The sequence below is a fragment of the Enterobacter sp. CPE_E890 genome (assembly GCF_046521475.1).
In the GTDB taxonomy this organism is placed as follows: domain Bacteria; phylum Pseudomonadota; class Gammaproteobacteria; order Enterobacterales; family Enterobacteriaceae; genus Enterobacter; species Enterobacter adelaidei.
Genome location: NZ_JBKFZW010000001.1, coordinates 1,780,351 through 2,703,096 on the forward strand (window position 1 = coordinate 1,780,351; position 922,746 = coordinate 2,703,096).

A 922,746-nucleotide genomic window follows, 5' to 3' on the forward strand; every position below is an offset into this window, starting at 1 on the left:
ACTTCGTGCAGGGCCGGGATGAAGCTTATCACCAGCCCTATGCCAACGGATGGAAGCAGCGCAGCGATGGCTTTCGGGTTAAAGCCGTTGCGATACCAGTATTTGCCTTTTGGCGTGTCGTCAAACAGATCGTCCACAGAGACTTTCCCGCGCTTAATCAGGTAGAAGTCTGCAATCAGAATACCGAACAGCGGGCCGATAAACGCCCCGAGTACGTCCAGGGTGTAGTGGATAAGCTCCGGAGAGTTGAACAGGTTCCACGGGGTGAGCAGGATCGAGCCAACGGCGGCAATCATCCCTCCGGTGCGGAAGCTGATTTTCTGCGGCGAGCAGTTAGAGAAATCAAACGCCGGGGAGACAAAGTTCGCCACGATGTTGATCCCGATGGTGGCGGTGATCATCGTCAGCAGACCAATTGCCACGGCCAGATCGTTGCCCACGCGGCTGACGGTTTCAATTGGGTCGGTGATCATGCGGCCAAACAGCGACTGGGTGCCGGAGACAATCACCACGGTAACGATGGAGAACAGCAGGAAGTTAAACGGCAGTCCCCAGCGGTTTCCACGGCGAATTTCACCCATGCTTTTGCCGTAACGCGAGAAATCACCAAAGTTGAGCAGCGGGCCGGAGAAGTAAGAGACCACCAGCGCGGTCGCCGTGATCATCTGCCATGTCTGCTCGCCCGCGCTCAGGGATTTGCTGGCAAGGGTAAAGGAGATCCCGTCGAACCCGGTCTTGTATACAATCCAGCCCGCCAACGCCAGCATCACCACGTACACCGCCGGACCGGCGATATCAATAAAGCGCTTGATGGCGCTCATGCCGTGCCAGAAGACCATCGCCTGCAATACCCACATAATGGCAAAGCAGATCCAACCCAGGTGCGACAACCCGAGGAACGCGTCGGCGGTGAGCGAAGAGAGCGATGGCCAGAACTTCAGCGCCACCAACATCAGGGCGTTGGCGGCCAGATAGGTCTGAATGCCGTACCACGCGAAGGCGATAAGCCCGCGGATCACCGCCGGAATGTTCGCCCCGAAGACGCCAAATGCCTGACGGCTGATCACCGCATAGGGCACGCCCGCCATCTGGCTCGGTTTGGCCACCAGGTTGGCGCACAGCTGTACAATGCAAATCCCCACCAGCAGGCAGAGCAACACCTGCCAGCTTGCCAGGCCGAGCGTAAAGAAGCTCGCGGCGACTACATAGCCCCCCATGCTGTGAACGTCCGACATCCAGAAAGAAAAGATGTTGTACCAGCTCCAGTTCTGGTCACGCGTCGGTGCCAGATCCTCATTGCAAAGCCGTGGGCTGTAAACCGCACCGGAATCAGCGGCCGTACCTTGCTGCGTATTTTGTCTGTTTGGCATGAAACCTGCTCCTGTGAATGAAAACCCGTTAAGTGGGAGTGCAACGGGTATTGCAGGATCCAGGCCAAAATAATAAATCTTGTATGCAATATTTTATTTTTATGTATACGATTCGATATCGGAAAGTAAAAAGTGGAGTGGGTAATGAACAACGTAAACAGTCTGCACGCCGCGCCAGACCTGCAAGACAAAGACGAATCCATGTTTCAGGCGTTGATGACTGCGATTGTCGAACATCAGCTGCTGCCGGGGAGTAAGTTGCCGGAAGAAGCGCTGGCCGAGGTCTTCGGCGTGAGCCGCACGGGTATCCGCAAGGTGCTGCAACGACTCGCGGCTGTGCAAATGGTCACGTTAACGCCCAAACGTGGTGCACATGTCGCCAGCCCGACGGTGGAGGAGGCGCAACATATCTTTCGCACACGTGCTCTGCTGGAGGTCGCCAACCTGCCGGACGTGCTGGCCCACTGCCAGCCGCCACATCTGGCGGCACTGGAAGCCATTATTCGTCAGGAGCAGCAGGCGCACGAGGCGTACGACGGCCCGGCGGCAATCCGCCATTCCGCCAATTTTCACATTCAGCTGCAGGCCATCTCCGGCAACCAGGTGCTGACGGAGATGGTGACCAGCCTGAGCCAGCGCTCGTCGCTGGTGATTGCCACCTGGGGCGCGCCGTGGCGTCAGGGTTGCCGCTGTAACGATCACGAACAGCTTGTGGAGCTGCTGCGTCAGAACGCGCTCCAGCCGCTAAGCGATGCCCTGATGCACCATTTTGAACATATCGTCGCCAGCCTCTGCTTCGAGCGGGCGGGCGAGTGCCTGCCTGATTTTGCCCGGCTGTTTGCCGGCCACAAGGAGTCGTAATGTCTGTCTGTATACAAGTGATCAACCCCAACACCAGCCTCGCGATGACGGAAACCATCGGCGCGGCGGCCCGGGCGGTGGCGTCGCCGGGTACGGAGATCCTCGCGGTCTGTCCGACTGCAGGCGTGCCGTCGATAGAAGGCCATTTTGATGAGGCCATTGCCGCCGTTGGTGTCCTTGAGCAGATCAAAAAAGGCAGAGAGCAGGGCGTATCGGGTCACGTGATTGCCTGCTTTGGCGATCCGGGCCTGCTGGCGGCGCGCGAGCTGGCGCAGGGGCCGGTTGTCGGTATTGCTGAAGCCGCCATGCATATGGCCACGCTGGTGGCGACACGCTTTTCTATTGTCACCACGCTGCCGCGCACGCTGATCATCGCCCGTCACCTGCTGCACCAGTATGGCTTTCAGGATCACTGCGCGGCGCTGCACGCCATCGATCTCCCGGTGCTGGCGCTGGAAGACGGCAGCGGTCTGGCGCAGGAAAAAGTGCGCGCGCGTTGTATACAGGCACTGAAAGAAGATGGCTGCGGGGCCATTGTGCTGGGCTGCGGAGGTATGGCGACGCTGGCGCAGGAGCTGACGCGCGAGCTGCGTGTGCCGGTCATCGACGGCGTCAGCGCGGCGGTAAAAATGGTGGAGTCGCTGGTAGCGCTGGGGTTATCGACCAGCAAGTATGGGGACCTGGCGTTCCCCGAGAACAAAACGTTAAGCGGACAATTTCAGGCATTAAATCCATTTTAATTTTGGGGGGTGGCAATGGGGCTTTTTGAACAGGATTACCCGCGGGATCTGCGTGGCTACGCAGGTACTCCGCCGCACGCGCAGTGGCCGAATCAGGCGCGCATCGCCGTGCAGTTTGTGCTCAATTATGAAGAAGGGGCGGAAAACCACGTTCTGCACGGCGATGCCGGTTCAGAGCAATTCCTGTCGGATATCATCGGTGCAGCCAGCTACCCCGATAAACATATGTCCATGGACTCCCTCTACGAATACGGCAGCCGCGCCGGGTTCTGGCGGATCCACAATGAATTTCAAAAGCGCGGTCTGCCGCTGACGGTCTTTGGCGTGGCGATGGCGCTGGCGCGTCACCCGGAGATCGTTGAGGCGATCAAAGCGGCGGATTACGACGTGGTCAGTCACGGCTGGCGCTGGATCCATTATCAGAATATGGACATCAGCCAGGAGCGTGAACATCTGCAGAAAGCGGTGCATGTGCTGACCGATCTGTTTGGCAAGCCGCCGACCGGCTGGTACACCGGACGCGACAGCCCTAACACGCGTCAGCTGGTGGTGGAGCACGGTGGTTTTGACTACGACAGCGACTACTATGGCGATGATTTACCTTTCTGGACGGAAGTGGCGTGCGGCGACGGTACCCGTAAACCACACCTGATTGTGCCATACACGCTGGATGCGAACGACATGCGCTTTGCGACCGCGCAGGGGTTTAACACCGCCGAGCAGTTTTATACGTATCTGAAGGACAGCTTTGATGTGCTGTATGAAGAGGGGGAAAGCGCGCCGAAGATGATGTCCATCGGCATGCACTGCCGCCTGCTGGGGCGTCCGGGGCGTTTTCGCGCGTTGCAGCGCTTTCTTGATTATGTGCAGCAGCATGAGCGGGTGTGGGTCTGTACCCGTCAGCAGATTGCCGACCACTGGCGGGAAGTGCATCCGTTTCAGAAGTAATGTGTCGTGTTTAGCCGGGTGGCGGTTACGCCTTACCCGGCCAGCTATCTTACGACATCACACTCACCTGTGCCGCCACGATCCGCCACCCACACGCAAACCGCACCCACGTCTGCTGCTGGCGTCCAATGCGTTCTGTGCCTTCGCGGGTAAACTCGGTGCTGCACACGGCGTAATCTTCACCGAAGGTGGTGATCAAGGTGCGACGCAACGTCCGCTGCAACCCGGCGGACGGACGTGCCGCGCGAAAGGCGCGGATTTCCTCAATGCCGTACAGGTTTTCTCCGGCGCCCAGCCGCACGGTGTTTTTATCGTGCCAGAACAGCTCGTCCAGCACCGCAATGTTGTTGCTCACCAGCGCGTCTTCATAGCGGTAAAACGCGGCTGTCACCTCTGTAACCACCCACGGGAGGTTAATGTCATCGTGATTCATCATGCTGCACTCTCCGCCGGACGGGCATCGGTTATTCCTCTCTCTTCCAGAACCCGCGCCACGCGCAGGCAGGCCTGCTCGTTAAACGGCGCGGCAATCAACTGCAGTCCAATCGGCGCACCTACGGCGGTGCGTAGCGGAACGGTGGTGACGGGCAAACCCAGAAACGAAATCGGCTGCGTCAGCATCCCCATGCTGGCGCGAACGGGTAGCTGCTGACCGTTGATTTCCATGAATTGCTCGCCAATCAGCGTGGCGCTGCGTGGCGTTGCCGGGGCGATAAGGATATCAGCCTGGGCGAATAAGGTTTTGAACGCCTGCCGGGCGTGCGCGCGAAAACGCTGGGCCTGGATGTACCAGGCGGAGGGGATCATCGCCCCGGCCAGCAGCCGCTCACGCGAGTGTGGTTCGAATCGTTCAGGCTCGCCGCGAAGCGCGGGCAGGTACTGATTTCCTCCTTCGGAGGCGCTGATGATAAACGCTGCGGAACGTGCCAGTTCGGCATCCGGGAAATGCAGTTCATCCTGCACGTCGAGCGCTTTTGCCACCCGCGCTACGGCGTCGCGGGCGTCCGCGTCGCACCAGGTGGTGAAATAGCCGCCAAGCACGGCGCAGCGCAGACCATCAAGCCCGCGATCGAGCAAGGGACGCGTCTGTTCGCGCGAGCTTTCTGCCTGAAAACCGTCGCTGGTATCCCGCCCTTGCAGCGCGTCGTATACCGACGCCAGATCGCTCACGCGGCGGGCAAACGGGCCGATATGGTCCAGACTTGCCACAAAAGGATGGCTACCGGAGCGCGATAAGCGGCCAAAAGTGGGCTTCAGGCCATATATCCCGCACAGGGAAGCCGGAACGCGAATGGAGCCATTGGTGTCGGTTCCGAGCGAAAAGTGCACCAGCCCGGCGGCAACGGCGGCGGCAGATCCGCCTGACGATCCCCCCGCAATGCGCGCCAGATCGTGCGGGTTATGCGTCGCGCCGTAGTGGCTATTTTCAGTGGTAAAGCCGTAGGCGTAGGCATCCATATTAACCATCCCGGTCAGCAACCCGCCGGCACTGCGCAACTGACGCACCGCAAAGCTGTCTGCGGCAGCGGCAGGGCGCTGGCTGAACAGTTCCGCCCCTGCAAGCGTGGTGTGTCCGGCAACGTCAAACAGGTTTTTCACCGCGTAGGGCACGCCTGCCAGCGGCGGTAGCGGGCGTTTTTCCCGGCGCAGGGTGTCAATATTTTCGGCCTCGGCCAGCATGCGTTCTTCCGTTACGGCGGTCCAGGCGTTGATCTGCGGGTTAACGCGGGTAATCGCCTCCAGCGTCTGGCGGGCTATCTCTCTCGCGCTCAGCTCGCCCGCGCTCAGGGCCTGCTGGATCGCGCTGATACTCATCTCGTGTAGCGTCATGCTTTATACACTCCTGCAATCTCCAGACGGTCGTCGAGCGGCAGCGCCATCAGCGGCGCGGCCATGGCGGCAATGCGGCTGAACTGCAATTGCAGTTCGGCGCGACGGGGGGCGTCCAGCGTCACGCCGAGCACGGTTTCCATTTGCGCCAGATACGCGTGCCAGTCGGGTTGTTGTGTTGTCATTGTTTTCTCCTCAGAATCCGGCAGCCGCGCCGTTGCTGCGCGGGTCAAATGCCCCTTCGAACAGGCCGTTCGGGTGGCGGACAATCGCGCCCGCGTGGCCCATGGCTTCACTGAAGTCAGGGAATATTTCCACCTCATGACCCAGCGTCCGGAGCTGAGAAACCGTCTCAGCGGTAAAGCGGCCTTCCAGTTTTAACGTGTCCGAGGTTTGTCCCCAGGTGCGTCCCAACAGCCAGCGCGGGCGGGAGATGCTCTCCTGCAGCGGAACGCCCTGAACGACGTAGCGGGTAAAGAGCGTGGCCTGGGTTTGTGGTTGTCCGTCTCCGCCCATCGAACCGTAGACCATCACGCGCCCGTCGTTCAGCCGTGCCGCCGCCGGGTTGAGGGTATGGAAGGGCTGTTTGCCAGGGGCAAGCGCCAGAAGATGTTCGGGGTCGAGGCTGAAAGAGGCGCCCCGGTTCTGCCAGACGATGCCGGTATCGGGTAGCACCACGCCGCTGCCGAACTCGTGATAAATACTCTGGATAAACGACACGGCAAGCCCGCTGTTATCCATTACCCCCATCCACACCGTATCGCCGGGGCCTTTTCCGGTGCCCCACGGTGCGGCGCGGCTGTCGTCAATGTGTCCGGCAAGCGTCTGAAGGGCAGCGGGTTCCAGCAGGCTCTGGATATCGGTTTTCAGCTCACGCGGGTCGGTGATGTGGGCATCGCGCAGGCCAAAGGCCAGCTTGGTGGCTTCAACGATGCGGTGAATGGTTTCGGCGTCGTCGGCCTTCGCCATATTCAGGCGATCGGTGATGCCGAGTATCGCCAGTGAAACCAACCCCTGCGTCGGCGGGGCGAGGTTAAAGACTTCTCCCTGCTGATGCTGCAAGCGCAGCGGCGTGGTGCGCCGGGCGACGTGCGCGTTCAGGTCTGCAAGGGTCACGGGCAGGCCGAGTTTCGCCATTCCCCGCGCCAGGCACTCTGCCAGCGGGCCGCGGTAAAAGCTGTCCAGACCGTCCTCTACCAGGCGCGTCAGGGTCGTGGCCATGGCGGGCTGGTAAAAACGGCTCCCGACCTGCGGCGGTTTGCCGTCCACCAGCCAGGTTTCCGCGAATCCTGGGATCTCTTTCAGTTCCTCGAATTTGCTGGCCGTGGCGCTGGCCTGAGAGGCAGTGACCGGCGTGCCATTCTGCGCGTAATCAATGGCGTCGGCAAGCAGGCGGGACAGCGGTAGCGCCTTGCCGGTCATCTCGCGCGAGACCTTAAGCGCCTCGTCCCAGCCGCTGACCGTTCCGGCGACGGTCAGCGCCGCCTGAGGTCCGCGATGGGGAATATGTGCCAGCCCGTCGTAGGCGGCGAGCGTTGCCAGCGAACCCGCCGCACCGCTGGCGTCAATGGCGATCGGATCGCCTTCCGGCGGCACGATAAGCCAGAAGCCATCGCCACCCAGCCCGTTCATGTGCGGGTAAACCACGGCAACGGTGGCTGCCGCTGCGACCATCGCTTCTATCGCGCTGCCGCCTTCGCGCAGTACTGCCAGCGCGCTCTGGCTGGCAAGATGGTGGGGCGCAACGGCCATGCCGTGCGTGGAGACATTACTTTGCATGAAGCGTCCTCGTAACTCTGAAAGTCACAAGGTGCTGCAAAAGCTGTTCCAGTTCTGAAAGAAAAGTTTCAGTAAACTGGCACGTATAATGAAAGGTAGAATCAAAGGCAAAATGTGATGAAACAAAAGTTACAGAGGCGCTATGGAACAACTGGATGAACGTCTGAAAGCACAATACCCGTCACTGTCGCCGCAGGAGCAGCGGGTGGCGGATTTTATTTTCGATCACTTTGACGACCTGATTAGCTACAACAGCGCCGAGCTGGCGCAGCTCAGCGGGGTGTCGAAAGCCACCGTGAGCCGCCTGTTTAAGCGTCTGGGCTATGAGAAATATAAGGACATGCGCGACGAACTGCGCACGCTGCGCCAGAGCGGGATGCCGCTTACCGATAACCGTGACGCGGTGCAGGGTAATACGCTGCTGGCACGTCACTATAAACAGGAGATGGCGAACCTGACCCAGTGGGTCAATGCCCTCGACGCGCAGCAGTTTGCCGAGGCGATGGCCTGCATGGTGAAAGCGCGGCGCATTATCATTATTGGTATGCGTAACGCCTATCCGGCAGCCTTGCATCTCCGCCAGCAGCTGCTGCAGGCGCGCGGACAGGTGCTGGTGCTGCCGCAGCCCGGGCAGAGCCTGAGCGAGGAGCTGGTAGATTTAACCGCTGACGACCTGGTTATCATGATGGCTTTTCGCCGTCGCCCGCGTATTATCCGCCCGCTGATGCAGCAGCTTCAGCAAAGCGGAATTCCGGTGCTGCTGATGTGCGAGCCGCAGGCGCACAGCCTGTTTCCGCTGGCGAGCTGGCAGCTTTGCGCCCCGCTGGACAGCGTTTCGGCCTATGACAGCTATTCCTCGGTCAACAGCCTGATCAACCTGCTGGCGAATGCCTTCCTGCATGAGATTCTCGATAAAGGCCGTCCGCGCATTCACGAGATTGCCTCCCTCTACCAGCAACTGGACGAACTCGAACAACGATAATGGGGCATCAGGCTGGTGCTTTGCATCTAAATGGTGCATCAGGCGGGTCGGGAAAACACGCGTTTTTTCGACCCGCCTGCGTTTTATCAGGCTTTACAAGAATATTTCCCGCTTCGCCTTATCTGGCACATTAGTTGCAAAATCACATTCAAAGAATCTTTTGTTTCATGTTAACGTTACGGGGAAGCACCATGAAAAAACTGTTGATTGCACTGACCGGGGCCGTATGTCTCTTCACACAACTGCCCGCAAAGGCGGACCAGCTTCAGGATATTGAGAAACGCGGCACCATTCGCATCGCCGTTCCGCAGGATTTCCCGCCGTTTGGCTCGGTGGGGACCGATCTGCAGCCGCAGGGGTATGACATCGACATGGCGCGTTATCTGGCTAAACAGATGAAGCTCAAGCTACAGCTGGTACCCGTGACCAGCGCCAACCGCGTGCCGTACCTGCAAACCAATAAGGTGGATCTGGTCATTTCAAGCCTCGGTAAAAACCCGGAGCGCGAGAAGGTGATCGATTTTAGCCGCGCCTACGCACCGTTCTTCCTCGGCGTGTTTGGCCCGAAAGGGGCAGAGCTGAAAGATGCCGCCGCGCTGAGCGGAAAAACCATCGGCGTGACGCGCGGGGCGGTGGAGGACATGGTGCTTACCAGCCTGGCACCGAAAGACGCTGACGTGAAACGCTATGAAGACAACAACACCACGCTGTCTGCCTACCTTTCCGGGCAGGTGCAGTATGTGGCCACCGGCAACCTGGTGGTGGCGGCCATTTCCCGCCAGAACGCGGCTAAAGCCCCGGTACCGAGCTTTATGCTGAAGGACTCACCGTGCTTTATTGGGCTGAAAAAGAATGAACCGGCGCTGAAAGCAAAAGTGGATGCGTTGATTGAGCAAGGCATCAAAGACGGCACGCTGAACGGCCTGTCTGAGCAATGGCTGAAAGCTCCACTGCCGGCAAACCTTGGCGTCTGAGCCGATGACAGAGCAACTTCATTTCTCCGAACTCTGGCCACACTGGCCGGAGTTGCTGGCGGGGTTGTGGGTCACCATTCAACTGACCGTTATGGCAACTTTTGGCGGCCTGGCAATCGGTATTTTTGGGGCGGCCATTCGCAGCGGGCGGGCGACGTGGTTCAGCCGGATCTGGGGCGGTTACGTGGAGATTATTCGTAACACGCCGTTTGTGGTACAGCTGTTTTTTATCGTTTTCGGCCTGCCTAATCTGGGGCTGAAAATGACAGCCGGGGAAGCGGCACTGCTGGCGATGGTGGTGAATCTGGGGGCGTACAGCACCGAGATTATCCGGGCGGGTATTCAGGTCACGCCGAAAGGGCAGTGGGAGGCCGGACGCGTGCTGGGGCTCACCCGCCTGCAGACCTTTATTCGCGTGGTGTTGCCGCCTTCGCTGCAGCGCATTTACCCGGCGCTGGTGAGCCAGTGCATTATCGTAATGCTCGGCTCGTCGGTGGTGTCGCAGGTCTCGTATGAAGAGCTGACCTTCGCCGCCAACCTCATCCAGTCCCGAACGTTTTTGAGCTTTGAGGTTTACCTGGTGACAACCGGCATTTACTTAGCGCTGTCGATTACCCTGCGCCAGCTGATGATGGCGGCAGGACGGAAATGGCTGGGGGTGCAGGCATGATGACCACCTTTACCGACTGGGACATTATTCGCAACCTGCTGCTGGCCGGGCGCTGGACGGTGCTGCTGTCGCTGGTGGCGTTTGTCGGCGGGGCGGTGGTGACGCTGCCGCTCCTGCTGCTGCGCCTCACGGGTGGACGCACGGTCAGGCGCATCATCCGCGGCTATATCGAGCTGTTTCAGGGCACGCCGCTGCTAATGCAGCTATTCCTGGCCTTCTTTGGCGTGGCGCTGTTCGGCATCGACGTTTCGCCGTGGACCGCCGCCTCGCTGGCGCTGACGTTCTACACCAGCGCGTTTTTGCTCGATATCTGGTTTGGCAGTATTCGTGCCCTGCCAAAAGGACAGTGGGAAGCGTCGCGCTGTCTCGGGCTGACGTTTGGCCAGACGCTGTTTCGCGTGGTCGCCCCGCAGGCGCTACGTATCGGCATCGCCCCAACGGTCGGTTTTGCCGTGCAGGTGATCAAAGGTACTGCGCTGGCGTCGATTATCGGCTTTATCGAGCTGACCAAGGCCGGGACGATGCTGACTAACGTCACGTACCAGCCGTTTAAGGTCTTTGCGCTGGTGGCGCTGGGCTACTTTATTCTGTGTTATCCGCTGTCCCGCTACAGCCGCTATCTGGAGACGAAATTCAATGCCTCTCATCACCATTAATCAGGTGCAGAAGTACTACGGCGAAAACCACGTGCTCAAGGGGGTCGATCTGGATATCGACATGGGCCAGGTCATTTCGATTATCGGACGCAGCGGGTCGGGGAAAAGCACGTTGCTGCGCTGCATCAACGGTCTGGAAGGGTATCAGGACGGCAGCATCAAACTCGGCGGCATGACCATTACCGACCGGGATTCCCAGGCGCGTGAAATCAGCCGCTCGGTCGGTATGGTGTTCCAGAGCTTCAACCTGTTCCCGCACATGACGGCGCTGGAAAACGTGATGCTCGCTCCGCGTCGGGTGCTGAAGAAAAGCGCCGCCGAGTGTCGGGAGCTGGCGCAGCGCATGCTGGAGAAAGTCGGGTTGGGTGACCGTCTGGATTACTACCCGTCGAGCCTCTCCGGGGGCCAGCAGCAGCGCGTGGCGATTGCCCGCGCCCTGGCGATGTCGCCTAAAGTTTTACTCTGTGACGAGATCACCTCCGCGCTCGACCCGGAGCTGGTGGGCGAAGTGCTCAAGGTGCTGGAGCAACTGGCGGCCGAAGGGATGACGCTGATACTTGTTACCCATGAAATGAATTTTGCCCGCGAAGTGGGCGACCGCGTGGTGTTTATGCACCAGGGGAAAGTCTGGGAGCAGGGCGACAGCAAAACGCTGTTTGCTAACCCGCAGACCACAGAACTGAAACAGTTCATCTCTTCCGTGCGCGGCCTCAATTAACCTAAGGACACAAAGATGGACATCGCTCAATTTCCGCAAATCAACCCGCCGCAGCGCCTGCTGATGGGGCCGGGCCCGATCAACGCCGACCCGCGCGTGCTGCGCGCCATGTCGAGCCAGCTGATCGGCCAGTACGATCCGGCCATGACCCACTACATGAACGAGGTGATGGCGCTCTATCGCGGTGTATTCCGCACCGAAAACCGCTGGACGATGCTGGTGGACGGCACATCCCGCGCGGGGATAGAAGCGATTCTGGTGTCAGCCATTCGTCCAGGGGACAAAGTGCTGGTACCGGTCTTTGGCCGCTTCGGTCATCTGCTGTGCGAAATTGCCCGCCGCTGCCGCGCGGAGGTGCACACCATCGAAGTCCCCTGGGGCGAGGTGTTCACCCCAGACCAGGTTGAAGATGCCATCAAACGCATTCGCCCGCGCCTGCTGCTGACCGTGCAGGGCGATACATCCACCACCATGCTGCAGCCGCTCGCGGAGCTGGGTGCCATCTGCCGCCGTTACGACGTGCTGTTTTATACCGATGCCACCGCATCGCTCGGCGGTAACGCGCTGGAGACTGACGCCTGGGGGCTGGACGCGGTCTCGGCAGGGATGCAGAAGTGCCTCGGCGGTCCGTCGGGCACATCGCCGATCACCCTTAGCGCGCGAATGGAGGAGGCGATCCGCCGCCGCAAGTGCGTTGAGGAGGGCATTCGTACCGACGCCCACCGCGACGGCGACGAGGAGATGATCTACTCCAACTACTTCGATCTCGGTATGGTGATGGACTACTGGGGGCCAGAGCGTCTCAACCACCACACCGAAGCGACCACCGCGCTGTTCGGCGCCCGCGAATGTGCGCGTCTGATCCTGCAGGAAGGGCTGGATAACGGCATCGCTCGCCACAAGCTGCACGGCGATGCGCTGCTGAAAGGCATTCAGGCGATGGGGCTGGAAACCTTCGGCGACCTGCAGCACAAGATGAACAACGTGCTGGGGGTGGTGATCCCTCAGGGCGTGAATGGCGATCGGGTGCGCAAGCTGATGCTGGAGGATTTCGGGATTGAAATCGGTACGTCATTTGGCCCGCTGCACGGCAAAGTGTGGCGCATTGGCACTATGGGCTACAACGCGCGTAAAGACTGCGTGATGACCACCCTGAGTGCGCTGGAGTCGGTACTCAATTACCTGAAATTTACCACTACGCAGGGCGCGGCGATGCAGGCCGCGTGGGACCACTATCGCAGTGAGACCCCAGAATGAGCCCGGCGGCAGAACGGGTGATGGCGCGCGCCGACGCGCTGGCCGCCATCAGCGAAAGCCCGGATGCGCTGACACGGGTGTATCTCTCCGCGCAGCATTTACAGGCCAACCAGCTGGTTGGGCTGTGGATGAGCCAGGCGGGGATGACCGTCTGGCAGGACAGCGTGGGTAATATTTGCGGACGTTACGAAGGCGAGCGAGAGGGCGCCCGGGCGGTGTTGCTGGGTTCGCACCTGGACACCGTGCGCAATGCCGGGCGCTACGACGGCATGCTTGGGGTGCTCACCGCCATCGAAGTGGTGGACAGTCTGCATCAGCAGGGGATTCGCCTGGCGCAGGCTATCGAGATTGTTGGCTTTGGCGACGAAGAAGGCACCCGCTTTGGCATCACGCTATTAGGTAGCCGTGGTCTGACGGGAACCTGGCCGCAGGGCTGGCTGGAGACGTGCGATGCCGGTGGCATCAGCGTGGCGCAGGCGATGGTGCAGGCAGGACTCGATCCTTCACGCGTGGCAATGGCGGCGCGACATCAGGACGATTTCAGCGCATGTCTCGAGTTGCATATCGAACAGGGGCCGTGTCTGGAGCAGGAAGGTCTGGCGCTGGGGGTGGTGGAAGCCATTAACGGCGCACGCCGCCTCAATTGTCGCTTCATCGGTGAAGCCGGCCATGCCGGGACCGTACCCATGAATCATCGCAAAGACGCACTGGCGGCGGCCGCTGAATGGATGATGCAGGTTGAAAACGCCACTCTGCAACACGGCGGTAATCTGGTCGCGACGGTCGGTGAGCTGCGCTGTTTTCCCGGTGCGGTGAACGTGATCCCCGGCGAGGTTGCGCTTTCGCTGGATATTCGTGGCCCGCAGGATGCGCCGCTTGATGCGCTGCTCGGTGAACTGCTGTTGCAGGCGCAGTCGATAGCGGCCCGACGCGGGATGCATTTTGCTGCCGAAGAGTTTTACCGCATCGCCGCCACGCCGTGCGATACGCGTTTGCAGCGTCTGCTGGGGGAGGCCGTTGAGTCGGTACAAGGGCGCTCGTTATCCCTGCCCAGCGGTGCCGGGCATGACACTATCGCCCTGGCGGAGCGCTGGCCGGTCGGGATGCTGTTCGTGCGTTGCAAGGGGGGCATCAGCCACCATCCGGCGGAGTCGGTGATGGCTGAAGATGTCGCGCTGGCGATTGAGGCGTTTGGGCTCGCGGTCACATCGCTGGCGTCTATTTAGTGTTTTTCCGGGTTCGTAATGCGGGCAGCATCCTTTCCAGGGTGTTGTCATGCATGACGTAATGGTGAAACAGCGCAGCGGCAGCGTGCAGACCAATCAGGTAATAACCGGCATTGGCGATGATCTCATGGACCTCTTTCAGCCCGTGTTGCAGGTTCACGTCTGGTGTGGCCGCGACGGGCAGTGCGATCCCGAAAAACGACCACTCAATCTGACCGAAGTAAAGAGAGGCCATGCCCAGCAGAGGAAGTGAAATGAACATCAGGTAGATCAATCCGTGAAGGGATTTTGAGGCAATCTCCTGCCAGCGTGGCGGGGCAGGAACAATATCCGGATCGCTGTTTCGCAGCTTCAGCACCACTCTGAGGATCATCAGCAGCAGAACGCTTAGCCCTGCCGTGTAGTGGATCAGCCCCATAGTGGTTCGCGCGGGTGTTCCCTTCGGTGCGAACCCTTTCAGGTTCATGGTGGCATAGGCGACGATAATCACCAGTAGGACCAGCCAGTGAATTATTATCTGGCTTCGTGCGTAGCTGTTTTTCATTTTTAACTCACCTTACAGGGTTATAAGGTGAGTTATAGAAGAAATAACTTAAGCAGACATTAACGGTCTTAGCCTGGACGACAAGGCGCGTTAAATTACTCCAGCCCCAGCGTATATTGCGCGATCTTGAAATAGATAATCAGCCCGGTACCGTCGATCAGCGTGGCGATAAACGGCGCGGAGACGACGGCCGGATCAATGCCACAGCGCTTAAGCACCATCGGAATGACGGACGAGACAATCGCACTCCACAGCGTAATGCAGACCAGGGTCAAACTGACGATGAGCGTGATTTCCATCCCAATACCCATCATCCAGGCACGAATACACCCGGCCAGGCCGAGCGTGGCGGCTATCATCAGCGAGGTGCTCATCTCTTTACGCAGCACGCGGCCAACATCACGCAGATGCACTTCCCCCAGCGCCATGGCGCGCACCAGCGTGGAGGTGATCTGCGTTCCGCTGTTACCACCGGTACCAATCAGCAGCGGGATAAAGAACGCCAGTGCGATGGCGGATTCCAGCGCCTCTTCAAAATGCTGGATCACCGAGCTGGTGTAAGCTTCTGCGACAAACAACAGCAGCAACCAGACGGAGCGTTTCTTCCACAGACTGAAGGCGCTGGTTTCCAGATAGGGTTTCTCCAGCGGCAGCGTTGCCCCCTGAAGCTGAGCATCTTCGGTGACGTCATCTTCCAGCAGATGCGCAATTTCGCGCTCGGTGAGGCAGCCAACCAGCTTTCCATGGGTGACCACGGGCACGACATCCGCACCACCGTGTGCCAGCAGGCCTGCGACATCGGCGCGTTCATCCTCCGGTTTGACCTGCAGAAACTGCGAGATCATCAGCGCTCTCACCGGTTGTACCGTATCGGTGGTCTGCAATAATTTGCGCACCGCAATCATGCCCGCCAGGCGACCATTATCTTCAATAAAAATATGTGACGGAATATCATCATCTTTTAATTTCTCAAAGAATTGCTCGCGTGCCAGCGCCACGCATAATGAAATATCGAGGACAATAAAATCGGTATTCATATATTGCGCGATGGCGCTGTCATTGAATGCCAGGTTTTGGTTGTGAATAGCGTAAGACATAGTGAATTCCCTTTGAATAATAAAATCTCTCAGGGGCGAGCAAGACAGGGCATGTCGAAGAGGAGATCCCCACGTCCTGGTTTCAGCACTGTACACCGTATCCCGCGAGGGAAGTTATACTGACAAAGCCTTGATTCGACAGTGCCTGTTTTACCCTGTGCCGGTTCTCTCGAACCCACCAGAGCGATAACGTGTATTTGTACAGGAGCCTCGCCATAACGAGATCGTTGTAAAACGAAAGAAATAATACGCTTATTTTATTTTACCGCTCAGGATTTTAAATAATGTTTAAGAATGGTTTAGGAGAATCTTATTAATGGAATGTTGAAGGTTTATTTAAGGTTGTTCATTTTAAATGGAGAGTGAAAAGAAAAATGGAGGAGGGGAAAATGACATGGCTCGACAATCTGCTGAATCATTTTGCGCTTTATCCGGCACACCTTTTTGCGGTGTTGTTTATCATGGCACTGAGTAAATCGACGGTGCTGATCTCTTCCGTGCTGCCGCCTGCCTCGGTGATGCTATTGGCGGGCATTACCGTCAGCCAGGCTAGCATGCATCCTGCGCTGGCATGGCTGGCCGTGGTGATGGGCGCAACGGTGGGTTCGGTGCTGAATTACCATATCGGTCAGTTGATGGGGAACACGCGGTGGGTGGCACGCTTCACCGCAAAACATGCCGGCAAATTTTTAGAGGTGCAACATCAGCTACAGAAAAACGGCGTGCTGGTGCTGTTCACTGCGCGTTTTCTGGCGGTGTTGCGCTATATCGTGCCGCTGGCAGCGGGTATGCTCAGGCTTAACGTGGCGAAGGTTTACGTTGTCAGTCTGTTCTCTGCGGCCGTATGGGCGGCGCTGTACGTCGGCATTGTTACCGGCATCAGCGCCTTTTGAACTACAGGTTTCCTGTTCCGCCGTCGACCAGCAGTTCCGTACCTACCGTATAGCTCGATTCGTCAGAGGCCAGATAGAGTGCGGCTTTCGCCAGCTCTTTCGGCGTCCCCATTCTTCCCAGCGGGACCAGGTTTGCAATATCCCCCTGTAAGGCTTTCTGCGCTTCGTCGCTTAACCCCAGCTTGTTGAGCGCCGGGGTTTCTACCGGACCCGGGCTTAAACCGTTGACGCGAATGCCGCGCGACAGCAGCTCTGCTGATAGCGTTCGGGCCAGCGACAGTAAGCCCGCCTTGCTTGCCGCATAAACGCTGCTGGTGGGCAGACCGATACGTGCGCTCACGGACCCACAGAGGATCACCGAGGAAGGATTATTGAGCAGCGGTAGCAGGGCCTGAATCAAAAAAAACGGCCCTTTCAGGTTGATGCGCATCAGACGATCCCAGGCATCTTCCTGCCACTCTTCCAGCAGACCGTGCGTCACGTCTCCGGCGTTGATAAAGACGGCATCCAGCCGCGGCCAGCGGGAGGCGAGCGTCTCCGTCAGCGCTTTTTGTGCGGTGATATCTCCCGCGTCAGAGGGGAGCACCCAGGCTTTGTCGCCCAGAATGCGTTGCGCTTCGGCAAGGGTTTCCGGATGACGTCCGGTGACGGCCACGTGCGCCCCTTCGGCGATAAACTCCTGCGCGGTGGCAAGGCCTATGCCGCTGGTTCCGCCGGTAATCAGCGTATATTTACCTGCTAAACGACCCATGTTCTTCTCCTGAAATGACTCTGGAGAAAGCACTATAGAAACGTTAGTATCGAAAGGAAACCAGGTACCGTTTGGATACTAATGAGGCAAGAGGTGTGCGATGGCGGAATTACTCGATGTTCCCGGCGAAAAAAAATCTGACGTTTATCTGTGTCCGATGACCCAGTTTGTGAACCTGATTTCGGGTAAATGGGCGATCCCGATCCTCTATCGCCTGATTGTGTTGAATACACCGGTTCGCTTTGGCGATCTGCTGCGCGCCGCCGCTCCCATTACGCAAAAAGAGCTAACGAAACAATTGCGTTTGTTCGAGCAGCGCGGGCTGGTGTCGCGCACGATTTACCCGGAGATCCCGCCGCGTGTGGAGTATCAGATAACTGAACTGGGGTTAACCCTACAGGGCGCGCTCTCGCCGCTGGCCGCCTGGATGCGTGAATACGGCGACCAGCTCAAACGATAGACTACTGTTTGACATAGCGCGGTGCAGGAATACCGGTGCGCGCGCTGTTAAACAGCTCAAGACGTGCGACTTCGTAGCGTTCCCACAGGCTGACGTCATGCATCGGTGGAATGGTGATCAGCTCACCCTGAGCCAGACCCGCCAGCGATGCGTCGACCATATCGTCGGTCGTCATCACCGAGCCTTCCGGCAGATCGTTAACCGTCACGCCAGAATGACTCCAGATCTCTGTAGCCGTGGCGGCAGGTAAAACAGCCTGAATACGCACATTGCTGTCGGCAAACTCTTCCTGTAGTCCGCGGGTAAAGCTAAGCCCCCACGCCTTGGTGGCACTGTACAGCGCGCTACCCGCCCGCACATGCAGGGACAATACCGAGGCGATATTGATCAGCGTACCGCGATTGTTTTGCGCCAGACGCGGCAGGATCGCATACGTCAAACGCATCAATGCCGTGGTGTTAAGGGTATTAATCGCCTGATGCTGCGCCACATCGCCCGAGAGGAAGGGCGCCATCTGCGCCGTGCCTGCGTTGTTAATCAGCGTGTCGATAGCGGTATTGCTGCGCAATTCCTCTTCCACGGCGCGGATCCCGGTTTCCTCGGTAAGATCGGCGACCAGAATATCGACAGATACGCCATAGCGCTTGCGAAGATCCGCGGCCAGCGTTTGCAGACGTGCTTCACGTCGGGCGACCAGCACCAGATTGGTACCACGTGCAGCAAGACGATCGGCATAAACAGCGCCAATTCCGGAAGAGGCGCCAGTAATCAGGGCGGTAGTGAGTTGCGTAGTCATCGTGTGTTACCTCTGAGCAAAGTGGGTTATTTGGTTTCAATATGAAACTTAATTTACTCTCTGCTATTTGGTTTTATAATGCAACCATTTTGCTGGCGATTTTTTGTTTTTGCCTGGCGAGGCGGGTCAGGAAGGAAGTTTTGGCACGATCTCTTCAGGTGTCAGTTCGCGGCCATCGTCGGCGATAAGTGCCAGTTTACGCAGAGGTTTACGCTGTTCGGTATCGACCAGCACGGTGCCGAATTCGTTTTCAGCAAACAAAAATTCATTGCCCCACTGCGACAGAGCAACCAGTACCGTCTGCAGGGCGCGCCCTTTATCGGTCAGGACATACTCCTGCCAGGCGCTGCCGTCAGATGCCGGCTGGAGCGTGAGGATACCTTCGTCGACCAGCAGTTTCAGACGCGTGGTCAGCATGTTTTTCGCAATACCGAGGCTTTTCTGGAACTCACCGAAGCGCGTGATACCCCGCAACGCGTCGCGAACAATCAGCAATGACCACCAGTCGCCGATGATATCCAGCGAACGGGCTACAGGGCAGGTGCTCTCTTCAAGACGGGTACGTTTCACAGTCAATTCTCCGGCGGGGTATGGTTTTATTATAAAACTAATCTGTCTACCGGGTAAGTCTGTTATTCATCAGTTTGAGAAATGCTTCCCGGAAAAGTGTCACGAATCTGTCACACTAAACGCGACATTTAAAACGAGTGAGGAATTAGGGATGAGAAAAGCACTACTCGCGCTGGCAATCGCCGGTTCCATTTCAGCGACATTTGGCGTGCAGGCGCAAGAGACGCCGGAAGGGTATCAGCTGGAGCAAGTTTTAATTATGAGTCGTCATAACCTACGCGCGCCGCTCGCCAATAACGGCAGCGTACTGGAACAATCGACGCCGAAGCAGTGGCCGGAATGGGAGGTACCAGGCGGTCAGCTCACCACCAAAGGTGGCGTGCTTGAAGTCTACATGGGCCATTACATGCGGGAATGGCTGGCTGAGCAGGGGATGGTGAAGACGGGAGAATGTCCGCCAGCGGATAGCGTCTACGCCTATGCCAACAGCCTGCAACGTACCGTTGCCACCGCGCAGTTCTTCATCACGGGGGCCTTCCCTGGATGCGATATCCCTGTGTATCACCAGGAAAAAATGGGCACCATGGATCCGACCTTTAATCCGGTGATTACCGATAACTCGCCTGAGTTCCGCGAAAAAGCGCTGAAGGCGATGGAAGCGGAACGGCAGAAAATGCAGCTCGGAGAAAGCTATAAGCTGCTGGAGCAGATGACCAATTATGCTGATTCGCCGTCCTGCAAAGAGAAGAAAATATGCTCGCTGGCGGACGCGAAAGATACCTTCAGCGCAGACTATGAAAAAGAGCCCGGCGTATCCGGACCGTTGAAAGTGGGGAACTCGCTGGTCGATGCGTTTACGCTGCAGTATTACGAAGGTTTCCCGGCCGATAAGGTGGCCTGGGGAGAAATCAAAACCGACCAGCAGTGGCGCGTGTTGTCGAAGCTGAAGAACGGCTATCAGGATTCGCTGTTTACCTCCACCGAAGTGGCGCAAAACGTGGCGAAACCGCTGGTGAAATATATCGACAAAGCCCTGGTGACCGATCAGGCCAAAGCGCCAAAAATCACCGTGCTGGTGGGGCATGATTCGAACATTGCTTCGCTGCTCACCGCGCTGGATTTCAAACCGTATCAACTGCACGACCAGCAGGAACGTACCCCGATTGGCGGCAAGATTGTCTTCCAGCGCTGGCATGACAAAAATGCCAATCAGGAGCTGATGAAAATTGAGTATGTCTATCAGAGCTCGGAGCAGCTGCGAAACGCCAGCGTGCTGTCGCTGCAGTCTCCGGCGCAGCGCGTGACGCTGGAACTGAAGGGATGTCCGGTTGATGCCAACGGTTTCTGTCCGGTCGATAAATTCAATGCGGTAATCAACAACGCGGCGAAATAGAAGATACCCCCCGCCCTGGCGGGGGGATTGTTTCAGACGTTTTTACGTTCGATGGTTTGCTCACCCCAGAAGAGCGCATCTTTGTCCGTCTTTTCAAAGGCGCGCATTAGCACTTCATCGCTGCCTTCTTCCCAAATCTGCTCTGCCAGCTTCTCGTCATATTTTGCGACTTCAAAAATGGCTTCGGCAATCTCCGGAGAGGTATTGCGTAAACTTGCCCATTCACCCACGCGGTGGGCTTTTGATTCTTGAGTAGGCATACTTGTCCTCCTGTTGGGTTAGCCGTTCAGTTTTTTGGCGAGACCTGCGACATATTCACCCTGATAGCGGGCGATAGTGAGCTCTTCATTGCTCGGCTGTCGGGAGCCATCGCCACCGGCAATGGTGGTTGCACCGTAAGGTGTCCCGCCACGTACCTGAGAAACATCAAATAACTCCTGTGCGCCGTAGCCAATCGGCACGATCACCATTCCGTGATGAGCAAGGGTCGTCCAGGTTGAGGTGATGGTTTGTTCCTGGCCGCCACCGGTTCCGGTGGAGCTGAAGACGCTGGCAAGCTTGCCGTACAATGCGCCTGAGGCCCATAACCCGCCGGTTTGATCGAGGAAGGTGCGCATCTGGCCGGACATATTGCCAAAGCGGGTGGGTGTCCCGAAGATAATGGCATCGTAATCTGCCAGCTCCTGAGGCGTGGCGACCGGGGCATTTTGCGTTTTCCCCCCGGCCTTCGCGAAGGCTTCTGCCTGCATGGTTTCCGGTACGCGCTTCACCACAACCTCAACGCCATCCACCCTGTTTGCACCTTCTGCTACCGCGTGAGCCATGGTTTCGATGTGTCCATACATGGAATAATAGAGCACCAGAACTTTTGCCATTTTGCATCACTCCTCGTTTGTTTTTTCTGGCAGCGGATCGCTGCGTTCATTTAAAGATATGCCATCACAGCCATACTGCAAAAATGAACGGCATTTCTTTGATTTATAACAAAATGGATGAGAAAACGCTTTGTAGCAAAATGAAACAACTTTTTGGCGGTCGATTTTTGAAACGATAAGAAAGGCTTATTAATGGCCGTTACGCAATCTCATACGAAAGGCTGAGATCATGTTGCAGGATATTACCTGTGACTTGCCTGATCGCCTCACTCCACTAAGCTTAGTCTCACGTGACACAGATAAAGGTACTCACCTGGTGTCGCGAGGTGAAAGAATCCTCTTTTACTGAATGCAATATGATGTCTAATGTTTCACATCCTGGAGGTTAGAGATGGCAAACCATCGTGGTGGTTCAGGTAATTTCGCTGAAGACCGTGAAAGAGCATCAGAAGCAGGTCGTAAAGGTGGCCAGTCCAGCGGGGGTAACTTCAAAAATGACCCTCAGCGCGCATCAGAGGCTGGCAAAAAAGGGGGTAAAAACAGCCATGGCAGTAACAAGTAATACGCCGGGCTTGACCCCTGCCGCCGGGTTTCCCGGCGGTTTTTTTATTTCTGCAACATTGAACTGTAACCAAAGGCAACGCACACTACAGAATTGAGTTTAATTTCTGGTGCCGCATGTCTGTCTCACGCTTCAAATTCTCCGTTAAACCGCAGGAAGCCATCCTCATTCTTATCACCATGTTTTGGGGCGGGACCTTTCTGGCCGTCCAGTACGCGGTGACCCTCAGCGATCCGTTCTTTTTTGTTGGTCTGCGCTTTGCGACGGCAGCGATTGCCGTGGGGCTGATATCGCTTAAAACGCTGCGTGGACTGACGCTTAAAGAGCTTAAGGCGGGCATCGCAATCGGGGTGGCAATTGCGATGGGCTACAGCCTGCAAACGTGGGGGTTACAGACGATATCCAGCAGTAAATCGGCGTTTATCACCGCCATGTATGTACCGCTGGTGCCGTTACTGCAGTGGCTGTGTCTTGGGCGACTACCGGGATTGATGTCCTGTATTGGTATCGTACTGGCGTTTATTGGTCTGATTTTACTTGCCGGGCCGGAAAACAACCTGCTGGCACTGGGGCCGGGGGAGATCATCACCCTGGTGGGAGCCATTGCCATTGCGGCGGAAATTATTCTGATCAGCGCCTGGGCGGGCAAGGTTGACGTTAAGCGCGTGACGGTGGTGCAGCTCGCTACGGCATCGCTAGTGGCGTTTGCGGCGATGGTTCCGGCAGGGGAGTCTGTGCCGCCGATGTCCACCGGGTTGATTGTGGTCGCGCTGGGGTTGGGCATCTTTAGCGCCATTATTCAGGTCACTATGAACTGGGCGCAGCGCAGCGTATCCCCGACGCGGGCGACGGTGATCTACACAGGAGAACCCGTCTGGGCCGGGATTTTCGGGCGTCTCGCTGGAGAACGTTTACCGCTGCTGGCGCTGGTTGGTGCGGCGTTTATCGTCGTTGGGGTGTTGGTGAGTGAGCTAAAGCTCCGCAAGCGCCAAAAAGAGGTGAGTGATTTGACGGTTGAAAAAGGTTTTGATTGAAAAAATGCACAGATTTCTCCAGGATATGTACGGACAAATACCGTACATAGAAAAGTAAATCATGCCAGCACTTAAAAAACAGCGTATCGATCTTCGCTTAACCGACGAAGACAAAACAATGATTGAAGAAGCGGCGGCGATGACGAATCAAACGATCACCCAGTTTATGGTGAACAGTGCTTCGGAACGTGCTGCAGAAGTCATCGATCAGCATCGACGTCTCGTATTAAACGAAGCATCGTGGAATGCCGTAATGGATGCCATCGACAATCCACCCGAGCCGAATGAACGCCTGAAGCGAGCCGCAAAGCGTCTAAAAAACATGGAGTGAAGCGTCGTGGAAAATCTCACGATCGAAATGTTTTCAGAGGGAACCGAATACGCTTTCGAGGATTTCGATTGTGGTGAGCCCTCGCTAAATGCCTTCCTGAGAGAGCATCTGGTGCGCCAGCACAATGGGCGCATTCTGCGCGGCTATCTGCTAAAAGATCGTGACCATCCACACGTGCTGGGCTACTACACGTTGTCTGGAAGTTGCTTTGAAAAAGCGATGCTCCCTTCTAAGACGCAGCAGCGCAGGATCCCCTATACCAACGTACCCAGTGTGACTCTGGGACGTTTAGCTGTTCATAAAACACTACAGGGAAATGAGTGGGGGACAACACTCGTTACGCATGCTATGCGGGTTGTTTACCTGGCTTCACAGGCTGTGGGTGTGCATGGCCTTTTTGTTGATGCGCTTAATGAGCAGGCAAAAAGGTTCTATCTGAAGCAAGGTTTTATCCCCCTGCAAGGGGATAACAGTAATTCTCTGTTCTTCCCTACAAAATCTATTGAACGATTGTTTGAGCAAGAGTGATTACGCTACATCCTGTTGTTCTTACTGAACATGCAGGTCGGGTAAGGCGTAGCCATTACCCGACATACAGGTTTCACGACTCCTGATGCACGACCTCGCCCTGCGGTGCGGCTGCTTTCCGGCGGCTCAGCAGGGCGTTAAGCATAATCGCCCCGAAGGTCGCCGTACCTATTCCGCCAATCGTAAACCCGCCCAGCGTCAGGGCAAAATCGCCCGCGCCCAGTACCAGCGTGACCGCCACCATAATCAAGTTGCTGTTCTGGCTGAGATCGACGCGATGCTGTACCCAGATACGCGCGCCGGCCACAGCGATAAGCCCAAACACCACAATGGATGCCCCGCCAATCACCGGCGACGGAATGGTGTGGATCAAAGCCCCGAATTTCGGCGAGAAACCGAGCAGCATGGCCATCACCGCTGCCGCCACAAAGACCAGTGTCGAATAGACTTTAGTCACCGCCATCACGCCGATATTCTCGGCATAGGTGGTCACGCCACTGCCGCCCACCGAGCCGGAGAGCATAGTCGCCAGCCCGTCACCGACAAATGCGCGGCCCATATACGGGTCCATACTGCGCCCGGTCATCCCCGCCACTGCTTTCAGGTGGCCTAAGTTCTCTGCCACCAGGATCACCGCCACGGGCGCGATGAGCATCATCGCCTGGGTGTTAAAGGTGGGAGAGGTGATCTGCGGCATGCCGAACCAGGCAGCCTGATGAAGCAGGGTAAAATCGACCGGTTTGCCAAGGCTAAAAACGTTCGCCAGCAGGGCATAGACCAGGCAGGCGACAATCAGCCCGACCAGAATCAGCAGCCGCTGGATCATCCCCCGGGTGAACACCGCCACCAGACCGATACAGAGCACGGTGATCACCGCCATCCAGCTTTCAAACGGCGAGCCGGAAACACTTCTGACCGCAATTGGCGCGAGGTTCAGACCAATCGCCATCACCACCGCCCCGGTCACGACGGGCGGCATCATGCGTTCGATCCAGCGTGTTCCGATCTTCATCACCACCAGACCGATCAGGGTGTAGACCAGACCGCAGGCGATGATGCCGCCGAGGGCCACGCTCAGGTTAGGGTTGATCCCCTGGCCGTTAAACCCGGTGGTGGCGATGACCACCCCCACAAAAGCGGCGCTGGAGCCCAGATAGCTGGGGACGCGCCCGCCGGTGACAAAAAAGAACAACAGCGTACCGATACCTGACATCAAAATGGAGAGATTGGGGTCAAGCCCCATTAGCATCGGCATCAGCACCGTGGCGCCAAACATCGCGACCGCGTGCTGGATGCCCATCACCAGGGTTTGCCCGAGAGGGAGCCTTTCATCCGGCGCGACCACGCCAGGTTCTGTGGAGGTCGATTTCAACTGCCAGTGGGGAAATCCGAACATTGCCATGAGCTGTCTCCTTAAGGAGGGTTAACAGGCGGGTCGCATAAGCGCGTGGTAGCCGCGGTCGAACCACACCAGCCCTTGCGGCGCGGGGTGGCGAATAATCGAAACAATGTCGCAAAACAGGATGTCGTGGGTACCCACGCTGACCACCTGGCTGATACGGCAGTCAAACGAGGCCAGCGCCGCTTCCAGACGCGGACAACCCGTGTCGCCCGTCTGCCAGCGGGCGGCGGCAAAACGTTCGTCCATGGGGGTTTTACCACCAAACAGGTTGGATAGCGGCTCTTGCCCGGCGCTCAGGGTATTCACGCAAAGCGTGCGGTTTGCGCTAAAGGTCGGCCAGACCGATGCGCCACGGTTCAGGCACACCAGCAAAGTGGGCGGTGAATCCGTGACGCTGCACACGGCGCTGGCGGTGAAGCCTGCCATCCCTGCCGGGCCGTCGGTGGTGATGATATTGACTGCTGCCCCGACGCAGGCCATGGCGTCGCGAAAGGTTTGTTTATCCGGTACTGTCATCATCGCTCCTTACGCCAGCCCGCAGGCATCGTCGAAGTCCAGACGCGGCAGGCGTCCGTAAAGTTTGTTCGTATCACCATAGCCAATGTTGATCAGCAGATTGCTTTTAAGCGTTGTGCCGGTGAAAAAGGCCTCATCGACTTTTTGTCGGTCAAAGCCGGACATTGGGCCGGTATCCATCCCCAGGGCACGACAGGCAAAAATAAGGTATGCGGCCTGCATTGAGCTGTTGCGAAAGGCGGTCTCTTCGGCAAGTGCCGGGCTTGAGGTAAACCAGCTTCTGGCATCGCCATGCGGGAACAGTTCGGGCAGGCGCTCGTAGAATTCCCCGTCCCAGGCCACAATGGCTGTAACCGGGGCGGTGAGGGTTTTCTCCAGGTTGCCGCTGGAGAGGGCCGGGCGCAGCTTCTCTTTTCCCTCTGCACTTCTTACAAACACAATCCGCGCCGGGGAGCAATTGGCGGACGTGGGTCCCCATTTCATCAGGTTGTAGATCTCGCGCAGCGTCTCGTCGCTGACCGGAATGTCCTGCCAGCCGTTGTGAGTGCGCGCGCCAGTAAATAACGTCTCCAGCGCGGTGGGGTTAATGGCTTCGCTCATCAAAACTCCTTATAAAGCGGGTTCAGGGCTGTGCAGCAGGCTGGCAAGCCCGTTCAGCAGCAGGGTGTTAAAGATGTCAGGTTCGGTGACATTGCAGGCATGGCCGCCCTGGCGCATCACCGCCTTGTGGCTGTGTGGGATCGCTACCTGCAGTTCCGTGGAACACACCGAGGGCACCAGCATGTCGTCAACGGAACAGATGATGTGTACCGGGCAGCGAATGCGTGCGGCGTGGCGGCTGAAGTCGGCCTTTTTCAGTGCGTCCAGCCTGCGCAACAGGTTGGCTTTGCCCTGAAAGTGGGCCAGCGCCAGGGCGTCTTCTGCCTCAAGACGCGGCGCGCGGGCGGCCATCCAGTCAGCCGGGTAGAGGAACAGCGGCTGTGCCTCTACCCACGCTTGCGCACCACCCGCATGCAGCAGACGCTCGCGGATCTGAAAGCAGCGGCGGGTATGGGCGTTTAGGGTCAGCCAGCCGTTGACGCACACCAGCGCAGTCAACGATTCTGGTTTATCGAGCGCCAGCTGCAGACCCACCAGCGCTCCCAGCGCATGGCCTACCACGCAGTAGCGCGCGATCCCGGCATCATTCAGCGCCTGCGCCAGCTCGTCGGCCATCTCAGCAAGGCTATAACCTTCCGGCAGGGTGGCGGGATTATTGCCCGTACCGCGCTGGTCATAGCACACCACCTGATACTCCTTCTCAAGTGTGGCCAACTGGGGCAGCCAGTAGCTGCCGCTGCCGCCGAGTCCGGCAATCAGCACCACCACGGGCGCCCCCTCATACGGGGGCTGTGAGACAGAGAGTTTCATGGCGGCCTCACTTCGCGATGTGTGCAACGGACGCAATCTCAACGAGCGCCTCCGGCTTCACCAGCCCGCACTGAATGCAGAACCGGGCCGGTTTATCACCGGGGAAGAACTCCGCGTAGATTTCGTTAATCGCGGCGTAGTTTTTCCAGTCGGTGATAAAGATGCTGTTGAAGGTCACATCCTCCATGGTGCCACCCGCTGTTTCGATCACATTTTTGATCGTCTCCAGCACGTGGCGCGTTTGCGCCTTTGGGTCGTTGATAAACACCACGTTATTGTCTTTATCAAATGGCAGCGTGCCGGAGACATACACCACGCCATCGGCAAGGGTGCCGGGAACAAACGGAGCAATCGGCGTGCTGGTGCCAGCGGGGATGATTACGGATTTCGGCATCATGTGTCTCCTCAGGCAATACGGGCGAGTGGGGGATTCAGGGCGTCGCAGAAATCAGCCACATTACTCACCCAGCCAAAAAAGGTTTCGATATTGAACAGAGCCGCTTTCTGGGCGAATTCTGGCCCGGCCTGATGCGTCGCGTCTTCCAGCACGACACCGAAATACTCAAGGAAAAAGCCGTCACGCAGCGTGGATTCCACACAGACGTTGGTGGCAATACCGGTGAAGACCAGGTGACGAATACCCCGGCTGCGCAGCAGGCTGTCGAGTGGGGTGTTGAAAAAGCCGCTGTAGCGCGGTTTGGGCAGCACGATATCGCCTGGCTCAGGAACCAGTTCATCCACCAGCTGGTAATCCCATCCGCCTTTTGCCAGCAGCTTGCCCTGTAACTCGGGTTGTTTGCGCATGGTTTTCAGGGCGTTCGATTTGTGGAAGTTGGGCGAGCCAGGGCCTCCAGCCTCCACGTATTGATCGTCCCAGCCGTTCTGAAACCAGATGATGAGCATCCCGGCGGCGCGGGCGGCGGCTACGGCAGTTTTAATGTTCTCAATCACCGGTTTAGTAGCGGAAACGTCGAACCCCGCCAAATCCAGATAGCCGCCCTGACTGGCGTAGGCGTTTTGCATATCCACCACAATCAGGGCGCTCTGCTGTGCATCAAACGTGATGGTTTCCGGACGTGCAGCAAGTGTTGTCATTACGCGACCTCCTTTGTGATAGCGGGAATATGGGCGCGGCACTGCATCAGCGGCTGGATGCGCTCGCCGAAGGTTTCCACGCCGGTGAGGAAATCATCGAAGGTCAGCAGGACGCCTTCAGCGCCAGGCACTGCGGCCACTTCATCCAGCATTCTGGCGACGCTGGCGTACGAGCCAACCAGCGTGCCCATATTGATATTGACGGCGGAGGTCGGGTCGGCCATCTGGCGCACGTTGGTATCTGAGCCGGAACGGGTATCTTTCTGGCTCTGTTCGGTGAGCCAGCTTAGCGCCTCCTCGTCTGCGCCATCTTTGTAACGCTCCCATCTGGCGCGAGCGGCGTCGTCGGTCTCGTCGGCAATCACCATAAACAGCACGTAGGAACCTACGTCGCGCCCGGTTTTGTCGGCGGCCTCTTTCATCCGTGCGGCGGTCGGGGCGAAGGCGGCAGGCGTGTTTACGCCTTTCCCGAAGCAGAAGTTGAAGTCAGCGTATTTAGCAGAGAATTCCATCCCCGCGTCGCTCTGTCCGGCGCAAATGACTTTCATAGGGACAGAAGGCTGCGGGCTGACGCGACAGTCATTCATGGTGAAGAAGTCACCTTTGAAATCGCTTTTGCCGGTGCCCCACAGATCGCGCAGAACCTGCACATACTCGGTGAGGTAGTCGTAGCGACGAGAGAAGTAATCGTCACCCGGCCAGAGTCCCATCTGTTCATACTCCGGTTTTTGCCAGCCGGTCACCAGATTGACGCCAAAGCGCCCGCCGGAGATGGAGTCGATGGTGGAGGCCATACGCGCCACAATTGCAGGTGGCAGAGTGAGGGTGGCGGCGGTGGCGTAGATCTGAATACGCGAGGTTACCGCGGCCAGCCCGGCCATCAGAGTGAAGGACTCCAGGTTGTGATCCCAGAATTCGGTTTTGCCGCCAAAGCCGCGCAGCTTGATCATCGAAAGCGCAAAATCGAAATGGTAGTGCTCCGCTTTCTGCACGATGGCTTTATTCAGCTCAAAGGTCGGCATGTATTGCGGTGCGGTGGTCGAGATAAGCCAGCCGTTGTTGCCGATAGGGACGAATACGCCAATTTTCATCACGAACCTCTCTTCATCTCAGTGTGGGGTGAAAGTCAGACGTGGCGCTGCATCCTGCATATCCTGTTCAGCCTCGTGAAAAGGGTTTTGCAAAGGGGATGCCAGTTTTTAAAATAGCTTTGTTATTATGGTGTTAACGCAAGGTTGGTGAATTGAGTGCAAATAAAGTGGACTAAATGGTCAAAAGAAATGCACACAAAGCAGGCAACGGTGCGCGATGGCGGTGCAGGGGCGAGGAGGGGAATGGAGCACGATCCCGGTGCGGGCCGGGATCGCAGGTTAGCGCTTATTGTGGTTTCAACTGCCCGTTCATGCGTTTAGGCTCCGGCAGATCGCCCGTATCATTCAGCGCCCCCGGGAACGTCGACAGCCACGCTTTCACCTTCTGTTTATTGGTATGCACCGCGCTTAACCCTTCTAAACAGCCCCACAGCTCGCGGGTATTCTGCGGGGTGATCACAATGCAATCCGGCATCACGCGGATTTTTACCGCACGGCCATACGCAAACCCGGCGCGGGACAACCAGTCACCGGACAGCGGCAGAAAGTTATGCTCCATGCGCGTATAGAGCTCACCGCATGATGCACCCACCTCATCCCGCGCATGAACACGCCCGGAATGGGTCGGCTCGCCATGCAAGTCCCGCGGGTTCTTTTTGCGTACCTGCTCGCGAATTTCTTCACCATTTTCAAATACTGCATTTTCCGTTTGGGCAACAGCCCGCTCTGGCATAAAATTCTTCGCAGCCATATTCAACTCCTTATAAGTTGCTTTGTGGTTAGCGGTATTAAGGTGGTGGTACACCTTTTTACCGCGATCTTGTTTATCTATTTTTCTGTGTATTACTCACTGTATGTGTTGGGTGGTTTCAGTACGCCAATTATACCCCTATGGATAAAAACACAGGGGTAAAATGGTGGGGAAAATAGTGAAAATGCGAGGCGGCTCGAGGAAAGGGTGGGGGGGGGATTGTTGAGAGCTGGTTTGAGGCTTAGGTTCGAAGTGAGCGATAAGCGGACATTCAGGTCGGCAGTAATTCCTTTGTTGTCATCTCAAAAATCAATTGTTTTTTTATTATAATCAATTAATATTTTTATACTTTGTATATTAAGAGGATTTGAAATGACTACCCCTAACAAAAATACCGAGTCTGATTGGTATGGTTTTCAAGAGGAGATTTGTGAGCATTTTAAAAATCTAGGTGCCAATGCTAAGACAAACGTTACGGTTGAAGGAGTAAGAGGTAGTTCAAATATAGATGTTGTGGTAGAGTCAAAATACCTTGGGACTGATTTTAAATGGTTTGTAGAAGCTAAGTATTGGAATAGTAATGTAACGAAGGAAATTGTCCATGCCTTTTTTACAGTGCTTCAAAATACTGGGGCTGACAGAGGCTTTATTATTTCAAAAACAGGTTTTCAATCAGGGGCGATTGAAGCAACGAAGCATACAAATATAAGTTTATATACATTTGAGGAGTTTAAGGCGAAAACAAGTCATCTTGTGCAGTCCAATATATTGAAATCATTTTTGAATCGAGCTATTTTAACTAGTGCAAGATACTGGGGGCACACGAAACAAATAAGAATAAAATATGAGCTTAGGTATGAAATGTTTGATTATAGAGAGGTTCTCTCATGTGCTGTAATTCTTATTATTGTTACCGACTTGATTATTGATGAAGAGATTATTTATCCACTAGATGTTTCTCGATATATAGGAAGAGAAAAAGAATCTATCAATAGCTTTCATGAGTTAATGCACTGGTTGAATTCAAGTTTGAATGAGTTAGATCGTAGGATATTAGATGCTGAAATAATGATGAGGTTAAATGGCGAGTTCAATCCTGTATACGAATATTTTACACCTGACATTATGAGAATTTGCACTAAAGAAAGAATTGATAAGTTTTTAGACTATAGTTTTCTTCCTGAAAAAGAAAGGGAAATGGTGATTGAGCAACAAAGATTGGCAGAGGAATACAGAAAAAGTCGGAAGGGTAATTGACGGGGCGATATATTCAAAGAATAGCGAAAGATATTCTGAAAGCCAAGTCGACTACGGACTGTGTGTTGCATCCATCGGTTGAACTTACAGCACAAAGTGGCCCATTTACCCTTAGTGATCTTTTAAGAGTCTGTTCAATTTCCTCTGTGTCAATGCTCAACTATAGCTTGTTCATTCGGCATCAGAGGCACTCCAAATATAGGGCTGATTTGTCTATAGGCTCTGACCTGCCCCCACGATTAGATACAACACTCAGTTAGTAACGTCGGAATCTTCATTCTCAGAATGACCCTTTCTCCAGCCCGCTGCAAATTCAGACGGTGTCTGATAATTCAGCGTGGAGTGCGGGCGGCATTCGTTATAATCCTGCCGCCAGTCATTAATAATTTTCCTGGCATGAACGATATCGCTGAACCAGTGCTCATTCAAACATTCATCGCGAAATCGTCCGTTAAAGCTCTCAATAAATCCGTTCTGCGTTGGCTTGCCCGGCTGGATTAAGCGCAACTCAACACCATGCTCAAAGGCCCATTGATCCAGTGCACGGCAAGTGAACTCCGGCCCCTGGTCAGTTCTTATCGTCGCCGGATAGCCTCGAAACAGTGCAATGCTGTCCAGAATACGCGTGACCTGAACGCCTGAAATCCCAAAGGCAACAGTGACCGTCAGGCATTCCTTTGTGAAATCATCGACGCAGGTAAGACACTTGATCCTGCGACCGGTGGAAAGTGCGTCCATGACGAAATCCATCGACCAGGTCAGATTGGGCGCCGCCGGACGGAGCAGCGGCAGACGTTCTGTTGCCAGCCCTTTACGACGTCTTCTGCGTTTTACGCCCAGGCCACTGAGGTGATAAAGCCGGTACACGCGCTTATGATTAACATGAAGCCCTTCACGGCGCAGCAACTGCCAAATACGACGGTAGCCAAAACGCCTGCGCTCCAGTGCCAGCTCAGTGATGCGCCCTGATAAATGCGCATCAGCAGCCGGACGGTGAGCCTCATAGCGGCAGGTCGACAGGGATAAACCTGTAAGCCTGCAGGCACGACGTTGCGACAGACCGGTCGCATCACACATCAACATCACGGCTTCCCGCTTCTGGTCTGTCGTCAGTACTTTCGCCCAAGAGCCACCTGAAGCGCCTCTTTATCCAGCATGGCTTCGGCAAGCAGCTTCTTGAGTCTGGCGTTCTCTTCCTCAAGCGACTTCAGGCGCTTAACTTCAGGCACCTCCATACCGCCATACTTCTTACGCCAGGTGTAAAACGTGGCATCGGAAATGGCATGCTTGCGGCAGAGTTCACGGGCGGGTACCCCAGCTTCGGCTTCGCGGAGAATACTGATGATCTGTTCGTCGGAAAAACGCTTCTTCATGGGGATGTCCTCATGTGGCTTATGAAGACATTACTAACATCGGGGTGTACTAATCAACGGGGAGCAGGTCAGCTCGGGCTCACTCCATTAATGGCGCAAAAAAAGCGCAGGCATATGGTTACACATCACGTGCTTTACCAGTTCAGTTGTGGGATTAAGTGAGACAATTAGAGTTCAATATGGGGCGAATAAATTCCGTTTTACATATTTCCTGACTTCCCTGATAGTCACTCTTTTCGATTGGTGGCTATCAGGGGGCATATTCAACTGGTGCGGCTACGGACTACAGGTTAATGATTTCTTCCTCACTAAACCAGCCTGACGCGATAACTTTAGCCTTCACTGATACTGGCATCTTCGTGTACGCGACAACGGCAAGGCTTTTTTGTGCCCTGCTACAGATAACGTATAAAAGGCGACGTGATTTTTTAGGCAAGGAATCTTCGCTCGTACCTTCCTTTTTTATTTCATCCTTCGTAAGTTCCTTAACGCCAAGCAGTCTGTCATAACTGAATGTGGAACCTCGGGCTTCTTCATCATCCAGAATAGCCATGACGCGAGGAAACTCCAATCCTTTCACCCCTTGATGGGTACCGTACGACGAGGTGGAAGATATGTAGCTGATAAAATTTTCCAGTTCCTGGAAAGATGCGTTCAGGGATTGTTTCCATGCATCAAACTCCTTATTGAACTGATTTTCCTCTGTTGATACATCATCGAGCGGCGGCGACTCCAGTTGTAGCAGGAATGTTTCAGGGAGGATAAGCAAGTCCCCTTCATGTACCAGTCGACACACCTCAAGAATAGAAGGCGTTAGCTTCCCATCTAGGCGGGCTTTTATCTGGTCTATCATAAGTTGTGCTTCACGAAAAAGCTCCAGCGGGTCGGCAGCATATTCAAGCCGCGAGGCGGAAAATACAGGTGAGTGATTACGCATAATGGTGGCAATTCTGAAATCATCATCACAGCGTATCGCGTTGATTAATGGCCACAGTTGCGAGGATAGGAAAGTAATCTCCAGCCGCTCTCCCTTGATTGCCGCATCTCCCAGTCTGTCTACTTCAAGAAGGGGGTGAAGAAAATTAGCGAACTCACCGCGAGTGGCAGCCATACGGTGTTCAAGCGTGAGCACTTTGACTAACTTTATATTGTTCCATTCCGGGTCATTCGCGAACTCAGCCATATGTTCGGCAATATGACGTTCAACCTCAGCCTTGTTCTTGGGGGTATTTGTATCGACGACAAACAGTCGCGCGGTGCCGGGCTGGGCATCGTTAGCCGGATACTGAATGTGTTTGTCATTGTACTTCCGGATATTGTTTATCAGAGTGACTATTCTTTCAGGCGATCGGTGATTAATCGTTATCTCCGGAGACTGCCATCCCGGTGGTAACTGAGTGGTCAAGTCGTATTTTCCCCCCATGAAAATTTGCTGCATCATGTCGCCAAACAGCCCGAGACAGAACTGATTAGGATTTTTTTGCTGTGTCATGATGAGCGACTCAATCAAAGATTTGTCAGTGTCCTGGCTTTCATCAATTAAGAGCACCGGATATCTGCTGTAGAGGATCTCTCTGAGCAAAGCTTCAGTCTGAAGAAGATGTGCGGTTACTTTTATAACATCATGATGATTTAACGCACCTCTTTCAGGACGGCTCGTGGACGGGCAGTAGCTGAATTTTTGGATTGAATTGAGGTGTTCAAGCCGTTTCTTTTTACTCTCTAAACTTCGCCTGTTTTTTTCTGCCGTTGGGCCCGCAGGTTTTGTGCTCTTCGCGATTGCAAGAGTGAGTTGTTCAATACTTTTTGGGAGATCGCCTTCCATCCACAATTTGATGTCCGCGGTAAATGGGTTGATTAAATCCCAGCAAAAACTGTGTATGGTCGAAACCATGAAGTTGGCATCAAAGAATAACCGTCGTTGAATTTCTTCACAGGCTGCATTTGTATACGTGATAATACCTATTCTTTTTCCTGATTTAGACAGTTCAGCAGAATACTCATGTTTCATTCTCTCCAATACGCTGACCAACGTGCGGGTTTTGCCCGACCCCGCACCGGCAAAAAGCAGAAAGCTTCTGGGATTGTTCAGGTCCATATAACTGAAAAGCTCATTAACGATGGTGTCAACTGAGGAAGACATCTCCATATCTATTTGACCTCCTGCTGGTCAGTGGTATCAATCACTACCGGAGTGAGGTCTTTACTTGCATCATCCAGCGCTTGCTTAAGCCAGTCGAGACCCTCTTGTATGTAGGCTGGTGCGATGAGCTTTCCAGGGTCTGCACAGAACAGTAAATCGAGTGCCATTTCAGCTTTATCATAAGTGAGGGCCTCAAAAAGCGCCTCACAGCACTCCTCAAGCGAACTAAGCTTAAGTGCTTTTTGCATTTGCCTCATCATCCCGGTCGGTTTTTCTACATTTCGGAATAAATCGGGATTTGTAAGTGCAATCGCATCTTCAAAGGTGTATGGATATGCCAAGGCTTCATCACCGTCTGGCTTAAATTTAATGGGGATGCCGTACTGAAAGGCGACTCTCACTTTACCGCAAACTTTTTTATGCTCAGGCATACTGAGGACTTTATCCAAATCGTCCTCACCCCCTAACCAGGTTTTGATGGAATGGCTGCCAGTTATGTATCCTTTTCCTAGCTTTGGTCGGATGGCTTTTGGCTTGGCTCTAGAACTACCCGAGTCTTCCGGAGTTTCCACGGGGGGGCATTGAGCATCGGTATCTGTAATAACAAGGGTAGGGATCCCAAGAATATCAATTAGTGATTTCAGCCGGTGAGCATGAGATCCGCCAACTTCCAGAATTGATATGTAGCTGTTGTCTAGGCTGGTATCGGTGTTGGGATCATTACGTATGAAGTGTGGCATCAAAATTCGTTCAGCCGCACCTTCGACAAGAATTATTCCGTTCGCAAAGAAAAGGTCGCAGTGAGTTGTCTTCAGGTAACGCGCGACGAACTGAGCCGTTTCTGAAATATCCCCCTCAACGCTTTTACCGCGGCCAAAGGTACAAGACAAATCAACCACATCTGCCGTAGGCACGTCATGTGAGCCTGTCGCGGGTTTGCGTTTAAAGTATCTGAGTTTTTCGAACCCCACCTCATGCGCAAGGTAACTTGAATGCGTGCTCACCACCAGTTGGCTTGAGAATTTTTTAGACTCACCTAAATCCGTATGATTCCGTAGCACACCATAGGCTTTTTTAATGAATACCTGCTGAACCTGAGCGTGCAGGTGGGCTTCCGGCTCTTCAATTAAAATAAGATGCAGAGGTTCAACCGTGGCATCCTCTTCCTGCTTTCTCAGCCCTGCTTTCCCAACCCGCATCCAGTGATCCCTGAAGCTCATCATGGTAAATACCATTGAGATAAGATTCTTGTAACCAAGACCGTTGTATTTCTCGGACAGACTCATCAGGGAGGTTCCCGTCTCCTGACTGGTCTTCTGGATTTCAAAGAGAATGGCGGCTTCATGATCTAAATTGTCGATAGGGTTGACCCTGCTCGATAATCTTATGTGTGGGTCAGTGAAGCCCGGATATCCCAGCCCCTCGATTTCCTTTAGCTGATCAGTAAACACATCATTCAATCTTTCATCAAAAGAGTGTTGCGCATACGCAATGGATTTAAGGGCGTCCAGATCTTCATTACCAGGAAGATCTGTGGGGTTCAAATGCCGGTTATAGTACTGGTTCATCTGACTGGCCAGATTAGACCCGCCATGCAGGGAACCAGTTGATACATAGGGATCTGAAAAGCCCCGTGTCGCATCTATGATGTCGACCTTAAACAGTCCGTTGAAAGGATAAAAATCTAAGGGGGGTTGCTCCTCAGCCAGTGTCTGAGGGTGAAACTCCCCATTTGGCTCAGGATTAACTTTTGCGGGATCCAGTATGTAGGACTTAATCTCAAAGACCTTGGATACTTCTCGTTCGAGGTATTCCCGCATCGAACCCGGCCAGACCGAAAAGGTGAAGCTACTGGCTTCTGCTCCCGTGCCGTCCGAGTCTTTTTTGCTATTTGTTTCAGCCGTTGCTTTAAGCTGCTCAGCTGCTTTAAAACAGTCAATAAAGTCAGCTTTTAAGACATCGAGGTTTTTAGGTTGATAAATCATCCTGATACCCAAGAGTCCGCCGTCCCATTTTAATGTCGGAATCAGGTGTCGCACCCGGTGGATCTCACTTTTCTCGACTTTTAACCAGACATCCAGTGTCGGACATAAAGGCTGCCAATCGATAATCTTTTCACCAGCTTCTTGGGCGTTTACCCATGCCAGACCAAATAGATTTAGCATATGCCAGTTCGACAGGGTGAAATCGGCCGCACCCAGCTTGCGCGATGTGGTCGGTTTACCTGATGCCGCGCTCGCAGTCGTTTTTCCTCGTTGGTCGAGGAAGAAAATCAGGGCATCCATAGCGGACGTTTTACCGCTATTGTTTGCCCCAACGAGCAGGGTTTCTTTATCGGCTAAGTGAATTCTGCAGGTTTTCAGTTTTCGGTAATTTTGGATATCAATATATTCAATTTTCATGTGGCCTCCTTTCCTCAGTCATGACGAAAAAATCCTCAGTGTAAGGATGAGATTTATCAGTAAAGTGAAATTGGTGGTCTACTCAGGCTGAAGCCAGCATTTCAACCATGGTTATATTAATGTTGTATTAATTTTGAACGCTACTGTCTAGTGGAATATTTGGCACTGAAAAACAGTGTTAATCCCAGACCAGCTTAATGATCACTTGGCCATGCTTATACCGAGACCTGTTAGTTTACGTGAAAACGGGTAAACCCTGTGTTCAACGGACCCCGATGACGGCCAACCGGCCTTCACCACTGAACCCAACCAAATAATGTTTAAAAATCCTCTGGCTGCTTGAGTATTAATAGCATTGGGCGAAGCCAAGGCGTGATCATGCCTATTACAGAGGTGTTTGGCGTATAAATAAATGACCAATGGCTCCTTTGACCTGCTCCCCTAAAACTAATGTAAAGCGGACTTAGCATTGTCGGCTCATGGCACGAAGCGCCCATCTAAAGGACCCCAGAGTCTACTAAACACAATGGTTGCCAACATTCGCTCTCGGCCATCCCTCACAACTCTTTCCCTTCTTTGAATCAGCACACCCCATCCCCCCAAAATGTCGAGACACCTCACCGCATTTGCTATGCTATGGCAAACCAACAAGGAGAGCGCTGATGACACAAGGTGCAGTGAAAACACCCGGTAAACGTTCGCAGGCGGTGAGTGCGAAAAAGCAGGCCATTCTGAGCGCGGCGCTGGAGACGTTTTCACAGTTTGGCATCCACGGCACGCGGCTGGAGCAGGTGGCAGAGCGGGCAGGGGTGTCAAAAACCAATCTGCTGTACTACTACCCGTCAAAAGAGGTGCTCTACGTTGCGGTGCTGCAACAGATCCTCGATATCTGGCTGGCGCCGCTCAAGGCGTTTCGCGAAGAATTCACCCCGCTGGTGGCGATTAAAGAGTACATCCGCCTCAAGCTTGAGGTCTCCCGCGACTACCCGCAGGCATCACGGTTGTTCTGCCTTGAGATGTTACAAGGCGCGCCGTTGCTGAAAACCGAGCTGACCGGGGATTTAAAACAGCTGGTGGACGATAAATCGGAGATCATTGCCGGGTGGGTCGCCAGCGGCAAACTGGCACCGGTAGAGCCGCATCATCTGATCTTTATGATTTGGGCCTCCACTCAGCACTATGCTGACTTTTCGGCCCAGGTCGAAGCGGTAACCGGCAAAACACTTCAGGATGAAACCTTCTTCCAGAACACGCTGGAAAACGTGCAGCGGATGATTATCGAAGGGATCCGCGTACGCTAGTTCCCCTCACCCTAACCCTCTCCCACAGGGAGAGGGGACTGTTCTGTGCTGTCTTTTCTCCCTCGCCCCTATGGGGAGAGGGGGCAGCTTAAATCGCCTTCTTCACACTGCATCATCGACGCCAGATACGCTTCGCGCTCGACGGTTTTCTCCGTCATACACTGGTTGATGATCATGGGCTGCACGCTGCCGCCCTCTGTACCCGAACCGACAAAAGCACAATCCGCATCACGCAGGGCTATCCACGCCAGTTGTGCCTTCTTTAACAGATCGCGCTGTGGAACAGCTGCACGTTTCATGGCGGCCTGGTAAGTCTGGTTGAGCTTTTTGTCTGCCGCCTGGTATTGCGTGGCCGTACAGGTGTTCAGCTCAAGCTGCGTGCTGGCGTTGCCGCACTCATCCGCCAGTGCGCTGGTGCTCAGCAGTAACGCGCCTGCGGCAATCAGTAATCGTTTCATCATTTTCTCCCTGTAAAAAAGCCGGATGCGCTGCGCTTATCCGGCCCGTGGTGACAGATGTCCGCCCCGGTAAGCTTAGCGCCACCGGGGGATTTTACACGATTAACCGATGGTCATCAGGCTGGCGTTACCGCCTGCGGCCGCGGTGTTGACGCTGAGTGAACGCTCAACGTACAGGCGCTCCAGCAGCAGGTTGGTTTCGCCGCGGGCAAAGCCCTGCACCGACACAATCGGCCCACGACGCTCCGCCACCTGCTCGCACAGTTCACGGAGCTGGTCAGAATCACCGTGGTAGATAACGGCGTCAAACGGCTGCGTCAGCAATGCATCCGCTTTCGCGAAGTGAATGCGGGACGAGACTGCTTTCGGCAGCTGTTTAGCCAGGTCACGATGCAGCGCATCTTCCGGCCACAGCACTTCACAACCGGTCGCCGCGGCAGCAGCCAGCTGCACCAGCGCATCCTGCTCGTTATCCGCCACGCACAGCACGCGCTCACGCGGCATCAGCGTCCAGGTGTTGCGCTCGCCGGTTGGACCCGGCAGCAGACGCTGCGTACCTGCCTGCGCCAGCTCGCCATACTGCTGCGCGAGAGCACGCAGTTCAGGACGTTTTTCCGCCCACGTGATAAGCGCTTCCAGCGGCTGCGTCAGCACGGTTTTCAGCTGCGCATCCACCGGATAGTCCGCGTCCTGACGTGCCAGGGTGACGCCCAGGGCATTCTCCGGACGGTTCGCCAGCAGACGGTACAGATAGAGCGGACCACCCGCTTTCGGACCCGTACCGGACAAGCCTTCGCCGCCGAACGGCTGCACGCCCACGACCGCGCCAACCATGTTGCGGTTAACGTACAGGTTGCCCACTTTGGCGCTGCCGGTCACCTGCGCGATGGTCTCGTCGATGCGGGTATGCACGCCGAGCGTCAGGCCATAGCCGGAGGCGTTGATCTGCTCAACCAGCTCGTTGAGGTTGTTACGGTTGTAGCGCACCACGTGCAGCACCGGGCCGAAGACCTCTTTTTTCAGCTCGTCGAAGCTTGCCAGCTCAATCAGCGTTGGCGGCACAAAGGTGCCGGTCCGCCATTCGCGGGTATCTTCGCTGTTCTCGCGCACCGCCTGGAACACCGGACGGCCTTTCGCGCGCATGGTCTGAATGTGGTTTTCGATGTTGGCTTTGGCTTCCGCGTCGATCACCGGGCCGATATCGGTGGTGAGACGGCCCGGATTGCCCATACGGCATTCGGACATTGCACCGCGCAGCATCTTCAGCGTGTGGTCGGCCACGTCATCCTGCAGGCACAGCACGCGCAGGGCGGAGCAGCGCTGACCGGCGCTGTCGAAGGCGGAAGCCAGAACGTCAACCACCACCTGCTCGGTGAGCGCGGAGGAGTCAACGATCATGGCGTTCATGCCGCCGGTTTCCGCGATGAGCGGCGTCGGACGACCTTGCGCGTCAAGACGGGTGGCAATGTTGCGCTGCAGCAGGGAGGCCACTTCGGTCGAGCCGGTGAACATCACGCCGCGCACGCGGTTATCGGCGGTGAGCTTCGCACCGACGGTTTCCCCCCGGCCCGGCAGCAGCTGTACCACGCCCGCCGGAACGCCGGCTTCCAGAAGAATATTGATGCCCTGGGCGGCAATCAGCGGGGTCTGCTCTGCCGGTTTCGCCAGCACGCTGTTGCCCGCCGCAAGCGCAGCGGCAATCTGGCCGGTGAAGATCGCCAGCGGGAAGTTCCACGGGCTGATACAGACGACCGGGCCAAGCGGACGGTGGGTTTCGTTATCGAAATCATCACGCACCTGGCCGGCATAGTAGTGCAGGAAGTCGACGGCCTCGCGCACTTCGGCAATGGCGTTGCTGAAGGTTTTACCCGCTTCGCGCACCAGAATGCCGATGAGCTGTTGCATCTGATCTTCCATCAGCACCGCAGCGCGTTCGAGAATGGCGGCACGTTCCTCAGGAGGGGTGGCGAACCAGATAGGGGCGTTATTTACTGCGCTGTCCAGCGCCTGATCCACTTCCGCGTCAGTCGCTTCACGCACGTAGCCGACGATATCTTTTGGCTCCGCCGGGTTAATCACTGGCTGCATTTCTCCATCAGCGACAGGTTGCTCCAGCATTGGTTTAGCCTGCCATTTCTGCAGCGCGCTGTTGAGCAGGGCAGAGGAGAGGGATGCCAGACGATGTTCGTTGGCGAGATCCAGACCTGCCGAGTTCACGCGGCCTTTGCCGTACAACTCGCGCGGCAGGGCAATCTTCGGATGCGGCAGGCCAATCTGGCCTTCCTGCGCCGCCATCTTCTCAACCGCCTGCACCGGATCGGCCACCAGTTCATCAAGCGGCAGCGTGGTGTCGGCAATACGGTTAACGAAGGAGGTATTCGCGCCGTTTTCCAGCAGACGACGCACCAGGTACGCCAGCAGGGTTTCGTGGGTGCCCACCGGGGCATAGATACGGCACGGACGGTTCAGCTTGCCGTCCGCCACTTTACCGGTGACCTGCTCGTACAGCGGTTCACCCATGCCGTGCAGGCACTGGAATTCATACTGGCCCGGGTAGTAGTTCTGTCCGGCCAGGCTGTAGATCGCCGCCAGGGTGTGGGCATTGTGGGTAGCGAACTGCGGATAGATCAGGTTCGGCACGCCGAGCAGCTTTTTCGCGCAGGCGAGGTAAGAGACGTCGGTGTACACCTTGCGGGTATAGACCGGATAGCCTTCCAGACCGTCCATCTGGGCGCGTTTGATTTCGCTGTCCCAGTAGGCGCCTTTCACCAGACGGATCATCAGGCGGCGACGGCTGCGGCTTGCCAGGTCAATCAGATAATCAATGACGAACGGACAGCGCTTCTGGTAGGCCTGAATAACGAAACCAATCCCGTTCCAGCCCGCCAGCTCTGGCTCGAAGCACAGTTTTTCCAGCAGATCGAGAGAGATCTCCAGACGGTCGGCCTCTTCGGCATCGATGTTAATACCAATATCATACTGGCGCGCCAGCAGGGTCAGCGATTTCAGTCGTGGGTAGAGTTCTTCCATCACCCGGTCGTACTGCGCGCGGCTGTAGCGCGGGTGCAGCGCGGACAGCTTAATGGAGATGCCCGGGCCTTCATAAATCCCGCGACCGTTTGACGCTTTACCAATGGCGTGGATCGCCTGCTGGTAAGAAACCATATAGGCCTGCGCGTCGGCGGCGGTCAGCGCTGCTTCACCCAGCATGTCGTACGAGTAGCGGAAACCTTTATCTTCCAGCTTGCGGGCGTTTGCCAGCGCTTCGGCAATGGTTTCACCCGTGACAAACTGCTCGCCCATCAGGCGCATCGCCATATCCACGCCCTTGCGGATCAGCGGCTCGCCGCTCTTGCCGATGATGCGGTTCAGGGAACGGGAGAGGTTGGCTTCGTTATGGGTCGAGACCAGCTTGCCGGTAAACAGCAGACCCCAGGTGGCGGCGTTAACGAACAGCGACGGGCTGCGGCCAATGTGTGACTGCCAGTTACCGTTGCTGATCTTGTCGCGGATCAGCGCGTCACGGGTGGCTTTATCCGGAATACGCAGCAGCGCTTCCGCGAGGCACATCAGCGCCACGCCTTCCTGTGACGAGAGGGAAAACTCCTGCAGCAGACCCTGAACCATTCCGGCGCGGCCGGTGGCGGTTTTCTGGTTACGCAGCTTGTCCGCTAATTGATACGCCAGGCTGTGTGCCTGCGCGGCAATCGCTTCTGGCAGGCGGGCCTGCTCCAGCAGCATCGGAACGGCGTCGGTTTCGGCACGGCGCCAGGCGCCGGTGATGGCGGCACGGCTGACGGATTGCGGCAGGATCTGCTCGGCAAATTCAAGGAACGGCTGATGACTGTCTTCGCCCGCGATCGGGGCTTCCTCGCTTTCATTCGCCGCGCCAGCCAGCAGGGCAGGCAGCTCTGGCAGACCGTCTTCACTCTCCAGTCTTTCCAGATAGTTAAAAATTGCCTGCTTGATTAGCCAGTGTGGTGTGCGGTCAATGCGGGTGGCTGCGGACTTAATCCGTTCGCGCGTTGCGTCATCCAGCTTAACCCCCATGGTGGTCATACCCATGCCAAAACTCCTGTTGTTCTTTAATAGTGTTCTGTCGTTAGCGTGAAATATCCACCATGTTGCAACTTTGTGCAACCGTGTTAAATGTGACCTGGTTTGCAACCCAGAAAATGAATGGATTGTTAATGAATGGTTAGCTGGAAAAAAGAGCTGGCTTCTGCATCTCAGGCCTGTTTTTATGCGGCGCTTAACATTTTTAAAAGGTGCAACCCGTATAAGTTTGAGCGAGTGCAACCTATAGGAAAGTTGTATCAAGCCAGGGATGAATTTGATGTAAATGCAGTGTTAAATCGTTTGTCAGCGGGGTGCGCATACGGCAGGATAGCGCGCCCAACGGAAACACAAGATACATTCACCACGTTCCGGTGATCATATAACAAGGCAACCCGGACGGTTGTCGCTCGACTTTTTGGAGAATTTGAATGGCTATTAGCACACCGATGCTGGTGACATTTCTCGTTTATATTTTTGGCATGATCCTTATAGGGTTTTTGGCATGGCGTTCAACAAAGAACTTTGACGACTACATTCTGGGCGGACGTAGTTTAGGCCCGATGGTGACCGCGTTGTCTGCGGGGGCATCAGACATGAGCGGCTGGCTGCTGATGGGGTTACCAGGCGCGATTTTCATCTCCGGTATTTCAGAAAGCTGGATTGCCATCGGCCTGACTGTCGGGGCATGGATCAACTGGAAACTGGTGGCAGGCCGTCTGCGTGTGCATACCGAGGCCAATAACAACGCCCTGACGCTGCCGGATTACTTCACCGGACGCTTTGAAGATAACAGCCGCATCCTGCGCATTATCTCTGCGGTGGTTATTTTGCTGTTCTTCACCATCTACTGTGCCTCCGGCATTGTGGCGGGCGCGCGTCTGTTCGAAAGCACCTTCGGCATGAGCTACGAAACCGCCCTCTGGGCCGGTGCTGCGGCGACCATCCTGTATACCTTCGTGGGCGGTTTCCTGGCCGTAAGCTGGACAGACACCGTGCAGGCGAGCCTGATGATCTTCGCCCTGATCCTGACCCCGGTGATTGTTATTTTCACCGTTGGCGGCTTTGCCGATTCGCTGGAAGTGATCAAACAGAAGAGCATTGAAAACGTCGACATGCTGAAAGGGTTGAACTTCGTTGCCATCGTGTCGCTGATGGGCTGGGGTCTGGGTTACTTCGGTCAGCCGCATATTCTGGCGCGCTTTATGGCCGCGGACTCTCACCACACCATCGTGCATGCGCGTCGTATCAGTATGACGTGGATGATCCTGTGTCTGGCGGGGGCGTGTGCGGTAGGCTTCTTCGGTATTGCGTACTTCAACAATAACCCGGCACAGGCGGGCGCGGTGAACCAGAACGCCGAACGTGTGTTCATTGAGCTGGCGCAGATTCTGTTTAACCCGTGGATTGCCGGTATTCTGCTCTCCGCGATCCTGGCGGCGGTGATGTCTACCCTGAGCTGCCAGCTGCTGGTTTGCTCCAGTGCCATCACCGAAGACCTGTACAAAGCTTTCCTGCGTAAAGGTGCAAGCCAGAAAGAGCTGGTGTGGGTAGGGCGCTTTATGGTTCTGCTGGTGGCGCTGGTGGCCATCGCACTGGCGGCCAACCCGGAAAACCGCGTGCTGGGCCTCGTGAGCTACGCATGGGCGGGCTTTGGTGCGGCATTTGGTCCGGTCGTGCTGTTCTCCGTCATGTGGTCACGTATGACCCGTAACGGCGCGCTGGCGGGAATGATTATCGGTGCGCTGACCGTTATCGTCTGGAAACAGTTCGCATGGCTGGGCCTGTACGAAATCATACCGGGCTTCATTTTCGGCAGCGTTGGTATTGTGGTCTTCAGCCTGCTGGGTAAAGCGCCGTCCGCCTCCATGCAGAAACGCTTTGCTGAAGCAGATGCGCATTACCGCTCTGCACCGCCGACTAAGCTGCAGCCGGAATAATTTTTCCCTCGGAACACTGAAGGCCGGGCAAGCGCTAGCGCTGCCCGGCTTTTTTCTTGCCAAAATCCGTAATTTCCTGTGATATCCATGTGCTTATAACAATGAGGATAGCGAAGCATGACAATCAAAACAGGGGTAATGGCAGCGGCATTACTGATGCTGGCTGGCTGCACTGCGCCATCGCAACACGCGGCGGTAGGGACCTGCAAAGCGGATAACCAGATGCAGCAAACCACGCTCTATTTCGGACTGAACCGTCCGGCTGGGGCGCAGATCACCAGTAACGAGTGGCAGCAGTTTGTTGATCAGGACGTTACACCGCGGTTTCGTGATGGTCTGACGGTATTTGATGCGCGTGGGCAGTGGTTGGGGAACGACGGGAAAGTGGCGCGTGAACCGAGTAAAGCATTGATGCTGATCCACGGTAAAGATGCGCAGAGTGAAAAGAACATCGAAGCGTTACGCGGGATTTATAAGTCCCGCTTCGCGCAGGAATCGGTGATGCGTGTCGACCAGCCGGTTTGTGTGCAGTTTTAATCACAACGGCGGGATATCCCGCCGTTCTCATTTACAACACTAAACCCGCAAAACTCGCTGACAGCAGACTCACCAGCGTCGCGCCATACACCAGACGCAAACCAAACCGCGACACCACGTTCCCCTGCTGCTCGTTCAGGCCTTTAATCGCCCCGGCCACAATGCCGATGGATGCAAAGTTCGCGAACGACACCAGGAAGATGGACAAAATGCCCAGCCCGCGCGGTGACATCTCATGGGCGATTTTTTGCAGCTCAATCATCGCCACAAATTCATTCGCCACCAGTTTGGTTGCCATAATACTGCCCGCATTTAAGGCATCGCTCAGAGGAATGCCCACCAGCCACGCCAGGGGATAAAATACATAACCCAGGATTTGCTGGAAGCTCATGCCAAACAGGCTGGAGAAGAGGGCGTTAACGGCGCTAATAAGGGCAATAAAGCCAATCAGCATCGCCAGAATAATCATCGCCACTTTAAAACCAGCCAGAATATACTCGCCGAGCATTTCGAAGAAGCTCTGGGATTCATGCAGTTTTTCAAGTTTGATATCCGGCTCCGCTTCCGGGCGCGCCGGGTTGATAACGGAGAGAATAATAAAGGTGCTGAACATGTTCAGAATCAGCGCCGCCACCACAAATTTGGCATCGAGCATGGTCATATAGGCGCCAACAATCGACAAAGAGACCGTCGACATGGCTGTAGCCGCCATCGTGAAGAGGCGACGTGAGGAGAGATCGCCCAGCACGCCTTTGTAGGCAATGAAGTTTTCAGACTGGCCGAGGATCAATGAACTCACCGCATTAAAGGATTCCAGTTTGCCCATACCGTTCAGTTTTGACAGCAGCGTGCCGATCACCCGAATAAATATCGGCAGAATTCGCCAGTGTTGGAGAATACCGATCAGCGCGGAAATAAAAATAATCGGGCAAAGTACGCCGAGGAAAATGAACGCCAGCCCTTTTTCACCCATTCCGCCAAAGACAAAATTGGTGCCTTCGGCAGCAAATTTCAGCAGTGATTCAAAGAACCCTGAGACGTATTTAATCAGGAATAACCCGCTTTCGGCGTGCAGGAAAAAGAACGCCAGAGCAATCTCAATGACAATCAGCTGTAAAACAAAACGAATGCGAACTTTTCGGCGGTCGAAACTCACCAGCCAGGCCAGCGCAAGAATAATCACCAGCGCCAGCAGGAAATGGACAATCTTAAACATAATTAATTTTCACCAGGTGTTTGAGGCAGGTATTTAGCCACAGCCCTGATTAACCGTAAATGGGCATTTTCGTTATAACTTATAAACTTAACGATAACGACGGCAACTATTACCAGACTTTGCGTTTACAACTCGTCATCAAAACAACACACATTTCGCTTGTTTTTCTCTTCGCCGTAATGATAATCACTATCACAAGAATTTACCTTTCTTTGCATCAGTTGACTGCGATAAACATTTAAGGTGTCGGCATGTTTGTTCCATTTCTCATTATGTTGCGTGAAGGGCTCGAAGCTGCCCTCATCGTCAGTCTCATCGCCAGTTATCTGAAGCGAACCCAGCGCGGACGCTGGATTGGCGTCATGTGGGTGGGGGTGTTCCTTGCCGCGGCGCTCTGTCTGGGCCTGGGCATCCTGATCAATGAAACCACCGGTGAATTCCCGCAGAAAGAGCAGGAGCTGTTTGAAGGTATCGTTGCGGTGATCGCGGTGGTGATCCTCACCTGGATGGTGTTCTGGATGCGTAAAGTCTCCCGTAACGTAAAGGTACAGCTGGAGCAGGCGGTGGATAACGCCCTGCAAAAGAGCAATAACCACGGCTGGGCGCTGATCATGATGGTCTTTTTCGCCGTCGCGCGTGAAGGCCTGGAGTCCGTTTTCTTCCTGCTGGCGGCGTTTCAGCAGGATGTCGGCATTTGGCCGCCGTTAGGTGCGATGCTGGGCCTTGCTACGGCTGTGGTGCTGGGTTTCCTGCTCTACTGGGGCGGCATTCGCCTTAACCTGGGGGCCTTCTTCAAGTGGACGAGTCTGTTTATTCTGCTGGTGGCGGCAGGGCTGGCGGCAGGGGCGATTCGCGCCTTCCATGAAGCGGGCCTGTGGAACCATTTCCAGGACGTGGCGTTTGATCTCAGCAACGTTCTTTCCACCCATTCACTGACCGGCACCCTGCTCGAAGGCATCTTCGGCTATCAGGAAACCCCGAGCATCAGCGAAGTGGCGATGTACTTTATCTATCTCATTCCGGCGCTGGTGCTGTTCGCAATGCCGCCGCGTACCGGCACGCAGGCGTCGCGCGTTACACCATAATATTTGCTTTAGTTACAACATACTTTTAAAGGGAAGAGCCATGGCAATTCAGTTCCGTCGTAGTGCATTATGCGCAGGCATCGCCGCGCTGTTCGCTTCTGCATTCTCCGCCTGGGGTGCGGATGTTCCTCAGGTTAAAGTCACCGTCAATGACAAGCAGTGTGAGCCGATGACCCTCACGGTTAACAGCGGCAAGACCCAGTTTATTATCCAGAACCACAGCCAGAAGGCGCTGGAGTGGGAAATTCTGAAGGGTGTACTGGTGGTGGAAGAGCGCGAAAATATCGCTCCTGGCTTCAGCCAGAAGATGACCGCCAACCTGCAGCCGGGCGAGTATGAGATGACCTGCGGTCTGCTGACTAACCCTAAAGGTAAGCTGATCGTCAAAGGTGAAGCAACGGCCGATGCGACGAAAGGTGCGGCGGTGCTGAGCCTGGGTGAGGCGATTACCGCCTATAAAGCGTATGTCTCCAAAGAGACGGCCGACCTGGTTGCGGGTACCAAAGCCTTTACCGATGCGGTGAAAGCAGGTGATATCGAAAAAGCGAAATCCCTCTATGCCCCAACCCGTCAGCACTACGAGCGTATCGAGCCGATTGCCGAGTTGTTCTCTGACCTTGATGGCAGCATTGATGCCCGCGAAGACGATTTCGAGCAGAAAGCGGCCGATCCGAAATTCACCGGTTTCCACCGTCTGGAGAAAGCCCTGTTTGGCGACAACTCCACCAAAGGGATGGAGAAATACGCTGAGCAACTGAACGGTGATGTGCTGGAGCTACAAAAGCGCATCAGCGAGCTGGCCTTCCCGCCGTCAAAAGTGGTGGGCGGCGCCGCAGGGCTGATTGAAGAAGTGGCCGCGAGCAAAATCAGCGGTGAAGAAGATCGCTACAGCCATACCGATCTGTGGGATTTCCAGGCCAACGTCGACGGTTCACAAAAAATTGTCGATCTGCTGCGTCCTCAACTGCAGAAAGAGAACGGCGAACTGCTGGCTAAAGTGGATGCTAACTTCAAAAAAGTCGACGCCATTCTGGCGAAGTACCGTACCAAAGACGGCTTTGAAACCTACGATAAGCTGACCGATGCCGACCGCAACGCGCTTAAAGGCCCGATTACCGCCCTGGCGGAAGATCTCTCCCTGCTGCGTGGCGTACTGGGTCTGGACTAAGCACGATGAATAAGCATAACGAAAGCGAGGTGATTGAGCCTTCACGTCGTCGGTTGCTAAAAGGGGTAGGGGCGCTGGGGGGCGCTCTTGCGCTGGCTGGTGGGTGTCCGGTGGCGCATGCGGCGAAGCCGCAAAGCGCGCCCGGCACGCTGTCCCCTAATGCTCGCATGGAGACGCAGCCGTTTTACGGTGAACATCAGTCGGGCATTCTGACACCGCAGCAGGCGTCGATGATGCTGGTGGCATTTGACTCACTGGCGAGTGATAAAGCGGATCTGGAGCGTCTGTTCCGTCTGCTGACGACACGTATCGCGTTTCTCACCGCAGGCGGGCCGGCACCGGAAACGCCAAATCCGCGTCTTCCGCCCATGGACTCCGGTATCCTGGGGCCGTTTATCGCCCCGGATAACCTGACGATGACCGTTTCGCTCGGTGAATCGCTGTTTGATGCGCGCTATGGACTGGCAAAACAGAAGCCAAAAGCGCTGCAGAAAATGACGCGTTTCCCGAATGACTCGCTGGACGCGGCTCTCTGTCACGGTGACCTGCTTCTGCAGATTTGCGCCAATACCCAGGACACGGTGATCCACGCCCTTCGGGATATTATCAAGCACACGCCGGATCTGTTGAGCGTGCGCTGGAAACGGGAAGGGTTTATCTCAGACCATGCTGCCCGCAGTAAAGGGAAAGAGACGCCGGTTAACCTGCTGGGCTTTAAGGACGGTACGGCCAACCCGGACAGCCACGATGGTGCGCTCATGAAGGAGGTGGTGTGGGTCACTGCCGATCAGGGCGAACCGACATGGGCCGTTGGGGGTAGCTACCAGGCAGTGCGGATTATTCAGTTCCACGTGGAGTTCTGGGACCGCACACCGCTCAAAGAGCAGCAGACGATTTTTGGTCGTGATAAGCAGAGTGGGGCACCGCTGGGCATGAAGAATGAGCATGATGTGCCCGACTACGCCGGCGATCCGAATGGCGATGTGATTGCGCTGGACAGCCATATTCGTCTGGCTAATCCGCGCACCAAAGAGACGCAGTCCAGCCTGATGATGCGCCGTGGCTACAGCTACTCTCTGGGCGTAACCAACTCCGGTCAGCTTGATATGGGGCTGCTGTTCGTCTGCTATCAGCACGATCTGGAAAAAGGCTTCCTGACCGTGCAGAAGCGGCTAAATGGAGAAGCGCTGGAAGAGTACATTAAACCTATCGGCGGCGGCTATTTCTTTGCCCTGCCAGGCGTACGCGATCAACACGCGTATCTCGCTCAAGGGCTGATTGAGGCCTGATCGCTGTCCCTGCGCCACGTTCGCAGGGACATTATTTTTTCATATGACGATTCTGTTGTTATATTTCTGTAATATTTCTGTATGAGACTGATTTCAACTGTAGGGACAGTCTTAAAGGTTGCAATCAGGTAAAATAAATGTTGCGTTTATGATAACACCTGATGTAATTAAGATAAGACAGCGGTAGTTCCCGGCAGTGATGCTGAATCACTATGGAGATCGCGAATGGTTGCGTCCTGTACTGGACATGGTAAACACAACAACCGCAGCACCCGGCGCGGAGGCTCAGACTCCGGCAGCGATTTCCTCACCACTAAATTCTCCCCCCTTCCTCAAGAATCTCATTCGACCGACGTGCAGAACGGTGCGCGTAGCTGTTCCGTATCGTCATCCGATAAAGCAAGCAATGGCTTACAAGGAAGCCAACCCTCTGATGTTCGTGCGCATAATCGTGCTGAAACTGGCGCGTGTGATGAATACCAACAACTCAAGGTGCTATCCATGGGAAGACAAAAAGCAGTGATCAAAGCTCGTCGCGAAGCAAAACGTGTGCTGAGACGGGATTCACGTAGCCATAAACAGCGTGAAGAAGAATCGGTCACCTCGCTTGTGCAGATGAGTGGCGTAGAAGCAATTGGCATGGCGCGGGACAGCCGTGACAATTCTCCAATTGTGGCGCGCAATGAGGCTCAGGCGCACTACCTGAATGCTATCGAGAGTAAACAGCTCATCTTTGCAACCGGTGAAGCCGGATGCGGGAAAACCTGGATCAGTGCAGCCAAAGCGGCGGAAGCGCTGATCCATAAGGACGTGGAGAGGATTATTGTCACCCGTCCGGTACTGCAAGCTGATGAAGATCTCGGCTTCTTGCCCGGAGACATTTCGGAGAAGTTTGCCCCATACTTCAGGCCCGTCTACGACGTGCTGGTGAAACGACTGGGGGCTTCCTTTATGCAGTACTGCCTGCGGCCAGAGATTGGCAAGGTGGAAATCGCGCCGTTCGCCTATATGCGCGGACGTACATTTGAAAATGCGGTCGTCATTCTTGACGAGGCTCAGAACGTGACCGCTGCGCAAATGAAGATGTTTTTGACGCGCCTCGGGGAGAACGTGACGGTTATCGTTAACGGCGATATTACCCAGTGTGACCTGCCATCCGGCGTGAAATCCGGACTGAGCGACGCTATGTCACGTTTTGAGGAAGATGAGATGATTGGGGTGGTCCGCTTCACCAAAGATGACTGCGTGCGATCGGCGCTGTGTCAGCGCACGCTGCAAGCGTATTATTGAGTTTGTTGTTCTGTTCAAAGCCCGGGAAACCGGGCTTTGTTTTTTTCCCTTGTATGTTTAAAGTCACTTTAGCTAACGTCGTTAAATAAAACTGTCGTCATCATCGCTGTAGTCGTCATCTGCATCGTCGTTCTGCCAGGTGTCGTTATTATTGCCGAACGGATCGTCCTGGTTGAGGAAGCGGGTGTCAGAGACATTATTAACGTCGCCGTATTGATTACCGATAAACGACTCATTACCGGCGGGCGTTGTCGGTTCTTCGATGATGTTCACGATCTCTTCCGGCCGCGACTGATGGAACATACTGGTCAGCATCTCGGCCAGCACGACGCCACCGGCCACGCCAGCGGCTGTTTGCAGCGCGCCTGCCATAAAACTGCCGCCGCGAGGAGCCGAAGCCGGCGCTGCCGCCCGTGAATAATCCTGCGCCGGTGGCTGTTGCTGCTGGGCATTCCAGCTGTTGTCCGGCTGCGGGTTGCTTTTCCCGCCACCAAACAGGCCGCCGAGGAAACTGCCGCCCGTCGAGGGTTTGCTTTTTTGCACGGCTAATTCGCTTTCAAGCTCCTGAACCCGGGTCTGTAGGCGTTTCAGCGCCGCTTCCTGAATCAAAATCGATTGCGCCATATAGTAGGGGGCCGCAGGCTGCTGTCTAACGAATTCCGCGATCTGACGCTCTGCATCGGCATCCCGTTGGCTGTTTTGTTGTCCGGTCTGTTTCAGACGTTCGAAAAGGCCGTTGATTAGCTGCTGTTCTTCATATTGCATGACAATAACCTTCCGCTCTCCAGGGGGGATACCGCCTAGTTTATCAGCGGTGATAAACTGTGTCTGGCGAGTGAAATGTTTGTTTAAGATTGGTTGCAAGTTAGCTGAAACTCGCTCTGCTTTTGGGGCGAAAAAAAAGCCCGCATTTTCATGCGAGCTCTTCTTTTAATATGGCGGTGAGGGGGGGATTGACTCGCTTTGCTCGCCCTGCGGGCAGCCTGTTCGCTGCGCTCTCAGTCTGTCCAACTGGCTGTCGCCAGTTGTCGAACCCCGGTCGGGGATTCTCATCCCCCCTGCATGAGTGCAACATGCGAAAAAAAAGCCCGCATTTTCATGCGAGCTCTTCTTTAAAGATGGCGGTGAGGGGGACCGCTAAATATGAATACAGAGATGTTCAATCTAATCCTGTAACCTAATAAAATTAAGCGTTTTTTCTTGATGCCTGTCCGATTGAAACCAATATAACCCTGACGAAACACACCACAGATGGCATACTGAATGGCATACCGGAAATGTGCAAGAATTTTTCATGGCATACTGGATGGCATACTGAAAACAGCAGGATTTTCCCTTTTATGGCACTACTTACTGACACTAAAGCCAGGCACATTAAACCTGATGACAGGCCGTTGCCTCATGGCGGAATTACGGGACTTACGCTTCATCCTTCATCAGTAAAGGGGAGGGGAAAGTGGGTTTTACGCTATGTAAGTCCTGTTACTCAAAAAAGGCGAAATGCCGGACTGGGGACTTATCCCGAAATCGGTATCGCGGAAGCAGCACGTATGGCGCAGGCCATGCGCGAACAACTGGCGACTGGTGATGATCCGCTTGAGTTGAAAAAAGCCGAAGCTGAGAAGGTTATTATTCCGACATTTGAAGCAGCAGCGCGTCAGGTTCACGCTGAACTATCGCCGGGATGGAAAAACCAGAAGCACATAAAGCAGTGGCTATCAACACTGGAGCAGTATGCGTTTCCGTCATTAGGAACTAAACCACTCGACCGTATCACGCCTGCTGATGTGGCAGAAACATTGCGCCCTGTGTGGCTCACGCTGGCAGAAACAGCCAGTCGCGTAAAACAGCGAATCCATGCGGTGATGCAATGGGGATGGGCTCACGGGCATTGTGTTGCCAATCCTGTTGATGTGGTTGACCATTTACTGCCGGTACAGGCGGGTATTAATGTAAGAACTGAGCACCAACCAGCGATGCCCTGGCGAAATGTTCCACTTTACGTGGCGACGAAAGTCTACAGTGACGAGCGCTATAACGTGACCCGTGCGTTGTTGCTGATTGTGATCCTTACCGGGGCGAGGTCAGGAGAAGCCCGTGGTATGCGCTGGCAGGAAGTTGATTTGGACAAGCGAATATGGATTGTTCCACCGGAAAGAATGAAGGCGGGGATTCAGCATCGTGTTCCATTATCATTGCAGGCTGTCGCTGTGCTTGAAAAAATGCAGGGTTTGCACGATGAGCTGGTCTTCCCCTCACCGCGAAAACAGATCGTATTGTCTGATATGGTGATGACCACTTTCCTGCGTAAAACAGGGGCTGTCAGCGATACGCCCGGACGACTCGCAACCGCTCATGGATTTCGTTCCAGTTTCAGGGACTGGTGCAGTGAGCAGGGGATATCGCGGGATGTAGCCGAACGAGCACTGGCGCATACGCTGAAAAACAAAGTAGAGGCTGCGTACCATCGTACTGATTTACTGGAGCAGCGTATTCCGGTGATGCAGGCATGGGCTGATTACGTGTTTTCAGCGGTGAAATAAACTTGCTCTGCGCCTTTCGGGGCGCTTTTCTTTTTTTGACTTTACTGATCATCCGTATTTGACTGGTACAGAAATAAGGGTATTACCGGTTCACCATCACCACCATGAAAATCCTACTAAGGTTATATTAACAGGTAGGTTCATGAATGCGTTGTAGTTATTCTCCCTCTTCAAATTTCAGAGCCATGTTGTAATAGCTGTTGTCATTTAGATGCCAGGGGATCATGAATGGCTGATTCATTAAAAGACCACAATAATATCTAACTTTAGAGTAACTATCTTTTCTTATCACTTTATGCCGTAAATATAAACTTCTTGCTGATATACTAAAGCCAGATCCCTTAAACTTTGAGCTTATTTTATCTGAGATTGTATTTTTATTATTCATCTCGTAATAAATCGCTATCCCTGGTTCTTCCCAACGGCTGACCTCGATATCAAATGCCCCCAGTGTACCCAGCCAGCTTCCCTGTGTGCCACCAAACATTCGTTGATGAAAATAAAATCGGCTCATGTTTTTAAGGAGCTGTTCAGCATCTGTTGTTGAAACCCGGTCTTTACACTTAAAAGATGCAGAAGAATTCGGCTGTGCCTCCAGCAACCAGATATCAACAATCCTCTTGTAGTAATCGGCAATATTCTTGCGATCTGTACGAGGCATTCTGGAGTCAAGAGCAGGAAAAACAATAGAGCCGTTCTCCTGAAGCGAAATCATTACTGACAGCGATCTTTGCAGCATTTTAAACTCAAACAGCAATCCGACACGGACGAACAGCAACGATAGTTCCGAGTTAGATTCCTTATCGGTCTTGTCTACAGTAGGTGAGTATTTTGCAGTTGGAATAACATCAGATCTCGCCAGTTCGCGATAAAAACCTAGAGGCGCATCAAGGTATTCCAGTGCAAAGCAACATTCAGTTAGTCGGTATCTGATTAGATACGGCATGGTTGATAATGCCAGCGCCTTATCATTCATCAACTCTTCCGTTGCCCCAACAAGGAAATCACTGTCCACACCATTTTCGCGAGCAAGCTTGCTCAGCATGGCAATACTAAAATTTCGTGCGTGTTCAGCAAATTGTTCATGCATAGCTCTGTTATAAGGCGTACCGCCAGCATCAGTTTTTTTATGGTGTTCATCCATATTAGAAAAATAGTTGCTGTCAACAGACAGGTAAATTTCAAGAGCAGCCAGCAGATAGTGCCGGGTTATCTCAGCCTGTTTTCCGGTTATCCCTGTTTTCTGAAGCAGACCGTTGATTCTGCCAAGTATACGCGGATACCACTCTGCAGCGGGTTCTCCGTAGATGAAACTCATTACAACCTGACTGAAGTGAAGGCTGTCGATGGCATCAAACGCTGCTTTCTGCAAGGGGGTTGTTGCTGGCATAAGTTAGTGTCAAAAAAAGTAAGTGATAACTGCCAATTTTAGACACTATTAGACCTCATTACAATCCATCGCATACCAGCCAGTTGGCTTAGGTGGAGAATAACGGCGAATCGTTATTCAACAGGCAACTTAATTTCGAACAGTTTAATGAGGTAGAAAGATGATCGTCCATACCCCGACCGTGAAGATTCTTCGCATGCGTGCAGTTACAGCCAAACTCGGCATCGCCCGTTCGACTATTTACGACTGGCTCGATCCGAAGTCACCACGCTACGATGCTACTTTTCCAAAGCAGCGGCGACTGGGGCAACAGTCTGTAGGCTGGGTGGAAGCCGAACTGGATCAATGGCTGGGCTTTGTTGAATAAATCGAACTTTTGCTGAGTTGAAGGATCAGATCACGCATCCTCCCGACAACACAGACCATTCCGTGGCAAAGCAAAAGTTCAGAATCACCAACTGGTCCACCTACAACAAAGCTCTCATCAACCGTGGCTCCCTCACTTTCTGGCTGGATGATGAGGCGATTCAGGCCTGGTATGAGTCGGCAACGCCTTCATCACGAGGAAGGCCCCAGCGCTATTCTGATCTCGCCATCACCACCGTTCTGGTGATTAAACGCGTATTCCGGCTGACCCTGCGGGCTGCGCAGGGTTTTATTGATTCCATTTTTGCCCTGATGAACGTTCCGTTGCGCTGCCCGGATTACACCAGTGTCAGTAAGCGGGCAAAGTCGGTTAATGTCAGTTTCAAAACGTCCACCCGGGGTGAAATCGCACACCTGGTGATTGATTCCACCGGGCTGAAGGTCTTTGGTGAAGGCGAATGGAAAGTCAGAAAGCACGGCAAAGAGCGCCGTCGTATCTGGCGAAAGTTGCATCTTGCTGTTGACAGCAACACACATGAAGTTGTCTGTGCAGACCTGTCGCTGAATAACGTCACGGACTCAGAAGCCTTCCCGGGCCTTATCCGGCAGACTCACAGAAAAATCAGGGCAGCCGCGGCAGACGGGGCTTACGATACACGGCTTTGTCACGATGAACTGCGCCGCAAAAAAATCAGCGCGCTTATTCCTCCCCGAAAAGGAGCAGGTTACTGGCCCGGTGAGTACGCAGACCGCAACCGTGCCGTTGCTAATCAGCGGCTGAGCGGAAGCAATGCACGGTGGAAATGGACAACGGAATATAACCGTCGCTCGATAGCGGAAACGGCAATGTATAGAATGAAGCAGTTGTTGGGAGATTCACTGACGCTGCGTGACTACGATGGTCAGGTAGCGGAAGCTATGGCCATGGTGCGTGCGTTGAACAGGATGACAAAGGCTGGGATGCCAGAAAGCGTGCGTATTGCCTGAAAATCCAGCCAGCTACAGGGTCGTTCGCACGAAATCTTATTTATTCAACAAAGCCAGCTGAACATGGAAGATAAGTCATAGTGGGGTGATAAATGTTCGAGTAACGACATTCGTGTATTCATTAGCCGCTTGAATTTATGGTCAGCATACATAAGTGTTTTTTTTATTTGCTCATCGTAAAGTGGGCCGATAACGCAGTTGGTAATACTCATACTATCCGGAGACCTCCAGTCAGCAGGGGAATCACATTGACGGTCATCATTACTATCAAAGGGCATCAACGTTGCCGATTATGGATCATGTCAGCCCCACACACCAGAACGGGCGATATATGGATCATCATTACCCCAACGGCAGTTTTACACCATGGCTAATATGGATGCTATCTTACTAAGATAATTGGTTTTTAGCGAGTGACGAGCCAGGTTGTGTCAGTCTGTCTCATGTCGATATTACGGGGATGATGCAAACCTGAATGCTGCGATATTGGCGTGTCAGGGGAGGCATCTTACGGTATCATTTACCGCAATTTTTAAGATGCAAAGCCCTGCATCGCTAGCTTTTTCTTTAGACCAGGATGATTCATGAACGACAAAATCAGTCAGGACACGATCAACAAAGCCCTGTGGGCCGCGTGTGATACGTTCCGTGGCACCATCAGTGCTGATACCTATAAAGACTTTATCCTTACCATGCTATTCCTTAAGTACATTTCGGATGTCTGGCAAGATCACTACGACGAATATAAAGTGCAATATGGCGATGCGCCGGAACTGATTGAAGCGATGATGGCGAACGAGCGCTTCGTGTTGCCGAAAAGCGCCAGTTTCTATGCGTTGTACGAGCGACGTCATGAGCCGGGCAACGGTGAGCGTATCGATCAGGCGCTGCATGCGATTGAAGAAGCCAACGGCACCAAACTGAAAGATGCCGGGAAAAGTGTCTTCCAGGATATTTCGTTTAACACTGACCGTCTGGGCGAAGAAAAACAGAAGAACACCATCCTGCGTCAGTTGCTGGAAGACTTTGCCGGTGAAGATCTTAACCTGAAGCCAAGCCGTGTCGGTACGCTGGACGTTATCGGTAATGCTTACGAATATCTGATCAAAAACTTTGCCGCCAGCGGTGGGCAGAAAGCCGGGGAATTCTATACCCCACCGGAAGTATCAGACCTGATTGCTGAACTGCTCGACCCACAACCCGGTGATACCATCTGCGATCCGGCCTGTGGTTCCGGTTCGTTGTTGATGAAGTGCGGACGTAAAATTGTCTCCGGGCATGACAGCCGTAACTATGCCTTGTTCGGTCAGGAAGCGATTGGATCTACATGGTCGCTGGCGAAAATGAATATGTTTCTTCACGGCGAAGATAACCACAAAATCGAGTGGGGCGATACCATTCGTAACCCGAAACTGCTCGATAAAAATGGCGACCTGATGCTGTTTGATATCGTGACAGCTAACCCTCCCTTCAGCCTGGATAAGTGGGGCCATGACGAGGCTGAGAACGATAAATTTGGTCGTTTCCGTCGCGGTGTACCGCCGAATACTAAAGGCGATTACGCCTTTATCTCACATATGATCGAAACCCTGAAACCGGGAACTGGCCGTATGGGCGTAGTTGTGCCACACGGTGTGCTTTTCCGTGGCTCCAGCGAAGGTAAAATTCGCCAGAAACTGATCGACGAAAATCTGCTGGATGCCGTCATTGGCTTGCCGGAAAAACTGTTCTACGGTACAGGTATTCCTGCTGCGATTCTGATTTTCAAAAAACAGAAAGTGGATGACAAGGTACTGTTTATCGATGCCAGCCGTGAATATAAGGCGGGCAAAAACCAGAACCAGCTCAGCGCAGAAAATATCCAGAAGATCGTTAACACCTATCGTGAAGGCGATAACGTCGAGAAATACGCCTATCTCGCCAGCCTGAAAGAGATTCAGGACAACGACTATAACCTTAATATTCCACGCTATGTCGATACCTTTGAGGAAGAAGACGAAATTGATTTGCTGGCGGTACGTGCTGAGCGTGAGCAACTGAAGGTGGAACTGGCGAAGCTGGAAGTTGAGATGGCAGGTTATCTGAAGGAGTTGGGTTATGGTGCCTAAGGGATGGACGCTTGGAACCTTAAAAGATTTGGCAGATACGATTATGGGGTATGCCTTCAGAAGTGAAGATTTTGTTCCAACAGGTATTCCTTTACTTAGGATGGGCAATCTATACCAGAATACATTAGATTTAAACCGTAACCCTGTGTATTTACCTGATTCCTTTAAAGTTGACTATAAAAGATTCTTGGTGTCGCCAGGTGATTTGGTCATGTCTATGACGGGTACCATGGGGAAACGTGATTATGGTTTTACAGTTGAAATTCCTTCAAACACTCAATGCTCATTGCTAAATCAGCGGGTACTAAAGATAGTTCCTAAAAATAATGCGAGCTCTGGTTATATTTTGAACCTACTCCGGAGTGAGTTGATTCTATCTGTATTGTATTCATTTCCAGGTGGAACGAAGCAAGCTAACTTATCGGCTAAGCAGCTACAAGAGTTACCAGTACTTATTCCCCCCGAGTTAGAACAAAAGAAAATCGCCCAAATCCTGTCAACCTGGGATAAGGCGATTTCGGTGACGGAAAAGCTTCTCACCAACAGTCAGCAGCAGAAAAAAGCCCTGATGCAGCAATTGCTTACCGGAAAAAAACGCCTGCTGGATGAGAATGGGGTGAGGTTTAGTGGGGAGTGGCAGAGTTTACAAATTAGTGACATTGGAACGGTTGTCACGGGCTCTACACCCCCGAAGAACGACAGTGATAACTATGGTGGGGATATATCATGGGCTACTGCAGAAGATTTTGTTGGGAAATATGTTTCAAACACAAAAATTAAGCTGTCCGAACAGGGAGCTAAAAAAGCCAGAATTGTTCCGAAGGGTAGTATATTAGTTACATGTATAGCCTCAATCGGGAAGAATGCTATTGCTGATGAAAATATGGGCACAAACCAGCAAATAAACTCAGTTATTGTTCGTGGTTCCAATTCAAATGAATTTTTCTATTATCAAATCGAATTTAATGTAAAAACCCTCCTCACGTTAGCGGGAACCACTGCTGTTCCTATAATAAATAAAAGCAGTTTTGAAAAGGTTTCGCTAAAGTTTCCTCATTTTGAAGAACAACAAAAAATCGCTGACGTCCTGTCCGCAGCCGACGCCGAAATCACCACGCTGCAGAAAAAGCTCGCCTGTCTGAAGGAAGAGAAAAAAGCCCTGATGCAGCAGTTACTGACCGGGAAACGTCGTGTCAAAGTAGAAGCTGAAGAAGCCGTGAGCGCTTAACGCGAAGAATAAGGACAGCTAATGAACCAGCCGTACACGCCAAAGTTTCAGGAAGAATACAGCGCCAAAATCCCGGCACTGACGTTACTGACCAGCCTCGGCTGGACGTTTTTACCCCCGAAACAGATTATGGGTTATCGGGGCTATAAACAGGATGAGGTGGTGCTGCGTCCGGTTCTGCGTGAGGCGTTGTCGAAGCGTTCCTTTATGGCGAGCGGTAAAACTTGCCAGTTATCGGAAAAGGCACTGGATAACCTGATATCGCAGGTTTGTTCTCCGGCGCTGAATGAAGGGCTGCTGAAAGCCAATGAGCGGATGTATAACCATCTGCTTTATGGTATCGCCGTCACGGAGTTTGTCGATGGTAAGAAGGTCAACCCCACGATTGCACTCATTGACTGGGAACATCCGGAAAATAACCAGTTCCATTTTACCGAAGAATTTACGGTATTGCGGTCAGGCGGTGTCGAAACCCGCAGACCGGATATTGTGTGTTTTGTGAATGGTATCCCGCTGGCCGTCATTGAAGCGAAAAGCCCGGCGGGTCACGGCAAGAAAGGGCCAACCATTGACGAAGGGATATCCCAGAGTATCCGCAATCAGCTCAACGACGAAATCCCGCAGCTGTTTGCCTATAGCCAGCTATTACTGTCGATTAACGGGTATGACGGGCGCTACGGCACCTGTCATACACCAATGAAATTCTGGGCGGCATGGCGCGAAGAAGATATTACTTACGCGCAGATGTATGCGCTGCGCAACCATAAGTTATCGACTGAACAAATTCATGCGTTGTTTGATCATCGTCCTTCAGCCGATCTCGACTGGTACCAACAGTTAATCGCCGCCGGTGAACTGGCCGTCAGCGGGCAGGATAAGCTGCTCATCAGCCTGCTTTCACCGGAACGTCTGCTGGAGATGACCCGCTTTTTCACCCTGTTTGATAAAAAGACCGGGAAAATTGTCGCCCGCTATCAGCAGGTGTTCGGGATTAAAAAGCTGCTGGAACGCATAAGCACCCGCAGACCGGACGGGGGCAGAGAAGGTGGTGTGATCTGGCATACCACGGGGTCCGGTAAATCGTACACCATGGTGTTCCTCAGTAAGGCGCTGATTCTTCATGACAGCCTGAAGCAGTGTCGCATTGTGGTGGTGACGGACCGTGTCGATCTTGAAGGGCAGCTCAGCAGTACCTTTGCATCCGGCGGCGAGTTGGCCGGGAAAAAAGACAAAGCCAATGCAATGGCGACATCCGGGCAGATGCTGGCGAAACAGATTGGCTCCGGTAAAGAACGCATCATTTTCACCCTAATCCAGAAATTTAATTCAGCGACAAAACTTCCTGAATGCGTCAATACCAGCCCCGACATCATCGTACTGATTGATGAAGGACACCGTAGCCAGGGTGGTGAGAACCATGTGCGAATGAAACTGGCACTGCCGAACGCCGCCTTTGTGGCATTTACTGGTACGCCATTGCTAAAAGAAGATAAGACCACCAATAAATTCGGACCGATTGTCCACGCTTATACCATGCAGCGAGCGGTAGAAGATAAAGCCGTTACACCTTTGCTGTATGAAGAACGTATTCCCGACCTTGAGGTTAACGATCGGGCAATAGATGCCTGGTTTGATCGTATTACCGATGGGTTAAGCGAAGCGCAAAAAGCCGACCTTAAGCGTAAATATGCCCGTAAAGGTGAGGTTTATAGTGCAGATGATCGCATCCGTCTGATCGCACTCGATATCGCCACGCACTTCTCGAAGAATATTGATGAGGGACTGAAAGGCCAGCTTGCCTGCGACAGCAAGATTTCCGCCATCAAATATAAAAAGTATCTTGATGAAGCCGGGTTGTTTGAGTCAGCTGTAGTTATCAGCCCGCCGGATACCCGGGAAGGGAATACTGAGGTGGATGAAAGCAAACTGCCGGAAGTGACGAAATGGTGGAAAGATAACGTCGGCACGCAGGATGAGTCTGTGTATACCCGCAATATCATCAGTCGTTTCGATACCGATGAGAAGCTCAAATTGCTGATAGTCGTTGATAAACTGCTCACCGGGTTTGATGAGCCGAAGAATACCGTGCTGTATATCGACAAGCCGCTTAAGTCCCACAACCTTATCCAGGCGATTGCGCGGGTGAACCGACTGCATCCACTAAAAAAGTTCGGTCTGCTGATTGATTATCGCGGCATTCTGGCTGAGCTGGACACGACTATCGGCAAATATCAGGACCTCGCCTCCCGAACTCAGGGCGGATACGATATCAAAGATATTGACGGGCTGTACAGCGCCATGAGCTCTGAATATAAGCGTCTGCCGCATCTGTATAACCAGCTGTGGGCCATATTTGCCGGTGTTAAAAACAAAAATGATACTGAGCAGTTACGTGCGGTACTGGTGCCTAAAATGGAAGAACGTGACGGAGAGATGGTCGATATCCATCAGAAAACCCGTGATGATTTCTTCGAGGCGTTAACGGCCTTTGCCGGATGCCTGAAAGTGGCACTGCAGTCCGCTACCTTCTTCACCGACAAGAGCTTTACGGAACAAGACCGAAATCTCTATAAAGAAACCGTAAAACAGATGTCCAGCCTGCGCCAGTGGGCGATGCAGGTAAGTGGAGAGCAGGTCAATTATGACGACTACGCTGAGCAGGTGAAAAAACTGCTGGATAAGCATGTCACCGGCGTTGAGGTTCGTGAACCGGATGGCGTGTATGAAGTCGGTAAAATGGGCAAGAGCGAAAAGCCCGAAGAGTGGGACAACAATAAAACCCGCAATGAAACCGACATCATTAAAACCCGTGTGACAAAGATGATTGAGCAGGAGCTGCGTGATGACCCGTATGCTCAGGAGGCATTTTCAAAACTCCTGCGTATGGCTATCGAAGAGGCTGAAAAACTGTTTGACCATCCGCTGAAACAGTACCTTTTGTTCCGTGAATTTGAAGAACAGGTTGAAGCCCGTAAGCTCAGCGATATCCCGGATGCACTGGCGGTAAACAAGCATGCTCAGGCGTATTACGGTGTATTTAAAAAAGAGCTACCTGAGGTTTTTGCGGTAAACGACGTTCAGGTGCAGGATAAGTGGACGAAGCTGGCTTTTGAAGTGGACAACATTATCGTCAAAGCGGTGGCAGAAAACTCCCTGAACCCCCAGGACATTGAGAAAGTCGTTAAGACAAGTCTGCTACCACTGCTGTTTACGGCCTGCCGGGAAATTGGTGCCGGAATGAATCAGGTTAACCGTATTGTGGAAACCATCATCCAGATACTGCGCGTTGGTTTGATGAAATCATGAGTGAAAAAGAATCGCCATCAATGAAAGCGTTACGCATTGTCTATGGTGATGAGGTCATCGTCGTACAGTGTGTTCCGCGTCAGGTCGTAAAGGGTAGGGTGCTCATCAAGGTGCATCCGGACTGCCGGGTTATTGTCTCTGTACCTCCAGAAACACCGGAGCACGAGCTGTTGTCTGCGCTGAAAAAAAGAAGTCGCTGGATATACCAGCAACTGCGTGATTTCAGGGAGCAACAGACACACATTGTTCCGCGTCAGTATGTCAGCGGAGAAAGCCATTATTATCTCGGTAAGCAATATCAGTTGAAAGTGACAGAAGACGCTACTGTGCCGCAACGAGTGAAAATGTTGCGTGGGCGTCTGGAAGTGACTGTCAGACACAAATCGGCAGAAAAGATTAAAGCCTTGCTGGCTGAATGGTATCGGGAACGTGCCAGAGATGTATTTCAACGCAGGCTTGATTTACTGATTCCGCAGACCCTTTGGGTCAGTGAGCGTCCTCCGATACGTCTGCGGGCGATGCAAACGCAATGGGGCAACTGTTCAGCAAAAGGCTGTCTGACCTTGAATCCATGGCTGGTTAAGGCATCCTCAGAATGCATCGATTATGTCTTGCTACATGAGTTATGTCATGTTGCTGAGCACAACCATAGTGAGGAGTTTTACCGTCTGATGGGGCAGGTTATGCCGGGGTGGGAAAAGGTCAAGAAGCGACTGGATGGTATGGCTGGGATGTTGTTGGCAGATATGTAGTTTCTAACTTATTCCAATGGGCTCATTTGTCGGTGATGCTGCCAACTTACTGATTTAGTGTATGATGGTGTTTTTGAGGTGCTCCAGTGGCTTCTGTTTCTATCAGCTGTCCCTCCTGTTCAGCTACTGACGGGGTGGTGCGTAACGGCAAAAGCACTGCCGGACATCAGCGCTATCTCTGCTCTCACTGCCGTAAAACATGGCAACTGCAGTTCACTTACACCGCTTCTCAACCCGGTACGCAACAGAAAATCATTGATATGGCCATGAATGGCGTTGGATGCCGGGCAACCGCCCGCATTATGGGCGTTGGCCTCAACACGATTTTCCGCCATTTAAAAAACTCAGGCCGCAGTCGGTATGAAGTGGTTTACTGAATTTGGCCACCTGAACAGAGGTGATATGCTCACCTCAGAACAACACAGGTGTCATAATGAAAAAAAGAAATTTCAGCGCAGAGTTTAAACGCGAATCCGCTCAACTGGTCGTTGACCAGAACTACACCGTGGCAGATGCAGCCAGCGCTATGGATGTCGGCCTTTCCACAATGACGCGATGGGTGAAATAATTACGTGATGAACGGCAGGGCAAAACACCAAAAGCCTCCCCCATTACCCCGAACAAATTGAAATCCGTGAGCTCAGGAAAAAGCTACAACGTATTGAAATGGAAAATGAAATATTAAAAAAGGCTACCGCGCTCTTGATGTCAGACTCCCTGAACAGTTCTCGATAATCGGGAAACTCAGGGCGCGTTATCCTGTGGCCACTCTCTGCCATGTGTTCGGGGTTCATCGCAGCAGCTACAAATACTGGAAAAACCGTCCTGAAAAGCCAGACGGCAGACGGGCTGTATTACGCAGTCAGGTACTTGAACTGCATGGCATCAGCCACGGCTCTGCCGGAGCAAGAAGCATCGCCACAATGGCAACCCAGAGAGGCTACCAGATGGGGCGCTGGCTTGCTGGCAGACTCATGAAAGAGCTGGGGCTGGTCAGTTGCCAGCAGCCGACTCACCGGTATAAGCGTGGCGGTCATGAGCACGTTGCTATCCCGAATCATCTTGAGCGACAGTTCGCCGTAACGGAACCAAATCAGGTGTGGTGCGGTGATGTGACCTATAGTGTGCCCGGAGTTCAGGGCGGGCATGGATGCTTAAATGAACCGCGAGTCTGTCTGGAATATTGAACCGGTAACTCACGATGAGAAACCCAACAATCCCACCGGGTGTGACGGTGGAGAACCTGAGCGGCAGTGACCTGCGGCATGCCCGCAGGGTGATGTAACCCGCTGACAACGGGGATTGAGGCGAGATCACTAAGCCGAGATGATCCTCAAGGTTAAGTACTGAAAGGCTGAAGAACATGAACCCGTTAATCCGCCTCTGTGGGTTGAAAACGTCACCACGGCCTACGTGATCTGACAGGCCGTGCAGGAGGAACTGGCAGTGATACGTAAGCACTGCCGGTCGAAGGTGTTTTGACATGTATGCGAAACACCGGGGCAGCAGCGTCTATCACGCTTGCGTTGCTGACTTCTGCCAACTTGCGGCAAGCAAGGATAAAGAGTGCGACGGGCAGCCTCCTCAGTATGCCTGAGTCCAGGCAGGTAAACCGGGGAAGGTCAGCGACGGATGTTAAGGGGGCATGGCTCCGATGACGCGCTGGCTGGCGGAGCTTCCGTAGTAGTCCGCGATGGGGAAAGCCCATTACATGGCGAAGGGAAGCAGTTTGAATGTGTTTGCGACGTGAATTAACTGACCTAACGAGGTGAAGACCTTTGATAATCAGCGAAATGCAACGCAAGCTTGCCACATGGGCAGCCACCGATCCGTCCCTACGGATTCAACGGCTGCTGCGTCTGATAACACAACCAGAATGGCTGGCTGAAGCGGCGCGGATCACGCTTTCATCAAAGGGGGCGCATACCCCGGCGTTGATGGCGTGAACAAAACAATGCTACAGGCCAGACTGGCTGTTGAGCTGCAAATCCTCAGGGATGAATTACTCTCAGGCCACTACCAGCCCTTGCCCGCCAGACGGGTTTACATCCCTAAAAGCAACGGCAAACTGCGACCACTGGGTATCCCCGCGTTGCGGGATCGTATTGTTCAGCGGGCCATGCTGATGGCGATGGAGCCGATATGGGAGAGTGATTTTCATACGCTCTCATATGGCTTCCGGCCTGAGCGCAGTGTCCACCACGCGATCCGCACGGTGAAATTACAGCTCACAGACTGCGGTGAAACCCGGGGACGCTGGGTGATTGAAGGCGACCTGTCCAGTTACTTCGACACCGTACATCATCGACTGCTGATGAAGGCTGTACGCCGCAGGATCAGTGACGCACGTTTCATGACTCTGCTGTGGAAAACCATCAAGGCGGGACATATCGATGTCGGTCTCTTTCGGGCGGCCAGTGAAGGTGTGCCACAGGGCGGTGTTATATCGCCGCTATTATCGAACATCATGCTGAATGAGTTCGATCAATACCTGCATGAGCGCTACCTGAGCGGGAAAGCCAGAAAAGATCGGTGGTACTGGAATAACAGTATCCAACGGGGCCGAAGTACGGCGGTCAGAGAAAACTGGCAGTGGAAACCCGCGGTGGCGTACTGCCGCTATGCCGATGATTTTGTCCTCATCGTCAAAGGCACCAAAGCACAGGCGGAAGCCATCAGGGAGGAGTGTCGGGGTGTGCTCGAAGGCAGTCTGAAACTCAGGCTGAACATGGATAAGACTAAAATCACCCATGTTAATGACGGCTTTATCTTTCTGGGGCACAGGATCATTCGCAAACGCAGTCGTTATGGCGAGATGCGAGTGGTCTCAACGATCCCGCAGGAGAAAGCCAGAAACTTCGCCGCATCGCTGACAGCACTGTTATCAGGCAACTACAGTGAAAGCAAAGTCGATATGGCTGAACAACTCAACCGAAAACTGAAAGGCTGGGCCATGTTCTATCAGTTCGTTGATTTTAAGGCCAAAGTCTTCAGTTATATCGACCGTGTCGTGTTCTGGAAGCTGGCTCACTGGCTGGCCCGCAAATACCGTACAGGTATCGCTTCCCTGATGAGGTGGTGGTGTAAATCACCGAAACCGGGTCAGAGCAAAACGTGGGTTTTATTTGGTAAAACCAATCACGGCAAGCTCAGCGGCGAAATACTGTACCGGTTGGTGGGGCAAGGCAAGAAGCTGTTCCGCTGGCGGCTACCCGAAGGTAATCCCTATCTGAGGACGGAGACCAGAAACACGTATACATCGCGCTTTACAGAAGTGGCAATGGCGTTCGCCAGCATTTAAATGGAGAGCCGGATGCGCTGAAAGGTGCACGTCCGGTTCGGGGAGGAGAGGCAGGGAAATAGTCCGACTACGCCCTGCCTCTTACTCTACTCTGGACGGGTAAGCGCTGGGCGTACCTCGCCGTTGTTCTCGACCTGTTCGCAAGAAAACCAGTGGGCTGGGCCATGTCGTTCTCGCCGGACAGCAGGCTCACCATGAAAGCACTGGAAATGGCATGGGAAACCCGTGGTAAGCCCGTCGGGGTGATGTTCCACAGCGATCAAGGCAGCCATTATACGAGCAGGCAGTTCCGGCAGTTACTGTGGCGATACCGGATCAGGCAGAGTATGAGTCGGCGTGGAAACTGCTGGGATAACAGCCCAATGGAGCGCTTCTTCAGGAGTCTGAAGAACGAATGGGTGCCGGCGACGGGCTATGTAAGCTTCAGCGATGCAGCTCACGCAATAACGGACTATATCGTTGGATATTACAGCGCACTAAGACCGCACGAATATAATGGTGGGTTACCGCCAAACGAATCAGAAAACCGATACTGGAAAAACTCTAACGCGGTGGCCAGTTTTTGTTGACCACTTCATACCGCAGGAGGCATGATGGAGAGCATTAATAATCAAGTGCAGTCGGTACGCCAGTTGCTGGCCATTCCCCAACTGGCCATCCCAAGCTATCAGCGACCTTACCGCTGGGGCTCCAAGAATATCTCGGATCTCTTTACCGATTTGGCAACCCATCAGGACAAGAGCGCCTACCGGCTGGGCTCGGTGGTGTTTCATCAGCACACCGATAGTGAGCAGGGCGAGATGCTTGATATCGTCGATGGTCAGCAACGCACCCTGACCCTGATGTTGACCGTCAAGGCGCTGATCGAGGTGCTGGATAACGAAAATCGCAGTGGCAAAGAGAAGAGTATCCGGTTTCAACGTCAGGATCTGCGTGAGCAATTGCAGGTCTTGCGTGGACCTATCGATGCGTTTATGCAGCGCCAGCGCTTCCCCAGCCGGGATTCGGAGTTCAACCTCAGACGCAACTATCTGGAGTTGCGTCGGCTGGTGGCCCGCCCTGAGTTTGACGAGCAGCAAATTGACTTTCTGCTCAACCGCTGTCAGGTGGTCTGCTTTGTACTGCAGGATATCTCGGAGGCGTTCCAGTTCTTCGATTCGCAAAATGCCCGGGGGCGCGATCTGGCTCCTCACGATCTGCTCAAGGCATTTCACCTGCGCGAGTTTGCCGGTCATGAGGCCAATCTCAAGGCCGAGGCGGTCGCCCATTGGGAGCGCCTGCCAAGCGACGAGCTGGCCAATCTGTTCGCCCTCTATCTCTATCGGGTACGCCAGTGGGCCGAGGACAAGTCGGCCCGCTACTTTGGCAAGGGGGAGGTGGATCTCTTCAAGGGGGTCAACCTAGATCGGGTAGGGCATTATCCTTACGTGGAGTCGCTGCGCATCGCCCACCACTTTGTCGATGAGTACAACAGCCAGTACCAGCGCAAGATTGACGGCCAGTACATGACGTTTCCCTTTCATCTCGACCAGATGATCATCAATGGTCGGCGCTTTTTCGAGATGGCCGAGTACTACCAGACGCGGGTGGCCGCCATCGTGGCCGAGGAGTCTGATTCCGGCAAGGCGCAATCTGCCACCCTGCTCGGCGAAACGCTGACACCGATGGCCAGCAAGGTGCTATCGACCCTGGGCAGCTACGAGCGTCGCCACCGCACCGGGGATCGTTATGTGCGGGCCATGTTCGACTGCGCCCTGATCTTCTATATCGACAAGTTCGGCAGCCAAGGGCTGTCACTGGCCATCGAGAAGTGCTTTATCTGGGCCTATCGCTGCCGCATCCGCCAGCAGGTAGTGCAGTTGGCAACCATGGATAACTATGTGCTGGAGCACAATCTGATCAGTGCCATTCGTGATGCTCGTCTGCCGGGAGATCTGCACGGCTTCCCTTTGCCTAGCATGAGCAGTCGAGAGAACAAGAACAATCGCAATGGTGCCGAAGATGAGCTGGTCGGGCTGTTTCGGGAGATGAAATATTATGAATGATGCAGGCGTTCGCCCCTTTTCCATTCGTGCACTGCTTGAAGATCGCGCCCGCTATCTGGTGCCCATGTACCAGCGCAACTATGCCTGGGGTGAGGGAGAGATCACCCAGCTGCTGCAGGATGTGCTGGATTATCAGCAAAAATTGGTCAGTGGTAAGGGGCCGCAAACCTACTATATCGGCACCCTGGTGGTGTTTGCCCGGGACGATGGCAGTTTCGAGGTAATCGATGGCCAGCAGCGCTTTACTACCCTCTCTCTGCTGGCCAATTGGCTCAAACATCACGCGATAGATTCGGTGGATATGAGCTGGTATCAGACCATCAACCTCGCTTTTGAGAGTCGCCCGATATCGAGCCATACCTTCGAGCGCTTATGGCAGGGTGTTGCCCCCTACGATTTGCGGGGGAGTACCTTCAATGAAGGTTTGGTGAACGGTTTTGAGCTGATTGGCAAGGCAATGGCGGATCTTGGTTTGGTAGGGGCTAAACTGACGGCCTTTTGCGACTACCTCTTCAAGCATGTGCAGATCTCTCGTATCGAAGTACCCAAGGATACCGATCTCAATCACTTCTTCGAGGCGATGAACAATCGCGGCGAGCAGTTGGAAAAGCATGAAGTGATCAAGGCGCGGCTGATGGAGACGCTGAACCAGATACCCGAGGAAGAGCATCGTCGCCAAAGTATTCATATCCTGACCCGGGTATGGGATGCCTGCGCCAATATGGAGCGCTATATCCAGTACGGCTTTACCCCGCAAGAGCGCCACCGTCTGTTTGGTGAGAGCGACTGGGGTCAGTTTGTGCCCCGTGATTTTGCCCATCTGCTTGATCTGCTAGGATCCCCAAACACGGCCGACGCTGCCGATAAAAGCCGTGCAGCTGCCGGTAGCCAAGGGCGCACCTTGTTGGCCATTTTGCAGGATGACAAGCTTGATGGTGAGGAGACGGTGGAGGAGGAGAGCGCAGGCTCCGAGCGCTTTAACAGCGTCATCAACTTCTCCAACTTCTTGCTCCATGTGCTGCGACTCGTGAGCCGCGACCCGGGTGATACGGAGGGGGTGCCGCTTGATGATAAACAACTGGTCGATCAGTTTGAGCTGCGAGTGATAAGGCAACCGGATCCAGTAGCGGCAGTTCAGCGTTTTATCTATGGCCTGTTAAAGAGCAAGTATCTGTTTGATCAGTTCATCATCAAGCGCGAGTTTGCCGATGGCAAGGATAGTTGGAGTCTGAAGCGGCTGCACTGGTATTCGGAAAAGAGCGTCAGTTACATCAATACCTTTGACAAGGATGAAAATGAGAATGGTTTCTCTGGTGTTAACCGGCGGGTCCTGATGTTGCTGTCGGCGTTTCATGTGTCGACCCCGACCCTGGTTTACAAACATTGGCTGAATGGTGCACTGAGATATCTGTTCGACAATTGTCACCCTGATCAACCGGTGGATGCCGGGGCTTATCTGTCCTATCTGGAGAGTCAGGCTCGCCGCTTTGTCTTCCAGCGCTTTTTGGCGCCTGGTGAAGGGGCTTCCTATTACCAGATGCTCTACCTTGATAACGCCCTGTTGCCCGCCATCAATGTGGATGAGAGTTGGCACAAGGTGATTACATCCAAACTTCGCTTCGGTCATATCGAGAACAACTTTGTCTTCAACTTCCTCGACTATCTGCTGTGGGTACGAGATCGGAATAGCGACAAAGTTGCTGGCTCCTTTGAGTTCACTTTCCGCAGCTCGGTGGAGCACTTCTCACCCCAGCATCCGATGGATGGCTATAAACCGGTTGAGCAGAGTGCACTCCATTCGTTTGGCAACCTTTGCCTTATCAGCCACAGCAAGAACTCGCGCTTGAGTAACTTCCAGCCGCAACAGAAGCAGGAGCACTTTGAAGCAAGCCTTGCCAATAACCAGACTGATAGTCTTAAATTGCTTGCTATGATTCGGCTGATGAAAGATAAAGGTCGTTGGCTGGAAGATGAGATAGCTGTGCATCAACAAGATATGTTGCAGGTCTTACTATCCAATCAAATTCAGCAATAACTGATTGAATCTGTTTATGAAATTTGGCTGCTATCAACTAATGGGCGTTAAGTTGATTGTATGATCTGATTGATAAAGAAGGGGAGACTAAAAATCTCCTCTTCTTTGCAGCAGTTTACTGCGGTCTTTTTGTGATGCATCAGCATAAAACGTTTTACTTGTGGACCCTAAGAAATGGAGAACATAATGTCGACTGTAGATACCTCTACAGCAGAGGAACTCAATCAAGGAGGCTCAGATTTTATTCTGACTTCCCTCGAGGCTATGCGTAAGAAGTTATTGGACCTTACGTCTCGAAATCGACTTTTGAATTTCCCTATCACTCAAAAAGGGTCTTCACTACGTATTGTTGATGAATTACCAGAACAGCTTTATGAAACCCTTTGCTCGGAAATCCCGATGGAATTTGCTCCTGTGCCCGATCCAACTAGAGCGCAGCTGTTAGAGCATGGCTATCTCAAAGTTGGGCCAGATGGTAAAGATATACAGTTAAGAGCTCATCCTAGCGCTAAGGATTGGGCGCACGTCTTAGGAATCCGTACAGATTTTGATTTACCAGATAGCCATAAAACGGTTGTTTCTGATTCAGATAGAGAGTTGCTGGAAAAAGCCCATCAGTTTATCTTGCAATATGCCCAAGGCCAGAATGGAAAATTAACAGGGATTCGTTCTGAATACGTTAATCAAGGTATAGCTTTGTCAGCGTTGAAGGAGGCGTGCTGCTTAGCAGGCTATGAAGGGCTTGAGGATTTTGAACGACAGGCAAAGGCTGGGAATGAGATTAGTATATCTTCTTCCAATCCCTCTCATGACGATAATCGGATACAGGCTCTGCTTTATCCAAATGAACTGGAAGCTTGTTTGCGCGCCATCTATGGTAAGGCTCAAACTGCTTTGGAGGAGAGTGGCGCCAACATCTTGTATTTGGCGTTAGGGTTCCTTGAGTGGTATGAAAGCGATTCCTCTGAAAAGGCACGTTATGCACCGTTATTTACAATTCCGGTGAGATGTGAACGAGGAAAATTAGATCCGAAGGATGGTCTTTACAAGTTTCAACTTTATTACACGGGTGAAGATATTTTGCCCAATCTCTCTTTGAAGGAAAAACTTCAGGCTGACTTTGGCCTCGCTCTTCCTTTGTTCAATGAAGAGGAAACTCCAGAGTCTTATTTTGCTTCGGTGAAGAAGGTTGTAGAGCAGCACAAACCTAAATGGTCTGTGAAACGTTATGGTGCACTTAGCTTGCTCAATTTTGGCAAGATGATGATGTATCTTGACCTCGATCCTGCCCGCTGGCCTTGTGACAAGCGCAATATATTGTCTCATGAAGTAATTCGTCGCTTTTTCACCAGTCAGAGCTGTGGTCAAGAGAATTCCGGCTTACCTGGTGGCTTCGGTCAGCATGAGTACTGCATCGATAGTTACCCTGATATTCATGACAAGGTTCCACTAATCGATGATGCGGATAGCTCGCAGCACAGTGCGTTGATCGATGCTATCCGTGGTCAAAACTTAGTCATTGAGGGCCCTCCTGGTAGTGGCAAATCACAAACGATCACCAACTTGATTGCAGCAGCTCTGCTCAACGGTAAGAAAGTCCTGTTTGTGGCAGAGAAGATGGCTGCACTGGAGGTCGTCAAACGTCGCTTGGATCGTGCGGGGCTAGGTCAATTTTGCTTAGAGTTGCACAGTCATAAAACTCATAAGCGCAAGGTGCTGGATGATATTAATGCTCGCTTGGTGAGTCAGGCGACCATGCCTACTATGGAAGAGATTGATGCTCAGATTTTGCGTTATGAAGATCTTAAGCAGCAGCTCAATGAATATGCCGCATTGATCAATAACCAATGGGCGCAAACAGGCAAAACGATCCATCAGATTTTGAGTGGTGCAACCCGTTATCGTCACAAATTAGATATTGATGCAACAGCACTTCATATCGAAAACCTTTCCGGGAAGCAGTTGGATAAAGTGACCCAATTACGGCTGCGTGACCAAATAGTAGAGTTTAGCCGCATCTACAAAGAGGTTCGTGAGCAGGTGGGGGCTAATGCAGAAATATATGAGCACCCTTGGAGCGGTGTGAATAACACACAAATTCAATTGTTTGACAGCGCTCGTATAGTCGATTTGCTACAAACTTGGCAGACATCAATTATCGACTTTCAACATAGCTATCAAGAATATGTAGATAAGTGGGCGTTAGAAGGCGAAAGCCTTAATACGCTTCAATATATTGAGCAATTGGTAGAAGATCAGTCGAATCTTCCAGTGTTGTGTGGTTCAGAGCATTTCCCAGCACTTAGTGAGCTAGATTCACCCGATGCCATTGCACGGGTGCGTCACTATTTAGATAGGTTCGAGTTGCTACAAGGTCATTATGTGGCCTTGAGCCAGGTTATCGAGCCTCAAAAGCTACGACTTTTAGAACAAGGACAATCGTGTGACTTTCCTCGTGAAGAGCTGGAAAAATATGGTGCAGCAGAGGATTTCACTTTACGTGATTTGGTCAGGTGGCTTGAATCCATCCAATCAATTCATGATGAGTTATCATCTATTTATGCGCAATTAAACGATTTCAAAAATGCTTTGCCAGATGGTATTGCTTCGTATATCGATGATTCGCAAGCTGGATTGCTATTCTGCTCTGAGTTGTTGTCGATTCTGGGTGCTTTACCGACTGAGCTTATTAGAGTTCGAGATCCTCTTTTCGATGATGATGATATCGATGCAGTATTGCGCGACTTAATGTGTCAAATCGAAACATTGCGTCCTTTAAGAGATGGTCTATCTACTTTGTATCAATTGGACCAGTTGCCTTCCCAAGAGATGCTCGCGCATGCCGTTGCTGTTATCCAGCAAGGGGGATTATTTGCATGGTTTAAGAGTGATTGGCGTAGTGCCAAGGCACTGCTCATGGCGCAATCTCGTAAGCCTGACACTAAGTTTGCTGAGTTAAAACGCTGCTCAGCTGATTTGCTCAAGTATTCGGAGCTGTTACAACGGTTTGAACAAAGTGACTTTGGTAATCAACTTGGTAATGCATTCCGAGGGTTGGACACCGACTGTGAACAACTCATGTTATTGCGTGATTGGTACAAGAAGGTCCGAGCTTGTTACGGGATAGGTTTTGGAAAGCGAGTTGCGATAGGCTCTGGATTATTTAACCTAGATGGTGAGATTATCAAAGGTGTGCATTTAATCGAGAAATCGCAGATTAGCTCAAGATTAATGACTTTGGTTAAACGGGTCGAGCACGAGGCTAAGTTATTACCGCGTATTTCTAGCTTGTTGGAAGAACATGCATCTTGGTTAGGTGAGCAAGGTGTATTGATGCAATCTTACCGACAGGTGCGGAATACTCTCATTGCCTTGCAGGGATGGTTTATCAATCCAGATATATCATTAGAGCAGATGACTCATTCCTCTGAGATTTTGCAAAACATAAACGATCTTCAGATATCCCTTGAAAATGACTCGTTACAGTTAGGGGCGTTTTTACAATTAACCCCATTGGCTTGCGGTGCGTATAAAAATAATCAACTGACGTTAGACACTATTAACGACACGCTGAATTTTGCCGAGCAACTGGTTGATAAGATAAATTGCGTATCCTTGGCTACCCAGATCAGACATTTGGCTAGTGGTAGTGATTACGATTTACTATGTCGTGATGGTGGGGAAATAGTTTCGAAATGGAATGAACAGATTAAAAATGCTGAGTTATATGCGCTAGAAACAAAGTTAGAGCGGAGTCAGTGGCTCAAGTCGACTGATGGTTCTCTTAATACATTAATCGAGCGCAACGAAAGAGCAATACAGCAACCCCGTTGGTTGAACGGGTGGGTTAACTTTATTCGTTGTTACGAGCAGATGCATGAAAATGGATTGCAGCGAATCTGGAGTGCTGTACTTGCGGGCTCGCTCCCGATTGAAAAAGTTGAATTGGGTTTAGCATTAGCAATTCATGACCAGCTGGCGCGGGAGGTTATTCACATCCACCCTGAATTGATGAGAGTTTCCGGCTCACAGCGCAATGCTTTGCAGAAGTCATTTAAAGATTACGACAAAAAACTGATTGAATTACAACGTCAGCGGATTGCAGCAAAAATTGCTTGCCGAAATATACCAGAAGGGAATTCTGGTGGTAAGAAAAGTGAATATACAGAACTAGCTTTGATCAAAAATGAGTTGGGTAAAAAAACCAGACATATTCCAATTAGGCAATTGGTTAACCGTGCATGTAATGCGCTGGTTGCAATTAAACCTTGTTTCATGATGGGGCCAATGTCAGCAGCTCATTACCTAGAACCTGGACGAATGGAATTTGATCTGGTGGTGATGGACGAAGCGTCTCAGGTGAAGCCAGAGGATGCATTGGGTGTCATCGCGAGGGGCAAGCAACTAGTGGTCGTTGGTGACCCGAAACAGCTACCACCAACCAGTTTCTTTGATCGAAGTGCCGACGGAGAAGATGACGATGATGCCGCGGCTTTAAGTGATACTGACAGCATTTTGGATGCTGCTTTGCCACTGTTTCCTATGAGACGTTTGCGTTGGCACTATCGTTCACGACATGAAAAGTTGATTGCATACTCTAACCGCCATTTTTATAACAGTGATTTGGTGATATTCCCTTCCCCAAATGCTGAGTCTCCAGAGTATGGGATTAAATTTACCTATGTGTCAAAAGGTCGGTTCTCCAATCAACACAATATTGAAGAAGCCCAAGCAGTTGCTGAGGCCGTACTTCATCATGCGCAACACCGGCCGGGTGAGTCACTCGGGGTAGTGGCCATGAGTTCCAAGCAACGCGATCAAATTGAGCGCGCTATCGATGAATTGCGCCGAAATCGCCCTGAATTTAACGATGCAATCGATGGCTTATATGCCATGGAAGAGCCACTTTTTGTGAAAAACCTTGAGAACGTTCAAGGGGATGAGCGTGATGTAATCTTTATTTCCTTTACCTATGGACCTTCTGAGCATGGTGGAAAGGTTTATCAACGCTTTGGACCTATCAATTCCGATGTTGGCTGGCGTCGCTTGAATGTGCTTTTCACTCGATCAAAAAAACGGATGCATGTGTTTAGTTCAATGCGTTCTGAAGATGTATTGACGAGTGAAACCAGTAAACTTGGTGTTATTTCGTTGAAAGGTTTTTTACAGTTTGCCGAAAGTGGCAAACTAGATTCCCTCACAACGCATACCGGCAGGGCTCCAGATAGTGACTTTGAGGTTGCTGTAATGGAAGCACTCAATCACGCTGGGTTTGAGTGTGAACCTCAGGTAGGGGTTGCAGGATTCTTTATTGATCTAGCTGTGAAAGATCCAGGTTGTCCTGGCCGTTACTTAATGGGCATAGAGTGTGATGGTGCGGCTTATCACTCAGCTAAATCTGCTCGTGATCGTGACCGTTTGCGTCAAGAGGTTCTGGAGCGTTTGGGTTGGAGAATTAGCCGCATTTGGTCCACTGATTGGTTCAGTAATCCTGATGAGGTTCTATCTCCGATTATCCGTAAACTCCATGAGCTTAAAACATTGGCTCCAGACGTTGTTGTACCTTCCTATGAATATGTAGAAACGATTGAGTCAAGCGCTGAAGTGGCGTCTGACTCAATTGATTCTCTTATGCCCAATTTGGGGCTTAAGGAGCAACTTAAGTATTTTGCCACACATGTCATTGAGGTTGAGCTTCCTAATGTTGATGCTGATCGTCGTTTGTTGCGGCCCGCAATGCTTGAGGCTTTGCTGGAACATCAGCCTTTATCACGTTCCGAGTTTGTTGAACGAATACCTCATTATCTGCGGCAAGCAACAGATGTATACGAAGCGCAACGCTTTCTTGACCGAGTCTTGGCATTAATTGATGGCGCAGAGGCTGAAGCGAATGATGCAGCGTTTGAGTCTGAATTGGCATAATTAGTTAAAGGTAATAAGAACAGTGACAACTGTCGGACAACGTGAACGCGCAACTCAACAGCGCGTAGTCAGGTTTTTTATTGAGGAATTGGGCTATCGTTATCTAGGCGATTGGCACACGCGTCCTAACAACCGTAATGTTGAGCCTGATTTGCTCAGTCATTGGTTGATTGACCGTGGTGTTGTGAATCGCCACGGGTTTAACAGACACCTCAGAGTCATTTAAGATGGCTTAAAGAGAGGTGCCCATGAGCGGTAAGCGTTATCCCGAAGAGTTTAAAACTGAAGCGGTCAAACAGGTTGTTGATCGCGGTTATTCTGTTGCCAGCGTTGCAACACGTTTCGATATCACCACCCACAGCCTTTATGCCTGGATAAAGAAGTACGGTCCGGATTCTTCCACTAATAAAGAACAGTCAGATGCTCAGGCCGAGATCCGCCGTCTCCAGAAAGAGCTGAAACGGGTTACCGACGAACGGGACATATTAAAAAAAGCCGCTGTAGATTCAATTGGTCAACGCAACAGTTATGTGAAAACATGGGGTTGCGGAGGTTTTTTGAATGAGACGAACATTTACAGCAGAGGAAAAAGCCTCTGTTTTTGAACTATGGAAGAACGGAACAGGCTTCAGTGAAATAGCGAATATCCTGGGTTCAAAACCCGGAACGATCTTCACTATGTTAAGGGATACTGGCGGCATAAAACCCCATGAGCGTAAGCGGGCTGTAGCTCACCTGACACTGTCTGAGCGCGAGGAGATACGAGCTGGTTTGTCAGCCAAAATGAGCATTCGTGCGATAGCTACTGCGCTGAATCGCAGTCCTTCGACGATCTCACGTGAAGTTCAGCGTAATCGGGGCAGACGCTATTACAAAGCTGTTGATGCTAATAACCGAGCCAACAGAATGGCGAAAAGGCCAAAACCGTGCTTACTGGATCAAAATTTACCATTGCGAAAGCTTGTTCTGGAAAAGCTGGAGATGAAATGGTCTCCAGAGCAAATATCAGGATGGTTAAGGCGAACAAAACCACGTCAAAAAACGCTGCGAATATCACCTGAGACAATTTATAAAACGCTGTACTTTCGTAGCCGTGAAGCGCTACACCACCTGAATATACAGCATCTGCGACGGTCGCATAGCCTTCGCCATGGCAGGCGTCATACCCGCAAAGGCGAAAGAGGTACGATTAACATAGTGAACGGAACACCAATTCACGAACGTTCCCGAAATATCGATAACAGACGCTCTCTGGGGCATTGGGAGGGCGATTTAGTCTCAGGTACAAAAAACTCTCATATAGCCACACTTGTAGACCGAAAATCACGTTATACGATCATCCTTAGACTCAGGGGCAAAGATTCTGTCTCAGTAAATCAGGCTCTTACCGACAAATTCCTGAGTTTACCGTCAGAACTCAGAAAATCACTGACATGGGACAGAGGAATGGAACTGGCCAGACATCTAGAATTTACTGTCAGCACCGGCGTTAAAGTTTACTTCTGCGATCCTCAGAGTCCTTGGCAGCGGGGAACAAATGAGAACACAAATGGGCTAATTCGGCAGTACTTTCCTAAAAAGACATGTCTTGCCCAATATACTCAACATGAACTAGATCTGGTTGCTGCTCAGCTAAACAACAGACCGAGAAAGACACTGAAGTTCAAAACACCGAAAGAGATAATTGAAAGGGGTGTTGCATTGACAGATTGAATCTACAGCGGCGTACTTCGCAAAGCTGTCCGACTGAGGTACGCCTTTATCCGTGACAACTCCTGTTGCTGGCCTGTTCGCCTGCTCTGTCGGGTGCTGGATGTTCATCCCAGTGGTTTTTACGCCTGGCTTCAGCAGCCGCATTCACAACGCCATCAGGCAGACCTGAGACTGACAGGACAGATTAAACAGTTCTGGCTGGAATCGGGATGCGTCTATGGTTATCGCAAAATCCATCTGGATCTGCGTGACAGCGGGCAACAGTGCGGAGTAAACAGAGTCTGGAGACTGATGAAACATGTCGGAATAAAGGCTCAGGTCGGATACCGAAGCCCGCGGGCACGTAAAGGCGAGGCCAGTATCGTGTCACCCAACAGGCTCCAGCGACAGTTCAATCCGGATGCTCCTGATGAGCGTTGGGTAACGGACATAACCTACAGTGTGCCCGGAGTTCAGGGCGGGCATGGATGCTTAAATGAACCGCGAGTCTGTCTGGAATATTGAACCGGTAACTCACGATGAGAAACCCAACAATCCCACCGGGTGTGACGGTGGAGAACCTGAGCGGCAGTGACCTGCGGCATGCCCGCAGGGTGATGTAACCCGCTGACAACGGGGATTGAGGCGAGATCACTAAGCCGAGATGATCCTCAAGGTTAAGTACTGAAAGGCTGAAGAACATGAACCCGTTAATCCGCCTCTGTGGGTTGAAAACGTCACCACGGCCTACGTGATCTGACAGGCCGTGCAGGAGGAACTGGCAGTGATACGTAAGCACTGCCGGTCGAAGGTGTTTTGACATGTATGCGAAACACCGGGGCAGCAGCGTCTATCACGCTTGCGTTGCTGACTTCTGCCAACTTGCGGCAAGCAAGGATAAAGAGTGCGACGGGCAGCCTCCTCAGTATGCCTGAGTCCAGGCAGGTAAACCGGGGAAGGTCAGCGACGGATGTTAAGGGGGCATGGCTCCGATGACGCGCTGGCTGGCGGAGCTTCCGTAGTAGTCCGCGATGGGGAAAGCCCATTACATGGCGAAGGGAAGCAGTTTGAATGTGTTTGCGACGTGAATTAACTGACCTAACGAGGTGAAGACCTTTGATAATCAGCGAAATGCAACGCAAGCTTGCCACATGGGCAGCCACCGATCCGTCCCTACGGATTCAACGGCTGCTGCGTCTGATAACACAACCAGAATGGCTGGCTGAAGCGGCGCGGATCACGCTTTCATCAAAGGGGGCGCATACCCCCGGCGTTGATGGCGTGAACAAAACAATGCTACAGGCCAGACTGGCTGTTGAGCTGCAAATCCTCAGGGATGAATTACTCTCAGGCCACTACCAGCCCTTGCCCGCCAGACGGGTTTACATCCCTAAAAGCAACGGCAAACTGCGACCACTGGGTATCCCCGCGTTGCGGGATCGTATTGTTCAGCGGGCCATGCTGATGGCGATGGAGCCGATATGGGAGAGTGATTTTCATACGCTCTCATATGGCTTCCGGCCTGAGCGCAGTGTCCACCACGCGATCCGCACGGTGAAATTACAGCTCACAGACTGCGGTGAAACCCGGGGACGCTGGGTGATTGAAGGCGACCTGTCCAGTTACTTCGACACCGTACATCATCGACTGCTGATGAAGGCTGTACGCCGCAGGATCAGTGACGCACGTTTCATGACTCTGCTGTGGAAAACCATCAAGGCGGGACATATCGATGTCGGTCTCTTTCGGGCGGCCAGTGAAGGTGTGCCACAGGGCGGTGTTATATCGCCGCTATTATCGAACATCATGCTGAATGAGTTCGATCAATACCTGCATGAGCGCTACCTGAGCGGGAAAGCCAGAAAAGATCGGTGGTACTGGAATAACAGTATCCAACGGGGCCGAAGTACGGCGGTCAGAGAAAACTGGCAGTGGAAACCCGCGGTGGCGTACTGCCGCTATGCCGATGATTTTGTCCTCATCGTCAAAGGCACCAAAGCACAGGCGGAAGCCATCAGGGAGGAGTGTCGGGGTGTGCTCGAAGGCAGTCTGAAACTCAGGCTGAACATGGATAAGACTAAAATCACCCATGTTAATGACGGCTTTATCTTTCTGGGGCACAGGATCATTCGCAAACGCAGTCGTTATGGCGAGATGCGAGTGGTCTCAACGATCCCGCAGGAGAAAGCCAGAAACTTCGCCGCATCGCTGACAGCACTGTTATCAGGCAACTACAGTGAAAGCAAAGTCGATATGGCTGAACAACTCAACCGAAAACTGAAAGGCTGGGCCATGTTCTATCAGTTCGTTGATTTTAAGGCCAAAGTCTTCAGTTATATCGACCGTGTCGTGTTCTGGAAGCTGGCTCACTGGCTGGCCCGCAAATACCGTACAGGTATCGCTTCCCTGATGAGGTGGTGGTGTAAATCACCGAAACCGGGTCAGAGCAAAACGTGGGTTTTATTTGGTAAAACCAATCACGGCAAGCTCAGCGGCGAAATACTGTACCGGTTGGTGGGGCAAGGCAAGAAGCTGTTCCGCTGGCGGCTACCCGAAGGTAATCCCTATCTGAGGACGGAGACCAGAAACACGTATACATCGCGCTTTACAGAAGTGGCAATGGCGTTCGCCAGCATTTAAATGGAGAGCCGGATGCGCTGAAAGGTGCACGTCCGGTTCGGGGAGGAGAGGCAGGGAAATAGTCCGACTACGCCCTGCCTCTTACTCTACTCAGGACCCACGAAGGCTGGCTGTATCTTGCCGATGTTGTTGATCTGTTCTCACGCAAAATTATCGGCTGGTCCATGCAATCCCGGATGACAAAGGACATTGTCCTGAACGCACTGCTGATGGCTGTATGGCGTCGTAATCCCGAAAAACAGGTGCTGGTTCATTCGGATCAGGGCAGTCAGTACACAAGCCATGAGTGGCAGTCGTTCCTGAAATCACACGGCCTGGAGGGTAGCATGAGCCGTCGCGGTAACTGCCATGATAATGCGGTTGCAGAAAGTTTTTTCCAGTTGTTGAAACGTGAACGGATAAAGAAAAAGATCTACGGAACGCGGGAAGAAGCCCGCAGTGATATTTTTGATTACATCGAAATGTTTTATAACAGTAAGCGTCGGCATGGTTCTAGCGAACAGATGTCACCGACAGAATATGAAAACCAGTATTATCAACGGCTCGGAAGTGTCTAGATTATCCGTGGCGATTCACTTTGGATATGTCTTTCGTTCTACCATACACTGCTATCAGAGAAACAACTGCGCAGACTTACCCGGCAAAGTGATTTAAGTCCACCTTAGCCGACACTTTACCTGCGACTCATTCCAATGGATCTATAGCCATCGTCATAGTTCTTGGTGTGGTCTTTCGCCAGATACTCCATGCGCTTCAGTAATTTGGTAACTTCTTGCATATGATTAGGGGATTTTCTGTTTAAATAAAAACAACCGTTTTCAGTCATATTGGCTAAAGCTGCATATTGATCCGAATCGAGACCTAATGCACTGCACCATGCCTGCTGGATTAATGCGTATAAACTGTCATCGGCGTTATAGTTCCCGGCACCATGGTAGAAGTCTTTATTCAGCATCAGTAATACATGGTAATGTTTACGGCGGTTAAGTTCACCGACTTCACGTACCCATACATATCGTAACCTATTTGACCGATTACGTTTCCATCGTCGGTTCTTACGTTGGCAATCGACCAGTAACTTAGCTTTCAGTGATTCAATAAAACGCGTAACCTCTTTATTCGAATCTCCATACTGATAGTTGCGGGGAAAACGTAAATCAACACGTAGTGCTAAGGAAGGTGCGAACAAGTTCCTGATATGAGATCATCATATTCATCCGGAGCGCATCCCAGAGGGACATCATGAGCCATCAACTCACCTTCGCCGATAGTGAATTCAGCACTAAGCGCCGTCAGACCCGAAAAGAGATTTTCCTCTCCCGCATGGAGCAGATTCTGCCATGGCAGAATATGACCGCTGTCATCGAGCCGTTTTATCCCAAGGCGGGCAATGGCCGACGGCCCTATCCGCTGGAGACCATGCTGCGTATTCACTGCATGCAGCATTGGTACAACCTGAGCGACGGTGCCATGGAAGATGCCCTGTACGAAATCGCCTCCATGCGCCTGTTTGCCCGATTATCCCTGGATAGCGCCCTGCCGGATCGCACCACCATCATGAATTTCCGCCACCTGCTCGAGCAGCATCAACTGGCCCGTCAATTGTTCAAGACCATCAATCGCTGGCTGGCCGAAGCAGGCGTCATGATGACCCAAGGCACTTTGGTGGATGCCACCATCATTGAGGCACCCAACTCTACCAAGAACAAAGAGCAGCAACGCGATCCGGAGATGCATCAGACCAAGAAAGGCAATCAGTGGCACTTTGGCATGAAGGCCCACATTGGTGTCGATGCCAAGAGTGGCCTGACCCACAGCCTGGTCACCACCGCGGCCAACGAGCATGACCTCAATCAGCTGGGTAATCTGCTTCATGGAGAGGAGCAATTTGTCTCAGCCGATGCCGGCTACCAGGGAGCGCCACAGCGCGAGGAGCTGGCCGAGGTGGATGTGGACTGGCTGATCGCCGAGCGTCCCGGCAAGGTAAAAACCTTGAAGCAGCATCCGCGCAAGAACAAAACGGCCATCAACATCGAATACATGAAAGCCAGCATCCGTGCCAGGGTGGAGCACCCGTTTCGCATCATCAAGCGGCAGTTCGGCTTCGTGAAAGCCAGATACAAGGGGCTGCTGAAAAACGATAACCAACTGGCGATGTTATTCACCCTGGCCAACCTGTTTCGGGTGGACCAAATGATACGTCAGTGGGAGAGATCTCAGTAAAAACCGGAAATAACGCCAGAAATGGTGGAAAAAATAGCCTAAATAGGCTGATTCGATGTGTTTGCGGGAAAAAAATCGGCCCAGATCCGCGAAATTTTAATCAGCGAGTCAGCTTGGGAAGAAATGACCTGCTTATTCGCACCTTCCCTAACGTACGCGGAAACTCGTCTACTGCATTACGAATAACATCGTAAAATGCCTGCTGGTAATCAGCATTCAATGAATTATGTGGCATATATAAACCTGAATAAGTAATTTACTCAATAATTAGCATTGAGGTAAGTGCGAATAAGTAACCATACGATTAATTATCGTGGTAATGTTACATGCAGATATGTACAGGAAAATTATCGATTTGGTAATAATTAACCGTATGGTGTTACATGCTGAATATAATCAACTGTACGGGTATAATGTATTAGCATATTAATAATAATTAATCTGAATAGAGAGTGGATGTATTACTAACAAGTATAATATTACCAGTAAACATATATTACTATACCGACAGTATTTTTATCAGTGAAAATATAACAATAAGCCCTCCGCCTGAGTAAATCTCATGAAAAATGGTAAGCCAGATAATAATTTTACTCTGATATTAGTTTTCAACAATTTTGCGCATTTCCACAGACTAACCTCGCGATTAGTTGCGATCAGTCGCAACTATCGCGGCCAGTAGTGCTTATACGCGGCATTTTTTGTAAATGGATTGTTACGAAAATGACGGCCTGCATAAACCATTCGTGCCTTGCGTCTTGAGCGGACGATGTCTATCGCGCCTTCCTTTTCAAGTCTCTCAATGACTCTTTCCAGTAACTTACCTTTACGTAATACATTAGGCCCGGCATTTCGTATTGTATTAAATCTGACATGATTCATATCTGTTTCATTGAACTCACGACGCAGCCATGATAATAGCAGCGCCTCGTGGTAGCCCTCCTGAGCCCCAAAAACCTTTATCGCCTGTTGCATGTACCATTCACACAGCAACCAGGCATTTTCAACATATTCTTTTTTTATCGCGCATTCACCTTCGGTATAGTAACTCAGAAGCGCGGCCAGACGTGCAACATTATTCGGAAGTTTGGATGCAAAATCATTCATGTTTGCATATTCCCTGTCGGGGCCAATACCACTTTCTATTTCATCATGAATTTCTTTCCATGCCTCCAGGGCGGAGGGCTCGAATGATAAATATGTCTGATGCCCGGTCCCGTGTTGAGAAGCACTTTTTTCTACCAGTTCATTCATACGCTGGTAGAAGTGATTAAGATTCTCCAGCTCACCTGACTGAGGGGAAGATTGACGACTAATAAAACGCTGGCCCTGTGTCGATAATTTCGTATCAATATACAAGATAAAACAGCGTGCAAACAAACCACTCCCGCGTGCATTTTCTCCATGGCGTTTTAAATAATCATCGAATATTGCTTTCTGTACCATGACTAACAACGTAATACGTCCATTCTTAATCGTAAAACTCGGCCCTGTTTTCCGATTGACATGAAAACTTTCATCATCCCATATGGAGTTCATAAATCCCAAATCACTCATGGTCCGTCTGCTAAGTATATTAGCCCCCTCATCAGTTATTAGTCCTGTTTGTGGCGAGTGGGTATACATTTCAAACTGCAGGGCTTCAGGGGTGACATTATTATAAATATACCTTCTGGCTTTCGGTTGTACTGGCTTTTCAGCAGATAACTTTTCTAACTGCCGTGAAAGTTTATCTGTACATAGTCCTTTCATAGTGCCTTTATCAATGCATTTCAGAAGTGCATTTTCTTTCTTGCTCCATATTTTAGACTGGACCTCATGTTCTTTCTTCTGCTTTTCATACTGGAGTAATACACGCAGATCATGCTCATGAAAAGGTTTTAATAGCAGTCTTTCCACCGCTGTTTTTCTCTCGCCAGAATCTGCTATCACGAATGAATACAATGACACCGGAGACTTCATGGTGTCTGTTATTTTTACATTAATCAGGCTCTGACACGCCAGTGATAATCCACTCAGCAATGTTAATGCAATCATTTCCCCCGGGGCTTGTGTGCATTCCTCAATATCAAAAATAGTTTCACGTAATGACGTGGGGAAAGCGTTAAATGGAAACTCCTGCATGACAATACCTCCAGAAAATGTTGTTTTGATAATTGAAAACTAATCTGGAATGCGATCGCAAGTCAATATGAAAAACTGATATTTAGTCCAATCCGACAGCGTTGGACTAAATTAGTTAAGTGGCAACCTCTGGTGTTTTCATTCGCCTGTGCTTTCTTTATAAAAACACAGGCGAATAATGTCAGTACGGAGATATACTGCCAGGTAATATGATTTAAATAATTCTCAGATATATATCACCTCAGTGAATCCCCACCCGTTTTAATCCAACAGGTCATCCCCACCGGATGGCCTTTTTTCATTTAGAGGCCGATATGAAACATCCCTCGGGTTATACCCTTATCCGTCGCCATCTGCGGCGTTATCCACACGCGCTACGCCAGCATTTGCTGCTGGAGCTCAACCTACTCGTTACGTATGAACCGGTGATTGGCATCATGGGGAAAACCGGCGTCGGCAAATCCTCGCTGTGTAACGCACTGTTCCGGAGCGAAGTCTGTACTGTCAATGCCGTGGAAGCCTGCACCCGTCAGCCACAGCGTGTCCGGCTACGTTTCGGTAATCACTTCCTGACGCTGGTTGATTTACCCGGTGTGGGCGAGAGTGTTACCCGTGATGGTGAATACCGTGAACTGTATCGTGACCTCATGCCACAACTCGATATGGTGCTGTGGGTACTCAAGGCCGATGACCGCGCCTATGCGGTGGAAGAGCAGTTTCATCAGGACGTATTCGCGCAGTACAGCGGACCGCAGCCGCCGGTGTTATGGGTGCTCAACCAGGTGGACAAAACCGACCCCGCCGAGCAGTGGAACTGGCCGTCCGCCCAGCCCTCGGCGTTACAGGCCGAGCGTATTGCGCAGAAACAGCAGGCGGTGGCCCGGCAGTTAGGTATCGCTGAGCAGGATATTCTGCCGGTTTCGGTCAGGGGGCGCTATCGTCTGTCGCGTCTGGTGGAGGCCATGATTACCCTGCTCCCAAAGCAGGCCCGCAGTCCACTTGTGCCGCACCTGCAGAACGGGTATCGCACTACCAGTATCATCAGCACCGCCAGCAGCAGCTTTGGCGATGCCGTGGTGGACGTTATCGATAAGGTTATTGACCTGGCCCCGCTACCACAGGTGGCACGCATTGCACTGCAGGCTGCAACACACACTGTCGCCCGCGCAGCACGCTCCCTGTGGGGATTTTTCTTCAGCTAGTCACTTCGCTTTCGATGAGCGGCCTTGCCGTTTTCGATAAGTTTCTTTGTTTCATTACGATCGATTTTGTCGATCGATCCGATCGATACTCATCGTTGTACATGATTAATCCGGTAGCCACATAATCCACAGGGCATTATGTGATTTGTTAATTTTAACCATCAAAATCAATGCGATGTATTGCAGGGATTGTCACGCATTAAGGAAAGTATATGCCGTTAATTCTGTTATGGGGCGGTCTGGCCTTGTTGCTGGGTTTCGTGGCGTCCGCTAACGGACGCTCGTTCTGGGGCTGGTTCATTCTCGGTCTGATAATCGACCCGATACTGGCGGGGCTGCTGTACTGGCTTATTGCAAAGGACCGCACATGAAAACATTTCTTCGTCTGTTCGGTAAGTTCACCCGCTGGTACATCACCCTCATTATCTTTATGGCCTGCCTGCTGTTCATTATCACCACCCTGGGCAATATGGCTGGCTTCTGACAGGACACTCCAATGAAAAATAAACTGATTATTTCATTTTTACTGGCTTCAGTGCTGACGCCTTCTGTCTCGCATGCGTTTGGCAACCGTGATAGCTGGGTAAGTGGCTATGCGCAGGGAACGTCTGAATACACCATCCTCGGTAAAGGGCAATCACAACTTTATCTGGCCTGCGATAGTTCCGGCTCACAGCCAGCGACCATTATCTTCACTGATGTGAACGGCCATCAGGTCAGGATGGACAGCGGTCAGAAGCTGAAGATGAAAATTGATAGCGAAGAAGAAGCGAATATCAGCGAAAGCGAATCCCATGTGGGTTCAGACAATCTGATGTGGGCATGGAACAAATTACGTAGCGGCAGGAACGTCATTGTCTCGGGTACCGGTGCGAAACCAGCAGCGTTTACGCTCAAAGGTGCTGGCGCTGTTATTCCTGAATTTGGCAATAACGGCTGCGTACCGAAGTTTGCCCTTCCGTAAGTCTTATCCACAACCTTTAAAATATCAGTAACACATCCTCAGCGCCCTGCTCATCCGAGCGGGGCGTTTTCTTTTGTCTTTCAGAAAGGAAATAACCATGAAATTAGCCAGCCGCTTTGGTGCGGTGAACCTTGTTCGCCGCGACCGTCCGTTAACCCGTAATGAGCTGGCGCACTATGTGCCCAGTGTGTTCAGTGAAGAAAAGCATGAATCACGCTCAGAGCGATACACGTATATCCCGACCATCACCCTGCTCGACAACCTGCAGCGCGAAGGCTTCCAGCCATTCTTCGCCTGCCAGACACGCGTGCGTGACCTGAACAAACGCGAACACACGAAGCACATGCTGCGCCTGCGACGTGAAGGCCAGATAACAGGTAAACAGGTGCCCGAAATCATCCTGCTCAACAGCCATGATGGCTCCAGCTCATACCAGATGTTACCGGGTCTGTTCCGTTTTGTTTGTCAGAACGGTCTTGTCTGTGGTGAAAGTTTTGGCGAGGTGCGTGTGCCCCATAAAGGCAATGTGGTGGAGAAAGTCATTGAAGGGGCCTGGGAAGTACTGAGGATATTTGACCGGGTGGAGGAGAAGCGCGATGCGATGGAATCGCTTTTGTTACCACCACCGGCACAGCAGGCGATGGCAAAAGCGGCACTGACGTATCGCTTTGGTGAAGAGCATCACCCTGTTACCGAATCCCAGGTCCTCAGCCACCGCCGCTGGCAGGATAAAAGCAACGACCTGTGGACCACTTACCAGCGTATTCAGGAGAACCTGATTAAAGGCGGGTTGTCAGGGCGAACCGCGAAAGGGAAGCGTTCGCACACCCGGGCGGTAAAGGGTATCGATGGCGACGTGAAGCTCAACCGCGCCCTGTGGGTTATGGCGGAAAGCCTGCTGGAGAGTCTGGGTTAATGCCGCATATTCCGGATGGCGTGATACCGGTCACGCCATATCCGCTCCCCCTGACCGGTGAGCCCGGTTGCCGCTCCATCTCTGACGACGACCTTTGCGCCCGGTGCTCACACCTTCTGTATCGCCCCGGCGAACTCAGCCTGTGCAGAGTATTTCTGACAGAAGGGCTCTGGCCCTCATGCTGTGATGAGGATGGTTATGCACAGTCCTGCCCGTCACTCCATCTGAATAACGCGTTCTCCGGCCAATAAAAGGACATCACATGAACAACATACTCAATACCCCCCGCCCCCTGGCTGAATCAACAACGTCACCATGCCCTGAGACGGACGGCATCACGTGCACGCCTGTCCCTGATGAGCAACGTATTGCCTTCTGGCCACTGCACTTCGGGGGCATTCCACACTGGATAACCCTGGAGCCCCGTATCTTCGCGTGGATGGACCGTTTCTGCACGGATTACCAGGGTGGTATCTGGCAGTTTTACACCCTCAGCAACGGCGGGGCCTTTATGGTGCCTGAGCCGGATGACGGCGACGATGACCCGTGGACATTATTCAACAGTATGAACGGTAACGATGCGGTCATGAGTGCAGAAGCCGCTGGCATTGCCGTCTGCCTGCTGACATACAGTCATCATGCCTGCCGCACGATGTGCAGCGCCATGACCGGGCATTACGACCGGCTGCGGGATTACGCCCTGCAGCACGCCGAAGCCCGCGCCATTCTCACCATTATTGACTGAGAAAAAATGGAACACGCTGCACTGTCCCGGCTTGATGCCCTGTGGGACGCGCTGACACAGGTCCCCGTCGAAGAGGATGAGGATGACGTGGTTATCAGCGAACCCTTTTTACACTTTCCGGCAGGTACCGGCATCACGACAGTCTGGGCATGGTTCGAAACCATGAACCCGGCCTTCACCGTGGCCCATAAGCTGTATGGCAGGTCCCCCTCCCGGCCGCAGTAGCCCCTGCCTCTATTTACTGTCCACCACTGACCCGCGAGAGCATCATGCCCGTATCATATTCCCCGACATGCAACGCCTTACCGTTAACAACTCAACGGACGGTTAAACGGGCGTTATCGTTACTTGAGCACCACCTGCGCGAGCCGGGTGCACCTTTCACGTCCACCAGCGCCACCCGTGACTGGCTGCGCCTGCACCTCGCAGCACTGGAACGTGAAGTGTTTATGGTGCTGTATCTCGACAATCAGCATCGCCTTATTGCTCATGAAATCCTGTTCACCGGTACCATCAGCAGTACAGAAGTCCATCCCCGCGAGGCGGTCAAACGCGCCCTGTACTTCAATGCGGCGGCGGTGATTGTCGCCCACAACCATCCTTCCGGTGACCCCACACCCAGCCAGGCAGACCGGTCTGTCACGCAACGCCTTATACAGGCCCTTGCCCTGGTGGACATTCGCCTGCTGGACCATCTGGTTGTCGGCGGGATGGATATTGTCTCGTTTGCCGAACGCGGCTGGCTGTAAGGAGATAACAGTGATGAAAATCATCAGCAAGCGTCAGGCGATGACAATCTACCGCCAGCACCCGCAGTCCCGCTTATTCCGGTTTTGCACAGGGAAATATAAATGGTCCGGCAGCGTCTGCCACTACGCGGGTCGCGAGGTGCAGGATATCAGCGGCGTACTGGCCGTCTTCGCTGAACGCCGTCAGGACCGCAACGGCCCGTATGTGACCCTGCGTTGTGTCACTTTGAATTAACCCACGTTTAAGGAGCGCTACATTGTCGAATAAAACACCGACAGCCAGCCACCACACCGAAGCGCCGTGGTGGGGGCTGAAACGCGATATCACCCCGTGCTTTGGCGCACGCCTGGTCCAGGAGGGCAACCGCCTGCATTACCTGGCCGACCGGGCCAGCATCACCGGGACATTCAGCGACGCGGATTTACGCCATCTGGACCAGGCCTTTCCGGTACTGATGAAACAGATGGAGCTGATGCTGACCAGCAGTGAACTCACACCCCACATTCAGCGCTGCATTATGCTCCACGCAAAAGGGCTGATATGTGAGGCCGATACGCTCGGCTCCTGTGGCTATTTGTTCATCGTAATTTATCCGACATCTGCAACAACTGCATAAATCCCGGACGCTTTTCCTGAGTTTAACCAACCAATAAAGAGCGCAAACCATGCAAAAACAATCCCTGTCCCCTCATAGGGCGGCCTCGTCACGTCTGTCGTCAGTCGAAATCTGGCGAAAATTACTGAAGTATCTGCTGAAACAACACTACGGTCTGATGCTGAACGACACACCGTTTAGCAACGAAGGTGTGATCCAGAAGCACATTGATGCGGGTATTTCAGTGTGTGACGCGGTGAATTTTATCGTGGAAAAGTACGACCTGGTACGTACTGACCGCCCCGGTTTCAGCGTGAAAGAGCAGCCTCCGTTTATCAGCAGCATTGATATTCTTCGCGCCCGTAAGGCTACCGGGCTTTATACCCGCAGCGGGTATAAAGCCGTTACCGACTTCACCACCGGTAAATACAGCGGGGAGGTCCAGTGAAGCTGTCCGTTAACGTGGAAGCCGATAGCATCAACGTTCTGGCCCTCAATATAGGCCGGATCGTTGTAGATATTGATGGTATTGAACTGGCTGACCTGATCAATGTGGTCTGTGACAACGGGTATTCGCTTCGCGTTGCTGACGAGCCTGGTAAACTGATCGTGGAAGATCCGCTGCCGCCCCTCGCCCGCGTTAACTGCATTCAGTGCAGCACCGCGCATATCACGGCGGAAGACAATGCTCTGCTGTTTACCCTTTCACACCAGCATGAAGACTTTGGCGAGTCGGAATGGATTAGCTATACCGGCTCGGGTTATCTGCTCTACCTGGGCGCATGGTCATTTCCGGTTTTACGCCTCAAACGCCTCGGTCTGTCGAAAGCCTGCCGCCGGTTAGTGGTGACGCTTATCCGTCACTACGCCGCTGGCATCATTCATCTGGATGCCTTTGGTGAACTGCTACCCGACTTTGCCACTTTTGACTGGTAGCCCTGCCTCAATCACCACAAGGCGTACTAATGCCAGAATTAACCACTGAAGCTGCTCTCAAAATTCTGATTGGCTGGCTGAAGGACAATATTGATTGTGGCAGTGAGATTATCTTCGATAACGACGAAGATAACACTGACTCTGCAGCCCTGTTGCCTTGTATTGAACAGGCATTACAGAACGTTCGCGATGTCCACCATCTGCAGCTTCTGCAACAGGCCAGAAGAGATTAGCCCTCCGAACCGTACTCACCACACCTGCATAAGCGCCAGCCCTTATCGGCTGGCGCTTTGCTTTTATACAGAGGACAGAAATGATGTCAGACCTTACCCTCACAGAACCCGAGGTTTTAGTCGGCCACACCGACGTGCTTTGTTCCACCAGCATTGAGCGCATCGTCACCGGACGTAATACCTCGATTACACAGATTGAAACGCTGATACAACAACTTGACGATATCTCGACACTAACTGGCAGCATCGGCGGCGGAAAAGCCAATGAATGGGGGGGACGGCAATACCGTTACGATTGCTGGCTGATGGAGAAAACAGACGTGGCGATGAAAGCTATTACCCGCAATCTCGATCGCGGTATATGGCGGGATTTGATGCAAAAGTCAGGGATGCTTTCGCTCATGGACGCCCTGGCACGCGACCAGTGGTATAACAGTCTTGAGAAAGAAGATATTCCGTCAGTCAGCGAAGCGAATATCCTGAGCACATTCAAACAATTGCATCTGAATAAAGGTGAGGTGTTTGAGCGGGGAGTCATCAACGTATTTAAAGGGCTTAGCTGGGATTTTAAGACCAATTGCCCCTGTAAGTTTGGCGCGAAAATCATCGTGACGGGACTGGTCAAATATGACCGATGGGGATTTGGGATTAATTGGGGCTGGCAACGTGACCGCCTGGCAGACCTTGAACGTATGCTGATGCTTCTGGATGGCAAGCCGGTTCCCGATAACCGCGCTGACGTTACCCGTCGTCTCGGCGATCATATCCATGAGAACAGGCACAGTACCCGCTATGAAGATGAGATGTTTGCGATCAAATACTTTCAGAAAGGCACAGCCCATATAACCTTTAAGCGACCAGAGTTGGTCGATAAACTGAATGGCATCATCGCTAGGCACTATCCGGGAGCACTGGCAGCGAGATGAAAGGGGAGTGCCCTGTCCGATGCCTTCGCAAGTGAGCCAGCGCAAGCCAGACGACAATGGCATACTGGATGGCATACCGGAAAGACGTAAAAAAGAAAAAGCGCATGTTAATTAATAACATGCTATCAGAATATGGCGGTGAGGGGGGGATTCGAACCCCCGATACGTTGCCGTATACACACTTTCCAGGCGTGCTCCTTCAGCCACTCGGACACCTCACCATATTGTTTTGCTGCCTGACCGCTTGGGGGGCAACGGGGCGCTACTATAGGGAGTTGCGCTAAAACGGTCAAGCAGATTTTCTGCTTTAGTGCCTGTTCGGTTAAGCCTTAATCAGCTCATGTCGCTTAGAGCCGGATTAACGCTGTGAATCGAGCACTTCGCTGTTTTTTACCACTTCCTGTGCTTTGCCGTAGCTTTCGATCAACAGCTGATAAGCCGGGAAGATGTGGGTATACACCTCGGCCCACTTGGCCGCGTCTTCACGGTTCCAGGTTCGCTGGATTTCTGAGGCGACTGCCGCTGTATCCATTGGCACTACGCCAGCCTGGACGACACGAGCCAGGGTGATCTCTTGTGCCATTTTGCTGTAGGTACCAGACGCATCGATCACCGCAAAGACTTTATAACCATCAGCAGCCGCACTAATTGACGGAAAAGCCATGCAAACGCTGGTGATGGTACCCGCGATAATCAGCGTGCTGCGCCCGGTGGCTTTCACTGCCGCCACAAATTCCGGGTTATCCCAGGCGTTAATCTCTCCTTTACGTGGTACGTACTGCGCATGCGGCGCGTTGGTGTGGATTTCCGGGATAAGCGGGCCGTTCGGCCCCTGGGGAACGGACGCTGTCGTGATTACCGGGATCTTCGCCAGGGTAGCGATCTTTGCCAGCGCTGCCGCACGGGCACGCAGTTCCGGCATTGGCATATCCCCAACGGTCTGGAAAAGACCGCTCTGGTGATCGATAAGCAACATCACCGCATCGTTCACATCAATAACCGGACGCGCTCCGTTGAAATTTGCAGGTGTGGACATTTTCTTCTCCTTTATTACGTTCAGATCTGGCCGAAGCGGCCGGAGTTGAAATCACGAATGGCTTCGTTGATTTCGCTTTTACTGTTCATGACAAACGGGCCGTAGCCCACAATGGGTTCGTTCAGTGGCTCACCGGCCATCAGCAGCACTTTTGCATCGCTACTGGCTTCCAGATGCACTTTGTCACCTTGCTGGCTTAAGACGACCAGTTGCGCTTCACTCGCTTCAGCCGTGCCGTTTACCGTGACGTTACCTTCCAGTACCACCAGCGCGGTGCTCCAGCCTTCTGGCTGATTGAGCGTCAAATGGCTTCCCTGATTCAGCGCAATATCCCAGACATTCAGCGGTGAAAAGGTGTGAGCCGGGCCGGTCACATCCTGGTAGCAACCGGCAATAACTCTCAGCGTGCCGCTGTTATCCAAAAGCGTCACGACTGGAATGTCGCTTTTGGTGATGCTCTGGTAGCCCGGTGCCGCCATCTTGTCTTTCGCCGGAAGGTTGACCCAAAGCTGCATCATTTTGAGTTCTCCGCCTTTCTGCGAGAACGCGCTGGAGTGGAACTCCTCGTGCAAAATGCCTGCGCCTGCCGTCATCCACTGCACGTCGCCGGGGCCAATTACACCGCCTTTGCCCGTGGAGTCACGATGCTCGACTTCACCGGAATAGACGATAGTGACCGTTTCGAAACCCCGGTGAGGATGTTGGCCTACGCCGCGTTTCGCACCATCTGCCGGAAAGGTGTATGGGCCCGCGTAGTCCAGCAGCAGGAACGGGCTGAGAGGCTCCCCGTGCGTCTGATAAGAGAACATTGAACGGACCGGGAAACCGTCGCCCACCCAGTGCTGTCGGGGAGCGGTATAAACACCTGTTACGTTTTTCATGATGAACTCCTGATGTTCAGTTGATGCAATTAGCTTATATTCAGGTTTAATATCCCGGTAGATAGTGAAAATGGCATTCACTGTTCTAATAATGGAACGATGAGGATTTATGCAGGATCTCAATGACTTCGTCTGGTTTGTGAAGGTGGTGGATTACGGTGGCTTTGCGGCGGCGGGAAGGGCGCTTGACCTGCCAAAGTCCAGGCTAAGCCGCCGGATCGCGCAGTTGGAAGAGCGCCTTGGCGTGCGGCTCATCCACCGAACAACCCGGCAATTTACGGTGACTGAGGTCGGGCAGACCTTCTATCAGCACTGTAAAGCGATGATGGTGGAGGCGGAGGCGGCAGAAGAGGCCGTGGCGGCACTGCAGGCAGAACCGCGCGGCATTGTCAGGATCACCTGCCCGATAACCCTGTTGCATGTCCATGTTGGTCCGATGCTGGCAAGATTTATGGCGCGTTATCCCGGCATCAATCTTCAGCTTGAGGCTACCAATCGACGGGTAGACCTGGTGGGAGAGGGCGTGGATATCGCGATCCGCGTCCGCCCTCGCCCGTTTGATGACAGCGATCTGGTGTTAAGGGTGCTGGCTGACAGGGGGCATTGTCTGGTCGCGAGTCCGGCGTTGATTCAACGCATGGGAGAACCGATAGCCCCGTCTGAACTCAGTGCCTGGCCCGGGCTAAGCATGAACGAGGGGAAACATATTCATAAATGGGCACTGTCCGGGCCTGGAGGTGCTAAAGCGGAGATCCATTATCACCCTCGATTGATCACCACCGATATGCTTGCGCTACGTGAAGCTGCCATGGCTGGCATCGGCGTGGTGCAGCTGCCGATTTTGATGGTGAAGGATCAGCTGGCGTCAGGCGAACTGATTCGGGTACTTGAGGCCTGGGAACCCAGACGGGAAGTGATTCACGCTGTTTATCCATCAAGACGCGGGTTGTTACCTTCTGTCAGGACGCTGGTGGATTTTCTGACCGAAGAATATGCGAAGATGGTTGAAGAATAGTTTTTTGTAGGTCGGGTAAGTGCAGCGCCACCCGACATAAAGAGCGCAGGGAGTCTCTGGATTCTCATCCCCCCGCAGCGTGCAATATGCGAAAAAAAAGCACGTACTTTCGTACGAGCTCTTCTTTAAATATGGCGGTGAGGGGGGATTGACTCGCTTTGCTCGCCCTGCGGGCAGCCTGTTCGCTGCGCTCTCAGTCTGTCCAACTGGCTGTCGCCAGTTGTCGAACCCCGGTCGGGGATTCTCATCCCCCCGCAGCGTGCAATATGCGAAAAAAAAGCCCGTACTTTCGTACGAGCTCTTTTTTAAATATGGCGGTGAGGGGGGGATTGACTCGCTTTGCTCGCCCTGCGGGCAGCCTGTTCGCTGCGCTCTCAGTCTGTCCAACTGGCTGTCGCCAGTTGTCGAACCCCGGTCGGGGATTCTCATCCCCCCTGCATGAGTGCGACATGCGAAAAAAAAGCCCGCATTTTCATGCGAGCTCTTCTTTAAAGATGGCGGTGAGGGGGGGATTCGAACCCCCGATACGTTGCCGTATACACACTTTCCAGGCGTGCTCCTTCAGCCACTCGGACACCTCACCATATTGTCATCCCGTTGTTGTCGGGACGGGCGCTAATGTAAGGAAAAGCCGAACTGCCGTCAACTCACTTTTTCAGTAATTTAGCGTGTTTAGACAAACTTCAGGCAACATGATTCTTAAATGTGCTGAAAGCGTCTTTTTTATCAGCAGCACAGTCGCGCAATAAATTTGTTATGCTGGCAATCCAGTTGAAAATCAAAATAATTCAGCGCAATAAAAGGCAGGAATGACTATGGATATACTCTTCTATCACCCCACGTTTGATGCGGCATACTGGATCAAGGCGCTTACCGCGGCGTTACCCGGCGCACGCGTTCGCGAGTGGAAGCGGGGTGACAACGAACATGCTGACTACGCGCTGGTCTGGCATCCGCCGGTAGAAATGCTGCAGGGGCGTAAACTGAAAGCTGTCTTTGCCCTGGGCGCCGGTGTGGACTCCATTCTGAGCAAGCTGAAGGCTCACCCGGAAATGCTGCCGGAAGATATTCCTCTTTTCCGCCTCGAAGACACCGGTATGGGCCAGCAAATGCAGGAGTATGCCGTGAGCCAGGTTCTGCACTGGTTCCGTCGCTTTGATGACTATCAGGTATTAAAACAGCAATCCCACTGGGAACCGCTGGCTGATTATCAGCGCGAAGATTTTACCATTGGTATCCTCGGTGCTGGTGTGCTGGGGTCAAAAGTGGCTGAAGCGCTCGCACCGTGGGGCTTTCCGTTGCGCTGCTGGAGCCGCACCCGCAAAGATTATCCGGGCGTAGAGAGCTTTGCCGGAACAGATGAACTGCCGGCCTTTCTGAAAGGCACGCGCGTGCTGATTAACCTGCTGCCTAATACGGCGGAAACGGTAGGGATTATCAATGAAGCCTTGCTCAATCAGCTCGTCGCTCAAAGCTACCTGATGAACCTGGCGCGTGGTGTGCATCTGGTCGAGCCCGATCTGTTGAAGGCCCTGGACAGCGGAAGGCTAAAAGGTGCCATGCTGGATGTCTACAGCCGCGAGCCGCTGCCTGCGGAAAGCCCTCTGTGGGCGCATCCGCGTGTGGCTATGACCCCGCACGTGGCTGCCGTGACGCGTCCGGCAGAAGCGGTGGCGTATATATCCCATACCATCAGCGAAATGGAAAAGGGTAATGCAGTCACTGGACAGGTCGACAGGCAGCGCGGCTACTGAGAGAAACCCGGCGTTCGCCGGGTTTTTGCTAATATTCGCCGCTGATAACTGCTATCCTTTGGAAAAACCGCAGAGGAGAGAGAGATGTATCCCGTTGACCTGCATATGCACACCGTCGCCAGCACCCACGCGTATAGCAACCTCCATGATTATATCGCGCAAGCAAAGCTTAAAGGCATCAAGCTGTTCGCGATAACCGATCATGGCCCGGACATGGCGGATGCGCCGCACTACTGGCATTTTGTGAATATGCGGATTTGGCCACGTCTGGTTGACGGCATTGGGATACTGCGTGGTATTGAGGCGAATATTAAAAATACCGACGGTGAGATCGACTGCACCGGCCCGATGCTGACGTCTCTTGACCTTATCCTCGCCGGTTTCCATGAGCCGGTTTTCCCTCCCCAGGATAAAGAGACCAACACCGCGGCGATGATTGCCACTATTGCCAGCGGCAATGTGCATATTATAAGCCACCCGGGTAATCCAAAATATCCGATTGATATTCAGGCTGTCGCCCAGGCGGCAGCGAAACACCGCGTGGCGCTGGAGATTAACAACTCCTCCTTTGTTCACTCGCGTAAGGGCAGTGAAGCAAACTGCCGTGAAGTGGCCGCTGCCGTGCGGGATGCCGGAGGTATGGTGGCGCTGGGCTCTGACTCCCATACCGCGTTTACGCTGGGTGATTTTAGTGAGTGCCTGAAGGTGCTTAATGACGTTAACTTCCCGGAAGCGCAAATCCTGAACGTGACCCCACGCCGGCTGCTCGATTTCCTCGAGTCGCGCGGCATGGAACCGATTGACGAATTTGCCGATCTTTAATTGTGTAATGGAATAATAAAAATGAACGAGTTCTCCATCCTTTGTCGCGTGCTGGGTACGCTCTATTATCGCCAGCCGCAAGACCCGCTGTTGGTTCCACTCTTTACGTTAATTCGTGAAGGTAAACTGGCGCAGAACTGGCCGCTGGAACAGGATGAGTTACTGGAGCGTCTGCAAAAAAGCTGCGATATGCAGCAGGTAGCGACCGACTACAATGCGCTGTTCGTGGGTGATGAATGCCGCGTTTCGCCATACCGTTCTGCCTGGCAGGAAGGGGCGACAGAAGCGGAAGTCCGTGCTTTTCTCTCCACTCGCGGTATGCCGCTGAGCGATACACCAGCCGACCATATTGGTACGCTGCTGTTGGCTGCATCCTGGATCGAAGACAACGCAGGTGATGATGAGAATGAAGCTATCGAAACCTTGTTCGAAACGTATCTGTTGCCATGGGTCGGAACGTTTCTTGGCAAAGTCGAAGCACATGCGACTTCGCCATTCTGGAGAACGCTGGCTCCGCTGACTCGAGACGCCATCGCGGCAATGTGGGATGAGCTGGAAGAAGAACACGAAGAGTGATTTAGATCACATTAACTCTGCAACTATACATTTCAACTTGCACGTAATGTGCTAGCGATCTCATTTCTATGGTGCGCTTCTGCTAAGATGCGCACCATGAACATATTACTTTGTATCGCATTAACCACTGGTATTCTCTCCGGGCTTTGGGGATGGGTAGCTGTGTCTCTCGGGCTGCTCAGCTGGGCTGGGTTTCTTGGCTGCACGGCCTATTTCGCCTGCCCGCAGGGGGGTGTTAAAGGTCTCTTTATTTCAGGCTGCACCCTGATGAGCGGTGTTATCTGGGCGCTGGTGATTATGAAAGGCAGCGCGCTGGCCCCGCATCTGGAGATGCTGGGGTATGTCATGACGGGCGTGGTTGCTTTTTTGATGTGCATCCAGGCAAAACATCTGTTGCTTTCGTTCGTGCCGGGAACTTTTATGGGGGCGTGTGCGACCTTTGCAGGGCAGGGTGACTGGAAACTGGTTGTCCCCTCGCTGGCGCTGGGGTTGCTGTTTGGCTACGCCATGAAGAACAGCGGTCTTTGGCTGGCGGCGCGGCGGGAAAAAGCGCAAAGCATCACTGCGGTGAGTGAATAAAAAAAGGCGAGATAATCATCTCGCCTTTTTTATGCGCTTCCTGTCAGGATTCCGGAGGAACTGACATATCGCGGTATTTCACCAGTATCGGGTTCTGCACGTCTGCTTTGTTTTGCAAATCCCACAACCCGCGATCGATACCATCGTTAATTAAGAAGATAACGCCGGTTTCAATGGCAGACATCAGGCACATCATGACCGGTTCGTTAGAGGTGTAACCAATTTCACCCTCCAGCAAACGCTGGTAGTCGATGAAGCGGAATACCCCAGCCTGCACTTCATAAGACAGAATGGTTTTGCTGGTGTTCACCGAAGAGAGCACTTCGCCCGTACTCACGTTAACCACACGCAGGTTAACGGCGATTTGGTCGAGCTGATACTGGGTATCAGCGCCGATACCGAAGTAACGTGCTCCTACACCACCTGATTTAACGTTACTTTCGTAACCGATAATCGAACCTTCAATCATGACATTCGCGGCTGCCAGAGATTGCAGAGGCGTCCGGTTATTGTCCGCGACGGTGCCATTTTCCTGTGCTGCACGAATAATTTTTCGTTCATTCAACAGGTTCTGTAGCCCCTGGCGTTCCAGAGGAATAAACCAGTGTGAATCCTTGAGTGCGGTAACCAGCATGGCAGTGGCGCTTTGCGGGACCGCCGTGGAGAAGTTACTTGCCGGGTAAGGTTTAAATTGCCCGGTTTCATCCTGAATGTTGTAAACAGAGACAAATATCTTACCGGTTGGTGACGGTAAATGTGTTAAATCACGATAACTTTGGGCCCGAGGCATTAAAGTAGGTTTTGCAGCTTCTTTAGGTGGAGCAGTTAAACAACCGCTCAATAAGCACACTGCAACAAATATCAGGAAGCGCTGCATGATCATTGTCCTTATTTTGCTGTTGTTTAAAAGTCAGTTGAATTACTTTGTAGACCGGAAACCTGGATCGTTGAGGTTTTTCCTGATTTACGATCGGTAACATTCAACTGGAGCTGTCCGTCCGTGTTGGCGATGTCGACAATAAAGTCGTTGGTGACCATTCGACCGGGTTTACCGGTATTAATGTTGGTCAGTAACCCACCTAAAATCTGCGACTGAATAGCCTGTGTGAAATTGTCCAGAGCAGACGGGGTATCAACGCTAAAATCCTTATAACTCGGGTCCTTATAAGAGTTTTGCGCCTGAGCTTCATTCAGCAGGAACGCACCGTTGTTAGGGTTACCGCCAAAGTTAGGGTTACGGAACTGGAACGTCATGTTCCCGGCCCAACTTATGGGGGTGATCAGCATTATCGAAACAACTGCATATGCAATACGCATGACAGCCTCCGCATATCGGTTCGCTAGAACTCGTCTTTTGCTAAATCGCTGGTGCTTAATAGGGCTTTATCTATTTGCAGGCGATTAATAGCGTCTTCTGATTGTGCCAGTGCTAAGGATACGTTTTTGTCGAAATCCATTTTTGTGGGGAATAAAAACGTTTGATAAATAACGTACTGATTAGCCGTTATTGTTATCCAACTTCCCCATCGTGCACTGGGCCGCTCGTTGATTGTTATATTTCCAGTGTATGTGCTGTCCCATTTATCACTGAAGGCACGGTAAAAACTGTGCCCGATCGATGAGACGGTGTGGTCTGTTAACAATCCAGGAACTTCGACCTCGACGGCCTTCAGATTCCCGGCAGCGAGCAGGAAACTCGCTGCGGCGATCCAACTCAACGTGCGCTTCATGTGATTAACGCCTGAGGTTATCATTTGCCCACGAAACCGCCTGAGTTCGGTTTTTCACAGCTATCTTCTTGAAAAGATTATAAAGGTGCGTCTTTACCGTATTTTCGCTGATAAATAACGAACGGGCGATTTCAATATTTGAAGCACCAATGCGTAACTTGTTCAGGATCTCTTTCTCACGGTGCGTTAGCAGTGCTGACTCTGAACTGTTATAGCGATAATTTCCGGAGTGTGTGATGAGGTAGCTGGCAAGTTTTTGCGAAAAATAACACTCTCCGCGCAATATACCTTGCAGCCCCTCTACCACCCGGTCCTCTTCTTCCGTGACGTAGAACACGCCATTGATATGCGGCCAGCTTTCAATATCTCTGAAAGGATACTCATCAGGCGTATTCAACAATAGCACGCGGATATTATTGTTTTTCCTGCTTAAAATATCCTGCCAGTAATGGATAAGCTTTTTATCAGCTTCCATCATATCGAGAAGAATAATGCTGCCAGGTGCAATATCATCGAAAGAACGTTGAATATTATGCAATTTCCCGCTCAGTGATAAAGATTGCTTTAAATGTTGTAATAAAGCTGTCGCTTGCAAAGAAGGTTTTGTGATCAACAGTAATGTATGACCATGTAAACTATGGACTTCATTATACATGATGAAACCCCACTTTTTTTTGGCACCTGGCAGCTGTCCTCCTGTAAAAAGAGGACACCAGAAGTACTGACAGATGTTGCACTGCTGTGTGTAGAATCAGACCATAACCTCCACAGGGAGGTAAATATAAAACCAATTTCGTACATCTAATTTCAATCTAGCTTTTACGAAGTTTAAAGCAAGTGTTAATCATGTAACTAAATGTAAAAATCAATATTAATTTGTGATATTTGTCGGTATTGAATGCCGCATTTTGATAATAAAGTTGTACATGCAAATATGTGTGCACAGATTTTAAAAATCATACAAATATTTATAATTAATTGATTTTATTGTTTATTTGTTATTTTTTAATGATTGTTGAGAGGTATGAGATGCCGATTTTTTCTAAGTCATGGAATGACGATGTTTCTGTCTTAAGAAAACACGCCTCGTGTCACGCGATGAGGAAAATGGCATCCTGCCGTTCCGTTTAAACAAGGCGGGATGAAGCGTGGACAGCCCTCGCGATGTTGTACAAGCTGGCGAGAAGAAATGTTTAATAAAAAATAAGCTGTCCTGTTTAAAGCAATTTTTTCCTTAAATTACGACTTTGTGGTGACCCGAAAAATAAAAATAAGCCGCGTGGGTGAGATATTTAAAATGTTTCAGCGGACATACTCTTCACCGTAACGACGCGTTAACACATCACGAGTCGTTTTAACAATATCATTGTTACACGGTTATGGAGTACTTAAATAGCCAGGTCCAGGGTGACAACATGAAAAACATATCGTTATTTATGATGTTTACATTGCTGGGTGCGCCTGGATTTGTAACCGCGGCTAATTCAGATATGGCGAATACTGAATATAATTTCGCGGTTAACGAATTAAGTCTTTCATCTTTAAATCAGGCAGCCATTATTGGTCAACGGGGCATTCTAAATGACGCTCAGGTTCACCAGGACGGTTCAAAACTATTATCCATAGTTTCCCAGGATGGGGCAGGTAACAGAGCGAAAGTTGATCAATCAGGGAGTTACAATATGGCCTGGATCGATCAAAGCGGCAACGGGAACGATGCAGGTATTACGCAAGATGGATATGGTAATAGTGCGAAAATTATCCAGAAAGGGTCGGGTAATAGAGCAAACATTACGCAGTACGGTACACAGAAAACCGCAGTTGTAGTGCAGAAACAGTCGCAAATGGCAATTCGCGTTATCCAGCGCTAACTATTTCGCGACGACTTTAATCAATCCGATGGGGGTTTACCATGAAATTTATCAAAGTGGCAGCACTCGCAGCAATCGTAGTTTCTGGTAGTGCAATGGCTGGTCTGATTGATCAGGGCGGATGGGGTCATGGACATGGCCATGGCGGATACGGTGGCCCAAATTCTACCCTGAATATTTACCAGAACGGTGGCGGTAACTCTGCTGTAGCTTTGCAGACAGATGCCAGAAATTCAGTTCTGAATATTAGCCAGACCGGTGGCGGTAACGGTGCTGATGTTGGTCAGGGGTCTGATGACAGTAAAATTAACCTGACCCAGAACGGTTTCGGCAACAGTGCAACACTTGATCAGTGGAACAGCAAAAATTCTACTATGAATGTTAGCCAGTACGGTGGCCTTAACGGTGCATTGGTCGACCAGACTGCTTCTAACTCAACTGTCAACGTTACCCAGATTGGTTTTGGTAACCACGCGACAGCTCATCAGTACTGATACTGAAATCTGTGCTACAAAAAAACAGGGCATCCGCCCTGTTTTTTTTCGGGAGTTCATCATGAATACCTTAATTCTCCTCGCCGCACTTTCCAGCCAAATCACGTTTAAAACGTCACAGCAGGAAAATATGACCACTATTATTCCACAGGTCACTCTGACGGAGCCGTGCAATTGCCAGGTTCAGATTGTCTCTGAGCGAGAAGGGCAGGGCGGGCAAAGCTCTTCGCGACAGCAAAATACACTTTTTATACCCGCTAATCAGACGATTGATTTAATGCGGTTGAGTTTAAATATTGACGCGGGGGATACGGTAAAAATCGTTGTCACCATTACTGATGGAAAGTCGCTTCATTTATCACAACAATGGTCGCCGGCGGAAAAGAGTTTATAATCATTCATTAAATCAATATGTTATGAATGTGGCGGGCCTGCGGCGTTGAGCTATGCTGATATCAGGAACTGAGTAGTGATGTTCCGTAACGCGAGCCTTCGTTTGCCTTAATGAAGCGCGTTTACCCCTCAAGGACGATTCTCATTGAGGAGTGCATATAATGACCAAATATTTAGCTCAGCTTGCTACAGGCTTGGGTTTGATCGCTTCTGCTTTCATTCTCCCCGCTTATTCAGCCACCCTTGCAAATGGTGGGGTAATTCATTTTCGTGGTGCCATTGTTGCAGACCCCTGTGAAGTCACGCCGCAACAGCGACAGTTTGCCATGTCATGCCCGGATAATAACCGTATGCAAACGCGAATGGTCAGTTATGAAGAGGCGCTTAATGGCACGGTGACCGATTCCAGCCTCGCCACTCTCAGCATGAAATACCTTAATCCTGAAAAAACGCTCGCGATTGTCCAGATCCAGTATCGCTAATTCACTCTTCCGCTCCGCGGCGGAAGAGGATGTTGTCTGATAGTTTTTTCTCCCTGGCTCCTCTGCGATACACTTAAGAAAAAGGCGGGTTGCAGAGGGGCTTTATGAAACCGCAAATTGAAATCATTCATGGCGATATTACGACCATGCACGTCGACGTTATCGTCAATGCGGCCAATCCATCTTTGATGGGGGGCGGTGGTGTGGACGGTGCTATCCACCGGGCTGCGGGACCACAGTTGCTGGAGGCCTGCAAAGTCGTGCGTCAACAGCAGGGAGAATGCCCTCCTGGTCATGCGGTGATTACGCTTGCAGGCAATCTTTCTGCCAAAGCGGTTATTCATGCTGTAGGTCCCGTCTGGCACGGTGGCGACCAGCATGAAGCGAGTCTTCTGGAGGAGGCATACCGAAACTGTTTGCGCCTGGCTGCCGATAATGGCTATAAAACGATGGCATTCCCGGCCATCAGTACCGGCGTATATGGCTATCCGAAAGCGGCAGCAGCGACTATAGCCGTAGAAACGGTTTACCGTTATCTGTCGCTCAAACCGATGCCTGAAAAGGTTATCTTTGTCTGTTTTGACGAAGAAACCACCCATCTTTATCAACGGCTTCTGACCCAGCGTGGGCAGGAATCAGAAGCCTGAAACAACGGCGGCGCACTGAGTGCGCCGCCGTTGTTTATGACGCTTTCGCGGGTGGTTTTCCTGAAAAGAGAAAACGCAGAAGTGGGATCCGCAAATGGATCTCATAGAGTACGATGGCAACACCGACGACAAACACCAGCCCGGTAAAGAAACCCAGCGTGTTGGATGTAATATGCGGCGTGATGTAAGCCCCGAAAAACAGCGTCAGGGGATGATGCACAAGATAAATAAACAGCGATGCATTAACGAAGTAAGTCACGCGAGTGGACTTAAAGTTCAGCAGGCGGTGGCCGAGCGCGAATACCACATTGACCATCCACAAGCCCAGCAGCATGGTGATCACACTTTCCGTTTCATACATCCAGGCGTCGCCGCTACCGTAGCGCTGATTCAGCAGATAAGCCGCAAACGCGAGTGTAGCCCCCAGCGCGCACCATGGCGATGGAGTGGTAAACAGTGATTTAAGCTTCGGATGAATAAATGCCAGCGCGCCGATCAAAAAGAACGGAATGTAGAACAGCGACTGCATCACCACGAAATTAAATAACCCATCGCTTAAAATCGGCGGATAGACGATAAACAGGGTACGTCTCAGGGCGGCATAGGCGACCCCTAACAGCAAAAAGAGCACCGTCAGTTTGCCCATCGTAATATTGGCGAAAAAAGTATCGGCTTTATAACTCAAATGGTGGCGCAGGCGGCTAAAAATCAACACACTGACTGTCGTAAGTACCACCAGCACCAGCAGGAACCACAGATGGGACACCAGCTCCCAGACCAGCGTGTTGTACTTTTCATACAATGAAAGATTCGGCCAGCTCTCCGCCTTGCCTTTGACGTATTGCAACATAATGAACTGCGGCAGCGTCAACAGCGGAATGGCGGTCAACATTGGGATACCTACGCGTTCCACGCGCACTTTCCACCAGCGTTTGAGCGGGTAACGCAGAAACAGCATGTAAGAGAAATAGCCGGATATGACAAAAAACACCTGCATACGGAAGGCGTGAATAAAGTCATTAAACAACGTCAGCCACCAGGAGGGCATCTGGCTATTAACATGCCAGGTGTGGCTGGAGTAAATCAGTGAAATGTGAAAGGGGATCCCCAATAGCATCAGCCATGCCCGGATCGAGTCGAGGAAATATTCACGTTCTGTTGGTGTTGAGCTCATATAACTTTGTGCATTCTCAGACTTTTCGTCTTATCCCTAAGACTCATAATGGTTACATTCGAAGCCAACCCTACACCAAGACCGACACCCTGTCTCCAGGATAAGCACGTAAAGTGAATCGCGGGTTCTTTCATTTGCTTAATCCATGAGCCAGCAGCTGAACAAAGCAGTGATAATGTTGTCGGATTGCCTGAGTTTCCATTAAAATGGATCGGATCGATATAAGCACACAAAGGGGGAAGTGCTTACTTATTATGAAACATAAACCACAGATGATGAAAATGCGTTGGTTAGGTGCTGCAGTCGTGTTATCACTGTATACCTCATCGGCACTGGCCTTTAACATCGATGATGTCGCAAAACAGGCAAAATCGATGGCAGGCAAGAGCTACGAAGCGCCGAAAAGTAACTTGCCCTCCGTTTTCCGCGACATGAAGTATGCGGACTATCAGCAGATCCAGTTCAATCACGACAAAGCGTACTGGAACACTATTAAGACCCCGTTCAAGCTTGAGTTTTATCATCAGGGTATGTACTTCGACACGCCTGTTGCCATCAATGAAGTGACGGCAACGGCTGTACGTAAGATCAAGTACAGCCCGGATTATTTTAATTTCGGCGATGTGCAACACGACAAAGATACGGTGAAAGACCTGGGCTTCGCAGGCTTCAAGGTGCTTTACCCGATCAACAGCAAAGATAAAAACGATGAAATCGTCAGCATGCTTGGTGCCAGCTATTTCCGCGTGATCGGCGCGGGGCAGGTGTACGGGCTTTCTGCGCGCGGTCTGGCTATTGATACCGCGCTGCCATCAGGTGAAGAGTTTCCACGTTTTCGCGAGTTCTGGATTGAACGTCCAAAACCAACGGACAAACGTCTGACCATTTACGCGCTGCTGGATTCCCCACGTGCAACCGGTGCTTATCGCTTTGTGATTATGCCAGGTCGTGACACGGTGGTTGACGTGCAGTCTAAAGTTTACCTGCGTGACAAAGTGGGCAAACTGGGTGTTGCACCGCTGACCAGTATGTTCCTGTTTGGGCCAAACCAGCCGTCACCGGCAACGAACTTCCGCCCGGAACTGCACGATTCCAATGGCCTGTCTATTCATGCCGGTAACGGTGAGTGGATCTGGCGTCCGCTGAATAACCCGAAACATCTGGCCGTAAGTAGTTTTGCGATGGAAAACCCGCAAGGTTTTGGCCTCCTGCAACGTGGTCGTCAGTTCTCTCGTTTTGAAGATCTCGACGATCGCTATGATCTGCGTCCAAGTGCCTGGGTCACGCCGAAAGGTGACTGGGGTAAAGGGAAGGTTGAGCTGGTTGAAATTCCAACCAACGATGAAACTAACGATAACATCGTGGCTTACTGGACACCGGATCAGCTGCCGGAAGCCGGTAAAGAGATGAACTTCAAGTACACCATTACCTTCAGCCGCGACGAAGATAAGCTGCATGCGCCGGATAGCGCGTATGTTGTGCAGACTCGCCGCTCAACGGGGGATGTGAAACAGTCTAATCTTATCCGTCAGCCTGACGGCACTGTGGCCTTTGTTGTGGACTTCACAGGCCAGGATATGAAGAAACTGTCACCGGATACCGCCGTTGCTGCTCAGGCCAGCATTGGGGATAACGGTGAAATCGTTGAGAATACCGTGCGTTACAACCCGATAACGAAGGGCTGGCGTCTGACTCTGCGTGTGAAAGTGAAAGATCCGAAGCAGACCACTGAAATGCGTGCTGCGCTGGTCAGTGACGATCAGCCGCTGAGTGAAACCTGGAGCTACCAGCTACCTGCCAATGAATAATACATCTGAATATATTGATGCCATGCCGCTGACGGATATCGAAAAAGCGGCACTGCCTAAGAGCGACATCCGCGCGGTTCATACCGCGCTGGATGGTGAACATCATCAGTTTTCCCGGGATGATGATACGCCGCTGGGGTCAGTTAAGGCTCGTCTGGAGCAGGCATGGCCGGACTCGCTGGCAGAAGGGCAGTTGATTAAAGACGACGAAGGACGCGATCAGCTTCAGGCAATGCCGAAGGCTACGCGTTCCTCGATGTTCCCCGATCCGTGGCGTACCAACCCGGTTGGCCGCTTCTGGGATCGTCTGCGCGGACGTGATGTAACGCCGCGCTATCTGTCTCGCCTGACGAAAGAAGAGCAGGCCTCTGAACAGAAATGGCGTACCGTGGGGACAATCCGTCGTTACATCCTGCTGCTTCTGACGCTGGCACAGACGGTTGTCGCGACCTGGTATATGAAAACCATTCTGCCTTACCAGGGCTGGGCGTTCATCAACCCGACTGACATGATGGGCCAGGATCTCTGGGTCTCCTTTATGCAGTTGCTGCCGTATATCCTTCAGAGCGGCATCCTCCTGCTGTTCGCTGTCCTGTTCTGCTGGGTATCGGCCGGTTTCTGGACCGCACTGATGGGCTTCCTGCAGTTGCTGATGGGGCGTGACAAATACAGTATTTCCGCGTCAACGGTCGGGGATGAACCCCTTAATCCTGAGCACCGTACTGCGCTGATTATGCCTATCTGTAACGAAGACGTTGACCGCGTATTTGCGGGGCTGCGTGCGACCTGGGAGTCCGTTAAGGCGACCGGAAACGCGGAGCATTTCGACGTTTACATCCTGAGCGACAGCTACAACCCGGATATCTGCGTTGCAGAGCAAAAAGCCTGGATGGAACTGATTGCGGAAGTGCAGGGCGAAGGCCAGATCTTCTACCGCCGCCGTCGTCGTCGTGTGAAGCGTAAAAGCGGCAACATTGATGACTTCTGCCGTCGCTGGGGTAACCAGTACAGCTATATGGTGGTGCTGGATGCTGACTCCGTCATGAGCGGTGACTGCCTGAGCGGTCTGGTGCGTCTGATGGAAGCCAACCCGAACGCCGGTATTATTCAGTCATCGCCGAAAGCATCCGGTATGGACACGCTCTATGCGCGCTGTCAGCAGTTTGCCACCCGTGTTTACGGGCCGCTGTTTACCGCGGGACTGCATTTCTGGCAGTTGGGTGAATCGCACTACTGGGGTCACAACGCCATTATCCGCGTGAAGCCGTTCATTGAACACTGCGCGCTGGCACCGTTGCCGGGTGAAGGTTCGTTTGCCGGCTCTATTCTGTCGCATGACTTCGTAGAAGCGGCGCTGATGCGTCGTGCTGGCTGGGGCGTCTGGATTGCCTACGACCTGCCGGGATCATACGAAGAGCTGCCGCCGAACCTGCTGGATGAGCTTAAACGTGACCGCCGCTGGTGTCATGGTAACCTGATGAACTTCCGCCTGTTCCTGGTAAAAGGGATGCACCCGGTTCACCGTGCGGTGTTCCTGACGGGCGTGATGTCTTATCTCTCCGCACCGCTGTGGTTTATGTTCCTTGCGCTCTCCACTGCGCTGCAGGTGGTGCATGCCCTGACTGAGCCGCAATACTTCCTGCAACCGCGCCAGCTGTTCCCGGTGTGGCCGCAGTGGCGTCCTGAGCTGGCGATTGCGCTGTTTGCTTCCACCATGGTGCTGCTGTTCCTGCCTAAGCTGCTCAGCATCATCCTGATCTGGTGCAAAGGCTCGAAAGAGTACGGCGGTTTCTGCCGCGTGACCCTTTCTCTCCTGCTGGAAGTACTGTTCTCCGTACTGCTGGCGCCGGTGCGTATGCTGTTCCATACCGTGTTTGTGGTCAGTGCGTTCCTGGGCTGGGAAGTCGTCTGGAATTCACCGCAGCGTGATGACGACTCCACGCCGTGGAGTGAAGCCTTTATGCGCCACGGTTCTCAGCTGCTGCTGGGCCTGGTGTGGGCGGCGGGGATGGCGTGGCTGGATCTGCGCTTCCTGTTCTGGCTGGCGCCGATTGTATTCTCCTTGATTCTGTCCCCGTTTGTATCGGTCATCTCCAGCCGTTCAACGGTTGGCCTGCGTACCAAACGCTGGAAGCTGTTCCTGATCCCGGAAGAGTATTCCCCGCCGCAGGTACTGGTCGATACCGACAAATATCTGGAGCAGAACCGCAATCGCACGCTGGATGATGGTTTTATGCACGCCGTGTTTAACCCGTCGTTCAACGCGCTGGCAACGGCGATGGCGACAGCACGCCACCGTGCCAGCCAGGTGCTGGAGATTGCCCGCGATCGCCACGTTGAGCAGGCGCTGAACGAGACCCCGGAAAAACTCAATCGCGACCGCCGTCTGGTCCTGTTGAGCGACCCGGTCACGATGGCGCGTCTTCACTACCGCGTGTGGTCCGCTCCGGAGAGATACTCTTCGTGGGTAAATTACTATAAAGAACTGAAACTGAACCCGCTGGCGTTGAAGGCGAAGTAAGTTGTTAAGTAGAGCGGGTAAGCGAAGCGCCACCCGCCAAATAAAATACCGGCTTAATCGCCGGTATTTTTTTAGAGGTTTGAGATGAAAATTATCATCGTCGTCATGATGGCATGCCTGCTTAGCGGCTGCGGCAGCATCATCAGTCGCACCATTCCAGGGCAGGGCCACGGTAATCAGTACTACCCGGGTGTGAAATGGGATGTTCGTGATTCCGCGTGGCGCTATCTTACCGTGCTTGATTTACCGTTTTCGCTGATTTTCGACACGCTGCTGCTGCCGATCGATGCCAGCCACGGCCCTTACGAATAGCGTAAATTAACGCTCGTCCCACTCATCAGCTGCGGTTTGACCCTCTTCCGTATCCAGCGGTGGCTCGAGCTGAAACTCGCCCTCATCCCACTCGTGCAGGGTGTTCTCCTCCAGCCATTCCTGCCGCAGTTCGATTTCATCATAGTCGCCGTCAAAAACGGCCTGCGCACCTTCACCACTTAATATCGGCAAACATTCTCCTTCTTCCCCTTCATCGGCAAAGAATTCGGCCTGCCACATAATATCCCCATCCTGCAGAACGTATTTTTGGATATTAAGTTGTTGCACGTCAGCATCTTCTTCTTCAACGCCGGGGTTATCGGCGAGGAACTCTTCACGAGCGGCATCAATAGCTTCTTCCAGCGTGGCGTACATGGTCATTGGTGTCTCCCTGTTTTCCAGAAGGTTTCAGGGAAATAATAGCTGAATATAAGATCCTGCAAGTATGAATGCGAAAATAAGCTGTCAGGCGTTCGTGTTATTCAGCCACCGGTCGTAACGCGCGGGATAAACTGAACCACGAGTAAATTGCATTGAACAGCACCACGCCCGCCGTCACGATAAAGACGGCGCGAAAACCGAAGCTTGCAGAAATGCCTGCCCCGATAAGCGGCCCGGTCACGTTACCGATGTCACGAAATGACTGGTTATAGCTAAAGATACGCCCGGCTATCTGATTCGTGGAGTTGTAGACCAGCAGGGTCTGAACGGCGGGGAGTAACGCCCCGTCGGCAGCGCCCAGCAAAAAGCGCAGAACGCCCAGCTGCCACGGGGATTGCACCATCGACATAGGGATAAGCAGCAGAACGGAAATCACCAGCGCGCAGATCAGGATCTTTTCCGGACCCACCCGGTCCCCCAGTTTGCCTAGTCTCGGGGCGCTAAGGAGCGCCGCCACGCCGGGAACGGAAGCAATTAGCCCGCTGATGAACGCAATATTGTTGACGTTACCGGCCAGGTCGCGAACGTACAGCGTCAGAATGGGGGCAATCGAACCGGTAGCTACCTGAATAATCAGGGTCGTCACGAACAGGCTCAGCACCAGTCTGGGGTTTTTCAGTGAGGTAAGAACATCCCTTGCGTGAAGCATCTCTTTTTTGGCGACAGGCGTGAAGTTTTCCCGAATACAGATCAACGTGACGACAAAGCACAGGAAAAGCACGCTGGCGGTGATGAAAAAGACGGGCCGCAAGCCGTAATTATCCGCCAGCAATCCGCCGGCCAGTGGCCCCAGCAAGGCACCACTCACGCCACCCGTTGAAAGCGTTCCCAGTGCCCAGCCGCTCTTGTGACGCGGAATTTGGGTGGCTATCAGGGCATTCGCATTGGGAATAAATCCACCGAGCAAGCCCAGTAATGCGCGTAAAATCAGGAACTGCCAGACGTTTTGCGCAATACCCATCAATGCCATGATGATGGCCATCCCCAGCGCCGAACGTAGCAGCATAATTTTACGCCCCTTACGGTCGGCAAGGCCGCCCCAGAAGGGTGAGGCAATCGCGGAAAAGAGAAACGTGACGCTGAACACCAGGCCAGACCACATATTGAGCGCGCTATGGCCCGTTACGCCCAGTTGCTCGACGTAGAGAGGCAGGAAAGGCATGACCAGGCTAAACGCCGCACCGGTAAGAAAACAACCAAACCATGCAACTGTGAGGTTACGTTTCCAGTTTATGGGGGCATCTGAGGGTGACATAACAATCCGCATAATGAGGTGCAGAACACCTGAGGTATGAAGTAATAAGCCTGCTAATTATGCGCCTGGGTTATGATTACTGCAATGAGGAGGAGCTTTAAATGCTAAAACAGCATGCGGCCAGGAAGACCGCATGCGAGTTAATAGCGGGAAGGCGTGCCCTGTGGCCGCGTTTTAAAGCGGCGGTGCAACCACATATACTGTTCCGGCGCGAGCATGATGCACTTCTCCACAACGCCGTTCATCCAGCGAGCGGTGGTCTCTGCATCATCCAGCGGCGGCGTGAGTTCAGGTTCCAGCATAATCAGCTCGTAACCAGAACCATCCGGTTTACGACGGGGAACAAAGGGCACGATCGCGGCTTTGGACATCCGCGCCAGCATCCAGGTGCCGGTTGTTGTGGCGGCTTCTTCAACAGCAAAGAAGGGGACAAATACGCTGGATTGCGGACCATAGTCGTGGTCAGGGGCGTACCAGACCACTTCACCTGATTTAAGCGCGCGTATCATGCCCTTCAGATCTTTACGGTCGATCATGCTTTTGTTGGAACGCATACGGCCGTTGGTCTGGATTAAATCGATGACCGGGTTATCGTTGGGGCGATATACGCCAATACCCGGTGCCTGCATGCCAAACATTCGCGCCCCGATTTCCAGCGTCAGAAAATGCACGCCAATCAGCAGGACACCTGTCTGATTCGCCTGCAGCGTATGCACTGGCTCCATGCCGGTTCCTGTCACTTCGCTCCAGCGCGCCATACGTTTGTCCGGCCAAAACCACGCCATACCGGTTTCCATAAGCCCCATACCGACAGATTCGAAATTTTTCGAGACCATGTCATGTCGTTCTGACTCGCTCATCTGCGGAAAGCACAATTCAAGGTTGCGGTACGCAATTGTGGCACGACGCTTCATAAACTTTTGCGCGAGATGGCCCAGAGATTTACCCAACCAGAAAATAACAGGGTAGGGAAGTTGCACCAGAAGCCATAAAAAGCCAATGCCAAGCCAGGTTAACCAATAGCGGGGATGCAAAAGGGCGACGGTAAATTTGGGTAACTGGGTCATGTCTTTCCTGTGTTCTAACGTCCTGTTTCGCTATTGTCTCATTTTTTGAGACATAGCCAAAATATCTGCGTTCGAAACGTGCACGAATACAGCAATTGTTAAGCCTGATTAACCAGGGCGAGTGAAATGTAGCGTAAATTGTGTGGATGTAAATTAACTTTGTTTGCTATATCATGCCGACCGATTTTTCATTCTCTCTAACGATCCCAGGACTTGTACACCATGCCAGTGTTACACAACCGCGTTTCGAATGAGATGTTAAAAGCGCGTATGTTGGCTGAAACCGAACCGCGCACAACCATCTCATTCTACAAATATTTCACGATCAACGATCCGCAAGCGACTCGCGATGAACTTTACCAGGCATTCACCACGCTGAATGTCTTTGGACGCGTCTACCTTGCTCACGAAGGGATCAACGCGCAGATTAGCGTACCGGAAAGTAAAGTGAATGCTTTCCGCGATTTTCTTTACCGCTTCGATCCGGCACTTGATGGCTTACGCCTGAATATTGCTCTGGATGATGACGGAAAATCGTTTTGGGTGCTGCGTATGAAAGTGCGTGAACGCATCGTGGCGGATGGCATTGACGATCCTGAATTTAACCCGGCGGATGTCGGTGATTACCTGAAGGCCGCAGAAGTGAATGCGATGCTGGACGATCCGGATGCCGTGTTCATTGATATGCGTAACCACTATGAGTATGAAGTGGGGCATTTCGAAAATGCGATGGAAATCCCGGCGGATACTTTCCGCGAGCAACTGCCCAAAGCGGTTGAGATGATGCAGGAACATAAAGATAAAAAGATCGTTATGTACTGCACCGGCGGTATCCGCTGCGAGAAGGCCAGCGCGTGGATGAAACACAACGGGTTTAATAAGGTCTGGCATATTGAAGGGGGGATTATCGAGTACGCCCGCCGTGCCCGTGAGCAGGGTTTGCCGGTGCGCTTTATCGGTAAAAACTTTGTCTTTGACGAGCGAATGGGTGAGCGTATTTCTGAGGACGTGATTGCTCAGTGCCACCAGTGCGGAGCACCGTGCGATACCCATACCAACTGCAAAAATGACGGCTGTCATCTGCTGTTCATTCAGTGTCCGACCTGTGCTGAGAAGTTTAACGGTTGCTGTAGCGAACTGTGCAGTGAAGAGAGCATTCTGCCAGAAGAAGAGCAGCGTCGCCGTCGGGCTGGACGGGAAAATGGCAATAAGATTTTCAATAAATCTCGCGGCCGCCTGAATACCAAACTGGGTATCCCCGACCCGGAATAATGGTAACGCCCGGCAAGGTGAAAACCTGCCGGGCGAATTTATTATTTCTGTTGAACCCCTTCCACAGAAATAACCAGCTCGACATCCTGAGACGCCGGGCCTAAATCTGTTGTGATATTGAAATCTTTCAGATGAATTTTACCTGTTGCTTCAAAACCTGCACGTTTGCCGCCCCAGGGATCATCTCCCTGACCAATTAATTTCGCATCCAGGGTGACGGGTTTTGTCACGCCGTTAAGCGTCAGGTTTCCGGTAATATCCAGCTTATCACCCGCTTTTTTCACGTCCGTAGAGGTGAAGGTGGCTTGTGGGTATTTAGTGACATTCAGGAACTCTGCACTGCGCAAGTGTTTATCTCGTTCAGCATGGTTCGTGTCGACGCTGTTGGTATTAATGGTCACATTGACTTTATCGGTCGCAGGATTTTTCTCGTCGAAGCTGAATGTGCCGTCAAAATCCTTAAAGGTACCGTACAGCCAGCTATATCCAAGGTGCTGAATACGGAAATTGACGAAAGCATGTTGGCCCTCTTTATCAATTTTATAATCAGCCGCCACGGCGGAACCGGTGGTGAATAACAGAGAACCCAGTGCGATACCCAGCAGGTGTTTTTTCATTTTATACTCCAGAGTCAACTGACGAGCGGCCAAGCATGCGCTTTAGCGTATCGTCTTTATCAATAAAGTGGTGTTTGAGGGCGGCAAGCCCGTGCAGTACAGACAGGATCACGACGCTCCATGCCAGCCAGAGGTGAACGACCCCAGCAGTGTCAGCCTGAGAACCCGCATCGCTAAGCGTTGCCGGGACGTCAAAAATACCAAAGACGCTAATAGGTTTGCCATCTGCCGTCGAGATGAGATAGCCGCTAATGAGGATGGCAAAGAGCAGTATATAGAGCGCAATGTGCGCGGCAACGGCACTAATGCGAGTCAATTTACTGTGGGTCTTCGGCGCGCTGGGCGGTGGAGAAATATGTCGCCAAATCACGCGAATAACCAGTCCCAGCATCAACAGGACGCCAATGCTTTTATGTAACTCCGGTGCCTGATGATACCAACCATCATAATAGCTGAGTGTTACCATCCAGAGACCCAGTCCGAACATAGCATAGACGGCAATAGCAAATATCCAGTGCAAACATATGGATATTATTCCATAGCGCCGGGAAGAGTTACGTAATTGCATCAGAATGTCCATTTTCAAATTAACCGAAGGGTAAAAATGAACGGGAAGGTGTGATATTGCAACTGAAATAAATGTATATTGATTTTTATTTTATTTATTTCAGCGATTTTGAAAAGGATCGATAAAGGTAATTCAATCTCTTCGTGCAAGATGAAATTTAGAGTTTCAATAAAACTAAATTAATGTCAATTATTGTCAGTCTGGCTTTTCAATAAAATACAATGTAAACAAAATCAATAATGGCCAACAGTGCCCACAATAAGATATAGAGCATAAAATGCTCGCGAATATTATTCATAAGAAAGTTAACGATCCTGCGCATAACGCTCCGCAATGCAGTATGAATGAAACGGGCTCCGGGACGTCCGGAGCCTGTTGGGGATTATCCGTTAAAACGCGAGAGTGAGAAGGGCCTCAGATCAAACTGCGGTGTTATTCCCTGAGCAAACTGCGCGGCGATTTCGCCCAGCACGGAAGCAAACTTAAAGCCGTGGCCGCTCAGTCCTGTGATGAGCAGAGTGTTGTCATGCCCCGGCAGCGTATCAATGATAAAGTCTTCATCTGGCGTGTTGTCGTAGGTACAGGCCGCGCCATACAGCAAGCCGCCGATGCCTGGAAGAATATTGCGCAGGAACGAGAAGGCCTCTGACCCATCCTGTGGGTAAGCGCCGAAGGGTTTACGCTCCTCAGGGGAGGAGATAGCCTGGCCCCCGTTGTGTTTACCGATTTTCAGTGCGTCTTTTTCTGACGGGAAGCCGTAGAACTGGTCGCCGTTGGGTAATTCGCCGGTGAAGGCCGGGAATTTATTCTGGGCGCTGTAACGACCATCCGACTGGAACCAGGAGAAGACCTTGCGCACCGGCTGGATCGGCAGAGCGGGCAGCAGGCGGGTAACCCAGGTTCCCGCGCTGACCACCAGGCGATCCGCGGAATATTCACCGTCAAGGGTCGCTACCGTGACGCCATTATCGTCATGGGTGATGGCGTCTACCGGACAGTTGAACAGCTGCGCGCAGCCTGCCTTCGCGGCAAGCTCGATCCAGGTCTTGATCGCCGTTTCGCAATGCAGCACCCCGGAGTGGGCTTCAAAGAGGCCGATATAATCTTCCGGGACGGTAATTTCGGGCCAGCGCGCGGTAATACCCGTCGCGTCCAGCTTCTCAACGTCCAGATTAAAAGCTTTCGCGCTGCGTTCGACGTTGGCGAGAAAATCAGAACTAGCCGGGCCGAGGTTGATCACCCCTGTGCGCTCGAAAATGCGATCTTCAGTCTGTTTCGCCAGGTCATCCCACAGCGCCTGTGCGCGAAGCACCAGAGGAACATAGCGCTCACCTTCACCATACGCATGGCGTATGAGTCGGGTGTCGCCATGATGGCTACCCTCTGTATGAGGAGGGCGGTGGGCATCAATCATCAGGACGTTCAGCCCTGCCTGTGTCGCATAATATCCGGCGGCGGAACCTACGGAGCCGCTACCAATAATGATTAAGTCGTATCTCATATGCATCTCGTAAACTCACGTTATGTGAGCAGAGTAATTAACAACGCGGGGTTAGACAAGGGTGAAATAAATAAGGCACCGCAAGGGTGCCTGTTGAGTGAAAGGTTGGCATTCGTTTAGTGCCGCTTATACTCATTTTCCTGATAGTCGCCAGATTCTATTTTTGCAATACCTGCCTCTAAAATAGAAATAAACTGACGAGCGACGTCTGTTGTTAGCCACAGCGTCTGTCCAACTTCCGCTTCTTCACGGTTGAGTTGATTCGGGGTTTGGTAGTGCAAACGCAGCATCAGTGCATCGTAGCTATCTACGGTACTGATATCCCAGCCTACAAGCGGATGGGTCTGGATGACTTCACTATTCTTTTCCATTATAACCCCCTTAATGCGTGTTAGAAGACAACGGCTCTGAGGTTCAATGCATGTTTTTCTGAAGCTTTTTCAGTATACCAAGTAATAAGGGTTTCGACGGGAAAAATAAACAGGTAGCAACACATTTTTCTGCTTTTTAGGATTGTTCGAACAATAAAACACCATCTCGTTCACGATTTTTAAAGAAGATATCGGAATAATTTGAACTTTCAGAATTTTCAGGCGAAAAAAAAGCCGGGGCGACCCGGCAAAAAAAACGCAATGAGGGAGCAGTATTAATCTGTGATGAACCAGTCGTCAGCGCTTTCCCATGTTTCTTGCAGAATTTCGCTGATGCGATCTTTATCTTCTTTCGCAGCACCAATGACGGAGAGGTTGTTTGCTGTCGCATAACGAACCGTTACGGCACCGGTATTGTCGGGAAAGGTGTTGTTAATTCGACGGGATAATTCCCCTGCCAGCGCATCCAGCGCGCCAACAGGCAGGACGGTGGTTTTGGCTATGGTGACTTCAATACGCATAAATGCCCCCTGTGTAATATACTGTTTATTTATACAGGTATATTATCGGTTTGACAACAAGGGGCACTGAATATTTAGCGTTTTACTGTCCAGTGAACGGTTTCGCCTGCCAGGAATGGGACAAGGGTGTCATCCGTCAGGGCAATGGATTCCTCAACCTGGCTTGCTTTACGCTCCAGTTCGATGAAGGTGTCATTGACCGACAGACCATAGAAGCGCGGGCCGTTGAGGGAGCAGAACGCTTCAAAATGCTGCAGTGCGTTCATCTCTTCAAACACGGTCGCGTAGCTTGCGAGGGCGGTTGGGGCGTTGAAGCAGCCCGCGCAGCCGCAGCTTGCCTCTTTACGATGGCGGGCATGAGGCGCGGAATCGGTACCGAGGAACGCGCGGGAGAACCCGCTGGCTACCAGCTCGCGCAGGGCCTGCTGGTGAATGTTGCGCTTAAGGATCGGCAGGCAGTACAGGTGCGGACGTACGCCGCCTACCAGCATGTGGTTACGGTTAAACATCAGATGCTGAGGGGTGATGGTGGCGGCAATAAGATCGTTGCCGTCACGCACATACTCTGCCGCGTCTTTGGTGGTGATGTGTTCGAACACGACTTTAAGCGCAGGCAGTCGCTGGCGCAGCGGTTCCATCACGGTCTCAATAAAGCGGGCTTCACGGTCAAAGATGTCAATCTCAGCGTGGGTGACTTCACCATGTACCAGCAGCGGCATGCCCAGTTTCTGCATACGTTCCAGCACCGGCATGATGGCATCAATACTGGTGACACCGTGGCTGGAGTTAGTGGTGGCATTCGCCGGGTAGAGTTTTGCCGCGGTGAATACACCTTCGTTAAAACCGCGCTCCACTTCGTTCGGATCCAGTGAATCGGTCAGGTAGCAGGTCATCAACGGGGTGAAATCATGCCCTTCGGGAACGGCATCAAGGATGCGCTGGCGATATGCGATTGCGGCATCGACGGTGGTGACTGGTGGAACCAGGTTAGGCATGACAATCGCGCGGCCATAAATTTCGCTGGTATAGGGCACGACGGTTTTCAGCATATCGCCATCACGCAGATGGATATGCCAGTCGTCTGGGCGGCGGATTTTAAGAACCTGGGGTTGTGCAGTCATGGAAGCTCCGGCTTGTCAGGAATCAGTCATTAGGATGGCTGTTTTTGCCGGACACAAATCATAAGCGGAAACGTTTTCGTTTGCACACTTTTCCGTAAAAAAAAGGGCGCCTCAGCGCCCTTCAGGTTAATCGGTGAAAGGAATGACAATTTCTCCCGGTTTCACCTCTATCCCTTTTGCATATTTTTTCGCGAGGGCTTCACCCTTACTCTTGTCTTCACTTAAGACATACGCAGGCTGCTGATTAAAATAATTACGCAGCGACTGGTTCAGATAGGGCATCAGCGTTTGCAGAACCGGAGCCATCTTATCCGGGGAAACCTGGGCATCGACCACTTCCATCTCCTGCAGGAAAATCGCGCCTTTCTCTTTATTGAAAACGGGAAGAGCCTTCAGTTTGAGCTTAATGTTAGCTTTCTGGTTGCCAAAGAGGGAAGACATATCAAGATCTGCATCTCCTGCCAGAGTGACTTTGTTTGGCTCTTCACGCCCAATCTGGCTGGTGAGATTGGAAAGGACGATATGTGCGTCGGCAAGCCCTGGCACGCCAATGTCTTTAGAGAAATTGTTATGTTTTTCCAGCGCCTGATTAATTTCCTGTTCACTGACGGTATATTGCGTTAGCTGGTTACAGCCAACCAGCAGACCGCTGACAATCAATGCTGCGGCGAAAACAATTTTCTTCATAGTGTTCCTCAACGAAAAATCGGCGCTTCTGTCCTGTGACGTCAGTATGTCAGTGTGAAATTGCAGAAACCAGCAGAAAAAACTGAGAAATGGGAGCGGGAGTGTGCTCCCGCTCAAGGGAAGTGCTACGCGCCAGGCTCGAGCATGCCGCTCGCGCTGCGTTTCTGGCTGAACTGCCACCACAGGGCCAGCAGTGTGATTAAACCCACCACGCCGAGCATCATCCAGGGCAGTTCGGGTTGATTCAGGGCTTTACCGGCATCAAATAACCAACCGCCGCCGGTGTAACCTAATGCGCCGCCAAGCGCCAGCCCCAGCCGGCTGAACCCCATATAGCTGCCACGCGCCCGCGCATCCGCAAGCGAAGCGCTCAGTGTTTCACGGGCGGGCTCGGCGATGATAGAACCAATATAGAACGTGCAAATCAGCGTAAACAGTTGCTGAAGGGAGTTCACCAGGCCGATCGGCATCATGCTCAGCGTCATCAGGAACAGCCCGGCCATCAGGCGATGCTCCAGACGAAAACGCCGTTCGCTCCAGCGGGCAATCGGATACAGCAGCGTCAACGACAGGCAGGCTTCGATGGCATACATCCATTTGACGGCAGCTGGGGTTCCCGCAATGTCGTTAACCATGATCGGCAGCATCAGCATCACCTGTACGGCGAGCATGTAGTAACCCGTCAGGGTTAACACGTACGTGACGAAACGCTTGTCGCGCAGCACACGACCGAGGCCTTCCCGGACGGGGGCTTTGACCGTCGACAGTTTCCAGGCAGGCAGGAACAGGCCATTAAACAGCGCGCACAGAATAAAGAGCACCGCACCAGCGGCGCACACCAGACGGAAGTCATACTGCAGCAGCCAGCTTCCCAGCAGTGCACCAATAACCGCACCCGCACTGTCCTGCATCATCAGAATCGAGAAGAAACGCCCTCTGTGCTGCGGGCGAATGAGCTTCACCACCAGCGCAGTGCGAGGCGGATCAAACAGCGTGCCCCCGATACCGGAAAGGAAGCAGGAGAACCACAGCAGCCAGGGCTCCTGAGCGACCGCCATCGTGGCAAAACCTGCCGCGCGCAGCAGCATACCGGTAACGATCATTGGTTTCGCGCCAAAACGGTCAGCGATGGCGCCACCAAAGACACCGAGACCCTGCTGGACAAACTGGCGTAACCCCAGGGCAATGCCAACCATCAATGCCGCCCAGCCCATTTGATCGACAAAACGAATCGAGATAAGGGGGAATACGACAAAAAAGCCGAGCACGACCAGCATGTTATCGACGAGCAGGAAATATTTACCCAGGCTCCTGGCCTGTGATACGCGGGACATTTTCCCTCCGGGGAAAATAAGAAGGTGAGCACGCTAACATTCTGCGGTGTCATTCCGCTTTTTCCCACCCCTGTACGTGACAATATTTTTTTATCAAAAGGGTGCTTTGATAGAGAGTTCTCATCGAAAATGGTGAAAAGAGGGCAAAATGGTATGTCACTGTTTTCACAGACGGCGCAGGCGCAGGTATAGTAAAGCTAATGGGTAAGCAGAAGTGACGGGAAGGAGTGGGATCGATGTTTGGCTATCGCAGTAATGTGCCAAAAGTGCGTCTGACAACGGACAGGCTGGTCGTTCGTCTGGTGCATGAGCGTGATGCCTGGCGTCTGGCGGACTATTACGCCGAGAATCGCCAGTTTTTAAAACCCTGGGAACCCGTTCGGGATGAGAGCCATTGTTACCCTTCTGGCTGGCAGGCTCGTCTCAGCATGATTGCGGAATTTCACAAGCAGGGAAGTGCTTTCTATTTTGCGCTACTGGATCCCGAGGAGAAAGAGATCATTGGGATTGCCAATTTTTCCAACGTGGTGCGGGGATCGTTTCACGCCTGTTACCTTGGCTACTCCATCGGCCAGAAATGGCAGGGACAGGGGCTAATGTACGAGGCGCTAACGGTGGCTATTCGCTATATGCAGCGCACGCAACATATCCATCGCATTATGGCGAACTACATGCCGCATAATCAGCGTAGCGGTAATTTGCTGGCACGATTAGGGTTCGAGAAAGAGGGCTACGCCAAAGATTATCTGTTGATAGACGGAGAATGGCGTGACCACGTTCTGACAGCATTAACCACCCGGGACTGGACTGCAGGTCGTTAAGGAGAAAAGATGAAATATCAGCTAAGCGGTACCGAAGCGCGCGTGATTGGGTGCTTACTCGAAAAACAGGTCACCACGCCAGAGCAGTACCCGCTCTCTGTCAATGCCGTGACGATGGCCTGCAATCAGAAAACCAACCGTGAGCCAGTCATGAACCTGAGTGAACACGAAGTTCAGGATGTGCTGGATGAGTTGGTCAAACGGCACTACCTGCGGACCGTCAGCGGCTTCGGTAACCGTGTGACGAAATATGAGCAACGTTTCTGTAATTCCGAATTTGGCAATTTGAAGTTGAGCGCCGCAGACGTCGCGGTGATTACCACGCTGTTGCTGCGCGGGGCGCAAACGCCGGGTGAGCTGCGTACTCGCGCTTCCCGCATGCATGAGTTTGCGGATATGCAGGAAGTTGAGCAGGTTCTGGAAGGGCTGGCCTCGCGTGAAGAGGGGCCTTATGTGGTGCGTCTGGCGCGCGAGCCAGGTAAACGTGAAAGCCGCTATATGCATCTGTTCAGCGGCGAAGTTGATATTTCAGTAAAGTCTCTGGTAACCGATGTAAGTGTTGAACAAGATGATTTGGTTACGCGCGTGGCAGCGCTGGAAGACGAGGTCGCAGGACTGAAACAGCGTCTGGATGCGTTGCTGGCACACCTGGGAGACTAAGGATGAAAAAATTACGCGTAGGCGTGGTAGGTCTGGGCGGCATCGCGCAAAAAGCCTGGCTACCGGTATTGGGTGCGGCGACGGACTGGACGCTTCAGGGGGCGTGGTCACCTAATCGCGAGAAGGCCGAGCGGATCTGTGAAACGTGGCGCATCCCTTATGCCAATTCTCTTCAGGATTTAGCCCACGAGTGCGATGCGGTCTTTGTTCATACCTCAACGGCAACCCACTATCAGGTGGTGAGTGAGCTACTCCATGCAGGGGTTCATGTATGTGTGGATAAGCCGCTGGCTGAAAATGTCCAGGACGCGGAACGGCTGGTTGAGCTGGCGGCGCGTAAAAAGCTGACGCTGATGGTGGGTTTCAACCGCCGCTTCGCGCCACTTTACCAACAGCTGAAAGCGCAGTCCGGCAGTCTGGCCTCGCTCCGTATGGATAAACACCGTACCGACAGTATCGGACCCAACGATTTACGCTTCACGCTGCTGGATGACTATCTGCACGTCGTGGACACGGCGCTGTGGCTCAGTAACGGTAATGCGCAGCTGCAAAGCGGGACGCTCCTGACGAATGAGCAGGGTGAGATGGTCTATGCCGAACATCACTTCGCGATTGACCATCTGCAGGTAACGACCAGCATGCATCGTCGTGCGGGCAGTCAGCGTGAGTCCGTTCAGGCGGTGACTGACGGTGCGCTTTACGAAATCACCGATATGCGTGAGTGGCGGGAAGAGAAGGGCAACGGCGTGGTGACGCTTCCGGCGCCTGGCTGGCAGAGCACCCTGGAGCAGCGCGGGTTCGCAGGATGTGCCCGCCACTTTATCACCTGTGTGCAAAATCAGACGGTTCCTGAAACGTCCGGCGAGCAGGCCATTATGGCGCAACGCATTGTGGAACGGCTCTGGCGAGAGGCGATGAGTGAATAATTCGCTGTAACATCTGCGGATAGTAATTCGTTGAAATCCGGGTAGACTAAGCGCCGGTTGTTGGTTTCGCCGGGTGGCGCTTACGCTTACCCGGCTTACAAATCCGTAGGGTTGTGGAAATTCACGTTAATGAACTTATTAAAATCGCTGGCAGCCGTCAGCTCGATGACCATGTTTTCCCGCGTACTCGGTTTTGCGCGCGATGCAATTGTGGCAAGGGTCTTTGGTGCAGGGATGGCTACGGACGCCTTTTTCGTCGCGTTCAAATTGCCAAACCTGCTGCGTCGTATTTTTGCGGAAGGGGCATTTTCTCAGGCTTTTGTTCCGATCCTGGCGGAATATAAAAGCAAGCAGGGTGAGGACGCGACGCGCGTATTTGTCTCTTATGTGTCCGGGTTGTTGACGCTGGCCCTGGCTGTGGTGACTGTCGTCGGGATGCTGGCAGCGCCCTGGGTGATTATGGTGACTGCGCCTGGTTTTGCCGATACGGCAGATAAATTTGCCCTGACCTCACAGCTTCTGCGCATTACCTTCCCTTATATTCTGTTGATCTCGCTGGCCTCGCTGGTGGGGGCGATACTGAACACCTGGAACCGCTTTTCCGTTCCGGCATTTGCGCCGACGTTTCTTAACGTCAGCATGATCGGCTTTGCCCTGTTTGCCGCACCGCATTTCAATCCGCCGGTACTGGCGCTGGCATGGGCGGTGACCGTGGGTGGCGTGCTGCAGCTGGCTTATCAGCTGCCGCATCTGAAAAAAATAGGCATGCTGGTGCTGCCGCGTATCAATCTCAAAGATGCCGGTGCAATGCGTGTTATTAAGCAGATGGGACCTGCGATCCTTGGCGTCTCCGTCAGCCAGATCTCGCTTATTATCAATACCATTTTTGCTTCTTTCCTGGTGTCCGGCTCGGTCTCCTGGATGTACTACGCTGACCGTCTGATGGAGTTTCCGTCCGGGGTGCTGGGGGTAGCGCTGGGGACAATCCTGCTGCCGTCGCTGTCGAAGAGTTTTGCCAGTGGCAATCACGATGAGTACTGTCGGTTGATGGACTGGGGGTTACGTCTTTGCTTCCTGCTGGCGCTGCCAAGCGCGGTGGCGCTGGGTATTCTGGCCAAACCGCTGACGGTCTCGCTCTTCCAGTACGGGAAATTCACCGCGTTTGATGCCGCCATGACGCAGCGCGCCCTGATTGCCTACTCGGTTGGTTTGATGGGGCTGATCGTTGTCAAGGTGCTGGCCCCGGGCTTCTACTCGCGGCAGGACATCAAAACACCGGTGAAAATTGCGATTGTGACGCTGATTATGACCCAGCTGATGAACCTGGCGTTTATTGGTCCGCTGAAGCATGCGGGCTTGTCATTGTCTATCGGTCTGGCCGCTTGTCTGAATGCCGGGCTGTTGTACTGGCAACTCCGCAAGCAGGATATCTTCACGCCGCAGCCGGGTTGGTCACGTTTCCTTGTGCGACTGATCGTCGCGGTGCTGGTGATGTCTGCAGCGCTGCTCGGCATGATGTACGTGATGCCGGAGTGGTCCCAGGGAACCATGCCATACCGTCTGATGCGGCTGATGGCCGTGGTGGTGGTTGGCGTGGTGGCTTACTTTGCCACGCTCGCCGTGTTGGGGTTCAAGGTGAAAGAATTCACCCGTCGTACGGCATAAACGCCAAAAGGGGAGTTCACCTTATGGTGCTCCCCACTGCATGATTTGTCGCTGCTGCTTCAAATCGAAATCTTTTTTACACCCGCAATACGTGCAGTAGCAGTCTGACCATCTGCACCGTACAGTCCGGTTTCTTTATGCGGTTTCAACACCTCAAGCGCTTGCTGATTACGCTCTATCTGCCCTTCAAGCAGCCAGCCGTTATGCTGGTTAAGATCGCGCAGGTGTCGCGTTTTTTGAGTAATGGTCTGCCAACGCTCAACAATATCGTCATTTGCACTGCGCTTAGGATCTTGCTCAGCGCGGCGTTGTTGCTCCAGATAATCCAGCGTTGCCAGAAGCGAACTCTTGTCTTCAGTAATCCGCTGCAACGCGCTGCCGTTAATGTGACCGGAAGAGAGATGCTGTTGCTCTGCGTCCATTACCGTTTTCAGGTCGTTCAGGACAACCGTCATTTGATCCAGTATTTCTGACAGTCGACTCATACGGTTAGTTACTCTGTAAGAAACTCTGTGCTTCCTGAATCAGGGCATCAGCGATTTTGCTGGTGTCCATTTTCAGTTCACCGTTACGAATTGCCGCTTTCAGCGTTTCAACACGTTCCATATTGATATCGTTGCTGCCTGGCTGCATCAGTTTTGCCTGAGCATCACTCAGGGTTACGCTGGTGCTGTTAGACGTTGACGGTTTTTCCAGACGCGCTTTCTGCGCTGGCGTGTCATTCGTTTCGCGAGGTTGTACAGCGCTTACCGGCTTCAGGGCTGATGTACGATCAATGCTCATAGTGTTGTCCTCATCGAGGGTTCGCGGCGTTTGCGCCTGACATCATCATTAGTTGAATATTTATCGGCAAGCGGCGCGAAATCTTTAAAAAGATTATAGGTTAATCAGAATATTCCCATCAGAATCGACGGTTCCGCTAACCACCTGGCCTGAGGTCATTCTGACGCGGACGTTTTGTGCCACCGCAGCATTGTTTAACGCTTTCCCTTCGCTGTTGATACTAAAGCCATCTCCGTTGGCCACCACCATCACCTGCTGACCTGCTTTTATCCGCCATGCCTGGCGCAACATTGAGAGCTGTATCGGCTGGCCTGGGGCGACGTCGCGCAGACTGACAGCGTCCTGCGCCTGGTTAATTTCCAGCATCGTGCGTGGCGGCAACTGATCCAGACGGCCGCGTTTTAACGTCACGCTGTTTGTCTGCAGCACGCTGCCGCGCGCAATGGGCACGGCGGCGACAACATAATTGCCCGTCGCCTGAACTGCAACCTGTAAATAGCGTTTTTCGTTGGCGCAGCGTGCCAGCACGTTCACATTCCCCCAGAGCTTTGTGAACCCCACCACGCTGAATGAAGGCTGATCACACGTAGGGTAGAGATTCGGTGGCGTGCGTACGGTAACGGTGACGTCATCGCTAAAGCCCGCCAGCTTTTCAGCGAAAAAAGCCGTCAGTTGATCCTGTAAGCCTTCAGCCTGCACCAGAGGGCTAAACAGCAAGAAAGTTGCCACCAGACCACGTTTTAACGTTTGCATCGCAAGTTCCACCGTTTCCAGAATTGAGTGAATTCTACCTGCAGTGGTTTTGCATCAACGGAATAAATAGCGACGCATTATGCGCTTATTCCGTCGATAGGGGAGACCGGGTGAGATTTAAGCTGTGAACTGAAATTTTGCCATCAGCGGAGGAGACATGCTCGATAAACTCGACGCCGCGTTACGTTTTCAGCAGGAAGCGCTCAATTTACGCGCCCAGCGGCAGGAGATTTTAGCCGCCAACATCGCTAACGCCGATACCCCAGGGTATCAGGCGCGCGATATTGATTTTTCCAGTGAACTCAAAAAGGTGATGGAGCGTGGACGTGCCGAAGGAACGGGTGTTGCACTCGCCATGACATCCTCGCGCCATATTCCTGCTCAGGCGATGACCGCGCCAACGACCGATTTACTCTATCGCATTCCCGATCAGCCTTCACTCGACGGCAACACCGTGGATATGGACCGGGAGCGTACGCAGTTTGCCGATAACAGCCTGAAATACCAGACGGGACTGACCCTACTCGGCGGACAAATCAAAGGCATGATGAACGTCCTGCAGGGGGGCAACTGATAGATGGCCTTGCTGAATATTTTTGATATCGCCGGTTCGGCGTTAACCGCGCAGTCCAAACGTCTGAACGTGGCTGCCAGTAACCTGGCGAACGCCGACAGCGTGACTGGACCAGACGGCCAGCCTTATCGTGCCAAACAGGTTGTCTTCCAGGTTGATGCGGCACCTGGTGCGGCAACGGGCGGCGTGAAAGTGTCTGATGTGGTAGAGAGCCAGGCACCGGATAAGCTGGTGTATGAGCCCGGCAACCCACTCGCGGATGCTAACGGATACGTGAAAATGCCTAACGTGGATGTGGTGGGTGAGATGGTGAACTCCATGTCGGCTTCCCGTAGTTACCAGGCCAACGTCGAAGTGCTTAATACCGTGAAGAGCATGATGCTCAAAACACTCACTCTCGGCCAGTAAAGGAGACATGCATGTCCATCGCCGTAAATGTGAATGATCCTACGAACTCGGGTGTTAACAACACAAAGAGTACGACGGGTTCTAACTCCCTCACCGGGAGTAACGCCGCCGATCTTCAGGGCAGCTTTCTGACGCTGCTGGTGGCGCAGCTTAAGAACCAGGATCCCACTAACCCGATGCAGAACAACGAACTGACCACGCAGCTTGCGCAGATCAGCACCGTTAGCGGCATTGAGAAACTGAACACCACCCTCGGTTCCGTCTCTGGTCAGATTGGTAGCAGCCAGTCTCTGCAGGCCGCGAGCCTGATTGGTCATGGGGTAATGATCCCGGGCACCACCATTCTGGCGGGCTCCAGCACCACCGAAGGCAACACCACAACGACCACCACACCGTTTGGTGTTGAGCTCCAGCAGGCGGCTGAGAAGGTCACCGCCACGATCACGGATTCCACTGGCGCGGTTGTCCGTACCATTGATATCGGCGAGCTGAAGGCGGGCGTTCACACCTTTACCTGGGACGGCACCCTGACCGACGGTACTAAAGCACCAAACGGTTCCTACAAAGTGGCAATCAGCGCCAGCAACGGGACAACCCAGCTGGTGGCGCAGCCGCTGCAGTTCGCGCTGGTCCAGGGCGTAATTAAAGGAAGCGACGGCAACAAACTGGATTTGGGTACCTCAGGTACCACCACACTCGACGAAGTTCGGCAGATTATCTAAGCCTTAACACTTATCAGGAGTAAGTCATGGCCTTTTCTCAAGCGGTCAGCGGCCTGAATGCTGCGGCCACCAACCTGGACGTCATTGGCAACAACATCGCCAACTCCGCGACCTATGGTTTTAAATCCGGTTCTGCTTCCTTTGCAGACATGTTTGCCGGTTCTAAAGTCGGCCTGGGCGTGAAAGTTGCGGGCATCACTCAGGACTTTACCGACGGCACCACCACCAACACTGGTCGTGGTCTGGACGTCGCCATCAGCCAGAACGGTTTCTTCCGTATGGTTGATTCCAACGGCTCTGTGTTCTACAGCCGTAACGGCCAGTTCAAGCTGGACGAAAACCGCACGCTGGTTAACATGCAGGGCATGCAGCTGACGGGCTACCCGGTAGCGGGTACGCCGCCAACCGTTCAGACCGGTGCGAACCCACAGGCGATTACTATCCCGAATACCCTGATGGCGGCGAAATCGACCACCACCGCGACGCAGCAGATCAACCTAAACTCAACCGATCCTGTTCAAACTGCCCCGTTCGATGCGACTAACCCGGATACCTACAACAAAAAAGGGACCGTGACCGTCTTCGACAGCCAGGGTAACGCCCATAACATGTATGTCTACTACGTTAAGACAGCCAACAATAAATGGGATCTTTACACTCAGGACGGCAGCGTTGCGGGTTCTACAGCAGCGAAAGCGGCGCAGATGAACTTTGATGCGAACGGTAACCTGGCGGGTGTCTATAACTACGACGCTGCGGGTGTGCTGAGCGCAACGCCAAACGCAACCCCTGCAATCAACATCACCACCGGTTCTGTCAGCGGTGCGACGGCGGCGACTTTCTCCCTGAGCTTCCAGAACTCCATGCAGCAGAACACCGGTGCGAACAGCGTGGTGGCAACCAATCAGAACGGCTACAAGCCTGGCGACCTGGTGAGCTACCAGATCAACGACGATGGCACCGTGGTGGGAAGCTACTCTAACGAACAGTCTCAGGTTCTGGGTCAGATCGTACTGGCAAACTTTGCCAACAACGAAGGTCTGAAATCGGAAGGCGATAACGTCTGGTCTGCCAGCCAGTCCTCCGGCGTGGCGCTGCTGGGTACCGCAGGTACCGGTAACTTCGGTAAGCTGACCAACGGCGCGCTGGAAGCCTCCAACGTGGATATGAGTAAAGAACTGGTGAACATGATCGTCGCGCAGCGTAACTATCAGTCGAACGCGCAGACCATCAAAACCCAGGACCAGATCCTCAACACGCTGGTTAACCTGCGTTAAGCGGCTAACAGGAAAGCGCAATGGATCACGCAATATATACCGCGATGGGCGCGGCAAGCCAGACGCTCAATCAGCAAGCCGTTACGGCCAGCAACCTGGCAAACGCCTCGACACCGGGTTTTCGTGCCCAGCTTAATGCGCTGCGCGCGGTGCCGGTTGAAGGGCTTTCCCTGCCAACCCGTACGCTGGTTACGGCATCTACCCCTGGCGCAGATATGACGCCAGGGCAGATGGATTACACGTCACGCCCACTGGATGTTGCCCTGCAGCAGGACGGCTGGCTGGCGGTGCAAACCGCAGACGGCAGCGAAGGCTATACCCGTAACGGCAATATCCAGGTGAGCGCGACGGGCCAGCTGACGATTCAGGGTCATCCGGTGATGGGGGAAGCGGGTCCGCTGACCGTGCCGGAAGGCTCGGAGCTGACTATCGCCGCGGACGGCACCATTTCGGCGCTGAACCCGGGCGATCCGGCCAATACCGTTGCGCCCGTTGGTCGTCTGAAGCTGGTTAAGGCGGAAGGCAAAGAGGTGCAGCGCGGCGATGACGGCATGTTCCGTCTGACCCAGGCGGCTCAGGCGACGCGTGGTGCCACGTTACAGGCCGATCCGAGCATCCGCGTGATGTCCGGCGTTCTGGAAGGCAGCAACGTTAAGCCGGTAGCCGCCATGAGCGACATGATTGCCAGCGCCCGTCGTTTTGAAATGCAGATGAAGATCATCAGCAGCGTGGATGAAAACGCGGGCAAGGCTAACCAACTTCTGGCTATGAGTTAACAGGACTCCTTATGATCAGTTCTTTATGGATCGCGAAAACTGGCCTGGACGCCCAGCAAACCAATATGGACGTGATTGCCAACAACCTGGCAAACGTGAGCACCAATGGTTTCAAGCGTCAGCGCGCCGTTTTCGAAGATTTGCTTTATCAAACCATCCGCCAGCCGGGTGCACAGTCTTCTGAACAGACGACGTTGCCGTCGGGTTTACAGATCGGTACCGGCGTTCGTCCGGTAGCCACCGAGCGTCTGCACAGCCAGGGCAACCTGTCTCAGACCAACAACAGTAAAGACGTGGCGATCAAAGGCCAGGGCTTCTTCCAGGTGCAGCTGCCTGACGGTACCTCTGCCTATACCCGCGACGGTTCGTTCCAGGTCGATCAGAACGGCCAGCTGGTGACGGCGGGCGGTTTCCAGGTTCAGCCTGCGATTACCATCCCGGCGAACGCCCTGAGCATCACCATCGGACGTGACGGTGTGGTCAGCGTGACCCAGCAGGGACAGGCCGCGCCGGTTCAGGTCGGGCAGCTCAACCTGACCACCTTCATGAATGATACTGGTCTGGAAAGCATTGGTGAGAACCTCTACACCGAGACGCAATCCTCCGGTACGCCAAATGAGAGCACCCCGGGCCTGAACGGCGCGGGCCTGCTGTATCAGGGCTATGTTGAAACCTCCAACGTGAACGTGGCGGAAGAGCTGGTGAATATGATCCAGGTCCAGCGCGCGTATGAAATTAACAGTAAAGCAGTGTCGACGACCGACCAGATGCTGCAGAAACTGACGCAACTCTAAGGTGTAGCCCGGTGCGGTAAACGCCGCGCCGGCTCCCTGTTTTCGAAGATGAAGGCAATGCAAAAAAACGCGGCGTTTCGTTATCCGATACTGACTGTTCTGGCTGTCACCCTCAGCGGGTGTGCCTGGATCCCGTCTAAACCTTTGGTCCAGGGTGCGACGACTGCCCAACCCGTTCCTGGCCCCGCGCCAGTGGTAAACGGCTCCATTTTCCAGACCGCGCAGCCGATTAATTACGGCTATCAGCCGCTGTTTGAAGATCGCCGCCCGCGTAACGTCGGCGATACATTGACCATTGTGCTGCAGGAAAACGTCAGCGCGAGCAAGAGCTCGTCGGCGAACGCCAGCCGCGATGGCAAAACCAATTTTGGCTTCGATACCGTGCCACGCTATCTCGAAGGGTTGTTCGGCAACGCGCGTGCTGATGTGAACGCGTCCGGCGGCAATACCTTTAACGGTAAAGGCGGCGCGAACGCCAGCAACACCTTCAGCGGCACGTTGACGGTCACGGTTGACCAGGTTCTGGTTAACGGCAACTTGCACGTTGTGGGTGAAAAACAGATCGCCATCAACCAGGGCACTGAATTCATTCGTTTCTCGGGCGTGGTTAACCCTCGCACGATCAGCGGCACCAACACCGTTCCGTCCACCCAGGTGGCGGATGCGCGCATCGAGTACGTCGGTAACGGCTACATCAACGAAGCGCAAAATATGGGTTGGCTGCAGCGCTTCTTCCTTAATTTATCGCCGATGTAAGCGAGGTGACCCATGTTTAAATCGATCTTCGCCGTGGCGCTGGCGCTGGTGGCAACGTTTGCCCAGGCTGACCGTATTCGCGATCTCACCAGCGTTCAGGGCGTACGCGAAAACTCCCTGATTGGCTATGGCCTGGTGGTCGGTCTGGATGGCACGGGTGACCAGACCACCCAGACGCCTTTCACCACTCAGAGTTTAAACAACATGCTTTCCCAGCTCGGTATTACGGTCCCGGCGGGAACCAACATGCAGCTGAAAAACGTGGCCGCCGTTATGGTTACCGCGTCCTACCCGGCGTTTGCGCGTCAGGGACAGACCATTGACGTGGTGGTCTCCTCAATGGGTAACGCCAAAAGCCTGCGCGGCGGTACGCTGCTGATGACTCCGCTGAAAGGCGTTGACAGCCAGGTCTATGCGCTGGCGCAGGGGAACATTCTGGTTGGCGGTGCGGGTGCATCCGCAGGCGGAAGCAGCGTGCAGGTGAACCAGTTGAACGGTGGACGTATCACTAACGGCGCCATCATTGAGCGTGAGTTGCCGACCCAGTTTGGCGCAGGCAACACCATCAATCTGCAGCTCAATAATGAAGACTTCACCATGGCACAGCAAATTGCCGATACCATCAACCGCAGCCGCGGTTACGGTAATGCAACGGCACTGGATGCGCGCACCGTGCAGATCCGTACCTCAACGGGTAGCAGCAACCAGGTGCGCATGCTGGCAGATATCCAGAATATGGAAGTGAATGTTCCAGTGCAGGATGCGAAGGTGATCATTAACTCCCGTACGGGCTCGGTGGTGATGAACCGGGAAGTTTCTCTGGACAGTTGTGCCGTGGCGCAGGGTAACCTCTCCGTGACGGTGAACCGCTCCGCGAACGTGAGTCAGCCAAATACGCCATTTGGTGGTGGCCAGACGGTGGTGACACCGCAAACGCAGATTGATCTGCGCCAGAGCGGCGGGTCGTTGCAGAGCGTTCGCTCCAGCGCCAACCTGAACAGCGTGGTGCGTGCTCTGAACGCCCTGGGTGCAACGCCGATGGATCTGATGTCCATCCTGCAATCCATGCAAAGCGCGGGCTGTCTGCGTGCCAAACTGGAAATCATCTAATGCTGACCGATAGCAAACTGTTGACCAGTGCCGCCTGGGACGCCCAGTCGCTCAACGAACTGAAAACCAAAGCAGGTAAAGACCCGGCGGCGAATATCCGCCCGGTTGCCCGCCAGGTGGAAGGGATGTTTGTACAGATGATGTTGAAAAGCATGCGTGAAACCCTGCCGAAAGATGGGATGTTCAGCAGCGATTCAACGCGTCTGTACACCAGCATGTATGACCAGCAGATTGCGCAGCAGATGACTGCCGGTAAAGGTCTCGGTCTGGCTGACATGATTGTGAAACAGACCGAGGCCGCGCAAGGTATTCAGCCGCAAGAGCAGACGCAGCAAGTGCCGATGAAGTTCGACCTGGAAACGGTGACCAGTTATCAGAACCAGGCGCTGACGCAGATGGTGCGTAAGGCGATCCCGAAAACAACGGGGGGCGGTGATGAACCCCTCTCCGGCGACAGCAAAGACTTCCTGGCGCAGCTTTCTCTGCCTGCGCGACTTGCCAGTGAACAGAGCGGTGTTCCACACCACCTGATTCTGGCACAGGCCGCGCTGGAATCGGGCTGGGGTCAGCGACAGATCCGCAAGGAAAACGGCGAGCCGAGCTTTAACATCTTCGGCGTGAAGGCGACTTCCGGCTGGAAGGGACCAACCACGGAGATCACGACCACCGAATACGAGAACGGTGCGGCGGTGAAGGTCAAAGCAAAATTCCGCGTTTACAGCTCTTATCTGGAAGCGTTGTCCGATTATGTCGGCCTGCTGAGCCGAAATCCGCGTTATACCGCCGTTACCCAGGCGGCGACGGCGGAGCAGGGGGCTCAGGCTCTGCAAAATGCAGGTTATGCGACCGATCCGAACTATGCGCGTAAGCTCACCAGCATGATCCAGCAGCTGAAATCCATGGGCGAGAAGGTCAGCAAAGCCTATAGCACAGATATTGAAAATCTGTTCTGAAAGTTCTCAAGTCCCGGTGGAGGTTGCCGATAACCTTCATCAGGACTCGTGTCTGAACGTATAAAAGGAACCCCCATGTCCAGTTTGATTAACAGCGCCATGAGTGGCCTCAGTGCTGCGCAGTCGGCACTCAATACCGTCAGTAATAATATTTCAAGCTATAACGTGGCAGGTTACACCCGCCAGACCACGGTGCTGGGCGCGTCTAACAGCACGCTGACCGGCGGTGGCTGGGTGGGTAACGGGGTTTATGTCTCCGGTGTCCAGCGTGAGTATGACGCTTTCATCACCAACCAGTTGCGTGCCGCGCAAACGCAGAGCAGCGGCCTGACGACGCGCTATCAGCAGATGTCAAAAATCGACGATGTGCTGTCCGATACGACCAACTCGCTCTCTACGACGTTGCAGGACTTCTTCAAGAGTCTGCAAACGCTGGTAAGCAACGCGGAAGATCCCGCTGCACGCCAGACGGTGCTGGGAAAAGCGGGCGGTCTGGTCAATCAGTTTAAAACCAACGATCAGTATCTCCGCGATCAGGATACGCAGGTAAATACCGCGATTTCGACCAGCGTTTCTCAGATCAACAACTACGCCAAACAGATTGCGAATCTGAACGATCAGATTTCCCGTCTGACCGGTGTCGGTGCGGGTGCATCGCCAAACGATCTGCTCGACCAGCGCGATCAGCTCGTCAATGAGCTGAACAAAATCGTAGGTGTGGAAGTTTCTGTTCAGGATAGCGGTACGTTTAACATCTCTTTCGGCAACGGTTACAGCCTGGTGCAGGGCAGCAAAGCCAACCAGCTGGCGGCAGTTAAGTCCAGCGCTGATCCGGCTCGTACGACCGTAGCCTACGTCGACGACGTTGCGGGTAATATTGAGATCCCGGAAAAAATGATTACGACCGGCTCTTTAGGCGGTTTGCTGACATTCCGTAATGAAGATCTGGATAAAGCCCGTAACACCCTGAACCAAATGGCACTGGCCTTTGCCGATGCAATGAACACGCAGCATGAAGCCGGTTTTGATGCAAACGGTGATGCGGGCGGTAAGCTGTTCGACTTCGGTACTCCGGCGGTTCTGTCCAATAGCAAGAATGGCGGTTCGGCCGTTGTTACAGCTTCTGTAACGGACAGCAAACAAGTCCAGGCGACAGACTATAAACTGCAATTTAATGGCACCGACTGGACGGTCACCCGTACCTCCGATAAAACCAGCTTTACGATGAGCCCGGATGCAAGCGGCAATCTGTCGTTTGACGGTCTTAACGTCAATGTGAGCGGCACAGCAAACACCAAAGACAGTTTCATTGTGAAGCCTGTTTCCAACGTCATCATGAACATGGATCTGGCAATCAGTGACGAGTCCAAACTGGCGATGGCATCTGTGCAGAACGGCGGTGAGAGTGACAACCGTAACGGTCAAAAACTGCTTGATCTGCAAAACGCCAAAGTGGTGGGTGGAAACAAAACATTCAACGATGCATACGCTTCTCTCGTCAGTACCGTCGGGAGCTCAACGGCGTCACTGAAAGTGAGCAGCCAGACGAAAGCGAATGTGGAAACACAGTTAACTAAGCAGCAGCAGTCCATCTCAGGGGTAAACCTCGACGAAGAGTATGGCAATTTGCAGCGTTATCAGCAGTATTACCTGGCCAATGCACAGGTTCTACAAACTGCCAGTACGCTCTTCGATGCAATTATCAATATTCGCTAAGGTTGAGGTGAAAAATGCGTATTAGCACCCAGATGATGTACGATCAGAACATGCGGGGGATCACCGACTCTCAAAGCAAGTGGCTGAACTACGGCGAGCAAATGTCCACCGGAAAGCGCGTCAATCGTCCGTCGGACGATCCTATCGCGGCGTCGCAGGCAATTGTTCTGTCTCAGGCTCAGGCCCAGAATAGCCAATTCGATCTTGCGCGTACCTTTGCAACGCAGAAAGTATCACTTGAGGAGAGTGTCCTTTCTCAGGTTACAACGGCCATTCAGAGCGCTCAGGAAAAAGTTGTTTATGCGAGGAACGGGACATTAAGTGACAGCGATCGGGCATCGCTGGCGACGGATCTGCAAGGGATTCGCGATCAGCTTATGAACCTGGCCAACAGCACTGACGGTAATGGACGATATATCTTCGCAGGTTATAAGACGGATAATGTCGCGTTTGACCAAACCAGCGGCGATTATATCGGTGGTACTACCCCGATTAACCAGCAGGTGGATTCTGCGCGAAACATGCAGATCAGCCACACTGGCACAGAGGTTTTCGCCACGTTTACCAGCAATGCAACACCGGAGCCGGGTGGTGGAACGCCGGAAAAGAATTTGTTCAAGATACTGGATAATGCTATCACCTCGTTGAACACACCCGTCGGTGACGATCAAACTAAGGTGGATCAGGAGAATGCAGCTATTGATGCTGCAAACCGGGGGTTGCGTAACTCACTTGATAATGTATTAACCGTGCGGGCCGATTTGGGTACCAAGCTTAACGAACTGGATAAACTGAACACGTTGAGTAATGACCGTTCGCTCTCTCAAACTTCGCAAATGAGCGATCTTGTGGACGTTGACTGGAATGCGGCAATTTCCTCTTACACCATGCAGCAGGCGGCCTTGCAGGCGTCTTATAAAGCGTTTAGCGATATGCAGGGCATGTCTCTGTTCCAGCTGAACAAATAACATCTTGACCTCTTAGAACATGTCTTGAAACTGGGCATGTTTTACTGCCCAATCCGTCTGGATTGGGCATTTTTTTATGCAACTTCTGCTGGTGTGGAGGCGACTCGGGCGCTTTCAACCAGACGGATCCCCAGCGCAATGACGCCACAGACGGTTGCCAGAGCGGCCACGCCCGTCCAGCCTGCCAGCGAGTAAATATTACTGCCTAAGGCGGAACCCAGTGCCATGCCGATAAAGATAACGGTAAAGAGCAGAGCATTAAGGCGTCCCCGGGCCTGTGGTTCAAGGCTGTAGACCAGATTCTGATGGGCCACCAGACTGGACTGCAGACCCAGATCGAACCCAACGGCGGAGACAGCAATCAGAATCAACTGCCCGTGAATTCCCAAAGCAGGCATCAGGAACATCAGGGCAAACGAGACGGTCACAAGTAATGCGCCAAGCTGTGTGACTTTTCCGGCTCCCAGTTTATCTGCCAGCCCACCCGCCAGCGGGGCGGCTAATGCACCTGCTGCACCCGCAATACCAAAACCACCGGCTACGGCACTACCCAGGTGATAACGCTCCAGAAGCATAACCGCCAGCGTGGACCAGAAGGCGCTAAAGGCAATCGAGAGAAAACCCTGTGCCAGCGCTGCACGGCGCAATGCCGGATAACGACGCCACAGATGTTCCATAGAACGCATCAGCGCGGGGTAGCTCAGCGTGGAGTGAATGGCGAAACGGGGAAGTACAATCCACATCATCACCCCGATAAACGCAATGCTCACCGCAGCCAGTTGGTACATGACGCGCCAGCCAAAGGCTTCTCCCACCACGCCGCTAACAGTTCTCGACAACAAGATGCCCATCAGCAGCCCCGTCATCACCGTACCCACGGTTTTACCCAGCTTCCCTTCCGGCGCGAGAATAGCCGCCGCCGGAACGATATCTTGTGCCATGGTGGCGGCCATGCCGATAAGTAAACTTGCCAGCAACAGGGAATGGAGTTGCCCGGTCAGGCTACAGCCCAGCAGGAACAGCGCCAGCGCCGCACTTTTAATCAGGATTAACGTCCTGCGGTCATGACGATCGCCCAGTGGCAGAAGGAACAGAATGCCGAGCGCATAACCTGCCTGAGTTAAGGTTGGTACTAACCCCATGCCTTCAATGCTCAGATGAAGATCGGCCCCCATTAGCGGAAGAAGGGGCTGTGCGTAATAGATGGATGCCACGCTAAAGCCAGCGCCCAGCGCCAGCATGAAAATTACCCAGCGGCTGGCTGCGTGGGGGGAAGTCGTTGTGTTCATAAGATGTTCCTCATTCGTCGTGTGGGGCTATTTTTTATCAGTCTGCCTTGCGAGGGTAGCCAGCCCGGTGGTAAAACGCTTATACGTTAAACGTATGTCAGGGAGGTGTATGAAACGAGTTGAGCGTTTAGACAGAGTGGAATTGATGCGAACGTTTGTTCGTATCGTTGAAACCGGGTCGTTATCAGCAGCGGCAAGGCAGCTTTCAACCACTCAGGCCACGGTTAGCCGACGTTTGCAGTCTCTGGAAACCCTGCTGGGGGCTCGCTTGCTGCTGCGTACAACCCATGCGACCCGACTTACTGACGATGGTGAGCGCTGCTATCAACACGCCCGGCGCGTGATTGACAGCTGGCTGGCACTTGAGGATGAAGTCGGACAGGCTGAGGATGAACCGGTGGGGGTATTACGTGTGCGTGCACCGCACGCTTTCGGGCAGGATCAGTTTCTGAAGCCATTAACCGAATTTTTGCATCGTTATCCGCAGTTGTCCGTTGAGTGGATGTTGCATGACAGGTCGGTAGATTTCCTGAGTGACAACATTGATTGCGCGATCCGCGTGGGGGCTGAGGTCGATCCGGCGACGGTATCAGTGCAACTGGCAGAGGTGCCGCGATCCGTCGTGGCATCCCCGGCACTGCTGGCGCGTTTTCCGGAGGTCAAAACGCCAGAGGATTTGCAGGCACTCCCCTGGATCGCCATCAGTACCTTTTATCAGCGGCATATAGAGTTATTTGACGGCTCGGCACAACCAATGCGTATCGCCATTACGCCGCGTCTCACTACTGACAGTTTGTACGTGGCGCGCAATACGGTATTAACCGGGCTGGGTGTCGCAATGGTCTCCAGCTGGACGGTGAAAGAGGATATTGAGGAAGGGCGCCTGATTCATCTTCTTCCTGAGTGGCAACCTGCGGCTCTGCCAGTCCATCTGGTTTATCCCTGGTCGCGATACTATCCGGCGCGTTTACGTCGTTTTCTTGAGATGATGAAGCAGGTGATGCCGGACATTGCCGGAATGAGAAAGCCTGTAAACAAGCAATAAAAAAGCCGACCCGGAGGTCGGCTTTTTACTTGATGCCGTTACTCGACAGAGCGCGGGCGAGTCGCCGGTGCAGTCGCCTGATGCGTTGCACTGTGACCACCTGCTGAGCCTTTGCCTTCGAAATTGAAAGCAGGGCGTACCCAGTCACTGTGACGCGGGGTTTCAGGCACGTACTCAGGTGCCGGAGCGCGCGTCATAGGAGCTGTCGCCACGTGGGCAAAAGCTGGCGCAGACACAACCGGCTCCGGTTTCACCTCAGGTGCTTTCACTTCTTCGGCTGCACGAACAGGTTCAGCGACAATCTCAACATCCTGAACCACATTTTCAGTGACGGTTTCGGCCACGATTTCAGCGGTATCTTCAACAGCAGCAGCAGGCTGTACTTCTTCCGCGACCTCTTCTGCCACTACGGTATCTTCTTCAGCAATCAGCTGCGGTGCAGCATCAACCGGGGTGGCAATCACTTCCGGATGCGTGGTTTCTACCGTCACGGCATGCGGGGTTTCTACCTCAATAGCTTGCGGTTCAACCACGATGGCTGCTTCAGCTACGGCTTCTTCCACTGCTGCGACTGGCGCAATCAACTCTTCTGTCACCACCTGTTGTTCCACAACCTGCTCCGGACGAGCGACCGGGTAGCGGATCCAGACTTTACCGGATGCCATTTCAGGTGATGCGCATGCCACGGCTAATGGCATTGGTGACTGAGCAGGGTAGCGCTCATCACGATAACGACGGCGACGCTGCCCGCTGACGCGCAGATGGCGTGGAGAACGACGTGAACGGCGAGGCATACCGGCATTATCGCGGTTTTCACCGTTTTCATCCTGCTCAACCGTGTTTTCTACCACAGCAGGCAGATCAACTTTTGCCAGTTGGGTACCGGTTGCGCTCTCGCTTGTTTCAGCGGCGACAATGGCTGACTCTTCGGTAGCTTCGGTGGCAAAGCGAACTTTCTGAGTAAGCTGGCGCTGCTTGCGACGCGGCATAACCTGAGTCCGTTCTTCCTGCTCACCGTCCTGCTGTTCAACAGGCTCTTCGCGGTTCAGGTTTTTGACTTCCTGCTGCGCCTGACGTTTCTCGTCGTTACGACGACGGTTACGCTCGCGACGTGGCTGCTGGTCGTCACGCTGTTTGCTCTTCTCAGACTCATCGCCCGCCTGCTGGCGAATTTCACGATCTTCAACATTTTGCTGTTGTTTCTCGCGACGGTTGCGACGGTTGTCTTCGCGTTGTTCACGGCCTTCACCGTTGTCTGAACGGTTGTCACGACGCTCGCTGCGGTCATTACGGTCGTTGCGGTCATTACGATCGCGGCGATTGTTCTGACGCTTACGACGGTCCTGCTGACGCTCAGGCTTGGTCGCTTTAGGCTCTTCTTTCGGTTGCTCTGGTTGAGCTTCCTCGCCGGCAAACATTTTCTTCAACGCGCCAAAGAAGCGGCTCAGAAGACCTGGTTGGTCCGGTTGGGTTTTTTCCACTGTGGCTGCTGATTTCTGTGCTGCAGGTTTTGCAGCAGGTTTTTCCAGCGCCGTTTCAGGTGGTGCTTCAGGCATGATAAAGGTGGCTAACGCAGGTTGCTCAGGCAATTTGCGCTCGGCAGGCTCTTCATCGGAAGGCAGAGCCATCTCTTCTTCATGCAGCTTCGGCAGCAGGTAGCTGAGCGTGGTTGTCTCTTCGCCTTTACGGACACGCAGCACATGATAGTGCGGGGTTTCCATCTGATCGTTTGGCACGATAATGCAGCGAACACCACCCTGACGTGCTTCGATGGCACTAACCGCTGCACGTTTTTCGTTCAGCAGGTAGGACGCAATTGGCACAGGCACAATGGCGTGAACCTCTTTGGTGTTCTCTTTCAGTGCTTCTTCTTCGATCAGACGCAGGATAGAGAGGGACAGAGATTCGTTATCACGGACGGTACCGGTGCCGGAGCAGCGCGGGCAGACATGATGGCTGGATTCACCCAGTGACGGGCTCAGACGCTGACGGGACATCTCCAGCAAACCGAAACGCGAGATATGACTAATCTGGATGCGCGCACGGTCCTGACGCACCGCTTCACGCAGACGGTTTTCAACCGCGCGCTGGTGACGAACCGGGGTCATGTCGATGAAGTCGATAACAATCAGACCACCCAGGTCGCGCAGGCGGAGCTGGCGGGCGATTTCATCAGCGGCTTCAAGGTTGGTATTGAAGGCAGTCTCTTCGATATCGCCGCCGCGTGTTGCACGCGCGGAGTTGATATCGATAGCGGTCAGCGCTTCAGTGGTATCAATAACGATAGAACCACCGGATGGCAGACGCACTTCACGCTGGAAGGCAGACTCAATCTGGGATTCAATCTGATAATGGCTGAACAGCGGGATTTCACCGGTGTACAGTTTAATTTTGCTGGTGAAATCCGGACGACCCAGTGCAGCGATGTGCTGGCGAGCCAGCTCAAGCACTTTCGGGTTATCAATCAGAATTTCGCCGATGTCCTGACGCAGATAGTCACGGAAAGCACGCACGATGACGTTACTTTCCTGGTGGATCAGGAATGGAGCAGGGCGGCTTTCCGCTGCTTTCTGGATGGCTTCCCAGTGCTTCAGACGGAAACTCAGGTCCCACTGCAATGCTTCGGCTGATTTACCTACGCCTGCAGTACGCACGATAAGCCCCATGCCATCAGGCAATTCGAGGCTAGCCAGCGCTTCTTTCAGCTCGGTACGGTCATCACCTTCGATACGGCGAGAGATACCACCCGCGCGCGGGTTGTTTGGCATCAGAACCAGATAGCTCCCTGCCAGGCTGATAAAGGTAGTCAGTGCGGCGCCTTTATTGCCACGCTCTTCTTTATCAATCTGAACGATAACTTCCTGACCTTCACGCAGAACATCTTTGATGTTTGGACGGCCATGGGAGTTATAGTTTGCAGGGAAATATTCGCGGGCGATTTCTTTCAGAGGGAGAAAACCGTGACGCTCAGCACCGTAATCGACAAATGCAGCTTCAAGGCTTGGTTCAATGCGGGTGATTTTACCTTTGTAAATGTTCGCTTTTTTCTGTTCGTGTCCAGGACTTTCGATATCCAGATCGTACAGGCGCTGCCCATCCACAAGGGCGACACGCAACTCTTCTTGCTGAGTTGCGTTGATTAACATTCTTTTCATCGTAACTTACTCGTTATTCTTACATTGACGACAAAGCTGCGGGCAAGGTGACGCTTTCCGGGGTATGAACCGATGGCCTCGTGTCTATTCACGTCGCCAACCTCACGGTTGTCGCTCGCTTAAGAGGCGCAGAGTGTCGGTTGCCTGTATTTCATACGGAAACACAGCGCAATTATCAGGGGAATTGCCTGGGTAGAACTCTCCAGAGAACAATCCTTATACCGGGAAGTACTGCAACCCGCAGCCCGCTAACTGCCTGAAAGATCAATACGTCTTACGCCATTGCTGCGTGGATGATCGGTCAGACAAAATTGGTCATTCCGTCAACATCCTTACAAAACCTGGATTAAACACGGAAAACGGATTCATTATTCCACTGCTCGCCGGGTTATAGCAAGATGACTTTTACCAATTATCACCCGGTTACTCACAGTTTCTTCACTTCTGAATGGTGATTGGTTTAATAACCACCAAATCGGTTGCGCGAAACGGGGGGACAGGCCGGATAAAAGTAAATATAAGCATAGAAAAATGAGTGGCGCTAATGGCTGACGATATTTAGAATCGCCAACCATGAAAACAGAGACTCCAGCCGTAAAAATGGTTGCCATCGCCGAAGATGAAGCGGGGCAACGTATCGACAACTTTTTGCGCACTCAACTGAAAGGTGTGCCAAAGAGTATGATCTACCGTATCTTGCGTAAGGGTGAGGTGCGGGTTAATAAAAAGCGCGTGAAACCTGAGTATAAGCTCGAAGCTGGCGATGAAGTGCGTATTCCGCCAGTGCGCGTTGCAGAACGTGAAGAAGAGGTCGTTTCACCTAAGCTACAAAAAGTCGCGGCCCTGAGCGATGTGATCCTTTATGAGGATGACTACATTCTGGTGCTAAATAAACCGTCAGGGACTGCTGTTCATGGTGGTAGCGGTCTGAGCTTCGGCGTGATTGAAGGGCTGCGAGCCCTTCGTCCGGAGGCGCGTTTCCTCGAACTGGTGCACCGCCTTGACCGTGACACGTCCGGCGTACTGCTGGTGGCGAAAAAACGCTCTGCACTGCGTTCTTTACATGAGCAATTGCGTGAAAAAGGGATGCAGAAAGATTATCTGGCGCTGGTTCGCGGTCAGTGGCAGTCCCATGTGAAAGTGGTGCAGGCGCCATTGCTGAAAAACATTCTGCAAAGCGGCGAGCGTATTGTCCGCGTGAGCCAGGAAGGGAAACCGTCAGAGACGCGTTTCAAAGTTGAAGAGCGCTATGAGTTTGCCACACTGGTGCGCTGCAGTCCGGTGACCGGTCGTACCCACCAGATCCGCGTGCATACCCAGTTTGCAGGCCATCCTATCGCGTTTGATGATCGCTATGGCGATCGGGAGTTCGATAAGCAGCTGGCGGGCACGGGGCTGTCTCGTCTGTTCCTGCATGCGGCAGCGCTGAAGTTTACTCATCCAAATACGGGCGAAACCATCCGTATTGAAGCACCGCTGGATGACCAGTTAAAGCGCTGTCTGAAGGTTCTGCGCGGCTGATTTTGCCTGGTGCCCTCTCTCTGTGGGGGGCACCAGGACGCAATGGTTTTATCACGACGTCAGCGGATTACACGCTTCTCGCCTTAACATCTGACACAAGGCAATCAGCGGTAACCCAACCAGCGTGTTCGGGTCTCGACCTTCGAGTTTGTCGAACAGCGCAATCCCCAATCCTTCACTTTTAAAGCTCCCCGCACAGTTCAACGGTCGCTCACGACGCACATAATCCACAATCTCTTGCTCGCTGAGATGGCGGAAGTGCACATCGAAAGGCTCGCACTCCGTTTGCAGATGGCCAGAGGCCGAGTTGTACAGCGCCAGGCCCGTATAAAAGGTGACGAAATTACCGCGTGCGCTCATCAGCTGCTGAATGGCATTCTCTTCGGTGTGAGGTTTCCCGGTGATAACGCCGTCAAGCACGCAAACCTGATCGGAGCCTATAATCAAATGCGAAGGATAATGTGCGGCGAGCGATTGTGCTTTCTCCTTAGCAAGACGCGTCACCAAATGACGCGGTGATTCGCCAGGCTGTGGCGTCTCATCAACGTCTGGTGCAGCACATTCAAACGGGATCCCGAGCTTTTCCAGCAGCATTCGGCGGTAGGGAGAAGTGGAAGCAAGTACGAGATTTGGCATATTTTTATCACCAGATATAGCGTATCGATGCCAGCCATTTTAAACTACAGGCCGCAATGTGTGCGAATAATTGGCAAAAGGCAGCCCAGGTTGCCTTTTTCTTTGACTATATGACGTTACAAAGTTAATATGCGCGCCCTATGCAAAAGGTAAAATTACCCCTGACTCTTGATCCGGTTCGTACGGCTCAAAAACGCCTCGATTACGAAGGTATCTATACTTCCGATCAGGCCGAGCGTATTGCCGAATCCGTAGTCAGTGTGGACAGTGATGTAGAATGCTCCATGTCGTTCGCTATCGATAACCAGCGTCTCGCCGTTTTAACCGGTGATGCAAAGGTAACGGTAACGCTCGAGTGTCAGCGTTGCGGGAAACCGTTTGTACAGCATGTTCACACAACGTATTGTTTCAGTCCGGTTCGTTCTGACGAACAGGCTGAAGCACTCCCGGAAGCGTATGAGCCGATTGAGGTTAACGAATTCGGTGAAATCGATCTTCTGGCTCTGGTTGAAGATGAAATCATCCTCACCTTGCCAGTGGTTCCGGTGCATGATTCTGAACACTGTGAAGTGTCCGAGGCGGACATGGTCTTTGGGGAACTGCCTGATGAAGCGCAAAAACCAAACCCATTTGCCGTATTAGCCAGCTTAAAGCGTAAGTAATTGAGGAGTAAGGTCCATGGCCGTACAACAGAATAAACCAACCCGTTCCAAACGTGGCATGCGTCGTTCCCATGACGCGCTGACTGCAGTTACCAGCCTGTCTGTAGACAAGACTTCTGGTGAGAAACACCTGCGTCACCACATCACCGCTGACGGTTTCTACCGCGGCCGCAAGGTTATCACTAAGTAATCACGCGCAAGCGTGATGAAGCTTAGTGAGGATTTCCCCGTGCAAACGGGGAATTTACCGAACCAGGCTGCGACGATACCTTGACACGTCTAACCCTGGCGTTAGATGTCATGGGGGGAGATTTTGGCCCTTCTGTGACAGTGCCTGCAGCATTGCAGGCACTGAATTCTAATTCGCAACTCACACTTCTTTTAGTCGGCAATCCCGACACAATCACGCCATTACTTGCAAAAGCTGACTTTGAACAACGTTCGCGTCTGCAGATTATTCCTGCGCAGTCAGTTATTGCCAGTGATGCCCGGCCCTCGCAGGCGATTCGCAATAGCCGTGGTAGCTCAATGCGGATGGCGCTTGAGCTGGTGAAAGAAGGGCGAGCGCAGGCTTGCGTCAGTGCGGGAAATACCGGTGCGCTGATGGGGCTGTCGAAATTGTTGCTCAAGCCTATTGAGGGTATTGAGCGCCCGGCGCTGGTGACGGTATTACCGCATCAACAGAAGGGCAAGACAGTGGTGCTCGATTTGGGCGCTAATGTCGACTGTGATAGTACAATGCTGGCTCAGTTTGCCGTGATGGGTTCGGTGCTGGCAGAAGAAGTGGTCGGGATCAACAATCCCCGTGTTGCGTTACTGAACATTGGTGAAGAAGAGACCAAAGGCCTGGACAGCATTCGCGAAGCTGCAGAATTGCTCAAACAGGTTCCTTCCATCAACTATATTGGTTATCTCGAAGCCAATGAGTTGCTGACGGGTAAAACGGATGTTCTGGTGTGCGATGGCTTCACCGGAAACGTAACGTTAAAGACCATGGAAGGGGTCGTGCGCATGTTTCTTTCTCTGCTGAAATCTCAAGGAGAAGGCAAAAAAAGCGCCTGGTGGTTGATTTTATTGAAGCGTTGGTTACAAAAAAGCCTGACGCGGCGATTCAGTCACCTCAACCCCGACCAGTATAATGGCGCCTGTCTGTTAGGATTGCGCGGCATCGTGATTAAGAGTCATGGCGCCGCCAATCAGCGAGCATTTTCTGTCGCCATTGAACAGGCAGTGCAGGCGGTGCAGCGACAAGTCCCTCAGCGGATTGCCGCTCGCCTGGAATCTGTATTAGCTAAAAGTGACTGAGCGTACATGTATACGAAGATTTTAGGTACCGGCAGCTACCTGCCAAAACAAGTGCGTACCAACGCCGATCTGGAAAAAATGGTAGATACGTCTGACGAGTGGATTGTCACGCGCACAGGTATCCGTGAACGTCGTATCGCCGCGCCAGACGAAACCGTGTCCACCATGGGTTACGAAGCCGCACAGCGTGCTATCGAAATGGCGGGCATCGATAAAGAAGAGATTGGCCTGATCGTGGTCGCCACGACGTCAGCCACGCATGCTTTCCCAAGCGCGGCGTGCCAGGTGCAAAACATGCTCGGCATTAAGGGCTGTCCGGCGTTTGACGTCGCTGCTGCGTGTGCAGGTTTCACCTATGCGCTGAGCGTTGCCGATCAGTATGTTAAATCCGGTGCAGTGAACTATGCGCTGGTCATTGGTGCTGACGTGCTGGCGCGTACCTGCGATCCAACCGATCGCGGTACGATCATTATTTTTGGTGATGGTGCGGGTGCGGTACTGCTGGGTCAGTCCGAAGAGCCGGGCATCATCTCCACGCATCTGCATGCCGATGGAAGCTACGGTGAATTGCTGACGCTGCCTAACGCCGATCGCGTTAACCCGGATAACTCCATTTACCTGACAATGGCGGGTAATGAAGTCTTCAAGGTAGCGGTGACTGAGCTTGCGCACATTGTTGACGAGACGCTGGAAGCCAATAACCTTGAACGCACCGCACTCGACTGGCTGGTGCCGCATCAGGCGAACCTGCGAATCATCAGCGCGACCGCTAAAAAGCTGGGCATGTCGATGGATAACGTTGTGGTGACGCTGGATCGTCACGGCAACACCTCTGCGGCATCGGTACCGTGCGCATTTGATGAAGCGGTACGTGATGGACGAATTAAACGGGGCCAACTGGTCTTGCTTGAAGCCTTCGGTGGTGGGTTCACCTGGGGTTCCGCGCTGGTTCGTTTCTAGGATAAGGAATAAAAAATGACGCAATTTGCTTTTGTGTTCCCGGGCCAGGGATCTCAAACCGTTGGGATGTTGTCTGAAATGGCAGCAAACTATCCGGTAATTGAAGAGACTTTCCGTGAAGCTTCAGATGCACTGGGTTATGATCTGTGGGCACTGACTCAACAGGGGCCGGCTGAAGAACTGAACAAAACCTGGCAGACTCAGCCAGCGCTGCTGACTGCATCCGTTGCGCTGTGGCGTGTCTGGCAGCAGCAGGGCGGTAAAGCGCCAGCGCTGCTCGCGGGTCACAGCCTGGGTGAATACTCTGCGCTGGTGTGTGCCGGTGTGATCGCGTTTGCTGATGCGGTACGTCTGGTGGAACTGCGCGGTAAATTCATGCAGGAAGCTGTACCAGAAGGCACGGGTGGCATGTCTGCCATCATCGGCCTTGATGATGCCGCCATTGCGAAAGCCTGTGAAGAATCAGCCGAAGGTCAGGTCGTTTCTCCGGTTAACTTCAACTCGCCGGGCCAGGTGGTTATCGCCGGTCATAAAGAAGCGGTTGAACGTGCGGGTGCTGCCTGTAAAGCCGCGGGCGCGAAGCGTGCTCTGCCACTGCCAGTGAGCGTGCCGTCACACTGTGCGCTGATGAAGCCTGCTGCCGACAAACTGGCGGTTGAGCTGAAAAAAATTACGTTTAACGCACCGACAATTTCCGTTGTGAATAACGTCGATGTGAAATGCGAAACAGCGCCGGACGCCATCCGTGACGCGTTGATTCGCCAGCTCTACAGCCCGGTACAGTGGACCAAAACCGTTGAGTTTATGGCGTCACAGGGCGTTGAGCATCTGTATGAAGTCGGTCCAGGTAAAGTCCTCACCGGTCTGACAAAACGTATTGTTGACACCCTGACAGCTTCGGCGATTAACGAGCCAGAAGCGATGTCAGCGGCACTCTCGCAATAAAAGAGGAATACCATGAGTTTTGAAGGAAAAATCGCCCTGGTGACGGGTGCAAGCCGCGGTATCGGGCGTGCAATTGCTGAAACACTGGTTGCGCGCGGCGCGAAAGTGATTGGTACAGCAACCAGCGAGAATGGCGCTCAGGCCATCAGCGAATATCTGGGTGCAAACGGTAAAGGTCTGGTACTGAATGTGACTGAACCTGCATCCATCGAATCTGTTCTGGAAAATATTCGCGCAGAGTTCGGCGAAGTGGATATTCTGGTAAACAATGCCGGGATCACTCGTGATAACCTGTTAATGCGAATGAAAGACGACGAGTGGAACGATATTATCGAAACCAACCTGTCATCTGTATTCCGTCTGTCAAAAGCGGTAATGCGCGCTATGATGAAAAAGCGTCATGGTCGTATTATCACTGTCGGTTCTGTGGTTGGTACCATGGGAAATGCTGGTCAGGCTAACTACGCTGCGGCGAAAGCAGGTCTGATTGGTTTCAGTAAGTCGCTGGCGCGTGAAGTCGCGTCTCGCGGTATTACTGTGAACGTTGTTGCTCCGGGCTTTATTGAAACGGACATGACGCGTGCGCTGACTGAAGAACAGCGTGCGGGTACACTGGCAGCAGTTCCTGCAGGTCGCTTAGGTGACCCTAAAGAAATTGCCAGTGCGGTTGCATTTTTAGCCTCTGACGAAGCGGGTTACATCACTGGTGAGACCCTCCACGTCAACGGCGGGATGTACATGGTTTAATCACGATGAAAAATATTTGCGTTATTGTAGGGATTGGCCTCAAAATAACGTAAAATCGTGGTAAGAACTGCCGGGATTTAGTTGCAAATTTTTCAACATTTTATACACTACGAAAACCATCGCGAAAGCGAGTTTTGATAGGAAATTTAAGAGTATGAGCACTATCGAAGAACGCGTTAAGAAAATTATCGGCGAACAGCTGGGCGTTAAGCAGGAAGAAGTTGTGAACTCCGCTTCCTTCGTTGAAGACCTGGGCGCAGATTCTCTTGACACCGTTGAGCTGGTAATGGCTCTGGAAGAAGAGTTTGATACTGAGATTCCGGACGAAGAAGCTGAGAAAATCACCACCGTTCAGGCTGCCATTGATTACATCAACGGTCACCAGGCGTAAGTGAACATCTCCAGGCGGTCATTCGACCGCCTGAGTTTTATCTTTTTTGTCCCACGAATCCCTTTTTTATCCCTCCCTGGAGGACAAACGTGTCTAAGCGTCGTGTAGTTGTGACCGGACTTGGCATGTTGTCTCCTGTCGGCAATACCGTAGAGTCCACCTGGAAAGCTCTCCTTGCCGGTCAGAGCGGCATCAGCCTAATCGACCATTTCGATACTAGCGCCTATGCAACGAAATTTGCTGGCTTAGTAAAGGATTTTAACTGTGAAGAGATCATCTCGCGTAAAGAACAGCGCAAGATGGATGCCTTCATTCAATATGGAATTGTCGCTGGCGTTCAGGCCATGCAGGATTCTGGTCTTGAAATTACGGAAGAGAACGCAACCCGTATCGGTGCCGCTATTGGCTCCGGAATTGGCGGTCTTGGCCTGATTGAGGAAAACCATACATCTCTGATGAATGGTGGCCCGCGTAAGATCAGCCCGTTCTTTGTTCCGTCCACGATTGTTAACATGGTGGCGGGTCATCTGACCATCATGTTTGGCCTGCGTGGGCCAAGCATTTCTATCGCGACCGCATGTACGTCCGGCGTGCATAACATCGGCCAGGCCGCGCGTATCATTGCGTACGGCGATGCAGATGCTATGGTTGCGGGTGGTGCTGAAAAAGCCAGTACTCCGCTGGGTGTTGGTGGTTTCGGTGCCGCGCGTGCGCTGTCTACCCGCAACGATAATCCTCAGGCGGCAAGCCGTCCGTGGGATAAAGACCGTGATGGTTTCGTGCTGGGTGATGGTGCGGGTATGCTCGTGCTGGAAGAGTACGAACATGCTAAAAAACGCGGTGCGAAAATTTATGCTGAAGTCGTTGGCTTTGGTATGAGTAGCGATGCTTACCACATGACGTCGCCTCCAGAGAACGGCGCAGGTGCTGCGCTGGCTATGGAGAACGCGATTCGTGACGCGGGTATTACCCCGGCACAAATTGGCTACGTAAACGCGCACGGTACTTCTACGCCAGCAGGCGATAAAGCGGAAGCTCAGGCTGTTAAGTCTATCTTCGGCGAGTCTGCCAGCCGCGTACTGGTGAGCTCCACGAAATCCATGACCGGCCACCTGTTGGGCGCGGCGGGTGCAGTAGAGTCTATCTACTCCATTCTTGCCCTGCGCGATCAGGCTGTTCCGCCAACCATCAACCTGGATAACCCGGATGAAGGTTGCGATCTGGACTTCGTTCCTCACGAAGCGCGCCAGGTCAGTGGCATGGAGTACACCCTGTGTAACTCCTTCGGCTTTGGTGGTACGAATGGTTCCCTGATTTTTAAAAAGGTCTGAGCCTGACTGCCTGATGGCGATAAAAAGGTCCGCTTGTCGGACCTTTTTTATTCGGTTTTATCCCCTTGTCCGATGTTATTCACCTTGCCAGACTGTACGACCACGCATAAGGAGCCAGTATGTTTCTAATCAATGGCCTTGAGCAGGACACGCTGCCTGCAAGCGACAGGGCGACTCAGTTTGGTGACGGCTGCTTCACCACGGCGCGCATTCATCATGGCGATGTCTGTTTCCTTGCAGAGCATATCCGACGATTGCGGGGGGCCTGTGAAAAACTGCTGATCCCTTTCACGGACTGGGACACCCTTGCCGGCGAGATGGCTCAACGGGCAAAAGGGCATTCCAGCGGCGTGCTGAAAGTGATCATCAGCCGTGGTAGTGGTGGCCGGGGCTACAGTGGCGCGAGCTGCCAGCATCCGGTGCGGATCCTCTCCGTTTCTGCATACCCTTCACATTATGAACATTGGCGTCATGACGGTATCACGCTTGAATTAAGCCCGGTACGTCTTGGGCGAAATCCTGCGCTTGCCGGAATAAAACATCTTAACCGTCTTGAGCAGGTCTTGATTCGTGCTCATCTTGACCAGTCAGACGCAGACGAGGCCCTGGTCCTTGACAGCGAAGGGTTCATTACTGAATGCTGTGCGGCTAATTTATTCTGGCGGCAGGGCAGCGATGTCTTTACGCCGAAGCTTGATCAGGCTGGCGTAAATGGCATTATGCGCCAGTTTTGTCTACAGCAACTGGCACACTCTGGTTTTCGCGTTGTCGAAATTAACGCAGCTGAGAATGCGCTGATAACAGCAGAAGAGGTCGTTGTCTGTAATGCGTTAATGCCAGTTGTACCTGTTCGCGCCTGCGGCCAACATCGCTGGTCATCGCGCGAGCTGTATCATTTTTAGCCCCGTTATGTGAGCAAACCAGAACGTCATGAAGAAAATGTTGCGCTTTATCCTGCTCCTGGTTGTTGTGCTGGCTATTGCTGGCGGAGTCGGAGTGTGGAAGGTTCGTCAGCTGGCGGACAGCAAGCTTCTGATCAAAGAAGAGACAATATTTACCCTTAAAGCAGGAACCGGACGTCTGGCGCTGGGTGAACAGCTTTACAGCGATAAAATCATTAACCGTCCGCGTGTCTTCCAGTGGTTATTGCGTATCGAACCCGAGCTGTCGCATTTCAAAGCCGGTACCTATCGTTTTACACCTGGCATGACCGTCAGAGACATGCTGCAACTGCTGGAAAGCGGTAAAGAGGCTCAATTCCCGCTGCGTTTTGTGGAAGGGATGCGACTGAGCGATTATCTCAAACAGCTGCGTGACGCGCCGTATATCAAACATACGTTAAAAGACGATAGCTATCAGACGGTGGCTGACGCGCTGAAGTTTGAACACCCGGAATGGGTGGAAGGCTGGTTCTGGCCAGACACCTGGATGTACACGGCAGGCACGACCGATGTGGCGATTTTGAAGCGGGCACATAAAAAAATGGTCGCCGCAGTGGATTCCGCCTGGGAAGGGCGAATGGAAGGGCTGCCATATAAAGATCAAAACCAGTTTGTCACGATGGCCTCAATCATAGAGAAAGAGACGGCCGTCGCGGCCGAGCGCGATCGGGTTGCATCGGTGTTTATCAACCGTCTGCGCATCGGTATGCGTCTGCAAACCGACCCTACTGTCATCTACGGCATGGGAGAGAGTTATGCGGGTAAGATCTCGAGAAAAGATCTTGAGACGGCAACGGCGTATAATACCTACGTGATAAGCGGGTTACCGCCAGGCCCGATTGCCACACCAAGTGAAGCTTCTCTGCGTGCGGCCGCACATCCGGCTAAAACACCGTATCTCTATTTTGTGGCTGATGGAAAAGGGGGGCATACCTTTAACACCAACCTTGCCAGCCATAATCGCTCTGTTCAGGACTATCTGAAGGCACTTAAGGAAAAAAATGCGCAGTAAATACATTGTCATTGAGGGACTCGAAGGGGCGGGTAAAACCACCGCTCGCAACGTGGTGGTTGATACACTCAACGTGCTCGGCGTTGCGGACATGGTCTTTACCCGCGAGCCGGGCGGTACGCAACTGGCTGAGAAGTTGCGTAGCCTGGTGCTGGATATTAAATCCGTTGGCGATGAAGTTATCACGGACAAAGCTGAAGTTTTGATGTTTTACGCTGCGCGCGTACAGTTGGTTGAGACGGTAATCAAACCCGCGCTGGCCGCTGGCAAGTGGGTAATCGGCGACCGTCACGATCTGTCTACTCAGGCGTATCAGGGGGGTGGGCGTGGTATTGACCAGACGATGCTGGCCACGCTGCGTAATGCCGTGCTCGGTGATTTTCGTCCCGATTTGACGCTCTATCTGGATGTGACCCCGGAAGTGGGGCTGAAACGTGCCCGTGCGCGCGGTGAACTGGACCGTATTGAGCAGGAATCTCTCGACTTCTTTAACCGCACTCGTGCGCGTTATCTGGAGCTGGCAGCGCAGGATAGTTCTATTCGCACTATTGATGCGACCCAATCTCTGGAAGAGGTTACCCGCTCTATTCAGCAAACCGTGACGCAGTGGCTTCGGGAGCAGCAGGCATGAAATGGTATCCATGGTTGCGCCCACACTTTGAACAGCTGATCGGCAGCTATCAGGCGGGTCGGGGGCATCATGCGTTACTGATTCAGGCGTTGCCAGGGATGGGGGATGATGCGTTGATTTATGCCATCACCCGTTTTCTGATGTGCCAGCAACCGGAAGGGCACAAGAGCTGTGGTAAATGCCGTGGCTGTCAGCTGATGCAGGCGGGCACGCATCCTGACTACTACACGCTTGAGCCTGAGAAGGGCAAAAACACGCTGGGTATTGATGCCGTGCGTGAAGTCAGTGAAAAATTGTACGAACACGCGCGACTGGGCGGCGCAAAAGTGGTCTGGCTTAAAGACGCCACACTGCTTACTGAGGCGGCAGCGAACGCACTCTTGAAAACCCTGGAAGAGCCGCCGGAAAAAACGTGGTTCTTCCTCTCTTGCCGTGACCCGGGACGATTACTGGCGACGCTGCGCAGTCGTTGTCGGCTTCATCACCTTGCAGTGCCTCAGGAATCGTGGGCGTTAAGCTGGCTGGAGCGAGAGGTGACAATGTCACAAAATGGTGCGCTGGCCGCATTGCGTCTGAGCAGCGGTGCGCCTGCTGCAGCTCTGGCACTGCTGCAACCTGATGTCTGGTCGCAGCGAGAGACGCTCTGTAAGGCAGTCGACTCTTCACTCAACAGCCATGACTGGCTAAGTTTGCTGCCTGCACTGAATAGCGATCAGGCCGTTGAACGTCTGCACTGGCTGGCCTCCTTACTTCTGGATGCACTCAAGATCCAGCAAGGTGCAATGCTGCTGACCAACCTGGATGTGTGGCCGCTGGTGAACACACTGGCAAACCGCCTCTCAGGTACGGTTCTGCACGCTATCCTTCATGAGGTTTGCCAGAGCCGTGAACAGCTTTTGACAGTCACTGGTCTTAATCGCGAGCTGTTACTGACCGACCAGTTACTGCGTATTGAACATTACCTGCAACCAGGCATCACACCGCCTGTTTCCCATCTCTGAGAGAGACATTATGTTTTTAGTCGACTCACACTGCCATCTTGATGGCCTGGATTATCAATCTCTGCATAAAAACGTGGATGACGTGCTGGCGAAAGCCGCTGCCCGCGATGTGAAATTCTGTCTTGCGGTAGCAACCACGCTGCCGGGCTACCGCTCCATGCGTGAGCTGGTGGGCGTTCGCGATAACGTGGTGTTCTCCTGCGGCGTGCATCCGTTGAATCAGGACGAGGCGTACAACGTTGAGGACTTACGTCGTCTGGCGGCGGAAGAGGGTGTTGTCGCGATGGGTGAGACAGGGCTGGACTATTTCTACACACCTGAAACTAAATCTCGCCAGCAGGAGTCCTTCCGCCATCATATCCGCATTGGCCGCGAACTTAACAAGCCGGTCATTGTTCATACCCGCGATGCGCGTGCCGATACGCTTGCGATCCTCCGGGAAGAAAACGTGACGGATTGTGGTGGCGTACTACACTGTTTCACAGAAGACAGAGAAACGGCGGGCAAACTGCTTGATTTGGGGTTTTATATTTCGTTTTCTGGGATCGTGACGTTCCGTAATGCAGAGCAGCTCCGTGATGCTGCGCGTTATGTTCCACTCGATCGCATTCTGGTGGAAACAGACTCTCCTTATCTGGCACCGGTACCGCATCGCGGTAAAGAGAACCAGCCAGCCATGACGAGAGATGTAGCTGAGTACATGGCCGTGCTTAAAGGTGTCAGTATTGAAGAGCTGGCCCGCGTCACGACCGAAAACTTCTCTACGCTGTTCCATATCGACCCCGCCCGCCTGCAATCTGTTTGATACACCTGTTTTTTTTAGGCTCGTAATTAATAAATAAAACGAGTAAAGTTCACCGCCTCATTTGGGGCGGTGAGGGTGTTTTTAGACACATCCGGACATGCTTTTTGTAAATAACTGAAAGTTTTTCGACCGCCTTAAGCTGAAACGTGATAGCCGTCAAACAAACCCAGAGGGAATTATTTTACTCTGTGTAATAAATAAAGGGCGCTTAGATGTCCCGTCCACGGCACGGTACTCCCCCCGGGCCAATGCGTGAAAGCGTAAAAAAAGCACAAATACTCAGGAGCACTCTCAATTATGTTTAAGAATGCATTTGCTAACCTGCAAAAGGTCGGTAAATCGCTGATGCTGCCAGTATCCGTACTGCCTATCGCAGGTATCCTGCTGGGTGTCGGTTCTGCAAACTTCAGCTGGCTGCCAGCCGTAGTATCCCATGTGATGGCCGAAGCAGGCGGTTCTGTCTTTGCTAACATGCCTCTGATCTTCGCGATCGGTGTGGCTCTGGGCTTCACTAATAACGACGGCGTTTCTGCGCTGGCAGCAGTTGTGGCCTACGGCATCATGGTGAAAACCATGGCTGTGGTTGCACCACTGGTTCTGCACTTACCTGCAGAAGAGATCGCTGCGAAACACCTGGCTGATACCGGTGTTCTGGGCGGTATCATCTCCGGTGCGATTGCGGCCTATATGTTTAACCGCTTCTATCGCATCAAGCTGCCTGAGTATCTGGGCTTCTTCGCGGGCAAGCGTTTCGTTCCGATCATCTCTGGTCTGGCAGCGATTTTCACTGGCGTGATCTTGTCCTTCATCTGGCCACCAATTGGTTCCGCGATTCAGGCATTCTCTCAGTGGGCGGCCTATCAGAACCCAGTTGTTGCGTTCGGTATCTACGGCTTCGTTGAACGCTGCCTGGTACCATTCGGTCTGCACCACATCTGGAACGTACCTTTCCAGATGCAGATTGGTGAATACACCAACGCGGCAGGCCAGGTATTCCACGGTGATATCCCACGCTACATGGCGGGTGACCCAACTGCAGGTAAACTGTCAGGTGGCTTCCTGTTCAAAATGTACGGTCTGCCGGCTGCTGCGATTGCTATCTGGCACTCTGCTAAGCCAGAAAACCGTGCAAAAGTGGGCGGTATCATGATCTCCGCAGCGTTGACCTCGTTCCTGACCGGTATCACCGAGCCGATCGAGTTCTCCTTCATGTTCGTTGCGCCGATCCTGTACGTTATCCACGCGATTCTGGCGGGTCTGGCGTTCCCAATCTGTATCCTGCTGGGTATGCGTGACGGTACGTCCTTCTCTCACGGCCTGATCGACTTCATCGTTCTGTCCGGTAACAGCAGCAAACTGTGGCTGTTCCCAATCGTTGGTGCGTGCTATGCCGTTGTTTACTACACCATCTTCCGTGTGCTGATCAAAGCACTGGACCTGAAAACTCCAGGTCGTGAAGATGCAACAGAAGACAGCAAAGCAGGTGCAACCAGCGAAATGGCTCCGGCACTGGTTGCCGCGTTCGGCGGTAAAGAGAACATCACTAACCTGGACGCGTGCATCACCCGTCTGCGTGTGAGCGTTGCCGACGTCGCGAAAGTAGACCAGCCTGGCCTGAAAAAACTGGGTGCAGCAGGTGTTGTTGTGGCTGGTTCTGGTGTTCAGGCAATCTTCGGTACTAAATCCGATAACCTGAAAACCGAAATGGATGAGTACATCCGCGGCCACTAAGTTGTGACCAGGGGAGACTAAGGCAGCCGAATGGCTGCCTTTTTTATTGGTGCGGAATATGTCTTAAAAAACGTCTCTAAGGCGCGCAAGCGGTCACTCTTCATACAGCAGATGAACATTCGGGAAAGAAATCGGGGGAGAAGGTTGAAAGGACAGGAGAAACTCGCTCATACTCTTGCGTTATGTCACACGATCGTTGAGAGAGTGTGTTAACAGCGGATGCACCACGTCAGACTAAACACAAAAGGAAAAGGTCATGGCTGAAGAAACGATTTTCAGTAAAATTATCCGTCGCGAAATTCCTTCGGATATCGTCTATCAGGATGAACTGGTGACGGCTTTCCGGGACATTTCCCCTCAGGCACCGACTCACATCCTCATCATTCCTAATATTCTGATTCCAACCGTAAACGACGTAAAAGCCGAGCACGAACTGGCGTTAGGTCGTATGCTGACGGTGGCCGCGAAAATTGCTGAACAGGAAGGGATTGCTGAAGACGGCTACCGCCTGATCATGAACTGTAATCGTCATGGCGGCCAGGAAGTTTATCATATTCACATGCATCTGCTGGGTGGACGTCCTCTGGGACCGATGCTGGCACATAAAGGTCTTTGACATGCTTAAAGGGCGTATTGCAGCGCTGATACTGATGGTGATGATTGCGGGGTGCAGCTCGCGTCCGGCGATCCCCGTGAGTGATGAACAGACGCTGGTGATGGAATCTTCTGTGCTTGCTGCGGGCATCACGGCGCAACAACCTGCGTTGACCATCAGTGAAATCAACTCTTCTGCTTCCTCTACGCTCTTTAATGAAAGACATGAGCCTGTGACGGTTCATTACCGTTTTTTCTGGTATGACGTAAGAGGTCTTGAAATGCACCCGCTGGAGGCGCCGCGCAGCGTCACTATTCCGGCAAGGTCGTCGGTAACGCTCTATGGCAGCGCCAACTATCTGGGTGCACATAAGGTGAGACTTTATCTTTATCTGTAAGGGGTGAACCTTGATTAAAAATATGAGCCGTTATGCGCTCGTGACAGCTTTTGCTTTATTCCTCGCAGGGTGTGTGACCCGTACTGAGCAGCCTGCGCCTGTGGAAGAAGCTAAACCCGGGACTGAGCAGCCGACACAACCCACGCAGCCGGAGCCAACCGTGCCGTCTGTACCGTCAATCCCGTCGCAGCCGGGCCCGATTGAACATCCGGATCAGACGTCACAACCAGCGCCACGCGTGCGTCATTATGACTGGAACGGTGCGATGCAGCCGATGGTGGGAAAAATGCTGCAGGCTCAAGGCGTGACGGCAGGCAGTGTGTTGCTGGTGGATAGCGTGAACAACCGTACCAATGGTTCACTGAACGCGGGTGAAGCGACAGAGACGCTGCGCAATGCTCTGGCAAACAACGGTAAGTTTACGCTGGTCTCGGCTCAGCAGCTCGCGGTGGCTAAACAGCAACTGGGCCTGTCACCACAGGATAGTCTCGGTACCCGTAGCAAGGCGATCGGTATTGCCCGTAACGTAGGTGCACAGTACGTGTTGTACTCTAACGCCACCGGGAATGTGAATACGCCAGCTCTGCAGATGCAATTGATGCTGGTTCAGACAGGCGAAATTATCTGGTCAGGTAAAGGTGCCGTTACGCAACAGTGAATTTACGCGTGAAGAGATCCTGACGCGTTATTTTCCCCAGTATCGCCTTATCGCGCCGCAGGCCCATTCCGGGCTTGGCGGCGCGAGTTGCATTATAGAGCGAGACGAACAACGGTTGGTATTGCGGCAGAACCATGATCCTTTCGCACCAGCTTCCCATTTTCGTCGTCAGTTTCGCGCCCTGAAGCGTCTTCCGTCGGATCTTGTGCCTGAACCCTGTTTTTTCCGGCAGGGCTGGATGGCTGTTGCGTATCTGGCGGGTGAGGTCAAAAGCGAGCTCCCGGACACCCCTGTGCTTGCGGCTATGTTGTATCATTTGCACCAGCAGCCGCGTCTGGGGTGGCGAATCGCACTGCTTCCATTGCTTGAGCACTACTGGCAGCAAGCCCTGCCAGACAGACGTACCCCAATGTGGCTTGCACATCTTAAGCGGCTGCGTAAAGCGGGTGAGCCACAGCCGATGCGGCTCTCTCCGTTGCATATGGATGTTCATATCGGGAACATTGTTCATACGTCAGCAGGAACCAGGCTTATCGACTGGGAATATGCCGGAGACGGCGATGTGGCGCTTGAGCTGGCGGCAGTCTGGACAGAGAGTGAAGCCGCGCGGCAAAACCTCGTCCGAGACTACGCCAGGATGGCACATTTTGATGTTGAAGCGCTTGCGCGTCAGGTCAGGCGGTGGCGACCGTGGGTCGTGATGCTGATGGCTGGCTGGTTTGAAATGCGTTTGCAGCAGTCCAGAGACAAACAATTTATTGCGCTGGCAGACGATGCCTGGCGTCAGTTACAAACTAAAGGATAAGAGAGGTTGGTGTGGGTCCAGTCATGTTGGATGTAGAAGGGTTTGAACTGGATGCGGAAGAGCGTGAGATTCTGGCGCATCCGCAGGTGGGTGGTCTGATCCTGTTTACCCGCAACTATCACGATCCGGCACAGCTGCGTGAACTGGTGCGTCAGATCCGCGACGCATCACGCAATCATCTGGTGGTGGCCGTCGATCAGGAAGGTGGACGCGTGCAGCGTTTTCGCGAAGGTTTTACCCGTCTGCCAGCAGCCCAGTCTTTTGCTGCGCTGCTGGGTACAGATGAGGGGGGAAAACTGGCGCAGGAAGCTGGCTGGCTGATGGCCAGTGAAATGATTGCCATGGATATCGACATTAGTTTTGCCCCGGTTCTGGACGTGGGACATATCAGCGCTGCCATTGGTGAACGCTCATATCATGAAGATCCACGTATTGCGCTGGCGATGGCGACCCGGTTTATCGACGGCATGCACGATGCGGGAATGAAAACCACCGGGAAACACTTCCCGGGCCACGGTGCAGTGACCGCGGACTCGCACAAAGAAACTCCGCGCGATCCGCGCCCGGAAGCGGAAATTCGAGCCAAAGATATGTCGGTGTTCCGCTCGCTTATCACCGATAACAAGCTGGACGCCATTATGCCAGCGCACGTGATTTACAGCGACGTCGACCCGCGTCCTGCCAGCGGCTCTTCGCACTGGCTGAAAACCGTTCTGCGTCAGGAGTTGGGGTTCAATGGCGTGATTTTCTCAGACGACTTGTCGATGGAAGGGGCCGCGATTATGGGCAGCTATGCGGAACGCAGTCAGGCGTCGCTGGATGCAGGTTGCGATATGATCCTGGTCTGCAATAATCGTAAAGGTGCCGTTAGCGTGCTGGATAACCTGTCGCCGATCAATGCACAGCGTGTTACACAATTGTATCATAAAGGTTCATTTAGCCGTCAGGAGTTGATGGATTCGGCCCGCTGGAAGGCGGTCAACGCCCGGCTTGAAGACCTGAATGAGCGCTGGCAGGCACATAAAGCCAGCCTGTAAACCCTCCCGGAAGGCGTAGCGTGGTGAGAAGACAATGATCATCTATTTACACGGTTTTGACTCAAACAGCCCAGGTAATCATGAGAAGGTGTTGCAACTGCAGTTTATTGATCCGGATGTTCGGCTGATCAGTTACAGCACGCGCCATCCGAAGCATGATATGCAACATCTTCTCAAAGAAGTGGACAAGATGTTGCAGCTCAACGTCGATGACCGTCCGTTGATTTGCGGTGTAGGACTGGGCGGCTACTGGGCGGAACGCATTGGCTTCCTGTGCGACATCCGCCAGGTGGTGTTCAATCCTAACCTTTTCCCGAACGAGAATATGGAAGGCAAAATTGACCGTCCGGAAGAGTACGTCGATATTGCGACCAAGTGCGTCAGCAATTTTCGTGAGAAAAACCGCGACCGCTGTCTGGTGATCCTTTCACGTAAAGATGAGGCGCTCAACAGCCATCGGGCTGCTGAACTGCTGCATCATTACTATGAAATTGTCTGGGACGAAGAACAGACGCACAAATTCAAAAACATCTCACCGCACCTGCAGCGTATCAAAGCGTTTAAAACGCTGGGTTAACCTCTTATCCGCAGGCACCAAAGCCCGGCCGCGAAAGCGTACCGGGCTTTCTTTTTGACCAGAATTGTCTACTTTTAAGCCATCAAAACTTGATGCATATCAATTTTGGTATGACCAATGCGCCTGACGTGGTATTCTCAATGCACCTGAATGGTTTCAGTGCTGTAACCTGTTGTTAATTAAGGGTTATTTTTATAACTTTTAATTAACAATTGGTTAATAATTTGAGGGGGTCACGTTGACTACGCCATTGAAAAAGATAGTGATTGTAGGCGGTGGTGCTGGCGGGCTGGAGCTGGCTACACAGCTGGGCAAGAAGCTGGGTCGCGGTAAAAAAGCCAAAATTACGCTGGTAGATCGTAACCACAGCCACCTGTGGAAACCGTTGCTGCACGAAGTGGCAACCGGTTCTCTGGATGAGGGTGTGGATGCGCTCAGCTATCTGGCGCACGCGCGCAACCATCATTTCCAGTTCCAGCTGGGCTCGGTGGTGGATATCAACCGTGAAAGCAAAACCATCACCCTGGCAGAGCTGCGCGATGAAAAAGGGGAGCTGCTGGTTCCTGAGCGTAAACTGGCGTATGACACGCTGGTCATGGCGCTGGGCAGTACCTCCAACGACTTCAACACGCCAGGCGTGAAAGAGCACTGTATCTTCCTCGATAACCCGCACCAGGCGCGTCGTTTCCATCAGGAAATGCTGAACCTGTTCCTGAAGTACACCAGCAATTTGGGTGCGAACGGTAAAGTTAATATCGCCATTGTCGGCGGTGGTGCGACGGGCGTAGAGCTGTCTGCGGAACTGCACAATGCGGTGAAACAGCTGCACAGCTACGGTTACAAAGGGTTAACCAACGAAGCGCTGAACGTCACGCTGGTTGAAGCCGGTGAGCGCATTCTGCCTGCGCTGCCGCCACGTATTTCCGGTGCGGCGCACAATGAGCTCACCAAACTGGGCGTGCGGGTGCTGACGCAGACGATGGTGACCAGCGCAGACGAAGGTGGCTTGCACACCAAGGACGGCGAATACATCAAAGCGGATCTGATGGTCTGGGCAGCGGGTATCAAAGCACCTGACTTTATGAAAGATATCGGCGGCCTGGAAACGAACCGCATTAACCAGCTGGTGACGGAGCCGACGCTGCAAACTACACGTGATCCTGAAATTTTTGCTATCGGTGACTGTGCTTCCTGCGCGCGTCCTGAAGGTGGATTCGTGCCGCCGCGCGCCCAGGCTGCTCACCAGATGGCAAGCCTGGTGCTGCACAACATTCTGGCGCAGTACAAAGGCAAGCCATTGAAAGGCTATGTCTATAAAGACCACGGTTCTCTGGTATCGCTGTCAAACTTCTCTACCGTCGGCAGCCTGATGGGCAACCTGATGCGTGGCTCAATGATGGTAGAAGGGCGCATTGCCCGCTTCGTGTATATCTCCCTGTACCGTATGCACCAGATTGCGCTGCACGGCTACTTCAAAACCGGGCTGATGATGCTGGTGGGCAGAATCAACCGTGTGATCCGTCCGCGTCTTAAGCTGCACTAATCTTTCACTCCCTCCGGGTCCTCCGGAGGGCGTTTTTAGCATATCATGCTGCTCATCATAGATTGAGTGCTTAAGAGTTCTCCTAAATACAATATATCTCCTCTCAACGCCCCTTTTTTGATCCTTTATCTTATTGGCGAAGCCTTGTCTCCATTGCAAAATTGTTACCAATAGCAACAAAGGAGGAAGTCCCGTGAATAAATCAATGTTGGCGGGTATAGGGATTGGCGTCGCGGCTGCGTTAGGTGTGGCTGCCGTTGCCAGTCTCAACGTATTAGATCGCGGCCCGCAGTATGCACAGGTGGTTTCTGCTACACCGATTAAAGAAACCGTGAAAACCCCTCGTCAGGAGTGCCGCAACGTCTCCGTTACGCACCGTCGTCCGGTACAGGATGAAAACCGCATTGCCGGTTCTGTTCTGGGTGCGGTAGCGGGGGGCGTAATTGGTCACCAGTTTGGTGGTGGTCGGGGTAAAGATGTGGCGACCGTGGTCGGCGCGCTGGGCGGCGGCTATGCCGGTAACCAGGTGCAGGGCGCGATGCAGGATAATGATACCTACACTACGACTCAGCAACGCTGCAAAACCGTCTATGACAAGTCGGAAAAAATGCTGGGTTATGACGTGACGTACAAAATTGGCGATCAGCAGGGCAAAATCCGCATGGATAAAGATCCTGGCACACAAATTCCACTGGATGGAAATGGTCAGCTGGTTCTGAATAACAAAGTGTAAAAAAGATGTTCTCTGAATTTAGCTCCTCATGCGCTCAGGCTGAGGAGCTTTTTTTTTGCTTCAGATTTTGAGTAGTTCAGGCCACAGTCGTAGGGTGGTGTCGGTAATACTCTGCAGTTTTTCCAGCGTTGCGCCTTCACGTGCGCTTATCGACATCCCCTGCAAAATACAGCTCAGGTATTGCGCCAGTATCTGTGGATTGCAATGCGCGGGAATTTCACCACGCTGCTGACGCTGTGCCAGAAACGCACTTAGCGTCTCCTCCTGCATGGCATGACGCGACTTCACCGTTTTAGCGATCTCTTTAGAGGACGCCGCAAGGGTGGCAGAGGTGTTAATCATAAAGCAGCCCGCAGGCGTATCTTTACTGGTGAAGCAAGTGGCGACGGTAGTGAAAAAGTCCCGTAGCGCCTGTTCAACGCTTTTCTCTTCACAAAAAAGTTGGGCTTCGTGCTTCGCTGCAAAGCGCGAAATGTATCTGTCCAGCACTGCCCTGAACAGCCCCTCTTTATTGGTAAATTCGGCATACAGCGTCGGCGCTTTGGCTCCGGTAGCTTCTACCAGATCGGAAAGCGAAGTTGCTTCATACCCATGTTGCCAGAAGAGAGTCATGGCCTTATCAAGCGCTGCATCCCTGTCAAACACTTTTGGTCGGCCACGGCTTTTCTTCGCACAACTCGTGACATCGGTTGTCATTTGCCGTTGGTCCTCTGTTGGTTTGGTGAATGACCATTATAAAAATAAACGCAACCCACCACCAGTGCAGAATGCTTAAAAATAAATTAATCATATCCGTATGAAAAATAACGACTTTAAAAATAAGTTAATGCTTGTTATAAAATTATGTTGACGCGTGACCTGGATCACATTTATTATTTACCTATCGATCGTTAACTAAATGATTAACGACCTCCAAATTCATCTGCTAAAGGTAAACATCATGAAAAACGTAAAAACCCTCATCGCTGCTGCAGTCCTGAGTTCACTTTCATTCGCAAGCTTTGCAGCTGTACAGGTGCAATCCACCCCTGTAGATCAGCATAAAGTTGGCACTATCTCTGCGTCTGCCGGTACTAACCTGGGCTCCCTGGAAGATCAGCTGGCGCAAAAAGCACAAGAGATGGGTGCAAAATCTTACCGCATCACCTCTGTTACCGGTCCTAACACGCTGCACGGCACTGCTGTTATCTACAAATAAGCCCGGCTGAACCCTCATTTATGCCACTGCAATAAAAAAACGCCCTGCATGAGCAGGGCGTTTTTCTTATCTGTGCGTTTACATCGCCTGTGAAGCGACGTTGTGATGTCGGGTGACATCGGTTGGCATTCCCGACCGGGCCTCCATTGCGCGCTCCATGACTACGCCATCGGTGCTGGTATTCGTTTTAAAACTTACCATTGCGGCATTCAGGTTAATGGGCAATGTCTGCGGGTCATCGCCGATGTTTTTCGATAATGGCTGGTGAACTTCTACCAGTCGCACGCCACCCGGCTCTTCCGTGACTTTAATCGGCGTATTGATAATATTCACCTTGGTTCCCGGTGTGATGACGTTGAAAAGCGTCTTGATATCGTCATCACGCAGACGAATACAGCCGGAGCTGACGCGCATGCCGATGCCAAAGTCTGCATTCGTTCCATGCAACAGATAGACACCACCGTAAGCCGCCAGGCGAATCGCGTGGTGACCCATTGGGTTGTCAGGTCCTGCCGGGACAACAACCGGAAGGTCGATGCCCTGTGCTTTATAACGGGCACGAATATTAGCCGTGGGTGTCCAGGTTGGGTTAGCGCGCTTATCTGATACTGTGGTAACCATCGTTGGCGTCAGGGTATCACCGCCCAACTGACCAATACCGATAGGGTAGACAGTAACTTCATTCTTACCCGGTGGGTAATAGTAGAGACGTAACTCTGCCAGATTTATGACGATCCCCTCGCGCGGGGCGTCCGGCAGGATTGTTTGCAACGGGATGGTGAGTACGCTGCCCGCACGCGGTACATAAGGGTCCACGCCAGGGTTCGCCTGAAGAAGCGCCAGAAAACCGACGTTATATTTTTTAGCAATCGCTTCCAGTGAGCCACCATTGTTTTCAACCACATGAAAGCGGTTTTCCCCCACGACCTTGCTGCCCGGTGGTGGAAGTGGCCAGGTGTTTGCACGGGCAGGAAGCGCAACCGCGACGGTGGCTGCCAGCGCAAACAATGTTATCCAGCGAGTAAAACGCGAAGAGGTCATCATTACCATAGTCCATATAAATATTAAGGTTATTGTTTTATAAGGCGTTAATGATAATTATGGCGAATGGGTGTGTCGGGAAGATCGGGTGAAGTGCAAAGTGTTTGTAAATTCTCCCCCCGCTAGAGGGGGAGAATGGGTTAAGCGATCGCGTTCTCTTCCAGTTGACGCATAAAGTGACGCACCCAATCCATGCGGGTTTTGCGTTCCGTTAGCTCCTGGGTAAATTTCAGGCGCGTTGGACCATCCAGACGGAAATGTTGCGGCTGCTTTTGCAGCAGACCGATCAGCCACATCGGGTTGACGTGGTTCTTCTCGGCAAATTCAATCACGCCACCTTTTTCATTCCCTTCGAGCTTCCGAATACCGAGCTTCTGCGCCTGCTGACGCAGGCGTGCGATGTCCAGCAGATTTCTCGCAGGGTCTGGCAGCAGGCCGAAGCGGTCGATCAGCTCAACCTTAATCTCTTCCAGTTCGTTCTCACTCTTCGCACTGGCGATGCGTTTATAGAACGACAGCCGGGTATTTACATCCGGAATGAAATCATCCGGCAGCAGGGAAGGCATACGCAATTCAACCTCGGTCTGCTGGCTGGTGAGATCTTCCAGCGACGGCTCGCGTCCGGCCTTCAGGGCATCGACCGCGTTTTCCAGCAATTCCATATACAGGGAGAAGCCGATGGTCTCCATGGAGCCGCTCTGGTCTTCACCCAGCAGTTCGCCGGCACCACGGATCTCCAGGTCGTGTGTTGCCAGCGCAAAGCCTGCGCCAAGATCTTCCAGGGAGGCGATCGCTTCCAGACGCTTTTGGGCATCGGTGGTCATCGCTTTCGGATGCGGCGTTAACAACCAGGCGTAGGCCTGATGGTGTGAACGCCCGACGCGGCCGCGCAGCTGGTGGAGTTGCGCCAGACCAAAGTGATCGGCTCGTTCGATGATGATGGTATTCGCCGTCGGAATATCGATCCCGGTTTCAATGATGGTGGTACACACCAGGACGTTAAAGCGCTGGTGGTGGAAGTCGTTCATCACCCTTTCCAGCTCGCGCTCACGCATCTGCCCGTGACCGATAGCAATGCGCGCTTCCGGTACCAGCTCCGCCAGCCTGTCCGCGGCTTTCTGGATATTTTCCACATCATTGTATAAGTAATAGACCTGACCTCCGCGCAGTACTTCACGCAGAATCGCCTCACGTACCACCAGATTATCGTACTCGCGGACAAAGGTTTTCACCGCCAGACGACGCGCCGGTGGGGTGGCAATAATCGACAGGTCGCGCATGCCGCTCATCGCCATGTTCAGGGTTCGCGGGATTGGCGTTGCGGTCAGGGTGAGGATATCGACATCGGCACGCATCGCTTTGATGCGCTCTTTATGACGCACCCCGAAGCGGTGCTCTTCATCGACGATCAGCAGCCCAAGATCTTTCCACTTCACGTCGCTTTGCAGCAGCTTGTGGGTGCCGATCAGAATATCGATTTTGCCTTCACTTGCCTGTTCGAGGATCTGCGTCTGTTCTTTGGTGCTGCGAAAACGCGAGAGCATCTCAATACGTACCGGCCAGTTGGCGAAACGGTCGCGGAAGTTGTCGAAGTGCTGCTGAGCGAGCAGGGTGGTTGGCACCAGCACCGCTACCTGCTTGTTGTTTTCAACCGCAAGGAAGGCGGCGCGCATCGCCACTTCGGTTTTGCCGAAGCCTACGTCGCCACAGACTAAGCGGTCCATTGCCAGTGGCTGACACATGTCGCTCAGCACGGCGTTAATGGCCTGGGCCTGATCTGGCGTGGTTTCAAACGGGAAGCTGTCGCAGAACAGTTGATACTGTTCTTTATCATGTTTAAAGGCGAAGCCCTCTTTGGCCGCGCGTTGTGCATAGATATCCAGCAGCTCAGCCGCCACGTCACGCACTTTTTCCGCTGCTTTCTGGCGCGCGCGCGCCCAGGCATCGCCACCCAGCTTATGCAATGGCGCATTCTCTTCTGCGCCACCCGCGTAGCGGCTGATCAGATGCAGGGAAGAGACCGGAACATACAGTTTGGCGTCGTTCGCGTAGGTCAGCATCAGGTATTCACCTTTGATACCGCCTGCTTCTAGCGTGGTCATCCCCTGGTAACGCCCGACGCCGTGCTCCAGGTGAACAATCGGCTGGCCCGGGTGTAGCTCGGCCAGGTTGCGGATCAGCGTGTCCGGGTTGATGGTACGACGGCTGTCCTGACGGCGACGTGCGACGCGCTCACCCAGCAGGTCGCTTTCACAAATCAGCGCCAGGTTATTGAGCGTATCAATAAACCCATGTTCGGCGGCACCAATCATCAGATAACGACCGTTTCCGGTGGCTTCGCTCAGACGCAGGATGCGCTTCGGCGCCACTTTAATGCGCCCCAGCAGCTCCCCGAGTGCTTCGCGACGGCCTTCACTTTCAACTGAGAACACCACCGGGCCGGTAAAGGATTCCAGAAACTTCCGCAGATTATCCAGCGGAGATTTCTGCTGCGCCTGAACGGCCAGATCTGGCAACGTCTGAAACGCGAGGTTGGTATTGGCGGCTTTAGCGGCAAGCGAATCGGTTTTAAGCTGCATACGCGGCCAACGCTTCAGCTCGGCGTTGAGTTCATCGGTTCGCAGCCAGAGCGCCTCCGGGGGCAACAGCGGGCGCATCGGGTCAACGCCGCGGCTTTCAAAACGGGCGCGGGTTTCGTTTTCAAAGCGGCTGGCGCTAGCGTCGATATCTCCGGTGTTAACAATCAGCGTATTTGCCGGGAAGTAGCTAAACAGCGGAGGCAGGGGTTCATTGAAGAACAGCGGTTGCCAGTACTCAATACCTGCGGGCAGCGTACCTTTGCTGACCTGCTGATAAATATGTTCGGCATCGCGTTTGACGTCGAATTTATCGCGCCACTGGCTGCGGAACAGTTCGATAGCGGTTTTGTCCGTCGGGAACTCGTGGGCGGGCAGTAAATTGATAGATTCCACTTCTTCCAGCGTACGCTGCGTGTCAGCGTCAAACACGCGCAGGCTGTCGATTTCATCATCGAAAAAGTCCAGGCGATACGGTTGGTCACTCCCCATTGGATAGAGATCGAGTAACGCACCGCGCGTGGCGTATTCTCCGTGTTCCATCACCTGATCAACATGGCGATATCCGGCGCTGTCCAGCTGCACGCGCAGGGTGTCGCGGAACAGGCGCTGACCTTTTTTCATCACCAGCGCGTGACCGTGCAGATAGCTGTGCGGACAGACGCGCTGCATCAGGGTATTCACCGGTACAATCAGCACGCCACGCTGCATGGTCGGGAGTTGATACAGCGTCGACAAACGCGAGGAGATGATCTCCTGATGTGGGGAGAAGCTGTCATAGGGCAGCGTTTCCCAGTCGGCCAGGCTGAACACCAGGCTATCGGTGAACTGGCGAATTTCGTCGTGCAGACGCAGGGCGTTTTGCATGTCCGGGGCAACCAGAATTACCGGGCCAGGATGACGCTCAGCGATTTCCGCTACCAGCGTGGCGCACGCCGCGCCCGTGAGTTCACCCAGCTGGCGCTGGTCACCCGCTTTGACAGGCAAGGAATAACGATAGTGTTCAGGCATGGCTATGTCAGAGTCTCTTATGGATATACCAACAGTATTGGGGCATATCACTGATACGCAATGTCTTTATTATCCTCGATCGTTTTGTATAAGCAAACCAGAACCGCACAGGGGGAAAATTCGCCCCAGCAGGGGCGAAGAGTGCCATCAACGGGAGGATGGCGACAGGCTCAGCGTTGACGGAGGGGAGAAGAAAACGTCCCCGAACAGCGCGGTGGAGAGTTTACGCACCCCGAGCCCGGCAAGTGTACAGATAAGCAGGCTGGCAAACGGGTAGATCAGAAGCAGACCCAACTCCGCCCAGACCGGCCACAAGGCACTATTCATCTCGCCAATCAGGAACAGGCTAAAGGCCTCGATTAAGATGCGGTGGGTGGTATAAATCGCGATCGTGTTTGAGCCAATCACGTTCAGCAAGTTGTCAGGATGCACGGCATAACGCTGCTCAAGGTTATAAAAAAGCTTCATGATCAACACAATCGACAACACAGAGAGCAGTAGCGGGACGTTAGCAAACCACAGCACCACGGAGACGGCGGCGAAAGCGCCAGTTGCCAGCCAGAGTCGGCGAAGGTTGACGCTTTTCATCCACGCCATCAGCTCTGCGCCATACCACGCCCCGAGGCTGTAGTAGATCATGTTGCGTACCACGCTGTTCATCCCCCACCACGGTAGCGGCAGGAAGTTGATCGCGATACTTGCCAGCGCCAGCAGCCCCAGTACCGGCAGCTTCCATCGGCTCAGCAGTTTACACAGCGTGAAGTACACCACCAGAGCATACAGATACCAGAGGCTGGTGCTGGCGGTGAGCATCCCCAGCACAAATCCTGAGAGCGAGTCGGCGTAGGCCGCATTCGATGATGTGGCGAGTTCACGCTCGGGTGCCAACCAGGCATTCATATGGGTCAGCGCCTGCCATTGCAGGATGCCCCACAGCGCCAGGACCCAGACAATGCTCCAGATCCGTTTGTCGAGACTGGTTCGCCAGTCCACCTCAGCAATATAACGACGGATCAGATAGCCGGAGATAAAGAAGAAGACCGGCATTCGGAACGGAGCGAGATAGAGGTTAAAATAGACCCAGCATTTGGCGAGAAGGCCGGAGAGCGGGTGTTGCAGCCCGATCAGATGCGGATAAAACGTGATAACCGAATGATAAATAACCACCAGGCAGATACACAGCCCTTTTATCTGGTTAATCCATAATGCTTTTTGCTTCATTGTTCGCCACTACCTTATTGCCATAAACGAACGAGCAATTGTTGTTAAACGACGCCTGGATGTAACGGGTAACAGTCTGTATCAGGAGCTTTTTCGGAAAAGGTGGAGGATGCAAGGCGAGTATTCAGACAATAGCACTCTGATTTATCTGAATTTTTCGGAAAAATGATTACCAAAGCTTACTGTTTCAGTCATTTACGCTTAACGGATTCGCTTATATACTCGTGGGTCTGCTATCAGCAAACAGACGGATTTCATGTACCAACCTGTCGCACTCTTCATAGGCTTACGTTACATGCGTGGGCGCGCCGCGGACCGCTTCGGTCGCTTTGTCTCCTGGCTTTCGACTATTGGCATTACGCTTGGCGTGATGGCTCTGGTGACGGTACTGTCCGTCATGAATGGCTTTGAACGCGAGCTGCAAAACAACATCCTGGGGCTGATGCCGCAGGCCGTTCTCTCATCAACCAACGGTTCGGTTAACCCGCAACAGCTGCCGGAAAGCGCAGCGAAGTTACAGGGTGTCACGCGCGTTGCGCCGTTAACCACAGGCGATGTGGTGCTGCAAAGCGCCCGCAGCGTGGCGGTCGGCGTGATGCTCGGGATTGACCCGGCGCAAAACGATCCGCTGACGCCGTATCTGGTTAACGTAAAACAGACCGATCTGGAAGCGGGTAAATACAACGTGATTCTGGGCGAACAGCTTGCCGGGCAGCTTGGCGTCAACCGCGGCGATCAGCTGCGTGTGATGGTGCCGTCTGCCAGCCAGTTCACGCCAATGGGGCGCTTGCCAAGCCAGCGCCTGTTCAACGTAATTGGTACCTTTGCCGCCAACAGCGAAGTCGATGGTTACCAGATGCTGGTTAATATCCAGGACGCTTCGCGCCTGATGCGCTACCCGGCAGGGAATATTACCGGCTGGCGCCTGTGGCTCGACGCACCGTTGAAAGTTGATACCCTCAGCCAGCAAAAACTGCCGGAAGGGACCAAATGGCAGGACTGGCGTGAGCGCAAAGGCGAACTGTTCCAGGCCGTACGCATGGAAAAAAACATGATGGGGCTGCTGCTGAGCCTGATCGTGGCCGTTGCCGCGTTTAACATCATTACCTCACTGGGACTAATGGTGATGGAGAAACAGGGCGAAGTCGCTATTCTGCAAACCCAGGGACTCACGCCGCGCCAGATCATGGCGGTCTTTATGGTACAGGGTGCTAGCGCCGGGATTATCGGCGCGCTGCTTGGGGCAGTGCTGGGTGCACTGCTTGCCAGCCAGCTTAACAACTTAATGCCGATCATCGGTGCGTTGCTCGATGGTGCGGCGCTGCCAGTGGCGATTGAGCCACTACAGGTGATCGGAATTGCGCTGGCCGCGATGGCGATTGCGCTGCTTTCTACGCTTTATCCTTCCTGGCGCGCTGCCGCCACTCAACCCGCTGAGGCTTTACGTTATGAATAAGATCCTGTTGCAATGCGACAACCTGTCCAAACGCTATCAGGAAGGCACTGTGCAGACTGACGTGCTGCACAATGTGAGCTTCAGCGTGGGAGAAGGCGAGATGATGGCGATTGTCGGTAGTTCTGGTTCCGGCAAAAGTACCTTATTACACCTGCTGGGCGGGCTGGATACCCCAACCAGCGGAGACGTGATTTTCTCCGGCAAGCCGATGAGCAAAATGTCCTCAGCGGCGAAGGCCGAGTTACGTAACCGTGAGCTCGGTTTTATCTACCAGTTCCATCACCTGCTGCCGGACTTCACGGCGCTGGAAAACGTGGCGATGCCGCTGCTGATTGGCAAAAAGAAACCGGCAGAAATTAACGCCCGCGCCAGCGACATGCTGAAAGCGGTAGGGCTGGGCCATCGCGGTAACCATCGTCCCTCTGAGCTTTCCGGCGGCGAGCGCCAGCGCGTGGCGATTGCCCGTGCGCTGGTCAACAACCCGCGTCTGGTGCTGGCGGATGAGCCTACCGGTAACCTGGACGCGCGCAATGCGGACAGTATTTTCCAGCTTCTGGGCGAGCTGAACGCCTCGCAGGGCACCGCATTTCTGGTGGTGACCCACGACCTGCAGCTGGCAAAACGCATGGGACGCCAGCTTGAGATGCGTGACGGTCATCTGAACGCCGAGCTGACCCTGATGGGAGCGGAGTAATGGCTTCACCGTTATCGTTACTCATTGGGCTACGTTTTAGCCGCGGTCGCCGTCGCGGTGGCATGGTATCGCTTATTTCGGTGATTTCCACCGTGGGCATTGCGCTGGGTGTCGCCGTGCTGATTGTGGGGCTGAGCGCCATGAACGGCTTTGAGCGCGAGCTCAACAACCGCATTCTGGCGGTGGTACCGCACGGGGAGATCGAGCCGGTTAACCAGCCTTGGAACAACTGGAGCGATGCCCTGACCAAAGTGGAAAAAGTGCCGGGCATTGCCGCCGCCGCCCCCTACATTAACTTTACCGGGCTGGTGGAGAGCGGGGTAAACCTGCGCGCCATTCAGGTGAAAGGGGTGAACCCGGCGCAGGAGGAGCGTCTGAGCGCACTGCCGAAGTATGTACAGAACGGCGCATGGGCGAACTTTAAGGCCGGTGAGCAGCAGATAATCATGGGTAAAGGCGTTGCCGATGCTCTGAAAGTGAAGCAGGGCGACTGGGTGTCAATCATGATCCCGAACGCCAGTGCCGACCACAAACTGCAGCAGCCTAAACGCGTGCGTCTTCATGTCACCGGTATTCTTCAACTGAGCGGCCAGCTTGACCACAGCTTTGCGATGGTGCCGATGGAAGATGCGCGTCAGTATCTCGATATGGGCGACAGCGTGACGGGCATTGCCATTAAGGTTAACGACGTCTTTAACGCCAACAAACTGGTACGTGACGCAGGTGGTGTGACCAATAACTATGTCTACATCAAAAGCTGGATCGGCACTTACGGGTATATGTACCGTGATATCCAGATGATCCGCGCCATTATGTACCTGGCGATGGTGCTGGTGATTGGTGTCGCGTGCTTTAACATTGTCTCGACGCTGGTGATGGCGGTCAAAGACAAGAGTGGCGATATTGCTGTGCTGCGCACCTTAGGCGCAAAAGACGGTCTTATCCGCGCCATCTTTGTCTGGTACGGTTTGCTGGCGGGGCTATTCGGTAGCCTGTGCGGCGTGGTGATTGGTGTGGTGGTTTCTCTGCAACTTACGCCGATTATCAACGGCATTGAAAAACTTATTGGTCACCAGTTCCTGTCGGGTGATATCTATTTTATTGACTTCCTGCCGTCTGAACTGCACTGGCTGGACGTTTTTTATGTGCTGGTGACAGCACTTTTACTGAGTCTGCTGGCAAGCTGGTATCCGGCGCGTCGCGCAAGCCGAATTGATCCGGCGAGGGTACTAAGTGGCCAGTAATTACGTCATGATGTAGCGGTTTTGAGGCCGCTATGTCAGAAAGAGGAATGCATTATGTATTATGGATTTGATATTGGCGGCACCAAGATTGCGCTCGGCGTGTTTGATAAAGATCTCAAACTGCAGTGGGAAACCCGCGTTCCCACGCCGCGCGAAAGCTACGACGAATTTTTAACCGCCATTGCCGCGCTGGTGGCGCAGGCGGATGAACGTTTCGGCGTGAAAGGCAGCGTCGGCATTGGTATTCCGGGCATGCCCGAAACCGACGACGGTACGCTTTACGCGGCCAACGTGCCTGCCGCCAGCGGTAAACCGCTGCGCGCCGATCTTTCTGCTCTCCTTGAACGCGACGTGCGTTTAGACAACGATGCCAACTGCTTTGCGCTCTCGGAAGCCTGGGACGAAGAATTTACACAGTATCCCCTGGTGATGGGGCTGATCCTCGGCACCGGCGTTGGTGGTGGGATCATTTTCAACGGTAAGCCCATCACCGGGCGCAGCTACATCACAGGCGAGTTCGGCCATATCCGTCTGCCGGTGGATGCGCTTGATGTGGTGGGGCGTGATTTCCCGCTGACCCGCTGCGGCTGCGGTCAGCACGGCTGTATTGAGAACTACCTGTCAGGCCGCGGGTTTGCATGGCTTTACGAACACTTCTATCATCAGAAACTTGAAGCTCCTCAAATCATTACCCTGTGGGAGCAAGGGGATGCGCAGGCGCGTGAGCACGTTGAGCGCTATCTGGATCTGCTGGCGGTGTGTCTGGGAAACATTCTCACCATCGTCGACCCGGACCTGCTTGTGATAGGGGGAGGGCTTTCAAACTTTACCGCGATTACGGAACGGTTGTCCGGGCGTTTGCCCCGACATTTATTGCCGGTTGCCCGCGTGCCGCGTATTGAACGCGCGCGACACGGGGACGCAGGAGGCATGCGCGGAGCCGCATTCCTTCATCTCACCGATTAGTTTACGAGGTTTCTATGCTGTCGCGTCGCCAGGGTCGACTCAGCCGTTTTCGCAAAAACAAACGCCGCTTACGTGAGCGCTTGCGCCAGCGGATCTTTTTCAGAGACAGAATGATGCCAGAAGCGATGGATAAACCCAGAGTGGTGGTGCTGACTGGCGCGGGGATCTCCGCCGAGTCAGGAATTCGAACCTTCCGCGCGGCGGACGGGCTGTGGGAAGAGCACCGCGTGGAGGATGTGGCCACGCCGGAAGGCTTTGCCCGCGACCCGGATCTCGTGCAGGCGTTTTACAACGCCCGCCGTCGCCAGCTTCAGCAGCCAGAGATTGCGCCGAACGCGGCGCATCTGGCGCTGGCGAAGCTGGAAGAGGCGCTGGGCGATCGCTTTCTGCTGATTACGCAGAATATCGACAACCTGCATGAGCGGGCCGGTAACCACAACATCATCCATATGCACGGTGAGCTGCTGAAAGTTCGCTGTGCCTGGAGCGGTCAGGTGCTGGACTGGAAAGAGGACGTGCTGCCAGAGGATAAATGCCACTGCTGTCAGTTCCCCGCGCGGCTGCGTCCGCATGTGGTCTGGTTTGGTGAGATGCCGCTGGGGATGGATGAGATCTACAGTGCGTTGGCGATGGCAGATGTGTTTATCGCTATTGGCACGTCAGGCCATGTCTACCCGGCAGCGGGGTTTGTTCACGAGGCGCGGCTGCATGGCGCGCATACGGTCGAACTGAACCTGGAGCCAAGCCAGGTGGGAAGCGAGTTTGAAGAGAAGCACTATGGCCTGGCAAGTACGGTCGTACCGGAATTTGTCGATAAGCTGCTGAAAGGGCTGTAATCCAAAAAGGCACCCGTTTCCGGGTGCCTTTTTGTTATGAATTAAAGAACGCCAGCGTTTTCTCCAGCGACTTAGCCTGTTCGTCCAGCGAGAGGGCAGCCGCAGAGATTTGCTGAACCAGAGAAGCATTCTGCTGGGTCGTACTGTCCATTTGATTGACGGCAGTGCTCACCTGGCTAATTCCCCGATTCTGCTCGTCCAGGGCCTGAACCATATCGTTGATCACCAGATGGACATGCGATACGGCCTCAATGACCTGTTTCATCATGACCCCCGTCTCATTGACCAGCTCAACGCCTTTGCTGACGCGACCTGACGACTCGGCGATCAGCTGAGAGATCTCTTTAGCCGCGTTAGCGCTGCGCTGGGCAAGATTGCGGACTTCCCCTGCCACTACAGCAAAACCGCGTCCCTGTTCGCCAGCCCGGGCCGCTTCAACGGCAGCATTCAGCGCCAGGATATTGGTCTGGAAAGCAATGCCATCGACGATGCTGTTAATCTCGCCGATCTTACGTGCGCTCTCATCAATCTCTCCAATCACAACGACCATGTCGTTCACCAGTGTTTCCCCGTGCCCGGCGAGCGTGGCGGCGCGGTCGGTCAACGTTGTCGCCTTATGCGCATTATCGGCATTGTTCTTCACCGTGACCGAAATCTCTTCCATGCTGGCGGCTGTTTCAACAATCGCTGCCGCCTGTTCTTCGGTACGTGAAGCGAGATCAAGATTACCCGCCGAAATTTCGCTGGTGCCGCCGTGTACGGAATGGCTGGCTTCGCTGATATTGTCGACGATGCGCTTGAGCTGCATCTGCATAGTGTGGAGCGCGTAAAAAATACTGCTGGTATCCCCGGGACGAACCGGGATGGTATTGTTCAGATCCCCTCGGGCAACAGCCAGGGCGATCCCCGCGGCATCTGCCGGTTCGCCTCCAACCGGACGGTCAACTTTACGGGTAAATATCTGTGCCATCACCAGACTGACGGCAACGATGCTTAACACCATCAGGATGATAGCTTTCAGTAAAAATGCCCTTGCTTCGGCCATCACTTCGCTGACCGGTGTGACAATAGCCAGTTTCCACGGTGTCTGACTGTTGCCGATAACAATGTCCTGCCAGGTGATAAACACTTCTTCTTTCAGTAGCGGATCGTCCGCCCGGATGACGTCATTACCGGCAATCTTGCCCGCGTAAGGCTTGCCTGTGGCACGTTTGTCCGGACTGGAAACCACGTTATTACCCGCGGAGAGGAGCAGGGCATAACCAGTGCCGTTCCACGGTTTAATCGCCCCGATCATCGACTGCAGCGTGGCAAGCGAGAAGTCAGAGGTGACTGATCCCAGGAACTGACCATCACGCATGATGGGCGCGGCAATCGAGGTAAGCATCACGTCCACGCCGTTGTAGGGATAAATATAGGGTTCGATGATCACATCTTTATGCCGTTGCTTCGGCAGCAAATAATAATCGCCGCTGCCCGGCGATTCGAAATCCGTCAGCAAGTGCAATGCGGGTTTGCCGGTGGCGTCGCGGTCGACGTAGCGGGCGTAACGCCCGGCAGGGTCTTCACCGCTCTGCCCGGCAAAAGTGGCGTCTTTGTCGTCGAAAGCGTTGGGTTCAAAGGCCATCGACATGGAGAGAAACTGTGGGTGAGCCGAGAGATAATGGGTGAGCAACTGATTGAGGCTCTGACGATCGGTTACGCCCGCCTCGTGCAGCGCCAGAGCGCTGTTGCCCATATCCCGGGCGGCTGACAGGGCGGAATCCAGCTGTTTGCTGACCTGCAAAGACTGCACTTCGGCAATTTGTCGGATATGTTTTTTGGCGAGAATGTCTTGCTGTGCCATCCACTGCCACATCATAAACCCGATCGTTGCGGTAAAGCCCACCGTCACGGTGAGGAAAATGGACAATAGCATCAACGTCTTGACTCTCATTTTTTGTTTTCGGACCATGGCGTCTTTCATTCTCATCTCCCGTAATGTTGTGCATGTCGGGCAGGCACACATTACTTATCGGATATATCGCCTCCTTTCTGTAGAGTACCAGGTATATTTAATTTAAATTTCAGGATTTCAAATCCTGTTAGTTAGTGTGGATGCTTTTATTTTGTGCATTCAATCAAAATAGTACTCGATAATGCTCGTTATCGTCGTGTAGAAAGAGGATGCTAATAAATATAAAGTTGTAGAGGAGGATGGGATATGTACGGATTTATCGCGCGACAACCCATTTTTAATCCTGATATGAATACGGTAGCTTATGAGCTGCTTTTCAGAGATGGGATGACAAACCGTTTTCCGGATGTGTCGGCGGAATATGCCACCTCCAGAATGATATCCGACCAGTTTTTATGTGTGCCCTCTCAGCGCATCGCCGGGGCGCATGTGTCGTTTATTAATTTTCCTTCCAGGATGGTCATTGACCGCAGTGGAGAGGCGCTTGATAAAGAGAAAGTGGTCATCGAGATCCTGGAAGATGCTGTTCCAGGGGAAGAGTTATTGCTGGCCGTCAGGGAAATGCATGCGCACGGATACCACTTCGCACTTGATGATTTCACCCTTGCTCCGGAGTGGGATGCTTTTTTACCCTATATATCAATACTGAAATTCGATGTCAGAAATTATTCCTTAGCGCAAATTAAACAGTATCTGAATGAACGTAAACACCTGACCGGACATATTAAATATCTCGCTGAAAAAATTGAGACTAAAGAGGAATTCAAACTATACCGGGATGAAGGTTTTTCTCTTTTTCAGGGATATTTTTTCTGCCGTCCGGAGGTGATTAAATATAAAAGATTATCGCAAAATCAGCTGGCTATTTTCCGTCTGCAAATGGAAGTGGGACGCAATAAACCTGATTTTCGGATCATCGAGTCGTTGATAAAAACCGATCTCACCTTGTCGTATAAAATCATGCGCTATATGAAGCACACCGCATTTAAACATGTCGGCGCCTGTAATTTCAGTAAGTTAACCCTGAGTGAAGTGCTCAGATATCTCGGGGAAAACCAGCTCAGGCGGTTTGTTGCCGTCGTGGTCCTGGCGAGTGCGGGGAATGATACCGTCAGCGAGCTTTACCCGTTGAGCATGATGCGCGGAAAGTTCTGTGAACTGATTGCAGAGAAGATGAACGAACCGACGCTGGCTGAAAATGCCTTCATGTGCGGTCTGTTTTCACTGCTTGATACCCTCCTTGAACTGCCGATGGCTGAGTTGATGAAGCAAATCGCGGTGCCACAGAGTGTGAGCAATGCGCTGTGCCATCATGAAGGGCAGTTATCGGATATGGTTACGCTTTGCCGTTATTATGAGCAGCAGCGGTGGGACGATGCGACAAGGGTTCGTCAGGCGCTTGGGCTGTCAGATGAGGATGTGGTCGAGGCAATGCGAAGGGCAACACTCTGGGCGGGGGAGAATGCCGTGAGTTAAACGCTTCCTCACGCCGTGCAGACGGCGTGAGGAAGAACGCGGTGTGTTTATCTGCCCGCTTTCAATCTCTGGTAGTACTCCTCGTAAAGGCGGCTGGCGTCACCGACATCGTTTTGCCATTCACCTTTGCTGATGGTTTCGGCATCCGGGTAGAGCGACTTATCATTAGCCACTTCAGGCTTCAGCAGCTTGCGTGCGGCCAGGTTGGGTGTCGGATAGCCAATCGTCTCAGCAACCTGTTTAGCCACGTCCGGGCGCAGCAGGAAGTTAATCAGCTTCAGAGCACCATCCACGTTTTTCGCATTGGCAGGAATTGCGAGACTATCCATCCAGAAGATACCGCCTTCTTTCGGCCAGACCACCTCAAGCGGCGTACCGGCCTGGCGGGCGACATACGCTGAGCCGTTCCAGACCATGCCCAGGTTCACTTCACCTTCCATATGCGGGTTTGCCGGGTTATCAGAGTTGAAGGCCGCCACGTTAGGCATCAGCTTTTTCAGCTCGGTATACGCCGCTTCAATCTCTTTTGGATCCGTCGTGTTGCCAGAGTAGCCCAGCTTGCGGAGCGCAACCTGGAATACTTCGCGTGCGTCGTCGGTTAACAACAGGCTACCTTTATACTCCGGTTTCCACAGATCGGCCCAGCTAGTCACCGATTTCGGATCGACGGCCTCGCTGTTAACGCCAATCGCAGTTGCTCCCCAGATATATGGAATGGAGTAGTCGTTATTTGGGTCGAACGGCTTGTTGAGCATCTCAGGATCGAGGTTTGAAAAATTGGTTAGCTTCGTTTTATCGATCTTCTGGATCATGCCCTCTTTGCGCATTTTATCGACAAAGTAGGTGGAAGGAACCACCAGATCGTACGCGCCGTCTTTGTAGGTTTTGAGCTTGGCGTACATGGTTTCATTCGATTCGTAGGTCGAGTAGATAACCTTGATGCCCGTCTCTTTGGTGAACTGTTCCAGCAGGCCCGGCGGCACATATTCGGTCCAGTTATAGAAGTAGAGCGTTTTGCTGTCATCAGCGTGTGCCGCACCCATGCCAAGCACCAGCGCCGCAGCGGCGAGCATTTTTTTCATTTCATTGTCCCCTGAGATTTTGTTTTATCACGAGCAATAACCTGGCTGGCGATCACCAGAACCAGCGAAAACACCAGCAGAATGGTCGCCAGCGCGTTCACCTCAGGTGAAACGCCGACTTTTACCATCGAATAGATTTTCAACGGCAGAATTTCATAGCTCGGCCCGGTCACAAAGGAGGAGACGACAACATCATCCATCGACAGGGTAAAACTGAGCAGCCATCCAGCCGCCACGGCGGGCATCGCCAGCGGCAGGATGATTTTGCGCAGGATGGTCATCTCGCTGGCGCCAAGATCTTTCGCCGCCTCCAGCATGCGCACGTCAAAACCTTTCAGGCGCGCAAAGACGGTCACCACCACAAACGGCAGGCAGAAGGTGATATGGGAAAACAGCAGTGACCAGAAGCCAAGCTGAACGCCCAGCAGCATAAACAGCACCAGTAGCGAAATCGCCATGACGATATCGGGTGACATCATCACCACAAATAGCATGCCGCTGACGAACGGTTTGCCGCGAAAGCGATAGCGGTAGAGCGCCACGGCGGTAAGGGAGCCAATCAGTGTCGCGAAGGTGGCGGAGAAAATCGCCATCGTCAGCGAGTGCTGAGCGGCCTGCAGCAGGCTGTCGTTGTTCATCAGCAGGCTGTACCAGTTGGTGGTAAATCCCTGCCAGTTAATCCCGAAGCGCGAGCTGTTAAACGAGTTCACGATCAAAATGATAATCGGGATATAAAGGTAAGCGTAAATGGCGGTCATAAAACCGCCGCGAAGCAGTCGACCGATCATTCGAGTTCTACCTTCTTGTTCAGCAGCCTTGAAGCGCGCCAGTAAATCAGCAGCATCAGGCCCATTACCACCGTCAGGGTAATGCTGGTGGCCGAGCCGAACGGCCAGTCACGGATGTTGAGGAACTGGCTTTTAATGACGTTACCAATCAGTAGGTTTTTCGCTCCGCCCATCAGGTCAGAAACGTAAAATAGCCCCATCGCCGGCAACATCACCAGCAGACTGCCCGCGATAATGCCGGGCATGGTCAGCGGGATGATAATGCGGGTAAAGGTCTGCAGTTTATTGGCACCCAAATCTTTAGCCGCTTCAAGCAGGGGTTTATCCAGCTTTTCAATGCTGGAGTAGAGCGGCATGACCATAAACGGCAGCAGGATATAGACCAGTCCAACGATCACTGCGCCCGGCGTAAACATGATGCGCATTGGCGTATCAATCACCCCCAGCCACAACAGAAACTCGTTGAGATAGCCTTTAGTACTCAGGAAGATTTTCAGCCCGTAGATGCGAATGAGCGAGTTGGTCCAGAAAGGCACTATCAGTAAAAACAGCAGCACCGGGCGGACCTTTTGCGGCAGATGCGCCAGAAACCACGCAAATGGATAACCGAGCACCAGGCAGGCAACGGTGGCGAACAGCGCCATATTGAGTGAATGAAGAAGCACGTCAAAATAGAGCGGATCGAGCAGGCGCGCGTAGTTTTCCAGCGTAAAGACCAGCGAAACGAAGTTTGTATCGTCACGGGTCAGGAAGCTGGTGGCAATGATCATCAGGTTGGGTAAAAAGACAAATAACACAAGCCAACCGACGATAGTGGCAATCACCACATTCTGGAATTTACTTGTGTTCTTCATCAGCCAGTACAACCTCCCAGCTTTCTACCCAGTTGATAACCATTTTCTGGTCGAGAGAGTGGTCGAAGTCAGGGTCATCCTCGTTAAAGAACTCGCTGACCATCACCATTTTGCCGTTCTCCAGTTCGACGACGGATTCCAGCGTCATCCCTTTATAGTTCCGCTCGCGGATATAGCCGATAAGTCCCTCAGCCTCCGTATTACCGTGAATTTCATCGACACGCAGATCTTCCGGCCGCAGCAGAACGTTGAGTTTTTGTCCCTTTTCGACGGGGAAATTCACCGTGATATTGCACTCGCGACCTTCAACACTGGCGCGCACGCGCTGGTCGTCCAGACGTTCAATCACCGTGGCATTGAAGATATTGATCTCACCAATGAAGCTGGCGACAAACAGATTTTTCGGCTCTTCGTAGATTTCGCGTGGGGTACCGTCCTGTTCGATTTTGCCGTCGCGCATGACCACGATACGGTCCGACATGGTCAGCGCCTCTTCCTGGTCGTGGGTCACGAACACAAAGGTGATGCCAAGCTTGCGCTGCAGGGCTTTAAGCTCGTTCTGCATCTGCTTGCGTAATTTGTAATCCAGTGCTGAAAGAGACTCATCCAGCAGGAGCAGACGCGGTTTATTCACCACGGCGCGGGCGATGGCCACACGCTGCTGCTGACCGCCGGAAAGTTGATGGGGCTTACGCTGTGCGAACTCTTCCAGTTGCACCATACGCAGCGCGTCAGTGACACGCGGAGGGATTTCGCCGGCCGGCGTTTTTTGCATGCGCAAACCAAATGCCACGTTCTCGAACACGGTCATATGCGGGAAAAGCGCATAGCTCTGAAAGACAGTGTTAACGTGACGATCTTCAGCGGGGACCTGGGTAATATCCTGGTTTTCAAGATGGATTGTGCCGCTATCGACATTTTCCAGCCCGGCAATAAGGCGTAGTACGGTTGTCTTGCCGCAGCCAGAGGGGCCAAGCAGCGTGAGGAACTCACCGTCATTGATGGTAAGGTTGAGCTCTGAAATAACCTCTTTACCATCAAAACTCTTACGAATTCGTTCCAGTTGCACCAGCGGTGAACGTGAACGGGATTGTGTATTCAATTTTTGCGCTGTCCCATATAGACGCCTCAGGCAGCAGACTGAAGCGGGGTTTGTGTGTAACCACCTTGGTGACTCGTAATGAGGGCGGACATTCTACGGTAAACCACTGGAATCGCCAATCCTTGTCACTGATTCATAAGCTACATTTACTAGCGTATAACGATATAAACGGAAAATATTCTCGTTTGCGGGATAAAAGTGACCTGACGCAATATTTGCGTTTTGATGCTTATTGATAATGTTGTCACAAAAAGTGAGGGTGACTGCATGGATAAATTACTTGAGCGTTTTTTACAGTACGTTTCGCTGGATACCCAATCTAAACCGGGTGTCCGCCAGGTGCCGAGCACCGAAGGCCAGTGGAAGTTATTAAACCTGCTTAAAGAGCAGCTTGACGCCATGGGGCTGGTTAACGTCACGTTAAGCGATAAAGGCACTGTGATGGGAACGCTGCCTGCAAACGTCCCGGGCGATATTCCGGCGGTTGGCTTTATCTCCCATGTCGACACCTCTCCGGACTTTAGCGGCAAACACGTGAACCCGCAGATTGTTGAAAACTACCGCGGCGGTGATATTGCGCTGGGCATTGGTGATGAAGTGCTCTCTCCTGTGATGTTTCCGGTGCTGCACCAGTTACTCGGTCAGACGTTGATCACCACCGACGGGAAAACGCTGCTGGGGGCAGATGACAAGGCGGGGATCGCGGAGATCATGACGGCGCTGGCGGTGCTGAAGGGCAAAAATATCCCGCACGGGGATATCCGCGTGGCCTTTACGCCGGATGAAGAGGTCGGCAAGGGCGCGAAGCATTTCGACGTGGAAGCCTTTAACGCGCAGTGGGCCTATACCGTCGACGGCGGTGGCGTCGGTGAACTGGAGTATGAAAACTTCAATGCCGCGTCCGTCACGATTAAAATTGTCGGCAACAACGTTCATCCCGGCTCGGCGAAAGGCGTCATGGTAAACGCGCTGTCGCTGGCGTCCAGAATTCATGCAGAAGTTCCGGCGGAAGAGAGCCCTGAACAGACCGAAGGGTATGAAGGTTTCTATCACCTGACCAGCATCAAAGGCACCGTAGATAGCGCGCAGATGCACTACATCATCCGCGATTTTGACCGCAAAGCGTTTGAAGCGCGCAAGCGTAAGATGATGGAGATCGCGAAGAAGGTCGGGAAGGGCTTGCACCCTGACTGCTATATTGAGCTGATCATCGAAGACAGCTATTACAATATGCGTGAGAAGGTGATGGCGCATCCGCATATTATTGATATCGCCCAGCAGGCGATGCGCGATTGCGACATTGAACCGATCTTAAAACCGATTCGTGGCGGCACTGATGGATCCCAGCTGTCATTTATGGGTTTGCCTTGCCCGAACCTGTTTACCGGTGGCTACAACTACCATGGCAAACACGAATTTGTGACGCTGGAAGGGATGGAAAAAGCAGTGAAGGTGATTGTGCGGATAGCGGAGTTAACCGCGAAGCAGTAAGACATTGCCCGGTGTCGCTGCGCCTTACCGGGCCTACGATCAGAATGTAGGCCGGGTAAGGCGCAGCCGCCACCCGGCGTTAAGGCAAGGAATGCCCATGTCAAACTATCGTCGCCTCTACATCCCCGGTGGAACCTGGTTTTTCACCGTCAACCTGCAAAACCGCCAGAGTGATTTGCTTACCCGCCATATCAATAGCCTGCGTTCCGCCACTTCAACGGTTAAACGAGCTAAACCCTGCACCATCAACGCTTGGGTTATCCTTCCTGAACATATGCACTGTATCTGGACCTTACCGGAAGGAGACTGTGATTTTTCGGCTCGCTGGCGGGATATCAAAAAAACGTTCAGTCGTAACATTGAAATGCGTCACATCTGGCAGTCGCGCTTCTGGGAACACACCATCCGTAACGAAGAAGACTATCGGCGGCATATGGATTATATCTACATCAACCCGATGAAGCATGGTTATGTTAGCAAAGTTATCGACTGGCCGTATTCAACGTTTCATCGTGAAGTACGGGAAGGGTTGTATCCGGTGGATTGGGCTGGAGAGATTGAGGATTTTGCAGCGGGTGAGCGGAAATAATAATGCCCGGTGGCGCTGCGCTTACCGGGCCTACGGGATCGAGCTTTTGTAGGCCGGGTAAGGCGCAGCCGCCACCCGGCAAATGTTTACAACTCAGTCCTCAAAGAACCAGTACCCGCTGTTTACAAGCGCAGAGAGCATCGCGAGGAAAGAGGGATCTTCCAGTGCATCGCCGAAGGTATCAGCAGTCAGCACCAGATGGCTGGCGATGGCGTCGAGGGCAGGACGGTGTGGTGAATCCAGCTTCTCGCCATTGACGAACACCTCTTCGCCAATCCGCAGAACGCGCAACCCGCCCAGACGAACCAGCTTGTCGCCCTGTTGCAACGCATCATAAATTTCATCGGCCTGATACGGAGGTTCTGGCGGCGCAACGTCCAGCTCATGACGCGACTGGCTGATAAACTCACCAAACCACTGACGGAAATGTTCGGGCTCGTTGATCAAATCCAGCATCATGCCGCGCAGTTTATCCAGCTCTTCTGGCAGAATATCAGCCGGGTGCTCGCGCGCAGGGACATCGGGATCGCTGTAACGATAACTGCCCAGTTCGCGTTGCAGAACATAGTCGGCAAAACCGCTGATCATCTCGCGACCGCTTGGCGCACGGAACCCGACAGAGTAGTTCAGCGAATTTTCCAGTGAATAACCTTCGTGCGGGAATCCCGGCGGAATGTAGAGAATATCCCCCGGCTCCAGCTCTTCGTCGATGATCCCTTCAAAAGGGTCTACCTGCAGCAGGTCCGGATGTGGGCAGTGCTGTTTCATCGGCACTTTTTCGCCCACGCGCCAGCGGCGGCGGCCAGTTCCCTGAATGATAAATACGTCGTACTGATCCAGATGCGGACCCACACCGCCGCCAGGTACGGAGAAGGAGATCATCAGATCGTCCATTCGCCAGTCAGGCAGGGCACGGAACGGACGCATTAATGCGGCAGTCGGCTCGTGCCAGTGGTTGACCGCCTGCACCAGCAGTGACCAGTTGTTTTCACCGAGATGATCATAGCTTTCAAAAGGACCGTGGCTGACCTGCCATTTCCCGTCCTGGTGGCTGACCAGGCGGCTGTCGACTTCGTTTTCCATGGCCAGACCGGCCAGTTCGTCTGGCGAGATGGGGTCGATAAAATTACTGAACCCGCGTTTCAGAACCACCGGGCGTTTTTGCCAGTAACGTTCAATAAACTCAGGCCAGTTAAGTGTTAAGTGATAGTCCATATTTTTTTATTCCGCAGGCTCTTACTGACTCGGATTATAACGGAAGCTCAGGAGCCTGGGTGCGAGATCCTCGCATTTTTCACATAACGGGTTAACTATCGTTCAATATGGGCTGCTGACGACCAAAAATCACTTCCATTCTGGCGCCGCCCAGTAAGCTATCACCGGTTTCGATGTTGCCATCGTACTGGTCGACAATCTCACGTGCGACAGATAATCCCACGCCCTGGCCGGGACGCAGTGTGTCGGCACGCTGGCCGCGATCGAACACCATTTCACGTTTATTAAGTGGAATGCCCGGGCCATCATCTTCAACAATAATGTGCAGTTCGTTCTCTGTCTGACGCGCCGACACTTCTACAAACTCCAGGCAGTACTTGCAGGCATTGTCGAGCAGGTTCCCCATCACTTCCATAAAATCATTTTTCTCGCCGACGAAACTGATCTCCGGCGAGATATCGAGGCTGATATTTACCCCTTTTCGCTGGTAAACCTTGTTCAGCGCAGACGTGAGGTTGTCCAGCAGTGGCGCTACAGGATGTAATTCGCGGCTTAATAACGCGCTACCCGAGCGCATACTGGCGCGATGCAGATAGTAGCCAATTTGCTGAGAGATACGGCTGATTTGTTCAAGCATCACCGGTTCAGCATCATCGACGCTGAGTTTTGAACTGCGCATTGAACGCAATGTGCTTTGCATTACCGCAAGCGGTGTCTTGAGGCTGTGCGTCAGGTCGGTAAGTGTGGTGCGGTATTTGTCATAGCGTTCGCGCTCGCTTTTCAGCAGGCGGTTGAGGTTCCGCACAAGGCTTGTCAGTTCACGCGTGGTTGCAGGGTTGAGCTTTTCACGGTGGTGTTCTTCCAGTTCGCGAACCTCTTTCGCCAGTGATTCGATGGGGCGTAAGCTCCACCACGCCGCCACCCACAGCAGTGGGATCACCAGCAGCAGATTCGCGGCCAGAACATAGATGAACCAGCTCCAGACCATATAAGAACGTTTCAGTTCCACTGGAATGGTGTCGATCACTACGATGGTCAACTGCGGCATGTTCAACGTCGCCGGATAAAGATTGATTGCAACGGAGTGAGTCATTTCCGTTTCGGCATCATCGGCGCGGATCTCATTCAGTTTCTGTTGCAGAGAGCGATCTTCACGAATCAGCGAGCTGGTGGTATTGAGATCGGCTTCAATTTCATGAAATCCGTTGGTTTTAAGCCACTCCGGACGAATGCTGTTGACCAGCCAGGGAATATCGCGCTGTGCCCACAGCAATTTTCCCTTTTCGTTATAAATCAGGGCCAGCGTTGGACTCTGTTGGTTGAGGTTTTCCGGCATTTCAACGGTGATTTTGTTGTTTTCCCACTTTGCCAGGGTATAAAACAGATTACTTTCACCGCGCAACAGCCGGAAAGTCGTTTTATCGAAGCTGACGCTGTAGCCCACCAGCGCCACCATACCGTACGAAAGCGACAAGACCAGGACAACGGCGGCCGTTGCCAGTAAAAAACGAACCCGTAGCGAGAGGGGCAGTATGTGGCGCAAAATCCGTCTCATTTAGCGTAATTCGAACAGGTAGCCCTGACCACGGACGGTGGTAATCACATCCTGTGGATACTGCGCCTGAATTTTCTTACGCAAACGTCCCATTAGTACGTCAATGGTATGGCTCTCGCGCAGTTCAGCATCTGGATAAAGCTGGAGCATTAAAGAATCTTTGCTCACCACTTTGCCATTGTTACGGATCAGCGTTTCCATAATGGTGTATTCGAAGGCGGTTAGCTTGATCACTTCATCGTTGATGGCTAATTCCCGCCGGGAGAGATCAACCTGGAACGGAGGGATAGAAATGACCTGTGAGGCCAGCCCGCTGTTGCGGCGTAACAGCGCCTGCATGCGCGCCGCCACCTCTTCAATATGAAACGGCTTGGTGACGTAATCATCTGCACCCGCACTGAGCACTTCGACCTTGTCCTGCCAGCCTTCACGGGCAGTCAGAACCAGAACCGGGAGAGAAACATCATGGCTGCGCCAGCGACGAATTAACGACAAACCGTCTTCATCAGGTAACCCTAAATCGACGATGGCGATATCCGGCAGGTGTTCATTGAGATAATAATCGGCTTCTTTTGCATCTTCGGCATCGTCCACCTGATGTCCCATCTCCTGAAGCTGTACTTTCAGGTGATGGCGTAGCAATGCATTATCCTCAACAACCAATACGCGCATCATCTCTTCTCCCTAAATTAATGGTATGAATAGTTTAACGCTGATTATGTTGTTGTGGGGATAAACATTTAGTAAACCGGGGGAAAGCAACCCTCTTTCCGGGCGGAAAGAGGGTAGAGGGCCTTTACTTCAGTTCATCAACCATGGTGATGGCGCGACCAATGTAATTCGCCGGGGTCATCGCTTTCAGGCGGGTTTTCTCTTCTTCTGGCAATGCCAGACTGTCGATAAACTGTTTCATGCCTTCAGCGTCAACGCGTTTACCGCGAGTCAACTCTTTCAGTTTCTCGTACGGTTTTTCGATACCGTAACGACGCATCACGGTCTGGATTGGCTCAGCCAGAACTTCCCAGTTGTGATCCAGTTCGTCCAGCAGACGGTCACGGTTCACTTCCAGTTTGCTCACGCCTTTCAGGGTGGACTGGTAAGCAATCAGCGCGTAGCCAATGCCCACACCCAGGTTACGCAGAACGGTGGAGTCTGTCAGGTCACGCTGCCAGCGGGAAACCGGCAGTTTGCTTGCCATATGTTGCAACACGGCGTTCGCCAGACCCAGGTTGCCTTCAGAGTTTTCGAAGTCGATTGGGTTCACTTTGTGCGGCATGGTAGAAGAACCAATTTCACCGGCGATGGTTTTCTGTTTGAAGTGGTTCAGCGCGATGTAGCCCCACACGTCACGATCGAAATCGATCAGGATGGTGTTGAAGCGGGCGATGCAGTCAAACAGTTCGGCGATGTAGTCATGCGGCTCAATCTGGGTAGTGTACGGGTTCCACTGAATACCCAAAGAGGTGACGAACTCTTCGCTGAACTGATGCCAGTCCACTTCCGGGTATGCGGCGATGTGGGCGTTATAGTTACCGACCGCACCGTTGATTTTACCCAGAATTTCAACCTGTTCCAGCTGACGATACTGGCGCTCCATACGGTACGCGACGTTCGCCATCTCTTTACCCATCGTGGATGGGGTAGCCGGCTGGCCGTGGGTACGGGATAGCAGCGGAATGTCGCGGTATTCCACGGACAGCGCTTTTACCGCGTCGATGATTTTACGCCAGTAAGGCAGTACCACATCTTTGCGTGCGGTAGAGAGCATCAGCGCGTGAGACAGGTTGTTGATATCTTCTGATGTGCAGGCGAAATGAATGAATTCAGATACGGCATGCAGAGCAGGCACGGCAGCCACTTTCTCTTTCAGGAAGTACTCAACCGCTTTCACGTCATGGTTGGTGGTGCGCTCGATGGTTTTGATACGCGCGGCATCTTCTTCGTTGAAGTCAGCAACGATTTTATCAAGGTAATCGTTTGCCTGGGCGTCAAAAGCAGGAACTTCCTTGATTGCTGCCTGGGCGGCTAGCTTTTGCAGCCAGCGTACTTCAACCTGAACACGGAACTTCAGCAAACCATATTCGCTGAAGATCCCGCGCAGCGCGCTGACTTTATCGCCATAGCGTCCATCGACAGGGGATACGGCGGTCAGTGAGGATAATTCCATAATTCGCAACTCCGGGAGGTTAACAATGAGCAAGAATTTGTTTTGCCTGAGTAGTCAGGCGATTACGAGAAAACATTAACTGCAGGCGGCCGCCGCCAACCTGATGCCACAGCACAGCGGCGCGGATCCCGGCCAGCAGGGAGGCACGCACTTTTGCCTGGACCTGAGGGCTTTGCAGAACAGCAGGGGAACCGGTGACCTGAATACGCGGGCCAAGTGGGCTAATGACGTCAACATAAATGGCAGCCATGGCACTCAGCAGCGTTTCGGACTGCAGATCAAAATGGTCGAGCTGACGTTGCAACCCGGCAATGCGGTCACCAAGCGTATTGAGTGCACCTTTCGCTGCGCTCAGTTTACGCTCAAGCACCATCAGGCTTAACGTGTAGCGGGTCAACTCTGCGTTTAATCCCTGACGGCTACTGGCGTTCAGCACGCCAAGCAGGGTTTCAAGACCGAGACGAAGATTAGTTTCACTCCCACCGAAGACACCCAGGGTTGAGCCGGGGTTGAGGTCGATAACGCTGTTGAGTGAAACGTGCAGCGCATCAGCGTCGCAATGACCCTGATGCGCCAGCTGTTGCACCAGACGGGCAGACTGGCAAATTCCCGCCAGTGCCAGGGTGATGTCATAGTAGTTCTTCGCCACACGGTCTCCTTTATGTGTGCAATCGTGTTAAACAGCGGTCAGCGGCAGGCGCTGTTCAATGATCCCGCCACCCAGGCAGATTTCGCCGCTATAGAAAACAGCAGACTGACCCGGAGTGACAGCAGCAACAGGCTCGTCGAAACGCACGTCAATGCGATCGTCATCGAGCGCGGTAACAGTGCAAGGAATATCGGTCTGACGGTAGCGCGTTTTCACCGTGCAGCGCAGCGTGCCTTTCAGCGGTTCGCGATCGACCCAGTGCAGCTGTTGCGCGATCAGGCCAACGGACATCAGACGCGGGTGGTCGTGACCCTGAGCGACAACCAGAATATTGTTTTCGACATCTTTGTCGACCACGTACCACGGATCTTCGCTACCTTCTTTCGTCCCGCCGATACCCAGGCCTTTACGTTGGCCTAAGGTGTGGTACATCAGCCCCTGATGCTGGCCAATCTCTTCCCCGTCGACGGTAACAATTTTACCTGGCTGCGCAGGCAGGTAACGCCCCAGGAAATCGCGGAATTTGCGCTCGCCGATGAAGCAGATACCGGTAGAGTCTTTTTTCTTCGCGGTGATCAGGTCCAGCTCTTCGGCGATTTTACGCACCTGCGGCTTTTCCAGCTCGCCGACAGGGAACAGGCTCTGAGCGATTTGCTCGTGGCTCAGCGTATAGAGGAAGTAACTTTGATCTTTGTTACCGTCCAGGCCGCGCAGCAGCTGGCTTTTGCCATTCACATCGGCACGACGCACGTAGTGACCGGTCGCAATGAAGTCTGCGCCCAGATCTTCCGCCGCGAATTCCAGGAAGGCTTTAAATTTGATCTCTTTGTTGCACAGAATATCCGGGTTTGGCGTACGGCCTGCTTTGTACTCTTCCAGGAACAGTTCAAAAACGTTGTCCCAGTATTCTGCGGCAAAGTTAACGGTGTGCAGTTCAATGCCGAGCTTGTCGCATACGGCCTGCGCATCGGCGAGATCCGCTGCGGCAGTGCAGTATTCCTCGCCATCATCTTCCTCCCAGTTCTTCATGAACAGGCCCTCCACCTTATAGCCCTGTTGTTGTAACAGGTAGGCGGAAACGGAGGAATCGACACCGCCGGACATGCCGACGATTACTTTTTTCTGGCTGTTATCTGACATGGAATACTCACGACATTGAACTTCAAGGCGGCGTATTCTATCACGCCCCCCCACCATTGACACCCTCTGTAAACGGCCAGTTAAATTCTCCGATAACATCCAGCGGTAAGCGGCCAGAAGACTGCCAGCAGCGAATGCTTTCCGCAACCAGCGGCGAGCGCAGGTTTGGCGCGTTCAGGATCTCGTCAGCAGTGACCCACAGGCAGCGGTCGATATCATCATCCTGCGGCTCTGTGGCGCACATTTCGTTAAGCTCAACGGCGAATAAAAAGCGCAGGAACGGCGTGTGGTCAGGTGCTATCCACTGGTGCAGGCGGATGAAGTGCTGAGGTTCGGCATGGACCCCCGTCTCTTCCCACAGCTCACGTTTTGCGGCCTGCAGCAGCGTTTCGTTTTCTTCGAGGTGCCCTGCGGGCTGGTTCCATAAGGCTTTGCCGCCAATCGTCTCCTCGACGACCAGGAATTTACCTTGCGCGTGAACGACACAGGCGACAGTGACATGAGGTTTGAACATAGTGACTCCTTAGGAGGTAGCGTCCCGCCATTCACCGTTAGCCAGGCTCTCCAGCGTGTAGTTGCCCATGGCGTAGCGAATCAGGCGCAGGGTAGGGAAGCCAACGTGTGCGGTCATGCGCCGAACCTGACGGTTTCGGCCTTCATAAAGGGTAATTTTGAGCCAGCTTGTCGGAATGGATTTGCGTTCGCGAATGGGCGGGTTACGCGGCCACAGCCACTCCGGTTCATTCACGCGTTCAATACCTGCCGGCAGAGTAGGACCGTCATTCAGCGTGACGCCGCTGCGTAATGTTGCCAGCGTCTCTTCATCCGGTTCACCTTCTACCTGTACGAAGTAAATTTTACCCGTGCGCTTCCCCGGCTGCGTAAGCTTCGCCTGTAGGGCTCCGTCGTTAGTTAAGACCAGTAGGCCTTCGCTGTCACGGTCCAGACGCCCGGCAGCATAGACGCCCTGGACTGGAATGTAATCCTTAAGCGTGCTGCGCCCGGCTTCATCAGTGAATTGCGGCAAAACATCGTAGGGTTTATTGAACAAAATAACCCGCTTCGGCTGGCTTTCTTGCGGTCTTCTGGCGGCTTGTCGCGAGCTGAATCGCTCAACCCGGTGTTTTGTAAAAGAAGTTTTCTTCATGGTATTTTCAGGCTCTATCAATTGCCGCATTATAGCCTAATAACGAAGACCTTTCATGGCGTCGGACAATCAGGTACTATCGAAGGGCTCATTACAATTTATTAACATAAGATCAGTAACAACCAGAAGCGCTCGAAGGAGAGGTTAATGGAAAGCAAAGTAGTTGTTCCGGCGGAAGGTAAAAAGATCACCCTGCAAAACGGCAAGATTAACGTTCCTCACAATCCGATTATCCCGTTCATCGAAGGTGACGGTATCGGTGTAGACGTTACCCCGGCAATGCTGAAAGTGGTTGATGCCGCTGTTGAGAAAGCCTACAAAGGCGAGCGTAAAATTTCCTGGATGGAAATTTACACCGGTGAAAAATCTACTCAAGTTTATGGCCAGGACGTCTGGCTGCCAGCGGAGACGCTGGACCTGATCCGCGACTACCGCGTTGCTATTAAAGGCCCACTGACTACACCTGTCGGTGGCGGTATCCGTTCTCTGAACGTTGCACTGCGTCAGGAGCTGGACCTGTACGTGTGTCTGCGTCCGGTTCGTTACTACCAGGGCACCCCAAGCCCGGTTAAGCACCCTGAACTGACCGACATGGTTATCTTCCGCGAAAACGCAGAAGACATCTACGCAGGTATCGAATGGAAAGCTGACTCTGCAGACGCAGAAAAAGTGATTAAATTCCTGCGCGATGAGATGGGCGTGAAGAAAATTCGCTTCCCTGAACATTGCGGTATCGGTATCAAGCCGTGCTCCGAAGAAGGCACCAAGCGTCTGGTACGTGCGGCCATCGAGTACGCCATCACCAACGACCGTGACTCTGTGACCCTGGTTCACAAAGGCAACATCATGAAGTTCACCGAAGGCGCGTTCAAAGACTGGGGTTACCAGTTGGCGAAAGAAGAGTTCGGTGGTGAGCTGATCGGCGGCGGCCCGTGGCAGAAAATCAAGAACCCGAACACTGGCAAAGAGATCATCATTAAAGATGTGATCGCCGATGCGTTCCTGCAGCAAATCCTGCTGCGTCCTGCTGAATACGACGTGATCGCCTGTATGAACCTGAACGGTGACTACATTTCTGATGCCCTGGCGGCACAGGTTGGCGGTATCGGTATTGCCCCAGGGGCGAACATCGGTGACGAGTGCGCCCTGTTCGAAGCGACCCACGGTACTGCACCAAAATATGCAGGCCAGGACAAAGTGAACCCAGGCTCTATCATCCTGTCCGCAGAAATGATGCTGCGTCATATGGAGTGGTTCGAAGCCGCAGACCTGATCGTTAAAGGTATGGAAGGCGCTATCGCTGCCAAGACCGTGACCTATGATTTCGAACGTCTGATGGAAGGCGCTAAGCTGCTGAAATGTTCAGAGTTTGGTGACGCGATTATCGCGAACATGTAATCCAGATTCTGGGTTAAACAAGAGCGGGGGCCTGAGGGTTCCCGTTTTTTTTACCTCTGCCTGCAGGAGACAACACGATGTTAGCCACTGTCCTTATCGCTGTCGTTGCATTCATCCATCTCTACATTCTTGTGCTGGAAATGTTTCTGTGGAACACCGAAACAGGGCACAAGGCTTTTAATCTGCGTCCCGATTTTGCGCGCGACACCCGCGTGCTGGCCGCAAATCAGGGGCTGTATAACGGTTTTCTGGCGGCTGGTCTGCTCTGGAGCCTCTGGCTCGGTGAAAAGGGCGTTCATGTGGCCATCTTCTTCCTGAGCTGCGTGCTGATCGCCGGGCTCTTTGGCGCAGTCACCGCCAGCCGAAAAATTTTGTATGTACAGGCCGTGCCCGCTTTCGCTGCGCTGCTTGCGTTACTCATCTGAAGCAATGCTTTGGTTGAGGTAAGGCGTCCGATATACTGATGGCTTTACCCTTACAGGTTAGCAACGAGATAGTTATGAATAACGATATCCCACTGAAATATTATGATATTGCCGATGAGTACGCGACGGAAGCCGCAGAGCAGGTCGCTGAATCAGAGCTCGATGCGCTGGCACATTATTTCCAGCTGCTGCTCACCCGTTTATCAAATAACGAGGAGATCAGCGAGGAAGCCCAGCAGGAGATGGCCACTGAGGCCGGGATCCGTGCTTCTCGCATTGATGATATTGCGAATTTCCTCAATCAGTGGGGGAATGAATAGTCTTCCTCAAAAGCCATTATGCTGATGCTTTGCTATGCAGCTCAGCATCACGCTATCAGACCACATGCATTTTTTACGCAGAATATGTGAAGCGGGTGCGTCGATAAACAACGCGAAAATAACGGTCAGACAGAAAAGTACCACTGGTAATAGTAAGGATAATTTCACGTTTTTAACCAAAATAAGAGTGTGCTTCAGGGTAATCTACCGTCTGATTGTTACAACTATATGTTTTTGGGCTAGGAATGAAAATGCCTGATCCGAAAAAACATGGGCACGCCAGACATCAGTGGCTACCGCGCGACTCCGACAAGTTTCTGCGCCAGCTCACTGCGGGTCAGTGATTTTGAGAAATACCATCCCTGAACCAGGGCATCGGGATATCTGTCGGCAATAAAACGATATTGTATTTCATTCTCTACCCCTTCAAAAACAAGGGATTTATTCAGTCGGGCAAGGGCATCACTAAAAATAACAAAGATGTTCTGCTTATAATGTTCACTGATGCCATCGACCAGCGATTTGTCGATTTTGATTTCATCATATTCCAGAAGTGACAGTCTGGCCAGATTTGAATTTTGCACACCAAAATCATCTATTGATACCTTTATGCCAAGAGATTTTAATTCCCGACAGAATTCTTCAAGAATATCTACAGTGGAAACGGCCTTTTCAGAGAGTTCGATTTTTATCAAGGAGAGTGGAATGCGATGAATTAAACACGCGCGACGTAAGATAGCAATGAATTGCCCGTCTTCGATTTCCGTTCGGCCAACGTTGAGTGAGACGACCAGTTGATGTTTTGTTGCAAGTGGTGCAATTTCTAAAAGGGATTTTTCGATAATATTAATGTAATATTTTCTATACAGGCCAATCTTCTTGATTAATGGAATAAAAAGCTCCGGGGAGACATCACCGTGTTTTTGATCGTGCCATCTCGACAGAACCTCAATGCCCACTATTTTTTTATCCTGAATTCGAATGATTGGCTGATATTTAACACTGATGGTATTGGTGATGACAGCCTTGACCAGCGTTCGTTCGAGAGAAAAACGGTCTTCATAAATGCGGAAGAAAAAGAACGTTATCGCTACCCAGATAAAATACAAAATGACCACAAGAAACGTAAACACAACGGGAGATAGCGAAGCAAGCCCTGCGTTGTGATGTTTCACAATGACGCATAAATCCCAGAAAGCGCTGCACTGCGTGAGGATGATGGTAAACAATGCCGAATGCAGCAAGTCCTGTTGCTTAAACGCAGGGGTGGTCGAAAAAAATGTTCTGCCAAAGTCTTTGGTGGTTGCACTCAGAGAGTAACTCTCTGTAACCAGAGAGAATTTATCGTAAGCGTAGCGGGAGGTGAAGATAATAATGTTATGATAAATTGCCGCGTTACCTGTAAAGAACTCTTTTTTGTCAAACTGGGCCAGGAGAAAGCCCCTTGGGGTTTTATGCAGTTCTGCAGGAAGTGCAACAGGTGTAGCGAGTTTACCCCAAAAAGCAGTACAGACTATTTTTCCTTTCTCTATGAATCCGACGTCACCAAAATAGAGACTGTCGAGTTTTATTTGCCTGTAACTATCAAGACTGGTTTTATCACATCCCTGTGTAGTGATGCTTTTGAGAGCCAGCGCCACGTTTTGGGACAGGTCTTCTGAATATTGTAAAAGCGTATGGGAAATCTCAAGCTGTTTGCTCTTCTGCTGGCTAACGATAACCGCATTGACCGCATAAAGAGACAGGACGACCAGAAGCGTTGAAATGATAGCAACAGCAATGATCTTTTTCATTTTCCCGTTATCCTGTCTGCTCCCTCATTTTACAAATCCTAACACAGACAGGACCAGGAACAAGCCTGATAGTCACGCCCGTTGATCACATTCAGAACGATAACTCATGCAAAAGCATCAGTTTTTTAAGATAGCTTTTGACTAAGCTATTTTTAATGCTATATGCAACGCTGAGTTAAACATAGCGCCTTTTTCAGGAACCCTACTTGTTTTTCTGGTAAGGAAAAATCATGCGCAACCTTATGATGCCCATCCTCTGCGCTTTATTTCTCTTTCTGAGTGGCATGTTAATTATTAACTGGCAGTTATGGCATATGGCTACACTCGGTTACACCCATACCGCCGCCGCAAGCACTCAAAAAATAGATAATATTCTTGCTGAAGCTGTCAGTGCCGCCAATACCGCTAAGCATGTTGCTGCACAAGGATGTACCCGTGACGGACAGCTGGAGCTGGGGACAGAAGCCGCACTGAAACCGCATCTGCGTGCCGTGATGATCCAGCAGCAAGGCCAAATCATTTGTACCTCACTGCCGGGAAATGGCGTATTAATTGTTCGTCCTCAAACGTTACCCAACGAAACATTGATGCTGTTACCGGGTAATCGACTGGTGAATGGTATTCCGGTTCTCATTTTCCAGATGCCGATCGCGGATGGGCGCGTGATTGTCAGCGTAAGTGACGCACATTTGCGGGATGTGATTGCAAGCGCAACAAATAGCGCTGACATGGCGTTGGTTGTAGGTGAAAGAATGCTTGCGCGCACCGGTGATGTGAGGGACTGGAAAGCCGCCTCATGGGCAGGGGCGTTAACGGCATCGGCGCATTTTCCGTTTAGCGTGGTCTGGCAGCCACCCGCTTTTTTCAGTCTGACGCGATTACTGCAACAAGGATGGAGCCTGATACTGCTCATTCTCGCATTGTCCGTTACGGTTGGATTTTTGATCCGCCGTTACAAGGGGAAAAGCTCCTCATTTGAAGACGATCTGCGGAAAGCTATTTTGCACGGAGAGATCGTTCCTTATTATCAGCCGATCGTCAATGGCGATACCGGTGGGCTGTACGGTGTTGAGGTGTTAGCAAGATGGAAGCATCCAAAATCGGGTTTTATCCCGCCGGATGTTTTCATTCCGATTGCGGAACGGAGCGGTTTGATTATTCCTCTGACCAAAGGGTTAATGGCGAAGGTGGTCAACCAGCTAAAGCCGCTTCTGCCTAAGCTACCAGACGGGTTTCACATCGGGGTTAACATCAGCGCCAGACATATCAATGCACCTTCTTTCATTGGTGACTGTCGTGTCTTCGGAAAGGGGTTTCAGGGGAAAGAAGTTAAACTGGTCCTCGAGGTGACGGAGCGTGAACCGTTGATCGATAATCCTCATCTTGTGGAAAATCTCAACACGCTACATAACGCTGGTGACCTGCTCCCCGTTGATTAGTACACCCCGATGTTAGTAATGTCTTCATAAGCCACATGAGGACATCCCCATGAAGAAGCGTTTTTCCGACGAACAGATCATCAGTATTCTCCGCGAAGCCGAAGCTGGGGTACCCGCCCGTGAACTCTGCCGCAAGCATGCCATTTCCGATGCCACGTTTTACACCTGGCGTAAGAAGTATGGCGGTATGGAGGTGCCTGAAGTTAAGCGCCTGAAGTCGCTTGAGGAAGAGAACGCCAGACTCAAGAAGCTGCTTGCCGAAGCCATGCTGGATAAAGAGGCGCTTCAGGTGGCTCTTGGGCGAAAGTACTGACGACAGACCAGAAGCGGGAAGCCGTGATGTTGATGTGTGATGCGACCGGTCTGTCGCAACGTCGTGCCTGCAGGCTTACAGGTTTATCCCTGTCGACCTGCCGCTATGAGGCTCACCGTCCGGCTGCTGATGCGCATTTATCAGGGCGCATCACTGAGCTGGCACTGGAGCGCAGGCGTTTTGGCTACCGTCGTATTTGGCAGTTGCTGCGCCGTGAAGGGCTTCATGTTAATCATAAGCGCGTGTACCGGCTTTATCACCTCAGTGGCCTGGGCGTAAAACGCAGAAGACGTCGTAAAGGGCTGGCAACAGAACGTCTGCCGCTGCTCCGTCCGGCGGCGCCCAATCTGACCTGGTCGATGGATTTCGTCATGGACGCACTTTCCACCGGTCGCAGGATCAAGTGTCTTACCTGCGTCGATGATTTCACAAAGGAATGCCTGACGGTCACTGTTGCCTTTGGGATTTCAGGCGTTCAGGTCACGCGTATTCTGGACAGCATTGCACTGTTTCGAGGCTATCCGGCGACGATAAGAACTGACCAGGGGCCGGAGTTCACTTGCCGTGCACTGGATCAATGGGCCTTTGAGCATGGTGTTGAGTTGCGCTTAATCCAGCCGGGCAAGCCAACGCAGAACGGATTTATTGAGAGCTTTAACGGACGATTTCGCGATGAATGTTTGAATGAGCACTGGTTCAGCGATATCGTTCATGCCAGGAAAATTATTAATGACTGGCGGCAGGATTATAACGAATGCCGCCCGCACTCCACGCTGAATTATCAGACACCGTCTGAATTTGCAGCGGGCTGGAGAAAGGGTCATTCTGAGAATGAAGATTCCGACGTTACTAACTGAGTGTTGTATCTAATCGTGGGGGCAGGTCACTGGCTTTGTCATCGCACTGGATGATTTTGGGACGGGCTATTCAGGGCTTTCGTGCCTTAATGCGCTGGCCATTGATTATATTAAAATTGATAAGAGCTTTGTAAACCGGGTCTCTGAGGAGAAGGATTCAACGATTCTGCTGGACTGCGTCATTGATCTGGCTAAAAAACTGTCATTGCGCATTGTGGCTGAAGGCGTAGAAACGAGGGAGCAACTGGAGTATCTCAACCGTAATGAGATTACCCTTTTGCAGGGATACTATTTTGGTAAGCCCGTCTCCTATATTGACTTTATTAAAGTCATTTTATCTAAGCCCAGGGAGACTATGAGTTTGTAAAATGCAATTAAGGCCAGCTTCTGTTGTATGCTTAAGTGCAATTCATTTTCCTCTTATCCTGAGCTTTGTTACAGTGACAAGAGTTGTCAGCCAGGGATGTCAGGCGTGATAAGGTGGAAAAGCTCGTGCATGTAAAAAATACTTTCTACACAACAACCATTACCGTCATCATTGTCTCATTGATCATCTCGCTTTCGCTTGCTGTCCAAATTAGCACATCCAGACAGCAGTCAATCCAGCAAATTAATACCAGCGTTGCCAACCTGAGTCATACCCTGGATGTGTATACTGAGGGGATCATGCGCCAAAGCGAAATGCTGATTACGACTGTTTCCGACATAATCGAAATTTATGGCATGACCCCACAACAGGCGACCAATATCCAGCGGATGATAAGCAACCAGGATAATCTCCTTACCCAGATTAATAATGTGGTTGTTTACGATGTCCGGGGCGAACTCTTTACCGCACTGCACGAAACTTTTTCTGGCCCCCGGAAAGGAGCGGACAGGGCTTTTTTTATCTACCACAAGAATAATAAGAGTCAGCAGATTTTTATTGGTGAGCCTGTGGTAAGCAGAACTAATGGTAAATGGGTTATCACCATTAGCCGACGCCTTGAAACCCATACCGGAGCGTTTAATGGTGTCGTCGTTGTGACACTGGGCATCGAAAACTTTCTGGCGCTCTACGGGCAGATTAATATTGGTCATTCTGGCGTCATTGGCTTAACGACACAGTCAGGCGTCTTGCTGGTACGTTATCCCTTTAAAAATAACTATATTGGCGCGATTGTCTCTGATTCGCCTCTCTTCAGAAAATATCTCAAGGTACAAAATACCGGGATCGCCAGTTCTATTTCCCGGTTTGATAAAATCGAACGCATTTATGCCTATGAGAAAAACACACGTTACGGACTGGTCACCACGGTGGCCGTCAGCACCGATGAAGCACTCTCTCCCTGGCGCAAGCAGGCTATTCAGCTTGCCGTTCTTATTTTCGTTTTTACCGTAATACTCATTGTGGCGTCGTATTTCCTGTATTCGGATTTATCACGAAAAACCAGAGATAACAAAGAGCTGAAGATTATTGCCTCTGAAGATGCGCTGACGGGGCTTTTCAACCGCCGCAGTTTTGATGAAAAAATACTCTCGGAAATTGCGGGTTGCATAGCGCGCGGTGCGCCGATTTCGGTGCTGATCGTGGATGTGGATTACTTCAAAAAATACAATGATAACTATGGCCATCCTGAAGGGGATCGGTGCCTGGCTCTACTGGGAGACACTCTCAGGAAAAGTCTTACCCGTGATAACCAGATTGTGGCGCGGTATGGCGGGGAGGAGTTTGCGCTGATCTTACCTGATGCAGATATCCAGGAGGCGCGGCGTATTGCTCAGACGATTATTCGCAATGTCTTCTCTTTACAAATTGAACATGCGTTTAGCCCTTTTGGGCGGGTAACGGTAAGCGTAGGGGTCTCCACTGCACGTGCTGTAGAAATAGCCGGTAGCCAGCAGAGTATTATCATTGCTGCAGACCAGGCGCTTTATCAGGCAAAACGCGCCGGCCGTAACCAGTACGCTTTTGTTGGGGTATGAGCAGAAAAAAAAGCCCACTCAAGAGTGGGCAAGAAATACTGGAAGCAATGTGAGCAATGTCGTACTGAATACTTGAGTCTTTTACTCAACTACTCAGTGTTGAGAAAGATAATCTTTCTCAACAAAAGATGCAACCCCACAATTTATGTGAAACGCTCTTTTTTGTTGGTGAATACACAGACGCTCTCTCACTGTGATGCTTATCACAAATTTTCTTTCTCTGATCCTGTGCTATTCTTTTTGTGTCGTTGATTTAATGACAAAAACCATACAGAGAGGAAAGTTATGGGAATTTTATCCTGGATTATCTTTGGGCTTATTGCGGGTATTCTGGCGAAGTGGATCATGCCGGGCAAAGATGGCGGTGGGTTTATTGTTACCGTAATACTGGGGATTGTCGGCGCGGTCGTCGGCGGCTGGATCAGTACGCTGTTCGGTTTTGGCAAGGTCGATGGCTTTAACTTCGGCAGTTTTGTCGTTGCAGTGATTGGTGCGCTGGTTGTTCTGTTTGTCTACAGAAAAATCAAAAGCTAAATCTGAACGCGTTGAAAAAGGCTGCCAGAGGGCAGCCTTTTTTACGTAGCGGGTTTACCACCAGCTGAGCTGTGTACCGGCAAAAGCCGCAATGGCAACGATCAACATAATGAGGGTTGTTTTTCTCATTTATGCCCCTGGAGCCGCGTAACCACCGACAAAAAACCACGCCAGAAAAACCACAGCCGTTATAAAAATAACGACCGGGAAGAGGATCCCTATTCTCATATCATCACCTGTTTCGGTTTCTATAACGCCGTAGAGTGTACGGGGTTAATCCATAGTGAGAAAGCGTGTTTTGCTTTTTCCTTTCTTATCCTGATACATCGCTATATCAGCGGCGTGTAACGCACTGTCCGGATCGGTTACGTCAGGATCAACTTCGATAACGCCAATACTGGCTCCCGGGTAAATGATATGGACACTGCCCAACCAGTATTCACCCGCAATGCAGGCGCTGAGGCGTGTTTTTAGCAGGCTTATCTGCGTGCTATCACCTTCATTGCCCGTTTTGCTCAGAGAAGCCACCAGGAACTCATCGCCGCCCAACCGGCCAATGATATCGTCCTGCTGTTTTTCTTCCGTCAAACGCTTGCCCACTTCAACCAGGAACTGGTCGCCAGCTTCGTGCCCGTAACGATCGTTAATCAGTTTGAAATCATTCAGGTCAATAAACGCGATGATGGCATTACGTTTAAGGTGTCGCGCCAGAGAAAACAGCGTCTTCAGATCCTCAAAAATGGCTCGACGGTTGGGTAAGCGGGTAAGGGCATCGGTATAAGAGTGCGCGATGAGCGCGGCATTGGCTTCCCGAAGCTGGGCCACCAGAGACTCTTTCTGAATGTACTGGGCAATCAACCCGGCGAACAATTTCAGAACCTGTTCGCCGCGCTCGCTGAGCGGTTTCTTTGCCGTGCTGGTGGCGCAGAGCGTTCCGTAAAGTGAACCATCAGCAAGATGAACAGGAATACTCATGTAGGTGGTAATGCCAAGCGCTTTCGCAGCCTCGCAATCAGGCCAACGTTCAGGAACATCATTGCTGAATAGCGTGTTGCTATCCAGTGCGCGCTTACACAGTGTTTCATCCCATGGAACACTTAGTCCCTCCGGGATCTCCATCTGCTTGCTGTTGCGGGCATAGAGAATATGCTGCAGTCGTGCTTTGATATCGACCTTCGTCAGGTAAGTCGACTCCATATCGGTCACAATCTCCAGCATCTCCAGCAGTTGACGAACGAGACTTTCAAGGGATTGTTCAGTGGCGAGGGTTTCTGAAACACGGGCAAGGATGATATCCGACATGACGTAGAATGACTCCCATGCAGAAGGCGTCTGCATCTGCATGTTATGCTGAATTTTTAGACTTCTGGCATAGTAAAACATGAATATAGAAAATTTAATATATGCAGGGGGAGAGGCGCAGGCGAAAAAAAGCCCCGTTGTTGAGACCGGGGCAAAGACATCTTGATTACGGAATGATGTTCTCTGGTCATGTTGAGAACACGCCACACTATAGCGTTGAAAAGTGCAGTTAAAATGGAGAAACCATGGAGAAAGCGCGAGTGACCCGTTACCCTTACACTATTGATGATGTCAAAAGGATCAATAAGATGAGATTTCTGCTTCTGGCGCTGGCACTTCTCCTGGCCGCCTGCACCACCAAAACACCACCACCTGATGCCCCGAAACCGCCTCACGTTGTCGGTATGGCAAACCCGGCCTCCGTTTATTGTCTGGAGAAAGGCGGGGAACAGATCCCGGTTCAAAGCCCACAGGGTGTCCGCACGGAGTGCAAGTTACCGGGTGGCGAAGTGATCGATGAATGGACGCTTTATCGTCGCGATCATCCGCAACCCACCAGGTGACAATGACATATTGACTGCGATACACTTCTCTTTAGGATTATTCTTAGCCAGTTTCTGGCCACCTTTACCGTGAGAGAAGTATGTTTCAGCTTAAACCGGGCAGCATGGCGATGATTATCGGTGCCCGCACAGCCTCTGGCCGTCGCAATATTGGTAAATCCGTTGAATTGTTTGGTCTTTGCCAGCCCGGCTTGCGTTTCGTTAACCCGGTCAATGGTGTTATGACGGAACTGCCCGCGACGGCGGATCGCGCGCTATGGCTGGTAACGGGAGATGTCTACGCCTTTGACAATCAGCACGGCTTTGCATTTGTTCGCCCTGAACACCTGATGCCGCTTACCCCGGATGAAACACCGCAAACCCTTGATGAGCTGATGATCGACTGATTATAGATGGCGCAGCCAGTCGGCTAATACCAGGGCATGATTTTGTGTCTTATCTTTTGCGCCGTAGAGCAGGGTGACGGTCTGCTTTTTTGCCCGCGCCGCCAGGCGCATTCCTTCCTCTTTGTGCTGCGCCAGCTCTTCACGATAGGCCTTACTGAAGGCTGCGAAATCAATGGCTTCTCCGTGAAAGGCCTTGCGTAATTCATTTGATGGCGTGAGCGTTTTACACCATTCATCATACGCGAGGTCCGTTTTTTTAACCCCTCGCGGCCAGAGCCTGTCAACCAGAACCCGATAACCATCGTCCGGGCTTGCCTGCTCATAGACGCGTTTGCATTGAATCATATTTCCACCCTCCTAATTTAAGGTATTGTGATAATTGCAGAAGATCGGTAGTCTGAGGTTCCTTATGTTATCTGATAATTCCCTGGCATAAGGAACCTTTCATGGAACACCTCCCGGTAAAAACGACGCTGCGCATTGCGCTGGTTGGCGATTACAATCCTAATGTTATTGCACATCAGGCGATTCCGCTGGCCATTGACGACGCCGCCGCAGTCCTCGACCTCACCGCCGATTACGACTGGCTTGCCACGACCGAACTGACCAGTCCTGAAGATCTGGTGGGCTACGATGCCATCTGGCTGGTTCCTGCAAGCCCCTATAAAAACACGGAAGCTGCCTTTATCGCTGCACGCTACGCCCGTGAAAACAGCATTCCGTTCCTCGGTACCTGCGGTGGGTTCCAGCATGCGTTGATTGAGTATGCCCGTAACGTATTGGGCTGGAGCGATGCGGCACATGCCGAAACGGATACCGAAGGCACCATGGTGATTGCGCCGTTGGCCTGTTCGCTGGTGGAAAAAACCGATGCCATTGAGCTGCGTAACAATACGCTGATCGCGAAAGCCTATGGTAAGCCGGAAATTGAAGAGAGCTATCATTGTAACTATGGCGTATCGCCGGCGTTTGCACAGGCGCTCGAAAACGGTGATATGCGCGTGACTGGCTGGGATGATCAGGGTGAGATCCGCGCCGCAGAGTTGGTTACCCACCCCTTCTTTGTGATCACCTTATTCCAGCATGAGCGTGCGGCACTGGAAGGTCGCCCGGTGGTACTGGTACAGGCGCTGCTGCGCGCGGCGCGTGGCTAAAAAAGCAGGCCCGACGGCCTGCCACAATGTTTAACGGGGCGTGATCTCCCGGTCACGCCCGGCGAGCATACCGCAGATGGCCATGACCACCGCAGCCAACGCGCAGCCCAGAAGCGGGATGCGCCAGTCTCCCGCAGTATCGTGAATTTTTCCCATCAATGGTGGACCGCAGGCAGCGAGTAGATAGCCAATTGACTGCGCCATACCGGATAACGCCGCAGCCTGGTGTGCAGAGCTGGCGCGCAGGCCGATGAACGTCAGGCCGAGGATCATCGTTGCGCCGGTGCCAAAGCCGAACACCAGTGTCCACAGGACAGCCATCTCAGGTACAAACCACAATCCTGCCACGCTGACTGCACACATCAGAGCCACAACCCCGGCGATTATCCGCTGATCCTTCAGACGATGGAGGATCAACGGCACAGCAAGACCGGGTACGGCGGTGGCGAGCTGTAACAGACCATGCACCGAGCCGGCCTGTGCTTCGCTGTATCCGTGGCTGAGTAATATCGCCGGCAGCCAGCCGATGATGACATAGTAAATCAGCGAGTTAATCCCCAAAAACAGCGTCACCTGCCAGGCGAGAGCAGAGCGCCAGATCGCGCGATTATGCAACGCCCCAGCGCCCGTTACCGTCGCGACGTGTTTTTGACGCCACTGTGGCAGCCAGAGCAGCAACGCGATCAGCGGAAACACCATCAGCATCAGCAGTGCGCCATGCCAGCCAGCGTCACCTTGTGCCAGAGGAACAATCAGCGCAGAGCCTAACGCCGCAGAGACCCCCATCGTCAGGGAATAGGCCCCGGTGAGACGGGCTACCTGACCTGGAAAATCACGTTTAATTAATCCCGGCAGCAGAACATTCCCCAGCGCAATACCGCAGCCAATCACCGCAGTACCCGTGAAAAGCAACGTTGCCGAGGGCAGGGAGCGAACCGCAATCCCGGCGCAAATCAGCAGCAGGGCAATAAACAGGCTTCGCTCCATGCCGATACGCCGGGCGACACCTGCGGCGAGCGGGGAGACAAGCGCAAAAGCCAGCAGAGGCAGGGTGGTCAGCAGACCGGTTTGTGCCGTGCTTAAGCCATAATCAAGGCGAATAGCGTCGAGCAGCGGGGCTGCCCCGGTGAAGGTAACGCGCAGCGTGGTGGCAATCATCAGGATGCCTGCAATCAACAGCGCGCTTTGTTTTCCAGAGATGCGAATAGCAGTTGTCATTGTGTTCTCATACGTTCAAGCGAGGGCACACAATACCGATTTTCTCAGTGGTTGAAATCAGGCTAAAATGACAGTTTATCGCTAATATCGGACAACATGATGATCGGTCTGGGACTGGATGGCTACGATCCTGATAGCCAGCACGATGCGGCCGTCGCGTTCCGCATTCGCGTGGTGGCGGAGGAACAATATATTCCATTACATCATCACCGTAAGGGACAGCTGATTCTGGCCCTTGGTGGCGCTATCACCTGCGAAGTGGAAAATGCCATGCTGATGGTACCGCCTCAGTATGCTGTCTGGATCCCCGGCCAGATGCCGCACAGTAACAGGGCTACGCCGGGAGCACAGCTCTGTTTTTTATTCATTGAACCCGGTGCTGCCAGTTTGCCCGATCGCTGCTGCACCCTGAAAATCTCTCCCCTGGTACGGGAACTGATTTTATCTCTGGCAGAAAAGTCGCGTGAGCAGCTTCATCTTGCGGCTACGTCACGCCTGGTGGATGTCTTATTTGATGAACTGCCGCTGCAGCGTCAGGAGCATTTGCAGTTACCCGTTTCACCTCATCCCAAAATCCGGCTGATGAGTGAGAAGATGGCGGAACAACCTGCCGCCTGGCAGACGCTGGCACAGTGGGCGAGCCACTTTGCCATGAGCGAACGCAATCTGGCGCGGCTGGTGGTGAAAGAAACCGGTTTAAGCTTTCGCCGCTGGCGTCATCAGCTGCAGCTAATTGTGGCGCTACAGCATTTGATTAGCGGGAAGTCGGTACAGCAGGTGGCACAGACACTGGGCTATGACTCTACCACCGCATTTATCACCATGTTCAGGAAGGGGCTTGGCCAGACACCGGCACGTTATATGGCTAACCTGACTACGACTTCCCAATAAACAGTGAGACCAGCCCCGCTGCAATCAGCGGGCCCACTGGCACGCCGCGAAAAAGCGCTACACCCAGCACGGTTCCCACCAGCAGACCCGCCACCAGCGAGGGCTGACTGCTCATCAGCGTGACGCCACGCCCCCCCAACCACGAGACAAAAATACCGACCGCAATCGCCACCAGCGATTTCCAGTTTACAAACGAGTGCAGCAGCGTTGAGGCAGGCAGCGTACCGCTGGCAATGGGAGCCATCACACCAATGGTAAGTATGATTATCCCGATAGTGAGGCCTTGTTTTTCTATCCACGGGAAAAAGGTGTTTAAGGGCGTCACGCGCACGATGATAAGCACCAGAATCGAGATGGCGACGGTGGTGTTATGGCTGATAAAGCCGAGCGCGGCGAGCGCCAGAAGAATGAGCAGAGTAGGGTCAAACATAGGGAATCCTTGCCAAAAAAATCATCCTGCTTACTTTACGCGGAAAAACGGCGGAGGACAGTTTTTAAAAGATCTCATCACTGTCATAACCTTGTCATTTCCGCGGATTAAAACGAAGACAGAAATCGCAAAAGGGGTCGCTATCATGAACGATCACATGTTTGTTGAGACGTTAATTATCTCCTCGTCGTTTTTCGCAATTGCCGTTATTCTCGTTGCCTCTGTTCTGTTTCTGGAAAGAAAAGGCTGACAGAAATGCCAGCCTGTGTGATTAGGCCTTATGGAACGTCACAAGCTCAGGACGGGCGATACGCAGATAATCCTGGGTATCCATAATCACAGATTTATCCAGCAGACCGGCGTTGAACGCGATCTCGTCAAAACGCTCGAACAGCAGCGGGTCGGCAACCAGCGTCAGATCGGGATGGAAGCTGAAAGGCGGGATAGCGCCGAAAACGCAGGCGGTCAGAGTATCAACTTCGGCCGGGCTGGCGAGAGACGCTTTTAATCCGCCAAAATGGCTGGCAAGCTGGCTCAGGTCGGCCTGCAGATCGGCGGCCAGGATCGCCAGAACGTGTTTTTTTACACCGTTTCCCTTTACTTTGCAGACCAGAGCTTTAGCTCCTTGCCTGAGATCGGTCCCGCGAATTTCACTCACCGCCTCACATTTCCCGACCGCCTCGTGCTTCATGACGCGAAACCGCGCGCCCTGTTCGGTGAGTAAAGCGATCAGCTGCTGGTGAGTCCCTGTCCCAATAACGTCATCAGACATAACGATTTTCCCGGTGATAATTCAGTATGCAGTTTTCTACATTAGCACGGGATGAACGGGGTCGAAAGAAAACAGCCAGCGAATTCGCTGGCTGTAGGGTCAAGCATTGCTGGTTGCAGACTGCTTGTGGAACAGCTCCCTGAACACCGGATAGATGTCATCCTGGTCACGGATATGCTGCATGGCAAAGTTATCGAACATAGATTGCAGATGTTCATACTCCCGCCACAGGGTCTGGTGCGCACGACGGGTAATTTCGATATAGCTGTAGTAACGCACGACGGGCAGAATTTTCTTCGCCAGAATTTCATGACACAGCGGCGAGTCATCTGCCCAGTTATCGCCATCCGAGGCCTGCGCGGCATAAATGTTCCACTGCGCCGGGTCGTAACGCTCTTTTACCACTTCATCCATTAGCTTCAGTGCGCTTGATACAATGGTTCCCCCGGTCTCCTGGGAGTAGAAGAACTCATGCTCATCTACCTCTTTGGCCTGCGTGTGGTGGCGAATATAGACCACCTCCACGTTCTTATAGGTTCTGCTCAGGAACAGGTAGAGCAGAATATAAAAACGCTTCGCCATATCTTTGGTGGCCTGGTCCATTGAACCGGAGACGTCCATCAGACAGAACATCACGGCCTGGCTGGACGGCTCCGGACGTTTTTCGTAGTTCTTGTAGCGCAGGTCGAAGGTGTCGATAAACGGCACCCGATCGATCTTCGCCCTCAACTCAGCAATCTCTTTACGCAGGCGCTCCTCTTCCAGCAGTTGTGCCGGTTCCGTGTTTTCCACGACTTTCAGGTTGCTTTCGAGTTCGCGTAGTTCGCGACGTTTACCTGCCGTCATGGCCGTGCGTCGCGCCAGTGAATTCTGCAATGAACGCACGACGCTGATATTGGCGGGTACGCCATTGGCGGTATAGCCCGCGCGATGGGTTTTGTACTCGTTAAGCTGACGATGCTGATTCTTTCTCAGATTCGGCAGCGCCAGATCCTCAAACAGCAGGTCGAGATATTCATCTTTCGAAATCTGGAAGACAAACTCGTCCTGACCTTCACCATCCTGGCTGGCCTGTCCCTGACCGCTTCCTGAACCACCGCCGCCGCCCTGAGGACGCTCAATTCTGTCGTTCTGAACGAAGTGGTCATTACCTGGGTGTACGCGATGGCGCAGTCCGCCACGCCCCTGATGAAACATCGGTTCGCTGATGTCATCGGTAGGGATGGAGACAGATTCGCCGCTGTCGACGTCAGTCACCGAGCGTTTGTTGATGGCCTCGGAGATAGACTGTTTAATTTGCGCTTTATAACGGCGCAAGAAGCGCTGGCGGTTCACCGTGCTCTTGTTTTTGCCGTTAAGACGCCGGTCAATAAACCAGGTCATATACCCCCCGTACTGCATTTGCCAACTTGCATTTTGTAGGCCCGGTAAGCGCGAGTGCTTACCGGGCACTTGTTTTAAGACGATTTACGCACACGCAGATACCATTCGCAGAGCAGACGAACCTGCTTGCGGGTGTAGCCTTTTTCCATCATACGGTCGACAAAGTCGTCGTGCTTTTTCTGCTCATCGGTTGAGGTTTTGGCGTTAAACGAAATAACCGGCAACAGCTCTTCGGTATTGGAGAACATTTTCTTCTCAATAACCGTGCGCAGTTTTTCGTAGCTGGTCCAGTTCGGGTTACGTCCGCTGTTATGCGCTCTGGCGCGCAGCACGAAGTTCACAATCTCGTTGCGGAAGTCTTTCGGGTTGCTGATCCCGGCAGGCTTCTCGATTTTTTCCAGCTCTGCGTTCAGGGATTCACGGTCAAACAACTGGCCGGTATCCGGGTCGCGGTACTCCTGATCCTGGATCCAGAAGTCAGCATAGGTGACATAACGGTCGAAAATGTTCTGCCCGTATTCTGAATAGGATTCCAGGTAGGCCGTCTGGATCTCTTTGCCAATGAACTCGGCGTATTTCGGGATCAGGTAGCCTTTCAGGAACTCAAGGTAGCGTTCAGCCTGTTCCTGCGGGAACTGCTCACGTTCGATTTGCTGTTCCAGTACATAGAACAGATGAACCGGGTTAGCGGCCACTTCCGCATGGTCGAAGTTAAAGACGCGGGAGAGGATCTTAAACGCGAAACGCGTAGACAGACCGTTCATCCCTTCGTCGACCCCTGCGTAATCACGGTATTCCTGATACGACTTCGCTTTCGGGTCGGTGTCTTTCAGGCTTTCACCATCGTAAACGCGCATTTTCGAGTAGATGCTGGAGTTTTCCGGCTCTTTCAGGCGCGACAGGATGGAGAAGCGTGAGAGGGTCTCCAGAGTACCGGGCGCGCAAGGGGCATGTACCAGCTCACTGTGGTTAAGCAGTTTCTCGTAAATTTTGATCTCTTCAGAGATCCGCAGGCAATAAGGCACTTTGACGATATAAACACGGTCAAGGAACGCCTCATTATTTTTGTTGTTACGGAAGGTCACCCATTCTGATTCGTTTGAGTGTGCCAGAATGATGCCGTTAAACGGCAGGGCGGAGATACCTTCCGTCCCGTTGTAGTTCCCTTCCTGGGTGGCCGTCAGCAGAGGATGCAGCACTTTAATCGGTGCTTTAAACATCTCTACGAATTCCATGATCCCCTGGTTTGACCGGCACAGGGCGCCAGAATAGCCATAGGCATCCGGGTCGTTTTGCGCAAAGTTTTCCAGCTTACGAATATCGACTTTCCCCACCAGGGCTGAGATGTCCTGGTTGTTCTCATCGCCGGGTTCCGTTTTGGCGATGGCAATCTGTTCCAGAATGGATGGCCACACTTTCACTACGCGGAATTTGGTAATGTCGCCACCAAACTCATGCAGACGTTTTGCCGCCCACGGCGACATAATAGTGCCAAGATAACGACGCGGGATGCCAAATTCTTTATCCAGAATTTGCGCATCTTCCTGCGGGTTAAACAGACACAGCGGATGGTCATTTACCGGGCTGCGTTCTCCGTTCGCACTCAGCACATAAATAGGGACGCGCTGCATCAGTGATTTCAGGCGTTCAGCCAGAGATGATTTACCACCCCCCACTGGACCCAGTAAATAGAGGATCTGTTTCTTCTCTTCCAGACCCTGGGCGGCATGCTTCAGATACGAGACAATCTGTTCGATGGCATCTTCCATACCATAGAACTCTTCAAACGCCGGATATCGGGCGACCACCCGATTCGAAAAGAGACGGGAAAGCCGGGGTTCCAGGGCAGTATCAACCATGTTTGGCTCACCAATAGCCATTAATAGCCGTTCTGCCGCATTGGCATAGGCACTGCGATCTTGCCGACAGATGGTAAGAAACTCCTGCAGTGTGAACTCTTCGTCCTTGGCAGCTTCATAGCGCTGGCGATAGTGATCGAATATATTCATGGCATGCCGTCCTTTCGTTTTTTAGCACAGGATAAGAGCCGTTCGTATGAGTAGTGGAGGCTCCCGGAAGAGAATCTCTCGCACCTCACTGCCAGAGCAGCAACCTGTGTGCCAGGTCAGACGCTAAGAACCGCAGGGTGTTCAGGAAAACTCTTCTTAAATTAAAGCGTAGATGGCATTTGCAAAACTTGCATGCCGATAAAATCTAATTTCAATGACATATCAATAACTCATCCAAAAATTTCCATTGCCGATATAAGTCATAAGGGCATTCTTCACCTGGTGGTCATATAAATGAAAACGGCCTGTCATCTGAAAAATGAAAAATAACGGGTTAATCAAAGTGATTAGCAGGCAAAAAATTTGGGGAAGTACGGGTCTGGCGGTTACACTTCACCCGCTGATTATTTGACTACAGGAAAGAATGGATTGTGACCAAACTCAAACTTCTGGCATTAGGCGTACTCGCCGTAACCGCAGTTAGCACCGCACAGGCGGAAAGTCAGTGGACGGTTGGGGCGGGCGTTGGCGTCATTAACAGCCCATACAAACAGTATGACCGTGATCTTTACCCCGTTCCGGTTGTCACCTATGAAGGCGATAATTTCTGGTTCCGCGGTCTGGGCGGCGGCTATTATCTGTGGAACGATACGGCCGATAAGCTCTCGATCATGGCCTACTACGATCCGACGCACTTCAAACCAGGTGACAGTGACAGTCACGCCTTGCGTCAGCTCGACAAGCGTAAGAGCACCATGATGGCCGGTCTCTCTTATGTGCATAACACCCAGTATGGCTTCCTGCGTACCGCGCTGGCGGGAGATACACTGGATAACAGCAACGGCTTTATCTGGGATCTGGCGTGGCTTTATCGCTACACCAACGGTGCGCTGACCCTGACGCCAGGTATTGGTGTGCAGTACAACAGTGAGAACTACAACGACTACTACTATGGCGTCTCTAAAAACGAGTCCCGTCGTAGCGGTCTGAAAAGCTACAGCGCAGATGATGGTTGGGATCCGTACCTGGAGCTGACCGCGAGCTACAACTTCCTCGGTGACTGGAACGTATACGGTACTGGTCGTTACGAGCGTCTGAGCGACGAAGTGAAAGATAGCCCAATGGTCGACAAGTCCTGGGCGGGCATTTTCTCTGTTGGTGTGACCTACAAGTTCTGATTGTGCATTAATACGGTGCAGTCAGTGCATCAAAACGGGGCGCGAGCGCCCCGTTTGCTTTATAGCGGTGCAGCGGGATTAGCGCTTAACAATGCGAATGGTTTGCCCTAAACGAGATGGTTTTTCTTCGCTGGCTTTCTGCGGCGTCGTCACGCAAGCCGTTTCTACGCAGACGAAGGTTTTGTAACCATCGTCAGGTACGTCTGCCATGCTAACAGAAAGAGCCGGACCTGGGTTCCAGCCCACCACGTCGCTGTGATGGTGGTGAACCACTTCAATTCCGCGGTTCAGGGCTCCGTCGTGGATCACGCTGCACGCTTCCGGATGCTGATATACGCGGTCGGTACGATCAGGGAACGTTTGTACCCCGTCGCTGAGCTTGCCTTCTTTGGCGTTGTCCACTTTGTCGATAAAGGTATCGCCAAGACCGCTCACCTTCACTGCGTTGATATCACCCACGTTGAAATAGGTGTGCAGGGCAGAGGTGGTTTCGAACTCGCCATGTGCTTCCAGTTCAATTTCACAGGTTTTAGCCAGCTTAAAGCGGGCGTAAAGGGTGAAATCGTGCGGCCAGAGGGCGCGGGTTTCATCATTAGCCTGCAGCTCAAAGGTCAGCACTGCGCCGTTGTCATCTTCATTATGCGCTTTCAGCGTCCATTGCTGGTTACGGGCAAAACCGTGAGAAGGCAAACCCGGTTGCGCGGACGGGCCGAACCACGGCCAGCAGATCGGCACGCCACCACGGATCGCGGCCCCTTTTTTGAAAGAGGTTGCATCACTCAGCCACAAACCTTCAACTTCTCCTTCAGGTTTCCAGGAGAGGAGGTGGGCGCCGTTCAGCGCTACGGAGGCTTTTACGCGCGGATGGTCAACGACGATAATATCGGCACCGTCGATCTGACGGCGGGAGAGCACAGGGGTAAGTTGTTCGACTACCGGAAGTGCAAAAATTTTATTAATCATTACGCAATCCTCTGTCTTTAAAGCAATAAAAAAGGCGACCGTAGTCGCCTTTTTGGATCAAGCACTCATCCCAACTTATTTGGAGATGTGAGCGATCAGGTCCAGTACTTTGTTAGAGTAGCCGGTTTCGTTGTCGTACCAGGATACCAGTTTAACGAAGTTGTCGTTCAGTGCGATACCAGCTTTAGCATCGAACACAGAAGTGCACACTTCGCCGTTGAAATCGGTAGATACAACGTCGTCTTCGGTGTAGCCCAGAACGCCTTTCATTGCGCCTTCGGAAGCAGCTTTGATTGCTTTCTTAATTTCTTCATAAGAAGCAGCTTTTTCCAGACGAACGGTCAGGTCAACAACGGATACGTTAGGAGTTGGAACGCGGAACGCCATACCAGTCAGTTTGCCATTCAGTTCTGGCAGTACTTTACCTACAGCTTTAGCAGCACCGGTAGAGGATGGGATGATGTTCTGAGCCGCGCCACGGCCGCCACGCCAGTCTTTGTGAGAAGGGCCATCAACGGTTTTCTGAGTAGCGGTGGTCGCGTGAACAGTAGTCATCAGACCTTCGATGATGCCGAAGTTGTCGTTGATAACTTTAGCCAGCGGTGCCAGGCAGTTGGTGGTGCAGGATGCGTTAGACACGATATCCTGGCCAGCGTAAGTTTCGAAGTTTGCACCACGAACGAACATTGGGGTGTTGTCTTTGGAAGGACCAGTCAGAACAACTTTCTTCGCACCCGCGGTAATGTGTTTACGCGCAGTTTCGTCGGTCAGGAAGATACCGGTTGCTTCAGCAACAACGTCAACACCGATTTCGTTCCATTTCAGGTTAGCTGGGTCTTTCTCAGCAGTAACGCGGATGGTTTTGCCGTTAACAACCAGGTGGCCGTCTTTCACTTCAACGGTGCCGTCGAAACGACCGTGAGTTGAGTCGTACTTCAGCATGTACGCCATGTATTCAGCGTCCAGGAGATCGTTGATACCAACGATTTCGATGTCAGAACGTTTCTGAGCAGCACGGAAAACAATACGGCCGATACGGCCAAAACCGTTGATACCTACTTTGATAGTCATATATTCCACCAGCTATTTGTTAGTGAATAAAAGGTTGCCTGTAAAATTACAAAAACCTTACGCAGCGTCAAGCGGAATCGTGTCAATCATTGCGACAAATCAATCCTGTGACTAACGTTTGTGCGACTGACTCGCCTCACTTTCCCTTTGAGCTTGCAACCAAATGGGGGCTGCGCCCGGGATTTTAAAGTCCTCACAGGATAAAAATGTGAACAAGATCACAATTGCCTGACCGCTTTTTCGCGACACATAAGTTTAGAACAAAAGTGCACGCAAGGGTGTTAATGTTTTGTTAGAATCCGGGTTAAAAGATGTCTGTTTCTACAGCGAGATGTAAGCATATGTCGAACCAACGTAACCCTGACGATTTGAAAAAAAACCTCACAGAAATGCAGTTTTACGTGACCCAGAATCACGGAACAGAACCGCCATTCACCGGGCGTTTACTGCACAACAAACGAGACGGCGTCTACCACTGTCTGGTCTGCGATGCCCCACTGTTCAATTCCCAAACGAAATTTGATTCCGGCTGCGGCTGGCCGAGCTTTTATGAGCCGGTAAGCGATGACGCAATCCGCTATCTGACAGATTCCTCACACGGCATGGTGCGCACCGAAATTCGTTGTGGAAACTGCGACGCGCACCTTGGTCATGTCTTCCCGGATGGCCCTCAGCCAACGGGTGAACGTTTCTGTGTGAACTCAGCCTCTATGAGCTTTACCGATGACGAAAACGGCGACCAGATCAAAGGTTGAAAAAACGATTCAGCAAATTATTCCTTTGAAAAGGAGAGATCGTGAATATTGATGACATGATTAACGGTATGACGCCGGAAATTTATCAGCGTCTGGTTACCGCCGTAGAACTGGGAAAATGGCCTGATGGCGTTGCGCTTACCCCGGATCAAAAAGAGAACAGTTTGCAACTGGTGATGTTGTGGCAGGCGCGCAATAACACGGATGCGCAGCACATGACTATCGACACTCAGGGTCAGATGGTGATGAAGAGTAAGCGCGAATTGAAAGAAGACTTTGGTATCACGCCGAAGCCGATTGCGACAATGAAAATGCAATAACGGTGCGCCTCACCCAGCCCTCTCCCTGTGGGAGAGGGCTTGATTGACTCACTACTTGTGTGGGATCCCGAGCGACTCCGCCAGCTGTTTCGCTAGCAGGTTTTCGTCGTCAGCCCCGTACTCCCAGAACATCGCCCCGGCGAGACCTTTCTCTTTGATGTAGTCCGCTTTGATTGCAACGGAACGCGGGTTCTCATAGGAAATCGCAAACAGCGCGTTGCCATCGGTGCCCTTCACCGAGAGCCACGGCACTTTCGCCTGGTCGTCCCAGTGCTCGGTAAAACGCTTCTGCGGATCGTTCAACAGCTTCTTCACGATATCGTTGTACTTCACGTAAGTATCTTTGGTCAGGTCGTAGCCGAGAGACTTAAATAACCCGATCTCCTGAGCCCCAAAGTACGGCTGGGTGACAGGATTTTTTTGCGCATCCGGTTTGCTCCAGTCGATACCTGGTTCAACAGAGCGTTTCGGCACGCGGCCATAGAAACCGATCCCAAGGTTCATTTGCTGTGGCTTTAACCCGGCGGCAAGATAGTTGTTCACCACAAAATCGACGCTGTACTTGTCTGCGGCAGCCACCGTCGGCCAGGCGCTGGAATCATACAGATTGGCGTTGAAGTACTGTGTACCGTACGCCATGTCATAGGTCATCAGGTTGATGTAGTCGAGCAGGGGAGCGATGGCTTTGACATCCACCCAGTTTTTCGGACTTTCCGCATTGGCGCCTACCGCGATGGTAACCAGCTTTTTGTGCCCGAAGGCATTGCGCATCTCTTTCAGCAGGGCGGTGAAATTATCCCTGTCGGCAGGCGTACTGGCAACCAGCCCCCAGGCGCCGTTGACCGGATACTCCCAGTCGAGATCGATCCCGTCCAGACCGTATTTGTCGACAATCTCCTGTGCGGAGCGGATAAATACCGCGCGCGTTTCTTTGGTTGCCGCGGCGCCGGAGAAGCCACGCGCCCCCCAGCCGCCAACGGAGAGTAGCACTTTAAGGTTTGGATTTTGTTTTCGCAGGGCAGGGATCAGGGCCAGATCGGAAGCAACTTTTGGCGATAGCCAGATCTGATGCAATTTCGCCGGATCTTTCAGCGCGGCGTTGGTTTCGTCTTTTTCGTCGTTATAGACCAGACCGAACGAGTAGTTGAGGTGGGTGATCTGGCGAACGTCCAGTTTATTGATATCACCACCCGGTCCGGCGGTGACATCGCCACCCCCGTTAAAGTAGCCCACGGACATCAGGGGTGCGGCGGAAGCAAGTGACGCGCAAAGCAAGGGTAATGCTGCCAGCAAGGGCAAACGTTTCATACAAGTTCCTCTTTGACTTAATAAAATTAACCACGCCACGGAAAAGGCGTGGCGAAAAAACAACCTGAGGAGAATAGCATTGCCGCTTCGCTGAGGATGCGAGGGAGTTCACTTTATGGGGATTGGGGAAGAAATGCCGGGTAGCGGCTTCGCCTTACCCGGCCTACTTTCTGTGGTTTTGTAGGCCGGGTAAGCGCAGCGCCACCCGGCTTAAAAGACTACGCCTGCGTCTCGAGCCAGTCTTCGAGCGTATACAGCGTCGCGCCTTCAGCGGCCATATCCATAAACGCCTGGGCGCTGTCCTGTGGTTGAATGTTCACCCCTCGGCAGCCGTCGGTGATGACGCTGACGGTATAACCTAACTGGAGCGCATCCAGCACGGTGAACTTCACGCAGTAATCCGTTGCCAGACCCAGTACAACCAGCTCCGTGATTTCGTGGTGACGTAACCACGCGTCCAGCGCTGTTTTCTGGCGATGCCCGTTATCGAAAAACGCGCTATAGCTGTCGATAGTCGGGTTCTCGCCTTTATGGAACACCGCATCGACGGCTTTTTGATTCAGGAGCGGATGCAGCTCTGCGCCTTCCGTCTGCTGCACGCAGTGATCCGGCCAGAAGGTTTGCGGCAATCCGTCGAGTTCACCCAGAGTGAAAGGCTCAACGCTGTGCTGGCTGGCAAAGCTGCCGTGGTTAGCCGGGTGCCAGTCCTGGCTTGCGACAACCGCTTCACCGCGAGCTTTGCACCAGTCAATCAGCGTGTTTGCCACGTCAACGGTGCTGTCACCTTCGGCGACGGCCAGCGCACCGCCCGCGCAGAAATCATTTTGCAAATCGACCAGTAGCAGGGCGCGTTGCTTCATGAGCACTCCTTATTCGTCCGGGGTCAGTTCGCCGCGCAGGTTTTGCATCATCGCGCTGCGAATGGACTGAATGTCCAGATCCTGACTCAGTAAATAGTGAAGTTTAGTCAGCGTTGCCTCAACGGTCATATCGAAGCCGCTGATCACCCCAGCATGCGCCAGCGCGTTACCGGTGGCATAGCCGCCCATGTTGACCTTTCCGGACATACACTGGGTCAGGTTCACGACCACAATTCCGCGTTCGCTCGCTTCCTGCAACTCTTTCAGGAACTCGCCGTTCTGCGGCGCATTGCCCACGCCATAGGAGCGTAAAATTAGCGCTTTTACTGGCTGACGCAGGAAGTTGCGCACCACGTCCGCAGAGATTCCCGGGTAAATGGTGACCACGCCAATCGGTTGCGGAGTAATCGGATGCACAATCAGCTCGCCGGCGGTGTTCGGTGCCGGAGGCGTTCCCAGACGACGGATATGAATACCGGCTTCCAGCAGCGGCTGCAGGTTAGGGGAGGCGAAGGCGTCAAAACCGTCGGCGTGGGCTTTAGTCGTGCGGTTGCCGCGATACAGACGGTTATTAAAGAACAGCGACACTTCGTTAATCGGGTAATTCGCCGCCACGTACAGGGAGTTAAGCAGGTTGATCTGCCCGTCGGAGCGCAGCTCCGCCAGCGGGATTTGCGACCCGGTAACGATAACCGGCTTGCTCAGGTTCTCCAGCATGAAGGAGAGCGCCGAGGCGGTAAAGGCCATGGTGTCTGTACCATGCAGGATCACGAAACCGTCGTACTGGTCGTAATGGGCTTTAATGTCATCCGCGATGTGCTGCCAGTCTTCCGGCGTCATGTCGGAGGAGTCCATCAGCGGCTCGTATTCGTGGATAGTAAAGTCAGGCATTTCCGGACGGTGGAATTCTGGCATCAACGCAAGCTGACGCTGAAGGTGGCCGGAGACAGGGATATAGCCGTTTTCAGAGCGCTGCATACCGATGGTACCGCCAGTGTAGGCTACATAAATCGATTTCTTCTGCATGGTAGTGAGTTCTTGTTCTTCAAAAGAAAAAAATCCCCTCTTCGCAGGAAGAGGGGACGGTTTTTAACGGACGTTCGCGCAGGTCAGGCAAAACGCGTAACGACTCTGTGGATCGTTAAAGGCCGCGAGCTTATCGCTCTCTGCTTTCATCGCTTTGGCGGCAGTCACCACTGGCGCAGGCAGGTACGCCTGCAATGCCTCAGGCAACATGGCGCGAACCGAACCGGACATACTGTTCATCACCAGATCAAAGAACGACGGTTCATCCTGGTAATACTCAACATGCCACTGCTTGAGCTTCGCTAGCTCAGCGGCTTTCTTCACCGCGTCATCGAAGTCGCCCAGGCTGTCGACCAGGCCGTTGCTCTTCGCATCCTGACCGGTCCAGACGTGACCCTGTGCAATCTGGTCTATCTGGTCCGGCGTCTTTTTACGGGAATCTGCCACCAGAGTGATAAAGCGTTTGTAGCCATTCTCAATACTGAGCTGCATCATCTCAGAAACTTCCGGCGGCAGGGATTTGGTCACCGACACATCCGCCAGCGGAGAGGTGGCAACGCCATCGGTGTGCACACCCAACGAATCAAGGCTGTTTTCCACGGTGTTGATCACCCCGAAGATGCCAATCGAGCCGGTCAGCGTGCTTGGGTTGGCCACGATGTAGTTGGCTGGCGTTGAGATCCAGTAACCACCAGAGGCGGCCATTCCACCCATTGATACGACGACCGGCTTGCCTGCGGCACGCACTGCTGCCAGTTCAGCGCGGATCACCTCTGAAGCACTGACGCTGCCCCCAGGGCTGTTCACCCGCAGGACGATCGCTTTCACTTTCGGATCCAGGCGAGCATCGCGGATTTGTGACGCGGTAGTATCACCGCCCACGTTACCCGGGGTCTCCTGACCGTCCATGATGGCGCCGTTGGCAAACACCACGGCGACGCTGTCACCGCTGTCATCCGGCTTTTTCGTTGAGTAATCATACATGCTGATGGCGCTGTAATTTTTATCCTCTTTGCTCCAGCCAAACTGCTTGCTCAGGGATTTTTCAATCTCGGCACTCGTGCCCAGAGCATCAACCAGTTTGTTATCAAGCGCATATTTCGCGGTATCACCGTCAACCTTGCGCAGGCCGTCCAGCACACCCTGCGCGCCAGGGAACACCTGCTCAGGCGTAATCTGGCGGTTAGCGGCAACGGTGCCCAGATAGTTCTGCCACAGCTCGCCAATCCAGCGGCTGTCGGCTTCACGGGCGGCAGGGGACATATCATCGCGAATAAATGGCTCAACGGCAGATTTATAGGTACCTACGCGGAAGACGTGGGTGGTGACTTTCAGCTTGTCGAGAAGGGATTTGTAGTACAGACCATTGGTGGCAAAGCCGTGCAGATCCACCGTGCCCTGCGGGGAGAGCCAGATTTTATTAGCAAAGCTCGCCAGGTAATACTGCCCCTGGCTGTAGCTGTCCCCTACGGCAATCACCGGCTTGCCGCTGTCGCGGAATTCGCGCAGGGCTTTACCGATGTACTGCATGGATGGCTGATCGCCTCCGGCAAAATCTTTCAGATCCAGCACGATCCCCGTGATGTTACGGTCGTCTTTCGCCTGACGAATGGTATCGACAATATCAAACAGGGAGTTTTCCTGCAGGCGGTCTGAGGTTGCGCCAAACAGCTGGCGACCAATCACGCTCAGGCGACTGCTTGTGGACGGCTTATCAACAATCACGCCGGTGATATCGAGTAATAGCGCGCCGCGCGTTGAATGCTGAGCCTGATTTGCACTGCTGATGTGCATCCAGATGCCCGCGCAAACCAGAACCAGGAAGATGAAGAAGATATTCATCACCAGGTTGCGGACGAAGTTGAGCAGTCTCCACGTCCATTTAAAGAAACCGGCAAAGATTCGCCAAAGGGTTCGCATGTATTCTCCCTAACCAGAAAATGACTGTTTCCGTCGCCACTGGACGGTAATGTTGGGTTATCGTAATGACCCAACCGCCACTTGTCAGCAGGAATCGCCTGCCAGGCTGTAACAAAATCTGCCGTCGTGTTAATTTTGTGAGTAAATTTCAAGAAAGGAGTTAACCAATGGACGCACTCGAACTGCTTGTTAACCGCCGTAGCGCTTCCCGTCTGGCCGAACCTGCCCCGGCAGACGAGCAGCTGAGGAACATTCTGCGTGCCGGCATGCGTGCCCCGGATCATGGCACGCTGCAGCCGTGGCACTTCTTTGTGATTGAAGGCGAAGGCCGCGATCGTTTCAGCCAGCTGCTGGAGCAGGGCGCGATTGCCGCCGGACAGGATGAGAAAGGTATCGACAAGGCGCGCAGTGCCCCGTTCCGCGCACCGATGATCATCGCCGTCGTGGCAAAATGCCAGCCAGACCATAAAGTGCCGGTCTGGGAACAGGAAATGTCCGCAGGCTGTGCGGTGATGGCGATGCAAATGGCTGCCGTCGCGCAAGGGTTTAACGGTATCTGGCGCACCGGTGCATTAACCGAAAGCCCGGTGGTTCGTGACGGTTTTGATTGCGGTGAGCATGACAAAATTGTCGGTTTCCTCTATCTCGGCACCCCGCAGCTTAAAGCCTCCAGCACCATCAGCGTGCCGGACACCACGCCTTTCGTCAGCCGTTTCTGATAACGCACGCTAAACTGTCTGGATTCTGAGCATCTGCCGCAGAATTCAGACAGTCATACTTACCTCTTTATGGAATGAGCGCTACCATAGCGCGATTGAGATGACAGGAGACGTCCATGAGCGAGCAAACCATTCGTTTAACGCAGTACAGCCACGGAGCCGGTTGCGGTTGTAAAATTTCCCCGAAAGTGCTGGAGACCATCCTGCACAGTGAACAGGCGAAGTTTGTCGACCCGAACCTGCTTGTCGGCAATGAAACGCGCGACGATGCTGCAGTTTATGACTTAGGTAACGGCACCAGCATTATCAGTACCACCGACTTCTTTATGCCGATTGTCGACAATCCGTTCGATTTTGGGCGCATTGCGGCCACCAACGCCATCAGCGATATTTTCGCCATGGGCGGTAAGCCGATTATGGCGATTGCTATTCTGGGCTGGCCGATCAACACCATCCCGCCGGAAGTTGCCCGCGAGGTGATCGAGGGTGGGCGTTTTGCCTGCCAGCAGGCGGGGATTGCGCTGGCCGGCGGTCACTCGATTGATGCGCCTGAGCCTATTTTTGGCCTCGCCGTCACTGGCGTGGTTCCTACTGAACGCGTGAAGCGCAACAGCACTGCGCAGGCAGGCTGCAAACTGTTCCTTACCAAGCCGCTGGGCATTGGCGTACTCACTACCGCTGAGAAAAAATCCCTGCTCAAACCGGAGCACAAAGGGCTGGCAACGGAAGTCATGTGCCAGATGAACCTCGCCGGTGCGGCTTTCGCCAACATTGACGGCGTGAAGGCGATGACCGACGTGACCGGCTTTGGTCTGTTGGGGCATCTTTCCGAGGTCTGTCAGGGGGCGGGCGTGCAGGCGCAGGTCTGGTATCAGGATGTGCCGAAGCTGCCTGGCGTGGAAGAGTATATTGCTCAGGGCGCGGTCCCGGGCGGTACCCAGCGCAACTTCGCCAGCTATGGTCATTTGATGGGCGAGATGCCTGAAGAATGGCGTAACCTGCTGTGCGATCCGCAAACCTCTGGCGGCCTGCTGCTGGCGGTCACACCGGAATCCGAAGCAGAGGTACAGGCGACTGCCGCCGAGTTTGGTATTACCCTGACGGCGATCGGTGAGCTGGTGACCGCGCGCGGTGGTCGACCGATGATTGAGATCCGTTAATTCGATGCGGTTGTTTATTGCCGAAAAGCCGAGTCTGGCGCGAGCCATCGCCGATGTGCTGCCTAAACCGCATCGCAAAGGCGATGGCTTTATCGAATGTGGCAACGGGCAGGTGGTCACCTGGTGTATTGGTCACCTGCTTGAGCAGGCGCAGCCGGATGTCTACGACAGCCGCTATGCCCGCTGGAATCTGAACGATCTGCCCATTGTGCCAGAGAAATGGCGCCTGCAACCCCGGCCTTCGGTCACCAAACAGCTCAACGTGATCAAGCGCTTCCTGCATGAGGCCGCTGAAATCGTCCACGCGGGTGACCCGGACAGAGAAGGGCAACTGTTGGTCGATGAAGTGCTGGACTATCTGGAACTGGCACCGGAAAAGCGTCAGCAGGTGCAGCGCTGCCTGATTAACGACCTCAACCCGCAGGCCGTTGAACGAGCGATCTCCCGTCTGCGCGCCAACAGCGAGTTTATCCCACTGTGCGTCTCCGCGCTGGCCCGCGCCCGTGCGGACTGGCTGTACGGGATTAACATGACCCGTGCGTATACCATTCTTGGGCGTAACGCGGGTTATCAGGGCGTGCTCTCTGTGGGCCGTGTGCAAACGCCGGTGTTGGGGCTTGTTGTGCGTCGCGACGAGGAGATTGAGAACTTTGTCGCCAAAGATTTCTTTGAAGTGAAAGCGCATATCGTCACGCCTAAAGACGAACGCTTTACCGCTGTCTGGCAGCCGAGCGATGCCTGTGAGTCGTATCAGGACGAAGAGGGGCGACTGCTGCACCGTCCGCTGGCGGATCATGTGGTTAACCGCATTACAGGTCAGCCGGCTATCGTTACCAGCTATAACGATAAACGGGAATCAGAACCGGCACCGTTGCCGTTCTCGCTATCAGCCCTGCAGATTGAGGCCGCGAAGCGCTTTGGTCTCAGCGCACAGAACGTACTGGACATCTGCCAGAAGCTCTACGAAACCCACAAGCTGATCACTTATCCGCGTTCGGATAGCCGTTATCTGCCGGAAGAGCACTTTGCCGGACGTCATGCGGTGATGAACGCCATTAGCGTCCACGCGCCGGATCTGCTGCCGCAACCGGCGGTGAACCCGGATACCCATAACCGCTGCTGGGACGATAAAAAGGTGGATGCTCACCATGCGATTATCCCGACGGCGCGCGCCAGCAACGTCAATCTGACCGATAACGAAGCGAAGGTTTATAACCTGATTGCCCGTCAGTACCTGATGCAGTTCTGCCCGGACGCGGTGTTCCGCAAGTGCGTTATTGAGCTGGAGATTGCCAAAGGCAAGTTTGTCGCCAAAGCGCGTTTCCTTGCAGAAGCAGGCTGGCGTACGCTGTTGGGGAACAAAGAGCGTGATGAAGAGAACGACGGCACGCCGCTGCCTGTCGTCGCCAAAGATGACGAACTGCTGTGTGAGAAGGGCGAAGTGGTTGAACGTCAAACCCAGCCGCCACGCCATTTCACGGATGCGACGCTGCTTTCAGCCATGACGGGAATAGCCCGTTTTGTGCAGGATAAAGATCTGAAGAAGATCCTGCGAGCAACCGACGGATTGGGTACCGAAGCAACGCGTGCAGGTATTATAGAACTGCTGTTTAAGCGCGGTTTTCTGGAGAAAAAAGGGCGTTACATCCATTCAACGGAGCCCGGACGCGCACTGATTCATTCGCTGCCTGAGCTGGCGGCAAGGCCAGACATGACGGCGCACTGGGAGTCCGTGCTGACGCAAATCAGCGAAAAGCAGTGCCGCTATCAGGACTTTATGCAGCCGCTGGTGGGGACGCTTTATCAGCTGATCGATCAGGCGCGCAGCACGCCGGTGAAGCGGTTCCGAGGGATGGTTGCGCCAGGTGCTGGCGCGAAGAAACCCTTTAAAAAGAAGAAGAGCGCGGCATGAGTTTATAGGCCGGGTAAGGCGTAGCCGCCACCCGGCGAAAAACTTAAATCACACCCTGCCCAATCATTGCATCCGCCACCTTAACGAATCCGGCAATATTCGCGCCGCGCACGTAGTTGGTTTGCGATGCCTCACCGCCGTACTCCACACACGCATGGTGAATATCCAGCATGATATGGTGCAGACGCGCATCCACTTTCTCTGCTTTCCAGCCGAGACGTGCGGCGTTTTGCGCCATCTCAAGGCCTGATGTCGCCACGCCGCCCGCGTTCGCCGCTTTACCCGGTGCAAACAGCACGCCTGCTTCCAGGAACAGATCGGTCGCTTCGATGGTGGTCGGCATATTCGCGCCTTCAGCCACCGCCTTCACGCCGTTGCTAATCAGCGTGCGTGCGGCGTCGACGTCCAGTTCGTTTTGCGTGGCACACGGCAGGGCGATATCCACCGGCACGCCCCACGGCTGCTTGCCTTCCAGCCAGGTCAGGCCAAATTCCCGGGCATAGTCCGCCACGCGCCCGTCGCGGCTGGCTTTGATCTCACACAGGCGCGCCAGCTTCTCAGCCGTAAAGCCCGCTTCATCCACCACCGTACCGCCGGAGTCAGAGGCGGTCACCACGCGAGCGCCAAACTGCATTGCTTTCTCAATCGCGTACTGCGCCACGTTGCCGGAGCCCGATACCGCGACGCGCATGCCTTCGAAGCCTAAGCCGTGACGCTTGAGCATGGCTTCAGTGAAGTAAACCAGGCCGTACCCGGTCGCTTCCGGGCGGATCAGACTTCCGCCAAACGACAGACCTTTGCCGGTAAAGACGCAGGCGCTGTTGTTGGAGAGTTTTTTCATCATTCCGGCCATAAAGCCCACTTCACGGCCACCCACGCCGATATCCCCCGCCGGGACGTCGGTGTCCGGACCAAGATGGCGATAGAGTTCGGTCATCAGCGCCTGACAGAAACGCATCACTTCGCCTTCGCTTTTGCCTTTCGGGTCGAAATCACTTCCGCCTTTACCTCCGCCCATTGGCAGGGTGGTTAGGGCATTTTTAAACGTCTGCTCAAAACCAAGGAATTTCAGGATCGACAGGTTCACCGAAGGATGGAAGCGCATCCCACCTTTGAACGGGCCGATGGCGGAGTTGAACTGCACGCGCCACGCGCGGTTGACCTGGACCTGATTGCGGTCATCCACCCAGGTCACGCGGAACTGGATCACGCGCTCCGGCTCTACGAGGCGCTCAAGCAGAGACATCTGACGATAACGCGGGTTTTCTTCAAGGAAGGGCCACAGAGTGGTCATCACTTCACGTACGGCCTGCGCAAACTCACTCTGATGCGGGTCGCGCTGTTGAACATGGGTAAGGAAACTTTCCAGAGAACGTGTCTGATCCATAGATATAAGAACCCTTTATGGTATTTTATGACTATTGCTTATGCGATTTGTGTTGTTTTTTTGACTATACCACCCGCACCGCTTTGTCAGGCAAGCAGAAATTCATGCGGAAAGGGAAATTAATCATACGCAGCGCGTCATAACAAAAAGCGATGACGAGATAAATTAAAGGTTCTGCTTCGGTTAACCGTTATAGTTGTTAACAGAACACAACAGGAAGGCAAGTCTATGAACCGTTACGTGATGACCGCGTTATGTTTGATGTTTACCGCAGGCGCTCAGGCTGACCGTATTCGCCCGGATGTTCAGGTGAATGTGCCGCCGGAGGTCTTTAGCTCCAGCGGGCAAAGTGCCCAGCCCTGTAATCAGTGCTGCATCTATCAGGATCAGAACTATTCGGAAGGGGCTGTGGTGAAGGCGGATGGCGTCCTGTTGCAGTGCCAGCGCGATGAGCGCACGATCAGCACGAACCCGCTGGTCTGGCGTCGCGTAAAACAATAAAGGCTTCCAGCAGGGGAATATCCGCGGGGGCCAGGGCGTAGTCGAACGCCTCTTCAGGCGTACACCACACCAGCGCACTGTGGTAGTGCGCCGTCAGATCACCGCTAAACGCGGGAACGTGCCAGGCATGAAGGTTGATTAACCGCTGCGAAACTTCCCGCTGATGGCTTGCCACATACTGCCCCGGCTGGGCCTGAATACCGAGCTCCTCCCACAACTCACGGACAAGCGCCTCGGGTTGTGTCTCTCCGGCTTCAACTTTTCCACCAGCGAATTCCCACATACCGGGTTGGTCAGCATGGGCCGGGCGCTGCGCGAGTAAAATTTTATGGTCTTTTTCGATGATTGCCGCAACGACATCGACTGTTTTAAGCATGGTCGTCAATACTTGAAAGCGAAAACCACCATATTATCTTGCCCTTTGTCAGAGTCCAGTCATCAGGAGAATCAGGTGAAAGAAACCTCCACCTGGGTAGTGCCCATCTCAACCCTTCCGGCGAGTTTAAAACCGATTGCCGCCATGCAGAAAAAACACTTCGGTGTCGTGCTTAACCCCACGCGATGGTGGGGGCGTATGCCGCGTCTTTTCTGGCTGGTGGCGCTGTTTGTCGGTTTCCTCGAACGGCGTCATGCACGCCTGACGCCCGTGCTGCGCTCGCTGCTGATGACGCGGGTGTCGCAGATATGCCACTGTGCTTTTTGTATTGATGCCAACAGTCTGCGCCTTGCCGAACGCGTGGGCGCGCTGGATAAAGTCCAGGCCGTCAGCCACTGGCGTGACTCCGCGCTTTTCAATGAGCAGGAGCGCGCGGCGCTGGCCTACGCTGAGGCCGTTACCGCCACGCCGCCGCAGGTGGATGAGGCGCTCAAACGCGACCTCAAACGTCTTTTCACCGATGAGACGATTACCGAAATGACGGCACTGGTTGCGTTTCAAAATCTCTCCGCCCGCTTCAACGCCGCTCTCGATATCCCGGCGCAGGGACTGTGCGACACGTTAAAAGGAAAGCCGCATGCTTGATCGACATATCCATCCTCGGGTAAAGCCTGCCCTTAACCGGCTGGCGGCCTGGCTGGATAAACCCGGTATTACGCCCGACGGATTAACCGTGGCCGGGTTTACCGTGGGCGTGCTGGCGCTACCGTTTCTGGCCCTCGGTTGGTATCTTGCCGCGCTTGTCGCCATCGTATTTAACCGCCTGCTGGATGGTCTGGACGGCGCGCTGGCACGGAGGAGAGGGCTGACGGATTCTGGAGGCTTTCTCGATATCGCTCTCGATTTTCTGTTCTATGCCCTGGTGCCGTTTGGCTTTGCACTGGCAGCTCCCGAAGAGAATGCGCTGGCCGCCGCCTGGCTGCTGTTCGCCTTTATCGGCACCGGCAGCAGCTTTCTGGCCTTCGCCGCGCTGGCGGCGAAACACGATATCGACAACCCGGGCTACGCGCACAAATCGTTTTATTACATCGGTGGTTTAACAGAAGGGACAGAGACCATTGCGCTGTTTGTACTGTGCTGCCTGTTTCCGGCGCACTTTACGCTTTTCGCGTGGGTATTCGGCGCGTTGTGCTGGCTGACCTCCACAACGCGCATCTGGAGCGGTTATGTGACGTTGAAGTCACTCAATTCTTAGAGGGAACTCTCGGGCCCGCGCTCGCCGGTTGAGACCGGGTTTTGCGGGTGGCTGCTCCATTCGTACCAGCCGCCGTCATAGACGGCGACGTTCTTCCAGCCCATCGCCCGGGCGTACATAAAGGTCTCAGAGGCTCGCCAGCCGGTACCGCAGTAAAATGCGACATGCTGTTCCGGCAGGATATTCCAGCTTTTCCACATGCTGGCGATGTCGTCGGCGCTACGCATGGTGCCATCCGGGTTATGGAAATCCTCCATGTGAGTGGCGTCGCTTCCGCCATGACCCCAGCGGGCACCGGCAATTTCACCTTTCGGTTTGATGTAGCTATAGCCGCTGGTTTCGCCAATAAACTCCGGCCACGAGCGAATGCTGACCAGCGAGGCATCCTTGCGATGTAACATCCCGCGCGCCTGCTCCATATCCACCATCAGCTGCGGCTGACCGGGGATCGGCGCACCAAAATCAGCGGCAGGTTTCACCTCTGCAGGCATACCGCGTTCGACGGGCAGACCCGCATCTGACCACGCTTTCCAGCCACCATCGAGAATACGGACATCCTTCACACCTGCATACAGCATAATCTGCGCCACGCGCGCGGCAGCATACACATCACGGCCATACAAAATGACCGTGGTGTCATGACGGATACCGTGCTTTGCCAGCATCGCTTTCAGCTTGTCGTCAGAGACTTTATTCCACAGCGGCTCGCTTTCCACTTCGTTGGTGTCGATGTAGCCCGCACCGGGAATGTGATTCAGCAGATAAAATTTCGGCGCACCCCAGGCAGCTTCGATCACTTTCCAGTTCCCCGCCGGAGCGGCAGTGACGGGGTTACCCTGCTGGAGCTGGTGGATCCACTGTGGGTAGACGAGTTGCTCGAAGTGAGGCAGGCGCTGTAGACGAGCAGGCGTTTGCAGGGCATCGCTGAGAAGCGAAACATGAGTGTATCCGGCTTTCTCCAGACGGGCTTTCACGGCCTGGTTTGTTTTATCGCCGCCATAGAGTGCGAGGGAGGTTGCGGGCGTAAGGTGATGCTGTTTTGCCCAGATAGCAATCTGCTCGTCGCTCATTGCGTCAAGCCAGGAGGCTGAAAGATTGAGCGCGGCAGGTTCATGGCCGGAGGTGCCGCTTAGCGACTGTGGCCAGCCGTTATATAAGGCGCTGGCACGGGTGTCGATCACCACACCGTGCTGTTCCTGAAGCTGAGACAGCGTCATTGTGTCAGGCATTACAGCCGCCAGAGAGGAAAGGGAAGCGAGGCTGCAAAACAGAGCCAGCGCGGTCAGTTGAGAAACACGTTTCATCGTATAACCTGACGTCAGTAAAAGAGGGGGGCATTGTCGTCTCTCCCGAAATGTAAAACATTGCGTTAGCACATTATTGCCAGCGAGAAATCGCAATCACTTCACCGCTGGGTGGAATGTCTTCCTCATCATGCGTGACCAGAATAACCGGTATGCCGCGTGCCCGGACAACGTCAAACACCCATGTCCGAAACGTCGCGCGTAGCGTTTTGTCGAGGCGCCCGAACGGTTCATCGAGCAGTAACGCCTGCGGCTCAGCGAGCAGTGCCCGCAGCAGACTGACCCTGGCACGCTCCCCGCCGGAGAGAGTCGCCGGATCGCTGGCGTAGTGGTTTTTAAGCCCGGCGGAACTCAGGGCCTGCTCGACCGCATCCCGCCGTGCGCGTCCGACAATCCGCTCGGGTAATGCCAGCATCAAATTTTGACCAACAGTGAAGTGGTCAAACAGCAGGGCATCCTGAAAGAGAATACCCAGCCCGCGGGATTCTACAGGAAGCCTGTCGCAGCGGCGCTCGTCTAACCATAACTCGCCCTGTGCCTGGAAATCGTCGGACAGCGCGCCCACCATCCAGGCAAAAAGGGTCGATTTCCCACTACCAGATGGTCCCATCAGGGTGACAATCTCTCCGCGAGGCACACAGAAATTGACCTCGCGGAAAAGCGGTTCGATGGTGAGATCTTTTACCTTCAGCATTAACGTAATCCCTGACGATAGCGGCCCGCGAGCCGTGATAGCAGTGCGGCAAGGCCGAACACCATGCCCGTGACCAGCAATAACCCCAGTGCCCGGTTAGCCAGAACCGGCATACTGCCCCCGCTGCTGAGTGCGACGGTCTCCGTGGTGAGCGTGGTGAAACGGCCCGCGCCCAGCCAGAGCGTTGGCATATATTGCGCCATACTGACGGAAAAACCGGTGGCAAAAGCCAGCAGAGCCGGGCGCACCAGCAGGGGACATTTCAGCAGGCAGAAGATTTTTACCCGTCGCCAGCCGAGCGTTCTGGCGGTAAGGATAAGCCGGGGATCGATCCTGTGCCAGGCGGGTTGCAGCACCAGCAGCATCCACGGTAACACCCACAGCAGATGGCTCCAGAGCACGGCGACATACTGCCCGTCGATACCCAGTCGCAACGCAATAAAATATTGCCCGGTGACGAGCGGTAGCGCCGGAAGGGCGAGGGGTAACCACACCCACAACGTACCTCGCTGCGGCCCCCATTCAAGCCAGAGAAAAATGAGGACCAGGGCAATCAGGCTGGAAAGCAGGCCGAAGGAAAGGCTGGTACTCAGGGAGCCCATCTCGTCCCGCTGTACCAGCATCAGCAGTACTGCTACGCAAAGTACGCCGCACGCGGGTAACAGCCTGCTTATCGACCGCTCGGGCAGTGGGACAGGAGACGTGCGACGCGTCCCCGGCAGATCCGAAAGCGTGCGACGCCATGCCTTCCAGGCACCGTAACCCAGCGCGGCAAGTGCAGCCAACAGCAGGAGGATGAGCAGGCATAGCAGCATCCCTTTTGTTTGTTGTTGTGCGTCGCCCTGGCTGAGCCACTGCCAGGCCAGCACGGCCAGCGTGGGAGGGTTGCCTGGCCCAAGAACGATTGCCACATCCACGACCGAAATTGACCATGCAAGAACGGCCAGCATCACCGCCCCGAGGACTGGGGCGATAGCCGGAAGGAGCAGCCAGTTGAGTATCTGAAAACGTCCATAACCGAAGGTTTGCAGCACAACTTTTTGCTGTGCAAGACGTTTTTCCGGCAGTACGGCGTAAATAGCCCACAGCACAAACGCACTCTCTTTGACGGCGAGCGTCAGGCCCAGCCCTGCACCGTATCGGTCCAGTGCAGGCGTACAGACGGTACAGACCTGGTAAAAAATACCGCCTTCCGCAAACAGCAGTAAAGCGCTGGTGGCGAACGCCACGTGGGGAATGGCTAACAGCCACGGCAGGCGCGTGTTGAGACGCCGCCAGCGTTTGCCGGGCCAGAGAAGCGCCAGCAGGGAAAGGGCGATTAGCAAGGAACCCAGCGTCGCAATGAGCGTTGAGACCAGCGTGGCGACGGTCGCCTGAGGCAGTTGCGGGTCGTTAAGCAGCGACTGCCAGTGAGTCACCGAAAATGCCGGGGCGAGCAGCATCGCACCAGCGGGCAGGATCGGCAGATAGATGGCCGCCATTGCCAGCCAGACAAGCCAACTCAACGGGTGCCGTAACGACGCAGCCATTCCTGCTCCAGCGCGTTAACCCAGGCCGATTGCGGCTCAGCCAGTATCTTCGGCAGCCCTTCAGGGGGGCGGGCTTGCAACTGTTTCGCTTCACCTTCGGGGAGTAATTTTACATCCAGTACGCTCGGGTCTCCCCAGATAGCCGGGTCAGCCTTGCGAATTTGCGCCTGCGGTGAAAGCAGGAAATTGGCGACCACTTTCGCACCTGCGCTCGCGCTGGCATTAGCCGGAATGGCGACAAAATGGACGTTACCGATCATCCCGGTGTGAAAACCAAAGCTGTAGCTGTCGGCTGGCAGTTCACCACTGGCGACTTTTTGTTGCGCATGTGCCGGGTTAAAGGTCAGCGACAGGTTCAGACTGCCGCTGGCAAGCAGGGCATCCATATGTGCAGGCGAAGGGGGAAAGTCTTTGCCTTCGCGCCACAGGAGTGGGTGGAGTTTGTCGAGGTAATCCCAAAGCGGGGCTGTTACCTGGGCAAAGGTGTTATCGGGTGCCTTTTGCAGCGCATCCGGCTGTGTGGTAAGTGTCAGGAGCAACTGCTCAAGAAACGCCGTCCCGGTAAAATCGGGCGGGCGAGGATAGCTGACTTTACCCGGATGCTGCCGCGCGTAAGCCAGCAATGCCTGCGGATCCTCCGGCGGCGTCGGCATGCTCTTTGTACGTGAGATAAAGGTCAGCTGCGCGCCGCCCCACGGCGATTCCGCCCCGTCAGTGGGAACAGCAAAATCTTCCGTTACGGGTTTGCGGGTATCGACATAGCGCCAGTTTGGCAGCAACTGTGCCCATCCGGTTTGCAGCAGGTTAGCCTCTTTTAATGTGCGGAAATTTTCGCCATTAACCCACAGCAGGTCGACTGAGCCGTTGGTCTTACGTCCAGCGCTGGCTTCCGTCTGAATACGTTTTACCGCATCGGCGGCATCTGCCAGTGGGACAATTTTGAGGGTAATGGCGTAGTGCGTTTTCATCTCACCGCTTACCCACTCAAGGTAGCGGTTTACCGCCGGATCGCCGCCCCAGGCGTTAAACCAGACCGTCTGGCCTTTGGCTTGTTGTTGGATGGATTGCCAGCTGTCTGCGGCATACAAAGGGGTTGCCAGCAGCAGGCTGGTCAGAAACGTGCAAAAACGCACACGGCGCATAATGCCTCACTTTTTAGACGAAGGGGTATAACGGGTAAATAGCCGGCGTGTGACCAGCGGTAATAACCCCAGTAGTGTAAAGGCGAATACCATACCCGGCGACAAAATATCGCGCAGCGTTGACACTTTTCCCAGCTCGCGCCCGGCGTTCAGAAAGGCAACCGTGGCGGGCAGCATGGCGAGCTGGCTGACCCACCAGTAACGACGTAGCCCAATGCGGGTAAGACCCATCAGCAAATTCACCAGAAAAAACGGGAACAGCGGCATCAGACGCAGAGCAAAAAGATAGCCCGCGCCGTCATGCGCCATCCCGGCGTTCACCGTTTTCATCTGCTGAGCAAACCTTCGCTGGACCCAGTCGCGCAGCAGATAACGGCTGGCGAGCATCGCCAGCGTGGCACCGAGCGTGGAGGCAAACGAGACCAGTATGGTGCCTTCCCACAGAGGAAACAGCGCACCACCCAGCAGGGTCAGTATCGCCGCGCCGGGTATCGACAGGGCGGAAACAACCACATAGAGCGCAAAAAAGATCAGCGCACTTTGTAGCGGCGCGTGTTCAACATGAGAGAGTAACGCCTGCTGGTGAGTTTTAATCCCATCCAGGGAGAGTGTGCCCGGAGGAAGCGCGATAAATGTCAGAATAAATGCGCCCAGAAGGGCGCACAGGAAGAGTCTTTTTCGAATGTTCACACGTGATTACAGCTTGAATTTTGCCCAGACCGGCGCGTGATCGGACGGTTTTTCCATGCTGCGGATATCGTAGTCGATACCGGTTTCAATGCAGCGCTCTGCCAGAGGCGAGCTGGCCAGCAGCAGATCGATACGCAGGCCACGGTTGTCATCAAAGCCTTTTGAGCGGTAGTCAAACCAGGAGAAGCGGTCCTGTGTTTCCGGGTTGGCACTGCGGAACGTATCCACCAGACCCCAGTCAAGCAGACGCGCCATCCACTCACGCTCTTCCGGCAGGAAGGAGCATTTGCCGGTACGCAGCCAGCGCTTGCGGTTGTCTTCGCCAATACCGATATCGAGATCCGTCGGGCTGATATTCATATCGCCCATGATCAGCACCGGATTCTCTTTTTTCAGTTCGGTGGTCAGGTAGTCCTGCAGATCCTGGTAGAACTTTGCTTTGGCCGGGAATTTTGTCTCGTGGTCACGGCTCTCACCCTGCGGGAAGTAACCGTTAATGACCGTGATATTCCCGAGTGCAGAAGGCACTTCCGCCATGATAATGCGACGCTGTGCTTCTTCACCATCGCCAGGGAAGCCGCGGCGGACGGATACCGGTGGCGCTTTAGTGAGCAGCGCTACGCCATAGTGGCCTTTCTGTCCGTGATAAAAGACGTTGTAGCCGAGTTTCGCCACCTCTTCGAGGGGGAACATGTCGTCGTGAACTTTTGTCTCCTGCAGGCCGATCACATCTGGCTGATGTTGCTCAACGATAGCTTCAAGCTGATGAGGACGGGCACGCAGGCCGTTGATATTAAAAGAGACAAATTTCATAGTCGCTGCCAGTGCAAGGTGAATAGTGCATGGATGGTAGCAGAATTTGCGTCAACTGTTACGGGGATTGACCAATAACTGCGACAGATAATGCCAGTGGTGCAATATTTGCACCATTCTGACGCGTATCGCCCTCAAACAGGGCATAAATGACAGATAAATTTCGCGAGCGATCACAATTCCAGAATTATATTTGGCCTCTGCATACTCTTTCTTATTTTCATGCGGCAAAGCGCCGCTTGTCGTAAAAATATTCACTTTTTATGCACTAAAAGTGAATAACTCCATATTGTAACTTATTGATATTCTGTTGGCCCAACCCGTTTATGCATTTTTATCGCTGGCTGGCACGAAGGCTGCAATCTACATTCACAGTGCAAACACTCAATTATTTAACATTCAAATAACTTTTTATTTACCGGATGAGGTCGCTATGTCTCTGTCAATTACGCGTGAAAATTTCGATGAATGGATGATGCCAGTATACGCTCCGGCGGCTTTTATTCCGGTTCGTGGGGAAGGCTCACGCCTGTGGGACCAGCAGGGTAAAGAGTATATCGACTTTGCAGGTGGGATTGCGGTGAACGCGCTGGGCCATGCTCATCCGGCACTGCGTCAGGCACTGAATGACCAGGCGGCGAAGTTCTGGCATACCGGCAACGGGTTTACCAACGAGCCCGCTCTGCGTCTGGCGAAAAAACTGATCGACGCAACATTTGCCGAAAAAGTCTTTTTCTGTAACTCGGGGGCAGAAGCGAACGAAGCGGCGCTGAAGCTGGCGCGCAAATATGCACACGACAAGTTTGGCACGCACAAAAGCGGTATTGTCGCGTTTAAGAACGCCTTCCACGGTCGCACGCTCTTTACCGTCAGCGCGGGCGGTCAGCCTTCTTATTCGCAGGATTTTGCACCGCTGCCACCCGATATTCGTCACGGTATCTATAACGATCTCCAGTCAGCCAGCGAGCTGATCAACGACACCACCTGCGCGGTAATTGTTGAGCCGATGCAGGGCGAGGGCGGCGTGCTTCCGGCGCAAAAGGCGTTCCTGCAGGGGCTGCGCGAACTGTGCGATCGTCATAATGCGGTACTGATTTTTGATGAAGTGCAAACGGGGGTGGGCCGTACCGGTGAACTGTATGCCTACATGCACTACGGTGTGACGCCGGACGTCCTTTCGACTGCCAAAGCGCTGGGCGGCGGCTTCCCGATTGGGGCAATGCTGACCACCGATAAATTCGCCAGCGTGATGACCGTGGGGACCCATGGCACCACATACGGCGGTAACCCGCTGGCCACAGCCGTGGCCGGACAGGTTCTCGACATCATTAACACCCCTGAGGTGTTGAAAGGCGTTAAGCAGCGCCACGACTGGTTTGTCGAGCGCCTGAATGCAATCAACAGCAAAACGGGGCTGTTTAAAGAAATTCGCGGTCTGGGGCTGTTAATCGGCTGCGAGCTCACCGCCGAGTTTGCCGGAAAAGCTAAACTTATTTCGCAGGAAGCGGCAAAAGTGGGCGTAATGGTGCTGATTGCCGGTGCCAACGTGGTGCGTTTTGCTCCTGCGCTGATTGTCAGCCAGGAAGAGGTGCAAACTGGTTTAGATCGCTTTGCGCTGGCCTGCGAACATGTGAAATCCGGGGTGTCATCATGATGGTCATCCGTCCCGTTGAGCGCGGCGATCTCGCCGGGCTCATGCAGCTTGCCGGTAAGACGGGAGGTGGGTTGACCTCACTTCCCGCCGACGAAAAAACACTGTCGGCGCGCATTGAGCGCGCCCTGCACACCTGGCAGGGGACGTTGCCAAAAAGCGAACAGGGTTATGTGTTCGTTCTTGAAGATACCGACACCGGTGCTGTTGCCGGGATTTGCGCCATCGAGGTGGCTGTTGGGTTAAACGACCCGTGGTACAACTATCGCGTCGGCACGATGGTTCATGCTTCGAAAGAGCTGAACGTCTATAACGCGCTGCCGACGCTGTTTCTTTGTAATGACCACACGGGTGCCAGCGAGCTCTGCACGCTGTTCCTCGACCCGGCGTGGCGCAAAGAAGGCAACGGTTACCTGCTTTCTAAATCACGCTTTATGTTTATGGCCGCCTTCCGCGATCGCTTTAACGAAAAGGTGGTCGCAGAGATGCGCGGCGTGATCGACGACACCGGCTACTCACCGTTCTGGGAGAGCCTGGGCGAGCGCTTCTTCTCGATGGAGTTCAGCCGGGCGGACTATCTCTGCGGTACCGGCCAGAAAGCGTTTATTGCCGAACTGATGCCGAAGCATCCTATCTATACCCATTTCTTAACCCCGGAAGCGCAGGCGGTGATTGGCGAAGTGCATCCGCAAACCGCGCCCGCCCGCGCGGTGCTGGAGAAAGAGGGCTTCCGCTACCGTAACTATGTCGACATCTTTGACGGCGGGCCAACGCTTGAGTGCGATATCGACCGCGTGCGTGCGATTCGTAAAAGCCGGCTGGTTGAGGTCGCTGAAGGTCAGCCTGCGCCGGGTGACTGGCCGGCATGTCTGGTGTCGAACGAAAATTACACCAACTTCCGCGCCATGCTGGTGCGTACCAACCCGAAATGTGAACGTCTGGTGCTGACGGCTGCAGAACTGGATGCCCTGAAATGTAACGCCGGCGATACGGTTCGCCTGGTGCGTCTCTGCCCTGAGGAGAAAACAGCATGACATTATGGATTAACGGTGACTGGGTCACGGGCGAAGGCGAACAGCGCGTAAAGACCAATCCGGTAGCAAAAGAGGTGCTTTGGAAAGGGAATGACGCCAGCACCGCGCAGGTTGAACAAGCCTGTCATGCCGCGCGCCGCGCGTTTCCGGCGTGGGCAAAACAGCCTTTCGCCGTGCGTCAGGCCATTGTTGAAAAGTTTGCCGGTTTGCTGGAGGCGAACAAAGCCGAACTGACGCGCATCATCGCCTCTGAGACCAGTAAACCGCGCTGGGAAGCAACAACCGAAGTGACGGCGATGATCAACAAAATTGCCATTTCGGTGAAGGCTTACCACACCCGTACCGGTGAACAGCACACCGAGATGCCGGACGGTGCGGCCACGCTGCGCCACCGTCCGCACGGCGTGCTGGCGGTGTTTGGTCCGTACAACTTCCCGGGGCATCTGCCGAATGGTCACATTGTGCCCGCGCTGCTGGCGGGCAATACCGTGATTTTCAAACCGAGCGAGTTAACGCCATTAACCGGCGAGGCGGTGGTGAAACTCTGGGAACAGGCTGGCCTGCCGCCTGGCGTGCTGAATCTGGTACAGGGTGGGCGTGAAACCGGTCAGGCGCTGAGTGCGTTGAGCGATATTGACGGTCTGTTGTTTACCGGCAGCGCCGGAACGGGCTATCAGTTGCATCGCCAGCTGGCGGGGCAGCCGGAAAAAATTCTGGCGCTGGAGATGGGCGGTAACAATCCACTGATCGTGGAAGACCCTGACGATATTGACGCTGCCGTGCATCTGACCATTCAGTCCGCCTTTATTACCGCCGGACAGCGCTGTACCTGTTCCCGTCGCTTACTGGTAAAACGTGGTGCGCAGGGGGATGCCTTCCTGAAACGGCTGGTTGAAGTGAGCGCGCGTCTGGTACCTGCAACGTGGGATGCCGACCCGCAGCCGTTTATGGGCGGTCTGATTTCCGAGCAGGCGGCGTTGAATGTGCTGAAGGCCTGGCAGGATCATGTCGCGCGTGGAGCAAAAACCTTGCTGGAACCGAAGCTGGTCCAGCCTGGCACCTCGCTGCTGACGCCGGGCATTATTGAGATGAGCGGTGCGAGCAACGTGCCGGACGAAGAGGTCTTTGGCCCGCTGCTGTGCGTCTGGCGTTATGACGATTTTGATGCGGCGATTGCAATGGCCAATAACACCCGTTACGGCCTGTCGAGCGGGCTGATTTCGCCGCATCGCGAGAAGTTTGATCGGCTGCTGCTGGAAGCGCGCGCCGGGATTGTGAACTGGAATAAACCGCTGACCGGTGCAGCGAGCACCGCGCCGTTCGGCGGCGTGGGGGCATCGGGCAACCATCGCGCCAGCGCGTGGTACGCCGCGGATTACTGCGCGTGGCCGATGGCAAGCCTGGAAACCCCGGCGCTGACGCTGCCGGAAACGCTCAATCCGGGTCTGGACTTTACCGGAGGGGATCGTCATGAAAGCGCGTGAAGTCAACTTTGACGGGCTGGTGGGGCTGACGCACCACTATGCGGGTCTCTCTTTTGGTAATGAAGCCTCGACGAAGCATCGTTTTCAGGTCTCCAACCCGAAACTGGCGGCGAAACAGGGGCTGCTAAAAATGAAAGCGCTGGCGGATGCCGGTTTCCCGCAGGCGGTTATTCCGCCGCAAGAGCGCCCAAACGTGGCAGTGTTGCGTCAACTGGGCTTCACCGGCAGCGATGAGCAGGTGGTTGAAAAAGCGGGTACACAGACACCGCATCTGCTCTCTGCGGCAAGCTCTGCCTCATCAATGTGGGTGGCCAACGCGGCAACCGTCGCACCGTCAGCCGATACGCTGGATGGAAAAGTCCATTTGACGGTGGCGAACCTGAACAACAAATTCCACCGCGCCACCGAAGCGGAAACCACCGAGCGCGTGTTGCGCGCCATTTTCAGTCATGACGACCATTTTGCGGTGCATCAGGCTCTGCCACAGGTGGCGATGTTTGGCGACGAAGGGGCTGCCAACCATAACCGGCTGGGAGGTGATTATGGCGACCCTGGTGTGCAGTTGTTTATTTACGGGCGTGAGGAGGGCGGTCATTCTGAACCCGTCCGCTATCCGGCCCGTCAGACGCTGGCGGCGAGTCAGGCCGTTGCCCGCCTGAATCAGGTCAATCCTTCCCAGGTGATTTTTGCCCAGCAGAATCCACAGGTGATTGACCAGGGCGTGTTCCACAACGACGTGATTGCCGTCTCCAACCGCCAGGTACTGTTCTGCCATGAGCAGGCGTTTGCCCATCAGGAGAAGCTGCTCGCTACGTTACATGAACGCGTGCCGGGTTTTATGCCGATTCAGGTGCCGACGCAGGCGGTCAGCGTGCAGGATGCAGTGGAAACCTATCTCTTCAACAGCCAGCTGTTGAGCCGTGACGATGGCAGCATGATACTGGTGCTGCCGCAAGAGTCCCGGGATCATAAAGGGGTGTGGCGTTATCTGTCAGACCTGGTTAAGGCCGATAACCCAATTGACGAACTGCGCGTCTTTGACCTGCGTGAAAGTATGGCCAACGGCGGTGGTCCAGCCTGTCTGCGCCTGCGCGTGGTACTGACGCAGAATGAAATGCAGGCCGTTAACCCGGCAGTGATGATGAACGAAACGCTGTTTAACACCCTGAACGACTGGGTGGATCGTTACTATCGTGACCGGTTAACGCAGGCAGACCTGGTCGACCCTCAACTGCTGCGCGAAGGTCGTGAGGCGCTGGACGCGTTGACATCCATCCTGCAGCTGGGATCGGTTTATCCGTTCCAGCGCTAAAGGAGTGAGTATGGAAAATCTACTGGCGCTGACCCTGGCTGATGAAACACCTGAGCAGAGTGAGGGGGAGGGGCCCTCATTCCTCTGGCGCTGGTTGGGGCGCGGAGTGCTTGAGCTGACGCCGACCGCAAAAAGCGATCTGTCGCTGCTGCTTTCAACGGGGATTCATGGGAATGAAACGGCACCCGTTGAGATTGTCGATCTGCTGTTGCGCGCGTTGTATCGCGGAGATATCACCCTTAAGTGTCGTGTGCTGGTGGTGCTCGGCAACCCGCCTGCGCTGGCACAAAACAAACGGTATCTGGTGAGCGATATTAACCGCATGTTCGGTGGGCGCTGGTCGCAATTTCCACAGAGTGACGAAACGGCGCGGGCAGAGTGGCTGGAGAACGTCGTGAGCGCGTTTTTTGCGGCTGCGGGGCCTGCGCGCTGGCATCTGGATCTGCATACGGCGATCCGGGCGTCTTATCATGTTCGCTTTGGCGTTCTGCCGCAGCGTCATCAGCCGTGGGATGAAGCGTTCCTGAGCTGGCTGGGCGATGCCGGGCTGGAGGCGCTGGTCTTTCATCAGTCACCGGGGGGAACGTTTACTCACTTTACCTGCGAACGTTTCGCTGCGCTGGCGTGTACCCTGGAGCTGGGAAAAGCACTCCCGTTTGGCCAGAACGATCTGACCCGCTTTGCGCCTACGCATCTCGCTCTTCGGGCGCTGCTGGGAGGAACGGTTCCTGAGCACGCGCATCAGCCCGTTGAACGGTATCGGGTCGTGCAGCAGATCACTCGCCGCAGCGATGCCTTCCTGCTTCATATGGCTGCACATACGCTCAACTTTACCCCGTTCCGTAAAGGCGTCCTGTTGGCCGAAGATGGTGAGGATCGTTATGAAGTGCAGAAGACAACCGAATATGTGTTGTTTCCTAACCCGTCGGTGGCGTTTGGTTTGCGAGCCGGATTGATGCTGGAAAAAATCTCCTGAGTATTTCCCCTCTCATCCTCTGAGGGGGGAAGCAAAAACCTTTTCTTAACGATTAAAGCGTTCGCACTTCTTTTGCAGAATATTCCTGGTGAATTGCTTTATTATTAATCTTCACTTCGCTATACTCATGCTTAATTTCTTTAAAATCATCGTGTTGTTTATTTTTTGTTGCAACTCTCCACGCTTTATCCTTATTTCCTCCACATTTGGCGAAAATTTGTTTTTTACACTTTCATTGTTTTACCGTTGCTCTGACTAATTGACGATAAAGCCCGTAAAGTTAATCTCGTCAACACGGCATAGCGCCGAAGAATAACTGAAAGAAAGGAAATAAATTATGCGTAAACTTACTGCACTGTTTGTTGCTTCTACCCTGGCTCTGGGCGCTACCAGCATGGCGTTCGCCGCAGATACGACCACCACCGCTGCCGCGCCAGCTGAAGGCAAAATGATGATGCATCATAAAGGCAAGCCGGGTATGCACAACGAGATGATGATGTTTAAAGATCTGAATCTGACGGATGCGCAGAAGCAGCAGATCCGCGATATCAGGAAAGGCGAGCGCGACCAGATGAAACGTCCTCCGCTTGAAGAGCGTCGCGCGATGCATGACATCATCGCCAGCGATAGTTTCGATAAGGCGAAAGCTGAAGCGCAGATCGACAAAATGGCTGAGCAGCACAAAGCCCGCATGCTGGCTCACATGGAAACCCAGAATAAGATCTACAACATTCTGACTCCGGAACAGAAAAAACAATTTAATGCGAATTTTGAGAAGCGTCTGACAGAACGTCCGGCGATGGAAGGTAAAATGCCAGCACCAACCGAATAATCGGTTCAACATCTTAAGACCGCCGGGATCCTGTCCACAAAAGCGCTATCGCTGTGGACAGGACCGGCGGTTTTTCTTTCCTTCCCTCTTGTCTGCCACCGCGAGCGCGGTATGCTCCTGTAGTCGCTTCAGAGAATGTTTGTAGAGTCATGGCGTTAGAATTTTTATTAACGTTCAGTTAATGCCTGCCCGCTCTGCTGCCGATACTGTGTCTGTGAAACCCTAACGATAACAAACAAGACAGCAACGATAGCAATATCCTTGCCCTGGCACAGGTTGTGCCATTCAGGAGTGGTGATGGAGTTCTTTGATATCCGTAAGATGCCGGTCAGTCTCTGGCGCAATGGTGCTGGCGAAACGCGAGAGATTTGTTGTTTTCCTCCCGCGACGCGGGATTTTTACTGGCGTGCCAGTATTGCGACTATTGCCAGTAACGGTGAATTCTCCTCTTTTCCCGGTGTTGATCGGGTCATAACGTTACTGGAGGGAGGAGAGGTGACGCTGGATGCCGGTCAGGCATTCTGTCATACCCTGAAACAGCATCAGCCTTACAGCTTTTCTGGCGATCTACCGGTAAAAGCACTGCTGGCGGATGGGAGGATGGCAATGGATTTCAACATCATGACCCGGCGCGATTGCTGCCAGGCAAAAGTACGCGTTGCCGATCGTACCTTTACCACCTTTGGTTCCCGGGGCGGCGTGGTGTTCGTGTTAGGCGGCGCGTGGCAGTTGGGGGATAAATTGTTGACCGCCGATCAGGGGGCATTCTGGGAAGAGGGCACCCACACTCTCCGTCTGCTGGAGTCTGAAGGCACCTTATTGTTCAGTGAAATTAACTGGCTGCCGGGTCACTCAGCACAATGATCTCATATTTGCCGGTTAATACCGGCTTACAGAGTATTTTGTAGCCGTCATGATCGAATCCGGCGGGTGTGCGTAGCAAGGTTGCCGCGTCGTTTACATTGTCAACGGCGCCCAGCCAAAGCCAGTTATTGATGATGTGATACTGGGTCATCGCTTCACCCACTTCCTTTAGGGCAACGGCATTTTCCCACGGCCAGCAGGCGACACTGATGGCCGCCAGCCCGTTGAGAAGCCGGGCATGATGTTCCTCAACACTTTCTTTCCCACAACAAGCACCTGCGCAGCGCTTCAGAGCGGATCGGAAACAGGCGCGCCCACGGGTGGTTGCCTCCAGACCCAACAGGCTGTAACAAAGCTGTAAATCATCCGCCAGCGTTTGCAGGGCCTGGAGTGCCGCACGTTTATTCGCGAATAACCCATACAGATTTGGGGCATGTGAAAAATCGACTTCACGTGCGTAGACAATCTGCGGTTTGCCCGCGGTTATCTGCAGGGAGCAAAGCTGACGATTACGGCGCAAACGCTTATTGAACAGCGGTTGTTGCTCTTTGATAAGTCGGGCTTCAAGCAACAGTGCGCCCATTTCTCCTGCGGTCTGAACCCAGGTAATGCGTCGTGACTGGCGCAGCATGGCGGCCTCGTCCGGCGTACGGAGATGGGATAATACCCGGCTGCGAATATTGACGCTTTTACCGATATAGAGTGGCAGGGTGTCACTCTCACCGTGAAAGATGTACACGCCAGGCTGTTTAGGCAGCGCCTCCAGCCATGGGCGAAGGTGCTCGGGATATTCGTAGATAGCCGCCGCTTCAAACTCAAGACGCGGGGCAGATTGACGCCTGCTCACATACCACTCCCTATACTGTTCAGGTATACAGTGTAGCAGGAGTGTGGTGGTTAAAAAAGAGCCGGGTGGCGGCTGCGCCTTACCCGGCCTAGATTATGCGGGTTACCGTTTTGCTCTATTTCTTCCAGAAGTCGTCAAACACCGTGATAGGCGTGTGGCGCTTGTGCTCGGTTTTTAGATACCAGCCTTCGATGATTTTCGCGGTACCTTCATCCAGTTTTTTACCTTCCAGATAATCATCAATATTGTCATAGGTGACGCCAAGCGCCGCTTCATCTGGCAGGGAAGGGCGATCGTCTTCAAGATCCGCTGTCGGCGCTTTCTTGTAAAGATGCTCAGGGCAACCCAGCGTGGCCAGCAGTTGCTTACCCTGACGCTTGTTCAGACGGAAAATGGGGTTGATGTCGGTGCCGCCGTCGCCATATTTGGTGAAGAAACCGGTGATCGCTTCTGCCGCATGGTCGGTTCCAACAACTACACCTTTGGTCATCCCGGCGATGCTGTACTGCGCTTTCATGCGCTCACGGGCTTTCTCGTTCCCACGGACAAAATCACTCAATTCTATGCCGGCTTCGCGTAGCGCCTGCTCGCTTGCCAGGACCGAACCTTTAATATTGACGGTCAGTACGCGGTCAGGCTGAATGAACGAAATGGCATCCTGGCAATCCTGCTCGTCGGCCTGCACACCATACGGAAGACGCACGGCGATAAACTGCAGTGTCTCATCACCGGTCTCTTCGCGAAGCTCTGAAATGGCCATCTGGCAGAGTTTACCGGTCAGCGTCGAGTCCTGGCCCCCGCTGATGCCCAGCACCAGGGATTTCAGGAAAGGGTTCGTTTTTAAATAAGATTTTAAAAAATCCACGCTGCGGCGGATCTCTTCATGTGCATCTACCGCAGGCTTCGCGCCCAGCGCCTGAATAATCTCTTGTTGCAGAGCCATCATGCCCTCCATATGCAGAACATAAACCGAATGTATTTACTGCTAAAACTAACCCTTTGGGCGAGAAACGACAAGGATCACAGTTTTGAGTGCGCTAATTTGCGGCGATTTAGCAGGTTATCATTGTTTTATTAGAATTTTCCGAAATTCGTCTGGCGTAATTCACAAAGTTGAACAATCGTACTTTTTATTCCATGCTTAGATAACACGCTGATAAACAAGAGGACGGAATATGAACAAGAACGTAGCAGGAATTCTTAGCGCAGCGGCAGTACTGACTATGCTGGCAGGGTGTACAGCTTACGATCGCACCAAAGATCAGTTCACACAGCCAGTGGTTAAAGATGTCAAAAAAGGCATGACCCGTTCGCAGGTGGCTGCGATTGCCGGTAAACCTTCTTCTGAAGTGACCATGATCCATGCGAAAGGAACCTGCCAGACCTATATCCTGGGTCAACGTGATGGTAAGGCAGAGACCTACTTTGTCGCCCTGGATGATACCGGCCATGTTATTAACTCCGGCTATCAGACCTGTGCTGAATACGACACCGATCCGCAGGCACCTAAGGCGTAGTAACCCTGCGTATCTGAGGATGTTAACAAACCGACCAGTGGGTCGGTTTTTTTATGCATACAAAAATCTTATTTCTTTGCGCGAATTATTTGCCCGAAATGTGAAGGGAGTCAACAAGCCAGGTCAATGAGAGACAATTTGAGTCTGTTCAGAATTATCCCCTGTCTGTACCATTGCGTATACTCACTCCAACGACAAACAACAATACACAAGCTACCTGTCTGCCGGGACAGCGAGTCGAGTGATAGCAAGATGGCAGGTAGTCATACAAGAGGGAAATTATGATGGAAAAGAAACATATTTACCTGTTCTGCTCAGCGGGCATGTCAACCTCGCTTCTGGTGTCAAAGATGCGTGCACAAGCTGAAAAGTATGAAGTCCCTGTGGTGATTGAAGCGTTTCCTGAGACGCTGGCGGGCGAAAAAGGCCAGAAAGCCGACGTCGTTTTACTGGGACCGCAAATCGCCTATATGTTACCCGAAATTCAACGACTGTTACCGAATAAACCGGTCGAGGTGATTGACTCAGGGCTGTACGGCAAGATTGATGGTTTAGGTGTATTGAAAGCTGCTGTAGCAGCCATTAAAAAAGCTGCTAATTAATTTTTATTTTTCCCGTCAAAGAGTTATTTCACACACAATACGCCGTAACTTGTGTTGCGGCATTTAAGGGTATTTTCCTATGAGTAAAGTCATCGCTTCACTTGAAAAGGTACTCCTTCCTTTTGCTGTTAAAATAGGAAAGCAGCCTCACGTTAATGCCATCAAAAACGGTTTTATTAAATTAATGCCGTTGACGCTGGCCGGGGCAATGTTCGTTTTAATTAACAACGTTTTTCTGAGCTTTGGTGAAGGTTCCTTCTTTTATTCATTAGGAATTCGGTTAGACGCTTCGACTATTGAAACCCTTAACGGTTTTAAAGCCATCGGCGGCAACGTCTATAACGGGACGTTAGGTATTATGTCGCTGATGGCGCCTTTCTTTATAGGGATGGCGCTGGCAGAAGAGCGGAAAGTAGATCCACTGGCCGCTGGTTTATTATCCGTTGCCGCATTTATGACCGTGACTCCTTACAGTGTCGGCGAAGCGTATGCAGTAGGCGCAAACTGGCTGGGCGGAGCTAACATCATCTCCGGTATTGTTATCGGGCTGGTGGTGGCGGAGATGTTCACCTTTATTATTCGTCGAAACTGGGTTATCCGTTTGCCAGATAGCGTTCCTGCTTCGGTTTCTCGTTCATTTTCCGCGTTGATTCCAGGCTTCATTATTCTTTCCATCATGGGGATTATCGCCTGGGCGCTCTCTCACTGGGGCACTAACTTCCACCAGATCATCATGGACTCTATCTCTACGCCGCTGGCGTCAATGGGTGGAGTGATCGGTTGGGCGTATGTGATTTTCACTTCTCTGCTGTGGTTCTTCGGCGTGCATGGTTCACTGGCACTGGCAGCGCTGGACAGCGGGATTATGACCCCATGGGCACTGGAAAACGTAGCACTTTACCAGCAGTACGGCTCTGTTGACGCGGCGCTGGCAGCGGGTAAAACCTTCCATGTGTGGGCGAAGCCGATGCTTGACTCCTATATCTTCCTGGGCGGTACCGGGGCGACCTTGGGTCTGATCATCGCGGTCTTTATTGTCTCTCGTCGTGCTGACTACCGTCAGGTGGCGAAACTGGCGCTGCCTTCAGGTATCTTCCAGATTAACGAACCGATCCTGTTTGGTCTGCCAATCATCATGAACCCGGTGATGTTCATCCCGTTCATTCTGATTCAGCCGCTGCTGGCAGCCATTACCCTGACGGCCTATTACATGGGGATCATTCCACCAATCACCAACATTGCACCATGGACAATGCCGGCGGGTCTGGGCGCGTTCTTCAACACCAACGGCAGCGTGGCGGCCTTCCTGCTGGCGATATTCAACCTCGGGATTGCAACACTGCTTTACATGCCATTCGTGGCGATTGCGAACAAAGCAGCAACCATCATTGATGAAGAAGAGAGCGAAGAGGATATTGCCCTCTCACTGAAATTCTAAGATTGAACGGCGCGGGGAAACCCGCGCCAGCCACAAGGAGCTTAAAATGTTAGATTTGGATAGTATTGTTGCAGAAGAAAGCGCAGAGAACGATCTCGAAGAAGTGGTGATGGGGCTCATCATCAATTCCGGACAAGCCCGCAGCCTGGCCTATGCCGCCCTCAAGCAGGCCAAACAGGGGGATTTCGCCGCCGCGAAAACCATGATGGATCAGTCCCGTACGGCGCTGAATGAAGCGCACCTGGTGCAGACGAAGCTCATCGAAGGTGACCAGGGGGAAGGGAAGATGAAGGTTAGCCTGGTGCTGGTACACGCGCAGGATCACCTGATGACGTCGATGCTGGCACGCGAGCTGGTGGCGGAGTTAATTGAGCTTCACGAGAAAATGCAATAAGTCAGGTCAGGCAGCAGGAGGTCAGCACGATGGAAATTAAAACCGCACTTGAGCAGCAACTGTTTAATGGCAAGAATTTTCACGTGGTCATTTACAACAAAACGGAGAGCGCCAGCGGTCTGCACCAGCATGACTACTATGAGTTCACGATTGTTCTGACCGGCCGCTACTACCAGGAAATTAACGGTAAGCGCGTCCTGCTTGAACGGGGCGATTTTGTCTTCTTACCGATGGGATCCTATCACCAGAGCTTTTACGAATTTGGTGCCACACGCATTCTGAATGTGGGCGTCAGCAGACGCTTCTTTGAGAAGCACTATCTGCCGCTGGTACCGTTCTGCTTTGTGGCATCGCAGGTCTATCGTGTCAAAAACGAGTTTATGACCTGGATTGAAACGGTTATCGCCTCGCTTAACTTCCGCGACAATGAATTTGATGAGTTTATTGAAACGGTGACATTCTATGTGATGAACCGGCTGCGCCATCATCGCGAAGAGCAGCAGGTGACGGATGATGTTCCGCAATGGCTGCGCGGTACTGTGGAACTGATGCACGATAAAGGGCAGTTCAGTGAAAATGCGCTGGAGAATATGGTTTCACTGTCGGGAAAATCGCAGGAATATCTGACTCGCGCGACACAGCGTTATTATCGTAAAACACCTGTGCAAATTATTAATGAAATCCGCATTAATTTTGCAAAAAAACAGCTGGAAATTACCAACTATTCTGTCACCGATATTGCTTACGAATCCGGATACAGTAGCCCCAGTCTGTTTATTAAAACCTTTAAGAAATTGACATCGTTCACCCCGAACAGTTACCGGAAAAACTTGACGGTAATTAATTAACTTTCGGCGGATTTACCCGCCGCGAATATTGCCTTGATTGCTTGCCCAAATAGCGGGAAGAGTACGCTATACCTTGCAGGCGATTAACCTGATACGCTAAGGGAGATATTATGCAAAAGAAATTAAAAGTCGTAACCATTGGTGGCGGCAGCAGTTATACCCCGGAATTACTTGAAGGTTTCCTGAAACGTTATCATGAATTACCGGTTAGCGAGTTATGGCTGGTTGACGTTGAGGAAGGCCAGGAGAAACTGAATATTATTTTCGACCTGTGCAAGCGCATGGTTGAGAAAGCCGGTGTGCCTTTAACCGTGCATAAAACCCTGGATCGTCGACTGGCGCTGAAAGATGCGGATTTCGTTACCACCCAGCTACGCGTGGGTCAGTTAAAGGCACGTGAACTGGACGAACGCATTCCACTGAGTCACGGTTATCTGGGACAAGAGACCAACGGCGCGGGCGGCCTGTTCAAAGGTTTGCGTACCATCCCAGTCATTTTCGACATTATCAAAGATGTCGAAGAGATTTGCCCGAACGCATGGGTGATTAACTTTACTAACCCGGCCGGGATGGTGACCGAGGCGGTCTACCGCCATACGGGTTTCAAACGCTTTATCGGCGTCTGTAATATTCCGATTGGCATGAAGATGTTTATCCGCGACGTTCTGGAACTGACCGACAACGACGATCTCTCCATCGATCTGTTCGGCCTGAACCACATGGTGTTTATCAAAGATGTCATTGTGAACGGAAAATCACGCTTTGCCGAACTGCTCGACGGCGTGGCTTCCGGCCGCCTGACCGCGGCGTCAGTGAAAAACATCTTTGACCTGCCATTCAGCGAAGGGCTGATCCGCTCGCTGAATCTGCTGCCATGCTCGTACCTGCTTTACTACTTTAAGCAGAAAGAGATGCTGGCTATCGAAATGGGCGAGTACTATAAGGGCGGCGCGCGTGCGCAGATCGTTCAGAAGGTTGAGAAGCAGCTGTTCGATTTGTATAAAGATCCGAACCTGAACGTCAAACCAAAAGAGCTGGAGCAGCGCGGCGGGGCATATTACTCCGATGCAGCATGTGAAGTTATCAATGCCATTTACAACGATAAGCAAGCGGAGCATTACGTTAATGTGCCGCATCATGGTCATATCGACAACATTCCGGCTGACTGGGCCATCGAGATGACCTGTATTCTGGGGCGTGATGGGGCGAAACCACATCCACGCATCACCCATTTTGATGACAAAGTCATGGGCCTGATTCACACCATCAAAGGATTTGAAGTGGCTGCCAGTCATGCGGCGTTAAGCGGTGAGCTTAATGACGTGCTGCTGGCGCTGAACCTCAGCCCGCTGGTCCATTCTGATCGCGATGCGGAGCAACTGGCCAGTGAAATGATTCTGGCACATGAAAAATGGTTGCCGAACTTTGCTGCAACAATAGAGAAGCTGAAGTTCAAACACCGTTAAGGGGATGCGCAATGGAAAACCTGCTGATCGTCAATGCTGATGATTTTGGTCTCTCCAGAGGTCAAAACTACGGCATTATTGAAGCCTGCCGTCGGGGGATCGTGACCTCCACAACGGCACTGGTTAATGGTGAAGCGGTTGAACACGCGGCGCAGTTGAGCCGCGACGTTCCGGCGCTGGGCGTCGGCATGCACTTTGTGTTGACGCTTGGGATGCCGCTTTCGCAGATGCCAGGTCTGACTCGCGACGGACAGCTGGGTAAGTGGATTTGGGAACTGGCGGAGCAGGATGCTCTGCCGCTCGAAGAGATTACCCGTGAGCTGGACTGTCAGTTCAACCGCTTTGTTGATGTGTTTGGCAAGGAGCCGACGCACATTGACAGTCACCATCACGTCCATATGATCCCGGCGATTTTCCCGCTTGTTGCGGAATTTGCGCGACGTAAAGGGGTTGCAATGCGCGTGGATCGTGACGTGCAGGCGCTGCACGGTCTGTCATTCTTCTCTGTGCCCACAACGGACGGATTCAGCAGCGCGTTTTATGGCGAAGGGATCGATGAAGCACTGTTCCTGAAAGTGCTGGATGATTCCGCCGCCCGAGGCGAACGGTCGGTGGAGGTGATGGCGCACCCCGCTTTTGTTGATAACACCGTGCGTAAAAGCGCCTACTGCTGGCCTCGACTGGCGGAACTGGATGTGCTGACGTCGGCATCGCTCAAGTATGCGATTGCCGAGCGCGGATATCGGTTGGGAACGTTCAGGGATCTGTAAGAAGTGCCGGGGGGCGGTTTCGCCTTACCCGGCATTTTTTTACGCCGGTATCTGGTCAATCTTACTGCTGCGCGACCAGACGCGATGAACAGCGAGCAAATCAAACAGTTTCGTCATAAACGCGTCATTGACGTTATCGCCCTCCACAATGCCATCCTCACCCTGATCCGCCACCTTCAACTGCGCTTTAAACTGTCGCGCATCGCCGGATAGCGCGATCGGTTTAAGGTGTTTATAGGCTTCCAGCAAGTAATAGACGGCGTCGCCGTTGGTCAGCAGACTGTTAATATCCCCGCACGGCACAATTACCGCATCGACGGTTAGCGATGGCGCGCCGGCAAAAGTCGCCGCCACCGGCAGCACGGAGCCGTCATCGGCGGTCACTTCCCCCATGCGGGAATAAAGCAGTTTCGCATGCACGCCCTGGGTTTTCAGCGCCTGCATAATTCCCAGCACATCACTGGCGCGGGTTTTATCATTTAGCAGAATGGCGACCACGCGGCCTTTAATTGAGCCACCCGGCACTGCGTACAGACTCAGTGACGGATCTTTTTTCACACCATTAACCGCTTTTGGCGGCGCCAGGTTGCGTTGCTCATCGGTGAGCGTAATACCCAGGTTATCGGCTACGCTCTGAGCAAGCTGAATATTAATATGCGCCAGCTGGTCGACCACGCGCTCGCGGATATAGGTGCGCACCACTTTGCTGAGCTCAAAGATGAAGCCGCCGATAATGTGCTGCTGCTCAATCGGCGTCTGGCTGTTCCAGAACAGGCGAGGGTGGGCGTAATACTCACCAAACGACGGGCTGCGCTCGCGAATTTTGTTGCCATCAATACGCTCCTGATACGATTCGAATCCACCGCGTTTCGGCCCAGGTGGGGTTTCGCGCGGCCAGTTATCGTTGATGGAGTTCGGTTCATAGTTCGCCGGGTTGGTATCAATATCCTGACGGTGCATCCCGTCCCGCTGGAAGTTGTGGTACGGACAGGTTGGACGGTTAATCGGGATTTCGTGGAAATTCGGCCCACCAAGACGGCTGATCTGCGTATCGGTATACGAGAATAAACGTCCCTGTAAGAGAGGATCGTTGGTGAAATCCAGCCCCGGCACGATATGCCCCGGGTGGAACGCGACCTGTTCGTTTTCGGCGAAGAAATTATCCGGGTTACGGTTGAGCACCATTTTACCCACCAGCTGAACCGGCACCAGCTCCTCCGGGATCAGTTTGGTCGGGTCAAGGAGATCGAAATCGAACTTGCATTCGTCCTCTTCCGGAATGAGCTGCAGGCCCAGTTCGTATTCCGGGAAATCGCCCGCTTCAATGGATTCCCATAACTCGCGGCGATGGAAGTCCGGATCGCGTCCGGTGAGCTTCTGCGCTTCGTCCCACACCAGCGAGGCTTTACCCGCCACAGGCTTCCAGTGGAAGCGGACAAACGTGGCTTTTCCCTCGGCATTGATCAGACGGAAGGTATGGATGCCAAATCCTTCCATTGTACGATAACTGCGCGGAATGCCCCTGTCTGATATCGCCCACATCACGTTGTGTAAGGTTTCAGGCTGCAGGGAGACATAGTCCCAGAAGGTGTCGTGCGCACTTTGTCCCTGCGGTATAGCCCAATGGGGCTCCGGTTTTACCGCATGGACAAAGTCAGGAAATTTATGCGCATCCTGAATGAAAAACACGGGAGTGTTGTTGCCCACCAGATCGAAAATTCCCTCTTCGGTATAAAATTTGGTGGCAAAGCCGCGGATATCCCGGACGGTGTCTGCCGAACCCGCGCCGCCCTGCACGGTGGAGAAACGCACAAACACCGGTGTGATTTTATCCGGGTCGGAGAGGAAATCCGCTTTGGTGATCGCTTTCAGACTCTTATAGGGCTGAAAGTAGCCGTGGGCCGCGGAACCGCGGGCGTGGACGATGCGTTCCGGTATCCGTTCGTGGTCAAAATGGGTGATTTTTTCCCGCAGGATAAAATCTTCCAGCAGGGTCGGCCCGCGCGCGCCCGCGCGAAGGGAGTTCTGATCGTCAGCAATGCGCACGCCCTGATTGGTGGTGAGCGCAAAACCTTCGCCGCCTTTACGGTGTGGCGCTAGAGATTTCAGTTTTTCATTTCCCGTGTCCGGTGATTTCACGCTTCCCGGTGCGGTAGGTTGTTCGCCTGGGGCAGAAGGGCCGGGAGAGGGGCGGTGAGAGCCGTCAGCAGGGGCGAGGGAGTCCATTCCCGGTTGAGACTCTTCAGTGCCATGAATCGGCGATTGATGTGTTTTATCTTTGTTCGACATTGCACGATGCTCCTTGATTCATTGCTAAAAAACCTTTTAAGGATAGGACAATGTCGCAAGATGGTTTGCTAACTAAGAGTTTTCACATGCCGTCATTAGCGAAAGAAGCCATCTCACCCACTCGGGGCGCGACGGAAGGTAGCGGGATCGGCTATCATAGAATTTTCCTGCTTCAAGAATTTGCTTTAGTGAACCAGTCGCTTATGAAACCTCTTCGCCAACAAAACCGCCAGGTTATTAGCTATGTGCCCCGCGTTGAACCCGCGCCGCCGGATCATGCCCTGAAAGTGGAGGGTTTTCGTGATGTCTGGCTGTTACGCGGTAAATATGTGGCGTTTGTGCTGATCGGTGAACATTTCCGTCGTTCCCCGACTTTTACAGTACCGGAATCCGCGCAACGGTGGGCGATGCAGATCCGCCAGGATGAAGAGGTTGAAGAGTAACAGCCATAAAAAAACCGCCATCAGGCGGTTTTTTTTAATTGTCAGTGTTTAACGGTGCGCCAGTTCGACGTCGTCTTCACTTTCCAGAATCGCTTTGTCAGTCTGCTTCAGCCACTGGCTGGTCAGCGTACCGGCCGTCATTGAGCCGCTTACGTTCAGCGCGGTACGCCCCATGTCGATCAGCGGTTCAACGGAGATCAGCAGCGCAACCAGCGTTACCGGCAGACCCAGAGCCGGCAGCACGATCAGCGCGGCGAAGGTTGCGCCACCACCGACACCTGCAACGCCTGCGGAACTTATGGTCACAATCCCTACCAGTGTAGCAATCCAGACTGGGTCAAGCGGGTTGATACCCACGGTTGGAGCAACCATCACCGCCAGCATCGCCGGGTAAAGACCTGCACAACCGTTCTGACCGATGGTGGCACCAAAAGAGGCAGAGAAGCTGGCGATAGACTCAGGCACGCCCAGACGGCGGGTCTGTGCTTCAACGTTCAGCGGTATAGACGCGGCGCTGGAACGACTGGTGAAGGCGAAGGTCAGCACCGGCCAGACTTTGCGGAAGTATTTCAGCGGGCTAACGCCGTTCACACCCAGCAGGATACCGTGCACCACAAACATAATGCCCAGGCCCAGATAAGAGGCAATCACAAAACTACCCAGCTTGATGATGTCCTGCAGGTTAGAGCCCGCAACCACTTTGGTCATCAGCGCCAGAACACCATAAGGGGTTAACTGCATCACCAGACGAACCAGCTTCATCACCCAGCTTTGCAGGGTATCGATAGCGGTCAGCACGCGTTCACCTTTTGGTGCATCGTCTTTCAGCAGTTTAAGTGCCGCCACACCCAGGAACGCGGCGAAAATGACCACGCTGATGATGGAGGTTGGGTTGGCGCCGGTCAGGTCAGCAAACGGGTTCTTCGGAATGAAGGAGAGCACCATTTGCGGAACGGTCAGGTCCGCCACTTTACCCACGTAGTTGGTTTGAATCGCGGTCAGACGCGCTGTTTCAGCACTGCCCTGAACCAGCCCTTCGGCAGTCAGGCCGAACAGGTTGGTGACCAGTACACCTACCAGCGCCGCAATCAGCGTGGTAAACAGCAGCGTACCAATGGTCAGGAAGCTGATTTTCCCCAGTTGGGTCGCGTTATGCAGTCGGGCAACGGCACTCAGAATTGAGGCAAACACCAGTGGCATAACGATCATCTGCAGCAGCTGAACATAGCCGTTACCGACAATGTTGAACCACTGAATGGAATCTTTCAGAACTGGATTGTCGGAGCCATAAATTGCCTGTAATGCCAGACCAAATACAACACCCATGACCAGACCAACCAGTACTTTTTTCGCCAGACTCCACTGTTTGTGGCGCGCCTGCGCGAGAAGCAATAGCAATACAACGAACACAATGACGTTCGCGATGAGTGGAAAATTCATCCCCGTTCTCCTGATTTATTATGGGGTCGGTTTTTACCGATCCTGTTGGCGGAAGGTTAGCAGAAGTGTGATGTAGCGCTTATATCCAAATGGAATGGGTTATGACAAATGAGATAGTTTTGTCTGTTTACTGTTCAATCTGGTGATGAATAAAACGATTGAACTGAAATTGCAGCGAATTAATCATCTGGGAAGACCAGCGGACTGCACTGTTTTCGGGCAATGTTTGCGGCATCCAGACAGCATAGGCAAACAGCGCCATGCACAATACGCGCTCAAGCTGGTTACCTTTCTGCGGTGCAAGGATGGGAAAACGGAAACGCCAGCGGCAGGGCCAAAGCAGCGGCACGCCCGCAGGCGTTAGCATATCGGCGAGAATATGGCTTAAATAGCCCAGCACCATCCCCTGGATGGCATCCGCAGGGACAATCCAGCTTTCGGGCACTTTTAAGTAGAAGAGCGTCAGCAGGCCGAACACGGCCAGCAGACTATGCGTAAATCCCCGGTGACCAAACGCGCGAGCGATAGGTTTTGATACCCACTTAAGGCGTTGCCCAAGAAAGGATTTGGGGTGGTCAATGTCGGGCAGCAAACAGGTCAATACGGCGGAAGGGACAATATGCCACCAGTCCCCCTGCGCCAGCACGGGGGTAAGTTCAGCGTTTTTGGCAAATACTGCGCACGCAATAGAAAAAAGCAGGTGGCCTTCCGCCGTCATGATAAAACCCACAAAACTGTCAATTCATACAGTATAGGGTTTTTATACAGTAGGCGGAAGAGGTGACGGTGTAACTGTTTGTCACAAACCCAACGCAGGCATTAACCGCCCTGCAGGTGATGCGTCGTCAACCCGACCAGTGAAGTAAGCTTCACATCGGCAAGGGCAAACCGGGGATCGTGGCGGGTTTCTTCGGCTGGAACTACAATGGAGCGCATCCGTGCGGCTTTCGACGCCACCATACCGTTTACGGAGTCTTCCAGCGCAACGCAGTTGAGCGGATCAATACCCAGCTTAGCGGCACAGTCCAGATAGACCTGCGGGTGCGGCTTGCTGTAAGGCAATTTTTCCGCTGATGCCAGCGCGTCGAAACTGTCGCGCAGTTCAAACATGATGAGCACTTTTTCCAGCATATGCAGCGGTGAAGCAGAGGCCAGACCGACTTTCAGCCCCTGAGCTTTACACAGCGCGACGGCTTCACGTACGCCAGGCAGCAACGGCTTGTTCTCTTCGACCAGCGAGATGGCGCGGCTGATAATGCGTGCGGTCACTTCATCACGATCCGGGCCAACCCACGGCTGTTGGGAAAACCACAGATCGACGACCATATCAATGCGCAGGCCAAGCGTGTCTGGAAGTTCATTACGGCGGCTGATATCTACACCAAGGCTGGCGATGACGTCCAGTTCGGCGCGATCCCACAACGGTTCGGAATCGATCAGTAATCCATCCATGTCAAAAATTGCGGCAAGAATTTTGCGCGGTGTCGACATCACAACGTCTCCTTATCCAGGGTGTTCGACAGACGATAAGTGCTAAGCACAACCTGCAATTTAGCATATTGCCTTTAAAGATCGGGCGAAATTGATGACCAGCAGGTAGACTTAGGCACAAATAACGCGTCTTTATGAAGAGGAACTGATGACGTATCAACAAGCTGGACGCATCGCGGTCTTAAAACGTATTGCTGGCTGGGTGATTTTTATTCCAGCTGTCATTTCTACGCTGATCTCTGTACTGAAATTTATGTACGATCACAGCGAAAAACAGCCGGGTATTAATGCGGTAATGCTTGATTTTGCGCATGTCATGATTGAGATGATGCGTTTTAACACACCATTCTTGAATGTCTTCTGGTTCAACTCACCCACCCCGGATTTTCATCAGCAACTGAATATCGGCTTTTGGGTCATTTACGCACTGATCTTTATCGCCCTCGCATTGCAGGCCTCTGGCGCACGAATGAGTCGTCAGACGCGCTTTCTACGCGAAGGGGTTGAGGATCAGTTAATTCTGGAGCAGGCTAAAGGCCCGGAAGGGATGAGTCGGGAGCAGATTGAATCCCGCATTGTTGTGCCGCGTCATACCATTTTTCTGCAAATTTTCCCGCTCTATATCCTTCCGGTGATCATCATTGTGGCGGGATACTTCTTCTTCTCGCTGCTCGGTTTTCTGTAACAGATAAGGGTGGCGAAAGAGCCACCCTTATCTGCCTTCACGCGGCAAGTATACGTTCAAGGGCCCGCTGCGCGTTGACCAGGTGCTCCCCGCCAAACAGGATGGCTCGGTTCATCAGCGTATAAAGCTGATACACCGGCTGGCGATCGAGGAAACCGGGCGGCAGGGGGGAAACCGACTGGTACCCATCATATATTTGCGGTGGCTGTTCCGGATGCAGCGGCAACATGGCCAGATCGCATTCTCTGTCACCCCAGTAGCAGGCCGGGTCAAAAATATAGGGGCCGTTAGGGCCTAGCGCGCAATTATTTGACCATAAATCGCCGTGTAGCAAAGAAGGCTGAGGCTGGTGGGATGCCAGACGCTGCTGAACGTGCTCAACGATGGCATCTATATTGCCAAATTCCAGCCCTTTTTCTGCGGCCAGCTCAAGTTGCCAGCCAATGCGTTGCTCAGCAAAAAACGTCGACCAGCGACGCTGCCAGGCATTAGGTTGTGGGGTAGTGGAGAGATCGTTGTCGAAATCGAGACCAAACTGCGGCTGGTCGCTCCATTGATGCAGGCGCGCTAACTGTTGGCCGAGAATGAAAGCATTATGGGCATCTAACGGACGGGCTGGGAGATATTCCATCACCAGAAAGCTGTAGTCTCGGTCACTCCCCACGGCCAGAACTTGTGGGACCGTCACCGTTTTACTGCGCGACAACAGTTCCAGCTGGTCAGCTTCGGCGGTAAAGATCGGAAGCAGTTCCCGCTCATCACATTTAACGAAAAGGTCGCGTCCAGCGTAGCGTAAATGCCACGCGGCGTGGATCTCTCCGCCTGGCAGTTCGTTACGCAGTTCAATTTCACCTTCACCCAGTTGCTCACTTAAAAGATGACTGATAGCCTGCCACATGTTGTCTCTCCCATGTTGTCTGCCAGATCATAAAGTTAGCGCATAATTGCGGTAAAAAAATACGAACTAACGCACACCTGAGCGGTTTAAATTCATGCAGGGCACTTATTGTTCTTTTTTCTTCCAGCTTTCCCAGGTTTCCACGTCAATTTCGGCAGGCTTGTCAGTCACGCTTTCCACCAGACTGGTGCCCAGCGCATGTACCTCTTCCTGGCTCAGGGGACTGATTATGCCGAATGTCAGCGTGCCTAAATCATGAACATTGCCCTCGTCATCCGTGAGCGTGAGGAGAAAATTAGCCCGGGTGAACGCGTTGTTGAGCTCATTCAGCTCGGTGAGCGATGCTTCATGAAGGTTGACGGTTACAACGTAGCGGGTGATGTCACCACTGCTCATAATTCACCTCATTGTTATCATGAAAGTTTTCTTAGCATAGTCGATAGTCTGTGTTTGGCGACTACGATGTGAATTTCCCCTCCATAAAGAAGGGGAACGGGTGTTAATTGCGTGACAGGTAATCAACGATTTTTTGCGTATCGGCCAGTGAACAGAGACGCGTGCCCTGGTTGATGGTTGCAGCACTCCCCGCCGCCACACCGTAGCGTGTCATTTCCAGCAGTGATGCGCCCTGTGCCAGTTTCAGCGTCATTGCACCGACCATGCTGTCACCGGCACCCACTGTACTCTGACTTTTCATTGGGGGTGGCACAACCTGAACGGACGACGATTCATCGACTGCCAGCGCCCCCTGAGGACCAAGGGAGACCACAACGCGTCGCGCTTTACCGCTGCGCACCAACTCCTGTGCGGCGGTGCGAACATCATCTGGTTGTGTCAGTTCGCGGTTGACCAGTGCACTCAACTCTTTCTGGTTGGGTTTAACCAGCTCAAGATTGCCAGGCACTAATGCAGCCTGCAGGGCATCGCCGCTGCTGTCGACAATGCAGCGGATCCCGCGTTGTTGTGCAGCCCGGATGAGCGCTGTTAATTTTTCCGTGCTCACGCCGGGTGGCAGGCTGCCGCTCACTACCAGCAGTGCACCGCTTTCTATCGCCAGCACTTTCTCTTCCAGTTGACGAAATTCATCATCACTGAGCTTTGCGCCAGGCATGACAAAACGGTATTGCTCTCCGCTTGACTCCACGTGTACATGCAGGTTTTGTCGTGTCCAGTCTTTGGCATCGACTGTCTCTACGGCAACATGCTCATCTGCCAGCAAAGAGATCAGGTGTTCACCGGTGGCTCCCCCTGCGGGGAATATTGCTGTCGCTTTACCGCCGAGGTGCGTAATCGCGCGCGCCACGTTGATACCTCCACCGCCTGGCTCAAAGACAGGGGGCGTGCAACGCAATTTACCTTCCGGGTAAATCTGGGGCGTCAGGGTGGCGGAATCAAGGGAAGGGGAGAGCGTCAGAGTGTAGATAGAAACCATCATTACCTCCTTTTAGCATGGGTTCTTATTAGTCTGGCACCATTTATCAGGAAGGCAATGTAAATAACAGTATGATTTTAAATATGAATAGGGATGAAATAACATTTTGGGGATATATAAAATAAAACGCAATTTGAGATCGTTCTTATTCAAAAAATGAAATAAGAAAACATTGCTATGTTATTTGCGGCTTTTTATAATTTGTTACCTTTCTCTGGACGCCTTGTCATTGATCCTCAAGAAAGATTCCGGGACCGTGTGGTCTCTTTTTTTGTTGTACGGACTCCTTAATAAAATGAAGCTTTTGAAGACAGTACCCGCTGCACTGATGCTGGCGGGTGGCGTGTTTGTGGCAATGAACGCGAGCGCCGATGATACCGTTTTTACTGTCATGGACGATCCCACCACCGCGAAAAAACCGTTTGAAGGTAACCTGAACGCCGGGTACCTGGCACAATCCGGTAACACGAAAAGCTCCTCTCTGACAGCGGACAGTACGCTCACCTGGTACGGTAACACCACCGCATGGTCTCTGTGGGGAAATGCCAGCAACACTTCCGCTAATGATGAACGCTCTTCCGAGAAATATGCGGTAGGCGGACGTAGCCGCTACAACATGACTGACTATGACTACCTGTTTGGTCAGGCAAGCTGGTTGACTGACCGCTACAACGGTTATCGTCAGCGTGATGTGTTCACTGCGGGTTATGGTCGTCAGTTCCTGAATGGCCCGGTACACAGCTTCCGTTTTGAATTCGGTCCTGGTGTTCGTTATGACGAGTACACCGATGGCGATACCAAAACCCAACCTCTTGGCTACGCTTCCGGCACCTATGCCTGGCAGATGACCGACAACACCAAATTTACCCAGGGTGTTTCAGTATTTGGTGCCGACGATACGACGCTGAACTCCGAGACAGCGCTGAACGTGGCTATCAACGAACACTTTGGTCTGAAAGTGGCCTACAACGTGACCTGGAACTCTTCACCGCCAGAAACTGCACCGGATCATACCGATCGCAGAACCACGGTTTCACTGGGTTATAGAATGTAATAATGGCGGGCCGATGAAGATGTCGGCCCGTTTTACATCTTAGGCCTGTTGACGCACTTTCTGATGACGACTATTCGCCTCTAGCCCCAAATCATTGCCGCCCAACGCAGTAACAGCATAGCGCCGCAGATGGCTATCAGCACCAGCACCATTTTCCAGTGTTTTACGGCAAATCGTTTTGTTGGCATAACCTAATCCTTGTTCCTTGATACGCATAGTCTATCAAACAGGGCAGAAAAATGCCCCATCGCAGGGCGCGATTAGGTTATACCCGCTTAGGTGAGGCTCAGAACCAGTGGAATCGTTCGGCGAGAATCAACAATAAACCTGTGGCTGAAAGGATGTTCAATATCACAACCGTTCTACTAGATACGTTCATGGTATGCACCTTTGGGTTTAATGACCTGTTCAAGAGTAGCCCATCATCTCTGGAATGCGAGCTCCGGGGATATGCAACCGGCAAATTCATGCAAAAGTGCCAGCACACCAATCTGCCAGCAGAGGGTGCAATCTCCCTTTTGTTAGTGTTAACATTGCAAGGCTTGCCGTAAATCGGACGTTGTCTGATTTTCCTGCGGGTGAATGATGACGAACCAATTTGACGATTGTTGGTCAGATGGTGTCGTAATCTATTGTCAAATCACGATTATTTTCTTTGTATATGCTCTTATGTGTGGGGCATCACTGCAAATAAGGATATAAAATGCCTGTAATTACTCTTCCTGATGGCAGCCAACGCCATTACGACCACGCTGTTAGCCCAATGGATGTTGCCCTGGACATTGGTCCTGGACTCGCGAAAGCGACCATCGCAGGCCGTGTTAACGGTGAGCTGGTGGATGCTTCCGATCTGATCGAAAATGATGCAACGCTTGCAATCATTACAGCGAAAGACGAAGACGGTCTGGAGATCATTCGCCACTCCTGCGCACACCTGTTAGGTCATGCCATCAAACAGCTGTGGCCAAACACCAAAATGGCGATCGGTCCGGTAATCGACAACGGTTTTTACTACGACGTTGACCTTGACCACACCCTGACTCAGGAAGATATCGACGCGCTCGAAAAACGTATGCACGAGCTCGCCGAAACGAACTATGACGTCATCAAGAAGAAAGTCAGCTGGCACGAAGCGCGTGAAACCTTCGTGAAGCGTGGCGAGAGCTATAAAGTCTCTATTCTTGATGAAAACATCTCCCATGATGATAAGCCTGGCTTGTACCATCACGAAGAATACGTCGACATGTGCCGTGGACCGCACGTGCCGAATATGCGCTTCTGTCATCACTTCAAGCTGATGAAAATCGCAGGCGCCTACTGGCGTGGCGACAGCAACAACAAGATGTTGCAGCGTATCTACGGGACCGCATGGGCCGATAAAAAAGCGCTGAATGCTTATCTGCAGCGTCTGGAAGAAGCCGCGAAGCGTGACCACCGTAAAATTGGTAAGCAACTTGACCTGTACCACATGCAGGAAGAAGCGCCGGGTATGGTGTTCTGGCACAACGACGGCTGGACCATTTTCCGTGAACTGGAAACCTTCGTTCGTTCCAAGCTGAAAGAGTACCAGTACCAGGAAGTAAAAGGCCCGTTCATGATGGACCGTGTGCTGTGGGAAAAAACTGGCCACTGGGACAACTACAAAGATGCGATGTTCACTACCTCTTCCGAGAACCGTGAATACTGCATCAAGCCAATGAACTGCCCGGGGCACGTTCAGATCTTCAACCAGGGTCTGAAGTCCTACCGCGACCTGCCGCTGCGTATGGCAGAGTTCGGTAGCTGCCACCGTAACGAGCCATCAGGTGCGCTGCATGGTCTGATGCGTGTTCGTGGTTTTACTCAGGATGATGCGCATATCTTCTGTACGGAAGATCAGGTACGTGACGAAGTTAACGCCTGTATTCGTATGGTCTACGATATGTACAGCACCTTTGGCTTCGAGAAGATCGTGGTCAAACTCTCAACGCGTCCGGAAAAACGTATCGGTAGCGATGAGACCTGGGATCGCGCAGAAGCGGATCTCGCCGTGGCGCTGGAAGAGAATGGCATTCCGTTCGAATACCAGTTGGGCGAGGGCGCATTCTACGGTCCGAAAATTGAATTTACCCTGTATGACTGCCTCGATCGCGCATGGCAGTGCGGTACTGTACAGCTGGACTTCTCCCTGCCGCAGCGTTTAAGCGCCTCTTATGTTGGCGAAGACAACGAGCGTCAGGTACCGGTAATGATTCACCGTGCAATTCTCGGTTCTCTGGAGCGCTTCATCGGCATCCTGACTGAAGAGTTCGCCGGCTTCTTCCCAACCTGGCTTGCGCCAGTGCAGGTCGTGGTGATGAACATTACCGATTCTCAGGCGGATTACGTTAAAGAATTGACGCAGAAACTACAAAATGCGGGCATTCGCGTAAAAGCAGACTTGAGAAATGAGAAGATTGGCTTTAAAATCCGCGAGCACACTTTACGTCGTGTCCCGTATATGTTGGTCTGTGGTGATAAAGAGGTGGAAGCAGGCAAAGTTGCCGTTCGCACCCGCCGTGGTAAAGACCTGGGCAGCCTGGACGTAAGTGAAGTGATTGAGAAGCTGCAACAAGAGATTCGCAGCCGCAGTCTTCAACAACTGGAGGAATAAGGTATTAAAGGCGGAAAACGAGTTCAAACGGCACGTCCGAATCGTATCAATGGCGAGATTCGCGCCCAGGAAGTTCGCTTAACAGGTCTGGAAGGCGAGCAGCTGGGGATTGTGAGTCTGAGAGAAGCAATCGAAAAGGCTGAAGAAGCTGGAGTAGATTTAGTTGAAATCAGCCCTAACGCCGAACCGCCAGTTTGTCGTATCATGGACTACGGCAAGTTCCTTTATGAAAAGAGTAAGTCTTCTAAGGAACAGAAGAAAAAGCAAAAAGTTATCCAGGTTAAGGAAATCAAATTCCGTCCTGGTACCGACGATGGCGATTATCAGGTAAAACTCCGCAGCCTGATTCGCTTTCTGGAAGATGGCGATAAGGCCAAGATCACGCTGCGTTTCCGCGGTCGTGAGATGGCCCACCAACAGATTGGTATGGAAGTGCTTAACCGCGTCCGTGACGATCTGAGTGAACTGGCAGTAGTCGAATCCTTCCCTACGAAGATCGAAGGCCGCCAGATGATCATGGTGCTCGCTCCTAAGAAGAAACAGTAAGGCCTTCAAGCAGCAAAATCTGTGGAGCCTTCGGGTTTCATAGGTTTTGTTCGCCTATGTTTCGTTTATTTAACAATGCGAAGTGGAAGTTATTAAGATGCCAAAAATTAAGACCGTACGCGGTGCTGCTAAGCGCTTCAAAAAAACCGGTAAAGGTGGTTTTAAGCACAAGCACGCTAACCTGCGTCACATTCTGACTAAGAAAGCTACCAAGCGTAAACGTCACCTGCGTCCAAAAGCCATGGTTTCTAAAGGCGATCTGGGCCTGGTCATCGCGTGCCTGCCGTACGCATAAGTCGTTAACGTTTAACTTTTTTAACTTAGAATAGATACAGGAGAGCACACATGGCTCGCGTAAAACGTGGTGTAATTGCACGTGCACGTCACAAGAAAATTTTGAAACAAGCTAAAGGCTACTACGGTGCGCGTTCACGCGTATACCGCGTTGCCTTCCAGGCTGTTATCAAAGCAGGTCAGTACGCTTACCGTGACCGTCGTCAACGTAAGCGTCAGTTCCGTCAACTGTGGATTGCGCGTATCAACGCAGCAGCACGTCAGAACGGTATTTCTTACAGCAAATTCATCAACGGCCTGAAAAAAGCCTCTGTTGAAATCGACCGTAAGATCCTGGCTGACATCGCAGTATTCGACAAAGTAGCGTTCACCGCTCTGGTCGAAAAAGCGAAAGCAGCACTGGCATAAGCCAGTTGAGAGAGGGGGCTTAGCTCCCTCTTTTCATTTAACACCATCAGAAGATTGACTTTTACCGGTGCAACCTTTTCAATAAGGTCTTAACGGTATTTACCACACAAGGTAACGCAAGCATGAATGCTGCTATTTTCCGCTTCTTCTTTTACTTTAGCACCTGAATTCAGGAGGCTAGCGCGTGAAAGATGAAACGAAAAACAGCGCCAGATAAGCCTCCCGATGGAGGCTTTTTTTGTGCCTGAATTTGAGAGAATAACTCCACCAAATCGGTGTCTGCACCGACATAATGAGGAAAATCATGTCACATCTCGCAGAGCTGGTTGCCAGTGCAACAGCCGCCATTAATCAGGCCTCAGATGTTGCCGCGTTAGACAATGTCCGCGTCGAATATCTTGGTAAGAAAGGGCATCTGACCCTTCAAATGACAACCCTGCGTGAACTGCCGCCAGAAGAACGCCCGGCAGCGGGTGCGGTAATTAACGAAGCCAAAGAGCAGGTGCAGCAGGCGCTGAACGCACGCAAAGCTGAGCTGGAAAGTGCAGTGCTGAATGCGCGTCTGGCTGCAGAGACTATCGACGTTTCTCTGCCGGGTCGCCGCATCGAAAACGGCGGTCTGCACCCGGTTACCCGCACCATCGATCGCATTGAAAGTTTCTTCGGTGAGCTCGGCTTTACCGTGGCGACTGGCCCGGAAATTGAAGATGATTATCACAACTTCGATGCCCTGAACATTCCTGGCCATCATCCGGCACGCGCTGACCACGACACTTTCTGGTTCGACGCCACGCGTCTGCTGCGCACCCAGACTTCCGGCGTTCAGATCCGTACCATGAAGGATCAGGAACCGCCAATCCGTATTATCGCGCCGGGCCGTGTATATCGTAACGACTACGATCAGACCCACACGCCAATGTTCCACCAGATGGAAGGCCTGATTGTTGATAAAAACATCAGCTTCACCAACCTGAAAGGCACGCTGCACGATTTCCTGAATAACTTCTTTGAAGAAGATCTGCAGGTTCGTTTCCGTCCGTCCTACTTCCCGTTCACTGAACCGTCTGCGGAAGTTGACGTGATGGGTAAAAACGGCAAATGGCTGGAAGTGCTGGGTTGCGGCATGGTGCATCCAAACGTACTGCGCAACGTAGGCATCGATCCGGAAGTTTACTCCGGCTTTGCGTTCGGTATGGGCATGGAGCGTCTGACCATGCTGCGTTACGGCGTGACCGATCTGCGTGCATTCTTCGAAAACGATCTGCGTTTCCTCAAACAGTTTAAATAAGGGCAGGACAGAACAATGAAATTCAGTGAACTGTGGTTACGCGAATGGGTGAACACCACGCTGGACAGCGAAGCGCTTTCTAACCAGATCACCATGGCAGGCCTGGAAGTTGACGGCGTTGAGCCGGTTTCAGGTGCCTTTAATGGCGTGGTCGTAGGTGAAGTGGTTGAATGCGGCCAGCATCCTAATGCAGACAAACTGCGCGTAACAAAAGTGAACGTGGGCGGCGAGCGCCTGCTGGATATCGTCTGCGGTGCGCCAAACTGCCGTCAGGGGCTGAAAGTTGCTGTGGCAACCGTCGGTGCGGTACTGCCGGGCGATTTCAAAATTAAAGCGGCTAAGCTGCGCGGTGAGCCGTCTGAAGGCATGCTGTGCTCGTTCTCCGAACTGGGTATTTCCGACGATCACAATGGCATCATTGAGCTGCCGCTGGATGCGCCAATTGGCACCGATATCCGTGAATACCTGAAGCTTGATGACAACACCATTGAAATCAGCGTCACGCCAAACCGTGCTGATTGCTTAGGTATCATCGGCGTAGCGCGCGATGTTGCGGTGCTGAACCAGGTTGAGCTGAACGTACCAGACATCACGCCAGTAGCTGCAACCATTACCGACACTCTGCCAATTCAGGTTGAAGCCGCCGATGCGTGCCCGCGTTACCTGGGGCGTGTTGTGAAAGGCATTAACGTTAAAGCGCCAACCCCTCTGTGGATGAAAGAGAAACTGCGTCGCTGTGGTATTCGCTCCATTGATGCGGTTGTTGACGTCACTAACTACGTTCTGCTGGAGCTTGGCCAGCCAATGCACGCGTTCGATAAAGATCGTATCGAAGGCGGAATTGTTGTACGTATGGCGAAAGAGGGTGAAACCCTGGTTCTGCTGGACGGCAGCGAAGCAAAACTGAACGCTGATACCCTGGTGATTGCAGATCATGGCAAAGCGCTGGCGATGGGCGGTATCTTCGGGGGCGAGCACTCAGGCGTGAACGACGAGACGCAAAACGTCCTGCTGGAATGCGCCTTCTTCAGCCCGCTCTCCATCACCGGTCGCGCACGCCGTCACGGCCTGCATACCGATGCCTCCCACCGCTACGAGCGCGGCGTTGACCCGGCGCTGCAGTACAAAGCGATGGAACGCGCGACCCGCCTGCTGATCGATATCTGCGGCGGCGAAGCTGGCCCGGTTATTGATGTGACAAACGAAGCCACTCTGCCAAAACGCGCAACCATCACTCTGCGTCGCAGCAAGCTGGATCGTTTGATTGGGCACCACGTTGCCGATGCGCAGGTCACCGACATTCTGAAGCGCCTGGGCTGTGAAGTCACCGAAGGTCAGGACGAATGGAAGGCCGTTGCGCCATCATGGCGTTTCGACATGGAGATCGAAGAAGACCTGGTGGAGGAAGTGGCTCGCGTATACGGTTATAACAACATCCCTGATGAGCCTGTACAGGCGGGTCTGGTGATGGGCACCCACCGTGAAGCTGACCTGTCTCTGAAGCGTGTGAAAACCATGCTCAATGATAAAGGTTACCAGGAAGTGATCACCTACAGCTTTGTTGATCCGAAGCTGCAGCAGTTGATCCATCCGGGCCAGGAAGCGCTGATCCTGCCAAGCCCAATCTCCAGCGAAATGTCCGCGATGCGTCTGTCTCTGTGGACAGGGCTGCTGGGTACGATTGTTTACAACCAGAATCGCCAGCAAAACCGTGTGCGAATTTTCGAAAGCGGTTTGCGCTTTGTACCGGATAATCAGGCAAATTTAGGCATCCGTCAGGATCTTATGCTGGCTGGTGCCATCAGCGGTAACCGCTATGAAGAGCATTGGGATCTGGCGAAAGGGACGGTTGATTTCTACGATATGAAGGGCGATCTGGAAGCAATTCTCGATCTGACCGGTAAATTATCTGAAATTGAATTCCGTGCAGAAGCCATTCCGGCACTGCATCCGGGGCAAAGTGCAGCCATTTATTTAGACGGCAAACGTGTTGGTTTCATTGGTGTTGTTCACCCTGAGCTGGAGCGTAAACTGGATCTGAATGGCCGTACCATCGTGTTCGAGCTGGAGTGGAACCCGGTTGCAGACCGCGTCATTCCTCAGGCGCAGGACGTGTCACGCTTCCCGGCGAACCGCCGTGATATCGCGGTTGTGGTCGCGGAAAATGTGCCCGCAGCAGATATTTTGGCCGAATGTAAGAAAGTTGGCGTAAATCAGGTAGTTGGCGTAAACTTATTTGACGTGTACCGCGGCAAGGGCGTAGCAGAAGGTTTCAAGAGCCTTGCTATCAGCCTTATCCTTCAGGATACCAGCCGTACACTCGAAGAAGAGGAGATTGCCGCTACCGTCGCCAAATGTGTAGAGGCATTAAAAGAGCGATTCCAGGCATCATTGAGGGATTGAACCTATGGCGCTTACAAAAGCTGAAATGTCAGAATATCTGTTTGATAAGCTTGGGCTTAGCAAACGGGATGCCAAAGAGCTGGTAGAGCTGTTTTTCGAAGAGATCCGTCGTGCTCTGGAAAATGGTGAACAGGTAAAACTCTCCGGTTTTGGCAATTTTGATTTGCGAGACAAAAACCAACGTCCGGGCCGCAACCCGAAGACGGGGGAAGATATTCCCATTACAGCTCGCCGCGTGGTGACCTTCAGACCCGGCCAGAAGTTAAAAAGCCGTGTCGAAAACGCAACGCCCAAAGCAGAGTAATATGAACTAACTAAAAAGGCCGCTCACGCGGCCTTTTTTCTTTGCGCTCTTTGGCAAACCCGCCGTAAAATCAATTACATCTTACGTCAATAAAACTGTACACATGCTTGATTACGCCTATCGCCAGCACCGTTCCGATCAACGTCGCCTGTTTTTGCTGGTGCTGCTTCTTGTTGTCGCCGCCGGCATAAGCCTGTGTGCGGGCGACAGATGGATAGGGCCTGAAAGCTGGATGAGCCCTGACGGGCAGATCTTCATCTGGCAAATACGTCTGCCGCGCACCGTGGCGGTGATCCTGGTGGGGGCTGCACTGGCGCTCTGCGGCACCATTATGCAGGCATTGTTCGACAACCCGCTGGCGGAACCCGGGCTGCTCGGCGTATCGAACGGCGCAGGCGTGGGGCTGATAGCGGCCGTCATGCTTGGCGGGGGAGCACTCTCCGGGTGGAGTATCAGCCTGAGCGCCATTACTGGCGCATTGCTGATAACGCTCATTCTCCTGCGTTTCGCCAGACGGCACTTATCGACCAGCCGTCTGCTGCTTGCCGGGGTAGCGCTGGGTATCATCTGTAGCGCGCTGATGACCTGGGCGGTCTACTTCTCGACCTCCTTTGACCTGCGTCAGCTGATGTACTGGATGATGGGCGGTTTTGGGGGCGTGGACTGGCACCAGGGCTGGCTGATGGTTCTTCTGATCCCGGTCATATTGTGGGCGACCATGCAGGCACAACCACTCAATATGCTCGCGCTGGGTGAAACATCCGCTCGCCAGCTCGGGATGCCACTGGCGTTCTGGCGTAATGTGCTGGTTATTGCCATTGGCTGGCTGGTGGGGGTCAGCGTGGCGCTGGCGGGGGCGATTGGTTTTATCGGGTTGGTTATTCCGCATATGCTTCGCCTGTGTGGCCTCACCGACCATCGAACCTTACTTCCGGCCTCGGCAGTCGCCGGGGCGGTAACACTGCTGGTGGCCGATATCATCGCCCGGCTTGCCCTGACAGCCGCGGAACTGCCCATTGGTGTAGTGACCGCCACGCTGGGCGCGCCGGTATTTATCTGGCTACTATTAAAAGCCGGACGTTAAATCACGATCCGTAAGACAACCAGAGGGAATGCTATGCAGTCAGATATCCTGAACACAAAAGTGACCACCATTGATGGCGATAACACCACGCTGGAAGGCTACAAAGGCAATGTATTGCTGATCGTCAACGTGGCATCCAAATGTGGCCTGACGCCACAGTACGAGCAGCTGGAGAACATTCAGAAAGCGTGGGAGAAAGACGGTTTCACCGTGCTGGGTTTCCCCTGCAACCAGTTCCTGGGCCAGGAGCCGGGCAGTGAAGAAGAGATCAAAACGTTTTGTAGTACGACCTACGGTGTGACGTTCCCGCTGTTCAGCAAAATTGATGTTAACGGCGAAGATCGCCATCCGCTGTTTGCGAAGCTGATTGCTGCCGCGCCGACAGCCGTTGCGCCAGAAGGCAGCGGCTTTTATGAACGTATGGCGAGCAAAGGTCGGGCACCGCTCTACCCGGATGATATTCTGTGGAACTTTGAAAAATTCCTGATTGGTCGTGATGGCCAGGTGGTTCAGCGTTTTTCACCGGATATGACGCCTGAAGATCCGATCGTCATGGAATCTATCAAGCTGGCGCTGGCGAAATAATGTCGTTGCTGATGCAGCTCACGGACGTTGCCGAGAAGGGACGTCTGGAGCCGATAACCGGTACCCTCAATGCGGGAGAGATCCTGCATCTTGTTGGGCCCAACGGCGCAGGGAAGAGCACGTTGTTGGCCCGTATGGCGGGGCTAACCTCCGGGCAAGGGCAGATATCGCTGCTGGAGCATACTCTAACTGACTGGTCGCCGGTCTCGCTGGCGCACCGGCGCAGTTACCTTGTGCAGCAACAAATGCCCCCTTTTGCGATGCCTGTCTGGCATTATCTGATGCTGCATTTGCACGACAAACAACATACGGCACTGCTGACTGAAGTGGCTGCGGCCCTGGGGCTAGAAGATAAACTGTCCCGACACGCCAGCCAGCTTTCCGGCGGAGAATGGCAGCGAGTGCGCCTGGCGGCGGTCATTGTTCAGATTCACCCGGCAGGTAACCCTCACGGGCGGATGCTGCTTCTGGATGAGCCGATGAGCGGTCTGGATGTGGCGCAGCAGGCGGCGCTGGATTCGCTGTTAAGTAGTCTGAGCCGAAAGGGTATCGCCGTGGTAATGAGCAGTCATGACCTCAACCATACCTTGCGGCATGCCCACCGGGTGTGGTTGCTGTCACGTGGAAAGATGATCGCCAGCGGGACGCGGGATCAGGTTCTTACGCCGCCAAATCTTGCCCTTGCGTACAATATGTCTTTCCGCAGGCTGGATATAGAGGGACATAAGATGCTGATTTCTACCGGGCAGGAGTAACCGTTTCTTGCCTGTTAGCACAATTGCACGCTAAATTACGAAAAGAACAAAAAAAGCAGAGGATTCGTCTGAAAATGCGATTCTGGTTTCTCCTGATGGCAGCGTTATTTCTCGCGGGATGCAGTAGCCATCGTGCGCCGCCGCCTAACCCACGGCTTTCAGATTCTATCACCGTCATTGCCAGCCTCAACGATCAGCTGAGCAACTGGCGCGGTACGCCTTATCGCTATGGCGGCATGAGCCGTGGCGGTGTAGATTGTTCTGGTTTTGTCCTGATGACGTTCCGCGACAAGTTTGACTTACAGCTTCCGCGCGAAACGCGCAAGCAGGCAGAAATAGGGACTGAAATTGATAAAGATGAGCTTCTGCCTGGAGACCTGGTGTTTTTCAAAACCGGGTCGGGTGAAAGCGGTCTTCACGTTGGAATTTATGATACAGACAATCAGTTTATTCACGCCTCGACCAGCCGCGGAGTGATGCGATCTTCTCTCGATAATGTGTACTGGCGTAAAAACTTCTGGCAAGCACGACGTATTTAGTCTGCCCCGGATGTGTCTTTATGACGGCATGGTAGCGAATAAATCATGCCGTTTTTTCGCAAATAAGATGATTAAAGTTAAATTTACCTAAAATTAGCTAAGCCCGCATGTGTCTGTTTTATCTAAAACTGGCTATTATTCAGTAACCAGGATAAGATTATTTTAGATTCAGGGATAAATCTGAAAATTAATACGGAACTAATGAAATTAATCTTATTAAAATCAAGACAGTGGAATTGTGTCGGCAATTGCTCCAGGATGTCCTCTCTCATCTTTAATGCGGGGCGAGTGCAATGATAATTACGCTAGATAATGCTTACCAGTCTGAACTATTGTTCATGCCTGCCCGTAATAGTGCAGGTGAGCTTAAAGGTTTAGAGGTTCTGGTTAACTTTACTGGCGTCGGCACTGATGTAAGGATCCCCACTGACCTCGTTATCCCTCGTCTTACAGCGACAGAAGAGTTAGCGTTGTTTAACGAGAAACTGCAATTGCTTGATACCTGCAAACTGTTTTTTATTCAGCATCAGTTAATTGCATGGATCAATATTACACCTGTTATTGTTGAGTTTTTATTAAGCAATGGAAACGCTGTTTCAATCCTTGAGCGTTATCCGTTTATTGAGTTTACTGTTAATGAGAACTATCCAGGTTTAAATAACGGAAAAGACGATCTCCAGTTGGCAAGAATGGCGATCCATTTCCCGTTGGTTCTGGCAAACTTTGGTGCAGGCGCAGCATCCCTCAAAGCCGTCTATGATGGATTATTTAAACGGGTGATCATCGACAAAGGGTTCATTCAGCAGCGTGCATCGGAGCTTTCTTTTGAACCTTTTATGCGTGCAATTCTCTGGCAGATAACACCCCATTGCCAGTCTGTCATCGTAGCCGGAATCGACGATCACAACCTGTTGCAACGTGTCTTGTCCTTTAACGTCGGCGCGATGCAGGGAGCGCTCTGGCCAGCGGTCAGTGCAGAGCACGTCACCACGCTGGTTCAGCGATAACCCTTTCTTTCACCCGTGTTTAAGTGCGGGTAAACCCTCTACACTAAAAGCAGGAGGACTTATGACCCTGTCTTTTACTGCTCACTGGCATGACGAGTTGCCTGGTTTTTACACAGCACTCAAACCAACACCCTTACAAAATTCGCGTCTTATCTGGCACAACGATCGGCTGGCAGAGGAGCTGGCGATTCCACCTGCCATGTTTCAGCCTTCAGACGGCGCTGGCGTCTGGGGGGGCGAAAAGCTCCTCGCAGGCATGAAACCCCTGGCTCAGGTCTATAGTGGACACCAGTTTGGCGTCTGGGCGGGGCAACTGGGCGACGGCAGGGGGATCCTGCTTGGTGAACAACAGCTTCCCAACGGGGAGACGGTTGACTGGCACCTGAAAGGCGCAGGCCTTACCCCTTACTCGCGGATGGGGGATGGGCGTGCGGTATTACGTTCAACGATTCGTGAATGCCTGGCATCTGAAGCGATGCATGCGCTCGGGATCCCGACCACCCGTGCGCTGTCGATTGTCACCAGCGACACGCCGGTTGCGCGCGAAACGATGGAAAAAGGGGCGATGCTGATGCGCATTGCGCAAAGTCATTTGCGCTTTGGCCATTTTGAGCACTTTTACTATCGCCGCGAGACGGAAAAGGTGCGTCAGCTTGCAGACTACGCTATCGCTCATCACTGGCCACATTTGCAGGATGAGGATGATAAATACGTTCTCTGGTTCCGGGATGTGATTGCCCGTACTGCATCAATGATCGCGCGCTGGCAAACGGTAGGATTCGCCCACGGCGTCATGAATACGGACAACATGTCGCTCCTGGGGTTGACCTTTGATTACGGTCCGTTTGGGTTCCTGGATGATTATCAGCCGGGATATATCTGTAATCACTCCGATTATCAGGGCCGTTACAGCTTTGACAATCAGCCTGCGGTTGGATTGTGGAACCTGCAACGTCTTGCGCAAACGCTGTCACCGTTTATCGACGTTGATGCCCTGAATGACGCGCTCGATAGCTATCAGGATATTTTGCTGCGTGAATACGGCATGTTGATGCGCAACAAGCTGGGGCTGATGACCCAGGAAAGGGGGGATAACGAGATCCTCAATGACCTGTTTGCCCTGATGGCGCGTGAAGGCAGTGATTATACCCGTACTTTCCGGATGCTGGGCCAGACGGAGCAGCACAGTGCCGCCTCACCGTTGCGGGACGAGTTTATAGACAGGCAGGCGTTTGACGACTGGTTTGCCCGGTACCGCACGCGGTTGCAGCAAGAGCAGGTTGACGATACCACCCGGCACGCGCAGATGAACGCGGCGAACCCGGCGATGGTGTTACGCAACTGGCTGGCCCAACGGGCGATTGAGCAGGCAGAGCAGGGTGAGTATGACGAGTTACACCGTCTGCATGTGGCGTTACGCACGCCGTTTGCCGACAGGGATGACGATTACGTCAGCCGCCCGCCTGACTGGGGCAAGCGGCTGGAGGTAAGCTGCTCAAGTTAGTCATTTTGCCGGGTGACGCGACGCTCACCCGGCTTACCCGTCACTGTGCGACCCACCCACCATCCATGTTCCATGCGACGCCCCGGACATTTACGGCGCTGTCGCTGCACAAAAATAGCGCCAGTTCGCCCAACTGTTCCGGGGTGACAAACTCACCTGAAGGCTGTTTCTCCGCCAGAAGCTGGTCTCGTGCCTGGTCAGGTACGACGCCATCGGCAATGCGTTTGTCGATTTGCTGTTGTACCAGAGGAGTCAGTACCCAGCCCGGGCAGATCGTATTGGCGGTAATCCCCGTGCGGGCGGTTTCGAGCGCCAGGGATTTCGTAAAGCCCACCACGCCATGCTTGGCGGCGACATAGGCCGACTTTTCTTTTGACGCGACTAGCCCATGAACGGAGGCAATGTTAATGATGCGGCCCCAGTTTTTCTCACGCATGGCAGGCAGTGCCAGCCGGCTGGTGTGAAAAACAGAGGAGAGATTCAGCGCGATAATGTCATTCCATTTCTCTACCGGAAATGCCTCAACCGGGGCCACATACTGTATTCCGGCATTGTTAATCAGAATATCCACACTACCAAACTGCGATTCGGCGTAGCGCATCATGGCTTCAATTTGCAGTACGTCACGCAGGTCTGCATCGTGATAGCCCGGCTTTTTGCCGAGTTGCGCAATCTCTTCTCTTGCTGATTCGCTGTCGCCGAAACCGTTGAGGATCAGCTGCGCCCCGGCCTTCGCCAGCACGCGGGCGATCCCAAGTCCAATACCGCTTGTCGAACCGGTCACCAGAGCGGTTTTACCCTTCAGATTCATTTTTCTCTCCTTAAACAATGCCGGTCAGATAGAACACGGCAATGACAAAAAGCACTGCCAGACTTTTTATGAGGGTGATGGCGAAAATACCGCCATAGGCCTGACGATGACTCAGGCCGGTGATTGCCAGCAAGGTAATCACCGCGCCATTGTGGGGAAGCGTGTCCATACCACCGCTTGCCATCGAGGCCACGCGGTGCAGAACTTCCAGAGGAATATTGGCGGCGTGCGCAGCGGCAATAAAGCTGTCAGACATTGCCGCGAGTGCAATGCTCATCCCCCCGGAGGCGGAACCGGTGATCCCGGCGAGGACGGTCACGCTGATCGCTTCGTTTAACAGCGGGTTTGGGATCGCGGCCAGCCCTTTTGACAGCACCAGAAAACCAGGCAGTGCAGCAATAACGGCCCCGAAACCATATTCAGAGGCCGTATTCATCGCTGCCAGAATGGCGCCGCTGACCGCCGTCCGGCTGCCTTCAGCCAGACGCCCGCGGATATTGCGAAAACCAAAAATCAGCACCAGCATGATGCCGGAGATCAGCGCCGCCTCCACGGCCCAGATGGCGGTGATTTTACTCACTTCGGTCACAATCGGTTTCGCCAGACCTGGCAGGGTGAGCTCATGGCTCGTACCGTACCAGCCAGGGATCCAGCGGGTAAACAGCAGGTTGAGGATACCCACCAGCAGCAAAGGGGAGATAGCAATCAGCGGATGTGGCAGATTTATGTTGTCCGGCGTTTCTGGTTCATTTTTGAGGTCCGAGCCGTAACCTTCATTGTTATTGAGTGCTTTACGGCGCTGACGCTCCAGCCAGAGCAGGCCAAAACAGATAATAAACAGGGAACCGATCACCCCAAGCCACGGCGCGGCCCAGGCGTTAGTACCAAAGAAGCTGGTGGGGATAATGTTCTGGATTTGAGGCGTGCCGGGCAGGGCGTCCATGGTAAACGAAAATGCCCCCAGCGCCACGGTGGCCGGGATCAGCCGTTTGGGGATACCGCTCTGGCGGAACAGTTCGGCGGCAAACGGATAGACCGCAAACGCCACCACGAACAGCGAAACGCCGCCATAGGTTAACAGCGCACAGACCAGAACAATGACCGGTATCGCGTGGCGACGACCGAGGATCCGAATGGCGGAGGCGACGATCGATCGTGAGAAACCGGAAAGCTCAATCAGCTTGCCAAAAACGGCACCCAGCAGAAACACCGGGAAGTAGAGCTTGACGAAGCCCACCATTTTTTCCATAAACAGACCGGTAAACGTCGGTCCGACAGCCCCCGGGTCGGTCAGCAACACTGCACCCAGCGCCGCAATCGGCGCAAACAAAATAACGCTATATCCGCGATAGGCCGCCAGCATCAGCAATGCCAGTGCCGCCAGGGCAATTAACACACTCATTACGACTCCTCACTATCATTGTTATATTCGGGTACCAACGAGATGTTTAACGCTCGACGGTCAGAGCGATGCCTTGTCCGCCGCCTACGCACAGGGTGACGAGTCCTTTTTTAGCCCCCTGACGCTGCATTTCGTACAGCAGCGTGACGAGAATGCGGCAGCCGGAAGCACCAATCGGATGACCCAGCGCAATCGCGCCACCGTTGACGTTCACCTTTGACTCATCCCAGCCGAGCAGCTTGCCCACCGCCAGCGCTTGCGCCGCAAAGGCTTCATTGGCTTCAATGAGATCCACGTCATCGAGCGTCCAGCCAGCCCGCGCCAGAGCCGTCTGACAGGCACTGACCGGACCAATTCCCATCACGGATGGGTCGACGCCCGTCACGGCGTAACTCGCGATGCGGCCCAGGATCGGCAAACCGCTTTCCCGCGCTTTTTCCTCGCTCATCAACAGCACCGCGGCGGCACCATCATTGAGCGTTGAGGCATTACCCGCCGTAACCGTGCCTTCCTCGTGTAAAAACGCGGGGCGCAGTTGCGCGAGCTGTTCTGCGGTGGTTCCCGGCCGGGTCTGTTCATCACGGCTGATGATCAGGGGCGGCTTTTTACCCTGTTTCACCGTCACTGGCACTATCTCGGCGTCGAATCGACCGGATTCAGCCGCGGATGCAGCTTTTTGCTGCGACCGGGCGGCAAAAGCGTCCTGCTGCTCACGAGAAATGCTGTACTGCCGGGCGATGTTTTCTGCAGTGATCCCCATGTGGTAATCGTTGAACGCATCCCATAGCCCGTCGGTAATCATGCTGTCCTGCAGGCCCGTATGACCAAAACGCAACCCTGATCGCGCACCGTCCAGCAGATAAGGCGCGTTGCTCATGCTCTCCTGACCGCCCGCGATAACCACGTCGGCATCACCACAGCGGATCGCCTGCGCGGCCAGTTGCACCGCTTTTAAGCCCGCACCACACACCAGATTGACCGTTGTCGCGGGCGTTTTGACAGGTAACCCGGCGCGGATTGCCGTCTGGCGCGCGGGGTTTTGTCCACAACCTGCCGTCAGCACCTGACCAAAAAGCAGCTCATCTATTTGATCTGCATGCAAACCGCTGGTCGCAAGCAGGTGTTGTACCGCTACTGCACCCAGCTCAACTGCAGAAAGGGAGGCGAGCGAACCGCGAAAACCACCCACAGGGGTTCGCGCTGCCCCGACAATCATGACGTTTTTCATGTTGAGTCCTCAGTTGAAGCGCATCTCGCGAACGTCGTCCGCCAATTTTATTTTCCCGGCCGTTTTCGCCACGATCTCGTCGATACTCACCCCCGGAGCGTATTCCCGAAGAATGAACGTGCCGTCCTTGATCTCCAGTAACGCGAGGTCGGTTAAGACCCGACGGATGCAGCCCACGCCCGTGAGAGGCAGCGTGCAGCGGGGGAGTAGTTTTGATTCACCACTTTTTGAGGCGTGGGTCATTACCACTATGATGTTCTGTGCCCCGGCAACGAGATCCATTGCTCCTCCCATCCCTTTCACCATCTTCCCGGGGATCATCCACGAGGCGATATTCCCTTCGACGTCCACTTCAAACGCACCCAATACGGTCAGATCGACATGACCGCCGCGGATCATGGCAAACGACTGAGCCGAGTCGAAAATGGCAGCACCGATCCGCGCGGTCACCGTCTGTTTACCGGCGTTAATCATGTCGGCGTCGAGGTTACGCTCATCCGGAAATTCCCCCATTCCCAGCAGACCGTTTTCCGACTGAAGCATCACATCCATCCCCGGCGGAATGTAGTTCGCCACCAGGGTAGGGATGCCGATCCCCAGGTTGACGTAGTAACCGTCGCGCAGCTCGCGAGCGACGCGCATTGCCATCTGTTCACGGGTCAACATTGTCAGACTCCTTCCGCGCGCAGCGTGCGCTGTTCAATGCGTTTTTCAAACTGGCCGACAATCACTCTGTCGACGTAAATTCCTGGGGTGTGAATAGCGGACGGAGGCAGTTCGCCCGGAGGAACAATTTCTTCCACCTCCACAACGGTTATCCGGCCCGCCGTGGCCATCAGCGGATTAAAGTTTTGCGCGGTATGGCGATAGATAACGTTGCCGTACCAGTCTGCTTTCCAGCCTTTGATAAGCGCGAAATCACCCGTAATGGCCTCTTCGAGGATGTAGTGTTTCCCCGCAAACTGACGAATTTCCTTGCCAGTCGCCACGGGAGTGCCATAACCGGTGGCGGTGTAAAATGCCGGAATACCGGCTCCACCCGCGCGCACTTTTTCTGCCAGCGAGCCCTGAGGCGTGAGTTCAATCTCCAGCTCACCGCTCAATACCTGTTGCTCGAATAGCGCGTTCTCACCCACGTAAGACGCCACCACCTTGCGTACCTGCCGCGTCTCAAGCAGTATTCCGAGGCCGAAACCATCCACGCCGCAGTTGTTTGAAACCACCGTCAGATCGTTCACCTGACGGCGTCTGACTTCTGCAATCAGGTTCTCTGGGATGCCACACAAGCCGAAACCGCCTGCCAGCAAGGTCATTCCGTTCGTCAGCCCATCCAGCGCTTGCGCATAGCTACTGACGCGTTTATCCAGTCCCGCCATCGTCATCTCTCCCGTTGTCCGTGCCGGTATCATTAGGGGCGGTGACTCATTTGTTAATTTTGAATTTGTGACTCACTCATTTGGTTTTTTTATTAATTTACTGTTAACTAAATTTTTTCAATTAGTTAACAGGATGAAAAATGAGAATGAGTGTCAAACAGTTACGCGCGTTTTTAGCGGTAGCTCACACTCTGAATTTCGCGCACGCCAGCGAACGGCTAAATCTCTCTCAGCCAGCACTGAGCCTGACGATTAAAGGTCTTGAGGATGTGCTGGGAGGGCCGCTGCTGCAGCGGAGCACGCGTAAAGTGGCGTTGACACAGGAAGGGGAGACGTTTTTGCCCATGGCGCGGCAACTGCTTGCCGACTGGGATAACGTCGAAGAGGCGATGCATCAGTGTTTTACGCTACAGCGTGGCAAAATCTCGGTCGCGGCCATGCCGTCGTTTGCCGCGAATGTCTTACCGGAGGTACTCAAAGCCTTTCGCGATCGCCACGCCGGGATCAACGTCACCGTGCATGATGTCATCAACGAACACGTGATCGAGATGGTTCGGGAAGGGCGGGTGGAGATGGGGATCGCGTTTGAGCCGGCACCCACGCATAACCTGCTGTTTACGCCCCTGGGTCTCGACAGATTTGTCGCCATTGTGCCGAAAGATTCCTCTCTTGCCGGTAAAAAACGCTTGTCATGGGAAGAGCTGCTGACGCTGGATTTCATCACCCTGCAGCGACCCTCAGCGGTACGTCTGATGATGGAAGAGGAACTGGCCCGAAGCGGCAGAAAACTGGATGTGGCGCTGGAGAGTCATCAACTGGTGACGGTGGGGCGGATGGTCGCCAGTGGATTGGGCGGCAGCGCTGTTCCGGCATTGTGCGAAACACAGATGGCTGCGTTAGGCGCGGTCTGTATTCCACTGGATAACCCGCTTATTGAGAAATGCATTGGCGTGATCCATCCAGGGCACACACAGCTTTCAAAAGCGGCGCGTGCCCTGCTGGAAACACTGAAGGATTTTTATCAGCCTGGTCAGGGGGCGAGAAACACCTGCGGCGTGGCGTAATCTGGATGTCTGCCGACGAGCACTTCTGCCCCGTACCAGTGTGCCAGCGCATCAGCCTGCAAAACGGCTTCAGGTACGCCTTCGCAGACCAATCTGCCATTGTGTAACAGCAGGATCCGATCCGCCCACAGCGCCGCCAGATTAAGATCGTGCAGCACGACGCAGACGTGGAGATCTCCCTGATGGGTCAGGGATTTCAGCAGGCGCAGCAGATGTTGCTGGTGATAGAGATCCAGCGCAGACGTGGGTTCATCAAGGAACAGCCAGCCGCGCGGCGCACCCTCGTGCCACAGCTGCGCCAGCGCCCGCGCAAGCTGGATCCGCTGCTGTTCCCCACCGGAGAGTGCGGCAAACTGCCTGCCCGCCAGCGGTAAACATCCGGTAATCTGCATCACCTCCTGAACAACTGCGGGTTCGGGGTAGCGAGTCCAGGGAGCGCGGCCCATGCCGACTACCGCCTCCACAGGCCAGTCGAAGCCGAGCTGCGTGTTCTGGCGCATCACCGCCCGGCGGCGAGCGAGTCTTTCCGGCTGCCAGGCATTGAGGGGGATATCTGCCAGGTTGCACTGCCCGCCAGTAGGGTTTAAATAGCCCGTGAGCAGCCGCAGTAACGTCGATTTTCCGGCGCCATTCGGGCCAATCAACGCCACCATTTCACCCATGGATAAATCCAGGGATACCTCGTTTATAAGCGTCCGGTGTCCGGTGTGGAAATCTATTTTTTCTGCACAATAGCGTTCAGCCATGCTCGCCTCCACGACGAAAGATCAGCCACAGAAACCACGGCGCGCCGAGAAGGCTGGTCAGCAAACCAACCGGCATTTCCGCCGGGGCGACCAGGGTACGAGCCACCGTATCCGCAATCAGCAGCAGCGCCGCGCCGGCGAGTACAGATCCGGGGATCACCGCCCGGTGATCTGCCCCGAGCCACATGCGCATCAGGTGGGGGACCACAAGACCGACAAAACCGATAACGCCACTGACCGCTACCGCAGCGGCGACCAGCAAGGCGCTACACAGCAGCAGGATCCGCTGCACAACCGCAACCTCCACACCAAGATAGTGCGCTTCTTCTTCACCCAATTGCAGTAAATTGAGCGCGCTGGCAAGACGCCATATCACCAGAAGAGTGGGCATCATCAGCGAGGTGACGGCCAGCAATGTTGACCATTGCGCCTGGCCGAGGCTGCCCATACCCCAAAGTGAAAGCTGGCGAAGCTGTGCATCATTACTGAGCCATGACAGCACACCGACGGCTGCCCCGCACAGGGCATTAATGGCGATACCTACCAGCAACAACCGGGAGAGCGAGCTGTTACGCTGCTGGCTGAGAAGGAAAATCACGAAAGTGGCAGACAGCGCGCCGAAAAAGGCCGCGATCATCGGGGCATAAAGCATGACCAGCGCAGGTAACGAGAGCGGAATAACCACCCATAACGCAACGGCAAGCGCCGCACCGCTGCTGATCCCGAGCAGGCCCGGATCTGCCAGCGGGTTACGAAATAACCCCTGCATTACACAGCCTGCCAGCGCCAGTGAACCCCCAATAACCAGCGCCAACAGCACTCGGGGCAGGCGTATGGTCAGCCAGATCTGACGCAGCGCATCATCGCTGCCGTTCCACAGCAGGCTGACCGGTAGATGCAACGCGCCAAAACCGGTCGCCACGATCGTCATCGTCGTGAGGAGTGCGGTCAGTATCCACAGTGACAAGGTGATCCGTCGGGACATCAGGGTAGTTGCTCCGCTCTGACGCGCAACTGCTGAATTGCCTGCGGCGTTCGCACGCCAAAGCCCAGAAGCGCCATATCATCAATTGCCAGCAGCTGCTTGTTGCGTCCCGCCGGCGTTTGCGCCAGACCCGGCAGTTTCCAGAGATTGTCTTCACCGCCCAGCGCGTTGATACCCTCCTGAGAAATCACCACCAGGTCGGGCTGGCTGGCAATCACGCCCTCCTGTGACAGCGGTTGATAGCGGGTAAAACCTTGCATCGCATTTCTAAGCCCCGCCGCCTGAATGGCGGCATCCGCTGCGGTCTGTTGTCCGGCAGCCATTGCGGTCATCCCTCCATGGTTGAGGATAAACAGCACCCGCTTGTTGAGTGGCGAGGCGGGCAGGGCGGTCAGGGCCTGACGTAACGTGTTACGCAGGATTTCTCCCTCAACCTCGCGATGTGTCGCTTGCGCGATGACCCGCACCTTTTCATCAATGACGCCCAGCGCGTTACTTGCCGGAACGGTGACGACCCTGATATGGCTTTGCTCAACCTGTTTTAATGCCAGAGACGGTTGCGCCTGGGCGCTTGCCAGCACCAGGGTGGGACGCATGGACAAAATGCCTTCCGCATTCAGCTGGCGCAAATATCCCACGTCAGGCAGATCGTTTGCTGCCTGTGGCCACTGACTGGTACTGTCGCGAGCCACCAGAGACGACTGTGCGCCAAGGGCAAAGACAATTTCCGTCACGTCGCCGCCAAGCGTAACGATTTTCTCCTGCGTGGCGGCAAACGCCATCAGGGGCAGGGCGCTGAGAACGGCGAGCCATTTTTTCATGCGGACAACCCTTTCGCCGTTAAGGCGTCAATCTGGCTACGCCATTGGCTCTGTTCCGGCTCGCCTTCGGTACGCTGACCATACAGCTGAGCGATTTGCGTGCCGTCGGCGGCAAACAGCTCCAGGCTAGTGACATGCCCGTCAGCCGTCGGTTTGCGCGTGACCCACGTTTCCGCAATGGCTTCTTCAAGCAGATGCAGGGTAAAGGTCGGGTTAAAGATGTTGAGCCAGCCTTTCATCGGCACCAGCTTTTCCACCGCGCCGGTGAAGATCTGCACGCAGCCGCGGTTGCCGACAAACACCATTATTTCGTTGCCGTCCTGGCGCGCCGTCTCCAGCAGCTGCGCCAGCGCGGAGTTCTCTACCCTGCAGGCCAGATCGTCACCCACCAGGTTAAACGCCTGCTGGCGGCTGAGATTGTGGCGCTTCAGCAGGCCGAAGAACTGGTGCACGTCGGTCATGGCGCGCCACTCTGTGTCCACGAGCGCGGCTTGCGCGTTTTCTGCGTGAACCGGGACATCGGCCACCTTTAACGCCAGCGGTGGATTATCGGCAAAGATAAAGCGGCTCAGTACGTCGCTCCAGGCGGATACGTCGGTGCTATCGGTGGCGTAGACCTTCAGCAGCGCATCACCCTGATGGTCGAAGAACTGGATGCTCTGACGCTCGCCGCGCGCGGTAGCTTCACTGATGTGAAAAACGCTCGCCCACTGATTGAGGAACAGACGCAGATCCAGTCCGCGTGGGTTCAGTACCAGCCCGGCGTGACCGTGGAGATGCTGATTGGTGAAGGTCCCTACCTGCTCGTGAACGGCATGGTCATTGCGGCAAATGCATTTGGTTTCGCCCACGGCTTCCAGCGCGCCAAGGATATCGCGGATCTCACCGTTCAGGCGCCAGGCATCGTGGCCGACGCGGGCAAAGGTCAGTTCAGCTTCACTGATGTTCATTAAACCTGCGATGTCACGCGCGTACTTACCCGGGTTTTCTTCTTTTAGCTCAAGCCAGCGTGTGTAGTGATTCATTGTTTCGTCCTTCTTCATGGATGCCCCGGTGAACCGGGGCGAGGGGGTTACCACTGATAGCTTACGAAAATCTTGCCGTTGCGACCGTCCTGCGGAATACCCTGCGGTGACCAGTATTCTTTGTCGAAGGCGTTACCCAGCACCACCGTCGTTGTGATGCCTTTCAGTTGTGCCTGACCCTGATAGCTGACGTAGAAATCGTTGACCGCGTAGCCAGGCTGCTTTTTGTAACTGCTGCTGATGTGCGTTGAACGGTCAACAAAGGTACCTATCCAGCCCACGGAGAAACCGCTTTGCGCTACCGGGATATCCAGCTTGCTGGTGACGGTGTCCGGGTTAATGCTGGAGATGTACTCTCCCGTGTCGGTATCTTTCCCGCGCGTGCGGTTATAGGCCAGGTCAAGGTTGAAGATCTCGGCGGAGTATTTCGCCATTACGTCCCAGCCCCAGATTTTGGCATTGGGAACGTTATAGGACATGGTGGTCGCCGCCGCGAAATCGACGGTAGTGGAGATGTAGTCTTTGGCTTTCGTATCGAAATAGCTCGCTTTGAACTCCAGGGCATCGTTCGCCAGCATCAGATCGTCAAAGCGCAGACCAAAACCGAACTCCTGAGTTTCATTGGTCTCCGGACGCAGGTTCGGGTTTGGCACCCAGTAGTTGGTATAGAAGCGGCCTATCGAGAAGTGCTTTGCATCGTTATACATTTCACCCATGGTCGGCGCGCGGAAGGCCTGCGCGTAAGAGCCGAACAGCATCAGCCAGTCGGCTGGGCTGACGGTTAAGCCGGCGCGGGATGACCACTTATCGGCATCCACATCGTCATAACCATCACTGCTGCCGCGATAGTTGTCATAACGCGTCCCCCCCAGCAGGGTGATGGGCAGATCGCGCAGGGTAATTTCATCCTGCAGCCAACCGGAGCTGAAGTCGATTTTTGCGTCCGGGAAACCGGTCGTCGCACCGCCCGGGTTTTGCTCCTGGCGGTAATATTCTCCGCCGTAGGTCAGGAGGTGTGAGGCAAAGGAGTCGCTAAACAGTCGGGTGCGGTTTTCCACCTTCCCACCTTTCGTGGTTTGCTTGCGGAATTCACCGCTGCCGCTGATGTTCTGGGCGTTAATGCGCGCTTCAGACCAGTAGATTTTGGCATCGGCGTTCAGCCAGTCATTGCCTTCCGGCGCGATGTTGTAGCCCAGCTGAGCGTCACGCTGGATGGTGGAACGGTCAGTCATGGGGTTGCTGGAGGCATCCGCTTTAATGGTTTGCGGATTTTTGGGTTCCTGTGCGTCGTTGTTATAGTAGCGCAGGGAGCCGCTCAGGGTCTGCGCCGGGTCGATTTTCCATCGACCTTTTGCCAGCATGTTGTTAATGGATTCATCATTTGGTGCTGCTGTACCGTTGCTCTGACGAATGTCACCCCGGTCACGGCTCGACCAGGAGACCAGACCGTCCAGCGTGTCGGTGCGGCCATACGCGCTGGCCCCCATTCCGAGGCTATGATCGCCCGTTGCACCTGTAGCAAATACGCGGTAGCCGCTGTTTTTTCCCGGCTCCAGCAGGTCTTTGGCGTCGGCAGTATCATAGGAGATCACGCCGCCCAGCGCGCCACTTCCGTAGAGCAGGGCGGATGGTCCGCGAACCACTTCAACACGTTTAATCAGCGACGGATCGAGGAAGGTGCTGTTCAGGTGGCCGGTATCGGTTCCCTGGCGCACGCCGTCAACCAGCACCAGCACGCCGCGGCGGTCATAGCCGCGCAGGTTCACGTCCTGCCCGTTGGTGCGCCCGGTGCCGTCCAGTGTGAGACCAGGTACGTTACGCAGCAGGTCGGCAGCAGAGCTGGCGGTTTGTTTCTCCGGCGCGCTGGCGTCAATCACGCTCACCATCATCGGAGCTTCAAAGGCGCTGCGGGCGTTGCCCGTGGCGGTGACGGTAATATCATCTGCGGCAGCAAACGCGACGCCCGGCAGGGTACTGACGACTGCCAGAGCCAGAATTGACGGGCGTAAAGACGCGGAATGCAGGTATGGCATAGCAACTCTCCATTAAGAATCGAAAGCGCTGGCTGCCTGGGGAACACCTGGGTGGCTGGCGAAGTTATCGTGTTGTTTATTTAGTCAGGATCAGTTTTCCGGCATGGGTCTGGCGTAGCAGGTAGTGCTGACCGTCATGCTCGATAATCACCCGCCCCTCATCGCCGAGCAGGGCTTTGCTGTCAATCCGACGCTCGGTGGAGGCAGGGGCTGTGTGTGTTTTTTCTGGCGTTGCCGCGTTGTTATCCGTACGTGACATAATGTTTATAAATGACAATCAATGCAACAATGATAATCATTATCAATAAACTGTAAATTCACAGCAAGCGTTTTTGTGAAAAAAGGGTGAGAGGATCAAATTTGGGGGTGAAGTGCGGTTTGATGCCCTCACCCCGCCCCTCTCCCACAGGGAGAGGGAGAAGGGCTGGATTTTAGAAGCGCGTATCTACCGCAGAAGCCAGTTTCTCCAGCAGCAGTTCGCTGTCTTCCCAGCTCAGGCACGGGTCGGTAATTGATTGACCGTACACTATTGGCTGTCCGGCAACGATCTTCTGCGTGCCTTCCTTGATGAAACTTTCGGCCATAATCCCCGCGATGGCGGTTGAGCCGCTGCGGATCTGCTGGCAAATTTCATCGCACACATCCAGCTGGCGGCGATGCTGTTTCTGACAGTTCCCGTGGCTGAAATCCACGACCAGATGTTCCGGCAGGTCGAACTCTGCCAGTGTTTCACAGGCGGCTGCAATATCTTGTGCATGGTAATTGGGTTTCTTCCCACCGCGCATAATGATATGCCCGTACGGGTTACCGCTGGTCTGGTAGATGGTCATGTGACCGCTCTTATCCGGCGACAGGAACATATGGCTGGCACGGGCAGCGCGGATCGCATCTACCGCGATACGGGTGTTACCGTCAGTTCCGTTTTTAAAGCCGACCGGACAGGAGAGGGCGGAGGCCATCTCGCGGTGGATTTGGCTTTCGGTGGTACGTGCGCCAATTGCGCCCCAGCTGATGAGATCGGCGATAAACTGCCCGGTCACCATATCGAGAAATTCGGTCGCCGTTGGTACGCCCAGTTCATTGACCTGCAGGAGCAGTTTGCGCGCCAGCTCAATACCGTGGTTCACGCGGTAGCTACCGTTCAGATCAGGATCGGAAATCAGGCCTTTCCAGCCCACTACGGTCCGCGGTTTTTCAAAGTAGGTTCGCATCACGATCTCAAGGCGATGCTGGTATTTGTCCCGCAGCCCCTGAAGTCGTTTGGCATAATCCATTGCGGCATCCAGATCGTGGATGGAGCAAGGCCCAATCACTACCAGAAGACGTTTGTCTTCACCATTCAGGATTTTTTCAATGCGCCGGCGGGAAGCCGTGACATGTTCCGCAACGGTGGCGGAAACAGGATGCCGCAGTGCCAGTTCAGCTGGGGTAACCAGGCTGTCGATGCGCGCAGTGCGGAGTTCGTCGGTTTTATTCATGGAATGTCTCAGAAAATTTTTGCTTCATCGGCAGACTACCGGGAAGTGATGGGCATCACCTTAAACCAATCCCTGCTGATTTCAAGTTCGGGGCGACACCGCCCCGTGGTTGCCGATGATGATACCTGAATCTGAGCTAATGTACTAGCATATTAGTACATGCGACGATTAAGCCCCATGATGTCGAGAATTTTGGTGGCAATTTCTTCAACCGAATAGTTGGTGCTGTTCAGCCACGGGATCTGGTTTTTGCGGTACAGCGCTTCCACTTCGGAGACCTCCATCCGGCACTGGCGCATGGAGGCGTAGCGGCTGTTCTCGCGGCGTTCTTCGCGGATGGCGGCAAGGCGTTCCGGGTTGATCGTCAGGCCGAACAACTTATGTTGCAGAGGCTTAAGGGCGGCAGGTAGCACCAGGTTATCCATGTCGTCAGCAATAAAGGGGTAGTTTGCGGCACGAATACCAAACTGCATCGCCAGATAGAGGCTGGTTGGCGTTTTGCCGCAGCGCGATACGCCAAGCAGGATCACCTGCGCCTGGTCAAGATTACGCAGCGAGATACCGTCGTCATGTGCCAGGGTGTAATCAATGGCAGCGATACGCGCATCGTACTTGGTCAGATTGCCGGGGTTTAGCCCGTGGGTACGGTGAGCGATCGGGGTCGGATCAAGCTTAAGCTCGCTTTGCAGCGGAGCCACCAGTGCCTGGACGATATCCTGACAGAAGCCTTCACTTTGCAGAATGATGGAGCGAATCTCGGGGATCACGATCGAGTAGAACACCAGCGGGCGGACGCCGGTCTGCTGGTAGATGGCATCAATCTGGTCCTTCACCGCTTTGGCGCGGCTCTCATTTTCGACAAACGGCAGCGTGATGCTGTTAATCGAAACGGGAAACTGCGACATCACCGCATGGCCCAGCACCTCGGCGGTGATCGCCGTACCATCAGAAATATAAAAAACGTGGCGATCGACAGCATTATCCATTTTACTCACCCTGAATATCATACCTAATTGCCTGAAAGCATAAATTAAAAAAGTAAATTACACAGCAAAGAACTTATCTTAATTATAAATGAAACGATGTTTTTGATTTTCCTGAAAAGTGGATTTCATTTTTCAAATAGCGACTTTATTTTTGTGGTTTCTGGCTGAATATATAGGAATCATCGGGTTCGTGGGTGATGGGAAAGTATCCGAAAAGTTGAAAATTTAAATTGCTTACACGATTCACCGTTTTTTTAGCGCTAATAAATATGCCACTATAAATACGTAGTCAGGTGTTACTTACTCCGATCAAATATCACAAAAGGATTGTTTCGATGTCCAACAATGGCTCGTCACCGCTGGTGCTTTGGTATAACCAACTCGGCATGAATGATGTAGACAGAGTTGGGGGCAAAAATGCCTCCCTGGGTGAAATGATTACAAATCTGTCGGGTATGGGTGTCTCCGTACCAAACGGGTTTGCCACAACTGCCGATGCGTTTAACCTGTTTTTAGACCAGAGCGGCGTGAACCAGCGCATTTACGACCTGCTGGATAAAACGGATATTGATGACGTTACCGAGCTTGCCAAAGCCGGGTCACAAATCCGCCAGTGGATTATCGACACACCTTTCCAGCCGGAACTGGAAAAAGCCATTCACGATGCGTACAACCAGCTCTCTGCTGACGATGCGCAGGCCTCCTTTGCCGTGCGTTCTTCTGCAACCGCAGAAGATATGCCAGACGCCTCGTTTGCCGGGCAGCAGGAAACCTTCCTGAACGTGCAGGGATACGATGCCGTGCTGGTGGCGGTGAAGCACGTGTTCGCTTCCCTGTTCAACGACCGTGCCATCTCTTATCGCGTGCACCAGGGCTATGACCATCGCGGCGTAGCACTTTCCGCAGGTGTACAGCGCATGGTGCGCTCGGACGTGGGCTCATCCGGCGTGATGTTCTCCATTGATACCGAATCCGGCTTCGACCAGGTGGTGTTTATCACCTCCGCGTGGGGTCTGGGTGAGATGGTGGTTCAGGGGGCGGTCAACCCTGATGAATTCTATGTCCACAAACCAACGCTGGCTGCTGGCCGCCCGGCGGTGGTGCGCCGCACTATGGGCTCGAAAAAAATCCGCATGATCTATGCCCCAACCCAGGAGCATGGCAAGCAGGTTAAAATTGAAGATGTACCGCAGGAGCAGCGTGACCGCTTCTCCCTGACTGACGCTGAAGTACAGGAACTGGCGAAGCAGGCGGTACAGATTGAAAAACACTACGGTCGTCCAATGGACATCGAATGGGCGAAAGACGGGAACACCGGCAAGCTGTTTATCGTGCAGGCGCGTCCGGAAACCGTCCGCTCTCGCGGCCAGGTTATGGAGCGTTATACGCTGCACGCGCAGGGTAAAATCGTTGCGGAAGGTCGTGCTATCGGTCACCGCATCGGTGCTGGTCCGGTCAAAGTGATCCACGACATCAGCGAGATGAACCGTATTGAGCCAGGCGACGTGCTGGTGACCGACATGACCGACCCGGACTGGGAACCGATCATGAAGAAAGCGGCGGCTATCGTCACCAACCGTGGCGGTCGTACCTGTCACGCGGCGATCATTGCCCGCGAGCTGGGTATTCCTGCGGTTGTCGGCTGCGGTGATGCCACTGAGCGCATGAAAGACGGACAGAATGTAACTGTCTCCTGCGCCGAAGGCGATACCGGCTATGTGTATGCCGATATCCTCGACTTCAGCGTGAAAAGTTCCAGTGTTGAAACCATGCCGGACCTGCCGCTGAAGATCATGATGAACGTTGGCAACCCGGACCGCGCGTTTGACTTCGCCTGCCTTCCGAACGAAGGTGTGGGTCTGGCACGTCTCGAATTTATCATCAACCGTATGATCGGCGTTCACCCGCGTGCACTGCTGGAGTTTGATGATCAGGACCCGAAACTGCAGAACGAAATCCGCGAGATGATGAAAGGCTACGACTCACCGAAAGAGTTCTACGTCGGCCGTCTGACGGAAGGGATTGCCACCCTGGGTGCCGCCTTCTACCCGAAACGCGTGATCGTGCGTCTGTCTGACTTTAAGTCTAATGAATATGCCAACCTGGTGGGCGGCGAGCGCTACGAGCCGGAAGAAGAGAACCCAATGCTGGGCTTCCGTGGGGCTGGACGTTATGTGTCCGAAAGCTTCCGCGACTGCTTCGCGCTGGAGTGTGAAGCGGTTAAACGCGTGCGCAACGACATGGGACTGACCAACGTCGAAATCATGATCCCGTTTGTGCGTACGGTGGATCAGGCGAAAGCCGTTGTGGACGAGCTGGCGCGTCAGGGGCTGAAGCGCGGCGAGAACGGGCTGAAGATCATCATGATGTGTGAAATCCCGTCCAATGCCCTTCTGGCCGAGCAGTTCCTGGAACACTTCGACGGCTTCTCGATCGGCTCGAACGACATGACGCAGCTGACGCTGGGCCTGGACCGTGACTCCGGTGTGGTTTCTGAGCTGTTCGATGAGCGTAACGAGGCGGTGAAAGCGCTGCTGTCGATGTCCATTCGCGCGGCGAAGAAACAGGGTAAATACGTTGGGATTTGTGGTCAGGGCCCATCCGACCATGAAGACTTTGCCGCATGGCTGATGGAAGAGGGGATTGATAGTCTGTCCCTGAACCCGGACACCGTAGTGCAAACCTGGCTGAGTCTGGCAGAACTGAACAAGTAACACCACCATAACCCGAAAAGGCGAGGAGATTATTCCTCGCCTTTTTTATTTCTCTTCTTATTTGCTCCCCATCACAAATAAAGTAAAAAACCAAATATCATAATTTGTCTGTTAATTTAGACAATTGTTAGCGCGCAAACCGTTGCTAATACTTGAGCCTTACTGCGCATTTCCCTATCGATGATGCGCAACTGGTTGAAATACGTTTTAACCTGATAAAAAGGCAAATAACAATGACACTTTCCTCTGTATTGCGTACCAAAGATAAAATAGGTTACGGCTTAGGTGATATGGCCAGTGCGCTGGTCTGGCAAACGGCTACGTTATTTCTTGCTTATTTCTATACGGACGTTTTTGGGTTGCCCGCCGCGATTATGGGCACCATGTTTTTAGTGGTACGCGTGGTCGATGCGTTTGTCGACCCGTGCATTGGTGCACTGGTCGACCGTACGCAAACGCGTCATGGTCGTTTCCGTCCCTGGTTGCTGTGGTTCGCCATTCCGTTTGGCGTGAGTTGCCTCATCACCTTCTATGTTCCGGACGTGGGACCGACCGCGAAAATTGCGTATGCCTGCGTGACCTACGCGATCTTAAGCCTGATTTATTCCGCGATTAACGTACCTTACTGCGCCATGCCCGGCGCGCTGACGCTGGATCCGCGCGAGCGTCACTCTCTGCAGTCATGGCGCTTTGGCCTGTCGTTTATCGGTGGGTTGATTGTTACGGCTATTGCCCTGCCGCTGGTCTCATTGTTAGGACAGGGCAACGTGCAGAAAGGCTATTTCTATGCCATGAGCCTGATGGGACTACTCGGGATTGTACTGTTCTTCTGCTGCTTCCTGATGACTCGCGAGCGTTATTCTCCGCGCAATGATACCTCCGGCTCCATGCTCACCGATTTAAAACTGCTGGCCGGAAACAGCCAGTGGCGTATTGTGTTCGTGTTTAATATTTTGCTGTTAACGGCGGTGGTGACGCGCGGTTCCGCCACCATGTATTACGTCAACTATGTGCTGTTGCGTCCGGAGCTGGTTTTTGCCTTTATTGTTTCCGGAATGGTGGCCTCCTTAAGCGGCGCATTATTATCCGAACGGTTGCTGGGCAAATTTGACCGCGTCCGGGCCTACCAGTGGACCATTATTTCCTTCGTCATCTTCGGCGCGCTGATTTTCTTCCTTCCCCCTTCGCAGGTCTGGCTGATCTTTGGCCTCAATATTGTCTTTAGCTTTGTGCAAAACCTCACCACACCGCTCCAGTGGACCATGTTCTCCGATGTGGTCGACTACGAAGAGCACCGCAGCGGTCGTCGCCTGGACGGGCTGGTTTTTTCCACCGCGCTGTTTGCCATCAAATTTGGCCTGGCGCTGGGTGGGGCGGTCGTCGGCTGGGTCCTTGGTATGGTGGATTACGCCCCGGGACAGGCAACTCAGGCACCGCATGTTCTCTCTACCATTAATGCACTGTTCACCCTTATCCCTTGCGCGTTGTTCCTCTGCATGGTCGCGCTGCTTGCTATCTACAAACTTAACAGCCGGCTGGTGGATTCCATTGCCCGGGAGCTGGCCAGCAAACGTGAGGTGAGACCTGACACGGGGCAACTCAGCCCGGCAACCCCTTCCGCACTACAGGAGTAAAACATGACAGCTATCTATAAGGACGCTGGACGTCCCGTGTACGAGCGCGTCGCCGACTTACTGGCACGTATGACCCCGGAAGAGAAGTTTGCCCAGATGCATGCGTACTGGCTGATCCTCGATGAAAACGGTAACCATCGTGAGCGCAGCGATCTGAGTGACGAATTCTCCGGGGTGAGCGAGCAGGCTTCGCTCAGTGAACGGCTAAAGCTTGGCGTCGGGCAGATCACCCGTCCACTGGGTACCCATATCGTCGACGCGAAAACTGGGGTGCGTGCCGCTAACCGCCTGCAGCGCATGATGATGGAGGAGACGCGTCTCGGCATACCGGCGCTGTTCCATGAAGAGTGCCTGGTGGGGCTGCTGTGCAAAGACGCTACGCTGTTCCCGTCGTCGCTGAACTACGGCTCTACCTGGGATCCTGAACTGGTACAGCGCGCGGCAGAGCAGATCGGTAAAGAGGCGCGATCCGTTGGCTGTCAGCAGGGGCTGGCGCCGGTGCTGGATGTCTCTCGCGATGTCCGCTGGGGGCGTACCGAAGAGACCTTTGGTGAAGATCCGTGGCTGGTGGGGGTGATGGCCACCGCCTACGTGAAGGGCTTACAGGGCGATAAACGCGATCTGCTGGCGACCCTGAAACATTACGTGGGTCACTCGTTCAGCGAAGGCGCACGCAACCATGCGCCGGTCCACCTCGGATTCAGCGAGCTGAACGACACCTTCCTGCTGCCGTTTGAAATGGCGGTCAAGCTGGCAAACGCCGGTTCGGTTATGCCCGCGTACCACGATATTGATAACCAGCCGGGGCACAGCGACAGCTTCCTGCTGACCACCGTCCTGCGCGAGCAGTGGGGGTTCGACGGGATTATTGTCGCGGACTACGGCGGCGTCAGCCTGCTGCACCAGCACCACGGGATTTCCCACGACGCGGCCGAATCCGCTGCGCTGGCGTTCAACGCCGGGCTGGATGTCGAACTGCCGAAAGACGACTGTGCGCGCCATCTGGCGGAAGCCGTTGAGCGTGGACTGATCTCCATGGCCAAAGTCGATGAAATCGTGAGGCGCGTACTGACTGAAAAATTCCGTCTGGGTTTGTTTGAGAAACCGTATGCCGATGAACATGGCATTGATCTGCTGAATGATGTCACCCGCCAGGCCGCTCGGGAAGTGGCGACGAAATCGCTCACGCTGCTGGAAAACAACGGCATTTTACCGCTCGGGGGTAAACCCCGCGTGGCGGTGGTGGGGCCGACGGCGGACGACCCGCTCGCGCTGCTCAGCGGCTACAGTTTCCCGGTGCATTTGATCATCAGCGATATGGTAGAAGAGACCTCGCAGGTCACGACCCCGCGTGCGGCGCTGGAGCATTATCTTGGTGCCTCACAGGTCCGCTACGCCAAAGGGTGTCACATTATCGAAAAACGGATGGCGGGCGCGCCGGTCTTCCCGGGCGACAGCGGCGGCAAACCGATGCAGCAGTCGCCGGTTTCTCAATGTACTGATTTGATCCCCGAGGCTGTTAACGCTGCGCAAGAGAGTGATGTTGTAGTGGCTTGCGTTGGCGACCTCGCCGGATTGTTCCAGAGCGGCACGGTAGGGGAAGGGTCTGATACCGATTCTCTGAATCTGCCGGGTGTGCAGCAGCAACTTCTGGAGGCGCTGGTAGCCAACGGCAAACCGGTGATTGTCGTGATGACCGGAGGGCGGCCATACAACCTGCAGGGACTGGAAGACAAAGTAGCGGCACTCATTATGGCCTGGGCTCCAGGGCAGGAAGGGGGCTGGGCGATTGCGGACGTACTGACAGGGCGTGCGGAACCGCAAGGGCGTCTGGTAGTGAGCGTGCCGAAAAGTGCCGGGGCAATGCCGTATTACTACAATCACAAGCTCAAAAGTGGCGGTACGCCGTTTGCGTTCCATTTCGGATCTCGTTATCCGTTTGGTTTCGGCCTTGGCTGGACGCAGTTTAACTGGGGAACGGCGAAAGTGGTGGCATCCAGCGTGCCGGTTGACGGTGAGGTGACGCTGAGTGTGGATATTACCAATACCGGAGAACGCAGTGGCAGCGAGGTGGTGCAGGTTTACGTCAGGGATAAGGTTGCCACGCAGGTACGGCCACTTCAGGAGCTAAAGGCATTCCAGCGCGTCACGCTCTCGCCGGGCGAAACCGCCACGCTCACCTTTATGCTGCCAGTTGAGATGTTCAACTTCACCCGTCGGGACGGAAAACGCATTGTTGAGCCGGGTGAGTTTGAGTTGCAGATTGGCGCATCGTCGACGGATATCCGCGAGGTGGTGACGGTTAATGTGACAGGTGAAACGCGGGTGCTGTCTGCGGAGTGGCGGATGCTCAGTAGCTGTCAGGTTAAGCGCGCAAATGAAGGCATTGCGGTGTGTTAATCAATCGGGATCAGATCGGTTACCTTTGTTCCTGAAGGAAAGAATGTTAGGGAAGGTGCGAACAAGTTCCTGATATGAGATCATCATATTCATCCGGAGCGCATCCCAGAGGGACATCATGAGCCATCAACTCACCTTCGCCGATAGTGAATTCAGCACTAAGCGCCGTCAGACCCGAAAAGAGATTTTCCTCTCCCGCATGGAGCAGATTCTGCCATGGCAGAATATGACCGCTGTCATCGAGCCGTTTTATCCCAAGGCGGGCAATGGCCGACGGCCCTATCCGCTGGAGACCATGCTGCGTATTCACTGCATGCAGCATTGGTACAACCTGAGCGACGGTGCCATGGAAGATGCCCTGTACGAAATCGCCTCCATGCGCCTGTTTGCCCGATTATCCCTGGATAGCGCCCTGCCGGATCGCACCACCATCATGAATTTCCGCCACCTGCTCGAGCAGCATCAACTGGCCCGTCAATTGTTCAAGACCATCAATCGCTGGCTGGCCGAAGCAGGCGTCATGATGACCCAAGGCACTTTGGTGGATGCCACCATCATTGAGGCACCCAACTCTACCAAGAACAAAGAGCAGCAACGCGATCCGGAGATGCATCAGACCAAGAAAGGCAATCAGTGGCACTTTGGCATGAAGGCCCACATTGGTGTCGATGCCAAGAGTGGCCTGACCCACAGCCTGGTCACCACCGCGGCCAACGAGCATGACCTCAATCAGCTGGGTAATCTGCTTCATGGAGAGGAGCAATTTGTCTCAGCCGATGCCGGCTACCAGGGAGCGCCACAGCGCGAGGAGCTGGCCGAGGTGGATGTGGACTGGCTGATCGCCGAGCGTCCCGGCAAGGTAAAAACCTTGAAGCAGCATCCGCGCAAGAACAAAACGGCCATCAACATCGAATACATGAAAGCCAGCATCCGTGCCAGGGTGGAGCACCCGTTTCGCATCATCAAGCGGCAGTTCGGCTTCGTGAAAGCCAGATACAAGGGGCTGCTGAAAAACGATAACCAACTGGCGATGTTATTCACCCTGGCCAACCTGTTTCGGGTGGACCAAATGATACGTCAGTGGGAGAGATCTCAGTAAAAACCGGAAATAACGCCAGAAATGGTGGAAAAAATAGCCTAAATAGGCTGATTCGATGTGTTTGCGGGAAAAAAATCGGCCCAGATCCGCGAAATTTTAATCAGCGAGTCAGCTTGGGAAGAAATGACCTGCTTATTCGCACCTTCCTTAGAACAAGCCCCTGATGGGGCTTTTATGTTTAAAACTCTCTTGAAAGAGTAATGTACCCGTTGAACCTTATAGAGCATTCATCTTTATTCATAAGGCTTGTGGCAATGAAAACAGACTTCTTCCCTGCTTTGTTTGTATATGTATATTTTGCAGTTATAGATTTAACATCGTTATCATAGAAGCTGTCAAAATATGACTTTTCATCTAATAGCGGTTTATTGTTATTTCTGGCCTTATCCTCTTCATAATCTATCTTTGCTAACTCCTCTGCATAGAATCTAGATATAGGTGTAACATCGAGGATTTTTACTTTTGCTTTCATCTCGTCTACAGTTGAAGTGTCAATTTTTAAATCTTTAGAAAGTGCATCAAATAAGGATGATTCCATCGCTGCATTAGGTAATTCACACCCCGATTGTGCATAAGATATAACAGGAATATTAAATAGTAGAAATAATAATCTCTTCATATTAATCCTCAACTACCAGTATCTTATCTGTGCTTTTATTGATCGTGATACGCCCCTTTAAACCTAATATAATGCAACCATTTGAGGCACTTGAAGGATGTGCTCCACTGTTGCCGTGAATCAGAAAACCATCACGCCCGCACATTTGATTTTCTGGATAAGGTGTCAGCCTCATAGTGTAGGCTTTTGTCCTCTTGTGATAGAAGGCCGGTCCAATAGTATAAGTGCCTCTAGGAAGTGGGCCTTTATCCTTTACACACTCATTAGCTGAATCATTCTTAAAACCCGGTTTACCTGCATACATTGCATCAAACTGGTATGTACCGTTAAGATAAAAACTATGAGCACTTACTTTATATACCCAAGTCATTACGCTACCTCCTTGTTACCATTCCAAGAGTCAGAATGAATAATATTACCATCTAAATAGTGCCATGTGATTTTTTCATAAGCTAAATAGAATGCTTCAAGATGGTTATGCTTTTCATATGTAGGATTTTTAATATCAAACATGAAAGGCTCTACTTCATTGATTCTGACATTATCTAACGTCACCCTAAAATACTCTTCCTCTTGTCCGTTATGATTAATGCGATAGAATTTTAATATAGCTTGCTTAAACCGCTTACCAGATGAAACACCTTGATAGATGTAAGGAGATGAACTGTCTACTTCTTTAATTAAAAAATAGTCTCCGTGCAGTCTCTTAGAAGTGATTTTCCCTGTTAAGTTATCAGTAGGTAGTTCTACGTTATGCATTAACTCTACAATCTCTATAGAACCTTCCCTACCGTGAACATCTACAGACCCTTTTACTTGATTTCCTGCATCATCAATCAGCCATAAATAAACAGGTATAGCCATTTTTAACCCTCCATTGAAAAGGGTTATGTTAGCACCATGATTAGCAGGATCAATTATTTAGATAATGAATGAATAAAGGAGAAATATCACTGAGAGGAAAGAAAAGCCCCTACCAATGAGCGGCAAAGGCTTTACCGGAATTGCGGCAAATAGCCCCGCTAAACGGGAAGTAAAACGGGGGCGATAGTGTAGCGGATTACACGGGATGGAACAATTTTTAAAAGGGTAATACACAAAAACAACCTTCTGATTTTTAGGGGAATTTTAAGAGGCGTACAGGGGGTAGCATTTACTGCTAATTACACGTTTAGCACACCAGTAGTACACTTAAATTTCACCGTACTTTGTAACTCACTGTTTTTAAGCGAAAAAAAAGCCCATCGTGGGAGATGGGCAAAGACTACACACAGCAATTCGTTGTTTCACTCAGGGGATTTCCATGCTTATAAACCAAGGTGTTGATTTATAACCGTGTGCTAATACTAGGCATTGTGTTATTTAGCGTCGATCAGATTCGTCTCAATAGTTAAAGAGACGTAAAGATTTCTTGAGGTTAGCAGCAGATTTAGTGCAGGGAAGGTGGGTCTGACCAGTGCTCAATGAATAAATACTTAAGTATTACTTAAGTATTAAGGGGCCGGGTAAGCATATCTTACCCGGCACTGCGGTTACTGACTGTTCTTATCTTCCAGCTCTTCCAGCTCATTCAGGATGAGGTCCGGGTCAGTACCCGGTGGCGGCACTTCATGCACCCAGGCGGAGAACAGACGCCATGTCACGGCGAGAAGCACCGGGCCAATAAACAGGCCAATCATGCCAAAGGCAATCAATCCACCAATAACGCCTGAGAGGATCAGGATCAGCGGCAGGTCAGCACCCATGCGGATGAGTATTGGACGAATGACGTTGTCCATCGTACCAACCACGCAGCTCCACACCAGCAGAACCGTTCCCCACGTGGTATCACCTGTCCAGTAAAGCCAGATGATGCTGGGTATCAGCACCAGCAACGGTCCCAGTTGCGCGAGACAGGTCATTAACATCACAACGGTAAAGACGGTGGCGTACGGTACGCCGGAAATTGCCAGACCGATACCGCCCAGTATCGCCTGCACCAGCGCCGTTACCACAACGCCAAGCGCAACCGCGCGCACAGCCTGTGCAGCCAGCAGTACCGCTGCGTCACCCCGTTTGCCCGCCAGACGGGTAGCAAAATGACGAACACCCAAAGCAACTTGCTCACCACGCCAGTAGAGCAGGGCACTGAAGACCAGCATCAGGGTACAGTGCATCATAAAGCGACCAATATGCGCCGCCTGTCCCACAAACCAGGTGGTGGTGGTACCAATATAAGGACGCACTTTCGCCATCAACGCGCTGCCGCCCATCTCCAGCAGGCTATGCCAGCCGCTATAGAGTTTGGCACCCACCACTGGAATACTGTTTAGCCAGGCGAGATCAGGTAACGTCAGCTCGCCACTGGTAATGGCTCGAATTATCGGACCACTGGAATCCACCAGACTATTCACCAGTAAAGCAATGGGAATAATAAACAGCAGGAACAACAAGAGTGTCATAACCAGCACCGCTAGCCCGCGGCGGCCAAATAGCAGCTTCTGCAAACGCAACAGTAAAGGCCACGTGGCAACGACAACGGTCGCAGCCCAGGCGAAGCCGAGAATAAAGGGTTGAACAATCCACAGACACGCAATAATCATGAGAGCCAGGAACAGCACCGACAGCAAGATTTGCGCAACATCCCTGGGCTGGCGAAGATTGACCATATTTGAAACTTCCTTTAATGAACACCAGCGTGGCTGGCGGGAACGGAAAACCGCGTCTCTCTAATCATTAGTGATCTCGGCGATTTTTGACAGGCGGATTTTGCCCGTAATTCTACGAAGCACATAAGAAAAAAATGTGATAAAACTTTCCAGACACAACGCAAACGATTTCAAATTACTCTAATTAGGGTCGACAGTCATGATCCCACAGATTTCTCAGGCACCTGGCGTCGTTCAGCTGGTGCTTAATTTTTTGCAGGCACTGGAGCAACAGGGTTTTACAGGTGATACCGCCACGAATTATGCCGACAGGCTGACGATGGCGACTGATAACAGTATCTACCAGCTTCTTCCCGATGCCGTTGTTTTCCCTCGTTCAACGGCCGATGTCGCGCTTATCGCCCGGCTGGCAACGCAGGAGCGGTTTGCTTCTCTGGTCTTTACCCCACGTGGCGGTGGCACCGGAACCAATGGCCAGGCGCTGAACCAGGGCATCATTGTTGATATGTCTCGCTATATGAACCGCATTATTGAGATCAACCCTGAAGAGGGGTGGGTGCGGGTCGAGGCGGGCGTTATCAAAGATCAGTTGAATCAGTATCTCAAGCCTTACGGCTACTTTTTTGCCCCTGAGCTCTCCACCAGCAACCGCGCGACCCTCGGCGGGATGATCAACACGGATGCCTCCGGTCAGGGCTCGCTGGTGTACGGTAAAACCTCCGATCACGTGCTGGGCGTGCGTGCCGTTCTGCTGGGCGGTGATATTCTTGATACGCAGCCGATGCCGGTTGCACTGGCGGAAACCCTGGGTAAAGATAACACCGCCAGCGGACGGATCTATCGTACCGTGCTGGAGCGCTGCCGCGAAAACCGTCAGTTGATCCTCGACAAATTCCCCAAACTGAACCGTTTTCTGACCGGGTACGATCTGCGTCATGTGTTTAACGATGATCTGACCCAGTTCGATTTAACCCGCATACTGACCGGCTCCGAGGGAACGCTGGCGTTTATTACCGAGGCGCGGCTGGATATCACCCGGTTGCCGAAGGTACGTCGCCTGGTGAACGTCAAATATGACTCTTTCGGCTCTGCGCTGCGTAATGCACCTTTTATGGTGGAAGCGCAAGCGCTGTCGGTTGAAACCGTCGACTCCAAAGTATTGAACCTGGCCCGGGAAGACATCGTCTGGCACTCCGTCAGTGAGCTGATTACCGATGTGCCAGATAAAGAAATGCTTGGCCTTAATATCGTTGAATTTGCCGGCGATGACGCGGCGCTTATTGAAAACCAGGTGACGACGCTCTGTCAGCGGCTGGATGAACTTATTGCGCAGGGTGAAGGTGGGGTGATTGGCTGGCAGCTCTGTAACGATCTGGCCGGCATTGAACGTATCTACGCGATGCGGAAAAAAGCCGTGGGGCTACTTGGCAACGCGAAAGGGGCGGCCAAGCCCATTCCGTTTGCCGAAGATACCTGCGTTCCGCCTGAGCATCTGGCGGATTATATCGTTGAGTTTCGTGCCCTGCTGGACAGCCACGGCCTGAGCTATGGCATGTTTGGCCACGTTGACGCCGGGGTGTTGCACGTGCGTCCGGCGCTGGATATGTGCGACCCGCAGCAGGAGATCCTGATGAAACAGATCTCCGATGACGTCGTTGCGTTAACCGCGAAATATGGCGGCCTGCTGTGGGGCGAGCACGGTAAAGGCTTCCGCGCTGAATACAGTCCGGCATTTTTCGGCGAGCAGCTCTACGCGGAGTTGCGCAAAGTTAAAGCGGCGTTTGACCCGGATAACCGTCTCAACCCGGGGAAAATCTGTCCGCCTGAAGGTGTGGATGCGCCGATGCTGCGGGTGGATGCCGTTAAACGCGGCACCTATGACCGACAGATCCCTATCGCGGTACGCTCCTCATGGCGCGGCGCGATGGAGTGCAACGGCAACGGCCTGTGCTTTAACTTTGATGTGAAAAGCCCGATGTGTCCGTCGATGAAAATCACCAGTAACCGTATCCATTCTCCGAAAGGGCGTGCAACGCTGGTGCGCGAATGGCTGCGTCTGCTGGCCGACCGCGGAGTGGATCCGCTCAAGCTTGAGCAGGAGCTACCGGAAAAACGCGCCAGCCTGCGTTCGCTGATTGAGCGCACACGGAATAGCTGGCATGCAAATAAAGGCGAGTATGATTTCTCCCATGAGGTGAAAGAGGCGATGTCTGGCTGTCTGGCCTGCAAAGCCTGCTCAACCCAATGCCCGATTAAGATAGATGTGCCAGAGTTCCGTTCGCGTTTTCTGCAGCTTTATCACACCCGATACCTGCGTCCGGTACGTGACCATCTGGTGGCGACAGTTGAAAGTTATGCGCCGCTGATGGCGCGTGCGCCAAAGACCTTTAACTTCTTTATTAATCAACCACTGGTGCGCAAGCTCTCCGAAAAACATATCGGAATGGTCGATCTGCCGCTGCTGTCGGTACCGTCGCTGCAACGACAGCTTGTCGGACACCGCTCAGCGAACATGACCCTTGAACAGCTTGAGGCGTTAACCCCCGAGCAAAAAGCAAATGTGGTGCTGGTGGTGCAGGATCCGTTCACCAGTTACTACGATGCGCAAGTGGTCGCGGATTTCATCCGCTTGTCAGAGAAGCTGGGTTATCAGCCAGTGGTTCTGCCGTTCTCTCCGAATGGTAAGGCGCAGCACATTAAAGGCTTCCTGACGCGTTTTGCGAAAACCGCGCAGAAAACTTCTGATTTCTTAAACCGTGTGGCGCAACTGGGTATACCGATGGTTGGCGTCGATCCGGCGCTGGTGCTTTGCTATCGCGATGAATACAAGCAGACGTTGGGCGATAAACGTGGTGATTTCCACGTCATGCTGGTGCACGAGTGGCTGCCGATGGCCCTGGAGGATAAGGCTGGTCAGGATGTCAGCGGTGAACCGTGGTATCTGTTCGGTCACTGCACGGAAGTCACCGCGCTGCCGGGTGCCCCTGCCCAGTGGGCCTCAGTCTTTGCCCGCTTCGGCGCGAAGCTGGAGAGCGTCAATGTGGGCTGCTGCGGCATGGCCGGAACCTACGGACACGAAGTGAAAAATCACGCGAACTCGCTCGGTATCTACGAGTTGTCCTGGCATCAGGCGATGCAGCGTTTGCCGCGAAACCGCTGTCTGGCGACAGGCTACTCCTGTCGTAGTCAGGTGAAACGGGTAGAAGGTAACGGGGTACGCCACCCATTGCAGGCTTTACTGGAGATAATTGGATGATCTGGAAACGAGCTGTAACGCTGCAGGCGCTCAACGCCATGGGCGAGGGGAATATGGTGGGACTGCTGGATATCCAGTTCACCCGCATCGGTGACGATGAGATTGAGGCTACAATGCCTGTCGATCACCGTACTCATCAACCGTTTGGTTTATTGCACGGCGGAGCGTCCGTCGTGCTGGCTGAAACGCTGGGCTCTGTGGCAGGGTATCTCTGTACCGAAGGGGAGCAGAAGGTCGTCGGGCTGGAGGTGAATGCTAACCATATTCGCTCGGTGCGTAGCGGTCGTGTGCGCGGTGTTTGCCGCGCGCTGCACGCCGGAAGTCGCCATCAGGTGTGGCAAATTGACATTCTCGATGAGCAGGATCGTTTGTGCTGCTCGTCGCGGCTGACGACGGCGGTTGTGTAAAGTTTTCAGATGTTTTGCCTTTGGTCAAAAGTTAGCCACCGCGTTGTGATATAGTGGTCAGGTTTTGTACATAAGCGAGGACATCATGGATACTGAAATAACCCCAACACAGCTGGCAATTGAATATTTACGTCGCGATAAGAGCAACCTGTCTCCGGCGCAGTACCTGAAAAAGCTGAAACAGCTTGAGCTGGAATTTGCAGATTTGCTGGCGCTCTCTTCGAATGAACTGAAAGAAGAGATCTACTTTGCCTGGCGGTTGGGCGTTCACGTCCATTGAGTGTATGTAAATGAAAGGGCCGCGATTGCGGCCTTTTTTGTACCCGGAATTTAGTATCTGGCGGGGAGTTTATTGATTCTAATGAGCCTGCCTTCTTCCATCTCGATAAATCCACCAGTTTTTAAATCCGCCAGAATACGCATCACACCGCTGCGGGAGAGCTGGGTTTTCTCCCGAATGTATCGCTCCGCCGTCACGCTGCGTCGATAGCCTTCGTCTTCCTCCATTAGCTTAACGAGCTGCTGGCGAATCATCTCATACGCAGTGGGGGCACCCTGGGGCATCACGTTGTTATAAAGTCGGCTATAGACAAACATCAGCTGTCTGGAGAGCAGACCCCATAGCCCTTTTTCTTTAATAATATCAGCCACCTGTTCAGTAGGGATACTACCAATCAGGCAAGGACTCACCGTGATGAGGTAATCATTGAAATAGATGTCTGTCAGGTTAGCAAGACCAAACAGGGCAGGGCTGCGAGCGGTGGAAAGCATCATGTTATCGCTGCTGCGGTAGAGTGCAATCGTCCCCTCCAGGATTAAATAACAGATCCCCTGACCGTTAACCTCAAGGTTAAGTCGTTCGCCGCGGCCCGTTCGACGCACGGTGCAATAGGGCTCCAGATGCGCGATCAGTTCCTGGGCGTAAGGGGAGCCGCGAGACGATTTATCTGTAGAGGACATAGCCGTAAACCTGGAAGATGACCTTATGCTTATAGTTTCGCTCTTCTCTCGCGCTATCTCCAGATATTATTGTGCTTTCAGTACTTCCGGGGTAAATGGTTAACTTCTATCAGCACGCCACGTTCCATGGTGATGTATTTCCCCGTACGCAGTTCTGCCAGAATCCGCATTATACCGCTGCGGGAAAGGTAGGTACGGCTCTTAATGTAGGCCGCTGCGGTGATGTTTTGTCTAATTGCCTCAGGCTCCTGCATTAATTCAACCAGCTGAAAGCGGATGATATCGTATGCGGACATCTGTGAAATTTGTGCACAGTGCTCATACACCCGTGATGCTGTATAGATCAGCAATTTAGAAAAATGTTCCCAGAGATCGTGCTGTGCAACCACGTTGTTAAACGCATCCAGCGACATGCACGCTAATTCGGATGTCTCCAGTGCCCTGACGTAAAGATGTTCCGATGAAAACTGACTGCTAACACCCAGTATAAAGGGGGCTGATTCCGAATTTAACACAATGCCGTCGCCGCGGCGGTGCAGCGCCACGCTGCCGTGTAATAGCATAAAACAGTGGCGTTCGTCATTTCGGTAATATTGTACGACTTCACTTTTCGAAAGAATGATTTTCTCTGCGACAGGAAGGACATTATCAATTAAGCGCTCTATGTGCTTTAAGGGTTTTAATCCCAGCACCGATGATTTCTCATTGTCTAATTCGGTTGCAATTCGCGTGTTCATAATATACCTCACTTCAACAGGTGTGATCGTTTTTCAATCAGAGTGGAGAATTATCTTAAAAATCAGCGAAGCAGGGAATAACAGTCAAAAGTCTAATAATAGACCAGGAGGAGTAGGCATCTTAACGCTATGAATTTTATCGTTATAAGGTGAAGGTCTAAAAGTAGACTGACGATAAAGTGCACAGTTTAAATGTTTATTTTTTGTTAAGCCCCAGTCTACAGCTAGACCTGAAAATAGATTGTTTCGCGGAAAAGAGTTGTATAAGTTTTGACTCGCCGACAGAAATGCCAATCTGAAACGCTCGCCATGATGAGAGTTTTATTTTGTTTCTGATGGCACCTAAAAATAATGGCAGAATGAGGATTGTCTGTTTTGCCTGAATATCAGTAATAAATAAAGTAATACAGGAAATGGCTTTATGAAAAAGAAAATTATTGCTGCCATGTTTGCGGCAGGCTCTGCATTGACAATGACTCAGGCTTTCGCTGCGGCAGGTACGGTTAATTTTAACGGTAATATTTTGGATAATGCCTGCGATGTAGATGTGGCATCCCAGAATCAGGTTGTGGTCCTCGGTGATTACTACAAAACGGAATTCCCGACAACGGGTTCCAGAACCGCGGCGACGCAGTTCGATATCGTACTGAAAAACTGCCCGGTGACCGTTACCTCCGCGAAGGTGCGTTTTGACGGAACGCCAGATTTAACCAACGCAAGCCTGCTGGCGATTGATTCCTCCGTTGTGGGTGCAGCAACGGGCGTGGCCATCAACCTGATGACGGCTGATAAGGCCGATTTACCGCTGCATGGTAGCAACAGCTATTCCTATGCTCTGAGCAGCACAACTGATAATACGCTCAATTTCTATGCTCAGTATATTTCGACTGCGGCATCAGTGACCGCGGGCCCGGCTAATTCGGTTGCTAACTTCTCTGTGGTTTATAACTAAGTCTTTTGCAGTAATCAGTATGGGGCCACCCGGCCCCTTTGTTTTATGAGGTATTCAATGCGTTTTATCAAAACAATCGGCCTGGCCGCGACAGCGTTACCGCTGACATTTTCAATGGCCAATGCCGGCGTCATTATTGGCGGCACGCGCGTTATTTTCGACGGTGCAAAAAAAGAAGCATCAATTAGCGTAGATAATGCCGATAGCGCTTCCTTTTTAATTCAGTCGTGGATTGATACACCGGAGGGAAAAGCAGATAAAGCGCCTTTTATCATTACGCCTCCGCTTTATCGACTTGATGGCGGCCAGAAAAATATCGAACGCATTGTCATGGCGGGTTCACTCCCTCAGGAACAAGAAAGTTTATTCTGGCTCAATATAAAAGCTATTCCTTCTGCAACGAAACAGGCTAACTCACTGCAAATTGCGGTGAAAACGCGTATCAAGTTGATTTATCGCCCGGCAAATCTTCACGCGTCAACGCCTGAAGAACAGGTTGAAAAATTAGCATGGCAACGCAACGGGAATGAAATTCAGGTAACGAATCCGACTCCCTATGTAATCAATTTTAATGAAATATCCGTAGGCGGAAAAAAACTGGATGATGTTTCGTATGTATTACCCGGCGCGTCGGCCCGGTTCCCGTTATCTCATGGAACCAACGGAAATACGCTGACGTTTAAAGTTATCAACGATTATGGAAGTCCCGGCGCTTTACATCAAGCCAGTTTGTGATTTTGAAAAACGGTAATACCTGCATTACTCAGGTCATCAGCAATGAAAATACAGCATTATAAAGTACGACCTCGACGTCTGGCGACACTCATCGCCCTGGTGATGACGGGTTCTTCACCCACGCTTTATGCCAGCGAAACGTTTAATACCGAACTGGTTGAGCTGGATAACCCGGGAATAGGGAAAGCAGATTTATCCGCGTTTGAAACAGGCTCTCAGGCACCGGGGACGTACCATGTTGATATTATTCTTGACGATCAGCTCATTGAGACCCGGGATATTACCTTTGCCGCAGCGAAATCGCCCGATGGAAATGACGTATTACAGCCATGCCTGAGCATTGAACAATTAAAACAGTGGGGGGTTAAGACTGCGCTTTTTCCTCTGTTGGGCTCAGCGAAAAGCGCCTGTGCCGATCTTAAAGCCATTCCGCTGTCCTCGACGGATTTCCAGTTCAACGCGCAGCGTCTGGTTATCAGTATTCCGCAGGCTGCTATCGATATACCGGCGCGTGGCTATGTGCCGCCGGAGATGTGGGACGAAGGTATCAATGCCGCCATGCTCAATTACAGCCTGAGCGGGGCCAACACCTGGGCGAAAACCGATGAGGCTGCCAGAACCGACAGCCTGTATGCCAACCTGCGTCCGGGGATCAACATTGGGCCGTGGCGTCTGCGCAACTACACCACCTGGTCCCGGGATGCGTCGGGTCAGGATAAATGGGACACCGTTTATACCTATGCGCAGCGGGCCGTTATTCCCCTGAAAGCGCAGCTGACGCTAGGCGACAGCTCTTCTCCGGCTGACGTGTTTGACAGTATGCCTTTTCGCGGCGGCCAACTGGCATCCGACGATGACATGCTGCCGGATTCCCTGAAGGGTTACGCGCCCGTGGTTCGCGGTATTGCGCGCACGAATGCGCAGGTGGTGGTGCGCCAGAATGGCTATCAGATCTACCAGAGTTATGTCGCCCCGGGGGCGTTTGAGATAACCGACATGTACCCGACGGGCGGTGCCGGGGACCTTGACGTGACGATCAAAGAGGCTGATGGAAGTGAACAACATTTCACCCTGCCTTACGCCTCACTGCCGGTGCTGCAGCGCGAAGGGCGTCTGAAGTATGCCATTACGGGCGGCCATTATCGTGCCTATAACAGCAGGGTGGAAAAGACGCCTTTCGGGCAACTGACCGGTATTTATGGTCTCCCGTATGGCCTGACGCTATACGGTGGCGTTCAGGGGTCAGGCAAGTACCGGTCGCTCGCCGTTGGGGTGGGTAAAAACATGGGGGATTTTGGTGCGCTCTCTACCGACGTTACCCAGGCCTGGTCTACACCGGATAAAACGGCAAAAACCAACGGGCAGTCCTGGCGCGCGCGGTACAGCAAGAACTTTATCGATACCGGAACGAACTTCTCTATTGCGGGGTATCGCTATTCGACCAGCGGCTACTACGGGATGCAGGAAGTGCTGGATTCCTGGGGAGACAGTACCTCGCTGCAGGACAGGCGGCGTAACCGCGCCGAATTGACCATGAGCCAGACGTTGGGCGGGGATATGGGTTCCCTGACCCTCAGCGCCGCGCGGGAAGACTACTGGAATTCGGGCAAATCGATGGCATCCTGGAGCGTCGGGTATAACAACTACTGGCATAACATCAGCTATGGCGTGACCTGGACATACAGCAAAAACGCCAGTGCAGCCTCTTATGGCACCGAAAGCAGCAAAACGTACGACCACGATCAGCTTCTGGCATTTAACGTCAGCGTGCCGCTGGAGAAATTCCTCCCGCAGACGTGGACGAATTATGGCATAAACGCCAGCAAGAATAACGGCACAACGCACAACCTGGGTATGAACGGCGTGGCCCTGGAAAACAATGCCCTGAACTGGAACGTACAGCAGGGCTTCGGCACGGACGGCGTCGGATATACCGGCAACATTAACGGTGACTACAAAGGGACCTACGGCGAAGTGACGGCGGGCTATGGCTACGACAGGAGCAGCGAGCGTCTGAACTACGGCCTGCAGGGGGGGATTCTGGCCCATGCGGACGGCATCACCTTTTCCCAGCCGCTGGGGGAAACCAATGCCCTGATTAAGGCACCCGGCGCCCATGGGGTGGATATTCGAAACCAGTCCGGCATGCGAACGGACTACAGAGGCTATACGGTGGTTAGCAACCTCTCCGTGTACCGCAAAAACGACCTCACGCTCGATCCGGAAAATATGCCTGATGACGTTGAGCTGGAGATCAATACGCGTACGGTCACGCCGACGCGAGGCGCGGTAGTCAGGGCTGATTACCTTTCCAAAGTGGGGCGCAAGGTGTTGATGACCTTGATGGACAACGGCCGCTTCGTTCCTTTTGGGGCGGTAGTGACGCTCGCTGGAGACGGTCACGGTAGCTTTATCGTCGGCGATCGAGGACAGGTCTACTTAACCGGCATGAGCGAGCAGGGGACGCTGGTCGTCGCGTGGGGAAATCAATCCGCCCAGCAGTGTCGTGCGGATTTCACCCTGCCGAAACAGGCCACCTACGGTGGCGTCACCCTCGTTAACGCTCTTTGCCGTCAGGGACATTAAGATGAAAACGATGAAATTTTTGCTGTTGCTGTGTTTTTTTGTGGGCTGGAATTATGCCCACGCCGGGACGTGCATGACGATCGTTCCGCAGACGTCTACGCTGTCGGTGGGCACCCTCACCGTGCAGCGCGATGCGCCTGTTGGAACGGTGATATTCTCCGGTGCTGCGTCGGGCACCGGATCGTATCTGACCGGTTGCACCAATCCATTAATGCTGGGTTTTAGCATGCGTTATAACGGCGCCACGCTCAGTACCTATGGGAATCATGTTTACAATACCAACGTCAGCGGGATTGGGATTCGATTTTCATCGAACAATTATTTCGAAAACCCGAGCAATACCTTCTCATATAACGCACAAACCTCATACGTCGACTGGTATGGCGGAAAAATTGAACTGGTGGTGACCGGGCTGGTTTCATCTGGGGCACTCACGCCAGGCGTAATCGGTGTGGTAACCCTTCAGGGCAGCGACGCTATTTATCGCGATGGTCTGACAACGCAGTTAAGCAGCGGAACGATCAATGCCCTGGCATGCACAATTAATACGCCACAACTAACCTTCGCCATTGGAAATATACCCACCTCTTCTTTTAACGCAGGCGTGGGAACGTCGCCGGCAGGGGCGCAAAATACGCAGAATCTCGGATTAAACTGCAGCACCGGAACCAATATTAACGTCACTTTAAGCGGTATTCAAAATCCGGATATCAGCAATACCAGCGTAATGGCCTTAACGGGTCAAGGTAATACCGGAACGGCAAAAGGAGTGGGCGTTCAACTCATCTATAACGGTACTCCACTGGCCATGAATAGCCGCCTGTTATTAAAACAGTCGACGGGTGGAGTCGAAACGCTCCCGTTAACGGCCCGTTATTATCAAACGCAGGGGACCGTTCAGTCGGGAACGGCCAACGCCTCGGCCACACTTAATATAACCTACCAGTAGCAGGTGAGAAGATGAAAATATCGCACAAAAAAACGCTCCTGCTTGCCCTGTTGAGCTGGAAGGTGTTTTCAGCCGATACGGTCAATATTGGCGTAACGGGGAATATCGTTGCGTCACCCTGCATATTTAATGGCGGAAATACGGGTAATGACTCCAACTTACTGATAGTGTTTTATGTTCAGATAATGCCCGATGACTTTGTCATGCAGCTCCACCGATTTTGAGAACGACAGTGACTTCCTGCCCAGCCTTGCCAGATGTTGCCTCAGATTCAGGTTATGCCGCTCAATGCGCTGCGTATATCGCTTGCTGATAACGTGCAGTTCTCCCTTCAGGCGTGATTCATAAAGCGGCCAGCCATCCGTCATCCATACCACGACCTCAAAGGCCGACAGCAGGCCCAGAAGACGCTCCAGCGTGGACAACGTGCGTTCACCGAATACGTGCGCCACAACCGTCCTCCGTATCCTGTCATACGCGTAAAACAACCAGCGCTGGCGTGATTTAGCGCCGACATAACCCCACTGTTCGTCCATTTCCGCGCAAACAATGACGTCACTGCCCGGTTGTATGCGTGAGGTTACCGACTGCGGTCTGAGTTTTTAAGTGACGTAAAATCGTGTTGAGGCCAACGCCCATAATGCGTGCACTGGCGCGACATCCGACGCCATTCATGGCCATATCAATGATTTTCTGATGCGTACCGGGTTGAGAAGCGGTGTAAGTGAACTGTAGCTGCCATGTTTTACGGCAGTGAGAGCAGAGATAGCGCTGATGTCCGGCAGTACTTTTACCGTTACGCACCACGCCTTCAGTAGCTGAACAGGAGGGACAGCTGATAGAAACAGAAGCCACTGGAGCACCTCAAAAACACCATCATACACTAAATCAGTAAGTTGGCACCATTACCGGTTTTGAAGATCAGAGAGATAATCTATTTTGCCTGGTATAAAACGCAGTTGCCCGGCTATCGCTGGAATAAAAATGTCTGTCTTGACTGCCATCATAAAAAACTTTCTCCACAGCAGATCCGCATTATGGCGAGTTTTTATAAAGGACTGTCGGTCATGGAGATTGCGCACGAGTTGAATATCAGTGATAAGACGGTATTCAGCCATAAATATATGCTGATGCAAAAATTCGATCTGCGAAATGATTATGAATTAATCGTGTTGCTTAACAGACTGGCCGAGAAAAATAGCGCTCCCAATTTTTTTCGGGACTATCTAACCATGGATATCAAGAACTATGAGGTTGCCGCGTCGTCTGCCCGTTAAATATGCCGTATTTTTAGCCAGCGCGGTCGCGTTCAACGTTAGAGGAGCCGGATTAATTGAGAATGACCGCCAGCTGCGGGACGATCTGGCGTGGTTAGCCGGGCGTCATCTGTTCGCATTATCGCTATCAACCCGGCCGCTAAGTGAGTCGGAAATCAGCCGTACGATGGCGGCGCGGTATGACGCTCGCGATCCGGTGAGCGAGCAGGTTGTTCGCCGGGTTCAGATGCGCCTTGCGCAGATAAAAACGCTCATCGTGCCGTGGGGTGACGTGGCAACCGGTCGGGACCCGCTGCCGCAGGGACCAGGCATATTCAGCGGGCAGAACAGTCGTTGAGTACGATGCTAAACACCAACGGTGAGTACTGGGATGTCACGCTTCAGGGGAACGTAGAAGAAACACAGTGGGTTTCCGATGCCTCACATCTGAACCCGAACGGTAGCTATGCTGCGGTAAGCGTTGCGAATCAATGGTTGAGCTTTGGCGAGATCCCGCAGTGGTGGGGCGGAAGAGGACGCCCTCAGACGTTGACAGCGTTTCGTGATGGCTTTTCTTGGCCGGGATAATACGGGAAGCCAGAAACGCGACCCGGGCGACCAGTTGGGCGGCATCGATCTCCAGATCCCGCCAGGGGAGATGCCTATCGCCCTTTACGGGCAGGTCATATCACGGCGGTCTGTATCAGCAGGGCTGGCCGCTGGCAGATTCCAGGTAGGAGATGACGCGGGTCTGATGGTGCAGTTCTCTATGCATAGCCCTCCCTGATTTTTCACACCGGGTGGCGCTTCGCTGACCCTGCCTACAAAATCTCAGGTGTTGGCAGGGTCAGGCGTCGCCGCTTCCCGGCATATTCTCAGACGTTGAGGGCAGTGATTAGCCGCGTCTTCATGCTTTGATAGGCCGTGGTCGCATAGTCCTCCGCCCAGCGCTGATCCTCAATCGCCTCCAACTGCACCGCGCAGTATTTCGTCTCCGGCGTTTTGGAGATGGGATCGAGGTTGTCCTGCGTCAGTTCGTTACAGGCCCCAATCCACCACTGATAGGTCATATAGACCGCCCCGGCGTTGATACGCTCGCTAATGCTGGCGCGGGTAATCACTTTACCACGACGCGAACGCACCCAGACCAGTTGCCCGTCTGTAATGCCCAGCTTAGCTGCATCGGCAGGGTTCATTTGCACGCGGCCAGGCTCGTCGGCCAGGCTTTGCAGCGCGGCGCAGTTCCCGGTCATGGAGCGGCAGGAGTAGTGCCCCACCTCGCGTACCGTACAGAGCACCAGCGGGAAATCCGCATCCGGGGTTTCCGCCGGCGCGCGCCACGGGGCGGCAAAGAGCTGCCCTTTACCGGATGCGGTGTCGAACTGATTGCCTTTGTACAGGTACGGGGTTCCCGGATGATCCAGCGTCGGGCACGGCCACTGGACATGACCCATCTCACCCATTTTTTCATACGTCACGCCGAAGAACAACGGGCACAGCTCGCGCATCTCGTCCCAGATCTGCTGGTTAGACTCGTAATGCATCGGGTAGCCCATTTCGCTTGCGAGCAGGCTGATGATCTCCCAGTCGCGCTTCACGTTGCCGCTGGCTTCGATGGCTTTGCCAAAACGCTGGAACCCCCGGTCGGCACAGGTAAATACGCCGCCGTGTTCGCCCCAGGAGGTGGCGGGGAGAAGAACATCCGCCACTTCCGCTGTTTTGGTCATAAAGATGTCCTGAACTACCACAAAGTCGAGGGCCTCAAAACCGCTGCGAACCAGGCCGAGATCGGCCTCGGTCTGAAGCGGATCTTCCCCCATGATGTAATAGGCTTTGACCTTACCTTCCAGTGCCAGGTGTGGCACTTCAGTTATGCGTGTTCCGACACGATCGTCCATTTTGTTGACGTCAATCCCCCACGCATCAGCGAACTTCTGCCTGATTGCCGGGTCCGTGACGTCCTGGTAACCCGGGAACATATTGGGTAGAACCCCCATATCGCAGGCGCCCTGTACATTATTTTGGCCGCGTACAGGGCCAACGCCGACGGCAGGTCGTCCAAGGTTGCCGGTCAGCAGCGCCAGGCTGGAAAGTCCTTTGACCACATCGACAGCCTGACCAAACTGCGTTACACCCATGCCCCACATCACGGTGGCTGACGGTGCCGCCGCAAAAGTGCGCATCGCCTGTCGAACATCGCGGGCGGGAATGCCGGTAAGATGTTCGACATTCTCTGGTGCGTAGTCTTTTACCGTCTGACGATAGGCCTCAAGCCCTTCTGTAAAACGCGCAACGTAGTTTTTGTCATAGAGTTCTTCTTCCAGCAGCACATAACCAAAGGCGTTCACCAGCGCCATGTTACTGCCGTTTTTCAGTTGCAGATGCTGATCGGCAATGCGCGCCGTTTCAATGCGACGCGGATCGCAGACGATGATTTTTGCACCGTTTTCCCGGGCCTTCAGCACACGTCTGGCGACGATAGGGTGAGAGTCTGCGCAGTTGTAGCCAAAAACCAGCAGACATTTTGAATTTTCGATGTCGTTGATGGAGTTACTCATTGCCCCGTTGCCCAACGTTTCCTGTAAGCCGGCAACGGAAGGACCGTGACAGACGCGTGCGCAGCAGTCGACATTGTTGGTGTTCAGCACAGCACGGGCAAATTTCTGCATCACATAGTTGGTTTCATTCCCGGTACCACGGGAGGAGCCGGTGGTCATGATCGACCGTGGGCCGTACTGCTCTTTAATGCTGCTGAGTTTGTGGGCGGTATAGCGGATTGCCTCTTCCCAGGTGACGGGAGTAAATGCCTCTCCTTTGTGGTAGCGGATCATCGGTTGGGTCAGGCGTGGAGTGAGGAGACGGGTATCGTTGAGGAAATCCCAGCCGTAAAAGCCTTTCAGACACAGGGTGCCCTGGTTTGTGACGCCCTCTGCCGCTTCGGCACGGATAATACGGTTATTTTCAACGACAAGGTTTAATTTACAGCCTGCACCGCAGTAGGGGCAGACGCTGGCGATCTTTTTCATCAATAACAGACCTGTTAAGAAATGAAGCAAAGTTGGCTGGAAAACCCAGCCCCGTAAACGGAAGTAAGCAGGAACCGTGCCAGGTTGGCTTTGCTGGTTTTACAGGGGGTTAAGCGGGGAAGGCGCGTGTCATCGTCAGAACATTCGTCAGTTTTGACGATGACACGAGAGCAGGATGAGTGGCCGTGATATTACAGGTCGTCCATGGTGTAGCCCACGACAATTTCCAGGGTCTTGCGAATAACATCCGCCTGGACAACGTCGTTGGTCGATTCCAGCGTCTGAATGAGCCAGAGTATGATCGCTTTGTTGGAGAGATGCCCTTCGGAGGCCAGAACACAGCGTACTGCAGTAGAAAAAACAGCGGACTCTTCAGCAAAACGATCGCCTGCGTGACGGAAATATTCCGACAGCGCACTGTCTAAAAAAGCAGAATGGTATTCGGGTTGAAGCTGAATATTTTGTCTCATATGTTCTCACCGTAGCTGTTAAATGACAGTCAATGTATTTTTTTGGGGTTGGACGGTTTTCCACTTCCAAATAACGGCACAACATTGTCTTTGTTATCGTTGAGAGATCCCTCTCTGTTCGTTCGTCCTTGCGCGGTTCTGCGACGTGTAAAGGCGATGCTGTTTGAGCCGATCTCGGCAATCACCACCGCAAGTGTCTCCCGCCGCCAGGGATCCTTTTCATGTTTTTTCATGACCCGCAGACGCTGTAGCAATCCTTCGGTTGTCACTGGCCCCCGCTCTTTCAGAAGAGAAAGGACGGCTTCACCGATAAGCTGGTCTATCAGTCGATCTGCGTCACTGCTGTTCATGGCATTACCGCTCGAAGAGGAGACCAAGCAGCATGTGATAATGTTGTTCCTCTTCCGGGCCATCGGCCCTTTCGAGGCGGCTTAACAGTTTGGTACAGAGCGATTTGCGATTGAGGTTTCGCCCGTCGCTAAGAATCTCAACCACGACCTGACCCAATGTTTCCTGCTGAGTAGGAAGTGCTGCTTTTTCGAAGTACTGTGCAATCGCTGCTGCCGAATCTGCGACATAACCGTTCTGTTGCATGTTTCACTCCTGTAAAAATTCGTAATCAGTAACGTTACATTTAAGGTATACATAATTCGCAAATCTGTACATTAAAAATGTACAGATTTTTGATTTATTTGTGATATTTTTAATTAACTTCTATTATTTCAATGTGTTATTTGATTTTCGTGAAACGGTATCTCTACAAGATATATTATACAAATCAGAGCGGCACTTTTAAGTTGTACGGCGCAAAAAAAGGAATCATTAAACGGCGTAAATGATTGAGTTGTAAATTATTTGTCAGGCAATTAATGTGCTATAAAAGATCCGTATCCACATGTTTTTGTGGTCAGAACCTTAACCCCCCCAGGAATAGCATGCTTACAACCATCATTTACCGCAGTCATATTTGCGAGGACGTTCCAGTGAAAGCGCTGGAAAAAATGGTCGCTGCTGCAAATAGTAAAAACCGGCAATCCAATGTCACGGGGATCTTGCTGTTTAACGGCACTCATTTTTTTCAATTGCTCGAAGGGCCAGTCGAACACGTTTCGTCAATCTATGAGCAGATCTGTAAGGACGCACGCCACCATAACGTGGTGGAGTTGATGCGCGATCACGGGCCTACCCGGCGTTTTGGCAACGTGGGTATGGAGCTGTTTGATTTGCGCCAGTTCGACAGGGAAGAGGTACTTCAGCAGGTGCTTAACAAAGGCACCACACGTTATCAGTTGACATACAATGACCGTCCTTTGCAGTTTTTCCGCACCTTTGTCGAGGCCACTGAGAAAGCCAACTATTTTGAATTGCCTCCGGCGGATTCATGGGATTTTATCCCCGAAGAAACACCGCTATCCGCGCAACCTGAGGTGGTGGCAAAAGGAGCGGACTGCAGTTTTGCGTTTCAACCCATCGTCGATCCGTTCATGCAGCAGGTCGTCTCCTGGGAGGCGCTTCTCCGCACACCATCCGGGGATTCACCAGGTGTGTACTTCGCCAACCGCCCACGTGACGACGTGTACGCATCTGATTTGCACAGCAAGCAGGTTGCGCTCTCAATGGCCAGCGCGCTGGGGCTACAGGACCAGACATTATCCCTCAACCTGCTACCTATGACGCTGGTTAATGTTCCGAATGCCGTGGACTTCCTGCTCACCACGATTGATGCAAATGGCTTTGTGCCCGAGCAAATTGTGGTGGAGTTTACGGAGAGCGAAGCCATTTCCCGTTTCGAAGAATTTACCCATTCGGTCAGACAGTTAAAAAGTGCGGGTATCAGTGTAACGATCGATCACTTTGGTGCCGGTTTTGCAGGGTTACAGTTACTGGCACAGTTCCAGCCGGACAGAATTAAGATTAATCGCGATCTGGTCGCGAACGTTCACAAAAGCGGCCCTCGACAAGCCATTATTCAGGCGATTATCAAGTGCTGTACCTCCCTTGAAATTCAGTTCTGCGCGGTCGGCGTGGAGAAGGCGGAAGAGTGGATGTGGCTGGAATCTGCGGGAATTTCTCAGTTTCAGGGACACCTTTTTGCCAGCCCCCGGCATGGCGGAATTCCGGCTATTGCGTGGCCAGAGAAAAAGTCCGAGTTCTGAAAAAGCTGTACACAGTTCGACTGACGTGACTGTACGAACGGTAAAATTTATACAACAATGTATTAACAGGTAAATGGCTTGTAACGCAATCACCTGCTTAAAACGAGGTCTTAGTTATACAAATGGTTTGTACAATCTGATAAGGTTGGTGCAGTTAGGTATGGAAGTACTGTGCGTGAGGGAGTTAATGGCCTATTACAGTATCGGCGAAGTGGCCGAACGATGCGGTATCAACCCCGTTACGCTGCGTGCCTGGCAGCGCCGTTATGGATTGTTGAAGCCGCAGCGTAGCGAAGGGGGTCATCGTCAGTTTGACGATGAAGATATCCTGCGTATTGAAGAGATCAAGCGCCTGATGAAAAGCGGCGTCTCGGTCGGAAAAGTCAAAGCCTTACTGGAAAATAAGGACGTGTTGACTCCGGGTAACTGGGTTTCATTCCAGGAAGAGATGATGACCGTTTTGCGTTACGCCAGCCCGGCAAAGCTGCGCGCCAAAATTGGTGAGTTCCGCCGCGATCACGCGCTGGATGCACTGATTGATAACATCATCTCTCCCGTCCGCCAGCGAATGAATCAGGACCAGAACACCGTGCGTCACATGGCAAGCCTGCTTGACGGCGTCCTGATTGAATTCGCGATTGCAAGCCTGGCGGAGTCCCGCAAGAAAGCGGGTAAAGACGCGCTGCTTATTGGCTGGGAATGCGAGGACCGTACTCATCTGTGGCTTGAGGCCGCACGCTTATCGCAGAAAGGCTGGCATATTGATGTGCTGGCGGAACCTATTGACTCACCGCGTCCGGAACTTTTCCCGGGGCAAAAAATCTTCGTCTGGACGGGGAAATCCCCAACGCCTCGCCAGCAGGAACAGCTCGATCACTGGCGTGAACAGGGTTTCTCTGTGTCGTTTCATATTTAAACTAAGGGGTCCGGAAGGGCCTTTTTGCTTTAGATTTCGTCATCACCTGACCTGTTTCGTCAATCGAGCGGCGTCGGTTCGTTGATTTCGAATGCCATAATACAATAGCGTACAAAAAATAGAATAATTGATGTTCATTAAGCACAATACTCTACTTTTTTTCGGAAAATAATGTCATTAGCCTGCGATTAGCTATCACGGATTTATCTTCAGTACCGTAAGTATTTTTGATTGCTTTTTCTCAGGGCGGAATCCTTGGGGGATAGTTTGTATTTTTCAAAGTATTTTTCCTAAGGTTGAGTATAAATTAAATTATGAGGTTATATAGGATGAGGAAAAATAGCATTTTTTATTCAGGCCAGCGGCGTTCTGATGTAAGCAATAGTTATCTTCTGGGAAATGGTTACCGTGGTTTTAACCCCATTCTGAAACGTTTTACTGGCCAGGATAACATGAGCCCATTTGACGCCGGGGGGGGAACGGTTTTGCCTATTGCAGTGGTGATAGCATTAATAACACTGATGCATCCGGGCATGGTCCATTGCTGGATTTTATTTTCATCTTTGCAGGTTTTGTTGGGCGTAATGTTCGCAGAGCCTCTGAAGAAATGGAAGTTGCCGGACAGGCAATGAACAGAGTCGAAGGGATGATGGATTTGGAGGTTGGTAGAAATGTTGTTTCAGCAGTTGCCACAGACGGTTCTTCATTTACTCCAGGAGATGCCTTAAACGCGCAAAAGGGATTTTTCGAAGATTTTTTGCGCCAACAAGATATTTTAGTAGATGGCTGGCAAAGTAATAACAAATTTAGCGCGTTCTATAATAGTGATAGCCGTAAATTGAAAGGCACAATAAAACTTGTGCTCAACAAGGAAGGTGGGTTTACAGCTAGAATTAAGCTTACGAAAAGAAGAGCATATCGCTTAAGTTGGGGGGGAAGTTCGGGTGTTATATTTAGGAGACCAAGCCAGACGGTGGCTAAATATTATCTTGATTCCACTGTGCATAAAACCTTTATCAATCATTTTGAACGTTCGGTGCGAAGCCGTTTTCTGCATGCCCTACCAGATTATGCCGAGGCCTCTCAACTCTTTAGACCACGCCGACAAGGTCCGCGCATTGCCGTTGAAAATCTAAATTTACCCCCTGCCTATGATACACTGGGTTTATTGTTTGATTCTGCACCTCCCGCATATAGTGAAGTGTAAACACGTTTTATTTTGCCGATATATAGTGTAAATCTTCCAGGCCAGGCCATTCGGTATGATTGAATAAGCGCCATCTCCAGGGTGGTGCTTACATATGCTGCCTGCCCGTTGTTCACTGCAAGACAAAAATCTATCTTAAAAATAGGCATTTCCGATGCATATTTTATTTTTTCCTCTTCCTTCGTGTTTTTGGATGAATAATACATTATTTATCAATGTATTGAACAATTAAATCCATCCCTCCGGCCTGTCGCAACAGGGTCTATGCTTAATAAAAGTAGCCAAAAAGGGCGGTTTAGCCGAATGCCCCTGCTGCCAGAGGGTTGAAGTGATAATCGTTATCACTAACATGGTGTTATGCCCTGATGGCTAATCAGATGAGGTGGACCTATGGAACTGCATTCAGAAACCTTCAATCCTGCCGATTTTACCTGGCGCGGTTTAACGCTCACGCCAGCGGCGGCGGCACATATTCACGAGCTGGTGGCGAAAAAGCCCGAGATCCTCGGCGTGCGCCTTGGAGTCAAACAGACGGGATGCGCAGGCTTCGGCTACGTGCTTGATACCGTCACCGAACCCGAGAAAGATGATCTGGTCTTCGAGACCGACGGCGCAAAATTGTACGTCGCGCTGCAGGCCATGCCCTTTATCGACGGTACAGAAGTGGACTACGTACGGGAAGGTTTAAACCAGCTGTTCAAATTTCACAACCCGAAAGCCCAGAACGAATGCGGCTGTGGCGAAAGCTTTGGGGTATAGGCGGAACTATGTCTCGTAATACTGAAGCAACGAGTGAAGTAAATACCTGGAGCGGGGGGCACCTCAACTATAAAGAGGGGTTCTTCACCCAGCTGCAGACCGACGAGCTGGCGAAAGGCATTAACGAAGATGTCGTGCGGGCGATCTCGGCGAAACGTAATGAGCCAGAGTGGATGCTGGAGTTTCGCCTGAGCGCTTACCGCGCGTGGCTGGAGATGGAAGAGCCGCACTGGCTGAAAGCGCATTATGACAAGCTGAATTATCAGGACTACAGCTACTACTCAGCGCCATCCTGCGGCAGTTGCGACGATACATGTGCCTCTCAGCCTGGCGCAGTACAGCAGACTGGCGCTGAAAACAGCTTCCTCAGCAAAGAGGTGGAAGAAGCCTTCAACCAGCTGGGCGTGCCCGTACGTGAGGGCAAAGAGGTGGCGGTAGACGCCATTTTTGACTCCGTCTCAGTGGCAACCACCTACCGTGAAAAGCTGGCAGAGCAGGGGATCATTTTCTGTTCCTTCGGTGAAGCCATTCACGAGCACCCGGAACTGGTGAAAAAGTACATTGGGACCGTGGTGCCCTCTAACGACAACTTCTTTGCGGCGCTCAACGCGGCGGTGGCCTCTGACGGTACCTTTATCTATGTGCCGAAAGGCGTGCGCTGTCCGATGGAACTCTCGACATATTTCCGCATCAACGCCGAAAAAACCGGTCAGTTTGAACGGACCATTTTGGTGGCCGATGAGGGCAGCTATGTCAGTTACATCGAAGGGTGTTCCGCCCCGGTGCGTGACAGCTACCAGCTGCACGCGGCGGTGGTGGAGGTCATCATCCATAAAGATGCCGAGGTGAAATACTCGACGGTACAAAACTGGTTCCCGGGTGACGGCAATACCGGTGGCATCCTGAACTTCGTGACCAAACGTGCGCTGTGCGAAGGTGAAAACAGCAAGATGTCGTGGACCCAGTCAGAAACGGGCTCGGCTATCACCTGGAAATACCCGAGCTGCATTCTGCGTGGGGATAACTCCATCGGTGAGTTCTACTCTGTGGCGCTGACCAGTGGCCATCAGCAGGCCGATACCGGGACCAAGATGATCCACATCGGGAAAAATACCCGGTCGACCATCATCTCGAAAGGCATCTCCGCCGGACACAGCCAGAACAGCTATCGTGGTCTGGTGAAAATCATGCCGACGGCCACCAATGCGCGCAACTTTACCCAGTGCGACTCGATGTTGATTGGCGCGGACTGCGGGGCGCATACCTTCCCGTACGTTGAGTGTCGTAACAATACCGCCCAGCTTGAGCACGAGGCGACGACGTCGCGTATTGGGGAAGATCAGCTCTTCTACTGCCTGCAACGCGGGATCAGCGAAGAAGATGCTATTTCGATGATTGTGAACGGCTTCTGTAAGGACGTGTTCTCTGAACTGCCGCTGGAATTTGCCGTTGAAGCCCAGAAACTCCTCGCCATTAGTCTTGAACACAGCGTCGGTTAAGGAAAGCACATGTTACGTATTAAAGATTTACAGGTTAGCGTGGAAGACAAAGCGATCCTGCGTGGCCTCAATTTTGATGTCAAACCGGGTGAAGTTCACGCCATCATGGGGCCGAATGGTTCCGGGAAAAGTACGCTTTCAGCGACGCTGGCAGGCCGTGAAGATTATGAAGTGACCCACGGCTCGGTCGAATTTAACGGCAAAGATCTGCTGGAAATGTCCCCGGAAGATCGTGCGGGAGAGGGCATCTTTATGGCCTTCCAGTACCCGGTAGAAATCCCTGGCGTCAGTAACCAGTTCTTCCTGCAAACGGCGCTGAATGCGGTGCGCAAGTATCGCGGCCTGGAGGCGCTGGACCGCTTCGATTTCCAGGATTTGATGGAAGAGAAGATCAAACTGCTGAAAATGCCGGAGGATCTGCTCACCCGCTCGGTTAACGTTGGTTTCTCTGGGGGTGAAAAAAAACGCAACGACATCCTGCAGATGGCGGTTCTGGAACCCGCGTTGTGCATTCTGGATGAGACCGACTCCGGTCTGGATATTGACGCCCTGAAGATTGTCGCTGACGGCGTTAACTCCCTTCGCGATGGTAAGCGTTCGTTCATTATCGTCACCCACTATCAGCGTATTCTTGACTACATCAAGCCGGACTACGTCCACGTGCTTTACCAGGGGCGCATTGTGAAATCGGGTGATTTTACGCTGGTTAAACAACTGGAGGAGCAGGGTTATGGCTGGCTTACCGAACAGCAGTAATGCGCTCCAGCAGTGGCACAGACTGTTTGAAGCCCAGGGTGAGACACGCTCTGAGCAAGCGCAGCAGCATTTACAGCAGATGCTGCGTCTCGGCCTGCCTTCGCGAAAGCATGAGAACTGGAAATACACCCCGCTTGATGGCCTGATGAACGGCGAGTTTGTCACCCGTCTGGCGGATATCACCCCGGTGCAGCGCGATGCGCTGGCACTGAGTGTGGATGCCGTGCGTCTGGTGTTTGTCGATGGTCAGTTCCGCCCGGAACTGAGCGATGACACGCAGGAGAGCGGGTTCGGCATCGCGATTAACGACGATCGTCAGAGCCTGACGACAGCAGTTCAGCCGGAAGTGTTTCTGCATCTCACTGAAAGTCTGGCGCAATCTGTGACGCATATTAATGTGAAGCGTAACCAGCGCCCGGCCAAACCGCTGTTGCTGATGCATATCACCCAGGGGCTGGACGGCGACGAGATCAACACGGCTCACTACCGCCATCATCTTGAACTGGCTGAGGGGGCGGAAGCCACGGTGATTGAGCATTACGTCAGTCTCAACGATATCCGACACTTTACCGGATCGCGTCTGACGATGAACGTTGCCGCCAATGCCCATCTTCACCATATCAAGCTGGCGTTTGAGAATGCGCAGAGTCACCACTTCGCCCATAACGATATTTTGCTCGGTCAGGATGCCGCAGCCTACAGCCACAGTTTTCTACTCGGTGGCGCCGTGCTGCGCCATAACACCAGCACGCAGCTTAACGGTGAAAACACCACGCTGCGCATCAACAGCCTGGCGATGCCGGTCAAAGCGGAAGTGTGCGACACGCGCACCTGGCTTGAACACAACAAGGGCTACTGCAACAGCCGTCAGTTGCACAAAACCATTGTCAGCGACAAAGGGCGTGCGGTGTTTAATGGCCTGATTAACGTGGCGCAACACGCGATTAAAACTGACGGGCAGATGACCAATAACAATCTGCTGCTGGGGCGACTGGCGGAAGTGGATACCAAGCCGCAACTGGAGATCTACGCCGACGACGTGAAATGCAGCCATGGTGCGACGGTCGGGCGGATTGATGATGAGCAGATGTTCTACCTGCGTTCCCGTGGCATCGACCAGCAGGCGGCGCAGAAAATGATTATCTATGCGTTTGCCGCCGAACTGACGGAAGCGTTGCACGATGGCCTGTTAAAACAGCAGGTGCTGGCCCGTATTGGTCAGCGTCTGCCTGGAGGCGAAGTATGAGTTTTCCCGTAGAGAAAGTGCGGGCAGATTTTCCGGTTCTGACCCGTGAAGTAAACGGTCTTCCTTTGGCCTACCTGGACAGTGCGGCCAGCGCACAGAAGCCGAATCAGGTGGTGGATGCGGAAGCCGAGTTCTACCGTCATGGCTACGCCGCCGTGCATCGGGGGATCCACACGCTGAGTGCTGAAGCGACTCAACGCATGGAGAATGTGCGTACGCAAATAGCCGCCTTTCTCAATGCACGGTCACCGGAAGAGCTGGTGTTTGTGCGGGGTACCACGGAGGGGATCAACCTTGTCGCCAACAGCTGGGGCAACGCGCAGGTCCACGCAGGTGACAACATCATCATCACCCAGATGGAGCATCACGCCAATATTGTGCCGTGGCAGATGCTCTGTGAGCGTGTGGGGGCGCAATTGCGGGTCATTCCGTTGAATGAAGACGGGACGCTGCAGCTCGAGCAGCTTGACGCATTACTCGACGATAAAACCCGGCTGGTGGCGGTCACTCAGGTCTCCAACGTACTGGGGACGGAAAACCCGGTCGCAGAGATTGTCGGGAAAGCCCATCAGGCCGGCGCGAAGGTGCTGATTGACGGTGCTCAGGCGGTAATGCACCACACGGTTGATGTTCAGGCGCTGGACTGTGATTTCTACGTCTTCTCCGGGCATAAGCTGTATGGCCCAACGGGGATTGGCGTGTTGTATGTGAAAGAGGACATCCTGCAGGCGATGCCGCCGTGGGAAGGCGGCGGGTCGATGATCGCCACCGTCAGCCTGTCGGAAGGGACTACCTACGCCCGTGCGCCGTGGCGTTTTGAGGCGGGGACACCTAACACAGGCGGGATTATCGGACTGGGGGCGGCGGTCTCTTATGTCTCCGCGATCGGCCTTGATAGTATTCAGGAGTACGAACAGCTGCTGATGCACTATGCGCTTGCGGAGCTTGCCAGCGTGCCGGATCTGACCCTCTATGGACCTGCTGACCGGCAAGGGGTGATCGCGTTTAATCTCGGGAAACACCATGCCTATGACGTGGGCAGTTTTCTCGATAACTACGGCGTTGCGGTCCGTACCGGACACCACTGCGCCATGCCGCTGATGGCGTTTTACCAGGTGCCGGCAATGTGTCGCGCGTCGCTGGTGATGTACAACACAATGGAAGAGGTCGACAGACTGGTGGCAGGGCTAAAACGTATTCACCAGCTGCTGGGCTAACGGAGAGGCAAAATATGGCAGAGTTGCCGGATAAAGATAAATTGCTGCGTAACTTCGGGCGTTGCGCGAACTGGGAAGAGAAGTATCTCTATATTATTGAGCTGGGACAGCGTTTACCCCCGCTCAGTGAAGAGGCGCATAACCCGGAGAATACTATTCAGGGCTGCCAGAGCCAGGTGTGGATTGTGATGGAGCAAACTCACGACGGCACAATCCAGTTGCACGGCGACAGCGATGCAGCGATTGTAAAAGGGCTTATCGCCGTGGTGTTTATTCTTTATCACCAGATGTCGGCGCAGGACATTGTTGCGTTTGATGTCCGCCCGTGGTTTGAAAAAATGGCTCTGACTCAACACCTCACCCCCTCCCGTTCCCAGGGACTCGAAGCGATGATTCGCGCCATTCGCGCTAAAGCTGCAATCCTTAGCTAGACTTATAAAACAGCATTCATTCTGTTTCGCGAGGTGGTTCCCGCCTCGCTGGTTTTTCAGCTTTCTGACGTTCTGTCAGTGAATAAGGAATCTCAGCATGAAGCGCGCGTTTCTCATAACTCTATTACTCCTTGGTTCGCTCGGTGCTCTTAATTCGGCCCGCGCGATGGACTACCCATTGCCGCCCGCAGGCAGTCGTCTGATTGGGCAAAATCAAACCTACACGATACAGGAAGGGGATAATAAGCTGCAGACCATTGCCCGCCGGTTTAATACTGCAGCCCAGGTGATCCTGGAAACCAACAATACTATTGCGCCGATAAACCCTGCCCCGGGAACCGTTATTACCATTCCGTCGCAAATGCTGTTGCCGGATACGCCCCGCGAGGGGATTGTGGTGAATCTCGCTGAGCTTCGGCTCTACTACTTCCCGCCGGGAGAAAACATTGTTCAGGTTTTTCCGCTCGGCATTGGACAACTGGGGCTGGAAACACCCGTCACGACCACGCGGGTGAGCCAGAAAATCCCTAATCCCACCTGGACACCAACACCGGGCATCAGAGCACGCTCTCTGGAGCAGGGGATTAAATTACCTCCGGTTGTACCCGCCGGGCCGAATAACCCGCTAGGACGCTTTGCACTGCGTTTAGGCGTGGGTAATGGGGAATACCTGATCCACGGCACCAGTGCGCCGGACAGCGTCGGCCTTCGGGTCAGCTCTGGCTGTATGCGGATGAACGCCCCGGATATTAAAGCTCTGTTTGAACAGGTACGGGTTGGCACGCGGGTACAGATTATCAATGAGCCCGTGAAGTTTTCCGTCGAACCGGATGGTAAACGCTATATTGAAGTCCACCGTCCGCTGGCGCAGGTTGAGGGGGAAAACCCGCAGGTTTCGCCAATCACGCACTCCGCAGACTTTGCGACATTTGTTTCTCAGGTGGGAAGTGATAAAACGCTTATCAATAAGGCCCTGTCACGCCGTGCCGGGATCCCGGTTGTTGTATCGTCGGGTAGCGCGCCATCAGCCAGTAATAACGTGTTGTCGGTGCAGAACAGTCAGGCGTCTGCTGCCGTAGCGGAAGATGAAGGGGAGAAGGTGACGCAGTAGCAGTTTGATGCAGGCAAAAAAAATGGCGCACAATGTGCGCCATTTTATTAACAGGTACTATTACTTACGGTATTTAGTAGCCTGGTTGTCCAGACGCTGGTTAGCGCGAGCTGCGTCGTCTTTAGCAGCCTGAACGTCGGAACGCATTGCGTTCACGTCGTTGCTCAGCTGGTCAACTTTAGCGTTCAGAGTCTGAACGTCAGAAGACAGCTGATCGATTTTAGCGTTGCTGGAGCAACCAGCCAGCAGAGTAGAACCCAGGATTACCGCGCCCAGTACCAGTTTAGTACGATTCATTATTAATACCCTCTAGATTGAGTTAATCTCCATGTAGCGTTACAAGTATTACACAAAGTTTTTGGGTTGAGAATATTTTTTTGATGGGAATACCCCTATTTTTGATCGTTCGCTCAAAGAAGCATCGAATCAGCCCTTTTCGGGCAAAAATCTATGTAAAAAAAGGCATTTATCATCGGATTCATCTTAGATAATTCGCAATTAAATAGAAAAACCCGATTTGCATTTTGAATGACTTTGGCTAATGCCAGGAATAAAAAAAGCGCCCCGAGGGGCGCTTTTTACCAAAATTAATTCGTTCGGGAATTATTACAGCACGTGAACAGATGCTGTATTGGTAGTTCCGCTTGGTACCAGTGCACCAGAAACCATAACCACAACGTCACCTTTCTGAGCCAGGCCACGATCAACCAGCTCCAGAGCCACTTCTTTACCCAGGCGATAGAAATCATCGGTAGAGGCAATTTCTTTCACCAGGTGAGGCACAACGCCTTTGCTCAGTACCAGCTGACGAGCAGTGGTTTCATTGGTGGTCAGTGCCAGGATGGTCGCATCCGGGAAGTATTTACGCACAGCGCGAGCAGATTTACCGCCCTGGGTGGCAACCACGATCAGTGGCGCTTCCAGTTTCTCTGCAGTTTCAACTGCACCACGGCACACCGCTTCAGTGATGCGCAGTTTACGGCTGTCGTTGTTGTAATCCAGACGGCTTTTCATCACACGGTCGGTGCGTTCGCAGATGGTGGCCATGATGGTCACTGCTTCCAGCGGATATTTACCCTTCGCGGATTCGCCAGACAGCATAACTGCATCAGTACCGTCGAGGATGGCGTTTGCCACGTCGCCTGCTTCTGCGCGGGTTGGGCGTGGGTTTTTGATCATGGAGTCCAGCATCTGCGTTGCAGTGATAACCACTTTACGCGCGCGAACACATTTCTCGATCATCATCTTCTGCGCGAAGATCACTTCTTCAACCGGGATTTCAACGCCCAGGTCGCCACGTGCAACCATGATGCCGTCAGAGGCTTCGAGGATTTCGTCGAAGTTGTTCAGGCCTTCCTGGTTTTCAATTTTGGAGATGATCTGGATCTTCTCGCCGCCGTGCGCTTTCAGGTGCTCACGGATCTCAACCACGTCGGAACGTTTGCGGATGAAAGAGGCTGCAACGAAGTCAACGCCTTGCTCGCAACCGAAGATCAGGTCTTGTTTGTCTTTTTCAGCCAGTGCTGGCAGCGCGATGGAAACGCCCGGCAGGTTAACGCCTTTGTTTTCACCCAGGTCGCCGTTGTTCAGCACTTTACAGATAACTTTGTTACCTTCGATAGCGGTGACTTCCATACCGATCAGACCATCGTCTACCAGTACGGTGTTACCGACGGACAGGTCGCTGGTGAAGCCTTCATAGGTCACAGCAACGATTTCGCTGTTGCCGACAACGGATTTGTCAGTAGTGAAGGTGAAAGTCTGGCCTGCTTTCAGAGAGACGTCGTTACCGCCTTCCAGTTTGATGGTGCGGATTTCAGGACCTTTGGTATCCAGCAGGATCGCGGCTTTTTTACCGGTCTTGCTCATCACGTTGCGCAAATTCTGGATACGCTGACCGTGTTCTGCGTAGTCACCATGGGAGAAGTTCAGACGCATCACGTTCATGCCGGCATCCAGCATTTTGCTCAGCATCTCTTCAGATTCGGTTTTCGGGCCGATAGTACAAACAATTTTCGTCTTTTTCATGACAGTCTTAGTCTTTAAGTTGGGAAGGATATGGAAATCTCGCTCCTGGGGCGCACCGCCGCGGAGTCAAACCTGTGTTGCAAAAGAGTATATGACACGCACTAAGGATAGGAGACATCAAATGAGCGTGCAGAAGAAAGTGTGCCTGAGTGACAGCCCAACGAAGGAGAGGAGAAGTTGTACGTTGTTTTTTGTATTCCAAGCGCTGAAACCATTCACCAGGGATTAGGCGCGCATTATACGCTGATTTTTAGCTAAAAGGAAAATGGAAACGGTGTTTCAGAAATAATCTGTGAAGTTTCACATAATATTGTTATCAAGGCGTTAAGCCATAATGACAACTTATGGCGGCAGGGGATTAACCTGCCGCATTTTGCTTATTTTTTCAGCGCCTGGCTGAGGTCGGCAATCAGGTCTTTTGGATCTTCAATTCCCACTGACAGGCGGATCAGCTGCGGCACAATGCCGTTTGCCAGGCGTTGCTCCAGCGGAATCGAGGCGTGCGTCATGCTGTAAGGCTGGCTCACAAGGCTCTCAACGCCGCCCAGGCTTTCCGCAAGGGTGAACAACTTCAGGTTGCGAATCACTTCTGCTGCACGTTGCGCATCGCCTTTTACCACGACAGAAATCATTCCGCCGGGCAGCGCCATCTGCGTGCGGGCAAGCGAATATTGTGGGTGCGATTCCAGTCCTGGATAGAACACTTTTTCAACCTGCGGATGTTGCTCCAGCCATTGCGCAATCGCCAGCGCGTTGGTGCTGTGCTTTTCTACCCTCAAAGCCAGCGTGCGAATACCGCGCAGCGTCAGGAAGCTGCTGAACGGATCCAGTACGCCACCGACCGCGTTTTGCAGGTAGCCAAGTTTGTCCGCCAGCGCCTGGTTATCTCCTACCACCGCCAGTCCGGCGACGACGTCAGAGTGGCCGTTAAGGTATTTGGTCGCGGAGTGCACCACGATATCGAAACCCGATTCCAGCGGACGGTGGATCACCGGCGACGCGAAGGTGTTATCCGCCACGCTGATGACGTTATGACGACGGGCGATCGCCGCAATGGCCGCCAGGTCCGCCAGCTTCAGTAGCGGGTTGGTTGGCGTTTCTACCCAGATCATACGTGTATCCGGGCGAATGGCGGCCTCCAGCCCGGCTAAGTCATCCGGTTTAACCCAGCTGACCTGCAGGCCGGTGCTGTGCTTGCGCACGTTCTCGATCAGGCGATACGTCCCACCGTAAACGTCATCGATGGCGACAATATGGCTGTCTTTATCCAGCAGTTCGAGCACCGTGGAAATAGCCGCCAGACCGGAGGCAAACGCGTAGCCGCGCGTGCCGCCTTCCAGTTCGGCGATGGCGGTCTCCAGCGCGTGGCGAGTCGGGTTGCCGCTCCGGGAATATTCATAGCCGGTATGTTCTCCGGGGGACGGTTGCGCAAACGTTGAGGTGGCATAAATCGGCGGCATCACCGCGCCGTGCTGATCGTTGAACTCGCCGCTGTGGACGCTCAAGGTAGCCAGGTTTTTCATCATCTATTCCTTTATTGCTGAAGACGGTTGCGCCAGGCGGTCAGAACGTCGCTGCGCGTAATCAGACCCAGAAAACGGTCGTTGTCATTGATCACGGCCACCAGACCGCGGTCGAAAATGGTATTCAGGTCGCTTTCCGGGGCGCGTTTATCGAGGAACTCCACCTGACGGGTCATGGCCTCAGTTACGGGAAGTGCGAAGCGATCGCCATCGCCGTCGATATTCCGCAGGAGATCCCATTCGTCGATAATGCCGACGACCTTACCGTTCTCCAGCACCGGCAGCTGGGAGATGTCATACAGACGCATGCGTGCCAGGACGGTGGAAAGCGTGTCGTCCGGGGCGGCGGTGACGGTAGCCCCTTCATCGTGGCGCAGGGCGATATAGTCGGAGAGATCGCCTGCCTGCGGGCGCGTGATCAGGCCTTGCTGACGCATCCAGTCATCGTTGAACATCTTCGAGAGGTACTTATTGCCGCTGTCGCAGGCGAAGGTCACCACGCGTTTTGGCGTGGTTTGCGCCTGGCAATATTTCAGCGCGGCTGCCAGCAGCGTGCCGCTGGAGGAGCCTGCCAGAATACCTTCCGTTTTCAGCAGATCGCGCGCGGTGGTGAAGGCTTCCCGGTCGGTGATGCGCCAGGCGCGATTCACGCCTTCGATGTGGGCCAGCGGAGGAATAAAGTCTTCGCCAATCCCCTCAACCAGCCAGGAGCCGGCATCGTGATATTTCCCGGTTTCTACCTGGTCTGCCAGAACGGATCCTGCCGGGTCTGCCAGCACGAACTCCGTGTGCGGAGAGTGCTCGGCGAACCACGCCTGCAGGCCGCCCAGCGTCCCGCCGGAACCCACACCCACTACGATAGCGTCGATCTTGCCGTCCAACTGCTCATACAGTTCCGGGGCTGTGGTGGTGCGGTGTGCCAGCGGATTGGCTTCGTTATTGAACTGGTCGATGTAAAACGCGCCGGGCAGCTCGTTGGCCAGCCGCTGGGCATAATCCTGGTAATAGGCGGGGTGGCCTTTATTAACGTCGGAGCGGGTCAGTACCACCTGGGCACCCAGCGCGCGCAGGTGGAAAATTTTCTCGCGGCTCATTTTGTCCGGTACCACCAGGATCAGCGAGTAGCCTTTCTGAGCGGCGATCAGAGCCAGGCCGAGACCGGTATTTCCCGCCGTCGCCTCAATGATCGTACCGCCCGGCTGCAGCTGACCGGTACGCTCCGCTTCGTTAATCATCGACAGCGCAACGCGATCCTTAATAGAACCGCCCGGGTTCTGGTTTTCCAGCTTCAGGAACAGCGAGCAGGGACCGGTATCAAGCTTATGCAGTTGGATAAGTGGCGTACGGCCAATCAATTCGGTGACGGAGTGATAAATCGTCATGATATTTTCCTTTCTGGATGTCATGACGGGATGATAGGGCGGTGTAATTTTCGCAATAAAGAACCATTCACTGCCGTTTAGAACTGAAAGGAATATAAATGGCGTTTTTGGATGTCAGGATAGCAAGACGTAAAGTTGTCTGGATGTGAGGATGGCTATACCAGTGAGAAATGCTGCAAAAATGACCGATTTTTAAGGGTGTCAGCCAGCAGATATACATCTGGCAGATAATCATTGCTGAAATTGGTCTAAATGCTTCCCTCCCGGTAAATCCGCTGTTTATTTCCCACGGTTATAACACATGCCTTTTTATTCATTTAAAAGCTGATAACGCCTGTTTACACTCATTTGGACATCCATACTTCTAAACCGCCATGCGCGGGACGGATAACGAATAAGAATGATTGTACTGAGTAATATTTCGAAGGTTTTTGACAACGGAAAAGTGGCACTGACTGCCGTTGATGACGTCAACTTGACGGTAGAGCAGGGACAGATTTACGGAATTATTGGTTACAGTGGGGCCGGGAAAAGCACGCTGATTCGTCTGCTGAACGGTCTGGAAAAACCCAGCACCGGAAGTGTCACCATTAATGGGCAGAACATTTCTGCCGCCAGTGGCGAGGCGCTGCGCCAGGCACGCCTGAAAATCAGTATGGTGTTCCAGCATTTCAACCTGCTGTGGTCGCGTACGGTTTCAGAAAACATCGCGTTTTCAATGCAAATTGCAGGTGTGCCAAAAGCGAAAATAAAGTCCCGCGTGACCGAGCTTGTCGAGCTCGTTGGGCTGAAAGGGCGTGAGAATGCGTACCCGTCGCAGTTGAGCGGCGGGCAAAAGCAACGTGTAGGCATTGCGCGTGCGCTAGCGAATAACCCCGACGTGCTGCTCTGTGATGAAGCTACGTCAGCGCTCGACCCGCAGACTACCGATCAGATCCTCGATCTGCTGCTGGATATTAACCGCCGCTTCAAACTGACCATCGTGTTGATCACGCACGAGATGCACGTGGTGCGCAAAATCTGCGACCGCGTGGCGGTAATGGAGAACGGTAAAGTGGTGGAAGAAGGGGATGTGCTGAGCGTCTTTACCCATCCACAACAGCCCATTACGCAGCAGTTTGTCCGCCAGGTAAGCCAGTATGCCGAGGAGGAAACCTTCAATAGCGAGCTGGCAAACGATCTGGAAGGCACGGTCATCAAACTGACGTTTACCGGGCACAGCACGCATAAGCCGATCGTGGGTGAGTTGACCCTCCGCTACGGCCTGCCGTTTAACATCCTGCACGGGAAAATGACGCAAACCGCCCATGGCGTGTTTGGCCAGCTCTGGGTGCACGTCGTGGCATCTGACGAACAACTGAACAATATCCTCGCCGACCTGCAGCACAGCGATATTGAAGGCGAGGTGATTAAACATGGCTGAGAATCTCTTTCCGCATCTCAAATGGGATCAGCTCTGGGCGGCGACGCTGGAGACGCTGTACATGACGGCGCTTTCAGGCGTGGCGACGTTTGTGCTGGGCATCGTGCTGGGTCTGGCGCTGTTTTTAACCGCACGCGGTGGGTTGTTTCACAATCGCACGGTGTATAGCGTCATTTCGATTGTGGTGAACGTGTTCCGTTCTATTCCGTTCATCATTTTGATTGTGTTGCTGATCCCGTTCACCAAGACCATTGTTGGCACCATCCTTGGCGCCAACGCGGCACTGCCGGCACTGATTGTCGGCGCCGCACCGTTCTACGCACGCCTGGTGGAGATCGCCCTGCGTGAAGTGGATAAAGGCGTCATCGAAGCAACTCGCTCGATGGGCGCACGACTGAGCACGTTAGTGTTTCGGGTTTTACTGCCGGAATCATCACCTGCACTGGTATCAGGTATTACGGTGACGCTGATTGCGCTGGTGAGTTACAGCGCGATGGCAGGGGTGATTGGCGCCGGTGGTTTGGGAAATCTGGCTTATCTGGAAGGATTCCAGCGCAACCATGGTGACGTCACGCTGGTGGCAACGGTGACTATTTTAATCATCGTTTTCATCATCCAGTTCTGCGGCGACATCATTACTTCACTGTTAGATAAACGCTAATAAATACACACAGGAACCACATCATGAAAAAGACACTGACATTGATCGCTGCAGCAACCCTGAGTGCCCTGAGCTTTGCCTCCTGGGCAGATACCCTGACCGTGGGGGCATCCAACACGCCACACGCTGAAATTCTGGAGCAGGCAAAACCGATTCTGGCGAAGCAGGGTATCGACCTGGAGATTAAACCGTTCCAGGACTACATTCTGCCCAACACCGCGCTGGCGGGTCATGATATCGACGCGAACTATTTCCAGCACATCCCTTACCTGAACAGCGTTCTGAAAGATCATGCGGGCGACAAGGATTATGATTTTGTCAGTGCAGGCGCGATCCACATTGAGCCAATCGGCATTTACTCTAAAAAATATAAGTCGCTGAAAGATCTGCCGGAAGGCGGCAAGATCATCATGCGTGACGCTGTTTCTGAAGAGGGCCGTATCCTCTCTATCTTTGAAAAAGAGGGCGTGATCAAGCTGAAACCGGGCATCGACAAAGTGACCGCGCGCATCAGCGACATCGTAGAAAACCCGAAAAAGCTGCAGTTCACCCCTAACGTTGAAGCCTCTCTGCTGCCGCAGATGTACAACAATGATGAAGGCGCTGCGGTGGTGATCAACGCCAACTACGCGATTGACGCCGGTCTGGATCCGGTTCACGACCCGATTGCGGTTGAGAGCGGTGAAAACAACCCGTACGCCAACATCATCACCGTCCATCGCGGTGACGAGAAGAAGAAAGATATCGTTGCGCTGGTGAACGTGCTGCACTCGAAAGAGATTCAGGACTGGATCCGCACCAAGTACAAAGGCGCAGTCATTCCAGTAAACAACTAATTAGCTGATTTTACAGATGAAGCCCGGCGAGTCTCTCGCCGGGCTTCTTTTTTGTATCCGGCAGGAGAATCATTTAAGCTCAACGTTTAAAAGGCAATGGAGTGATGACGATGGGTAATGTGACTAAAGATGAAGCGCTGTATCAGGAGATGTGCCGGGTAGTCGGTAAGGTGGTGCTTGAGATGCGTGATTTAGGGCAGGAGCCAAAGCATATTGTCATTGCCGGAGTACTGCGTACCGCGCTGGCGAACCAGCGCGTTAAACGCAGTGAATTAACAACCGAAGCGATGGAAACGGTGGTTAAAGCGCTGGCCGGGTGATACGCCAGCGTTTCGCAAGCTGCTCCAGCGAGCAGCAGAGCAGATAGTAGACCACACCCGTAAAGATAAAAATGGCCGCCGGGTAGATTTGCACCCGGTTGTTGACCTGTCCCGCCACCGTGGTCAGTTCCGGTACGTTCACGATAAACGCCAGCGACGTATCCTTCAGCAGGCTGATAAAAATCCCCACCAGTGACGGCAGAATATTCCTCAGCGCCTGCGGCAGCAGTACGCGCAACAACGTTTGTTGCGTGCTGAATCCCTGAGACAGTGCAGCCTCATATTGCCCGGAGGGTAGCGCGTTAAGTCCGGCCAGCACCGAGTGCATCACGGTTGCCGCCGTAAACCAGGCCAGGGCCAGCGTGACGGTAAGCGCTCCCGGCAGATCGCCCCCGGTAATGAGCGGCAGCAGATACCACATCCAGAAAATCACGAAGATGAGCGGGATACCGCGGATCAGTTCTGCCCACAAAAAGAGGGCCTTTCGCACGAGCCCGGTAAAGCGCCAGGCCAGACACGCGAGAGCAACCCCGCCGGGCAGAGCAATGACGGCTGCTCCAGTCGCCATCATCAACGAGAGCAATACGCCGCCCGGTTCACCCGCTGCCGCACGTCCCCACAGCAGATAATCGAGGTTATCGGTGATGACATTAAGTCCGGCAATCATGTTTTTCACTCCCTGCGGTGACAGCGATGGGGCGTTTACGTTTCGCCTGAGGTCCAATACGAACCAGCACCATTCCCATGACCAGACCGGTCAGGAGATAGAGTGCGGTACCGACAGTAAATGCTTCCAGCGCATGCGCGTTGTAGCTTTCAATCTGCCTGACCTGGTAGGTGAGTTCGGCAAAGCCAATCCCGCTGGCGAGCGAGGAGAGCTTCATCAGATTAAGGTACTGCCCCACAACGGGCTGCCAGGCGTTGGCCAGGCCCTGCGGCAGAAGGATGTGACGAAACAAACGCCACGAAGAGAAACCCTGAGCCAGCGCGGCCTCCCGTTGTCCGGCAGGCACAGAACGTAACCCTGACTCCACCTCTTCGATTAAAAACGCCGAGGTAAAGACGCCCAACCCCCAGGCGGAACATAAAAACTCGGGTGTAAACCACCAGACGTCGCCGGGCAGAATTGACCAGCTGTGATCCGCGTTAACCACGTCGCGAAACGCCTGTGGTAATCCGTTCCAGGCGGCAAAATACCAGAACAGCAGCTGCACCAGCAGCGGCGTATTGCGAAACAGCGATACCCAGCCACTGACGATGGCGCTCCCGAGGCGTCCGCCGGAAAGGCGCAGGAGCATAAAAAGTAACGCCAGCAGGCTTGCCAGCATGATCCCCATAATCGTGACCCACAGGGTGGTGAGAAATCCGGAGAATATCCACTGCAGGGGCTGTCCGGTCAGTACCCCGTGCCAGTCGAGCGCGGGCATTACAGATGCTCCTGATGCAGTGGGTTAAGCACCTTTTGCAGGAAACGCTGCGCGCGCGGATGTGAGGGCTGACTAAAAAACTGCGCCGGCGGCGCAATCTCGAGAATTTGCCCGCCGTCGATAAAGACGATCCGGTCGGCAATCTCCCGGGCAAACTGCATCTCGTGGGTCACGACGATCATGGTGATCCCGCTGTGGGCGAGGGCTTTCATCACAAACAGCACTTCGCCAATCATCTCAGGATCGAGAGCCGATGTCGGCTCGTCGAAGAGAATGATTTGCGGCGAAGAGGCCAGAGCACGGGCTATCGCCACGCGCTGCTGTTGACCACCAGAAAGCTCTGCCGGGAAATGGTGGGCTTTTTCCAGCATTCCGACTTTCTCCAGCAGGGACAGCGCGCGCTCCTGGGCAGGTTGCGGCTTCCAGCCGTGAACCTGCTCCAGCGCCAGGGTGATGTTCTGGCTGGCGGTGAGATGGGCATAAAGATTGAATTGCTGGAACACAAACCCCACGCGGCTGCGCAGTTGACGCAGCCCGATACCAGACAGCTTGCCGGTCGGTTTGTTGTCGACAAGGATCTCCCCGCCGCTCAGGGTTTCAAGCTGGTTGATGAGACGAATCAGGGTGGATTTACCGGAACCCGAAGGGCCGAGGATGGCGACCACTTCTCCGGGCGTGATGGTGAGGTTAATGTCGTTTAAAACCTGATGGTCACCGTAGCGTTTGTCCACATGACGAAACTCGACGCTGGCCTGTTCCAGATGTGAAAAATCCGCGGCACCGACCGCGGAGTGTGAAAATAAACCTGAGAGCATATTACTTAGCTTCTATTTTAAAGGCGCGAGGCTGTGGAGCTGGAGTGCCTGGACCAAACCAGACGTCGTAGATTTTTGCCGCCTGGCCGTTCTTCTCGAGATTAACCAGCTCGTCGTTAACGGCCTTCAGCAGCGCGGTTTCACCTTTCTTCACCCCCACGCCAATCTCTTCTTTACTGAGCAGATCGGGCAGGATTTTGAAGTTGGCTTTATCCGGCGCCTGCGCCAGCAGACCGGCCAGAATAGTGCTGTCCTGGGTGATTGCCTGCACGTTGCCATTGCGCAGTGCCGTCAGCGCCAGTGGAATATCGTCATAAGAGAGCACGCGGGACTGCGGGAAACGCTGGTGCAGCGCCTGTTCGCCCGTGGTTCCTTTGACCGCGCCAATACGCGCCCGACTATAGTCATCGAGCTTGTCCGGTGATTTCGCCGGAACCAGGAACTGCTGGCCGGTGACGAAGTAAGGCGTCGAGAAATCAATGACCTGTGCGCGTTCCGGGGTGATGGTGATATCCGCCACGATCAGGTCGGCTTTGCCGGACTGCAGCAGCGGAATGCGGTTGGCCGGATTGGTGGCAACCAGTTCAAGCTTCACGCCGAGTGATTTAGCCAGCGCTTTGGCGAAGTCCACGTCGTAACCCACGATCTCATGCGTTTTGGCATCAATCGAGCCAAACGGCGGGTTGGCATCAAATGTGGCTACTTTCACCACCCCTGCTGCCTTGATATCCGCCAGCTGATCGGCCTGCGCCTGCGCTGAAAACAGGCCCCAGGCTGCCACTAATCCCAGAACCAGCGTCCGTTTTTTAAACCCTTTCATTTTTGCTGCCATAGTCATACGCCATCCCGTTGTTTTTGTTTTACCCCGTTACGCTCCCATAAGGGAAAGCTATCGCCAAATAAGAAATCGTTCTTTGCTATGAGCAAAAAAGCATTAGTGAACAAGGTGTTAATGAAGAGTGAAAAGGACGGGGGGCTATTTGCAGATCCTGCACATCGACAGTGGATTTTGGTATTTCCCCTCCACGGGATTTGGGTGCTTAACTGAAGGCAGATACGGCGAGAGAGGGTAAGACGATGAAAAAATGGATCAGCACGTTACGGCGGTTTTTTGCGGCCCGGCCAGCGAATGCGGAGAACAGCGCGCAACGTGTTCTTGAGTCGATACTGCCTGTCGCCAGCCTGTATGGCGTAGACGTTGCCAACATTGACCCGGAGTGGTTCCATGATAAAACGCCACGCTGAACTGCGCCGCACGCGCGAAACGTACTGGAACGAGGTGTGCGCGACGTTTAACGAGTGAAATAAAAAAGCACCGGTTTCCCGGTGCTTTTTTATTAGATCTTGCAGGCGTCGCCGCAGTCGTCGTCGGCGACAATCGCCTGCGCTTTTTTATCCGCGTCGTCCAGACGTTCCGCATTACGCTCTTCTGCTTCATCCAGACCGTTAAACACTAAGTTATCGAGATCAATTTCCATGTTGCACCTGCTCTGTTCAGTTTTTGATACTGGCACAGTATAGGGCAAAAAAAGCCAGCAATGTACCTCGCAGCACATAAGGATAATCCCTGCCATACTCAGTGCTTTATCGCTGAGGAGAACACATGATTACCCTCTGTAAAACCTGCGGAACCGCCTATGATGCACAGCCTGACAGATGCCCGATCTGCGAGGATGACCGTCAGTATGTGCCCGTCACGGGCCAGGTGTGGACAGATTTCGATACCGTAACCGCCACACACAGCAACAAATGGCAGCAGCTGGAGCCGCAATTGTTTAGTATCAAAACGGTGCCCGCATTTGCTATCAATCAGCGGGCACTGCTCCTGCGTACCCCGCACGGCAATATTCTCTGGGACTGTATTGCTAATCTCGACCTGGCAACTAAAACACTCATCACTGCGCTCGGCGGCATCAGCGCAATTGCGATTTCACACCCGCACTATTACACCACGATGCAGGAATGGGCTGCGGCGTTTGATGCACCGCTGTATCTGCACGCCAGCGACAGGGAATGGATCATGCGTGACAGCCCGGCAATCCACTTCTGGCAGGACGATGCGCTGGAAATTTTCCCGTCGGTTACTTTGCTGCGCCTCGGCGGTCATTTTGCTGGCGGGACAGTGCTGCACTGGCAGGAAGGTGCGGGGGTATTGCTGGTGGGCGATATTCTGCAGGTCACGCCGGGGAAAGACGCTGTCTCGTTTATGTGGAGTTACCCAAATTATCTTCCGCTGCCGGCCCGGACCGTAGCATCGGTAGTGAGTCATCTGAAAGGCAGAACGTTTGCACGTCTGTACGGTGCTTTCGAAGGGCAGAACATCCAGGCCTTCGCGGACGAAATTGTGCAGCGGTCGGGCCAGAAATATATTGCTTGTCTGAAGTAAACCACGATGGGTAAACTTTACGAGTGTGATCTCGATCATGCCTAAACTAAAACAGATAAAAGAGACATTGCTATGCAACATATCATTGAAGGTTTTCTCAGCTTTCAAAAAGAGATTTTCCCGCAACGTAAAGAACTCTTCCGCAGTTTAGCGTCCAGCCAGAATCCCAAAGCGCTGTTCATCTCATGCTCCGACAGCCGTCTGGTCCCGGAACTGGTCACCCAGCAGGAGCCAGGACAACTCTTTGTCATTCGTAATGCTGGCAACATTGTGCCGCCGTTCGGACCTGAGCCTGGCGGTGTGTCCGCAACCATCGAATACGCTGTTGTGGCGCTGGGTGTGACGGATATCGTGATTTGCGGTCACTCCAACTGTGGTGCGATGAAGGCGATTGCCGATAACGCGAACCTGGAGCCGATGCCTGCTGTGTCGCACTGGTTGCGCTATTCCGATGCGGCAAAAGCGGTGGTTGAGAAGAAAATCTGGGATAAGCCGATCGATAAAGTCAACGCGATGGTGCAGGAAAACGTATTTGCGCAGCTGAGCAACATTAAGACCCATCCATCCGTGGCGGTGGGCCTGCGTAATAATTCTATCCGACTGCACGGCTGGGTGTATGACATTGAAAGCGGCGAAATTCGCGCGCTGGATAAAGCAACGAAAACCTTCGTTTCGCTGTCTGAAAACCCGGAAGTGTATTTCGAGTAATCCATTACAGCAGGGCATGGATGCCCTGTCAGTCCTCACTATACGGTAATTTCCGCCGTAACCCAGACGCGGTTTTTTCTGCCGCTTTCGCCATCGCCTCTGCAATCTCTGCACACTCCGCCAGCCCCTGAACGAAGGGACGATCGTGCATTAGCCACGGTATCGCGCCAAAGGCGATGCGTCCGCGAACGGTTTCAGGTGCTTTTAAGGTGTAATCCTCGCCAATCTCGGGGATCTCTTCGCCTGTTGCCTCCAGCTGTTTGCGCAGCGTCGGGAAGGGCAGATCTTTCGTTTTGAGCGGCTTTTGCCCGCGCGCATCAATAAAAACGTCGAAACGGTAGACGGTCTCTTTTGTGGCGATTGCTGCGCTATCGCTGCCAATATCCAGCGTGTAATTGTCACCGAGCGCAGCCACGCTAATAATGCCGGCTTCGCGAAGCGCGAGCAGCCTGCGAATAGACTGTGGAGGGATGGCCGCATAGTTGTCGATAAAGACCCGGGCCAGCCCTTGTTTGAAGCGCTTACTGTCGCGATCGTCGAGATGCGGTACGATCGTCTGAACCACTTCATGGAGCCGAAGCACGGTGTAGCGCCAGGCCACGGTGCGGTGTTCCTGTTTGTTTCTCTCAACCTCGTCGAGGTTTTCTTCGGCCCAGGTGAACGGGTCGTGTCGTTTACGATTTTCAAACCAGGCCTCACGCATGCTGTCTGCCGTCTGCTTATGCAGAGCAACTTTCTTACACCATGCCGGGTCAGCAAGTTCAAGCTCTCTCACCATCAGGGCAAAAATGCGATCAAGCAGGCCATCCGGCCCTTTGGCAATTTCGCGTTCAACCGCGAGCTCAGTCAACACTGACAACGGTTCGTAAGGAATAGGGCAGTAAAAATCGGCTTCCGGGAGAATGCCCGTTCGGGACATCAGGACAATCTTTAACGCCTCGCTGCCTGTATCCAGAACGAATTTACCGTCGCGAAACGCGCCGTGCTGCATCACTACCGCCATTGCCGCGTCAAGACCGCTTAACGATGTCCCCATGATGCCAACACGGCAGGGCGGAATTTTGGCATCCATCAGACCGGACCACGGGCTTGGGAAGTACGTGCGAGAGGCTTCGTCGTCTTCAGGCCAGACGTGGCCGGTGGCGATAACCGCAAGGTCAAAGCGTTCAGGAAAACTGCTGTCGTTGACGGAAAGCGTGACGCCGTCATTCGTGGGCACGATGTCGGTGACCCGGGCAGACTCATGGATTTCAACATGGAACCCGCGTTTTTTCGCCTCTTTTACGATTGACCAAAAGCTGTCGCAGAAATACTCACCCAGCAGGAGACGGGGCAGGAACTGCCGGTCATGCAAACGGGATTTATCCACCTTAAAGCGTGCCAGATGGGTTTCGCTCTGGCCCTTAAGCCAGTCGAGGTAGGACATGAACAGTGGCGGGATTTCAATGCTCGCAATGTTCGCCAACATCAGACGAGAATTATCGTCGTCGTTATAGGGCATACCCACGCCCGCGTTATCAGCTTGCTCAAAGACGTAAACCGAAAGCGGCTGCCGATTTTTAAGAAGTGCGTAAAACGTATAAATCCCTGTAGGGCCGGAACCGATAATGGCGATTTTCTTCATCGACGGTATTCCTCTTTTTTTCCATGAGGAAAGCGTAGCAGGAGAACAGTGATGAAAATAAGGGATTAGGATAATTCAGGAAATCAGAGGATAATTTGCACCATTTCAGGACTGAAATGGTGCGTCCGAGTGGACTCGAACCACCGACCCCCACCATGTCAAGGTGGTGCTCTAACCAACTGAGCTACGGACGCAGAATGGTGCGTTCAATTGGACTCGAACCAACGACCCCCACCATGTCAAGGTGGTGCTCTAACCAACTGAGCTATGAACGCAACGTGTTGTCGGTGACAACGGGGACGAATATTAGCGGCACAGCACCAATGAGGCAAGAGGGAAAATGCATTTTTCTCTCTGATTTCACGCGATTGCTGTATTACCGCGCAAAGTGAAGATAAAGTAGCCGCCAGCCGGCGGCTACTGCGTAATTAACGTGCTGCGCGTTGCAAAATGACCGTTGATGGCTGACGTTGCAGGAAGCGCATTCGCATCATCATCATAATTGCCGCAGAGGTCAGACCGATGATAAAGCCCATCCAGAATCCGGCCGGACCCATGCGGTCAACCACCAGGTCGGTCAGGGCCAGAATGTAACCACACGGCAGACCCAATACCCAGTAGGCGACGAAGGTGATAAAGAAGATGGAACGCGTGTCTTTATATCCACGCAGCACACCGCTGCCAATCACCTGAATGGAATCAGATATCTGGTAGACCGCTGCCAGCAGCATCAGATGCGACGCCAGAGCCACGACTTCGGGGTTGTCATTGTAGAGCAGGGCGATTTGTTCGCGTAGCGTGACGGTAAAGAGCGCCGTACAGACAGCCATGCAGACACCGACACCCAGCCCGGTTCGCGCGGCGGTTTGCGCGTCTATCGTCGAACCTTGCCCCAAACGGAAGCCGACACGGATAGTCACCGACGCCGCCAGCGACAACGGCAGGACGAACATCAGCGAGCTGAAGTTCAGCGCAATCTGGTGCCCGGCTACGTTCACAATGCCCAACGGGGAGACCAGCAGGGCGACCACGGCGAAAAGCGTCACCTCGAAGAACAGCGCGAGGGCAATCGGCAAACCTAGCTGCACCAGACGCGTCATGATGCTCCAGTCTGGCGTACTAAATCTGTTCTCGTTGCGGATATCGCGCATGGAACGGGCGCGTTTTACAAAGGCGATCATCGAGAAGAACATCACCCAGTAAACGGCTGCCGTCGCCACGCCGCAGCCGACGCCACCCAGTTCCGGCATTCCGAAATGACCGTAAATAAAGACATAGTTAACAGGAATATTGACCAGCAAACCAATAAAGCCCATCACCATCCCAGGTTTCGTTTTCGCCAGACCTTCACACTGGTTACGCGCCACCTGGAAAAAGAGGTAGCCTGGAGTCCCCCAGAGCAGGGCGCGCAGATAACCCACTGCTTTGTCAGCCAGTGCCGGGTCAATGTTATGCATGGCGCGAATAATATGGCCAGCGTTCCAGAGCACCACCATAATCAGCACGGAGACAAACCCCGCCAGCCAGAAACCCTGACGGACCTGGTGGGCAATGCGCTCGCGACGACCCGAGCCATTGAGCTGGGCGATAACAGGCGTGAGCGCGAGCAGCAGACCGTGGCCGAACAGGATGGCCGGAAGCCAGATTGACGTGCCGATAGCAACGGCCGCCATATCGGTGGCACTGTAGCCACCTGCCATTACCGTATCCACAAATCCCATTGCGGTCTGGGCCACTTGCGCGACGATCACTGGTATAGCCAGTGCCAATAACTGGCGCGCTTCATTCATGTACTTCTGCACGTGAACACCTTTATTTTGTTGTTATTTGAGAGACTAAAAAAGCCGCCGAAACGGGCAGCAAGAAGAAAATGCAGGGGGGTGCCAGCTATTGTAGCGGGCTTTAGCTATTTATCTAGTGAAAAAATCGCCAGAAAATGCGCTCCGCTGGCAACCTGTTTTTCCAACTGTTATTGTGATGGGATTAAACGGTGTCACCACCGTCCGGAAAAAACAGGAGTTGTAAGCATGTTTACTGGTATTGTGCAGGGCACCGCCAAAGTGGTGTCCATTGATGAAAAACCTAATTTCCGAACTCATGTTGTTGAGCTGCCGGAATATATGCTTGAGGGCATTGAAACCGGTGCCTCGATTGCGCATAACGGCTGCTGCCTGACCGTGACCGAAATTAACGGCAACCAGATCAGCTTTGATTTAATGAAAGAGACGCTGCGTATCACCAACCTGGGTGAGCTGGCGGTTGGGGATACCGTCAACGTTGAACGTGCGGCGAAGTTCAGCGATGAGATTGGCGGGCATCTGATGTCGGGGCACATCATGACCACTGCCGAAGTGGCGAAAATTGTGACCTCGGAAAATAACCGTCAAATCTGGTTTAAAATGCAGGATCCTTCATTAATGAAATACATCCTGTACAAGGGGTTTATTGGTATTGATGGGATTAGTCTGACTGTCGGGGAAGTGACGCCGACGCGTTTTTGTGTGCATTTAATTCCTGAAACGCTGCAGCGCACCACGCTGGGGGCGAAAAAACTGGGGCATCGCGTAAATATCGAAATCGATCCGCAAACTCAGGCGGTGGTGGATACCGTTGAGCGTGTGCTGGCGGCAAAAGAAGCCGCAATAATTAAAACAGCAGAAGAAGAATAAAAAATAACCCCGGGTAACCGGGGTTATTTTTTTAGCGGGCGACACGCAAACCGTGTTCAATGCCACGGCTGAATACCACCTGCCAGAGCTGAATATCCCGCGCGCGAAACGCCCCCGCGCAGGCATTTAGATAATAGCTAAACATCCGCTTGAATCGTTCAGAATAGTTGTCCGCAATCTCAGGCCAGGCTTCCTGAAAACGAGCATGCCATGCCATCAACGTGGTGTCGTAATCCGCACCGAAGTTATGCCAGTCTTCCATCACGAAATGGGGTTCACTGGCGTTGGCAATCTGGCGAACGGACGGTAAACAGCCATTCGGAAAGATGTATTTATTGATCCACGGGTCAACGTTGTTATCGGTTCGCTTAGAGCCGATGGTATGCAGCAGGAAGATGCCGTCCGGTTTCAAATTACGATCCACCACGTCAAAATAGGTGTTGTAGTTCTTCGGTCCCACGTGCTCGAACATACCCACCGAAACGATACGGTCAAACTGTTCGTTAAGATCGCGGTAATCCTGTAGCCGGATATCCACATCGAGACCCTGGCAGCGTTCCCGCGCCATCTTTTGCTGTTCAGCTGAAATAGTGACACCCACCACGCTGACGCCGTAGTGCTTCGCCATAAACCAGGCCAGCCCACCCCAGCCGCAGCCGATATCCAGCACGCGCATTCCGGGTTCTAACTTCAGTTTCTCGCTAATCAGATGCAGCTTAGCCTGTTGAGCCTCTTCCAGCGTCGAAGCCTCTTTCCAGTAAGCGCAGGAATATTGCATGAAGGGGTCAAGCATACGGTTGAACAGGTCGTTGCCGAGATCGTAATGCTCTTTGCCGACGATCCACGCGCGTTTTTTACTTTGCAGATTAAACAGCCGGGCAGAGGCGACGCGCAGTGTGTCTTTCAGATTGCGGGGGAGTTGATTTTCCAGACCGGCACGCAACACGCTGGAGAAGAAGATATCCAGCCGTTCGCACTCCCACCAGCCGTCCATATAGCTTTCCCCCAGGCCTAACGAACCCTCCCGCAACACGCGCTTAAAAAAGTCGGGATGTTTAACCTGGGGATCGGCTGGCGACGATCCATTGATAGTGATGCCTGCTCGACCTAACAGTTCACTGACGATCCGGGACCAGTTATCGTCCGGAACGCTGACTTCTTCTATACACGATGAACTCATAGCTTCTCCATCACCCTGTGTGATCAGAACCTTCAAACAGCGTAGACGCTTTTTTTGGTTTGTGAGAAATCTCACGGTAAATACCGCGAGGCTAATATCCGACGTAGAACAGAGGAAGGGAGATAACCCTTGCCGAAATGCCTTCCATGGTAAAACGGGAGCACTCCGGCTCCCGTTAACACTTAATATTTATCGTATTTAATCGAACCAAATTTAGTATAGGCCGCAAAATTTGGTGATTCAATAAAAAATTCTTAGCAACCTAATCACTGGAAGTTAACATAATTTCCGGCGCGATTACGCATGCGATGTTTCAACCGGCGTGCTGTTATTCAGCTCACGCTGTGCGGAAGCCTGCATACGGTAGCCCACAAAGGCCAGCACAACGGTCACCAGCATCACGGTAGTGGTGGTCAGGAGCGGTGTGGCAATCAGCGCAGAGACCACCAGGCTTGCCAGGAAGCACAGACCCAACTGCAGGGTGTTCTGCAGAGCAGCCGCGCGACCTGTCGCTTGTGGGAACGGACGTAATGCCTGCGCCACAACGATCGGGTAGATTGCCCCGTTAGCGACGGCCATCACGCAGAATGGTATTAAGATTTCTACCAGACCGGTGCCCGGGATAAAACCAACAGCCCATGTCCCGATAACGCTCAATGCATACAGCACCAGCAGCCACGGCAGCATCTGCTGACCTTCCCATTTCTGCAACGCCGCACGACAGCCGTACCCGCCCACCAGGAATGCGATGGTTTGCGGAACGTAGCTCAGGCCGATCGCCGCCGGGCTGTACCCCATATCGTGCAGAATAAATGGCGAACCGGTCAGCCACGCGAAGAAGCTCGCCGAGCAGGCGGCATAAATCAGGACATTACCGCGATACGCTTTGGCACTCAGCAAAGAGGTAAAGGTAATGGGCTTCGCATCCGCATGTGCCTCTTTTTTATGCGCTGGTTTGAGCGCGAATGCCGGCAGCATGAGTACCAGTGTGATGGCAAACAACGTGGCAAAGATAGCCTGCCACTCGAAATGCACCAGGATCCAGCTGCCCAGCAGCGGGGCGAGGGCAGGTGAAAGCCCTACCAGCGGCATAATGGTGGCGAAAATCCGGTTGGTGCGGTTGGCTGGGTAGTAGTCGGTAACAAGAGCCTGCCAGGTCACCGCTGCTGCACAGACGCCGACGGCCTGCACAAAGCGCAGCACCAGCAGCCAGGTCGCATCGCGTACCCATAACATACCCAGACAGCCGACGGCAAAAATGCCAAGTCCCAGCAACAGTACTGGTTTACGGCCAAAACGATCTGATAGCGGCCCCCAAAGTAGCTGCGCGAAGGCGAAACCGGCGAGGAACAAACTCAGGCTGGCGCTGATGGCCGCTGCAGGGGTTTGCAAATCTTCCTGCATGGCGGCGAAAGCCGGCAGGTACATATCAGTGGCCAAAAAGCCCAGCACGCTTAAGCCGCCGAGCCAGACTAAAAAACCTTTCCTGGGTTGCATTGTTTTATTCTCCTGAGGAGGCAGGTATACATTGGCGCTGAGTGTAGGGAGTGCAAAGCCGCTTGTGAAACGCTAATATTTGGCGTGTGCATTCAAATTTTTTGCAGGCAGAAAATGTGGTCAGATTATTCTCTTGAAGTGGTCGATGCTGTCGCGCGTAACGGCAGTTTCAGTGGAGCGGCGCAGGAGTTACACCGCGTGCCTTCAGCTATCAGCTATACAGTACGTCAGCTGGAGGAGTGGCTGGCGGTTCCTCTGTTTGAACGGCGACATCGTGATGTGGAATTAACGCCCGCCGGCGCGTGGTTTTTGAAAGAAGGACGTTCTGTCATCAAAAAAATGCAGATCACCCGCGAACAGTGTCAGCAGATCGCTAACGGCTGGCGGGGGCATCTTTCCATCGCGGTGGATAATATCGTCAAACCTGAGCGTACCCGGCAAATGATTGTCGATTTCTATCGTCATTTTTCTGACGTCGAATTGCGGGTGTCGCAGGAAGTGTTTAACGGCGTCTGGGATGCGCTGGCGGACGGTAGGGCAGAGATGGCGATCGGGGCCACGCAGGCGATTCCGGTTGGGGGACGTTATGCGTTTCGCGATATGGGGATGCTGAGCTGGAAATGCGTGGTGGCAAGCGATCATCCGCTGGCGGCTCTGGAAGGACCCTTGAGCGACGATACGCTACGCAACTGGCCATCGCTGGTGCTGGAGGATACGTCCCGTTCATTACCCAAGCGTATCACCTGGCTTCTGGATAACCAGCGGCGGGTGGTTGCACCCGACTGGGAATCGTCGGCGACGTGCCTCAGTGCTGGCTTGTGCGTTGCGATGGTGCCCGTTCATTTTGCGCGGCCGCGAATTGACACCGGAGAGTGGGTTGAGTTGACGCTAGAGAACCCGTTCCCGGATGCGGCCTGTTGCCTCACCTGGCAACAAAATGATGTCTCGCCAGCGATGGCCTGGCTGCTGGATTATCTGGGAGACAGCGAAACGCTAAACCGGGAATGGTTACGGGAGCCAGCTTAACTGGCCCCCGTGAAGAGATTACCGGCGGTAGTCGCGGAACGGACCATCCGCAACGGAGCGGCGTTCAATAAGACGCGGGTGAACTTCAATGGACTGTGACTCTTCTCGTTTGTTGACGATCCTGTCCATCAGCATATTAAAGGCGGTTTCACCCAGTGAGTCTTTCGGCTGGTGAATGGTCGTTAATGCCGGCGTAAAGAAGCGCGCGTTACGCACGTTGTCATACCCGATCACAGAAATATCCTGCGGTACACGCAGACCCAGCTCATCGGCAGCACAGAGGGCACCCATTGCCATGATGTCGCCCCCGCAGAAAACGGCGGTCGGACGGTGCTGCTGGGAGACGATCTGCTGCATCGCGCGGTAGCCCGACTCCGGTTCGAAGTCGCCCTGCACGATCCAGTTTTCCGGCACGGTGATCAGCGCTTCTTCCATCGCTTTCATAAACCCAGCCAGACGACCTGCACCGGTATTGCGCTCCAGTGGACCCGGGATCACACCGATCTCGCGGTGACCGCGTTCTATCAGATAACGACCCGCCATATAACCGCCTTCAAAGGCGTTATCGATAACGGAATCGGTGAAGTCCGCGCGGGCTTCACCCCAGTCCATCACCACCATTGGGATATGGCGATACTCTTCCAGCATGGACAGCACAGTTTCCGGATACTCGGAACACATCACCAGCAGGCCATCAACGCGCTTTTGCGCCATCATCGACAGGTAGGCGCGCTGTTTTTCAATGCTGTTCCACGCGTTGCCCAGAATCAGGGTATAGCCTTTTTGAAAACAGTTTTTCTCAACCGCTTCAATGATCTCGGCAAAATAGGCCGCTTCACTGCTGGTCGCCAGCAAACCAATAGACTTGGTGTGATTAACCTTGAGGCTACGCGCAACCGCACTTGGCGAATAGTGCAGTTCTTTGATCGCTGCCCAGACGGCGTTGCGCGTCTCTTCCGCCACAAAGCGGGTTTTGTTAATTACATGTGATACGGTTGTAGTGGAAACGTTTGCGCGTTTTGCTACATCTTTAATTGTTGCCATTAAATGTCACTCCAGACCATATCCTAAACTCCTGAAAAACTTGAAGGTAAACGTTTGCCTTCTCTCACCCTTATCACGCAATTTTGAATTGCGACACGCCGGGAAAACGACACAGGACGTCAGGAGGGGGTCAATGGCCGGTACGCTAATAAATTTAGCGTGGAATTTTGTCCTATCTTGATGAAAAGGGGAAGAGGTAAAGTGGTTATCCGTTTAAATCCAGGAAGATTTTTGACGTAAATTGTGCAAAAATGAGCAAGCTCACTTTTCGTGGGGGGATTAAAAGGAGAAAAATTGATGAGTTCCGATCTGAAGTTTTCGCTGTTCACCACCGTTATTGTGCTGGCTTTGATTGTCGCAGCGGGTCTGACGGCCGCACTGCACTGATTTACGTGGAGGGAGAGCTTTCTCCCTCCCGATTCCCCGGATTGTTACTTCTCTGGCAAAAATCTTTTGCCATTTTGTTAACTTCTCATTTTTTGTGATTGATGTCATGCTTTCCGCTTCTTTGTTCTGTGTCACCCCATGACACGGCATCCGGAGTTGACGTATGAAAATCAATTTTCCCCTGCTGGCCCTGGCGATTGGCGCTTTTGGGATTGGCACCACTGAATTCTCCCCGATGGGGTTACTGCCTGTTATTGCCAGAGGCGTGGATGTCTCGATCCCTGCCGCAGGGATGTTAATCAGCGCCTACGCTATCGGCGTGATGGTCGGGGCGCCGCTGATGACGCTTCTGCTTTCGCATCGCGCGCGCCGCAATGCGCTGATTTTCCTGATGGCGATTTTCACCCTGGGCAACGTGCTTTCCGCCATTTCGCCGGACTACACCACATTGATGCTGTCCCGCATTTTGACCAGCCTTAACCACGGCGCGTTCTTTGGGCTGGGGTCGGTTGTTGCCGCAAGCGTGGTGCCAAAACACAAGCAGGCGAGTGCCGTGGCAACCATGTTTATGGGACTAACGATTGCCAACATCGGCGGGGTGCCTGCGGCAACCTGGCTGGGTGAAGCGATCGGCTGGCGTATGTCTTTCCTGGCGACGGCCGGTCTCGGTGTGATCGCGATGGTGGCACTGTTCTTCTCCCTGCCGAAAGGCAGCGCGGGGGAACGTCCTGACGTGCGCAAAGAGTTGTCTGTGCTGGTACGCCCGCAGGTGCTCTCGGCATTGCTGACGACCGTGTTGGGAGCAGGGGCGATGTTTACCCTCTATACCTACATTTCTCCCGTGCTTCACGACATCACTCACGCGACACCGATCTTTATCACTGCGATGCTGGTGTTGATTGGCGTGGGCTTCTCGATTGGTAACTATCTGGGTGGGAAATTTGCCGACCGTTCCGTGAGCGGGACGTTGAAGGGCTTCTTAACCCTGCTGATTGTCATCATGATTGCTATTCCGTGGCTGGCACGTAATGAGTTCGGAGCAGCCATTGCGATGGTCGTCTGGGGAGCTGCCACCTTTGCTGTGGTTCCACCGCTGCAAATGCGTGTGATGCGGGTCGCCCATGAGGCGCCGGGTCTTTCGTCTTCAGTGAATATTGGCGCGTTCAATCTCGGTAATGCGCTCGGTGCAGCCGCCGGTGGCGCGGTTATTTCCGGGGGGCTGGGATACAGTTTTGTACCGGTGATGGGGGCGATTATTGCCGCGCTTGGTCTGCTGTTGGTGATGATGTCCGGTCGTAAGCAGCCAGAAACAGCCTGCGCTGCTGAATAAGCAAAAAAACGCAGAAGGGCGAACCCTTCTGCGTGTCTCTTATGCGGCGAAGTTCTTCGCCACAAACTCCCAGTTAACCAGTGCCCAGAAGTGCTCCAGGTAGTTCGGGCGCGCGTTACGGTAATCAATGTAGTAAGCGTGTTCCCAAACGTCCACGGTCATCAGCGGCTTAGCGCTGGTGGTCAGTGGGGTACCCGCGTTAGAGGTGGAAACGATAGCCAGTTTGCCATCGGCTTCTTTTACCAGCCACGTCCAGCCAGAACCGAAGTTCTTGATAGCTGCATCGGTAAATTTCGCTTTGAAATCCGCGAAGCTGCCAAAGGCGGCATTGATGGCGGTAGCCAGTTCACCGGCAGGTTCGCCACCGGCGTTTGGCGCCAGGCAGTGCCAGTAGAAGGTGTGGTTCCACACCTGAGCTGCGTTGTTGAATACGCCCCCCTCAGAGCTGCGGACGATCTCTTCCAGCGTTTTGCCTTCAAAATCGGTGCCCTTGATCAGGTTGTTCAGGTTGGTGACGTACGTCTGGTGATGCTTGCCGTAGTGATATTCCAGGGTTTCCGCAGAAATGTGCGGTGCCAGGGCGTCTTTTGCATACGGTAGTGCAGGTAATTCGAACGACATTGCTTCTCTCCTTATTGTATTTTGTGTTGCCAATAACCACACAGACAACGAGGAGAGAATAGCAAATTGAAAGGGTATGCAAAAGAGGAACTTACCCTGCCGCGACGCGGCAGGGCAGGGATTAGCGAATGGTTTTAGGTGTCATGACGCGACGCGCGCCGACGTAGTGGCGAACCCAGTAGTCTTCACTCAGCGAGGTGATCTGAATATCCTGACCGCTGCGTGGTGACTGAATGAATTTTCCGTTACCGACATAGACACCGACGTGGTCAGCCGTGCCGCGACCCTGTGTACGGAAGAAGACCAGATCGCCGTTTTCCAGCTCACCACGGTCAACCGGAGAAGCATCGCGCAGGTGGTACATTTCATTGGCAGTACGTGGAATGCGGAACTTCACCAGATCTTTATAGGCGTAATAGACGAGGCCACTGCAGTCAAAGCCGGTACGCGGTGAACTGCCACCCCAGTGATAAGGTTTGCCAATTTGCCCCATCAGTTTGTTCATCGCGGTTTTTTGCGCTTTCTGTACACGCACTTTATGCACTTCCGCTATTTTCGTGACCTTCGTGCATTTCGCCTTGTGGCCTTTACGCGTGATGCATTTTTCAGTCACGAGGTTGGCGGCAGTCTGCGAGGCTTTACTTTTGGATGTGTGAGCAGTGCGGGAAGATTTTGTTTTTGTCTTGCTTGAAGCGGTTTGTTTAGTCTGAGCAGTTGTTTTTTTCTTATCGTTCTTACTGGTGGTTTTTTTCTTACGTTCTGTGGCTTTCACCAGATGGTTCTTTTGCACAGCAGAATGCCGCGCCTGCTGAGAGGCGTTTGCCACTGGCGTGAAAGTGAGTGATGTAAACAGTAAAGCACAGAGCGTGATCGAGATTTTATTTATCCGCGCCACTGGGCAGTCCCCTGATAAATGCAGGCCATCTATAGTACCTGCGTATGATTTACAAAGCCCGTCGATTCTAATCCATAAAAACCCGAGAAGTTAATAGCATTTTTCAATCTACAATCGTGTTTCGTTAGCAAGTGCAAAAAAATTCATCGTTCTGTCGCACATTTGTTCACTCCCTAAGCAAAACCCTCAGTGCAGCAGGGTTAAACACCATTTGCAATGCAACTTTTCATGAGTCGCGGTAAAATAAATAAACGTGACAAAAATGTTATTTTCCGATGCCAGTCTGAACCGCTACAATGTCAGACTAATGCCGTAACAGAAGTTAAAGGAAGCAAGACATGAGCACCACTATTGAAAAAATCCAGCGCCAGATCGCTGAAAACCCGATTCTGCTGTATATGAAAGGTTCTCCGAAGCTGCCAAGCTGCGGCTTCTCCGCGCAAGCCGTTCAGGCACTGTCTGCCTGTGGTGAGCGTTTTGCTTACGTTGATATCCTGCAAAACCCGGACATCCGCGCTGAGCTGCCTAAGTACGCTAACTGGCCGACGTTCCCACAGCTGTGGGTAGACGGTGAACTGGTTGGCGGTTGCGATATCCTGATTGAGATGTATCAGCGCGGTGAACTGCAGCAGCTGATCAAAGAGACGGCGGCTAAGTACAAAACTGAAGAGCCGGACGCAGAGTAACTTTCTGCCGAAATAAAAAAGCGACCTCTTCAGGTCGCTTTTTTTTACTCTTCGCTGTCGCCCATCGGTAGCGGCCAGCCGCCCAGACGTTTCCAGCGGTTGACGATCTCACAGAACAGCTCTGCAGTGCGTTCCGTGTCATACAGGGCAGAGTGCGCCTGCGTACCGTCAAACTCAATACCTGCCGTGATACAGGCCTTTGATAGCACTGTTTGTCCAAGCGCCAGGCCACTCAGGGCGGCAGTATCGAAGGTGACAAATGGGTGGAAGGGATTTCGTTTGAGCGAGGCACGCTCTGCGGCGGCCATGGTAAAGCTGTGATCGAACGTGGCGTTATGGGCTACCATGATCGCGCGGCTGCAGTTGCTCTCTTTCATACCTTTACGCACCATCTTAAAAATGGCGTGCAGCGCATCATATTCACTGACTGCACCACGTAACGGGTTATGCGGGTCGATACCGTTAAACGCCAGTGCTTCCGGCTGTAAGTTTGCCCCTTCAAAAGGATCAACGTGGAAATGCAGCGTGGTGTCCGGTGTAAGCCAGCCCTGTTCATCCATCTTCAGCGTGATGGCGGCAATTTCGAGCAGCGCATCGGTTTTAGCGTTAAATCCGGCTGTTTCTACATCAATGACAACAGGATAAAAACCACGAAAACGGTCGCACAGACCGCTAAATTGAGCGTTATCGGACATCAGGGTCTCTTACATGGGGAAAAAGCAGAGCGCATTATGGCAAATTTTGGAAGGGTATGCAGTAAAACTACGGGCGCATATTGCGCCCTGAGGGATCAGTTGCCCAGACCGCGACCGGCGTCTTTGGCTTCAATCAGCTCGATTTTGTAACCGTCCGGATCTTCCACAAACGCAATCACGGTAGTGCCACCTTTGACCGGGCCCGCTTCGCGCGTCACGTTACCGCCGTTGCTGCGAATGCGCTCACACGCTTCGGCCGCGTTGTCCACTTCCAGCGCGATATGGCCGTAGGCCGTACCCAGCTCATAGCTGTCTACGCCCCAGTTGTAAGTCAACTCAATCACCGCTTCGTCCATTTCTGGGCCATAACCCACAAACGCCAGCGAGTATTTGTATTCCGGGTTTTCACTGGTGCGCAGCAGTTTCATACCCAGGACGTTAGTGTAGAAATCAATAGAACGTTGCAGATCGCCAACGCGCAGCATGGTGTGAAGTAGGCGCATAATTTCCTCATTAACCTATGGAATAGAATATGTTTTTGAACAGAAACGATGTTTTAGTATAGCGGCGAATTGTCGCCGCTATCAATGCTCATTGGAGGGATTACAGAGAAGGGTAGTCGGTGTAGCCTTCTGCACCACCGCCGTAGAAGCTTTCCGGACGCTGTGGGTTCAGTGCCGCTTTCTGCTGCAGGCGGGCAACCAGATCCGGGTTGGCGATGTAGTCGCGGCCAAACGCGACGGCGTCGATCAGACCTTTATTGATCAGATCTTCGGCTTTCTCAGGAGTATAGGCTCCCGCACCGATGATCACGCCGTGGAAACGGTCGCGTACTTTCTGACGGAAAGCCTCTGTGTAAGGCTGACCACCGGCCCAGTCGGGCTCGGACATGTGCAGATAAGCAATACCACGTTTCGCCAGCTCTTCAATCAGATACAGCGCGTCCGCTTCTTCGTTCGGACCGTTGTCGACGTTCTGGAAAGAGCCAATCGGGGAGACGCGGATACCAATACGATCCGGACTCCACTCCTGGCATACGGCGTCAACCACTTCCAGTACCAGACGGGCACGGTTTTCGACGCTGCCGCCATACTGATCGGTGCGATGGTTAGACGACGGTGACAGGAACTGATGCAGCAGGTAGCCATGCGCGGAGTGCAGTTCAATCAGGTCAAACCCGGCTTCACGCGCATTGGCTACGGCCTGGCGGAAGTCGTTAACGATACCCGGGATCTCGTCCAGCTCAAGTGCGCGTGGCATAGAAGTATCAACGCGGATTGCGTGACCATTTTCATCACGCAGTGAAGTACGGGTATTCGCGCTCAGGGCGGAAGCGGAAACCGGTGCCTGACCGCCTGGCTGAATGCTGTTGTGAGAGATACGACCGGTGTGCCACAGCTGAACCGCAATACGACCTTCTTCAGCGTGAACGCCCGCGGTGATTTTCTTCCATGCGGCGATCTGTTCCGGGCTGTGAAGACCCGGCGCGCCCGCATAACCTTTAGCCTGAGCAGAAATCTGTGTGGCTTCCGTGATGATCAGGCCAGAGCTTGCGCGCTGACGATAGTATTCACCCATCAGTGGGGTTGGGATGTCACCCGGCTCAATGCTGCGTAGACGGGTAAGCGGAGCCATAAACACGCGGTTTGGTGCAGTGACGGCACCCACTTTCAATGGGGTAAATAATTTTTCAGCTGACATAAAGACTCCTGAGTAGACCAGTCGACTAGTAATGAGGTAAATAAAAACGCCTGTTAAACGCCAGGCGTAGTAATGCTGTTTTTCACATGTGCCAGTGCGCTTTCCAGCGGCACGGCACTGCGCGAAATCTTGGCCTGCAGATTAGCGCCCAACCAGAGGGCGTATAACACCTGCGCCTGAGTTAAAGGCTCACCGGAAAAGGCCAGCGTTTTTTCATCGCGGCCTTTCTCCAGTGCCTGAGCCAGCAGGGCGATAACACCACTGGCACCTTTATCCATTGCCGTGCGCATGTCTTCGGAGAGATCGCACACTTCAGCAGAAAGTTTTACCGTCAGACATCCGCTGATAATGCCCTGCTGGCAGAACTGGTTCAGCGTTTCCTGATAGTAGTTCAAAACACGATCGCGATAGTTACCTTTACCCGATGCAAAGTGGGTCGCCAGACGCTGGTGATAACCAGCATAATGACGCTCCAGCATTGCGACGCCAAACGCCTCTTTGGACCGGAAGTAGTGGTAAAACGACCCCTTCGGTACCTCAGCGGTTTTTAATAGCTCGCTCAGGCCCATACCGGTGAATCCGCGATGCATGCAAAGTTGCTCGCCGGTCGCCAGTAAATGTTCGCGGGTATCGTGTTCAGTATTTCTGCTCATGGCCGCACTCTAATAGACCGTTCGGTCTAATGCAAGCAAGTTTATTGACGACACGCGTGCAGAATATCCAGTTGCTGTTGATAAACCGTTGATTTCACGTCCATCATGCCCAGTACAGTCGAGAACAAATTGTCCTGAGAAACCGCATTTTTTGCCGCATGGTCACGTAAACACTGCTCGTTGATGCCAAAATTTTTCGCATAGTCCGGTGACAACCAGAACATAAACGGAATGTGTGTTTGCTGTTCCGGTGCCAGCATGTACGGTGTACCGTGCAGATAGATACCGCTTTCACCCAGCGATTCGCCGTGATCTGAGAGGTAAATCAGCGCAGTGTTCATGCTTGCCTGTCGTGCTTTCAACGTATCAATCGTTTTACTGACCACGCTGTCGGTATACAGGATCGTGTTGTCATAGGTGTTTATCAGCGCCTGATGATCGCAATCCTGGATTTCGTTGGTGTCGCAGGTTGGGGTGAATTTACGGAAATTATCCGGATAACGGCGATAGTACGCGGGGCCGTGACTGCCCATCAGGTGGATAACCAGAACGGTATCTTGCTTCAGGCCATCCAGGACGTTGTCTAGGCGGTAGAAATTCACGTCGTCGATGCAGGACTTGTCTTTGCAGAATTGATCCAGTTTCCACTGCGTCATGTCGGTATGGGGGATGCGATCGCAGGCACCTTTACAGCCGCCATCGTTGTCGCGCCACAGCAGATTGATACCCGCATGCTTGAGCACGTCGAGCAGTCCTTCCCGATGATGAGCCAGGTCAGCATCGTATTTGCTGCGCGTCATGCCGGAGAACATGCAGGGAACGGATACCGCGGTTTCAGTACCACACGAGGAGGCTTGCGGGAAGTTAATCACATCCTGCTTTTTCAGTTCCGGGTTTGTTTCGCGTTCGTAGCCGTTCAGGGAGTAGTTCGCCGCGCGTGACGCTTCGCCGACGACAAGCACCAGAACGGTTTTCTTTTGCTGACCTGAAATCAAGGGTCCTTTGTGTGCATCTTCGCCAATCCGCACCAGCGTCTGATCGCCTGCAAACCAGCGCATTTTGCTGTATTTCATCACGGCACTGACGTAGTTCGCGGGGGTGACCATTTTGACAATGCTTTTGTTATTACGAAACAGCGACGCGTAATCTTTATAAAATACGGCGGCAATAAGGATAATCACCAGCAGGGCACCGAGCATTGCGGCAACGCGCATCAACAGGGCATACCACCATTTCCCGGTACGAATGCGGGTCAATACCAGCACTACGGATGGAATGAGACCGGCAACAACAATCCACAAAATCATCTGTGGCGTTACCAGGGCGGTGGCTTCCTGGGAGTCCGTTTCGAACACGTTCACGATCATGTTCTGATCGATAACCGCGCCGTAGGTGTACATAAAGTAGGTGGCAGCGGCGCACCCGAGCGTCAGCACAATCAGCAGCGGTTTGCGAATAAAGGGAATATTGAGCAGGCTAAACACAATCACCCAGCCGCAAAACAGCACCAGCGGTACGGTAGCGGCAAAGAGGATATCGTGAAGGTGAACGGGGGCGATAATTGCCCAGCTGCGTTGTATAAATAGCGCGTTGACCAGGGTAAAGAAGAGCGCACAGCCCAGAGTAAATTTAATGTCGTTACACTGTAACTTTTTAATTAACCGCATCGAATGAAAAACCTGTCATTTTAATGATGGGGCGAGTATAGAGAGGGAAGATTAGTGAAACCTTAATGCCACAAATCTGGGGTAAAGCCCTTGCACGCGGCATGTTTAACGTCTTCACTGTAAGTGATAGCGGTAATCTGGAGGTGAGTGTGGCAGAGCAACTGGAGTTTTTCCCCATCCAGAGCCCGTGCCGGGGTATTTGTCAGGTAGATGAACGCGGATATTGCCGCGGGTGCATGCGTACCCGTGATGAACGTTTCAACTGGCAAACCTTTAGCGACACGCAAAAACAGGAGGTGCTGCGACTCTGCCGACAGCGACTTCTGCGCAAAATACGCGCAAATAAAGCGGGTGAGGCAGAAGAACCCCAGCAACCTTCACTTTTTTAACACGGTAATTGCGTATACTCATGACATCACGTCCTTGAGGAAAATGTTATGGTTCAGCGAATTACCCTTGCCCCCCAGGGGCCAGAATTCTCCCGTTTTGTGATGGGCTACTGGCGCCTGATGGACTGGAATATGTCCCCCCTCCAGTTGGCGAGCTTTATTGAAGAGCATCTCGATTTAGGGATCACCACGGTCGATCATGCCGATATTTATGGTGGCTACCAGTGTGAAGCCGCGTTCGGAGAGGCGCTCAAGCTGGTTCCGGCCCTGCGCGAACGCATGGAGATCGTCACGAAGTGCGGTATTGCCACCACGGCAAAACCTGAGCATGCCCTCGGTCATTACATCACCGACAGTGCGCATATCATCAAAAGTGCTGAGCAGTCGCTGGTCAATCTGGCGACGGATCATATCGACCTGCTGTTAATCCACCGTCCCGATCCGCTCATGGATGCCGATGAAGTGGCCGAAGCGTTTCTGAATCTGCATCAGAGCGGGAAAGTCCGTCATTTTGGCGTCTCAAACTTTACCCCGGCACAGTTTGCGCTGCTTCAGTCGCGCCTGCCATTTACCCTGGCCACTAACCAGGTCGAGATATCCCCGGTTCACCAGCCGCTGCTGCTGGATGGGACGCTTGACCAGCTACAACAGCTGCGCATTCGCCCGATGGCGTGGTCGTGCCTGGGAGGGGGACGCTTGTTTAATGACGATGAATTCCAGCCGCTGCGCAATGAACTGGAAACCATCGCCCGCGAGCTCAATGCTGAGAGCATCGAACAAGTGGTGTACGCGTGGATCCTGCGCCTGCCGTCAAAACCACTGCCAATTATTGGTTCTGGTAAAATTGAACGCGTACGCTCTGCGATTGCGGCAGAAGAGCTGCAGATGACCCGTCAGCAGTGGTTCCGCATCCGTAAAGCCGCACTCGGCTACGACGTACCGTAAACCAGCAAAAAGTGACTTTCCGGTGAAATGTTTGCCCCTGGTATAAACTTAAGGGGCAGAAAATAACCCGTGGAGGTCATATGAAGCGTTTTGCTCTGGCGCTCGTCACGCTGGTAGTCTGCGCTGGTGCGCAGGCGGCCAGTGATGAAGTGGAAATGAATCTTGTCACCTCTCAGGGTGTGGGGCAGTCAATCGGAACGGTGAAAATAACCGAAACCGACAAAGGACTGGAGTTCGCACCCAACCTCAAAGCACTCCCACCCGGCGAACATGGTTTCCATGTTCATGCCAACGGTAGCTGTCAGCCTGCACTGAAAGAGGGAAAGGCCTCGGCGGCGGAGTCGGCGGGCGGCCACTTTGATCCTCAGCATTCAGGTAAACACGAAGGTCCGAACGGGATGGGGCATCTCGGCGATCTCCCTGTGCTGGTGGTGAATAACGACGGCAAAGCCACGGAACCCGTCGTTGCACCACGGCTGAAAAAGCTGGCTGAGATTAAAGGCAAAGCGCTGATGATCCATGTTGGCGGTGACAATATGTCCGATCAGCCTAAACCACTTGGCGGTGGCGGAGTGCGTTATGCCTGCGGCGTAATTTGATCCTCAATGGTTCCCGGAGGAGGCGCTTGCTCCAGCTGCCACAGCGAGCAGTGCAGGCGCCAGATGATCGAGGCCAAATCTCGAGCAGCGGGCAAATGGTGCCGCGCGAGGGTATCGCAGATCCGCTGCAGCTCAGCCAGTGTGGCTTCGAGGGGACGTTGCTGGACACCGCGTTCACTCATGACATCGCGTAGCAGGGAGATGCAAACATCCCGAACCTGTGAGAGGGGATCAGAGCGTGTTTCCCATACGCGAAGCTGCCAGACGACGTGCGAACAGTTCAACAGCACTACGCCCCAGCGCAACAGCCAGCGGCGGGAAAGTGCGTCCTGGCTGTTATTCAACTGGCTGACATGGTGATAAACCAGCGATTCATACTCATTTTCACTCAGATGCGGTTTACGACTGAGTTGGTCGACAAACCCCCGGCGTAACTCCCGGATGTGCCGACGACTCTTGCGCGCATCTGAACCGGGGCGTAACACCGCGAAGGCCAGCCAGGCCAGTCCGACACCGAGGATCTTCGCCAGGTTGTCATTGAGAAAACTGGCGTAATCGTAAACCGGCGGATTCGTCACGGAAATAAACGACCCCATAAAAACAATCAACTGTCCCCATAGCCCCGCCAGTTTGGGCATTTGCAGCTTCAGAAGCTGCATGGTGGTTAACAGCGGAAACAGAAACAGCAGGAACTGCCACAGGTCACTTATCTGCACCATCAGGCCGAACTTCACCACAAAACTGAACAACGACAGTAATACCAGGGTGCGCATCAGCAGCGTAAGAGAGTTAAACGGTGAGGCAGCAACGGAGTAAAGCACGCAGCTGATGGCAGCGAGCGTCAGGGCAGCTGTACCGGAGTCCCACTGCGTGGCAATGCTCCACGCCCCCACCAGCATCAGTGCGCAGAAGGTGCGAAAGCCGCTCCAAAGTGCTTCGAGATAGTCTGTATGGCGTGCGAGCGCTGGACTACCCGGGACGTTGAATTCAGTCACCGGGGTGGCATTCTCGACGGCGTTAATCCAGCGGCTGCTTCGCAGATACAGCCGGCAAAAATAATTAAGACGCTGCCAGAAGGCGCGATGACGATAATCGTACTCATCGACCGGGGCGAGCGGCGCAATGATCTTCGCGACGGTGTAGATGTCCGCATCCGGGCGTGCAAGCGTTGCGAGCAGTACGTCAATCACCGCACGGGTGTTTTCTGGTGGCGTCGGCCAATTGAGTAACATCCGGCGCAGGCTGGAGATAGCGCTGGTCATGCGCAGCTGCTGGTGCAGCAGAAAGTTAAGCAGGGTATTCTGACGGCGAAAGCGGTAATGGCTCCAGAAGGCCTGGATGCGTAACAGATTCATGGTCAGGATCTGCCCGATGACCTTTTCATGGGCGAGACGGATCTCATCGTTGGTATCAGGTTGCCACAGCAGGCTTGCGTGCTCCAGCAATCGGGCATGCATGGTTTTCAGCGCGGTGATGAGCGCGGTGCCGTCCGACGTACTGGGCAGGATCATCATCATAAACCCGCCGCTGAGGATACCGACAATCACTTCACAGACGCGCGCCTGAGCGATACCCCACAGTTCGGTGGTATCGAGTACGTTAACCACCGGAAAGGCAATGATGGCGGCGGTATAGCCCGCCAGCTGGAAAGCATAGGCGACGTTGTTGGTAAAATGAGCGCAGGCCCAGGTACAGCATCCCAGCCATGCCGCCATGCTCAGCAAGAACAGCCATGGATCGTTCAACGTATGACCGGCGATAATTAACGCTGCAGTGGCACCCAGCAGGCTGCCTGCGATACGACCGAGGCTTTTACTGATAACACCTCCAACCGTGGGAAAACTCACCACCGCCGCAGAGGTCATCGCCCAGTAGGGTTCATCAAGGTTCAGGTAATAGGCGATGGTCAGCGCAAGACACATCGCGATGCCATTACGCAGCGCATAGCGCCACTGGGGACGCGTCGCTTTCATCCACGGCGTGTTACGCCAGGAGAGCACCTGCAGTTTCATTAACGGGTTCCGATGGAGACGGTACAGGTCGTGCCGGATACCAGGGTGATTTCCTGCGGTAGACGGTCAAACTCTACGCGAACCGGAACGCGTTGAGCCAGACGCACCCAGGGAACGTTCGGCTTAATGTCCGGTACCAGGCCGGAATCCGTTTCAACGCTTTGATCGTATATCGCCCGACCAATACTGGATACGTGACCCTGTAACTTTTTCGAGCTGCTATAAAGGGTTATGGTTGCCGGAGAACCCTCGCGGATATGGCGAAGTTTGGTCTCTTCAAAATAGCCCACGACATAGAAGGAGTGGCTGTCGACGAGGGCAAACACCGGCTGTCCGGTAGTGGCATAGTTACCCACACGCGCTGAAAGGTTGGTCACCCATCCGTCGACAGGCGATGTTATAACGGTTTGGGTTAACTCCCACTGGGCTTGTTTCAGCGTAGCCTCAGCCACATTGACGCTTGCATGCATGGCCTTAACGTTGATATTCGCAGTATCTAAATCTTCTGCAGAGATGTAATTTTGCGATAAATGTCGGCGGCGGTTTGCCTCGTTGTTGGCTTTCGCTAAGTCAGACTGGGCTTTTGCCAGCTGAGCCTGGGCATTCAGAATCGCAATGTGATACGGGGTATCGTCGATACGGAATAGCACGTCCCCCTTTTTAACATACTGGTTATCGTTAACAAGAAGCGCCGTGATACTCCCTGAAACCTGGGGAGTAATGCTGACCTGTTCAGCGCGAATTTTGCCATCACGCGTCCAGGGTGATTGCATATAAAAATTCCACAGCCACCAGCCTGCAACCAGCGCGAGAGCGAGGACAAACAACGTGGAAAAGTACTTCAGCGTTTTCAGGGGCATATTCACCACACCAGCAAGACAGCAAGGCCCAGACACACGGAGAGGGCAAACAGGGAGAGATCCATCAACATGGGATGCCAGATTTCGCCGGAATACATCCAGTCACGAAGCAGACGATGTGCGATGAGCCAGAGAATAAAACCTACCAGTACGGCTTTAAACAGAGGCGGAAAGTAGACTGATGCACCGAAGATCAAGTCCTGAAGGGGCAAACCTTCTGAGTGATGAAAAAACGTCACAGGTAGAAATCCTTTGCAGTGAACAGAATGTCACAATGGCTTGTCTTAGGGAAGGTGCGAATAAGCAGGTCATTTCTTCCCAAGCTGACTCGCTGATTAAAATTTCGCGGATCTGGGCCGATTTTTTTCCCGCAAACACATCGAATCAGCCTATTTAGGCTATTTTTTCCACCATTTCTGGCGTTATTTCCGGTTTTTACTGAGATCTCTCCCACTGACGTATCATTTGGTCCACCCGAAACAGGTTGGCCAGGGTGAATAACATCGCCAGTTGGTTATCGTTTTTCAGCAGCCCCTTGTATCTGGCTTTCACGAAGCCGAACTGCCGCTTGATGATGCGAAACGGGTGCTCCACCCTGGCACGGATGCTGGCTTTCATGTATTCGATGTTGATGGCCGTTTTGTTCTTGCGCGGATGCTGCTTCAAGGTTTTTACCTTGCCGGGACGCTCGGCGATCAGCCAGTCCACATCCACCTCGGCCAGCTCCTCGCGCTGTGGCGCTCCCTGGTAGCCGGCATCGGCTGAGACAAATTGCTCCTCTCCATGAAGCAGATTACCCAGCTGATTGAGGTCATGCTCGTTGGCCGCGGTGGTGACCAGGCTGTGGGTCAGGCCACTCTTGGCATCGACACCAATGTGGGCCTTCATGCCAAAGTGCCACTGATTGCCTTTCTTGGTCTGATGCATCTCCGGATCGCGTTGCTGCTCTTTGTTCTTGGTAGAGCTGGGTGCCTCAATGATGGTGGCATCCACCAAAGTGCCTTGGGTCATCATGACGCCTGCTTCGGCCAGCCAGCGATTGATGGTCTTGAACAATTGACGGGCCAGTTGATGCTGCTCGAGCAGGTGGCGGAAATTCATGATGGTGGTGCGATCCGGCAGGGCGCTATCCAGGGATAATCGGGCAAACAGGCGCATGGAGGCGATTTCGTACAGGGCATCTTCCATGGCACCGTCGCTCAGGTTGTACCAATGCTGCATGCAGTGAATACGCAGCATGGTCTCCAGCGGATAGGGCCGTCGGCCATTGCCCGCCTTGGGATAAAACGGCTCGATGACAGCGGTCATATTCTGCCATGGCAGAATCTGCTCCATGCGGGAGAGGAAAATCTCTTTTCGGGTCTGACGGCGCTTAGTGCTGAATTCACTATCGGCGAAGGTGAGTTGATGGCTCATGATGTCCCTCTGGGATGCGCTCCGGATGAATATGATGATCTCATATCAGGAACTTGTTCGCACCTTCCTTAGTATGATGAGGTATCACAATTCAGTGTAAGTCATACTTTTAAGTTCCATGAATGCAGTATTGCATTTGTTTTGGCAATATAAATGCTGCACACTATTCTAAAATCAGTATAATAACTTAGCAAGCTAATTATAAGGAGATGAAATTGGAATCGCCATTAGGTTCTGATCTGGCAAGGTTGGTACGCGTCTGGCGTGCTCTGATTGACCATCGCCTGAAACCTCTGGAATTGACACAGACACATTGGGTTACGCTGCATAACATTCATCAGCTGCCGCCTGAACAGTCGCAAATTCAACTGGCAAAAGCGATAGGTATTGAGCAACCGTCGCTGGTGCGTACGCTTGACCAGCTGGAAGAGAAGGGACTCATCTCCCGGCAAACCTGCGCCAGCGATCGTCGCGCTAAGCGGATTAAACTCACAGAGAAAGCGACTCCCATCATTACTGAAATGGAAGCCGTGATTACCAAAACGCGGGGTGAAATCCTCTCGGGTGTTTCTCCGGCGGAGCTTGAAATGCTCATCAGCCTTATTGGTCGCCTGGAACAAAACATCCATGAGCTGCAGTCGCGCGACTGACATTCCAAAGGGCCTTGCAACAGCAAGGCCTTTTTCATTTAAAGACGACTACGCGGTTACGGCCTGTCTCTTTTGCTTCGTACATTGCCTTATCGGCACTTTCCACGCACTCTTCTGCAGTAATCCCTGATGAGGTTGCCGTAAATATTCCCATGCTGATAGTGATCGGTTCTGGTAACTGCCCCTCGCTGCTGGCCTTATCAAAGCCGCTCAGATTGAGCCGTATGCGTTCAGCCACCTTGTAAGCCTCTTCTGAAGAGGTGTTAGCCAGCATCAGTACAAACTCTTCGCCACCGATACGGGCCGCAATATCTTGTGGGCGCACGGAATCCATCAGCAGATGAGCGACAAACTGCAACACTTTGTCTCCCTGGAGATGCCCATAGTTGTCGTTGATTCGCTTAAAGCGGTCGAGATCGCTGACGATAACAGAAACAGGACGACTGGCTTTGGCGATATCCAGGGCCTGATTTAATGATTCATAGAAATAACTGCGGTTATAAAGCCGGGTGAGCGGATCGCGAATCGAGTTCTGATACGATTGCTGATACTTTAAATGTGAGTCACGATACAACCTGAAGACATCATAAAGCAGAACAAAAATAATAAGCAGCGTAGCAACTGTTTCAAATAATCGGGCCCGATACCAGGCGATATCTTCAGCGTGTCCGCCAGCCAGTAGCATTGTCAGCGTCACAATATAACAGACGCATAAGAAATTACCGCCAACCCAGAAAAGGTTACGTACCCGGGTAATAAACATTAGTGTTGCTAACGTTACTATCCAGAGAACAATAAGAAGAATATTAATGGCCTGGCTCCAGAGAACCATAAATTGCCGGGTTTCATTATCGACAAGATCCAGTAATAACAGTGATGAATGACTGGAACAAAACCACGCCAGAGCCACCATAGAAACAGTAAAGATAAATCCGCCAGTCACGATGGAAATATGTGCCGGACGTGAAAGCGGGTAATCCCGGATGGTATAAAGCAAGGCTGAAAGGATGATGAGAACCGCCATGATAAGATGGCGGAACATAAAGAAGATCATGGCATCATTATAGTTAACTGCATTGAACTGATAGAGAGCTAACCAGGAAGGGAAGCTGGATAGCGTTCCTACCATCATCATCGCCGAGCCGGCAAAGGCTAAGGCAATTGCAATCAGATACAACCTTCTTCGATCACACCAGTATTTCATTGCCATAAAACAGGCAATAAAAAGGTGAAATACCAGTAAGAAAATGGTCAGCGTAGGGAATAATAACGGAGAGAACGACGGTACCCGTTCGACAAGTTCTAAAAATAAACCCTGCAATAGCCCAATGACGGCAATGCAGCCGATACAGAATAAGAAATAACGGTTCTTCACACAATTATTCATCGCAAGCATATAAGTTTTAACAAAATTATAATAAATAAAAAAAAGGCAATTGCGATGAGTTTAACTAATGAATTTTATAAATACTTTGCGCAGGAACAATATCAAGACTAATTAATAATAAGTTAAGTATATATTTGTGTGAAAGTATTAATTAATATTATATTTTTGTAAATGGATGTGGCCTGGTGACCACATCCAAAAACGAATTAACGTGGAGAAACGGTAACCTGGCTTCCGTTGCTCGCCAGAACAACGCGCTGGCCTGCAGAGAAACGCGTGCTACCTTGTTTCTGAACAACCATGATGGTGCTGCCATCATCTTTACGGATTTCCAGCTCTACACCCTGGGTTTTGTTCATCGCACCCTGAACGCCCTGGCCTGCTACACCACCGGCAACGGCGCCTGCTGCGGTCGCCAGAGAGCGGCCTGTACCACCGCCGACGGTATTACCCAGGAAGCCACCCAGCACAGCACCGCCGATTGCACCCATCACGTTGTTTTCATCACCACCCTGGATTTGTACAGGACGGGCATTAACAACGGTACCGTAAGTCACATTCTGAACCTGTTTCGCTTCAGAAGCGCTGTAAACGTCGCCAGAAAGTGAACTGTCATTCACACAGCCAGCCAGAGTTAAACCAATCAGCGAAACGCCCAGTACACGTAAAATCATTTGAATCTCCTGTTCACCAAAAACGCCCGATTGAGGGCATCCGTTATGGCTAAATTATATGGCATAAGGGGCCATAGTTCATATCTTTGCACTAACAATGGGAAAATTGTACTTGAATTTGACTTAACGAGACATAAACAGTCTTCGCACGTGTTACCCGTCTGACATTGTTAAAAAATATTATCGCCGGATAGCAAAGCAGCGCTGTTTATGGTTGAGTGGATACTCTTAGCCCACGCAACGTAAGGAAAGCGCATGAAATCGGGTCGCTACATTGGTGTGATGTCAGGCACCAGTCTGGATGGGGTAGATGTCGTTCTGGCCGCCATTGATGAAAACATGGTGGCGCAGCAGGCGAGCCTGACCTGGCCAATCCCCATTTCACTGAAAGAGGATATTCTGAGTATCTGTCAGGGGCAGCAACTCACCCTTTCCCAGCTAGGGCAGCTCGATGTACGCCTGGGAGCGCTGTTTGCTGATGCGGTACAGGCGTTAATGCACAAAGAACATCTTCGTCCACAGGATGTGGTTGCCATTGGGTGTCACGGACAAACGGTCTGGCATGAGCCAGGTGGCGAAGCACCGCATACCCTGCAAATTGGTGATAACAACCAGATTGTGGCAAAGACCGGTGTAACGGTGGTGGGCGATTTTCGTCGTCGCGATATTGCGCTTGGAGGACAGGGTGCACCGCTGGTGCCCGCTTTCCATCAGGCTTTACTGGCGCACCCTTCAGAACGCCGTATGGTGCTCAATATTGGTGGTATCGCCAATCTGTCCATGCTCATCCCGGGACAGCCCGTACGTGGCTACGATACCGGCCCGGGCAATATGTTAATGGATGCCTGGATCTGGCGTCAGTGCGGTCAACCGTATGATAAAAACGCGGAGTGGGCGAGCGCGGGTAAAGTGATTATTCCGCTGTTGCAGTCCATGTTAAGCGACCCTTATTTTGCACTACCGGCACCGAAAAGCACGGGGCGCGAATATTTCAACTATGGCTGGCTTGAGCGCCAGCTGGCGCAATTCCCGGCACTCGCGCCGCAGGATGTCCAGGCAACACTTGCTGAGTTAACGGCCGTGTCGATATCTGAACAGGTACTTCTCAGTGGCGGATGCGAACGTCTGCTGGTGTGCGGGGGAGGAAGCCGAAATCCGCTGGTGATGGCGCGTCTTGCCGGGCTACTGCCGGGTACAGAAGTCACGACGACAGATGAAGCGGGTATCAGTGGAGATGATATGGAAGCGCTGGCCTTTGCATGGCTTGCCTGGCGCACGATTGCCGGGCTACCGGGCAATTTACCGTCGGTAACCGGTGCGCGTGAGGCGAGCGTCCTTGGTGCCATTTTCCCGGCCAACCCTCGTCAGAATCAGAGTTAACTGAAATTCAGCGTCGCGTATTGTCGTTAGAATGGAATAAAAACAGGAGGGCAGTCACGCCCTCCAGGACCAGGAAAGTCGTCGGAATACGCTCATGAAAAAACTTCTTCTTATTGTCGCGCCTTTGTTGCTGTCAGGATGCAGCGTCTATAACCAACTCGTTGAGCGTATGCAGACCGATACGCTAGAGTATCGTTGCGATGAAAAGCCGCTGACCGTTAAGCTGAATAACCCGCGCCGGGAAGCCAGTTTTGTGTACGACAATAAATTGCTGACCCTGAAGCAGGGCATCTCGGCCTCCGGTGCACGTTATACCGATGGTATCTATGTCTTCTGGTCGAAAGGGGACAGCGCCACGGTCTACAAACGTGACCGTATCGTGCTGAACAATTGTCAGCTCGAAAATCCGAAGCGTTGAGATTTTTACAGGGGCGGCGCACAATAGCGCCACCCAATCTCAATGTCAGCTAACGCCATGTCAGATAACGACGAACTGCAGCAAATCGCGCATCTGCGCCGTGAATACACCAAAGGTGGCCTGCGTCGCCAGGACCTTCCCGCTGAACCCCTCGTGCTTTTTGAACGCTGGCTGAAACAGGCTTGTGAAGCGAAACTGGCCGACCCAACGGCTATGGTTGTCGCAACGGTCGATGAAAACGGTCAACCGTATCAGCGCATCGTATTGCTCAAGCATTATGACGAGAAAGGTTTGGTGTTCTACACCAACCTGGGCAGTCGCAAAGCACATCATCTGGAAAACAATCCCCGTATCAGCCTGCTGTTCCCTTGGCATATGCTGGAGCGTCAGGTCATGGTGACAGGCAAAGCGGAACGACTTTCGACGCTGGAAGTGGTGAAGTATTTCCACAGCCGTCCGCGCGACAGCCAGATTGGTGCCTGGGTTTCAAAACAGTCGAGCCGAATTTCAGCTCGAGGCGTGCTGGAAAGCAAATTTCTTGAGCTGAAACAGAAGTTCCAGCAGGGTGAAATCCCTCTGCCGAGTTTCTGGGGCGGTTTCCGCATCCCGATTGAGCAGATGGAGTTCTGGCAGGGGGGCGAACATCGCCTGCACGATCGCTTTTTATACCAGCGCGACAATGGCGGCTGGAAAATCGACAGACTGGCACCGTAATCCCCGAAATTTGTTGATTTAAGCGCTAGCGCACACCGCGCTTGCGCTTTATTCTATGGTACTTTCGCATCAGGCGAAAAGTCGTGTACCGGCAAAGGTGCAGTCGTTTATACATGGAGAATTTGATGGCAAGCAGTAACTTGATTAAACAATTGCAAGAGCGGGGCCTCGTGGCTCAGGTGACGGACGAGGAAGCGTTAGCAGAGCGACTGGCGCAAGGCCCGATCGCGCTCTATTGCGGCTTCGATCCCACCGCTGACAGCTTGCATTTGGGGCATCTTGTTCCATTGTTATGCCTGAAACGCTTCCAGATGGCGGGCCATAAACCTGTTGCCCTGGTTGGCGGTGCGACAGGTCTGATTGGTGACCCAAGTTTTAAAGCCGCTGAGCGTAAACTGAATACCGAAGATACCGTGCAGGAGTGGGTGGATAAGATCCGCAAACAGGTTGCACCGTTCCTCGACTTCAACTGTGGTGATAACTCCGCCATTGCCGCGAACAACTATGACTGGTTTGGCGGCATGAACGTGCTGACTTTCCTGCGTGACATCGGCAAGCATTTCTCTGTTAACCAGATGATTAACAAAGAAGCCGTGAAGCAGCGTCTGAACCGTGATGACCAGGGTATCTCCTTCACCGAGTTCTCGTACAACCTGCTGCAGGGTTATGACTTTGCCTGTCTGAACAAACTGCACGGTGTTTCCCTGCAGATTGGCGGTTCTGACCAGTGGGGTAACATCACCTCCGGTATTGACCTGACCCGTCGTCTGCACCAGAACCAGGTCTTTGGTCTGACCGTTCCGCTGATCACCAAAGCCGACGGGACCAAATTTGGTAAAACCGAAGGTGGCGCGGTATGGCTTGATCCGAAAAAGACCAGCCCGTACAAATTCTACCAGTTCTGGATCAACACGGCTGATGCCGATGTATACCGCTTCCTGAAGTTCTTCACCTTTATGGACATTGAAGAAATCAATGCCCTGGAAGAAGAGGACAAAAATAGCGGTAAGGCGCCACGTGCACAGTACGTGCTGGCGGACGAAGTGACCAAACTGGTTCACGGTGAAGAAGGTCTGGCCGCGGCAAAACGTATCACGGCAAGCCTGTTTAACGGTACACTGAGCGATCTGAGCGAAGCGGACTTCGAACAGCTGGCGCAGGACGGCGTGCCAATGGTCGAGATGGAAAAAGGTGCTGACCTGATGCAGGCGCTGGTGGACTCCGAGCTGCAGCCTTCCCGTGGTCAGGCGCGTAAAACCATCGCGTCCAACGCTATCACCATCAATGGTGAGAAGCAGTCCGACCCGGAATATACCTTCACTGACAGCGATCGTCTGTATGGTCGCTACACGCTGCTGCGTCGCGGCAAGAAAAATTACTGTCTGATCTGCTGGAAATAATTAAAAGTAGCCAGGGGCGTGGGAAACCACGCCCCTTTTGTTTTTACAGGGTTTGGTAAGAAAAAAATGAAGAACATCCTCGCCATTCAGTCCCACGTTGTTTTCGGACATGCTGGCAATAGCGCCGCGGAATTTCCAATGCGCCGCCTCGGTGCCAACGTCTGGCCCCTCAACACCGTACAGTTCTCCAACCACACGCAATACGGCCAATGGACCGGCTGCGTAATGCCGCCTTCACACCTCACGGAAGTTGTGCAAGGTATTGCCGATATCGGCCAGCTCAAACGTTGTGACGCGGTACTGAGCGGTTATCTTGGTTCAGCAGAGCAGGGAGAGCATATCCTCGGTATTGTTCGCCAGGTGAAAACGGCAAACCCAGCGGCAAAATTCTTCTGTGACCCTGTTATGGGCCATCCGGAGAAAGGCTGCATCGTGGCACCGGGTGTCGCAGAGTTTCATGTTCGCCATGCGCTGCCCGCCAGCGATATCATTGCGCCAAATCTGGTCGAACTGGAGATCCTTTGCGAGCATCCCGTTAACAGCGTAGAAGAGGCGGTAAGCGCGTCCCGCGAGCTGATAGCCCTGGGGCCAGAAACTGTGCTGGTGAAACATCTCGCGCGTGCAGGGCTTAGTAAGGACCGTTTTGAGATGCTGCTGGTGACGAAAGACGATGCCTGGCATATCAGCCGTCCTCTGGTGGATTTTGGCCCACGTCAGCCGGTAGGGGTTGGGGATGTGACCAGCGGTCTGCTGTTGGTGAAACTGCTGCAGGGTGCAACGTTGCGAGATGCCCTGGAGCATGTTACCGCGGCGGTATACGAAATCATGATTGCGACGAAAGAAATGCAGGAGTATGAATTACAGGTCGTTGCGGCACAGGATCGTATTGCTAAGCCGGAACACTATTTTAGCGCAACGCAGCTTTAAAAGATGCCGGGTGGCGCTGCGCTTACCCGGCCTACTCAACCCGTAGGCCCTGCCAGCGCAGCGCCGCCGGGCGATGTTAGTTAAGACCTTCCGCTTTCAGCGCTGCAGCTACCGCAGGACGTTCTGCCATGCGCGTCATATACGATGCAATATGGTCTAACCCTTCCAGGTTCAGCTTAACCGCGCGCGCCCAGCGCAGTACGGTAAACAGGTACGCATCGGCAATTGTGAAACGCGAACCACAAATCCACTGGTCGTCTTTCAGCGATTCGTTAACGTATTGCAGCTTTTTTTCAAGAAGCGCACGCAAGGTGGGTTTGTACTCTTCTGGCGTATCGGGACGGAACAGCGGCGTAAAGCCTTTGTGCAGCTCAGTCGCAATGTAGTTCAGCCACTCCAGCGTTTTATAGCGAGAAACCGTACTTACCGGTGCCAGTAACTGGCGATCGGGCACGCTATCTGCCAGAAACTGCATAATCGCCACACCCTCGGTCAGCAGAGTACCGTCATCCAGCAACAGTGCCGGAACTTGTCCCTTCGGGTTGATGGCAAGAAAATCATCACCGTTTTCCAGACGTTTTTTCATCAGATCAACGCCATCCAGCGTAAAATCTTTGCCGCTCTCGCGCAGGGTGATATGGGAAGCAAGAGAGCACGCGCCCGGTTTGTAGAACAGTTTCATCGGTAACTCCTTTTTGCTGAGGTTTCAGCTATGTTAGTGCGCGAACGGGTAAAAAAAAAGCCGCTAATGCATTAGCGGCTTCTGTTATGTCGTTTCTCAATGATATTACGCGGTAGCGGTTTTAGTCGCTTTAGCGGTCTTGTCGTCGTCCTGAGTCATACGATTCAGTTTCGGTGCCGTCAGCAGCATCAGAGCAGCGATGACTGCTGTAGCGATACCAATCTGCATGAATACAGTACCGTAGACGTTCAGAGAGACCAGTGGGTCAGTGACGTTATCCGGAACGGCCATCAGGTTTGCAATCTTACCTGCAATGATTGCTGCACCGGCAGTGGTCAGGAACCAGCTACCCATAATGAAGCCCATCAGACGCTGTGGTACCAGCTGTGCAACCATCGCCAGACCCAGACCGGAGATCATCAGTTCACCGATAGACTGCAGAGCGTAGCTCAGGATCAGCCAGTTAACGGAAACGATACCTGCATCAGTCGCGAATTTGGTACCCAGTGGCAGCACCAGGAAGGCGCCGGAGCACAACACCATGCCGATGGCAAACTTGTGCGGCATTGGCAGACGGTCACCCATCTTGTTATAGATAGCGGCCAGAATTGGGCTGCCAATCATAATCCAGAACGGGTTCAGGGCCTGATACTGCTCCGGTTCGAATGCGATACCCAGAATTGAGTGCTCAACGTTACGAATAGCGAAGAAGTTCAGAGAGGTTGGCATCTGGCTGTACAGTACGAAGAAGATAATCGCTTCCAGCATCAGAATGAACGCCACAATCATCTTACGACGCGCGGCACCCTGCATGGCGAAGGCTTCTTTCGCGAAGATAATCACGATACCCAGTGCAACCACACCCAGAACCGCACGTGCGATACCCTGGTTGTGCAGCAGCCAGGTCGCGATTGCAGCAAGGATCACAACGCCTACAATGGTCGCCAGCAGTTTACCCACATGTACGGGTTCGAAGTCAGGTTTTGAACCGTAGTTTTTAACCCAGCGTTTGCAGAAGGCAAAGTTGACTACGGTGATTAGCATACCGACCACGGACAGGGAGAAAGCCACGCTCCAGCCGAATTTAGCGGCCAGCCACGGTGTTGCCAGCATGGAGAAGAAGGAACCGATGTTCACGGACATGTAGTACATGGTGAATGCACCGTCCAGACGCGGGTCATCTTTGCTGTAACAGGTAGAGAGCAGGGAAGACGGGTTCGCTTTGAACAGCCCGTTACCCACGGCGATGGTCGCCATGCCCATATACACGACAGCAGCATCATGACCAGACCACGCAACCAGCGCATAACCGATTGCCAGTACAATGGCACCCAGCATGATAACGCGTTTAGTACCGAGAACTTTATCACCCAGCCAGCCGCCGATTGCGACCAGACCGTAAACCAGAGCACTGAAGGAGGAGAACAGCGTGATGGAATCGGCTTCGGACATACCCAGCTGTTTTACCAGGTAAACCGCCATGATCCCTTGCAGGCCGTAATAACCAAAACGCTCCCATAACTCGATAGAGAAGATGAGATAGAACGCTTTTGGTTGTTTAAAAGCGTTAAGACTTACGCTTTCATCTGTTGGTTTATTGTTTGCAGTAGACACATATACCTCTTTTTTTACATCCCATATTAACTGGGGTGTTCATAGCGTGATGGCCGTAGTCCATACGCCTTATAGTTATTTTGGGAGGAGAAACGGCGGGTAATGTTCACTATCCTGCTTCATCTGGCAATACGTTTGTAATAATCTGTTACATATATCTTGGGTGGTATAATCGTCGGTTTATATAAATGTTATTCAGCGTTAAATTTCATGCAATGAGTAAAGGTAGTTTTTTCGACTGGTAATGACCGGCCATGATTGGGTTTTGGCGATATGTTCTGCTATTTGCCGCCTGGTGCAGTGATATAGCCCATATTCTGAAAAATAGCTGGTCTTATCTACGGCGATGGGAGAGATGTGTCTTGTCAGATAAAGGGTTTAGGCCGATTTTGACAACAAAAAATCAACATGAAGTTATCAGGGTGATCGCGATCACAGATATATAGAAATTTTTGGATATAAAAAAACTATTAACCTGTTTGAGCGTTAAATGGCCGAACAAGTGACAAGCCAGGGTAAGCAGCAGGCGGACAAATAACGGCCAAAAGAAGAGCGTTTGGTAGCCCTTCTTTTAGCGGGGGGAATTGGCCGATCAGGGATACACTTTTTCTTTGTATTCGCAGAGATCTTCAATGATGCAGGAGCCGCAGCGAGGCTTACGGGCAATGCAGGTATAACGCCCGTGCAGAATCAGCCAGTGGTGGCAGTCAACCTTAAATTCGGCAGGAACCACTTTGAGCAGTTTCTCCTCAACCTGCTCGACATTTTTGCCGGGTGCGAAGTTGGTGCGGTTAGATACGCGGAAGATATGCGTGTCGACAGCGATAGTCGGCCAGCCAAATGCCGTATTTAGCACAACGTTCGCGGTTTTTCGACCTACACCGGGTAACGCCTCAAGCGCCGCGCGATCTTCCGGCACTTCGCCACCGTGCTGTTCCAGCAGGATCCGGCAGGTCTTAATCACGTTCTCCGCTTTGCTGTTAAACAGGCCGATGGTTTTGATATAAGACTTCACGCCTTCCACGCCCAGTTCCAGCATGGCCTTCGGCGTATTGGCAACAGGATAGAGCAGGGCGGTGGCTTTATTGACGCTTACATCGGTAGCTTGTGCAGAGAGCAGCACGGCGATCAGCAGCTCAAACGGGGAGTTAAAGTTCAACTCTGTCGTCGGGTGTGGGTTCTCGTCCCTCAGACGAGTCAGGATCGCAATGCGCTTTTCTTTATTCATGAGGCCTTCTCGGGTATCCCTTCCAGGATGCTGCGCTCTGCCGCGCGGCGCTTACGTTTCTCATCAATCAGGTATTTTATCGCCAGCATCATGCCGAGGCCAATAAATGCGCCTGGCGGCAGCATGGCCAGCAGAAATGGCGTATCGGTGTGGAACACTTCAATGCGAAGCGCCCTGGCCCAGCCGCCCAGCAGCGCGTCTGCACCGTCAAACAGCGTACCGTTGCCGAGGATTTCACGTATTGAGCCCAGCACAAACATGGCTCCCGTGGCGCCCATACCAATCGAAAAACCATCCAGCGCCGACATGGCCGGACTGTTTTTCACAGCGAAGGCTTCCGCGCGTCCAACCACGATACAGTTGGTGACGATAAGCGGAATAAAGATGCCCAGCGACTGATACAGACCGAATGCGTAAGCGTTAATCAGCATCTGGACGATACTCACGACCGAGGCAATGATCATGACGTAAATCGGAATACGGATTTCCGACGGCGTCCAGCGGCGCAGGGCTGAGATGGAGAGGTTGGTCAGGGTCAGTACCAGCGTGGTCGCCAGACCCAGACCAAGCGCGTTGGTGGCGGTGGAGGTGACCGCCAGCAGTGGACACATTCCCAGAAGCTGTACCAGCGCGGAGTTGTTCTTCCACAACCCCTGGACAATAACTTCTTTAACCTGGCTCATGATTACTCCTCACAGGCCGGAAGATTGTTGATGTGCGCGGGCAGCGTTTCAGCATACAGCCCGGCTCGTTTTACGGCGTTAACCACGGCGCGTGGGGTGATGGTCGCCCCGGTGAACTGGTCGAACTCGCCGCCATCTTTCTTCACCGCAAAGGCAGTATCTCCTTCGCCATGAATCACTTTACCGGCAAAATGCAAAATCCAGTCGCTCAGACGGGTTTCAATTTTATCGCCAAGGCCCGGCGTCTCATGATGTTCCGTTACGCGGGTGCCCAGTATCGTACCGGAGAAATCGCTGCCAACGAGCAGTTGAATGGCACCGGAATAGCCATCGGGGGCAGTCGCTTCCATCACCGCGCCCACCGGTTTATCCCCTTTACGGGCGATAAAGACGCGATGTGCGCCTTTGCCTAACTGCGGCGCCTGGACGATGAAACAGCTTTGCTGCAGGTCATTATCGTAGGAATCAGACGGGATCACCTGATCGAACAGCGCTTTTTGCTGCTTCGAAGCCTGTTCTTCGATGGTCGTTTTGGTCAACGAATTCACCAGTGCCGTCAGCCCAGTCAGGACCGCGGCGAAGACAGCCAGCGTAACGCCGTGTTTTTGCATTGTTTTTAACATGGCGAAACCCTTAACGATGTCCGTACACGCGCGGACGCGTGTAATAGTCGATGAGCGGAACGGTAATGTTGGCGAGCAGGACGGCAAATGCCACACCATCCGGATATCCACCAAAGCTGCGGATCAACCATACCAGCAACCCAGCCAGCGCACCGAAGATCAGGCGGCCACGGTTGGTCGTTGACGCGGTAACCGGATCCGTCAGGATAAAGAATGCGCCTAACATGGTCGCGCCGGAGAGCAAATGCAACTGCGGGCTGGCCAGTGACTCGGGGGAGAACACCCAGCCCAGTGTGGCACAAACCGCCAGCGTCACGAGGAAGCTGACCGGGATATGCCAGCGAATGGCTTTTTGTTGCAGCAGGAACAGACCGCCAAGCAGATACGCCAGGTTAACCCACTGCCAGCCTGCGCCTGCCAGCACGCCACTGTAGATGGCTGATTTCATAATCTGTTCAACGCTGTGACCCGCGTGCAGGGACGTTTTAAACGTATCGAGAGGCGTCGCCTGGCTGATACCATCCACGCCCATACGCAGCGTGTTCATATCAGCGCCGAGTGCGGTATGGCCGGTAAAGATCACGTGCAGGGCATCCATAAAGCCCGGAACCGTTGCCGCAATCTCATGCGGGGGCAACCAGCTTGTCATCTGTACCGGGAAGGAGATCAGCAGCACCACGTAGCCGATCATTGCCGGGTTAAACGGGTTATGGCCGAGCCCACCATACAGTTGTTTGGCAATTATCACTGCGAAGACGGTACCGAGTACCACCATCCACCATGGGGCAAACGGTGGAATACTGATGGCCAGCAGCAGGCCGGTCAGTAGCGCGGAGTTGTCAGCAAGGATGCGGGAAACTACCATCTTGCGCAGTTTAAGCACCAGGGCTTCAGCGGCTAAGGCGCTGACACAGCCCAGGACTATCTGGAACAGGGTTCCCCAGCCGAAAAACCAGCACTGAACGGCAATACCCGGCAGCGCGGCCAGACAGACCAGCATCATAATGCGCGATGTCTGGCGCTGGTTGTGGGTGTAAGGGGAACTTGCGATTCTGAAAACCATTTAATCCTCGTTAACTGCTTGCTGTGCGGCTTTCTTCGCCTGAACGCGCGCGATGGCAGCGGCGACGGCAGCTTTGCGCGGGTCGTCATTTGCGGCCTGCGGTTGCTCTTCCTGTTGCGCCGCTTTACGGGCTTTAGCGCGGGCAATTGCCGCTTCAACGGCGGCTTTGCGCGGATCGACCGGCATTTCGGGTTCGGTTGTCTGCGTCTGTTGTGCTGTCTTACGAGCTTTAGCACGGGCTATTGCCGCTTCGACGGCAGCTTTGCGCGGGTCCACCGCCTCTTTCTCGACCACCACGTTTTGCTCACCGGCTTTTCGGGCTTTGGCGCGGGCAATTGCCGCTTCAACGGCGGCTTTCCGTGGATCAACCTCAACTTCAGCCTGAGCTGTTTGCGCTTTTTCAGCCTGACGGGCGCGAGCCGCTGCTTTACGCGCTTCGCGGGCGGCAATCGCTTCGCTATTATCCGGTTTCTCACCCGCCGGGATGACCACGGTTTGGGCTGCGGTCGCTTTTTTCTCGCGAACGCGCGCCAGTGCCGCGTTAATGGCATCCTGATCTTTCTCGCCTGGCTGAACAGCAGCCTGCTTATGGCGCTCCTGACGAGCCGCTTTTTCGCGCTCCAGTCGAGCCTGGCGCGCTTCAAAGCGGGCTTTTGCTTCGGCTGCACGTTTTTCTTCCATTGAGATGGCATAAATTTCAGCCTTCTCCTGGCGGAAATACTGCACCAGTGGAATGTTACTTGGGCAAACCCAGGCGCAGGCTCCGCATTCAATACAGTCAGCCAGATTATGGGCTTGTGCTTTGTCGTGCAGTTGGCCTTTACTGTACCAGTACAACTGCTGCGGAAGCAGGTCAGCCGGGCAAGCGTCGGCGCAGGCACTGCAACGGATACAACCTTTCTCCTCCTGCTTTTCGCCCATTTCGGTTGGGGAAGGCGCAAGCAGGCAATTCGTGATTTTGACCACCGGGACATCCAGCCACGGCAGGGTAAAGCCCATCAGTGGGCCGCCCATGATCACCATCTGGTCGCTGCCAGGGCAAAATTCAGCCTGTTCCAGCAGGTGACGAACCGGCGTTCCCAGTCGCGCCCAGACATTCCCCGGACGCGAGACAGACTCTCCGGTCAGCGTTACCACGCGCTCGGTCAACGGCTCGCCGTCAATCACCGCGCGCTTCACCGCATAGGCGGTCCCGACGTTTTGCATCAGCACACCGATATCTGAGGAGCGTCCACCGTGTGGCACTTGTTTACCGGTAAGAATCTGCGTCAGCTGTTTTGCGCCACCAGAAGGGTACTTGGTTGGAATGACGCGCAGGGCGATATCATGGCTACCGGCCAGTACGGCGCGCAGCATTGAGATGGCCTGTGGTTTATTGTCTTCAATTCCAATCAGTACTTCTTTCGGCTGCAGAATGTGCGCGAGAATGCGGATACCTTCCACCACCTGGGCGGCGCAATCCTGCATCAGACGATCGTCTGCGGTAATATACGGCTCGCATTCAGCGGCATTGATAATCAGCGTCTGAATTTTATCGCCACCGCCACGCAGTTTGACACCGGTAGGGAAGCCTGCGCCGCCCAGTCCGGCAACACCGAACTGATGAATACGCTCGATGAGCGCGTCGCGACTCCGGTTGCGGTAGTCGCCCCAGCCGTCACGCTCGATCCAGCGATCTTCACCGTCGGCTTCAATAATGACGCTGAGTTCTGAAAGTGCTGACGGGTGAGCCACCGTATGCGGGGCAATCGCCACCACTTTACCGGACGTTGGCGCGTGTACAGGCAGCATTCGTCCCCGGCCAAAGGTCAGCGGCTGGCCGCGAAGAACCGTATCGCCTTCTTTCACACACAGCTCGCCCTCCGCGCCAATATGCTGCTTGAGCGGCATAACGTAGCGCGTCGCCAGCGGAATTTGACGCAGTGGGGTGCCGTTGGACTGGGTTTTCATCTCCGGCGGATGAATACCGCCGTCAAAGTCCCAGATCTTCTCTTTTCTGAAAGCAGAAAATAACTTAAGCATGTTGTTCCACAGGAATGTTGCGAACCGGAATGGTTTGAAGATCCCACTTCCAGCTTTCGGTAGTCGTTTCAACCGGGCGCAGTTCAATACATTGCGTCGGGCATGGCGCTACGCAGAGGTTGCAGCCAGTACACAGATCAGCGACGACAGTGTGCATGGCGCGGGTTGCGCCAACGATGGCATCTACAGGGCAGGCCTGAATACATTTGGTACAGCCGATGCAGTTCGCTTCGTCGATCACAGCAAGGGCGCGAACCGGCTCCTGGACGTCTGCATCGCCATCAATCGGCTGCGGGTCAACGTTCAGCAGAGCCGCAATTTTCAGCATTACCGCCTCACCACCCGGTGCACAGCGGTTAATTTTTTCACCCTGAATCCCTACCGCTTCGGCATAGGGGCGGCAACCGGGATAGCCACACTGTCCACACTGGCTTTGTGGAAGAAGCTCATCAATTTTTTCAACAACAGGATCGTCCTCTACCGCAAAACGGCGGGAGGCGTAACCCAGGATAAGGCCAAACACCAACCCCAGGACGCTGATAGAGGCGATGGCAATCCAGATAGCATTCATTACAACTTCACCAGACCACTAAAGCCCATAAAGGCCAGAGACATTAAACCTGCGGTCACCAGCGCAATCGCGTTACCGCGAAACGGCGCAGGGATATCCGCTGCGGCGAGGCGCTCACGAATAGAGGCGAACAGCACCATCACCAGAGAAAAACCGACGGCCGCAGAAAAACCATACAGTGCCGATTGCATAAAGTTATGCCCAAGGTTGATGTTCAGCAGCGCTACGCCGAGCACGGCGCAGTTGGTGGTAATCAACGGCAGGAAAATCCCCAGCAGGCGATAGAGCGCCGGACTGGTTTTGCGTACCACCATTTCGGTAAATTGCACAACCACTGCAATAACCAGAATAAAGGCCAGCGTACGGAGATAGGTTAACCCCAACGGGATAAGGATCCAGGTATCAATCCACCACGCGCAAATAGACGCCAGCGTCATGACAAAGGTGGTCGCCAGCCCCATGCCCATTGCAGTTTCCAGTTTTTTGGAAACGCCCATAAATGGACATAGGCCAAGGAACTTCACCAGGACGAAGTTGTTAACCAGCACTGTGCCGACAAAGAGCAGTAAGTAATCGGTCATTATTTAGCCTGAAATAAAAAAGCCGCCTATTATCGGATAAACCAACGCAGGCGACAACAGGTTATCTGTAAGGTTATTACGGGTTCACAAAGGTGTTTTTCACCCGTGTCGAACGCTTAAAATAGGGCACCAGCAGCGCAGCGGCCAGTAAAGGGAAAAGTAGCTGGCGGACGGCCAGGGCGTCAGAAACCGGCGAAAAAGCAAAAGCTTTTACCGCCAGCAGGACCGAAATCAGCAGCCAGATAATGTAATGCTTAGGCACACTTTTACGGCGCTTAAAGAAAGCGATGGTCAGCCACAGCGTGTAGTACCACATCCCTATCGCGAAAACGAACGATACAAACCACATCGCAATATTAAGCACACTTTGCGACATCAGCGTCTGGATGGCATGCGGGGTAATCAGTGCGGTGGTATAAAGCAGCAGCGCAAGTGATGCGCTTAATAAGGCAACCAGCAGCCATGCCAGTGGGGCGATTAACCAGCCTCCAATGCGTTCTCCAGGCGTTGCGGTCATAAACTCTCCCATAATCTGCGCGAAATGTTGTACAGCCAGTTTGCAGGGCGGAGAGTATATAACATTTCGCGCTAATGGCTACTTTCTTATAAAACGTAACGCCAGACAGACTTAGGCACTTCACCCACATTGAACAACCGGCCTCCGGAGACCAGTTCCGCACGGCGATGGTCAGCGGCACGATACATGTTGATGATTTCCTGATTATCCGACAGGGTGTAGTTCAGATGGTCAAACAGTTTTTCCAGGCTTTCAAGCGAATTGATCTTGCGAAATTTTAATAAATAGTCCTGAACTGTCATATTAATAATTTTCCATATAAAAGTGAGTAATACCAGTTAAGGTAATTCGTTCGAATAATAAACGGATTAATAAAGACGTAAACAGCCCACTCAGGTAATGCGACTAAATTAGGAGTTTTCTTTGCTGAAAGTTTCAGGCATCAAATGATGCCTGGAAGAGAAGGTTAACCGTGTTCACCAGGGCTGGCAATACGTAACTGACATATTGTGTCACTCTTTATTGCAGTAACCGGTTACTTAGGTTGGGCGACTGTGACAGGCTCCGGCGGCTGGTAGTTATCGATATGGCTGGCAACGCCAAGCAAAATGACCGATACCCCAAGAACAATCCATCCCGCTAATTCAATGATTCGATTAATAATTGACGTCATGATTCGTAGTTGTAATTTATCCATAAATACAGGGAGCAGATGTTACAGCGGCGTTTCCCCGGCGGCAAGTGCTTTGGGAACGGTTCCCTTAAACAAAATCAGGTGGTTAATACTATGTAACAAAAACAACCCATACAACCTGCTATTTTAAGTCATATGGCACATTATTAATCTGTGGTAATGCCAGGCTAGCCAGTGTGAAATAAGAACGCCATAAAAGAGGATGACACAATGAGTGATAATATCCGCGTCGGGCTTATTGGTTATGGATATGCGGGAAAAACGTTTCATGCGCCTTTGATCGCCGGGACGCCCGGAATGGCGCTGGCTGCCGTATCCAGTAGTGATGCAACTAAAGTCCATGCCGACTGGCCTTCCGTGCCGGTTGTCTCTGAACCTAAACATCTTTTTAACGATCCGAATATTGATTTAATTATCATCCCCACGCCAAACGACACGCACTTTCCGCTGGCAAAGGCGGCGCTGGAAGCCGGCAAGCACGTGGTCGTTGATAAACCCTTTACCGTGACGTTGTCACAAGCACGCGAGCTTGATGCGCTGGCAAAGAGCCTGGGCAGGTTACTTTCGGTATTCCATAACCGCCGTTGGGACAGCGATTTTCTGACCGTAAAAAGGCTTCTCAGCGAAGGTACGTTGGGGGAGATCCTCTTTTTTGAATCGCATTTTGACCGTTTTCGCCCGCAGGTACGAAACCGCTGGCGCGAGCAGGCCGGTCCGGGCAGCGGCATCTGGTACGATCTGGCCCCGCATCTTCTGGATCAGGCCGTGAATCTGTTTGGCCTGCCGGTGAGTATGACGGTCGATCTGGCACAGCTCAGGCCTGGCGCGCAGACAACGGATTATTTCCATGCGGTTTTGAGTTACCCACAGCGTCGAATTGTGCTCCACGGGACGATGGTGGCGGCCGCAGAATCCGCGCGTTATATCATTCACGGTACGCGCGGTAGCTATGTGAAGTTTGGTCTCGACCCGCAGGAAGATCGCTTAAAAAACGGGGAGCGTTTGCCACAGGAAGACTGGGGCTATGATATGCGAGACGGTGTCGTGACGCGGGTTGAAGGTGAGGAACTGGTGGAGGAAACCTTGCTGACTATTCCAGGTAACTACCCGGCTTATTATGCAGCTATCCGCGATGCGCTGAACGGAACGGGGGAAAATCCGGTTCCGGCCAGCCAGGCCATTCAGATTATGGAGCTGATTGAGCTGGGCATCGAATCAGCCAAACATCGCGCCACGCTCTGTCTGGCATAAGGTACAGGTATTTTGTAGGCCGGGTAAGGCGCAGCCGCCACCCGGCAAAAAGGCTTACGCGGATGCCACCTTATCCCGCAGCGCCTGCTTCTGTTCAGGCGTCAGGAAGGCGATCTCCAGGCCGTTGATCTGCGCCTGACGAATTTGCTCGCGGCTCAGACCCGCCTGAGGTGCAGCAATGTTGTATTCGTGAATAATATCCACCCCCTGAACCGCCGGATCGTCAGTGTTCAGTGAGGCCAGCACACCGTGCTCAAGGAACGTTTTCAGCGGGTGCTGTGCCAGCGTTGACACGGTGCTGGTCTGAATATTAGACGTCAGGCAAGACTCAATTCCGATGCGCTGTTCCGCCAGGAAATCCATCAGCGCGCGATCTTCTACCGCTTTTACGCCGTGGCCGATACGCTCGGCGCCCAGCTCGCGGATGGCCTGCCAGATGCTTTCCGGACCTGCCGCTTCACCTGCATGAACGGTAATGTGCCACCCGGCGTCACGCGCGCGGTTGAAATGGGACAGGAACAGACTGCCCGGGAAGCCCAGCTCATCACCGGCGAGGTCGACGGCGGTGATGGCATCGCGGTGCGCCAGCAGCGCCTCCAGTTCCTGCAGGCAGGCGGCCTCACCGAACGTACGGCTCATGATGCCAATCAGACGGGCCTGGACATCAAACGTTTTACAGCCTTCTCGGACGCCTTCAATGACGGCTTCCACTACGCCTGCAACGGGCAGGTTGTGGCTCATCGCCATATAGCCTGGCGAGAAACGCAGTTCGACGTAATGCAGACCGTTACGGGCGGCATCTTCGATGTTCTCGAACGCCACGCGGCGGCAGGCATCCAGCGAGGCCAGCATCTTCACGCCCCAGTCGAGTTTGCTCAGGAAGCTGACCAGATCCGGTTCATTGGAGGTGACCTGAACATGAGGGATCAAGGACTCAAGTGTCTGAGCAGGGAGCGTTAAATTGAACTGGCGGCCAAGATCGAGGATGGTTTGGGCACGAATGTTACCGTCAAGGTGACGATGAATATCAGTTAATGGCAGGCGTGTATCAATCATGGTCGCACTCTTTTCTGGTTAAAGTGCGCCATATTATAAAAACAAAACGAGGTAAAAAGCTATTTGCGCAATGGAATATTCCGTTGCGCAAATGAATTACAGTAGCGTGTTAATCCCGGCGATAAGGCGTTGAACCCCTTGTTCCAGCTTGCTGCGCGGGCAGCCAGCATTCAGGCGCACAAAGCCATTTCCCTCTTTACCGTAGGTATTTCCTGGCATGATGGCGACTTTTTGCTGCTCGATCAGCACTTTTTGCAGCGCCCGGTCGTCAATGTTCAGCGGGCGCAGGTCAATCCAGGCCAGATAGGTTGCTTCTGGGGGCTGCCAGTTCAGTTTCGGAAAAGCGCTGTTTATTTCCTGCGCGATATACGACAAATTTTCTTCCAGATAACGCCGCAAGGCATCCAGCCACGGCTCTCCCTGCTGATAGGCGGCGATATGTGCCGTCAGTGCCAGCACGGAAGGGGAAGAGAGTCCGTCCCGGCCTTTCAACGCGCTAAGATAACCGTTACGGCTTTCTTCATCACCAATCAGGCCGTAAGCGCCGGTCAACGCCGGAATATTGAAACTTTTCGAACCGGAGGTGAGAAGCGCCCATTTGCCGCGCGCTACCGCGTTCCACGGTGTGTGACGACGATCTCCCCACACCATGTCCATATGTATTTCATCGCTGATCACCGCCACGTCATAGCGTGCGCACAGTTCCGCCATGTGGGTCAACTCATCCCGCGTCCAGACCTTGCCGGTCGGGTTTTGCGGGCTGCACAGCAGCAAAATTTTGTTTTCAGATTTTGCAAGGGCCGCTTCTAGCGCAGCCATATTTCCCTGCCAGCCTGCGGCATGCTTTTCCATCTCGACGGGCACCACATGACGAGCATTGCCTTCAATGGCTTTGTAAAACGCATCGTATGCCGGGGTGTGTACCACCACGCCGTCGCCGGGGTTTGACCAGAGACGAATCAATTCAGAGACCATATAAATGACGGAAGGACCATAAACGACGGTTTCCGTATCAATCTGGCTGTTAAACCGCTGCTGGAACCAGTGCGCGACGGCGGCCAGGAACTCATCGTTCTTCCAGCGACTGTAGCCCAGCACGCCGTGATTGATGCGCTGATGCAGCGCGTCGGTAATGCAGGGGGCGGTGGCGAAATCCATATCCGAGATAGTGAAGGGCAGCAAATCGGCCGCGCCAAAACGGTCGGCGACGTAATCCCACTGTGTACACCAGGTGCCGTGACGATCCACGACGGTAGAAAAATCAAACATGACGTGCGTCCTTAAAGTAAAACCCCCTCATGGTGAGGGGGCTGAGGCATCAGGCTTCGACAGTTCGCATCAGGGTCGCCAGCTCATCTTTCACTGACTGTACCTGTGGGCCGATAACCACCTGCAAATTGTGCTGATTTAGTTGCACCACGCCGATGGCCCGGTTGGCTTTCAGGGCGTTGGTGTCTACTTTCGACATATCCGCCACTGACAGACGCAGACGGGTAATGCAGTTATCCAGAGAGGTGATGTTATCCGCACCGCCCAGCGCCGCCAGAATAGCAGGGGTGTTATAGCCGGATTTACCCACGGTCCCGGCAACAGCCTGCTCAACATTGCTCGCTGTATCGGTATCACGACCTGGCGTTTTCAGATTAAAGCGGGTGATGGCGAAGCGGAAGATACCGTAATACACCGCGAACCAGATAGCCGCCACGACCGGCACCAGATACCACTTGGTGGACAGGCCGTGCAGAATACCGAACACCACGAAGTCGATCACGTTGCCGTCGGTGTTCACTGAAGTGTAATGGGTATAATTGATATTTGCCGATGTACACTGTGAACAATCAGGTTACTGCAATGTTGAAAATTACAGCTCCCACTCAACTGTGTATGCCGGAAGGAAGCCAAAGACAAGATTGTAAATCCCTTTGAATTTCTCCGTTGTTACCAACACCCCACACAATCATCATCCCTCTTTTATCAAGGCATGATTTCCGTTGCCCCCTCTCACTCCTTCTGATATGATAATGAGTTATTATAAATATTTCCGTAAACTTTGTTCCGTAGTATTTCTCTCCTCGAAAACATCCCCAACGTCAGATGCAAGGCGGCTTTGCGCTATCGCAAATGCCATCGTTTTACCGTGGTTTTAGGTAGTAACTATGTAGGGGGTGTGATCTCTTTCTGAGTACAAAAAGGTTAATTTAACAATGATGCAACAATCACAAACCCTATTCGAATCGTCGGTTTTATCGGCAACAAGTTTTCGTACCGTCTACCATGAACACGGACGTTACAAAACAATTAATGGCAACTCCTTTGTTCATGATGGTCATGCATACCGGATTAACACAAGAATCGGCTCTGGTGTTCGTCATGACATACTTATTTCAACAATCAACGAACTGAACGCAATCCTGAAGCTCTACAGTCGAGTGTTCCTTACCCGTTTTGATCTCCACCTCCCTGAGTTCACTTCTGTTGAAGCAGGTAACAAATACATACGCAACTTGTTCAAACGATTACGTGACCGCCTAGGGTCTGGGAATAACGGTTTATCGGAACCTATTATCGATTTTGCTTACGGTTGGGTTTGCGAACAGGAAAAGGCTTCACAACCCCATTACCATTGCTGGATTGCACTTCCACATCGTTCGGTAAGATGGTTTGGAACGCCAGAAAGAGGGATCGCTGGTATTATTACGGAAATCTGGATGAAACTGACAGGTGGTAAAGCAACGCTGGTAAACTTGGCTAAAGCCACTAAAGACTATCCCGATCACTACGTCATTCATCGTGAACATCCTTCATCACTCGAAGGTCCGGTATTCTGGCTTTCTTACCTGGCAAAAGAACGCGGTAAAGCGCAAACAGGGAAGGGAACGCGCATGTACTCAACATCAAAATTGAGTAGCAAAGTACTGAATTCGTAAATATCGCACAGGAAGCCCGTAGCGCGTTTTTCTTTCCAAGGTATGCAATCCATTACCCATATCATGAAAATCGCTTACAGCCTCGCTCAGAGCGTTTTAAGGCATGATTTGTTCCTGGTTAACTTTATGCTTCGGTCAGATGCATGATAGTTCAACTATAGTTGCTATGCTGATACATTCATACATTACTTCAAAATTCCGAGCGCAGCGAGGGACACGAACGTAGTGAGTGTCTGTGTACTATGTACTGTTTATAATATTTATATTTTATATATAGAAAAAACAGTACATTTCCGTATGTTTTTTAATCAACGCTAACTATCCGTCTTCGCTTCGCTTGACGGAACTCGCTTCGCTCGCGGTCTTGTTTTTGGGTTGTTGGAACGTGCCCGTCATTCTTGATGCATGTTCCAGTTCCCTTTAATCGTAGGAAGACTTAATCCCACTTTTTGCTTGGCTGAGACCTCTTCATATTGGCTTCCAGAAGTCGCTTACGAATATCTGTTGCAACCGCCTAACTTTTACCTACCTTCCTTGCTCGGTCAAGACCTTCTTTAGTTCTCTATGCAATGTGTAGTCTATTGATATAATTAGTATTTTATTCGAGATTATGTAATTGTGTGAAAAAGGATGAAAAACACACTTTTTGTATTAGCATTAGCCTCCGTTGACCTGCTCCCCGTTGATTAGTACACCCCGATGTTAGTAATGTCTTCATAAGCCACATGAGGACATCCCCATGAAGAAGCGTTTTTCCGACGAACAGATCATCAGTATTCTGCGCGAAGCCGAAGCTGGGGTACCCGCCCGTGAACTCTGCCGCAAGCATGCCATTTCCGATGCCACGTTTTACACCTGGCGTAAGAAGTATGGCGGTATGGAGGTGCCTGAAGTTAAGCGCCTGAAGTCGCTTGAGGAAGAGAACACCAGACTCAAGAAGCTGCTTGCCGAAGCCATGCTGGATAAAGAGGCGCTTCAGGTGGCTCTTGGGCGAAAGTACTGACGACAGACCAGAAGCGGGAAGCCGTGATGTTGATGTGTGATGCGACCGGTCTGTCGGAACGTCGTGCCTGCAGGCTTACAGGTTTATCCCTGTCGACCTGTCGCTATGAGGCTCACCGTCCGGCTGCTGATGCGCATTTATCAGGGCGCATCACTGAGCTGGCACTGGAGCGCAGGCGTTTTGGCTACCGTCGTATTTGGCAGTTGCTGCGCCGTGAAGGGCTTCATGTTAATCATAAGCGCGTGTACCGGCTTTATCACCTCAGTGGCCTGGGCGTAAAACGCAGAAGACGTCGTAAAGGGCTGGCAACAGAACGTCTGCCGCTGCTCCGTCCGGCGGCGCCCAATCTGACCTGGTCGATGGATTTCGTCATGGACGCACTTTCCACCGGTCGCAGGATCAAGTGTCTTACCTGCGTCGATGATTTCACAAAGGAATGCCTGACGGTCACTGTTGCCTTTGGGATTTCAGGCGTTCAGGTCACGCGTATTCTGGACAGCATTGCACTGTTTCGAGGCTATCCGGCGACGATAAGAACTGACCAGGGGCCGGAGTTCACTTGCCGTGCACTGGATCAATGGGCCTTTGAGCATGGTGTTGAGTTGCGCTTAATCCAGCCGGGCAAGCCAACGCAGAACGGATTTATTGAGAGCTTTAACGGACGATTTCGCGATGAATGTTTGAATGAGCACTGGTTCAGCGATATCGTTCATGCCAGGAAAATTATTAATGACTGGCGGCAGGATTATAACGAATGCCGCCCGCACTCCACGCTGAATTATCAGTAAGCGTACAGCGAGAACCGTATTGACGGGAACGGGTTATTCAGTTGGCAGGGTTATTCGCCAGGGTAACAGTTCGCTGACCTGATTGACCGGCCAGTCAGCTATGACGTTGAGCACATGACAGAGATACCTCTCTGGCTCCACGCCGTTCAGTTTGCACGTCCCGATCAGGCTGTACAGCAGTGCTCCGCGCTCACCACCGTGGTCAGAGCCGAAGAACAAGAAGTTTTTGCGGCCCAGGCTGACCGTCCGCAGCGCATTTTCAGCGATATTGTTATCGGCTTCAGCCCAGCCATCGTCTGCATAGTACGTCAGTGCTGGCCACTGGTTCAGTGCGTACGCGAACGCCTTCGCCAGCTCTGAGTGTCGCGACAGCGTTTTCATCTTTTCACGCAGCCAGCTTTCCAGGGATTTCAGTCGCGGTTTAGCTTTCTGCTGACGCTCACCAAGACGCTGCTCTGCCGGCATTCCCCGTATTTCAGCCTCGATAGCATACAGTTCGCCTATCCGTTTCAGGGCTTCCTCCGTCAGCACTGATGGAGTACGAACGTGCACATCATGGATCTTGCGGCGGGCGTGAGCCCAGCAGGCTGCTTCAGTTATCTGTCCATTGCGGTACAGCTCGTTGAACCCGGCGTACGCATCCGCCTGCAGAACACCGCTGAAGCCCGCAAGATGGCTCTGCGGATGGATGCCTTTTCTGTCCGGGCTGTAAGCGAACCACACGGCCGGCGCCAGCGCTGACCCGGCGTTGCGGTCGTCGCGAACGTACGTCCACAACCGCCCGGTCTTCGTCTTTTTATTACCTGGTAACAGTACCGGGACGGGCGTGTCATCGGCGTGGAGTTTGCCACCCATCAGGACATAGTCCTGAAGCGCCTCTTCCAGCGGCGACAGTAGCCGGCAGCATGCATCCACCCAGCCCGACAGCAGTGAGCGACTCAGTTCCACGCCCTGGCGGCCGTATATTTCAGACTGGCGGTACAGTGGTGTGTGCTCTGCATACTTTGAGGTCAGCACGCGGGCCAGCAACCCCGGGCCGGCGATACCCCGCTCAATGGGCCGTGAAGGCGCCGCTGCCTGCACGATCGCATCGCACTGAGTACAGGCATGTTTTTCACGTACTGTCCGGATAACCCGGAAGGCGCTGCGCATCAGCTCCAGCTGTTCGGCGGCATCTTCACCCAGGTAACTCAGCGAACCACCGCACTCCGGGCAACAGGATTCTGCCGGAAGCATACGCTTTTCATCACGCGGGAGTGATTCGGGGAACGGTCTGCGGGTGCGGGTCTGACGCAGCGAGCGCTGCACTTCCGGGTCATCCACACGACCGGTCAGCGTATCGCTTTCTTTCTGAAGCACCTTCAGGTCAGCTTCCATCTGTGCGATACGACGGGATACTTTTTCGGAACGGCTGCCGAAGTTCATCCGGCGGAGTTTATCCAGCTGCGCCTGCAGGTGGTCTATTTCGCGCTCACGGTCGGCCAGCTTTTCCAGCAGGGCGCGGTTCAGCGCTTCCTGTTCGGCAAGCCGCTGTTTCAGCAGAAGGATTTCGTCAGAAGAGGTGTCGTTCATAAGCCCGTATTTTACCAGGCTTATTCAGCAACAACCAGGATAAAGAGGCCTACAACATGGTCAGAGATGTCAGCAACCGTTTAGGTTGTCGCCAGTCGATGCCTTCCATCAGCATCGCCAGCTGGGCCGGGGTCAGGAACACTTTGCCATCACGGGCAGAGGGCCAGGCGAAGCGACCACGCTCCAGCCGTTTGGTCAGCAGGCACAGCCCGTCGCCGGTGGACCACAGCAGTTTGACCTGGTTGCCGCTGCGACCCCGGAAGATGAAGACGTGGCCGGACATCGGATCGTCTTTCAGCGCCGTCTGTACTTTTGCGGCAAGACCGTTGAAGCCATTTCTCATATCAGTGGTACCGGCAACCAGCCAGATTTTGGTACCTGTTGGTAACGGGATCATCGCTTCAGCTCCTGTATCAGCAGAGCCAGGAACTTTTCGCTGACAGTGCCGTTGAGGCGGAGCGTCCCGTGCCGGAACGTTATCTCACAGCTGATACTGAGGGCTTCCGGGCTCTCAGTGGGCGGCTCTGGCTGTACGTCAGCGGCATCGAGAGTCACAGGAAGTAGCTGCGGGTTCTCTGAAGAAGGTAATAGCAGCTTTCCCTCGCGCCATTGTTGGCGCCATTTGAACAGCAGATTGGCGTTAATGCCATTTTCAAGCGCCAGTTTTGAGATGGATGTTCCTGGTTCGCAGGAGGCAGCAACGAGTTGTTGCTTAAACTCAGGAGAATAATTAGGGCAGCCTTTTCGCCTGCCGGGAGTCACATTTTTCTGCATATCTGACACTTTGGTTCCCACTACTTATTTGGTGGACACCACTTTGTCGGATGCTTCGGATTATGACCAGACGGTTCACGCTGTACGCTTACAATTATCAGACACCGTCTGAATTTGCAGCGGGCTCGAGAAAGGGTCATTCTGAGAATGAAGATTCCGACGTTACTAACTGAGTGTTGTATCTAATCGTGGGGGCAGGTCAGGGCAGCAAATACTGTTATCAAGTCCGTTTTTAACACAAAAGCTCTTTCTTGATTCGGTAAAAGGTGGCGCGGCTGATACCTGCCGCTTTCATGATGTGGGCTGGTTTAACATTCTGCGCCAGCATTTCGCGAACAGTTTCACGGGCTTCCATATCTTTTTCTTTCCCCGTATACAAACCTGCCAGTTTTGCTCTCTCGATCCCCTGTGCCTGGCGTTTACGGCGGGTTTCATAATCTTGTCGTGCCATTGTCGCAAGGATATCGATCAGCATAGCATTGACTGCCCGAAGAATGCCGCTAGTAAGGTCGTTACCAGACATTTCAACCATCTGCCAGCTTGTTGGCAAATCCATCGAAACAATAACCAGTCCTTTACTGTTCAGCGTAGCTTTGAGTTCAGCCCATTCTTCATGTTGAAGACGACTGAGACGGTCAATCGCTTCAATTAGAAGCAAATCGCCAGGCCGTGCTTCGGCAAGTAGGTGCATCAGTTCCACACGTTCCAGCTTCGCACCGCTGGCATTCTCAATGTATTCTCCGGCTACTTGCCAGTTTTTGCTTTGCGCAAATTCGCGCAGGCTAACTAATGCACGATCAGCATGTTGGCCTTCGGTAGATGCACGGCAATAGATACGGACATTCATTATGCATTCTCTTTTGAGTATTAAATTGATACCCATATGATACAGTGCGTGTTTTTATTGTCAATAGAGTCAAATTTAACCCTATTGATACTGTGTGTCATGGTCTTTATCAGGTATACCTAAAAGAGATATTGTTCGGATGGTATTCAGATCTTGCTTGGGGTATACGATTTGGTCAGTTTCTGTAGCTGAAGCACTCCGGTTTCATTTCAGCAGGTCTTAATCAAATTCAGTGTGCCATACATGCGGCACGAAAAAGTCTGGCATCAATGTGACCAGTTCTATCACCCACCACAGTCACTACAGTGGCCACACAGTTGGGGACCCAAAGGATGTTGTTTACCATTTTGCAATGGTTGACAGCTACCCGAAAGCAACTCCTCTTCGAGAGCGCTCAATTCCTCAGTTAATCGGGTTTGCAATTTTAGTTTGTTGAACCCATCCACACTGGGTGTAAGTGTATAGTTGTGATAACTGTCAACTTTTCTTCTCTCTTCTGTTCAGAATAAATTAATGTTCAGGCGTTATGATAAATAGATGTTATCGCCACCATGGCGCGGTCTTTACAGGAATAAATCTCACCATTTTTATATTTTCACCACAGTACCTCAAAATTTCATATACCAAAACTGAACTTGGCCGGGTAGTATTGGCTGCTTAGTATTAACTGTAGATGCTGTTATTAGGAGTTTCAGGTGCAGGTAAACAAACTTACGGATGATATTGATATTAGTTCTCATGAGCGTTTCCTCGCGGCCCGTAAAAGCACATGGGTTAGTGTGCTTGTTAATTGTTTTCTGACATCCGGGCAAGTGATTACTGGCGTATTTTCCGGATCTCAGGGGCTTATTGCGGATGGTATCCATTCTCTGTCTGATTTAGTTTCAGACTTTGTGGTGCTTATTGCTAATCATAAAAGTAAAAAAAATCCCGATGATGACCATCACTACGGGCATCATCGTTATGAAAATGGTGCATCATTAATTCTGGGGACAATTTTATTCATTGTTGGCATCGGGATGTTATGGTCAGCAGCAAATAAAATGCAACAACCAGATGATATTCCTCAGGTACATATTGTTGCTCTGTGGGTGGCCTTAGCCGCACTGGTTATCAAAGAGCTTCTTTTTCGCTATATGCTGGCAGTAGCAACCCGAGTAAAATCCACTATGCTGGTTGCCAATGCCTGGCATGCCCGCTCTGATGCCGCCTCATCTTTGGTGGTGGCTATTGGTATTATTGGTAGTTTATCAGGGTTTAAATTGCTTGATCCGGTAGCTGCACTGGTTGTGGGACTGATTGTGACCAGAATGGGATATTCATTTATGTCAGATTCGCTTCATGACTTGATGGACAGGGCCGTGGATATTGAAACTGAAAATAGTATAAAAACAACATTATTGTCCACGCCTGGGGTCGAAGGCATCCATGACCTCAAGACCAGAAAAATGGGGGACCTTGTTGTGGTTGATGTTCATCTGGAAATTGATGGTGATTTATCAGTGAAAGTAGGACATGACATTGCTGTTTTGGCCAGGAAATCAGTTTTAGATAATCATCATGTTTTAAATGTTATGACACATGTTGACCCTTATTTTAAAGGTGATAATAGTCCTGGTTGCGGGGGCAAATAATCCTGAAAAATAATATGAATGCTGCTGTTTTTTGAGAAGATTGGGAAGGGATTATTTTTTTTGCGCAATATTACCCCTTCTGACTGTGAAAACGAGAGTAAACAATATGGAGGCTATTATGAGAAAAATTATGCGTACTGTTGTGATAGGAGCCACCCTTCTTTTATCCCCCTGTGTAATGGCTGGTTCTGACGGTGTTGAACATGCCATGAAGATGATGAATAAAAGCTACCGCGCAGCACTTAAGGAGGAGGACGTTACATCCTTCAGGAAAGATATGCGGGAACTGAAAGCAACAGCAGAGTCCATCCTGAACAGCCCTGTAGAAGGGTATGACAGGGAAACGTATGTTGCAGGCATGTCACTTCTAATTGATGAGGTAACTGCCGTTGAAAGTACCGCTGAGAAGGAAGGTCTTGACGCCGGGAAAATTGCAGCACAGAAACTAGGCAGTCTGATGAGAAAATACCACAATAAACTAGGTGTTGACTGAGACCGGGAATTATTCGGTGAAGGTAGATATGCTGGAAAGATATCCCTGAACTGACATGATACACGTGCCTGTAATCAAGCAGATAGCTATGCACTGGTGAGGAAATTTCACAACGTTATCTTATCTGCAAAATACATATAAAAATGTTGGGGTAACAAACATGCATTATCAATGCTACATATTTTAGTTTGTTGCCTCAACATAAGTTAAGTACCTATTGGTGTTGCGCGGGGTGGATTCAGGGGGCCAAATTATATTTGGTGGTCACGCGTCAGTCTGTGTTTTGTTTGTTGGTCATGATGACCTGCTCCCCGTTGATTAACACACTAATGCCCGTAATGTCTTCATCATCGGTATGAGACCCTCATTAAGATGCTTTTTTCCGGCAAATAAATCATCAGTATCCTCTTCGAGGCTGGAACAGGGATTCTAAGCCATGTGCTTTGCCGTAAGAAGATCATTTCCGACGTCACCTAATGTGGCTTGGTGAATGGATTTTGTCATGGCTGCACTCTTCATCGGTCGTCGGATTAAGTGCCGTACGATCCACGTCGCTTTTGGAATTTCAAGCGTTCAGATATAAGCATTCTGTACAGCATTGCGTTGTTTCGTGGCTATCTGGCGACGATAAGAACCACTCAGGAACCTGAATTTACCTGTCGAGTACTGGGCCTTTGAACATGGTTTGGATATTACTGAGTGCATCTTGGTTTTGAGAAGTTAAGGTTATCATTAATAAAAAGGCATAATATTGAGTGGTCAACCAACCTTAAAAAAGTGGCTAAATTATGAACGAAAATTTACGTAATGCTCTTCCTCACAAAAACACACCATTTCTACGTGTGCTGCATATCATCGTAGCTGTATTGATTTTATTGCAGATTATTAATTCAAACCTTACCGAAAGCGATGCGCTTAGTGACTATACTCTCACTGGGTTCGTAACATGGTTCCATGTTATCACTGGGTTATCACTGATTGTCCTTGGGTTTGTCATGCTTGCATGGATGCTGACACAACGAGGATTTCGTTACTATTTTGCCTGGGTGGTCCTTGATTTTCGAGGTGTGGTTGAAGATATCAAAATGCTGATATCATTCCGTCTTCCTGAAGCTCATGCTGGTGGGATTGCTGCTCTGGTTGAGGGGCTTGGTGTACTTGCACTATTGGGCGTTGCATTATGTGGTGGATTCTGGTTTGCTCTCAATACTGCTCTTGGCACGTCACCTGTGCTGACAGAAACCGTCCTGCATGTGCATAAGTTTCTGACTGTATTTATTGAAACCTATTTCTGGGCACATGGTGCGATGGGGTTGCTGCATATCTTCCTCACCGTTCGTAGCCAAAGGAAAAATCCCGTTACCGAATAGTGCTGTAGGTTTATGATGGATAAGATGCCCTGTAATGGTTGGCTAAAACAGACTATAACCGCGCATTTATCCGTCAATGCATTTTCTATTTATCCGTAATTCCGATGAGTATGCGTATTTGAAGGAAAAAATATATGCATCTTGAACGACATAGTATCGAAAAAGTGGGATGGCTGAGGGCAGCTGTACTGGGGGCAAATGACGGAATTGTTTCGACAGCGAGCCTTGTTCTTGGGGTTGCATCTGCAAATAGCAGTCCTTCCGGTGTTTTACTTGCAGGTGTTGCAGGACTGGTTGCCGGAGCTATGTCAATGGCTACAGGGGAATATGTTTCCGTCTCATCTCAGGCGGATACCGAAAACGCAGCACTTGCCCAGGAAAAAAGGGAGCTGGAAACTGATTATCAGGGAGAGGTGCGGGAACTGACTTCACTTTATATGCAACGTGGACTGGAGCCAGAGCTTGCCCGGCAGGTTGCGGAGCAACTTATGGTCAAAGATGCCCTGGATGCTCATGCCCGTGAAGAACTGGGGTTGACGGATATAAATTCTGCACAGCCCCTACAGGCAGCTGTCTTTTCTGCCCTGAGTTTTTCCGCTGGTGCGGTGTTACCCTTAATCGTGGCATGGCTCTCCCCTCTGAAACTGGCTTTTTTGTTGATAATCCTTTCCACCCTTTTTTCACTGGCGGTCCTTGGCTATATATCTTCGGTTTTGAGTAAAGCCTCTCCTGTCAGGGCGATCATAAGAATTACGTTCTGGAGTACCATGGCTATGCTTTTGTCTATGGGGATTGGTCATTTTGCAGGGCAGGCCCTGCTTTAATGTTATGAAGCACAATTCGAGTACCATCTTACTGGCGATGCTTCGCAAAACAATTTGCAATGCAGCTCCCTTCAAACTCGATTCCTGCTTGCGCCAATACCTGTTGAAGGGGTGATGGAGGGGATTCTCCCCCTCCATTTCAAGGGCAAGGACAACGCTACTTCTGGCAAATTTCCCGGTCGTAAACGCCACCATTGACAACCAAAATTTGTCGTTTCTTCTTTGAAATCATATCAGTCATTATCTTCGAGTCATCAAGAAAGATACCACCAAAGGTTCCAGGTCGTGCATTCTTCCCGGCGATTATAATCAGATCCCCAATATTCAATGCAGCAACTTTATCGTTATTGTAATTCGTATCTTCAAATATGAACTTCAGGCCTTCATCTGAACCGGGAATACCCAATGTTACTACAGGATTTTTTCTGAAAGTAACAGTACCGATACCAGTTATTTTTCCTGTTACCATTAACTGACATTTTTTGAAGTCATTTGTTGCCCTGAATTCATGTTGTTCAAACCGCGCATAAACTTCCCCTGTTGTATACATTCGCGGAAGTATATCGATTATCGATGGTTTGGATGGTTGCTCAGGTTGTTGCTGAGTTACGGTATCAGCATTTACCTTGGCCTTCACTTCGGGGGTTTTAGGCTGATATGGGGGGGGCGTCAGCCCGTAAAGGAGATTGATGCCGTAGGCTATTGCGACGGTTATGACTGCTATTTTAATATAACGTTCATAGGGTGATTTCATTTCGTTCTTCCATAACTTCTATCTTAACAATACGCTCTCCATTACGATATATTTTCAGCTTGTCAGGCGGGGACTTCACTGCATTACGGATTTCGTTCATTGTATCTTTCGATAACATATCACAGCCTTCCATATACATAACCCTACGGGTATCGGTATCTGGTATGTTAGTGAAACTGCTACTGACCCATAAATCGGGTATTTCAATTCCATGTATCAGCTTCATATACACAACGATGAACGCATCTGTCAGGTGAAACCGTCCAACTGTGTATTTTCCGGTATAGGTATTACCAGAAGACGATGCTACCCAATCGTTTTTTAAAACCAAAGTCAGTGCATTATTTTCCATATTCAGACTCCAGTTCACGAATGCGATTGTTCGTCATGTCGGTAAGACATTTCTGTTCATTATTGCAGCCGGATTTGTGCTTTATCCATTCTCTTTGAGAAGGAAGCAATCGTTTTCGGGTTTCAGGGCTAAGGCTTTTCCAGACCGAATTAAGTTTCTCATCGCTTGCTTTATAACTGTGTGTATCGACGTTTGAGGTTACTGCATTGTTTTTGGGAGCTTCGCTACCGCTGCTATAGAAAACGGGTGCACGTACTCCCTGAGCGTAGTCTTTAGCTGCTTTTTCCCCCACGGCTTGCCCATTCGCAGTCAATACCTTTCCGAACTCTGTAGTGTCGAAACTGTAATTGCGGATCTCGCCATTGAAGTCCAGCTTCACGTTAACGGTTGTTGACTTCGAAATGGCAGTCAAGAAATCACCAGCTTCGGACCCGAAGGAACAAGCGACTTCTTTAGAATAACTGACATTAGGGCGTAACCCGTGCATCGTGAATCTGCCGTTATCAGTTGTAGCAGTGATATCTACCAGCGGAACGATTGATGATGATTGCTTTGTCATCGCGAAGCATATTCCCTTCAGATTTACATCCCTGTCCATCCCGAGAAACATCAGTGCGTTTTTGTCGCTGCTGGCGACACCCATTGATTTTGCCTCTGGCAAGAAATACACGGTACTGGAGGCGGTGGTTAAACCTGAAACGAAAACAACACCTGACGCCATGATTTTTAACGTTTTAATAAGAATTGTCATTCTGGATACCTTCTTTCTTTCGCACTCCATCGTGGACAGAGTATTCATTCCGTGAGTCTTGTTTACGAGAAACACTAACCGAAGAATCATGATCTTACATTGATCTATGAAATCTATCAATATCGTATAATTGATCTGTAAAAACGATCGATTAACATGGGGAGAAGAGGGGGAAGATGCGAAGGGTATTGTTTTTAAAGGGTTTTAAAATGGTTCATATGCTTGGTGTTAACGTCGGGCGGCGGGCAGCGGTTAGTCTTGAATACTGCGATTGAAAGACATAACAATCTACTTTGTGCGGGGTTTCCGGCAACCATAGAGGTGTTTCGATAAGGAGCGGTGCAATAAGTACAGTTCGTAGACAGAATGAATACGATGTAATTTTGAACCCTTGCTCTACAACGCTCTGTATCAAGTTTTACGGGGGTTTTATATTGAACGATGCCTGAAGTCTGCTTTAATCGCTCTGACAAGATACAGAGCGATTCATGGCTATATAGCGATGGATTACGCTAACATTTCTGTGGGGCAATTTTACAATGGCACTAACACTTACCTTTATTCCGTCAGTTCATCGATCAGTGTTCGGGGATGATCTAGTCGTTTTTTCGCTTCCGTCATGAACTTGTCTCGGTTGATCAATATGTCAATATGGTCATGCAGTATCAAACCTTCAGATTCAAGAATTTGAATATCGTTGATAGTCTGCGCTTCAACATAAATCTTACCCTTCTTCCAGCCTGAGTTGTTTTCGATAACGATACGCTGTTTATGCTGATCGCGGTATGTGATGGTAAACAAGTTGTGTTTCTTATCTATTCTGGAGCAATCTACGCGCATAATAACGGTCTTAATGTTTGCTCTTATTTTTGTGCGTAAAGGGTTAAGTGCGTCATCAATGTCAAACTTCCTGAACTTGTCCCAACCTTCAGTGTTCATTTGCACGATTGATTCATCGTATAGTCTTTTTTCCACTATCAGACTTTGTTTTTCTTGTTCTAGTTGATCAATTTGCGAAGTGAGGCTATTAATGATCTCAGGGCTTTTAGCTGAACCTATAGCCAATACATAGTTCTCAATTTGCGATTGTATGTCCGCTATTTTCCCTTCTAAACCAGATGGTTGATATTTCGTCTGTAAGAATATTCTATCGGCTATTAGTTGTAAAATCGTCCTTTCAAGGGTGCTTGCCCTGAATCCCCACTTATTACAATCTTGATGTAAATCTCTGGATGCACATTGGTAACGGTAAGCATGTGGATGGTTTTTAAGGGTTGATTTAGCCTTAACCATGTAACATGAGCAGTGCGCACAGTGCAAAATACCAATACCGGAAAGTAATGGTATTTCTGGATTACTCTCGCGATTCGGGGCAAATCCTTTGTTTCCAACTTGGAGCTTTAACGCTTCATATTCATCTTTGCTGATGATCGCAGGGTAATAATCATCCAGAACGTATTCTGCATTGTTTACAGTGATTACTTTTCGTCCATAAATGGCAGGTTCAAGGATTCTGGAACAATGCTGCATATTCCATATACCTTTTGATTTTTTGTTGCCAATAACCGGTCCATCGTAGTTGTTTTTCAGATGTTGAAGGATCATCCGATTTGACCAACCGTCTTGTTTTAACTGGATAATTTTTTTTGCTATGGGGAACAGGACTGGATGCGGATTGACATATCCAGTACTTGAATCTGTCCACCATTTATCCGAGCCTAACTCTTTAATTGCGACTACAGGATCACCTGGTTTCCGTTCCTGGTGACGTCTGATCTTGGACAGAGCACTTGCAATGGTGCGGTGTGATTTGGTTGAACTTTCTTCGTTTGCACGGCTGAACAACATCACGCTAAACATCAGTTGCTGCAATGTCTCGGTGTTTACTTCAGTCTGTCTGTAAACCTGTTTATCAATCCCGGTAATTACCGTGATGCCATTAAGTAATAAGCTGGTGAAAAGGTTAACCGCTTGCATGGCGTTCTGGCGTGAGAAGCGATCAAGGGATTCAATCAAGAGGAAAGACCCCTTTGGGATCAAACCGGATTCAACTTGGTCTATGAAATCCGATAAAGCTCCTTCCTGAACGTTTTTACCCTTGTACGCGGATACCCCTAAATCTTGGTATTCCTCGAAAATCTCCAGATCGTACTCAGTAGCAATCTGTTTTGCCATTTCAGCAATGTAGCTCTTCTGACGCTCAATCGAACTACCTTTACCTTGTCGTTCGCTGGAGTAACGGATATATGAATATAAGCGTGGACGATTCATGGTATTGAATTTCACTGGAAGTACTGTATTTCTTAAGATTGTAACATGTGCAGACATTGGTCATCACCTCCTTGGTAATCCATTGGGGCGACAGGTATAGCTGTTTTTACGCCTCAATTCTTAATGAGGTGTATTTTACTTTAGTGTTGCCGATGGTAACGCCCAGTACCGCCATCACGGTAAAGCCCAGACCGGTCAGCACGGCGTGGATGAGATACAGTACCGGTGCGACGAACAGGAACAGGAATTCGATTGGCTCAGTGGTACCGCCTACCACGCAGGCGATCACGCCGGAAATCAGCAGGCCTTTAATTTTATGACGATTCTCCGGGCGTGCACAGTGGTACATTGCCAGCGCAGCGCCAGGAAGGCCGCCGAGGAAGGCAGGCATTTTCCCCTGAGACAGGAAGCGGGTTGCACTTTCGGAGAAGCCGTGCGTAGTTGGGCAGCTTAACTGTGCCTGGAAGATAGTCAGTGCACCGCTCACATCGTGACCGCACACCTCCATGGTACCACCCGCTTCGGTGAAGCGAATCAGAGCCACGAGGATATGTTGCAGGCCAAACGGCAGCAGCAGGCGTTCACCGGTACCGAAGATCATCGGTCCAAAATCTCCCGCGCCGTTAATGATGCGCCCAATGCCGTTGATACCCATCGCAAAGACTGGCCAGATCAGCGGAATGATCAAACCAAACAGACCCATTACCACCAGGGTAACAATCGGCACAAAGCGGGTACCACCGAAGAATGCCAGCGCATCCGGCAGACGGATATTGTGGAAGCGTTCGTGCAACATCCAGATGATCACCCCGGCGATCACCGCACCGAGGATCCCGGTATCAATAGACTGGATACCAATCACGCTCTGAATGTTGTTAGCTTTCAGCACCGCGGCGTCGGTGGTAGGCAGAATGCCTTTCGCGGTCAGCCAGAAGTTAACGGCCAGGTTCATCACCGCGTAACCCACAAAACCGGCAAACGCGGCCACGCCTTTATTCTCGCGCGCCAGACCCAGCGGGATAGCAATACAGAACATCACGGGCAGGAAACTGAAGGCAAAGGAGCCGACCTTACTCATCCAGATAAAGATCGCCTGCAGCACTGGCGCGCCGAGGAACGGGATCAGCGTGATGACGTCTTTACTGCTGAGTGAACTGCCGATCCCGAGCATGATCCCGCAGAACGAGAGGAGTGCCACGGGCAGCATAAAGGTTTTACCCAGTTGCTGGAAAAACTCCCACAGCGATATTTTTTGTGCTGCTTTCGCCGTCATAAAACGACTCCTTTATTGTTAAAATCAGTTTATCTGCTTCAATGCTGCGAGAAGATAAAACGTTTTATCAAAGTTTAGTGCGCGCTAAATCACATTCTCAGGCTTTGACTGGTAGTATAAAGATAACGTATTGATAAAACGTTTTACCGATCTCATTTCAGGGAGTCACGCCGACACATGGCTGTAGCGAAAAAAATCACCATCAACGATGTTGCGCTGGCGGCGGGTGTTTCCGTCAGCACCGTTTCTCTGGTGCTTAGCGGGAAAGGGCGGATCTCTCCTGCGACCGGCCAGCGGGTGAACGAGGCGGTTGAACAACTGGGCTTTGTGCGCAACCGCCAGGCATCGGCGCTGCGCGGTGGGCAAAGCGGGGTGATCGGTTTGATTGTTCGTGACCTGACGTCTCCCTTCTATGCAGAACTGACCGCAGGGTTAACCGAGGCGCTTGAAGCGCAGGGACGGATGGTCTTTCTGCTGCACGGCGGTCGTGAGGCCGATCAGCTGCTTTCCCGCCTGGATATGTTGCTTAACCAGGGGGTCGACGGGGTGATCGTCGCCGGTGCGTCAGGCGTGGGCAGCGAGCTGTGTGAACGTGCCGCCGAAAAAGGCGTGCCTTTGGTGTTTGCCTCGCGCGCCAGTTACCTGGATGAGGCTGATACGCTGCGCCCGGATAACATGCAGGCCGCACAAATGTTAACCGAACATCTTATTCGTCGCGGTCATCAGCGCATTGCCTGGCTCGGTGGCAAATGTTCGTCCCTGACGCGCGCCGAGCGGGTAGGCGGCTACTGCGCGACGCTGATTAAATACGGCCTGCCATTCCACAGTGAATGGGTCGTTGAGTGCGAATCCAGCCAGAAGAAAGCGGCGGAAGCGATAAGCGCGTTGTTGCGTAGCAGCCCGACGATCAGCGCCGTGATTTGCTACAACGACGTGATTGCCATGGGCGCCTGGTTTGGCCTGATCCGCGCCGGGCGTCAGAGCGGCGAGGGCGGGGTAGAAACCTTCTTCGGCCATCAGGTGGCGCTCGGGGCATTTGCCGACGTCGGCGAAAACGCGCTGGACGATCTTCCAATCGTCTGGGCCACGACGCCCGCGCGGGAGATGGGCTACACGCTGGCAGACAGGATCATGCAGCGCATCGAGAATACGGATGTCCAGGCCGGGCACCAGATTGTGGCGGCGCGGTTGGTGACGGTGAAATAGACGCCTCTGCGCCACCCGGCAATAAAAAACCCCTCTAGCGAGGGGTTTTCGTTGTTTACTGCTGCGGTGCAGCCGGTTCGGCTGGCGCTGCCGGTTCAGCCGGGTCCGGCATCCCCAGAGCCGGCATACCAAACATGCCGACGAAGTCTTCCAGCGGCATTTTATCGCCGTTGAGCGTGACCTGGCCGTTGGCGTACTGCAGGCTGGTGGAAATCGTGTTGTTCTCCACCTTGGTGATGCGGAACATCTGGCCCATCGCCGCCAGGCCTTTCACCTGCTGGTTCGCCAGCTTGCCGGCGTCTTCATCACCGTAGCCTTCCAGTTTCGCAATTTGGGTCATAAACTCGGTTGCCATCTCCATAGGGATGGTCAGCTTGCTGTCGAGCGATTTCACGCTGCGATCCACTTCCTGTGCCAGCGTTTGCGGTTCACCCGTGGCGGTTGCCGGATCTTTCAGGAAAAGAGACAGGTTGAAGTTGGTTTCACCTTTGCTGTTTTTCCAGCTCAGCGGTGCAACGGTTATCACCGGCTCGCCTTTCAGCAGGATCGGCAGGTTATTGAACAGCACCGCTATCGCCTGCTGCTGATATACCTCAGGGTTCTGCTGCAGTGCGGTATCGGTCAGCAGCGCCTGGCTCTCTTTGCTGTATTTCTGGCTAAACTCATGCCACGCCTGACCGTCAATATTGCCGATCTTCAGAGAGAGTTTGCCGGTTCCCAGATCCTGATTCTGCACTTTCAGGCTCTTCAGCGTGTAGTCCAGTTGAGTATTGATGCTCTTACCGTCTTTGGAAACGTCGGATTTGCCGTTGACGTCCATGCCTTCCAGCACGGCCATCTCTTTTCCTTCAACCGCAATGGCAACCTTATCGAGAGACAGTTTTTGATCGCCGATACGCTCTTTAAAATCGGTCATTCGGCTATTGCCGTCGGCTTTCAGATTATTGAAGGTGAGCTGAACTTTCTGGTTGTATTCATTGACGGCATTGACCAGACCACTTTCCGCTTCACCCGTCAGGGAGAACACGTTTCCGTCGCGGTCAGCATCAAGCTTGAAGTTACCGCCGCTGAAGGCGACTTTCTCATTCTCTTTCTCGTAGTTCAGCGCTTTCAGGGCAATATCGGAACTCGTGTCACCGGCATAGCTGATGCGGGTGTTAATCTCGAAAGGTGATTCATTCTTCGCCAGGTCGAACAGCGGTTTGGTCAGGTCGTTGTTCACCAGTACGGTGTGAACGGATGCCATCGACGGGATCAGGTTAAAGGACTTCAACTGCGCCAGAGGCAACGGACCGTGGCTGACCACTTCATCCAGCACCACACTCTGGCCCGATTTCAGCCAGCCGTTTTCAGTACCGGCAACCGGCTTCACCACAACCTGCATATGGCTGGTAAATACGCCGCGCTGATAATTCTGGTAGCTCAGCTCAAGACCTGCTTCCGGCGCGCTGCGTTTAAGCTCGCTGTTAGCCTGCGCCACCATCTCAGCCAGACGGCCTTCCAGCTGTTTCCCGGTAAACCAGGAGGCACCTGTCCAGACCACGCCTAACGCTACAATCACTCCAACCGCTACGACCGATTTTTTCATTGCGACTATCCCTAAAATGAAACCAGGCGGTAGACACCGCCCGGAGATATAAAGCCAGCAACTAGCTTAGCAAGAGTTGTTAAAAAATTCAGTAAGTCCCTATAGCTTATTAAAAACGCGCGCCAGGCGGCCTTTACCGCTAATGCTAACCGGAGATTCATTGGCCGCAACGAAAGCCGACTCGCCCGGCTTGAGCACCAGACGCTGTTCTCCCTTATGCAGCACCGCTTCGCCCTCTACGCAGAACAGGATCGCCGCGCTCTCCTGCGCGATGGTCGTTTCTGTCTGGCTCAGGTCGTGCAGTGAGAAAGCAAAATCCTCAACCGGGATAGGGAAGTCCAGTTCTGCGCCGTTTTTCACCGGCTGAGTCAGCAGCTCGCCGGCAGGTTTCGCCACGAACTTCACATTGGCAACCAGCTCAGGAATATCGATATATTTCGGCGTCAGACCCGCGCGCAGCACGTTGTCGGAGTTGGCCATTACCTCCAGGGCGACACCCTGCAGATAGGCGTGAGGCGTTTCGGCAAACAGGAACATCGCTTCGCCCGGGTTCAGCTTCACCACGTTCAGCAGCAGCGGAGAGAACAGTCCGCTGTCGTCCGGGTAGAATTCGGAAATCAGGCGGATAGTCTCCCACGGTTCACCTTGCTGCGTGTTTAGCGCTGCTTTAAGCACCGCCAGCGCGTGCGATTTCTCTTCACCCTGCATGTTAAGCATGCTGGCAAACAGCTGGCTCAGCGCGTCTGCGTTTTGGTTTTCGAGGAAGTGGGCGATAGCCTTGCTGGCACCCGCGACCGGTTGCAGCAGGGAAATGATCTCTGAAAACTCGCGGAACGCATTCATCGCCAGGAACGGGGTCAGCGCAAAGACCAGCTCCGGCTTATGGTTAGGATCTTTGTAGTTACGCTCGGCGGCATCTAACGGAATGCCTGCGGCGTTCTCTTTGGCGAAACCAATCTCAGAGGCTTTCTTGTTCGGGTGAACCTGAATGGAGAGCGGCTGGTCGGCGCACAGTACTTTAAACAGGAACGGCAACTCACCAAAACGGCTGGCAACCTTGTCGCCCAGCAGCGCGCCTTTATCGGCATCAATGACGTCGCGCAGAGCGCGAATCTGGCCGCTGGCATCTTCAATTTTTGAGCTGCTCTTCGGGTGCGCCCCCATCCACAGTTCTGCCATCGGCAGGTTGTTCGGGTTCGCGATACCGTAGAGATCCGTTAACGCAGTTTTACTTCCCCAGGCGTAGTTTTGCACTGAGTTAATGAGTTTTTGCATTATCAAGCCCTGATTCAAATGTGGAATTAACTCCGGGTATTAAAGCAATAAACCACGTGGAAGTAACCTGCGGATGTAAAAAGTCGTACTAGTCTCAGTTTTTGTTAAAAAATTGTGTAGGATAAGCTGACTCGCTTTTAAGCGGGCAGCGGAACATCTGCCCAAATAATCAGACTGAAGCAGTAAGTGAGAGAACAATGTCGAATAAACCCTTTCATTATCAGGATCCTTTCCCGCTGAGTAAGGATCAGACCGAGTATTACCTGTTAACCCGCGATCACGTTTCCGTCTCTGAGTTTGAAGGACAGGAGATCCTCAAGGTCGATCCGCAGGCGCTGACGCTGCTGGCGCAGCATGCGTTCCACGACGCTTCGTTTATGCTCCGTCCCGCGCATCAGCAGCAGGTTGCCGATATCCTGAGCGACCCGCAGGCCAGCGAGAACGATAAATACGTTGCCCTGCAGTTCCTGCGTAACTCAGACATCGCGGCGAAAGGTGTTCTGCCAACCTGCCAGGACACCGGCACGGCGATCATCGTCGGTAAAAAAGGCCAGCGCGTCTGGACCGGCGGCGGTGACGAAGCGGCGCTGGCGCACGGCGTCTACAACACCTACACCGAAGATAACCTGCGCTATTCGCAAAACGCGGCGCTGGATATGTACAAAGAGGTTAACACCGGTACCAACCTGCCTGCGCAGATTGACCTCTATACCGTAGACGGTGACGAGTACAAATTCCTCTGCATCGCCAAAGGCGGCGGTTCAGCCAACAAAACCTATCTTTATCAGGAAACCAAAGCGCTGCTCACCCCGGGCAAGCTGAAGAATTACCTGGTTGAGCAGATGCGCACCCTCGGCACCGCGGCGTGCCCGCCGTACCATATTGCCTTCGTGATCGGCGGTACCTCGGCTGAAAGCACGCTGAAGACCGTGAAACTGGCCTCAACGAAATACTACGATGGCCTGCCAACGGAAGGGAACGAGCACGGCCAGGCGTTCCGCGACGTGCAGCTTGAGCAAGAACTGCTGGAAGAAGCGCGTAATCTGGGCCTGGGTGCGCAGTTTGGCGGCAAATATTTTGCTCACGATGTACGCGTGATCCGTTTGCCGCGTCACGGCGCATCCTGCCCGGTCGGGATGGGCGTGTCCTGCTCTGCGGATCGCAACATCAAGGCCAAGATCAACCGCGAAGGTGTGTGGATCGAAAAACTGGAAAACAACCCAGGTAAGTACATTCCGGAAGAACTGCGTAAAGCAGGTGAGGGTGAAGCGGTTCGCGTTGATCTGAACCGTCCGATGAAAGAGATCCTGGCGCAGCTTTCACAGTATCCGGTGTCGACGCGTCTCTCCCTGAACGGCACGATTATCGTCGGACGCGACATTGCGCACGCGAAGCTGAAAGAGCGTCTGGACAACGGCGAAGGGCTGCCGCAGTACATTAAAGATCACCCGATCTACTACGCAGGCCCGGCGAAAACGCCAGAAGGTTATGCTTCCGGTTCGTTAGGCCCAACCACGGCAGGCCGTATGGACTCGTACGTTGACCAGCTGCAGGCCAACGGCGGCAGCATGATCATGCTGGCGAAAGGCAACCGCAGCCAGCAGGTGACGGACGCCTGCCACAAGCACGGCGGCTTCTACCTCGGCAGCATCGGCGGCCCGGCAGCCGTGCTGGCTCAGGGCAGCATCAAGAGCCTGGAGTGCGTGGAATACCCGGAACTGGGTATGGAAGCGATCTGGAAAATTGAAGTGGAAGATTTCCCGGCGTTTATCCTCGTGGATGACAAAGGTAACGACTTCTTCAAACAGATCCAGTCTTCCCAGTGTTCGGCGTGTGTGAAGTAAGCTAAAACTCTGCCGGGTAGCGTCAGCGCCACCCGGCATAATAAAGAGCGCACAAAGCGCCATACAGTAATTCAGAAGCCATCAATACTTATCTCTTAAGCATGTGAGCAATCCCATCTTTGTTATCAAGGAGAAAGTAATGACAACGCATCGTCGCGAAACAGATTCTATGGGCGCGATCGACGTCCCGGCCGACAAACTTTGGGGCGCACAAACCCAACGTTCGCTGGAACACTTCCGCATCTCAACTGAGAAAATGCCCGTTTCGCTGATTCAGGCGCTGGCACTGACGAAACGCGCCGCAGCCAAAGTGAATCAGGACTTAGGGTTGCTGGCTTCAGAAAAAGCCTCGGCCATCATCAGCGCGGCTGATGAGGTGCTGGCAGGCAAGCACCCTGATGAATTCCCTCTGGCCATCTGGCAGACCGGTTCCGGCACGCAAAGCAACATGAACATGAACGAAGTGCTGGCAAACCGCGCAAGCGAGCTGCTGGGCGGCGTGCGTGGTATGGAGCGTAAGGTTCACCCGAATGATGACGTGAACAAGAGCCAAAGTTCGAACGACGTGTTCCCGACGGCAATGCATGTGGCGGCGGTCATCGCTATTCGCGAGCAGCTTATCCCGCAGCTGAATGTGCTGAAAAAGACGCTAAACGAAAAAGCGCAGGCCTTCCGTGACATCGTCAAAATTGGCCGTACGCACCTGCAGGACGCCACGCCGCTGACGCTCGGCCAGGAGATTTCCGGCTGGGTCGCGATGCTGGAACATAACCTGAAGCATATTGAGTACAGCCTGCCGCATCTGGCGGAGCTGGCGCTCGGCGGGACGGCGGTCGGGACCGGGTTAAATACCCATCCTGAATACGCGGTGCGCGTGGCGGAGGAGCTGGCAAACATCACCGGGCAGCCGTTCGTTACGGCACCCAATAAGTTCGAAGCGCTGGCGACCTGCGATGCGCTGGTTCATACCCACGGCGCGCTGAAAGGGCTGGCGGCCTCGCTGATGAAAATTGCCAACGACGTACGCTGGCTGGCTTCGGGTCCGCGTTGCGGTATTGGTGAAATCAGCATCCCGGAAAACGAGCCGGGCAGCTCCATCATGCCGGGTAAAGTGAACCCGACCCAGTGCGAAGCCATGACTATGCTTTGCTGTCAGGTGATAGGCAACGACGTGGCCGTTAACATGGGAGGCGCATCCGGCAACTTCGAGCTGAACGTCTATCGTCCAATGGTGATCCACAACGTTCTGCAATCCATTCGGCTGCTGGCGGACGGGATGGAAAGCTTTAACGAGCACTGTGCGGTAGGCATTGAGCCAAACCGCGAGCGCATCAGCCAGTTGCTCAACGAGTCTTTGATGCTGGTGACTGCGCTCAATACCCATATTGGCTACGATAAAGCCGCCGAGATTGCCAAAAAAGCGCATAAAGAGGGGCTGACGCTGAAAGCCTCCGCCCTGGCGCTGGGCTATCTGACGGAGGCGGAGTTCGACGCCTGGGTTCGTCCGGAAGCGATGGTCGGCAGCCTGAAATAATCATCCCGCCACATACAGGTGCAGCCGCGGAATAATCAGCTGTAGCGGCTGCGCCTGAGGTCTGTAACGGTGCTGGATATTTTCAGCATCGTAATTCAGAAGTTCACCGATATCCGGCACGACAGCACCCTGATCCGCATCGTAAAGCGCAATCAGCGGTGTCGGACAGGCATACTGCACCTGTTTCTGTTGACCGGAATACCAGACGCGGGCGATAGGCTGGACCTTCACCGGGCGCTTTATTTTGAGGCGCGTGTCCGCCGGTAGCGAGGCGATGCTGTGATACTCCTGCTCCAGGCGTTCAATCCACTGTTCCCGCGACCACGGTGCCACGGTGCGCGGCGTCTTCAGACTTTTTTCCAGTTGCGCCAGAATCTCATCCTTGGTGAAGTTTTTAATGATGTGCTTATTGGCCCAGCCGAAGCGCAGCGTGGCGGGATGACGCAGTACCGTCAGCGTGCGGTAGGCATTCAGGGTAATCAATCCAGGAAGCTGACGATGCACCCACTCGAACCGGGCAGCAGGGGACAGGCCTGACTCTTCGGTGATGATCTTTTCAAATGCCGCTTTCAGAGTGTTGATATACGTAATCTGACCTTCCAGCGCTTCACGCGTTGTCGCATCGGTTTGCAGGCAGATCACGCCAGGCAGACGAACAGCCGCCTTACTGCTGCGTTGTTCTGACTGCTGCTGAATAAAAAGGTGACGATAATGTTTTAGTGCCAGTTCAAATGCGGCTTTGCCGATGTGCTGTTTCACGTCGATGGTATCCAGCGGATCGTGTTCAGCCCCTTTGGCCACATCCGGTAGGGTAAAGACGCGCGCGGCCAGCAGGCGGCAGGTTTGCAAGCGTTCTGTCAGCGTAAGTAATTCATGTTCTATTTCGCGAAAGGTGCTGTTGAGCCTTTCGATGAGATCGTAAGTCGCCATAAATATACTCATTAGTTACAACATACTTATCATATAGCACAGCACGCCGGGTCAGACCAGCGTGCGGTTTAAGTCAGGCAGGAACGGGAAGGGCGATGTTGTGGTATACCGGCCAGCTAAAGCAGAAGCGCGCGCCGCCGAGCTCGCTCTCCTCGCAATGCACCGTGCCGCCCATCGCCTGTGCGATAGAGTAGACAATCGCCAGCCCCAGGCCGCATCCGCCAGTGGCGCGATCGCGGCTGGGATCGAGACGCACAAACGGTTCAAACACCGTTTCTCGCGCTTCCGGGGCAATTCCCGGCCCGTCGTCTTCTACAGTCAGGCGGGCCTGATTGCCCTGTAAATCCAGTCCAATCTGCAATGTGCTTTCGCTGTAACGCATGGCGTTGTTGAGCAGGTTGTCCAGCACGCGCTCCATCAGGCGCATATCCAGAGCACCATAATCACCCGAGGTAACGCGGGTCAACAGCGTGCGTTGTGGGTTCACGCTCTGGACATCATCAATGTGAGTTTGCAGCCAGTCAGGCAGATCCGGCGTGCTGAGGTTCAGCTCGTTCTGCGGGCGGTCGAGGCGCGCGTAGGTCAGCAGCTCCTCAATCAGCGCTTCAAGCTGGCCAATATCGCGATTCAGAGCCTGAGATTCCGCTTCCGTCAGATTCTCGCTCATTTCAAGACGATAGCGCAGGCGAACCAGCGGCGTTCGCAGCTCGTGTGCAATCCCGTCGATCAACTGCTTCTTACTGGCGATTAGGGCATTGATGTTATCGGCCATCTGGTTAAAGGCCACGCCCAGACGTTCAAAGCTGGAACCGCTGTCGAAGTGAATACGTTCGGTAAAATGCCCCTCGCCAAAACGCTGTGCGGCGGATTCCAGTTTCAGCATGTCCTGCCAGTGTGGTCGCATCCAGATAAAAACCGGAAACGCGAGTGAAATGGCGATAAAGGCCATCAGCGCCATATCCAGCAGACGCATCTGGTGCAGATAATAGAGGTAGGGCACCGGCCCGACGGCCAACACGTAATGGCTGCGCGGAATACGCTGGATAAAGGTATATTTCTCATCCAGCGCGACAATGTCCCCGTCGCGCAGACGCTGCATGGCCCGCGCGTCCAGATCGAAATCTTTCAACGGCTCAATGCGTAAATCAAACGACAGGTTCAGATCCAGCTCTTTCAGGGTTTTTGCCCAGTCGTGCGGTGGGATCTCTCTCAGCTCGCTGCGCATCAGATACAGCGAGCTTTTCATCAGGTCATCCAGCGACTGCCTGCCTGCACGTTCGGCAGTGAATTTATAGACCAGCCCGACCAGCATGGTCATCACCAGGAAGCAGACAAACAGCAGAAGATAAAACTGCACAAACAGCTTTTTCATTAACGATTCCGGATGATGAAATAATCAGGTTTCCCAGGCGTGCGGGGCAAACAGGTAGCCTTTGTTACGCACGGTTTTAATGCGGTACGGCTCGGTGGCGTTATCCTGCAGCTTTTTGCGCAGGCGCGATATCGCCACATCAACGCTGCGATCCATGCCGTCATAACTTACTCCGCGCAGGTTTTTCAGCAGCGCATCGCGATCCATGATTTGCCCGGCATGTGTTGCCAGCTCCCAAAGCAGGTCAAAATCTGCTGTCGAGAGCGCAATAAGCTCGTCGGAAAGCAGTACCTGACGGTTGATCGGATCAATGGAAAGCGTCCCAAAACGCATCGCTTTGTGCGGCGTCAGCGACGGAGCAGGCGCTTCGCGTTCAATGCTGGCGTGCTGGCGTAAATGAAGACGCAGGCGCGCGAGCAAAACGGCAGGCGGTGTGGTTTTCAGAATGTAGTCATTGGCACCCATCTCAAGCGACAAAATATGGTTCATATCGCTGTCCAGCGATGTGAGCAGGACAATAGGACCGTCCCAGCGGGCGCGCAGGTCGCGGCAGAGCGTCATGCCATCTTTTCCTGGCAACATGATATCCAGCAGTACCAGGTCCGGGTTTTCACGCACGACGACCTCTTCGGCGCGATCGCCACGAGGCTCAACAATGACGTCCATATCATGTTTACCCAGATAGGCGGCGATCAATTGCCCGACTTCGGGTTCGTCTTCAACATAAACAATCTTATTCATACAACGTCTGTTATCGTGAAAAATGTCAACATACACCGCAGAACCTTAACCTTCCATTAATCTTTCAAAATTAGCATCAGTTCCGTTATTCTGACTCATATTGTTACTTGATTGTTTCAGGAAAGAAAAAGTATGGGGCTGGTGATTAAAGCCGCGCTTGGGGCGCTGGTGGTGTTACTGATTGGCATTCTGGCAAAAACCAAAAATTATTATATTGCCGGGCTGATCCCACTCTTCCCGACTTTTGCGCTCATTGCGCACTATATTGTGGCCTCTGAACGGGGCACAGAAGCATTGCGAACGACCATCGTGTTTGGCATGTGGTCTATCATCCCGTATTTCCTCTACCTGTTATCGCTCTGGTATTTCACCGGTTTTCTGCGACTTCCCCTGGCGCTGAGCGGGGCAGTGGTCTGCTGGGGGCTCAGCGCCTGGGTGTTAATCTTCTTCTGGAGCCGTTTTCACTAGCGCAGTGGTCGGCCTCCGTCCACGGCAAAGGTTCTGCCGGTGACATAGCAACTGGTGAGCAGGTAATCCACAAGGTCAATCACCTCTTTTTCGCCTGGGGCGATTTTCATCAGCGACTTGTTCAGCGCCTGCTGGCGATACTCCGCATCATCGGTTTCGTTAAATAAAATCATTGCCGGAGCGATGGCATTTACCTTCACCTCGGGCGCGAGTTTGCGGGCAAACGAGCGCGTCATGTTATCCAGCGCGGCTTTACTGGCTGCATAGGCAATGTGCTTGTCGCTGCCACGCTCCACCACATAATCGGTGAAATGGATAATGTCGCCCGCAGCATGCCCGTGGCCGCGCAGCAGATCCTGCAGCGCGTGATTAAGCAAATAGGGCGTATTAACGTGGATCTGTAACATGGCAGAGAGCGTTTCGCTGAGCGACGTGCCGGGCTTTTCGGCACACCAGGCACTGGCGTTATGGATAACGGCACGTAGCCCCGTCGTGGTGGACTTCACCTTATCCGCAAAGGCCAGAATGCCTTCATCGGTTGAAAAATCCGCCTGAATGCAGACAGCTCCTGCTTTCCGTAATCCTTCGACAGAGGGATATTCAGTACGATAACTGACGATGACCGGATGGCGAAGGTTGAGAAAATGATGGGCAAGGGCGAGGCCGATACGGCGGCCTCCACCGGTAATCAGTATTGGGTGAAGCTGTTCATTTCCCATCGTATTCTCCTTTACAGTTCAACAATGGGAAAGGCGATGCTATCCCATTAACATCCAGGTTGCCGGTAAAGCAGCAACCAGTAACAGTCCGATTAAGGCCATCTCGCGGCGTTTAAGTGCGTTTTCCAGCTGATGCGTGCGGCGTGCATAGATAAACACCAGCAAACCCGGTGCATATAACACTACAGACAGCAGCAAATGCATAGGCCCGGAAGCATACAACAACCACAGACCGTAAATACAGGCTCCTACACCCACAACATAGTGCGCCGGGCGTGTGGCGATTTTTAACAAATATGCGCCCACTAAGAAATAGGGTACCAGAATCATCTCGGAGGCGATGGTCAGCAGAGTGTTATAGTCAGAACCTGTGAGCCAGATCAGCACCAGACAGACCTGCACGCTGATGTTAGTCAGCCAGAGTGACGCGGACGGCGCACTGTTTTTGTTCTGACGGGCAAACAGGCGTGGAAACGCCTTATGCGTAGAGGCCAGAAACGGGACTTCAGCGGCCATGATGGTCCAGCTCAGGTAAGCGCCACAGACGGAGATGATCAGCCCCGCAGCAATCACCACATCGCCCCAGGGACCGAGCATTTTTACCATCAGCCCTGCCATTGATGGGTTACGCATTCCGGCCAGCTCAGGACGTGCTACCACGCCCAGAGACAGCAGCGTCACCAGCAGATAGACCCCCAGCGCGGCCAGTACGGCCAGCAGAGTTGCACGGCCCACATCGCGTTTATTGCGTGCCCGGGCGGAAACCACGACCGCGCCTTCAACACCGATAAACACCCACAGGGTAATGAGCATCGTGTTTTTCACCTGCTCCCAGACAGGTACGCCCAGCGCAACGCCGGTGAAATCGAGCTTAAATACGTCCATACGGAACGCAATAAAGGCCAGCACGATAAACAGACCAAGCGGGACCAGCTTCGCGAGGGTTGCCACAAGGTTAATACTGGCTGCTGTTTGTACGCCACGTAAAACCAGCCAGTGAACGAACCACAGCAGTACCGAGGCACCCACAATAGACTGCCAGGTGTTACCATCGCCAAAGAGACGCAGCTCAGGCGTGTCGGTAAAGAAACTCAGCGCCGAGAAGACGATCACCAGATAGGAGACGTTGGCGATAACCGCGCATAACCAGTATCCCCATGCGGAGCAGAAGCCAATCAGCTCACCAAAACCTTCACGTGCATAGGTGAAAATACCGCCGTCCAGATCAGGTCGGATGCGGGTCAGCAGCAACATTGCGAACGCCAGCAGCAATATCCCAACGCCGGTGATACCCCAGCCAATGAGGAGTGCGGCTGGGCTTGCCACCGCCGCCATGTTCTGCGGTAAACTGAATACGCCCGCGCCCAGCATTGAGCTTAAAACGAGTGCAGTCAGAGCACTCAGGCCAAGTTTCTTTTCCATTGGCTTCCTGTTATGAAAAGTCCAAATCCAGAATAATTATTTCGCACAGGCGCATAAAAATGGTGGATCACACTAAGGCGCGGGATTTTACGGAGTGTAACGAAAGCATGCAATGACGTGTGGCAGAAATTCAAAAAAAGTAACAAAAAAAGGCGGCATTGCGCCGCCTTTGATCAATGATTTTGTTACTTGTAGAGATCGGCGCTGATCGTCACGTTGTTGCCACGTTCCTGCCACTGGCGGGTGATGTGGTAGTATTTCGCCCCTTTCTTCGCCGCACGCTTCGCGACCTGATAAGAGACTTCCGTCATGTTGCCGTAGTTGCCGGTAAACTTGATGCTGTCGAACGGCACCATCTGCGCAGCAGTGGCGTTGTTCAGCTCTTCAATTTTGGTACCGTCTGGCAGCGTCACGGAATAACGGCCACCTTTCGTGGATTGCGTTTCGAAGAAACGACCCACTTCAGCGCTTGGTGCAGCAGATGTTGCTACGCCAGGGATTTCAACTTTCTTCGCTGCCTCACCGCCTTTTGCGATTGCCGCGCGGCCTGCTTCGGAATCAGCCGGGATAACATCCGGACTTTGCAGAACACGTTTTTTCGCATCTTCTTTATAGATGAACGCGGTAATGCGCTGGTTGCCGCCCTGGTTAGCATCTACCTGACGCACGATATAGAAAGAATATGCACCTTTCTCTTTCGCCGCTTTGGTGATGGCATCGTTCACTTCAGGCTGGCTGCGATAGAAGCCCTGAACGGTGACGGTGTCATAAGGTTCCAATGCGATCGCTTGATCTTTTGGCAGTTCAACGATGCCATTAATCACGCGATTTTTCGGTGCATCAGCTTTCGGTGCATTGTCTTTGAACAGCGCAATCGTTACGCGCTGATTACCGCTGTTGCCATAATCAGACTGGTCAACGACGTAAAACGAGGCCGCACCATTTTTATCGGCGGCTTTTGATGCGGCGGCGACGGCATCGCCAATGGAATTGTAACGACCCACAATGACCGTATGGTCAAAAGGTTTTAACGCTGCCGCTTGCTCCGGCGTTAACTCTGTTGCGGCATTCGCAGACAGGGCGGTCGCACAGAGAAGTGCGGACGCCAGGAGTGTGTTCTTAAGCTTCATAAAAATAATCCTTCGCCTTGCGCAAACCATGTACTGGTATTGTTGTTAATTTGAGACGGTCCCGATTATGGCATTTAAAACCTGTCGCTGTCTGCGGCATTTTTCACTGCCAGTGCTTACTGAATCACCGAATTCGATAACATTTAGTGATATGTTGAAAAAACAGACGTTTGACAAGTAAAACTGATAAAGCTTATGACTTTCACAAGTTAATTTAATGTTAATAACTTGTTCTCTTATGGCGCTATATCATGTTTTTACCGCTTCGCTTGCGCGATTTATCGGCTTCGACGATGAATTTAAGGTAAATATCACTGTCAGTGACGCCGATCGCTTATTTTTCACAGATAAAGTAAGAAATAGTGTTTTCTGGCGGTAGATCACGGGCGCTATTTTCAGTAGGTTATAGACAGTTTGTTACTGTTTTATTTTCCGGGGTTAATCATATCTCGTCGCTATTGTGATGGCGAAAATTGATACAAACCGCGGGCATTTATCGACAAACCATCATCAAAAACCGATGGAAGGGAAAACTATGCGTATTGGGGTACCAAAAGAACGGTTAGCCAATGAAACCCGCGTAGCGGCAACACCGAAAACGGTGGAGCAACTGCTTAAACTGGGTTTTACCGTCGCGGTTGAAAGCGGCGCAGGCAAACTGGCGAGTTTCGATGACGAAGCCTTCATCCAGGCTGGCGCGGAAGTGGTGGACAGTGCTGAAGTCTGGCAGTCACCGGTGATTCTGAAGGTGAACGCACCGGAAGAGAGTGAGATTGCGCTGCTCAATCCAGGTACGACGCTGGTGAGTTTCATCTGGCCTGCGCAAAATCCTGAGCTGATGGAGAAGCTGGCGGCACGTGGCGTGACCGTGATGGCCATGGATTCTGTGCCGCGTATTTCGCGTGCCCAGTCGCTGGATGCCTTAAGCTCCATGGCAAACATTGCCGGCTACCGCGCCATTGTTGAAGCGGCCCACGAATTTGGTCGCTTCTTTACCGGTCAAATCACTGCGGCGGGTAAAGTCCCTCCGGCGAAGGTGATGGTGATTGGCGCGGGCGTTGCGGGCCTTGCTGCAATCGGTGCAGCAAATAGCCTGGGGGCTATCGTGCGCGCGTTTGACACCCGTCCTGAGGTTAAGGAACAGGTTCAAAGTATGGGTGCCGAATTCCTTGAGCTGGACTTCAAGGAAGAAGCAGGCAGCGGCGATGGTTACGCGAAGGTGATGTCTGAAGCCTTTATCAAAGCCGAAATGGAACTCTTCGCCGCCCAGGCGAAAGATGTCGATATTATTGTCACCACTGCGCTTATCCCGGGTAAACCCGCGCCGAAGCTGATCACCCGTGAAATGGTAGATTCCATGAAGCCGGGCAGCGTAATTGTCGACCTGGCGGCGCAAAACGGCGGTAACTGTGAATATACCGTCCCGAATCAGGTGACCACGACCGCGAACGGCGTGAAGGTGATCGGTTATACCGATCTGCCGGGTCGCTTGCCAACGCAGTCTTCTCAGCTGTACGGCACCAACCTCGTTAACCTGCTGAAACTGCTCTGCAAAGAGAAAGACGGCAACGTCACCGTTGATTTCGACGATGTGGTCGTACGTGGCGTTACCGTGGTTCGTGAAGGTGAAATCACCTGGCCTGCGCCACCTATTCAGGTTTCTGCTCAGCCTCAGGCTGCACCGAAAGCGGCGCCAGAACCTAAAGAACCCGCCAAACCCGCTTCTCCATGGCGCAAATACGCGATCATGGCGCTGGCGATTATTCTGTTCGGCTGGCTGGCTAACGTTGCACCGAAAGAGTTCCTTGGCCACTTTACCGTCTTCGCGCTCTCCTGCGTGGTGGGTTACTACGTGGTGTGGAACGTTTCCCATGCCTTGCATACGCCACTGATGTCGGTCACCAACGCCATCTCGGGGATTATCGTGGTTGGGGCGTTACTGCAGATTGGTCACGGCGGCTGGATCAGCTTCCTGAGCTTTGTTGCGGTGTTGATCGCCAGTATCAATATTTTCGGTGGTTTCACCGTGACTCAGCGCATGCTGAAAATGTTTCGTAAAGGCTAAGGGGTAGCATATGTCTGGAGGATTAGTGACAGCCGCATACATTGTTGCTGCAATCCTGTTTATTTTCAGTCTGGCGGGGCTTTCCAAACACGAAACGTCTCAGCAGGGTAATAACTTTGGTATCGCCGGGATGGCGATTGCACTGATTGCCACCATCTTTGGGCCGGACACCGGCAACGTTGCGTGGATCCTGGTGGCGATGATCATCGGTGGTGCGATTGGTATTCGTCTGGCGAAACGCGTTGAAATGACCGAGATGCCGGAGCTGGTTGCGATTCTGCACAGCTTTGTCGGTCTGGCGGCGGTGCTGGTAGGCTTCAACAGCTACCTGTACCACACCCCGGGTCTGGAACCGATTCTGGTGAACATCCACCTGACGGAAGTGTTCCTCGGAATCTTCATCGGTGCGGTCACCTTCACCGGCTCCATTGTTGCGTTCGGTAAACTGCGCGGGAAGATCTCGTCTAAACCGCTGATGCTGCCAAACCGTCATAAGCTGAACCTGGCGGCGCTGGTGGTGTCGTTTGTGCTGCTGGTGGTCTTCGTGCGTACCGAAAGCGTGGGTCTGCAGGTACTGGCGTTGCTGGTGATGACCATCATTGCGCTGGCATTCGGCTGGCACCTGGTAGCCTCCATCGGTGGTGCGGATATGCCAGTGGTTGTCTCCATGCTGAACTCCTACTCCGGTTGGGCGGCTGCGGCGGCAGGTTTTATGCTGAGCAACGACCTGCTGATCGTCACCGGTGCGCTGGTGGGTTCTTCCGGTGCGATCCTGTCTTACATCATGTGTAAAGCGATGAACCGTTCGTTCATCAGCGTTATCGCCGGTGGGTTTGGTTCTGATGGTTCCTCGACGGGTTCTGACGAAGAAGTGGGTGAGCACCGCGAGATTAACGCGGAAGATACTGCTGATATGCTGAAAAACTCGCATTCGGTCATTATCACCCCAGGCTATGGCATGGCGGTAGCACAGGCTCAGTATCCGGTCGCGGAGATCACTGAGAAGCTGCGCGCGCGCGGGATCAAGGTTCGCTTTGGTATTCACCCGGTGGCAGGGCGTCTGCCAGGTCACATGAACGTACTGCTGGCGGAAGCGAAAGTGCCTTACGACATCGTGCTGGAAATGGACGAGATCAACGATGATTTCGCCGAGACCGACACCGTGCTGGTCATCGGTGCTAACGACACCGTTAACCCGGCGGCGCAGGACGATCCGCGTAGCCCAATCGCCGGTATGCCGGTTCTGGAAGTGTGGAAGGCGCAGAACGTGATTGTCTTCAAACGCTCCATGAACACTGGCTATGCCGGGGTTCAGAACCCGCTGTTCTTCAAAGAGAACACCCATATGCTGTTTGGCGACGCCAAAGCCAGCGTGGATGCTATTCTGAAAGCGCTGTAAGTTGTACTAAATGAAAAAGCCGCCAATTCTGGCGGCTTTTTTATCCCCAAACGCTGTTTAATCGTCTTCCGGGTCGTCCATCTCAACCGGCGTCTGGTACTCATCCGGTTTAATGACCAGCAGGTCACAACGCAGATGGTCGATCACCTGTTCGGCGGTATTGCCGAGGAATGCGGCAGAAATACCGGTTCGACCAATGGTGCCCAGCACGACAATCCCGGCCTGCAAATGTTCGGCTAAATCCGGGATAACCTCTTCAGGCAACCCTTTTTCCACGTGGGTCATTTTCTCATCAATGCTGAATTTCTGGCGCAGCGCTTTCATGGCCAACAGGTGCTGACCACGGATGGCGTCGTTATACACGCTCGGGTCAAATTCAGGCAGTTCAATGGCGATATTGATCGGCGTCACCGGATACGCGCCAACCAGATGCACTTCGGTGTGGTTGACCTGTTCAGCGAGCTGGATTGTCTCCTTAACCAGCTTCTCGTTCAGCGCATTGTGGTAATCCTCTTCGCTGGCGAGATTGACTGCCACGACGGCCTTACCGCCTTCAGGCCACGGCTGGTCTTTCACCATCCAGACCGGGCAAGGGCATTTACGCAGCAGATGCCAGTCGGTAGGGGTGAAGATCACGGATTCCAGCTTGTCGTGCTGGTGCGCCATCTTCAGCAGCAGGTCATGCTCACCGGCAACGACTTCCTGGATAATGGCTTCGAAAGGTCGGTTATGCCAGACCACCTTAATATCAATAGGAACTCCCGCTTCCAGGTAATACTTCGCCTGTTCGCGGATCCACGCGGTACGCTGGCTGATCACTCCCTGACGCATAGCGGTGCGCTCGTCAGGCGACAGAAGGGTGGTCATCTCATATGAGAAGTCATAGATCGGCAAAAACGCTTTGATTTTGCCACCAATCCGTTGATGTAAATACACAGCACGCCGTAATGCCGGCTGATCGTCCTGATTCGGATCGATAGCTACCAGCATGTTTTGATACTTTGCCATACAGGTCTCCTTACTACTGTCACCACAGTCTGTAATTAAAAGAGTAACCTATATATCCTGAATGAAACAGGGGGGAGGTTTTGCCAGATCAATAATTCATGAAAAATTATCAGAGGAAAAGAACGGTCGTTGTCACCGCAATAAATGCAATAAACAGCAACACCATCACTGCTATCGCAAAGGTCGTGGAATCCTGAACGTAGGTTTTTTCCTCCCCCTTCATCGGGCCGACAAGCATGATCCAGATGAAGATAAAGGTCACTGAGGCAATCACGACTGAAACGAAAAATAAACTTTCTCTCAATTCATAACCTCAACGAGAACCTTTTGGGCGCTGTGTGGGGACGTGCTACGGTGAAAATGTCAGATAACGGAAGTGTTAATATGCCAGACCAATAAATCAAGAAAATTTATTGGTCTGGCAATATACATATGGGCTTTATGCCACGTTACGGGCGTGCCCGGCAAGAACGGCCAGTGCTTCGCCGTTTTCGATCGTGATGTATTTACCCTTAACAGCCAGCATACCGCTTTTCTGGAAACGGCCCAGCAGACGGCTGATGGTTTCCACGGTCAGGCCCAGGTAGTTGCCGATATCGCCACGCGTCATGGTCAGACGGAATTCGCGTGGAGAGAAACCACGCTCAGCGAAGCGACGGGAGAGGTTGTAGATAAACGCAGCCAGGCGTTCTTCTGCATTCTTTTTGGAAAGCAGCAGGATCATGTCCTGATCGCCTTTGATCTCACCGCTCATCAGGCGCATCATCTGCTGGCGCAGATTAGGCATTTTTCCGGACAGGTCATCCAGAGTTTCAAACGGGATTTCGCAAACCATAGAGGTTTCGAGCGCCTGAGCAAAGCTCGGGTGGTGGCCAGTGCCGATGGCATCAAAGCCAACCAGGTCACCCGCCAGATGGAAGCCGGTGATCTGCTCATCACCCTGTTCGGTGATGGTGTAGCTCTTGATGGTGCCAGAACGGATAGCATAGAGCGATTTCAGTTCGTCTCCCGCTTTAAACAGCGTCTGCCCTTTCTGAATAGGCTTTTTGCGCTCGATGATATTATCAAGCTGATCAAGTTCATGCTCATTCAGGGTAAACGGGATACAGAGCTGGCTGATGCTGCAATCCTGGCAATGGATAGCACAACCGCCAGACTGAATGCGTCGTATAATTCGCTTTTCCGGGATCATAGGTTTGCTCAAGCCTTAATTGATATTGGTCAATTTTAACATCTTTTTGGTAAGTACGTAAGCCTGGCAAACTCTCAATAAGAACAAGAGACGGCAATGTGCTGCCATCTCCTTGAAATTCCACAGCTTGATTATGGATTTTTAGCCTAACCGGTAGAAAATTAAGCACAAAAAGCCTGGGATTTACAGCAGAAGATACCCTTCGTGACGCAGTAACCACTCTTTGCGCTGTACGCCTCCGGCATACCCCGTCATGGTGCCGTTGCGGCCAATCACTCGATGGCAGGGCACCACGATGCTGACCGGGTTGGAGCCATTCGCGGCACCCACTGCGCGTGCCGCCCCGGCGCGGCCTAACTGCTCCGCGAGCTGGCCATAATGCATGACCTGTCCGCACGGGATAGTCCGCAGCGCTTGCCACACTTCGCGCTGGAAAGGTGTTCCGGCCGTGGCGGTGGGTAGGGTGTCGATGCTGCTGAGATCGCCCTCAAAGTACGCCGCAAGCTTGTCGCTCAGTCCACCAGGGTTGGTGGCACTGATACGTTCATACCCCTGTGAGCGGTAATGAATATCGAGCAGATCTTCCATGCGATCGCTGTGCTCTTCCCACTCAACGGCACGCAGACAAAACTGCTCGTCCGCGATCACCCACAGCGGCCCAAGCGGCGTCGCAATCTTATCTTCGAGTAATCTCAGCATCCTCGTTCCTTTAGTTCAGCCTCGGGTAGATCCCCGGTCCAATTGGCAGGCCGACAAGATACCACGCCACCAGCATGACCAGCCATACTCCTAAAAAGATAAGCGGGTAGGGCAAAACCAGCGAATAGTAGGTACCCAGTTTGGCTTCAGGTTTATAGCGCTGCAGGAAGCCTAAAAACAGCGGAACAAACGGCGAAACCGGCGCCAGCGGGATGACGGAGGAGTCAGCGATACGGAACAGGATCTGGGCAAATGCCGGGTGGAACCCCAGCATCATAAACATCGGCACGAAGATCGGGGCCAGAATTGACCAGATGGCCGATCCGCTGGCGATGAACATGCACAGCAGGGATGACAGTAGCGCCAGACCGACAAACGCCGGGACGCCGCTTAACCCGGCAGCCTCCAGCGCGTCGGTCAGGCCGACGGCCATAAATTTGCCCATGTTGCTCCAGTTAAACATGGCGACGAACTGAGCCAGCGGGAAAACCATCACGATAAAGCCCGCCATCTCTTTCATCGGCTCGATCATCAGCTGCGGCAGATCGGCCTGACGGCGAATTTTACCGGTGGCGATGCCATATGCGAGCGACACGACAAAGAAAAACAGAATAATCAGCGGCACAATGCCCTGAATAAAGGGTGAGGGAAGTACGGTATGTTTGACCGGATCGCGCAGAATACCGCTTTCCGGCACCACCATTAGCGCCACCAGGGCGATAAAGGCCAGCGAGACCACGCCCGACACGCGCAGGCCGAAGCGCTGTTCTTTGCTCAGGGTTTCCAGCTTTTCATCGCTGCGACCTTCCCATTTTCCCAGACGCGGTTCGATGATCTTATCGGTTATCAGCCCGCCGACAATCGTCAGGACAATGACCGAGCTTGCCATAAAGTACCAGTTATCGATGACGCTGACATGCATTGCGGGGTCGATAGTTTTCGCCGCCTCCGTACTGATGCCCGAGAGCAGTACGTCGGTAGTGACAATCAGCAGATTGGCGGTAAAACCGCACCCGACACCCGCAATTGCCGACAGCAGACCCGCTACAGGGTGACGTCCGACTGCGAGGAAAATCAGCGCGCCCATGGGCGGCATAATGACCAGCGCAGCATCGGAAGAGATATGGCTGAAGAAGGCGATAAACAGCACCATATAGCTGGCGTAACGTGCGCTGACGTGAGAGGCCATTTTCACCATCAGGGCCGGTAACAGTCCTACGCGTTCCGCGAGCCCTGCACCCAGAACCAGCGCCAGAATGGCGCCAAGCGGGGCGAAACCGCTGAAGTTTTTGATGACGTTGGGTAAAAACCAATGCAGCCCGTCAACGCTGAGCAGGTTTTTTACCGCCACCAGGCTGCCGTCAGCCGGGCTGCGCACGCTCACGTCAAAGGCGGAGAGCACGGCAGTGGCGACCATTAAAATCAGAATCAGATAGATAAACAGCAGGAAAGGGTGCGGTACTTTATTGCCGATCCTTTCAACCCAGCCATAGAGCTTACCGGATGGGGAATGCGAAGGTATGGATGACATACTCATGGGCGTTCCTCGTGACTATTGTGTTGTTGTGTTGTGTTTTTTTATTTTAAAGGTGACGGTGTCACACCTTGTGGGATCGGACATACGTACGGTTTTTCTGCTATTTGCTGTTCAAACTCTTCCCGGCATTTTTTCAGCAGTTCTGCATCCTGTAGCAGATTTAGCGCGGTAGCTCCCATCACTTTTCCGGCCAGCAGCATGCCTTTGTGGGCAATGGAGGTACGACCCTGAGCGACCAGTTGCCAGGTGTGCAGCGGCGTGCCGACGGTAAAGCAGGGGCTGAAGCACTGGGCGACCGGCATTTTCCAGCTGACGTCGCCCACGTCGGTTGAACCCGCCAGCACGTTGTCAGTAATGGCATACGGTGCGACGTCGTCCACCAGCAACGTCTCCTGGTGGCGGCGGGCAAAGGCTTTACCGGCTTCCCCGCCTGTTGCAGCAATATTTTTCAGACTGTTTTGCAGATCGTTTGGCGTCAGCGTGGCGCGGATCTCGCGGGCAAAATCGCGCTCTTCGGTGGTCCATTCGGGCGTACCGTAGTGCTGCATTGCGCGATACATCGCCGCTTCGAGCGTACGGTTCGGCAGGTAGCTGGAGCAGGCTTTATCAAAGCGGCACTCGACGGTGGTTTCGGTCATCATCGCTGCGCCCTGGGCGATTTTCCCAATGCGTTCATAGATTTGTTGTGCGTCGGCCATCTCCGGGGCGCGGATCAGGTACAACACTTCGGCTTGCGCCTGCACCACGTTGGGTGAAATGCCCCCGGTGTCAGTAATGGCGTAATGGACGCGCGCTTTCTCGATGATGTGTTCGTTAAGGAAGTTGGTGCCAGTAGTCATCAGTGTTACGGCATCCAGCGCGCTGCGTCCAAGATGGGGAGAGTTGGCCGCATGCGCCGCCACGCCGTGAAAACGCCAGGCGGCCTGAATGTTGGCCAGCGTACTGACGTTAAACATGCCAGCAAACGCTTCCGGGTGCCAGGTGACGGCGGCATCGACGTCATCAAACAGACCCTCACGCACCATAAAGGTTTTTCCGGAGCCGCCTTCTTCACCGGGGCAGCCGTAAAAACGCACTGTTCCGCTACCACCGTGTTGTTCCAGCCAGCTTTTTACCGCCATTGCCCCCGCAAATGCTGCAGTACCCAAGAGATTATGCCCGCAGCCGTGGCCGTTAGCTCCCGGCGTGGCGGATTGCGCTGCTGCACAGTGCGCCTGCTGGCTTAAGCCGGCCAGCGCGTCGTATTCGCCCAGCAGAGCGATAACCGGTTTCCCGCTGCCGAAGCTGGCGATAAAGGCATTCGGAATGCCACCCGCTTCACGGGTTAGCGTGAAGCCTTCGGCCTCCAGCGCACTGGCGAGCCGTTCAGCTGACCAGAACTCTTCAAAACGCGTTTCGGGATGATCCCAAATCTCGTCGGCAATATCGGTTAACATCCGACATCGCGTGTCGATCGCATCGGCAATAAAAGCGTAGTTCTCCTGCATCACACACCTCGCGTCCACGGGAAATTAAGCGCAGTCCGCGCCAGCGTTTCGATGGCAACAGCCATTATCTGCTCATCAAAGTCGAATTTTTCATTGTGATGTCCGGCGCTCAAATTCGTGCCAAACACCATATATGACGCCATGCCGTCGTTCTGCTGCACGCGGGCCATCATTAACGTGGCGTCTTCGGAACCCGCCGGGGCTTTAACGTTATCAATGGCATGCACCACGCCGGACACCTGGCCTGCCTGCTCGCGCAGATAATCGACCCAGGCGGGGGTGGGGGCGCTGGAGGTGGCGGCTCCCATCAGGCGTATCTCGGCCGTCACGCCATAGAGTGCCGCCGCGCCGGTGATGACAGACTGTGCCCGTTCAAAGACATACTGATTAATGGCTTCGCTTTCGCCGCGGGTTTCAACCTTGATCATCGCATTGGCGGGCACCACGTTGCGTCCGCTGCCCGCCTGCATTACCCCAACGTTCACCCGGGATGCACCTTCGCTGTGCGGTGCAATGCTGTGCAAGGCGATGGCGGCTTGCGCCGCGGCGAGCAGAGCGTTACGCCCGTCCTCCGGTTTACCACCTGCGTGTGCGGCAACGCCGGTAAAGTTCACGTCGAACTTGGTCGTCGCCATAAAGTTATCGCTGCCGCAGACAACCGTACCGGCAGGCACGCCGGTACCAATATGGATGGCCGTGAAATAGTCCACGTCGTCCAGCGCTCCGGCAGCGACCATGGCGCGTGCGCCGCGCGTCCCTTCTTCGGCAGGCTGGAAGATCAGTTTGAGGGTACCATTGAGTTGTGATTCACTCTGCTTAAGCACCTGTGCCAGTCCCAGACCAATGGTGGTATGGCCGTCGTGCGCGCAGGCGTGCATCATCCCAGGATTGCAGGAGGCAAATCCGTCGCGATACGGGCGGTGGCCGTCGTCGAGTGCTTCACTTAAATCAAGGGCATCCATGTCCACGCGAAACGCCAGGGTCGGCCCTGGTCGGCCGGTATTGAGGGTCGCTACAATCCCGGTAAATCCGCCTTCAAACGGCGCGAGCCATTTCTCAGGCGCGCCTTGTGCACGGGCTCGGTCAAACTCCCGCGCAAGGGTGTCGTCATCAGGCAGCCCCATACGGCTTTCGGCATCCACTACGTCGCGGCCCATCGCCAGTTCGTAACCCATTGAGTCAAGGATTTCCGCGACCTTCGCGGCGGTACGAAACTCCACCCAGCCGGATTCCGCAAAATGGTGAAAATCGCGACGCCATGCCCTTAGCTGCGGCGTTAATGTCTGGATGTATTGCGCCAGTGTGTCCATATCTGTTCCTGTTATCATTAAAATATGTGAACTGCTTCACGCTGTGATAGTTTTTACTTATCACTAACCGTTTTTTCACAGTTTTAACCGTTCAGGAATTACCCTCGCACATCCCTTTCTATTAAAGTAGATGACAGTTTCTTTACTCTGATAAACAACGGTTATCGGTCGGGCTATGTCATTTCAGATTAAATTTCATCAAATCCGGGCGTTTGTTGAAGTCGCGCGCCAGGGCAGTATTCGTGGTGCCAGCAGGGCGCTCAATCTGTCACAACCGGCGCTGACCAAATCCATCAAAGAGCTGGAAGAGGGCATGGCGGCGCAGCTTTTTGTGCGCAGGAGTAAGGGCGTGGCGTTGACCGAATGTGGCGAAGGTTTTTACCCGCGCGCCAGGCTGATTCTGGAAGAGTTACGTGCGGCGCAGGATGACATTCGCCAGCGGCAGGGGGAACTGGCCGGGCAAATCAACATTGGGATGGGGGCCAGTGTTTCACGCAGCCTCATGCCCGCCGTCATCACCCGCTTTCATGCGCAGCACCCGCAGGTCAAAGTCCGGATTATGGAAGGGCAACTGGTGTCGATGATCAATGAACTACGCCAGGGGGAGCTGGACTTTACCATCAACACCTATTATCAGGGACCTTACGACCATGAATTTACGTTTGAAAAGCTGTTCGAAAAACCGTTTGCGGTATTTTGCCGGAAAGGGCATCCGGCGACAGGAGCAACCTCTATTAATGAACTTTTGCATTATAACTGGACAATGCCGACGCCACGGGGAAGTTATTATAAGCAATTAGAGGATGTATTTAACTATCGCTCACAAATACCGCGGATTGGTGTGGTCTGTGAAACGTTTACTTCCTGTATTAGCCTTGTCGCGCAAAGTGATTTTTTAAGTATATTGCCACTGGAACTGGGCTGTGACCCGCTGCTGGCGCACCGTCTGGTCATGATCCCGGTTATCGAGTCGCTTCCAAAAGCGGCATATTATTTAGTTCAGCGCCGTGATTCACGTCAGACGCCTCTTGCCGAATCGTTAATAACGCAATTCAGAAGAGAAGCGAGAAAAATAGTTGTAGAGTGAAGTTTATATAATAAAAAAAACAGGGTCTGCCCGACATCAGACAGACCCTACAGTACACACAGCAGTGCGTCCTTTCGCAGATCCTGAGTGTTATATCCATGGGGCAGGTTTATTTAGTTATAACACCTTTCCTGAAAATTGAAAGGCGGGTGAGTGATTGATTTCACGAATTTTTAACACAAATCACTTATTTTATCTTTGCTAAAATTTTAGTTAAGTGTGGTTTAAGTCTGTGGGGGGATTATTATATCTATTCATTAGGTTAATATTTATACCATACCTCGCGGTATAACGGTTATTGAGGCCCCTGTCTGGCACAGGTATAGTACGGTCCTCAGATGTAGCCGGAGGATATCCATGAACCCTGACGACAAATCCTTTTTTCTTGACGCCATGGAGGATGTCCAGCCCCTGAAGCGCAGCCCGGATATTCACTGGCAGCCAAGCCGCAATACGCGGTCGCGCCAGGAGATGGATACCGAACAGCTGGATAACTTCCTGACCCTGGGCTTTCTGGAACTTCTGCCCCTTGAAGAGGCGCTGGCGTTCCAGCGTGAAGGGGTGCAGCAGGGCGTTATTGATAAGCTACGCTCGGGTAAATATGCCCGCCAGGCCAGCTTAAATCTCTTACGTCAGCCCGCCGAACGCTGCCGTCAGATGCTGTATTCTTTTATTCGCCAGGCCGGACGTGACGGGTTACGTAACCTGATTATCATTCACGGGAAAGGGCGTGAGCAGAACTCCCATCCTAATGTGGTGCGCAGCTATCTGGCGCGCTGGTTAACCGAGTTTGAGGAAGTGCAGGCTTTCTGCGTGGCGCTGCCGCATCACGGCGGCAGCGGGGCATGTTATGTTTCGCTACGAAAATCCGATGAAGCGAAACAGGAAAACTGGGAGCGGCACGCCAAGCGCAGCCGCTAGCGGGCGATAGCCTCGCCCGCCATAGACTTAGAACGTTTCCCAGTTGCTGTCGGTAGAGGCGGTTGTCGTTACCGGACGCAGCAACTGCGGTGTCTTCACATTGGCCGGGCGCGGGGCTGCGACTTTTTCTTTGCCGTTCAGACGAAATGCCGCCACTGCCTGGCGCAGCTGTTCAGACTGATCTTCCAGCGCCGCCGCCGCCGTGGCGGACTCCTGCACCAGCGCGGCGTTTTGCTGTGTCACGCTGTCCATCTGTGAAACGGCCAGGCTTACCTGTTCGATACCACGGCTCTGTTCATCGGATGCTGACGAAATCTCACCCATAATATCGGTCACACGGGTAACGGCAGCGACAATCTCTTTCATGGTGGTGCCTGCTTCGCTAACCTGCTCAGAACCGGTATTCACCCGGCTGACGGAGTTTTCGATAAGCCCTTTGATCTCTTTCGCAGCCTGCGCACTGCGGCTCGCCAGCGTACGGACTTCGCCTGCCACAACCGCAAAACCACGACCCTGCTCTCCGGCGCGTGCGGCTTCCACCGCTGCGTTAAGCGCCAGAATGTTCGTCTGGAAAGCGATGCTGTCAATCACGCCGGTAATGTGCGCAATTTGCTGCGAACTGTCAGCAATTTCGGTCATGGTGCGAACAACGTTATCCACCACGTGACCGCCACGGGCTGCGGTTTCAGAGGCGTTTTTCGCCAATAGCGTAGCCTGACGGGCGTTATCGGAGTTCTGTTTAACCGTTGCGGTCAGTTCTTCCATGCTGGCGGCGGTCTCCTCGAGCGAGGAGGCCTGCTGCTCGGTGCGGGCGGAAAGATCGTTGCTGCCTGCGGCAATTTCGCCAGCGCCGGTGTAGATGGAGTCAGTGCTCCCACGTACGGCGCTGACGGTGGTCACCAGCGACTGCTGCATATCCTGCAGACCTGCGGCCAGTTGACCCATCTCATTGCGACCCGTGATGACGATATCCTGCGTCAGATCGCCGCCCGCAATCGCGCGAATATGGTTCATAATGGTGTTGAGGGGTTTTAACAGCAGATGTTGTAAGCCCTGCCAGATCACTACCAGTACCGCGATAACGGCCAGCAAAATAGCCGCCAGCGTCCATTGCATCTGGGTAAAGCTGCTCTGGTTCTCTTCCGTTGCGGCCTTCAGCAGGGTGTTGTTTTCGGCACGCCAGCGGTTATAGACCGCTTCCATATCGTCCTGGGCCTGTTGAGCGTCCAGATCGCCATAGGCCTGGTAGTTATCGGCACGCAGGTACTCAATCGATAAACGCATCACTTCGTGCATCTGGTTCCAGGACTTCTGCATTTCGTCGGTTAATGCCGCATCCTGACCCTTAACCTGCGGCAGTTTCTGCCACTCTTTGTTGTAGGCTTCGGCTTTTGCCAGCGAGTCGCCTGCGGTGCCAAGCAGTTTGTTTATCGCCGCAAGGGAAGCCGGGTCACGCTGGTTTTTCAGGTAGCGGATCGCCACGCGGGTGACGGTGACGCGGGTTTTCACCAGCGTGTTCACGCTGTCGCTCAGACTCTCCTGTTGGGCATTGAGCACCCCGGAGTTCTGGAAGTTATGGCGATCGTTGCTGACAGCAGAGTAGAACAACCCTCCCGTGACAACTTGCAACAGACAGAATATGGTGAGGGCAAAGATAATACCGGTAATCACGTGCAGGTTTTTCAGCATAGCGGTCGTCCGTTAGAGAAAATGCAGGGGTACTCCAATACTATCGTCGTAGAGAATTTAAACTTTAATTTAACTCGCGCTTAACCAAGGGTTCTCTCAGGGAACCTGTTGTAAATCCGGATCATTTTTATGAGGCAGGTTAACATGAGCAGCATTGATAAAAGCGGGACGTACGCGCTCGGGACGCGGACGGTTAAACGACTGGGCTATGGCGCGATGCAGCTCGCCGGGCCGGGCGTCTTTGGTCCACCGAAGGATAAGCTGGCCGCGCTGGACGTGCTGCGTGAAGCCGTCGCGGCGGGGGTGAACCACATTGATACCAGTGATTTTTATGGTCCGCATATTACCAATCAGCTGATCCGAGAAGCACTTCATCCTTACCGGGACGATCTGACTATCGTGACCAAAATCGGTGCCCGTCGCGACAGTAAAGGTGCCTGGCTGCCGGCCTTTTCCGCGCAGGAACTGACTCAGGCGGTGCATGACAACCTGCGTAATCTGCAGCTTGACGTGCTGGACGTGGTGAATTTGCGAATTATGTTCAGCACACACGGGCCTGCGGAAGGGGCGATTGCGGAACCGCTTTCCACCCTGGCAGAGTTACAACAGCAAGGGCTGGTGCGTCATATTGGTCTGAGCAATGTGACGGCCACTCAGGTTGCGGAAGCGCAGAAGATGGTGCCGGTGGTGTGCGTGCAGAACATGTACAACATTGTAAACCGGGAGGACGATGCGCTGGTGGATGGGCTGGCACAGCAGGGCATTGCGTATGTACCGTTCTTCCCGCTCGGAGGTTTTACGCCACTGCAATCTTCCGGGCTGCAGGCCGTTGCTGATTCACTGGGCGCAACGGCAATGCAGGTGGCGCTGGCGTGGTTGTTGCAACGTTCCCCGAACATCTTGCTGATCCCCGGAACCTCTTCCGTGACGCATCTGCGGCAAAACCTTGCGGCGGGGGCACTGCACCTACCGCCTGAAGCCGTGAAAACGCTAAATTCGCTGGTGGACTAAACCTGATATAAGCAAAGCCCGGAAAAATTCCGGGTTTTTGTTTGCAACACCCTGAGATTTGTCTCTTTTTTCAGTGGTTATTTTTAATGTTGTCGACCATGCTCTTTGTACTGATAATGCTAAGTACAGTTGAGACGGCAATGCGCAATGTCTTTATTCCTGTCATAACAGCAGTGGCTATTTTTATTGCTGGCGTTTTTATCCTCAATATACAGCTCTGGTATTCAGCTCGGGTTGATAGCTCGTCGGGAGCCAGATACGCCGTTAACAATATCAATGCCATTCTTGATGAAGCACGGGTTGCAGCCAGAACCGCGACGGAAATTATTGCGAAGGGATGTGATGCAGATGGGCAGTATCAGCTTGGTACGGAGGCCGCTCTGCAACCCCATCTCAGAACCATCGTTATTCTGAAAAAGGGGCAACCCTGGTGTTCATCTCTGCCGGGGAATCGTATTTTATTATTAAATATTAATGATATACCTTTTTCAGAATTACTGCTCACGCCGGCGAGCGATACGGTAAACGGACGACCTGTTTTGTTATTTCAGACCCACTTTGCCACCAATCGAATTATGGTCAGCGTGAGCGATAGCCATATCCGTGACGCTCTGAGTACGCCCCTGGAGCATGTTAATTACGCACTGGTGGTGGGCGGTTACGCTCTTGATGCTTCCGGCAATTTCACCATCACTCATCGCCAGGAAACGCAGGTCGGGCAGGCCCGGTCGGGAAATTACCCCTATAGCGTCAGATATAATCTTCCTCCTCTGTTTAGCGTACAAAGGCTGATCGAACACGGGGCAGGCATCATGCTGTTTTTACTGCTGATCTCCGGTACTGCCGCTTACGTTTTGCATAAGTATCTGAACAAAAACACCCTGCCTGAAGAGTCACTTCGTACCGCAATTGCCCGGGGGGAAATCGTTCCGTTTTACCAGCCTGTGGTGAATGGCAGAGAAGGCACGTTGCGGGGCGTGGAGGTGCTGGCAAGATGGAAGCATCCGCAGGCGGGCTATATTTCTCCGGCTACATTCATTCCCATTGCTGAAAAATCGGGGCTGATTGTTCCTCTGACGCAAAGCCTGATGGCGCAGGTGACGACACAGATGAACGCGATTTCCACGAAATTACCGGAAGGGTTTCACGTCGGGTTGAATTTCAGTGCCCCCCACATTGCGATGCCGACCTTCCTGGATGAGTGCCTGAAGTACAAGGATAGTTTCGTCAGAAAAGATCTGAACCTGGTGATCGAAGTGACAGAGCGGGAACCGCTGGATATTGATGAAAACCTTGTCCAGACCCTGAATGTGCTCCATGAAAAAGGGTTCGCTATTGCACTGGATGATTTTGGTACCGGCTATTCTGGACTCTCTTATCTGCATGATCTGCATATTGATTATATCAAAATTGACCATAGCTTCGTCAGCCGGGTGAACGAGCATGCGGACTCTACCCGCATCCTCGACTGTGTGCTGGATCTGGCGCGTAAACTCTCCATCAGCATTGTAGCGGAAGGCGTAGAGACGAAGGCGCAGCTAGACTACCTCAATCGCAATAACATCGTCTTTCAGCAGGGGTACTACTTTTTTAAACCGGTTCCGTTTACCGAGCTTATTCATATTTTGTTGTCGAAGCCGAAGGTGAAAGTGGTGGTGGAGTAACCTGCAGAAGCTGCTGCTGAATTAAATCCTCTCAAACTTCAATGCGTTTGGGATCGTCTGCGGAAATGACCTTGATCCTGGGGCATTATCCGTAATACTGTATTTATATACAGTATGTGGCGAGAAAGGCATTTATGAACACTCTCTTTTCTTATCATCCAAAGCAATACATTGAATTACCTTTATTTTTGGAGCGTGTTGCCTGTGGTTTCCCAAGCCCTGCGCAGGATTATGTGGAGGATCGCCTCGATCTCAACAGGCTGGCGGTCAGACACCCGAGTGCAACCTATTTCGTCAAGGTGAGCGGAGACTCGATGATTGGCGCCGGGATCGGCGACGGCGATCTGCTGGTGGTTGATCGCTCGTTAAATGCTGAACATGGCGATATCGTGGTGGCGTCGGTCGCCGGTGAATTTACCGTGAAAGAGTTGCAGACCCGTCCGGTCCTGAGACTCCTGCCGCATAATGTCCGCTATCAGCCGATCACCTTTCAGTCCGAAGAGGAGCTGCAAATCTTCGGGGTTGTTACCCACACACTCAAAACGCATAAACATGTTCGCGCTGGTTGATGTGAATAGTTTCTATGCCTCCTGCGAGAAGGTGTTCCGTCCCGATCTGGAGGGGAAACCTATCGTGGTAGTTTCGAATAACGACGGCTGCATTATTTCACTGTCGCGGGAGGCAAAGCAGCTCGGTATAAAAATGGGTGAGCCGTATTTCAAATTCAAAGAGAAGAGCTACCCCTCCCGGGTGTACGTCTTTAGTTCGAATTATGCACTCTATGCCGACCTCAGCAGCCGGGTGATGCAAACCCTGACCGATCTTGCCCCGGCAATAGAGATCTATTCCATTGATGAAGCGTTCGTGAATGTGTCAGGTGTCAGCCACTGCATGTCGCTGGAAGCGTTTGGTCGTCAGATGCGTGCGCAGATACTTAAAAATACGGGCTTAACGGTTGGCGTCGGTATTGCCCCGACAAAAACGCTGGCGAAGCTGGCCAACTATGCGGCCAAGCGGTGGTCGAGTACCGGTGGCGTGGTGGATTTATCGGATCGCGAGCGGCAGCGCAAACTGCTGGCGAATGTACCGGTAGACGAGGTGTGGGGCGTTGGACGGCGCATCACGAAAAAACTCAATGCGATGGGGATCTCCACGGCACTGGCGCTGGCGGATGCCTCATCCTGGGTCATTCGTAAACATTTTAACGTGGTACTGGAGCGCACGGTGCGAGAGCTTCGCGGTGAACCCTGCCTTGACCTGGAAGAGTTTACTCCCACAAAGCAGCAAATTATCTGTAGCCGTTCGTTTGGACACCGGATTACGCAATACGAAGAGATGCATCAGGCCATTTGCGCCTACGCGGAACGTGCAGCAGAAAAACTACGCGGCGAGCATCAATACTGCCGCTTTATCAGCGTGTTTTTGCGCACTAGCCCTCATGCCGACAACGAAATTTATTACGGCAATCAGGCTTCAACCATCCTGATGACGCCGACCAACGACTCACGCGATATCATCCGTGCAGCCACGGAGGCGCTGGGGCGTATATGGCTTGACGGGTATCGCTACATGAAAGCGGGGGTGATGCTGGCGGACTTTTTCAGTACGGGTGTCGCCCAGCTTAATTTGTTTGACGATAACCGTCTGCGCGTCAACAGTGCGGCACTGATGGACATGATCGATAGCGTCAATCATTCCGGCAAAGGGAAGATATGGTTTGCCGGGCAGGGGATTGAGAAATCCTGGGCAATGAAACGCGAGATGCTGTCTCCGGCTTATACCACGCGGTACGCGGATTTGCCGGTGGCGAGGTAGAGTACTCCTGCGTTATTTCTTTTGCGTCAACCAGGTTGCCGCCGCCGTCAGCACGCCGATCAACGGCATTTGGCCCGCACCTGCCAGGAAGTTATGGCGATCGATGTCATTATTTTTATGGATATCAGCAAAGCGGGTAAGCGCCGTTTTTTCATCCGCAGCGCTGATCTCCTCAAACTGCTTTTCAAACCCCTGAGCGGTCAGCTGAGAAGCTGCATCGATGTTTGCGCTCTCGATCGCAACGAGATCCGGGCCTTTCCTGAAGAAACTGTAATCGGGCATATGTGCTCCATAAAGAAGAGGATACGGTGAAAATACTCTATTCCTTATGGTCAAAAAGTGCACGTGATTTGCGGGGGGAATGTTCAGTTTTTCTTCATGATCTCAGGCAGTAATTGCTCAATCACGCTGACGACACGTCGGACGCGCTGTGGAATAAAGCGGGCATCAGGGAAAACGGCATAGAGGAATCGGTCGGGTAACCGCCAGGCGGGTAAGATCGGCACCAGTGTGCCATTTTTCAATGCTCTGGCCGCAAGCGGTAGCTGCATGCCTCCGATTCCGATGCCTGACTCCAGCGCCTGTAATAGCGCGTCGCTGGTATTGGCGCGGAAAACGGTATTCACCTTCACGTCGAGGGTCTCTTCCTGAGAAAGCAGCCGCAATGGGGCATCCAGCGGGATGCCGCTAAATCGTACATGTGGCAGCGTCGCCAGCTCCCTGACGCTGTGCACCGCCTGAAATTCAGGGGCGGCAAACAGCGCGGTTTCAACACGTGCCAGCACGCGAGCCGCATGCGCCAGAGGAGGCTCACTGCTTAGTCGTATTGCGACATCCACCCCTTCTGTCACCAGGTCGGCAATGCGGTCATCGAGGGAAAGCATCAGGTGCAATTCTGGATGCAGGCGTTGCAGCGAAAGCAAATGTGGCAAAAAGATCTGGCCCAGCCCGCTCGGCAGCTGGACATGCACTCTCCCCTGAAATTGCTGATCGACAGGATCCAGCCGCATCTCAGCTTCCCGCATGGCATCCAGCACAAGCTGCATATCACGGCTGTAACGCTCTCCCTGTTCAGTCAACTTCATTGATCGCGTTGTACGATGCAGCAACACGACACCAAGCTCTTGTTCAAGGGCGGCGATCTGCTGGCTGACCGCAGATTGCTTCATCCCGCTCTGGCGGGCGGCGGCAGAAAAGGAACCTGCTTTTGCAACGCAAAGAAAGGTGGAAATGGCGTTGAGTTTATTATTCATTTAATGATTTTTCTGATAAGTGCCATCGGTTTAAGGGGATATCCAATAAAAAAATAATATATGACACTGCGCCTGTCACCCTTTCTGGAGAAACTTCATGAATAAGATGCCGCAACAAAACGTCGCGCTGGTCGCTGGTGCCAGCGGAATTGTGGGCAGACAGCTCGTCAAAACGCTCCTGCACAATAAATGGCAGGTGATCGGTCTCAGTCGCCATGCAGTGACCCATCCGGATGCTATTCCGATGGTGAATGTCGATTTACTGGATGCGCAGAACAGCGCAGAGGTGCTGCAACCCCTGAGTGGTATCACCCATATTTTTTACAGCGCCTGGGCGAACGCGGCAAACTGGACAGACATGGTCGAGCCGAACGTTACGATGCTGCGTCATCTGGTCAGTCATATCGAAAAAACAGCACCGCTGCAGACGGTCAGCCTGATGCAGGGGTACAAAGTCTATGGTGCACATCTGGGGCCGTTCAAAACCCCGGCACGCGAAAGCGATCCTGGCGTACCGGGTGCAGAATTTAACGCCGCTCAGCTCACGTGGCTCAGCGATTTTCAGCGTGGGAAAAGCTGGCACTGGAATGCCATCAGACCGGGCGTGGTGGGAAGTACCGTGCCCGGCAACACGATGAATCTGGCGCTGAGCATCGCTCTGTATGCGTCTTTGTGTAAGGCTCAGGGGCTACCTTTGCGCTTTCCCGGTACCGAGCAGACCTGGCACAGTATCGTTGATCATACTGACGCCGGGTTGCTGGCCGAGGCAACGCTGTGGGCTGCCACGACATCTGCGGCGCAGAATCAGGCTTTCAACGTGAATAACGGCGATATCTGGCGCTGGAGTGAGCTATGGCCGCGCATCGCACGCTGGTTTGAACTGGAATCTGCTCCGCCCGTGAGGTTGTCATTTCATCAGCTGTTTAAGGACTATCGTGAGGTATGGTGCGAGCTTGCCAGAGATCGGCTGGTAGAAACGGATATTATGCAGCTGAATGACGGACATTTTGCCGATTTCGTCTTTAGCTGGAATTACGACATGTTCGGTGATGGCAGCAAGCTTCGGCGGTCTGGCTTCACGCGAATGCAGGCAACCGATGAGATGTTTTTCAACCTGTTCGCGCAGCTGAGAGCGGCACGTATTATTCCCTGACTGTAAGGGCGTCCTGGTGCAAGCCAGGACGCGGGGACACTTACTCAACTGTTAACGCATTGACGACGTCGGCGACGCTTTTAACACTACGGATATTTCCGATGCCTGTGCCAAGCGCGATATAACCTTCATCGGTGTTGTCTTCCAGCATACCCAGGCGTAAACCCCGTAATCCTCCCATCACCTTGCCCAACTCTTCGTTGCTTGCACCTGTTTTATCCATCAACGCCAGTTTTTCCGCCAGCTTGCCGGGAAGAGAACGGTAGTAATGGGGCACGGTGCGGAAAAGCAGCAAATCGAGACCGTTGGCGGCAATAATTTTATCTTTGACCCCCTGCGGCACGCGGCTTTCTTCCGTGCTGATAAAGACCGAACCGGCAAACACGCCTTCAGCGCCTAATGCATGGGCCGCTCTGGCGGTGCGGTTATCGGTAATACCCCCCGCAGCCATCACTGGAATGTGCTTCACGGCATCGGCAATCAGCGGCACGATGGAAAAGGTGCCAAGCACCGTTGCGGGCAATGTGCCCCCTTCGTCAAAACCGGTGGCGACGATAATGTCTGCTCCCAGGTCTTCTGCGAGACGAGTGTTTTCAGGCGTTGGGTTGATGTCGCGGTAGATAATGGTGATACCTGCCTCTTTTAACTCGTTAAAAAGCGCTGGAATAATGCTGCCTTCCCCATAACCCGTATACACCACGGCCCTGATACCTTCTTCTTTCACCACCTGAAGGATAGGCCCGGTCCAGATGTCATTAACGGCTGTGGGGATCAGGTTCACGCCAAAGGGTTTTTCGGTCAGCCGTTTGGTTTTACGAATTTCCTCACGCATTTTTTCAGCGGTCTCTTTCGGCGTAGAGACCGCGGTATCGGCGGTTAAACCTGCATTTGGTCCCAGCACACCGAGCCCTCCGGCATTGCTGACTGAGGCGACTAATCGTGCATCAGTGAGCCAGGATAAAGGCCCCTGAATAACAGGTTTTTCGATACCCAGGATCTGACAGATACGGTTATTTTTCATAGCAGACTCTCCCTCACGTTTGAATGGGGGAGAGTGTAGGGCTCAATATTGTTAGGAAAAATAGCCAAAAAGATTCATCACTGTTATAAAATTCATAACAATAACTTTATCCTGCTTGTGGCAAAAACATCCTTTATGCAAATAAACCTCTTTGAATCTATTAGGATTTTTATTGAAATTATTGAGTCAGGGAGTCTTACCCAGGCGGCGGAGAATCTGCAAATCCATCGTCCGGCAGTCACCAAAGCATTACAGCTTCTGGAGCAACACAGCGGCACACGTTTACTGCAACGAACAACGCGTCGTATCAGCCTGACACCTGATGGGGAAGCGTTTTACCGTCAGAGTAAACCTCTGCTGGTGCAGGCGGATGAATTACTGGAGTCGTTTGGCAGTGGCCGGGCAATACACGGTCAGTTACGTGTGGATATGCCCATCTCTTTTGCGGCGTTGCGGGTGATACCTAATCTGCCTGATTTTTATCGCCAGCATCCTGAAATCGATATTATCCTGAGCAGTTCTGACCGTCGTCGGGATATGCTACGAGAGGGCCTGGACTGTGTGCTACGGGTGGGAGAACTCGACGATGGTGACTATATCGCGCGTAAAATCGGGAATATCAAGATTACGACTTGTGCCAGCCCGGCCTGGCTTGCGAAAAACGGCACGCCTGCAACGCTGGATGATTTACGCGAACATCAGGCGATCAACTGGGTTAACAACAACAGCAGACAAATTTATCCGTGGACTTTTACAACGCCAGAAGGGACTGCTGAGATTAAACTTCCCGGAAAACTTGTGGTGGATAACTCCGAAGCCTACATTGCGGCAGGTCTGGCCGGACTGGGATTAATGCAGGGGATGAATCTCTTTCTGCAGCCTTACATTGACCGTGGTCTTCTGGTTGAAGTCTTGCCAGACTACCGATCTCCGGACCGAAAATTGTCACTTCTCTATCCACACCGTCACCTCTCCCGAAAAGTGCGGGTATTTACCGAGTGGCTGGAGAGTCTGGTGTGAAAACAGCCAGTTCGTGACACAACGCGCCAATCTGTTCCACGGCATTCAGCAGGCGGGGCGTTGGTTCGTTTGCGCAGTTTAGCCGCAGAAAGTGCGTTAATTCTGCGCCAGGGGAAAACAGCGGGCCAGGGCTGACGCCGATGCCCAACGCCAGCGCACGACGATGCACCTCCAGCGCGTTGATCTGCTGAGGAAGTTCTACCCACAACAGGAAACCGGCAGTGGGCACGTTAACACGTGTACCCGGTGGGAAACTCGCCTCGACCCGCGCAACGACGGCGTCTATTCCCTCTGCGATCCGGTGCTTTAACCGCCGCAGATGACGATCGTAGTCGCCACTTGCGAGGATCTCGCTCGTTGCGGCTTCCAGCATTGGCGCACCTGCCCACTCTCCGGCCATACGCGTCTGCAATACCTGCGCGTGGTAGCGCCCGGCGGCAATCCAGCCGATCCGCCAGCCTGGCGCAAGCGTTTTAGACAGTGAACTGCAGTAAATCACGTTTCCGCTCTGGTCGAACGCTTTGCAGGCCGGAGGGCGTTGCCCTTCGCCAACGAGGTCACCATAGACATCGTCCTCAATTAAAGGGATCTCTGCCTGCTCAAGCAGAGCAACAAGCTCTTGCTTGCGTGCAACGGGCATACTGGCACCTAAAGGGTTTTGCACGGTGGGTGAGGCCAAAACGGCAGCGGGGCGGTGGCAGAGAATGGCGTCAGCCAGCGGTTCCAGTAACAGGCCTTCAACGGGATCGGTCGGGATCGCTAAGGCTCTTAGGCCTAAATCTTCCAGCAGCAGGAGTGTACCAAAGTAGGCAGGCTGCTCAATCGCTACGACATCACCTGGCTGGCACACTGCCTGAAGGGCAAGGCGCAGCGCCTGCGTTGCACCCGCGGTGATGATGAGATCATCCGCGCCGAAACGAGCCCCCCATTGCGCAGAACGCGCGGCAATCTTACTTCGTAAATCACGCCTTCCCGGAGGCAGGCTATAGCTTTGTCCGTGTGCGTCCAGACGGCGGACGGCAGAGTGCAACGCCCGTTGCAGCATATCGCCAGGTAGCCATGCGGGGTCAGGCAGGGCTGCGCCCAACGGTATCAGACGGGCTTCTGCACTGCTGAACAGCGAGCGGGCCACGGCGGACATTGTCACAGGGACCGGACCAGGTACGGAGTGCGAAGGTTCCGCACGCGGAGTGATGCTGGTCTGGCAGATGAAGTAGCCCGAACGCGGACGCGCCATAATCAGCCCCTCTGCTTCAAGGCAACGAAGGGCTTCCAGCGCCGTCGGAAGGCTAACGTGTTCGCGTTCGGCCAGTTTACGCGCGGAGATCATCCGGTCGCCTACACGCAACGCACCTGAAGTCAGTGTTAGACGGAGCATCTCAGCTATTCGGCGGTAATGTGGGGACGACGGAGATGGGGCAGACATGGGCATCTGTTCAGGCTGATTTTCGATAAAACTGACTATACAGCCAATGACGCGCGCCATCTATAGTGTCCGACATGTTCAGGACAAGGAGGCATTATGCAGAGCAATAATTTCAACATCTCTACTTATTTCAAACGCATAAACTACACCGGACCGGTGGCTGCCGATACGGCCACGTTACATGCGCTTATGCGTCATCAGCTCTTTTCAGTTCCCTTTGAAAATCTGGACGTGCAGGCGGGCAAAATTGTCTCGCTGGCACCAGACGATATTGCCGATAAGGTGTTAACGCAGGGGCGCGGCGGTTACTGCTATGAGGTGAACGGTCTTTTTGCCATGGCGCTGGAGGCGGTAGGTATTCCTTACCGTTTCGTGGCGGCACGCCCGATGTTCTACCCTGCGCGACGACCGAAAACCCACATGGCGCTCATCGCTGAGGTAGATAGTCGACAGTGGCTTTGCGATCTCGGGTTCGGCAGCTACGGCATCCGTGCACCGATGGCGCTGGACACGCTTGATGTCGATATCACCCAGGATTTCGACACGTTTCGGCTTAGCCGTAGCGCAGAGGGCGAATATCTGCTTCAGGCAAAAGTGGAGGGGGAATGGGCCCGTCAATACGGCTTTGATCTCACGCCTCAGGAATGGATTGATTTCGTTCCGGCCAACTACCTTAACTCCACGCATCCGGATGCCATCTTTGTCCAGAAGCTGGTGGTGGTGCAGCATCGCCCGGAAGGACGTGAGATTTTATTGGGCGATGTGCTGAAGACGATCACTGCGGATGGGGTTGAAATACAGCAACTGGCGGAGGGAGAAATCTCCCGTATGCTGAAAGACCGTTTTGCGTTGACGACGGCGTAAAACAGAGGGGCGGCCTGCTGTCACACTGCCCCGAGAATCGCCCATACGGCTGGTATGGGCGGTGCGAGTTTATTTCTTCTTATTCATCATCGCTTTTAAATCGGCAAACGGGTTAAACGTGGCGACGCCCACGTCTTTTTGCGCGTCTTCCCCTGCAACCACGGTGGTACCGTACTGATCCGCTTCGGTGTATTTCGAGTGTTCATGGTCATGGCAAAACAGGCACAACAGTTCCCAGTTGCTGCCATCTTCCGGGTTGTTGGTATGGTCGTGATCGATATGGTGAACCGTGAGTTCACGCAGATTGGAATAAACAAACTCTCGCGAGCAGCGACCACACACCCATGGATAGATTTTTAATGCTTTTTCGCGATAGCCGCTTTCCAGCCGCGCGTAGTTTTTAGGGATCAAAGCCATTGCCGGTTTTACCTGCCATGAAAAGAGTGGGGGATATTATATCCCATTATGGAGCGTAATGACGAACCCCTCAATTCTGTCAATTTATTTGAATCATTCCGTTAAATAAACGGCGTTTATTCTCACCGGGTAATGCGTAAAGTAGGTGAGATGCAAAGTCCCATCAGGATAAATCGTTATGAAAAAGATCGGGTTTCTGTCGTTTGGTCACTGGACACCTTCACCGCAGTCCGGCACGCGTTCAGCAGCGGATACATTGCTTCAGTCCATTGATTTGGCCGTGGCGGCCGAAGAGCTGGGGGCAGACGGCGCGTATTTCCGTGTGCACCACTTTGCCCGGCAACTGAGCTCCCCGTTCCCTCTGCTGGCCGCAATAGGCGCCAAAACGAAAACCATTGAAATCGGTACTGGCGTCATTGATATGCGCTATGAAAATCCGATGTACATGGCAGAGGATGCTGGAGCCGCGGATCTGATCTCAGGTGGGCGTTTGCAGCTTGGCATCAGCCGGGGTTCCCCGGAGCAGGTTATTGATGGCTGGCGTCATTTTGGCTATGTCCCGCAGGAAGGGGAAAATGAATCTGATATGGCACGCCGCCATACCGAGGTACTGCTCGAGGTATTGCGTGGAGAAGGTTTTGCAAAACCGAATCCACAACCTATGTTCCCGAACCCGCCGGGGTTGCTGCGCCTTGAACCTTATTCCGCCGGTTTGCGCGAGCGTATCTGGTGGGGAGCCGGTTCGAATGCGACGGCAGTGTGGGCGGCAAAACTGGGAATGAACCTGCAAAGTTCTACCTTAAAAGACGATGAAACCGGTGAGCCGTTCCATATTCAGCAGGCAAAACAGATCCGCGCTTACCGTCAGGCGTGGGCGGAAGCGGGGCATACGCGTCAGCCGCGAGTCTCGGTTAGCCGCAGTATTTTTGCGCTGATGGACGATCGCGATCGGATGTACTTCGGCTCCAGCCGGAGCGACAGCGATAGCGTCGGTTATCTTGATGAGAAAACGCGTGCGATCTTCGGACGTAGCTATGCCGCAGAGCCTGATAAGCTGATTGAACAGTTGAAAAAGGACGACGCGATTGCCGAGGCCGATACGTTATTATTGACCGTGCCGAATCAACTTGGTGTGGATTACAATGCGCATGTGATTGAGTCCATTCTCAAACATGTCGCACCGGCAATGGGCTGGCGCGAGTAGCCATTCTGTAATCAGCCGTGAGATCGTAATGGAAAACCTGGCCCTCTGGTATCGACGTTTTGGCGAGCCAGATTCTGTTCTGCAGCCGGAAACAGCGCCATTGGGCGAGCTTGCACCGGGTCATCTTCGTGTGCAAATGCTGTTTTCCCCGGTGAACGCGTCCGATCTTATCCCCATTACCGGGGCCTATCGCCACCGGACGCCGCTACCGGCGGTGGCAGGGTATGAAGGCGTCGGGATTGTGACCCAGGCACCAGCCCCCTTCACGGGGCTGGTGGGCAAGCGCGTCTTACCCTTACGGGGGCAGGGAACCTGGCAGCGCTATGTTGATTGCCCGGCTGAGTATACGATCCCGGTTCCGGACAATATCGACTCACGCCTGGCCGCACGGGCCTATATCAATCCGCTGGCGGCGCAGATGATGCTCGCTCACTATCCACCACAGGGAAAGCGGGTGTTGCTCACGGCTGCCGGTTCTGACTGTGCCATTCTGCTCGGGCAGTGGGCGCGTCAGAAGGGAGCGCAAGCGGTATACGGTATTCACCGTTCGCCTGTACATGCTGAAAGGCTGGATGCGATGGGGATCATTCCCGTCGCGCAACAGGATATGAAGAGAATCGGCGCTATCGCTGCGTGTGCCGACGTTGTTTACGATGCGACCGGAGGAGCGCTTGCGGAAGCTATTCTCAACGTGATGCCCGAGCAGGGCATGTTTGTTTGCTACGGACTGCTCTCCGGGCAAACCTTCCGTCAGCAGCGCCCCATGCCGCGCGTGGCATGGTTTCATATTCGTAACTATCTCGATGCGCTCAGCGTGGAGGCGTGGCATGCCGAGTTCGAACGCATCTGGCCTCAGTTGCGTGGTAGCCAGTACAGCCATGCCACGGTGTACCCTCTGATGGAATGGCAGAGGGCGCTAAGTGCGTACCGTGAGGGTGGCAGAACCGGCAAGCCTATCCTGTCGATGATGGCGTGACCGCTATTGATGGCTCATATCGCTCAGCAGCACGGCAATACTTTGCCCACCTGCCGTCTGTTCCAGGCCAATCTTCACAATGATGGTCAGCGGAACGGAAAGCAGCATCCCAACGGGTCCGAGCAGCCAGCCCCAGAACATAAGGGACAAGAATACCACCAGTGTGGACAACCCCAGTCCACGTCCCATCATCCGTGGCTCAAGAATGTTGCCGAACACCAGATTAATCACCAGGTATCCTGCCAGCAGAATCAACGCGTCATAGAACCCGCTGAAAACCAGCATCTGAAGAATAGGAGGAATTGCTGCCAGTACGGAGCCGATGTTAGGGATGTAGTTAAGCGCGAACGCCAGCAGTCCCCAGACAAATGCAAAGCGGACATCCAGCGCCATGAGCATTCCCCAGACCACCCCTCCTGTAACCAGACTAATGGCCGTTTTTAAAACCAGATAGCGGGAAACGCTGTCCAGCGCACGTTGAATTGCCCCCATACCTTCAACCGGACGAACCATGATCTGCTGCAGCTTTGTGGGAAGCTGCGGTACCTCCAGTAACATGAACACCACCGTTAAGAACAGCAGGAAAATAGAGGTCATGGCATTGGAGAGTTGCGCCAGCAGGCTGGTGACAAGCGTCATGGCCGCGTTGGGATCGATATATTTCAGGAGCTCCTCAACCGAGACTTCTATGCCTGTACGCTGCAGCCAGGGTTCAATTTGCAGGAGCGGTATCGCCAGTGACGAACGGTATTTCGGCAATGTTCGCGCCAGTTCATTGAGCGACGTCCCCAGGTAAGCGACGAGCAGAACCATCGCAATAATAATGATGCTGATAAGCAGGGTGATCGCCAGTACGCGCGGAATGCGTAATCGAGTCATACGCTGTACCAGCGGGTTAAGGATCACCGCAATAAACAGCGCCAGAACAAAGGGGACAATGATGTCGGCGGCAAAACGAACGCCTGTCAGAATGATCACCAGCATGCCCAGCATGATGACAATTTTTAACCCGTTCAGGGTAATGATGGGTTTAGCCATGGTGACTCCGGAATAATCTTTTTATTTATAATAAATGCGAAACCCGCTGTAATAAAGTAACCAAAATCAAACGGGGTGGGTAAAGAATTGCAAAGACTTTGAGTAAAATCCTGACTTATGGTACAAATCTGGCGTGTTTAACTACCGAGGACAATTTTGATCCGCAAAGACGAGAAGCAACACCGCGGATAATTGTAATTTTATGGACAATTTGTTCAGAACGTACTTTTCAAACAATACTGCTGTATTTTCCTCTTCCTTCTGCCTGCTTTCTGGTGAGCAACACTGGCGCACCGCACTATAGTCACATCTTCTGCCTGAGCTGGCGCTACGCGCTTAGCTGTCCGATTTAATTTCATTTTTTTGGTTTGCTGTTCGCGGCGGGCCACGATGGATTATATTCTCAAGCAGGAGAAAAACATGTTTTACTGGATTTTATTAGCTCTGGCTATTATCGCTGAAATTACCGGCACGTTGTCGATGAAATGGGCAAGTGTCAGCGATGGCAACACCGGTTTTATTTTAATGCTGGTGATGATTTCACTTTCCTATATTTTCCTCTCATTTGCAGTGAAAAAAATTGCGCTGGGTGTGGCCTATGCCCTGTGGGAAGGGATCGGTATTTTGCTGATTACACTGTTCAGCGTCATGATATTTGACGAAACGCTCTCCACGATGAAGGTTGCCGGGTTAACGACCCTGGTTGCGGGTATTGTGCTGATTAAATCGGGTACTCGTAAGCCGACAAAACAGCAGAAGGAGCAGAACCATGCAACAGTTTGAATGGGTTCATGCGGCCTGGCTGGGTTTTGCCATCGTGCTGGAAATTCTGGCTAACGTCCTGCTGAAATTCTCGGATGGTTTTCGCCGTAAAGTGTACGGACTGATGTCGATTGCGGCGGTTCTGGGGGCGTTCAGTGCCCTGTCCCAGGCGGTAAAAGGAATCGACCTTTCTGTTGCCTATGCGCTGTGGGGAGGGTTTGGTATCGCCGCCACGCTGGCAGCAGGTTGGGTGCTCTTCGGTCAGCGTTTAAATAACAAAGGCTGGGTAGGATTGATATTACTGCTTGCTGGTATGATCATGATAAAACTCGCCTGATATACTGACAGCCATTATTTACAGGCAGCGAAATTCGCTGCCTGTAGTACTCTTAGAAAAGCATAACATTGAAGAGGATGGCTGATGTATCGCACATTGAGCTGGCGCAATATTCCTACTGCGAGAACATTGTTTGCCATGGTCTTCATCGCGGGGATCGGCTTAATCATTTCCATTGTCGCACTGCTCTATCTATCCCTGCACCTTATCAGCACGAAAACCAATGAAATTGACGAACACCGCTCGGCACTTTCCGTGCAGGGTGCCATTCAGACATCCGTCAACCGAGTCTCCTCTCTGGTCCTGGATAACGCTGTCTGGGACGATGCGGTACACGAGACGTACCGTCCAACCCTGGATCCCAACTGGCTGTATAACACCTGGGGCGCTGGCTTTAAAATTAACAACCTTTATGACGGCACTTTCGTTCTTGATGAACACTTCAATGTCATCTGGGGATCGTTTCAAAGCCAACCGTTCAAAGAGACGAACCTTGATTTTTTTGGTAAAGGCTTCAAAGGGCTTATTAACCAGTACGGACAAGCACTGCCCGGTGATAAAAATATCTATGCGGGCATCACCCGAACGCGTAACGGCATTGCATTTATTGGGATAGGGCTGATTCGCCCGATGGTTGGAGATTTACAGGTTACCGATGGAACACGCCGCTATCTGGTGATTACGCGTCATCTGAACGCGAAAATATTATCCGATCTGGGGACGACCTTTCAGATTGATAACCTCAATTTTACCCCTGAAAAAATCAATAATCTGAGTATGCCCCTGCGCAGTTCAGCAGGAGAGTTACTGGGATACCTGAACTGGCAGGCTCGTCTTCCGGGAGCACAAGCCGCCCGGGCTGCATCGTCTGATATCAGGCAGATTGTGGTGCTGGCGTCGGCGCTGATCCTGCTCTTCATTCTGGTGAGCGGTGTGGGGCTGTACAAACTTGCGCGTGGAGAAAATCAGGCGCGTATGGTCGCGAGAACGGACTGGTTAAGCCATCTGCCGAACCGACGTGCGCTGATCGAAGACCTGGATCGCGTGAGTTTACGCGGCGATATTGACGTCAAAAGCGTGGTGTTTATCGATCTGGATGGCTTTAAGGATGTCAATGACATCTACGGCCATAGCGTGGGTGACGATCTCATTGTAGTGATAGCGAAAACGCTGAATGAACGCGTCCCACCGGGAGGGATGCTGGCACGCATGGGCGGCGATGAATTTGCCATGACCATCGGCGGTGATGGCGCGGAAGCGCAGGCCACTGCGTTTGCCCGTTCGGTGCTGGATTTTCTCAACATCCCGATTCGGCTAGGGGAGCGCACAATCCATATCGGCGCCAGTATAGGTATTGCCAGCGGCACCCTGATCGAATGCACCAGTACTGAGCTGTTTCGCCGTGCGGATATTGCCATGTATCACGCCAAAATGAGTGGAAAAGGGCGCATCACCCACTACGACGCGGCGCTGAACAGTACCCGTGAACGTAAACTGGCGATTGAGAATCAGATCAGAAGCGGCCTGGATCGCGATGAGTTTGAGGTCTGGTACCAGCCAATTATTGACGCTCACAGCCAGAAAATGAGCAGTGTCGAAGCGCTGGTTCGCTGGCCGCGTCGACCGGGCGGGCCACTTGACCCGGACACCTTCATCACCATTGCAGAGACCAGTGGTTTGATTTACAAACTGGGCCAGTTTGTCTTGCAGCGGGCCTGTCAGGATCTGGAGCCATTCAGTGAGCTAAAACTCTCCGTGAATATCTCTCCTGCACAATTTCGCGATCCCGAATTTGAAGACAAAGTGGCCAGTGTGCTGGAGACCACGCGTTTCCCGGCCAACAGATTGCAGCTTGAGGTAACAGAGACCTATGTGCTGGAAAACCCGGAGCGAGCCCGCATGGCAATAGCCAATCTTAAAGCGCTTGGAACCGCGGTGGCGCTGGATGATTTTGGCACGGGCTATTCCAGTATTGGGTATTTACGGCGTTTTAACTTCGACACCATTAAGATTGATAAATCACTGGCCGGGCTGGTGGGCAACGATGAACAGGCGGCAGCGCTGGTCAGCGGCACAGTGCGGATCGCCAATGCGCTGGGCATGGCGGTGGTGGCGGAAGGGGTGGAAACCGAAAAACAAATGAAACTGCTACGGCTGGCTGGCTGCGATCAACTGCAGGGTTTTTGGTTCAGCCAGCCGATGCCAATTGAGTCAATCAGAGAATTACATCAGATCAGGCAGTGCTGATTTACTGTTGCGCCAGCGCTTCCAGCTTGTCGCGAAAACCGGTAACAGACAACGCCCGGTTATCTGCGCGCCAGCGATCTTTCGCCGCAGGCGCGGAGCTCTGGACGCCAATCAATTGCCAGCCATTATCCGTTTTCAGCATTAACGGTGAACCACTGTCGCCTGGCAGCGTATCGCACTGATGCGAAAGCACGCTGGTTTGTGCCCAGCCCGTCACAACACAGTCGGTGTGAGTGTAAAGCGCATCCAGATGATCAACAGGGTAGCCTGACTGCGTCACCTTGCGGTCGGCAGCTTTCAGGGCGGCGGTGAGTGCGGCTTTATCTCCGTCAAATAACGGCAGCGGCGTAATACCTGAAGGCGGGTAGCGCAAAATGATCAGGCCAAAATCCCATGAGGCGGCTGCCGGTGGCACTATCCAGCCATCACCATCGGGTTTCAGGCGTTTGCCGAGAGAAGGGTCAACCCGGCCTTCAATACCGTGGATTTCATAGCGCCAGATTCCTTTTTGCGACACAAACCGCAAGGCAACCGCTTTGTCTGGCTTACCGTTTGGCGGTGTCAACAGACAGTGGCCGGCCGTCAGGGCAAGCTGCGGGGTGATCAACGTCGCGGTACACAAGTTACCGCTGGCGGTTTCCAGTTGCCCTATCGCATCCCAGGGCGCCTGGGTAGGATCGGTGACGCGAGTCCGGTCATCATGACCGAAAAAAAGCGTTTTTAGATCTTTCGCGCTAATGGTGTCATCACCGCCATCATCCGCATGTGAAAATCCAGAAAAAAGACCAAACGTTCCCAGTAACAACACAACAGATTTACGCATATCACACTCTGGTGGGGGTAATTATGATTATTAAAAGTGAACCCTATGAAAATACTATAGACGGGACAGCGCTAAAGTGGGAGTAAAATCAGCGTGCTACAATCAGGAAAGATAAAAATGGCTTGCGATGAGCGCGCATAAAATAAGCAGGATCAGGATCAGCTCAAACCGATAGCGTCGCAGCATACGCCCTCCGGATAAAAAAACGGCGCGGAACCTGTTCCGGTTCAGCGCCGGTTTACCAACGTGCCCCGAAGGGCACGATTAAGCTTGTACTCTTACGCAGCTGGCTGTGCAGCTGGTTTAGCAGCTTCGTGTTTTACTGCTTTTTTGTGGTGCTTTTTAGCGGCCTGAGCTTTCTGCTCTACAGCTGGTTTGGTCGCTTTTTTGTGGTGGTGCTTTTTAGCAGCCTGCGCTTTCTGCTCTACAGCTGGTTTGGTCGCTTTTTTGTGGTGCTTTTTAGCGGCCTGCGCTTTCTGCTCTACAGCCGGTTTAGCGGCTTTTTTGTGGTGCTTTTTGGCAGCCTGAGCTTTCTGCTCGGTTGGTGCTGCGGTTGCTGGTGCAGCGGCTTCTTTTTTCACTGCTGCTTTATGATGTTTCTTATGGTGAACCGCTTTTGCTGGAGCAGCAGTAGTGGTTGCAGCTGGAGCGGCAGCCGGTGCAGCGGTTGCAGTAGTTTCAGCAGCAAACGCAGCAGAAGACAGACCCATAGCAGCGGCAACAACCAGAGCTAATACTTTATTCATTCTCATACCCTCGAATTTGGTTTTTCATTTAACCCCACTGCGGGGCCGTTGAAATAACTATATCCCTGTAAATTCGAGGTTTCCGTGAGTGATTGGTATCGCTGTGTAACCATATGTACATTGCCGGGGCTCCCCAGAAAATAATGCCTGCACAGATGACCCCTCTCCCTTGAGGGTGTACAGAGGGAGAGGGCAGGAGTGAGGGGGGAACATACGGCTGTAGTGGTCATTCCGTTCACTTTATGTTCCTTGCTACTCTGTAATGACAACACCGGTGAACGTGCCAGGGTGGCTCAATCGCCACCACCCTGGCGACCCCGGGCCAGGGCGTTGCTGCGAGTCAATTATTACGCCTGGAAAATCTGAATCGCTTCTGCTTAAAAAATTTACTGGAGATCCCTCAGCCCTGGCCAAACAGATTACAGATAACGCGAAGTCAGGTGTTCCCGGAAGTAGCGGATATTCAGATCTTCACCTGTCGCTTGGGTAATTAACTGCGACGTGGTAAAGCGGCTACCGTGCTGCCAGATGTTCTGGCGCAGCCAGTCAAACAAAGCGGAAAAATCGCCCTCAGCGATGGAGGCCTGTAGACCCGGAAGCGCAGTCTTTGCTGCATGGAATAGCTGTGCAGCATACATCGCGCCCAGCGTGTAGGACGGGAAGTAACCAAAACCGCCGTCGGTCCAGTGGATATCCTGCATGCAGCCGTTGCGGTAGTTGTCTTTGGTGGATAATCCGAGCCAGGCCTGCATTTTCTCGTCCCACAGGGCGGGAATATCGTCCACCTCGATCTCGCCGTTGATCAGCGCACGTTCAATCTCATAGCGCAGCACCACATGTGCCGGGTAACTCACTTCGTCCGCATCGACGCGAATATAGCCCGGCTTCACGCGCTGGTTCCAGGCAATAAAGTTCTCTTCGCTGAACGCCGCCTGGCTGCCAAAACGGGCGTGCACCGCAGGGAGGAGATGTTTGAGGAAGGCCTCACTGCGACCGAGTTGCATCTCAAAGAACAGGCTCTGGGATTCATGGATGGCGGTGGAGCGCGCCAGAGCGATAGGCTGTCCTGCCCACGCTCGCGGCAGGTTTTGTTCGTAGCGGGCGTGCCCGGTTTCATGAATCACACCAAACAGCGCGCTAAGCAGTTCATCCTCATCATAACGCGTGGTAATTCGCACATCTTCCGGCACGCCACCGCAGAACGGGTGCGCACTGACGTCCAGGCGTCCGCCGTTAAAATCGAAGCCCAGCATCTGCATAGCTTCCAGCCCCAGCTCACGCTGTGTTGCTGTCGGGAAGGGGCCTTGCGGTGGAACAAACGAATGCTGAGCCTGTTTTTCCACCACGTTTGCCAGCAGGTCCGGCAGCCAGGATTTCATATCGCCGAACAGGACGTCCAGACGCGCGCTGGTCATGTCGGGCTCAAAAATATCCAGCAGCGCGTCGTACGGCGTACAGCCTTTGGCTTCGGCCCGCAGGCGAGCCTCTTCGCGACTGAGTTTGACCACCTCTTTCAGGTTGGCGGAAAAGCCCTGCCAGTCGTTGGCGGGGCGCTGCGTGCGCCAGGCGTGTTCACACTTGCTGCCCGCCAGGGATTTGGCTTCCACCAGCGATTCTGGCAGCAGCGAGGCCTGCTGATATTGACGCGTCATTTCGCGCAGGTTGGCTTGTTCGATATCATTCAGATTTTCATCTGCCGCCGCCGCTAACAGGTCGCCGACTTTTTTATCGGTCAGGATCTGGTGTTGCAGGACGCTTATCTCCGCCAGCGCCTCGCCACGGGCAGCGCTGCCGCCTGGCGGCATCATGGTGAACATATCCCAACTGGCGATAGAGGAGAGGTGGGAGAATCGGGAGAGACGCTGGAAGGTGCGGGTGAGCTGTTGGTAGTTGTTGTTTTTCATGAAGTCCTCGTGTCTGAATCAGCCGATGACAAAAATTAGCATCGGCTTGATTTAAACACGAAGGCGGTGGATTGTTAATGCAGACGTTTATGCAAACTTGCGCCAACCAGCAGCGCGGCGCACAGCATCAGCGCAATAAACCCCCCCACGCCGTTCCAGCCGTAGTTATGCCAGAACACGCCGCCGAGCGTCCCGGCAATACTGGAACCGAGATAGTAGCTAAACAGATAAAGCGACGACGCCTGACCTTTGGCCCGACGGGCGCGTGGGCCTATCCAACTGCTGGCGACCGAGTGAGCGGCGAAGAATCCCGCGGAGAAGAGCAGCATTCCAGCAAAAATCAGCCACAGGGAGGAGAAGAGCGTCAACAGCAGGCCGAGTAACATCACGCCTGTGAATACCAGCATCACCGGTCCCCGCCCGAAGCGTGCCGTCATCGCTCCGGCTTTTGGAGAACTCCATGTTCCGGTCAGATAAGCGACAGAAAGCAAACCGACAACGGCCTGACTCAGATGCCACGGTGAGAGCATCAGGCGGTAGCCAATATAGTTAAACAGCGTGACGAAGGAGCCCATCAGCAGGAAGCCGACCAGAAACAGGCGCGGCAGCCCTTTATCACGCCAGTGCAGTCGGAAGTTGATAAACAGCGTTTTCGGGCGCAACGAGGTGGGGCGGAAATGACGCGATTCCGGCAGAATTTTCCAGAACATCAGTGCAGAGGCAAGGGCGAAGCAGCCAATGACAGCCAGCGCAATACGCCAGTTAAAGAGGTCCGTAAATACCCCACTCAGCAGGCGTCCACTCATCCCGCCGATGGAGTTCCCGCTGATGTACAACCCCATTGAGAAGGCAACAAAACTCGGGTGGATCTCTTCGCTGAGGTAGGTCATCCCTACAGCGGCAACCCCACTGAGCGATAAACCAATCAGGGCGCGCATCACCAGAATACCGTGCCAGCTGGTCATCATGGTCGAGAGTAACGTACAGACCGAGGCCAGCATCAGCGCGGTAACCATCACCGGTTTGCGACCGATGGCATCGGAAAGTGGGCCGGTAAAGAGCAGGCCAATTGCCAGCATCCCGGTGGAAATTGAGAGCGAAATGCTGCTGCTGGCAGGCGATACGCCAAACTCGTGAGAGAGAACGGGCAGGATCGGCTGAACGCAATAGAGCAATGCAAACGTTGCCAGACCCGCTGAAAAGAGCGCCAGCGTGACGCGCATAAATTGAGGTGTACCGCGTTTAATGAACTGAACCGGCTGAGATGCTACGGGTAAATCATTGATATCTCTGGCCGGATCGATATCAATGGCAGTTGTACGACTCACACAGTTTCCTTGCTTAAACATCCCCGTGATTTCTGGTGACGGGTATGACCACACGATCAGGGTAGGAAAATGTGAATATTCTGTCTAATATATTAATAATCTCAAATGATACGTTAAAAATATGAATATTGAGCTGCGTCACCTCCGCTACTTTGTTGCCGTTGCCGAAGAACTGCATTTTGGCCGCGCGGCAGCAAGACTGAATATCTCTCAGCCACCGCTAAGCCAGCAGATTCAGATCCTGGAGCAGCAGGTTGGGGCGCGTCTTCTGGCCCGTACTAACCGCAGCGTGAGTCTGACGGCAGCGGGAAAACAGTTTCTGGCCGACAGCAGACAAATCCTGAGTATGGTCGAGGAGGCCGCGGCCCGGGCAGAACGGTTGTATCTCGGGGAAACTGGAGAATTGCGGATCGGGTTTACTTCGTCCGCACCGTTTATCAGCGCCGTCTCGGAGACACTCTCCTCATTCCGCCGGCATTTTCCGGATGTTCATATTCAGACGCGCGAAATTAATACCCGCGAACAGATTGCGCCACTGAATGAAGGTTCGCTGGATCTGGGACTGATGCGTAACACTCAACTGCCGGACACGCTGTCGTGGCAGGTGATCCTGCGCGAACCGCTGATGGCGATGATCCCTCACGATCATCCGCTGGCTTCGCGTCCGTCTGTCACGCTGGCAGAGCTGGCAAAAGAGCCGTTTGTCTTTTTTGACCCGCAGGTCGGGACGGGCCTGTATGATGATATTCTGGGTTTGATGCGCCGCTACGATCTTGCCCCGGTTATCACCCAGGAAGTTGGGGAGGCGATGACCATTATTGGTCTGGTCGCTGCCGGGCTGGGCGTGTCTATTCTTCCGGCCTCCTTTAAACGGGTACAATTGCGCGAAATGCGCTGGGTTACCATCGCTGAAGAGGACGCCGTTTCAGAGATGTGGCTGGTATGGTCAAAACATCATGAACAGAGTCATGCCGCTCAGCGTTTTAAACAGCAGTTAATTAGCGCCTCTGCCGGGCGATATTTATAGGGAAATACGGGTAAAAATGTGCAGTAAATCACATGGCTAAGTAAATATTTGACGACGGCCATGGAAGTGCTTCACCATAGCCCACAGTTTATTTCGAAGCTCGAAAATAAGGGAGTACGAGGTGGTTGCTGATAGTCAGCCAGGGCATATTGATCAGATTAAGCAGACCAACGCTGGCGCGGTGTATCGCCTGATTGATCAGCTTGGTCCGGTTTCGCGTATCGATCTTTCGCGCCTGGCACAACTGGCACCTGCCAGTATCACCAAGATTGTCCGCGAAATGCTGGAAGCCCACCTGGTTCAGGAGACCGAGATCCAGGAGCCGGGCAGCCGTGGCCGTCCGGCGGTCGGGCTGGTGGTCGAGACGGAAGCGTGGCACTACCTGTCACTGCGCATCAGTCGGGGAGAAATCTTCCTTGCGCTGCGCGACCTGAGCAGCAAACTGGTGGTGGAAGACAGGCTTGAACTGCCGCTCAATGCTGAGGAACCGCTCCTCGATGCGATTGTCTCGCATATTGATAACTTCTTTATCCGTCATCAGCAGCGGCTTGAACGCTTAACGGCGATTGCCATCACCATGCCGGGCATTATTGATACCGAAAACGGCATTGTTCACCGTATGCCGTTTTACGACGATGTCAAAGAGATGCCGTTGGGTGAAGTGCTGAAAAACCATACCGGTGTGCCGGTCTATATTCAGCATGACATCAGCGCCTGGACGATGGCTGAGGCACTGTTTGGCGCGTCACGTGGTGCGCGGGACGTCATTCAGGTTGTCATCGATCATAACGTCGGGGCGGGCGTGATCACTGACGGACGCCTTCTGCATGCCGGAAGCAGTAGTCTGGTCGAAATCGGCCATACCCAGGTCGACCCTTACGGTAAACGCTGTTATTGCGGGAACCATGGCTGTCTGGAGACGATTGCCAGCGTGGAAAGCGTGCTGGAACTGGCGCAGGCGAGGCTCGGCCAGTCCATGAGCTCCTCGCTACACGGACAACCCTTAACGGTGGATTCCCTCTGCGCTGCCGCGCGTCAGGGCGATCTCCTGGCGAAGGACATTATTACCGGTGTAGGTAACAACGTTGGCCGCATTCTGGCCATTATGGTGAATCTCTTCAACCCGCAAAAAATCCTGATTGGTTCGCCGCTCAGCCAGGCGGCGGAGATCCTCTTCCCGGCTATTTCGGCCTGCATTCATCAGCAGTCGCTCCCCGCGTACAGCAAAAATATTGCGGTAGAAAGTACCCAATTCTCCAACCAGGGCACGATGGCAGGTGCGGCGCTGGTTAAAGATGCCATGTATAACGGCTCGCTGTTGATCCGCCTGTTACAGGGTTAACTCTTTTCTGCAGATGTAAGAAAAATTGCGCTATCTCAAGCCGGGTAGCGCACGCATCCCGTAGACTTCCCCCACTGAATTATTTACCTGGTTTATATTTCGAAGCATACCCAAGAGGTGGAGCGAGTCATGCTTAAGCGTTTCTTTGTTACTGGTACAGATACCTCTGTCGGAAAGACAGTGGTATCCCGCGCATTACTGCAGGCACTGGCTGCAAGCGGTAAACGCGTTGCAGGGTACAAACCGGTCGCAAAAGGCAGTAAAGAGACGCCAGAGGGATTGCGTAATAAAGACGCTCTGGTGCTGCAAAGCGTCTCGTCGCTGGAGCTGCCTTATGACGCGGTTAATCCAATTGCGTTAAGCGAAGAGGAGAGCAGCGTGGCGCACAGCGGTATGATTAATTACCCCCTGCTGTCTGATGGCCTGGCAAACCTGAGCGGGAAGGTTGATCACGTTGTGGTTGAAGGGACGGGCGGCTGGCGCAGCCTGATGAATGATTTGCGCCCGCTGTCTGAATGGGTGGTGCAGGAACAACTTCCTGTGGTGATGGTTGTGGGTATCCAGGAAGGCTGCATTAACCATGCGCTGCTGACGGCACAAGCCATTGCCAATGACGGCCTGCCGTTGATTGGCTGGGTGGCAAACCGCATCAACCCAGGACTTGCGCACTACGCTGAAATCATCGACGTGCTGAGCACAAAACTGCCTGGGCCTTTGGTCGGTGAGTTGCCGTACCTGCCCCGCGCAGAGCAGCGCGAGTTAGCGCAATACATCGATCTCTCTGCCCTCGGTGGCGTGTTGACCGTAGATCGAGTCGTGGCGTAACGTCCTCGACAGCACGGACGCCACGACACAGGCGACCAACAAGCCGGGCAGTAAAAAATACTGCCCGGTCATTTCACAGACCATCAGCGCCGACATAATGGGCGCATGTGTGGTTGCGGCGAGTAACGTTGCCATCCCTGCCAGCCCCAGCAAAATTGCCGTCTCAGAGCCCGGTAACCACAGCGCGAAAAGTTGAGCAAACAGCATCCCCGTCGCCATACCGACAAACAGCGTAGGCGTAAATACCCCTCCCGGCGCACCCGAGCCGCTGCTGGCCAGTACCGCCAGCAGTTTACAGATAAACACACCGGCAATGACCGACAGCAACGGGGGCGCGATCAGAAAAGTCTGAACCACGCTGTAGCCATTCCCCCACACCTTAGGCGTCAAAAGGGACAGCAGCCCGACGATCAAACCGCCGAGCGCCAGTTGCCACGGCGGTGAAAGTTTGATACGCAGGAATAGCCCATGGCTGAACGTCATCAGCCACATCAGCAGTGGGCCGCAGAGGCCCGCCAGCAGACCCATGGCGAGCAGCAGGGCATAATCTGCCGCGTTGAGTATGCCACTCAGATGTACGTCATAGAGCGTGAGGGTTCCGGGCGCTAAAAGATGCGTCGTGAGCAGCGCCACCACCGCAGCAATAACCACGGGGCCAAGCGAGGCCAGCATCAGCGTGCCAAACAGAATCTCCGCAATGAACAGGCTTCCGGCTAGCGGAGCATGGTAGGCGCTGGCCATCCCGGCCGCGGCGCCGCAGGCGATCCAGAGTTTCCATTCGGATTTCGGCGTAAAGCGGCGGGCGAAAAAGGAGGCGGCGAGGGCGGCAAGCAGGATCATCGCGCCTTCGCGGCCAATGGCACTCCCGCTGGCAACGACCAGCAGTGACGCAAGGGATTTCACCAGACTGGCGCCGTAGTCAAACTGACCGTCACCGGTCTCCAGCGCTTCCATATAATCAGTTGGGGCGTGAGGACGCTGCGCGGTAAATCGTTGCCATCCCCATAACAGTAACCCGGCCGCCAGCCCACCCAGGGCAGGCGTCAGTGCGCGCCGCCAGGGAGAGAGCGCGGCGGCGGCATTCACCAGGCTGCCGCTGTCGTTACTGAGAAACAGCCACTCCAGCAGATACATGCTGTGGCGGAACACCGCAACGGCCAGCGCGGCCAGTACGCCAGTGATGGTGGCTATCAGGAGTCGACGAAACATTGCCCGGATGTCGGGATAAGTGTGAAGACGTTGCATGAGTCGCGATTAAACGGAGTCGATGCAATATTGTGGCGGGAAATGGCAGGGTTAGCAAAAGGTATGCGTGCGAAAAAGCCGGGCGACGCCCGGCCGTATTTCTACACCATTCCGTTATTACCGTGACGCAAAAATGCCGGGCGCTGGTTGAGTCGTTCAAACCAGGCATCAACGGCGGGTACATCAGGTTTGTCGAAAGGGGTCATTTTCCAGCGATTCACCGACAGCCCGAGCACAACATCTGCAAGCGTAAACACTTCGCCTGCGGCAAAGGCACCGGTGCGCTGTAACTGCCCCTCAAGGAGGGTGATGCACCTGTTCCACTCTTTTATCCCCGCTGCAATCCTTTCGGCATCGTTATAGTCCGGGTTGTTACGCCCCAGCGCAGGGAAGACATAGCGCCAGGCGTTATTGAACTCGGTTGCCTGCCAGTCCATCCAGCGTTCGACATTGGCACAGGCCTGAGGCTCTGACGGCAGCAGATCATAACGTCCTGCCTTGCGCGCCAGATAGCGGCAGATAGAGTTGGATTCCCACAGCACGAAATTGTCATCGATCAGCACAGGCACCATGGCGTTAGGATTCAGCGCGCGAAACTCATCCGTTTCGGTGGAGGCAAAGCCGCTGCCGTAATCTTCCTGCTGGTACGCGATACCGGCTTCTTCGCAGGTCCAGAGCACTTTACGAACGTTGATAGAGGTGGTTTTACCGAGGATGTTTATCATTGCGCAGGTGTCCTTTAGAGGCGTTCATTGTGCGAAAACAATACATCAGTTCAGCAGAGGAGGTTGGGGCAAAATTTGGTGGGGAGTGCTTTTCCTGACCAGACGGAACGTTTCTGGAAGACGCCTCGCAAACCGCAAAGTAACCTTGTGAAATTAAGGGCTATGTCTTTTCTTAAACCGATCGGGGTCGTAAAGTGCCTGCGTTGCGGCACATCCGCAATCGGGCGTAGGAACCCGTATCTACCATATAGTGACATTTCGTATGTCGCGGCAGCGCCGATCCCGTTACAATTGCGGTGGCGCTGGCGGAGCAGCCGCAAGGCTGGCCGTTTTTCTATATGGGCGGTATTCCTACCTCTGTCAGCGCTACCCCTCGGGCGTAGGAACTCATTGGGTAGTTAATTGAACTACATATAGAAGGATGCCTTGTATGGCTACTATCCCAACCCTGACTTATCTCCCGTCTGACGAAAGCGTCATTCTGCAGCTTATCTCCCGACCGCTTCCTGCTGATGCCGATCTTTTTGACGTTGCCGACAACTGCGCCGCGCTGGTGAGTGTGCTGGTCGAAATCGAGGATGCAACGATGTTTACGACGCTTTGCGAGCGTCTGCTGCACGCCCTGCGGAAGCTAAGGGAACTCTGCGATGTCGATCTTCCGCCTGACCTGATCGCGCAACTGATCATGGGTGAGAAACTGAACTCCTGCGTGCCGGACTGCTGGCAGGATACCGTGACCCAGGTGGACTATGCTCTGGCGCTGACACAAGCGGTTAAGGGCGGAACGCTACCTGCGAATGTAGCGAAAGAGCTAACGGGCTTGCTGCACGATATGGTGTGGCTGCTGTCGGAGTTTGTGAAGGAGCCGCGCATTACTGCGCATTAAGGGTGCTGGTATGGAGGGGCGGTAGCGCCCCTTTGACGTCGTGATAAAAGTAATCAGTTCCTCGTATCCAGGAGTGACGTCCCGTAGGAATTGTCGATGGTACAAAGCCAGCGACCATCGCTCTCCTGTCGAAAAACATAGGTGGCGCGACGTGATATTTCCGCTCTTCCACCCTTGCCATCAGGAAAACGCAGAATGGTTTCCATGATAACAAGCGCATTGCCGCCACCTTCTATCACCTGCATCTCTCCTTGTTCGACAACCAGCTGATCCTGAAAATAATCTGCGATGGCAATAAACGCGCTGCGGATGTTTTCTTTACCTTCAACGGTCAAGCCGGGCTTGACCACCAGAGCCGCATCTTCGGCGTAGTACTCCATCAGGGCGTCATAGTTTTTGGTGGTGATGGCGCGATCGCAGGCTTCGATGATCTGACGCAGCGGATGTGGGGTCATGCGCATTTCCTTTTTAAGTGATTAACACGTATTAACGTAACAGCCTGGTCCGTTTGTATAGCTACCAGGTTTTATGGGGGGAGTGACCTGCTCCCCGTTGATTAGTACACCCCGATGTTAGTAATGTCTTCATAAGCCACATGAGGACATCCCCATGAAGAAGCGTTTTTCCGACGAACAGATCATCAGTATTCTCCGCGAAGCCGAAGCTGGGGTACCCGCCCGTGAACTCTGCCGCAAGCATGCCATTTCCGATGCCACGTTTTACACCTGGCGTAAGAAGTATGGCGGTATGGAGGTGCCTGAAGTTAAGCGCCTGAAGTCGCTTGAGGAAGAGAACGCCAGACTCAAGAAGCTGCTTGCCGAAGCCATGCTGGATAAAGAGGCGCTTCAGGTGGCTCTTGGGCGAAAGTACTGACGACAGACCAGAAGCGGGAAGCCGTGATGTTGATGTGTGATGCGACCGGTCTGTCGCAACGTCGTGCCTGCAGGCTTACAGGTTTATCCCTGTCGACCTGCCGCTATGAGGCTCACCGTCCGGCTGCTGATGCGCATTTATCAGGGCGCATCACTGAGCTGGCACTGGAGCGCAGGCGTTTTGGCTACCGTCGTATTTGGCAGTTGCTGCGCCGTGAAGGGCTTCATGTTAATCATAAGCGCGTGTACCGGCTTTATCACCTCAGTGGCCTGGGCGTAAAACGCAGAAGACGTCGTAAAGGGCTGGCAACAGAACGTCTGCCGCTGCTCCGTCCGGCGGCGCCCAATCTGACCTGGTCGATGGATTTCGTCATGGACGCACTTTCCACCGGTCGCAGGATCAAGTGTCTTACCTGCGTCGATGATTTCACAAAGGAATGCCTGACGGTCACTGTTGCCTTTGGGATTTCAGGCGTTCAGGTCACGCGTATTCTGGACAGCATTGCACTGTTTCGAGGCTATCCGGCGACGATAAGAACTGACCAGGGGCCGGAGTTCACTTGCCGTGCACTGGATCAATGGGCCTTTGAGCATGGTGTTGAGTTGCGCTTAATCCAGCCGGGCAAGCCAACGCAGAACGGATTTATTGAGAGCTTTAACGGACGATTTCGCGATGAATGTTTGAATGAGCACTGGTTCAGCGATATCGTTCATGCCAGGAAAATTATTAATGACTGGCGGCAGGATTATAACGAATGCCGCCCGCACTCCACGCTGAATTATCAGACACCGTCTGAATTTGCAGCGGGCTGGAGAAAGGGTCATTCTGAGAATGAAGATTCCGACGTTACTAACTGAGTGTTGTATCTAATCGTGGGGGCAGGTCAGGAGTTCGGGGTTTAGGTAACGTTAGGGCGGCTATGAGCGAAGAGTAGACATATCGTTCAAGTCTATAGATTCTGCAGTGTTACTCACCTCGTTTTTAATAAACCACTATGCTAGTTTGTGAAGTCTATACCAGCGTTAAGGAGATGCTATGGGTGTTGAATTGCACATAACGAGAGCTGAATTTTGGGCAGATAATGAGGATGCGCAGATAACCGCTGATGAATGGCTTAACTACATTAATAACGATAATGAATTGAGCAGATATATTATAAACGGCGATTACAACGCCTTGTGGTCAGGTCACTCTTTGTACGAAGAACCATGGCTTGACTGGAGCGCAGGTAATATTTATACCACATGGCCCGATACATACCTGTACAGAAAGATGTTGCGGATTGCAAGACACCTTAATGCACAAGTAATGGATGATGATGGTACGATTTACAGTGACGAATCGCAGTGGGAGTATGCTCCGTCAACTAACGCTTAACGTCTGCTGTTGGCTCGCAGAGGTTAGGTTGGCTGGTCCTCAGGTCTGCTTTGAGCGAAAAGCGGAAGTTGGTAATGCCAACCACCGTCAAGGTGGGCATGACTGGTATTGATGTATTTTATTGAACGGGAAGCAGGTCACTAATATTGGCACCCAACTTTTTAGAGAGGATCACTCGCAATGTACCGTACGATCGATGTTCATGTTGATAAATCCAGTTGGCCAGGGATCGGCAAGATTCCCAGTTTTCCGGCTGCTTTCACCGCAGGCAGCAGTTCCTTCAATTTGAACATCAACTCGATGTTATTAATCATCGGTTACCTGACAACACCGACTTCTGTCACAGGTGTTTCGCTTGCAGAATTCTGGGCGTGGGTGAGATATTTGGCAGCGATCACGCCCCGAGACCAGGATCTCCGCTTGACAAGAAGCTATGCAGATCTTGATGCGCATCAGAAAACTATTCTAAGTGATGATTTCGGAATGGGAGTGCCAATGGTCTGGCTCATGAAGAATTTACCATTGGTTGATATTGTCGATGGCCGCTATTTTTTGCAGCGCTACGGCGCAAGCCATGGCGCATACCAGCATCGCACCGCAAAGCGAGGGCCAAATAAGACGCCTGACTTCGTGGTTCATGGGCACGATGGAAAATGGCACATTATAGAATGTAAGGGAACTCAATCTGGTGAGGCTTTCAGGGATAGCCAAATCGATTCGGGCATATCCCAGAAACTTTCAATAAAGTTCCCACCAGGGCATACAGGGCAGAGGTTGGTATCAGGTCTTAGTATTGGCATTGAGGACGGTAATCCAAGTCACCTGAAGATCATTGATCCAGAACCTGAAGATCCTGTAATTATTACCGAAAGTGAAATGGAGTTTGTAAAGGACGCCGCAACCCGTGGCGTAATGGCCAAACTGCTTCGGTCGACAGGCTTTGAAACAGCGGCAGAGGCGGTAGCCGCGCCTTTCGGGAAACCGCAAGCCATGCCTCCATCGACAAAAAAAACAGATAAAAAGCGTATAGAGTTTCTTGCAGATCGCGACCGACGCGCACGCGAAGAGTTGCTGGAAAGCACCTCAAGAGCTCATCTTTTCGGCGGTCGCTATCGAGGTCGAGAGGTTACTTTCCAGTTGCCGAGACCGATCTATATTTATGACGATATGATTTCAAAAGTTACCGTAAGGCAAGGAATTAATGTGGATGCCATCGATTTGCTCAGAGAGCAGCCAACCATTGAGACGCTAATCGACCCATCTCGTAACCATTGGATCGATATGATGGGGGCTAACATTATTCAGGATGACGAGCAAACCGCGACGTTGCAATTCGGAAGTATTTTCAGGTCCGAGTTGATTCTTAATTAATGTTCTCGGGCCGGGTTTTATGCGTGGCTTCATAATCCGGTCTCTGCGCGGGATAAAGATAACCAGCGTCTGCTGACGCTCATTCGCGATGCCTTTTCACTGAGCGGTGGCGTATATGGCTATCGTCCGGTTCATGGCGATCTGAATGAAATCGGTGAAACCTGCGGCAAAAACCGGATGGGTCGTATTATGCAACTGAACCGGATTAAAACCTTACGTGGCTATAAAGTTCCGCATCGTATCGCTGGCCGCCCCTCAGTGGTTGCCCCTAATCGCGTGCAGCGCCAGTTTACTGTTGTTCGGGCCAATCAGGTCTGAGTTACCGATATTACTTATAGTGTGCCCGGAGTTCAGGGCGGGCATGGATGCTTAAATGAACCGCGAGTCTGTCTGGAATATTGAACCGGTAACTCACGATGAGAAACCCAACAATCCCACCGGGTGTGACGGTGGAGAACCTGAGCGGCAGTGACCTGCGGCATGCCCGCAGGGTGATGTAACCCGCTGACAACGGGGATTGAGGCGAGATCACTAAGCCGAGATGATCCTCAAGGTTAAGTACTGAAAGGCTGAAGAACATGAACCCGTTAATCCGCCTCTGTGGGTTGAAAACGTCACCACGGCCTACGTGATCTGACAGGCCGTGCAGGAGGAACTGGCAGTGATACGTAAGCACTGCCGGTCGAAGGTGTTTTGACATGTATGCGAAACACCGGGGCAGCAGCGTCTATCACGCTTGCGTTGCTGACTTCTGCCAACTTGCGGCAAGCAAGGATAAAGAGTGCGACGGGCAGCCTCCTCAGTATGCCTGAGTCCAGGCAGGTAAACCGGGGAAGGTCAGCGACGGATGTTAAGGGGGCATGGCTCCGATGACGCGCTGGCTGGCGGAGCTTCCGTAGTAGTCCGCGATGGGGAAAGCCCATTACATGGCGAAGGGAAGCAGTTTGAATGTGTTTGCGACGTGAATTAACTGACCTAACGAGGTGAAGACCTTTGATAATCAGCGAAATGCAACGCAAGCTTGCCACATGGGCAGCCACCGATCCGTCCCTACGGATTCAACGGCTGCTGCGTCTGATAACACAACCAGAATGGCTGGCTGAAGCGGCGCGGATCACGCTTTCATCAAAGGGGGCGCATACCCCCGGCGTTGATGGCGTGAACAAAACAATGCTACAGGCCAGACTGGCTGTTGAGCTGCAAATCCTCAGGGATGAATTACTCTCAGGCCACTACCAGCCCTTGCCCGCCAGACGGGTTTACATCCCTAAAAGCAACGGCAAACTGCGACCACTGGGTATCCCCGCGTTGCGGGATCGTATTGTTCAGCGGGCCATGCTGATGGCGATGGAGCCGATATGGGAGAGTGATTTTCATACGCTCTCATATGGCTTCCGGCCTGAGCGCAGTGTCCACCACGCGATCCGCACGGTGAAATTACAGCTCACAGACTGCGGTGAAACCCGGGGACGCTGGGTGATTGAAGGCGACCTGTCCAGTTACTTCGACACCGTACATCATCGACTGCTGATGAAGGCTGTACGCCGCAGGATCAGTGACGCACGTTTCATGACTCTGCTGTGGAAAACCATCAAGGCGGGACATATCGATGTCGGTCTCTTTCGGGCGGCCAGTGAAGGTGTGCCACAGGGCGGTGTTATATCGCCGCTATTATCGAACATCATGCTGAATGAGTTCGATCAATACCTGCATGAGCGCTACCTGAGCGGGAAAGCCAGAAAAGATCGGTGGTACTGGAATAACAGTATCCAACGGGGCCGAAGTACGGCGGTCAGAGAAAACTGGCAGTGGAAACCCGCGGTGGCGTACTGCCGCTATGCCGATGATTTTGTCCTCATCGTCAAAGGCACCAAAGCACAGGCGGAAGCCATCAGGGAGGAGTGTCGGGGTGTGCTCGAAGGCAGTCTGAAACTCAGGCTGAACATGGATAAGACTAAAATCACCCATGTTAATGACGGCTTTATCTTTCTGGGGCACAGGATCATTCGCAAACGCAGTCGTTATGGCGAGATGCGAGTGGTCTCAACGATCCCGCAGGAGAAAGCCAGAAACTTCGCCGCATCGCTGACAGCACTGTTATCAGGCAACTACAGTGAAAGCAAAGTCGATATGGCTGAACAACTCAACCGAAAACTGAAAGGCTGGGCCATGTTCTATCAGTTCGTTGATTTTAAGGCCAAAGTCTTCAGTTATATCGACCGTGTCGTGTTCTGGAAGCTGGCTCACTGGCTGGCCCGCAAATACCGTACAGGTATCGCTTCCCTGATGAGGTGGTGGTGTAAATCACCGAAACCGGGTCAGAGCAAAACGTGGGTTTTATTTGGTAAAACCAATCACGGCAAGCTCAGCGGCGAAATACTGTACCGGTTGGTGGGGCAAGGCAAGAAGCTGTTCCGCTGGCGGCTACCCGAAGGTAATCCCTATCTGAGGACGGAGACCAGAAACACGTATACATCGCGCTTTACAGAAGTGGCAATGGCGTTCGCCAGCATTTAAATGGAGAGCCGGATGCGCTGAAAGGTGCACGTCCGGTTCGGGGAGGAGAGGCAGGGAAATAGTCCGACTACGCCCTGCCTCTTACTCTACTCCGCACCTGGCAGGGCTGGCTGTATCTGGCGGCGGTTATCGATCTCTTCGACCGTAACGTGGCCGGCTGGTCGATGAAACCTACGTTGTTGCGGGAGCTGGCGCTCGTAAACCTGACGGCGAGGTCATCGTACACTCAGACCGGGGCAGCCATCCCGGCGGCATCAGTCCGGAAGCCTTTGAACAGGCATCGTAGTGAGGACAGAATTTGGCTATGGGTATGGGGGCAGTCCAATACTCGCCGACCCAAGGTTTGTATTCATGCAGTCAATTCAAAATTATTCAGATGCTCATTATCCTCTTAACCTTTCTAGGTGTACAAGGCATCAGTTCTACCTTGCTAACCAGGTATTGCTTCTTTTTGGATGTGAAGGTTGTGATCCGGTGACACATGGATAATAATCGATGGAGTTATCTAAAAGTCTTAAAGTAATCCCCAAAAAATGGCTATGACATGGAATATTTTATGAAAGATTAGTTGATTAAGCCGTGATATTATCAGTTTAAAACAATATATATTTGAGTGAGCCTCATCTATAATTTTATTAAGTTGTAATTGTTAATGCTAACTAACCAATAAAAATGACAAGGAAAAACAATGGATGACATAAATTTAGACCCATGCGAATTTAGTGAATTTATCCAGGGAGTATTACAAGATGATAACGTAGAGTATCGTCTCGAGGACATTGATGACTACCTCATTAACTTAATTAGTAATTCGCCTGAGCTTGATAAGGTTAGAGAGGTAGAGCGCTGCGCCAAGATTGTAGTTGAACTAATTAATCCTAATATATATGGTTATTCTTACTCTTGGGCATTACATTCTTTACTGGCGTGCGAGTGTATTCTTGGTAAAGTGGATGAAGTAATAGTTAACCTTGAAAAACTTATTTCACACTGTGAGAGTTTAGGCTCAAAAACTCCTTGTATTAGTGCTATAAGAAACATTAAACAGGGATTGCTTGGTGAAATAGCTGTAGATAAGTATCCATACTTGCTAAAGGTTATCGTTGATTTTTTAAAAGAAAATGATTCCGAAATAGAGGTTGCTAAATGCTATGTTTCCGCTGCATATTTTTTCTCTGATAATGATTCTTATCGGTCAGCAGTTGATGTTCTCGATGATGCTTTAGAGTATCTAGAAGAAAAAGGAAATTTAGACTTTGGATTTGAGGTTCTTTCAGTTAAACACAGTATATGTATAACTAATGAAGATCATTCATCAGCAATTAAAATCTGGGACGAGTTGTTAGAGGTTTGCGAAAAGAATGAAATTAACCTGCCTGACGACTTGGTATTGAACCACGCCACTCTTTTAATGCAATTGAAAAAGTTCGATGATGCTATTAAATTATATTTGGAGGCATTATCTCAACAGGACTGTGAAGTTAAAAAAAGAGCGGTGATTTCTGTAAATATTTCAGCAAGCTACAGGGAGAACGGAAATCTTGAAGCTGCCTCAAAATATATGCATGACGCGAGAGTAATTCTTGCAGAGTTAGGTAGTGATTCGTTCGATGATGATTTCCTGTTAGAAATAGAATTAATTGACGCAAAAAACAACCTAATTTACGGGGATCAGAATACATTAAAAAAATGCTTATTCTCCTTTGCATTTAGAATGAATGAAACTCTGAAAAATACATTTAAAATTCATTATCGAAGAGGAATTCGAAGTAGATATTTTGGTCGCTTTGAGAATTTGATAGCAAGTCTTGCAACAACTGGGGTTGCAGCAGATATAATTCCATTACTGGCACTTTCACGTATTAATCAGTCAGCCGATTGGCTAAGTTTATTAAAGTGGAAAGAAGACATATCATCAATTATCTCGCATGATGAACTAGTTCAATTGTCAGAAAGCATTGACAGGTTAGCAGATTATGGAGCCCCTCACCTCTATGGATTTGCAGAAAAGTATGACAATGCGTTCTATGGAAATAATAATGATCCATGGGATTTATTTATTACTCAAGTAGAAATTCTAAAGTATAAGTATGATATTAAATCACCCTATCATTACACTTCCAATGAATATATATCCACATTACTCCACGATAGAATCCATAATGGGAATGTCCTTATATTTGATTTTTCCGCATCGCAATCCAAATTAATTACCATATCTGATAACAATTATATTATTGAAAACCTTCCGGATGAAGAAGGTCGGAATTTCTATATTGAGTTGAATAAATTCAGGTTGAGCGGTGATAATCGAACACAGTTTAATCAAACATTGATAAACTACCAAAATACTCTTATTGATAACATCAAAGAGTCCATTTCAATTCTTGAGGACTCTGGTGGAGTGATATTTTTCCCGTCTAAAATGGATTCCTTTCCATTAAACATCTTGTTGATAAGTAATGATCAAATCAGAAAAAAAATTCTTTCAGGAAATTTTGAGATCAGGTCTTGTTTATGTTTACATCCAAAAGATGAGAGTTTTGAAATACATTCCTGCCTCGGTATGGTAGAGTCAACCACTAACTTAGAGTATGACAAAGCAGAAATACAATATTTTATAAATACTACAGGCCTCAATGGAGAAATTTTATATCAACCAGATCAAAAAGACTTCTTTGAACGTGTTGCTACGCATGACTCGATCGTTATTTCGCAACATGGTTTTTCGGCCGCAATGTTCACTGATCCTGTTTTTGCTGATTTAGCTGGGCCTCATGCAGAGAGGAGAACTCTTAGCTATAGTTATTTACAATCACATTCTTATAAAATGAATTATAAACTAGTAATGCTGAATGCCTGTTACGGTGGCACATTAGTCAATAGAAATTATTTTAAGCTCTTTAGAACACATGAATTATTAGGATACCCTCAAGCATTTTTGTTAAACAGAAAAAGCATTGTGATTGCTGCATCATGGACCATAGTGGATAGATATAACGCTTTGATAATGCATAATTTCTCGAATTTCATGAAGATGTATGGGCCAAGTAAATCTTATGGTATGTCTTTAGCCAAAGCATTCGAAATGTCTATTTCCGAAATTATATCAGCATTAAACGAGATTTCCGGTGGAACATTACAATTACCGAATGAACAACATTTAGATGTTATGAGAGGTCAGCCGTTTTGCTTTGCAACTTACCAGAACTACACGCTACTGTAGATTAAAAAATACTGAATAAAGGGCTAACGATAATTATTGACCTACCCCTATTTTAGCTAGTCCGCTTCTGGCACAGGGCTGCTGTTGCAGCCCTGACAACCTTAGACTTCAATCGATTCAGAGATCTCTAACGCATCATCCACTTCAATGCCCAGATAACGGACTGTGCTTTCCAGTTTCTTATGGCCCAACAGAAGTTGGATCACCCGAAGATTCTTGGTTTTCTTGTAGATCAGGTAAGGTTTTGTTCTTCTCATGGAATGTGTGCTGTAAAGCGAATCTTCGAGACCAAGCTTTTCTACCCACCCATGAAAGATTCGGTTGTATTGTCGGGTTGATATGTGCTGGTTAGTTCCGACCCGAGACCGGAACAAGAAGTCTTTACTGTGCAAATTGCCAAGCTTTATCAATGCAGCAACAGCTTCTCTTGTTCCTTTGGTTATCTCAAATTGCACAGGGCTACCGGTTTTCTGTTGCAACACCGTTGCTCTGCTTGAAACCAAGCTACCATATGCCACATCAGATACTTTGATTTTGACCAGATCACAGCCTCGAAGCTTACTGTCCAGGGCCATATTGAACAGAGCTAAATCGCGCGTTTTACCTTCCAGTTCAAGCCGGATTCGGATCCCCCAGATATGAGATATCTGAAGTGGTCTTTTTTGGCCGATGATACGGTCTTTGTTCCAAGGTGACGTGTTCATACTCAAATCTCCTGCAATGTGGGAGATTTGAGTATGTCTGTCCCTTATGAGCTAACAGCAGACGTTTGGCATTGAGTATCCATGGTTCTTGCTAGCAATGCCGTGAGTCAAACAATTGGGAACATGTCACCGCTCCTGGCACAAAGCGGGCGAGCTAACTATGAAGCAAGTCAGCTGTGAGCGAAGACTGGCTGTTAAACCGACGTTACGTCCTGATGTTCAGCAATTGAATGCCGGAGGTAGCGGGTCGGCGTTGTCCCCGTATATTGGCGGAAGAAGACAATAAAGGCACTGTCACTGACAAAATCTAGCTGCTGTGCAACCTGACTTAGCGACATACCCTCGCACAACATTTCCATCGCTTTCAGCAGCCTCCACTGTTGCCTCCAGCTCTGATAACTCATTCCCGTTTCCCGGATAAATATACGGCTTATCGTGCGTTCACATGCCCCTACCTTCTGGACTAATTGTCCAAGCCGAGGGGGTAATTCGCCCTTACGGATCGTGTTCAGCCAGGTATTCAGGAGAATATCTGAGGGAAACCGTAACGTCCAGTTTTCGCGATGGGCATTTTTAATTTCCTCACAAAAAACATTGATTAGACTGCTTTGTTGTTCTGTGGGCATTCCCCATGGCCAGAATGCCATCCGCTCGATCACCTCAAAGAACAGGGGATTAACTTCAACAATCTGCAGAGGTAATGCTGATAACGGTAAAGTGCTAGAAAAGTACAGAGAACGGTAGGCCATCGTACCCTTCATTATGGCGCGATGAACCGTGCCGGCCGGTATCCATGCCGCACGCCTGGGCGGAAGCAGGCAAAGGGTATTATCCAGCTCAATTGTGATACTTCCCGCCGCCGAAAAAAGTAACTGATGACGAAGGTGGCTGTGCATCCCTGAATCATGTACCCCCATATCGGATGCAATTCCGATAACCAGATCGTCGAACAGATCCGGATCGAAAGAATCTTGAGGGTTTATCTTCATTGAATGTCCGATTTTAAATATATGTAGTCTTAATAATGGTAATTCGACATAGCAACTTCCGCAATAATTGCTGCATATTCTGCTTATCTGAGGATTGTTGTTATGAACACCGATAAACAGCCACCGTTGTGGCTACTGACATTACTGATTATGTTTCCTCAATTGGTCGAAACCATTTACAGCCCTGCATTGCCTGACATTGCCCGTGCTTTTCAGGTAGGCAGTGAACGTGCCGCGCAGACACTTTCTGTCTATTTTGTCGCGTTTGCCGTCGGCGTTGCGCTCTGGGGCTGGTTAAGCGACCATATCGGTCGGCGACCGGCGATGATGGCCGGACTACTGTGCTACGGGACCGGTTCCGCACTGGCGTTTGTAGCTTCAGGCTTTAGTATTTTGCTCATGGCTCGCATGGTGGCGGCCATGGGGGCTGCAGCCGGATCCGTTGTCGTTCAAACCATGTTACGTGATAGTTACGAATCGACGGCCTTAGCCCGCGTCTTTTCTGTTATGGGTGCGGCGTTGGCAATCAGCCCGGTTTTCGGTCTGGTGAGTGGAGGCTGGCTGGTTAGCCTGTATGGACATACCGGCGTATTTGTTGCGCTGGGGTCACTGGCGCTGGTTCTGCTGACACTGACCGCATTCTTGCTGCCAGAAACGCGGTCGGAAAATACTTCCAGTACCCGTTTTGGCGGGCTGGTTTACCGAATGGCGGGTGATGGAAGGCTGTGGAAAAATGCAGTGCTTGTTGCGCTGCTCAATACGATGATTTTCAGTTACTACAGCCTTGCGCCGTTTCTTTTCGGGCAACTGGGCTGGAGTCCTAGGGCTTTCGGATGGACGGGAATTTTACTGGCTTTTGCTTCTCTGTCGGGCAGCCTCTGGAACCGGAAACTGTTGTCTATCGGTTTGTCACCAGAACAACTGGTGAAGAATGCCTGCCTGTTGGCCCTGTTATCGGGTATTGCTGCATGGGTTTTACAGCAATCTGTATGGATCCTATTGCCGATGGCCGGGATTATGGTTGCATATGGCATCGCGATTCCAAACGTGTTGAGCCAGGCCCTGAGCCAGTATCGTGAACAGGCCGGGGCAGCTGGAGCGCTGTTTGGATTAGTCTACTATATGTTGTTGGGAATGATGCTGGGACTTGCCGGTATCGTGCAGCAGCTGGGATTAGTTCTGACAGCTTGTGCAGTAACAGCCTGTTTTTGCAGCCTTTCTCGCCACTAAGCCTGCTGGCTTTAATATTGACCTGGGAACCTGTCAGAGAATGGGTTCCCGGTGCAATATAGAATGGTTTACGCCAGCTGCGGCCCGATTAGCTAAGGAATGGCCGTTATGCTGGAAAATTCATTCAGGAAAGCGTTGATAGCGTAGCGCGTAATTTCTCTGCACCACCGTAAAGAGCATGTCCACTAATCATATGCTCCGTGCCGTTAACCGTCGCCAGCAGCACAGGCACTCCTCGGATACCATGCTGGTTCATAAGACGCTTCACTTTCGCGATCCTCTCGTCCGTGATATGCCGCAGCGCTTTATCGGTATCAAGCGCCAGAGTGACCCGTTCATGCTTTAACGCAAGGTTGTTTTTCCCGGCCCAGTCCTCAACGATATCACCCACCACGTCAGGTCTTGAGGTGTCTCGCCCCTCAACATAGCGGGCATGCTGTAGCGTATGAAGAAGATGTGTCTCGGCCGACGGGTTGATGTCACGAACCATGGTCAGAGCACGATTCATAAACGTCGAATCAAACCGCGTACCGCTCAGCAGAAGCTGGTGATAGCGCTCGCTGAAAGGCTGCCCGGTGAGTGAAGCGATGCGCCGATCGTTAGACCAGGCGTACTCCGCCCATTCCGCGGTCATGTCCCGGGCTCCCTCATCGCTGAACAGCCCGCTGGGCATTAGCTCAAGTTTATCAGCGTGGTGCTGAGCAAGGTAACCCAGCGCCGGCGTGCTGGCGTAGCACCAGCCGCAAAGTGGATCAAATAAATACTGCAGTCTCTCAAAACGCATGTTGCCTCCTTCATAACGGAATAGCGCCATCATAATGCGTTCGAACCTCGTTAAATACGGGCATTCAGTAAATGCAGTGTTGCGTAAAATGAGCGAATGGCTTAAGCCGGTACACCCACGAATTTATTGTCTGACCGGTAGTCGTCATGACGTCTACCGGTACACGCTCATATTCAGCACCTTCAAACTGATCGAGTACATCCCAGTGATTATGCAAATTCGCTGAAGTGAAAATAAAACCCTGAACACGATTACCTGAGTCATCCAGCACGATCCCCGGATACCCCATCTCTGCACCCCAGCCTTTATTTAACAGAGACCCACCCACGTGTCCTTCCTGCCACGACCCACCGATATTCTCAAGAATATGCGCATTAGGTCTGCCTGGACCGAGCGTCCCGTACACGAACAAACTTTCCATTATCCCTCCGATAACATGATGAAAATAAAATGGTTATTTGTTTCGATTTTGATTTTGGGACGAGGGCCTGACAAATCATTTGTTCTCACACCATGCGTGAATTATTATCACGCGTATGATGTTCGATCGCCTCCCACCCTTGCAAACGCTTCGGGCTTTTGAAGCCACTGCCCGGCTCTCCAGCATGACGCTGGCGGCAGCGGAGTTGCACGTCACGCACGGCGCGATAAGCCGGCAAATCCGGAAGCTCGAAGATCATCTGGGGATAAAGCTATTTCACAGACTGACGCGACAGATAATCCTGACGGAGGAGGGGGCTGAATTCCACCCTGCGGTTACCCGCCTTCTGGGTGATTTAGTGAGAGAGTCCGAGCGTTTACGCGAAAGGAGCCCGGCAAAAAGTTTGCGTATCAGTACAACGGTTTCATTCGCCAGTAAGTGGTTGGCCCCGCGTCTCAGCCGTTTCAGGCAGCGGCATCCTGAACTCGATATTCAGCTGGATGTTACTGACATTAATGTGGATCTTAACGATGGTCAGGTCGATGCAGCAATTCGTTATGGCCGTGGTAATTATCGCGACGTCTGTTCTGAGCGAATCTTGAGTGAAACAGTCACCCCTGTCTGTAGCCCCGACTTTATTAAGGAACATAACGGTCTGAAAGAAATTAAGGATCTTTCAAACTGCGTGCTTCTTCATGAGTACAGAATGCTGGCGAACTGGGAGGCATGGTTTGAAATGGCCGGAGAAAACCATTTCAGCGGCCATCAGGGGACCTTATGGACGCTTGGCAGCATGGCGACCGAAGCCGCTATACGTGGCGAAGGCGTGGCTCTGGGACGGAGTGTGCTGATTGCAGATGATGTCGCTACCGGAAGGCTTGTTGTTCCGTTTCCGCAATACAAACTTAAAGCAGAACGGGGATACGATTTAGTTTACCGTTTGGATAATAAGGATTCGTTTAAAATACGAACGCTGAAGCAATGGCTGTTCGAAGAAATAAGCCTGCTGAAAGATTAACAGGGAACCCTACAAACAGCTAAAAAAGCCGCAAGCAGTTATCTCCTTACGGCTTCGGAACAGGTAATGATTATTCTCGTAATCAGGCCGCCTTCACCGCTCTGATTTTTTTATCATCATCCGCATCGGCTTCTGTTTTATCTGCAACAACAGCGTCATTGAGATCGGGAAGCCTGCTGGTACGCAGAATATGCTGCACGGCCTCTTTCTGCTCGGCGAGATACAGACCAAGATCTTCAGCCTGTGTTTCATCCATCTGCATTCCGCTTTGCAATAGCCAGTCGGTGAACGCGTCTGCCATATCAAGCAGCTTGTCGTGAGCGTCAGCTTCTTTCTTACTGGCAAATGTCATTTTCTCTTCACCTTTTCTTACGACAACATATTTTGTTTCAACAGCCATTATGCGCACCTCATACTGTAATTATATACAGCATAACAGCTCCGGGTTTAGGTTGCAGCTAAAAAATGCTGACATTTCTAGCGGGCAGGGGGCTCATTCGAAAATCGTGCGCTGATCGCATCACGTTCATAGCCCTGCGGCTGGGTCAATATCTGGTATAAATCGGGGCGGCGACCGTGGATCCAGCGGCGTCCGGTGCTCATGGCAAGCAGGCTTAAATCCAGTTCAGCGCTCACCATCGCATCTTCAGCCGCCCAGGTTTCATTCACGATCCTTCCATATGGGTCGAGGATCATGGCATTCCCTGTGCGCACTTCGTCATCATCTGCACCCACACCGTTGCTGAAGAGAACAAATAATCCATTGTCGTGTGCACGGGCAGGCAGCCAGCGCATAAGCCATTCCCGACCGCTTGCCCCTTTGAATGCGGCCGTAATTTCCTCCTTGCGCGTTTCCCGCTCCTCCCAGAGCGACAGCGGAATAGGCTTCATTCCGTGAGGACTGCGGGAATCGGTACCGCCTGTTTGATGCGGTGCGAGAAGAATATCGGCACCCAGCAACGCCGTCGCGCGTACATTTTCGACCAGATTATTGTCCCAGCAAATCAGGATGCCGACTTTCACTCCCCAGGGCGTATCAAAAACAGTAAAGCTGTCCCCGCTGCTGATGGCCGAATGTTCAAAAGCATGGAGTTTACGGTGCGTATGCATTGAGCCATCCGGCATACAGGCAACATACGCATTGTAGAGGCGGCCATCGTCGGCGCGTTCAATAAGACCGGCGCCAATAAGCATTTGATGTTTGATCGCCAGAGAGCGAATGAGCGTCAGGGAAGGGCTTTCAGCAATCGGCTCTGCCAGAGCTGATACCTCCGCTGAGGTGAGTTTGGGGACATGCCAGTAGCCGGTGATACACATTTCAGGGAAGGTGAGAATTTTCACCTGCTCAAGCGCCGCTTGCTCAATAAATTTCTCCATTATCAGCAGGTTGTATTTTTTATTATTAGCCTGATGCTGAAACTGTACGGTTGCCGCCTTTAAGGATTGATGTTCGTTCATGATGTATCTCCAGTTGTCATCGAAACTGAATTACATAACGCTTTCCGATAACTGTATAATCAAAAAATTTCTGATTTTAATAACCATCTGGAATGCAAAATTGAACATCCGGTTGCTTAAAGCCTTTGTGGTACTGGCCGAAAAAGGGAACTATGCCGATGCGGCGCGGGCGCTGTTTATCTCGCAGCCGGCATTGACCAAACAGATTCATCTCCTCGAATCCCAGGTGAATATGTCTCTTTTTTCACGAGGTCGTCACGGCGCAGTACTGACGGCCAACGGCAGACGTTTACTGCCAGAGGCTGAAAAAGTGGTCAGGCAAACCCAGTTATTTATGCAGCATGCCGAGCGGGTCTCAAAAGGGGTTGAAGGGCATATTACGGTAGGGTTTGGCCTCTCAAGCTTTTATCTGGCACCACGCTGTATTGCAGACTTTCGTCGAGACTACCCGGGTGTCGAGATGTCCTTGACGGATCTACCTTCCTTCCAGCAGTACGAGCAACTGCAAAATGATGAGCTACAGGTGGGATTTGTCAGGGTTCCGCCCCACGTGGCGCTTGAATACCTGCCGTTATTTACCGATCGGCTGGTTCTGGTTGCGCCCGCCGCGTCGCCGACAATGTCTGTGGCTGAGTGGCTCACGAAACGCCCTCTGTTGCGGCTTTATGATGAGCGAGGACGGGGTTTAAACGCACAGATTGACCGCTTCCTGCATGACAACGGTCTTTTCATCTCATCGACGCAACTGACTGACGATATACAAACTATCGTCGCGATGGTGGTTGCGGGGATCGGTGTGGCCATTCTGCCCACCAGCGTGACCCATATCGCGCCGCCGGAACTGATGATTATTCCGCTAACGGGGGAGTCAATAAGCTGGGAGGTGGGCATCGCCTGGGACGCAAGCAGGGAGGATGTCATCCGTGACAATTTCATTGCTAGCGTAGCTGCTGCGTTTCCGGGCCACCCAGACTCCGCCGCCATGCGCCAGGCGCCTGACCATACTGACGTTTAAAGCTGCGGTTGAAGGACTGCTGTGAGTCAAAGCCCAGCGCGATCGCCACGTTCAGGATCGGTTCATCACTCTGAGCCAGCCGTTCGACCGATTTTTGCAGCTTTTGCGCGCGAATATACTCGGCGAGAGGGGAGCCAGTATGCTCTTTGAAGAGCCGCTGGAGGTGCCATTTTGAGTAACCGGATCGCCTGGCGACGGACTCAATGTCCAGACGGCTATCAAGGTTGTTGTCGATCCAGTCGAGTAAATCATGCATAAATGCGCCAGTGTTCATCTGGTTACCCTCATACCGCTCGTCTAAAAGTATCTTTGTCTGTTGCATTTAAAGGTTGGCTGGTTTTTACGTTAATTGCAAGTTTTATTGTTGCATTTAAATCCTTGAGCGAAACGGCTCTTTTCCCTTCGACTCAAATAGCACATAAAGTGCAACAATTATTCTTGCACTTAGTTAAGCGCCTTCCTACAATCGCCGCGAATAGTGTATTCATTACTGTTACAGTTTTGTGGCGATGAACGGCACAAATGGCCTTAAGCCAGCTACCGGACAAAGGAAGTGGCGCGGCATCTCCTGCGGCGTCTTGTCCGGCGGCTACAATTATCGGAATAAAAATAATGAGCCTGCAAAAAACCTGGGGTAACTTTCATCTGAGCGCGCTGGGGGTCATGTTGCTCTCCGTGCTGCTCGTCGGATGCGATAACAGTGTCGCGCAAAACGCTGCGCCACCTGCGCCCGCCGTCAGCGCTGCTGATGTGGTTGTGAAATCCATAAGCCAGTGGGATAGCTTTAACGGTCGGATTGAGGCAGTGGAGAGCGTTCAGTTACGTCCGCGCGTCTCCGGTTACATTGATAAAGTGAATTACACCGATGGCCAGGAGGTGAAAAAGGGCGAGGTATTGTTCACCATTGATGACCGAACCTATCGTGCGGCGCTGGAGCAGGCACAGGCGAACCTGGCGAGAGCCAAAACGCAGGCCAGCCTGGCACAAAGCGAGGCCAACCGTACTGATAAACTGGTCAATACCAACGTAGTCTCCCGTGAAGAATGGGAGCAGCGTCGTTCAGCTGCCACCCAGGCACAGGCCGACATTCGCGCCGCGCAGGCGGCGGTTGACGCCGCACAACTTAACCTGGATTTCACCAAAGTCACCGCGCCTATTGATGGCCGCGCCAGCCGGGCGCTGATCACCAGCGGTAATCTGGTGACGGCGGGGGACACCGCCAGCGTCCTCACCACGCTGGTCTCGCAGAAAACGGTTTACGTTTACTTTGACGTGGATGAGTCGACCTATCTTCACTACCAAAATCTGGCCCGCAGCGGGCAGGGGGCGTCCAGCAATCACATGGCGCTTCCGGTGGAAATTGGTCTGACGGGCGAGGAGGGTTATCCCCATCAGGGCAAAGTGGACTTCCTTGATAATCAGTTAACGCCGAGTACCGGCACCATCCGTATGCGCGCGCTGCTGGATAACGCGCAGCGTCAGTTCACGCCAGGGCTCTTTGCCCGCGTACGCCTGCCGGGCAGCGCGGAATTCAAAGCCACGCTGATCGACGACAAAGCGGTGCTGACCGATCAGGATCGCAAATACGTGTATATCGTGGATAAAGAGGGGAAAGCACAGCGTCGCGACATCACGCCGGGACGTCTGGCAGACGGTTTACGCATCGTGCGGCAGGGGCTGAACCCTGGCGATAAAGTCATCGTCGAGGGCTTACAAAAAGTGTTCATGCCGGGGATGCCGGTTAACGCGAAAACCGTTGCCATGACTACCAGCGCCGCCCTTAACTGATCCCTTACCTGAGAATCCGACCCATGGACTTTTCCCGTTTTTTCATCGACAGGCCCATTTTTGCCGCCGTCCTGTCGATTCTGATTTTTATCACAGGATTGATCGCCATCCCGCTGTTGCCGGTGAGCGAATATCCTGACGTTGTGCCGCCAAGCGTGCAGGTGCGCGCGGAATACCCGGGCGCCAACCCGAAAGTGATTGCCGAGACCGTGGCGACGCCGCTGGAAGAGGCGATCAACGGCGTTGAAAACATGATGTACATGAAGTCCGTTGCGGGCTCGGACGGCGTACTGGTGACCACCGTCACCTTCCGTCCGGGAACCGACCCGGATCAGGCGCAGGTACAGGTGCAAAACCGCGTCGCGCAGGCCGAGGCGCGCCTGCCGGAAGACGTGCGGCGTTTGGGGATTACTACCCAGAAACAGTCGCCAACGCTCACGCTGGTGGTGCATCTGTTTTCGCCCAACGGGAAATACGACTCCCTGTATATGCGTAACTACGCCACGCTGAAGGTGAAGGACGAGCTGGCGCGCCTGCCCGGCGTCGGCCAGATTCAGATTTTCGGCTCAGGCGAATACGCGATGCGCGTCTGGCTGGATCCTAACAAGGTGGCAGCCCGCGGGCTGACCGCATCGGACGTGGTCACGGCGATGCAGGAGCAGAACGTTCAGGTGTCCGCCGGGCAACTGGGTGCCGAGCCGCTGCCGAAAGAGAGTGATTTCCTGATCTCCATTAACGCCCAGGGGCGTCTGCATACTGAAGACGAGTTTGGCAATATTGTCCTGAAAACGACGCAGGACGGTACGGTTGTCCGCCTGCGCGACGTGGCGCGTATCGAAATGGGTTCCGGCAGCTATGCGCTGCGTTCCCAGCTTAACAATAAAGACGCGGTCGGGATTGGCATCTTCCAGTCTCCGGGGGCGAACGCCATTGATTTGTCTAACGCGGTGCGCGCGAAAATGGACGAACTCTCCACGCGTTTCCCGGCAGACATGAAGTGGGCGGCTCCTTACGATCCGACGGTCTTTGTGCGCGATTCGATCCGTGCTGTCGTACAAACGCTGCTGGAAGCGGTGGTGCTGGTGGTGCTGGTGGTGATTCTGTTCCTGCAAACCTGGCGCGCGTCGATCATTCCGTTGATCGCGGTGCCGGTCTCTGTCGTGGGGACGTTCAGCATTCTCTACCTGCTGGGCTTTTCACTAAACACCCTGAGCCTGTTCGGGCTGGTACTGGCTATCGGTATCGTGGTGGACGATGCCATCGTGGTGGTGGAAAACGTCGAGCGAAATATCGAAGAAGGGCTTGCTCCGCTTGCGGCGGCGCATCAGGCGATGCGTGAGGTTTCGGGGCCGATTATCGCGATTGCGCTGGTGTTGTGTGCGGTGTTTGTGCCGATGGCGTTCCTCTCAGGCGTCACCGGGCAGTTCTATAAGCAGTTTGCGGTGACGATCGCGATTTCGACGGTGATTTCCGCCATCAACTCGCTGACGCTTTCTCCGGCACTGGCGGCTCTGCTGTTAAAACCGCACGGCGCACCGAAGGATTTTCCGACCCGGCTTATTGACCGTCTGTTTGGCTGGATTTTCCGTCCGTTTAACCGCTTTTTCCACCGCAGCTCGAACGGTTATCAGGGGCTGGTGGGGAAAACGCTCGGACGACGCGGTGCGGTATTTGCGGTGTATCTGCTGCTGCTCTGTGCGGCGGGCGTGATGTTTAAAGCGGTGCCCGGCGGCTTTATTCCGACGCAGGACAAGCTGTACCTGATTGGCGGCGTGAAAATGCCGGAAGGTTCGTCGCTGGCGCGCACCGATGCGGTGATCCGCAAAATGAGCGAAATCGGGATGAATACTGAAGGTGTGGACTATGCGGTCGCGTTTCCGGGGCTGAATGCGCTGCAGTTCACCAACACGCCGAATACCGGGACGGTCTTCTTTGGCCTGAAGCCGTTCGACCAGCGCAAACATACTGCGGCGGAAATTAACGCTGAGATCAACGCAAAAATCGCGCAAATCCAGGAAGGCTTTGGCTTCTCCATCCTGCCACCGCCGATTTTAGGTCTGGGTCAGGGGTCGGGCTATTCGCTGTACATCCAGGATCGCGGTGGTCTGGGCTATGGCGCGCTGCAAAACGCGGTGAACACCATGTCCGGTGCGATTATGCAAACGCCGGGGATGCATTTCCCGATCTCAACGTACCAGGCTAACGTGCCGCAGCTGGACGTGCAGGTTGACCGCGATAAGGCGAAAGCGCAGGGCGTGTTGCTGACCGATCTTTTCGGTACGCTGCAGACCTATCTGGGTTCGTCGTACGTGAATGACTTCAACCAGTTCGGGCGTACCTGGCGCGTGATGGCGCAGGCTGACGGGCAGTTCCGCGACAGCGTGGAAGATATTGCTAATCTGCGCACCCGTAACAGCCAGGGCGAAATGGTGCCGATTGGCAGTATGGTGAAAATCACGACCACCTACGGGCCGGATCCGGTGATTCGTTACAATGGTTATCCGGCGGCGGACCTGATTGGCGATGCCGACCCGCGCGTGCTCTCATCAGCGCAGGCGATGACGCAGTTGGAGGGGATGGCTAAGCAGATCCTGCCGAACGGGATGAATATTGAGTGGACGGATCTGAGCTTCCAGCAGGCCACCCAGGGCAATACGGCGCTGATCGTCTTCCCGGTAGCGGTACTGCTGGCGTTCCTGGTGCTGGCGGCGCTGTATGAAAGCTGGACGCTGCCTCTGGCGGTGATCCTCATCGTGCCGATGACCATGCTCTCCGCGCTGTTTGGCGTCTGGCTGACCGGGGGCGATAACAACGTCTTCGTGCAGGTGGGGCTGGTGGTACTGATGGGGCTGGCCTGTAAAAACGCGATTCTTATCGTGGAGTTTGCCCGCGAGCTGGAAATTCAGGGCAAAGGCATTATGGAAGCGGCGCTGGAGGCCTGTCGTCTACGTTTACGTCCGATAGTGATGACCTCCATCGCCTTTATTGCCGGGACAATTCCGCTGATACTCGGTCACGGTGCGGGTGCGGAAGTGCGCGGCGTCACCGGGATCACCGTCTTCTCCGGGATGCTGGGCGTGACCCTGTTTGGTCTGTTCCTGACACCGGTGTTCTACGTGACGCTGCGTAAACTCGTGACGCGCGGTAAAGTGGAAAGGGAAGTGCTGCCTGCGTAAGGACATTGCAGATAATAAAAAACCGCCTTCACTGTGAAGGCGGTTTTTTTTCGTAAAAATTAATGGGCTTTTTTATACAGGGCGATAAGTTCAGGCACCGGATCGCACCCGCTGGTATCGGCTTTTTTGACCTCTTCCAGCGCGCTTGCCACAGTGTGGCGTGCTAATACCGCTAACGAAGCTTGCTCCGCTTCTTCGGAAATTGACTTGAAATACCAGCAGGCGTTAGCGCTGACTACGCAGCGAGCCGGTACGTCTGGACGCGACGCCCATAGCTTTTTATCTTCGATGACCGAAAGGTAGATGTCGCGCAGGGTGATCTCTTCCGGCGGGCGACCAAGATGAATAGAGCCGTTACGGCCAAGCGTTGAGACAATAATGCCATCACGCGTGAGCGGAACCATCAATTTGCGGATAAAGCTCGGGTTGGCTTCCAGGCCGTAGGCCAGAATGGCACTCGTCGAACGTTCACCCAATTGCTCCGCCATCGCTACGCTGAGAACCATCTGCAAAGCTGTCGGGAAGCGGTAATCTAACATTTCTCTTTCCTGGGTTGCGGTGAATCTTATTCTTTTTGGCACCGCAGAGGTGAATAATCAATGAGCAACAATATAACAAATACGGTCATTTTTTTGAAGCAATCTGCGGCATTCGTGATCGAACATCCTATTTTTTTCACCGCTTCACGCTTTTGTTCATCGCGATCCGATACAACTTGAGCGTGATCGGTGGTGAATGGACAAACCAAAGGCTACGTAGTCAACACTTAATCAGAGAGAAAACCATGAGAAAAATCGTTTCGTTTGTTCATGTGTCGCTGGATGGTTTTGTCGCATCTAACGCTGAGGGGCAGGCGAGTCTGGACTGGATTAGCATAAGCCCCGATTTGTTTGAATACGTGGAGAAGCGGATTCAGCAGACCGACACCGCCTTATATGGGCGCACCACCTACCAGATGATGGAGTCGTACTGGCCTACTGCTGCCGATAAGCCTGACGCCAGCCCGCATGACCTTGCGCATTCGCGTTGGTATAAATCTGCCAAAAAAGTGGTGTTGTCGAAAACGCTGTTGGAAAAAAATCACCCTAATACGCAAATTATCAGTAGCAACTTAAGCGACGAAATCAATAAGCTCAAGCAAAACGCGGGCAGCGAAATCTTATTGTTTGGTAGCCCCTCAGCGACTCACGCGCTAATGGCGGAAAACCTCATCGATGAATATTGGCTATTCGTCAATCCCGTTCTGCTGGGGCAAGGCATTCCCTTGTTCAAAAATATACAAGACAGAACCTCACTCATGTTGGTGAAGAGTCATATTTTCCCGTCGGGGGTAGTGTGCGTGCAATACGAGGTGAAACGAAATCGCTAAAGTAAGTTCCGCAAACACCTACTAAGTAGGTGTTTTGTCGGAATATTATGATTTACACTTTACCAAGCAGAATATTCAACATGCGACGCAATGGTTCCGCTGCTCCCCACAATAGCTGATCGCCTACCGTCAGGACCGAGTAGATAGGTTCATTGTTTAGCGACATTTTTTTGTAACGGCCAATACCCACCTTAAGCGAACCGCTGATATATGCCGGTGTTAGTGTGCTGATACTCTCAGCCTTGTTATTGGGCACATAGTTAACCCAAGGGTGGGAATTCATCACTAATTCTGCAAATTCCTCTTCGGGGACTTCACGCTTGAGCTTAAGGGTTATAGCAGCACTGTGGCAGCGGATTACGCCGACTCGTATGCATAAGCCGTTTACCGGGATCGTGCCGGGAGACAGACCTAAAATTTTGTTCGTTTCAGCCTCACCTTTCCATTCTTCACGGCTATTGCCATCGCCTAAATCGCTGTCAATCCAGGGAATGATGCTGCCCATCAAAGGAGCACCGAAGTTCTGGGTCGGCATATCAGCGCTGTTAATCAACTCACTGACCTTGTTAACTAAAGGAAGCACTGAACCTGAGGACGCCAGCTCATCCGAAGATAAATGGTTACTTATGTAAGCACTTTGTGTGATTAATTCCCGTACATATTGTGCACCCGCACCCGATGCGGACTGATAGGTCATCACACTCATCCATTCGATCAAGTCAGCCTTTATCAACCCAGCCAGGCCCATAAGACTCAGCGTAATGGAACAGTTTCCACCGACAAAAAGCTTAATACCTTCTTTGATTGCTCGAGCAATATTTGTGCGGTTGACGGGGTCGAGAATAATGCAGGCTTTCTCATCCATCCGCAGCGCGGAGGCCGCGTCAATCCAGTAGCCTTGCCAGCCATGGTTAAGCAAAGCCGGGTAAACGGCTTTGGTATAATCCCCACCTTGACAGGTTATGATGATATCCATATCGGCCAGGGCGCTAATGGAATTAGCATCTTTAAGCGTGTAGCTGACACCATTAATGACAGGACCAGCAGCACCTGCACTGGAGGTGCTGAAAAAATGTGCAGAAATATTGTCGAAGTCGTTCTCTTCAACCATTCGCTGTAGCAAAACAGAACCGACCATACCTCGCCAGCCAACAATACCAACTTGCTTCATTTGCTTAACCTTAATTACGTTATGAAAATGTTAATTTTCTTCGGGGCACGTTATATCTCATTCCATAATCAAGGTCATTATGAATTGCATTAGATTCCGGCAATATTAATATATTTCATGCGGCATCAGCATTTGTTATACCTTTGCCATATAAAATATCACCGCAACTACTTGATATCTATGGCATTAATTCCATCGTAACCTTTGGTGGTTGTCTGGAATAGATTGGCATTATGGGTGGCATTGAAAATTTATTCCTTGAGCAAGCATCCGCTAAGATGCCAGTGCTATAATTGCTATTATTTTTAGGTGGTACAACAGGGAATGAGCCATCTTGACCAGACAAAAATATATCAGTGCGATTATTCTGATCGTGGTTTGCACTACCTCACTGTTTACCGCGCTGGCTGTTCGTAACGTGCATGATTTACAGAACTATCTGGGGTACGTTGCTGAAAATGGGAAATCGGCACTTTTTCATGAAGAGTCTATTAACCAGAATATTGCCACCCGGCTCTCGCGCGAGTTTTATCGTCGAATAGCCGATCCGGACTCTGACGATAGCGAACGGGCATCAATATGTCAGCAGTTAGAAACCGAGGGTAATATTTACGGATTCAATCTGTTGAAGAAAAACAGGAATAACCTTGAAGGTACGCTGCAAACCCGCAATACCTCGTGTAACGAGTGGGCGGGAGACATTGGCGCACTTTCGGTTATCCACACCGCTGAGCGCGCAGCCCAGTCGAAGTACAGCTTTTCAAATTATTCCGGCTATACGTTCAGGAACATCAGATACTATATCGATCTTGCTCATAACTATATTTATATTAATCAGCTAGTTAATACCCACAACTATACCTTCAGTAACTGGCTTGAGGGTAATAATGGCAGCATCAATATTGCACATAGCGCACACACGATTTCGATTGATGATAATGCCCTTAAAGATCTACTGAAGGGGGAAACCACGCTGTCTCATATTTATCAGGATGGCTACACCCGCAATAATATTATTAGCATGCTTACCCCGGTATTTCTGGGTGATAAAGTAAAAGGCATTCTGATTACAGACATCAATGTTGACGATCTGGTCGTTTCGTTTAATACTGTCGATCGTCCGTTGTTATGGCGATTCCTTTCTTTATATGTCACTGATAATGGAACCGGCATCCATATTGCTTTCCATAAGCCATATATCAAATCTTTTGCTTTGATCAGTTATGAAGATTCACTCACCCAGTATTACACTCTGCATGTGAAACTGGATGCTTTCTACGTCATTATTGCGAATTTATGGCTGTTTCTGCTTTATCTCCTTGGTACCTGGGCATTATGCCGATATGCGTATAAGCAGTTAATCAGACAAACGTTGCTTTCCAGGGATAATGTGACGGACGCAATGACCGGACTGTATAACAGAAAAGTCATTACACCTGAGCTGGAACATAAAATCCGCTCACTCGTTGACAGAGCTATCCCTGTCACGATCATCGCCATTGACAGTGATGGCCTCAAAAGAATCAATGATTCTCTCGGTCACCATATGGGGGATAAAGCGATACAGACGCTGGGGATGGTTCTTGGCAATGTCATTCGTAAAAGTGACTACGGTATCAGGCTTGGGGGCGATGAGTTCTGTTTACTTCTTATCGATTATACGCTGAATAAATCCCGCGAAGTTATTACCCGTGCGCAGAAGCAATTACTCACGATTGACCCGGATAAACTGGTGGCATTTTCCTGGGGGGCATATCAGTTGCGGCCTGGAGACACGCTGGATGTCGCGATGCTGAAAGCCGACGAGTTACTCTATCAGCATAAACGCAGCAAATATGAAGAACGCCGATAAACACGCGTGCATGAGTCAATATTTCTTGCACGATAGCGCTCAGTGTAATCTGATTAAGGACGATCTAAGGCCGAACTGTATGGTGGCATGCCATTACATGGGTGATGTATTTTGGCATTTTTACGTTCGCTTCGGGTAGATATATTCCGCTAATCCCTTTGACAGAACATCGAAAACTAATTTGCAGCACCGACTATTACGCAGGTCTTCGTGCATAACGAGCCATGTATCAAGGTATAAAGAAAAGAAATGTGGAAGTATCCGCTGTAGCGGAACATATCCATTGGCCAGTTGTACCTGGCATATGCCAATGCCTGCACCGGCGCGAATCAGGCTCAACTGAGCCACGTCGCTGTCAGTGCGTATAGAAAAGAGATCCCGATTTAGCTGCGGGTATTTTTTCAATACATTACGGATGAAGGGCGTATTCCGATCAAAACCAACCAGCGCGTGTTTCAACAGATCTTCGGTACTTTCAGGCGCGCCATGTCGGGCAAGATAAGCAGTGGACGCGTGTAGACCGAGCTCAATGCTGCCAATGCGACGAGCAATAAGCTGCTCCTGTATTGGCGTCGTCATGCGTATCGCAATGTCTGCTTCTCTATGCAGTAAATCCTGAACCCGATTGGACAGCACTAATTCAATCGTGATTTGCGGGTTGGATTCCCTGAGCTGCGCAATGAGTGGCGGGAGTACCTCGACACCAATAATCTCACTTGCAGAGACCCGTACTACACCGCGAATGGACGCGCTGCTAGCACCAACGTTGGCCGCTGTACGCTCCAGGGTGTTAGCCGTACTCTCCATCGCTTCGGCATGTACCCTCAACGCCTGCGCAGTTTCAGTTGCCAGCAATCCCGTTTGCGACCGCGTGAACAATACCTGGCCGAGGGCAGATTCCAGTGCAGCTATGTGCCGACCTGCCGTTGGTTGCGTAATACCAAGCATGCGCGATGCACCGGAAAGAGACCCTTCTCTGAGCACCGCAAGAAATGTTCGGTACCACTCCCATGGAATAGATGTCTTCATACAAATTTGTATACCTGCCCTATATTGATATGCAATACCATTTAGCTCTGCCTGTACTTATGCTGTCAATCTGAAATCAGCAAAGAGGCAAATACGATGGAAACCAGAGGGAAGGTCTTAATACTAGGCGCTACAGGCGGTATTGGTGGTGAAACTGCTCGACAACTCATTCGGGAAAAATGGGAGGTACGTGCATTAAAACGAGGAAGCCATGGAAGCGAACTTAATGGCGAAATCCAGTGGATAGCGGGCGATGCTCTCGACAAAGAACAAGTCGCCTCTGCGGCGAAAGACTGTTCTGTGATCGTTCACGCCGTCAACCCACCCGGCTACCGAAACTGGCAGCATCTTGTATTGCCTATGCTGCGCAACACAATCAATGCAGCAGAACGAAATGGATCCTTGATAGTGTTTCCAGGTACCGTTTACAACTATGGCCCTGATGCCTTCCCGCTGTTACGAGAAGATGCTCAGCAAAGGCCAGTCACAAGGAAAGGAGCGATCAGGGTACAAATGGAGAAAGAACTTGAGGCCTATTCACAGCGTGGCGGACGGGTTCTGGTCGTCCGCGCGGGGGATTTTTTTGGACCACACGCTGGTAATAACTGGTTTTCTCAAGGTTTGATCAAGCCTGGCACGTTGCCAAAGGTAATTTCTAATCCAGGTACGGCTGAAACAGGTCATCAGTGGGCCTATTTACCTGATATCGCGAAAACTATTGCTGCATTGCTGGCGCGACGTGAAGAACTTGAGCCATTTGCGCGATTCCATATGCAAGGACATTGGGATCCCGACGGCAGCCAAATGGTCAGGGCGATACAACGTATCACCGCACACTATGGCGGTGTTGCCAAAATACACTCATTTCCGTGGTGGTTTATGCACCTGGCAGCACCTTTCAACGCAACCTTGCGCGAACTTCTGGAAATGCGGTATCTGTGGCGTCAATCGGTCCGCCTGGACAATACGAAGCTCGTGACTTTTTTAGGTGCCGAGCCGCATACCCCTCTTGATGAGGCTGTTCGTATGACATTACAGGGACTGGGATGCCTCACAGCACGAAGCGGACGATCTAACTGAGCCAAAGGTCTGCTTTGAGCGAGAAGCGATCGTGATTGTTGCCGCTGACAGGTGACAAAGATGCCAAAATTGGGCGTGGTGATTCAGTGAGTCGTAGGATAAATTCAGGGTTCAATTTCAGATAATTAAGGAAGCAGGTATGTCGCAGAATTTACCGGGAATTGACGTTTTGTTTGTCGCTGGGTTTGGGCCCATCTCGCAGAACGCAGAAGTCAGTTCCGGGTTTTATGTACAGGTACTCGGTCTGCCGCTTAAGCCAATGGAGGGTAACGGCGATTATCTGCTATCGGAAAACAGGCTGAAGGGTGTAAAGCATTTTGCCGTCTGGCCGTTATCACAGGCCGCCACTTCATGTTTTGGCTCTGAGGAGTGGCCAGCCGAACACCCAATCCCGCAGGGATGGATTGAATATGAGGTTCAGGATCTCGATTCCGCTACCCGTATCTTAAGTGAGAAGGGGTATCGCCTGCTGGTGGCTAACCGCACAGAGCCCTGGGGGCAAACTGTGACTCGTCTGCTTAGTCCTGAAGGGTTGCTCACAGGGCTTACGATAACACCCTGGCTTCGCGGATAAACATCCGTCCGCTTCTGGCACTCAGGTGACCTACATAATGGCGATCACGGAGGCTCAACTGGACAGTAAGATGTTTTTGTCCAGTTGTACCTGCCTGTGGCATTTATCTCAGTAATACCTGAATCAGCTGAACGAAGATATACACTGTCGCTGCCACTTGTATAGTCCGGAACCCCCATCTGAGATAGCGCCATTCCTGGCGTTCTCTGGCATCAGCTGCTTCAATAGCGGGGTCAGAACATTTTCTTTTCCTGGCCCTGAATTCATCGATTACCCACAAGATGAGAATAAAGATAATGATGGTTTTCTGAAGGATGGGATTATCCACAAAGAGTGACTCCGGCCTGCCCGCTGATACAAGCAGAATAGATGAACCACCTTCACGTAGCCACCACTAAATGTAGGGGTGATATTCGTTTTCGTTCTGGTGGATTTTGCGGTGATTCTGTCCATGGCAGTTTGCTCCCCTGCTATCTGACCGGCAGCGATGAGCGAGAAGCGGAAGTTAGCTACTCTGTTCAACGTCCCTAAATTCAGCCTTTATTACCCAGTTTTTCGCGAGTAGGACCATCAAAATAGATGCTACTAATGTGGCAACTACGCGGTTGAGCCAACACAAAGCGAATTGTTTCCCAGACCGAGCGCCCATTCATTAAACGCTCCCCCATTTTGAATTGGTCATCGACAAACGTATCTAATCCTGTCACTTCGAAATCTGGGGGATATAACCCAGTCACACGTATATTTTCTTCGGATAACTGGTGTGAGAGTTTAGTTGTAAACCCGCTAAGGCCGTGTTTACTAGCAAAAAATGCGGGATGCGCAATTGAATCTGTAAAATTCGGAATCCCACATGAAGATATAATTGAGACTATATCCGCACTTTCTGAACGTCTTAAACTGGGTAGCAATGCCTGAGTCAGTAGAATCGAACCTGTTAGTCCTGAGCTGACAGTATTGATAATTTCTGTGTCTGGTTGATCGTCTAACGTTCCAGATAACCACTGAGCAGCATTGAGGATTAAAATGTCTATGGGCTTGTCTGAAGGTAAGCGTACAGCGTGAACCGTCTGGTCATAATCCGAAGCATCCGACAAAGTGGTGTCCACCAAATAAGTAGTGGGAACCAAAGTGTCAGATATGCAGAAAAATGTGACTCCCGGCAGGCGAAAAGGCTGCCCTAATTATTCTCCTGAGTTTAAGCAACAACTCGTTGCTGCCTCCTGCGAACCAGGAACATCCATCTCAAAACTGGCGCTTGAAAATGGCATTAACGCCAATCTGCTGTTCAAATGGCGCCAACAATGGCGCGAGGGAAAGCTGCTATTACCTTCTTCAGAGAACCCGCAGCTACTTCCTGTGACTCTCGATGCCGCTGACGTACAGCCAGAGCCGCCCACTGAGAGCCCGGAAGCCCTCAGTATCAGCTGTGAGATAACGTTCCGGCACGGGACGCTCCGCCTCAACGGCACTGTCAGCGAAAAGTTCCTGGCTCTGCTGATACAGGAGCTGAAGCGATGATCCCGTTACCAACAGGTACCAAAATCTGGCTGGTTGCCGGTACCACTGATATGAGAAATGGCTTCAACGGTCTTGCCGCAAAAGTACAGACGGCGCTGAAAGACGATCCGATGTCCGGCCACGTCTTCATCTTCCGGGGTCGCAGCGGCAACCAGGTCAAACTGCTGTGGTCCACCGGCGACGGGCTGTGCCTGCTGACCAAACGGCTGGAGCGTGGTCGCTTCGCCTGGCCCTCTGCCCGTGATGGCAAAGTGTTCCTGACCCCGGCCCAGCTGGCGATGCTGATGGAAGGCATCGACTGGCGACAACCTAAACGGTTGCTGACATCTCTGACCATGTTGTAGGCCTCTTTATCCTGGTTGTTGCTGAATAAGCCTGGTAAAATACGGGCTTATGAACGACACCTCTTCTGACGAAATCCTTCTGCTGAAACAGCGGCTTGCCGAACAGGAAGCGCTGAACCGCGCCCTGCTGGAAAAGCTGGCCGACCGTGAGCGCGAAATAGACCACCTGCAGGCGCAGCTGGATAAACTCCGCCGGATGAACTTCGGCAGCCGTTCCGAAAAAGTATCCCGTCGTATCGCACAGATGGAAGCTGACCTGAAGGTGCTTCAGAAAGAAAGCGATACGCTGACCGGTCGTGTGGATGACCCGGAAGTGCAGCGCTCGCTGCGTCAGACCCGCACCCGCAGACCGTTCCCCGAATCACTCCCGCGTGATGAAAAGCGTATGCTTCCGGCAGAATCCTGTTGCCCGGAGTGCGGTGGTTCGCTGAGTTACCTGGGTGAAGATGCCGCCGAACAGCTGGAGCTGATGCGCAGCGCCTTCCGGGTTATCCGGACAGTACGTGAAAAACATGCCTGTACTCAGTGCGATGCGATCGTGCAGGCAGCGGCGCCTTCACGGCCCATTGAGCGGGGTATCGCCGGCCCGGGGTTGCTGGCCCGCGTGCTGACCTCAAAGTATGCAGAGCACACACCACTGTACCGCCAGTCTGAAATATACGGCCGCCAGGGCGTGGAACTGAGTCGCTCACTGCTGTCGGGCTGGGTGGATGCATGCTGCCGGCTACTGTCGCCGCTGGAAGAGGCGCTTCAGGACTATGTCCTGATGGGTGGCAAACTCCACGCCGATGACACGCCCGTCCCGGTACTGTTACCAGGTAATAAAAAGACGAAGACCGGGCGGTTGTGGACGTACGTTCGCGACGACCGCAACGCCGGGTCAGCGCTGGCGCCGGCCGTGTGGTTCGCTTACAGCCCGGACAGAAAAGGCATCCATCCGCAGAGCCATCTTGCGGGCTTCAGCGGTGTTCTGCAGGCGGATGCGTACGCCGGGTTCAACGAGCTGTACCGCAATGGACAGATAACTGAAGCAGCCTGCTGGGCTCACGCCCGCCGCAAGATCCATGATGTGCACGTTCGTACTCCATCAGTGCTGACGGAGGAAGCCCTGAAACGGATAGGCGAACTGTATGCTATCGAGGCTGAAATACGGGGAATGCCGGCAGAGCAGCGTCTTGGTGAGCGTCAGCAGAAAGCTAAACCGCGACTGAAATCCCTGGAAAGCTGGCTGCGTGAAAAGATGAAAACGCTGTCGCGACACTCAGAGCTGGCGAAGGCGTTCGCGTACGCACTGAACCAGTGGCCAGCACTGACGTACTATGCAGACGATGGCTGGGCTGAAGCCGATAACAATATCGCTGAAAATGCGCTGCGGACGGTCAGCCTGGGCCGCAAAAACTTCTTGTTCTTCGGCTCTGACCACGGTGGTGAGCGCGGAGCACTGCTGTACAGCCTGATCGGGACGTGCAAACTGAACGGCGTGGAGCCAGAGAGGTATCTCTGTCATGTGCTCAACGTCATAGCTGACTGGCCGGTCAATCAGGTCAGCGAACTGTTACCCTGGCGAATAACCCTGCCAACTGAATAACCCGTTCCCGTCAATACGGTTCTCGCTGTACGCTTACGTCTGAAGTTAACAACTTTGAAGAGAACTGAGAAAGGGATTCAGGCTGGGTTAAATCACAGATATATCCTTTCGCAATTCCGCCTTCAGCCGAGATGATACTGCAAGTTTTTTGAATATCATTGGCACGCCTCGCGCAAAAATCTACCTCGACGCCTTCTCGTGCCAACCACACGCTCACCGCCTGACCAAATCCCGCGCCACCACCGGTAATCACAGCCCTCTTACCTTTTAGCATCTTCATTCATCCTTTCTTAATGACTATGTATGGATGAAGATATACATGAGGAGAGGGATTGGCGTCTTTCAGTTAGTGCCATTTTTAGACGACGGGTTGGATAAGTTGTACTGCAATCTTTTTAATAGCGTGTCAGTCAGTCAGTCAGTCCGTCCGCTCTGAGCGAGGAGCGGACCTGACATTGGGGTATGTTAATTTACGGGAGCAGGTCAGGGGCATTAATGCCCCCATATGGAATAAATTTCACTCTGATATTAAAAATGCTCTTAGAACAGTCACAAACTTTGCTTTAGTGGTACTTCTCTTGGCATGTAGATACCATCTCTTGGACGCCTGCGCTCTTCAAAATAGATAGCTAATGATAAATAGATTATTGAGTTTCTAGCTAATCCAATGAGTTGCATGAGCCTTGATTCAAATTGGCTTATTGGTATTAAAAGAGAGTGAGAAGACAGTTTTTCTTTTTCATAGATCTTTGATTTTAGATCTGCAAGCCTTGAGTTCATTTTATTAACATCCTCTTCGAGATGTTGAGCTAAATCATTAGCCCCTTCTTTTCTGGCTTGCTCCATTTTTAATTTTCCACCCCTAATTTCATCTGGTAGTGTATTAACTTCTGCTTGCATCTTTCTAAATTCTTCATCATTATAAATGTTGTGTGATTTTGCAAGTTCATAGCCGAAATCATCAACTATTTTTAATGAACGATGCTCCATAGCATTTCTAATTTCTGCAAATGCCACTGCATTTGGATCTAACCACTTTGTTGCTGAATCAGAGTCACCAACTTTGCGGATATCTTTTAATATATAGAATAAAGCGTGAATAAAATGGTTGTCGCTATCCTTCAGTTTTTTATGTGGTTTCCATTTGGTATTATTACCTTTGAAATCACGAAATAAATTATCTATACTGATTTTTTTGTCATCTTTCAGATCATTCAAATCAAAGAAGCGACTAATTAAATATGCTACTTTATCAAAGATTGAATATACTGTTCTGAATGCTGACTTATACTGAGCAATCTTCATGTTATTAATTGAGTAAGTCATATCTTCAACATGTTGATATGTTGAGTTGAACATATGAGGGGTATCATCTGGTATATCTTTTGAAGAAAAAATCAAGTACCGAGCATAACAGTAATCATTTTTTAATTCATCATAATTACCGTGATAAGATAATTCTTCAGACATGGTGAGAGAGCTATTAAGCGATCGAACAAATGAGGGTAATTCGAAAACATCCTGATAAGTAATCGGGTACTCACAAGCATCATTCAAATCATTAAGAAAGAGACTTTTACTAGCGCACCATTCTAAATATTTTTTCTGTTTTTTAGATGTGGTTTTTTCAGTGTACTCTTTAACATAATCGAAGTCCGATGTTTCGAATAATTCCTCGAACCATTTTTTAAAGTTTAATAATTTTCCGCCTTTCTCAAGTGGCGCTCTTTGTTCAGGATATAGTTGATCAATATTTTCAATTCCTTTTTTCACAAGTTCATAAGCGATATAATAATGATATTCTGAATGCCCATTATCATAAAGTGAATGGCCAAGAAAAATTTCATTATTGGCTTTTGCTATAATTGCAACGAGATTATTATCTATAGAAATAGCTTTATCATAGTGGGGAATGCAACATAGCGTTCTGCCTTGTGATGAAAGCCGATTAGCTAAATTTGTCTCAATCATAGACCTAAGACTATTATACGCATGAGTATTATTATCGTGTTCTCTCCAGTCTTCTTTAGGTAGCGCATATAAAGCTTTCCTGTAAAAGATGACCGATTTCATCAAATCATCTGAATACCACTCAGTTTTACGTGTTTCATAAAGTACAGAGTAACAATTTCCTAAGCAGTAAAGATAATGTGCCTCGTATAAGGGGTGAGTAAAGGTGAAATCCTGTTCTGTAAAACTCTCGACTAACGCAGATAAAGAAACATGATCACCTTTGATGATGTATTCATCCGCACGTTTACTAAATTCGTCCAGTTTATCTTTTTCCAATAACAAAATGACTCCTTAACTGTTCATACGAACTGAATGGCAAGTTTCGATTTAAAAGTAAACATATAAATATACTATTTAACCAATTATTTATGATGTGTGGATTTTGTCGATAATGCTGAGCTAGTATTTAAGTTTAGGAACATAAAAAGTGATCTACTCCTTACAAATTAACATAGCGCATTGGTTCAACTTCCGCTTCTGGCACAAAGCGGACATCATTGTCTGTAACTGGGCCATTGTTCATTCATAGCATTTTGACGACATCATCTAACCAGTCTGGAAGATGTTCTCTATACCAGTTGAGATACAAAGGAAATGCTGCTTTTTGCCGCTCATTGAGCAGCACAATGACTTCTGTGACAATCCATGCTTTGGCAATAGCGTTTAGAAATAGCAATAAATGCTCGCTTCGTTCCCTGGCCTTTTATCAGAGGCGCAAGGTCGATAGCAGCACTCCCTTTTCCAAATCTTTCCCAGTCGAAAAGAACTAAAGCACCGTTTTCTCTTCTTCCCCAGTTGTTGGCATTGCTATCGCCTGATACCAGGTTTTGGTTACCAAACAAAACATCACTATATTTCTGAAAAATCCGTAGCTGCTGTGCAGTTTTATCAGGTAATGCCAGGAGCTACAGCCAACCCTTCAACCATAAGCAAGCCAAAACCCTTAGCGGTAGAGCGTTTTTTCGGCTACCGGAATAATTAACCTTGATTGCCAGTCCGCAAGCGTCAACTGTGCGAGCTTGCCCAGCGCGGTATAAAACGGATGCCCGGCGTTGTCGACAAACACTGACAGGAAGCGGGTGCTCCACGGCAATAGATGCCAGGCCAGAAGCTGATCGCAATGCGCCTCGCGGCCATTCTCGGCCAGCCACGCCGCAAGCAGCAGCACGGTACCGAAATGATCTTCCGGTTCGTTCTGCTGCATCTCAAAGGCGATATTGTTTTCCCGCATCCACTGGCGCAGCGCGAGAGTCGAGTCGCCAAACAGCACGGATTCGCGGTCGAGCCAGACGGAACCCCATGGCGGAGCGGCTAGGGCGTAAGGGCCGATAAACAGCCGTTGCCAGGCGTCCGTCAGCGGTTCATCGGAAGATAAGGAAAACGTATCGGCAACAGGTAGCAGCGTTTCCGATGGCAGGGGCCAGTCCTGAAGCCATTCACCAGCGCAAAGGGCCTGCACCAGCGGTGCAGCCTGCTCGCTGTCAGGAGAAAAATAAAACAGCGCGCCCAGTACCCGGGCGCTAAACGCTAACGATTCACGATGCGATATGTCTTTCATTAAACCTTCCTTGCTCGCACGGGTGCTTACCCGCGCGACTGTTTTAACCGGTAATACAGAACATAGAATAAACCACGGTCACTCACTTTACTCACTACGCCTTCTCAATCTGCACCAGATTGGTATGCTGCGGATTGCCTTTTGCCAGTGGTGACGGGCGGTGAGTTGTCAGTGTGTTGATACAAGAGCCATGGTCGATACGATCGCCGTTCATATTGGCGTCGTGCCAGGCTCCCTGTCCCATGGCACTCACGCCGGGCATGATGCGCGGTGTGACTTTCGCTTCAATTCTCACCTCACCGCGATCGTTAAAGACGCGCACCGTATCGCCGTTTTTAATACCACGTTTTTCAGCATCAACAGGATTAATCCAGACCTCCTGACGACAGGCCGCTTTCAGCACGTCGACGTTGCCATAGCTCGAATGAGTGCGAGCTTTAAAATGGAAACCGAACAGCTGCAGCGGGAATTGGGTGCGCTCGGGAGCATCCCAGCCGTCAAACGTCGAAGCGTAAACCGGAAGAGGGCTGATGGTTTCATCTTTGGCCAGTTCCCAGGTTGCCGCAATCTCTGCAAGTTTGCTGGAGTAAATCTCAATCTTACCCGAAGGGGTTTTCAGCGGGTTAGCCTCCGGGTTATCGCGGAATTTTTTATAAGCCACAAAGTGCCCATTGGGATCTTTGCGCTTATAGATGCCCATTTGTTTCAGTTCATCATACGACGGCAGCTGCGGATCTTTTTCGAGCATTTTGGCATACAGATACTGCAGCCACTGTTCCTGGGTACGGCCTTCCGTAAATTTCTGATGAATATCAGCCCCAAGACGTTTCGCCACCTCGCTCATGATCCAGTAGATAGGCTTGCGTTCAAACTTCGGTGCGGTCACGGGCTGAAGGAAAATCAGGTAACCCATGTTCCCGGCGTAATCATTGGGAATGATGTCTTCCTGCTCGACGGTCATGAGATCCGGCAGCAGGATATCGGCGTATTTCGCCGATGACGTCATGAAGTTGTCGATCACCACGATGGTTTCGCACCTGGTTTCGTCCTGCAGGATGTCGTGGGTTTTGTTGATATCCGAGTGCTGGTTGATGATGGTGTTGCCTGCATAGTTCCAGATAAATTTGATGGGCACATCAAGCTTATCTTTACCGCGAACGCCGTCGCGCAGGGCGGTCATTTCCGGTCCACGGGCGATGGCATCCGTCCAGCTAAAGCAGGAGATTTGCGTTTTTACAGGGTTATCCGGCAACGGCATACGTTCGATGGTGATGGTATACGTCGACTCACGCGCGCCGCTGTTACCGCCGTTGATCCCCACGTTTCCGGTTAAAATCGGTAACATGGCGATGGCGCGGGCTGTCAACTCGCCGTTAGCCTGACGTTGTGGCCCCCAGCCCTGACAGATACAGGCCGGTTTTGCGGAGCCAATTTCGCGCGCAAGCTTAATGATGCGGTCTGCCGGTATGCCCGTAATGCGTGAAGCCCACTCCGGGGTCTTGGCTGTTTGGTCGTCGCCCTGGCCGAGAATATAGGCTTTGTAGTGGCCGTTAGCGGGAGCGCCTTTGGGGAGTGTTTTTTCGTCGTAGCCAACGCAGTATTTGTCCAGGAAAGGCTGGTCGACCAGGTTTTCGTCGATTAATACCCAGGCGATACCGGCCACCAGTGCGGCATCGGTGCCTGGACGGATCGGGATCCATTCATCTTCACGTCCTGCTGCGGTGTCGGTGTAGCGCGGGTCGATGACGATCATGCGCGCGTTGGAACGCTCGCGAGCCTGCTCGAGGTAATACGTAATTCCGCCGCCGCTCATGCGGGTTTCCGCCGGGTTATTACCGAACATCACCACCAGTTTGGTGTTTTCGATGTCAGACGTGCTGTTGCCGTCATTGCTGCCGTAGGTGTACGGCATCGCGCAGGCGATTTGCGCGGTGCTGTAGGTGCCATAATGACTCAGAAAACCGCCGTAACAGTTCATCAGGCGCGCGACCAGAGAAGCATAGGGGGAGTAGCGGGTGATATTGCCGCCAACAATACCGGAGGAGTAGTTAATGTAAACCGCCTCGTTGCCGTATTTTTCCACCACACCTTTCAGGTTGCGGGCGATCGTATCCAGCGCTTCATCCCACGAAATACGCTCGAATTTGCCTTCACCACGTTTTCCCACACGTTTCATCGGGTAGTTCAGACGGTCAGGGTGATTGATGCGACGCCGAATAGAACGCCCGCGCAGGCAGGCGCGAACCTGGTGATTACCGTAAATATCCTCACCGGTGTTATCGGTTTCGACCCAGTACACTTCGTCGTCACGGACATGCAGACGCAATGCGCAGCGGCTACCGCAGTTGACCGAGCAGGCGCCCCAGACCACTTTATCTTCCACGGGGCTTATGGCGTTTTGCACCGCAGCGGCGGCGCTTTTCACGCCAAAGGGCAACGATAAACCACCGGCGGCAAGCGCCAGAGAACCTAAGGCAGTAGATTTCACGAGTGTTCGACGGCTAATTCCGCCGTGATGTTCAGTATCGGACATGGCTCACCCCATCATTATAATTGCGTATTATTTTTCCCGTAATTACAACCGGGCTAATGATGGGGTGAGTGTTACTTATTTGGGGGTATTAAATATTAATCCTCATCAAATCAAAGGGGATTGAGGGTGAATTACTGAGCTTCAGCAGCACCGTTGCCCGTACGGGTGTACAAGATTTTAAAGGTATCGTTGGCGCAATGACCCACCACCTGCGTGCCCGGCTGGTCAGCCTGGTCGTTTGGCACAATGCTCAGGGTAAAACCTGACTCCGGCACGCCGTTGTTGATGATTTTCTGCTGAATGTCGCTTTTCACGCGTTCGCAGGAATCCGGTGCCGCCAGCGCGGCCGTTGAAGCACTCATTAACAGCAGGGCGGTAATCCAGGGTAACCGTTTCATCTGTAGCTCCTTATCTCTGTGTGTAGATTAATTTTAGCAGGCTTCGTGTAAACAACTGTATTTGCTAATATGATTGGGAATAATCTCTCTGTACGGTAATGAATGTGAATAAATACGCAGCGATAACGCTACTGGCAGCGACACTGGTGGGGTGTGATAACAACACCGCGCCGCTGTCGTTTACCCCCGAGATGGCGAGCTTTTCGAATGAGTTTGATTTTGACCCTCTGCGCGGTCCGGTCAAAGACTTTACCCAGACGCTGTTCAATGAAAAAGGGGAAGTGTCTAAACGGGTCACCGGTACCGTGTCGACAGAAGGGTGTTTCGATACCCTGGAGCTGCACGACCTCGAGGCTAACACCGGTGTGGCGCTGGTGCTGGATGCCAACTACTACCTTGATGCGGAAACTCAGCAGCGCAAAGTGAAACTGCAGGGAAAGTGCCAGTTGGCGGAATTACCATCAGCCGGGGTGACGTGGGATACCGACGATAACGGTTTTGTGGTGGCGGCGCACGGCAAAGAGATGGAGGTGAAGTACCGCTACGACGCGGACGGTTACCCGCTGGGTAAAACCACCGTCTCCGGGGATCAGCATTTATCCGTACAGTCGACACCGTCTAAGGATATTCGCAAAAGAATGGATTACTCGGCAGTGAGCATGCTGAATGACAAGCCGTTGGGCAACGTGAAGCAGAGCTGCGACTACGATCGTCATAATAATCCTGTCAGTTGCGATCTCACAATAACGGACGATAGCGTCAAACCCGCCGTTGAGCGCAAATACACGATCAAAAACACGATTGAGTACTACTGAGCATAAAGCCGCGCAGGTTACTGCGCGGTAGGTTTCAGCAGGCTGGCACTGGAGGTTTTGTGTCCGGCCAGGTGCTGGTGCTGGAAGATGCACATGCGAATGGTATTGCGGTATTCACCGTTGATAAAGAATTCGTGAATCAACTCACCTTCCACCATAAAGCCCAGCTTGCGGTAGATGTGAATCGCTTTTTCGTTCTCTTTATCGACTATCAGGTAAAGCTTGTAGAGATTCAGGACGTTAAATCCGTAATCCATCGCCAGCTTCGCCGCGCGTGAAGCAAGACCTTTCCCCTGATGCTCAGGTGAAATAATAATCTGAAACTCTGCCCGACGGTGAACGTGGTTGATTTCAACCAATTCAACAAGCCCGGCTTTTTCACCTTCACACTCCACCACAAAACGACGTTCGCTCTGATCGTGTATGTGCTTATCGTAAAGATCGGACAGCTCGACAAAAGCTTCGTAAGGCTCTTCGAACCAGTAGCGCATTACGCTGGCGTTGTTATCGAGCTGGTGGACAAAGCGCAGGTCTTCACGCTCCAGCGGACGGAGTTTTATATCACAGGGCGCTGACATTAAGGCGCTACCGTGCGGCCAGTACGGCGATCCAGGCAGCGCAGGGTATTTGGCTCCCAGTAAGCATTAACGTTTGCACTTTGCTGGCATTTATCACGCGCGTCAAAAGCGACATCTTCTTTGTCCCACTCTTTTTCCGCACGTTTGTTAACCTTCTGACGAAGGTTGCGGGTGTCATTCCATTGTTCTTTGTCCATGGCGGCGTTCTGGCGGCTCTGCGCGCTATCACCAGACTCAATAACGAGTTTACTGGTTTCCGCTGTTGCTGAGGCGGCAAAGGCGAACGATGACAGCGCCAGCAGGGCTGTCAGACAAAGGCGTTTGCTTAATGTAGTCATCGCGTTTCCTTTTAAGTGAGTGCAGATAATCACGTTATCCCGTTCAGATTCTACACCAAAGTAAAATTACGTCATACCCGTAGCCAGGGTATGGAAAAGTAAAGGACATCATCAGGTATGATGTCTAAATAAATCCTCATACAACGTTAAATATGATCAAAACCACACTCCTTTTTTTCGCCACCGCGCTCTGCGAAATCATCGGATGCTTCTTGCCCTGGCTCTGGCTGAAGAAGGGCGGAACGGTCTTGTTGCTCATCCCGGCCGGCGTGGCGCTGGCGCTGTTTGTCTGGCTGTTAACGCTACACCCGGCAGCCAGCGGTCGTGTCTATGCGGCTTACGGTGGAGTCTATGTCTGTACCGCACTGCTGTGGCTGCGCGTGGTGGATGGAGTAAAACTCAGCGCATACGACTGGGCCGGCGCGCTGATTGCCCTGTGCGGTATGCTGATTATTGTTGCGGGATGGGGGCGAGCCTGAGCGCCTGGTTTTTGTGACCGCTCGCTGATTTTATGATCATTATACTTGTATGGTAGTAGTGTAATTGAGTAAATTTCCAACATCACAACCAACGATGTAAGGAAAGGAATTATGAAGATTGTCGCGGCTGACGTGTTTGTTACCTGCCCGGGGCGGAACTTTGTCACGCTTAAAATCACTACCGACGAGGGGATTATCGGTCTTGGCGACGCCACGCTAAACGGGCGCGAACTTTCCGTAGCGTCTTATCTGAAGGATCACCTCTGCCCGCAGTTAATTGGTCGTGATGCCCACCGCATCGAAGATATCTGGCAGTTTTTCTATAAAGGTGCTTACTGGCGTCGTGGCCCGGTTACCATGTCGGCCATCTCTGCCGTGGATATGGCATTGTGGGACATCAAAGCCAAAGCGGCGAACATGCCGCTCTACCAGTTGCTGGGCGGCGCGTCCCGGGAAGGGGTGATGGTTTATTGCCACACCACCGGGCACACCCTTGACGACGTGCTGGAAGATTACGCCCGTCACAAAGAGATGGGTTTTAAAGCGATCCGCGTCCAGTGTGGCGTACCGGGCATGAAAACCACCTACGGCATGTCAAAAGGGAAAGGGCTGGCGTATGAGCCTGCCACGAAAGGAGACTGGCCGGAAGAGCAGCTTTGGTCCACCGAAAAATACCTCGACTTCACTCCAAAGCTGTTTGACGCGGTACGCAGTAAATTTGGTTTCAATGAACATCTTCTGCACGACATGCACCATCGTCTGACGCCCATCGAAGCGGCGCGTTTCGGCAAAAGCATCGAAGAATTCCGTATGTTCTGGATGGAAGACCCCACGCCTGCGGAAAATCAGGCGTGCTTCCGCCTGATCCGCCAGCACACCGTTACGCCAATTGCGGTGGGAGAAGTGTTTAACAGCATCTGGGACTGCAAGCAGCTCATTGAGGAGCAGCTTATCGACTATATCCGTACCACCATTACCCATGCGGGGGGGATCACCGGGATGCGCCGCATCGCGGATTTTGCCTCGCTCTACCAGGTGCGTACGGGTTCACACGGCCCGTCGGATCTCTCGCCAGTGTGCCATGCGGCCGCGCTGCATTTCGACCTGTGGGTACCGAACTTTGGCGTGCAGGAATATATGGGCTATTCCGAACAGATGCTGGAGGTCTTCCCGCACAGCTGGCGCTTTGATAACGGTTATATGCACCCGGGCGATAAGCCGGGCCTGGGTATTGAATTTGATGAAAAGCTGGCAGCGAAGTATCCGTACGATCCTGCCTATCTGCCGGTGGCGCGTCTTGAAGACGGCACACTGTGGAACTGGTAAGTGAGGAGCGAACGATGAAAAGCATAGTGATCAAGCAGCCGAACCAACTGGTAATTGAAGAGCGTCCACGCCCGGAACCTGCTGCCGGAGAAGTGCGTGTCAGCATTAAACTGGCCGGGATTTGTGGCTCAGACAGCCATATTTACCGGGGGCATAACCCGTTTGCGAAGTATCCGCGAGTGATCGGCCATGAATTTTTTGGCGTCATTGATGCAGTGGGCGAGGGCGTCGACAGTTCGCGCCTGGGCCAGCGCGTCTCGGTTGACCCGGTGATCAGCTGCGGGCACTGCTATCCGTGTTCCGTCGGAAAACCGAACGTCTGCACCTCGCTGGTGGTGCTGGGCGTTCACCGTGACGGCGGCTTCAGCGACTATGCGGCAGTACCTGCTAAAAATGCCTGGCCTATCCCGGACGCGATCCCGGATAAACACGCCGTCATGGTTGAACCCTTCACCATTGCCGCCAACGTGACGGGGCAGGCCAACCCCACCGAGCAGGACGTTGCGCTGATATACGGCGCAGGACCGATGGGGCTGGTCACCGTTCAGGCGCTGAAGGGCGTCTACAAGGTGAAGCAGGTTATCGTGGTTGACCGCATCGATGAACGCCTGAAAATGGCCCAGCGCAGCGGCGCGGACTGGGTGTTGAATAACGGCGAGCAGTCGTTGCAGGCCGCGCTGGAGGAAAAAGGCATCAAACCGACGTTAATCATTGATGCCGCCTGTCATCCGGCGATTTTGCAGGAGGCCATTACGCTGGCCTCTCCGGCGGCGCGCATCGTGCTGATGGGCTTCTCAAGCGAGCCGAGTCAGATTGCTCAGCAGGGCATCACCGGTAAAGAGCTGACGATTTTCTCTTCACGCCTGAACGCCAACAAATTCCCGGTCGTCATTGACTGGCTGGAAAAGGGGCTTATCGACCCTGAAAAATTGATTACGCACACCTTTGACTATCACCACGTAACAGACGCCATCGAACTGTTTGAAAAAGATCAGCGGCAGTGCTGCAAGGTCTTGCTGACATTCGACAAATAATAATTCACGCGGTTAAGAGCCTGCGCAGACAGGCTCTATGTGGTACGCATCTTACCTTTCAGAGATAGCCATTATGACGCAAATACAACCTCAAAGAACGACCTCCGATCTGGTGAAAGCCGCCGTCTCCGGCTGGCTGGGCACCGCTCTGGAGTTTATGGATTTCCAGCTCTACTCGCTTGGCGCCGCCCTGGTCTTCCATGAGATCTTCTTCCCGGAACAGTCTGCTGCGATGGCGCTGATCCTGGCGATGGGAACCTACGGTGCAGGCTATATTGCGCGCATCGTGGGGGCCTTTATCTTTGGCAGAATGGGGGACAGCATCGGCCGTAAAAAAGTGTTGTTCATCACCATCACGATGATGGGGATCTGTACCACCCTCATCGGTGTCCTGCCGACCTATGCGCAAATCGGGATTTTTGCACCTGTTCTGTTAGTGACGCTGCGCATTATTCAGGGGCTGGGTGCCGGGGCAGAGATCTCCGGAGCCGGGACCATGCTGGCAGAATATGCCCCGAAAGGGAAACGCGGCATTATCTCCTCGCTGGTGGCGATGGGGACCAACTGCGGGACGCTGAGCGCAACGGCTATCTGGGCAGTGATGTTCTTTGCCCTCGATCGTGAACAGCTGCTCGCATGGGGCTGGCGCGTACCGTTCCTTGCCAGTGTGGTGGTGATGATCTTCGCCATCTGGCTGCGGATGAATCTCAAAGAGAGCCCGGTATTTGAGAAAGTCAGCGATACAGAGACCGTGGTTCCCGATACATCTTTAGGTGCCATGTTTAAGAGCAAATCCTTCTGGCTGGCAACAGGTTTGCGTTTTGGTCAGGCGGGTAACTCAGGTCTGATTCAGACGTTCCTTGCCGGTTATCTGGTTCAGACGTTGCTGTTTAATAAAGCGATTCCCACTGATGCGCTGATGATCAGTTCGATTCTCGGGTTTATCACCATCCCACTGTTAGGTTGGCTGTCGGATAAAGTGGGTCGTCGTCTGCCGTACATTATCCTGAATATCTCCGCCATTATTCTGGCGTACCCGATGCTGTCGATCATCGTTGATAAAAGTTATGCGCCGGGCGTGATTATGCTCTCGATCATCGTTATCCATAATTTTGCCGTTCTGGGGCTGTTTGCGCTGGAAAACATCACTATGGCGGAAATGTTTGGCTCACGTAATCGCTTTACCCGTATGGCTATTTCAAAAGAGGCGGGGGGACTGGTGGCGGTCGGGTTTGGTCCGGTGCTGGCCGGGATCTTCTGCAATATGACCGGCTCCTGGTGGCCGATTGTCGCCATGCTGGTGGCCTATTCCGTGATTGGGCTGGTTTCTGCATTCCTGATGCCGGAAGTGCGTGACCGTGATCTGAGCGCGGCGCAAGATGCAGCGGAAGTCGCGCCAGAAGAGTCCGTAAGCTACGGAGCCGTCTCCTCACGGCGCTGATGGTTTATAACTTGAGTAATTTGTCACACAACTTTCAGCGTGTGTCACACCACATGAACAAAAGTTAATATAAATCAAAATTTCAAACTGAAGTATCAGTATGGTTAATGGCAGTTATTTTTTTACCCCAACTGCCATTCTAGTTGGTGTAGTCAGCAGGCACTGCCGCTCTGGTCAATGAGCGGCAGTGGTTCACAGCGTTCTACTTAACGAGTCTTAATCATGGAAAACCGGTTATTACAGGCGAAAGCCACGCTTCCTCAGTACACTCGCGACGACCTGAAGGCACGCATTGTTCATCTTGGCTTCGGCGCATTTCACCGTGCGCATCAGGCGGTTTATACCGACATTCTCGCAGCGGAACACGGCAGCAACTGGGGTTATTGTGAAGTAAACCTGATTGGCGGCGAGCAGCAGATTGCCGATCTCAACGCGCAGGATAACCTCTATACCGTGGCGGAGATGTCTGCCAATGCATGGACATCTCGCGTGGTCGGAGTGGTCAAAAAAGCACTCCATGCGCAGGTTGACGGGCTGGAGACCGTGCTGGCCGCGATGTGTGAACCGCAGGTGGCAATTGTCTCGCTGACGATCACCGAGAAAGGGTATTGTCACTCACCCGCGACCGGGCAACTGATGTTCGATCATCCGTTAATTGCCGCCGACCTGCAAAACCCCCATCACCCGACATCCGCACCCGGGGTAGTGGTTGAAGCCCTGGCGCGCCGTAAAGCTGCGGGTCTGCCTGCTTTCAGCGTGATGTCCTGTGACAACATGCCGGAGAACGGCCATGTGATGCGCAATGTCACCTGTGCTTATGCTCGCGCTGTCGATGGTGAGCTGGCGGACTGGATTGAATCCAGTGTCACCTTCCCGTCAACGATGGTGGACCGCATCGTGCCTGCAGTAACGGTAGACACGCTGAATAAAATCGAACAACTGACTGGCGTGCTCGACCCGGCGGCAGTGGCCTGTGAACCGTTCCGCCAGTGGGTGATTGAAGATAACTTTGTTGCCGGGCGTCCTGAATGGGAAAAAGCCGGGGCCGAGCTGGTGTCAGATGTTATTCCGTTTGAAGAGATGAAGCTGCGTATGCTCAATGGCAGTCATTCATTCCTTGCCTATCTTGGTTATCTGGCGGGTTACCAGCATATCAACGACTGTATGCAGGATGAGAATTACCGCCTTGCCGCGCATAAGCTGATGCTCAACGAGCAGGCGCCAACCTTAAAAGTGAAAGGCGTCGATTTAGGTCATTATGCCGATCTGCTGATTGCTCGCTACAGTAACCCGGCCCTGCGTCATCGAACCTGGCAAATTGCGATGGACGGTAGCCAGAAGCTCCCGCAGCGTATGCTGGATTCTGTGCGCTGGCACCTGGTGCATCAAAAGCCGTTCCCGCTACTGGCATTGGGTGTGGCTGGCTGGATGCGCTATGTTGGCGGTGTGGATGAACAGGGTAATACCATTGAGGTGAGCGATCCGCAACTGGCCGTGATTCAGGCGGCAGTGAAGGGAAGTACCGAGGGGGAAAGCCGTGTGAAAGCCCTGCTTGGCATCGAGGCTATTTTTGGCAGAGAGTTACCTGAAGAGGCTAGCTTTGTGAATGCGGTGATGAGCGCGTATCAGACGTTGCTACAGAAGGGAGCAAAAGCCACGGTGGCACAGTACGCCGCGCAACGATAATTCATCTCATGCCGCCGTTCGCGGCGGCATGTACGGGTACAATTTAGTGCATACCCAGGCGAATCAGTTCAATCGGTTCGAACTTACCTTCGCATCCTTCCACTTCCACCGTTTTGCTACGACGCACTTGCGCGGCATCAAGACCGTCGCTATGGATCGCTTTAATGACCCCAGTATGGCCTGTGCCGTTTATCATGACGCGGCTGCCAGTGGTAATTGCATTACGGTTACGGTCGTATGTCATCATGGTATATTCTCCTCTCTAACTTATCCGTTACGGCGCTAATTCAGGTTTGCCGTTCACGGGGCATATAAATACGCCTGTCCGCGCTTCATGTTTTTGTTTTTGATCAAACTCACACTTTTTTGTTTATTGCATCGAGTGCTGACGGTTCACGACAGCAATTTACAAAGCAGACCGTTATTTTCATAAGCTGATAGTTTCGATAGGGAAGCGTTGAGGGTTGGTTTATATTTCTGATGCCATTCTGGAGGCAGGAAATAACCCTTCATCGGAATAAGGAGTCAGGCTTATGTATAAGAAGATTTTGATGCCTGTTGATGTGTTTGAAATGGAGTTAAGCGATAAAGCGGTACGCCATGCGGCCAACCTGGCAAAGGCTGAGGGTGCGTCGATTACCCTGGTCAACATTCTTCCGGCCAGCAGTCGCTCACTGCTGCGCGGGTTTAACGCTGATATTAAAAAGTTTGAAGAGTATATGACCGCTGAATCCGGGAAGAAAATGAACGAGTTAAAGAGACTGTTCGATATCTCCCCTGAGAATATTCACGGCATGGTTCGTTTTGGCAATGTCCGCGATGAAATTATCAAGCTGAGCAAGGAGGGGGAATATGATGTGATCGTCATCGGGTCGAAAAACCCGGGCATCACCACTCATCTGCTTGGTTCAAATGCGGAATCTATTCTGCGCTACGCCACTATTCCGGTATTAGTCGTTCGTTAATTTCTTCGCCGCATCCGTAAGGGGTGCGGCAAATGTTACTCTTCGCTGAACCACTCGCTATTTTCCTGGCGAATAAGCTGCACAGATTCACTAATTTCCTGTAAATGCAGTGTCATCGCTTTTTCCACACCGTCGGCATCGCGTTTTTCAAGCGCACTGAAAATATCATGATGCTGGCGGAGCAGCATTTCCGGCGGGGAGACGTGATCGAGGCTCATGTAGCGCACGCGGTCGATGGTGGCCTTAATGTTCTCGATGGTGTCCCAGGCCAGCTGGCAATCGGCAATCTGCGCCAGTTTCTGGTGGAATTCGTCATCCAGCAGGAAGAAATCATTGAGCTGTTTACGGTCTATCGCAATGCGCTGCTGGTGCAGATTTTGCTCCAGCAGATAACACTGGTTGTCGTTGATAAGCGTTGCAGCACGGCGCGCGACGGCACATTCAATCGCCTGGCGAACAAAACAGCCGTTGCGCACCTGAGAGAGTGAAATTTTGTTCACATAGCTGCCGCGCTGCGGGCGGATCTGAATCAGACCGTTTTCTGCGAGCTTAATAAACGCTTCGCGCACCGGCTGACGGGAAACGTCAAAACGCACGGACACCTCTTTTTCAGAAAGCGGTGTACCCGGTGGGATCAGGCAATGGACAATATCACGTCGCAAAATGCGATAGATTTGCTGGTTTACTGGCTGGGTGGGATTGAGTTGCGATTCAGCGGCCATGAGTTGTCATTTCTCAGAGAGTTAGCCTGAACATACTACCATTTTTTTATAACCCGAAACAGACCCGGCCCGCAGGCCGGGAAGGGCTCAGTTAGCCACGATGGACGCTAAGTCCGGCAAAACTCTGGCTGACCGGCATCATTTCTACGGTGTTGATGTTGACGTGTTTCGGCAGCGTCGCCACCCACCACACCGTTTCAGTGACATCTTCCGGCGTCAGCGCGTTAGCGTTTTCGTAGGTTTTACCCGCTTTCGCGTCATCGCCTTTGAAACGCACGTTGGAGAATTCAGTCCCGCCAACCAGACCCGGTTCGATATCGGTGACGCGAATGGCCGTGCCGTGCAGATCGGTACGCAGGTTCAGGCTGAACTGGCGCACAAACGCTTTGGTCGCGCCATAGACGTTGCCGCCCGCATATGGCCAGCTTCCGGCGGTAGAACCAATATTGATAATGTGGCCGCGGTTGCGCTCGACCATGCCCGGCAGCACTGCACGGGTCATATAGACCAGTCCTTTGTTATTGGTGTCGATCATGTTTTCCCAGTCTTCAACGCTGGCTTTATGGGCAGGCTCCATGCCCAGCGCCAGACCGGCATTGTTAACCAGCACATCAATGGCACGCCATTCGGCAGGCAGGTTAGTAATCATCTCTTCAATGGCCGCGCGGTTACGCACATCCAGTTGTGCGGTCAGGATGCTGTCACCCAATTCGTCTTTCAGCTCCTGCAGGCGCTCCTGACGACGGCCCGTTGCAATCACCTTGTGTCCGTTGGCGACGAAGCGACGCGTGATGCTTTCACCAAAACCCGCTGTCGCCCCGGTAACTAAAATAATCATCTCACTGTTCCTCAACGCTTTTTGTGTTGTACTAACATAGCACGGTCGCCGAGGGTGCGTTAAGGCAACATTTGTATGACAGCATTGCAGGGGATGGCGGCCTGGCCTATACACAATATCATTCAAGTTGCATCAAGGCGGCGACGCAGCGAATCCCCAGGAGCTTACATAAGTAAGTGACTGGGGTGAACGAGGAAAGCCAACGCAGAGGCAGCTTGAAGGATGAAGTGTATACTCTGGGAGGATACCCGTACTCAGGAGCAAAAGATGACGGCCACGAATCCCTTTTTTGAAATCAGCCTTTTACCTTACCAGGCACCTCATTTTGATGAAATCAACGATAGCCACTATCGCCCGGCTTTCGATGAAGCGCTTCGCCAGAAGAGGGCGGATATTGACGCCATTGTCTCTCAGACCACTGCGCCAGACTTCACCAACACCGTACTGGCGCTGGAGAAAAGCGGCGCCATGCTCACGCGCGTCAACAGCGTTTTCTTCGCCATGACCTCCGCACACACCAATGCGTACCTGCAGGAACTGGAAGAGCAGTTCTCTACCGAACTTGCCGCGCTGGCGAACGATATCTGGCTAAACGACACGCTTTTCGCACGCGTGGAGAGCGTCTGGCAGGACCGTGCCGCGCTGGACGCTGAATCCCGTCGGTTGGTTGAGGAGACATATCAGCGGTTTATTCTGGCCGGCGCACGTCTGAATGAGACAGAAAAAACCGAGCTGAAGGCGCTTAATACCGAGGCGGCCTCTCTGACCAGCCAGTTTAATCAGCGTCTGCTGGCTGCTGATAAAGCTGGCGGGCTGGTGGTGGATTACGCACACCAGCTTGATGGGCTTAGCGCTGACGAAATCGCTGATGCCGCACAGGCTGCCACCGAGAGAGAGCTTAACGATCGCTGGTTGATCCCGCTCCTGAACACCACCCAGCAACCCGCGCTTTCCGCGCTGCGCAATCGTCAGACGCGGGAAAATCTGTTTAACGCAGGCTGGACGCGTACCCAGAAAGGGGATGAGAACGATACGCGCGCGCTGATCCTTCGTCTTACTGCGTTGCGTGCACGTCAGGCTCGCTTGCTGGGCTTTGAGGATTATGCCAGCTGGAGCATTGCCGACCAGATGGCGAAAACGCCAGACGCCGCGCTTACCTTTATGCGTGGCATTGTGCCTGCCGCACGTACCCGCGCGGAACGCGAGCAGGCCGATATTCAGAATGTCATTGATGACGAACAGGGTGGTTTCACCGTGCAGGCCTGGGACTGGGCCTTTTATGCGGAGCGCGTGCGTCAGGCAAAATATGCCCTCGATGAGTCGCAAATCAGGCCGTATTTTGCGCTCAATAACGTACTGCACGATGGCGTATTCTGGACGGCCAGCCAGCTGTTTGGCATCCGCTTTGTGGAGCGCTTTGATATCCCGGTTTATCACCCGGACGTTCGCGTATGGGAAATTTTCGACCACACGGGTGTTGGTATGGCACTGTTCTACGGTGACTTCTTTGCCCGTGACTCCAAGCAAGGTGGGGCGTGGATGGACAGTTTTGTCGTGCAATCCTATGAATTTGCCACCCGTCCGGTTATCTACAACGTCTGTAACTATCAGAAACCGGGTAATGGACGCCCGGAGCTACTCTCCTGGGATGATGTGATTACCCTGTTCCACGAGTTCGGCCATACGCTACACGGGCTGTTTGCCAGCCAGCGCTACGCCACGCTCGCGGGTACCAATACCCCACGTGATTTCGTTGAGTTTCCGTCGCAAATAAACGAACACTGGGCCAGCCATCCTCAGGTATTTGCCCATTACGCCCGTCATTTTGAAACCGGTGAACCGATGCCGGAAGCGCTACGGAGAAGCATGCTGAGTGCGACTCAGTTTAACAAAGGCTATGACATGACGGAGACACTCAGTGCCGCGCTGCTGGACATGAACTGGCACAGTATTCGTGAGCCTGTTGAAAGTGTCGAGGCGTTTGAAGCCGCCGCCCTGAAAAAAGAGGGGCTGGATCTGCCCGCCGTACCGCCGCGTTATCGCAGCAGCTACTTTGCCCATATCTTTGGTGGCGGTTACGCGGCGGGGTATTACGCTTACCTGTGGACACAAATGCTGGCGGACGATGGCTATCAGTGGTTTGTCGAGCAGGGCGGTTTAACCCGTGAAAACGGGCAAAAATTCCGTGAGGCGATTTTATCCCGTGGTAATAGTACAGATTTAGCGGAACTGTATCGTAACTGGCGCGGGCACGATCCAAAGATTGAACCGATGCTGGAGAATCGCGGATTGAGCGCGTAATGCCATAGTTGGCGGGTCATCCAGGGTTAGCGCCCGCTTGACCCGCTCACCGTTGAGGACAAATGGTCATAAAAAAAGCCTGCGTTAAGCAGGCGCTAATGATGATGCATAATTGTTATTCTAATCTTAATTCAAAAAATTAACTGCGAACCCGAGACATCACAAATATTTTTGTGCTGCATCGAGTATTTCCTGAGAGGTAAGTTCCCGATCCGAGGCAACATAGATAACATCATGATCGCCTGTTAAAGACGGAAAACCAGCAGACATTATTTGAAGATTAACCTCTTCGCCATTCGGGTATTCTTCACGTATGGATGTAATGCCCTTAAGCACGGTCATAACTTTGCTCGGCTTACCATTAAAGAACACTATCACCTTTTTCATATATCACCCTGTAATCATTCGTGATTTTTTAAGCTGATGCCGTCCAAAGAGACTGATTTATTCATTCTTCTAACTTTTTCGAAAATTAAAGCAAGCAATATCCTGACTTAACGTGTACTGTGGCAGTCCATTTAATCAGGAGAAGCCTATGTCTGGACGTAAAAATACGCAATTTCGTCGAAATCATTTAGTCAAATGTCCCTGCCCAAACTGCTCGAAAGATTCAGAGCACAGCTATAATCGCGTACAAAAGGGCGCACAGCTTGTTTGCCCATATTGCAATACTCTTTTTAAGTCCTCTCAACGATTTTAAAAAAATAATATCGCCAGAAAATTAAAAAGCAATGCTAAGGACCCGTCTACTCAGGAAAACCGTCATCGTTATCGCGGGTCCGTGGTGATATTATTTATCGCAAAGCGTTACGTTGCCTGCTGCAGGGCCTTTACTGCCGCTAATGATAGCAAACTCGACTTTTTGACCTTCAAAAAGTGTGTTGAAACTGTCCCCCTCAAGGGCGGAAAAGTGGACAAAAATATCTTTACTGCCATCAAGCGGGGAGATAAAGCCAAAGCCTTTATCTTCGTTAAACCACTTAACCAGACCTAAAATTTTTGACGACATATATACTCCATTTGAATGCTTTTAAAGTAGTAACGTTATGATAGGAAACGTATAAACTGTATACGTATGGACTCAAAAGGAGGGGGTATCAGCGATAGCGCCTGGTTATGAGGACTGCTTAGTAAAATGTTACATTCAGTATTGCATCGAACCAACGAGATCATTAATGCACGGACAGGATTAATTAGCAAATTTTATTTTAGCCGTCTGGGCGCGTGTGCTTGCTGAGTGGTCGCGTAGCCGGGCACAGAGCCCGGCTTATGTTCAAATTGCATGACAGCTTACGGAAGCGATAATTTTATTACCACCCATATTACCCATAATCAAATCGAGTAATTTTCGGTATTCCTCCCGGGTAATCACTTCAGCCCGAATTTCGGTGGTTCCTTCTGTTTTCGCTGCCGTTGAATAAATGGCTTTCAGACTTAACGTCAGCTCTTGTGCCATTTTGACGACATTCTGACGCACGGCATCTTCATGCTCATCATTACAGGTCACTTTCAGAACATAACATTTTTCGCCTTCGTGAAGCGCGGGGAGTTGATTAATCCGCTGCGCGGCTTCGCGAAGCAATATGTTAGCACAGAGAATAATTACGCTGGCCATCGCGGCATTCCAGAATTGGCCTAATCCGCATAGCACACCAATTCCGGCCGAACACCACAGCGTTGCCGCGGTATTCAGACCCCGAATATTCATTCCCTCACGCATAATCACGCCTGCGCCGAGGAAACCTATTCCGGAGACGATCTGTGCTGCGATGCACCCCGGGCTATCAGGAGAAGTGGAGACGGAGCTTAAAATAAACACTGCCGCGCCTGTAGCAACCAGTGCATTGGTACGAAGCCCGGCCATACGCTGGCGCCATTGTCTTTCTGCGCCAATAATTGCGCCCAGCAGCATTGCTGCGAGCAGATGAGAGATATATGGGAACATCATCCTGTCGCCTGTTTACGTTATTCAATAATAAACGTCAGTGCTAAAGCACTATATGACGCCATTTAAACACTACGTATTTTCAGCGCGACGGCGGCGGGAAGAGTGAATGTGTAAACAGAAACATAGCGATTACCCACAATTATAGCGGTTCTTAAAGTGTCGGGATGCAATCGCGTCGAGATGATTGCTGCCCACCGTTCAGGTAAGCAGCGTGAAATCGCACTAGCTTACCTTCGTATCATATATAAGGTGACTTTCCAACGAAGGACTCCTGTGTAAATTTATCGCCAGTATAATAAGGCTTTATAATGAGTAAAGCGAAAAAACAACGTTCGTTATGAATTGTTTAAGTTCGGGAAAAAGTTTTATAGATGTCACCTGATTTTCAACAATACCCGGTATACTCGATTGTATTTATAACAGGCTGTAACATGCTAAGGCAGGCAGTATGTCTCTTCGTTCACTGCGGGCGTTGTGCCTGACCAGTTTTTTCATTGCGGATGTCCGCGATGGTCTTGGTCCTTTTCTCGGTATTTTTCTGACTGAACGTCACTGGTCCCCTGATGATATCGGCATACTGATGACGGCCGGTGGTCTGGCGGGATTACTGGCCACGCTGCCGGCGGGATTTATCACCGACACCTCACGCAGCAAGCGATCCGTGCTGGCGCTGGTGTGCCTGCTCATCACCCTCAGTACGCTCCTGCTCTGGTTTAGCCAGCAGAACAGCGTTGTCGCTGTTTCGCAAATTGTCAGCGGTATCAGTGCGGCATTTGTGGGGCCGCTGATCGCCGGTATAACGCTGGGGCTGACCGGCCAGGGCGGGTTCAGTGCGCAGATGGGCAGAAATGAGGCGTTCAATCACGGCGGCAACTTTGTCACTGCACTGATTGCAGGCGGCATTGCCTGGTACTGGGGCGTGGGCGGGATTTTCCTGCTGATGACCTGCACGACGCTGCTCACGCTCTGCGCGCTGCTTGCCATTCGCCACGGCGATATCGACAACAACGCCGCGCGCGGGCTGTCATCTCAGGCGAACCTGCCGGTTCCCGGTTTTGCGGTGCTGATGAAAAACCGTGCGCTGTTTGTGACCGGGCTGACGCTGCTGCTGTTTCACCTGGCAAACGCCGCGCTGCTGCCGATGCTGAGCATGAGAGTTGCAGCGGCACCTGCCTCGATTAACCCCGGTTTGTATGCGGCGGGTACCGTCATCATCTCACAGGCCGTGATGATCCCCGTTGCCATCTGGGTCGCACACCGCATAGAACGCTACGGCTACTGGCGCTTAATTATGCTGGCGCTGCTGGTTATGCCGGTGCGCGCGGCGCTGGCGGCATCTACGGACGCGCCGTTAATGATGATACCGGTACAAATCCTCGACGGACTGGCCGCCGGGATCCTGGGTGTCGTGGTACCGTCGTTTATTGTGGTGCTGCTGCGCGGAAGCGGGCACGTCAATGCCGGGCAAAGCGTGGTGATGCTGATGCAGGGGATTGGGGCATCCATGAGTCCGGCGTTAACCGGTACGATCGCCGGTCATTACTCTTTTGCGACGGCGTTCAGCGTACTGAGCGCGATTGCCCTGGTGGCCGTCCTGCTGTGGTGGCGCTGTGCTCATCGGACATGGGAAACTGACAGTTCGCCGGGTGGGGCATAGCCGCCACCCGGCGCTAGGCTTATGCCAGTTCGTTAGGGCACGCTTCGCCCTTTTCCAGCTGCAGTAGATTCCCCAGCGTGGTTTCCGAAATGCTGATCAGCGCTTCGGCAGTCAGAAACGCCTGGTGTCCGGTAAACAGCACGTTATGACAGGCAGACAGGCGGCGGAACACGTCGTCCTGGATCACATCATTAGACTTGTCTTCAAAGAACAGATCGCGCTCGTTTTCATACACGTCCATCCCCAGCGCGCCAATCTTCTGCGTTTTCAGCGCTTCGATGGCGGCCTGAGAGTCAACCAACCCACCGCGGCTGGTGTTGATGATCATCACGCCATCTTTCATCTGGTCAAATGCCGCCTGGTTCAGCAGGTGGTAGTTTTCCGGCGTCAGCGGGCAGTGCAGGGAGATCACGTCAGACTGTGAGAACAGGGTTGGCAGGTCGACGTATTCGACGCCCAGTTCCAGCGCCGCAGCGCTTGGGTAGGGATCAAATGCCAGCAGACGCATGCCGAAGCCTTTCAGAATGCGCAGGGCGGCGACGCCAATTTTACCGGTGCCGATCACGCCGGCGGTTTTGCCGTACATGGTAAAGCCGGTCAGTCCTTCCAGCGAGAAGTTAGCATCACGGGTGCGCTGATAAGCGCGGTGAATACGACGGTTGAGCGACATCATCATGCCAATCGCATGTTCCGCGACCGCTTCCGGTGAGTACGCCGGCACGCGAACCACCTTCAGACCCAGCTCTTTCGCCGCGTCGAGGTCAACGTTGTTAAAACCCGCGCAGCGCAGAGCGATGTATTTCACCCCCTGTTTTTTCAACTCTTCCAGCACCGGACGACTGCCGTCATCGTTCACAAAAATGCAGACGCCTTCGCAGCCGTGCGCCGTTTTGGCGGTTTTTTCGGACAGCAGAAAGTCGAAAAATTCAAGCTCAAACCCGTAAGCCTCGTTAACATGTTGCAGATACTTTTTGTCGTACTGCTTTGTGCTATATACCGCGAGTTTCATAAGACTTTCTCCAGTGATTTTGCATTCACGTTAGCATGATTAAAATTATCTTACAATTTTTGAAATATTATTGAATTCAATAAGTTCTATCAATTATTCTAGAGCATCTATCCTTAAAAATGGCATTCCCTTCAACTGACTGGCTAAACATGCGACAATGATCGGCAATGTCGGCTTAATTCTTTCGCTAAATCAGGATATTAACTGCCCATGAAGGGTAAATACAAAGCCGCAATTGCGCTTTTACTGCTGTTCATCCTCTTGCCGCTGACGCTGCTGATGACGCTCGCCCAGTGGGTTCCAACGCTTGCCGGTATCTGGCTACCCGTCGGGACACGTATCGCCTTTGAACAAAGCCCCAAAATCACCCGTCACGCACTGGTCATTCCCGATGTTCGCTATCTGGTTGAAGACTGTGAGATTGCCCGGGTCGATAACGTGACGCTGTCACGTCCCAGTCGCTGGAAACTGGATATCGGTGCGCTCGAGCTTAATTCCGCGTGTTTAAGCAAAATCCCTCAGTCTGCACCCTCAACGGTTGCGCCCAAAACGCTGGCACAGTGGCAGGCGGTTTTACCGAAGACCTGGCTTACCGTTCATCGCCTGACGCTCTCGCCCTGGCAACAATGGCAGGGCGAGCTTTATGCCTCGCTGACGCCAGCCAGGAGATTACCTATAAAGGCGAGCAGGTCAGCATTAAAGGGAAACTTCGTGGACAGTTGCTCTCCGTCAGCCAGTTCGATGTACAGCTTCCCGATCGGCCTCAGCCCATAAAACTGGTGGGCGAGTTCACTCTGCCGCTGGTTCCCGATGGGGTACCGGTTAAAGGCCACGCGGTCGCGACCTTTAACGTGCCACAGCTCACCTCATTGGTCGATGCCGATCTGGACTGGGAGGAAAATCAGGGACAACTGGTGGTGATGGCGCGCGATAACCCCGACCCGCTGCTCGACCTCCCGTGGCAGATCACGGCAGAACAGCTGAATATCAGTGACGGACGCTGGAACTGGGACCTCTCCGGTATGCCGCTGAGCGGGCGAGTTGGCCTGCGAGTCGACAACTGGCAACAGGGACTGGAGAAAGCTACCTTTTCCGGACGTCTCAATGTGCTTACCCAAGGTGATGCAGGGAAAGGCAACGCGGTTCTGAACCTTGGGCCGGGCAGGCTCAGTATGGAAAACAGCGACATGCCGCTGTATCTGAGCGGTGAGGCGAAACAAAACGACCTTATTCTCTACGCCAGACTGCCGGCAAAACTGACCGGAAGCCTGTATGAACCTCAGCTTTCCTTTGAGCCGGGGGCGCTGCTTCGTTCACGCGGACGCATTATTAACTCCCTCAATATTGATGAAATTCGCTGGCCACTGGCGGGCGTCAAGCTCACGCAAAAGGGTGTTGATGGCCGTTTGCAGGCCATTCTGCGGGCCCATGAAAACGAAATGGGCGATTTTGAGCTCCACCTGGACGGCCAGGCCAACGACTTTTTACCCGACAACGGTCTGTGGCAGTGGCGCTACTGGGGAAAAGGGGGCTTTACGCCGATGAATGCGCGCTGGGATGTCGCCGGGAAAGGCGAATGGCGTGACAACCTCATTGAGCTAACTGCGCTCTCCACCGGTTTTGACAAACTTCAGTACGGTACGATGGAAGTCAGCAAGCCGCGTCTGGTGCTGGATCAACCGGTGCGCTGGTTCCGTGACCACGAAAAACCCACCTTCAGCGGCGCGCTGGCGTTCAACGCGGGACAAACCCGCTTCTCCGGCGGGAGCGTGTTACCGCCCTCAGTACTGACCTTTAGCGTCGACGGAACAGACCCAACGATTTTCCAGTTCAAGGGCGACCTCCATGCAGACAAAATTGGCCCGGTACAGGTAAATGGTCGATGGGATGGGGAGCGTCTTCGCGGGCAGGCCTGGTGGCCGAAACAGTCGCTTACCGTATTTCAGCCGCTGATACCACCGGACTGGAAAATGACGCTGCGTGACGGGGAACTCTATGCGCAGGTCGCCTTCTCGGCGGCGGCCGATCAGGGCTTTGAAGCCGGTGGGCACGGCGTGCTGAAATCCGGCAGCGCCTGGATGCCTGATAACCAGGTCAACGGCGTCGATTTTGTGCTGCCGTTCCGCTTCAGCGAAGGGACCTGGTCCCTGGGCACGCGCGGCCCGGTCACGTTGCGCATAGATGAAGTGGAAAACCTGGTGACCGCGCGCAACATCACCGCCGACTTACAGGGGGATTATCCCTGGACGGAGGACAATCCGCTTCTGCTCACCAACGTGAAGGTGGAAACCCTCGGCGGGAAGATCACCATGCAGCAGCTGAGGATGCCGCAGCACGATCCGGCCTTGCTGCGCGTAGATAATATCTCTTCCAGCGAGCTGATTAGCGCCGTCAATCCGAAACAGTTTGCCATGTCGGGGCCGGTCAGCGGGGCGCTGCCGTTCTGGCTGGACAATGAAAAATGGATCATCAAAGATGGCTGGCTGAGCAACCCCGGGCCCATGACGCTGCGTATCGACAAAGATACCGCAGACGCCATTGTGAACGATAATATGGTCGCGGGCGCCGCGATTAACTGGCTCCGCTATATGGAAATTTCGCGTTCGTGGACGAGAATCAATTTAGATAACCTGGGGCAATTAACCATGCAGGCCACCATCAAGGGGACCAGCCGTGTCGATGGCAAAAGCAGCACCGTCAACCTGAACTATACCCATGACGAGAATGTCTTTACCCTCTGGCGCAGCCTGCGTTTTGGAGACAACCTGCAAACCTGGTTTGAGCAACACGCGGCGATACCCGGTCCCCGCAGTTCGACTGGCAAGGAAAGTGAGGAACAACAATGAAAAAGATGGCTGGTGTACTCACCGTTGCCGTTGTCGCGCTACTGAGTGGCTGTACGCCGCGCATTGAAGTCGCGGCACCGAAAGAGCCGATTACCATCAATATGAATGTCAAAATCGAACATGAGATCCACATTAAGGTCGATAAAGACGTTGAAACTCTGCTGAAATCGCGCAGCGATCTGTTCTGAGGACGCCATGAAACGATTAGCTCTGATTTTACTGGCACTGGGGATGAACGTGCAGGCGGCCGCGCCCACCTTAAATGATGCCCGGGCGCAGGGGCGCGTAGGGGAAACCCTGAGCGGGTATCTTGCCCCGATCCAACAGGATGCGGAAACGCTGGCGCTGGTTAACCGTATCAATGCGGCGCGCACGGAAAACTACCAGAAGCTGGCTGACAGCAATAATTTACCGGTCGATGAAGTGGCGAAAATGGCGGGACAAAAACTGATTGCCCGTGCTCAACCCGGCGAGTATGTGAAGGGCATTAACGGAAAATGGCTGAAAAAATAGTTAGCGGTAGCGCTTGCGGTATTCACCTGGCGAGACGCCAAAACGCTGCTTAAACGCCGTGGAAAAATGGCTATGGTCGGTAAATCCCCAGCTGTAGCCAATCCCCGCCAGCTTTTCGTCATCACTGGTAGAACGCAACACCTGCGCGCACAGATCCAGACGACGGTTTTTAATGTACTGCGCCACCACCAGCCCTTTCTCGGCAAACATGCGGTAGAGGCTGCGCACGGACATACCGCTCTCGGCGGCAATCCATTCCGGACGCAGAGATTCAGACTGAATATGATCGTCGATCAGTGCCACCACGTGCTGGAACTGGCGTTCCTTACGCGGCTGAATCAACTCCCGCTGTTGGAAAGCGGGGCGCAGCAGGCAGACCATCGCTTCGAGCGCGGCTTCACTCTCCCGGTCACTCAGATCGGCATTGTTCATACTGTCCATTAACAGACGATGACTCAGCTGTACCGTTGGCAACGAACGGGAAAGGGTGAGCGCGCAGTTGATCTCCTGAAACCGACACTGCTGCTCAATGATCTGACGGGGTACCAGCAGCGAGATTTGGCGGGATTTTTCCTGCCAGTTGATTGAGCAGGGGCGGGATGCGTCAAGCAGCGTGATATCACCGGTTTTTAGCACAGAGCGCCGGTCATCCTGCTCAATTTCTGCGCTGCCTTCAAGCTGGAACACGGTATAGAACCAGGCATCATTACTCTGAGCGATCTCCTGGCGAGAACGAAACAGATTCACGCCGCCTGCGGTAACGGTACTGAGCTTCAGGCTGCGCGCGTAGCTGGTTTCCAGTTCGCCGAAGAATTTTCCCTCCAGAGGACGCGCGTTAAAGCGCCCGCAAACCTGGTTAATTTGCGCCAGCCACTGCTGATACTGTTCCTGCTCGCTTGCACACGCCATCGTTTCTCTCACTGCGCCGTCAACGTTTTCGCATTGTTGCATTTGTGTTGCATTTTGTCAGAGCTATGAGGCTGACTATAGGAAAGAACACTCACCGGGAACAGTGATATAAGGCGGAATTATCACGATTTGCGGAGCCTGTCACAGGTGGCAAAGCGAATGTCACACAGACAAAAGCGAGAATGCGAAACCCCTCTTAGACTGGATCAACACCCGACGAATAATAACGAAGGAGTACCCTATGTCTGAATCACTGGTGGCAATCCAACCTGCTGTGCAGCAGTTTTTAGACCGACATCATGGCCTGTGGATCGAAGGGCGTCAGGCCGCATCAGACAGTGAAAAACGGCTGAATGTCTACAACCCGGCCACGGGCGAGGTGATTGCCTCGACTGCCGATGCCAGCGTTGACGATGTTGACCGCGCCGTGATGTCCGGCTGGCGCGCGTTTGTTGCCCGCAGCTGGGCCGGAAAATTACCGGCGGAACGCGAGCGGATCTTGCTCCATTTTGCCGATCTGGTTGAGCAGCACAGTGAGGAGCTGGCTCAGCTTGAAACGCTGGAGCAGGGCAAATCCATTAACATTTCCCGCGCTTTTGAAGTAGGTTGCACCCTGAACTGGATGCGCTATACCGCCGGGTTGACCACGAAGATCGCTGGCAAAACGCTGGATCTCTCTATCCCATTGCCACAGGGGGCCCGCTACCAGGCGTGGACGCGCAAAGAGCCGGTTGGCGTGGTGGCCGGAATTGTACCCTGGAACTTCCCACTAATGATCGGGATGTGGAAAGTGATGCCTGCGCTGGCCGCGGGCTGTTCCATTGTGATTAAACCCTCAGAAACCACGCCGCTGACCATGCTGCGCGTGGCGGAGCTGGCCAGCGAAGCGGGCATCCCGGACGGGGTGTTCAACGTCGTAACCGGTAGCGGCGCGGTGTGTGGCGCAGCGTTGACCTCGCATCCTCACATTGCGAAAGTGAGTTTTACCGGTTCAACGGCAACGGGTAAGCAAATTGCCCGCACGGCGGCGGACACGTTAACCGGGGTGACCCTGGAACTGGGCGGGAAAAACCCGGCCATCGTGTTGAAAGATGCTGACCCTGCCTGGGTGATTGAAGGTCTGATGACCGGCAGCTTCCTGAACCAGGGACAGGTCTGTGCGGCGAGTTCCCGTATCTATATTGAAGCACCGCTGTTTGACACGCTGGTCAGCGGGTTTGAACAGGCGGTGAAATCGCTGAGCGTCGGGCCGGGCATGTCGCCGGAAGCCTTTATTAACCCGCTGGTTTCGCGTGCGCATTGCGACAAGGTGCAGACTTTCCTCGATGAAGCGAAGTCCCGTCATGCGGAACTGATCGCCGGCAACCGTGGGCCGGAAGGTAAAGGCTATTACGTTTCACCAACGCTGGTGGTGAACCCGGATGCCGCGCTGAGGCTCACTCGTGAAGAGGTATTTGGCCCTGTGGTCAACCTGGTGCGAGTGGCCGATGGTGAAGAGGCGCTCCAGCTGGCAAACGACACCGAGTATGGCCTGACGGCCAGCGTCTGGACGCAGAATATCAGCAAGGCGCTGGAATATACCGACAGGCTGCAGGCTGGTACCGTCTGGGTAAACAGCCATACGCTGATCGACGCTAACCTGCCGTTCGGCGGGATGAAACAGTCTGGCACCGGACGTGACTTTGGCCCGGACTGGCTGGACGGCTGGTGCGAAACGAAGTCGGTGTGCGTGCGGTATTAAAAAACAAGCCGGGTGGCGGCTACGCCTCACCCGGCTTTATTAACGGGACCACCGATCCCGCCCGGCCTCTTTCGCCCGATACAGCGCCGCGTCAGCCCGGGCGATGATCTCGGGACCCGCCAGACCGTCCTCCATTCCCGCAATCCCCATGCTGGCGGTGACAACCCCGCTAACCTTCGAACCACTGTGCGGTATCGCGGCTGAATACAACCCCTCCTGAATGCGTAGAGCAACCTGTTCTGCCATGTTCTCCGGACAGTCAAACAGGATCACTACAAACTCTTCACCACCGTAGCGAGAAACAACGTCGTGAGGTGTACGTACTGATTTTTTCAGCACCTGCGCTACCTGCGCCAGGCAGTCGTCACCCGCCTGGTGGCCATAAGTGTCGTTGTAAAGTTTGAAATAGTCGACATCCAGCATAATCAGCGAGAAGGCTTTTTTCTGATCAACCGCGTTTTCCAGCACGGTTTCCATGGCCCGGCGGTTTGCCGTCTGGGTTAACGCATCCAGATGCGCCAGCGCATCCAGCCGCAGAATGAGTCGCTGATTCTGCTGGTTACGTCGCCAGGCTTCTTCGAACCAGTTCAGGAGGATAAAGCGCCCGCAAATCAGGATCAGGGTGAATACCACCCAGATCACGGCAAAGCGTAGGTTAACGCTCTGGTTCAGGGCGATGCTTGCAGACGGCAGGGCGATCCAGAGCGGCAGGACAAAAGAGAGCAGCCCCGACGGGTGAAAATAGAGCGCGGTCATTCCCGCGAGCAACAGAATCACGAAGATTGGCCAGGCGTGAGGAAGCTGAACAACCGTGATCAACAAATAACTACACAGTGACCACAGCAGGCTGCAGATAAACAGCACGACACTGATCCCGACGATACGTCGCCAGGCCATAACCATCAGCGCAGTTGAAAGGATAATGACCCCCAGCATTGAGGTATCGACCATCATCGTTAGGTATTTCGTTGCACCGACCTGGCTGTCGATGTTACCGAACAAGACGTTGCGCAGCAGGAGCATCAGCGCAAAGCTCACGTTTACGAAAGCCAGCCAAGGTAGATTCATCGCCAGGCCATGGTGCACCATGGATTTTCGGGTGGGCCAGGTGGCTAGCTCGGGTGGTGTATTGCGTCTTTTTTCTATCAAGGGGGATTTCCGTATCGAAAGGAGCGGGAGAAAAATGGGCGGGGTTACCGCCCATCAGGTGATGTGTTACGGTGTCACAATGTTAAACCAGAATTCAAAATTATCCATATATCCCAGCATCGCATCCAGCTTCGCGCTATCGCCGGTGATCTTAATATCGCCGCTATCCTGCGCCTGTTTCAGCGTCACTTCTTTCAGGATAATTTTGTTCAGCGTATCACGGTTCAGGGTCAGCGTGGCGTCAGCGTCCTTCGCCTCGGCGTTAGCCGTATGGTTCAACACGCCGTTTTCCAGCTCAAGTTTATACTTTCCGCCATCGCTGCCTAAATCAATGTTGAACACGGATTTGGCAGTACCGGCTTTTTCGCCATTGATATGCACAGCCAGATAGTCGAAGAACATCTCTGGCGTCATTGCCCGCACGGTATCCGGGCTGGCGGTATTCGGCGTCGGGCCTTTCACCACGCCGTTACGCAGCTCTTGAGCACCGGTCAGGTAGAAGTTACGCCACGGGCCAGATTCGGCCTGATAACCGAGCTGCTCCAGCGCATCTGCTTCCAGGTTACGTGCCGCCTGATTATTCGGATCGGCAAAGACCACTTTGCTCACGACCTGTGCAACCCAGCGATAATTCCCCTGGTCAAAGTCCGTTTTGGCTTTGTTCAGGATGGCGTCAGCACCACCCATGTACTCAACGAATTTCTTCGCTCCCTCTTCAGGTGGCAGTTCATCCAGCGTCGCTGGGTTGCCATCGAACCAGCCAAGATAGAGGACATAGGTGGCTTTCACGTCATGGCTGACGGAGCCATAGTAGCCCCGGTTAGCCCAGGTGTGCGCCAGCGAATCCGGGAGCTTAAAGTTGGCGGCGATCTCGTCACGCGTCTGGCCTTCGTTCGCCATACGTAGTGTCTGGTCGTTGATGTAACGATAAAGATCGCGCTGGCTCTTCAACAGCTTGACCACATTTTCGTTACCCCAGGTTGGCCAGTGGTGTTGCGCCATAATAATTTCGGCTTTGTCGCCCCAGCGTACGATCGCCTGGTTGATGTATTTCGACCACGGTAACGGCTCGCGAATTTTCGCGCCGCGCAGGGAGTAAGTGTTATGCAGCGTGTGGGTGACATCTTCTGCTGATTCGATCAGTTTTTTCTCTTCGATGAACCAGAGCATCTCTGATGGTGCTTCAGAGCCCGGCGCCAGCATAAAATCATAGGTCAGGCCGTCAATGACCTCTTTCTGGCCATCTTTTTCTATGATATTGGTCGGAGCGATAAGCGTAACCGTACCGGCAGAGGTCGTTGTACCCAAGCCTGCACCAACTTGTCCTTTCGCATCGGGCTTAAGCAGGTTGCCGTACATATAACTGGCGCGGCGGCTCATGACGTTACCCGCCATGATATTTTCCGCTACTGCGGCTTCCATAAAACCGGACGGGGCGTAAATTTTTACCTTACCAGCTTTTACATCGGCTTCATCTACCACGCCGCGCACGCCACCATAGTGGTCGACATGGCTGTGGGTATAGATAACAGCCACGACCGGTTTTTTCCCGCGATGTTTAAAATACAGGTCCATCCCGACTTTAGCGGTTTCGGCGGATACCAGCGGATCAACGACCGTTATTCCCGCTTTACCTTCAATAATCGTCATATTTGACAGGTCGAGGTTACGGATCTGGTATACCCCGTCTGTGACTTCAAACAGGCCGCTAATATTAATCAGCTGTGATTGACGCCATAAGCTTGGGTTGACGGAATCAGGCGCTTTATCGCCTTCTTTAATAAACGAATATTGCTGCGGATCCCATATAACATTCCCTTGTTCGGTAATGACTCCAACTTACTGATAGTGTTTTATGTTCAGATAATGCCCGATGACTTTGTCATGCAGCTCCACCGATTTTGAGAACGACAGTGACTTCCTGCCCAGCCTTGCCAGATGTTGCCTCAGATTCAGGTTATGCCGCTCAATGCGCTGCGTATATCGCTTGCTGATAACGTGCAGTTCTCCCTTCAGGCGTGATTCATAAAGCGGCCAGCCATCCGTCATCCATACCACGACCTCAAAGGCCGACAGCAGGCCCAGAAGACGCTCCAGCGTGGACAACGTGCGTTCACCGAATACGTGCGCCACAACCGTCCTCCGTATCCTGTCATACGCGTAAAACAACCAGCGCTGGCGTGATTTAGCGCCGACATAACCCCACTGTTCGTCCATTTCCGCGCAAACAATGACGTCACTGCCCGGTTGTATGCGTGAGGTTACCGACTGCGGTCTGAGTTTTTAAGTGACGTAAAATCGTGTTGAGGCCAACGCCCATAATGCGTGCACTGGCGCGACATCCGACGCCATTCATGGCCATATCAATGATTTTCTGATGCGTACCGGGTTGAGAAGCGGTGTAAGTGAACTGTAGCTGCCATGTTTTACGGCAGTGAGAGCAGAGATAGCGCTGATGTCCGGCAGTACTTTTACCGTTACGCACCACGCCTTCAGTAGCTGAACAGGAGGGACAGCTGATAGAAACAGAAGCCACTGGAGCACCTCAAAAACACCATCATACACTAAATCAGTAAGTTGGCACCATTACCCCCTTGTTCCCCTTTGATAACCTCCTGAGGGAGAGGGGCAATAAAACCTTTATGCGCGTCGGTAAAATCGGTTTTGTCAGAGAAAGGAAGTTGATTAAAAAGGGCATTATTGGCCTGTTGAGTTGCTGCTGTAGCATCTTTTGGCGCTTCAGCGGCAAATGAAGAACTGACGGAAATAAAAAAACCTGCTAATGCCAGGCTCCTGACAATCAAATTAAATTTCATCCTAAAACCTCTCAGTGATGTATTACGGCTTACGTAGAAACGTCGTGTCCTGGCTGAAAGTGATTCAAGAGATGCAGTGGAAATAAAGAGGGCATGAATAACTATAATCGGGAAGAGGTATTCAGCAAGTGAATGAATAAAAAACCGGGCGTTGCGCCCGGTATGTTATTTAGCGTCTTTTTTCTTCCCCAGCGTGGGGGTCTCGTCAAAGAAGTTCCACGGTTTAAGCAGAGTATGTACCCATTCCGTCGGCATGATCGGCCACTCTTCGGCACGGGCGACGTGGGTTGTCCCTGTGGTCATCCAGACGACGTCATCCTGGTTATTCAGTGACTCATTATCTTTGCTGTACTGCCCCAGGCCCGTATCGTGGATTGAACGGTTAGGGAATTTCCCTTCCGGGTACAACTCATCAGGATGGTAACGGGTGACCCACAGCTGCTTATCCATAAAGCTCAGCCGGTGGTAAATCCACTCGTCCGGGGCAAACTTCGCGCCCGTCGCTACAGGGTGTGTACCGCCCGCGTAAGGGATAATCTGGTACGAGACCGGGTTGCCCATGCGGTTCTCTTTGCTGGTATTGCTTAACAAGCGAATAGTGCCCGGGTCGAATTTCTGTGCTGCCTGCTGCTCGGTATCAATGTCGTACTGATTGATCTGCATGGTACTGGTGCGCGGGCCACCGGCGGTGTTCGGTTTAACCTCCGGATCCATCGCTACCAGTTTATTGTTGATGCCATCCACATCCATATCAAGACGGAAGTTATAGATATGCTGGTGGGTGGTACCCACGATGTTGTGATCGATCAGTGTGCCGTATTTGGTGTCGTCTTTCGCGGTGGCGTCATGCATGGTTTTCGCCAGTACGCCTTTCACCGCTTCGATACCCGTCGCACCAGCATCAATTCCAATGGTGCCATTTTCATGGAATACCCAGTCGAAGATGTAATCGTAGTTACCGACAGTACTCACCCAACGTACCACCAGTTCACGACGCTCGGTGCTAACGTTTGGCTGTCCCATCTCCTGATGCTTGTATTCTGGCCCGGCGTAGCGTTCGAAAATGGCGATTGCGCGCGGGATCTCCATTGGCGCACCGGTGTAATCCGGGATCGTTTCATTGAGCATCACGGCGTTAGACGGCACGTCTTTCCCCCGTACCAGCGAAGAGGTCAGGGTGCCCATGCCATAGTCGCCGGAATCCAGATAGGCTTTGAAATACCAGCCCACGTCCGGGTCGCCGTAAGGGACGATCATGCCACCTAAGGAGCCCTGATACATAACCTGGCGCTTTTTGCCGTTATCGTTGTACGTCACAGTCGAAATCATCGGGCCGACGCGGGAATCCAGGCTCAGGTGGAAATCCCAGTTCTGCCAGTGCACCATATCACCGGTAATGGTGTAGTTCTTGCCTTCTGGCTCGACGATCTCAAGGGGCTTTTTCGCTGTTTCGATACGGTCACGGCCGTCATACGGACGCGGAGCCATGGGAACCGGAATAACAGCGCCTTCTTCAATTTTCTGGATTTTCTTCTGCTCAAGATCGACTACGGCCACCAGGTTTTCAATCGGATGCGCCCAGTAGTTACCGTCACCGACGTCCAGGTAGCTGACCACTTTCAGCAGGCGATCTTCCTGCTTCAGGCCGTCTTTACCGTCAAAATAGCCGACGGTCAGCGGCGTGGTAATCACTTTCTTCGTATCGGTGATACCGTGTTTTTTAAGCACCTCTGCAAACTCAGTGCTCTCGTTGATGATCTGCTGAACCGCGGTGAAGTCATCCAGCAGCACCATGCCGTGTGCGTCTTTTACCGGTTCCCAGCTCAGGATCTTTTTGTCCTTCAGATCCACCCGGCTTTCGATAACGTGCTTCCCGTCGAGCATAACCACGTTCGCCTGGCGGGGAGAATCCACTGCCGTACCGTTAAGCACAAAGTCCCACACTTTGGTCTTATCTGGCTCAGCAAGGGCAATCTGGGTAAAACGGGTATTCGGTTTGAAATCCGCAGAGGTTTTGACGATCTCTACGGCTTGTTTGATTTCGTCAGCCGTTAGCGCGTTTAACGGGTGAGGGCGTTTTTCAACCTGGAAAGTCTGGTCGAGGCCGGACTGGAAAACGTCGTTGATGAAGGTGTCAGAGATAAAGGCCTTTTTGCCTTTCATCACCACCGGTACCTGCAGCTTGAGGGTTTTACCGTTGACGATAGCGGTTTTCGCCCCCGGTTTGACCTTCACAAAAGCACCGTCTTTCGCGATGGTGAACAGTTGTGCGTAATCATCCCACTGGACATCCGCGCCAAAGTCCTGCAGCGTTTTGTCCATCGGGACCATGTGCGCCTCGCTGCCGTGAGCGAAAACAGGAGATTGCCAGGCGCAACACAGCGCAACAGCCATAGCCAGTGCCGTTCTACGGGCAGAAAAAGAAGAATTGCTTCCCATCGTAGACCTCATCTTGTTGTGTTTATTGTGTGGTGACAGCCTTATCCTGACAGGCGCTTGAGAAAAGCGTTTGCCTGCATCTGCCAGATTATTTGTCAGTCTTGCCAGGTTAAAAAAAGACCGGGGTGGCATCACACCCCGGTCAACGTGCGAGAGAGAAAAGAGTCAGGCGTCACCCTGCTGGCGCGCCACCAGCGTCAGAATGGAGTAGAGCGCCACGGCCTGCTGATGCTGGTTAAAAATCTCAACGGCCCACTCCACCACGCCCGTCGGTTTTTCCTCGGCGGTGCGTTGTTTCTTCAGCGTTTTACGTTTGCAGGTCAGGCGCACCTGAATGGTATCGCCCGGTTTAACCGGCTCGATAAAGCGCAGGTTTTCCATGCCGTAGTTGGCAATCACCGGCCCGACACCCGCATCAACGAACAATCCTGCTGCGGCGGAAATCAGGAAATAACCGTGGACCACGCGTTCGCCAAAGATTGACTCTGCCGCGCCAATCTTGTCCATGTGCGCGTAAAAGTGATCGCCGCTCAGGCAGGCAAAGTTCACGATATCCGCTTCTGTGAGCGTACGACGCGGCGTCAGCAGGCTGTCGCCCGGCTGCAACTCCTCGAAGTATTTACGGAACGGATGAACGCGATCTTCCTGCACGTCAGCACCGCGCACCCACTGTTTGCCAATGGCAGCCAGCATGGATGGACTGCCCTGAATGGCGGTGCGCTGCAGATAGTGCTTCACTGCGCGCAGGCCACCCAGCTCTTCACCGCCGCCCGCGCGACCTGGACCACCGTGGACCAGTTGAGGAAGCGGAGAACCGTGGCCGGTAGACTCTTTCGAGGATTCCTCATTGAGGACCTGAATACGTCCATGAGCGCGTGCCGCACCGGCAATAAACTGACGGGCGGTTGCCAGATCCGCAGTGACCAGCGTCCCGGCCAGGCTTCCACCGCCCGCGCGGGCAAGCTGCATCGCGTGGGCTGCATTGCGATACGGCATCAGGGTCGCAACCGGACCAAAGGCTTCAGTGGCGTGAACTGCCGGTGTTTCATCCGGCTGCGGACAGAAAAGCAGGGTCGGTGGGAAGAAGGCACCAGTAGCCTGCAAATCCGCTTTGCCCCCCAGGCGGATTTCACAGCCTGCGGCAACCAGCTGATCCACTTTCTCCTGAACGTCCGCACGCTGTTCGCTGTTCACCAGCGCGCCCATTTTTACCCCTTCCTGCGCCGGGTCACCCACCACCACTTTTTCCAGCCGCGCGATTAGCGCCTGGCTGACGGCATCGAGCCGCGTCTGCGGCACAATGATGCGGCGGATCGCCGTACATTTTTGTCCGGACTTGGCGGTCATTTCACGGACGACTTCCCGAATGAACAGGGCAAATTCTGGCTGGTCTGGCGTAACGTCTTCCCCCAGCACGCAGCAGTTCAGGGAGTCAGCTTCCATGGTGAAGGGAATGGAATTCGCCACAATATTGGGGTGGACGCGCAGGCTTTGCCCGGTACTGGCGGAGCCGGTAAACGTCACCACGTCCTGGCTGTCGAGATGATTCAGCAGATCCCCTGCGCCACCGCAGATTAGACTGATGGCGCCGTCCGGTACCAGGCCGCTGTCGATAACGGATTTCACCATCGCCTGGGTCACCTGCGCTGTGGCGGTAGCGGGTTTGATGATGGCAGGCATCCCGGCGAGCCAGGTGGGTGCCAGTTTTTCCAGCATGCCCCAGCACGGGAAGTTAAAGGCGTTGATATGAACCGCTACGCCCGATTTTGACGTCAGGACATGGCGTGCGGCAAAACCACCTTCCTTCGACAGAGGGATCAACTCATCCTCAGGCCACAGTGTGTCATCCGGCAGTTCGCGGCTGCCCAGGCTGGCATAGGTGAAGAGGGTACCGATACCGCCTTCAATATCCACCCAGCTGTCTGCCTTTGTCGCCCCGGTCTGGGCGGACAGGGCATAAAACGTCTCTTTGTGACTAAGCAGATGTTTCGCCACCGCCTTCAGCATGGCAGCACGTTCGATAAAGGTCATTTTGTGAAGTGCTTCGCCGCCGTGCTCAATGGCATAGCGACGGGCGGCCGCCATATCCAGCCCTTCGCTGGTCACGCTCCACAGCGCTTCGCCAGTGATGGCGTGATGAATAGTGCGTTCGCGGCCCCGACCAGACTGCCAGGTACCGGACAAGAAGCTGGCTAACTGCTGCATCGCTTATCTCCAAATGTTACGAAAATTCACCATTAATAGTTTGATCGTGAATCATAAAAATCAAGCTGAGTTTTAATGATTTGTTAACATTGTGATCCGGCACTGATGAAGTGCAGTGCGCAAACACCCGGATGTTAGGGTGTGCTGTAAAAGCCTTGCGAGCGGCATCACAAAACCAGGAAACAATTCTTGGGGTTATATTTAACCTTTGTGTAACTTTTAAAAAACAAAGTGATTCAACATTTCGCTTTAGATTGCAAACTAACGAATCATAAAGGTGATGACGTGACGCAAGAACAACGGTTTGAGCAGCGCATAGCGCAGGAGACGGCGATAGAGCCCCAGGACTGGATGCCTGAGGCCTACCGCAAGACGCTGATCCGCCAGATTGGCCAGCACGCGCACTCCGAAATTGTCGGCATGCTGCCCGAAGGTAACTGGATCACCCGCGCACCGACGTTGCGTCGTAAAGCGATCCTGCTGGCGAAAGTGCAGGACGAAGCCGGACACGGTTTGTACCTGTATAGCGCGGCAGAAACGCTGGGCTGCGCGCGGGAAGACATCTACCAGAAGATGCTCGACGGCAAGATGAAATACTCCTCCATCTTCAACTACCCAACCCTGAGCTGGGCCGATATCGGCGTGATCGGCTGGCTGGTGGACGGCGCAGCCATCGTTAACCAGGTGGCGCTGTGCCGGACCTCTTATGGGCCGTATGCCCGCGCAATGGTGAAAATCTGTAAAGAAGAGAGCTTCCACCAGCGTCAGGGCTTTGAAGCCTGCATGGCGCTGGCGCAGGGGAGCGAGGCCCAGCGCCAGATGCTGCAGGACGCCATCAATCGTTTCTGGTGGCCGGCACTGATGATGTTTGGGCCGAACGATGACAACTCGCCGAACAGCGCCCGCAGCCTGGCCTGGAAAATCAAACGCTTCGGCAATGACGAACTCCGCCAGCGTTTTGTCGACAACACCATTCCCCAGGTGGAGATGCTCGGCATGACGGTGCCCGATCCCGACCTGCGTTTTGACGACGAGAGCGGTCATTACCGTTTCGGCGAGATCGACTGGCAGGAATTTGAAGAGGTGATTAACGGGCGTGGCATCTGTAACCACGAACGCCTGGCCGCCAAACGCAAGGCCTGGGAAGAGGGGGCGTGGGTGCGTGAAGCTGCACTGGCGCACGCAGAAAAACAACATGCCCGCAAAGTGGCTTGAGAGGAATCACGATGAGCAATGTCTACTGGCCGCTGTACGAAGTGTTCGTACGCAGCAAACAAGGTTTGTCCCACCGTCACGTGGGAAGTCTGCATGCCGCTGACGATCGCATGGCGCTGGAAAATGCGCGTGATGCTTATACCCGCCGCAGCGAAGGGTGCTCCATCTGGGTGGTCAAGGCGAGCGAGATTATCGCTTCCCAGCCGGAAGAGAGCGGCGAGTTCTTCGACCCGGCGGAAAGCAAGGTCTACCGCCACCCGACGTTTTACACCATCCCTGATGGCATCGAGCACATGTGAGGTTGGGGATGAAAACAGTCACTGCATATGCCCTGCGTCTGGGCGACAACGGTCTGGTGCTTTCGCAGCGTCTCGGCGCCTGGTGCGGTCACGCACCGGAGCTGGAGATCGACCTCGCGCTGGCCAATATCGGTCTCGACCTGCTGGGGCAGGCGCGCAATTTCCTGACCTATGCCGCGGAGCTGGAAGGCCAGGGCGATGAAGACACGCTGGCATTTGGGCGTGACGAGCGTCAGTTCCGCAATTTACTGCTGGTGGAGCAGCCGAACGGTAACTTCGCCGACACGATTGCCCGTCAGTACCTGATGGATGCCTGGAATGTGGCGCTATATGAACGCCTTGCACACAGCAGCGACAGTCAGCTTGCCGCCATTGCCGCAAAAGCCATTAAAGAGGCGCGCTACCATCTGCGCTTTAGCCGTGGCTGGCTGGTGCGCCTGGGTGATGGCACCGAAACCTCCGCGCAAAAAATGCAGCAGGCCATCGACACTTTGTGGCGCTTTACGGCCGAACTGTTCGAAGCCGATGACGTCGAGCTGGAGCTGATTGCCTCCGGCGTGGCGGTTGACCCGCGCACCTTGCGCCAGCCGTGGGAAAGCGAAGTGTTTGCCGGCCTGGCAGAAGCCAACCTGAAGGTACCCGACGAAGTGGCGTATCGCACCGGAGGCAAGAAAGGGCTACATACCGAACATCTGGGCCCGATGCTGGCGGAAATGCAATATCTCCAGCGCGCGTATCCGGGTCAACAGTGGTAATAGCGGAGGTCATGATGCAGCGTTTTGCTGAGATTGCACCTGCGGAGATCCCGCAGATCTGGTCGCTGTTAAGCCAGATCCCGGACCCGGAAGTGCCCGTGTTAACCATCACCGATCTGGGCATGGTGCGAAGCGTCGCACCGCAAGGTGAAGGCTGGGTCATTGGCTTCACGCCGACCTACTCAGGTTGCCCGGCGACGGAACACCTGCTGGGTGCTATCCGCGAAACGATGACCGCACACGGGTTTACGCCGGTTCATATTGTGCTCCAGCTTGAACCCGCCTGGACCACCGACTGGATGACCGCCGATGCCCGCGAGCGTCTGCGTGAATATGGCATCAGCCCGCCGGTCGGCCACAGCTGCCATGCCCATGCGCCCGCTGAGGTGACGTGTCCGCGCTGTGCGAGCACCGATACCTCGCTTATCAGTGAATTTGGTTCAACGGCCTGCAAAGCGCTCTATCGCTGCAACACCTGCCGTGAGCCTTTCGATTATTTCAAATGTATTTGAGGCTGCCATGACAACGTTTCATTCATTAACAGTGGCAAAAGTGGAACCCGAAACCCGTGATGCGGTAACGATCACCTTCGCGGTGCCGCAGGAATTACAGGACGCGTACCGCTTTCGTCCGGGGCAGCACCTGACCCTGAAAACGAAACTGGGCGGGGATGAACTGCGCCGCTGTTACTCCATTTGCCGGAGTAGCGCACCGGGTGAGATCAGCGTGGCGGTCAAAGCCATCGAGGGCGGACGATTCTCCCGCTATGCCCGGGATCAGATTAAACAGGGTATGGCGCTGGAGGTGATGGTTCCTCAGGGCCAGTTTGGCTACCAGCCGCAGGCGGAACGTGAAGGACACTATCTGGCGATTGCCGCAGGCTCCGGGATCACCCCGATGCTGGCGATTTTATCCGCAACGCTTGCCACCGAACCGAACAGTCATTTCACCCTGATTTACGGCAACCGCAGCAGCCAGAGCATGATGTTCCGCCAGGCGCTGGCGGACCTGAAAGACAAATACCCGCAGCGGCTGCAGCTGATCTCCATCTTCAGCCAGGAGCGTCTGGACAGCGATCTTCTCCATGGTCGTATTGACGGGGAAAAACTGCAGGCACTGGCGAAAACGCTGATCAACTTCCGCCAGTACGACGAAGCGTTTATCTGCGGTCCGTCGGCGATGATGGATGAGGCCGAAAGCACATTAAAAGCGCTGGGGATGCCGGAAAAAGCCATCCATCTGGAACGTTTTAATACGCCAGGTTCAGCGGCTAAACGCACGGTTAGCGTGCAGGCGGAGGGGCAGAAAGTCACCGTTCGTCAGGACGGCCGTGACCGTGAAATCACCCTGACGGCGGACGATGAAAGTATTCTTGATGCCGCACTGCGCCAGGGGGCGGATCTGCCGTATGCCTGTAAAGGCGGCGTGTGCGCCACCTGTAAATGTAAAGTGCTGCGCGGCAAAGTGGACATGGTGACCAACTATAGCCTGGAGCCGGACGAACTGGCCGCCGGGTATGTGCTGAGCTGTCAGTCGCTGCCGTTAACCGCTGACGTGATCGTCGATTTCGACGCGAAGGGGATGGCATGAGCGAACTGATTGTCACCCGCCATGGCCGCGTGTTGCAGCTGACGCTGAACCGTCCGGCGGCACGCAACGCCCTCAACAATTCGCTGCTGACGCAGATTGCGGAACAGCTTGAGGCGGCGGCCTGTGATAGCGGCATTTCTGCCTGCGTTATTTATGGCAACGAGCGTTGCTTCGCGGCCGGGGCGGATCTCAACGAAATGGCAGATAAAGACTTGCCGGCCACGTTGAACGATATCCGTCCGCAGCTGTGGAAGCGGATAGACGCATTTAACAAACCGCTGATTGCCGCCGTGAACGGCTTCGCGCTGGGGGCTGGATGTGAACTGGCACTGCTCTGCGACGTGGTGATCGCCGGGGATAACGCGCGTTTCGGTCTGCCGGAAATCACCCTCGGGATTATGCCTGGCGCGGGCGGCACGCAGCGCCTCATTCGCAGCGTGGGTAAATCCCTCGCCAGCAAAATGGTGCTGACCGGGGAAAGTCTCTCCGCGCAACAGGCGCTGAGTGCTGGGCTGGTCAGCGATGTGTTCCCGGTCTCCCTGACGCTGGAGTATGCCCTGAAGCAGGCGGCATTGATGGCGCGTCATTCGCCGCTGGCATTGCAGGCCGCGAAACAGGCGCTGCGCCAGTCTCAGGAAGTGCCATTGCAGGCAGGATTGGCACAGGAACGTCAGCTTTTTACGCTGCTTTCCGCGACCGAAGACCGCCGGGAAGGAATCAATGCCTTCTTACAGAAACGCACCCCCGACTTTAAAGGACGCTAATTGTGGAATTTATCCTGAGTAACGTAGAGCAAGGCGTAATGACCATTACGCTGAATCGCCCGGAGCGTCTGAACAGCTTTAACGACGTGATGCATCAGCAGCTTTCGGAGTGCCTGAAACAGGCCGAGCGTGATGACACCATCCGCTGTCTGCTGATCACAGGGGCAGGACGCGGTTTCTGTGCCGGTCAGGATCTGAATGACCGCAATGTTGACCCCAACGGCCCGGCGCCGGATCTGGGCATGTCTGTGGAGACGTTTTACAACCCGCTGGTGCGCCGCCTGGCAAAACTGCCGAAGCCGGTCATCTGCGCGGTCAACGGCGTGGCGGCCGGTGCCGGGGCTACGCTGGCGCTCGGATGCGACATGGTCATTGCGGCGCGTTCCGCCAACTTTGTGATGGCCTTCAGCAAGCTTGGGTTAGTCCCGGACTGCGGCGGCACCTGGCTGCTGCCGCGCGTTGCCGGACGCGCTCGCGCCATGGGGCTGGCGCTACTGGGGGACAAACTCAGCGCCGAACAAGCGCAGGCCTGGGGGATGATCTGGCAGGTGGTGGACGACGAGCAGCTTTCCGCCACGGCACAGCAGATGGCGCTGCATTTTGCCTCACAGCCGACGTTTGGTCTGGGGCTGATCAAGCAGGCCATCAACGCGGCGGAAACCAACACCCTCGATGCGCAACTCGATCTCGAGCGCGACTATCAACGCCTGGCCGGGCGCAGCGACGACTACCGCGAGGGCGTCAGCGCCTTCCTGGCAAAGCGCGCGCCGAACTTTACGGGGAAATAAGATGTTGAACATACGCACTGTCGCCGTGATTGGCAGCGGCACGATGGGTGCCGGAATTGCCGAAGTCGCGGCCAGCCATGGTCACCACGTCCTGATATACGACATCTCCGCAGATGCGATCTCGCGCGCCATTGACGGCATTCGCCAGCGTCTGGCTTCCCGGGTGACGCGGGGAAAACTCTCCGCAGATGCCGGTAGCCAAATCCTGGCCAGACTGCTGCCAGTGACCGATATCGAGGCACTCTCGGCGGCAGATCTGGTGATTGAAGCGGCTTCTGAGCGTCTGGAGGTGAAAAAGGCGCTGTTTGCACAGCTGGCCGCGATCTGCCCGGCACAGACGGTGCTGACCAGTAACACCTCGTCTATTTCAGTTACCGCGATTGCGGCCGACGTGCACCACCCGGAGCGCGTGGCGGGACTGCATTTCTTTAACCCGGCACCGGTAATGAAGCTGGTGGAAGTGGTCAGCGGGCTGGCGACCTCTCCGGAAGTGGCCGATGCGCTGTGCGAGCTGGCGCTCAACTGGGGGAAACAACCCGTTCGCTGCCAGTCAACGCCGGGGTTCATCGTGAACCGCGTTGCACGTCCGTTCTACTCTGAAGCCTGGCGCGCACTGGAAGAACATGTGGCCGCGCCGGAAGTGATTGACGCCGCACTGCGCGAAGGCGGCGGTTTCCCGATGGGGCCACTGGAACTCACAGACTTGATTGGTCAGGACGTTAACTTTGCCGTGACCTGTTCGGTGTTTAACGCCTTCTGGCAGGAACGCCGTTTTCTGCCTTCGCTGGTCCAGCAGGAGCTGGTGCTGGCGGGGCGACTCGGTAAAAAAAGCGGAAAGGGCGTTTACGACTGGCAAGGGGATAAACCCGACGTGCAGTGGGTTGAGCCCGTGGATGACAGTTATCGTCCGATGCGCATCGAAAAGAAAAGTGACGGCGTCACTGAAATTGACGATGTGTACCTGATGGAAACGCAGGGTGAAACCGCTCAGGCGCTGGCATTGCGCCTTAACTGTCCGGTGGTGATGGTTGACCGTATTGAGCGCGATGTGGCGGTGATTGCGGCGGCAGCCAGCAACCCGCAGACCGCGACGTTGAAAGCCATCTGGTACCTGCAACAGCAGGGCAAACAGGTCGTACAAATTGCCGATTATCCGGGCATGCTGGTCTGGCGCACGCTGGCGATGATTGCCAACGAAGCGCTGGATGCCCTGCAAAAAGGGGTGGCAAGCGAGAAGGATATTGATACCGCCATGCGCCTCGGCGTGAACTACCCGAGCGGTCCGATTGCCTGGGGGGAGCGTCTGGGCTGGCAACGTCTGCTGACGCTGCTGGAGAACCTGCAACGTCATTATGGTGAAGAACGTTATCGTCCCTGTTCACTGCTGCGCCAGCGTGCGCTTCTGGAGAGTAGCTATGAGTCCTAACGCCTGGCATAACGCCCGCACGATGTACGAAAAGGACGCCTGCGCGCAGGCGCTGGGAATCGACATCATTGAAATGGACGAAGGTTATGCGGTGGTGACGATGACCATCACCCCACAGATGCTTAACGGCCATAAAACCTGTCACGGTGGACAGCTTTTCTCGCTGGCGGACACCGCCTTTGCCTACGCCTGCAACAGCCAGGGGCTGGCGGCGGTCGCCTCCGGTTGCTCGATTGATTTTCTGCGTCCGGGCTTTGCCGGGGATACGCTGACCGCCATCGCGCGGGTAAAGCATCAGGGCAAACTCACCGGCGTGTATGACATTGAAATTCAGAATCAACAACAGAAAACCGTCGCCCTTTTTCGCGGAAAATCGCACCGCATTGGCGGCAGTGTGACAGGAGAAGCCTGATGCGTGATGCATTTATTTGTGATGGCGTACGAACCCCCGTGGGGCGTTACGGCGGCGCACTTTCCGCAGTTCGCGCTGACGATCTGGGGGCCGTTCCGCTGCGTGCGCTGCTGGCGCGTTATCCGCAGCTTGATCTGGAGCGGATTGATGATGTGATCCTCGGCTGCGCCAACCAGGCGGGGGAAGACAACCGCAACGTGGCGCGCATGTCGTCCCTGCTGGCAGGATTACCGCAGACGGTTTCCGGCACCACCATTAACCGCCTGTGCGGTTCGGGGCTGGACGCGATTGGCTTTGCAGCCCGCGCTATTAAAGCAGGCGATGGCGATCTGTTGCTGGCGGGCGGCGTGGAGTCCATGTCCCGCGCGCCGTTTGTGATGGGGAAAGCCACCGCCGCGTTTCAGCGTCAGGCAGAGATCTTTGATACCACCATCGGCTGGCGTTTTGTGAATCCGCTCATGCATCAGCACTTCGGAACTGACAGTATGCCGGAAACGGCAGAGAATGTAGCTGAATTGTTAAATATCAGCCGTGCCGATCAGGACGCTTTTGCGCTACGCAGCCAGCAGAGAACCGCCAGGGCGCAGCAGAACGGTATTCTGGCGCAGGAGATTGTGCCGGTGCTGGTGCCGGGTAAAAAAGGCGCGGTAACGGAATGTAGCGTGGATGAACATCCACGGGCGGATACGACACTTGAACAGCTTGCCGGACTGAAAACACCGTTTCGTAAAAATGGGGTGGTTACGGCGGGGAATGCCTCTGGCGTGAACGACGGCGCAGCGGCGCTGATCGTCGCCAGTGAACAGATGGCGCTCACGCAGGGATTAGTCCCGCGTACGCGTATTGTGGCGATGGCGACGGCAGGCGTGGAACCGCGTCTGATGGGCTTAGGCCCGGTACCTGCCACCCGCAAAGTGCTGGAGCGAGCCGGACTCAGTATCAACGATATGGACGTCATCGAGCTTAACGAAGCTTTTGCTTCGCAGGCGCTGGGCGTGCTGCGTCAGTTAGGGTTACCCGATGATGCCGCTCACGTTAACCCGAACGGGGGCGCTATTGCGTTAGGCCACCCGCTGGGGATGAGCGGTGCCAGACTGGCGCTGGCCGCAAGCAATGAATTGCATCGACGCAACGGGCGCTATGCGCTGTGTACGATGTGCATCGGTGTGGGTCAGGGCATTGCCATGATCCTTGAGCGTGTTTGAGCGAATAACAATGTGAGTACCCTACAATGACAAATACAACAAAGCTTGACCCGATCGAAACAGCATCCCTTGACGAATTACAGGCCCTTCAGACCGAGCGTCTGAAATGGACGCTGCACCATGCCTATAACAACGTACCGATGTACAAACGCAAGTTTGACGCAGCGGGCGTTCACCCTGACGATTTCAAAGAGCTGGCGGATATCCGTAAATTCCCGTGCACGACCAAGCAGGACCTGCGGGATAACTATCCGTTCGATACCTTTGCCGTACCGATGGAGCAGGTAGTGCGTATTCACGCCTCCTCAGGCACTACCGGCAAGCCAACGGTGGTGGGTTATACCCAAAATGATATCGACACCTGGGCCAATCTGGTGGCTCGCTCCCTGCGCGCCGCGGGCGGCAGTGCAAAAGACAAAATTCACGTAGCCTATGGTTACGGGTTGTTTACCGGTGGTCTGGGCGCGCATTACGGTGCGGAACGTTTAGGCGCAACGGTGATCCCGATGTCGGGTGGTCAGACGGAGAAGCAGGCGCAGCTTATCCGGGATTTCCAGCCAGATATGATCATGGTGACGCCATCCTACTGCCTTAACCTGATTGAAGAACTGGAACGCCAGATGGGCGGCGATGCCAGTACCTGTTCTCTTCGTGTGGGCGTGTTCGGCGCCGAGCCGTGGACGCAGGCCATGCGCCGTGAGATTGAAAAACGGCTAGGGATCACGGCGCTGGATATTTATGGTCTCTCTGAAGTGATGGGCCCCGGCGTGGCGATGGAGTGTATCGAAACCGCCGATGGTCCGACCATCTGGGAAGATCATTTCTATCCGGAGATCGTCAACCCGAACGACGGCACGCCGCTTAATGACGGCGAGCAGGGTGAACTGCTGTTTACCACGCTGACGAAAGAGGCGCTGCCGGTGATCCGCTACCGTACCCGTGACCTGACACGCCTGCTGCCAGCAACCGCGCGCAGTATGCGTCGTATGGACCGGATCAGCGGTCGCAGTGACGATATGCTGATCATCCGTGGCGTCAACGTCTTCCCGTCGCAGCTGGAAGAGGAAATTGTGAAGTTCGAACATCTCTCGCCGCATTACCAGCTGGAGGTGAACCGTCGCGGACATCTTGATTCACTTTCCGTGAAGGTGGAGCTGAAAGAGAGCAGCCTGACGCTGACGCACGAACAGCGTTGCCAGGTGTGCCACCAGTTGCGCCACCGCATTAAATCCATGGTCGGGATTTCAACCGACGTGATGATCGTTAACTGCGGCAGTATCCCGCGCTCAGAGGGGAAAGCCTGCCGGGTGTTTGATTTGCGTAAAGTCGCGGCCAACGGCTGAGTTTCTTCTTCCCTCTCTCCTCCGGAGAGAGGGAATGCAGAACTATGCTATGATTCATCCGGGACAAAAATTACAACAGAATGAATCACATGAAACTCGACGCCTTCATCCAGCACGCAGTCAGCTCCGTTCCGGTCAGCGGGACATCCCTTATCTCTTCATTATACGGTGACGCGCTTTCCCATCGCGGGGGCGAGATTTGGCTCGGAAGCCTGGCGGCATTACTGGAGGGTATGGGGTTCGGCGAACGGTTCGTGCGAACTGCGTTATTCCGCCTTAACAAAGAGGGCTGGCTTGACGTCTCGCGCATTGGACGCCGCAGCTTTTATCGCCTGAGCGACAAAGGGCTACGCTTAACCCGCCGCGCGGAGAATAAGATCTATCGCGCGGAGTTGCCCGCCTGGGACGGAAAATGGTTATTGCTGCTCTCTGAAGGCCTGGACAAAACCACGCTTGCTGACGTCAAAAAACAGCTGATCTGGCAGGGGTTTGGCACGCTGGCGCCGAGCCTGATGGCCTCGCCATCGCAGCATCTGGCGGATGTGCAGTCCCTGCTTCATGATGCTGGCGTGGCGGAAAACGTCATCTTCTTTGAAGCTCACTCGCCGCTGGCTTTATCCCGCGCTGCGCTGCGTTCGCGGGTGGAAGAGTGCTGGCAACTGACCGAACAAAACACGATGTACGAAACGTTTATTAGCTCGTTCCGACCGCTGCTGCCGCTGCTGAAAGAGGCGACACCAGAGGAGCTGACGCCAGAGCGTTGTTTCCAGATCCAGCTGTTGCTTATCCATTTTTATCGTCGTGTGGTGCTGAAAGACCCATTGCTGCCGGAAGAGCTACTGCCTGCGCACTGGGCCGGGCAAAGCGCCCGGCAGCTCTGCATCAATATTTATCAGCGTGTGGCACCAGGGGCGCTGGCGTTTGTCAGTGAGAAAGGCGAAACCTCCGTCGGTGAACTGCCCGTGCCCGGCACGCTCTACTATCAACGCTTTGGTGGTCTTACGAGCACATAAGGAGTGAGGATGCCTGTTTATCAAATTGATGGTCTGACGCCGGTCGTACCTGACGAGAGCTATGTTCACCCGACGGCGGTACTCATTGGTGATGTGATCCTGGGGAAAGGTGTTTATGTCGGCCCGAACGCCAGCCTGCGCGGAGATTTTGGCCGTATTGTGGTGAAAGATGGCGCGAACATTCAGGATAACTGCGTGATGCATGGTTTCCCTGAACAGGACACGGTGGTGGAAGAGGACGGACATATCGGCCACAGCGCGATTCTGCATGGCTGTGTTATCCGCCGTAACGCACTGGTGGGAATGAACGCTGTGGTGATGGACGGCGCGGTGATTGGTGAAAACAGCATCGTCGGCGCGGCGGCATTTGTGAAGGCGAAAGCGGAAATGCCCGCAGGGCATTTGATTATTGGCAGCCCGGCCAAAGCGATTCGCGAGTTGAGCGAGCAGGAACTGGCGTGGAAAAAACAGGGTACAAGGGAATATCAGGTGCTGGTGGAGCGCTGCAAGCTGACCATGCACCAGGTAGAACCGCTGCGTGAAGTGGAGCCTGGGCGGAAAAGGCTGACGTTTGATGAGAATTTAAGGCCGAAGTCGGCGGTGTGAGGTGAGATAATGAAGCAGGGGCGGATGGAACCGACCCATGCTGCGGTTATCTGTACAGTTGCAATTAAATGAGGCTAATTATTTAATCCCTGGTGCCGATAATCTTTTTCTCTGGTTATATATGAAGGAACATGTATGCATTACGCACGGCCTCTTATTCGCCCTCTGTTTTTACTTTCTCTGTTGCCGTTTTCTTTTGCTCAGGCCGCTGAAAAGCCTGAACTTATCGGCGGTGGCATTAACCCCTTGTCTGTTACCCGCATCCACGATCGTGTGAGTTATATGGTGTCGTTAAACTTCAATAACGGCAAAACAGCGCAACAATGGCGTTCAGTGGATTGTAAGCAGGGTAAGTCCGAGCGTCTGTACAAGGATTTACTGGATGATGAAGGGTTAACCAAAGTCCGTTTTTACGGCGACAGCTACATGCGGTATGCGCCAGCACAGGATGATAAGCTGATGACGGCAGAGGATATCCGTAAGATCTGCCAGCTACCGGTAAAAGAACCTCTGTGGGAAAGATTATCAGCCACGTCTGCAACGGGCATTACCGATCTTGTCGATGTTAACAGCATTCATCGCGTTGGCGACATTTTAACGGTACGCATGGGATATGATTTTGCCGATATCATCTGGGAACCGCCTTATGACGCGCCGCTTGAATTAAAGATTGAGCACTATTTCTATAATTGCAAAACCCATCAGGGCGACGCTGTCGCTGCAATGAACTTCGATGGCCAGGGTCACGTAACGGACTCACTCATCACGGCTGATATTGTTCGCCGCAAAAGTAGCTTCAAGATTGACGCTCAAAAGGCACAACACTTTGAGCAACTCTGCCAGCTACCTGCAGGCAAAACCTTCACCGCTGAAGGGCGCTTTGTACCCGCGGTGAACAAGTCAGCATCCACGTTGATGGGGCCCTCAATGCCCGATCTGAGCAATAATAATCCGCAATGGCTGAGTAAATACCCCCTTTCTGCTGCTATTGATCGCCAGGTGCAGGCATTGATCAAATCCTGGGCGATGCCGCGTTTTAAACAGGTTCGTTACACCGAAGTCAGCGCGCTCGGTAAGATTAAAGTCCAGTTGGATGCGCAATCGGATGGTTATATACGTAAGCTGGAAGATTATGGCATCTGGACGGTTCAACGTTTAACGCTGGCTAATCTGTTGCAACTGAAATTCGCCATGTCCATCAGTAGCGGTGCCATGTTGCTCAACACATTGCAGACGGATCTGCATTTCCCGTTAGTACAGGGTCAAAAATATCAGGCTAAATTGGAAAATATTGATGCGGATAAGAAAGTCACATCGTCAGCGATGCGCTGTGAAGTGACGGGGGAAGGGGATGCGCAGCGTATCGCACCTGAGTTTAGTGGGAAATATTTGTTAGTTGAGTGTCACGAAAGTAATGAGGGGCAACCGGATAACAGGAGCAAATTAGCCTGGCTGCAGGATCTCAATATCTTCGTCCCTGTTGCTCAGCAACTGGGCGATAAGCCTGAAAGGTTGGTGACGCTGGAAAATGTGAGTGTGACGCGATAATCAATAACCAGGCCTTACCGAGCTATTATGAAATAAGGACATAAAATGACCAATTCAGCGTTTCAGTGGACGTGCATTAAATGTGATAAAGAGATCCCACAGCATCTTGAATATTGTTCTGAGTGCGAAGAAAAACGATATCGCAAAATAGGTGGTTTGTTATATCTGCCATTTATCAATATGCTGTTTATCGCTTACGCCTACTTTAACTCTATGGCAGTAACGTTAAGTGCCGGGATGGAAACGGTAGGTCGTCTTCCGCTCTCCCAGACGACCTATCTCTTTGTTGCTAGTGGGATTAACTTAGTTTTCCTGCTCTTTATCATCTATATTGTTTCTCTGTTTTTGCGGAAAAAGAAAGAGTTACCTCTGGCTTATTGTGCTTTGCTTGTTTCGGGTATCGCTCTGATGCTAATTGACAGGGTCGCCACTTCTTACATTTTTCCGCAGATCTCCCTGAATATGGCTCAGATAATGCCTATTATTATGCATGTGATATACGCTTGTATCTGGATCCCGTACTTCCGTACCTCCGTTCGGGTTAAAAAGACGTTCATTTGGTAGACGAGGCTGGCCGCCAGTACACGATAGGGAAGCAATATTTTTTGGCGTTGTTGGGAGGTCATCTCAGCAACCCAACCAATATTGGGTGTCTCCCACATATCCGAAAGTATGCTAAAATTTGTACAGCGATAAGCCGAAGATAAAACGTCGCAATTTCAGCGCGTTAGCCAAAGTGAGTGATTATGGATAATAGTCCACATGAACAGACAGTTTGGAAAAGATACCGCGCATGGTTGAGGTGCGGTAGTTTTTATCTGGTTGCATTGCATTGTTCTGCAGATGAAATAAACCTGTACTCAATAAACACGGGTTCATACGTCTATCATCTTACAAACAATCACGGACAATATACTGAGAATTTTGAGAATAACTTTATATCCGTGGAGAGGAAGTTCTCGGATGATTCGAAATATAGCTTTGTGCTAGGCACAATGAAAAACAGCTTTGATAACAGATGTCTGGCTGCCGGCGTCAGAAGAGACTGGGCAGGGTGGGATAACGGTTGGGTTTTTAAAGGGATATATGGATACGTCGGTGAGTTTTTCTTTGATGCTTTCAGTGATTGTGGTGACCATGGGTCATACCATGATTTCAAAAAAGTAACAGGAATCGGCTTTTCTCCCTACATATACCATGGATTTCAATACAATTTTACGTCTTATTTTGGGATGGATGTGGGTATTATAATTCCATCCGTATTTGTCATTACAGCACAGTGGAGCTTTAGATGAATCCTTCACCTGGTGTGACGACATTATAGAATGAAGTGATGTACCACCTGTTGATTGTGCGACATATAGTAACATCCTTCTCTCCGCTTTATCGCAGGGCTGCGACAGCAGCCCTTTGAAAATTCTGGTAATATTCGCCTTCAACCCGTTTGGGGTTATATAACACTACCGGTTTCACCCTCACTCGCAGTCTCTTTGCTTTGAATGAAACGGAGTGCCAGATAGAGGTCTGGCGCCAGAATCATTTCATCATCATTGATAGTTGGTCGACTTTCTTTGAACCAGCGTGTTAATTCCGTTTTCCTGCCCGCCAGGATGAGCTTAATCTGCCGACCCTTCAGGTCACGCTTTAGCTCATTAATGGTTGCCAGGACACTGATATCTGAATAGGTGAAGCAGGCAACGGCATCAATGACCACCCATTTAGGCTGTTCTGCTGCGCCTTCAACTAAGTTCAACACGCGGCGTTTAAAATAAGCCACATTAAAATAGGTCAACGGTGAGTTAAATCGATACATCAGCACGCCCGGAACCATTTTGATATCGGTGGTATTCCCTAGTGAGTGGATCATGCCATTTTCGTCTGTTCCCAGTAAATGCTCAGAGGGGCGAAAGACGGTACGCAGGAACTGTAACAGGCCAAGCAGCACCGCAAGGCCGATCCCCTGAATAACGCCGATAATTAAAACACAACCAAACGTGAAAAAGGCCAGGCGAAATGCCTGTTTATTTCTTCGTCTCAGGTTCCATAGCCCACGCAAATCAATTAATGACCACGACGCATACATTAGAACAATGCCTAAGGCAGAGACCGGAATAAATTGTAAGGGTTGGGTGAAAAAGAGTAATACGACTCCAATGATTAAGGCTGCGACAATGGATACCAGCTGACTTTTTCCTCCAGTGGAATCATTAACCGCGGTCCGGGAATCGGCCCCACTAATAGCAAACCCCTGAGATAACCCCGACATGATATTCGCAATACCCAGCGCTCTGAACTCTGCATCAGCATTAATTTCATAGCCATTTTTCGCGGCAAAACTGCGGGCGGTCAGCATCAGACTGACAAAACTAACCAAAGCCAGGTTCAGCGCCGGGATCACTAAATCACGCATCGGGCCCGGCTGGAACGCCACCCAGTTAACGACCGGTAAACCGGGCTGGAAGCCTTCCCCCCCAATAGTGGCAATACCATACTGTTGCGCAGATGTCCCCCATACCAGAAACGTCGTAATCACGATGGCAATCAACGGTGCGGGCCAGTGGCTGCGAAACGTTTTGATCGCCATTAAAATCGCTAACGTTAAAATGGATATTCCTAAGGTTAATAAATGGCTCTCTGAAATTCGGCCCGGTAAGGCAATAATTTTCTCAATAACCTGCGCTTCATCAAGCTTGATCCCGAAAACCTTGCCTAATTGCCCGACAATAATCGTCACGGCTACGCCATTAAGCAGGCCAGTCAGAATAGGGTGAGAAAGCAGATCGGCAAGGGCACCCAGGCGAAATTTACTGGCAAGCAGACACCATCCGCCCATCATCAATGTCATGACGATCGTCAGTTGCCAGTGCAGTTCGGGATTTCCGGCAGAAAGAGGAAACACGACGGCGGCAATCACCGCGCAGGTCGTTGCGTCGGGGCCAACAATAAGCTGACGTGAAGAGCCAAACAGCGCATAGGCTATCATTGGTAAAACGCATGAATACAGACCTACGATAGCCCCAACACCCGCCAACTCAGCATAAGCAATAGCAACGGGCAGTGCTACAGCCGCAACGGATAACCCGGCTTTAACATCATGTTTTAACCAGCTTTTATCGTAGGCTAATAAATTTTGTAACCCTGGCATGTAGTTTAATAAAAATTTTCCGAACACGTTTTTCTCCGGATATTGATCTTACCTACGTAATGATGGCACGCTTCTAAATAAAATTTTTGTTTTAAAATGGTTCCAGGCTTTGCCGGCATTGACAGTTGTTACTCTCAGGAGCTCGATATGACCACCTTTTATCAATTTTCTGCTACCAGTCTGCGCGGCCAGGTTATCTCAATGGCTGACTATGCTGGCAAACTGGTTTTGGTGGTGAACACTGCCAGTCAGTGTGGATTCACGCCACAATACTCTGGCCTTGAGGCGCTCTACAAGAAGTATGCTGGCCATGGGTTTGTGGTGCTGGGTTTCCCCTGTAACCAGTTTGGTAAGCAGGAACCCGGCGGTGCTGATGAAATCGAGCAGACCTGTTATATCAACTACGGTGTGAGCTTCCCGATGTTCGAGAAAGTAGAGGTCAACGGCAATGCCGCGCACCCGGTGTTTCGTTACCTGAAAAATGAATTGCCCGGGGTGCTGGGTGGACGGATCAAGTGGAATTTCACGAAGTTCCTGATAGGTCGCGACGGCACACCGCTTAAGCGTTTTGCACCGTTCACGACGCCGGAGAAAATGGAAGCCTCCATCCTCGCCGCCCTCAAGATCTGAGTGTTCCCGTTATTCGAGATATTTGCTTCTGGCGTACTTTCGGCAAACGGCAGGTAGTATGACCGCCCGTTGACAAGGGGGCGTATACAATACCGCAAGGGATAAACTGATTGAAGCCGTCGCGTAAAATCACTTATTCTTTGCCGTTTAAACATGCAGGAGATGCGTCATGATCGGCGAAACGCGCGGGCGGGGAAGACCACGAAAAACAGAAAGCACCTATGCAGATACCCGTAATGATCTGATCCGCAGCGGACTTGAACTCCTGACGCAGAATGGTTTTCTTTCGACGGGAGTCGATGCCATTGTCAAAAATGCCAGTGTTCCAAAAGGCTCATTTTATTATTACTTCAAGAGCAAAGAGGAATACGCCCAGACCGTTCTGAGTGCTTACGACAGTTTCTTCGAGCACAAACTAAAAAAACATCTGCATGCGCCATCCTGCGCACCCATGTTACGTCTGGAAAATTTTATTCACGATGCCTGCGACGGGATTAAAAAGTACAATTTCACCCGGGGCTGCCTGGTTGGAAATATGATGCAGGAAAGTCCGGGGCTTCCACCCTCCTTTATTAAACAGCTACAGGATATTCTTGAAAGCTGGCAAGCGCTTGTGGCGACCTGTTTGTCCGATGCATTATCTTCCGGTGAAATATGCTCTGATATGAATGACAAACAACTGGCCGCTATTTTCTGGAGTGGTTGGGAGGGGGCTGTAATGCGTGCCAAACTTTATTGTTCCACCCAACCTGTGTACGACTTCTGGAGCTACTTCAAAACGTCTGTACGCTATCAGCCCTCGCAGGATGTGGCACCTGAACAGTAAAAAGAGAGGGGCTGATAGCAGCCCCTTAAGAGAACGATAATCCTGTCGCTTTAGCTACATTTAATCACTGCCCGGCCACGAACTCCGCCGCTAAGAAGTGCTTCGGCCACCGAGATGGCCTCACTGAGCGGATATACGCTGGTCAGGCTATCCAGTCTGGATTCTGGTAAATACGTAATTGCCTGCTGCCAGATCGCCGCTCTTTTCTCTTTCGGGAACATGACACTGTCAATTCCTTTCAGCGTAACGCCACGCAGAATAAACGGGGCCACATTACCCATCATATCCATACCCTGGGCCATGCCGCAGGCCGCAACAATACTGCCATAGCGAACTCCGGCGCAGGCATTACAGAGCGTGTGACTGCCGACCGTATCAATCGCGGCAGCCCAGCGTTCTTTCTGCAACGGTTTGCCTGGGCTGGAAAGCTCGGTGCGATTAATAATCTCATTGACCCCGACCGTTTTATAAAGCCATTCGGATTCTTCCGGGCGACCGGTAGACGCGGTGACCTGAAAGCCCATTGACGCCAGGATCATGGCCGCAATACTTCCGACGCCTCCGCTGGCTCCGGTAACAAGTACCGACCCATCTTCAGGCTTAACACCGTGGTTCAGCAGGGCGTCAACACACAGCATCGCGGTAAAGCCTGCAGTTCCGATGGCCATGACGTGTTTACTGTTTGCGCCAGCCGGAAGCGGCGTCAGCCAGTCGCCTTTTACCCGTGCCTTTTCGGACAACCCGCCCCAGTGTTTTTCCCCTACACCCCAGCCGGTGAGAAGAACCTGATCACCGACCTGATATTCCGGATGCGAACTGGCGGACACAGTGCCAGCAAAATCGATGCCCGGCACCATAGGGAACTGACGAACGATAGGACCTCGCCCGGTGATAGCCAGGGCATCTTTGTAATTGATGGAAGAGTAGTCAATGTTGACAGTGACATCCCCGTCAGGCAGATCGCTTTCAGCTGTCTCAACAAATTGCGCAGAGTAATGGTCTTCTTTCTTGTTGATTAATAGTGAGTTAAACATTTTTACCTCGTATGTTTGGTTGTATGGCTACCCGTAAACAGCAGTATAATTTCAATATTGACCGATCGTCTAATAATCAGTGCTACTATCCCAGCGTTTTAGCAATATTCAAGAATTGTTTGTTAATTCATCGCATTATCGGGTGAGCTTTTGATTCGAATCAAAATGAGGGGCTGAATGCAGATTATTTTTGCTTGTTTCAGACGTGAACCGGGAAATAAAACACACGTCAGACTCTGTTCAAATAGCGTTGGGGATAATCAGCGGGGCGGTTATCGGGTCAAACCCGCCGGCCTTTGCCAGCGGGGGGGGAACTGAATCCTTACTCCCAGCGTTTCAACAGCAGGCTAGCGTTGACGCCACCAAAGCCAAAACCGTTCGACAGCGCGTAGTTCATCTTCTGAGGACGAGCCGACAGCGCAACCAGGTTCAGGCCTTCCGCGTCTTCATCGGGGTGAGACAGGTTCAGCGTCGGCGGCACTATCTGGTCACGCAACGCCTGAATAGTGAAGATGGCCTCAATTCCGCCGGCTGCACCTAACAGATGACCGGTTGCTGATTTTGTGGACGTAATAGCAACGGGATGCGTGCCAAACAGGCTTTTAATCGCTGCCAGTTCACCTTTGTCTCCTACCTGAGTCGAAGTGGCGTGGGCATTGATATGGTCAATCTCTTCTACTGAGACACCCGCCTGACGAATGGCCATTTCCATGGCACGACGTGCGCCGTTACCGTCTTCCGGACCCGCTGTCAGGTGATACGCATCTGCGCTGGTGCCGTAGCCTACCAACTCTGCCAGCGGCGTGGCACCACGCGCCAGTGCATGCTCCAGCGACTCAATCACGATAAGCCCGGCACCTTCTCCCATCACAAAACCATCGCGGTCGCGGTCAAAGGGGCGAGAGGCCGCTTCCGGCTGGTCATTGGATGCGGTGGAGAGTGCTCTTGCTGCGGCAAACCCGGCAAGGCTAACGCGATGAATCGCCGCTTCTGAACCGCCACAGAGGGCGATATCGGCCTCGCCGCTGCGGATCATTCGTGCAGCATCGCCAATGGCCTGCGCACCTGCCGCACAGGCGGTGACCGGCGCGCCGATGGGACCACGAAAACCATGGGCAATTGACACATGTCCGGCGGCGAGATTGGCAAGAAAAGAGGGGATGGTGAACGGAGACAGGCGACGCGGCCCGCGCTCATCCGTCGTATGTACCGCATTGGCGATCTCGCTGAACCCGCCGATCCCAGTAGCGATGACCGTTGCAGTACGATCTTGTTCTGTCGTTGATGCAGGCGACCACCCGGCCTGCGTCAGCGCTTCACGCGCGGCAACCAGCGCAAATTCGATAAAGCGATCCATCTTTTTACGTTCTTTGGCCGGAATGGTTGCCAGCGGATCGAAGCCGTGCAACGGGTCGTTCTCAATGGACGGAACCTGTCCAGCGACTTTGCAGGGAATATCGTCGACCAACTTCTCGCTAAGCTTTGTAATACCTGACTTTCCTGCCAGCAGCGACTGCCAGACGTGTTGTACACCGCAGCCCAGGGGGCTGACAATCCCCATCCCGGTTACAACAATGCGTTTAGCTGAAACGCCCATAAACAACTCTCCTGTATGAGTAATGTGCCGGCGACTTTTTCAGCAATGAAACCAGCAGCGCGACAATCAAAAAACCGATCATGATGAGGTCAATTACTTCGGGAAATACCTTGCTTCGTTCCTCCCGCTAATTCAGGTCGGATTCATGGCTGGCATCTCTGTAATGTTCGGGTTGGAATTTTTGCGCGCTATCGCCTTCGCGTTTGCGCAGCAGATATTCGTGGCGGTATTTCATCATCGGTGAGGCTGCGGGTCCCGGTACCATGGTGTATTTGCCCGTAACAATCTCCTCACCGGTTGCTTTATCGACCAGGATCGGCTCCACAGAACGCTGGGTTTCACTTTCCACCAATTGCATCTGACGGCCTTCGGGTGAAAAGTGGCGGCTTCCCCATTCCGCCATCGCCAGCAGAACCATGCGAAAATCGCGTCCGCTTTGTGTGAGGTGATATTCGTAGCGCGGTGGTGAACTGCTGTAGCAAATCTTCTCCAGCAATCCGTCATCTACCAGCGACTTAAGACGGCGCGAAAGAATATTGGGCGCGACGTTACTGCTTTTCTGGAACTCGTCAAAGCGGGTAAAACCCGAAGCGGCGTCGCGCAGGATCATGATGCTCCAGCTGTCACCAATACGGCCAAGACTACGGGCGATGGGGCAGGGAGCGTGGCAAAGCAGTTCATTTTTCATGGGCTGACCTGGATGAATAGGTGGCTTTCGCAAGCAAATTGGCATAGTAACTATCAAAATGCAAGTTACTTAAGAATCAATCTGAATGCTGCACTGGTCATTGATGGACGTCTGGAGCTGAGTGTGAAAGGAAAAAAATCTCTGGTACGTCTGGTCAACTTTATGTAGCGAAATCTGGCGTTCCTCATTCTGTAGAACCAGGCAGCTCTGGCATACTGGTTATCATTGATTTACCAGAAACGGAAGTTGCCTGAAATACACTCGAGAACCTTCGATAAAAAAGAAATGACCTTTGGCGGTGAATAAAAACATGATAGCTTTATGGTTGATAGAAGATCTCTCACGCTTTGAGTTAATGAGTGAACTCAGGAATATAAATGATCGATGATATCCGTTACCTGATAGTTTTTGCAAAAATTGTACAAGCTGGATCGATTTCAGGTGGCGCAGACGCTTTAGGGCTTACTACCGCGACAGCAAGCACACATCTTTCTAAGCTGGAGAAAAATCTGGGAAGTGCTTTGCTATACAGAAATACACGCAAATTATCCCTGACACATGATGGAGCAAGTTTGCTCGAAACCGCTAACGCTATGTTAGAACTCTATGAAAAGGGATTTATCGAGTTTAAACAGCGTTCTATTTCAACAAGCAATAAGTTGAATCTTTCTATCCCTGCAGTTTTTATAAATAGTGTATTCACACGCCATCTTGCAGGTTTTATAAAGGAATACCCGGGCGTTTGCCTGAATATTTCTTATTGCGACACGCGCAAAGATATCATTGCCGATAGTATTGATGTTGCATTTCGAATTGGCGAACTACCGGACAGCGCACTCAAAGCACGGCATCTTTTTGTATTGCCCCGACACGTTGTTGCGTCAAAGCAATTTCTGAGCAATTACCCGCCTGTCAACCATCCTGATGACTTAGAAAAAATGCCCTGGATTGGTCTGAGCATGCTGCAGAGCAGTCGAGAATTCAGGCACAAAAATGGCGAGATAGCTGTAATTAAGTATACGCCAACGGTTTACGTTGATAATGTCGAAGCTGCCTATACTCTTGCAAAACATCAGGTTGGAATCGCTGCTCCTCCTTGCTATCTCAGCAAAGAGGATATTAAGCGGGAAGACATGCAGTTGGTTCTCCCTGACTGGTCACTGGAACCACTAAAAGTCTATGCGATTTGGCCCTCAAATATATCTACCAGCAGTATCGCGTATACGTTAATAAATAATATTTACAACTCTTTTGAATCCCATTCATTATGATTGATTTAAAGGTTTGATAATTAAAGGGGTTAAATGTAGTCAGTGTACGAAATAGTTTTTCATTGGGCGAGAAGCATGTAGGAGGCAGTGATGATCAGTGTTCCGCCCATACATAAATTAAAGGCGCGGGTGCGTCCGGCGCTATTAAGTAATGTTGAAATATTCTTCCCAAGAACGGCCCATGCAGCTAATGAGAGATAGCACACTAAAAAATAGGTGGTTATGAAAACTATCATTGGGGAATTGTTTGACGGCTCAGAAAAAAGTACTACTCCAGATGCACAGGCAATCCAGGCTTTAGGGTTGAGCCATTGAAGTAAAAAGCCCTGAATGAAGCCAGGTGCCTCTGATTTTGTTAATGACAACTCAGACTGGGATGAAGCTATCTTATAACCTACGTATATTATAAACGCTGAGCCTGCCACGTTGAGATATTTGAAGAAGAGTGGGTGCTGCTCAATGATAGTATAGAACCCAAAGCCAGTAATAATAAGTAATAGAGTAAATCCTATTGTCGCACCTGAGACGAATGGGAGCGTTCTTCTAAATCCATGGTTCGCGCCTGATGATATAATAACCATGTTGACTGGTCCTGGCGAAATGGACATGGTGAGGGAGAACAAAAACATTGCAAAAAATAAAGTCATTTTATCTCCGTACTCTTATCGACGACTCTGTAATAAAGCAAATTTTTAATGCACGACTACATTCCTGTTATCCTCATAGTCTATAGATAAAAATGGCCAGATAAAGTGGGTTTTCTATAAAGGTGTATTTGATTTTTTCACATAATCCTTTTAATAAACATGTCGGAGATTCAATTAGTTAATTATTATTTGCACGTTTCGCATGTGTAGCCATCAACAATTACTCTTTGGCACCGTAGCCACGGTGTGATCGTCAGCCCGGTAAGCAAACCTTCCGGGCGATCAGCGGAACGCGACGGTCGGGAAATTTACCAGTCAGTGCAGAAACAACAAACCCTGCGACAAACCTCACGGGCAGGAGTGTATTGAACGCGCGTTTGAAGTCATCGCGGATCAAGGTAGCTGATTGTCTGTTTCTAATGGTATAACGTGCTGCGGCAATCGGGTTGCCGTAAGCTAACTACACTCCCAAAGGTTTATATGAAACAAATTACGTTCAGTGACCTGCAGCAACAAAGCGAGCAAGCCGCAAATTCCCCTCGCTTACGCGCTCATCGAAATTTGCACCCTGAGCTCAGCGATCCGGTTCAGCGTCTGGCTATTGCTATGGAACCAGGTACCTATGTTCGTCCTCATCGTCACCCGCACACGTTTGAACTGCTGACGGCTCTTAGCGGGCGCTTTTTAGTACTGAATTTTGATGACAACGGTAACGTGACCCAGCGTGTTGTACTGGGTGAAGATTGCAAGGTGCTGGAGATGGACGCGGGGATCTGGCATGCCGTGTTATCGCTGGATAAAGGCGGGGTCATTTTTGAGGTAAAACACGGTGGCTACCAGCCTGTTGCCGAACAAGATTCAGCCCCATGGGCACCTGCTGAAAACGAGCCAGGTACCGCGGAGCTAATGAAATGGTACGCTCAGGCACAAGTGGGTGACGGTGGTTTTACGCTGTAATGGTGCTCACAAGCCCTTGCAGGAAATCTTCTACCTGAGCAGGTGTCGCTGTATCTGCCTGGAAAAGAATATCGAGCGTGACGTTCTTCAAACCGCAGAAGCCGAAAATACCCTCGATTATCTGCGTCTGAATCGCCGTTGAGTAACCATGCTTATCGAATCCGCTGAGATCGGTGCCAGCAGTTGCTACAAGGCGAACGGGAACGTCACGTAAATTCCCCACAATCCGGCCATCTTCTGCCACCTTGTATGCCCAGTCCAGCGTCAAAACGCGATCAAACCAGCCTTTTAACAGACCGGGGACTGACCACCAGTACACCGGGAAGACAAACACCAGCATATCCGCTCGCTCGACACGCTGCTGCTCGCGCAGAATATCGCCGGGAAGGGCGCTGGGATCGCCGTGATATAAATCAAGATCGGGACGAGACATGGCCGGATTAAACCCTTCAGCATGCAGATCGGCAATTTCAACCTGCGTACCTTGCTCGCGTAATTTCCCGGCAATATGGGTTGCCAGCGAATGGGATAATGAGTTGTCAACAGGGTGAGCCGTCACGATCAATGCGTTATTAATGGCATTTGTAGCAGACATAGCGACCTCGAATGGGTAAGAGTTGACGCTTATGTTACCATTGGTAACTTAAGCGTCAATCCACCCCGAGCGATCATTTTGTGCTATTCACGTAGGTCTCCAGCACGCCAGACATGGCACCACTGAGCATATCTTCTGCAATATTTCGGGCGAGCGCGCCGTTACCTGCGGCTGTGCTGAGAGCATCTGCTGCACCAATGATGGCCGTCAGTACCGCTTCGCCCTGGACACCTTTCAGAACGATAAAAGGGGAAAGCGCGGTACGCAGACAGTCGGCACATTCCGCCACGCAGGCTTCCCGAAACGTCTGCAACGCGCGGGAGCCGGACAGTGCCGCGGCGATCGGCCCGGTTTCAGGCCCGGCGGTAATGGCGCAGTCGATATAGGCAGCGCTGAAAAAGCGGATCGTCTTTTCCAGGGTTTTGCTGTCGACCGCCAGCGTCTCACGGAATTTCGCCAGTTGCCGATCGCTATAATCCTGGTACAACGCCATCAGCAACCCTTCACGATCGCCAAAGTGGTCGTAGGGGATAGGTTTTGTCACGTTGGCCCGCTCGGCCAGATAACCGAGCGTCAGTGCCTCCGTGCCTTGCTGGCGGACAATACCACGCGCAACCTCCAGCAGTTGCACGCGGCGATCCTCTTTTCTTAAGCGCTTAACAACCATGCTTTCCTCAAAACTTTTATCTACTGATGGTAGTTTACACGTTTTCTGCGGGGTGCTGCACGCGTTGTTCCACCGGGTGGATCCTGAACCAGATCGCATACATTGCAGGCAGGAACACGAGCGTAACGATTGTTCCCCCTAACGTTCCGCCGATTAGCGTATAGGCCAGCGTTCCCCAGAAGACCGAATGCGTCAGGGGAATGAATGCCAGCACTGCAGCCATTGCGGTCAATAATACCGGTCGCGCCCGCTGGACCGTCGCCTCGACTACCGCCTGGAGCGGGTCGAGACCTTCTTTCTGGTTATGGTCGATTTGCCCAATCAGAATCAACGTATTGCGCATAAGAATGCCTGAAAGAGCGATCAATCCGACCAGCGCATTGATGCCAAACGGCTGATTGAAAACCAGCAGTACAGGCACCACGCCAATCAGCCCCAGCGGAGCGGTTAAGAACACCATCACCATCGCCGAGAGTGAACGCACCTGCAGAATGATGATGAGAAGCGTCAGGGCAATCATGATCGGGAACAGCGGCAGCATGGCTTTTGTCGCCTTCCCCGATTCCTCAATAGAACCTGCCATCTCGATACTGTATCCAGGCGGTAGGGCGTCAACAATCGGCTTGAGCTGTTTCATGATGGCGACAGACACATCCGGTGGCTGAAGATTGTCGGCGATATCGCCCCGCACGGTAATCGTGGGGGTACGATCGCGACGGCGCAGTATTGGGTCTTCCATGCCGATCTCAATTTTGCCGATTTGAGACAGCGGAATACGCTGTCCCGCATTGCCGACAAGGGTGAACCCCTCGATTTTTGCCGGGTCAAGACGGATATCACCCGCGGCACGACCAATGACTTCAACCGAACGAATATCTTCCCGCACAGAAGTAATCGGCACCCCGGATAGCAGGAACTGCAGCTGCTGAGCGACGGTGCTGGAGGTTAACCCGGTGGCCTGCAGGCGGTTCTGATCCAGAGTGAAATGTAATACGGGCACGCGCGATCCCCAGTCGGTGTTGACGGTTCTCATCATCGGGCTGGCCTGGAGTACGGCTTTCACCCGATCGGCAATGTCCCGTACTTGATCAACATTCGGCCCTGAGACTCGCCAGGCAACCGGGAAGGGGGAGTACGGACCAAACACCAGCTGCGTCACCCGCACGCGCGCTTCAGGCGCAAGCCCGTTGGCGACGGCGTCTCTGAGCCGCAACTTGAGCGCCTCGCGCGACGTTTCACCGTCCGTCAGGATCACGATTTTCGCAAATGAAGGGTCGGGCAACTCGGGTGCCATCGCCAGATAAAAACGGGGCGAGCCCTGACCAATATAGGCAGTGACAATTTTGGCTTCCGGCTGCTGGCCGAGCCACGCTTCAATTTTTGACGTTGCGGCGCTGGTTTGCGCAATTGAGGTACCGTAAGGCATCTGTACCTCAACCAGCACTTCCGGGCGATCGGAGGTCGGGAAGAACTGTTTTTTTACCAGCCCCATGCCGAGCACGGCCAGGATGAAAATGGCGACAACAGAACCAGCCACCCGCCATTTTCTGGCGATAACGCGGCCAAGCAGCTGGCGAAAACGGTTATAGCGGGGCGTGTTATAGATGGCGGCATGACCCCCTTCCACTTTGGGGATGTTGGGCAGGATCTTCACACCCAGATACGGTGTGAACACCACGGCGACAAACCACGACGCAATCAGTGCAAGGCCAACAATCCAGAACATATTGCTGGTGTATTCCCCGGCTGTCGACTGGGCAAAACCATTCGGCATAAAGCCAATCGCCGTTACCAGCGTACCGGCCAGCATCGGCGCTGCGGTATGGCTCCAGGCGTAGGCGGAAGCTTTGATTCTGTCGTAACCTTCCTCCATCTTCACCACCATCATTTCGATGGCGATAATGGCGTCATCAACCAGCAGACCGAGGGCGAGAATCAGGGAGCCAAGGGTGACGCGGTCAAAGTTTATTCCCGCGGCTTCCATCACCACGAAGACAACCGCCAGCGTCAGCGGTACCGCCGCCGCAACGACCACCCCCACGCGCCAGCCCATGCTGACAAAACAGACCACCATGACCACAAGCAGGGCGACAAAGAATTTGATCATGAATTCATCGACCGACGAGCGAATATTCACGGACTGGTCGGTGACTTTGCTCAGGGACATGCCAAGCGGCAGGCTATCATTTATTTTTGCCGTTTCCGCATCCAGCGCTTTACCCAGCGCCAGACCGTTCCAGCCTTCACGCATCACAATGCCCAGCAGAAGAGCGGGTTCATGCTGATTACGAATCAGCATCGTTGGGGGATCTTCATAGCCGCGTTCAACCGTTGCCACATCGGCCAGCCTGATCGTTTTCCCCTGAGCCACAAAAGGTGTATTGCGGATCTTCTGCAACTCATTGAATGCTCCATCCAGGCGGATAAAAATCTGTGCGCCCCGGGTCTCAATGGAACCCGCAGCGGTTAACGCGTTCTGGCTGTTGAGTGCATTGAAAATATCCTGCGGCGAGAGTCCCATTGTCGCCAGACGGTCATGCGAGAAGGAGATATAAATCCGTTCGGCCTGTTCACCAATAATGTTCACTTTCTTCACGCCAGGTACGTGCAGAAGCTGCTGGCGCAGGCCTTCGGCATCACGTACCAGCTGCCGCTGTGGCTCGCCTTTCGCTTTCAGGGCAAAGAGGGCAAAGGTAACATCCGAGAATTCGTCATTGAACATCGGGCCGATGACGCCCGCCGGGAGATGTTGGGATTCATCCCCAAGCTTCTTACGCGCCTGATAGAACTCCTCCTGTACCTCTGTTGGCGGGGTCTTGTCCTGCAATGATAGCGTGATAAACGCCATACCAGGACGGGTATAGGTCTCCGTACGGTCATACCACTTAAGTTCCTGCAGCCGCTTTTCCAGCGGTTCGGCAACCTGATCCTGGATTTCTTGCGCGGTGGCACCCGGCCAGACGGTAATCACCGTCATTTGTTTCACCGTGAAGGGCGGATCTTCCGCGCGTCCGAGCCCAAAAAAGGCGTAAATACCGGCAATTGTCACAAGAACGATCAGGAACAGCGTGATGGATCGCTCGCGGACGGCCAGCGCTGAGAGGTTGAAGCGATTTTCGCTCATGGCGTGTTCTCCGCCAGGACGGCACTACGTTGTACGGCAAGCCTGACGATTTCACCTTCATGCAGAAGGTGGGCACCTAACGCAACAATCTTCTCGCCGGGCTTCACAGCACCTGTGACCTGCACCGCATCTTCACCCACGCTCAGTACTTTGACGGGCGTCCATACGACCTTTGTTGGTTGGCTGGAAATGCGCCAGACGCCCGGACCTTTGCCTGCATCATAGAGCGATGCCAGTGGGACCTGCATGACCTGACCTTCCGCTTTATTGTCCTGAATGTTCAGCGTGACGGTAGCTCCTAACGGTGCATTCGCCATTGCACCTTCCAGTACGTACCGTGCTTCAAAGGTGCGGGTTGTGGCGTCGGCTGAATCTGACAGCAGGCGCAGCGTCGCGGTGACCGGGTGTTTTTCATTGCCATAAAGTGTGGCTTGCGCTGCGCTGCCGACGGCAGGGCGCAACGTTTCCGGAAGCTGCACGAGCGCTTCACGCTGTCCTGCTCTGGCGAGCCTGATTACGACCTGCCCGGCACTGACAACCTGACCCGGTTCGGCGAGCGTCTCCATTACCACGCCGTCTGAATCCGCCAGCAGAACGGCATAGCCCGTAGCATTTTGCGCTACGTTGGCTTGTGCCCGGGCGGCGCTGAGATCGGCCCTGGCCGTATCGGCCGCCGCTTTGATCTGGTCATACTCCGAGGCAGACACGGCGCCGGAGGCCACAAGGCCGCGATAACGCGCCTCATCGCTGGACGCTTTTCTCGCACGCGCCTGGGCCGCGTCCACCGCGCGTTGCTGTGCCTGGGCCTGTAATCTCAGGTCAACCGGATCCAGGCGCAGTAAGGGTTGCCCCTGTTTGACACTCTGTCCCGTATCAACCAGGCGTTCGAGGATTTTTCCCTGAACCCTGAAACCTAAATCGCTTTGTGTTCTTGCGACCACCACACCCGTAAAAGCGTGGAGAGACTCGTTCGCAAGCTCAACGGAGGCCGATCTGACAAGCGGTGGCCTGGTGCGTGGGTCATCACTCGCGGAAATATCGCCGCACGCCACAAGGGCAAACGGCAAGAGACAAACGGCAACGCGGGCTGAAGTGAGCCTGAGCATGGGAAACCTTTTTGAAATAACAGGACGGTATCCGCATTCTCTGACTAGTGACCAATATTGTCAATGGTCACAAATCAGGGGGCCAGGCTTCTTAAAATCAGTGAGGAGAGAAGTACCGCCGCAGTGGGGGCCATTTCGAGGTTGTACTGCAACTGAATGGGGTTAATGAAAGGGCACATCACTATGTGTATGGCATGGGTGACTTCATCCAGCGGTGTTTTTCTTTCGAACTCGCCGGCCTGCCTGCCTTCTATAATGATGCTCTCGATCAGCTTCATCAGGCTTTCCGCGTACCTTTCCGTCGAAGGCCACTGCTCGCGTGCGGCAACGGCGGCAATGTCGTAAAGCTTACGGTCGTGGAAAAACAGCTCGCTTCCTGCCTCGGTGAGCGCTTTGAAAAGACGGCGTAATTTCTCGCTTGCTGAAGGCGCATCATTGATGGCGGAAAGCACTGCCGCCATAATCAGCTCCAGGCGGTTAGCGCAGATCACTTCACCAATTGCTTGTTTGGAATCGAAAAACTTATAAATGTAGGACTTTGAAAAACCGATGGATTTCGCCAGTTCGGCGACGGTGGTTTTCTCATAGCCGTAGTGACCGAAGTGCTCAAAAGCCGCTTCGACGATTTGCTCTCTGACAGAGTGGTCAAGGGGACCACGTGTTGATGGGGCGTTCATATTTTTAGTCATTATTTAAGCTTAGCGTGACGGGCTTTGATTGACAACGAGTGACCATTTTATACTTTGGTTACCTTCTGTTTTGTCATAAGCCATTCAGACTGGACAATCAACCAGATGGGGTAAGTGTATCACTGTTTTTCGCGCGCGATGGCATCTATCTGTGGCGATGTGTGAGGGTTTCAGTGCAATTCCTTTGCACTGAAACGAGAGTATTTTTCTTAAGGAGAGCGTGGACGTAATATTTTTTCAACGATGAGCAACAGACGTTTGCGTGTTACGAATCGGTGTAACTGCCCCAGTAGCCAGTTGCCACACCCGGTAATCAGATAGCTGCGGTTAGCATCGACAGCCCTTAATGCCAGGGTAACGACTTTATCCACTGGCATCCTTTTACCTACCGAGGCTTCTTCGGCATTGACCACATCAAAAAAGGCCGTGTCCGTTGCACCGGGGCAAAGCGCCAAAATGCGAATACCCTGTGTGCGGTATTCTGCCCAAAGCGCACTCGAGAAGGAGAGTAAAAAAGCTTTTGTTGCGCCATAAATCGCCATGTAGGGGGCCGGTTGTAGCGCTGCGGTTGAAGCCACATTGATGATCACCCCAGACCCTTTCTTGAGCATTCCGGGTAGTATCGCGTGAGTCAGTTCCACGGGGGCCAGGCAGTTCACGTTTATCTCATCACGCTGACGATCGATGGACAGTTTGTCGAAGGGACCATAGGTGGCGAACCCGGCGCAATTGATCAGAATGTCGGGGTAACGTCTTAATTTATCCAGCCGTTCCGTAATGGCAGAAATGGCATCTGGTTCCACTAAGTCCTGGACAATAATAGCGATTGATACATCATGCGTTTTGACTAGCTCTGTAGCAAGCGCCTGTAGCTTTTTCTCGGAGCGGGCGATCAGAATCAATGACACGCCGCGGTTCGCAAGTTGCCGGGCGAAATCACGACCAATTCCCGAGGACGCCCCGGTAATCAACGCTGTTTTTCCTGTATAAACAAAAGAATTCATATTTTAAATCCCGTATCCCTGATAGATGCAACACAGGATAAACCGTGCACTTAGGTACACGGTCAAGCGTGATTTTTACAAGGTGAGGGCGGCGCGATGCGAATTGGCGAACTGTGTGCAAAAACGGGATTGTCAAAAGAGACGGTACGTTACTATGAAAAGCAGGGGTTGCTAGAGAATATCCCGCAACCTAATCGTAGCAACAACTACAAAGTGTATTCCGCGGTTGATTTACAGCGATTGAAAATGATCAAGCATGCCAAAATGCTGGGCTTTACCTTAGCCGAAATATCAGACGTTTTAGCTGTTTGGGTCGATGACAAATTTACTGCAGAGCAGAAAAAAGCGTCTCTGCACCGCAAGTTGCAGCAGCTGGAAGAGAAAGAAGCGGCGTTAATTGAACTCAGAGCCAGGATAACTAACGCCATTAATAAGGTTGGCGAGCCTTGCGTAGATGAATTTTGATAGACCGAGAGAGGAGGCCGCAAAAACCGATGCGGCCTTATATGTCAGGCAGCCAGTTCAGGCATCTGCTCCTTCACAAAATTCAATACCTTTTTCGCGTCCAGAGACGCATACGGCAGACTCTCAATAATGGCGATTGAACGCGTATTCCCCACCGTTTCTTTTATCTCATCGAGTTTGTACTGAATATGCGGCGCAATGAGGAAACCATCGAAAGCGGGAGCGACACTGGCGAAATTATCCAGCCCTACAGCGCTAATCATCAGCGGATAGCCTTCGCGTTCTGCCAGAGACTGCATCTTTTTGGCGAGCGAGTTTGCGGTATTACCAAACAAACAACATATCAGAAGCTTTTTCATGTTTTGTTCCTCCTGAAAACCGCTCTTAGGGTAGTCCTGAGGGTGTTACCGAAATGCGTGCTGTCTCTTATTTCGGCGACAAATTAATGCTCTTTTAGCCAGTCGAGAAAAAACTGACTAAATGCCGTGACCTGAAGCGGCTGTAATTTGCGTTGTGGGTAAACAAACTGCAGCCCGACGTCTTTGCGGTCGTAACGGCTAAACCCGGTGAAGCTGTCGGCAAACAGCACCATGAGCTTACCGCTCTCAATATCGTCTTTGACGTCCCACCACGATTTTCCTGCAATACCCGCGCCACTGAGCGCCCACTGACGAAGCAATGCTCCGTCGTCGCACACCATGGCAGGTTCTATACGAACGATGGTTTCTTCTCCCTCACTTTCAAAACGCCATTCGTTCATCACCACGCCCTGAGACTCAAGTGCCAGGCACCGGTGCTGGGCTAAATCGGCAAAGGTGGAGGGGGTACCACGATCGCTAAGATACGCCCCGGAGGCGACCAGCACCCGATGATTCGGACGGATATTTCTGACGACAAGGCTGCTGTCCGGCAGGTTGCCGAAGCGAATGCTCATATCCAGCCGGTTAGCGACCAGATCCTCAACATGTTCCCTTAAGTAGATGAAAAATTTCACTTCAGGATGGCATCGGGAAAATTCAAGAACGGCGGGGCTAAGATACTGTCTGCCAAAGTCAGAGGGTGCAGAAAGGCGAATATTGCCGCTGAGTACACCTTCTTTTTGCGTCAGTAACGACTCGGCGTGATGCATCTCTTCCAGCACGCGAAGCGCGGCATGGTAAAACTCTTCGCCTGCTCGGGTCAGCGTAATGGCGCGCGTAGAACGATGGAACAGGCGTGTCTGGTAACGCTCTTCAATCGCTTTTAACCTGGCCGTCATGGTGGCAGGGGAAAGCGACAGGCGTCGTCCGGCGGCGGAAAGACCACCCGCCTCGGCAACTTCAACCAGTAATGCCATGTCTTCAAGTTTGCCCATTATTCATTTTTTCCGAAAAGTGCATCTGTTTTTGCTGTAATTATCAAAAGAAAGTGTGAGCTGTAAAGTGATTTCATCCAAACCACTCGAGATGAAATCATGAACCGTACTTCACTTTTTGAACGTTACAGGTTAGGTGAGCTAAACCTCAAAAATCGTATCGTTATGGCGCCGATGACCCGCGCGCGTTCCCTTCAGCCAGGAAATATTCCGACCTCACTGATGGCTGAGTATTACCGACAGCGTGCCAGCGCGGGATTGATCATCACGGAAGCAACGCAGATCTCGCCTCAGGGCCAGGGATACTCATGGACACCCGGTATCCATTCGCCGGAGCAGGTTTCAGGATGGCAACTCACGACGGGCGCTGTGCATCAGGCGGGTGGGGTGATTTTTTCTCAGCTCTGGCACGTCGGCCGGATGTCGCACGCCAGTTTTCACAAGGACGGTAAGCCCGTCGCCCCTTCAGCACTGGCGCCGGACGCCAAAGTGTGGGTGGTGAATGAACAGGGGGAAGGTCAAATGGTTGACTGCCCGCAGCCGAGAACGCTCTCGCGAAAGGACATTCACAGCATCATCGCGGATTACCGCCAGGCGGCACTGAATGCTGTTCAGGCCGGGTTTGACGGCGTAGAGGTTCACGGCGGAAACGGCTATCTGATCGACCAGTTCCTGCGCCAAACCTCCAACAAACGTACGGATGAGTATGGCGGCACGCTTGCTAACCGGATCCGCTTTGCCCAGGACGTGTTGAACGCGATTGCGGAGGCTATTGGTCCCGAGCGTACGGGCATCCGGCTTTCACCGTTTATTACCCAACGTGGGATGAACGATCCGCAGGTGACGGAAGCCATACTCGCTCTTGCGGCCTGGTGTGAGCAAAAAGGGATCGCGTTCATCCACCTGGCGGAAGCTGACTGGGACGATGCGCCTCAGGTGCCTGACCATTTCCGTCAATCGCTTCGCGAGACGTTTAGCGGAACCCTTATCGTCGCAGGAAACTATGACCTTGATAAAGCGGAAAAAATACTTGCTGTCGGTTATGCCGATTTGATTGCGTTCGGACGGCCGTTTATTGCCAACCCGGATTTACCTCACCGGCTGGCGCACCAGTTGCCTCTGGCTCAGGTGCGAGACCCCGCCACGTTGTTTGGTGGCACTGCGACGGGATATACCGATTATCCAATATACAGCCTGCAAGAGAATGATCTGCAGTTATCTAAATAACGTGTCGAGAGAGATTATGAAATATTCAACATTTTTTGCCCCAGGTATAATGGCGCTTATTCTTGCTGGTACCACGGGAACCGCATTTTCGGCCCAGGCTGAACTGGTGAAACCGGAACATCTTATTGTCGATAAAAGCCTGACGCAGACGCAATTAGCGGCGAATGAATATGTTGCCAGAGAGTATGCAACGTTCTGGAATACGGGGAAAGAGTCCCTGGCCCGTGATGCCCTGGCGATTAATTTTATTGATAAAACGCCTCCTGAAGGTCGCAAGCAAGGTCCCGAAGGCGCGATTTTAGCTTCCCGGGCATTTCGTACGGCCGTACCTGATTTACGCTGTGACGTTGAGCAAATGATTATTTCGGGTAGCCGTGTCGTATCCCATTTACATTTTCACGGCACATTCACCGGGACATTTGGCAAGCTAAAAGGAAAGGGGCAGAAAATAGATTTTATCGCCACGGATATTTATGAGATCGGTGACGGCAAAATTGTGGCTAACTGGCATATTGAGGACAACCTGACGCTGATGAAGCAACTGGGGGCGTTGTAAATTTATCACTCCGGGGTCTACCCGGAGTGATGCGAAAACCTATAAACCCAGATCGCTCAAAGAGGGGTGATCGTCCGGGCGTCTGCCCAGTGGCCAATGGAACAGTCGCTCTGATTCCTTGATCGGCATATCGTTGATACAGGCAAAACGACGCTTCATGAGCCCATTCGGCTCAAACTCCCAGTTTTCATTTCCGTATGAACGGAACCAGTTGCCTGAATCATCATGCCATTCATAGGCGTAGCGAACCGCGATCCGGGTATCCGTAAATGCCCAGAGCTCTTTAATCAGACGATAATCCAGCTCTTTTTTCCATTTCCGCTCCAGAAACGCCTGGGCCTCTTCACGGTTGGTGGCGAATTCCGCACGGTTGCGCCATTGGGTATCAAGTGAATAGGCCAGTGCGATTTTCGCCGGGTCGCGACTGTTCCAGCCATCTTCTGCCAGTCTGACTTTTTCGATAGCACTTTCACGCGTGAAGGGCGGTAAAGGAGGACGTGTGTTCATGGCGATTACCTCAGGATTACATTATGTAGACAGGTCTGTCTACTTGCGGTAATCTATGCCTGTGAAATAACGTTGTCAACATCCGTTTTGAGGCTACCGAAAAGTGAAAACAGACCCCGTAAGCAACGATACAAAAATCAGCGTCAGGGATAAGATATTACTGACGGCGCACGATCTGTTTTATTCCACAGGTTTCAGGGCGACGGGGGTGGATACGCTGATTAAAGCGTCGAAAGTGACAAAGGTGACTTTCTATCGCCATTTCCCGAGTAAAAGTTTACTTATTCTTGCCTATTTGCACTATCGGCATGAAATATGGATTAGCTGGTTTGAGTCCACGCTGCGTCGACATCTCGTTGAAGGTAAAATACCTTCTGATGCGATATCTGAAACGCTTTACGAATGGTTTATTTCGTCCGATTTCCACGGCTGCGCGTTTATTAATGCCAGCGCAGAGGCAAAATCGGAAGATATTGAAAGCGAAATAAAAGAGATATGCCGCGATCATAAAATCGAAACAAAGAAAATCATTGCGCAGATGACGGGCATGACGGATGAGAACGTCGCCAACGAAATCATGTTGCTCATTGACGGCGCAATTATCCATGCACAAATGGGCATGGATACGGATGATGTCATCCCTCCGTTGAGGAGGGCATTAGCCGGGTTGATAGAGGGTTAATGAGACTTCCCCTTAACCCTCAACGCGGCGGCTGATGAACGTTTTCAGTATTTCTCCTGCACTATGAATATGTCGCATGACTTCAGCCCGTGCTTTCTCTGCATCCCGTTCCTTGCAGGCTGTAAGGATGCCTGCATGGTCATCCTGAAAAACTGGGGTTTCGGAAAGGAGCTTTCGCTGGAGATATTCATATCGCTCTATCTGGTTGCGGGTATCATTAATCAACTTCAGCAGGCGTTGGTTTTTGCACCCACTGTAGATAAGATCGTGGAACTCCCGGTTTAGTGCGCCCTGCATTTCAAATTCAGTCGTTCTGGCGAGCAGCGTATGCGTCAGTTCTGCTCTCGCCAGCGTATCAGAATTCACCATTTTCGCGCTCTGAAAGACGGCTTCACCTTCCAGCAAGGCGCGTAGGGAGTAAATCTCATCCAGATCCTCAACGGATAGCGTTCTGACAACGGCGCCGCGATTCCTGAAAATTTCCACCAGCCCATCGCGTTCAAGCTGTCTGATCGCTTCTCTCATGGGAATTCGGCTGACAGAGAAATAACTGGCGAGATCCCTTTCAACAAGCCTTTCTCCATCACGCAGACGTCCGCTGTTGATCATCTTTCTTAATTCACTGGCGAGCACGTCCGGGGTCGAAAGGGCGTTCAGTTGCATACTGTTTCTCCTGAAAAGATGGAATAATGGTATACCATCTGCTAGCTTACGTCGAGTCAGGGGATGTGCGAACAAACATCGCGAGTAAAACCCATCGGGTATCATTATCGGGAGTATCAAGATGAGCCATCGTGAGCATCATTATCAGGTTAAGGTTGAGTGGAAAGGGAACAAAGGCCGTGGGACGGAAGCCTATAAAGCCTATGATCGGCTTTATGACATCACGGCGGGCGATAAATCTCCGATTGCAGGTTCATCAGACCCTGCATTTCTTGGTGATGCATCATGCTGGAATCCTGAAGATCTTCTTGTCGCGTCAGCCTCTGCCTGTCACAAATTATGGTATTTGCATCTTTGCGCTGAAGCGGGGATAAGCGTTTATACCTATATTGACCGGGCGGAAGGAACGATGCGCGAAGGAGAAAAGGGATGTTTCACCTCTATTGTGCTCAAGCCCGACATTACGCTTCGTCCTGGGGATGATATCGATCGCGCTGTGGCACTTCATCACCGTGCGCATGAGCTTTGCTTTATTGCTAACTCGCTGAATTTCCCTGTGACGTGCGAGCCAACAATACTGCATAGCGCCAGCTCACACGTCGATGAGCAATAACGCTAAGCGTTGAATAACCTTCACACCGGAAATGAGCAAATGGCCTATAACCGTACTTTCGCTCTCGATATAAGCTGGAAAACGCTGCTGAAAGACGCGGGGCTTGAGCCAGTACGCATTCTCCGCAGGGCAGGATTACCTGACGATCTCTTTTTGCAAAAAGCGCGCGGACTCGATACGCATGAATACATCCGCTTCTGGAGCGCGCTGGAGGCCGAAACGAACGATCCTGCCTTTCCCGTACCGCTCATTGAGTTGATCTCAGCGGATGTGTTTGATCCGCCACTTTTTGCCGCACTGTGTAGTAGCAATATGATGCAGGCTGTCCAGCGTCTGGCCAGATATAAACAGCTTATTGCACCCATGGTTCTGGAAACAACGGTGGAACAAAACGGCATACTTACCGTTTCACCGCGCTGGCTCTATGCGATAGCTATCCCGCCGTCTCTGCAGGTGGCAGAGCTGGGCTTCCTGCTCAAGCTTCTGCGGCTGGGGACCCGCGAACCGGTTAACCCCTTACAGGTCCGTGTCTCTGCACTGCCGTCAGCGGTTCAGAACAGCCACTTTTCCCATTTCTTTGGAACTGACGTGCAATATGGAGAACAGCCTGCCATCAGCTTTTCCTCGACCGATGCTCTTCGGCCGTTTTTAACGGCAAATGAGGGGATGTGGCAGGTATTTGAACCAGAACTTCAGCGTCGTCTCAGTCAGTTAAATGAACTGGCTTCAACCGCCGAGCGCGTACGTGCGGTACTCCTGGAACTTATTCCCGGTAACGAAGCGACTATTGAAAAAGCGGCGGAGCGTCTGGGAATGAGCAAACGCACGCTGCAACGCAGGCTTGAGCAGGAAGGGGGCAACTTTCGCAACCTTGTTAATGCTTGTCGTGAACACCTGGCCCGTCATTATCTTCGTAATACGCGTCTTTCCGGGTATGAGATCGCATTTTTGCTTGGCTTTGAAGATCCTAACTCATTCTATCGCGCATTTATGACCTGGACGGGCCAGACCCCTGAAGCGGCCAGGACAGCCATGCGTCTTGAGTAAACAGGTGCATATTTATCGCTCGATGGCGCAGTTTGCGAGTCATATGGCGCGGTACGCTAGTTAACGTAGGGCCGAAGGAGGGCAAAATAACGACAGTCTACTCACCGAGGTATTTATGTTTACTCAGGACAAGAAAACCGCGCTGGTCACCGGTGCATCGTCAGGTATGGGCAAAGTCATCGCCCGTCGTCTTATTCAGGATGGCTATCAGGTTTACGCTGCTGCCCGTAGCGTTGAGAAAATGAACGATCTCGCCCAGCTTGGTGCGCGCGCTCTGCGGATGGATATCTCGCGTGATGAAGACATTTTGGCTGCAGTAGACACCATCGTGTCGCAGACAGGTGGGGTTGACGTACTGGTCAACAATGCAGGTTTTGGGCTCTATGGACCGGTAGAAGAGATCGGTATTGATGAAGCTCGCTATCAGTTTGAGGTGAACGTGTTTGGAGCGGCCCGCCTTACGCAACTGCTGCTCCCGGCCATGCGCGCCAGACGCCATGGTTACATTATCAATATCACTTCGATAGGAGGGAAAATTTACACCCCCCTGGGAGCCTGGTATCACGCAACGAAACATGCGCTCGAAGGATGGTCTGACTGTCTGCGTCTTGAAGTGGCTGAATATGGAATTAAGGTTGTGATTGTTGAACCGGGTTTAATCGAGACAGGCTTTGGTGAAGTGGTCAGCGGCAGTATTGTCAAACGTTCAGCTAGTGGCCCTTATGGTCATCTGGTGGGGAAGGTGGCGAACTCGGTCAAAAATGCTTACGGGAATGGCAGAGGCAGCGACCCGAAGGTGATTGCGGACGTGGTTGCCCGCGCCGTTAACAGTCCTCATCCGCGTACACGTTATGCTGCCGGCAAGTATGCAAAGATGCTCATCCGCATGCGCGTCTGGTTGGGTGACCGTCTGTTCGATCGCGTTATTCTTAGCCAGACCCGATGATCCGAGCGCCGAGGATAAAAAAAACTCGGCCTCCGTATGCGCCGCTACACAATGCTGTAAACACCGGCTCCCCAGTACCCCTTACCCGGGCGAGTCTGTTCTTTCCAGCCTAATGCGATCAGTTCTTTTGCAATAAACCGGTTCATGATCCCGTGTCCCATGAGCAAGACGGGTCCGTCGGAGCCCTTAGCCGCCGTCACGAGGAACTCTGCCGCCTTAACGGCACGACTTTTTGCCATTCTTACGCACTCTACCTCTCCAGACAGGCCACAGAGCCAAAGTACTCGAAATAACGCTGCCCAATGAAAAGGCGATAACCGCAACCCCGGGATACGGAATACCGGTAGCTCCGCCTCCCGAAACACGTCATCAATGAAGCCAGGCTCACATCCCAGTGTTTTTAACGATGAGAGGGCTCTCGGAAGCGGACTGCTGATGAAGGTGAGTGCGCGATAAATCAGCACTTTACTGATTTCCGGTGGCATATCGCGGCCCGTAGAAGAGAGATTATAGTTGTCGATCCACTCCGGCATTTCCCTGCACGACACTTTTGGCGCGCCTGCGTATTGGGGCTTTCCATGTCGCATCAAAATAATTTCCATAAAAATCTTATCGTCTGTCATCCACTCGTCGCAGGCAGACTAGCGCGTTCTGGCGAAAATGTTCTACCACTTGTTTTAGTGGGGAGTACGCGTTCTATATAACGAGCAGGAGGAAGGCATCTATCCGGCCTACATCATTAGTCATTCGAAGTATGGTTTTAACCAACTGAAATATAAATGATATAAAAAAAATCCCCACGCAAACTTGGACAAATAACAACAATTGTGTAAGTTTTAATTATGCGATTACGCCACGTTATTTACAGCCGGGATGTGACCCATGAGCACGTTGCACACTGTCGTGAGTCGTTTTGTGAATTACTACACCGCACTGGATAGCCAGCCACCCTCTGCGCTGGCTGAGCTTTATCATTCAAATGCCACGCTTATCGATCCGTTCGGCGAGCATCAGGGGATTTTTGCGCTTCAGCGCTATTTCACCCAGCTTCTGGCCAATGTCGAAGATTGCCGTTTCACTATCGATCCGCCGCTGTGCAGCGAAAGCTGCTTTGCTGTCACCTGGGTAATGCACTGGTTGCACCCGCGCATTGCGGGTGGAGAGCCGCTCGAACTGCCGGGATGTTCGGTAGTGGAGACGGAAAACCATCTCATCACACGTCAACGTGATTACTACGATGCGGGAGAGATGCTCTACGAACACCTTCCTCTGCTTGGCTGGGCGGTACGCGGCGTGAAGCGGAGGGTGAAATCATGAAGACGGTGCTCATTACTGGCGCAAGCTCGGGTATTGGCGCCGGGCTGGCGAAATCATTTGCCGCTGACGGCTACCACGTGATTGCCTGCGGGCGCGACCCTGCACGTCTTGAAGCCCTGCACCAGAGTTGCCCCAATCTTACCGTTCGCCTGTTCGATATGACAGACAGGGACGCCTGTCGCCAGGCCCTGACCGGCAGCTATGCCGATTTGATCATTCTTTGCGCCGGTACCTGCGAATACCTCGATCATGGCGAGGTAGATGCGGCGCTGGTGGAACGCGTTATGGCGACAAACTTCCTCGGCCCGGTGAATTGCCTTGAGATGCTGCAGTCGCAGATGGCTGTTGGCAACCGTGTGGTGCTGGTGAGCTCGATGGCCCACTGGCTTCCATTTCCACGCGCGGAGGCCTACGGCGCGTCCAAAGCGGCGCTGAGCTGGTTTGCCGAGAGCTTGCGCCTTGACTGGGAGCCAAAAGGGATTGCTGTCACGGTTGTTTCTCCGGGTTTTGTTGACACGCCTCTGACGCGCAAAAATGATTTTGTCATGCCTGGCCGGGTGACTGTCGACGACGCGGTTAAGGCGATCCGCACCGGGCTGGCGGCAGGAAAAATGCATATCGCGTTTCCTGACGGTTTCGGCCTGATTATGCGATTACTCTCCGGACTGCCTGCGTTTCTTCAGCGTGCGCTGCTGCGCAGGATGGTGCGTTCATGAACATTGCGATTATCGGCAGCGGCATCGCCGGCCTGACCTGCGCCTGGCGCCTGGCCGGGCACCATCGGGTGACGCTGTTTGAAGCGGGAGCCACGCCCGGCGGCCATACCGCAACGGTTGACGTGACGACACCTCAGGGCACATACGCGATCGATACCGGGTTTATCGTCTACAACGACCGCACCTACCCGCGGTTTATGGGGCTACTCAGCGAGCTGGGCATCAGCGGGCAAAAAACGCAGATGAGCTTTTCGGTGCGCAATCCCGCGACCGGGCTGGAGTACAACGGACACACCCTGACATCGCTGTTTGCCCAGCGTCGAAATCTGGCGAATCCGACGTTCTGGCGGCTGCTCGGGGAGATCGTCCGCTTCAATCGGCTGGCGAAAGAGACGCTGGCTGGGGAGGTGGACCCGAATGCCACGCTACAAACGTTTCTGGAGCAGCACGGCTTCACGCCGTTTTTTGCGCGCCACTACATTCTGCCGATGGGGGCCGCCATCTGGTCATCGTCGTTGCAGGAGATGAAGCGTTTCCCCTTGCCGCTCTTTTTACGCTTCTTTCACCATCATGGCCTGCTGGATATCACCCATCGCCCGCAGTGGTACGTGGTACCCGGCGGCTCGCGGGAGTATATCCGCGCCATGCTGGACAAATTGGGCAACCGCATGACGCTACACCTCAACGTGCCGGTGCAGCGGGTGAGCCGACACGCTCGCGGGGTTACGCTTCAGCTTGAAAACGGCAGCCATACCTTCGACCAGGTCATTTTTGCCTGCCACTCCGACAGTGCCCTGGCGATGCTTGATGACCCCACGCCCGCAGAGCGCGAGGTGCTGGGCGATATCGGCTGGCAGCGCAACGAGGTCGTTTTACACGGCGATCCGCGCTGGCTGCCGGTTCGGCAGCGGGCATGGGCCAGCTGGAACTACCGCCTGAGCGAACACGAGCAGGCCAGCGCCTGTGTTACCTACAACATGAATATTTTGCAGGGGTTGCCTGTGGGTAGCCCGCTGTTCTGCGTCACCCTGAACCCGGACACGCCGATGGATGAACGCTTCGTTCTGCAACGTTTTGTTTATGAACATCCGCTTTTTAACCCGAAAAGTTGGCGGGCACAGGCGCGGCGGGGCGAGATCAACGGCCACCAGAGAAGCTGGTTTTGCGGGGCCTACTGGTACAACGGTTTTCATGAAGATGGCGTGCGCAGCGCGCTGGACGTGGTCAATGCGATAGCGTCCGGAGAGGGGAACTGAGATGAACAGCTGCCTCTATCATGGCGTACTACGCCACCGTCGCCTTCAGCCGAAAACCCATGAATTTCGCTACAGCGTCTTTATGGCCTGGCTGGATCTGGATGAACTGCCGCTGCTGGCCTCCGTCGGCGTGCGGCGCAATCGCTTTGCCGCCGCCGCGTTTTATGACGCGGATTATCCGCTGGGCACGCCGCTCAGGGAGAACGTGCTGAACAGGCTGGAAAGCCTGACCAGAGAACGCCCGGACGGGCGGGTGATGCTTCTGACACAGTTGCGCTATTTCGGCTTTCATTTCAATCCGGTCAACTTTTACTACTGCTACGACGGGAAGGGAATGCTGCGCTGGGTGCTGGCGGAGGTTCGCAACACGCCGTGGAATGAACGTCATTACTATGCCGTTAACGGACAAAATGCGCAGCCCACCGAAAAAGCGTTTCACGTTTCCCCCTTCAACCCGATGGACATGGTCTATCACTGGCGCTTTAACGACCCGGATAACACGCTGCATATGCACATTGAAAATCATCAGGAAGGGAAAGTTTTCGATGCCACGCTGGCGCTACGCCGGGCGCCTCTGACACGCCCGGCACTGCGCTCACTGCTATTGCGCATCCCGCTCATGACCCTGAAAACCGTTTTCGCCATTTACTGGCAGGCGCTGCGCCTGTGGCTCAAGCGTGTGCCGCTGTACAACCATCCCGTCAGCAGGAGTGAACGCTCATGACCGATCCTGTCTTTGCGCTTGAACCCGATATCCCGCGCAACGTCCGCATCGCGCGCTGGCTGCTTTTTCGTTTGCTAAGCGGTATTCGCGGCGGCTCGCTGACGCTGCGCGAAGGGGCACAAACTTTCCATTTTGGCGAGACATCCTCCGCGCTGCATGCGGATGTGCAAATCCTTTCTCCCGGCGTCTACTGGCGTGTCTTAACCGGCGGTAGCCTTGCCGCGGCAGAAGCCTGGATGGACGGCGAATGGGAAACCACGCAACTCACGCCGCTTCTCGAGCTGTTGGCGCTTAACGGCGAGGTACTTGGCCGTCTGGAAAACGGCTTCCGCCTGCTTGGCAGGCCGCTGGAGCGGATACGCCACTGGACGCGGCGTAACTCCCGCGCGCAGGCACGTGAAAATATTGCCGCCCATTACGATCTGGGCAACACCTTTTATGCCCATTTTCTGGATAAGGAGCTGCTCTATTCCAGCGCGCTGTTTACCGCGGACGAGCAGGATCTGACGGCGGCGCAGCAGGCAAAAATGGCGCGTTTGTGCGAACAACTGGCTCTGAATGAGACCGATCACCTGCTGGAAATTGGCACGGGCTGGGGCGCGATGGCGGAATACGCCGCGCGTCACTACGGCTGTCGGGTAACCACTACCACGCTGTCGAAAGAGCAATATCTCTGGGCGACGGAGCGGATCGCTCGCGCTGGATTGCAGGATCGCGTCGAGGTACTGCTTTGCGATTACCGTGACCTTACCGGGCAGTATGACAAGCTGGTCTCAATAGAGATGATTGAAGCCGTAGGGCAGCGCTACTTGCCAGTGTTCTTCCGTACCTGCCAGGCGCGGCTGCGTCCGGGAGGTCGCATGGCAATTCAGGCCATTACCATTCAGGATCAGCGCTATCGCGACTACAGCAAAAGCGTCGATTTTATTCAGCGCTATATTTTTCCCGGCGGCTTCTTGCCAAGCATTACCGCGATGAATGAGCTGATGACACGCCACACCGATTTCGTGGTGCGTAATCTCTTCGACATGGGGCCTGACTACGCCCGCACGCTGGCCCACTGGCGGCAGCGCTTTATCCATACCTGGCAGGAGATTGAAAAACTCGGGTTCGATGAGCGTTTTCGCAGGATGTGGCTTTACTACTTTGGCTACTGCGAAGCCGGGTTTAACGCCCGCACCATTAGCGTAGTGCAGTTGACCGCTGAGCGCGTATGAAACGATACATTCAGGTCTTCCTGCTGGCCATAGCGTTCGATCTTTACTGGGCGCTGGTGGTGCTTTTTCGAGAACAGGGCCTGATTATCTGGCTCGCGCTGGCGATCCTTGCCTGTCTGTTATTGCCGTCAGCATACCGTCTGTACGCAATTGGTCTGGCCGCAGCGGGCTGCCTGCTGGATGCGCTCTGGGTGTTAACGGGGCTGATTTCCTTCAGGAGCGAGTCCCTGATACCGCTATGGATGGTGGCATTGTGGCTGATGTTCGCCACCGTCTGGACACAGCTTACGCTCACTACGACCTTACCCGGCTGGCTGCTGACGCTGCTGGCGGCCACAGGAGGACCGGTGGCGTACCTGATTGGCGAGCGACTGGGGGCCATCACGTTTCTGGAGCCGACCTTTATCGTCGTCAGTTGGATGGTGCCGGGCTGGCTGGTGTTGATGCTGTTTTTCCACCTGCTGTTGGGGAGACAAAAATGAGGTCTGCCGTTTTGCTTATCTGGCTGATGACCATGTCCCCTCTGGTTCAGGCGGCCGACTGGCTGGCCTGGCGTAAGGTAGGGGATGCCACGCTGACGTGGGGACCGTTCACCGTCTATACCTCCCAGCTGCGCACTCCCGATGGTCGATACAGCCGGGAAAATCAGGATCAGGCGCTAATTATTACCTATGCGCGCGATATCGATCGCGATGAGCTGGTTGAAGCGACCCGCGACCAGTGGAAGGCTCAGGGGATCCTGGCGCAGGAACCGCAAGGCGAAGCCTGGCTGCGTATGCTTCAGTCACTGTGGCCGGATGTCAGACCGGGTTCGCAACTGGCATTTGTCATCAATGATAAGCAGGGGCAGTTCTGGTATCGCGAACCCACTTCCCAGAAAAGTTTTATTCCCCTGGGACCACGCCAGTCAGAAGCATTCAGTACTCGCTTTCTGGCGATCTGGCTTGGCCCACGCACACAGTATCCAGACCTGCGTCAGCAGTTAATCGGAGGCCAAAAATGAAACGTATCCTGATGATGGCACTGGCATTCTTGATGCTGCTGGCCGGCTGTAGCACAGACGTGACCGAGTATCGCCAGCAGCAGCCACGGCTCGATATCTTCCACTACTTCCAGGGCAAAACCGAAGCGTGGGGGATGGTGCAGGATCGCAGCGGCAAGCAGATCCGCCGTTTTCACGTTGAGATTGCCGGGGATGTGATCGGCGATACGCTGACGCTCAATGAACACTTTGTTTATGACGACGGTGAAAAGCAGCAGCGGGTCTGGCATATCCGCCGCGTGGGGAACGATCGCTACGAGGGAACGGCAGGGGACATTGAAGGGGTTGCCACCGGGCAGGCAGCAGGCAACGCCTTTAACTGGCATTACAGCATGAATGTGAAGGCGAACGGCAGTACCTGGCTGCTCAAGTTTGACGACTGGATGTACCTGCAGGATGAGACACATCTGTTCAACAAAACCGAGATGAAGAAGCTGGGCGTCACCGTCGCCACGGTGACGCTGTTCTTTACCCGGAAGGGTGAGTGATTCGCCGTTATGCGAGCTCTTTGCGAATAATCTCCGCCCCGGCGCTCAGGGCCTTCAGTTTACCGTTGGCAACCTGACGGGAAAGAGGAGCCATACCGCAGTTGGTTGACGGGTAAAGCTTATCGGCATCAACAAACTGCAGGGCTTTACGCAGCGTATCGGCCACTTCTTCTGGCGTTTCGACGCTGTTAGTGGCGACATCAATCGCGCCAACCATCACTTTTTTACCGCGAATCAGCTCCAGCAAATCCATCGGTACGCGGGAGTTGTGGCACTCCAGGGAGATAATGTCGATGGTAGAGGTCTGCAGTTTAGGGAAGGCCTCTTCGTACTGGCGCCACTCCGAGCCGAGCGTCTTTTTCCAGTCAGTGTTGGCTTTAATACCGTACCCGTAGCAGATATGTACCGCCGTTTCACATTTCAGGCCTTCAACGGCGCGTTCCAGCGCGGCGATGCCCCAGTCGTTCACCTCATCAAAAAACACATTAAACGCCGGCTCATCAAACTGAATAATATCGACGCCAGCTGCTTCTAATTCTCTTGCTTCCTGATTCAGGATTTTGGCGAACTCCCAGGCCAGCTTTTCACGGCTTTTATAGTGCGCGTCGTAAAGGGTGTCGATCATGGTCATCGGCCCAGGCAGGGCCCATTTGATTGGCTTGTCCGTGAGCTGGCGTAGGTACTTCGCGTCATCCACGAATACCGGTTTCTGGCGCGCAACGGCAGAGACCACGGTCGGCACGCTGGCGTCATAGCGGTTACGAATGCGTACGGTCTGGCGGTTTTCAAAATCAACGCCGCTCAGGTGTTCAATAAAGGTGGTGACAAAGTGCTGGCGGGTTTGTTCACCGTCGCTGACGATATCAATACCCGCACGGATCTGCTCATCCAGAGATAAACGAAGTGCGTCCTGTTTCCCCGTGAGTAATTCCTGATCCTGTAATTTCCAGGGTGACCACAGCGTTTCAGGTTGAGCAAGCCAGGTCGGCTTAGGCAGGCTGCCAGCCGTAGAAGTCGGGAGCAATGTTTTCATAGTAAAAGACCTTTTTTGATGTATTAAAGCGTGTAGTTATCAGACCACTGCTCAAGAATGTGTTGGTAAGGCTTAATGAAGTATTCTTCGGTAAATCGACCCTGTTCAATCGCCAGACGGCTTCGCTCTTCGCGGTCATAAACAATTTTTGTTAATGAGTGATCCTGCTGGTTCAGATCCGGTCGATAGAAAAGTCCCGCCGCCGAGTTAGCGTTATAAATTTCCGGGCGATAGATTTTCTGGAACGTTTCCATCGTGCTGATGGTGCCGATCAGTTCCAGATCGGTGTAATCAATCAGCAAATCGCCGGTAAAAAAGAACGCAAAAGGTGCGACGCTGTTTTCAGGCATGAAATAGCGTACGTTAAGGCCCATCTTCGCGAAGTACTGCTCTGTTAAAGACTCGCCATCCGGCTGATACTCGATGCCGAGCACAGGGTGCTCGTTTCCCGTACGGCGGTAGGTATCTTTGCTGGAGACGCTCAGGCAAATTACAGGTGCATTTTTGAAATTCTCTCTGTACTCAGATGAGCTCATAAAATGGCGGAAGATATTGCCATGCAGCTCGCCAAATTTTTCCGGAATGCTGAAGTGTTGTTGGTTTTTATTGTGCTCAAGCAGCAGCACGCTGAAATCATAATCCCGTACATACGACGAGAAGTTATTCCCGACAATGCCAGGGATACGCTGGTTGTTTTTCTTGTCGACAATGGTGGTCTGCAGTATCTCAATGGCCGGGAATGCTTTCTCAGCACCGATGTTCATCTCAACTGAAATGATTTCAAGTTCGACCGCATAGCGATCGGCATTTGGGTTATCCCAGCGCGCCAGGGCGTTAAAACGGTTGTTGATCATCACCAGCGTATTGCGCAGGTTTTCCTGACGCTTTTCCCCGCGCGCCAGGTTGGCAAAGTTGGTGGTCGTACGCGTATTTTCAGACGGGTTGTAATTCTCATCGAAGCAACTGCGCTTAAGGGTATATGTGAAAGCTTTGCTCATTGTGGTTATGCATCCTAAGTTCATGTTGCCAAGAAGTTACCGATGCATAATTTATGCCTGAGCCCGCAGCGCAGGGGAAGTGACTTAATTTCAATGCAACATGAGGGAAGTTCATTAACAGGATTGCGCACAGGCTGGAGAGTGAAGTGAAAGAGGAAGGGGCATCGCGCCCCTTAGCGTTAGGCTGTAGGCCTTTCGTTCCAGGCGTCGCTGTGCATGATGTTCCCGTCGACGATGCGCCAGGTAATTTTTTCGTACTGCAGGCTTACGCTTTCAACGTGGTTCATTTTATCGTTGGCAGTGATCTTCACGTTTGGCACGCTGCAGTTAACACCAGTAACCTTTACGTTCTCCATTAGTACGGAGTAATAACAGACTTCCTGTCCGGCATCATTAATATGATAGAACTTGATTTCAGCGCTTTTAAGCGCCTGACCGGTAGATGCTGCTTTGTAGAGATAGGGCGTGGAGCTATCAACTTCCTTTTCAATGCGCATGGATGAGTGTTGACGCGTGCCGGTGATCTTGCCGTTAGCGCTGTCTACCGGGAGGTTGATGCCATGGCTCAGCCCTATGATCTCAATGCTGCCTTCACGGTCCTGAACATCAACGGAACCTTTAATATGTGCTCCACCGTCGTCTTTTAGCCACATGTAGGGAGGAATTGGCATTCGTTATTTCCTTATTTTATTGAATAGCAGAGTTGTTAAGCGATAAATAACCGTGGTGAGGGTCAGTACAATTAAAATATCAATATTGGTATATGTGTCATATATTGTTTCAGCATTCACATCGCCATAAATAAAATCACATATAGATGAGGCGACGTCGTGGTCTAGATAGCGTTCAGCGGGCCCCAATGTGCGGCCTACTATAATGCTGATGCATATAAACCAGGCCGTTTTCAATAGCCTGATGCCCCATTTACGGGCAAGTGCTGGTATAGCCACTTTCACTCACCTCAACCCAGCCGCGTGCCATCAGCGAACGCATACAGGGAACTTCAATAAGCTCTGTACTCATGAGAGCATTCCGGATTAATGCGTAATCAGAATTATGGGCAATCGTGATACATCCCTCAGATACCGTACCCGGATGCAGCCGAAACAAACCCCGGTAGACGTTATCAATCCAGGTACCATCATCGATTCCCCAGTCATCCTTGTATAAAGCAAACCACTCATCGCGGCCAAATTCTGCGCCAGATCTCACCTTGTTCCACCGATCCTGAACCTTCGCTTTTAATCCTGAAAAGAAACCTCCAGTCCCTCTGTCAACAATCCAGTATTTACCTGGGGGAATTGGACCCGATCCTTTGACTGCACCACATAATCCATTGTTTCTGTAAATTCCCTGCCCGGAATGCGCCATAAACACGCCAACGCCGTGCAGGTTAAAAGGCGCATAGTCAGCACCGTTAAGCAGCATTGTTCCTTTTAAGGCCATATTTTCTCCTTAGTATTTTAATAAGAGAAAAGCAGCCTACGCCTGATGTGGGTACAGATATTCAACTCACATCATATTTCTGCGCTGCTGATTTTTTTTAAGAAAATGACCTGACAATTTTTAATCACTCTTTAGGAGTTAACGCTGAATGACTAATGAGCCAGACTCAGTTAAAAAAACGACATGCCTACTTCTCTGGCACACGCTCCGCAATTCCCGCTATAATCCCCAAAATTTCCAATCGGTTTAGAAACGATCATGACAAAACTCACCTTACAAGAGCAGATGCTGAAAGCAGGCCTGGTCAGCAGCAAGAAAGCGGCGAAAGTGCAGCGCACGGCAAAGAAATCACGCGTTCAGGCGCGTGAAGCTCGGGAAGCGGTAGAAGAGAACAAGAAAGCGCAGATCGAGCGCGATAAACTGCTGAGCGAGCAGCAAAAACAGGCCGTTCTGGCGAAAGAGTTTAAGGCGCAGGTGAAGCAACTGATTGAGATGAACCGCATCACCGTTTCAAGGGGCAACATCACCTTTAACTTCACCGACGGTAATCTGATCAAGAGAATCGAGGTTGATAAGCAGACTCAAACTCAGTTGATTAACGGTCGTCTGGCGATTGCCCGCCTGGTCATCAACGCCAGCGGTGACTGCGAATACGCAATTATCCCGGCTTTGGTGGCAGACAAAATTGCCCAGCGCGATGCCGACAGTATCGTATTAAACAGCGCGCTCAGCCAGGAAGAGCAGGACGAAGACGATCCGTACGCGGACTTCAAAATTCCGGACGATTTGATGTGGTAAATCCCCTTCAGAACGGGGCGGCGTGACGGGCGTTAACCGGCTCTCCGCTCACGGGATGAATAAAATTCAATTCGCAGGCATGCAGCATCAGCCGGGGCGCGTCTTCCGCTCCCGGCGCTTCGAGACCACCATACAGATCGCAGCCCAGAATCGGGTGCCCCAACTGCTGGCAGTGAATGCGCAACTGGTGGGTTCGCCCGGTCTCCGGGGTGAGTTTCACCCGTGTTAACGGCAGTCCCGTCTCCTGATAAAACCTTTCCACCACCCGATAGTGGGAGCGGGCGGGTTTACCATTTTTCGCGCAGATCGACATCAATGGGAATAGCGCCGGATCTTTGGCAATCGGCGCATCAATTACACCTTCGTCATTTTCAACATGTCCGCAAAGCAGGGCGCTGTAGACTTTCTCCACGCTGCGCTGGCTGAACTGTTCGCACAGTGCGGCATTGATGGCTTTATTGCGCGCAACCACCATCAACCCTGAGGTACCAAAATCCAGGCGGTGTACCAGCGTGCAGCCAGGGAACGTCTGGACCAGACGATAATGGACAGAATCGAGGTTTTGCGGATTTTTGCCCGAGAGGCTGAGCAGACCGGAAGGTTTATTGATCAACAGCAGATGTTCATCCTGCCAGAGGATCTCGATGTTGTCGTGACACGGTGGGGCAATAAAAGAATCAATAATCGCAGACATCAGGCCGCCCGGCTGGAGAGTGGGAGCGGATGATAACTAAATGCGGAGAAAAGAAAAACCCTCCCACCGGGCGGTGAGAGGGGAATATCTTAAGCAGCTACGAAACTGTCGATAGCAGATTTCGCATCGGTCTGCGCTTTGGTCGCCATTTCAGGACCGTAGGCAATACCTTCAGCGAACACGAAGTTCACATCAGTGATACCGATGAAGCCCAGGAAAACGGTCAGATATGGTGCAACCAGGTCGGTTGGGGTGTCTTTGTGGATACCGCCACGGCTGGTCAGTACGATCGCACGTTTACCTTTTACCAGGCCTTCAGGACCGTTCTCGGTGTAACGGAAGGTTACGCCAGCACGCGCCACCAGGTCGAAATAGTTCTTCAACTGAGTTGGGATGTTGAAGTTGTACATTGGGGCGTTAATGACGATAACGTCGTGCGCCTGCAGCTCAGCAATCAGTTCGTCGGACAGGGCCAGAGCTTCCTGCTGACGTGGGCTCAGTGGTGCATCGCTTGGACGCAGCGCGCCAACCAGCTCGCCGTCCAGCACAGGAATTGGGTTTGCAGCCAGGTCACGCACGGTGATTTCGTCAGCAGAATGCTGTTCACGCCACTGTTCAACGAAGTAATCAGACAGCTGACCAGACTGAGAGTACCCTGCCAGAATACTGGATTTCAAAACTAATACTTTGCTCATGGGTGATTCCTGTTATTGCATTTGATTGAAGGGGGTTGCCCCGTTGCTTGTTGACACTCTATTCACAATCCTGCCATAGAGATAGCGCAATATATCGAAGCCTATGTTCGAATTTTTTGAATAAGGCGCTGAAAGCACCAATGTGGTACTCTATAGCAATCATTAAAAAGAGATTTTACCTGGCAGTGCACTGCCCGTTAACGCTATGACAGAACAACAAAAACTCACCTTCGCGATGCTCCTGCAACAGCTTGATTCGCTGACGCTGCGTGATAAACAGCGCTTTGCCCGCCGTCTGCACGGCGTGAAGAAGGTTAAAAATCCTGATGCACAACAGGCCATTTACCAGGAGATGGCAAAAGAGATTGAACAGGCGGCAGGGAAAGTTGTGCTGCGTGAAGCTGCGCGTCCGGCGATCAATTACCCGGATAACCTGCCCGTCAGTCAGAAAAAACAGGACATCCTCGAAGCTATCCGCGATCATCAGGTGGTGATTGTCGCGGGTGAAACCGGTTCGGGGAAAACCACCCAACTGCCGAAAATCTGTATGGAGCTTGGCCGCGGGATCAAAGGGCTGATTGGCCACACCCAGCCGCGTCGTCTGGCGGCGCGTACTGTTGCGAACCGTATTGCCGAAGAGCTGCAAACGGAGCCGGGCGGTTGCATCGGTTACAAAGTGCGATTCAGCGACCACGTTAGCGATAACACCATGGTCAAACTGATGACCGACGGTATTCTGCTGGCGGAAATCCAGCAGGATCGCCTGCTGATGCAGTACGACACCATCATTATTGACGAAGCGCACGAACGCAGCCTGAACATCGACTTCCTGCTAGGCTACCTGAAAGAGCTGCTGCCGCGTCGCCCGGATCTGAAAATCATCATCACCTCCGCAACCATCGACCCGGAACGCTTCTCGAAGCATTTCAACAATGCGCCGATTATCGAGGTGTCTGGACGCACGTATCCCGTGGAAGTGCGCTATCGCCCGATTGTGGAAGAGGCGGATGATACCGAGCGTGACCAGCTGCAGGCTATTTTCGATGCCGTTGACGAACTGGGTAACGAAAGCGCGGGTGATATTCTGATCTTTATGAGCGGCGAGCGCGAAATTCGCGACACCGCCGACGCGCTCAGCAAGCGCGATCTGCGCCACACGGAGATCCTGCCGCTGTACGCACGTCTGTCAAACAGCGAACAGAACCGCGTGTTCCAGGCGCACAGCGGGCGACGTATCGTGCTGGCGACCAACGTGGCGGAAACCTCGCTGACCGTACCGGGGATCAAACACGTTATCGACCCGGGTACGGCGCGTATCAGTCGCTATAGCTACCGTACCAAAGTTCAGCGCCTGCCGATTGAGCCGGTTTCCCAGGCCTCGGCGAACCAGCGTAAGGGCCGCTGTGGTCGTGTGTCAGAAGGGATCTGTATTCGTCTTTACTCTGAGGACGATTTCCTGTCGCGTCCGGAATTTACTGACCCGGAAATTCTGCGCACCAACCTGGCGTCCGTTATCCTGCAGATGACTGCCCTGGGGCTGGGCGACATCGCGGCGTTCCCGTTCGTGGAAGCGCCGGACAAACGCAACATTCAGGACGGTGTACGTCTGCTGGAAGAGCTCGGCGCTATTACCACCGATGAGCAGGCAACGGCTTATAAGCTGACGCCGCTGGGCCGTCAGCTCAGCCAGTTGCCGGTCGACCCGCGTCTGGCGCGTATGGTGCTGGAAGCACAAAAACACGGCTGCGTGCGTGAAGCGATGATCATCACCTCGGCGCTCTCCATTCAGGATCCGCGTGAACGTCCGATGGACAAACAGCAGGCGTCTGATGAAAAACACCGCCGCTTCCACGATAAAGAGTCCGATTTCCTCGCTTTCGTGAACCTGTGGAACTACCTCGGCGAGCAGCAAAAAGCGCTCTCCTCGAACCAGTTCCGCCGCCAGTGTCGCGTGGATTTCCTCAACTACCTGCGCGTACGCGAGTGGCAGGATATCTACACCCAGCTCCGCCAGGTGGTGAAAGAGCTGGGCATTCCGGTCAACAGTGAACCGGCGGAATACCGGGAAGTGCATATCGCACTGCTGACCGGTTTGTTGTCCCATATCGGGATGAAGGACGCAGAAAAGCAGGAGTATACCGGCGCGCGTAACGCCCGTTTCTCCATCTTCCCCGGTTCCGGCTTGTTCAAAAAACCGCCGAAATGGACCATGGTGGCCGAGCTGGTGGAAACTAGCCGTCTGTGGGGGCGCATTGCGGCGCGTATCGATCCGGAATGGGTTGAGCCGGTGGCGCAACATCTGCTGAAACGCTCGTACAGTGAGCCACACTGGGAGCGTGCGCAGGGCGCGGTAATGGCGACTGAGAAGGTGACCGTCTACGGTCTGCCTGTCGTGGCCGCGCGTAAGGTCAACTACAGCCAGATCGATCCGGCTCTGTGCCGCGAGCTGTTTATCCGCCATGCGCTGGTGGAAGGTGATTGGCAGACTCGCCACGCCTTCTTCCGCGAAAACCTCAAACTGCGCGCCGAGGTGGAAGAGCTGGAACACAAATCCCGCCGTCGCGACATTTTGGTGGACGACGAGGCGCTGTTTGAGTTTTACGATCAGCGCATCAGCCATGATGTGATCTCTGCCCGTCACTTCGACAGCTGGTGGAAGAAAGCCAGCAAAGAGACGCCAGACCTGCTCAACTTTGAGAAGAGCATGTTGATTAAGGAAGGGGCGGAGTCAGTCAGCAAACTTGATTACCCGAACTTCTGGCATCAGGGCAACCTCAAGCTGCGGTTGACCTATCAGTTTGAACCCGGCGCAGACGCGGATGGGGTGACCGTACACATTCCGCTACCACTGTTAAACCAGGTGGAAGAGAGCGGGTTCGAGTGGCAAATTCCTGGCCTGCGTCGCGAACTGGTCATTGCATTAATCAAATCGCTGCCTAAACCGGTGCGCCGCAACTTTGTGCCTGCGCCAAACTATGCGGAAGCCTTTTTAGGCCGCGTCACACCGCTGGAACTGCCGCTGCTGGACGCGCTGGAGCGTGAATTCCGACGCATGACCGGCACGACCATCGACCGCGATGACTGGAACTGGGATCAGGTGCCCGATCACCTGAAAATCAGCTTCCGCGTGGTGGACGATAAAAACAAAAAGCTGCAGGAAGGGCGTTCCCTGACCGAATTGAAAGAGGCGTTGAAAGGCAAAGTCCAGGAGACGCTCTCTGCGGTTGCGGATGACGGTATCGAGCAGAGCGGATTGCACATCTGGAGTTTTGGTCAGCTTCCGGAAAGCTACGAGCAGAAGCGCGGTAACTATAAGGTGAAGGCCTGGCCTGCGCTGGTCGATGAGCGCGACAGTGTGGCGATCAAGCTGTTTGATAACCCGCAGGAACAGCAACAGATGATGTGGCGCGGCCTGCGCCGCTTGCTGCTATTGAATATCCCGTCGCCGATTAAGTATCTGCACGAGAAGTTACCGAACAAAGCCAAACTGGGGCTGTACTTTAACCCATACGGTAAAGTGCTGGATCTGATCGACGACTGCATCTCCTGCGGCGTGGACAAACTGATCCACGAGGCGGGTGGTCCGGTCTGGACGGAAGCAGGTTTTGCTCAGCTTCATGACAAGGTGCGCGCGGAGCTGAACGACACGGTGGTAGAGATTGCCAAGCAGGTCGAGCAAATCCTCACCACCGTTTTCAATATCAACAAACGTCTGAAAGGGCGCGTGGATATGACCATGGCGCTGGGGCTGTCAGATGTAAAAGCACAGATGGCCGGGCTGGTGTACCGTGGGTTTGTCACCGGGAACGGCTTTAAGCGACTCGGCGATACGCTGCGTTATCTGCAGGCGATTGAAAAACGGCTCGAGAAAATGGCTATCGACCCACATCGCGATCGCGCTCAGATGTTGAAAGTGGAGAGCGTGCAGCAGGCGTGGCAGCAGTGGCTGAATAAACTGCCGCCGACACGCCGCGACGATGAAGACGTTCAGGCAGTCCGCTGGATGATCGAAGAGCTCCGTGTCAGCTTCTTTGCCCAGCAGCTCGGTACGCCGTATCCGATTTCGGATAAACGTATTTTGCAGACAATGGAGCAGATTTCCGGTTAAAACCCTTGCCCGGTGGCGCTGCGCTTACCGGGCCTACGGAAGAAAATGTAGGCCGGGTAAGGCGTAGCCGCCACCCGGCTGGTTATCGTTCCACAATTGCCAGCGTAAACCCGTCCCACCCCTTAACCCCCACCGTCTGCAACGCGGTGGCGGTTAAACGGGGATTGTCCCCAATCATCTCGATAAACCGACGAACACCCTGCACGCGCGCATCGTCACTTTGCTCGTTAATCACTTCGCCCTCGCGTACCACGTTATCACCAATAATCAACGTCCCTGGGCGGGAGTAGTGCAGCGCCCATTTCAGATAACCTGGGTTGTTTGGCTTATCTGCATCAATAAAGATCAGGTCGAATGGCGGTATATCACCGAAATTCTCGAGCGAGTTCAGAGCCGGGCCTTCTACCAGTTCAATACGGTTGTTTAGCCCCGCGAGGTGGATATTCTGGCGGGCAATTTCGGCATGGGTTGGATCCGCTTCAAGCGTAATCAGCTTTCCGTCTGGCGGCAGAGCGCGAGCCATCCAGATGGAACTATAGGCACCGAGCGTGCCAATCTCAAGAACACGCCGCGACTGCGTCAGACGGACAAACAGCGCCAGCAGTTGACCCTGATTGGCCGCTACATCGTGTTCGGGGAGCCCGCCGCGTTTGTTGTTTTCCAGTACCTGACGCAAGACATCATCTTCAGGAATAAGCGAAGAAATCATGAAATTATCTACTGCTGACCACTGTTGTTGCATAGATTGGCTCCTGAGAGTAAAAACTGGGGGCGAAATAGGGACCTGGTAATCGTAGCACTTCAGGCATTGAACCTTCGTAAATCTGGCCCCGAAGTTCCCTGTAAAATCGTTCACGGTATAATTGAGCCGCACTGGGTACTTTTTTAAACAGCACACGCAACAGAATGTTTTGAGTGATAGAAAACCAATAGCATAATAGGCAGATGCAATCCGATTCGGCGCTCGCCTGTACTTTATTAGCCAGAAGCCGTCCCCCTGAAGAGACTCACAGGAGAAGTTCATCATGGTTCAGACCCATTTCCCCATTCTGCCTGATGCCACTCTGGCGGCGATTAATACTCTCGGCACATGGCTGGCGCAGGATGATCTGAGCGGTTCCCGTCAGAACCCGGATGTCGATGGGGTAGTTCTGGCAGGAAACGCGGTCATTCCGACTATTGATGCGGCCTGCCGTATCGCCGCGCAAAACGAGATCCCGTTGCTGATTAGCGGCGGTATCGGCCATTCGACCGCGTTTCTATATGCGGCCATTGGCAGTCACCCGCGTTATCACACAATACCGGTCACTGGGCGACCGGAAGCCGGTATTCTGGCCGACATTGCACGCGAGTTCTGGCAGATCCCTGAGGGACGTTTGTGGATCGAAGATCAATCCACCAACTGTGGTGAAAACGCGCGTTTTAGCTGGAACATACTGAAACAGCATCAGCGAGCTACCGGGCGAGTGCTGGTGGTGCAGGATCCGACAATGCAGCGACGTACCATGGCGACGTTTGCCCGCGTGTGCCGGGATGAACCCGTTTCGCCACGGTGGATAAGTCACCCGGGGGTTATACCGACACTGCAGAACGGCAAAGATGGGGTGGAATTTAGCGAGGGCAACACCGGACTGTGGCCCGTTGACCGCTACCTGTCACTGGTTCTGGGGGAACTGCCGCGACTGTATGATGACGTTAACGGCTATGGTCCTGCCGGACGTGATTTTATCGCTCACGTTGAGTTTCCTGATGCTGTGGCTGAAGCATGGGCATTGTTACAGCAGGATCCGGTCCTGAAAACCGCCTTATCCCGGCGCTCGCTCCTCTGAGTATCCTGCGGTTTCCCCCTCCGCAAAGAGGGGGACGGCATTACAGCGCGGCGTACTTATCCAGCGTACGCACCAGCTGTGTCACAAAACCATATTCGTTGTCATACCAGGCGACGGCTTTCACCAGTTGCAGATCGCCCGCTTCCGTTACCTCAGTTTGCGTGGCATCAAATACCGAACCAAAGTGCGAACCGATCACATCTGACGACACAATCTCTTCATCGGTATAACCAAACGATTTATTTCCCTGTGTCGCCTTTTTCAACGCGGTATTGATCTCCTCAACCGTGACCTTTTTACCCAGAATGGCGACCAGTTCGGTGACGGAGCCGGTTTTAACCGGCACGCGCTGCGCGTGGCCTTTCAGTTTGCCACTCAACGCGGGGATGACCAGGCCGATGGCTTTTGCCGCACCGGTGGTATGCGGAATGATATTTTCTGCCGCCGCGCGTGAGGCACGAAGATCTTTTCCGCGAGGCCCATCTACCAGTGCCTGGGTACCGGTATAGGCGTGAATAGTCGTCATGGTACCGACTTTAATTTCAAAGGCATCATGCAGCGCTTTTGCCAGTGGGGCGAGGCAGTTGGTGGTGCAGGAAGCGACGGAAATGATGGTATCACTGGCGTCAATGGTGTCGTCATTCACGTTATAAACGATGGTTTTCATCTCTCCGGCAGGGGCAGAAATAAGCACTTTCTTCGCGCCTGCATCCAGATGCGCTCGTGATTTTTCTTCGGAGGTGTAAAAGCCGGTGCACTCCACAACGATATCCACACCTGCGGCTTTCCACGGAATATGCTTCGCCTCTTTTTCGGCGTAGACCGCAATGGTTTTACCGTCAACAATCAGCGCATCTTCAGTGAAATCTACGCTCCACGGGAAACCACCGTAGTTGGAATCATGCCTGAGCAGATAGGCCAATACTTTGGGAGAGGTGAGGTCGTTGATGGCGACGACGGTGTTGCTATCCTGGGTTTCAAGAAGGCGGCGCAGTACAAGGCGTCCAATGCGTCCAAATCCGTTAATGCCAATTTTACTCATGGTGTTCTCCTGTGAACGTGTCGATACGACAGTTTGAACTCATCCAGGCTTAGACCATCACGGGCTGGGCGGCAATTGAAGATGCTTCATGCGGAAGGAAGTATTTGAAAAACCATACAGAAAAATTGATGAATTTTTAAGGAAAGGGGATTATGTTGACGCGATATCCGTTTTTTTCAGGAAAACCCATGCGCACTAAATATACAAGCCTGCAAATCGCAATTCACTGGCTGGTGTTTCTGTTAATCATCGTTGCTTATTGCGCGATGGAGTTTAAAGGTTTCTTCCCGCGTACCGCTCGCCCATTGATCAATATGATCCACGTCTCATGCGGAATCACCATTCTGGTGCTGATGGTGACGCGTCTGCTGGTTCGTCTCAAGTTCCGCGCGCCACCGATTCAACCAAAGCCAAAAGCGATGGTGACGGGGATGTCTCATCTGGGGCACCTGGTGGTGTATATGCTGTTCATTGCGTTACCGCTGATTGGTATTGTGATGATGTACAACCGGGGCAGCGACTGGTTTGCTTTTGGCATGGTGATGCCGCATGCGGCGGAATCCAATTTTGACCTGGTCGATGTGCTGAAAGAGTGGCACGTTACGCTGGCGAATCTGGGGTATTTTATGATTGGCCTGCACGCACTGGCAGCACTGATGCACCACTATTTCTGGAAAGATAATACCCTTCTGCGCATGATGCCGAAAAAGCGTCAATAAATGCGGAAAACAGGCCGGGTAAGCGCAGCGCCACCCGGCTTTTTTTTTAGCGCAGCTGAGCACGCTCTTCAGTAGTTAACGCCAGCGCCTGCGTTGATCCGGTCTCAGACGATTTCACTGCCGCTTCCAGTACAGCCATAACCGCTAATGCTTCGACAGGATTAACGGGGTTGGTGATTTTCCCGAGAACCGCATCACGTACGTTAATGTAATACTGGCGCTGATCGCCTTTCGGGGTCGCAATAGTCTGCTGTGCTCCGTCTGCTCCATAGAGCACCATGCTGTCGCTGTCTTCGCCCCAGGTTGCACTGCCGGGAATCACCCCTGCGAGCAGCTGCGCTTCCTGCTGATCGATTCTGGCTTTTACCACGCTGCCCTTATCCCCGTGGACCGTAAAGCGTGCCGTACCGCCTGCGACCAGCATGCTGGCATGCAGAATGACCTTATGTTGCGGATAATTTAAGACCACGTGCGCCCAGTCGTTAATTTCTGCACCGTCGCGCAGCGTCGCGATATTCCCCTGAACCGACTGCGGCAGGCCAAAGAGCTGAAGCGTCTGGTCAATCAAGTGAGGACCCAGGTCAAACCACAGGCCGCTCCCGGGGACGTTCTGCTCGCGCCAGCGCACGCGTACTTCCGGACGGAAACGGTCAATATGCGACTCCAGATGTTTAATCTTGCCGAGCGTACCTTGCTCAATAAGCTGCTTAATGCCGAGGAAATCGCTGTCCCAGCGGCGGTTGTGAAAGACGGAGAGCAAAAGCTGCTTTTCATCCGCCAGCGCAATCAGGTCGCGGGCTTCCTGCATGTCGAGGGTGAAAGGCTTATCCACGACCACATGTTTCCCGGCGTTCAGCGCAAGCGTGGCCAGCGGCGCGTGGGTGGCGTTGGGGGAGGCAATAACGACCAGATCGACATCCGGATGCTGAATGGCCTCTTCCGGTGTTGCAACCACCTGAACATCCGGAAGATCGCGTTTTACTTTTTCTTCATCACGAGAAGATACGACCGCCAGCTTAAGTCCATCAACGGACTGGATCAGCGGTGCATGGAAGGTTTTGCCGACAAATCCATACCCGATCAATGCAATGTTGATTGTTTTCACTTTACTCATGACCTTCTCCACGTTGATTCGCGCAAACCGTGACCTGCAATGCGCTATGGTCCCCAAGCTCAGGCCAGGGACGATCCAGAAACAGTTGTTGGATGTTGGATAACTCGCAAACCAGATACGGTTCGCAGCGGTTGACTTTAAGGTGGTCGGCGACAATCCAGTGAGCATGGCTGACGGCAAGCATCGCGCGCTTGACCTCCGCATCTGCTTCTGTACTGGCACTCAGACCGAGTTCGGCATGGATGGCGCACGCCCCGAGAATAGCGATATCCGCACGATAACGGGACAGGAGAGACAGGGTGGCGCTTCCGGCGAACAGGCGCTGTTTTTGGTCCCATTTTCCACCGAGCAGGATCAGCTCAATATTATCCTGGTCGCTAAAATGCTGGGCAATATCCAGCGAGGTGGTGATAACAGTCAGCGGCCCCTGAAGAAAGGTGGCAACAGCCATCACCGTGCTTCCGGCATCCAGAAACAGGGTGGAGCCCGGTGGAACTGCCTGCGCGACCTGTTTACCCAGACGCTGTTTGGCTTCGGGCAGCAACGTACTGCGCCCCTGACGATTCATGGCGGAAAGATTGAGTGCAATAGCCCCGCCATGATTCTTCTGCGCAAGGCCCTGGTTTTCAAGGTCAGTCAGATCGCGGCGGATGGTGTCTGCTGAAACCTGAAGCTTTTCTGCCAGCTCGGTGATACTGGCCTGTCCTTGCTCACTAATAATATCAAGTACATATCGTTGACGAGCCGTTTTGTGCATGAACAAATCCTGCAAAATGTCGCAATAGTTCGCATAATACAGCATTTCAGCGCAGAGAGAAGCACAATGTCGTCACCAGGATACGCAAGTGGGGTAATGATTCAGGTAGGTGATTATTAAAATTATATTAAGTGCTTATAAGTAAACCGTTTTAAATGTTAACCATAGTGTTATTGTTATGTTTTATTTAATAGTTTGGATTATGTCGCTATTGTATCACCCTTATTTAGCGATATATTTCAATTAAATTTGAATTAACGAATTAAAATAACGTAAATTTGTTTTTTAATGGTTATTTATGTCGCCATGTAGGCTTTAACTACGTAAGTTGACACTTCTTTGAAAATCTTTGTGTCTGACCCGTCATGAAATTAACGCAAAAATGTGCATATAACGAATTAGGAATTTTCCTTAAATAACAGGGGGTTTATATGTTTCATTTGAAAGTCCATTTTCGAGGTTTTGTCCAGAAACCCCATGTTTTTTCTTATTTGTAACACCGCATTAACATTGTGGGTGTAGTGGCCTATACCGCATTTTGTTATGCTGCTAACCAGTTTAAGAAATAAGTAAATTCTTAATTGAAATAAGACGCAGACAGAACTCAGTTCCAATGGAAATGGGTATGGGAAGTATTACCTGAAATCCGGCAAGGAAACCGAAGAAATATTTGTCTAATTATCTATACCTCTTTTTGGGTATTTGTTTGAGTATCACTCAGAGTCAGGGAGATAAAATGACGAAATTGAGTAAACCTAAGTTCCTTCGATATGCAGCCGCGATGGCATTATTTTCGATAGCCATAAATACCGCTTGTGCCAATAGTGGGCAGGTGGGGATTGCCCCGGTTTCCACAACAACATTAAAAGAAAGTATTCTTTTTGCTATCGATCGCGATCCGTCAATTAGTCAGCAGGCCGCGCAATTAGGTATTGGTCAGGCACAAATAGATGAAGCGCGCAGCGGTTGGATGCCGCAAATATCGTTAAACGGGAGTACAGGGCACAGCCAGACCACCGATTCCAGCGGGTCACTGAAGAATTCAGCCGCCTGGGGGCTGAGCCTGACGCAGCTGCTGTACGATTTTGGCAAAACCAATAACAGCATCAGTCAGTCTTCCGCCCAGCGTGATAGCTACCGCTATCAGCTGATGGGCACGCTTTCGGATGTGGCGGAAAAAACGGCGCTGAGCTATGTAGAGGTCAAACGCTATTCCGATCTGTTGCTGGCGGCAAAAGAGAATGTTCAGGCGCTCAAAAACGTCGAGCAGCTGGCAAAACTGCGCGCTGATGCAGGCGTGAGCTCCACGTCCGATGAGCTCCAGACCCGCACGCGTATTGCCGGCATGCAGGCGACGGTCGCTCAGTATCAGGCCGCCCTTAACAGCGCCCGCGCCAGGCTAGCGGTTTTAACCGGAATGCAGGCAGAGGTCTATTCGCCGGTGCCTGCGAATCTTGCCGTGGAGCCGGACTCGCTCAATCGCATAGATTATTCGCTGATACCGGCGGTGATGGCCGCACAGAACATGGAACGGTCTGCTCAGTATGGCGTGGAAACGGCGAAGTCCCAGCACTGGCCGACGCTAAGTCTGAAAGGAGGGCGTACCCGTTATGAATCGGACAACCGTTCTTACTGGGACGACCAGATACAGCTCAACATAGATGCCCCACTGTATCAGGGGGGCGCGGTTTCCGCACGCGTTCGGCAGGCGGAAGGCGCACGAGCCATGGCCTCCTCTCAGGTCGATCAGGCGCGTTTCGATGTCCTGCAAAAAGCTTCCGTAGCGCAGGCGGACTGGACCGGCGCACGGGGAAGAATGGAAGCCGGGAAACAACAGCTGGAAAATGCACTGCGCGCCCGCGATGTCTATAAAAATGAATACACCCTGAGCAAGCGGAGCATTAACGATCTGCTCAGCGTTGAGCAGGATGTCTGGCAGGCCACCTCGGCAAAAATAATCGCTGAGTATGATGGCTGGAGTTCGGCAATTAATTATGCTGCCGCGGTTGATAATTTAATGCCACTTATTGGAGTAGAGAAAAGCGCTACCGCAAAACTACCCGATTTGAGTTAAAAAAAGGCGCACATTGGTTGCGCAAAATAAGTCTGAAAATAATGGGTGATTTTTCCCAGGGATAGCTACATCCATCTGGTGGACATATCCACAGGAATCCTTACACCTGCAAGGAGAAGAAAATGAGTAACGTAAAGGTTGTTGATGTCATCATTCGCAAAACGGCGGAGAAAACGAAATTAACAGGTGAAGGAAATCTGTCGGTCTCTATTTCATCGCCAAGCGTGATTGAAATCCAGGGTTCTGCTCAGGATGTGGCGCGTTATGTTCGCCAGGGTAAAGATCTCCTCATTTATATGAAAGATGGCAGCGTTATTCGCTGCAATAACTATTTTGTCGAAGATCCAGAAACGCATAATCAGTCAGAACTGGTGTTCAACGACCGTCAGGAACTGACACATATTTCTTTTGCCGATGCCGGGGAAGCGTCAGGCGCTGCAGTAACTGAATTAACCGCGCAGGCCACACCGATTAGCAGCATTGAGCCTTTCCTCGAGCAGGGAAGCGTTTTGAGCGACGCGCCGTGGGGCTGGATTGCGGGCGCTGCGTTAGGCGGTGGTGCCATCGGGGCACTGCTGGCTCACGGGGGAGACGGTGAAACCAAAACAAGGGTTGTTGATAATACCAAAGAGGTTGAAAGCGCAACGCCCACCTTTTTGCTGACAGATAAAGCGGGTGACAAGCAGGGGGTGCTGAGTGCAAAAGAGGTCACGGACGATAACACCCCAACCTTTAGTGGTACCGGCCAACCGGGCGCAACCATCCAGATCAAAGACAGCAGCGGCAGTACCATCGCCAGTGCAATGGTCGCTAAAGACGGTACCTGGACGGTAAAATTACCAACCCAGACCGACGGGGAGCATACCTGGTCGGTCGTGCAGATCGACGGCAGTAAAACCACCGCTGCGGGCAGTATTACCGTGACGGTTTCTACCGCCGATGCCTCTATTACGCTGGCCACCACGGCGGGCGATAACGTGCTTAACGCCAGCGAGCAATCCGCGGGCTTTACGCTTTCCGGTGCCAGCAAAAACCTGGCGCAGGGTACTGAACTCACCGTAACGCTGAACGGCAAAACCTACACGACTGAAGTGGGCGCAGACGGCGCATGGCTCGTTAACGTGCCTGCAGCTGACGCGCAGGCGTTGGGCGACGGCACCTGGACGGTCAACGTCAGCGGTAAGGACGCGGCGGGGAACACCGTGAGCGGAAGCCAGACGATTGGCGTCGATACCACCGCGCCAACGCTGTCTGTTGATACCCTCGCGCAGGACAACATCATCAATGCGGCTGAGCACAACCAGCCGCTGACGCTGACCGGTAAAACCAATGCGGAAGCCGGTCAGATTGTCACCGTGACGCTGAACGGTAAAAACTACAACGCCACCGTGGCGGGTGACGGTACCTGGACCGTCACGCTGGCGGCGAACGACGTACAGGCGCTCAGCGAGGGCAATCACACCCTGACGGTGAACGTCAGCGATAAAGCGGGCAACGGCTCGTCTGTTACCGCAGATTTCACGGTTGATATCACCGCACCGGTTGTCACCGTCAATACCGTGGCGGGCGACGATGTTCTCAATACCAGCGAGCAGGGTCAGGCACAGATTATTTCCGGCCTGGCGAACGGTGCAGCGGCGGGTGATGTGGTCACCGTGACCCTTGGCGGCCAGACTTTCACGGGCGTGGTGCTTGCGGACGGTAGCTGGAGCGTCGGCGTTCCTGCGTCCGTGCTGGGCGCGCTGGGTGAAGGCAGCCACACGCTTTCGGTTTCCGTGACTGACGCGGCAGGCAACACCGGCAGCGCCACGCACGGCATTACGCTGAGCGGACACCCGCCAGAATTTACGATTGACGCCATCAGTCAGGACAATGTTCTGAATGCTCAGGAGGCGATGCAGCCGCTGAGCCTGACCGGTACCAGCAATTTGCCGAACGGCAGCGCTATCACGGTGACGCTGAACAACGTTAACTATCAGGCGACCGTCGAAAACGGTATCTGGGCGGTCCAGGTGCCGGTTTCCGACGTGCTGAATCTGGCGAACACGCTTTATACCGTCAGCGTCAGCGGTACCGACAGCGTGGGTAACAGCGGTTCTGCAGAAGCGAATCTGCTGGTGGATACTGTCCTTCCGCAGGTCATTATCAATACGTTTGCGGGCGACAACCTGGTCAATAACGCCGAAGCGGGCGTCGATCAAACCCTCAGCGGCCGCGTCACCGGCGCGGCGGCGGGCGATACCGTCTCTGTCACCGTCGGCGGCAAGAGCTATACCGCAACGGTTGGCAGCGATCTGACCTGGAGCGTGAAAATCACGTCAGCGGATCTTCAGGCGTTCGGCGACGGTGATTTAACCTTTACCGCATCGGTGACCAATGGGCACGGCAATACCGGCACCGGCGAGCGTGATATCAATATCAACGCTGAGCTGCCGGGCCTGCGCGTGAACACCATTTCCGGCGATGACGTGATCAACGCCATCGAGCAGCAGCAGGATCTGAGCGTCACCGGCTCCAGTACTCATCTGGCAGCGGGGACGCAGATTGTCGTCACCATTAACAACGTCGAGTATGTCACCGCGGTTAACGCCAGCGGCAACTGGCAGATCGGCGTACCCGCGGCGGACCTTCAGGCCTGGACGGCGGGAGGTATGACGGTCAGCGTCAGCGCTGAAGATACCTGGGGCAACACTGTTGCGGCTGAACACCCGATCGAACTCGATCTGAACGCAGTGGCGGTCACTATTGATACCGTCTCCGGCGATGACCTGCTGAATGCGGCAGAAAAAGGCAGTGATTTAACCCTTTCCGGCCAGACGCAGGGCGTGGAAGCGGGGCAGACCGTGGTGGTGAAATTCGCTGACCAGACCTTTACCGCGCAGGTGCAGCAGGATGGCTCCTGGAGCCTGACCGTACCCGTCAGCGCCATGGAAACCCTGATCGACGGTCGCGCGCAGGTGAGCGTTAGCGTCACTAACGTCAACGGTAACAGTGCCGAGGCGTCGCGCGTGGTCACCGTAGATACTCAGCCGCCGACAATAACGATCGATAATCTGACCACCGACAACATCATCAATGCGGCAGAAGCGCAGCAGGATTTAGTGTTAAGCGGCAGCAGCAATGCTGAAGCAGGCCAGGTGGTCACTGTGACGATGAACGGTAAAACCTATCAGACCACGGTTCAGACGGACGGTACCTGGCAGTTGAGTGTACCTGCGGCTGACGTCGGCGCGCTGGCAGATGGCATTGTGACCGTGACGGCAACCGTGAGTGATGTGGCGGGGAACACCAGCAGTGCCGATCGCATTGGGCTGGTGGACGCGACCGTGCCGCAGGTGACGATTAACGACTTTGTCACCGATACCAACACCGTTAACCAAATCGCCCATTCACAGGCGCAGATCCTGAGCGGCTCCGTCACCGGTGCGGCTGCGGGCGACAGGGTAACCATCTCCATTAATAACGTGGATTACACCACCGTGGTCGATGCGGCAGGTCACTGGAGCCTGGGACTGCCTGCGTCAGTGGTGCAAGGTCTGGCTGACGGTACCTGGACGATTAACGTCTCCGTGACCGACCAGTCCGGTAATACCGGAAGCCATTCACTGGATGTGGTGGTGAATACCGTGACGCCTGTCATCGGTATCAACACGCTGGCGGCGGACGATGTGATCAATGCTACAGAGAAAGGCGAAGATCTGCTGCTCTCCGGCACCAGCAACCAGCCGGAAGGCACCACCGTTACGGTGACCCTGAACGGCATTCACTACACAGCCACTACTGACGCCAGCGGAAACTGGAGCGTCACCGTGCCTGCTTCCGCGGTGAGCGCGCTGGGTGAAGCCCATTACACCGTGACGGCGGACGTCACCGACAGCGTAGGTAACAGCGCGTCAACCTCACACGACGTGCTGGTGGACAGCTCGCTGCCGGTTGTGACGATCAACACGCTGGCGGGCGACAACATCGTTAACGCAGCGGAAGTGGCGGCAGGGCAAACCCTGACCGGTAAGGTAACGAACGCGGCTTTAGGTGACACTGTCACTATTATCCTGGGCGGCCAGACATACACAGCTACCGTGCAGGACGATCTGACCTGGAGCCTGCCGTTAAGCGAGAGCCAGCTGACCGCGCTCGGCAACGGCGACCTCACCGTATCCGCCAGCGTCACCAACGCGCACGGTAATACCGGCTCTTCTTCTCTCGACTTCACCATCGACGCCCAGCTCCCGGGACTGCGGATTGATACCGTGGCGGGTGACGACGTGATTAACGTGATCGAGCACGCTCAGAACCTGATTGTGTCCGGCACCAGCACCGATCTGGCCGCGGGCAGCATCGTCACCGTAACCATTAACGGCAACACTTATTCTGCAACCGTGCTGGCGGACGGTTCCTGGCAGGCGGCAGTGCCGGCGGCGGATGTATCTCAGTGGGCGGACGGTTCGCTGAAGATCACAGCAAGCGCACAGGATACCTCCGGTAATCCGGTCGCTATCGGGACTGTCGTGGATGTCGATCTCGCACCTGTGGCTATCACCATCAACAGCGTGACCGATGACAACGTGCTCAACGCGGCGGAAAAAGGCCAGGATCTGGTGCTGTCCGGCACCTCATCCAACGTTGAAGCGGGCCAGACCGTGACCATCACCTTCGCGGGTAAAACGTATACCACCACGGTGGATGCCAACGGGGACTGGACGTACACCGTACCGGCAGCCGATTTGAGCGGCCTGAAAGACGGTGACGCCAGCGTGCAGGTCAACGTCACCAATGTGAACGGTAACGCGGCGTCTTCGGCGCAGGAATTCAGCGTCGATACCACCGCGCCGACGGTGACCATCAACACCATCAGCCAGGACAATATGCTGAACGCGGCCGAGGCGGCTCAGGATCTGACCCTGAGCGGCACGTCTACTGCCGAAGCAGGCCAGACGGTGACCGTGACCTTCAACGGCAATCAGTACGCTGCGCAGGTGCAGGCCGACGGTAGCTGGACGCTGGACGTCCCGGCGGCGGACATGGCAGGCATCACCGACGGCAATGCGGCGGTCACGGCGACGGTGTCCGATAAAGCAGGCAACCCGGCCAGTGCGGGTGCTTCTGTGCTGGTTGACACCACCGTACCGCAGATTACCTTCGATATCGTCGCGGGCGACGACATCGTGAATATTGCCGAACACGGCCAGGCGCTGATTGTTTCCGGTAAGGTTACGGGGGCACAGGCGGGCGACGTGATTACCGTGACCCTGAACGGTAAAGACTACACCGCGATGCTGGATGCGTCCGGAAGCTGGAGCGTGGGTGTTCCGGCGGCGGACGTGAGCGCGTTGGCTAACGGCGACCAGACAATGTCGGCGACCCTCACCGATAAAGCGGGCAACAGCACCACTGCCACGCATGATTTTGACGTCTCCCTGACCGTACCGGTTATCGCCATCAATACCCTGGCGGGTGACGATGTGATCAATGCGGCAGAGAAAGGTGAAGATCTGCTTCTTTCCGGTACCAGCAACCAGCCGGACAGAACCACCATTACGGTGACGCTGAACGGTATCAATTACAGCGCCATCACAGACGCCAGCGGTAACTGGAGCATCACCGTTCCGGCGGCAAACGTCTCTGCGCTGGGAGAAGCAAGCTACGTCGTGGCGGCGAGTGTAACTGACGCCGCAGGCAACAGCGCGAGCACCAGCCACAGCGTACTGGTCGACAGCGCATTGCCGCAGGTCACCATTAACCCTGTCGCCACGGACGATGTCATCAACGCAGCGGAAGTGGCTGCCGGGCAGACCCTGAGCGGCAAAGTGAGCGGCGCAGCGAGCGGTGACACTGTCACTATTAGTATCGGCGGAAATACGTATACGGCTACGGTTCAGGACGATCTGAGCTGGTCGGTCAACGTGCCGTCTACGGTCTTAACCGCCATCGGTAACGGCGATCTGACGGTTTCAGCCAGCGTCACCAACGGCCACGGCAACACCGGAACAGTCGAGCGCGACATCACCATTGATGCCAACCTGCCGGGCCTGCGCGTTGATACCGTAGCCGGCGACGATGTGATCAACAGCATCGAGCACGCTCAGAACCTGATTATCACCGGCTCCAGCGAGGGCCTGGCAACGGGCGCGGCGTTAACGGTGACCGTCAACGGCAAAACCTACGCGGCGACGGTGCTCGCTGACGGTACCTGGGCGGCGGCCATTCCGGCAGCAGACGTCAGCGCGCTGACTGCTGGCACGCTCACTGTGACCGTTGAAGGCCAGAGCGCAGCGGGTAACCCGGTTTCTATCAGCCATGACGTGAAGGTGGATCTGGCGGCAGTCGCCATCAGCATTGACCCGATTGCCACAGACGACGTGATTAACGCGGCGGAGAAAGGCGCGGACCTGGTGCTGTCCGGCAGCACCACTAACGTGGAAGAAAACCAGACCGTCACCATCTCATTTGGCGGTAAGTCTTACACCGCGACGGTGGATGCGGACGGCAACTGGACGGCGACCGTACCGTCTGCCGATTTGGGCAGCCTGAAAGACGGCGACGCCAGCGTGCAGGTAAGCGTCACCAATGTGAACGGTAACAGCGCGTCGGCGGGCCGCGAGTACAGCGTGGACGCCACCGCACCGACGGTGTCTATCGAAATTATCAGCGATAACAACATCATCAATGCGGCCGAAGCGCAGCAGGATCTTGTGATCAACGGTGTGACCAACGCCGAAGCGGGCCAGACCGTTACCGTCACGCTGAACGGCGCGAATTACACCACCACCGTGCAGGCAAACGGCAGCTGGAGTGTGACCGTACCGCCTGCGGATCTGGGGGCGATTGCCGACGGCAACTATACCGTCAACGCCACCGTGTCTGATAAAGCGGGTAACCCGGCCTCAGCGGATCGCGATGTGCTGGTTGATACAACCGTACCACAGCTGACCATTAATACCGTTTCTGACGACGACGTGATCAACAGCGCCGAGCATGCGCAGGCATTGATTGTTACCGGCTCTGTGACCGGTGCGGCGGCGGGCGATGTGGTCACCGTCACCATCAATAACAAATCTTACACCGCCACGATCGACGCCGCTGGCAACTGGAGTGTGGGCGTGCCGGCAGCTGATGTTACGGCTCTGGCCGCCGGGGATTACACCATCACCGCGGCGCTGACGGATAAAGCGGGCAACAGCAACAGCGCCACGCGCAGCGTGGAAGTCAACCTGACCGCACCGGCGCTGACCATTGACACCGTTTCCGGTGACGATGTGATCAATAGCACCGAGAAAACGCAGGATCTGACCCTTTCCGGTACGGCGTCCGGGCTGGCTGCAGGCGCGGCCGTGACCGTAATGCTCAACGGCAAAGCGTACAGCGCTACGGTTGATAGCAACGGAAAATGGACCACGACCGTTCCGGCTAACGAGGTGGAGCAACTTGGCGAGGCGCTTTATACCGTTACCGCATCGGCAACGGATAGCGTCGGCAACAGCACCAGCACGTCGCACACCGTGAACGTGGAATCCGTTCTGCCGGGCGTGATTATCAACACCGTTGCGGGCGACGACGTGATCAACGCTGCTGAGCTGGCAGCCGGCCAGACCATCAGCGGCAAAGTGGTGAATGCCGAAGCGGGCAACACCGTGACCGTGACGATTGGTGGTAACAGCTACACCGCAACGGTGCAGAGCGACCTGACCTGGTCCGTTAACCTGCCGTCCGACGTTCTGACCGCGCTGGGTAACGGCGATCTGACTGTGACCGCTAACGTCACAAACGGCGTGGGTAATAGCGGAACGGGCGAGCGCGATATTGCTATCGACGCTAACCTGCCGGGCCTGCGCGTGGATACCGTGGCGGGTGACGATGTGATCAACAGCATCGAACACGGGCAGAATCTGATTATCACCGGCACCAGCGACGGGTTGGCGACTGGCGCGGCGCTGACCGTGACCGTTAATGGCAAAACCTACCCGGCTATCGTGCTGGCTGACGGCTCCTGGAGCGCGGCGATCCCGGCGGCAGACGTGGGGGCACTGGCTGCAGGCACGGTCACGGTGACCGTTGCAGGCCAGAGCAGCGCCGGTAACCCGGTCTCCATTAGCCACGATGTGACGGTGGACCTGGCAAACGTCGCCATCAGCATTGACGCCATTGCCTCAGACGATGTGATCAATGCGGCTGAAAAGGGCGCGGATCTGGTGCTCTCCGGTGCGACTTCGAACGTGGAGGAAAACCAGACCGTCACCATCACCTTTGGCGGCAAGAGCTACACCGCGACCGTTGGCGCTGACGGCAAATGGACCACCACGGTGCCCGCCGCCGATCTGACCAACCTGAAAGACGGCGATGCCAGCGTGCAGGTGAGCGTGACCAACGTGAACGGCAATAGTGCATCGGCGGGTCGCGAGTACAGCGTGGATACCACCGCGCCGTCCGTGACTATCAATACGCTTGCGGCTGACGACATTCTGAATGCGACAGAGGCTCAGGCTGATCTGACCGTGTCCGGCACCAGCACCGCCGAAGCGGGTCAGACGATAACGGTGTCACTGAACGGCAAAGACTACACCACAACCGTGGGCGCTGACGGCGGCTGGACGCTGAACGTCCCGGCGGCGGATGTTGCGGCGCTGACGGACGGCAGTGTGACCGTCACCGCATCGGTAAGCGACAAAGCGGGTAACCCGGCGTCGGTTGATCACAACCTGACGGTAGACGTCACCGTCCCTGCAGTGACCATCAACACTATCGCTGGCGACGACGTGATTAACGTGGCTGAACACGCTCAGGCGCAAATCATCAGCGGCTCCGCCACCGGCGCGGCAGCAGGTGATAAGGTGACCGTCACGATTGGCGGACAGACGTACACCACCGTGCTGGACGCGGCGGGTAACTGGAGCGTGGGTGTACCGGCGAATGTAATTTCCGGCCTCAGCGACGGCACCGTGACCGTCACGGCGTCAGTTACCGACGCAGCGGGGAACACGGGCAGCGGCACCCATAACGTGACCGTTGATACCGGTCTGCCATCGGTCAACTTCAACGCCATCAGCGACGATAACGTGCTGAACGCGGTGGAAAAAGGTCAGGATCTGAGCGTGAGCGGCACCAGCGCTAACCTCGCGGAAGGCACCGTGGTGACGGTGACCCTGAACGGTAAAAACTACACGGCCACCACGGCTGCAGACGGCAGCTGGAGCCTGACGGTTCCGGCAGCGGATCTGGCCGCTCTGGGTCAGGCTAATTACACCCTGAACGCGACCGCCACCAACGGCGTGGGCAACAGCGTGAGTAATACCACGAACCTGCTGGTGGACACTGCGCTGCCGACCGTCACCATCAATACCGTGGCGGGTGATAACGTCATCAACGCGGCGGAAGTGGCGGCAGGCCAGACGCTGAGCGGCACCGTGGCGAATGCCGAAGCGGGCAATACCGTCACCGTCACCATTGGCGGCAACAGCTACACCGCAACGGTGCAGAACGATCTGACCTGGTCCGTGAACGTGCCGTCTGACGTGCTGACCTCGCTGGGCAACGGTAGCCTGAGCGTAACGGCGACCGTCACCAACGGTCATGGCAACACCGGAACCGGCGAGCGCGGTATTACCATCGACGCTAACCTGCCGGGTCTGCGCGTGGATACCGTGGCGGGTGACGATGTCATCAACAGTATTGAACATACGCAAAACCTGATCGTCACCGGCTCCAGCGACGGGCTGGCGGCAGGTACGGCGCTGACCGTCACCGTCAACGGTAAAGACTATGCGGCCATGGTGCTGGCGGACGGCACCTGGAGTGCGGCGATCCCGTCCTCCGACGTGAGCGCGTGGCCGGAAGGCACCGTCAAAATCAGCGTTACCGGCGACAGCTCAGCGGGCAACCCGATTACCATCAGTCACGATGTGACGGTGGATCTGGCGACCGTTGCCATCAGCATCAATGCCATCGCCACCGATGATGTGATTAACGCGGCGGAGAAGGGCGCGGATCTGGTGCTGTCAGGTGCGACCACCAACGTGGAAGCCGGGCAGACCGTGACCCTGAGCCTGAACGGCAAAATCTATACCACCACCGTGGACGACAGCGGTAACTGGACCTACGCCGTACCATCTGCGGATCTGGCACACCTCAAGGATGGCGACGCCAGCGTGCAGGTGAGCGTGACCAATGTGAACGGCAACAGCGCCTCGGCGGGCCGCGAGTACAGCGTGGATGCTACCGCGCCGTCCGTGACCATCAATACGCTTGCGGCTGACGACATCCTGAATGCCACCGAAGCGCAGGCTGACCTGACCGTGTCCGGCACCAGCACCGCTGAAGCGGGTCAGACGGTGACCGTGAGCCTGAACGGTAAAGAGTACACCACAACCGTGGGCGCGGATGGCGGCTGGACGCTGAACGTTCCGGCGGCGGATCTGGCCGCGCTCGGCGACGGCAGCGTCACGGTGACGGCGAGCGTCAGCGACAAGGCGGGTAACCCGGCGTCGGTTGATCACACGCTGACGGTGGACGTGACCGTGCCCGCGGTGACCATCAATACCGTGGCGGGCGACGACGTGATTAACATCACTGAGCACGCTCAGGCGCAAATCATCAGCGGCACCGCCACCGGTGCGGCAGCGGGTGATAAGGTCACCGTCACGATTGGCGGACAGACTTACACCACCGTGCTGGATGCGGCGGGTAACTGGAGCGTTGGCGTACCGGCAAATGTGATTTCCGGCCTCAGCGACGGCACCGTAACCGTTACTGCGTCAGTCACCGACGCGGCGGGCAATACCGGCACCGGCACGCATAACGTGACCGTCGATACCGGTCTGCCATCGGTGGCCTTCAACACCATCAGCGACGATAACGTGCTGAACGCGGTGGAGAAAGGTCAGGATCTGAGCGTCAATGGAACCAGCGCCAACCTGACGGAAGGCACGGTGGTTTCCGTGACCCTTAACGGTAAAAACTACACCGCCACCACGGCGGCGGATGGCAGCTGGAGCCTCACGGTTCCGGCGGCGGATCTTGCCGCGCTGGGCGAAGCCAACTACACCCTGAGCGCGGTAGCGACCAACGCCGTGGGCAACAGCGTCAGCAACACCGCGAACCTGCTGGTCGACACCGCGTTGCCGACCGTTACCCTCAACACCATAGCGGGTGATAACGTCATCAACGCGGCAGAAGTGGCCGCGGGGCAGACCATTAGCGGCAAGGTAGCGAACGCGGAAGCAGGCAATACCGTCACCGTATCCATTGGCGGCAACACGTACACGACAACCGTGCAGAGCGATCTCACCTGGTCCGTTAACGTGCCGTCCGACGTTCTGACCGCGCTGGGTAACGGCGATTTGACTGCGTTAGCTTCCGTCACCAACGGCCACGGCAACACCGGCACAGGCGAGCGTGATATCACCATCGACGCCAACCTGCCGGGTCTGCGCGTGGATACCGTGGCGGGCGACGACGTGATCAATAGCATCGAACACGGACAGAACCTGATCCTCACCGGCTCCAGCGACGGGCTGGCAGCAGGTACCACGCTGACGGTAACCGTTAATGGCAAAACCTATGCGGCATCGGTGCTGGCGGACGGCTCCTGGAGCGCGGCGATCCCGGCGGCAGACGTCGGGGCGCTGACAGCAGGCACGGTAACCGTGACCGTTGCAGGCCAGAGCGCGGCGGGCAACCCGGTAACGATCAGTCATGACGTGACCGTCGACCTGACGGCGGTGGCTATCAGTATTGATGCAATTGCCACCGACGACGTGATTAACGCGGCGGAGAAAGGTACGGCTCTGGTGCTCTCCGGCAGCACCTCGAACGTAGAGGAAAACCAGAGCGTCACCATCACCTTCGCCGGCAAGACCTATACCGCGAAAGTGGATGCCGACGGTAACTGGACCGCAACCGTGCCTTCTGCGGATCTGGCGGGCCTGAAAGACGGCGATGCCAGCGTGCAGGTGAGCGTGACCAATGTGAACGGCAACAGCGCGTCTGCGGGTCGCGAGTACAGTGTGGACGCCACCGCGCCAACCGTGACCATTGATACGGTTGCAGGCGATAACGTGATTAACGCCAGCGAAGCGTCCGCAGGTGTGACCCTCTCCGGTACCACCACGGCGGAAGTCGGGCAGACGGTCAGCGTGACGCTGGGCGGTAAAAGCTACACCACGCAGGTACAGCAGGGTGGCATCTGGAGCGTGAACGTGCCGGGCACCGATCTGTCCGCCCTGGCGGATAACGGCTACACCGTGCAGGTCAGCGTGAACGATGCTGCCGGTAACCCGGGCAGCGCGGGCAAAGCGATTACGCTTGATACCACGCCGCCAACCGTCAGCTTTAACGTTGTCGCTGGCGATGATGTCATTAACAGCGTGGAGCACGGACAGGCACAGATTGTTAGCGGCACGGCAACCGGTGCGAGCGTTGGCGATAAGCTGGTCATTACCATCGGTTCGAATCAGTACACCACTACCGTTGACGCCAGCGGTAACTGGAGCGTGGGCGTTCCGGCAAGCGTGATTTCCGCGCTCACCGACGGCACCGTGACCCTTAGTGCGACCATTACCGACAGCGCGGGCAACAGCAGCACCCAGACACACGATGTGGTGGTCAACACCGCGTCTGTGGCACTGACGGTTAACACCCTCAGCGGGGATGATGTGATCAACGCGTCTGAAGCCGGTTCGTCACTGGTGATTAACGGTTCCAGCGCCCAGTTCGCCAGCGGGACCCAGGTCACCGTGACCCTGAACGGCAAGAGCTATACGGCCACCATCCAGAGCGACGGCAGCTGGACGACCACCGTACCTGCCGCCGACGTGGGCGCGCTGGCCGATGGCGCGAGCTACCAGGTGTCTGTGTCGGCGCAGGACAGCGCGGGCAACAGCGCGTCGGCGACGCACAGCATCAGCGTAGATACTACGGCGCCAGTCGTGAGTATTGCGACGCTGTCGGGCGATGACATGCTGAATGCGGCAGAAGCGCAGCAGCCGCTGACGGTGCATGGTTCGTCCAGTGCAGAGGCGGGTCAGACCGTCACCGTGACGCTCGGCGGGAAAACCTACACTGCAACCGTAGCTAACGATGGCACCTGGACGCTCGACGTGCCGGCAGCCGATCTGGCTGCGTTGAGCCAGGGCGCTCTGACCTTGACCGCATCTGTCAATGACAAAGCCGGTAACAACGGCCAGACCACGCACACGTTAACGGTCGATACCGTCGCGCCAACCGTGACCATCAGCACCGTGGCCGATGACGATATCGTCAACAACGCAGAGCAGCTGGCGGGCCAGACCATCCGTGGCACAACCACAGCGGAACAGGGTCAGACGGTGACCGTCTCCTTCAACGGACACAGCTATCAGGCGACCGTCGGGGCAGATGGTTCGTGGTCGGTCTTCGTACCGGGACGTGATTTCCTCGGTCTGAGCGACGGGGATTACACGATTACCGCCTCGGTGAACGATAAGGCGGGTAACCCGGGCAGCGCCACGCATGACGTCACGCTGAACGGCGACGTCCCAACCATCACCATTAACACTTTTGCGCAGGACGATATCGTCAACGCCGCCGAGCACGGCACGCCGCTGGTTGTTAGCGGCACCACCAACGCCCCGGCAGGCCAGACGGTGACCATCACGCTGAACGGTAAAACCTACGCGGCAACCGTCCAGAATGACGGTACCTGGAGCTACACGGTCGGCAGCGCAGAGGTGAGCGCGCTGGCAGACGGCGGTTCTTACGTCATCAACGCGCAGGTCAGCAACACCATCGGCAATAGCGCCAGCGACAATCATACCGTTACGGTGGATCTCACCGCGCCGTCGATGGGGATCAGCATTGATTCCCTGCAAAACGACACCGGTCTGAGCGCGAGTGATTTCATCACTAACGATAATCAGGTGGTGGTGAATGGCTCGCTGACCGCGCAGCTCGGCAATAACGAGAAGGCGCAGATCAGCCTTGACGGCGGGTTAACCTGGATTGACCTGACGGTGACGGGTACCACCTGGCGCTACACCGATGGCCGCAGCCTGACGGACGGAACGTATCAGTACCAGGTTCGCGTGATCGATAACGCGGGTAACGTGGGGGCAACGGACAGCCAGGACGTAGTGATTGATCTGACGAAGCCTGCGGCAACGACCATTACCGTGGATTCCATCACTCAGGATACCGGTCTGTCCGGCAGCGACTTTATCACCAGCGACAACCAGATCAGCCTGAAAGGGACGCTTGGCGCGGCGCTGGGCGCTGGCGACCACGCGCAGATCAGCCTCGACGGTGGCGTTACCTGGACCGATGTGAGCGTCAGCGGCCTGAGCTGGACCTATGTGGATGGGCGTACCCTGGCCGACGGGGATTACAACTACCAGCTGCGCGTGATTGACGACGCGGGCAATATCAGCGCCACCGCCAGCCAGGTGGTGACGATTGATACGGTGGCACCGGACGCCAGTAAAACGATCGCCATCGACAGCATCAGCGACGATACCGGCCTGAGCAGCAGCGACTTTATCACTCGCGACACGTCCCTGACGCTGCACGGCTCGCTCGGCGCGACGCTTGCGGACGGCGAGTATGCCCAGATCAGCATCGACGGCGGTGTGACCTGGCAGAACGTGATTGTCACCGGCAACAGCTGGTACTACGTGGACGGCCGCACGCTGGGTAACCAGACCTATGACTACTATGTCCGCGTGGTAGATGCCGCCGGTAACGTGGGGGCCAGCGCCCATCAGCAGGTGACCGTCGATACGGTCGCCCCGGATGCGGCCATTACGGTGACCGTGGATAACATCACCGTGGATACCGGCTTCGACAATAACGACTTCCTGACCAGTTCGACCTCGTACACGCTGCACGGAACGCTCGGCGCAGAACTTGGCGCGGGTGAATTCGTGCAGGTGAGCATGGACGGCGGCAACACCTGGGTGTACGCCACCGTAAGCGGTACGCAGTGGAGCTACAGCGACACGCGTACCCTGACCGACGGTAGCCATAACTATCAGGTGCGGGTCGTCGACCAGGCGGGGAACGTTGGGGCAACCACCTCGCAGGCGGTAACGGTGGATACCCAGGCACCGCAGTACGGCATCACCGTTGACAGCATCAGCGAAGATACCGGGCAGTCCGGCAGTGATTTCATCACCATGGACACCACGCTGACGATCAACGGTTCGCTGGGCAGCGCGCTGGCAAATGACGAGCGCGTACAGATCAGCCTGGACGGTGGGAATACCTGGCTCGACACCACGGTCACCAACCAGCGCTGGAGCTACACCGATACCCGCGATCTGCCTGACGGGGACTATACCTACCAGGTGCGGATTATTGACCAGGCGGGCAACGTGGGCTCTACCGCCTCTCAGGTGGTGACGGTGGACACCACGCCGCCAACCACGGTAGGCACGGTAGTGAGCTATACCGACGGTGAAGGCGAGCGTCAGGGCACCTTTGGCAGCGCGGTGGCAACAGACGATAACTCGCCGCTGATCAACGGGACGCTTAACCGCGCTCCGGACGACGGTGAAATTGTGCAGCTCTATCGTGACGGGGTCCTGCTCGGCCAGGTGACCATGAACGGCAGTGCCAGCTGGTCCTTCCAGGACAACGGCCTGAGTGATGGTAACCACACTTACATTGTGCGTGTCACCGACAGGGCCGGTAACTACACGGAATCGGACGGGTTTGTCCTGAACGTGGATACCAGCATCCCGACCACCACGGCGGCGATTACCGCGCAGACCACATCGGATACCACGCCGATTGTCAGCGGTACCGTCTCTGCCGATCTGGTGAACGGCGAATACCTGGTGGTAACGGTGAACGGCAAAACCTACACCTCCCAGACGGGCGGCGCGGTAGTGGTCGATCCGGCACATAACACCTGGTATCTGCAGATCCCGGACGGCGATGCGCTTAGCGTGTCGAGCTACAGCGTGACGGCGCAGGTGAAGAGCAGCGCGGGTAACGGCAATACCACCGGCACGGCGACCGGCAGCCTGGTGATTGATACCACCTCGGTGAATACCGACTGGGCAACCACGGCGGGGAACAGCAACAACTCCACCATGACCCTCGGCATGAACAGCAGCGGTCTGTGGAATATCATTGCTAACGGCCAGTCTTACTCCAGCAGCGATAGCTCGAGCTATGCCGGGAATACGCTGACCAACACCCGCGGCTTCTACGTGGTGAGCCAGACCGCCGCCGACTTTGACCGTAACGGCACGCAGGACATTTTCGCCACGGAGAACACCTATGGCGGATCCACGCAGGTAATGTGGACCTACGATGGCAGCACCTATAACGCCAGCCAGCTGGCAATGGGGACCACCATCTGGTACGGCGGCGTGATTGCGTACGACAAAACCGGGGATGGCTACCTGGATCTGGCGTACGGCGATGCGGGTGCCGACTCCATTACCTACCTGATCAATAAGAACGGCGTTCTGTCGCCGGATGGCACCAACGGCGGGGCCGGGTTCTGGGGACAATTCACCACCATGCGTGAAATTTCAGGCGTTGACCTGAACAACGACGGCACGGTGGATATTGTTCAGCACACCAACCGCAGCGGCGCGAACTCGTTAACCGTGATCAACAACAACGGTAACGGCACGCTCTCCATCGGCCAGAACCTGACCAACGTGTTTGTGGCTAACGCCTCGAATACCACCACGGCGGCGTCCATGACGTGGGCGGACTTCAACGGCGATGGCTACATGGATCTGTACCTGGGCAGCAGCTACAACAACAACGGCGGGGTGATCTACTACAACGACGGTACCGGGAAGCTCTCTGCTACCAAGAGCGCGGTGGAAGCCTCGAACGCCACGGCAGGTTATCTGTCGGTGGCGGTGGACTGGAACGGCGACGGGCAGATGGACATCATCAAGCTCAGTACCTACGGCGGTTCGCAGACGGCGACTCTGTTCACCAACAACGGTTACGGCTCCACCTGGATCTCAAGCCAGCTGGCGTCAGGACTGGCGAACGTCACCGGCGTGGCGGCCGTGGACTACAACTGGGACGGCGCGCAGGATCTGCTGGTGTCTCAGCAAAACGGTAAGGTGGTGCTGGTACAAAACAGCAAAACCATTGCTGACGGCACCGCGATGCATCTGCACATTGTCGACAGCGAGGGCATCAACGCCTACTACGGCAACACGGTCAATCTGTATAACGCCGCGGGCGTGCTGGTGGCGTCGCAGATCATCAACGCCCAGTCCGGTATCGGTTCGAACGATACCTCTGCACTGGTGAGTTTCTACGGGCTGGATCCGAAAGAAACCTATTCGGCAGAGATCCTGAAGATCACCAACGGCGTGTCGGATAACGTCACCTGGAGCGGTCTGGAGGCGGGCAACGGCAAAGAGGGCTACGTCCTGACGGCCGAAGCGGCCACCGGCGGCCACAGCGGGACCATCACCGGGACCGGGTATAACGACACCTTTATCGCAGAGGATGGCACCTATACCTACAACGGTTCCGGCGGCTGGAATACCCATTCCGACTACGACACCTGGAGCAATACCGGTGGGATGGACGTGGTGGATTACCGCAACGCAACGTCCGGGATTACGGTTGACTTACGCCTCTCAACCGCCCAGAACACCGGGTTCGGTACCACGCGACTGCTGAACATTGAAGGGATTAACGGCTCTGACTTCGACGACGTTATCACTGGCAACAGCGGTGATAACCAGTTCGAAGGCCGAGGCGGCAACGACACCTTCAACATCGGCAGCGGCGGTCACGATACGCTGCTCTATAAGTTGATCAACGCGTCGGATGCCACGGGCGGTAACGGTCACGACGTGGTGAACGGCTTTACGGTCGGCACCTGGGAAGGGACGGCGGACACGGATCGTATTGACCTGCGCGATCTGCTCTCCGGCAGCGGCTACACCGGCACGGGCTCGGCGAGCTATGTGAACGGTGTGGCCACGCTGGACAGCAGCGCGGGCAATATCAGCGATTACATCCGCGTGGTGCAGAACGGCAGCAATACCGAAATCCAGGTGGATCTGGATGGTACCGGCGGTCAGTTCACGCCAACCACCCTGGTGACACTCAACGGCGTTCAGACGGATCTGGCGACGCTGCTGGCAAACCATCAGCTGTTAATTGCGTAAAACAGCGCCGCGGGGAGCGATCCTCGCGGCTTTTTGCGTTTCTTTACAGGAATAGCAATAACCCTATATTTCACAAGATTATTTTGCGGGCTCGTTTAGAGACGGTTCGATTTTCAATCATCCCGTAAAGGTATCATTTCAGTGCGTAATTATCGCGCTGGACAGGACGTAGCATTATGAAGACACATCCACAGTACGAACCCTGGCTGCAGGGCATGTTCATCATCGCGAAGCATTATCGGCTGGATTTTTCTGCGGAGCATGTTCGGGTCACCATTAATCATGAAAGTCAGTCTCCGCGCCAGCTGGTGCTGGAGGAGATGGCACGCCAGCTTGGGCTGGGGATGCGTATGGTCGCGGCAGATGCCGTATCCCTTGACCCGTGGCGCTTGCCGATGCTGGCGGAATTCACCGGCGGGCAAATCGCGGTGATCGCTCGCATGGACGGTGAAGGTAATGTCAGTCTGCAGTTCAGTGGCGACGGAGGTCTGGAGACAACGCTAACGCGTGAGGAGCTAGGTTCACGGTTAACAGGACTGATGGTGCTGCGCCCGCTTGAATCCGCGCCGGATGCCCGCGTGGATGACTACATCAAACCGTATGAAAAAAACTGGTTCTGGCAACTGGCGCTGAAGGACTGGCGACGCTACAGCGACATTATGCTGGTGGCGCTGGTCGCTAACGTGCTGGCGCTTTCCGGCATGGTCTTCTCCATGCAGGTCTACGACAGGGTGGTACCGTCGCAGTCAGAAGCCACGCTGTGGGTGCTGTTTGGCGGCGTGATGATTGCCATCGTGTTTGAATTCATCATGCGTATGCTGCGCGTGCATATCTCTGACGTGGTGGGGAAGCGTGCCGATCTGCGCATCTCCGAACGCGTTTTTGCCCATGCGCTAAGGATTAAAAACGGCGCGCGCTCTAAATCAACCGGATCGTTTATTGCCCAGATCCGCGAGCTGGAGTCGGTGCGTGAGCTCATCACCTCCACCACCATTGCGGCACTCTCCGATCTGCCGTTTTTCCTGCTGTTCGTCTTCATCCTGTGGATGATTGGCGGTCCGCTGGTGCTGGTGGTTCTGCTCGCCGTACCGTTGCTGCTCATTCCGGGTCTGCTGGTGCAGCGTCCGCTGGGTAAACTCTCCAGTGAGGGGATGCGCGAATCCGCCATTCGTAACGCCACGCTGGTTGAAGCGGTGCAGGGCATTGAAGACATCAAGCTGATGCGCGCCGAGCAGCGTTTCCAGAACCAGTGGAATAACACCAACGACGTTGCTGCCAGCGTCGGAATGAAGCAGCGCTGGCTGACGGGCCTGCTGCTCACCTGGACGCAGGAGGTGCAGTCGATTGTCTATGCGGTGGTACTGCTAGTGGGCTGTTATCTGGTTATCAGCGGCGACATGACCACCGGTGCGCTGGTGGGGACCTCGATTCTGGCATCGCGCACAATTGCGCCGCTGTCGCAGATCTCAGGCGTGCTCTCGCGCTGGCAGTCGGCAAAAGTGGCCCGCAAGGGGCTGGACGACCTGATGCAGCGTCCGATTGACGATCCGCAGAACGGCAAAAAGGTGCACAAAGCGCACCTGCGCGGCGACTACAGGCTTGAGGACGTCGGGTTTTACTACGACGAAGAAGAGAAGCTCACCGTGCTTAACATCAGCAAGCTGCAGATCCGTGCCGGAGAACGGGTTGCGGTGCTGGGGCGAAATGGTTCCGGTAAAAGTACGCTGTTACAGCTTCTGGCGGGTATGCAGGAGCCGCAGCAGGGGAGCATTCTGCTGGACGATATTGCCCTGAACCATCTTGATCCGGCCGACGTGCGTCGTGATATGCAGTTGCTCAGCCAGCAGGCGCGCCTGTTCTTTGGCTCGGTGCGTGACAACATCCTGATGGGGAACCCGCTCGCCACTGACGATGAAATTCATCATGCGCTGGTCAACAGCGGTGCGCTGGAGTTTGTGCGCAAACAGAAAATGGGGTTGAACACCATCATCAACGAGGGAGGCACGGGGCTATCGGGCGGCCAGCGCCAGGCGCTGTTGTTGGCGCGCGCCCTGATCACCTCACCGCATATCCTGCTGCTGGATGAGCCTACCGCCTGGCTGGATGAAGTGAGTGAGAAGCAGTTTATTCAACATCTTCACAAGTGGCTGGGTAAACGCCGGACGTTGGTTGTGGCAACTCACCGCTTGCCTATTCTGGACCTGGTCGACCGTATCATTGTGCTGGAAAACGGTAAGGTGGTGATGGACGGTCCACGTGACGCGATCCTGCATCAGCACGGTATGGCACCGCAAAAAACGGCTCAGCGCACCGTGACCATGAAACCGGCAGCGGTGGCAGAGGAGGGCGCGGCATGAATGATTTCTCTCGTTTCAATAGTCGTCTGAAGGAGCCGCGCTTACCGCGTTCGTCCCTGGTGGCATGGTCGCTGTTCGCCCTGCTGGCGGTGTTTATCATCTGGGCGAGTCTTTTCCAGCTTGATGAAGTCACTACCGGCAACGGCAAAGTTATACCTTCATCGCATGAGCAGGTGATTCAGTCTCTTGAGGGCGGCATTATTCACAGCCTGATGGTGCGCGAAGGTGACATTGTTGAACGCGGTCAGCAGCTTGCGCAGCTTGACCGGACCAAAACCGAGTCAAGCGTGCTGGAGAGTGAGTCTCGTCTGAATGCCGCGCTGGCAACGGCTGCGCGCCTGAAGGCCGAAGTGAACGATACGGAGCTCGCATTTCCTGAGGAACTGGATGACGACGTTGAGCTGGTCAAGCAGGAAACAGCGCTTTACCAGTCCCGTCGCGAGAGTCTGGAAAAAGGGCTGGCTGGTTTGCGTCAGGGGGCTGAACTGGTGCAGCGAGAGCTGTCGTTAACCCGACCACTGGTGACCCAGGGTGCGGCCAGCAAGGTTGAGGTATTACGTCTTGAGCGTCAAAAAAATGAGCTTGAGAATAAAATCACCGAGATGAAAAATCAGTACTACGTTCGCGCCCGTGAAGAGCTGGCAAAAGCGAATGCGGAAATTGAAGCCCAGCGTTCGGTGATGAAGGGGCGCGAGGATTCCCTGACAAGGCTGACCTTCAATGCGCCGGTTCGCGGGATTGTTAAGGATATTGACGTTACAACCGTTGGTGGCGTTATTCCCCCCAACGGCAAACTGATGAGCCTGGTTCCGCTGGACGATCAGATGGTGGTTGAGGCGAAAATCTCACCGCGTGATGTGGCCTTTATCCATCCAGGCCAGAAAGCGCTGGTGAAAATTACGGCCTATGACTACTCCATTTACGGTGGGCTGGAAGGAGACGTGACCATGATTTCCCCGGACACCTTACAGGATGAAGTGAAAAGAGACGTCTACTATTATCGCGTTTACATCCGTACCGACAATAACCATCTGACCAATAAGCAAGGCAAAGAGTTTCCGGTCTTTCCGGGCATGATAGCCACGGTTGATATTAAAACGGGCAGTAAAACTATTCTGGATTATCTGTTGAAACCATTGAATAAAGCGAAAGAGGCGTTACGAGAGCGATAGGCGAATGGCGTTCGGAACACCGAACGCCTGCTGAGTTAAGCGGTTGACGTCACGTGATGAGCGTGGCGGCGATCTTTAGGAACAACGTTAATGTAATGCGTGACATATGCAAAATATAATCCGGCATAATTTTCAACGAGTTCGATAAACGCCGGGTATATCGACATACGCCCATCACCGCGATCTTTCAGATAACCTGCCTCTTGTGCCGATTTGATGATTCGGTTGACGTGAATTCTTGAAACAAAAAATTCTTTTGCGAGTGTGCTTGCTGAATATTCAATAGTTGCACCATGGGCAGATTTGTTTTTTATGGCCTGCAGGTATAGATAGAGCATAATCATTCGACCGCCATCTTTATCGATGAATAATCCCACTTCAGGCAAAACCTTTCTGAACGTTAATCCCCGAAAAAGATATTCTGCCGCGCGACGGAAAAAATTATTTCTCAACACGTCATTATCCAAAAGGTTAACGTCAATATTAAATGCCGGATAAAGAATGCTGACCGGCAAAAATGCCCCGGACATATATCGCTTTAGTTCATTCAGGCCTTTTTCAGTTGGCGCTATTCTCGTTTTGCGTCTGTCTTCCGTGCAGCGCCAGGTGCTGATGCGCCCGGTGGTTCTGAGTATCGTAATGATTGCAATAACGCTGTTGGGGCTGGCTATTTTATAGCGAGAACATAACTCTTTTATTTCCGAGACAGATTCAGCCTGATTTCCAAAAATAAAACAACACATGGAAAGGATAATGTTAAATCGTGATTCCTGCAGCATTGTTTTGTAGAACAAAGGTTGTTTTTTGTAGATGGTGTCATTAATGGTGTAGTGCTCTAATATTGCCTCACTGAATCGCGGATTGTTCTTTATAACATCCCTTCGATGTAGCAAGGCCCTGGATGAGATATGATTATCCATAGCGTATTTCTCGTATTTGAATGAGCCGATAGATGAAGTATCCAGCCTTCTTTTTCGGAATTTTCATTATACCCTGAGAATGAAACATTTACCGTGGTTATTTGAAAAGAAAAGTATATTTTCAGGTTGTGTGGCGTGAAGTGATTAACGCAAAGATGTTCCAGTGAGGACTGTTTCTTACCCTGTTGTTGTACGGTAAAATTAATACTCACATCAGGTGCATGACATTTTATGCATTCACAAATGGAAATGGCGCGTTGGTGCCCAGGAGCAGGTTATGACCCAAAAAATTTCTCTCAGAAATGGGGCTTGCGATGACCAAAAGTTTGTCATCTCAGCCTGCGGCTTCACATTTCAGGGATATCGTCTGATCCTGGAAAAATACGGGATAGAGGCATCGCTTATTCGCTTTGTTGGGGATGAGATATCTCAACGAGACAGAAAAAATATTCTTATAAATCAGAGTGCTCACATTGTGGTGTTCCTCGGGAAAGGTATTGTCAATCTCCTTGAGAGTCTGAAACGCCTGGCATCCGTACTTAATTCGCTACCCGTTATTCAACGTGTTACGCTGTATGGTGATATACCAGACAGCTGGCTGTATCGCACCCTGGGTAGCCTTTTAAATAGCAGCCGTCAGTTATCGCTGATTCGCATGGCCAGCGTGTCTGATATAATAGGCTCCATCAGCATGCATGATAATATATTTAAGGATGGTTCTCGTTTATTGCGGGATCACTCTCTGGATTATTCTGCTAAAGGAAATTTTAAATGGCTAACCCGAAGGGAGGTTGATGTTTTATTAAGTTTCTACCGGGGCATGTCCGTAAAAGAATTGTGCGACACAATGGGGTTATCTAATAAAACGGTATATACTCACCGAAAGGAAGGTGTTCAAAAATTACATTTAATCAAGCAATGGGTAAACGATCCACACAATTTCAATGTGGGTGAGAGTATTAAGCGAAAAAGTCAAAAGACAGACTTTACGGAAAAGGAAACAGAGATTTTTAACGCGCTGCTTAAGCGGGAAATTTTCCCTGTGTACCAGATCATTACCGACCATAACAAAAAAGGGGTTGGTTTTGAAATACTTATTCGCTGGAATAAAAATGGTAAAATCGTCAAGCCAGTCAGTTTTTTGGCTGATATTTCAAATAATGAAATATGGCTAAAGATTACGGCGTTAGTTATCCATGCTGCCGTGTCTGGTATTAATAAATATAACGGGAAGTATTATTTTTCAGTTAATATACCACCCCGACTGGCTTCCGGGAATGCATTGCCTGATATGGCAAAGAAAGCTATCGACATGCTACTCAAACCGCGGTGGGCCGAAAATTTAGTCTTTGAATTCGCGGAGGATATTGATGTCACGAAGGACACCAGGATCCCTGAAACTATGCGCCATTTACGGAGTACGGGATGTCGATTATTTTTGGATGACTGCTTCTCTAACCATCAAACCATGTTCCCGGTGCGACAGGTACATTTTGATGGGCTCAAACTAGACAAGGACATTGTTGAGCATTTCGTGGCAAATGACAATGACTATCACCTTATTAAAGCGATACAACTTTATAGCGATATGACCGGGACGGATTGCATTGCAGAGGGAGTTGATAGCGAAGAAAAGTTTGAGAAATTAGCTGCCCTGGGCGTCAAAAACTTTCAGGGGTATTATTTATCTCGTGCTGTGAAAGAAGATGAGTTAGACCGCATGGTACGGTTATTTAGCTAGTGAGGAAAAAAAGCCCCGAAGGGCCTTGAGTTATTTTCGACCCAGCAACAGGCCGAGCACAATACCGACAGCACCGGCGGCGATTAGGCCAGTGAGAGGGTTGTTTCTGACCGCTTCGGTGACATCGGAGACCGCATCGCTGGCCTGCGCGGCATATTTTTTCGCGGCACCTTTTACCTGATGTTTTGGTGAATCAACGAATTCACCAAACTGCTGCTGCGCTGAACCTGCGAGTTCATCAAGTTTATTTTTTGCTTTGTCTTCAGCAAACTGGGTATTTTTATCAGTACCGAAATCAGACATTTTTGCCTCCTTTTGTTGATAGTTAAAGGATAGCCGCTCTTTGTAGAGGTGAGAGACGAAAGGCTAAATTTGGCACCTGACAGGATGGTTTTCGGATATATCTCTATATCGGGAACCCGTTATTTCTCATTGTCATCCTGACCGTAATTTATGCCAGGGTAGCACAGTTTCAGGAGAGGCAGGCCGGATAAGCGCAGCTACCCGGCCGAAATAGAGGTCAATGAGGTATAGTCATTTTAACGGCAGGTAGATATCCGTTTGCAGCGCATGTTCCGGCACCTCGTGAATAAAGTTGAGGTAGTGGAAAAATACCGGGGCATCGCGCAGCGTTTCGCCGCTGGCCGGTAGCCAGTCGCGAAACATCACCCATACCGTGGCGGAAATGTTATCCAGCGAACCTGTGTGACGCCCGACGGCGTATCGACCACCGTCAATTTCACCACTGGAAACCCCGAAGTCATTTTCTGGTATTGCTTCAGAGATACTGCCGCAAATATCGAAACGAAAGGCGTCTGCGGGTGTGGTTGCCGGGTCATCCCAGGCAATGCCAAAGGTGCTGCTTTCGTGTACGGGTGATAAGCCCGAGGTTTTACGCCAGGCAATAAATTTCGCCGCGCTGTCATTAACCCTATCCGGGCTGCCACGGTGCTGCAGCACTGCCACTCGGGTCTGTGGGAAATCGACAATCTTAATTTCCATTGTTTTTTGCTCCTGAAAGGTCATTTTCGGTACGCGCTGGTGCCAGCTCAGCCAGTCCGGCTTTTGCCGAAACTGACGGGGGCTTTTTCCAAATGCGTTTCTGAAGGCGCGGCTGAACGATTCGGGGTTCTGGAATCCGGCATCGAGCGCAATATCAATCACCTTATCCTGTGGATTAAACGCCAGTCGCCAGGAAGCACGACGAAGGCGTAGCCACTGGATATAGCGATACAGCGGCTGGCCGCTGAATGCCAGAAACTGCCGGTGAAAATGATAAGGCGAACAGCAGGCTATCGCGCTGAGCTTCTCCAGCGTGAGCGGCTCATCGAGATGGTGGGCGATATAGTCGCACACCATCGTGAAGCGCTCGCGGTAGGCCGTTTTAATTGCATCGTTCATTGCATCCTCCTGATGATCCACTTTGCCTCACCAAACGGCCAGAATCCTGACCGATCTTGCTAATTATGGAGAAGTTATACTGGCCGCATATCGTTGTGCGGCAGCAATCGCCCTGTCGTCAAAAATATACTGTTCGAAATGGTGGCTCGCATCGGTAACGCGATAAATTTTCCATTTACCGTCTTCATTGCGCAGATACACGTTTAACCGCTGTTTTTGCCCATTACCTGCACCCAGCTCGACGTTAACAACTTTTCCGGACACTGAGTTTATTGCGTTGCTTACGCTCAGGTCAGGGATCCACTCCGCGGCATAGTCTTGTGTATAGGTAAAATAATCGGAACCGATAATTTCCTGCTCATTGAGAGAAAGAATTTTCTTCAGACGGAAGAGCGTGTCGCGCGCAATATACTCACGCATTTTTGGTGAATCGAGATTATCTTCATGGGTATCTGTAACGAAGGCCGTGAGGTAGAACGAATAAAAATCATTGATACGTTTTTCCGGCGAATCCATCTGTGCTGAACATCCCGTCAATAACAGGCACATCATAAGAATGTTACGCATCAGTTTTTCCTGTAAATTTTGTAAGAAGGGCGCGCAGAACGATATCCCGGACCACCCCACATATCTCTTTGTCTGAAATCTGAGTACCAGGTGGTGCCGTTGTAAATTGCCATGTGACCCGCAGGATTACCGCCATCATAGGGCTGAATAACAACCACATCGCCTTCCTGTAATGTTTCGCCTTGTCCTAAAATTCGAAAACCTGCCCGTTCAATATTACCGCCGTAATCTTTTGCGTTAGGTGCATTGCCAATATCCACGCCACCTGCACGTATAGCCTTACGCGTAAATTCTCCACAGCGTTTTTGCGAGGAAGTACCGGCATTCTGTCGTGCATACAGGGCCGCTGCGTGTTTGTTCCATGCCATGTGTTAACTCCTGCTGTAGATGAAAGTGTCACTAAACAACGAGAGCTTCAATCCGCTTAGGCAAAAAATGTTATTAAAAAATTATATATTTCATTGTCTTATAGGTTTTTGAGGTTTTATTCGCTTGGTTGATGATATGCGGTAGATGCGCTGATGTAGCAACGGAAACAGAAGGTTTACATCCTCAGTCAAGTGAAATACCATACCCCCCTATAGTATCAGGAGGGCGTATGCCGCATTCACCCGAAGACAAAAAACGTATCCTTACCCGCGTCCGTCGCATTCGTGGGCAGGTCGATGCCCTTGAACGCGCGCTGGAGTCGGGCGATCCCTGTTTAGCCATCCTGCAGCAAATCGCCGCCGTGCGCGGTGCTGCCAATGGCCTGATGGGCGAAATGGTCGAAATTCACCTCAAAGATGAGCTGGTGACGGGGGAAACAACGCCGGATCAGCGAGCCGTGCGTATGGCGGAAGTCGGCCATTTGCTGCGCTCTTATCTAAAATAAACCCACATACCTCACAATAAGGGAAGACAATATGAAATCTCGCGCTGCTGTCGCATTTGGCCCCGGCCAGCCGCTCAAAATCGTTGAAATCGACGTGGCACCGCCGAAGAAAGGCGAAGTGTTGATCAAAATAACCCATACCGGCGTATGTCATACCGATGCGTTTACGCTGTCGGGTGACGATCCGGAAGGCGTTTTCCCTGCGGTACTCGGTCATGAAGGTGGCGGGATTGTGGTAGAAGTGGGCGAGGGCGTGACCAGCCTGAAACCAGGGGATCACGTGATCCCGCTGTACACCGCGGAGTGCGGCGAGTGTAAGTTCTGTAAATCCGGTAAAACCAACCTCTGCCAGGCGGTTCGCGCCACTCAGGGCAAAGGGCTGATGCCGGACGGCACCACCCGTTTCTCTTATAACGGCGAGCCGGTTTATCACTACATGGGTACCAGCACTTTCAGCGAGTACACCGTTTGCGCGGAGATCTCGCTGGCGAAGGTGAACCCGCAGGCGCCGCTGGATAAAGTCTGCCTGCTGGGCTGCGGCGTGACCACCGGTATTGGCGCGGTGCATAACACGGCAAAGGTCAAAGAGGGCGATACCGTGGCGGTGTTCGGTCTCGGCGGCATTGGTCTGGCGGTGATTCAGGGCGCGGTTCAGGCGAAGGCCGGCCGTATCATCGCAGTCGACACCAATCCGGAGAAATTCAAGCTGGCGGGTGAAATGGGCGCGACCGATTTCGTGAACCCGAAAGATCACGAAAAATCGATTCAGGATGTCATCGTTGAGCTGACCGACGGCGGCGTTGACTTCAGCTTCGAATGCATCGGCAACGTGAACGTGATGCGTTCTGCGCTGGAGTGCTGCCACAAAGGCTGGGGCGAGAGCATCATCATTGGGGTTGCCGGGGCGGGTCAGGAGATTAAAACTCGTCCATTCCAGCTGGTGACAGGTCGCGTGTGGCGCGGTTCCGCGTTTGGCGGCGTGAAAGGGCGTACTCAGCTCCCGGGTATGGTTGAAGATGCCATGGCCGGAAAAATCCAGCTCGATCCGTTCATCACCCATCGTTTGCCACTGGAGCAGATCAACGACGCGTTTGATCTGATGCACGAAGGGAAATCCATCCGCACCGTTATTCATTTCGGCGACAAGTAATTTCATTTCGGCGACAAGTAATTCTTCTGCCAGCGGTTTTTCACCGCTGGCATTTCTTTAATAATCTTCTCTAAAGTGTGACCAGTGCGGCGTTTTTAGCCGTAATCTAAATCTCTGCCGTGCCGATGACTATTTAACGGGCGTGTTTTTACGCATCTTACCTATAAGAGAGTCGACGGTCATGGACAACACTACTTCGATGCAGGCGCAGCGCAAGCTGAGCTTCTTGCATCACATCAGGCTGGTTCCGCTGTTTTCCTCCATTCTCGGTGGCATTATTCTGCTTTTTGCCTTGAGCTCAGGTCTGGCGGGATATTTCCTGCTTCAGGCCGATCGCGATCAGCAGGATGTCACATCTGAAATTCAGGTGCGTATGGGGCTGTCGAACAGCTCAAACCATCTGCGAACCGCGCGTATCAATCTTATCCACGCCGGTGCGGCAAGCCGTATCGCGGAGATGGATGCCATGAAGCAGAACATCAGCGATGCGGAAACGCGTATTAAGCAGTCTCAGGAGAGTTTCACCGCCTATATGAATCGCGCCGTGCGTACCGCAGAGGGCGAAGCGCTGGATGCTGACCTGAAAGCACGATATGACGCCTATATTGCGGGTATGCAGCCGATGGTGAAATTCGCCAAAAACGGTATGTTCGAAGCGATTATCAACCATGAAAACGAAACCGCGCGTCCGCTGGACGACGCTTACAACGCCGTGCTGCTGAAGGCGATTAAGATCCGTACCGACCGTGCCAATGCCCTGACGGCACAGGCGCACAGCCGCACACAGCTGGGTCTGATGTTTATGATCGGCGCGTTCGCGCTCGCACTGGTGCTGACGGCATTGACCTTTACCGTGCTGCGCCGCACGGTGATCCATCCTCTGCAGCGTGCGGCGAAACGTATCGAGAATATCGCCAAAGGCGACCTGACGATGCCGGACGATGTGGCCGGACGTAGCGAAATTGGCCGCCTGACGCGCGATCTGCAAACCATGCAGCACTCGCTTGAAAACACCGTGGGTACCGTACGTCAGGGGGCGGAGGAGATCTACCGTGGAACCAGTGAAATCTCTGCCGGTAACACCGATCTCTCTTCGCGCACTGAACAGCAGGCTGCTGCCATTGAGCAGACCGCCGCAAGCATGGAACAACTGACCGCAACGGTGAAACAGAACGCGGATAATGCTCACCATGCCAGTAAACTGGCGGAAGATGCCTCCGGTAAAGCCAGCCGTGGCGGCCAGATGGTCTCCGGGGTGGTCAAAACCATGGGTAACATCTCCAGCAGTTCGAAAAAAATCTCTGAGATTACCGCAGTGATTAACAGCATTGCCTTCCAGACCAATATCCTGGCGCTTAACGCAGCGGTAGAAGCGGCGCGTGCGGGTGAGCAGGGCCGTGGTTTTGCTGTGGTGGCAAGTGAAGTACGTACCCTGGCAAGCCGCAGTGCGAATGCCGCAAAAGAGATTGAGAGCCTGATCAACGAGTCGGTCTCGCTGATCGACCAGGGTTCTGGTGAAGTTGTCGCCGCCGGCAACACCATGAATGAAATCGTGGAGGCGGTTAAACGGGTGACTGACATCATGCTGGAGATTGCCGCAGCGTCTGATGAGCAGAGTCGTGGCATTGTGCAGGTGAGTCAGGCGATTTCTGAAATGGATAAAGTGACCCAGCAGAACGCCTCGCTGGTGGAAGAAGCCTCAGCAGCCGCAGCATCTCTGGAAGAACAGGGCGCGCGTCTGACCGAGGCAGTTGGCGCGTTTCGTTTGAGCAGCGTGAAGCCAGGCCGAGTGGCTACACCAGCCTCAGTGACGAAGAGCACGCCGCTACGCCCCGCGGCGACGGTTTCCGGGGATAACTGGGAAACGTTCTGAGTTGCGCCACCAGAAAAAAAGGGACCTTTCGGTCCCTTTTTTCATCTGTTACTTCTTATCGGGTAAGGCATACGCGATAACGTAATCACCGCGATCCGGTGACTGACGGGCACCACCGGCGTTAATGATGATGTACTGTTTGCCGGTTTTCGGCGACACGTAGGTCATCGGGCCGGACTGGCTGCCCACCGGCAGACGGTCTTTCCAGATCTCTTTCCCGGTGGCGGTATCAAACGCGCGCAGGTAGAAGTCCTGAGTGCCGGCAAAGAACAGCAGACCAGACTGAGTAGAGAGTGACGCACCCAGTGTCGGCATACCAATTGGGATCGGCATATGCATACGAATGCCCAGCGGGCCGGTATCTTCCACCGTGCCGACAGGAACCTGCCACACCAGCTTGCCGGTTTTCAGGTCAACGGCTGACATGGTGCCAAACGGCGGCTTCTGGCACGGAATGCCCAGCGGCGACAGGAAACGTTCGCGCATGGCGCCGAACGGCGTGCCGTCCATCGGTACAATACCCATCTCGATGCCGCTGGCGTTTTTCGCCACGTTAGCGCGCGGTACCATGTAGTTTGCCAGCCCCAGGCGCATATCGTTGATGAACATCAGGCTGTTGTTCGGGTCAACGGAGACGCTGCCCCAGTTCATCCCGCCGAGCGAGCCAGGGAATTGCAGGGAACGGTCGAGACCTGGCGGCGTGAAGACGCCCTGATGGCGCATCTCTTTGAACTGAATACGGCACAGCAGCAGGTCAACAGGCGTCGCCCCCCACATGTCGGACTCGGTCAGCGTCTGGTTGCCAATCATTGGCATACCAACAGAATACGGCTGGGTTGGAGAGTAGCGCTCACCTTCGACGTTACCCGCCGGGACAGGACGCTCCTCAACCTTCGCCACCGGCTTACCGGTTTCGCGGTTGAGCATGAAGATCATACCCTGCTTGCTGGTCTGCACCAGTACAGGCGTGGTACCGCCCTTACCGTCGGGCAGGTCGTACAGCAGCGGCTGGGAAGGCAGATCAAAGTCCCACAGGTCGTGGTGGGTGGTCTGGAAATGCCAGCGGACCTGACCGGTGGCTGCATCAACCGCCACGATAGATGAGCTGTATTTATCATCCAGCGCGGTACGTTCACCTGCCCAGAAATCCGGGGTGGCGTTGCCGGTTGGCAGGTAGATCAGGTTCAGTTTGGCGTCATAAGACATCGCAGACCAGACGTTCGGCGTACCGCGCGTGTAGGTCTGGCCTTCCGGCGGCAGGCCGGTCAGGTTCGGGTTACCCGGATCCCACGCCCACGCCAGTTTACCGGTGTGAACGTCATACGCGCGCACCACGCCCGGCGGTTCGCCGGTGGAGTAGTTATCCGCGACGCGACCGCCGACGACAACAACATTCCCGGCAACCAGCGGCGTAGACGTTTGCTGATAGTAGCCCGGCTTGATCTCGCCCATGCCAACGCTCAGGTCAACGGTGCCATGGTCGCCAAAGTCTTCGCAGACCTTACCGGTATCCGCGTTGATGGCAATCAGGCGGGCATCAGTAGTGGGCAGGAACAGGCGGCGAGGGCACGCGGCAGGCTGTGTCTCAACCTGTGACGTTGTCACTGAAGAGCGATCTTCAAAATAGCCCAGACCACGACAACGCTGCCAGTTAGGTGCCGTGGCTTTGGAATCATAGCGCCACTTCTCTTTACCGGAGTCGACATCCAGCGCCAGCACTTTACTGTATGGCGTACAGACATACAGCGTGTCGCCAATCTGCAATGGCGTGTTTTGATCTTCCGCGCCAGAACCATTGCTCTGCGGGATATCACCCGTGTGTGCAACCCAGGCAACCTTCAGGTCACTGACATTCTGCTTGTTAATCTGGTCCAGCGCGGCGAAGCGGTCGCCGTGCGTGGTGTTGCCCCAGTGCTCCCAGTTTTTTTGCTGCTCGCCGGGTGCGACGGGTTTAACCGGAACGGGCTCGTTAGCCGCCACGAGGGTTTGCGGTTTAAACATCCAGCCCAGGCTGACCAGCATAGCCACCGCAAGCACGGCTGCGATACCAAAAGCGGGAGCCTTGTTCGGTGCGTTATGGTTTGCTGCACGCAGAAAAGGCCACACGATGGCGCAGAGGAATGCCAGTACGGCAAACGTAAAGAGGCGCGAGAAGAGCGGCCAGAAATCCCAGCCCGCATCGCTTACCGCCCAGAACAGCGAGGCGATAAACGCGATGCTATAAAGCACTATCCCACTGGTGCGACTGGTAAAAATGAGGATCGCGGCAATCACCATCACCACGCCCATTATCAGGAAGTACCAACTTCCACCTACGGAGGCGAGCTTAAAGCCCAACCCGCCGACGGCCAGACCGATGAGCATCATCAGTCCGGCAAGTAGCCACTGCAGAATACGAGGTATCCCGCGCGGCGCGCTGCCAAATGCCATTTTCTGTCTCCTTTAGATCCCCCCGCCGTGCCTGAAATGTACCAGTTGGGTAATAATTGCAGAGGGATTAATGATAAATACGAGTGAATTCGGGTTTGTAAAATGATTTGCGAACCATTTGGTGAATTCACGGGTATGATAAAACTGTTAAATTGTTTTACGCAATTGTTAATGAATAATTTCGCATTAATTGATTAGAGCACAGGACTGCCCCTCGCCCCTTTGGGGAGAGGGGTAGAGTGAGGGGAAAGGTTTCTAGACCGGCATAGATTTGCGAATGGCGCTCAGCAGCGTCTGTGCACCTGTGGAAAGCGGGGTATCTACCCGCGTCAGAATACCGATGGGTTCACCGGCGCCAGGCGACGTCACCGGCAGTGCGGTAAGCGTACCCTGGCGTAAATCATCTTTTACCGCGCCGGAGGGAACGAACCAGACGTAGTCGTAATCCAGGGTAAGCTGGCGTGAAAGCGAGGCCGAAAGCGTTTCGATACAACCCGAAGGCAGCGAACATCCCTGCATTTTCAGCAGTGTCTCGGCAGTGTCTCGCGGGACCGTCCCTTTAGGGCAGACCACCACAGGCCACTCCATGACGCGGCTTAACGTCACGGTATCCTGCAACAGAGGGTGGTCAGGACGCACAACCAGCTTCAGTGATTCCAGGAACAACAGTTCGTAATTCAGACCACCCATCAGTTCAGGATCGGACATTCGACCGATGCCAAGATCCAGTTCACCTGATTTCAGCCCCGCGAGCAGCATGGTGTTATTCATGGTGGCAACCTGAATCGTGGTATGTCTTTGCTGTTTGTGGAACTGACCGATGACCGGAGGAAGAATACCCAGTGCAGCGGTAGGCAGGGCTCCCACGCGCACAACTTCGCTGGCGTGCTCTTCTTTGCGATTGAGGGACTGGCCCGCGGTGTTGAGGGCATCAAGCACTTTTACGGCGTGCGTGAGAAATTGCTCGCCCACCAGGGTCAGTTGTGCCCCTAAACGGCCACGGTCAAAAAGACGTGTACCGGTAAGTTGTTCCAGCTCATTCAGCGTTTTCGAGAGAGCAGGCTGGCTCAGGTTAAGAGTTTCAGCCGCACGCCCCAGCGTTCCCTGTTGAGCGACGGCCACAAATGTATGCAAATGGCGCAAGCGGATGCGCTGACTGAACAGACCATTTTTTTCCATAGGCGATGTTAAAAACAGAGCGATGCGGGTGACAAGTTAAGTTGTTTAATTTTGATAACCTGATAGCAAAATATTTTTAACATTTGATCTGTTTGAGTTACAACATGTTTTTCGACGGGGGCACAAAAGCGAACGTCCGTGTTCATTTATCGCGCATTCAGGAGAGGAGTGGCTAACCGGTTTAGATCACGCCGTCACCGCCGTCAGAGCACCACACCTGGCCGGACGTAAAGGAACATTCATCCGAGGCCAGCGTGACGTACAATGGCGCAATCTCGACGGGCTGGCCCGGACGCCCCAGCGGGGTGTCGCCACCGAACTCCTTCACTTTTTCCATCGGTTGCCCGCCGCTGGATTGCAGCACCGTCCAGTAAGGACCTGGGGCGACCGCGTTGACGCGAATGCCTTTTGGCCCCAGCTGTTTGGCTAATGCTTTGGTAAATACCGCCAGACAGGCTTTCGTCTGGGCATAATCCAGCAGTACGGGGCTGGGCTTCACCGCCTGCACGGAGGAGGTATTAATGATAACGGATGAGGCTTTCAGGTGGCGCAGAGCGGCTTTGGTGATCCAGAAAGGGGCATACACGTTCGTTTTAAACGTCGCGTCGAATTCTTCGGTGGTCAGTTCCTCAATTGATTCCCGGAACTGCTGGCGACCGGCGTTATTCACCAGAATATCCAGCCCGCCAAGTTGGGTGGCGGCCTCATCAACCAGGTTCTGGCAGAAGGTTTCGTCCCTGATATCGCCCGGAAGCGCGACGGCGGTGCGGCCTTCAGCTTTAATCAGGTCAATAACGGCTACCGCGTCCTGCTCCTCTTCCGGCAGGTAGTTGATGGCAATATCGGCACCTTCACGGGCATAGGCAATCGCCACCGCACGTCCAATACCGGAGTCTCCTCCGGTTATCAGCGCTTTTTTTCCGGTGAGGCGTCCATGCCCTTTGTAACTTGTTTCCCCATGGTCAGGTACAGGTTGCATTTCGGATGCCAGTCCCGGCGGCGTTTGCGGCTGTTCCGGGAACGGGGGTTGCGGGTAAGCGTTCGTACGTTGTTGGGTATCGCTCATAGCTGACTCCTTAAGCCAAGGGGTGAGATTTGATGGATAACTGCAGCGTTAACGCTTCGCTGAATTATTTCTGCAAACGATCTACGCGGACGACGGCAGGGGATGATTTTTTATCAAGCGAACCGTTAATACCGATCATCTGGTCGGGTTTTACCGTTCTGCCGTCGAAGACTGTCTGGGGAATAATAACGTCGATTTTTCCGGTTTTATCCTGAAATACAAATTTATCGCCGCTACCGTCAATCAGATTACCGCGCAATGAAATTGTTGCACCATCGTGCATTTGTTTTGCCTGAGTGATTGTCATAATGCGCGCATCGTCGGTTCCGCGATATCCGCTATCCAGCGAATGAGGTGGCGGTGGGGCTTCGCCTTTTTGTAATCCGCCGTTATTATCTGCCCATACGGTCGGAGCCAGAAATATCACTAAAGCGAAAGCGGATGATAATTTCATCTGATATCCTTCATTTTTGGGTGAATTGAATTATTAAGTATTATTGCTATTCCTTTATGGGGCAAATGTGATAAGTCCTAAAAACACGCACCTTAAAAATCGAAGGTATTCTGCTATTGGCCGCCATAATAATTGCTATACAGGTATGCGAGAAATTAAATATGCCATGATTGAACGCCATGTATATATTTCGAATATTCCTTTCGAGAAATGACAGGCGGACAGAGAAACATTCTTTTTCGCGACAACAGTCCGCCGTCATGGCGTTCCTCAGTGATAGCCTTCAGTATCCGAAACCTTGCCCCGGAAGACGTAGTAGCTCCAGGCGGTGTACACCAGGATCACCGGAATAATCAGTAATGTCCCGACCAGCATAAACAGCTGGCTGGCAGGCGGGGCAGCGGCCTCCCACAGGGTGATACGCGGCGGAATAATGTTCGGCCAGAGGCTAATGCCCAGTCCGCTAAACCCGAGGAAAATAAGTCCCAGCGTCAGCAGAAAAGGGCGCGCGTGGCTGGTCGGATTGCGGGTCAGGCGCCAGATCAACACGCTGAAGATCCCGACCAGCAGAGGAACCGGCAGGAACCAGAAGAAGTTGGGTAGGGTAAACCAGCGGTCGGCCACGTACTGCCAGCCGAGCGGCGTCCAGACGCTCACCACCGCAATTACCACTATCAGCGCCAGCAGCACGTGGCGGGTCAGCTCGCGCATACGGACCTGCAACGCGCCTTCGCTTTTCATAATGAGCCAGGTTGTGCCCAGCAGCGTGTAGGCGACGACCAGACCGATGCCGCAGAAGAGGTTAAAGGGTGTGAGCCAGTCCAGCGCCGAGCCAACAAACCGCCGTCCCTCCACGTCGAAGCCGTTTATCATCGCCCCCACCACCACGCCCTGGCTGAAGGTGGCGAGCAGGGAGCCGCCAGCAAAGGAGTAGTCCCAGAACTTGCGGTGTGAAGGGGTGGCTTTGAAGCGGAACTCAAAGGCGACGCCGCGAAAAATGAGGCCGATCAGCATCGCGGTGAGGGGGATCGTCAGCGCATCAATAATGACCGCATAGGCCAGCGGAAACGCACCGAAGAGCCCCGCGCCGCCGAGTACCAGCCAGGTCTCGTTACCGTCCCAGACGGGCGCCACGCTGTTGACCATCACATCGCGCTCTCTGGCATCGCCCACGAAGTTAAACAGCAGGCCAATGCCCAGATCGAAGCCATCCATAATGATGTACATCAGCGTGGCAAACACGATGATGGCAAACCAAATCACTGAGATATCGACACCCATCAGATTTTCTCCTCTTCCGGAACAGACTCAGCGGCAGACAGCGGACGGGCAGGCGTGCCCGAGGTGTTTGACGTCAGCGTATCGACGGGCTGAGGACCTTTCTTAATCAGCCGGATGAGATAGACATAGCCTACGCCAAACACCGACGAGTAGACGACGAAGAACGCCAGCAGGCTGATGCTCATCTGCAAGGTGCTGTGCAGCGATACCGCGTCGATGGTGCGCAGGTAGCCATAGACGACCCACGGCTGACGTCCCACTTCGGTGGTCACCCATCCGGCGAGCAGCGCCAGCAGCCCGGCAGGCCCCATGCAGAGGGCAAACCAGTGGAACGGGCGCGAGTGGTAAAGTCGATGGCGATAGCGCAGCCAGACGCTGATAAGACCAAGGGTAATCATCAGCAGTCCCATCCCGACCATCACGCGGAACGACCAGAAAACGATGGTCGAGTTTGGGCGATCTTCTTTCGGAAAGTCTTTCAGCGCCGGGACCTGCTTGTCCAGGCTGTGCGTCAGGATAAGGCTGCCGAGCGCGGGGATTTCCAGACCGTATTTGGTGCGCTCCTCCTCCATATCCGGCAGGCCAAACAGCAGCAGCGGGGTAGCCTCGCCGGGAGGATTTTCCCAGTGCCCCTCAATGGCGGCAATTTTTGCCGGCTGATGCTCAAGCGTGTTCAGGCCGTGCATATCGCCCACCACCGCCTGAATGGGCGCGACCACCAGCGCCATCCACATCGCCATCGAAAACATGGTGCGAACGGCGGGGGTATCGTTACCGCGCAGCAGATGCCATGCGCCCGATGCCCCGACAAACAGCGCGCTGCTCAAAAAAGCGGCGATAGCCATATGAATAAGGCGGTAAGGGAACGAGGGGTTAAAGACAATCGCCAGCCAGTCCTGCGGGATAACCTGCCCGTTCTCGATAGTGAAACCCTGCGGGGTATGCATCCAGCTGTTGGAGGCGAGGATCCAGAAGGTCGACATCAGCGTGCCGAGCGCCACCATGCAAGTTGAAAAGAAGTGCAGACCCGGACCGACCTTATTCCAGCCGAACATCATGACGCCAAGGAAACCGGCTTCCAGGAAGAAGGCGGTTAACACCTCATAGGTCAGGAGTGGGCCGGTAATACTGCCGGCGAACTGTGAGAAGCCGCTCCAGTTGGTGCCAAACTGATACGCCATGACCAGACCGGAAACGACGCCCATCCCGAAGTTAACGGCAAATATCTTGAGCCAGAAATGGTACAGCGATCGCCAGACGTCGTTTTTGGTGCGCAGCCACATGCCCTCCAGCACCACCAGATAGCTGGCGAGCCCGATGGTGATCGCAGGAAACAGGATGTGGAACGAGACGGTAAAAGCGAACTGAATTCTTGCTAAATGGAATGCATCAAGTGCGAACATGGTCCGTACCTCTGAAACGATGGGGCACGCGCATCGCCGGGCTGCTTTTTGCTACCAGGCAAAACCGATTACGGTTTTTGATACCGGTGCCGCAATCGGCCACGGTGAGCAGGTCGGAATGCGGATCGCCGTGCCAACTTCCGCGAACCTCTTTACCTAAAGATAGAGTGTAGACCCTGTTGGCATAATCCTCGTCTGGAGACAGTGTGAGGATAAAATAATGGTTCCGTTTGGGGTTGTTCAGGGGGCCAGTAGCACACGGTTTGACCACTGTCGTCTTAAGATCACAAATCAGAAATTCTTCCCCCAGGAAGGAACGGGTTTCTCTACACTCCAGGTAATATTCACTGGAGGCATGACATCATGGCGAACACCATCACGGCTGATGACATTCGGGAACGCTTTTCGCAGGCTATGTCGGCGATGTACCAGCAGGAAGTTCCGCAATACGGCACTTTGCTCGAACTGGTCGCAGACGTAAACCTGGCGGTTCTGGAAAATAACCCGCTATTACATGAACAACTGGCTAATGCCGATGAACTGGCGCGCCTGAACGTGGAGCGCCACGGGGCGATCCGCGTCGGCACGGCACAGGAACTATCAACCCTGCGTCGTATGTTTGCCATCATGGGCATGTACCCGGTCAGCTATTACGATCTCTCTCAGGCGGGGGTGCCGGTCCACTCCACGGCGTTTCGTCCGATAGACGATGCGGCGCTGTGCCGTAATCCGTTTCGTATCTTTACCTCGCTACTGCGTCTTGAGCTGATTGAAAACGTTGCGCTGCGTGAACGCGCGGCGGAGATCCTGTCTCACCGGAACATCTTTACCCCAAGCTGTCTGGCGCTGATCGAGCTCCATGAGTCGGAAGGGCAGTTTACTGACGCACAGGCGCACGAATTTGTGCAGGAAGCGCTGGAAACCTTCCGCTGGCATCGTCATGCGACGGTCGATCAGGAAACCTATCTGGCCCTGCACAACGAACACCGGCTGATTGCCGATGTGGTTTGCTTCCCGGGCTGCCACATTAACCACCTCACGCCGCGTACCCTGGATATTGACCGGGTGCAGGAGCTGATGCCGAAGTATGGTATAGAACCAAAAGTGCTGATCGAAGGACCTCCTCGTCGCGAAGTGCCTGTGCTCTTACGACAGACCAGCTTTAAGGCGCTTGAAGAACCAGTGCTGTTTGCCGGAGAACATAAAGGCACACATACCGCGCGGTTTGGTGAAATTGAACAGCGCGGCGTGGCGCTGACGCCAAAAGGCCGTGAACTGTACGATAGCCTGCTCGCACAGGCCGGTACCGGTAAAGATAACCTGACCCACCAGCTGCATTTGCGGGAGATCTTTAACGCTTTCCCGGACAGCGAAATGCTAATGCGTCGTCAGGAGCTGGCCTATTTCCGCTATCGTCTGACGCCTGCGGGGGAAGCGCATCGCCACGCGTTTCGTCCCGGAGACGATCCGCAGCCGCTGATCGAACGTGGGTGGGTGGTCGCTCAGCCGATTACCTACGAAGATTTCCTGCCGGTCAGCGCTGCCGGGATATTCCAGTCCAATCTCGGGAACGAAACCCAGGCGCGCAGCCACGGAAATGCCAGCCGCGATGCCTTTGAAGCGGCGCTGGGCTGCACGGTGTATGACGAGTTTACGCTCTATCAGGAGGCTGAAGTACGAAGCAAACAGCGTTGCGGTTTGCTCTGAAACCGTTACTCTGCTGGGGTGTGATGGAAAAATTAAGGTCGTTATGCAAAATCCTTCCGCCCCTGTGGTTGAAACGCGCTGCGGCGCACTGTCTGGTTTAACCGATGAAAATGTCCATGTCTGGTGCGGTATTCCCTACGCCGCACCGCCCGTGGGCGAGTGGCGCTGGCGTTCCCCGCGGCGGCCTGAACCGTGGGATGGACTTCGCGAAGCCACCACCTTTTCGGCCTCAAGCTGGCAAAGCAGCGAGTATTGTCAGGAGCTAGGCGGCGGCGATCCGGGCCAGTTTTCTGAAGATTGTCTCTATCTCAACGTCTGGTCTCCCAAAGAGCGCGCGGAATCGCTTCCGGTGATGGTCTGGCTGCACGGCGGCGGGTTTACCATTGGTGCCGGGGGGCTGCCGCCCTATAACGGCAAAGCGCTGGCAATGCGCGGTGTGGTTGTAGTCACGATCAACTATCGCCTCGGTCATCTTGGCTTCTTTGCCCATCCTGCACTGGAGGGCGAAGAATATCGCGTTGTGCATAATTTTGCCCTGCTGGACCAGATCGCCGCGCTCGAATGGGTGCGGGATAACATTGCTGCGTTTGGCGGCGACCCTGCTAACGTGACCCTGTTTGGCGAATCCGCGGGCGCGCGCAGCGTGCTTTCGCTGCTGGCCTCGCCATTGGCAGAAGGATTGTTCCATAAGGCGATTGTACAAAGCGGTTACACCTTACCTGACACGCCGCGCGAGCAGGCACTGCAGAAGGGGGAAGCGCTGGCCGCCCATTTTGGCCTGGAGAATGCGACAGCCGAAGAGCTACGCGCTATTCCGCCCGACGCGTTCTGGCCATTAACCGCACCGCTGAACATTGCCCCGGCACCCATCGTCGGGGATTGCGTGCTGCCGGAAGCGATGCTCGATGTCTTCTTTGCCGCCCGACAACATCCTGTGCCGGTGATGATTGGCTCAAACAGCGATGAAGCCAGCGTGATGGCGGTGTTTGGTATCGATCTTGCCGGGCAAATCCAGAAACTGCGCCGCGAACGTCGCTTTGGTCTGGGGTTGATTAAGCTGCTCTATCCTGGCGTCAAAGGGGACGAAGAGCTGGGCCGACAGGTGTGCCGCGATATGGCGTTCACCACGATGGGCTACGTAGTGATGCAGGCTCAACAGCGCATCGGCGGATTGTGCTGGCGTTACTGGTTCGACTATGTCGCGGAAGCAGAACATGACACATACATCAACGGCGCCTGGCATGGCAATGAAGTTCCCTATGTGTTCGATACGCTTGGTCAGGTAGAACCGTCGCGTCAGTATGTTAATGCACGCGATCTCCAGTTTGCTGCCCAGGTGGCCGATTATTGGGTAAGTTTCGCGCGTGACGCCGGGAGGCGCGACATTCTGCCGGGCCCCACGCACTGGCCAGCATGTCGCAAAGGGAGGGACGTTCTGTTACGTATTGGAGTGAATAAACATGCAGGTTTCAGGCTTGAAAACCGCTTTATGCGTGCCCGCATGAGTCTCTTCAAGCGGGTGATGAAACATCACGTCAGCCTCGACTAAGCAAACAAGCGCGAAACGCCGCCAGCCCATTTTCTTCGCCAGGCGTTTCGCGCAGCACCAGGCGGTAGCTCGCGCCGGTTTTTATACTTTTCTCATAGGGCCGCGTTAGCCTTCCGGCACGGACATCTTCTTCTACCAGCGTTTCGTCGGCAATGGCGACGCCCAGCCCCTGAATGGCCGCCGTAATGGCGAGATCCATCGTATCGAAGTGTTGATTTTTGTGCATAACAAAGCCCGGGCCTTCCTGTTTTGCCAGCCACAATGACCAGTCTGTCTTATCCCTTGTGGGGTGAAGAAATGTCAACGAACCCAGTGCGGCACTCGCGCGCATAGGGCTAAGCACCGGGGTTAACGCCTCTTCAAACAGCAGGTCGCCGGCACTCATGTGCGTGCCGAACACGATGGCCGCGTCGTAAGATTCGGTTTTGAAATTCACGTTGTGATCGGTGGTGGTGGTCAACGCAATTTGCAGATCCGGCTGTTCACGCTCCACCTCCAGCAGGCGGGGGACCAGCCAGCGCATGGCGCAGGTGGGGGCTTTTAAGCGGATGACGGTTTGCTGGCTGCGGGCCCGGTCGGCCACCGTCAGCAATTGCTCAAAAGACGATTGCAGTTCAGGCAACAGGGCGCTTCCCTGCGGTGACAGCCGCAGCCCACGCGCATGACGCTCAAATAGCGGAAAGCCAAACCACGCTTCAAGGGAAGCGATCTTGCGGCTCACTGCCCCCTGTGTCAGGCAAAGCTCAGCGGCGGCGTGGGTGAGGTTCAGGTGACGCGCGGTGACTAAAAATGCGTCGATGGCATTGAGCGGGAGCGAACGGCGCGACATATAAACACCTCAGCTATGCATTTTTCTCATGGCTATTATGACAACAATTCGATTGTCCCGACAACTCACTTGTTGTTTGAATAGTTATGCAATGTCCATGAGAAGGGAAAGAGGATGACTTTACGAACGCCGGTGCAAACACGCTCTAAACTGCCTGATGTGGGTACCACCATTTTTACCGTTATCGGCCAGCTCTCGGCGCAGCATAACGCGATTAACCTTTCTCAGGGCGCACCGAATTTTTCCTGCGACCCGAAGCTGATTGCGGGCGTCACCCGCGCAATGGAGGCAGGGCACAACCAGTACGCAGCGATGACCGGTCTGCAGCCGCTCAAAGAACGCATTGCCGATAAAATTGCCACCCTCTACGGCACGCAGTATGACCCAGGTAGCGAGGTGCTGGTCACCGCCAGCGCCAGCGAAGGACTTTATTCGGCAATCAGCGGGCTGGTGCACCCGGGCGATGAGGTGATCTATTTTGAACCGTCATTTGACAGCTATGCGCCAATTGTCCGCCTGCAGGGGGCAACCCCGGTCGCCATCAAACTCACGGTGCCGGATTTTGCCGTCAACTGGGATGAAGTGCGTGCCGCGATCACCCCGCGTACGCGTATGATTATCATCAATACCCCGCACAACCCGAGCGGTCAGGTTTTCTCAGCTAATGATCTGCAGCAGCTGGCGGCGCTGACGCGCAATACCGATATCATTATTTTGTCTGACGAAGTGTACGAACACGTCGTTTTTGATGGTGAACCGCACCACGGGATGGCTACACACCCGCAGCTGGCGGAACGTAGCGTGATTATCTCTTCTTTCGGAAAAACCTATCACGTTACCGGGTGGCGAGTGGGTTACTGTGTTGCTCCGGCGGTACTGATGGACGAGATTTGTAAAGTCCATCAATTTTTAATGTTTTCTGCCGATACGCCAATGCAGCATGCCTTTGCTGAACATATGGTCGACCCGCAAACCTGGCTGTCGCTGTCGGCGTTTTACCAGCGTAAGCGCGATCTGCTGCAAAGCCTGCTTGAGGATTCGCCGTTTACCCTGTTGCCGAGTGCCGGATCGTTCTTCATGCTGGCGGACTACAGCCAGTTTAGCGATGAGTGTGACAGCGAGCTGGTGAAACGGCTGATCGTTGAGTACGGTGTTGCCACCATTCCGCTGTCGGCGTTTTATGCGGACGGTACGGATAATAAATTGATTCGTCTCTCTTTTGCGAAAGATGAGGCGACGTTACGGGCAGGTGCCCAGGCCCTGTGTCGGGTTAAACCACGCTGAGGAGTATTGGATGAAATTACGCGCGTTAGTTGTCGGCATGGGATTGCTGTGTACTTTTTCTTCCTTCGCGGCTACCGAGCTGCGTTACGGTCTGGAAGCGGAATATCCGCCGTTTGAGAGCCGTAATGCGGCGGGCGAACTGGAAGGGTTTGACGTTGAACTGGGGAATGCCATTTGTAAAGCCGCAGCGCTGAAGTGCACCTGGGTTGAAACCTCGTTTGATGCGTTGATTCCGGGGCTGGTGGCGAAGAAATTCGACGCGATCAACTCGGCGATGAATATCACCGAACAGCGCCGCAAGAGTATTGATTTTACCCAACCGATCTACCGTATTCCGTCGCAGCTGGTCGGTAAGGCCGGAACGGCGGTAGAGGCGACTCCCGAAGGGCTGAAGGGAAAAACCATCGGTGTGCTGCAGGGGTCCATTCAGGAAACCTATGCGAAAGAGCACTGGGAAAAGCAGGGTGTCACCGTGGTGTCTTATAAAGATCAGAATATGGCCTGGGGCGATCTGCTGAATGGTCGGATCGACGCCTCGCTGGTCATGTCAGCGGCCGGGCAGGCAGGTTTCCTCAGCAAGCCGCAGGGGAAAGGGTTTGGCTTCATCGGCAAACCGGTGTCTGACGACACTATCCTCGGCAGTGGGATCGGTTTTGGGTTGCGTAAAGGTGACGAGGCCACCAAAAAGCAACTTGATGCCGCGATTGATAAAGTACGTGCCGACGGCACGATCGCTAAACTCGCTGATAAGTACTTCCCGGGTATCGATGTCAGCGTAAAATAACCGCCTCATTGGCCCCGGCGAACGATGTCGCGCCGGGGCATTTTTCTACACATTCTCCAGGCTTTCTTTACACCACTTTCGGGCCGTTCTGGTCGACAGAAAATATTTCACACTTTGTTCATATAATCACCGGCCAACAATTGGATTCTTAACCATTTTTGTTTAGGCTGTGCGTTCTTTCTTGCCGTCATTTCGCCGAGCGCGAAACACATTCACACGACCATAAGGACGTTTTTCCAGGCATGAATCGCAGACGTTTTCTAAAAGGCTCGCTGGCAGTGGCAGCCCTGAGCGGCACATCTGGCCTTGCTTCTCTGTTTTCCAAAGCGGCATACGCTGCTGACTCTGACATTGCTGACGGCCAGAGCCGTCGTTTTGATTTCTCCGTACTGCAATCCATGGCGCATGACCTGGCGAAAACCCCGTGGGGTGGTGCGCCGCGCCCGCTGCCGGACACGCTGGCCACCATGACGCCGCAGGCGTACAACGCCATCCGCTACGATGAAAAGCAGTCTCTGTGGAATAACATTGAAGGGCGTCAACTGGACGTGCAGTTCTTCCATATGGGAATGGGTTTCCGTCGCCGCGTGCGGATGTTCTCGCTCGACCAGTCTACTTCTATGGCGCGCGAGATCCACTTCCGTCCGGAGCTGTTCAGCTATGGTGAAACGGGGGTGGATACCAAACAGCTGGAAGGGCAAAGCGATCTCGGCTTTGCGGGCTTCCGTGCGTTTAAAGTCCCTGAACTGGCGCGTCGCGATATCGTCTCTTTCCTCGGTGCGAGCTATTTCCGTGCGGTTGATGACACCTACCAATATGGTCTTTCCGCACGTGGTCTGGCGGTGGATACCTTTACCGACACGCCGGAAGAGTTCCCGGATTTCACCTCGTTCTGGTTTGAAACCGTCAAACCTGGCGACACCACTTTTATCGTTTATACGCTGCTGGACAGCCCAAGCATCACTGGTGCTTATAAATTCGTGATCCACTGCGAGAAGAGCCAGGTGATTATGGAGGTGGAAAACCACCTCTATGCGCGTAAAGACATTAAGCAACTCGGCATCGCGCCGATGACCAGCATGTTCAGCTGCGGTAATAACGAACGCCGCATGTGTGACACCATTCACCCGCAAATTCATGACTCCGACCGCCTGGCCATGTGGCGCGGCAACGGGGAGTGGATCTGTCGTCCGCTGAACAACCCGCAGAAGCTGCAGTTCAATGCCTATATGGACAAGAATCCGAAAGGGTTCGGCCTGCTGCAACTTGATCGCGATTTCTCGCACTATCAGGACGTGATGGGCTGGTATAACAAACGCCCAAGTCTGTGGGTTGAGCCGCGCAATGACTGGGGCAAAGGCTCAGTTGGCCTGATGGAGATCCCGACTACGGGTGAAACGCTGGATAACGTCGTCTGCTTCTGGCAGCCAGAAAAAGCGGTCAAAGCGGGCGACGAGCTGGACTTCAAATATCGCCTCTACTGGAGCGCCATGCCGCCAGTGCGTTCTCCGCTGGCAACGGTCTTCGCGACCCGCACCGGTATGGGTGGCTTCCCGGAAGGGTGGGCACCCGGCGAAAATTACCCGAAAGTGTGGGCCCGTCGCTTCGCTATCGACTTTGTCGGTGGCGACCTGAAAGCGGCTGCACCAAAAGGCATCGAGCCGGTCATTACGCTCTCCAGCGGTGAAGCGAAGCAGGTTGAGATCCTTTACGTTGAACCGTTTGACGGCTATCGCATTCTGTTTGACTGGTATCCAACATCGGATTCGACCGAACCAGTGGACATGCGTTTGTTCCTGCGCTGCCAGGGGGATGCCATCAGTGAAACCTGGCTGTATCAGTATTTCCCGCCAGCACCGGATAAACGTCAGTACGTTGATGACAGGGTAATGCGTTAATCGAGTTGAACTGCGCCTGGTAAGCGTAACGCTGCTGGGCGATTAACAGTTATAAATCATGATTTAGCATATGTTCTCATTTGTGCTGCTTTTTTAACAAGGAGTGGTGTAGGAAATGCTGAATTCGCTCCAGATATTCCAGGCACTGAATGAATTGGGTTACCGGCTTGAGGATGGAAAATTCGAGCCAAGCTATGCATCCGAGCATCCGCTCGGAAATGGGAAGTATCTGTATGTCAAACGCAGTCGGGACGGCGTTGTTAACAAGAGCCCATTGGTTCTCGCACCAGACACCCTTGCCTTAAAGGCGGAAATTGATCGCATTGAGGGTCTCTACTGCCTTTGGGAAAAAGTAAAAAGCACCAGCTATCGACGTTACCCGAAAGATAATGGTACCTCCCAATATGGTTATGCAACTGATGTTGAATCAGTCGAAGCGCTACAGGCTCTCGTGAATTTGTTGAGAGGCCAACCCTCTTTGATCACCCAGCCTGGACTAAAAAGAGACAACGAAAACAAGGAGCAATCGTTAATGTATCCCTTAAACCAGATTCTCTTTGGACCACCAGGCACGGGTAAAACCTACACGACGACCGAATTGGCTGTCAAAATTGCGGATAATGCATGGTATCAACAGGCTACGCGTGAGCATCATGGCAATGACTTACGGGAAAAGGTAAAGCAGCGGTATCAGATTCTGGTAGAAAAGCAGCGCATCATGTTTACCACTTTCCATCAAAGTTTCTCCTATGAGGACTTTATCGAGGGTATTCGTGCGACTACTGATGAAAGCTCGAGTACGCTTCGCTACGAAGTTATGGATGGTATTTTTAAGCAGCTGTGCCTGAATGCTGAAGTTAAAACGAGTGGTAGTTCAACGCAGTCATTGTCTTTGAATGGGAGACGGATTTGGAAAATGTCTCTTGGAAATACTCTTGACGGTGAAGATTATATTTTTGATGAATGCCTTGCGAACAATTATATTTTATTGGGTTGGGGTGATAATCTTGATTTTAGTGGTTGCACTACTCCTGCGGATGTCCGATTACGAATAGACGAATCGAATGAAGGCCAGGTTGAGAGAAGTGAATACATGTTGACTGCGGTCAACATGTTTAAAAATATCATTCGGAATGGTGATCTGGTTATTATTTCCGATGGTAATCATAAGTTCAGGGCCATCGCCGAGATCGCCGGAGATTATCAATTCCTGCCAAATGATGAACGCGTAGGCTATCACCAAATGCGTAAGGTCAACTGGTTACGAACTTATTCACCGAGCTTACCGAAAGAGCAGCTTTTTTTAAAAGCACTTTCACAGATGACATTATATGAGTTGAGGGATGCCTCAATTGACAGGGAAAAACTGTCTCAATTATTGGCCCCGGTAGAAACAAGTGATAATCAAGCATTACCGCATGTGCTCATTATCGATGAGATAAACAGGGGAAATATTGCCCGTATCTTTGGTGAATTGATTACTCTGTTGGAATCCGATAAACGATTGGGAGCTGAAGATTCCCGCTCCTTAGTCCTGCCTTATTCTAAACAGCTGTTTTCCGTGCCAAGAAATGTCTATGTCATTGGGACGATGAATACTGCGGATAAATCCCTGATACAAATGGACCTGGCGCTAAGACGACGCTTTAGCTTTACCGAAATGCCTGCACGACCGGAGTTATTAGCTGGGGTCACTGCGTTTGGCGTTGATGTCGAAACGTTGTTAACGCGCATTAATCAACGTATCGAAGCACTGCTGGATAGTGAGCATATGATTGGTCATGCTTACTTCATGCCATTAAAGAAATTAGAAAATAACGCCGACCGTGAAGCCTGTCTTGCCAGCATCTTCCAGGAAAAACTCATTCCATTGCTGAGAGAGTATTTCTTTGATGATTATGAACGTATCGGTTGGGTGCTTAATGATTCAGTGAAAGCGAAAGAAAACCGTTTTATTCTCTTGCAACAGTCAGCACAATTACCGTCATTTTCTGCGCTATTCCCGAAAGATATTGCGGATAGTTTGTCTGACAGGCGTTTTCGTATTAATGAACATGCTTTCGTGTCGGCAGAAGCTTATCAGGGTATTGTGGCATGATGATTCAGGTCCGGGAATATGCTCTGCTTACCTGTGATAACTCTCAACCAGCCAGTATGGATTTGGGGATTGTCTCTGAAGCAACATTTTCCTGGCTTGAGCAATTGCAACAAAAGTGGAGTGGTACCTCTCAAATTCTCAGCCGGGAAGGGAGGCGATTTTTGCGTTTGGGAAGCTATGTCGGTTATCTGCAATCCCCGACTGGCGAGTCAATTGAAATTCTGCCAAAAACCACTCTTGACGTTCCCGTTGAAATAGTCCCTCTGCGTCAGCTTTTACGCCGAATGCTAAGTGCCTCTACCGGAATTGCACCTCGTGAGGCGAGCCAGGCGGTATTGCAACGTAGTGACCAGCCTCTACATGAATGGATAATCAGCGAGTTTTTGCGACATCTTACTGATTTAGTTCGCAAAGGACTGCGTTTCGATTATCACCTCATTGATGATGAGCATAGTGCGTTCATCCGTGGTCAATTGGATGTCACTGCGCAAATGAGAATGCCTCCGGGCAGAGGCACTCATTTTCATGTGCGTTATGCTGAGTTCTCCCCTCAGCGTATCGAAAATCGCCTGTTACGGACTGCTTTAGACTGGACTCTCAAAATGACCAGACAAGGGCAGAGCTGGAGGCAGGCAAATTCACTTAGCCACCAACTGGATGGCATAGTGCCGATCTCTGGCAGTACAACACTTTCAATGAGGCAGTGGAGTGACGGTAAATATCTCTTTGGCTATCGCGCGATAAAGCCGTGGTGCCAGCTCATTCTTGAACAGATGAATCCAGATTTTCAATATGGATTGCATCAGGGAATATCTTTGCTGTTCCCTATGGAGAAGTTATATGAGGGCTGGGTAGGATACGGTCTGGCTGGAGCGTTGCATCACGATTACCAGCTTATTGAGCAGACTAAGAGCCAGTACTTGTTAGAACATGTTCCTGTTGGAGAAAAGTTATCTCAGCGATGGTTCATGCTTAAACCTGACTTTCTTATCACCGGCGAGCAGACGGTGGTTATGGATGCTAAATGGAAGCTATTAGATAGCAGAGCTGATGATGCTCTGAGGAAGTATGAAATCAGCCAGTCGGACCTGTATCAGATGTTCGCCTATGGGCAAAAGTATCTTCATGGGAAAGGCAAAATGATGCTGATTTATCCGCGTCATCAGTACTTTGCTGCGCCATTACCGGTGTTCCGTTTTGACGAAGATTTATCTCTATGGTGTGTGCCCTTTGACCTTGAATCTGGTGGATTGGTGAAAGGCGAATGGCAGGATTCGTTCAGTTGCTTCCCTGAAGATGAGCCTGAAGTCATTTATGATGAGCAACAAAACAGCCACGCATTTCACGAATATTAAAGGGAGACAGAATCATGGCTTATAAAGATTTCTATCATCTAATGTTGGAGTATTTTTCCCACCCAGTCGAGCTGTTCACTGGATCAAGGAATGTTCCTTTCACTCTCTACACTGAAGAGCAAAAGCTGTTTGTTCGAAATGGAAAAGATAATATTAGCCGTATCGATCCCAAAGAGGTTGCAGCATTTGTTGAGCGGTTTGAAGAAGCTGAAAGTTTGTTAGCGAAAGACTACCAGGATGTGACTTTCAAAGCCTCCTATCTCCTGGCTGCGATGAAATATATTACTGATCGTAATGCCTCCGTTGTGCGATTTCACAGTGAAGAACTCGATAACAGCGAAGTGCAATATAAAAACTGGCTGAATGCAAACCCTGAAGGCTATGTTTTAAATTTGCGTAAAAGAAGTGAAATAAGCAGTGAGATGGATCCTTCAAATTCAACTTTCCTGCATTCTGCCGGTTGCTCTTCAGTAAATAATGAACGTAGTTACACTCACTCTGAGCCATTCACGGGTAATGAATACTTTAAGATTTGCTCAGCAAATTTTTATGCGCTCGAGCAAGAAGCCATGAGAATAACAAAGCTTAGTATTGTGAAACGGCATTCTTGTTTAAAGAGTCACATTCGTTAATATGAGGTATTATGACATCTGAAATCATCCCTGTATCGCAACACATCGAACTGCGCGCCGTTGAAGAGCGCTACGCCGCCGAACTGCACAACCTCGTCGTCAAAAACAGAGCTTTTCTGCAAACCGCCTTTGACTGGGCGCAGCACGTTGGCAGCGAAGAAGATACCCGCCGTAACGTGCAGAGTAACCAGATGCTGCACCAGCGCGGCTACGCCAAAATGTTTTTGATCTTTAAGGATGATGGGCTGGTCGGCGTGCTGTCGTTTAACACGATTGAACCGGCCAACAAAGCCGGGTACATCGGCTACTGGCTGGATGAAGCGCATCAAGGGCAGGGGATCCTCTCTCAGTCATTGCAGGCGTTTATGCGTTACTACGCTGAATGCGGTGAAATCCGTCGTTTTGTGATTAAGTGTCGGGTCGCGAATCAGCACAGCAACAAAGTTGCCCTGCGCAACGGTTTTACGCTGGAAGGTTGCCTGCGGGAAGCGGAATTCCTCAATGGTCATTTCGACGATGTGAACATCTACGGCAAGATTTATACGCTATAGCGCGCCCAGCAGGGGCGTGCGGGTAATGCGCTGGTTGCCATTAATGACCTTTTCGCCGCGCAGATGAATATTCTCACCGGCAAACGCTTCAATCACCGCATCGTCGGTGATTTCAACCCGGTGCTCAATCAGCACATCGCCGCTGATCCTCGCCCGTCCCTGAATCACGACTTTATCATCCAGCATGATCGGCCCACCGCGTAGCCATGCCTGTCCCCCAATCAGAACGTGGTGTTTTATGATGCAGTTTCCTTCTACCACCGCATCCTCCGCGACCTGAGAGCTGTAGCGCACCGTCGGAATGGCATCGTCATCAAAACCGGCAATCACGCGGGCATTGCCATAGACCTTTGCGCAGTCGCACACCCAGACGTTATTGAGATCGTTGCCTTCAAGGATTGCGTTGTCGAATATTTCGGCGCGGTGCTCAACAAAGGCATCATTCACCATCGCATCGCCGTAGATTTGCGCCTGATGAACAATGCGTGACTGGCTGACCGTCGCGTTATCGTAGATTTGCAGGATCTGTTCATGGTCCGGCGTCAGGCCTTTGGCGGCAATAACGACGCTGTTGTGAAGCACGCGGGCATTGCCATAAATATGACATTCACCCCGAACACAGGAGTGCTGAATGGTGACGTTGTCACTTATTCGGGCTCCATGGCTGACTTCAGCCTCGTCCAGCCAGCAATTGTCGCTGATATGCGCTTCGTGGCTAATGATGCAAGGCAGGGTAAGCCGCGCGTTGCCGGATACGGTGGCACCGGCGAACACCACGCTGTTTTCGTCGTAGATCCAACAGTCACCGTCTTGTGCGAGGGCGCGCTCATCGTCAATCCATCCACCTTTCGTACCTATCGTCACGTCGTTAAACTCCGCCGTGGCGATAATCTGCCGTAATGTGGTCGTGTGGGTTGTTTCGCCATTTTTCCATTGCCAAAGGCGTGTATCGTCGCTCAGGCGATATTTGTTCATCTTGATCTCTCTGATAACCGTCTTAACTAAACGTAGCAAATATTTCGGTTTTCGAACGGTTGGCAACCAGACGGTAAACGCCTTAAAATGGCATTCAAAATGCACTTTAAATTTATGCAGGATCAGGAAAAAATAATGACCGTCGATGAGAATTACTTCACAGAGAAATATGGCTTAACCCGAACGCATTCCGAGGTGCTGTTCAGTGCAGAAAGGGTTAAACCGGGTAAAACGCTGGATCTGGGCTGTGGAAATGGCCGTAACAGTCTCTACCTTGCTGCTAACGGTCACGAGGTGACGGCCTGGGATAAAAACCCGATGAGCATTGATAATATCGAGCGCATCAAGGCCGAAGAAGGGATCAACAACCTCCACACGGCGATAAAAGATCTCAACACCCTGAGTTTCGACGGTGAATACGATTTTATTTTGTCCACCGTCGTGCTGATGTTCCTGGATGCAAAAACCATCCCCGGTCTTATCGCCAATATGCAGCGCTGCACTACACCAGGCGGCCACAACCTGATTGTCGCCGCCATGGATACGACTGATTATCCGTGTACCGTCGGCTTCCCGTTTGCGTTTAGAACGGGTGAACTGAGCAACTACTATGAAGGCTGGGAGTTGCTCAAATACAACGAAGACGTTGGTGAACTGCACCGCACCGATGAAAACGGCAATCGCATTAAGCTGCGCTTTGCCACCATGCTGGCGCGTAAACCCACTTAACGGGCGGCCAGCAGGCAGAGTTGCAGGGCTGTCTGGTAAGAGGCCTCGAACGACGACAGCGGCAGAAATTCAAACTTCGAGTGGAAGTTATGCGCTCCGGTGAAGAAGTTTGGCGTAAGTAGCCCTTTTGCCGAGAGTGCCGCACCGTCTGTGCCGCCGCGCATCGGTGTCGGTTTCGGCGTGATGCCGAGCGATTCCATCGCTTCAAACATCAGGTCGATGGCGCGCCTGTCTTCGCCAATCGCATTGCTGATATTGCTGTAGGTATCTTCAATGCGATAGTCCACGTTGGCCGTTGGATGTTGGGCGGCTATCAGCGCGGCAACGTCGGCAATCTGCTGCTTGCGGGCGGCAAAGCTGTCCTTGTCAAAATCGCGGATATTCGCTTTGAGGATGGCCTCGTTTTGCCCCGCCTGAATACCGTTAAACCAGATATAGCCCTCACGACCTTCGGTACACTCGGGCGTTTGCTGGCGGTCAAAATGGTTGATGTAATCGGTCGCCATCAGCAGGGGGTTCACCAGCACGCCTTTGGCGGACATGGGGTGTGCCGTCACGCCCGTAAAGCGGATTTCCGCGGCTGCCGCATTAAAATTCTCGTAGACAATTTCACCCAGCTCGCAGCAGTCAATGGTCCAGGCAAAATCAACATCGAAGCGTTTCAGATCGAGCGCCTTCGCGCCGCACAGGCCAATTTCTTCATCCGGGACAAATGCGACCACAATGTCGCCGTGTTGATGCTCCGCGGTCAGGTTTTCCAGCACGGTCATGACTACGGTAACGGCTGATTTATTGTCTGCGCCCAAAACGCTGGTTCCGTCACTGAAAATAATCTCCTCATCCGGATAGGCCAGAATTTCCGGATGCTCTTTTACGCGTAACCAAATGTCTTTGTCTTTATTCAGGCAGAGGTCTTCACCTGTAAATGTTAATATCTGCGGATGAATATCCGGTGATAATCCCACGTCGACGGTATCAATATGGGTAATAAAACCAATACGCGGCGCACCGGCGACGTTACCTTTTTTCACCGCGGTCACCGTGGCGAATTCATCAATCACAATGTCGTCTAACCCCAGCTGTGCCAGCTCCTGAGCAAGCTCCCGCGCCATGTTGTGTTGGCCTGGCGTAGAGGGCAGAGTTTTTACTCTGGCATCGCTCTGGCTGGTGATGGAGAGATAGCGAAAAAAGCGGTGCGTTAATTGTCTGGAAAGTGGCGAGCCCATAGTGATTTATTCCTTATTTATTTTTCAGGTGTTTGCCACTTCACTTTAATGTTATTTATGAAATGGCAAAAGAATTAATTAGCCGTCGAATTAAAAAGACAGGAATAAATGATGAAAAGCAAACTCACAATCTTAACGCTTGCTCTTGCGGCGCTCACCGTCAGTTCCACTGTCGCTGCGAAAACGCTCGTGTATTGTTCCGAAGGATCGCCGGAAAACTTTAATCCTCAGTTATACACGTCGGGCACCAGCGTGGATGCCAGTGCTGTACCTGTTTATAACCGGCTGGTCGATTTCAAACCTGGCACCACGGAGCTGGTACCCAGTCTGGCAGAGAGCTGGGAGGTGAGCGACGACGGTAAAGTCTATACCTTCCATCTGCGCAAGGGGGTGAAATTCCAGAGCAATAAATTGTTCACACCGACCCGGGACTTTAACGCCGATGACGTCATCTTCTCGTTTATGCGGCAGAAAGATGTGAATCATCCTTACCATAACGTCTCTAACGGCAGCTATTCCAATTTCGAAAGTCTGGAGTTTGGCAGTCTGATAACCGCCATTGATAAAGTCGATGATCACACCGTGCGCTTTACGCTGGCACACCCGGAGGCGCCGTTTGTCGCGGATCTGGCATGGTATTTTGCCTCGATCCTCTCTGCGGAGTATGCCGACGCGATGCTGAAAGCGGGGACACCACAGAAGGTGGATATGGAGCCGATTGGCACCGGGCCGTTTAAGCTCGTACAGTATCAGAAGGACTCCCGCATCCTTTTCACCGCGTTTGCAGACTACTGGCAGGGTAAATCGAAACTCGATCGACTGGTGTTTACCATCACGCCGGATGCTTCAGTACGTTTTGCCAAAATCGAAAAGAACGAATGTCAGGTGATGCCGTTCCCGAACCCAGCCGATCTGCCGCGTATGAAGGCGAACAAAGACATCAACCTGATGAGCAAGGCAGGGCTGAACACTGGTTTTCTGGCGTTTAACACCCAAAAGCCACCGCTGGATAACGTGAAGGTTCGCCAGGCGCTGGCCATCGCCATCAACAAATCAGCCATTATTGACGCGGTGTTCCATGGCACGGGGACCGCCGCGAAGAACCTGCTGCCGCCAGGGGTATGGAGCGCCGACAGTGAACTTAAGGATTACGATTACGATCCGGAAAAGGCAAAAGCGCTGCTGAAGGAAGCAGGTTTTGCAAACGGAGTGAACATTGATTTGTGGGCAATGCCGGTGCAGCGTCCGTACAATCCGAATGCGAAACGTATGGCCGAAATGATTCAGGCCGACTGGGCGAAAGTGGGCGTACAAACTCACATTGTCACCTATGAATGGGGTGAATACCTCAAGCGCGTGAAGGGCGGGGAGCATCAGGCTGCGCTGATGGGCTGGACGACCGCAACGGGCGATCCGGACAATTTCTTTGGTCCGCTATTTACCTGCACCTCTGCAAATGGCGGTTCGAACTCGGCGAAGTGGTGCTATAAGCCGTTTGATAAAATTATTGCGGAGGCAAAATCAATAACCGACCACGATAAACGTGTGGCGCTGTATAAAGAGGCTCAGCAGATGATGCATGACCAGATGCCAGCGGTGATGATTGCGCATTCAACCATTTTCGAACCGGTGCGCAAAGAGGTGACGGGTTATGAAATTGACCCGTTCGGTAAGCATCTGTTCTGGCAACTGGATATACATCAGTAATTTTTCACTGCCCGGCACGCATCCGGGCAGTCTTTTTGCAATTTGTGCTCCCGACATCATTTTTTGTCACAACAAACCCTCCAGTCCTTTGCTATAACTTCAAATGCATACTTGCAGATAACATGGAAAACCATCATGCGTACTCAAACTTTTTTAAAAGTTGCAGTGCTTACTGGTCTGTTGGCTTTGGCGGGCTGTTCATCAAAAGTGGCCGCTCCCGAACAATACTCAGGCTTTTTAAAAGACTATTCTGGTTTAAAGGAAACAACTTCTGCAACGGGTAAACCGACCTTACGTTGGGTTGATCCGTCATATAACGAAGCTAATTATGACAATATTGTCTGGAACCCGATTACTTATTATCCGGCTCCAAAACCAACCACGCAGATTGGTCAAAAAACACTGGATGAGCTGCTGAGTTATACCAACAACAAAATGAAAACCTCGATTGGTCAGCGTAAACCGATCGTTACCACAGCAGGGCCGCGTAGCCTGATCTTCCGTGGTGCGATTACCGGTGTAACCTCTAAGCAAGAAGGTTTGCAGTTCTATGAAGTGGTGCCAGTGGCACTGGTTGTTGCAGGTACGCAAATGGCAACCGGTCACCGCACAATGGATACCCACCTTTACTTTGAAGGTGAGTTGATTGATGCAAAAACCGGTAAACCTGTTATTAAAGTGGTTCGTAAAGGCGAAGGTAAAGAGCTGACGAACAAAAATACCCCAATGGGCTTTGCAACCCTGAAACAGGTTGTTGATGACATGGCGACCGATGCCACCATGTTTGACGTGAAAAAGACCATGAAATAACCAGGAAAGGCCTGCATTGCGCAGGCCTTATTTATTTACGCTGTTCGTAAGCGCCTGATCCAGGTTTCGGGTTTAGTAAACATCACCATATTCCCCCCCAGAATCAGCAACAATCCGACGATACCGTTAATATGCCACACGTAACCTTCATAAACCGTTGAGATGGAGAGGGCGACCAGCGGGAAGAGCAGCGTACTGTAGGCCGCTTTGCCTGGGCCAATACGTCCCACCAGCGTAAAGTAAGCACCGAAAGCAATCACCGAACCAAACAAAGCCAGATAGAGCAGCGCGCCAATGTAGCTCACCGTCCATTCCGGGGTGAAACTGTCGCCTCTGAAAAGGGCAATGCACCCCATCACCAGTGTGCCATACAGCATCGCCCAGGCGTTGGTAGTCATAGTTTCAAGGCCTTTGCGCTGATGGCGCATGCTGATCATATTGCCCAGCGAGAAACCGTAGGTACCGAGTGCGGAGAGACCAATACCCGTCAGGAGTGACGCGCTCCAGCCACTGGCCAGAAGATCGTCCCAGAAGAGGGTGATAATGCCAATCAGCCCCAGAGCCGCAGCGGTCCAGAACCGCGCTGGTGGGCGTTGGCCGAAGAAAATAAAGCTGTTAATGGCGTTATAGAGCACCGCCATTGAGAAAATCACCGATTCCAGCCCGGTGTTGATGTGCGAGGCCGCGGTATAAAAGCACCAGAAGTTAAAGCAAAAAACGCAGCATCCCTGAAGTATGCAAAACAGATGATCCCGCAGCGCCAGTTTGCGCAGTCTACGCAGGGCGAGTAACACCACCATCATCGTGAGGCTGGCAACCGCGAAGCGCCAGAAAATGGATACGGGGGCCGCCACGGAACCCTGCTGCAGGAAAATCGCAATCCAGGTGGTTCCCCAGATAATTACCACCAGTCCGTATAATAATGCGTTCATACTTTTTCTCTTCTCAAACCACGGAAGTGGGCAGTATGGCGCGCTGAGCCGCAAGGGGCTTGCACTGCCTTGCGGTAGACTTGCAAATTCTTGCGCTTTTTTCTTTTATGGGGACTGGCAACCGGCGGCAACAATTCTTAGACTGATATTCTGATCAATAACACGCTAACGGTTATGTCTCACGCTTACGATACCTTTGAAACGCTGCGCCAACAGAATGCAGTCCTGCGGGAAACCGTCTCGCTGAACTCGGGTATTCAGCTGGCAGCGTGGTACAACAAGCACGATACGATAACGGTAAAAAGCAATCATCATACCCTTAGCCTGTACGTGGCTGACGGTTACGAAAGTTATCAAAAAACGCCGGGCGGCTGGAAAAATGGCGGTGGTCCGGATCGTTTCTGTTTGATGCCCAAAGAGAGCGAATCAACGTGGGATATCCGGGATGACCTGTCGTTTGTGCATCTCTACTGCACCGATGAACATCTGCGCGACGTGGGAGAAAAAATCTGGGACAAGCGGCCACTTTCGCTGACCCTGGACGAGCGTATTTTCGGCAGTGACCCGAAGATAACCGCGTTGTACCGTCAGTTTTTACTCGGCTGCGACTGGCAGCAGCACGCTAACCAGCTCACCCTGAGCACGGCCTCTACGCTGCTGTTAACCCATCTGCTGCAAAACTACTCGAACGTTCAGTGGAAATTGCCGGTCGTCACGGGCGGGTTATCCCCGTTCGTGTTGCGTAACGTGCTGGCCTTTATCGAAGAGAACCTGGGGCAGCCCCTGACGCTGGCAGAACTGGCTGCACAGGCTGCCCTCAGCGAATACCATTTTGCCCGCATGTTCCGCCAGTCGACGGGGCTGGCGCCGCATCAGTACGTGATGCAGCGCAGAATGGAAAAGGCGAAAGCGCTGGTACAACACACGGCGACGCCGCTGACGGACATCGCGCTTGCCTGTGGATTTAACTCCGCCAGCCACTTCAGTAACCGCTTTCGCAGCGTGACGGGAATGACGCCTTCTCAGCTACGCGCGGCGAGTGCGTGATAACAGGGCATAGCACACACCGCCCAGAACCAGTCCCCAGAATGCCGAACCAATGCCCAGGAGCGTCACACCGCTCGCGGTCATCAGGAATGTGACTATCGCTGCGTCACGTTCCGCTTCGTGATTCAGCGCCTGATACAGACTTCCGCTGATGGTGCCCAGTAACGCCAGACCCGCCAGCGTCTGGATCCAACTGAGCGGTAGCGCCGTCATGATTGCAGTAATAGAACCACCGAAAATACCGGCTAACAGATAAAATCCCCCGGCCGCGATGGCTGCCAGCCAGCGTTTACCTGCATCCGGGTGCGCATCCGGGCTCTGACAAATGGCGGCGGTAATCGCCGCGATACAGATGGAAAAGACGCCAAAGGGCGAAAACAGCAGTGCCAGCCCGCCCGTAAAGATGATGAGCGGCGAAACCGCCAGCGGGTAGCCGGAGGCTTTCATCGTGGCGAATCCCGGGGCATTTTGAGAGGCCATGGTCACCAGGAAGAAAGGGATGCCCACGCTCACCAGGCTGGTGAAGGTGAAGGATGGCGCAATAAACTCCGGCATAACAAGGGAAAGGGTGAATTTATCCGTGACAACGTCACCACTTACCCAGGCCACGATGCCGCCTGCCAGAAGCGTAACCACAATGGCATAGCGGGGGGCCAGCGCTTTTGCCATTAGCCACGCGGCAATCATGCTGCCGCACAGCAGAAAGTGCCCCTCCAGATGGGCAAACGCATGCAGCCCAAACTGCAAAAGCACCCCTGCCAGCATGGCAGCGGCAAGCGAATGGGGGATCAACTTCATCAGCCTGGCGAATAGCCCGGTGATGCCGCAGAGTAAAATGAGCGCATTGGCAAAGATGAACACGCCGATCGTTTCAGCCAGCGTGACACCGTGCAGGCTGGTCGCGAGCAGCGCCGCACCGGGTGTTGACCAGGCGGTGAGTACCGGCGCTTTATACCACCAGGAAAGCGCCAGCGTGCTGACTCCCATCCCAATCCCGAGTGCCGTCATCCAGCCCGCAATCTGTTGCGCATTTGCGCCGGCTGCCGCTGCGGCTTGCCAGATGATGGCAGCAGAACTGGCGTAGCCGACCAGGACGGCGACAAAACCCGCCAGAACGGCTGGAACAAGGTGTGTTGAAGAAGCGCGCATGAAAACTCCGTTGTGCGTTATAACGTCCGAAATAAGGTAACACTGTGCGTTATAGCGTACAAGTGATATGCTCGTAATCACCAGGAGGGAACATGGACATCACACAACATCTTGCAACCACACTGAAAACACTGCGCCAGGATCGCGGCTGGAGTTTGTCGAAACTGGCAGAAGAGACGGGAGTTTCAAAAGCGATGCTCGGGCAAATCGAGCGCAATGAATCCAGCCCGACGGTATCAACATTGTGGAAAATCGCCACCGGGCTGAACGTACCGTTTTCCACCTTTATCACCCCAGAGGCGGACAAGCAGGCTGTTTTTGACCCCCAGCAGCAGGCCATGGTGGTAAAACCGCTGTTCCCGTGGGATGAGACGCTGAAGTTTGATCATTTCTCCATTACCCTGGCACCCGGCGCGCTAAGCGAGTCAACGCCCCATGAAACGGGGGTGATTGAGCATGTGGTGGTGATAAGCGGCGAGCTGGAGATGCAACTGGAGGGTGAGTGGCAGACAATTCCTGCCGATTCAGGCATCCGTTTTGCCGGAGACAAACCGCACGCGTACCGTAACAGCAGCGACCGGACGGTGCATTTTCACTCCCTAATCCATTATCCCCGCTGACGCTACGCAAAACTGTTTCGCTGTCGCATACTTCTGACTACAATAGCCGCCATTTTGACCATAACGGATAACGACGAAGTATGCGCCTGCAATCCCATCATCTTGAACTTTTAAGCCCGGCCCGCGACGCCGCCATTGCCCGTGAAGCGATCCTTCACGGTGCAGATGCCGTCTACATTGGCGGTCCAGGCTTTGGTGCCCGCCATAACGCCAGCAACAGTCTGCAGGATATTGCTGAACTGGTACCGTTCGCCCACCGTTTCGGGGCGAAAGTGTTCGTGACCCTGAACACCATTCTTCATGATGATGAACTGGAACCTGCGCAACGTCTGATCACCGATCTCTACCAGACCGGGGTCGATGCCCTGATTGTTCAGGATATGGGCGTTCTTGAGCTGGATATTCCACCTATTGAACTGCACGCCAGCACCCAGTGCGATATCCGCACCGTTGAAAAAGCCAAATTCCTCTCCGACGTCGGTTTTTCACAGATCGTTCTGGCGCGTGAACTGAACCTGAACCAGATCCGTGATATCCACCAGGCGACAGACGCGACGATTGAGTTCTTTATCCACGGCGCGTTGTGCGTGGCTTATTCCGGCCAGTGCAATATTTCTCACGCCCAGACCGGGCGCAGCGCTAACCGCGGCGATTGCTCTCAGGCTTGTCGCCTGCCGTATACCCTGAAAGACGATCAGGGTCGCGTCGTGGCGTTTGAAAAACACCTGCTTTCCATGAAGGATAACGATCAGACCGCCAACCTCGGTGCGCTGATTGATGCAGGCGTGCGCTCCTTCAAAATTGAAGGGCGGTATAAAGATATGAGCTACGTGAAGAACATCACCGCACACTATCGTCAAATGCTGGATGCCATTATTGAAGATCGTGGTGACCTGGCACGCGCGTCAGCCGGTCGTACTGAGCATTTCTTTATTCCGTCGACCGATAAAACCTTCCATCGTGGCAGTACCGACTATTTCGTGAACGCCCGTAAAGGTGACATCGGCGCGTTTGATTCGCCGAAATTTATCGGCTTGCCGGTCGGTGAAGTTCTGAAAGTGGCGAAGGATCATCTGGACGTGGAGGTCACGGAGCCGCTGGCGAACGGCGATGGCCTGAACGTGATGATTAAGCGTGAAGTCGTAGGCTTCCGTGCCAATACGGTTGAAAAAACCGGAGAAAATCGCTATCGCGTGTGGCCGAATGAAATGCCTGCCGATCTCTACAAAGCGCGACCGAACGCGGCGCTAAACCGTAACCTGGATCATAACTGGCAGCAGGCGCTGCTGAAAACCTCCAGCGAGCGTCGCATCGCGGTGGATATTGAACTGGGAGGCTGGGAAGAGCAGCTGATTTTGACCATGACCTGCGAAGACGGCATCAGCGTGACGCATACGCTTGATGGCCAGTTTGAGGTCGCCAACAATGCGGACAAAGCGCTAAACAACCTGAAAGAGGGTGTGGCGAAGCTGGGGCAGACGATTTACTACGCACGTAATATTGAGGTGAATCTGTCTGACGCACTGTTCGTGCCGAACAGCCTGCTTAACCAGTTCCGTCGGGAAACCTCGGAAATGCTCGATGCGGCTCGTCTGGCTCACTATCCGCGAGGTAGCCGTAAAGCTGAAGCTGTTCCAGCGCCCGTTTACCCGGATACGCATTTGTCGTTCCTGGCTAACGTCTACAACCATAAAGCACGTAAATTCTATCATCGTCACGGCGTGCAGCTGATCGACGCGGCCTATGAAGCACATGAAGAGAAGGGTGATGTGCCGGTGATGATCACCAAGCACTGCCTCCGTTTTGCCTTTAACCTGTGTCCTAAGCAGGCGAAAGGGAACATCAAGAGCTGGAAGGCCACACCTATGCAACTGGTGAATGGTGACGAAGTGCTTACCCTGAAATTTGACTGCCGTCCTTGCGAAATGCATGTAATTGGCAAGATGAAAAACCATATTTTCAAAATGCCAGCGCCGGGGAGTGTCGTAGCCTCAGTAAGCCCGGACGAACTTATGAAAACCCTGCCTAAACGCAAAGGTAATTAACGAAAGTGTGTATCCGGTTTGCGCGATTTTTGCCACAGGTGGTGTTCGCGCAAACCTTCCGCTGATTCTTCTGCTTCACTTCGCAACTCATCGCTGTCAGCTTCATGCCGAAGCTGATGCCCAACATTTTTTACCCATAAATACTCATGACCTTTGTGCCCGGCCATCAGTTGGCCTGAAAACAGGGCGCAAATCAGCATTATGAGTGTTAACCCTTTTTTTATCATGTGTTCACCGCGAAATGACAGAGCAGGAATATCATGCCTGTTATTTCATGGTGTTATTATTCAAAAGTTCAAATTATCGCAAAGAGAATGTCAAATATTGTCGGAATGAAAGACAGCCAGGAAACATCTTAAAAATCATCTGATATATTGCAAACCGCCATTTTTGGTACATAACTGGACAGTTACTTTAAAGATTATTCCTATATAATAGCGAGTCTATGGCTAAGGAATGGGTCCTGATTAATGAAAAAAATGATAACGTTTGGGATTGTAGCGGCTGCTGTTGTGGCTGCTGCTGGGTTTCACTACGCTGGTGACAACGAACCGGAATATATTAAGTCCGCACAAACACGTGTTGGCTCATATTTAACCAGCGATTATGGTCGTGTTGCCTGCAATAGCACCAAAGTGAACGATCAACATTGGGAATTAGACTGCACCAATCAGTTGCGGGGAAAAACATTTCAGTTTGCCGTGTATCCTTCTGATAAAGCACCTTATAGCGTCGCGCGTTCGTTTTATCTGGAAGCAATGAATGATGACGCAAAATTGAGCGCTGAACAGGGGCTGATGCGTTATTTGCAAATCAATACCAAAGCGGGTTAATAGGGCTGTTTACCTCTCGTTAAGATAAAAGGTGTTAGGTTGTAATGGATCCGCTGCCCGGCCATGGAGTGTCGGGACGTAGAGCATAAAATACAAATCTATCCATGCAAGCATTTACCGCCAGATAATGGCGGTTTTTTTTTGTACATGTCGTCACGATGTTTGCCGCGGTTTATGATTTCAGCCGATAGTGCGACTGCACCAGACCTGAAGGGAAGCTGTGGCTTGATACCAGTGTCAAATCAATATCCTGGGGCAGGCTTCCGAACAAAGACTTTCCTGAACCAAGCAGAACAGGGACGGTCGTGATAACCATATCCGCGACCAGCCCTTCACGCAGGAACGACTGTATCACCTGTCCGCCATCGAGATAGACGCGATGGACGTTCTGCGCCGCCAGGTCATCGAGCACCTCTGTTGGTGTGCGATGAGAGAACTGTACTTTGCCCTTCAGGACCTCCGGCACGGGAGTATTCGCCAGCTGTCGGGAGAGTACCAGCACGGGCCGGTCATAAGGCCATGTGTCAAAGGACAATACCTTCTCATAGCTCCCTCGTCCCATTACGATCCACTCTTTGTCCGCGATGAACGCTTCATAGCCATGATCTTCTGTCGGGTCATCGCGCTGCAAAAGCCAGTCGATATCGTCATTCTCTCGGGCGATATAGCCATCAAGACTGACCGCGATAAAAACGTGTGTGGTGATCATCAGGTGCTCCGTATTTCAACACAACCAAAAGAGTGATGCCTCAGCGGGCAGTACCTGAACCTGAAAATTGCTTGCGATACTGTGCCGGGGAAAGTGCAAACTGCTGGCGAAAATGATGGCGCAACGTCGATGCCTGACCAAATCCAGTTTGTTCTGCAATACTGTCGATACTTAAACGGCTGCTTTCAAGATAATCTTTTGCCCGCATCAGGCGTTCATTGATCAACCAACGCGCTGGGGTCATTCCTGTCGCTGCCTCGAAGCGACGAAGGAAAGTGCGCTGGCTCATGCCCACCCGACGCGCCAGCGAATCGACGCTATGAGGCTCGACAAGATGATTGTGCAGGAAATCAAAAAGCTGGCCCAGGCGTTGGCTTTCCCGCAACTGCGCGACCGGGCGACTCAGCTGTTGCGGTTGTGAGCCATCCCTGTGAGGGGGAATAACCAGCCGACGCGCAACGCTATTGGCCGTTTCCATTCCATAATCCCGTCGTACAACGTGCAGGCAGAGATCAATTCCTGCTGCACTGCCTGCGGAGGTAAGAATATCTCCCTCATCCTGATAGAGCACATCCTCGACCACCAGGATGTCAGGGTAACGGGCTTTAAGCGCGTCAAGATAGCGCCAGTGCGTCGTGGCTTTACGTCCGTTCAGCAACCCCGACGCCGCCAGCACAAAGACCCCCGAACAGATGGACAGCAACTGGCAGCCTCGCGCGCTGGCCCGGCGTAATACCTCACAAAGTGTGTCCGGGACTGGTGAATCCAGGCCTCTCCAGCCAGGAATCACGATCAGATCGGCAGATTCAAGCAGGCTTAAATCGCCGTCGGTTATTATACGGATCCCACCGGTTGCCCGAAGTTCACCGCTATCAATACCCGCCACCGCAAAACGATACCATTCGTCCCCCAGTTCAGGACGCGGCAGACCAAAGATCTCCACCGCCACGCCAAACTCAAAGGTACACAGACCGTCATACGCCAGTACAACCACCAGCGGCCGCGTTATCTGTCTTAAGTTTGTCATCTTTTTGCTGTTTTCTGGCATACGCGCGGGCATTCACGGGCTGAATTTGTGGATAGAGTAGTGTTAACACAAACGCCAAAGATGAGGAAGTATCATGAGTTATGTTACTGAATTTCCGGCTGCGGAACCGCAGGAAGCTGTCACCCATTTTCTACGCCGCCTGAGCGTCGAAACCGACTGTGCTGATGTGCATCATGCCATCGTCAACCAGGAGCAAGATTTTGTGCTGCTGCACGTAGTAGGGAGTCCGGAGCAGTTTGCACGCCGTCATGTGCCTGGTGCTTTGCACCTGCCGCGTAGCCAGATTACTCCTGAGCGCATGGCGCAATGGCCTGAAGGCACGCTTTTCGTTGTCTACTGCGCAGGGCCGCACTGTAACGGCGCGGACAGAGCGGCGCTCAAGCTGGCACGACTCGGGCTGCCGGTCAAAATCATGCTCGGGGGGATCACCGGCTGGGAAGATGAAAAGTTCGCCTTTGCCAGCAGCGAAACCGCTACCGCGCTGTGAAGATGAATTTTATTCAACACCCGTGAAATTTTCTCGTTTGCCGGAATATGACAGATATGACATCTTTTTTGGACATTTAGACATCCAGAAGTCCAAATATTCAAATAATGAATTATCACTTCTGGCAATTATCGCCGGCAGACTGAGGAGAATTCCATGCAACGACAACACGCCCCGTATCGCGCCGATGTAGTAGGCAGTTTTTTACGTCCGGACACCATCAAACAGGCCCGCCTGAAATTTGCCAGCGGCGAAATTGATGCCGGAGAACTTCGCGCGGTTGAGGATGAGGCGATCCGCCATGTTGTCGAGCAGCAGTGCGCATGTGGGCTCCATGTGGTCACCGACGGCGAGTTTCGCCGCGCCTGGTGGCATTTCGATTTCTTCGACGGTCTGCAGGGCGTTGAGCGTTACGATTCACAGCAGGGTATTCAATTTAACGGGGTACAAACCAAAGCCCATGGCGTGCGCGTCATCGGCAAGCTGGGCTTTGGCGAGCATCCGATGCTGGAAGATTTTCGTTATCTGAAAAGCATCAGCGGCAACGCTCAGCCGAAGATGACCATTCCCAGCCCGAGCGTGCTCCATTTCCGCGGAGGCCGTAAAGACATTGATGCGACGGTTTACCCGGATCTGAATGACTATTTTGACGACCTGGCGACCACCTGGCGTGATGCCATCCGCGCATTCTACGATGCAGGCTGCCGTTATCTGCAGCTGGATGACACCGTCTGGGCGTATCTCTGTTCTGACGATCAGCGCCGTCAGATCCGCGAACGCGGCGATGATGCCGATGAACTGGCGCGTATCTATGCCCGCGTGCTAAACAAGGCGCTGGAAGGGAAACCGGACGATCTGACCATCGGGCTGCACGTCTGTCGCGGGAATTTCCGTTCAACCTGGATTTCCGAAGGCGGCTACGAGCCGGTGGCGGAAGTGCTGTTTGGCACGGTCAACGTTGATGCCTTCTTCCTTGAGTATGACAACGACCGCAGCGGTGATTTTGCACCCCTGCGTTTTGTTCGCCCGGGCAAGCAGCAGGTGGTGCTGGGCCTTATCACCACTAAAAACGGCGAACTTGAAAACCCGGAAGGGGTAAAGGCACGTCTGGAGGAGGCGGCAAAATACGTGGCGAAAGCGCAAATTTGCCTCAGCCCACAGTGTGGTTTTGCCTCCACGGAAGAGGGCAACACGCTAAGTGAAAACCAGCAGTGGGATAAAGTGCGTCTGGTGACGCAGATCGCCAGCGAAGTCTGGTAAACCCTTCGTTCCCGGCGCTGCATTATAAAAGTGCAGCGCTGTGCCATTCTGAGTCGTTCTCTTTACATCCTGCTTTCACTTTCCCTGCAATCGCGCTTTTTCCATTCTGGCATCCTTTTTGCTCCTGCTTAGCTGGCACATTTTTTTCCGCGTCCACGCCGTAACGGACGTCTTCGCACAGCGTTCTTTTTCAGGAGTGAAAATATGCACCGTCGTACCTTATTGAAAGCCTTCGCGTTGTCAGCTTCTGTTGTTGCTATGGGAATGAGTTTTGGCGTGCAAGCGGCCGATACCATCAAAGTGGGCATCATGCATTCTTTGTCCGGCACGATGGCTATCTCCGAGACCCCGCTGAAAGATGTTGCGCTGATGACGATCGATGAGATCAACGCCAAAGGGGGCGTACTGGGTAAAAAGCTGGAACCGGTAGTGGTTGACCCGGCGTCGAACTGGCCGCTGTTTGCTGAGAAAGCTCGCCAGCTGTTAAGCCAGGATAAAGTCGCGGTCGTGTTCGGTTGCTGGACATCGGTGTCGCGTAAATCGGTTCTGCCGGTGTTTGAAGAACTGAACGGCCTGCTGTTCTACCCGGTGCAATATGAAGGCGAGGAGATGTCACCGAACGTCTTCTATACCGGCGCGGCACCGAACCAGCAGGCGATCCCGGCTGTGGAATACCTGATGAGTGAAGACGGCGGTGGGGCAAAACGCTTCTTCCTGTTAGGTACCGATTACGTTTACCCCCGTACGACCAACAAGATCCTGCGTGCCTTCCTGCATTCGAAAGGGGTCGAGGATAAGGATATCGAAGAGGTTTACACCCCGTTTGGTCACAGCGACTACCAGACTATTGTTGCCAACATTAAGAAATTCTCCGCAGGCGGTAAAACCGCCGTGGTATCGACCATCAACGGAGACTCCAACGTACCGTTTTACAAAGAGCTGGCTAACCAGGGCCTGAAAGCGACCGACGTGCCGGTAGTGGCATTCTCCGTGGGTGAAGAAGAGCTGCGCGGGATCGACACCAAACCGCTGGTCGGCAACCTCGCGGCGTGGAACTACTTTGAGTCTGTGGATAACCCGACCAACCAGGCGTTCGTGGCGGATTACAAAGCCTATGCAAAAGCGCACAAGCTGCCGAATGCCGATACCGTGGTGACCAACGACCCGATGGAAGCCACCTACGTGGGCATCCATATGTGGGCACAGGCGGTGGAAAAAGCCGGTTCTACCGATGTAGATAAAGTGCGCACGGCGATGGCAGGCCAGTCATTTAAAGCCCCTTCAGGTTTTACGCTCACCATGGATGCTACCAACCATCACCTGCATAAGCCGGTCATGATCGGTGAAATTGAAGGGAACGGTCAGTTTAACGTGGTGTGGCAGACTGAACAGCCGGTACGTGCCCAGCCGTGGAGCCCGTTCATTGCCGGGAATGACAAAAAGCCCGATCAGCCGATGAAAACCGCCAGCAACTGAGCCATTACCGCAGGGAGATAATCCATGAACGTCATGCGCACGATCGTCGCTATTGTGTGGCTTGCCGGTCTGCTGCCAGGGATGGCGCAGGCATCGGATGCCGATCGTTTTGTTGCCGCCAGTCGCAGCCAGCAGGCTGACCTGCTGACGCAGTGGGCCGCAGCGCCGGATGCCGCAAGGTTGCCGCTGCTTCAGGCACTGCAAGATGAAAACCTCTACACCGACAGCCAAAAGCACGCGTTTGTGCAACGTAATGGCGACATCATGCCGCTGGGGGAAACCAAAACTGCAGAGGGGCCAACCAAAGCCGTGCGTCTGACCAACCGGCTACGGGTGCTTGCCGCAACAGCCATTGCTACACATCAGCTTGTGAGTGACAGTGTCACTGAAAGACGTGCTGCGGCTCGCCAGCTTCAGCGTGACGCTCAGCCCGGCATGCTCGGTTTCCTGCAAACGCGGGTTGTGAGTGAAACCGATGATGTGGCGCGCCAGGCGCTGCTGCTGGCGGTGGCGAATCTTCAGCTTGCAAGTCCGCAGGCAGAGGTGCGCCGCAAGGCAGTCGAGCTGTTAGGTCAGTCCGACGATCCGGATGTGCAGTCAAAGCTAACACCGTTTGCGCAGGTGCAGACAGAGCCTGATGCTGGCGTTCGCGCTGCCGCAGAAGAGAGCCTTAGCCAGATTAAGCATCGCCTGATGTGGGGCGATCTGCTGGGACAGGCGTTTATGGGACTCTCTCTGGGAACCGTGCTGCTGCTGGCCGCGCTGGGTCTTGCTATCACCTACGGTTTGCTGGGGGTAATCAATATGGCCCACGGTGAGATGCTAATGCTCGGGGCGTACGCTACATGGATGGTGCAGCAGGTGATGGCCGGGCTTGCTCCCCAGTGGCTGGCGCTCTATCCGATTATCGCGTTGCCGGTGGCGTTCTGCCTGACGGCGGTCATCGGGATGCTGCTGGAGCGTACCGTGATCCGTCACCTGTACGGTCGTCCGCTGGAAACGCTGCTGGCAACCTGGGGCATCAGCCTGATGCTCATCCAGCTTGTGCGCATGACCTTTGGCGCACAGAATCTGGAGGTGGCAAACCCGGCATGGTTGTCTGGCGGCGTGCAGGTCTTTGCTAACCTGACGTTGCCGTGGAACCGCATAGTGGTACTGGGATTCGTGCTGCTGGTGCTGTTCTTCACCTGGCTGATTCTGAATAAAACCCGTCTGGGGCTTAACGTGCGTGCGGTGACACAAAACCGCAGCATGGCTGCCTGTTGTGGGGTGCCGACGGGGCGTGTCGATATGCTGGCTTTCGGGCTTGGCTCAGGCATTGCCGGGTTAGGCGGCGTGGCGTTATCTCAGCTTGGGAACGTCGGGCCAGAGCTGGGTCAGGGCTATATCATCGACTCTTTCCTCGTTGTCGTTCTCGGTGGCGTAGGCCAGCTGGCAGGCAGCGTGGCCGCAGCCTTTGGTCTTGGGATCTTTAATAAAATCCTTGAGCCGCAGATGGGGGCGGTACTGGGCAAGATTCTGATTCTGGTGGCGATCATTCTGTTTATTCAGAAACGACCGCAGGGGTTGTTTGCACTGAAAGGGAGGGTTATTGACTGATGAGCCAGCCACTCACCTTAACGCTGGCGCGTAAAGCGCCGCGAACCATTCAGATTGTCGGCAGCCTGCTGGTGGCGTGTCTGCTGATATTGCCGTTTTTTGCCTTACTCCCTGCCACGCATCCGCTGGCGTTATCAACCTGGATGCTGACGCTTATCGGTAAGATCCTCTGCTACGCCATCGTTGCGGTGGCGCTGGATCTGGTATGGGGCTATGCCGGAATGTTGTCCCTTGGGCACGGCATTTTCTTCGCGCTGGGTGGCTATGCGATGGGCATGTACCTGATGCGCCAGGCCGCAGGTGACGGTTTGCCCGCGTTTATGTCGTTTCTCTCCTGGACCGAAATGCCGTGGTTCTGGTGGGGAACCCAGTACTTTGCCTGGACGCTGGTGCTGATTGTCATGGTGCCTGGCCTGCTGGCGCTGGTGTTTGGCTGGTTTGCCTTCCGCTCGAAGATCAAAGGGGTCTACTTCTCAATTATGACCCAGGCGCTGACCTATGCGGGGATGTTGCTGTTCTTTCGCAACGAAACCGGTTTTGGCGGTAATAACGGCTTTACCGGTTTCACCACGTTGCTGGGGTTTTCGGTGACGGAAACGACCACGCGTATTGCGCTGTTTCTGGCGACCGTATTGTTGCTGCTCCTGGCGTTAGGCACCGGATTTGCGCTGGCGAAGAGCAAGTTTGGCCGCATTTTAACCGCCGTACGGGATGCCGAAAACCGCCTGACGTTTTGCGGGTACGATCCTCGCGGGTTCAAGCTGCTGGTGTGGACACTTTCTGCAGTGCTGTGTGGCCTGGCAGGGGCACTCTACGTTCCGCAGGTGGGCATTATCAACCCAGGAGAGATGTCGCCGACAAACTCGATAGAAGCGGCAATCTGGGTAGCGCTGGGCGGACGTGGCACGTTGGTGGGGCCGGTGATAGGCGCTGCGCTGGTGAATGGGGCAAAGAGTGTTTTCACGGTCGCGATGCCGGAATACTGGCAACTGTTTCTCGGAATGATTTTTATCGCAGTGACCCTGTTTTTACCACGTGGCGTTTACGGTCTGTTTCGTAAGGGAGAGAAGTAATGCAGCCAGCTGAAGGATTATTCACCCGCCAGTTACCTGGCGATCGCTACCGCGAACAGACCGACCCGGTACTGCAACTTGAGGCCATTAATGTCAATTTCGATGGGTTTCAGGCCCTGACGGATCTGACGCTGAATATCGGTGTGGGCGAGTTGCGCTGCGTGATTGGTCCCAATGGTGCAGGGAAAACCACGCTGATGGATGTCATCACTGGCAAAACACGGCCGAAAAGCGGCAAAGCGATTTATGACCAGTCTATTGACCTGACGCTGCTTGAGCCCGCCGCCATTGCCCGTCAGGGGATTGGCCGAAAATTCCAGAAACCGACGGTATTTGAAGCGCTAACGGTGTGGGAAAACCTTGAGATTGCCATGAAAACCGATAAATCCGTCTGGGCGAGCCTGCGGGCAAAACTCAACGGGGAACAACGTGACCGGATTGATGAAATGCTGGTTTTGCTGCGGCTGAGTAGTGAACGTGATCGCCTGGCCGGGCTACTTTCGCACGGGCAAAAACAGTTCCTCGAGATCGGCATGCTGTTGGTCCAGGATCCGCATCTGTTGTTGCTGGATGAGCCGGCGGCCGGGATGACCGATGCGGAAACCGAATATACCGCTGAGTTGTTCAAAACGCTGGCGGGCAAGCATTCTCTGATGGTGGTGGAGCACGATATGGGCTTTGTAGAAACCATTGCCGATCACGTGACGGTACTGCACCAGGGGCGCGTGCTGGCGGAGGGATCGCTTCGCGAAGTGCAGGCCAATGAGCAGGTGATTGAAGTCTATCTGGGACGCTAAGGAGCGGTGATGTTACAGGTTAACGAACTGAATCAATATTATGGCGGCAGCCATATTCTGCGCGGCGTGAGCTTTGAAGCCATCACTGGCGAAGTCACCTGCCTGCTGGGGCGTAACGGCGTCGGGAAAACTACGCTGCTGAAGTGCCTTATGGGTCTGATCCCGGCGAAAACCGGGGAGGTGATTTGGCAGGGCAAAAAAATCACCCATAGCAAGCCGCACCAGCGGGTGCAGTCTGGCGTGGCGTATGTCCCGCAGGGGCGTGAAATTTTCCCTCGCTTAACCGTTGAAGAAAATTTGCTGCTGGGCCTGTCGCGGTTTTCTGCCCGCGATGCAAAGCATGTTCCGGAAGAGATCTGGCAGTTGTTCCCTGTGCTTAAAGAGATGAAACAGCGTCGCGGGGGCGATCTCTCCGGAGGACAACAGCAACAGCTGGCGATTGGTCGAGCGCTGGCAAGCCGCCCGCAATTGTTGATCCTCGATGAACCCACCGAAGGTATACAGCCGTCTGTCATAAAAGAGATAGGTCAGGTGATCCGCACCCTGGCGGATCGGGGGGATATGGCGATCCTGCTGGTCGAGCAGTTTTATGATTTTGCTGCCGGGCTTGCCGACAGCTATCTGCTGATGTCGCGCGGCACCATCATTCAGCGCGGACGAGGTGAAAACATGGAGCAGGAGGGCGTTCGCGGCCTGGTTGCGATTTGAAATGTTATAATATAACATTCGCATTCTTATCAAACGGAATGAGGATGTTATGTTGGCTGCACATATTGGAAAATTTGCCATGACTCTGGGGGCGCTGCTGGTCAGCGGCCAGCTGTTTGCTCACTCGCACGGACATCAGATGACCGAAGCGGAACAGAAAGCGGCGAACGGCGTGTTTGAGGATAAAGACGTGAAGGACAGAGCGCTATCTGACTGGGACGGTACCTGGCAGTCGGTCTATCCGTTCCTGCTCGATGGTTCGCTGGATCCGGTCTTTAAGCAGAAAGCGCAGAAGGATAAAAGCAAATCCTTTGATGAGGTGAAAGCCTACTACCGCACGGGATATGCGACGGACGTGGATGCCATCGGCATTGAAAATAACGTTATGGAATTTCACAAAGGTAAAGAGGTTAGCCGCTGTCACTATGATTACAGCGGCTACAAAATCCTGACCTACGCGTCAGGTAAGAAAGGCGTTCGCTATCTGTTTGAGTGCAAGGACACCAGCAGCAAGGCGCCGAAATTCGTGCAGTTCAGCGACCATACCATCGGACCCAAGGCCTCTTCGCACTTCCATATCTTCATGGGCAACACCTCCCACGAGGCGCTGCTGAAAGAGATGGATAACTGGCCGACCTATTATCCGAATGAAATGTACAAAGAGCAGGTGGTGGAGGAGATGTTACACCATTGATGCTTTATGGCCGGGTAGCGGCAACGCCTTACCCGGCCTATACGGGCTACGCTACGTTGGGTGTTTCGCACCATGCCTTCACGCTCATCCCGCGCAAGATCATCAGCCAGGCAATCACAATGGCGACCATCATAATCACAAATAACGACCAGTGCGGCAGGTTGGTCAGGATAATACCGGTGATCATCGGGTTTGCCGCTGCGCCGAGCCAGCCCAGCGCCTGCGCGGAGAAATAGCTCGCCTTCATTCCAGGCGGCGCAATGTTGTCGATCAACATGTATTCACCCGGCGCATAGATGATTTCGCCGAGCGTAAAGATGGCGGCAGCAATACCCCAGTAAATCAGGTTTTCTCCGGAGAGCATGAAGCCGCCGAGTCCCATAATAAAAAACAGGGTCGCGAGGGTCATCAGCGGGCGAATATTGCTGGCAGAGATCTTGCGGCCCAGGGCATATTGCAGCGTCACCACCACGGCGGCGTTTACGGGCAATACCACAGCGACCACTTTTTCAGCGAAATCACTGTCTGCATGCGCAGCCAGAACGTATTGCGAAATACAGCTCGCGAACGACCCGCCCACGTAGGACGCCAGCAGGCCAGAGAGCGTGTACCAGAACAGCGCGCGGTCTTTCAGCAATACTGACGGCTGCCAGGGCATTTTCTCCTCGGTGGTATCCAGTGCGACGCTTTTTTGCACGAAGAAATGGATAAATCCGAGCGGCAGTGCGGCACAGAAGGCGGCCAGCCAGAACGGCAGCTGCAGGCTGTACATCACCAGCAGGGTGCCAATGGGCGGCCCGATCGTCCAGCCAATATTCAGGAAGCTGTAGTTCAGCGAGAAGACACGCGCTTTCTGACTTGCGGTGAGCACGTCGGAGAACCAGGCCTTCAGCACCGTCGAAAAGACGGAATAGGCGCAGTTGATCAGCGCAAAGAACAGCACCACCAGCGTGACGTTATCGACCAACGGGATCGCGACAAATCCGGCAATAAAAGCCACGATCGCGATCAGCATGTAGCGTTTTTTATCAAACTTATCGGCAAGAATGCCAAACCCCAGGCTGAACACCACGCCGATAGTCAGCGCAATCGTCAGGGCATAACCAATATTCTCGACGCTCATGCTATAGACGCGCGTGAGATAAATGGTCATAAACGGCAGCGTTGCCCCCCGACCGATTGTTAACAACAATGACGATGCCAGCAGCGCTGCGGTTGAGCGCCTGAGAGATGGTTTCATATTCCTGCCCGACAATTGCTTATGCTTTTTATGTTGTGTTCTAAAAGGAGTATCACGACATAAGGGGCTTGTATAGCACCCAATTTATCCGTAAGTGCTTCGCCTGACTGCCAGAATTAATGATCTTCTCGCAGCGTGCTTTTTTCTGTTACCTTGAAGTGTTAACAAATAATTAATAATTCAGGGGCAGGGTATGACGCGTAAAGACGGGCTGCTGGCGTTGCTGGTGGTCGTAGTATGGGGGCTCAATTTTGTGGTCATCAAGCTGGGGTTGCACAACATGCCCCCGCTGATGCTGGCCGGTTTACGTTTCATGCTGGTGGCGTTCCCGGCGCTTTTTTTCGTCGCCCGTCCTAAAATCCCGTTGAAACTGCTGCTGGGCTATGGCCTGACCATCAGCTTTGGCCAGTTCGCTTTTCTCTTCTGTGCCATCAAGTTCGGAATGCCGGCCGGTCTTGCCTCGCTGGTGTTACAGGCGCAGGCGTTCTTTACCATTATCCTCGGCGCGTTTGTGTTTGGTGAGCGCCTGCAGGGCAAACAGCTGGCGGGGATCACGCTCGCGGTGTTTGGCGTGCTGGTACTGATTGAGGCCAGTCTGAACGGTCAGGATGTGGCGTTGCTCGGCTTTATGCTGACGCTGGCGGCGGGGCTGAGCTGGGCCTGCGGGAATATCTTCAACAAATTGATCATGCAGCATGAGGCGCGCCCGGCTGTTATGTCGCTGGTGGTCTGGAGTGCGCTGATCCCGATAATCCCGTTTCTGGCGGCGTCGTTTATTCTGGATGGTCCGGATGTGATGCTGAACAGCCTGGTTGAAATCGATCTCACCACGATTTTGTCGCTACTCTACCTGGCGTTTGTCGCCACTATTATCGGCTATGGGATCTGGGGGTCACTGCTTGGCAAGTATGAAACCTGGCGCGTCGCACCGCTGTCGCTGCTGGTTCCGGTGGTGGGGCTTGCCAGTGCGGCACTCTTACTGAATGAAACGCTGAGCGCGCTGCAGCTGCTTGGCGCTGTGCTGATCATGGCCGGGTTGTATATTAATGTCTTTGGTTTGCGCGTGCGTCGGGCGACGCGGGTCAGTGGAAAGGCATAAAAAAGCCCCGCATCTGCGGGGCAAAACGAATCAGAGGCCGTGCTAATTGTAATAAGGCACGCCTAATTCGTCGGACTTGTCGCTACCTGCACCCATGTGGTTGAAATCGTAGGGTGACAGGTCATGTGCTGACGGCAAAATCATCGTATCAGGATTATTTTGCTGCGTTGCACGAGGGGTTTGCTCCGCGAAGGTCTGGCTGGAGAACAGCACCAGCAAGGCGAGGGCGGCGGAGGCGATAGCTTTCATGATTTCCTCGGTTACGTCTTTAAAGGCGATGATTAACTACAATGTTTTAACGGATACAGGTATCGGGATTCGCCCGGCACGCTGGTAATTCGGTACTTATGAGGCGGCACGTCAAAGTAGTTCTTGAACGTACGCGTCAGGGTTTGTTGCGATTCAAATCCATAACGCTCCGCCAGATAAAGGATCGGCTCATTGCTTTCTTTCAGTTTCTGGGCAATTTCTGTCAGCTTGCGGCTGCGAATATATTGACCTAATGAATGGCCGGTCTCTTTTTTGAACATCCGTTGCAGGTGCCATTTGGAGTAACCTGAACGCTCGGACACTTTTTCAAGGGAGAGCGGCGATTCCAGGTTATCTTCGATCCAGTCCAAAATGCTATGAATGGTAATAGCGTCAGTATTGCGTCTGGACATCGTCATACCTCTTATTCTGATTACGGCAGTATTTTCTTAAGCAAAAGCTCAAGGGTTGCCACTTCATCTGCCGTTAAGTTTTTTGTGAGTTCCTGATGTAATTTTTGTCCTACTAATTGATGACATTGTTCGCACATCGCTGCGCCATCCTCGGTGAGTTTCACCAGTACGCCGCGTTTGTCATTCGGGTTAGGGCTTCGTTCTATCCATCCTTTGCAGACGAGACGATCCAGCATGCGGGTTAGCGCACCCAGATCGACAGAGAGCACCTTTTTCAGCTCAACCGGCGTGATACACATTTCGCAGCGAATGGAACACAGCACTTTGAACTGTGTTGCGGTGATATCCAGCGGTGACAGGTAGTCATTGAGCAGGCGATCTTTTTTCTGATTGACCATATGAATAAGACGACCCAGTGGAATAATGTCGTTAAAGAGATCACTGGTGCTTTTCACAATGGTTGCCCTGGCAAGTAGTTTAGTCACGGCAGATATTATTGCTCAGGCAAGTATAAGTCAACTGAATGAATTAACCGATGCCACGAATTGCTAAAACGTTTCATGTACGTTTTTTGAGGTCTTTCAAATCAAATAGATAACCGGGAGTAATTGTTCAAGGAGGAAAATAATCGTTACGTTGAGCAGATGGCTGAACGTCACACTTTCCCCCTATAATTGCTGTGTTAAATATGAATAAGGACAACAACGCACTATGTTGGATTTGATTAAAGCAATTGGTCTTGGGCTGGTGGTATTGCTGCCGTTGGCCAACCCGTTAACGACGGTTGCGCTCTTCCTCGGGCTCGCGGGGAACATGAACAGCGCCGAGCGTAATCATCAGTCGATGATGGCCTCCGTGTATGTATTCGCCATTATGATGGTGGCTTACTACGCCGGACAACTGGTGATGAACACCTTCGGGATTTCTATCCCTGGCCTGCGTATCGCCGGGGGGCTGATTGTGGCCTTTATCGGTTTCCGTATGCTGTTCCCGGCACAAAAAGCGCATGAGTCACCGGAAGCGACCAGTAAATCGGAAGAGCTGGAAACCGAACCGAGTGCGAATATCGCCTTTGTACCAATTGCCATGCCGAGCACGGCGGGGCCGGGTACCATCGCGATGATCATCAGTTCCGCATCCACGGTGCGTGACAGCGCAACCTTCCCGGACTGGGTACTGACGGTTGCGCCACCGCTGATCTTTGCGATTATAGGGATTATCGTGTGGGTGTCACTGCGCAGTTCTGGCGCCATTATGCGCTGGGTAGGCAAGGGCGGTATCGAGGCGATTTCCCGTCTGATGGGCTTCTTACTGGTCTGTATGGGCGTGCAGTTTATTATTAACGGCGTACTGGAGATTATTAAAACTTACCATTAATTTCATTGCCGGGTGGCGGCTTCGCCTCACCCGGCACAAACAAACGTCACCCGTGCTGCCTGTGTTCTTCAAGCGCCACCGGCCATTTACGGAAGATCAGCACTGACCAGATCAGCGCTACCAGCGCAGGGATGGCTCCCAGATAGCCGATCGCCGACATCGACACATGCAGGCTAATTTGATTTCCCACCAGCGCGCCCGCGCCAATGCCCAGATTAAAAATCCCCGAGAACAGTGACATGGCGACGTCCGTCGCATCGGGTGCCAGGGCCAGGACTTTCACCTGCATGCCCAGACCAATAATCATGATCGCCACCCCCCAGAACAGGCTGAGGATCGCCAGATGGTTTTCACTTCCCGCCGCGGGCATCAGTAACAGCAGGCAGGCCAGCAGCAGGCCAATGGCACTACTCACCAGAGTGGAGGCATGCTGGTTACCCAGCTTACCAAACAGAATGCTGCCAATAATGCCCGCTCCACCGAGGATCAACAGTAATACCGTGGCAAAGTTGGCGCTAAAGCCCGCCACAACCTGTACAAACGGCTCAATGTAGCTATACGCCGTGTAATGCGCCGTCACCACAATGACGGTAAGCAGGTAGATACTCAGTAACGCCGGGCGACGCATCAGCAGCGGCAGGCTTTTCAGCGAGCCAGAATGTTCACTTGGCAGCGTCGGCAGCAGTTTGATCAGGCAAACCAGCGTGATCAGTGCCCCCATGCCGATAGCGAAGAAGGTGGTACGCCAGCCGAAATATTGCCCTACGATGCGGCCAATAGGCAGACCCAATACCATCGCCAGCGCCGTACCGGTGGCAATCAGGCTCAGCGCCTGGGCACGTTTACCGGCTGGTGCCAGCCGTATAGCCAGAGACGCAGTAATTGACCAAAACACAGCGTGGGCAAAGGCAATACCGACGCGGCTAATGACCAGCACGGTAAAGCTCCACGCCATAAACGACAAAACGTGACTGGCAATAAACAACGCAAACAGACCGATTAACAGCTTACGCCGCTCCATCTGGCTGGTCATGAGCATAAACGGCAGGGACATCAGCACCACCACCCAGGCGTAGATGGTCAACATAATGCCCACCTGCGCCGTTTCCATCTGGAAACTTTCCGCGATATCAGACAACAGCCCAACCGGAACAAATTCTGTGGTGTTAAAAATAAATGCGGCAATAGCCAGCGTGACCACCCGTAGCCACGCAACTCTGCGGGAAACTGTGTTCGTTGTCATAGGGATGTCGGAGATTCGTTGCTGAAAAGAAGAGAGGTCGATCTTAAAACGTTAAATGGTGAAAACTCAATCATTATGTGATGCAGGTCTCAATATTTACCTTATGAAAGCGGTAGCCGGGAACGTCGTTTTCATTGAATATAAAAGAACAACATAATAAAAACAGGCGGTAAGACAATGCAGGAGATTGATTTTTATCTGGTTGATGCCTTCAGTGACAAAACCTTTGGCGGCAATCCGGCAGCGGTTTGCCCGTTGAAGACATGGTTACCCGATGAGACCTTGCTGAGAATGGCGCAAGAGCATAATCAGTCGGAGACGGCTTTTTTCGTCTGCAGTAAAGGGGGGATTGAGCTACGCTGGTTTACCACCCTTACGGAAGTGAATCTCTGCGGTCACGCCACGCTGGCGGCGGCGTATGTCCTGTTTACCGAACTGGATTATCCCGACTCGCGGATCCACTTTGATACCGCATCTGGCCGCCTGACGGTAAGCCGTGAAGGTGACTGGATGACACTGGATTTCCCGGCATGCCCAACTCATGAAGAGACGCCCCCGCCGGAGATGCTCTCGGCCCTGGGGATCAGCCACTACGCTGAAGCCCGTAAAGGCCGGGCCTGGCTCATCGTGCTGGACGATCGCCAGCAGGTCGAAGCGCTCGCGCCAGACATCTCCGCGATGACGCCAGGCGAACATAAAGTGACGGTAACGGCACGGGGAGACGGTGAATATGATTTTGTCAGCCGCTTCTTCTCGCCGGGGGTGTCCGTCCCGGAAGATCCGGTTACCGGCTCTGCACATACGATGCTCATTCCTTACTGGAGTGAAAAACTGCGTAAAACGACGATGCTTGCTCGTCAGGTTTCCGCACGCGGCGGGGATGTCCGCTGCGAGTTGAAAGACTCACGCGTGCTGATGAGCGGCCAGGCAGCACTTTATTTAAAAGGCACAGTTTTTCTGCGCTGAATACCCATAACAAGAGAGGAAGAGACAATGCAGGAAATTGAATTTTATCTGGTGGATGCCTTTAGTGACAAAACGTTTGGCGGCAATGCGGCAGCAGTGTGTCCTCTGGAAGAGTGGTTGCCGGACGAGACGCTGCTCAAAATGGCGCAGCAGCATAACCAGTCTGAGACAGCATTTTTTGTACGAACCGACGACGGGTTTGAGCTGCGCTGGTTTACCACGCTGGATGAAATTAACCTGTGCGGCCATGCCACGCTGGCGGCATCACACGTTATTTTCGAATACCTTGATTACCCTCATACCGAAATCACCTTCACCACGCGCTTTGTCGGCGAACTGACGGTAAAACGCAGCGGCGACTGGCTGACCCTGAATTTCCCTGCGTGGTCAACGGAGGGGGTCGATAACCCACCTGCGGTGCTGTTTGGCGCGCTGGGCATCACAGAGGCGAAAGAGGTGCGCGTTGGTCGAGATTACATGGTGGTGCTGGAGAGCCAGCAGGCGGTGGAAGCACTAACGCCGGACATCGCGGCGATGCTCCCGCTGGATAAAATGGTTTGCGTGACGGCGCCGGGTGATGAGTACGATTTCGTCAGTCGCTTCTTCTGCCCGGGTGAAGGGGTGCCGGAAGATCCGGTCACAGGATCCGCCCACAGCATGCTGATCCCATACTGGAGCGAGAAGTTGGGTAAAACCTCACTGAATGCCCGCCAGGTGTCGTATCGCGGTGGGGATCTGCGCTGCGAACTGAAGGGCGACCGGGTGTTAATTGGCGGCCAGGCGACCTTGTATCTGAAAGGGCGTATCTATTTACGCTAAGAGTGGATCGCTATAAGTTAATACTATGAAGCACCATGGCAGGGCTGCGCTATGTTGAAGTTTAGTCTCACAAAAAAAGCAAGGAGCCTGCCATGTATTCCATTACCTCTGAGTCTGCCCGTCACCCGGATATCCTCAAACTGATTGCGGCGCTTGACCACTATCAGAGCGAACTCTATCCCGCCGAAAGTAACCATCTGCTTGATCTGACTGCGCTACCAGAGTCATCGTTAATTTTGATGATCATTCGCGACCAGCAGCTCCAGGCTGTCGGGTGTGGAGCGGTCGTTCTCAACGGTGACGGAACGGGGGAGATGAAGCGGGTCTATATCGACCCGGCCCATCGGGGCCAACATCTTGGAGAGACGCTGCTGGCCGCACTGGAGGACGAAGCCCTCAGCCGACATTGCCACACGGTACGGCTGGAGACGGGCATCAAACAGCGCGCTGCGGTTCGGCTTTACGAACAGTGCGGGTACGAAATGCGCCCGGCGTTTGCGCCGTACGTTGACGATCCCCTCAGCCTGTTTATGGAGAAGGCACTGGTTGTGGACGTTCGTTTAGCTGCGCTATAAAGGCCTCCAGCTGGCGAGTCATTGCCCCGCGGCGCCACACCAGCCAGGTGGTCAGCCAGCGCCAGTTTTCCGCCAGCGGCCACGCCTCAACCTGATGATGCCCCGGCATGCTTTCCAGCATTGAACGGGGCATCAGCGCAATACCCGCACCCGCGATAACACAGGCGAGCATACCGTGATAGGACTCCATCTCGTGAATGCGCCCGGGCGTGGCTCTGTCCGCATGAAACCAGCTTTCCAGGTGTCGACGGTACGAGCAGTTCGCGCGAAAAGCGTAGACGTCGCTACCGCTCACCTGCGTGGCACGTTTGACCTCCGCATGTCCGGCGGGGGTGACCAGCATCATTTCTTCGCGGTAGACGGGCATTCCCTCCAGTTCCGGGTGCGAAAGTGGCCCGTCGACAAAGGCGGCGCTTAAGGTTCCCTCGAGTACGCCATCAATCATCGTCCCGGATGGCCCGGTAGAAAGGGCAAACTGGATACGCGGGTAGCGCTGGTTAAACTGCGCCAGCGTCTCAGGGATGCGTACCGCAGCGGTACTTTCCAGCGCCCCGAGGGCAAATAACCCCTGGGGTTCATCTCCCGCGACGACCATGCGCGCTTCATCCACCAGCGCCAGGATCTGCTTGCTGTAGCGCAGGAAGTTATGCCCGGCGGGGGATAAACGCAAACGCTGGTTCTCACGAATAAACAACTCAACGCCAAGGTCAGCTTCCAGCTGGCGGATGCGGGTCGTCAGGTTAGACGGCACGCGATGCACCTTCTGCGCCGCCTGGGTGATACTGCCCGTCTGTGCGACGGCGTTAAACATTTCAAGCTGGGTTAAATCCATAGCATTCTCTATTCGTGAATAAGGTGGTTAGTATTATTCATTTTTAAGAAATAGCAGAGTGGGCCACAATTAATCAACCGTTTTAACGTGGAGAACATCATGACTTATTCACCTGCAACACATGCCCTCTCTGTGAACCCGACGACGGGGGAAACGCTCGCAGCCTGGCCGTGGGCAACCCAGGAGGAGGTTGAACACGCGATCTCACTGTCTGACGCGGGTTTTCGTCAGTGGCGACGCGAAAGCGTTTCACACCGTGCGCAGAAACTACGCGATCTCGGCGCAGCGCTGCGCAACCGTGCGGAAGAGATGGCGCAGACGATCTCCCGGGAAATGGGAAAACCCATTCTGCAGGCGCGGGCGGAAGTGGCAAAATCCGCCGGTCTGTGCGACTGGTATGCTGAGCATGGCCCGGCGATGCTGCGCGCGGAGCCCACGCTGGTGGAAAACCAGAAGGCGGTGATTGAGTACCGACCAATGGGACCGGTTCTCGCGGTGATGCCGTGGAACTTCCCGCTCTGGCAGGTGCTGCGCGGTGCGGTACCGATCCTGCTCGCCGGGAACAGCTATCTGCTTAAGCATGCGCCAAACGTCCTCGGTTCAGCCGATCTTATTGCGCAGATTTTTGCAGACGCAGGGTTTCCTGAAGGCGTTTTTGGTTGGGTGAATGCCACTAATGATGGCGTGAGCCAGGTGATTAACGATCGTCGTATTGCGGCAATTACCGTAACCGGCAGCGTGCGTGCCGGTGCGGCGATTGGCGCCCAGGCCGGGGCGGCGCTGAAAAAATGCGTGCTTGAGCTGGGTGGTTCCGATCCGTTTATAGTTCTCAACGATGCCGACCTCGATCTTGCCGTGAAGGCGGCGGTGGCGGGTCGCTACCAGAACACTGGACAGGTGTGTGCGGCAGCAAAACGCTTCATTGTGGAAGAGGGTATTGCGGATACCTTTACTCAACGTTTTGTCGATGCGGCTTCTGCGCTGAAGATGGGTGCTCCGGATCGGGAAGAGAACTATATTGGCCCGATGGCGCGTTTTGACCTGCGCGATGAACTGCATCAGCAGGTGCAGGCCACGCTGGCTGAAGGGGCAACGTTGCTGCTGGGCGGGGAGAAAATCAGCGGTGAGGGCAATTATTATGCCCCGACCGTACTCGGCAATGTGACGCCTGAGATGACGGCCTTCCGCCAGGAGCTGTTTGGTCCGGTCGCGGCCATTACGGTTGCGAAAGACGCGGAGCACGCTCTGACGCTTGCCAATGACAGCGACTTTGGTCTGTCAGCAACCGTCTTTACCGCTGACGCAGCGCTTGCGGATAAATTCTCGCGCGAGCTGGAGTGCGGCGGCGTGTTTATCAACGGCTATAGCGCCAGCGACGCGCGCGTGGCCTTTGGTGGCGTGAAGAAGAGTGGATTTGGCCGCGAGCTTTCCCACTTTGGGCTGCACGAGTTCTGCAACGTGCAGACGGTGTGGAAGGATCGCGTGTAATTTATTCGGCCCTCATCACGAGGGCCGTTGTCATTTCTTTGCAATGGTTCTGTCATTTTCATTTCGTAGACTCGCACGCGTCTAACGCATTGTTAATGAAGAAAATCATGAACCTAACGCAAATTTTACGCCGTATTGCGCAGCGTGTTATCCCTCGTCACTTTGGCCTGCTGACGGGTATTTTTTGTATTATTGGCCTTTTCTCCGCGCTGCAGCTCTCCTCTTCATTTTTGCTTAACGCCTCACTGAACGAAGCCCAACGCAACGAGCAGCAAAATCTGCTGGCGTATCAGCAACAGAGTAAGCTGGATCTGGCCCGCGTTTCCCTGCTGGCAGCAAGCGATCTGCTTAACCGGTCCGGCGTCTGGTTTATGCAGGATAAAGAGACCGGCTCCGACGGAAGCTGGCATAGCCTGATGGATGACGCGCAAAAGGCGCTGACGGTTTCTCAGCAGGCATGGAAGGCCTGGCTGGCGCTCAATCCGCCGAAAGATGAAGCCCTGACGAACAGCTATCAGCTGTTCTACGGCGCGATCAAAGAGCAGGCGGAAGGTCTGGTCAAAACCAACACTATCGACGCGTTTTTTGCCGTACCGGCTCAGGCTTTTCAGACAGACTTTAACGACAATTACGCGCGCTACCAGCAAGCCAGCGAGCAGCAGGCTGTGCAGGGCCGCCAGACGTTGATGGCGCAGCTTTCCGGTCTGCAAACGTTGTTCCTGTTTGCTCCGGTTCTGTTACTCGCCATCGCTATTGCCGTCTGGTTCGGCATGTCCCGATGGGTGATTACGCCGTTGCGTCGGTTGATTGCGCATATCAACCGACTGGCTGCCGGAGATCTCTCCGGCATCCCGCCGGGTGTCATACGTTTCAACCGGGAAATAGGGCAGCTCAGCGACAGTATTGCCACCATGCAGCAGGGTTTGCAGCAGCTGGTGTCTGAGGTCAGCAATGCGACCACCTCTATGGTTAAGAACATTGGTGCCCTGGCGCAGGGCAACCAGAAGCTGTATCAGCAGTCGGCACGTCAGGCGAAAGAGCTTGAGGACGTGACGGCGCATATTGCGGCACTGGAAACGCATGTAGAAGGGAACACCGGTTACGCCAGACTCGCCAGCTCGCGAGCTGATGAAGCGCGCCAGGCGGTAGTTGGCGGAGATCGGATGATGTCTGCCGTTAATGCCTCTATGCAGGCGATCGTCGACCGATCCTCAGAAATGCGCGGGATCGTGGCAATGATCGACAGCGTGGCGTTTCAGACCAATATCCTGGCGCTGAATGCCGCCATCGAGGCTGCCCATGCCGGGAACCAGGGGCGGGGATTCGCCGTCGTCGCAAGGGAAGTCGGACTGCTGGCCAGAAAGAGCAGTCATTCGACGCAGACTATCCAGGAGCTAATCAATCGCTCTTTGCAGGGCATTGAAGACGGTTCCCGCGCCGTTAACCTGATGGAGGAGAACTTGCAGCAGGTCACCGGTCTGGTGGGCAATTTAAGCAGTCTGCTGAATGAGATCTCAGCCGCCACGCTCAGTCAGGGAGAGAGTATTCATCGGATGACGAGCCAACTTCAGGCGCTTAATCAGGTCTCCCGTCAGACGGATTTACTGGTCTCTGACGCCTCGGATTCCTCAGTACGGCTGCAAAAGCAATCCGATCTTTTATTGCAGGCGGTTTCGCGTTTTCGTCTTAGCGCCTGACGCAATACATTAGCCTCTGTTATACTCGCAGCCCGTTTTAGCCTGAGGGCAAGGAGCAAAGTGTGGCTGCGGTCATCCATAATGAGATGTTGGACGAGATTCTGGCGCAGGTTCGTCCGTTAATTGGAAAGGGGAAGGTTGCCGACTACATTCCGGCCCTTGCCTCGGTCAGCGGGAATAAACTTGGCATCGCTATCTGCACCCTGGACGGACAGCGATACCAGGCAGGCGATGCAACTGAACGTTTTTCCATTCAGTCCATTTCCAAAGTGCTGAGTCTGGTTGCAGCTATGCGCCAGTATGAAGGTGACGAGATCTGGCTGCGCGTGGGTAAAGATCCTTCCGGCCAGCCTTTTAACTCACTGCTGCAGCTTGAAATCGAACAGGGTAAACCGCGAAATCCCTTTATCAATGCCGGGGCGCTGGTGGTCTGCGACATGTTGCAAAGCCGCCTTAGCGCGCCGCGTCAGAGAATGCTTGAGATTGTTCGCCAGCTTTCAGGCGTAGACGATATCGCCTACGATCCGGTGGTTGCGCGCTCGGAATTTGAACACTCCGCCCGCAATGCCGCCATCGCCTGGCTGATGAAATCCTTCGGCAATTTCCATAATGACGTGGCGACTGTTCTGCAAAATTATTTCCATTACTGCGCCCTGAAAATGAGCTGCGTTGAGCTGGCTCAGACATTCCTGTTCCTGGCGCACCAGGGGCACGCTCCGCATCTTAACCAGCCGGTGGTTTCGCCTCTGCAGGCGCGTCAGATTAATGCGCTGATGGCAACCAGCGGGATGTATCAAAACGCTGGCGAGTTTGCCTGGCGCGTCGGCCTCCCGGCAAAATCGGGCGTTGGCGGCGGTGTGGTGGCAATTGTGCCTCATGAAATGGCGATTGCCGTCTGGAGCCCGGAGCTGGATGAAACGGGGAATTCACTTGCCGGTGTGGCGGTTCTGGAAAAACTGACCCAGCGTCTTGGGCGTTCCGTGTACTGATGCCTGACCTTGACCCTCTCTTTTCCCGCCTGGCGCGATCGACTTTTCGTTCGCGCTTTCGCTTAGGTGATAGGGAAAGACAGTACTGCTGGGACAAAGGTGCCGAAACCATCGATCGGCATGCCGCTGACTTTGTAGAAAAGCGCCTTGCTCCGGCCTTGCCGGTAAATGATGGCAAACAGACACCGATGCGTGGTCACCCGGTGTTTATTGCCCAACATGCTACGGCCACCTGTTGTCGGGGTTGTCTGGCAAAATGGCATAACATTCCGCAGGGTGTTCAGCTTACGGCGCAGCAACAGCATTATATCGTCAGCGTGATCCACCACTGGCTGGTGCTCCAGATGAACACCTAAATTTGACGAGTTATGATCCCGTTGTAATTGTGTTATAGATGCATCCTAAGTTAGTCCCGATCATGCTGACGACCGCAGTAATTGCCATAAGCAACATATGGAATGATATTTAATGCGTTCTGCTCTTACCGCTTTCAGGCTGTTCCAACCCGATACGCCGCTGCGAAATGCGTTGGCGATTTTTATTCTCACCACCTTATTCTATTTTGTGGGGGCGGAATTACGGCTGGTTGAGGCCTTGTCGCTGTTCTGGCCGCTGAATGGCGTCATGGCGGGGATCTTTGCCCGTTATGTCTATCTGAATCGCCTGCATTATTACGCGGTGTCGTATGTTGCTATGCTGACGTACGACGCAGTGACGACCAACTGGGGAATGGCCTCAGTGGTGATTAATCTGTCTAATATGATCTTTATCGTTGTTGTCGCCGTGCTGGTTCAGCGCGACAGACGGTTAATGAAGAAAACCCCCGACCCGCTCAACGCGTTACGTCTGTTTAACTACTGCCTGATTGCCGCGCTGCTTTGTGCGTTGCTCGGTGCGGTGGGGTCAGTGGGGATTGATAGTCACACCTTCTGGCCGCTGTTTGCCGACTGGTTTAGCGAACAATTCTCAACCGGCGTGCTTGTTGTGCCTTGTATGCTCACGTTACGTATGCCCCTGCGTGAATTCAGGTTACGTCTTGAACAGCTCTTGCCGGTGATTGCCTTGATCGTCTCGGTGGTTGCATCGGTGGTGATTGGCGGGGCGGGGAGTCTCTCATTTCCTCTTCCTGCGCTTATCTGGTGTGCGGTTCGCTACTCATTGCCTGCGACCTGTCTGCTGACGTTTATCACGGGCGCGACTGAAATCATTCTGGTCGCCAACTCGATTATTAATATTGCCGTGGCGACGCCGTTTACGACGCCGATGATGTTTTCAGCCCGTCTGGGGATCGCCACAATGGCAATCTGCCCGGTGATGGTATCCGTCAGCATGGCAGCGATTAACTCCCTGATTCGCCAGGTTTCTCTCAGGGCGGATTACGACTTTTTAACGCAGGTTTACTCGCGTTCCGGGCTTTATGAGGCGTTAAAGCGTGAAGAAACGCACCGCCATTCACGTTTTCTGACCGTCATGCTGCTGGATATTGATTACTTCAAAAGCATTAATGATAACTACGGCCATGAGTGCGGTGATCGTGTGCTCGCGTCGTTCGCCCAGCAGGTTCAGGAAGTCGTTGGTGAAGATGGGATGGTGGCGCGAATGGGCGGAGAAGAGTTCGCGGTGGTGGTAAATTCTGGCGACGCACAGAATGGTTTTGAACTGGCTGAGCGTATCCGGTCCACTGTTTCCAGTCACCCTTTTACATGGCGTCAGCAAGCGCTCCATCTGACGGTCAGTATTGGCCTGGGGAGTGGCAAGGCTGAGTCATGGCAGTTGACTGAGGTCTTCAACAAACTGATGGCCGAAGCGGACGATCATCTCTATCGTTCAAAAAAAGCGGGTCGAAATCGTACCAGCGCCCGGGTGTCGGACGAGCAAATTGCCGCGACCTCCGGGAGTGAAACATAGCTGCGTTAATCGTCATAAGGCATTGACGTGAATAGTAAGCGACTTAGCAGGATGTTAGAACACTGACAATGTCCCTGTTTAAGCTACGCTTTGAGTAACGCTTTACGTCAGGAGACATTATGAAAGCACCTGCAATCCCTGAAAATGAAACGGAACGTCTTAACTCACTGCGTGAGTCTGGTTTGCTCGAGATTGACGGTTCCCCATCGTTTGACCGCTTAACACGACTGGCAAAGCGATTCTTCCAGGTGCCGCTTGCGATGGTCAATCTTATTGATGAACATGCCCTGATCGTTAAATCAGCCGATGGGCAGGCACCCGGCAGTGTGCCACGTAACATCTCATTTTGTGGCCATACGATCCTTACCGAAGCGCCGCTGGTGGTGGGAGATATGCTACAGGACGATCGTTTTGCTGATAATCCGCTGGTGGCAGGCGAACCCGGTGTTCGTTTCTACGCGGGCTTCCCGCTGCGCCTGCGTGACGGCGCAAGCGTTGGTTCGCTATGCCTGATTGATTACGCTCCCCGGGAGTTTTCTGACGCCGACCTTGCTGTCCTGGGAGACCTTGGCGCACTGGCGGAAGATGAATTTGCTGCCATCAGCGCGGCGACCACGGATGAATTAACCGGGCTATTCAACCGTCGGGGTTTTAATCAACTCGTGCGTTTCACGCTTTCCGTTGCCCGGCGCCGGGCCGAGCCGCTGACGCTCGGCTGGCTGGATTTGGATCGCTTTAAGGAAATTAACGATCGCTTCGGGCATGAAGAGGGGGATAAGGCGCTGAAAGCCATGGCGCAACTGATGCGTGCTTCTTTCCGTGAAGCGGATCTGCTGGTTCGTTTTGGCGGGGACGAGTTCGCCGTGCTGTTTGCGGATACGGATGAGCAGGGCGCCTGGATTGCCATGCAGTATCTCGTCGAGCAGGTAGAAAACTATAACGCCCGCAAGTTACACCCCTGGTCGCTTCACTTCTCATGGGGGCTAAGTGAATTCGATCATAACGGCAACGACCTGCAGCAGTGGTTAAAAGATGCTGATGAAAAGATGTATGCCATGAAACAGCAGCGCCAGCGCGCCCGGTGACATAACAAAAGCCTATGTCCGATCCGTTTGCGTTAAGAAGATGTTAAATGCACAGTGAGCGTATTCAACGTAAGGAATAACAATGAATACCTCACTGCAAATCAAAAGCCTCACCCGCGAAGACATTCTCACCCATATTGATGCCCTGGCCGGGATCCTCGAAAACTGTGTCAACGGCGGCGCATCCGTCAGCTTTATGCTTCCCTTTAGTCTGGAGAAGGGCCGCTCTTTCTGGCGCGGTGTTGCTGAAAGCGTAGGGCGCAATGAGCGCCTCGTGCTGGCCTGTGTCGACTTGCAGGACGGCATCATCGGAACGGTGCAGTTAATCACAGACCAGCCGGAAAACCAGCCGCATCGCGCCGATGTAGCGAAGCTGCTGGTTCATGAGAAAGCGCGTCGGAAAGGGGCCGCGATGGCGCTAATGGAAGCGCTTGAAGTTCAGGCCAGAGCCAGAGGCATTTCCGTGCTGGTGCTTGATACTTCCACAGGTAGCGGCGCCGAGACGTTTTACCAGCGCGCTGGCTGGCAAAAGGTCGGCGAGATCCCACGCTATGCTCTTATGCCGGACGGTGCCATGACGGCCACGTCCGTGTTCTACAAGTTCCTGTAATTATTTTGCACAACTGCACTGGGATTGATCAAAACAGGGTTTCTGGTCGTCAGGTTTTGATAAGTTATCGTACCAATCTTATCAGGCTGTATGACTAATTATAAAAGGAACCTAAAGTGGACACTCTCAACCGTCGTGATTTTCCCGGTGCGCAATATCCTGAACGTATCATTCAGTTTGGTGAAGGCAATTTCCTGCGTGCGTTCGTCGACTGGCAACTCGATTTGTTAAATGAACATACCGATCTTAACGCTGGTGTGGTTATCGTTCGTCCTATTCAAAGTGACTTCCCGCCGTCGCTTAGCACACAGGATGGCCTGTATACCACGATTATTCGTGGCCTGAATGCGCAGGGTGAGGCGGTGAGCGATGCCCGTCTTATCCGTTCCGTTAACCGGGAGATCAGCGTCTATAGCCAGTATGATGAGTTCCTGAAACTGGCTCACAACCCGGATATGCGCTTTGTTTTCTCGAATACCACCGAAGCCGGGATAAGTTATCACGCCGGTGACAGATTTGAAGATGCCCCCGCAGTGAGTTACCCGGCGAAGCTCACGCGATTGCTGTTTGAGCGTTTCAGTCACTTCAACGGCGCGCCAGACAAAGGCTGGATAATCATTCCCTGTGAATTGATTGACTACAACGGTGATGCACTTCGTGAACTGGTGTTGCGCTATGCGCAAGAGTGGGCGCTGCCTGCCGCTTTTCTCCGCTGGCTGAACGAGGCCAACAGCTTCTGTTCGACGCTGGTCGACCGTATTGTGACCGGTTATCCGCGTGACGAAGTGGCCACGCTGGAAGCTGAGCTGGGTTATCACGATGGGTTCCTGGATACGGCTGAACATTTCTATTTATTTGTCATTCAGGGACCGGCATCCCTTGCCCGTGAGCTTTGCCTGGATAAATACCCGCTAAATGTGCTGATTGTTGATGACATCAAGCCATACAAAGAGCGAAAAGTCGCGATTCTGAACGGTGCACACACGGCGCTGGTGCCGGTGGCATTTCAGGCAGGGCTGGATACGGTAGGTGAGGCGATGAATGATAGCGACGTTTGCGCCTTCGTCGAGAAAGCGATTTATCAGGAAATTATTCCTGTTCTGGATCTACCGCGTGATGAACTGGAATCTTTCGCCAGCGCGGTAACAGGTCGGTTCCGTAATCCTTACATCAGGCATCAGTTGCTCTCTATTGCGCTCAACGGCATGACCAAATATCGCACTCGTATACTGCCGCAGCTGCTGGCAGGGCAGAAAACGACAGGTAAATTACCTGCACGCCTGACATTTGCCTTAGCGGCACTGATGGCGTTCTATCGTGCAGAGCGTAACGGGGAACGCTATCCGGTGCAGGATGATGCACACTGGCTCGAACGTTATCAACAGCTGTGGGCGCAGCATCACGATAAGCAGATCAGTACCCGTGAGCTGGTGCAGGCGGTATTGAGCGTAAGTGAGCACTGGGAGCAGGATCTCACTCAGGTTCGTGGCCTCGTAGACCAGGTGACACTGGATCTTGATGCCATTTTGTTGAAAGGAATGCGCTCAGCGGTAAAACCGCTTTGCTAAGGACGTTACCCGGCTTCGGCCGGGTTTAATAACAACACCATTTAGTTACAACATACTATTATGCCTGTTTTAAAATTCAGATGCAGCACCGTGCGGTTAAAGCTAAACAGGTGTGAAAATTCAATGTTCCATTAACATGCTTGCAACCGTGTGGGGGATCACGTTTAATAACCACGCTCTTTTCTTTTCTGAAACTCACTATGATTGTTCGTCCTAAGCAGCACTGGCTGCAAATGATTTTTGTCTGGCATGGCTCAGTACTGCCTAAAATCTATACCCGACTGTTACTTAACTTCCTGTTATCTATCGCCGTGATCGTGATGCTACCGTGGTATACCTCTCTCGGCATCAAATTTACGGTTGCGCCATTTAGCATTCTCGGCGTGGCGATCGCTATCTTTTTAGGTTTCAGAAACAACGCCTGTTATTCGCGCTACGTTGAAGCTCGCCTGCTTTGGGGGCAACTGATGATAGCGGCCCGCTCTCTGTTTCGCGAGGTAAAAAACACACTACCAGACGATAAGTATCTGGGTGAATTTGTCCGCCTGCAGATTGCCTTCGCCAACTGTTTACGCATGACCCTGCGCCGGGAAATGAACGCCGGTCAGTTGTCTCGCTATCTTGCCGCAGATGATTTAAAAAAAGTGATGGAAGCCAACTCGCCGGCGAACCGTATTTTGCTGATCATGGGAGAGTGGTTGGCTGTTCGACGTCGTAACGGACAACTATCAGACATTCTTTTCCACAGTCTGAATAACCGTCTGAACGACATGTCCATCGTTCTGTCTGGGTGTGAGCGTATTGCGACGACCCCAGTGCCGTTTGCGTATACGTTAATTCTGCACCGTACGGTGTATCTGTTTTGCATCATGCTGCCGTTCGCGCTGGTTGTGGACCTGCATTACATGACGCCGTTTGTCTCTGCGCTGATTTCTTACACTTTCATCTCGCTGGATGCACTGGCGGAAGAACTGGAAGACCCGTTTGGTACAGAAAATAATGACCTGCCATTGGACGCCATCTGCAACATGATGGAACGCGATCTGCTGCAGATGAACGATGAAGAGACTATTCCTGACAGGCTGATGCCGGATAAACATTATCAGCTGACCTGACGGGCGTTCCACTCGTCGCGGGTGATCTCCCACAGCTCAGAATCCAGTATTCCGCTGACGTACGCTTTCTTTTCTGTCCTGATAAGCCGCATGCCGCTACTGTCCGAAATACGTCGGGAGCGGCTATTTGCAGCGGCTTTTGGCGCACGCAATACCGACTTGTTCAGTGTATTAAACCAATAATCCGTTGCTGCAATACTGGCCTCACGCATAAATCCCTGACCCTGAAACTCCGGAGCCAGCCAAAAACCACGGTTATTATCTTCGACATCGTAAAGGCAGATAATGCCCATCAGTTCATCGGGAACGTCGCGACGGCGGATGCTCCAGAACCAGGCAATTCCTTTTGCCATATCCGGCAGCGCCACATTATTGACATAGTTTTCCGCGCCGTTATCCGGGTAGGGCCAGGGTACAGAAGAGACCATATAGCGGACGATCTCCCAGCGCGGATAAAGCTTCTGTATCTGGACGGCATCTTCGGCAACCAACGGTTTTAGCAATAGGCGTTCTGTCGTGAGAGTCGGTATCGTCATCCGCGGATCTCCATATTTAAGCGTTATGCTTTTGTTTGGGTTCTGATATTTTCACTTCTATCACATTCTATTTGGTTGCGTTATAAGTAATTTACTACCAAAATTTTGCTTTGCATTCCGAACGGTTACAGTCAGATAGGTTGAGTTCAACTTATCCACACGCAAAAGGAGTATTGTATGGTTTTGCCTGGAATGAACCCTGAGAGAAATCTCCCCGGCTATGATTTTGCACGCATTGCAGGGCTTGGGGCTGCAGATTTTGATTTCAACGCGCTAGGTTCCGCTATGGACTGTAATCGCGAATTTGCTAAGGCCGGGATCATTTATTCTGACGGTGCTCAACGCTACCTGGTTCGATCTGGGCAACGTCATGCTAATGGGCAAAGTGGCATTGTAACCCATGTTATTGTAACTAAAGCAACATCCCAACCATCCGCTTCTATCGTAGGTAAATCCTTGACTGATGCAGTGACATCCACATCCATGGGAACTGAGCTAGCATCAACGGTACTTTCATGTGGTGCGATGATCATTACTGGAGGCGTGATGCTTGCGGGCACTGCAGCAACACCTATTACCGCAGGAGGCAGTGGCGTCTTAGTGGCTATTGGCTACGCTGGTACCATCGCCACTGGGTTGCAATGTGTTAATGGCCTTTATCGTATCTATGATTTGGTTGAAAACGGTGGCGGAAATGTTGCCTGGCTCGATACGCAAGAATGGTACGTAGCAACCTCTACATCACTGGATTTAATTTCGTTAGCAAGTGCCGGAGGTGCATTAAAAGAAGCGATTACCACCTGGCGTGCAATGAAATCCATATCTTCTTTGAAAGCCACTGAGTGGTTGAAAAACTATCCTCGTCAGGATCGCGCTCGTTTGACCGAATTGATAATTCGCGCACAAAACCCGGGTATAAGTAACAAAGAGATTAAAGCTCTTATTCGCGCAGGTCTTTATCCGAAACGCTTTCCTACCGGACCGGTTCAGATAGAACTCACTCGACAACTTGGACAAGTGGTCACAAGTGCCGCGGCTCTGGCTGGGAGTGCAGTGAGTGGAGTTGTTGCAGCGCCCAGTAACATACCACGGACCGGTAAATACATTATCGGTACCATCCAGTCGCTGGCGGTATTCTGATGAGGTTTCTGAGTTTTTTAACCGGACGGGTTTTCCTGGATCTTCTGCAGCATGGCAGAGAGATAGAGGAAGCTATTGCTCGTCGTGATCCTCGTTTGTTGAACTATTCCACTCCCGAGATGGAACAGTATTTTTCTCGTCCCCTTAGCGAGTTGCCGCGTCAAAATCCTTACCCGGTAGCCACGTTGTTCCCTCTGTTTTTAGTGGTGTTTGCGTTTAACCTTTTGCCTTTTCTCCATACTATGCAGGGGTTATCTCCATTAAATCATGCACTGAGCTTTTTCGTACCATCATTAATAATGACAGGCGCGCTCATTGTTATAAGCGCGCTTCTGGCACGAGGGGCAACGTCGGGATTGCTGGGGTTTATGACGCTGTTCATAGTTATGCTGGTACTAACCCTCGTTCAGACGCTATATCTTCTGCTTTCCCATGACGGAAGTCTTTGGCCACTAGTCATCGCATTCTCCGCACTGTTACTTTGTCGGGTAGTAATGAATAGCAGTGGTTTTGTGCTGTTTACGCTGTATTGTCGTACTCAGCGTCTTGCCAGGCTGGCACGTGAAATGCGGTTAAAAATCCGTTAAAGAGGTGATGTGACGTTACCGAAAACTAAGTCGGGTTTTGATAATGGCGAACTCTTTGTAATACGAGGAAATACATGGCTGTCACGGTAAGAGCTTTACGCGCAGATGATTATTCTCAATGGCGTCCCCTGTGGGATGGCTATACCCATTTTTATGACTGCTACCTTGAGGAATCTGTTACCGCATCGACATGGGAAAGGGCGTTATCAGATCGTTCACAGATGTTCTGCCGCGTAGTAGAGAAGAACGAAAAGGTCATCGGTTTTGCGATGTGCATTCTGCACGAAGGAACCTGGTCGACAGCGCCCATTTGTTACCTGGAAGATCTGTTTGTCGATGCCACCGAGCGCGGGGCGGGAGCCGGAAAGGCGCTCATTGATGCCCTGATAGAGGAAGGCAAGCGGGAAGGGTGGTCAAAACTATACTGGGTCACCCGGGAGAACAATCCGGCGCGTAAACTCTATGATAAATATGGTGAAGCTGACGATTACGTCCGCTATCGCCTCTCCCTGTAAATCTGTAACGCCTGTGTTTGTATCACACTGTATCAGCGCCCCGGATACATACACAGGCTTGCAATAAACCCGCTTTCGCACATATCCGCTATACATTGAGGTGTTGTTATATCCCCGTGAAATGTACTCAACCGGAGATACCAACATGTTCAGCAAACTCGCGTACTCAACCCTCGCACTGACCGTTTCTCTTGGCACTGTGATGTCCTGTCAGGCCGAAGCCACCGGCACAGACTTCGCGTCAGCTTTTGATCATCCACTGCAAATTAACGCCGGCGATCTGAATGTCGGTTATGTCGACATCGGCCCCAAAAATGGTCAACCGGTCATTTTATTACACGGCTGGCCTTACGATATTCACAGCTACGCCGAGGTAGCGCCTGCGCTGGCGGCCAAAGGCTACCGGGTGATTGTGCCTTCTCTGCGCGGCTACGGCACCACGCGCTTCCTGTCTGCAAAAACGCCGCGCAACGGCCAGCCTTCGGCGATGGCGAAAGACATTGTTAACCTGATGGACGCTTTGAATATCAAACAGGCGGTGTTCGCGGGATACGACTGGGGTGCCCGTACGGCGGATATCGTTGCGGCGCTTTGGCCAGAGCGCGTTAAATCACTGGTGTCGGTGAGTGGATATCTCATCAGCAGCCAGCAGATTGGCAAACAACCGTTGCCGCCAAAAGCCGAACAGCAGTGGTGGTATCAGTTCTATTTCGCCACCGAGCGTGGTGCTGAAGGCTATGCCAAAAACACGCATGATTTCGCGCGCTTAATCTGGTCGCAGGCATCGCCTGACTGGAAATTTAGCGATGCAGCCTTTAACGCCAGCGCCAAATCCCTTGATAACCCGGATCACGTCGCAGTGACGCTCAGCAACTATCGCTGGCGTTTAGGGCTGGAAAAAGGGGAGCGTAAATACGACAGCTACGAGCAAAAACTGGCGACTTTGCCGAATATTACCGTCCCGACCATTACCATTGAAGGCGGAAATAACGGTGCGCCGCACCCGGCACCGCAGGCCTATGCAGGTAAATTTACCGGTAAATATGAACACCGCACCTTCGGCGCAACCGTGGGGCACAACCCTCCTCAGGAAGATCCACAGGATTTCGTCAAGGCTGTTATCGACGCGGATAAGCTGTGATATGTGCTATTTTCAATACGTTACCCCTCAGTCAGGAGAGTTCGGTGGAGCATATTGATCATATCCTTGTCGTCGATGACGACAGGGATATTCGTGAACTGATTGTCGACTATCTCATTAAGTCCGGTTATCGCGCGACCAGTGCGGCAAACGGTAAAGAGATGCGTGCCGTGCTGGATAAACAGCATATCGACCTGGTAGTGCTGGATGTCATGATGCCCGGTGATGATGGACTCACCCTGTGTCGACAGCTTCGCAGCGGCAAACACAAAGATTTGCCCATCCTGATGCTGACGGCGCGCAGCGAAGAGACGGACAGGATCCTGGGACTGGAAATGGGGGCGGATGATTACGTTGTGAAGCCGTTTGTCGCCCGTGAGCTACTGGCACGTATCAAAGCAATTTTGCGGCGGTTTCGCACAATGCCGCCCAATTTACAGGTGACCGAGGCAGGACGACTGGTGATGTTTGGTGAATGGCAACTGGATACCGTCGCCCGCCACTTAATTGACCCGGAAGGGGTGATCGTGGCGCTCAGCGGGGCGGAGTATCGCCTGCTGCGCGTATTCCTCGACCATCCTCAACGTGTTCTCTCCCGGGATCAGTTACTCAACCTGACGCAAGGGCGAGACGCCGAACTGTTTGAACGTTCTATCGATTTGCTCGTAAGCCGGGTTCGCCAGCGTCTGAATGAAGATGCACGCACGCCTGCCTATATTAAAACCGTGCGCAGTGAAGGCTATGTTTTTACCATGCCCGTGACAATCAAAGAGGTTAATGAATGACGCTTTGGCCACGCTCACTGCTTGCCCGACTGCTGATCATTGTGCTTGCGGGTCTCTTGCTGGCCAACGCCCTGAGTATGACGCTGGTCATGGTTGAACGAATGCACAGTGCCCGCACGGTGATGCTCGGTAATCTGGAATACGATGTTGCAACCAGCGTGGCCATTTTAGACCGGTTACCCGCCAGTGAACGCGCGGCCTGGCTTCCGCGACTTGAACGGGGTAACTATCGTTATATCCTCGGTGCAGGTGAGCCTGGCGCCGCGCCGACGGATAAGCGTTCTCAGGATGCCATCCGAACGTTAAAAGAGACCCTCGCGGCTGACTATCCGCTCAGTTTTACCGCGGTTCCGGGTTCTGTTTCCCATATTCAGGCACATCTCACATTGCACGATGGCTCGCCGCTGACCATTGACCTGATCCCCCGAATGCCGCCGGTCGCAAGCTGGCTACCTGTTGTTCTCATCCTGCAACTTTTGCTCCTTGCTGCCTGCTCCTGGATCGCGGTGCGACAGGTGATACGGCCTTTTTCACAATTTACCCATGCGGTAGATACGCTGGATCCTTCGGCAAATGCTCCCATGAAAGAGAAGGGACCGGTTGAAGTACAACGAGCAGCGCATGCCTTCAATGCAATGCAGGCTCGCATCCAGTCCTATATCAAAGACCGCGCGCAGATCCTCGCCTCCATTTCTCACGATCTCCAGACTCCAATAACACGCATGAAACTGCGTGTCGAAATGGCTGAACAACCTGAGCTTCGCGACAAGCTATTAAATGACCTTGATAACATGTCGCGTCTGGTGCGGGAGGGGATTGCATATGCCCGTTCATCAGAATCACTGGAAGAGACGTCGCTGAAACTGGAGTTGAACGCGTGGGTGAATAGCATAGCGTGCGATTATCAGGACATCGGTAAAAACGTGCAGTTTCAGGCAAGCGAGGCTCGTTTACCCGTTGTTACGCGCCCGCAGGCGCTTCGTCGGGTGATGACTAATTTGCTGGATAACGCTCTGAAATTCGGCGAGCGTGCCGTCATCGCTATAGATGATTCGTCTACCGAAGAGGTGGTCATTCACATCATGGACGGTGGGCCGGGAATACCCGAGGCCGAGCTCGCGGCCGTGTTGCAGCCTTTTTATCGGGTTGAAACATCGCGCAACCGTGACACCGGCGGAACCGGGCTTGGTCTGGCTATTGCCGCGCAGCTCACCGCCCAACTCGAAGGAAAGCTGAAGCTGGTAAACCGCGCAGAGGGAGGGCTCGACGTCTCCATTGCACTGCCTCGACGCTAATTGTACGGCTTTGTATCTCTCAGGGAGACAGATACAGAGCCAGACAAAACCTCAGGTTTTACACATATCCTGAACACATCGGTACGATGAAATAGCCTCACTGCAGCGTTGCAGCATCTGTCATGTGAGGTCACTATGTTTCTGATAATCGCTTTTTTAGGTGGGATGATAAGCCTGCTCAGTCCATGTACGCTCCCGGTTATTCCGCTCCTGTTCGCCGGTTTTCAAGGGCAACGACGACATATTCTGGCGCTCTTTGCAGGGATGATCGTGATGTTCACCCTGGTGGCGATGGCCGTCACCGTCGCCAGCGAGTGGATTGCAGAGGCAACCATTATCGGGCGCTGGGTCGCGCTTGTCATTCTGGCTATCGCCGCGCTGAGCTTAATCTCTCCATCCTTTGCCCGGCGTATTGCGCAGCCTGCCGTCAGCGTGGGAAATGCCCTCAATACCCGGAGCGGGCAAACGCGCGGTATAGCATCGGCTTTTCTGGCCGGACTAGCCGTGGGGTTGCTCTGGTCTCCCTGTGCCGGACCGATTCTGGGCGCCATTTTCAGCATTAATATTGCGGGGAATTCAGCCATTGCGACAGGGGCTCTGCTGGCCGCCTATGGCAGCGGATGCGCGCTGATGCTGGGATTGCTTATTATCGGCGGGCGCAAACTGATGGCACCGCTGAGAGCAAAGTCGGCGCTGATGGAGAGATTACGCCAGGCTGCGGGGGGCGTGATGCTAGCGGCTGTGGCTTTGAATGCAACAGGCGTAACATCCATATTGAAAGGCGCTAACGGCGTTGCCGACTATCTGGAAACATCGTTGCTGAATCTGGCAAAACCGGCAACCACACCGGTGAAGCTTCAGCCAGTCGTGATGGCTGAGCCCAGCAGTCAGTTACCTTCGTTAAGCGGCGGAACAGGGTGGATAAATGGTGACAGTGTCACGTCTGAATCGCTGCGCGGTAAGGTAGTGCTGATCGATTTCTGGACATGGGACTGTATCAACTGCCAGCATACGCTCCCGCATGTGCGTGACTGGGCGACAAAATACCAGTCACAGGGTCTGGTGGTGATTGGGGTTCACACGCCCGAGTACCCCTGGGAAAAACCGCTTTCCTCGGTAAAAAATGCGGTTAATAAGTGGCAGTTGCCCTATCGGGTTGTGACCGATAACAACTATCAAATCTGGAATGCTTTCGGCAACCAGTACTGGCCCGCACATTACTATTTTGATGCTAAAGGGCTGTTACGCTACACCTCTTTTGGCGAAGGCAACTATGAACAGCAAGAGAAGGTCATTCAACAGCTGCTCAAAGAAGCCCGCTCATAACCCATCAGGGCTGACGTTTAGCAACAATAAACAGCCGTGGAAAAGCCAGCAGTATCTGCCCGTTTTCCTGGAGCGGATACTGCTCTACCAGTAGTTCATGGTAGCGTTTCAGAAAATGTTTCTGCTCGCTCTCATTCAGCTCCTGCAGCCAGGGGCGCAAACCGGTGGCGCTGACCCAGTCAATAATGGCCTGGTGAGAGCTCATTTTATGAAAATACGTTGTCCGCCAGATATCTACGTCGCAACCGGCTTCTGACAAAATATCAAAATAGGCATGTACGCCGGGCAACGGTTCACGACCACGATCGGGGTAATCTTGCTCCAGCGCCACTTCACGCATCGCCACATGGGTGGGTTCGAGCCAGTTGTCAGGCATCTGGATCGCCAGCACGCCATTTAACATAAGCAAAGAGACAAGGTGAGGCAGGAGATCGTAATGGTCAGGGATCCATTGCAGCGATGCATTAGCGTAAATCAGACTCAGCGGCTGGCCGGGCTTATACTGGCGAATATCGGCTTCAACAAAATGGCAGTCAGGTAACGCCTTGCGTGCTTCTTCCAGCATCGCAGGTGAATTATCAACCCCAGTGATATGTGCCGATGGCCAGCGATGCTGTAACAGGGCAGTACTGTTGCCTGGCCCGCAGCCCAGATCAACGATGGAGGAGACGTCATCCAGTGGAATTCTGGCGAGCAGTTCAGCGGCAGGACGCGTTCGTTCTGCACCATATTGCAGGTAAAGAGAAGGGTTCCAGTCAGCCATAGTCAGATCTCCGTTTTGCCTTTTTTTGCAAGAATAGCACAGGCAGACACCTGCACAGTGGCAGGTGTCATGACTCAGGCAAATTACAAAATGCCTTTCAGTGCAACATGGTAAAGCAGCATGATGGTTTTCCCGTCGACAATCTTACCCGTTTCAATGCCCTGTAATGCTTCTTCCAGCGTCATTTCGAGTACATCGATATCTTCGCCCTCAGCCTTGATCCCACCGCCTGAGCTGGTTTTGTCTTTCGGATGGTACTCGGCAAGGTAAAAATAGAGTTTTTCCGTGACGGATCCCGGGCTCATATACGCTTCAAAGATTTTCTGCACGCATGAAACGCTAAACCCGGTTTCTTCTTCCGCTTCTGCTTTAATGCGGCTCTCTGGATCCATGTTATCGAGCAACCCGGCAGCAGCTTCGATCAAATCGTCCTCATGGCCGTTGATAAATACAGGAAAACGGAACTGGCGGGTCAGGATCACCGTCTTTTTCTCACGGTTGTAGAGCAGGATTGTCGCGCCGTTACCCCGGTCATAAACTTCACGGTTTTGCCGCTGCCATTCGCCATCACGGCGCTGCAGGTCAAAGGTATATTTTTTAAGGACATACCAGTTATTTGACAGCGTTTCACTGTCAATAATGCGTACATCTGCACGTTTTGATTGCACGATTGTTCCTCCTTACGTAGATTAATCATCATAACCAGCATTATCGTGCAACTTCAAGATTAAACATGCAACACCAGGAATCCTAATGCTCACCAGTCAGCGAAAACAATTTATTATTGAAAAGCTCGAAGCCGAAGGGCAGGTTCAGTCGAAAGCACTCAGCATTCTCTTCGATGTCTCTGAAGACACTATACGGCGCGATCTACGTGATCTGGCGGCAGAAGGGCGTTTACAGCGCGTTCACGGTGGCGCGCTACCGTCATCTTCCGCTATTGCTCCGTTCGCAGAGCGTCAATTCGTTAAGATGGATGCGAAAAAAAAGGTGGCTCAAAAAGGTGCACAGCTCATCTCTTCGGGTCAGGTGGTGATCGTTGACGGTGGAACAACGACCGCCGAACTGATTACTTTTTTACCTCCTGACTTGCACATCACCGTGGTAACGCACAGCCCGAGTATCGCTCTGGGACTGGTTAATCATCCTTCTGTCGAGGTGATTCTGATTGGTGGCCGCCTGTATAAACACTCTATTGTTGCGGTCGGCGCGGGTGCCATTGAAGGTATCGAAAATATTCACGCAGATCTATTCTTTATGGGAGTGACCGGCATCCACCCTGAGGCGGGACTGACGACCGGTGATTTTGAAGAAGCGTGCATCAAACGTGCATTTTCCGGCAGAGCCGCCGAGACGGTTGTCCTGGCCTCACCGGAAAAAATAAACACCGCGTCATCGTTTGTGATTGGCGATGTGTCTCTGGCGAATACCATCGTTATCGATGGCAACACCGATGAGGACTGGATCCGTGCGATATCGGAAAAAGGGGTATCTATCATTGCGTAAGTGAAGGGCTGGTCTATGCTAAAAAAGCGATCGGCCTTGATTTGGCTTTTTGAAAAATAACGATAATTCTCGCGTTTTCGGTGGCGAATATGAACAGGATTGTGCTCGCGCTTTTAACGTGTTTTCTCTTCTCTGTGCTTGTGAATTCCCATGCGGCGGAACCTCGACAGGAGCCCACTGAAAAGGAGCGTGCCCGCACGGTCTATATTTTCCATCAACCGATCGTCATGCTACAGGCGAAATTCGGACTTACCACGCCAGAAGAACGGGTGTTACGCATCCGCAATACGCTACGAAATTTCACTGAAGCTGATGTTCGCGAACCGCTAAAGATTGTGTCAGTAAATCGTTATAACCAGCCGGGACGACTCATCGTGATGAACGGCAAACCGGTGATGCTACTGACAGCAGGCGATCTCGACGAGGGAGACGATCTTACGCTTGACCAGGCGGCGCAGCGCGTACTGGCGCGTATGGAAGCGCAACGCTCAGCCTTGAGCGATCAGTATAACAGCGGCTGGCTGGCGCTATCGGCGGTGAAGACCGTAGCGGGACTGCTGGCACTGGTGCTGTTCTGGTACGGCACATACCGTTCATGGCGCTGGATCAAACGTGTTTATCGCCGGCGTATTTTTGAGAATCGAAGCTGGATACCCCAGCGCTGGCGACGGTTTATCGGTGCTATCGAAACGCGCCTGTATGCGTTGTTGATGATTTTACTGGGAATTGTCGCACTCTATGTCTGGCTGAGTTGGACCTTCAGCCTGTTCCCCTGGACGCGCGTCTGGGGAGAGTCTCTGGGAGAGTGGTCCGTACGCGTGGTACGCGATATCGCGCTGTCTATTGTCTCAACCTTACCGGGCCTGTTGATTGTTCTGATCATCTTCCTTATTACCGCCTTCATTTTGAAGTTGTTAAAGATGGTACTCAATCAGGTGGAAGCAGGGCGTTTGCAACTGCCCGGTATCCATCCTGAAACGGTTGGTGCAACCCGCAAGCTGATTTCAGTCGTGGTGTGGCTCTTTGCGCTTTCGGCAGCTTATCCTTTTTTGCCCGGGGCCAATTCACTGGCTTTTAAAGGCATCAGTGTTTTCTTTGGCCTGATGCTCACGCTAGGCTCTGCCGGGGTGATGAACCATGCAATGAGTGGTCTGGTTTTGATTTACTCGCGTGCTCTCCGAAAAGGAGACATGATTCGGGTGGCAGATAACGAGGGGCTGGTAAGTGAAATTGGTATGCTTGCAACCAAAATTATAACCCGTGAAAACTACGTGGTTACCGTGCCGAACGCTGTCGTGGTAAGCGGTAAAATTACCAATTTGAGTGCGCAAAGTACAAACGGTGGCGTTAACCTGACTGTCGGCGTCACCATTGGTTACGACACGCCATGGCGTCAGGTGCATGCAATGTTGGAGCTGGCGGCCAAACGTGCCAAAGGAATCGATCTTTCACAGCCACCGTTGGTGCGACAGTTGAGTCTGATGGATTGGTACATTGCTTATGAATTACAGGTACGACTGCTGCCGGATGTGTCACTGGCAGATGGCCGTAACGAACTGCATAGCAATATTCAGGACGTCTTCAATGAATTTAACGTGCAGATCATGTCTCCGAACTTTGTATTGCAACCGGAAAACAGTGTGATGGTGCCAAAAGAGAACTGGTATAGCGCACCAGCGACGCCACCTGAAAACGGAAAATGATGAACAGCGTCTGTAAGGTACCTTTCAGTGGGCTCAATGACCAGGGCAATGACAACAGATAATGTGTAGATTTCCCATGGATTCATATTTGTCAAGGCTCAATTGAAATGTCCGTTATCCAGCTCAATTAAAATGACCACTTTGATCTCTCATTCTCTTTACTGATAGACTTTCCTCCGACTGAAACAACAGGATGATTGAGCCCATGCTTCGATACGAGTTAACGCCGAACAATGCAGGTTTTATACTGTGGGGAGATTCAGAAGCCCTGAATGAATTACATGAACTCATTCATTACATCGTGGATGAAAGCCCACTGATTAAAGTTAAAGACGGATTTATGTTATCCCTTGCCTATGATATTCGTAAAGCACGGGAAGGTAATCGTCGTGTTGAGCAACATCAGTATGATCAACATGATACATATAAGCTTTATGGTGTTGAGCTTTTATGGCCTCTGGTCCTGGTACAGTCCTCAATACTCAGAAACTCAATGGGTTATATTCAGACAGACAAAAACCAGCTGTCTGTCATGTATGCCTTTGAATACCTGATAGAATCAGCATTAACAGAGTCTGAGAGAACAACGTCGAATGATATTATGCTAACAGTAAAATATGCATCAGACTCTGATTTTAATTTCATTGAGGATAATATTGACAGCAGGTGCTGCTATTTTATCAGCCTATCTCCGGAGCAAAGAAAAAAGCAGTTAATCAGTATTGTTCGTTCTTTTCATTCATTATGGGGTAAGTATGCCCGTGAAAAGCAGGACATAAAGATGCTGAACGAAATGAATAATACATCATGGGTCTGGCCGGACAATATCAACTGGTGAGCAACCACTGTCCGGCCAGTGAGTACCATCAGCGGGCTCTTTTACCAAAAATGTCCTCTGAACGTGACTGAAGCTGTTTGAGTGCTTCGAGCATGTCATCATTATCCAGTGAGCGCTGGGATTTCTTCCCTTCCTGCTTTGGCCGTCGTCGGGAAGGGCCATCTCCAGCGGGAATTGACTGAGAGCGCGTGTTATCCCGCTTGCTCTGCACCAGACTGATAAACTCCAGGGTTCGGCCAAGACGCTTGTTATCGACAATCGCGCCCTGGTCGATTTCTGACAGTCGGTCGTAGGTAGAGTAGGGAAGTAGCGTACCGTTCAGGCGCAGCTCTTTTCTGCCATCAGGATAGTGATACACATCGATATATTTACCTATTGCACGGCGACTCAGTTCGCTGTCTTCAATCAGGTACAACATTTTATCATATTGTATCGTCAACGATTTTGAGACTTTACGTTTTTCACGAACAGTGAAAATAAGCCCCAGGTCCTCATCATGTTCTACAGCACGGTGTACGTCAAAATCATGTCGCGGTACTTTGCCAAAACGGCGGTTATAGTCAGCCATATAGGCCTCAGCGAAGTCATTTGCAGCCTCCATTGAACAAATGCCCTGTAACCGCAGCTCTTTGACCAGACGATCCTGTAAAGTGAGGTGAGCTCGTTCTACACGCCCTTTGGCGGGACTGGTTTCTGCACAGATAGTCTGGATGTTCAGTTCATGCATGGCTCGCCCAAACTGAGTATGCCCGTCTCCGCCTGTGGCGTGTTTATTGTTAACACGAAAAACACCGGCTTTATCGCTGTACAGTGCCAGCGGTTTACCATGCTTATCGATATAGCGCCGCGTGGCTTCGAAGTAAGAAAACGTGGACTCCGATTTAACAAACAACAGTTCCATCAGTTTGCTGGTTGCATCATCAACATAGACCAGCGCGGTGCAGGCCGGGCCACGGCCTTCAAACCAGTCGTGATCACAGCCATCTATTTGTATCAGCTCACCAGTACACGGACGCCGGTACCGTGGTTGAGGGATCCTTGCGGCACGTTGTTTACGGGGAACCCATAAGCCAGCCCGCACCATGATGCGCCGGACAGTTTCTTTGCCAAGAAACAGTCCGTGGAGTTCTTCGAGCTTTTCACGCGCCAGAGTCGGACCGAAATCAGCATAACGCGTCTTGATCAGTTCCAGAGCCTGATCTGCGAGCCCGGGTGGCAACTGGCGGTTACCACGCATGCCACATCGTCTGCTGGCCATACCAAGCGGTCCGCCTTCACGGTAACGGGCAAGAAGTCTGCGGCATTGCCTGTCGCTGATACCGAGGTGCTCGGCCGCACGGCGCGTTGTGATGCGACGTTCAATGACGTCCTGTATAATCTTGATCCGGTTGATCTCTTTCAAAGTAAACACTCCTGAGCTTTCTGCGCTCATGATATGCCTCCCGGTAGTTTAAACGGACCAGTGAAGCTTACCATAGCGCGGACATCTGAATTGAGCCACAGGCGGACATTACTATTGAGCCATTACACATATTGGTGCGCATAATGTATATTATGTTAAATGCAGTCTGCCGTTCATACAGACTACGATTAATCATAAACTTACCTATCCCCCCAACTACCTGATTTTTCCTGGCGAACATTTTCATATTCACCTCTGTATATTATCGATGTAAACCCTGACATTCATGACAAAGATGTCATTAGCATGTCATGCAGCAAACAGAAGCCATTCGATATAATTAGTGCAACTTATCAGAAAGGCTGAATCACTTCATCAATACTCGGCGTCAGAGTATGCCAGGAAATGAATATCCAGCCCTCTCCCGGATAAATAAACACTGCCGAACCTGTTTCAGTTATGGAACTGAAAATATCGGTTGTACTTCCCCGGACATCACTAATTCAGAAATGGAGAGTTATCATGAAAAATATCGTATTAACATCTTTGCTGGGCTTTGGTTTAATTTCTTCGGCCTGGGCCACTGAAACCGTGGATATCCATGAGCGCGTCAACAATGCGCAAGCTCCTGCTCACCAGATGCAGTCTGCCGCGGCTCCTGTCAGGATCCAGGGTGTGGAAAGTCATCAGAAGATGATGGGAAATAACACTGTATCCATGACCGTCTCGTCAACGTCTTACGCAGCGATGGATGAGCATGAAAGAGCAGCGGTTGCCCATGAATTCATGAATAACGGTCAGTCCGGCCCACATGAGGCCATGGCCGAAGCGCACCGCCGCATGATCAATGCAGGCTGAATGCGATTGCATTCCCTGCTCTGTTTTGTACCACTCACCTTCAGCCAACAGCGCTGACGGTGTACCGCCTTCGGACGGAAACAAGCCTGTCTGCCCGGCGGTTACCGGGCAGCAGCAGCCAAATATTAATCTTCGCTTGTCATGCACTCGACTTCAGTTCATTTGCGGGAACAGTATTGAAAGGCAGCGGCCCTAACTGCATCACGCTTCCCGCCTGTTCACCTAGCTGTTGCCACTGGCGTTTCATCGCACTCAGCCTCAGTGCCAGATACCCCTTTGAACTCTGCTGCAGGTTGGTCAGCGTTTGCTGGTAGCTATCAGCAACGGTCTGCCATCCGTTGACCAGCAGCTTAGCGGAATCAATGGCAGACTGAGAAAGTCTTTCACTGGCCGTCAACTGGTTATAAACCGTGTCAAAAACAGCCACCTCCAGTTCAAGCCCGACGAGATTGGTCAACGTTGTGCTGTACTCTTTTTGCGCTTTGACGATATCGGCAGAGCTTATGGTCATCGCCAGCGTTCCGCCTGCGACCAGGGTAATACCCGCAGCCAGAAGCGTTTGCGTTGCCCCACCGGTTTCGATAATTGTTGTGGCCGCAATGACAATCATGCCGATCCCTATAATGTCGCTCACCGCTCCCGCCGAAATCTGCACAATATCTGCATCCATCTGTTTATTCAGATCGTTTAGCTTCTGCCGGAGTGCCGATATTTCCCCTTTATCACCGGTAATTTGCGTCTGCACGGTTTCTTTAGCCGCTTTAAATGTGCTCTGACTGCTGTTGATCCCATTCACATAAACCTGGACGTTATCGACAAACACTCCCGTGGAAGTGACGTTTTTCTGAGCAAGAGAAAGCAACTGTTGGATACCCTGCTGGATATAATGAAGCTGGCTTTTATCCCCCATGTCATATTTTTGTGCCGCCGGAAGAAGTGCATCGACGTAAGCCCCCACCTGATTCGAAAAATTACGAACATTTACCAGCGAAGAGATGGCCGCCGGATTAATCGAAGATAACCATTCCTGCGCCTGATCGCGCGCAATAGCCTGCTGTGCAGGAAGATCGGGTAAAATATCTAAATGAATATTGGGTTGACATAATACAGTGCTCGCATAAGTCTGTTGAGCAATCGATGAAGCACCGATGCCCTGAATACCTGTCATTAAGGCATTGGTTGATGATGATTCAGTATCATTTTTCGCAGCTGCAATGGCTTGCATGATCATAATGAAAACCTCAAAGTCGTTAATTGGTTTTTGGCTTACTGCAATTGCTCAACGGTGCGCATCACTTCCCGCCAGTTCGCCTGTACGGTATTAACGGAGACTATAAGAAAATCCGCAGTCACCTGTTGTTGGGTGACCTCCGACAGGTCGGCCGTCACGGTTTGCCAACCATATTGAAGAGATTGTGTCAGGCCACACAAAATAGCGGTTCCTTTGGTCAATGCGTTCAATGCATCACTGGTGGCGCCGAGTTGTCCTATTTCCTGATAAAGCATCCCCGTTTCCTGTTGCGCCTGAGCAATCGCCTGCTCCGTGCTTTGCACATAGCCTGTTAATTCCATAATCGCGGCGCCAATCCCAAAAGTAAAAATGCCGATGATAATTTCCATCCTCTTTTTACTTTCAAGCTCAGCTTTCAGCGCATTCAGCTGAGCGTTAAGAGCCTCTAACCTTGCCCGATCGGCAGCTAATAACTGTTGCGCCCTTTGCTGATCGGCTAGCAAGTTCCTTGAGTCCGTCGTAATGTCATTATTAAAGGAAATAACAACCTCATTGAAATCATTCAGAGATGCAGATAGCGGCGTGCTGTCGGAGAGTAATTGCTTAATCTGCCCCTGAGCTTTTGTGAGATATTCCTGTCCGTCAGGCCCATTTAATTCAGAACGGATGTTGGCAACCGTAGAATCCAGCTCGTCTCCAAACTTGATAACCTCGGAATACAACGAATCCATTCTCACCACAATGTCAGACAGATAATAATTCGCATGATTGTGGACGGAGAGGATATTTCCATTCAGATCGGGGATCTGCGGATCGTTAATGGGCGGAAGCTGTTCTAATTGTTGTGCGACCTGCGTCATCTGTTGACGCACATTTTGTTGAGCCGTTAATGCCTGAGTAAAGCTGACTTTCAATGCTGGCATACTCTGAACCTTAGACACGGGTCACTTATTGGCATCATCGTGAAACGATGCGTCCGGTTTATCTGTTAAAACAATCAGACCCTCACGGGCCTGATTGATGATTAATAAACGCTATGCAGCAGCCAGCCGTGCAAACGTCGCCGTTGGGTTAGGCAGCAGGATCCCACTGCTGGTGACCGAGGCGTTGCTGACCGGTAAAGAACCATAATCCAATAGCTTACGGGCATGATTGCCAACATCATCCCAGTCCGCTTTCGCCGCATTGAGTTGCGCGATCAGGAAATAGCCTAAATCAGGGGTCGCGCTGGTCAGCGCCGACTGGAAGACAATAAAGTCCTGTTCAAGCGTCTGCCAACCTGCCAGTAAAGAACCCGCGGCCTGAACCGCAGCGGATGCCTGGCCCGAAAGATTCTGAACAATCGTATTCACGTTTTTGGTGGCAGAATACTGTTGTTGTAGTTTTGTTTTGGTTGTAATGGCCGTGCTGAGCGCGCTGGTTTGCTTGGCATAGTCAACTCCCCCGGCAATGGCAACACCAGCACCGGCCCCGACGACCACCAATCCACCGACAATCAGTGCGGTACTGACACCTGCGGTCGCAATTTCCGCCAGTGCCCCCACGGCAATCATTAATCCTCCTACCACTGCAGCGGTTGAACCCGCTGCAATCATAGTCAAGTCTTTACTCATGGCGGAATTAATAGCGTCGATCTGTTTCCCCAGTGCGGCAATTTGTCCGTCTTTACCGGCTAATGCCGCTTCTGCCGTAGTAAAATCACTGGCGAAATTGCGGGCATCTTCGGCAAGCGTGGTCTGGAAACCGCCCACTGAATTAACCACGTTATGCGTAGCGGTTTGTTTTTGAGCGACCAACGCCTGAAGTTGCTGAACACCCAGTTTAAAAGTATTAATTGATGCTGTGTCCGAAGGGTTTTGCTGTATTTTTACCGCCAGCTTAACCAAAGGATCATAATAGGAATCAAAATTGTTAGAGAAGCTCACAATATCCGTATTGGTTGAGATCATTTGCGGCTGTATGACATCACGCCAGGATGTGGCATGGTCTCTGGCCTTTGCCTGATGTTCCGGTAGATCGGGTAATATATCCGGCAGGGAGAGATCGGCCTGCGTTAAAATGGTGCCGACATAGTTTTGAATGATCACGGCTGCTGTGGTAGAGGCATCAGCGCTCGCTTTCATGTTATTACTGTTAATCGATGGATTGGTGCCAGCCTGTAGAATATGATTTAGCATTATTAAATACCCTTTCAGTTACTAAGAACGGAGTGAACTCTTTGAACTCGGTTAAATATGAAACACCAAGTTAATAAAAATTACTTATTTAAGAAAAGACCGTCAAAGTCTGGAATGCTTTCCTAAATCACGCATTGACACAGTATTAATTAAAACTCAGATTCTGGTGATTCCGACAATATGTGGAGCACCCTGCAAAGGCTGGAAGATTTCAACAATAGATTCCCACACCACTAATGCAGGCGGAATTGAAGCAAGGCACTTGAAGCGATAATTTGTCCCGGCCACTAACTGCGTTGAGACGGCCTGCGGCTCATACGTTACACCAACAAATCCCGCCATGGCTTCTTTAAATACCTGCCAATCTTTTTCGGTCAACGTATGATAAGCCGTCCAGCCACCAACAATAGTCTCTTGATTCGACATGATATTTCCTCGATATTAGTCATCCTACTCATTTGGCTTTTCGGAGTTCGCCCCATCTATTTTGAAATGGTTTCTGGGATCCATTTATTTCCATACAGATTTGTCAATAAAGCCCCCGCCAGCTTCAATCTGGCAGAAGCTGCTTGTGATATATTTTATATTTTTTCCAGTGCAATAACTGGCAATCAGAACGTTCTTAAATATGGGTGGTGTAATCACTTCCCGCAACTGACTTTAATAATACGGAATTTCATTTTGCCGCACCATTAATTACATAGTGAAATACACCACTTAATGACGAAAACAAAGCATTAATAACAGATACAGCAAATTTAACCAGAGCAAAATCTCAAGTAGCTAATTATTATCAGAATAAATACCATCTCATTCAAAATTAGGCAAAAAAAATAGCTCTTGCTTTTAATTAACAATTAAGCAATCATTAATTGTTAATCTATTTATTAATCAAAACTTAATTGCAGAAATATTTTTATATTTTGATTTGTCGACATTTTTTGGGTTGAAATAAAAAAACGCAAAATCACCTGCGTTTTTTTCTTCATAAGCCAAGGTCCGGCAGCCCTCGCTGAACTGCAGCCAATGGAACAGGCGGTCCGATGCCTCTATCAGCAGGTTGTTAATGCAGGCGAAGCGCTTAGTCATCAACCCGTCAGGAATTGGATGATGACTTCCCTGCCCTTGACTGGCTACGTGCGGTTACGCCACTATTCTTACCTAACTAAACGCTGAGTATTCGAATGCTTAAAGTTTTAACCCGTCGCCTGCAACACTGTAACGAGGTGGCCGCTAGCATAAACAATGCCACCACGACACAGCTGCAGCAGCTCAAGACGCAGCTGGCCAAAGAAATGGGTAAATCCCCAGGACTACATACCATGGGCATTCCGGCGGCGATCAGTACTCTCGGGGTGATTATCAGTTTCGCTATTCCTCAGTTGTGGCTGGGGTATGGCGTAATCGCCGTACTCGGCCAGCCAGCCGAACGCGTATTCGTGTGGGTTGTGCTGATCGCCCTGCTGTTCGCCGGTATAAACGGCGTGACCATGTTTATGATTGGCAAAGGCAGTATGCGCGCTGTGCTTTTACATCTTACGCTGGCAGTAATAAGCCTGGTGATAACGGTAATCTATCTGCTGGCCGCGCTGAGCGGTAGCGCTTCTCCGGGCGTCAGTCTGACCGCAGTGCTAGTGAGCATTGTGATGTTACTGCTTACCGGCAGCTCTATTCTTTCCACCTCCTTTTATAAGATGCTGCTGTTTACTCTGCATAACAGTGCCTGGCGCAAACTTATCAGCCAGACGCGCTAAACATTCATCTCGTAAAAATCCCGCCACTAGAGCGGGATTGTTTTATGATTGTTTATGCCTGCGCAGCCAAATTAACTTATACGCCGCAGGAATAATAAACAGCGATAACAGCGGAGCCGTGATCATCCCCCCAATCATTGGTGCTGCTATCCGGCTCATCACTTCTGACCCCGCACCGGTTCCCCAGAGAATAGGCAGTAAACCTGCAATGATCACCGCAACGGTCATCGCCTTCGGTCGAACACGCAGTACGGCACCATGATAAAGCGCTTCATCGAGCCCCTCTGCGGTAAATGTTTCCCGATGAGATAACTCCGGATGCGCTTCAATGGCATGTCGCAGATACATCAGCATGACCACACCAAACTCGGCTGCAACCCCGGCAAGAGCGATAAACCCGGTGCCTGTTGCCACAGACATATGGAAGCCCTGCCAGTAGAGGAACCATATCCCCCCGACCAGGGCGAACGGCAGACTCATCAGGATCAATAAGGCTTCATCTACGCGACGGAATGCCAGGTACAGCAGAATGAAGATGATCATCACCGTCATCGGCACCATCAGCTTCAGTTTCTTGTTCGCGTGCTCGAGCAGTTCAAACTGTCCGGAGAATGACACGCTGGTACCTGGCCGCAGCTTCACGTTCTGACTGATGGCCGTCTTAATGTCATTTACCACCGATACCATATCCCTGCCCCGCGCATCGATGTAAATCCAGCTGGCGGGCCGGGCATTCTCCGTTTTAAGCATCGTGGGGCCGGACACGACCTTAATATCAGCCACATCTCCCAGCGTGATCTGCTGTTTCATCGGCGTAAGGATCGGCATCTGTTTCAGCGCATTTGGGCTGTTCCGGTAGTCCTGGGGATAGCGGATATTTATTGGATAGCGGGCGACACCTTCCACCGTTTCACCCACCGTCGCCCCGCCGATGGCCGAAGAGACGAACAGTTGCACATCGCCCACCGTCATCCCATAGCGGGAGGCTTTTTCCCGGTCGATGTCCACATCAATGTAGCGCCCCCCTTCCAGGCGTTCTGCCAGAGCAGAAACCACGCCCGGCACCGTTTTGGCTACTGCTTCAATGCTCTGCGCCGTGGCATCGATATCAGCCAGAACGGTACCCGACACCTTGATGCCAATGGGGCTTTTTATCCCGGTTGAGAGCATATCAATGCGGTTGCGGATAGGCGGGACCCAAAGATTTGCCAGGCCAGGCAAACGAACGGTTTTGTCCAGTTCGTCAATAATCTTGTCAATCGTCATGCCGGGCCGCCACTGATCTTCCGGTTTCAACTGTATCGTGGTTTCTACCATTTCGAGCGGTGCGGAATCCGTTGCCGTTTCGGCTTTACCGGTTTTGCCAAAAACAGAGGCGACTTCAGGAACGGTTTTGATGAGTTTATCCGTGGTCTGCAGGATCGCGGCGGCTTCAGCCGGCGAAACGCCTGGCAATGTTGACGGCATATACAGCAGGTCCCCCTCATTGATCTTCGGCAGAAACTCACCGCCAACCTGGCTCAGTGGCCAGATAACCGTGAAGATGGATAACGCCGCGACCAGCAGAGTGGTTTTCGGCCAGTGAAGCACCCTAATCAGTAGCGGATGATAGGCCTTAATCAACAACCGGTTCAGTGGATTACGGGTCTCAGCAGGGATCTTCCCGCGTATCCAGAACCCCATCAGGATAGGAATCACGATGATAGCCAACGCGGCCGCACCCGCCATGGAATAGGTTTTTGTAAACGCCAGCGGACCAAACAACCGCCCTTCCTGCCCTTCAAGAGTAAAAATGGGGATGAACGATAAGGTGATGATCAGCAGACTAATAAACAGCGCAGGGCCCACTTCTACGGAGGCATTAGTGATAACCTTCCAGCGCGTGGCGTTGTCAATCTGTTCCCCCGGATGCTGGTGATCCCACTCCTCCAGCCGTTTGTGCGCGTTTTCAATCATCACGATGGCCGCATCCACCATCGCGCCAACGGCAATAGCAATGCCTCCCAGCGACATGATATTGGCGTTTAGCCCCTGGAAGTGCATGACAATAAAGGCAATACACAGCCCAAGCGGCAGTGAGATAATCGCCACCAGCGCAGAGCGTACATGCCACAGAAACAGCGCACAGACGATGGCGACCACAATAAATTCTTCGAGGAGTTTAGAACTCAGGTTATCTATGGCCCGGTCAATTAACTGGCTGCGATCGTAAGTAGTCACAATTTCGACCCCTTCGGGCAAACTCGCCTTTAGCGTTTCCAGTTTATCTTTCACCGCCGTAATGACGTCGCGCGCATTTTTGCCCGAACGCAGGATCACGACGCCACCAGCGACCTCTCCCAGACCGTTAAACTCTGCTATCCCACGCCGCATTTCCGGGCCTGTTTGTACGCGGGCAACGTCACGCAGATAAACCGGGACCCCGTTTACACCGGTTTTCAGGACAATGTTATTGAAATCATCAATGGTCTGGAGATAACCGCTGGCGCGGACCATATACTCCGCCTCCGCGATTTCAACAGATGATCCCCCTGCTTCCTGATTAGACGATTCAAGCGCCTGCTTAACTTCCGGCAGGCTGATACCGTACTGGGCCAGTTTTAACGGGTTGACCTGAATCTGATACTGCTTAACCACACCGCCCACGGACGCGACTTCAGCCACGTTCGGGATGGTTTTGAGTTCAAATTTCAGAAACCAGTCCTGCAATGAGCGCAGTTCTGAAAGATCGTGCTGTCCACTGTGGTCAACCAGAGCATATTCAAATATCCAGCCCACGCCCGTGGCATCAGGGCCGATTTCAGAACTCACCCCCGCAGGCAGTTTGCCCTGAACCTGATTAAGGTATTCCAGAACGCGAGATCGGGCCCAGTACAGATCGGTACCATCTTCAAAAATAACATATACATACGAGTCGCCGAACTGAGAAAATCCGCGCACGGTTTTTGCGCCTGGCACCGACAACATGGTAGTCGTGAGCGGATACGTGACCTGATTTTCAACAATCTGCGGGGCCTGGCCGGGATAGCTGGTTTTAATAATCACCTGAACGTCAGACAGGTCGGGCAAGGCGTCGACCGGGGTATTGATGATGGTCCAGGTACCCCACACGCTGAGGAACAGCGCCCCCATCATCACCAGGAAACGGTTGGCGACTGACCGCCGGATAATCCATTCAATCATCATCGTCTCCTTAATGACCTGAATGCGTGTCGTCAGTTTTTTCAGCACGGCGCATACGTTCCAGCGCACCGGTAATATTGGCCTCGGAGTCAATCAGGAACAGACCACTGACCACCACCGAATCCCCTTCGTTCAGTCCAGTATCAATAGCGGACTGTTGCTGAGATTCGTGTAAAACGTGGATCTTTTTGGGCACAAAGCGGCCTTCGGCATCGACGGTAATCACACGCTGTTCTTTGCCGGTGTCTATCACGGCCTGGGATGGGATCAGCAGCATTTCCGGGCTTTGGGTATTCAGTTTCAGAAACGCATTCATGCCCGGCTTCAGGAGTTCATCCTTGTTTGATACCTGCAACCGCACCTGCAGGGTGCGGGTCGTTTGATCCACGCTGGGCAGAAGGTTCCATTTTTCGACCGGGAACGATTTATCCGGATAAGCGGGTACGGAAATATCAAACTGCGACGAGTTTTTCAGCAGATAAGCGATAGATTCAGGTACTGCAGCGCTGATCCAGACCGGATCCATCCCCTGAATTTGCGCGACCACTTTCTCTTTAGAAATATTCATACCGGTACGCAGGTCAAAAGCCGTGATCACCCCGTCAATCGGTGCCTTTATGGTAAACCGGGTCTGGATAGTCCGGGTTGCACGTAGCCTCTGAATGTCATCGTCCGGCATGCCGGCAAGCCGAAGCCGTTCCAGAACCCCCTTTATTTGCGTGGGTGTACCGCCGGTACCGGATAACAGCAGAAACTCACTCTGCGCCTCTACCCAGTCCGGTATGGTGATATCAATAAGTGGTGTCCCTTTCTTCACATGGTCGCCAATTGTCAGGGGGTACACTTTCTCAACAAAGCCTTCCGAGCGTGCCTGAACAATGACGAATTGATATTCGTTATAACTGACGTTAGCGGGGATCGTCTGGGAATAATTCAGTGCTCCACGGGTGACTTTTTGTGTTTTTAACCCCAGATTCTGGACCTGCGTCGGATCAATACGTATACCGGCACTGCTTTTTTCGTTATTTTCATCCGCATATTTCGGCACCAGGTCCATATCCATAAACGGCGATTTACCGGGCTTATCGAATTTAACGTCTGGTTTCATCGGGTCATACCAGAAAAGTACCTTTCTTTCAGCCGTGTTATTTTCTTTTTTTTCAGATGAATGAAGTGCCTGCCATGCCGTCACGGATATCACTCCTCCAATCAGGAGACTGCTGATAATCATGGCGGCATATTTTATTTTGAAAGAGGTCATGCCAATCCTCTCTATTTAATGCTCTTAAGTAAAGAGACATTGCCCTGCTGAACAAATGAAAAATCAACATGACGGCCTGGTTTTAAGGCGTTAATGCTCTCGTCAGCATTGGTAAAAGTGAAACGCATGGTCATTGCAGGCCAGCCGATTGCAGGTATAGCTTCGTGAGAAATCGTGACTTTTTTATTCGTGAGGTCAATGTCTTTCACGACACCCGTGGCGTTGATGATTTGCTCTGCGCCGGCATCACCGGCGACACTCATCTCCTCATGCTGATGAACTTCAGCCTGAAGGCTGGCGGAGAACATCACAGAGATCGCACCGAATACAACGGCTTTAAGAGAATTACGCATTTTTATTTTCCTGTTTAATTAAATAAGTTTACTCAACCCAACCGCCACCCAGCGCGGTGAACAGATTAATTTCATTAACCTGCCGGGAATAGATAAGGTCGAGGATGTTTTGTTGCGTAGAGAAAAGCGAACGTTCCGCATCAAGCACATTCAAATAACTGACCGCGCCACTGGAATATAACCCTCGGGCACGCTGAAGCGTTATTTGCAGAGAATTAAGATAACGCTGTTGTGCATCAAGCTGCTGGTTGATGCTGTCTCGCAACGCGAGCGCGTCAGCAACCTGTTTGAAAGCGGACTGTATTTTCTGTTCATAATTAACAACGGACTGCTGCTGGCGAATTTCAGCTAGTTTCAGATTGGCTTTATTCCTGCCCGCATTAAAAATGGGGATCTCAATTTTAGGGATAAAATTCCACATCCCACTCCCTGGCGTAAAGAGACTGGATAATTCCGTGCTGCTTGTCGAAAGACCACTGGTTAACGATATGGACGGGAAAAAGGCCGCACGTGCCGCGCCGATACTGGCATCAGCCGCTTTAAGCTGAAACTCCGCTTCCATAATATCCGGACGCTGCAGCAGTATTTCTGATGACAGATGCGGCGGCAGTTTTACTGGTGCAATATCGCTGGCGTCCATCTCTTTTTCGGACGGGACTGCGCGATAGGTTCCAAGAACCAGCTGCAGGGCATTGTTGGCCTGCGACAGTTCCCCTTCTCTTTTGGCAATTTCTGCCCGGGTACTTTCAATTTGCCCACGAGCTTGTTCAAGCGCCAGGACGTTCGTACTGCCGGTCACCAGCTGTTGCTCAACGAACGCCAGGGACTGCTGGTAATTTTTCAGCGTATCCCGTGCAATACGCAGTTGTTTATACGCCAGTTGTTGGTTGAAATAGCTCTGCGACACATTCGAGACGAGCAAAATATGCACGGCGCGACGCGCCTCTTCACTGGCGAAATAATTTTGTCGGTCAGCCTCACTCATGTTTCTGAGCTTGCCGAAGAAATCGAGATCGTAGCTAAGCGCAATACCCGCGTCATACTGTTGTGTGCCAGGTTTGTCACCTTTCAGACCACCGCTGTAAGTGATACCAGACGATCCATTCAGCTGAGGATAACGATCTGCGTCGGTCACATTGAACTGTGTCCGGGCCTCCTCAACCTTCAGCGCGGCCATTTTTAAATCTCGATTGTTATTCAGGGCTACGGTAATCAACCCGGCGACCTGAGGATCAGCAAAAAAATGACGCCAGCTAGTGTCCTGATATCCCGCCACTGCGGGTGTGAGGCCGTTGCGTGAAAGCGAAAATTGCTGAGGTACTGGTGCCGCCGGTCGCTGGTAGTCAGGTGCCAACGAGACACAGCCTGCCAGAATAAATACCGTGCTGATGCTAAGTCGTTTTAACAGGAACATAACGGTTCAAATGAAGTCCAGAGTATTGTTAGGGCTACTCTACTGAACGCATCCTGTTTGACGGGTGACAGGATAATGACAATGTTGTCATTTTTACCCTAAGTCATTGTTAACGATCGCAGGCTCACTAGAATGTCATCAGCAGTCAGTTAGGGGAGCAAGATGAAAATATTGATCGTTGAAGATGAAATTAAAACCGGTGAATACCTCAGCAAGGGGCTCACTGAAGCAGGGTTTATTGTCGACCACGCTGACAATGGGCTGAATGGGTACCATCTCGCCATGACCGCCGAATATGATCTACTGATACTGGATATCATGCTTCCCGATGTGAACGGCTGGGATATTGTCCGCATGCTTCGTTCTGCCGGAAAAGGCATGCCGATACTGTTACTGACTGCCCTCGGCACGATCGAACACCGGGTTAAGGGGCTGGAGCTGGGGGCAGATGATTATCTGATTAAGCCATTTGCTTTTGCTGAGCTTCTCGCCCGGGTGAGAACGCTGCTAAGACGCGGAAATACGGTGATTACTGAAAGCCAGTTTCAGGTGGCGGACCTGACGGTAGATCTCGTTTCAAGAAAAGTGAGCCGCGCCGGAAACCGTATTCTGTTGACCAGCAAAGAATTCAGCTTGCTGGAATTTTTCATGCGTCATCAGGGAGAAGTGCTCCCCCGCTCCCTGATAGCCTCCCAGGTTTGGGATATGAACTTTGACAGCGACACAAACGCGATTGACGTTGCGGTGAAGCGTCTGCGGGCGAAAATAGATAGCGATTATGAACCCAAACTGATCCAGACGGTGCGCGGCGTGGGTTATCTGCTGGAGGTCCCGGATGCGCAGTAAGCCCCTCAGGCGCCCTTTTTCTCTTGCTCTGCGGCTAACCTTTTTTATCAGCCTCTCCACGATCCTGGCCTTTTTCGCCTTTACCTGGTTTATGCTGCATTCCGTTGAAAAACACTTTGCCGAGCAGGATGTTAACGATCTGCAGCAAATCAGCACCGCGATGCAGCGCATCTTGCAGTCCCCGTCAGAACCCGATCAGAAGAAAGTCAGTAAAATCAAAGAGTCGATTGCCAGTTACCGCAACGTTGCCGTTCTGCTTCTTGATCCGCAGGGAAATGAACTGTTCAGCTCGGCACGAGGGGCGGCATTACGCCCGGCGATGAACTCGGCAGACTTTAGCATGCACCGTCGCGCACAGGACGTATTTCTCTGGTCGGTAGAGGAACCCGCCGGGTCAATACACGCCGGGTCTGATATGAAAATGGAAACGTACCGGATTATCGCCTCTTCAGGAACAGCGACGCTGCAGGGAAAAACGCAGCGCTATGTCATGCTGATCGGGCTCTCCATTAATTTCCATCTGCACTACCTTGAGGCGCTGAAAAAAAATCTGTTTGCGATCGCCACGGCGATCGGCCTGCTGATTATTCTTATCGTTCGTATCGCGGTTCGCCAGGGACACCTGCCGCTGCGTAACGTCAGCACCGCCATTAAAAACATCACCTCTGAAAATCTGGACGCGCGGCTGGAGCCCTCCCGCGTGCCTGTCGAACTGGAACAGCTGGTGATCTCCTTCAACCATATGATTGAAAAGATTGAAGATGTCTTTACCCGCCAGGCCAACTTCTCTGCCGATATCGCGCACGAAATCAGAACGCCCATCACGAATCTGGTGACGCAAACCGAAATCGCGCTGAGCCAGAACCGTTCGCAAAAGGAACTGGAAGATGTCCTGTACTCAAGCCTTGAAGAATACAACCGGATGACCAGAATGGTCAGCGATATGCTTTTCCTCGCCCAGGCGGATAATAACCAGCTCATTCCTGACAGGGTCATGTTCGACCTGAGCGCAGAAGTCGTTAAAGTGTTCGATTTCTTTGAGGCGTGGGCGGAAGAACGCAACGTATCGCTGAAATTCAACGGTATGCCCTGCCTGACGGAAGGCGATCCGCAGATGTTCCGAAGAGCAATTAGTAATCTGATCTCTAATGCGCTGCGCTATACCCCGGGAGGAAAAGCGGTCACCGTCTCGATAAGAGAACAGGACAGCGATTTTGAACTGGTGATTGAAAACCCCGGAACCCCCATCCCGGAAGAACATCTGCCAAGGTTGTTTGATCGTTTTTATCGGGTTGATCCATCCAGACAACGTAAAGGTGAAGGGAGCGGCATTGGGCTTGCCATCGTCAAGTCCATCGTCACTGCGCATCACGGTAAAGTGCATGTGGAATCGGATACCGTATCGACTCGCTTCATCCTCACCGTACCGCGAAAAGGTGTATGAGTCGTCAGCGTACCGCCCGACACACGTCGCGAACCTTCTCTCTGAGCCACTGATGACCAGGGTCCCTTTCCATTCGCGGGTGCCACATCTGTGAGACCGTAATGGTGCGGGTCCTGAAGGGCAGTTCAAAGACGTGCGCATGCCCGGTCATCGGTTGATTCAGCAAATACAACGCCGGCACCATCGCGATCAGATCGGACGTCAGCGCGACGGATAATGCCGTCGGAAAACTGGGCACCACGCTGGCGACTTTACGTTTCATCCCTAATTCCGCCAGCGCCTCATCGACAAAACCGTGTAACGATCCATCGGGCGAGGCGACCACATGCCCCCAGGAGACATAGTCATTCAGGCTCACTGTCGGGCGTGACGCCAGCGGATGCCCCTTGCGCACCGCGCCAACAAACCGATCCTGAAATAACCTTTGCAGACGGATTTCAGGCCCCATATTGCTCTGCACGCCAATTTCCAGGTCAACTAATCCCTCGCGAAGATAGCGCGACGTTTTCTCAGGTTTCGGGGTGAAACGGATACACACGTCAGGCGCGACGTCCGCCACGGCGGCAATTAGCAAGGGCCCAAACGCCACCACAAAACCGTCGTTGGCTCTGATGGTGAACAGCCGCTCCAGACTTTCCACCTTCAGTGTGTCGGCAGAGGGTTGCAGCACCGCCCTCGCCTCATGCACGGCGCTTCTGGCGCGGTCCCGTGTGGCTTCGGCCCAGGGTGTCAGTACCATATGACGCCCGGCTCGCACCAGGATCGGATCGCCAGTCACCTCCCGAAGTCTGCTCAACGTACGGCTCATGGCGGAGGTACTCAGGTTTAAACGTCGCGCCGCGCCCGCCACACTGGCTTCAGCCAGCAGGATGTCGAGTGCGACAAGCAGATTAAAATCGGGATCGGACACGGTGGCTCCTCATATAAGGCGTTTAATGCAACGATAAGTTGCAAGTGCTGCGTCTTCCGCCCTGTATACCCCATGGTTATAGTTTCGTCATCAACATTCTTATCTGGAGTTACGATGATGATGCTATTTTCAAATCAACCCGGCGATGAAGGGCTGCCGGGAGATGAACGCGCCCGGGTCATGGCTGCAGTGATGACCACCACGCTGATGGGCGTCTTTGATGGCACCATGATCAACATAGCGCTGCCCTCCATGGCGAATGCCATGCAGGTGTCCGCGAATGTCGCGGTCTGGTTTGCGAATGGTTATCTGTTGTCGGCGGCAATGACACTCGCCATTTTCGCTGCGCTGGCGGCTCGCATTGGCTATCGGCGGGTCTTTCTGGCCGGGCTTACCACCTTTACGCTCACCTCCCTCGGCTGCGCACTGGCGAAAACACCCGAGGTGTTGATCGGAATGCGTATATTGCAGGGTATCGGCGGTGCGGCCACCCTCAGTATAGCCCCGGCGATACTGCGTTCCGTGTTCCCCGGTCGACTGCTTGGCCGCATTCTGGGGTTACACGCTCTGCTTATCGCCTCCAGCACCGCGATTGCGCCCGTGCTGGGCGGCACGATACTGGACACACTGAGCTGGCAATGGTTGTTCGCCATTAACATTATTCCAGGAAGCATTGCCTTGCTGCTGGCCTGGAAGGCTCTTCCTCGCAAAGCGGCTGTTGATAGTGCTCCCTTTGATACGATGGGGGCTGTGCTCTCTGCCGCACTGTTAGGTTCGACGATCATGACGGCCAACAGTTTTCAGAACGTGTTACAAAGCGCTGGTCAGGAAAGCGTGACGTGGGCGCTTATCGCCATGGTCAGTGCCATCGCCTTTATCTGGCATATTCGCCGCAGCCGGGCGCCATTACTGCCCCCCGTCATGTTCAAAAATAGCCGCTTTACACTTGCCGCGTTGACCTCTCTGGCTTCGTTTGTGAGTCAGGGCATCACGTTTGTCGCGCTGCCGTTCCTGTTTCAGAGCGTCTATGGCTACAGTCCGGTCGTTTCCGCCCTGCTTTTCACACCGTGGCCAATCGGTATCATGCTGATTGCCCCGCATGCCGGGCGTTGGGCGGATACGCTTTCAGCACCGCTGATCTCGACCATCGGACTGATTATTTTTGTCGTCGGGTTGGTTCTGCTGGCGACGTTACCTTCCAATCCTTCCGCATGGAATATCTGCCTGCGTAGCCTGGTTTGCGGTGTGGGGTTTGGTTGCTTCCAGAGCCCCAATAACCGGGAAATGCTCTCGAATGTGGCGCGGGAAAATGCCAGTTATGCATCCGGGGTGTTGTCTATCGTCCGAACATTTGGTCAGTGTCTCGGCACTGCCGTGGTAGGCGTTCTGCTGACCATCGCCGCAGCACCCGAACATCAAACGCTTGATGAGCAAACGGTCCATCTGGCGCTGTGGATCGCCGTGATTGCCTCAACGGGATCGGTATTGTTTAGCCTGAGCAGGCTACGTCCCGCAGTCCGGGCCGCAGCCTAAACCTGGTGCAGCGCCTGACGGCGCTGCACCTTCGTTTATTCCAGAGCGAGCAACGCAAAGCTCGCCAGCCAGTGTCCGCCGCTGTAGTGGCTACCCACCACATGCTCTACGCTTGCGGCAAGATGTTTTGTCACGGCATCACGCAATGCCTGCTGTGCCGGATGGTTTGCCGGCAATGCTTTGGCAATATGCTTCATACACCAGGCACGGCTCAGGTTTAATCCGTCCAGATGAGCAATTTTCGGGTCGGTTCGGTCACTCACTTCCGCCGGGTTCATCAGTGCCGCAATCGACCCCACCTCCGGCAGAAACGCGTTAAACCACGCCGGGAAGTCCTCTGACACCTTGCTCATCAGTAACGCTTCGGTCAACGCACCGGAAATATACTCATCACCACCGGGTTCGTAGTGGGCCGGATAGCGCGTGTCGGCAAAATAAAACCGCTCCGCCGCCGTCAGAATAGCCTGCTCAAGCGCGCTATCTTCCACTACCCGGGCGTAATCAAGCGCCAGGGCGAGCGCAAACGCCGTGTTGTAGTGCGTCCCGACGCGGATCGGATAGGTGAGCTTGTTCAGGTAATCTACCAGCCTGTCGCGAATGTCCAGCGTTAAGGGTTGGAGTGTCTGATACCAGCCTGCGGCCTGAGGCAACGACGACTGTTTCAGTTCCTGGGCCAGCGCCAGCAGCCAGCCGTAACCATACGGCCGCTCAAACGACGCGCGGAACGGTGCGGTGAAATAGGCCAGCTCCTTCGCCACGTTCTCTTCAGTCAGGTGCTCAGCGAAGAGCGCGACAATCTCCTCTCGGCACGGCAATTCTGGATAAAGACGCACGCAGCGCAGCAGCAGCCAGTAGCCGTGCACCGCCGAATGCCAGTCAAAACAGCCGTAGAAAATCGGGTGCAATTCGCGAGGTGGCAGAACATCTCCATCATCATTCAGCAGGTGCATAATGTGGTTCGGATATTCCTGGCGCAAATAGGTCAATGGCATGCGGGCAAACGCGTCAGCCTGATGTTGCGTTAATTCCATAACAGCTCCTTAGCGAAACACGAGGAAATACATTAAGAACACGTTCACCACCAGCAGGGTTAACGCGGTTGGGATCTGGATCTTGATCACCTGATATTTGTCTTTCAGCTCCAGCAGCGCGGCGGGAACGATATTGAAATTCGCCGCCATCGGCGTCATTAGCGTGCCGCAATAGCCCGCGTACATGCCAATCGCCAGCAGCGGCGCCGGGTTGCCGTGATGCACGTTGATCAGGAACGGTAAGGCGATGCCGGCACTCAGCACCGGGAAGGCCGCAAACGCGTTACCCATGATCATGGTGAACAGCGCCATACCCACGCAGTAGATGACCACCAGCATGAAGCGGCTATCCGGGTTCACGAAAAGGCTGACCACTTTCTGTACGGAATCGCCCGTATTTGCCGCCACAAATACCCCGCCGAGCATGGCCAGCATTTGCGGCAGGATCACCGCCCAGCCAATGGTATCAACAAGACGACGGGACTGACGAACCGCATGCAGCGGCGTGCCTTTGGTCAGCCACCAGCCGGTGAGGATCGCCGCGACACAGGCCACGCAAAGTGCCGCCAGGGTGAGTTGTTTCTGATCGAGCAGGAACACACCGCCTACAGAAACCCCTTTCAGGAATAACGTCCCGAGAACCGTCACCACCGGGATCATCAGTGCAGGCAGGAACAGCCAGTTTTTGAGCCGGTTTGACGAGGCAACCCGTTCTTCATCGGAGGCCATTTTATAGTGCCCTTTCCCGACCAGCCCAAAACCCGCCAGCAGCGCGATAACGATAACGCCGCCGCCAATAATCCTGTAGGCCAGCGATTTACCGAGCTCCTGCACCATCAGGTCGCCAAACAGGAAGATCCCGCCGAATAAAAACCAGAACAGCGCAGTGGTAAAGCGTTTAGGATTAGCGCGATCGCGCAGGGTCATCACAACCAGCAGCATCACGACAAAGCCAATCAGGTAGTACACGCGGTTAATGGTAATAAGCGTCATCATTGCGCGGCCTCCTGCGTTCCCTGCTCCGCGCGCCAGGCCATCACGTCGCGACGGATGCTCGCATCCAGACGCAGCAGCCGGGTCATATGAATAATCAATGCCGCAATGGCGGTCGGGATAGCCCACAGACCAATATGGAGCGGTTCAATGCCCTGAATACCATTCTCTTTCAGGAACGCGTCAATCAGCAGCACCGCGCCAAAGGCAATAAAGATATCTTCCCCAAAGAAGACCGCGATGTTGTCACACGCGGCGGCATGGGCTTTGATTTTGTCACGAATGTGCTGCGGCAGCTCGCCATATTCGTTCAGCGCCGCCCCTTCGGCCATCGGTGCCAGCAGCGGGCGCACCGTCTGCGCATGACCGCCCAGCGACATCAGACCCAGTGCAGCCGTACCTTCACGAGCGACAAAGTAGAGCATCAGAATACGCGCAGATGTGGCGCTGGCGATCTTCGCCACCCAGGCCTGGGCGCGCTCTTTAAGCCCGTAGTATTCCAGCAAACCAATCACGGGCAGGATCAGAATGAAGGTCGCCAGCGATCGGCTATTCACAAACTTCTCGCCGAAGGTTTCCAGCAGCATACCGAAATCCATGCCGACCAGCAGACCCGTCGCCAGCCCCGCCACCACAACCACCAGTAGCGGGTTGAAGCGCAGTGCAAAACCAATAACCACGATCGGTATCCCGATCAGCGGTAACAGCGTAGTACCGTCCATAAACGTTTACCCTATCGAAAGTGAGCGTTGCGCGCCGACGGCTATTTTTTTAATTTGCGGCGAGCGATGTTGTGTTTTGTTGGCAGGCTTCGCAAAACCTGCGCTAAAAAGCTATATCTGAACCTCAAAAACATGTAAACAAATTATCAATAAAATGTTCTTATTTTATCGACGAGTTTACATTTCTGGCTAAGGACCCTTATGACCCCCAAAAAGAGTGCTTCAACACCTCACGACGATATCAATGATGGCCGTATCGTCTCTTCCCGCCATCTGGTATCCGAGCGCTGCGCAGAGTTATCAGAGCTGGAATACGCGCTGATCATGACCAGTAACGCCTTTAACAAATGGATGGTGCGCTGCATGGCGGCTGCCGGAGAGCCCGACATGGGCGCGTTTGACGTTTCACTGCTGCATCACGTGAACCACCGTGACCGCAAGAAAAAGCTGGCCGATATCTGCTTCGTCCTCAACGTGGAAGATACCCACGTAGTGACCTATGCCCTGAAAAAGCTGGTCAAAGCAGGCTACGTGACGAGCGAGAAAGCGGGTAAAGAGCTCTTCTTCTCCACTACGGAGGAAGGTAAAGCGTTATGCATGAAATACCGTGATGTACGGGAAGCGTGTCTTATCAATATTCAGGCAGAGAGTGGCATTTCAGGGGCATCTATTGGAGAAACCGCACAACTGTTACGCACCATATCATCACTGTATGACACTGCGGCCCGGGCGGCAGCCTCACTGTAAGTTGAGTTGCCACATAAGATTCATTTTTCTGTCATTGAACTCCATTACGCTTTCGTGATTTTAACAAGGTGTTGAGGAAAGAAGTGTGAATTCAATGGCTAAGGTATTACTGCTGGCATTACCCGTATTCAGTACAACGGCAATGGCGGCTAATCGCGACCTGTGTGAACCCAAAGCGTATGAAATGGCCCTGCGCTATCAGCAGAAATCGGCCGAGATTATGGCGCTTCAGATGCAGACGTATCGGTTTGCTACTGAACGTTTCAATGAAAAATTAAAAGATCTGAAAACGCCAGAGAATTACGCCGTCGTCATGGATCTGGATGAAACTGTCCTTGATAACACCCCTTTACTGGTGCGCGATACGGAACAGTGTCACGATTTTACCCAATGGGACACCTGGAGTGACTGGGAGAAACAGGGAAAACCGGGTTTGATCCCCGGTGCGAAAGCCTTTCTTGACCACGTGAATCAAAGCAAAGTCCGTATTTATTATGTTTCGGATCGTATGCAGGAAAACAAAGCCGACACGCTCAATACGTTAAAATATCTGGGACTTCCACAGGTTACAGACGAGAGCGTACTTCTGGATACGGTCAGCAAAGAAGAGCGTCGCCAGAGTATCCTCAAAAAACAGCAGATCGTGATGCTGTTCGGCGACAGCCTGCCGGATTTCGCCGTGCAATTTAAAAACAAAAAACCGAGCGAGCAGCAACGTGAGCTGGTTGAGGCCAGCGCTGAACACTTCGGCAATGACTGGATTGTGCTGCCTAATGCCGCTTATGGCTCCTGGTCAAAAGCCACGCCGGACAGCTGGAGCGCACCGCTGAAAAAATAGCGTCTTACGGGCCGGGAATGGTGTCTGCACCACCCGGCTATTATGCTGGCTCCTGTCATTATTAGGTAGGTTCTTCTATTTTTACGGAGAAGTAAGATGAGCGCTTTCAAAGGAGACTCTTATGCTTACCGTGAAAAAACTTGCTCTGTCCACGCTGATATCCAGTGCATTACTTCTCTACCCTTCATTACAGGTTTTGGCAAATACGCCTCAGCACGTTGTTGAACAACCAGCTGGCGGATACCGCGTTCAGGTCGGCGATATTATCGTCACTTCGTTTACAGACGGGAGCGTTGCGCAGGATCTGCATAAATTACTGCGCCGGACAACGCCGCAAAAGATTGATGCTTTGCTCGCGAAAAATTTCCAGACCAACCCGGCGGAAGTGTCCATTAACGCTTTCCTGATTGCGATGCCCGGACACAAAATCCTGGTGGATACCGGCTCAGGCCAGCTCTTTGGCCCCGGTAACGGTGGACGTCTGATTGAGAGCCTTGCCACGCAGGGGGTTAAGCCGCAGGACATTACCGAAATCCTGCTCACTCACGTCCATTCCGATCATGCTGGCGGCCTGGTGAAAGACGGTAAGCCGGTGTTCAGCAATGCGCGCGTTTTCGTTGGAAAACCGGAAATCGACTTCTTCTTTAACGAAGACAATCAGAAAAAAACGGGTTACGGGCAGAACTACTTTGACGTCGCGCAGAAGACCTTAAAACCTTACCTTGATGCCGGTAAAGTGGTGCCTTTTAGCGGCACTTCTGAGATCCTGCCGGGCATTACCGGCACGGTTCATCCCGGCCATACCCCGGGTTCGGCATTCTATACCCTGGAAAGTAAAGGCGAGAAGATCACCTTCGTGGGAGACATCATTCATGCCGCGGCGGTCCAGTTCCCGCAGCCCGAAGTGACCATCACCTACGATGAAGATCAGAACAAAGCGGCACGCGTGCGCGAAGAGGCGTTTGCGGGCTTTGTGAGAAATAGGGACCTGGTTGCTGCCCCCCATTTACCGTTCCCGGGTATCGGCTATGTCACCAAAGGCGAAAACGGCGGCTATGGGTGGGTGCCTGTCACCTATACCAACCGGGACGCCAGCCGTGCGGAATAAGCATCAGCGCGGGATGTCATTGCCGCTTCCCGTGCTTTCTTGTACCCTTTCACCGGTTAACCCAATCACATTAAAATTGAGACATCCGGACGCTTATGACTGCACACATTTCTAACGATCCTTTGCATGGCGTAACGCTGGAGATGATGGTCAACGCCCTGGTGACGAAATATGGCTGGAACGAGTTGGGCGACCGAATCAAAATTAACTGTTTCAGAAAAGATCCCAGCGTTAAATCGAGCCTGAAATTTTTGCGCCGTACCCCGTGGGCGCGCGCGGAAGTCGAAGCCCTGTATCTGGACTCCCTCAACGATGAAGGACGCGCAGAACAGGAAACGCCCGCCTTTAATCCCTGGGCTAACAGTCGGATTATCAAGAGCTAATACGCAAATGACGCGACATGTAAAACGGATTGGTGCGCTGGCTGGCTGCGCGCTTTTACTTGTGAGTTGCTCCTCAAAACCACCGAAATCACTGGTTACCCCTCTTCCCACCGTCAGTACTCCGACGCAGCAGTCCAACGAGCCGATGCGCGGGATCTGGCTGGCGACCGTTTCCCGCCTCGACTGGCCACCGGTCGCATCAGTGAATGGCCGCAGCGCTGACCAACGCATCGCGATGCAAAAGCAGGCACTGACCAGCAAGCTCGACAATCTTAAGCGGCTAGGAATTAACACCGTGTTTTTCCAGGTGAAACCGGACAGCACGGCACTCTGGTCGTCAAAAATTTTACCGTGGTCAGATATGCTGACGGGCAATATCGGTGAATATCCAGGTTACGATCCACTGCAGTTTATGCTGGATGAAGCGCACAAGCGCGGCATGAAGGTGCATGCCTGGTTCAACCCATACCGCGTGTCGACCAACACCAAACCCTCGACCATCGCCGCCCTGAACCGGACGTCATATCAGACCCCGTCCAGCGTCTATGTCCAGCATCCGGAGTGGGTACGCATTTCTGGCGATCGTTTCGTACTCGACCCGGGCATTCCGGAAGTGCGCGACTGGATCACCCGAGTGGTCACCGAAGTGGTGGCAAACTACCCGATAGACGGCGTACAGTTTGATGATTACTTTTATGCTGAATCACCCGGTTCGGTGCTCAATGACGCGCAGACTTACCGGCAGTACGGCCAGGGATTTGCCTCAAAAGCCGACTGGCGCAGGCACAACACGCAGCAGCTGATCGTGCAGGTTTCCCGCGCGGTTAAACAGACAAAACCCGGTGTCGAGTTTGGCGTCAGCCCGGCTGGCGTGTGGCGTAACCGTTCATTTGACCCGGCAGGCTCGGACACACGCGGCGCTGCAGCCTATGATGAATCCTACGCCGATACGCGTCAGTGGGTGCAGCAAGGCCTGCTGGACTACATCGCCCCGCAGATTTACTGGCCTTTCTCCCGGGATGCTGCGCGCTACGACGTGCTGACCAAATGGTGGGCAGATGTCGTTAAGCCGACCCACACTCGCCTGTATATCGGCATTGCGTTCTATAAAGTGGGTGAACCGTCGAAAAATGAACCGGACTGGATGGTTCAGGGCGGCGTGCCGGAGCTGAAAAAACAACTCGATTTGAACGATTCTCTACCCAACGTGAATGGTACGATCCTGTTCAGGGAAGATTACCTGAACCAGCCGCAGACCCAGCAGGCGGTTAACTACCTGAAAGGTCGCTGGGGTAGCTAAGTGAAGAGCAGGCAGAAACGCCCCGTTTCTGCCTGCTCTTTTATGGCTTCGGCCCGAACATTGCCTCAAGCTGTTTTTCATCCGGCATACCCACCACCTGCTGAAGCTCATTTTCCGCATTCAGATAATAAATGGCTGGCGTGGCGTTAGCACCCAGAGCGTCCATTAACGCCTGGTGTTTCTGCAGTATTTCAACGGTTTCACGGGATGCGCTGCCTTCCGGTTTGGGCAATTTTTTACCGCCGGATAATTCGTAATCACGCCAGGCCGAGACCGGATCTTTCGCATTTAGTATAGCGGCGGCATTACGTCCGCTGTTGGGGTTAAGAAACGCCACCAGCAGCGTATTGAGCTGAACGTTACCGGCCTTCACCCACGGTTGCGCCTCCGACCAGAACTGTTTGCAGTACGGGCAGAACGGATCGGCAAAGACGAAGATTTTACGCGGAGCGTTCTCCGCCCCTTCTTTCAAGGGATGCGCCGCGTTAAGCTTTTTCCACAGTTCGCGTCCCATTGGGCCATAGATCTCTTTCTGGAAATATCCTTCGCTGAGGTTTTTTCCTTTGTCATCGTACAGATACCCCGAGATTACGTGCTTGCCGTCCGGCGTTAAAAAGAGCGTCACGCCCATGTCCTGATATTGTCCAAGCCAGGCTGGCGCGCCGCCAGGTGCATCCAGTTTCTTAATGATTTTGATGTCCTGCTGCTCGCTGAAGTGTTTTACCACATCCGGTATGGCTTCAGCCGCCTGCGCCAGCCCTGAAGATATCAGCGCCGAAAGTAACAGTAATTTTTTCATTTCCCTCTCCGGTTTATCGGGGGCATCAAGCCCCCTTTCAGGTTAGCGGTTTTTCAGTGCGTCACTGACCATTTCATCGAACTGTTCAAACGGCACCCAGCCGGGAAGCAATCCTTCACCGATGAGCGTGGCGGGTGTTCCCTGAATCCCCATTTTCTCTGCAACGATCAGGCTGCGCTTAATCGTCATCAGGCTCTCCTCATCTGGCGTCGTGACACTCACCCCCGCCCGTTTTTGCGCCTCCTGAATGCTGGCGTCATCGTGGTACCCCTTTCTGACCATCAGGGTATGGTTCAATTTCATAAACTTCTCCGGATGCGCGCGCCAGAGCGTTAAGGCATCACGCGCTGCGGTCAGCGAACTTTCCGAGCGGAAAGGCAAAAACTTAAAGACCACTGCGACATCCGGGTATTTTTCGACAATTTTCTCCAGGTACGGGTCGAATTTTTTGCAGTACGGGCAGTTGTAGTCCGTAAAGACCACAAGCGTCAGTTTTGGGTTTTTCGCGCCGATGCGCGGGGAGTTCGGATCGTTAAACAGGAAATCAGAGATCATCTTCTGCGCACGTTGTTCCTGGTCCGGCGTCAGGGGTGTTGCCGCCATCACCTGAACAGAGGCCAGAAGTAACAGCAGCGTAATAAAGATTTTTTTCATAACACAGTTAGCCTTTTGCGTTGTTCAGGGTGGTGACAAGGGTGCGCTTATCCAGCAGCGGCGAGAGGATCTCCCCGTCCGGGATACCGGGGCCATACACCTCATTAAACGGAATGGCGTAGCGATTTCGCTTCTCAAGAAACGCAGCGATAAGCGCGGAAGGCTGGCTCCAGTCTCCGCGCAGGGCCACCACGTCCGGCTGACTCAGTGCGGCAATGATGTCCGGCTGATTCAGTACCCGATGCTCGTTAACCTTACAGGTTACGCACCAGTCGGCAGAGATATCCACAAACACCCGTTTCCCCTGCGCAAGCGCCATCTGGATGGCCTCTTCACTTAGCGGCTGCCACGGGATCGTCTGCTCCACACTTTGCGTTGCGAGAACAGGTGATGCGTTAAGCAACCCGCGCAGTTGGTATCCACCAAATACCGACAGGGAGATCACGACCAGCCAGAACAGTGGCGAGGACCTTTGCCCCTTCAATGCAAAAAGCGTCAGTGCGACAACAATCAGCACCAGCATCACGATCTGACCTATCGTATCACCCAGATGCAGGTTCAACAGCGTCGCCAGCCAAAGGCTGGAGGCCAGCATCATCAGGCCCAGGATGACTTTGAGCGTGTTCATCCAGCGGCCAGGTTTCGGCAGCAGCATGGCCGTTTTGGGCACCAGGGCGACGAACAGCCACGGCAAACTCATTCCCACGCCGAGCATCAGAAAAATGAGCCACAGGGTCTGCAGCGGTGCGCCGAGGGCAAACGCCACGGCAGTACCGAGGAATGGTGCGGAGCACGGCGTGGCCAGCAGCGTGGCGAACATCCCTTCACAGAAACTGCCGCCCCGCGCCGCCTGTTGCAGCCAGGCGTCCTGCGGTGGCAGAAGGCAGCAGCATCTCAAACACCCCAAACAGATTCAGCGCGAAGAGGAAGGTCACGGCGACCATCAGGCCGATAAACCACGGGTTCTGGAACTGAATACCCCAGCCCAGAGATGCCCCGGTCAGCTTAAGCGCAGTCACCATCGCGGCAAGCAGCATAAAGGAGGTGAGGATCCCGGCGCTGGTTGCCAGAAAACGCAGCCTGATCGTTCGTTTGTTCGAGCCCGCATGCAGGATACTGTTGAGCTTCATACCCATCACCGGCAACACGCAGGGCATCAGGTTCAGGATCAGCCCGCCCAACAGCGCAAAGAGCATCATTTTGCCCGTGCCGGGCGCTGCGGACGCAGCAGGCGTTGATCCAACCGTCATTACGGTTTGCTGGGCTTTACTGCCATTAGTCAACACAAACGACAGAGCTTTACCTGCCAGCGAGGTGGGCTTATCTCCCCACTCATCGGTGACGGGAACGGTCACCCGAAGCTGATGGCCGTCGTGCTTAATGACGGGTTCTCCCGGAAGAATATCCCCCTCCAGCGGGTCAAAATAGATCCCCGGATTGTCCCACTTTCCTTCCGTTGTCCCTGTAATGACCAGATTGCCGTCCGCCAGCCAGGCGGTGAGGTCAGATGAAACGCCAGACGAGCCGGGAATAGAGCGCATCGCATGGTCAAAAGCGTCACGAAAACCTGCATCGACCGGCTGGGTAAAATCGAGATGCAGCGGGTAGTCCGTCAGCAGACAGACGTTACTGCACGTGGAGAGCGTCAGCGTTCCGTCGAGCGCGTCTCCCTTCACCCCGTCGAGGACAATCGGGATCGTGACCTTGTCGTGATATCCCTGCGTGGTCATGCCGGAGATATCGAAACGCGAAGGAACCGCCCAGGACCAGCTGTCCGTTACGCCTTCCGGCCAGCTGATTTTCGGCGCGACACCGCCCTCGCCCGGCGAACGCCAGTAGGTTTTCCAGCCGGGCTTTAGCTCGACGGTGAGCAAACCCTGAATGCGGTTTTGATCCCTTTCCGCCTGAAAGCGGATACGGGCGTGATCGTTTTGTGGGGAGACCTGCCAGCCAGTGTCTGCCGCATGGGTAATACCGATGCAGGACAGCCACAGGAAGACGAACCCCCTGAAAAGGTTAAACATGTTTTACTCCGTGAATAGTGAAAATTATCGTGTGGTGACGATGTTTTTCATTCACGGAAGACGCAGTTTTTAAGATGTATTCGGGGAGGCGGCGCCTGAACGGGTTGTTCTCTGGAAACAAATACCCGCCCCTGCGTAAACAGCTGCAGGAGGGCAAAGAAGATAATAATGGCCGGTAGCGCACCGTCGAAGAACAGCGGCTGCGCGCAGAGAAGCGAGTGTGCGCCCAGTTGACAAGGTGACGGGCCGGGCTGTTCAGTGTTGCTGTTTTGAGCTGGGGCGTCAGCTATCTGGGACGTTTGCGGATCCAGTCCCTGTAAAAAATGGTTGAGATACACCGCACGCTGCACGAGACAAAGTGCCATCGCGAGACAGGTGACGATCAAAAGCCATTTTCCGAGAAGCTGACGGTTGCGCATAACATTCCAGAGTAACAAGACGCCCCGATCATAAACGATAGTGATGAATCTACAAGCACCGGAAGTGTAAGGTTTTGTCTGTCGCCGCTATTCACCGGTCAGCGCGTCATAAACATCCCGCAGCCGCGTACGCAGAAACAACACCGCCTTGTGCTTACGGGATAACAGCGCCTGCTCGCTGGCACCCGTCTCCTCTGCCAGCATTTTAATGCTGTAGCCGTGAAGCTCGGTTTTTTCGAATACCTCCCTCTGCTGCGGTGGAAGTTCAGACAACGCCTGTTCCAGTTCTTCCCACAACAGCGTTTTGAGATACTCCTCTTCCGGTGTCTGCGGTACACCGAACAGGGTTTCGGCCAGCTCGTCTTCCGGAAAACCGTCTTCATCGTCGCCCGTAAAATAGCCGGAGAGCGAAACCTCGCGTTTTTTCCGCGACCGGTCAATCATCTCATTACGCGCCGCGCGGAACAGCCACGCAGCAACGTTCTCGACCGGCTGTTCCACTTTCATCAGCTGATAAGTGACTTCCTGCAAAATGTCGTCGGCATCATCACGGACGGACGTGCGCCCGCGTATGAAGGCTTTCAGCCTGGCGCGACAGGCATTGAGCGCCGACATCAGCATGGATCCGCCCGCCTCCCCGGCTTTCATTTCGCTCACTCTGCTTCCGGCGTTTTTGGCGCGTTGTCATCGTGCTTATCGTCACGATGGCCGTGCCAGCCGCAGTGACCGCGTCCGTGGCGACCAAACCCTTCGCGACGCTGCTGAATAAACGCCTCGCGCTGTTCGGGGGTCATGTTCATCCAGCGCTCGTGCATCCGGCGGTGTGCACCAAACATCCCGGGACGGAAACCCAGCCCGCCAAACAGAATGCGGCTCAGCACCAGTATGCCCAGCGCCTGCCAGAACCCGATGGCTTTCACGCCGAGGATCGCCGGAAGCAAGGCGTTCCACAGGGACATTACCAGCAGGCCGAGTGCAACGAAGATCACTGCGCCGATGACTAAACCCTTGCCCATACGGTGGCGACCGAATCCGCGTCCGTGACCTCTTTCGTGCATATCAAAATCTCTCATGGTGTGTACCTCGTTTACAGTAACTGATTATGGCTTGTGATGAGGTAGACGAATGAGGGAGGGAAATATTGCTAGAAAAAAAAAAATGGGATCGAAGCCTTTTTTAATTATGGTGGGCTTTCATTAATGTCCTTTCGAATATTGAGTCAATCCCCGAAATCTCCTTATAGCATTTTATTGCAATCCAGCAATGCATACACGATATAACTATGGATAATCCCAAGAAAACTGCTATCACTACATCGGACCCAAAGTAATAGTCATAACCAATTCTGTTACCGTCATTCCCAAAACGGGTGTGTAATATTGGCCAATACCCAACAATTGTTGCAGATACAATAGAGATAAATGGAAGCCACATAGAAAGTGCACGGACCTGTCTAGCAAATCTATTACCACCCACTTCAGAATAAGTCAGAAACACGGTATTTAATTGAGCAACCTTAAGAACATCAATATTACCATGACTACATAGCGACGAAAGAGCTGCATGAATACCTCGCAGATTCATCCAAATACCTATTACTATAAACATAGACAAGATAGCCATTATAATAACAAAATCATTTGCAGGAATATTCATATTAAGCAAGGGAATCGTTCGGGTAGGAAGACTTTCACTCGCCAAAGTATGTTCGTTTGATTGAACTTGATACTCCAGTCTGGAGTACTGTTTTATGATATCCATAAGTGGCGTTAAGAATAAATAGTCGCGTAACTTTGAGGACAAGACCCTACAATCAGAAAAGTTTTTTATAATTTCATTTTTGATCTTCTCCCTTTTTTCCATGCTACTGTCTGGATGTTTGACAAGCTCAACAAATATCTCCCCTTGGCACTGCCTGTAATTAACCAATTGATTTATAAAACGATTATAAACAACACCCTCAAGTTGCTGGTCCTGTAAGCTAAAGTTTGCAAGATAAATATGCACCATGATTAAAGCAGATATGAGCACCGTACTGTTTACCAACCAGCGCATTCGTGTAGTAGCAGACTTAAAAAAACTCAACTCCTCCGAAACAATATCTATAGCCATCTTACAACCCCCAACTTGAGAGCTAGAATATATTCGAAACAAGCTTTTGCCATTTTTTGAAGCAGTTCTAATTATTAATAGCAGATAAGTCGAGAACAAGGCAACTATTCACAATAAATTCTTAATGAATCAGATATGCTCTTGATTTCTCATTACAATTAGCAGTATCTAAAAGTATTTATTACCAATCTTCTATTATCTTGCAAAATGATAAGTAACCCCGTAAAAAATAGTTATTTATGCTGCATTGATACCTACTATATATCCGAAATAAGCTTCTGTATGGCTTATAGTGACACGTTATACTCACAAAAAAGGCTCCCTCAGGAGCCTCCTTCCATTCAATCAAGCCTGCACCGGCAAACTAAAACTCGAAATACTTCTCGAAAGCTGCTGCGCCTGCTCTTCCAGCGATGCCGCGGCCGCTGCGGACTGCTGCACCAGCGCGGCGTTCTGCTGGGTTACGCCATCCATCTCGGTTACCGCCTGTCCGACCTGGCTGATCCCACGGCTCTGCTCTTCAGAGGCGACGGAGATCTGCTCCATCAGCGTATTCACTTTATTAACAGAACCAATAATGGAATCGATCACCTCGCCCGAACGGTTCACCAGCTCGGCACCGTTTTTCACGCTGGAAACCGACTGCGCAATCAGGCTCTCGATGTCCTTAGCCGCCACTGCGCTTTTCTGTGCCAGGGTGCGAACTTCACTGGCCACAACCGCGAAACCGCGCCCCTGCGTACCGGCGCGCGCCGCTTCAACTGCCGCATTGAGCGCCAGAATATTGGTCTGGAAGGCGATGCTGTTGATAACGCTGGTAATGTCTTCGATGCGCTTCGAGTTCGCCGCGATGGTATTCATGGTGTCGATGACTTCACGGGTCACCGCTTCACCGGTATGGGCATTTTTCACCGCATCCTGCACCAGTTTTCCGGCCTGATAGACGTTATCGGTATTGTTCGCCACGGTTGCGCTCAGTTCTTCCATGCTGGCCGCCGTCTGGGTTAACGCGGAAGCCTGCTGCTCGGTACGTGACGCCAGGTCAATATTCCCGGAGGCAATCTCTTGCGCTGCGTGGGTCACGGTATGGCTCGCATCGCGCACCTGGGCGATCGTCGCAAGCAGCGCCTGGCGCATCTGCTCCATCGAACTCATAAGATGGTCGATTTCGTTACCGGAGCGTCCCTTCACCGGCACCGGGATGTCCAGCTTGCCTGCCGCAATCTGGCTGCAGTGTTCGCGTACCAGGTTTACCGGGGCAAACACAAATCGCTTCATCAGCAGGCTGACCGCGACAATCACCACCACAAACAGGCAGGCGATAGCGGCAATCATCACCAGGCCGGAGACGAAGTTGCTGCTCGCATCTTCGTTCAGGCTTTTGGCGTATTTCTGGTGGACGGAAAGCACCTGGTCGAGAACGATCTCGTACTGGCGGTCGAGGCGGGACACGTCCGGGATCAGGGCGTTAAATTTGGCAACATCGTGCGCTTCGGCAGCATTGATCAGCGGTACCAGTCCCTGGTTGCGGTAGTTTTGCCAGGCATCCTGATAGGCACTCACCAGCGGCGCTTCATCCGTCAGACGCGGTGAATCCATAAAGGCAGCAAAGGCGTGGTCCGCTTTGGTCAGCGCCTCTTTCACTGCGGCAAGCTTCGCAGACTCATCTGCCGAGTTGCCCGCTTCCACCATCTTCACATACTCCATCACCCGAACGCGCAGGGTGCGGCTGTGGTTGATGGGGTCAATAATCGACAGCACAACCTGGATCTCTTTGTTCACATTATCCAGGGAATTATTACTTTTAATGATGAGGCCAACGCTGGTGACGGTGCTGACAACAAAAAAGAAAAGCAGTGAGAACAGGACAATCAGGGACGACTTTTTCAACGACATAGACCAATACCTCAAGGAGAATTATTCCTTATGGTTATCGGCGCATCCAAAACTTAAATTAATTAAAGTTATTGATGTATCGGTCAGAGCTATATAGATGACTTATAGCGTCGTTGCAGGGTGGCATCCAGCTTGCGCTGCAAGGGCTGTGGTGTCTCCCCTTCGATCAATTTGCTAATTAAATCAAAGCAGTGCCAGGCCAGCTGGCGGTTATCCTGACGAATGGTATCGACAGGGATCGTCAGCGAATCGTAGAGGTAGTGATCGTCAAAACTGGCTAACCTGATATCGCTTTGCAACAGGTTGTGTTGACCCATGTAGCGCAATACCCCTTCCAGCAGACCGCAGGCGGCGGTGAAAAGCGCTTTCGGCGGACGTCCCAGGCGGGCGCAAAGTTCAGCGAACATCTCGTATCCGGAGCTCGGATGATAGTTGCCGTGAATGATCCACTCCGGGCGCAGCGTTACATTGGCTTCACGCAAACCTTGCTTAAACCCTTCCAGGCGGTCGCGCGTCGGGGAAAGGCGCGGTTGACCGCCGAGGAAGTAAAACTCATCAGGATGCTGACGCGCTATGTCAGCCACCAGTTCCGTCGTCGGGGTAATGGAATCGGTGATCACCAGCGGCAGCGCGCTGTCGTTGATGTGGCGGTCAAAAAGGACAACGGGCAGTTGCTCACTCAGCTTGTGGTAGTCCGCATCGTTAAGCATGCTGGAAGCCACAATCAGCCCGTCCACCTGACGCGCCACCATGTTGTTCACCACTACCGTCTCCTGCCCCGGGTTTTCATCGCTACAGGAGATCAGCAGCTGAACGCCAGCCTCACGGCACAGCGTCTCCAGCTCGTGAGAAAACACGGCAAAACCGTAGTTGGTAATTTCAGGAACCACCAGCCCAATGGTGTGGCTACGGTTATCACGCAGCGACCGGGCATGAATGCTGGGCTGATAGTGGTGCTCTTTGGCAATCGCCAGCACGCGTTCACGCGTCTCTTCCGCTACGCGCAGCTCTTTGCTGCGTCCGTTCAGGACCAGGCTGGCGGTGGCTTTTGATACCCCCGCCAGTTCCGCGATGTCTTTAATGGTGACGCGTTTTGTTTTTCTCACAACGACTTAGATCCGGCTGCCAAAACCCTCATTCTATCATGCAGGCGCGCAGCGACCAGTAGCGTAATGTGATGACGGACTCACCTTCGAATCGTACACGGGCCGGATGGTCAGGAAAATAGCGGCTGCTCATCACTCCTTCACCGTGATTGATGAAAATTTCAACGCTGGAGCGGTCGCACAGAACGCGTAAATGGCGGACGTCCCCCAGCCAGTAACGGGTCAATGTTTCCCCGGTTTTCAGACTGGCGCGTTCCAGACGCAGCCCCTGGTCATCGACCGTGAGACGCAAGGTTCCGCCGAAATCGACGTTCGCGCGCGATGTACTCAGTTCAAACTCCAGACACGTCGCATCCAGTTCTGGCGCATCACTGGCGATCCCCTGCCAGCGTTGTTCACCTTCACGCAGCGCTTCCAGTTCACGAGCCGGGGTCTGCCAGAGCTTGCCGTCGTGGTAGCGTAATTCGCGCGGACAGGTCATCTGGTGCATCCAGCCATGCGTTCGTGTTGGCTGAAGCATCTCTTCTCCGTCCGGCACGCCCATCCAGCCGATCAGAATGCGGCGACCGTCTTCCGCCAGCGTCGTTTGCGGCGCGTAAAACTCAAACCCGGCGTCCAGCTCGTGCAGATCGCCGTGATCGAATGCGGCGTTTGCATAGTCAAACGCCCCGCTAATCCATGCGGCTGGATAGGTGTTGAGATAGCGATGCGGCTCGCGCGCCAGCCCCTGCGGACAGCAGATCAGAACATGCGTCCCGTCGAGGGCAAACAGATCGGGGCACTCCCACATATACCCTGCGTCCGTCAGGCCGTTAACGCCGTGACCGGCGATCTCGCCGCAGGACGCCCAGGTGTGCAAATCAGCGGATTTGAACAGCAGCACTTTGCCGCGTTTTTGCAGATCCTGCGCGCCCAGCACCATGTACCACTCCCCATTGTGCTGCCACACCTTCGGGTCGCGCACGTGGCCGGTGTAACCTTCCGGTAGCGCAAGCACAGGTCCGAGTTTCTTAAAGCTGCCGTCCGGTTGTTCCACGGCCAGACACTGCCAGGCGGTGCGGTCGCCGTCATCGAATTTGACGTTGCCGGTGTAACACAGGGTCAAAACACCCTCGTTATCCACGGCGCTACCAGAGTAGCAGCCGTTGCGGTCATACTCTTCGTCGGGCATCAGCGCCAGCGGCTCATGCTGCCAGTGCACCAGATCCGCAGAACTCCAGCGCCCCCAGCATTTAAACCGATGTTCGCAGTCCAGCGGGTTCCACTGATAAAACAGATGATAACGCCCGGCAAACCAGATAAACCCGTTGGGATCGTTCATCAGCCCCGTCACCGGCGCGGCGTGCCATTGCGGATAATGGCTGTCTGCGAGCGCGCGCGGCTGGCCTTTCATAACGGCCTGCAGGATCGCAGGCCAGCGTGAAGGTAACGTCATTATTCTGAGTCCGTTTTATATTTCAGCAGCAGCGAGACGGTAAACGCCACGCCGAAGGCAATCACCATGCCGATAATATAGTTGAGCAGAGAGCTTGCCTGCACAATGGCCATACCTGGAATAGCGGTCAACCCAACGGCAGTCATATAAACATGCACTGAGACCACCCAGGCCCCGCCCACCGCACCGCCAATCAACGCGGCAATAAACGGTTTTACGAAACGCAGGTTGATACCAAAAATGGCCGCTTCAGTAATACCGAGCATGGCAGAGAACGCCGAAGGTAAGGCAATGGCTTTGATTTTGGCATCTTTGGTTTTGAACCACACCGCCAGACAGGCGCCGCCCTGTGCTACGTTCGCCATCGCCCAGATCGGCAGCAGGAAGTTAACGCCAATCGACGGGTTACCCAGCAGACCTGCTTCAATCGCGTGGAAACTGTGGTGAATACCGGTGATCACAATCACCGAGTAAAGCCCGCCAAACAGCAGCCCGGCCAGCCAGCCCGCGTGTTCAATTAATGTGCTCAGGATAAAGGAGATGCCGTCGCCCAGCGCACGGCCCGCCGGACCAATAATCAGTAAGGCGATAAATCCGGAGATAACGACGGTAAGGAACGGTGTCAGGATCAGGTCTAACGCATCCGGGATCGCGCGACGCAGGTTTTTCTCCACGATGCTCATGAACCAGACGGCCAGCAGCACGGGGAATACCGTGCCCTGGTAGCCAATCATCGCGATCTCAAGGCCGAAGAAATTCATGGTGTGGAAGCCCGACGCCACGCCCCAGGCGTTGGTCAGCGCCGGGTGCGTCAGAATGCCGCCCAGCGTCGCGCCGAGATACGGGTTGCCGCCAAATTCCCGCGCGGCGGTAAAACCAATAAGAATAGGCAGAATGATAAACGCCGCCGAGCTGCACATGTCCAGCATGATGTAGATGGCGTTATCCGCATTGACCCAGCCGTAGGTTTTCACCATACCGAGCAGGCCCATCAGCAAACCAGAGGCAACAATTGCGGGAATGATCGGAACAAAGATGTTTGAAAGCAGACGGGCAATGCGCTGGAACGGGTTCAGCTTGCGCGCCGCCAGATCCGCGGCTTCGGATTTACTGGATTCGCTAATCCCCGCCGCCTGAATAAACGCGGCGTAAACCTTGTTGACCACGCCCGTGCCAAAAATCACCTGCATCTGCCCGGCGTTACGGAAACAGCCCTTCACGCCCTCGACCTTGCCGATAGCCTGCTGATCTGCCAGCGCGTCATCGACCAGCACCAGACGAAGACGGGTTGCGCAATGCGCCGCGCTGGCGATATTTTCCTTGCCACCGAGCAGCGGAATAAGCTCGCGGGCGATTTGATTAAAATCCATAGATACCTCTGCCTGACTTCTTTTTATGATGTGCGAAACGCCCCCGCCAGGCGGGAGCGTGATGGGTTAAAACCAGGTTTCCATCTGGACCCCAAAGTTCCATTCCCCGCCTGCGTTGAAACCGCTGCTGCCAAAGGCATCATCGCTGGCGTAATGATCCAGTTTGCTGCTCCAGTCCATCCAGGTGGCAAACAGGCGCAGCTCCGGACGGCTGAAGAAATCGCCGATTTTGCTCGCTTTTAACGTTGGCGCAAAGGTCAGCTTGTAGAAACTGCCGTTGACGGCGTTGCGGTCCTTATAGCCTTCCGGGTTTAAATCCATGTACTGATAGCTTCCCTCAAACGCCAGGGCGAAGTTCTGCGTCACCTCTTTAATCAGACGGGTGTTGAGCGTCACCCACTCATAGCTATCGCCCTTGACGTAACGATCTTTACTGCTTTGCGCCAGTACGGCGGGCGCAACGCTCCAGCCCCCGCCAATCGGCGTGACACCGTAACTTGCAAAGCGCCAGGTATCCGCCTCAGACAGCAGTGCGCCGTCAGAGCCGATGCTTTTCACTTCCGCACCCAGCCCGTGACCGTACAGCAGCGCCGTTTTGGCTGTCCCTTCCCGCAGGCCGTAGAAACTCTCATTGTGCAACCCGACCAGAGCATGAACGCCGGTATTGGCGGCATCGGTTTTGATGAGATCGCCGTTGGTGTCTTTACGGTCGTCGTTATCTTTCGCCCGCAGGCCGCTTACCATCAACTGGAACGGCCCGGCGAAGTGGTTCATGCTGAGGATATAGTTCTGAACGTTATTGTCGGTCTGCTCCACGCTGCCGAAGTTGCGGCCGTAAATAGAGAAGTTACTGCGCAGCGAATCGTTCCATTTCACGTCATACACACCGCCACCGGTACCAGCAAGGAACACGACGTCGGAATCCAGCCAGTGAATATCAAAGTTGTCGCGGTCAAAGCGTTTACCCGCCCAGAAGGTACTGCCCTTCAGCGCACCGGTGAAATCAGGCAAGTTGCCCAGCTCCGCAAAGGCCTGACGAATATTGAGATCGCTGGTATCGGCTGACCAGTCGTTATAGGTCCTCTGACCGTCGGCCAGCATCGCTTTGAAGCGCGTGGTCGCCCCGTTATCCAGGGTTTGTTTATGCTCCAGGTTCAGCTCAACGTAGGTGTCAGCTTCGTTACCCAGACGCCCTACTGCTCCGCCCGTTTCCCCGGCGGGTGTCAGATAAGGGCCGCTTTTGCTGCTGGAGGCCGCATCGTTCATCAGCAGGCCAGAACGGGCATAGCCGTGGAACTCAAACCCACCGCTTTGGTCCGCTTTTTTCTCCAGCGCTGTGGTGCGTTGAGCCACTTCCTGAGTTGTCGTTTGCGCCTGCTGCTGAGCCGCAACCAGTTGCTGCGTTTTTTGTTCTGCATCTGTCGCGCGTTTCTCAGCAACCTGTGCGCGCGTCTCCGCGTCCTGAAGACGTTGTTCCATCGCCGCAAGTCGCGCTTCGATGCTTGTCATATCCGTTTGGGCAAAAACAGAGGTACTTCCGGCCAGCATGCCTATCATCACGGCAAGTCTGCGTTTTTTATACATTTTGTCGCATCCCTAAAAGAAGTCATTAAACGTGCTAAATTGCTAAACCGGTTTAGGTTGCTGATACTAAACCTCTGAATTTTGGATCGGCAATCTTTTTTGCTAAACCGTTTTAGTAAGTGTGATCGAGGCGACAATTCAGGCCGCCGGATGGCGGCCAGCAATGGGAGGAATTACAGGGCGTGCTGATATGGCAGAGCCGTCATGGCTCCTTTTGCCGTGGTGGCTAACGCACCGCAGCGTTGAGCTAAAGCGATAACGGACGACAACGGCTGACCGGCGGCCAGCCCGTAAAGCAGCCCCGCCACAAAGGCATCGCCTGCGCCGGTCGTATCGACACATTTCACAGGCGTGGCCGGATAGTGTTTCACGGTGCCCTCATGCCATGCGATGACGCCCTCTTTACCCTGTGTAACCAGCACCAGATGTGCCGGGCAGCGATTCATGAGCTTATCCAGACCGATCTCCACCTGCGTTTCGCCAGTGAAAAAGGCCAGCTCTTCGAGAGAAAGTTTCACCACGTCTGCACCCTGCAGAGCGCGTTCGAGACAGCGGCGAAGTTCGTTCTCATCCTGCCAGAGGTCCGGGCGAATATTGGGATCGAAACTGACGTAACCACCCGCTTCCCGGATGGAGGCCATCGCCCTGAAGGTCGCAGAACGGCTTGGCTCTGCGCTCAACGCGATGGAACAGACATGCAGCCACTCCCCGGCGCTGAAGCTCGGCAGATCGGCCGTTTCCAGAAACAGATCGGCGCTCGGGCGCACCATGAAGGTAAACGAGCGTTCGCCGTGGTCATCAAGATCGACCACCACCGTTGAGGTGCGGTGCGCCGGGTCCAGGCGCATATACTTCACGTCGACCCGCTCGTCGGCTAATGTCTTAGACATAAAACGCCCGAACGGGTCATCGCCAACTCTGCCGATAAAGGCGCTTCGACCGCCCAGCCGGGCTATACCGACGGCGACGTTTGCCGGTGCACCGCCGGGACACTGCAGTAATCTGCCTTCGCCGTCAGGCAGCAAATCCACTACCGCATCGCCAAGTACCCAGATTTTTTTCATGTGATCCTCTTAGCTAAACATTATTAAACCGTTTTAGCTATTTAAGCACAGGTCAGGAAAAGGGGAAATAACGAGGGTGGAAAATTGGCTTAACGCACCAGATGCGGCCAGTGAATATCGCCTACGCCATTAAGCTGTGGACGGGCAAACAGAAAGCCCTGGAAACGGCGGATCCCGGCTGATTCAAGCCAGCACCACTCCTCCATTTTCTCGATCCCTTCCGCCACCAGGGTGATTTCGAGGTCGGAGCAACAGCTGACAATCGAGCGCACGATCGCCTGTTTCGGGCCGCTAAGATGAATATTGCTGACAATTTCCCGGTCAATTTTAATTTTATCCGGCTGGAACCGGGTCAGCAGCGAAAGCCCCGCATAGCCGGAACCAAAATCGTCAATCGCCAGGCCAATGCCTTCGGCACGAAGTTGTTTAATGGCGCTATTAAACTGGTTGAAGCCGGAAATCATCTCGTTTTCAGTGACTTCAATGACAACCTGCTCCGGTTTAAGCCCGTGTTTTTTAATTTGATCCGCCAGAAATGCCACGGCGCCAGGAACATTGACCAGCGACATCGGTAACAGATTTACCGCAATTTTATGGTTACCAATACCGAGCTTTTCAGCCAGCGCAAAGGCATAGGCTTTCGTCTGAAGGTCAATTTCGTAGATTTTGTCCGGGTCGAGGGAGCTGAAAAAATGCTCCGGACTGCCGCCATCATTACCGCGAATGAGGGCTTCAAGTGAACTAATCTTCCCTTCGGAGGGCTCAACAATGGGCTGGAGCGCAAACTGGCAAGATTGGTTAACCAGCAGGCCCAGGCTATCACCAAACGGTAATGTCTCCGGTGAGAGCGTCCATTTTGTCGGGTCGTAACGTTCCCCAGACGAGGACGGTCGCTGATCTGTAATAAACCTCTGGATAAATTTGAATACCCGATCATCAGAGGCGAGATAGCTGTCCAGCTTGCTGTAACGCAGTACCGACTGTAGCACGTCTTTCGCCGACTGGATTTGCAGGTCGAAGAGCAGCATACCGACATTTTCGAACCGTCTGCGCGGGCCGTAGTCCCGCATCAGTTCAACCACACCACTGTGCCGTTTGTCCTCACGGATGGTGTGGAACAATTTGACCACACTCTCTTCCGACCCTTCGAGGATTTGCAGAATATCACTCCCTTTAGCCAGGAGGACGCCGGTAATATCCAGTTTTGTGTTGCGGCCCCTGGCCCGCTCCACCAGCTCCCGCAGTTCGGTGGACGGGTGGGATAAATTCAACTGGCTTCGATAAATGAGCGTTGTCAGCACAAGAGCGGGTTCCAATGAGAGAGAAAGGTGCCTTGAACCTACTGTTTATCATAATTAATCAGTGCGACCTAACATATTCACGCCACAAGGGTTCTTTACGGTTATTGATCCCCGATCCGGCCGTCGATCCTCTCCAGCATGTCGTCGTAGAACGGGTTCGAGGTGACTCGCATGAGCGCCTCTTTTCCGACGCTCAACACGGACGTTTCTCCCCAGAGCGCAATCGTCCCCAGGCTAATGCCATAGTGGTTTTTCACGCCAGGTTCGCGGCCATACAGATCGTCATCCGGCGGGAACGGCACGGCAATATGCGACAGGGAGTAGACATCCTGCGGCCAGGACTGTGCAAGCGGTACGACTGTCTCATGGGTGCTGCCTGCCGGGGTTATTTTCGCCACCGTCGAGAAACTGTGCTCGCTGGCATTGGTGATAATCGTGACACTGTAACGCCTCTGTTCGACGGGCAGCAGCGACGAGGCCGCCGTCCAGGATGACGGCTTAAACAAAGGACGGAAACTTGCCGCCTGGTTGATATCAAACATGACCAGTTCACTGCCGTTCGCCGGAAGCTGATCAAATAACCCGGTTACCACCGCGCGGGTACTGACCGTGGAATCCATCACTGACTGAAACGCCAGAATCGGCGGCAACTGCCCCAGTTTGTGTTCCCGCGCCGCGCGGCCAATCTGCTCCTGAAGGGTCTTCGTCAACAGCCACGACTGGCGGGCAGCATTTACCGGGAACGAGTTGTATTTATACGGATTATATTCCGGCGAGATATTCAGCCACGCCGCTTTGGCAAACGCCGGCAGCAGCGCCGGTAACCCGGCGAATCCGGCAAACCGCGCAAAGGCCGTCACGCCAATCATCGGTGAAAGCAGTACCACCTGCTGCGGTCGATGAAGTGAAGTGGAATCCAGCGCATCAAGGGTATATTTCATCGCCAGCGCCCCGCCGTTGGAGTACCCCACCAGATGGAGTGGCGCACTCTCTCCCGCCAGACGCGTGGCTTCCCGCACAGCAAGGCGCGTTGCCGCCAGCCACATCTCCCAGTCAACGTCCGTCAGCGCGCCGGGCGCGGTGCCGTGTCCGGGTAGCCGCGGTACCACTGCCACAAACCCGTGCTGCTGATAATGTAAAGCCAGGTGTCTGACGCTGTAAGGAGAGTCCGTCAATCCGTGCAGCAACACCACCGCACCGCGCGGCTTTCCGGCAGGCATCAGCACAAATGAACGGTTGGCATCTGGTGAAAACTGACCGGGCCATACCAGGCTCTGGCGGTAATAACGGTTTAACGGGGTTTGTTCCTCGCCCGCTGTTTTAGCCGTCACCGCGTTATCCAGATCGGTGAAAATCGCCTTTTCCCGGGCCTGATACCTGGCAAAATCGGCTTTGTCCAGCTCGCGCACGGACATCTCATCTGCCCGCCAGGTATGCCAGAGGTGCAGTTCCGGGCCCTGCTGAGACAGATACACCCGCACAGCAAGCAGCACGACCAGAACGATCCCCGCTACCATCGCTATTTTTTTTGCGAGAGACATCAGGCGCACGCTGACACGCCAGGACAAATTCGCCATGCCGGGATCCCTTTTATTTTCACTGTGTTTATATCTTATCAAAAATGTGAAGAAGCTGACGTATTCAACAAATTCATACCTGCCCGCTCAGCCAGTGCACCAAAAGTGAACTAGGCTGCACAAATGTTGATCATTGGTTAATTAAATATTGCATGAAGTTTGCGTCGCAGCAGGTTCTCACTGCCCTGTGACTCTGGCACGCGTCATGCATTGTTAATCAGGTAACACAATTCTGGCGACTGACAGCCTGTTAACAGCGAGGCGGTATGACGACAAAACCCGAGATGTTGAGCCGTATCGAAGCGACCTTCAGCCAACTGACGCCCAGCGAAAAACGGGTTGGCAGCTGGCTACTGGCGCACACCGCGCAAATTCCGTTTGAAACGGCAGAGAGCGTCGGTCTGGCGACCGGTACCAGCGGCATCACCGTCGGACGCTTCCTGCGCAAGCTGGGGTATCGTAACCTGGAAGACGCCAAGAAAAGCCTGCGCGACCCTTACCAGCCCTGGGGCATGAATGAGCGTCTGGACTCCTGGCAGCAGCAGCGCCCCCTGCCCAATCGCCTTCAGCACGCTTTGTCGCTGGAAGTGGATGCCATCACGCAGGTGTATCAGTTGGCGCAAACGGACACCTTCCGCCAGGTGGTGCATCAGTTGGCTCACGCGGAGGCCGTTTTTGTGCTGGGAATTCAGTCGACGCGCGGGATCGCCAACGCCTTCTTCAGCCACCTCGAGTATCTCCGCCCGGGCGTCAGCTATTCCGAGGGGGCATCCGGGAGCTGGGTTGAATCTCTGAACTCAGGGTTTTCTCATCCCTATGTGGTGTTGACAGATACCCGTACCTACTCCGCTGTCGCTCGGCAGTACTGCCGTGTGGCGAGTGAGAAACAGATCCCCCTGGCCTTAATCACTGATATCTGGTGTCCGTGGGCACGCGATTATCCGATTGATTTACTGCAAGTGAAAACCGATACCGGCCATTTCTGGGATTCGCTTGCCCCCGTGAGCTGTCTGTTCAACCTGCTGCTGTCGGGCGTGGTGGAAGCGTTAGGTGACGCGCTTCCGGCGCGCCTGGCCGTAAACCGACAATTACAACAAGAGTTTGGCCAATTCGAACGCTAAAGGAGCGGAGCTATGCCCGAAGAGAGTGAACTGATTGATGTGGCGAAAGCGTTTCCCACGCTGCACATCGATCTGAAGTACGCCACCGCCGACAACATCACTGGCCGCCCGATCTATCAGGAAGCACAGTGCCTGCTGCATAGCGACGCTGCCACCGCACTCGCGAAAGCCATCGGTATTGCCACGCTGGCCGGGTTGAAACTGGTGGTGTACGACGCCTATCGACCGCAACAGGCGCAGGCCCAGCTGTGGGATGCCTGCCCAAACCCGGAATATGTGGTGGATGTGGCGATTGGCTCCAATCACAGCCGCGGTACGGCTATCGACGTCACGCTGATGGATGAACATAACACCGTGCTGGATATGGGTGCCGGTTTTGACGAAATGCATGACCGCTCGCATCCGTATCATCCCTCCGTGCCACCGCACGCCCAGCGCAACCGTCTGCTGCTGAACGCCATCATGTTCGGCGGCGGTTTTGTGGGGATCAGCAGCGAATGGTGGCATTTCGAACTGCCGAATGCCGCCAGCTATCCGCTGCTTGACGACCGTTTTGCCTGTTTTCCATTGACGCACACCCCTCTTTGAACCTGGAGCACTGCCATGAAAACAACGCTTCTCACGACCGTAATTGCCGCCACGCTGGCACTGAGCGCCCCGCTGGCGCTGGCTGCCGTCCCGAAAGACATGCTGGTGATCGGTAAAGCAGCTGACCCGCAAACGCTCGATCCTGCCGTAACGATTGATAACAACGACTGGACCGTCACCTATCCGTCCTATCAACGACTGGTGAAATACAAGCCCGGTACAACCGAAGTGGAAGGCGATCTGTCAACAGGATGGAAAGCCTCCGACGACCAAAAAGAGTGGACCTTTACCCTGACGGACAACGCGAAATTCTCCGACGGCACGCCGGTCACCGCCGAAGCGGTCAAGCTCTCGTTCGAACGCCTGCTGAAACTCAGCCAGGGGCCGTCTGAAGCCTTCCCGAAAGATCTGAAAATTGATGCCGTTGATGACCATACGGTGAAATTCACGCTCAGTCAGCCGTTTGCCCCGTTCCTCTACACGCTGGCGAACGACGGTGCCTCCATCATTAACCCGGCGGTGTTGAAAGCCAATGCGGCGGACGATGCGCGCGGTTTTCTGGCGCAAAACACCGCTGGATCAGGCCCGTTTATGCTGAAAAGCTGGCAGAAAGGTCAGCAACTGGTACTGGTGCCAAATCCCCACTGGCAGGGTGATAAACCGCACTTTAAACGCGTGTCCGTGAAAATAATCGGTGAGAGCGCCTCCCGCCGACTGCAGCTTTCCCGTGGCGATCTGGATATTGCTGACTCTCTTCCGGTTGATCAACTGGCCGCCCTGAAACAGGAAGGCAAAGTGGCCGTTGCAGAATACCCTTCTTTGCGCGTGACCTACCTGTATCTTAACAACAGTAAGGCACCGCTCAATCAGGTGGATTTACGCCGGGCTGTCTCCTGGGCGACGGATTACCAGGGAATGGTGAAAGGCATTCTGAGCGGCAATGGCAAGCAGATGCGTGGCCCGATCCCGGACGGCATGTGGGGCTTTGACGCGACGGCTATGCAGTACAGTTTTGACGAGGCCAAAGCCAAAGCCGCGCTGGAGAAGGTGAAAGACAAACCGGCCAGCCTGACCTTCCTCTACTCGGACAACGACCCGAACTGGGAGCCTATCGCCCTCTCCACCCAGGCCAGCCTCGGCAAACTCGGCATTAACGTCAAGCTGGAAAAACTGGCAAACGCCACCATGCGTGACCGTGTCGGTAAAGGTGATTATGACATTGCCATCGGCAACTGGAGCCCGGACTTTGCCGACCCGTATATGTTCATGAACTACTGGTTCGAGTCGGACAAAAAAGGGCTGCCAGGCAACCGTTCGTTCTATGAGAACAAAGAGGTTGATTCACTGCTGCAGGCCGCGCTGAAAACCACCGATCAGGCGGAGCGCACCAAAGACTACCAGCAGGCGCAAAAAGTGGTGATCGACGAAGCCGCGTACGTTTATCTGTTCCAGAAGAATTACCAGCTGGCGATGAACAAAGACGTTAAAGGCTTCACCTTTAATCCGATGCTCGAGCAGGTGTTCAACATCGCCACCATGAGTAAGTAACGGTTCTCGCCGGGGGAAAGTGTATGACGTTCTGGAGCATTGTGCGCCAGCGCTGCTGGGGGTTACTCCTGGTGGTGGCCGGTGTCTGTATTATTACTTTTATTATTTCACACATGATCCCCGGCGATCCGGCCCGTCTGCTGGCCGGTGACCGTGCCAGCGACGAAATTGTACAAGGCATCCGCCAGCAACTGGGGCTGGACCAACCGCTGTACATCCAGTTTAGTCGCTACGTGGAGGCTCTCGCCCACGGTGATTTAGGGACGTCGATTCGCACCGGACGTCCGGTTGCGGAAGATTTAAAAGCCTTTTTCCCCGCCACGCTGGAACTGGCTTTTTGTTCCCTGCTGCTGGCCCTGGTGATTGGCGTGCCGCTGGGGATTTTATCGGCGGTGCATCGTAACCGCTGGCTGGATCATCTGGTGCGGTTGATGGCAATGACCGGGATCTCCACCCCCGCATTCTGGCTCGGGCTGGGCGTCATTGTGCTGTTCTATGGTCATCTGCAAATTCTTCCCGGTGGCGGTCGGCTGGACGACTGGCTTGACCCGCCAGCTCATGTCACCGGGTTTTATCTGATCGATTCCCTGCTGGAAGGCAACGCAGAGGTGTTTTTGAACACCCTGCAGCATCTGATTTTACCCTCACTGACGCTGGCGTTTGTGCATCTGGGCATTGTGGCGCGGCAGGTACGTTCGGCCATGCTTGAGCAGTTGAGCGAGGATTACATTCGTACCGCCCGCGCCAGCGGGTTGCCAGGCTGGTACATCGTGCTGCGCTATGCCTTACCAAACGCCATGATCCCGTCAATTACCGTACTTGGGCTGGCTCTGGGCGATCTGCTTTACGGTGCCGTGCTCACCGAGACCGTCTTCGCCTGGCCCGGAATGGGGGCCTGGGTGGTGACGTCCATCCAGGCGCTGGATTTCCCGGCGGTGATGGGCTTCGCGGTCGTCGTCTCGCTGGCCTACGTGCTGGTTAATCTGGTGGTCGATCTGCTTTACCTGTGGATCGACCCGCGAATCGGGCGCGGAGGTGCCGAATGATGTTAACGCAGGAAACGCCCGTACCGGTTAAAACCGTGAGACAACGCATCAACTGGGCAAAGCTCTTCTGGATGCTGCGTCAAAGCCCGCTCACGATCGTCGGTGGCGTCATTATGATCGCCATGCTGCTCCTGATGGTGACCTCACCGTGGATAGTGCCGCACGACCCGAACGCGCTGGATCTGACCGCCCGCCTGCAGGCACCGTCGGCGCAACACTGGTTTGGCACTGACGAGGTGGGCCGCGATCTGTTCAGCCGCGTACTGACGGGCAGTCAGCAATCCATTACCGCCGGGCTGGCCGTTGTGGTCATTGCAGGAGGGATTGGCTCGCTGCTGGGCTGTTTGTCCGGTGTTCTGGGCGGGCGCGGCGACGCCATCATCATGCGGGTGATGGACATTATGCTCTCTATTCCCTCCCTGGTACTCACCATGGCGCTGGCAGCCGCGCTGGGCCCGAGCCTCTTTAACGCCATGCTGGCGATTGCGATTGTCCGCATTCCGTTTTACGTCCGCCTGGCGCGCGGACAAACGCTGGTGGTGCGCCAGTTTACCTATGTCCAGGCCGCCCGCACGTTTGGCGCATCGCGCTGGCATTTAATCCGCTGGCATATCCTGCGCAATGCCCTGCCACCGCTGATTGTGCAGGCCTCACTGGATATCGGTAGCGCCATTCTGATGGCCGCCACGCTGGGCTTTATTGGTTTGGGTGCTCAGCAACCGACCGCCGAATGGGGCGCAATGGTGGCCGTTGGCCGTAACTACGTCCTCGACCAGTGGTGGTACTGTGCCTTTCCTGGTGCAGCCATTTTGATTACTGCCGTGGGCTTTAATCTGTTTGGTGACGGTATCCGCGATCTGCTGGATCCGAAATCGGGAGGGAAACAGTCATGACCGAATCGGTATTAACCATTGAAGATTTACATCTGAGCTTCCCGATTTTTCGCGGTGAGGTCCATGCCCTCAACAACGTCTCGCTGGAGATCAAACGAGGTGAAATCGTTGGCGTTGTTGGTGAGTCGGGTTCGGGAAAATCGGTTACCGCCATGCTGGCTATGCGCCTGCTGCCGGAAGGCAGCTACCATATTCATCACGGTCAGGTGAGGCTATTGGGTGAAAATGTCCTGACGGCATCCGAGCAACAGCTTCGCCAGTGGCGAGGCGCTAAAGTGGCGATGATTTTTCAGGAGCCGATGACTGCACTCAACCCGACACGGCGGATTGGCAAACAGATGGTGGAGGTGATCCGCCAGCACCAGCCGCTTTCGCGGGGTGAGGCGCAGCAGAAGGCGATTACTCTGCTGGAGGAGATGCAAATCCCGGACGCGAAGCAGGTCATGGAACGCTATCCGTTCGAGCTATCAGGCGGCATGCGCCAGCGGGTGATGATCGCCCTTGCCTTCTCCTGCGAGCCTGAACTTATCATCGCCGACGAACCGACCACGGCACTGGATGTCACCGTTCAGTTACAGGTGCTCCGGCTGCTGAAGCACAAAGCACGCGCCAGCGGCACCTCGGTGCTGTTTATTAGCCACGATATGGCCGTGGTGTCGCAACTCTGCGATCGCATGTATGTGATGTACGCGGGTAGCGTGATAGAAAGCGGATCCACGCAAACGCTGATCCACCATCCCGTACACCCTTATTCTATTGGTCTGTTGCAGTGTGCACCGGAAAATGGTCAGCCGCGCGACATGCTTCCGGCGATCCCCGGCACAGTACCCAACCTCAGCCAGCTTCCGCAAGGATGCGCTTTCCGCGAGCGTTGCTTTGCCGCCGGGGCGAAATGCAGTGAAACACCGCGCTTACAACCCAATGGCGCTGAAGGCCAACAGGCTGCCTGCTGGTATCCACAACGGGAGCAACACCATGTCTGATGTACTGCTGGAACTGGATAGCGTGCACGTGAATTTTCCGGCACGCAAAAACTGGCTTGGCCAGGTAACGGAACAGGTACATGCCCTCAACGGGCTTGATTTACAGATCCGCCGGGGAGAAACACTGGGTATCGTCGGTGAGTCCGGCTGCGGGAAAAGCACCTTGGCTCAGCTATTAATGGGTATGCTTAAACCCAGCACCGGCGCCTGCCAGCGGACACAGCACGCGGGCGGCATGCAGATGGTTTTCCAGGACCCGCTCTCCTCACTCGACCCGCGTCTACCGGTCTGGCGCATTATCACCGAGCCGGTGTGGGTGCAAAAACGCAGCAGCGAGCGCGAGCGCCGCCAGCTGGCTGAAAACCTGGCACTGCTGGTAGGTATTCGCCCGGAGTATCTCGACCGACTCCCGCACGCCTTTTCCGGTGGACAACGTCAGCGCATTGCCATCGCCCGGGCGCTATCGTCCGATCCGGATATTATAGTGCTCGATGAACCCACCAGCGCGCTGGATATCTCGGTGCAGGCGCAAATCCTCAACCTGCTGGTAAAACTGCAACAGCAGCGTAATCTGACCTTTGTTTTGATCTCCCATAACGTTTCGGTGGTCAGGCATATGAGCGACCGCGTGGCAGTAATGTACCTGGGTCAGATTGTTGAACTGGGCAGTGCCGCACAGGTGTTGGGGGAGCCGCGCCATCCTTACACCCGGCTGCTGCTTGACTCCGTTCCCAGAACAGGTCAACCGCTGGATGAGGGGCTGGCGCTGCGTAAGACTGAACTTCCCGGAAACCGTCATTTGCCGGTTGGCTGTTTTTTCCGTGATCGCTGCCCGATGGCAATGGAGGGATGTGAACATCCGCAACCGTTACAGCCCTCACATGAGGGCCGGAACGTTCGCTGCTGGCGGAATCTGGATTAGATTTGCGCCATCCCGCCGTCTACAAACAGCTCGATGGCGTTAATAAAGCTGGCCGCGTCGGAGGCCAGAAACGCCACTGCTTTACCCACTTCACCCGGCGCGCCCAAACGTCCGAGCGGTACCTGAGCGGCCAGCGCGTCATACAACCCCTGACGGTGTTCTTCAGGCACCAGATCGCCAAGCCCCGGGGTTTTGATCGGGCCCGGGCTCACCACGTTGACGCGGATCCCCCGGCCCTGCAAATCCAGCGCCCAGGAACGCGCAAAGTTGCGCACGGCAGCTTTACTGGCGCTGTAGACGCTAAAGTTGGCCGTCCCCTTAACGGAGACCGTCGAGCCGGTCAGAATAATCGACGATCCGGCGGAGAGCAGCGGCAGCGCCTTCTGCACCGTAAACAGCACCCCGCGAACGTTGGTGCCGAAAATACGGTCAAACTGCTCTTCGGTGATCGCGCCCAGCGGCAGCATATCGCCGCCACCCGCATTGGCGAACAGGATATCAAGGCGGCCTTCTTCTTTGGCGATCCGGGCATAGACCTCGTCCAGATCGGCAAGCTTAGAGACGTCCGCGCGAATGCCCACTGCACCAGAAGCAATCTCTGCGACCGCCGCGTCCAGCTCGGCCTGACGACGTCCGGTGATGTACACCTTCGCGCCCTGCGCCGCCAGCTCCTGTGCCGTTGCCAGACCAATACCTGTGCTGCCGCCGGTTATCAGTGCAATTTTTCCTGAAAGAGTCGTGTTCATGTTATTTACCTTGTGTTGGGTTTGCTATGGACAAACTTTAGCCCTTGTGTGATTAGTGAAAAATGGGCAAAAATGAAAATGACTATTCACATACAGAAATAATCAGGGGGCCTAATGGACCAGTTAATGGCGATGCGCGCCTTTACGCGGGTAGTGGAATCCGGCAGTTTTACCCGCGCGGCAGACTCTCTGAATATGCCGATAGCCACCCTGAGCAAGCTGGTGAAATCGCTTGAGGCGCATCTGGAAATACGACTTTTGCACCGCACGACGCGCCGGGTCGTCACCACACCTGAAGGGGCGAAATACTATGAAAAAGCGCTCAGGGTTCTGATAGATATCGAAGATATCGACACCGCGTTTCGCGTTTCCCGCGCGACGCCAAAAGGGCGTTTGCGGGTTGACGTGGGCGGCTCCACCGCCCGCGACGTGCTCATTCCCCTGCTGCCGGATTTTATGCAGCGTTATCCGGAAATCCGCATCGACCTTGGGGTAGCCGATCGTCCGGTGGATCTCATCAGCGGTAACGTTGATTGCGTGATCCGCGGCGGCCCGCTGAACGACTCGACCCTCATCGCCCGCCATATTGGCAACGCCGAAATGGTCACCTGCGCGACGCCAGGCTACCTGAAAAATCACGGCGTTCCCGCCTATCCGCAGGAGCTGTGCAATGGCCACAAGCTCATCAGCTACCTCTCGCCCGTCACCGGGCGGGCATTTCCGTTTCGCTTCAGAGAGAACGGCGAGACGCTGGAAATAAATATTCCGCATTATCTCGGTGTAAATGAAAGTAATGCCCACCTGGCGGCTGCTGCTGCGGGGCTGGGCATTGTGCAGACCTTTGAGTATTCGGCAAATGCGTATTTACAGGCGGGTACGCTGACGGCGATCCTGGGCAACTGGCGCCCTACTGCCTATCCGTTTCACGTGGTATACCCGCAGAACCGCCATTTGACGCACCGTCTTAAGGTGTTTATTGCGTGGCTGGCGGAGGTGTTCCCCGCCGCGCTGAAGGGATAGCCGGGCGCGAACCCGGCTGGGACTTAGTTAAGCTTATAGTCGAGCGTAATCTCGGCTTTCAGGAGCTGCGATACCGGGCAGCCCGCTTTCGCTTTCTGAATAATGCCATCGAACTGCTGAGGGGCGATGCCCGGGACGGTCACCTTACTTTTCAGGGCAACCTTCGTGATAGCAAAGCCGCCGTCGGTTTTATCCAGAGAGACGTCCGCGGTGGTATCAATGGAATCGGCGGTATAGCCCGCTTCGCCAAGCATCAGCGACAGTGCCATCGAGAAGCAGGCCGCATGTGCTGCGCCAATCAGCTCTTCGGGGTTGGTCCCCTTTTCGCCCTCAAAGCGGGTATTGAAACCATAAGGCTGTTGATTGAGAACGCCGCTCTCGGTGGAAACCGTTCCTTTTCCGCGCTTAATGTCGCCAGACCAGTGTGCCGAACCGTGCTTATGAATAGTCATTCTTGCTCTCCTTTTGGCTTACAAAGGGTTAAGTATAGACTACGCATCTGACCCACCCTGGAACACAGACTTTTCCAGGACTTTCACCTGCTGCACCAACAAAAAGGATAATGATATGGCGCTAAAAATCAGGATGGCCGTTGCCGTAACTACACTGGCTCTATCGCTGTCTGCACTGGCGAAAACGCCGGAGAACTTTATCTATACCAGCTCCGGCGATCTCGATGCGGCGTTTCCGCTTGTTGCGCGAAGCGACATCGGCGGCGTGCAGATTGTTTACAACTGGCGCTTGCTTGAACCCGAGAAGAACAAGTATGACTTCTCGCGCATTGAGCAGGATCTGGCGCGTCTTAAGACTGCCAGGAAAAAGCTCTTCATCCAGATTCAGGATCGTTTCTTTGAGCCTAATGCCCGCTACGTGCCGGATTATCTGATGCACGATAAGCAATATGGTGGCGGGATTGCACCGCAGTTCGATAACCCCGGCGAAGGAAAACCAGTCGGTTCAGGATGGGTGGCGCGTCAGTGGGATCCTGCCGTGCGCCAGCGCTACCAGGCGCTACTGGCCGCCCTGGCGAAACGCTTTGATGGCGAGGTATACGGGGTAAACCTGCCGGAAACCGCCATTGATATCGACGAAAAAAATCCGCCGGCCGGATTTACCTGCGACAGCTATTTCGCGGGTGAAATGGAAAACCTCGCCTTTGCGCGAAAGGCTTTTCAGAAATCACACGTTGTGCAATACGTGAACTTCTGGCCGTGCGAGTGGGATAATGACCACAACTACATGGGGCGTCTGTTTGCGTATGCCAGCGCTAACAATATCGGCCTGGGTGGACCGGACATTGTTCCCAACCGCAAGGCCCACATGAAGAACGCCTATCCCTTCTTCCATAAAAATAAACACACGCTGCCGCTCATCGCCATGGCGGTTCAGGAGCCGACCCTGACCTATAAAAATCTGCAGACCGGTAAGCCCTTTACCAAAGCCGAGTTTGACCAGTTCGCAGAACAGTACCTCGGGGCCGATATTATTTTCTGGAGCACCGCCACGCCCTGGCTAAAGGCAAAGTAATCAAGAGCGTTCGCGGCTATCATGCCAGATAACCGGCCAGTTCATCGAGAAACACGCGCAGTGCAGCTGGCTGATATTCCCGGGACTGATAAATGCCATGGATGGCAAGCGGTTTCGGATCCAGAGCGCTCAGCACCGGCACCAGTAAGCCCTGGCCCAGCGCGGCAGACGCTTCACGCTCCGGCAGCATCGCAATACCACAATGCTTTATCGCCGCATCCATCAACAGCGATGAGATGCTGGCGCTCAGGTTGCCGCTGACGGCCACGCTCAGGTTTTCGCCTTCCGGGGTCAGAAAGTGCCAGGACTGCCCGGCGAAAAAGCTGTAGTGCAGGCAGTTATGCTGTGCTAATTCTTCGGGGCTGACGGGCGTCCCGTGCAGTGCAAGATAATCGGGTGAGGCACAGAGAACCGAGCGACATTCTCCCAGCCGACGGGCAATCATGCCGGGTTCAGGGTTATCCGTAATGCGCACAGCGACATCAATGCGCTCTCCCACCAGGCTGACCGGGTGGTTGTTCACATCCAGCTCGATGCGCAGTTGCGGATAGCGCGAAAGCAGACCGGGCAACACCGGCGCAATCAGGTGCATGGCGGTAAAGTGCGCACAGGCCACCCGCAACGTGCCAGACGGCAGATCTTTCTCTGACTGACCTTCGATTTCCTGCGAGATCTGCGAGAGTGTCCGCGTTTTTTGCAGCACTTTTTCCCCTGCCGCGGTCAGGGTTAACTTGCGCGTTGAGCGGTTAACCAGCCGTGTTCCCGCCCACTTCTCCATTTGTTCAAGGTAGCGGCTCACCATCGGTCGGGAAATCCCCAGCGCGCGGGCCGCCGCGCTCAAACTTCCCAGCTCGCATATCCGGTTGTAGACCTGAGCGGCAATAACGCGATCCATAGAAACTCCATTTGCTCGATTTATGAAACTAAGCATGTCTTGTTTCAGGAATTCTGGCAAATACGAATATCCGTACAATAGAGACTTTCCTGCACAACAGAGACAACAGTATGAAACTCACTCACCTTGCTTTGCTTTCCACCCTTTTCACTCCGGCTGTTTTTGCCGCACCGTTGACCATTGATACCTATAACCCGCAAGAAAAAGGGATTTTCGCAGTCTCATCAACGCTGGTCTCCGGCCCGAAAGAAGCTGTTCTATTTGATGCGCAGTTCAGTGTGAAAGATGGCGAAGCGCTGGTAGAGAAAATTCGCCACAGCGGTAAAACGCTGAATAAGATTGTGATCACGTCTGGCGACCCCGATTTTTACTTCGGCCTGCAGCCGCTGGTAAAAGCCTTCCCGAATGCCAAAGTGGTAGCCACCCAGCATGTCGTTGACCATATTAAAGCCACCAAAGACGCCAAGCTCGCCTTCTGGGGTCCACAGATGAAAGACGGCGCGCCAACCGAGCTGATTGTGCCGCAGGTGCTTACCTCCACCACGTTTATGGTTGACGGAGAAAAGATTGATATTGAGCAACCAGACAGCTACGCGGCTTATGTCTGGATCCCGTCAGCGAAAACCATTCTTGGCGGTACCGGGGTTTCCTGGGGCATTCACGTCTGGACAGCAGACACCCAGACACCAGCGAGCCGTAAGCAGTGGCAAGAAACGCTGGATGATATGGCCGCACATAAGCCCGCGCGCGTCATTCCGGGACATTATCTCGGCACGCCGCCAGCCGGAACCGGGGCTATCGACTTTACCCGTCAGTACCTTCAGCAGTTCGAACTGGCGTTGGGTCAACATAAAAACTCAGCCAGCGTAATCGACACGATGAAAAAACAGTGGCCGAACCTTGCAGAAGCCAGCTCACTGGAGCTGAGCGCCAAAGTGAATACCGGCGAAATGAAGTGGTAATGTAAAAACCTGCTATGCTGGATGTGCAACCTAAGGGGTTACATTTCGTTTGCGTGAGCAAACTGGTCCTTAAAACTATCAACAGGATTGAGGAGTTAACATGAAATCGAACCGTCAGGCACGCCACATTCTGGGGCTGAACTACAAGCTTTCAAACCAACGTAAAGTGGTGATTGAAGGCGACCATGAAACGCAAGTCACCCACGCCACCGGCAGAAAACGCCACGCGGGCAAGTAAGTTCCAGAAACAGAACCTCAACACCATCGGTCTTCCGATGGTGTTTTTGTTTATGTGTTGCGGTAATTCATATTTAGCTCCTTTATAATACCGCTGACCGAATCCCGTAGCACAGGCCAGAAAGATGACAAACAGCAGTGTCAGGGACGGATCTTCATAAAAAGAGTGAGTGACATGGACAACAAACTGAAAAAACATCGTTCCTTATATATCCCTTATGCCGGACCGGTTTTACTCGAATTCCCCCTGCTTAACAAAGGCAGCGCCTTCAGCATAGAAGAGCGCAGCAGCTTTAACCTGCTGGGTTTACTGCCCGAAGTGGTTGAGACCATTGAAGAACAGGCAGAGCGCGCGTGGATCCAGTATCAGGGTTTCAAAACTGAAATCGACAAACACATCTACCTGCGTAACATTCAGGACACCAACGAAACCCTCTTCTATCGCCTGGTACAGAACCATCTCGAAGAGATGATGCCGGTGATCTACACCCCGACGGTGGGTGCGGCTTGCGAGCGCTTCTCAGAGATCTATCGTCGCTCTCGCGGCGTTTTCATCTCTTATCAGAACCGTCACAACATGGACGACATTCTGCAAAACGTGCCTAACCACAATATCAAAGTGATTGTGGTGACCGACGGCGAGCGTATTCTCGGCCTCGGTGACCAGGGCATTGGCGGGATGGGGATCCCCATCGGTAAACTCTCCCTGTATACCGCCTGTGGTGGTATCAGCCCGGCGTATACCCTGCCGGTGGTACTGGACGTCGGCACTAACAACCAGCAGTTGCTCAACGATCCACTTTATATGGGCTGGCGTCATCCGCGAATCACCGACGATGAGTACTATCAGTTTGTTGATGATTTCATCCAGGCCGTGAAGCACCGCTGGCCGGACGTGCTGCTGCAGTTTGAGGACTTCGCGCAGAAAAACGCCATGCCGCTGCTGAACCGCTATCGCGACGAGATCTGCTCGTTCAACGACGACATCCAGGGTACCGCAGCGGTCACCGTGGGTACGCTGATCGCCGCCAGCCGCGCGGCAGGCAGCCAGCTGAGCTATCAGAAAATTGTCTTCCTCGGCGCAGGCTCTGCAGGCTGCGGTATTGCCGAGCAGATTATCGCGCAGACGCAGCGTGAAGGGTTAAGCGAAGAGCTGGCGCGCTCTCGCGTCTTTATGGTTGACCGTTTCGGCCTGCTGACCGACGGTATGCCAAACCTGCTGCCGTTCCAGACGAAACTGGTGCAGAAGCGTGAAAACCTGAAAAACTGGGATACCGACAACGAAGTGCTCTCCCTGCTGGACGTGGTGCGCAACGTGAAGCCGGATATTTTGATCGGCGTTTCCGGGCAAACCGGCCTCTTCACCGAAGAGATCATTCGCGAGATGCACAAGCACTGCGAGCGCCCTATCGTGATGCCGCTCTCTAACCCAACCTCCCGCGTGGAAGCGACGCCGCAGGACATCATCGCCTGGACTGAAGGTAACGCCCTGGTCGCCACTGGCAGCCCGTTCGATCCAGTGGTGTGGAAGGATAAAACCTATCCTATCGCCCAGTGCAACAACTCTTACATCTTCCCGGGCATTGGTCTGGGCGTAATCGCCTCCGGCGCGTCTCGCATCACCGATGAAATGCTGATGTCGGCGAGCGAAACCCTCGCAGGCTACTCGCCGCTGGTCAACAACGGTGAAGGTCTGGTGCTGCCAGAGCTGAAAGACATTCACAAGGTGTCGCGCGCTATCGCGTTCGCGGTAGGTAAAATGGCGCAGCAGCAAGGCGTGGCGGTGAAAACCTCTGCCGACGCGCTGCAGCAGGCCATTGACGACAACTTCTGGAAGCCTGAATACCGGAGTTATCGCCGGACGTCGATTTAACTCTGCGTTCCAACCGTTCCCTCTCCTCAAAAGGGAGAGGGAACGTGAACACCCTCCTCTCTTTATTTTCTTAGCCGCTACAACGGCGTTCCCCTACCCCTTATTTAAAAAATCAATAATTCAACGATAATTCATATCTCGTTGAAATATAAAATTTTCACATAACACTTTTTGCCTAATAAACAAATTCCTTTAAGGGTTTAGTAACGTTCCACATCACTAAACTCATTAATTTAAAAAGGGTATTAAAATGGAAATTCCGGCATATCTTTGGCTAAAAGATGACGGCGGTGCAGATATCAAAGACGCTGTTGATGTACAAGATCGCGAGGGAAGCAAGGAGCGGGCATGTGCTACAGAGATGAAGTGATAAGTTACTTGCAGGCGAATAAAATTCTTGCGTTAAAACTCGACCACGCATTAACGGGTGTAGGAAAAGCCGTATCAAATCAGATTGAAACGATCGGCGCAGGTGCAACGCGCGCACTGTATTATACGTCCTGCTTTACTGATGAATATCAGGACGTATGCAAGAAACAAAAAGCTGAAGACATTCGATTTAGAAACGGTGTTATTTATCTTCTTCGACATAACAATGTTGCGTATGACATGTTCAAAATTTATTTCGAAGAAATATTTAAAGATAAAACCACAGAACAGCTTGAACGTATCAAACAAATGCTTATGGCCGTTAATATCCATATTGCCGCAAGCTCACTCACAAACGTGGGGTTTGCTTTAGCAACGGCATCATTTGTCGCAGCAGGCATGAATCTAAACCTTGAAATCAGTGCCCTGGCAGGGCGAAGAGCGGGACAGGTTGTTGGGAATATTGGCATATACGGCATTGTCCAAAAAGCGGCAGACAGCGCGCATCGTCTTCACATTACTTATCCCGCTTACTACTCAGCGCTATACGTTCAAGAGTTGGAAATGATGTATTTCCTGATAGAGCCAGTGTTTGAGCGGGCTAAGGCGCTTACAGCACAATGGGCATCGGATGATGAAATTGCGGATATCATAACCAGGATGGTTCGATAACCATGATGAATCTTATTAAAAGATTTTTCAGGCGAATGTTCAGGTCGTTAGTTTCGTATTATGGCCCATCAGCGCTGACAGTAGTATTCGCCTTGATTCAGGGCTCATTATTTCCTGACGCCCCAATCTGGCTGATCCCCTTATTCTTTGTGTTTGTGATGGTTGTTTTATCAATATATGAAATTGCAAGATTCAAACGTTAGCATTATCGTAAATTTATGCATAAGGATATATTATGTCTATACCAGCACACTTATGGCTTGAAGATGAAAATGGTTCACCGATCGTTGGCAGTTGTCTTATGCCACTTCGTCTGGGGTCTATCGAGTTAAAATCCTTCTCTCACGGTGTCACTATCCCGGTCGATCCAAGCTGGGGAAAACTAACAGGAACGCGTGTCCATCGCCCTATCACAATAGTGAAGGAATTTGATCAAACAACACCACTTTTGTACCGTGCTGTCTGTGAAGGCCGAACCATGAAGAAGGCCACAATTAAAATGTACCGTATTCTGGAATCAGGTATTGAGGCCGAGTATTTCAATATCATTCTGGAAAACGTCAAGTTTACAACGGTTGCACCCTACCTGTCTCCTAACGGTATAAGCAGTACGCACCTTGAAACGCTCGAATTACGTTATGAAGCGATTACCTGGAAGTATACAGAGGGTAATATTATCTATCGTGATTCATGGAACGATCGTTGTTGTGCATGATGACGAAGAAGGCAAAGGATGCTTCGCCTCTAACTAAGAGAGAAAATGTTTAATTTAACCGCAGAGCAACGACAAGTGGTGAGAATGAAACTATTTGATTGTCCATTAGTGATGGTGGTACTCCTTGTAATTCTATGGTGTACCGTAGTATTTCTGTCATTAATCACATTATATAAAGTTATTCCACCAGATGCGCAGTACTCTTTTGCGGAGCATTTTGAAATCTATGGCGACGAATTGATTATGGATTTTGTGCTGTACCTTTTTTTCAGTATAGCCGCATTCATTGCCTCAGCTCTTACACTAGCCTTGTATTTGCTTATACGGAAAAGATAATCCTGGGCAGCAATGCTGCCCCTCTACTTGGTATACACTCGAAAACGTTGTATAGTGGTAGTTACTTACAAACTCATAACATATAAGGAGGCCAATTATGCTGTACTGTGAAATTTTCAATGTTTCACATACATTTGGTGATCGCACCAGCTCAAGCGTTATCGGTATCGTGCTGCGATAACTTCTGCTTGAGCGAAGACACCAACCCCTGAAATCCCTTCTCTCGGGCTTACTGAGTTATCGTCAGCGATGTTTGACGAGGCATAAACATGCCTGTAACTCTTGGGTAAGCAACAATGAGCACTTTACTCACTGCACAATCTTTACGCGTTGATACGGCGTTTGGCACGCTCTTCGACTCGCTCTCCTTTACGCTGAAAAAAGGCGACCGCATTGGCCTGCTGGGCGATAACGGCTGCGGCAAAAGTACGCTGCTGAAGGTGCTGGACGGCACTGACGCTCCTGCCTCAGGAACGGTTTCGCTGGCCGGGCACTGCCTGATGGCACGGGTAGAACAACACCTCCCGGACGCTATTTTTCCGCTGACCATGCTGGATGCCGTGCTGGCGCAGTTACCTTCTGCTGAACGTGACAGCCTGCGCTGGAAAGCCGAAACGCTGCTGGCAGGCATGGGCTTCACGCCGCAGGATATGATGCTGCACGCGGCCACGCTGAGCGGCGGGCAACACACTCGCCTGCTGCTGGCGCGGGCATTGATTCACGAGCCGGACCTGCTTTTGCTGGATGAACCGAGTAACCATCTCGATTTACCCACCATGCTTTGGCTTGAGCAATTTTTGCAGAACTGGTCAGGCAGCTTTGTGCTGGTCTCGCATGACAGACAGTTGCTGGATGCCGTCACCAACGGTAGCTGGATCCTGCGCGATAAAACGCTGCACTACTTCGCCCTTCCCTGCACGGCCGCCCGCAAGGCGTTTGAAGCAAAGGATGAAAGCGACGCGCAGCGCCACAAGGCGGAGCAAAAGGAGATCGACCGAGTGACCGCCAGCGCGAAGCGGCTGGCGACCTGGGGCAAGGTTTACGACAACGAAGACCTGGCCCGCAAAGCCAAACAGATGGAAAAACAGGTCGAACGGCTGAAGGAGAGCCAGACGGCGCTCACGGCAGGCAGTCCGTGGACGTTAACCCTGCGTGGTGATGCGCTGCGGGCCGACCGTCTGCTGGAAATGGAAAATCTCGACGTGCCTCCTGCGCCTGGCCTGCCGGCGTTGTTCAGCATCGAAATGGCGCGGCTGAAAAGCGGCGATCGCGTGGCGATTGTCGGACGCAACGGCTGCGGCAAATCGTCGCTGATGAGGCTTATCTGGCAACAGTTCGCCGATGAGTCCGCAGACAGCGGGCTGAAAATCCACCCCCGCGTGTCGCCAGGCTATTACGACCAGACGCTGAATCAGCTACCGGACAACGCCACGCTGCTCGACGCGCTGGAGCCTTTCGCGCCGGATCCGCAGAACCGCAAAATGGCGCTGATAAGCGCGGGTTTCCCGTGGGCGCGTCACGGGCAAACGGTCAACACGCTCAGCGGTGGCGAGCGTTCACGCCTGTTGTTCGTGGGCCTGACGCTTGCTCGCTATAGCCTGCTGATGCTGGATGAACCCACCAACCACCTGGACATGGAAGGCAAAGAGGCGCTGGCGCAAACCCTTCAGCAGTTCGAAGGTGGTGTTCTGCTGGTCAGCCATGACCGCCAGTTAATTAGCGAAAGCTGCAACCGTTTCTGGCTGATTGAAGAAGGAAAGCTGAGCGAGTGGCACGATGCAGAAGCGGTGTTTGAGCGTCTGCGTGAAAGCGCAGGGCTAGTGACATCCGCGGCGCCCGCTGCCGCCGCGACGGTTCAACCCTCGCCGTATGACGATCTGCTTGAACGGCTGGTCGCTCTGGAAACGCTGCTGGAAGACGATCTGGCGCGTAAGCCGAAGCATCAGAAGCCACAGCTTCAGGCGCAATGGCGTAAAGAGATTAAGGAGATAGAAGCACAGCTGTAAAACTGCGCCCGGCGAGGTGCTCGCCGGGCCAGTTTTTTCCCCCTTAATAATTAGAGGGATCGCCGTATTCTTAATCTTAAATCGAATCAAATGATGACATTATGTTGCCGTAGCCTTGCATTACCAGGCTAATGAATTAATCCTTAATGGGCATTACACCTGCTACGCACATTCTAATCATGAACAAGGAGATACACATGAAGGCTGCTGTTGTCACTCAGGATCACCAGGTCAATGTCACCGAAAAAACGTTAAGACCGTTAAAGCATGGAGAAGCCCTGCTTAAGATGGAGTGCTGTGGCGTATGCCATACCGATCTCCACGTGAAGAACGGTGATTTCGGCGATAAAACCGGGGTTATCCTGGGCCATGAAGGGATTGGTATCGTAAAAGAAGTTGGTCCTGGCGTGAAATCGCTTAAAGTCGGCGATCGTGCAAGCGTGGCATGGTTTTTTGAAGGCTGTGGTCACTGCGAATACTGTAATACCGGCAACGAAACCCTGTGTCGCGATGTAAAAAATGCCGGTTACTCCGTGGATGGCGGCATGGCGGAAGAATGCATCGTCACCGCGGATTACGCGGTAAAAGTGCCGGACGGTCTGGATTCGGCTGCTGCCAGCAGCATCACCTGCGCCGGCGTGACCACCTACAAAGCGGTAAAAGTGTCGGGTATTAAACCGGGCCAGTGGATTGCAATTTATGGTCTTGGCGGGCTGGGTAACCTCGCACTGCAGTACGCTAAAAACGTCTTTAACGCCAAAGTCATCGCTCTTGACGTTAACGATGAACAGCTGAAGCTGGCGGCAAGCATGGGTGCGGATTTAACTATCAACTCACGCAGCGAAGATGCCGCTAAAATTGTGCAGGAAAAAACCGGCGGCGCGCATGCCGCAGTCGTCACTGCCGTCGCAAAAGCAGCATTCAACTCAGCGGTTGATGCCGTGCGTGCCGGTGGCCGCGTGGTCGCGGTTGGCCTGCCACCGGAAGCAATGAGCCTCGATATTCCGCGTCTGGTGCTGGACGGTATTCAGGTTGTCGGTTCGCTGGTCGGTACCCGTCAGGATCTGCAGGAAGCGTTCCAGTTTGCAGCAGAAGGCAAGGTCGTGCCGAAAGTCACGATGCGTCCGCTGGAAGACATCAACGCCATCTTTAAAGAGATGGAACAGGGTCAGATCCGTGGCCGTATGGTGATTGACCTGCGTTCATAATCACCCACCGTTCAAGTACCGCTCCTGACAGGGGCGGTTTTTTTTATAGCCATTTTCCGGCAATCCTTATCTTAATTCCTTTGTTCCCTTGTTTTCCCCCGCGCCCGATGATGAATCCGACGCTAACAAGAAGATAACAAAGGAATTCACCATGCAAACCCCGTTTCGTCTGCCGCTGCTGACGGCGCTGATTCTGATGACCACCGCAGCCTGGTCCGCGGATGCGCCTGTTAAAGGCGGCACGCTGATTTATCTGGAGCAACAGGCACACACCAACCTCTACCCGCCCGCCGGTGGCTTCTACCCGAACGGCGGCATTCTGAACCAGATCACCGACAAACTGACGTGGCAGAACCCCAGGACGCTGCAGGTGGAGCCCTGGGTGGCAGAAAGCTGGACCACCAACGCCGATAAAACCGAATACACCTTTAAAATTCGCCCTGGCATCACCTTCTCTGACAGCACGCCGCTGGACGCGAACGCCGTGGCAAAAAACTTTGATACCTACGGTTTAGGCAATAAGGCGCAGCGCCTGCCGGTGTCAGAAGTGATCAATAACTACGATCGCAGCGAAGTCATCGACCCGCTGACCGTGAAGTTCTACTTCAAAAAACCGTCACCGGGGTTCCTGCAAGGCACCGCCACCATTGGCTCGGGTCTGGTCTCGCTCAGCACGCTGAAACGCAACTTTGAAGATCTGGGGGATGCCCGTCATATCATTGGCTCCGGCCCGTTTGTGGTAAAGGACGAGAAGCTGGGTCGCGAAGTAACGCTGGAAGCGCGTAAGGACTACCAGTGGGGTCCCAAAAATCTGGCGCAACAGGGGCCAGCCAATCTTGATGGCATCAAGTTTATCGTGACTCAGGAAGACAGCGTGCGCGTGGGCGCCCTGCTGGCCGGTCAGGCTGATTTTATTCGCCAGGTACAGGCATATGACGAAAAGCAAGCTACAGATCAGGGCTATAAGATCTATGCTGCCCCGACGCGCGGGGTGAACGACAGCATCAGCTTCCGTCCGGATAACCCGCTGGTCTCCGATATTCGCGTGCGCCAGGCGCTGCTGCATGCCACCAACGCAAAACAGGTGGTTGAGACCCTCTTCTCGGCCAACTATCCGCAGGCGAAGTCAGTGATTGCCGATTCCGCCGCAGGTTTTGTCGATCTCAGCGACAAATTGGCCTTTGACCCGGCTAAAGCCAACCATCTGCTGGATGACGCGGGCTGGAAAGCAGGCAGTGACGGGATCCGCACCAAAGACGGCCAACGTCTGGCGCTGACGGTGTATGAATCCCTGCCGCAGCCGCAAAACAAAGAGGTGCTGCAACTGGTTGCCCAGCAGTGGCGACAGGTGGGCGTGGCGCTGAGCGTCAAAGCCGGTGACGCAGGCAGCCGCACGCTGGATAACCTTGACCCGCTGAAAACCCCGTTAACCGTCTCCGAAGTGGGCCGCGCCGATCCTGACGTGGTGAAAAGCATGTTCTACCCGGCTAACCGCGACGCGCTGCTGCAAAAAGGCGGATCCAGCGACAAGGTCAAAAACTTCCGTGACGACAAGCTGAATGAACTGCTGGTGAACATTTCTGCTGAAGTCGATCCGCAAAAACGCCTGCAGCTGACGGGGGACGCCCAGCGCTACCTCCTGGATAACGCCTACGTCATTCCGATTTTCGAGGAGCCGCAGGTCTTTGCCGGTGCGCCGTGGCTGAAAGGCGTCAATTTTGAAGCGGTAGGCCGCCCGTCGTTCTACGGCGCGTGGATTGAGAAACACTGAGGAGCCGACGATGCGCCACGCACTTCTTCAACGCTTTGGGCACGGTCTGCTGGTACTGTGGGCCGCCTTTACCCTCTCGTTCGTGTTGCTCCAGGTGCTGCCGGGCGACGCGGTGCTGATTAAATTTCAGAACCCGGACCTGGGCTTAAGCCCGGCGCAAATCGAGGAGATGCGCGTGGCCTACGGCGCGGACAGCCCGCTGTGGCAGCAATACGGCCATACGCTGCTGGCGATGCTGCGCGGGGATTTCGGCTATTCGCTACAGGCAGGCGTGCCGGTCAGCGAGCTGATTGCCAGCAATCTGCCGGATACCCTGAGCCTCGCCCTGCCTGCCTTTTTACTCGCGGTCCTGCTGGCATTTGCGCTGGCCTTTGCGTCGCGCCTGCCGGGTCTGCGCTGGCTGAGTAATACCCTCCAGTCTCTGCCAGTCCTGTTTATCTCTTTACCGACGTTCTGGCTGGGGATTGCCCTTATCCAGCTCTTTTCTTTCCAGCTCCGGCTGATCCCGGTGATTAACCCGACGCCGCTGCAGGGGCTGATCCTGCCAATCGTAACCGTCGCGATCCCGATCTCCGCCCCGCTGGCACAAATTCTGATGCGCAGTCTGGACCAGGTGGCGACGCAGCCGTTTGTCGCCGTCGCCCGTGCCAAAGGGCTGAGTGAAACCGCTGTCCTGTGGCATCACGTGACCGGCAACGCCCTGCTGCCAGTGCTAAATATTGCCGGGCTGCTGCTCGGCGAGCTGATTGCCGGGGCGCTGATCACGGAAACCGTTTTTGGCCGCAGCGGTCTCGGGCAACTGACCCAGCAGGCGGTGAATAACCAGGATATTGCCGTACTTCAGGCGGTGGTGATGATTTCCGCCCTCGGGTTTGTCCTGATCAATCTGCTGGTGGACCTGCTGATGCCGCTGCTGGATCCCCGTCTGCAAACCGTTACCGGAGGTGCATCATGAGCCTGGTCGATTACGCTGCCGCCGCGCGAAAACGCGTTCCCGCCTGGCAGGGCGTCGCGTGGCAACCAGGACTGTGGCTGGCATGGGCAGTAATTATCATTGCGCTTTTTGCCGCCGTGGCGCCCGGCCTGTTAACCCACTACAGCCCGATTGAGGGCATCGCCGGTGCACAGCGCCTGGCGCCGCAGGCGGGCCACTGGCTCGGCACCGATCAGCTTGGCCGCGATGTTTATACCCGTATTGTTTATGGTGCGTCCCACTCCCTGAGCGCGGCGCTGGCCGCCGTGACGATGGGTCTGCTGGCAGGCACCGGCTTAGGGGTAGTTGCCGGGGCGTTCGCCGGACGCATCGAGTCTCTGCTGATGCGCTTCGTCGACGTGCTGTTGTCCATCCCGTCTCTGCTGCTCTCGCTGACGGTGATTATTCTGCTCGGGTTTGGCACCGTTAACGCCGCGATTGCCGTAGGCGTGGCTTCAATAGCCAGCTTCGCCCGCCTCGCGCGCGGTGAAGTCGTGCGCATCCGCCACACGGATTATGTCGAAGCGGCGTTTGGCTGCGGCGGGACGTTTTTCGCCGTGCTGTGGCGACACATCCTGCCCAATGCCTTAACTGCCGTCATCGCCTTTGCCACGCTGCAGTTTGGTCAGGCCATCCTGGCGCTCTCCACGCTGAGCTTCCTCGGTTACGGCACCCCGCCGCCGGTGCCGGAGTGGGGCTTATTGATTGCAGAAGGCCGTAACTATCTCTCTACCGCCTGGTGGCTCACCACCTTCCCCGGCGTGGTCGTCATCGCCGTGGTGCTGGCCACCAACCGTATCAGTCAACAGTTCAGCGGAGGCCTGAAATGACCGTACTCTCGGTAGAAAACCTGACCATCAGCTACCGTACCGCGCGCCAGTGGCGCGAGGTGGTGCATAACGTCAGCTTCACGCTCGGGCGAGGAGAAATGCTGGCCTTTGTCGGCGAGTCCGGCTCCGGCAAAACGACCACGGCGCAGGCGATCATCGGTCTGCTGGCCGATAACGCCCGGCGCGATGCGGGAAAAATCATTCTCAACGGCGAGGAGATAAGCCAGTGGTCCGCTAAGCGTCTCGATACCCTTCGCGGCGCGCGAGTTAGCCTGGTTCCGCAGGACCCGGGTAATTCGCTCAACCCGGTGAAGACCATCGGTGCGCAGGTTGGAGAGATTATTCAGCTACACCAGAAAGTGACTCGCGCTCTGCGCGACGAGCAGGTGCTCGCCCTGCTGACAAAGGTCGGCCTGAGCCACCCCGAACAGCGCATGACCCAGTATCCGCATCAGCTCTCCGGCGGGATGAAACAGCGTGTGCTGATTGCCATCGCCATAGCGCTGCGCCCGGACGTCATCATTGCCGATGAGCCTACCAGCGCGCTGGACGTGACGGTGCAAAAACGCATTCTTGACCTGCTGGATATCCTGCGCCGGGAATCGGGTACCGCCGTTCTGTTTGTCACCCACGATCTCGCGCTGGCCGCTGAGCGCGCGGACAGGCTGCTGGTTTTTCGCGATGGCGAGGTTCAGGAGCAGGGAAACACTGCCGATATCGTGCGCACGCCGCAGCACGCCTACACCCGCCAGCTGTTAAGCGATCTCCAGGGCCAGCGCCTGACCATTGCCCCGGTGGCAGGTCTGCCGCTCGCGTCACCGGCCATTCGCGCCCGCGCCATCAGCAAACAATTCTCCCTGGGCAAAGGCCATCAGCTTCAGGCGCTGGATCGGGTAACGTTTGACGTCAGGCGCGGCAGCACACATGCGCTGGTGGGTGAGTCCGGCTCCGGAAAAACCACCCTCGCCCGTATTTTGCTGGGTTTCGAACAGGCAGACAGCGGACAGGTCATTATTGATGATATTGATGCCACCACGCTTAGCCGCGAGGCCCGTCGCCAGCTGCGCCAGAAGATCCAGTTTGTCTACCAGAACCCGTTTGCCTCTCTCGACCCGCGTCAGACGCTGTTTGAGATCATCGAAGAGCCCCTGAAGAACTTTTCTCGCCTCAGTAAGGCGGAGCGAAAGGTCCGGGTGGAGACCGTGGCGCAGCGGGTTGCCCTGCCCGTCGATATTCTGAGCCGCACTGCCCGTGAGCTTTCAGGCGGGCAGCGCCAGCGCGTGGCTATCGCCCGGGCGCTGATCCTGGAGCCGACCATTCTGGTGCTGGACGAAGCCACCTCCGCGCTGGACGTCACCGTGCAGGCGCAGATCCTGGCTCTGCTTCAGCAGTTACAGCAGCAGCTGGGATTAACCTACCTGTTCATCACGCACGATCTCTCCACCGTTCGCCGGATCGCCCACAGCGTCACGGTGCTGCGCAGCGGTCAGGTGGTCGAACAGGGCGACGTCGGAACCTTATTCGCCTCACCGCAGAACGGCTATACCCGCGAGCTGATTGCTGCCATTCCCCATTTTTCAACCGCTACGGAGGAGTTCGCATGACGCGAAAACGCCTGGGATTTTTCACCCGCCTGCTTGACGACGCTACGCCGAAGGAGCGCTATCGTCTGGCAACTGAACAGATCCGCCACGCCGAACGCCACGGTTTTGACAGCGCCTGGATTGCTCAGCACCACTTCCATGAAAGTGAAGGCGGCCTGCCGTCGCCGCTGCTGTTTCTGGCACACGTCGCCGCGCATACCGAAACTATCCGCCTGGGCACTGCCATCATTACCCTGCCGATGGAAAACCCGCTGCGCGTGGCGGAAGATGCCGCCGTGCTGGATCTGCTTGCAGACGGACGCCTGGAAGTAGGCTTTGGCTCAGGCGGCACGCCGACCTCTTTTCTGCCGTTCGGCCTGACGTTTGAAGAACGTGCGACCGCGTTTGCCGAGAACCTGCATGTGATCCAAAGCGCCTGGCGCGGGGATTCGCTCACCCATCCGGATAACCACCTGTACCCGCCAGCGCCACAGCTGGCTGACCGTATCTGGATAGCCACCTTCTCAGTTGACGGTGCCGTTCGCGCCGCGCAGGCCGGACACGGTTTAATGCTCTCCCGCACGCAGCCGCGCCCGGCAGATCGGCTGGATTTAACGCTCGACGCGATCCAGAACCCGATTGTGGATGCCTACCTCGATGCGCTGCCAGCAGGCATCGCCCCGCGTATTCTGGCCTCCCGTACAGCCTTCGTCGCTGACAGCGATGACTATGCGCTCAGAGTCGCAACGCCGGGTCTCGCGAAACAAGCCCAGCAGCATCGCGCTGCCGGATACACGGTTAAAGGTGACAACGTCACTGATTATCGTCGTCAGTTCGATGCCCATATCGGTTCGCCTGAGACGGTGCTGCGTTCGCTGCAGGCCGATTCCGTTCTCCGGCGCGCCACGGACATCTCATTCCAGGTCCATTCGGTCGAGCCCACCCATCGAGACACGCTGCGCTCCATCGAACTGATCGCCGAACATATTGCCCCCCACATCCTTTGAGGAGACACCTATGTCATTAAGTCAGGACATTCTCGCCGAGCTAGCGGAAATTAAACCCGGTTCCCCTCTGGCAGAGGCGCGCGCCACGCGTGATGCCGCCACACGACACGCGCAGGGCAGCTACGAAATTCTCTTCAGCCAGCAGGACACCGATTTCCCACTCGATGAACGCTTCACTGTGGCAGCAAAAGTTGCCAGATGGCACAACGCAGAGGCGCTGGCCGCGCACTACGCAGGGTTTGGCCTGGCCGATCCGACCACGGAACGGCTGACCCCGGCGCTGAGCTTCGCGCGTCTGCTGACGTTCTCACCCGTCGAAGCGACGCCTGCAGCGTTAAAGGCGCTGACCCAGGCGGGATGGAGCAAGGAAGGCATTGTTACCCTGGCGCAGCTCGTCGCATTTGTGAGCTTCCAGAGCCGACTCATTACCGGGCTGCGGCTGCTGAACGACAGGCCTGTCGCCACAAGCGATGCGCCGGTGGCGGCAGGCGTCTGGCACACGACCGCCACCACGGTCACCGGAAAGGCGGCACCCGTAGCGTTCACCCAGCAGGAGCTTGGATGGGAACCGTGGATAGCGGCCAAACCGCTGGCGGACTTCCGAGACGATGAGGTTGCCATCCTGGCGAAATTTGGCCATACCGATTCCGACTACTTCCGCCTGCTGGCGCGCAACCTGCCGGTGCTTGAACAGCGCACGTTGACCGATAAAGGAATTTTTTATACATCGGGGGGATTGCCGCGCGCCGAGCGCGAGCTGGCCGCAACGGTCGCCAGTAAAATTAACGGCTGCATCTACTGCGCATCTGTCCATGCGCGGAAAGCCAGCCAGCTGTCAAAGGATGACGCTGCGGTAGAGGCGCTTCTGGCGGTGCGTCCGGGGCAATCCCTGAGCGACGGGCAGTCTGCGCGCTGGCAGGCGGAGATCAATTTTGCGGCGGCGCTGTCGGTTACGCCGCCTGCCGCCACGCCGCTGCACCTTGCCGCGCTGGAAAAAGAGGGGCTGGATACCCTGGCGCAGCTTGATCTGGTGCAGTCCGCCGCGTTCTTCGCCTGGGCCAACCGCCTGATGCTGACGCTGGGAGAGCCCTGGCTAGCATGACTCCATCAGGCTAGCGCGCGAGCGTTAGCCTGAGCCTGTCTGGCCCGCAGATGGCCGTAGATCAGCAGCGAACTCATGGCCGAAAACGAAAGGAGTGCGGCAGGCAGCGTGACATAACTCCAGCTAAAGCCAAGCGTAATCATCATGCCGCCGAAAAATGCGCCAACCGCACTGCCGAGATTAAATGCCATCTGACCGCCTGCGGCACCCAGCATCTCACCGCCCTTCGCATTCTGCAGGAGCAGAATTTGCAGCGGCGCAGAGAGCGCGAACAGCCCGGCACAGCAGATAAACCCCATGACCAACGAGGCCGTTTTCAGTTCTCCAAAGGCAAAAAGCAGCAGCAGAGAAGTCACAATCACCATGTCGGTGGTGGCAGCAATGCGCAGCGGGCTAAAGCGCCCCGAGAGTTTGCCGCTCAACAGATTGCCCAACACCATACCAAGTCCCATCAACATCATGACGGCTGTCATCACCCCTTCGGTGAAGCCAGAGACGTTGACCATAAATGGTTTAACGAAACTGAACCAGGCAAAAACCCCGGCGTTGCCAAACATGGTGGCAGCAAAAATCAGCCAGGGTTCTGGTTTTTTAAGGAAGTGGAACTGCTCGGTCAATTTGATTTCTGATGTGTCGTGGATATCCGGTACCCAGAGCAGAACCGAGAGGATCACCAGCGCATCGAACACTGCAATCAGGAAAAAGGTATAGCGCCAGCTGAATTCGTGCCCCAGCCAGGTACCCAGTGGAACGCCCACCAGGTTGGCTACGGTCATACCGGCGATCATCCCGGCCACCGCGACCGTCACTTTCCCCGGTGGCGCAATTTTAGAAAGGATAATTGCCCCGACGCCGAAAATCGCGCCGTGCGGAAAACCGGATATTAAGCGTCCCGTCGCAAGCCAGAAATATGACGTTGAAAAGGTAAACAGGGCGTTTCCGACGGCGGACATCGCCACCAGAAACAGCAGCGTAGTCTTTAAAGAGAGCTTGCCAGAAAACAGCGCCATAATCGGCGCGCCAATCACCACCCCGAAGGCATAAAACGAGATCATATTCCCGGCAGAGGGAATTGAAATCCCGGTGTCATGGGCCAGCTCGGTTAACACTCCCATAATGCCAAATTCAGCCATTCCCAGACCAAAGGTGCTCAGCGCCAACGAAAAAATTGTCTTTTTCATACCTCAACCACTGGTTAATCACTCGCGACGGGCATTATTGAATAATCTTGTATGGTGAGCCAGTTCAAATGAGCGGGCTGACACGTTAATCCATTAATTCAGATGCTTTATCCAATATTTTTTTAAATCTGGTGAGAGGGTTTGAGGTGTAGTTTTTACAATGCGCTTTCTGCCGCTGCTTTAGCGCGTGTAATAGCGCCAGTATTGAAAATTGGATGCTCGTGATTGTTCGTTATGTCACGAACGCGGTAGATTTTCCATGCATCACCTTCACGACGAAGAAATACTTCAAGGTGTATGCTTCTCCCGCCACCCGCCCCCTCAATGACCTGGACTACTTCACCGTTTAAAAATGGTCTTGCGTTTTCCACTCGTAACGCAGGTATCCATTCGCGAGAGTAATCCTGAGTATATGTAAAATAGTCGGACTCTATTAACTCTTGTTCAGAGATTTCCTGAATGGCACCAATGCGAACAATAGTATCAGCAGAAACATATTTACGCAGTTCGTCGGCAGGGTAAGGCCTGGCTTCATCACTGCCGAATGCGGAAAGATAGGATTTATAAAATGATTTGGTAGTGTCTTGCGCACTCTGATCATGATTGGCTGTCGAACTACATCCCACTAACAACATACCGAATAATATAAATATCCTTTTCATCAATGCATCCTGTAAATTTTAAAGGTTGGTTGCATTTTGCGATACCCCGGCCCTGGATACATGCTTTTTTGAACAAAATCAGAAATCCACTGCGTGCCGTCATACATAGTCATGTGGCCTATGCCATTTCCACCGGGGTACGGTTGTATGACAGCCACATCGCCAGAAATTAAAGTTGAACCGGGCGGCAGCTCACTGAATCCAGCACGTAATAATTCCGCCCCATAATCTTTTGCATAATCTGTGTTCGGTACCTTAACACCTCCAGCCAGAATGGCCAGGCGGGTAAATTTAGCACATTCACTATGAGAGTGCCCCAGAGCGTGTGAACGGAGATACGAAACTGCAGCTTCTTTATTCCAACTCATTCTTAGTTCCTTTAAGTAAATAAGAATGAAATTATCCCATTAACTACACAATGCGAGCGGTATTAAAAGTGCTGATTTTGTTGCCTCCGCGACGATCTATTACACTTCTATGTGCGGCCTCGCTTTTTTCCCGCGCCGGATAACCTGAGGATGACAATCATGGGAAGCAAAAAGAAAACCAGTGCCACTGTTGATGTGGTAAAAAATGCACCGCTAAAAACCAAAGAGTATGAGCAAGAGCTTCGTCGCCTCCACGTTGAACTGGTTAAGCTCCAGCAATGGGTTGTCGCCAAAGGACTCAAAGTGTGTATTGTTTTTGAAGGACGCGACGGCGCCGGCAAAGGCGGTACCATTAAAGCGATCACCGAGCGCGTCAGTCCACGCGTGTTCCGCGTGGTTGCCCTCCCCGCGCCAACTGAAAAAGAGAAAACCCAGCTCTATTTTCAACGTTATGTTCCCCATTTGCCTGCCGCCGGGGAGATCGTCATATTTGACCGAAGCTGGTATAACCGCGCGGGTGTCGAGCGGGTAATGGGATTTTGCACCCCTGAGCAAGTTGAGAAGTTCCTTGATGGTGCGCCGGTTATGGAAAAAGCGATGGTGGATGCAGGGATCATCCTGCTGAAGTACTGGCTGGAGGTGACGCCGAAAGAGCAGGAGCGCCGTCTGCGTGACCGCATTAACGATGGTCGTAAAATCTGGAAGCTGTCACCGATGGATATTAAATCCTTTAACCTGTGGGACGAGTATACCCTTGCGCGCGACGCAATGTTTGAAGCCACCGATACCGCCTGGGCGCCGTGGTTTGTGGCGCGTTCAGAAGATAAAAAACGCGTGCGCCTGAATATTATTTCGCACCTGCTTACGCAAATCCCGTATAAAGAAATTCATGTCGACAAGGTGGATTTACCGAAGCGTAAAATAGGCAAAGTGAAACCCACGAAATACCCGTTCCGGTATGTGGAAGAGCGGTTCTGAAATTACTGGAATACGCCTCGCAGAATGTAGATTACCAGGGGGTAAAGTATTGTTTTTTGTTGGCTGCGGTTGATAATAACCGCACCAACAAAGGAGCTTAAAATGAAACCAAACCGAAGCAAAGACTATGGTAAAAGGGAGAGCGTGGCGAGTGGAGTCTCCCGTGAAGCCCAGACACAAGAGGCGCAAAGACGACAGCATCAGCAATATAAAGAGTTCATAAGAGCCATGAATGAATTTACGGCTAAAGCGGGATTATTATCAGACGATCCTTTCTTTGGAGGGATTTAATGTGCTTTCAGTTTGACGTTTACCGTAACCCTTCAGAGAGAACCCGGGACTATCAACCTTATTTTATGATAATTCAACATGACTATTATGATGATTTATCAACAAGACTGATTATTCCATTAAGTTACCACAATTATTTATGTGGACATATCAACGCCGCGGCGCCCTTAGTGAATATTGATTTTGAGCGATATTTTCTTAACACCGCTGGCATAACACACGTGGAGAAAAAGAAACTAAATAATAAAAATTATGTATGCAATCTTCGCAGCGCGAGGAGTACTGTGATTGCGGCGATCGATGCATTAGTGACCAATACATAACGTAGGCCCGCGCAAGTGCAGCGCCGCCGGGCAAAGCCGACGGCGCAGGGTTTACTTCAATCCTTCCGTACTTTCCTGTTTCGCTTCCAGACGTTCCACATCACGATACCAGCGCGGGTGATGTTTTTGCGCCCAGCGGCGGCTCACCTTCCCTTCAATCATCCCTTTAATCGACCCTTTTACCCAGAATGCCATATACATATGGATCAGGATGGCATGAATCAGGATGATGGCCGAGGTCGCGTGGATCAGCAGCGCGTACCGCACTGCCTGGATCGGGAAATAGTGCGCGAAATACGGACGCCAGATAATCACGCCGGTCACCAGCAGCACAAAAATCATGCTCATGATAGTCCAGAACATCATCTTCTGCCCTGCGTTGTATTTGCCCACTTTCGCGACTTTATGCTCGTTACCCTTCAGGACTTCGACGATCCCTTTCACCCACGGAATATCCTGTTTGTCAGGAATATTGTGATGAACAAAGCGCACGAACATAAACATTAGCACCACGAAAATCAGCACGCCGAAAAACGGGTGTAGAATACGCCCCATTTGCGGAGTACCGAAGGTTTCGGTCAGCCACTGCAGCGTCGGGAAGAAGAACGAAATCCCCGACACCGCCACCAGGAAGAAGCAGATCACCACCGTCCAGTGACAGGCGCGGTCGACAAACTTCGTGCGCACGATCATTTTCGACTTACTCATGATGATCCTCCTCGTCGTCTACCTCTTTGTTTGGCCCAATCCCAATGTAGTGATAAATCAGCCCGGCAAAGGTGGCGATAAAGCCCGCCGCTGAGAGCGGTTTAAGCGCCCCTTTCCACAGATTGATGGACGTATCGATCGCCGGATCCTTCGGTAAGTTGTGGTACAGCTCTGGCTGGTCGTTATGGTGCAGCACATACATTACGTGCGTGCCGCCCACACCCTGCGGATTATAAATACCGGCCTTGTCGTAACCGCGTGCTTTCAGCTTGTCTACCCGCGCCTGCGCCACGTCCAGCATCTCTTTTTTGGTGCCGAAGTGGATAGCGCCGGTCGGGCAGGTCTTCACGCAGGCTGGCTCCTGCCCGACGCTGACGCGGTCCACGCACAAGGTGCATTTGTATACCCGGTTATCCTCTTTATTAAGGCGCGGGATATTAAACGGACAGCCCGCAATGCAGTACCCGCAGCCGATGCAGTTGTCCTGCTGGAAGTCGACGATCCCGTTGGCGTACTGAATAATCGCGCCGGCAGACGGGCACGCCTTCAGGCAGCCCGGATCTTCACAGTGCATGCAGCCATCTTTGCGGATCAGCCACTCCAGCCTGCCGTTCTGCTCGGTTTCGCTAAAGCGCATTACTGTCCAGGATTTGGCGCTCAGATCCGCCGGGTTATCGTAAACCCCAACGCAGTGCCCAACGTCGTCGCGGATATCATTCCACTCCGAGCACGCCACCTGGCAGGCCTTGCAGCCCACGCAGGAGGAGACATCGATAAGCTTGGCGACTTCTGCCTTGTAGTCCCGCGCGCGGGGCGCGGGAGTTATCGGGTTAGTCGCAGAGCGTTTGATAACGTCTTGTGTTTCCATCGCCATGTAATCGCTCCTTACGCTTTCTCGATGTTAACCAGAAACGCCTTGTACTCCGGCGTTTGCGAGTTGGAATCGCCAACGTTTGGCGTCAGGGTATTGGCGATGTAGCCTTTCTGCGCAACGCCCTCAAAGCCCCAGTGCAGCGGAATACCGACGGTTTCCACCTGCTGCCCGTTCACGTTCAGAGATTGCAAGCGGCGAGTGACTACCGCCACTGCGCGAATAAAGCCGCGCTTGCTGCTCACCTTCACGCGGTCGCCGTTGGCAATGCCCTTCGCTTTTGCCAGGGTTTCGCTTATCTCCACAAACTGTTCCGGCTGGGCGATGGCATTAAGCCGCGCATGCTTGGTCCAGGTGTGGAAGTGCTCGGTCAGGCGATAGGTGGTCCCCACATACGGGAACTTATCCTTCTTACCTAAACGCAGCACATCGTCCTCATAGATCCGCACCACCGGGCTGGAGATAACGTTCGGGTGCAGCGGGTTGGTGCCGAGCGGCGTTTCCATCGGCTCGTAGTGTTCCGGGAATGGCCCTTCCGCCAGCTTGTCGAGAGCGAACAGGCGTCCCAGCCCTTCCGGCTGCATGATAAACGGCCCGGTGTTGCTGCCCGGCGCGGCGGTGTTGTAGTCCGGGATATCGTTCCCCGTCCATTTTGTCCCGTTCCACTGAATCAGCATCCGTTTCGGATCCCACGCTTTACCGTTGATATCCGCCGAGGCACGGTTGTATAGCACGCGACGATTGAGCGGCCACGCCCATGCCCAGCCCAGCGTATTGCCCAGCCCCGACGGGTCAGCGTTATCTCGGTTAGCCATCTGGTTACCCTGCTCCGTCCAGCTACCGGCGTAGATCCAGCAGGAAGACGCCGTCGTGCCGTCGTCGCGCAGCAGCGCGAAGCTGTTCAGCAGTTGGCCTTTTTTCGCCACCAGGGCGCCGTTTGCGTCAAAGATATCCGCCAGCGCTACGCCATTGTTCTCTTTGGCGACTTCCTCTGACTCAGGATGGTCAGGCTGCTTGTAGTTCCAGCTCATCATCAGCAACGGCTCAGCGCCTTTGCCGCCTTCGGTGCGGTACATTTCGCGCAGGCGATGGTAAATCCCGGCCAGGATCTCGCCGTCGTTACGCGCTTCGCCCGGAGCGTCCTGGCCTTTCCAGTGCCACTGCAGCCAGCGGCCAGAGTTAGCAATAGACCCGTCTTCTTCCGCAAAGCAGGTGGACGGCAGGCGGAACACTTCGGTCTGAATGGATGCGGTATCGACATCGTTCATCTCGCCGTGGTTCTGCCAGAAGTTAGAGGTCTCAGTGACCAGCGGGTCGATAACCACCATGTACTTGAGCTTGCTCAGGCTGCGCACAACCTTGTTTTTATCCGGGAACGAGGCCACCGGGTTGAAGCCCTGGCAGATGTAACCCGTGACGTTGCCTTTATCCATCATGTTGAAATATTTGATGACGTCGTAAGCCTGATCCCATTTTGGTAGCCAATCGAAGCCCCAGTCGTTCTCCTTCTGGGCCGCATCGCCGTAGAAGGATTTCATCAGGCTGACGTAGAACTTCGGATAGTTGCTCCAGTAGTTCACCTGATCCGGTAACGTCGCTTTTGGCGTATTCGCCGCCAGATAGGTTTGCAGATCGGCCTGTTTTTCGGACGGCAGCGTCAGGTAGCCCGGCAGACTGGTCGACAGTAAACCAAGATCCGTTAAGCCCTGAATATTGGAGTGACCACGCAGCGCGTTCACGCCGCCACCGGCCATGCCCATGTTGCCGAGCAGCAGCTGGATCATCGCCATTGTGCGGATGTTCTGCGCGCCCACGGTATGCTGCGTCCAGCCCAGCGCATACAGGAACGTGGTGGTTCTGTCGGCGGCGCTGGTGGAGGCCAGCACTTCACACACCTTCAGGAAGTCCGCTTTCGGCGTGCCGCAGATGTTCTCCACCACGTCCGGCGTATAGCGGGAGACGTGCTGCTTCAGCAGGTTCCACACGCAGCGCGGGTGCGTCAGGGTTTCATCACGCAGCGCATAGCCGTTTTCATCGAACTGATAGTTCCAGGACGTTTTATCGTACTGGCGTTGCTCGGCGTCATAGCCGCTAAACAGCCCGTCATCGAAGGCAAAATCATCCCGCACCAGCAGATTCGCGTTGGTGTAGTGTTTAACGTATTCCGCGTTAATTTTGTTGTTTTCGATCAGGTACAGCAGCACGCCGGACAGGAACGTAATGTCCGTACCGGAGCGGATCGGCGCATAGATATCGGCCACCGATGCCGTACGCGTAAAGCGCGGATCGACGACGATAAGCGTCGCATCGTTGTTATTTTTCGCTTCCATCGCCCAGCGGAACCCCACCGGATGAGCTTCCGCGGCGTTACCGCCCATCACCACCACGACGTTAGCGTTTTTGATATCAACCCAGTGGTTGGTCATCGCACCGCGACCAAATGTTGGAGCAAGACTTGCTACCGTTGGTCCGTGTCAGACGCGCGCCTGGTTGTCTACCGCCAGCATGCCGAGAGAGCGCACAAATTTTTGCGTCAGCATGCCGGTTTCATTGCTGGCTGCAGAGGCACATAGCATCCCGGTGGAGAGCCAGCGGTTAACCGTCACGCCCTGAGTATTCTTTTCAATAAAGTTGGTATCGCGGTCGGCTTTCATTAATTTGGCGATGCGGGAGAAGGCCTCGTCCCAGGAGATACGCTGCCACTTGTCGGAACCCGGCGCGCGGTATTCCGGGTAGCGCAGGCGGTTTTCGCTGTGAACGTAGTCCAGCAGCCCCGCCCCTTTCGGGCAAAGCGCTCCGCGGCTCACCGGATGATCCGGATCCCCTTCAATATGGTAAATCGCTTCTCTGGCGTTCTTCGCGCCATCGCCCAGGCTATACATTAAAAGCCCACAACCTACGGAGCAGTATGTGCAGGTGTTACGGATCTCTTTTGCGCGCAGCAGCTTATAGTTGCGTGCCTGAGCCAGCGCCATTTTGGGAGCAAATCCCAGCATGGCTGCCGTTGTTCCGGCCATACCGCCCGCGCAGATTTTAAAAAATTGTCTGCGGCTGACGTCCATTGTTGTCCTCTTTTTCGAATAAGACTTCGCGCCGCAAACTAGCAGTAACTCCCCTGATTTTTTTGCGTCAAATCAAGGTCATCTGTCTTCACCCCCTTAATAGTCACCACCGATACATTTAAATACCCCTTTTTGATTAACGGTTTAAGAGAATAATTGGCGACAGTGTCAGGATGAATGCGATACATTTTTCCTTTGATTTTTATTGCAATGGCGAAGTAATGGACAGAAAAAAAGCAACGCTTATTGGGCTGGCGGCAATACTGTTATGGAGCACGATGGTTGGGCTCATTCGCAGCGTGAGCGAGGGGCTGGGGCCGGTAGGCGGTGCGGCAATGATCTACACCGTCAGTGGATTATTGTGTCTGGTGACGGTGGGATTTCCTGATATTCGCAAATTCTCGCCACGCTATCTTATTGCAGGCAGCGTGCTGTTTGTCAGCTATGAAATTTGCCTGGCACTCTCGTTGGGCTATGCCGCAACGCGATCGCAGGCCATTGAGGTCGGCATGGTCAATTATCTGTGGCCGAGCCTGACGATTGTATTTGCCATTATGTTCAACGGGCAAAAATCAACTCTGTGGGTGATCCCCGGCTTAGCCATCTCATTGCTGGGCGTCTGCTGGGTATTAGGCGGTGAACAGGGATTACATCTTGAGGAGATCACCCGCAATATCGTTTCCAGCCCGCTGAGCTACGCGCTGGCGTTTGCCGGGGCATTTATCTGGGCGGCCTACTGCACCGTAACCAGCAAATTTGCCAAAGGGCAAAACGGTATTACCCTTTTTGTTTTGCTGACTGCGTTGAGTCTTTGGGTGAAATATGCCCTTAGCGAGCAGCCAGAAATGGTATTCAGTGTCCCGGTTGTCGTGAAGCTATTAATGTGCGGTGTTGCTCTGGGTTTTGGCTATGCCTCATGGAATATCGGTATTCTCCATGGCAACGTCACGGTACTTGCCGCCGTATCCTATTTTACCCCTGTACTTTCTGCCGCTCTGGCTGCCGCACTGCTGAGCTCTCCACTCTCTTTCTCGTTCTGGCAAGGTGCGCTGATGGTCTGCGCCGGGTCGCTGCTTTGCTGGTTCGCAACACGAAAATAAGGGTCCGTCGTTCTGCCGGGAGGCGTGTATTCCGGCAGAAAATTAACATAAATTTAATATGTGATCGCGCGTCAAAATATTCATAAGCTCATTAGAGAATGTGTTTAAATTCTGTTTATATTATCGTTGTTTTGCATTCCCCCCCTCCTCTCTTCTTGACATAAACTGACACCGTAGCGCAATTACTCTCCTGCGAATATTAACAACCTTAATAGCACAAAGTGCAATAGTGTGTTTCTGTGTATTTCAGCAAAAAGCACGGTAATTACGTGCATTCAATAACCTAACACAATGATTTACGGTAAACGGTTAAGCTTAATTCTACAAAATGCACCGATAAAATTGATAGTAACATAACTAAATTAAACCATTGAAAAACTATATTGCGGATAATAGATCTGATAAGGAAATATACAAAACCCGGTTAAACACTCTTCATTTCATTCTGTTTAGCGACCATTTATCCGATCTCGATCACACTAAAGGAAATTATTAGCAATAATTTGAAACTTATTATTGAAAGGCAACTACAACATTTTTAAAAATAGCATGCCATTGACGAACAGCCTCGTTTAGAAATCGTTCGAAGTGGCTCAGGAAATACTTAAGAAAATTATAAGGAATATTTAAGATGAAACTTAAATTAGTTGCAGTGGCAGTGACTTCCATGTTGGCAGCAGGCGTTGTTAACGCTGCTGAAATTTATAACAAAGACGGTAACAAGCTGGATCTGTACGGTAAAGTAACAGGTCTGCACTATTTCTCTGATGACACCAGCAACGACGGCGACAAAACCTACGTACGTCTGGGCTTCAAAGGTGAAACTCAGATCAACGACCAGATGTCCGGTTACGGTCAGTGGGAATATGAATTCAAAGGCAACAACGATGAAAGCAACGGCGACAAAGGCAACAAAACGCGTCTGGCTTTCGCTGGTCTGAAATTCAACGAATTCGGTTCTTTCGACTACGGTCGTAACTACGGTGTTGCTTACGACATCGGCGCATGGACTGACGTTCTGCCAGAGTTCGGTGGTGATACCTGGACGCAGACTGATGGCTTCATGACTCAGCGTGCCACTGGCGTTGCAACCTACCGTAACACCGACTTCTTCGGTCTGGTTGACGGCCTGAACTTTGCCGCTCAGTACCAGGGTAAAAACAACAAGCGCGACATCACCGAAGCGAACGGTGACGGTTGGGGCTTGTCTTCTACCTATGAAATGGACGGTTTCGGCGTGGGTGCAACCTATGCGAAATCTGACCGTACCAACAATCAGGTTCGTGCTGGTGAAGTGGCTAATACCATGAACGCTGGCGGTGACAACGCAGAAGTTTGGGCTGCTGGCCTGAAATACGATGCAAACAACATCTACCTGGCAAGCACCTACTCTGAAACCCGCAATATGACCAACTTCGGTAAAGGTTATATCGCGAACAAAGCTCAGAACTTTGAAGTTGTTGCTCAGTACCAGTTCGATTTCGGTCTGCGTCCATCCGTTGCTTACCTGAAATCCAAAGGTAAAGACATCGGTACTTATGGCGACCAGGATCTGGTTGAATACGTTGATGTTGGCGCGACTTACTACTTCAACAAGAACATGTCTACCTACGTTGATTACAAAATCAACCTGCTGGACGACAACAAGTTCACCAAAGATGCAGCTATTGCTACCGACAACATCGTTGCTCTGGGTCTGACTTACCAGTTCTAAGATTTGTCAGTATAAAAAGGCCAGCCTTCGTGGCTGGCTTTTTTTATACCAGTTTGACTGGCGTAATAAAGGAGCACGCCATGCACATATTCAAAGGACGCTGTCTATGCGGGATGAGCCAATTCAGCGTTTCCCTCAACAATTTCGACGTCTATGCCTGCCACTGTACGCAATGTCAGAAGTGGTCAGGTGGAATTGCCATGTATCTGGAAGCCGTGGGTAAACCGCTTGTGGAGCAAGACTCGATTGCCCCTTCTCACTTCTCGTCCTCTGCGCGAGGAGAACGCTGGTTCTGTCCGGGGTGTGGTTGTCCTCTGTGGTTCAAGCTGACCTCAACAGCACGCTATTTTATTCCATGGACATTACTTGAGATGAGCGAAGATGAACGACGTCGGCTGGTGCTCGCCGCTGAAATCTATACCGAAACCCAGCCCGCATTCTTTGGTCTGACCGGACAATATGCGCGCTACAGCGGTTCAGAAATTGAAGCCATGGATAAGCACTGTTTGCTTACCTCATAGGAGATTCTCCCCCGCGGCCCGACGAAGCCAGTTTTGCAGTAGCTTACCGTCCTCAGTCATCTCCGAATCCGAACGAACACAGAGGTAGTAGTCGCGCCCGTCATCAATGGGTAAGTCAAATATCTTCACCAGCTCACCACTCTCAAGATAAGGTGCGATCAGCGGCTCACGCATCAACGCGCAGCCCAGCCCGGCCTGTACTCCCGCCAGCGTCAAAAGTCCGTCCTCAAACAGGGGGCCACTGCGCCGCAGAGGGCGTTTCACTCCCTGTAACAGGAACCACTGTGACCATGTGGTGCGCTCCTCATCGTGCAGCAACGGCATTTGCAGCAGTTGCTCTGGCGTGTCGATATGGCCATGAATGCGCAAAAATGCACGGCTGCATACAGGCACCATCTGACCGGAGATCAATTTTTCACTCTGATATCCCGCCCACTGACCGTTGCCGAAGCGAATCGACATATCCGACGCATCGCTCAGATAGTTACGATGATTGGCATACACTACGTTGATCTCGGTTTGCGGATTGGCACGCATAAAAGCAGGCAGACGCGGGATAAACCACCCCATGCCAAAAAGCGGGATCAGGCTGATGGTGACCTGACGCGTTTGCGCCTGTTCAGCCAGATGCTCCGTTGCCTGGCGCAACACGTTAAAAGCCGCACGGATGGAGCGGTAATATTCACGTCCGTGCTGGCTCAGCACCAGCCTGCGCCCCTGGCGTTCCGTCAGCGGCATTTGCAGGAACCCTTCGAGCACCTTGAGCTGGTGACTGACAGCAGACGGTGAAATATCCAGCTCCTGTGCCGCCAGCGTAACACTGCCCAATCGGGCGATAGCTTCAAAAGCACGTACAGCCCGTAGCGGCGGATCATTGGCCAGTCGACTTTCTCCATAAATGGGTAGGCCAGGTGACTGTTCTGTTTTATTCATATGTTGATTTCTTTAGGCTTTATACCCGAAAACGGAGTTTTTATATTTTCATATAAATCATAAAGATAAAACAATATCTGTTTATCATAAGAAATAATATATGTGTATTTTACAATTTATTTCATTTGTTGGATGGTAGCCGCAGAAAGAGCACTTTGCAGGAACCTACGTTGGATACATTCATACAACAACTGATCAACGGTGTGATGCTGGGAAGCATCTACGCGTTGATCGCGCTGGGCTATACCATGGTGTATGGCATTTTGCGCATTATTAACTTTGCCCATGGCGATATTCTGATGGTGGGTGCGTTAACCACACTTTCTGCCATGAACAGCCTCAACAATACTTTCCCGCACCTGCCGCTTCTGATTCAGCTCGGTTTTGCCTTGCTGATCGCCATGTCCGTTTGTGCCCTGCTGGCGATGGCCGTGGAGCGCTTTGCCTACCGACGCCTGCGTAACGCGCCGCGTCTGGCACCGCTGATCTCCGGGATTGGCGTCTCGGTGCTGCTGCAAACCGTGGCGATGATCGTCTGGACGCGCAACCCTCTGATGTTCCCTCAGATCCTGCCCATGGAACCGATCGCCGTGACGTCAGGAAGTGAACTGCATCCCCCTGCCATTGTGACCGTCACCGGCATTGTTACCGTGGTGCTGGCGCTTACAGTGATGACAGGGCTATGGCTGCTGGTGGAATACACCCGCCTGGGGCGCGGCATGCGCGCCGTGGCGGAAAACCCGCGCGTCGCCACGCTGATGGGGGTTAACCCCAATGCCATTATTACCCTGACGTTCGCCATTGGCGGCATCTTTGCCGCGCTGGCAGGCGTCATGATGGCGAGCAACTACGGCAACGCCAGCTTCTCAATGGGCTTCCTGCCGGGAATTAAAGCATTCACAGCCGCCGTGCTGGGCGGTATTGGTAACATTCGTGGCGCCATGATTGGCGGGATCCTGCTCGGCATCATCGAAGCGCTGGGCGCAGGTTACCTGGGTGAACTGACCCACGGCGTCTTTGGCAGCAACTATCAGGACGTCTTTGCCTTCATCGTGCTGATTCTGGTACTGGTCTTCCGTCCGGCAGGTCTGCTGGGTGAGCGTGTGGCAAACCGAGCGTAAGGGATACTATGACAACCGTACAACTACAAACGCCGACCGCTACGCGCAAATTCTGGTCCGGTATGAGTTTGTTCTGCCTCGCACTGCTGATTGCGCCAGTGGTTGCCAGCCAGCTCGGCGGAAATTACTGGGTGCGCGTCATTGACTTCGCCCTGCTCTACATCATGCTGGCGCTGGGGCTGAACATTGTGGTCGGCTACACCGGCCTGCTGGACATGGGCTTTATCGCCTTTTACGCAGTGGGTGCCTATCTGGCCGCCCTGCTGGCTTCACCGCACCTGCTTGAAGTGTTCCCGATCCTCACGGTCTGGTTCCCGGACGGGCTGCACACGTCTTATCTGTTGATTATTCCCATAGCGGCACTGGTTGCAGCGGTGTGCGGCATCGTGCTCGGTGCGCCAACGTTAAAGCTTCGTGGGGATTATCTGGCGATCGTGACGCTGGGCTTTGGGGAGATCATCCGCATCCTGATGCGTAACCTCGACCGTCCGGTGAATATCACGAACGGTGCGAAAGGTATTACCGGCGTCGATACCCTGAATCTTTTCGGCCTGAAATTCAGCGGTGTGTATCACTGGTTCGGTTTTAAAGTGCCTGCCCTATGGCTGTGGTACTACCTGCTGATGCTGGTGATTGTGGCCATTATTTTTGTTTGCCTGCGCCTGCAACACTCGCGTATTGGTCGCGCCTGGCATGCCATTCGTGAAGATGAGGATGTGGCCCGCGCGATGGGCATCAACGTCCGTAACTATAAGCTACTGGCCTTTGCGATGGGTGCCTCATTTGGCGGCGTAGCGGGTGCCTTGTTCGGCGCGTTTCAGGGCTTTGTCTCCCCGGAATCCTTCACGTTACAGGAATCCATTGCCGTGCTGGCGATGGTGGTGCTGGGCGGTATGGGGCATATTCCGGGCGTGATCCTCGGCGCGATACTGCTTACCGCCCTGCCGGAACTGCTGCGCAGTCAGGCAGCCCCGGTTCAGCAGGCGCTGTTCGGTACGGTGCTGATTGACCCCGAAGTGTTGCGTCAGCTGTTCTACGGCCTGGCGCTGGTGCTGGTCATGCTGGTTCGTCCTGCCGGGATCTGGCCGGTACGCCACAAGGAGGTGAATACATGAGTCTGTTAACCGTACGCAACATGTCCAAACGTTTCGGTGGGCTTACCGCCGTGGATGACGTTTCGATCGCCGTGAACAAGGGTGAAATCTACGGGCTGATAGGTCCTAACGGGGCGGGAAAAACCACCTGCTTTAACCTGATCACCGGGCTTTATCCGGCGGACAGCGGTGAATTTTCAATCGCCGATAAGCCCTATTTCCCCAGACACATTGAAAAGGTCACCGCCGCCGGGATTGCGCGTACCTTCCAGAACGTGCGCCTCTTTAACGACATGTCGGTGCTGGAAAACGTAATGGTGGGTCGCCACGTGCGCACCCGTAACGGTCTTTGGGCCGCGCTGAGCCGCCACAAACGCGCCCGCGCAGAAGAAATGCAAACCCGTGAGCTGGCCTGGCACTGGCTGGAATACACCGGCATTGCGAAGTTCGCCCACTACCGAGCCTGCGATCTGGCCTACGGCCATCAGCGTCGACTTGAAATCGCCCGAGCGCTGGCAACCGACCCTCTACTGCTGGCACTGGACGAACCCGCCGCCGGGATGAATGCAGCAGAAAAAGTAGCGCTTGGCGAGTTACTCATCCGCCTACGTGATGACGGTAAAACCCTGCTGATGATTGAACATGACGTCAAGCTCGTGATGGGCATCTGCGATCGCCTGACGGTGCTGGATTACGGCAAAACGCTCGCCAGCGGCACGCCGGAGAGCGTTCGTCGCGACCCGGCAGTGATCGCCGCCTGGCTTGGAGGCAACGCCCATGTCTGAATTACTGAAAGTGGAACGCGTGGACGTGCATTACGGCGGTATTCAGGCCGTACGCGATGTCTCTTTTACCCTGCACAAGGGCGAGCAGGCCACGCTGATCGGCGCTAACGGTGCGGGTAAAAGCTCCACCGTGCGCGCCATTACCGGACTGGAAAACTTTAGCGGCCATATTGAATTCAACGGTAAAGCGGTGCGTAAGCACAAGCCCGAAACCCTGCTCCGTGACGGACTGGTGATGGTCCCGGAAGGCCGGGGAATCTTCTCCCGAATGACGGTGCTGGAAAACCTGCAGATGGGCGCCTGGCTCAGGCGTGACACTGTCACCGTTAAGCGCGAGATGAACGAGATTTTCGAGCGCTTCCCGCGTCTGGGCGAGCGCCAGCATCAGCTTGCCGGGCTGCTGTCCGGCGGAGAGCAACAGCTGCTGGCCCTTAACCGCGCCCTGCTCAGTCGCCCGCGCCTGTTGATCCTCGACGAACCCTCAATGGGGCTTGCACCGAAGATGGTAGAAAACATTTTTGCCGTCATAGCCGGCCTGCGCGAGCGCGGCGTTGCCCTGCTGCTCATCGAACAAAACGCCCGCCTGGCGCTGGAAGTCACCGACAGCGCGTGGGTGATGGACAGTGGCAGCATTGTTCATCACGGCGAATCGAAAGCGCTGCTCAATGACGACCAGATTGCACAGATTTATTTGGGCGAAATGCCGGCTTAACAACACTAACCAACATCAGGGAAATACAATGAAAACAGTAAAAATCAGCGCGCTCAGCGCCGCTATTCTGCTCGGTGGTTTTGCCTCAACGGGCGCATGGGCCGCCGACAGTGAAACCGTGGTTATCGGTCTGGCGGGCCCGCTCACTGGACCATCGGCCCGTATCGGTAAAGATCTGGAGAATGGCGCACAGCTGGCGATTGATGACATCAACAAGCAGCACCCGACCATCGGCGGCAAAGCGGTGACATTCAAACTGCAGTCCGAAGACGATCAGTCTGACCCGCGCACCGCCGTGGCCGTGGCGCAACGTTTGGTGGATAGCGGCGTGGCGGGCGTTGTCGGTCACTGGAACACCGGTACCAGTATTCCGGCTGCGCGTGTGTATCACGATGCCGGTATCGCTCAGGTTGCGCCCGTAGCGACCGGTCACGCCTATACCAAACAGGGTTTCGATACCAGCTTCCGCGTGATGGGCCACGACGATGACGGCGGCCAGTTGGCCGGACAGTACGCGGTAAATACCCTGAAAGCGAAACGCATTGCGGTGATTGACGACCGTACCGCGTTTGGTCAGGGGCTGGCGGACCAGTTCATTAAATCGCTGGAAGCACAGGGCGTGAAGGTTGTCGATCGTCAGTACGTTGATGACAAAACGGTGGACTTCAGCGCCGTACTGACCGCCATCCGGAGTAAAAACGCCGATCTGATCTTCTTCGGCGGCGTCGACAGCCAGGCAGCACCGCTGGCGCGTCGTATCAAACAGCTGGGCATGAACGCCACGCTGATGGGCGCAGGCGGATTTGTCAGCCAGACGTTCCTGCAGCTGGCGCAGAAAGAAGGCGAAGGCGTGGTCGCGCTGGAGCCGGGTCTGCCCGTTGACCAGATGCCGGGTGGAAAGGCATTCGAACAGGCCTATCAGGCCCGCTACCACACCCATATCGAACTGCACGCCCCGTTCGCCTATGACGCCACCCGCGTGCTGGTTGCGGCGATGGAAAAAGCAGATTCCGTTGAGCCGTCCGACTATCTGCCCGCCCTGCGCGCCATCAGCTACTCCGGCGTCACCGGCCAGATAGCGTTTGATAAAGAAGGTAACCTGAAATCGCCGTCTTTCACCGTTTACAAGGTCGTCGATGGCAAATGGCAGCCGCAAACCGTGCTGGGTGGCACAAAAGCGAAGTAACGCAGTGAGGGCAATGTGATGAGTAATAATAACGAGCTGGGCATTCTCGCCCGCCGCAAAATTGAAGCAGAAATTATTAAGCCAATTTATGAAATCCTGGTGCGCGAGATAGGGAAAACCCGCGCCCAGGCGGTCATTGGTGAGGCCATTGAGCAGGCTGCAATTGACGCAGGCAAAGCGTTTGCCAGCAAAGAACCCAACGGCGCGGACGTAAAGAGTTTTATCGCACTGCAATATCTGTGGGAGAAAGATAACGCGCTTGAGGTGAAGGTTATCGACGCCGACGACCAGCAGTACAACTACAACGTGACCCGCTGTCGCTACGCGGAGATGTATCACGAAATGGGGCTGGGCGAGATTGGTCATCTGCTCTCCTGCGCGCGCGATGAAAAATTCATCGTTGGCTATGCGCCGGACGTGGAACTGACCCGGACCACCACCATCATGCAGGGCGGTTCATGCTGTGATTTCCGCTACCGCAGCAGTAAGGACAAGACATGATCCGCGTCAACGCCGAACGACTGTGGTCAACGCTTGAGATGATGGCGCAGATCGGCGGTACGCCCGCCGGTGGCGTCACCCGTCTGGCACTGAGCGAGGAAGATCGTATTGCGCGAAACCTGCTGCGCGGCTGGGCGCTGGACGCGGGTTTCACCTGCGACGTCGACAGCATGGGCAATATGTTTATCCGTCGCCCGGGGAAAAACCCGCAGCTTGCCCCGGTCATGACGGGTTCACATGTGGATACCCAGCCGCAGGGCGGTAACTACGACGGTGTTTACGGCGTGCTGGCAGGGCTGGAGCTGCTGCGAACCCTTAACGATCATCACGTTGAGACTGAACGTGACGTTGTGCTGGTGAACTGGACTAACGAAGAAGGTGCGCGCTTTGCGCCAGCCATGCTCTCTTCAGGGGTCTGGACGGAGCAATTTAGCGAAGCGTACGCGCATGCCCGTGCGGATAACGATGGCATCACCGTGGGCGAAGCGCTGGATAGCATTGGCTACCGGGGTGAAATCCCTGCTCGCGCGTTTCCTGTTCACGCCTGCTACGAACTGCACATCGAGCAGGGACCGATCCTGGAAGACGAAGCCATCGATATCGGCTTAGTCCGCGCGGCAATGGGCCAGCGCTGGTTTACCCTGACGCTGGACGGATTTGCCGCCCACGCAGGCACCACGCCGATGCACAGCCGCCGCGATGCGCTGACCGCCTTCGCAGAGCTGGCGCTGAAGGTGGAAGAGATTGGCTATCGGCATGCCCCAGACGGACGCGCGACGATCGGTATGGCGCAGGTTACGCCAAACTCGCGCAACGTCGTGCCGTCTCGCGTGGAATGCAGCGTTGAGTTTCGCCACCCGGAGCAGCAGGCGCTGGAAACCATGGAGGCGGCGCTGCATAAAGTGGCTGAAAGCCTGAGCCTGCGCGGCGTGTCGGCTCTCGTTGAACGTATTTTTGACTACGCGCCCATTGCGTTTGATGCCGAATGCCTGGCTCGTACGGAGAAGGCCGTGGCGAAACTGGGCTATTCGTCGAAACCGATGGTCTCCGGCGCGGGTCACGACACCTGCTATGTCAGCAAAATTGCGCCCGCCAGCATGATATTTATCCCCTGCGTGAAAGGCATTAGCCATAACGAAGCGGAAAGGATCCTGCCAGAATGGTCGGAGAAAGGGGCGAATGTGTTATTGCATAGCGTCCTGTCTGCGGCGCTTGAGAAATAGAACGGTGCGAAAGCAGAGGACCTCTGCTTTCGCCAGAGTCTACACGGCAACGCGTCGGCTGATTTCGACAACCCTGTCGCTGGGAAGGTGATAGTGGTTGATGACGTGCGTGCAGTTGCGCTTCATGAAAGCAAAAATATGCCGTTGCCATGCTGCCATACCCGCTGTTCCATCACCTGCTACGATAGTTTCATGTCCAACATACCAGGTGGCATCATCATTCGCGAACAGCACGTTGATTTCACTGACACCCTGTAACAAATGCGGGATATCCGGGTGCTCCATAAAACCGTATTGTGCCACGCCGTGCCAGTAACCTGGCGCGCGCTGCTCTACCCTGATCCGTTGTTCTTCCCCCACATAGGGCACATTCAGGATATCAATAGTCAGCGATAACACATCTCGCTGTAGCACCTTGTTGCGCGCAACATGCCAGCGCATGACCGGGGGGATATTGTTCTGTGTACGGGTCAAAAAAACGGCGGAACCTGCAACTCTGGGTACCGTCTTTTGCTGAAGCTGGTTAAAGAACGCATCCACGCTGATGCCCTTCTCGCCCACCGATGCGGAGACCGCCTTAACGCCGCGGTGCCAGATCAGCATCACCGTACAAATAGCTGCGGCCATCAGCAGCGGAATATAGCCGCCTTCCAGGACCTTAATCAGATTGGCAAACAAGAAGGTGGCATCAATCACCAGGAAACAGAGGGCAATAACCGCGCTGCTGACCCGACTCCAGTGCCACACTTCCCGCATTGCCACAAATAGCAGGCCCGTCGTCATCAGCATGGTTAATGACACGGCAATACCGTATGCAGCAGCAAGCTTGTCGGAAGATTTGAAGAACACCACCAGCCCAATCGTTACCACCATAAGCAGCCAATTGATTGTGCCTATATAGATTTGACCGTAGCTTTCTGCCGCCGTCTGTTTGATCCGTAAACGGGGTAACCAGCCGAGCTGAATAGCCTGCCGCGTCATGGAAAAAGCGCCCGTAATTATCGCCTGACTGGCGATTATCGTCGCCAGCGCGGCAAGAATAATGAGCGGAAACTGCATCACAGGCGGACACAGCATAAAGAAAAGGTTTTGTTTACTGTCGGCTCCGGCCAGGATCAGCGCGGATTGCCCCGCATAATTGAGCAGCAATGCGGGAAATACGACACCGTACCAGGCAAGCCAGATGGGTTTTTTACCGAAATGCCCCATATCGGCGTACAGCGCTTCAGCACCAGTCACACAGAGAAAAACGCCCCCCAGGACCAGAAAACTGGTGTACCCGTTCGAAAACAAAAACGCGATGCCATACGCAGGATTCAGCGCCAGCAATACCGATGGGTGCTGAATGATCCCCCATACGCCCAACGCTGCAATTGCAAAAAACCACAGCGCCATGATCGGACCAAATATCTTTCCTATACGAGCGGTACCAAAAGGTTGGATCAGAAAAAGTGCCAGTAAAACCATGACCGTGAGCGGCAATATATACGGCTGCGATTCAGGAAAAACAATTTCCAGCCCTTCCAGAGCGGAAAGTACGGAGATTGCCGGGGTTATCGCGCCATCACCGTAAATCAACGCAGCGCCGATAAGTGCGGAAAAAATGACCCAGCGCCCGCCTTTCCCTTTTTCCACCAGAAGCGACATCAATGCCATGATGCCGCCCTCGCCATGATTATCAATTCGCATGGCGAATGCAGCATATTTTATGGATGTCACCAGGATGAGTGTCCAGGTAATCAGCGAGAGCAGTCCCAGAACCACTGCGGGCGTAGGATCATGCTCAGAGAGCGACAACACGGTCCTGAAGGTATAGAGCGGACTGGTGCCAATATCACCAAAAACGACACCCAGCGCACCACCGGCAAGCAGGGTTAACCGGGAGAACGGTTGGCGCGATTCACTGCGGTGGAGCAGGCTCATATTTTCCAGCAAGAGTCAGATAATCCTTTAAAAAACATAGTGCATCTGCCCCACTGACGCCAACCATAAACCTGGTTTTCCGGATCTATTTACCGCGGGTTGACCTTAGCCAGGCTAAACCAAACGCCAACGGCCAGCAACAGCAGCATTCCCCCAGCACTCCCCAACGCCACGCTATGCGAAGTGATAAACGCGCTTTTCGCTGCTTCAATCAGTGTTTCCGCCATCGCGGGTGTCAGATCCTGCGCCACCTTCATCGCTTCACCAATGGATGACGACGCTTTGTCGACGAGAGAAGCATTCAGCCCCTGTGGCAATTCGATCGACGCCGTGAAGCTGCGGGTCAACAGCAGACCAAAAATGGCGATCCCCAGACCGGCACCCAGTTCATACGACATGGTTTCAATCGCTCCTGCTGCAGCGGCTTTCTCTTTTGGCGCAGCAGCCATGATCGCTGAGGTTGAAGCCAACAGCGCGCTGGCAGCACTGAAGCCCAGCAGCACCATCAGGCACCACGCCTGCCACTGCTGGTTGCTGAAGTCGAGCAGCGACAGACCAATAAAACTGACGGCACTCAGCCCCATTCCTCCAGCGGCGACGATGCGTAACCCCAGATGTCCAACCAGTACACCGGCGATCGGCCCACTGAAGCCGCTGGCAACCATCAGAGGCAGCATAAACATCCCTGCTTCAAACGGCGTAAAGCCGTGAACAAACTGCAGCTCCTGAGCCATCAGCAGCTCAAACCCGACCAGCGCAATCATCGCAGTCATCGCCATTACCACGCCACTCAAAATGATGCGGTGGCAGAACAGACGCATGTCGATCATCGGCACGCGCGCGCGAAGCTGAATACGCACGAAGATAAACAGCAGCACCGAGCCGGTAACCAGCGCGGACACGACGACGCCTGGTGCCAGGACGCCTTTTAGCGCGGTCTTTGCACTGTAGACCAGCAGTAAAATCGCCGCGATTAGCATGATGGCATGGCCAATATTAAGCGGTTGTTCCGGGCGACCTTGCTGACGCGGCACAAAACGTGCGGCCAGCGAAACCACGACCAATACAATGGGTACGTTGATTAAAAATACCGATCCCCAGTAAAAATGTTCGAGCAGCATACCGCCAATCAGCGGACCAAATGCTGCGCCACCGGACCCCACAGCCGCCCAGACGCCAAGCGCGATATTACGATCCCGCGCTTCAGTAAACAGCGTGCGGATACCCGCGAGCGTAGCCGGAATAATCATCGCCGCACCAATCGCCAGCGAGGCGCGCGCCGCAATCAGCCATCCTGCAGACGGGGCAAACGCAGCCGCCAGCGATGATAAACCAAACAACGTACTGCCGATCATTAACAGCCGTTTGAAACCAATACGATCACCCAGTGCGCCCATCGGCAGCACCATCCCCGCCATCACCAGCGAGTAAATATCGATGATCCAAAGCAATTCATTGCCGCTGGCCCCCAGCGTCATGCTCAATGTCGGCGCCGCCACGTGCAGCACCGTTGCGTCGATCGCTACCGGGATATACACCAGCACGATAATCACTAACGCTAACCACTGACGAAACATAAATTTCCTTTTAATTAAATCATGGACACATGTCCAGAATGCGATCCTACGTAAAGTTGAACGCGTGTCCAGCTTTTTGTTACACTCGTTTCATTCCTATTGAGAGTGAGTCGAAATGCGATATCTGAGCAAGGATGAACGGCGGGAAGAAATCTTACAGGCCGCCATGCGCGTGGCGCTGTCCGAAGGACTGGCGGCAATGACGGTACGCCGCGTTGCAGCTGAAGCCGGGGTCGCGACCGGACAGGTTCACCATCATTTTACCTCCGGCGGGGAGCTAAAATCGCTGGCTTTTGTTCGCTTGATCCGTGAACTGCTGGATGCAGATGTCGTCGGCAAACAGGCTGGCTGGCGGGAGCAGCTTCATGCCATGCTCGGGAGCGATGATGGCAGGTTTGAACCTTACATTCGCCTGTGGCGTGAAGCGCAGATCCTGGCCAACCGCGATGCTGACATTAAGGGTGCCTATATTATGACCATGGAAATGTGGCACCAGGAAACGGTGGCCCTTATCAGAGCAGGCACTGAGGCTGGGGCATTTAGCCCTGATGACCGGGCAGAAAACATTGCCTGGCGTTTGATTGGGCTGGTGGGTGATGCTGCCAACTTACTGATTTAGTGTATGATGGTGTTTTGAGGTGCTCCAGTGGCTTCTGTTTCTATCAGCTGTCCCTCCTGTTCAGCTACTGACGGGGTGTTGCGTAACGGCAAAAGCACTGCCGGACATCAGCGCTATCTCTGCTCTCACTGCCGTAAAACATGGCAACTGCAGTTCACTTACACCGCTTCTCAACCCGGTACGCACCAGAAAATCATTGATATGGCCATGAATGGCGTTGGATGCCGGGCAACCGCCCGCATTATGGGCGTTGGCCTCAACACGATTTTACGTCACTTAAAAACTCAGGCCGCAGTCGGTAACCTCGCGCATACAGCCGGGCAGTGACGTCATCGTCTGCGCGGAAATGGACGAACAGTGGGGCTATGTCGGGGCTAAATCGCGCCAGCGCTGGCTGTTTTACGCGTATGACAGGCTCCGGAAGACGGTTGTTGCGCACGTATTCGGTGAACGCACTATGGCGACGCTGGGGCGTCTTATGAGCCTGCTGTCACCCTTTGACGTGGTGATATGGATGACGGATGGCTGGCCGCTGTATGAATCCCGCCTGAAGGGAAAGCTGCACGTAATCAGCAAGCGATATACGCAGCGAATTGAGCGGCATAACCTGAATCTGAGGCAGCACCTGGCACGGCTGGGACGGAAGTCGCTGTCGTTCTCAAAATCGGTGGAGCTGCATGACAAAGTCATCGGGCATTATCTGAACATAAAACACTATCAATAAGTTGGAGTCATTACCCGTGACTTCCTTCCTGCACCCTCGCCTGATTCCCCATGCAAAGGGAACAGCCCGCAGGCTCGATTCTCGCCCCCGATTTAATAAACTGACTAAAATAGCCTTCACGGGAGAGTTGCTGGGCATCCATTTTAGTCGGCGGTGCGAGCCACAAACGCGCCTGATTTTCGCTGGCACCGGCCATAATTTTACCCGCTGCGCGAAAATGACCAATGTTTGTCATGCAGGAACCAATAAAGACCTCTTCGATTGGAGTGTCCGCAACCTCAGAAAGTAAACGGGCATCGTCCGGATCGTCTGGCGCGCATACTACCGGTTCGGTGATTTCATTAAGGTCAATCTCAATCACTGCGGCATATTCTGCGTCAGGATCGGCAGACAGCAATGAAGGGTTAGCCAGCCATGCCTCGATTTCAGCGATACGACGTTCAAGCGTGGCAGCGTTCTCATAGCCGTGCTTAACCATCCAGCGCAACAGTGCCGCATTGGAACGCAGATACTGTATAACGCTCTCTTCCGACAGACGCATGACACAAGCGGCAGCGGAGCGTTCCGCGGATGCATCAGCCAGTTCAAACGCCTGCTCTGCACTTAACCTGTTCAGGCCTTCAATTTCCAGGATTCGCCCAGAGAAAATATTGCGCTTATTCTTTTTCTCAACCGTCAACAGTCCCTGCTTTCTGGCGTAAAGCGGAATGGCATGCACCAGATCGCGAAGGGTGATCCCTTTTTGCATCTCGCCCTTAAAACGCACCAGCACCGATTCAGGCATATCCAGCGGCATAATGCCGGTTGCGGCGGCAAAAGCCACCAGCCCGGAGCCGCCCGGGAAGGAGATCCCCAGCGGGAAGCGAGTATGAGAATCGGCACCTGTTCCCACCGTGTCAGGTAGCAGCATGCGATTAAGCCAGGAATGGATAATGCCGTCGCCCGGTTTGAGCGCAACCCCTTTACGGCTGGTGATAAACTGCGGCAGGGTTTCATGCAGTTGGACATCCACGGGTTTCGGGTACGCAGAGGTGTGGCAGAAAGACTGCATCACCAGATCGGCTGAAAAGGTGAGGCAGGCAAGATCGGTCAGCTCATCACGCGTCATCCCGCCGGTGGTGTCCTGAGAGCCTACGGTAGTGATCTTCGGCTCGCAATACTGCCCCGGACGGATCCCCGCCACACCGCAGGCTTTACCTACCATTTTTTGCGCCAGCGTAAAACCTGTTGCGGATGGTGCGGGTGACGCGGGCTTGCGAAATACCTCTGAAGGCTTAAGCTTCAGCGATTCCCGCGCTTTCGCCGTCAGGCTGCGCCCGATAATTAACGGGATCCGCCCGCCGGCGCGCACTTCGTCCAGCAGCACATCGGTTTTAAGGGTAAAGGTCGTTACCAGCCGCTGGCTTTCTGTCTCACGAATTTCCCCCTTGTAGGGGTAAAGATCGATCAGCATCCCTGTCGTCAGCGCGGAGACATCCATCTCTACCGGCAGCGCGCCGGAATCTTCCAGCGTATTGAAGAAAATGGGCGCAATTTTTCCGCCAAACACAAACCCGCCGTTGCGTTTATTCGGCACGTACGGAATATCGTTCCCGATGTGCCACAGGATGGAGTTGGTGGCGGATTTACGTGAGGATCCGGTCCCTACGACGTCACCGACGTACACCAGCGGCCAGCCTGCCGATTTTAATTCTGACAACTGACGCAAAGGGCCACGCACGCCAGGCTCATCGGGTTCAACCCCTTCCCTGGCGTTACTGAGCATGGAGAGCGCGTGCAGTGGAATGTCGGGTCGTGACCACGCCTCGGGTGCCGGAGACAAATCGTCGGTATTGGTCTCGCCGGGGACCTTAAACACCTTCAGGGTGATTTTTTCAGGCATGGCCGGACGACGGGTAAACCATTCGGCATTCGCCCAGGACTGAAGCACCTCTTTTGCCCGGACGTTACCGTTCTTCGCTTTAGCTTCCACCTGGCTGAATTTTTCAAAGATCAGGATTGTAGAAGAAAGCTGCTCGGCGGCCAGCGGTGCCAGGCTCGGATGGTCGAGAAGCTCAATCAGCGGCTGGACGTTATAGCCCCCCTGCATCGACCCCAGCAGCATCGTGGCCTTTTCGGGAGAAAGCCCATTAATCTGGTATTCCTGTAACGCTACCTTAAATAAAAACGCGGCTTTTAACTTTGCGGCAGGATCGACGCCCGGCGGTACGCTGTGGGTTAATAAGTCAATTAATAATGGATGAGGTGCGGACGCATCGTTAATTAAACGATGAATAACTGCATCGGTTTGTTCCGCTGTTAACGGTTTCGCCGGAATACCCGTTTCAGCGCGCGCTTTCAGGTGCTGATTATAATCATCTAACATAGGTTCTCCTGTTAAAGCTAAAGTTGTTCACAAAATTCTGTTAATCGTTTGAGTCCGTATGGCCATTCGCCAAAGCCAGACTCAGAATTAATATGTCCGGCCTCACCGATATCGATGAGATGACCGCGCCAGCACGTAGCCCAAAACTGAGCGCGAGAAAAAGGCATCAGAGGGTCGTTTCTGCTGGCAAACATCATGCAGGGAACCGGTAATGGGGTTGGCTGAATGGCCTCGTCAAGGCCGAACATTGCAGGTTCTGCCGGTGCAACCATCACAACTCCGGCGACATTTGCCTGCCGTGTTTGCAGCAGTCTGCACGACGCCAGCGCGCCAAAGCTGTGGCCGACGAGGATAGCGGGCAACTGGCATACTGCCAGCTCGCGGGTAATGGCGGAGACCCAGTTTTCAATATCGGGCTCTAGCCAGTTTTTCTGCTGGATCCGTTTCCAGAAAGGAAAGCGTCGCCCCCAGCAGCTTTGCCAGTGATGTTCATCGCTGTCTCTCAGACCCGGCACCAGAATAAGGGTATAAACGTTACTGAGCTGCTGCAGGCGTTGTTCAATCATGACGTTTTCCTGTTACGCGATTATTCGGCTGGAAATTGCGACAATAACCATCCAACGGAAATAAGATCGGCACTACCTCCGGGGCTTAAATTGCGTTTGATAAATTCCGCGTCCATTCTGCATAACGCCTTGACTAATCTATTTGCCGTCAGGCGTTTTATTTTTAATAGCCGTCTGGAATAGCGCCTGGCGTAATTCAGCCCTTTTACTCCCCCACGGGAAACCAGATTGGTATCCGGGTTCACCGCCATCATTCCCAGAAACATTCTCAGTAACGCCAGGTCTTCGGATTCGCCCTGACGTAACGCAGTTTGCAGTTGCGGGAGACCTGCCTGGCGCACCGTGATGAAACCACGGGCAGCTTCTCCTCTCGCCCCTGTGAACCCGTATTTCTGGAACTGCTGCTCGCCTTTCGTTTTGGCGATACCGGTCGTTTTCAGTTCCTGTTCAACGATGCCTGTACAGATAAGGCGGGTCTCATGGCATAAACTGCGCTGCGTGAGCGCTTCATCTCTTTGCGTCAGACGTCCCGCCGCGGCACACAGCAGCCCCAAAGAAAAGATCCCTCCTTTATGGGTATTCACGCCACCGGTGGCGTTAAACATTGCCTGCTCACAGGCCAGACCGGTCGGCCTTATGGCCCGCAGCGTTTGTGGGCCAGCAAGACGGGCGGTCTCTCTGCCGACGTTAAAGAACGCTGAAAACCAGGGCGCAATCGCCGCGATACTGGTCATGAACAGCGCGAAGGTCATGTCGCAATGCGCACCATTGTTTACGCGATCCACCAGACCCGGTTTCGGGGTTAAGTTGATTTCCCGGTACATGGACTCGGCAGCCAGCTCAGCGAAGGTGCGCTGAATGTCTGGCGCATTACATCTGGCAAGCGAAGTAGTCATCGGTTAACTCCTCGATTACGCTCGCGAGTTCGGCATGCGAATGACGCCGCGCACGCGAGCATACGTGGGCCGGTTCATGGCAGATAAAGCATTTGCGCATCGGTTGCTGGATGGCGTTTCTTTTCAGCTGTCCCGTCGTAGGACAAAACACGTCGATATCCCATAAGCGTCCAAGAGGATGGTTATCTTCCAGGTGTGCCGTGACGTGTTTTATCATCCACGCGGGTGCCGATACCGACCAGAGCGCTTCTGGTCCCGTGACCGGTTGCAGGATCTGATGCCGACAAACCGTCCACTGATGCGCGAGAAATACGTCGGCAATCGCCTGATTCGCGACGGCCATCACCCGTCTGGCCAGTTCGGTATCTTTCACCTCCCCAGGCCAGACCAGCGTGACGGACACCACGGAATGTTCAGACTGAAACAGCCACGCCTGCTGCCGACGGGCTCGCTGCTCTCTGGAACTCAACACCTGTTCCAGAGAGACTTTCGCGTTCGAGGCTTTATCCGTCATGGGGATTACTCCTTCACCTGGCGAACCACATCAATCACGCTGCCGTCGCGGTAGCGAACCACGCCGACTATCCGGTCAGTGAACTCGACAGGCTTAGGTTCACCCGAGATGAGCAGCGCCTTTTGGTACAACGCATCGATGTCGACAACGGCCAGCCCGGCGTTAAGCAGGCGTTCACGAATTTCCGGGCGCGCCGGGTTCACGGCAATACCGTGATCGGTAACCAAAACGTCAATACTTTCGCCCGGCGTCACCAGGGTGGTGACCTGTCTGACGACGGTAGGAATGCGGCTACGGATCAGTGGGGCAACCACGATGGTGAGATTTGCCGCCGCGGCGACGTCGCAGTGCCCGCCCGACGCGCCGCGCATCACGCCGTCGGAGCCGGTCAGGACATTAACGTTGAACTGGGTGTCCACTTCCAGCGCGCTGAGAATGACCACGTCTACCCTGTCGCAGCAGGCGGCTTTTGCAGCCGGGTTCGCATAGACGTTAGTAGAGATTTCCACGTGGTCGGGGTTGACCGCCAGGGAAGCCGCTGCCGCGCCGTCAAAGCTTTGCGTATCGAGGATCTTTTCAATTAACCCTTTTTGATGCAGATCGACAATGCTGCCCGTGATCCCGCCGAGCGCAAACCGGGCGACGATATTGTGCTTACGCATCCGGGTTTCCATAAACCGCGTGCAGGCAGTTGACGCCGCCCCTGAGCCGGTCTGAATAGAAAAGCCGCTGCGGAAATAGCCGGAGTGTTCAATAACGTCGGCAGCAGAGCGGGCAATCATCAGCTCGCGTGGATTACTGGTAACCCTGGCGGCACCTACGCTGATTTTTGCCGGGTCGCCGACGCTCTCAATCTGCACGACATAATCCACCTGATCCTGCACGATGCTTGCCGGCATGTTGGGGAACGGTTTCAGGGTTTCGGTAAGCAAGACCACCTTTTTGGCATATTGCGCATCGACCATCGCGTAGCCGAGGGAGCCGCACTGCGATGTACCACCGTTACCGCTGGCATTGCCGTATTCGTCGCTGCAGGAGACCGCCAGAAACGCAACATCAATGGTAATTTCGCCCTGCTGAATCAAATTCACCCGTCCACCGTGGGAGTGGATCTGCACCGGCTCGTCCATCAGCCCGTGCGAAATCGCGTCCGCCAGTTCGCCGCGCATCCCGGAGGTATAGATTTTGCCGATCACACCATTACGAATGTGTTCAATAAGCGGTGCATTGCATGTCATCAGGGAGCTGGAGGCAAGCGTGAGCCCTTTCAGGCCGCGCTGAGCGAGCTTATCCATCACGTAATTGATGACCTTATCTCCTTCGCGGAAGGCGTGATGAAAAGACACGGTCATACCGTCATGCAGGTCGCAGCGGGCCAGCACATCGTCGACGCTTGCAAAAAGTTTGCGCTGATATTTTTGCTGGCTGTCAGCAAGATAAGGCGTCATCGCGTTAGCGCCGCTGAATGCGACGTACTCACGGCGAGAGCCAGGAATGTAATGCAGGGTTTCAGTTTGGTTTTTCATTATTCATCCTGTCGCTTGCGATATGGGGAATTACTGACGAATGCCAGAGGCATTTTTGCGTTCGATAACCACGCGGGCATGGTTGATAATCGGCGCGTCGATCATTTTGCCGTTTAGCGAAATCACCCCCAGTCCGTTACGTTCCCCCTCCTCTGCTGCAGCAATTACGCGCTCTGCGTAATCCACCTCTTCCTGCGTTGGCGCGTAGGCGTTATGAAGAATTTCAATTTGTCGTGGATTAATCAGCGATTTTCCGTTGAAGCCCATACGGCGAATGAGATCCACTTCTTTCAGGAAACCGGCCTCATCATTCACATCCGCGTACACCACGTCGAAGGCGTCAATACCGGCCCCGCGCGCGGCATGCAATACGGCGCACCGGGCATAAAACAGCTCTGTTCCGTCGCCTCGCTCGGTTTGCATATCCATCACATAGTCAAAGGCGGCCAGCGCAATACCCATTAGGCGGTCGGAGGATTTCGCAATAGCGACAGCGTTAATCACGCCAACGGCAGATTCTATCGCCGCCATTAATTTCGTTGAGCCAACGGGACGCCCGCAGGTTTCTTCAATGCGGACGATTTCACGTTCCAGCTGATGAATATCTTCCGGGGTGTCGGTTTTGGGTAGACGAATGACATCGACCCCCGCCCTGACGGCGGCTTCCAGATCTTTTAATCCAAAAGGCGTATTCAAAGGGTTAATTCTGACAACGGTTTCAATATCGTTGTACATCGGATGTTGCAGGGCATGAAATACCAGAAGACGGGCGCTGTCCTTTTCTTTTAGCGCTACGGCATCTTCCAGATCAAACATGATGGAGTCAGGTTTATAGATAAATGCCGTCGAAAGCATGGCGGCACTTGAACCGGGAATAAATAACATACTGCGGCGTAACTTTTTCATTATAACTTTTCCCATGAAATCTCTTCCCGCGCTGTACCTCTGAGCAGTGCAGCCTGAACACGAGCTCGGATCACACAATCCAGCGCACCTTTATCATCAATAATGATCTGCCCCTGATTGATGCCGAACGCAGAAAGGGTTTCATTGACGACCTCTGTAATTCGGTCGCCGAACTGCTTATACACTTCGCTTTGGATGACCACATCCAGCCCGCTCTCGACGGGGCTAACCTTCACCATCAGGTCGCTGGACTCCAGCGTTCCCGCCATCGCGGCTTGCATAATTTTCATATTAATTTTCCTGTGATAATGCGGTTAAACCGCTGCCGATAACGGTTTGGATAAACAAGGCTGATGCTGTACCCCGTTATTCAGATACGCACGCGTGGTGGCTGGCACCATGCGGCTGGCGGCAGAGATTTTGTTTTCATTTAATAAACGACGAACGGCTGAAGCTGATACCGGCACATTATTTCCATCCGTTTTTCTTTCTATTTCATGTACGCTGATACGAGCCGACACACTCGTTTCATCTTCCAGCCAACGGTGCATCGCCCGGTTATATTCAGCGGTTAACTGGCAGAATGGTTCGGTGCCGACAAAACGATGATTTATACTCAGCGCGGGGGCGATATAATTCCTGAACAGCATGAGGTCAATTGCGGAATAGACTTTATCAATAACCTTTTTATCCTTCAGAAAATAGCCCGGAAATGTCCCGCGTGAAATAATGTATGCCGACCCCGGATGAACGGTGACATTAGAAAGGTGTCGCGAACCGTCCTTAACCATCGCAAACCGTTCTTTAAACGAAAAAGCGGAGACATCTTCCTGAACGACGAAAACATGTAACCAATCACACTGGCTTGCCGCATGTTCAATCAGATATTGATGGCCCAGAGTGAACGGATTTGCATTCATCACAATAGCGCCAATATCTTTCCCCGGCATGAAATGATGGCTACGCAACTGGCTGCAATAACGATGAATACCGACCGGCGTATTCTCCATTAATGCCGCACAATTCTCGATCGTCACCAGCGGATAAAACCCGCATCCGCGAAATGACTTAACGTTATCAGGACAGGTAAAAAGAAAGAGATGATGTTCACCGTTCTGTGCTGCCAGAAGCTCGGCCTCATGAATTAACGTCAGGCTTAGCGACGTACCCCGCCACGCGGCGTCTACTGCAATGCATTTTAACGTGTTACCCGCAATGCCAGTGCAGGCGACAAGATGGCGTTGATAGCGCGCAACAATAAATTGCTCAATATCGTCATCAATGCCCAAACCATTGTGGGCCAGGAAGCGGGTAATCTCCTCTCTGGCCTGAGCGTTACCCGTTTTAATGACCTCAAACTCTGGCGTTCTGGCGGTGTACATCTTCTCTCTCCTGAGCGTCTAGACAGTCAATTCTTGTTGCTGAGGTTGCGCTTCCACGATGGTGTTCGTCAGGCGACCTATGTTTTCAATTTCGACTTCAACCCGATCGCCATCATGCATAAACAGAGGTGGATTACGTTTTTTACCGACACCGCCAGGCGAGCCGGTAATAATGACGTCTCCGGCGCTGAGGGAGGTAAATGTGCTGATATAGGCGATAAGATCCGCGACTTTGTGGATCATGCTGCCGGTGGAATCATTCTGAACCAGCATGCCGTTCAGCCAGGTATGGATGGTCAACGCATGAGGATCGGGGATCTCATCCGCCGTGGTCATGTAAGGGCCGAAGGCGCCGGTTTGCTTCCAGTTTTTACCGGCGGTGAACCAGGCGTGCTGCCAGTCGCGTACGGAACCATCCATATAGCAGCTGTAGCCCGCGACATGGCTGAGCGCATTTTTGGCGTCAATTCGGGTGCCAGGTTTACCAATGATTACGGCCAGCTCACCTTCATAATCAAACTCGCTTGAGAGAACTGGTTTTAAAACGGGCCGCGCATGTCCGGTTTGTGAATCAGGAAAGCGGATAAACAGCGTCGGGGCATTATTCGTCTCGGCAAATTCTTTTCTTTTTTCTGCGTAATTCATCCCAACGCAGAAAATCTTTCCTGGCTCTTCTATTACGGGCAGGAAGGTAATGTCTTCTGGCATCATATCCACAGGGCAATCGTGATATTGCCTGGCGACGTCAACCGCATCCCATTGAAGAAGGTCTTTCAATGTCGCATAGTGGTGGCCGATTTTATTACCCAGATCGATAATTCCAGACTGTGTATAAATCCCGTAGCTTTTACGGCCCTGATGAATATAACTTGCTAGTTTCATAATAATACCCGTTTGATATACGTACTCATTCTGTGTTCACGCCCTGAGGCGTGAACACATTGCCATGCTATTTATTCAGCTGACTGCGCTGGAACCAGTGCTTGTTTATTGCCGGATGCCAGATACGTTGCCACCACAACACCTACGCCAAGTAATGCCAGAATAAATCCAGTCATACCCTGCCAGCCCATTGAATGGAAGACGAAACCGTTGATAAAACCAATAACCGAACCGCCCATGTAGTAGAAGAATAAATAGAGCGCGACGGCCTGGCCTCTTGCATGAGTTGCATTTTTACTGACCCAGCTTAAACCGATAGAGTGGCAGCCGAAGAAACAGCCGGTAAAAATCACAGCGCCAACAATAAAGGTGACGACATTCGACGTCAGCGTCAGCAGCATGCCCAGAGCCATGATCAGGAACAGCACGCGCAAGACTTTCATTGCGCCATATTTTGCCGATAAGCGACCTGCCTGCGGAGCCGTAAAGAAACTCAGGGCAAAGCTAAAGGAGAGCAGACCTGCATTTGCCGGTGAAATATGGAACGGCTCACCTTTCAGGAAGAAGGCCAGATAGTTATACAGTGAGGTGAATGCGCCGAAGATAATGAAGCTGATGACAAACGCCAGCGCCAGATTTTTGTTTTTAAAATGCGATGCCGCCCCTTTCACCATACGCATTACGTTAAGACTCTGCGTAGGCGTGAAGTTTTTCGATTCTGGCAGCAGGAACTTCACCAGAATGGCAACCGCAATCAAACTGACCGCAAACCCGTAGAAGATGACATTGATTGAAACGTGGTCGATCAGCTGGCTGGCAACAATACGTCCGGACATTCCACCCATCGAGTTCCCAAAGACAAAATATCCCGTCACGATGCCTGCCGCCACCGGTGCAACCTCTTCACTGATGTAGGCCGTTGCCGCCGCCGCGATGCCACTCAGCGCCAGACCAATCACCGCACGCAGCGCCACCAGCATTGCCCAGGATTCCACCAGCGGGCACAGCAGCGTCAGAATGCCGCCCAGCAGAAGGGAGACGATAATTAACCGTTTTCTGCCGTAGTGATCGGATAATGTACCGGTAAACAGCAACCCAATTGCCAGCAATGCGGTTTCTGCTGACAGAATAATACTCACCTGACTGACAGGAACGTTATATTCCACAGCAAGCGTCGGGAGCAGTGGCTGAATAAAGAACAGAGAAGCAAGCTCAGCAAGCCCTGATAATGCCAGGGCCAGAATCACGCGAATATGCGCACTGGCTTTTACAGGATCAGGAGCCCTCTGGGTATTGTTAGCATGAGTTAACGCCATAATAACCTCAGTATTATAGTTAAGGTACAGAATGTAATTTTTTTAATGCTGGTTGTTTATTTGATTAATATTTTCATCAATCAACTTCAGACAATGTATTTTCAGGCACACAAACAACACCTTCAAATAACTTGCGTGTAGTACGAATAACAGCCGCACGGGTGTTTTCGATTTTGTCACCCTCCCTCAATAATGAAACGGATATTTTTCCGCTGGGGTGTTCAATATCAATAATATTGGTAAATAACCCCTTTGGACGGTCGGCGATGATTTTAAAGGCCACTGAGCCCTCAATCAGCGTCGCGGTCGATATGCCGATCGAACCGGTAATGGCCAGCGACTTATGGCATGTATGTGGCATGAAATAACGAACCTGGAGCGTTCCGCCTTTACATGCCCGACTGAGGAGAACCGGTTTAGGGATCACTTTGTTCGATACATCCCCTAATCCCATCGCCGTGCCAGCCTGGCGCCGCACGCTCTCCAGCCTTTCTTTAAACTCACGATCGGCATCCAACTCTGCCGGTGACTCCCCTCCTGTTTTCCCTAGTGCTGATGCCTCAATCAGCACCATCGGCATCGCCATATCAATACAGGTGACTTCGATACCATCGAATACATCCGTCACGCTGTCGGTCGGCAGCAGTTTCCCTGTTTTAGACCCCGCAGAATTCAGGAACGTTAAGCCAATCGGTGCCGCTGTACCCGGCACACCGTCGATTTGGGTATCGCCTTCATACTCAACCCGATAGTCTGGCGTCTGAACTTCAGCATCAACCAGAGTACCAGTGTTGAGATTGCGGATACGCACCGTCGTCACCGGGCTTTGCGCCTTCACCAGCCCTTTTTCAATGGCAAAAGGTCCCACGGCGCAGAGCATATTCCCGCAATTTGGTGTGGTATCGACACGACGTTCGTTCACCATCACTTGTGCGAATAAGTAATCTACATCCGCGTCCGGACTGTTGGACGGACTGACGATCGCCACCTTACTGGTTTGCGGGCTTCCGCCACCAATGCCGTCAATTTCGAGTTCATGGCCTGCGCCCATTAGGCTGAGTAATACCGCGTCACGCGCTTCGGTTTCCGCCGGCAGGTCGCTGGCCAGAATGACGGGACCTTTTGACGTACCGCCACGCATTAATACGCAAGGGATCTTTAACATGTCTTTTTCTCATTTCGTTTTTATCAGGAACGCAATAAGGTTTTCACACTCCAGTTGATAACTCTAATGTCAAAAAAAGAAGGATTAATACGCTTTGCACATTAATACCCCCTGCGTTAGCATGGTTAAGGTAAAGCGAGAATGGGGTGCAGATATGCAGCATGAATTACAGGGAATACAAGCATTTGTAAAAATTGCAGAAATTGGATGTTTTACAAAAGCATCGCAATTTCTTCACATCTCACAACCTGCTTTAACACGCAGAATTCAGAAACTGGAAGAGAGCCTGGGGACCACGCTGTTTGAACGTTCCACTCGCAGCGTCAAGCTGACGACGGTGGGCAGAGAGTTTTTACCTAAGGCAAAGAATTTAATAGATTTTTATGAAAGCTCAGTTATGAGTATTAAAGAGATGGCAACACATCAGGCAGGTGTTATTACCGTTTCCTGTATCCCTACTGCCGCGTTCTATTTTCTGCCTTCAGTGATACGAGATTATAACAATGCCTATCCAAACATCCGTATTCGCATACTTGAGCACAGTGCCAGCGATTGTCTCGAAGCCGTTTTAAATGGCGACGCAGATTTCGGTATAAATATGATAAACATCACACATCCAAATATCGATTTTGCGCCGTTGGTGAATGAACCCTTTGTTCTGGCATGTCGCCGCGACAATGAACTGGCAAAAAAGCCGCTGGTAACATGGGACGATCTGGCAGGAATGAAGCTGATTGGGGTTAGGCGTTCGAGCGGAAACCGTTCCCTTATCGATCAGGCGTTTGAGAAAATGGCGTGGAAGCCTAACTGGTTTTATGAAGTTCGACATCTTTCAACGTCACTGGGGATGGTGGAAGCGGGTCTCGGGGTCTCTGTCGTTCCCAGCCTGGCTATGCCGGCCGATGAGCATCATATTCTGGTCAGCCGGCCGCTGATTGAACCCGTCATACGGCGCACGTTAGGCCTTGTACAGCGCAGGGAAACGCCTCTCAGCCCGGCGGCGGAAAAATTCAGAGACATGCTTGTTCAACTGTGGTCTGGAGAAAAAAACAGCCCGTGGATCAGCAAGTTTACCCAGCTGTAAGCCTTATGCGGCAAAGGGGCGTTAGCCCCTTTTCACCTTATTTCCCTGCCTGTGGATGTGTTTCAAACCCTGCCATCACCGCTGTCAGTTCCGCCAGTGAAAAGCCGTGCTTAGGATTATCAATACCCAACCCAAAACGCGTCTGCATCAGTTGATACAGCGCCGCAGCATCAGGAAGATGGATCTGCTCCTCCACATGGCCATTCTGCCAGTGGGTAAAGTTGAAGTTGGTCAGCGTCAGCTTGCCACCGTCCGGCAAGTGGCGGCACATCAGCAAATGATGACGGAAATGCGACTGCGGCCAGTGTGCTGACCAGAAGTTGCCCATGACATAATCACTGAAATATTGCGTCGTCAGATCAAAATGGTACATCGACTGCCAGTGCTCGTGGTGCCGGAACTGCAATACCCAGTCATTGCCCTCGCTCAGCAAACGATACGCCCCGTGCGGCGTTGTCTGTTCTTCGTTAGCGAGCAACCGAATCGGCGCCGTCAGCGTCTGTCCGCCAAAGCCTACGTCCGCAATCCAGCGCTCACCGTTAAGCTCAATCAGCAGCAGGCGGTGTGTTCGCGGTGGCATTTGTGGTGGATTTGCTAATACCACGCGCCCGAGCACACTGCGTACCGTAAAACCGACTTCGCGCAGCACCCGTTCGAATAAGCCATTTTGCTCAAAACAATATCCCCCACGTCGCGCTGTTAGCAGTTTGTCGACCAGACACCGATCGTCAAGATGGATTTCACGCGGCAGGACGACATCAATATTCTCGAAAGGGATCGCACAGTTGTGGTGTAAATGCAGCGCGCGCAGCGTGTCGATATTAACCCCGGTCGGTTGATTCCAGCCGATACGGGCGAAATAGGCAGTCAGAAATGGGGACATGCATCAGTTTCCTTTGATAGTGATGTTTTGTTTATAAACTAATTCTACGCGCCCACTTTGATTTACGTGCTTTTTCGTCATACTCATCGTTGTACATGAGGAGACCCTATGAGCTACTTTCGCCCCGTTGAATTACATCATGCCAGCCGTCTGCTGAACCACGGCCCTACTGTGCTTATCACCAGTCGGGATGAAAGCCTCGACAGACGCAACGTTATGGCCGCCGCATGGTCAATGCCCGTTGAGTTTGAACCGCCGCGTATCGCGATCGTCGTGGATAAAAGTACCTGGTCACGTGAGCTGATTGAACGCAGTGGGATGTTCGGCATCGTTATCCCCGGCGTGGCGGCTGCCAACTGGACCTGGGCGGTCGGTAGCGTTAGTGGGCGCGATGAAGACAAATTTAACTGCTACGGGATCCCGGTAGTGAACGGTCCGGAACTCGGTTTGCCCGTCATTGAAGAAAAATGTCTGGCCTGGATGGAGTGTCGTTTACTCCCGGTGACCGCAGCGGCTGAAAAATATGACACGCTGTTTGGTGAAGTGGTTTCTGCCGCAGCCGATGAACGCGCGTTCTTCGCCGGACGCTGGCAGTTTGACGGAGATAAGCTGAATACGCTGCATCATCTTGGTGCGGGGACGTTTGTGGCTAGCGGGAAGATAGTGAAGGCGCTGGATTGATTTAATTAATTATATCCTGCTGAATTATATTAAATTTTTATGGCATTTTAAGTTTACCATGACGTGGTAAAACGGAGGATATTTCCAGGGCTGTTGCATTAGCGATCTCTCAATAAGGAAATATCAATGTCATGGAATAAATATGCCGCTGTTGAATATGCCAAAAATCATGTTTATCGAGAAAGTCACAGAAAGTGTGAGCTTTTTGTGAAAAACGCGATAATTGCTGGCGGCTTGCCTATTCATGGAATAGGTTCGGCAAAGAACATGGGTCTAACTTTGTCTCAGGTTGGGTTCCAAAAAGTTATCGGAGCCCCGCAGTTAGGCGATGTTGTAGTTATACAGTCCATAGCAAACCATCCAGATGGTCATGTTTGTATTTATGATGGCCATCAATGGCTAAGCGACTTCGCGCAACGTACTATGTATCCTGGTTCAGGATATAGAAAATCCCACCCTTCTTATCAGCTTTACAGGCATTATTGATATGAAAATCATACCCATTCTTTCCTTATTAATAACCTGCTCGGCCTGCGCAGGCTATAGTGATAATGCGGCAAAAGCAGCGTTAAATTTCAATAAATGGTACATTGCGCAATATACTGCAAACAAATTCCCCATCACGGACAATGCTGAAATAAATAAATACGTCACAGCAAGCACCATGAAAAAATTGCGTCATGCTCAGGATCCTCGCTTTGCTGATGAAGAGTTTTATGATGCTGATTTCTTTCTGAAGTCGCAGGATATTGAGGAAGATTGGGCAGATAATGTGACTGTGGTTTCATCCGAATACGATCCCGTTTGCACCAATATTTATGTGTCGTTCGGGAAGAAAGAGGAATATACGGTCATCGATTGTATGGTTAAAGAAAAAGGTATCTGGAAGATTCAGTCTGTTTCAGGACAAGCAATTCAGCGCAACGAACATCTCAAATAGAAAAACACATGGTAGCCCAACGACTACCATGTGCAATTAATTAACTCTTAGCACGTCGTGAAATAATCTCATCCGCGACATTTCGCGGCGCTTCCGCAAAATGATGGAACTCCATCGTATACGTCGCACGCCCCTGTGACATCGAGCGCAGCGTGGTGGCATAACCAAACATCTCTGCCAGCGGCACGTCAGCGCGAATAATCTGGCTTCCGTACTGCTCTTCCATCCCCTGCACCATGCCACGGCGAGAAGAGAGATCGCCCATAATGTTGCCGGCGTACTCTTCCGGTGTTTCCACCTCAACATGCATGATCGGCTCAAGAATCACCGGATCCGCCCTGCGAGCGCCCTCTTTAAATCCGAGGATCGCCGCCATGCGGAACGCCATCTCCGAGGAGTCGACATCGTGATACGAACCAAACGTCAGCGTCGCTTTGACATCGACCACCGGATACCCCGCCAGCACGCCGCTGTTCATCGCTTCCCGAAGCCCTTTTTCAACGGACGGGATATACTCGCGCGGCACCACGCCGCCCTTGGTGGCATCTTCAAACGTAAATCCGCTGCCCGGTTCAGTCGGCTCAAGGCTCAGTACCACATGACCGTACTGTCCTTTACCGCCGGACTGACGGACAAACTTACCTTCGATATCCTTCACCGCTTTACGCAAGGTTTCCCGGTAGGTCACCTGTGGACGACCGATGTTCGCCTCGACGCCAAACTCACGCTTCATGCGGTCGACGATAATCTCAAGGTGTAACTCACCCATCCCGGAGATAATCGTCTGGCCGGACTCTTCGTCAGTATGCAGGCGGAAAGAGGGGTCTTCCGCCGCCAGACGCTGCAGCGCGATCCCCATTTTTTCCTGATCGCCTTTGGTTTTCGGCTCGATAGCAAGGGAGATAACCGGATCCGGAAACTCCATGCGTTCAAGCGTGATGACGGCATTCGGATCGGTGAGCGTGTCACCGGTTGTCACATCTTTCAACCCAACGCAGGCCGCGATATCACCGGCGCGCAGTTCATCCACCTCGTGGCGATCGTTGGCATGCATCAGCACAATACGCCCGATGCGCTCTTTCTTCCCTTTAACCGGGTTATACACCGCGTCGCCTTTGCGCAGCACGCCAGAGTAAACGCGGATAAAGGTCAGTTGCCCGACGTACGGATCGCTCATCAGTTTGAATGCCAGAGCGGAGAACGGCTCATCATCACTGGGATGACGCTCAGCGTGTTGGCCTTTTTCATCCACGCCATCAATGGCTGGCACATCCAGTGGTGACGGCATCAACTCAATGACCGCATCGAGCATGCGCTGCACACCTTTGTTTTTGAACGCGCTGCCGCACAGCATAGGCTGGATTTCACCCGAGATAGTGCGAATACGCAGACCTCTGATGATTTCCGCCTCGTCCAGATCGCCGGTTTCCAGATATTTATCCATGAGCTCATCGCTGGCTTCCGCCGCCGCAGAGACCATTTTTTCCCGCCATTCCTTCGCGGTACTCAGTAAATCATCCGGTACGGGCGCATAGGTGAACACCATGCCCTGGGTGGCATCGTCCCACAAAATGGTACGCATTTTGATGAGATCCACCACGCCGGTGAAGTGTTCCTCCGCGCCAACCGGAATAACAATCGGTACCGGGTTCGCTTTCAGACGTTCCTGCATCATACGTACGACGCGGAAGAAGTCGGCACCCGGACGGTCCATTTTGTTAACGAAGGCCAGCCGCGGCACGTGATATTTATTCGCCTGACGCCAGACGGTTTCGGACTGCGGCTGAACGCCGCCAACGGAGTCATACACCATCACGGCACCGTCGAGTACACGCATGGAACGTTCCACCTCAATGGTGAAATCCACGTGCCCCGGGGTGTCGATGATGTTGATCCGGTGCGGTTCAAACCCTCTGTCCATACCCGGCCAGAAGCAACTCACGGCCGCGGACGTAATGGTGATCCCGCGCTCTTGCTCCTGCGCCATCCAGTCAGTTGTTGCCGCGCCATCGTGTACTTCACCCAGTTTGTGGCTCATCCCGGTGTAAAAAAGGATGCGCTCGGTGGTGGTCGTTTTACCGGCATCGATATGCGCGGAGATACCGATGTTGCGATAACGTTCGAGGGGGATGGGTCGGGGCATAATATTTCCTTAGTCAGTAAGACAGGTTGTGACGACCAGGATGGTCGTGTATTCGTTCGTTTGCTATAATAGTCCCATTGTACGAGTATTATCGAACTATTTTTTAACGATTGACCTATTGTTGATATAGCTCAATCTGACACCAGACGCAGGAAAACGATGATCCAAAACCACCCCGAAACTGAACAGATACTGCTGGAAAATGTGTTGTTTGCCCTCGGCAACCCGCTCAGGCTGTCGATTATCCGCAGGCTGGCCGATGGTTGCGAGCTAAGCTGTAACGCACTACGCCCGGAAGATGTGGTGAAGTCCACAATGACACATCACTGGCGCGTATTGCGTGACAGCGGAGTGATCTGGCAACGTCAGCAGGGACGAGAGAATATGATTTCTTTGCGTAGAGACGATCTCGATGCCCGTTTCCCGGGACTGATGGACATACTGTTACAGGCTAAATAATAGCTTGAAACGCCCCGTCAACATTTGAGGGGGCATCACGTCAGCGAAGGGATTTATCTTACGTGCATACGATATTCAATCATGCCGCTTTTTTTCGCGACCCAGTCATACAATCGTTGCCCGCGGTAGTTGGTTTCATGTGTATGCCAGTAAAGATGACGAGCATGATGTTTTCTCGCTTCTCGCTGAACATATTCTATTAATTGTTTACCAATGTGTTTGCCCCTGACAGCATCACAAACATATAAATCTTCAAGATAACAGTAATCGCTCTCCGCCCAGGTTGAACGGTGGAAAAGATAATGCGCAAAACCCACCACCTCTCCGTTATATCTTGCCACTGCGCAAAATAGTGGCTCAATGGGGCTGAAAAATCGTTGCCAGGTGCGCTGAGTGACTGCCCCGGAGAGATCGACATTATAAAATTCTTGATATTTACCCCACAATGGCATCCAGCTCTCGTAATCACTTTCCTGAACAGCCTCAATGGTCACAATCGTATTATTCATAACTACCTCTTTGTTTATTCATTCACGGTTTCGGGATGAGTGTATGCGCTAAATGGCACGTTTAGCCCCGCCAATTTTCGCAAGTAAAGCAGACCAATTTTGCCGTGTTGTTTTATAATGGAGGCCACACGAGGGAGAGTGGGTAAAGATGTTTAAGCACGCACAACTTGAAACGGTTAAGGCATGGATTATTGATCCTTCCAACGGATCGCTGCCCCTGCATGAAAGGATCCAGAGAGCAATACGGACACTGATACTGGAAGGGATCTTATCTCACGGTAAGGCCCTTCCCGCTTCACGCGCGCTGGCGAGTTCACTGAGTGTTTCCCGGGATACGATTGAAGCAGCTTATTCCAGCCTGCATGCAGAAGGTTTTATTGAGCGGCAAACAGGCAGAGGAAGCTTTGTCTCTTCCAGCGCACGGTTTTTAAAACCGCATTCCCGGCAGCAGCATCCTGCCGCTGAAAGACGAAAGGCAAAACTCAGCGCTCGTGGAAAGATCATCTATGAAAGTGGCGGGATCCGCGAATTTTCCTCGCCCCGCCCACTGGCACCGGGTATCCCCGAGACGCGCATGTTTCCCATTCCAACCTGGGAGCGACTTCAGCGGCAGGTTCTTAAGGAATATCAACACCAGATATTAGAGCAAAGCCCTCCGCAGGGCATGGAACGCCTACGGCTAGCAATCGCGGAATATGTCAATCTTGAGCGCGGGACGCGTGCGAGTGCTGAACAGATCATCATTCTGACAAGTTCTCAGCAGGCGCTTGCTCTCTGTTCCCACGTGCTGATGGACGCAGAGGATGACATTGCCATTGAAGATCCCTGCTATCAAGGAGCATACAAAGCGTTTAAATCTGCCGGACTGCACTGTCTTCCGGTTCCTCTTGACGATAAAGGCATCTCAATTGACGCGCTGAATGCTCTGACCAGTCCTGCCAGGGCTATCTACCTTACCCCTTCTCATCAATATCCTACCGGGGTGACGCTCTCTCTTGACCGACGCCTGGCTGTCATTGACTGGGCAAATCGTCACTCCGCCTGGATCATTGAGGACGACTACGACAGTGAGTTTCACTATGAAGGGAAGCCTATGGCCTGTCTTCAGGGGCTTGATGCTTACAACCGGACAATTTATATCGGGACCTTCACCAAGTCCCTGTTCCCCGGGCTACGTATTGCGTACATGATCGTTCCCCCAGAACTGGTAGAGTCGATGACCATGGCCAGGACATTAATGGACGGCCATACCGCCTCAATATCCCAACTGACGCTGGCGAAATTTTTGGAGGGAGGGCATTTTGGTGCCTATATTCGCAAGATGCGGAGCGTTTATGTTACTCGCCGCAACAAACTGGCCAGTCTGATGGATGAGTATCTTTCTGATTATGTTGAGTGCGTAATACCAACAGGTGGAATGCAGATGCCTTGTCACCTCAGGCACGGGATCTCCGAGAAGGAGATTGCCGCCGCCGCCCGTCGCGCAAATGTTGATATATTAGGGCTTACCAGTTTATATGCAGACAAACCCCTGACCAGCGGTTTTTTGATGGGTTTTGCCGCTTATACGGAGAGGGAAATAGAAGACGCAGTCAAAAAACTGGCCGCAATTTTCCGTCTTGTTTGAAGCTGTCGACTGTCCATCGGTCGAAACTCGTTGCGGGCGAACCCGGCTGCAAACAAGGTTTCACCGGGAGATACTGTGTCCCTCCCGGCCTCTTATCAGGACGCCTGCGTCGACGCGAATTTCTTCGCAATCATTTCAGCGGTAGGCTGTAATCCCCCCAGGCTCCATTGCTCCGGGTCATGCTCATCAATACGGATCCAGACCGAGCGCCGGAACTCCGGATCCCCTTTCCCTTCGATTTCCACCATTAAGTCCGTCATTCGGCGCAACAGCTCGCTCTTCTGCTCGGCATTCATGATCCCTTTAATCGTTTGTACATTTACAAAAGGCATTGTATTCTCCCTATAAGCAAGGTCTAAAAATCATACTTAGATTAAAAAGGAAAACATCCTGTGTCAAAAGATAAATTGTTGCCTTACCTCTCGCCCGAACTGTGCGGTCTGGCTGAAGGGGCAAAAATCGTGGGCGATCAATGGATTTTGTTGATTCTGAGAGAGGCGTTTTACGGTGTGACGCGTTTCGAAACCATGCGAATACATACCGGAATAACGAAACAGACGTTAGCGACACGTTTAAAGTTGATGACAGAACTGGGGTTGCTTTCCCGTATACCTTACCGGGAAGAGGGAGCACGGGAACGGTATGAGTACCAGCTTACCGACAAAAGCCGCACCCTTGCCCCGGTGCTTTTATCTTTGATGGAATGGGGACACAAACATGTTTTACACACCGCACCGCATTTAACCCTGGTGGATAAAGAAAGCGGCGATCCGGTGCATATTGGTTATGTGAATGCGCAGGGTCATGAGGTGAAACAAAACCATGTTCAGATTGTGCCGACAACAAAGGGGTAAGCCCGGGTGTGTTACCCGGCTTACCCCTGCTACGTTACATAATCCAGCCCATCAGCAGCGTGGCGATGATCACCGTCGATGCGCCGCCGATACGGGTGGCAATCTGTGCAAACGGCATGAGCGACATTCGGTTAGAGGCAGACAAAATAGCCACATCCCCTGTCCCGCCCAGACCACTGTGGCAGCAGGTGACAATGGCCGCTTCCACAGGATACATATTCAGACGCGAGGCAATAAAATAGCCGCTCAGCGCCATCGCAATCACCACCGAACCACAGACCACCACGTAGCCCACCGAGAAGACTGACACCACGCTCTCAAGCGGCACGTATAACATTCCCAGACCAATCATCAGTGGCCAGACGAGCGCAGCCGAGACGAATTTATAGCAACTGTGCGCGCCCTGTTCCATTGAAGCCGGGATCACCTTGAAGTACTTACACAATACGGCTATCAGGATCATCAGCACCGGACCGGGAATGTGTACCAGTTTTTCAAACAACCCACCGACGATGAAAAATGCGCAAACCATCAGTAACCCGCCTCCCATCAGATGGAAATCTGTCTGCTGAGCACTGTCCGCGCCCGCAAAGAGGCTGCTGTCTTCTTTGCTACGGGTTAACATGCCATTACCCGACAATGCAGGACGTTTCATTCCCAGACGCGCCAGCGAGCCTGCACAAATAATGGCGAAGATATTCCCCACCACCGCGGCGGGCGCCAGTTGAGCAACATAGACGTCCGGTGTATGACCAAGGATTGCCGAATAGGCCAGGGACAACGGCAAAATCCCCTCACCAATCCCGCCACCAATGATCGGCACGATGATAAAAAAGAAGGTGTGGTACGGGGTATAGCCAAACAGTGAACCCACGATGAGCCCGCTCAGTACCGCCATGAAAGTCCCGGCCACCAGTGGGATAAACATGCGCATCATCCCCTGGATAAGCAGTATCCGGTTCATCCCCAGAATGCTCCCTACCACCAGACAGGCGATGACGAAATAGAGCAGATTTGCCTCTTTCATCAACAGATGCACCGTATCCAGCGTGTGTTTTTCGAAGACACCAAAATAGACCAGTACGGAGGGGACCATCAGACACAGGATTGCCGGGCCGCCGATGTCTTTCAGCAACGGGATTTGCCGCCCCACTTTCGCAAACGCAAAACCAAGGGTCATGATGACTGCGAGTCCGCCGATCATATTTTTCGGCAGCAAGCCTGCCCAGGCAGAGGTCGCCACAATGGCAGCGATCCCGACGAATAGCATCAACGGAACTGCGCCAACCTCGGTATTGTAAAGCCCAAAGGCGAAACGCGTGGACGACAACTCAGAAGTCGGTACAGGATTATCTTTCATATAATCACCTGATAATTGTGTTCGGATATGCAAAGAAAAGGAATAAACACGGAATTATTCCAATACGGATAAATGTTATTTAATATCAATTAAAGACTTACGTGGCCTTTTCTAAAAACAGGCTCAGTGTAAAAAATAACATGCGGGGCCTGAAAGAAGTGTGAACAATACAACCCTTTCCCGTTAAATAACTTTATTCATCATTTAGTAACTAAAGTTATTTTAGGCAGGCATTGCTGTTTTCTTGTGCCTAATCAATTTTTGCCACCCCTATTACTTATCCAACTAACGCAATCATTTTGAAATTAATAAAACCAGAGAGAGTGTGACCATTGTCACTCTTACCGTGCTATCTAACCGCTAGATTAGCGCTGCAACAAAACACATAAAATACCCTACAGGAAATACTATGCCTTCATTACTATTACAGTCGCTGTTTCCGCTCGTCTTTATAATGCTGCTTGGGTGGTTAAGCGGGAAACTCGGGTATTCCCGACGTGAAGATGCAAACGTTATGGCGACCGTGGTGATTCGTTTTGCACTTCCCTTTCATCTTTTTATTGGCGCATTGCATACCGACCCGAGCAAAATTAAGAACCTGACGTTTATGGCGGTCCTGGTTGTCGGTTTAATGGGTTCGTATTTATTGACATTATTTATTTCACGTTTTGTTTTTCGTCACGATATAAAAACCAGTGCCATTCAGTCTCTGGTTTGTGCCTTTCCGGATATGGCCTACTTTGGGGCACCCGTGCTTGCAGTGTTGATTGGGCCAGAAGGATTCATTGGCGTACTGATCGGCAATATCATCACCAGCGTTATCATGATCCCGTTGACTATCGTCCTGATTCGTATGGGAGATAAGAACAGTCATGATGGTCTGGAATCGCTGCATCCTGGCGCGATGGTGATACAAAACCTCATCAAAGCGGCACGTAATCCTATCGTCTGGATACCCGTTTCCGGTGTATTGCTCAGCCTGGCTGGCGTACAGATCCCGTCAATTCTCAGTATGCCCATTGAGATGGTTGGCAAAGTCTCCGGTGGACTGTCGCTGTTTGCTCTCGGCCTGTTATTTTACGGTGAACGTCCAAAATTGAATGTGCAGACATTTACCAATATCAGTATTAAAAACCTCATTCAACCCGCCATCATGGCCGTAGCCGGTATCGCATTTGGTCTTAGCCATACCTTACTCCAGCAGGTTGTTATTATTGGTGCGACGCCTTCCGCTATCGCCGCAGGTATGTTTGCCATACGCAGCGACACCTATATTGATACTGCCTCATCCTCCATATTAATTGGCACTGCCGTCGGCGTACTGACTGAAGGCATTATGATCTATTTAATCTCTTAATCTGTTTTATTTAAAAAATTCAGGAGTTAACCATGTCTCGCAAAGAAGTTCTGTACACTCCCTATAACGGGTCCGTATTGCTGGAAAACCCATTATTAAATAAAGGTCTCGCGTTCATAAAAGAAGAACGTGATAATTTTAACCTGCATGGTTTATTACCTCACAACGTTGAAACCATTGAAGAGCAGACGGAACGTGCGTGGGTACAATTCTGTCATTTTAAAAGCGATATTTCCCGTCATGTGTATCTGCGTAATATTCAGGATACCAATGAGACCCTGTTTTACAATCTCTTACGCTCGCACCTGAAAGAGACATTGCCAATTATCTATACGCCGACGGTAGGTGAAGCCTGCGAGCATTTCTCCACCATTTACCGTCGGGCACGCGGGTTGTTTATTTCATGGCCAAACCGCCATCGTATTGATGAGATGCTGCAAAGTTTCTCGCGCAACGATATTCGAGTGATTGTAGTGACTGACGGGGAACGTATTCTGGGGCTTGGCGATCAGGGTATCGGTGGAATGGGCATCCCGATTGGTAAGCTGTCGCTGTATACCGCCTGCGGAGGGATCCATCCGGCTTCCACCTTGCCCATTATGCTGGATGTCGGGACGAATAATCAGCAGCACCTCGACGACCCGATGTATATGGGCTGGCGCCATCCGCGCATCAGCGACGATCAATATGCTGAATTTATGGATATGTTTGTCAGCACCGTCAAAGCACGCTGGCCAAATGTTCTTCTGCAGTTTGAAGACTTCGCGCAGAAAAACGCCACTAAACTGCTCCAGCGCTACCGCGACAAGCTGTGCTGCTTCAATGATGACATTCAGGGAACGGCAGCCGTCACCGCAGGTACGCTGATTGCGGCAGCCCATGCAGCGGGTACACGCATTCGCGATCAGCGTGTGGTTTTCCTGGGCAGCGGTTCCGCCGGATGCGGAATAGCAGAAAAAATTGTGGCCCTGATGGTTGATGACGGCCTGACCGAGTCCGAAGCCCGCAGCCGGATCTTTATGGTCGACCGCTTTGGCTTGCTGACCGACGATATGACCAACCTGCTCGACTTCCAGAAAAACCTTCTCACCGCGCGTGATGCGATTAGCCACTGGCAGGTAGAAGCCAATAATATCTCCCTGCTGGAAGTGGTAAAAAATGCACATCCGACGGTGATGATCGGCGTTTCAGGCCAGCCAGGACTCTTCAGTGAAGAAATTGTGAAAGAGATGCATCGGCACTGCCCGCGCCCTATTATCATGCCGCTCTCGAACCCGACATCACGGGCAGAGGCGCAACCACAGGATCTTATCGCGTGGACCCAGGGTGCCGCACTGGTGGCCACCGGTAGCCCGTTTGCCCCGGTGTTCTGGCAAAACGAGCAGTACGACATCGCCCAGTGTAACAACGCCTATATTTTCCCGGGTCTGGGGCTAGGGATCCTGGCCAGCAACGCCCGCCGTGTGACGGAAGAGATGTTGATGGCGGCAAGCCGCAGCCTGGCCGCGCAGTCTCCACTGGTTACCACCGAGAAAGGGGGATTGTTGCCGCCGGTCGATCGCATTGAAACGGTTTCACGCCAGATTGCCCTCGCCGTTGCCCGTGCGGCGATTGATCAGGGCGTCGCCCCGGCGATAGACAACGAAATCTTGCTGGCGCGCATCGAGCAGACCTGGTGGCAAGCGGATTACGCACCTTATCGCAGGTCTGCCCTGTAGGGGATATTTATGCCCTCACCACAAGAGTGAGGGCATGGTTTTTTGCCTCAGTGCTGTATGCCAGACCGCTCAGAAATCTCTTCAGCGGATAAGATATTAACGGAGGACGTCACGTCTTTTGCGCGCGCATACCGGTCCGGCACACCCTCCGGGCGGGTTTTGAAGCGCCGGTGCAGCCACATATACTGTTCTGGTGCCATGCGTACCGCTTGTTCGATCGCTCTGTTCATCTGCGTCGCAACAGATTCTTTATCTCCCCCCTGCAACGCCTCGCTGATATCCTCCAGAATAATCAGTTCATAACCGCTGCCATCCGCCCTGCGTCGCGGCACAAAGGGAATGACGGCGGGCTTAGCGCTTTTGACCAGCATATAGCTTCCAGCGGTCGTCGCGGCATCCGGAACCGCAAAGAACGGCACAAAGACGCTATTGGTTTTGCCATAGTCATGATCCGGGGCATACCACAAAATTTCATTCTGCTTCAGCGAGCGGATCATGCCTTTTAAATCATGACGATCGAGCATAGATTTATTGGAACGCAGACGCCCTCGCGTCTGTAGCCAGTCCAGCAGGGCATTATTATTAGGACGATATACGCCAATACCGGGGTTGAGCATGCCAAATATCCGCGCGCCCAGCTCAAGTGTGAGAAAATGCATTCCCACCAGCACCACGCCATTACCTTTCGCCCGCGCCGTTTCCATGTGCTCATAGCCCCTAACGGTAAAGCATTTCTTAACCCGCCACGCAGGCCAGAACCATGCCATTCCGGTTTCAATCACCCCCATTCCTACCGATTCAAAATTACGCTGCAGCAATGACTCTCGCTCCGCCTTTTTCATCTCCGGGAAACAAAGCTCAAGGTTGCGGCGGGCAATTTCGACGCGGCGGGGAAGCAAGCGCATCGCCAGTCGACCAAGACCATGACCAATTCTGAATAGAAGCGGATAAGGGAGCAGCATGATAAGCCACAGCGCGGCAATGCCTGCCCAGCTTAGCCAGTAACGGGGATGAAGAAAGGCGAATGAAAAACGGGGTAATTTTGTCATCAGAAAATTATCCTTTAACGTATCTGTCCTTAATTGATTCTGGTGGAGATCTTTCCTAAGGATTAATAATAAGTCAGTCAGAAACGTTAAGTGTAGCGGATAAGACAAAACGCATTTTTATCGTTTTTTGCGAAAAACGGAAAGTTGAGCCGGGGAGGACTTATCCGCTCCCCGGCAAAAGATTTACATCGAATACCCTGGCTTCTTAATCAGCTCATCCAGCTTCGGACCTATCTCGGTATCCCAGACCTGGGCCTTCCAGTCTTCCGGCGCTACCTGGTTCAGCGCAACCGACACGGAACTGTCTTTGCTGTTGAAATGGCGAATGATGACGTCGGCAATATCCGCCGCCAGCGCAGTTTTTTGTTCGTCGTTCAAATCGCGGGGAAAACATTTGATATCTACATGTGGCATGTGCAGGTTTCCAGTTATGAGCCAGGGTTCCACGTTATCAGATAATATTGTTTGCCTTTAACACCTTGTGCAGTTTCGGAAGCTGAGTAACTGTATCCGCAATCGCTGTTATCTTCGGGGTATTCGCGGCAAACCATTCATGACGAGGCCCCCAGGTGCGCGTGACCATAATATACACATCAAGCAGCGTCAGGCGTTCACCCAGCGCATAAGGGCTCGCCTTGAGTTGACTGTCAAACCACTGATAGAGCGATTTACGGTACTCAATGCAATTTTTCTGCAGCTGCTCCGGCGCATCTGGCGCCCAGCGCTCGGGGTAATCGGCATACGTGAAGGTGGGGTAAACATTGGCGACAAACCAGATCAGTAAACGCTGAAACTGCTGGCGTTCGGCCTGTTCTGGAGGTGGAGCAAGGTCGGGACATTTATCAAGTACCATCAAAGCAATCGCCGCGGTTTCTGTCATGATGGTCCCATTTTCCAGCTCCAGCGTGGGCACCTGGCACAGCGGGTTCAGCTTGTGCAACAGCTCACGCTGCGGACCGGGCTGGTCAAACCCGTCCACGTTGATAAATTGATAAGGGATATCAGCCAGGGTTAGCATCACTTCGCTGATTGCCGAGCCCCAGCCGGGTACGCCATAGAGTTTAATCATGTTGCCCCCTCAGGGATAAAAACCCTAAGTGTAGAGCACCTTTAGTAGGTTAGTAGGTTATCCCAGGGGGGTTGACCTCGGAGCGCTCCACTGCTTCGCCCTGCTCTCCCCAGCGCGCCAGCACCTTCTGGTAATCTCCCCGCTTAATCGCCCCGTCCAGTGCGGCTTGCAGAGCATAAACCAGCTGATTCCCTTTTTTGGTCGTGGCGGCAACCCAGGCTTTTTTCGGCCCTAAACCGACCACGCGGGTTTTGCCGGTCAGTGCAGCTTTATACGCCGACACCGACTGCGGCCCAAAAAAGATATCCGCCCTGCCGGACTGAATATAGAGATTGCCCGAGGCATCGTCGGTCAGATAGACCGGTAGCGCAGGTTCACGCCCTGCCTTTTTGTTCTCTTCGTTCCAGCCCAGCAGAATACGTTCCTGATTCGTGCCAGAGCCAACGATCACCTTTTTCCCTGCCAGATCTTCCGCACTTTTGATTGACTGAATCTCGCTCGTGGATTTCACCGAAAAGGCCAGTGAATCGACGCGATAGGTCGCAAAATCAAATTTCTCTTTCCGCTGCTCGGTTACTGCAATATTCACCAGCGCCACATCATAGCGCCCGGAGGTGATCCCCAGCGGCCAGTCTTCCCACGCCGTGGGGACCAGCTTCAGTTTTAGCCCCAGACTGCCCGCCAGCAGACGAGCAATATCCGGATCGCTGCCAATCCGCGTTCGATTATCGCTGGCAAGCAGCGCCAGCGGCGGAGAGTTCAGCGCCGAAATGGCCACCGTCAGTGTTCCCGGTTCAACGAACGTATAATCCGCAGGTATCTTTGCCACCGCCTGGGGATCGACCGTTACCGGCAGAGGTCGCTCGTTTGCTGTTAAATCTAAGCTTGCGTGGCTGGCAGCCGAAAAGATCAGCCCCGCCAGAAGTCCATATTTCATCTGCGCTCCTTACAGCACTTTTGACAGAAACTGGCGCGTTCGCGGGTGCGATGGGCGGTTTAGAACCTCGTCACTGCTGCCCTGCTCCACAATTTTACCGTCGACCATAAACACCACCTGATCTGCCACTTCCCGGGCAAAACCAATCTCGTGGGTCACCACCACCAGCGTAGTGCCGGATCGGGCCAGTTTTTTGATCACGTCCAGTACTTCACCCACCAGCTCCGGGTCGAGAGCCGAGGTGGGTTCATCAAACAGCATCACGCGAGGACGTAACGCCAGCGCACGAGCAATGGCAATGCGCTGCTGCTGACCGCCGGAGAGATGACGCGACCAGGCATCCGCTTTATCGCGTAAACCCACGACGTCAAGCAGGCTCCAGGCATGCTCTACCGCCTCTTTTTTGCTGAGTTTCTTATGCGCGACAGGTGCCTCAATTAAATTTTCCAGCACCGTGAGATGCGGAAAGAGATTGAAGTTCTGGAACACGTAGCCCACGTTGACACGCTGTTTGAGGATCTCTTTCTCCTTCAGCTCGTAGAGTTTGTCTCCCTGACGGCGATAGCCAATATAATCCCCATCGATCTGGATAAAACCCTCGTCGACTCGCTCCAGATGGTTAATGGTGCGTAAAAGGGTCGATTTACCCGAGCCGGACGGCCCGAGGATCACCGTGACCGATCCCGGAGGGATCTCAAGCGTGACGTTGTCGAGCGCTTTGTGGCGGCCAAAAAACTTACTGACTCCGGTAATGGAAATGTGTCCTTCAGGAGAGGCTTGCATGGATGGGCTCCTGTGCTGGCGAGGTGGTAACAGACCGGGTACGGCTGGCCGCACGGTTCTGATTAACGGCAGAACGGCGTTCGCTGCGGGCAAGACCGCGCTCAACGACATGCTGTATAGCGGACAAAACGGTGGTAATCACCAGATACCAGGCAGCCCCCACCATCAGCAGAGGGATCACCTCCTGCGTACGGTTGTAGATCATCTGAATGGTATAAAACAGTTCCGGCATCGCCAGGACATAAACCATCGCCGTACCTTTGGCGAGACTGATGATTTCATTGAATCCCGACGGCAGAATGGTGCGCAGTGCCTGGGGCAAAATGATGCGCACCGTGCGTCGCCATGCAGGCAGACCAAGCGCAGCGGCAGCTTCATATTGCCCGTGGTCAACGCCGAGAAATCCGCCGCGAATAATCTCTGCGGTATAGGCGCTCTGAACGAGGGTTAACCCCACTACCGCAGTGGAAAACTGCCCCAGCACGTTGATGGTTTCAAAGCTGCCCCAGGTGATGCCGGTGAACGGCACGCCGAGCGAGAGTGTGTCGTAGAGATAGGAAAAGTTGTACAGGATGATCAGCACCACGATCAGCGGTAACGATCGAAACAGCCAGATGTAACCCCACGCCAGGCTGCTCAACAGCCAGGATGAAGAAAGTCTCGCCAGGGCCAGCATGCCGCCAATCACCACGCTCAGCGCGGTGCCGATCAGCGTCAGCAGAAGCGTTTGCCCTACACCTTCAAGGATCACCGGGTCAAAGAACCAGCGGGCGAACACTGCCCACTCCCAGCGCGGGTTAAAGGCTACGGACTGAATCACGACCGCCAGCACAAACAGCGCTACCGCGGCGCCAACGGTCCGCAGCGGGTAACGCGCCGGGACCACCTTAATGGTTTCAACGTTGCTCATCGTCGTTCCTCATGCGGTTTTACTGAACGCTTCGCGTACCAGCGTTTTGGTGAAACGCAGCCGACCGTCAAACGGTGGCTGACTGTACTCTTCCGGATTGCGGTTGAGATCGAACTGCGGTTGGTACCCCTGGCTGAGATAGAGCCTGACCGCCTCCGGCTGACGAAAACCGGTGGTGAGGTAAATCTGGCTGTAACCGGCCAGCACCGCCCTGCGCTCCAGTTCCGCCACTACCCGGCCAGCAAGTCCCTGCTGACGCAGGGATTTATTTGTCCAGATACGTTTAATTTCAGCGGTACGCTCGTCAAAGGGTTTGTATGCGCCGGTGGCAATAATCTCGCCATCGCGCTCCAGCACGATGAACAGCCCCTGCGGCGCTAAGTACCACTCGGTAAGTTCCACTTCAGCGTCTTTAGAGAAGTAGTCACCGTAGCGGGCCGCATATTCTCCAAACAGCCCCTCGATAACAGGTTGAAGATCCGCATCTTCTGGTGACACATCCCGGAATTGTTCGCTCATAGCCCCTCCTTAGTCACCCAGACCCGCCGGGTTTACTTCAGATTGCGGGATACGCTCCACTCCTTCTCCCCAGCGGTTCAGCACTTTGTCGTAATCACCGTTTTTGATGACGCCGTTAAGTGCGGTTTGCACCGGCTCGACCAGGCCACTGCCTTTTTTCAGCGTCACCGCGATGTGCGCCGCCTTCGGCCAGCCACCGTCGACGCTGCCCACCAGTTTGGTTTTACCGGTTAACGCCGCTTTCCACGCGCCTATTACGTTCGGGCCAAAATAGGCATCCGCACGTCCTGACTGGAGTGCCAGCGTTTGCGCCGCATCGTCTTTGGTGTAGACAGGGGTAAAGGGTTTGAGCCCTTTCTTGAGGTTTTCGTCATTCCAGGCCAGCAGGATGGCCTCCTGATTGGTGCCTGAGCCGACGATAATTTTCAACCCGGCAATATCTTCTGCTTTCTCTATCGACTTCAGCGGGCTGGTCGATTTCACGTAGAAGCCGAGGGAATCCTTACGGTAGGTGGCAAAATCAAACTTCTCTTTGCGCGCTTTAGTGACCGTGATATTGCTGATGGCCGCGTCATATTTCCCGGAAGCCACGCCCAGCGGCCAGTCCTCCCAGGAGGTGGGCACCACGTTCAGCTCCAGGCCCAGGCTGTCGGCCACCAGACGGGCGACATCAACCTCGCTGCCCAGCAGCGTTTTGTTGTCATCTGAAAACACCGTCAGCGGCGGTTGATTCAGCCCTGCCACCGCGACGGTAAATTTCCCCGGCACGGCAAACCGATAATCCTTAGGCAGTTTTGCTACTGCATCACTGTTTTTGGTCGTGTTGATCGGCGTTTTATTGGCCTCAATGCTGACGCCAGTACCGTTAATGTTCACATTCTCTGCCCAGACGGCAGGGGTAAAGGCCAGCGCAAGCGCCAGAATAAGCGTTTTTTTCTGCATAGCGGTATTCTCTTTTATTGTTTTATGAACTGGTTTTGGGGTTCGTCTAAGCCCAGACTTTCGCGCAGCGTGGTGCCCGGGTATTCGGTACGGAACAGGCCACGGCCTTGTAAAACAGGCACCACCTGGTCAACAAAGCGCGGGAAGGTGTCCGGCGTCCCGCCCTGAATGATGAAACCGTCAGCCGCATAATCCTCAAACCAGGCTTGCAGACCGTCCGCCACCTGCTCCGGCGTACCGGAAAAACGCGGGCGCGGTGAAGCCGCCTCAAGCGCCACCTGACGCAGGGTTAAGTTGCGCTCCCGGGCATTACGTTTGATTTCATCGGTAGTACTACGGAAGCTGTTTTTACCTAAATCACCGATATCCGGGAACGGTTCGTCGAGTGGATACTGGCTGAAATCGTGGTGCTCGAAATAACGCCCGAGGTAGTTCAAAGCATCATTAATCGACACCAGCGCCGCCGTCGTTTGATATTGGTTTTCCACATCATCGGCGTCTTTTCCGACAATCACGCTGACGCCCTGGAAAATATGCAGATCTGACGTGCGGCGTCCGTTAGTTTCCAGTTGCTGCTTCACGTCGCGGTAAAAAGCTTTTGCCTCGTCGAGCGTATCGTGATGGGTAAAAATGGCGTCGGCATGTTTCGCCGCCAGTCTTTTACCGTCATCCGACGCGCCCGCCTGAAAGACAATCGGACGCCCTTGTGGTGTACGGCCAATATTCAGCGGTCCGGCGACCTGGAAGAAGTCACCGTGGTGATCCAGCGCATGCAGTTTGGCCGGGTCAAAAAACTGACCGCTCTCTTTATTGCGTACAAAGGCGTCACCTTCCCAGGAGTCCCAGAGCCCTTTCACCACGTCGAGATACTCGTCTGCAATCCGGTAACGCAGGGCATGTTCCGGGTGCTTTTCGCGGGAAAAGTTCTTCGCAGAACCTTCCAGCGGCGAGGTCACCACGTTCCAGCCCGCACGCCCGTTGCTCAAGTGGTCAAGGCTGGCGAACTGGCGCGCCGTGGTAAAGGGCTCGCTGTAAGAGGTGGATAAAGTTCCCACCAGCCCCAGACGCGAGGTGATACTTGCCAGCGCGGACAATACCGTCAGCGGTTCAAAACGATTTAAAAAATGCGGGATCGATTTTTCGTTGATATAAAGGCCATCAGCAACGAATAAGAAATCGAGTTTCCCCTCTTCCGCTTTTAATGCCGTCGCTTTTACAAATTCAAAATTAATACTGGCATTAGCGGTGGCCGCCGGGTGGCGCCAGGCTGACATATTCCCGGATGCACCATGCAAAATGGTCCCCAGCCGCAATTGTCGGGTTGCAGACATATTTACCTCTTCTGAATTAAACGTGTTGCAGGGCTTTTTCCGCAAGCTGTGCAAAATAGCGGGCAGCCGGCTCAATTAGGGCTTCATCCGGATTAAATGCCGGGTGGTGTAAACCAAACGAACTATTGCTGCCAATGCTGACAAATGCCCCCGGGATCTGCTGCAAATAGACGGCAAAATCTTCCCCCCCCATATGCAGTTCGGCGTACCGGGTCTCATATCCCGCTTCCCGGGCAACCGAGGTGGCAAAATCTGCCCAACGTTCATCATTCACCAGCGCGGTGGGCCCGGCGTACCAGGTAATATCAATCTGTGCGCTGAAGGCGCTGGCAAACCCGGCGGCGATTTCTTCCACGCGGGTTTTAACATTCTGCTGCACCTCCGTACGATGAGTGCGCAGTGTGCCTTCCAGCTCGACGCTTTCAGGCAACACGTTCCAGGTATTCCCACCCGCAATACGCGTAACGCTCAGTACCACCGAATCCAGCGTATTGACGTTACGGCTGGCGACGCTTTGCAGAGCGGTCACCAATTGACTCGCCAAAACAATCGCATCGTTGCCTTCGTGTGGCCGGGCAGCATGCGCGCCTTTACCGGTTATGCGAATCACAAATCTGTCGACGTTGGCATAGAATGGCCCGCCACGGGTGGCGAACTCGCCGACCGACAGCGAAGGTTCGTTATGCATGCCGAAAATCGCGCTGACATCACGCAACGCGCCGGCCCGCACCAGGCTTTTCGCACCACCGAAGTTCTCTTCGGCAGGCTGGAACAGGATTCGCACCCGGCCGTTGAGCGAGGCTTCCCGCTCTTTCAGTTTTAACGCGGCCCCAAGGATCACGCTGGTGTGGATATCATGCCCGCAGGCATGCATCACGCCCGCACGCTGTGAGCTAAACGGCACCCCGCTGCGCTCTTCAATCGGCAAAGCGTCTATATCAGCCCGTAGCGCAATCAGCTTGTCACCGGTCCCGATTTCCGCCACCAGACCGGTTGGCAGCGCGTAAGGCAACGGCGTTATGCCTGCCTTTGTCAGCCACTGGTGCAGGCGTGCGGTGGTTTCTACTTCCTGACCTGACAATTCCGGGTTCTGATGCAGCTCGCGCCGCCAGGCAATCAGTTGTTCGCCAAAGCTCATACCGTGACCTCCTTGTTAAGCCGCGCCTGGGCCAGCAGACGCAGGGACTGCACGCGCGCAACGCCATCCGCAACCGGGGTATCAATAATGAATTCGTCAATGCCCCACTGTTCATGCAGGGCGTTCAGCTGTTCCAGGACTGATTCAGCCGTACCGGCCAGCAGAGACTGGGCCCGACGGGCAATACGTACCGGTTCGCTGCCCGCCTGACGTGCAAAGGCATAAGCCTGTTCTTCGCTGGCGACGGTCACGCGCTGGCCGTTTGCCAGCTCAACGCCCCACACCTCGACCTTCTGCGCAAGCGCGTCCGCTTCAGCCTGCGTCGGCGCAACAATCGCCTGTACCGCCACCATCACGTCGCGGACGCTGTTTTCACGCCAGGTGGCGATCACCTCGCGCAGCAGGTCAGGATCGCCATTCAGGTGCGCAGCAAAAACAAAGTGCCAGTCGAGTTTTGCAGCCAGCAGCGCGCTTTCAGCACTTGCGCCCAGCAGAAAACCCTGTGCAGGTACGGGCGGTAGCGGCGTTGCGCGAACAACCTCTTCCGCAGCCTGGTTTTCTGGGCGGATCCAGTGGTCAAGATGAGCCAGTTGTTCTGCAAAGCTGCCCTTTTCCTGCTGATTCAGACCCTGCTGCAGCGCGCGGGTCGAGAGTGGCAGCCCGCCCGGGGCTTTTCCGACGCCGAGATCAACGCGACCCGGCGCCAGGGCGGCCAGAACGTTAAAATTCTCGGCAACTTTATACGGGCTATAGTGCTGGAGCATGACGCCGCCCGACCCCACTCGAATGCGCGTTGTTTGTCCCAGGATCCAGGCAATCAGCAGCTCCGGTGAGGGACTGGCCAGCTGCGGTGTGTTGTGATGTTCGGCAATCCAGAAGCGGTGATAACCCAGGTTCTCTGCCTGTTGCGCCAGCGTCAAAGTACGCGCCAGTGCATCGGCAGCGGTTTCGTTTTCAGCGATGGGGCTTTTATCCAGAATGCTGATTCGCCATGACATGTTGCGTTCTCGTTTGACTTAACATGGCGACATTATTAAAGGCGTAATTCACTACTGAGAAACAATTAATTTACATTTAGTTTGCCGGAAATCAGATATCCAAAACCATGCAAAGACTAAGACTTTTGAGGTGCAACCACTTTTCTGCCCGCATCCGAGCCAACAGGGTCGCGCAAATCATCACGTTTTCATTCTGTTAACGAAACGCTATTTCGACATCTTAATTTACCTCGCGGAGGTGATCTCCCGCTTTTAATTTGGCTTATGTCATTTATTTGCAGGGGATGACGAAACTGCGCTCGAAATTATTTTCATTTTTATTACATTGACTCAGTTTAATAGATAAAAAATAATTAGCACCAGGTATTTCGGACAAGCAGAATTTAATAGAGAATACACGGCAGACAGCTATAAAAATAATCACATCAATCTTGCCTGAGTGTTTACCGGGCGGTTTTTATTCTTTCACATCATCATGGAGTTACTCATGAGGCGTAACAGTCCCGTTACACAAAGCGAGTATTTTCTTAACGAAGGCTCGACGTTAATGTCGACCACCAATACGCAAAGTCATATTACCTATGCCAATTCCGCTTTTATTGAAGCTAGCGGATATAAAGAAGAACACCTTATGGGCGAACCGCATAATATTATTCGCCACCCCGACATGCCTGCCGAGGCGTTTGGTGACATGTGGTTTACCCTACAACAGGGGGAAACCTGGACAGGGCTAGTCAAGAACCGTCGTCAGAACGGCGATCACTATTGGGTACGCGCTAATGTGACGCCAGTCTGGCAGGATGGAAACTTAACAGGCTATATCTCCGTGCGGAATATTCCAGCACGCGAAGAGATCGCTGCCAGTGAAAAACTCTATGAGAAAGTACGCAATAACGAATTAACGCATCATCGTTTTTACAAGGGATTATTGGTTCGTCGCGGTTTATTTTCTTTCATGTCTCTTTTTAAACGACTCAGTACCAGCAAAAGAATCTATCTCGGTATTACAGTGACGGCCCTGCTTTCCTGTTTGCTGATTTTATTATTCCCGAATACGCTTACACAGTTCGGCGGTCTGGTTCTGCTATTTATAACCCTGGCATATTATCTTCATGCACAAATTGCCCGGCCGGTAAAATCCATTGTTCAACAGATGCAGTGCGTGGTTTCAGGGCGTAAAACCGAGTATTACCACTTTGACAGGATCGATGAAATCGGTCTGATGATGCGTCTGGTCAACCAATCCGGTTTAAACCTGAATTCTCTGGTCGACGATGTCGGGGCGCAGATTAACGGGATTGGCACTATCAGCCAGCAGGTCGCCAAAGAGGGCGCGAATCTGCAGGCGCGTTCTGAAGAGACCGCAGACTTTCTGCAGCAAACCGCAGCCGCAGTGGAAGAAATTGCCAGTGCGGTTAAGCAGACGGCGGAAACCGCAAAAGAAGCGATCCTGATGGCGGATCGCACCAGTGCCAGCGCCCACTGCGGTGAAGCGATGATGAAAGAGACTATCGGCATGATGCAATCCGTTTCGCAGGATAACAGTCAGATCGTCGATATCATCAGCGTTATCGATCGCATCGCCTTTCAGACCAATATACTGGCGCTAAATGCTGCCGTTGAAGCGGCACGCGCAGGTGAAGCCGGGCGCGGTTTTGCGGTGGTGGCGGCTGAAGTGCGAAACCTTGCGCAGCACTCCGCGACGGCGGCTAAAGAGATCAAAACGCTTATTGAGAAAAACGTCTCCAGTGTGAACGCGGGTGTGGAAAAGGTGGAACAAACCGAAACGCAGCTGACGGTCATGATCGACAATGTTCTGCAGATGTCCTCCCTGATTAAGGAGATCGGTCATGCCACGCAGGAACAGACTCAGGCGCTGACGCTTATCAACGCGTCCATCTCCCGTATTGGTGCAATGACGCATAACAATACGGGGATGGTGGATAATGTCACTCAGGCCGCTAATCACCTGACGCAGCGCACAACGCGCCTGCAGCAGGCAATTTCCGTTTTTGGCGGTTAGTCGTTCAGGCACTGCTCGTCAGTAACTTTTTCCAGCCACTTTACCGGGCTACCGTTTACGGATTTGGCGATGGCAATGTGCGTCATCGCCCTGGTTAAGCGGCTCAGCCTCTTTGCCCCACTCCTGTAACCAGCCACGACCCTGCGTCACGATCATCTTTATTACCCAAGCCGTCGCCAGCATACCCTCGCCTTTTCGTTGCTGATTGAAGCGTTGCGTTTGCAATGAGTTCATTTCACTGCGCAACCATTAAGCAATATTGATGAATAAATCATCAAACCACTAATGGGTTCGTCTAAAAAATCATCACGATTCAGCATCTTGTGATCCACGTCTGCTCTGACCACACGATTTCCTTCGACCTGCATCACTTTCGGCACGGTTATATTTTGCGTCGCTTATGAATTGCAGGTAGGATGCCTCGCCATGTTTCGCCTTATCCATACGTAGAATCACTGGGAAGGCGACATGTGTTTGCGCAGAAGCAATCGTTTGTATTGCACTCTGCCAGGCAGGACTATCACGATAATGGTTCAGACAGGCAAACAGGTAACTCAATGAAAACAAGCAATAAAAGCGCAGCCGATCATCATGCTGCTAAACGTCGCTGGTTGAACTCCCACGAAGAGGGCTACCACAAAGCGATGGGCAACCGTCAGGTTCAAATGATCGCCATCGGCGGCGCTATCGGTACGGGTCTGTTTTTAGGTGCAGGCGCTCGCTTGCAGATGGCGGGCCCGGCTCTCGCCCTGGTCTATCTGGTGTGCGGGATCTTCTCTTTCTTTATTCTTCGTGCACTGGGCGAACTGGTATTGCATCGCCCTTCAAGCGGCAGTTTTGTCTCTTACGCCCGTGAATTCCTCGGTGAAAAAGCGGCTTACGTTGCAGGCTGGATGTACTTCGTCAACTGGGCGATGACCGGTATTGTCGATATCACCGCCGTGGCGCTGTATATGCACTACTGGGGCGCGTTTGGTGATGTGCCGCAGTGGGTCTTTGCGCTTGGCGCGTTGGCCATTGTCGGCACCATGAACATGATCGGCGTGAAGTGGTTTGCGGAGATGGAATTCTGGTTTGCACTGGTCAAAGTGCTGGCCATCGTCGTGTTCCTGATCGTGGGTACTGTCTTCCTCGGCAGCGGTAAACCACTGGATGGTAATGCCACTGGCTTCCATCTGATAACTGATAACGGCGGATTCTTCCCGCACGGTCTGATGCCGGCGCTGGTACTGGTTCAGGGTGTGGTGTTTGCCTTTGCCTCTATCGAACTGGTGGGTACTGCTGCGGGTGAATGTAAAGATCCGCAGACGATGGTGCCAAAAGCCATTAACAGCGTGATCTGGCGTATCGGTCTGTTCTACGTTGGTTCCGTGGTACTGCTGGTTCTGTTACTGCCGTGGAACGCCTATCAGGCGGGTCAGAGCCCGTTTGTGACCTTCTTCTCTAAGCTGGGCGTGCCTTATGTTGGCAGCATCATGAACATCGTGGTACTGACCGCAGCGCTCTCCAGCCTGAACTCCGGGCTTTATTCTACCGGCCGTATCCTGCGCTCCATGTCCATGGGCGGTTCTGCGCCGAAGTTCATGTCGAAGATGAGCAAGCAGCACGTGCCTTACGCGGGTATTCTGGCGACGCTGGTAGTGTATGTATTCGGCGTATTCCTGAACTATCTGGTCCCGTCCCGGGTCTTCGAAATCGTTCTGAACGTTGCTGCGCTTGGTATTATCGCATCCTGGGCCTTTATCGTGGTCTGCCAGATGCGTCTGCGCAAAGCCATTAAAGAAGGTAAAGCCGCTGACGTGAGCTTTAAGCTGCCTGGCGCGCCGGTGACCTCCTGGCTCACCCTGCTCTTCCTGTTCAGCGTGCTGGTACTGATGGCGTTCGATTACCCGAACGGCACCTACACCATCGCCACTATACCGCTGCTGGCTGTACTGCTGATTGCTGGCTGGTTTGGCGTGCGTAAACGCGTTCACGAAATTCACAGCACCGCGCCGGTTCATCCTGATGATGAAAAACACGACGCACCGTTGGTTGAAGAAACGTCGCGTTAATCATTAAAAAGGGAAGGCAGATGCCTTCCCTTTTTTTTACATCACAGCGTGATACGAATTACGTCGTCAGGTTGGGTCGCTTCCTGCTGACGAGTAGATTTCTGTTTTACCGTCACATACAGCGTTTTGCCATCCGCAGAGAGCGCCAGGCTGTTCGGGTAGACCGGCGTGTCGAAGGTTTTCGTCACTTTGTAAGATTTCGCGTCAATCACGCTCACCTTACCGGCTTCACGGTGCGTCACATACGCTTCATTGCGTGCCGGGTTAAACAGCACGGCCAGTGATTCTGGTGCTGAGATTTTCTCGATCACGCTGCCGTCTTTCAGGCTCACCACCAGCACTTCCGGCTGTTTTGAATCGGTCAGGAACGCACGCCGGCCGGCAGTATCGAGGCTCAGATTCAGGTAGAAGTGCTCTTTCCCGTCGTCCTGCACTTTTTTACGACTCAGGATTTTGTTGGTGGCCGTATCAATCGTCACCAGCTCACCGTCGGCATTGGTGGTATAGAGGCGTTTCGCCTGCGCATCCAGCGCCAGGCCGGTGCTATAGGTGCCGGTATTAGCAATAGTCTCTTTCAGCTTCAGCGTTGCGCCATCCACCACCCAAATCACGCTCTCTTTACCCACACCAGTGATATAGACGGTGTTAGTGCTGTCATCAGCCACCAGCTGGCGCGGCTGCAGCGGTTTGACGGTTTCACTGCGCTGGCGATTATCGAGCACAAGACGCCCTTTCACGTCGCCCGTTTTGGCATCAATGGCCGTCACCGCGCCGTTGATGGTGTTACCGAACCACAGCGTTTGGCTCGCCTTGTCAAAGGTGGCACCGAAAGGTTTGAGATCGCTATGAATCGCCTGCGTCACGTCCAGCGTGACCGGGTCAAGGCGATAGATAACCCCGCCCTTATCGGTTTTACGGCTTTGCGACGTCGCAACCCACAGCGCATTCTCCTGCTGGCTTACCGCCATTTCATACGCCCCTTTCCCCACCGCTTTACGCAGGATCTCTTCGGCGGCGTGCACCTGGAAGGTGCTGGCAAACAGTAACGTAGCAGACAGCAGAGAAAGGCTCAGTCGCGGCGAGCACAGATGACGTAAAGACATAACAATTCCTTTTCTGAAAAGAGGGTTTTCTGCTGACATCACTTCCGGCAGGCAACGTCCTGGCATTGCCTTTTGATAATGAGAATAGTAATCATTAATCAACAAAATGTGGAGTTTTTCTTTCCCTCGGCCACATTCGTTAACGCAACGTGCGGTTAAAGTTTTCAAAACATTTACAAAACCTTTAACATATAGGCACATGTTCCATTTGGTTCGTTTAGATACCACAACCGGTTTTACTCATGAAAATCATTTCCGCCCGTAAGGCATCTCTGATGCTGGTTCCTGTTATTGTTGCGCCTGTCACTGCGATGAGTGCGGATGAACAGACCATGATCGTCAGCGCTACACCGCAAACTGTATCGGAACTCGATACTCCAGCCGCGGTGAGCGTCGTGAATGGCGATGATATGCGTCAGGCCACGCCACGCATCAACCTGTCTGAATCACTGGGTAGCGTTCCAGGACTGCAAATTCAAAACCGCCAGAACTATGCGCAGGATCTCCAGCTGTCAATGCGTGGATTTGGTGCCCGTTCAACCTTTGGCGTACGCGGTATCCGCATGTATGTCGACGGTATTCCAGCCACCATGCCTGACGGACAAGGGCAAACCTCCAACATCGATCTTTCCAGTGTGGACACTGTTGAAGTGCTGCGCGGCCCCTTCTCCGCCCTGTACGGCAACGCCTCGGGTGGCGTGATTAACATCAACACCCAGACCGGGCAGCAGCCGCCGACCATTGAGGCCAGCAGCTATTACGGCAGTTACGGTACCTGGCGCTATGGCATGAAAGCCACGGGGGCAATGGGTGACGGGACACACGCAGGCGATGTGGATTACACCGTTTCCACCACCCGCTTCACCACTAAAGGCTATCGTGACCACAGCGGTGCGCGGAAGAATCTCGCCAATGCCAAACTGGGTGTGCGTATAGATGATGTCAGTAAACTCACGCTGATTGTTAATAGCGTGGACATGAAGGCTAACGATCCGGGTGGACTCGATTACCAGGAGTGGCGGAATGACCCGCGACAGTCTCCGCGCGGCGATCAGTACAACACCCGTAAGACCATCAAACAGACCCAGGCCGGTCTGCGCTATGACCGCCAGCTCAGTGCCCAGGACGACCTTAGCGTGATGATGTATGCCGGTGAGCGTGAAATGACGCAGTATCAGTCAATACCTTATCAACCGCAGCTTAAGCCATCTCACTCTGGTGGTGTGATTGATATGCAGCGCCATTACCAGGGCGTTGATACCCGCTGGACGCACCGTGGCGAGCTGCTGGTGCCGGTGACCCTTACCACCGGCCTGAACTATGAAAACCTGAGCGAAGATCGTCGCGGGTATGAAAACTTCGTGATGAATAACGGCGTGCCGGAATACGGTGTGAAGGGTGATAAGCGCCGTAACGAGCGTAACCTGATGTGGAACGTCGACCCTTATCTGCAAAGCAGCTGGCAGCTGACACAGAAGCTCTCTGTGGATGCGGGTGTGCGTTACAGTTCGGTCTGGTTCGACTCCAACGATCATTACATTACGCCGGGCAACGGGGATGACAGTGGTGACGCGAGCTATCACAAGTGGCTCCCGGCGGGCTCCGTGAAATATGCCATGACGGACGCGTGGAATCTCTATGCTGCTGCCGGGCGCGGATTCGAAACGCCAACAATCAACGAACTCTCATATCGTTCAGATAACCAGGGCGGTCTGAATATTGGCCTGAAACCTTCCACCAACAATACGTATGAAGTGGGGAGCAAAACCCGCATCGGCAATGGTCTGCTGACGGCTGCGCTGTTCCGCACAGACACGGATGATGAGATCGTGGTCGATTCCAGTTCCGGCGGCCGTACCAGCTATAAAAATGCCGGTAAAACCCGTCGTCAGGGGGTGGAGGTTTCCCTGGACCAGCAGTTTGCTGAAAACTGGAAGCTGAAAATGGCGTGGACCTATCTGGACGCCACCTACCGTACTAACGTATGCAGCGACGCAGACTGTAATGGAAACCGCATGCCAGGTATCGCCCGTAACATGGGTTATGCCTCGTTTGGCTGGCAGCCGGAGGAAGGCTGGTACGCGGGTTCAGATGTCCGCTACATGAGCGATATCATGGCCGACGACGAAAACACGGCGAAAGCCCCGTCGTACACCGTGGTTGGGCTGAATACCGGGTATAAGCTCAACTATGGTAACTGGGGAATGGACGTCTTTGGCCGCGTAGATAACCTGTTCGACAAAGAGTACGTCGGCTCGGTTATTGTCAACGAATCCAATGGTCGTTATTACGAGCCTGCACCCGGGCGTAACTATGGCGTAGGTATGTCGATCTCTTATCGCTTCGAGTAAGCAAAAAGAAAAGTTTATTTTATTAATGAAATAACCCTCCTGATGGCAATAAGCCATCAGGAGTTATTCACCGAATAAATAATTAGCTACGGTATATAGTCGCTGTGTTAAATAATCTCTTAGTTAAAATATTGTCGCTGTAAAAGAGAATTTGCTTCATCAATCAACTTATCAATCGCCTTCTGGCAGTCGCCCACATCCCGTCGCTCAAGGGCCGCAAGTAGCTCATCATAGTGATATGTCGACATCGTGATGTCGTTGAGTTCCTGGTGCAGATAGTTAATGCACGGCCCAATGCGGACCCACAACTGTTCAATTAAGGCATTGAGCGTAGGCATTTCCGCATACTGATAAAGCGTAAACCGGAAGACACGATTCGCATGCAAGGCCTGCTGAACGTTACCATTACGCATGGCGTCATGAAAGGCGTCCGACAATTTGTGCAGCACGTCCAGCTTGCCGTCAGACATATTCTGACATGCTGCGGCAACCGCCATCGGCTCAAGTTGTTTTCGGATGGCATTAATCTCGTTATAACGCTCCAGCGTCACCTCAGGCACCAGAAATGCCTGTGCTGGCGTGGCATGTAACGCTCCTGATGACACCAGACGCAAAAGCGCCTCACGAACCGGGGTAATACTGGTGCCTAATTTATCGGCGATCTCTTTCGTAATCAGTCGTGCCCCAGGTTTGAGTGAGCCTGTAATTAACGCTCCTTTCAAACTGAGTTCAACTTGCATGGTAAGACTGATCCTTTGCGCTTTTTCTAAATGATCCAAATCAAGCATGTTCAATTCCTGTAGCTAAAGCTCAATGCTATTTTTAAACGTCAGTTTAATAAAACGACGCCGGTCCGATATATCCTGTATCGTCATGCCTGGTGGTGGGAAGTACGTAAAAACATCAAAACGTGCAAAATTTGTATTTTTCGTTTTCGGGCTCATCCGGGATGATGGCGCGAAAAGCCATGTCAGTTAATTAAAGACAATATATCGTATCTTCACAAATAAATATGGCGGGAAACCCCGCCATATTGTGGTTTATTTATTGTCGCCCACGACGCGAATCACGACTTTGCCGAAGTTTCGCCCTTCCAGAAGGCCAATCAGCGCCTCAGGCGCGTTCTCCAGGCCGTCAGTCACCTGTTCACGATAGTGAATTTTGCCCTCCTGCACCCAGCGCCCCATCTCTTGCTGGAACTCTTTAATGCGATGCCCATAGTCCTGGCCGATGATAAAGCCCTGCATACGAATGCGTTTCTTCAGAATGGTCGCCATCAGGAGCGGCAAACGGTCCGGGCCGTCAGGCAGACCCGTCGCATTATAGCCACTGACCAGACCACACACCGGGACGCGCGCGGAGGTATTCAGCAACGGCAGCACGGCGTCAAAGACTTTCCCGCCGACGTTTTCATAATAGACATCAATTCCTTTCGGACAGGCGTGTTTCAACTGGTCGGCAAAATCCGCAGCGTGGTGATCCAGACAGAGGTCAAACCCGAGGACCTCAACCGCATGGCGGCATTTTTCTGCGCCACCGGCCACGCCGACCACCCGGCAACCTTTGATTTTGCCAATCTGCCCAACGGTCGCGCCAACCGGGCCTGTTGCGGCAGCAACCACCAGCGTTTCCCCCGCTTTAGGTTGCCCGATATCCAGCAACCCCATATAGGCGGTAAAGCCCGGCATACCCAGAATACCCAGCGCCCAGGAAGGATGAGACGGATTTTCACCCAGCTTGACCAGGCCGCTGCCGTCCGAGAGTTCATACTCCTGCCAGCCGCTGTAGCCCAGCACCCATTCACCAGCTTTGAAGTCGGGATGGTTTGACCGCTCAACGCGACTGACCGTCCCTCCCACCATCACCGCACCGATCTCAACCGGCGGTGAATAGGATGGCGCATCGCTCATGCGGCCACGCATGTAAGGGTCCAGCGACAGCCAGACCGTACGGAGCAAAAGCTGCCCCTCAACTGGCGCTGGAACAGGTTGCTCCTCCAGACGAAAATTCTCCGCGACCGGCGCACCCTGTGGGCGGGAGGCCAGTACCCAGCGGCGATTAAGGGAAACAGATTGATTCATCAGGAACTCCTTCTGGTTCAAATGTCATTACAGCCTGGCTCACGATCGGCGTAATCGCTTTAACATTACGAGCCAGATTGGTTAAGCCGTACGACCAGATAGATGCAGGTTTCATTCGTCTCGTTGATGAACCGACAGTCATTAGGCGGCCCCAGCTCCAGGCAGTCCCCGGCCCGCATCTCGTGGCGCGTATCGCCCTCCTGGAACACCAGCTCACCCATTTGTAGCCAGATAAGCTGACGAGCCAGCGCATAAGAAGAGGCAGGCATAGGCACATCGCTCCCCGCCGGGAGTTCAACCTGAACAAGGTCAATAGGAAGATCTGTGCGGGGAGAAACGTGGCGGCGAAGGTAATGCGTTTGTGGATCGCGCCAGACGGGCTGGTTGGCGAGGCGCAGTAGTTTTCCCTCTTGCATCTCGGCTCTGGCAATCAGCGTCGACATGCTGATGCCAAAAGCCCCCGACAAGCGGGCAAGCAACGTTGCCGTAGGGCTACTGTCCCCACGTTCTATCTTGTGGATCATGGCACGCGAAACGCCTGCCCGGTCAGCAAGCTCGCTCAAAGACCATCCGCGAGACTCGCGTTCAAGGCGAATTCTTGCGCTAATCCGTTGATTCATGGTGTCTGTTATGGTGTTCATGACGTCATACTATAGTGTATGAACGGCATTTCAATGGGCTTTTGATAACAAAAAAATATGGCTTATGTCATAGCTATCTGGCGATACAGTTGTGTAATATCGTAGTTAAATCGTAATACTATAGTGAACAACACACAGAGGTTTCATCATGATCGTTCGTCATGCCTGCAAAGAAGACTGCGCTGCGATAGGAGAAATATACAACCACGCGGTGTTGCACACTGCCGCAATCTGGAACGATAAGACCGTCGACACCGATAATCGTATCGCCTGGTTTGAGGCACGCACCCTCGCAGGTTACCCGGTACTGGTCAGTGAAGAAGACGGTGTTATCACGGGCTATGCCTCTTTTGGTGACTGGCGTGCCTTCGACGGTTTTCGTCATACGGTAGAACATTCGGTCTATGTTCATCCGGATCATCAGGGCAAAGGGATCGGTCGCACATTGATGAAAGCGCTGATTAACGAAGCCCGTGCCATCGGCAAACACGTGATGGTCGCAGGCATCGAAGCGCAGAATCATGCCTCGATTCATCTCCATGAAACGCTCGGTTTTGTGACGACGGGTCAAATGCCGCAGGTGGGTACCAAGTTTGGCCGCTGGCTGGACTTAACCTTTATGCAGCTGCAGCTGGATGAGCGCAGCGACCCGGACGCCATCCCATGAATCAGTCAATGACGCTGGCTTTTTTGGTGGCGGCGGGAATCGGTCTGGTGGTGCAAAATACCTTAATGGTGCGCATCACCCAGACCTCCTCCACTATTCTTATCGCGATGCTGCTGAATTCACTGGTCGGCATTGTGCTGTTTGTCAGCATTCTGCTGCTGAAACAGGGCTTTGCCGGATTTTGCGAGCTGGCCGCAACGGTGCGCTGGTGGACGCTGATCCCGGGGCTGCTGGGTTCGTTTTTCGTGTTTGCCAGTATCAGCGGATACCAGAACGTAGGCGCGGCGACGACCATCGCTGTGCTGGTGGCAAGCCAGTTGATCGGCGGGCTGGTGATGGACGTGCTGAGAAGCAACGGCATACCGCTGCGCGCCCTGATCGGCCCGGTGTGCGGCGCGGTGATGTTGGTCGTGGGGGCCTGGCTGGTCGCGCGACGCCAGTTTTGATCGCTACAGAATGGTGCCGCCTTTCGTTAGCTGTTCCTGTCGCGCTTCCAGCTCCTCTTTATGCTGCTTACCGTGGTGTGAAATCGCGGTGCGCAGACGTTGCTGCTGGGTGTAGCGATCTTCACGGCTGAGCTCTGCATCATCGCTTAATTCAATCAGCAGTTCATTCATGTGGGTAATTACGCTCTCTTCGATGGCGGCATCGACGCGGGCGATAACATCGTTTAAATGTGACATTGTCACTCCTTGTGAATTGCCGGGTGGCGGCTACGCCTTACCCGGCAGTAATACGCTTAGTTCAGCTTCGCTTTTGAGAAATCGCTGCCCATCAGGCTCACGCTGTAACCCGTGACGTTGCTGCGGGTAGCGTAGAACGTTTTCCCGTTCGCCAGCGCGATCCACGGCGCCTGCTGGTAGAAAATCTCCTGCGCCTGATCGTAGAGTTTAGCGCGCTCAGCCGGGTTGCTGGTCAGCTTCGCTTTTTGCACCAGGGAATCATACCCCTTATCGCACCAGCGTGCTGCGTTTGAACCCGTTTTAATGCTGTTGCACCCCAGCAGTACGTCAGCAAAGTTGTCCGGGTCACCGTTATCGGACATCCAGCCGAACAGCGCAGAGTCATGCTCACCTTTACGCATGCCGGAGAGGTATTCGCCCCACTCGTAAGAGACAATTTTGGCCTTCACACCGACTTTCGCCCAGTCGCTCTGGATCATCTCCGCAATACGGCGCGAATTAGGGTTGTACGGACGCTGCACCGGCATTGACCACAGCGTCACTTCCGCGCCCTTCTCCAGCCCGGCCTGCTTCAGCAGGGCTTTCGCTTTTTCGGGGTCGTAGCTGTAGTCCTTCAGGTCTTTATTAAAGCCCATCATGTTTGGCGGAATTGGTGATTTTGCCACCGTACCCGAGCCCATAAAGACCGCATTGACGATGGCTTTCTTGTCGGTTGCGTAGTTTAGCGCCTGACGTACCAGAACATTATCAAACGGTTTTTTCTCGGTGTTAAACGCCAGATAGCCGACGTTCAACGCATCGACAGAGTGCAGCGTCAGGTCTTTGTTATTTTTAATCACATCAAACTGCACCGGGGACGGAGCAGGAATGATCTGGCATTCGTTGGTCTGCAATTTCGCCAGACGCGTTTCCACATTTGGCGTGATGGAGAAGATCAGGTGTTTTGTCGGTACCTCGCCCTCCCAGTAGTTCGGGTTAGCGACATAGCGGATCAGTGAATCCACTTTGTACTGCTGCAGCACATAAGGCCCTGTACCGATCGGCCAGGTATCCACGTTCTCTGGCGTGCCTTTTTTCAGCATCACGTCAGCGTATTCAGCGGAGAGAATAGAGGCAAAATCCATTCCCCAGTCGGCAAGGAATGCAGCGTTGGGTTCACTGAGGGTGAACTGAACATGGTAATCATCGACCTTTTTAACGTCCTGAATCAGTTTATCGAGGCCGACGTCATTAAAATATTCGTAGTTGCCCTGCGAGACGTTGTGATAAGGATGCTTAGGGTCTTTCTGACGCATGACGGAGAAAATGACGTCATCGGCGTTAAAGTCGCGGGTCGGTTTGAAGTATTTATTGCTGTTGAACTTCACCCCTTTACGCAGGGTAAACGTATAGGTCTTACCGTCCGGTGAGATTGTCCAGGACTCCGCCAGCGACGGAACCGGCGTATTTTTCACCGGGTCGAAATTGATCAGACGGTTATACAACACCTGAGAGCTGGCCACGAAAGATGGGCCGGAGCTGGCGATTTGCGGGTTGAAAGACTCGGGTGAGGCTTCAGAGCAGTAAATAATGGTGTCATTATTTGCCGCCAATGCGGCACCGGCTGGTAAAAGCGTGCTCAGCGCAAGGGCGAGCAGTGTTTTCCCTGTAGACATGGTTATAACCCTGGATGTTTTATTATATAGGACAGTAATAACAGCACAGGCTTAATGACCTGGCAAATAACGAAACACTATCAGGTTATTCTAAAGTCACGTTTTTCGCTGGTTTTGCAGTCAATGCAGAAAAAGATGATTTGCCTTAAGTGCCATTATCCGTCAAGCACAACCGTCATTTTCTATGCCGCAAGAAATCGGCGCTTTTAGCGTCTCTTCCTCCGTTTGTTTGCTTCCTCATTTCGTTAAAGTAACGGTGTGAAGAAGTATATGGGATCAAATCGTGGCAAAAACTCTTTTACGCAGCGGTAATCTGGATGATTTTCAGGCCGTTGGCGGCGGCGGACAAGCCGTTTTTGAATCAGCGTTACAAATCCGGGAAGCGCTCCGGTTGCGCAAACAACAGGCCATTGTCGACTGTCTGGCCATTCCACAGGTCAACGATAGCGGTGACCGTGTAGACTGGTATTCCCCGATAGAGGGGAGTGTTACCAGCTGGAAAGCGGCCGATGAAGACGACCGTTTTCGCGCCCTGCGCTATCTGGAAAATACGCTTGCCAGCGTCGAGTCGTTGAGTAAGAAGTGCCTCCAGTCACCGAAAACAGCACAGCAGCTTTTTGGTTCACTGCTGTCAAAAGCGTTCCAGTTTCCGGGCGAAAACTTTCTCTTTCTGGTCGAAGGGAAACCGGTCATTAGCTTCTGGGGCTTTGTAAACCTGAACGAAAATGCACGCGACGATGTTCTCGACTGCCTGCGTGAATCACTGATCCCTGAGCCCGCCCCCGTTGTGATTGAAGATCCTGAACCGGAACCTGAGCCGGAACCGATCATCACCTTCGAACAAGCAGACGAGCCACTGATTGCACCGTCGACGGTGGTGCGCATTACGCCGGAGGATCTGTATGAGCCAGAACCTGCTCCAGTCGCGACACAACCACAACCTGCTCAGGAACCCACCCCGACAACCGTTGTGAAAAAGCGTCGTATCCCGCTGTGGACGCTGCCCGTTGCCGCCGTGATCGTTGCCGCCATTGCCGCACCGCAGCTGTGGCCAAAACAGTCCCCTTCCGCGCAGCCTGCACCTGCACCTATGCCAGAGCCTGTAGAAATTGCGCCGAAACCGATCAAAGCAGTTGAACCACTGGCGATGAAATTACCGTTGCATCAGGCTGAGGTAGTGGCAAGCAAAGAAAAAGAACCTGCTCCTGCTCCTGCTCCTGCGCCCGCCCCGGTCGTTATCGTCGCGATTCCGAAAGATGCGATGGTTATGGAAGGTCAGCAAGTGAAAGCGGGATCGACGCGCTTCCTCAACGGGACCTGGCGCGCCATCCTCGATGTGAAAGATCCGGTGACCGGTAAGCCACCGTCACTGCGCTACCAGATCCAGAACAATAAAGGTTTCGCCCGTGTAGTACATGGTGACAACATTGTCTGCCGCGCAGAGATCTTCTCCGGGCTTCACAGCAATGGTGAACTGATGATTAAGAGTCGCGGTAATGCCCGCTGCACCGACGGTTCACGCTACCCGATGCCGGAGGTTTCCTGTAAAGCAGGCACCAGCGATATCGCAGAATGTCGTGCTCGCTATGATGCAAACACCGTCGTCCCACTGACGTTCAAGAAAGCAGGTGCCTGATCCTATGCTGGTAAATCTTTGCGACTATAAACAAAGCGTCACGCTTATCGCTAACAGCGGCGTGCAGTTCCTTGATTTCGGTCTGACGCCGCAGGACACCGCCAGCAACGGGCGCTTCGTACGTAAAACCGCGAACGGCCCGCTTCTGCGTCTCGATTTCGACCTGGTGAACGGGCGTTATACTCTGCCCGGGTTGAACGGCGGGCAGCCTGAAGTGGTGAAACCGGAAACCACCATTGCGCTACATCAGTCGCTGGCGGTCCTTGATGGTGTCTGGCTTCCTGTTCCGTTCCTGCGCTTTAACCCGCCACGGACCTTTGTTGACGGCCCGGATAACTGGGCTCGCGTTCAGGTTCGCAAGCTTGATAAACCCGACACGGCAGGCAATACGCACCGCGTGACCCTCGCGCTTGACAGCCAGATTGCCGAACATGCCACGTCCGCGCTGTCCCCGGTCGAAAACGACATTCTGAACGGAACCCGTTTCGCTCTGGCCTGGCGGGATAACGAAGTGGAAAGTTTCCTCGACCAGACCTGGATTGACGGCTGGCTGCGTGAGGCATTTACCCAGTATGCCGACGGTGTTGAAAACCGCTCTGAACGTGATCTGCAACAGGCGATGCGTAGTTTTGAATATCAGGCACACTGGCTCAACCTGCTGACCATGCTCGGTGAGCAGCTTACCGTGCCGGAAGTGAAATTTGTCACTCATACGCTCAGTACCCCTGCCATTCCGGTCGACCTGATCCTCGATGTGGGCAATACCCATACCTGCGGCGTGATTATTGAAGACCACGGGGATGCGAACGATGGTCTGCGCCAGACTGCCGAGCTGCAGGTACGTTCGTTGAGCGAGCCACAATTCCTCAATGAACCCTTGTTCACCAGCCGTCTGGAGTTCTCAGAAGCGCGTTTTGGCAAGCAGCACTTCTCGGTTGAAAGCGGTCGCGAAGATGCCTTTGTCTGGCCGTCGATTGTCCGCGTCGGCGATGAAGCACGGAAACTGGCTACCCAGCGCCTGGGAACCGAAGGTAACAGCGGCATCTCCAGCCCGCGTCGCTACCTCTGGGATGAAACACCGGTGGTTCAGGACTGGCGATTTAGCCAGATGAACAGCAAAACCCAGCGTGAACCTCTGGCTACCGCGTTTCCGCTGATGAACCTGATGAACGATGACGGTGAGCCGCTCTTTACGCTGCCGCAGGACGAGCGACTGCCAGTCTTCTCGCCGCAGTACAGCCGTAGCACGCTGATGACACACATGTTGTGCGAGCTGCTGGCACAGGCTCTGGGTCAGATCAATAGCGTCGCCACGCGCTTGCGTCTGGGCTTCCCGGCATCTCCGCGCCAGTTACGAACCCTGATCCTGACCCTGCCGTCGGCCATGCCAAAGCAGGAGCGGGAGATTTTCCGTCGCCGCATGTTCGAAGCGATCGCCATTGTCTGGAAAGCAATGGGATGGCACCCGCAGGATGAAGATTTCGCCACCCGCAAACAGCAGGAAAAAAGTGTGGTGCCGGTTCCTGAAATCCAGATGGAGTGGGATGAAGCCAGCTGCGGTCAACTGGTCTGGTTGTATAACGAAGCCATTTCTCGTTTTGGCGGCCAGACTGAGGCGTTCTTTGCCTCCCTCGCCCGCCCGGACCGTGAACCTGAGCCCGGCGCTCAGCCTGGGCGTTCACTGCGCGTCGCGTCCATCGACATTGGTGGCGGCACAACGGATATGGCGATCACCCATTATCAGCTTGATGATGGCTCGGGTAACAACGTTAAAATCACGCCGCAACTGCTGTTCCGTGAAGGGTTTAAAGTCGCGGGCGACGATACCCTGCTTGATGTGATTCAGCGCTATGTACTGCCCGCCCTGCAAACGCAACTGCAGAAATCGGGTATTGCGGACGCCTCGCTGCTGATGGCTTCGCTCTTCGGTGACTCCGGCCGAATTGACACCCAGGCAGTATTGCGCCAGCAAACGGCGCTTCAGCTCTTTATGCCGATTGGCCATGCCATTCTTGCCGCGTGGGAATCGAGCGATATTGACGATCCGCTGGCTGGCCTGCATGCCACCTTTGGCGATCTCCTGCCGCAGAAACCGACCCGCAACGTGATGAATTATCTGCAACAGGCGATCGATCATGCCCTGCCTGCGGGTTCTGAAACGTTCGATCTATTCACCGTTCCGCTGCACGTAAATTTCCGTGAGATGCAGGATGCAATGCTGGCTGGTCAGTTTACGCTGGCTTCGCCGCTCCATGCAGTATGTGAGGCGATTTCCCATTACAGCTGCGATATTTTGCTGATCACCGGGCGTCCTGGCTGCCTGCCTGGCGTTCAGGCACTGATTCGTCACCTGCAGCCGGTTCCGGTCAATCGCATCGTCTGGCTGGATAAGTATCAGGTTCATGAGTGGTATCCGTTCAGCCAGCAGGGCCGCATTGGCAACCCCAAATCAACAGCCGCCGTGGGTGCGATGCTTTGCAGCCTGGCGCTTGATCTGCGTCTGCCGCGCTTTAACTTTAAGGCAGCAGATATTGGTGCGTATTCAACCGTGCGGTATCTGGGTGTGCTGGATAATACGGTCAACACCCTGCGCGAAGAGAACGTCTGGTATCAGGATATCGATCTCGATAAACCCGGTGCGAAACTCGACGCGCGTCTGCACTTCCCGCTGCGCGGTAACGTCACCCTCGGCTTCCGCCAGCTGGCAAACGCACGCTGGCCGGCCACACCGCTCTATACACTTAGCATCAACTCGGCTGAACTGGCCAAAGCGATTGCGGGTGATGGCGTGCTGAACGTGCGGCTTAAACTCTGCGGTGGCAGCAAGCAGGAAGGCCCGGAGTCCTTCGAACTGAGCGATGCCTGGCTCCAGGACGGCACCCCGGTCGCCCCTGACGCGTTAACCTTCAAACTGAATACTCTGGCCGATCGCCGTCATAGCGGTAGCCACTACTGGATCGACAGCGGGAGCGTATACCTGAAATGACAGTGACGACGACCACCACTCAGGCCTTAATCGGGTGGATTAATGAGACGCGCCTGAACGCCCCGGTGCTGGATAACGATGCCGACGCCCTGCTTGCTCGCATCAACGCGGTGCAGGCGCGGGAACAAGCCATTGAACATGCCCTGACTCGCCAGAGCAGCATTGGGCTTTACGGTCATTCTCAGAGTGCAAAAGCGCACCTGCTTTTGTCTCTGTGCGGTAGCGGCAACGGACGCCTGAACGTGACGCCAGGCCAGCGCACCTTTGACTATTTTTCCCATATCAATCCGGGACATGCCCTGACAAACATGGCCGTCCGCTTCACCCGGGAACATGCAGACGTCATTGATGAGGCGTTTCCTCTGCGTCTGAGTCTGATCACCGAGGCCGAACTGGTACAGCTGTTTATTGCCCGCACGATGCAGCACCCGCAGATGCGCGCCGTGGATAAAGCCGTCATTGAGACGCGCCTGGAAAAATGGCGCGGTCTGCGTCAGCCGCAGGGCGTGCCGGGCATCACGTCTCAGGAAGTGGGGGCAATTGCCCGCTTCTGGCAGAACACGGTACCCGCCGCAAAACAGCAAATTGATGATGCCCTGTGGCACCAGTTTGCCCAACTGGTCCCCTCCCTTGATCTCAGCACGCGAGCCAGCGTCTGGTCACTGTTGTGGGGTGAGCAACAGGAGTTGACCCAGCAGTGGTTAAAACTCGCCCATGTGCTGCATCAGACCAGCCATGCCAGCGAACTTGCCGCGCCGCTTAGCCTACTGGTGGATAGCTTCGGCCTGCCCGGTGAAGGGTTCCTGACGCACGACGGCACGTTAACCCTTCAGGAAGCGCAGGAGACGCTGCTTCATCCACTGAATAACGGTGAGATGCTCAATGCCATCAGCATCCCCGTCGATGTGCTTGCCTTCCTGACTCGCGAGCTGGTGTTACTGGTTGAGAACAGTGCCCTGGATAATGTCGATATTATTGATATTCCGGTATTTGAAGAAAATAATGCCGATCCGTTACACCAGGCTAAATCACAGTGGCTGCTTGAGCACTACCGTCAACAGCTACAGCCAGATGTTCTGGTTATTTGCAATGCGACCGCACAGCACGAGCAGACGGCCAAAAAAGCAAAAGTGTTAATGAACTGGGTCAAAGAGACACAGCCTGCTGAAGAATCGGCCCTGCCGGGTCTGGTGTGGGCAATCACCCCTCATGACGCTCGTTTTACCACCCGGCAGAATCTCGATGAAGCCGTGCAGCATCTGCTCGGTAAACCGGGTTTGCGCTGGGGCACCCTCCAGGCACTGGACAGCCACAGCATGCAGCGCGTGATCGAGTGGTTGTCTCAGGCTACATTACCGGCCCAGCGGCAGAAGCGTCTTAGTACGCTGAAAAACTTGCTGCGGCAGGAGCTTTCGTCTCTGATGCAAAGCTATCTGGCGCCACTGGTTGAGGCCCCCGGAGCCAGACGAACCCGTGCAGAAAGTATGGTGCGAACCCTTCAGGGCTGCGCCGCCCGCCACGGTGAACTGCTGGAGGGTCTTCTGCCGCCGCTTAAAGCCTTTGAAACCCTGCTGGCTGTCCAGCAGCCCCGAGAGGAGCAAGTTAACGGGTTGTTTACGGATTCCATTGACCTGTTTGCCGATAACGCACAGGAAAGTACCGGCATGTTCCAGACCAAAGACAAAGCGCGTCTGGCACACCGAGTGTGGATAAATCATCTGCGTCAATGGAGCCGCAATGATGCCACGGCAGCCCGTCTTGGACTGGAGCCCGGGGTGTTGCAGCAAATCGCAGATGTTCTGGTGGTAACCAGCTACCGGCTTAACCTGCCTCAGCAACTTCAGCGCATTGTTGAAACGGATAAAAGTAGCGCCGCACAGCTGCATGCTGTGATGGGTAACTTTGTTGGCTGGTTGGGTTACGACCAGACACCTGTTACAGCACGTCCGGCAAGCCGCATCCGTAAGGGTAATGCCATCTTTGTCACACCGGTGGTGAGTAGCGCGGAACCTCGTCTTACCCGACTGGGGGAACAGCCCGTACATGCGGCTACCGCGTATGTTTACGACTGGCTGGTTGCGCTCTATAGCCGGGCGATAGAGAACATTGATTACCAGCATCCGCATGATGTTCAGCCCGCCTCTCGTCAGACACTGCAGGCATTATTGCGCTGATCTTTTTAGCCCGCAGCAATGCGGGCTATTATCACGCTGCCACGCACTCTGCTAACGCCTGTGCCAGCGCGGACGGATTTTCCCAGGACATTGAATGCCCGGCTGCTGGGATGATTTTCACTTCAACGCCCTTCTGCTTCAGATTATCCACATCGTTATCCGGCAGCGACAGCTCTCCGAAAATCAACGTCACCGGGCAGGTCAGAGACAGGAATTGTGCTTCCCATTCGGGTTCCACACCTTCCACCAGGCTTGATGCGCCCCGCCACACGGCATAAGGGGCATTACTCTGCAGGCACCCCGCCCACGCCGTCGTTTCTGCGCTGAGCATGGCACCATAACCCCGTTCCAGAAACTGTTGCTCGGTTTGCGCTGCAATAGACCGGCTGAACATTCCGCCACCTGCGTGAAAATTGGGTTCTGACACCATCACCCCTCTGACGCGCGGTGCCAGCAGACCCGCTGCTTCGATAGCAATGCTGCCACCCATGCTGTGGCCATAGAGCCAGAAGGCATTCAGTTTAAGATGGTCAATCAGTTCCGCCACAACGTGCGCCTGGTCAGTGGTTTTGTAGCTGTAGTGCTCAGGCTTATCGCTATAACCGCTGCCGGGCAAATCAATAAGAATGGCTCTGCGCGCGCCAAATGATGGATCACGAACGACTCGGGGATATTCATAGGAAGAGGCGCAACCCAACCCGTGAATGAACACGACGGGATCGTCAGCACCGGGCAAATCATGCCAGCGCACAGTGCAACCAGCCTGTTGCGAGTAAAAACTGTTCATAAGCACTCCTTTTATGATGCACTGTGTATTTATACAGTTATCACATCTGGAATGCTATGTTCATCTTTTAAAACTGGAAGCGAGCTTCAGAAAAGCGAGACCAGCAGCGCAACGGGAAAGCTCATTGGCCAGGTAGATCCCACCAGAAAAGCACTCAGCAGGCGTATACGTTTACGGTCTTTAGAGAGGAACCAGGTAATTAATGCGCAGATGGAAGCCATGATTGCGTAAAAAACCAACATCTTTTGATACAACGTCATTCTGTATACCAGAGCCGAAAAAATAACCGCACGCAATATGCGTCATATGTTGATACAGATCAAGTTTTTTCGTTACAGAATAACCACTTAAAAATTATGGCTAATAACAATTGGGTATTTTACGCAACATTCATGGCGAAATAAGAGTACACCCGGCCGCGCAAGCGACCGGGCATGATGGTTAGTGTTTAATCATAACGTGCCGGACAACCGTATAATCCTCAAGCCCGTAAACCGACATATCTTTTCCGTATCCGGACAATTTCATGCCGCCATGTGGCATTTCGCTCACCAGCATAAAGTGGGTGTTAACCCAGGTACATCCGTACTGCAGGCGCGCACTCAGGCGATGGGCGCGCCCCACATCTTTGGTCCAGACCGATGATGCCAGGCCATATTGCGAGTCGTTAGCCCATGCCAGCACCTGCGCTTCATCGTCAAACTCGGTCACGCTCACCACCGGACCAAACACTTCTCGCTGAACAATGGCATCTTCCTGTTTTGCACCCGCCAGCAGGGTTGGCTGGAAGTAGTAGCCCGTCCCCTCTTTTTTACTGCCTCCCGTGACAACGCGGATATGGCCGAGCGCTTTCGCCTCATCAACAGCTTTACAGACCCGTGAAAGATGGGCTGCCGAACTCAGCGGCCCAAGCTCGGTAGAGGCATCCTCCGGGGCACCCATTTTGAGGCTGGCTACTGCTGCCCCCAGTTTTTCAACAAGCCGGGCATAAATCCCCTTCTGGGCATAAATACGGCAGGCTGCCGTACAGTCTTGTCCGGCATTGTAGAAACCGAAAGTACGAACACCTTCGACAACGGCATCGAGGTCGGCATCATCAAAGACGATAACCGGCGCTTTGCCCCCCAACTCCATGTGGGTGCGCTTAATCGAAGACGCGGTATGCCCGATGATATGTTCCCCGGTGGCAATCGAACCGGTCAGTGAGACCATACGCACTTTTTCATGTCCGGTCAGCGGATCACCTACCGTTTTACCTCGACCAAACAGCACGTTCAGAACGCCTGCCGGGAAGATATCCTTCGCCAGTTCTGCCAGTTTTAAGGCTGTCAGCGGCGTAATTTCAGAGGGTTTGATCACCACACAGTTACCGGCCGCCAGCGCAGGTGCCAGCTTCCATGCAGCCATCATCAGCGGGTAGTTCCACGGTGCGATAGAGGCGACAACACCAATCGGGTCGCGACGGATCATCGAGGTGTGGCCATCAAGATATTCCCCGGCGGCCAGCCCGTTCAGGCAACGCGCAGCCCCGGCAAAGAAACGAAAAACGTCGACGACGGCCGGAATTTCATCACCCAGAACACAGTGCAGCGGCTTACCACAGTTAAGAGACTCAAGCCGGGCAAACTCTTCACCATGCGCCTCAATGACATCAGCCAGTTTCAGCAGGCACTCAGCACGCATTTTAGGTGTGGTTTGGCCCCAGTCGCTGAAAGCACGATCCGCAGCCTGAACGGCCGCATCGACCTGAGCAGGTGAGGCTTCCGCAATCTCCAGCAGTACCTCTCCGGTGGCAGGGTTATAAACCGGCTGTTTTTCTCCTTCTCCGGCAACCAGTTCACCCTTTATCAGCAGATGTTTTTGCATAGCATTATCCTGTTGAAATTAAAGTTATTTCCCGCTACCGGTAATGTTCTCGCCGTCGCGGGTCAGCCACCAGGCTCCCAGAATGGGGATGGTCGTCACCAGCATCACCAACAGTGCAACAACGTTGGTGACCGGCACGTCGCGTGGACGCCCGAGCTGATTGAGTAACCACAGCGGTAACGTACGCTCGTGTCCCGCGGTAAATGTTGTGACGATGATCTCGTCGAACGACAGCGCAAACGCCAGCATGCCCCCGGCCAATAGCGCTGAGCCAAGATTGGGCAGCACGACATACCGGAAGGTTTGCCAGCCGTCAGCCCCCAGAACCATCGACGCCTCAACCAGACTCCAGGAGGTACGTCTGAACCGGGCAATCACGTTGTTAAACACCACCACCACACAGAAGGTGGCGTGTCCGACCACGATGGTGAAAAATCCCGGTTCGAGGTTGATAGCCTTAAATGCTGTCAGTAGCGCCAGACCGGTGATGATCCCCGGTAGCGCAATCGGCAACAGCAACAACAATGAGATCGCGTTTTTGCCGAAAAACTCACTGCGCCACAGTGCCGCTGCAGCAAGCGTGCCAAGCACGAGGGCGATTGCGGTTGATAAGGCGGCAATTTGAAGTGACAACGTCACGGATTCAATAATATCGCCGCGCCCTGCCGCCACGCTAAACCACTTCAGCGTCAACCCTTGTGGTGGGAAACTGAACGCAGCGTCTTCGGTGTTAAAGGCATAGGTCGCGATAATCAGCAGCGGGAAGTGCAGGAAGATTACCCCTCCCCACGCTGCCACTTTCAGGAACAACGGTGCGCGTTCAGAGTGCATCGAATGCTCCCAGACGTTTCACGAACGCCAGATAGAGAGAAATAAGCACGATGGGAACCAGAGTAAACGCCGCGGCCATGGGCATATTGCCGATCGCCCCCTGCTGAGAATAGACCATGTTCCCGATGAAATAGCCCGGCGGCCCCACCAGTTGCGGAACAATGAAATCCCCCAGCGTCAGGGAAAAGGTGAATATTGACCCTGCGGCAATGCCCGGGATCGCCAGCGGTAAAACGACATAACGAAAGGTCTGACGGGGACGCGCACCGAGATCGGCCGAGGCCTGCAGTAATGAAGCGGGCAGCCGTTCCAGCGCCGCCTGTACGGGCAGGATCATAAACGGTAACCAGATGTAGACGAAGACCAGAAACCGCCCTAGTCCTGAGGTGGACAACGTGTTTCCGCCAATCGCCGGTAGCGTCAGCATTGAGGCCAGGATCGGCTCCAGCCCCATATGGCTGAGAAACCATTGCGCCACGCCATCCTTCGCCAGCAGTAAAGTCCAGGCGTACGCCTTAACAATATAGCTCGCCCACATCGGCAGCATCACCGCGATATAGAAGAATGCTTTCCACTTACCGCTGGTATAACGCGCCATATACCAGGCCATCGGGAATGCCAGGATTGCGCTGGCAATGGTGACCGCTATTGCCATCATCAGCGTACGCAGGATGATATCGTAGTTTGCCGGGTTGAAGAGTGCCTGGATATTAGCCAGCGTCAGATCCGGCGTCACCGCCATAGTGAAGTCGTCAAAGGTGTAAAACCCCTGCCACAGCAGGGTCAGGAGCGAACCTAAGTAGACGATGCCAAACCACATCAGCGGAGCAAGCAGGAGCAGGAACAAGCCGAGCGATGGCTTTCGCCAGAACAGAGCCGTTATGCGGCTTAAGCGGCTGCGTGGTGCGGGAGGATGAGCGACACTCATATCCATTTCACCTCTCCTCAGACAGACGGATCATGGCATCCCGTGACCACGACGCCATCACTGCCTGCCCCGGCTCAACTCCACTCAGCATCGTGATATCACTGAGATTGGCCTGGCTCACCAGCAGTTTTGCCCCATCAGCGAGTTTGAGCTCCAGACGTGTTGCCGCCCCCTGATACTGTACCGCCTGCACGACGCCCTGAACCTGAACTTCACCGCTCTCATTGAGGCGAATATGCTCAGGACGTAGCGAGTAAGTGCCTTCCAGACCACAGACTTTCTGCGCAAGGCCAGCATCAAAGACATTGGAGGTGCCGACAAAACCGGCCACAAACGGGGTGCGCGGGCGCATGTAGAGATCGCGGGGTGTATCGACCTGCTCAATACGTCCGTTATTGAACACCGCCACCCGGTCTGACATGGAAAGGGCTTCGCCCTGATCGTGGGTGACAAAAATAAAGGTGATACCCAGTTCCTGCTGAAGCTTCTTCAGCTCGAACTGCATCTGCTCGCGCAATTTGAGGTCAAGTGCGCCTAAAGGTTCGTCTAGCAGCAAGACGCGTGGTTCATTGACCAACGCACGTGCAATAGCAACGCGCTGGCGCTGACCGCCAGAAAGTTGTGAGGGCTTACGGGCTACGGCAAAGCTTAAGCCCACTTTTTCCAGGGCATCCCGGGCCTGTGCATGGCGTTTTTTCTTGTCGACACCTTTGACCATCAACCCGTAGGCGACATTATCGAGGATCGACATATGCGGGAATAACGCATAGTCCTGGAATACGGTGTTCACATCCCGTTCCCACGGAGGAAGTTCGCTCGCCTCTTTGCCAAAGATAGCGATCGTGCCGCCTGAGAGCTGTTCAAAACCAGCAATCAGACGCAGGCAGGTGGTTTTGCCGGAGCCCGAAGGCCCCAGCATGGAGAAAAATTCTCCGTCACGAATCGCAATGGTGACCCCATCCACCGCCCGTACCTCGCCGTACAGACGAGAAACGTTATTAAACTCTACGGCATACGTCATGTTCTGCTCCCGGGCGATTAACGGCCGCCCATGATGGCGATGTAATCCTGCGTCCAGCGACTGTATGGCACATATTTGCCGCCTTCAGCGATAGGGGTTTTCCAGAACATGATTTTGTCGAACTCGTTATATCCGTTTGTTTCGCAACCTTTATCACCCAGCAACGTACTGGCTTTACACCCTTCAGGAACCACAGGCAGTGAGCCAAACCATGCCGCCAGATCGCCCTGCACCTTCGGTGTCAGCGACCAGTTCATCCATTTGTAGGCGCACATCGGATGTTTTGCCTGCGCGTGAAGCATGGTGGTATCCGCCCAGCCAGTAACCCCTTCTTTCGGGAAGACGGTGGCAATCGGCTGGTTCTCAGCTTTCAGGGCATTCGCCTGATAAGGCCAGGCGCTGGAGGCGACGACGCCTTCATTTTTGAAGTCACTCATTTGTACGGTCGTGTCATGCCAGTAACGGTGGATCAAGGCGTGCTGATCGCGAAGCACCTTGAGTACGGCGGCATACTGTTTCTCCGTGAGCTGGTACGGGTCGGTAATACCCAGTTGCGGTTGAGTAGCTTTGACAAACAGCGCGGCATCGGCGATGTAAATCGGGCCGTCATACGCCTGCACACGCCCCTGATTGGTTTTACCGTCCGGGAGATCCTGTTTGGTAAAGACCACGCCCCAGCTATCCGGCGGTGTCGGGAAGGTTTTGGTGTTGTACATCAGCAGGTTTGGCCCCCACTGATAGGGAGTGCCGTAGACTTTGCCACCTACGTTAAACCATTCTCCTTTCACAATCCGTGAATCGAGGGTTTTCCAGTTGGGGATGAGGTCGGGATTAATGGGCTGCACGCGTTTGCCCATGATCAGGCGCAGGGAAGCATCACCCGACGCGGTGACCAGGTCGTATCCCCCTTTCGCCATCAGGCTCACCATCTCATCCGACGTGGCCGCCGTTTTGACGTTGACCGCGCATCCGGTCTCTTTTTCAAACTGGGTGACCCAGTCATAATTTTTATCCGTCTGTCCGCGTTCGATGTATCCCGGCCAGGCAATAATATCCAGTCGTCCTTCCCCGTCACCGATAGCCTTTGGTGGTTCTGCGGCTTGCGCTGTCATGATAGTCATGCCGAGCGCACACAGGCTGCTGCGGGCAAATTTTTTGCTCATAAGGGTTACTCCTGTCGCAATGGAATTTAGCGGCAGCCGTGCCGTAAAAATATCTCCCTTATTAAACGTAGACCGCGTAAATGCGCCGCACCGTGCGGCGTAAGGAAATTTCATCAAGGTGTGACCGAGGGCGCATTACCCGTTAACTGGATTATAGACAAGGAGTTAGCGATGGGAGACGGTATGCAGATTTCCTGGGATATGGCGCCACGAAATATTCGCCGTGCCGCCATACGAATAAGGAATGATTATTTAAATGAAGGTAAGAAAAGTTTATTCCAGCATACTGCTAATTAATTTCCCCAACTGAATAACCGCCTGTTCTTCACGCTCCCCCCATGCCCAGGAGGTATTAAAACGAAAGAATGGCGTCCAGGCGTCAGAGGTGGAAAACATCTTTCCGGGTGCAATACTAATGTGGTGAATCAAAGCCTTTTCGCTAAGTAGCCCTGCATCCAGCTGCGCCGGAAGCTCCAGCCATAAAAAGTAGCCGCTATCATTATGGTGAATTTTGACCCCGGCAGGCATATGCCGCAAAAGGGACTGCCAGGCCTGCTGCTTTCGCTCGGCCAGCGTGCGTCGCAGGCGGCGCAGATGAGCGTCGTAACGTTTAGTCGCCAGATAGTCCACCAGCGCCAGTTGCATCGGAGAACTGGTCGATAACGTGCTCATCAGTTGAAGCTGCTGAATACGGCGTGCGTGTTTTCCCGCCGCCACCCAGCCGATACGAAACCCCGCCACCAGACATTTCGAAAACGATGAGCAGTGAAGCGTCATCTCCTCCCGGTCCCAGGCCTTCGCCGGAAGCGGTTTTTCCCGACCAAAGTAAAGCTCGCTATAGACATCATCCTCAATCAGGGTGACGTTATGCTTCGTTAACAGCGCCACCAGATGCGCTTTTTTCTCGGCACTCAGCGTAAAGCCAAGCGGGTTTTGCCCATTGGTCATGAGCCAGCAGGCTTTTACCGGGTATTCATTCAGCGCCTGCTCAAGCGCATTCAGGTCGATCCCCTCGCGGACATCCGTCGCAACAGACAGCGCCTTGAGTTTCAGGCGTTCCAGCGCCTGCAATGCGCCGTAGAAACAGGGATTCTCGACAATCACCCAATCCCCGGGTTCAGTCACTGCCTGCAAACTGAGATTCAGCGCTTCAAGCGCGCCAGCGGTAATAACGATCTCTTCCGGTGAGATGTTCATCCCCTGCTGGGCATAGCGACGAGCAATGGCGTGGCGGAGATCAACATTACCCGGAGGTAAATTTTCAATGACGCTCATTGCGGTCGCCGTTTTACTGACATTCGCCAGCGAACGGTTGAGCTGCTGAAGCGGGAAAAGTCGGGGATCGGGAAACGCAGAAGCAAAAGGAACAACCGATGGATCGCGGCTGGCCTGCAATACGTCGAAGATATAGGTGTTGATATCGACCGCTTCGTCACGCATCACCTGGGCAGGCGGAGCAGGCTGTTGTGTCGTCGGGCGCGAGGCAACGTAATAGCCCGACTGCGGTCTGGCGACGATGCGCCCCTGACTTTCCAGCATCTGGTACGCGTGGCCAACGGTCATAAAACTCATGCCGCTGCTCACCACCTGCTCGCGCAGAGAAGGCAACTTATCGCCCGGCAACCATACGCCAAGCTCAATCTGCGAGATAATTTGTTGCGCCAGACGCTGGTATTTTTTCATCAGATTCTCCTTAATGCCGACAGTGTATATCAGCAGGAGAAAAAGAGAAGTTTTTGCTAACTGTTATGAAAAGCGGTGTTGATTACTTGCGGTACTCGATAACGTGGCTCTGGGCTGAATGTGCAACGGTCAGGTGATCGAGCGTAATCATCGACGATTTGCAAAAAATGCATTTCGCGCCAAACGGGTTTTTCTCAGACACATCAAAGACTGAGGTACGGTACTGCGAACCATGACAGCATGGGCAGCGGAAATGAATGTAAGAAGTCATAGGATTCTCCTGTGAACGTTAAAACGTAAATTGCTAATGGGCCTTTCAGGCGATAGTGGTTTGAAACAAAAACTAATCGGAGTGTAGAAAGAGAACCAGGAGCGGCTGCGGAGAGGCACAACGTGATGAGGACTACTTTATAAAACTACGTCAGATATTTTTTTGGACTCAAAACCAGAAGGTCATTAACGCATGGTGTTGAAGACAAAGCAAGCAGTTTCATGCGTAAAATTCATAAAAATAAATTTTTTATTCAAAAACACGATGTATATCAGATGTTCAATTCCTGATTATTCCTACAACTGTTATAGATAAATTTTACTTTTCTGCCTCTGATAGTTTGATTTCTGCCCCTATAGCATAACAGCACACCGTTTGACATTGAGGTTGTGCATGTTTGGTTTAGATGCTTTTCATCTTGCACGGATACAGTTTGCTTTTACCGTATCCTTTCACATCATTTTCCCGGCCATCACCATCGGCCTGGCAAGCTATCTTGCCGTGCTCGAAGGCCTGTGGCTTAAAACCAAAAATCCGGTCTGGCGCTCGCTGTACCATTTCTGGTCGAAGATTTTTGCCGTTAACTTTGGTATGGGCGTTGTCTCCGGGCTGGTGATGGCCTACCAGTTTGGTACCAACTGGAGTGGTTTTTCGCAGTTTGCGGGCAGTATTACCGGCCCGCTGCTGACCTATGAAGTGCTGACAGCCTTCTTCCTGGAAGCAGGTTTCCTTGGTGTGATGCTTTTCGGCTGGAACAAAGTCGGGCCTGGTTTGCACTTCTTCGCCACCTGCATGGTGGCACTGGGGACCATTATCTCCACCTTCTGGATCCTCTCATCAAACAGCTGGATGCAGACCCCGCAAGGCTATGAGATCGTCAACGGTCAGGTCGTGCCGGTGGATTGGTTCGCCGTGGTATTTAACCCCTCCTTCCCTTACCGACTGCTGCATATGTCGATAGCCGCGTTCCTCAGCAGCGCGTTATTTGTCGGCGCTTCCGCGGCATGGCATCTGCTGCGCGGGAATAATACTCCAGCCATCCGCGCGATGTTTTCTATGGCGCTGTGGATGACGCTAATTGTCGCCCCCATCCAGGCCATGGTCGGTGATATGCACGGGTTGAACACGCTAAAGCACCAGCCCGCTAAAATCGCCGCCATTGAAGGTCATTGGGAAAACCCGCCAGGAGAACCCACCCCGCTGCTGCTGTTTGGCTGGCCGGATATGGAACAGGAGCGCACCCGCTTTGGTCTGGAGATCCCTGCGCTGGGGAGTCTTATCCTGACGCACAGCCTGGATAAACAGGTTCCGGCTCTCAAGGAGTTCCCGAAGGAAGACCGCCCGAACTCGACCATCGTCTTCTGGTCATTCCGCATTATGGCCGGCTTAGGCATGCTGATGTTGCTGCTCGGCGTTGTGGCGCTGTGGTTACGCTATAAAAAGCGTGTTTACGCTTCTCGCCCTTTCCTGTGGTTTGCCCTGTTGATGGGGCCATCCGGGCTGATTGCGATTCTGGCCGGATGGATCACCACCGAAGTGGGCCGCCAGCCGTGGGTTGTTTATGGTCTGCAGCGAACGAAAGATGCGGTTTCAGCGCATGGTGACCTGCATATGAGCGTGAGTTTGCTGGCCTTTTTCGTCGTTTACACCTCGGTGTTTGGCGTGGGTTACAGCTATATGGTGCGCCTTATCAGGAAAGGTCCGCAGCCTCATGAATCTTATGCCACCGAATCAGACGGACGTCCGGCACGCCCACTCTCTGCCGTCACAACTGAACATAAGGAGCAGCCATAATGGGTATCGATCTTTCCATTATCTGGTTTGTCATCATCGTCTTCGCCACACTGATGTATATCGTGATGGACGGTTTTGATCTCGGGATAGGTATTCTGTTTCCGGCGACACAAAATGCCGACGATCGCGATGTGATGGTCAACAGCGTCGCCCCGGTCTGGGACGGAAATGAAACCTGGCTGGTGCTCGGCGGTGCGGCCCTGTTCGGTGCATTTCCACTGGCCTATGCTGTGATCATTGATGCCCTCACCATCCCGCTGACATTAATGCTGATCGGACTTATTTTCCGTGGCGTAGCATTCGAGTTTCGCTTTAAAGCAACGCCGGCGCACCGTCCCTTCTGGGATAAAGCGTTTATTGGTGGTTCAATTCTGGCTACGTTTACCCAGGGTGTCACGGTGGGCGCAGTGATCAACGGCTTTACCGTGACTGGCCGGGCCTATACTGGCGGGCCCTTTGACTGGTTCACCGCGTTTAACCTGTTCTGCGGTGCCGGTCTGGTGGTGGCCTATGCACTGTTAGGCTCTACATGGCTGGTGATGAAAAGCGAAAATGCCCTTCAGCAGCGGATGCGTGAAGTATCCAGAACGCTGTTAATCACTCTTCTGGCCTTCATTGCCGCAATCAGTATCTGGACACCGCTGGCGCAGCCAGCCATCGCCGCGCGCTGGTTCACGCTGCCGAATCTGTTTTACCTGTTGCCTGTTCCGGTGCTGGTGGTGCTTCTGAGTCTGTATCAGTGGCGTTGCCTCAATAATCCTGCAAGCCATAATCGCCCATTCATCCTGACGTTAGGATTGATATTCCTCGGCTTTAGCGGTCTTGGAATCAGCATCTGGCCGCATATCATTCCACCGTCAATCACCCTGTGGCAGGCCGCCGCGCCGACGCAAAGCCAGGGCTTTATGCTGGTGGGCGCGTTGTTGATCATTCCCATTATCCTGGTCTACACCTTCTGGAGTTACTACGTGTTTCGCGGAAAAATTCAGCATGGGGAGGGTTATCACTGATGCAACAACCTGTCTGGAAAAGATTGATGTGGCTGGCCATTATCTGGGGCGGAAGCGTACTGGCGCTGGCTGCGGTCAGTATGTTCTTTCGTATGTTGATGACAGCCGCAGGGTTTAAATCTCACTAATCTTCATATCGGGCAACGTCTTCGTTGCCCGACACCTGCCCGCACTTTCAGATAAACCCCATTAACGCACGACAGCGTATCGTTACACTGGAAAAAGATTCACAGTATTTATAGTTTGAGACGAAAAATGAAAAAGCTCATTGCGTTAAGCGTTATTAGCCTGGTCCTCTCCGGTTGCGTTAATCCGGGGAAAGCTTCCGTTCAGCCGGAGCAACTGAAGAATCATCGCTTTGTTCTGGAAAATGTGGACGGTAAAGCCGTGAAGGCCACAGCAACGCAACCTGAGATTAGCTTTAGCGCCCTGCCAGATATTAGCCTGGTGAATAACATTCGTGTTTCAGGCCTGATGTGTAATCGCTTCAACGGGCAGGGGAAATTATCCGAAGGCGAGCTGAAAGTCAGCGGTCTGGCCATGACGCGTAAACTTTGTACTGAACCACAGCTTAACGAGCTGGATCGCGCTATCGGCGACATGCTGCGCAAAGGGGCGCAGGTCGACCTGACAGAAGACCAGTTAACGCTGGCGACAGCCGATAAAACGCTGTTGTTTAAGCGTGCAGAATAATCAGTAGTTACCGCAAGTTCCAACGGCAAGCGACTGTTCGCTGCAGCGTTTGCCGTTTGGCAAGGCGCACATCCCGATAGCAGAACCGTCAAGCTGGCGGGCAACAGACAACGAACCGCCAATCATCGCGCAGTTGGCCTGGCCGGAGCTGGACATCGCCGCTTTCATTCCAGGCGCCACGTGGGCCGCCGTTGCTTGCTGGACTGGTTCACTGCTACATGCCGACAATAATAACGCCGCACACCCTACCAAAAATGCTGAGCGCATGCTCTCTCCCCCATGAATAATGCGAAACCTATGCATAATAGGCATCACTTCGCGTGTCGTCGAGAGTGGAAGTGCGTATTTATGCGCTCCTGAAACACTTTCTCGCAATTTTTTTGGCAAAAGTTTGATCTACTCATTGATGCCGGGAATACCGAGGACACAAAAGCGAAAATTGTAGAATCCCCTGTTTGCTAGACTAAAGAGATAATATTCAGGGGTAGTCGCCTAATGACTGCCCCTCTAATTTTGCGCAATGTAAGGGTGTCGTCCTATGCAAACTATTGACGGTAATGGTGCAGTTGCCTCAGTCGCGTTTCGCACCAGCGAAGTTATCGCCATCTATCCGATTACGCCAAGTTCTACCATGGCTGAGCAGGCAGATGCCTGGGCGGGAAATGGCTTAAAAAACGTCTGGGGCGATGTCCCAAGAGTGGTTGAAATGCAGTCTGAAGCCGGTGCGATTGCCACGGTACATGGTGCGCTTCAGACAGGCGCGCTCTCCACGTCGTTTACCTCTTCTCAGGGATTGTTATTGATGATCCCGACGCTGTACAAGCTCGCCGGTCAACTCACCCCCTTTGTTCTGCATGTTGCGGCACGAACCATCGCCACCCACGCCCTTTCCATCTTCGGTGACCACTCCGACGTGATGGCCGTGCGCCAGACGGGCTGTGCGATGCTTTGTGCCAGCAGCGTACAGGAAGCACAAGACTTTGCCTTAATTTCGCATATCGCCACGCTGAAAAGTCGCGTTCCATTTATTCACTTCTTTGATGGTTTCCGCACCTCTCACGAAATCAACAAAATTGTCCCGCTGGCTAACGACACTATTCTGAATCTTCTGCCGCAGGCGGAAATCGATGCCCATCGCGCCCGCGCCCTTAACCCGGAGCATCCGGTGATCCGTGGGACATCCGCGAATCCAGATACCTATTTCCAGTCCCGTGAAGCCACGAACCCATGGTACAACGCGGTTTACGACTATGTTGAACAGGCGATGACTGATTTTGCCGCCGCAACCGGTCGAGAATACAAACCGTTCGAGTACTACGGCCACCCGCAGGCAGAACGCGTGATTGTGCTGATGGGATCCGCCATTGGAACCTGTGAAGAGGTAGTTGACGAGCTACTGACGCGCGGCGAAAAAGTTGGCGTGCTAAAAGTGCGTCTCTATCGTCCGTTCTCGGCTAAACATCTGCTTTCTGCTCTACCTGAAAGCGCGCGTGCTGTGGCGGTACTTGACCGTACCAAAGAGCCCGGCGCACACGCGGAACCCCTGTATCTGGATGTCATGACCGCGCTGGCAGAAGCATTTAATAACGGCGAACGTGAAACGCTACCGCGCGTGATCGGTGGCCGATATGGTTTGTCCTCCAAAGAGTTTGGACCGGACTGCGTGCTGGCGGTATTTAACGAGTTAAATGAAGCGAAACCGAAGCCTCGTTTTACGGTGGGTATTTATGATGATGTGACTAACCTTTCCCTGGCTTTGCCAGAAAACACATTACCATCGAATGCCAAACTTGAGGCGCTGTTCTATGGTCTGGGCAGCGACGGCAGCGTCTCGGCGACCAAAAACAACATCAAAATCATCGGCAATTCTACCCCGTGGTATGCCCAGGGATATTTCGTCTATGACTCCAAAAAAGCAGGTGGTCTGACCGTTTCCCACCTGCGCGTGAGCGAACACCCCATCCGCTCGGCTTATCTTATTTCGCAGGCTGATTTTGTTGGCTGCCACCAGCTGCAGTTTATTGATAAATACCAGATGGCCGAGCGCCTGAAACCCGGCGGTATTTTCCTGCTGAATACGCCATATAGTGCAGACGAAGTCTGGGCGCGTCTGCCGCAGGAGGTACAGGCGGTCCTCAACCAGAAGAAAGCCCGTTTTTATGTGGTTAACGCTGCGAAAATTGCCCGCGAATGTGGTCTGGCCGCGCGTATTAATACCGTTATGCAAATGGCCTTTTTCCATCTGACCAACATCCTGCCTGGCGACAGCGCACTCATGGAACTGCAGGGCGCAATTGCCAAAAGCTACAGCAGCAAGGGGCAGGAACTGGTCGAACGCAACTGGCAGGCGCTGGCACTCGCTCGCGAATCTCTGTTTGAAGTAGCGCTGCAACCGGTAAATGCTGCAAGTCCAAATCGTCCTCCGGTGGTATCTGATGCGGCGCCTGATTTCGTCAAGACCGTGACGGCGGCAATGCTGGCCGGGCTGGGCGATGCCCTTCCCGTCTCTGCCCTGCCGCCAGATGGGACCTGGCCAATGGGGACCACGCGGTGGGAAAAACGCAACATCGCCGAAGAGATACCCATCTGGAAAGAAGATCTGTGTACCCAGTGCAATCACTGTGTAGCGGCATGCCCACATTCGGCCATTCGCGCCAAAGTGGTTTCCCCGGAAGCAATGGCGGATGCCCCGGCCAGCCTGCATTCTCTGGATGTGAAATCGCGTGATATGCGCGGACAGAAATACGTTCTGCAGGTCGCACCTGAAGATTGTACCGGTTGTAATCTGTGCGTTGAGGTGTGCCCGGCGAAAGACAGACAGGACCCGAATATCAAAGCCATCAATATGATGTCGCGTCTGGAGCACGTTGAAGAAGAAAAAGTAAACTATGACTTCTTCCTGAACTTACCGGAAATCGATCGCAGCAAGCTGGAACGTATTGATATTCGAACGTCGCAGCTCATCACGCCGTTATTCGAGTACTCCGGTGCCTGCTCTGGCTGCGGTGAAACGCCTTATATTAAGCTGCTGACTCAGCTCTACGGCGACCGGATGTTGATTGCCAATGCCACCGGCTGTTCATCTATCTACGGCGGTAACCTGCCCTCCACGCCGTACACCACCGACGCGAATGGTCGAGGCCCGGCATGGGCAAACTCATTGTTCGAAGATAATGCCGAATTTGGTCTCGGCTTCCGTCTGACCGTCGACCAGCATCGCGCTCGAGTGATGCGTTTGCTGGAACAGTTTGCCGGGCAGATCCCTGCTGAGCTCAATGAGGCACTACGCGCAGAAGCCACACCAGAAGTTCGTCGCGAGCAAGTTGCTGAGCTGCGGCATGCCCTTCAGGGGGTGGCAGGTGCAGAACAACTTCTGACTGACGCTGACGCCCTGGTTGAAAAATCGATCTGGCTGATTGGTGGTGACGGCTGGGCTTACGATATTGGTTTTGGCGGGCTGGATCACGTGTTGAGCCTGACCGAAAACGTCAATATTCTGGTCCTGGATACGCAGTGTTATTCCAATACCGGCGGTCAGGCATCAAAGGCTACGCCGTTGGGCGCCGTCACAAAATTTGGTGAACACGGAAAACGTAAGGCGCGCAAAGATCTCGGTGTGAGCATGATGATGTACGGTCACGTTTACGTCGCGCAAATCTCGCTGGGTGCGCAACTTAACCAGACGGTGAAAGCTATTCAGGAGGCGGAAGCGTATCCAGGCCCGTCGTTGATCATTGCTTACAGCCCATGCGAAGAGCATGGCTACGACCTGGCACTCAGCCACGATCAGATGCGTCAGCTGACGGCTACCGGATTCTGGCCACTTTACCGGTTCGATCCGCGCCGTGCGGACGAGGGCAAGTTACCGCTGGCGCTGGATTCGCGTCCACCGTCAGATGCCCTGGCCGAAACGTTAATGCAGGAACAACGCTTCCGCCGCCTCAATGCGCAACAGCCTGAGGTCGCTGAGCAGTTATGGAAAGATGCCGCCGCTGACCTGCAAAAACGGTATGATTTCCTGGCTCAAATGGCAGGTAAAGCCGAAAAATCAACCAGCGATTAATCCTCCCGCCCGGTTAACCCGGGCATTTTTTTGCCATAAAAAAAGCCCGATGTAATCACATCGGGCCAATCCAGTTAATTAATAAATATCTATTTAGAAAACTAAATAGCATTCATTTAAATTATGGATAAATAATCTTAAAGGCATATAACAGCACAGAGACTAGCTTACTTAATCCCTTATTAATAATTTTTATTTTATATAATTCATCACGAATCATTCATGAAACCAATGATCATTTCCGTCGTTTTATTCAGTTTAGATTTTACTTAGTTCGTAACAATTATACTTTATTACTCTTACACTGGAGTGATTTAGCATGGGACAACTTTCTCATTCGGAAAGTTCAACAGGTAATTAAATAAAAACAACTGCAAAGGAATATCACAATGCAAAGAAAAGTACTGGCTCTGATGATTCCGGCTCTGTTAATGGCTGGTGCTGCGCATGCAGCAGAGATTTATAATAAAGACGGCAACAAATTAGATCTGTACGGAAAAGTAGATGGTCTGCACTATTTCTCCGACGATAAAGGTGCTGATGGCGATCAGACCTACATGCGTTTGGGTTTCAAAGGTGAAACCCAAATCAACAACATGATGACCGGTTACGCGCAGTGGGAATACAACATTCAGGCGAACAATACTGAAGGCTCAGATAACCAGTCCTGGACACGTCTGGCATTCGCGGGTGTAAAAGTCGGTGACTACGGTTCCTTCGACTATGGCCGTAACTATGGTGTTCTGTATGACATTGAAGGCTGGACAGATATGCTGCCAGAGTTCGGTGGCGACTCCTACACCAAAGCTGACAACTTTATGACCGGTCGTGCGAACGGTGTAGCAACCTACCGTAACACCGACTTCTATGGTCTGGTACCGGGCCTGAACTTTGCTCTGCAGTATCAGGGTAAGAATGAAGACGCCAGCAACAACCAGGAAGGTACCAACAATGGCCGTGACACACGCCATGAAAACGGTGACGGCTTCGGTATCTCTACCACCTATGACTTTGGGATGGGGATCAGCGCAGGTGCGGCCTATACCTCTTCTGACCGTACCAACGAGCAGGTCATGAATACCACGGCTGGTGGTGACAAAGCCGATGCCTGGACTGCTGGTCTGAAATATGACGCCAATAATATCTACCTGGCGGCAATGTATTCTGAAACCCGTAACATGACGCCTTATGGTGATAATACCGACGCCGTGGCGAACAAAACTCAGAACTTCGAAATCACCGCGCAATACCAGTTCGACTTCGGTCTGCGTCCAACCCTGTCCTACCTGCAGTCTAAAGGTAAAGACCTGGGCAACGGCCAGGGCGATCAGGATCTGGTTAAATATGCTGAAGTAGGTGCGACCTATTATTTCAACAAAAACATGTCCACCTATGTTGATTATAAAATCAACCTGCTGGACGAAGATGAAAGTTTCTACAAGAACAACGGCATCGGTACCGATGATGTTGTTGCGTTAGGCCTGGTGTACCAGTTCTAATTGTCCGGGCCCGTAAAATTATGCGGGCCCATTTTTTTGAACCACGTCACAAAATGGAGAGTTTCTGACGAACTGGTTGAGAGTAAGTTGAAAGAAAGCTGGTTACACTTACGGTTTAGCCCTTTCATCACTAAGGACAACAGCGTTGTTAAGTCGTGTATCCGTTGCAGTACTTACTCTTTTAGCGCTTCTGTGGATGGCGCTAATTTTTGATTTTGGTGATATCGTTGGTCACCTCAGCACTCTTCTGAACCACCTGGATGGCGGTTAGCCTTAATCCTGAAAACACTCATTTTTTGCGGAAAGAGAGATAGCCAAAAACCCCACTATCCCCGTCCATAGGATGGTTAACCCCGTCCATCACCGTAACCTCCGGGAAGTCGAACGGCGATACGTTTTCAAAACAGGCAACATTCACACCGTATTCGTTCGGGTTGGAACGCCGCTGATGGAACGTATAAATCCCGCATATTGAGCAGAAGAAATGCCGGGCCGTACCCGTGTTAAATCGGTACTCCGTGAGCTTATCCTCCCCTTTGGTTACGGTAATCCCCGATAACGGCGCGGATACCGCCACAGCCCCCCGCATTCGGCAAAAAGAACAGCTGCAGCGCCGCGCAGTATTAAAGCCATCAGACAGTGCGACGGTAAATACCACCGCGCCACAATGGCACTGCGCATGACGAAGTTCACCCATCGGTTACACCCCTTTCCTCACAAGCGCAGCAGCCTTAACGAAAACCTCATCTTCAACGCCGTCTCCCTTCTGCCTGCCTAGCCTGACCAGCTCATTGACGATGCTATCGCGATCGATCGGTTTCTGCGCTGAAACCAGCCCAATGACGGCGGCACCGATCGCCAGCCCAACTAAACCTGTTTGTTCATCTTTGTTTTGCATATTCGAGCTCCCTTTTACAACAGAAAAGCGTAGCAGGAATATGTTAAAACGGAATGGTGTTCAACTGCTCTGTTAATACCATGAAAGCGGTTCAAACAGGTACGACTTCCAGTATCGACAGGTACGAGCGGGTGTTTATTATTGTATTTAACTTAAGATTCGCCTGTTCAAACAAGTTTTGATATTCAGATTTTGTCCTTGCCCGCCCTCCGTCAAAGCTTGTTAAAAGAAGCAGGTCAATCTCATACCGTCCCTGCTCATTATTTTCGTCTTTGATAAGGGGTTCAAAAACCAATAATCGTGAACGTTCTTTCATTGCCTTTCTGCAGCACTGCAGTATCTGAACGGCTTTCGCGTCTGGCCAATCCATCAAGATGTATTTAAGGAGATAAATATCCGCATCAGGACAGGTCTCAAAAAAGCTACCCTCTACCGTCCTCCACCGGCGATCGTCATTCAGCAAATGCAGTCGGTTCCGCGCAAGCACATCCTTTTGGTCAAAAAGGATCCCGGTTAGGCCAGGATTTCGACGTAAAACAGCCAGTAATAGATTCCCCAGTCCCCCGGCGATATCTGCAACGACGGCATGATGAGGGAACGCATAACAATCCACAATGACTTCATTTTCCACGGATGACATAGATGCCATACCGGCATGAAAAATATTGCTGCCCGTAACCGTGTCATCATGCTGCCAGTATTCGTAAAAAGGCTTACCAAACAATTCATTGAAAACAGGTTTACCTTGTAATATTTCATCCATTCTGGACGCTGGCTGCCAGAAAGTGGGATCGGTCAGCATAAGTACCGCTGCACGCAAGGAAAATTCATAATCAGAACAAAGGAATTTTGCTGAATGGCTAAGACTGTATTCGTCTTCAGTTAATTCGTTGAACACCCCACGGGAGGATAATAATCGCATGATTCTATGCAGATAGTCGCGATCGACATTAAGCTCCAGGGCCAGTTGCTTAATTGATTTTTTCCCTTCGATCAGATGGTCCGCGACGCCTAACACCGCAACTGCCCTAAGTGCTGCCTGCCAGACAAAACCCATACTTTGCTCTAATAAACACATCCCTTCTTTACGGCTGAGTGAATCCAGACTATTAAGCTGTGTCATTTTCTGCTCCTTACCCAGTACAGACGTGTTGAACAACTAAAAAGCTGTTAGCAAGCGTAAGACTGAAAGTGAGCTTTATCCATCATAAAAAAAATATTTAGCAAAGTTAACTCATACAATTTCGTATCGCTTTAAGTACAGAATTTTCAATACGTAAAAAAACAAGCCCACTTATCATTTTTTTGGAAAAATAAAATAATGAAATTATTATAGAGAAAATAATTGTTGATGCTTGCTAAAACCCCGTAAAAAGACGGGGTTTCAGTATTTAGAATCTGGGCGTCAGTCCGTATTTTGGTGTTTTAATATTTGCCGCCCATACCTTTATGTCGTTTTGAAGCAGTACGGTGAAATCAGACTTAAGATGCGTCACCATGCCATTAACACTATCAGCATCAATCACAGAAAAATGTTCAATTTTGCTCAGGCCCACCTGAACACAGTGATATTGTGCAGGCAGTGCTTTGCCATTGACGTTAAGCTCTTTCCTGTCTCCACCACATTGTCCTTCAGAAATATAGGACACCAGTAGATTGGCAGACCGCCGCTCCGGTTGGGATATACTCACCATGACAGGAAAACCCTCTGAAGTTTGTGTCATGTCATAAAGAACGGCATTTTTTATATACCATGTATTATATTCCCGCTCCTGAAACGCGGACCAGGCAGGTGCAGCAATGAATGCCAGCATCGCCAGTGTAATAGATTGAATTTTCATGGGATGTTGTCTTATGTGTTGTTGCACTTATTATTCAGATTGTGCAAAAAACAGCAAGCCATTGAGAATAAACCTACTACTATTAGCGGTGCCGATGTCTGTATTGAGAAACTTTTGACGCTCTGTTAATGCCGGAGGTGTTCCTCTTTCAGCAAGGCATAACAATATTCATCACCCCATTCTCCCTTAAAAAAGATGTTCTGCCGATAATGGGCTTCCCGTCGAAAATGGAGTTTTTGCAAAAGGTTTGCAGCGCGAATATTGCGTGTATCCACAACGGCGATAAGCCGGTGCTTGTTATAGTGCGTAAATAGCAGCGTGATTATGGCATTGATAGCTTCCCGGGCATAACCCTGATTCTGATATTTCACATCAAAGGTCATACCCAGTTCAGCCTGCCTGCCCTCGTCAAAAAAATGAACACCAATATCCCCAATCACAGCCCCGTCCATTTGCCGTTCAACGATAATCTGGTACCACGTGTCATCGCAGTTAAACGCAAGGGTGTTCTGCTGAGCATATAATTTCTCCGCATCCTGCATCGTAAAACGATCCCAGCTCTGAAAACGGGCCACCTCAGGCTGGTTGCGGTAGCACGAAATTTCCGGCAAATCGGCGGATGCCAGTGGACGCAGTAACAAACGCGAGGTTTGTAATGGCAATCTGTATTCCATTATTTCTCTCTTATCTCCCGTTATCTTTGTTTTCTGGATGAGCCGTTCGGATTGCTTCAAGCCCAACGCGCTGACCGAAAGACAGTTCTAACGTGTTACCGTCAGGGTCGGCAAAAAATACATAGTAACCGACGGGATCCCCCAGCTCTTCCGGCGCTTTTCTTAACACACCTTCAGCCCTTGCCATCTCCGTTTTCCTGTCGAGTTCTTCACGGGTGGCGCAGGCAATGCCCAGATGACCAAAGTTACCCAGCGGTGTATCGGTTACGTTATCCGCCTGTACCAGCACCAGGGCGAAAGGACGGGTATGGTCGCTTAACCACGCCACTTTACGGGCATCAGGAATATCGGGTTCACGGGAGTGAATAATCTCCATACCCGCGTAACGACGATAGAAAGCAATGCTCTTCTCAAGATCCCTGACCATGAACGCGACGTGTGTAAAACCGACATCAATATCTTTCATTTTAAGATGTTACTCCTTTATCAACCTGTGGCAGGCATCTTAAAAGCTCAAGTTAACTTGATGTCAACAGGCATTTCGCCCGCCCCTGCCGACGCTCATGAAGAGGTAAAAGGAGAGAAATGGTAAGCTGTCGCCATCACGGCGATGCTGACGACAACGCTGATAAAAAAGTACGTTTTGAATGGCTGCTTTTGGGTTTTATGGCGAAAGAGTTGTTGCCCCAAAATGGCCCCAGGCCAGCCCCCAGTCACACCAAATACCAGCAACGTCGCTTCAGGAACCCTACGCATACCTTTACGCGCCGCCATTTTATCTGCGCCATACATGACCATCGTCAGCACATTGATCAGCAGCAACCACATCACCACTGGATACGAGGTAAGAATGCTGGCGACCGCAGCGAGGATCAGGAGTAAATAACAAAAACGATTGAGAGTCATAGTACAAGCCAGTGGATGTTAAGCGATTTTGAAGAAGCATTATACGCGATATCACGCATGTATCAGGCTCAGGCTATTTATCTTTTGTCATTCGGAGTTGCATTGACCAGCCAATAACTTTGCGCGAGAACAGGTCAACACAGCCAGCCTTTGTGGGTTCGGGTGTAAAGTTCAGAATACCATTTAGAGCAACGTAAACCATGAGCTAGCTAAACACGTTGCTTATGTGTAAAAAGGGGGATTCATTCAGCAGGTGTTCATCGTGAAATACATTCGGCTAATTTTAAAGCTCATAACAGCATCACTTTATGTGTTCCTGGTTGTTTTTGGCTCTGGATTTGTAGGTTCCAGTACAACCAATGCAATTAACCTTGAAACACTTAACCTAAATTATTCATTAATTGCAAAGGACTCGGCAGTATACGCAATCTGCGCAACTGGTGCGGCATTGGTTGTTCCACCTGCCCTATATTTCATCCAGCATTATGTCTGGCCAGTGTTGAAGTTTATCGGCTTGAAGATTCGCTACTTCTTCCATGGATACTAAAAGTCTCGCCACTGGCGAAGCGATCTGCTAGAGCCTGCGATTCGTTTTCATACCCCGGATGCGCAAAGGAGAACAGAAAGCCTACTACTCTTTATCAAGTATCGGCGCCAGATTTAACGCTGCTGTAAAACGTGCTGGCATTCGCCGCCGGAATCCGTACCATACGCGGCATACTTTTGCCTGCTGGCTTTTATCTGTCAGCGCTAACCGTCTTTCATAGCCAGCCAGATGGGGCATGGAAACGCGCAAATGGTTTATGAAGTCTACGGTGCGTGGATTGAAGAAATGAATGGCGAACAGGTGCTGATGCTTAACGATAAGCTCACACGCTGAAAAATTTTTGCCCCTATTGGCTCCGAAGGTAGTAATACATGCAAGAAAATCAAGCAAATACAAAGAAAGAGCAATACAACCTGAACAAACTGCAAAAGCGACTGCGCCGTAACGTGGGCGAGGCCATTGCAGACTTCAACATGATTGAAGACGGTGACCGTATTATGGTTTGCCTGTCAGGGGGTAAAGACAGCTACACCATGCTGGAGATCCTGCGTAATCTTCAGCAAAGCGCGCCGGTGAAGTTTTCCCTGGTGGCGGTCAACCTTGACCAGAAACAGCCGGGCTTCCCGGAGCACATTCTGCCGGAATATCTGGAGAAGCTGGGCGTTGAGTACAAAATCGTTGAAGAAAACACCTACGGTATTGTGAAAGAGAAGATCCCGGAAGGGAAAACCACCTGCTCTCTCTGCTCCCGTCTGCGCCGCGGCATTCTGTATCGCACCGCAACGGAACTGGGCGCAACCAAAATTGCGCTGGGCCATCACCGCGACGATATCCTGCAGACACTGTTCCTGAACATGTTCTACGGCGGTAAGATGAAAGGCATGCCACCAAAACTGATGAGCGATGACGGCAAGCACATTGTCATCCGCCCTCTTGCCTACTGCCGCGAAAAAGACATTGAGCGTTTCTCTCAGGCCAAAGAATTCCCGATCATTCCATGTAACCTCTGTGGCTCTCAACCGAACCTGCAGCGCCAGGTGATTGGCGACATGCTGCGTGACTGGGACAAACGTTATCCGGGCCGGATCGAAACCATGTTCAGCGCGATGCAGAACGTTGTGCCGTCCCACCTCGCGGATGTTGAGCTGTTCGACTTCAAAGGTATCAACCACGAATCAGACGTGGTGAATGGCGGCGATCTGGCGTTTGATCGGGAAGAGATCCCTATGCAGCCTGCTGGCTGGCAGCCAGAAGAAGATGACAATCAGTTCGAAGAACTGCGTCTGAACGTACTCGAAGTGAAATAAAATGATAGCGTCTCAGAAAGAGATTCTGAGACGCTATATCCTTTACTTCAGTAGACGAACGCGGCAGGTTTTCCCTTTAATTTTGCCGTTTTGCAGCTGCTTCCAGGCCTTATGCGCAACCGCCTGGCGAACCGCCACATAAACATGTGACGGATGCACCGCAATCTTACCGATATCCGCCCCATCCAGCCCCACATCTCCGGTCAGCGCACCTAATACATCGCCTGGACGCATTTTGGCTTTTTTACCGCCATCAATGCACAGCGTCACCATTTCAGCCTCCAGCGGCACGAGGCTGACACCGGCTGGTGGGGTCATCCAGTTCAGCTTAATCTGCAGCATTTCTGAGAGAATATTGGCGCGTTGCGCCTCTTCCGGCGCACAGAAGCTGATCGCAAGGCCGCTGTTTCCTGCTCGCGCCGTACGGCCGATACGATGGACGTGGACTTCAGGATCCCACGCCAGCTCATGGTTCACCACCAGCTCAAGCGATTTGATATCCAGACCCCGCGCCGCCACGTCGGTCGCAACCAGTACACGGGCGCTGCCGTTGGCAAAACGGACCAGCGTCTGATCGCGATCGCGCTGCTCCAGATCGCCATGCAGCGACAATGCACTCTGCCCCGCCGCATTTAGCGCATCGCAGACTGACTGGCAGTCTTTTTTGGTATTACAGAACACTACGCAGGAAGTAGGCTGATGCTGGCTAAGCAATTTCTGCAGTAGCGGGATTTTTCCCTGCTGCGAAGTTTCAAAGAACTGCTGTTCAATGGCTGGCAGGGCGTCAACACTGTCGATTTCAATGGTAAGCGGATTTTTCTGCACGCGGCCGCTGATGGCGGCGATGGCTTCCGGCCATGTGGCAGAAAACAACAGCGTCTGGCGATTGGATGGTGCAAAACGGATCACCTCGTCAATCGCATCGCTGAAGCCCATATCCAGCATCCTGTCTGCCTCATCCATCACCAGCGTTTGTAACGCATCCAGCGAAACGGTGCCTTTTTGCAGGTGATCCAGCAGGCGACCTGGCGTCGCGACAATAATGTGTGGCGCATGCTGGAGCGAATCACGCTGTGCACCGAAAGGCTGTCCGCCGCAGAGGGTTAAAATTTTGGTATTTGGCAGGAAACGCGCAAGGCGACGCAGTTCACCCGCGACCTGGTCTGCCAGTTCACGGGTGGGACATAACACCAGAGACTGGGTCTGAAACATCGCGGCATCAATATGTTGCAACAGGCCAAGACCGAATGCCGCTGTTTTCCCACTGCCCGTTTTCGCCTGTACGCGTACATCACGGCCCTCAAGAATAGCGGGCAGTGCCGCCGCCTGAACCGGCGTCATCGTGAGGTAACCCAACTCGTTGAGGTTGTCGAGTTGGGCGGCGGGCAGAACATTCAGGGTAGAAAAAGCAGTCACAATAATCTCTCGTGGTCATCTTCGCAGTCAGATGGCGCGTATCCTCGCAGATCTCGCGGTTTGATGCGACATTTTAATCGGTTCTTCATCTGGCGGCGGGTCGGGCATCGGCTGAGGACGCGGGATGGGATCGGGCATCGGTACGGGATCGTTGGGGGTTGGGCCGGTCGGAATGGACTGTAACAATGGCATGCTCATATTTCCCTCCAGGTTTAGGCGTACTCTTCTTAGGGTAGACGCTGGGAAACAGGAGGCAAAAAAAAGCCGACTATGAAGTCGGCGTCGTACGAATCAATTGTGCTATGCAGTAATTCAAAAAAGGAAGTAAGACAATATGGAGCGCAACGCCCATCGCTTGACGTTGCATTCACCTGCGGGAGTAATATTGCACCTTACGGGGTAGATGTTTATTGACTTCGCTCAATTAAAAGAGCGTTTTGAACCGCGTAAAACGTGAAAAAAACGTAAATTTACAGCCATTTACTGCGATGTAACCACCATGCAACACCACCAATCACAACAACTAACATGACGCAAAAAGCGGTAAAGCCGTAGCGATAGGCATTCCCCGGAATTCCCCCCAGGTTCACACCAAACAAGCCGGTCAGAAACGTGCTGGGTAAAAATACCATCGCCATCAGGGACATTGTATAGGTTCTTCTCGCCAGGGATTCCTGCATCACCTGGGCGATTTCGTCTGCCATCACTGCCGTTCTGGCGATACAGGAATCAATTTCGTCCAGCCCGCGGCCCAGCCGGTCGGCGATATCCTGCATTCTGCGTCGCTGATCGTCATTCATCCAGGTCAGTCTTTCGCTTGCCAGACGGGCATATACGTCACGCTGGGGCGTCATATAACGACGCATAACGATCAACTGCTTACGCAATAACGCCAGAAATCCACGCGGTGGGATCTGCTGATCGAGCAAGTTATCTTCCAGGTCGATGATTTTATCGTGCAGTTCTTCGATAAACTCGCTCGCATGATCGGTAAGGGCGTCGCAGACGTCCACCAGCCAACTGCCACAGTCGATCGGCCCGGTACCTTCTTTCAGATCGTTAACAATGTCATCCAGCGCCAGGACTTTACGCTGACGGGTGGAAACAATCAGACCATCATCCATATAGACGCGCATCGCAACCAGCTGATCGGGACGTTCATCCGTGCTGCCATTAATGCAGCGCAGGGTAATCAACGTTCCGTCTCCCATTCTGCTCACGCGAGGTCGCAGGCTTTCTCCCGCCAGCGCATCGCGCACATTGTTAGGCAAGAGCGGCGTCGAAGCCAGCCAGTCAGCGCTGTCCGGATGGGTGTAGTTCAGGTGTAGCCAGCAAGGATGCTCGTTATCAATGACATCGCTATCCTCCAGCGGTCGGGCACCGCCGCGCCCATCCAGCACCCACGCAAAAACTGCGTCAGGAACGTTAAGTTCAGATCCTTTAATGCTCTCCACTGCGCCTCCGCCTTTTAAGCTCTTTCGATGTCAGTCTAGCTTTCATCAGGGGTTAAGCAACAACTATATGCGGCATCGCGCTGAAATCGCTCAGGAATTGAGCGTATTGCAACAGGTTCCTGTAGACAGTCGCAGGCAAATCATTAGAGTTAAAGAAATGCTGCTAGATTGATCTAAAAATATGCTGGGGTAAGTGCGTGACCATAAAAAAGAACTGCGTCGCATTCGATTTGCGCCTGACAGAAATGCGCGCAATCGCGATAAAAACCAGCATGACCTGGTTCCTGTGGGTGAACATATTGTTTTCGCTGTTCATCCTGGGGAGACGTTATTTTGCTCCGATTGGGGTGTTAACACCTTCCCTTCATCCAGCAGGATTGATGGAAGGCATGATGGTTATCATTCTTACCCTCTCGGCAGGCGTACTCTTTATACTGCGAATGGCACCGCTGCAAAACGCCCCCTGGCTCAGAAGCCTGGCCAGAGGCGTTGTTGTCGGATTAAGCCTCTGCTGGGCTACGTGCTTTTACGTATTAATCACCAGTGAAGATATTCGGATCATCTTCCCGTTTGCTGCACTCCTACTGTTTGCGTCGCTCATTTCCCTCTATTTCGACCCCAGAGTGCTATTAAGTTTTATCATCCCTGTGTGGGTGACCATTCTGGTTACCACACTGTTTCACCCCACTCAGCTCACCGTCCTGAGCGCGCTGCAATGGGTCTTACTGGCAGGCTTGATTGAATCCGGGAGACGGATCCTTAACCGCTGGTTTATTCTTGCGCTGCAACGTGAACAAGAAAACGCCGATCTTATTCATCAGCTAGGCATGCTCGCCAGCAAAGATCCGTTGACCGGGTTAGCCAACCGTCGAAGCTTTGAAGCGCGTATGGATCAGGAAATTGCCAGCCATCAGCAGGATGGGAAAGGATTTGGATTGATTATGCTGGATGTCGATCATTTTAAACTCTACAACGACCATTACGGGCATCAACAAGGGGATCGCTGTCTGATCATGATTGCGGGTGTACTTGAATCTGCGAGCCGTGAAAACGAAGGCATTGTAGGCCGGGTGGGTGGCGAGGAGTTTATGGTCTTACTCCCCGAGGCCGATGTCAGCAAAGTGCGATCAACTGCGGAACGCATTTCCCGCATGCTGGAAAGCCAGGCATTCGCTCACGCCCTCTCCCCAGTCAATCCTCACGTAACGGTGAGCCAGGGGCTGACGCTCTGGACACAGGGGCAATCGCCCCAATCGGTCATTGGCTGTGCGGATAAAGCCCTGTATATGGCGAAGCTGCAGGGACGTAATCGCTGGGTAGAAGCATAAAAAAAGCCCGGCGTACCAGGCTTTTTTGTTCCGTCACAGGGAGTGACCGGGTCGCGGGTGGAACGACAAATTGCCCGCATGTGATGAGAACGTGATGTCTGCCTCATCGCTATTATTAAGCCGGAAGTTACGTGTGCGCGTCTGCAGTTCGATCACCTGATTACGCAACACATCAGATGAACCATTGAGTTCCTCAGCCATCGCCACATTGCTTTGCGTGACCCGTTCAAGCTCGGACAACGCCAGAGTGATCTGAGAAATGCCTTTCTCCTGCTCTGATGTGGACGTGGAAATCTCGTCCATCAACCGGCTAACTTTTCCCGACCCCGCCACGATCTCATGCATATTCTTTTCTGCCTGAGACACAACGGTGACACCCTGAGTGACGTTAGTGCTGGTGACTTCAATCAGCGCTTTGATATTTTTCGCGGCCTCCGCGCTGCGGTGTGCGAGGTTTCTTACCTCTTCCGCAACCACCGAGAAGCCTTTTCCATGATCTCCCGCCCTCGCCGCCTCGACGGCCGCATTAAGCGCCAGAATATTCGTCTGGAACGCAATACCATCGATGAGCGAGATGATTTCTGTCATCTGCTGTGCGCATTCGGTAATGGATTGCATATTAGTCGCGACCTGCCCCATCAGCTCTCCTCCCTTGCGAGCCTGTAACGTCGCCACATTCGCCTGTTCGCTCGCCAGCCGGGTGTTATCGGCATTGTTTTTAGTGCTCGCGGCCATCTGTTCCATGCTGGCCGCAGTTTGCACCAGAGATGCAGACTGTTGCTCCGTTTTCACCGAGAGCTGCGCACTTCGGGAAGAGAGTTGATCCGATAACGTCATGGCGGTTTGCGACGATGCCCTGATCTCCCGGACAAGCGTGGCAATGTTGCTGGAGAGGCTATTAATCCCCGGGATTAATCTGCCTGCACAGTTATTACCAAACTCAGGAATAGATATGCCAAGATTGCCTGCGGTCACTTCTTCAATACTTTTTTTCACAGTATTGATCGGTGTCACAAGATACTTTGTCATGTAGCCCCAAAGTAAAAATAGCGCAACGAAATTTAATAAATTAAGTGAAACGAAAAGCGAGACATTGCTGGAAAATAGAACAACGACACCTGCATTAACCAAAAAAAGACAAAAAAGGAACCAGACAATGAAGGTTCTGACACTAATATTTCTTAGCATGATTATACCCACGTTTTATATTTTGGTCGGCATTTAGACTTATAGCATCGGCTCTGAACTTTGTCCTCACAAACACCGTCGGTTTTTTGTTTTACCGTTAGCTGCCTGAGATTTAGCTTAAGTCAGATAAAAAGAGTGTATTAGTAAAAATGTTCTGCGTGGCATGCTGCGATACTGGTCTCCTGCCACGTTAAGCGATACCATCCCCTGCGGTGAGAGGTTGTTTTTACCCTCATATTTAAGGAGCTTTGCTATAGTTATTCCTGTTTGTTTAGCAATGCTAAATAGATTAATAAATGGAATATATTTTATATTCCTTACTATTTTTAGAGTTTTAATATGACTGGCCATTTTTCACGATAAATAACTAATATTGTTTAATGCGCATGTTCGTTGCCAGATAGAGATGTGCCCGGCAGGCGAAATCGGTAACCCTCTCAGGAGTGGGATTGCATAATGCTCAATATATCGTGGGACCCTGTACTCATCGCCATCTCTTATCTGGTGGCTTTTATCGCCTCCTTTGTCGCTCTGGACAGCGCCGGGAAAATCCCCCTTTCCAGCCGCAAGGCGGCAATGTTCTGGCGCATTGCCGGAGGCGTCACGCTGGGCATCGGGATTTGGTCAATGCACTTCATCGGCATGCTGTCGATGCAAATGCCAATGATGATGAGCTACGACCTTTGGTTAACACTTGCGTCTCTTGGTGCGGCAGTTGTTGCGTCGTCCGTGGCCATTAATATTGCCGTCACCGGCAAAAAACTTTCTCCCTTTCGACTGTTCTTCGCCACGGTGATCCTGAGTGCGGGCGTGGTGTCTATGCACTACATCGGTATGGCCGCATTGATGCTGGACGGCAGCATCGTCTGGGATCGGCGTATTGTGGGTTTATCTGTGCTGATTGCCGTTGTTGCTTCCGGCGTTGCCCTGTGGCTGGCTTTCCGACTGCGCGATATTCACAAAGGGGTTTTTGTCAGTCGCATTCTTGCAGCCTTTATTATGGGCGCCGCCATCTGTGCGATGCACTATACCGGTATGAGTGCCGCGCATTTTCATGAAATGTCACATACCCTCCCCGGTGGGATCAGCGAGCTGGGATTGTCTATCTGGGTTTCGGTCACTACGCTCACCCTGCTCGGCGTAATGCTTATTATCTCGCTTGTAGATTCTCACTGGCGCACCAATCGCCTGACGGAAAATCTTCGACAACTCAACCGCCAGTTAGAGCTACAGGCTCGCTTTGATGCACTCACTGGGCTCGCCAACCGCCACCAGATGGATATTCGCATGCAGGACTGTCTGCGCAGCGCGCTGCTCAGCAACAAGCAATTTGCCGTGATTTTCCTGAATGTCGATCACTTCAAACGCGTCAACGATACCTGGGGTCACAATGTCGGTGATGAGTTGTTAATCACGCTTGCACAACGCATCACGGCCCGACTCACGCGTGAGATGACCCTGGCCAGACTAGGAGGGGATGCCTTTATCTTACTGGTTCCAGAATGCGACGACGACAAACTCAATGCGCTGCTCGCTACGTTACTCGGGGATATGCGTCGTCCTCTTTCAATCTGTGGACACACGTTAAGTACAACCGTCAGCGCGGGGGTTAGCCTCTACCCACAGGATGGAGAAACGTTGCATGAACTTAAACTGAAGGCGGATGCGGCTTTACATCACGTTAAAGAGGATGGCCGTAATGGCTGGGCTATTTACCGGACTGAAATGTCGACGGCGGTTCCGGCTAAACCTGGCTTTTTACAGGAACTCACCCAGGCACTTGAACGCGATCAGTTTGAACTTTGGTACCAACCAACCTGGCATGCCGAAGAGAAAACGATTCACGGTTTTGAAGCGCTTCTCCGCTGGCGCCATCCTGAGCAAGGGGTGTTGCTGCCTAATCTGTTCTTACCCTCGCTGGAACAAACAGGTTTAATTATTCCGGTTGGCAACTGGGCAATTGAAGCAGCATGCCGACAGCTTCATTTCTGGACTGAACAAGGTTTTAGCCAGTGGACGTTGTCATTCAACTTATCCCCTGTTCAGTTCGAACAGCCAGACATCTTCTATATCGTATCGTCGATGCTGGAAAAATATAACCTGTCTCCTTCCCGGCTGATCCTTGAGGTGACTGAGAGTACCGCGCTTAAAAATCTCGACCGCAGTATCGAGTTACTCAATGCGTTTACTCAAGCGGGGATCACCGTCTCGATTGATGATTTCGGGACTGGCTATTCAAACCTGCTGATGTTGAGCGTTCTTCCGGCAAAAGAGCTCAAAATTGATAAAAGTTTTGTGATGTCGATGCTGGAAAATGAAAAAAGCCGCAAGCTGGTGGAAACTATTATCAACATTGCGCGGACCATGGAGATGAATGTGGTTGCAGAAGGGATCGAAACAGAAGAGCAGCAAGCGGTACTGACCAGCCTCGGCTGCGATTATCTGCAGGGGTTCCTTTTTTCCCGTCCTTTACCTGCCGAACAGGTGCCGTGGCTGCTGTTGCAGAAGAACTCAGACAAACAAATTATACCAATTGGTAAAATTCATTCAGAACACGTATTTATTTCACAAAAAAATCATGCCTGACGAGTTTAAGTAGAGTATGTTTCAAAAGAGTACGCACGAGTCAATCCGATCATGATTGTCAGGCACAATGTGCCGATGAACAGGAAATACCTATGTCGCAAAATGGTTTTGATGCGCTGAATGTAATTAAAACACCCGTGTGGCTTATTTCAGCTGTTTCGGAACAGATCATTTTTGCAAATGTGGCCGCAGCTCAGGTAATGGGTGACAAAACACTGAATGATTTACGCAAAGGAATTTATTCCGCGAGTGCGCAAACTGTGCTGTCGATGTACGTTTCTGAACTCAAAACGGAGCAGGAGATCGTCGAAATCTGGACCATTAAGCGGGATGGACAAGATGCCCCACTGAGTTGTCGACTCTCGCTAGCCCACTACGCACCCTATGGTGATGTGATTGTTTTCGAAGGGATCTCTTCGCAAATCGTCTCCGGGCTGAAAGCCAGCCGTTCTGCAACCTACCGGCGCAAAAAACAGGGGTTTTACGCACGCTTTTTCCTGACCAACAGCGCACCGATGCTGTTAATCGATCCTGCCCGCGATGGCCAAATCGTTGATGCAAACCTTGCGGCACTCAATTTTTATGGTTATTCGCATGATGAAATGTGCAGTAAACATACCTGGGAAATAAATACTCTTGGAAGAGATGTTATACCCATTATGACCGAAATTGCCGGACTGCCCGGTGGTCATAAACCTCTCAACTTTGTTCACCGTCTTGCCGATGGCTCCACTCGTCATGTTCAGACGTATGCCGGGCCTCTTGAGATTTACGGTGACAAGCTCATGCTGTGCATCATCCACGATATCACCGAGCAAAAAAGGCTGGAGCAAGAGCTGGAACACGCTGCCTCGCGTGACGCCATGACGGGTCTGCTCAACCGTCGGCAGTTTTACACCCTTATCGATCAAACCAGCCAGAATCAACTTCCCGCGCAACAGCAATTTAGCCTGCTGCTAGTGGATACCGATCATTTTAAAAACATTAACGATCTCTTTGGTCATCTGAAAGGTGATGAAGTACTTATCGCCCTCTCCCGAACGCTGGAAGCCTGTGGCCGGAAAGATGATCTGGTGTTCCGCTGGGGTGGTGAAGAGTTCGTCATCCTGCTGCCGCGCACCGCCCTCGAAACCGCCTTGCAGATTGCCGAATCAATCCGCTCTGCCGTTTCCCGTATCACTATTCCGGGTTTACCTCGGTTTACCGTCAGCATTGGCGTGGCGCGACATAGCCCGGGCGAGAGTATTGATGACCTGTTTAAGCGTGTAGATGATGCGCTGTATCGCGCGAAAAATGATGGGCGCAACAAGGTCCTTGCAGCATGAAACTGGAGTATCCAGGAAAGCCCCGTTACAATGCCCACCTCGAATAAACCGAATAGAGGTGGGTAATATCTTCAATGAGTAAAACAGAAATAATACTCATCTTAATTATTTTGAGCCTTATTATATTGGGTTTTTGGTTTATTTTTAGTGGTGAAATCTGGTATCTCGTAGAAATTCTGGAAAACAGCCTCTACCCCACCTTCGATGCGTTATAAAACACGTTTAATTTATTGTTTCACCTACCGAATTTGTCAGCTATCTGAATCCCTTAACGCCACGTAAAATACGCGGCGTTATCATCCAATAACGTTGATAACAAATCACTAAATCATTTGCTTATGTTGCCCGTTCTCTGACGGGCTTTTTTTATTTCCGGCATTTCAGCCATACCAGGCTATATCTTAATCATCTTTATTCACAGAGGTGAGGAATGATGAGCAAGAAGATCCTGATGCTGGTTGGCGATTACGCCGAAGATTACGAAACGATGGTGCCCTTTCAGGCTTTACAGATGATTGGTCACCAGGTTGATGCTGTCTGCCCCGATAAATCAAAGGGCGATTATGTCATGACGGCGATCCATGATTTTGACGGTGCCCAGACCTATAGCGAGAAACCCGGTCACCGTTTTACGCTCAATGCCGACTTTTCCGCAGTAAAAGAGCAGGACTACGACGCACTGCTTATCCCCGGCGGGAGAGCCCCCGAATATCTGCGATTAAATGATGACGTGCTGAAGCTGGTACAGGCATTCGACGCCGCGCGTAAACCGATTGCCGCCGTGTGTCACGGCCCGCAATTGCTCGCTGCCGCTGGCATTCTGAAAGGACGTACCTGTAGCGCCTACCCGGCCTGTGCCCCTGAAGTCCGTCTCAGCGGCGGACACTACGCGAATATTGGCATCGATCAGGCACATGTGGACGGCAATCTGGTTACTGCTACCGCCTGGCCTGCACATCCCCAGTGGCTTGCAAAATTTAATGCATTGTTAGAATAGTGCGGTAAGTAAAAACTGGCGCAGCTTAGCGCCAGTTTTGCTTAGGTGATGGTTATACGTCAGTGCTTCTCAATATACATCGTACGGCTATACGCCACGTCTTCCGGGTTATTGATAGGATACCCTTTCACCCAGGGCTTAATCAGGCGACCATTGGTGTACTGGTAAATTGGCGCAATGGGGGCTTTCTCCATGAGGATTTTCTCCGCCATGTTGTAGTCCGCATTACGCGCTTTCGCCGTTGTTTCCAGTGTCGCCTGGTGAACAATTTTATCGTAAACCGGATCGTTAAAACGCGAAATATTGCCGGTATGAGTTGACGTCAGCAGAGAAAGGAACGTCGAGGGTTCGTTGTAATCACCGACCCATGAGGCGCGGATTACGTCAAAATTGCCGGTGTTGCGGCTATCAATGTAGGTTTTCCACTCCTGGTTTTGCAGTTTGACATCCACACCAAGATTTTTCTTCCACATGGACGCCACCGCAATGGCGATTTTCTGGTGGTTTTCGGATGTGTTATACAGCAGGTTCAATTTCAGCGGGCGCTGAGGACCGTAACCCGCAGCCTGCAGCAAGGTTTTTGCCTGTGCATTCAGCTCCTGCTGTGACATCTGCTCAAACGGTGAAGACTCCGGGGTAAAGCCCGCCGTCACGTCTGGGGTAAAATGCCATGCTGGCTTCTCACCGGTCCCTAATACCTTTTCCGCCATAATGCGGCGATCGATGGTCATACTCAGCGCCAGACGAACGCGGGCATCCGCTGTCGGACCTTTTTGCGTGTTAAACGCGTAATAATAGGTACCCAGTTGAGGCGGGGTATAAACTTGCCCCGGTATATCCTTCAGGAGTTTCTGATACATGTTTTTCGGGAACGATTCGGTAATATCAATATCTCCCGCCAGATAGCGTTTGGTGGCAGACGACTCCTGATTGATTGGAATGAACGTCACTTTTTGCAGGACAGTTTTTGCATTGTCCCAGTAATGCGTATTTGGAACGACAACCAGTTTTTCATTCACCACGCGGTCATTAAGAACGTATGCGCCATTTCCAACCAGAGCTCCTGGACGCGTCCATTCCTTACCACTTTCAACGTTGGCTTTTTGCACCGGATAGAACGCAAAGCTTGCCGTCAGGTTGCTAAACCACGGCAGCGGTTTGTCCAGTTGGACGCGTAACGTTCTGGCATCCACCGCCGTCACACCCAGGGTGTCTGGTGCCGCTTTACCGTCAATAATGGCCTGGGCGTTGTTGATACCCGCCAGCGCTGCAAACCAGGCAAACGGAGAGGTGGTTTTCGGGTCGACCAGACGCTGCCAGCTGTAGACAAAATCCTGCGCGGTGACCGGGGAACCGTCAGACCACCTGGCGTTATCACGCAGGGTGAACGTCCAGATACGGTTATCGTTGCTCTGCCAGCGCGTCGCCACGCCCGGGGTCAACTCCCCTTTCTCATTCTGATTAACCAGTCCTTCGAAGAGATCGCGAATCACCTGAATCTCTGGCAACCCCACCGCTTTTGCCGGATCGAGCGAGGCAGGCTCATCTTTAATATGTCTGACCAGCTCCTGTTGTTGCGCCAGTACCGTGCCCTGTGGCACATCAGCAGCGTACGAGAGTGTTGAGAGTCCGCACAAACATAGTGCAGCACAAAGACGCGAGACAGGATGCTTCATACGATCCCCTTTAATGAATTCAGATAACAAGCAGATGCGTAATTATTTGTTTCGAAAAAGAGAAATGCAAATCCCTTCGTCCGGAAAAGTGATTTGCGACAATTCTCAACCGATAAGGAAACTATTTGATTAACAGCGAATTTTGCACAACACTGCCTGTAGAGACTTCTTTATCAGGATTTCGTATGGCAATCACCCGACCAAGAGCGGAACGAGGCGCCTTTCCGCCGGGCGCTGAGCAATATGGCCGCTCATTTTTAGGCGCATCGCTGATCTGGTTCCCTGCCCCCGATGCCGATCGCAATAGCGGTCTGGTCATTGCCGGCACGCATGGCGATGAAAATTCCTCTATCGTCACGCTCTCATGTGCACTGAGAACACTGACGCCCAAACTACGGCGTCATCACGTCATTCTGGCGGTGAATCCGGATGGATGTCAGCTTGGATTACGCGCGAATGCGAGAGGAGTCGACTTAAACCGTAATTTCCCGGCAGCAAACTGGCATGCCGGGGAAACGGTTTATCGCTGGAACAGCGCCGCCGAAGAGCGGGATGTGGTCCTGCTGACGGGAGACACCCCGGGTTCGGAGCCGGAAACACAAGCGTTGTGCCAGCTTATCCATAAGATCCACCCCGCCTGGATTGTCTCCTTCCACGATCCGCTGGCCTGCATTGAAGATCCACGGCACACCGAACTGGGCGCATGGCTGGCAGAGGCTTTCGCCCTGCCGCTGGTTACCAGCGTTGGCTATGAAACGCCCGGCTCATTCGGAAGCTGGTGCGCCGATTTGAGCTTACCGTGTATCACCGCTGAATTCCCGGCAATCTCATCCGATGAAGCCAGCGAAAAATACTTAAAAGCGATGGTGGAACTTCTGCGCTGGCAGCCTCAAAGATGAAGCACGCCGCTGGTAAAATTAAGCGCCGGTGAAACGTCAACCGCCAGCCATGTCGGGCCATCCAGGTCAGCAAAACTGGCCTGATTGACCAGCGGGAGTGCCGCATTGATCGCCCGGGATGTACAAAGCATGCATCCCAGCATCACGGAAAAACCCTCCGACCGGGCCTGAGCCGCCAGGGCCAGCGCTTCCGTTAGCCCACCGGTTTTGTCGAGCTTAATGTTGATCATCTCATAGCAGCCCTGTAGCCCGCTCAGACTCTCGCGGGTATGACAGCTTTCATCCGCGCACACAGGCAACGGATGGATAAAATTCTTCAGCGCCGCATCATCCTTTGCGGGTAGAGGTTGTTCCAGCATCGCCACGCCCAGGTCAGCCAGCAGCTGACATCGCGCGGCAAGCCCTTCGGGATGCCATGATTCGTTGGCGTCAACAATCAGTGTGGCCGACGGCACTGCCGCGCGAATGGCAACCATTCGTTCGCTAATCAGACGATCGTCGAGCTTCACCTTTAACAGGGTGGCTCCTGCATCAAAAAGCGCTTTTGCGCTGGCAGCCATCTGTTCCGGCTCACCAATAACAACGGTTTGCGCCGTAACGACCGATTGCGGCAAGGCCACCCCCAGCAACGATGTCAGGGATTTTTGCTGTTTAGCGGCTTCAAGATTCCAGAACGCGCAATCAATAGCGTTACGTGCCGCTCCTGCAGGTAAACGCTGCTGTAATGCTTCGCGCGAGAGCCCTTTTTGCAGATCGGGTACCAGAGTCATGATAGCCGCCATCACTGACGCAGCACTTTCTCCATAGCGTGGGTATGGCGTGCATTCTCCCGTACCTTTAAACCCCTCTTCTTCAATTTCAACTACCACCACACCGGCCTCACTTCGGCTGCCGCGGGAGATGACAAATGGGCTATGCAATGGCCAGGCTTCTTCATAGACTTTAACGCTTCTCATCACTGACTCCTTGCGGCCCGGAAAGGCGAAAAATTTGGTTTGCCGTGTTATCCGCTGATGGCATACACTAGCCCCGACGTTAACTATATGTAAACAGGAAGATATCTATGTCACAACTCGTTCATTTCCAGGGCAACCCGGTTGCTGTTGCAGGTTCCATTCCGCAGGCTGGCAGCAAAGCTCAGGCTTTTACTCTGGTGGCTAAAGATCTGTCTGACGTCACACTGGCTCAGTTTGCGGGTAAACGCAAAGTGCTGAACATTTTCCCAAGCATTGATACCGGTGTTTGTGCTGCATCCGTACGTAAGTTCAACCAGCTGGCGACTGAAATGGACAACACGGTTGTGCTGTGCATTTCCGCTGACCTGCCGTTTGCCCAGTCTCGTTTCTGCGGTGCCGAAGGCCTGAGCAACGTTATCACCCTCTCCACTCTGCGCAGCCAGGATTTCCTGGAAAAATACGGCGTCAGCATCGCGGAAGGCCCGCTGAAAGGCCTGGCAGCACGCGCTGTACTGGTTATTGATGAAAATGACAATGTCGTATTTAGCGAACTGGTTAACGAAATCACCACCGAACCAGATTACACTGCTGCGCTGGACGTGCTGAAAGCATAATAATTGCTTAGCAATCTATACAGTACTTTCTAAACCTCGCGATGGCGGGGTTTTTTATTTCCTCAAAGCTGAATCGTTCAAGCTATTATTGCCATAATTCACATTAATTGTGCAAAACCATTCGCAATATTTAACAATATAGCGATCTATATCCCATAACCATTCCCCAAAATTCATATTTTCATGCCTGGTGAAGCACATCACACTTCCATTTTTGTTAAACCTTTAGATTTTCTTACGAAATCAAATAATCGTTTCAGCAAAAAGGAATGAAAATGAAAATCAAACTGGCGTTTACGATACTCGCAGTACTGATCTCTGGCCAAGTTGCGGCTAAAACCTGGGTGCTGACAAGTGCTGAAAGCAGCGTGGAGAAAGGGAACTGGAAGATTTCCAGCGGTGAGCTGAACGTTAAAGATCAAACGTTCAGCATTGAGCAAAAAGTCTTACACGGGGGTAAACAGGAAGGCAGTAAAGTCATCATCATCAGCAGTAAAAATGGACTGACAATTGCGTTAAGCCCGACTCGTGGCATGGATCTCCTGCATGTCGAAGGGTTTGGTACCAAACTCGGGTGGAATTCCCCAGTTAAAGAGGTCGTGAACCCGGCCTACATTAATCTGGAAAGTCGAAACGGGCTCGGCTGGCTGGAAGGTTTCAATGAGATGATGGTGCGATGTGGCTATGAGTGGACAGGCCATCCGGTCACCGCTGATGGACAAATCTATACCCTTCACGGTAAGGCGGGTAATACGCCTGCCTCGCAGGTGGAAGTGGAAGTTGCTGATGCTGCCCCACATGAGATTCGCATTCGCGGTTTAATCAAAGAGAGTACGTTCAAGAAAGCCGATCTGCAGACCATGACCGAACTGCGTTACGTTCCTGGAAGCAACCAGTTCAGCCTGCATGATGTTCTGACTAACCATGCTGATTACCCTCATGATTATCAAATCATCTATCACAGTAACTTTGGAACACCGATCCTCGAAGAAGGCGCGCGATTCCTTGCCCCGGCGGTAAGCGTGAGCCCATTCAATGATTACGCCAAAGCCGGTGTTAACGACTGGCAGACTTATGCAGGGCCAACAAAAGGCTTTGATGAGATGGTCTTTAATATCAAACCTCTCGCGGATAATAACCACGAAACGCTTGCAGCGGTGATCAATAAAGCCGGTGATAAAGGTGCGTCAATTCAGTTTGATACTCGCCAGTTGCCCGTGCTGACTCTCTGGAAAAACACCGACACGCTGAAACAGGGTTATGTGACAGGCATTGAGCCAGGTACCAGCTACGCGTACCCCGTCACCATCGAACGCGAGCAGAAACGCGTTAAGCAGTTGCAGCCTGGCGCCAGCACGCAGTTTGATTTGACCTATACCCTGCTTCACAACCCGCAACAGGTGAAAGATGTGGAAAACAGAATTGCGTCGATTCAGGGAGACACCAAAACAGAAATCGTAACCACGCCTCTTGCGAAGGAATAAGCGAAAAGAAAAAAAGCCTCTATACAGAGGCTTTTTGTTATTCGTCGCCCTTCTTATGATTTAAACCATACTCACGCAGCTTATTCGCTATCGCGGTATGCGAGACACCAAGACGTTTTGCCAGCTTGCGGGTGCTTGGATAGCTGCGATAAAGCTGTGTCAGCACTGAACGCTCGAAACGGCTGGTGATCTCATCCAGTGAACCTTCCATCGCCTCTTCACCGACGGATACTGACCCGGCGTCGTAATCAGGCAACAGGATATCCTGCGGACGTAATTCATATCCTTCCAGCTGCGTCAGAGCCCGATAAACGGCGTTTTTGAGCTGACGAATATTGCCTGGCCAGCCATAGCGCATTAATACCGTGCCGAGATCGGCAGACAGCTTAGGACGTGGAACCCCCTGCTCGTCGGCAAAGCGAGCCACGAACAGTTCCGTTAACGGCATGATATCCTGCGGACAATCGCGCAGCGGTGGAATGTTGAGTGTCAGGACGTTGAGGCGATAATAGAGATCCTCGCGGAAGATCCCCTTTTGCACCAGTTCCACCAGGTTTTTCTGGGTGGCGCAAATGACGCGCACGTCCACATGCACTTCATGATCCTCACCCACGCGGCGGAACGTACCATCGTTCAGGAAACGCAGCAGCTTAGCCTGCATACGTGGCGACATTTCGCCGATCTCGTCCAGCAGCACCGAACCACCGTTCGCCTGTTCGAAGAACCCTTTTTTGCCTTCCGGGGCGTGACCGAATAACTCGCTTTCGACGGCATCTTCAGGGATGGAGGCGCAGTTAAGCGCCAGATACGGTTTTGCAGCGCGCGGGCTCGCCAGGTGTACGGCGTGAGCGAGCAGGTCTTTCCCGGTGCCGGTATCGCCGGTAATCAGCAGCGGCGCAGTCAAACTCGCGAGCTTACGGGCCTGGTCAATCACATGACGCATTTTCGGGCTGACGGCAATAATCTGGCTGAATGCCCCTACATCCTGACTGGAGAGGTTTTGCAACTGACGTCCCATACGTAACGTTGATCGCAGCATGATCACCGCACCAGTTAACACGCGGGTATTGCTTTCCCCTTTCAGATAGACCGGCGTGATCTCCATCAGGAAATTCTGTCCGTTGATAACAACGTGCTCGCTATGTGTGTTCTGGGGGTTGCTGTCCAGCCAGCGCTGGAAGTTAAAACCGGGAATCAACTGCGCGGCGTTGTGGTTGCTGAGCTTGTCCTGGCTCTGCGCAAAAAGCTGACAGCTGGCGTGGTTAACGCGTTCTACTTTGCTTTTCAAATCCAGAGAGAGAAAAGGCTCTGGCATCGCTTCCAGCAGCGCGCTCAGCGCCAGATGCTCACGCTCAGAGGGCATCCACGGGATAGTACGTACATCCGTAACGCCAGCGATACGGCGGATTTCGGCCATCAGGCTACTGAAGGTATTAAATTCAATTTCGGCAAAATTGAGGTAAATCTTCCCGACAGGGTCGATCTCAATGCCACGTAAATCAATGCTACGTAAAACAAGAAGATCGAGTAATTCGCGGGTCAGACCGAGACGGTCTTCACAGAAGACTTCAAGACGCATGGGAAATTCACCGTTTTAAGCCAATAACAGTAAAATGATATGTCAGAACACGGTGATCCGGAAGATGGCTGTCAACAAATATTGACAGCCAGCACGATTAGTGAACAAAACCTCAAGGGGCAGGTTTTTTATTGAGCGTTTCTTTGAGCTGACCGATCAACTCGCGCCTGAAATCCCCCAGCCGCGGCTTGTCGTCATCAATCCAGGGAAGCGGACGACAGACTTCCATCGCTTTAATGCCTAAACGCGCCGTCAATAAACCTGCCCCAATACCCTGAGCAGCACGGGCTGAGAGCCGTGCCGCCAGATCCTGCGACATCCAGTCCATTCCCACTTCGCGCACCAACTCACTCGCACCGGCAAAGGCGATATTGAGCAAAACAAGTTTAAACAGTCTGAGCCGGCTGTAATAACCCAACTCGATGCCGTAAAGATTCGCGATACGGTTAATCAGGCGTAAGTTACGCCAGGCGATAAATCCCATATCGACCAGCGCCAGCGGGCTAACGGCAATCATCAACGTGGATTCCGCCGCAGAGCGGCTAATCTCGCGCCGCGCCTGGGCATCCAGCACCGGCTGGACCATATGAGAATAGAGCGTTACCACTTCGCGGTCATTCTGGGTTTCATGGATGGCGGCATACCAGCGCTGAAGTGCCGGATGCGATTGATCAATTCCAGCCTGACTGGCGAGCTTTTCACAAAATGCGCGACCTTTTCCGGTAGCGTGACTGTGAAGCAGATCCCGCGCTTCATCGCGCTCATGCGCGCGCTGCCGCAGACGCCAGAGGCGACGCCACTCCGTTACAACCGACCCAATACCCGCCCCCACAATCAGGGCACCCGCAGCACACCCGCCGAGCGCGACCCAGTCCTGGGTTTGCCAGGCATTCATCGTCCATTGTACGCCCTGCCCAACCACACTTACGCCAAACAGCGCCAGACCGGCGGTGACCATCTTGCGCCACAGGCTGCGTTTCGGGCGTAAAGCAGCCTCAACGACAGCTTCCGCCTGGCCTTCCTCTACATCAGGCTTCTCCGTCAGCGCCGGGGCAAAGTTTTCAGCCTGCGCACCACTGAACGTTTGTGCCGTTTTAAACGCTTCCTGATTCTTTTGCTCAAGCGTTCCGGTAAAGTCTATGCGTGGTTTTAACGGTTCCGTCATCGCAATTTATCTCCAATCAAAAACTCCAGTGCCGCATCCAGACGAATGTGCGGTAACGGTTGATCGACACTCATGGCCTGCGGTCGGAAGGCTTCAAACTGGAAGCCCTGGCTCTGCCAGAACGCCTGGCCTGGAAGCCGCGCAGGCACTTCACCCGGATAAACGGTAAGTGGCTCGCCGTCGCTGAGACGGTTCCCGCGCAATGCCGGTATTTTTTCGCCGTTAAGGTCTATCAGCCCACTTTGCGTCGCCTGCACGGACGCCAGCCCGAGGCAATCCATGCTGATCCCTTCGAAAGCGGCATTTTGCCAGGCATCCTGAACCAGTTGTTGCAGCAGCGACACCATATTGGCGTGTTGATCAACCGTAACATGATCGGCTTTGGTGGCCGCAAACAGCAGCTTGTCGATCACCGGCGAGAACAGCCGGCGAAATAACGTCCGCTGACCATAGTGAAAACTCTGCATCAGCTGTGTCAGCGCGAGGCGCATATCGTTGAAAGCCTGTGGCCCGCTGTTAAGTGGCTGAAGACAATCCACCAGCACTATCTGTCGATCAAAACGTAAAAAGTGGTTTTTGTAGAAACCTTTGACCACCTTTTCACAGTAGTAATTGTAACGCTCGCGCAGCATCCCGGCATTCGTGTGCTTGTCGGCCTGAGCCAGTTTTGACTCTCCGGTGCCATCCACGTCCGGCCAGGGGAAGAACTGCAGCGCGGGCGCTCCGGCTAAATCGCCCGGCAGGACAAAACGCCCCGGCTGGATAAAATGCAGGCCTTCCTGTTTGCACTGATGCAGATACGCCGTCCAGGCTTCCGCGATAGCCGCCAGACGGTTTTCATCAGCAGGCGCGAGCGGATCTAAGCCTTCGCACAATTGCCGCCATTTTGCTGACCACTCCGCGCGGTGACCCTGTAACAAACTCGTCATCTGACGGGACCAGCTAAGATAATCCTGCGCCAGCATGGGTAAATCGAGCAGCCATTCGCCAGGATAATCGACGATTTCAAGATACAGTGTTGAGGTATCTTTGAAGTGGCGCATCAGGGATTCATTGGAACGAAAGCGTAACGCAAGACGAATTTCACTTACCCCTCGGGTTGGCGTCGGCCACGTGGGTGGGTCGCCATAAAGCTGTGCCAGCCCTTCATCATACGTAAATCGTGGAATGCCAAAATCGCGCTGAGGTACGCGCTTAACGCCCAGCAGACGCTCTTCCCGCACGGCGCTAAGCAAAGGCAAGCGTGCCCCGGCGTGCAGGTTAAGAAGCTGATTCACCATCGCGGTGATAAATGCCGTCTTACCACTGCGGCTCAAACCTGTCACCGCCAGACGCAAATGACGGTCAACACCGCGGTTCACCAGTGAATTGAATTCGTTCTTAAGTCGCTTCATCGCCGTCCTTTTTGCCTGAAGGATTATCTCTTTTTAAAAATATGACATGGGGGCTACATGAAAGGAATAAAACCGTACAGTGAAACGGCACGCTGATGCGCATGCCATACCACTATTATTTAAATTTTCCTGCGAGACGTCCGGCCAGTTTCTGCAGCAGTGGCTCCAGCGCCACGGCCAGCAACAATCTGACGGGCTTACGGGCAACAGATTTGATTGCCCACCCCGCCACACCCGCCGGGCCGTAACGTAACGCCGTCAGCAAGACCAGTTTACCTGCGATTTTCAGGCCGGGTTTGACCTTCTGACCGGCCTGTTGCCAGTTTTGCTTCATGTAGGCTCTCTCTTAAAGCTGACGAAAACGACTGCGCAGCGTAAAGGTATCCGAGGTGACATAGCGCTCCATTTCCCGCAACCGCTTTTCACCTGCGGCCAGTTGATCGTCCACTGCATTCAGGAGATCGCTGCTGGTTGGCGCACCTTCCGCAGCCAGTTCACCTTCCGGCATCGGGTCGAGTACAAATGACAGAATGATGTACGCCACCAGGGTGATAAACGCGAGGCCGAAGAAAATAGACAATACCGTGACGACACGGACCAGCTTCACTGGAACATCAAGATAATGGGCCAGCCCGGCGCAGACGCCGCGCACCATACCCTGCTGCGGAATTCGCCACAGTTTTTTGTTCAGATTCAGTCCAGACATTAACGATCCCTCCAGTTTGGATGCTCGGCATCCAGGATATCTTCCAGTGCCTGAATGCGTTCGCGCATTTTATTCGCCTGTTCGGAAAGCTGTACCAGACGCTGTTGTTCATTCTGGGAAAGCTCGCCCCGTGAAGAACGGTTGCTGTAGTGCAGCCATAACCAAATCGGCAAAACGAACAGCACGAAAATAGTCAGAGGTATGGCCAGAAAAAGCGCGCTCATGTGTACTCCTTGTCTTACGATGCATGGCGGCACGCTCAGGTGCCGCATAAATTATTATTGGTTATCTTGCTTCATTTTGGCTTTCAGTGCCGCCAGCTGCTCGCTGATTTCATCGTCGGCTTTCAGGTCAGCGAACTGTTGATCCAACGACTTCTGCTTACCGATGCTATGGCTTTCGGCTTCCGCTTCCATTTGATCGATACGACGTTCAAACGATTCAAAACGCGCCATCGCTTCATCCAGTTTACCGCTGTCCAGCTGACGGCGAACGTCTCGTGAAGAGCTTGCCGCCTGGTGGCGCAGAGCCAGTGCCTGTTGACGCGCACGGGTTTCGCTCAGTTTGTTTTCAAGCTCACCAATCTCTTTCTTCATGCGGTTGAGAGTGTCATCCACCAGCGTCACTTCATGCTCAAGCGCTGCAATCATGTCCGCCAGCTTCTGTTTTTCAATCAACGCTGCACGGGCCAGATCTTCTTTATCTTTACGCAGCGCAAGCTCGGCTTTTTCCTGCCATTCATTCAGCTGAGCGGTAGCCTGTTCAATACGACGCGTTAACTGTTTCTTCTCAGCCAGCGCACGTGCGGAGGTAGAACGCACTTCAACCAGCGTGTCTTCCATCTCCTGAATCATCAGACGTACCAGCTTCTGCGGATCTTCCGCTTTCTCAAGCAGTGAGTTGATGTTGGCGTTCACGATGTCGGCAAAACGAGAAAAAATACCCATAATCTAGTCCTCATAGTTCTGTTATCGGGCAATGCCCTGCTGAACAGATAATACAAATACCATGCCAGTTTTTTATCTTATTGATTTTATTTGATCTGATTGATTTTAACGCAACGGATAACTATGCTTACCTGGTGAATATCGCTAAGGAGTGGTTAATTTCATCATGCCTGGATACAAAGACAATCTGCTCGGTGAAGCAAACAGTTTTCTGGAAGTGCTGGAACAAGTCTCTCGCCTCGCGCCGCTGAATAAACCGGTGCTCATCATTGGTGAGCGCGGTACGGGTAAGGAACTGATCGCCAACCGCCTGCATTATCTATCCGGGCGCTGGGATGGTCCCTTCATTTCCCTCAACTGTGCGGCGCTGAATGAAAACCTGCTCGACACCGAGCTTTTCGGCCATGAAGCGGGCGCGTTTACCGGCGCTCAAAAACGCCATCCGGGGCGTTTTGAACGCGCCGATGGCGGCACACTCTTTCTTGATGAACTGGCCACCGCACCCATGCTGGTACAGGAAAAACTGCTGCGCGTGATTGAGTACGGCGAGCTGGAACGCGTAGGCGGCAGCCAGCCGCTGCAGGTCAATGTGCGCCTGGTGTGCGCCACTAACGCTAACCTGCCGGAAATGGTGGCGGAGGAAAAATTCCGTGCCGATCTGCTTGACCGCCTGGCTTTTGACGTCGTTCAGCTTCCACCGCTGCGCGAGCGCAAAAGCGATATCATGCTGCTGGCAGAGCAGTTTGCTATTCAGATGTGCCGGGAGCTCGGCCTGCCGCTGTTTCCAGGTTTCAGCGAATCTGCTCAGGAAACACTCCTTGCTTACCGCTGGCCGGGCAATATTCGTGAGCTGAAGAACGTCGTGGAGCGCTCGGTTTATCGCCACGGCAGCAGTGAGACGGAGCTGGATAACATCATTATCGATCCTTTCCAGCGCACCATGCAGCCGGCTTCCGCACCGTCGTTAGCGAGCGAGTCCCCCACTCTTCCTCTTGATTTGCGTCAGTTTCAGCATCATCAGGAGCAGCAGTTGCTTGAGCAAAGTCTGAAGACGGCGAAATATAACCAGAAACGTGCGGCTGAACTCCTGGGTCTGACCTACCATCAATTAAGGGCATTGCTCAAAAAGCATCAAATGCGCTGACAATATCAGCACTTACCCGCAGACATTTTTACGAAGCAGGCGTAAGTGCGATACACTTTGCAGATCGAACCTAAAAACCTTAAAAATTATGCGTCTGGTTTTATCGTCCTTTTTTGCACTCGGTCTCTTCAGCAGCCTGGCCTTTGCTGCGCCCGAGCACGTTGCGCAGCCTGATATTCGTGACAGCGGCTTCGTCTATTGCGTAAGCGGTCAGGTGGATACTTTCAACCCGCAAAAGGCGGGCAGCGGCCTGATTGTCGATACGCTTGCCGCACAACTTTACGATCGTCTGCTGGATGTCGATCCTTACACCTATCGTCTGGTGCCTGAGCTTGCGGAAAGCTGGGAAGTGCTTGATAACGGCGCCACCTACCGTTTTCATCTGCGTGATGATGTCGCGTTTCAAAAAACGCCGTGGTTTACCCCAACGCGCAAGCTGAATGCGGATGATGTGGTCTTTACCTTCCAGCGAATCTTTAACCGCAACCACCCGTGGCATAATGTTAACGGCAGCAACTTCCCCTATTTCGACAGCCTGCAGTTTGCCGACACGGTTAAAAGCGTGCGCAAGCTGGATAACCGGACCGTTGAATTTACACTGACGCGCCCGGATGCCTCTTTCCTCTGGCACCTGGCAACCCATTATGCGTCAGTCATGTCTGCTGAATATGCGGCGAATCTGACTAAATCGGACCATCAGGAGCTGCTCGATCGTCAACCTGTCGGCACCGGTCCGTTCCAGCTCGCCGAATACCGCGCGGGTCAATATATTCGCCTGCAACGTCACGAGCATTTCTGGCGCGGCACACCGCTGATGCCGCAGGTCGTGGTCGATCTCGGTTCTGGCGGGACGGGACGACTGTCAAAACTGCTGACCGGGGAGTGCGACGTGCTCGCCTGGCCTGCTGCCAGCCAGCTCACCATTTTGCGCGACGATCCGCGCCTGCGCCTGACGTTGCGCCCGGGTATGAATATTGCCTATCTGGCGTTTAATACCGACAAACCGCCGTTAAATAATCCTGCCGTCCGCCATGCCCTTGCGCTGGCGATCAACAATCAGCGCCTGATGCAGTCGATCTACTACGGCACGGCGGAAACCGCCGCCTCAATTTTACCGCGCGCCTCATGGGCCTATGACGGTGAAGCTAAAATTACGGAGTACAATCCGGCAAAAGCGCGTGAACAACTGAAAGCGCTGGGCGCGGAAAACCTGACCCTGCAACTTTGGGTGCCCACCAGCTCCCAGGCATGGAACCCAAGTCCACTGAAAACCGCCGAACTGCTGCAGGCCGATATGGCGCAGGTGGGCGTGAAAGTGATCATCGTACCGGTTGAGGGTCGTTTCCAGGAGGCACGCCTGATGGACATGAACCATGATTTAACCCTGACCGGCTGGGCGACCGACAGTAACGATCCGGACAGCTTCTTCCGGCCGCTTCTGAGCTGTGCGGCGATCAACTCGCAGACCAACTATGCCCACTGGTGTAACCGGGAGTTTGACGCTGTGATGCAAAAAGCACTGGCTTCCCAGCAGCTGGCCTCACGTATCGACGCCTATGATGAAGCACAGAAGATCCTTGCCCAGGAGTTGCCCGTACTGCCGCTGGCCTCTTCCCTGCGCCTTCAGGCCTATCGTTATGATATTAAAGGTCTGGTGTTGAGCCCGTTTGGCAACGCCTCGTTCGCCGGAGTGTCGCGCGAAAAAGAACAAGAGGTGAAAAAACCATGATTATTTTTACCTTACGTCGGCTTCTTCTGTTGCTGGTGACGCTCTTTTTCCTGAATTTCGTCGGCTTCAGCCTGAGCTATTTCACGCCGCATGCCCCACTTCAGGGGTCATCGCTGTGGGATGCCTGGATCTTCTGGTTTAACGGTCTACTGCACTGGGATTTTGGCGTCTCCAGCATTAACGGGCAGTTGATCTCCGATCAGCTAAAAGAGGTTTTTCCGGCCACGATGGAGCTGTGCATTCTGGCCTTCGGCTTTGCTTTGATGGTCGGCATTCCCGTGGGCATGCTGGCCGGAATTTATCGCAACAAATGGCAGGATAAGTTTATCAGCGCTCTCGCCCTGCTCGGCTTCTCGATCCCTGTCTTCTGGCTGGCGCTGCTGCTGACGCTTTTCTTCTCACTGACCATGGGCTGGCTTCCGGTCTCCGGTCGTTTTGACCTGCTCTATACCGTTAAATCGGTGACCGGTTTTGCAATCATAGACGCATGGCTCTCTGATTCGGTGTGGCGTCATGAGATGATCGTCAGCGCGCTGCGCCATATGGTATTGCCGGTGCTAACGCTGGCGGTTGCCCCAACGACCGAAGTGATCCGTCTGATGCGTCTGAGCACCATCGAGGTGTTTGATCAAAACTATGTCAAAGCCGCCGCCACGCGTGGATTATCACGTCTGACCATTTTGCGCCGTCATGTGCTACACAATGCGCTGCCACCGGTGATCCCACGACTCGGGCTACAGTTCTCCACCATGTTAACGCTGGCAATGATCACCGAGATGGTCTTTAGCTGGCCGGGGCTCGGACGCTGGCTGATAAACGCCATCCGCCAGCAGGACTATGCGGCTATTTCCGCAGGTGTCATGGTGATTGGCTCGCTGGTGATTATTGTTAACGTGATCTCCGATATTTTGGGTGCGATGGCTAACCCATTGAAGCATAAGGAATGGTATGCCTTACGATAACGTATACAGTGAAAAGCGCACGCCCGGTGTGCTGCGTACCGTGTGGCGTAAATTCTATGGTGACACCACGGCAATGATCGGCCTGTATGGCTGTGCCGGTCTGGTCTTGCTTTGCGTCCTTGGCTCGTGGTTTGCGCCGTATGGCATTGACCAACAGTTCCTTGGCTATCAGCTGCTGCCGCCTTCCTGGTCACGCTACGGTGAGGTCTCTTTCTTCCTGGGCACTGACGACCTGGGTCGTGACGTCTTGAGCCGCCTGTTGAGCGGTGCAGCGCCAACGGTGGGTGGCGCATTTGTGGTGACCTTTGCGGCAACGATCTGTGGTCTGGCGCTCGGCATTTTTGCAGGTTCCACCCATGGCCTGCGTTCGGCGGTGTTGAACCACATTCTGGACACCCTGCTCTCGATCCCGTCTCTGCTGCTGGCAATCATTGTCGTCGCGTTTGCGGGTCCGCATCTGTCGCATGCCATGTTCGCCGTCTGGCTGGCAATTTTACCCCGCATCGTTCGTTCGGTTTACAGCATGGTGCATGATGAGCTGGAAAAAGAGTATGTCGTCGCTGCCCGTCTGGACGGGGCAACAACGTTCAATATTCTGTGGTTCGCCGTTCTGCCGAACATCGCTTCCGGGCTGGTCACCGAGATTACCCGCGCCCTGTCGATGGCGATTCTGGACATCGCGGCGCTCGGTTTCCTCGACCTCGGCGCACAGCTGCCGTCACCTGAATGGGGTGCGATGCTTGGCGATGCCCTGGAGCTCATCTACGTGGCGCCGTGGGTGGTTATGTTGCCAGGTGCGGCCATTATGGTGAGCGTGCTGCTTATCAACCTGCTGGGCGACGGTATTCGCCGTGCAATTAACGCGGGGGTGCAATAATGCCGCTTCTTGATATTCGCAACCTCACTATCGAGTTCAAAACCGGTGAAGGCTGGGTTAAAGCCGTCGATCGCATCAGTATCACGCTCGCTGAGGGTGAAATTCGCGGGCTGGTGGGAGAATCCGGTTCGGGCAAGAGCCTGATCGCTAAAGCCATCTGCGGTGTGGCAAAAGATAACTGGCGCGTGACCGCTGACCGTATGCGGTTCGATGATATTGACCTGCTGCGCCTCTCCCACCGCGAGCGTCGTAAGCTGGTGGGCCATAACGTCTCAATGATTTTCCAGGAGCCCCAATCCTGTCTCGACCCGTCCGAGCGCGTGGGCAAACAGCTGATGCAGAACATTCCCGGCTGGACCTATAAAGGCCGCTGGTGGCAGCGCATTGGCTGGCGCAAGCGTCGTGCCATTGAGCTGCTGCACCGCGTCGGGATCAAAGATCATAAAGATGCCATGCGCAGCTTCCCGTATGAGCTGACCGACGGCGAGTGTCAGAAAGTGATGATTGCCATCGCGCTGGCTAATCAGCCGCGTTTGCTGATTGCCGACGAACCGACAAACGCGATGGAACCGACCACGCAGGCGCAAATTTTCCGCCTGCTGTCGCGTCTCAACCAGAATAACAACACCACTATTTTGCTGATCAGCCATGACCTGCAGATGCTCAGCAAATGGGCCGACAAAATTGATGTCATGTACTGCGGGCAGACGGTCGAAACAGCGCCCAGTGAAGATTTAATCAACGCGCCGCATCATCCATACACGCAGGCGTTGATCCGTGCCATTCCGGATTTTGGCAGCGCCATGCCGCATAAGAGTCGCCTGAATACGTTGCCTGGAGCCATTCCACTGCTGGAGTCCTTGCCGATAGGCTGTCGTCTCGGCCCGCGCTGCCCGTATGCTCAGCGTAAATGTATCGAGACACCACGCCTGACCGGGGCCAAAAATCATCTTTACGCCTGTCATTTCCCACTGAACATGGAGAGAGAGTGAAATGGTCGAAACTTTGCTGGAAGTTCGCAACCTGAGTAAGACCTTTCGCTACCGTACGGGGCTGTTTCATCGTCAAACCGTCGACGCGGTGAAACCGCTGAGCTTTACGCTGCGTGAAAAACAGACCCTGGCGATCATCGGCGAGAACGGTTCCGGGAAATCCACCCTGACGAAAATGCTCGCCGGCATGGTTGAACCGACGGCAGGCGAAGTGTTGATTGACGATCATCCCCTGGAATTCGGTGATTACTCTTTCCGTAGCCAGCGCATCCGTATGATTTTCCAGGATCCGTCAACCTCGCTCAATCCACGTCAGCGCATTTCGCAAATTCTGGATTTTCCGCTGCGTCTGAACACCGACCTGGAGCCAGAGGCGCGCCGTAAGCGTATCTTTGAAACCCTGCGTATGGTTGGGTTGTTGCCCGATCACGAAAGCTATTACCCGCATATGTTAGCCCCGGGTCAGAAACAGCGTCTGGGCCTGGCGCGCGCGTTGATTTTGCGCCCGAAAGTGATCATCGCCGACGAAGCGCTTGCCTCGCTGGATATGTCGATGCGTTCGCAGTTAATCAACCTGATGCTGGAATTGCAGGAAAAACAGGGTATCTCTTATATCTACGTCACCCAACATCTGGGGATGATGAAACATATCAGCGACCAGGTCATGGTCATGCACCAGGGGGAAGTCGTCGAGCGCGGCAGCACGGCGGATGTGATGGCGTCCCCGCTTCATGAACTGACGAAAAGACTGATTGCCGGGCATTTTGGTGAAGCATTGACCGCCGATGCATGGCGAAAAGACCGTTAACCGCGCGTTGAAAGAGTGGTCGGATTAACTAAGCACGCGACACGTGATATTATCGCCGCGTTTTAACGACGATTGTCCCAAGAAGATGACGATCGCCACAACAATGAATATAAGGATTAAAGCTATGGGTTTTCTTTCCGGTAAGCGCATTCTGGTGACTGGCGTTGCCAGCAAACTGTCCATCGCATACGGCATCGCTCAGGCAATGCATCGCGAAGGCGCTGAGCTGGCGTTCACCTACCAGAACGACAAGCTGAAAGGCCGTGTTGAAGAGTTTGCCGCGCAGCTGGGTTCCAGCATTGTTCTGGAATGTGACGTTGCACAAGACGAAAGCATCGATGGCATGTTTGCTGAACTGGCAAAAGCATGGCCGAAATTCGACGGTTTCGTTCACTCCATCGGCTTCGCTCCTGGCGACCAGTTGGACGGCGACTACGTGAACGCGGTTACCCGTGATGGCTTCAAAATCGCTCACGACATCAGCTCCTACAGCTTCGTGGCGATGGCGAAATCCTGCCGCGCGATGCTGAACCCGGGCGCAGCGCTGCTGACCCTGTCCTACCTGGGCGCTGAACGTGCTATCCCTAACTACAACGTCATGGGTCTGGCTAAAGCGTCTCTGGAAGCCAACGTACGCTATATGGCGAACGCAATGGGTCCTGAAGGCGTGCGCGTTAACGCCATCTCTGCAGGTCCTATCCGCACCCTGGCAGCTTCCGGTATTAAAGATTTCCGTAAAATGCTGGCACACTGCGAAGCGGTTACCCCGATTCGTCGTACCGTTACCATTGAAGATGTGGGTAACTCTGCTGCATTCCTGTGCTCTGACCTTTCCGCTGGTATCTCCGGTGAAGTGGTTCACGTTGACGGTGGCTTCAACATCGCGGCAATGAACGAGCTGGAAATTAAATAAGTTTTGGCTCTCTTCCCGCATGGGAAGAGAGTTTTTCCCTCCGCGCCACCCCTTCGTTATTCCGTTCTGCTATTTGTTATCACCTAACAATATTTTTCCCTTTATCAGCCTTACGCCAGGATATTGATCGCCATTTTGAGATCAAGGAACGCACATGGAACAACGCCGTTTTTCCGGCAAAGGCCACTGGTACCACGAAACCCAGTCCAACCACGCGCAAACGGATGTTCTGCCCCTGGTGCCCGAAGCCGCTAACGTCGACGATCGTTTTTTGCTCGATTTAGCCCTGCCTGATGAGATTGTCGCCGCCTGTACAGGCTGGCTTACTCCTGCAAGAGCCTTATGCCAACTGCTGTTTCCGCTCTCAGTTCCCGTGAATCGCCTGCAAACGCTCAGCGCTTACGATCGGCTCAGTACCGCGTTAACCGTTGCGCAGGCCTGCGGCGTTCAGCGGCTGTGTAACCACTACGCCGCCCTCCTCGCCCCGCTTCCCGGCCCGGACTCCTCGCGTGAAAGCAACCGACGTCTGGCGCAAATCACCCAGTATGCCCGCCAGCTCGCCAGCTCTCCTGATGTCATTGATGATAAAGCCCGGAACCAGCTTGATGAGGTGGGCTTGTCAACCTACGACATTGTGGTGATTAACCAGATTATCGGCTTTATTGGTTTTCAGGCTCGCGTAGTCGCGGTGTTTCAGGCTCTGCTGGGACATCCTGTTCGCTGGTTGCCGGGCCATCATATTCAGCCGCACACCCTGCCCACGCCCCATGACGCGTGGGTACCGCTTTTACCCGTCGTCGAACTGCGCTATGCAAGTGCACATCAGCTTGAATCTCTCTCCCGCTGGCAGTCGGAACCCGCGCTTGAAGCGCTGACGCCGGTCCTTTGCCATGAACCGACGCTACTCGACCTGACGGGAGAAATCCTGATCAACATTCGCGAAGAGATTTCTCTGACCTCTCCCGCACTTTCGGCAGCGACAGAACTGCTGACACGCTCTCCTGACCGCTTCAGCGCCGCACAGTTTACCCCGCTCATGGATGCAGGACTCCCTGCCGTACACGCAATCGAACTGCTAAGCCAAAGCGCATTTGATGGCTGGCTCAATCGTCTGAACGTCGCGTTTGGTAAAGAGGAATAACCATACTAATTACCCAAAGAGCGCTTGCTGATACAGTGAGAATCGCGTAAAACTGTCAGCCGCTCAATGGCTACGAAAATAGAACATTATGTTTCAGGACAACCCGCTGCTAGCGCAGCTTAAACAGCAACTGCATTCCCAGACGCCGCGTGCAGAAGGGGTCGTAAAAGCCACAGAAAAGGGTTTTGGCTTCCTTGAAGTTGACGCGCAGAAAAGCTATTTCATTCCGCCACCGCAGATGAAAAAAGTGATGCATGGCGATCGCGTCATGGCCGTCATTCATACCGAGAAGGATCGTGAGTCCGCCGAGCCGGAAGAACTGATCGAACCGTTCCTGACCCGTTTTGTGGGCAAGGTGCAGAGAAAAGACGATCGTCTTTCTATCGTGCCGGATCATCCCCTGCTGAAAGATGCTATTCCCTGCCGCGCCGCCCGTGGCGTTGAGCATGATTTTAAAGAAGGTGACTGGGCAGTAGCAGAAATGCGCCGTCATCCTCTGAAAGGCGATCGCGGTTTTTATGCTGAATTGACCCAGTTCATCACCTTTGGCGACGACCATTTCGTGCCGTGGTGGGTGACGCTTGCACGCCATAATCTTGAAAAAGAGGCGCCGAATGGCGTTACAACTGAGATGCAGGATGAAGGCCTGGTTCGTCGCGATCTCACTGCCCTGGAATTTGTCACCATTGACAGCGCCAGTACAGAAGATATGGATGATGCCCTCTACGCTGAAGAGAGTGCCGATGGCAAACTGCATTTGACTGTCGCCATTGCGGACCCAACCGCGTGGATTGCTGAAGGCAGCAAGCTGGACGATACGGCGAAAACCCGCGCATTCACCAACTACCTGCCTGGCTTTAACATCCCGATGCTGCCGCGCGAGCTGTCAGACGACCTCTGTTCACTGCGTCCACATGAAGTGCGTCCGGTACTTGCCTGCCGCATGACCATCGCTGCAGATGGCACGATTGAAGATGATATTGAGTTCTTCGCCGCGACCATTGAATCAAAAGCCAAGCTGGCTTATGACAATGTTTCCGACTGGCTGGAGAACACCGGCAGCTGGAAACCGGAATCAGACGCCATTGCCGCTCAGATTCGTCTGCTGCACCGTATCTGTCTGAACCGCGGCGAGTGGCGTAAAACCCATGCGCTGGTGTTCAAAGACCGTCCGGATTACCGCTTTGTTCTGGGTGAAAAAGGCGAAGTGCTGGATATCGTGGCCGAGCCACGACGCATTGCCAACCGCATTGTTGAAGAAGCGATGATTTCTGCCAACATTTGCGCCGCTCGCGTGCTGCGAGACAAACTGGGCTTTGGCATTTACAACGTCCACACTGGATTTGATCCGGCCAATACCGAAGCGCTGGCAGCCTTGCTGAAAAATCACGATGTGCACGTTGATCCAGAAGAAGTACTGACGCTGCCGGGCTTCTGCAAGCTTCGTCGCGAGCTTGACGCACAGCCTTCTGGTTTCCTGGATAGCCGCATTCGTCGCTTCCAGTCCTTTGCAGAAATCAGCACAGAGCCAGGTCCGCACTTTGGCCTGGGACTGGAAGCCTACGCGACCTGGACATCCCCGATCCGTAAGTATGGCGATATGGTTAACCACCGCCTGCTGAAAGCGATTATCAAAGGCGAAACGATTGCACGTCCTCAGGACGATACCACCCAGCAGATGGCCGATCGTCGTCGTCTGAACCGGATGGCAGAACGTGATGTTGGGGACTGGCTGTACGCGCGTTTCCTGAAGGACAAAACCGGTACAGATACCCGCTTTGCTGCGGAGATCATTGATATCAGCCGTGGCGGTATGCGCGTCCGTCTGGTGGATAACGGTGCTGTCGCCTTTATCCCTGCTCCGTTCCTGCACGCTGTCCGTGACGAAATGGTCTGTAGCCAGGAAAATGGGACTGTGCAAATTAAAGGTGAAACGGTTTACAAAGTCACAGATGTGATTGACGTAAACATCGCTGAAGTTCGCATGGAAACCCGCAGCATTATCGCGCGCCCTGTCGCCTGATAACCTGTTAAAATGTCGGTCCTTTCTTTGCAGGAGAGGCCGACATTTTACTTTTATCTTTCACCACAAAATCATCACTTTTTCTTACTATTTTCAATCTCCCTCCGCCCAAACTCACCATAATTATCTACAGTAAAAGAGTGTTGTTATATTCGGTTACGTGAATTTTTATACGCTACGTATCCTTTTTAGCGTGACTCGTTTTATTATAAGAATTCAGGGAAAAAACAATAAGTTCACTTCGGTTTTGCCGCTGTTTCACAACGGAAAAGTCGACAGCAAATGAATAATTTGTGCGCTAATGAGCAGCTGCGGGAGAATACATGATGGACGATCTGGAGCAGAATTTGCTGTTTCGTTACATGGGCACTCACAGCCCATGGTGGCGATTATCAGCTGACAGCAACGCTCTGCATCTTGCCGCAAGTGAAAATGCCGACGTGACTCAGGTGGTGTCGCTGGACGACGAACAGGCTGACCTCATCCGTCAGTTAACTGTTATTACCTCCAGCATTTCAATGACACTCTCTTTGTACGGGGAAAATGTCCCTGTCCATCTTGTCGGACGCAAAATAACCCGCAATGAGTGGGCTGGCACCGCTTCCTCCTGGAATGATACCCCCTCCGTGGCCCGCGATCTGGCACAGGGTCTCTCATTTGCGGAACAGGTAGTCTCAGAGGCCAACTCCGTCATTGTTATTCTCGATCATAACGGTAATATCCAGCGTTTTAACCGACTAAGTGAAGAGTATACCGGCCTGAAAGAACAGGAAGTCATTGGCCAGAACGTGTTTAAGCTCTTTATGAGCCGCAGCGAAGCAGCGGCCTCAAAGCGCAATATTACCGGTTTCTTTCGTAACGGCAGTTCGTATGAAGTCGAACGCTGGATCAAAACGCGAAAAGGACAAAGATTGTTTCTGTTCAGAAACAAATTCGTTCACAGCGGCAGCGGTAAAAATGAAATTTTTCTTATCTGTTCCGGTACCGATATTACAGAGGAACGCCGTGCTCAGGAGCGGCTGCGCGTGCTGGCCAATACCGACACCATCACCGGGTTGCCAAACCGCAATGCGATCCACGAACTGATTTCAGATGCCATCGACAGCCGTGGCGAAACGCAGGTTGGCGTGGTCTATCTCGATCTTGATAACTTCAAAAAGGTCAACGATGCCTACGGGCATATGTTTGGCGATCAGCTGCTTCAGGCTGTCGCCCTCGCTATTTTGAGTTGTCTTGATGAGGGCCAGATACTGGCTCGACTCGGCGGTGATGAGTTTATTGTCATGGCCACAAATACCTCGCAGGGTTCTCTGGAAGCAATGGCGTCGCGCATTTTAACCCGTCTGCGCCAGCCGTTCAGAATTGGTCTGATTGAAATTTACACCGGTTGTTCTCTGGGTATCGCGCTCGCACCACAGCATGGCATTGACCGGGAAAGCGTCATTCGCAATGCCGATACTGCGATGTACACCGCCAAAGAGAACGGACGGGGTAAGTTTTGTGTCTTCTCACCTGAGATGAACCAGCGCGTGTTTGAATATCTCTGGCTGGACACCAACCTGCGTAAAGCGCTTGATAACGATCAGTTGCTGATCCACTACCAGCCCAAAATAACCTGGCGTGGGGAAGTCCGTAGTCTTGAAGCGCTGGTCCGCTGGCAGTCACCAGAACGCGGTTTGATCCCTCCGCTGGAATTTATCTCTTATGCCGAAGAGTCGGGTTTGATTGTGCCCTTAGGTCGCTGGGTGATGCTGGACGTGGTTCGCCAGATCGCTAAATGGCGCGACAAGGGGATTAATCTGCGCGTGGCCGTGAACGTCTCTGCGCGCCAGCTGGCCGATCAGACTATTTTCAGTGATTTAAAACAGGCGCTAAAAGATCTGAACTTTGAATACTGCCCTGTGGACGTTGAGTTAACCGAAAGCTGTCTTATCGAGAACGAAGAGCTGGCGCTTTCAGTAATCCAGCAGTTCAGCAAGTTAGGGGCGCAAATTCATCTGGATGATTTTGGCACGGGCTACTCTTCGCTCTCGCAACTGGCCCGATTCCCGATCGATGCCATTAAACTCGATCAATCTTTTGTCAGGGATATTCATAAGCAATCCATCTCCCAGTCCCTGGTTCGCGCGATTGTTGCGGTGGCACAGGCGTTAAATCTGCAGGTGATTGCGGAAGGCGTGGAAAGTGCAAAAGAAGACGCCTTTCTGACTAAGAATGGCGTCAACGAACGGCAGGGTTTTCTTTTTGCTAAGCCGATGCCCGCTGCCGTATTCGAGCGATGGCTAAAACGATATCAATCGCGAAATCAGCGTTAACTGGCTTTGCGTAAACCCGCCGCATGATGGCGGTTTTGCAGTATAACCAGACGCTCCATATAGGCGATATCTTTTGGCTCGAGGCAGAATGCGGCATCAACCCAGTCTTCTGTAATGTCCATCAGCTCGCTGCGGGGCAATTGCAGAACGCGTGTACGGGCACGTAACATTGATCTTATACCGTTCAATTTTGGCCGCAGCGTGTCGATAAATGTCCTGACAGAGACGTAGCTTTGTCCAGGTTCAAACAGCACATCCACCAGCCCGTGCTGTTCGTACCATTCTGCCGTATGCGATTCCCCTTTATAGATGAGTTCCTCTGCCAGTTTCATACCGGAGCGACGTGCAACAAGTGAGTATCCCCCCATGCCCGGGAACAGGTTGAAGGCAATCTCGGGGAAACCTAAACGGGCATCGCGCTGAGCCAGTACGAAATGGTGCGCCAGAGCGGCCTCAAACCCGCCACCTAACGCACTGCCTTCTACCATTGCCAGCGTGATAGCCCCCGTATCAAACCCGCGTGATGCCGCATGAACGCAATCAACGCAGGCGCGTGCATATGCCCGTAACGCTTCCCGACGTCCGTTCTGAATGCACTCGACGAAGAACTGTAAATCACCTCCTGTATTGTACATTTCAGGAACCAGCGATCCGGTTACCCAAAAATCGACCTCAAAACCAGACTGACGCACCAACCATGAGAGGTTCATGATCTCCTCAATTAGCGCATGATTGAAGCAAGGACGCGGCTGGGCCTGCAGCATCATCCAGACTGTACGGCGCTCCGCCTCGTAATACCCTGATAACTGCGTGAAACGTTTAGAATCGGTAAACAGTGTGCATGTAGGCTGATTGATAACTGTCATAGTCTAATTCCTCTTATAAAAAAGCGCCTTGCGCGCAGTTTTAGACTAATCCACTCATTAAGCCCACTGCATGAGAGGGAATAAATTTATCACTGTTGTTTATGTAATTTAGTTATTGCATTTTTTCCCTTCTCTTTTGATCCTATTTTCTGCATCATTGAAAATATTAACTTTTCGCTCCTGGGGTGAGATTATGTCTACTATTGATGCACAAGCTGTAGCACAACGTATTGATACCGTGCTGGATATCCTGGTGGCGGGCGATTATCACTCTGCGATCCGTAATCTTGAGATCCTGAAGTCTGAACTTCTTGCTCAGAATGGTGCCGACAATGCGCCAGAAAACCGTCAGCCAAAGGCGCCGTGGGAAGTTTAACCCCAGCGTTCCCGACCTCGTTTCGCTTTATTAAATGGATGCTATGAATTCCCGACAACAAATCATTTTGCAGATGGTCATCGATCAGGGGCGCGTAAGCGTGGTCGATCTTGCTAAAACCACGGGTGTTTCTGAAGTCACCATCCGTCAGGATCTTAATCTGCTGGAAAAACAGAGCTACCTCCGTCGTGCGCATGGATATGCTGTCCCACTCGACAGCGAAGACGTTGAAACGCGAATGATGAATAACTACGCGCTTAAACGTGAACTGGCAGAATTTGCCGCGTCTTTAGTGAACAATGGTGAGACCGTTTTTATTGAAAACGGCAGCAGCAATGCCCTTCTGGCGCGTACGCTTGCCGATCAAAAAGACGTTACCATCATCACGGTCAGCAGCTATATCGCGCATTTACTCAAAGAAACACGCTGTGAAGTGATTTTGCTGGGGGGAATTTACCAGAAAAAAAGTGAAAGTATGGTAGGTCCTCTGACACGCCAGTATGTCCAGCAGGTTCATTTCAGCAAGGCGTTTATCGGGATCGACGGCTGGCAACCGGAGACAGGTTTCACCGGCCGGGATATGATGCGTTCTGACGTAGTAAATGCTGTACTCGAAAAAGAATGTGAAGCCATTGTGCTTACGGATAGCTCTAAATTTGGCGCTGTTCACCCTTATACAATGGGGCCAATTTCTCGCTTTAGTCGCGTCATTACCGATGAACGTTTGAGCGACGTCCACCGTAATAAACTGGAAGATGACGGACTCATCGTCAATATTATTAAAACCCCCGCCTGAGCACAGTATGCGCCCGACTTTCGGGCGCATACGCAGCCCATTCTCTGAGATGATTCCTAACCTCCCTTTAAGAGTTTTTACCTGTTTAAGCTGGCCTAAAGTCGTAAAATTAATGTTAGCGATATAACAGGAAGTGACTATCACCTGCGTGATTACGTAACGCCTGCGCGACCAGCTTTCGCGGAGAACAGAATTAAGTATTCGATTCGTCTATACTTAATGTGTACATCTTTCCGTGAATCGATAATTCAGGAGAAAGTATTATGACCTTAACCAGCAAAAAAGTAGCCGCCGCTGTTCTGGCAATCACTGTAGCAATGTCCCTGAGCGCTTGCTCTAACTGGTCTAAACGTGACCGCAACACCGCTATTGGTGCCGGTGCCGGTGCTCTCGGTGGTGCAGTATTAACAGATGGTAGTACGCTGGGGACATTAGGTGGGGCGGCTGTCGGTGGTATTATCGGTCACCAGGTTGGTAAATAATAATTCGATAAGCCATCCCCGATATTACTCTATTTAGAACGCATTTCAGGTCTGACTTACGCACGTATATAAAACAAGCCACGGCATTTGTCGTGGCTTATTTCTGTTAGCCGCCTGCCAGCTTAACTTTCATGCCTTTGGCTTCGAGCAGCGATTTAATTAAATCGCGTTTATCACCCTGAATTTCGATTATGCCGTCTTTCACGGCACCACCGCAGCCACATTTCTTTTTCAGTTCAGCCGCCAGCTTTGCCAGTTCCGCATCATCCAGATCGATCCCGGAGATAAGGCATACCCCCTTTCCTTTTCGCCCACTGGTCTGACGCTGGATCCGAACAATACCGTCCCCCTTCGGACGTTCCGCTTTCGTTTTCGGTTCGTCTATCCGTCCGCTTTCGGTAGAGTAAACAAGACGGCTGTTGGAATCTGTCATTACGCCCCCTTTTTCAGCGACGCGTTGATAGCCTTAAGGGTCTCTGCCGGGTTCGCAGACTGCGTCACCGGACGTCCGATGACCATGTAGTCAACACCTGCAGCCAGTGCCTGTTCAGGTGTCATTATACGGCGCTGATCGCCCACGTCGCTGCCTGCGGGGCGGATCCCCGGGGTAACAAGTTTAAAATCCTGCCCCAGGACTGATTTGAAACGCACCGCTTCCTGAGCCGAACAGACAACACCATCAAGACCGCAATTTTGTGTCAGACGTGCGAGGCGCTCAGCATGTTCCGCAGGTGACAACGTCACACCCAGGTCGCGTAAATCACTTTCGTCCATACTGGTCAGCACGGTGACCGCAATCAGCAGCGGTGCATCTTTACCGAACGGCAGAAGCGCTTCGCGGGCGGCCGTCATCATTCTTGCTCCACCCGACGCATGAACGTTAACCATCCATACCCCCAGCTCCGCGGCGGCTGCAACAGCGTGCGCCGTGGTGTTTGGAATATCATGGAATTTAAGGTCGAGGAAAACGTCAAAGCCGCGCTGTTGCAGATCGCGTACGATTTGCGGCCCAAACAGCGTGAACATCTCTTTGCCAACTTTCAGACGGCAGTCGCGAGGATCGATACCGTCGACAAAGGCCAGAGCTGCGTCGCGCTTATTGTAATCAAGCGCAACAACAACAGGAGAATCCGTAATTACGCGGGAAGTGGAGGAAGTAACAGACGTCATGACCAGCCCTTTTCGTCTATGGGCGCGCAGCGGCGCGGAACAGATAAACGGCGAGCATTCTACCTGCCGCCGCCGCAAATTGACAGAATCCATTTGTTTTCCTGCCAGGCTGGCAAACCGCACGGAGTTCAGGAAGCGGTAAACATCATCAGTATGTTGTAACTAAAATGCAGTGTTTTAAAAAATTACTGCCCGTCGAGGCCACGAATTGGCTTGATGGTGGACCATGCACGGCATGAAGGACAGTGCCAGTAGAGCGTATACGCGGTAAACCCGCACTTCTGGCAACGATAGCGCGGCTTGCTGCGCACCTGCTCGCCTACCATGTCGCGCAGCACCATCAGGCTCTCTTTAGCACGCCCCTCTTCAGCATCATTCAGGTGGTAATCCATCAGCTTATGGAATACCCGCATGGTCGGATGACGCTGCAACTGACGCGTAATATAAACCTGCGCGGTGTCGCTCCCCTCATACTTCTCAACCACGTCTGAAAGCATCAGCTCTGCGGTCGCACCGGTATTCTCTTCCACACAACGACGCAGGAACGCCACCCACTCTTCCTGCTTACCCAACTGTTGATAGCAGGTTTGCAGCATCTCCAGCGTTTCGCTGACCAGCTCTTTGTCCTGGTCGATAACACGCAGCAAGCTTTCAACGGCTTTGGCGTAATCGCCATTCGCCATAAAGACGCGCCCCATCATGATCGAAATACGCGCGCTATTACGATCGGCGGCGGCGCCTTTCTTCAACAACGCCATGGCTTTGTCCATGTCGTCGCTGCCCATCTGCTGAAGGGCTAATTCGCAGTAGAAATGCGCTATCTCTACGCGCTGTTTATCTTTACCCAGCTTAACCAGACGTTCCGCGGTATCGATAGCTTTTTGCCAGTCGCTGGTGGCCTGATAAATCTGCAGCAGTTGCTGTAGTGCGCCGATACGGAAATCAGTTTCATCCACCAGCTGCGAGAACATATCTTCAGCACGATCGTACAGCCCTGCGGCCATATAATCCCGCCCCAGCTGTTGTACCGCAAGGAGTCGCTGGTCGTAGGTCAGGGAGGCACTTTCCATCAGGGTCTGGTGGATACGAATTGCGCGGTCAACCTCGCCGCGTGAGCGGAACAGGTTCCCCAGGGTGAGATGCGCTTCAACGGTTCCCGTATCCTCTTTAAGCATATCGAGGAACAGGTCTACCGCTTTGTCCTGCTGATTACTCAGCAGGAAGTTAACCCCCGCAACGTAGTCACGGGAGAGTCGGTTGGCCTCATCCTGCTTTGTTTGTTGCGCACTTCTGCGGCCCATATACCAGCCATAGGCTGCGGCTACAGGCAAAAGCAGAAACAACAACTCCAGCATAGTCGATTATTCCTTCACGACCGGCACACCAGAGCTTTCCGGAATGTCGGACGCAGGCGCAATGTTATTTTCGAGGCGTTTAATTTTACGTTCAGCGCGCGCAAGAGAAACACGGACTTTCAACCAGAAAAGACCACAAACCAGCCAGCCAATGGCAAAGCCCGCAGCAAATAAGACCGCCAGCAGGCTCGATACCCGGTACTCGCCCTGCGCCAGCAGATAGTTAAACGTCACCTGTTGGTCGTTTTGTGCACCCAATGTGACTGAAATGACAAAAATCGCCAATACCAGTAAGAAAATGAGTAAATATTTCACATTACTTCCCGTTATGTGGTTCAAGCGAATAAAGTGTGTTCAATTCACCGCAATCAGTCTTATAAACTACCATTTTAGTGACGGGCGCGAAACGGAAAAAGTAACGCGCCAGCTATGGATTTATGGGCGAAAGACGGATTATCAACCGTCAACCGTCACTTTGCTCCCTTTCGGCAATTTCTTCTTTCTCTTCGAGCGGTGGCGTTAACGGACCGCAGAGTCGTTCGGCAAGCCAGGTCGCCAGCGTGACCAGCAGCCATGAGATCAGCGTAGCGACCGCCAGGTCCTGCGGCCAATGCATCCCCAGCAATAGGCGGCTGCCCATCACTCCGGTCGCCCAGGCCAGTAAAATCACGATAGTCACGGTTCGTCGTCTCGGCCAGAGTAATCCAACGCCCAGTAACGCCCAACTGGCCGCAAACATGGTGTGGCCAGAAGGAAACGCGAACCCCGTCTCTTTTTGCCAGTGTTTACGCAAAAACTTCGGAATATCCTGCTGTTCAGCAAGCTGTTCTTTCACCAGTGCGCCACGATCTTTACGTTTTAAATTGTAGAATTCATCCACAGGAATATGGTGAGTTTTTTCCAGCCAGACGACAAAAGGCCGTGGCTCCTGAACGCGATCTTTAACCCAGGATTTCACGCCCTGACCAATCAAAATGGCAGCACCGAGGATCGCAAAAAGCATTAGCGCCGCCCGCAGTCGAAAACGCAGACACCACAGAAACCACGCGCAGAGAAGGACGTGAGTAATAATTCCCCACGGCTGTGTGACGGTTTCCGTTATCCAATATAACGTTTTCAGCCATGCCGCATTCTGCCCAGGCTGCCACATCCAGCCCGAAACCCATACGGCCAGAGGCATAATCAGTAAAATGGCCGCACCTGCTGCCGTACGTCTGGCGATTGAAAGCATGTCTTCTCCTTTTTTGCTAAGCGTCACAATCATAACTGAAATTTATTCGATACGTGGATATGTCGGATCGTGCGTTTAACGTTCATATAGCATGGTGCCCATTAGGTGAACATGCTGAGCTTGTGGCAAAATGAACTGATACAGAAAGCAAAACAGGCGAAAGGCACGGCACGTGTCAGCCTACTCTGGAGAATCACATGCAGCTTAAACGTGTGGCAGAAGCCAAACTGCCAACCCCATGGGGCGATTTCCTGATGGTGGGATTTGAAGAACTGGCAACCGGACAGGATCATGTCGCGCTGGTGTACGGCGACATTTCAGGGCAGACACCGGTTCTGTCCCGCGTACATTCGGAGTGTCTGACGGGTGATGCGTTGTTCAGCCTGCGCTGTGATTGCGGTTTCCAACTGGAAGCAGCGCTGACTCACATCGCAGAGGAAGGCCGTGGGGTTCTGCTCTATCATCGTCAGGAAGGCCGTAACATTGGTCTGCTGAATAAAATCCGCGCCTACGCGCTGCAGGACCAGGGCTACGATACGGTGGAAGCGAACCATCAGCTCGGCTTTGCCGCCGATGAGCGTGACTTCACCCTGTGCGCCGATATGTTCAAGCTTTTGGGTGTAGATGAAGTTCGTCTGTTGACCAATAACCCGAAAAAAGTGGAAATCCTGACCGAGGCGGGGATCAATATCGTTGAGCGTGTACCGCTGATTGTGGGCCGCAATCCCAAAAATGCCCACTATCTTGATACCAAAGCCGCAAAAATGGGCCACCTGCTGAAAGAGTAAGAGCAAAAAGCCCGGCGCACGTGCCGGGCTGGTTTCGTCAATCCAGCATCTTACGAATCACGTAATGTAAAATACCGTCGTTCTGGTAATAGGTCAGCTCTGTTGCCGTATCAATACGACACCGGCACTCCAGTACCTCGGTTTTTCCGTCTGCCCGCGTTAATTTCACTGGCACCGTTTTACCAGGCTGTAAATTTTGCAGACCACTAATGTCAATCTGCTCCTCTCCGCTCAGGCCCAGCGTTTTACGCGTGACGCCCTGCGGAAACTCAAGCGGTAGGATCCCCATCCCAATAAGATTCGAGCGGTGAATTCGTTCGAACGATTCGGCAATGACCACACGAACACCAAGCAGACGCGGACCTTTCGCTGCCCAGTCACGGCTTGAGCCAGAACCGTACTCTTTCCCGGCGATCACCGCCAGCGGTGTACCTTCCTGTTGATATTTGACAGCCGCATCATAAATCGAAACGACTTCCGTACCTGGCAGATGGCGCGTCATGCCCCCTTCCACGCCCGGAACCATCTCGTTACGAATGCGAATATTGGCAAACGTGCCGCGCATCATGACTTCATGGTTACCGCGACGCGACCCGTAGGAGTTAAAATCACGGCGTTCGACACCCCGGCTTTGCAAATAACGGCCTGCCGGGCTGTCGGCTTTGATGCTCCCTGCCGGAGAGATATGGTCCGTAGTGACAGAATCTCCCAGCATCGCCAGAATGCGCGCGCCGTGGATATCTTTAAGCGGCGCAGGTTCAGCCTGCATTTCATCGAAGAACGGCGACAGGCGAATATAGGTCGAATCATCCTGCCAGTCATAGGTATCCGACCCTGCGACGTTGATGGCTTTCCATTCCGGCGTACCTTCAAAGACTTCCGCATACTCTTTGCGGAACATCTCGGTTGACACTTTTTCAACGGCCAGCGCGATCTCACGCGAAGACGGCCAGATATCTTTCAGGTAGACCGGGTCATTCTTGCGATCGTGACCAATAGGGTCGGTCACCAGGTTGATATTCATATTTCCTGCCAGAGCATATGCCACCACCAGCGGAGGCGAGGCGAGCCAGTTGGTTTTCACTAGCGGATGAATGCGCCCTTCAAAATTTCGGTTGCCGGAAAGGACTGCGCCTACCGTCAGATCACCCTGTTTGATCGCCGTTTCAATCGGCTCAGGAAGTGGGCCAGAGTTACCGATGCAAGTGGTGCAACCGTAACCCACCAGGTTAAAGCCCAGTTCGTCGAGATACGGTGTCAGTTTGGCCTGAGCCAGGTAATCCGATACGACTTTGGAGCCCGGTGCCAGCGAAGCCTTGACCCACGGCTGAGGTTTTAGCCCAAGCTCAACCGCTTTTTTGGCCAGTAGACCTGCTGCCATCAATACGCTGGGGTTTGAGGTATTGGTACAGGAAGTAATGGCTGCAATAACCACCGCGCCATCCGGGAGCTGATACTGATGCCCGTTCAGGACATAGTCGATCGGGCGATGATCTTTTTGCGCCACGTTCACTTCCAGCGCATTGCTGGCGGCAAACGCTTTGGGCACGTCAGTCAACGCGACCCGATCCTGAGGGCGTTTCGGCCCGGCAAGGCTCGCTTCAACGCTGCCCATATCGAGCTCAAGCGTGCTGGTGAAGACCGGTTCATCGCCCGGGTTGCGCCACATGCCCTGCGCTTTGGTATAGGCTTCCACCAGCGCGACCTGCTCTTCGCTGCGACCGCTAAGCCGCATGTATTCCAGCGTCACATCATCGATGGGGAAAAAGCCGCAGGTTGCGCCATATTCCGGAGACATATTGGCAATGGTGGCGCGGTCAGCCAGCGGCAGCGAATCCAGCCCATCACCATAGAATTCAACAAATTTACCTACCACACCATGCTTACGCAGCATCTGGGTGACGGTGAGTACCAGATCGGTAGCTGTTATGCCCTCTGACAGTTTTCCGGTGAGCTTGAAGCCCACCACATCCGGGATGAGCATGGATACCGGTTGGCCGAGCATCGCGGCTTCGGCTTCGATACCACCAACCCCCCACCCCAGTACTCCAAGACCGTTGATCATGGTGGTATGTGAATCCGTTCCCACCAGCGTGTCCGGATAAGCCACCCACTCTTTATCCTGCAGTTCACTCCAGACGGCTTTACCCAGGTACTCAAGGTTAACCTGATGGCAAATTCCGGTGCCTGGTGGCACGACGCTAAACCGGCTGAATGCCTGTTGTCCCCACTTCAGGAAGACATAGCGCTCGTGGTTGCGCTCCATCTCCAGACGCACGTTCTCGCCAAAGGCGTCGTCATCACCAAAGCGGTCGACGGTTACGGAGTGGTCAATGACGAGGTCCACAGGGGAAAGCGGATTCACTTTTGCGGTATCCCCGCCAAGGCGTTTAACGGCCTCGCGCATAGCGGCTAAATCAACCACTGCGGGAACACCGGTAAAGTCCTGCATCAGGACCCGGGCCGGGCGATAAGCGATTTCTCTGTCGGCGTGGGCATGCTTCAACCACCCTGCCAGCGCCTGGATATCTTCGAGGGTGACAGAATCACCATCCTGCCAGCGTAAGAGATTTTCCAGCAAAACTTTCAAGGACTTGGGTAAACGCGAAATGTCCCCAAGCGTCCTGGCAGCCAGCGGCAGGCTGTAGTAATGCCAGGTTTTATTTTCTGCCTGTAATGTGTCCTTACTGGCTTCGCGTAGGGTTAACGACATAAGCTCCTCCTTAATTACAGAGATGTCCTGACAATCATCAGGGCCGTAATTAAAGATAACACAAAGACGCTGTAACGTTTTGATAACAACCCAAATTGATAAATTCAGATGTGTTCAGAAGGTGAAAACAAAAAACCCCGCCGCAGCGAGGTTTTACAATTTAACGGAAGGCCAGCCAGATGAGCTGGCTCCAGAACAGAATCGACACGGTAAAAACGCCGATCCATGACCAGTATTTATGAGACGTCGTGTTATTCATCATAGGGACACCAGGCATTATTTATAAACGTTTCCGAGGTCGCCCTCAGTTCTATATTACTGATGTGTATTTATTAAAGAGTACAAAAATGCGGAGTCACTATTCAGACTATTTGCATCATTACGCAATCAACTAAATTATTGTTTTTTGGGTTCGTCTTCCGCGAACACATCAATAAAGGCTTGCTGCTGCGGCGTCAGTTTCCAGGATGCAGGCACAGTATTCGCAGGTGCTTTCCGCACCTTGTGACCATTGTCACGATGCTGACGCATCTGTTTTACCGTCTCTGTTCGTACCGTCAGTGCCATAGTTAACCCCAATATTTCCAGGCCAGGAGAGCAACCACCGCCCAAAAGGAGGCGGAGACGAGAAAGACCGCCAGCCAGGCTTTACGCTTAAGCGCAGGATCCCTTTGCGGTTCTTCACTTCCAGAAGGCATTGCTAACCTCATACAATCGACATCGCTTATCATTTAGGACCAAACAATTGGTACAATTAATCATCTGTTGAGATAAATCCTAAAGAAACTTTAGCCGAAAAGCCAGTGAATTTATGCATTGGGAGGTATGAAATATTCAATCTTTTGACCAGAAATAAATAACTGAAAAGAAATATTTGCGAAGCGTCAAATTAGTTTCTACTTTTGTCGCCAATTCACGACATTATAACCCTGCAGATAAAATGGGTAATGACATTATATGGCAGGGGATGCGTAGATGATGATAATTCTAATTTAGCTTTGAGACGTTATTTCGGTATCTTTCCCTCAGGGAAAGATACCGGGAGTGATTATTTTGCCGGGAGTTTGATGTCTTTAAACATCTCTTCAATATCTTCATTCGAGCGTAATGCGACGGCAGTATCAACCACGTCACGTGTTAAATGCGGGGCAAAGCGCTGAATAAAATCATACATATAGCTACGCAGGAAGGTACTGCGACGGAATCCAATTTTCGTTGTGCTGTGGCTGAAAATATCGTGCGCATCAAGACGCACCAGATCGGGGTCTGAAACCGGATCAACCGCCATGCTGGCAATAACACCCACCCCAAGGCCAAGCCGTACATAGGTCTTAATAACGTCAGCATCGGTGGCGGTAAAGACAATACGCGGCGTTAATCCTGCGCGGTTAAAGGCTGTATCAAGTTCTGACCGTCCGGTGAAGCCGAATGTATAGGTCACTAAAGGATATTGCGCCAGCTCTTCAATAGTCACCGACCCTTTACCCGCCAACGGGTGATCGGGAGTCACCACAATCGAACGGTTCCAGTGGTAGCACGGGAGCATAACCAGATCGTCATACAGGTGAAGTGCTTCCGTCGCGATGGCAAAATCCGCGTTTCCCTTCGACACCGCTTCAGCAATTTGCGTCGGTGACCCCTGATGCATATGCAAAGAGACGCGCGGATAACGCTCAATAAAGCCCTTAATAACACCTGGCAAGGCATAACGCGCCTGGGTATGCGTCGTGGCAATATACAGTGAGCCTTTGTCCGGCCAGGTATGCTCCCCCGCCACAGACTTAATCGCGTCGACTTTAGAGAGGACTTCCCGCGCAATGCGGATGATTTCCTGTCCTGCCGGCGTTACCTGCGTGAGATGTTTGCCGCTGCGGGCGAAAATCTGGATACCTAATTCGTCCTCCAGCATACGCACTTGTTTGCTGATGCCAGGTTGCGAGGTATAAAGCCCCTCAGCGGTAGACGAGACGTTAAGGTTGTGATTCACCACCTCAACGATATAACGAAGCTGCTGTAATTTCATGCCAGACCATCCGATTTAGCGCATGCGGTCAATCGCTTAAGACGATTTAATAATAAAAAACAGATTAACTATAACCACTATATCATTTATAGCCCGACTGTATAGTACGGAACAAAAAATAATAACAAGGTAATAAAAAAGGGCCGGAAATCCGGCCCTTTTACAGGTAAGTTACGGTTAGGGAAGATTATTTCTTGCCTTCAACCCATTTGCCATCGACAAAGAAGGCTGACCATCCGGTCGCTTTACCCTCTTTCTCTGCCGCAACGTACTGCTGCTTAGTTTTACGGCTAAAACGCACCACGGTTTTGTTGCCTTCCGGATCCTGCTGTGGCGCATCGGCCAGATACCGCAGTTTCTCAGGCAGACGATCGCGGAAGCGATGCAGCTCTTCCACCAACGGTGCGCGCGTTTCACGCGATTTCGGGAAGGTGTTGGCGGCAAGGAAGACACCTGCGGCGCCGTCACGCAACACGAAGTACGCGTCTGATTTCTCACACGGCAACTCAGGCAGCGGAACAGGATCTTCCTTCGGCGGCGCCACCTCACCATTACGCAGAATTTTGCGCGTGTTTTTACACTCGTCGTTAGTACACGCCATGTACTTACCGAAACGCCCCATTTTCAGGTGCATTTCAGAACCACACTTCTCGCACTCCACAATCGGACCGTCATAGCCTTTGATGCGGAATTCACCCTCTTCGATCTCGTACCCGTCACACGTTGGGTTATTACCGCACACGTGCAGTTTACGTTTTGGATCGATCAGGTAGCTGTCCATTGCCGTGCCGCATTTTTTACAACGGCGTTTGGCGCGCAGGGCGTTGGTTTCTGCGTCATCACCTTCCAGCACGTTAAGAACTTCGTTCTCAGGAACCAGGTTAATGGTGGTTTTGCAGCGCTCTTTTGGCGACAGCGCATAACCGGAGCAGCCAAGGAACACGCCCGTTGTTGCAGTACGGATCCCCATCTTGCGGCCGCAGGTTGGGCAATCGATGCTGGTCAGTACCATCTGGTTAGGCAGCATCCCGCCTTCTTCAGGATCTTTCTCCGCTTTTTCAAGCTGACCGGTAAAGTCGCTGAAGAAGCTGTCGAGTACCTTTTTCCATTCCGCCTGATGGCTGGCAACCTGGTCGAGGCTGTCTTCCATCTGCGCGGTGAAATCGTAATTCATCAACTCGCGGAAGTTGGCTTCCAGACGGTCAGTCACGATTTCACCCATTTTCTCCGCATAGAAACGACGGTTTTCAACGCGTACGTAGCCACGGTCCTGAATGGTCGAGATGATTGACGCGTAGGTCGACGGACGACCAATACCGCGTTTTTCCAGCTCTTTCACCAGGGAGGCTTCGCTGAAGCGCGCAGGCGGCTTGGTAAAGTGCTGAGCCGGGATCAATTCGACCAGAGACAGCTCGTCACCTTTGTTAACCGCCGGCAACGTGCGGTCTTCATCACCTTTACGCAACGCTGGCATGACTTTCGTCCAGCCATCGAAGCGCAGGATGCGGCCACGCGCCTTCAGTCGGAAATCACCTGCGCCGACAGTCAGCGTGGTGGAGTCGTACTGCGCTGGCGTCATCTGACATGCTACGAACTGGCGCCAGATCAGCTGATAAAGCTTCTGCGCGTCGGCTTCCATGTCTTTCAGCGACTCGGCTAAAACAGAGACGTCAGAAGGACGGATCGCTTCGTGCGCTTCCTGAGAGTTCTCTTTGCTGGCGAACTGATTGGCACTTTCCGGCAGGTATTTCTTACCGAAATTGTCACTGATGTAGCTGCGCACCATGTTAACCGCGTCCTGGCTCAGGTTGGTTGAGTCGGTACGCATGTAGGTGATGTAACCCGCTTCATACAGGCGCTGGGCCATCATCATGGTTTTCTTTACGCCATACCCCAGACGCGTGCTTGCAGCCTGTTGCAGCGTAGAGGTAATAAACGGCGCACCTGGCTTGCTGCTGGTGGGTTTATCTTCACGCTCCAGCACCTGATAGCGTGCTTTTTCCAGCAGCGCCACGGCGGCCATGGTCTGGTCGCGGTTTTCAGGGCGGAACGGTTTGTCGTTCTGATGGCTCACCTGCAACGGCAGAGCGTCACCGCCCGGCGTGGTCACATTGGCGTCGACTTCCCAGAACTCTTCCGGCACGAAGGCTTTAATTTCGCGCTCACGCTCGACGACAAGACGCACAGCGACAGACTGCACACGACCTGCAGACAGGCCACGGGCAATCTTCTTCCACAGCAGTGGAGAGACCATGTAGCCCACAACGCGGTCCATAAAGCGACGCGCCTGCTGGGCGTTTACACGGTCGATATTCAGCTCGCCCGGCTTCTCAAACGCCTGGCGAATCGCATTCTTCGTAATTTCGTTAAACACTACACGGCTGTAGCGTTTGTCATCACCACCGATCACTTCCCGCAGGTGCCACGCAATGGCTTCCCCTTCGCGGTCAAGGTCGGTTGCGAGATAGATGTGGTCTGCTTTTTCAGCAAGCTGCTTCAGCTCGTTAACGACTTTTTCTTTCCCGGGCAACACTTCATATTGTGCATCCCAGTTATGCCATGGGTTAACCCCCATGCGGTTGACAAGCGCGCTACGTTCATCCTTTTTAGGCTTTTTGGCCCCTTTGGTGGAGGTAGAGTCTGCGCTCTTTTTGCTGGCTGAGCCACTGGTCGGCAAATCGCGGATATGACCCACGCTGGACTTAACCACGTAGTCATTACCCAGATACTTATTGATCGTTTTGGCTTTTGCCGGGGACTCAACGATGACGAGAGCTTTACCCATATTCACCTTTACCTAATTTAATTCTTCCAGGAATACGCCGCACGTTGATTTCCCTTCCGCTGACGGCGAGCCAATGATATTGCGGCCGCGTCAGGAGATATCAACCCCTTTGTCTTACCGGACGTCAAAGAAAACACGCCCAGGTGATTGAGTTATCGGGTATTTTTCTCACATTTCGTATAATTCGTGACGAATTCCCGGTCGAATGTCAAGCAATTCTGTTGCCAGAATGACGAAAGCGCACACTCTACCTGATAAAATTCGTTACGCAACTTTATTAGCATGCAAAAGCAAATCCCGCCAGCCAGGCCCCTGCTCCTTATCCCCTCAGATTACAGGGAAAATTTGCCCCCAAAGCGCGCTCGGCGTAGACTATTGTCACTGTTTAAGGAGTGGATTATGCAGAATACGACCCAACCTATTGACCGAGCCTCTCTGCTTATCGAAGCAAACAAGCTTATCCGTGACCATGAAGATACGCTGGCAGGCATTGAAGCCACAGGCGTAGAGCAGCGCAATGGCGTGCTGATTTTCAGCGGCGAATACTTCCTTGACGAACAGGGGTTACCGACCCCGAAAAGCACCGCCGTGTTTAACATGTTTAAATACCTGGCGCATACGCTTTCAGAGAAATATCACCTAGTCGATTAATGCAAAACGCGAGGCATGTGCCTCGCGTTATTGTTTACAGCAGCGGTTTTTGTCCGCGCTGCAGCCAGCGGAGCAGCAGGCGGTCCGCACTCTCTGCCGCACTGTTGGTGAAGCGGTCAAGCAGTCGCTTACGTTGGGTATAACGCACGCCGACCAGCTCACGCCCGTCCATCAGATTCAACAACAGGTCGTCACTGGTACCCACTTCATCCACCAGCCCTTTCTCCTGCGCCTGGATACCGTACCAGTGCTCGCCCGTCGCGACCTGTTCAATATCGAGCGTGGGGCGCATACGGTGCACAAAGTCTTTAAAGAGGTGATGCGTTTCATTCAGGTCTTCACGGAATTTCTGTCTCCCTTCTTCCGTGTTTTCACCGAGCAGCGTCAGGGTCCGTTTGTACTGACCCGCCGTGTGAAGTTCGATATCAATCTCTTTATTCTTCAGGAAACGGTTAAAGTTTGGGATCTGCGCGACCACACCGATTGAGCCAATAATGGAGAACGGCGCGGCAACAATTTTGTCCGCTACGCAGGCCATCATATAACCCCCGCTCGCCGCCACTTTGTCCACCGCAACGGTTAATGGGATCTGTTTTTCACGCAGACGCTGCAACTGTGAGGCTGCCAACCCGTAACCGTGAACGACACCGCCAGGGCTTTCAAGACGCACGACAACCTGATCCTGCGGGGTCGCCACGGCCAGAACGGCAGTCACTTCCTCCCGCAGCGAGGAAACTTCATGCGCATCCATACTCCCCTTAAAATCGAGTACATAGACACGTGGCGTAGCCTTATCCTGCGGCGCATTGAGCTTTGCTTTTGCCTTTGCCGCTTTGGCTTCCTGTTTGTGCTTTTTCTTCTGCGCTTTCTGCCACAGTTTTTGTTGATGACTATCAAGCAGCGCCAGAGACATATCTTCCTGCATCTCTTTATATTGCTCGCTCAGACGGGTGATGCGTAACTCCCCACGCTGACGCTTGCGCTGCGTCAGGTTGACAATCAGAACGGCAACCACTGCGATGGCAATGACAACCGTCGCGATTTTGGCCAAAAACAGCCCATATTGAGAAAGTAATTCCACGCGTTCCACCTTGATTTAACCACGAATCTTTCACGGCAGTGTACAACAGCCCTGCCCATGCGTCTCGCTCGTGACATTACCTCTGCGAGCCGTCTTCAGGAATCCCCGGCCTGGAGTTTAAATATTTGCAAATTGTTAATTTTACAGTAATGCGTCCTGTAGACTGATTGAATTATTAGGCTAATTCGGGCATAAAGCCGAAAAGTCATCATGAAGGCGTCATCGCGTCACTGTACGCCTGAGGAGTCACCGTGCATTATCAACCACAAAAAAACCTGCTACAGAACCGGATCATTCTCGTTACCGGTGCCAGCGACGGAATTGGCCGCGAGGCGGCTCTGACGTACGCTGAATATGGCGCAAGCGTTATTCTGATTGGCCGCAACGCAGAGAAATTGAAAGGTGTCGCGCAGGAAATTGAAGCTGCTGGTGGAACACTGGCGGCGTGGTACACGCTCGATTTACTCACCTGCACTCCCGAAGTGTGCCAGGAACTCGCCCAACGCATAAGTACCCGCTATCCAGTACTGGACGGTGTGCTACACAACGCCGGCTTGCTTGGGGATGTTTGCCCAATGGATGAACAGGATCCTGATACCTGGCAGCAGGTGATGCAGGTCAACGTCAACGGGACGTTTTTCCTTACCCAGGCATTGCTTCCTTTATTACTCAAATCTGAGTCAGGCTCGCTGGTCTTCACCTCTTCCAGCGTGGGTCGCGAAGGCCGGGCGAACTGGGGAGCTTATGCCGTATCAAAATTCGCCACCGAAGGCATGATGCAGGTGCTGGCGGAGGAATATCAGAGCCGCCATCTGCGCGTAAATTGCATTAACCCCGGTGGAACGCGCACCAAAATGCGTGCCAGCGCGTTCCCGACCGAAGATCCACAGAAGCTGAAAACTCCGGCTGATATAATGCCGCTCTATCTCTGGCTAATGGGCGATGACAGTCGCCGCAAGACAGGGATGACCTTTGACGCCCAGCCAGGCCGTAAACCAGGAATTTCCCAATGAGTGAAGAACGCCATCAGCAGCGCCAGCAGCGTCTGAAAGAACAGGTCGATGCTCGCGTCGCGGCAGCCCAGGACGAACGCGGGATCATTATCGTGTTCACCGGCAACGGTAAAGGTAAAACCACTGCCGCATTTGGTACCGCTACGCGTGCCGTCGGGCACGGGCAGAAAGTCGGTGTCATCCAGTTTATCAAAGGCATATGGCCCAACGGAGAGAGGAATTTGCTTGAGCCTCATGGCGTCGAGTTTCAGGTAATGGCGACCGGGTTTACGTGGAATACCCAGAACCGGGAAACGGACACCGCCGCCTGTCTCGCCGTCTGGGAACATGCAAAAAGAATGCTGGCCGATCCTTCGCTAAACATGGTGCTACTGGATGAGATCACCTATATGGTCGCCTACGACTACCTGCCTCTGGAAGCAGTGCTGGATGCGCTGAAGAACCGTCCTGCACATCAGACGGTGATCGTCACGGGGCGTGGGTGTCATCGGGATATTCTGGAGCTGGCAGATACCGTCAGCGAGCTGCGTCCGGTGAAACATGCGTTTGATGCGGGTATCAAAGCGCAAATCGGGATTGATTACTAAAAAAAGCCCGGTCACGCTGACCGGGCTTCTGTTTTAACCGTTGTTGTTACGGCTGCCGGAACGGCGGTTGCTGCTCACCTGGCTGTGGCGTTTCACCGCACGACGGATCTGATTCGCCTTCATGCGAC

871 protein-coding genes, 4 tRNA genes, 4 other RNA genes, 29 pseudogenes, 1 riboswitch and 1 other annotated feature (2 of these 910 cut by a window edge) are annotated in these 922,746 nt (G+C 53.2%); of the genes and pseudogenes, 482 read left to right on the forward strand and 426 right to left on the reverse strand.

From position 1 onward, the window contains the following. Positions 1-1,370 carry the 5' portion of an NCS1 family nucleobase:cation symporter-1 gene (locus ACLHV9_RS08745; RefSeq protein ID WP_108090275.1) on the reverse strand. It extends 127 nt beyond the left edge of the window, so the window shows 1,370 of its 1,497 coding nt (coding positions 1-1,370); the start codon lies at positions 1,368-1,370; its stop codon lies beyond the left edge, outside the window. A 144-nt stretch (positions 1,371-1,514) separates the two neighbouring features. Between ACLHV9_RS08745 and ACLHV9_RS08750 the strand changes: the two genes are divergently transcribed. The 3 genes from ACLHV9_RS08750 to puuE are packed head-to-tail and all read left to right on the forward strand — an operon-like array spanning position 1,515 to position 3,919. Beyond that, a complete protein-coding gene (locus ACLHV9_RS08750; protein WP_108090274.1) occupies positions 1,515-2,231 on the forward strand; it encodes a GntR family transcriptional regulator in 717 nt (238 codons plus the stop codon). After that, positions 2,231-2,971, forward strand: a complete 741-nt coding sequence (gene hpxA / locus ACLHV9_RS08755) for an allantoin racemase (protein WP_108090273.1) — start codon at positions 2,231-2,233, stop codon at positions 2,969-2,971. Before ACLHV9_RS08750 ends, hpxA begins: the two co-directional genes overlap by 1 nt. A 15-nt stretch (positions 2,972-2,986) precedes the next feature. Next, positions 2,987-3,919 (forward strand): allantoinase PuuE, encoded by a 933-nt coding sequence (gene puuE, locus ACLHV9_RS08760; protein ID WP_028019146.1) that lies wholly within the window; start codon positions 2,987-2,989, stop codon positions 3,917-3,919. A 49-nt stretch (positions 3,920-3,968) separates the two neighbouring features. Here the strand turns inward: puuE and hpxZ are convergent, their stop codons facing one another. Genes hpxZ through hpxW form a run of 4 tightly spaced genes read right to left on the reverse strand, consistent with a single transcriptional unit; the run spans position 3,969 to position 7,528 of the window. Beyond that, the gene (gene hpxZ / locus ACLHV9_RS08765; protein ID WP_108090272.1) at positions 3,969-4,355 is read right to left on the reverse strand and encodes an oxalurate catabolism protein HpxZ; all 387 of its coding nucleotides are present in this window, start codon (positions 4,353-4,355) and stop codon (positions 3,969-3,971) included. Next, positions 4,352-5,749 carry an AtzE family amidohydrolase gene (locus ACLHV9_RS08770; RefSeq protein ID WP_108090271.1) on the reverse strand — a complete coding sequence of 466 codons (1,398 nt, stop codon included), beginning with the start codon at positions 5,747-5,749 and terminating at the stop codon, positions 4,352-4,354. The genes hpxZ and ACLHV9_RS08770 overlap by 4 nt, the downstream gene beginning before the upstream one ends. Further along, positions 5,746-5,934: an oxalurate catabolism protein HpxX gene (hpxX, locus tag ACLHV9_RS08775; RefSeq protein ID WP_028019140.1), complete on the reverse strand. Its 189-nt coding sequence runs from the start codon at positions 5,932-5,934 to the stop codon at positions 5,746-5,748. Before hpxX ends, ACLHV9_RS08770 begins: the two co-directional genes overlap by 4 nt. A gap of 10 nt (positions 5,935-5,944) precedes the next feature. Next, positions 5,945-7,528: an oxamate amidohydrolase gene (gene hpxW, locus ACLHV9_RS08780; RefSeq protein WP_108090270.1), complete on the reverse strand. Its 1,584-nt coding sequence runs from the start codon at positions 7,526-7,528 to the stop codon at positions 5,945-5,947. Positions 7,529-7,670: 142 nt separating this feature from the next. Between hpxW and hpxU the strand changes: the two genes are divergently transcribed. The 7 genes from hpxU to hpxK all read left to right on the forward strand — a co-directional run bounded on the left by hpxU (position 7,671) and on the right by hpxK (position 14,011). Next, on the forward strand, positions 7,671-8,510 hold the full coding sequence (hpxU, locus tag ACLHV9_RS08785; protein WP_407220378.1) for a MurR/RpiR family transcriptional regulator HpxU: 840 nt from the start codon (positions 7,671-7,673) through the stop codon (positions 8,508-8,510). A 191-nt stretch (positions 8,511-8,701) separates the two neighbouring features. Beyond that, entirely contained in the window at positions 8,702-9,484 is a 783-nt protein-coding gene (locus ACLHV9_RS08790; protein WP_108090269.1) for a transporter substrate-binding domain-containing protein, read from the forward strand. A gap of 4 nt (positions 9,485-9,488) precedes the next feature. Beyond that, positions 9,489-10,154: an amino acid ABC transporter permease gene (locus ACLHV9_RS08795; protein WP_028019136.1), complete on the forward strand. Its 666-nt coding sequence runs from the start codon at positions 9,489-9,491 to the stop codon at positions 10,152-10,154. Further along, positions 10,154-10,810, forward strand: coding sequence for an amino acid ABC transporter permease (locus ACLHV9_RS08800; protein ID WP_032667002.1), 657 nt, complete (start codon positions 10,154-10,156; stop codon positions 10,808-10,810). Before ACLHV9_RS08795 ends, ACLHV9_RS08800 begins: the two co-directional genes overlap by 1 nt. Then, positions 10,791-11,528, forward strand: coding sequence for an amino acid ABC transporter ATP-binding protein (locus tag ACLHV9_RS08805; protein ID WP_010429436.1), 738 nt, complete (start codon positions 10,791-10,793; stop codon positions 11,526-11,528). Before ACLHV9_RS08800 ends, ACLHV9_RS08805 begins: the two co-directional genes overlap by 20 nt. A gap of 15 nt (positions 11,529-11,543) precedes the next feature. Beyond that, positions 11,544-12,785: a pyridoxal-phosphate-dependent aminotransferase family protein gene (locus ACLHV9_RS08810; RefSeq protein ID WP_108090268.1), complete on the forward strand. Its 1,242-nt coding sequence runs from the start codon at positions 11,544-11,546 to the stop codon at positions 12,783-12,785. Further along, positions 12,782-14,011: an allantoate amidohydrolase gene (gene hpxK / locus ACLHV9_RS08815; RefSeq protein ID WP_108090267.1), complete on the forward strand. Its 1,230-nt coding sequence runs from the start codon at positions 12,782-12,784 to the stop codon at positions 14,009-14,011. Before ACLHV9_RS08810 ends, hpxK begins: the two co-directional genes overlap by 4 nt. Here hpxK and cybB (ACLHV9_RS08820) read toward each other — a convergent pair. Then, positions 14,004-14,555 carry a cytochrome b561 gene (cybB, locus tag ACLHV9_RS08820; protein WP_049008441.1) on the reverse strand — a complete coding sequence of 184 codons (552 nt, stop codon included), beginning with the start codon at positions 14,553-14,555 and terminating at the stop codon, positions 14,004-14,006. The two genes, hpxK and cybB (ACLHV9_RS08820), sit on opposite strands and share 8 nt — an antisense overlap. 95 nt (positions 14,556-14,650) lie before the next feature. Beyond that, on the reverse strand, positions 14,651-15,652 hold the full coding sequence (locus tag ACLHV9_RS08825; protein WP_028019131.1) for a magnesium transporter: 1,002 nt from the start codon (positions 15,650-15,652) through the stop codon (positions 14,651-14,653). A 60-nt stretch (positions 15,653-15,712) separates the two neighbouring features. Then, positions 15,713-15,882, reverse strand: a riboswitch (M-box (ykoK) riboswitch). A gap of 159 nt (positions 15,883-16,041) precedes the next feature. On the opposite strand from ACLHV9_RS08825, the gene ACLHV9_RS08830 reads away from it, so the two are divergent. Continuing rightward, entirely contained in the window at positions 16,042-16,545 is a 504-nt protein-coding gene (locus ACLHV9_RS08830) for a DedA family protein (protein ID WP_108090265.1), read from the forward strand. A 1-nt stretch (position 16,546) separates the two neighbouring features. On the opposite strand, the gene ACLHV9_RS08835 is transcribed toward ACLHV9_RS08830, so the two are convergent. Beyond that, a complete protein-coding gene (locus ACLHV9_RS08835; protein ID WP_108090264.1) occupies positions 16,547-17,296 on the reverse strand; it encodes an SDR family oxidoreductase in 750 nt (249 codons plus the stop codon). Between the two features lie 100 nt (positions 17,297-17,396). On the opposite strand from ACLHV9_RS08835, the gene ACLHV9_RS08840 reads away from it, so the two are divergent. Continuing rightward, positions 17,397-17,756 (forward strand): winged helix-turn-helix transcriptional regulator, encoded by a 360-nt coding sequence (locus ACLHV9_RS08840; RefSeq protein ID WP_028019128.1) that lies wholly within the window; start codon positions 17,397-17,399, stop codon positions 17,754-17,756. A gap of 1 nt (position 17,757) precedes the next feature. On the opposite strand, the gene ACLHV9_RS08845 is transcribed toward ACLHV9_RS08840, so the two are convergent. Both ACLHV9_RS08845 and ACLHV9_RS08850 read right to left on the reverse strand, forming a co-directional pair. Next, positions 17,758-18,552: an SDR family NAD(P)-dependent oxidoreductase gene (locus ACLHV9_RS08845; RefSeq protein ID WP_407220379.1), complete on the reverse strand. Its 795-nt coding sequence runs from the start codon at positions 18,550-18,552 to the stop codon at positions 17,758-17,760. 126 nt (positions 18,553-18,678) lie between these two features. Further along, the gene (locus ACLHV9_RS08850; protein ID WP_108090262.1) at positions 18,679-19,122 is read right to left on the reverse strand and encodes a winged helix-turn-helix transcriptional regulator; all 444 of its coding nucleotides are present in this window, start codon (positions 19,120-19,122) and stop codon (positions 18,679-18,681) included. 151 nt (positions 19,123-19,273) lie between these two features. Here ACLHV9_RS08850 and agp point away from each other — a divergent pair, with 151 nt between their 5' ends. Then, on the forward strand, positions 19,274-20,515 hold the full coding sequence (gene agp / locus ACLHV9_RS08855; protein WP_108090261.1) for a bifunctional glucose-1-phosphatase/inositol phosphatase: 1,242 nt from the start codon (positions 19,274-19,276) through the stop codon (positions 20,513-20,515). A 32-nt stretch (positions 20,516-20,547) separates the two neighbouring features. On the opposite strand, the gene ACLHV9_RS08860 is transcribed toward agp, so the two are convergent. Together ACLHV9_RS08860 and wrbA are read right to left on the reverse strand one after the other, a co-directional pair. After that, positions 20,548-20,775, reverse strand: coding sequence for a YccJ family protein (locus ACLHV9_RS08860; protein WP_028019124.1), 228 nt, complete (start codon positions 20,773-20,775; stop codon positions 20,548-20,550). 18 nt (positions 20,776-20,793) lie between these two features. Further along, positions 20,794-21,390: an NAD(P)H:quinone oxidoreductase gene (wrbA, locus tag ACLHV9_RS08865; protein WP_028019123.1), complete on the reverse strand. Its 597-nt coding sequence runs from the start codon at positions 21,388-21,390 to the stop codon at positions 20,794-20,796. A 391-nt stretch (positions 21,391-21,781) separates the two neighbouring features. Between wrbA and ACLHV9_RS08870 the strand changes: the two genes are divergently transcribed. The 4 genes from ACLHV9_RS08870 (at position 21,782) to ACLHV9_RS08885 (ending at position 23,845) form a co-directional block, all read left to right on the forward strand. After that, positions 21,782-21,952, forward strand: a complete 171-nt coding sequence (locus ACLHV9_RS08870; RefSeq protein ID WP_001273664.1) for a general stress protein — start codon at positions 21,782-21,784, stop codon at positions 21,950-21,952. A 116-nt stretch (positions 21,953-22,068) separates the two neighbouring features. Next, entirely contained in the window at positions 22,069-22,986 is a 918-nt protein-coding gene (locus ACLHV9_RS08875) for a DMT family transporter (RefSeq protein ID WP_108090258.1), read from the forward strand. Between the two features lie 61 nt (positions 22,987-23,047). Continuing rightward, on the forward strand, positions 23,048-23,317 hold the full coding sequence (locus ACLHV9_RS08880; protein ID WP_028019121.1) for a DUF1778 domain-containing protein: 270 nt from the start codon (positions 23,048-23,050) through the stop codon (positions 23,315-23,317). A 6-nt stretch (positions 23,318-23,323) separates the two neighbouring features. Continuing rightward, positions 23,324-23,845 (forward strand): GNAT family N-acetyltransferase, encoded by a 522-nt coding sequence (locus ACLHV9_RS08885; protein WP_108090257.1) that lies wholly within the window; start codon positions 23,324-23,326, stop codon positions 23,843-23,845. A 73-nt stretch (positions 23,846-23,918) separates the two neighbouring features. Here ACLHV9_RS08885 and rutG read toward each other — a convergent pair whose 3' ends face one another. From rutG to ACLHV9_RS08925, 8 genes are all read right to left on the reverse strand, one after another. After that, positions 23,919-25,247: a pyrimidine utilization transport protein G gene (rutG, locus tag ACLHV9_RS08890; RefSeq protein WP_108090256.1), complete on the reverse strand. Its 1,329-nt coding sequence runs from the start codon at positions 25,245-25,247 to the stop codon at positions 23,919-23,921. Between the two features lie 21 nt (positions 25,248-25,268). Further along, on the reverse strand, positions 25,269-25,763 hold the full coding sequence (rutF, locus tag ACLHV9_RS08895) for an NADH-dependent FMN reductase RutF (protein ID WP_108090255.1): 495 nt from the start codon (positions 25,761-25,763) through the stop codon (positions 25,269-25,271). A 9-nt stretch (positions 25,764-25,772) separates the two neighbouring features. After that, positions 25,773-26,363 (reverse strand): malonic semialdehyde reductase, encoded by a 591-nt coding sequence (locus ACLHV9_RS08900; protein ID WP_108090254.1) that lies wholly within the window; start codon positions 26,361-26,363, stop codon positions 25,773-25,775. Positions 26,364-26,372: 9 nt separating this feature from the next. Further along, on the reverse strand, positions 26,373-27,173 hold the full coding sequence (gene rutD / locus ACLHV9_RS08905) for a pyrimidine utilization protein D (RefSeq protein ID WP_108090253.1): 801 nt from the start codon (positions 27,171-27,173) through the stop codon (positions 26,373-26,375). A 7-nt stretch (positions 27,174-27,180) separates the two neighbouring features. Beyond that, positions 27,181-27,567 (reverse strand): pyrimidine utilization protein C, encoded by a 387-nt coding sequence (rutC, locus tag ACLHV9_RS08910; protein ID WP_028019115.1) that lies wholly within the window; start codon positions 27,565-27,567, stop codon positions 27,181-27,183. A gap of 11 nt (positions 27,568-27,578) precedes the next feature. Next, entirely contained in the window at positions 27,579-28,268 is a 690-nt protein-coding gene (gene rutB, locus ACLHV9_RS08915) for a pyrimidine utilization protein B (RefSeq protein ID WP_108090252.1), read from the reverse strand. After that, complete coding sequence (rutA, locus tag ACLHV9_RS08920) at positions 28,268-29,359, reverse strand: pyrimidine utilization protein A (RefSeq protein ID WP_028019113.1); 1,092 nt, start codon at positions 29,357-29,359, stop codon at positions 28,268-28,270. The genes rutB and rutA overlap by 1 nt, the downstream gene beginning before the upstream one ends. 286 nt (positions 29,360-29,645) lie before the next feature. Next, positions 29,646-30,110, reverse strand: coding sequence for a SymE family type I addiction module toxin (locus ACLHV9_RS08925; protein WP_108090250.1), 465 nt, complete (start codon positions 30,108-30,110; stop codon positions 29,646-29,648). Between the two features lie 372 nt (positions 30,111-30,482). Here ACLHV9_RS08925 and ACLHV9_RS08930 point away from each other — a divergent pair, with 372 nt between their 5' ends. Then, entirely contained in the window at positions 30,483-31,367 is an 885-nt protein-coding gene (locus ACLHV9_RS08930; RefSeq protein ID WP_108090249.1) for a restriction endonuclease, read from the forward strand. A gap of 252 nt (positions 31,368-31,619) precedes the next feature. On the opposite strand, the gene ACLHV9_RS08935 is transcribed toward ACLHV9_RS08930, so the two are convergent. The 3 genes from ACLHV9_RS08935 to ACLHV9_RS08945 form a co-directional block, all read right to left on the reverse strand. Then, a protein-coding gene (locus ACLHV9_RS08935) for an IS3-like element ISSen4 family transposase (protein ID WP_087451024.1) occupies positions 31,620-32,740 on the reverse strand; the annotation gives its coding sequence in 2 pieces (ribosomal slippage) (positions 31,620-32,482 and positions 32,482-32,740; 1,122 coding nt in all). Between the two features lie 283 nt (positions 32,741-33,023). Then, positions 33,024-34,889: a UvrD-helicase domain-containing protein gene (locus tag ACLHV9_RS08940; RefSeq protein ID WP_108090248.1), complete on the reverse strand. Its 1,866-nt coding sequence runs from the start codon at positions 34,887-34,889 to the stop codon at positions 33,024-33,026. 2 nt (positions 34,890-34,891) lie between these two features. Then, positions 34,892-37,285, reverse strand: a complete 2,394-nt coding sequence (locus tag ACLHV9_RS08945; protein ID WP_407220380.1) for an AAA family ATPase — start codon at positions 37,283-37,285, stop codon at positions 34,892-34,894. Positions 37,286-37,947: 662 nt separating this feature from the next. On the opposite strand from ACLHV9_RS08945, the gene rutR reads away from it, so the two are divergent. Continuing rightward, on the forward strand, positions 37,948-38,586 hold the full coding sequence (gene rutR, locus ACLHV9_RS08950) for an HTH-type transcriptional regulator RutR (protein ID WP_108090246.1): 639 nt from the start codon (positions 37,948-37,950) through the stop codon (positions 38,584-38,586). A gap of 68 nt (positions 38,587-38,654) precedes the next feature. On the opposite strand, the gene ACLHV9_RS08955 is transcribed toward rutR, so the two are convergent. Together ACLHV9_RS08955 and putA are read right to left on the reverse strand one after the other, a co-directional pair. Further along, a complete protein-coding gene (locus ACLHV9_RS08955) occupies positions 38,655-39,044 on the reverse strand; it encodes a lysozyme inhibitor LprI family protein (RefSeq protein WP_108090245.1) in 390 nt (129 codons plus the stop codon). A 102-nt stretch (positions 39,045-39,146) separates the two neighbouring features. After that, positions 39,147-43,109: a trifunctional transcriptional regulator/proline dehydrogenase/L-glutamate gamma-semialdehyde dehydrogenase gene (gene putA, locus ACLHV9_RS08960; protein WP_108090244.1), complete on the reverse strand. Its 3,963-nt coding sequence runs from the start codon at positions 43,107-43,109 to the stop codon at positions 39,147-39,149. A 422-nt stretch (positions 43,110-43,531) separates the two neighbouring features. Between putA and putP the strand changes: the two genes are divergently transcribed. Together putP and ACLHV9_RS08970 are read left to right on the forward strand one after the other, a co-directional pair. Further along, a complete protein-coding gene (putP, locus tag ACLHV9_RS08965) occupies positions 43,532-45,040 on the forward strand; it encodes a sodium/proline symporter PutP (RefSeq protein ID WP_108090243.1) in 1,509 nt (502 codons plus the stop codon). A 117-nt stretch (positions 45,041-45,157) separates the two neighbouring features. After that, positions 45,158-45,577, forward strand: coding sequence for a DUF3574 domain-containing protein (locus ACLHV9_RS08970; RefSeq protein WP_108090242.1), 420 nt, complete (start codon positions 45,158-45,160; stop codon positions 45,575-45,577). 31 nt (positions 45,578-45,608) lie between these two features. Here ACLHV9_RS08970 and ACLHV9_RS08975 read toward each other — a convergent pair whose 3' ends face one another. Beyond that, a complete protein-coding gene (locus ACLHV9_RS08975) occupies positions 45,609-46,793 on the reverse strand; it encodes a NupC/NupG family nucleoside CNT transporter (RefSeq protein ID WP_028019106.1) in 1,185 nt (394 codons plus the stop codon). Positions 46,794-47,044: 251 nt separating this feature from the next. Here ACLHV9_RS08975 and efeU point away from each other — a divergent pair, with 251 nt between their 5' ends. From efeU to phoH, 4 genes are all read left to right on the forward strand, one after another. Continuing rightward, a complete protein-coding gene (gene efeU / locus ACLHV9_RS08980) occupies positions 47,045-47,878 on the forward strand; it encodes an iron uptake transporter permease EfeU (protein ID WP_028019104.1) in 834 nt (277 codons plus the stop codon). 40 nt (positions 47,879-47,918) lie between these two features. Then, a complete protein-coding gene (efeO, locus tag ACLHV9_RS08985; RefSeq protein WP_028019103.1) occupies positions 47,919-49,046 on the forward strand; it encodes an iron uptake system protein EfeO in 1,128 nt (375 codons plus the stop codon). A 5-nt stretch (positions 49,047-49,051) separates the two neighbouring features. Next, positions 49,052-50,335 (forward strand): iron uptake transporter deferrochelatase/peroxidase subunit, encoded by a 1,284-nt coding sequence (gene efeB / locus ACLHV9_RS08990; protein ID WP_108090241.1) that lies wholly within the window; start codon positions 49,052-49,054, stop codon positions 50,333-50,335. Positions 50,336-50,836: 501 nt separating this feature from the next. Continuing rightward, positions 50,837-51,625, forward strand: coding sequence for a phosphate starvation-inducible protein PhoH (gene phoH, locus ACLHV9_RS08995; protein WP_008503509.1), 789 nt, complete (start codon positions 50,837-50,839; stop codon positions 51,623-51,625). 81 nt (positions 51,626-51,706) lie between these two features. On the opposite strand, the gene ACLHV9_RS09000 is transcribed toward phoH, so the two are convergent. Next, a complete protein-coding gene (locus tag ACLHV9_RS09000) occupies positions 51,707-52,390 on the reverse strand; it encodes a DUF2076 domain-containing protein (RefSeq protein ID WP_108090240.1) in 684 nt (227 codons plus the stop codon). 171 nt (positions 52,391-52,561) lie between these two features. Continuing rightward, positions 52,562-52,698, reverse strand: a non-coding RNA gene (locus ACLHV9_RS09005) — RtT sRNA. Between the two features lie 267 nt (positions 52,699-52,965). On the opposite strand from ACLHV9_RS09005, the gene ACLHV9_RS09010 reads away from it, so the two are divergent. After that, complete coding sequence (locus ACLHV9_RS09010) at positions 52,966-54,168, forward strand: tyrosine-type recombinase/integrase (protein WP_103278975.1); 1,203 nt, start codon at positions 52,966-52,968, stop codon at positions 54,166-54,168. A 157-nt stretch (positions 54,169-54,325) separates the two neighbouring features. Here ACLHV9_RS09010 and ACLHV9_RS09015 read toward each other — a convergent pair whose 3' ends face one another. Then, complete coding sequence (locus ACLHV9_RS09015; protein ID WP_103278976.1) at positions 54,326-55,558, reverse strand: hypothetical protein; 1,233 nt, start codon at positions 55,556-55,558, stop codon at positions 54,326-54,328. Positions 55,559-55,718: 160 nt separating this feature from the next. Between ACLHV9_RS09015 and ACLHV9_RS09020 the strand changes: the two genes are divergently transcribed. The 18 genes and pseudogenes from ACLHV9_RS09020 to ACLHV9_RS09105 form a co-directional block, all read left to right on the forward strand. Next, the gene (locus tag ACLHV9_RS09020; protein WP_103278977.1) at positions 55,719-55,925 is read left to right on the forward strand and encodes an AlpA family phage regulatory protein; all 207 of its coding nucleotides are present in this window, start codon (positions 55,719-55,721) and stop codon (positions 55,923-55,925) included. Between the two features lie 17 nt (positions 55,926-55,942). After that, positions 55,943-56,911 (forward strand): IS5 family transposase, encoded by a 969-nt coding sequence (locus ACLHV9_RS09025; protein WP_000654811.1) that lies wholly within the window; start codon positions 55,943-55,945, stop codon positions 56,909-56,911. 584 nt (positions 56,912-57,495) lie between these two features. Next, positions 57,496-59,019, forward strand: coding sequence for a type I restriction-modification system subunit M (locus ACLHV9_RS09030; protein ID WP_236906848.1), 1,524 nt, complete (start codon positions 57,496-57,498; stop codon positions 59,017-59,019). Continuing rightward, positions 59,009-60,247: a restriction endonuclease subunit S gene (locus ACLHV9_RS09035; RefSeq protein WP_071448112.1), complete on the forward strand. Its 1,239-nt coding sequence runs from the start codon at positions 59,009-59,011 to the stop codon at positions 60,245-60,247. The genes ACLHV9_RS09030 and ACLHV9_RS09035 overlap by 11 nt, the downstream gene beginning before the upstream one ends. A 21-nt stretch (positions 60,248-60,268) precedes the next feature. After that, positions 60,269-63,553: a type I restriction endonuclease subunit R gene (locus ACLHV9_RS09040; protein WP_236906847.1), complete on the forward strand. Its 3,285-nt coding sequence runs from the start codon at positions 60,269-60,271 to the stop codon at positions 63,551-63,553. Further along, positions 63,550-64,305 carry a M48 family metallopeptidase gene (locus tag ACLHV9_RS09045; protein ID WP_094888004.1) on the forward strand — a complete coding sequence of 252 codons (756 nt, stop codon included), beginning with the start codon at positions 63,550-63,552 and terminating at the stop codon, positions 64,303-64,305. Before ACLHV9_RS09040 ends, ACLHV9_RS09045 begins: the two co-directional genes overlap by 4 nt. A gap of 86 nt (positions 64,306-64,391) precedes the next feature. Continuing rightward, positions 64,392-64,666 (forward strand): annotated as a pseudogene (locus ACLHV9_RS09050) (IS1-like element transposase); the annotation flags it as partial. Positions 64,667-64,738: 72 nt separating this feature from the next. Continuing rightward, positions 64,739-65,426, forward strand: a pseudogene (locus tag ACLHV9_RS09055) (IS3 family transposase); the annotation flags it as partial. A gap of 672 nt (positions 65,427-66,098) precedes the next feature. After that, a pseudogene (gene ltrA / locus ACLHV9_RS09060) lies at positions 66,099-67,606 on the forward strand (group II intron reverse transcriptase/maturase). Positions 67,607-67,686: 80 nt separating this feature from the next. Beyond that, positions 67,687-68,175: pseudogene (locus tag ACLHV9_RS09065) on the forward strand (IS3 family transposase); the annotation flags it as partial. A gap of 24 nt (positions 68,176-68,199) precedes the next feature. Further along, complete coding sequence (locus ACLHV9_RS09070; protein ID WP_103281222.1) at positions 68,200-69,651, forward strand: DUF262 domain-containing protein; 1,452 nt, start codon at positions 68,200-68,202, stop codon at positions 69,649-69,651. Beyond that, complete coding sequence (locus ACLHV9_RS09075; RefSeq protein WP_103281221.1) at positions 69,644-71,686, forward strand: DUF262 domain-containing protein; 2,043 nt, start codon at positions 69,644-69,646, stop codon at positions 71,684-71,686. The genes ACLHV9_RS09070 and ACLHV9_RS09075 overlap by 8 nt, the downstream gene beginning before the upstream one ends. A gap of 186 nt (positions 71,687-71,872) precedes the next feature. After that, positions 71,873-77,608, forward strand: a complete 5,736-nt coding sequence (gene hhe / locus ACLHV9_RS09080; RefSeq protein ID WP_048266475.1) for a DUF4011 domain-containing anti-phage protein Hhe — start codon at positions 71,873-71,875, stop codon at positions 77,606-77,608. A gap of 248 nt (positions 77,609-77,856) precedes the next feature. Then, positions 77,857-78,105 (forward strand): annotated as a pseudogene (locus ACLHV9_RS09085) (transposase); the annotation flags it as partial. Positions 78,106-78,169: 64 nt separating this feature from the next. After that, the gene (locus ACLHV9_RS09090) at positions 78,170-79,321 is read left to right on the forward strand and encodes an IS30-like element IS30 family transposase (RefSeq protein ID WP_001254932.1); all 1,152 of its coding nucleotides are present in this window, start codon (positions 78,170-78,172) and stop codon (positions 79,319-79,321) included. A 9-nt stretch (positions 79,322-79,330) separates the two neighbouring features. Continuing rightward, positions 79,331-79,759: pseudogene (locus tag ACLHV9_RS09095) on the forward strand (IS3 family transposase); the annotation flags it as partial. 672 nt (positions 79,760-80,431) lie between these two features. Further along, positions 80,432-81,940 (forward strand): group II intron reverse transcriptase/maturase, encoded by a 1,509-nt coding sequence (gene ltrA / locus ACLHV9_RS09100; RefSeq protein ID WP_001189111.1) that lies wholly within the window; start codon positions 80,432-80,434, stop codon positions 81,938-81,940. Positions 81,941-82,020: 80 nt separating this feature from the next. Then, a pseudogene (locus ACLHV9_RS09105) lies at positions 82,021-82,497 on the forward strand (IS3 family transposase); the annotation flags it as partial. 116 nt (positions 82,498-82,613) lie between these two features. Here the strand turns inward: ACLHV9_RS09105 and ACLHV9_RS09110 are convergent. After that, entirely contained in the window at positions 82,614-83,129 is a 516-nt protein-coding gene (locus ACLHV9_RS09110; protein WP_407220381.1) for an inovirus Gp2 family protein, read from the reverse strand. Between the two features lie 53 nt (positions 83,130-83,182). On the opposite strand from ACLHV9_RS09110, the gene ACLHV9_RS09115 reads away from it, so the two are divergent. Together ACLHV9_RS09115 and ACLHV9_RS09120 are read left to right on the forward strand one after the other, a co-directional pair. Next, positions 83,183-84,163, forward strand: a complete 981-nt coding sequence (locus ACLHV9_RS09115) for an IS5-like element ISKpn26 family transposase (RefSeq protein WP_407220155.1) — start codon at positions 83,183-83,185, stop codon at positions 84,161-84,163. After that, positions 84,145-84,357 (forward strand): hypothetical protein, encoded by a 213-nt coding sequence (locus tag ACLHV9_RS09120; protein ID WP_407220382.1) that lies wholly within the window; start codon positions 84,145-84,147, stop codon positions 84,355-84,357. The genes ACLHV9_RS09115 and ACLHV9_RS09120 overlap by 19 nt, the downstream gene beginning before the upstream one ends. Positions 84,358-84,829: 472 nt before the next feature. Here ACLHV9_RS09120 and ACLHV9_RS09125 read toward each other — a convergent pair whose 3' ends face one another. Next, positions 84,830-86,287 (reverse strand): YfjI family protein, encoded by a 1,458-nt coding sequence (locus ACLHV9_RS09125; RefSeq protein WP_407220383.1) that lies wholly within the window; start codon positions 86,285-86,287, stop codon positions 84,830-84,832. 314 nt (positions 86,288-86,601) lie between these two features. On the opposite strand from ACLHV9_RS09125, the gene ACLHV9_RS09130 reads away from it, so the two are divergent. From ACLHV9_RS09130 to ACLHV9_RS09190, 13 genes are all read left to right on the forward strand, one after another. Then, a complete protein-coding gene (locus tag ACLHV9_RS09130; RefSeq protein WP_243207500.1) occupies positions 86,602-87,489 on the forward strand; it encodes a GTPase family protein in 888 nt (295 codons plus the stop codon). A 212-nt stretch (positions 87,490-87,701) separates the two neighbouring features. Further along, entirely contained in the window at positions 87,702-87,860 is a 159-nt protein-coding gene (locus ACLHV9_RS09135) for a hypothetical protein (RefSeq protein WP_045413303.1), read from the forward strand. Positions 87,861-87,985: 125 nt separating this feature from the next. Next, entirely contained in the window at positions 87,986-88,453 is a 468-nt protein-coding gene (locus ACLHV9_RS09140) for a hypothetical protein (protein WP_103278982.1), read from the forward strand. A 97-nt stretch (positions 88,454-88,550) separates the two neighbouring features. Beyond that, complete coding sequence (locus ACLHV9_RS09145) at positions 88,551-89,369, forward strand: DUF932 domain-containing protein (RefSeq protein ID WP_236906478.1); 819 nt, start codon at positions 88,551-88,553, stop codon at positions 89,367-89,369. Positions 89,370-89,631: 262 nt separating this feature from the next. Next, positions 89,632-90,114 carry an antirestriction protein gene (locus ACLHV9_RS09150; RefSeq protein ID WP_103281216.1) on the forward strand — a complete coding sequence of 161 codons (483 nt, stop codon included), beginning with the start codon at positions 89,632-89,634 and terminating at the stop codon, positions 90,112-90,114. Between the two features lie 6 nt (positions 90,115-90,120). After that, positions 90,121-90,339, forward strand: a complete 219-nt coding sequence (locus tag ACLHV9_RS09155; RefSeq protein ID WP_103281215.1) for a hypothetical protein — start codon at positions 90,121-90,123, stop codon at positions 90,337-90,339. Positions 90,340-90,383: 44 nt separating this feature from the next. Then, complete coding sequence (gene radC, locus ACLHV9_RS09160; protein ID WP_103281214.1) at positions 90,384-90,863, forward strand: RadC family protein; 480 nt, start codon at positions 90,384-90,386, stop codon at positions 90,861-90,863. Between the two features lie 13 nt (positions 90,864-90,876). Beyond that, positions 90,877-91,098, forward strand: a complete 222-nt coding sequence (locus tag ACLHV9_RS09165; protein ID WP_103281213.1) for a DUF987 domain-containing protein — start codon at positions 90,877-90,879, stop codon at positions 91,096-91,098. A gap of 22 nt (positions 91,099-91,120) precedes the next feature. Continuing rightward, a complete protein-coding gene (locus ACLHV9_RS09170) occupies positions 91,121-91,480 on the forward strand; it encodes a type IV toxin-antitoxin system YeeU family antitoxin (RefSeq protein ID WP_103278983.1) in 360 nt (119 codons plus the stop codon). A gap of 49 nt (positions 91,481-91,529) precedes the next feature. Next, a complete protein-coding gene (locus tag ACLHV9_RS09175; protein ID WP_103278984.1) occupies positions 91,530-91,907 on the forward strand; it encodes a TA system toxin CbtA family protein in 378 nt (125 codons plus the stop codon). Beyond that, positions 91,904-92,395: a DUF5983 family protein gene (locus ACLHV9_RS09180; protein WP_103278985.1), complete on the forward strand. Its 492-nt coding sequence runs from the start codon at positions 91,904-91,906 to the stop codon at positions 92,393-92,395. The genes ACLHV9_RS09175 and ACLHV9_RS09180 overlap by 4 nt, the downstream gene beginning before the upstream one ends. Positions 92,396-92,424: 29 nt before the next feature. Then, positions 92,425-92,628, forward strand: a complete 204-nt coding sequence (locus ACLHV9_RS09185) for a DUF957 domain-containing protein (RefSeq protein ID WP_103278986.1) — start codon at positions 92,425-92,427, stop codon at positions 92,626-92,628. Between the two features lie 83 nt (positions 92,629-92,711). Then, the gene (locus ACLHV9_RS09190) at positions 92,712-93,554 is read left to right on the forward strand and encodes a DUF4942 domain-containing protein (RefSeq protein WP_103278987.1); all 843 of its coding nucleotides are present in this window, start codon (positions 92,712-92,714) and stop codon (positions 93,552-93,554) included. A gap of 133 nt (positions 93,555-93,687) precedes the next feature. Here ACLHV9_RS09190 and ACLHV9_RS09195 read toward each other — a convergent pair. From ACLHV9_RS09195 to ACLHV9_RS09205, 3 genes are all read right to left on the reverse strand, one after another. Then, positions 93,688-93,775, reverse strand: a tRNA-Ser gene (locus ACLHV9_RS09195). Positions 93,776-93,912: 137 nt separating this feature from the next. Further along, complete coding sequence (locus tag ACLHV9_RS09200; RefSeq protein WP_108090239.1) at positions 93,913-94,590, reverse strand: isochorismatase family protein; 678 nt, start codon at positions 94,588-94,590, stop codon at positions 93,913-93,915. A gap of 20 nt (positions 94,591-94,610) precedes the next feature. Then, on the reverse strand, positions 94,611-95,471 hold the full coding sequence (locus ACLHV9_RS09205; protein WP_108090238.1) for a pirin family protein: 861 nt from the start codon (positions 95,469-95,471) through the stop codon (positions 94,611-94,613). A gap of 109 nt (positions 95,472-95,580) precedes the next feature. Here ACLHV9_RS09205 and ACLHV9_RS09210 point away from each other — a divergent pair, with 109 nt between their 5' ends. Continuing rightward, a complete protein-coding gene (locus ACLHV9_RS09210) occupies positions 95,581-96,486 on the forward strand; it encodes a LysR family transcriptional regulator (protein ID WP_049007328.1) in 906 nt (301 codons plus the stop codon). A 132-nt stretch (positions 96,487-96,618) separates the two neighbouring features. Here the strand turns inward: ACLHV9_RS09210 and ACLHV9_RS09215 are convergent. From ACLHV9_RS09215 to ACLHV9_RS09225, 3 genes are all read right to left on the reverse strand, one after another. Continuing rightward, a non-coding RNA gene (locus ACLHV9_RS09215) (RtT sRNA) lies at positions 96,619-96,754 on the reverse strand. 44 nt (positions 96,755-96,798) lie between these two features. Beyond that, positions 96,799-96,935: non-coding RNA, RtT sRNA (locus ACLHV9_RS09220), on the reverse strand. 46 nt (positions 96,936-96,981) lie between these two features. Beyond that, a tRNA-Ser gene (locus tag ACLHV9_RS09225) sits at positions 96,982-97,069 on the reverse strand. A gap of 232 nt (positions 97,070-97,301) precedes the next feature. Between ACLHV9_RS09225 and ghrA the strand changes: the two genes are divergently transcribed. The 4 genes from ghrA (at position 97,302) to ACLHV9_RS09245 (ending at position 100,217) form a co-directional block, all read left to right on the forward strand. Beyond that, positions 97,302-98,240 (forward strand): glyoxylate/hydroxypyruvate reductase GhrA, encoded by a 939-nt coding sequence (gene ghrA / locus ACLHV9_RS09230; protein WP_108090237.1) that lies wholly within the window; start codon positions 97,302-97,304, stop codon positions 98,238-98,240. A gap of 84 nt (positions 98,241-98,324) precedes the next feature. Beyond that, positions 98,325-99,062, forward strand: a complete 738-nt coding sequence (locus tag ACLHV9_RS09235) for a phosphatase (protein ID WP_028019096.1) — start codon at positions 98,325-98,327, stop codon at positions 99,060-99,062. A gap of 21 nt (positions 99,063-99,083) precedes the next feature. Next, a complete protein-coding gene (locus ACLHV9_RS09240) occupies positions 99,084-99,638 on the forward strand; it encodes a molecular chaperone (RefSeq protein ID WP_028019095.1) in 555 nt (184 codons plus the stop codon). Between the two features lie 96 nt (positions 99,639-99,734). Continuing rightward, on the forward strand, positions 99,735-100,217 hold the full coding sequence (locus ACLHV9_RS09245) for a DUF1097 domain-containing protein (protein WP_075204560.1): 483 nt from the start codon (positions 99,735-99,737) through the stop codon (positions 100,215-100,217). 43 nt (positions 100,218-100,260) lie between these two features. On the opposite strand, the gene csgG is transcribed toward ACLHV9_RS09245, so the two are convergent. From csgG to csgD, 4 genes are read right to left on the reverse strand one after another with little or no spacing between them, the layout of a single operon-like run. Further along, positions 100,261-101,094 carry a curli production assembly/transport protein CsgG gene (csgG, locus tag ACLHV9_RS09250; RefSeq protein WP_028019093.1) on the reverse strand — a complete coding sequence of 278 codons (834 nt, stop codon included), beginning with the start codon at positions 101,092-101,094 and terminating at the stop codon, positions 100,261-100,263. Positions 101,095-101,120: 26 nt separating this feature from the next. Beyond that, positions 101,121-101,534 carry a curli production assembly/transport protein CsgF gene (csgF, locus tag ACLHV9_RS09255; protein WP_028019092.1) on the reverse strand — a complete coding sequence of 138 codons (414 nt, stop codon included), beginning with the start codon at positions 101,532-101,534 and terminating at the stop codon, positions 101,121-101,123. A gap of 23 nt (positions 101,535-101,557) precedes the next feature. Beyond that, positions 101,558-101,947 carry a curli production assembly/transport protein CsgE gene (gene csgE, locus ACLHV9_RS09260; protein WP_028019091.1) on the reverse strand — a complete coding sequence of 130 codons (390 nt, stop codon included), beginning with the start codon at positions 101,945-101,947 and terminating at the stop codon, positions 101,558-101,560. Positions 101,948-101,951: 4 nt separating this feature from the next. Further along, a complete protein-coding gene (gene csgD / locus ACLHV9_RS09265) occupies positions 101,952-102,602 on the reverse strand; it encodes a biofilm master transcriptional regulator CsgD (RefSeq protein ID WP_028019090.1) in 651 nt (216 codons plus the stop codon). A gap of 760 nt (positions 102,603-103,362) precedes the next feature. Here csgD and csgB point away from each other — a divergent pair. From csgB to ymdB, 5 genes are all read left to right on the forward strand, one after another. Beyond that, positions 103,363-103,818 (forward strand): curli minor subunit CsgB, encoded by a 456-nt coding sequence (csgB, locus tag ACLHV9_RS09270; protein WP_028019089.1) that lies wholly within the window; start codon positions 103,363-103,365, stop codon positions 103,816-103,818. A 41-nt stretch (positions 103,819-103,859) separates the two neighbouring features. Continuing rightward, positions 103,860-104,312 carry a curli major subunit CsgA gene (gene csgA / locus ACLHV9_RS09275; RefSeq protein WP_028019088.1) on the forward strand — a complete coding sequence of 151 codons (453 nt, stop codon included), beginning with the start codon at positions 103,860-103,862 and terminating at the stop codon, positions 104,310-104,312. Between the two features lie 61 nt (positions 104,313-104,373). Then, positions 104,374-104,706, forward strand: coding sequence for a curli assembly chaperone CsgC (gene csgC, locus ACLHV9_RS09280; RefSeq protein ID WP_032666989.1), 333 nt, complete (start codon positions 104,374-104,376; stop codon positions 104,704-104,706). Between the two features lie 160 nt (positions 104,707-104,866). Beyond that, complete coding sequence (locus tag ACLHV9_RS09285; RefSeq protein ID WP_134707525.1) at positions 104,867-105,187, forward strand: type 1 fimbrial protein; 321 nt, start codon at positions 104,867-104,869, stop codon at positions 105,185-105,187. Positions 105,188-105,291: 104 nt separating this feature from the next. Continuing rightward, positions 105,292-105,834, forward strand: a complete 543-nt coding sequence (gene ymdB / locus ACLHV9_RS09290; protein ID WP_028019085.1) for an O-acetyl-ADP-ribose deacetylase — start codon at positions 105,292-105,294, stop codon at positions 105,832-105,834. A 34-nt stretch (positions 105,835-105,868) separates the two neighbouring features. Here ymdB and mdoC read toward each other — a convergent pair whose 3' ends face one another. After that, positions 105,869-107,008 carry a glucans biosynthesis protein MdoC gene (gene mdoC / locus ACLHV9_RS09295; RefSeq protein WP_407220384.1) on the reverse strand — a complete coding sequence of 380 codons (1,140 nt, stop codon included), beginning with the start codon at positions 107,006-107,008 and terminating at the stop codon, positions 105,869-105,871. 254 nt (positions 107,009-107,262) lie between these two features. Between mdoC and mdoG the strand changes: the two genes are divergently transcribed. The 3 genes from mdoG (at position 107,263) to ACLHV9_RS09310 (ending at position 111,649) form a co-directional block, all read left to right on the forward strand. Continuing rightward, positions 107,263-108,816, forward strand: a complete 1,554-nt coding sequence (mdoG, locus tag ACLHV9_RS09300; RefSeq protein ID WP_028019083.1) for a glucans biosynthesis protein MdoG — start codon at positions 107,263-107,265, stop codon at positions 108,814-108,816. Beyond that, entirely contained in the window at positions 108,809-111,337 is a 2,529-nt protein-coding gene (gene mdoH / locus ACLHV9_RS09305; RefSeq protein ID WP_028019082.1) for a glucans biosynthesis glucosyltransferase MdoH, read from the forward strand. The genes mdoG and mdoH overlap by 8 nt, the downstream gene beginning before the upstream one ends. Before the next feature lie 84 nt (positions 111,338-111,421). After that, positions 111,422-111,649 carry a YceK/YidQ family lipoprotein gene (locus ACLHV9_RS09310; RefSeq protein WP_013097162.1) on the forward strand — a complete coding sequence of 76 codons (228 nt, stop codon included), beginning with the start codon at positions 111,422-111,424 and terminating at the stop codon, positions 111,647-111,649. 6 nt (positions 111,650-111,655) lie between these two features. Here ACLHV9_RS09310 and ACLHV9_RS09315 read toward each other — a convergent pair whose 3' ends face one another. The 3 genes from ACLHV9_RS09315 to ACLHV9_RS09325 form a co-directional block, all read right to left on the reverse strand. Next, positions 111,656-112,030 carry a MysB family protein gene (locus ACLHV9_RS09315; RefSeq protein ID WP_023311118.1) on the reverse strand — a complete coding sequence of 125 codons (375 nt, stop codon included), beginning with the start codon at positions 112,028-112,030 and terminating at the stop codon, positions 111,656-111,658. Between the two features lie 97 nt (positions 112,031-112,127). Then, on the reverse strand, positions 112,128-113,345 hold the full coding sequence (mdtG, locus tag ACLHV9_RS09320; protein ID WP_028019081.1) for a multidrug efflux MFS transporter MdtG: 1,218 nt from the start codon (positions 113,343-113,345) through the stop codon (positions 112,128-112,130). A 140-nt stretch (positions 113,346-113,485) separates the two neighbouring features. Continuing rightward, on the reverse strand, positions 113,486-114,412 hold the full coding sequence (locus ACLHV9_RS09325) for a Kdo(2)-lipid IV(A) acyltransferase (RefSeq protein ID WP_407220385.1): 927 nt from the start codon (positions 114,410-114,412) through the stop codon (positions 113,486-113,488). A gap of 222 nt (positions 114,413-114,634) precedes the next feature. Here ACLHV9_RS09325 and ACLHV9_RS09330 point away from each other — a divergent pair, with 222 nt between their 5' ends. Continuing rightward, positions 114,635-115,684, forward strand: coding sequence for a rhodanese-related sulfurtransferase (locus ACLHV9_RS09330; RefSeq protein ID WP_049007907.1), 1,050 nt, complete (start codon positions 114,635-114,637; stop codon positions 115,682-115,684). 41 nt (positions 115,685-115,725) lie between these two features. On the opposite strand, the gene ACLHV9_RS09335 is transcribed toward ACLHV9_RS09330, so the two are convergent. From ACLHV9_RS09335 to mdtH, 9 genes are all read right to left on the reverse strand, one after another. Continuing rightward, positions 115,726-116,301, reverse strand: coding sequence for a YceI family protein (locus ACLHV9_RS09335; RefSeq protein ID WP_108090234.1), 576 nt, complete (start codon positions 116,299-116,301; stop codon positions 115,726-115,728). Position 116,302: 1 nt separating this feature from the next. Continuing rightward, complete coding sequence (locus ACLHV9_RS09340) at positions 116,303-116,869, reverse strand: cytochrome b (protein WP_108090233.1); 567 nt, start codon at positions 116,867-116,869, stop codon at positions 116,303-116,305. A gap of 208 nt (positions 116,870-117,077) precedes the next feature. Beyond that, positions 117,078-117,191, reverse strand: coding sequence for a YceO family protein (locus ACLHV9_RS09345; protein WP_032639612.1), 114 nt, complete (start codon positions 117,189-117,191; stop codon positions 117,078-117,080). A gap of 60 nt (positions 117,192-117,251) precedes the next feature. Beyond that, the gene (gene solA / locus ACLHV9_RS09350; protein ID WP_407220386.1) at positions 117,252-118,370 is read right to left on the reverse strand and encodes an N-methyl-L-tryptophan oxidase; all 1,119 of its coding nucleotides are present in this window, start codon (positions 118,368-118,370) and stop codon (positions 117,252-117,254) included. Positions 118,371-118,486: 116 nt separating this feature from the next. Continuing rightward, positions 118,487-118,741 (reverse strand): biofilm formation regulator BssS, encoded by a 255-nt coding sequence (gene bssS, locus ACLHV9_RS09355; RefSeq protein ID WP_008500827.1) that lies wholly within the window; start codon positions 118,739-118,741, stop codon positions 118,487-118,489. Between the two features lie 275 nt (positions 118,742-119,016). Further along, complete coding sequence (gene dinI, locus ACLHV9_RS09360) at positions 119,017-119,262, reverse strand: DNA damage-inducible protein I (RefSeq protein ID WP_028019075.1); 246 nt, start codon at positions 119,260-119,262, stop codon at positions 119,017-119,019. Positions 119,263-119,336: 74 nt separating this feature from the next. Further along, a complete protein-coding gene (gene pyrC, locus ACLHV9_RS09365) occupies positions 119,337-120,383 on the reverse strand; it encodes a dihydroorotase (protein WP_128348396.1) in 1,047 nt (348 codons plus the stop codon). A 126-nt stretch (positions 120,384-120,509) separates the two neighbouring features. Beyond that, the gene (locus tag ACLHV9_RS09370) at positions 120,510-121,070 is read right to left on the reverse strand and encodes a lipoprotein (RefSeq protein ID WP_028019073.1); all 561 of its coding nucleotides are present in this window, start codon (positions 121,068-121,070) and stop codon (positions 120,510-120,512) included. A gap of 125 nt (positions 121,071-121,195) precedes the next feature. Next, positions 121,196-122,404 carry a multidrug efflux MFS transporter MdtH gene (mdtH, locus tag ACLHV9_RS09375; RefSeq protein WP_208594641.1) on the reverse strand — a complete coding sequence of 403 codons (1,209 nt, stop codon included), beginning with the start codon at positions 122,402-122,404 and terminating at the stop codon, positions 121,196-121,198. A 236-nt stretch (positions 122,405-122,640) separates the two neighbouring features. Between mdtH and rimJ the strand changes: the two genes are divergently transcribed. From rimJ to murJ, 4 genes are all read left to right on the forward strand, one after another. Continuing rightward, positions 122,641-123,225: a ribosomal protein S5-alanine N-acetyltransferase gene (gene rimJ / locus ACLHV9_RS09380; RefSeq protein ID WP_013097146.1), complete on the forward strand. Its 585-nt coding sequence runs from the start codon at positions 122,641-122,643 to the stop codon at positions 123,223-123,225. 9 nt (positions 123,226-123,234) lie between these two features. Further along, positions 123,235-123,885, forward strand: a complete 651-nt coding sequence (locus ACLHV9_RS09385; RefSeq protein ID WP_407220387.1) for a YceH family protein — start codon at positions 123,235-123,237, stop codon at positions 123,883-123,885. 2 nt (positions 123,886-123,887) lie between these two features. After that, positions 123,888-124,811 carry a Gfo/Idh/MocA family protein gene (locus ACLHV9_RS09390; RefSeq protein ID WP_407220388.1) on the forward strand — a complete coding sequence of 308 codons (924 nt, stop codon included), beginning with the start codon at positions 123,888-123,890 and terminating at the stop codon, positions 124,809-124,811. 129 nt (positions 124,812-124,940) lie between these two features. Continuing rightward, complete coding sequence (gene murJ / locus ACLHV9_RS09395; RefSeq protein ID WP_108090225.1) at positions 124,941-126,476, forward strand: murein biosynthesis integral membrane protein MurJ; 1,536 nt, start codon at positions 124,941-124,943, stop codon at positions 126,474-126,476. 59 nt (positions 126,477-126,535) lie between these two features. Here the strand turns inward: murJ and flgN are convergent, their stop codons facing one another. From flgN to flgA, 3 genes are all read right to left on the reverse strand, one after another. Further along, complete coding sequence (gene flgN / locus ACLHV9_RS09400) at positions 126,536-126,961, reverse strand: flagella biosynthesis chaperone FlgN (protein ID WP_108090224.1); 426 nt, start codon at positions 126,959-126,961, stop codon at positions 126,536-126,538. Between the two features lie 4 nt (positions 126,962-126,965). After that, a complete protein-coding gene (gene flgM / locus ACLHV9_RS09405) occupies positions 126,966-127,259 on the reverse strand; it encodes a flagellar biosynthesis anti-sigma factor FlgM (RefSeq protein WP_028019067.1) in 294 nt (97 codons plus the stop codon). Between the two features lie 93 nt (positions 127,260-127,352). Continuing rightward, positions 127,353-128,012, reverse strand: a complete 660-nt coding sequence (gene flgA / locus ACLHV9_RS09410; RefSeq protein ID WP_028019066.1) for a flagellar basal body P-ring formation chaperone FlgA — start codon at positions 128,010-128,012, stop codon at positions 127,353-127,355. 157 nt (positions 128,013-128,169) lie between these two features. Here flgA and flgB point away from each other — a divergent pair, with 157 nt between their 5' ends. From flgB to flgL, 11 genes are all read left to right on the forward strand, one after another. Next, positions 128,170-128,586 (forward strand): flagellar basal body rod protein FlgB, encoded by a 417-nt coding sequence (gene flgB / locus ACLHV9_RS09415; protein WP_028019065.1) that lies wholly within the window; start codon positions 128,170-128,172, stop codon positions 128,584-128,586. Positions 128,587-128,589: 3 nt separating this feature from the next. Beyond that, positions 128,590-128,994 carry a flagellar basal body rod protein FlgC gene (gene flgC, locus ACLHV9_RS09420; RefSeq protein WP_013097138.1) on the forward strand — a complete coding sequence of 135 codons (405 nt, stop codon included), beginning with the start codon at positions 128,590-128,592 and terminating at the stop codon, positions 128,992-128,994. 11 nt (positions 128,995-129,005) lie between these two features. After that, positions 129,006-129,716, forward strand: a complete 711-nt coding sequence (gene flgD, locus ACLHV9_RS09425) for a flagellar hook assembly protein FlgD (protein ID WP_028019063.1) — start codon at positions 129,006-129,008, stop codon at positions 129,714-129,716. Positions 129,717-129,742: 26 nt separating this feature from the next. Next, complete coding sequence (gene flgE, locus ACLHV9_RS09430; protein WP_028019062.1) at positions 129,743-130,993, forward strand: flagellar hook protein FlgE; 1,251 nt, start codon at positions 129,743-129,745, stop codon at positions 130,991-130,993. A 20-nt stretch (positions 130,994-131,013) separates the two neighbouring features. Beyond that, positions 131,014-131,769, forward strand: a complete 756-nt coding sequence (locus ACLHV9_RS09435; RefSeq protein WP_023311138.1) for a flagellar basal body rod protein FlgF — start codon at positions 131,014-131,016, stop codon at positions 131,767-131,769. An 11-nt stretch (positions 131,770-131,780) separates the two neighbouring features. Beyond that, the gene (flgG, locus tag ACLHV9_RS09440) at positions 131,781-132,563 is read left to right on the forward strand and encodes a flagellar basal-body rod protein FlgG (RefSeq protein WP_008500810.1); all 783 of its coding nucleotides are present in this window, start codon (positions 131,781-131,783) and stop codon (positions 132,561-132,563) included. Positions 132,564-132,620: 57 nt separating this feature from the next. After that, a complete protein-coding gene (gene flgH, locus ACLHV9_RS09445) occupies positions 132,621-133,319 on the forward strand; it encodes a flagellar basal body L-ring protein FlgH (RefSeq protein ID WP_032666985.1) in 699 nt (232 codons plus the stop codon). Positions 133,320-133,331: 12 nt separating this feature from the next. Continuing rightward, on the forward strand, positions 133,332-134,429 hold the full coding sequence (locus ACLHV9_RS09450; RefSeq protein ID WP_028019060.1) for a flagellar basal body P-ring protein FlgI: 1,098 nt from the start codon (positions 133,332-133,334) through the stop codon (positions 134,427-134,429). Next, positions 134,429-135,382: a flagellar assembly peptidoglycan hydrolase FlgJ gene (flgJ, locus tag ACLHV9_RS09455; RefSeq protein ID WP_049007893.1), complete on the forward strand. Its 954-nt coding sequence runs from the start codon at positions 134,429-134,431 to the stop codon at positions 135,380-135,382. Before ACLHV9_RS09450 ends, flgJ begins: the two co-directional genes overlap by 1 nt. Positions 135,383-135,457: 75 nt before the next feature. Beyond that, positions 135,458-137,098: a flagellar hook-associated protein FlgK gene (flgK, locus tag ACLHV9_RS09460; RefSeq protein ID WP_108090223.1), complete on the forward strand. Its 1,641-nt coding sequence runs from the start codon at positions 135,458-135,460 to the stop codon at positions 137,096-137,098. A gap of 14 nt (positions 137,099-137,112) precedes the next feature. After that, a complete protein-coding gene (gene flgL / locus ACLHV9_RS09465) occupies positions 137,113-138,066 on the forward strand; it encodes a flagellar hook-associated protein FlgL (protein ID WP_028019057.1) in 954 nt (317 codons plus the stop codon). A 74-nt stretch (positions 138,067-138,140) separates the two neighbouring features. Here the strand turns inward: flgL and ACLHV9_RS09470 are convergent, their stop codons facing one another. Next, positions 138,141-139,355, reverse strand: a complete 1,215-nt coding sequence (locus tag ACLHV9_RS09470) for an MFS transporter (RefSeq protein ID WP_028019056.1) — start codon at positions 139,353-139,355, stop codon at positions 138,141-138,143. Positions 139,356-139,464: 109 nt separating this feature from the next. Here ACLHV9_RS09470 and ACLHV9_RS09475 point away from each other — a divergent pair, with 109 nt between their 5' ends. Next, on the forward strand, positions 139,465-140,400 hold the full coding sequence (locus tag ACLHV9_RS09475; RefSeq protein WP_176691068.1) for a LysR family transcriptional regulator: 936 nt from the start codon (positions 139,465-139,467) through the stop codon (positions 140,398-140,400). 38 nt (positions 140,401-140,438) lie between these two features. On the opposite strand, the gene rne is transcribed toward ACLHV9_RS09475, so the two are convergent. Further along, complete coding sequence (gene rne, locus ACLHV9_RS09480; protein WP_108090221.1) at positions 140,439-143,555, reverse strand: ribonuclease E; 3,117 nt, start codon at positions 143,553-143,555, stop codon at positions 140,439-140,441. Positions 143,556-144,128: 573 nt separating this feature from the next. On the opposite strand from rne, the gene rluC reads away from it, so the two are divergent. Then, positions 144,129-145,076, forward strand: a complete 948-nt coding sequence (gene rluC / locus ACLHV9_RS09485) for a 23S rRNA pseudouridine(955/2504/2580) synthase RluC (RefSeq protein WP_028019053.1) — start codon at positions 144,129-144,131, stop codon at positions 145,074-145,076. 51 nt (positions 145,077-145,127) lie between these two features. Here the strand turns inward: rluC and ACLHV9_RS09490 are convergent, their stop codons facing one another. Further along, positions 145,128-145,712, reverse strand: coding sequence for a Maf family protein (locus tag ACLHV9_RS09490; protein ID WP_407220389.1), 585 nt, complete (start codon positions 145,710-145,712; stop codon positions 145,128-145,130). 140 nt (positions 145,713-145,852) lie between these two features. Here ACLHV9_RS09490 and yceD point away from each other — a divergent pair, with 140 nt between their 5' ends. From yceD to ACLHV9_RS09600, 22 genes and pseudogenes are all read left to right on the forward strand, one after another. Next, positions 145,853-146,374, forward strand: coding sequence for a 23S rRNA accumulation protein YceD (gene yceD / locus ACLHV9_RS09495; RefSeq protein WP_014883375.1), 522 nt, complete (start codon positions 145,853-145,855; stop codon positions 146,372-146,374). Between the two features lie 16 nt (positions 146,375-146,390). After that, the gene (rpmF, locus tag ACLHV9_RS09500) at positions 146,391-146,564 is read left to right on the forward strand and encodes a 50S ribosomal protein L32 (RefSeq protein WP_003857964.1); all 174 of its coding nucleotides are present in this window, start codon (positions 146,391-146,393) and stop codon (positions 146,562-146,564) included. Between the two features lie 80 nt (positions 146,565-146,644). Beyond that, positions 146,645-147,679: a phosphate acyltransferase PlsX gene (gene plsX / locus ACLHV9_RS09505; RefSeq protein ID WP_108090219.1), complete on the forward strand. Its 1,035-nt coding sequence runs from the start codon at positions 146,645-146,647 to the stop codon at positions 147,677-147,679. Positions 147,680-147,685: 6 nt separating this feature from the next. Further along, complete coding sequence (locus ACLHV9_RS09510; RefSeq protein ID WP_108090218.1) at positions 147,686-148,639, forward strand: beta-ketoacyl-ACP synthase III; 954 nt, start codon at positions 147,686-147,688, stop codon at positions 148,637-148,639. Between the two features lie 15 nt (positions 148,640-148,654). Continuing rightward, on the forward strand, positions 148,655-149,584 hold the full coding sequence (gene fabD / locus ACLHV9_RS09515) for an ACP S-malonyltransferase (protein ID WP_028019049.1): 930 nt from the start codon (positions 148,655-148,657) through the stop codon (positions 149,582-149,584). Positions 149,585-149,596: 12 nt separating this feature from the next. Beyond that, complete coding sequence (gene fabG, locus ACLHV9_RS09520) at positions 149,597-150,331, forward strand: 3-oxoacyl-ACP reductase FabG (protein WP_028019048.1); 735 nt, start codon at positions 149,597-149,599, stop codon at positions 150,329-150,331. A gap of 154 nt (positions 150,332-150,485) precedes the next feature. Next, entirely contained in the window at positions 150,486-150,722 is a 237-nt protein-coding gene (gene acpP / locus ACLHV9_RS09525) for an acyl carrier protein (protein WP_003857954.1), read from the forward strand. 89 nt (positions 150,723-150,811) lie between these two features. Further along, on the forward strand, positions 150,812-152,053 hold the full coding sequence (gene fabF, locus ACLHV9_RS09530; protein WP_008500794.1) for a beta-ketoacyl-ACP synthase II: 1,242 nt from the start codon (positions 150,812-150,814) through the stop codon (positions 152,051-152,053). A gap of 119 nt (positions 152,054-152,172) precedes the next feature. After that, a pseudogene (gene pabC / locus ACLHV9_RS09535) lies at positions 152,173-152,987 on the forward strand (aminodeoxychorismate lyase). Further along, the gene (gene yceG / locus ACLHV9_RS09540; protein WP_108090216.1) at positions 152,984-154,006 is read left to right on the forward strand and encodes a cell division protein YceG; all 1,023 of its coding nucleotides are present in this window, start codon (positions 152,984-152,986) and stop codon (positions 154,004-154,006) included. Before pabC ends, yceG begins: the two are co-directional and overlap by 4 nt. Beyond that, positions 153,996-154,637 (forward strand): dTMP kinase, encoded by a 642-nt coding sequence (gene tmk / locus ACLHV9_RS09545; RefSeq protein WP_407220390.1) that lies wholly within the window; start codon positions 153,996-153,998, stop codon positions 154,635-154,637. Before yceG ends, tmk begins: the two co-directional genes overlap by 11 nt. Further along, the gene (gene holB / locus ACLHV9_RS09550; RefSeq protein WP_108090215.1) at positions 154,634-155,638 is read left to right on the forward strand and encodes a DNA polymerase III subunit delta'; all 1,005 of its coding nucleotides are present in this window, start codon (positions 154,634-154,636) and stop codon (positions 155,636-155,638) included. The genes tmk and holB overlap by 4 nt, the downstream gene beginning before the upstream one ends. A gap of 10 nt (positions 155,639-155,648) precedes the next feature. Continuing rightward, entirely contained in the window at positions 155,649-156,443 is a 795-nt protein-coding gene (locus ACLHV9_RS09555) for a metal-dependent hydrolase (protein WP_108090214.1), read from the forward strand. 297 nt (positions 156,444-156,740) lie between these two features. Next, complete coding sequence (gene ptsG / locus ACLHV9_RS09560; RefSeq protein ID WP_108090213.1) at positions 156,741-158,174, forward strand: PTS glucose transporter subunit IIBC; 1,434 nt, start codon at positions 156,741-156,743, stop codon at positions 158,172-158,174. Between the two features lie 256 nt (positions 158,175-158,430). Then, positions 158,431-158,790: a purine nucleoside phosphoramidase gene (gene hinT / locus ACLHV9_RS09565; protein WP_028019040.1), complete on the forward strand. Its 360-nt coding sequence runs from the start codon at positions 158,431-158,433 to the stop codon at positions 158,788-158,790. Position 158,791: 1 nt separating this feature from the next. Further along, entirely contained in the window at positions 158,792-159,166 is a 375-nt protein-coding gene (locus ACLHV9_RS09570; protein ID WP_028019039.1) for a YcfL family protein, read from the forward strand. A 10-nt stretch (positions 159,167-159,176) separates the two neighbouring features. Then, positions 159,177-159,824 carry a penicillin-binding protein activator LpoB gene (lpoB, locus tag ACLHV9_RS09575; protein ID WP_028019038.1) on the forward strand — a complete coding sequence of 216 codons (648 nt, stop codon included), beginning with the start codon at positions 159,177-159,179 and terminating at the stop codon, positions 159,822-159,824. Next, on the forward strand, positions 159,805-160,629 hold the full coding sequence (thiK, locus tag ACLHV9_RS09580) for a thiamine kinase (RefSeq protein ID WP_108090212.1): 825 nt from the start codon (positions 159,805-159,807) through the stop codon (positions 160,627-160,629). Before lpoB ends, thiK begins: the two co-directional genes overlap by 20 nt. A gap of 11 nt (positions 160,630-160,640) precedes the next feature. Continuing rightward, positions 160,641-161,666, forward strand: a complete 1,026-nt coding sequence (nagZ, locus tag ACLHV9_RS09585) for a beta-N-acetylhexosaminidase (protein WP_108090211.1) — start codon at positions 160,641-160,643, stop codon at positions 161,664-161,666. Positions 161,667-161,700: 34 nt separating this feature from the next. After that, positions 161,701-162,243: an alpha/beta hydrolase YcfP gene (ycfP, locus tag ACLHV9_RS09590; RefSeq protein ID WP_028019035.1), complete on the forward strand. Its 543-nt coding sequence runs from the start codon at positions 161,701-161,703 to the stop codon at positions 162,241-162,243. 238 nt (positions 162,244-162,481) lie between these two features. Beyond that, complete coding sequence (locus tag ACLHV9_RS09595; protein WP_028019034.1) at positions 162,482-163,786, forward strand: NAD(P)/FAD-dependent oxidoreductase; 1,305 nt, start codon at positions 162,482-162,484, stop codon at positions 163,784-163,786. Between the two features lie 193 nt (positions 163,787-163,979). Next, the gene (locus ACLHV9_RS09600; RefSeq protein WP_008500779.1) at positions 163,980-164,519 is read left to right on the forward strand and encodes a glycine zipper 2TM domain-containing protein; all 540 of its coding nucleotides are present in this window, start codon (positions 163,980-163,982) and stop codon (positions 164,517-164,519) included. Positions 164,520-164,579: 60 nt separating this feature from the next. Here ACLHV9_RS09600 and ACLHV9_RS09605 read toward each other — a convergent pair whose 3' ends face one another. Further along, entirely contained in the window at positions 164,580-165,215 is a 636-nt protein-coding gene (locus ACLHV9_RS09605; RefSeq protein ID WP_028019033.1) for a TetR/AcrR family transcriptional regulator, read from the reverse strand. A gap of 244 nt (positions 165,216-165,459) precedes the next feature. On the opposite strand from ACLHV9_RS09605, the gene bhsA reads away from it, so the two are divergent. Continuing rightward, the gene (gene bhsA / locus ACLHV9_RS09610; protein WP_008500777.1) at positions 165,460-165,717 is read left to right on the forward strand and encodes a multiple stress resistance protein BhsA; all 258 of its coding nucleotides are present in this window, start codon (positions 165,460-165,462) and stop codon (positions 165,715-165,717) included. 78 nt (positions 165,718-165,795) lie between these two features. Here the strand turns inward: bhsA and ACLHV9_RS09615 are convergent, their stop codons facing one another. From ACLHV9_RS09615 to ACLHV9_RS09625, 3 genes are all read right to left on the reverse strand, one after another. Then, positions 165,796-166,761 carry a L,D-transpeptidase family protein gene (locus ACLHV9_RS09615; protein WP_028019032.1) on the reverse strand — a complete coding sequence of 322 codons (966 nt, stop codon included), beginning with the start codon at positions 166,759-166,761 and terminating at the stop codon, positions 165,796-165,798. Between the two features lie 137 nt (positions 166,762-166,898). Continuing rightward, a complete protein-coding gene (gene mfd, locus ACLHV9_RS09620) occupies positions 166,899-170,345 on the reverse strand; it encodes a transcription-repair coupling factor (RefSeq protein WP_108090210.1) in 3,447 nt (1,148 codons plus the stop codon). Between the two features lie 147 nt (positions 170,346-170,492). Further along, positions 170,493-171,566: an acyltransferase family protein gene (locus ACLHV9_RS09625; RefSeq protein WP_028019030.1), complete on the reverse strand. Its 1,074-nt coding sequence runs from the start codon at positions 171,564-171,566 to the stop codon at positions 170,493-170,495. Positions 171,567-171,822: 256 nt separating this feature from the next. Here ACLHV9_RS09625 and lolC point away from each other — a divergent pair, with 256 nt between their 5' ends. Genes lolC through cobB form a run of 5 tightly spaced genes read left to right on the forward strand, consistent with a single transcriptional unit; the run spans position 171,823 to position 176,762 of the window. After that, positions 171,823-173,022 carry a lipoprotein-releasing ABC transporter permease subunit LolC gene (gene lolC / locus ACLHV9_RS09630; protein ID WP_028019029.1) on the forward strand — a complete coding sequence of 400 codons (1,200 nt, stop codon included), beginning with the start codon at positions 171,823-171,825 and terminating at the stop codon, positions 173,020-173,022. After that, positions 173,015-173,716, forward strand: coding sequence for a lipoprotein-releasing ABC transporter ATP-binding protein LolD (gene lolD, locus ACLHV9_RS09635; protein WP_028019028.1), 702 nt, complete (start codon positions 173,015-173,017; stop codon positions 173,714-173,716). The genes lolC and lolD overlap by 8 nt, the downstream gene beginning before the upstream one ends. Further along, entirely contained in the window at positions 173,716-174,960 is a 1,245-nt protein-coding gene (gene lolE, locus ACLHV9_RS09640) for a lipoprotein-releasing ABC transporter permease subunit LolE (protein WP_028019027.1), read from the forward strand. The genes lolD and lolE overlap by 1 nt, the downstream gene beginning before the upstream one ends. 54 nt (positions 174,961-175,014) lie before the next feature. Then, entirely contained in the window at positions 175,015-175,926 is a 912-nt protein-coding gene (gene nagK / locus ACLHV9_RS09645) for an N-acetylglucosamine kinase (RefSeq protein WP_049007874.1), read from the forward strand. A gap of 14 nt (positions 175,927-175,940) precedes the next feature. After that, the gene (gene cobB / locus ACLHV9_RS09650; protein WP_028019025.1) at positions 175,941-176,762 is read left to right on the forward strand and encodes a Sir2 family NAD+-dependent deacetylase; all 822 of its coding nucleotides are present in this window, start codon (positions 175,941-175,943) and stop codon (positions 176,760-176,762) included. Positions 176,763-176,796: 34 nt separating this feature from the next. Here the strand turns inward: cobB and ACLHV9_RS09655 are convergent, their stop codons facing one another. Then, entirely contained in the window at positions 176,797-178,728 is a 1,932-nt protein-coding gene (locus ACLHV9_RS09655; protein ID WP_407220391.1) for a methyl-accepting chemotaxis protein, read from the reverse strand. 237 nt (positions 178,729-178,965) lie between these two features. On the opposite strand from ACLHV9_RS09655, the gene ACLHV9_RS09660 reads away from it, so the two are divergent. Continuing rightward, positions 178,966-180,195: an EAL and HDOD domain-containing protein gene (locus ACLHV9_RS09660; RefSeq protein WP_028019023.1), complete on the forward strand. Its 1,230-nt coding sequence runs from the start codon at positions 178,966-178,968 to the stop codon at positions 180,193-180,195. Positions 180,196-180,242: 47 nt separating this feature from the next. On the opposite strand, the gene potD is transcribed toward ACLHV9_RS09660, so the two are convergent. The 4 genes from potD to potA are packed head-to-tail and all read right to left on the reverse strand — an operon-like array spanning position 180,243 to position 184,051. Next, on the reverse strand, positions 180,243-181,277 hold the full coding sequence (potD, locus tag ACLHV9_RS09665; RefSeq protein WP_407220392.1) for a spermidine/putrescine ABC transporter substrate-binding protein PotD: 1,035 nt from the start codon (positions 181,275-181,277) through the stop codon (positions 180,243-180,245). Then, the gene (gene potC, locus ACLHV9_RS09670; protein WP_014169603.1) at positions 181,274-182,065 is read right to left on the reverse strand and encodes a spermidine/putrescine ABC transporter permease PotC; all 792 of its coding nucleotides are present in this window, start codon (positions 182,063-182,065) and stop codon (positions 181,274-181,276) included. Before potC ends, potD begins: the two co-directional genes overlap by 4 nt. Continuing rightward, positions 182,062-182,919, reverse strand: a complete 858-nt coding sequence (potB, locus tag ACLHV9_RS09675) for a spermidine/putrescine ABC transporter permease PotB (RefSeq protein ID WP_049007869.1) — start codon at positions 182,917-182,919, stop codon at positions 182,062-182,064. Before potB ends, potC begins: the two co-directional genes overlap by 4 nt. After that, the gene (gene potA / locus ACLHV9_RS09680) at positions 182,903-184,051 is read right to left on the reverse strand and encodes a spermidine/putrescine ABC transporter ATP-binding protein PotA (protein ID WP_176691069.1); all 1,149 of its coding nucleotides are present in this window, start codon (positions 184,049-184,051) and stop codon (positions 182,903-182,905) included. Before potA ends, potB begins: the two co-directional genes overlap by 17 nt. 237 nt (positions 184,052-184,288) lie before the next feature. Between potA and pepT (ACLHV9_RS09685) the strand changes: the two genes are divergently transcribed. Further along, on the forward strand, positions 184,289-185,512 hold the full coding sequence (gene pepT / locus ACLHV9_RS09685; protein WP_108090191.1) for a peptidase T: 1,224 nt from the start codon (positions 184,289-184,291) through the stop codon (positions 185,510-185,512). A 97-nt stretch (positions 185,513-185,609) separates the two neighbouring features. Further along, complete coding sequence (locus tag ACLHV9_RS09690) at positions 185,610-186,101, forward strand: REP-associated tyrosine transposase (protein ID WP_108090190.1); 492 nt, start codon at positions 185,610-185,612, stop codon at positions 186,099-186,101. A gap of 93 nt (positions 186,102-186,194) precedes the next feature. On the opposite strand, the gene ACLHV9_RS09695 is transcribed toward ACLHV9_RS09690, so the two are convergent. From ACLHV9_RS09695 to rluE, 8 genes are all read right to left on the reverse strand, one after another. After that, positions 186,195-187,316 carry a cupin domain-containing protein gene (locus tag ACLHV9_RS09695; protein WP_108090189.1) on the reverse strand — a complete coding sequence of 374 codons (1,122 nt, stop codon included), beginning with the start codon at positions 187,314-187,316 and terminating at the stop codon, positions 186,195-186,197. Between the two features lie 91 nt (positions 187,317-187,407). After that, positions 187,408-188,871, reverse strand: coding sequence for a two-component system sensor histidine kinase PhoQ (gene phoQ / locus ACLHV9_RS09700; RefSeq protein ID WP_028019016.1), 1,464 nt, complete (start codon positions 188,869-188,871; stop codon positions 187,408-187,410). After that, positions 188,872-189,543, reverse strand: coding sequence for a two-component system response regulator PhoP (gene phoP, locus ACLHV9_RS09705; protein WP_028019015.1), 672 nt, complete (start codon positions 189,541-189,543; stop codon positions 188,872-188,874). It abuts the gene before it with no gap. Positions 189,544-189,667: 124 nt separating this feature from the next. Next, the gene (gene purB, locus ACLHV9_RS09710) at positions 189,668-191,038 is read right to left on the reverse strand and encodes an adenylosuccinate lyase (RefSeq protein ID WP_028019014.1); all 1,371 of its coding nucleotides are present in this window, start codon (positions 191,036-191,038) and stop codon (positions 189,668-189,670) included. A gap of 19 nt (positions 191,039-191,057) precedes the next feature. Beyond that, positions 191,058-191,687 carry a high frequency lysogenization protein HflD gene (gene hflD / locus ACLHV9_RS09715; protein WP_028019013.1) on the reverse strand — a complete coding sequence of 210 codons (630 nt, stop codon included), beginning with the start codon at positions 191,685-191,687 and terminating at the stop codon, positions 191,058-191,060. A gap of 27 nt (positions 191,688-191,714) precedes the next feature. Beyond that, positions 191,715-192,827: a tRNA 2-thiouridine(34) synthase MnmA gene (gene mnmA / locus ACLHV9_RS09720; protein WP_128348826.1), complete on the reverse strand. Its 1,113-nt coding sequence runs from the start codon at positions 192,825-192,827 to the stop codon at positions 191,715-191,717. Between the two features lie 40 nt (positions 192,828-192,867). After that, entirely contained in the window at positions 192,868-193,341 is a 474-nt protein-coding gene (locus tag ACLHV9_RS09725) for an NUDIX hydrolase (protein WP_108090186.1), read from the reverse strand. Between the two features lie 9 nt (positions 193,342-193,350). Then, the gene (rluE, locus tag ACLHV9_RS09730) at positions 193,351-194,004 is read right to left on the reverse strand and encodes a 23S rRNA pseudouridine(2457) synthase RluE (protein WP_028019010.1); all 654 of its coding nucleotides are present in this window, start codon (positions 194,002-194,004) and stop codon (positions 193,351-193,353) included. Positions 194,005-194,121: 117 nt separating this feature from the next. On the opposite strand from rluE, the gene icd reads away from it, so the two are divergent. The 3 genes from icd to ACLHV9_RS09745 all read left to right on the forward strand — a co-directional run bounded on the left by icd (position 194,122) and on the right by ACLHV9_RS09745 (position 196,117). Next, positions 194,122-195,372, forward strand: a complete 1,251-nt coding sequence (icd, locus tag ACLHV9_RS09735) for an NADP-dependent isocitrate dehydrogenase (protein WP_108090185.1) — start codon at positions 194,122-194,124, stop codon at positions 195,370-195,372. A 77-nt stretch (positions 195,373-195,449) separates the two neighbouring features. Continuing rightward, positions 195,450-195,797, forward strand: coding sequence for a DUF1304 domain-containing protein (locus tag ACLHV9_RS09740; RefSeq protein WP_108090184.1), 348 nt, complete (start codon positions 195,450-195,452; stop codon positions 195,795-195,797). Positions 195,798-195,871: 74 nt separating this feature from the next. Next, entirely contained in the window at positions 195,872-196,117 is a 246-nt protein-coding gene (locus tag ACLHV9_RS09745; RefSeq protein WP_028019007.1) for a DUF2543 family protein, read from the forward strand. A gap of 293 nt (positions 196,118-196,410) precedes the next feature. Here the strand turns inward: ACLHV9_RS09745 and ACLHV9_RS09750 are convergent, their stop codons facing one another. Next, positions 196,411-197,910, reverse strand: a complete 1,500-nt coding sequence (locus ACLHV9_RS09750) for an EAL domain-containing protein (protein ID WP_407220397.1) — start codon at positions 197,908-197,910, stop codon at positions 196,411-196,413. A 230-nt stretch (positions 197,911-198,140) separates the two neighbouring features. Between ACLHV9_RS09750 and ACLHV9_RS09755 the strand changes: the two genes are divergently transcribed. The 5 genes and pseudogenes from ACLHV9_RS09755 to ACLHV9_RS09775 all read left to right on the forward strand — a co-directional run bounded on the left by ACLHV9_RS09755 (position 198,141) and on the right by ACLHV9_RS09775 (position 203,018). Then, entirely contained in the window at positions 198,141-199,349 is a 1,209-nt protein-coding gene (locus ACLHV9_RS09755) for an EAL domain-containing protein (protein ID WP_407220398.1), read from the forward strand. A gap of 49 nt (positions 199,350-199,398) precedes the next feature. Next, positions 199,399-200,519, forward strand: a protein-coding gene (locus ACLHV9_RS09760; RefSeq protein WP_087451024.1) for an IS3-like element ISSen4 family transposase whose coding sequence is annotated in 2 segments (ribosomal slippage) — positions 199,399-199,657 and positions 199,657-200,519 — 1,122 coding nt in all. Because the reading frame shifts where the segments join, the coding sequence is not laid out codon by codon here. Between the two features lie 31 nt (positions 200,520-200,550). After that, a pseudogene (locus ACLHV9_RS09765) lies at positions 200,551-200,886 on the forward strand (EAL domain-containing protein); the annotation flags it as partial. Positions 200,887-200,999: 113 nt separating this feature from the next. Next, a complete protein-coding gene (locus ACLHV9_RS09770; RefSeq protein ID WP_371128447.1) occupies positions 201,000-202,484 on the forward strand; it encodes a diguanylate cyclase in 1,485 nt (494 codons plus the stop codon). 285 nt (positions 202,485-202,769) lie between these two features. Further along, positions 202,770-203,018, forward strand: coding sequence for a GlsB/YeaQ/YmgE family stress response membrane protein (locus tag ACLHV9_RS09775; RefSeq protein WP_028019003.1), 249 nt, complete (start codon positions 202,770-202,772; stop codon positions 203,016-203,018). A 129-nt stretch (positions 203,019-203,147) separates the two neighbouring features. Here ACLHV9_RS09775 and ACLHV9_RS09780 read toward each other — a convergent pair whose 3' ends face one another. Then, positions 203,148-203,246 (reverse strand): YoaK family small membrane protein, encoded by a 99-nt coding sequence (locus ACLHV9_RS09780; protein WP_014883431.1) that lies wholly within the window; start codon positions 203,244-203,246, stop codon positions 203,148-203,150. Between the two features lie 45 nt (positions 203,247-203,291). Beyond that, positions 203,292-204,320 carry a diguanylate cyclase domain-containing protein gene (locus tag ACLHV9_RS09785; protein WP_407221177.1) on the reverse strand — a complete coding sequence of 343 codons (1,029 nt, stop codon included), beginning with the start codon at positions 204,318-204,320 and terminating at the stop codon, positions 203,292-203,294. 308 nt (positions 204,321-204,628) lie between these two features. On the opposite strand from ACLHV9_RS09785, the gene ACLHV9_RS09790 reads away from it, so the two are divergent. Next, complete coding sequence (locus ACLHV9_RS09790; RefSeq protein ID WP_108090202.1) at positions 204,629-204,883, forward strand: DUF333 domain-containing protein; 255 nt, start codon at positions 204,629-204,631, stop codon at positions 204,881-204,883. 80 nt (positions 204,884-204,963) lie between these two features. After that, positions 204,964-205,269: a hypothetical protein gene (locus tag ACLHV9_RS09795; RefSeq protein WP_028019000.1), complete on the forward strand. Its 306-nt coding sequence runs from the start codon at positions 204,964-204,966 to the stop codon at positions 205,267-205,269. Here ACLHV9_RS09795 and ACLHV9_RS09800 read toward each other — a convergent pair whose 3' ends face one another. After that, the gene (locus ACLHV9_RS09800) at positions 205,270-205,614 is read right to left on the reverse strand and encodes a DUF488 domain-containing protein (protein ID WP_028018999.1); all 345 of its coding nucleotides are present in this window, start codon (positions 205,612-205,614) and stop codon (positions 205,270-205,272) included. Positions 205,615-205,715: 101 nt separating this feature from the next. Here ACLHV9_RS09800 and ACLHV9_RS09805 point away from each other — a divergent pair, with 101 nt between their 5' ends. Then, entirely contained in the window at positions 205,716-206,423 is a 708-nt protein-coding gene (locus ACLHV9_RS09805; RefSeq protein WP_108090181.1) for a CTP synthase, read from the forward strand. Between the two features lie 30 nt (positions 206,424-206,453). On the opposite strand, the gene ACLHV9_RS09810 is transcribed toward ACLHV9_RS09805, so the two are convergent. Next, positions 206,454-207,641: a CynX/NimT family MFS transporter gene (locus ACLHV9_RS09810; RefSeq protein WP_108090180.1), complete on the reverse strand. Its 1,188-nt coding sequence runs from the start codon at positions 207,639-207,641 to the stop codon at positions 206,454-206,456. A gap of 99 nt (positions 207,642-207,740) precedes the next feature. Between ACLHV9_RS09810 and ACLHV9_RS09815 the strand changes: the two genes are divergently transcribed. Beyond that, on the forward strand, positions 207,741-208,532 hold the full coding sequence (locus tag ACLHV9_RS09815; protein ID WP_108090201.1) for an AraC family transcriptional regulator: 792 nt from the start codon (positions 207,741-207,743) through the stop codon (positions 208,530-208,532). Here the strand turns inward: ACLHV9_RS09815 and ACLHV9_RS09820 are convergent. Next, complete coding sequence (locus ACLHV9_RS09820) at positions 208,516-208,962, reverse strand: DUF441 domain-containing protein (protein ID WP_008500737.1); 447 nt, start codon at positions 208,960-208,962, stop codon at positions 208,516-208,518. The two genes, ACLHV9_RS09815 and ACLHV9_RS09820, sit on opposite strands and share 17 nt — an antisense overlap. A gap of 145 nt (positions 208,963-209,107) precedes the next feature. Between ACLHV9_RS09820 and yoaI the strand changes: the two genes are divergently transcribed. Then, positions 209,108-209,212, forward strand: a complete 105-nt coding sequence (gene yoaI, locus ACLHV9_RS09825; protein WP_010430055.1) for a small membrane protein YoaI — start codon at positions 209,108-209,110, stop codon at positions 209,210-209,212. A gap of 21 nt (positions 209,213-209,233) precedes the next feature. On the opposite strand, the gene ACLHV9_RS09830 is transcribed toward yoaI, so the two are convergent. The 3 genes from ACLHV9_RS09830 to yeaG form a co-directional block, all read right to left on the reverse strand. Then, positions 209,234-209,734: a YbaK/prolyl-tRNA synthetase associated domain-containing protein gene (locus tag ACLHV9_RS09830; RefSeq protein ID WP_108090179.1), complete on the reverse strand. Its 501-nt coding sequence runs from the start codon at positions 209,732-209,734 to the stop codon at positions 209,234-209,236. Positions 209,735-209,833: 99 nt separating this feature from the next. After that, positions 209,834-211,117: a YeaH/YhbH family protein gene (locus ACLHV9_RS09835; protein WP_028018994.1), complete on the reverse strand. Its 1,284-nt coding sequence runs from the start codon at positions 211,115-211,117 to the stop codon at positions 209,834-209,836. Between the two features lie 74 nt (positions 211,118-211,191). Next, positions 211,192-213,126, reverse strand: coding sequence for a protein kinase YeaG (gene yeaG, locus ACLHV9_RS09840; protein WP_028018993.1), 1,935 nt, complete (start codon positions 213,124-213,126; stop codon positions 211,192-211,194). 431 nt (positions 213,127-213,557) lie between these two features. Between yeaG and ACLHV9_RS09845 the strand changes: the two genes are divergently transcribed. After that, on the forward strand, positions 213,558-214,304 hold the full coding sequence (locus ACLHV9_RS09845; protein ID WP_028017180.1) for a MipA/OmpV family protein: 747 nt from the start codon (positions 213,558-213,560) through the stop codon (positions 214,302-214,304). Positions 214,305-214,382: 78 nt separating this feature from the next. Here ACLHV9_RS09845 and ACLHV9_RS09850 read toward each other — a convergent pair whose 3' ends face one another. Both ACLHV9_RS09850 and gapA read right to left on the reverse strand, forming a co-directional pair. Beyond that, the gene (locus tag ACLHV9_RS09850) at positions 214,383-215,267 is read right to left on the reverse strand and encodes a D-hexose-6-phosphate mutarotase (RefSeq protein WP_108090178.1); all 885 of its coding nucleotides are present in this window, start codon (positions 215,265-215,267) and stop codon (positions 214,383-214,385) included. Between the two features lie 75 nt (positions 215,268-215,342). Continuing rightward, on the reverse strand, positions 215,343-216,338 hold the full coding sequence (gene gapA, locus ACLHV9_RS09855) for a glyceraldehyde-3-phosphate dehydrogenase (protein WP_014831506.1): 996 nt from the start codon (positions 216,336-216,338) through the stop codon (positions 215,343-215,345). A 341-nt stretch (positions 216,339-216,679) separates the two neighbouring features. Between gapA and msrB the strand changes: the two genes are divergently transcribed. Both msrB and ACLHV9_RS09865 read left to right on the forward strand, forming a co-directional pair. Beyond that, positions 216,680-217,093, forward strand: coding sequence for a peptide-methionine (R)-S-oxide reductase MsrB (msrB, locus tag ACLHV9_RS09860; RefSeq protein ID WP_028017182.1), 414 nt, complete (start codon positions 216,680-216,682; stop codon positions 217,091-217,093). Positions 217,094-217,134: 41 nt separating this feature from the next. Further along, positions 217,135-217,413 carry a YeaC family protein gene (locus tag ACLHV9_RS09865; protein ID WP_028017183.1) on the forward strand — a complete coding sequence of 93 codons (279 nt, stop codon included), beginning with the start codon at positions 217,135-217,137 and terminating at the stop codon, positions 217,411-217,413. A gap of 51 nt (positions 217,414-217,464) precedes the next feature. Here ACLHV9_RS09865 and ACLHV9_RS09870 read toward each other — a convergent pair whose 3' ends face one another. The 4 genes from ACLHV9_RS09870 to sppA all read right to left on the reverse strand — a co-directional run bounded on the left by ACLHV9_RS09870 (position 217,465) and on the right by sppA (position 222,527). Beyond that, complete coding sequence (locus ACLHV9_RS09870) at positions 217,465-218,721, reverse strand: glycoside hydrolase family 18 protein (RefSeq protein WP_108090177.1); 1,257 nt, start codon at positions 218,719-218,721, stop codon at positions 217,465-217,467. A gap of 218 nt (positions 218,722-218,939) precedes the next feature. Then, on the reverse strand, positions 218,940-219,581 hold the full coding sequence (gene pncA / locus ACLHV9_RS09875) for a bifunctional nicotinamidase/pyrazinamidase (RefSeq protein ID WP_108090176.1): 642 nt from the start codon (positions 219,579-219,581) through the stop codon (positions 218,940-218,942). A gap of 9 nt (positions 219,582-219,590) precedes the next feature. After that, positions 219,591-220,607 carry an asparaginase gene (gene ansA, locus ACLHV9_RS09880; protein WP_008500705.1) on the reverse strand — a complete coding sequence of 339 codons (1,017 nt, stop codon included), beginning with the start codon at positions 220,605-220,607 and terminating at the stop codon, positions 219,591-219,593. Between the two features lie 63 nt (positions 220,608-220,670). Further along, a complete protein-coding gene (sppA, locus tag ACLHV9_RS09885) occupies positions 220,671-222,527 on the reverse strand; it encodes a signal peptide peptidase SppA (protein ID WP_028017186.1) in 1,857 nt (618 codons plus the stop codon). 167 nt (positions 222,528-222,694) lie between these two features. Here sppA and ACLHV9_RS09890 point away from each other — a divergent pair, with 167 nt between their 5' ends. The 3 genes from ACLHV9_RS09890 (at position 222,695) to ACLHV9_RS09900 (ending at position 226,318) form a co-directional block, all read left to right on the forward strand. Beyond that, positions 222,695-223,246 (forward strand): NAD(P)H nitroreductase, encoded by a 552-nt coding sequence (locus tag ACLHV9_RS09890; RefSeq protein ID WP_134707560.1) that lies wholly within the window; start codon positions 222,695-222,697, stop codon positions 223,244-223,246. 116 nt (positions 223,247-223,362) lie between these two features. After that, entirely contained in the window at positions 223,363-224,406 is a 1,044-nt protein-coding gene (gene selD, locus ACLHV9_RS09895; RefSeq protein WP_028017188.1) for a selenide, water dikinase SelD, read from the forward strand. Positions 224,407-224,410: 4 nt separating this feature from the next. After that, entirely contained in the window at positions 224,411-226,318 is a 1,908-nt protein-coding gene (locus tag ACLHV9_RS09900) for a DNA topoisomerase III (protein ID WP_407221178.1), read from the forward strand. A 43-nt stretch (positions 226,319-226,361) separates the two neighbouring features. Here ACLHV9_RS09900 and gdhA read toward each other — a convergent pair whose 3' ends face one another. After that, the gene (gdhA, locus tag ACLHV9_RS09905) at positions 226,362-227,705 is read right to left on the reverse strand and encodes an NADP-specific glutamate dehydrogenase (RefSeq protein WP_028017190.1); all 1,344 of its coding nucleotides are present in this window, start codon (positions 227,703-227,705) and stop codon (positions 226,362-226,364) included. A 228-nt stretch (positions 227,706-227,933) separates the two neighbouring features. Here gdhA and ACLHV9_RS09910 point away from each other — a divergent pair, with 228 nt between their 5' ends. Next, entirely contained in the window at positions 227,934-228,206 is a 273-nt protein-coding gene (locus ACLHV9_RS09910; protein WP_028017191.1) for a YnjH family protein, read from the forward strand. Here the strand turns inward: ACLHV9_RS09910 and ACLHV9_RS09915 are convergent. After that, the gene (locus tag ACLHV9_RS09915; protein WP_108090172.1) at positions 228,166-228,582 is read right to left on the reverse strand and encodes a pyrimidine (deoxy)nucleoside triphosphate diphosphatase; all 417 of its coding nucleotides are present in this window, start codon (positions 228,580-228,582) and stop codon (positions 228,166-228,168) included. The genes ACLHV9_RS09910 and ACLHV9_RS09915 overlap by 41 nt on opposite strands. Positions 228,583-228,657: 75 nt before the next feature. On the opposite strand from ACLHV9_RS09915, the gene ACLHV9_RS09920 reads away from it, so the two are divergent. Both ACLHV9_RS09920 and ACLHV9_RS09925 read left to right on the forward strand, forming a co-directional pair. Beyond that, positions 228,658-229,227 carry a carboxymuconolactone decarboxylase family protein gene (locus ACLHV9_RS09920; protein ID WP_108090171.1) on the forward strand — a complete coding sequence of 190 codons (570 nt, stop codon included), beginning with the start codon at positions 228,658-228,660 and terminating at the stop codon, positions 229,225-229,227. After that, positions 229,220-229,837: a CDP-alcohol phosphatidyltransferase family protein gene (locus tag ACLHV9_RS09925; RefSeq protein ID WP_108090170.1), complete on the forward strand. Its 618-nt coding sequence runs from the start codon at positions 229,220-229,222 to the stop codon at positions 229,835-229,837. The genes ACLHV9_RS09920 and ACLHV9_RS09925 overlap by 8 nt, the downstream gene beginning before the upstream one ends. Here the strand turns inward: ACLHV9_RS09925 and ACLHV9_RS09930 are convergent. The 6 genes from ACLHV9_RS09930 to xthA all read right to left on the reverse strand — a co-directional run bounded on the left by ACLHV9_RS09930 (position 229,834) and on the right by xthA (position 236,009). Further along, a complete protein-coding gene (locus ACLHV9_RS09930; RefSeq protein ID WP_108090169.1) occupies positions 229,834-231,141 on the reverse strand; it encodes a sulfurtransferase in 1,308 nt (435 codons plus the stop codon). The genes ACLHV9_RS09925 and ACLHV9_RS09930 overlap by 4 nt on opposite strands. 73 nt (positions 231,142-231,214) lie before the next feature. Continuing rightward, positions 231,215-231,835, reverse strand: a complete 621-nt coding sequence (locus ACLHV9_RS09935) for an ATP-binding cassette domain-containing protein (protein ID WP_028017196.1) — start codon at positions 231,833-231,835, stop codon at positions 231,215-231,217. Further along, positions 231,835-233,364 (reverse strand): thiamine ABC transporter permease, encoded by a 1,530-nt coding sequence (locus ACLHV9_RS09940; RefSeq protein ID WP_407220401.1) that lies wholly within the window; start codon positions 233,362-233,364, stop codon positions 231,835-231,837. Before ACLHV9_RS09940 ends, ACLHV9_RS09935 begins: the two co-directional genes overlap by 1 nt. Then, a complete protein-coding gene (locus ACLHV9_RS09945; RefSeq protein ID WP_407220402.1) occupies positions 233,337-234,506 on the reverse strand; it encodes an ABC transporter substrate-binding protein in 1,170 nt (389 codons plus the stop codon). The genes ACLHV9_RS09940 and ACLHV9_RS09945 overlap by 28 nt, the downstream gene beginning before the upstream one ends. A 6-nt stretch (positions 234,507-234,512) precedes the next feature. Continuing rightward, on the reverse strand, positions 234,513-235,196 hold the full coding sequence (locus ACLHV9_RS09950) for a TVP38/TMEM64 family protein (RefSeq protein ID WP_407220403.1): 684 nt from the start codon (positions 235,194-235,196) through the stop codon (positions 234,513-234,515). A gap of 6 nt (positions 235,197-235,202) precedes the next feature. Continuing rightward, positions 235,203-236,009: an exodeoxyribonuclease III gene (xthA, locus tag ACLHV9_RS09955; protein ID WP_032666813.1), complete on the reverse strand. Its 807-nt coding sequence runs from the start codon at positions 236,007-236,009 to the stop codon at positions 235,203-235,205. A gap of 433 nt (positions 236,010-236,442) precedes the next feature. Here xthA and ACLHV9_RS09960 point away from each other — a divergent pair, with 433 nt between their 5' ends. The 7 genes from ACLHV9_RS09960 to ves all read left to right on the forward strand — a co-directional run bounded on the left by ACLHV9_RS09960 (position 236,443) and on the right by ves (position 244,162). Then, positions 236,443-237,663: an aspartate aminotransferase family protein gene (locus ACLHV9_RS09960; RefSeq protein ID WP_049007831.1), complete on the forward strand. Its 1,221-nt coding sequence runs from the start codon at positions 236,443-236,445 to the stop codon at positions 237,661-237,663. After that, entirely contained in the window at positions 237,660-238,694 is a 1,035-nt protein-coding gene (astA, locus tag ACLHV9_RS09965; RefSeq protein ID WP_028017202.1) for an arginine N-succinyltransferase, read from the forward strand. The genes ACLHV9_RS09960 and astA overlap by 4 nt, the downstream gene beginning before the upstream one ends. After that, positions 238,691-240,178, forward strand: coding sequence for a succinylglutamate-semialdehyde dehydrogenase (astD, locus tag ACLHV9_RS09970; RefSeq protein WP_407220404.1), 1,488 nt, complete (start codon positions 238,691-238,693; stop codon positions 240,176-240,178). Before astA ends, astD begins: the two co-directional genes overlap by 4 nt. Continuing rightward, entirely contained in the window at positions 240,165-241,490 is a 1,326-nt protein-coding gene (astB, locus tag ACLHV9_RS09975; RefSeq protein ID WP_407220405.1) for an N-succinylarginine dihydrolase, read from the forward strand. Before astD ends, astB begins: the two co-directional genes overlap by 14 nt. A 10-nt stretch (positions 241,491-241,500) precedes the next feature. Beyond that, positions 241,501-242,466 (forward strand): succinylglutamate desuccinylase, encoded by a 966-nt coding sequence (gene astE, locus ACLHV9_RS09980; protein WP_407220406.1) that lies wholly within the window; start codon positions 241,501-241,503, stop codon positions 242,464-242,466. A gap of 337 nt (positions 242,467-242,803) precedes the next feature. Next, positions 242,804-243,298 carry an ATP-independent periplasmic protein-refolding chaperone Spy gene (gene spy / locus ACLHV9_RS09985; RefSeq protein ID WP_128348744.1) on the forward strand — a complete coding sequence of 165 codons (495 nt, stop codon included), beginning with the start codon at positions 242,804-242,806 and terminating at the stop codon, positions 243,296-243,298. Between the two features lie 297 nt (positions 243,299-243,595). Continuing rightward, positions 243,596-244,162, forward strand: coding sequence for an environmental stress-induced protein Ves (gene ves, locus ACLHV9_RS09990; RefSeq protein WP_128348745.1), 567 nt, complete (start codon positions 243,596-243,598; stop codon positions 244,160-244,162). Here the strand turns inward: ves and cho are convergent. Then, positions 244,131-245,009, reverse strand: coding sequence for an excinuclease Cho (gene cho, locus ACLHV9_RS09995; RefSeq protein ID WP_407220408.1), 879 nt, complete (start codon positions 245,007-245,009; stop codon positions 244,131-244,133). The genes ves and cho overlap by 32 nt on opposite strands. A gap of 115 nt (positions 245,010-245,124) precedes the next feature. Then, positions 245,125-245,952, reverse strand: a complete 828-nt coding sequence (nadE, locus tag ACLHV9_RS10000) for an ammonia-dependent NAD(+) synthetase (RefSeq protein ID WP_108090159.1) — start codon at positions 245,950-245,952, stop codon at positions 245,125-245,127. A 232-nt stretch (positions 245,953-246,184) separates the two neighbouring features. Here nadE and osmE point away from each other — a divergent pair, with 232 nt between their 5' ends. The 7 genes from osmE (at position 246,185) to chbG (ending at position 252,044) form a co-directional block, all read left to right on the forward strand. Beyond that, entirely contained in the window at positions 246,185-246,526 is a 342-nt protein-coding gene (gene osmE, locus ACLHV9_RS10005) for an osmotically-inducible lipoprotein OsmE (RefSeq protein WP_008500677.1), read from the forward strand. 284 nt (positions 246,527-246,810) lie between these two features. Continuing rightward, entirely contained in the window at positions 246,811-247,128 is a 318-nt protein-coding gene (gene chbB, locus ACLHV9_RS10010; protein ID WP_014883474.1) for a PTS N,N'-diacetylchitobiose transporter subunit IIB, read from the forward strand. A gap of 79 nt (positions 247,129-247,207) precedes the next feature. After that, entirely contained in the window at positions 247,208-248,566 is a 1,359-nt protein-coding gene (gene chbC / locus ACLHV9_RS10015; RefSeq protein WP_407220409.1) for a PTS N,N'-diacetylchitobiose transporter subunit IIC, read from the forward strand. A gap of 46 nt (positions 248,567-248,612) precedes the next feature. Next, positions 248,613-248,960, forward strand: a complete 348-nt coding sequence (gene chbA, locus ACLHV9_RS10020) for a PTS N,N'-diacetylchitobiose transporter subunit IIA (protein WP_028017211.1) — start codon at positions 248,613-248,615, stop codon at positions 248,958-248,960. Then, on the forward strand, positions 248,957-249,808 hold the full coding sequence (gene chbR / locus ACLHV9_RS10025; RefSeq protein WP_256125016.1) for a transcriptional regulator ChbR: 852 nt from the start codon (positions 248,957-248,959) through the stop codon (positions 249,806-249,808). The genes chbA and chbR overlap by 4 nt, the downstream gene beginning before the upstream one ends. 110 nt (positions 249,809-249,918) lie before the next feature. Then, entirely contained in the window at positions 249,919-251,274 is a 1,356-nt protein-coding gene (locus ACLHV9_RS10030) for a 6-phospho-beta-glucosidase (protein WP_028017213.1), read from the forward strand. An 11-nt stretch (positions 251,275-251,285) separates the two neighbouring features. Further along, entirely contained in the window at positions 251,286-252,044 is a 759-nt protein-coding gene (gene chbG / locus ACLHV9_RS10035; protein WP_049007593.1) for a chitin disaccharide deacetylase, read from the forward strand. Between the two features lie 39 nt (positions 252,045-252,083). Here chbG and katE read toward each other — a convergent pair whose 3' ends face one another. Next, positions 252,084-254,333: a catalase HPII gene (gene katE / locus ACLHV9_RS10040; RefSeq protein WP_407220412.1), complete on the reverse strand. Its 2,250-nt coding sequence runs from the start codon at positions 254,331-254,333 to the stop codon at positions 252,084-252,086. Positions 254,334-254,419: 86 nt separating this feature from the next. Here katE and cedA point away from each other — a divergent pair, with 86 nt between their 5' ends. Then, positions 254,420-254,776, forward strand: a complete 357-nt coding sequence (gene cedA / locus ACLHV9_RS10045) for a cell division activator CedA (protein WP_407221179.1) — start codon at positions 254,420-254,422, stop codon at positions 254,774-254,776. Between the two features lie 48 nt (positions 254,777-254,824). Here the strand turns inward: cedA and ACLHV9_RS10050 are convergent, their stop codons facing one another. From ACLHV9_RS10050 to hxpB, 3 genes are all read right to left on the reverse strand, one after another. After that, complete coding sequence (locus ACLHV9_RS10050; RefSeq protein WP_028017216.1) at positions 254,825-256,216, reverse strand: L-cystine transporter; 1,392 nt, start codon at positions 256,214-256,216, stop codon at positions 254,825-254,827. Between the two features lie 127 nt (positions 256,217-256,343). After that, positions 256,344-256,934, reverse strand: coding sequence for a metal-dependent hydrolase (locus ACLHV9_RS10055; RefSeq protein ID WP_014883483.1), 591 nt, complete (start codon positions 256,932-256,934; stop codon positions 256,344-256,346). Between the two features lie 101 nt (positions 256,935-257,035). Continuing rightward, positions 257,036-257,707, reverse strand: coding sequence for a hexitol phosphatase HxpB (gene hxpB / locus ACLHV9_RS10060; RefSeq protein WP_407220413.1), 672 nt, complete (start codon positions 257,705-257,707; stop codon positions 257,036-257,038). Between the two features lie 148 nt (positions 257,708-257,855). Here hxpB and ACLHV9_RS10065 point away from each other — a divergent pair, with 148 nt between their 5' ends. Further along, positions 257,856-258,392, forward strand: a complete 537-nt coding sequence (locus ACLHV9_RS10065) for a YniB family protein (protein ID WP_049007596.1) — start codon at positions 257,856-257,858, stop codon at positions 258,390-258,392. Positions 258,393-258,429: 37 nt separating this feature from the next. On the opposite strand, the gene ACLHV9_RS10070 is transcribed toward ACLHV9_RS10065, so the two are convergent. From ACLHV9_RS10070 to pfkB, 3 genes are all read right to left on the reverse strand, one after another. Continuing rightward, positions 258,430-259,290 carry a fructosamine kinase family protein gene (locus ACLHV9_RS10070; RefSeq protein WP_028017219.1) on the reverse strand — a complete coding sequence of 287 codons (861 nt, stop codon included), beginning with the start codon at positions 259,288-259,290 and terminating at the stop codon, positions 258,430-258,432. A gap of 105 nt (positions 259,291-259,395) precedes the next feature. Beyond that, positions 259,396-259,686, reverse strand: a complete 291-nt coding sequence (gene ghoS, locus ACLHV9_RS10075; RefSeq protein WP_028017220.1) for a type V toxin-antitoxin system endoribonuclease antitoxin GhoS — start codon at positions 259,684-259,686, stop codon at positions 259,396-259,398. Between the two features lie 103 nt (positions 259,687-259,789). After that, complete coding sequence (gene pfkB, locus ACLHV9_RS10080) at positions 259,790-260,722, reverse strand: 6-phosphofructokinase II (protein ID WP_049007599.1); 933 nt, start codon at positions 260,720-260,722, stop codon at positions 259,790-259,792. A 295-nt stretch (positions 260,723-261,017) separates the two neighbouring features. Between pfkB and ACLHV9_RS10085 the strand changes: the two genes are divergently transcribed. After that, the gene (locus tag ACLHV9_RS10085) at positions 261,018-261,776 is read left to right on the forward strand and encodes a YdiY family protein (protein ID WP_028017222.1); all 759 of its coding nucleotides are present in this window, start codon (positions 261,018-261,020) and stop codon (positions 261,774-261,776) included. Positions 261,777-261,856: 80 nt separating this feature from the next. On the opposite strand, the gene yniD is transcribed toward ACLHV9_RS10085, so the two are convergent. Both yniD and yncL read right to left on the reverse strand, forming a co-directional pair. Beyond that, positions 261,857-261,964 carry a small membrane protein YniD gene (yniD, locus tag ACLHV9_RS10090; protein ID WP_008500658.1) on the reverse strand — a complete coding sequence of 36 codons (108 nt, stop codon included), beginning with the start codon at positions 261,962-261,964 and terminating at the stop codon, positions 261,857-261,859. Positions 261,965-262,062: 98 nt separating this feature from the next. Next, positions 262,063-262,245 (reverse strand): stress response membrane protein YncL, encoded by a 183-nt coding sequence (gene yncL, locus ACLHV9_RS10095; protein ID WP_080282767.1) that lies wholly within the window; start codon positions 262,243-262,245, stop codon positions 262,063-262,065. A gap of 234 nt (positions 262,246-262,479) precedes the next feature. Here yncL and thrS point away from each other — a divergent pair, with 234 nt between their 5' ends. The 14 genes from thrS to selO all read left to right on the forward strand — a co-directional run bounded on the left by thrS (position 262,480) and on the right by selO (position 275,125). Beyond that, positions 262,480-264,408 carry a threonine--tRNA ligase gene (gene thrS / locus ACLHV9_RS10100; protein WP_049007602.1) on the forward strand — a complete coding sequence of 643 codons (1,929 nt, stop codon included), beginning with the start codon at positions 262,480-262,482 and terminating at the stop codon, positions 264,406-264,408. A 3-nt stretch (positions 264,409-264,411) separates the two neighbouring features. Continuing rightward, on the forward strand, positions 264,412-264,954 hold the full coding sequence (gene infC, locus ACLHV9_RS10105; RefSeq protein ID WP_023616141.1) for a translation initiation factor IF-3: 543 nt from the start codon (positions 264,412-264,414) through the stop codon (positions 264,952-264,954). Positions 264,955-265,051: 97 nt separating this feature from the next. Then, a complete protein-coding gene (gene rpmI, locus ACLHV9_RS10110) occupies positions 265,052-265,249 on the forward strand; it encodes a 50S ribosomal protein L35 (protein WP_001124225.1) in 198 nt (65 codons plus the stop codon). A 50-nt stretch (positions 265,250-265,299) separates the two neighbouring features. Then, positions 265,300-265,656 carry a 50S ribosomal protein L20 gene (gene rplT / locus ACLHV9_RS10115; RefSeq protein WP_000124850.1) on the forward strand — a complete coding sequence of 119 codons (357 nt, stop codon included), beginning with the start codon at positions 265,300-265,302 and terminating at the stop codon, positions 265,654-265,656. Positions 265,657-265,773: 117 nt separating this feature from the next. After that, positions 265,774-265,898, forward strand: a sequence feature (Phe leader region). Continuing rightward, positions 265,779-265,823 (forward strand): pheST operon leader peptide PheM, encoded by a 45-nt coding sequence (pheM, locus tag ACLHV9_RS10120; RefSeq protein ID WP_001386830.1) that lies wholly within the window; start codon positions 265,779-265,781, stop codon positions 265,821-265,823. Its footprint overlaps the feature before it by 45 nt. Before the next feature lie 62 nt (positions 265,899-265,960). Then, entirely contained in the window at positions 265,961-266,944 is a 984-nt protein-coding gene (gene pheS / locus ACLHV9_RS10125; protein WP_010426091.1) for a phenylalanine--tRNA ligase subunit alpha, read from the forward strand. Between the two features lie 15 nt (positions 266,945-266,959). After that, positions 266,960-269,347 carry a phenylalanine--tRNA ligase subunit beta gene (gene pheT, locus ACLHV9_RS10130; RefSeq protein WP_129324518.1) on the forward strand — a complete coding sequence of 796 codons (2,388 nt, stop codon included), beginning with the start codon at positions 266,960-266,962 and terminating at the stop codon, positions 269,345-269,347. A gap of 4 nt (positions 269,348-269,351) precedes the next feature. Continuing rightward, a complete protein-coding gene (gene ihfA, locus ACLHV9_RS10135) occupies positions 269,352-269,651 on the forward strand; it encodes an integration host factor subunit alpha (RefSeq protein ID WP_003857805.1) in 300 nt (99 codons plus the stop codon). A gap of 103 nt (positions 269,652-269,754) precedes the next feature. After that, positions 269,755-270,735, forward strand: a complete 981-nt coding sequence (gene btuC, locus ACLHV9_RS10140) for a vitamin B12 ABC transporter permease BtuC (RefSeq protein WP_108090155.1) — start codon at positions 269,755-269,757, stop codon at positions 270,733-270,735. Positions 270,736-270,768: 33 nt separating this feature from the next. Continuing rightward, a complete protein-coding gene (locus tag ACLHV9_RS10145) occupies positions 270,769-271,320 on the forward strand; it encodes a glutathione peroxidase (protein WP_108090154.1) in 552 nt (183 codons plus the stop codon). Further along, positions 271,320-272,075, forward strand: a complete 756-nt coding sequence (btuD, locus tag ACLHV9_RS10150) for a vitamin B12 ABC transporter ATP-binding protein BtuD (protein WP_108090153.1) — start codon at positions 271,320-271,322, stop codon at positions 272,073-272,075. Before ACLHV9_RS10145 ends, btuD begins: the two co-directional genes overlap by 1 nt. Positions 272,076-272,149: 74 nt before the next feature. After that, positions 272,150-272,614: an NlpC/P60 family protein gene (locus tag ACLHV9_RS10155; protein WP_028017229.1), complete on the forward strand. Its 465-nt coding sequence runs from the start codon at positions 272,150-272,152 to the stop codon at positions 272,612-272,614. A 293-nt stretch (positions 272,615-272,907) separates the two neighbouring features. Then, entirely contained in the window at positions 272,908-273,621 is a 714-nt protein-coding gene (locus ACLHV9_RS10160) for an EAL domain-containing protein (protein ID WP_028017230.1), read from the forward strand. A gap of 61 nt (positions 273,622-273,682) precedes the next feature. After that, positions 273,683-275,125: a protein adenylyltransferase SelO gene (gene selO, locus ACLHV9_RS10165; RefSeq protein ID WP_108090151.1), complete on the forward strand. Its 1,443-nt coding sequence runs from the start codon at positions 273,683-273,685 to the stop codon at positions 275,123-275,125. 40 nt (positions 275,126-275,165) lie between these two features. On the opposite strand, the gene ACLHV9_RS10170 is transcribed toward selO, so the two are convergent. From ACLHV9_RS10170 to ACLHV9_RS10190, 5 genes are read right to left on the reverse strand one after another with little or no spacing between them, the layout of a single operon-like run. Further along, positions 275,166-275,936, reverse strand: a complete 771-nt coding sequence (locus ACLHV9_RS10170; protein ID WP_108090150.1) for a 3-hydroxybutyrate dehydrogenase — start codon at positions 275,934-275,936, stop codon at positions 275,166-275,168. Positions 275,937-275,946: 10 nt separating this feature from the next. Continuing rightward, a complete protein-coding gene (locus ACLHV9_RS10175) occupies positions 275,947-277,338 on the reverse strand; it encodes a GntP family permease (RefSeq protein ID WP_028017233.1) in 1,392 nt (463 codons plus the stop codon). Between the two features lie 46 nt (positions 277,339-277,384). Continuing rightward, entirely contained in the window at positions 277,385-278,566 is a 1,182-nt protein-coding gene (locus tag ACLHV9_RS10180; RefSeq protein ID WP_108090149.1) for an acetyl-CoA C-acetyltransferase, read from the reverse strand. 9 nt (positions 278,567-278,575) lie between these two features. After that, a complete protein-coding gene (locus tag ACLHV9_RS10185) occupies positions 278,576-279,232 on the reverse strand; it encodes a CoA transferase subunit B (protein WP_108090148.1) in 657 nt (218 codons plus the stop codon). 2 nt (positions 279,233-279,234) lie between these two features. Beyond that, the gene (locus ACLHV9_RS10190) at positions 279,235-279,942 is read right to left on the reverse strand and encodes a CoA transferase subunit A (protein ID WP_108090147.1); all 708 of its coding nucleotides are present in this window, start codon (positions 279,940-279,942) and stop codon (positions 279,235-279,237) included. 140 nt (positions 279,943-280,082) lie between these two features. On the opposite strand from ACLHV9_RS10190, the gene ACLHV9_RS10195 reads away from it, so the two are divergent. Further along, a complete protein-coding gene (locus tag ACLHV9_RS10195; protein ID WP_032666815.1) occupies positions 280,083-281,006 on the forward strand; it encodes a LysR family transcriptional regulator in 924 nt (307 codons plus the stop codon). Here ACLHV9_RS10195 and ACLHV9_RS10200 read toward each other — a convergent pair. The 8 genes from ACLHV9_RS10200 to ppsR all read right to left on the reverse strand — a co-directional run bounded on the left by ACLHV9_RS10200 (position 280,973) and on the right by ppsR (position 289,080). Continuing rightward, complete coding sequence (locus ACLHV9_RS10200) at positions 280,973-281,752, reverse strand: heme ABC transporter ATP-binding protein (RefSeq protein ID WP_028017237.1); 780 nt, start codon at positions 281,750-281,752, stop codon at positions 280,973-280,975. The two genes, ACLHV9_RS10195 and ACLHV9_RS10200, sit on opposite strands and share 34 nt — an antisense overlap. Continuing rightward, entirely contained in the window at positions 281,745-282,737 is a 993-nt protein-coding gene (locus ACLHV9_RS10205) for a FecCD family ABC transporter permease (protein ID WP_028017238.1), read from the reverse strand. Before ACLHV9_RS10205 ends, ACLHV9_RS10200 begins: the two co-directional genes overlap by 8 nt. Next, complete coding sequence (locus ACLHV9_RS10210) at positions 282,737-283,558, reverse strand: hemin ABC transporter substrate-binding protein (protein ID WP_028017239.1); 822 nt, start codon at positions 283,556-283,558, stop codon at positions 282,737-282,739. Before ACLHV9_RS10210 ends, ACLHV9_RS10205 begins: the two co-directional genes overlap by 1 nt. Then, positions 283,555-284,583 (reverse strand): hematinate-forming heme oxygenase ChuS, encoded by a 1,029-nt coding sequence (chuS, locus tag ACLHV9_RS10215; protein WP_108090145.1) that lies wholly within the window; start codon positions 284,581-284,583, stop codon positions 283,555-283,557. Before chuS ends, ACLHV9_RS10210 begins: the two co-directional genes overlap by 4 nt. A 47-nt stretch (positions 284,584-284,630) precedes the next feature. Beyond that, positions 284,631-286,616: a TonB-dependent hemoglobin/transferrin/lactoferrin family receptor gene (locus ACLHV9_RS10220; RefSeq protein ID WP_407220416.1), complete on the reverse strand. Its 1,986-nt coding sequence runs from the start codon at positions 286,614-286,616 to the stop codon at positions 284,631-284,633. 76 nt (positions 286,617-286,692) lie between these two features. Further along, a complete protein-coding gene (hemP, locus tag ACLHV9_RS10225; RefSeq protein WP_028017242.1) occupies positions 286,693-286,875 on the reverse strand; it encodes a hemin uptake protein HemP in 183 nt (60 codons plus the stop codon). Between the two features lie 172 nt (positions 286,876-287,047). Then, a complete protein-coding gene (gene aroH / locus ACLHV9_RS10230) occupies positions 287,048-288,094 on the reverse strand; it encodes a 3-deoxy-7-phosphoheptulonate synthase AroH (RefSeq protein ID WP_049006390.1) in 1,047 nt (348 codons plus the stop codon). A gap of 152 nt (positions 288,095-288,246) precedes the next feature. Further along, positions 288,247-289,080, reverse strand: a complete 834-nt coding sequence (gene ppsR, locus ACLHV9_RS10235; protein WP_028017244.1) for a posphoenolpyruvate synthetase regulatory kinase/phosphorylase PpsR — start codon at positions 289,078-289,080, stop codon at positions 288,247-288,249. A 335-nt stretch (positions 289,081-289,415) separates the two neighbouring features. Here ppsR and ppsA point away from each other — a divergent pair, with 335 nt between their 5' ends. The 5 genes from ppsA (at position 289,416) to ACLHV9_RS10260 (ending at position 297,091) form a co-directional block, all read left to right on the forward strand. Next, complete coding sequence (gene ppsA, locus ACLHV9_RS10240) at positions 289,416-291,794, forward strand: phosphoenolpyruvate synthase (RefSeq protein ID WP_028017245.1); 2,379 nt, start codon at positions 289,416-289,418, stop codon at positions 291,792-291,794. Positions 291,795-292,027: 233 nt separating this feature from the next. Further along, positions 292,028-293,428 carry an MFS transporter gene (locus tag ACLHV9_RS10245; RefSeq protein ID WP_108090141.1) on the forward strand — a complete coding sequence of 467 codons (1,401 nt, stop codon included), beginning with the start codon at positions 292,028-292,030 and terminating at the stop codon, positions 293,426-293,428. Positions 293,429-293,431: 3 nt separating this feature from the next. Further along, complete coding sequence (locus ACLHV9_RS10250; RefSeq protein WP_407220418.1) at positions 293,432-295,828, forward strand: glycoside hydrolase family 3 N-terminal domain-containing protein; 2,397 nt, start codon at positions 293,432-293,434, stop codon at positions 295,826-295,828. A gap of 118 nt (positions 295,829-295,946) precedes the next feature. Continuing rightward, on the forward strand, positions 295,947-296,927 hold the full coding sequence (locus ACLHV9_RS10255; protein ID WP_407220155.1) for an IS5-like element ISKpn26 family transposase: 981 nt from the start codon (positions 295,947-295,949) through the stop codon (positions 296,925-296,927). Beyond that, on the forward strand, positions 296,909-297,091 hold the full coding sequence (locus ACLHV9_RS10260) for a hypothetical protein (RefSeq protein ID WP_407220420.1): 183 nt from the start codon (positions 296,909-296,911) through the stop codon (positions 297,089-297,091). Before ACLHV9_RS10255 ends, ACLHV9_RS10260 begins: the two co-directional genes overlap by 19 nt. A gap of 14 nt (positions 297,092-297,105) precedes the next feature. Here the strand turns inward: ACLHV9_RS10260 and ACLHV9_RS10265 are convergent, their stop codons facing one another. The 5 genes from ACLHV9_RS10265 to ydiK all read right to left on the reverse strand — a co-directional run bounded on the left by ACLHV9_RS10265 (position 297,106) and on the right by ydiK (position 300,194). Beyond that, positions 297,106-297,546: a Shiga toxin A subunit gene (locus ACLHV9_RS10265; protein WP_108090139.1), complete on the reverse strand. Its 441-nt coding sequence runs from the start codon at positions 297,544-297,546 to the stop codon at positions 297,106-297,108. Between the two features lies 1 nt (position 297,547). Further along, complete coding sequence (locus ACLHV9_RS10270; RefSeq protein WP_049006388.1) at positions 297,548-297,916, reverse strand: tlde1 domain-containing protein; 369 nt, start codon at positions 297,914-297,916, stop codon at positions 297,548-297,550. Continuing rightward, positions 297,916-298,410, reverse strand: a complete 495-nt coding sequence (locus ACLHV9_RS10275) for an Hcp family type VI secretion system effector (RefSeq protein ID WP_049006387.1) — start codon at positions 298,408-298,410, stop codon at positions 297,916-297,918. The genes ACLHV9_RS10270 and ACLHV9_RS10275 overlap by 1 nt, the downstream gene beginning before the upstream one ends. A 365-nt stretch (positions 298,411-298,775) precedes the next feature. Continuing rightward, positions 298,776-298,883, reverse strand: an RNA gene (gene rprA / locus ACLHV9_RS10280) — antisense sRNA RprA. Between the two features lie 195 nt (positions 298,884-299,078). Continuing rightward, positions 299,079-300,194, reverse strand: a complete 1,116-nt coding sequence (ydiK, locus tag ACLHV9_RS10285; protein ID WP_049006386.1) for an AI-2E family transporter YdiK — start codon at positions 300,192-300,194, stop codon at positions 299,079-299,081. A gap of 199 nt (positions 300,195-300,393) precedes the next feature. On the opposite strand from ydiK, the gene ACLHV9_RS10290 reads away from it, so the two are divergent. The 3 genes from ACLHV9_RS10290 (at position 300,394) to ACLHV9_RS10300 (ending at position 304,137) form a co-directional block, all read left to right on the forward strand. Then, positions 300,394-303,450 (forward strand): FAD-binding and (Fe-S)-binding domain-containing protein, encoded by a 3,057-nt coding sequence (locus tag ACLHV9_RS10290; RefSeq protein WP_108090138.1) that lies wholly within the window; start codon positions 300,394-300,396, stop codon positions 303,448-303,450. Continuing rightward, a complete protein-coding gene (menI, locus tag ACLHV9_RS10295; RefSeq protein WP_028017253.1) occupies positions 303,447-303,857 on the forward strand; it encodes a 1,4-dihydroxy-2-naphthoyl-CoA hydrolase in 411 nt (136 codons plus the stop codon). The genes ACLHV9_RS10290 and menI overlap by 4 nt, the downstream gene beginning before the upstream one ends. Before the next feature lie 85 nt (positions 303,858-303,942). Beyond that, positions 303,943-304,137 (forward strand): YdiH family protein, encoded by a 195-nt coding sequence (locus ACLHV9_RS10300; protein ID WP_010430192.1) that lies wholly within the window; start codon positions 303,943-303,945, stop codon positions 304,135-304,137. A 50-nt stretch (positions 304,138-304,187) separates the two neighbouring features. Here the strand turns inward: ACLHV9_RS10300 and ACLHV9_RS10305 are convergent, their stop codons facing one another. Further along, positions 304,188-304,817 (reverse strand): helix-turn-helix domain-containing protein, encoded by a 630-nt coding sequence (locus ACLHV9_RS10305; protein WP_108090137.1) that lies wholly within the window; start codon positions 304,815-304,817, stop codon positions 304,188-304,190. A 77-nt stretch (positions 304,818-304,894) separates the two neighbouring features. Further along, positions 304,895-305,554: a winged helix-turn-helix transcriptional regulator gene (locus tag ACLHV9_RS10310; protein ID WP_108090136.1), complete on the reverse strand. Its 660-nt coding sequence runs from the start codon at positions 305,552-305,554 to the stop codon at positions 304,895-304,897. A 421-nt stretch (positions 305,555-305,975) separates the two neighbouring features. Between ACLHV9_RS10310 and ACLHV9_RS10315 the strand changes: the two genes are divergently transcribed. The 5 genes and pseudogenes from ACLHV9_RS10315 to ACLHV9_RS10335 all read left to right on the forward strand — a co-directional run. Then, positions 305,976-306,506 (forward strand): fimbrial protein, encoded by a 531-nt coding sequence (locus ACLHV9_RS10315; RefSeq protein ID WP_108090135.1) that lies wholly within the window; start codon positions 305,976-305,978, stop codon positions 306,504-306,506. A 57-nt stretch (positions 306,507-306,563) separates the two neighbouring features. After that, on the forward strand, positions 306,564-307,241 hold the full coding sequence (locus tag ACLHV9_RS10320; RefSeq protein WP_108090134.1) for a molecular chaperone: 678 nt from the start codon (positions 306,564-306,566) through the stop codon (positions 307,239-307,241). A gap of 42 nt (positions 307,242-307,283) precedes the next feature. Further along, positions 307,284-309,827 (forward strand): fimbria/pilus outer membrane usher protein, encoded by a 2,544-nt coding sequence (locus tag ACLHV9_RS10325; protein ID WP_407220423.1) that lies wholly within the window; start codon positions 307,284-307,286, stop codon positions 309,825-309,827. 1 nt (position 309,828) lies between these two features. After that, positions 309,829-310,776, forward strand: coding sequence for a fimbrial protein (locus tag ACLHV9_RS10330; RefSeq protein ID WP_108090132.1), 948 nt, complete (start codon positions 309,829-309,831; stop codon positions 310,774-310,776). A gap of 11 nt (positions 310,777-310,787) precedes the next feature. Beyond that, positions 310,788-310,937 (forward strand): annotated as a pseudogene (locus ACLHV9_RS10335) (type 1 fimbrial protein); the annotation flags it as partial. Here ACLHV9_RS10335 and ACLHV9_RS10340 read toward each other — a convergent pair. Next, a protein-coding gene (locus ACLHV9_RS10340; protein WP_407197283.1) for an IS1 family transposase occupies positions 310,935-311,631 on the reverse strand; the annotation gives its coding sequence in 2 pieces (ribosomal slippage) (positions 310,935-311,379 and positions 311,378-311,631; 699 coding nt in all). The pseudogene ACLHV9_RS10335 and the gene ACLHV9_RS10340 sit on opposite strands and share 3 nt — an antisense overlap. 50 nt (positions 311,632-311,681) lie before the next feature. After that, positions 311,682-311,894 (reverse strand): hypothetical protein, encoded by a 213-nt coding sequence (locus tag ACLHV9_RS10345; RefSeq protein WP_407221204.1) that lies wholly within the window; start codon positions 311,892-311,894, stop codon positions 311,682-311,684. Here ACLHV9_RS10345 and ACLHV9_RS10350 point away from each other — a divergent pair. Genes ACLHV9_RS10350 through ACLHV9_RS10360 form a run of 3 tightly spaced genes read left to right on the forward strand, consistent with a single transcriptional unit; the run spans position 311,844 to position 312,620 of the window. Continuing rightward, complete coding sequence (locus ACLHV9_RS10350; protein WP_407221180.1) at positions 311,844-312,053, forward strand: LuxR C-terminal-related transcriptional regulator; 210 nt, start codon at positions 311,844-311,846, stop codon at positions 312,051-312,053. The two genes, ACLHV9_RS10345 and ACLHV9_RS10350, sit on opposite strands and share 51 nt — an antisense overlap. After that, positions 312,025-312,390, forward strand: a complete 366-nt coding sequence (locus tag ACLHV9_RS10355; protein WP_108090129.1) for a hypothetical protein — start codon at positions 312,025-312,027, stop codon at positions 312,388-312,390. The genes ACLHV9_RS10350 and ACLHV9_RS10355 overlap by 29 nt, the downstream gene beginning before the upstream one ends. Beyond that, a complete protein-coding gene (locus ACLHV9_RS10360; RefSeq protein ID WP_128347979.1) occupies positions 312,387-312,620 on the forward strand; it encodes a capsule assembly Wzi family protein in 234 nt (77 codons plus the stop codon). Before ACLHV9_RS10355 ends, ACLHV9_RS10360 begins: the two co-directional genes overlap by 4 nt. 287 nt (positions 312,621-312,907) lie before the next feature. Here ACLHV9_RS10360 and fdhF read toward each other — a convergent pair whose 3' ends face one another. The 4 genes from fdhF to ycgZ all read right to left on the reverse strand — a co-directional run bounded on the left by fdhF (position 312,908) and on the right by ycgZ (position 316,122). After that, positions 312,908-315,058, reverse strand: coding sequence for a formate dehydrogenase subunit alpha (fdhF, locus tag ACLHV9_RS10365; protein ID WP_407220426.1), 2,151 nt, complete (start codon positions 315,056-315,058; stop codon positions 312,908-312,910). Positions 315,059-315,249: 191 nt separating this feature from the next. Continuing rightward, on the reverse strand, positions 315,250-315,528 hold the full coding sequence (locus tag ACLHV9_RS10370; protein ID WP_028017255.1) for a biofilm/acid-resistance regulator YmgB/AriR: 279 nt from the start codon (positions 315,526-315,528) through the stop codon (positions 315,250-315,252). 29 nt (positions 315,529-315,557) lie between these two features. Further along, on the reverse strand, positions 315,558-315,878 hold the full coding sequence (locus tag ACLHV9_RS10375) for a hypothetical protein (RefSeq protein ID WP_028017256.1): 321 nt from the start codon (positions 315,876-315,878) through the stop codon (positions 315,558-315,560). 4 nt (positions 315,879-315,882) lie between these two features. Beyond that, entirely contained in the window at positions 315,883-316,122 is a 240-nt protein-coding gene (gene ycgZ, locus ACLHV9_RS10380) for a regulatory protein YcgZ (protein ID WP_028017257.1), read from the reverse strand. Between the two features lie 341 nt (positions 316,123-316,463). Between ycgZ and ACLHV9_RS10385 the strand changes: the two genes are divergently transcribed. From ACLHV9_RS10385 to ACLHV9_RS10430, 10 genes are all read left to right on the forward strand, one after another. Next, positions 316,464-317,684 (forward strand): diguanylate phosphodiesterase, encoded by a 1,221-nt coding sequence (locus tag ACLHV9_RS10385; protein WP_108090126.1) that lies wholly within the window; start codon positions 316,464-316,466, stop codon positions 317,682-317,684. A gap of 187 nt (positions 317,685-317,871) precedes the next feature. Next, on the forward strand, positions 317,872-318,600 hold the full coding sequence (locus tag ACLHV9_RS10390) for a MerR family transcriptional regulator (RefSeq protein ID WP_108090125.1): 729 nt from the start codon (positions 317,872-317,874) through the stop codon (positions 318,598-318,600). Positions 318,601-319,141: 541 nt separating this feature from the next. Then, complete coding sequence (locus ACLHV9_RS10395) at positions 319,142-319,807, forward strand: hypothetical protein (protein ID WP_133175279.1); 666 nt, start codon at positions 319,142-319,144, stop codon at positions 319,805-319,807. A gap of 390 nt (positions 319,808-320,197) precedes the next feature. Beyond that, positions 320,198-320,566, forward strand: coding sequence for a Fe-S cluster assembly scaffold SufA (sufA, locus tag ACLHV9_RS10400; RefSeq protein ID WP_028017260.1), 369 nt, complete (start codon positions 320,198-320,200; stop codon positions 320,564-320,566). Positions 320,567-320,574: 8 nt separating this feature from the next. Beyond that, positions 320,575-322,065, forward strand: a complete 1,491-nt coding sequence (gene sufB, locus ACLHV9_RS10405) for a Fe-S cluster assembly protein SufB (protein ID WP_028017261.1) — start codon at positions 320,575-320,577, stop codon at positions 322,063-322,065. Positions 322,066-322,074: 9 nt separating this feature from the next. Continuing rightward, entirely contained in the window at positions 322,075-322,821 is a 747-nt protein-coding gene (gene sufC, locus ACLHV9_RS10410; protein ID WP_028017262.1) for a Fe-S cluster assembly ATPase SufC, read from the forward strand. Further along, positions 322,796-324,067 (forward strand): Fe-S cluster assembly protein SufD, encoded by a 1,272-nt coding sequence (sufD, locus tag ACLHV9_RS10415; protein WP_108090122.1) that lies wholly within the window; start codon positions 322,796-322,798, stop codon positions 324,065-324,067. Before sufC ends, sufD begins: the two co-directional genes overlap by 26 nt. Next, complete coding sequence (sufS, locus tag ACLHV9_RS10420) at positions 324,064-325,284, forward strand: cysteine desulfurase SufS (protein ID WP_108090121.1); 1,221 nt, start codon at positions 324,064-324,066, stop codon at positions 325,282-325,284. Before sufD ends, sufS begins: the two co-directional genes overlap by 4 nt. 14 nt (positions 325,285-325,298) lie before the next feature. Beyond that, complete coding sequence (sufE, locus tag ACLHV9_RS10425) at positions 325,299-325,715, forward strand: cysteine desulfuration protein SufE (RefSeq protein WP_028017265.1); 417 nt, start codon at positions 325,299-325,301, stop codon at positions 325,713-325,715. Positions 325,716-325,812: 97 nt separating this feature from the next. Further along, entirely contained in the window at positions 325,813-326,826 is a 1,014-nt protein-coding gene (locus ACLHV9_RS10430; RefSeq protein WP_407220429.1) for a L,D-transpeptidase family protein, read from the forward strand. A 60-nt stretch (positions 326,827-326,886) separates the two neighbouring features. On the opposite strand, the gene lpp is transcribed toward ACLHV9_RS10430, so the two are convergent. The 4 genes from lpp to ACLHV9_RS10450 form a co-directional block, all read right to left on the reverse strand. Continuing rightward, a complete protein-coding gene (gene lpp / locus ACLHV9_RS10435) occupies positions 326,887-327,123 on the reverse strand; it encodes a murein lipoprotein Lpp (protein WP_001082307.1) in 237 nt (78 codons plus the stop codon). Positions 327,124-327,432: 309 nt separating this feature from the next. Then, positions 327,433-328,854, reverse strand: coding sequence for a pyruvate kinase PykF (gene pykF / locus ACLHV9_RS10440; RefSeq protein ID WP_028017267.1), 1,422 nt, complete (start codon positions 328,852-328,854; stop codon positions 327,433-327,435). A gap of 377 nt (positions 328,855-329,231) precedes the next feature. Continuing rightward, on the reverse strand, positions 329,232-330,377 hold the full coding sequence (locus ACLHV9_RS10445) for a trans-sulfuration enzyme family protein (protein WP_028017268.1): 1,146 nt from the start codon (positions 330,375-330,377) through the stop codon (positions 329,232-329,234). Between the two features lie 11 nt (positions 330,378-330,388). Next, positions 330,389-331,759 carry a pyridoxal-phosphate dependent enzyme gene (locus ACLHV9_RS10450; RefSeq protein WP_108090119.1) on the reverse strand — a complete coding sequence of 457 codons (1,371 nt, stop codon included), beginning with the start codon at positions 331,757-331,759 and terminating at the stop codon, positions 330,389-330,391. Between the two features lie 400 nt (positions 331,760-332,159). Here ACLHV9_RS10450 and ACLHV9_RS10455 point away from each other — a divergent pair, with 400 nt between their 5' ends. From ACLHV9_RS10455 to fumD, 4 genes are all read left to right on the forward strand, one after another. Beyond that, positions 332,160-333,182, forward strand: coding sequence for a methionine ABC transporter ATP-binding protein (locus ACLHV9_RS10455; RefSeq protein ID WP_108090118.1), 1,023 nt, complete (start codon positions 332,160-332,162; stop codon positions 333,180-333,182). Then, on the forward strand, positions 333,175-333,843 hold the full coding sequence (locus ACLHV9_RS10460; protein ID WP_049006353.1) for a methionine ABC transporter permease: 669 nt from the start codon (positions 333,175-333,177) through the stop codon (positions 333,841-333,843). The genes ACLHV9_RS10455 and ACLHV9_RS10460 overlap by 8 nt, the downstream gene beginning before the upstream one ends. Before the next feature lie 23 nt (positions 333,844-333,866). Further along, positions 333,867-334,679, forward strand: a complete 813-nt coding sequence (locus ACLHV9_RS10465; RefSeq protein ID WP_003857677.1) for a MetQ/NlpA family ABC transporter substrate-binding protein — start codon at positions 333,867-333,869, stop codon at positions 334,677-334,679. 110 nt (positions 334,680-334,789) lie between these two features. After that, positions 334,790-334,999 (forward strand): fumarate hydratase FumD, encoded by a 210-nt coding sequence (gene fumD, locus ACLHV9_RS10470; RefSeq protein WP_008500615.1) that lies wholly within the window; start codon positions 334,790-334,792, stop codon positions 334,997-334,999. On the opposite strand, the gene ACLHV9_RS10475 is transcribed toward fumD, so the two are convergent. From ACLHV9_RS10475 to ACLHV9_RS10490, 4 genes are read right to left on the reverse strand one after another with little or no spacing between them, the layout of a single operon-like run. Further along, on the reverse strand, positions 334,980-335,666 hold the full coding sequence (locus ACLHV9_RS10475; RefSeq protein ID WP_108090117.1) for an amino acid ABC transporter permease: 687 nt from the start codon (positions 335,664-335,666) through the stop codon (positions 334,980-334,982). The genes fumD and ACLHV9_RS10475 overlap by 20 nt on opposite strands. Then, positions 335,650-336,426: an amino acid ABC transporter permease gene (locus tag ACLHV9_RS10480; RefSeq protein ID WP_128347968.1), complete on the reverse strand. Its 777-nt coding sequence runs from the start codon at positions 336,424-336,426 to the stop codon at positions 335,650-335,652. The genes ACLHV9_RS10475 and ACLHV9_RS10480 overlap by 17 nt, the downstream gene beginning before the upstream one ends. Next, entirely contained in the window at positions 336,426-337,241 is an 816-nt protein-coding gene (locus tag ACLHV9_RS10485) for an amino acid ABC transporter ATP-binding protein (RefSeq protein WP_108090116.1), read from the reverse strand. The genes ACLHV9_RS10480 and ACLHV9_RS10485 overlap by 1 nt, the downstream gene beginning before the upstream one ends. 1 nt (position 337,242) lies before the next feature. Then, on the reverse strand, positions 337,243-338,073 hold the full coding sequence (locus ACLHV9_RS10490) for an ABC transporter substrate-binding protein (RefSeq protein WP_028017276.1): 831 nt from the start codon (positions 338,071-338,073) through the stop codon (positions 337,243-337,245). A 245-nt stretch (positions 338,074-338,318) separates the two neighbouring features. Between ACLHV9_RS10490 and ACLHV9_RS10495 the strand changes: the two genes are divergently transcribed. Continuing rightward, positions 338,319-338,486, forward strand: a complete 168-nt coding sequence (locus ACLHV9_RS10495) for a hypothetical protein (RefSeq protein WP_032666818.1) — start codon at positions 338,319-338,321, stop codon at positions 338,484-338,486. A gap of 92 nt (positions 338,487-338,578) precedes the next feature. On the opposite strand, the gene ACLHV9_RS10500 is transcribed toward ACLHV9_RS10495, so the two are convergent. Continuing rightward, positions 338,579-338,719, reverse strand: coding sequence for a hypothetical protein (locus tag ACLHV9_RS10500; RefSeq protein ID WP_003857665.1), 141 nt, complete (start codon positions 338,717-338,719; stop codon positions 338,579-338,581). 125 nt (positions 338,720-338,844) lie between these two features. Here ACLHV9_RS10500 and ACLHV9_RS10505 point away from each other — a divergent pair, with 125 nt between their 5' ends. Together ACLHV9_RS10505 and ACLHV9_RS10510 are read left to right on the forward strand one after the other, a co-directional pair. Further along, positions 338,845-339,627: an MBL fold metallo-hydrolase gene (locus ACLHV9_RS10505; RefSeq protein WP_108090115.1), complete on the forward strand. Its 783-nt coding sequence runs from the start codon at positions 338,845-338,847 to the stop codon at positions 339,625-339,627. 72 nt (positions 339,628-339,699) lie between these two features. Continuing rightward, positions 339,700-340,335, forward strand: a complete 636-nt coding sequence (locus tag ACLHV9_RS10510; protein WP_108090114.1) for a carbonic anhydrase — start codon at positions 339,700-339,702, stop codon at positions 340,333-340,335. A gap of 28 nt (positions 340,336-340,363) precedes the next feature. On the opposite strand, the gene ACLHV9_RS10515 is transcribed toward ACLHV9_RS10510, so the two are convergent. The 4 genes from ACLHV9_RS10515 to mdtK all read right to left on the reverse strand — a co-directional run bounded on the left by ACLHV9_RS10515 (position 340,364) and on the right by mdtK (position 343,761). Next, entirely contained in the window at positions 340,364-341,959 is a 1,596-nt protein-coding gene (locus ACLHV9_RS10515; protein WP_108090113.1) for an FAD-NAD(P)-binding protein, read from the reverse strand. A 117-nt stretch (positions 341,960-342,076) separates the two neighbouring features. Continuing rightward, positions 342,077-342,153 (reverse strand) — tRNA-Val (locus ACLHV9_RS10520). Between the two features lie 4 nt (positions 342,154-342,157). After that, positions 342,158-342,234: transfer RNA gene (locus ACLHV9_RS10525), tRNA-Val, on the reverse strand. A gap of 153 nt (positions 342,235-342,387) precedes the next feature. After that, on the reverse strand, positions 342,388-343,761 hold the full coding sequence (mdtK, locus tag ACLHV9_RS10530) for an MdtK family multidrug efflux MATE transporter (RefSeq protein WP_108090112.1): 1,374 nt from the start codon (positions 343,759-343,761) through the stop codon (positions 342,388-342,390). A 225-nt stretch (positions 343,762-343,986) separates the two neighbouring features. Here mdtK and ACLHV9_RS10535 point away from each other — a divergent pair, with 225 nt between their 5' ends. Continuing rightward, the gene (locus ACLHV9_RS10535) at positions 343,987-344,628 is read left to right on the forward strand and encodes a riboflavin synthase (protein WP_028017281.1); all 642 of its coding nucleotides are present in this window, start codon (positions 343,987-343,989) and stop codon (positions 344,626-344,628) included. 31 nt (positions 344,629-344,659) lie between these two features. On the opposite strand, the gene cfa is transcribed toward ACLHV9_RS10535, so the two are convergent. Beyond that, positions 344,660-345,808 (reverse strand): cyclopropane fatty acyl phospholipid synthase, encoded by a 1,149-nt coding sequence (gene cfa / locus ACLHV9_RS10540; RefSeq protein ID WP_108090111.1) that lies wholly within the window; start codon positions 345,806-345,808, stop codon positions 344,660-344,662. A 297-nt stretch (positions 345,809-346,105) separates the two neighbouring features. Continuing rightward, a complete protein-coding gene (punC, locus tag ACLHV9_RS10545) occupies positions 346,106-347,305 on the reverse strand; it encodes a purine nucleoside transporter PunC (RefSeq protein WP_108090110.1) in 1,200 nt (399 codons plus the stop codon). Between the two features lie 114 nt (positions 347,306-347,419). On the opposite strand from punC, the gene punR reads away from it, so the two are divergent. Beyond that, the gene (gene punR / locus ACLHV9_RS10550) at positions 347,420-348,331 is read left to right on the forward strand and encodes a DNA-binding transcriptional activator PunR (protein WP_129324548.1); all 912 of its coding nucleotides are present in this window, start codon (positions 347,420-347,422) and stop codon (positions 348,329-348,331) included. 18 nt (positions 348,332-348,349) lie between these two features. Here the strand turns inward: punR and purR are convergent, their stop codons facing one another. Continuing rightward, complete coding sequence (purR, locus tag ACLHV9_RS10555; RefSeq protein ID WP_028017285.1) at positions 348,350-349,375, reverse strand: HTH-type transcriptional repressor PurR; 1,026 nt, start codon at positions 349,373-349,375, stop codon at positions 348,350-348,352. 297 nt (positions 349,376-349,672) lie between these two features. Here purR and ACLHV9_RS10560 point away from each other — a divergent pair, with 297 nt between their 5' ends. After that, positions 349,673-349,762 (forward strand): YnhF family membrane protein, encoded by a 90-nt coding sequence (locus tag ACLHV9_RS10560; RefSeq protein ID WP_020688313.1) that lies wholly within the window; start codon positions 349,673-349,675, stop codon positions 349,760-349,762. A 163-nt stretch (positions 349,763-349,925) separates the two neighbouring features. Next, the gene (locus tag ACLHV9_RS10565; RefSeq protein ID WP_028017286.1) at positions 349,926-351,092 is read left to right on the forward strand and encodes an MFS transporter; all 1,167 of its coding nucleotides are present in this window, start codon (positions 349,926-349,928) and stop codon (positions 351,090-351,092) included. Positions 351,093-351,131: 39 nt separating this feature from the next. Here the strand turns inward: ACLHV9_RS10565 and sodB are convergent, their stop codons facing one another. Together sodB and ACLHV9_RS10575 are read right to left on the reverse strand one after the other, a co-directional pair. Further along, positions 351,132-351,713 carry a superoxide dismutase [Fe] gene (sodB, locus tag ACLHV9_RS10570; RefSeq protein WP_028017287.1) on the reverse strand — a complete coding sequence of 194 codons (582 nt, stop codon included), beginning with the start codon at positions 351,711-351,713 and terminating at the stop codon, positions 351,132-351,134. Between the two features lie 121 nt (positions 351,714-351,834). Then, complete coding sequence (locus ACLHV9_RS10575; RefSeq protein ID WP_028017288.1) at positions 351,835-352,608, reverse strand: C40 family peptidase; 774 nt, start codon at positions 352,606-352,608, stop codon at positions 351,835-351,837. 338 nt (positions 352,609-352,946) lie between these two features. On the opposite strand from ACLHV9_RS10575, the gene grxD reads away from it, so the two are divergent. Continuing rightward, positions 352,947-353,294 (forward strand): monothiol glutaredoxin 4, encoded by a 348-nt coding sequence (gene grxD, locus ACLHV9_RS10580; RefSeq protein ID WP_003832760.1) that lies wholly within the window; start codon positions 352,947-352,949, stop codon positions 353,292-353,294. 44 nt (positions 353,295-353,338) lie between these two features. Here grxD and rnt read toward each other — a convergent pair whose 3' ends face one another. The 5 genes from rnt to eptA form a co-directional block, all read right to left on the reverse strand. Beyond that, positions 353,339-353,989 (reverse strand): ribonuclease T, encoded by a 651-nt coding sequence (gene rnt, locus ACLHV9_RS10585; protein WP_049006331.1) that lies wholly within the window; start codon positions 353,987-353,989, stop codon positions 353,339-353,341. A 95-nt stretch (positions 353,990-354,084) separates the two neighbouring features. Then, complete coding sequence (gloA, locus tag ACLHV9_RS10590) at positions 354,085-354,492, reverse strand: lactoylglutathione lyase (protein ID WP_108090108.1); 408 nt, start codon at positions 354,490-354,492, stop codon at positions 354,085-354,087. A gap of 100 nt (positions 354,493-354,592) precedes the next feature. Continuing rightward, entirely contained in the window at positions 354,593-355,690 is a 1,098-nt protein-coding gene (locus ACLHV9_RS10595) for an alkene reductase (RefSeq protein ID WP_049006327.1), read from the reverse strand. A 53-nt stretch (positions 355,691-355,743) separates the two neighbouring features. Then, the gene (locus ACLHV9_RS10600; protein WP_049006325.1) at positions 355,744-356,343 is read right to left on the reverse strand and encodes a TetR/AcrR family transcriptional regulator; all 600 of its coding nucleotides are present in this window, start codon (positions 356,341-356,343) and stop codon (positions 355,744-355,746) included. Positions 356,344-356,384: 41 nt separating this feature from the next. Further along, positions 356,385-358,010 carry a phosphoethanolamine transferase EptA gene (gene eptA, locus ACLHV9_RS10605; RefSeq protein WP_108090107.1) on the reverse strand — a complete coding sequence of 542 codons (1,626 nt, stop codon included), beginning with the start codon at positions 358,008-358,010 and terminating at the stop codon, positions 356,385-356,387. A gap of 101 nt (positions 358,011-358,111) precedes the next feature. On the opposite strand from eptA, the gene ACLHV9_RS10610 reads away from it, so the two are divergent. From ACLHV9_RS10610 to sodC, 3 genes are all read left to right on the forward strand, one after another. After that, positions 358,112-358,399: a DUF1289 domain-containing protein gene (locus ACLHV9_RS10610; protein WP_161788399.1), complete on the forward strand. Its 288-nt coding sequence runs from the start codon at positions 358,112-358,114 to the stop codon at positions 358,397-358,399. Between the two features lie 48 nt (positions 358,400-358,447). After that, positions 358,448-359,344, forward strand: a complete 897-nt coding sequence (locus ACLHV9_RS10615; protein ID WP_049006321.1) for an aldo/keto reductase family oxidoreductase — start codon at positions 358,448-358,450, stop codon at positions 359,342-359,344. A gap of 80 nt (positions 359,345-359,424) precedes the next feature. After that, a complete protein-coding gene (gene sodC / locus ACLHV9_RS10620) occupies positions 359,425-359,943 on the forward strand; it encodes a superoxide dismutase [Cu-Zn] SodC (RefSeq protein ID WP_028017295.1) in 519 nt (172 codons plus the stop codon). Here the strand turns inward: sodC and ACLHV9_RS10625 are convergent. From ACLHV9_RS10625 to ACLHV9_RS10645, 5 genes are read right to left on the reverse strand one after another with little or no spacing between them, the layout of a single operon-like run. Further along, complete coding sequence (locus ACLHV9_RS10625) at positions 359,922-361,955, reverse strand: FUSC family protein (RefSeq protein ID WP_407220434.1); 2,034 nt, start codon at positions 361,953-361,955, stop codon at positions 359,922-359,924. The two genes, sodC and ACLHV9_RS10625, sit on opposite strands and share 22 nt — an antisense overlap. Continuing rightward, a complete protein-coding gene (locus tag ACLHV9_RS10630; RefSeq protein WP_407220435.1) occupies positions 361,955-362,815 on the reverse strand; it encodes an efflux RND transporter periplasmic adaptor subunit in 861 nt (286 codons plus the stop codon). The genes ACLHV9_RS10625 and ACLHV9_RS10630 overlap by 1 nt, the downstream gene beginning before the upstream one ends. 2 nt (positions 362,816-362,817) lie before the next feature. Further along, on the reverse strand, positions 362,818-363,054 hold the full coding sequence (locus ACLHV9_RS10635; RefSeq protein ID WP_028017298.1) for a DUF1656 domain-containing protein: 237 nt from the start codon (positions 363,052-363,054) through the stop codon (positions 362,818-362,820). Beyond that, positions 363,051-363,269: a hypothetical protein gene (locus ACLHV9_RS10640; protein WP_407220436.1), complete on the reverse strand. Its 219-nt coding sequence runs from the start codon at positions 363,267-363,269 to the stop codon at positions 363,051-363,053. The genes ACLHV9_RS10635 and ACLHV9_RS10640 overlap by 4 nt, the downstream gene beginning before the upstream one ends. Beyond that, positions 363,251-364,231 (reverse strand): IS5-like element ISKpn26 family transposase, encoded by a 981-nt coding sequence (locus ACLHV9_RS10645; RefSeq protein ID WP_000019445.1) that lies wholly within the window; start codon positions 364,229-364,231, stop codon positions 363,251-363,253. The genes ACLHV9_RS10640 and ACLHV9_RS10645 overlap by 19 nt, the downstream gene beginning before the upstream one ends. A 209-nt stretch (positions 364,232-364,440) precedes the next feature. Between ACLHV9_RS10645 and slyA the strand changes: the two genes are divergently transcribed. Then, positions 364,441-364,881 (forward strand): transcriptional regulator SlyA, encoded by a 441-nt coding sequence (slyA, locus tag ACLHV9_RS10650; protein WP_028017299.1) that lies wholly within the window; start codon positions 364,441-364,443, stop codon positions 364,879-364,881. A gap of 34 nt (positions 364,882-364,915) precedes the next feature. Here slyA and ACLHV9_RS10655 read toward each other — a convergent pair whose 3' ends face one another. Next, on the reverse strand, positions 364,916-366,277 hold the full coding sequence (locus tag ACLHV9_RS10655; protein WP_108090104.1) for a GGDEF domain-containing protein: 1,362 nt from the start codon (positions 366,275-366,277) through the stop codon (positions 364,916-364,918). Between the two features lie 197 nt (positions 366,278-366,474). After that, entirely contained in the window at positions 366,475-366,942 is a 468-nt protein-coding gene (slyB, locus tag ACLHV9_RS10660; protein WP_008500578.1) for an outer membrane lipoprotein SlyB, read from the reverse strand. 255 nt (positions 366,943-367,197) lie between these two features. On the opposite strand from slyB, the gene anmK reads away from it, so the two are divergent. The 5 genes from anmK (at position 367,198) to pdxY (ending at position 371,781) form a co-directional block, all read left to right on the forward strand. After that, positions 367,198-368,322 (forward strand): anhydro-N-acetylmuramic acid kinase, encoded by a 1,125-nt coding sequence (gene anmK / locus ACLHV9_RS10665; protein ID WP_028017301.1) that lies wholly within the window; start codon positions 367,198-367,200, stop codon positions 368,320-368,322. 94 nt (positions 368,323-368,416) lie between these two features. Next, positions 368,417-368,740 carry a C-type lysozyme inhibitor gene (mliC, locus tag ACLHV9_RS10670; RefSeq protein WP_108090103.1) on the forward strand — a complete coding sequence of 108 codons (324 nt, stop codon included), beginning with the start codon at positions 368,417-368,419 and terminating at the stop codon, positions 368,738-368,740. A 57-nt stretch (positions 368,741-368,797) separates the two neighbouring features. After that, positions 368,798-369,454: a pyridoxamine 5'-phosphate oxidase gene (gene pdxH / locus ACLHV9_RS10675; RefSeq protein ID WP_028017303.1), complete on the forward strand. Its 657-nt coding sequence runs from the start codon at positions 368,798-368,800 to the stop codon at positions 369,452-369,454. Between the two features lie 125 nt (positions 369,455-369,579). Then, positions 369,580-370,854, forward strand: coding sequence for a tyrosine--tRNA ligase (gene tyrS / locus ACLHV9_RS10680; protein WP_028017304.1), 1,275 nt, complete (start codon positions 369,580-369,582; stop codon positions 370,852-370,854). 66 nt (positions 370,855-370,920) lie between these two features. Beyond that, positions 370,921-371,781, forward strand: coding sequence for a pyridoxal kinase PdxY (gene pdxY / locus ACLHV9_RS10685; RefSeq protein WP_028017305.1), 861 nt, complete (start codon positions 370,921-370,923; stop codon positions 371,779-371,781). A 76-nt stretch (positions 371,782-371,857) separates the two neighbouring features. Here pdxY and gstA read toward each other — a convergent pair whose 3' ends face one another. The 12 genes from gstA to blr form a co-directional block, all read right to left on the reverse strand. Beyond that, positions 371,858-372,463 carry a glutathione transferase GstA gene (gstA, locus tag ACLHV9_RS10690; RefSeq protein WP_028017306.1) on the reverse strand — a complete coding sequence of 202 codons (606 nt, stop codon included), beginning with the start codon at positions 372,461-372,463 and terminating at the stop codon, positions 371,858-371,860. A 105-nt stretch (positions 372,464-372,568) separates the two neighbouring features. Beyond that, positions 372,569-374,077, reverse strand: coding sequence for a dipeptide/tripeptide permease DtpA (gene dtpA, locus ACLHV9_RS10695; RefSeq protein ID WP_028017307.1), 1,509 nt, complete (start codon positions 374,075-374,077; stop codon positions 372,569-372,571). A 592-nt stretch (positions 374,078-374,669) separates the two neighbouring features. Next, a complete protein-coding gene (gene nth / locus ACLHV9_RS10700; protein ID WP_049006313.1) occupies positions 374,670-375,305 on the reverse strand; it encodes an endonuclease III in 636 nt (211 codons plus the stop codon). Further along, entirely contained in the window at positions 375,302-375,988 is a 687-nt protein-coding gene (locus ACLHV9_RS10705) for an electron transport complex subunit E (protein ID WP_108090102.1), read from the reverse strand. Before ACLHV9_RS10705 ends, nth begins: the two co-directional genes overlap by 4 nt. Positions 375,989-375,990: 2 nt before the next feature. Then, a complete protein-coding gene (rsxG, locus tag ACLHV9_RS10710) occupies positions 375,991-376,611 on the reverse strand; it encodes an electron transport complex subunit RsxG (protein WP_108090101.1) in 621 nt (206 codons plus the stop codon). A 10-nt stretch (positions 376,612-376,621) separates the two neighbouring features. Next, entirely contained in the window at positions 376,622-377,674 is a 1,053-nt protein-coding gene (gene rsxD, locus ACLHV9_RS10715) for an electron transport complex subunit RsxD (RefSeq protein WP_028017311.1), read from the reverse strand. After that, a complete protein-coding gene (gene rsxC / locus ACLHV9_RS10720; RefSeq protein ID WP_108090100.1) occupies positions 377,675-379,696 on the reverse strand; it encodes an electron transport complex subunit RsxC in 2,022 nt (673 codons plus the stop codon). After that, positions 379,689-380,267, reverse strand: a complete 579-nt coding sequence (gene rsxB, locus ACLHV9_RS10725) for an electron transport complex subunit RsxB (protein ID WP_028017313.1) — start codon at positions 380,265-380,267, stop codon at positions 379,689-379,691. The genes rsxC and rsxB overlap by 8 nt, the downstream gene beginning before the upstream one ends. Next, positions 380,267-380,848 (reverse strand): electron transport complex subunit RsxA, encoded by a 582-nt coding sequence (gene rsxA, locus ACLHV9_RS10730; protein WP_008500564.1) that lies wholly within the window; start codon positions 380,846-380,848, stop codon positions 380,267-380,269. The genes rsxB and rsxA overlap by 1 nt, the downstream gene beginning before the upstream one ends. Before the next feature lie 76 nt (positions 380,849-380,924). Then, positions 380,925-381,365, reverse strand: coding sequence for a DUF2569 domain-containing protein (locus ACLHV9_RS10735; protein ID WP_023311379.1), 441 nt, complete (start codon positions 381,363-381,365; stop codon positions 380,925-380,927). Positions 381,366-381,451: 86 nt separating this feature from the next. Next, positions 381,452-381,667 carry a transcription modulator YdgT gene (gene ydgT / locus ACLHV9_RS10740; RefSeq protein ID WP_006174966.1) on the reverse strand — a complete coding sequence of 72 codons (216 nt, stop codon included), beginning with the start codon at positions 381,665-381,667 and terminating at the stop codon, positions 381,452-381,454. A gap of 233 nt (positions 381,668-381,900) precedes the next feature. Further along, positions 381,901-382,026: a division septum protein Blr gene (blr, locus tag ACLHV9_RS10745; protein ID WP_168112406.1), complete on the reverse strand. Its 126-nt coding sequence runs from the start codon at positions 382,024-382,026 to the stop codon at positions 381,901-381,903. A 243-nt stretch (positions 382,027-382,269) separates the two neighbouring features. On the opposite strand from blr, the gene ACLHV9_RS10750 reads away from it, so the two are divergent. Further along, positions 382,270-383,310: an oxidoreductase gene (locus ACLHV9_RS10750; protein WP_108090099.1), complete on the forward strand. Its 1,041-nt coding sequence runs from the start codon at positions 382,270-382,272 to the stop codon at positions 383,308-383,310. Positions 383,311-383,364: 54 nt separating this feature from the next. On the opposite strand, the gene add is transcribed toward ACLHV9_RS10750, so the two are convergent. The 3 genes and pseudogenes from add to ACLHV9_RS10765 form a co-directional block, all read right to left on the reverse strand. Next, positions 383,365-384,366, reverse strand: a complete 1,002-nt coding sequence (gene add / locus ACLHV9_RS10755; protein ID WP_108090098.1) for an adenosine deaminase — start codon at positions 384,364-384,366, stop codon at positions 383,365-383,367. Positions 384,367-384,462: 96 nt separating this feature from the next. After that, positions 384,463-385,635, reverse strand: a complete 1,173-nt coding sequence (locus tag ACLHV9_RS10760) for a MalY/PatB family protein (protein WP_108090097.1) — start codon at positions 385,633-385,635, stop codon at positions 384,463-384,465. A gap of 49 nt (positions 385,636-385,684) precedes the next feature. After that, positions 385,685-386,152 (reverse strand): annotated as a pseudogene (locus ACLHV9_RS10765) (glucose PTS transporter subunit EIIB); the annotation flags it as partial. Positions 386,153-386,570: 418 nt separating this feature from the next. Here ACLHV9_RS10765 and ACLHV9_RS10770 point away from each other — a divergent pair. Together ACLHV9_RS10770 and ACLHV9_RS10775 are read left to right on the forward strand one after the other, a co-directional pair. Further along, on the forward strand, positions 386,571-387,293 hold the full coding sequence (locus tag ACLHV9_RS10770) for an inovirus-type Gp2 protein (RefSeq protein ID WP_023280002.1): 723 nt from the start codon (positions 386,571-386,573) through the stop codon (positions 387,291-387,293). A 739-nt stretch (positions 387,294-388,032) separates the two neighbouring features. Then, positions 388,033-389,081, forward strand: a pseudogene (locus tag ACLHV9_RS10775) (IS3-like element ISSen4 family transposase); the annotation flags it as partial. A gap of 36 nt (positions 389,082-389,117) precedes the next feature. Here the strand turns inward: ACLHV9_RS10775 and tnpC (ACLHV9_RS10780) are convergent. The 4 genes from tnpC (ACLHV9_RS10780) to ACLHV9_RS10795 form a co-directional block, all read right to left on the reverse strand. Continuing rightward, a complete protein-coding gene (gene tnpC / locus ACLHV9_RS10780; RefSeq protein ID WP_003843773.1) occupies positions 389,118-390,656 on the reverse strand; it encodes an IS66 family transposase in 1,539 nt (512 codons plus the stop codon). 49 nt (positions 390,657-390,705) lie between these two features. Beyond that, positions 390,706-391,053, reverse strand: coding sequence for an IS66 family insertion sequence element accessory protein TnpB (gene tnpB, locus ACLHV9_RS10785; protein WP_003843771.1), 348 nt, complete (start codon positions 391,051-391,053; stop codon positions 390,706-390,708). Beyond that, a complete protein-coding gene (tnpA, locus tag ACLHV9_RS10790; RefSeq protein WP_032939119.1) occupies positions 391,050-391,430 on the reverse strand; it encodes an IS66-like element accessory protein TnpA in 381 nt (126 codons plus the stop codon). The genes tnpB (ACLHV9_RS10785) and tnpA (ACLHV9_RS10790) overlap by 4 nt, the downstream gene beginning before the upstream one ends. A gap of 232 nt (positions 391,431-391,662) precedes the next feature. After that, on the reverse strand, positions 391,663-392,277 hold the full coding sequence (locus ACLHV9_RS10795) for a recombinase family protein (protein WP_007890845.1): 615 nt from the start codon (positions 392,275-392,277) through the stop codon (positions 391,663-391,665). A 695-nt stretch (positions 392,278-392,972) separates the two neighbouring features. Between ACLHV9_RS10795 and ACLHV9_RS10800 the strand changes: the two genes are divergently transcribed. The 5 genes and pseudogenes from ACLHV9_RS10800 to ACLHV9_RS10820 all read left to right on the forward strand — a co-directional run bounded on the left by ACLHV9_RS10800 (position 392,973) and on the right by ACLHV9_RS10820 (position 396,598). Continuing rightward, positions 392,973-393,911, forward strand: a complete 939-nt coding sequence (locus ACLHV9_RS10800; protein ID WP_001198019.1) for a cation diffusion facilitator family transporter — start codon at positions 392,973-392,975, stop codon at positions 393,909-393,911. A gap of 118 nt (positions 393,912-394,029) precedes the next feature. After that, a complete protein-coding gene (locus ACLHV9_RS10805) occupies positions 394,030-394,404 on the forward strand; it encodes a cytochrome b562 (RefSeq protein WP_013096889.1) in 375 nt (124 codons plus the stop codon). 463 nt (positions 394,405-394,867) lie between these two features. After that, positions 394,868-395,098, forward strand: a pseudogene (locus ACLHV9_RS10810) (IS3 family transposase); the annotation flags it as partial. A 94-nt stretch (positions 395,099-395,192) separates the two neighbouring features. Further along, positions 395,193-395,774: a cytochrome b/b6 domain-containing protein gene (locus ACLHV9_RS10815; RefSeq protein ID WP_087855586.1), complete on the forward strand. Its 582-nt coding sequence runs from the start codon at positions 395,193-395,195 to the stop codon at positions 395,772-395,774. A gap of 134 nt (positions 395,775-395,908) precedes the next feature. Then, positions 395,909-396,598 (forward strand): VIT family protein, encoded by a 690-nt coding sequence (locus tag ACLHV9_RS10820; protein WP_000549951.1) that lies wholly within the window; start codon positions 395,909-395,911, stop codon positions 396,596-396,598. Between the two features lie 157 nt (positions 396,599-396,755). Here the strand turns inward: ACLHV9_RS10820 and ACLHV9_RS10825 are convergent, their stop codons facing one another. The 5 genes and pseudogenes from ACLHV9_RS10825 to malX all read right to left on the reverse strand — a co-directional run. Further along, positions 396,756-397,352 (reverse strand): hypothetical protein, encoded by a 597-nt coding sequence (locus ACLHV9_RS10825; RefSeq protein WP_016537359.1) that lies wholly within the window; start codon positions 397,350-397,352, stop codon positions 396,756-396,758. Continuing rightward, positions 397,336-397,704, reverse strand: a complete 369-nt coding sequence (locus ACLHV9_RS10830; RefSeq protein WP_023280004.1) for a hypothetical protein — start codon at positions 397,702-397,704, stop codon at positions 397,336-397,338. Before ACLHV9_RS10830 ends, ACLHV9_RS10825 begins: the two co-directional genes overlap by 17 nt. Continuing rightward, positions 397,694-398,455: a lysozyme inhibitor LprI family protein gene (locus ACLHV9_RS10835; protein WP_182014247.1), complete on the reverse strand. Its 762-nt coding sequence runs from the start codon at positions 398,453-398,455 to the stop codon at positions 397,694-397,696. The genes ACLHV9_RS10830 and ACLHV9_RS10835 overlap by 11 nt, the downstream gene beginning before the upstream one ends. A gap of 558 nt (positions 398,456-399,013) precedes the next feature. Continuing rightward, positions 399,014-400,783, reverse strand: a complete 1,770-nt coding sequence (locus ACLHV9_RS10840) for a recombinase family protein (RefSeq protein WP_013096884.1) — start codon at positions 400,781-400,783, stop codon at positions 399,014-399,016. Positions 400,784-400,868: 85 nt separating this feature from the next. Next, a pseudogene (gene malX, locus ACLHV9_RS10845) lies at positions 400,869-401,999 on the reverse strand (PTS maltose transporter subunit IICB); the annotation flags it as partial. Positions 402,000-402,176: 177 nt separating this feature from the next. On the opposite strand from malX, the gene ACLHV9_RS10850 reads away from it, so the two are divergent. After that, positions 402,177-403,205, forward strand: a complete 1,029-nt coding sequence (locus ACLHV9_RS10850; protein WP_407220443.1) for a Mal regulon transcriptional regulator MalI — start codon at positions 402,177-402,179, stop codon at positions 403,203-403,205. A 55-nt stretch (positions 403,206-403,260) separates the two neighbouring features. On the opposite strand, the gene ACLHV9_RS10855 is transcribed toward ACLHV9_RS10850, so the two are convergent. Together ACLHV9_RS10855 and manA are read right to left on the reverse strand one after the other, a co-directional pair. Beyond that, a complete protein-coding gene (locus ACLHV9_RS10855; RefSeq protein WP_108090044.1) occupies positions 403,261-404,793 on the reverse strand; it encodes a YdgA family protein in 1,533 nt (510 codons plus the stop codon). A 99-nt stretch (positions 404,794-404,892) separates the two neighbouring features. Beyond that, positions 404,893-406,068, reverse strand: a complete 1,176-nt coding sequence (gene manA, locus ACLHV9_RS10860; RefSeq protein ID WP_108090043.1) for a mannose-6-phosphate isomerase — start codon at positions 406,066-406,068, stop codon at positions 404,893-404,895. Positions 406,069-406,265: 197 nt separating this feature from the next. Between manA and fumA the strand changes: the two genes are divergently transcribed. Together fumA and fumC are read left to right on the forward strand one after the other, a co-directional pair. Further along, a complete protein-coding gene (gene fumA, locus ACLHV9_RS10865) occupies positions 406,266-407,912 on the forward strand; it encodes a class I fumarate hydratase FumA (RefSeq protein ID WP_407220445.1) in 1,647 nt (548 codons plus the stop codon). Between the two features lie 139 nt (positions 407,913-408,051). Further along, positions 408,052-409,446 carry a class II fumarate hydratase gene (gene fumC, locus ACLHV9_RS10870; protein ID WP_128347945.1) on the forward strand — a complete coding sequence of 465 codons (1,395 nt, stop codon included), beginning with the start codon at positions 408,052-408,054 and terminating at the stop codon, positions 409,444-409,446. Here the strand turns inward: fumC and tus are convergent, their stop codons facing one another. The 3 genes from tus to rstA all read right to left on the reverse strand — a co-directional run bounded on the left by tus (position 409,447) and on the right by rstA (position 412,489). Next, positions 409,447-410,376 (reverse strand): DNA replication terminus site-binding protein, encoded by a 930-nt coding sequence (tus, locus tag ACLHV9_RS10875; protein ID WP_407220446.1) that lies wholly within the window; start codon positions 410,374-410,376, stop codon positions 409,447-409,449. Between the two features lie 73 nt (positions 410,377-410,449). Further along, complete coding sequence (gene rstB / locus ACLHV9_RS10880; protein WP_028017324.1) at positions 410,450-411,748, reverse strand: two-component system sensor histidine kinase RstB; 1,299 nt, start codon at positions 411,746-411,748, stop codon at positions 410,450-410,452. 24 nt (positions 411,749-411,772) lie between these two features. After that, positions 411,773-412,489 (reverse strand): two-component system response regulator RstA, encoded by a 717-nt coding sequence (gene rstA, locus ACLHV9_RS10885; protein WP_028017325.1) that lies wholly within the window; start codon positions 412,487-412,489, stop codon positions 411,773-411,775. Positions 412,490-412,621: 132 nt separating this feature from the next. Here rstA and ACLHV9_RS10890 point away from each other — a divergent pair, with 132 nt between their 5' ends. Beyond that, entirely contained in the window at positions 412,622-412,957 is a 336-nt protein-coding gene (locus tag ACLHV9_RS10890) for a GlpM family protein (RefSeq protein ID WP_028017326.1), read from the forward strand. Here ACLHV9_RS10890 and folM read toward each other — a convergent pair. From folM to ydgH, 3 genes are all read right to left on the reverse strand, one after another. Then, entirely contained in the window at positions 412,954-413,676 is a 723-nt protein-coding gene (gene folM / locus ACLHV9_RS10895) for a dihydromonapterin reductase (RefSeq protein ID WP_049006290.1), read from the reverse strand. The two genes, ACLHV9_RS10890 and folM, sit on opposite strands and share 4 nt — an antisense overlap. Positions 413,677-413,715: 39 nt before the next feature. Continuing rightward, positions 413,716-415,098, reverse strand: a complete 1,383-nt coding sequence (locus ACLHV9_RS10900; protein WP_028017328.1) for an amino acid permease — start codon at positions 415,096-415,098, stop codon at positions 413,716-413,718. A gap of 185 nt (positions 415,099-415,283) precedes the next feature. After that, complete coding sequence (ydgH, locus tag ACLHV9_RS10905) at positions 415,284-416,228, reverse strand: DUF1471 family protein YdgH (protein WP_028017329.1); 945 nt, start codon at positions 416,226-416,228, stop codon at positions 415,284-415,286. Between the two features lie 535 nt (positions 416,229-416,763). Between ydgH and pntA the strand changes: the two genes are divergently transcribed. Next, positions 416,764-418,293, forward strand: a complete 1,530-nt coding sequence (gene pntA, locus ACLHV9_RS10910; RefSeq protein WP_049006288.1) for a Re/Si-specific NAD(P)(+) transhydrogenase subunit alpha — start codon at positions 416,764-416,766, stop codon at positions 418,291-418,293. Between the two features lie 10 nt (positions 418,294-418,303). Next, the gene (gene pntB, locus ACLHV9_RS10915; RefSeq protein WP_028017331.1) at positions 418,304-419,692 is read left to right on the forward strand and encodes a Re/Si-specific NAD(P)(+) transhydrogenase subunit beta; all 1,389 of its coding nucleotides are present in this window, start codon (positions 418,304-418,306) and stop codon (positions 419,690-419,692) included. Positions 419,693-419,749: 57 nt separating this feature from the next. Here the strand turns inward: pntB and uspE are convergent, their stop codons facing one another. The 7 genes from uspE to ACLHV9_RS10950 all read right to left on the reverse strand — a co-directional run bounded on the left by uspE (position 419,750) and on the right by ACLHV9_RS10950 (position 426,925). Next, positions 419,750-420,700 carry a universal stress protein UspE gene (uspE, locus tag ACLHV9_RS10920; protein WP_028017332.1) on the reverse strand — a complete coding sequence of 317 codons (951 nt, stop codon included), beginning with the start codon at positions 420,698-420,700 and terminating at the stop codon, positions 419,750-419,752. Positions 420,701-420,809: 109 nt separating this feature from the next. Continuing rightward, positions 420,810-421,004 carry a hypothetical protein gene (locus ACLHV9_RS10925; protein ID WP_008500541.1) on the reverse strand — a complete coding sequence of 65 codons (195 nt, stop codon included), beginning with the start codon at positions 421,002-421,004 and terminating at the stop codon, positions 420,810-420,812. A 135-nt stretch (positions 421,005-421,139) separates the two neighbouring features. Beyond that, complete coding sequence (fnr, locus tag ACLHV9_RS10930; protein ID WP_006174991.1) at positions 421,140-421,892, reverse strand: fumarate/nitrate reduction transcriptional regulator Fnr; 753 nt, start codon at positions 421,890-421,892, stop codon at positions 421,140-421,142. Between the two features lie 183 nt (positions 421,893-422,075). After that, positions 422,076-422,591 carry a methylated-DNA--[protein]-cysteine S-methyltransferase gene (gene ogt, locus ACLHV9_RS10935; protein WP_049006287.1) on the reverse strand — a complete coding sequence of 172 codons (516 nt, stop codon included), beginning with the start codon at positions 422,589-422,591 and terminating at the stop codon, positions 422,076-422,078. Positions 422,592-422,601: 10 nt separating this feature from the next. Then, complete coding sequence (gene abgT, locus ACLHV9_RS10940; protein WP_407220448.1) at positions 422,602-424,128, reverse strand: p-aminobenzoyl-glutamate transporter; 1,527 nt, start codon at positions 424,126-424,128, stop codon at positions 422,602-422,604. Positions 424,129-424,169: 41 nt separating this feature from the next. Further along, positions 424,170-425,615, reverse strand: a complete 1,446-nt coding sequence (locus tag ACLHV9_RS10945) for a M20 family metallopeptidase (RefSeq protein WP_407220450.1) — start codon at positions 425,613-425,615, stop codon at positions 424,170-424,172. Beyond that, complete coding sequence (locus ACLHV9_RS10950) at positions 425,615-426,925, reverse strand: M20 family metallo-hydrolase (protein ID WP_407220451.1); 1,311 nt, start codon at positions 426,923-426,925, stop codon at positions 425,615-425,617. Before ACLHV9_RS10950 ends, ACLHV9_RS10945 begins: the two co-directional genes overlap by 1 nt. A 175-nt stretch (positions 426,926-427,100) precedes the next feature. On the opposite strand from ACLHV9_RS10950, the gene ACLHV9_RS10955 reads away from it, so the two are divergent. Together ACLHV9_RS10955 and smrA are read left to right on the forward strand one after the other, a co-directional pair. After that, a complete protein-coding gene (locus ACLHV9_RS10955) occupies positions 427,101-428,012 on the forward strand; it encodes a LysR family transcriptional regulator (RefSeq protein ID WP_407220453.1) in 912 nt (303 codons plus the stop codon). Positions 428,013-428,369: 357 nt separating this feature from the next. Then, complete coding sequence (smrA, locus tag ACLHV9_RS10960) at positions 428,370-428,933, forward strand: DNA endonuclease SmrA (RefSeq protein WP_114977429.1); 564 nt, start codon at positions 428,370-428,372, stop codon at positions 428,931-428,933. Positions 428,934-428,960: 27 nt separating this feature from the next. Here smrA and tcp read toward each other — a convergent pair whose 3' ends face one another. Further along, on the reverse strand, positions 428,961-430,622 hold the full coding sequence (gene tcp / locus ACLHV9_RS10965) for a methyl-accepting chemotaxis citrate transducer (RefSeq protein ID WP_407220454.1): 1,662 nt from the start codon (positions 430,620-430,622) through the stop codon (positions 428,961-428,963). Positions 430,623-430,766: 144 nt separating this feature from the next. Here tcp and ACLHV9_RS10970 point away from each other — a divergent pair, with 144 nt between their 5' ends. The 4 genes from ACLHV9_RS10970 (at position 430,767) to umuC (ending at position 435,112) form a co-directional block, all read left to right on the forward strand. Continuing rightward, positions 430,767-431,633 carry an aldo/keto reductase family oxidoreductase gene (locus ACLHV9_RS10970; protein WP_407220455.1) on the forward strand — a complete coding sequence of 289 codons (867 nt, stop codon included), beginning with the start codon at positions 430,767-430,769 and terminating at the stop codon, positions 431,631-431,633. Between the two features lie 140 nt (positions 431,634-431,773). After that, positions 431,774-433,297: a cyclic diguanylate phosphodiesterase gene (locus tag ACLHV9_RS10975; protein WP_028017341.1), complete on the forward strand. Its 1,524-nt coding sequence runs from the start codon at positions 431,774-431,776 to the stop codon at positions 433,295-433,297. 134 nt (positions 433,298-433,431) lie between these two features. Then, positions 433,432-433,866, forward strand: coding sequence for a translesion error-prone DNA polymerase V autoproteolytic subunit (gene umuD, locus ACLHV9_RS10980; protein ID WP_028017342.1), 435 nt, complete (start codon positions 433,432-433,434; stop codon positions 433,864-433,866). Beyond that, positions 433,850-435,112, forward strand: coding sequence for a translesion error-prone DNA polymerase V subunit UmuC (umuC, locus tag ACLHV9_RS10985; protein WP_028017343.1), 1,263 nt, complete (start codon positions 433,850-433,852; stop codon positions 435,110-435,112). The genes umuD and umuC overlap by 17 nt, the downstream gene beginning before the upstream one ends. Positions 435,113-435,124: 12 nt before the next feature. On the opposite strand, the gene ACLHV9_RS10990 is transcribed toward umuC, so the two are convergent. Beyond that, the gene (locus ACLHV9_RS10990; RefSeq protein WP_028017344.1) at positions 435,125-435,394 is read right to left on the reverse strand and encodes a hypothetical protein; all 270 of its coding nucleotides are present in this window, start codon (positions 435,392-435,394) and stop codon (positions 435,125-435,127) included. Positions 435,395-435,477: 83 nt separating this feature from the next. After that, complete coding sequence (locus tag ACLHV9_RS10995) at positions 435,478-436,365, reverse strand: LysR family transcriptional regulator (RefSeq protein WP_028017345.1); 888 nt, start codon at positions 436,363-436,365, stop codon at positions 435,478-435,480. Positions 436,366-436,462: 97 nt separating this feature from the next. On the opposite strand from ACLHV9_RS10995, the gene ACLHV9_RS11000 reads away from it, so the two are divergent. Continuing rightward, the gene (locus tag ACLHV9_RS11000; RefSeq protein ID WP_108090037.1) at positions 436,463-437,518 is read left to right on the forward strand and encodes an SDR family oxidoreductase; all 1,056 of its coding nucleotides are present in this window, start codon (positions 436,463-436,465) and stop codon (positions 437,516-437,518) included. Positions 437,519-437,558: 40 nt separating this feature from the next. Here the strand turns inward: ACLHV9_RS11000 and ACLHV9_RS11005 are convergent, their stop codons facing one another. Then, entirely contained in the window at positions 437,559-438,539 is a 981-nt protein-coding gene (locus ACLHV9_RS11005) for an NAD(P)H-dependent flavin oxidoreductase (RefSeq protein WP_028017347.1), read from the reverse strand. 135 nt (positions 438,540-438,674) lie between these two features. On the opposite strand from ACLHV9_RS11005, the gene ACLHV9_RS11010 reads away from it, so the two are divergent. Beyond that, the gene (locus ACLHV9_RS11010; RefSeq protein WP_028017348.1) at positions 438,675-439,559 is read left to right on the forward strand and encodes a LysR family transcriptional regulator; all 885 of its coding nucleotides are present in this window, start codon (positions 438,675-438,677) and stop codon (positions 439,557-439,559) included. On the opposite strand, the gene ACLHV9_RS11015 is transcribed toward ACLHV9_RS11010, so the two are convergent. Beyond that, complete coding sequence (locus tag ACLHV9_RS11015) at positions 439,531-441,045, reverse strand: PLP-dependent aminotransferase family protein (RefSeq protein ID WP_028021365.1); 1,515 nt, start codon at positions 441,043-441,045, stop codon at positions 439,531-439,533. The two genes, ACLHV9_RS11010 and ACLHV9_RS11015, sit on opposite strands and share 29 nt — an antisense overlap. A gap of 36 nt (positions 441,046-441,081) precedes the next feature. Here ACLHV9_RS11015 and ACLHV9_RS11020 point away from each other — a divergent pair, with 36 nt between their 5' ends. Then, positions 441,082-441,849 carry an arylamine N-acetyltransferase family protein gene (locus ACLHV9_RS11020; RefSeq protein WP_108090036.1) on the forward strand — a complete coding sequence of 256 codons (768 nt, stop codon included), beginning with the start codon at positions 441,082-441,084 and terminating at the stop codon, positions 441,847-441,849. A gap of 69 nt (positions 441,850-441,918) precedes the next feature. Here the strand turns inward: ACLHV9_RS11020 and yajD are convergent, their stop codons facing one another. Beyond that, the gene (gene yajD, locus ACLHV9_RS11025) at positions 441,919-442,266 is read right to left on the reverse strand and encodes an HNH nuclease YajD (protein ID WP_006808895.1); all 348 of its coding nucleotides are present in this window, start codon (positions 442,264-442,266) and stop codon (positions 441,919-441,921) included. 178 nt (positions 442,267-442,444) lie between these two features. Here yajD and ACLHV9_RS11030 point away from each other — a divergent pair, with 178 nt between their 5' ends. Both ACLHV9_RS11030 and ACLHV9_RS11035 read left to right on the forward strand, forming a co-directional pair. Continuing rightward, a complete protein-coding gene (locus ACLHV9_RS11030) occupies positions 442,445-443,470 on the forward strand; it encodes an LLM class flavin-dependent oxidoreductase (protein WP_028017351.1) in 1,026 nt (341 codons plus the stop codon). Between the two features lie 28 nt (positions 443,471-443,498). Next, positions 443,499-444,446 carry a zinc-dependent alcohol dehydrogenase family protein gene (locus tag ACLHV9_RS11035; RefSeq protein WP_108090035.1) on the forward strand — a complete coding sequence of 316 codons (948 nt, stop codon included), beginning with the start codon at positions 443,499-443,501 and terminating at the stop codon, positions 444,444-444,446. Between the two features lie 3 nt (positions 444,447-444,449). On the opposite strand, the gene ACLHV9_RS11040 is transcribed toward ACLHV9_RS11035, so the two are convergent. Beyond that, complete coding sequence (locus tag ACLHV9_RS11040) at positions 444,450-445,484, reverse strand: AI-2E family transporter (RefSeq protein WP_108090034.1); 1,035 nt, start codon at positions 445,482-445,484, stop codon at positions 444,450-444,452. 420 nt (positions 445,485-445,904) lie between these two features. Between ACLHV9_RS11040 and mdtJ the strand changes: the two genes are divergently transcribed. From mdtJ to ACLHV9_RS11055, 3 genes are all read left to right on the forward strand, one after another. Further along, on the forward strand, positions 445,905-446,267 hold the full coding sequence (mdtJ, locus tag ACLHV9_RS11045) for a multidrug/spermidine efflux SMR transporter subunit MdtJ (RefSeq protein WP_028017354.1): 363 nt from the start codon (positions 445,905-445,907) through the stop codon (positions 446,265-446,267). Further along, positions 446,254-446,583: a multidrug/spermidine efflux SMR transporter subunit MdtI gene (gene mdtI / locus ACLHV9_RS11050; protein WP_028017355.1), complete on the forward strand. Its 330-nt coding sequence runs from the start codon at positions 446,254-446,256 to the stop codon at positions 446,581-446,583. Before mdtJ ends, mdtI begins: the two co-directional genes overlap by 14 nt. Positions 446,584-446,667: 84 nt before the next feature. Next, positions 446,668-448,830 (forward strand): bifunctional diguanylate cyclase/phosphodiesterase, encoded by a 2,163-nt coding sequence (locus tag ACLHV9_RS11055; protein WP_108090033.1) that lies wholly within the window; start codon positions 446,668-446,670, stop codon positions 448,828-448,830. 1 nt (position 448,831) lies between these two features. Here ACLHV9_RS11055 and ACLHV9_RS11060 read toward each other — a convergent pair whose 3' ends face one another. From ACLHV9_RS11060 to ACLHV9_RS11075, 4 genes are all read right to left on the reverse strand, one after another. Further along, positions 448,832-449,653, reverse strand: coding sequence for a trypsin-like serine peptidase (locus ACLHV9_RS11060; RefSeq protein WP_028017357.1), 822 nt, complete (start codon positions 449,651-449,653; stop codon positions 448,832-448,834). A 278-nt stretch (positions 449,654-449,931) separates the two neighbouring features. Beyond that, complete coding sequence (gene asr, locus ACLHV9_RS11065; RefSeq protein ID WP_028017358.1) at positions 449,932-450,399, reverse strand: acid resistance repetitive basic protein Asr; 468 nt, start codon at positions 450,397-450,399, stop codon at positions 449,932-449,934. A 419-nt stretch (positions 450,400-450,818) separates the two neighbouring features. Further along, positions 450,819-452,303 (reverse strand): carboxypeptidase M32, encoded by a 1,485-nt coding sequence (locus ACLHV9_RS11070; protein WP_108090032.1) that lies wholly within the window; start codon positions 452,301-452,303, stop codon positions 450,819-450,821. A gap of 74 nt (positions 452,304-452,377) precedes the next feature. Next, the gene (locus ACLHV9_RS11075; RefSeq protein ID WP_108090194.1) at positions 452,378-453,631 is read right to left on the reverse strand and encodes an MFS transporter; all 1,254 of its coding nucleotides are present in this window, start codon (positions 453,629-453,631) and stop codon (positions 452,378-452,380) included. 121 nt (positions 453,632-453,752) lie between these two features. Here ACLHV9_RS11075 and ACLHV9_RS11080 point away from each other — a divergent pair, with 121 nt between their 5' ends. The 3 genes from ACLHV9_RS11080 (at position 453,753) to bioD (ending at position 456,825) form a co-directional block, all read left to right on the forward strand. Continuing rightward, a complete protein-coding gene (locus ACLHV9_RS11080) occupies positions 453,753-454,658 on the forward strand; it encodes a LysR family transcriptional regulator (RefSeq protein WP_108090031.1) in 906 nt (301 codons plus the stop codon). A 121-nt stretch (positions 454,659-454,779) separates the two neighbouring features. Continuing rightward, positions 454,780-456,000, forward strand: coding sequence for a sugar metabolism global transcriptional regulator Mlc (mlc, locus tag ACLHV9_RS11085; RefSeq protein WP_028017362.1), 1,221 nt, complete (start codon positions 454,780-454,782; stop codon positions 455,998-456,000). Positions 456,001-456,129: 129 nt separating this feature from the next. Next, positions 456,130-456,825, forward strand: coding sequence for a dethiobiotin synthase (gene bioD / locus ACLHV9_RS11090; RefSeq protein WP_028017363.1), 696 nt, complete (start codon positions 456,130-456,132; stop codon positions 456,823-456,825). On the opposite strand, the gene clcB is transcribed toward bioD, so the two are convergent. Both clcB and ACLHV9_RS11100 read right to left on the reverse strand, forming a co-directional pair. Beyond that, a complete protein-coding gene (gene clcB, locus ACLHV9_RS11095) occupies positions 456,760-458,070 on the reverse strand; it encodes a voltage-gated ClC-type chloride channel ClcB (RefSeq protein ID WP_108090029.1) in 1,311 nt (436 codons plus the stop codon). The genes bioD and clcB overlap by 66 nt on opposite strands. Before the next feature lie 101 nt (positions 458,071-458,171). After that, a complete protein-coding gene (locus tag ACLHV9_RS11100) occupies positions 458,172-458,795 on the reverse strand; it encodes a glutathione S-transferase family protein (RefSeq protein WP_108090028.1) in 624 nt (207 codons plus the stop codon). A gap of 430 nt (positions 458,796-459,225) precedes the next feature. On the opposite strand from ACLHV9_RS11100, the gene ACLHV9_RS11105 reads away from it, so the two are divergent. Next, positions 459,226-459,681 (forward strand): hypothetical protein, encoded by a 456-nt coding sequence (locus ACLHV9_RS11105; RefSeq protein WP_028017366.1) that lies wholly within the window; start codon positions 459,226-459,228, stop codon positions 459,679-459,681. Positions 459,682-459,734: 53 nt separating this feature from the next. Here the strand turns inward: ACLHV9_RS11105 and ACLHV9_RS11110 are convergent, their stop codons facing one another. After that, the gene (locus tag ACLHV9_RS11110; RefSeq protein ID WP_108090027.1) at positions 459,735-460,136 is read right to left on the reverse strand and encodes a YybH family protein; all 402 of its coding nucleotides are present in this window, start codon (positions 460,134-460,136) and stop codon (positions 459,735-459,737) included. Positions 460,137-460,290: 154 nt separating this feature from the next. On the opposite strand from ACLHV9_RS11110, the gene ACLHV9_RS11115 reads away from it, so the two are divergent. From ACLHV9_RS11115 to ACLHV9_RS11145, 7 genes and pseudogenes are all read left to right on the forward strand, one after another. Next, positions 460,291-461,411, forward strand: a protein-coding gene (locus ACLHV9_RS11115) for an IS3-like element ISSen4 family transposase (protein ID WP_087451024.1) whose coding sequence is annotated in 2 segments (ribosomal slippage) — positions 460,291-460,549 and positions 460,549-461,411 — 1,122 coding nt in all. Because the reading frame shifts where the segments join, the coding sequence is not laid out codon by codon here. Positions 461,412-461,589: 178 nt separating this feature from the next. After that, complete coding sequence (locus ACLHV9_RS11120; RefSeq protein WP_407220459.1) at positions 461,590-461,931, forward strand: hypothetical protein; 342 nt, start codon at positions 461,590-461,592, stop codon at positions 461,929-461,931. 180 nt (positions 461,932-462,111) lie between these two features. Further along, entirely contained in the window at positions 462,112-463,302 is a 1,191-nt protein-coding gene (locus tag ACLHV9_RS11125) for a hypothetical protein (RefSeq protein ID WP_218064860.1), read from the forward strand. 3 nt (positions 463,303-463,305) lie between these two features. Next, a pseudogene (locus ACLHV9_RS11130) lies at positions 463,306-463,617 on the forward strand (IS3 family transposase); the annotation flags it as partial. 693 nt (positions 463,618-464,310) lie between these two features. Continuing rightward, complete coding sequence (gene ltrA / locus ACLHV9_RS11135) at positions 464,311-465,819, forward strand: group II intron reverse transcriptase/maturase (RefSeq protein WP_001189111.1); 1,509 nt, start codon at positions 464,311-464,313, stop codon at positions 465,817-465,819. An 80-nt stretch (positions 465,820-465,899) separates the two neighbouring features. Continuing rightward, positions 465,900-466,102, forward strand: a pseudogene (locus ACLHV9_RS11140) (IS3 family transposase); the annotation flags it as partial. Between the two features lie 405 nt (positions 466,103-466,507). Continuing rightward, positions 466,508-469,045 carry a tetratricopeptide repeat protein gene (locus ACLHV9_RS11145; RefSeq protein WP_108090026.1) on the forward strand — a complete coding sequence of 846 codons (2,538 nt, stop codon included), beginning with the start codon at positions 466,508-466,510 and terminating at the stop codon, positions 469,043-469,045. A 101-nt stretch (positions 469,046-469,146) separates the two neighbouring features. Here ACLHV9_RS11145 and ACLHV9_RS11150 read toward each other — a convergent pair whose 3' ends face one another. Both ACLHV9_RS11150 and ACLHV9_RS11155 read right to left on the reverse strand, forming a co-directional pair. Continuing rightward, positions 469,147-469,749, reverse strand: a complete 603-nt coding sequence (locus ACLHV9_RS11150) for a site-specific integrase (protein WP_108090025.1) — start codon at positions 469,747-469,749, stop codon at positions 469,147-469,149. A 194-nt stretch (positions 469,750-469,943) separates the two neighbouring features. Further along, positions 469,944-470,738, reverse strand: a complete 795-nt coding sequence (locus ACLHV9_RS11155; protein ID WP_407220461.1) for an AraC family transcriptional regulator — start codon at positions 470,736-470,738, stop codon at positions 469,944-469,946. A gap of 102 nt (positions 470,739-470,840) precedes the next feature. On the opposite strand from ACLHV9_RS11155, the gene ACLHV9_RS11160 reads away from it, so the two are divergent. Continuing rightward, positions 470,841-471,968 (forward strand): MFS transporter, encoded by a 1,128-nt coding sequence (locus ACLHV9_RS11160; RefSeq protein WP_407220463.1) that lies wholly within the window; start codon positions 470,841-470,843, stop codon positions 471,966-471,968. Positions 471,969-472,092: 124 nt separating this feature from the next. Here ACLHV9_RS11160 and ACLHV9_RS11165 read toward each other — a convergent pair whose 3' ends face one another. Together ACLHV9_RS11165 and ACLHV9_RS11170 are read right to left on the reverse strand one after the other, a co-directional pair. Next, positions 472,093-472,752, reverse strand: a complete 660-nt coding sequence (locus ACLHV9_RS11165; RefSeq protein ID WP_108090022.1) for a DsbA family protein — start codon at positions 472,750-472,752, stop codon at positions 472,093-472,095. A gap of 64 nt (positions 472,753-472,816) precedes the next feature. Beyond that, positions 472,817-473,173, reverse strand: a complete 357-nt coding sequence (locus tag ACLHV9_RS11170; protein WP_028017374.1) for a gamma-glutamylcyclotransferase — start codon at positions 473,171-473,173, stop codon at positions 472,817-472,819. Between the two features lie 118 nt (positions 473,174-473,291). On the opposite strand from ACLHV9_RS11170, the gene gcvA reads away from it, so the two are divergent. Next, positions 473,292-474,191 (forward strand): transcriptional regulator GcvA, encoded by a 900-nt coding sequence (gcvA, locus tag ACLHV9_RS11175; protein WP_108090021.1) that lies wholly within the window; start codon positions 473,292-473,294, stop codon positions 474,189-474,191. A gap of 82 nt (positions 474,192-474,273) precedes the next feature. Here gcvA and ACLHV9_RS11180 read toward each other — a convergent pair whose 3' ends face one another. Together ACLHV9_RS11180 and ACLHV9_RS11185 are read right to left on the reverse strand one after the other, a co-directional pair. Further along, positions 474,274-474,591: a YebG family protein gene (locus tag ACLHV9_RS11180; RefSeq protein WP_108090020.1), complete on the reverse strand. Its 318-nt coding sequence runs from the start codon at positions 474,589-474,591 to the stop codon at positions 474,274-474,276. A gap of 77 nt (positions 474,592-474,668) precedes the next feature. Then, positions 474,669-475,649 carry a nitrilase family protein gene (locus ACLHV9_RS11185; RefSeq protein ID WP_108090019.1) on the reverse strand — a complete coding sequence of 327 codons (981 nt, stop codon included), beginning with the start codon at positions 475,647-475,649 and terminating at the stop codon, positions 474,669-474,671. 100 nt (positions 475,650-475,749) lie between these two features. On the opposite strand from ACLHV9_RS11185, the gene ACLHV9_RS11190 reads away from it, so the two are divergent. Continuing rightward, positions 475,750-476,664, forward strand: a complete 915-nt coding sequence (locus ACLHV9_RS11190) for a LysR family transcriptional regulator (RefSeq protein ID WP_218064859.1) — start codon at positions 475,750-475,752, stop codon at positions 476,662-476,664. Here ACLHV9_RS11190 and ACLHV9_RS11195 read toward each other — a convergent pair. After that, positions 476,588-476,938, reverse strand: a complete 351-nt coding sequence (locus ACLHV9_RS11195; RefSeq protein WP_028017378.1) for a helix-turn-helix domain-containing protein — start codon at positions 476,936-476,938, stop codon at positions 476,588-476,590. The two genes, ACLHV9_RS11190 and ACLHV9_RS11195, sit on opposite strands and share 77 nt — an antisense overlap. Positions 476,939-477,276: 338 nt before the next feature. On the opposite strand from ACLHV9_RS11195, the gene ACLHV9_RS11200 reads away from it, so the two are divergent. Together ACLHV9_RS11200 and oqxB are read left to right on the forward strand one after the other, a co-directional pair. Then, the gene (locus ACLHV9_RS11200) at positions 477,277-478,452 is read left to right on the forward strand and encodes an efflux RND transporter periplasmic adaptor subunit (RefSeq protein ID WP_049005664.1); all 1,176 of its coding nucleotides are present in this window, start codon (positions 477,277-477,279) and stop codon (positions 478,450-478,452) included. A gap of 23 nt (positions 478,453-478,475) precedes the next feature. Beyond that, positions 478,476-481,628, forward strand: coding sequence for a multidrug efflux RND transporter permease subunit OqxB (gene oqxB / locus ACLHV9_RS11205; RefSeq protein WP_108090018.1), 3,153 nt, complete (start codon positions 478,476-478,478; stop codon positions 481,626-481,628). Between the two features lie 59 nt (positions 481,629-481,687). Here oqxB and ACLHV9_RS11210 read toward each other — a convergent pair whose 3' ends face one another. Beyond that, positions 481,688-482,167, reverse strand: coding sequence for an RrF2 family transcriptional regulator (locus ACLHV9_RS11210; RefSeq protein ID WP_028017381.1), 480 nt, complete (start codon positions 482,165-482,167; stop codon positions 481,688-481,690). Positions 482,168-482,412: 245 nt separating this feature from the next. On the opposite strand from ACLHV9_RS11210, the gene ACLHV9_RS11215 reads away from it, so the two are divergent. Beyond that, positions 482,413-482,997, forward strand: a complete 585-nt coding sequence (locus ACLHV9_RS11215) for a dihydrofolate reductase family protein (protein WP_108090017.1) — start codon at positions 482,413-482,415, stop codon at positions 482,995-482,997. A 52-nt stretch (positions 482,998-483,049) separates the two neighbouring features. On the opposite strand, the gene asd is transcribed toward ACLHV9_RS11215, so the two are convergent. After that, complete coding sequence (gene asd / locus ACLHV9_RS11220) at positions 483,050-484,168, reverse strand: aspartate-semialdehyde dehydrogenase (protein ID WP_108090016.1); 1,119 nt, start codon at positions 484,166-484,168, stop codon at positions 483,050-483,052. Positions 484,169-484,502: 334 nt separating this feature from the next. Between asd and dgcJ the strand changes: the two genes are divergently transcribed. Next, positions 484,503-486,020: a diguanylate cyclase DgcJ gene (gene dgcJ / locus ACLHV9_RS11225; protein ID WP_407220467.1), complete on the forward strand. Its 1,518-nt coding sequence runs from the start codon at positions 484,503-484,505 to the stop codon at positions 486,018-486,020. A gap of 120 nt (positions 486,021-486,140) precedes the next feature. Here dgcJ and ACLHV9_RS11230 read toward each other — a convergent pair whose 3' ends face one another. Beyond that, positions 486,141-487,049 carry a LysR family transcriptional regulator gene (locus tag ACLHV9_RS11230; RefSeq protein WP_108090009.1) on the reverse strand — a complete coding sequence of 303 codons (909 nt, stop codon included), beginning with the start codon at positions 487,047-487,049 and terminating at the stop codon, positions 486,141-486,143. Positions 487,050-487,145: 96 nt separating this feature from the next. Between ACLHV9_RS11230 and ACLHV9_RS11235 the strand changes: the two genes are divergently transcribed. Next, entirely contained in the window at positions 487,146-488,129 is a 984-nt protein-coding gene (locus ACLHV9_RS11235; protein ID WP_108090008.1) for an NAD-dependent epimerase/dehydratase family protein, read from the forward strand. Between the two features lie 139 nt (positions 488,130-488,268). Further along, a complete protein-coding gene (locus ACLHV9_RS11240) occupies positions 488,269-488,703 on the forward strand; it encodes a VOC family protein (RefSeq protein ID WP_028017387.1) in 435 nt (144 codons plus the stop codon). A 103-nt stretch (positions 488,704-488,806) separates the two neighbouring features. Here the strand turns inward: ACLHV9_RS11240 and ACLHV9_RS11245 are convergent, their stop codons facing one another. Both ACLHV9_RS11245 and ACLHV9_RS11250 read right to left on the reverse strand, forming a co-directional pair. Continuing rightward, on the reverse strand, positions 488,807-489,031 hold the full coding sequence (locus ACLHV9_RS11245) for a hypothetical protein (RefSeq protein WP_108090007.1): 225 nt from the start codon (positions 489,029-489,031) through the stop codon (positions 488,807-488,809). A 205-nt stretch (positions 489,032-489,236) separates the two neighbouring features. Then, a pseudogene (locus ACLHV9_RS11250) lies at positions 489,237-489,818 on the reverse strand (SDR family oxidoreductase); the annotation flags it as partial. A gap of 25 nt (positions 489,819-489,843) precedes the next feature. Here ACLHV9_RS11250 and tnpA (ACLHV9_RS11255) point away from each other — a divergent pair. The 3 genes from tnpA (ACLHV9_RS11255) to tnpC (ACLHV9_RS11265) are packed head-to-tail and all read left to right on the forward strand — an operon-like array spanning position 489,844 to position 492,156. Next, complete coding sequence (gene tnpA / locus ACLHV9_RS11255; protein WP_032939119.1) at positions 489,844-490,224, forward strand: IS66-like element accessory protein TnpA; 381 nt, start codon at positions 489,844-489,846, stop codon at positions 490,222-490,224. Beyond that, a complete protein-coding gene (gene tnpB, locus ACLHV9_RS11260; RefSeq protein WP_003843771.1) occupies positions 490,221-490,568 on the forward strand; it encodes an IS66 family insertion sequence element accessory protein TnpB in 348 nt (115 codons plus the stop codon). The genes tnpA (ACLHV9_RS11255) and tnpB (ACLHV9_RS11260) overlap by 4 nt, the downstream gene beginning before the upstream one ends. A 49-nt stretch (positions 490,569-490,617) precedes the next feature. Continuing rightward, a complete protein-coding gene (tnpC, locus tag ACLHV9_RS11265; protein WP_003843773.1) occupies positions 490,618-492,156 on the forward strand; it encodes an IS66 family transposase in 1,539 nt (512 codons plus the stop codon). Between the two features lie 37 nt (positions 492,157-492,193). Here tnpC (ACLHV9_RS11265) and ACLHV9_RS11270 read toward each other — a convergent pair. The 6 genes and pseudogenes from ACLHV9_RS11270 to ACLHV9_RS11295 all read right to left on the reverse strand — a co-directional run. Continuing rightward, positions 492,194-492,430 (reverse strand): annotated as a pseudogene (locus ACLHV9_RS11270) (SDR family NAD(P)-dependent oxidoreductase); the annotation flags it as partial. A gap of 275 nt (positions 492,431-492,705) precedes the next feature. Continuing rightward, complete coding sequence (locus ACLHV9_RS11275; RefSeq protein WP_410375960.1) at positions 492,706-494,445, reverse strand: LA2681 family HEPN domain-containing protein; 1,740 nt, start codon at positions 494,443-494,445, stop codon at positions 492,706-492,708. 247 nt (positions 494,446-494,692) lie between these two features. Further along, positions 494,693-495,074: pseudogene (locus tag ACLHV9_RS11280) on the reverse strand (phosphotransferase family protein); the annotation flags it as partial. A 38-nt stretch (positions 495,075-495,112) separates the two neighbouring features. Next, the gene (gene dmsD / locus ACLHV9_RS11285) at positions 495,113-495,727 is read right to left on the reverse strand and encodes a Tat proofreading chaperone DmsD (protein WP_108090006.1); all 615 of its coding nucleotides are present in this window, start codon (positions 495,725-495,727) and stop codon (positions 495,113-495,115) included. Positions 495,728-495,821: 94 nt separating this feature from the next. Further along, positions 495,822-498,260 carry a selenate/tellurate reductase subunit YnfE gene (ynfE, locus tag ACLHV9_RS11290; RefSeq protein WP_410376085.1) on the reverse strand — a complete coding sequence of 813 codons (2,439 nt, stop codon included), beginning with the start codon at positions 498,258-498,260 and terminating at the stop codon, positions 495,822-495,824. A 131-nt stretch (positions 498,261-498,391) separates the two neighbouring features. Further along, positions 498,392-498,658, reverse strand: coding sequence for a DUF1161 domain-containing protein (locus ACLHV9_RS11295; RefSeq protein ID WP_028017576.1), 267 nt, complete (start codon positions 498,656-498,658; stop codon positions 498,392-498,394). Between the two features lie 104 nt (positions 498,659-498,762). Here ACLHV9_RS11295 and ACLHV9_RS11300 point away from each other — a divergent pair, with 104 nt between their 5' ends. Further along, positions 498,763-499,473, forward strand: a complete 711-nt coding sequence (locus tag ACLHV9_RS11300; protein WP_028017575.1) for a YnfC family lipoprotein — start codon at positions 498,763-498,765, stop codon at positions 499,471-499,473. 17 nt (positions 499,474-499,490) lie between these two features. Here ACLHV9_RS11300 and speG read toward each other — a convergent pair whose 3' ends face one another. Beyond that, positions 499,491-500,051, reverse strand: coding sequence for a spermidine N1-acetyltransferase (gene speG / locus ACLHV9_RS11305; RefSeq protein WP_028017574.1), 561 nt, complete (start codon positions 500,049-500,051; stop codon positions 499,491-499,493). Continuing rightward, positions 500,051-500,389: a DUF1283 family protein gene (locus ACLHV9_RS11310; RefSeq protein ID WP_028017573.1), complete on the reverse strand. Its 339-nt coding sequence runs from the start codon at positions 500,387-500,389 to the stop codon at positions 500,051-500,053. Before ACLHV9_RS11310 ends, speG begins: the two co-directional genes overlap by 1 nt. A gap of 152 nt (positions 500,390-500,541) precedes the next feature. Between ACLHV9_RS11310 and ACLHV9_RS11315 the strand changes: the two genes are divergently transcribed. From ACLHV9_RS11315 to ACLHV9_RS11335, 5 genes are all read left to right on the forward strand, one after another. Beyond that, positions 500,542-500,868: a YnfA family protein gene (locus tag ACLHV9_RS11315; protein ID WP_028017572.1), complete on the forward strand. Its 327-nt coding sequence runs from the start codon at positions 500,542-500,544 to the stop codon at positions 500,866-500,868. Between the two features lie 111 nt (positions 500,869-500,979). Beyond that, positions 500,980-502,194: a D-mannonate dehydratase ManD gene (manD, locus tag ACLHV9_RS11320; RefSeq protein ID WP_108090004.1), complete on the forward strand. Its 1,215-nt coding sequence runs from the start codon at positions 500,980-500,982 to the stop codon at positions 502,192-502,194. 14 nt (positions 502,195-502,208) lie between these two features. Further along, positions 502,209-503,228 carry a Zn-dependent oxidoreductase gene (locus ACLHV9_RS11325; protein WP_410375968.1) on the forward strand — a complete coding sequence of 340 codons (1,020 nt, stop codon included), beginning with the start codon at positions 502,209-502,211 and terminating at the stop codon, positions 503,226-503,228. A 73-nt stretch (positions 503,229-503,301) separates the two neighbouring features. Beyond that, entirely contained in the window at positions 503,302-504,669 is a 1,368-nt protein-coding gene (locus tag ACLHV9_RS11330; RefSeq protein ID WP_134708354.1) for an MFS transporter, read from the forward strand. Between the two features lie 222 nt (positions 504,670-504,891). After that, positions 504,892-506,355 carry a mannitol dehydrogenase family protein gene (locus ACLHV9_RS11335; protein ID WP_410375969.1) on the forward strand — a complete coding sequence of 488 codons (1,464 nt, stop codon included), beginning with the start codon at positions 504,892-504,894 and terminating at the stop codon, positions 506,353-506,355. A 43-nt stretch (positions 506,356-506,398) separates the two neighbouring features. Here ACLHV9_RS11335 and ydfZ read toward each other — a convergent pair whose 3' ends face one another. Then, on the reverse strand, positions 506,399-506,602 hold the full coding sequence (gene ydfZ, locus ACLHV9_RS11340) for a putative selenium delivery protein YdfZ (RefSeq protein WP_014831738.1): 204 nt from the start codon (positions 506,600-506,602) through the stop codon (positions 506,399-506,401). Between the two features lie 286 nt (positions 506,603-506,888). On the opposite strand from ydfZ, the gene ACLHV9_RS11345 reads away from it, so the two are divergent. After that, entirely contained in the window at positions 506,889-507,320 is a 432-nt protein-coding gene (locus ACLHV9_RS11345) for a universal stress protein (protein WP_028017567.1), read from the forward strand. Between the two features lie 35 nt (positions 507,321-507,355). On the opposite strand, the gene ACLHV9_RS11350 is transcribed toward ACLHV9_RS11345, so the two are convergent. Together ACLHV9_RS11350 and ydfG are read right to left on the reverse strand one after the other, a co-directional pair. Next, a complete protein-coding gene (locus ACLHV9_RS11350; RefSeq protein ID WP_028017566.1) occupies positions 507,356-508,042 on the reverse strand; it encodes a GntR family transcriptional regulator in 687 nt (228 codons plus the stop codon). Positions 508,043-508,133: 91 nt separating this feature from the next. After that, positions 508,134-508,880 (reverse strand): bifunctional NADP-dependent 3-hydroxy acid dehydrogenase/3-hydroxypropionate dehydrogenase YdfG, encoded by a 747-nt coding sequence (gene ydfG / locus ACLHV9_RS11355; protein WP_028017565.1) that lies wholly within the window; start codon positions 508,878-508,880, stop codon positions 508,134-508,136. 267 nt (positions 508,881-509,147) lie between these two features. Here ydfG and dcp point away from each other — a divergent pair, with 267 nt between their 5' ends. Further along, positions 509,148-511,181: a peptidyl-dipeptidase Dcp gene (gene dcp, locus ACLHV9_RS11360; RefSeq protein ID WP_410375970.1), complete on the forward strand. Its 2,034-nt coding sequence runs from the start codon at positions 509,148-509,150 to the stop codon at positions 511,179-511,181. A gap of 159 nt (positions 511,182-511,340) precedes the next feature. Here the strand turns inward: dcp and ACLHV9_RS11365 are convergent, their stop codons facing one another. Beyond that, positions 511,341-511,568 carry a hypothetical protein gene (locus tag ACLHV9_RS11365; RefSeq protein ID WP_028017563.1) on the reverse strand — a complete coding sequence of 76 codons (228 nt, stop codon included), beginning with the start codon at positions 511,566-511,568 and terminating at the stop codon, positions 511,341-511,343. A 148-nt stretch (positions 511,569-511,716) separates the two neighbouring features. Between ACLHV9_RS11365 and ACLHV9_RS11370 the strand changes: the two genes are divergently transcribed. Continuing rightward, a complete protein-coding gene (locus ACLHV9_RS11370; protein WP_218064858.1) occupies positions 511,717-511,881 on the forward strand; it encodes a YnfU family zinc-binding protein in 165 nt (54 codons plus the stop codon). A gap of 90 nt (positions 511,882-511,971) precedes the next feature. Here ACLHV9_RS11370 and ACLHV9_RS11375 read toward each other — a convergent pair whose 3' ends face one another. After that, on the reverse strand, positions 511,972-512,190 hold the full coding sequence (locus ACLHV9_RS11375; RefSeq protein ID WP_028017562.1) for a cold shock domain-containing protein: 219 nt from the start codon (positions 512,188-512,190) through the stop codon (positions 511,972-511,974). Between the two features lie 264 nt (positions 512,191-512,454). After that, complete coding sequence (locus tag ACLHV9_RS11380; RefSeq protein ID WP_410375971.1) at positions 512,455-513,129, reverse strand: MgtC family protein; 675 nt, start codon at positions 513,127-513,129, stop codon at positions 512,455-512,457. 448 nt (positions 513,130-513,577) lie between these two features. Here ACLHV9_RS11380 and ACLHV9_RS11385 point away from each other — a divergent pair, with 448 nt between their 5' ends. After that, complete coding sequence (locus ACLHV9_RS11385) at positions 513,578-514,786, forward strand: MFS transporter (protein WP_410375972.1); 1,209 nt, start codon at positions 513,578-513,580, stop codon at positions 514,784-514,786. Positions 514,787-514,805: 19 nt separating this feature from the next. Here ACLHV9_RS11385 and ACLHV9_RS11390 read toward each other — a convergent pair whose 3' ends face one another. After that, positions 514,806-515,795, reverse strand: a complete 990-nt coding sequence (locus tag ACLHV9_RS11390) for a 2-hydroxyacid dehydrogenase (RefSeq protein ID WP_028017559.1) — start codon at positions 515,793-515,795, stop codon at positions 514,806-514,808. A 210-nt stretch (positions 515,796-516,005) separates the two neighbouring features. Here ACLHV9_RS11390 and ACLHV9_RS11395 point away from each other — a divergent pair. From ACLHV9_RS11395 to ACLHV9_RS11405, 3 genes and pseudogenes are all read left to right on the forward strand, one after another. Continuing rightward, a pseudogene (locus ACLHV9_RS11395) lies at positions 516,006-518,641 on the forward strand (YdbH family protein). After that, positions 518,638-518,829 carry a YnbE family lipoprotein gene (locus tag ACLHV9_RS11400; RefSeq protein ID WP_028017557.1) on the forward strand — a complete coding sequence of 64 codons (192 nt, stop codon included), beginning with the start codon at positions 518,638-518,640 and terminating at the stop codon, positions 518,827-518,829. The pseudogene ACLHV9_RS11395 and the gene ACLHV9_RS11400 overlap by 4 nt, the downstream one beginning before the upstream one ends. Before the next feature lie 7 nt (positions 518,830-518,836). Then, positions 518,837-519,154, forward strand: a complete 318-nt coding sequence (locus tag ACLHV9_RS11405; RefSeq protein WP_410375973.1) for a YdbL family protein — start codon at positions 518,837-518,839, stop codon at positions 519,152-519,154. Here ACLHV9_RS11405 and feaR read toward each other — a convergent pair whose 3' ends face one another. Next, on the reverse strand, positions 519,155-520,063 hold the full coding sequence (gene feaR / locus ACLHV9_RS11410) for a transcriptional regulator FeaR (protein WP_028017555.1): 909 nt from the start codon (positions 520,061-520,063) through the stop codon (positions 519,155-519,157). 241 nt (positions 520,064-520,304) lie between these two features. Here feaR and ACLHV9_RS11415 point away from each other — a divergent pair, with 241 nt between their 5' ends. Continuing rightward, positions 520,305-521,804 (forward strand): aldehyde dehydrogenase family protein, encoded by a 1,500-nt coding sequence (locus ACLHV9_RS11415; RefSeq protein ID WP_049006774.1) that lies wholly within the window; start codon positions 520,305-520,307, stop codon positions 521,802-521,804. Positions 521,805-521,843: 39 nt separating this feature from the next. Here the strand turns inward: ACLHV9_RS11415 and ACLHV9_RS11420 are convergent, their stop codons facing one another. The 6 genes and pseudogenes from ACLHV9_RS11420 to paaZ all read right to left on the reverse strand — a co-directional run bounded on the left by ACLHV9_RS11420 (position 521,844) and on the right by paaZ (position 530,413). Then, positions 521,844-522,950, reverse strand: coding sequence for a diguanylate cyclase (locus ACLHV9_RS11420; RefSeq protein ID WP_108090015.1), 1,107 nt, complete (start codon positions 522,948-522,950; stop codon positions 521,844-521,846). Positions 522,951-523,019: 69 nt separating this feature from the next. Continuing rightward, a pseudogene (locus ACLHV9_RS11425) lies at positions 523,020-524,777 on the reverse strand (alkyl/aryl-sulfatase); the annotation flags it as partial. Between the two features lie 15 nt (positions 524,778-524,792). Further along, positions 524,793-525,489, reverse strand: a protein-coding gene (locus tag ACLHV9_RS11430) for an IS1 family transposase (RefSeq protein ID WP_407197283.1) whose coding sequence is annotated in 2 segments (ribosomal slippage) — positions 524,793-525,237 and positions 525,236-525,489 — 699 coding nt in all. Because the reading frame shifts where the segments join, the coding sequence is not laid out codon by codon here. A 55-nt stretch (positions 525,490-525,544) separates the two neighbouring features. Beyond that, positions 525,545-525,769: pseudogene (locus ACLHV9_RS11435) on the reverse strand (MBL fold metallo-hydrolase); the annotation flags it as partial. A gap of 165 nt (positions 525,770-525,934) precedes the next feature. Then, positions 525,935-528,208, reverse strand: coding sequence for a primary-amine oxidase (gene tynA / locus ACLHV9_RS11440; RefSeq protein ID WP_407220468.1), 2,274 nt, complete (start codon positions 528,206-528,208; stop codon positions 525,935-525,937). A 165-nt stretch (positions 528,209-528,373) separates the two neighbouring features. Continuing rightward, entirely contained in the window at positions 528,374-530,413 is a 2,040-nt protein-coding gene (paaZ, locus tag ACLHV9_RS11445; protein WP_407220469.1) for a phenylacetic acid degradation bifunctional protein PaaZ, read from the reverse strand. A gap of 285 nt (positions 530,414-530,698) precedes the next feature. Here paaZ and paaA point away from each other — a divergent pair, with 285 nt between their 5' ends. The 16 genes from paaA (at position 530,699) to ACLHV9_RS11525 (ending at position 544,672) form a co-directional block, all read left to right on the forward strand. Beyond that, positions 530,699-531,628: a 1,2-phenylacetyl-CoA epoxidase subunit PaaA gene (paaA, locus tag ACLHV9_RS11450; protein WP_028017549.1), complete on the forward strand. Its 930-nt coding sequence runs from the start codon at positions 530,699-530,701 to the stop codon at positions 531,626-531,628. An 11-nt stretch (positions 531,629-531,639) separates the two neighbouring features. Continuing rightward, positions 531,640-531,927, forward strand: coding sequence for a 1,2-phenylacetyl-CoA epoxidase subunit PaaB (paaB, locus tag ACLHV9_RS11455; RefSeq protein WP_006175064.1), 288 nt, complete (start codon positions 531,640-531,642; stop codon positions 531,925-531,927). A gap of 8 nt (positions 531,928-531,935) precedes the next feature. Next, positions 531,936-532,682, forward strand: coding sequence for a 1,2-phenylacetyl-CoA epoxidase subunit PaaC (gene paaC / locus ACLHV9_RS11460; RefSeq protein WP_108089994.1), 747 nt, complete (start codon positions 531,936-531,938; stop codon positions 532,680-532,682). A gap of 14 nt (positions 532,683-532,696) precedes the next feature. Then, a complete protein-coding gene (paaD, locus tag ACLHV9_RS11465) occupies positions 532,697-533,194 on the forward strand; it encodes a 1,2-phenylacetyl-CoA epoxidase subunit PaaD (protein ID WP_028017547.1) in 498 nt (165 codons plus the stop codon). A gap of 7 nt (positions 533,195-533,201) precedes the next feature. Beyond that, a complete protein-coding gene (gene paaE / locus ACLHV9_RS11470) occupies positions 533,202-534,272 on the forward strand; it encodes a 1,2-phenylacetyl-CoA epoxidase subunit PaaE (RefSeq protein ID WP_407220472.1) in 1,071 nt (356 codons plus the stop codon). Beyond that, positions 534,269-535,036, forward strand: a complete 768-nt coding sequence (paaF, locus tag ACLHV9_RS11475) for a 2,3-dehydroadipyl-CoA hydratase PaaF (RefSeq protein ID WP_028017545.1) — start codon at positions 534,269-534,271, stop codon at positions 535,034-535,036. Before paaE ends, paaF begins: the two co-directional genes overlap by 4 nt. Beyond that, complete coding sequence (paaG, locus tag ACLHV9_RS11480) at positions 535,036-535,824, forward strand: 2-(1,2-epoxy-1,2-dihydrophenyl)acetyl-CoA isomerase PaaG (RefSeq protein ID WP_128347900.1); 789 nt, start codon at positions 535,036-535,038, stop codon at positions 535,822-535,824. Before paaF ends, paaG begins: the two co-directional genes overlap by 1 nt. Position 535,825: 1 nt before the next feature. Continuing rightward, entirely contained in the window at positions 535,826-537,250 is a 1,425-nt protein-coding gene (gene paaH / locus ACLHV9_RS11485) for a 3-hydroxyacyl-CoA dehydrogenase PaaH (RefSeq protein WP_407220474.1), read from the forward strand. Next, complete coding sequence (paaI, locus tag ACLHV9_RS11490; RefSeq protein WP_028017542.1) at positions 537,240-537,662, forward strand: hydroxyphenylacetyl-CoA thioesterase PaaI; 423 nt, start codon at positions 537,240-537,242, stop codon at positions 537,660-537,662. The genes paaH and paaI overlap by 11 nt, the downstream gene beginning before the upstream one ends. After that, on the forward strand, positions 537,662-538,867 hold the full coding sequence (pcaF, locus tag ACLHV9_RS11495; RefSeq protein ID WP_028017541.1) for a 3-oxoadipyl-CoA thiolase: 1,206 nt from the start codon (positions 537,662-537,664) through the stop codon (positions 538,865-538,867). Before paaI ends, pcaF begins: the two co-directional genes overlap by 1 nt. Before the next feature lie 26 nt (positions 538,868-538,893). Continuing rightward, entirely contained in the window at positions 538,894-540,210 is a 1,317-nt protein-coding gene (paaK, locus tag ACLHV9_RS11500) for a phenylacetate--CoA ligase PaaK (RefSeq protein WP_028017540.1), read from the forward strand. 80 nt (positions 540,211-540,290) lie between these two features. Next, positions 540,291-541,223, forward strand: a complete 933-nt coding sequence (paaX, locus tag ACLHV9_RS11505; protein WP_028017539.1) for a phenylacetic acid degradation operon negative regulatory protein PaaX — start codon at positions 540,291-540,293, stop codon at positions 541,221-541,223. 9 nt (positions 541,224-541,232) lie between these two features. Next, positions 541,233-541,829 (forward strand): phenylacetic acid degradation protein PaaY, encoded by a 597-nt coding sequence (paaY, locus tag ACLHV9_RS11510; RefSeq protein ID WP_028017538.1) that lies wholly within the window; start codon positions 541,233-541,235, stop codon positions 541,827-541,829. Positions 541,830-541,964: 135 nt separating this feature from the next. Beyond that, complete coding sequence (locus ACLHV9_RS11515; protein WP_407220475.1) at positions 541,965-543,377, forward strand: hypothetical protein; 1,413 nt, start codon at positions 541,965-541,967, stop codon at positions 543,375-543,377. A 45-nt stretch (positions 543,378-543,422) separates the two neighbouring features. Continuing rightward, positions 543,423-543,941: a DUF2569 domain-containing protein gene (locus ACLHV9_RS11520; protein ID WP_028017536.1), complete on the forward strand. Its 519-nt coding sequence runs from the start codon at positions 543,423-543,425 to the stop codon at positions 543,939-543,941. A gap of 182 nt (positions 543,942-544,123) precedes the next feature. Beyond that, positions 544,124-544,672 (forward strand): hypothetical protein, encoded by a 549-nt coding sequence (locus tag ACLHV9_RS11525; RefSeq protein ID WP_256125007.1) that lies wholly within the window; start codon positions 544,124-544,126, stop codon positions 544,670-544,672. Between the two features lie 155 nt (positions 544,673-544,827). Here the strand turns inward: ACLHV9_RS11525 and ACLHV9_RS11530 are convergent, their stop codons facing one another. Then, positions 544,828-546,549 carry a SulP family inorganic anion transporter gene (locus ACLHV9_RS11530; protein WP_407220476.1) on the reverse strand — a complete coding sequence of 574 codons (1,722 nt, stop codon included), beginning with the start codon at positions 546,547-546,549 and terminating at the stop codon, positions 544,828-544,830. 120 nt (positions 546,550-546,669) lie between these two features. Here ACLHV9_RS11530 and ACLHV9_RS11535 point away from each other — a divergent pair, with 120 nt between their 5' ends. Together ACLHV9_RS11535 and ACLHV9_RS11540 are read left to right on the forward strand one after the other, a co-directional pair. Continuing rightward, positions 546,670-547,152: a glutathione peroxidase gene (locus ACLHV9_RS11535; protein WP_028017533.1), complete on the forward strand. Its 483-nt coding sequence runs from the start codon at positions 546,670-546,672 to the stop codon at positions 547,150-547,152. Between the two features lie 169 nt (positions 547,153-547,321). Then, positions 547,322-547,978, forward strand: a complete 657-nt coding sequence (locus tag ACLHV9_RS11540) for a TetR/AcrR family transcriptional regulator (protein WP_108089985.1) — start codon at positions 547,322-547,324, stop codon at positions 547,976-547,978. 50 nt (positions 547,979-548,028) lie between these two features. Here ACLHV9_RS11540 and ACLHV9_RS11545 read toward each other — a convergent pair whose 3' ends face one another. The 3 genes from ACLHV9_RS11545 to ACLHV9_RS11555 all read right to left on the reverse strand — a co-directional run bounded on the left by ACLHV9_RS11545 (position 548,029) and on the right by ACLHV9_RS11555 (position 551,297). Beyond that, positions 548,029-549,012: an MDR family oxidoreductase gene (locus tag ACLHV9_RS11545; RefSeq protein WP_407220479.1), complete on the reverse strand. Its 984-nt coding sequence runs from the start codon at positions 549,010-549,012 to the stop codon at positions 548,029-548,031. Between the two features lie 322 nt (positions 549,013-549,334). After that, the gene (gene fabF, locus ACLHV9_RS11550) at positions 549,335-550,609 is read right to left on the reverse strand and encodes a beta-ketoacyl-ACP synthase II (RefSeq protein ID WP_108089983.1); all 1,275 of its coding nucleotides are present in this window, start codon (positions 550,607-550,609) and stop codon (positions 549,335-549,337) included. Between the two features lie 127 nt (positions 550,610-550,736). After that, positions 550,737-551,297 (reverse strand): winged helix-turn-helix transcriptional regulator, encoded by a 561-nt coding sequence (locus ACLHV9_RS11555; RefSeq protein WP_407220480.1) that lies wholly within the window; start codon positions 551,295-551,297, stop codon positions 550,737-550,739. A gap of 377 nt (positions 551,298-551,674) precedes the next feature. Here ACLHV9_RS11555 and ACLHV9_RS11560 point away from each other — a divergent pair, with 377 nt between their 5' ends. Next, positions 551,675-552,568 (forward strand): LysR family transcriptional regulator, encoded by an 894-nt coding sequence (locus ACLHV9_RS11560; protein WP_108089982.1) that lies wholly within the window; start codon positions 551,675-551,677, stop codon positions 552,566-552,568. 59 nt (positions 552,569-552,627) lie between these two features. Here ACLHV9_RS11560 and ACLHV9_RS11565 read toward each other — a convergent pair whose 3' ends face one another. Next, positions 552,628-553,215 (reverse strand): LysE family translocator, encoded by a 588-nt coding sequence (locus ACLHV9_RS11565; protein ID WP_108089981.1) that lies wholly within the window; start codon positions 553,213-553,215, stop codon positions 552,628-552,630. Positions 553,216-553,695: 480 nt separating this feature from the next. On the opposite strand from ACLHV9_RS11565, the gene ACLHV9_RS11570 reads away from it, so the two are divergent. Further along, complete coding sequence (locus ACLHV9_RS11570; RefSeq protein ID WP_028017518.1) at positions 553,696-554,172, forward strand: WbuC family cupin fold metalloprotein; 477 nt, start codon at positions 553,696-553,698, stop codon at positions 554,170-554,172. On the opposite strand, the gene ACLHV9_RS11575 is transcribed toward ACLHV9_RS11570, so the two are convergent. The 6 genes from ACLHV9_RS11575 to ACLHV9_RS11600 all read right to left on the reverse strand — a co-directional run bounded on the left by ACLHV9_RS11575 (position 554,162) and on the right by ACLHV9_RS11600 (position 561,357). Next, entirely contained in the window at positions 554,162-554,767 is a 606-nt protein-coding gene (locus ACLHV9_RS11575; RefSeq protein ID WP_028017517.1) for an NAD(P)H-dependent oxidoreductase, read from the reverse strand. The two genes, ACLHV9_RS11570 and ACLHV9_RS11575, sit on opposite strands and share 11 nt — an antisense overlap. Before the next feature lie 73 nt (positions 554,768-554,840). Continuing rightward, positions 554,841-555,434, reverse strand: coding sequence for a TetR/AcrR family transcriptional regulator (locus tag ACLHV9_RS11580; protein ID WP_108089980.1), 594 nt, complete (start codon positions 555,432-555,434; stop codon positions 554,841-554,843). 34 nt (positions 555,435-555,468) lie between these two features. After that, positions 555,469-558,558, reverse strand: a complete 3,090-nt coding sequence (locus tag ACLHV9_RS11585; protein ID WP_407220481.1) for an efflux RND transporter permease subunit — start codon at positions 558,556-558,558, stop codon at positions 555,469-555,471. Further along, positions 558,555-559,664: an efflux RND transporter periplasmic adaptor subunit gene (locus tag ACLHV9_RS11590; RefSeq protein ID WP_128348928.1), complete on the reverse strand. Its 1,110-nt coding sequence runs from the start codon at positions 559,662-559,664 to the stop codon at positions 558,555-558,557. The genes ACLHV9_RS11585 and ACLHV9_RS11590 overlap by 4 nt, the downstream gene beginning before the upstream one ends. A 74-nt stretch (positions 559,665-559,738) precedes the next feature. After that, positions 559,739-560,353 carry a TetR/AcrR family transcriptional regulator gene (locus ACLHV9_RS11595; RefSeq protein ID WP_407220482.1) on the reverse strand — a complete coding sequence of 205 codons (615 nt, stop codon included), beginning with the start codon at positions 560,351-560,353 and terminating at the stop codon, positions 559,739-559,741. A 209-nt stretch (positions 560,354-560,562) separates the two neighbouring features. Next, positions 560,563-561,357 carry an SDR family NAD(P)-dependent oxidoreductase gene (locus ACLHV9_RS11600; RefSeq protein ID WP_407220483.1) on the reverse strand — a complete coding sequence of 265 codons (795 nt, stop codon included), beginning with the start codon at positions 561,355-561,357 and terminating at the stop codon, positions 560,563-560,565. Positions 561,358-561,453: 96 nt separating this feature from the next. Here ACLHV9_RS11600 and ACLHV9_RS11605 point away from each other — a divergent pair, with 96 nt between their 5' ends. Beyond that, positions 561,454-561,822 (forward strand): MerR family transcriptional regulator, encoded by a 369-nt coding sequence (locus tag ACLHV9_RS11605; RefSeq protein ID WP_407220485.1) that lies wholly within the window; start codon positions 561,454-561,456, stop codon positions 561,820-561,822. Between the two features lie 44 nt (positions 561,823-561,866). Here ACLHV9_RS11605 and ACLHV9_RS11610 read toward each other — a convergent pair whose 3' ends face one another. After that, positions 561,867-562,181 carry a PTS sugar transporter subunit IIB gene (locus ACLHV9_RS11610; protein ID WP_182271349.1) on the reverse strand — a complete coding sequence of 105 codons (315 nt, stop codon included), beginning with the start codon at positions 562,179-562,181 and terminating at the stop codon, positions 561,867-561,869. A gap of 83 nt (positions 562,182-562,264) precedes the next feature. Further along, positions 562,265-563,176, reverse strand: coding sequence for a LysR family transcriptional regulator (locus ACLHV9_RS11615; RefSeq protein ID WP_407220487.1), 912 nt, complete (start codon positions 563,174-563,176; stop codon positions 562,265-562,267). A 99-nt stretch (positions 563,177-563,275) separates the two neighbouring features. Between ACLHV9_RS11615 and ACLHV9_RS11620 the strand changes: the two genes are divergently transcribed. Both ACLHV9_RS11620 and ACLHV9_RS11625 read left to right on the forward strand, forming a co-directional pair. Further along, a complete protein-coding gene (locus ACLHV9_RS11620; RefSeq protein WP_407220489.1) occupies positions 563,276-564,403 on the forward strand; it encodes an alkene reductase in 1,128 nt (375 codons plus the stop codon). 16 nt (positions 564,404-564,419) lie between these two features. Then, complete coding sequence (locus tag ACLHV9_RS11625) at positions 564,420-564,959, forward strand: ester cyclase (protein WP_128348943.1); 540 nt, start codon at positions 564,420-564,422, stop codon at positions 564,957-564,959. A 39-nt stretch (positions 564,960-564,998) separates the two neighbouring features. Here ACLHV9_RS11625 and ACLHV9_RS11630 read toward each other — a convergent pair whose 3' ends face one another. Continuing rightward, positions 564,999-565,466 (reverse strand): DUF1348 family protein, encoded by a 468-nt coding sequence (locus tag ACLHV9_RS11630; protein ID WP_407220491.1) that lies wholly within the window; start codon positions 565,464-565,466, stop codon positions 564,999-565,001. Positions 565,467-565,569: 103 nt separating this feature from the next. On the opposite strand from ACLHV9_RS11630, the gene ACLHV9_RS11635 reads away from it, so the two are divergent. Continuing rightward, the gene (locus tag ACLHV9_RS11635; protein ID WP_407220492.1) at positions 565,570-566,148 is read left to right on the forward strand and encodes a TetR/AcrR family transcriptional regulator; all 579 of its coding nucleotides are present in this window, start codon (positions 565,570-565,572) and stop codon (positions 566,146-566,148) included. Positions 566,149-566,160: 12 nt separating this feature from the next. Here the strand turns inward: ACLHV9_RS11635 and ACLHV9_RS11640 are convergent, their stop codons facing one another. Beyond that, the gene (locus ACLHV9_RS11640) at positions 566,161-566,811 is read right to left on the reverse strand and encodes a GntR family transcriptional regulator (protein WP_049005989.1); all 651 of its coding nucleotides are present in this window, start codon (positions 566,809-566,811) and stop codon (positions 566,161-566,163) included. Between the two features lie 121 nt (positions 566,812-566,932). Between ACLHV9_RS11640 and ACLHV9_RS11645 the strand changes: the two genes are divergently transcribed. The 3 genes from ACLHV9_RS11645 to ACLHV9_RS11655 all read left to right on the forward strand — a co-directional run bounded on the left by ACLHV9_RS11645 (position 566,933) and on the right by ACLHV9_RS11655 (position 569,417). Continuing rightward, on the forward strand, positions 566,933-567,424 hold the full coding sequence (locus ACLHV9_RS11645) for an OsmC family protein (protein WP_028017503.1): 492 nt from the start codon (positions 566,933-566,935) through the stop codon (positions 567,422-567,424). Between the two features lie 39 nt (positions 567,425-567,463). Beyond that, positions 567,464-568,471: an AraC family transcriptional regulator gene (locus ACLHV9_RS11650; protein ID WP_129324798.1), complete on the forward strand. Its 1,008-nt coding sequence runs from the start codon at positions 567,464-567,466 to the stop codon at positions 568,469-568,471. A 115-nt stretch (positions 568,472-568,586) separates the two neighbouring features. Continuing rightward, positions 568,587-569,417, forward strand: coding sequence for an oxidoreductase (locus ACLHV9_RS11655; protein ID WP_407220495.1), 831 nt, complete (start codon positions 568,587-568,589; stop codon positions 569,415-569,417). 44 nt (positions 569,418-569,461) lie between these two features. Here the strand turns inward: ACLHV9_RS11655 and ACLHV9_RS11660 are convergent, their stop codons facing one another. After that, on the reverse strand, positions 569,462-570,040 hold the full coding sequence (locus ACLHV9_RS11660) for a histidine phosphatase family protein (RefSeq protein ID WP_238934274.1): 579 nt from the start codon (positions 570,038-570,040) through the stop codon (positions 569,462-569,464). A gap of 259 nt (positions 570,041-570,299) precedes the next feature. On the opposite strand from ACLHV9_RS11660, the gene ACLHV9_RS11665 reads away from it, so the two are divergent. Genes ACLHV9_RS11665 through ACLHV9_RS11700 form a run of 8 tightly spaced genes read left to right on the forward strand, consistent with a single transcriptional unit; the run spans position 570,300 to position 576,177 of the window. Beyond that, positions 570,300-570,734, forward strand: a complete 435-nt coding sequence (locus ACLHV9_RS11665) for a nuclear transport factor 2 family protein (RefSeq protein WP_407220497.1) — start codon at positions 570,300-570,302, stop codon at positions 570,732-570,734. Beyond that, positions 570,731-571,450: an SDR family NAD(P)-dependent oxidoreductase gene (locus ACLHV9_RS11670; protein ID WP_128348938.1), complete on the forward strand. Its 720-nt coding sequence runs from the start codon at positions 570,731-570,733 to the stop codon at positions 571,448-571,450. The genes ACLHV9_RS11665 and ACLHV9_RS11670 overlap by 4 nt, the downstream gene beginning before the upstream one ends. After that, entirely contained in the window at positions 571,447-572,706 is a 1,260-nt protein-coding gene (locus ACLHV9_RS11675; RefSeq protein ID WP_108089973.1) for an NAD(P)/FAD-dependent oxidoreductase, read from the forward strand. The genes ACLHV9_RS11670 and ACLHV9_RS11675 overlap by 4 nt, the downstream gene beginning before the upstream one ends. A gap of 1 nt (position 572,707) precedes the next feature. Next, positions 572,708-573,430: a DUF1365 domain-containing protein gene (locus ACLHV9_RS11680; protein WP_108089972.1), complete on the forward strand. Its 723-nt coding sequence runs from the start codon at positions 572,708-572,710 to the stop codon at positions 573,428-573,430. Beyond that, positions 573,427-574,647, forward strand: coding sequence for a class I SAM-dependent methyltransferase (locus ACLHV9_RS11685; protein ID WP_407220499.1), 1,221 nt, complete (start codon positions 573,427-573,429; stop codon positions 574,645-574,647). The genes ACLHV9_RS11680 and ACLHV9_RS11685 overlap by 4 nt, the downstream gene beginning before the upstream one ends. Continuing rightward, positions 574,644-575,129 (forward strand): DUF2878 domain-containing protein, encoded by a 486-nt coding sequence (locus ACLHV9_RS11690; protein WP_108089970.1) that lies wholly within the window; start codon positions 574,644-574,646, stop codon positions 575,127-575,129. The genes ACLHV9_RS11685 and ACLHV9_RS11690 overlap by 4 nt, the downstream gene beginning before the upstream one ends. After that, positions 575,126-575,650, forward strand: coding sequence for a hypothetical protein (locus tag ACLHV9_RS11695; RefSeq protein WP_407220501.1), 525 nt, complete (start codon positions 575,126-575,128; stop codon positions 575,648-575,650). Before ACLHV9_RS11690 ends, ACLHV9_RS11695 begins: the two co-directional genes overlap by 4 nt. Further along, on the forward strand, positions 575,647-576,177 hold the full coding sequence (locus tag ACLHV9_RS11700; protein WP_407220502.1) for a DUF3833 domain-containing protein: 531 nt from the start codon (positions 575,647-575,649) through the stop codon (positions 576,175-576,177). The genes ACLHV9_RS11695 and ACLHV9_RS11700 overlap by 4 nt, the downstream gene beginning before the upstream one ends. A gap of 7 nt (positions 576,178-576,184) precedes the next feature. Here ACLHV9_RS11700 and ACLHV9_RS11705 read toward each other — a convergent pair whose 3' ends face one another. The 4 genes from ACLHV9_RS11705 to ACLHV9_RS11720 form a co-directional block, all read right to left on the reverse strand. After that, a complete protein-coding gene (locus ACLHV9_RS11705) occupies positions 576,185-577,210 on the reverse strand; it encodes a methionine synthase (RefSeq protein WP_129324790.1) in 1,026 nt (341 codons plus the stop codon). A 23-nt stretch (positions 577,211-577,233) separates the two neighbouring features. Next, entirely contained in the window at positions 577,234-578,208 is a 975-nt protein-coding gene (locus ACLHV9_RS11710; protein WP_407220503.1) for a DUF1852 domain-containing protein, read from the reverse strand. A 179-nt stretch (positions 578,209-578,387) separates the two neighbouring features. Continuing rightward, positions 578,388-578,879: an Hcp family type VI secretion system effector gene (locus tag ACLHV9_RS11715; protein ID WP_108089966.1), complete on the reverse strand. Its 492-nt coding sequence runs from the start codon at positions 578,877-578,879 to the stop codon at positions 578,388-578,390. A 253-nt stretch (positions 578,880-579,132) separates the two neighbouring features. After that, positions 579,133-579,654 (reverse strand): DUF2778 domain-containing protein, encoded by a 522-nt coding sequence (locus ACLHV9_RS11720; protein WP_108089964.1) that lies wholly within the window; start codon positions 579,652-579,654, stop codon positions 579,133-579,135. Positions 579,655-579,912: 258 nt separating this feature from the next. On the opposite strand from ACLHV9_RS11720, the gene ACLHV9_RS11725 reads away from it, so the two are divergent. Beyond that, positions 579,913-580,452, forward strand: coding sequence for a DUF2058 domain-containing protein (locus ACLHV9_RS11725; protein ID WP_407220505.1), 540 nt, complete (start codon positions 579,913-579,915; stop codon positions 580,450-580,452). A gap of 7 nt (positions 580,453-580,459) precedes the next feature. On the opposite strand, the gene ACLHV9_RS11730 is transcribed toward ACLHV9_RS11725, so the two are convergent. Beyond that, the gene (locus ACLHV9_RS11730; protein WP_208595253.1) at positions 580,460-581,146 is read right to left on the reverse strand and encodes an RluA family pseudouridine synthase; all 687 of its coding nucleotides are present in this window, start codon (positions 581,144-581,146) and stop codon (positions 580,460-580,462) included. Between the two features lie 89 nt (positions 581,147-581,235). Further along, positions 581,236-581,841: an FMN-dependent NADH-azoreductase gene (gene azoR / locus ACLHV9_RS11735; protein WP_028017486.1), complete on the reverse strand. Its 606-nt coding sequence runs from the start codon at positions 581,839-581,841 to the stop codon at positions 581,236-581,238. 205 nt (positions 581,842-582,046) lie between these two features. Here azoR and hrpA point away from each other — a divergent pair, with 205 nt between their 5' ends. Then, on the forward strand, positions 582,047-585,949 hold the full coding sequence (gene hrpA, locus ACLHV9_RS11740) for an ATP-dependent RNA helicase HrpA (protein WP_407220506.1): 3,903 nt from the start codon (positions 582,047-582,049) through the stop codon (positions 585,947-585,949). A gap of 82 nt (positions 585,950-586,031) precedes the next feature. On the opposite strand, the gene ACLHV9_RS11745 is transcribed toward hrpA, so the two are convergent. After that, positions 586,032-586,691: an O-methyltransferase gene (locus ACLHV9_RS11745; protein WP_407220507.1), complete on the reverse strand. Its 660-nt coding sequence runs from the start codon at positions 586,689-586,691 to the stop codon at positions 586,032-586,034. Between the two features lie 283 nt (positions 586,692-586,974). Between ACLHV9_RS11745 and ACLHV9_RS11750 the strand changes: the two genes are divergently transcribed. After that, positions 586,975-587,778, forward strand: a complete 804-nt coding sequence (locus tag ACLHV9_RS11750) for a YdcF family protein (protein WP_407220509.1) — start codon at positions 586,975-586,977, stop codon at positions 587,776-587,778. Positions 587,779-587,818: 40 nt separating this feature from the next. Here the strand turns inward: ACLHV9_RS11750 and gap are convergent, their stop codons facing one another. After that, positions 587,819-588,820 carry a type I glyceraldehyde-3-phosphate dehydrogenase gene (gap, locus tag ACLHV9_RS11755; RefSeq protein ID WP_028017482.1) on the reverse strand — a complete coding sequence of 334 codons (1,002 nt, stop codon included), beginning with the start codon at positions 588,818-588,820 and terminating at the stop codon, positions 587,819-587,821. Positions 588,821-589,008: 188 nt separating this feature from the next. Between gap and cybB (ACLHV9_RS11760) the strand changes: the two genes are divergently transcribed. Then, positions 589,009-589,539, forward strand: coding sequence for a cytochrome b561 (gene cybB, locus ACLHV9_RS11760; protein ID WP_032666827.1), 531 nt, complete (start codon positions 589,009-589,011; stop codon positions 589,537-589,539). 46 nt (positions 589,540-589,585) lie between these two features. On the opposite strand, the gene ACLHV9_RS11765 is transcribed toward cybB (ACLHV9_RS11760), so the two are convergent. Together ACLHV9_RS11765 and ACLHV9_RS11770 are read right to left on the reverse strand one after the other, a co-directional pair. Then, a complete protein-coding gene (locus tag ACLHV9_RS11765; protein ID WP_134708391.1) occupies positions 589,586-590,653 on the reverse strand; it encodes an oxidoreductase in 1,068 nt (355 codons plus the stop codon). Next, positions 590,646-591,410: a DeoR/GlpR family DNA-binding transcription regulator gene (locus tag ACLHV9_RS11770; RefSeq protein ID WP_028017479.1), complete on the reverse strand. Its 765-nt coding sequence runs from the start codon at positions 591,408-591,410 to the stop codon at positions 590,646-590,648. The genes ACLHV9_RS11765 and ACLHV9_RS11770 overlap by 8 nt, the downstream gene beginning before the upstream one ends. Positions 591,411-592,191: 781 nt before the next feature. On the opposite strand from ACLHV9_RS11770, the gene ACLHV9_RS11775 reads away from it, so the two are divergent. From ACLHV9_RS11775 to ACLHV9_RS11790, 4 genes are all read left to right on the forward strand, one after another. Continuing rightward, positions 592,192-593,484, forward strand: coding sequence for a TolC family outer membrane protein (locus ACLHV9_RS11775; RefSeq protein ID WP_371128442.1), 1,293 nt, complete (start codon positions 592,192-592,194; stop codon positions 593,482-593,484). Positions 593,485-593,606: 122 nt separating this feature from the next. Beyond that, positions 593,607-611,612 (forward strand): Ig-like domain-containing protein, encoded by an 18,006-nt coding sequence (locus ACLHV9_RS11780; RefSeq protein WP_407220511.1) that lies wholly within the window; start codon positions 593,607-593,609, stop codon positions 611,610-611,612. Positions 611,613-611,788: 176 nt separating this feature from the next. Then, positions 611,789-613,969: a type I secretion system permease/ATPase gene (locus ACLHV9_RS11785; RefSeq protein WP_028017476.1), complete on the forward strand. Its 2,181-nt coding sequence runs from the start codon at positions 611,789-611,791 to the stop codon at positions 613,967-613,969. Continuing rightward, positions 613,966-615,141 (forward strand): HlyD family type I secretion periplasmic adaptor subunit, encoded by a 1,176-nt coding sequence (locus tag ACLHV9_RS11790; RefSeq protein ID WP_049007286.1) that lies wholly within the window; start codon positions 613,966-613,968, stop codon positions 615,139-615,141. Before ACLHV9_RS11785 ends, ACLHV9_RS11790 begins: the two co-directional genes overlap by 4 nt. Positions 615,142-615,176: 35 nt before the next feature. On the opposite strand, the gene ACLHV9_RS11795 is transcribed toward ACLHV9_RS11790, so the two are convergent. Continuing rightward, a complete protein-coding gene (locus ACLHV9_RS11795) occupies positions 615,177-616,061 on the reverse strand; it encodes a hypothetical protein (RefSeq protein ID WP_028017474.1) in 885 nt (294 codons plus the stop codon). 277 nt (positions 616,062-616,338) lie between these two features. On the opposite strand from ACLHV9_RS11795, the gene ACLHV9_RS11800 reads away from it, so the two are divergent. Beyond that, entirely contained in the window at positions 616,339-617,802 is a 1,464-nt protein-coding gene (locus ACLHV9_RS11800) for an EAL domain-containing protein (protein WP_128347762.1), read from the forward strand. Between the two features lie 30 nt (positions 617,803-617,832). Here the strand turns inward: ACLHV9_RS11800 and ACLHV9_RS11805 are convergent, their stop codons facing one another. The 4 genes from ACLHV9_RS11805 to ACLHV9_RS11820 form a co-directional block, all read right to left on the reverse strand. Further along, positions 617,833-618,105, reverse strand: coding sequence for a YqjD family protein (locus ACLHV9_RS11805; protein WP_045284344.1), 273 nt, complete (start codon positions 618,103-618,105; stop codon positions 617,833-617,835). A 231-nt stretch (positions 618,106-618,336) separates the two neighbouring features. Beyond that, positions 618,337-619,203 (reverse strand): GyrI-like domain-containing protein, encoded by an 867-nt coding sequence (locus ACLHV9_RS11810; protein WP_407220514.1) that lies wholly within the window; start codon positions 619,201-619,203, stop codon positions 618,337-618,339. Between the two features lie 63 nt (positions 619,204-619,266). Continuing rightward, positions 619,267-619,770 (reverse strand): YbjP/YqhG family protein, encoded by a 504-nt coding sequence (locus tag ACLHV9_RS11815; RefSeq protein ID WP_407220516.1) that lies wholly within the window; start codon positions 619,768-619,770, stop codon positions 619,267-619,269. Beyond that, entirely contained in the window at positions 619,770-620,138 is a 369-nt protein-coding gene (locus tag ACLHV9_RS11820; RefSeq protein ID WP_407220517.1) for a hypothetical protein, read from the reverse strand. The genes ACLHV9_RS11815 and ACLHV9_RS11820 overlap by 1 nt, the downstream gene beginning before the upstream one ends. A 230-nt stretch (positions 620,139-620,368) precedes the next feature. Here ACLHV9_RS11820 and ACLHV9_RS11825 point away from each other — a divergent pair, with 230 nt between their 5' ends. The 3 genes from ACLHV9_RS11825 (at position 620,369) to ACLHV9_RS11835 (ending at position 623,667) form a co-directional block, all read left to right on the forward strand. Then, positions 620,369-620,644, forward strand: a complete 276-nt coding sequence (locus tag ACLHV9_RS11825) for a metal/formaldehyde-sensitive transcriptional repressor (RefSeq protein ID WP_003857256.1) — start codon at positions 620,369-620,371, stop codon at positions 620,642-620,644. Positions 620,645-620,675: 31 nt separating this feature from the next. Next, positions 620,676-621,794 (forward strand): S-(hydroxymethyl)glutathione dehydrogenase/class III alcohol dehydrogenase, encoded by a 1,119-nt coding sequence (locus ACLHV9_RS11830; protein ID WP_108089953.1) that lies wholly within the window; start codon positions 620,676-620,678, stop codon positions 621,792-621,794. A gap of 181 nt (positions 621,795-621,975) precedes the next feature. After that, the gene (locus tag ACLHV9_RS11835) at positions 621,976-623,667 is read left to right on the forward strand and encodes a methyl-accepting chemotaxis protein (protein ID WP_028017467.1); all 1,692 of its coding nucleotides are present in this window, start codon (positions 621,976-621,978) and stop codon (positions 623,665-623,667) included. Positions 623,668-623,715: 48 nt separating this feature from the next. Here the strand turns inward: ACLHV9_RS11835 and ACLHV9_RS11840 are convergent, their stop codons facing one another. From ACLHV9_RS11840 to ACLHV9_RS11865, 6 genes are all read right to left on the reverse strand, one after another. Beyond that, positions 623,716-626,097, reverse strand: coding sequence for a glucose/quinate/shikimate family membrane-bound PQQ-dependent dehydrogenase (locus ACLHV9_RS11840; protein WP_108089952.1), 2,382 nt, complete (start codon positions 626,095-626,097; stop codon positions 623,716-623,718). 255 nt (positions 626,098-626,352) lie between these two features. Next, a complete protein-coding gene (locus ACLHV9_RS11845; RefSeq protein WP_028017465.1) occupies positions 626,353-627,276 on the reverse strand; it encodes a LysR substrate-binding domain-containing protein in 924 nt (307 codons plus the stop codon). Between the two features lie 181 nt (positions 627,277-627,457). Beyond that, positions 627,458-628,342 (reverse strand): SDR family oxidoreductase, encoded by an 885-nt coding sequence (locus tag ACLHV9_RS11850; protein WP_028017464.1) that lies wholly within the window; start codon positions 628,340-628,342, stop codon positions 627,458-627,460. Between the two features lie 64 nt (positions 628,343-628,406). Further along, on the reverse strand, positions 628,407-628,796 hold the full coding sequence (locus ACLHV9_RS11855; RefSeq protein ID WP_407220519.1) for a YdeI family stress tolerance OB fold protein: 390 nt from the start codon (positions 628,794-628,796) through the stop codon (positions 628,407-628,409). Between the two features lie 270 nt (positions 628,797-629,066). Next, positions 629,067-630,077: a cytochrome d ubiquinol oxidase subunit II gene (cydB, locus tag ACLHV9_RS11860; RefSeq protein WP_028017463.1), complete on the reverse strand. Its 1,011-nt coding sequence runs from the start codon at positions 630,075-630,077 to the stop codon at positions 629,067-629,069. Further along, positions 630,077-631,480 (reverse strand): cytochrome ubiquinol oxidase subunit I, encoded by a 1,404-nt coding sequence (locus tag ACLHV9_RS11865; RefSeq protein ID WP_407220520.1) that lies wholly within the window; start codon positions 631,478-631,480, stop codon positions 630,077-630,079. Before ACLHV9_RS11865 ends, cydB (ACLHV9_RS11860) begins: the two co-directional genes overlap by 1 nt. Between ACLHV9_RS11865 and ACLHV9_RS11870 the strand changes: the two genes are divergently transcribed. The 3 genes from ACLHV9_RS11870 (at position 631,479) to ACLHV9_RS11880 (ending at position 634,736) form a co-directional block, all read left to right on the forward strand. After that, positions 631,479-631,640 carry a hypothetical protein gene (locus ACLHV9_RS11870; RefSeq protein WP_164881334.1) on the forward strand — a complete coding sequence of 54 codons (162 nt, stop codon included), beginning with the start codon at positions 631,479-631,481 and terminating at the stop codon, positions 631,638-631,640. The two genes, ACLHV9_RS11865 and ACLHV9_RS11870, sit on opposite strands and share 2 nt — an antisense overlap. A 203-nt stretch (positions 631,641-631,843) precedes the next feature. Next, positions 631,844-633,187, forward strand: coding sequence for a VOC family protein (locus tag ACLHV9_RS11875; protein WP_407220521.1), 1,344 nt, complete (start codon positions 631,844-631,846; stop codon positions 633,185-633,187). Positions 633,188-633,230: 43 nt separating this feature from the next. Beyond that, positions 633,231-634,736 carry a carboxylesterase/lipase family protein gene (locus ACLHV9_RS11880; protein ID WP_134708403.1) on the forward strand — a complete coding sequence of 502 codons (1,506 nt, stop codon included), beginning with the start codon at positions 633,231-633,233 and terminating at the stop codon, positions 634,734-634,736. Here the strand turns inward: ACLHV9_RS11880 and ACLHV9_RS11885 are convergent. Beyond that, a complete protein-coding gene (locus tag ACLHV9_RS11885; RefSeq protein ID WP_407220523.1) occupies positions 634,723-635,565 on the reverse strand; it encodes a LysR family transcriptional regulator in 843 nt (280 codons plus the stop codon). The two genes, ACLHV9_RS11880 and ACLHV9_RS11885, sit on opposite strands and share 14 nt — an antisense overlap. A 114-nt stretch (positions 635,566-635,679) precedes the next feature. On the opposite strand from ACLHV9_RS11885, the gene ACLHV9_RS11890 reads away from it, so the two are divergent. The 7 genes from ACLHV9_RS11890 to rimL all read left to right on the forward strand — a co-directional run bounded on the left by ACLHV9_RS11890 (position 635,680) and on the right by rimL (position 644,167). Further along, entirely contained in the window at positions 635,680-636,849 is a 1,170-nt protein-coding gene (locus ACLHV9_RS11890) for a pyridoxal phosphate-dependent aminotransferase (RefSeq protein ID WP_108089944.1), read from the forward strand. A gap of 10 nt (positions 636,850-636,859) precedes the next feature. Next, a complete protein-coding gene (locus ACLHV9_RS11895) occupies positions 636,860-637,633 on the forward strand; it encodes a transporter substrate-binding domain-containing protein (RefSeq protein WP_049007271.1) in 774 nt (257 codons plus the stop codon). 242 nt (positions 637,634-637,875) lie between these two features. Then, positions 637,876-639,531: a glucan biosynthesis protein D gene (locus tag ACLHV9_RS11900; protein ID WP_407220524.1), complete on the forward strand. Its 1,656-nt coding sequence runs from the start codon at positions 637,876-637,878 to the stop codon at positions 639,529-639,531. A 115-nt stretch (positions 639,532-639,646) separates the two neighbouring features. Then, complete coding sequence (locus ACLHV9_RS11905) at positions 639,647-641,629, forward strand: AAA family ATPase (protein WP_108089942.1); 1,983 nt, start codon at positions 639,647-639,649, stop codon at positions 641,627-641,629. After that, positions 641,626-642,984, forward strand: coding sequence for an McrC family protein (locus ACLHV9_RS11910; RefSeq protein WP_108089941.1), 1,359 nt, complete (start codon positions 641,626-641,628; stop codon positions 642,982-642,984). Before ACLHV9_RS11905 ends, ACLHV9_RS11910 begins: the two co-directional genes overlap by 4 nt. 14 nt (positions 642,985-642,998) lie before the next feature. Then, on the forward strand, positions 642,999-643,616 hold the full coding sequence (locus tag ACLHV9_RS11915) for a hypothetical protein (protein WP_049007218.1): 618 nt from the start codon (positions 642,999-643,001) through the stop codon (positions 643,614-643,616). Positions 643,617-643,627: 11 nt separating this feature from the next. Next, the gene (rimL, locus tag ACLHV9_RS11920) at positions 643,628-644,167 is read left to right on the forward strand and encodes a 50S ribosomal protein L7/L12-serine acetyltransferase (protein ID WP_108089940.1); all 540 of its coding nucleotides are present in this window, start codon (positions 643,628-643,630) and stop codon (positions 644,165-644,167) included. On the opposite strand, the gene ydcK is transcribed toward rimL, so the two are convergent. Next, positions 644,162-645,142, reverse strand: a complete 981-nt coding sequence (gene ydcK, locus ACLHV9_RS11925) for a YdcK family protein (protein WP_108089939.1) — start codon at positions 645,140-645,142, stop codon at positions 644,162-644,164. The two genes, rimL and ydcK, sit on opposite strands and share 6 nt — an antisense overlap. A gap of 135 nt (positions 645,143-645,277) precedes the next feature. Between ydcK and tehB the strand changes: the two genes are divergently transcribed. Continuing rightward, positions 645,278-645,871: a tellurite resistance methyltransferase TehB gene (gene tehB, locus ACLHV9_RS11930; protein WP_028017453.1), complete on the forward strand. Its 594-nt coding sequence runs from the start codon at positions 645,278-645,280 to the stop codon at positions 645,869-645,871. Here tehB and pepT (ACLHV9_RS11935) read toward each other — a convergent pair. After that, on the reverse strand, positions 645,868-647,097 hold the full coding sequence (pepT, locus tag ACLHV9_RS11935) for a peptidase T (protein WP_049007221.1): 1,230 nt from the start codon (positions 647,095-647,097) through the stop codon (positions 645,868-645,870). The genes tehB and pepT (ACLHV9_RS11935) overlap by 4 nt on opposite strands. 111 nt (positions 647,098-647,208) lie before the next feature. Here pepT (ACLHV9_RS11935) and ACLHV9_RS11940 point away from each other — a divergent pair, with 111 nt between their 5' ends. Together ACLHV9_RS11940 and ACLHV9_RS11945 are read left to right on the forward strand one after the other, a co-directional pair. Next, positions 647,209-648,804, forward strand: a complete 1,596-nt coding sequence (locus tag ACLHV9_RS11940) for an ABC transporter substrate-binding protein (RefSeq protein ID WP_407221181.1) — start codon at positions 647,209-647,211, stop codon at positions 648,802-648,804. Positions 648,805-648,939: 135 nt separating this feature from the next. Further along, complete coding sequence (locus ACLHV9_RS11945; RefSeq protein ID WP_028017450.1) at positions 648,940-649,614, forward strand: DUF3313 domain-containing protein; 675 nt, start codon at positions 648,940-648,942, stop codon at positions 649,612-649,614. A 35-nt stretch (positions 649,615-649,649) separates the two neighbouring features. Here the strand turns inward: ACLHV9_RS11945 and ACLHV9_RS11950 are convergent, their stop codons facing one another. Beyond that, complete coding sequence (locus tag ACLHV9_RS11950; protein WP_028017449.1) at positions 649,650-650,546, reverse strand: DMT family transporter; 897 nt, start codon at positions 650,544-650,546, stop codon at positions 649,650-649,652. Positions 650,547-650,720: 174 nt separating this feature from the next. Here ACLHV9_RS11950 and ACLHV9_RS11955 point away from each other — a divergent pair, with 174 nt between their 5' ends. Beyond that, complete coding sequence (locus tag ACLHV9_RS11955; RefSeq protein WP_028017448.1) at positions 650,721-651,593, forward strand: helix-turn-helix transcriptional regulator; 873 nt, start codon at positions 650,721-650,723, stop codon at positions 651,591-651,593. Here ACLHV9_RS11955 and ACLHV9_RS11960 read toward each other — a convergent pair. Next, positions 651,573-652,742, reverse strand: a complete 1,170-nt coding sequence (locus ACLHV9_RS11960; protein ID WP_049007225.1) for a benzoate/H(+) symporter BenE family transporter — start codon at positions 652,740-652,742, stop codon at positions 651,573-651,575. The two genes, ACLHV9_RS11955 and ACLHV9_RS11960, sit on opposite strands and share 21 nt — an antisense overlap. 92 nt (positions 652,743-652,834) lie before the next feature. Here ACLHV9_RS11960 and ACLHV9_RS11965 point away from each other — a divergent pair, with 92 nt between their 5' ends. Both ACLHV9_RS11965 and ACLHV9_RS11970 read left to right on the forward strand, forming a co-directional pair. Beyond that, a complete protein-coding gene (locus ACLHV9_RS11965; protein WP_028017446.1) occupies positions 652,835-653,362 on the forward strand; it encodes a helix-turn-helix domain-containing protein in 528 nt (175 codons plus the stop codon). An 80-nt stretch (positions 653,363-653,442) separates the two neighbouring features. Continuing rightward, complete coding sequence (locus ACLHV9_RS11970; protein WP_407220525.1) at positions 653,443-655,407, forward strand: peptidase U32 family protein; 1,965 nt, start codon at positions 653,443-653,445, stop codon at positions 655,405-655,407. Here the strand turns inward: ACLHV9_RS11970 and ACLHV9_RS11975 are convergent. Continuing rightward, entirely contained in the window at positions 655,404-655,634 is a 231-nt protein-coding gene (locus ACLHV9_RS11975; protein WP_028017444.1) for a DUF2554 family protein, read from the reverse strand. The genes ACLHV9_RS11970 and ACLHV9_RS11975 overlap by 4 nt on opposite strands. Before the next feature lie 243 nt (positions 655,635-655,877). Between ACLHV9_RS11975 and ACLHV9_RS11980 the strand changes: the two genes are divergently transcribed. After that, entirely contained in the window at positions 655,878-656,240 is a 363-nt protein-coding gene (locus ACLHV9_RS11980) for a hypothetical protein (RefSeq protein WP_129325008.1), read from the forward strand. A 172-nt stretch (positions 656,241-656,412) separates the two neighbouring features. Here ACLHV9_RS11980 and ACLHV9_RS11985 read toward each other — a convergent pair whose 3' ends face one another. Next, positions 656,413-656,949, reverse strand: coding sequence for a dihydrofolate reductase family protein (locus tag ACLHV9_RS11985; RefSeq protein ID WP_407220526.1), 537 nt, complete (start codon positions 656,947-656,949; stop codon positions 656,413-656,415). Between the two features lie 40 nt (positions 656,950-656,989). After that, entirely contained in the window at positions 656,990-657,997 is a 1,008-nt protein-coding gene (gene ftrA, locus ACLHV9_RS11990) for a transcriptional regulator FtrA (protein WP_407220528.1), read from the reverse strand. Positions 657,998-658,070: 73 nt separating this feature from the next. Between ftrA and ACLHV9_RS11995 the strand changes: the two genes are divergently transcribed. The 8 genes from ACLHV9_RS11995 to zinT all read left to right on the forward strand — a co-directional run bounded on the left by ACLHV9_RS11995 (position 658,071) and on the right by zinT (position 666,091). Further along, complete coding sequence (locus ACLHV9_RS11995) at positions 658,071-658,484, forward strand: rhodanese-like domain-containing protein (protein WP_108089934.1); 414 nt, start codon at positions 658,071-658,073, stop codon at positions 658,482-658,484. Positions 658,485-658,640: 156 nt separating this feature from the next. Continuing rightward, the gene (locus ACLHV9_RS12000; RefSeq protein ID WP_028017439.1) at positions 658,641-659,744 is read left to right on the forward strand and encodes a cobalamin-independent methionine synthase II family protein; all 1,104 of its coding nucleotides are present in this window, start codon (positions 658,641-658,643) and stop codon (positions 659,742-659,744) included. Positions 659,745-659,948: 204 nt separating this feature from the next. After that, positions 659,949-661,220: an urea ABC transporter substrate-binding protein gene (gene urtA / locus ACLHV9_RS12005; RefSeq protein WP_407220529.1), complete on the forward strand. Its 1,272-nt coding sequence runs from the start codon at positions 659,949-659,951 to the stop codon at positions 661,218-661,220. A gap of 24 nt (positions 661,221-661,244) precedes the next feature. Then, complete coding sequence (urtB, locus tag ACLHV9_RS12010; protein ID WP_407220530.1) at positions 661,245-662,819, forward strand: urea ABC transporter permease subunit UrtB; 1,575 nt, start codon at positions 661,245-661,247, stop codon at positions 662,817-662,819. Then, positions 662,819-663,892, forward strand: a complete 1,074-nt coding sequence (urtC, locus tag ACLHV9_RS12015; RefSeq protein WP_028017436.1) for an urea ABC transporter permease subunit UrtC — start codon at positions 662,819-662,821, stop codon at positions 663,890-663,892. Before urtB ends, urtC begins: the two co-directional genes overlap by 1 nt. Next, positions 663,892-664,689: an urea ABC transporter ATP-binding protein UrtD gene (gene urtD, locus ACLHV9_RS12020; RefSeq protein ID WP_407220531.1), complete on the forward strand. Its 798-nt coding sequence runs from the start codon at positions 663,892-663,894 to the stop codon at positions 664,687-664,689. Before urtC ends, urtD begins: the two co-directional genes overlap by 1 nt. Before the next feature lie 9 nt (positions 664,690-664,698). Continuing rightward, a complete protein-coding gene (gene urtE, locus ACLHV9_RS12025; RefSeq protein WP_407220533.1) occupies positions 664,699-665,397 on the forward strand; it encodes an urea ABC transporter ATP-binding subunit UrtE in 699 nt (232 codons plus the stop codon). A 52-nt stretch (positions 665,398-665,449) separates the two neighbouring features. Beyond that, positions 665,450-666,091 (forward strand): metal-binding protein ZinT, encoded by a 642-nt coding sequence (gene zinT / locus ACLHV9_RS12030; protein WP_028017433.1) that lies wholly within the window; start codon positions 665,450-665,452, stop codon positions 666,089-666,091. Between the two features lie 46 nt (positions 666,092-666,137). On the opposite strand, the gene ydeE is transcribed toward zinT, so the two are convergent. Then, entirely contained in the window at positions 666,138-667,331 is a 1,194-nt protein-coding gene (gene ydeE / locus ACLHV9_RS12035) for an efflux MFS transporter YdeE (RefSeq protein WP_407220534.1), read from the reverse strand. A gap of 193 nt (positions 667,332-667,524) precedes the next feature. On the opposite strand from ydeE, the gene eamA reads away from it, so the two are divergent. Further along, complete coding sequence (gene eamA, locus ACLHV9_RS12040; protein WP_028017431.1) at positions 667,525-668,430, forward strand: O-acetylserine/cysteine exporter; 906 nt, start codon at positions 667,525-667,527, stop codon at positions 668,428-668,430. 42 nt (positions 668,431-668,472) lie between these two features. Here the strand turns inward: eamA and marB are convergent, their stop codons facing one another. Genes marB through marR form a run of 3 tightly spaced genes read right to left on the reverse strand, consistent with a single transcriptional unit; the run spans position 668,473 to position 669,547 of the window. Next, positions 668,473-668,679 carry a multiple antibiotic resistance protein MarB gene (gene marB, locus ACLHV9_RS12045; RefSeq protein WP_407220536.1) on the reverse strand — a complete coding sequence of 69 codons (207 nt, stop codon included), beginning with the start codon at positions 668,677-668,679 and terminating at the stop codon, positions 668,473-668,475. 32 nt (positions 668,680-668,711) lie between these two features. Next, complete coding sequence (gene marA / locus ACLHV9_RS12050; RefSeq protein WP_008502237.1) at positions 668,712-669,092, reverse strand: MDR efflux pump AcrAB transcriptional activator MarA; 381 nt, start codon at positions 669,090-669,092, stop codon at positions 668,712-668,714. 20 nt (positions 669,093-669,112) lie between these two features. Beyond that, positions 669,113-669,547: a multiple antibiotic resistance transcriptional regulator MarR gene (gene marR, locus ACLHV9_RS12055; protein WP_028017429.1), complete on the reverse strand. Its 435-nt coding sequence runs from the start codon at positions 669,545-669,547 to the stop codon at positions 669,113-669,115. Positions 669,548-669,803: 256 nt separating this feature from the next. On the opposite strand from marR, the gene ACLHV9_RS12060 reads away from it, so the two are divergent. After that, entirely contained in the window at positions 669,804-670,469 is a 666-nt protein-coding gene (locus ACLHV9_RS12060) for a MarC family NAAT transporter (protein ID WP_028017428.1), read from the forward strand. A 46-nt stretch (positions 670,470-670,515) separates the two neighbouring features. On the opposite strand, the gene ACLHV9_RS12065 is transcribed toward ACLHV9_RS12060, so the two are convergent. Beyond that, entirely contained in the window at positions 670,516-671,712 is a 1,197-nt protein-coding gene (locus ACLHV9_RS12065) for a sugar transporter (RefSeq protein ID WP_407220537.1), read from the reverse strand. A 177-nt stretch (positions 671,713-671,889) separates the two neighbouring features. Here ACLHV9_RS12065 and ACLHV9_RS12070 point away from each other — a divergent pair, with 177 nt between their 5' ends. From ACLHV9_RS12070 to ACLHV9_RS12080, 3 genes are all read left to right on the forward strand, one after another. Beyond that, the gene (locus ACLHV9_RS12070; protein WP_108089927.1) at positions 671,890-672,678 is read left to right on the forward strand and encodes a PhzF family phenazine biosynthesis protein; all 789 of its coding nucleotides are present in this window, start codon (positions 671,890-671,892) and stop codon (positions 672,676-672,678) included. 27 nt (positions 672,679-672,705) lie between these two features. Beyond that, on the forward strand, positions 672,706-673,497 hold the full coding sequence (locus ACLHV9_RS12075) for a PhzF family phenazine biosynthesis protein (RefSeq protein WP_208594732.1): 792 nt from the start codon (positions 672,706-672,708) through the stop codon (positions 673,495-673,497). Positions 673,498-673,589: 92 nt separating this feature from the next. Beyond that, positions 673,590-674,072 (forward strand): GNAT family N-acetyltransferase, encoded by a 483-nt coding sequence (locus ACLHV9_RS12080; RefSeq protein ID WP_407220538.1) that lies wholly within the window; start codon positions 673,590-673,592, stop codon positions 674,070-674,072. Here the strand turns inward: ACLHV9_RS12080 and ptrR are convergent. After that, on the reverse strand, positions 674,026-674,904 hold the full coding sequence (gene ptrR, locus ACLHV9_RS12085; RefSeq protein ID WP_128347731.1) for a putrescine utilization regulator PtrR: 879 nt from the start codon (positions 674,902-674,904) through the stop codon (positions 674,026-674,028). The genes ACLHV9_RS12080 and ptrR overlap by 47 nt on opposite strands. Before the next feature lie 99 nt (positions 674,905-675,003). Here ptrR and sad point away from each other — a divergent pair, with 99 nt between their 5' ends. The 9 genes from sad to ACLHV9_RS12130 all read left to right on the forward strand — a co-directional run bounded on the left by sad (position 675,004) and on the right by ACLHV9_RS12130 (position 685,364). Further along, entirely contained in the window at positions 675,004-676,392 is a 1,389-nt protein-coding gene (gene sad, locus ACLHV9_RS12090) for a succinate-semialdehyde dehydrogenase (protein ID WP_407220539.1), read from the forward strand. A 107-nt stretch (positions 676,393-676,499) separates the two neighbouring features. Then, complete coding sequence (locus ACLHV9_RS12095; protein WP_407220540.1) at positions 676,500-678,089, forward strand: methyl-accepting chemotaxis protein; 1,590 nt, start codon at positions 676,500-676,502, stop codon at positions 678,087-678,089. Between the two features lie 62 nt (positions 678,090-678,151). Continuing rightward, positions 678,152-679,078: a glutaminase B gene (gene glsB / locus ACLHV9_RS12100; RefSeq protein ID WP_407220542.1), complete on the forward strand. Its 927-nt coding sequence runs from the start codon at positions 678,152-678,154 to the stop codon at positions 679,076-679,078. Continuing rightward, positions 679,078-679,434: a DUF4186 domain-containing protein gene (locus tag ACLHV9_RS12105; RefSeq protein ID WP_028017410.1), complete on the forward strand. Its 357-nt coding sequence runs from the start codon at positions 679,078-679,080 to the stop codon at positions 679,432-679,434. The genes glsB and ACLHV9_RS12105 overlap by 1 nt, the downstream gene beginning before the upstream one ends. 112 nt (positions 679,435-679,546) lie before the next feature. Further along, positions 679,547-680,986, forward strand: coding sequence for a diguanylate cyclase (locus tag ACLHV9_RS12110; RefSeq protein WP_407220543.1), 1,440 nt, complete (start codon positions 679,547-679,549; stop codon positions 680,984-680,986). A 119-nt stretch (positions 680,987-681,105) separates the two neighbouring features. Further along, positions 681,106-682,071, forward strand: a complete 966-nt coding sequence (locus ACLHV9_RS12115; protein ID WP_028017408.1) for a sensor domain-containing diguanylate cyclase — start codon at positions 681,106-681,108, stop codon at positions 682,069-682,071. Positions 682,072-682,153: 82 nt separating this feature from the next. Beyond that, positions 682,154-682,681, forward strand: a complete 528-nt coding sequence (locus ACLHV9_RS12120; protein ID WP_129325025.1) for a GNAT family N-acetyltransferase — start codon at positions 682,154-682,156, stop codon at positions 682,679-682,681. A 116-nt stretch (positions 682,682-682,797) separates the two neighbouring features. Then, positions 682,798-684,249: a tagaturonate reductase gene (locus ACLHV9_RS12125; protein WP_407220546.1), complete on the forward strand. Its 1,452-nt coding sequence runs from the start codon at positions 682,798-682,800 to the stop codon at positions 684,247-684,249. A 200-nt stretch (positions 684,250-684,449) separates the two neighbouring features. Further along, a complete protein-coding gene (locus ACLHV9_RS12130) occupies positions 684,450-685,364 on the forward strand; it encodes a bestrophin family protein (protein WP_238934275.1) in 915 nt (304 codons plus the stop codon). Here ACLHV9_RS12130 and ACLHV9_RS12135 read toward each other — a convergent pair. Then, positions 685,352-685,900 carry a GNAT family N-acetyltransferase gene (locus tag ACLHV9_RS12135; RefSeq protein WP_049005513.1) on the reverse strand — a complete coding sequence of 183 codons (549 nt, stop codon included), beginning with the start codon at positions 685,898-685,900 and terminating at the stop codon, positions 685,352-685,354. The two genes, ACLHV9_RS12130 and ACLHV9_RS12135, sit on opposite strands and share 13 nt — an antisense overlap. A gap of 177 nt (positions 685,901-686,077) precedes the next feature. Between ACLHV9_RS12135 and ACLHV9_RS12140 the strand changes: the two genes are divergently transcribed. From ACLHV9_RS12140 to ACLHV9_RS12170, 7 genes are all read left to right on the forward strand, one after another. Continuing rightward, positions 686,078-687,040 (forward strand): hypothetical protein, encoded by a 963-nt coding sequence (locus tag ACLHV9_RS12140; RefSeq protein ID WP_028017403.1) that lies wholly within the window; start codon positions 686,078-686,080, stop codon positions 687,038-687,040. Next, positions 687,040-687,627 carry a hypothetical protein gene (locus tag ACLHV9_RS12145; RefSeq protein WP_108089917.1) on the forward strand — a complete coding sequence of 196 codons (588 nt, stop codon included), beginning with the start codon at positions 687,040-687,042 and terminating at the stop codon, positions 687,625-687,627. The genes ACLHV9_RS12140 and ACLHV9_RS12145 overlap by 1 nt, the downstream gene beginning before the upstream one ends. 74 nt (positions 687,628-687,701) lie before the next feature. Beyond that, the gene (locus ACLHV9_RS12150) at positions 687,702-688,142 is read left to right on the forward strand and encodes a GNAT family N-acetyltransferase (RefSeq protein ID WP_108089916.1); all 441 of its coding nucleotides are present in this window, start codon (positions 687,702-687,704) and stop codon (positions 688,140-688,142) included. A gap of 145 nt (positions 688,143-688,287) precedes the next feature. Beyond that, entirely contained in the window at positions 688,288-689,283 is a 996-nt protein-coding gene (locus tag ACLHV9_RS12155; protein WP_108089915.1) for an alpha/beta fold hydrolase, read from the forward strand. 44 nt (positions 689,284-689,327) lie between these two features. Further along, positions 689,328-690,068 (forward strand): response regulator, encoded by a 741-nt coding sequence (locus ACLHV9_RS12160; protein ID WP_108089914.1) that lies wholly within the window; start codon positions 689,328-689,330, stop codon positions 690,066-690,068. Beyond that, positions 690,065-691,363 (forward strand): ATP-binding protein, encoded by a 1,299-nt coding sequence (locus ACLHV9_RS12165; RefSeq protein ID WP_108089913.1) that lies wholly within the window; start codon positions 690,065-690,067, stop codon positions 691,361-691,363. The genes ACLHV9_RS12160 and ACLHV9_RS12165 overlap by 4 nt, the downstream gene beginning before the upstream one ends. Positions 691,364-691,498: 135 nt before the next feature. Beyond that, positions 691,499-692,689, forward strand: coding sequence for a cytochrome c biogenesis protein/redoxin (locus tag ACLHV9_RS12170; protein WP_407220548.1), 1,191 nt, complete (start codon positions 691,499-691,501; stop codon positions 692,687-692,689). Between the two features lie 4 nt (positions 692,690-692,693). Here ACLHV9_RS12170 and tam read toward each other — a convergent pair whose 3' ends face one another. After that, positions 692,694-693,452 carry a trans-aconitate 2-methyltransferase gene (gene tam, locus ACLHV9_RS12175; protein WP_049005519.1) on the reverse strand — a complete coding sequence of 253 codons (759 nt, stop codon included), beginning with the start codon at positions 693,450-693,452 and terminating at the stop codon, positions 692,694-692,696. A gap of 83 nt (positions 693,453-693,535) precedes the next feature. Continuing rightward, positions 693,536-694,120, reverse strand: a complete 585-nt coding sequence (locus ACLHV9_RS12180) for an NUDIX domain-containing protein (RefSeq protein WP_049005520.1) — start codon at positions 694,118-694,120, stop codon at positions 693,536-693,538. Positions 694,121-694,205: 85 nt separating this feature from the next. Here ACLHV9_RS12180 and ACLHV9_RS12185 point away from each other — a divergent pair, with 85 nt between their 5' ends. From ACLHV9_RS12185 to ACLHV9_RS12195, 3 genes are all read left to right on the forward strand, one after another. Further along, complete coding sequence (locus tag ACLHV9_RS12185) at positions 694,206-694,958, forward strand: DeoR/GlpR family DNA-binding transcription regulator (RefSeq protein ID WP_407220550.1); 753 nt, start codon at positions 694,206-694,208, stop codon at positions 694,956-694,958. Positions 694,959-695,047: 89 nt separating this feature from the next. Further along, positions 695,048-696,661, forward strand: coding sequence for a mechanosensitive ion channel family protein (locus tag ACLHV9_RS12190; protein WP_108089910.1), 1,614 nt, complete (start codon positions 695,048-695,050; stop codon positions 696,659-696,661). Positions 696,662-696,866: 205 nt separating this feature from the next. Continuing rightward, the gene (locus tag ACLHV9_RS12195; RefSeq protein ID WP_001567369.1) at positions 696,867-697,499 is read left to right on the forward strand and encodes a DUF6904 family protein; all 633 of its coding nucleotides are present in this window, start codon (positions 696,867-696,869) and stop codon (positions 697,497-697,499) included. A gap of 28 nt (positions 697,500-697,527) precedes the next feature. Here ACLHV9_RS12195 and ACLHV9_RS12200 read toward each other — a convergent pair whose 3' ends face one another. Then, a complete protein-coding gene (locus ACLHV9_RS12200; RefSeq protein ID WP_001567368.1) occupies positions 697,528-698,931 on the reverse strand; it encodes an ISNCY-like element ISKpn21 family transposase in 1,404 nt (467 codons plus the stop codon). Positions 698,932-699,423: 492 nt separating this feature from the next. Between ACLHV9_RS12200 and ACLHV9_RS12205 the strand changes: the two genes are divergently transcribed. Next, on the forward strand, positions 699,424-699,759 hold the full coding sequence (locus ACLHV9_RS12205; RefSeq protein ID WP_108089909.1) for a copper-binding protein: 336 nt from the start codon (positions 699,424-699,426) through the stop codon (positions 699,757-699,759). A 139-nt stretch (positions 699,760-699,898) separates the two neighbouring features. On the opposite strand, the gene ACLHV9_RS12210 is transcribed toward ACLHV9_RS12205, so the two are convergent. From ACLHV9_RS12210 to ACLHV9_RS12230, 5 genes are all read right to left on the reverse strand, one after another. Further along, positions 699,899-700,990 carry an HBL/NHE enterotoxin family protein gene (locus ACLHV9_RS12210; RefSeq protein WP_028018978.1) on the reverse strand — a complete coding sequence of 364 codons (1,092 nt, stop codon included), beginning with the start codon at positions 700,988-700,990 and terminating at the stop codon, positions 699,899-699,901. A 35-nt stretch (positions 700,991-701,025) separates the two neighbouring features. Beyond that, positions 701,026-701,913, reverse strand: coding sequence for an HBL/NHE enterotoxin family protein (locus tag ACLHV9_RS12215; protein ID WP_108089908.1), 888 nt, complete (start codon positions 701,911-701,913; stop codon positions 701,026-701,028). A 111-nt stretch (positions 701,914-702,024) separates the two neighbouring features. Continuing rightward, positions 702,025-703,167 (reverse strand): HBL/NHE enterotoxin family protein, encoded by a 1,143-nt coding sequence (locus tag ACLHV9_RS12220; RefSeq protein ID WP_028018976.1) that lies wholly within the window; start codon positions 703,165-703,167, stop codon positions 702,025-702,027. 156 nt (positions 703,168-703,323) lie between these two features. Then, positions 703,324-703,593, reverse strand: coding sequence for a hypothetical protein (locus tag ACLHV9_RS12225; RefSeq protein ID WP_024908520.1), 270 nt, complete (start codon positions 703,591-703,593; stop codon positions 703,324-703,326). Between the two features lie 465 nt (positions 703,594-704,058). After that, positions 704,059-704,256 (reverse strand): hypothetical protein, encoded by a 198-nt coding sequence (locus ACLHV9_RS12230; RefSeq protein WP_108089907.1) that lies wholly within the window; start codon positions 704,254-704,256, stop codon positions 704,059-704,061. A gap of 95 nt (positions 704,257-704,351) precedes the next feature. Here ACLHV9_RS12230 and ACLHV9_RS12235 point away from each other — a divergent pair, with 95 nt between their 5' ends. Further along, entirely contained in the window at positions 704,352-704,921 is a 570-nt protein-coding gene (locus ACLHV9_RS12235) for a hypothetical protein (RefSeq protein ID WP_407220551.1), read from the forward strand. Between the two features lie 42 nt (positions 704,922-704,963). Here ACLHV9_RS12235 and silA read toward each other — a convergent pair whose 3' ends face one another. Genes silA through ACLHV9_RS12255 form a run of 4 tightly spaced genes read right to left on the reverse strand, consistent with a single transcriptional unit; the run spans position 704,964 to position 711,132 of the window. Then, positions 704,964-708,104: a Cu(+)/Ag(+) efflux RND transporter permease subunit SilA gene (silA, locus tag ACLHV9_RS12240; RefSeq protein WP_108089906.1), complete on the reverse strand. Its 3,141-nt coding sequence runs from the start codon at positions 708,102-708,104 to the stop codon at positions 704,964-704,966. A 10-nt stretch (positions 708,105-708,114) separates the two neighbouring features. Beyond that, a complete protein-coding gene (locus ACLHV9_RS12245; RefSeq protein WP_108089905.1) occupies positions 708,115-709,365 on the reverse strand; it encodes an efflux RND transporter periplasmic adaptor subunit in 1,251 nt (416 codons plus the stop codon). A gap of 11 nt (positions 709,366-709,376) precedes the next feature. Further along, positions 709,377-709,718 carry a cation efflux system protein CusF gene (gene cusF / locus ACLHV9_RS12250; RefSeq protein ID WP_108089904.1) on the reverse strand — a complete coding sequence of 114 codons (342 nt, stop codon included), beginning with the start codon at positions 709,716-709,718 and terminating at the stop codon, positions 709,377-709,379. A gap of 28 nt (positions 709,719-709,746) precedes the next feature. Beyond that, positions 709,747-711,132, reverse strand: coding sequence for an efflux transporter outer membrane subunit (locus tag ACLHV9_RS12255; protein ID WP_108089903.1), 1,386 nt, complete (start codon positions 711,130-711,132; stop codon positions 709,747-709,749). 162 nt (positions 711,133-711,294) lie between these two features. Here ACLHV9_RS12255 and ACLHV9_RS12260 point away from each other — a divergent pair, with 162 nt between their 5' ends. Further along, positions 711,295-711,978: a copper/silver response regulator transcription factor gene (locus ACLHV9_RS12260; RefSeq protein ID WP_108089902.1), complete on the forward strand. Its 684-nt coding sequence runs from the start codon at positions 711,295-711,297 to the stop codon at positions 711,976-711,978. Further along, positions 711,968-713,422 (forward strand): Cu(+)/Ag(+) sensor histidine kinase, encoded by a 1,455-nt coding sequence (locus tag ACLHV9_RS12265; protein WP_108089901.1) that lies wholly within the window; start codon positions 711,968-711,970, stop codon positions 713,420-713,422. The genes ACLHV9_RS12260 and ACLHV9_RS12265 overlap by 11 nt, the downstream gene beginning before the upstream one ends. A gap of 4 nt (positions 713,423-713,426) precedes the next feature. On the opposite strand, the gene ACLHV9_RS12270 is transcribed toward ACLHV9_RS12265, so the two are convergent. After that, positions 713,427-714,332: a LysR family transcriptional regulator gene (locus tag ACLHV9_RS12270; protein ID WP_108089900.1), complete on the reverse strand. Its 906-nt coding sequence runs from the start codon at positions 714,330-714,332 to the stop codon at positions 713,427-713,429. A gap of 117 nt (positions 714,333-714,449) precedes the next feature. Between ACLHV9_RS12270 and ACLHV9_RS12275 the strand changes: the two genes are divergently transcribed. Further along, positions 714,450-715,865 (forward strand): MFS transporter, encoded by a 1,416-nt coding sequence (locus ACLHV9_RS12275; protein ID WP_407221182.1) that lies wholly within the window; start codon positions 714,450-714,452, stop codon positions 715,863-715,865. Positions 715,866-715,900: 35 nt separating this feature from the next. Here the strand turns inward: ACLHV9_RS12275 and ACLHV9_RS12280 are convergent, their stop codons facing one another. Genes ACLHV9_RS12280 through ACLHV9_RS12290 form a run of 3 tightly spaced genes read right to left on the reverse strand, consistent with a single transcriptional unit; the run spans position 715,901 to position 718,611 of the window. Beyond that, on the reverse strand, positions 715,901-716,896 hold the full coding sequence (locus ACLHV9_RS12280; protein ID WP_108089898.1) for a DUF2891 domain-containing protein: 996 nt from the start codon (positions 716,894-716,896) through the stop codon (positions 715,901-715,903). A gap of 9 nt (positions 716,897-716,905) precedes the next feature. Next, positions 716,906-717,892 carry a DUF979 domain-containing protein gene (locus ACLHV9_RS12285; protein ID WP_028018965.1) on the reverse strand — a complete coding sequence of 329 codons (987 nt, stop codon included), beginning with the start codon at positions 717,890-717,892 and terminating at the stop codon, positions 716,906-716,908. Next, on the reverse strand, positions 717,889-718,611 hold the full coding sequence (locus ACLHV9_RS12290) for a DUF969 domain-containing protein (RefSeq protein WP_008501655.1): 723 nt from the start codon (positions 718,609-718,611) through the stop codon (positions 717,889-717,891). Before ACLHV9_RS12290 ends, ACLHV9_RS12285 begins: the two co-directional genes overlap by 4 nt. A gap of 201 nt (positions 718,612-718,812) precedes the next feature. On the opposite strand from ACLHV9_RS12290, the gene ACLHV9_RS12295 reads away from it, so the two are divergent. The 5 genes from ACLHV9_RS12295 to ACLHV9_RS12315 all read left to right on the forward strand — a co-directional run bounded on the left by ACLHV9_RS12295 (position 718,813) and on the right by ACLHV9_RS12315 (position 722,987). After that, the gene (locus ACLHV9_RS12295; RefSeq protein ID WP_108089897.1) at positions 718,813-719,358 is read left to right on the forward strand and encodes a winged helix DNA-binding protein; all 546 of its coding nucleotides are present in this window, start codon (positions 718,813-718,815) and stop codon (positions 719,356-719,358) included. Between the two features lie 94 nt (positions 719,359-719,452). After that, positions 719,453-720,196, forward strand: coding sequence for a 5'-nucleotidase, lipoprotein e(P4) family (locus ACLHV9_RS12300; protein WP_407220552.1), 744 nt, complete (start codon positions 719,453-719,455; stop codon positions 720,194-720,196). Between the two features lie 121 nt (positions 720,197-720,317). Then, entirely contained in the window at positions 720,318-721,304 is a 987-nt protein-coding gene (locus ACLHV9_RS12305; protein ID WP_108089895.1) for an MBL fold metallo-hydrolase, read from the forward strand. Between the two features lie 95 nt (positions 721,305-721,399). Further along, the gene (locus ACLHV9_RS12310; protein WP_108089894.1) at positions 721,400-721,687 is read left to right on the forward strand and encodes a VF530 family DNA-binding protein; all 288 of its coding nucleotides are present in this window, start codon (positions 721,400-721,402) and stop codon (positions 721,685-721,687) included. Between the two features lie 7 nt (positions 721,688-721,694). Further along, positions 721,695-722,987 (forward strand): glycoside hydrolase family 10 protein, encoded by a 1,293-nt coding sequence (locus ACLHV9_RS12315; RefSeq protein ID WP_407220554.1) that lies wholly within the window; start codon positions 721,695-721,697, stop codon positions 722,985-722,987. 40 nt (positions 722,988-723,027) lie between these two features. Here ACLHV9_RS12315 and dsbG read toward each other — a convergent pair whose 3' ends face one another. The 15 genes and pseudogenes from dsbG to ACLHV9_RS12390 form a co-directional block, all read right to left on the reverse strand. Continuing rightward, positions 723,028-723,786 carry a thiol:disulfide interchange protein DsbG gene (dsbG, locus tag ACLHV9_RS12320; protein WP_407220555.1) on the reverse strand — a complete coding sequence of 253 codons (759 nt, stop codon included), beginning with the start codon at positions 723,784-723,786 and terminating at the stop codon, positions 723,028-723,030. Positions 723,787-723,828: 42 nt separating this feature from the next. Continuing rightward, complete coding sequence (locus ACLHV9_RS12325; protein WP_407220557.1) at positions 723,829-724,440, reverse strand: DsbA family protein; 612 nt, start codon at positions 724,438-724,440, stop codon at positions 723,829-723,831. Positions 724,441-724,447: 7 nt separating this feature from the next. After that, positions 724,448-726,464, reverse strand: a pseudogene (locus tag ACLHV9_RS12330) (protein-disulfide reductase DsbD family protein). A gap of 47 nt (positions 726,465-726,511) precedes the next feature. Next, complete coding sequence (locus ACLHV9_RS12335; RefSeq protein ID WP_049007666.1) at positions 726,512-726,883, reverse strand: hypothetical protein; 372 nt, start codon at positions 726,881-726,883, stop codon at positions 726,512-726,514. An 87-nt stretch (positions 726,884-726,970) separates the two neighbouring features. After that, positions 726,971-727,531, reverse strand: coding sequence for an RNA polymerase sigma factor (locus tag ACLHV9_RS12340; protein WP_407221183.1), 561 nt, complete (start codon positions 727,529-727,531; stop codon positions 726,971-726,973). Positions 727,532-727,536: 5 nt separating this feature from the next. Then, a complete protein-coding gene (locus ACLHV9_RS12345) occupies positions 727,537-727,956 on the reverse strand; it encodes a hypothetical protein (protein WP_108089890.1) in 420 nt (139 codons plus the stop codon). Between the two features lie 103 nt (positions 727,957-728,059). Continuing rightward, positions 728,060-728,995: a hypothetical protein gene (locus ACLHV9_RS12350; RefSeq protein WP_133175277.1), complete on the reverse strand. Its 936-nt coding sequence runs from the start codon at positions 728,993-728,995 to the stop codon at positions 728,060-728,062. Between the two features lie 345 nt (positions 728,996-729,340). Continuing rightward, positions 729,341-730,891, reverse strand: a complete 1,551-nt coding sequence (locus ACLHV9_RS12355) for a methyl-accepting chemotaxis protein (protein WP_407220558.1) — start codon at positions 730,889-730,891, stop codon at positions 729,341-729,343. An 89-nt stretch (positions 730,892-730,980) separates the two neighbouring features. Then, on the reverse strand, positions 730,981-731,997 hold the full coding sequence (locus ACLHV9_RS12360) for a LacI family DNA-binding transcriptional regulator (protein WP_028018952.1): 1,017 nt from the start codon (positions 731,995-731,997) through the stop codon (positions 730,981-730,983). A gap of 28 nt (positions 731,998-732,025) precedes the next feature. Then, a complete protein-coding gene (locus tag ACLHV9_RS12365) occupies positions 732,026-733,432 on the reverse strand; it encodes a sucrose-6-phosphate hydrolase (RefSeq protein WP_108089887.1) in 1,407 nt (468 codons plus the stop codon). Next, positions 733,432-734,802, reverse strand: coding sequence for a sucrose-specific PTS transporter subunit IIBC (locus ACLHV9_RS12370; protein ID WP_407220561.1), 1,371 nt, complete (start codon positions 734,800-734,802; stop codon positions 733,432-733,434). The genes ACLHV9_RS12365 and ACLHV9_RS12370 overlap by 1 nt, the downstream gene beginning before the upstream one ends. Before the next feature lie 66 nt (positions 734,803-734,868). Beyond that, on the reverse strand, positions 734,869-736,386 hold the full coding sequence (locus ACLHV9_RS12375; RefSeq protein ID WP_108089885.1) for a carbohydrate porin: 1,518 nt from the start codon (positions 736,384-736,386) through the stop codon (positions 734,869-734,871). Between the two features lie 173 nt (positions 736,387-736,559). Then, entirely contained in the window at positions 736,560-737,450 is an 891-nt protein-coding gene (locus ACLHV9_RS12380; protein WP_108089884.1) for an aminoimidazole riboside kinase, read from the reverse strand. Between the two features lie 89 nt (positions 737,451-737,539). Further along, on the reverse strand, positions 737,540-738,751 hold the full coding sequence (locus ACLHV9_RS12385) for a diguanylate phosphodiesterase (RefSeq protein WP_108089883.1): 1,212 nt from the start codon (positions 738,749-738,751) through the stop codon (positions 737,540-737,542). Positions 738,752-738,852: 101 nt separating this feature from the next. Then, positions 738,853-740,328, reverse strand: coding sequence for an alpha/beta hydrolase (locus ACLHV9_RS12390; protein ID WP_108089882.1), 1,476 nt, complete (start codon positions 740,326-740,328; stop codon positions 738,853-738,855). A 266-nt stretch (positions 740,329-740,594) separates the two neighbouring features. On the opposite strand from ACLHV9_RS12390, the gene ACLHV9_RS12395 reads away from it, so the two are divergent. Genes ACLHV9_RS12395 through ACLHV9_RS12425 form a run of 7 tightly spaced genes read left to right on the forward strand, consistent with a single transcriptional unit; the run spans position 740,595 to position 747,429 of the window. After that, positions 740,595-741,449: a MurR/RpiR family transcriptional regulator gene (locus ACLHV9_RS12395; protein ID WP_028018945.1), complete on the forward strand. Its 855-nt coding sequence runs from the start codon at positions 740,595-740,597 to the stop codon at positions 741,447-741,449. A gap of 12 nt (positions 741,450-741,461) precedes the next feature. Next, positions 741,462-742,037, forward strand: coding sequence for a D-alanyl-D-alanine dipeptidase (gene ddpX / locus ACLHV9_RS12400; protein WP_049006477.1), 576 nt, complete (start codon positions 741,462-741,464; stop codon positions 742,035-742,037). 15 nt (positions 742,038-742,052) lie between these two features. Further along, positions 742,053-743,585, forward strand: coding sequence for an ABC transporter substrate-binding protein (locus tag ACLHV9_RS12405; protein WP_028018943.1), 1,533 nt, complete (start codon positions 742,053-742,055; stop codon positions 743,583-743,585). Positions 743,586-743,608: 23 nt separating this feature from the next. Next, the gene (locus ACLHV9_RS12410; protein WP_028018942.1) at positions 743,609-744,631 is read left to right on the forward strand and encodes an ABC transporter permease; all 1,023 of its coding nucleotides are present in this window, start codon (positions 743,609-743,611) and stop codon (positions 744,629-744,631) included. Further along, positions 744,628-745,524 (forward strand): D,D-dipeptide ABC transporter permease, encoded by an 897-nt coding sequence (gene ddpC, locus ACLHV9_RS12415; protein WP_049006481.1) that lies wholly within the window; start codon positions 744,628-744,630, stop codon positions 745,522-745,524. Before ACLHV9_RS12410 ends, ddpC begins: the two co-directional genes overlap by 4 nt. After that, positions 745,521-746,507 (forward strand): ABC transporter ATP-binding protein, encoded by a 987-nt coding sequence (locus ACLHV9_RS12420; protein WP_028018940.1) that lies wholly within the window; start codon positions 745,521-745,523, stop codon positions 746,505-746,507. Before ddpC ends, ACLHV9_RS12420 begins: the two co-directional genes overlap by 4 nt. Continuing rightward, positions 746,500-747,429 (forward strand): ABC transporter ATP-binding protein, encoded by a 930-nt coding sequence (locus ACLHV9_RS12425; RefSeq protein WP_028018939.1) that lies wholly within the window; start codon positions 746,500-746,502, stop codon positions 747,427-747,429. The genes ACLHV9_RS12420 and ACLHV9_RS12425 overlap by 8 nt, the downstream gene beginning before the upstream one ends. Here ACLHV9_RS12425 and ACLHV9_RS12430 read toward each other — a convergent pair. Further along, a complete protein-coding gene (locus tag ACLHV9_RS12430; protein ID WP_028018938.1) occupies positions 747,426-748,175 on the reverse strand; it encodes an SDR family NAD(P)-dependent oxidoreductase in 750 nt (249 codons plus the stop codon). The genes ACLHV9_RS12425 and ACLHV9_RS12430 overlap by 4 nt on opposite strands. A 114-nt stretch (positions 748,176-748,289) precedes the next feature. Here ACLHV9_RS12430 and ACLHV9_RS12435 point away from each other — a divergent pair, with 114 nt between their 5' ends. Next, a complete protein-coding gene (locus ACLHV9_RS12435; protein WP_108089880.1) occupies positions 748,290-749,195 on the forward strand; it encodes a LysR family transcriptional regulator in 906 nt (301 codons plus the stop codon). A gap of 23 nt (positions 749,196-749,218) precedes the next feature. On the opposite strand, the gene ACLHV9_RS12440 is transcribed toward ACLHV9_RS12435, so the two are convergent. Next, a complete protein-coding gene (locus tag ACLHV9_RS12440; RefSeq protein ID WP_023311893.1) occupies positions 749,219-749,647 on the reverse strand; it encodes an OsmC family protein in 429 nt (142 codons plus the stop codon). A 115-nt stretch (positions 749,648-749,762) separates the two neighbouring features. Here ACLHV9_RS12440 and ACLHV9_RS12445 point away from each other — a divergent pair, with 115 nt between their 5' ends. Continuing rightward, positions 749,763-750,722 carry a hypothetical protein gene (locus ACLHV9_RS12445; RefSeq protein WP_108089879.1) on the forward strand — a complete coding sequence of 320 codons (960 nt, stop codon included), beginning with the start codon at positions 749,763-749,765 and terminating at the stop codon, positions 750,720-750,722. Between the two features lie 19 nt (positions 750,723-750,741). On the opposite strand, the gene ACLHV9_RS12450 is transcribed toward ACLHV9_RS12445, so the two are convergent. Beyond that, a complete protein-coding gene (locus tag ACLHV9_RS12450; protein WP_108089878.1) occupies positions 750,742-751,617 on the reverse strand; it encodes a LysR family transcriptional regulator in 876 nt (291 codons plus the stop codon). A 110-nt stretch (positions 751,618-751,727) separates the two neighbouring features. Here ACLHV9_RS12450 and ACLHV9_RS12455 point away from each other — a divergent pair, with 110 nt between their 5' ends. From ACLHV9_RS12455 to ACLHV9_RS12520, 14 genes and pseudogenes are all read left to right on the forward strand, one after another. Continuing rightward, positions 751,728-752,579 carry a Vmh family MBL fold metallo-hydrolase gene (locus ACLHV9_RS12455; protein WP_134708184.1) on the forward strand — a complete coding sequence of 284 codons (852 nt, stop codon included), beginning with the start codon at positions 751,728-751,730 and terminating at the stop codon, positions 752,577-752,579. Positions 752,580-752,679: 100 nt separating this feature from the next. After that, the gene (gene sra, locus ACLHV9_RS12460; protein ID WP_008501714.1) at positions 752,680-752,817 is read left to right on the forward strand and encodes a stationary-phase-induced ribosome-associated protein; all 138 of its coding nucleotides are present in this window, start codon (positions 752,680-752,682) and stop codon (positions 752,815-752,817) included. 174 nt (positions 752,818-752,991) lie between these two features. Then, positions 752,992-754,689 carry an NAD-dependent malic enzyme gene (locus tag ACLHV9_RS12465; protein WP_028018933.1) on the forward strand — a complete coding sequence of 566 codons (1,698 nt, stop codon included), beginning with the start codon at positions 752,992-752,994 and terminating at the stop codon, positions 754,687-754,689. A gap of 250 nt (positions 754,690-754,939) precedes the next feature. Continuing rightward, positions 754,940-755,032, forward strand: a pseudogene (locus ACLHV9_RS12470) (type VI secretion system tube protein Hcp); the annotation flags it as partial. 5 nt (positions 755,033-755,037) lie between these two features. After that, positions 755,038-755,730: a hypothetical protein gene (locus tag ACLHV9_RS12475; protein WP_407220566.1), complete on the forward strand. Its 693-nt coding sequence runs from the start codon at positions 755,038-755,040 to the stop codon at positions 755,728-755,730. Between the two features lie 235 nt (positions 755,731-755,965). Continuing rightward, positions 755,966-756,445 carry an Hcp family type VI secretion system effector gene (locus ACLHV9_RS12480; protein WP_049006491.1) on the forward strand — a complete coding sequence of 160 codons (480 nt, stop codon included), beginning with the start codon at positions 755,966-755,968 and terminating at the stop codon, positions 756,443-756,445. A gap of 632 nt (positions 756,446-757,077) precedes the next feature. Beyond that, on the forward strand, positions 757,078-758,787 hold the full coding sequence (locus tag ACLHV9_RS12485) for an ABC-F family ATP-binding cassette domain-containing protein (RefSeq protein WP_407220567.1): 1,710 nt from the start codon (positions 757,078-757,080) through the stop codon (positions 758,785-758,787). A 197-nt stretch (positions 758,788-758,984) separates the two neighbouring features. Next, positions 758,985-759,995 carry an alcohol dehydrogenase AdhP gene (gene adhP, locus ACLHV9_RS12490; RefSeq protein ID WP_028018928.1) on the forward strand — a complete coding sequence of 337 codons (1,011 nt, stop codon included), beginning with the start codon at positions 758,985-758,987 and terminating at the stop codon, positions 759,993-759,995. A 151-nt stretch (positions 759,996-760,146) separates the two neighbouring features. Beyond that, a complete protein-coding gene (locus ACLHV9_RS12495) occupies positions 760,147-761,766 on the forward strand; it encodes a TIGR04028 family ABC transporter substrate-binding protein (protein ID WP_407220568.1) in 1,620 nt (539 codons plus the stop codon). Positions 761,767-761,776: 10 nt separating this feature from the next. Further along, complete coding sequence (locus tag ACLHV9_RS12500; protein ID WP_108089858.1) at positions 761,777-762,721, forward strand: ABC transporter permease; 945 nt, start codon at positions 761,777-761,779, stop codon at positions 762,719-762,721. Further along, a complete protein-coding gene (locus ACLHV9_RS12505) occupies positions 762,718-763,569 on the forward strand; it encodes an ABC transporter permease (RefSeq protein WP_108089857.1) in 852 nt (283 codons plus the stop codon). Before ACLHV9_RS12500 ends, ACLHV9_RS12505 begins: the two co-directional genes overlap by 4 nt. Continuing rightward, positions 763,566-765,173: a dipeptide ABC transporter ATP-binding protein gene (locus ACLHV9_RS12510; protein ID WP_108089856.1), complete on the forward strand. Its 1,608-nt coding sequence runs from the start codon at positions 763,566-763,568 to the stop codon at positions 765,171-765,173. Before ACLHV9_RS12505 ends, ACLHV9_RS12510 begins: the two co-directional genes overlap by 4 nt. Beyond that, complete coding sequence (locus ACLHV9_RS12515; protein ID WP_108089855.1) at positions 765,170-766,159, forward strand: putative FMN-dependent luciferase-like monooxygenase; 990 nt, start codon at positions 765,170-765,172, stop codon at positions 766,157-766,159. The genes ACLHV9_RS12510 and ACLHV9_RS12515 overlap by 4 nt, the downstream gene beginning before the upstream one ends. 10 nt (positions 766,160-766,169) lie before the next feature. Next, entirely contained in the window at positions 766,170-767,261 is a 1,092-nt protein-coding gene (locus tag ACLHV9_RS12520; RefSeq protein WP_407220570.1) for an alkylhydroperoxidase domain protein, read from the forward strand. Between the two features lie 5 nt (positions 767,262-767,266). Here the strand turns inward: ACLHV9_RS12520 and araJ are convergent, their stop codons facing one another. The 3 genes from araJ to ACLHV9_RS12535 all read right to left on the reverse strand — a co-directional run bounded on the left by araJ (position 767,267) and on the right by ACLHV9_RS12535 (position 769,472). Next, positions 767,267-768,442: an MFS transporter AraJ gene (gene araJ, locus ACLHV9_RS12525; protein ID WP_407220572.1), complete on the reverse strand. Its 1,176-nt coding sequence runs from the start codon at positions 768,440-768,442 to the stop codon at positions 767,267-767,269. 155 nt (positions 768,443-768,597) lie between these two features. Continuing rightward, the gene (locus ACLHV9_RS12530) at positions 768,598-769,104 is read right to left on the reverse strand and encodes a YbjP/YqhG family protein (protein WP_134708173.1); all 507 of its coding nucleotides are present in this window, start codon (positions 769,102-769,104) and stop codon (positions 768,598-768,600) included. Next, the gene (locus ACLHV9_RS12535; RefSeq protein ID WP_407220573.1) at positions 769,104-769,472 is read right to left on the reverse strand and encodes a hypothetical protein; all 369 of its coding nucleotides are present in this window, start codon (positions 769,470-769,472) and stop codon (positions 769,104-769,106) included. Before ACLHV9_RS12535 ends, ACLHV9_RS12530 begins: the two co-directional genes overlap by 1 nt. A 159-nt stretch (positions 769,473-769,631) precedes the next feature. Between ACLHV9_RS12535 and ppk2 the strand changes: the two genes are divergently transcribed. The 3 genes from ppk2 to ACLHV9_RS12550 all read left to right on the forward strand — a co-directional run bounded on the left by ppk2 (position 769,632) and on the right by ACLHV9_RS12550 (position 771,064). After that, positions 769,632-770,450, forward strand: coding sequence for a polyphosphate kinase 2 (gene ppk2 / locus ACLHV9_RS12540; protein ID WP_049006511.1), 819 nt, complete (start codon positions 769,632-769,634; stop codon positions 770,448-770,450). A gap of 102 nt (positions 770,451-770,552) precedes the next feature. Further along, entirely contained in the window at positions 770,553-770,741 is a 189-nt protein-coding gene (locus ACLHV9_RS12545) for a hypothetical protein (protein WP_410375977.1), read from the forward strand. Continuing rightward, the gene (locus tag ACLHV9_RS12550; protein WP_128347660.1) at positions 770,741-771,064 is read left to right on the forward strand and encodes a CcdB family protein; all 324 of its coding nucleotides are present in this window, start codon (positions 770,741-770,743) and stop codon (positions 771,062-771,064) included. Before ACLHV9_RS12545 ends, ACLHV9_RS12550 begins: the two co-directional genes overlap by 1 nt. 51 nt (positions 771,065-771,115) lie before the next feature. Here ACLHV9_RS12550 and fdnI read toward each other — a convergent pair whose 3' ends face one another. The 3 genes from fdnI to fdnG are packed head-to-tail and all read right to left on the reverse strand — an operon-like array spanning position 771,116 to position 775,705. Further along, positions 771,116-771,772 carry a formate dehydrogenase-N subunit gamma gene (gene fdnI / locus ACLHV9_RS12555; RefSeq protein ID WP_407220575.1) on the reverse strand — a complete coding sequence of 219 codons (657 nt, stop codon included), beginning with the start codon at positions 771,770-771,772 and terminating at the stop codon, positions 771,116-771,118. Then, complete coding sequence (fdxH, locus tag ACLHV9_RS12560) at positions 771,765-772,646, reverse strand: formate dehydrogenase subunit beta (protein ID WP_108089851.1); 882 nt, start codon at positions 772,644-772,646, stop codon at positions 771,765-771,767. The genes fdnI and fdxH overlap by 8 nt, the downstream gene beginning before the upstream one ends. 11 nt (positions 772,647-772,657) lie before the next feature. Further along, the gene (gene fdnG, locus ACLHV9_RS12565) at positions 772,658-775,705 is read right to left on the reverse strand and encodes a formate dehydrogenase-N subunit alpha (protein WP_407220576.1); all 3,048 of its coding nucleotides are present in this window, start codon (positions 775,703-775,705) and stop codon (positions 772,658-772,660) included. Positions 775,706-775,926: 221 nt separating this feature from the next. Between fdnG and yddG the strand changes: the two genes are divergently transcribed. From yddG to ACLHV9_RS12580, 3 genes are all read left to right on the forward strand, one after another. Continuing rightward, positions 775,927-776,805 carry an aromatic amino acid DMT transporter YddG gene (yddG, locus tag ACLHV9_RS12570; RefSeq protein ID WP_407220577.1) on the forward strand — a complete coding sequence of 293 codons (879 nt, stop codon included), beginning with the start codon at positions 775,927-775,929 and terminating at the stop codon, positions 776,803-776,805. A 631-nt stretch (positions 776,806-777,436) separates the two neighbouring features. Beyond that, positions 777,437-778,519 (forward strand): porin OmpC, encoded by a 1,083-nt coding sequence (gene ompC, locus ACLHV9_RS12575; RefSeq protein WP_028018913.1) that lies wholly within the window; start codon positions 777,437-777,439, stop codon positions 778,517-778,519. A gap of 80 nt (positions 778,520-778,599) precedes the next feature. Next, positions 778,600-779,040, forward strand: a complete 441-nt coding sequence (locus ACLHV9_RS12580) for a GFA family protein (RefSeq protein WP_128347657.1) — start codon at positions 778,600-778,602, stop codon at positions 779,038-779,040. On the opposite strand, the gene ACLHV9_RS12585 is transcribed toward ACLHV9_RS12580, so the two are convergent. Beyond that, entirely contained in the window at positions 779,035-779,973 is a 939-nt protein-coding gene (locus ACLHV9_RS12585; protein WP_407220579.1) for a LysR substrate-binding domain-containing protein, read from the reverse strand. The two genes, ACLHV9_RS12580 and ACLHV9_RS12585, sit on opposite strands and share 6 nt — an antisense overlap. A gap of 170 nt (positions 779,974-780,143) precedes the next feature. On the opposite strand from ACLHV9_RS12585, the gene ACLHV9_RS12590 reads away from it, so the two are divergent. Genes ACLHV9_RS12590 through ACLHV9_RS12620 form a run of 7 tightly spaced genes read left to right on the forward strand, consistent with a single transcriptional unit; the run spans position 780,144 to position 786,595 of the window. Beyond that, positions 780,144-781,094: a branched-chain amino acid ABC transporter permease gene (locus ACLHV9_RS12590; RefSeq protein ID WP_108089847.1), complete on the forward strand. Its 951-nt coding sequence runs from the start codon at positions 780,144-780,146 to the stop codon at positions 781,092-781,094. An 8-nt stretch (positions 781,095-781,102) separates the two neighbouring features. After that, positions 781,103-782,209: a branched-chain amino acid ABC transporter permease gene (locus ACLHV9_RS12595; protein ID WP_049007294.1), complete on the forward strand. Its 1,107-nt coding sequence runs from the start codon at positions 781,103-781,105 to the stop codon at positions 782,207-782,209. Next, entirely contained in the window at positions 782,206-782,973 is a 768-nt protein-coding gene (locus ACLHV9_RS12600; RefSeq protein ID WP_028018908.1) for an ABC transporter ATP-binding protein, read from the forward strand. The genes ACLHV9_RS12595 and ACLHV9_RS12600 overlap by 4 nt, the downstream gene beginning before the upstream one ends. Further along, positions 782,966-783,685 (forward strand): ABC transporter ATP-binding protein, encoded by a 720-nt coding sequence (locus tag ACLHV9_RS12605; RefSeq protein ID WP_407220581.1) that lies wholly within the window; start codon positions 782,966-782,968, stop codon positions 783,683-783,685. Before ACLHV9_RS12600 ends, ACLHV9_RS12605 begins: the two co-directional genes overlap by 8 nt. A gap of 28 nt (positions 783,686-783,713) precedes the next feature. After that, on the forward strand, positions 783,714-784,871 hold the full coding sequence (locus ACLHV9_RS12610) for a branched-chain amino acid ABC transporter substrate-binding protein (RefSeq protein ID WP_108089843.1): 1,158 nt from the start codon (positions 783,714-783,716) through the stop codon (positions 784,869-784,871). Between the two features lie 18 nt (positions 784,872-784,889). Continuing rightward, complete coding sequence (locus ACLHV9_RS12615) at positions 784,890-785,372, forward strand: L-2-amino-thiazoline-4-carboxylic acid hydrolase (protein WP_028018905.1); 483 nt, start codon at positions 784,890-784,892, stop codon at positions 785,370-785,372. Further along, positions 785,369-786,595 carry a Zn-dependent hydrolase gene (locus ACLHV9_RS12620; protein WP_129325137.1) on the forward strand — a complete coding sequence of 409 codons (1,227 nt, stop codon included), beginning with the start codon at positions 785,369-785,371 and terminating at the stop codon, positions 786,593-786,595. Before ACLHV9_RS12615 ends, ACLHV9_RS12620 begins: the two co-directional genes overlap by 4 nt. A gap of 39 nt (positions 786,596-786,634) precedes the next feature. Here the strand turns inward: ACLHV9_RS12620 and ACLHV9_RS12625 are convergent, their stop codons facing one another. Further along, on the reverse strand, positions 786,635-788,518 hold the full coding sequence (locus tag ACLHV9_RS12625) for a potassium transporter Kup (RefSeq protein WP_028018903.1): 1,884 nt from the start codon (positions 788,516-788,518) through the stop codon (positions 786,635-786,637). A gap of 89 nt (positions 788,519-788,607) precedes the next feature. After that, positions 788,608-790,095, reverse strand: coding sequence for an MFS transporter (locus tag ACLHV9_RS12630; RefSeq protein WP_407220582.1), 1,488 nt, complete (start codon positions 790,093-790,095; stop codon positions 788,608-788,610). 115 nt (positions 790,096-790,210) lie between these two features. Here ACLHV9_RS12630 and ACLHV9_RS12635 point away from each other — a divergent pair. Continuing rightward, positions 790,211-790,687, forward strand: a pseudogene (locus ACLHV9_RS12635) (TetR family transcriptional regulator); the annotation flags it as partial. Between the two features lie 54 nt (positions 790,688-790,741). Beyond that, positions 790,742-791,438, forward strand: a protein-coding gene (locus ACLHV9_RS12640; RefSeq protein ID WP_370610343.1) for an IS1-like element IS1A family transposase whose coding sequence is annotated in 2 segments (ribosomal slippage) — positions 790,742-790,995 and positions 790,994-791,438 — 699 coding nt in all. Because the reading frame shifts where the segments join, the coding sequence is not laid out codon by codon here. Positions 791,439-791,457: 19 nt separating this feature from the next. Here the strand turns inward: ACLHV9_RS12640 and acnB are convergent. The 11 genes and pseudogenes from acnB to ACLHV9_RS12695 all read right to left on the reverse strand — a co-directional run. Continuing rightward, positions 791,458-793,803 (reverse strand): annotated as a pseudogene (acnB, locus tag ACLHV9_RS12645) (bifunctional aconitate hydratase 2/2-methylisocitrate dehydratase); the annotation flags it as partial. Between the two features lie 17 nt (positions 793,804-793,820). Next, on the reverse strand, positions 793,821-794,369 hold the full coding sequence (locus ACLHV9_RS12650; protein ID WP_108089835.1) for an RBBP9/YdeN family alpha/beta hydrolase: 549 nt from the start codon (positions 794,367-794,369) through the stop codon (positions 793,821-793,823). Between the two features lie 20 nt (positions 794,370-794,389). Continuing rightward, on the reverse strand, positions 794,390-795,265 hold the full coding sequence (citG, locus tag ACLHV9_RS12655) for a triphosphoribosyl-dephospho-CoA synthase CitG (protein ID WP_407220587.1): 876 nt from the start codon (positions 795,263-795,265) through the stop codon (positions 794,390-794,392). After that, positions 795,240-795,779 (reverse strand): citrate lyase holo-[acyl-carrier protein] synthase, encoded by a 540-nt coding sequence (gene citX / locus ACLHV9_RS12660; RefSeq protein WP_407220588.1) that lies wholly within the window; start codon positions 795,777-795,779, stop codon positions 795,240-795,242. Before citX ends, citG begins: the two co-directional genes overlap by 26 nt. 5 nt (positions 795,780-795,784) lie before the next feature. Beyond that, a complete protein-coding gene (gene citF, locus ACLHV9_RS12665) occupies positions 795,785-797,305 on the reverse strand; it encodes a citrate lyase subunit alpha (protein ID WP_134708160.1) in 1,521 nt (506 codons plus the stop codon). Positions 797,306-797,335: 30 nt separating this feature from the next. Beyond that, positions 797,336-798,211, reverse strand: a complete 876-nt coding sequence (gene citE, locus ACLHV9_RS12670) for a citrate (pro-3S)-lyase subunit beta (RefSeq protein WP_108089831.1) — start codon at positions 798,209-798,211, stop codon at positions 797,336-797,338. Continuing rightward, positions 798,211-798,501, reverse strand: a complete 291-nt coding sequence (citD, locus tag ACLHV9_RS12675; protein ID WP_407220589.1) for a citrate lyase acyl carrier protein — start codon at positions 798,499-798,501, stop codon at positions 798,211-798,213. The genes citE and citD overlap by 1 nt, the downstream gene beginning before the upstream one ends. 24 nt (positions 798,502-798,525) lie before the next feature. Further along, a complete protein-coding gene (citC, locus tag ACLHV9_RS12680) occupies positions 798,526-799,593 on the reverse strand; it encodes a [citrate (pro-3S)-lyase] ligase (protein ID WP_407220590.1) in 1,068 nt (355 codons plus the stop codon). An 18-nt stretch (positions 799,594-799,611) separates the two neighbouring features. Further along, positions 799,612-800,475 (reverse strand): fumarylacetoacetate hydrolase family protein, encoded by an 864-nt coding sequence (locus tag ACLHV9_RS12685; RefSeq protein WP_128347641.1) that lies wholly within the window; start codon positions 800,473-800,475, stop codon positions 799,612-799,614. 71 nt (positions 800,476-800,546) lie between these two features. Next, positions 800,547-801,791: an MFS transporter gene (locus ACLHV9_RS12690; RefSeq protein ID WP_108089827.1), complete on the reverse strand. Its 1,245-nt coding sequence runs from the start codon at positions 801,789-801,791 to the stop codon at positions 800,547-800,549. A 76-nt stretch (positions 801,792-801,867) separates the two neighbouring features. Further along, positions 801,868-802,956, reverse strand: coding sequence for a 4-oxalomesaconate tautomerase (locus ACLHV9_RS12695; RefSeq protein WP_128347640.1), 1,089 nt, complete (start codon positions 802,954-802,956; stop codon positions 801,868-801,870). Positions 802,957-803,110: 154 nt separating this feature from the next. On the opposite strand from ACLHV9_RS12695, the gene ACLHV9_RS12700 reads away from it, so the two are divergent. After that, positions 803,111-804,040: a LysR family transcriptional regulator gene (locus ACLHV9_RS12700; RefSeq protein WP_049007304.1), complete on the forward strand. Its 930-nt coding sequence runs from the start codon at positions 803,111-803,113 to the stop codon at positions 804,038-804,040. Between the two features lie 37 nt (positions 804,041-804,077). On the opposite strand, the gene nhoA is transcribed toward ACLHV9_RS12700, so the two are convergent. After that, on the reverse strand, positions 804,078-804,923 hold the full coding sequence (gene nhoA / locus ACLHV9_RS12705; RefSeq protein WP_407220591.1) for an N-hydroxyarylamine O-acetyltransferase: 846 nt from the start codon (positions 804,921-804,923) through the stop codon (positions 804,078-804,080). 108 nt (positions 804,924-805,031) lie between these two features. On the opposite strand from nhoA, the gene ACLHV9_RS12710 reads away from it, so the two are divergent. The 3 genes from ACLHV9_RS12710 to ACLHV9_RS12720 all read left to right on the forward strand — a co-directional run bounded on the left by ACLHV9_RS12710 (position 805,032) and on the right by ACLHV9_RS12720 (position 806,544). Then, positions 805,032-805,604 carry a flavin reductase family protein gene (locus tag ACLHV9_RS12710; RefSeq protein ID WP_108089824.1) on the forward strand — a complete coding sequence of 191 codons (573 nt, stop codon included), beginning with the start codon at positions 805,032-805,034 and terminating at the stop codon, positions 805,602-805,604. A 126-nt stretch (positions 805,605-805,730) separates the two neighbouring features. After that, positions 805,731-806,090 carry a CHAP domain-containing protein gene (locus ACLHV9_RS12715; protein ID WP_108089823.1) on the forward strand — a complete coding sequence of 120 codons (360 nt, stop codon included), beginning with the start codon at positions 805,731-805,733 and terminating at the stop codon, positions 806,088-806,090. Between the two features lies 1 nt (position 806,091). Then, positions 806,092-806,544 (forward strand): DUF3828 domain-containing protein, encoded by a 453-nt coding sequence (locus ACLHV9_RS12720; RefSeq protein ID WP_128347637.1) that lies wholly within the window; start codon positions 806,092-806,094, stop codon positions 806,542-806,544. Positions 806,545-806,584: 40 nt separating this feature from the next. Here ACLHV9_RS12720 and fusA read toward each other — a convergent pair whose 3' ends face one another. Next, positions 806,585-808,687, reverse strand: coding sequence for an elongation factor G (fusA, locus tag ACLHV9_RS12725; RefSeq protein WP_028018895.1), 2,103 nt, complete (start codon positions 808,685-808,687; stop codon positions 806,585-806,587). A 159-nt stretch (positions 808,688-808,846) separates the two neighbouring features. On the opposite strand from fusA, the gene ACLHV9_RS12730 reads away from it, so the two are divergent. Continuing rightward, positions 808,847-809,146, forward strand: a complete 300-nt coding sequence (locus tag ACLHV9_RS12730) for an ArsR/SmtB family transcription factor (RefSeq protein WP_028018894.1) — start codon at positions 808,847-808,849, stop codon at positions 809,144-809,146. Between the two features lie 53 nt (positions 809,147-809,199). On the opposite strand, the gene ACLHV9_RS12735 is transcribed toward ACLHV9_RS12730, so the two are convergent. Continuing rightward, the gene (locus ACLHV9_RS12735) at positions 809,200-809,655 is read right to left on the reverse strand and encodes a GNAT family N-acetyltransferase (protein ID WP_407220594.1); all 456 of its coding nucleotides are present in this window, start codon (positions 809,653-809,655) and stop codon (positions 809,200-809,202) included. A 148-nt stretch (positions 809,656-809,803) separates the two neighbouring features. On the opposite strand from ACLHV9_RS12735, the gene ACLHV9_RS12740 reads away from it, so the two are divergent. Next, the gene (locus ACLHV9_RS12740) at positions 809,804-811,282 is read left to right on the forward strand and encodes a PLP-dependent aminotransferase family protein (protein ID WP_407220596.1); all 1,479 of its coding nucleotides are present in this window, start codon (positions 809,804-809,806) and stop codon (positions 811,280-811,282) included. Positions 811,283-811,377: 95 nt separating this feature from the next. Here ACLHV9_RS12740 and ACLHV9_RS12745 read toward each other — a convergent pair whose 3' ends face one another. Continuing rightward, a complete protein-coding gene (locus tag ACLHV9_RS12745) occupies positions 811,378-811,614 on the reverse strand; it encodes a tautomerase family protein (protein ID WP_028018891.1) in 237 nt (78 codons plus the stop codon). A 60-nt stretch (positions 811,615-811,674) separates the two neighbouring features. On the opposite strand from ACLHV9_RS12745, the gene ACLHV9_RS12750 reads away from it, so the two are divergent. Further along, positions 811,675-812,136: a winged helix-turn-helix transcriptional regulator gene (locus ACLHV9_RS12750; RefSeq protein WP_028018890.1), complete on the forward strand. Its 462-nt coding sequence runs from the start codon at positions 811,675-811,677 to the stop codon at positions 812,134-812,136. Between the two features lie 34 nt (positions 812,137-812,170). On the opposite strand, the gene ACLHV9_RS12755 is transcribed toward ACLHV9_RS12750, so the two are convergent. Continuing rightward, the gene (locus tag ACLHV9_RS12755; RefSeq protein WP_028018889.1) at positions 812,171-813,496 is read right to left on the reverse strand and encodes a 2-hydroxycarboxylate transporter family protein; all 1,326 of its coding nucleotides are present in this window, start codon (positions 813,494-813,496) and stop codon (positions 812,171-812,173) included. Positions 813,497-813,905: 409 nt separating this feature from the next. Here ACLHV9_RS12755 and ACLHV9_RS12760 point away from each other — a divergent pair, with 409 nt between their 5' ends. After that, complete coding sequence (locus tag ACLHV9_RS12760) at positions 813,906-814,853, forward strand: AEC family transporter (protein ID WP_028018888.1); 948 nt, start codon at positions 813,906-813,908, stop codon at positions 814,851-814,853. Between the two features lie 32 nt (positions 814,854-814,885). Further along, complete coding sequence (locus ACLHV9_RS12765; protein WP_407220598.1) at positions 814,886-816,571, forward strand: NAD-dependent malic enzyme; 1,686 nt, start codon at positions 814,886-814,888, stop codon at positions 816,569-816,571. Between the two features lie 47 nt (positions 816,572-816,618). Here ACLHV9_RS12765 and ACLHV9_RS12770 read toward each other — a convergent pair whose 3' ends face one another. From ACLHV9_RS12770 to ACLHV9_RS12815, 10 genes and pseudogenes are all read right to left on the reverse strand, one after another. Next, positions 816,619-817,620, reverse strand: a complete 1,002-nt coding sequence (locus ACLHV9_RS12770) for a Kdo(2)-lipid IV(A) acyltransferase (protein WP_128347633.1) — start codon at positions 817,618-817,620, stop codon at positions 816,619-816,621. A 183-nt stretch (positions 817,621-817,803) separates the two neighbouring features. Further along, positions 817,804-818,034, reverse strand: a complete 231-nt coding sequence (pptA, locus tag ACLHV9_RS12775; protein WP_049007315.1) for a tautomerase PptA — start codon at positions 818,032-818,034, stop codon at positions 817,804-817,806. Positions 818,035-818,071: 37 nt separating this feature from the next. Beyond that, on the reverse strand, positions 818,072-818,689 hold the full coding sequence (locus ACLHV9_RS12780; RefSeq protein ID WP_128347632.1) for a glutathione S-transferase family protein: 618 nt from the start codon (positions 818,687-818,689) through the stop codon (positions 818,072-818,074). Between the two features lie 49 nt (positions 818,690-818,738). Further along, positions 818,739-819,626 carry an ABC transporter substrate-binding protein gene (locus tag ACLHV9_RS12785; RefSeq protein WP_407220600.1) on the reverse strand — a complete coding sequence of 296 codons (888 nt, stop codon included), beginning with the start codon at positions 819,624-819,626 and terminating at the stop codon, positions 818,739-818,741. Positions 819,627-819,635: 9 nt separating this feature from the next. Then, positions 819,636-820,409: an amino acid ABC transporter ATP-binding protein gene (locus tag ACLHV9_RS12790; RefSeq protein WP_028018882.1), complete on the reverse strand. Its 774-nt coding sequence runs from the start codon at positions 820,407-820,409 to the stop codon at positions 819,636-819,638. Further along, positions 820,393-821,319 (reverse strand): amino acid ABC transporter permease, encoded by a 927-nt coding sequence (locus ACLHV9_RS12795; RefSeq protein WP_407220603.1) that lies wholly within the window; start codon positions 821,317-821,319, stop codon positions 820,393-820,395. The genes ACLHV9_RS12790 and ACLHV9_RS12795 overlap by 17 nt, the downstream gene beginning before the upstream one ends. Before the next feature lie 9 nt (positions 821,320-821,328). After that, entirely contained in the window at positions 821,329-821,838 is a 510-nt protein-coding gene (locus tag ACLHV9_RS12800; RefSeq protein WP_028018880.1) for a GNAT family N-acetyltransferase, read from the reverse strand. A gap of 9 nt (positions 821,839-821,847) precedes the next feature. After that, positions 821,848-824,111: pseudogene (locus ACLHV9_RS12805) on the reverse strand (NtaA/DmoA family FMN-dependent monooxygenase). Between the two features lie 16 nt (positions 824,112-824,127). Next, a complete protein-coding gene (locus ACLHV9_RS12810; RefSeq protein ID WP_407220604.1) occupies positions 824,128-825,249 on the reverse strand; it encodes an amidohydrolase in 1,122 nt (373 codons plus the stop codon). Further along, positions 825,246-826,247 carry an LLM class flavin-dependent oxidoreductase gene (locus ACLHV9_RS12815; protein WP_407220605.1) on the reverse strand — a complete coding sequence of 334 codons (1,002 nt, stop codon included), beginning with the start codon at positions 826,245-826,247 and terminating at the stop codon, positions 825,246-825,248. The genes ACLHV9_RS12810 and ACLHV9_RS12815 overlap by 4 nt, the downstream gene beginning before the upstream one ends. Before the next feature lie 487 nt (positions 826,248-826,734). Here ACLHV9_RS12815 and ACLHV9_RS12820 point away from each other — a divergent pair, with 487 nt between their 5' ends. Further along, the gene (locus ACLHV9_RS12820) at positions 826,735-828,270 is read left to right on the forward strand and encodes a methyl-accepting chemotaxis protein (RefSeq protein WP_407220607.1); all 1,536 of its coding nucleotides are present in this window, start codon (positions 826,735-826,737) and stop codon (positions 828,268-828,270) included. Here the strand turns inward: ACLHV9_RS12820 and ACLHV9_RS12825 are convergent. Next, positions 828,267-828,426: pseudogene (locus ACLHV9_RS12825) on the reverse strand (cupin domain-containing protein); the annotation flags it as partial. The gene ACLHV9_RS12820 and the pseudogene ACLHV9_RS12825 overlap by 4 nt on opposite strands. A gap of 401 nt (positions 828,427-828,827) precedes the next feature. On the opposite strand from ACLHV9_RS12825, the gene ansP reads away from it, so the two are divergent. Then, positions 828,828-830,324 (forward strand): L-asparagine permease, encoded by a 1,497-nt coding sequence (gene ansP, locus ACLHV9_RS12830; protein WP_028018874.1) that lies wholly within the window; start codon positions 828,828-828,830, stop codon positions 830,322-830,324. A 41-nt stretch (positions 830,325-830,365) separates the two neighbouring features. On the opposite strand, the gene ACLHV9_RS12835 is transcribed toward ansP, so the two are convergent. Beyond that, positions 830,366-831,427, reverse strand: coding sequence for a YncE family protein (locus ACLHV9_RS12835; protein WP_407220609.1), 1,062 nt, complete (start codon positions 831,425-831,427; stop codon positions 830,366-830,368). Positions 831,428-831,669: 242 nt separating this feature from the next. Between ACLHV9_RS12835 and pqqU the strand changes: the two genes are divergently transcribed. Next, the gene (gene pqqU / locus ACLHV9_RS12840) at positions 831,670-833,778 is read left to right on the forward strand and encodes a TonB-dependent receptor PqqU (RefSeq protein ID WP_407220610.1); all 2,109 of its coding nucleotides are present in this window, start codon (positions 831,670-831,672) and stop codon (positions 833,776-833,778) included. A gap of 119 nt (positions 833,779-833,897) precedes the next feature. Here pqqU and ACLHV9_RS12845 read toward each other — a convergent pair whose 3' ends face one another. From ACLHV9_RS12845 to ACLHV9_RS12855, 3 genes are all read right to left on the reverse strand, one after another. Next, positions 833,898-834,566: a GntR family transcriptional regulator gene (locus ACLHV9_RS12845; protein WP_128347626.1), complete on the reverse strand. Its 669-nt coding sequence runs from the start codon at positions 834,564-834,566 to the stop codon at positions 833,898-833,900. Between the two features lie 252 nt (positions 834,567-834,818). Beyond that, a complete protein-coding gene (locus ACLHV9_RS12850) occupies positions 834,819-835,859 on the reverse strand; it encodes an NADP-dependent oxidoreductase (RefSeq protein ID WP_129325155.1) in 1,041 nt (346 codons plus the stop codon). 65 nt (positions 835,860-835,924) lie between these two features. Next, positions 835,925-836,500 carry a helix-turn-helix domain-containing protein gene (locus ACLHV9_RS12855; protein WP_028018869.1) on the reverse strand — a complete coding sequence of 192 codons (576 nt, stop codon included), beginning with the start codon at positions 836,498-836,500 and terminating at the stop codon, positions 835,925-835,927. A gap of 148 nt (positions 836,501-836,648) precedes the next feature. Here ACLHV9_RS12855 and ACLHV9_RS12860 point away from each other — a divergent pair, with 148 nt between their 5' ends. Together ACLHV9_RS12860 and ACLHV9_RS12865 are read left to right on the forward strand one after the other, a co-directional pair. Continuing rightward, positions 836,649-837,167, forward strand: coding sequence for a GNAT family N-acetyltransferase (locus tag ACLHV9_RS12860; protein WP_028018868.1), 519 nt, complete (start codon positions 836,649-836,651; stop codon positions 837,165-837,167). After that, positions 837,164-837,613, forward strand: a complete 450-nt coding sequence (locus tag ACLHV9_RS12865) for a DMT family transporter (RefSeq protein WP_128347624.1) — start codon at positions 837,164-837,166, stop codon at positions 837,611-837,613. Before ACLHV9_RS12860 ends, ACLHV9_RS12865 begins: the two co-directional genes overlap by 4 nt. Before the next feature lie 3 nt (positions 837,614-837,616). Here the strand turns inward: ACLHV9_RS12865 and ACLHV9_RS12870 are convergent, their stop codons facing one another. Next, the gene (locus tag ACLHV9_RS12870; protein ID WP_028018866.1) at positions 837,617-837,850 is read right to left on the reverse strand and encodes a YdcY family protein; all 234 of its coding nucleotides are present in this window, start codon (positions 837,848-837,850) and stop codon (positions 837,617-837,619) included. Positions 837,851-837,906: 56 nt separating this feature from the next. Next, positions 837,907-839,505 carry an ABC transporter substrate-binding protein gene (locus tag ACLHV9_RS12875; protein WP_407220612.1) on the reverse strand — a complete coding sequence of 533 codons (1,599 nt, stop codon included), beginning with the start codon at positions 839,503-839,505 and terminating at the stop codon, positions 837,907-837,909. A 283-nt stretch (positions 839,506-839,788) separates the two neighbouring features. On the opposite strand from ACLHV9_RS12875, the gene ACLHV9_RS12880 reads away from it, so the two are divergent. Genes ACLHV9_RS12880 through ACLHV9_RS12890 form a run of 3 tightly spaced genes read left to right on the forward strand, consistent with a single transcriptional unit; the run spans position 839,789 to position 846,301 of the window. Next, on the forward strand, positions 839,789-841,141 hold the full coding sequence (locus ACLHV9_RS12880) for an SrfA family protein (RefSeq protein ID WP_407220614.1): 1,353 nt from the start codon (positions 839,789-839,791) through the stop codon (positions 841,139-841,141). A gap of 4 nt (positions 841,142-841,145) precedes the next feature. After that, positions 841,146-844,127 (forward strand): virulence factor SrfB, encoded by a 2,982-nt coding sequence (locus ACLHV9_RS12885; RefSeq protein ID WP_129325158.1) that lies wholly within the window; start codon positions 841,146-841,148, stop codon positions 844,125-844,127. Further along, positions 844,124-846,301: a virulence factor SrfC family protein gene (locus ACLHV9_RS12890; protein WP_407220615.1), complete on the forward strand. Its 2,178-nt coding sequence runs from the start codon at positions 844,124-844,126 to the stop codon at positions 846,299-846,301. The genes ACLHV9_RS12885 and ACLHV9_RS12890 overlap by 4 nt, the downstream gene beginning before the upstream one ends. 31 nt (positions 846,302-846,332) lie before the next feature. On the opposite strand, the gene ACLHV9_RS12895 is transcribed toward ACLHV9_RS12890, so the two are convergent. From ACLHV9_RS12895 to ACLHV9_RS12935, 9 genes are all read right to left on the reverse strand, one after another. Next, a complete protein-coding gene (locus ACLHV9_RS12895; RefSeq protein ID WP_407220616.1) occupies positions 846,333-847,088 on the reverse strand; it encodes an alpha/beta fold hydrolase in 756 nt (251 codons plus the stop codon). An 86-nt stretch (positions 847,089-847,174) separates the two neighbouring features. Next, a complete protein-coding gene (locus ACLHV9_RS12900; protein ID WP_013096478.1) occupies positions 847,175-847,348 on the reverse strand; it encodes a GhoT/OrtT family toxin in 174 nt (57 codons plus the stop codon). A 181-nt stretch (positions 847,349-847,529) separates the two neighbouring features. Next, positions 847,530-848,954 carry an aminobutyraldehyde dehydrogenase gene (gene patD, locus ACLHV9_RS12905; protein WP_114977109.1) on the reverse strand — a complete coding sequence of 475 codons (1,425 nt, stop codon included), beginning with the start codon at positions 848,952-848,954 and terminating at the stop codon, positions 847,530-847,532. Positions 848,955-848,978: 24 nt separating this feature from the next. Further along, a complete protein-coding gene (locus ACLHV9_RS12910; RefSeq protein ID WP_407220617.1) occupies positions 848,979-849,785 on the reverse strand; it encodes an ABC transporter permease in 807 nt (268 codons plus the stop codon). Beyond that, the gene (locus ACLHV9_RS12915; protein ID WP_049007339.1) at positions 849,775-850,719 is read right to left on the reverse strand and encodes an ABC transporter permease; all 945 of its coding nucleotides are present in this window, start codon (positions 850,717-850,719) and stop codon (positions 849,775-849,777) included. Before ACLHV9_RS12915 ends, ACLHV9_RS12910 begins: the two co-directional genes overlap by 11 nt. Before the next feature lies 1 nt (position 850,720). Continuing rightward, on the reverse strand, positions 850,721-851,734 hold the full coding sequence (locus ACLHV9_RS12920) for an ABC transporter ATP-binding protein (RefSeq protein WP_028018857.1): 1,014 nt from the start codon (positions 851,732-851,734) through the stop codon (positions 850,721-850,723). A 17-nt stretch (positions 851,735-851,751) separates the two neighbouring features. Then, the gene (ydcS, locus tag ACLHV9_RS12925) at positions 851,752-852,897 is read right to left on the reverse strand and encodes a putative ABC transporter substrate-binding protein YdcS (protein WP_028018856.1); all 1,146 of its coding nucleotides are present in this window, start codon (positions 852,895-852,897) and stop codon (positions 851,752-851,754) included. Positions 852,898-853,170: 273 nt separating this feature from the next. Beyond that, on the reverse strand, positions 853,171-854,580 hold the full coding sequence (locus ACLHV9_RS12930; RefSeq protein ID WP_028018855.1) for a PLP-dependent aminotransferase family protein: 1,410 nt from the start codon (positions 854,578-854,580) through the stop codon (positions 853,171-853,173). An 82-nt stretch (positions 854,581-854,662) separates the two neighbouring features. Beyond that, positions 854,663-854,851 carry a hypothetical protein gene (locus ACLHV9_RS12935; RefSeq protein ID WP_032666971.1) on the reverse strand — a complete coding sequence of 63 codons (189 nt, stop codon included), beginning with the start codon at positions 854,849-854,851 and terminating at the stop codon, positions 854,663-854,665. A 393-nt stretch (positions 854,852-855,244) separates the two neighbouring features. On the opposite strand from ACLHV9_RS12935, the gene ACLHV9_RS12940 reads away from it, so the two are divergent. From ACLHV9_RS12940 to hslJ, 4 genes are all read left to right on the forward strand, one after another. Next, complete coding sequence (locus tag ACLHV9_RS12940; RefSeq protein ID WP_028018854.1) at positions 855,245-856,645, forward strand: cytochrome ubiquinol oxidase subunit I; 1,401 nt, start codon at positions 855,245-855,247, stop codon at positions 856,643-856,645. After that, the gene (cydB, locus tag ACLHV9_RS12945; protein ID WP_407220620.1) at positions 856,645-857,655 is read left to right on the forward strand and encodes a cytochrome d ubiquinol oxidase subunit II; all 1,011 of its coding nucleotides are present in this window, start codon (positions 856,645-856,647) and stop codon (positions 857,653-857,655) included. Before ACLHV9_RS12940 ends, cydB (ACLHV9_RS12945) begins: the two co-directional genes overlap by 1 nt. Beyond that, positions 857,655-857,783 (forward strand): DUF2474 domain-containing protein, encoded by a 129-nt coding sequence (locus tag ACLHV9_RS12950; protein ID WP_032666970.1) that lies wholly within the window; start codon positions 857,655-857,657, stop codon positions 857,781-857,783. Before cydB (ACLHV9_RS12945) ends, ACLHV9_RS12950 begins: the two co-directional genes overlap by 1 nt. A 127-nt stretch (positions 857,784-857,910) precedes the next feature. After that, positions 857,911-858,348, forward strand: coding sequence for a heat shock protein HslJ (gene hslJ / locus ACLHV9_RS12955; protein ID WP_028018852.1), 438 nt, complete (start codon positions 857,911-857,913; stop codon positions 858,346-858,348). On the opposite strand, the gene ACLHV9_RS12960 is transcribed toward hslJ, so the two are convergent. Further along, the gene (locus ACLHV9_RS12960) at positions 858,349-858,615 is read right to left on the reverse strand and encodes a DUF333 domain-containing protein (protein WP_025759109.1); all 267 of its coding nucleotides are present in this window, start codon (positions 858,613-858,615) and stop codon (positions 858,349-858,351) included. A gap of 271 nt (positions 858,616-858,886) precedes the next feature. On the opposite strand from ACLHV9_RS12960, the gene nifJ reads away from it, so the two are divergent. After that, positions 858,887-862,411, forward strand: coding sequence for a pyruvate:ferredoxin (flavodoxin) oxidoreductase (gene nifJ / locus ACLHV9_RS12965; protein ID WP_407220621.1), 3,525 nt, complete (start codon positions 858,887-858,889; stop codon positions 862,409-862,411). A gap of 389 nt (positions 862,412-862,800) precedes the next feature. Then, positions 862,801-863,910 (forward strand): porin OmpC, encoded by a 1,110-nt coding sequence (gene ompC / locus ACLHV9_RS12970; protein WP_028018850.1) that lies wholly within the window; start codon positions 862,801-862,803, stop codon positions 863,908-863,910. 289 nt (positions 863,911-864,199) lie between these two features. Here the strand turns inward: ompC (ACLHV9_RS12970) and ACLHV9_RS12975 are convergent, their stop codons facing one another. The 7 genes from ACLHV9_RS12975 to ACLHV9_RS13005 form a co-directional block, all read right to left on the reverse strand. Next, positions 864,200-864,607: a GFA family protein gene (locus ACLHV9_RS12975; RefSeq protein ID WP_028018849.1), complete on the reverse strand. Its 408-nt coding sequence runs from the start codon at positions 864,605-864,607 to the stop codon at positions 864,200-864,202. Positions 864,608-864,610: 3 nt separating this feature from the next. Then, a complete protein-coding gene (locus ACLHV9_RS12980; protein ID WP_028018848.1) occupies positions 864,611-864,808 on the reverse strand; it encodes a hypothetical protein in 198 nt (65 codons plus the stop codon). 91 nt (positions 864,809-864,899) lie between these two features. Then, positions 864,900-865,931, reverse strand: coding sequence for a methyltransferase (locus ACLHV9_RS12985; protein WP_108089800.1), 1,032 nt, complete (start codon positions 865,929-865,931; stop codon positions 864,900-864,902). A gap of 268 nt (positions 865,932-866,199) precedes the next feature. Beyond that, positions 866,200-866,649 (reverse strand): hypothetical protein, encoded by a 450-nt coding sequence (locus tag ACLHV9_RS12990; protein ID WP_028018847.1) that lies wholly within the window; start codon positions 866,647-866,649, stop codon positions 866,200-866,202. A gap of 125 nt (positions 866,650-866,774) precedes the next feature. Beyond that, on the reverse strand, positions 866,775-867,323 hold the full coding sequence (locus ACLHV9_RS12995; RefSeq protein WP_028018846.1) for a GNAT family N-acetyltransferase: 549 nt from the start codon (positions 867,321-867,323) through the stop codon (positions 866,775-866,777). Between the two features lie 10 nt (positions 867,324-867,333). After that, positions 867,334-867,789 (reverse strand): VOC family protein, encoded by a 456-nt coding sequence (locus ACLHV9_RS13000; RefSeq protein WP_108089799.1) that lies wholly within the window; start codon positions 867,787-867,789, stop codon positions 867,334-867,336. Positions 867,790-867,884: 95 nt separating this feature from the next. Beyond that, positions 867,885-868,229 (reverse strand): DUF1294 domain-containing protein, encoded by a 345-nt coding sequence (locus ACLHV9_RS13005; protein ID WP_032666969.1) that lies wholly within the window; start codon positions 868,227-868,229, stop codon positions 867,885-867,887. 262 nt (positions 868,230-868,491) lie between these two features. Between ACLHV9_RS13005 and ACLHV9_RS13010 the strand changes: the two genes are divergently transcribed. The 3 genes and pseudogenes from ACLHV9_RS13010 to ttcA all read left to right on the forward strand — a co-directional run bounded on the left by ACLHV9_RS13010 (position 868,492) and on the right by ttcA (position 870,083). After that, positions 868,492-868,776, forward strand: coding sequence for a hypothetical protein (locus tag ACLHV9_RS13010; RefSeq protein ID WP_108089798.1), 285 nt, complete (start codon positions 868,492-868,494; stop codon positions 868,774-868,776). Between the two features lie 34 nt (positions 868,777-868,810). Next, positions 868,811-869,109: pseudogene (locus ACLHV9_RS13015) on the forward strand (tyrosine-type recombinase/integrase); the annotation flags it as partial. Positions 869,110-869,147: 38 nt separating this feature from the next. Next, positions 869,148-870,083 carry a tRNA 2-thiocytidine(32) synthetase TtcA gene (gene ttcA, locus ACLHV9_RS13020; RefSeq protein WP_028018842.1) on the forward strand — a complete coding sequence of 312 codons (936 nt, stop codon included), beginning with the start codon at positions 869,148-869,150 and terminating at the stop codon, positions 870,081-870,083. A 42-nt stretch (positions 870,084-870,125) separates the two neighbouring features. On the opposite strand, the gene dbpA is transcribed toward ttcA, so the two are convergent. The 3 genes from dbpA to zntB form a co-directional block, all read right to left on the reverse strand. Continuing rightward, the gene (gene dbpA, locus ACLHV9_RS13025; protein ID WP_407220624.1) at positions 870,126-871,499 is read right to left on the reverse strand and encodes an ATP-dependent RNA helicase DbpA; all 1,374 of its coding nucleotides are present in this window, start codon (positions 871,497-871,499) and stop codon (positions 870,126-870,128) included. Positions 871,500-871,526: 27 nt separating this feature from the next. After that, entirely contained in the window at positions 871,527-871,697 is a 171-nt protein-coding gene (locus ACLHV9_RS13030; RefSeq protein WP_154231563.1) for a hypothetical protein, read from the reverse strand. A gap of 272 nt (positions 871,698-871,969) precedes the next feature. After that, positions 871,970-872,953 carry a zinc transporter ZntB gene (gene zntB, locus ACLHV9_RS13035; RefSeq protein WP_049006940.1) on the reverse strand — a complete coding sequence of 328 codons (984 nt, stop codon included), beginning with the start codon at positions 872,951-872,953 and terminating at the stop codon, positions 871,970-871,972. 197 nt (positions 872,954-873,150) lie between these two features. Here zntB and ACLHV9_RS13040 point away from each other — a divergent pair, with 197 nt between their 5' ends. Further along, entirely contained in the window at positions 873,151-874,281 is a 1,131-nt protein-coding gene (locus tag ACLHV9_RS13040; protein WP_108089781.1) for a GGDEF domain-containing protein, read from the forward strand. A gap of 33 nt (positions 874,282-874,314) precedes the next feature. Here ACLHV9_RS13040 and ACLHV9_RS13045 read toward each other — a convergent pair whose 3' ends face one another. Next, complete coding sequence (locus tag ACLHV9_RS13045) at positions 874,315-875,469, reverse strand: methyl-accepting chemotaxis protein (RefSeq protein WP_108089780.1); 1,155 nt, start codon at positions 875,467-875,469, stop codon at positions 874,315-874,317. A gap of 456 nt (positions 875,470-875,925) precedes the next feature. On the opposite strand from ACLHV9_RS13045, the gene ACLHV9_RS13050 reads away from it, so the two are divergent. The 4 genes from ACLHV9_RS13050 (at position 875,926) to ACLHV9_RS13065 (ending at position 880,377) form a co-directional block, all read left to right on the forward strand. Continuing rightward, positions 875,926-878,055: a putative bifunctional diguanylate cyclase/phosphodiesterase gene (locus tag ACLHV9_RS13050; protein WP_028018837.1), complete on the forward strand. Its 2,130-nt coding sequence runs from the start codon at positions 875,926-875,928 to the stop codon at positions 878,053-878,055. 92 nt (positions 878,056-878,147) lie between these two features. Then, complete coding sequence (locus tag ACLHV9_RS13055; RefSeq protein ID WP_108089779.1) at positions 878,148-879,380, forward strand: sensor domain-containing diguanylate cyclase; 1,233 nt, start codon at positions 878,148-878,150, stop codon at positions 879,378-879,380. A gap of 74 nt (positions 879,381-879,454) precedes the next feature. After that, positions 879,455-879,595, forward strand: coding sequence for an Ecr family regulatory small membrane protein (locus tag ACLHV9_RS13060; protein WP_176691059.1), 141 nt, complete (start codon positions 879,455-879,457; stop codon positions 879,593-879,595). Positions 879,596-879,813: 218 nt separating this feature from the next. Further along, positions 879,814-880,377, forward strand: coding sequence for a DJ-1/PfpI family protein (locus tag ACLHV9_RS13065; protein ID WP_407221184.1), 564 nt, complete (start codon positions 879,814-879,816; stop codon positions 880,375-880,377). Positions 880,378-880,436: 59 nt separating this feature from the next. On the opposite strand, the gene ACLHV9_RS13070 is transcribed toward ACLHV9_RS13065, so the two are convergent. Further along, positions 880,437-882,053, reverse strand: coding sequence for an ABC transporter substrate-binding protein (locus ACLHV9_RS13070; RefSeq protein ID WP_108089778.1), 1,617 nt, complete (start codon positions 882,051-882,053; stop codon positions 880,437-880,439). 185 nt (positions 882,054-882,238) lie between these two features. On the opposite strand from ACLHV9_RS13070, the gene mpaA reads away from it, so the two are divergent. Continuing rightward, positions 882,239-882,952, forward strand: a complete 714-nt coding sequence (mpaA, locus tag ACLHV9_RS13075; protein WP_028018833.1) for a murein tripeptide amidase MpaA — start codon at positions 882,239-882,241, stop codon at positions 882,950-882,952. Here the strand turns inward: mpaA and ycjG are convergent. Beyond that, the gene (gene ycjG / locus ACLHV9_RS13080) at positions 882,943-883,908 is read right to left on the reverse strand and encodes an L-Ala-D/L-Glu epimerase (protein ID WP_108089777.1); all 966 of its coding nucleotides are present in this window, start codon (positions 883,906-883,908) and stop codon (positions 882,943-882,945) included. The two genes, mpaA and ycjG, sit on opposite strands and share 10 nt — an antisense overlap. Positions 883,909-884,015: 107 nt before the next feature. On the opposite strand from ycjG, the gene tpx reads away from it, so the two are divergent. Together tpx and ACLHV9_RS13090 are read left to right on the forward strand one after the other, a co-directional pair. Then, the gene (gene tpx / locus ACLHV9_RS13085; RefSeq protein WP_049006931.1) at positions 884,016-884,522 is read left to right on the forward strand and encodes a thiol peroxidase; all 507 of its coding nucleotides are present in this window, start codon (positions 884,016-884,018) and stop codon (positions 884,520-884,522) included. 275 nt (positions 884,523-884,797) lie between these two features. Then, positions 884,798-886,006 (forward strand): aldose 1-epimerase family protein, encoded by a 1,209-nt coding sequence (locus tag ACLHV9_RS13090; protein ID WP_108089776.1) that lies wholly within the window; start codon positions 884,798-884,800, stop codon positions 886,004-886,006. 37 nt (positions 886,007-886,043) lie between these two features. Here the strand turns inward: ACLHV9_RS13090 and tyrR are convergent, their stop codons facing one another. The 7 genes from tyrR to pspA all read right to left on the reverse strand — a co-directional run bounded on the left by tyrR (position 886,044) and on the right by pspA (position 891,797). Next, positions 886,044-887,585 carry a transcriptional regulator TyrR gene (gene tyrR, locus ACLHV9_RS13095; protein ID WP_049006928.1) on the reverse strand — a complete coding sequence of 514 codons (1,542 nt, stop codon included), beginning with the start codon at positions 887,583-887,585 and terminating at the stop codon, positions 886,044-886,046. Between the two features lie 112 nt (positions 887,586-887,697). Continuing rightward, positions 887,698-888,750, reverse strand: a complete 1,053-nt coding sequence (locus ACLHV9_RS13100) for a YcjF family protein (RefSeq protein ID WP_108089775.1) — start codon at positions 888,748-888,750, stop codon at positions 887,698-887,700. Beyond that, on the reverse strand, positions 888,747-890,144 hold the full coding sequence (locus tag ACLHV9_RS13105; RefSeq protein ID WP_028018827.1) for a YcjX family protein: 1,398 nt from the start codon (positions 890,142-890,144) through the stop codon (positions 888,747-888,749). The genes ACLHV9_RS13100 and ACLHV9_RS13105 overlap by 4 nt, the downstream gene beginning before the upstream one ends. 115 nt (positions 890,145-890,259) lie before the next feature. Continuing rightward, positions 890,260-890,478: a phage shock protein PspD gene (pspD, locus tag ACLHV9_RS13110; protein WP_028018826.1), complete on the reverse strand. Its 219-nt coding sequence runs from the start codon at positions 890,476-890,478 to the stop codon at positions 890,260-890,262. 12 nt (positions 890,479-890,490) lie between these two features. Continuing rightward, positions 890,491-890,850: an envelope stress response membrane protein PspC gene (pspC, locus tag ACLHV9_RS13115; protein ID WP_028018825.1), complete on the reverse strand. Its 360-nt coding sequence runs from the start codon at positions 890,848-890,850 to the stop codon at positions 890,491-890,493. Beyond that, positions 890,850-891,074, reverse strand: coding sequence for an envelope stress response membrane protein PspB (pspB, locus tag ACLHV9_RS13120; RefSeq protein ID WP_028018824.1), 225 nt, complete (start codon positions 891,072-891,074; stop codon positions 890,850-890,852). The genes pspC and pspB overlap by 1 nt, the downstream gene beginning before the upstream one ends. 54 nt (positions 891,075-891,128) lie before the next feature. Then, positions 891,129-891,797, reverse strand: coding sequence for a phage shock protein PspA (gene pspA, locus ACLHV9_RS13125; RefSeq protein WP_028018823.1), 669 nt, complete (start codon positions 891,795-891,797; stop codon positions 891,129-891,131). Positions 891,798-891,963: 166 nt separating this feature from the next. Between pspA and pspF the strand changes: the two genes are divergently transcribed. The 10 genes from pspF to pdeR all read left to right on the forward strand — a co-directional run bounded on the left by pspF (position 891,964) and on the right by pdeR (position 904,701). Next, complete coding sequence (pspF, locus tag ACLHV9_RS13130) at positions 891,964-892,941, forward strand: phage shock protein operon transcriptional activator (protein ID WP_128347594.1); 978 nt, start codon at positions 891,964-891,966, stop codon at positions 892,939-892,941. Between the two features lie 88 nt (positions 892,942-893,029). Next, a complete protein-coding gene (gene sapA, locus ACLHV9_RS13135; RefSeq protein WP_108089773.1) occupies positions 893,030-894,670 on the forward strand; it encodes an ABC transporter substrate-binding protein SapA in 1,641 nt (546 codons plus the stop codon). Next, complete coding sequence (gene sapB / locus ACLHV9_RS13140) at positions 894,667-895,632, forward strand: putrescine export ABC transporter permease SapB (RefSeq protein ID WP_028018820.1); 966 nt, start codon at positions 894,667-894,669, stop codon at positions 895,630-895,632. The genes sapA and sapB overlap by 4 nt, the downstream gene beginning before the upstream one ends. After that, on the forward strand, positions 895,619-896,509 hold the full coding sequence (sapC, locus tag ACLHV9_RS13145) for a putrescine export ABC transporter permease SapC (protein WP_108089772.1): 891 nt from the start codon (positions 895,619-895,621) through the stop codon (positions 896,507-896,509). The genes sapB and sapC overlap by 14 nt, the downstream gene beginning before the upstream one ends. Continuing rightward, positions 896,509-897,501 carry a putrescine export ABC transporter ATP-binding protein SapD gene (sapD, locus tag ACLHV9_RS13150; RefSeq protein ID WP_028018818.1) on the forward strand — a complete coding sequence of 331 codons (993 nt, stop codon included), beginning with the start codon at positions 896,509-896,511 and terminating at the stop codon, positions 897,499-897,501. Before sapC ends, sapD begins: the two co-directional genes overlap by 1 nt. 1 nt (position 897,502) lies before the next feature. After that, on the forward strand, positions 897,503-898,309 hold the full coding sequence (gene sapF, locus ACLHV9_RS13155; protein WP_410397553.1) for a putrescine export ABC transporter ATP-binding protein SapF: 807 nt from the start codon (positions 897,503-897,505) through the stop codon (positions 898,307-898,309). A gap of 124 nt (positions 898,310-898,433) precedes the next feature. Continuing rightward, on the forward strand, positions 898,434-899,222 hold the full coding sequence (gene fabI / locus ACLHV9_RS13160) for an enoyl-ACP reductase FabI (protein WP_003856831.1): 789 nt from the start codon (positions 898,434-898,436) through the stop codon (positions 899,220-899,222). 154 nt (positions 899,223-899,376) lie between these two features. Next, complete coding sequence (locus tag ACLHV9_RS13165) at positions 899,377-900,363, forward strand: carboxymuconolactone decarboxylase family protein (RefSeq protein ID WP_028018811.1); 987 nt, start codon at positions 899,377-899,379, stop codon at positions 900,361-900,363. An 88-nt stretch (positions 900,364-900,451) separates the two neighbouring features. Then, complete coding sequence (locus ACLHV9_RS13170) at positions 900,452-902,386, forward strand: exoribonuclease II (protein ID WP_028018810.1); 1,935 nt, start codon at positions 900,452-900,454, stop codon at positions 902,384-902,386. Between the two features lie 323 nt (positions 902,387-902,709). Further along, positions 902,710-904,701: a cyclic di-GMP phosphodiesterase gene (gene pdeR / locus ACLHV9_RS13175; RefSeq protein WP_028018809.1), complete on the forward strand. Its 1,992-nt coding sequence runs from the start codon at positions 902,710-902,712 to the stop codon at positions 904,699-904,701. Here the strand turns inward: pdeR and ACLHV9_RS13180 are convergent. Further along, a complete protein-coding gene (locus ACLHV9_RS13180; RefSeq protein ID WP_028018808.1) occupies positions 904,698-905,567 on the reverse strand; it encodes a crotonase/enoyl-CoA hydratase family protein in 870 nt (289 codons plus the stop codon). The two genes, pdeR and ACLHV9_RS13180, sit on opposite strands and share 4 nt — an antisense overlap. A 193-nt stretch (positions 905,568-905,760) precedes the next feature. On the opposite strand from ACLHV9_RS13180, the gene ACLHV9_RS13185 reads away from it, so the two are divergent. The 3 genes from ACLHV9_RS13185 (at position 905,761) to osmB (ending at position 907,221) form a co-directional block, all read left to right on the forward strand. Beyond that, the gene (locus tag ACLHV9_RS13185; protein WP_024907126.1) at positions 905,761-905,943 is read left to right on the forward strand and encodes a hypothetical protein; all 183 of its coding nucleotides are present in this window, start codon (positions 905,761-905,763) and stop codon (positions 905,941-905,943) included. A gap of 43 nt (positions 905,944-905,986) precedes the next feature. Next, on the forward strand, positions 905,987-906,739 hold the full coding sequence (locus ACLHV9_RS13190; RefSeq protein WP_028018807.1) for a DNA-binding transcriptional regulator YciT: 753 nt from the start codon (positions 905,987-905,989) through the stop codon (positions 906,737-906,739). 263 nt (positions 906,740-907,002) lie between these two features. Further along, positions 907,003-907,221: an osmotically-inducible lipoprotein OsmB gene (osmB, locus tag ACLHV9_RS13195; RefSeq protein WP_028018806.1), complete on the forward strand. Its 219-nt coding sequence runs from the start codon at positions 907,003-907,005 to the stop codon at positions 907,219-907,221. A 106-nt stretch (positions 907,222-907,327) separates the two neighbouring features. Here the strand turns inward: osmB and yciH are convergent, their stop codons facing one another. The 5 genes from yciH to pgpB all read right to left on the reverse strand — a co-directional run bounded on the left by yciH (position 907,328) and on the right by pgpB (position 910,977). Then, positions 907,328-907,654, reverse strand: a complete 327-nt coding sequence (yciH, locus tag ACLHV9_RS13200; RefSeq protein WP_028018805.1) for a stress response translation initiation inhibitor YciH — start codon at positions 907,652-907,654, stop codon at positions 907,328-907,330. Further along, positions 907,654-908,391, reverse strand: a complete 738-nt coding sequence (gene pyrF, locus ACLHV9_RS13205) for an orotidine-5'-phosphate decarboxylase (protein WP_028018804.1) — start codon at positions 908,389-908,391, stop codon at positions 907,654-907,656. The genes yciH and pyrF overlap by 1 nt, the downstream gene beginning before the upstream one ends. A 185-nt stretch (positions 908,392-908,576) precedes the next feature. Continuing rightward, complete coding sequence (gene lapB, locus ACLHV9_RS13210; protein ID WP_028018803.1) at positions 908,577-909,746, reverse strand: lipopolysaccharide assembly protein LapB; 1,170 nt, start codon at positions 909,744-909,746, stop codon at positions 908,577-908,579. 6 nt (positions 909,747-909,752) lie between these two features. Next, positions 909,753-910,061, reverse strand: a complete 309-nt coding sequence (locus tag ACLHV9_RS13215; RefSeq protein WP_023312067.1) for a LapA family protein — start codon at positions 910,059-910,061, stop codon at positions 909,753-909,755. 148 nt (positions 910,062-910,209) lie between these two features. Then, a complete protein-coding gene (pgpB, locus tag ACLHV9_RS13220; RefSeq protein WP_028018802.1) occupies positions 910,210-910,977 on the reverse strand; it encodes a phosphatidylglycerophosphatase B in 768 nt (255 codons plus the stop codon). A gap of 197 nt (positions 910,978-911,174) precedes the next feature. On the opposite strand from pgpB, the gene ribA reads away from it, so the two are divergent. Further along, positions 911,175-911,765, forward strand: coding sequence for a GTP cyclohydrolase II (gene ribA, locus ACLHV9_RS13225; RefSeq protein ID WP_028013401.1), 591 nt, complete (start codon positions 911,175-911,177; stop codon positions 911,763-911,765). 37 nt (positions 911,766-911,802) lie between these two features. Here ribA and acnA read toward each other — a convergent pair whose 3' ends face one another. The 6 genes from acnA to topA form a co-directional block, all read right to left on the reverse strand. Then, positions 911,803-914,478, reverse strand: coding sequence for an aconitate hydratase AcnA (gene acnA, locus ACLHV9_RS13230; protein WP_410375979.1), 2,676 nt, complete (start codon positions 914,476-914,478; stop codon positions 911,803-911,805). A gap of 160 nt (positions 914,479-914,638) precedes the next feature. Next, the gene (gene ymiC / locus ACLHV9_RS13235) at positions 914,639-914,737 is read right to left on the reverse strand and encodes a small membrane protein YmiC (RefSeq protein ID WP_049006961.1); all 99 of its coding nucleotides are present in this window, start codon (positions 914,735-914,737) and stop codon (positions 914,639-914,641) included. Between the two features lie 137 nt (positions 914,738-914,874). Beyond that, the gene (locus ACLHV9_RS13240) at positions 914,875-915,045 is read right to left on the reverse strand and encodes a hypothetical protein (RefSeq protein WP_032666965.1); all 171 of its coding nucleotides are present in this window, start codon (positions 915,043-915,045) and stop codon (positions 914,875-914,877) included. Positions 915,046-915,047: 2 nt separating this feature from the next. Then, positions 915,048-915,188 (reverse strand): YmiA family putative membrane protein, encoded by a 141-nt coding sequence (locus ACLHV9_RS13245; RefSeq protein WP_218064857.1) that lies wholly within the window; start codon positions 915,186-915,188, stop codon positions 915,048-915,050. Between the two features lie 338 nt (positions 915,189-915,526). Continuing rightward, positions 915,527-916,501, reverse strand: a complete 975-nt coding sequence (gene cysB / locus ACLHV9_RS13250) for an HTH-type transcriptional regulator CysB (RefSeq protein WP_006175683.1) — start codon at positions 916,499-916,501, stop codon at positions 915,527-915,529. A gap of 187 nt (positions 916,502-916,688) precedes the next feature. Beyond that, entirely contained in the window at positions 916,689-919,286 is a 2,598-nt protein-coding gene (gene topA / locus ACLHV9_RS13255) for a type I DNA topoisomerase (protein WP_028018800.1), read from the reverse strand. A 399-nt stretch (positions 919,287-919,685) separates the two neighbouring features. Here topA and ACLHV9_RS13260 point away from each other — a divergent pair, with 399 nt between their 5' ends. Then, the gene (locus ACLHV9_RS13260) at positions 919,686-919,937 is read left to right on the forward strand and encodes a YciN family protein (RefSeq protein WP_023312072.1); all 252 of its coding nucleotides are present in this window, start codon (positions 919,686-919,688) and stop codon (positions 919,935-919,937) included. A gap of 34 nt (positions 919,938-919,971) precedes the next feature. On the opposite strand, the gene sohB is transcribed toward ACLHV9_RS13260, so the two are convergent. Continuing rightward, positions 919,972-921,018, reverse strand: a complete 1,047-nt coding sequence (sohB, locus tag ACLHV9_RS13265) for a protease SohB (protein ID WP_028018799.1) — start codon at positions 921,016-921,018, stop codon at positions 919,972-919,974. A gap of 251 nt (positions 921,019-921,269) precedes the next feature. Here sohB and ACLHV9_RS13270 point away from each other — a divergent pair, with 251 nt between their 5' ends. Next, positions 921,270-922,031: a YciK family oxidoreductase gene (locus ACLHV9_RS13270; RefSeq protein ID WP_108089770.1), complete on the forward strand. Its 762-nt coding sequence runs from the start codon at positions 921,270-921,272 to the stop codon at positions 922,029-922,031. After that, positions 922,028-922,618, forward strand: a complete 591-nt coding sequence (gene cobO, locus ACLHV9_RS13275; protein WP_108089769.1) for a cob(I)yrinic acid a,c-diamide adenosyltransferase — start codon at positions 922,028-922,030, stop codon at positions 922,616-922,618. The genes ACLHV9_RS13270 and cobO overlap by 4 nt, the downstream gene beginning before the upstream one ends. 33 nt (positions 922,619-922,651) lie before the next feature. Here the strand turns inward: cobO and rluB are convergent, their stop codons facing one another. Continuing rightward, positions 922,652-922,746 carry the final stretch of a 23S rRNA pseudouridine(2605) synthase RluB gene (gene rluB / locus ACLHV9_RS13280; RefSeq protein WP_008502809.1) on the reverse strand. The gene runs 781 nt beyond the window's last position, so 95 of the gene's 876 nt are visible here — the last part of the coding sequence; its start codon lies beyond the right edge, outside the window; the stop codon is at positions 922,652-922,654.

Coding starts and splice junctions, on each gene's coding strand:
- ACLHV9_RS08750 (WP_108090274.1), top strand. CDS start 1,515: ATGAACAACGTAAACAGTCTGCACGCCGCGCCAGACCTGCAAGACAAA.
- hpxA (WP_108090273.1), top strand. CDS start 2,231: ATGTCTGTCTGTATACAAGTGATCAACCCCAACACCAGCCTCGCGATG.
- puuE (WP_028019146.1), top strand. CDS start 2,987: ATGGGGCTTTTTGAACAGGATTACCCGCGGGATCTGCGTGGCTACGCA.
- hpxZ (WP_108090272.1), bottom strand. CDS start 4,355: ATGATGAATCACGATGACATTAACCTCCCGTGGGTGGTTACAGAGGTG.
- ACLHV9_RS08770 (WP_108090271.1), bottom strand. CDS start 5,749: ATGACGCTACACGAGATGAGTATCAGCGCGATCCAGCAGGCCCTGAGC.
- hpxX (WP_028019140.1), bottom strand. CDS start 5,934: ATGACAACACAACAACCCGACTGGCACGCGTATCTGGCGCAAATGGAA.
- hpxW (WP_108090270.1), bottom strand. CDS start 7,528: ATGCAAAGTAATGTCTCCACGCACGGCATGGCCGTTGCGCCCCACCAT.
- hpxU (WP_407220378.1), top strand. CDS start 7,671: ATGGAACAACTGGATGAACGTCTGAAAGCACAATACCCGTCACTGTCG.
- ACLHV9_RS08790 (WP_108090269.1), top strand. CDS start 8,702: ATGAAAAAACTGTTGATTGCACTGACCGGGGCCGTATGTCTCTTCACA.
- ACLHV9_RS08795 (WP_028019136.1), top strand. CDS start 9,489: ATGACAGAGCAACTTCATTTCTCCGAACTCTGGCCACACTGGCCGGAG.
- ACLHV9_RS08800 (WP_032667002.1), top strand. CDS start 10,154: ATGACCACCTTTACCGACTGGGACATTATTCGCAACCTGCTGCTGGCC.
- ACLHV9_RS08805 (WP_010429436.1), top strand. CDS start 10,791: ATGCCTCTCATCACCATTAATCAGGTGCAGAAGTACTACGGCGAAAAC.
- ACLHV9_RS08810 (WP_108090268.1), top strand. CDS start 11,544: ATGGACATCGCTCAATTTCCGCAAATCAACCCGCCGCAGCGCCTGCTG.
- hpxK (WP_108090267.1), top strand. CDS start 12,782: ATGAGCCCGGCGGCAGAACGGGTGATGGCGCGCGCCGACGCGCTGGCC.
- cybB (WP_049008441.1), bottom strand. CDS start 14,555: ATGAAAAACAGCTACGCACGAAGCCAGATAATAATTCACTGGCTGGTC.
- ACLHV9_RS08825 (WP_028019131.1), bottom strand. CDS start 15,652: ATGTCTTACGCTATTCACAACCAAAACCTGGCATTCAATGACAGCGCC.
- ACLHV9_RS08830 (WP_108090265.1), top strand. CDS start 16,042: ATGACATGGCTCGACAATCTGCTGAATCATTTTGCGCTTTATCCGGCA.
- ACLHV9_RS08835 (WP_108090264.1), bottom strand. CDS start 17,296: ATGGGTCGTTTAGCAGGTAAATATACGCTGATTACCGGCGGAACCAGC.
- ACLHV9_RS08840 (WP_028019128.1), top strand. CDS start 17,397: ATGGCGGAATTACTCGATGTTCCCGGCGAAAAAAAATCTGACGTTTAT.
- ACLHV9_RS08845 (WP_407220379.1), bottom strand. CDS start 18,552: ATGACTACGCAACTCACTACCGCCCTGATTACTGGCGCCTCTTCCGGA.
- agp (WP_108090261.1), top strand. CDS start 19,274: ATGAGAAAAGCACTACTCGCGCTGGCAATCGCCGGTTCCATTTCAGCG.
- ACLHV9_RS08860 (WP_028019124.1), bottom strand. CDS start 20,775: ATGCCTACTCAAGAATCAAAAGCCCACCGCGTGGGTGAATGGGCAAGT.
- wrbA (WP_028019123.1), bottom strand. CDS start 21,390: ATGGCAAAAGTTCTGGTGCTCTATTATTCCATGTATGGACACATCGAA.
- ACLHV9_RS08870 (WP_001273664.1), top strand. CDS start 21,782: ATGGCAAACCATCGTGGTGGTTCAGGTAATTTCGCTGAAGACCGTGAA.
- ACLHV9_RS08875 (WP_108090258.1), top strand. CDS start 22,069: ATGTCTGTCTCACGCTTCAAATTCTCCGTTAAACCGCAGGAAGCCATC.
- ACLHV9_RS08880 (WP_028019121.1), top strand. CDS start 23,048: ATGCCAGCACTTAAAAAACAGCGTATCGATCTTCGCTTAACCGACGAA.
- rutG (WP_108090256.1), bottom strand. CDS start 25,247: ATGGCAATGTTCGGATTTCCCCACTGGCAGTTGAAATCGACCTCCACA.
- rutF (WP_108090255.1), bottom strand. CDS start 25,763: ATGACAGTACCGGATAAACAAACCTTTCGCGACGCCATGGCCTGCGTC.
- ACLHV9_RS08900 (WP_108090254.1), bottom strand. CDS start 26,363: ATGAGCGAAGCCATTAACCCCACCGCGCTGGAGACGTTATTTACTGGC.
- rutD (WP_108090253.1), bottom strand. CDS start 27,173: ATGAAACTCTCTGTCTCACAGCCCCCGTATGAGGGGGCGCCCGTGGTG.
- rutC (WP_028019115.1), bottom strand. CDS start 27,567: ATGCCGAAATCCGTAATCATCCCCGCTGGCACCAGCACGCCGATTGCT.
- rutB (WP_108090252.1), bottom strand. CDS start 28,268: ATGACAACACTTGCTGCACGTCCGGAAACCATCACGTTTGATGCACAG.
- rutA (WP_028019113.1), bottom strand. CDS start 29,359: ATGAAAATTGGCGTATTCGTCCCTATCGGCAACAACGGCTGGCTTATC.
- ACLHV9_RS08925 (WP_108090250.1), bottom strand. CDS start 30,110: ATGGCTGCGAAGAATTTTATGCCAGAGCGGGCTGTTGCCCAAACGGAA.
- ACLHV9_RS08930 (WP_108090249.1), top strand. CDS start 30,483: ATGACTACCCCTAACAAAAATACCGAGTCTGATTGGTATGGTTTTCAA.
- ACLHV9_RS08940 (WP_108090248.1), bottom strand. CDS start 34,889: ATGGAGATGTCTTCCTCAGTTGACACCATCGTTAATGAGCTTTTCAGT.
- ACLHV9_RS08945 (WP_407220380.1), bottom strand. CDS start 37,285: ATGAAAATTGAATATATTGATATCCAAAATTACCGAAAACTGAAAACC.
- rutR (WP_108090246.1), top strand. CDS start 37,948: ATGACACAAGGTGCAGTGAAAACACCCGGTAAACGTTCGCAGGCGGTG.
- ACLHV9_RS08955 (WP_108090245.1), bottom strand. CDS start 39,044: ATGAAACGATTACTGATTGCCGCAGGCGCGTTACTGCTGAGCACCAGC.
- putA (WP_108090244.1), bottom strand. CDS start 43,109: ATGGGTATGACCACCATGGGGGTTAAGCTGGATGACGCAACGCGCGAA.
- putP (WP_108090243.1), top strand. CDS start 43,532: ATGGCTATTAGCACACCGATGCTGGTGACATTTCTCGTTTATATTTTT.
- ACLHV9_RS08970 (WP_108090242.1), top strand. CDS start 45,158: ATGACAATCAAAACAGGGGTAATGGCAGCGGCATTACTGATGCTGGCT.
- ACLHV9_RS08975 (WP_028019106.1), bottom strand. CDS start 46,793: ATGTTTAAGATTGTCCATTTCCTGCTGGCGCTGGTGATTATTCTTGCG.
- efeU (WP_028019104.1), top strand. CDS start 47,045: ATGTTTGTTCCATTTCTCATTATGTTGCGTGAAGGGCTCGAAGCTGCC.
- efeO (WP_028019103.1), top strand. CDS start 47,919: ATGGCAATTCAGTTCCGTCGTAGTGCATTATGCGCAGGCATCGCCGCG.
- efeB (WP_108090241.1), top strand. CDS start 49,052: ATGAATAAGCATAACGAAAGCGAGGTGATTGAGCCTTCACGTCGTCGG.
- phoH (WP_008503509.1), top strand. CDS start 50,837: ATGGGAAGACAAAAAGCAGTGATCAAAGCTCGTCGCGAAGCAAAACGT.
- ACLHV9_RS09000 (WP_108090240.1), bottom strand. CDS start 52,390: ATGCAATATGAAGAACAGCAGCTAATCAACGGCCTTTTCGAACGTCTG.
- ACLHV9_RS09010 (WP_103278975.1), top strand. CDS start 52,966: ATGGCACTACTTACTGACACTAAAGCCAGGCACATTAAACCTGATGAC.
- ACLHV9_RS09015 (WP_103278976.1), bottom strand. CDS start 55,558: ATGCCAGCAACAACCCCCTTGCAGAAAGCAGCGTTTGATGCCATCGAC.
- ACLHV9_RS09020 (WP_103278977.1), top strand. CDS start 55,719: ATGATCGTCCATACCCCGACCGTGAAGATTCTTCGCATGCGTGCAGTT.
- ACLHV9_RS09030 (WP_236906848.1), top strand. CDS start 57,496: ATGAACGACAAAATCAGTCAGGACACGATCAACAAAGCCCTGTGGGCC.
- ACLHV9_RS09035 (WP_071448112.1), top strand. CDS start 59,009: ATGGTGCCTAAGGGATGGACGCTTGGAACCTTAAAAGATTTGGCAGAT.
- ACLHV9_RS09040 (WP_236906847.1), top strand. CDS start 60,269: ATGAACCAGCCGTACACGCCAAAGTTTCAGGAAGAATACAGCGCCAAA.
- ACLHV9_RS09045 (WP_094888004.1), top strand. CDS start 63,550: ATGAGTGAAAAAGAATCGCCATCAATGAAAGCGTTACGCATTGTCTAT.
- ACLHV9_RS09070 (WP_103281222.1), top strand. CDS start 68,200: ATGGAGAGCATTAATAATCAAGTGCAGTCGGTACGCCAGTTGCTGGCC.
- ACLHV9_RS09075 (WP_103281221.1), top strand. CDS start 69,644: ATGAATGATGCAGGCGTTCGCCCCTTTTCCATTCGTGCACTGCTTGAA.
- hhe (WP_048266475.1), top strand. CDS start 71,873: ATGTCGACTGTAGATACCTCTACAGCAGAGGAACTCAATCAAGGAGGC.
- ACLHV9_RS09090 (WP_001254932.1), top strand. CDS start 78,170: ATGAGACGAACATTTACAGCAGAGGAAAAAGCCTCTGTTTTTGAACTA.
- ltrA (WP_001189111.1), top strand. CDS start 80,432: ATGCAACGCAAGCTTGCCACATGGGCAGCCACCGATCCGTCCCTACGG.
- ACLHV9_RS09115 (WP_407220155.1), top strand. CDS start 83,183: ATGAGCCATCAACTCACCTTCGCCGATAGTGAATTCAGCACTAAGCGC.
- ACLHV9_RS09125 (WP_407220383.1), bottom strand. CDS start 86,287: ATGCAGGAGTTTCCATTTAACGCTTTCCCCACGTCATTACGTGAAACT.
- ACLHV9_RS09130 (WP_243207500.1), top strand. CDS start 86,602: ATGAAACATCCCTCGGGTTATACCCTTATCCGTCGCCATCTGCGGCGT.
- ACLHV9_RS09135 (WP_045413303.1), top strand. CDS start 87,702: ATGCCGTTAATTCTGTTATGGGGCGGTCTGGCCTTGTTGCTGGGTTTC.
- ACLHV9_RS09140 (WP_103278982.1), top strand. CDS start 87,986: ATGAAAAATAAACTGATTATTTCATTTTTACTGGCTTCAGTGCTGACG.
- ACLHV9_RS09145 (WP_236906478.1), top strand. CDS start 88,551: ATGAAATTAGCCAGCCGCTTTGGTGCGGTGAACCTTGTTCGCCGCGAC.
- ACLHV9_RS09150 (WP_103281216.1), top strand. CDS start 89,632: ATGAACAACATACTCAATACCCCCCGCCCCCTGGCTGAATCAACAACG.
- ACLHV9_RS09155 (WP_103281215.1), top strand. CDS start 90,121: ATGGAACACGCTGCACTGTCCCGGCTTGATGCCCTGTGGGACGCGCTG.
- radC (WP_103281214.1), top strand. CDS start 90,384: ATGCCCGTATCATATTCCCCGACATGCAACGCCTTACCGTTAACAACT.
- ACLHV9_RS09165 (WP_103281213.1), top strand. CDS start 90,877: ATGAAAATCATCAGCAAGCGTCAGGCGATGACAATCTACCGCCAGCAC.
- ACLHV9_RS09175 (WP_103278984.1), top strand. CDS start 91,530: ATGCAAAAACAATCCCTGTCCCCTCATAGGGCGGCCTCGTCACGTCTG.
- ACLHV9_RS09185 (WP_103278986.1), top strand. CDS start 92,425: ATGCCAGAATTAACCACTGAAGCTGCTCTCAAAATTCTGATTGGCTGG.
- ACLHV9_RS09190 (WP_103278987.1), top strand. CDS start 92,712: ATGTCAGACCTTACCCTCACAGAACCCGAGGTTTTAGTCGGCCACACC.
- ACLHV9_RS09200 (WP_108090239.1), bottom strand. CDS start 94,590: ATGTCCACACCTGCAAATTTCAACGGAGCGCGTCCGGTTATTGATGTG.
- ACLHV9_RS09205 (WP_108090238.1), bottom strand. CDS start 95,471: ATGAAAAACGTAACAGGTGTTTATACCGCTCCCCGACAGCACTGGGTG.
- ACLHV9_RS09210 (WP_049007328.1), top strand. CDS start 95,581: ATGCAGGATCTCAATGACTTCGTCTGGTTTGTGAAGGTGGTGGATTAC.
- ghrA (WP_108090237.1), top strand. CDS start 97,302: ATGGATATACTCTTCTATCACCCCACGTTTGATGCGGCATACTGGATC.
- ACLHV9_RS09235 (WP_028019096.1), top strand. CDS start 98,325: ATGTATCCCGTTGACCTGCATATGCACACCGTCGCCAGCACCCACGCG.
- ACLHV9_RS09240 (WP_028019095.1), top strand. CDS start 99,084: ATGAACGAGTTCTCCATCCTTTGTCGCGTGCTGGGTACGCTCTATTAT.
- ACLHV9_RS09245 (WP_075204560.1), top strand. CDS start 99,735: ATGAACATATTACTTTGTATCGCATTAACCACTGGTATTCTCTCCGGG.
- csgG (WP_028019093.1), bottom strand. CDS start 101,094: ATGCAGCGCTTCCTGATATTTGTTGCAGTGTGCTTATTGAGCGGTTGT.
- csgF (WP_028019092.1), bottom strand. CDS start 101,534: ATGCGTATTGCATATGCAGTTGTTTCGATAATGCTGATCACCCCCATA.
- csgE (WP_028019091.1), bottom strand. CDS start 101,947: ATGAAGCGCACGTTGAGTTGGATCGCCGCAGCGAGTTTCCTGCTCGCT.
- csgD (WP_028019090.1), bottom strand. CDS start 102,602: ATGTATAATGAAGTCCATAGTTTACATGGTCATACATTACTGTTGATC.
- csgB (WP_028019089.1), top strand. CDS start 103,363: ATGAAAAACATATCGTTATTTATGATGTTTACATTGCTGGGTGCGCCT.
- csgA (WP_028019088.1), top strand. CDS start 103,860: ATGAAATTTATCAAAGTGGCAGCACTCGCAGCAATCGTAGTTTCTGGT.
- csgC (WP_032666989.1), top strand. CDS start 104,374: ATGAATACCTTAATTCTCCTCGCCGCACTTTCCAGCCAAATCACGTTT.
- ACLHV9_RS09285 (WP_134707525.1), top strand. CDS start 104,867: ATGACCAAATATTTAGCTCAGCTTGCTACAGGCTTGGGTTTGATCGCT.
- ymdB (WP_028019085.1), top strand. CDS start 105,292: ATGAAACCGCAAATTGAAATCATTCATGGCGATATTACGACCATGCAC.
- mdoC (WP_407220384.1), bottom strand. CDS start 107,008: ATGAGCTCAACACCAACAGAACGTGAATATTTCCTCGACTCGATCCGG.
- mdoG (WP_028019083.1), top strand. CDS start 107,263: ATGAAACATAAACCACAGATGATGAAAATGCGTTGGTTAGGTGCTGCA.
- mdoH (WP_028019082.1), top strand. CDS start 108,809: ATGAATAATACATCTGAATATATTGATGCCATGCCGCTGACGGATATC.
- ACLHV9_RS09310 (WP_013097162.1), top strand. CDS start 111,422: ATGAAAATTATCATCGTCGTCATGATGGCATGCCTGCTTAGCGGCTGC.
- ACLHV9_RS09315 (WP_023311118.1), bottom strand. CDS start 112,030: ATGACCATGTACGCCACGCTGGAAGAAGCTATTGATGCCGCTCGTGAA.
- mdtG (WP_028019081.1), bottom strand. CDS start 113,345: ATGTCACCCTCAGATGCCCCCATAAACTGGAAACGTAACCTCACAGTT.
- ACLHV9_RS09325 (WP_407220385.1), bottom strand. CDS start 114,412: ATGACCCAGTTACCCAAATTTACCGTCGCCCTTTTGCATCCCCGCTAT.
- ACLHV9_RS09330 (WP_049007907.1), top strand. CDS start 114,635: ATGCCAGTGTTACACAACCGCGTTTCGAATGAGATGTTAAAAGCGCGT.
- ACLHV9_RS09335 (WP_108090234.1), bottom strand. CDS start 116,301: ATGAAAAAACACCTGCTGGGTATCGCACTGGGTTCTCTGTTATTCACC.
- ACLHV9_RS09340 (WP_108090233.1), bottom strand. CDS start 116,869: ATGCAATTACGTAACTCTTCCCGGCGCTATGGAATAATATCCATATGT.
- ACLHV9_RS09345 (WP_032639612.1), bottom strand. CDS start 117,191: ATGCGCAGGATCGTTAACTTTCTTATGAATAATATTCGCGAGCATTTT.
- solA (WP_407220386.1), bottom strand. CDS start 118,370: ATGAGATACGACTTAATCATTATTGGTAGCGGCTCCGTAGGTTCCGCC.
- bssS (WP_008500827.1), bottom strand. CDS start 118,741: ATGGAAAAGAATAGTGAAGTCATCCAGACCCATCCGCTTGTAGGCTGG.
- dinI (WP_028019075.1), bottom strand. CDS start 119,262: ATGCGTATTGAAGTCACCATAGCCAAAACCACCGTCCTGCCTGTTGGC.
- pyrC (WP_128348396.1), bottom strand. CDS start 120,383: ATGACTGCACAACCCCAGGTTCTTAAAATCCGCCGCCCAGACGACTGG.
- ACLHV9_RS09370 (WP_028019073.1), bottom strand. CDS start 121,070: ATGAAGAAAATTGTTTTCGCCGCAGCATTGATTGTCAGCGGTCTGCTG.
- mdtH (WP_208594641.1), bottom strand. CDS start 122,404: ATGTCCCGCGTATCACAGGCCAGGAGCCTGGGTAAATATTTCCTGCTC.
- rimJ (WP_013097146.1), top strand. CDS start 122,641: ATGTTTGGCTATCGCAGTAATGTGCCAAAAGTGCGTCTGACAACGGAC.
- ACLHV9_RS09385 (WP_407220387.1), top strand. CDS start 123,235: ATGAAATATCAGCTAAGCGGTACCGAAGCGCGCGTGATTGGGTGCTTA.
- ACLHV9_RS09390 (WP_407220388.1), top strand. CDS start 123,888: ATGAAAAAATTACGCGTAGGCGTGGTAGGTCTGGGCGGCATCGCGCAA.
- murJ (WP_108090225.1), top strand. CDS start 124,941: ATGAACTTATTAAAATCGCTGGCAGCCGTCAGCTCGATGACCATGTTT.
- flgN (WP_108090224.1), bottom strand. CDS start 126,961: ATGAGTCGACTGTCAGAAATACTGGATCAAATGACGGTTGTCCTGAAC.
- flgM (WP_028019067.1), bottom strand. CDS start 127,259: ATGAGCATTGATCGTACATCAGCCCTGAAGCCGGTAAGCGCTGTACAA.
- flgA (WP_028019066.1), bottom strand. CDS start 128,012: ATGCAAACGTTAAAACGTGGTCTGGTGGCAACTTTCTTGCTGTTTAGC.
- flgB (WP_028019065.1), top strand. CDS start 128,170: ATGCTCGATAAACTCGACGCCGCGTTACGTTTTCAGCAGGAAGCGCTC.
- flgC (WP_013097138.1), top strand. CDS start 128,590: ATGGCCTTGCTGAATATTTTTGATATCGCCGGTTCGGCGTTAACCGCG.
- flgD (WP_028019063.1), top strand. CDS start 129,006: ATGTCCATCGCCGTAAATGTGAATGATCCTACGAACTCGGGTGTTAAC.
- flgE (WP_028019062.1), top strand. CDS start 129,743: ATGGCCTTTTCTCAAGCGGTCAGCGGCCTGAATGCTGCGGCCACCAAC.
- ACLHV9_RS09435 (WP_023311138.1), top strand. CDS start 131,014: ATGGATCACGCAATATATACCGCGATGGGCGCGGCAAGCCAGACGCTC.
- flgG (WP_008500810.1), top strand. CDS start 131,781: ATGATCAGTTCTTTATGGATCGCGAAAACTGGCCTGGACGCCCAGCAA.
- flgH (WP_032666985.1), top strand. CDS start 132,621: ATGCAAAAAAACGCGGCGTTTCGTTATCCGATACTGACTGTTCTGGCT.
- ACLHV9_RS09450 (WP_028019060.1), top strand. CDS start 133,332: ATGTTTAAATCGATCTTCGCCGTGGCGCTGGCGCTGGTGGCAACGTTT.
- flgJ (WP_049007893.1), top strand. CDS start 134,429: ATGCTGACCGATAGCAAACTGTTGACCAGTGCCGCCTGGGACGCCCAG.
- flgK (WP_108090223.1), top strand. CDS start 135,458: ATGTCCAGTTTGATTAACAGCGCCATGAGTGGCCTCAGTGCTGCGCAG.
- flgL (WP_028019057.1), top strand. CDS start 137,113: ATGCGTATTAGCACCCAGATGATGTACGATCAGAACATGCGGGGGATC.
- ACLHV9_RS09470 (WP_028019056.1), bottom strand. CDS start 139,355: ATGAACACAACGACTTCCCCCCACGCAGCCAGCCGCTGGGTAATTTTC.
- ACLHV9_RS09475 (WP_176691068.1), top strand. CDS start 139,465: ATGAAACGAGTTGAGCGTTTAGACAGAGTGGAATTGATGCGAACGTTT.
- rne (WP_108090221.1), bottom strand. CDS start 143,555: ATGAAAAGAATGTTAATCAACGCAACTCAGCAAGAAGAGTTGCGTGTC.
- rluC (WP_028019053.1), top strand. CDS start 144,129: ATGAAAACAGAGACTCCAGCCGTAAAAATGGTTGCCATCGCCGAAGAT.
- ACLHV9_RS09490 (WP_407220389.1), bottom strand. CDS start 145,712: ATGCCAAATCTCGTACTTGCTTCCACTTCTCCCTACCGCCGAATGCTG.
- yceD (WP_014883375.1), top strand. CDS start 145,853: ATGCAAAAGGTAAAATTACCCCTGACTCTTGATCCGGTTCGTACGGCT.
- rpmF (WP_003857964.1), top strand. CDS start 146,391: ATGGCCGTACAACAGAATAAACCAACCCGTTCCAAACGTGGCATGCGT.
- ACLHV9_RS09510 (WP_108090218.1), top strand. CDS start 147,686: ATGTATACGAAGATTTTAGGTACCGGCAGCTACCTGCCAAAACAAGTG.
- fabD (WP_028019049.1), top strand. CDS start 148,655: ATGACGCAATTTGCTTTTGTGTTCCCGGGCCAGGGATCTCAAACCGTT.
- fabG (WP_028019048.1), top strand. CDS start 149,597: ATGAGTTTTGAAGGAAAAATCGCCCTGGTGACGGGTGCAAGCCGCGGT.
- acpP (WP_003857954.1), top strand. CDS start 150,486: ATGAGCACTATCGAAGAACGCGTTAAGAAAATTATCGGCGAACAGCTG.
- yceG (WP_108090216.1), top strand. CDS start 152,984: ATGAAGAAAATGTTGCGCTTTATCCTGCTCCTGGTTGTTGTGCTGGCT.
- tmk (WP_407220390.1), top strand. CDS start 153,996: ATGCGCAGTAAATACATTGTCATTGAGGGACTCGAAGGGGCGGGTAAA.
- holB (WP_108090215.1), top strand. CDS start 154,634: ATGAAATGGTATCCATGGTTGCGCCCACACTTTGAACAGCTGATCGGC.
- ACLHV9_RS09555 (WP_108090214.1), top strand. CDS start 155,649: ATGTTTTTAGTCGACTCACACTGCCATCTTGATGGCCTGGATTATCAA.
- ptsG (WP_108090213.1), top strand. CDS start 156,741: ATGTTTAAGAATGCATTTGCTAACCTGCAAAAGGTCGGTAAATCGCTG.
- hinT (WP_028019040.1), top strand. CDS start 158,431: ATGGCTGAAGAAACGATTTTCAGTAAAATTATCCGTCGCGAAATTCCT.
- ACLHV9_RS09570 (WP_028019039.1), top strand. CDS start 158,792: ATGCTTAAAGGGCGTATTGCAGCGCTGATACTGATGGTGATGATTGCG.
- ycfP (WP_028019035.1), top strand. CDS start 161,701: ATGATCATCTATTTACACGGTTTTGACTCAAACAGCCCAGGTAATCAT.
- ACLHV9_RS09605 (WP_028019033.1), bottom strand. CDS start 165,215: ATGACAACCGATGTCACGAGTTGTGCGAAGAAAAGCCGTGGCCGACCA.
- bhsA (WP_008500777.1), top strand. CDS start 165,460: ATGAAAAACGTAAAAACCCTCATCGCTGCTGCAGTCCTGAGTTCACTT.
- ACLHV9_RS09615 (WP_028019032.1), bottom strand. CDS start 166,761: ATGATGACCTCTTCGCGTTTTACTCGCTGGATAACATTGTTTGCGCTG.
- mfd (WP_108090210.1), bottom strand. CDS start 170,345: ATGCCTGAACACTATCGTTATTCCTTGCCTGTCAAAGCGGGTGACCAG.
- ACLHV9_RS09625 (WP_028019030.1), bottom strand. CDS start 171,566: ATGAAGCAAAAAGCATTATGGATTAACCAGATAAAAGGGCTGTGTATC.
- lolC (WP_028019029.1), top strand. CDS start 171,823: ATGTACCAACCTGTCGCACTCTTCATAGGCTTACGTTACATGCGTGGG.
- lolD (WP_028019028.1), top strand. CDS start 173,015: ATGAATAAGATCCTGTTGCAATGCGACAACCTGTCCAAACGCTATCAG.
- lolE (WP_028019027.1), top strand. CDS start 173,716: ATGGCTTCACCGTTATCGTTACTCATTGGGCTACGTTTTAGCCGCGGT.
- nagK (WP_049007874.1), top strand. CDS start 175,015: ATGTATTATGGATTTGATATTGGCGGCACCAAGATTGCGCTCGGCGTG.
- cobB (WP_028019025.1), top strand. CDS start 175,941: ATGCTGTCGCGTCGCCAGGGTCGACTCAGCCGTTTTCGCAAAAACAAA.
- ACLHV9_RS09655 (WP_407220391.1), bottom strand. CDS start 178,728: ATGAAAGACGCCATGGTCCGAAAACAAAAAATGAGAGTCAAGACGTTG.
- ACLHV9_RS09660 (WP_028019023.1), top strand. CDS start 178,966: ATGTACGGATTTATCGCGCGACAACCCATTTTTAATCCTGATATGAAT.
- potD (WP_407220392.1), bottom strand. CDS start 181,277: ATGAAAAAAATGCTCGCCGCTGCGGCGCTGGTGCTTGGCATGGGTGCG.
- potC (WP_014169603.1), bottom strand. CDS start 182,065: ATGATCGGTCGACTGCTTCGCGGCGGTTTTATGACCGCCATTTACGCT.
- potB (WP_049007869.1), bottom strand. CDS start 182,919: ATGAAGAACACAAGTAAATTCCAGAATGTGGTGATTGCCACTATCGTC.
- pepT (WP_108090191.1), top strand. CDS start 184,289: ATGGATAAATTACTTGAGCGTTTTTTACAGTACGTTTCGCTGGATACC.
- ACLHV9_RS09690 (WP_108090190.1), top strand. CDS start 185,610: ATGTCAAACTATCGTCGCCTCTACATCCCCGGTGGAACCTGGTTTTTC.
- ACLHV9_RS09695 (WP_108090189.1), bottom strand. CDS start 187,316: ATGGACTATCACTTAACACTTAACTGGCCTGAGTTTATTGAACGTTAC.
- phoQ (WP_028019016.1), bottom strand. CDS start 188,871: ATGAGACGGATTTTGCGCCACATACTGCCCCTCTCGCTACGGGTTCGT.
- phoP (WP_028019015.1), bottom strand. CDS start 189,543: ATGCGCGTATTGGTTGTTGAGGATAATGCATTGCTACGCCATCACCTG.
- purB (WP_028019014.1), bottom strand. CDS start 191,038: ATGGAATTATCCTCACTGACCGCCGTATCCCCTGTCGATGGACGCTAT.
- mnmA (WP_128348826.1), bottom strand. CDS start 192,827: ATGTCAGATAACAGCCAGAAAAAAGTAATCGTCGGCATGTCCGGCGGT.
- ACLHV9_RS09725 (WP_108090186.1), bottom strand. CDS start 193,341: ATGTTCAAACCTCATGTCACTGTCGCCTGTGTCGTTCACGCGCAAGGT.
- rluE (WP_028019010.1), bottom strand. CDS start 194,004: ATGCGGCAATTGATAGAGCCTGAAAATACCATGAAGAAAACTTCTTTT.
- icd (WP_108090185.1), top strand. CDS start 194,122: ATGGAAAGCAAAGTAGTTGTTCCGGCGGAAGGTAAAAAGATCACCCTG.
- ACLHV9_RS09740 (WP_108090184.1), top strand. CDS start 195,450: ATGTTAGCCACTGTCCTTATCGCTGTCGTTGCATTCATCCATCTCTAC.
- ACLHV9_RS09745 (WP_028019007.1), top strand. CDS start 195,872: ATGAATAACGATATCCCACTGAAATATTATGATATTGCCGATGAGTAC.
- ACLHV9_RS09750 (WP_407220397.1), bottom strand. CDS start 197,910: ATGAAAAAGATCATTGCTGTTGCTATCATTTCAACGCTTCTGGTCGTC.
- ACLHV9_RS09755 (WP_407220398.1), top strand. CDS start 198,141: ATGCGCAACCTTATGATGCCCATCCTCTGCGCTTTATTTCTCTTTCTG.
- ACLHV9_RS09775 (WP_028019003.1), top strand. CDS start 202,770: ATGGGAATTTTATCCTGGATTATCTTTGGGCTTATTGCGGGTATTCTG.
- ACLHV9_RS09780 (WP_014883431.1), bottom strand. CDS start 203,246: ATGAGAATAGGGATCCTCTTCCCGGTCGTTATTTTTATAACGGCTGTG.
- ACLHV9_RS09785 (WP_407221177.1), bottom strand. CDS start 204,320: ATGTCGGATATCATCCTTGCCCGTGTTTCAGAAACCCTCGCCACTGAA.
- ACLHV9_RS09790 (WP_108090202.1), top strand. CDS start 204,629: ATGAGATTTCTGCTTCTGGCGCTGGCACTTCTCCTGGCCGCCTGCACC.
- ACLHV9_RS09795 (WP_028019000.1), top strand. CDS start 204,964: ATGTTTCAGCTTAAACCGGGCAGCATGGCGATGATTATCGGTGCCCGC.
- ACLHV9_RS09800 (WP_028018999.1), bottom strand. CDS start 205,614: ATGATTCAATGCAAACGCGTCTATGAGCAGGCAAGCCCGGACGATGGT.
- ACLHV9_RS09805 (WP_108090181.1), top strand. CDS start 205,716: ATGGAACACCTCCCGGTAAAAACGACGCTGCGCATTGCGCTGGTTGGC.
- ACLHV9_RS09810 (WP_108090180.1), bottom strand. CDS start 207,641: ATGACAACTGCTATTCGCATCTCTGGAAAACAAAGCGCGCTGTTGATT.
- ACLHV9_RS09815 (WP_108090201.1), top strand. CDS start 207,741: ATGATCGGTCTGGGACTGGATGGCTACGATCCTGATAGCCAGCACGAT.
- ACLHV9_RS09820 (WP_008500737.1), bottom strand. CDS start 208,962: ATGTTTGACCCTACTCTGCTCATTCTTCTGGCGCTCGCCGCGCTCGGC.
- yoaI (WP_010430055.1), top strand. CDS start 209,108: ATGAACGATCACATGTTTGTTGAGACGTTAATTATCTCCTCGTCGTTT.
- ACLHV9_RS09830 (WP_108090179.1), bottom strand. CDS start 209,734: ATGTCTGATGACGTTATTGGGACAGGGACTCACCAGCAGCTGATCGCT.
- ACLHV9_RS09835 (WP_028018994.1), bottom strand. CDS start 211,117: ATGACCTGGTTTATTGACCGGCGTCTTAACGGCAAAAACAAGAGCACG.
- yeaG (WP_028018993.1), bottom strand. CDS start 213,126: ATGAATATATTCGATCACTATCGCCAGCGCTATGAAGCTGCCAAGGAC.
- ACLHV9_RS09850 (WP_108090178.1), bottom strand. CDS start 215,267: ATGATTAATAAAATTTTTGCACTTCCGGTAGTCGAACAACTTACCCCT.
- gapA (WP_014831506.1), bottom strand. CDS start 216,338: ATGACTATCAAAGTAGGTATCAACGGTTTTGGCCGTATCGGCCGTATT.
- msrB (WP_028017182.1), top strand. CDS start 216,680: ATGTCGAACCAACGTAACCCTGACGATTTGAAAAAAAACCTCACAGAA.
- ACLHV9_RS09870 (WP_108090177.1), bottom strand. CDS start 218,721: ATGAAACGTTTGCCCTTGCTGGCAGCATTACCCTTGCTTTGCGCGTCA.
- pncA (WP_108090176.1), bottom strand. CDS start 219,581: ATGAAGCAACGCGCCCTGCTACTGGTCGATTTGCAAAATGATTTCTGC.
- ansA (WP_008500705.1), bottom strand. CDS start 220,607: ATGCAGAAGAAATCGATTTATGTAGCCTACACTGGCGGTACCATCGGT.
- sppA (WP_028017186.1), bottom strand. CDS start 222,527: ATGCGAACCCTTTGGCGAATCTTTGCCGGTTTCTTTAAATGGACGTGG.
- ACLHV9_RS09890 (WP_134707560.1), top strand. CDS start 222,695: ATGGACGCACTCGAACTGCTTGTTAACCGCCGTAGCGCTTCCCGTCTG.
- selD (WP_028017188.1), top strand. CDS start 223,363: ATGAGCGAGCAAACCATTCGTTTAACGCAGTACAGCCACGGAGCCGGT.
- ACLHV9_RS09900 (WP_407221178.1), top strand. CDS start 224,411: ATGCGGTTGTTTATTGCCGAAAAGCCGAGTCTGGCGCGAGCCATCGCC.
- gdhA (WP_028017190.1), bottom strand. CDS start 227,705: ATGGATCAGACACGTTCTCTGGAAAGTTTCCTTACCCATGTTCAACAG.
- ACLHV9_RS09910 (WP_028017191.1), top strand. CDS start 227,934: ATGAACCGTTACGTGATGACCGCGTTATGTTTGATGTTTACCGCAGGC.
- ACLHV9_RS09915 (WP_108090172.1), bottom strand. CDS start 228,582: ATGCTTAAAACAGTCGATGTCGTTGCGGCAATCATCGAAAAAGACCAT.
- ACLHV9_RS09925 (WP_108090170.1), top strand. CDS start 229,220: ATGCTTGATCGACATATCCATCCTCGGGTAAAGCCTGCCCTTAACCGG.
- ACLHV9_RS09930 (WP_108090169.1), bottom strand. CDS start 231,141: ATGAAACGTGTTTCTCAACTGACCGCGCTGGCTCTGTTTTGCAGCCTC.
- ACLHV9_RS09935 (WP_028017196.1), bottom strand. CDS start 231,835: ATGCTGAAGGTAAAAGATCTCACCATCGAACCGCTTTTCCGCGAGGTC.
- ACLHV9_RS09940 (WP_407220401.1), bottom strand. CDS start 233,364: ATGGCTGCGTCGTTACGGCACCCGTTGAGTTGGCTTGTCTGGCTGGCA.
- ACLHV9_RS09945 (WP_407220402.1), bottom strand. CDS start 234,506: ATGCGCCGTGTGCGTTTTTGCACGTTTCTGACCAGCCTGCTGCTGGCA.
- xthA (WP_032666813.1), bottom strand. CDS start 236,009: ATGAAATTTGTCTCTTTTAATATCAACGGCCTGCGTGCCCGTCCTCAT.
- ACLHV9_RS09960 (WP_049007831.1), top strand. CDS start 236,443: ATGTCTCTGTCAATTACGCGTGAAAATTTCGATGAATGGATGATGCCA.
- astA (WP_028017202.1), top strand. CDS start 237,660: ATGATGGTCATCCGTCCCGTTGAGCGCGGCGATCTCGCCGGGCTCATG.
- astD (WP_407220404.1), top strand. CDS start 238,691: ATGACATTATGGATTAACGGTGACTGGGTCACGGGCGAAGGCGAACAG.
- astB (WP_407220405.1), top strand. CDS start 240,165: ATGAAAGCGCGTGAAGTCAACTTTGACGGGCTGGTGGGGCTGACGCAC.
- astE (WP_407220406.1), top strand. CDS start 241,501: ATGGAAAATCTACTGGCGCTGACCCTGGCTGATGAAACACCTGAGCAG.
- spy (WP_128348744.1), top strand. CDS start 242,804: ATGCGTAAACTTACTGCACTGTTTGTTGCTTCTACCCTGGCTCTGGGC.
- ves (WP_128348745.1), top strand. CDS start 243,596: ATGGAGTTCTTTGATATCCGTAAGATGCCGGTCAGTCTCTGGCGCAAT.
- nadE (WP_108090159.1), bottom strand. CDS start 245,952: ATGGCTCTGCAACAAGAGATTATTCAGGCGCTGGGCGCGAAGCCTGCG.
- osmE (WP_008500677.1), top strand. CDS start 246,185: ATGAACAAGAACGTAGCAGGAATTCTTAGCGCAGCGGCAGTACTGACT.
- chbB (WP_014883474.1), top strand. CDS start 246,811: ATGGAAAAGAAACATATTTACCTGTTCTGCTCAGCGGGCATGTCAACC.
- chbC (WP_407220409.1), top strand. CDS start 247,208: ATGAGTAAAGTCATCGCTTCACTTGAAAAGGTACTCCTTCCTTTTGCT.
- chbA (WP_028017211.1), top strand. CDS start 248,613: ATGTTAGATTTGGATAGTATTGTTGCAGAAGAAAGCGCAGAGAACGAT.
- ACLHV9_RS10030 (WP_028017213.1), top strand. CDS start 249,919: ATGCAAAAGAAATTAAAAGTCGTAACCATTGGTGGCGGCAGCAGTTAT.
- chbG (WP_049007593.1), top strand. CDS start 251,286: ATGGAAAACCTGCTGATCGTCAATGCTGATGATTTTGGTCTCTCCAGA.
- katE (WP_407220412.1), bottom strand. CDS start 254,333: ATGTCGAACAAAGATAAAACACATCAATCGCCGATTCATGGCACTGAA.
- cedA (WP_407221179.1), top strand. CDS start 254,420: ATGCCGTCATTAGCGAAAGAAGCCATCTCACCCACTCGGGGCGCGACG.
- ACLHV9_RS10050 (WP_028017216.1), bottom strand. CDS start 256,216: ATGAATTTTCCACTCATCGCGAACGTCATTGTGTTCGTTGTATTGCTA.
- ACLHV9_RS10055 (WP_014883483.1), bottom strand. CDS start 256,934: ATGACGGCGGAAGGCCACCTGCTTTTTTCTATTGCGTGCGCAGTATTT.
- hxpB (WP_407220413.1), bottom strand. CDS start 257,707: ATGTCGACACCGCGCAAAATTCTTGCCGCAATTTTTGACATGGATGGA.
- ACLHV9_RS10065 (WP_049007596.1), top strand. CDS start 257,856: ATGACGTATCAACAAGCTGGACGCATCGCGGTCTTAAAACGTATTGCT.
- ACLHV9_RS10070 (WP_028017219.1), bottom strand. CDS start 259,290: ATGTGGCAGGCTATCAGTCATCTTTTAAGTGAGCAACTGGGTGAAGGT.
- ghoS (WP_028017220.1), bottom strand. CDS start 259,686: ATGAGCAGTGGTGACATCACCCGCTACGTTGTAACCGTCAACCTTCAT.
- pfkB (WP_049007599.1), bottom strand. CDS start 260,722: ATGGTTTCTATCTACACTCTGACGCTCTCCCCTTCCCTTGATTCCGCC.
- ACLHV9_RS10085 (WP_028017222.1), top strand. CDS start 261,018: ATGAAGCTTTTGAAGACAGTACCCGCTGCACTGATGCTGGCGGGTGGC.
- yniD (WP_008500658.1), bottom strand. CDS start 261,964: ATGCCAACAAAACGATTTGCCGTAAAACACTGGAAAATGGTGCTGGTG.
- yncL (WP_080282767.1), bottom strand. CDS start 262,245: ATGAATTTGCCGGTTGCATATCCCCGGAGCTCGCATTCCAGAGATGAT.
- thrS (WP_049007602.1), top strand. CDS start 262,480: ATGCCTGTAATTACTCTTCCTGATGGCAGCCAACGCCATTACGACCAC.
- rpmI (WP_001124225.1), top strand. CDS start 265,052: ATGCCAAAAATTAAGACCGTACGCGGTGCTGCTAAGCGCTTCAAAAAA.
- rplT (WP_000124850.1), top strand. CDS start 265,300: ATGGCTCGCGTAAAACGTGGTGTAATTGCACGTGCACGTCACAAGAAA.
- pheS (WP_010426091.1), top strand. CDS start 265,961: ATGTCACATCTCGCAGAGCTGGTTGCCAGTGCAACAGCCGCCATTAAT.
- pheT (WP_129324518.1), top strand. CDS start 266,960: ATGAAATTCAGTGAACTGTGGTTACGCGAATGGGTGAACACCACGCTG.
- ihfA (WP_003857805.1), top strand. CDS start 269,352: ATGGCGCTTACAAAAGCTGAAATGTCAGAATATCTGTTTGATAAGCTT.
- btuC (WP_108090155.1), top strand. CDS start 269,755: ATGCTTGATTACGCCTATCGCCAGCACCGTTCCGATCAACGTCGCCTG.
- ACLHV9_RS10145 (WP_108090154.1), top strand. CDS start 270,769: ATGCAGTCAGATATCCTGAACACAAAAGTGACCACCATTGATGGCGAT.
- btuD (WP_108090153.1), top strand. CDS start 271,320: ATGTCGTTGCTGATGCAGCTCACGGACGTTGCCGAGAAGGGACGTCTG.
- ACLHV9_RS10155 (WP_028017229.1), top strand. CDS start 272,150: ATGCGATTCTGGTTTCTCCTGATGGCAGCGTTATTTCTCGCGGGATGC.
- ACLHV9_RS10160 (WP_028017230.1), top strand. CDS start 272,908: ATGATAATTACGCTAGATAATGCTTACCAGTCTGAACTATTGTTCATG.
- selO (WP_108090151.1), top strand. CDS start 273,683: ATGACCCTGTCTTTTACTGCTCACTGGCATGACGAGTTGCCTGGTTTT.
- ACLHV9_RS10170 (WP_108090150.1), bottom strand. CDS start 275,936: ATGAATCTGAAGGGTAAAACCGCTCTGGTGACCGGTTCGACAAGCGGT.
- ACLHV9_RS10175 (WP_028017233.1), bottom strand. CDS start 277,338: ATGAGTGTGTTAATTGCCCTGGCGGCACTGGCATTGCTGATGCTGGCG.
- ACLHV9_RS10180 (WP_108090149.1), bottom strand. CDS start 278,566: ATGAAAAACGTCATGATTGTCGGGGCAGCGCGAACCCCTGTGGGTGGT.
- ACLHV9_RS10185 (WP_108090148.1), bottom strand. CDS start 279,232: ATGTTGACCCGTGAACAGATGGCAATGCGCGTCGCTCGCGAGCTGCGC.
- ACLHV9_RS10190 (WP_108090147.1), bottom strand. CDS start 279,942: ATGGCGGGACTGGATAAACGCGTCAGTAGCTATGCGCAAGCGCTGGAT.
- ACLHV9_RS10195 (WP_032666815.1), top strand. CDS start 280,083: ATGAGAATGAGTGTCAAACAGTTACGCGCGTTTTTAGCGGTAGCTCAC.
- ACLHV9_RS10200 (WP_028017237.1), bottom strand. CDS start 281,752: ATGGCTGAACGCTATTGTGCAGAAAAAATAGATTTCCACACCGGACAC.
- ACLHV9_RS10205 (WP_028017238.1), bottom strand. CDS start 282,737: ATGTCCCGACGGATCACCTTGTCACTGTGGATACTGACCGCACTCCTC.
- ACLHV9_RS10210 (WP_028017239.1), bottom strand. CDS start 283,558: ATGAAAAAATGGCTCGCCGTTCTCAGCGCCCTGCCCCTGATGGCGTTT.
- chuS (WP_108090145.1), bottom strand. CDS start 284,583: ATGAATCACTACACACGCTGGCTTGAGCTAAAAGAAGAAAACCCGGGT.
- ACLHV9_RS10220 (WP_407220416.1), bottom strand. CDS start 286,616: ATGCCATACCTGCATTCCGCGTCTTTACGCCCGTCAATTCTGGCTCTG.
- hemP (WP_028017242.1), bottom strand. CDS start 286,875: ATGTCACGTACGGATAACAACGCGGCAACGCCAGAAAAAACACACACA.
- aroH (WP_049006390.1), bottom strand. CDS start 288,094: ATGAATAAAACCGACGAACTCCGCACTGCGCGCATCGACAGCCTGGTT.
- ppsR (WP_028017244.1), bottom strand. CDS start 289,080: ATGGATAATGCTGTCGATCGCCACGTTTTTTATATTTCTGATGGTACG.
- ppsA (WP_028017245.1), top strand. CDS start 289,416: ATGTCCAACAATGGCTCGTCACCGCTGGTGCTTTGGTATAACCAACTC.
- ACLHV9_RS10245 (WP_108090141.1), top strand. CDS start 292,028: ATGACACTTTCCTCTGTATTGCGTACCAAAGATAAAATAGGTTACGGC.
- ACLHV9_RS10250 (WP_407220418.1), top strand. CDS start 293,432: ATGACAGCTATCTATAAGGACGCTGGACGTCCCGTGTACGAGCGCGTC.
- ACLHV9_RS10255 (WP_407220155.1), top strand. CDS start 295,947: ATGAGCCATCAACTCACCTTCGCCGATAGTGAATTCAGCACTAAGCGC.
- ACLHV9_RS10265 (WP_108090139.1), bottom strand. CDS start 297,546: ATGAAGAGATTATTATTTCTACTATTTAATATTCCTGTTATATCTTAT.
- ACLHV9_RS10270 (WP_049006388.1), bottom strand. CDS start 297,916: ATGACTTGGGTATATAAAGTAAGTGCTCATAGTTTTTATCTTAACGGT.
- ACLHV9_RS10275 (WP_049006387.1), bottom strand. CDS start 298,410: ATGGCTATACCTGTTTATTTATGGCTGATTGATGATGCAGGAAATCAA.
- ydiK (WP_049006386.1), bottom strand. CDS start 300,194: ATGGTCAATCTTCGCCAGCCCAGGGATGTTGCGCAAATCTTGCTGTCG.
- ACLHV9_RS10290 (WP_108090138.1), top strand. CDS start 300,394: ATGATCCCACAGATTTCTCAGGCACCTGGCGTCGTTCAGCTGGTGCTT.
- menI (WP_028017253.1), top strand. CDS start 303,447: ATGATCTGGAAACGAGCTGTAACGCTGCAGGCGCTCAACGCCATGGGC.
- ACLHV9_RS10300 (WP_010430192.1), top strand. CDS start 303,943: ATGGATACTGAAATAACCCCAACACAGCTGGCAATTGAATATTTACGT.
- ACLHV9_RS10305 (WP_108090137.1), bottom strand. CDS start 304,817: ATGTCCTCTACAGATAAATCGTCTCGCGGCTCCCCTTACGCCCAGGAA.
- ACLHV9_RS10310 (WP_108090136.1), bottom strand. CDS start 305,554: ATGAACACGCGAATTGCAACCGAATTAGACAATGAGAAATCATCGGTG.
- ACLHV9_RS10315 (WP_108090135.1), top strand. CDS start 305,976: ATGAAAAAGAAAATTATTGCTGCCATGTTTGCGGCAGGCTCTGCATTG.
- ACLHV9_RS10320 (WP_108090134.1), top strand. CDS start 306,564: ATGCGTTTTATCAAAACAATCGGCCTGGCCGCGACAGCGTTACCGCTG.
- ACLHV9_RS10325 (WP_407220423.1), top strand. CDS start 307,284: ATGAAAATACAGCATTATAAAGTACGACCTCGACGTCTGGCGACACTC.
- ACLHV9_RS10330 (WP_108090132.1), top strand. CDS start 309,829: ATGAAAACGATGAAATTTTTGCTGTTGCTGTGTTTTTTTGTGGGCTGG.
- ACLHV9_RS10350 (WP_407221180.1), top strand. CDS start 311,844: ATGGAGATTGCGCACGAGTTGAATATCAGTGATAAGACGGTATTCAGC.
- ACLHV9_RS10345 (WP_407221204.1), bottom strand. CDS start 311,894: ATGGCTGAATACCGTCTTATCACTGATATTCAACTCGTGCGCAATCTC.
- ACLHV9_RS10355 (WP_108090129.1), top strand. CDS start 312,025: ATGAGGTTGCCGCGTCGTCTGCCCGTTAAATATGCCGTATTTTTAGCC.
- fdhF (WP_407220426.1), bottom strand. CDS start 315,058: ATGAAAAAGATCGCCAGCGTCTGCCCCTACTGCGGTGCAGGCTGTAAA.
- ACLHV9_RS10370 (WP_028017255.1), bottom strand. CDS start 315,528: ATGAGACAAAATATTCAGCTTCAACCCGAATACCATTCTGCTTTTTTA.
- ACLHV9_RS10375 (WP_028017256.1), bottom strand. CDS start 315,878: ATGAACAGCAGTGACGCAGATCGACTGATAGACCAGCTTATCGGTGAA.
- ycgZ (WP_028017257.1), bottom strand. CDS start 316,122: ATGCAACAGAACGGTTATGTCGCAGATTCGGCAGCAGCGATTGCACAG.
- ACLHV9_RS10385 (WP_108090126.1), top strand. CDS start 316,464: ATGCTTACAACCATCATTTACCGCAGTCATATTTGCGAGGACGTTCCA.
- ACLHV9_RS10390 (WP_108090125.1), top strand. CDS start 317,872: ATGGCCTATTACAGTATCGGCGAAGTGGCCGAACGATGCGGTATCAAC.
- sufA (WP_028017260.1), top strand. CDS start 320,198: ATGGAACTGCATTCAGAAACCTTCAATCCTGCCGATTTTACCTGGCGC.
- sufB (WP_028017261.1), top strand. CDS start 320,575: ATGTCTCGTAATACTGAAGCAACGAGTGAAGTAAATACCTGGAGCGGG.
- sufC (WP_028017262.1), top strand. CDS start 322,075: ATGTTACGTATTAAAGATTTACAGGTTAGCGTGGAAGACAAAGCGATC.
- sufD (WP_108090122.1), top strand. CDS start 322,796: ATGGCTGGCTTACCGAACAGCAGTAATGCGCTCCAGCAGTGGCACAGA.
- sufS (WP_108090121.1), top strand. CDS start 324,064: ATGAGTTTTCCCGTAGAGAAAGTGCGGGCAGATTTTCCGGTTCTGACC.
- sufE (WP_028017265.1), top strand. CDS start 325,299: ATGGCAGAGTTGCCGGATAAAGATAAATTGCTGCGTAACTTCGGGCGT.
- ACLHV9_RS10430 (WP_407220429.1), top strand. CDS start 325,813: ATGAAGCGCGCGTTTCTCATAACTCTATTACTCCTTGGTTCGCTCGGT.
- lpp (WP_001082307.1), bottom strand. CDS start 327,123: ATGAATCGTACTAAACTGGTACTGGGCGCGGTAATCCTGGGTTCTACT.
- pykF (WP_028017267.1), bottom strand. CDS start 328,854: ATGAAAAAGACGAAAATTGTTTGTACTATCGGCCCGAAAACCGAATCT.
- ACLHV9_RS10445 (WP_028017268.1), bottom strand. CDS start 330,377: ATGAAAAACCTGGCTACCTTGAGCGTCCACAGCGGCGAGTTCAACGAT.
- ACLHV9_RS10450 (WP_108090119.1), bottom strand. CDS start 331,759: ATGACGATTTATCACTCCGTCACCGAATTGATTGGCCGTACGCCACTT.
- ACLHV9_RS10455 (WP_108090118.1), top strand. CDS start 332,160: ATGATTGTACTGAGTAATATTTCGAAGGTTTTTGACAACGGAAAAGTG.
- ACLHV9_RS10460 (WP_049006353.1), top strand. CDS start 333,175: ATGGCTGAGAATCTCTTTCCGCATCTCAAATGGGATCAGCTCTGGGCG.
- ACLHV9_RS10465 (WP_003857677.1), top strand. CDS start 333,867: ATGAAAAAGACACTGACATTGATCGCTGCAGCAACCCTGAGTGCCCTG.
- fumD (WP_008500615.1), top strand. CDS start 334,790: ATGGGTAATGTGACTAAAGATGAAGCGCTGTATCAGGAGATGTGCCGG.
- ACLHV9_RS10475 (WP_108090117.1), bottom strand. CDS start 335,666: ATGATTGCCGGACTTAATGTCATCACCGATAACCTCGATTATCTGCTG.
- ACLHV9_RS10480 (WP_128347968.1), bottom strand. CDS start 336,426: ATGCCCGCGCTCGACTGGCACGGGGTACTGACCGGACAGCCCCTGCAG.
- ACLHV9_RS10485 (WP_108090116.1), bottom strand. CDS start 337,241: ATGCTCTCAGGTTTATTTTCACACTCCGCGGTCGGTGCCGCGGATTTT.
- ACLHV9_RS10490 (WP_028017276.1), bottom strand. CDS start 338,073: ATGGCAGCAAAAATGAAAGGGTTTAAAAAACGGACGCTGGTTCTGGGA.
- ACLHV9_RS10495 (WP_032666818.1), top strand. CDS start 338,319: ATGAAAAAATGGATCAGCACGTTACGGCGGTTTTTTGCGGCCCGGCCA.
- ACLHV9_RS10500 (WP_003857665.1), bottom strand. CDS start 338,719: ATGGAAATTGATCTCGATAACTTAGTGTTTAACGGTCTGGATGAAGCA.
- ACLHV9_RS10505 (WP_108090115.1), top strand. CDS start 338,845: ATGATTACCCTCTGTAAAACCTGCGGAACCGCCTATGATGCACAGCCT.
- ACLHV9_RS10510 (WP_108090114.1), top strand. CDS start 339,700: ATGCAACATATCATTGAAGGTTTTCTCAGCTTTCAAAAAGAGATTTTC.
- ACLHV9_RS10515 (WP_108090113.1), bottom strand. CDS start 341,959: ATGAAGAAAATCGCCATTATCGGTTCCGGCCCTACAGGGATTTATACG.
- ACLHV9_RS10535 (WP_028017281.1), top strand. CDS start 343,987: ATGTTTACTGGTATTGTGCAGGGCACCGCCAAAGTGGTGTCCATTGAT.
- cfa (WP_108090111.1), bottom strand. CDS start 345,808: ATGAGTTCATCGTGTATAGAAGAAGTCAGCGTTCCGGACGATAACTGG.
- punC (WP_108090110.1), bottom strand. CDS start 347,305: ATGCAACCCAGGAAAGGTTTTTTAGTCTGGCTCGGCGGCTTAAGCGTG.
- punR (WP_129324548.1), top strand. CDS start 347,420: ATGTGGTCAGATTATTCTCTTGAAGTGGTCGATGCTGTCGCGCGTAAC.
- purR (WP_028017285.1), bottom strand. CDS start 349,375: ATGGCAACAATTAAAGATGTAGCAAAACGCGCAAACGTTTCCACTACA.
- ACLHV9_RS10560 (WP_020688313.1), top strand. CDS start 349,673: ATGAGTTCCGATCTGAAGTTTTCGCTGTTCACCACCGTTATTGTGCTG.
- ACLHV9_RS10565 (WP_028017286.1), top strand. CDS start 349,926: ATGAAAATCAATTTTCCCCTGCTGGCCCTGGCGATTGGCGCTTTTGGG.
- sodB (WP_028017287.1), bottom strand. CDS start 351,713: ATGTCGTTCGAATTACCTGCACTACCGTATGCAAAAGACGCCCTGGCA.
- grxD (WP_003832760.1), top strand. CDS start 352,947: ATGAGCACCACTATTGAAAAAATCCAGCGCCAGATCGCTGAAAACCCG.
- rnt (WP_049006331.1), bottom strand. CDS start 353,989: ATGTCCGATAACGCTCAATTTAGCGGTCTGTGCGACCGTTTTCGTGGT.
- gloA (WP_108090108.1), bottom strand. CDS start 354,492: ATGCGCCTACTTCACACCATGCTGCGCGTTGGCGATCTGCAACGTTCT.
- ACLHV9_RS10595 (WP_049006327.1), bottom strand. CDS start 355,690: ATGTCAGCTGAAAAATTATTTACCCCATTGAAAGTGGGTGCCGTCACT.
- ACLHV9_RS10600 (WP_049006325.1), bottom strand. CDS start 356,343: ATGAGCAGAAATACTGAACACGATACCCGCGAACATTTACTGGCGACC.
- eptA (WP_108090107.1), bottom strand. CDS start 358,010: ATGCGGTTAATTAAAAAGTTACAGTGTAACGACATTAAATTTACTCTG.
- ACLHV9_RS10610 (WP_161788399.1), top strand. CDS start 358,112: ATGTTTAACGTCTTCACTGTAAGTGATAGCGGTAATCTGGAGGTGAGT.
- ACLHV9_RS10615 (WP_049006321.1), top strand. CDS start 358,448: ATGGTTCAGCGAATTACCCTTGCCCCCCAGGGGCCAGAATTCTCCCGT.
- sodC (WP_028017295.1), top strand. CDS start 359,425: ATGAAGCGTTTTGCTCTGGCGCTCGTCACGCTGGTAGTCTGCGCTGGT.
- ACLHV9_RS10625 (WP_407220434.1), bottom strand. CDS start 361,955: ATGAAACTGCAGGTGCTCTCCTGGCGTAACACGCCGTGGATGAAAGCG.
- ACLHV9_RS10630 (WP_407220435.1), bottom strand. CDS start 362,815: ATGCCCCTGAAAACGCTGAAGTACTTTTCCACGTTGTTTGTCCTCGCT.
- ACLHV9_RS10645 (WP_000019445.1), bottom strand. CDS start 364,231: ATGAGCCATCAACTCACCTTCGCCGATAGTGAATTCAGCACTAAGCGC.
- slyA (WP_028017299.1), top strand. CDS start 364,441: ATGAAATTGGAATCGCCATTAGGTTCTGATCTGGCAAGGTTGGTACGC.
- ACLHV9_RS10655 (WP_108090104.1), bottom strand. CDS start 366,277: ATGCTTGCGATGAATAATTGTGTGAAGAACCGTTATTTCTTATTCTGT.
- slyB (WP_008500578.1), bottom strand. CDS start 366,942: ATGATTTTACGTGTACTGGGCGTTTCGCTGATTGGTTTAACTCTGGCT.
- anmK (WP_028017301.1), top strand. CDS start 367,198: ATGAAATCGGGTCGCTACATTGGTGTGATGTCAGGCACCAGTCTGGAT.
- mliC (WP_108090103.1), top strand. CDS start 368,417: ATGAAAAAACTTCTTCTTATTGTCGCGCCTTTGTTGCTGTCAGGATGC.
- pdxH (WP_028017303.1), top strand. CDS start 368,798: ATGTCAGATAACGACGAACTGCAGCAAATCGCGCATCTGCGCCGTGAA.
- tyrS (WP_028017304.1), top strand. CDS start 369,580: ATGGCAAGCAGTAACTTGATTAAACAATTGCAAGAGCGGGGCCTCGTG.
- pdxY (WP_028017305.1), top strand. CDS start 370,921: ATGAAGAACATCCTCGCCATTCAGTCCCACGTTGTTTTCGGACATGCT.
- gstA (WP_028017306.1), bottom strand. CDS start 372,463: ATGAAACTGTTCTACAAACCGGGCGCGTGCTCTCTTGCTTCCCATATC.
- nth (WP_049006313.1), bottom strand. CDS start 375,305: ATGAATAAAGAAAAGCGCATTGCGATCCTGACTCGTCTGAGGGACGAG.
- ACLHV9_RS10705 (WP_108090102.1), bottom strand. CDS start 375,988: ATGAGCCAGGTTAAAGAAGTTATTGTCCAGGGGTTGTGGAAGAACAAC.
- rsxG (WP_108090101.1), bottom strand. CDS start 376,611: ATGTTAAAAACAATGCAAAAACACGGCGTTACGCTGGCTGTCTTCGCC.
- rsxD (WP_028017311.1), bottom strand. CDS start 377,674: ATGGTTTTCAGAATCGCAAGTTCCCCTTACACCCACAACCAGCGCCAG.
- rsxC (WP_108090100.1), bottom strand. CDS start 379,696: ATGCTTAAGTTATTTTCTGCTTTCAGAAAAGAGAAGATCTGGGACTTT.
- rsxB (WP_028017313.1), bottom strand. CDS start 380,267: ATGAATGCTATCTGGATTGCCATCGCCTCTATCAGCGTCCTGGGGTTG.
- rsxA (WP_008500564.1), bottom strand. CDS start 380,848: ATGACCGATTACTTACTGCTCTTTGTCGGCACAGTGCTGGTTAACAAC.
- ACLHV9_RS10735 (WP_023311379.1), bottom strand. CDS start 381,365: ATGACCGCAACGCCTGGAGAACGCATTGGAGGCTGGTTAATCGCCCCA.
- ydgT (WP_006174966.1), bottom strand. CDS start 381,667: ATGACAGTTCAGGACTATTTATTAAAATTTCGCAAGATCAATTCGCTT.
- ACLHV9_RS10750 (WP_108090099.1), top strand. CDS start 382,270: ATGAGTGATAATATCCGCGTCGGGCTTATTGGTTATGGATATGCGGGA.
- add (WP_108090098.1), bottom strand. CDS start 384,366: ATGATTGATACACGCCTGCCATTAACTGATATTCATCGTCACCTTGAC.
- ACLHV9_RS10760 (WP_108090097.1), bottom strand. CDS start 385,635: ATGTTTGATTTTTCTACCGTCGTGGATCGTCACGGCACCTGGTGTACA.
- ACLHV9_RS10770 (WP_023280002.1), top strand. CDS start 386,571: ATGATGCAACAATCACAAACCCTATTCGAATCGTCGGTTTTATCGGCA.
- tnpC (WP_003843773.1), bottom strand. CDS start 390,656: ATGAACGACACCTCTTCTGACGAAATCCTTCTGCTGAAACAGCGGCTT.
- tnpB (WP_003843771.1), bottom strand. CDS start 391,053: ATGATCCCGTTACCAACAGGTACCAAAATCTGGCTGGTTGCCGGTACC.
- tnpA (WP_032939119.1), bottom strand. CDS start 391,430: ATGCAGAAAAATGTGACTCCCGGCAGGCGAAAAGGCTGCCCTAATTAT.
- ACLHV9_RS10795 (WP_007890845.1), bottom strand. CDS start 392,277: ATGAATGTCCGTATCTATTGCCGTGCATCTACCGAAGGCCAACATGCT.
- ACLHV9_RS10805 (WP_013096889.1), top strand. CDS start 394,030: ATGAGAAAAATTATGCGTACTGTTGTGATAGGAGCCACCCTTCTTTTA.
- ACLHV9_RS10815 (WP_087855586.1), top strand. CDS start 395,193: ATGAACGAAAATTTACGTAATGCTCTTCCTCACAAAAACACACCATTT.
- ACLHV9_RS10820 (WP_000549951.1), top strand. CDS start 395,909: ATGCATCTTGAACGACATAGTATCGAAAAAGTGGGATGGCTGAGGGCA.
- ACLHV9_RS10825 (WP_016537359.1), bottom strand. CDS start 397,352: ATGAAATCACCCTATGAACGTTATATTAAAATAGCAGTCATAACCGTC.
- ACLHV9_RS10830 (WP_023280004.1), bottom strand. CDS start 397,704: ATGGAAAATAATGCACTGACTTTGGTTTTAAAAAACGATTGGGTAGCA.
- ACLHV9_RS10835 (WP_182014247.1), bottom strand. CDS start 398,455: ATGACAATTCTTATTAAAACGTTAAAAATCATGGCGTCAGGTGTTGTT.
- ACLHV9_RS10840 (WP_013096884.1), bottom strand. CDS start 400,783: ATGTCTGCACATGTTACAATCTTAAGAAATACAGTACTTCCAGTGAAA.
- ACLHV9_RS10850 (WP_407220443.1), top strand. CDS start 402,177: ATGGCTGTAGCGAAAAAAATCACCATCAACGATGTTGCGCTGGCGGCG.
- ACLHV9_RS10855 (WP_108090044.1), bottom strand. CDS start 404,793: ATGAAAAAATCGGTCGTAGCGGTTGGAGTGATTGTAGCGTTAGGCGTG.
- manA (WP_108090043.1), bottom strand. CDS start 406,068: ATGCAAAAACTCATTAACTCAGTGCAAAACTACGCCTGGGGAAGTAAA.
- fumA (WP_407220445.1), top strand. CDS start 406,266: ATGTCGAATAAACCCTTTCATTATCAGGATCCTTTCCCGCTGAGTAAG.
- fumC (WP_128347945.1), top strand. CDS start 408,052: ATGACAACGCATCGTCGCGAAACAGATTCTATGGGCGCGATCGACGTC.
- tus (WP_407220446.1), bottom strand. CDS start 410,376: ATGGCGACTTACGATCTCATCGAAAGGCTCAACAGCACCTTTCGCGAA.
- rstB (WP_028017324.1), bottom strand. CDS start 411,748: ATGAAAAAGCTGTTTGTGCAGTTTTATCTTCTGCTGTTTGTCTGCTTC.
- rstA (WP_028017325.1), bottom strand. CDS start 412,489: ATGAATAAGATTGTTTATGTTGAAGACGAACCCGAAGTCGGGCAATTG.
- ACLHV9_RS10890 (WP_028017326.1), top strand. CDS start 412,622: ATGGGGCTGGTGATTAAAGCCGCGCTTGGGGCGCTGGTGGTGTTACTG.
- folM (WP_049006290.1), bottom strand. CDS start 413,676: ATGGGAAATGAACAGCTTCACCCAATACTGATTACCGGTGGAGGCCGC.
- ACLHV9_RS10900 (WP_028017328.1), bottom strand. CDS start 415,098: ATGGAAAAGAAACTTGGCCTGAGTGCTCTGACTGCACTCGTTTTAAGC.
- ydgH (WP_028017329.1), bottom strand. CDS start 416,228: ATGAAGCTTAAGAACACACTCCTGGCGTCCGCACTTCTCTGTGCGACC.
- pntA (WP_049006288.1), top strand. CDS start 416,764: ATGCGTATTGGGGTACCAAAAGAACGGTTAGCCAATGAAACCCGCGTA.
- pntB (WP_028017331.1), top strand. CDS start 418,304: ATGTCTGGAGGATTAGTGACAGCCGCATACATTGTTGCTGCAATCCTG.
- uspE (WP_028017332.1), bottom strand. CDS start 420,700: ATGGCAAAGTATCAAAACATGCTGGTAGCTATCGATCCGAATCAGGAC.
- fnr (WP_006174991.1), bottom strand. CDS start 421,892: ATGATCCCGGAAAAGCGAATTATACGACGCATTCAGTCTGGCGGTTGT.
- ogt (WP_049006287.1), bottom strand. CDS start 422,591: ATGCTGAGATTACTCGAAGATAAGATTGCGACGCCGCTTGGGCCGCTG.
- abgT (WP_407220448.1), bottom strand. CDS start 424,128: ATGAGTATGTCATCCATACCTTCGCATTCCCCATCCGGTAAGCTCTAT.
- ACLHV9_RS10945 (WP_407220450.1), bottom strand. CDS start 425,615: ATGCAGGAGAACTACGCTTTTATTGCCGATGCGATCGACACGCGATGT.
- ACLHV9_RS10950 (WP_407220451.1), bottom strand. CDS start 426,925: ATGGACACACTGGCGCAATACATCCAGACATTAACGCCGCAGCTAAGG.
- ACLHV9_RS10955 (WP_407220453.1), top strand. CDS start 427,101: ATGTCATTTCAGATTAAATTTCATCAAATCCGGGCGTTTGTTGAAGTC.
- smrA (WP_114977429.1), top strand. CDS start 428,370: ATGAACCCTGACGACAAATCCTTTTTTCTTGACGCCATGGAGGATGTC.
- tcp (WP_407220454.1), bottom strand. CDS start 430,622: ATGCTGAAAAACCTGCACGTGATTACCGGTATTATCTTTGCCCTCACC.
- ACLHV9_RS10970 (WP_407220455.1), top strand. CDS start 430,767: ATGAGCAGCATTGATAAAAGCGGGACGTACGCGCTCGGGACGCGGACG.
- ACLHV9_RS10975 (WP_028017341.1), top strand. CDS start 431,774: ATGCGCAATGTCTTTATTCCTGTCATAACAGCAGTGGCTATTTTTATT.
- umuD (WP_028017342.1), top strand. CDS start 433,432: ATGAACACTCTCTTTTCTTATCATCCAAAGCAATACATTGAATTACCT.
- umuC (WP_028017343.1), top strand. CDS start 433,850: ATGTTCGCGCTGGTTGATGTGAATAGTTTCTATGCCTCCTGCGAGAAG.
- ACLHV9_RS10990 (WP_028017344.1), bottom strand. CDS start 435,394: ATGCCCGATTACAGTTTCTTCAGGAAAGGCCCGGATCTCGTTGCGATC.
- ACLHV9_RS10995 (WP_028017345.1), bottom strand. CDS start 436,365: ATGAATAATAAACTCAACGCCATTTCCACCTTTCTTTGCGTTGCAAAA.
- ACLHV9_RS11000 (WP_108090037.1), top strand. CDS start 436,463: ATGAATAAGATGCCGCAACAAAACGTCGCGCTGGTCGCTGGTGCCAGC.
- ACLHV9_RS11005 (WP_028017347.1), bottom strand. CDS start 438,539: ATGAAAAATAACCGTATCTGTCAGATCCTGGGTATCGAAAAACCTGTT.
- ACLHV9_RS11010 (WP_028017348.1), top strand. CDS start 438,675: ATGCAAATAAACCTCTTTGAATCTATTAGGATTTTTATTGAAATTATT.
- ACLHV9_RS11015 (WP_028021365.1), bottom strand. CDS start 441,045: ATGGCGCGCGTCATTGGCTGTATAGTCAGTTTTATCGAAAATCAGCCT.
- ACLHV9_RS11020 (WP_108090036.1), top strand. CDS start 441,082: ATGCAGAGCAATAATTTCAACATCTCTACTTATTTCAAACGCATAAAC.
- yajD (WP_006808895.1), bottom strand. CDS start 442,266: ATGGCTTTGATCCCTAAAAACTACGCGCGGCTGGAAAGCGGCTATCGC.
- ACLHV9_RS11030 (WP_028017351.1), top strand. CDS start 442,445: ATGAAAAAGATCGGGTTTCTGTCGTTTGGTCACTGGACACCTTCACCG.
- ACLHV9_RS11035 (WP_108090035.1), top strand. CDS start 443,499: ATGGAAAACCTGGCCCTCTGGTATCGACGTTTTGGCGAGCCAGATTCT.
- ACLHV9_RS11040 (WP_108090034.1), bottom strand. CDS start 445,484: ATGGCTAAACCCATCATTACCCTGAACGGGTTAAAAATTGTCATCATG.
- mdtJ (WP_028017354.1), top strand. CDS start 445,905: ATGTTTTACTGGATTTTATTAGCTCTGGCTATTATCGCTGAAATTACC.
- mdtI (WP_028017355.1), top strand. CDS start 446,254: ATGCAACAGTTTGAATGGGTTCATGCGGCCTGGCTGGGTTTTGCCATC.
- ACLHV9_RS11055 (WP_108090033.1), top strand. CDS start 446,668: ATGTATCGCACATTGAGCTGGCGCAATATTCCTACTGCGAGAACATTG.
- ACLHV9_RS11060 (WP_028017357.1), bottom strand. CDS start 449,653: ATGCGTAAATCTGTTGTGTTGTTACTGGGAACGTTTGGTCTTTTTTCT.
- asr (WP_028017358.1), bottom strand. CDS start 450,399: ATGAATAAAGTATTAGCTCTGGTTGTTGCCGCTGCTATGGGTCTGTCT.
- ACLHV9_RS11070 (WP_108090032.1), bottom strand. CDS start 452,303: ATGAAAAACAACAACTACCAACAGCTCACCCGCACCTTCCAGCGTCTC.
- ACLHV9_RS11080 (WP_108090031.1), top strand. CDS start 453,753: ATGAATATTGAGCTGCGTCACCTCCGCTACTTTGTTGCCGTTGCCGAA.
- bioD (WP_028017363.1), top strand. CDS start 456,130: ATGCTTAAGCGTTTCTTTGTTACTGGTACAGATACCTCTGTCGGAAAG.
- clcB (WP_108090029.1), bottom strand. CDS start 458,070: ATGCAACGTCTTCACACTTATCCCGACATCCGGGCAATGTTTCGTCGA.
- ACLHV9_RS11100 (WP_108090028.1), bottom strand. CDS start 458,795: ATGATAAACATCCTCGGTAAAACCACCTCTATCAACGTTCGTAAAGTG.
- ACLHV9_RS11105 (WP_028017366.1), top strand. CDS start 459,226: ATGGCTACTATCCCAACCCTGACTTATCTCCCGTCTGACGAAAGCGTC.
- ACLHV9_RS11110 (WP_108090027.1), bottom strand. CDS start 460,136: ATGACCCCACATCCGCTGCGTCAGATCATCGAAGCCTGCGATCGCGCC.
- ACLHV9_RS11120 (WP_407220459.1), top strand. CDS start 461,590: ATGGGTGTTGAATTGCACATAACGAGAGCTGAATTTTGGGCAGATAAT.
- ACLHV9_RS11125 (WP_218064860.1), top strand. CDS start 462,112: ATGTACCGTACGATCGATGTTCATGTTGATAAATCCAGTTGGCCAGGG.
- ltrA (WP_001189111.1), top strand. CDS start 464,311: ATGCAACGCAAGCTTGCCACATGGGCAGCCACCGATCCGTCCCTACGG.
- ACLHV9_RS11145 (WP_108090026.1), top strand. CDS start 466,508: ATGGATGACATAAATTTAGACCCATGCGAATTTAGTGAATTTATCCAG.
- ACLHV9_RS11150 (WP_108090025.1), bottom strand. CDS start 469,749: ATGAACACGTCACCTTGGAACAAAGACCGTATCATCGGCCAAAAAAGA.
- ACLHV9_RS11155 (WP_407220461.1), bottom strand. CDS start 470,738: ATGAAGATAAACCCTCAAGATTCTTTCGATCCGGATCTGTTCGACGAT.
- ACLHV9_RS11160 (WP_407220463.1), top strand. CDS start 470,841: ATGAACACCGATAAACAGCCACCGTTGTGGCTACTGACATTACTGATT.
- ACLHV9_RS11165 (WP_108090022.1), bottom strand. CDS start 472,752: ATGCGTTTTGAGAGACTGCAGTATTTATTTGATCCACTTTGCGGCTGG.
- ACLHV9_RS11170 (WP_028017374.1), bottom strand. CDS start 473,173: ATGGAAAGTTTGTTCGTGTACGGGACGCTCGGTCCAGGCAGACCTAAT.
- gcvA (WP_108090021.1), top strand. CDS start 473,292: ATGTTCGATCGCCTCCCACCCTTGCAAACGCTTCGGGCTTTTGAAGCC.
- ACLHV9_RS11180 (WP_108090020.1), bottom strand. CDS start 474,591: ATGGCTGTTGAAACAAAATATGTTGTCGTAAGAAAAGGTGAAGAGAAA.
- ACLHV9_RS11185 (WP_108090019.1), bottom strand. CDS start 475,649: ATGAACGAACATCAATCCTTAAAGGCGGCAACCGTACAGTTTCAGCAT.
- ACLHV9_RS11195 (WP_028017378.1), bottom strand. CDS start 476,938: ATGAACACTGGCGCATTTATGCATGATTTACTCGACTGGATCGACAAC.
- ACLHV9_RS11200 (WP_049005664.1), top strand. CDS start 477,277: ATGAGCCTGCAAAAAACCTGGGGTAACTTTCATCTGAGCGCGCTGGGG.
- oqxB (WP_108090018.1), top strand. CDS start 478,476: ATGGACTTTTCCCGTTTTTTCATCGACAGGCCCATTTTTGCCGCCGTC.
- ACLHV9_RS11210 (WP_028017381.1), bottom strand. CDS start 482,167: ATGTTAGATTACCGCTTCCCGACAGCTTTGCAGATGGTTCTCAGCGTA.
- ACLHV9_RS11215 (WP_108090017.1), top strand. CDS start 482,413: ATGAGAAAAATCGTTTCGTTTGTTCATGTGTCGCTGGATGGTTTTGTC.
- asd (WP_108090016.1), bottom strand. CDS start 484,168: ATGAAGCAAGTTGGTATTGTTGGCTGGCGAGGTATGGTCGGTTCTGTT.
- ACLHV9_RS11230 (WP_108090009.1), bottom strand. CDS start 487,049: ATGAAGACATCTATTCCATGGGAGTGGTACCGAACATTTCTTGCGGTG.
- ACLHV9_RS11235 (WP_108090008.1), top strand. CDS start 487,146: ATGGAAACCAGAGGGAAGGTCTTAATACTAGGCGCTACAGGCGGTATT.
- ACLHV9_RS11240 (WP_028017387.1), top strand. CDS start 488,269: ATGTCGCAGAATTTACCGGGAATTGACGTTTTGTTTGTCGCTGGGTTT.
- tnpA (WP_032939119.1), top strand. CDS start 489,844: ATGCAGAAAAATGTGACTCCCGGCAGGCGAAAAGGCTGCCCTAATTAT.
- tnpB (WP_003843771.1), top strand. CDS start 490,221: ATGATCCCGTTACCAACAGGTACCAAAATCTGGCTGGTTGCCGGTACC.
- tnpC (WP_003843773.1), top strand. CDS start 490,618: ATGAACGACACCTCTTCTGACGAAATCCTTCTGCTGAAACAGCGGCTT.
- dmsD (WP_108090006.1), bottom strand. CDS start 495,727: ATGAAAGACATATCGCATCGTGAATCGTTAGCGTTTAGCGCCCGGGTA.
- ynfE (WP_410376085.1), bottom strand. CDS start 498,260: ATGTCCGATACTGAACATCACGGCGGAATTAGCCGTCGAACACTCGTG.
- ACLHV9_RS11295 (WP_028017576.1), bottom strand. CDS start 498,658: ATGAAACGGTTACCCTGGATTACCGCCCTGCTGTTAATGAGTGCTTCA.
- speG (WP_028017574.1), bottom strand. CDS start 500,051: ATGTCAGCGCCCTGTGATATAAAACTCCGTCCGCTGGAGCGTGAAGAC.
- ACLHV9_RS11310 (WP_028017573.1), bottom strand. CDS start 500,389: ATGACTACATTAAGCAAACGCCTTTGTCTGACAGCCCTGCTGGCGCTG.
- ACLHV9_RS11315 (WP_028017572.1), top strand. CDS start 500,542: ATGATCAAAACCACACTCCTTTTTTTCGCCACCGCGCTCTGCGAAATC.
- manD (WP_108090004.1), top strand. CDS start 500,980: ATGAAGATTGTCGCGGCTGACGTGTTTGTTACCTGCCCGGGGCGGAAC.
- ACLHV9_RS11325 (WP_410375968.1), top strand. CDS start 502,209: ATGAAAAGCATAGTGATCAAGCAGCCGAACCAACTGGTAATTGAAGAG.
- ACLHV9_RS11330 (WP_134708354.1), top strand. CDS start 503,302: ATGACGCAAATACAACCTCAAAGAACGACCTCCGATCTGGTGAAAGCC.
- ACLHV9_RS11335 (WP_410375969.1), top strand. CDS start 504,892: ATGGAAAACCGGTTATTACAGGCGAAAGCCACGCTTCCTCAGTACACT.
- ydfZ (WP_014831738.1), bottom strand. CDS start 506,602: ATGATGACATACGACCGTAACCGTAATGCAATTACCACTGGCAGCCGC.
- ACLHV9_RS11345 (WP_028017567.1), top strand. CDS start 506,889: ATGTATAAGAAGATTTTGATGCCTGTTGATGTGTTTGAAATGGAGTTA.
- ACLHV9_RS11350 (WP_028017566.1), bottom strand. CDS start 508,042: ATGGCCGCTGAATCGCAACTCAATCCCACCCAGCCAGTAAACCAGCAA.
- ydfG (WP_028017565.1), bottom strand. CDS start 508,880: ATGATTATTTTAGTTACCGGGGCGACAGCGGGTTTTGGTGAAAGCATC.
- dcp (WP_410375970.1), top strand. CDS start 509,148: ATGACGGCCACGAATCCCTTTTTTGAAATCAGCCTTTTACCTTACCAG.
- ACLHV9_RS11365 (WP_028017563.1), bottom strand. CDS start 511,568: ATGAAAAAGGTGATAGTGTTCTTTAATGGTAAGCCGAGCAAAGTTATG.
- ACLHV9_RS11370 (WP_218064858.1), top strand. CDS start 511,717: ATGTCTGGACGTAAAAATACGCAATTTCGTCGAAATCATTTAGTCAAA.
- ACLHV9_RS11375 (WP_028017562.1), bottom strand. CDS start 512,190: ATGTCGTCAAAAATTTTAGGTCTGGTTAAGTGGTTTAACGAAGATAAA.
- ACLHV9_RS11380 (WP_410375971.1), bottom strand. CDS start 513,129: ATGATGTTCCCATATATCTCTCATCTGCTCGCAGCAATGCTGCTGGGC.
- ACLHV9_RS11385 (WP_410375972.1), top strand. CDS start 513,578: ATGTCTCTTCGTTCACTGCGGGCGTTGTGCCTGACCAGTTTTTTCATT.
- ACLHV9_RS11390 (WP_028017559.1), bottom strand. CDS start 515,795: ATGAAACTCGCGGTATATAGCACAAAGCAGTACGACAAAAAGTATCTG.
- ACLHV9_RS11400 (WP_028017557.1), top strand. CDS start 518,638: ATGAAAAAGATGGCTGGTGTACTCACCGTTGCCGTTGTCGCGCTACTG.
- ACLHV9_RS11405 (WP_410375973.1), top strand. CDS start 518,837: ATGAAACGATTAGCTCTGATTTTACTGGCACTGGGGATGAACGTGCAG.
- feaR (WP_028017555.1), bottom strand. CDS start 520,063: ATGGCGTGTGCAAGCGAGCAGGAACAGTATCAGCAGTGGCTGGCGCAA.
- ACLHV9_RS11415 (WP_049006774.1), top strand. CDS start 520,305: ATGTCTGAATCACTGGTGGCAATCCAACCTGCTGTGCAGCAGTTTTTA.
- tynA (WP_407220468.1), bottom strand. CDS start 528,208: ATGGGAAGCAATTCTTCTTTTTCTGCCCGTAGAACGGCACTGGCTATG.
- paaZ (WP_407220469.1), bottom strand. CDS start 530,413: ATGCAGCAGTTAGCCAGCTTCTTGTCCGGTACCTGGCAGTCTGGTCGG.
- paaB (WP_006175064.1), top strand. CDS start 531,640: ATGAGCAATGTCTACTGGCCGCTGTACGAAGTGTTCGTACGCAGCAAA.
- paaC (WP_108089994.1), top strand. CDS start 531,936: ATGAAAACAGTCACTGCATATGCCCTGCGTCTGGGCGACAACGGTCTG.
- paaD (WP_028017547.1), top strand. CDS start 532,697: ATGCAGCGTTTTGCTGAGATTGCACCTGCGGAGATCCCGCAGATCTGG.
- paaE (WP_407220472.1), top strand. CDS start 533,202: ATGACAACGTTTCATTCATTAACAGTGGCAAAAGTGGAACCCGAAACC.
- paaF (WP_028017545.1), top strand. CDS start 534,269: ATGAGCGAACTGATTGTCACCCGCCATGGCCGCGTGTTGCAGCTGACG.
- paaH (WP_407220474.1), top strand. CDS start 535,826: ATGTTGAACATACGCACTGTCGCCGTGATTGGCAGCGGCACGATGGGT.
- paaI (WP_028017542.1), top strand. CDS start 537,240: ATGAGTCCTAACGCCTGGCATAACGCCCGCACGATGTACGAAAAGGAC.
- pcaF (WP_028017541.1), top strand. CDS start 537,662: ATGCGTGATGCATTTATTTGTGATGGCGTACGAACCCCCGTGGGGCGT.
- paaK (WP_028017540.1), top strand. CDS start 538,894: ATGACAAATACAACAAAGCTTGACCCGATCGAAACAGCATCCCTTGAC.
- paaX (WP_028017539.1), top strand. CDS start 540,291: ATGAATCACATGAAACTCGACGCCTTCATCCAGCACGCAGTCAGCTCC.
- paaY (WP_028017538.1), top strand. CDS start 541,233: ATGCCTGTTTATCAAATTGATGGTCTGACGCCGGTCGTACCTGACGAG.
- ACLHV9_RS11515 (WP_407220475.1), top strand. CDS start 541,965: ATGCATTACGCACGGCCTCTTATTCGCCCTCTGTTTTTACTTTCTCTG.
- ACLHV9_RS11520 (WP_028017536.1), top strand. CDS start 543,423: ATGACCAATTCAGCGTTTCAGTGGACGTGCATTAAATGTGATAAAGAG.
- ACLHV9_RS11525 (WP_256125007.1), top strand. CDS start 544,124: ATGGATAATAGTCCACATGAACAGACAGTTTGGAAAAGATACCGCGCA.
- ACLHV9_RS11535 (WP_028017533.1), top strand. CDS start 546,670: ATGACCACCTTTTATCAATTTTCTGCTACCAGTCTGCGCGGCCAGGTT.
- ACLHV9_RS11540 (WP_108089985.1), top strand. CDS start 547,322: ATGATCGGCGAAACGCGCGGGCGGGGAAGACCACGAAAAACAGAAAGC.
- ACLHV9_RS11545 (WP_407220479.1), bottom strand. CDS start 549,012: ATGTTTAACTCACTATTAATCAACAAGAAAGAAGACCATTACTCTGCG.
- fabF (WP_108089983.1), bottom strand. CDS start 550,609: ATGGGCGTTTCAGCTAAACGCATTGTTGTAACCGGGATGGGGATTGTC.
- ACLHV9_RS11555 (WP_407220480.1), bottom strand. CDS start 551,297: ATGAAAAATGAACTGCTTTGCCACGCTCCCTGCCCCATCGCCCGTAGT.
- ACLHV9_RS11560 (WP_108089982.1), top strand. CDS start 551,675: ATGATCGATGATATCCGTTACCTGATAGTTTTTGCAAAAATTGTACAA.
- ACLHV9_RS11565 (WP_108089981.1), bottom strand. CDS start 553,215: ATGACTTTATTTTTTGCAATGTTTTTGTTCTCCCTCACCATGTCCATT.
- ACLHV9_RS11570 (WP_028017518.1), top strand. CDS start 553,696: ATGAAACAAATTACGTTCAGTGACCTGCAGCAACAAAGCGAGCAAGCC.
- ACLHV9_RS11575 (WP_028017517.1), bottom strand. CDS start 554,767: ATGTCTGCTACAAATGCCATTAATAACGCATTGATCGTGACGGCTCAC.
- ACLHV9_RS11580 (WP_108089980.1), bottom strand. CDS start 555,434: ATGGTTGTTAAGCGCTTAAGAAAAGAGGATCGCCGCGTGCAACTGCTG.
- ACLHV9_RS11585 (WP_407220481.1), bottom strand. CDS start 558,558: ATGAGCGAAAATCGCTTCAACCTCTCAGCGCTGGCCGTCCGCGAGCGA.
- ACLHV9_RS11590 (WP_128348928.1), bottom strand. CDS start 559,664: ATGCTCAGGCTCACTTCAGCCCGCGTTGCCGTTTGTCTCTTGCCGTTT.
- ACLHV9_RS11595 (WP_407220482.1), bottom strand. CDS start 560,353: ATGACTAAAAATATGAACGCCCCATCAACACGTGGTCCCCTTGACCAC.
- ACLHV9_RS11600 (WP_407220483.1), bottom strand. CDS start 561,357: ATGAATTCTTTTGTTTATACAGGAAAAACAGCGTTGATTACCGGGGCG.
- ACLHV9_RS11605 (WP_407220485.1), top strand. CDS start 561,454: ATGCGAATTGGCGAACTGTGTGCAAAAACGGGATTGTCAAAAGAGACG.
- ACLHV9_RS11610 (WP_182271349.1), bottom strand. CDS start 562,181: ATGAAAAAGCTTCTGATATGTTGTTTGTTTGGTAATACCGCAAACTCG.
- ACLHV9_RS11615 (WP_407220487.1), bottom strand. CDS start 563,176: ATGGGCAAACTTGAAGACATGGCATTACTGGTTGAAGTTGCCGAGGCG.
- ACLHV9_RS11620 (WP_407220489.1), top strand. CDS start 563,276: ATGAACCGTACTTCACTTTTTGAACGTTACAGGTTAGGTGAGCTAAAC.
- ACLHV9_RS11625 (WP_128348943.1), top strand. CDS start 564,420: ATGAAATATTCAACATTTTTTGCCCCAGGTATAATGGCGCTTATTCTT.
- ACLHV9_RS11630 (WP_407220491.1), bottom strand. CDS start 565,466: ATGAACACACGTCCTCCTTTACCGCCCTTCACGCGTGAAAGTGCTATC.
- ACLHV9_RS11640 (WP_049005989.1), bottom strand. CDS start 566,811: ATGCAACTGAACGCCCTTTCGACCCCGGACGTGCTCGCCAGTGAATTA.
- ACLHV9_RS11645 (WP_028017503.1), top strand. CDS start 566,933: ATGAGCCATCGTGAGCATCATTATCAGGTTAAGGTTGAGTGGAAAGGG.
- ACLHV9_RS11650 (WP_129324798.1), top strand. CDS start 567,464: ATGGCCTATAACCGTACTTTCGCTCTCGATATAAGCTGGAAAACGCTG.
- ACLHV9_RS11655 (WP_407220495.1), top strand. CDS start 568,587: ATGTTTACTCAGGACAAGAAAACCGCGCTGGTCACCGGTGCATCGTCA.
- ACLHV9_RS11660 (WP_238934274.1), bottom strand. CDS start 570,040: ATGACAGACGATAAGATTTTTATGGAAATTATTTTGATGCGACATGGA.
- ACLHV9_RS11665 (WP_407220497.1), top strand. CDS start 570,300: ATGAGCACGTTGCACACTGTCGTGAGTCGTTTTGTGAATTACTACACC.
- ACLHV9_RS11670 (WP_128348938.1), top strand. CDS start 570,731: ATGAAGACGGTGCTCATTACTGGCGCAAGCTCGGGTATTGGCGCCGGG.
- ACLHV9_RS11675 (WP_108089973.1), top strand. CDS start 571,447: ATGAACATTGCGATTATCGGCAGCGGCATCGCCGGCCTGACCTGCGCC.
- ACLHV9_RS11680 (WP_108089972.1), top strand. CDS start 572,708: ATGAACAGCTGCCTCTATCATGGCGTACTACGCCACCGTCGCCTTCAG.
- ACLHV9_RS11685 (WP_407220499.1), top strand. CDS start 573,427: ATGACCGATCCTGTCTTTGCGCTTGAACCCGATATCCCGCGCAACGTC.
- ACLHV9_RS11690 (WP_108089970.1), top strand. CDS start 574,644: ATGAAACGATACATTCAGGTCTTCCTGCTGGCCATAGCGTTCGATCTT.
- ACLHV9_RS11695 (WP_407220501.1), top strand. CDS start 575,126: ATGAGGTCTGCCGTTTTGCTTATCTGGCTGATGACCATGTCCCCTCTG.
- ACLHV9_RS11700 (WP_407220502.1), top strand. CDS start 575,647: ATGAAACGTATCCTGATGATGGCACTGGCATTCTTGATGCTGCTGGCC.
- ACLHV9_RS11705 (WP_129324790.1), bottom strand. CDS start 577,210: ATGAAAACATTGCTCCCGACTTCTACGGCTGGCAGCCTGCCTAAGCCG.
- ACLHV9_RS11710 (WP_407220503.1), bottom strand. CDS start 578,208: ATGAGCAAAGCTTTCACATATACCCTTAAGCGCAGTTGCTTCGATGAG.
- ACLHV9_RS11715 (WP_108089966.1), bottom strand. CDS start 578,879: ATGCCAATTCCTCCCTACATGTGGCTAAAAGACGACGGTGGAGCACAT.
- ACLHV9_RS11720 (WP_108089964.1), bottom strand. CDS start 579,654: ATGGCCTTAAAAGGAACAATGCTGCTTAACGGTGCTGACTATGCGCCT.
- ACLHV9_RS11725 (WP_407220505.1), top strand. CDS start 579,913: ATGACAAAACTCACCTTACAAGAGCAGATGCTGAAAGCAGGCCTGGTC.
- ACLHV9_RS11730 (WP_208595253.1), bottom strand. CDS start 581,146: ATGTCTGCGATTATTGATTCTTTTATTGCCCCACCGTGTCACGACAAC.
- azoR (WP_028017486.1), bottom strand. CDS start 581,841: ATGAGCAAAGTATTAGTTTTGAAATCCAGTATTCTGGCAGGGTACTCT.
- hrpA (WP_407220506.1), top strand. CDS start 582,047: ATGACAGAACAACAAAAACTCACCTTCGCGATGCTCCTGCAACAGCTT.
- ACLHV9_RS11745 (WP_407220507.1), bottom strand. CDS start 586,691: ATGCAACAACAGTGGTCAGCAGTAGATAATTTCATGATTTCTTCGCTT.
- ACLHV9_RS11750 (WP_407220509.1), top strand. CDS start 586,975: ATGGTTCAGACCCATTTCCCCATTCTGCCTGATGCCACTCTGGCGGCG.
- gap (WP_028017482.1), bottom strand. CDS start 588,820: ATGAGTAAAATTGGCATTAACGGATTTGGACGCATTGGACGCCTTGTA.
- cybB (WP_032666827.1), top strand. CDS start 589,009: ATGCGCACTAAATATACAAGCCTGCAAATCGCAATTCACTGGCTGGTG.
- ACLHV9_RS11765 (WP_134708391.1), bottom strand. CDS start 590,653: ATGAGTAAAGTGAAAACAATCAACATTGCATTGATCGGGTATGGATTT.
- ACLHV9_RS11770 (WP_028017479.1), bottom strand. CDS start 591,410: ATGCACAAAACGGCTCGTCAACGATATGTACTTGATATTATTAGTGAG.
- ACLHV9_RS11775 (WP_371128442.1), top strand. CDS start 592,192: ATGGCATTATTTTCGATAGCCATAAATACCGCTTGTGCCAATAGTGGG.
- ACLHV9_RS11780 (WP_407220511.1), top strand. CDS start 593,607: ATGAGTAACGTAAAGGTTGTTGATGTCATCATTCGCAAAACGGCGGAG.
- ACLHV9_RS11785 (WP_028017476.1), top strand. CDS start 611,789: ATGAAGACACATCCACAGTACGAACCCTGGCTGCAGGGCATGTTCATC.
- ACLHV9_RS11790 (WP_049007286.1), top strand. CDS start 613,966: ATGAATGATTTCTCTCGTTTCAATAGTCGTCTGAAGGAGCCGCGCTTA.
- ACLHV9_RS11795 (WP_028017474.1), bottom strand. CDS start 616,061: ATGGATAATCATATCTCATCCAGGGCCTTGCTACATCGAAGGGATGTT.
- ACLHV9_RS11800 (WP_128347762.1), top strand. CDS start 616,339: ATGACCCAAAAAATTTCTCTCAGAAATGGGGCTTGCGATGACCAAAAG.
- ACLHV9_RS11805 (WP_045284344.1), bottom strand. CDS start 618,105: ATGTCTGATTTCGGTACTGATAAAAATACCCAGTTTGCTGAAGACAAA.
- ACLHV9_RS11810 (WP_407220514.1), bottom strand. CDS start 619,203: ATGAACGATGCAATTAAAACGGCCTACCGCGAGCGCTTCACGATGGTG.
- ACLHV9_RS11815 (WP_407220516.1), bottom strand. CDS start 619,770: ATGCGTAACATTCTTATGATGTGCCTGTTATTGACGGGATGTTCAGCA.
- ACLHV9_RS11820 (WP_407220517.1), bottom strand. CDS start 620,138: ATGGCATGGAACAAACACGCAGCGGCCCTGTATGCACGACAGAATGCC.
- ACLHV9_RS11825 (WP_003857256.1), top strand. CDS start 620,369: ATGCCGCATTCACCCGAAGACAAAAAACGTATCCTTACCCGCGTCCGT.
- ACLHV9_RS11830 (WP_108089953.1), top strand. CDS start 620,676: ATGAAATCTCGCGCTGCTGTCGCATTTGGCCCCGGCCAGCCGCTCAAA.
- ACLHV9_RS11835 (WP_028017467.1), top strand. CDS start 621,976: ATGGACAACACTACTTCGATGCAGGCGCAGCGCAAGCTGAGCTTCTTG.
- ACLHV9_RS11840 (WP_108089952.1), bottom strand. CDS start 626,097: ATGGCATTTGGCAGCGCGCCGCGCGGGATACCTCGTATTCTGCAGTGG.
- ACLHV9_RS11845 (WP_028017465.1), bottom strand. CDS start 627,276: ATGGAAAAAAATGGTCTGTTCAGTCAGCGCATCCGCTTGCGCCATTTG.
- ACLHV9_RS11850 (WP_028017464.1), bottom strand. CDS start 628,342: ATGAGCGATACCCAACAACGTACGAACGCTTACCCGCAACCCCCGTTC.
- ACLHV9_RS11855 (WP_407220519.1), bottom strand. CDS start 628,796: ATGAAATTATCATCCGCTTTCGCTTTAGTGATATTTCTGGCTCCGACC.
- cydB (WP_028017463.1), bottom strand. CDS start 630,077: ATGGGTGTCGATATCTCAGTGATTTGGTTTGCCATCATCGTGTTTGCC.
- ACLHV9_RS11870 (WP_164881334.1), top strand. CDS start 631,479: ATGGTCCGTACCTCTGAAACGATGGGGCACGCGCATCGCCGGGCTGCT.
- ACLHV9_RS11865 (WP_407220520.1), bottom strand. CDS start 631,480: ATGTTCGCACTTGATGCATTCCATTTAGCAAGAATTCAGTTCGCTTTT.
- ACLHV9_RS11875 (WP_407220521.1), top strand. CDS start 631,844: ATGGCGAACACCATCACGGCTGATGACATTCGGGAACGCTTTTCGCAG.
- ACLHV9_RS11880 (WP_134708403.1), top strand. CDS start 633,231: ATGCAAAATCCTTCCGCCCCTGTGGTTGAAACGCGCTGCGGCGCACTG.
- ACLHV9_RS11885 (WP_407220523.1), bottom strand. CDS start 635,565: ATGTCGCGCCGTTCGCTCCCGCTCAATGCCATCGACGCATTTTTAGTC.
- ACLHV9_RS11890 (WP_108089944.1), top strand. CDS start 635,680: ATGACTTTACGAACGCCGGTGCAAACACGCTCTAAACTGCCTGATGTG.
- ACLHV9_RS11895 (WP_049007271.1), top strand. CDS start 636,860: ATGAAATTACGCGCGTTAGTTGTCGGCATGGGATTGCTGTGTACTTTT.
- ACLHV9_RS11900 (WP_407220524.1), top strand. CDS start 637,876: ATGAATCGCAGACGTTTTCTAAAAGGCTCGCTGGCAGTGGCAGCCCTG.
- ACLHV9_RS11905 (WP_108089942.1), top strand. CDS start 639,647: ATGCTGAATTCGCTCCAGATATTCCAGGCACTGAATGAATTGGGTTAC.
- ACLHV9_RS11910 (WP_108089941.1), top strand. CDS start 641,626: ATGATGATTCAGGTCCGGGAATATGCTCTGCTTACCTGTGATAACTCT.
- ACLHV9_RS11915 (WP_049007218.1), top strand. CDS start 642,999: ATGGCTTATAAAGATTTCTATCATCTAATGTTGGAGTATTTTTCCCAC.
- rimL (WP_108089940.1), top strand. CDS start 643,628: ATGACATCTGAAATCATCCCTGTATCGCAACACATCGAACTGCGCGCC.
- ydcK (WP_108089939.1), bottom strand. CDS start 645,142: ATGAACAAATATCGCCTGAGCGACGATACACGCCTTTGGCAATGGAAA.
- tehB (WP_028017453.1), top strand. CDS start 645,278: ATGACCGTCGATGAGAATTACTTCACAGAGAAATATGGCTTAACCCGA.
- pepT (WP_049007221.1), bottom strand. CDS start 647,097: ATGGGCTCGCCACTTTCCAGACAATTAACGCACCGCTTTTTTCGCTAT.
- ACLHV9_RS11940 (WP_407221181.1), top strand. CDS start 647,209: ATGAAAAGCAAACTCACAATCTTAACGCTTGCTCTTGCGGCGCTCACC.
- ACLHV9_RS11945 (WP_028017450.1), top strand. CDS start 648,940: ATGCGTACTCAAACTTTTTTAAAAGTTGCAGTGCTTACTGGTCTGTTG.
- ACLHV9_RS11950 (WP_028017449.1), bottom strand. CDS start 650,546: ATGAACGCATTATTATACGGACTGGTGGTAATTATCTGGGGAACCACC.
- ACLHV9_RS11955 (WP_028017448.1), top strand. CDS start 650,721: ATGTCTCACGCTTACGATACCTTTGAAACGCTGCGCCAACAGAATGCA.
- ACLHV9_RS11960 (WP_049007225.1), bottom strand. CDS start 652,742: ATGCGCGCTTCTTCAACACACCTTGTTCCAGCCGTTCTGGCGGGTTTT.
- ACLHV9_RS11965 (WP_028017446.1), top strand. CDS start 652,835: ATGGACATCACACAACATCTTGCAACCACACTGAAAACACTGCGCCAG.
- ACLHV9_RS11970 (WP_407220525.1), top strand. CDS start 653,443: ATGCGCCTGCAATCCCATCATCTTGAACTTTTAAGCCCGGCCCGCGAC.
- ACLHV9_RS11975 (WP_028017444.1), bottom strand. CDS start 655,634: ATGATAAAAAAAGGGTTAACACTCATAATGCTGATTTGCGCCCTGTTT.
- ACLHV9_RS11980 (WP_129325008.1), top strand. CDS start 655,878: ATGAAAAAAATGATAACGTTTGGGATTGTAGCGGCTGCTGTTGTGGCT.
- ACLHV9_RS11985 (WP_407220526.1), bottom strand. CDS start 656,949: ATGATCACCACACACGTTTTTATCGCGGTCAGTCTTGATGGCTATATC.
- ftrA (WP_407220528.1), bottom strand. CDS start 657,997: ATGCCAGAAAACAGCAAAAAGATGACAAACTTAAGACAGATAACGCGG.
- ACLHV9_RS11995 (WP_108089934.1), top strand. CDS start 658,071: ATGAGTTATGTTACTGAATTTCCGGCTGCGGAACCGCAGGAAGCTGTC.
- ACLHV9_RS12000 (WP_028017439.1), top strand. CDS start 658,641: ATGCAACGACAACACGCCCCGTATCGCGCCGATGTAGTAGGCAGTTTT.
- urtA (WP_407220529.1), top strand. CDS start 659,949: ATGCACCGTCGTACCTTATTGAAAGCCTTCGCGTTGTCAGCTTCTGTT.
- urtB (WP_407220530.1), top strand. CDS start 661,245: ATGAACGTCATGCGCACGATCGTCGCTATTGTGTGGCTTGCCGGTCTG.
- urtC (WP_028017436.1), top strand. CDS start 662,819: ATGAGCCAGCCACTCACCTTAACGCTGGCGCGTAAAGCGCCGCGAACC.
- urtD (WP_407220531.1), top strand. CDS start 663,892: ATGCAGCCAGCTGAAGGATTATTCACCCGCCAGTTACCTGGCGATCGC.
- urtE (WP_407220533.1), top strand. CDS start 664,699: ATGTTACAGGTTAACGAACTGAATCAATATTATGGCGGCAGCCATATT.
- ydeE (WP_407220534.1), bottom strand. CDS start 667,331: ATGAAACCATCTCTCAGGCGCTCAACCGCAGCGCTGCTGGCATCGTCA.
- eamA (WP_028017431.1), top strand. CDS start 667,525: ATGACGCGTAAAGACGGGCTGCTGGCGTTGCTGGTGGTCGTAGTATGG.
- marB (WP_407220536.1), bottom strand. CDS start 668,679: ATGAAAGCTATCGCCTCCGCCGCCCTCGCCTTGCTGGTGCTGTTCTCC.
- marA (WP_008502237.1), bottom strand. CDS start 669,092: ATGTCCAGACGCAATACTGACGCTATTACCATTCATAGCATTTTGGAC.
- ACLHV9_RS12060 (WP_028017428.1), top strand. CDS start 669,804: ATGTTGGATTTGATTAAAGCAATTGGTCTTGGGCTGGTGGTATTGCTG.
- ACLHV9_RS12065 (WP_407220537.1), bottom strand. CDS start 671,712: ATGACAACGAACACAGTTTCCCGCAGAGTTGCGTGGCTACGGGTGGTC.
- ACLHV9_RS12070 (WP_108089927.1), top strand. CDS start 671,890: ATGCAGGAGATTGATTTTTATCTGGTTGATGCCTTCAGTGACAAAACC.
- ACLHV9_RS12075 (WP_208594732.1), top strand. CDS start 672,706: ATGCAGGAAATTGAATTTTATCTGGTGGATGCCTTTAGTGACAAAACG.
- ACLHV9_RS12080 (WP_407220538.1), top strand. CDS start 673,590: ATGTATTCCATTACCTCTGAGTCTGCCCGTCACCCGGATATCCTCAAA.
- ptrR (WP_128347731.1), bottom strand. CDS start 674,904: ATGGATTTAACCCAGCTTGAAATGTTTAACGCCGTCGCACAGACGGGC.
- sad (WP_407220539.1), top strand. CDS start 675,004: ATGACTTATTCACCTGCAACACATGCCCTCTCTGTGAACCCGACGACG.
- ACLHV9_RS12095 (WP_407220540.1), top strand. CDS start 676,500: ATGAACCTAACGCAAATTTTACGCCGTATTGCGCAGCGTGTTATCCCT.
- ACLHV9_RS12105 (WP_028017410.1), top strand. CDS start 679,078: ATGCCTGACCTTGACCCTCTCTTTTCCCGCCTGGCGCGATCGACTTTT.
- ACLHV9_RS12110 (WP_407220543.1), top strand. CDS start 679,547: ATGCGTTCTGCTCTTACCGCTTTCAGGCTGTTCCAACCCGATACGCCG.
- ACLHV9_RS12115 (WP_028017408.1), top strand. CDS start 681,106: ATGAAAGCACCTGCAATCCCTGAAAATGAAACGGAACGTCTTAACTCA.
- ACLHV9_RS12120 (WP_129325025.1), top strand. CDS start 682,154: ATGAATACCTCACTGCAAATCAAAAGCCTCACCCGCGAAGACATTCTC.
- ACLHV9_RS12130 (WP_238934275.1), top strand. CDS start 684,450: ATGATTGTTCGTCCTAAGCAGCACTGGCTGCAAATGATTTTTGTCTGG.
- ACLHV9_RS12135 (WP_049005513.1), bottom strand. CDS start 685,900: ATGACGATACCGACTCTCACGACAGAACGCCTATTGCTAAAACCGTTG.
- ACLHV9_RS12140 (WP_028017403.1), top strand. CDS start 686,078: ATGGTTTTGCCTGGAATGAACCCTGAGAGAAATCTCCCCGGCTATGAT.
- ACLHV9_RS12145 (WP_108089917.1), top strand. CDS start 687,040: ATGAGGTTTCTGAGTTTTTTAACCGGACGGGTTTTCCTGGATCTTCTG.
- ACLHV9_RS12150 (WP_108089916.1), top strand. CDS start 687,702: ATGGCTGTCACGGTAAGAGCTTTACGCGCAGATGATTATTCTCAATGG.
- ACLHV9_RS12155 (WP_108089915.1), top strand. CDS start 688,288: ATGTTCAGCAAACTCGCGTACTCAACCCTCGCACTGACCGTTTCTCTT.
- ACLHV9_RS12165 (WP_108089913.1), top strand. CDS start 690,065: ATGACGCTTTGGCCACGCTCACTGCTTGCCCGACTGCTGATCATTGTG.
- ACLHV9_RS12170 (WP_407220548.1), top strand. CDS start 691,499: ATGTTTCTGATAATCGCTTTTTTAGGTGGGATGATAAGCCTGCTCAGT.
- tam (WP_049005519.1), bottom strand. CDS start 693,452: ATGGCTGACTGGAACCCTTCTCTTTACCTGCAATATGGTGCAGAACGA.
- ACLHV9_RS12185 (WP_407220550.1), top strand. CDS start 694,206: ATGCTCACCAGTCAGCGAAAACAATTTATTATTGAAAAGCTCGAAGCC.
- ACLHV9_RS12190 (WP_108089910.1), top strand. CDS start 695,048: ATGAACAGGATTGTGCTCGCGCTTTTAACGTGTTTTCTCTTCTCTGTG.
- ACLHV9_RS12195 (WP_001567369.1), top strand. CDS start 696,867: ATGCTTCGATACGAGTTAACGCCGAACAATGCAGGTTTTATACTGTGG.
- ACLHV9_RS12200 (WP_001567368.1), bottom strand. CDS start 698,931: ATGAGCGCAGAAAGCTCAGGAGTGTTTACTTTGAAAGAGATCAACCGG.
- ACLHV9_RS12205 (WP_108089909.1), top strand. CDS start 699,424: ATGAAAAATATCGTATTAACATCTTTGCTGGGCTTTGGTTTAATTTCT.
- ACLHV9_RS12210 (WP_028018978.1), bottom strand. CDS start 700,990: ATGATCATGCAAGCCATTGCAGCTGCGAAAAATGATACTGAATCATCA.
- ACLHV9_RS12215 (WP_108089908.1), bottom strand. CDS start 701,913: ATGCCAGCATTGAAAGTCAGCTTTACTCAGGCATTAACGGCTCAACAA.
- ACLHV9_RS12220 (WP_028018976.1), bottom strand. CDS start 703,167: ATGCTAAATCATATTCTACAGGCTGGCACCAATCCATCGATTAACAGT.
- ACLHV9_RS12225 (WP_024908520.1), bottom strand. CDS start 703,593: ATGTCGAATCAAGAGACTATTGTTGGTGGCTGGACGGCTTATCATACG.
- ACLHV9_RS12230 (WP_108089907.1), bottom strand. CDS start 704,256: ATGACTAAGCGCTTCGCCTGCATTAACAACCTGCTGATAGAGGCATCG.
- ACLHV9_RS12235 (WP_407220551.1), top strand. CDS start 704,352: ATGCTTAAAGTTTTAACCCGTCGCCTGCAACACTGTAACGAGGTGGCC.
- silA (WP_108089906.1), bottom strand. CDS start 708,104: ATGATTGAATGGATTATCCGGCGGTCAGTCGCCAACCGTTTCCTGGTG.
- ACLHV9_RS12245 (WP_108089905.1), bottom strand. CDS start 709,365: ATGACCTCTTTCAAAATAAAATATGCCGCCATGATTATCAGCAGTCTC.
- cusF (WP_108089904.1), bottom strand. CDS start 709,718: ATGCGTAATTCTCTTAAAGCCGTTGTATTCGGTGCGATCTCTGTGATG.
- ACLHV9_RS12255 (WP_108089903.1), bottom strand. CDS start 711,132: ATGTTCCTGTTAAAACGACTTAGCATCAGCACGGTATTTATTCTGGCA.
- ACLHV9_RS12260 (WP_108089902.1), top strand. CDS start 711,295: ATGAAAATATTGATCGTTGAAGATGAAATTAAAACCGGTGAATACCTC.
- ACLHV9_RS12265 (WP_108089901.1), top strand. CDS start 711,968: ATGCGCAGTAAGCCCCTCAGGCGCCCTTTTTCTCTTGCTCTGCGGCTA.
- ACLHV9_RS12275 (WP_407221182.1), top strand. CDS start 714,450: ATGATGCTATTTTCAAATCAACCCGGCGATGAAGGGCTGCCGGGAGAT.
- ACLHV9_RS12280 (WP_108089898.1), bottom strand. CDS start 716,896: ATGGAATTAACGCAACATCAGGCTGACGCGTTTGCCCGCATGCCATTG.
- ACLHV9_RS12285 (WP_028018965.1), bottom strand. CDS start 717,892: ATGATGACGCTTATTACCATTAACCGCGTGTACTACCTGATTGGCTTT.
- ACLHV9_RS12290 (WP_008501655.1), bottom strand. CDS start 718,611: ATGGACGGTACTACGCTGTTACCGCTGATCGGGATACCGATCGTGGTT.
- ACLHV9_RS12295 (WP_108089897.1), top strand. CDS start 718,813: ATGACCCCCAAAAAGAGTGCTTCAACACCTCACGACGATATCAATGAT.
- ACLHV9_RS12300 (WP_407220552.1), top strand. CDS start 719,453: ATGGCTAAGGTATTACTGCTGGCATTACCCGTATTCAGTACAACGGCA.
- ACLHV9_RS12305 (WP_108089895.1), top strand. CDS start 720,318: ATGCTTACCGTGAAAAAACTTGCTCTGTCCACGCTGATATCCAGTGCA.
- ACLHV9_RS12310 (WP_108089894.1), top strand. CDS start 721,400: ATGACTGCACACATTTCTAACGATCCTTTGCATGGCGTAACGCTGGAG.
- ACLHV9_RS12315 (WP_407220554.1), top strand. CDS start 721,695: ATGACGCGACATGTAAAACGGATTGGTGCGCTGGCTGGCTGCGCGCTT.
- dsbG (WP_407220555.1), bottom strand. CDS start 723,786: ATGAAAAAATTACTGTTACTTTCGGCGCTGATATCTTCAGGGCTGGCG.
- ACLHV9_RS12325 (WP_407220557.1), bottom strand. CDS start 724,440: ATGAAAAAAATCTTTATTACGCTGCTGTTACTTCTGGCCTCTGTTCAG.
- ACLHV9_RS12335 (WP_049007666.1), bottom strand. CDS start 726,883: ATGCGCAACCGTCAGCTTCTCGGAAAATGGCTTTTGATCGTCACCTGT.
- ACLHV9_RS12340 (WP_407221183.1), bottom strand. CDS start 727,531: ATGAAAGCCGGGGAGGCGGGCGGATCCATGCTGATGTCGGCGCTCAAT.
- ACLHV9_RS12345 (WP_108089890.1), bottom strand. CDS start 727,956: ATGAGAGATTTTGATATGCACGAAAGAGGTCACGGACGCGGATTCGGT.
- ACLHV9_RS12350 (WP_133175277.1), bottom strand. CDS start 728,995: ATGGCTATAGATATTGTTTCGGAGGAGTTGAGTTTTTTTAAGTCTGCT.
- ACLHV9_RS12355 (WP_407220558.1), bottom strand. CDS start 730,891: ATGTCGTTGAAAAAGTCGTCCCTGATTGTCCTGTTCTCACTGCTTTTC.
- ACLHV9_RS12365 (WP_108089887.1), bottom strand. CDS start 733,432: ATGACGTTACCTTCACGCTGGCCTGCGATCCTGCAGGCCGTTATGAAA.
- ACLHV9_RS12370 (WP_407220561.1), bottom strand. CDS start 734,802: ATGGATTTTAATCAAATCGCCCGCGAGCTTATTCCGCTGCTCGGTGGC.
- ACLHV9_RS12375 (WP_108089885.1), bottom strand. CDS start 736,386: ATGTATAAAAAACGCAGACTTGCCGTGATGATAGGCATGCTGGCCGGA.
- ACLHV9_RS12380 (WP_108089884.1), bottom strand. CDS start 737,450: ATGAAAAAAATCTGGGTACTTGGCGATGCGGTAGTGGATTTGCTGCCT.
- ACLHV9_RS12390 (WP_108089882.1), bottom strand. CDS start 740,328: ATGGCGAATTTGTCCTGGCGTGTCAGCGTGCGCCTGATGTCTCTCGCA.
- ACLHV9_RS12395 (WP_028018945.1), top strand. CDS start 740,595: ATGACGACAAAACCCGAGATGTTGAGCCGTATCGAAGCGACCTTCAGC.
- ddpX (WP_049006477.1), top strand. CDS start 741,462: ATGCCCGAAGAGAGTGAACTGATTGATGTGGCGAAAGCGTTTCCCACG.
- ACLHV9_RS12405 (WP_028018943.1), top strand. CDS start 742,053: ATGAAAACAACGCTTCTCACGACCGTAATTGCCGCCACGCTGGCACTG.
- ACLHV9_RS12410 (WP_028018942.1), top strand. CDS start 743,609: ATGACGTTCTGGAGCATTGTGCGCCAGCGCTGCTGGGGGTTACTCCTG.
- ddpC (WP_049006481.1), top strand. CDS start 744,628: ATGATGTTAACGCAGGAAACGCCCGTACCGGTTAAAACCGTGAGACAA.
- ACLHV9_RS12420 (WP_028018940.1), top strand. CDS start 745,521: ATGACCGAATCGGTATTAACCATTGAAGATTTACATCTGAGCTTCCCG.
- ACLHV9_RS12425 (WP_028018939.1), top strand. CDS start 746,500: ATGTCTGATGTACTGCTGGAACTGGATAGCGTGCACGTGAATTTTCCG.
- ACLHV9_RS12430 (WP_028018938.1), bottom strand. CDS start 748,175: ATGAACACGACTCTTTCAGGAAAAATTGCACTGATAACCGGCGGCAGC.
- ACLHV9_RS12435 (WP_108089880.1), top strand. CDS start 748,290: ATGGACCAGTTAATGGCGATGCGCGCCTTTACGCGGGTAGTGGAATCC.
- ACLHV9_RS12440 (WP_023311893.1), bottom strand. CDS start 749,647: ATGACTATTCATAAGCACGGTTCGGCACACTGGTCTGGCGACATTAAG.
- ACLHV9_RS12445 (WP_108089879.1), top strand. CDS start 749,763: ATGGCGCTAAAAATCAGGATGGCCGTTGCCGTAACTACACTGGCTCTA.
- ACLHV9_RS12450 (WP_108089878.1), bottom strand. CDS start 751,617: ATGGATCGCGTTATTGCCGCTCAGGTCTACAACCGGATATGCGAGCTG.
- ACLHV9_RS12455 (WP_134708184.1), top strand. CDS start 751,728: ATGAAACTCACTCACCTTGCTTTGCTTTCCACCCTTTTCACTCCGGCT.
- sra (WP_008501714.1), top strand. CDS start 752,680: ATGAAATCGAACCGTCAGGCACGCCACATTCTGGGGCTGAACTACAAG.
- ACLHV9_RS12465 (WP_028018933.1), top strand. CDS start 752,992: ATGGACAACAAACTGAAAAAACATCGTTCCTTATATATCCCTTATGCC.
- ACLHV9_RS12475 (WP_407220566.1), top strand. CDS start 755,038: ATGTGCTACAGAGATGAAGTGATAAGTTACTTGCAGGCGAATAAAATT.
- ACLHV9_RS12480 (WP_049006491.1), top strand. CDS start 755,966: ATGTCTATACCAGCACACTTATGGCTTGAAGATGAAAATGGTTCACCG.
- ACLHV9_RS12485 (WP_407220567.1), top strand. CDS start 757,078: ATGAGCACTTTACTCACTGCACAATCTTTACGCGTTGATACGGCGTTT.
- adhP (WP_028018928.1), top strand. CDS start 758,985: ATGAAGGCTGCTGTTGTCACTCAGGATCACCAGGTCAATGTCACCGAA.
- ACLHV9_RS12495 (WP_407220568.1), top strand. CDS start 760,147: ATGCAAACCCCGTTTCGTCTGCCGCTGCTGACGGCGCTGATTCTGATG.
- ACLHV9_RS12500 (WP_108089858.1), top strand. CDS start 761,777: ATGCGCCACGCACTTCTTCAACGCTTTGGGCACGGTCTGCTGGTACTG.
- ACLHV9_RS12505 (WP_108089857.1), top strand. CDS start 762,718: ATGAGCCTGGTCGATTACGCTGCCGCCGCGCGAAAACGCGTTCCCGCC.
- ACLHV9_RS12510 (WP_108089856.1), top strand. CDS start 763,566: ATGACCGTACTCTCGGTAGAAAACCTGACCATCAGCTACCGTACCGCG.
- ACLHV9_RS12515 (WP_108089855.1), top strand. CDS start 765,170: ATGACGCGAAAACGCCTGGGATTTTTCACCCGCCTGCTTGACGACGCT.
- ACLHV9_RS12520 (WP_407220570.1), top strand. CDS start 766,170: ATGTCATTAAGTCAGGACATTCTCGCCGAGCTAGCGGAAATTAAACCC.
- araJ (WP_407220572.1), bottom strand. CDS start 768,442: ATGAAAAAGACAATTTTTTCGTTGGCGCTGAGCACCTTTGGTCTGGGA.
- ACLHV9_RS12530 (WP_134708173.1), bottom strand. CDS start 769,104: ATGAAAAGGATATTTATATTATTCGGTATGTTGTTAGTGGGATGTAGT.
- ACLHV9_RS12535 (WP_407220573.1), bottom strand. CDS start 769,472: ATGAGTTGGAATAAAGAAGCTGCAGTTTCGTATCTCCGTTCACACGCT.
- ppk2 (WP_049006511.1), top strand. CDS start 769,632: ATGGGAAGCAAAAAGAAAACCAGTGCCACTGTTGATGTGGTAAAAAAT.
- ACLHV9_RS12545 (WP_410375977.1), top strand. CDS start 770,553: ATGAAACCAAACCGAAGCAAAGACTATGGTAAAAGGGAGAGCGTGGCG.
- ACLHV9_RS12550 (WP_128347660.1), top strand. CDS start 770,741: ATGTGCTTTCAGTTTGACGTTTACCGTAACCCTTCAGAGAGAACCCGG.
- fdnI (WP_407220575.1), bottom strand. CDS start 771,772: ATGAGTAAGTCGAAAATGATCGTGCGCACGAAGTTTGTCGACCGCGCC.
- fdxH (WP_108089851.1), bottom strand. CDS start 772,646: ATGGCGATGGAAACACAAGACGTTATCAAACGCTCTGCGACTAACCCG.
- yddG (WP_407220577.1), top strand. CDS start 775,927: ATGGACAGAAAAAAAGCAACGCTTATTGGGCTGGCGGCAATACTGTTA.
- ompC (WP_028018913.1), top strand. CDS start 777,437: ATGAAACTTAAATTAGTTGCAGTGGCAGTGACTTCCATGTTGGCAGCA.
- ACLHV9_RS12580 (WP_128347657.1), top strand. CDS start 778,600: ATGCACATATTCAAAGGACGCTGTCTATGCGGGATGAGCCAATTCAGC.
- ACLHV9_RS12585 (WP_407220579.1), bottom strand. CDS start 779,973: ATGAATAAAACAGAACAGTCACCTGGCCTACCCATTTATGGAGAAAGT.
- ACLHV9_RS12595 (WP_049007294.1), top strand. CDS start 781,103: ATGACAACCGTACAACTACAAACGCCGACCGCTACGCGCAAATTCTGG.
- ACLHV9_RS12600 (WP_028018908.1), top strand. CDS start 782,206: ATGAGTCTGTTAACCGTACGCAACATGTCCAAACGTTTCGGTGGGCTT.
- ACLHV9_RS12605 (WP_407220581.1), top strand. CDS start 782,966: ATGTCTGAATTACTGAAAGTGGAACGCGTGGACGTGCATTACGGCGGT.
- ACLHV9_RS12610 (WP_108089843.1), top strand. CDS start 783,714: ATGAAAACAGTAAAAATCAGCGCGCTCAGCGCCGCTATTCTGCTCGGT.
- ACLHV9_RS12615 (WP_028018905.1), top strand. CDS start 784,890: ATGAGTAATAATAACGAGCTGGGCATTCTCGCCCGCCGCAAAATTGAA.
- ACLHV9_RS12620 (WP_129325137.1), top strand. CDS start 785,369: ATGATCCGCGTCAACGCCGAACGACTGTGGTCAACGCTTGAGATGATG.
- ACLHV9_RS12625 (WP_028018903.1), bottom strand. CDS start 788,518: ATGAGCCTGCTCCACCGCAGTGAATCGCGCCAACCGTTCTCCCGGTTA.
- ACLHV9_RS12630 (WP_407220582.1), bottom strand. CDS start 790,095: ATGTTTCGTCAGTGGTTAGCGTTAGTGATTATCGTGCTGGTGTATATC.
- ACLHV9_RS12650 (WP_108089835.1), bottom strand. CDS start 794,369: ATGATTGAACAACGCCTGCAGCAGCTCAGTAACGTTTATACCCTTATT.
- citG (WP_407220587.1), bottom strand. CDS start 795,265: ATGACTACTTCGCTTGCCAGATGTAATGCGCCAGACATTCAGCGCACC.
- citX (WP_407220588.1), bottom strand. CDS start 795,779: ATGACGGATAAAGCCTCGAACGCGAAAGTCTCTCTGGAACAGGTGTTG.
- citF (WP_134708160.1), bottom strand. CDS start 797,305: ATGAAAAACCAAACTGAAACCCTGCATTACATTCCTGGCTCTCGCCGT.
- citE (WP_108089831.1), bottom strand. CDS start 798,211: ATGAAAAAGTTACGCCGCAGTATGTTATTTATTCCCGGTTCAAGTGCC.
- citD (WP_407220589.1), bottom strand. CDS start 798,501: ATGAAAATTATGCAAGCCGCGATGGCGGGAACGCTGGAGTCCAGCGAC.
- citC (WP_407220590.1), bottom strand. CDS start 799,593: ATGTACACCGCCAGAACGCCAGAGTTTGAGGTCATTAAAACGGGTAAC.
- ACLHV9_RS12685 (WP_128347641.1), bottom strand. CDS start 800,475: ATGAAACTAGCAAGTTATATTCATCAGGGCCGTAAAAGCTACGGGATT.
- ACLHV9_RS12690 (WP_108089827.1), bottom strand. CDS start 801,791: ATGGCGTTAACTCATGCTAACAATACCCAGAGGGCTCCTGATCCTGTA.
- ACLHV9_RS12695 (WP_128347640.1), bottom strand. CDS start 802,956: ATGTTAAAGATCCCTTGCGTATTAATGCGTGGCGGTACGTCAAAAGGT.
- ACLHV9_RS12700 (WP_049007304.1), top strand. CDS start 803,111: ATGCAGCATGAATTACAGGGAATACAAGCATTTGTAAAAATTGCAGAA.
- nhoA (WP_407220591.1), bottom strand. CDS start 804,923: ATGTCCCCATTTCTGACTGCCTATTTCGCCCGTATCGGCTGGAATCAA.
- ACLHV9_RS12710 (WP_108089824.1), top strand. CDS start 805,032: ATGAGCTACTTTCGCCCCGTTGAATTACATCATGCCAGCCGTCTGCTG.
- ACLHV9_RS12715 (WP_108089823.1), top strand. CDS start 805,731: ATGTCATGGAATAAATATGCCGCTGTTGAATATGCCAAAAATCATGTT.
- ACLHV9_RS12720 (WP_128347637.1), top strand. CDS start 806,092: ATGAAAATCATACCCATTCTTTCCTTATTAATAACCTGCTCGGCCTGC.
- fusA (WP_028018895.1), bottom strand. CDS start 808,687: ATGCCCCGACCCATCCCCCTCGAACGTTATCGCAACATCGGTATCTCC.
- ACLHV9_RS12730 (WP_028018894.1), top strand. CDS start 808,847: ATGATCCAAAACCACCCCGAAACTGAACAGATACTGCTGGAAAATGTG.
- ACLHV9_RS12735 (WP_407220594.1), bottom strand. CDS start 809,655: ATGAATAATACGATTGTGACCATTGAGGCTGTTCAGGAAAGTGATTAC.
- ACLHV9_RS12740 (WP_407220596.1), top strand. CDS start 809,804: ATGTTTAAGCACGCACAACTTGAAACGGTTAAGGCATGGATTATTGAT.
- ACLHV9_RS12745 (WP_028018891.1), bottom strand. CDS start 811,614: ATGCCTTTTGTAAATGTACAAACGATTAAAGGGATCATGAATGCCGAG.
- ACLHV9_RS12755 (WP_028018889.1), bottom strand. CDS start 813,496: ATGAAAGATAATCCTGTACCGACTTCTGAGTTGTCGTCCACGCGTTTC.
- ACLHV9_RS12760 (WP_028018888.1), top strand. CDS start 813,906: ATGCCTTCATTACTATTACAGTCGCTGTTTCCGCTCGTCTTTATAATG.
- ACLHV9_RS12765 (WP_407220598.1), top strand. CDS start 814,886: ATGTCTCGCAAAGAAGTTCTGTACACTCCCTATAACGGGTCCGTATTG.
- ACLHV9_RS12770 (WP_128347633.1), bottom strand. CDS start 817,620: ATGACAAAATTACCCCGTTTTTCATTCGCCTTTCTTCATCCCCGTTAC.
- pptA (WP_049007315.1), bottom strand. CDS start 818,034: ATGCCACATGTAGATATCAAATGTTTTCCCCGCGATTTGAACGACGAA.
- ACLHV9_RS12780 (WP_128347632.1), bottom strand. CDS start 818,689: ATGATTAAACTCTATGGCGTACCCGGCTGGGGCTCGGCAATCAGCGAA.
- ACLHV9_RS12785 (WP_407220600.1), bottom strand. CDS start 819,626: ATGAAATATGGACTTCTGGCGGGGCTGATCTTTTCGGCTGCCAGCCAC.
- ACLHV9_RS12790 (WP_028018882.1), bottom strand. CDS start 820,409: ATGCAAGCCTCTCCTGAAGGACACATTTCCATTACCGGAGTCAGTAAG.
- ACLHV9_RS12795 (WP_407220603.1), bottom strand. CDS start 821,319: ATGAGCAACGTTGAAACCATTAAGGTGGTCCCGGCGCGTTACCCGCTG.
- ACLHV9_RS12800 (WP_028018880.1), bottom strand. CDS start 821,838: ATGAGCGAACAATTCCGGGATGTGTCACCAGAAGATGCGGATCTTCAA.
- ACLHV9_RS12810 (WP_407220604.1), bottom strand. CDS start 825,249: ATGAGCTTTGGCGAACAACTGATTGCCTGGCGGCGCGAGCTGCATCAG.
- ACLHV9_RS12815 (WP_407220605.1), bottom strand. CDS start 826,247: ATGTCATGGCGAATCAGCATTCTGGATAAAAGCCCCATCGCTGAAAAC.
- ACLHV9_RS12820 (WP_407220607.1), top strand. CDS start 826,735: ATGAGGCGTAACAGTCCCGTTACACAAAGCGAGTATTTTCTTAACGAA.
- ansP (WP_028018874.1), top strand. CDS start 828,828: ATGAAAACAAGCAATAAAAGCGCAGCCGATCATCATGCTGCTAAACGT.
- ACLHV9_RS12835 (WP_407220609.1), bottom strand. CDS start 831,427: ATGTCTTTACGTCATCTGTGCTCGCCGCGACTGAGCCTTTCTCTGCTG.
- pqqU (WP_407220610.1), top strand. CDS start 831,670: ATGAAAATCATTTCCGCCCGTAAGGCATCTCTGATGCTGGTTCCTGTT.
- ACLHV9_RS12845 (WP_128347626.1), bottom strand. CDS start 834,566: ATGCTTGATTTGGATCATTTAGAAAAAGCGCAAAGGATCAGTCTTACC.
- ACLHV9_RS12850 (WP_129325155.1), bottom strand. CDS start 835,859: ATGAATCAATCTGTTTCCCTTAATCGCCGCTGGGTACTGGCCTCCCGC.
- ACLHV9_RS12855 (WP_028018869.1), bottom strand. CDS start 836,500: ATGAACACCATAACAGACACCATGAATCAACGGATTAGCGCAAGAATT.
- ACLHV9_RS12860 (WP_028018868.1), top strand. CDS start 836,649: ATGATCGTTCGTCATGCCTGCAAAGAAGACTGCGCTGCGATAGGAGAA.
- ACLHV9_RS12865 (WP_128347624.1), top strand. CDS start 837,164: ATGAATCAGTCAATGACGCTGGCTTTTTTGGTGGCGGCGGGAATCGGT.
- ACLHV9_RS12870 (WP_028018866.1), bottom strand. CDS start 837,850: ATGTCACATTTAAACGATGTTATCGCCCGCGTCGATGCCGCCATCGAA.
- ACLHV9_RS12875 (WP_407220612.1), bottom strand. CDS start 839,505: ATGTCTACAGGGAAAACACTGCTCGCCCTTGCGCTGAGCACGCTTTTA.
- ACLHV9_RS12885 (WP_129325158.1), top strand. CDS start 841,146: ATGCTGGTAAATCTTTGCGACTATAAACAAAGCGTCACGCTTATCGCT.
- ACLHV9_RS12890 (WP_407220615.1), top strand. CDS start 844,124: ATGACAGTGACGACGACCACCACTCAGGCCTTAATCGGGTGGATTAAT.
- ACLHV9_RS12895 (WP_407220616.1), bottom strand. CDS start 847,088: ATGAACAGTTTTTACTCGCAACAGGCTGGTTGCACTGTGCGCTGGCAT.
- ACLHV9_RS12900 (WP_013096478.1), bottom strand. CDS start 847,348: ATGACGTTGTATCAAAAGATGTTGGTTTTTTACGCAATCATGGCTTCC.
- patD (WP_114977109.1), bottom strand. CDS start 848,954: ATGCAAAAACATCTGCTGATAAAGGGTGAACTGGTTGCCGGAGAAGGA.
- ACLHV9_RS12910 (WP_407220617.1), bottom strand. CDS start 849,785: ATGCACTCTGAACGCGCACCGTTGTTCCTGAAAGTGGCAGCGTGGGGA.
- ACLHV9_RS12915 (WP_049007339.1), bottom strand. CDS start 850,719: ATGGATATGAGTGTCGCTCATCCTCCCGCACCACGCAGCCGCTTAAGC.
- ACLHV9_RS12920 (WP_028018857.1), bottom strand. CDS start 851,734: ATGACGTATGCCGTAGAGTTTAATAACGTTTCTCGTCTGTACGGCGAG.
- ydcS (WP_028018856.1), bottom strand. CDS start 852,897: ATGAGCAAAAAATTTGCCCGCAGCAGCCTGTGTGCGCTCGGCATGACT.
- ACLHV9_RS12930 (WP_028018855.1), bottom strand. CDS start 854,580: ATGAAAAAATACCAGCGTCTGGCGCAACAAATTATCTCGCAGATTGAG.
- ACLHV9_RS12935 (WP_032666971.1), bottom strand. CDS start 854,851: ATGACTTCTTACATTCATTTCCGCTGCCCATGCTGTCATGGTTCGCAG.
- ACLHV9_RS12940 (WP_028018854.1), top strand. CDS start 855,245: ATGTTTGGTTTAGATGCTTTTCATCTTGCACGGATACAGTTTGCTTTT.
- cydB (WP_407220620.1), top strand. CDS start 856,645: ATGGGTATCGATCTTTCCATTATCTGGTTTGTCATCATCGTCTTCGCC.
- ACLHV9_RS12950 (WP_032666970.1), top strand. CDS start 857,655: ATGCAACAACCTGTCTGGAAAAGATTGATGTGGCTGGCCATTATCTGG.
- hslJ (WP_028018852.1), top strand. CDS start 857,911: ATGAAAAAGCTCATTGCGTTAAGCGTTATTAGCCTGGTCCTCTCCGGT.
- ACLHV9_RS12960 (WP_025759109.1), bottom strand. CDS start 858,615: ATGCGCTCAGCATTTTTGGTAGGGTGTGCGGCGTTATTATTGTCGGCA.
- nifJ (WP_407220621.1), top strand. CDS start 858,887: ATGCAAACTATTGACGGTAATGGTGCAGTTGCCTCAGTCGCGTTTCGC.
- ompC (WP_028018850.1), top strand. CDS start 862,801: ATGCAAAGAAAAGTACTGGCTCTGATGATTCCGGCTCTGTTAATGGCT.
- ACLHV9_RS12975 (WP_028018849.1), bottom strand. CDS start 864,607: ATGGGTGAACTTCGTCATGCGCAGTGCCATTGTGGCGCGGTGGTATTT.
- ACLHV9_RS12980 (WP_028018848.1), bottom strand. CDS start 864,808: ATGCAAAACAAAGATGAACAAACAGGTTTAGTTGGGCTGGCGATCGGT.
- ACLHV9_RS12985 (WP_108089800.1), bottom strand. CDS start 865,931: ATGACACAGCTTAATAGTCTGGATTCACTCAGCCGTAAAGAAGGGATG.
- ACLHV9_RS12990 (WP_028018847.1), bottom strand. CDS start 866,649: ATGAAAATTCAATCTATTACACTGGCGATGCTGGCATTCATTGCTGCA.
- ACLHV9_RS12995 (WP_028018846.1), bottom strand. CDS start 867,323: ATGGAATACAGATTGCCATTACAAACCTCGCGTTTGTTACTGCGTCCA.
- ACLHV9_RS13000 (WP_108089799.1), bottom strand. CDS start 867,789: ATGAAAGATATTGATGTCGGTTTTACACACGTCGCGTTCATGGTCAGG.
- ACLHV9_RS13005 (WP_032666969.1), bottom strand. CDS start 868,229: ATGACTCTCAATCGTTTTTGTTATTTACTCCTGATCCTCGCTGCGGTC.
- ttcA (WP_028018842.1), top strand. CDS start 869,148: ATGCAAGAAAATCAAGCAAATACAAAGAAAGAGCAATACAACCTGAAC.
- ACLHV9_RS13030 (WP_154231563.1), bottom strand. CDS start 871,697: ATGAGCATGCCATTGTTACAGTCCATTCCGACCGGCCCAACCCCCAAC.
- ACLHV9_RS13045 (WP_108089780.1), bottom strand. CDS start 875,469: ATGCTAAGAAATATTAGTGTCAGAACCTTCATTGTCTGGTTCCTTTTT.
- ACLHV9_RS13050 (WP_028018837.1), top strand. CDS start 875,926: ATGCTCAATATATCGTGGGACCCTGTACTCATCGCCATCTCTTATCTG.
- ACLHV9_RS13055 (WP_108089779.1), top strand. CDS start 878,148: ATGTCGCAAAATGGTTTTGATGCGCTGAATGTAATTAAAACACCCGTG.
- ACLHV9_RS13060 (WP_176691059.1), top strand. CDS start 879,455: ATGAGTAAAACAGAAATAATACTCATCTTAATTATTTTGAGCCTTATT.
- ACLHV9_RS13065 (WP_407221184.1), top strand. CDS start 879,814: ATGAGCAAGAAGATCCTGATGCTGGTTGGCGATTACGCCGAAGATTAC.
- ACLHV9_RS13070 (WP_108089778.1), bottom strand. CDS start 882,053: ATGAAGCATCCTGTCTCGCGTCTTTGTGCTGCACTATGTTTGTGCGGA.
- mpaA (WP_028018833.1), top strand. CDS start 882,239: ATGGCAATCACCCGACCAAGAGCGGAACGAGGCGCCTTTCCGCCGGGC.
- ycjG (WP_108089777.1), bottom strand. CDS start 883,908: ATGAGAAGCGTTAAAGTCTATGAAGAAGCCTGGCCATTGCATAGCCCA.
- tpx (WP_049006931.1), top strand. CDS start 884,016: ATGTCACAACTCGTTCATTTCCAGGGCAACCCGGTTGCTGTTGCAGGT.
- ACLHV9_RS13090 (WP_108089776.1), top strand. CDS start 884,798: ATGAAAATCAAACTGGCGTTTACGATACTCGCAGTACTGATCTCTGGC.
- tyrR (WP_049006928.1), bottom strand. CDS start 887,585: ATGCGTCTTGAAGTCTTCTGTGAAGACCGTCTCGGTCTGACCCGCGAA.
- ACLHV9_RS13100 (WP_108089775.1), bottom strand. CDS start 888,750: ATGACGGAACCGTTAAAACCACGCATAGACTTTACCGGAACGCTTGAG.
- ACLHV9_RS13105 (WP_028018827.1), bottom strand. CDS start 890,144: ATGAAGCGACTTAAGAACGAATTCAATTCACTGGTGAACCGCGGTGTT.
- pspD (WP_028018826.1), bottom strand. CDS start 890,478: ATGAAGCAAAACTGGCAACAGGCCGGTCAGAAGGTCAAACCCGGCCTG.
- pspC (WP_028018825.1), bottom strand. CDS start 890,850: ATGTCTGGACTGAATCTGAACAAAAAACTGTGGCGAATTCCGCAGCAG.
- pspB (WP_028018824.1), bottom strand. CDS start 891,074: ATGAGCGCGCTTTTTCTGGCCATACCTCTGACTATTTTCGTGCTGTTC.
- pspA (WP_028018823.1), bottom strand. CDS start 891,797: ATGGGTATTTTTTCTCGTTTTGCCGACATCGTGAACGCCAACATCAAC.
- pspF (WP_128347594.1), top strand. CDS start 891,964: ATGCCTGGATACAAAGACAATCTGCTCGGTGAAGCAAACAGTTTTCTG.
- sapA (WP_108089773.1), top strand. CDS start 893,030: ATGCGTCTGGTTTTATCGTCCTTTTTTGCACTCGGTCTCTTCAGCAGC.
- sapB (WP_028018820.1), top strand. CDS start 894,667: ATGATTATTTTTACCTTACGTCGGCTTCTTCTGTTGCTGGTGACGCTC.
- sapC (WP_108089772.1), top strand. CDS start 895,619: ATGCCTTACGATAACGTATACAGTGAAAAGCGCACGCCCGGTGTGCTG.
- sapD (WP_028018818.1), top strand. CDS start 896,509: ATGCCGCTTCTTGATATTCGCAACCTCACTATCGAGTTCAAAACCGGT.
- sapF (WP_410397553.1), top strand. CDS start 897,503: ATGGTCGAAACTTTGCTGGAAGTTCGCAACCTGAGTAAGACCTTTCGC.
- fabI (WP_003856831.1), top strand. CDS start 898,434: ATGGGTTTTCTTTCCGGTAAGCGCATTCTGGTGACTGGCGTTGCCAGC.
- ACLHV9_RS13165 (WP_028018811.1), top strand. CDS start 899,377: ATGGAACAACGCCGTTTTTCCGGCAAAGGCCACTGGTACCACGAAACC.
- ACLHV9_RS13170 (WP_028018810.1), top strand. CDS start 900,452: ATGTTTCAGGACAACCCGCTGCTAGCGCAGCTTAAACAGCAACTGCAT.
- pdeR (WP_028018809.1), top strand. CDS start 902,710: ATGATGGACGATCTGGAGCAGAATTTGCTGTTTCGTTACATGGGCACT.
- ACLHV9_RS13180 (WP_028018808.1), bottom strand. CDS start 905,567: ATGACAGTTATCAATCAGCCTACATGCACACTGTTTACCGATTCTAAA.
- ACLHV9_RS13185 (WP_024907126.1), top strand. CDS start 905,761: ATGTCTACTATTGATGCACAAGCTGTAGCACAACGTATTGATACCGTG.
- ACLHV9_RS13190 (WP_028018807.1), top strand. CDS start 905,987: ATGAATTCCCGACAACAAATCATTTTGCAGATGGTCATCGATCAGGGG.
- osmB (WP_028018806.1), top strand. CDS start 907,003: ATGACCTTAACCAGCAAAAAAGTAGCCGCCGCTGTTCTGGCAATCACT.
- yciH (WP_028018805.1), bottom strand. CDS start 907,654: ATGACAGATTCCAACAGCCGTCTTGTTTACTCTACCGAAAGCGGACGG.
- pyrF (WP_028018804.1), bottom strand. CDS start 908,391: ATGACGTCTGTTACTTCCTCCACTTCCCGCGTAATTACGGATTCTCCT.
- lapB (WP_028018803.1), bottom strand. CDS start 909,746: ATGCTGGAGTTGTTGTTTCTGCTTTTGCCTGTAGCCGCAGCCTATGGC.
- pgpB (WP_028018802.1), bottom strand. CDS start 910,977: ATGCTTTCAATCGCCAGACGTACGGCAGCAGGTGCGGCCATTTTACTG.
- ribA (WP_028013401.1), top strand. CDS start 911,175: ATGCAGCTTAAACGTGTGGCAGAAGCCAAACTGCCAACCCCATGGGGC.
- acnA (WP_410375979.1), bottom strand. CDS start 914,478: ATGTCGTTAACCCTACGCGAAGCCAGTAAGGACACATTACAGGCAGAA.
- ymiC (WP_049006961.1), bottom strand. CDS start 914,737: ATGAATAACACGACGTCTCATAAATACTGGTCATGGATCGGCGTTTTT.
- ACLHV9_RS13240 (WP_032666965.1), bottom strand. CDS start 915,045: ATGGCACTGACGGTACGAACAGAGACGGTAAAACAGATGCGTCAGCAT.
- ACLHV9_RS13245 (WP_218064857.1), bottom strand. CDS start 915,188: ATGAGGTTAGCAATGCCTTCTGGAAGTGAAGAACCGCAAAGGGATCCT.
- cysB (WP_006175683.1), bottom strand. CDS start 916,501: ATGAAATTACAGCAGCTTCGTTATATCGTTGAGGTGGTGAATCACAAC.
- topA (WP_028018800.1), bottom strand. CDS start 919,286: ATGGGTAAAGCTCTCGTCATCGTTGAGTCCCCGGCAAAAGCCAAAACG.
- ACLHV9_RS13260 (WP_023312072.1), top strand. CDS start 919,686: ATGCAGAATACGACCCAACCTATTGACCGAGCCTCTCTGCTTATCGAA.
- cobO (WP_108089769.1), top strand. CDS start 922,028: ATGAGTGAAGAACGCCATCAGCAGCGCCAGCAGCGTCTGAAAGAACAG.